This window comes from Exiguobacterium sp. s39 (assembly GCF_018618925.1).
In the GTDB taxonomy this organism is placed as follows: Bacteria; Bacillota; Bacilli; order Exiguobacteriales; family Exiguobacteriaceae; genus Exiguobacterium_A; species Exiguobacterium_A abrahamii.
Window position 1 is genome coordinate 1 of record NZ_JACSNA010000001.1, and the last position, 922,746, is coordinate 922,746.

At 47.0% G+C, this 922,746-nt stretch carries 958 protein-coding genes, 17 tRNA genes, 1 rRNA gene, 1 other RNA gene, 4 pseudogenes, 2 riboswitches and 4 other annotated features (1 of these 987 only partly in view); of the genes and pseudogenes, 676 read left to right on the top strand and 305 right to left on the bottom strand.

Features of this window, described 5'->3' with window-relative positions; all coding sequences use genetic code 11:
* The 20 genes from rrf to KNQ11_RS00100 all read left to right on the top strand — a co-directional run.
* A 5S ribosomal RNA gene (rrf, locus tag KNQ11_RS00005) occupies positions 1-98 on the top strand; the annotation flags it as partial.
* A gap of 6 nt (positions 99-104) precedes the next feature.
* Positions 105-179 (top strand) — tRNA-Asn (locus KNQ11_RS00010).
* Positions 180-205: 26 nt separating this feature from the next.
* Positions 206-296: transfer RNA gene (locus KNQ11_RS00015), tRNA-Ser, on the top strand.
* Between the two features lie 21 nt (positions 297-317).
* A tRNA-Glu gene (locus tag KNQ11_RS00020) sits at positions 318-392 on the top strand.
* Positions 393-402: 10 nt separating this feature from the next.
* A tRNA-Met gene (locus tag KNQ11_RS00025) sits at positions 403-476 on the top strand.
* A gap of 8 nt (positions 477-484) precedes the next feature.
* Positions 485-560, top strand: a tRNA-Asp gene (locus KNQ11_RS00030).
* Positions 561-567: 7 nt separating this feature from the next.
* Positions 568-643 (top strand) — tRNA-Phe (locus KNQ11_RS00035).
* 31 nt (positions 644-674) lie between these two features.
* Positions 675-758: transfer RNA gene (locus KNQ11_RS00040), tRNA-Tyr, on the top strand.
* 4 nt (positions 759-762) lie between these two features.
* Positions 763-833: transfer RNA gene (locus tag KNQ11_RS00045), tRNA-Trp, on the top strand.
* A 9-nt stretch (positions 834-842) separates the two neighbouring features.
* Positions 843-915: transfer RNA gene (locus tag KNQ11_RS00050), tRNA-His, on the top strand.
* 10 nt (positions 916-925) lie between these two features.
* A tRNA-Gln gene (locus KNQ11_RS00055) sits at positions 926-997 on the top strand.
* 8 nt (positions 998-1,005) lie between these two features.
* A tRNA-Gly gene (locus tag KNQ11_RS00060) sits at positions 1,006-1,080 on the top strand.
* A 6-nt stretch (positions 1,081-1,086) separates the two neighbouring features.
* Positions 1,087-1,160: transfer RNA gene (locus KNQ11_RS00065), tRNA-Cys, on the top strand.
* Between the two features lie 36 nt (positions 1,161-1,196).
* Positions 1,197-1,277 (top strand) — tRNA-Leu (locus tag KNQ11_RS00070).
* Positions 1,278-1,281: 4 nt separating this feature from the next.
* A tRNA-Gly gene (locus tag KNQ11_RS00075) sits at positions 1,282-1,352 on the top strand.
* A gap of 38 nt (positions 1,353-1,390) precedes the next feature.
* Positions 1,391-1,461 (top strand) — tRNA-Gly (locus KNQ11_RS00080).
* An 89-nt stretch (positions 1,462-1,550) separates the two neighbouring features.
* Positions 1,551-2,711 (top strand): tRNA epoxyqueuosine(34) reductase QueG, encoded by a 1,161-nt coding sequence (gene queG, locus KNQ11_RS00085; protein ID WP_214724339.1) that lies wholly within the window; start codon positions 1,551-1,553, stop codon positions 2,709-2,711.
* Positions 2,686-3,165, top strand: a complete 480-nt coding sequence (locus KNQ11_RS16880) for a methylated-DNA--[protein]-cysteine S-methyltransferase (protein WP_149426890.1) — start codon at positions 2,686-2,688, stop codon at positions 3,163-3,165. Before queG ends, KNQ11_RS16880 begins: the two co-directional genes overlap by 26 nt.
* A gap of 3 nt (positions 3,166-3,168) precedes the next feature.
* Positions 3,169-3,642, top strand: coding sequence for a tRNA (uridine(34)/cytosine(34)/5-carboxymethylaminomethyluridine(34)-2'-O)-methyltransferase TrmL (gene trmL, locus KNQ11_RS00095; protein WP_023467320.1), 474 nt, complete (start codon positions 3,169-3,171; stop codon positions 3,640-3,642).
* Between the two features lie 238 nt (positions 3,643-3,880).
* On the top strand, positions 3,881-4,447 hold the full coding sequence (locus KNQ11_RS00100) for a DUF5366 family protein (RefSeq protein ID WP_029340917.1): 567 nt from the start codon (positions 3,881-3,883) through the stop codon (positions 4,445-4,447).
* A 1-nt stretch (position 4,448) separates the two neighbouring features.
* Here KNQ11_RS00100 and KNQ11_RS00105 read toward each other — a convergent pair whose 3' ends face one another.
* Complete coding sequence (locus KNQ11_RS00105) at positions 4,449-6,224, bottom strand: transglycosylase domain-containing protein (RefSeq protein WP_050677725.1); 1,776 nt, start codon at positions 6,222-6,224, stop codon at positions 4,449-4,451.
* Between the two features lie 206 nt (positions 6,225-6,430).
* Between KNQ11_RS00105 and KNQ11_RS00110 the strand changes: the two genes are divergently transcribed.
* The 4 genes from KNQ11_RS00110 to KNQ11_RS00125 are packed head-to-tail and all read left to right on the top strand — an operon-like array spanning position 6,431 to position 12,624.
* The gene (locus KNQ11_RS00110; protein WP_023467324.1) at positions 6,431-7,591 is read left to right on the top strand and encodes a glucose-1-phosphate adenylyltransferase; all 1,161 of its coding nucleotides are present in this window, start codon (positions 6,431-6,433) and stop codon (positions 7,589-7,591) included.
* Between the two features lie 14 nt (positions 7,592-7,605).
* Positions 7,606-8,706, top strand: coding sequence for a glucose-1-phosphate adenylyltransferase subunit GlgD (gene glgD, locus KNQ11_RS00115; RefSeq protein ID WP_023467325.1), 1,101 nt, complete (start codon positions 7,606-7,608; stop codon positions 8,704-8,706).
* A 14-nt stretch (positions 8,707-8,720) separates the two neighbouring features.
* On the top strand, positions 8,721-10,172 hold the full coding sequence (gene glgA, locus KNQ11_RS00120) for a glycogen synthase GlgA (RefSeq protein WP_149426891.1): 1,452 nt from the start codon (positions 8,721-8,723) through the stop codon (positions 10,170-10,172).
* 28 nt (positions 10,173-10,200) lie between these two features.
* Positions 10,201-12,624: a glycogen/starch/alpha-glucan phosphorylase gene (locus KNQ11_RS00125; RefSeq protein ID WP_214768876.1), complete on the top strand. Its 2,424-nt coding sequence runs from the start codon at positions 10,201-10,203 to the stop codon at positions 12,622-12,624.
* A gap of 41 nt (positions 12,625-12,665) precedes the next feature.
* Here the strand turns inward: KNQ11_RS00125 and KNQ11_RS00130 are convergent, their stop codons facing one another.
* Positions 12,666-13,484 (bottom strand): sulfurtransferase, encoded by an 819-nt coding sequence (locus KNQ11_RS00130; RefSeq protein WP_149426893.1) that lies wholly within the window; start codon positions 13,482-13,484, stop codon positions 12,666-12,668.
* 93 nt (positions 13,485-13,577) lie between these two features.
* Here KNQ11_RS00130 and KNQ11_RS00135 point away from each other — a divergent pair, with 93 nt between their 5' ends.
* Both KNQ11_RS00135 and KNQ11_RS00140 read left to right on the top strand, forming a co-directional pair.
* Positions 13,578-15,314 (top strand): phospho-sugar mutase, encoded by a 1,737-nt coding sequence (locus tag KNQ11_RS00135; protein WP_149426894.1) that lies wholly within the window; start codon positions 13,578-13,580, stop codon positions 15,312-15,314.
* A 137-nt stretch (positions 15,315-15,451) separates the two neighbouring features.
* Complete coding sequence (locus KNQ11_RS00140; RefSeq protein WP_214768879.1) at positions 15,452-16,348, top strand: aldo/keto reductase; 897 nt, start codon at positions 15,452-15,454, stop codon at positions 16,346-16,348.
* A gap of 184 nt (positions 16,349-16,532) precedes the next feature.
* On the opposite strand, the gene KNQ11_RS00145 is transcribed toward KNQ11_RS00140, so the two are convergent.
* The 5 genes from KNQ11_RS00145 to KNQ11_RS00165 form a co-directional block, all read right to left on the bottom strand.
* On the bottom strand, positions 16,533-16,721 hold the full coding sequence (locus KNQ11_RS00145; protein ID WP_023467331.1) for a hypothetical protein: 189 nt from the start codon (positions 16,719-16,721) through the stop codon (positions 16,533-16,535).
* 141 nt (positions 16,722-16,862) lie between these two features.
* Complete coding sequence (locus KNQ11_RS00150) at positions 16,863-17,513, bottom strand: amino acid ABC transporter permease (protein ID WP_023467332.1); 651 nt, start codon at positions 17,511-17,513, stop codon at positions 16,863-16,865.
* Positions 17,510-18,277 carry a transporter substrate-binding domain-containing protein gene (locus KNQ11_RS00155; protein WP_047396216.1) on the bottom strand — a complete coding sequence of 256 codons (768 nt, stop codon included), beginning with the start codon at positions 18,275-18,277 and terminating at the stop codon, positions 17,510-17,512. Before KNQ11_RS00155 ends, KNQ11_RS00150 begins: the two co-directional genes overlap by 4 nt.
* 163 nt (positions 18,278-18,440) lie before the next feature.
* Complete coding sequence (locus KNQ11_RS00160) at positions 18,441-19,547, bottom strand: ABC transporter ATP-binding protein (RefSeq protein ID WP_023467334.1); 1,107 nt, start codon at positions 19,545-19,547, stop codon at positions 18,441-18,443.
* A gap of 118 nt (positions 19,548-19,665) precedes the next feature.
* A complete protein-coding gene (locus tag KNQ11_RS00165) occupies positions 19,666-20,499 on the bottom strand; it encodes a PucR family transcriptional regulator (protein WP_214768882.1) in 834 nt (277 codons plus the stop codon).
* A 74-nt stretch (positions 20,500-20,573) separates the two neighbouring features.
* On the opposite strand from KNQ11_RS00165, the gene KNQ11_RS00170 reads away from it, so the two are divergent.
* Together KNQ11_RS00170 and KNQ11_RS00175 are read left to right on the top strand one after the other, a co-directional pair.
* Positions 20,574-21,710: a DUF445 family protein gene (locus tag KNQ11_RS00170; RefSeq protein ID WP_214768886.1), complete on the top strand. Its 1,137-nt coding sequence runs from the start codon at positions 20,574-20,576 to the stop codon at positions 21,708-21,710.
* Between the two features lie 20 nt (positions 21,711-21,730).
* On the top strand, positions 21,731-22,105 hold the full coding sequence (locus KNQ11_RS00175) for a YlbF/YmcA family competence regulator (protein WP_023467337.1): 375 nt from the start codon (positions 21,731-21,733) through the stop codon (positions 22,103-22,105).
* Positions 22,106-22,156: 51 nt separating this feature from the next.
* On the opposite strand, the gene KNQ11_RS00180 is transcribed toward KNQ11_RS00175, so the two are convergent.
* The 3 genes from KNQ11_RS00180 to KNQ11_RS00190 form a co-directional block, all read right to left on the bottom strand.
* Complete coding sequence (locus KNQ11_RS00180) at positions 22,157-22,369, bottom strand: YhzD family protein (RefSeq protein WP_214768889.1); 213 nt, start codon at positions 22,367-22,369, stop codon at positions 22,157-22,159.
* Between the two features lie 58 nt (positions 22,370-22,427).
* On the bottom strand, positions 22,428-23,507 hold the full coding sequence (gene dinB / locus KNQ11_RS00185) for a DNA polymerase IV (protein WP_214768897.1): 1,080 nt from the start codon (positions 23,505-23,507) through the stop codon (positions 22,428-22,430).
* Positions 23,508-23,570: 63 nt separating this feature from the next.
* Positions 23,571-24,476 (bottom strand): magnesium transporter CorA family protein, encoded by a 906-nt coding sequence (locus KNQ11_RS00190; RefSeq protein WP_023467340.1) that lies wholly within the window; start codon positions 24,474-24,476, stop codon positions 23,571-23,573.
* 104 nt (positions 24,477-24,580) lie between these two features.
* On the opposite strand from KNQ11_RS00190, the gene KNQ11_RS00195 reads away from it, so the two are divergent.
* Together KNQ11_RS00195 and namA are read left to right on the top strand one after the other, a co-directional pair.
* A complete protein-coding gene (locus tag KNQ11_RS00195; RefSeq protein WP_214768900.1) occupies positions 24,581-25,501 on the top strand; it encodes an HD domain-containing protein in 921 nt (306 codons plus the stop codon).
* A gap of 12 nt (positions 25,502-25,513) precedes the next feature.
* A complete protein-coding gene (namA, locus tag KNQ11_RS00200; RefSeq protein WP_214768902.1) occupies positions 25,514-26,545 on the top strand; it encodes an NADPH dehydrogenase NamA in 1,032 nt (343 codons plus the stop codon).
* A gap of 60 nt (positions 26,546-26,605) precedes the next feature.
* On the opposite strand, the gene KNQ11_RS00205 is transcribed toward namA, so the two are convergent.
* From KNQ11_RS00205 to KNQ11_RS00220, 4 genes and pseudogenes are all read right to left on the bottom strand, one after another.
* Positions 26,606-27,523 (bottom strand): peptidylprolyl isomerase, encoded by a 918-nt coding sequence (locus KNQ11_RS00205; protein WP_050677713.1) that lies wholly within the window; start codon positions 27,521-27,523, stop codon positions 26,606-26,608.
* Between the two features lie 259 nt (positions 27,524-27,782).
* Entirely contained in the window at positions 27,783-28,352 is a 570-nt protein-coding gene (locus KNQ11_RS00210) for an HTH-type transcriptional regulator Hpr (RefSeq protein ID WP_023467344.1), read from the bottom strand.
* Positions 28,353-28,435: 83 nt separating this feature from the next.
* A complete protein-coding gene (locus KNQ11_RS00215) occupies positions 28,436-28,777 on the bottom strand; it encodes a hypothetical protein (protein ID WP_023467345.1) in 342 nt (113 codons plus the stop codon).
* Positions 28,778-28,891: 114 nt separating this feature from the next.
* Positions 28,892-29,320, bottom strand: a pseudogene (locus KNQ11_RS00220) (HIT family protein); the annotation flags it as partial.
* A gap of 126 nt (positions 29,321-29,446) precedes the next feature.
* On the opposite strand from KNQ11_RS00220, the gene KNQ11_RS00225 reads away from it, so the two are divergent.
* The gene (locus KNQ11_RS00225; protein ID WP_214768904.1) at positions 29,447-30,499 is read left to right on the top strand and encodes a TcaA second domain-containing protein; all 1,053 of its coding nucleotides are present in this window, start codon (positions 29,447-29,449) and stop codon (positions 30,497-30,499) included.
* A 35-nt stretch (positions 30,500-30,534) separates the two neighbouring features.
* Here KNQ11_RS00225 and KNQ11_RS00230 read toward each other — a convergent pair whose 3' ends face one another.
* Entirely contained in the window at positions 30,535-30,786 is a 252-nt protein-coding gene (locus KNQ11_RS00230; protein ID WP_029340936.1) for a GlsB/YeaQ/YmgE family stress response membrane protein, read from the bottom strand.
* Positions 30,787-30,819: 33 nt separating this feature from the next.
* Positions 30,820-31,068 carry a GlsB/YeaQ/YmgE family stress response membrane protein gene (locus tag KNQ11_RS00235; protein WP_023467349.1) on the bottom strand — a complete coding sequence of 83 codons (249 nt, stop codon included), beginning with the start codon at positions 31,066-31,068 and terminating at the stop codon, positions 30,820-30,822.
* Between the two features lie 316 nt (positions 31,069-31,384).
* Between KNQ11_RS00235 and KNQ11_RS00240 the strand changes: the two genes are divergently transcribed.
* Together KNQ11_RS00240 and KNQ11_RS00245 are read left to right on the top strand one after the other, a co-directional pair.
* Positions 31,385-32,119: an ABC transporter ATP-binding protein gene (locus tag KNQ11_RS00240; protein WP_133207904.1), complete on the top strand. Its 735-nt coding sequence runs from the start codon at positions 31,385-31,387 to the stop codon at positions 32,117-32,119.
* Positions 32,116-33,252 carry an ABC transporter permease gene (locus KNQ11_RS00245; RefSeq protein ID WP_214768906.1) on the top strand — a complete coding sequence of 379 codons (1,137 nt, stop codon included), beginning with the start codon at positions 32,116-32,118 and terminating at the stop codon, positions 33,250-33,252. The genes KNQ11_RS00240 and KNQ11_RS00245 overlap by 4 nt, the downstream gene beginning before the upstream one ends.
* Before the next feature lie 60 nt (positions 33,253-33,312).
* Here the strand turns inward: KNQ11_RS00245 and KNQ11_RS00250 are convergent, their stop codons facing one another.
* Entirely contained in the window at positions 33,313-34,611 is a 1,299-nt protein-coding gene (locus KNQ11_RS00250; protein ID WP_023467352.1) for an ammonium transporter, read from the bottom strand.
* Positions 34,612-34,728: 117 nt separating this feature from the next.
* Between KNQ11_RS00250 and KNQ11_RS00255 the strand changes: the two genes are divergently transcribed.
* The 7 genes from KNQ11_RS00255 to mscL all read left to right on the top strand — a co-directional run bounded on the left by KNQ11_RS00255 (position 34,729) and on the right by mscL (position 41,499).
* On the top strand, positions 34,729-35,031 hold the full coding sequence (locus tag KNQ11_RS00255; protein ID WP_023467353.1) for a MerR family transcriptional regulator: 303 nt from the start codon (positions 34,729-34,731) through the stop codon (positions 35,029-35,031).
* Between the two features lie 143 nt (positions 35,032-35,174).
* Positions 35,175-36,221, top strand: a complete 1,047-nt coding sequence (hemE, locus tag KNQ11_RS00260) for a uroporphyrinogen decarboxylase (protein ID WP_023467354.1) — start codon at positions 35,175-35,177, stop codon at positions 36,219-36,221.
* A complete protein-coding gene (gene hemH, locus KNQ11_RS00265; RefSeq protein WP_023467355.1) occupies positions 36,218-37,150 on the top strand; it encodes a ferrochelatase in 933 nt (310 codons plus the stop codon). Before hemE ends, hemH begins: the two co-directional genes overlap by 4 nt.
* Entirely contained in the window at positions 37,140-38,549 is a 1,410-nt protein-coding gene (gene hemG / locus KNQ11_RS00270; protein ID WP_214768908.1) for a protoporphyrinogen oxidase, read from the top strand. The genes hemH and hemG overlap by 11 nt, the downstream gene beginning before the upstream one ends.
* 136 nt (positions 38,550-38,685) lie before the next feature.
* Positions 38,686-40,137, top strand: a complete 1,452-nt coding sequence (gene cls, locus KNQ11_RS00275; RefSeq protein WP_214768910.1) for a cardiolipin synthase — start codon at positions 38,686-38,688, stop codon at positions 40,135-40,137.
* Positions 40,138-40,212: 75 nt separating this feature from the next.
* Positions 40,213-41,094, top strand: coding sequence for a Cof-type HAD-IIB family hydrolase (locus tag KNQ11_RS00280; protein ID WP_149426903.1), 882 nt, complete (start codon positions 40,213-40,215; stop codon positions 41,092-41,094).
* A gap of 12 nt (positions 41,095-41,106) precedes the next feature.
* A complete protein-coding gene (mscL, locus tag KNQ11_RS00285) occupies positions 41,107-41,499 on the top strand; it encodes a large-conductance mechanosensitive channel protein MscL (RefSeq protein WP_214768911.1) in 393 nt (130 codons plus the stop codon).
* A 254-nt stretch (positions 41,500-41,753) separates the two neighbouring features.
* Here mscL and KNQ11_RS00290 read toward each other — a convergent pair whose 3' ends face one another.
* On the bottom strand, positions 41,754-43,916 hold the full coding sequence (locus tag KNQ11_RS00290; protein ID WP_149426904.1) for an ATP-dependent helicase: 2,163 nt from the start codon (positions 43,914-43,916) through the stop codon (positions 41,754-41,756).
* A 246-nt stretch (positions 43,917-44,162) separates the two neighbouring features.
* Between KNQ11_RS00290 and KNQ11_RS00295 the strand changes: the two genes are divergently transcribed.
* On the top strand, positions 44,163-44,660 hold the full coding sequence (locus KNQ11_RS00295) for a GNAT family N-acetyltransferase (RefSeq protein ID WP_064300431.1): 498 nt from the start codon (positions 44,163-44,165) through the stop codon (positions 44,658-44,660).
* 49 nt (positions 44,661-44,709) lie between these two features.
* Here the strand turns inward: KNQ11_RS00295 and KNQ11_RS00300 are convergent, their stop codons facing one another.
* The 3 genes from KNQ11_RS00300 to KNQ11_RS00310 form a co-directional block, all read right to left on the bottom strand.
* On the bottom strand, positions 44,710-46,176 hold the full coding sequence (locus KNQ11_RS00300; RefSeq protein WP_214768913.1) for a glycoside hydrolase family 32 protein: 1,467 nt from the start codon (positions 46,174-46,176) through the stop codon (positions 44,710-44,712).
* 86 nt (positions 46,177-46,262) lie between these two features.
* Positions 46,263-47,846, bottom strand: a complete 1,584-nt coding sequence (locus KNQ11_RS00305) for a diguanylate cyclase domain-containing protein (protein ID WP_214768926.1) — start codon at positions 47,844-47,846, stop codon at positions 46,263-46,265.
* Between the two features lie 25 nt (positions 47,847-47,871).
* Positions 47,872-48,342 carry a GNAT family N-acetyltransferase gene (locus KNQ11_RS00310; RefSeq protein ID WP_214724370.1) on the bottom strand — a complete coding sequence of 157 codons (471 nt, stop codon included), beginning with the start codon at positions 48,340-48,342 and terminating at the stop codon, positions 47,872-47,874.
* Positions 48,343-48,495: 153 nt separating this feature from the next.
* Here KNQ11_RS00310 and KNQ11_RS00315 point away from each other — a divergent pair, with 153 nt between their 5' ends.
* Both KNQ11_RS00315 and KNQ11_RS00320 read left to right on the top strand, forming a co-directional pair.
* Positions 48,496-49,413: an ABC transporter ATP-binding protein gene (locus KNQ11_RS00315; RefSeq protein WP_029340951.1), complete on the top strand. Its 918-nt coding sequence runs from the start codon at positions 48,496-48,498 to the stop codon at positions 49,411-49,413.
* Positions 49,391-50,134 (top strand): ABC transporter permease, encoded by a 744-nt coding sequence (locus KNQ11_RS00320; RefSeq protein WP_133207914.1) that lies wholly within the window; start codon positions 49,391-49,393, stop codon positions 50,132-50,134. Before KNQ11_RS00315 ends, KNQ11_RS00320 begins: the two co-directional genes overlap by 23 nt.
* A 59-nt stretch (positions 50,135-50,193) precedes the next feature.
* On the opposite strand, the gene KNQ11_RS00325 is transcribed toward KNQ11_RS00320, so the two are convergent.
* Entirely contained in the window at positions 50,194-50,835 is a 642-nt protein-coding gene (locus KNQ11_RS00325) for a YczE/YyaS/YitT family protein (RefSeq protein ID WP_064300371.1), read from the bottom strand.
* Positions 50,836-51,005: 170 nt separating this feature from the next.
* Here KNQ11_RS00325 and KNQ11_RS00330 point away from each other — a divergent pair, with 170 nt between their 5' ends.
* The 14 genes from KNQ11_RS00330 to KNQ11_RS00395 all read left to right on the top strand — a co-directional run bounded on the left by KNQ11_RS00330 (position 51,006) and on the right by KNQ11_RS00395 (position 64,385).
* Complete coding sequence (locus tag KNQ11_RS00330; RefSeq protein WP_023467370.1) at positions 51,006-51,569, top strand: glycerol-3-phosphate responsive antiterminator; 564 nt, start codon at positions 51,006-51,008, stop codon at positions 51,567-51,569.
* A 195-nt stretch (positions 51,570-51,764) separates the two neighbouring features.
* Complete coding sequence (locus tag KNQ11_RS00335) at positions 51,765-52,589, top strand: MIP/aquaporin family protein (protein ID WP_064300370.1); 825 nt, start codon at positions 51,765-51,767, stop codon at positions 52,587-52,589.
* Between the two features lie 30 nt (positions 52,590-52,619).
* Positions 52,620-54,110: a glycerol kinase GlpK gene (gene glpK / locus KNQ11_RS00340; protein ID WP_214768929.1), complete on the top strand. Its 1,491-nt coding sequence runs from the start codon at positions 52,620-52,622 to the stop codon at positions 54,108-54,110.
* A 134-nt stretch (positions 54,111-54,244) separates the two neighbouring features.
* Positions 54,245-55,900 carry a glycerol-3-phosphate dehydrogenase/oxidase gene (locus tag KNQ11_RS00345; protein ID WP_023467373.1) on the top strand — a complete coding sequence of 552 codons (1,656 nt, stop codon included), beginning with the start codon at positions 54,245-54,247 and terminating at the stop codon, positions 55,898-55,900.
* 146 nt (positions 55,901-56,046) lie between these two features.
* Positions 56,047-56,727 carry a DsbA family oxidoreductase gene (locus KNQ11_RS00350; protein WP_064300369.1) on the top strand — a complete coding sequence of 227 codons (681 nt, stop codon included), beginning with the start codon at positions 56,047-56,049 and terminating at the stop codon, positions 56,725-56,727.
* A 39-nt stretch (positions 56,728-56,766) separates the two neighbouring features.
* Positions 56,767-57,756: a lipoate--protein ligase gene (gene lplA, locus KNQ11_RS00355; RefSeq protein ID WP_023467375.1), complete on the top strand. Its 990-nt coding sequence runs from the start codon at positions 56,767-56,769 to the stop codon at positions 57,754-57,756.
* A 50-nt stretch (positions 57,757-57,806) separates the two neighbouring features.
* Positions 57,807-58,694 (top strand): SDR family oxidoreductase, encoded by an 888-nt coding sequence (locus KNQ11_RS00360; RefSeq protein WP_064300368.1) that lies wholly within the window; start codon positions 57,807-57,809, stop codon positions 58,692-58,694.
* A 124-nt stretch (positions 58,695-58,818) separates the two neighbouring features.
* Entirely contained in the window at positions 58,819-60,366 is a 1,548-nt protein-coding gene (locus KNQ11_RS00365; RefSeq protein WP_214768932.1) for a fatty acid--CoA ligase family protein, read from the top strand.
* A 67-nt stretch (positions 60,367-60,433) separates the two neighbouring features.
* Positions 60,434-60,868: a methylglyoxal synthase gene (mgsA, locus tag KNQ11_RS00370; RefSeq protein WP_029340960.1), complete on the top strand. Its 435-nt coding sequence runs from the start codon at positions 60,434-60,436 to the stop codon at positions 60,866-60,868.
* A gap of 96 nt (positions 60,869-60,964) precedes the next feature.
* The gene (locus KNQ11_RS00375; RefSeq protein ID WP_167507527.1) at positions 60,965-61,120 is read left to right on the top strand and encodes a hypothetical protein; all 156 of its coding nucleotides are present in this window, start codon (positions 60,965-60,967) and stop codon (positions 61,118-61,120) included.
* Positions 61,121-61,254: 134 nt separating this feature from the next.
* Positions 61,255-61,917, top strand: coding sequence for a response regulator transcription factor (locus KNQ11_RS00380; RefSeq protein WP_023467381.1), 663 nt, complete (start codon positions 61,255-61,257; stop codon positions 61,915-61,917).
* Positions 61,914-63,296, top strand: coding sequence for a HAMP domain-containing sensor histidine kinase (locus KNQ11_RS00385; RefSeq protein WP_133207918.1), 1,383 nt, complete (start codon positions 61,914-61,916; stop codon positions 63,294-63,296). Before KNQ11_RS00380 ends, KNQ11_RS00385 begins: the two co-directional genes overlap by 4 nt.
* Positions 63,297-63,406: 110 nt before the next feature.
* Complete coding sequence (locus KNQ11_RS00390; RefSeq protein WP_029340962.1) at positions 63,407-63,880, top strand: competence protein ComK; 474 nt, start codon at positions 63,407-63,409, stop codon at positions 63,878-63,880.
* 97 nt (positions 63,881-63,977) lie between these two features.
* The gene (locus tag KNQ11_RS00395; protein ID WP_023467385.1) at positions 63,978-64,385 is read left to right on the top strand and encodes a hypothetical protein; all 408 of its coding nucleotides are present in this window, start codon (positions 63,978-63,980) and stop codon (positions 64,383-64,385) included.
* 43 nt (positions 64,386-64,428) lie between these two features.
* Here the strand turns inward: KNQ11_RS00395 and KNQ11_RS00400 are convergent, their stop codons facing one another.
* Both KNQ11_RS00400 and KNQ11_RS00405 read right to left on the bottom strand, forming a co-directional pair.
* Positions 64,429-64,770 (bottom strand): hypothetical protein, encoded by a 342-nt coding sequence (locus tag KNQ11_RS00400; RefSeq protein ID WP_023467386.1) that lies wholly within the window; start codon positions 64,768-64,770, stop codon positions 64,429-64,431.
* A gap of 60 nt (positions 64,771-64,830) precedes the next feature.
* Complete coding sequence (locus KNQ11_RS00405) at positions 64,831-65,208, bottom strand: truncated hemoglobin (RefSeq protein ID WP_133207919.1); 378 nt, start codon at positions 65,206-65,208, stop codon at positions 64,831-64,833.
* A 137-nt stretch (positions 65,209-65,345) separates the two neighbouring features.
* On the opposite strand from KNQ11_RS00405, the gene addB reads away from it, so the two are divergent.
* From addB to KNQ11_RS00450, 9 genes are all read left to right on the top strand, one after another.
* Complete coding sequence (addB, locus tag KNQ11_RS00410; RefSeq protein ID WP_214768935.1) at positions 65,346-68,777, top strand: helicase-exonuclease AddAB subunit AddB; 3,432 nt, start codon at positions 65,346-65,348, stop codon at positions 68,775-68,777.
* Positions 68,774-72,325: a helicase-exonuclease AddAB subunit AddA gene (gene addA, locus KNQ11_RS00415; protein WP_214768939.1), complete on the top strand. Its 3,552-nt coding sequence runs from the start codon at positions 68,774-68,776 to the stop codon at positions 72,323-72,325. The genes addB and addA overlap by 4 nt, the downstream gene beginning before the upstream one ends.
* Positions 72,326-72,531: 206 nt before the next feature.
* A complete protein-coding gene (locus KNQ11_RS00420; RefSeq protein WP_023467390.1) occupies positions 72,532-72,909 on the top strand; it encodes a response regulator in 378 nt (125 codons plus the stop codon).
* Positions 72,890-75,433, top strand: a complete 2,544-nt coding sequence (locus tag KNQ11_RS00425; protein ID WP_214768944.1) for an ATP-binding protein — start codon at positions 72,890-72,892, stop codon at positions 75,431-75,433. The genes KNQ11_RS00420 and KNQ11_RS00425 overlap by 20 nt, the downstream gene beginning before the upstream one ends.
* Positions 75,434-75,517: 84 nt before the next feature.
* Entirely contained in the window at positions 75,518-75,898 is a 381-nt protein-coding gene (locus KNQ11_RS00430) for a DUF1516 family protein (RefSeq protein ID WP_023467392.1), read from the top strand.
* Between the two features lie 140 nt (positions 75,899-76,038).
* A complete protein-coding gene (locus tag KNQ11_RS00435; protein WP_214768946.1) occupies positions 76,039-77,037 on the top strand; it encodes a class I SAM-dependent methyltransferase in 999 nt (332 codons plus the stop codon).
* Between the two features lie 106 nt (positions 77,038-77,143).
* Positions 77,144-78,634 (top strand): phytoene desaturase family protein, encoded by a 1,491-nt coding sequence (locus KNQ11_RS00440; RefSeq protein ID WP_214768949.1) that lies wholly within the window; start codon positions 77,144-77,146, stop codon positions 78,632-78,634.
* Positions 78,631-80,112 carry a phytoene desaturase family protein gene (locus KNQ11_RS00445; protein ID WP_064300359.1) on the top strand — a complete coding sequence of 494 codons (1,482 nt, stop codon included), beginning with the start codon at positions 78,631-78,633 and terminating at the stop codon, positions 80,110-80,112. Before KNQ11_RS00440 ends, KNQ11_RS00445 begins: the two co-directional genes overlap by 4 nt.
* Positions 80,072-80,905, top strand: coding sequence for a phytoene/squalene synthase family protein (locus tag KNQ11_RS00450; RefSeq protein WP_055966987.1), 834 nt, complete (start codon positions 80,072-80,074; stop codon positions 80,903-80,905). The genes KNQ11_RS00445 and KNQ11_RS00450 overlap by 41 nt, the downstream gene beginning before the upstream one ends.
* Before the next feature lie 421 nt (positions 80,906-81,326).
* Here KNQ11_RS00450 and KNQ11_RS00455 read toward each other — a convergent pair whose 3' ends face one another.
* From KNQ11_RS00455 to KNQ11_RS00485, 7 genes are all read right to left on the bottom strand, one after another.
* Positions 81,327-82,799: a phytoene desaturase family protein gene (locus KNQ11_RS00455; RefSeq protein WP_035398446.1), complete on the bottom strand. Its 1,473-nt coding sequence runs from the start codon at positions 82,797-82,799 to the stop codon at positions 81,327-81,329.
* Positions 82,800-82,814: 15 nt separating this feature from the next.
* Positions 82,815-83,891 carry a glycosyltransferase family 2 protein gene (locus KNQ11_RS00460; RefSeq protein WP_214768952.1) on the bottom strand — a complete coding sequence of 359 codons (1,077 nt, stop codon included), beginning with the start codon at positions 83,889-83,891 and terminating at the stop codon, positions 82,815-82,817.
* Positions 83,888-84,589 carry a lysophospholipid acyltransferase family protein gene (locus tag KNQ11_RS00465; RefSeq protein WP_251139599.1) on the bottom strand — a complete coding sequence of 234 codons (702 nt, stop codon included), beginning with the start codon at positions 84,587-84,589 and terminating at the stop codon, positions 83,888-83,890. Before KNQ11_RS00465 ends, KNQ11_RS00460 begins: the two co-directional genes overlap by 4 nt.
* Positions 84,558-85,313: a carotenoid biosynthesis protein gene (locus tag KNQ11_RS00470; RefSeq protein ID WP_023467400.1), complete on the bottom strand. Its 756-nt coding sequence runs from the start codon at positions 85,311-85,313 to the stop codon at positions 84,558-84,560. Before KNQ11_RS00470 ends, KNQ11_RS00465 begins: the two co-directional genes overlap by 32 nt.
* A gap of 136 nt (positions 85,314-85,449) precedes the next feature.
* Positions 85,450-86,196: a CDP-diacylglycerol--serine O-phosphatidyltransferase gene (pssA, locus tag KNQ11_RS00475; protein WP_174316042.1), complete on the bottom strand. Its 747-nt coding sequence runs from the start codon at positions 86,194-86,196 to the stop codon at positions 85,450-85,452.
* Between the two features lie 21 nt (positions 86,197-86,217).
* On the bottom strand, positions 86,218-86,685 hold the full coding sequence (gene ybaK / locus KNQ11_RS00480; RefSeq protein ID WP_064300355.1) for a Cys-tRNA(Pro) deacylase: 468 nt from the start codon (positions 86,683-86,685) through the stop codon (positions 86,218-86,220).
* Positions 86,645-88,027 carry an MATE family efflux transporter gene (locus tag KNQ11_RS00485; RefSeq protein ID WP_058265055.1) on the bottom strand — a complete coding sequence of 461 codons (1,383 nt, stop codon included), beginning with the start codon at positions 88,025-88,027 and terminating at the stop codon, positions 86,645-86,647. The genes ybaK and KNQ11_RS00485 overlap by 41 nt, the downstream gene beginning before the upstream one ends.
* Positions 88,028-88,220: 193 nt before the next feature.
* Here KNQ11_RS00485 and KNQ11_RS00490 point away from each other — a divergent pair, with 193 nt between their 5' ends.
* On the top strand, positions 88,221-88,994 hold the full coding sequence (locus KNQ11_RS00490) for an enoyl-CoA hydratase/isomerase family protein (protein WP_064300354.1): 774 nt from the start codon (positions 88,221-88,223) through the stop codon (positions 88,992-88,994).
* Between the two features lie 57 nt (positions 88,995-89,051).
* On the opposite strand, the gene KNQ11_RS00495 is transcribed toward KNQ11_RS00490, so the two are convergent.
* Together KNQ11_RS00495 and KNQ11_RS00500 are read right to left on the bottom strand one after the other, a co-directional pair.
* On the bottom strand, positions 89,052-90,203 hold the full coding sequence (locus tag KNQ11_RS00495) for a cation:proton antiporter (protein ID WP_214768955.1): 1,152 nt from the start codon (positions 90,201-90,203) through the stop codon (positions 89,052-89,054).
* Positions 90,204-90,343: 140 nt separating this feature from the next.
* Positions 90,344-92,131: a glycoside hydrolase family 13 protein gene (locus KNQ11_RS00500; RefSeq protein WP_214768958.1), complete on the bottom strand. Its 1,788-nt coding sequence runs from the start codon at positions 92,129-92,131 to the stop codon at positions 90,344-90,346.
* Positions 92,132-92,586: 455 nt separating this feature from the next.
* Here KNQ11_RS00500 and KNQ11_RS00505 point away from each other — a divergent pair, with 455 nt between their 5' ends.
* The 7 genes from KNQ11_RS00505 to KNQ11_RS00535 all read left to right on the top strand — a co-directional run bounded on the left by KNQ11_RS00505 (position 92,587) and on the right by KNQ11_RS00535 (position 102,337).
* A complete protein-coding gene (locus KNQ11_RS00505; protein WP_193749045.1) occupies positions 92,587-93,843 on the top strand; it encodes an extracellular solute-binding protein in 1,257 nt (418 codons plus the stop codon).
* Between the two features lie 126 nt (positions 93,844-93,969).
* Positions 93,970-95,325 (top strand): carbohydrate ABC transporter permease, encoded by a 1,356-nt coding sequence (locus tag KNQ11_RS00510; protein ID WP_023467408.1) that lies wholly within the window; start codon positions 93,970-93,972, stop codon positions 95,323-95,325.
* Between the two features lies 1 nt (position 95,326).
* Positions 95,327-96,160: a sugar ABC transporter permease gene (locus tag KNQ11_RS00515; RefSeq protein ID WP_050677686.1), complete on the top strand. Its 834-nt coding sequence runs from the start codon at positions 95,327-95,329 to the stop codon at positions 96,158-96,160.
* A 22-nt stretch (positions 96,161-96,182) separates the two neighbouring features.
* Positions 96,183-97,706 (top strand): alpha-amylase family glycosyl hydrolase, encoded by a 1,524-nt coding sequence (locus tag KNQ11_RS00520; protein WP_214768961.1) that lies wholly within the window; start codon positions 96,183-96,185, stop codon positions 97,704-97,706.
* A 34-nt stretch (positions 97,707-97,740) separates the two neighbouring features.
* Complete coding sequence (locus KNQ11_RS00525; RefSeq protein ID WP_035398727.1) at positions 97,741-98,772, top strand: LacI family DNA-binding transcriptional regulator; 1,032 nt, start codon at positions 97,741-97,743, stop codon at positions 98,770-98,772.
* A 226-nt stretch (positions 98,773-98,998) separates the two neighbouring features.
* On the top strand, positions 98,999-101,299 hold the full coding sequence (locus tag KNQ11_RS00530; RefSeq protein WP_214768963.1) for a glycoside hydrolase family 65 protein: 2,301 nt from the start codon (positions 98,999-99,001) through the stop codon (positions 101,297-101,299).
* 186 nt (positions 101,300-101,485) lie between these two features.
* Positions 101,486-102,337, top strand: coding sequence for a YitT family protein (locus tag KNQ11_RS00535; protein WP_023467413.1), 852 nt, complete (start codon positions 101,486-101,488; stop codon positions 102,335-102,337).
* 260 nt (positions 102,338-102,597) lie between these two features.
* Here the strand turns inward: KNQ11_RS00535 and KNQ11_RS00540 are convergent, their stop codons facing one another.
* Positions 102,598-103,407 carry a Cof-type HAD-IIB family hydrolase gene (locus KNQ11_RS00540; protein ID WP_214768965.1) on the bottom strand — a complete coding sequence of 270 codons (810 nt, stop codon included), beginning with the start codon at positions 103,405-103,407 and terminating at the stop codon, positions 102,598-102,600.
* A 198-nt stretch (positions 103,408-103,605) separates the two neighbouring features.
* On the opposite strand from KNQ11_RS00540, the gene KNQ11_RS00545 reads away from it, so the two are divergent.
* The 15 genes from KNQ11_RS00545 to KNQ11_RS00615 all read left to right on the top strand — a co-directional run bounded on the left by KNQ11_RS00545 (position 103,606) and on the right by KNQ11_RS00615 (position 115,931).
* On the top strand, positions 103,606-103,800 hold the full coding sequence (locus KNQ11_RS00545; RefSeq protein WP_023467415.1) for a YjzD family protein: 195 nt from the start codon (positions 103,606-103,608) through the stop codon (positions 103,798-103,800).
* 63 nt (positions 103,801-103,863) lie between these two features.
* Complete coding sequence (iadA, locus tag KNQ11_RS00550; RefSeq protein ID WP_214768967.1) at positions 103,864-104,997, top strand: beta-aspartyl-peptidase; 1,134 nt, start codon at positions 103,864-103,866, stop codon at positions 104,995-104,997.
* Positions 104,998-105,010: 13 nt separating this feature from the next.
* Positions 105,011-105,499 (top strand): thioredoxin family protein, encoded by a 489-nt coding sequence (locus KNQ11_RS00555; RefSeq protein WP_023467417.1) that lies wholly within the window; start codon positions 105,011-105,013, stop codon positions 105,497-105,499.
* Positions 105,492-106,271 carry a phosphatidylserine decarboxylase gene (locus KNQ11_RS00560; RefSeq protein ID WP_214724403.1) on the top strand — a complete coding sequence of 260 codons (780 nt, stop codon included), beginning with the start codon at positions 105,492-105,494 and terminating at the stop codon, positions 106,269-106,271. The genes KNQ11_RS00555 and KNQ11_RS00560 overlap by 8 nt, the downstream gene beginning before the upstream one ends.
* A 50-nt stretch (positions 106,272-106,321) precedes the next feature.
* The gene (locus tag KNQ11_RS00565; protein ID WP_195865607.1) at positions 106,322-107,671 is read left to right on the top strand and encodes an ArsB/NhaD family transporter; all 1,350 of its coding nucleotides are present in this window, start codon (positions 106,322-106,324) and stop codon (positions 107,669-107,671) included.
* Between the two features lie 136 nt (positions 107,672-107,807).
* On the top strand, positions 107,808-108,392 hold the full coding sequence (locus KNQ11_RS00570; protein WP_023467420.1) for a YqeG family HAD IIIA-type phosphatase: 585 nt from the start codon (positions 107,808-107,810) through the stop codon (positions 108,390-108,392).
* A 143-nt stretch (positions 108,393-108,535) separates the two neighbouring features.
* The gene (yqeH, locus tag KNQ11_RS00575) at positions 108,536-109,645 is read left to right on the top strand and encodes a ribosome biogenesis GTPase YqeH (RefSeq protein ID WP_023467421.1); all 1,110 of its coding nucleotides are present in this window, start codon (positions 108,536-108,538) and stop codon (positions 109,643-109,645) included.
* Complete coding sequence (aroE, locus tag KNQ11_RS00580) at positions 109,645-110,433, top strand: shikimate dehydrogenase (protein ID WP_214768969.1); 789 nt, start codon at positions 109,645-109,647, stop codon at positions 110,431-110,433. The genes yqeH and aroE overlap by 1 nt, the downstream gene beginning before the upstream one ends.
* 2 nt (positions 110,434-110,435) lie before the next feature.
* Positions 110,436-110,729, top strand: a complete 294-nt coding sequence (gene yhbY, locus KNQ11_RS00585; protein ID WP_023467424.1) for a ribosome assembly RNA-binding protein YhbY — start codon at positions 110,436-110,438, stop codon at positions 110,727-110,729.
* The gene (gene nadD / locus KNQ11_RS00590) at positions 110,726-111,295 is read left to right on the top strand and encodes a nicotinate-nucleotide adenylyltransferase (protein ID WP_058704797.1); all 570 of its coding nucleotides are present in this window, start codon (positions 110,726-110,728) and stop codon (positions 111,293-111,295) included. Before yhbY ends, nadD begins: the two co-directional genes overlap by 4 nt.
* Positions 111,285-111,860, top strand: a complete 576-nt coding sequence (gene yqeK, locus KNQ11_RS00595; protein WP_023467426.1) for a bis(5'-nucleosyl)-tetraphosphatase (symmetrical) YqeK — start codon at positions 111,285-111,287, stop codon at positions 111,858-111,860. The genes nadD and yqeK overlap by 11 nt, the downstream gene beginning before the upstream one ends.
* Complete coding sequence (gene rsfS / locus KNQ11_RS00600; protein ID WP_023467427.1) at positions 111,857-112,204, top strand: ribosome silencing factor; 348 nt, start codon at positions 111,857-111,859, stop codon at positions 112,202-112,204. Before yqeK ends, rsfS begins: the two co-directional genes overlap by 4 nt.
* A complete protein-coding gene (locus KNQ11_RS00605; RefSeq protein ID WP_058704798.1) occupies positions 112,204-112,932 on the top strand; it encodes a class I SAM-dependent DNA methyltransferase in 729 nt (242 codons plus the stop codon). The genes rsfS and KNQ11_RS00605 overlap by 1 nt, the downstream gene beginning before the upstream one ends.
* 78 nt (positions 112,933-113,010) lie before the next feature.
* Positions 113,011-113,769: a helix-hairpin-helix domain-containing protein gene (locus KNQ11_RS00610; protein WP_251139600.1), complete on the top strand. Its 759-nt coding sequence runs from the start codon at positions 113,011-113,013 to the stop codon at positions 113,767-113,769.
* Positions 113,769-115,931: a DNA internalization-related competence protein ComEC/Rec2 gene (locus KNQ11_RS00615; protein WP_214768971.1), complete on the top strand. Its 2,163-nt coding sequence runs from the start codon at positions 113,769-113,771 to the stop codon at positions 115,929-115,931. The genes KNQ11_RS00610 and KNQ11_RS00615 overlap by 1 nt, the downstream gene beginning before the upstream one ends.
* 36 nt (positions 115,932-115,967) lie before the next feature.
* Here KNQ11_RS00615 and KNQ11_RS00620 read toward each other — a convergent pair whose 3' ends face one another.
* Positions 115,968-116,129, bottom strand: a complete 162-nt coding sequence (locus tag KNQ11_RS00620; protein WP_023467431.1) for a YqzM family protein — start codon at positions 116,127-116,129, stop codon at positions 115,968-115,970.
* A 100-nt stretch (positions 116,130-116,229) separates the two neighbouring features.
* Between KNQ11_RS00620 and holA the strand changes: the two genes are divergently transcribed.
* Entirely contained in the window at positions 116,230-117,231 is a 1,002-nt protein-coding gene (holA, locus tag KNQ11_RS00625; RefSeq protein ID WP_214768973.1) for a DNA polymerase III subunit delta, read from the top strand.
* Positions 117,232-117,244: 13 nt separating this feature from the next.
* Positions 117,245-117,688: a GNAT family N-acetyltransferase gene (locus KNQ11_RS00630; protein ID WP_041255011.1), complete on the top strand. Its 444-nt coding sequence runs from the start codon at positions 117,245-117,247 to the stop codon at positions 117,686-117,688.
* Between the two features lie 126 nt (positions 117,689-117,814).
* Here the strand turns inward: KNQ11_RS00630 and rpsT are convergent, their stop codons facing one another.
* On the bottom strand, positions 117,815-118,075 hold the full coding sequence (gene rpsT / locus KNQ11_RS00635) for a 30S ribosomal protein S20 (RefSeq protein WP_023467434.1): 261 nt from the start codon (positions 118,073-118,075) through the stop codon (positions 117,815-117,817).
* 232 nt (positions 118,076-118,307) lie between these two features.
* On the opposite strand from rpsT, the gene lepA reads away from it, so the two are divergent.
* From lepA to KNQ11_RS00710, 15 genes are all read left to right on the top strand, one after another.
* Positions 118,308-120,131 carry a translation elongation factor 4 gene (gene lepA / locus KNQ11_RS00640; RefSeq protein ID WP_023467435.1) on the top strand — a complete coding sequence of 608 codons (1,824 nt, stop codon included), beginning with the start codon at positions 118,308-118,310 and terminating at the stop codon, positions 120,129-120,131.
* A 58-nt stretch (positions 120,132-120,189) separates the two neighbouring features.
* Complete coding sequence (gene hemW, locus KNQ11_RS00645; protein ID WP_064300342.1) at positions 120,190-121,335, top strand: radical SAM family heme chaperone HemW; 1,146 nt, start codon at positions 120,190-120,192, stop codon at positions 121,333-121,335.
* A 316-nt stretch (positions 121,336-121,651) separates the two neighbouring features.
* Positions 121,652-122,686, top strand: a complete 1,035-nt coding sequence (gene hrcA / locus KNQ11_RS00650; protein ID WP_023467439.1) for a heat-inducible transcriptional repressor HrcA — start codon at positions 121,652-121,654, stop codon at positions 122,684-122,686.
* Between the two features lie 24 nt (positions 122,687-122,710).
* Positions 122,711-123,268 carry a nucleotide exchange factor GrpE gene (gene grpE, locus KNQ11_RS00655; RefSeq protein ID WP_023467440.1) on the top strand — a complete coding sequence of 186 codons (558 nt, stop codon included), beginning with the start codon at positions 122,711-122,713 and terminating at the stop codon, positions 123,266-123,268.
* Between the two features lie 48 nt (positions 123,269-123,316).
* A complete protein-coding gene (dnaK, locus tag KNQ11_RS00660; protein WP_035398411.1) occupies positions 123,317-125,143 on the top strand; it encodes a molecular chaperone DnaK in 1,827 nt (608 codons plus the stop codon).
* A gap of 132 nt (positions 125,144-125,275) precedes the next feature.
* A complete protein-coding gene (gene dnaJ / locus KNQ11_RS00665; protein WP_214768975.1) occupies positions 125,276-126,382 on the top strand; it encodes a molecular chaperone DnaJ in 1,107 nt (368 codons plus the stop codon).
* A 25-nt stretch (positions 126,383-126,407) separates the two neighbouring features.
* Complete coding sequence (gene prmA, locus KNQ11_RS00670; protein WP_029341002.1) at positions 126,408-127,355, top strand: 50S ribosomal protein L11 methyltransferase; 948 nt, start codon at positions 126,408-126,410, stop codon at positions 127,353-127,355.
* 4 nt (positions 127,356-127,359) lie between these two features.
* Positions 127,360-128,106: a 16S rRNA (uracil(1498)-N(3))-methyltransferase gene (locus tag KNQ11_RS00675; RefSeq protein WP_058704804.1), complete on the top strand. Its 747-nt coding sequence runs from the start codon at positions 127,360-127,362 to the stop codon at positions 128,104-128,106.
* A 5-nt stretch (positions 128,107-128,111) separates the two neighbouring features.
* Complete coding sequence (mtaB, locus tag KNQ11_RS00680) at positions 128,112-129,446, top strand: tRNA (N(6)-L-threonylcarbamoyladenosine(37)-C(2))-methylthiotransferase MtaB (protein ID WP_023467445.1); 1,335 nt, start codon at positions 128,112-128,114, stop codon at positions 129,444-129,446.
* 107 nt (positions 129,447-129,553) lie between these two features.
* Complete coding sequence (rluF, locus tag KNQ11_RS00685) at positions 129,554-130,249, top strand: 23S rRNA pseudouridine(2604) synthase RluF (RefSeq protein ID WP_023467446.1); 696 nt, start codon at positions 129,554-129,556, stop codon at positions 130,247-130,249.
* Between the two features lie 47 nt (positions 130,250-130,296).
* Entirely contained in the window at positions 130,297-131,178 is an 882-nt protein-coding gene (gene rarD / locus KNQ11_RS00690; protein WP_238239084.1) for an EamA family transporter RarD, read from the top strand.
* Positions 131,179-131,194: 16 nt separating this feature from the next.
* Positions 131,195-132,079 (top strand): EamA family transporter RarD, encoded by an 885-nt coding sequence (rarD, locus tag KNQ11_RS00695; RefSeq protein ID WP_214768976.1) that lies wholly within the window; start codon positions 131,195-131,197, stop codon positions 132,077-132,079.
* 76 nt (positions 132,080-132,155) lie between these two features.
* Positions 132,156-132,821: a deoxyribose-phosphate aldolase gene (gene deoC / locus KNQ11_RS00700; RefSeq protein ID WP_214768979.1), complete on the top strand. Its 666-nt coding sequence runs from the start codon at positions 132,156-132,158 to the stop codon at positions 132,819-132,821.
* A 137-nt stretch (positions 132,822-132,958) separates the two neighbouring features.
* Positions 132,959-133,933, top strand: coding sequence for a BMP family lipoprotein (locus KNQ11_RS00705; RefSeq protein WP_058704806.1), 975 nt, complete (start codon positions 132,959-132,961; stop codon positions 133,931-133,933).
* A complete protein-coding gene (locus KNQ11_RS00710; RefSeq protein WP_214768981.1) occupies positions 133,930-135,579 on the top strand; it encodes a methyl-accepting chemotaxis protein in 1,650 nt (549 codons plus the stop codon). Before KNQ11_RS00705 ends, KNQ11_RS00710 begins: the two co-directional genes overlap by 4 nt.
* 64 nt (positions 135,580-135,643) lie before the next feature.
* On the opposite strand, the gene KNQ11_RS00715 is transcribed toward KNQ11_RS00710, so the two are convergent.
* Both KNQ11_RS00715 and KNQ11_RS00720 read right to left on the bottom strand, forming a co-directional pair.
* Entirely contained in the window at positions 135,644-136,852 is a 1,209-nt protein-coding gene (locus KNQ11_RS00715) for a murein hydrolase activator EnvC family protein (protein WP_251133592.1), read from the bottom strand.
* Between the two features lie 385 nt (positions 136,853-137,237).
* Positions 137,238-137,987 (bottom strand): SDR family NAD(P)-dependent oxidoreductase, encoded by a 750-nt coding sequence (locus KNQ11_RS00720; protein ID WP_214768987.1) that lies wholly within the window; start codon positions 137,985-137,987, stop codon positions 137,238-137,240.
* Between the two features lie 135 nt (positions 137,988-138,122).
* On the opposite strand from KNQ11_RS00720, the gene KNQ11_RS00725 reads away from it, so the two are divergent.
* From KNQ11_RS00725 to KNQ11_RS00735, 3 genes are all read left to right on the top strand, one after another.
* Complete coding sequence (locus KNQ11_RS00725; RefSeq protein ID WP_029341012.1) at positions 138,123-138,557, top strand: YkvA family protein; 435 nt, start codon at positions 138,123-138,125, stop codon at positions 138,555-138,557.
* Positions 138,558-138,693: 136 nt separating this feature from the next.
* Positions 138,694-139,257, top strand: coding sequence for a DedA family protein (locus KNQ11_RS00730; RefSeq protein ID WP_035398399.1), 564 nt, complete (start codon positions 138,694-138,696; stop codon positions 139,255-139,257).
* Between the two features lie 13 nt (positions 139,258-139,270).
* On the top strand, positions 139,271-139,900 hold the full coding sequence (locus KNQ11_RS00735; protein ID WP_214768990.1) for an HAD family hydrolase: 630 nt from the start codon (positions 139,271-139,273) through the stop codon (positions 139,898-139,900).
* Positions 139,901-139,986: 86 nt separating this feature from the next.
* Here the strand turns inward: KNQ11_RS00735 and KNQ11_RS00740 are convergent, their stop codons facing one another.
* Entirely contained in the window at positions 139,987-141,045 is a 1,059-nt protein-coding gene (locus KNQ11_RS00740; protein ID WP_050678355.1) for a PTS sugar transporter subunit IIC, read from the bottom strand.
* Between the two features lie 188 nt (positions 141,046-141,233).
* Between KNQ11_RS00740 and KNQ11_RS00745 the strand changes: the two genes are divergently transcribed.
* Positions 141,234-142,229, top strand: coding sequence for an NADP-dependent oxidoreductase (locus tag KNQ11_RS00745; RefSeq protein ID WP_050678356.1), 996 nt, complete (start codon positions 141,234-141,236; stop codon positions 142,227-142,229).
* A 58-nt stretch (positions 142,230-142,287) separates the two neighbouring features.
* On the opposite strand, the gene KNQ11_RS00750 is transcribed toward KNQ11_RS00745, so the two are convergent.
* Positions 142,288-142,452, bottom strand: a complete 165-nt coding sequence (locus KNQ11_RS00750) for a hypothetical protein (protein ID WP_167507528.1) — start codon at positions 142,450-142,452, stop codon at positions 142,288-142,290.
* A gap of 287 nt (positions 142,453-142,739) precedes the next feature.
* On the opposite strand from KNQ11_RS00750, the gene KNQ11_RS00755 reads away from it, so the two are divergent.
* The 13 genes and pseudogenes from KNQ11_RS00755 to pulA all read left to right on the top strand — a co-directional run bounded on the left by KNQ11_RS00755 (position 142,740) and on the right by pulA (position 160,289).
* On the top strand, positions 142,740-145,364 hold the full coding sequence (locus tag KNQ11_RS00755) for a glycosyltransferase (protein ID WP_214768993.1): 2,625 nt from the start codon (positions 142,740-142,742) through the stop codon (positions 145,362-145,364).
* Positions 145,361-146,365: a class I SAM-dependent methyltransferase gene (locus KNQ11_RS00760; RefSeq protein WP_244290100.1), complete on the top strand. Its 1,005-nt coding sequence runs from the start codon at positions 145,361-145,363 to the stop codon at positions 146,363-146,365. The genes KNQ11_RS00755 and KNQ11_RS00760 overlap by 4 nt, the downstream gene beginning before the upstream one ends.
* Positions 146,260-147,576 carry a glycosyltransferase family 4 protein gene (locus tag KNQ11_RS00765; protein WP_251139601.1) on the top strand — a complete coding sequence of 439 codons (1,317 nt, stop codon included), beginning with the start codon at positions 146,260-146,262 and terminating at the stop codon, positions 147,574-147,576. Before KNQ11_RS00760 ends, KNQ11_RS00765 begins: the two co-directional genes overlap by 106 nt.
* Positions 147,573-148,826, top strand: coding sequence for a glycosyltransferase family 4 protein (locus tag KNQ11_RS00770; RefSeq protein ID WP_214768996.1), 1,254 nt, complete (start codon positions 147,573-147,575; stop codon positions 148,824-148,826). The genes KNQ11_RS00765 and KNQ11_RS00770 overlap by 4 nt, the downstream gene beginning before the upstream one ends.
* Before the next feature lie 278 nt (positions 148,827-149,104).
* Positions 149,105-150,397: a nucleotide sugar dehydrogenase gene (locus tag KNQ11_RS00775; RefSeq protein WP_149426934.1), complete on the top strand. Its 1,293-nt coding sequence runs from the start codon at positions 149,105-149,107 to the stop codon at positions 150,395-150,397.
* Entirely contained in the window at positions 150,394-151,194 is an 801-nt protein-coding gene (locus tag KNQ11_RS00780; protein ID WP_214768998.1) for an ABC transporter permease, read from the top strand. Before KNQ11_RS00775 ends, KNQ11_RS00780 begins: the two co-directional genes overlap by 4 nt.
* An 11-nt stretch (positions 151,195-151,205) precedes the next feature.
* Positions 151,206-151,946: pseudogene (gene tagH / locus KNQ11_RS00785) on the top strand (teichoic acids export ABC transporter ATP-binding subunit TagH); the annotation flags it as partial.
* A gap of 112 nt (positions 151,947-152,058) precedes the next feature.
* Positions 152,059-153,159, top strand: a complete 1,101-nt coding sequence (gene wecB / locus KNQ11_RS00790; protein WP_023467472.1) for a non-hydrolyzing UDP-N-acetylglucosamine 2-epimerase — start codon at positions 152,059-152,061, stop codon at positions 153,157-153,159.
* A complete protein-coding gene (locus KNQ11_RS00795; protein WP_149426935.1) occupies positions 153,156-153,641 on the top strand; it encodes a hypothetical protein in 486 nt (161 codons plus the stop codon). Before wecB ends, KNQ11_RS00795 begins: the two co-directional genes overlap by 4 nt.
* On the top strand, positions 153,631-155,019 hold the full coding sequence (locus KNQ11_RS00800) for an MBOAT family O-acyltransferase (protein WP_214768999.1): 1,389 nt from the start codon (positions 153,631-153,633) through the stop codon (positions 155,017-155,019). Before KNQ11_RS00795 ends, KNQ11_RS00800 begins: the two co-directional genes overlap by 11 nt.
* 15 nt (positions 155,020-155,034) lie before the next feature.
* The gene (locus KNQ11_RS00805) at positions 155,035-156,210 is read left to right on the top strand and encodes a DHHW family protein (protein WP_064300325.1); all 1,176 of its coding nucleotides are present in this window, start codon (positions 155,035-155,037) and stop codon (positions 156,208-156,210) included.
* Positions 156,211-156,235: 25 nt separating this feature from the next.
* The gene (locus KNQ11_RS00810) at positions 156,236-157,150 is read left to right on the top strand and encodes an LCP family protein (RefSeq protein WP_235147623.1); all 915 of its coding nucleotides are present in this window, start codon (positions 156,236-156,238) and stop codon (positions 157,148-157,150) included.
* 226 nt (positions 157,151-157,376) lie between these two features.
* Entirely contained in the window at positions 157,377-160,289 is a 2,913-nt protein-coding gene (gene pulA, locus KNQ11_RS00815; RefSeq protein WP_214769001.1) for a type I pullulanase, read from the top strand.
* Positions 160,290-160,357: 68 nt separating this feature from the next.
* Here the strand turns inward: pulA and KNQ11_RS00820 are convergent, their stop codons facing one another.
* Positions 160,358-161,617, bottom strand: coding sequence for a dicarboxylate/amino acid:cation symporter (locus KNQ11_RS00820; protein ID WP_214769003.1), 1,260 nt, complete (start codon positions 161,615-161,617; stop codon positions 160,358-160,360).
* Between the two features lie 313 nt (positions 161,618-161,930).
* Between KNQ11_RS00820 and rpsU the strand changes: the two genes are divergently transcribed.
* The 21 genes from rpsU (at position 161,931) to KNQ11_RS00925 (ending at position 181,089) form a co-directional block, all read left to right on the top strand.
* Positions 161,931-162,104, top strand: a complete 174-nt coding sequence (gene rpsU / locus KNQ11_RS00825; RefSeq protein WP_012369719.1) for a 30S ribosomal protein S21 — start codon at positions 161,931-161,933, stop codon at positions 162,102-162,104.
* Between the two features lie 21 nt (positions 162,105-162,125).
* Positions 162,126-162,572 (top strand): GatB/YqeY domain-containing protein, encoded by a 447-nt coding sequence (locus KNQ11_RS00830; protein WP_023467485.1) that lies wholly within the window; start codon positions 162,126-162,128, stop codon positions 162,570-162,572.
* Between the two features lie 170 nt (positions 162,573-162,742).
* Complete coding sequence (locus tag KNQ11_RS00835; protein WP_235147624.1) at positions 162,743-163,264, top strand: NfeD family protein; 522 nt, start codon at positions 162,743-162,745, stop codon at positions 163,262-163,264.
* Positions 163,261-164,244, top strand: a complete 984-nt coding sequence (floA, locus tag KNQ11_RS00840) for a flotillin-like protein FloA (protein WP_023467489.1) — start codon at positions 163,261-163,263, stop codon at positions 164,242-164,244. Before KNQ11_RS00835 ends, floA begins: the two co-directional genes overlap by 4 nt.
* Before the next feature lie 13 nt (positions 164,245-164,257).
* On the top strand, positions 164,258-164,728 hold the full coding sequence (locus tag KNQ11_RS00845) for an MSCRAMM family adhesin SdrC (protein WP_214769005.1): 471 nt from the start codon (positions 164,258-164,260) through the stop codon (positions 164,726-164,728).
* Positions 164,729-164,899: 171 nt separating this feature from the next.
* On the top strand, positions 164,900-165,862 hold the full coding sequence (locus tag KNQ11_RS00850) for a PhoH family protein (protein WP_023467492.1): 963 nt from the start codon (positions 164,900-164,902) through the stop codon (positions 165,860-165,862).
* Positions 165,863-165,898: 36 nt separating this feature from the next.
* A complete protein-coding gene (locus tag KNQ11_RS00855; protein WP_214769007.1) occupies positions 165,899-167,956 on the top strand; it encodes an HD family phosphohydrolase in 2,058 nt (685 codons plus the stop codon).
* Entirely contained in the window at positions 167,953-168,429 is a 477-nt protein-coding gene (gene ybeY, locus KNQ11_RS00860) for an rRNA maturation RNase YbeY (protein ID WP_214769020.1), read from the top strand. The genes KNQ11_RS00855 and ybeY overlap by 4 nt, the downstream gene beginning before the upstream one ends.
* Positions 168,430-168,458: 29 nt before the next feature.
* Positions 168,459-168,776 carry a diacylglycerol kinase gene (locus KNQ11_RS00865; RefSeq protein WP_241492327.1) on the top strand — a complete coding sequence of 106 codons (318 nt, stop codon included), beginning with the start codon at positions 168,459-168,461 and terminating at the stop codon, positions 168,774-168,776.
* 48 nt (positions 168,777-168,824) lie between these two features.
* Positions 168,825-169,223, top strand: a complete 399-nt coding sequence (locus KNQ11_RS00870) for a cytidine deaminase (RefSeq protein ID WP_023467498.1) — start codon at positions 168,825-168,827, stop codon at positions 169,221-169,223.
* A complete protein-coding gene (gene era / locus KNQ11_RS00875; RefSeq protein WP_023467500.1) occupies positions 169,216-170,124 on the top strand; it encodes a GTPase Era in 909 nt (302 codons plus the stop codon). Before KNQ11_RS00870 ends, era begins: the two co-directional genes overlap by 8 nt.
* Before the next feature lie 3 nt (positions 170,125-170,127).
* Positions 170,128-170,877 carry a DNA repair protein RecO gene (gene recO, locus KNQ11_RS00880; RefSeq protein ID WP_023467502.1) on the top strand — a complete coding sequence of 250 codons (750 nt, stop codon included), beginning with the start codon at positions 170,128-170,130 and terminating at the stop codon, positions 170,875-170,877.
* 288 nt (positions 170,878-171,165) lie between these two features.
* The gene (glyQ, locus tag KNQ11_RS00885; protein WP_029341034.1) at positions 171,166-172,056 is read left to right on the top strand and encodes a glycine--tRNA ligase subunit alpha; all 891 of its coding nucleotides are present in this window, start codon (positions 171,166-171,168) and stop codon (positions 172,054-172,056) included.
* Complete coding sequence (gene glyS / locus KNQ11_RS00890) at positions 172,049-174,109, top strand: glycine--tRNA ligase subunit beta (RefSeq protein WP_023467506.1); 2,061 nt, start codon at positions 172,049-172,051, stop codon at positions 174,107-174,109. Before glyQ ends, glyS begins: the two co-directional genes overlap by 8 nt.
* Positions 174,110-174,130: 21 nt before the next feature.
* Positions 174,131-174,760 (top strand): transcriptional regulator CcpN, encoded by a 630-nt coding sequence (gene ccpN, locus KNQ11_RS00895; RefSeq protein WP_035398363.1) that lies wholly within the window; start codon positions 174,131-174,133, stop codon positions 174,758-174,760.
* A gap of 12 nt (positions 174,761-174,772) precedes the next feature.
* Positions 174,773-175,582, top strand: coding sequence for a pyruvate, water dikinase regulatory protein (locus KNQ11_RS00900; protein ID WP_047396410.1), 810 nt, complete (start codon positions 174,773-174,775; stop codon positions 175,580-175,582).
* Positions 175,583-175,728: 146 nt separating this feature from the next.
* Positions 175,729-177,525: a DNA primase gene (gene dnaG / locus KNQ11_RS00905; RefSeq protein WP_214769022.1), complete on the top strand. Its 1,797-nt coding sequence runs from the start codon at positions 175,729-175,731 to the stop codon at positions 177,523-177,525.
* 34 nt (positions 177,526-177,559) lie between these two features.
* Positions 177,560-178,645: an RNA polymerase sigma factor RpoD gene (gene rpoD, locus KNQ11_RS00910; RefSeq protein WP_023467512.1), complete on the top strand. Its 1,086-nt coding sequence runs from the start codon at positions 177,560-177,562 to the stop codon at positions 178,643-178,645.
* A gap of 153 nt (positions 178,646-178,798) precedes the next feature.
* The gene (cccA, locus tag KNQ11_RS00915) at positions 178,799-179,140 is read left to right on the top strand and encodes a cytochrome c550 (RefSeq protein ID WP_029341040.1); all 342 of its coding nucleotides are present in this window, start codon (positions 178,799-178,801) and stop codon (positions 179,138-179,140) included.
* 117 nt (positions 179,141-179,257) lie between these two features.
* Positions 179,258-179,977, top strand: a complete 720-nt coding sequence (locus KNQ11_RS00920; protein WP_350464432.1) for a tRNA (adenine(22)-N(1))-methyltransferase — start codon at positions 179,258-179,260, stop codon at positions 179,975-179,977.
* Positions 179,977-181,089, top strand: coding sequence for a Nif3-like dinuclear metal center hexameric protein (locus tag KNQ11_RS00925; RefSeq protein ID WP_214769032.1), 1,113 nt, complete (start codon positions 179,977-179,979; stop codon positions 181,087-181,089). The genes KNQ11_RS00920 and KNQ11_RS00925 overlap by 1 nt, the downstream gene beginning before the upstream one ends.
* Before the next feature lie 103 nt (positions 181,090-181,192).
* Here KNQ11_RS00925 and KNQ11_RS00930 read toward each other — a convergent pair whose 3' ends face one another.
* Positions 181,193-182,140 carry a 4-hydroxy-3-methylbut-2-enyl diphosphate reductase gene (locus KNQ11_RS00930; protein WP_029341043.1) on the bottom strand — a complete coding sequence of 316 codons (948 nt, stop codon included), beginning with the start codon at positions 182,138-182,140 and terminating at the stop codon, positions 181,193-181,195.
* A 145-nt stretch (positions 182,141-182,285) separates the two neighbouring features.
* Between KNQ11_RS00930 and KNQ11_RS00935 the strand changes: the two genes are divergently transcribed.
* The 5 genes from KNQ11_RS00935 (at position 182,286) to KNQ11_RS00955 (ending at position 188,038) form a co-directional block, all read left to right on the top strand.
* Entirely contained in the window at positions 182,286-184,049 is a 1,764-nt protein-coding gene (locus tag KNQ11_RS00935; protein ID WP_149426947.1) for a two-component system sensor histidine kinase NtrB, read from the top strand.
* A complete protein-coding gene (locus tag KNQ11_RS00940) occupies positions 184,046-184,999 on the top strand; it encodes a sugar ABC transporter substrate-binding protein (protein WP_149426948.1) in 954 nt (317 codons plus the stop codon). The genes KNQ11_RS00935 and KNQ11_RS00940 overlap by 4 nt, the downstream gene beginning before the upstream one ends.
* Before the next feature lie 47 nt (positions 185,000-185,046).
* Positions 185,047-186,399, top strand: coding sequence for a DEAD/DEAH box helicase (locus tag KNQ11_RS00945; RefSeq protein ID WP_064300313.1), 1,353 nt, complete (start codon positions 185,047-185,049; stop codon positions 186,397-186,399).
* A 98-nt stretch (positions 186,400-186,497) separates the two neighbouring features.
* Positions 186,498-187,400 (top strand): deoxyribonuclease IV, encoded by a 903-nt coding sequence (locus KNQ11_RS00950; protein ID WP_058712880.1) that lies wholly within the window; start codon positions 186,498-186,500, stop codon positions 187,398-187,400.
* Between the two features lie 20 nt (positions 187,401-187,420).
* Positions 187,421-188,038, top strand: a complete 618-nt coding sequence (locus tag KNQ11_RS00955) for a hypothetical protein (RefSeq protein ID WP_058712879.1) — start codon at positions 187,421-187,423, stop codon at positions 188,036-188,038.
* 119 nt (positions 188,039-188,157) lie between these two features.
* Here KNQ11_RS00955 and KNQ11_RS00960 read toward each other — a convergent pair whose 3' ends face one another.
* From KNQ11_RS00960 to KNQ11_RS00970, 3 genes are all read right to left on the bottom strand, one after another.
* Positions 188,158-188,328 carry a XapX domain-containing protein gene (locus KNQ11_RS00960; RefSeq protein WP_023467523.1) on the bottom strand — a complete coding sequence of 57 codons (171 nt, stop codon included), beginning with the start codon at positions 188,326-188,328 and terminating at the stop codon, positions 188,158-188,160.
* Between the two features lie 65 nt (positions 188,329-188,393).
* On the bottom strand, positions 188,394-190,547 hold the full coding sequence (locus KNQ11_RS00965) for an RNA degradosome polyphosphate kinase (protein WP_214724441.1): 2,154 nt from the start codon (positions 190,545-190,547) through the stop codon (positions 188,394-188,396).
* Positions 190,544-192,082, bottom strand: a complete 1,539-nt coding sequence (locus KNQ11_RS00970; RefSeq protein WP_214769035.1) for a Ppx/GppA phosphatase family protein — start codon at positions 192,080-192,082, stop codon at positions 190,544-190,546. Before KNQ11_RS00970 ends, KNQ11_RS00965 begins: the two co-directional genes overlap by 4 nt.
* A gap of 215 nt (positions 192,083-192,297) precedes the next feature.
* On the opposite strand from KNQ11_RS00970, the gene KNQ11_RS00975 reads away from it, so the two are divergent.
* From KNQ11_RS00975 to KNQ11_RS00995, 5 genes are all read left to right on the top strand, one after another.
* Entirely contained in the window at positions 192,298-193,065 is a 768-nt protein-coding gene (locus KNQ11_RS00975) for a metal ABC transporter ATP-binding protein (RefSeq protein ID WP_023467526.1), read from the top strand.
* Positions 193,062-193,931 (top strand): metal ABC transporter permease, encoded by an 870-nt coding sequence (locus tag KNQ11_RS00980; RefSeq protein WP_064300309.1) that lies wholly within the window; start codon positions 193,062-193,064, stop codon positions 193,929-193,931. Before KNQ11_RS00975 ends, KNQ11_RS00980 begins: the two co-directional genes overlap by 4 nt.
* Positions 193,903-194,334, top strand: coding sequence for a Fur family transcriptional regulator (locus KNQ11_RS00985; protein ID WP_023467528.1), 432 nt, complete (start codon positions 193,903-193,905; stop codon positions 194,332-194,334). Before KNQ11_RS00980 ends, KNQ11_RS00985 begins: the two co-directional genes overlap by 29 nt.
* A gap of 94 nt (positions 194,335-194,428) precedes the next feature.
* Positions 194,429-195,859 (top strand): NAD(P)H-hydrate dehydratase, encoded by a 1,431-nt coding sequence (locus tag KNQ11_RS00990; protein ID WP_214724443.1) that lies wholly within the window; start codon positions 194,429-194,431, stop codon positions 195,857-195,859.
* Between the two features lie 152 nt (positions 195,860-196,011).
* On the top strand, positions 196,012-197,841 hold the full coding sequence (locus KNQ11_RS00995) for a GGDEF domain-containing phosphodiesterase (protein ID WP_214769038.1): 1,830 nt from the start codon (positions 196,012-196,014) through the stop codon (positions 197,839-197,841).
* A gap of 55 nt (positions 197,842-197,896) precedes the next feature.
* Here the strand turns inward: KNQ11_RS00995 and KNQ11_RS01000 are convergent, their stop codons facing one another.
* From KNQ11_RS01000 to KNQ11_RS01015, 4 genes are all read right to left on the bottom strand, one after another.
* Positions 197,897-198,976, bottom strand: a complete 1,080-nt coding sequence (locus KNQ11_RS01000; protein ID WP_285801321.1) for a GGDEF domain-containing protein — start codon at positions 198,974-198,976, stop codon at positions 197,897-197,899.
* 101 nt (positions 198,977-199,077) lie between these two features.
* Positions 199,078-199,587, bottom strand: coding sequence for a hypothetical protein (locus KNQ11_RS01005; protein WP_214724743.1), 510 nt, complete (start codon positions 199,585-199,587; stop codon positions 199,078-199,080).
* 159 nt (positions 199,588-199,746) lie between these two features.
* Positions 199,747-200,856 carry a flavodoxin-dependent (E)-4-hydroxy-3-methylbut-2-enyl-diphosphate synthase gene (gene ispG / locus KNQ11_RS01010; protein ID WP_023467533.1) on the bottom strand — a complete coding sequence of 370 codons (1,110 nt, stop codon included), beginning with the start codon at positions 200,854-200,856 and terminating at the stop codon, positions 199,747-199,749.
* Between the two features lie 167 nt (positions 200,857-201,023).
* A complete protein-coding gene (locus KNQ11_RS01015; RefSeq protein ID WP_214769056.1) occupies positions 201,024-201,509 on the bottom strand; it encodes a hypothetical protein in 486 nt (161 codons plus the stop codon).
* A gap of 207 nt (positions 201,510-201,716) precedes the next feature.
* Between KNQ11_RS01015 and KNQ11_RS01020 the strand changes: the two genes are divergently transcribed.
* The 22 genes from KNQ11_RS01020 (at position 201,717) to KNQ11_RS01125 (ending at position 223,931) form a co-directional block, all read left to right on the top strand.
* Positions 201,717-203,360 (top strand): Na/Pi cotransporter family protein, encoded by a 1,644-nt coding sequence (locus tag KNQ11_RS01020; RefSeq protein ID WP_214769058.1) that lies wholly within the window; start codon positions 201,717-201,719, stop codon positions 203,358-203,360.
* 128 nt (positions 203,361-203,488) lie between these two features.
* A tRNA-Met gene (locus KNQ11_RS01025) sits at positions 203,489-203,562 on the top strand.
* Positions 203,563-203,573: 11 nt separating this feature from the next.
* A tRNA-Ile gene (locus KNQ11_RS01030) sits at positions 203,574-203,647 on the top strand.
* A gap of 116 nt (positions 203,648-203,763) precedes the next feature.
* The gene (locus KNQ11_RS01035) at positions 203,764-205,224 is read left to right on the top strand and encodes an alpha-amylase (RefSeq protein ID WP_149426957.1); all 1,461 of its coding nucleotides are present in this window, start codon (positions 203,764-203,766) and stop codon (positions 205,222-205,224) included.
* Between the two features lie 93 nt (positions 205,225-205,317).
* A complete protein-coding gene (locus tag KNQ11_RS01040; protein ID WP_064300301.1) occupies positions 205,318-205,926 on the top strand; it encodes a superoxide dismutase in 609 nt (202 codons plus the stop codon).
* 135 nt (positions 205,927-206,061) lie between these two features.
* Positions 206,062-208,134 carry a peptidoglycan D,D-transpeptidase FtsI family protein gene (locus KNQ11_RS01045; RefSeq protein ID WP_214769060.1) on the top strand — a complete coding sequence of 691 codons (2,073 nt, stop codon included), beginning with the start codon at positions 206,062-206,064 and terminating at the stop codon, positions 208,132-208,134.
* Between the two features lie 225 nt (positions 208,135-208,359).
* Positions 208,360-209,304, top strand: coding sequence for a PstS family phosphate ABC transporter substrate-binding protein (locus tag KNQ11_RS01050; protein WP_047396434.1), 945 nt, complete (start codon positions 208,360-208,362; stop codon positions 209,302-209,304).
* Positions 209,305-209,394: 90 nt separating this feature from the next.
* Complete coding sequence (gene pstC, locus KNQ11_RS01055) at positions 209,395-210,336, top strand: phosphate ABC transporter permease subunit PstC (protein ID WP_047396437.1); 942 nt, start codon at positions 209,395-209,397, stop codon at positions 210,334-210,336.
* A gap of 1 nt (position 210,337) precedes the next feature.
* Complete coding sequence (gene pstA, locus KNQ11_RS01060; RefSeq protein ID WP_029341063.1) at positions 210,338-211,246, top strand: phosphate ABC transporter permease PstA; 909 nt, start codon at positions 210,338-210,340, stop codon at positions 211,244-211,246.
* A 99-nt stretch (positions 211,247-211,345) separates the two neighbouring features.
* Positions 211,346-212,122, top strand: coding sequence for a phosphate ABC transporter ATP-binding protein PstB (gene pstB / locus KNQ11_RS01065; protein ID WP_053454494.1), 777 nt, complete (start codon positions 211,346-211,348; stop codon positions 212,120-212,122).
* Positions 212,123-212,140: 18 nt separating this feature from the next.
* On the top strand, positions 212,141-212,803 hold the full coding sequence (phoU, locus tag KNQ11_RS01070) for a phosphate signaling complex protein PhoU (RefSeq protein ID WP_050678392.1): 663 nt from the start codon (positions 212,141-212,143) through the stop codon (positions 212,801-212,803).
* 107 nt (positions 212,804-212,910) lie between these two features.
* Entirely contained in the window at positions 212,911-213,636 is a 726-nt protein-coding gene (locus tag KNQ11_RS01075) for a DUF4912 domain-containing protein (RefSeq protein WP_064300297.1), read from the top strand.
* 32 nt (positions 213,637-213,668) lie between these two features.
* Positions 213,669-215,852: a 1,4-alpha-glucan branching protein domain-containing protein gene (locus KNQ11_RS01080; protein ID WP_214769063.1), complete on the top strand. Its 2,184-nt coding sequence runs from the start codon at positions 213,669-213,671 to the stop codon at positions 215,850-215,852.
* Between the two features lie 104 nt (positions 215,853-215,956).
* On the top strand, positions 215,957-216,106 hold the full coding sequence (rpmG, locus tag KNQ11_RS01085; RefSeq protein WP_012369771.1) for a 50S ribosomal protein L33: 150 nt from the start codon (positions 215,957-215,959) through the stop codon (positions 216,104-216,106).
* A gap of 57 nt (positions 216,107-216,163) precedes the next feature.
* Positions 216,164-216,709, top strand: a complete 546-nt coding sequence (locus KNQ11_RS01090) for a 5-formyltetrahydrofolate cyclo-ligase (RefSeq protein ID WP_214769066.1) — start codon at positions 216,164-216,166, stop codon at positions 216,707-216,709.
* Entirely contained in the window at positions 216,703-217,482 is a 780-nt protein-coding gene (locus KNQ11_RS01095; RefSeq protein ID WP_149426962.1) for a DUF92 domain-containing protein, read from the top strand. Before KNQ11_RS01090 ends, KNQ11_RS01095 begins: the two co-directional genes overlap by 7 nt.
* 165 nt (positions 217,483-217,647) lie before the next feature.
* The gene (locus tag KNQ11_RS01100) at positions 217,648-218,604 is read left to right on the top strand and encodes an L-lactate dehydrogenase (protein WP_214769069.1); all 957 of its coding nucleotides are present in this window, start codon (positions 217,648-217,650) and stop codon (positions 218,602-218,604) included.
* Positions 218,605-218,860: 256 nt separating this feature from the next.
* The gene (locus KNQ11_RS01105; RefSeq protein ID WP_023467548.1) at positions 218,861-219,370 is read left to right on the top strand and encodes a GNAT family N-acetyltransferase; all 510 of its coding nucleotides are present in this window, start codon (positions 218,861-218,863) and stop codon (positions 219,368-219,370) included.
* Positions 219,371-219,530: 160 nt separating this feature from the next.
* Positions 219,531-220,568, top strand: coding sequence for a M42 family metallopeptidase (locus tag KNQ11_RS01110; RefSeq protein ID WP_082874221.1), 1,038 nt, complete (start codon positions 219,531-219,533; stop codon positions 220,566-220,568).
* Entirely contained in the window at positions 220,552-220,755 is a 204-nt protein-coding gene (locus tag KNQ11_RS01115; RefSeq protein ID WP_023467550.1) for a YqgQ family protein, read from the top strand. Before KNQ11_RS01110 ends, KNQ11_RS01115 begins: the two co-directional genes overlap by 17 nt.
* Positions 220,756-220,838: 83 nt before the next feature.
* On the top strand, positions 220,839-221,789 hold the full coding sequence (locus KNQ11_RS01120; protein WP_149426965.1) for an ROK family glucokinase: 951 nt from the start codon (positions 220,839-220,841) through the stop codon (positions 221,787-221,789).
* Between the two features lie 216 nt (positions 221,790-222,005).
* A complete protein-coding gene (locus tag KNQ11_RS01125; RefSeq protein WP_023467552.1) occupies positions 222,006-223,931 on the top strand; it encodes an LTA synthase family protein in 1,926 nt (641 codons plus the stop codon).
* Positions 223,932-224,032: 101 nt separating this feature from the next.
* Here the strand turns inward: KNQ11_RS01125 and KNQ11_RS01130 are convergent, their stop codons facing one another.
* Complete coding sequence (locus KNQ11_RS01130) at positions 224,033-224,212, bottom strand: DUF2759 domain-containing protein (protein ID WP_023467553.1); 180 nt, start codon at positions 224,210-224,212, stop codon at positions 224,033-224,035.
* Positions 224,213-224,380: 168 nt separating this feature from the next.
* Between KNQ11_RS01130 and KNQ11_RS01135 the strand changes: the two genes are divergently transcribed.
* On the top strand, positions 224,381-224,998 hold the full coding sequence (locus KNQ11_RS01135; protein ID WP_214769071.1) for an MBL fold metallo-hydrolase: 618 nt from the start codon (positions 224,381-224,383) through the stop codon (positions 224,996-224,998).
* Positions 224,999-225,040: 42 nt separating this feature from the next.
* Here KNQ11_RS01135 and KNQ11_RS01140 read toward each other — a convergent pair whose 3' ends face one another.
* On the bottom strand, positions 225,041-225,304 hold the full coding sequence (locus KNQ11_RS01140; protein WP_023467555.1) for a DUF2626 family protein: 264 nt from the start codon (positions 225,302-225,304) through the stop codon (positions 225,041-225,043).
* A gap of 224 nt (positions 225,305-225,528) precedes the next feature.
* Here KNQ11_RS01140 and KNQ11_RS01145 point away from each other — a divergent pair, with 224 nt between their 5' ends.
* From KNQ11_RS01145 to gcvPB, 13 genes are all read left to right on the top strand, one after another.
* On the top strand, positions 225,529-225,915 hold the full coding sequence (locus KNQ11_RS01145) for a Spx/MgsR family RNA polymerase-binding regulatory protein (RefSeq protein ID WP_023467556.1): 387 nt from the start codon (positions 225,529-225,531) through the stop codon (positions 225,913-225,915).
* Between the two features lie 62 nt (positions 225,916-225,977).
* The gene (locus KNQ11_RS01150) at positions 225,978-226,820 is read left to right on the top strand and encodes an ATPase, T2SS/T4P/T4SS family (RefSeq protein ID WP_214769074.1); all 843 of its coding nucleotides are present in this window, start codon (positions 225,978-225,980) and stop codon (positions 226,818-226,820) included.
* A 14-nt stretch (positions 226,821-226,834) separates the two neighbouring features.
* A complete protein-coding gene (locus KNQ11_RS01155) occupies positions 226,835-227,776 on the top strand; it encodes a type II secretion system F family protein (RefSeq protein WP_251139603.1) in 942 nt (313 codons plus the stop codon).
* A 17-nt stretch (positions 227,777-227,793) separates the two neighbouring features.
* Positions 227,794-228,105: a competence type IV pilus major pilin ComGC gene (locus tag KNQ11_RS01160; RefSeq protein WP_023467559.1), complete on the top strand. Its 312-nt coding sequence runs from the start codon at positions 227,794-227,796 to the stop codon at positions 228,103-228,105.
* The gene (locus KNQ11_RS01165) at positions 228,074-228,535 is read left to right on the top strand and encodes a type II secretion system protein (protein WP_149426968.1); all 462 of its coding nucleotides are present in this window, start codon (positions 228,074-228,076) and stop codon (positions 228,533-228,535) included. Before KNQ11_RS01160 ends, KNQ11_RS01165 begins: the two co-directional genes overlap by 32 nt.
* Before the next feature lie 5 nt (positions 228,536-228,540).
* The gene (locus KNQ11_RS01170) at positions 228,541-228,900 is read left to right on the top strand and encodes a type II secretion system protein (RefSeq protein WP_064300292.1); all 360 of its coding nucleotides are present in this window, start codon (positions 228,541-228,543) and stop codon (positions 228,898-228,900) included.
* Positions 228,791-229,186, top strand: a complete 396-nt coding sequence (locus KNQ11_RS01175) for a hypothetical protein (protein ID WP_230088813.1) — start codon at positions 228,791-228,793, stop codon at positions 229,184-229,186. Before KNQ11_RS01170 ends, KNQ11_RS01175 begins: the two co-directional genes overlap by 110 nt.
* Positions 229,183-229,455 (top strand): hypothetical protein, encoded by a 273-nt coding sequence (locus KNQ11_RS01180; protein ID WP_231884698.1) that lies wholly within the window; start codon positions 229,183-229,185, stop codon positions 229,453-229,455. Before KNQ11_RS01175 ends, KNQ11_RS01180 begins: the two co-directional genes overlap by 4 nt.
* A complete protein-coding gene (locus tag KNQ11_RS01185) occupies positions 229,448-229,933 on the top strand; it encodes a shikimate kinase (RefSeq protein WP_214769076.1) in 486 nt (161 codons plus the stop codon). The genes KNQ11_RS01180 and KNQ11_RS01185 overlap by 8 nt, the downstream gene beginning before the upstream one ends.
* Positions 229,930-230,244, top strand: coding sequence for a hypothetical protein (locus KNQ11_RS01190; protein WP_214769078.1), 315 nt, complete (start codon positions 229,930-229,932; stop codon positions 230,242-230,244). Before KNQ11_RS01185 ends, KNQ11_RS01190 begins: the two co-directional genes overlap by 4 nt.
* A gap of 184 nt (positions 230,245-230,428) precedes the next feature.
* Positions 230,429-231,511, top strand: coding sequence for a glycine cleavage system aminomethyltransferase GcvT (gene gcvT, locus KNQ11_RS01195; protein WP_214769079.1), 1,083 nt, complete (start codon positions 230,429-230,431; stop codon positions 231,509-231,511).
* 13 nt (positions 231,512-231,524) lie between these two features.
* Entirely contained in the window at positions 231,525-232,871 is a 1,347-nt protein-coding gene (gcvPA, locus tag KNQ11_RS01200) for an aminomethyl-transferring glycine dehydrogenase subunit GcvPA (protein ID WP_214769081.1), read from the top strand.
* Positions 232,864-234,333 carry an aminomethyl-transferring glycine dehydrogenase subunit GcvPB gene (gene gcvPB / locus KNQ11_RS01205; RefSeq protein WP_214769083.1) on the top strand — a complete coding sequence of 490 codons (1,470 nt, stop codon included), beginning with the start codon at positions 232,864-232,866 and terminating at the stop codon, positions 234,331-234,333. Before gcvPA ends, gcvPB begins: the two co-directional genes overlap by 8 nt.
* A gap of 66 nt (positions 234,334-234,399) precedes the next feature.
* Here the strand turns inward: gcvPB and KNQ11_RS01210 are convergent, their stop codons facing one another.
* Positions 234,400-234,780 (bottom strand): rhodanese-like domain-containing protein, encoded by a 381-nt coding sequence (locus KNQ11_RS01210; protein WP_023467569.1) that lies wholly within the window; start codon positions 234,778-234,780, stop codon positions 234,400-234,402.
* A 138-nt stretch (positions 234,781-234,918) separates the two neighbouring features.
* Here KNQ11_RS01210 and KNQ11_RS01215 point away from each other — a divergent pair, with 138 nt between their 5' ends.
* From KNQ11_RS01215 to hpt, 3 genes are all read left to right on the top strand, one after another.
* A complete protein-coding gene (locus KNQ11_RS01215; RefSeq protein WP_214769085.1) occupies positions 234,919-235,749 on the top strand; it encodes a lipoate--protein ligase family protein in 831 nt (276 codons plus the stop codon).
* A 24-nt stretch (positions 235,750-235,773) separates the two neighbouring features.
* Complete coding sequence (gene mntR / locus KNQ11_RS01220) at positions 235,774-236,196, top strand: transcriptional regulator MntR (RefSeq protein ID WP_035398709.1); 423 nt, start codon at positions 235,774-235,776, stop codon at positions 236,194-236,196.
* Positions 236,197-236,344: 148 nt separating this feature from the next.
* Positions 236,345-236,872, top strand: a complete 528-nt coding sequence (gene hpt, locus KNQ11_RS01225) for a hypoxanthine phosphoribosyltransferase (protein ID WP_064300287.1) — start codon at positions 236,345-236,347, stop codon at positions 236,870-236,872.
* A gap of 57 nt (positions 236,873-236,929) precedes the next feature.
* On the opposite strand, the gene KNQ11_RS01230 is transcribed toward hpt, so the two are convergent.
* Complete coding sequence (locus KNQ11_RS01230; RefSeq protein ID WP_023467573.1) at positions 236,930-237,331, bottom strand: SA1362 family protein; 402 nt, start codon at positions 237,329-237,331, stop codon at positions 236,930-236,932.
* A 20-nt stretch (positions 237,332-237,351) separates the two neighbouring features.
* Positions 237,352-238,284, bottom strand: a complete 933-nt coding sequence (locus tag KNQ11_RS01235; protein WP_133207977.1) for a DUF1385 domain-containing protein — start codon at positions 238,282-238,284, stop codon at positions 237,352-237,354.
* Between the two features lie 156 nt (positions 238,285-238,440).
* Here KNQ11_RS01235 and aroQ point away from each other — a divergent pair, with 156 nt between their 5' ends.
* The 15 genes from aroQ to spo0A all read left to right on the top strand — a co-directional run bounded on the left by aroQ (position 238,441) and on the right by spo0A (position 252,242).
* Entirely contained in the window at positions 238,441-238,887 is a 447-nt protein-coding gene (gene aroQ, locus KNQ11_RS01240; protein WP_023467575.1) for a type II 3-dehydroquinate dehydratase, read from the top strand.
* On the top strand, positions 238,884-239,948 hold the full coding sequence (locus KNQ11_RS01245; RefSeq protein WP_023467576.1) for a M24 family metallopeptidase: 1,065 nt from the start codon (positions 238,884-238,886) through the stop codon (positions 239,946-239,948). Before aroQ ends, KNQ11_RS01245 begins: the two co-directional genes overlap by 4 nt.
* Before the next feature lie 35 nt (positions 239,949-239,983).
* On the top strand, positions 239,984-240,550 hold the full coding sequence (gene efp, locus KNQ11_RS01250) for an elongation factor P (protein WP_023467577.1): 567 nt from the start codon (positions 239,984-239,986) through the stop codon (positions 240,548-240,550).
* Positions 240,551-240,718: 168 nt separating this feature from the next.
* Positions 240,719-241,168, top strand: a complete 450-nt coding sequence (accB, locus tag KNQ11_RS01255) for an acetyl-CoA carboxylase biotin carboxyl carrier protein (RefSeq protein ID WP_214769088.1) — start codon at positions 240,719-240,721, stop codon at positions 241,166-241,168.
* Positions 241,169-241,183: 15 nt separating this feature from the next.
* Positions 241,184-242,536, top strand: a complete 1,353-nt coding sequence (accC, locus tag KNQ11_RS01260; protein WP_035409099.1) for an acetyl-CoA carboxylase biotin carboxylase subunit — start codon at positions 241,184-241,186, stop codon at positions 242,534-242,536.
* 120 nt (positions 242,537-242,656) lie between these two features.
* Positions 242,657-243,061: a transcription antitermination factor NusB gene (gene nusB / locus KNQ11_RS01265; protein ID WP_023467580.1), complete on the top strand. Its 405-nt coding sequence runs from the start codon at positions 242,657-242,659 to the stop codon at positions 243,059-243,061.
* Between the two features lie 72 nt (positions 243,062-243,133).
* A complete protein-coding gene (gene folD, locus KNQ11_RS01270; protein ID WP_082627410.1) occupies positions 243,134-243,967 on the top strand; it encodes a bifunctional methylenetetrahydrofolate dehydrogenase/methenyltetrahydrofolate cyclohydrolase FolD in 834 nt (277 codons plus the stop codon).
* Positions 243,964-245,286: an exodeoxyribonuclease VII large subunit gene (gene xseA / locus KNQ11_RS01275; protein ID WP_214769091.1), complete on the top strand. Its 1,323-nt coding sequence runs from the start codon at positions 243,964-243,966 to the stop codon at positions 245,284-245,286. The genes folD and xseA overlap by 4 nt, the downstream gene beginning before the upstream one ends.
* A 2-nt stretch (positions 245,287-245,288) precedes the next feature.
* Positions 245,289-245,510 carry an exodeoxyribonuclease VII small subunit gene (gene xseB, locus KNQ11_RS01280; RefSeq protein ID WP_023467583.1) on the top strand — a complete coding sequence of 74 codons (222 nt, stop codon included), beginning with the start codon at positions 245,289-245,291 and terminating at the stop codon, positions 245,508-245,510.
* Complete coding sequence (locus KNQ11_RS01285; RefSeq protein ID WP_149426974.1) at positions 245,507-246,376, top strand: polyprenyl synthetase family protein; 870 nt, start codon at positions 245,507-245,509, stop codon at positions 246,374-246,376. The genes xseB and KNQ11_RS01285 overlap by 4 nt, the downstream gene beginning before the upstream one ends.
* Before the next feature lie 117 nt (positions 246,377-246,493).
* A complete protein-coding gene (dxs, locus tag KNQ11_RS01290) occupies positions 246,494-248,380 on the top strand; it encodes a 1-deoxy-D-xylulose-5-phosphate synthase (RefSeq protein WP_214769093.1) in 1,887 nt (628 codons plus the stop codon).
* A 6-nt stretch (positions 248,381-248,386) separates the two neighbouring features.
* A complete protein-coding gene (locus KNQ11_RS01295) occupies positions 248,387-249,193 on the top strand; it encodes a TlyA family RNA methyltransferase (protein WP_029341099.1) in 807 nt (268 codons plus the stop codon).
* A 154-nt stretch (positions 249,194-249,347) separates the two neighbouring features.
* The gene (gene ahrC, locus KNQ11_RS01300) at positions 249,348-249,797 is read left to right on the top strand and encodes a transcriptional regulator AhrC/ArgR (RefSeq protein ID WP_023467586.1); all 450 of its coding nucleotides are present in this window, start codon (positions 249,348-249,350) and stop codon (positions 249,795-249,797) included.
* 12 nt (positions 249,798-249,809) lie between these two features.
* Entirely contained in the window at positions 249,810-251,516 is a 1,707-nt protein-coding gene (recN, locus tag KNQ11_RS01305) for a DNA repair protein RecN (protein WP_023467587.1), read from the top strand.
* Between the two features lie 3 nt (positions 251,517-251,519).
* Positions 251,520-252,242 carry a sporulation transcription factor Spo0A gene (gene spo0A / locus KNQ11_RS01310; RefSeq protein ID WP_074668437.1) on the top strand — a complete coding sequence of 241 codons (723 nt, stop codon included), beginning with the start codon at positions 251,520-251,522 and terminating at the stop codon, positions 252,240-252,242.
* 36 nt (positions 252,243-252,278) lie between these two features.
* Here spo0A and KNQ11_RS01315 read toward each other — a convergent pair whose 3' ends face one another.
* Both KNQ11_RS01315 and KNQ11_RS01320 read right to left on the bottom strand, forming a co-directional pair.
* A complete protein-coding gene (locus KNQ11_RS01315; protein ID WP_214769095.1) occupies positions 252,279-252,857 on the bottom strand; it encodes a dihydrofolate reductase family protein in 579 nt (192 codons plus the stop codon).
* Between the two features lie 675 nt (positions 252,858-253,532).
* A complete protein-coding gene (locus tag KNQ11_RS01320) occupies positions 253,533-253,787 on the bottom strand; it encodes a DUF2627 family protein (protein WP_058265115.1) in 255 nt (84 codons plus the stop codon).
* A 122-nt stretch (positions 253,788-253,909) separates the two neighbouring features.
* Between KNQ11_RS01320 and KNQ11_RS01325 the strand changes: the two genes are divergently transcribed.
* From KNQ11_RS01325 to trpA, 15 genes are all read left to right on the top strand, one after another.
* Positions 253,910-255,565, top strand: coding sequence for a sigma 54-interacting transcriptional regulator (locus tag KNQ11_RS01325; protein ID WP_058704307.1), 1,656 nt, complete (start codon positions 253,910-253,912; stop codon positions 255,563-255,565).
* 144 nt (positions 255,566-255,709) lie between these two features.
* Positions 255,710-256,630 carry a phosphate butyryltransferase gene (gene yqiS / locus KNQ11_RS01330; RefSeq protein ID WP_041255026.1) on the top strand — a complete coding sequence of 307 codons (921 nt, stop codon included), beginning with the start codon at positions 255,710-255,712 and terminating at the stop codon, positions 256,628-256,630.
* Positions 256,631-256,643: 13 nt separating this feature from the next.
* Complete coding sequence (locus KNQ11_RS01335) at positions 256,644-257,768, top strand: Leu/Phe/Val dehydrogenase (protein ID WP_023467593.1); 1,125 nt, start codon at positions 256,644-256,646, stop codon at positions 257,766-257,768.
* A gap of 16 nt (positions 257,769-257,784) precedes the next feature.
* On the top strand, positions 257,785-258,888 hold the full coding sequence (buk, locus tag KNQ11_RS01340) for a butyrate kinase (RefSeq protein WP_214769096.1): 1,104 nt from the start codon (positions 257,785-257,787) through the stop codon (positions 258,886-258,888).
* A complete protein-coding gene (gene lpdA, locus KNQ11_RS01345) occupies positions 258,858-260,279 on the top strand; it encodes a dihydrolipoyl dehydrogenase (protein WP_214724480.1) in 1,422 nt (473 codons plus the stop codon). Before buk ends, lpdA begins: the two co-directional genes overlap by 31 nt.
* A 13-nt stretch (positions 260,280-260,292) precedes the next feature.
* Positions 260,293-261,306: a thiamine pyrophosphate-dependent dehydrogenase E1 component subunit alpha gene (locus KNQ11_RS01350; RefSeq protein ID WP_023467595.1), complete on the top strand. Its 1,014-nt coding sequence runs from the start codon at positions 260,293-260,295 to the stop codon at positions 261,304-261,306.
* Positions 261,303-262,286: an alpha-ketoacid dehydrogenase subunit beta gene (locus tag KNQ11_RS01355; RefSeq protein ID WP_023467596.1), complete on the top strand. Its 984-nt coding sequence runs from the start codon at positions 261,303-261,305 to the stop codon at positions 262,284-262,286. The genes KNQ11_RS01350 and KNQ11_RS01355 overlap by 4 nt, the downstream gene beginning before the upstream one ends.
* A gap of 14 nt (positions 262,287-262,300) precedes the next feature.
* Positions 262,301-263,569: a dihydrolipoamide acetyltransferase family protein gene (locus tag KNQ11_RS01360; RefSeq protein WP_075642029.1), complete on the top strand. Its 1,269-nt coding sequence runs from the start codon at positions 262,301-262,303 to the stop codon at positions 263,567-263,569.
* A 56-nt stretch (positions 263,570-263,625) separates the two neighbouring features.
* Positions 263,626-263,877, top strand: a binding site (T-box leader).
* A 48-nt stretch (positions 263,878-263,925) separates the two neighbouring features.
* Positions 263,926-264,174, top strand: a binding site (T-box leader).
* Positions 264,175-264,225: 51 nt separating this feature from the next.
* Positions 264,226-265,620 (top strand): anthranilate synthase component I, encoded by a 1,395-nt coding sequence (gene trpE / locus KNQ11_RS01365; protein WP_214769098.1) that lies wholly within the window; start codon positions 264,226-264,228, stop codon positions 265,618-265,620.
* Positions 265,617-266,183 (top strand): anthranilate synthase component II, encoded by a 567-nt coding sequence (locus KNQ11_RS01370; RefSeq protein ID WP_214724482.1) that lies wholly within the window; start codon positions 265,617-265,619, stop codon positions 266,181-266,183. The genes trpE and KNQ11_RS01370 overlap by 4 nt, the downstream gene beginning before the upstream one ends.
* A 6-nt stretch (positions 266,184-266,189) precedes the next feature.
* Positions 266,190-267,206: an anthranilate phosphoribosyltransferase gene (gene trpD, locus KNQ11_RS01375; RefSeq protein WP_035398277.1), complete on the top strand. Its 1,017-nt coding sequence runs from the start codon at positions 266,190-266,192 to the stop codon at positions 267,204-267,206.
* The gene (trpC, locus tag KNQ11_RS01380; RefSeq protein ID WP_058713633.1) at positions 267,203-267,970 is read left to right on the top strand and encodes an indole-3-glycerol phosphate synthase TrpC; all 768 of its coding nucleotides are present in this window, start codon (positions 267,203-267,205) and stop codon (positions 267,968-267,970) included. The genes trpD and trpC overlap by 4 nt, the downstream gene beginning before the upstream one ends.
* On the top strand, positions 267,967-268,536 hold the full coding sequence (locus KNQ11_RS01385; protein WP_214769100.1) for a phosphoribosylanthranilate isomerase: 570 nt from the start codon (positions 267,967-267,969) through the stop codon (positions 268,534-268,536). Before trpC ends, KNQ11_RS01385 begins: the two co-directional genes overlap by 4 nt.
* Positions 268,533-269,729 carry a tryptophan synthase subunit beta gene (trpB, locus tag KNQ11_RS01390; protein WP_023467602.1) on the top strand — a complete coding sequence of 399 codons (1,197 nt, stop codon included), beginning with the start codon at positions 268,533-268,535 and terminating at the stop codon, positions 269,727-269,729. Before KNQ11_RS01385 ends, trpB begins: the two co-directional genes overlap by 4 nt.
* Positions 269,729-270,511, top strand: coding sequence for a tryptophan synthase subunit alpha (trpA, locus tag KNQ11_RS01395; RefSeq protein WP_214769102.1), 783 nt, complete (start codon positions 269,729-269,731; stop codon positions 270,509-270,511). The genes trpB and trpA overlap by 1 nt, the downstream gene beginning before the upstream one ends.
* Before the next feature lie 265 nt (positions 270,512-270,776).
* Here the strand turns inward: trpA and KNQ11_RS01400 are convergent, their stop codons facing one another.
* From KNQ11_RS01400 to KNQ11_RS01430, 7 genes are all read right to left on the bottom strand, one after another.
* On the bottom strand, positions 270,777-271,247 hold the full coding sequence (locus tag KNQ11_RS01400; protein ID WP_214769105.1) for a GNAT family N-acetyltransferase: 471 nt from the start codon (positions 271,245-271,247) through the stop codon (positions 270,777-270,779).
* A 16-nt stretch (positions 271,248-271,263) separates the two neighbouring features.
* Complete coding sequence (locus KNQ11_RS01405) at positions 271,264-273,237, bottom strand: penicillin-binding transpeptidase domain-containing protein (RefSeq protein ID WP_214769108.1); 1,974 nt, start codon at positions 273,235-273,237, stop codon at positions 271,264-271,266.
* Positions 273,238-273,353: 116 nt separating this feature from the next.
* Positions 273,354-274,070, bottom strand: coding sequence for a M23 family metallopeptidase (locus tag KNQ11_RS01410; protein WP_023467606.1), 717 nt, complete (start codon positions 274,068-274,070; stop codon positions 273,354-273,356).
* A gap of 245 nt (positions 274,071-274,315) precedes the next feature.
* On the bottom strand, positions 274,316-275,209 hold the full coding sequence (locus KNQ11_RS01415) for a diacylglycerol/lipid kinase family protein (RefSeq protein ID WP_023467607.1): 894 nt from the start codon (positions 275,207-275,209) through the stop codon (positions 274,316-274,318).
* Between the two features lie 137 nt (positions 275,210-275,346).
* A complete protein-coding gene (locus KNQ11_RS01420) occupies positions 275,347-276,810 on the bottom strand; it encodes an alanine/glycine:cation symporter family protein (RefSeq protein ID WP_064300273.1) in 1,464 nt (487 codons plus the stop codon).
* Between the two features lie 196 nt (positions 276,811-277,006).
* On the bottom strand, positions 277,007-278,806 hold the full coding sequence (gene abc-f, locus KNQ11_RS01425) for a ribosomal protection-like ABC-F family protein (protein WP_214769111.1): 1,800 nt from the start codon (positions 278,804-278,806) through the stop codon (positions 277,007-277,009).
* Between the two features lie 276 nt (positions 278,807-279,082).
* A complete protein-coding gene (locus KNQ11_RS01430) occupies positions 279,083-279,964 on the bottom strand; it encodes a DUF1002 domain-containing protein (RefSeq protein WP_023467610.1) in 882 nt (293 codons plus the stop codon).
* A gap of 193 nt (positions 279,965-280,157) precedes the next feature.
* Positions 280,158-280,264, top strand: a riboswitch (TPP riboswitch).
* Positions 280,265-280,337: 73 nt separating this feature from the next.
* On the opposite strand from KNQ11_RS01430, the gene tenA reads away from it, so the two are divergent.
* Together tenA and KNQ11_RS01440 are read left to right on the top strand one after the other, a co-directional pair.
* Positions 280,338-281,033, top strand: coding sequence for a thiaminase II (gene tenA / locus KNQ11_RS01435; RefSeq protein ID WP_214769114.1), 696 nt, complete (start codon positions 280,338-280,340; stop codon positions 281,031-281,033).
* Positions 281,034-281,084: 51 nt separating this feature from the next.
* Entirely contained in the window at positions 281,085-281,381 is a 297-nt protein-coding gene (locus KNQ11_RS01440; protein ID WP_149426985.1) for a hypothetical protein, read from the top strand.
* A gap of 30 nt (positions 281,382-281,411) precedes the next feature.
* Here KNQ11_RS01440 and KNQ11_RS01445 read toward each other — a convergent pair whose 3' ends face one another.
* On the bottom strand, positions 281,412-283,328 hold the full coding sequence (locus tag KNQ11_RS01445) for a glycoside hydrolase family 3 protein (protein ID WP_214769117.1): 1,917 nt from the start codon (positions 283,326-283,328) through the stop codon (positions 281,412-281,414).
* Between the two features lie 208 nt (positions 283,329-283,536).
* Positions 283,537-284,310, bottom strand: coding sequence for a sporulation protein (locus KNQ11_RS01450; RefSeq protein WP_058705388.1), 774 nt, complete (start codon positions 284,308-284,310; stop codon positions 283,537-283,539).
* Positions 284,311-284,420: 110 nt separating this feature from the next.
* On the opposite strand from KNQ11_RS01450, the gene KNQ11_RS01455 reads away from it, so the two are divergent.
* The 7 genes from KNQ11_RS01455 to KNQ11_RS01485 all read left to right on the top strand — a co-directional run bounded on the left by KNQ11_RS01455 (position 284,421) and on the right by KNQ11_RS01485 (position 289,797).
* Positions 284,421-285,605, top strand: coding sequence for a class I SAM-dependent methyltransferase (locus tag KNQ11_RS01455; protein ID WP_058265127.1), 1,185 nt, complete (start codon positions 284,421-284,423; stop codon positions 285,603-285,605).
* 30 nt (positions 285,606-285,635) lie between these two features.
* Positions 285,636-286,061 (top strand): BrxA/BrxB family bacilliredoxin, encoded by a 426-nt coding sequence (locus tag KNQ11_RS01460; RefSeq protein ID WP_023467616.1) that lies wholly within the window; start codon positions 285,636-285,638, stop codon positions 286,059-286,061.
* Positions 286,062-286,349: 288 nt separating this feature from the next.
* A complete protein-coding gene (locus KNQ11_RS01465) occupies positions 286,350-287,123 on the top strand; it encodes a transporter substrate-binding domain-containing protein (protein ID WP_029341130.1) in 774 nt (257 codons plus the stop codon).
* A gap of 57 nt (positions 287,124-287,180) precedes the next feature.
* Positions 287,181-287,840, top strand: coding sequence for an amino acid ABC transporter permease (locus tag KNQ11_RS01470; RefSeq protein WP_058705392.1), 660 nt, complete (start codon positions 287,181-287,183; stop codon positions 287,838-287,840).
* Positions 287,841-287,853: 13 nt separating this feature from the next.
* The gene (locus tag KNQ11_RS01475) at positions 287,854-288,576 is read left to right on the top strand and encodes an amino acid ABC transporter ATP-binding protein (protein ID WP_214771827.1); all 723 of its coding nucleotides are present in this window, start codon (positions 287,854-287,856) and stop codon (positions 288,574-288,576) included.
* 64 nt (positions 288,577-288,640) lie between these two features.
* Positions 288,641-289,177 (top strand): GNAT family N-acetyltransferase, encoded by a 537-nt coding sequence (locus KNQ11_RS01480; protein ID WP_214724497.1) that lies wholly within the window; start codon positions 288,641-288,643, stop codon positions 289,175-289,177.
* A complete protein-coding gene (locus tag KNQ11_RS01485) occupies positions 289,159-289,797 on the top strand; it encodes an HD domain-containing protein (RefSeq protein ID WP_214769119.1) in 639 nt (212 codons plus the stop codon). Before KNQ11_RS01480 ends, KNQ11_RS01485 begins: the two co-directional genes overlap by 19 nt.
* A 65-nt stretch (positions 289,798-289,862) precedes the next feature.
* Here the strand turns inward: KNQ11_RS01485 and KNQ11_RS01490 are convergent, their stop codons facing one another.
* From KNQ11_RS01490 to KNQ11_RS01505, 4 genes are all read right to left on the bottom strand, one after another.
* Entirely contained in the window at positions 289,863-290,576 is a 714-nt protein-coding gene (locus KNQ11_RS01490; protein WP_047390876.1) for a ZIP family metal transporter, read from the bottom strand.
* 290 nt (positions 290,577-290,866) lie between these two features.
* Entirely contained in the window at positions 290,867-291,631 is a 765-nt protein-coding gene (fadH, locus tag KNQ11_RS01495; protein WP_214769121.1) for a 2,4-dienoyl-CoA reductase, read from the bottom strand.
* An 85-nt stretch (positions 291,632-291,716) separates the two neighbouring features.
* Complete coding sequence (locus tag KNQ11_RS01500; protein ID WP_214769123.1) at positions 291,717-292,652, bottom strand: manganese-dependent inorganic pyrophosphatase; 936 nt, start codon at positions 292,650-292,652, stop codon at positions 291,717-291,719.
* A 57-nt stretch (positions 292,653-292,709) separates the two neighbouring features.
* Positions 292,710-293,786, bottom strand: a complete 1,077-nt coding sequence (locus tag KNQ11_RS01505; RefSeq protein WP_214769125.1) for an N-acetylglucosaminidase — start codon at positions 293,784-293,786, stop codon at positions 292,710-292,712.
* 76 nt (positions 293,787-293,862) lie between these two features.
* Between KNQ11_RS01505 and KNQ11_RS01510 the strand changes: the two genes are divergently transcribed.
* Both KNQ11_RS01510 and KNQ11_RS01515 read left to right on the top strand, forming a co-directional pair.
* Positions 293,863-294,825, top strand: coding sequence for an aromatic acid exporter family protein (locus KNQ11_RS01510; protein ID WP_235147627.1), 963 nt, complete (start codon positions 293,863-293,865; stop codon positions 294,823-294,825).
* A gap of 229 nt (positions 294,826-295,054) precedes the next feature.
* The gene (locus tag KNQ11_RS01515) at positions 295,055-296,179 is read left to right on the top strand and encodes a M20/M25/M40 family metallo-hydrolase (RefSeq protein ID WP_214769127.1); all 1,125 of its coding nucleotides are present in this window, start codon (positions 295,055-295,057) and stop codon (positions 296,177-296,179) included.
* 62 nt (positions 296,180-296,241) lie between these two features.
* Here the strand turns inward: KNQ11_RS01515 and KNQ11_RS01520 are convergent, their stop codons facing one another.
* Positions 296,242-296,421, bottom strand: a complete 180-nt coding sequence (locus tag KNQ11_RS01520; protein ID WP_023467629.1) for a hypothetical protein — start codon at positions 296,419-296,421, stop codon at positions 296,242-296,244.
* A gap of 108 nt (positions 296,422-296,529) precedes the next feature.
* On the opposite strand from KNQ11_RS01520, the gene rnz reads away from it, so the two are divergent.
* From rnz to KNQ11_RS01555, 7 genes are read left to right on the top strand one after another with little or no spacing between them, the layout of a single operon-like run.
* A complete protein-coding gene (rnz, locus tag KNQ11_RS01525; protein WP_055966808.1) occupies positions 296,530-297,435 on the top strand; it encodes a ribonuclease Z in 906 nt (301 codons plus the stop codon).
* A gap of 3 nt (positions 297,436-297,438) precedes the next feature.
* The gene (locus KNQ11_RS01530; RefSeq protein ID WP_055966805.1) at positions 297,439-298,335 is read left to right on the top strand and encodes a hypothetical protein; all 897 of its coding nucleotides are present in this window, start codon (positions 297,439-297,441) and stop codon (positions 298,333-298,335) included.
* Complete coding sequence (locus KNQ11_RS01535; RefSeq protein ID WP_055966801.1) at positions 298,332-298,736, top strand: DUF4430 domain-containing protein; 405 nt, start codon at positions 298,332-298,334, stop codon at positions 298,734-298,736. The genes KNQ11_RS01530 and KNQ11_RS01535 overlap by 4 nt, the downstream gene beginning before the upstream one ends.
* Positions 298,714-299,433, top strand: a complete 720-nt coding sequence (locus tag KNQ11_RS01540) for a hypothetical protein (RefSeq protein WP_058712924.1) — start codon at positions 298,714-298,716, stop codon at positions 299,431-299,433. The genes KNQ11_RS01535 and KNQ11_RS01540 overlap by 23 nt, the downstream gene beginning before the upstream one ends.
* On the top strand, positions 299,369-300,322 hold the full coding sequence (locus tag KNQ11_RS01545) for an ATP-binding cassette domain-containing protein (RefSeq protein ID WP_251138069.1): 954 nt from the start codon (positions 299,369-299,371) through the stop codon (positions 300,320-300,322). Before KNQ11_RS01540 ends, KNQ11_RS01545 begins: the two co-directional genes overlap by 65 nt.
* Positions 300,319-300,882: a hypothetical protein gene (locus KNQ11_RS01550; RefSeq protein WP_050678517.1), complete on the top strand. Its 564-nt coding sequence runs from the start codon at positions 300,319-300,321 to the stop codon at positions 300,880-300,882. Before KNQ11_RS01545 ends, KNQ11_RS01550 begins: the two co-directional genes overlap by 4 nt.
* Positions 300,883-300,909: 27 nt before the next feature.
* Positions 300,910-301,281, top strand: a complete 372-nt coding sequence (locus tag KNQ11_RS01555) for a hypothetical protein (RefSeq protein ID WP_064300260.1) — start codon at positions 300,910-300,912, stop codon at positions 301,279-301,281.
* A 44-nt stretch (positions 301,282-301,325) separates the two neighbouring features.
* Here KNQ11_RS01555 and KNQ11_RS01560 read toward each other — a convergent pair whose 3' ends face one another.
* Positions 301,326-302,141: an SDR family NAD(P)-dependent oxidoreductase gene (locus KNQ11_RS01560; protein ID WP_023467637.1), complete on the bottom strand. Its 816-nt coding sequence runs from the start codon at positions 302,139-302,141 to the stop codon at positions 301,326-301,328.
* A gap of 145 nt (positions 302,142-302,286) precedes the next feature.
* Here KNQ11_RS01560 and KNQ11_RS01565 point away from each other — a divergent pair, with 145 nt between their 5' ends.
* On the top strand, positions 302,287-303,747 hold the full coding sequence (locus KNQ11_RS01565; RefSeq protein WP_214769129.1) for an MDR family MFS transporter: 1,461 nt from the start codon (positions 302,287-302,289) through the stop codon (positions 303,745-303,747).
* 46 nt (positions 303,748-303,793) lie between these two features.
* Here the strand turns inward: KNQ11_RS01565 and KNQ11_RS01570 are convergent, their stop codons facing one another.
* Positions 303,794-304,690, bottom strand: a complete 897-nt coding sequence (locus KNQ11_RS01570) for a DMT family transporter (RefSeq protein WP_023467639.1) — start codon at positions 304,688-304,690, stop codon at positions 303,794-303,796.
* A 44-nt stretch (positions 304,691-304,734) separates the two neighbouring features.
* On the opposite strand from KNQ11_RS01570, the gene KNQ11_RS01575 reads away from it, so the two are divergent.
* The 5 genes from KNQ11_RS01575 to KNQ11_RS01595 all read left to right on the top strand — a co-directional run bounded on the left by KNQ11_RS01575 (position 304,735) and on the right by KNQ11_RS01595 (position 311,806).
* Positions 304,735-306,852, top strand: a complete 2,118-nt coding sequence (locus KNQ11_RS01575; RefSeq protein WP_058712921.1) for a DNA topoisomerase III — start codon at positions 304,735-304,737, stop codon at positions 306,850-306,852.
* The gene (locus tag KNQ11_RS01580; RefSeq protein ID WP_023467641.1) at positions 306,852-307,271 is read left to right on the top strand and encodes a hypothetical protein; all 420 of its coding nucleotides are present in this window, start codon (positions 306,852-306,854) and stop codon (positions 307,269-307,271) included. The genes KNQ11_RS01575 and KNQ11_RS01580 overlap by 1 nt, the downstream gene beginning before the upstream one ends.
* Positions 307,272-307,342: 71 nt before the next feature.
* Positions 307,343-307,789 carry a hypothetical protein gene (locus tag KNQ11_RS01585; protein WP_214769131.1) on the top strand — a complete coding sequence of 149 codons (447 nt, stop codon included), beginning with the start codon at positions 307,343-307,345 and terminating at the stop codon, positions 307,787-307,789.
* Between the two features lie 208 nt (positions 307,790-307,997).
* Positions 307,998-310,553, top strand: a complete 2,556-nt coding sequence (locus tag KNQ11_RS01590) for an ATP-binding protein (RefSeq protein WP_214769133.1) — start codon at positions 307,998-308,000, stop codon at positions 310,551-310,553.
* 143 nt (positions 310,554-310,696) lie between these two features.
* Complete coding sequence (locus KNQ11_RS01595) at positions 310,697-311,806, top strand: MFS transporter (protein WP_214769136.1); 1,110 nt, start codon at positions 310,697-310,699, stop codon at positions 311,804-311,806.
* Between the two features lie 269 nt (positions 311,807-312,075).
* On the opposite strand, the gene KNQ11_RS01600 is transcribed toward KNQ11_RS01595, so the two are convergent.
* The 6 genes from KNQ11_RS01600 to KNQ11_RS01625 form a co-directional block, all read right to left on the bottom strand.
* Positions 312,076-313,248 (bottom strand): MFS transporter, encoded by a 1,173-nt coding sequence (locus KNQ11_RS01600; RefSeq protein ID WP_214769139.1) that lies wholly within the window; start codon positions 313,246-313,248, stop codon positions 312,076-312,078.
* Between the two features lie 114 nt (positions 313,249-313,362).
* Complete coding sequence (locus KNQ11_RS01605) at positions 313,363-314,391, bottom strand: ABC transporter permease subunit (RefSeq protein WP_214769142.1); 1,029 nt, start codon at positions 314,389-314,391, stop codon at positions 313,363-313,365.
* On the bottom strand, positions 314,391-315,251 hold the full coding sequence (locus KNQ11_RS01610; RefSeq protein WP_023467647.1) for an ABC transporter permease subunit: 861 nt from the start codon (positions 315,249-315,251) through the stop codon (positions 314,391-314,393). Before KNQ11_RS01610 ends, KNQ11_RS01605 begins: the two co-directional genes overlap by 1 nt.
* A 28-nt stretch (positions 315,252-315,279) precedes the next feature.
* Entirely contained in the window at positions 315,280-316,347 is a 1,068-nt protein-coding gene (locus KNQ11_RS01615) for a DUF58 domain-containing protein (protein WP_214769145.1), read from the bottom strand.
* Between the two features lie 6 nt (positions 316,348-316,353).
* Positions 316,354-317,277 carry an AAA family ATPase gene (locus KNQ11_RS01620; protein WP_029341157.1) on the bottom strand — a complete coding sequence of 308 codons (924 nt, stop codon included), beginning with the start codon at positions 317,275-317,277 and terminating at the stop codon, positions 316,354-316,356.
* 17 nt (positions 317,278-317,294) lie between these two features.
* A complete protein-coding gene (locus KNQ11_RS01625) occupies positions 317,295-317,990 on the bottom strand; it encodes a hypothetical protein (protein WP_214769148.1) in 696 nt (231 codons plus the stop codon).
* A gap of 181 nt (positions 317,991-318,171) precedes the next feature.
* Between KNQ11_RS01625 and KNQ11_RS01630 the strand changes: the two genes are divergently transcribed.
* Positions 318,172-318,786: an NAD(P)-dependent oxidoreductase gene (locus tag KNQ11_RS01630; RefSeq protein ID WP_149427003.1), complete on the top strand. Its 615-nt coding sequence runs from the start codon at positions 318,172-318,174 to the stop codon at positions 318,784-318,786.
* A 45-nt stretch (positions 318,787-318,831) separates the two neighbouring features.
* On the opposite strand, the gene amyS is transcribed toward KNQ11_RS01630, so the two are convergent.
* Positions 318,832-320,373 carry an alpha-amylase gene (gene amyS / locus KNQ11_RS01635; protein WP_214769151.1) on the bottom strand — a complete coding sequence of 514 codons (1,542 nt, stop codon included), beginning with the start codon at positions 320,371-320,373 and terminating at the stop codon, positions 318,832-318,834.
* A 337-nt stretch (positions 320,374-320,710) separates the two neighbouring features.
* Here amyS and KNQ11_RS01640 point away from each other — a divergent pair, with 337 nt between their 5' ends.
* Both KNQ11_RS01640 and KNQ11_RS01645 read left to right on the top strand, forming a co-directional pair.
* A complete protein-coding gene (locus KNQ11_RS01640) occupies positions 320,711-321,535 on the top strand; it encodes an endonuclease I family protein (protein WP_149427005.1) in 825 nt (274 codons plus the stop codon).
* Between the two features lie 360 nt (positions 321,536-321,895).
* The gene (locus tag KNQ11_RS01645; RefSeq protein WP_023467654.1) at positions 321,896-322,480 is read left to right on the top strand and encodes a YdcF family protein; all 585 of its coding nucleotides are present in this window, start codon (positions 321,896-321,898) and stop codon (positions 322,478-322,480) included.
* Between the two features lie 52 nt (positions 322,481-322,532).
* Here the strand turns inward: KNQ11_RS01645 and KNQ11_RS01650 are convergent, their stop codons facing one another.
* Together KNQ11_RS01650 and ytzI are read right to left on the bottom strand one after the other, a co-directional pair.
* The gene (locus KNQ11_RS01650; protein WP_023467655.1) at positions 322,533-323,084 is read right to left on the bottom strand and encodes a hypothetical protein; all 552 of its coding nucleotides are present in this window, start codon (positions 323,082-323,084) and stop codon (positions 322,533-322,535) included.
* A 134-nt stretch (positions 323,085-323,218) separates the two neighbouring features.
* Positions 323,219-323,392, bottom strand: a complete 174-nt coding sequence (gene ytzI, locus KNQ11_RS01655; RefSeq protein ID WP_023467656.1) for a YtzI protein — start codon at positions 323,390-323,392, stop codon at positions 323,219-323,221.
* 126 nt (positions 323,393-323,518) lie between these two features.
* Between ytzI and KNQ11_RS01660 the strand changes: the two genes are divergently transcribed.
* A complete protein-coding gene (locus KNQ11_RS01660; RefSeq protein WP_035408959.1) occupies positions 323,519-324,622 on the top strand; it encodes a PP2C family protein-serine/threonine phosphatase in 1,104 nt (367 codons plus the stop codon).
* 80 nt (positions 324,623-324,702) lie between these two features.
* Here KNQ11_RS01660 and KNQ11_RS01665 read toward each other — a convergent pair whose 3' ends face one another.
* The gene (locus KNQ11_RS01665) at positions 324,703-325,638 is read right to left on the bottom strand and encodes a magnesium transporter CorA family protein (RefSeq protein WP_023467658.1); all 936 of its coding nucleotides are present in this window, start codon (positions 325,636-325,638) and stop codon (positions 324,703-324,705) included.
* A gap of 122 nt (positions 325,639-325,760) precedes the next feature.
* Here KNQ11_RS01665 and KNQ11_RS01670 point away from each other — a divergent pair, with 122 nt between their 5' ends.
* Complete coding sequence (locus KNQ11_RS01670) at positions 325,761-326,129, top strand: Hpt domain-containing protein (protein ID WP_023467659.1); 369 nt, start codon at positions 325,761-325,763, stop codon at positions 326,127-326,129.
* Between the two features lie 46 nt (positions 326,130-326,175).
* Here KNQ11_RS01670 and KNQ11_RS01675 read toward each other — a convergent pair whose 3' ends face one another.
* The gene (locus KNQ11_RS01675) at positions 326,176-327,054 is read right to left on the bottom strand and encodes a chemotaxis protein CheV (RefSeq protein WP_023467660.1); all 879 of its coding nucleotides are present in this window, start codon (positions 327,052-327,054) and stop codon (positions 326,176-326,178) included.
* Between the two features lie 218 nt (positions 327,055-327,272).
* Here KNQ11_RS01675 and KNQ11_RS01680 point away from each other — a divergent pair, with 218 nt between their 5' ends.
* The 11 genes from KNQ11_RS01680 to KNQ11_RS01730 all read left to right on the top strand — a co-directional run bounded on the left by KNQ11_RS01680 (position 327,273) and on the right by KNQ11_RS01730 (position 336,743).
* Complete coding sequence (locus tag KNQ11_RS01680) at positions 327,273-328,712, top strand: NADP-dependent glyceraldehyde-3-phosphate dehydrogenase (protein WP_050678501.1); 1,440 nt, start codon at positions 327,273-327,275, stop codon at positions 328,710-328,712.
* A gap of 173 nt (positions 328,713-328,885) precedes the next feature.
* Positions 328,886-329,857, top strand: coding sequence for an MBL fold metallo-hydrolase (locus KNQ11_RS01685; protein ID WP_214769154.1), 972 nt, complete (start codon positions 328,886-328,888; stop codon positions 329,855-329,857).
* Positions 329,857-330,615: an SDR family NAD(P)-dependent oxidoreductase gene (locus KNQ11_RS01690; protein WP_214769157.1), complete on the top strand. Its 759-nt coding sequence runs from the start codon at positions 329,857-329,859 to the stop codon at positions 330,613-330,615. Before KNQ11_RS01685 ends, KNQ11_RS01690 begins: the two co-directional genes overlap by 1 nt.
* Before the next feature lie 19 nt (positions 330,616-330,634).
* Positions 330,635-331,831, top strand: a complete 1,197-nt coding sequence (locus KNQ11_RS01695) for an ABC transporter substrate-binding protein (protein ID WP_214769159.1) — start codon at positions 330,635-330,637, stop codon at positions 331,829-331,831.
* Positions 331,818-332,576, top strand: a complete 759-nt coding sequence (locus tag KNQ11_RS01700) for an ABC transporter permease family protein (protein WP_064300243.1) — start codon at positions 331,818-331,820, stop codon at positions 332,574-332,576. Before KNQ11_RS01695 ends, KNQ11_RS01700 begins: the two co-directional genes overlap by 14 nt.
* A complete protein-coding gene (locus KNQ11_RS01705) occupies positions 332,573-333,322 on the top strand; it encodes an ABC transporter permease subunit (RefSeq protein ID WP_251139605.1) in 750 nt (249 codons plus the stop codon). Before KNQ11_RS01700 ends, KNQ11_RS01705 begins: the two co-directional genes overlap by 4 nt.
* Positions 333,294-334,181 carry an ABC transporter ATP-binding protein gene (locus tag KNQ11_RS01710; RefSeq protein ID WP_214769162.1) on the top strand — a complete coding sequence of 296 codons (888 nt, stop codon included), beginning with the start codon at positions 333,294-333,296 and terminating at the stop codon, positions 334,179-334,181. The genes KNQ11_RS01705 and KNQ11_RS01710 overlap by 29 nt, the downstream gene beginning before the upstream one ends.
* Position 334,182: 1 nt before the next feature.
* On the top strand, positions 334,183-334,764 hold the full coding sequence (locus KNQ11_RS01715) for a CDP-alcohol phosphatidyltransferase family protein (RefSeq protein ID WP_023467668.1): 582 nt from the start codon (positions 334,183-334,185) through the stop codon (positions 334,762-334,764).
* Positions 334,761-335,345 carry an NUDIX hydrolase gene (locus KNQ11_RS01720; RefSeq protein WP_149427009.1) on the top strand — a complete coding sequence of 195 codons (585 nt, stop codon included), beginning with the start codon at positions 334,761-334,763 and terminating at the stop codon, positions 335,343-335,345. Before KNQ11_RS01715 ends, KNQ11_RS01720 begins: the two co-directional genes overlap by 4 nt.
* Positions 335,346-335,508: 163 nt before the next feature.
* Positions 335,509-336,045, top strand: a complete 537-nt coding sequence (locus KNQ11_RS01725) for a PadR family transcriptional regulator (RefSeq protein ID WP_023467670.1) — start codon at positions 335,509-335,511, stop codon at positions 336,043-336,045.
* Positions 336,046-336,125: 80 nt separating this feature from the next.
* A complete protein-coding gene (locus tag KNQ11_RS01730; RefSeq protein ID WP_149427010.1) occupies positions 336,126-336,743 on the top strand; it encodes a hypothetical protein in 618 nt (205 codons plus the stop codon).
* A gap of 63 nt (positions 336,744-336,806) precedes the next feature.
* Here the strand turns inward: KNQ11_RS01730 and KNQ11_RS01735 are convergent, their stop codons facing one another.
* Positions 336,807-337,466, bottom strand: coding sequence for a type 1 glutamine amidotransferase domain-containing protein (locus tag KNQ11_RS01735; protein ID WP_023467672.1), 660 nt, complete (start codon positions 337,464-337,466; stop codon positions 336,807-336,809).
* 67 nt (positions 337,467-337,533) lie between these two features.
* Positions 337,534-338,388, bottom strand: a complete 855-nt coding sequence (locus KNQ11_RS01740) for an aldo/keto reductase (RefSeq protein WP_023467673.1) — start codon at positions 338,386-338,388, stop codon at positions 337,534-337,536.
* Positions 338,389-338,556: 168 nt separating this feature from the next.
* Here KNQ11_RS01740 and KNQ11_RS01745 point away from each other — a divergent pair, with 168 nt between their 5' ends.
* The 11 genes from KNQ11_RS01745 to KNQ11_RS01795 all read left to right on the top strand — a co-directional run bounded on the left by KNQ11_RS01745 (position 338,557) and on the right by KNQ11_RS01795 (position 347,643).
* A complete protein-coding gene (locus KNQ11_RS01745) occupies positions 338,557-339,087 on the top strand; it encodes an NUDIX domain-containing protein (RefSeq protein ID WP_149427011.1) in 531 nt (176 codons plus the stop codon).
* A 101-nt stretch (positions 339,088-339,188) separates the two neighbouring features.
* Positions 339,189-339,671, top strand: coding sequence for a ferric iron uptake transcriptional regulator (gene fur, locus KNQ11_RS01750; RefSeq protein WP_023467675.1), 483 nt, complete (start codon positions 339,189-339,191; stop codon positions 339,669-339,671).
* 125 nt (positions 339,672-339,796) lie between these two features.
* A complete protein-coding gene (gene xerD, locus KNQ11_RS01755) occupies positions 339,797-340,681 on the top strand; it encodes a site-specific tyrosine recombinase XerD (RefSeq protein WP_149427012.1) in 885 nt (294 codons plus the stop codon).
* Positions 340,682-340,799: 118 nt separating this feature from the next.
* Positions 340,800-341,972 carry a phosphopentomutase gene (deoB, locus tag KNQ11_RS01760; protein WP_055967084.1) on the top strand — a complete coding sequence of 391 codons (1,173 nt, stop codon included), beginning with the start codon at positions 340,800-340,802 and terminating at the stop codon, positions 341,970-341,972.
* A gap of 18 nt (positions 341,973-341,990) precedes the next feature.
* A complete protein-coding gene (locus KNQ11_RS01765; RefSeq protein ID WP_214769165.1) occupies positions 341,991-342,803 on the top strand; it encodes a purine-nucleoside phosphorylase in 813 nt (270 codons plus the stop codon).
* 47 nt (positions 342,804-342,850) lie between these two features.
* A complete protein-coding gene (locus KNQ11_RS01770; protein ID WP_055967087.1) occupies positions 342,851-344,152 on the top strand; it encodes a pyrimidine-nucleoside phosphorylase in 1,302 nt (433 codons plus the stop codon).
* A 93-nt stretch (positions 344,153-344,245) separates the two neighbouring features.
* Positions 344,246-344,890, top strand: coding sequence for a hypothetical protein (locus KNQ11_RS01775; RefSeq protein WP_064300236.1), 645 nt, complete (start codon positions 344,246-344,248; stop codon positions 344,888-344,890).
* A gap of 83 nt (positions 344,891-344,973) precedes the next feature.
* Entirely contained in the window at positions 344,974-345,978 is a 1,005-nt protein-coding gene (locus KNQ11_RS01780; RefSeq protein WP_214769167.1) for a S66 family peptidase, read from the top strand.
* 103 nt (positions 345,979-346,081) lie between these two features.
* On the top strand, positions 346,082-346,519 hold the full coding sequence (locus KNQ11_RS01785; RefSeq protein WP_149427014.1) for a peptidylprolyl isomerase: 438 nt from the start codon (positions 346,082-346,084) through the stop codon (positions 346,517-346,519).
* 97 nt (positions 346,520-346,616) lie between these two features.
* Complete coding sequence (locus tag KNQ11_RS01790; RefSeq protein ID WP_035398198.1) at positions 346,617-347,144, top strand: type 1 glutamine amidotransferase domain-containing protein; 528 nt, start codon at positions 346,617-346,619, stop codon at positions 347,142-347,144.
* 151 nt (positions 347,145-347,295) lie between these two features.
* Positions 347,296-347,643 carry a GNAT family N-acetyltransferase gene (locus KNQ11_RS01795; protein ID WP_023467684.1) on the top strand — a complete coding sequence of 116 codons (348 nt, stop codon included), beginning with the start codon at positions 347,296-347,298 and terminating at the stop codon, positions 347,641-347,643.
* 17 nt (positions 347,644-347,660) lie between these two features.
* Here KNQ11_RS01795 and KNQ11_RS01800 read toward each other — a convergent pair whose 3' ends face one another.
* Positions 347,661-348,125 carry a DUF309 domain-containing protein gene (locus KNQ11_RS01800; protein WP_133208018.1) on the bottom strand — a complete coding sequence of 155 codons (465 nt, stop codon included), beginning with the start codon at positions 348,123-348,125 and terminating at the stop codon, positions 347,661-347,663.
* 92 nt (positions 348,126-348,217) lie between these two features.
* On the opposite strand from KNQ11_RS01800, the gene KNQ11_RS01805 reads away from it, so the two are divergent.
* The 38 genes from KNQ11_RS01805 to KNQ11_RS01990 all read left to right on the top strand — a co-directional run bounded on the left by KNQ11_RS01805 (position 348,218) and on the right by KNQ11_RS01990 (position 390,593).
* Positions 348,218-348,973, top strand: coding sequence for a segregation/condensation protein A (locus KNQ11_RS01805; protein WP_023467686.1), 756 nt, complete (start codon positions 348,218-348,220; stop codon positions 348,971-348,973).
* Positions 348,963-349,535, top strand: a complete 573-nt coding sequence (gene scpB / locus KNQ11_RS01810) for an SMC-Scp complex subunit ScpB (RefSeq protein WP_023467687.1) — start codon at positions 348,963-348,965, stop codon at positions 349,533-349,535. The genes KNQ11_RS01805 and scpB overlap by 11 nt, the downstream gene beginning before the upstream one ends.
* On the top strand, positions 349,535-350,296 hold the full coding sequence (locus tag KNQ11_RS01815; RefSeq protein ID WP_023467688.1) for a pseudouridine synthase: 762 nt from the start codon (positions 349,535-349,537) through the stop codon (positions 350,294-350,296). The genes scpB and KNQ11_RS01815 overlap by 1 nt, the downstream gene beginning before the upstream one ends.
* 126 nt (positions 350,297-350,422) lie before the next feature.
* Entirely contained in the window at positions 350,423-351,013 is a 591-nt protein-coding gene (gene resA / locus KNQ11_RS01820; protein ID WP_023467689.1) for a thiol-disulfide oxidoreductase ResA, read from the top strand.
* Between the two features lie 22 nt (positions 351,014-351,035).
* Positions 351,036-352,583: a cytochrome c biogenesis protein ResB gene (gene resB, locus KNQ11_RS01825; RefSeq protein ID WP_081637418.1), complete on the top strand. Its 1,548-nt coding sequence runs from the start codon at positions 351,036-351,038 to the stop codon at positions 352,581-352,583.
* Complete coding sequence (ccsB, locus tag KNQ11_RS01830) at positions 352,580-353,746, top strand: c-type cytochrome biogenesis protein CcsB (RefSeq protein WP_029341189.1); 1,167 nt, start codon at positions 352,580-352,582, stop codon at positions 353,744-353,746. Before resB ends, ccsB begins: the two co-directional genes overlap by 4 nt.
* 170 nt (positions 353,747-353,916) lie before the next feature.
* Positions 353,917-354,633: a response regulator transcription factor gene (locus KNQ11_RS01835; protein ID WP_023467692.1), complete on the top strand. Its 717-nt coding sequence runs from the start codon at positions 353,917-353,919 to the stop codon at positions 354,631-354,633.
* A gap of 2 nt (positions 354,634-354,635) precedes the next feature.
* A complete protein-coding gene (locus KNQ11_RS01840; protein WP_023467693.1) occupies positions 354,636-356,363 on the top strand; it encodes an ATP-binding protein in 1,728 nt (575 codons plus the stop codon).
* 33 nt (positions 356,364-356,396) lie between these two features.
* A complete protein-coding gene (locus tag KNQ11_RS01845) occupies positions 356,397-356,948 on the top strand; it encodes a cob(I)yrinic acid a,c-diamide adenosyltransferase (protein WP_029341191.1) in 552 nt (183 codons plus the stop codon).
* A complete protein-coding gene (yfmF, locus tag KNQ11_RS01850; protein ID WP_023467695.1) occupies positions 356,945-358,198 on the top strand; it encodes an EF-P 5-aminopentanol modification-associated protein YfmF in 1,254 nt (417 codons plus the stop codon). Before KNQ11_RS01845 ends, yfmF begins: the two co-directional genes overlap by 4 nt.
* Positions 358,195-359,466 carry an EF-P 5-aminopentanol modification-associated protein YfmH gene (yfmH, locus tag KNQ11_RS01855; RefSeq protein ID WP_235147631.1) on the top strand — a complete coding sequence of 424 codons (1,272 nt, stop codon included), beginning with the start codon at positions 358,195-358,197 and terminating at the stop codon, positions 359,464-359,466. Before yfmF ends, yfmH begins: the two co-directional genes overlap by 4 nt.
* Positions 359,466-360,170, top strand: a complete 705-nt coding sequence (gene ymfI, locus KNQ11_RS01860) for an elongation factor P 5-aminopentanone reductase (RefSeq protein ID WP_214769170.1) — start codon at positions 359,466-359,468, stop codon at positions 360,168-360,170. Before yfmH ends, ymfI begins: the two co-directional genes overlap by 1 nt.
* Positions 360,171-360,264: 94 nt before the next feature.
* Positions 360,265-361,047: a DUF3388 domain-containing protein gene (locus KNQ11_RS01865; protein ID WP_023467698.1), complete on the top strand. Its 783-nt coding sequence runs from the start codon at positions 360,265-360,267 to the stop codon at positions 361,045-361,047.
* A gap of 27 nt (positions 361,048-361,074) precedes the next feature.
* Positions 361,075-361,974: a helix-turn-helix domain-containing protein gene (locus tag KNQ11_RS01870; RefSeq protein WP_050678534.1), complete on the top strand. Its 900-nt coding sequence runs from the start codon at positions 361,075-361,077 to the stop codon at positions 361,972-361,974.
* 63 nt (positions 361,975-362,037) lie between these two features.
* Positions 362,038-362,616 (top strand): CDP-diacylglycerol--glycerol-3-phosphate 3-phosphatidyltransferase, encoded by a 579-nt coding sequence (pgsA, locus tag KNQ11_RS01875; RefSeq protein WP_023467700.1) that lies wholly within the window; start codon positions 362,038-362,040, stop codon positions 362,614-362,616.
* A 71-nt stretch (positions 362,617-362,687) separates the two neighbouring features.
* Positions 362,688-363,920, top strand: a complete 1,233-nt coding sequence (locus KNQ11_RS01880) for a competence/damage-inducible protein A (protein ID WP_214769173.1) — start codon at positions 362,688-362,690, stop codon at positions 363,918-363,920.
* A 111-nt stretch (positions 363,921-364,031) separates the two neighbouring features.
* A complete protein-coding gene (recA, locus tag KNQ11_RS01885; RefSeq protein WP_023467702.1) occupies positions 364,032-365,075 on the top strand; it encodes a recombinase RecA in 1,044 nt (347 codons plus the stop codon).
* A gap of 193 nt (positions 365,076-365,268) precedes the next feature.
* Complete coding sequence (rny, locus tag KNQ11_RS01890; RefSeq protein ID WP_023467703.1) at positions 365,269-366,831, top strand: ribonuclease Y; 1,563 nt, start codon at positions 365,269-365,271, stop codon at positions 366,829-366,831.
* Between the two features lie 49 nt (positions 366,832-366,880).
* Entirely contained in the window at positions 366,881-367,675 is a 795-nt protein-coding gene (locus KNQ11_RS01895; protein ID WP_023467704.1) for a TIGR00282 family metallophosphoesterase, read from the top strand.
* Between the two features lie 29 nt (positions 367,676-367,704).
* Positions 367,705-367,965 carry a stage V sporulation protein S gene (locus KNQ11_RS01900; RefSeq protein ID WP_023467705.1) on the top strand — a complete coding sequence of 87 codons (261 nt, stop codon included), beginning with the start codon at positions 367,705-367,707 and terminating at the stop codon, positions 367,963-367,965.
* Positions 367,966-368,154: 189 nt separating this feature from the next.
* A complete protein-coding gene (locus tag KNQ11_RS01905) occupies positions 368,155-369,903 on the top strand; it encodes a 2-oxoacid:acceptor oxidoreductase subunit alpha (protein ID WP_035398188.1) in 1,749 nt (582 codons plus the stop codon).
* Positions 369,890-370,756 carry a 2-oxoacid:ferredoxin oxidoreductase subunit beta gene (locus tag KNQ11_RS01910; protein WP_023467707.1) on the top strand — a complete coding sequence of 289 codons (867 nt, stop codon included), beginning with the start codon at positions 369,890-369,892 and terminating at the stop codon, positions 370,754-370,756. Before KNQ11_RS01905 ends, KNQ11_RS01910 begins: the two co-directional genes overlap by 14 nt.
* A gap of 99 nt (positions 370,757-370,855) precedes the next feature.
* Complete coding sequence (gene tdh, locus KNQ11_RS01915; RefSeq protein ID WP_023467708.1) at positions 370,856-371,944, top strand: L-threonine 3-dehydrogenase; 1,089 nt, start codon at positions 370,856-370,858, stop codon at positions 371,942-371,944.
* Positions 371,944-373,119: a glycine C-acetyltransferase gene (locus KNQ11_RS01920; RefSeq protein WP_023467709.1), complete on the top strand. Its 1,176-nt coding sequence runs from the start codon at positions 371,944-371,946 to the stop codon at positions 373,117-373,119. Before tdh ends, KNQ11_RS01920 begins: the two co-directional genes overlap by 1 nt.
* Positions 373,120-373,264: 145 nt before the next feature.
* The gene (locus KNQ11_RS01925) at positions 373,265-374,881 is read left to right on the top strand and encodes an alpha/beta hydrolase (protein WP_214771846.1); all 1,617 of its coding nucleotides are present in this window, start codon (positions 373,265-373,267) and stop codon (positions 374,879-374,881) included.
* Positions 374,878-376,332, top strand: coding sequence for a phytoene desaturase family protein (locus KNQ11_RS01930; protein ID WP_214769176.1), 1,455 nt, complete (start codon positions 374,878-374,880; stop codon positions 376,330-376,332). The genes KNQ11_RS01925 and KNQ11_RS01930 overlap by 4 nt, the downstream gene beginning before the upstream one ends.
* A gap of 124 nt (positions 376,333-376,456) precedes the next feature.
* Positions 376,457-376,744 carry a hypothetical protein gene (locus KNQ11_RS01935; RefSeq protein WP_029341204.1) on the top strand — a complete coding sequence of 96 codons (288 nt, stop codon included), beginning with the start codon at positions 376,457-376,459 and terminating at the stop codon, positions 376,742-376,744.
* 105 nt (positions 376,745-376,849) lie between these two features.
* Positions 376,850-378,118: a DUF445 domain-containing protein gene (locus tag KNQ11_RS01940; RefSeq protein ID WP_244290111.1), complete on the top strand. Its 1,269-nt coding sequence runs from the start codon at positions 376,850-376,852 to the stop codon at positions 378,116-378,118.
* Positions 378,115-378,942 carry a DNA-3-methyladenine glycosylase family protein gene (locus KNQ11_RS01945; RefSeq protein ID WP_214769178.1) on the top strand — a complete coding sequence of 276 codons (828 nt, stop codon included), beginning with the start codon at positions 378,115-378,117 and terminating at the stop codon, positions 378,940-378,942. Before KNQ11_RS01940 ends, KNQ11_RS01945 begins: the two co-directional genes overlap by 4 nt.
* Positions 378,943-379,053: 111 nt before the next feature.
* Positions 379,054-379,491 (top strand): YlbF/YmcA family competence regulator, encoded by a 438-nt coding sequence (locus KNQ11_RS01950; protein WP_023467714.1) that lies wholly within the window; start codon positions 379,054-379,056, stop codon positions 379,489-379,491.
* 62 nt (positions 379,492-379,553) lie between these two features.
* Positions 379,554-382,085, top strand: coding sequence for a DNA mismatch repair protein MutS (mutS, locus tag KNQ11_RS01955; protein WP_214769181.1), 2,532 nt, complete (start codon positions 379,554-379,556; stop codon positions 382,083-382,085).
* Positions 382,086-382,095: 10 nt separating this feature from the next.
* Complete coding sequence (mutL, locus tag KNQ11_RS01960) at positions 382,096-383,928, top strand: DNA mismatch repair endonuclease MutL (protein WP_214769184.1); 1,833 nt, start codon at positions 382,096-382,098, stop codon at positions 383,926-383,928.
* A gap of 260 nt (positions 383,929-384,188) precedes the next feature.
* Positions 384,189-384,578: a CidA/LrgA family protein gene (locus KNQ11_RS01965; protein WP_052017178.1), complete on the top strand. Its 390-nt coding sequence runs from the start codon at positions 384,189-384,191 to the stop codon at positions 384,576-384,578.
* On the top strand, positions 384,571-385,254 hold the full coding sequence (locus KNQ11_RS01970) for an LrgB family protein (RefSeq protein ID WP_214769186.1): 684 nt from the start codon (positions 384,571-384,573) through the stop codon (positions 385,252-385,254). The genes KNQ11_RS01965 and KNQ11_RS01970 overlap by 8 nt, the downstream gene beginning before the upstream one ends.
* Positions 385,255-385,355: 101 nt before the next feature.
* On the top strand, positions 385,356-385,880 hold the full coding sequence (locus KNQ11_RS01975) for an AAA family ATPase (protein ID WP_214769188.1): 525 nt from the start codon (positions 385,356-385,358) through the stop codon (positions 385,878-385,880).
* A gap of 101 nt (positions 385,881-385,981) precedes the next feature.
* Positions 385,982-388,021: an ATP-binding protein gene (locus KNQ11_RS01980; RefSeq protein WP_149427025.1), complete on the top strand. Its 2,040-nt coding sequence runs from the start codon at positions 385,982-385,984 to the stop codon at positions 388,019-388,021.
* A 240-nt stretch (positions 388,022-388,261) separates the two neighbouring features.
* A complete protein-coding gene (locus KNQ11_RS01985; RefSeq protein WP_214769190.1) occupies positions 388,262-390,091 on the top strand; it encodes an anaerobic ribonucleoside triphosphate reductase in 1,830 nt (609 codons plus the stop codon).
* Positions 390,063-390,593 carry a 4Fe-4S single cluster domain-containing protein gene (locus KNQ11_RS01990; RefSeq protein ID WP_064300221.1) on the top strand — a complete coding sequence of 177 codons (531 nt, stop codon included), beginning with the start codon at positions 390,063-390,065 and terminating at the stop codon, positions 390,591-390,593. The genes KNQ11_RS01985 and KNQ11_RS01990 overlap by 29 nt, the downstream gene beginning before the upstream one ends.
* Here KNQ11_RS01990 and KNQ11_RS01995 read toward each other — a convergent pair.
* Positions 390,572-392,044: a DHA2 family efflux MFS transporter permease subunit gene (locus KNQ11_RS01995; RefSeq protein ID WP_029341214.1), complete on the bottom strand. Its 1,473-nt coding sequence runs from the start codon at positions 392,042-392,044 to the stop codon at positions 390,572-390,574. The two genes, KNQ11_RS01990 and KNQ11_RS01995, sit on opposite strands and share 22 nt — an antisense overlap.
* Before the next feature lie 169 nt (positions 392,045-392,213).
* Between KNQ11_RS01995 and KNQ11_RS02000 the strand changes: the two genes are divergently transcribed.
* The 9 genes from KNQ11_RS02000 to KNQ11_RS02040 all read left to right on the top strand — a co-directional run bounded on the left by KNQ11_RS02000 (position 392,214) and on the right by KNQ11_RS02040 (position 403,315).
* Positions 392,214-393,122: a TetR/AcrR family transcriptional regulator gene (locus KNQ11_RS02000; RefSeq protein WP_035398167.1), complete on the top strand. Its 909-nt coding sequence runs from the start codon at positions 392,214-392,216 to the stop codon at positions 393,120-393,122.
* A 72-nt stretch (positions 393,123-393,194) separates the two neighbouring features.
* The gene (locus tag KNQ11_RS02005) at positions 393,195-394,637 is read left to right on the top strand and encodes a SulP family inorganic anion transporter (protein ID WP_214769192.1); all 1,443 of its coding nucleotides are present in this window, start codon (positions 393,195-393,197) and stop codon (positions 394,635-394,637) included.
* 131 nt (positions 394,638-394,768) lie between these two features.
* Positions 394,769-395,593 (top strand): fumarylacetoacetate hydrolase family protein, encoded by an 825-nt coding sequence (locus KNQ11_RS02010; protein ID WP_064300220.1) that lies wholly within the window; start codon positions 394,769-394,771, stop codon positions 395,591-395,593.
* Between the two features lie 287 nt (positions 395,594-395,880).
* Complete coding sequence (locus KNQ11_RS02015; RefSeq protein WP_029341218.1) at positions 395,881-396,627, top strand: DeoR/GlpR family DNA-binding transcription regulator; 747 nt, start codon at positions 395,881-395,883, stop codon at positions 396,625-396,627.
* Positions 396,624-397,544, top strand: a complete 921-nt coding sequence (pfkB, locus tag KNQ11_RS02020) for a 1-phosphofructokinase (protein WP_035408794.1) — start codon at positions 396,624-396,626, stop codon at positions 397,542-397,544. Before KNQ11_RS02015 ends, pfkB begins: the two co-directional genes overlap by 4 nt.
* 17 nt (positions 397,545-397,561) lie before the next feature.
* Positions 397,562-399,496 carry a PTS fructose transporter subunit IIABC gene (locus tag KNQ11_RS02025; protein WP_214769194.1) on the top strand — a complete coding sequence of 645 codons (1,935 nt, stop codon included), beginning with the start codon at positions 397,562-397,564 and terminating at the stop codon, positions 399,494-399,496.
* A gap of 105 nt (positions 399,497-399,601) precedes the next feature.
* On the top strand, positions 399,602-400,747 hold the full coding sequence (locus KNQ11_RS02030; RefSeq protein ID WP_075642065.1) for an FUSC family protein: 1,146 nt from the start codon (positions 399,602-399,604) through the stop codon (positions 400,745-400,747).
* Positions 400,748-400,817: 70 nt separating this feature from the next.
* Positions 400,818-401,022 (top strand) — a binding site (T-box leader).
* 60 nt (positions 401,023-401,082) lie between these two features.
* Positions 401,083-402,732 carry an aromatic amino acid hydroxylase gene (locus KNQ11_RS02035; RefSeq protein WP_214724546.1) on the top strand — a complete coding sequence of 550 codons (1,650 nt, stop codon included), beginning with the start codon at positions 401,083-401,085 and terminating at the stop codon, positions 402,730-402,732.
* A gap of 61 nt (positions 402,733-402,793) precedes the next feature.
* Positions 402,794-403,315: a pyrophosphohydrolase domain-containing protein gene (locus KNQ11_RS02040; RefSeq protein ID WP_064300216.1), complete on the top strand. Its 522-nt coding sequence runs from the start codon at positions 402,794-402,796 to the stop codon at positions 403,313-403,315.
* A gap of 63 nt (positions 403,316-403,378) precedes the next feature.
* Here the strand turns inward: KNQ11_RS02040 and KNQ11_RS02045 are convergent, their stop codons facing one another.
* The 3 genes from KNQ11_RS02045 to KNQ11_RS02055 form a co-directional block, all read right to left on the bottom strand.
* Positions 403,379-403,675, bottom strand: a complete 297-nt coding sequence (locus KNQ11_RS02045; protein WP_149427034.1) for an MGMT family protein — start codon at positions 403,673-403,675, stop codon at positions 403,379-403,381.
* Positions 403,672-404,640, bottom strand: coding sequence for a cation diffusion facilitator family transporter (locus KNQ11_RS02050; protein WP_149427035.1), 969 nt, complete (start codon positions 404,638-404,640; stop codon positions 403,672-403,674). Before KNQ11_RS02050 ends, KNQ11_RS02045 begins: the two co-directional genes overlap by 4 nt.
* Before the next feature lie 117 nt (positions 404,641-404,757).
* Positions 404,758-405,243: a pyridoxamine 5'-phosphate oxidase family protein gene (locus tag KNQ11_RS02055; protein ID WP_058265183.1), complete on the bottom strand. Its 486-nt coding sequence runs from the start codon at positions 405,241-405,243 to the stop codon at positions 404,758-404,760.
* Between the two features lie 163 nt (positions 405,244-405,406).
* Here KNQ11_RS02055 and KNQ11_RS02060 point away from each other — a divergent pair, with 163 nt between their 5' ends.
* The gene (locus KNQ11_RS02060; protein ID WP_214769196.1) at positions 405,407-406,417 is read left to right on the top strand and encodes an LLM class flavin-dependent oxidoreductase; all 1,011 of its coding nucleotides are present in this window, start codon (positions 405,407-405,409) and stop codon (positions 406,415-406,417) included.
* A gap of 19 nt (positions 406,418-406,436) precedes the next feature.
* On the opposite strand, the gene KNQ11_RS02065 is transcribed toward KNQ11_RS02060, so the two are convergent.
* The gene (locus KNQ11_RS02065) at positions 406,437-407,705 is read right to left on the bottom strand and encodes an MFS transporter (RefSeq protein ID WP_214769200.1); all 1,269 of its coding nucleotides are present in this window, start codon (positions 407,703-407,705) and stop codon (positions 406,437-406,439) included.
* A 120-nt stretch (positions 407,706-407,825) separates the two neighbouring features.
* Between KNQ11_RS02065 and KNQ11_RS02070 the strand changes: the two genes are divergently transcribed.
* Positions 407,826-409,016: a helix-turn-helix domain-containing protein gene (locus KNQ11_RS02070; protein WP_214769203.1), complete on the top strand. Its 1,191-nt coding sequence runs from the start codon at positions 407,826-407,828 to the stop codon at positions 409,014-409,016.
* Between the two features lie 29 nt (positions 409,017-409,045).
* On the opposite strand, the gene KNQ11_RS02075 is transcribed toward KNQ11_RS02070, so the two are convergent.
* Positions 409,046-409,225 carry a hypothetical protein gene (locus KNQ11_RS02075; protein WP_214769206.1) on the bottom strand — a complete coding sequence of 60 codons (180 nt, stop codon included), beginning with the start codon at positions 409,223-409,225 and terminating at the stop codon, positions 409,046-409,048.
* An 88-nt stretch (positions 409,226-409,313) separates the two neighbouring features.
* Positions 409,314-410,747: a C40 family peptidase gene (locus tag KNQ11_RS02080; RefSeq protein ID WP_214769208.1), complete on the bottom strand. Its 1,434-nt coding sequence runs from the start codon at positions 410,745-410,747 to the stop codon at positions 409,314-409,316.
* Between the two features lie 194 nt (positions 410,748-410,941).
* On the opposite strand from KNQ11_RS02080, the gene KNQ11_RS02085 reads away from it, so the two are divergent.
* Complete coding sequence (locus KNQ11_RS02085; protein ID WP_149427038.1) at positions 410,942-412,654, top strand: ABC transporter ATP-binding protein; 1,713 nt, start codon at positions 410,942-410,944, stop codon at positions 412,652-412,654.
* A 123-nt stretch (positions 412,655-412,777) separates the two neighbouring features.
* Complete coding sequence (locus KNQ11_RS02090) at positions 412,778-413,638, top strand: DUF4003 family protein (RefSeq protein ID WP_133208032.1); 861 nt, start codon at positions 412,778-412,780, stop codon at positions 413,636-413,638.
* Positions 413,639-413,695: 57 nt separating this feature from the next.
* Here the strand turns inward: KNQ11_RS02090 and KNQ11_RS02095 are convergent, their stop codons facing one another.
* Together KNQ11_RS02095 and KNQ11_RS02100 are read right to left on the bottom strand one after the other, a co-directional pair.
* Complete coding sequence (locus KNQ11_RS02095; protein WP_047391148.1) at positions 413,696-414,943, bottom strand: lysine N(6)-hydroxylase/L-ornithine N(5)-oxygenase family protein; 1,248 nt, start codon at positions 414,941-414,943, stop codon at positions 413,696-413,698.
* Positions 414,944-415,020: 77 nt separating this feature from the next.
* Positions 415,021-416,151, bottom strand: coding sequence for a S1C family serine protease (locus KNQ11_RS02100; protein WP_023467745.1), 1,131 nt, complete (start codon positions 416,149-416,151; stop codon positions 415,021-415,023).
* Positions 416,152-416,358: 207 nt separating this feature from the next.
* On the opposite strand from KNQ11_RS02100, the gene KNQ11_RS02105 reads away from it, so the two are divergent.
* Complete coding sequence (locus KNQ11_RS02105) at positions 416,359-416,709, top strand: DoxX family protein (protein WP_029341233.1); 351 nt, start codon at positions 416,359-416,361, stop codon at positions 416,707-416,709.
* A gap of 38 nt (positions 416,710-416,747) precedes the next feature.
* Here KNQ11_RS02105 and KNQ11_RS02110 read toward each other — a convergent pair whose 3' ends face one another.
* Positions 416,748-417,512, bottom strand: a complete 765-nt coding sequence (locus tag KNQ11_RS02110; RefSeq protein WP_023467747.1) for an SGNH/GDSL hydrolase family protein — start codon at positions 417,510-417,512, stop codon at positions 416,748-416,750.
* A 126-nt stretch (positions 417,513-417,638) separates the two neighbouring features.
* Between KNQ11_RS02110 and KNQ11_RS02115 the strand changes: the two genes are divergently transcribed.
* From KNQ11_RS02115 to KNQ11_RS02125, 3 genes are all read left to right on the top strand, one after another.
* Positions 417,639-418,559, top strand: coding sequence for an ABC transporter ATP-binding protein (locus KNQ11_RS02115; protein WP_029341234.1), 921 nt, complete (start codon positions 417,639-417,641; stop codon positions 418,557-418,559).
* Entirely contained in the window at positions 418,552-419,550 is a 999-nt protein-coding gene (locus tag KNQ11_RS02120) for an ABC transporter permease (RefSeq protein WP_023467749.1), read from the top strand. The genes KNQ11_RS02115 and KNQ11_RS02120 overlap by 8 nt, the downstream gene beginning before the upstream one ends.
* A 363-nt stretch (positions 419,551-419,913) precedes the next feature.
* The gene (locus KNQ11_RS02125; RefSeq protein WP_214769211.1) at positions 419,914-420,609 is read left to right on the top strand and encodes a MerR family transcriptional regulator; all 696 of its coding nucleotides are present in this window, start codon (positions 419,914-419,916) and stop codon (positions 420,607-420,609) included.
* A 188-nt stretch (positions 420,610-420,797) separates the two neighbouring features.
* Here KNQ11_RS02125 and KNQ11_RS02130 read toward each other — a convergent pair whose 3' ends face one another.
* Entirely contained in the window at positions 420,798-421,319 is a 522-nt protein-coding gene (locus KNQ11_RS02130; RefSeq protein ID WP_149427040.1) for a P-loop NTPase family protein, read from the bottom strand.
* Positions 421,320-421,825: 506 nt separating this feature from the next.
* Here KNQ11_RS02130 and miaA point away from each other — a divergent pair.
* Together miaA and hfq are read left to right on the top strand one after the other, a co-directional pair.
* The gene (gene miaA / locus KNQ11_RS02135; protein ID WP_050678349.1) at positions 421,826-422,752 is read left to right on the top strand and encodes a tRNA (adenosine(37)-N6)-dimethylallyltransferase MiaA; all 927 of its coding nucleotides are present in this window, start codon (positions 421,826-421,828) and stop codon (positions 422,750-422,752) included.
* A gap of 48 nt (positions 422,753-422,800) precedes the next feature.
* Positions 422,801-423,049: an RNA chaperone Hfq gene (gene hfq / locus KNQ11_RS02140; protein ID WP_023467753.1), complete on the top strand. Its 249-nt coding sequence runs from the start codon at positions 422,801-422,803 to the stop codon at positions 423,047-423,049.
* 43 nt (positions 423,050-423,092) lie between these two features.
* On the opposite strand, the gene KNQ11_RS02145 is transcribed toward hfq, so the two are convergent.
* Together KNQ11_RS02145 and KNQ11_RS02150 are read right to left on the bottom strand one after the other, a co-directional pair.
* On the bottom strand, positions 423,093-423,497 hold the full coding sequence (locus KNQ11_RS02145; protein ID WP_149427041.1) for a DUF2283 domain-containing protein: 405 nt from the start codon (positions 423,495-423,497) through the stop codon (positions 423,093-423,095).
* A 29-nt stretch (positions 423,498-423,526) separates the two neighbouring features.
* On the bottom strand, positions 423,527-424,498 hold the full coding sequence (locus tag KNQ11_RS02150) for a site-specific integrase (protein ID WP_047391156.1): 972 nt from the start codon (positions 424,496-424,498) through the stop codon (positions 423,527-423,529).
* A gap of 138 nt (positions 424,499-424,636) precedes the next feature.
* Between KNQ11_RS02150 and hflX the strand changes: the two genes are divergently transcribed.
* The 6 genes from hflX (at position 424,637) to KNQ11_RS02180 (ending at position 429,692) form a co-directional block, all read left to right on the top strand.
* The gene (gene hflX / locus KNQ11_RS02155) at positions 424,637-425,878 is read left to right on the top strand and encodes a GTPase HflX (RefSeq protein ID WP_034785946.1); all 1,242 of its coding nucleotides are present in this window, start codon (positions 424,637-424,639) and stop codon (positions 425,876-425,878) included.
* 2 nt (positions 425,879-425,880) lie between these two features.
* Positions 425,881-427,158, top strand: a complete 1,278-nt coding sequence (locus KNQ11_RS02160; protein WP_149427042.1) for a methionine gamma-lyase family protein — start codon at positions 425,881-425,883, stop codon at positions 427,156-427,158.
* A gap of 140 nt (positions 427,159-427,298) precedes the next feature.
* Complete coding sequence (locus KNQ11_RS02165; RefSeq protein ID WP_023467758.1) at positions 427,299-427,697, top strand: MerR family transcriptional regulator; 399 nt, start codon at positions 427,299-427,301, stop codon at positions 427,695-427,697.
* A gap of 45 nt (positions 427,698-427,742) precedes the next feature.
* Positions 427,743-429,089 (top strand): type I glutamate--ammonia ligase, encoded by a 1,347-nt coding sequence (gene glnA, locus KNQ11_RS02170; protein WP_023467759.1) that lies wholly within the window; start codon positions 427,743-427,745, stop codon positions 429,087-429,089.
* Positions 429,090-429,205: 116 nt separating this feature from the next.
* Positions 429,206-429,442 (top strand): (4Fe-4S)-binding protein, encoded by a 237-nt coding sequence (locus KNQ11_RS02175; protein ID WP_058713286.1) that lies wholly within the window; start codon positions 429,206-429,208, stop codon positions 429,440-429,442.
* On the top strand, positions 429,417-429,692 hold the full coding sequence (locus KNQ11_RS02180) for a GNAT family N-acetyltransferase (protein ID WP_149427043.1): 276 nt from the start codon (positions 429,417-429,419) through the stop codon (positions 429,690-429,692). The genes KNQ11_RS02175 and KNQ11_RS02180 overlap by 26 nt, the downstream gene beginning before the upstream one ends.
* A gap of 313 nt (positions 429,693-430,005) precedes the next feature.
* Here KNQ11_RS02180 and KNQ11_RS02185 read toward each other — a convergent pair whose 3' ends face one another.
* Together KNQ11_RS02185 and KNQ11_RS02190 are read right to left on the bottom strand one after the other, a co-directional pair.
* Complete coding sequence (locus KNQ11_RS02185) at positions 430,006-430,332, bottom strand: AzlD domain-containing protein (protein ID WP_149427044.1); 327 nt, start codon at positions 430,330-430,332, stop codon at positions 430,006-430,008.
* Positions 430,311-431,012 carry an AzlC family ABC transporter permease gene (locus KNQ11_RS02190; RefSeq protein WP_149427045.1) on the bottom strand — a complete coding sequence of 234 codons (702 nt, stop codon included), beginning with the start codon at positions 431,010-431,012 and terminating at the stop codon, positions 430,311-430,313. Before KNQ11_RS02190 ends, KNQ11_RS02185 begins: the two co-directional genes overlap by 22 nt.
* A gap of 155 nt (positions 431,013-431,167) precedes the next feature.
* On the opposite strand from KNQ11_RS02190, the gene dhaK reads away from it, so the two are divergent.
* The 3 genes from dhaK to dhaM are packed head-to-tail and all read left to right on the top strand — an operon-like array spanning position 431,168 to position 433,124.
* The gene (gene dhaK / locus KNQ11_RS02195; protein ID WP_050678343.1) at positions 431,168-432,136 is read left to right on the top strand and encodes a dihydroxyacetone kinase subunit DhaK; all 969 of its coding nucleotides are present in this window, start codon (positions 431,168-431,170) and stop codon (positions 432,134-432,136) included.
* A gap of 24 nt (positions 432,137-432,160) precedes the next feature.
* Positions 432,161-432,763 carry a dihydroxyacetone kinase subunit DhaL gene (dhaL, locus tag KNQ11_RS02200; protein ID WP_149427046.1) on the top strand — a complete coding sequence of 201 codons (603 nt, stop codon included), beginning with the start codon at positions 432,161-432,163 and terminating at the stop codon, positions 432,761-432,763.
* On the top strand, positions 432,756-433,124 hold the full coding sequence (gene dhaM, locus KNQ11_RS02205) for a dihydroxyacetone kinase phosphoryl donor subunit DhaM (RefSeq protein ID WP_029341248.1): 369 nt from the start codon (positions 432,756-432,758) through the stop codon (positions 433,122-433,124). The genes dhaL and dhaM overlap by 8 nt, the downstream gene beginning before the upstream one ends.
* A 78-nt stretch (positions 433,125-433,202) precedes the next feature.
* Here dhaM and KNQ11_RS02210 read toward each other — a convergent pair whose 3' ends face one another.
* The 5 genes from KNQ11_RS02210 to lexA all read right to left on the bottom strand — a co-directional run bounded on the left by KNQ11_RS02210 (position 433,203) and on the right by lexA (position 437,148).
* Positions 433,203-433,523, bottom strand: a complete 321-nt coding sequence (locus tag KNQ11_RS02210) for a hypothetical protein (protein ID WP_149427047.1) — start codon at positions 433,521-433,523, stop codon at positions 433,203-433,205.
* A 74-nt stretch (positions 433,524-433,597) separates the two neighbouring features.
* Positions 433,598-435,100: a glycerol kinase GlpK gene (gene glpK / locus KNQ11_RS02215; RefSeq protein WP_035398125.1), complete on the bottom strand. Its 1,503-nt coding sequence runs from the start codon at positions 435,098-435,100 to the stop codon at positions 433,598-433,600.
* A gap of 43 nt (positions 435,101-435,143) precedes the next feature.
* Positions 435,144-435,845 carry an MIP/aquaporin family protein gene (locus KNQ11_RS02220; protein ID WP_149427048.1) on the bottom strand — a complete coding sequence of 234 codons (702 nt, stop codon included), beginning with the start codon at positions 435,843-435,845 and terminating at the stop codon, positions 435,144-435,146.
* Between the two features lie 186 nt (positions 435,846-436,031).
* A complete protein-coding gene (locus KNQ11_RS02225) occupies positions 436,032-436,502 on the bottom strand; it encodes a metal-binding protein (protein WP_058704278.1) in 471 nt (156 codons plus the stop codon).
* A 31-nt stretch (positions 436,503-436,533) separates the two neighbouring features.
* A complete protein-coding gene (gene lexA, locus KNQ11_RS02230) occupies positions 436,534-437,148 on the bottom strand; it encodes a transcriptional repressor LexA (RefSeq protein ID WP_023467770.1) in 615 nt (204 codons plus the stop codon).
* A gap of 211 nt (positions 437,149-437,359) precedes the next feature.
* Between lexA and yneA the strand changes: the two genes are divergently transcribed.
* The 7 genes from yneA (at position 437,360) to KNQ11_RS02265 (ending at position 444,926) form a co-directional block, all read left to right on the top strand.
* Positions 437,360-437,647: a cell division suppressor protein YneA gene (gene yneA, locus KNQ11_RS02235; RefSeq protein ID WP_023467771.1), complete on the top strand. Its 288-nt coding sequence runs from the start codon at positions 437,360-437,362 to the stop codon at positions 437,645-437,647.
* 45 nt (positions 437,648-437,692) lie between these two features.
* Entirely contained in the window at positions 437,693-438,346 is a 654-nt protein-coding gene (locus KNQ11_RS02240; protein ID WP_029341251.1) for a YneB family resolvase-like protein, read from the top strand.
* 113 nt (positions 438,347-438,459) lie between these two features.
* Entirely contained in the window at positions 438,460-438,696 is a 237-nt protein-coding gene (locus KNQ11_RS02245; protein WP_035398122.1) for a DUF896 domain-containing protein, read from the top strand.
* A gap of 273 nt (positions 438,697-438,969) precedes the next feature.
* Positions 438,970-440,940, top strand: coding sequence for a transketolase (gene tkt, locus KNQ11_RS02250; RefSeq protein WP_251139608.1), 1,971 nt, complete (start codon positions 438,970-438,972; stop codon positions 440,938-440,940).
* Positions 440,941-441,063: 123 nt separating this feature from the next.
* Entirely contained in the window at positions 441,064-441,294 is a 231-nt protein-coding gene (locus KNQ11_RS02255; RefSeq protein ID WP_012370001.1) for a YneF family protein, read from the top strand.
* 120 nt (positions 441,295-441,414) lie between these two features.
* Positions 441,415-443,166 (top strand): ABC transporter transmembrane domain-containing protein, encoded by a 1,752-nt coding sequence (locus KNQ11_RS02260; protein WP_214769216.1) that lies wholly within the window; start codon positions 441,415-441,417, stop codon positions 443,164-443,166.
* Positions 443,163-444,926 (top strand): ABC transporter ATP-binding protein, encoded by a 1,764-nt coding sequence (locus KNQ11_RS02265; RefSeq protein WP_058705250.1) that lies wholly within the window; start codon positions 443,163-443,165, stop codon positions 444,924-444,926. Before KNQ11_RS02260 ends, KNQ11_RS02265 begins: the two co-directional genes overlap by 4 nt.
* Positions 444,927-444,983: 57 nt before the next feature.
* On the opposite strand, the gene KNQ11_RS02270 is transcribed toward KNQ11_RS02265, so the two are convergent.
* From KNQ11_RS02270 to KNQ11_RS02280, 3 genes are all read right to left on the bottom strand, one after another.
* Positions 444,984-445,880, bottom strand: coding sequence for an SH3 domain-containing protein (locus KNQ11_RS02270; RefSeq protein ID WP_029341255.1), 897 nt, complete (start codon positions 445,878-445,880; stop codon positions 444,984-444,986).
* Positions 445,881-446,184: 304 nt separating this feature from the next.
* Positions 446,185-446,481 carry a hypothetical protein gene (locus KNQ11_RS02275; RefSeq protein ID WP_214769218.1) on the bottom strand — a complete coding sequence of 99 codons (297 nt, stop codon included), beginning with the start codon at positions 446,479-446,481 and terminating at the stop codon, positions 446,185-446,187.
* A 196-nt stretch (positions 446,482-446,677) separates the two neighbouring features.
* Positions 446,678-446,872 (bottom strand): aspartyl-phosphate phosphatase Spo0E family protein, encoded by a 195-nt coding sequence (locus KNQ11_RS02280; protein WP_029341257.1) that lies wholly within the window; start codon positions 446,870-446,872, stop codon positions 446,678-446,680.
* Positions 446,873-447,094: 222 nt separating this feature from the next.
* On the opposite strand from KNQ11_RS02280, the gene KNQ11_RS02285 reads away from it, so the two are divergent.
* Positions 447,095-447,793 (top strand): cytochrome c biogenesis CcdA family protein, encoded by a 699-nt coding sequence (locus KNQ11_RS02285; RefSeq protein ID WP_285801324.1) that lies wholly within the window; start codon positions 447,095-447,097, stop codon positions 447,791-447,793.
* A gap of 16 nt (positions 447,794-447,809) precedes the next feature.
* A complete protein-coding gene (locus tag KNQ11_RS02290) occupies positions 447,810-448,289 on the top strand; it encodes a CcdC family protein (protein ID WP_029341259.1) in 480 nt (159 codons plus the stop codon).
* Between the two features lie 42 nt (positions 448,290-448,331).
* On the opposite strand, the gene KNQ11_RS02295 is transcribed toward KNQ11_RS02290, so the two are convergent.
* Positions 448,332-448,757 (bottom strand): DUF2621 family protein, encoded by a 426-nt coding sequence (locus KNQ11_RS02295; RefSeq protein ID WP_029341260.1) that lies wholly within the window; start codon positions 448,755-448,757, stop codon positions 448,332-448,334.
* 91 nt (positions 448,758-448,848) lie between these two features.
* Here KNQ11_RS02295 and KNQ11_RS02300 point away from each other — a divergent pair, with 91 nt between their 5' ends.
* The gene (locus tag KNQ11_RS02300; protein ID WP_023467783.1) at positions 448,849-449,172 is read left to right on the top strand and encodes a hypothetical protein; all 324 of its coding nucleotides are present in this window, start codon (positions 448,849-448,851) and stop codon (positions 449,170-449,172) included.
* Between the two features lie 43 nt (positions 449,173-449,215).
* Here the strand turns inward: KNQ11_RS02300 and KNQ11_RS02305 are convergent, their stop codons facing one another.
* The 3 genes from KNQ11_RS02305 to KNQ11_RS02315 form a co-directional block, all read right to left on the bottom strand.
* Positions 449,216-450,520 carry a VOC family protein gene (locus KNQ11_RS02305; RefSeq protein WP_214769221.1) on the bottom strand — a complete coding sequence of 435 codons (1,305 nt, stop codon included), beginning with the start codon at positions 450,518-450,520 and terminating at the stop codon, positions 449,216-449,218.
* A gap of 26 nt (positions 450,521-450,546) precedes the next feature.
* Positions 450,547-451,560 carry a hypothetical protein gene (locus KNQ11_RS02310; protein WP_214769223.1) on the bottom strand — a complete coding sequence of 338 codons (1,014 nt, stop codon included), beginning with the start codon at positions 451,558-451,560 and terminating at the stop codon, positions 450,547-450,549.
* A gap of 92 nt (positions 451,561-451,652) precedes the next feature.
* Entirely contained in the window at positions 451,653-452,093 is a 441-nt protein-coding gene (locus tag KNQ11_RS02315; protein WP_214769226.1) for an RrF2 family transcriptional regulator, read from the bottom strand.
* A gap of 140 nt (positions 452,094-452,233) precedes the next feature.
* Here KNQ11_RS02315 and KNQ11_RS02320 point away from each other — a divergent pair, with 140 nt between their 5' ends.
* The gene (locus KNQ11_RS02320) at positions 452,234-453,031 is read left to right on the top strand and encodes a hypothetical protein (RefSeq protein ID WP_214769229.1); all 798 of its coding nucleotides are present in this window, start codon (positions 452,234-452,236) and stop codon (positions 453,029-453,031) included.
* A 62-nt stretch (positions 453,032-453,093) separates the two neighbouring features.
* Here the strand turns inward: KNQ11_RS02320 and KNQ11_RS02325 are convergent, their stop codons facing one another.
* On the bottom strand, positions 453,094-454,338 hold the full coding sequence (locus KNQ11_RS02325) for an MDR family MFS transporter (RefSeq protein ID WP_149427053.1): 1,245 nt from the start codon (positions 454,336-454,338) through the stop codon (positions 453,094-453,096).
* Between the two features lie 403 nt (positions 454,339-454,741).
* Here KNQ11_RS02325 and KNQ11_RS02330 point away from each other — a divergent pair, with 403 nt between their 5' ends.
* The 3 genes from KNQ11_RS02330 to KNQ11_RS02340 all read left to right on the top strand — a co-directional run bounded on the left by KNQ11_RS02330 (position 454,742) and on the right by KNQ11_RS02340 (position 458,132).
* On the top strand, positions 454,742-456,322 hold the full coding sequence (locus KNQ11_RS02330; RefSeq protein ID WP_058705241.1) for a peptide chain release factor 3: 1,581 nt from the start codon (positions 454,742-454,744) through the stop codon (positions 456,320-456,322).
* Between the two features lie 125 nt (positions 456,323-456,447).
* Complete coding sequence (locus KNQ11_RS02335) at positions 456,448-456,921, top strand: YflT domain-containing protein (RefSeq protein ID WP_214769232.1); 474 nt, start codon at positions 456,448-456,450, stop codon at positions 456,919-456,921.
* A 122-nt stretch (positions 456,922-457,043) separates the two neighbouring features.
* A complete protein-coding gene (locus tag KNQ11_RS02340; protein ID WP_214769236.1) occupies positions 457,044-458,132 on the top strand; it encodes an MBL fold metallo-hydrolase in 1,089 nt (362 codons plus the stop codon).
* A gap of 164 nt (positions 458,133-458,296) precedes the next feature.
* Here KNQ11_RS02340 and KNQ11_RS02345 read toward each other — a convergent pair whose 3' ends face one another.
* Positions 458,297-459,535 (bottom strand): purine/pyrimidine permease, encoded by a 1,239-nt coding sequence (locus KNQ11_RS02345; RefSeq protein ID WP_149427056.1) that lies wholly within the window; start codon positions 459,533-459,535, stop codon positions 458,297-458,299.
* A 107-nt stretch (positions 459,536-459,642) separates the two neighbouring features.
* On the opposite strand from KNQ11_RS02345, the gene KNQ11_RS02350 reads away from it, so the two are divergent.
* The 3 genes from KNQ11_RS02350 to KNQ11_RS02360 are packed head-to-tail and all read left to right on the top strand — an operon-like array spanning position 459,643 to position 462,295.
* On the top strand, positions 459,643-460,464 hold the full coding sequence (locus tag KNQ11_RS02350) for a LysR family transcriptional regulator (RefSeq protein WP_149427057.1): 822 nt from the start codon (positions 459,643-459,645) through the stop codon (positions 460,462-460,464).
* Between the two features lie 31 nt (positions 460,465-460,495).
* Complete coding sequence (locus tag KNQ11_RS02355) at positions 460,496-461,680, top strand: RtcB family protein (RefSeq protein WP_149427058.1); 1,185 nt, start codon at positions 460,496-460,498, stop codon at positions 461,678-461,680.
* A gap of 33 nt (positions 461,681-461,713) precedes the next feature.
* On the top strand, positions 461,714-462,295 hold the full coding sequence (locus KNQ11_RS02360) for a hypothetical protein (RefSeq protein WP_149427059.1): 582 nt from the start codon (positions 461,714-461,716) through the stop codon (positions 462,293-462,295).
* 33 nt (positions 462,296-462,328) lie between these two features.
* Here KNQ11_RS02360 and KNQ11_RS02365 read toward each other — a convergent pair whose 3' ends face one another.
* A complete protein-coding gene (locus KNQ11_RS02365) occupies positions 462,329-462,823 on the bottom strand; it encodes a hypothetical protein (protein ID WP_050678322.1) in 495 nt (164 codons plus the stop codon).
* Positions 462,824-463,080: 257 nt separating this feature from the next.
* On the opposite strand from KNQ11_RS02365, the gene acnA reads away from it, so the two are divergent.
* The 10 genes from acnA to KNQ11_RS02415 all read left to right on the top strand — a co-directional run bounded on the left by acnA (position 463,081) and on the right by KNQ11_RS02415 (position 474,365).
* The gene (gene acnA / locus KNQ11_RS02370) at positions 463,081-465,807 is read left to right on the top strand and encodes an aconitate hydratase AcnA (RefSeq protein WP_214769239.1); all 2,727 of its coding nucleotides are present in this window, start codon (positions 463,081-463,083) and stop codon (positions 465,805-465,807) included.
* A gap of 57 nt (positions 465,808-465,864) precedes the next feature.
* Positions 465,865-466,329 (top strand): DUF3939 domain-containing protein, encoded by a 465-nt coding sequence (locus tag KNQ11_RS02375; protein ID WP_064300184.1) that lies wholly within the window; start codon positions 465,865-465,867, stop codon positions 466,327-466,329.
* Between the two features lie 190 nt (positions 466,330-466,519).
* Positions 466,520-467,227 (top strand): hypothetical protein, encoded by a 708-nt coding sequence (locus KNQ11_RS02380; protein ID WP_214724596.1) that lies wholly within the window; start codon positions 466,520-466,522, stop codon positions 467,225-467,227.
* 76 nt (positions 467,228-467,303) lie between these two features.
* Positions 467,304-469,547, top strand: coding sequence for an AAA family ATPase (locus tag KNQ11_RS02385; RefSeq protein WP_214769241.1), 2,244 nt, complete (start codon positions 467,304-467,306; stop codon positions 469,545-469,547).
* 12 nt (positions 469,548-469,559) lie between these two features.
* Positions 469,560-469,997, top strand: a complete 438-nt coding sequence (locus KNQ11_RS02390) for an acyl-CoA thioesterase (protein ID WP_023467801.1) — start codon at positions 469,560-469,562, stop codon at positions 469,995-469,997.
* Positions 469,998-470,235: 238 nt separating this feature from the next.
* Complete coding sequence (locus tag KNQ11_RS02395) at positions 470,236-471,267, top strand: M15 family metallopeptidase (RefSeq protein ID WP_214769246.1); 1,032 nt, start codon at positions 470,236-470,238, stop codon at positions 471,265-471,267.
* Positions 471,268-471,284: 17 nt separating this feature from the next.
* Entirely contained in the window at positions 471,285-471,899 is a 615-nt protein-coding gene (plsY, locus tag KNQ11_RS02400) for a glycerol-3-phosphate 1-O-acyltransferase PlsY (RefSeq protein WP_029341281.1), read from the top strand.
* A 191-nt stretch (positions 471,900-472,090) separates the two neighbouring features.
* The gene (locus tag KNQ11_RS02405; RefSeq protein WP_023467804.1) at positions 472,091-472,855 is read left to right on the top strand and encodes a DeoR/GlpR family DNA-binding transcription regulator; all 765 of its coding nucleotides are present in this window, start codon (positions 472,091-472,093) and stop codon (positions 472,853-472,855) included.
* 25 nt (positions 472,856-472,880) lie between these two features.
* A complete protein-coding gene (locus KNQ11_RS02410) occupies positions 472,881-473,543 on the top strand; it encodes a copper homeostasis protein CutC (RefSeq protein WP_050678318.1) in 663 nt (220 codons plus the stop codon).
* 186 nt (positions 473,544-473,729) lie between these two features.
* A complete protein-coding gene (locus tag KNQ11_RS02415; protein WP_050678317.1) occupies positions 473,730-474,365 on the top strand; it encodes a DUF975 family protein in 636 nt (211 codons plus the stop codon).
* 51 nt (positions 474,366-474,416) lie between these two features.
* On the opposite strand, the gene KNQ11_RS02420 is transcribed toward KNQ11_RS02415, so the two are convergent.
* Both KNQ11_RS02420 and KNQ11_RS02425 read right to left on the bottom strand, forming a co-directional pair.
* A complete protein-coding gene (locus tag KNQ11_RS02420; protein WP_214769249.1) occupies positions 474,417-475,298 on the bottom strand; it encodes an NAD(P)-dependent oxidoreductase in 882 nt (293 codons plus the stop codon).
* Positions 475,295-477,040 (bottom strand): ABC transporter ATP-binding protein, encoded by a 1,746-nt coding sequence (locus tag KNQ11_RS02425; RefSeq protein ID WP_214769252.1) that lies wholly within the window; start codon positions 477,038-477,040, stop codon positions 475,295-475,297. Before KNQ11_RS02425 ends, KNQ11_RS02420 begins: the two co-directional genes overlap by 4 nt.
* A gap of 124 nt (positions 477,041-477,164) precedes the next feature.
* On the opposite strand from KNQ11_RS02425, the gene KNQ11_RS02430 reads away from it, so the two are divergent.
* The 4 genes from KNQ11_RS02430 (at position 477,165) to KNQ11_RS02445 (ending at position 481,429) form a co-directional block, all read left to right on the top strand.
* Complete coding sequence (locus KNQ11_RS02430) at positions 477,165-477,596, top strand: YaiI/YqxD family protein (protein WP_058265220.1); 432 nt, start codon at positions 477,165-477,167, stop codon at positions 477,594-477,596.
* Positions 477,597-477,679: 83 nt separating this feature from the next.
* Entirely contained in the window at positions 477,680-479,314 is a 1,635-nt protein-coding gene (locus tag KNQ11_RS02435; protein WP_251133504.1) for an ATP-binding protein, read from the top strand.
* A gap of 32 nt (positions 479,315-479,346) precedes the next feature.
* Positions 479,347-481,101, top strand: coding sequence for an EAL domain-containing protein (locus KNQ11_RS02440; RefSeq protein ID WP_238987944.1), 1,755 nt, complete (start codon positions 479,347-479,349; stop codon positions 481,099-481,101).
* Between the two features lie 61 nt (positions 481,102-481,162).
* On the top strand, positions 481,163-481,429 hold the full coding sequence (locus KNQ11_RS02445; protein WP_050678313.1) for a hypothetical protein: 267 nt from the start codon (positions 481,163-481,165) through the stop codon (positions 481,427-481,429).
* 76 nt (positions 481,430-481,505) lie between these two features.
* Here KNQ11_RS02445 and KNQ11_RS02450 read toward each other — a convergent pair whose 3' ends face one another.
* Positions 481,506-482,471 carry a DUF4003 family protein gene (locus tag KNQ11_RS02450; protein WP_214769255.1) on the bottom strand — a complete coding sequence of 322 codons (966 nt, stop codon included), beginning with the start codon at positions 482,469-482,471 and terminating at the stop codon, positions 481,506-481,508.
* A 54-nt stretch (positions 482,472-482,525) separates the two neighbouring features.
* Complete coding sequence (locus KNQ11_RS02455; RefSeq protein ID WP_133208058.1) at positions 482,526-483,041, bottom strand: DUF1836 domain-containing protein; 516 nt, start codon at positions 483,039-483,041, stop codon at positions 482,526-482,528.
* Between the two features lie 112 nt (positions 483,042-483,153).
* On the opposite strand from KNQ11_RS02455, the gene trhA reads away from it, so the two are divergent.
* From trhA to KNQ11_RS02480, 5 genes are all read left to right on the top strand, one after another.
* Positions 483,154-483,801 carry a PAQR family membrane homeostasis protein TrhA gene (trhA, locus tag KNQ11_RS02460; RefSeq protein WP_023467814.1) on the top strand — a complete coding sequence of 216 codons (648 nt, stop codon included), beginning with the start codon at positions 483,154-483,156 and terminating at the stop codon, positions 483,799-483,801.
* Positions 483,802-483,919: 118 nt separating this feature from the next.
* On the top strand, positions 483,920-485,644 hold the full coding sequence (locus KNQ11_RS02465; RefSeq protein ID WP_214769258.1) for a M3 family oligoendopeptidase: 1,725 nt from the start codon (positions 483,920-483,922) through the stop codon (positions 485,642-485,644).
* A gap of 42 nt (positions 485,645-485,686) precedes the next feature.
* Entirely contained in the window at positions 485,687-486,385 is a 699-nt protein-coding gene (rpiA, locus tag KNQ11_RS02470) for a ribose-5-phosphate isomerase RpiA (protein ID WP_214769260.1), read from the top strand.
* Between the two features lie 21 nt (positions 486,386-486,406).
* Complete coding sequence (locus KNQ11_RS02475; RefSeq protein ID WP_214769264.1) at positions 486,407-486,667, top strand: hypothetical protein; 261 nt, start codon at positions 486,407-486,409, stop codon at positions 486,665-486,667.
* A 132-nt stretch (positions 486,668-486,799) separates the two neighbouring features.
* Positions 486,800-487,558 carry a hypothetical protein gene (locus KNQ11_RS02480; protein ID WP_214769267.1) on the top strand — a complete coding sequence of 253 codons (759 nt, stop codon included), beginning with the start codon at positions 486,800-486,802 and terminating at the stop codon, positions 487,556-487,558.
* Between the two features lie 331 nt (positions 487,559-487,889).
* Here KNQ11_RS02480 and KNQ11_RS02485 read toward each other — a convergent pair whose 3' ends face one another.
* The 4 genes from KNQ11_RS02485 to KNQ11_RS02500 all read right to left on the bottom strand — a co-directional run bounded on the left by KNQ11_RS02485 (position 487,890) and on the right by KNQ11_RS02500 (position 491,084).
* Positions 487,890-488,873: a hypothetical protein gene (locus tag KNQ11_RS02485; RefSeq protein ID WP_149427068.1), complete on the bottom strand. Its 984-nt coding sequence runs from the start codon at positions 488,871-488,873 to the stop codon at positions 487,890-487,892.
* Positions 488,874-489,327: 454 nt separating this feature from the next.
* Complete coding sequence (locus KNQ11_RS02490) at positions 489,328-489,732, bottom strand: DUF350 domain-containing protein (protein ID WP_023467822.1); 405 nt, start codon at positions 489,730-489,732, stop codon at positions 489,328-489,330.
* A gap of 13 nt (positions 489,733-489,745) precedes the next feature.
* Entirely contained in the window at positions 489,746-489,913 is a 168-nt protein-coding gene (locus KNQ11_RS02495) for a hypothetical protein (protein WP_023467823.1), read from the bottom strand.
* A gap of 55 nt (positions 489,914-489,968) precedes the next feature.
* On the bottom strand, positions 489,969-491,084 hold the full coding sequence (locus KNQ11_RS02500) for a GGDEF domain-containing protein (protein ID WP_149427069.1): 1,116 nt from the start codon (positions 491,082-491,084) through the stop codon (positions 489,969-489,971).
* 241 nt (positions 491,085-491,325) lie between these two features.
* On the opposite strand from KNQ11_RS02500, the gene KNQ11_RS02505 reads away from it, so the two are divergent.
* Genes KNQ11_RS02505 through KNQ11_RS02525 form a run of 5 tightly spaced genes read left to right on the top strand, consistent with a single transcriptional unit; the run spans position 491,326 to position 496,154 of the window.
* The gene (locus KNQ11_RS02505; protein WP_035398062.1) at positions 491,326-492,765 is read left to right on the top strand and encodes a GntP family permease; all 1,440 of its coding nucleotides are present in this window, start codon (positions 491,326-491,328) and stop codon (positions 492,763-492,765) included.
* Positions 492,766-492,790: 25 nt separating this feature from the next.
* Positions 492,791-493,492 (top strand): CoA transferase subunit A, encoded by a 702-nt coding sequence (locus tag KNQ11_RS02510; protein WP_149427070.1) that lies wholly within the window; start codon positions 492,791-492,793, stop codon positions 493,490-493,492.
* A gap of 13 nt (positions 493,493-493,505) precedes the next feature.
* Positions 493,506-494,168, top strand: coding sequence for a 3-oxoacid CoA-transferase subunit B (locus KNQ11_RS02515; RefSeq protein ID WP_214769270.1), 663 nt, complete (start codon positions 493,506-493,508; stop codon positions 494,166-494,168).
* Positions 494,169-494,173: 5 nt separating this feature from the next.
* The gene (locus KNQ11_RS02520; RefSeq protein WP_214769273.1) at positions 494,174-494,950 is read left to right on the top strand and encodes a 3-hydroxybutyrate dehydrogenase; all 777 of its coding nucleotides are present in this window, start codon (positions 494,174-494,176) and stop codon (positions 494,948-494,950) included.
* A gap of 13 nt (positions 494,951-494,963) precedes the next feature.
* Entirely contained in the window at positions 494,964-496,154 is a 1,191-nt protein-coding gene (locus tag KNQ11_RS02525; protein ID WP_214769277.1) for an acetyl-CoA C-acetyltransferase, read from the top strand.
* Positions 496,155-496,301: 147 nt separating this feature from the next.
* Here KNQ11_RS02525 and KNQ11_RS02530 read toward each other — a convergent pair whose 3' ends face one another.
* A complete protein-coding gene (locus KNQ11_RS02530) occupies positions 496,302-497,180 on the bottom strand; it encodes an AraC family transcriptional regulator (protein ID WP_149427073.1) in 879 nt (292 codons plus the stop codon).
* 368 nt (positions 497,181-497,548) lie between these two features.
* On the opposite strand from KNQ11_RS02530, the gene brnQ reads away from it, so the two are divergent.
* From brnQ to KNQ11_RS02585, 10 genes are all read left to right on the top strand, one after another.
* Complete coding sequence (gene brnQ / locus KNQ11_RS02535) at positions 497,549-498,889, top strand: branched-chain amino acid transport system II carrier protein (protein WP_058705093.1); 1,341 nt, start codon at positions 497,549-497,551, stop codon at positions 498,887-498,889.
* Positions 498,890-499,126: 237 nt separating this feature from the next.
* Positions 499,127-500,605, top strand: coding sequence for an AraC family transcriptional regulator (locus KNQ11_RS02540; protein WP_214769288.1), 1,479 nt, complete (start codon positions 499,127-499,129; stop codon positions 500,603-500,605).
* A 327-nt stretch (positions 500,606-500,932) separates the two neighbouring features.
* Entirely contained in the window at positions 500,933-502,627 is a 1,695-nt protein-coding gene (locus KNQ11_RS02545) for an IucA/IucC family protein (RefSeq protein ID WP_214769290.1), read from the top strand.
* A 49-nt stretch (positions 502,628-502,676) separates the two neighbouring features.
* Positions 502,677-504,209 (top strand): IucA/IucC family protein, encoded by a 1,533-nt coding sequence (locus tag KNQ11_RS02555; RefSeq protein ID WP_251139609.1) that lies wholly within the window; start codon positions 502,677-502,679, stop codon positions 504,207-504,209.
* Complete coding sequence (locus tag KNQ11_RS02560) at positions 504,196-505,392, top strand: AMP-binding protein (RefSeq protein ID WP_214769302.1); 1,197 nt, start codon at positions 504,196-504,198, stop codon at positions 505,390-505,392. Before KNQ11_RS02555 ends, KNQ11_RS02560 begins: the two co-directional genes overlap by 14 nt.
* Entirely contained in the window at positions 505,380-505,631 is a 252-nt protein-coding gene (locus tag KNQ11_RS02565; RefSeq protein ID WP_214769305.1) for a phosphopantetheine-binding protein, read from the top strand. The genes KNQ11_RS02560 and KNQ11_RS02565 overlap by 13 nt, the downstream gene beginning before the upstream one ends.
* On the top strand, positions 505,624-506,622 hold the full coding sequence (locus KNQ11_RS02570) for a DUF6005 family protein (RefSeq protein ID WP_214769307.1): 999 nt from the start codon (positions 505,624-505,626) through the stop codon (positions 506,620-506,622). The genes KNQ11_RS02565 and KNQ11_RS02570 overlap by 8 nt, the downstream gene beginning before the upstream one ends.
* A complete protein-coding gene (locus KNQ11_RS02575) occupies positions 506,570-507,397 on the top strand; it encodes a sugar phosphate isomerase/epimerase family protein (protein ID WP_214769310.1) in 828 nt (275 codons plus the stop codon). The genes KNQ11_RS02570 and KNQ11_RS02575 overlap by 53 nt, the downstream gene beginning before the upstream one ends.
* A 94-nt stretch (positions 507,398-507,491) precedes the next feature.
* On the top strand, positions 507,492-508,604 hold the full coding sequence (locus tag KNQ11_RS02580; protein ID WP_023467840.1) for a glycerol dehydrogenase: 1,113 nt from the start codon (positions 507,492-507,494) through the stop codon (positions 508,602-508,604).
* A 147-nt stretch (positions 508,605-508,751) separates the two neighbouring features.
* Positions 508,752-509,903 (top strand): FAD/NAD(P)-binding protein, encoded by a 1,152-nt coding sequence (locus tag KNQ11_RS02585; RefSeq protein WP_214724630.1) that lies wholly within the window; start codon positions 508,752-508,754, stop codon positions 509,901-509,903.
* Positions 509,904-509,964: 61 nt separating this feature from the next.
* Here KNQ11_RS02585 and KNQ11_RS02590 read toward each other — a convergent pair whose 3' ends face one another.
* Together KNQ11_RS02590 and KNQ11_RS02595 are read right to left on the bottom strand one after the other, a co-directional pair.
* The gene (locus tag KNQ11_RS02590; protein WP_029341320.1) at positions 509,965-510,909 is read right to left on the bottom strand and encodes a peptidoglycan DD-metalloendopeptidase family protein; all 945 of its coding nucleotides are present in this window, start codon (positions 510,907-510,909) and stop codon (positions 509,965-509,967) included.
* A gap of 258 nt (positions 510,910-511,167) precedes the next feature.
* Positions 511,168-511,905 (bottom strand): peptidoglycan DD-metalloendopeptidase family protein, encoded by a 738-nt coding sequence (locus KNQ11_RS02595; protein ID WP_149427083.1) that lies wholly within the window; start codon positions 511,903-511,905, stop codon positions 511,168-511,170.
* 308 nt (positions 511,906-512,213) lie between these two features.
* Here KNQ11_RS02595 and KNQ11_RS02600 point away from each other — a divergent pair, with 308 nt between their 5' ends.
* From KNQ11_RS02600 to KNQ11_RS02635, 8 genes are all read left to right on the top strand, one after another.
* Positions 512,214-512,693: an NUDIX hydrolase gene (locus tag KNQ11_RS02600; RefSeq protein WP_244290115.1), complete on the top strand. Its 480-nt coding sequence runs from the start codon at positions 512,214-512,216 to the stop codon at positions 512,691-512,693.
* 88 nt (positions 512,694-512,781) lie between these two features.
* Positions 512,782-513,657, top strand: coding sequence for an SDR family oxidoreductase (locus tag KNQ11_RS02605; RefSeq protein ID WP_149427084.1), 876 nt, complete (start codon positions 512,782-512,784; stop codon positions 513,655-513,657).
* Between the two features lie 13 nt (positions 513,658-513,670).
* Entirely contained in the window at positions 513,671-513,859 is a 189-nt protein-coding gene (locus KNQ11_RS02610; protein WP_029341324.1) for a hypothetical protein, read from the top strand.
* A gap of 152 nt (positions 513,860-514,011) precedes the next feature.
* A complete protein-coding gene (locus KNQ11_RS02615; protein WP_029341325.1) occupies positions 514,012-514,392 on the top strand; it encodes a GntR family transcriptional regulator in 381 nt (126 codons plus the stop codon).
* On the top strand, positions 514,385-515,062 hold the full coding sequence (locus tag KNQ11_RS02620) for an ATP-binding cassette domain-containing protein (protein ID WP_064300153.1): 678 nt from the start codon (positions 514,385-514,387) through the stop codon (positions 515,060-515,062). The genes KNQ11_RS02615 and KNQ11_RS02620 overlap by 8 nt, the downstream gene beginning before the upstream one ends.
* Positions 515,059-515,874, top strand: a complete 816-nt coding sequence (locus KNQ11_RS02625; RefSeq protein ID WP_214769313.1) for a hypothetical protein — start codon at positions 515,059-515,061, stop codon at positions 515,872-515,874. Before KNQ11_RS02620 ends, KNQ11_RS02625 begins: the two co-directional genes overlap by 4 nt.
* 10 nt (positions 515,875-515,884) lie before the next feature.
* Positions 515,885-516,979, top strand: coding sequence for a hypothetical protein (locus KNQ11_RS02630; protein WP_214769327.1), 1,095 nt, complete (start codon positions 515,885-515,887; stop codon positions 516,977-516,979).
* Between the two features lie 82 nt (positions 516,980-517,061).
* Entirely contained in the window at positions 517,062-517,355 is a 294-nt protein-coding gene (locus tag KNQ11_RS02635) for a hypothetical protein (protein ID WP_214769329.1), read from the top strand.
* A gap of 28 nt (positions 517,356-517,383) precedes the next feature.
* Here the strand turns inward: KNQ11_RS02635 and KNQ11_RS02640 are convergent, their stop codons facing one another.
* Both KNQ11_RS02640 and KNQ11_RS02645 read right to left on the bottom strand, forming a co-directional pair.
* Positions 517,384-517,872, bottom strand: coding sequence for a DoxX family membrane protein (locus tag KNQ11_RS02640; protein ID WP_214769338.1), 489 nt, complete (start codon positions 517,870-517,872; stop codon positions 517,384-517,386).
* 127 nt (positions 517,873-517,999) lie between these two features.
* Positions 518,000-519,184 (bottom strand): MFS transporter, encoded by a 1,185-nt coding sequence (locus tag KNQ11_RS02645; RefSeq protein ID WP_214769340.1) that lies wholly within the window; start codon positions 519,182-519,184, stop codon positions 518,000-518,002.
* A 190-nt stretch (positions 519,185-519,374) separates the two neighbouring features.
* Here KNQ11_RS02645 and KNQ11_RS02650 point away from each other — a divergent pair, with 190 nt between their 5' ends.
* The 8 genes from KNQ11_RS02650 to KNQ11_RS02685 all read left to right on the top strand — a co-directional run bounded on the left by KNQ11_RS02650 (position 519,375) and on the right by KNQ11_RS02685 (position 525,239).
* Positions 519,375-519,800 carry an OsmC family protein gene (locus tag KNQ11_RS02650; RefSeq protein ID WP_133208080.1) on the top strand — a complete coding sequence of 142 codons (426 nt, stop codon included), beginning with the start codon at positions 519,375-519,377 and terminating at the stop codon, positions 519,798-519,800.
* Positions 519,797-521,017: a beta-N-acetylhexosaminidase gene (gene nagZ, locus KNQ11_RS02655; RefSeq protein ID WP_214724647.1), complete on the top strand. Its 1,221-nt coding sequence runs from the start codon at positions 519,797-519,799 to the stop codon at positions 521,015-521,017. Before KNQ11_RS02650 ends, nagZ begins: the two co-directional genes overlap by 4 nt.
* 56 nt (positions 521,018-521,073) lie before the next feature.
* A riboswitch (TPP riboswitch) is annotated at positions 521,074-521,176 on the top strand.
* Between the two features lie 82 nt (positions 521,177-521,258).
* A complete protein-coding gene (locus KNQ11_RS02660) occupies positions 521,259-521,852 on the top strand; it encodes a thiamine phosphate synthase (protein WP_214769354.1) in 594 nt (197 codons plus the stop codon).
* Positions 521,849-522,793 carry an FAD-dependent oxidoreductase gene (locus tag KNQ11_RS02665; protein ID WP_214769358.1) on the top strand — a complete coding sequence of 315 codons (945 nt, stop codon included), beginning with the start codon at positions 521,849-521,851 and terminating at the stop codon, positions 522,791-522,793. Before KNQ11_RS02660 ends, KNQ11_RS02665 begins: the two co-directional genes overlap by 4 nt.
* Positions 522,790-522,990 (top strand): sulfur carrier protein ThiS, encoded by a 201-nt coding sequence (gene thiS, locus KNQ11_RS02670; protein WP_214769360.1) that lies wholly within the window; start codon positions 522,790-522,792, stop codon positions 522,988-522,990. The genes KNQ11_RS02665 and thiS overlap by 4 nt, the downstream gene beginning before the upstream one ends.
* 2 nt (positions 522,991-522,992) lie before the next feature.
* Positions 522,993-523,757 (top strand): thiazole synthase, encoded by a 765-nt coding sequence (locus KNQ11_RS02675; protein ID WP_064300145.1) that lies wholly within the window; start codon positions 522,993-522,995, stop codon positions 523,755-523,757.
* Positions 523,754-524,761, top strand: a complete 1,008-nt coding sequence (locus KNQ11_RS02680; protein ID WP_214769367.1) for a ThiF family adenylyltransferase — start codon at positions 523,754-523,756, stop codon at positions 524,759-524,761. The genes KNQ11_RS02675 and KNQ11_RS02680 overlap by 4 nt, the downstream gene beginning before the upstream one ends.
* A 121-nt stretch (positions 524,762-524,882) precedes the next feature.
* The gene (locus tag KNQ11_RS02685) at positions 524,883-525,239 is read left to right on the top strand and encodes a hypothetical protein (protein WP_050677014.1); all 357 of its coding nucleotides are present in this window, start codon (positions 524,883-524,885) and stop codon (positions 525,237-525,239) included.
* A 130-nt stretch (positions 525,240-525,369) separates the two neighbouring features.
* Here KNQ11_RS02685 and KNQ11_RS02690 read toward each other — a convergent pair whose 3' ends face one another.
* Complete coding sequence (locus KNQ11_RS02690; RefSeq protein ID WP_214769369.1) at positions 525,370-525,738, bottom strand: hypothetical protein; 369 nt, start codon at positions 525,736-525,738, stop codon at positions 525,370-525,372.
* 231 nt (positions 525,739-525,969) lie between these two features.
* On the opposite strand from KNQ11_RS02690, the gene KNQ11_RS02695 reads away from it, so the two are divergent.
* The 6 genes from KNQ11_RS02695 (at position 525,970) to KNQ11_RS02720 (ending at position 532,996) form a co-directional block, all read left to right on the top strand.
* Positions 525,970-526,209, top strand: a complete 240-nt coding sequence (locus KNQ11_RS02695; RefSeq protein WP_214769371.1) for a hypothetical protein — start codon at positions 525,970-525,972, stop codon at positions 526,207-526,209.
* 206 nt (positions 526,210-526,415) lie between these two features.
* Positions 526,416-527,537: an exonuclease SbcCD subunit D gene (locus KNQ11_RS02700; protein WP_214769373.1), complete on the top strand. Its 1,122-nt coding sequence runs from the start codon at positions 526,416-526,418 to the stop codon at positions 527,535-527,537.
* Positions 527,519-530,524 (top strand): AAA family ATPase, encoded by a 3,006-nt coding sequence (locus KNQ11_RS02705; RefSeq protein ID WP_214769375.1) that lies wholly within the window; start codon positions 527,519-527,521, stop codon positions 530,522-530,524. Before KNQ11_RS02700 ends, KNQ11_RS02705 begins: the two co-directional genes overlap by 19 nt.
* 13 nt (positions 530,525-530,537) lie before the next feature.
* Positions 530,538-531,329, top strand: a complete 792-nt coding sequence (locus tag KNQ11_RS02710; RefSeq protein ID WP_064300142.1) for an AAC(3) family N-acetyltransferase — start codon at positions 530,538-530,540, stop codon at positions 531,327-531,329.
* 57 nt (positions 531,330-531,386) lie between these two features.
* The gene (locus KNQ11_RS02715; RefSeq protein ID WP_050677017.1) at positions 531,387-532,124 is read left to right on the top strand and encodes a Bax inhibitor-1/YccA family protein; all 738 of its coding nucleotides are present in this window, start codon (positions 531,387-531,389) and stop codon (positions 532,122-532,124) included.
* A gap of 326 nt (positions 532,125-532,450) precedes the next feature.
* Entirely contained in the window at positions 532,451-532,996 is a 546-nt protein-coding gene (locus tag KNQ11_RS02720) for a class I SAM-dependent methyltransferase (protein WP_214769377.1), read from the top strand.
* 40 nt (positions 532,997-533,036) lie between these two features.
* Here KNQ11_RS02720 and KNQ11_RS02725 read toward each other — a convergent pair whose 3' ends face one another.
* On the bottom strand, positions 533,037-533,915 hold the full coding sequence (locus KNQ11_RS02725) for a LysR family transcriptional regulator (protein WP_214769379.1): 879 nt from the start codon (positions 533,913-533,915) through the stop codon (positions 533,037-533,039).
* A 114-nt stretch (positions 533,916-534,029) separates the two neighbouring features.
* On the opposite strand from KNQ11_RS02725, the gene KNQ11_RS02730 reads away from it, so the two are divergent.
* Genes KNQ11_RS02730 through KNQ11_RS02745 form a run of 4 tightly spaced genes read left to right on the top strand, consistent with a single transcriptional unit; the run spans position 534,030 to position 536,200 of the window.
* Positions 534,030-534,596, top strand: coding sequence for a DapH/DapD/GlmU-related protein (locus KNQ11_RS02730; RefSeq protein WP_064300139.1), 567 nt, complete (start codon positions 534,030-534,032; stop codon positions 534,594-534,596).
* Positions 534,589-535,038 (top strand): cyclophilin-like fold protein, encoded by a 450-nt coding sequence (locus KNQ11_RS02735; RefSeq protein ID WP_149427103.1) that lies wholly within the window; start codon positions 534,589-534,591, stop codon positions 535,036-535,038. Before KNQ11_RS02730 ends, KNQ11_RS02735 begins: the two co-directional genes overlap by 8 nt.
* A gap of 25 nt (positions 535,039-535,063) precedes the next feature.
* Positions 535,064-535,810 (top strand): SDR family oxidoreductase, encoded by a 747-nt coding sequence (locus KNQ11_RS02740; RefSeq protein WP_214769381.1) that lies wholly within the window; start codon positions 535,064-535,066, stop codon positions 535,808-535,810.
* 15 nt (positions 535,811-535,825) lie between these two features.
* A complete protein-coding gene (locus tag KNQ11_RS02745; protein WP_064300137.1) occupies positions 535,826-536,200 on the top strand; it encodes a cupin domain-containing protein in 375 nt (124 codons plus the stop codon).
* 43 nt (positions 536,201-536,243) lie between these two features.
* On the opposite strand, the gene KNQ11_RS02750 is transcribed toward KNQ11_RS02745, so the two are convergent.
* Entirely contained in the window at positions 536,244-536,549 is a 306-nt protein-coding gene (locus KNQ11_RS02750; protein ID WP_035398001.1) for a hypothetical protein, read from the bottom strand.
* Between the two features lie 130 nt (positions 536,550-536,679).
* Between KNQ11_RS02750 and KNQ11_RS02755 the strand changes: the two genes are divergently transcribed.
* The 12 genes from KNQ11_RS02755 (at position 536,680) to KNQ11_RS02810 (ending at position 547,739) form a co-directional block, all read left to right on the top strand.
* Positions 536,680-537,414, top strand: a complete 735-nt coding sequence (locus KNQ11_RS02755) for a nuclease-related domain-containing protein (protein ID WP_214769384.1) — start codon at positions 536,680-536,682, stop codon at positions 537,412-537,414.
* 75 nt (positions 537,415-537,489) lie between these two features.
* Entirely contained in the window at positions 537,490-537,912 is a 423-nt protein-coding gene (locus tag KNQ11_RS02760) for a MarR family winged helix-turn-helix transcriptional regulator (RefSeq protein WP_214769387.1), read from the top strand.
* A gap of 68 nt (positions 537,913-537,980) precedes the next feature.
* Positions 537,981-538,991 carry an ABC-2 transporter permease gene (locus KNQ11_RS02765; RefSeq protein WP_149427106.1) on the top strand — a complete coding sequence of 337 codons (1,011 nt, stop codon included), beginning with the start codon at positions 537,981-537,983 and terminating at the stop codon, positions 538,989-538,991.
* A 182-nt stretch (positions 538,992-539,173) separates the two neighbouring features.
* Positions 539,174-539,488, top strand: a complete 315-nt coding sequence (locus KNQ11_RS02770; RefSeq protein ID WP_029341347.1) for an ArsR/SmtB family transcription factor — start codon at positions 539,174-539,176, stop codon at positions 539,486-539,488.
* Positions 539,489-539,620: 132 nt separating this feature from the next.
* Positions 539,621-540,925, top strand: coding sequence for an arsenic transporter (locus tag KNQ11_RS02775; RefSeq protein ID WP_214769389.1), 1,305 nt, complete (start codon positions 539,621-539,623; stop codon positions 540,923-540,925).
* 20 nt (positions 540,926-540,945) lie between these two features.
* Positions 540,946-542,604 carry an FAD-dependent oxidoreductase gene (locus tag KNQ11_RS02780; protein ID WP_214769390.1) on the top strand — a complete coding sequence of 553 codons (1,659 nt, stop codon included), beginning with the start codon at positions 540,946-540,948 and terminating at the stop codon, positions 542,602-542,604.
* 202 nt (positions 542,605-542,806) lie between these two features.
* Positions 542,807-544,270 (top strand): SulP family inorganic anion transporter, encoded by a 1,464-nt coding sequence (locus tag KNQ11_RS02785; RefSeq protein ID WP_214769392.1) that lies wholly within the window; start codon positions 542,807-542,809, stop codon positions 544,268-544,270.
* Between the two features lie 19 nt (positions 544,271-544,289).
* Positions 544,290-544,709, top strand: coding sequence for a universal stress protein (locus tag KNQ11_RS02790; protein WP_214769394.1), 420 nt, complete (start codon positions 544,290-544,292; stop codon positions 544,707-544,709).
* Between the two features lie 126 nt (positions 544,710-544,835).
* Positions 544,836-545,165: a PadR family transcriptional regulator gene (locus tag KNQ11_RS02795; protein WP_214769396.1), complete on the top strand. Its 330-nt coding sequence runs from the start codon at positions 544,836-544,838 to the stop codon at positions 545,163-545,165.
* Positions 545,158-545,685 (top strand): DUF2812 domain-containing protein, encoded by a 528-nt coding sequence (locus tag KNQ11_RS02800; protein ID WP_214769398.1) that lies wholly within the window; start codon positions 545,158-545,160, stop codon positions 545,683-545,685. Before KNQ11_RS02795 ends, KNQ11_RS02800 begins: the two co-directional genes overlap by 8 nt.
* 284 nt (positions 545,686-545,969) lie before the next feature.
* On the top strand, positions 545,970-547,103 hold the full coding sequence (locus KNQ11_RS02805) for a hypothetical protein (protein ID WP_214769400.1): 1,134 nt from the start codon (positions 545,970-545,972) through the stop codon (positions 547,101-547,103).
* A gap of 18 nt (positions 547,104-547,121) precedes the next feature.
* A complete protein-coding gene (locus KNQ11_RS02810; protein WP_214769403.1) occupies positions 547,122-547,739 on the top strand; it encodes a hypothetical protein in 618 nt (205 codons plus the stop codon).
* Between the two features lie 53 nt (positions 547,740-547,792).
* Here KNQ11_RS02810 and KNQ11_RS02815 read toward each other — a convergent pair whose 3' ends face one another.
* Entirely contained in the window at positions 547,793-548,431 is a 639-nt protein-coding gene (locus tag KNQ11_RS02815) for an SDR family oxidoreductase (protein ID WP_214769406.1), read from the bottom strand.
* A gap of 264 nt (positions 548,432-548,695) precedes the next feature.
* On the opposite strand from KNQ11_RS02815, the gene KNQ11_RS02820 reads away from it, so the two are divergent.
* The 12 genes from KNQ11_RS02820 (at position 548,696) to KNQ11_RS02875 (ending at position 563,899) form a co-directional block, all read left to right on the top strand.
* Positions 548,696-549,526, top strand: a complete 831-nt coding sequence (locus tag KNQ11_RS02820) for a transporter substrate-binding domain-containing protein (RefSeq protein WP_214769409.1) — start codon at positions 548,696-548,698, stop codon at positions 549,524-549,526.
* Positions 549,519-550,316, top strand: a complete 798-nt coding sequence (locus KNQ11_RS02825) for a transporter substrate-binding domain-containing protein (protein ID WP_029341356.1) — start codon at positions 549,519-549,521, stop codon at positions 550,314-550,316. The genes KNQ11_RS02820 and KNQ11_RS02825 overlap by 8 nt, the downstream gene beginning before the upstream one ends.
* Positions 550,317-550,418: 102 nt before the next feature.
* Entirely contained in the window at positions 550,419-550,697 is a 279-nt protein-coding gene (locus tag KNQ11_RS02830; protein WP_214769411.1) for a hypothetical protein, read from the top strand.
* Between the two features lie 169 nt (positions 550,698-550,866).
* On the top strand, positions 550,867-553,071 hold the full coding sequence (gene bglX, locus KNQ11_RS02835) for a beta-glucosidase BglX (protein ID WP_214769413.1): 2,205 nt from the start codon (positions 550,867-550,869) through the stop codon (positions 553,069-553,071).
* Positions 553,031-556,237 carry a GH36-type glycosyl hydrolase domain-containing protein gene (locus KNQ11_RS02840; protein WP_214769415.1) on the top strand — a complete coding sequence of 1,069 codons (3,207 nt, stop codon included), beginning with the start codon at positions 553,031-553,033 and terminating at the stop codon, positions 556,235-556,237. The genes bglX and KNQ11_RS02840 overlap by 41 nt, the downstream gene beginning before the upstream one ends.
* Before the next feature lie 66 nt (positions 556,238-556,303).
* Positions 556,304-557,830 (top strand): glycoside hydrolase family 13 protein, encoded by a 1,527-nt coding sequence (locus KNQ11_RS02845; protein WP_214769417.1) that lies wholly within the window; start codon positions 556,304-556,306, stop codon positions 557,828-557,830.
* An 18-nt stretch (positions 557,831-557,848) separates the two neighbouring features.
* Positions 557,849-558,814 carry a LacI family DNA-binding transcriptional regulator gene (locus KNQ11_RS02850; protein WP_214769419.1) on the top strand — a complete coding sequence of 322 codons (966 nt, stop codon included), beginning with the start codon at positions 557,849-557,851 and terminating at the stop codon, positions 558,812-558,814.
* 150 nt (positions 558,815-558,964) lie between these two features.
* Complete coding sequence (locus tag KNQ11_RS02855) at positions 558,965-560,197, top strand: sugar ABC transporter substrate-binding protein (protein WP_214769421.1); 1,233 nt, start codon at positions 558,965-558,967, stop codon at positions 560,195-560,197.
* 34 nt (positions 560,198-560,231) lie between these two features.
* Entirely contained in the window at positions 560,232-561,119 is an 888-nt protein-coding gene (locus tag KNQ11_RS02860; protein WP_149427119.1) for a carbohydrate ABC transporter permease, read from the top strand.
* Positions 561,120-561,137: 18 nt separating this feature from the next.
* Positions 561,138-562,031 (top strand): carbohydrate ABC transporter permease, encoded by an 894-nt coding sequence (locus tag KNQ11_RS02865; protein WP_149427120.1) that lies wholly within the window; start codon positions 561,138-561,140, stop codon positions 562,029-562,031.
* Positions 562,032-562,212: 181 nt separating this feature from the next.
* Positions 562,213-563,130, top strand: coding sequence for an ATP-binding cassette domain-containing protein (locus KNQ11_RS02870; protein ID WP_214769433.1), 918 nt, complete (start codon positions 562,213-562,215; stop codon positions 563,128-563,130).
* Between the two features lies 1 nt (position 563,131).
* Positions 563,132-563,899, top strand: coding sequence for an ABC transporter permease (locus KNQ11_RS02875; protein ID WP_214769436.1), 768 nt, complete (start codon positions 563,132-563,134; stop codon positions 563,897-563,899).
* A 56-nt stretch (positions 563,900-563,955) separates the two neighbouring features.
* Here KNQ11_RS02875 and KNQ11_RS02880 read toward each other — a convergent pair whose 3' ends face one another.
* The 8 genes from KNQ11_RS02880 to KNQ11_RS02915 form a co-directional block, all read right to left on the bottom strand.
* Positions 563,956-564,393 carry an Asp23/Gls24 family envelope stress response protein gene (locus tag KNQ11_RS02880; protein WP_214769440.1) on the bottom strand — a complete coding sequence of 146 codons (438 nt, stop codon included), beginning with the start codon at positions 564,391-564,393 and terminating at the stop codon, positions 563,956-563,958.
* Positions 564,394-564,445: 52 nt separating this feature from the next.
* Positions 564,446-564,652, bottom strand: a complete 207-nt coding sequence (locus tag KNQ11_RS02885) for a DUF2273 domain-containing protein (RefSeq protein ID WP_023467890.1) — start codon at positions 564,650-564,652, stop codon at positions 564,446-564,448.
* 20 nt (positions 564,653-564,672) lie between these two features.
* Positions 564,673-565,215 (bottom strand): alkaline shock response membrane anchor protein AmaP, encoded by a 543-nt coding sequence (amaP, locus tag KNQ11_RS02890; protein WP_214769443.1) that lies wholly within the window; start codon positions 565,213-565,215, stop codon positions 564,673-564,675.
* 336 nt (positions 565,216-565,551) lie between these two features.
* Positions 565,552-566,922 carry an amino acid permease gene (locus tag KNQ11_RS02895; RefSeq protein WP_214769446.1) on the bottom strand — a complete coding sequence of 457 codons (1,371 nt, stop codon included), beginning with the start codon at positions 566,920-566,922 and terminating at the stop codon, positions 565,552-565,554.
* 163 nt (positions 566,923-567,085) lie between these two features.
* Positions 567,086-567,970, bottom strand: coding sequence for a hypothetical protein (locus tag KNQ11_RS02900; RefSeq protein WP_214769449.1), 885 nt, complete (start codon positions 567,968-567,970; stop codon positions 567,086-567,088).
* A 58-nt stretch (positions 567,971-568,028) separates the two neighbouring features.
* Positions 568,029-568,622, bottom strand: a complete 594-nt coding sequence (gene uptA, locus KNQ11_RS02905) for an undecaprenyl phosphate transporter UptA (RefSeq protein WP_214724688.1) — start codon at positions 568,620-568,622, stop codon at positions 568,029-568,031.
* Between the two features lie 123 nt (positions 568,623-568,745).
* Positions 568,746-570,065, bottom strand: coding sequence for a Na+/H+ antiporter family protein (locus KNQ11_RS02910; RefSeq protein WP_214724763.1), 1,320 nt, complete (start codon positions 570,063-570,065; stop codon positions 568,746-568,748).
* 312 nt (positions 570,066-570,377) lie between these two features.
* A complete protein-coding gene (locus KNQ11_RS02915) occupies positions 570,378-570,929 on the bottom strand; it encodes a beta-class carbonic anhydrase (protein WP_023467896.1) in 552 nt (183 codons plus the stop codon).
* A gap of 336 nt (positions 570,930-571,265) precedes the next feature.
* Here KNQ11_RS02915 and adhE point away from each other — a divergent pair, with 336 nt between their 5' ends.
* The 3 genes from adhE (at position 571,266) to KNQ11_RS02930 (ending at position 578,579) form a co-directional block, all read left to right on the top strand.
* Positions 571,266-573,860 carry a bifunctional acetaldehyde-CoA/alcohol dehydrogenase gene (gene adhE / locus KNQ11_RS02920; protein WP_050677042.1) on the top strand — a complete coding sequence of 865 codons (2,595 nt, stop codon included), beginning with the start codon at positions 571,266-571,268 and terminating at the stop codon, positions 573,858-573,860.
* 189 nt (positions 573,861-574,049) lie between these two features.
* Entirely contained in the window at positions 574,050-575,450 is a 1,401-nt protein-coding gene (locus tag KNQ11_RS02925; protein ID WP_214769450.1) for a hypothetical protein, read from the top strand.
* A gap of 408 nt (positions 575,451-575,858) precedes the next feature.
* The gene (locus KNQ11_RS02930) at positions 575,859-578,579 is read left to right on the top strand and encodes a bifunctional 2',3'-cyclic-nucleotide 2'-phosphodiesterase/3'-nucleotidase (protein ID WP_214769452.1); all 2,721 of its coding nucleotides are present in this window, start codon (positions 575,859-575,861) and stop codon (positions 578,577-578,579) included.
* A 38-nt stretch (positions 578,580-578,617) separates the two neighbouring features.
* Here the strand turns inward: KNQ11_RS02930 and KNQ11_RS02935 are convergent, their stop codons facing one another.
* Positions 578,618-579,499 carry a LysR family transcriptional regulator gene (locus tag KNQ11_RS02935; protein ID WP_214769454.1) on the bottom strand — a complete coding sequence of 294 codons (882 nt, stop codon included), beginning with the start codon at positions 579,497-579,499 and terminating at the stop codon, positions 578,618-578,620.
* A 101-nt stretch (positions 579,500-579,600) separates the two neighbouring features.
* On the opposite strand from KNQ11_RS02935, the gene KNQ11_RS02940 reads away from it, so the two are divergent.
* The 8 genes from KNQ11_RS02940 (at position 579,601) to KNQ11_RS02975 (ending at position 589,085) form a co-directional block, all read left to right on the top strand.
* Positions 579,601-580,620, top strand: a complete 1,020-nt coding sequence (locus tag KNQ11_RS02940; RefSeq protein ID WP_214769456.1) for a ketopantoate reductase family protein — start codon at positions 579,601-579,603, stop codon at positions 580,618-580,620.
* A gap of 13 nt (positions 580,621-580,633) precedes the next feature.
* The gene (locus tag KNQ11_RS02945; protein ID WP_214769458.1) at positions 580,634-581,371 is read left to right on the top strand and encodes an acetoacetate decarboxylase; all 738 of its coding nucleotides are present in this window, start codon (positions 580,634-580,636) and stop codon (positions 581,369-581,371) included.
* Positions 581,372-581,461: 90 nt separating this feature from the next.
* Positions 581,462-581,980, top strand: a complete 519-nt coding sequence (locus KNQ11_RS02950) for a GrpB family protein (protein ID WP_214769460.1) — start codon at positions 581,462-581,464, stop codon at positions 581,978-581,980.
* The gene (locus KNQ11_RS02955; protein WP_214769463.1) at positions 581,973-582,419 is read left to right on the top strand and encodes a DinB family protein; all 447 of its coding nucleotides are present in this window, start codon (positions 581,973-581,975) and stop codon (positions 582,417-582,419) included. Before KNQ11_RS02950 ends, KNQ11_RS02955 begins: the two co-directional genes overlap by 8 nt.
* A gap of 19 nt (positions 582,420-582,438) precedes the next feature.
* Positions 582,439-583,323, top strand: a complete 885-nt coding sequence (locus KNQ11_RS02960) for an alpha/beta fold hydrolase (protein ID WP_214769466.1) — start codon at positions 582,439-582,441, stop codon at positions 583,321-583,323.
* 476 nt (positions 583,324-583,799) lie between these two features.
* The gene (locus tag KNQ11_RS02965) at positions 583,800-584,921 is read left to right on the top strand and encodes a GTP-binding protein (RefSeq protein ID WP_214771851.1); all 1,122 of its coding nucleotides are present in this window, start codon (positions 583,800-583,802) and stop codon (positions 584,919-584,921) included.
* A gap of 111 nt (positions 584,922-585,032) precedes the next feature.
* On the top strand, positions 585,033-586,556 hold the full coding sequence (locus KNQ11_RS02970) for a cardiolipin synthase (protein ID WP_050677052.1): 1,524 nt from the start codon (positions 585,033-585,035) through the stop codon (positions 586,554-586,556).
* Positions 586,557-586,709: 153 nt separating this feature from the next.
* The gene (locus KNQ11_RS02975) at positions 586,710-589,085 is read left to right on the top strand and encodes a glycoside hydrolase family 31 protein (RefSeq protein WP_214769468.1); all 2,376 of its coding nucleotides are present in this window, start codon (positions 586,710-586,712) and stop codon (positions 589,083-589,085) included.
* Between the two features lie 75 nt (positions 589,086-589,160).
* On the opposite strand, the gene KNQ11_RS02980 is transcribed toward KNQ11_RS02975, so the two are convergent.
* The 3 genes from KNQ11_RS02980 to KNQ11_RS02990 all read right to left on the bottom strand — a co-directional run bounded on the left by KNQ11_RS02980 (position 589,161) and on the right by KNQ11_RS02990 (position 591,353).
* Complete coding sequence (locus KNQ11_RS02980) at positions 589,161-589,961, bottom strand: SMI1/KNR4 family protein (RefSeq protein ID WP_214769470.1); 801 nt, start codon at positions 589,959-589,961, stop codon at positions 589,161-589,163.
* Between the two features lie 111 nt (positions 589,962-590,072).
* Positions 590,073-590,654, bottom strand: a complete 582-nt coding sequence (locus KNQ11_RS02985) for a DUF1643 domain-containing protein (protein WP_035397944.1) — start codon at positions 590,652-590,654, stop codon at positions 590,073-590,075.
* 15 nt (positions 590,655-590,669) lie between these two features.
* Entirely contained in the window at positions 590,670-591,353 is a 684-nt protein-coding gene (locus tag KNQ11_RS02990; RefSeq protein ID WP_214769473.1) for a lytic transglycosylase domain-containing protein, read from the bottom strand.
* 107 nt (positions 591,354-591,460) lie between these two features.
* On the opposite strand from KNQ11_RS02990, the gene KNQ11_RS02995 reads away from it, so the two are divergent.
* The 8 genes from KNQ11_RS02995 (at position 591,461) to KNQ11_RS03030 (ending at position 598,666) form a co-directional block, all read left to right on the top strand.
* On the top strand, positions 591,461-592,135 hold the full coding sequence (locus KNQ11_RS02995; RefSeq protein WP_214769475.1) for a CPBP family intramembrane glutamic endopeptidase: 675 nt from the start codon (positions 591,461-591,463) through the stop codon (positions 592,133-592,135).
* A gap of 135 nt (positions 592,136-592,270) precedes the next feature.
* Positions 592,271-592,705, top strand: coding sequence for a hypothetical protein (locus KNQ11_RS03000; protein WP_231681706.1), 435 nt, complete (start codon positions 592,271-592,273; stop codon positions 592,703-592,705).
* A gap of 303 nt (positions 592,706-593,008) precedes the next feature.
* On the top strand, positions 593,009-593,689 hold the full coding sequence (locus tag KNQ11_RS03005) for an ABC transporter ATP-binding protein (RefSeq protein ID WP_214769479.1): 681 nt from the start codon (positions 593,009-593,011) through the stop codon (positions 593,687-593,689).
* Positions 593,686-594,504: a hypothetical protein gene (locus tag KNQ11_RS03010; RefSeq protein ID WP_214769482.1), complete on the top strand. Its 819-nt coding sequence runs from the start codon at positions 593,686-593,688 to the stop codon at positions 594,502-594,504. Before KNQ11_RS03005 ends, KNQ11_RS03010 begins: the two co-directional genes overlap by 4 nt.
* A gap of 12 nt (positions 594,505-594,516) precedes the next feature.
* Positions 594,517-595,587 carry a hypothetical protein gene (locus KNQ11_RS03015; RefSeq protein WP_214769484.1) on the top strand — a complete coding sequence of 357 codons (1,071 nt, stop codon included), beginning with the start codon at positions 594,517-594,519 and terminating at the stop codon, positions 595,585-595,587.
* 54 nt (positions 595,588-595,641) lie between these two features.
* Positions 595,642-596,523 carry an ATP-binding cassette domain-containing protein gene (locus tag KNQ11_RS03020; protein WP_214769497.1) on the top strand — a complete coding sequence of 294 codons (882 nt, stop codon included), beginning with the start codon at positions 595,642-595,644 and terminating at the stop codon, positions 596,521-596,523.
* A gap of 5 nt (positions 596,524-596,528) precedes the next feature.
* Positions 596,529-597,572, top strand: a complete 1,044-nt coding sequence (locus tag KNQ11_RS03025; protein WP_214769500.1) for a hypothetical protein — start codon at positions 596,529-596,531, stop codon at positions 597,570-597,572.
* Complete coding sequence (locus KNQ11_RS03030) at positions 597,569-598,666, top strand: ABC transporter permease subunit (RefSeq protein WP_214769503.1); 1,098 nt, start codon at positions 597,569-597,571, stop codon at positions 598,664-598,666. Before KNQ11_RS03025 ends, KNQ11_RS03030 begins: the two co-directional genes overlap by 4 nt.
* A gap of 92 nt (positions 598,667-598,758) precedes the next feature.
* Here KNQ11_RS03030 and KNQ11_RS03035 read toward each other — a convergent pair whose 3' ends face one another.
* The 3 genes from KNQ11_RS03035 to KNQ11_RS03045 all read right to left on the bottom strand — a co-directional run bounded on the left by KNQ11_RS03035 (position 598,759) and on the right by KNQ11_RS03045 (position 600,212).
* Positions 598,759-599,652, bottom strand: a complete 894-nt coding sequence (locus KNQ11_RS03035) for a hypothetical protein (protein ID WP_023467917.1) — start codon at positions 599,650-599,652, stop codon at positions 598,759-598,761.
* 89 nt (positions 599,653-599,741) lie between these two features.
* On the bottom strand, positions 599,742-599,948 hold the full coding sequence (locus tag KNQ11_RS03040; RefSeq protein ID WP_029341392.1) for a DUF2922 family protein: 207 nt from the start codon (positions 599,946-599,948) through the stop codon (positions 599,742-599,744).
* A gap of 36 nt (positions 599,949-599,984) precedes the next feature.
* Positions 599,985-600,212 carry a DUF1659 domain-containing protein gene (locus tag KNQ11_RS03045; RefSeq protein WP_023467919.1) on the bottom strand — a complete coding sequence of 76 codons (228 nt, stop codon included), beginning with the start codon at positions 600,210-600,212 and terminating at the stop codon, positions 599,985-599,987.
* Positions 600,213-600,280: 68 nt separating this feature from the next.
* Between KNQ11_RS03045 and KNQ11_RS03050 the strand changes: the two genes are divergently transcribed.
* The 4 genes from KNQ11_RS03050 (at position 600,281) to KNQ11_RS03065 (ending at position 603,904) form a co-directional block, all read left to right on the top strand.
* Positions 600,281-601,276, top strand: a complete 996-nt coding sequence (locus KNQ11_RS03050; RefSeq protein WP_251139614.1) for a potassium channel family protein — start codon at positions 600,281-600,283, stop codon at positions 601,274-601,276.
* A gap of 69 nt (positions 601,277-601,345) precedes the next feature.
* The gene (locus tag KNQ11_RS03055; protein WP_064300103.1) at positions 601,346-602,038 is read left to right on the top strand and encodes a hypothetical protein; all 693 of its coding nucleotides are present in this window, start codon (positions 601,346-601,348) and stop codon (positions 602,036-602,038) included.
* 59 nt (positions 602,039-602,097) lie between these two features.
* Positions 602,098-602,511, top strand: a complete 414-nt coding sequence (locus tag KNQ11_RS03060; protein WP_023467922.1) for a hypothetical protein — start codon at positions 602,098-602,100, stop codon at positions 602,509-602,511.
* Positions 602,512-602,560: 49 nt separating this feature from the next.
* Positions 602,561-603,904: a S8 family peptidase gene (locus tag KNQ11_RS03065; RefSeq protein ID WP_214769508.1), complete on the top strand. Its 1,344-nt coding sequence runs from the start codon at positions 602,561-602,563 to the stop codon at positions 603,902-603,904.
* A 47-nt stretch (positions 603,905-603,951) separates the two neighbouring features.
* Here the strand turns inward: KNQ11_RS03065 and KNQ11_RS03070 are convergent, their stop codons facing one another.
* The gene (locus KNQ11_RS03070; protein WP_029341396.1) at positions 603,952-604,395 is read right to left on the bottom strand and encodes a hypothetical protein; all 444 of its coding nucleotides are present in this window, start codon (positions 604,393-604,395) and stop codon (positions 603,952-603,954) included.
* Between the two features lie 134 nt (positions 604,396-604,529).
* Here KNQ11_RS03070 and rnpB point away from each other — a divergent pair.
* Positions 604,530-604,903, top strand: an RNA gene (gene rnpB / locus KNQ11_RS03075) — RNase P RNA component class B.
* A 111-nt stretch (positions 604,904-605,014) separates the two neighbouring features.
* Complete coding sequence (locus KNQ11_RS03080) at positions 605,015-606,160, top strand: THUMP domain-containing class I SAM-dependent RNA methyltransferase (protein WP_050677069.1); 1,146 nt, start codon at positions 605,015-605,017, stop codon at positions 606,158-606,160.
* A gap of 354 nt (positions 606,161-606,514) precedes the next feature.
* On the opposite strand, the gene KNQ11_RS03085 is transcribed toward KNQ11_RS03080, so the two are convergent.
* A complete protein-coding gene (locus tag KNQ11_RS03085) occupies positions 606,515-607,726 on the bottom strand; it encodes a hypothetical protein (protein ID WP_214769511.1) in 1,212 nt (403 codons plus the stop codon).
* A 502-nt stretch (positions 607,727-608,228) separates the two neighbouring features.
* Here KNQ11_RS03085 and KNQ11_RS03090 point away from each other — a divergent pair.
* Both KNQ11_RS03090 and KNQ11_RS03095 read left to right on the top strand, forming a co-directional pair.
* Positions 608,229-608,882: a hypothetical protein gene (locus KNQ11_RS03090; protein ID WP_214769514.1), complete on the top strand. Its 654-nt coding sequence runs from the start codon at positions 608,229-608,231 to the stop codon at positions 608,880-608,882.
* Between the two features lie 39 nt (positions 608,883-608,921).
* Positions 608,922-609,767, top strand: a complete 846-nt coding sequence (locus tag KNQ11_RS03095) for an SMI1/KNR4 family protein (protein WP_214769517.1) — start codon at positions 608,922-608,924, stop codon at positions 609,765-609,767.
* Between the two features lie 57 nt (positions 609,768-609,824).
* Here the strand turns inward: KNQ11_RS03095 and KNQ11_RS03100 are convergent, their stop codons facing one another.
* Both KNQ11_RS03100 and KNQ11_RS03105 read right to left on the bottom strand, forming a co-directional pair.
* On the bottom strand, positions 609,825-610,013 hold the full coding sequence (locus tag KNQ11_RS03100; RefSeq protein ID WP_029341400.1) for a hypothetical protein: 189 nt from the start codon (positions 610,011-610,013) through the stop codon (positions 609,825-609,827).
* A gap of 85 nt (positions 610,014-610,098) precedes the next feature.
* Positions 610,099-611,019 (bottom strand): tetratricopeptide repeat protein, encoded by a 921-nt coding sequence (locus tag KNQ11_RS03105; protein WP_214769519.1) that lies wholly within the window; start codon positions 611,017-611,019, stop codon positions 610,099-610,101.
* Between the two features lie 107 nt (positions 611,020-611,126).
* On the opposite strand from KNQ11_RS03105, the gene KNQ11_RS03110 reads away from it, so the two are divergent.
* The 8 genes from KNQ11_RS03110 to KNQ11_RS03140 all read left to right on the top strand — a co-directional run bounded on the left by KNQ11_RS03110 (position 611,127) and on the right by KNQ11_RS03140 (position 614,986).
* Positions 611,127-612,455 (top strand): M20/M25/M40 family metallo-hydrolase, encoded by a 1,329-nt coding sequence (locus KNQ11_RS03110; RefSeq protein WP_214769521.1) that lies wholly within the window; start codon positions 611,127-611,129, stop codon positions 612,453-612,455.
* A 46-nt stretch (positions 612,456-612,501) separates the two neighbouring features.
* Positions 612,502-612,792 carry a hypothetical protein gene (locus KNQ11_RS03115; protein ID WP_035397924.1) on the top strand — a complete coding sequence of 97 codons (291 nt, stop codon included), beginning with the start codon at positions 612,502-612,504 and terminating at the stop codon, positions 612,790-612,792.
* 25 nt (positions 612,793-612,817) lie between these two features.
* On the top strand, positions 612,818-613,090 hold the full coding sequence (locus KNQ11_RS16950) for a GNAT family N-acetyltransferase (RefSeq protein WP_353049805.1): 273 nt from the start codon (positions 612,818-612,820) through the stop codon (positions 613,088-613,090).
* Positions 613,091-613,117: 27 nt separating this feature from the next.
* Positions 613,118-613,318 carry an N-acetyltransferase gene (locus tag KNQ11_RS16955; RefSeq protein ID WP_353049806.1) on the top strand — a complete coding sequence of 67 codons (201 nt, stop codon included), beginning with the start codon at positions 613,118-613,120 and terminating at the stop codon, positions 613,316-613,318.
* Positions 613,319-613,337: 19 nt separating this feature from the next.
* Positions 613,338-613,562 carry a hypothetical protein gene (locus KNQ11_RS03125; protein ID WP_214769523.1) on the top strand — a complete coding sequence of 75 codons (225 nt, stop codon included), beginning with the start codon at positions 613,338-613,340 and terminating at the stop codon, positions 613,560-613,562.
* Positions 613,563-613,636: 74 nt separating this feature from the next.
* Positions 613,637-613,855, top strand: a complete 219-nt coding sequence (locus tag KNQ11_RS03130; protein ID WP_029341406.1) for a hypothetical protein — start codon at positions 613,637-613,639, stop codon at positions 613,853-613,855.
* A gap of 73 nt (positions 613,856-613,928) precedes the next feature.
* A complete protein-coding gene (locus tag KNQ11_RS03135) occupies positions 613,929-614,405 on the top strand; it encodes a glutathione peroxidase (protein ID WP_214769525.1) in 477 nt (158 codons plus the stop codon).
* 89 nt (positions 614,406-614,494) lie between these two features.
* A complete protein-coding gene (locus KNQ11_RS03140) occupies positions 614,495-614,986 on the top strand; it encodes a GNAT family N-acetyltransferase (protein ID WP_251139615.1) in 492 nt (163 codons plus the stop codon).
* Between the two features lie 25 nt (positions 614,987-615,011).
* Here KNQ11_RS03140 and KNQ11_RS03145 read toward each other — a convergent pair whose 3' ends face one another.
* Together KNQ11_RS03145 and KNQ11_RS03150 are read right to left on the bottom strand one after the other, a co-directional pair.
* The gene (locus KNQ11_RS03145) at positions 615,012-615,473 is read right to left on the bottom strand and encodes a hypothetical protein (RefSeq protein WP_214769531.1); all 462 of its coding nucleotides are present in this window, start codon (positions 615,471-615,473) and stop codon (positions 615,012-615,014) included.
* Positions 615,474-615,476: 3 nt separating this feature from the next.
* Positions 615,477-616,388, bottom strand: a complete 912-nt coding sequence (locus tag KNQ11_RS03150) for an EamA family transporter (RefSeq protein ID WP_214769533.1) — start codon at positions 616,386-616,388, stop codon at positions 615,477-615,479.
* A 156-nt stretch (positions 616,389-616,544) separates the two neighbouring features.
* Between KNQ11_RS03150 and KNQ11_RS03155 the strand changes: the two genes are divergently transcribed.
* From KNQ11_RS03155 to KNQ11_RS03190, 8 genes are all read left to right on the top strand, one after another.
* Entirely contained in the window at positions 616,545-617,498 is a 954-nt protein-coding gene (locus KNQ11_RS03155) for an SMI1/KNR4 family protein (protein WP_251139616.1), read from the top strand.
* Between the two features lie 84 nt (positions 617,499-617,582).
* A complete protein-coding gene (locus tag KNQ11_RS03160) occupies positions 617,583-617,963 on the top strand; it encodes a BsuPI-related putative proteinase inhibitor (protein WP_214729715.1) in 381 nt (126 codons plus the stop codon).
* A 449-nt stretch (positions 617,964-618,412) separates the two neighbouring features.
* On the top strand, positions 618,413-619,297 hold the full coding sequence (gene murQ / locus KNQ11_RS03165; RefSeq protein WP_214769535.1) for an N-acetylmuramic acid 6-phosphate etherase: 885 nt from the start codon (positions 618,413-618,415) through the stop codon (positions 619,295-619,297).
* A 12-nt stretch (positions 619,298-619,309) separates the two neighbouring features.
* A complete protein-coding gene (locus KNQ11_RS03170; protein ID WP_214769538.1) occupies positions 619,310-620,683 on the top strand; it encodes a PTS transporter subunit EIIC in 1,374 nt (457 codons plus the stop codon).
* A gap of 82 nt (positions 620,684-620,765) precedes the next feature.
* Complete coding sequence (locus KNQ11_RS03175) at positions 620,766-621,812, top strand: DUF871 domain-containing protein (RefSeq protein ID WP_214769541.1); 1,047 nt, start codon at positions 620,766-620,768, stop codon at positions 621,810-621,812.
* A complete protein-coding gene (locus tag KNQ11_RS03180; RefSeq protein WP_214769544.1) occupies positions 621,809-622,327 on the top strand; it encodes a general stress protein in 519 nt (172 codons plus the stop codon). The genes KNQ11_RS03175 and KNQ11_RS03180 overlap by 4 nt, the downstream gene beginning before the upstream one ends.
* Positions 622,328-622,459: 132 nt before the next feature.
* Positions 622,460-623,173 (top strand): N-acetylmuramoyl-L-alanine amidase, encoded by a 714-nt coding sequence (locus KNQ11_RS03185; protein WP_353048920.1) that lies wholly within the window; start codon positions 622,460-622,462, stop codon positions 623,171-623,173.
* Between the two features lie 41 nt (positions 623,174-623,214).
* Positions 623,215-623,781 (top strand): DUF1349 domain-containing protein, encoded by a 567-nt coding sequence (locus KNQ11_RS03190; protein ID WP_214769547.1) that lies wholly within the window; start codon positions 623,215-623,217, stop codon positions 623,779-623,781.
* A 63-nt stretch (positions 623,782-623,844) separates the two neighbouring features.
* On the opposite strand, the gene KNQ11_RS03195 is transcribed toward KNQ11_RS03190, so the two are convergent.
* Positions 623,845-624,951, bottom strand: a complete 1,107-nt coding sequence (locus KNQ11_RS03195; RefSeq protein ID WP_214769550.1) for a citrate synthase/methylcitrate synthase — start codon at positions 624,949-624,951, stop codon at positions 623,845-623,847.
* Positions 624,952-625,116: 165 nt separating this feature from the next.
* Here KNQ11_RS03195 and KNQ11_RS03200 point away from each other — a divergent pair, with 165 nt between their 5' ends.
* Entirely contained in the window at positions 625,117-625,383 is a 267-nt protein-coding gene (locus KNQ11_RS03200; RefSeq protein WP_149427158.1) for a hypothetical protein, read from the top strand.
* Positions 625,384-625,436: 53 nt separating this feature from the next.
* On the opposite strand, the gene KNQ11_RS03205 is transcribed toward KNQ11_RS03200, so the two are convergent.
* From KNQ11_RS03205 to KNQ11_RS03230, 6 genes are all read right to left on the bottom strand, one after another.
* Positions 625,437-626,216: an HAD-IIB family hydrolase gene (locus KNQ11_RS03205; protein ID WP_149427159.1), complete on the bottom strand. Its 780-nt coding sequence runs from the start codon at positions 626,214-626,216 to the stop codon at positions 625,437-625,439.
* 124 nt (positions 626,217-626,340) lie between these two features.
* Positions 626,341-627,036: an FAD-dependent oxidoreductase gene (locus KNQ11_RS03210; RefSeq protein WP_149428120.1), complete on the bottom strand. Its 696-nt coding sequence runs from the start codon at positions 627,034-627,036 to the stop codon at positions 626,341-626,343.
* 27 nt (positions 627,037-627,063) lie between these two features.
* Positions 627,064-627,816 carry an iron ABC transporter ATP-binding protein gene (locus KNQ11_RS03215; RefSeq protein ID WP_064300081.1) on the bottom strand — a complete coding sequence of 251 codons (753 nt, stop codon included), beginning with the start codon at positions 627,814-627,816 and terminating at the stop codon, positions 627,064-627,066.
* Positions 627,813-628,877, bottom strand: coding sequence for an iron chelate uptake ABC transporter family permease subunit (locus KNQ11_RS03220; RefSeq protein WP_149427161.1), 1,065 nt, complete (start codon positions 628,875-628,877; stop codon positions 627,813-627,815). The genes KNQ11_RS03215 and KNQ11_RS03220 overlap by 4 nt, the downstream gene beginning before the upstream one ends.
* The gene (locus KNQ11_RS03225; RefSeq protein ID WP_064300406.1) at positions 628,874-629,869 is read right to left on the bottom strand and encodes an ABC transporter permease; all 996 of its coding nucleotides are present in this window, start codon (positions 629,867-629,869) and stop codon (positions 628,874-628,876) included. Before KNQ11_RS03225 ends, KNQ11_RS03220 begins: the two co-directional genes overlap by 4 nt.
* 20 nt (positions 629,870-629,889) lie before the next feature.
* Positions 629,890-630,882: a siderophore ABC transporter substrate-binding protein gene (locus KNQ11_RS03230; RefSeq protein WP_149427162.1), complete on the bottom strand. Its 993-nt coding sequence runs from the start codon at positions 630,880-630,882 to the stop codon at positions 629,890-629,892.
* A gap of 387 nt (positions 630,883-631,269) precedes the next feature.
* On the opposite strand from KNQ11_RS03230, the gene KNQ11_RS03235 reads away from it, so the two are divergent.
* Positions 631,270-632,226, top strand: coding sequence for a sensor domain-containing diguanylate cyclase (locus KNQ11_RS03235; protein ID WP_149427163.1), 957 nt, complete (start codon positions 631,270-631,272; stop codon positions 632,224-632,226).
* Positions 632,227-632,281: 55 nt separating this feature from the next.
* Here the strand turns inward: KNQ11_RS03235 and KNQ11_RS03240 are convergent, their stop codons facing one another.
* Entirely contained in the window at positions 632,282-632,842 is a 561-nt protein-coding gene (locus KNQ11_RS03240) for a hypothetical protein (RefSeq protein ID WP_214769553.1), read from the bottom strand.
* Positions 632,843-633,093: 251 nt separating this feature from the next.
* Between KNQ11_RS03240 and nikA the strand changes: the two genes are divergently transcribed.
* Genes nikA through KNQ11_RS03265 form a run of 5 tightly spaced genes read left to right on the top strand, consistent with a single transcriptional unit; the run spans position 633,094 to position 638,097 of the window.
* Positions 633,094-634,704 carry a nickel ABC transporter substrate-binding protein gene (gene nikA / locus KNQ11_RS03245; RefSeq protein WP_214769556.1) on the top strand — a complete coding sequence of 537 codons (1,611 nt, stop codon included), beginning with the start codon at positions 633,094-633,096 and terminating at the stop codon, positions 634,702-634,704.
* A 12-nt stretch (positions 634,705-634,716) separates the two neighbouring features.
* Positions 634,717-635,658 carry a nickel ABC transporter permease gene (gene nikB, locus KNQ11_RS03250; protein ID WP_214769559.1) on the top strand — a complete coding sequence of 314 codons (942 nt, stop codon included), beginning with the start codon at positions 634,717-634,719 and terminating at the stop codon, positions 635,656-635,658.
* Positions 635,655-636,500, top strand: coding sequence for a nickel ABC transporter permease subunit NikC (nikC, locus tag KNQ11_RS03255; RefSeq protein ID WP_373954241.1), 846 nt, complete (start codon positions 635,655-635,657; stop codon positions 636,498-636,500). Before nikB ends, nikC begins: the two co-directional genes overlap by 4 nt.
* Entirely contained in the window at positions 636,497-637,303 is an 807-nt protein-coding gene (locus tag KNQ11_RS03260) for an ABC transporter ATP-binding protein (protein ID WP_029341434.1), read from the top strand. Before nikC ends, KNQ11_RS03260 begins: the two co-directional genes overlap by 4 nt.
* Complete coding sequence (locus tag KNQ11_RS03265; RefSeq protein ID WP_214769561.1) at positions 637,300-638,097, top strand: ATP-binding cassette domain-containing protein; 798 nt, start codon at positions 637,300-637,302, stop codon at positions 638,095-638,097. Before KNQ11_RS03260 ends, KNQ11_RS03265 begins: the two co-directional genes overlap by 4 nt.
* A 46-nt stretch (positions 638,098-638,143) precedes the next feature.
* On the opposite strand, the gene KNQ11_RS03270 is transcribed toward KNQ11_RS03265, so the two are convergent.
* From KNQ11_RS03270 to KNQ11_RS03280, 3 genes are read right to left on the bottom strand one after another with little or no spacing between them, the layout of a single operon-like run.
* Positions 638,144-638,914 carry an ABC transporter permease subunit gene (locus KNQ11_RS03270; protein WP_214769563.1) on the bottom strand — a complete coding sequence of 257 codons (771 nt, stop codon included), beginning with the start codon at positions 638,912-638,914 and terminating at the stop codon, positions 638,144-638,146.
* A complete protein-coding gene (locus KNQ11_RS03275) occupies positions 638,911-639,795 on the bottom strand; it encodes an ABC transporter ATP-binding protein (protein WP_214769565.1) in 885 nt (294 codons plus the stop codon). The genes KNQ11_RS03270 and KNQ11_RS03275 overlap by 4 nt, the downstream gene beginning before the upstream one ends.
* A complete protein-coding gene (locus KNQ11_RS03280; RefSeq protein ID WP_064300069.1) occupies positions 639,792-640,019 on the bottom strand; it encodes a PLDc N-terminal domain-containing protein in 228 nt (75 codons plus the stop codon). Before KNQ11_RS03280 ends, KNQ11_RS03275 begins: the two co-directional genes overlap by 4 nt.
* 197 nt (positions 640,020-640,216) lie before the next feature.
* Between KNQ11_RS03280 and KNQ11_RS03285 the strand changes: the two genes are divergently transcribed.
* Positions 640,217-640,567: a cupin gene (locus KNQ11_RS03285; RefSeq protein WP_214769566.1), complete on the top strand. Its 351-nt coding sequence runs from the start codon at positions 640,217-640,219 to the stop codon at positions 640,565-640,567.
* A gap of 229 nt (positions 640,568-640,796) precedes the next feature.
* On the opposite strand, the gene KNQ11_RS03290 is transcribed toward KNQ11_RS03285, so the two are convergent.
* Both KNQ11_RS03290 and KNQ11_RS03295 read right to left on the bottom strand, forming a co-directional pair.
* Complete coding sequence (locus tag KNQ11_RS03290) at positions 640,797-641,882, bottom strand: hypothetical protein (protein WP_214769568.1); 1,086 nt, start codon at positions 641,880-641,882, stop codon at positions 640,797-640,799.
* Between the two features lie 76 nt (positions 641,883-641,958).
* Positions 641,959-642,477 carry a helix-turn-helix domain-containing protein gene (locus KNQ11_RS03295; protein ID WP_149427172.1) on the bottom strand — a complete coding sequence of 173 codons (519 nt, stop codon included), beginning with the start codon at positions 642,475-642,477 and terminating at the stop codon, positions 641,959-641,961.
* A 149-nt stretch (positions 642,478-642,626) separates the two neighbouring features.
* Between KNQ11_RS03295 and KNQ11_RS03300 the strand changes: the two genes are divergently transcribed.
* Positions 642,627-642,896: a hypothetical protein gene (locus tag KNQ11_RS03300; RefSeq protein ID WP_058705074.1), complete on the top strand. Its 270-nt coding sequence runs from the start codon at positions 642,627-642,629 to the stop codon at positions 642,894-642,896.
* A gap of 67 nt (positions 642,897-642,963) precedes the next feature.
* On the opposite strand, the gene solA is transcribed toward KNQ11_RS03300, so the two are convergent.
* The 3 genes from solA to KNQ11_RS16700 all read right to left on the bottom strand — a co-directional run bounded on the left by solA (position 642,964) and on the right by KNQ11_RS16700 (position 646,868).
* Positions 642,964-644,097 carry an N-methyl-L-tryptophan oxidase gene (gene solA, locus KNQ11_RS03305; RefSeq protein ID WP_214769570.1) on the bottom strand — a complete coding sequence of 378 codons (1,134 nt, stop codon included), beginning with the start codon at positions 644,095-644,097 and terminating at the stop codon, positions 642,964-642,966.
* A gap of 70 nt (positions 644,098-644,167) precedes the next feature.
* The gene (locus tag KNQ11_RS03310; protein ID WP_214769572.1) at positions 644,168-645,865 is read right to left on the bottom strand and encodes a methyl-accepting chemotaxis protein; all 1,698 of its coding nucleotides are present in this window, start codon (positions 645,863-645,865) and stop codon (positions 644,168-644,170) included.
* 532 nt (positions 645,866-646,397) lie between these two features.
* Positions 646,398-646,868: a DUF2975 domain-containing protein gene (locus KNQ11_RS16700; RefSeq protein ID WP_214769575.1), complete on the bottom strand. Its 471-nt coding sequence runs from the start codon at positions 646,866-646,868 to the stop codon at positions 646,398-646,400.
* Between the two features lie 146 nt (positions 646,869-647,014).
* Here KNQ11_RS16700 and KNQ11_RS03320 point away from each other — a divergent pair, with 146 nt between their 5' ends.
* The 3 genes from KNQ11_RS03320 to KNQ11_RS03330 all read left to right on the top strand — a co-directional run bounded on the left by KNQ11_RS03320 (position 647,015) and on the right by KNQ11_RS03330 (position 647,962).
* Positions 647,015-647,239, top strand: coding sequence for a DUF2188 domain-containing protein (locus KNQ11_RS03320; RefSeq protein WP_029341445.1), 225 nt, complete (start codon positions 647,015-647,017; stop codon positions 647,237-647,239).
* Between the two features lie 137 nt (positions 647,240-647,376).
* The gene (locus KNQ11_RS03325) at positions 647,377-647,586 is read left to right on the top strand and encodes a helix-turn-helix transcriptional regulator (protein WP_058705222.1); all 210 of its coding nucleotides are present in this window, start codon (positions 647,377-647,379) and stop codon (positions 647,584-647,586) included.
* A complete protein-coding gene (locus KNQ11_RS03330) occupies positions 647,579-647,962 on the top strand; it encodes an accessory gene regulator B family protein (RefSeq protein ID WP_214769577.1) in 384 nt (127 codons plus the stop codon). Before KNQ11_RS03325 ends, KNQ11_RS03330 begins: the two co-directional genes overlap by 8 nt.
* Positions 647,963-648,272: 310 nt before the next feature.
* Here the strand turns inward: KNQ11_RS03330 and KNQ11_RS03335 are convergent, their stop codons facing one another.
* On the bottom strand, positions 648,273-649,187 hold the full coding sequence (locus KNQ11_RS03335; protein ID WP_035408373.1) for a hypothetical protein: 915 nt from the start codon (positions 649,185-649,187) through the stop codon (positions 648,273-648,275).
* A 109-nt stretch (positions 649,188-649,296) separates the two neighbouring features.
* A complete protein-coding gene (locus KNQ11_RS03340; RefSeq protein ID WP_214769579.1) occupies positions 649,297-649,848 on the bottom strand; it encodes a GNAT family N-acetyltransferase in 552 nt (183 codons plus the stop codon).
* Between the two features lie 84 nt (positions 649,849-649,932).
* Positions 649,933-650,178, top strand: a binding site (T-box leader).
* Positions 650,179-650,286: 108 nt separating this feature from the next.
* Here KNQ11_RS03340 and KNQ11_RS03345 point away from each other — a divergent pair.
* Entirely contained in the window at positions 650,287-650,772 is a 486-nt protein-coding gene (locus KNQ11_RS03345; protein WP_214769581.1) for an SMI1/KNR4 family protein, read from the top strand.
* 16 nt (positions 650,773-650,788) lie between these two features.
* Positions 650,789-651,265 carry a GNAT family N-acetyltransferase gene (locus KNQ11_RS03350; RefSeq protein WP_214769583.1) on the top strand — a complete coding sequence of 159 codons (477 nt, stop codon included), beginning with the start codon at positions 650,789-650,791 and terminating at the stop codon, positions 651,263-651,265.
* On the opposite strand, the gene KNQ11_RS03355 is transcribed toward KNQ11_RS03350, so the two are convergent.
* Both KNQ11_RS03355 and KNQ11_RS03360 read right to left on the bottom strand, forming a co-directional pair.
* Complete coding sequence (locus tag KNQ11_RS03355) at positions 651,244-651,495, bottom strand: hypothetical protein (protein ID WP_052019045.1); 252 nt, start codon at positions 651,493-651,495, stop codon at positions 651,244-651,246. The two genes, KNQ11_RS03350 and KNQ11_RS03355, sit on opposite strands and share 22 nt — an antisense overlap.
* A 65-nt stretch (positions 651,496-651,560) precedes the next feature.
* Positions 651,561-652,217 carry a hypothetical protein gene (locus tag KNQ11_RS03360; RefSeq protein WP_214769585.1) on the bottom strand — a complete coding sequence of 219 codons (657 nt, stop codon included), beginning with the start codon at positions 652,215-652,217 and terminating at the stop codon, positions 651,561-651,563.
* Between the two features lie 132 nt (positions 652,218-652,349).
* Between KNQ11_RS03360 and KNQ11_RS16705 the strand changes: the two genes are divergently transcribed.
* The 8 genes from KNQ11_RS16705 to KNQ11_RS03395 all read left to right on the top strand — a co-directional run bounded on the left by KNQ11_RS16705 (position 652,350) and on the right by KNQ11_RS03395 (position 656,188).
* Positions 652,350-652,763 carry a VOC family protein gene (locus KNQ11_RS16705; RefSeq protein WP_251139618.1) on the top strand — a complete coding sequence of 138 codons (414 nt, stop codon included), beginning with the start codon at positions 652,350-652,352 and terminating at the stop codon, positions 652,761-652,763.
* On the top strand, positions 652,760-653,035 hold the full coding sequence (locus tag KNQ11_RS16710; RefSeq protein ID WP_251139619.1) for a hypothetical protein: 276 nt from the start codon (positions 652,760-652,762) through the stop codon (positions 653,033-653,035). Before KNQ11_RS16705 ends, KNQ11_RS16710 begins: the two co-directional genes overlap by 4 nt.
* 30 nt (positions 653,036-653,065) lie before the next feature.
* Complete coding sequence (locus KNQ11_RS03370) at positions 653,066-653,476, top strand: hypothetical protein (RefSeq protein ID WP_214769589.1); 411 nt, start codon at positions 653,066-653,068, stop codon at positions 653,474-653,476.
* A gap of 20 nt (positions 653,477-653,496) precedes the next feature.
* Complete coding sequence (locus KNQ11_RS03375) at positions 653,497-653,970, top strand: NUDIX hydrolase (RefSeq protein WP_214769591.1); 474 nt, start codon at positions 653,497-653,499, stop codon at positions 653,968-653,970.
* Positions 653,971-654,156: 186 nt separating this feature from the next.
* The gene (locus tag KNQ11_RS03380; RefSeq protein WP_214769593.1) at positions 654,157-654,936 is read left to right on the top strand and encodes a phosphotransferase family protein; all 780 of its coding nucleotides are present in this window, start codon (positions 654,157-654,159) and stop codon (positions 654,934-654,936) included.
* 28 nt (positions 654,937-654,964) lie between these two features.
* Entirely contained in the window at positions 654,965-655,570 is a 606-nt protein-coding gene (locus tag KNQ11_RS03385; protein WP_214769595.1) for an AAA family ATPase, read from the top strand.
* On the top strand, positions 655,567-655,995 hold the full coding sequence (locus KNQ11_RS03390) for a hypothetical protein (RefSeq protein ID WP_214769597.1): 429 nt from the start codon (positions 655,567-655,569) through the stop codon (positions 655,993-655,995). The genes KNQ11_RS03385 and KNQ11_RS03390 overlap by 4 nt, the downstream gene beginning before the upstream one ends.
* 13 nt (positions 655,996-656,008) lie before the next feature.
* Positions 656,009-656,188 carry a hypothetical protein gene (locus KNQ11_RS03395; protein WP_214769599.1) on the top strand — a complete coding sequence of 60 codons (180 nt, stop codon included), beginning with the start codon at positions 656,009-656,011 and terminating at the stop codon, positions 656,186-656,188.
* A 45-nt stretch (positions 656,189-656,233) separates the two neighbouring features.
* On the opposite strand, the gene KNQ11_RS03400 is transcribed toward KNQ11_RS03395, so the two are convergent.
* A complete protein-coding gene (locus KNQ11_RS03400) occupies positions 656,234-658,177 on the bottom strand; it encodes a CDP-glycerol glycerophosphotransferase family protein (protein WP_214769602.1) in 1,944 nt (647 codons plus the stop codon).
* 380 nt (positions 658,178-658,557) lie between these two features.
* Between KNQ11_RS03400 and KNQ11_RS03405 the strand changes: the two genes are divergently transcribed.
* From KNQ11_RS03405 to KNQ11_RS03430, 6 genes are all read left to right on the top strand, one after another.
* On the top strand, positions 658,558-660,054 hold the full coding sequence (locus KNQ11_RS03405) for a glycosyltransferase (RefSeq protein WP_214769605.1): 1,497 nt from the start codon (positions 658,558-658,560) through the stop codon (positions 660,052-660,054).
* Between the two features lie 34 nt (positions 660,055-660,088).
* On the top strand, positions 660,089-660,955 hold the full coding sequence (gene galU, locus KNQ11_RS03410; RefSeq protein ID WP_050679053.1) for a UTP--glucose-1-phosphate uridylyltransferase GalU: 867 nt from the start codon (positions 660,089-660,091) through the stop codon (positions 660,953-660,955).
* A 212-nt stretch (positions 660,956-661,167) separates the two neighbouring features.
* Positions 661,168-661,722, top strand: a complete 555-nt coding sequence (locus KNQ11_RS03415) for a hypothetical protein (RefSeq protein WP_133208746.1) — start codon at positions 661,168-661,170, stop codon at positions 661,720-661,722.
* Positions 661,723-662,165: 443 nt separating this feature from the next.
* Entirely contained in the window at positions 662,166-662,978 is an 813-nt protein-coding gene (locus tag KNQ11_RS03420; protein WP_064300045.1) for an ankyrin repeat domain-containing protein, read from the top strand.
* A gap of 128 nt (positions 662,979-663,106) precedes the next feature.
* Positions 663,107-663,577 carry a DinB family protein gene (locus KNQ11_RS03425; RefSeq protein WP_133208745.1) on the top strand — a complete coding sequence of 157 codons (471 nt, stop codon included), beginning with the start codon at positions 663,107-663,109 and terminating at the stop codon, positions 663,575-663,577.
* 71 nt (positions 663,578-663,648) lie between these two features.
* Complete coding sequence (locus tag KNQ11_RS03430) at positions 663,649-664,179, top strand: GNAT family N-acetyltransferase (protein WP_133208744.1); 531 nt, start codon at positions 663,649-663,651, stop codon at positions 664,177-664,179.
* A gap of 46 nt (positions 664,180-664,225) precedes the next feature.
* Here the strand turns inward: KNQ11_RS03430 and KNQ11_RS03435 are convergent, their stop codons facing one another.
* Entirely contained in the window at positions 664,226-665,209 is a 984-nt protein-coding gene (locus KNQ11_RS03435) for a ketoacyl-ACP synthase III (RefSeq protein WP_082874196.1), read from the bottom strand.
* A gap of 182 nt (positions 665,210-665,391) precedes the next feature.
* Between KNQ11_RS03435 and KNQ11_RS03440 the strand changes: the two genes are divergently transcribed.
* Together KNQ11_RS03440 and KNQ11_RS03445 are read left to right on the top strand one after the other, a co-directional pair.
* Positions 665,392-666,066: a 5'-methylthioadenosine/S-adenosylhomocysteine nucleosidase family protein gene (locus KNQ11_RS03440; protein ID WP_214769608.1), complete on the top strand. Its 675-nt coding sequence runs from the start codon at positions 665,392-665,394 to the stop codon at positions 666,064-666,066.
* A gap of 204 nt (positions 666,067-666,270) precedes the next feature.
* A complete protein-coding gene (locus KNQ11_RS03445; protein ID WP_214769611.1) occupies positions 666,271-668,298 on the top strand; it encodes an acyltransferase family protein in 2,028 nt (675 codons plus the stop codon).
* A 58-nt stretch (positions 668,299-668,356) separates the two neighbouring features.
* Here the strand turns inward: KNQ11_RS03445 and KNQ11_RS03450 are convergent, their stop codons facing one another.
* The 5 genes from KNQ11_RS03450 to KNQ11_RS03470 all read right to left on the bottom strand — a co-directional run bounded on the left by KNQ11_RS03450 (position 668,357) and on the right by KNQ11_RS03470 (position 676,550).
* On the bottom strand, positions 668,357-671,878 hold the full coding sequence (locus tag KNQ11_RS03450) for a CDP-glycerol glycerophosphotransferase family protein (RefSeq protein WP_214769614.1): 3,522 nt from the start codon (positions 671,876-671,878) through the stop codon (positions 668,357-668,359).
* A 163-nt stretch (positions 671,879-672,041) separates the two neighbouring features.
* Positions 672,042-673,613, bottom strand: coding sequence for a glycosyltransferase (locus KNQ11_RS03455; protein ID WP_214769616.1), 1,572 nt, complete (start codon positions 673,611-673,613; stop codon positions 672,042-672,044).
* Between the two features lie 145 nt (positions 673,614-673,758).
* On the bottom strand, positions 673,759-675,651 hold the full coding sequence (locus tag KNQ11_RS03460; RefSeq protein ID WP_214769618.1) for a glycosyltransferase family 2 protein: 1,893 nt from the start codon (positions 675,649-675,651) through the stop codon (positions 673,759-673,761).
* Between the two features lie 167 nt (positions 675,652-675,818).
* The gene (locus KNQ11_RS03465; protein ID WP_214769620.1) at positions 675,819-676,205 is read right to left on the bottom strand and encodes a hypothetical protein; all 387 of its coding nucleotides are present in this window, start codon (positions 676,203-676,205) and stop codon (positions 675,819-675,821) included.
* Positions 676,206-676,310: 105 nt separating this feature from the next.
* The gene (locus KNQ11_RS03470) at positions 676,311-676,550 is read right to left on the bottom strand and encodes a hypothetical protein (RefSeq protein ID WP_214769623.1); all 240 of its coding nucleotides are present in this window, start codon (positions 676,548-676,550) and stop codon (positions 676,311-676,313) included.
* 281 nt (positions 676,551-676,831) lie between these two features.
* Between KNQ11_RS03470 and KNQ11_RS03475 the strand changes: the two genes are divergently transcribed.
* The 19 genes from KNQ11_RS03475 (at position 676,832) to KNQ11_RS03565 (ending at position 689,714) form a co-directional block, all read left to right on the top strand.
* A complete protein-coding gene (locus tag KNQ11_RS03475; protein WP_214769624.1) occupies positions 676,832-677,572 on the top strand; it encodes a hypothetical protein in 741 nt (246 codons plus the stop codon).
* Positions 677,573-678,145: 573 nt separating this feature from the next.
* The gene (locus KNQ11_RS03480; protein WP_214769627.1) at positions 678,146-679,447 is read left to right on the top strand and encodes a suppressor of fused domain protein; all 1,302 of its coding nucleotides are present in this window, start codon (positions 678,146-678,148) and stop codon (positions 679,445-679,447) included.
* Between the two features lie 16 nt (positions 679,448-679,463).
* Positions 679,464-680,003 carry a hypothetical protein gene (locus tag KNQ11_RS03485; RefSeq protein ID WP_214722939.1) on the top strand — a complete coding sequence of 180 codons (540 nt, stop codon included), beginning with the start codon at positions 679,464-679,466 and terminating at the stop codon, positions 680,001-680,003.
* 30 nt (positions 680,004-680,033) lie between these two features.
* The gene (locus tag KNQ11_RS03490; protein ID WP_214769630.1) at positions 680,034-680,756 is read left to right on the top strand and encodes a DUF2750 domain-containing protein; all 723 of its coding nucleotides are present in this window, start codon (positions 680,034-680,036) and stop codon (positions 680,754-680,756) included.
* Position 680,757: 1 nt separating this feature from the next.
* Positions 680,758-681,336, top strand: a complete 579-nt coding sequence (locus tag KNQ11_RS03495) for a hypothetical protein (RefSeq protein WP_214722943.1) — start codon at positions 680,758-680,760, stop codon at positions 681,334-681,336.
* Positions 681,337-681,358: 22 nt separating this feature from the next.
* Positions 681,359-682,009: a hypothetical protein gene (locus KNQ11_RS03500; RefSeq protein WP_214769632.1), complete on the top strand. Its 651-nt coding sequence runs from the start codon at positions 681,359-681,361 to the stop codon at positions 682,007-682,009.
* Between the two features lie 87 nt (positions 682,010-682,096).
* Positions 682,097-683,269 (top strand): SMI1/KNR4 family protein, encoded by a 1,173-nt coding sequence (locus KNQ11_RS03505; protein WP_214769634.1) that lies wholly within the window; start codon positions 682,097-682,099, stop codon positions 683,267-683,269.
* Positions 683,270-683,279: 10 nt separating this feature from the next.
* Positions 683,280-683,759, top strand: a complete 480-nt coding sequence (locus KNQ11_RS03510) for a hypothetical protein (protein ID WP_214769636.1) — start codon at positions 683,280-683,282, stop codon at positions 683,757-683,759.
* Between the two features lie 15 nt (positions 683,760-683,774).
* Complete coding sequence (locus KNQ11_RS03515) at positions 683,775-684,407, top strand: hypothetical protein (protein WP_214769638.1); 633 nt, start codon at positions 683,775-683,777, stop codon at positions 684,405-684,407.
* Between the two features lie 22 nt (positions 684,408-684,429).
* Positions 684,430-684,912 carry a DUF2691 family protein gene (locus KNQ11_RS03520; protein ID WP_214769640.1) on the top strand — a complete coding sequence of 161 codons (483 nt, stop codon included), beginning with the start codon at positions 684,430-684,432 and terminating at the stop codon, positions 684,910-684,912.
* 58 nt (positions 684,913-684,970) lie between these two features.
* Positions 684,971-685,975, top strand: coding sequence for a DUF2716 domain-containing protein (locus KNQ11_RS16715; protein WP_251139620.1), 1,005 nt, complete (start codon positions 684,971-684,973; stop codon positions 685,973-685,975).
* Positions 685,976-685,989: 14 nt separating this feature from the next.
* Positions 685,990-686,157: a hypothetical protein gene (locus KNQ11_RS03530; RefSeq protein ID WP_214769642.1), complete on the top strand. Its 168-nt coding sequence runs from the start codon at positions 685,990-685,992 to the stop codon at positions 686,155-686,157.
* Between the two features lie 7 nt (positions 686,158-686,164).
* Entirely contained in the window at positions 686,165-686,929 is a 765-nt protein-coding gene (locus KNQ11_RS03535; RefSeq protein ID WP_214769644.1) for a hypothetical protein, read from the top strand.
* A gap of 51 nt (positions 686,930-686,980) precedes the next feature.
* A complete protein-coding gene (locus KNQ11_RS03540) occupies positions 686,981-687,391 on the top strand; it encodes a hypothetical protein (RefSeq protein ID WP_251139621.1) in 411 nt (136 codons plus the stop codon).
* Positions 687,392-687,566: 175 nt separating this feature from the next.
* Positions 687,567-688,181, top strand: coding sequence for a hypothetical protein (locus KNQ11_RS03545; RefSeq protein ID WP_214769648.1), 615 nt, complete (start codon positions 687,567-687,569; stop codon positions 688,179-688,181).
* 57 nt (positions 688,182-688,238) lie between these two features.
* Complete coding sequence (locus KNQ11_RS03550; RefSeq protein WP_214769650.1) at positions 688,239-688,856, top strand: hypothetical protein; 618 nt, start codon at positions 688,239-688,241, stop codon at positions 688,854-688,856.
* A 31-nt stretch (positions 688,857-688,887) separates the two neighbouring features.
* On the top strand, positions 688,888-689,052 hold the full coding sequence (locus KNQ11_RS03555; RefSeq protein WP_214769652.1) for a hypothetical protein: 165 nt from the start codon (positions 688,888-688,890) through the stop codon (positions 689,050-689,052).
* A 78-nt stretch (positions 689,053-689,130) separates the two neighbouring features.
* A complete protein-coding gene (locus tag KNQ11_RS03560; RefSeq protein ID WP_214769655.1) occupies positions 689,131-689,283 on the top strand; it encodes a hypothetical protein in 153 nt (50 codons plus the stop codon).
* A gap of 50 nt (positions 689,284-689,333) precedes the next feature.
* Complete coding sequence (locus KNQ11_RS03565) at positions 689,334-689,714, top strand: DUF5412 family protein (RefSeq protein WP_035408315.1); 381 nt, start codon at positions 689,334-689,336, stop codon at positions 689,712-689,714.
* 558 nt (positions 689,715-690,272) lie between these two features.
* On the opposite strand, the gene KNQ11_RS03570 is transcribed toward KNQ11_RS03565, so the two are convergent.
* Positions 690,273-690,872: a DUF624 domain-containing protein gene (locus tag KNQ11_RS03570; RefSeq protein ID WP_035408312.1), complete on the bottom strand. Its 600-nt coding sequence runs from the start codon at positions 690,870-690,872 to the stop codon at positions 690,273-690,275.
* A 30-nt stretch (positions 690,873-690,902) separates the two neighbouring features.
* A complete protein-coding gene (locus KNQ11_RS03575; RefSeq protein ID WP_047395681.1) occupies positions 690,903-692,027 on the bottom strand; it encodes a GntR family transcriptional regulator in 1,125 nt (374 codons plus the stop codon).
* 372 nt (positions 692,028-692,399) lie between these two features.
* On the opposite strand from KNQ11_RS03575, the gene KNQ11_RS03580 reads away from it, so the two are divergent.
* From KNQ11_RS03580 to KNQ11_RS03640, 13 genes are all read left to right on the top strand, one after another.
* Positions 692,400-693,743, top strand: a complete 1,344-nt coding sequence (locus tag KNQ11_RS03580; protein WP_156358989.1) for an ABC transporter substrate-binding protein — start codon at positions 692,400-692,402, stop codon at positions 693,741-693,743.
* Between the two features lie 67 nt (positions 693,744-693,810).
* On the top strand, positions 693,811-694,707 hold the full coding sequence (locus KNQ11_RS03585; protein WP_035408306.1) for a carbohydrate ABC transporter permease: 897 nt from the start codon (positions 693,811-693,813) through the stop codon (positions 694,705-694,707).
* Positions 694,708-694,779: 72 nt separating this feature from the next.
* Positions 694,780-695,622: a carbohydrate ABC transporter permease gene (locus KNQ11_RS03590; RefSeq protein ID WP_082478680.1), complete on the top strand. Its 843-nt coding sequence runs from the start codon at positions 694,780-694,782 to the stop codon at positions 695,620-695,622.
* A gap of 74 nt (positions 695,623-695,696) precedes the next feature.
* Entirely contained in the window at positions 695,697-697,094 is a 1,398-nt protein-coding gene (locus KNQ11_RS03595) for an arabinan endo-1,5-alpha-L-arabinosidase (RefSeq protein ID WP_047395672.1), read from the top strand.
* A 278-nt stretch (positions 697,095-697,372) separates the two neighbouring features.
* The gene (araB, locus tag KNQ11_RS03600; RefSeq protein WP_214769657.1) at positions 697,373-699,064 is read left to right on the top strand and encodes a ribulokinase; all 1,692 of its coding nucleotides are present in this window, start codon (positions 697,373-697,375) and stop codon (positions 699,062-699,064) included.
* Entirely contained in the window at positions 699,058-699,756 is a 699-nt protein-coding gene (araD, locus tag KNQ11_RS03605) for an L-ribulose-5-phosphate 4-epimerase (RefSeq protein WP_047395665.1), read from the top strand. The genes araB and araD overlap by 7 nt, the downstream gene beginning before the upstream one ends.
* Positions 699,757-699,789: 33 nt before the next feature.
* Positions 699,790-701,277, top strand: coding sequence for an L-arabinose isomerase (gene araA / locus KNQ11_RS03610; RefSeq protein ID WP_214769659.1), 1,488 nt, complete (start codon positions 699,790-699,792; stop codon positions 701,275-701,277).
* Positions 701,278-701,320: 43 nt separating this feature from the next.
* Positions 701,321-702,847, top strand: coding sequence for an alpha-N-arabinofuranosidase (locus tag KNQ11_RS03615; RefSeq protein ID WP_214769662.1), 1,527 nt, complete (start codon positions 701,321-701,323; stop codon positions 702,845-702,847).
* Between the two features lies 1 nt (position 702,848).
* Positions 702,849-703,088, top strand: a complete 240-nt coding sequence (locus KNQ11_RS03620) for a DUF6171 family protein (RefSeq protein ID WP_158513336.1) — start codon at positions 702,849-702,851, stop codon at positions 703,086-703,088.
* 17 nt (positions 703,089-703,105) lie between these two features.
* Complete coding sequence (locus KNQ11_RS03625; protein ID WP_214769663.1) at positions 703,106-704,104, top strand: aldose epimerase family protein; 999 nt, start codon at positions 703,106-703,108, stop codon at positions 704,102-704,104.
* The gene (locus tag KNQ11_RS03630) at positions 704,101-705,270 is read left to right on the top strand and encodes a sn-glycerol-1-phosphate dehydrogenase (RefSeq protein WP_214769666.1); all 1,170 of its coding nucleotides are present in this window, start codon (positions 704,101-704,103) and stop codon (positions 705,268-705,270) included. Before KNQ11_RS03625 ends, KNQ11_RS03630 begins: the two co-directional genes overlap by 4 nt.
* Positions 705,267-706,214: a glycoside hydrolase family 43 protein gene (locus tag KNQ11_RS03635; RefSeq protein WP_214769668.1), complete on the top strand. Its 948-nt coding sequence runs from the start codon at positions 705,267-705,269 to the stop codon at positions 706,212-706,214. Before KNQ11_RS03630 ends, KNQ11_RS03635 begins: the two co-directional genes overlap by 4 nt.
* The gene (locus KNQ11_RS03640) at positions 706,211-707,155 is read left to right on the top strand and encodes a glycoside hydrolase family 43 protein (RefSeq protein WP_214769672.1); all 945 of its coding nucleotides are present in this window, start codon (positions 706,211-706,213) and stop codon (positions 707,153-707,155) included. Before KNQ11_RS03635 ends, KNQ11_RS03640 begins: the two co-directional genes overlap by 4 nt.
* 152 nt (positions 707,156-707,307) lie before the next feature.
* Here the strand turns inward: KNQ11_RS03640 and KNQ11_RS16720 are convergent.
* Positions 707,308-707,442: pseudogene (locus tag KNQ11_RS16720) on the bottom strand (methyl-accepting chemotaxis protein); the annotation flags it as partial.
* Positions 707,443-707,529: 87 nt separating this feature from the next.
* On the opposite strand from KNQ11_RS16720, the gene KNQ11_RS03650 reads away from it, so the two are divergent.
* The 5 genes from KNQ11_RS03650 to KNQ11_RS03670 all read left to right on the top strand — a co-directional run bounded on the left by KNQ11_RS03650 (position 707,530) and on the right by KNQ11_RS03670 (position 713,547).
* Complete coding sequence (locus tag KNQ11_RS03650) at positions 707,530-707,715, top strand: hypothetical protein (RefSeq protein WP_035408297.1); 186 nt, start codon at positions 707,530-707,532, stop codon at positions 707,713-707,715.
* 790 nt (positions 707,716-708,505) lie between these two features.
* Positions 708,506-710,176 (top strand): DUF6044 family protein, encoded by a 1,671-nt coding sequence (locus KNQ11_RS03655; RefSeq protein ID WP_251139622.1) that lies wholly within the window; start codon positions 708,506-708,508, stop codon positions 710,174-710,176.
* Positions 710,177-710,200: 24 nt separating this feature from the next.
* A complete protein-coding gene (locus tag KNQ11_RS03660) occupies positions 710,201-711,157 on the top strand; it encodes a glycosyltransferase family 2 protein (protein WP_231496861.1) in 957 nt (318 codons plus the stop codon).
* Complete coding sequence (locus KNQ11_RS03665) at positions 711,157-711,531, top strand: GtrA family protein (protein WP_047396116.1); 375 nt, start codon at positions 711,157-711,159, stop codon at positions 711,529-711,531. The genes KNQ11_RS03660 and KNQ11_RS03665 overlap by 1 nt, the downstream gene beginning before the upstream one ends.
* Before the next feature lie 780 nt (positions 711,532-712,311).
* On the top strand, positions 712,312-713,547 hold the full coding sequence (locus tag KNQ11_RS03670) for an MDR family MFS transporter (protein WP_214769678.1): 1,236 nt from the start codon (positions 712,312-712,314) through the stop codon (positions 713,545-713,547).
* A 216-nt stretch (positions 713,548-713,763) separates the two neighbouring features.
* Here KNQ11_RS03670 and KNQ11_RS03675 read toward each other — a convergent pair.
* From KNQ11_RS03675 to KNQ11_RS03685, 3 genes and pseudogenes are all read right to left on the bottom strand, one after another.
* Positions 713,764-713,922 (bottom strand): annotated as a pseudogene (locus tag KNQ11_RS03675) (ATP-binding protein); the annotation flags it as partial.
* A gap of 154 nt (positions 713,923-714,076) precedes the next feature.
* The gene (locus KNQ11_RS03680) at positions 714,077-715,120 is read right to left on the bottom strand and encodes a Fic family protein (protein ID WP_251139623.1); all 1,044 of its coding nucleotides are present in this window, start codon (positions 715,118-715,120) and stop codon (positions 714,077-714,079) included.
* Between the two features lie 283 nt (positions 715,121-715,403).
* On the bottom strand, positions 715,404-716,243 hold the full coding sequence (locus KNQ11_RS03685; RefSeq protein WP_214769681.1) for a helix-turn-helix transcriptional regulator: 840 nt from the start codon (positions 716,241-716,243) through the stop codon (positions 715,404-715,406).
* 118 nt (positions 716,244-716,361) lie between these two features.
* On the opposite strand from KNQ11_RS03685, the gene fabF reads away from it, so the two are divergent.
* On the top strand, positions 716,362-717,600 hold the full coding sequence (gene fabF, locus KNQ11_RS03690) for a beta-ketoacyl-ACP synthase II (protein ID WP_214769684.1): 1,239 nt from the start codon (positions 716,362-716,364) through the stop codon (positions 717,598-717,600).
* Between the two features lie 221 nt (positions 717,601-717,821).
* Here fabF and KNQ11_RS03695 read toward each other — a convergent pair whose 3' ends face one another.
* Positions 717,822-718,697, bottom strand: coding sequence for a LysR family transcriptional regulator (locus tag KNQ11_RS03695; protein ID WP_214769687.1), 876 nt, complete (start codon positions 718,695-718,697; stop codon positions 717,822-717,824).
* A gap of 148 nt (positions 718,698-718,845) precedes the next feature.
* Here KNQ11_RS03695 and KNQ11_RS03700 point away from each other — a divergent pair, with 148 nt between their 5' ends.
* Entirely contained in the window at positions 718,846-719,976 is a 1,131-nt protein-coding gene (locus KNQ11_RS03700; protein ID WP_251139624.1) for an NADH-dependent flavin oxidoreductase, read from the top strand.
* Positions 719,977-720,611: 635 nt separating this feature from the next.
* Here KNQ11_RS03700 and KNQ11_RS16960 read toward each other — a convergent pair.
* From KNQ11_RS16960 to KNQ11_RS03720, 4 genes are all read right to left on the bottom strand, one after another.
* Positions 720,612-720,704, bottom strand: coding sequence for a hypothetical protein (locus tag KNQ11_RS16960; RefSeq protein WP_149428128.1), 93 nt, complete (start codon positions 720,702-720,704; stop codon positions 720,612-720,614).
* Between the two features lie 174 nt (positions 720,705-720,878).
* Positions 720,879-721,103, bottom strand: a complete 225-nt coding sequence (gene relB / locus KNQ11_RS03710) for a type II toxin-antitoxin system RelB family antitoxin (protein WP_214769690.1) — start codon at positions 721,101-721,103, stop codon at positions 720,879-720,881.
* 499 nt (positions 721,104-721,602) lie between these two features.
* Positions 721,603-722,262, bottom strand: a complete 660-nt coding sequence (locus KNQ11_RS03715; protein WP_251139625.1) for a DUF2268 domain-containing putative Zn-dependent protease — start codon at positions 722,260-722,262, stop codon at positions 721,603-721,605.
* 534 nt (positions 722,263-722,796) lie between these two features.
* Positions 722,797-723,510, bottom strand: a complete 714-nt coding sequence (locus KNQ11_RS03720; RefSeq protein ID WP_214771929.1) for a hypothetical protein — start codon at positions 723,508-723,510, stop codon at positions 722,797-722,799.
* Between KNQ11_RS03720 and KNQ11_RS03725 the strand changes: the two genes are divergently transcribed.
* The 7 genes from KNQ11_RS03725 (at position 723,509) to sstT (ending at position 729,169) form a co-directional block, all read left to right on the top strand.
* A complete protein-coding gene (locus tag KNQ11_RS03725; RefSeq protein WP_058265361.1) occupies positions 723,509-723,757 on the top strand; it encodes a hypothetical protein in 249 nt (82 codons plus the stop codon). The genes KNQ11_RS03720 and KNQ11_RS03725 overlap by 2 nt on opposite strands.
* A gap of 250 nt (positions 723,758-724,007) precedes the next feature.
* Positions 724,008-724,265, top strand: coding sequence for a hypothetical protein (locus tag KNQ11_RS03730; RefSeq protein ID WP_214769693.1), 258 nt, complete (start codon positions 724,008-724,010; stop codon positions 724,263-724,265).
* 43 nt (positions 724,266-724,308) lie between these two features.
* On the top strand, positions 724,309-724,953 hold the full coding sequence (locus tag KNQ11_RS03735) for a hypothetical protein (protein WP_214769696.1): 645 nt from the start codon (positions 724,309-724,311) through the stop codon (positions 724,951-724,953).
* Positions 724,925-725,605: a hypothetical protein gene (locus tag KNQ11_RS03740; RefSeq protein ID WP_214769699.1), complete on the top strand. Its 681-nt coding sequence runs from the start codon at positions 724,925-724,927 to the stop codon at positions 725,603-725,605. The genes KNQ11_RS03735 and KNQ11_RS03740 overlap by 29 nt, the downstream gene beginning before the upstream one ends.
* Before the next feature lie 103 nt (positions 725,606-725,708).
* The gene (locus KNQ11_RS03745; RefSeq protein WP_214769701.1) at positions 725,709-726,014 is read left to right on the top strand and encodes a hypothetical protein; all 306 of its coding nucleotides are present in this window, start codon (positions 725,709-725,711) and stop codon (positions 726,012-726,014) included.
* A 340-nt stretch (positions 726,015-726,354) separates the two neighbouring features.
* Positions 726,355-727,602 (top strand): MFS transporter, encoded by a 1,248-nt coding sequence (locus KNQ11_RS03750; RefSeq protein WP_214769704.1) that lies wholly within the window; start codon positions 726,355-726,357, stop codon positions 727,600-727,602.
* Between the two features lie 295 nt (positions 727,603-727,897).
* On the top strand, positions 727,898-729,169 hold the full coding sequence (sstT, locus tag KNQ11_RS03755) for a serine/threonine transporter SstT (protein ID WP_149427222.1): 1,272 nt from the start codon (positions 727,898-727,900) through the stop codon (positions 729,167-729,169).
* A gap of 77 nt (positions 729,170-729,246) precedes the next feature.
* Here sstT and KNQ11_RS03760 read toward each other — a convergent pair whose 3' ends face one another.
* From KNQ11_RS03760 to KNQ11_RS03770, 3 genes are all read right to left on the bottom strand, one after another.
* Positions 729,247-729,633: a hypothetical protein gene (locus tag KNQ11_RS03760; RefSeq protein ID WP_214769707.1), complete on the bottom strand. Its 387-nt coding sequence runs from the start codon at positions 729,631-729,633 to the stop codon at positions 729,247-729,249.
* A 160-nt stretch (positions 729,634-729,793) separates the two neighbouring features.
* Positions 729,794-730,570, bottom strand: coding sequence for a phosphatidylserine decarboxylase (locus KNQ11_RS03765; RefSeq protein ID WP_214769710.1), 777 nt, complete (start codon positions 730,568-730,570; stop codon positions 729,794-729,796).
* Positions 730,571-730,700: 130 nt separating this feature from the next.
* On the bottom strand, positions 730,701-731,012 hold the full coding sequence (locus KNQ11_RS03770) for a DUF2834 domain-containing protein (RefSeq protein WP_214722968.1): 312 nt from the start codon (positions 731,010-731,012) through the stop codon (positions 730,701-730,703).
* Positions 731,013-731,218: 206 nt separating this feature from the next.
* On the opposite strand from KNQ11_RS03770, the gene KNQ11_RS03775 reads away from it, so the two are divergent.
* Positions 731,219-732,043, top strand: a complete 825-nt coding sequence (locus KNQ11_RS03775) for a hypothetical protein (protein ID WP_214769713.1) — start codon at positions 731,219-731,221, stop codon at positions 732,041-732,043.
* A gap of 81 nt (positions 732,044-732,124) precedes the next feature.
* The gene (locus tag KNQ11_RS03780; protein WP_214769716.1) at positions 732,125-732,685 is read left to right on the top strand and encodes a TetR/AcrR family transcriptional regulator; all 561 of its coding nucleotides are present in this window, start codon (positions 732,125-732,127) and stop codon (positions 732,683-732,685) included.
* A gap of 24 nt (positions 732,686-732,709) precedes the next feature.
* On the opposite strand, the gene KNQ11_RS03785 is transcribed toward KNQ11_RS03780, so the two are convergent.
* Entirely contained in the window at positions 732,710-733,288 is a 579-nt protein-coding gene (locus tag KNQ11_RS03785; protein ID WP_214769719.1) for a LysE family transporter, read from the bottom strand.
* Positions 733,289-733,418: 130 nt separating this feature from the next.
* On the opposite strand from KNQ11_RS03785, the gene KNQ11_RS03790 reads away from it, so the two are divergent.
* Positions 733,419-734,300 (top strand): LysR family transcriptional regulator, encoded by an 882-nt coding sequence (locus KNQ11_RS03790; protein WP_214769721.1) that lies wholly within the window; start codon positions 733,419-733,421, stop codon positions 734,298-734,300.
* Here KNQ11_RS03790 and KNQ11_RS03795 read toward each other — a convergent pair.
* Complete coding sequence (locus KNQ11_RS03795; protein WP_251139626.1) at positions 734,292-734,543, bottom strand: hypothetical protein; 252 nt, start codon at positions 734,541-734,543, stop codon at positions 734,292-734,294. The genes KNQ11_RS03790 and KNQ11_RS03795 overlap by 9 nt on opposite strands.
* A 76-nt stretch (positions 734,544-734,619) precedes the next feature.
* Here KNQ11_RS03795 and KNQ11_RS03800 point away from each other — a divergent pair, with 76 nt between their 5' ends.
* The 7 genes from KNQ11_RS03800 (at position 734,620) to KNQ11_RS03830 (ending at position 741,124) form a co-directional block, all read left to right on the top strand.
* Positions 734,620-735,894, top strand: coding sequence for an alkaline ceramidase (locus KNQ11_RS03800; protein WP_214769724.1), 1,275 nt, complete (start codon positions 734,620-734,622; stop codon positions 735,892-735,894).
* 625 nt (positions 735,895-736,519) lie between these two features.
* Complete coding sequence (locus KNQ11_RS03805) at positions 736,520-736,999, top strand: DUF4825 domain-containing protein (protein ID WP_214769728.1); 480 nt, start codon at positions 736,520-736,522, stop codon at positions 736,997-736,999.
* A 143-nt stretch (positions 737,000-737,142) separates the two neighbouring features.
* The gene (locus KNQ11_RS03810) at positions 737,143-737,490 is read left to right on the top strand and encodes a PadR family transcriptional regulator (protein WP_069940541.1); all 348 of its coding nucleotides are present in this window, start codon (positions 737,143-737,145) and stop codon (positions 737,488-737,490) included.
* Positions 737,477-738,199 carry a hypothetical protein gene (locus tag KNQ11_RS03815; RefSeq protein WP_214769731.1) on the top strand — a complete coding sequence of 241 codons (723 nt, stop codon included), beginning with the start codon at positions 737,477-737,479 and terminating at the stop codon, positions 738,197-738,199. The genes KNQ11_RS03810 and KNQ11_RS03815 overlap by 14 nt, the downstream gene beginning before the upstream one ends.
* A gap of 10 nt (positions 738,200-738,209) precedes the next feature.
* Entirely contained in the window at positions 738,210-738,995 is a 786-nt protein-coding gene (locus KNQ11_RS03820; RefSeq protein ID WP_214769734.1) for an ABC transporter permease, read from the top strand.
* The gene (locus KNQ11_RS03825) at positions 738,992-740,473 is read left to right on the top strand and encodes a hypothetical protein (protein ID WP_214769736.1); all 1,482 of its coding nucleotides are present in this window, start codon (positions 738,992-738,994) and stop codon (positions 740,471-740,473) included. The genes KNQ11_RS03820 and KNQ11_RS03825 overlap by 4 nt, the downstream gene beginning before the upstream one ends.
* Before the next feature lie 12 nt (positions 740,474-740,485).
* Positions 740,486-741,124, top strand: a complete 639-nt coding sequence (locus KNQ11_RS03830) for an ATP-binding cassette domain-containing protein (protein ID WP_058713542.1) — start codon at positions 740,486-740,488, stop codon at positions 741,122-741,124.
* Positions 741,125-741,175: 51 nt separating this feature from the next.
* On the opposite strand, the gene KNQ11_RS03835 is transcribed toward KNQ11_RS03830, so the two are convergent.
* The 3 genes from KNQ11_RS03835 to KNQ11_RS03845 form a co-directional block, all read right to left on the bottom strand.
* Positions 741,176-742,081, bottom strand: a complete 906-nt coding sequence (locus tag KNQ11_RS03835) for a TerC family protein (protein ID WP_035397719.1) — start codon at positions 742,079-742,081, stop codon at positions 741,176-741,178.
* 218 nt (positions 742,082-742,299) lie between these two features.
* A complete protein-coding gene (locus tag KNQ11_RS03840; RefSeq protein WP_483299365.1) occupies positions 742,300-743,256 on the bottom strand; it encodes a TIGR03571 family LLM class oxidoreductase in 957 nt (318 codons plus the stop codon).
* Positions 743,257-743,261: 5 nt separating this feature from the next.
* Positions 743,262-744,464, bottom strand: coding sequence for an MFS transporter (locus tag KNQ11_RS03845; RefSeq protein WP_214769743.1), 1,203 nt, complete (start codon positions 744,462-744,464; stop codon positions 743,262-743,264).
* Between the two features lie 311 nt (positions 744,465-744,775).
* Here KNQ11_RS03845 and KNQ11_RS03850 point away from each other — a divergent pair, with 311 nt between their 5' ends.
* Positions 744,776-745,105 (top strand): winged helix-turn-helix transcriptional regulator, encoded by a 330-nt coding sequence (locus tag KNQ11_RS03850; RefSeq protein ID WP_055967696.1) that lies wholly within the window; start codon positions 744,776-744,778, stop codon positions 745,103-745,105.
* Between the two features lie 65 nt (positions 745,106-745,170).
* Positions 745,171-745,788 (top strand): hypothetical protein, encoded by a 618-nt coding sequence (locus KNQ11_RS03855; protein ID WP_174316222.1) that lies wholly within the window; start codon positions 745,171-745,173, stop codon positions 745,786-745,788.
* 57 nt (positions 745,789-745,845) lie between these two features.
* Here the strand turns inward: KNQ11_RS03855 and KNQ11_RS03860 are convergent, their stop codons facing one another.
* The 4 genes from KNQ11_RS03860 to KNQ11_RS03875 all read right to left on the bottom strand — a co-directional run bounded on the left by KNQ11_RS03860 (position 745,846) and on the right by KNQ11_RS03875 (position 747,491).
* Positions 745,846-746,148: a hypothetical protein gene (locus KNQ11_RS03860; protein ID WP_023468098.1), complete on the bottom strand. Its 303-nt coding sequence runs from the start codon at positions 746,146-746,148 to the stop codon at positions 745,846-745,848.
* A gap of 109 nt (positions 746,149-746,257) precedes the next feature.
* Positions 746,258-746,950, bottom strand: coding sequence for a hypothetical protein (locus KNQ11_RS03865; protein ID WP_214769746.1), 693 nt, complete (start codon positions 746,948-746,950; stop codon positions 746,258-746,260).
* Positions 746,951-746,975: 25 nt separating this feature from the next.
* Positions 746,976-747,176, bottom strand: coding sequence for a hypothetical protein (locus KNQ11_RS03870; RefSeq protein WP_214769749.1), 201 nt, complete (start codon positions 747,174-747,176; stop codon positions 746,976-746,978).
* Positions 747,177-747,191: 15 nt separating this feature from the next.
* Positions 747,192-747,491 carry a hypothetical protein gene (locus tag KNQ11_RS03875; RefSeq protein WP_214769752.1) on the bottom strand — a complete coding sequence of 100 codons (300 nt, stop codon included), beginning with the start codon at positions 747,489-747,491 and terminating at the stop codon, positions 747,192-747,194.
* A gap of 188 nt (positions 747,492-747,679) precedes the next feature.
* Here KNQ11_RS03875 and KNQ11_RS03880 point away from each other — a divergent pair, with 188 nt between their 5' ends.
* Positions 747,680-748,600 (top strand): NAD(P)-dependent alcohol dehydrogenase, encoded by a 921-nt coding sequence (locus KNQ11_RS03880; RefSeq protein ID WP_214769755.1) that lies wholly within the window; start codon positions 747,680-747,682, stop codon positions 748,598-748,600.
* Positions 748,601-748,830: 230 nt separating this feature from the next.
* Here the strand turns inward: KNQ11_RS03880 and KNQ11_RS03885 are convergent, their stop codons facing one another.
* Positions 748,831-749,733: an NAD(P)/FAD-dependent oxidoreductase gene (locus KNQ11_RS03885; protein ID WP_214769758.1), complete on the bottom strand. Its 903-nt coding sequence runs from the start codon at positions 749,731-749,733 to the stop codon at positions 748,831-748,833.
* A 77-nt stretch (positions 749,734-749,810) separates the two neighbouring features.
* Entirely contained in the window at positions 749,811-750,218 is a 408-nt protein-coding gene (locus KNQ11_RS03890; protein ID WP_056061047.1) for an RrF2 family transcriptional regulator, read from the bottom strand.
* Positions 750,219-750,414: 196 nt separating this feature from the next.
* Here KNQ11_RS03890 and KNQ11_RS03895 point away from each other — a divergent pair, with 196 nt between their 5' ends.
* Both KNQ11_RS03895 and KNQ11_RS03900 read left to right on the top strand, forming a co-directional pair.
* Entirely contained in the window at positions 750,415-751,164 is a 750-nt protein-coding gene (locus KNQ11_RS03895; RefSeq protein WP_214769761.1) for a collagenase, read from the top strand.
* Positions 751,165-751,190: 26 nt separating this feature from the next.
* Positions 751,191-751,334 (top strand): hypothetical protein, encoded by a 144-nt coding sequence (locus KNQ11_RS03900; RefSeq protein WP_214769764.1) that lies wholly within the window; start codon positions 751,191-751,193, stop codon positions 751,332-751,334.
* 210 nt (positions 751,335-751,544) lie between these two features.
* On the opposite strand, the gene KNQ11_RS03905 is transcribed toward KNQ11_RS03900, so the two are convergent.
* Positions 751,545-751,856 carry a hypothetical protein gene (locus KNQ11_RS03905; protein WP_214769767.1) on the bottom strand — a complete coding sequence of 104 codons (312 nt, stop codon included), beginning with the start codon at positions 751,854-751,856 and terminating at the stop codon, positions 751,545-751,547.
* A gap of 403 nt (positions 751,857-752,259) precedes the next feature.
* Complete coding sequence (locus KNQ11_RS03910; protein ID WP_052017145.1) at positions 752,260-753,318, bottom strand: serine hydrolase domain-containing protein; 1,059 nt, start codon at positions 753,316-753,318, stop codon at positions 752,260-752,262.
* 109 nt (positions 753,319-753,427) lie between these two features.
* Between KNQ11_RS03910 and KNQ11_RS03915 the strand changes: the two genes are divergently transcribed.
* Positions 753,428-754,303, top strand: coding sequence for a MerR family transcriptional regulator (locus KNQ11_RS03915; RefSeq protein ID WP_214769770.1), 876 nt, complete (start codon positions 753,428-753,430; stop codon positions 754,301-754,303).
* A gap of 145 nt (positions 754,304-754,448) precedes the next feature.
* Here the strand turns inward: KNQ11_RS03915 and chbG are convergent, their stop codons facing one another.
* Genes chbG through KNQ11_RS03940 form a run of 5 tightly spaced genes read right to left on the bottom strand, consistent with a single transcriptional unit; the run spans position 754,449 to position 758,400 of the window.
* Complete coding sequence (gene chbG, locus KNQ11_RS03920) at positions 754,449-755,141, bottom strand: chitin disaccharide deacetylase (RefSeq protein ID WP_214769773.1); 693 nt, start codon at positions 755,139-755,141, stop codon at positions 754,449-754,451.
* Positions 755,134-755,436: a PTS sugar transporter subunit IIB gene (locus KNQ11_RS03925; RefSeq protein ID WP_214769776.1), complete on the bottom strand. Its 303-nt coding sequence runs from the start codon at positions 755,434-755,436 to the stop codon at positions 755,134-755,136. Before KNQ11_RS03925 ends, chbG begins: the two co-directional genes overlap by 8 nt.
* The gene (locus KNQ11_RS03930) at positions 755,433-755,765 is read right to left on the bottom strand and encodes a PTS lactose/cellobiose transporter subunit IIA (protein ID WP_419718319.1); all 333 of its coding nucleotides are present in this window, start codon (positions 755,763-755,765) and stop codon (positions 755,433-755,435) included. Before KNQ11_RS03930 ends, KNQ11_RS03925 begins: the two co-directional genes overlap by 4 nt.
* Positions 755,762-757,081, bottom strand: coding sequence for a PTS cellobiose transporter subunit IIC (celB, locus tag KNQ11_RS03935; protein ID WP_055967723.1), 1,320 nt, complete (start codon positions 757,079-757,081; stop codon positions 755,762-755,764). The genes KNQ11_RS03930 and celB overlap by 4 nt, the downstream gene beginning before the upstream one ends.
* A complete protein-coding gene (locus tag KNQ11_RS03940; protein ID WP_214769779.1) occupies positions 757,078-758,400 on the bottom strand; it encodes a 6-phospho-beta-glucosidase in 1,323 nt (440 codons plus the stop codon). Before KNQ11_RS03940 ends, celB begins: the two co-directional genes overlap by 4 nt.
* A gap of 173 nt (positions 758,401-758,573) precedes the next feature.
* Between KNQ11_RS03940 and KNQ11_RS03945 the strand changes: the two genes are divergently transcribed.
* Positions 758,574-759,290, top strand: coding sequence for a GntR family transcriptional regulator (locus KNQ11_RS03945; RefSeq protein ID WP_058713528.1), 717 nt, complete (start codon positions 758,574-758,576; stop codon positions 759,288-759,290).
* A 99-nt stretch (positions 759,291-759,389) separates the two neighbouring features.
* Here KNQ11_RS03945 and KNQ11_RS03950 read toward each other — a convergent pair whose 3' ends face one another.
* From KNQ11_RS03950 to KNQ11_RS17005, 18 genes are all read right to left on the bottom strand, one after another.
* Positions 759,390-759,608: a hypothetical protein gene (locus KNQ11_RS03950; RefSeq protein ID WP_193748182.1), complete on the bottom strand. Its 219-nt coding sequence runs from the start codon at positions 759,606-759,608 to the stop codon at positions 759,390-759,392.
* Positions 759,609-760,290: 682 nt separating this feature from the next.
* Complete coding sequence (locus KNQ11_RS03955; RefSeq protein WP_058713527.1) at positions 760,291-762,177, bottom strand: DUF4084 domain-containing protein; 1,887 nt, start codon at positions 762,175-762,177, stop codon at positions 760,291-760,293.
* Positions 762,178-762,387: 210 nt separating this feature from the next.
* Entirely contained in the window at positions 762,388-764,457 is a 2,070-nt protein-coding gene (locus KNQ11_RS03960) for a putative bifunctional diguanylate cyclase/phosphodiesterase (protein ID WP_214769782.1), read from the bottom strand.
* 431 nt (positions 764,458-764,888) lie between these two features.
* On the bottom strand, positions 764,889-766,067 hold the full coding sequence (locus KNQ11_RS03965; RefSeq protein WP_214769785.1) for a hypothetical protein: 1,179 nt from the start codon (positions 766,065-766,067) through the stop codon (positions 764,889-764,891).
* 394 nt (positions 766,068-766,461) lie between these two features.
* A complete protein-coding gene (locus KNQ11_RS03970) occupies positions 766,462-766,743 on the bottom strand; it encodes a hypothetical protein (RefSeq protein ID WP_214769788.1) in 282 nt (93 codons plus the stop codon).
* Positions 766,744-766,776: 33 nt separating this feature from the next.
* The gene (locus tag KNQ11_RS03975) at positions 766,777-767,202 is read right to left on the bottom strand and encodes a hypothetical protein (protein WP_251139627.1); all 426 of its coding nucleotides are present in this window, start codon (positions 767,200-767,202) and stop codon (positions 766,777-766,779) included.
* A 402-nt stretch (positions 767,203-767,604) separates the two neighbouring features.
* Entirely contained in the window at positions 767,605-768,459 is an 855-nt protein-coding gene (locus KNQ11_RS03980) for an NmrA family NAD(P)-binding protein (RefSeq protein WP_167507556.1), read from the bottom strand.
* A 53-nt stretch (positions 768,460-768,512) separates the two neighbouring features.
* The gene (locus tag KNQ11_RS03985) at positions 768,513-768,932 is read right to left on the bottom strand and encodes an RrF2 family transcriptional regulator (RefSeq protein ID WP_055967752.1); all 420 of its coding nucleotides are present in this window, start codon (positions 768,930-768,932) and stop codon (positions 768,513-768,515) included.
* 36 nt (positions 768,933-768,968) lie between these two features.
* Positions 768,969-769,262, bottom strand: a complete 294-nt coding sequence (locus KNQ11_RS03990; protein WP_149427258.1) for a hypothetical protein — start codon at positions 769,260-769,262, stop codon at positions 768,969-768,971.
* Positions 769,249-770,127: an NmrA family NAD(P)-binding protein gene (locus tag KNQ11_RS03995; RefSeq protein WP_214769791.1), complete on the bottom strand. Its 879-nt coding sequence runs from the start codon at positions 770,125-770,127 to the stop codon at positions 769,249-769,251. The genes KNQ11_RS03990 and KNQ11_RS03995 overlap by 14 nt, the downstream gene beginning before the upstream one ends.
* A gap of 233 nt (positions 770,128-770,360) precedes the next feature.
* Complete coding sequence (locus KNQ11_RS04000) at positions 770,361-770,879, bottom strand: hypothetical protein (RefSeq protein ID WP_214769794.1); 519 nt, start codon at positions 770,877-770,879, stop codon at positions 770,361-770,363.
* A gap of 20 nt (positions 770,880-770,899) precedes the next feature.
* The gene (locus KNQ11_RS04005; protein WP_214769797.1) at positions 770,900-771,370 is read right to left on the bottom strand and encodes a DUF7878 domain-containing protein; all 471 of its coding nucleotides are present in this window, start codon (positions 771,368-771,370) and stop codon (positions 770,900-770,902) included.
* 28 nt (positions 771,371-771,398) lie between these two features.
* Positions 771,399-772,292, bottom strand: coding sequence for a DMT family transporter (locus KNQ11_RS04010; protein WP_214769799.1), 894 nt, complete (start codon positions 772,290-772,292; stop codon positions 771,399-771,401).
* A 166-nt stretch (positions 772,293-772,458) separates the two neighbouring features.
* A complete protein-coding gene (locus tag KNQ11_RS04015) occupies positions 772,459-776,187 on the bottom strand; it encodes an ABC transporter permease (RefSeq protein ID WP_214769802.1) in 3,729 nt (1,242 codons plus the stop codon).
* Between the two features lie 52 nt (positions 776,188-776,239).
* Positions 776,240-779,956, bottom strand: a complete 3,717-nt coding sequence (locus KNQ11_RS04020) for an ABC transporter permease (RefSeq protein WP_214769805.1) — start codon at positions 779,954-779,956, stop codon at positions 776,240-776,242.
* Between the two features lie 210 nt (positions 779,957-780,166).
* On the bottom strand, positions 780,167-780,688 hold the full coding sequence (locus tag KNQ11_RS04025) for a GNAT family N-acetyltransferase (protein WP_214769808.1): 522 nt from the start codon (positions 780,686-780,688) through the stop codon (positions 780,167-780,169).
* A 15-nt stretch (positions 780,689-780,703) separates the two neighbouring features.
* Positions 780,704-781,930 (bottom strand): MFS transporter, encoded by a 1,227-nt coding sequence (locus KNQ11_RS04030; protein WP_214769811.1) that lies wholly within the window; start codon positions 781,928-781,930, stop codon positions 780,704-780,706.
* A 25-nt stretch (positions 781,931-781,955) separates the two neighbouring features.
* On the bottom strand, positions 781,956-782,114 hold the full coding sequence (locus KNQ11_RS17005; RefSeq protein WP_480002962.1) for a hypothetical protein: 159 nt from the start codon (positions 782,112-782,114) through the stop codon (positions 781,956-781,958).
* 502 nt (positions 782,115-782,616) lie between these two features.
* Here KNQ11_RS17005 and KNQ11_RS04035 point away from each other — a divergent pair.
* A complete protein-coding gene (locus KNQ11_RS04035; RefSeq protein WP_214769814.1) occupies positions 782,617-782,922 on the top strand; it encodes a hypothetical protein in 306 nt (101 codons plus the stop codon).
* Positions 782,923-782,967: 45 nt separating this feature from the next.
* On the opposite strand, the gene KNQ11_RS04040 is transcribed toward KNQ11_RS04035, so the two are convergent.
* Positions 782,968-783,405 (bottom strand): hypothetical protein, encoded by a 438-nt coding sequence (locus KNQ11_RS04040; RefSeq protein ID WP_064299957.1) that lies wholly within the window; start codon positions 783,403-783,405, stop codon positions 782,968-782,970.
* 147 nt (positions 783,406-783,552) lie between these two features.
* Entirely contained in the window at positions 783,553-784,146 is a 594-nt protein-coding gene (locus KNQ11_RS04045; RefSeq protein ID WP_064299956.1) for a TetR/AcrR family transcriptional regulator, read from the bottom strand.
* Positions 784,147-784,380: 234 nt separating this feature from the next.
* On the opposite strand from KNQ11_RS04045, the gene KNQ11_RS04050 reads away from it, so the two are divergent.
* Complete coding sequence (locus tag KNQ11_RS04050) at positions 784,381-785,265, top strand: ABC transporter ATP-binding protein (RefSeq protein WP_064299955.1); 885 nt, start codon at positions 784,381-784,383, stop codon at positions 785,263-785,265.
* A gap of 47 nt (positions 785,266-785,312) precedes the next feature.
* Entirely contained in the window at positions 785,313-786,923 is a 1,611-nt protein-coding gene (locus tag KNQ11_RS04055; RefSeq protein WP_214769817.1) for an ABC transporter permease, read from the top strand.
* Positions 786,924-786,990: 67 nt separating this feature from the next.
* On the opposite strand, the gene KNQ11_RS04060 is transcribed toward KNQ11_RS04055, so the two are convergent.
* On the bottom strand, positions 786,991-788,061 hold the full coding sequence (locus KNQ11_RS04060) for a peptidyl-alpha-hydroxyglycine alpha-amidating lyase family protein (protein WP_214769821.1): 1,071 nt from the start codon (positions 788,059-788,061) through the stop codon (positions 786,991-786,993).
* A gap of 169 nt (positions 788,062-788,230) precedes the next feature.
* Between KNQ11_RS04060 and KNQ11_RS04065 the strand changes: the two genes are divergently transcribed.
* Complete coding sequence (locus KNQ11_RS04065; protein ID WP_133208676.1) at positions 788,231-789,262, top strand: zinc-binding dehydrogenase; 1,032 nt, start codon at positions 788,231-788,233, stop codon at positions 789,260-789,262.
* Positions 789,263-789,326: 64 nt separating this feature from the next.
* Here KNQ11_RS04065 and KNQ11_RS04070 read toward each other — a convergent pair whose 3' ends face one another.
* Positions 789,327-789,821, bottom strand: coding sequence for a hypothetical protein (locus tag KNQ11_RS04070; RefSeq protein WP_214769824.1), 495 nt, complete (start codon positions 789,819-789,821; stop codon positions 789,327-789,329).
* 141 nt (positions 789,822-789,962) lie between these two features.
* Between KNQ11_RS04070 and KNQ11_RS04075 the strand changes: the two genes are divergently transcribed.
* The 4 genes from KNQ11_RS04075 to KNQ11_RS04090 all read left to right on the top strand — a co-directional run bounded on the left by KNQ11_RS04075 (position 789,963) and on the right by KNQ11_RS04090 (position 793,488).
* Positions 789,963-790,940, top strand: coding sequence for a DUF389 domain-containing protein (locus KNQ11_RS04075; RefSeq protein ID WP_214769826.1), 978 nt, complete (start codon positions 789,963-789,965; stop codon positions 790,938-790,940).
* Between the two features lie 24 nt (positions 790,941-790,964).
* Positions 790,965-791,315 carry a potassium channel family protein gene (locus KNQ11_RS04080; RefSeq protein WP_050677800.1) on the top strand — a complete coding sequence of 117 codons (351 nt, stop codon included), beginning with the start codon at positions 790,965-790,967 and terminating at the stop codon, positions 791,313-791,315.
* The gene (locus KNQ11_RS04085) at positions 791,312-792,544 is read left to right on the top strand and encodes a chloride channel protein (protein ID WP_214769828.1); all 1,233 of its coding nucleotides are present in this window, start codon (positions 791,312-791,314) and stop codon (positions 792,542-792,544) included. Before KNQ11_RS04080 ends, KNQ11_RS04085 begins: the two co-directional genes overlap by 4 nt.
* Before the next feature lie 89 nt (positions 792,545-792,633).
* Complete coding sequence (locus tag KNQ11_RS04090) at positions 792,634-793,488, top strand: LysR family transcriptional regulator (protein WP_214769830.1); 855 nt, start codon at positions 792,634-792,636, stop codon at positions 793,486-793,488.
* A gap of 68 nt (positions 793,489-793,556) precedes the next feature.
* Here KNQ11_RS04090 and KNQ11_RS04095 read toward each other — a convergent pair whose 3' ends face one another.
* The 5 genes from KNQ11_RS04095 to KNQ11_RS04115 form a co-directional block, all read right to left on the bottom strand.
* Positions 793,557-793,844, bottom strand: coding sequence for a putative quinol monooxygenase (locus KNQ11_RS04095; protein WP_214769832.1), 288 nt, complete (start codon positions 793,842-793,844; stop codon positions 793,557-793,559).
* Positions 793,845-793,898: 54 nt separating this feature from the next.
* Positions 793,899-794,561, bottom strand: coding sequence for a type 1 glutamine amidotransferase domain-containing protein (locus tag KNQ11_RS04100; protein ID WP_214769834.1), 663 nt, complete (start codon positions 794,559-794,561; stop codon positions 793,899-793,901).
* Positions 794,562-795,148: 587 nt separating this feature from the next.
* Positions 795,149-796,291, bottom strand: a complete 1,143-nt coding sequence (locus KNQ11_RS04105) for a hypothetical protein (RefSeq protein WP_133208681.1) — start codon at positions 796,289-796,291, stop codon at positions 795,149-795,151.
* Between the two features lie 134 nt (positions 796,292-796,425).
* Complete coding sequence (locus KNQ11_RS04110) at positions 796,426-796,800, bottom strand: hypothetical protein (protein WP_214769837.1); 375 nt, start codon at positions 796,798-796,800, stop codon at positions 796,426-796,428.
* A gap of 43 nt (positions 796,801-796,843) precedes the next feature.
* Positions 796,844-797,704 carry an alpha/beta fold hydrolase gene (locus KNQ11_RS04115; RefSeq protein ID WP_214769840.1) on the bottom strand — a complete coding sequence of 287 codons (861 nt, stop codon included), beginning with the start codon at positions 797,702-797,704 and terminating at the stop codon, positions 796,844-796,846.
* A gap of 243 nt (positions 797,705-797,947) precedes the next feature.
* Between KNQ11_RS04115 and KNQ11_RS04120 the strand changes: the two genes are divergently transcribed.
* The gene (locus KNQ11_RS04120) at positions 797,948-798,631 is read left to right on the top strand and encodes an ABC transporter permease (RefSeq protein WP_058704043.1); all 684 of its coding nucleotides are present in this window, start codon (positions 797,948-797,950) and stop codon (positions 798,629-798,631) included.
* A 1-nt stretch (position 798,632) separates the two neighbouring features.
* Entirely contained in the window at positions 798,633-799,523 is an 891-nt protein-coding gene (locus tag KNQ11_RS04125; RefSeq protein ID WP_214769842.1) for an ABC transporter ATP-binding protein, read from the top strand.
* On the opposite strand, the gene KNQ11_RS04130 is transcribed toward KNQ11_RS04125, so the two are convergent.
* The 3 genes from KNQ11_RS04130 to KNQ11_RS04140 form a co-directional block, all read right to left on the bottom strand.
* Entirely contained in the window at positions 799,512-800,123 is a 612-nt protein-coding gene (locus KNQ11_RS04130; protein WP_214769845.1) for a YdeI/OmpD-associated family protein, read from the bottom strand. The genes KNQ11_RS04125 and KNQ11_RS04130 overlap by 12 nt on opposite strands.
* Before the next feature lie 64 nt (positions 800,124-800,187).
* Entirely contained in the window at positions 800,188-801,273 is a 1,086-nt protein-coding gene (locus KNQ11_RS04135; RefSeq protein WP_214723053.1) for a diguanylate cyclase, read from the bottom strand.
* Between the two features lie 155 nt (positions 801,274-801,428).
* Positions 801,429-801,812 carry a hypothetical protein gene (locus KNQ11_RS04140; RefSeq protein WP_023468155.1) on the bottom strand — a complete coding sequence of 128 codons (384 nt, stop codon included), beginning with the start codon at positions 801,810-801,812 and terminating at the stop codon, positions 801,429-801,431.
* Positions 801,813-801,953: 141 nt separating this feature from the next.
* Here KNQ11_RS04140 and KNQ11_RS04145 point away from each other — a divergent pair, with 141 nt between their 5' ends.
* The 4 genes from KNQ11_RS04145 to KNQ11_RS04160 all read left to right on the top strand — a co-directional run bounded on the left by KNQ11_RS04145 (position 801,954) and on the right by KNQ11_RS04160 (position 805,677).
* A complete protein-coding gene (locus KNQ11_RS04145; RefSeq protein ID WP_214769848.1) occupies positions 801,954-802,958 on the top strand; it encodes an ABC transporter ATP-binding protein in 1,005 nt (334 codons plus the stop codon).
* Positions 802,955-803,749 carry an ABC transporter permease gene (locus KNQ11_RS04150; RefSeq protein ID WP_214769851.1) on the top strand — a complete coding sequence of 265 codons (795 nt, stop codon included), beginning with the start codon at positions 802,955-802,957 and terminating at the stop codon, positions 803,747-803,749. The genes KNQ11_RS04145 and KNQ11_RS04150 overlap by 4 nt, the downstream gene beginning before the upstream one ends.
* Positions 803,746-804,537, top strand: a complete 792-nt coding sequence (locus tag KNQ11_RS04155) for an ABC transporter permease (protein ID WP_133208690.1) — start codon at positions 803,746-803,748, stop codon at positions 804,535-804,537. Before KNQ11_RS04150 ends, KNQ11_RS04155 begins: the two co-directional genes overlap by 4 nt.
* Positions 804,538-804,687: 150 nt before the next feature.
* Positions 804,688-805,677, top strand: coding sequence for a DUF2268 domain-containing putative Zn-dependent protease (locus KNQ11_RS04160; protein WP_214769854.1), 990 nt, complete (start codon positions 804,688-804,690; stop codon positions 805,675-805,677).
* A 127-nt stretch (positions 805,678-805,804) separates the two neighbouring features.
* Here the strand turns inward: KNQ11_RS04160 and KNQ11_RS04165 are convergent, their stop codons facing one another.
* The 5 genes from KNQ11_RS04165 to KNQ11_RS04185 form a co-directional block, all read right to left on the bottom strand.
* Positions 805,805-806,581, bottom strand: a complete 777-nt coding sequence (locus KNQ11_RS04165) for a hypothetical protein (protein WP_214769856.1) — start codon at positions 806,579-806,581, stop codon at positions 805,805-805,807.
* Between the two features lie 85 nt (positions 806,582-806,666).
* Positions 806,667-807,089 (bottom strand): MarR family winged helix-turn-helix transcriptional regulator, encoded by a 423-nt coding sequence (locus KNQ11_RS04170; RefSeq protein WP_023468160.1) that lies wholly within the window; start codon positions 807,087-807,089, stop codon positions 806,667-806,669.
* A gap of 19 nt (positions 807,090-807,108) precedes the next feature.
* Positions 807,109-807,528 (bottom strand): MarR family winged helix-turn-helix transcriptional regulator, encoded by a 420-nt coding sequence (locus tag KNQ11_RS04175; RefSeq protein WP_214769858.1) that lies wholly within the window; start codon positions 807,526-807,528, stop codon positions 807,109-807,111.
* Positions 807,529-807,681: 153 nt separating this feature from the next.
* Entirely contained in the window at positions 807,682-808,212 is a 531-nt protein-coding gene (locus tag KNQ11_RS04180; RefSeq protein ID WP_214769861.1) for a hypothetical protein, read from the bottom strand.
* A gap of 334 nt (positions 808,213-808,546) precedes the next feature.
* Entirely contained in the window at positions 808,547-809,038 is a 492-nt protein-coding gene (locus tag KNQ11_RS04185; RefSeq protein WP_214769863.1) for a DUF2512 family protein, read from the bottom strand.
* A 475-nt stretch (positions 809,039-809,513) separates the two neighbouring features.
* Here KNQ11_RS04185 and arr point away from each other — a divergent pair, with 475 nt between their 5' ends.
* The gene (arr, locus tag KNQ11_RS04190) at positions 809,514-809,915 is read left to right on the top strand and encodes an NAD(+)--rifampin ADP-ribosyltransferase (RefSeq protein WP_214769867.1); all 402 of its coding nucleotides are present in this window, start codon (positions 809,514-809,516) and stop codon (positions 809,913-809,915) included.
* Positions 809,916-809,934: 19 nt separating this feature from the next.
* Positions 809,935-810,453 carry a hypothetical protein gene (locus KNQ11_RS04195; protein WP_214769869.1) on the top strand — a complete coding sequence of 173 codons (519 nt, stop codon included), beginning with the start codon at positions 809,935-809,937 and terminating at the stop codon, positions 810,451-810,453.
* 14 nt (positions 810,454-810,467) lie between these two features.
* Here KNQ11_RS04195 and KNQ11_RS04200 read toward each other — a convergent pair whose 3' ends face one another.
* Positions 810,468-811,328: a phosphotransferase family protein gene (locus KNQ11_RS04200; protein WP_214769872.1), complete on the bottom strand. Its 861-nt coding sequence runs from the start codon at positions 811,326-811,328 to the stop codon at positions 810,468-810,470.
* Positions 811,329-811,418: 90 nt separating this feature from the next.
* Here KNQ11_RS04200 and KNQ11_RS04205 point away from each other — a divergent pair, with 90 nt between their 5' ends.
* On the top strand, positions 811,419-811,595 hold the full coding sequence (locus KNQ11_RS04205) for a hypothetical protein (RefSeq protein WP_156501836.1): 177 nt from the start codon (positions 811,419-811,421) through the stop codon (positions 811,593-811,595).
* Between the two features lie 17 nt (positions 811,596-811,612).
* On the opposite strand, the gene KNQ11_RS04210 is transcribed toward KNQ11_RS04205, so the two are convergent.
* A complete protein-coding gene (locus KNQ11_RS04210; protein WP_214769875.1) occupies positions 811,613-812,044 on the bottom strand; it encodes an Rrf2 family transcriptional regulator in 432 nt (143 codons plus the stop codon).
* Between the two features lie 163 nt (positions 812,045-812,207).
* Between KNQ11_RS04210 and KNQ11_RS04215 the strand changes: the two genes are divergently transcribed.
* Both KNQ11_RS04215 and KNQ11_RS04220 read left to right on the top strand, forming a co-directional pair.
* On the top strand, positions 812,208-812,843 hold the full coding sequence (locus tag KNQ11_RS04215; RefSeq protein ID WP_214769878.1) for an NAD(P)-dependent oxidoreductase: 636 nt from the start codon (positions 812,208-812,210) through the stop codon (positions 812,841-812,843).
* Positions 812,844-812,971: 128 nt separating this feature from the next.
* A complete protein-coding gene (locus tag KNQ11_RS04220) occupies positions 812,972-813,154 on the top strand; it encodes a hypothetical protein (RefSeq protein ID WP_029341587.1) in 183 nt (60 codons plus the stop codon).
* 56 nt (positions 813,155-813,210) lie between these two features.
* On the opposite strand, the gene KNQ11_RS04225 is transcribed toward KNQ11_RS04220, so the two are convergent.
* The 4 genes from KNQ11_RS04225 to KNQ11_RS04240 form a co-directional block, all read right to left on the bottom strand.
* On the bottom strand, positions 813,211-813,492 hold the full coding sequence (locus tag KNQ11_RS04225) for a hypothetical protein (protein WP_149427284.1): 282 nt from the start codon (positions 813,490-813,492) through the stop codon (positions 813,211-813,213).
* An 89-nt stretch (positions 813,493-813,581) separates the two neighbouring features.
* The gene (locus tag KNQ11_RS04230) at positions 813,582-813,950 is read right to left on the bottom strand and encodes a hypothetical protein (RefSeq protein WP_167507560.1); all 369 of its coding nucleotides are present in this window, start codon (positions 813,948-813,950) and stop codon (positions 813,582-813,584) included.
* Positions 813,943-814,746 (bottom strand): hypothetical protein, encoded by an 804-nt coding sequence (locus KNQ11_RS04235; protein WP_214769881.1) that lies wholly within the window; start codon positions 814,744-814,746, stop codon positions 813,943-813,945. Before KNQ11_RS04235 ends, KNQ11_RS04230 begins: the two co-directional genes overlap by 8 nt.
* A 26-nt stretch (positions 814,747-814,772) precedes the next feature.
* Positions 814,773-815,315, bottom strand: coding sequence for a GNAT family N-acetyltransferase (locus tag KNQ11_RS04240; protein WP_214769884.1), 543 nt, complete (start codon positions 815,313-815,315; stop codon positions 814,773-814,775).
* 215 nt (positions 815,316-815,530) lie between these two features.
* On the opposite strand from KNQ11_RS04240, the gene KNQ11_RS04245 reads away from it, so the two are divergent.
* Genes KNQ11_RS04245 through KNQ11_RS04255 form a run of 3 tightly spaced genes read left to right on the top strand, consistent with a single transcriptional unit; the run spans position 815,531 to position 818,046 of the window.
* Complete coding sequence (locus tag KNQ11_RS04245; RefSeq protein WP_055967846.1) at positions 815,531-816,160, top strand: DedA family protein; 630 nt, start codon at positions 815,531-815,533, stop codon at positions 816,158-816,160.
* 54 nt (positions 816,161-816,214) lie between these two features.
* A complete protein-coding gene (locus KNQ11_RS04250) occupies positions 816,215-817,342 on the top strand; it encodes an MGDG synthase family glycosyltransferase (protein WP_064300891.1) in 1,128 nt (375 codons plus the stop codon).
* A 17-nt stretch (positions 817,343-817,359) separates the two neighbouring features.
* A complete protein-coding gene (locus tag KNQ11_RS04255) occupies positions 817,360-818,046 on the top strand; it encodes a polysaccharide deacetylase family protein (RefSeq protein ID WP_064300892.1) in 687 nt (228 codons plus the stop codon).
* 46 nt (positions 818,047-818,092) lie between these two features.
* Here the strand turns inward: KNQ11_RS04255 and KNQ11_RS04260 are convergent, their stop codons facing one another.
* Entirely contained in the window at positions 818,093-818,320 is a 228-nt protein-coding gene (locus tag KNQ11_RS04260; RefSeq protein WP_251139628.1) for a hypothetical protein, read from the bottom strand.
* Positions 818,321-818,423: 103 nt separating this feature from the next.
* Entirely contained in the window at positions 818,424-819,533 is a 1,110-nt protein-coding gene (locus KNQ11_RS04265) for a GGDEF domain-containing protein (protein WP_214771877.1), read from the bottom strand.
* 155 nt (positions 819,534-819,688) lie between these two features.
* On the opposite strand from KNQ11_RS04265, the gene KNQ11_RS04270 reads away from it, so the two are divergent.
* From KNQ11_RS04270 to KNQ11_RS04280, 3 genes are read left to right on the top strand one after another with little or no spacing between them, the layout of a single operon-like run.
* On the top strand, positions 819,689-819,913 hold the full coding sequence (locus KNQ11_RS04270) for a hypothetical protein (RefSeq protein WP_214769887.1): 225 nt from the start codon (positions 819,689-819,691) through the stop codon (positions 819,911-819,913).
* 12 nt (positions 819,914-819,925) lie between these two features.
* Positions 819,926-820,222 (top strand): DUF402 domain-containing protein, encoded by a 297-nt coding sequence (locus KNQ11_RS04275; protein ID WP_214769889.1) that lies wholly within the window; start codon positions 819,926-819,928, stop codon positions 820,220-820,222.
* A complete protein-coding gene (locus KNQ11_RS04280) occupies positions 820,219-820,704 on the top strand; it encodes an NUDIX hydrolase (protein ID WP_214769892.1) in 486 nt (161 codons plus the stop codon). The genes KNQ11_RS04275 and KNQ11_RS04280 overlap by 4 nt, the downstream gene beginning before the upstream one ends.
* Before the next feature lie 36 nt (positions 820,705-820,740).
* Here KNQ11_RS04280 and KNQ11_RS04285 read toward each other — a convergent pair whose 3' ends face one another.
* Positions 820,741-821,238 (bottom strand): DinB family protein, encoded by a 498-nt coding sequence (locus KNQ11_RS04285; RefSeq protein ID WP_214769895.1) that lies wholly within the window; start codon positions 821,236-821,238, stop codon positions 820,741-820,743.
* Positions 821,239-821,328: 90 nt separating this feature from the next.
* On the opposite strand from KNQ11_RS04285, the gene KNQ11_RS04290 reads away from it, so the two are divergent.
* The 5 genes from KNQ11_RS04290 (at position 821,329) to KNQ11_RS04305 (ending at position 824,232) form a co-directional block, all read left to right on the top strand.
* The gene (locus KNQ11_RS04290; protein WP_214769898.1) at positions 821,329-822,084 is read left to right on the top strand and encodes a helix-turn-helix domain-containing protein; all 756 of its coding nucleotides are present in this window, start codon (positions 821,329-821,331) and stop codon (positions 822,082-822,084) included.
* A complete protein-coding gene (locus KNQ11_RS16730) occupies positions 822,084-822,431 on the top strand; it encodes a M15 family metallopeptidase (protein WP_251139629.1) in 348 nt (115 codons plus the stop codon). Before KNQ11_RS04290 ends, KNQ11_RS16730 begins: the two co-directional genes overlap by 1 nt.
* Before the next feature lie 78 nt (positions 822,432-822,509).
* On the top strand, positions 822,510-822,719 hold the full coding sequence (locus KNQ11_RS16965) for a peptidoglycan-binding domain-containing protein (RefSeq protein ID WP_353049807.1): 210 nt from the start codon (positions 822,510-822,512) through the stop codon (positions 822,717-822,719).
* Positions 822,689-822,961, top strand: coding sequence for a phage holin (locus tag KNQ11_RS04300; protein WP_214769901.1), 273 nt, complete (start codon positions 822,689-822,691; stop codon positions 822,959-822,961). Before KNQ11_RS16965 ends, KNQ11_RS04300 begins: the two co-directional genes overlap by 31 nt.
* Before the next feature lie 149 nt (positions 822,962-823,110).
* Positions 823,111-824,232, top strand: a complete 1,122-nt coding sequence (locus KNQ11_RS04305; RefSeq protein WP_251139630.1) for a GGDEF domain-containing protein — start codon at positions 823,111-823,113, stop codon at positions 824,230-824,232.
* Positions 824,233-824,291: 59 nt separating this feature from the next.
* On the opposite strand, the gene KNQ11_RS04310 is transcribed toward KNQ11_RS04305, so the two are convergent.
* Positions 824,292-824,585, bottom strand: a complete 294-nt coding sequence (locus tag KNQ11_RS04310) for a hypothetical protein (RefSeq protein ID WP_029341604.1) — start codon at positions 824,583-824,585, stop codon at positions 824,292-824,294.
* A gap of 200 nt (positions 824,586-824,785) precedes the next feature.
* Positions 824,786-825,463, bottom strand: a complete 678-nt coding sequence (locus tag KNQ11_RS04315; RefSeq protein ID WP_214769920.1) for a hypothetical protein — start codon at positions 825,461-825,463, stop codon at positions 824,786-824,788.
* Positions 825,464-825,587: 124 nt separating this feature from the next.
* On the opposite strand from KNQ11_RS04315, the gene KNQ11_RS04320 reads away from it, so the two are divergent.
* Positions 825,588-826,661: a threonine aldolase family protein gene (locus KNQ11_RS04320; RefSeq protein ID WP_214769936.1), complete on the top strand. Its 1,074-nt coding sequence runs from the start codon at positions 825,588-825,590 to the stop codon at positions 826,659-826,661.
* Here KNQ11_RS04320 and KNQ11_RS04325 read toward each other — a convergent pair.
* A complete protein-coding gene (locus KNQ11_RS04325) occupies positions 826,631-827,038 on the bottom strand; it encodes a MerR family transcriptional regulator (protein ID WP_214769940.1) in 408 nt (135 codons plus the stop codon). The genes KNQ11_RS04320 and KNQ11_RS04325 overlap by 31 nt on opposite strands.
* Before the next feature lie 82 nt (positions 827,039-827,120).
* On the opposite strand from KNQ11_RS04325, the gene KNQ11_RS04330 reads away from it, so the two are divergent.
* The 3 genes from KNQ11_RS04330 (at position 827,121) to KNQ11_RS04340 (ending at position 828,889) form a co-directional block, all read left to right on the top strand.
* Positions 827,121-827,870, top strand: coding sequence for an SDR family NAD(P)-dependent oxidoreductase (locus tag KNQ11_RS04330; protein WP_064300902.1), 750 nt, complete (start codon positions 827,121-827,123; stop codon positions 827,868-827,870).
* 559 nt (positions 827,871-828,429) lie between these two features.
* Positions 828,430-828,606, top strand: a complete 177-nt coding sequence (locus KNQ11_RS04335) for a hypothetical protein (protein ID WP_156323164.1) — start codon at positions 828,430-828,432, stop codon at positions 828,604-828,606.
* Between the two features lie 34 nt (positions 828,607-828,640).
* Complete coding sequence (locus tag KNQ11_RS04340) at positions 828,641-828,889, top strand: hypothetical protein (protein WP_214769943.1); 249 nt, start codon at positions 828,641-828,643, stop codon at positions 828,887-828,889.
* A gap of 68 nt (positions 828,890-828,957) precedes the next feature.
* On the opposite strand, the gene KNQ11_RS04345 is transcribed toward KNQ11_RS04340, so the two are convergent.
* Complete coding sequence (locus tag KNQ11_RS04345) at positions 828,958-829,284, bottom strand: DUF3139 domain-containing protein (protein WP_214723087.1); 327 nt, start codon at positions 829,282-829,284, stop codon at positions 828,958-828,960.
* 363 nt (positions 829,285-829,647) lie between these two features.
* Between KNQ11_RS04345 and KNQ11_RS04350 the strand changes: the two genes are divergently transcribed.
* A complete protein-coding gene (locus KNQ11_RS04350; RefSeq protein WP_064300907.1) occupies positions 829,648-829,842 on the top strand; it encodes a hypothetical protein in 195 nt (64 codons plus the stop codon).
* A gap of 203 nt (positions 829,843-830,045) precedes the next feature.
* Here KNQ11_RS04350 and KNQ11_RS04355 read toward each other — a convergent pair whose 3' ends face one another.
* On the bottom strand, positions 830,046-830,462 hold the full coding sequence (locus KNQ11_RS04355; protein WP_214723089.1) for a hypothetical protein: 417 nt from the start codon (positions 830,460-830,462) through the stop codon (positions 830,046-830,048).
* Positions 830,463-830,726: 264 nt separating this feature from the next.
* Between KNQ11_RS04355 and KNQ11_RS16885 the strand changes: the two genes are divergently transcribed.
* Together KNQ11_RS16885 and KNQ11_RS04365 are read left to right on the top strand one after the other, a co-directional pair.
* Complete coding sequence (locus tag KNQ11_RS16885) at positions 830,727-831,632, top strand: methyl-accepting chemotaxis protein (protein WP_214769954.1); 906 nt, start codon at positions 830,727-830,729, stop codon at positions 831,630-831,632.
* 172 nt (positions 831,633-831,804) lie between these two features.
* A complete protein-coding gene (locus tag KNQ11_RS04365) occupies positions 831,805-832,740 on the top strand; it encodes a cation diffusion facilitator family transporter (protein ID WP_214769957.1) in 936 nt (311 codons plus the stop codon).
* A gap of 47 nt (positions 832,741-832,787) precedes the next feature.
* Here the strand turns inward: KNQ11_RS04365 and KNQ11_RS04370 are convergent, their stop codons facing one another.
* A complete protein-coding gene (locus KNQ11_RS04370) occupies positions 832,788-833,105 on the bottom strand; it encodes a hypothetical protein (protein ID WP_064300912.1) in 318 nt (105 codons plus the stop codon).
* 175 nt (positions 833,106-833,280) lie between these two features.
* Here KNQ11_RS04370 and KNQ11_RS04375 point away from each other — a divergent pair, with 175 nt between their 5' ends.
* On the top strand, positions 833,281-834,480 hold the full coding sequence (locus KNQ11_RS04375) for an MFS transporter (RefSeq protein ID WP_214769960.1): 1,200 nt from the start codon (positions 833,281-833,283) through the stop codon (positions 834,478-834,480).
* Between the two features lie 375 nt (positions 834,481-834,855).
* Positions 834,856-835,596, top strand: coding sequence for a sugar nucleotide-binding protein (locus KNQ11_RS04380; protein ID WP_214769963.1), 741 nt, complete (start codon positions 834,856-834,858; stop codon positions 835,594-835,596).
* Between the two features lie 50 nt (positions 835,597-835,646).
* Here KNQ11_RS04380 and KNQ11_RS04385 read toward each other — a convergent pair whose 3' ends face one another.
* Both KNQ11_RS04385 and KNQ11_RS04390 read right to left on the bottom strand, forming a co-directional pair.
* Positions 835,647-836,786, bottom strand: a complete 1,140-nt coding sequence (locus tag KNQ11_RS04385) for a globin domain-containing protein (RefSeq protein ID WP_214769966.1) — start codon at positions 836,784-836,786, stop codon at positions 835,647-835,649.
* 139 nt (positions 836,787-836,925) lie between these two features.
* Positions 836,926-838,557 carry an ABC transporter substrate-binding protein gene (locus KNQ11_RS04390; RefSeq protein WP_214769969.1) on the bottom strand — a complete coding sequence of 544 codons (1,632 nt, stop codon included), beginning with the start codon at positions 838,555-838,557 and terminating at the stop codon, positions 836,926-836,928.
* A gap of 103 nt (positions 838,558-838,660) precedes the next feature.
* Between KNQ11_RS04390 and KNQ11_RS04395 the strand changes: the two genes are divergently transcribed.
* Positions 838,661-839,896 carry an MDR family MFS transporter gene (locus KNQ11_RS04395; RefSeq protein WP_149427310.1) on the top strand — a complete coding sequence of 412 codons (1,236 nt, stop codon included), beginning with the start codon at positions 838,661-838,663 and terminating at the stop codon, positions 839,894-839,896.
* A gap of 15 nt (positions 839,897-839,911) precedes the next feature.
* The gene (locus KNQ11_RS04400) at positions 839,912-840,484 is read left to right on the top strand and encodes a GNAT family N-acetyltransferase (RefSeq protein ID WP_149427311.1); all 573 of its coding nucleotides are present in this window, start codon (positions 839,912-839,914) and stop codon (positions 840,482-840,484) included.
* An 81-nt stretch (positions 840,485-840,565) separates the two neighbouring features.
* Here the strand turns inward: KNQ11_RS04400 and KNQ11_RS04405 are convergent, their stop codons facing one another.
* Positions 840,566-841,303 (bottom strand): hypothetical protein, encoded by a 738-nt coding sequence (locus tag KNQ11_RS04405; RefSeq protein WP_149427312.1) that lies wholly within the window; start codon positions 841,301-841,303, stop codon positions 840,566-840,568.
* Position 841,304: 1 nt separating this feature from the next.
* Positions 841,305-841,628, bottom strand: coding sequence for a PadR family transcriptional regulator (locus KNQ11_RS04410; protein WP_035397512.1), 324 nt, complete (start codon positions 841,626-841,628; stop codon positions 841,305-841,307).
* A 159-nt stretch (positions 841,629-841,787) separates the two neighbouring features.
* Between KNQ11_RS04410 and KNQ11_RS04415 the strand changes: the two genes are divergently transcribed.
* From KNQ11_RS04415 to KNQ11_RS04430, 4 genes are all read left to right on the top strand, one after another.
* On the top strand, positions 841,788-842,558 hold the full coding sequence (locus KNQ11_RS04415) for a CPBP family intramembrane glutamic endopeptidase (protein ID WP_133208617.1): 771 nt from the start codon (positions 841,788-841,790) through the stop codon (positions 842,556-842,558).
* A gap of 85 nt (positions 842,559-842,643) precedes the next feature.
* Positions 842,644-843,309 (top strand): GntR family transcriptional regulator, encoded by a 666-nt coding sequence (locus KNQ11_RS04420; protein ID WP_149427313.1) that lies wholly within the window; start codon positions 842,644-842,646, stop codon positions 843,307-843,309.
* Positions 843,309-844,241, top strand: a complete 933-nt coding sequence (locus KNQ11_RS04425; RefSeq protein ID WP_149427314.1) for a DMT family transporter — start codon at positions 843,309-843,311, stop codon at positions 844,239-844,241. Before KNQ11_RS04420 ends, KNQ11_RS04425 begins: the two co-directional genes overlap by 1 nt.
* Before the next feature lie 16 nt (positions 844,242-844,257).
* Positions 844,258-844,959, top strand: coding sequence for a DUF554 domain-containing protein (locus KNQ11_RS04430; protein ID WP_149427315.1), 702 nt, complete (start codon positions 844,258-844,260; stop codon positions 844,957-844,959).
* A gap of 44 nt (positions 844,960-845,003) precedes the next feature.
* Here KNQ11_RS04430 and KNQ11_RS04435 read toward each other — a convergent pair whose 3' ends face one another.
* Positions 845,004-845,474, bottom strand: a complete 471-nt coding sequence (locus KNQ11_RS04435; RefSeq protein ID WP_149427316.1) for an NUDIX hydrolase — start codon at positions 845,472-845,474, stop codon at positions 845,004-845,006.
* Between the two features lie 3 nt (positions 845,475-845,477).
* Positions 845,478-846,224 (bottom strand): arylamine N-acetyltransferase family protein, encoded by a 747-nt coding sequence (locus KNQ11_RS04440; protein WP_149427317.1) that lies wholly within the window; start codon positions 846,222-846,224, stop codon positions 845,478-845,480.
* A 237-nt stretch (positions 846,225-846,461) separates the two neighbouring features.
* On the opposite strand from KNQ11_RS04440, the gene KNQ11_RS04445 reads away from it, so the two are divergent.
* From KNQ11_RS04445 to KNQ11_RS04455, 3 genes are read left to right on the top strand one after another with little or no spacing between them, the layout of a single operon-like run.
* On the top strand, positions 846,462-847,328 hold the full coding sequence (locus tag KNQ11_RS04445; RefSeq protein WP_483299330.1) for an ABC transporter substrate-binding protein: 867 nt from the start codon (positions 846,462-846,464) through the stop codon (positions 847,326-847,328).
* Between the two features lie 59 nt (positions 847,329-847,387).
* Positions 847,388-848,371 carry a FecCD family ABC transporter permease gene (locus tag KNQ11_RS04450; protein ID WP_064300928.1) on the top strand — a complete coding sequence of 328 codons (984 nt, stop codon included), beginning with the start codon at positions 847,388-847,390 and terminating at the stop codon, positions 848,369-848,371.
* A gap of 5 nt (positions 848,372-848,376) precedes the next feature.
* The gene (locus tag KNQ11_RS04455; protein WP_214771885.1) at positions 848,377-849,336 is read left to right on the top strand and encodes a FecCD family ABC transporter permease; all 960 of its coding nucleotides are present in this window, start codon (positions 848,377-848,379) and stop codon (positions 849,334-849,336) included.
* 105 nt (positions 849,337-849,441) lie between these two features.
* On the opposite strand, the gene KNQ11_RS04460 is transcribed toward KNQ11_RS04455, so the two are convergent.
* Genes KNQ11_RS04460 through KNQ11_RS04470 form a run of 3 tightly spaced genes read right to left on the bottom strand, consistent with a single transcriptional unit; the run spans position 849,442 to position 851,498 of the window.
* On the bottom strand, positions 849,442-850,371 hold the full coding sequence (locus tag KNQ11_RS04460) for an ABC transporter ATP-binding protein (protein WP_149427319.1): 930 nt from the start codon (positions 850,369-850,371) through the stop codon (positions 849,442-849,444).
* Positions 850,371-851,060, bottom strand: a complete 690-nt coding sequence (locus tag KNQ11_RS04465) for an ABC transporter permease (RefSeq protein WP_149427320.1) — start codon at positions 851,058-851,060, stop codon at positions 850,371-850,373. The genes KNQ11_RS04460 and KNQ11_RS04465 overlap by 1 nt, the downstream gene beginning before the upstream one ends.
* 24 nt (positions 851,061-851,084) lie before the next feature.
* Positions 851,085-851,498 carry a DUF4064 domain-containing protein gene (locus tag KNQ11_RS04470; RefSeq protein ID WP_167507563.1) on the bottom strand — a complete coding sequence of 138 codons (414 nt, stop codon included), beginning with the start codon at positions 851,496-851,498 and terminating at the stop codon, positions 851,085-851,087.
* 187 nt (positions 851,499-851,685) lie between these two features.
* Between KNQ11_RS04470 and KNQ11_RS04475 the strand changes: the two genes are divergently transcribed.
* Both KNQ11_RS04475 and KNQ11_RS04480 read left to right on the top strand, forming a co-directional pair.
* Positions 851,686-851,988: a DUF2089 family protein gene (locus tag KNQ11_RS04475; protein WP_064300933.1), complete on the top strand. Its 303-nt coding sequence runs from the start codon at positions 851,686-851,688 to the stop codon at positions 851,986-851,988.
* Positions 851,985-852,269 (top strand): hypothetical protein, encoded by a 285-nt coding sequence (locus KNQ11_RS04480; protein ID WP_050677872.1) that lies wholly within the window; start codon positions 851,985-851,987, stop codon positions 852,267-852,269. Before KNQ11_RS04475 ends, KNQ11_RS04480 begins: the two co-directional genes overlap by 4 nt.
* A 114-nt stretch (positions 852,270-852,383) precedes the next feature.
* Here KNQ11_RS04480 and KNQ11_RS04485 read toward each other — a convergent pair whose 3' ends face one another.
* Positions 852,384-855,602 (bottom strand): ABC transporter permease, encoded by a 3,219-nt coding sequence (locus tag KNQ11_RS04485; RefSeq protein ID WP_214769975.1) that lies wholly within the window; start codon positions 855,600-855,602, stop codon positions 852,384-852,386.
* 369 nt (positions 855,603-855,971) lie between these two features.
* On the opposite strand from KNQ11_RS04485, the gene KNQ11_RS04490 reads away from it, so the two are divergent.
* Positions 855,972-856,295 (top strand): DUF3784 domain-containing protein, encoded by a 324-nt coding sequence (locus tag KNQ11_RS04490; RefSeq protein WP_214769977.1) that lies wholly within the window; start codon positions 855,972-855,974, stop codon positions 856,293-856,295.
* Positions 856,296-856,394: 99 nt separating this feature from the next.
* Here KNQ11_RS04490 and KNQ11_RS04495 read toward each other — a convergent pair whose 3' ends face one another.
* On the bottom strand, positions 856,395-856,862 hold the full coding sequence (locus KNQ11_RS04495) for a GNAT family N-acetyltransferase (RefSeq protein WP_214769978.1): 468 nt from the start codon (positions 856,860-856,862) through the stop codon (positions 856,395-856,397).
* Between the two features lie 119 nt (positions 856,863-856,981).
* Here KNQ11_RS04495 and KNQ11_RS04500 point away from each other — a divergent pair, with 119 nt between their 5' ends.
* The gene (locus KNQ11_RS04500) at positions 856,982-857,593 is read left to right on the top strand and encodes a DUF3885 domain-containing protein (protein ID WP_214769981.1); all 612 of its coding nucleotides are present in this window, start codon (positions 856,982-856,984) and stop codon (positions 857,591-857,593) included.
* 514 nt (positions 857,594-858,107) lie between these two features.
* Here KNQ11_RS04500 and KNQ11_RS04505 read toward each other — a convergent pair.
* From KNQ11_RS04505 to KNQ11_RS04515, 3 genes are read right to left on the bottom strand one after another with little or no spacing between them, the layout of a single operon-like run.
* The gene (locus tag KNQ11_RS04505) at positions 858,108-858,485 is read right to left on the bottom strand and encodes a VOC family protein (RefSeq protein ID WP_214769983.1); all 378 of its coding nucleotides are present in this window, start codon (positions 858,483-858,485) and stop codon (positions 858,108-858,110) included.
* Between the two features lie 17 nt (positions 858,486-858,502).
* Positions 858,503-859,666, bottom strand: a complete 1,164-nt coding sequence (locus tag KNQ11_RS04510; RefSeq protein ID WP_214769987.1) for an MFS transporter — start codon at positions 859,664-859,666, stop codon at positions 858,503-858,505.
* A complete protein-coding gene (locus KNQ11_RS04515) occupies positions 859,663-860,646 on the bottom strand; it encodes an ROK family protein (protein WP_149427328.1) in 984 nt (327 codons plus the stop codon). Before KNQ11_RS04515 ends, KNQ11_RS04510 begins: the two co-directional genes overlap by 4 nt.
* Before the next feature lie 264 nt (positions 860,647-860,910).
* Here KNQ11_RS04515 and KNQ11_RS16890 point away from each other — a divergent pair, with 264 nt between their 5' ends.
* The 4 genes from KNQ11_RS16890 to KNQ11_RS04535 all read left to right on the top strand — a co-directional run bounded on the left by KNQ11_RS16890 (position 860,911) and on the right by KNQ11_RS04535 (position 863,484).
* Entirely contained in the window at positions 860,911-861,816 is a 906-nt protein-coding gene (locus tag KNQ11_RS16890) for a methyl-accepting chemotaxis protein (protein ID WP_214769990.1), read from the top strand.
* Positions 861,817-861,924: 108 nt separating this feature from the next.
* Positions 861,925-862,413: a GNAT family N-acetyltransferase gene (locus tag KNQ11_RS04525; protein ID WP_149427329.1), complete on the top strand. Its 489-nt coding sequence runs from the start codon at positions 861,925-861,927 to the stop codon at positions 862,411-862,413.
* A 34-nt stretch (positions 862,414-862,447) separates the two neighbouring features.
* Positions 862,448-863,026 carry a GNAT family N-acetyltransferase gene (locus KNQ11_RS04530; protein ID WP_214769993.1) on the top strand — a complete coding sequence of 193 codons (579 nt, stop codon included), beginning with the start codon at positions 862,448-862,450 and terminating at the stop codon, positions 863,024-863,026.
* Complete coding sequence (locus KNQ11_RS04535; RefSeq protein WP_214723138.1) at positions 863,008-863,484, top strand: GNAT family N-acetyltransferase; 477 nt, start codon at positions 863,008-863,010, stop codon at positions 863,482-863,484. The genes KNQ11_RS04530 and KNQ11_RS04535 overlap by 19 nt, the downstream gene beginning before the upstream one ends.
* Positions 863,485-863,524: 40 nt before the next feature.
* On the opposite strand, the gene KNQ11_RS04540 is transcribed toward KNQ11_RS04535, so the two are convergent.
* Complete coding sequence (locus tag KNQ11_RS04540) at positions 863,525-864,577, bottom strand: C45 family autoproteolytic acyltransferase/hydrolase (protein ID WP_214723140.1); 1,053 nt, start codon at positions 864,575-864,577, stop codon at positions 863,525-863,527.
* 162 nt (positions 864,578-864,739) lie between these two features.
* Here KNQ11_RS04540 and KNQ11_RS04545 point away from each other — a divergent pair, with 162 nt between their 5' ends.
* Positions 864,740-866,446 carry a methyl-accepting chemotaxis protein gene (locus KNQ11_RS04545; protein ID WP_214723142.1) on the top strand — a complete coding sequence of 569 codons (1,707 nt, stop codon included), beginning with the start codon at positions 864,740-864,742 and terminating at the stop codon, positions 866,444-866,446.
* A gap of 140 nt (positions 866,447-866,586) precedes the next feature.
* On the opposite strand, the gene KNQ11_RS04550 is transcribed toward KNQ11_RS04545, so the two are convergent.
* Complete coding sequence (locus KNQ11_RS04550; protein ID WP_214769996.1) at positions 866,587-867,090, bottom strand: DNA topology modulation protein; 504 nt, start codon at positions 867,088-867,090, stop codon at positions 866,587-866,589.
* 81 nt (positions 867,091-867,171) lie between these two features.
* On the opposite strand from KNQ11_RS04550, the gene KNQ11_RS04555 reads away from it, so the two are divergent.
* The gene (locus KNQ11_RS04555) at positions 867,172-867,594 is read left to right on the top strand and encodes a hypothetical protein (protein ID WP_214769999.1); all 423 of its coding nucleotides are present in this window, start codon (positions 867,172-867,174) and stop codon (positions 867,592-867,594) included.
* A gap of 250 nt (positions 867,595-867,844) precedes the next feature.
* Here KNQ11_RS04555 and KNQ11_RS04560 read toward each other — a convergent pair whose 3' ends face one another.
* The gene (locus tag KNQ11_RS04560) at positions 867,845-868,591 is read right to left on the bottom strand and encodes a bacteriorhodopsin (RefSeq protein ID WP_214770013.1); all 747 of its coding nucleotides are present in this window, start codon (positions 868,589-868,591) and stop codon (positions 867,845-867,847) included.
* Positions 868,592-868,742: 151 nt separating this feature from the next.
* On the opposite strand from KNQ11_RS04560, the gene KNQ11_RS04565 reads away from it, so the two are divergent.
* Positions 868,743-869,183 carry a VOC family protein gene (locus tag KNQ11_RS04565; RefSeq protein WP_214770016.1) on the top strand — a complete coding sequence of 147 codons (441 nt, stop codon included), beginning with the start codon at positions 868,743-868,745 and terminating at the stop codon, positions 869,181-869,183.
* 20 nt (positions 869,184-869,203) lie between these two features.
* Here the strand turns inward: KNQ11_RS04565 and KNQ11_RS04570 are convergent, their stop codons facing one another.
* Both KNQ11_RS04570 and KNQ11_RS04575 read right to left on the bottom strand, forming a co-directional pair.
* Positions 869,204-870,472 (bottom strand): NAD(P)-binding domain-containing protein, encoded by a 1,269-nt coding sequence (locus tag KNQ11_RS04570; protein ID WP_214770019.1) that lies wholly within the window; start codon positions 870,470-870,472, stop codon positions 869,204-869,206.
* Between the two features lie 36 nt (positions 870,473-870,508).
* Positions 870,509-870,955, bottom strand: coding sequence for a MarR family winged helix-turn-helix transcriptional regulator (locus tag KNQ11_RS04575; protein ID WP_023468262.1), 447 nt, complete (start codon positions 870,953-870,955; stop codon positions 870,509-870,511).
* Positions 870,956-871,076: 121 nt separating this feature from the next.
* On the opposite strand from KNQ11_RS04575, the gene KNQ11_RS04580 reads away from it, so the two are divergent.
* From KNQ11_RS04580 to KNQ11_RS04590, 3 genes are all read left to right on the top strand, one after another.
* On the top strand, positions 871,077-871,556 hold the full coding sequence (locus tag KNQ11_RS04580) for a GNAT family N-acetyltransferase (RefSeq protein WP_214770023.1): 480 nt from the start codon (positions 871,077-871,079) through the stop codon (positions 871,554-871,556).
* Between the two features lie 117 nt (positions 871,557-871,673).
* Positions 871,674-872,327 carry a flavodoxin family protein gene (locus tag KNQ11_RS04585; RefSeq protein WP_280114016.1) on the top strand — a complete coding sequence of 218 codons (654 nt, stop codon included), beginning with the start codon at positions 871,674-871,676 and terminating at the stop codon, positions 872,325-872,327.
* Positions 872,324-872,809: a YusW family protein gene (locus KNQ11_RS04590; protein ID WP_244290134.1), complete on the top strand. Its 486-nt coding sequence runs from the start codon at positions 872,324-872,326 to the stop codon at positions 872,807-872,809. The genes KNQ11_RS04585 and KNQ11_RS04590 overlap by 4 nt, the downstream gene beginning before the upstream one ends.
* A gap of 40 nt (positions 872,810-872,849) precedes the next feature.
* On the opposite strand, the gene KNQ11_RS04595 is transcribed toward KNQ11_RS04590, so the two are convergent.
* On the bottom strand, positions 872,850-873,635 hold the full coding sequence (locus KNQ11_RS04595) for an endonuclease/exonuclease/phosphatase family protein (protein WP_149427339.1): 786 nt from the start codon (positions 873,633-873,635) through the stop codon (positions 872,850-872,852).
* A complete protein-coding gene (locus KNQ11_RS04600) occupies positions 873,632-874,162 on the bottom strand; it encodes a GNAT family N-acetyltransferase (protein ID WP_214770027.1) in 531 nt (176 codons plus the stop codon). The genes KNQ11_RS04595 and KNQ11_RS04600 overlap by 4 nt, the downstream gene beginning before the upstream one ends.
* A 79-nt stretch (positions 874,163-874,241) precedes the next feature.
* Between KNQ11_RS04600 and KNQ11_RS04605 the strand changes: the two genes are divergently transcribed.
* Entirely contained in the window at positions 874,242-874,658 is a 417-nt protein-coding gene (locus KNQ11_RS04605) for a GNAT family N-acetyltransferase (protein ID WP_214770030.1), read from the top strand.
* On the opposite strand, the gene KNQ11_RS04610 is transcribed toward KNQ11_RS04605, so the two are convergent.
* From KNQ11_RS04610 to KNQ11_RS04620, 3 genes are all read right to left on the bottom strand, one after another.
* On the bottom strand, positions 874,655-875,116 hold the full coding sequence (locus KNQ11_RS04610; protein WP_149427342.1) for a DUF2178 domain-containing protein: 462 nt from the start codon (positions 875,114-875,116) through the stop codon (positions 874,655-874,657). The genes KNQ11_RS04605 and KNQ11_RS04610 overlap by 4 nt on opposite strands.
* Entirely contained in the window at positions 875,116-875,322 is a 207-nt protein-coding gene (locus tag KNQ11_RS04615; protein WP_023468270.1) for a helix-turn-helix transcriptional regulator, read from the bottom strand. The genes KNQ11_RS04610 and KNQ11_RS04615 overlap by 1 nt, the downstream gene beginning before the upstream one ends.
* Positions 875,323-875,793: 471 nt before the next feature.
* A complete protein-coding gene (locus tag KNQ11_RS04620) occupies positions 875,794-876,075 on the bottom strand; it encodes a hypothetical protein (protein ID WP_214770032.1) in 282 nt (93 codons plus the stop codon).
* 213 nt (positions 876,076-876,288) lie between these two features.
* Here KNQ11_RS04620 and KNQ11_RS04625 point away from each other — a divergent pair, with 213 nt between their 5' ends.
* The 4 genes from KNQ11_RS04625 to KNQ11_RS04640 all read left to right on the top strand — a co-directional run bounded on the left by KNQ11_RS04625 (position 876,289) and on the right by KNQ11_RS04640 (position 879,083).
* A complete protein-coding gene (locus KNQ11_RS04625; RefSeq protein WP_169738094.1) occupies positions 876,289-876,465 on the top strand; it encodes a hypothetical protein in 177 nt (58 codons plus the stop codon).
* Between the two features lie 80 nt (positions 876,466-876,545).
* On the top strand, positions 876,546-877,598 hold the full coding sequence (locus KNQ11_RS04630; RefSeq protein WP_214770035.1) for a flavin monoamine oxidase family protein: 1,053 nt from the start codon (positions 876,546-876,548) through the stop codon (positions 877,596-877,598).
* A complete protein-coding gene (locus tag KNQ11_RS04635; protein WP_214770038.1) occupies positions 877,595-878,506 on the top strand; it encodes a PhzF family phenazine biosynthesis protein in 912 nt (303 codons plus the stop codon). Before KNQ11_RS04630 ends, KNQ11_RS04635 begins: the two co-directional genes overlap by 4 nt.
* Positions 878,478-879,083, top strand: a complete 606-nt coding sequence (locus KNQ11_RS04640; protein ID WP_214770040.1) for an HAD-IA family hydrolase — start codon at positions 878,478-878,480, stop codon at positions 879,081-879,083. The genes KNQ11_RS04635 and KNQ11_RS04640 overlap by 29 nt, the downstream gene beginning before the upstream one ends.
* Positions 879,084-879,122: 39 nt before the next feature.
* Here the strand turns inward: KNQ11_RS04640 and KNQ11_RS04645 are convergent, their stop codons facing one another.
* The 3 genes from KNQ11_RS04645 to KNQ11_RS04655 all read right to left on the bottom strand — a co-directional run bounded on the left by KNQ11_RS04645 (position 879,123) and on the right by KNQ11_RS04655 (position 882,085).
* Positions 879,123-880,304: an MFS transporter gene (locus KNQ11_RS04645; protein WP_214770043.1), complete on the bottom strand. Its 1,182-nt coding sequence runs from the start codon at positions 880,302-880,304 to the stop codon at positions 879,123-879,125.
* 17 nt (positions 880,305-880,321) lie between these two features.
* Positions 880,322-880,915: a TetR/AcrR family transcriptional regulator gene (locus KNQ11_RS04650; protein WP_353049809.1), complete on the bottom strand. Its 594-nt coding sequence runs from the start codon at positions 880,913-880,915 to the stop codon at positions 880,322-880,324.
* Positions 880,916-881,032: 117 nt separating this feature from the next.
* The gene (locus KNQ11_RS04655; protein ID WP_251133618.1) at positions 881,033-882,085 is read right to left on the bottom strand and encodes a hypothetical protein; all 1,053 of its coding nucleotides are present in this window, start codon (positions 882,083-882,085) and stop codon (positions 881,033-881,035) included.
* A 282-nt stretch (positions 882,086-882,367) separates the two neighbouring features.
* Between KNQ11_RS04655 and KNQ11_RS04660 the strand changes: the two genes are divergently transcribed.
* The 3 genes from KNQ11_RS04660 to KNQ11_RS04670 all read left to right on the top strand — a co-directional run bounded on the left by KNQ11_RS04660 (position 882,368) and on the right by KNQ11_RS04670 (position 886,036).
* A complete protein-coding gene (locus tag KNQ11_RS04660) occupies positions 882,368-883,669 on the top strand; it encodes a hemolysin family protein (RefSeq protein ID WP_214770046.1) in 1,302 nt (433 codons plus the stop codon).
* Between the two features lie 300 nt (positions 883,670-883,969).
* Complete coding sequence (locus KNQ11_RS04665) at positions 883,970-885,262, top strand: globin-coupled sensor protein (protein WP_064300965.1); 1,293 nt, start codon at positions 883,970-883,972, stop codon at positions 885,260-885,262.
* Between the two features lie 78 nt (positions 885,263-885,340).
* Positions 885,341-886,036, top strand: coding sequence for a hypothetical protein (locus KNQ11_RS04670; protein ID WP_214770049.1), 696 nt, complete (start codon positions 885,341-885,343; stop codon positions 886,034-886,036).
* 142 nt (positions 886,037-886,178) lie between these two features.
* On the opposite strand, the gene KNQ11_RS04675 is transcribed toward KNQ11_RS04670, so the two are convergent.
* On the bottom strand, positions 886,179-886,808 hold the full coding sequence (locus KNQ11_RS04675) for a Lipopolysaccharide core heptose (II) kinase (RefSeq protein WP_023468282.1): 630 nt from the start codon (positions 886,806-886,808) through the stop codon (positions 886,179-886,181).
* A gap of 145 nt (positions 886,809-886,953) precedes the next feature.
* On the opposite strand from KNQ11_RS04675, the gene KNQ11_RS04680 reads away from it, so the two are divergent.
* Genes KNQ11_RS04680 through KNQ11_RS04700 form a run of 5 tightly spaced genes read left to right on the top strand, consistent with a single transcriptional unit; the run spans position 886,954 to position 891,111 of the window.
* A complete protein-coding gene (locus KNQ11_RS04680) occupies positions 886,954-888,432 on the top strand; it encodes a carboxypeptidase M32 (RefSeq protein WP_214770052.1) in 1,479 nt (492 codons plus the stop codon).
* The gene (locus tag KNQ11_RS04685) at positions 888,432-889,154 is read left to right on the top strand and encodes a glycerophosphodiester phosphodiesterase (RefSeq protein WP_251139631.1); all 723 of its coding nucleotides are present in this window, start codon (positions 888,432-888,434) and stop codon (positions 889,152-889,154) included. Before KNQ11_RS04680 ends, KNQ11_RS04685 begins: the two co-directional genes overlap by 1 nt.
* A gap of 13 nt (positions 889,155-889,167) precedes the next feature.
* The gene (locus tag KNQ11_RS04690) at positions 889,168-889,638 is read left to right on the top strand and encodes a hypothetical protein (RefSeq protein ID WP_023468285.1); all 471 of its coding nucleotides are present in this window, start codon (positions 889,168-889,170) and stop codon (positions 889,636-889,638) included.
* A complete protein-coding gene (locus KNQ11_RS04695) occupies positions 889,628-890,185 on the top strand; it encodes a guanylate kinase (protein WP_029341679.1) in 558 nt (185 codons plus the stop codon). Before KNQ11_RS04690 ends, KNQ11_RS04695 begins: the two co-directional genes overlap by 11 nt.
* 50 nt (positions 890,186-890,235) lie before the next feature.
* A complete protein-coding gene (locus KNQ11_RS04700; protein ID WP_214770055.1) occupies positions 890,236-891,111 on the top strand; it encodes an aminoglycoside phosphotransferase family protein in 876 nt (291 codons plus the stop codon).
* Positions 891,112-891,205: 94 nt separating this feature from the next.
* Here KNQ11_RS04700 and KNQ11_RS04705 read toward each other — a convergent pair whose 3' ends face one another.
* From KNQ11_RS04705 to KNQ11_RS04720, 4 genes are all read right to left on the bottom strand, one after another.
* Positions 891,206-891,451 (bottom strand): hypothetical protein, encoded by a 246-nt coding sequence (locus KNQ11_RS04705; RefSeq protein ID WP_214770058.1) that lies wholly within the window; start codon positions 891,449-891,451, stop codon positions 891,206-891,208.
* Between the two features lie 85 nt (positions 891,452-891,536).
* A complete protein-coding gene (locus tag KNQ11_RS04710) occupies positions 891,537-892,022 on the bottom strand; it encodes a tetratricopeptide repeat protein (protein ID WP_058265937.1) in 486 nt (161 codons plus the stop codon).
* Between the two features lie 72 nt (positions 892,023-892,094).
* A complete protein-coding gene (locus tag KNQ11_RS04715; RefSeq protein WP_023468290.1) occupies positions 892,095-892,538 on the bottom strand; it encodes a MarR family winged helix-turn-helix transcriptional regulator in 444 nt (147 codons plus the stop codon).
* Positions 892,539-892,609: 71 nt separating this feature from the next.
* Positions 892,610-893,686 (bottom strand): GTP pyrophosphokinase, encoded by a 1,077-nt coding sequence (locus KNQ11_RS04720; protein WP_231681756.1) that lies wholly within the window; start codon positions 893,684-893,686, stop codon positions 892,610-892,612.
* A gap of 140 nt (positions 893,687-893,826) precedes the next feature.
* Between KNQ11_RS04720 and KNQ11_RS04725 the strand changes: the two genes are divergently transcribed.
* Complete coding sequence (locus KNQ11_RS04725) at positions 893,827-894,963, top strand: hypothetical protein (protein ID WP_058713078.1); 1,137 nt, start codon at positions 893,827-893,829, stop codon at positions 894,961-894,963.
* 134 nt (positions 894,964-895,097) lie between these two features.
* Here the strand turns inward: KNQ11_RS04725 and KNQ11_RS04730 are convergent, their stop codons facing one another.
* Positions 895,098-895,520, bottom strand: a complete 423-nt coding sequence (locus tag KNQ11_RS04730) for an organic hydroperoxide resistance protein (protein ID WP_023468292.1) — start codon at positions 895,518-895,520, stop codon at positions 895,098-895,100.
* Between the two features lie 109 nt (positions 895,521-895,629).
* Between KNQ11_RS04730 and KNQ11_RS04735 the strand changes: the two genes are divergently transcribed.
* A complete protein-coding gene (locus KNQ11_RS04735; RefSeq protein ID WP_069940681.1) occupies positions 895,630-896,061 on the top strand; it encodes a MarR family winged helix-turn-helix transcriptional regulator in 432 nt (143 codons plus the stop codon).
* Between the two features lie 17 nt (positions 896,062-896,078).
* On the opposite strand, the gene KNQ11_RS04740 is transcribed toward KNQ11_RS04735, so the two are convergent.
* A complete protein-coding gene (locus KNQ11_RS04740) occupies positions 896,079-896,534 on the bottom strand; it encodes a hypothetical protein (protein ID WP_023468294.1) in 456 nt (151 codons plus the stop codon).
* A 126-nt stretch (positions 896,535-896,660) separates the two neighbouring features.
* Between KNQ11_RS04740 and KNQ11_RS04745 the strand changes: the two genes are divergently transcribed.
* From KNQ11_RS04745 to KNQ11_RS04760, 4 genes are read left to right on the top strand one after another with little or no spacing between them, the layout of a single operon-like run.
* Positions 896,661-897,152 (top strand): PH domain-containing protein, encoded by a 492-nt coding sequence (locus KNQ11_RS04745; protein ID WP_064300972.1) that lies wholly within the window; start codon positions 896,661-896,663, stop codon positions 897,150-897,152.
* On the top strand, positions 897,149-898,597 hold the full coding sequence (locus KNQ11_RS04750; RefSeq protein WP_214770072.1) for a PH domain-containing protein: 1,449 nt from the start codon (positions 897,149-897,151) through the stop codon (positions 898,595-898,597). Before KNQ11_RS04745 ends, KNQ11_RS04750 begins: the two co-directional genes overlap by 4 nt.
* A gap of 34 nt (positions 898,598-898,631) precedes the next feature.
* A complete protein-coding gene (locus tag KNQ11_RS04755; protein WP_149427357.1) occupies positions 898,632-899,552 on the top strand; it encodes an alpha/beta hydrolase in 921 nt (306 codons plus the stop codon).
* 18 nt (positions 899,553-899,570) lie between these two features.
* Positions 899,571-900,362, top strand: a complete 792-nt coding sequence (locus tag KNQ11_RS04760; protein ID WP_214770075.1) for a PP2C family serine/threonine-protein phosphatase — start codon at positions 899,571-899,573, stop codon at positions 900,360-900,362.
* A 35-nt stretch (positions 900,363-900,397) separates the two neighbouring features.
* Here KNQ11_RS04760 and KNQ11_RS04765 read toward each other — a convergent pair whose 3' ends face one another.
* Positions 900,398-900,544 carry a hypothetical protein gene (locus KNQ11_RS04765; protein WP_214770077.1) on the bottom strand — a complete coding sequence of 49 codons (147 nt, stop codon included), beginning with the start codon at positions 900,542-900,544 and terminating at the stop codon, positions 900,398-900,400.
* A gap of 148 nt (positions 900,545-900,692) precedes the next feature.
* On the opposite strand from KNQ11_RS04765, the gene KNQ11_RS04770 reads away from it, so the two are divergent.
* Positions 900,693-901,289 carry a DUF1129 family protein gene (locus tag KNQ11_RS04770; protein WP_029341691.1) on the top strand — a complete coding sequence of 199 codons (597 nt, stop codon included), beginning with the start codon at positions 900,693-900,695 and terminating at the stop codon, positions 901,287-901,289.
* 21 nt (positions 901,290-901,310) lie between these two features.
* Positions 901,311-902,495, top strand: coding sequence for a hypothetical protein (locus KNQ11_RS04775; RefSeq protein WP_214770081.1), 1,185 nt, complete (start codon positions 901,311-901,313; stop codon positions 902,493-902,495).
* 47 nt (positions 902,496-902,542) lie between these two features.
* On the opposite strand, the gene KNQ11_RS04780 is transcribed toward KNQ11_RS04775, so the two are convergent.
* On the bottom strand, positions 902,543-902,953 hold the full coding sequence (locus tag KNQ11_RS04780) for a hypothetical protein (protein WP_214770084.1): 411 nt from the start codon (positions 902,951-902,953) through the stop codon (positions 902,543-902,545).
* A gap of 84 nt (positions 902,954-903,037) precedes the next feature.
* Positions 903,038-904,501: a potassium/proton antiporter gene (locus tag KNQ11_RS04785; protein WP_214770087.1), complete on the bottom strand. Its 1,464-nt coding sequence runs from the start codon at positions 904,499-904,501 to the stop codon at positions 903,038-903,040.
* 160 nt (positions 904,502-904,661) lie between these two features.
* Between KNQ11_RS04785 and KNQ11_RS04790 the strand changes: the two genes are divergently transcribed.
* The 11 genes from KNQ11_RS04790 to KNQ11_RS04840 all read left to right on the top strand — a co-directional run bounded on the left by KNQ11_RS04790 (position 904,662) and on the right by KNQ11_RS04840 (position 915,620).
* Positions 904,662-905,534, top strand: coding sequence for an SDR family NAD(P)-dependent oxidoreductase (locus KNQ11_RS04790; RefSeq protein ID WP_023468304.1), 873 nt, complete (start codon positions 904,662-904,664; stop codon positions 905,532-905,534).
* A gap of 223 nt (positions 905,535-905,757) precedes the next feature.
* A complete protein-coding gene (locus KNQ11_RS04795; protein ID WP_214770090.1) occupies positions 905,758-906,243 on the top strand; it encodes a GNAT family N-acetyltransferase in 486 nt (161 codons plus the stop codon).
* A 73-nt stretch (positions 906,244-906,316) separates the two neighbouring features.
* Positions 906,317-907,366 (top strand): oxidoreductase, encoded by a 1,050-nt coding sequence (locus tag KNQ11_RS04800; protein WP_050677930.1) that lies wholly within the window; start codon positions 906,317-906,319, stop codon positions 907,364-907,366.
* A 183-nt stretch (positions 907,367-907,549) separates the two neighbouring features.
* Positions 907,550-908,626: a C39 family peptidase gene (locus tag KNQ11_RS04805; RefSeq protein ID WP_058703424.1), complete on the top strand. Its 1,077-nt coding sequence runs from the start codon at positions 907,550-907,552 to the stop codon at positions 908,624-908,626.
* 139 nt (positions 908,627-908,765) lie between these two features.
* Positions 908,766-910,469 carry a DUF2339 domain-containing protein gene (locus KNQ11_RS04810; protein ID WP_149427362.1) on the top strand — a complete coding sequence of 568 codons (1,704 nt, stop codon included), beginning with the start codon at positions 908,766-908,768 and terminating at the stop codon, positions 910,467-910,469.
* A gap of 134 nt (positions 910,470-910,603) precedes the next feature.
* Positions 910,604-911,422: an iron uptake system protein EfeO gene (gene efeO / locus KNQ11_RS04815; RefSeq protein WP_149427363.1), complete on the top strand. Its 819-nt coding sequence runs from the start codon at positions 910,604-910,606 to the stop codon at positions 911,420-911,422.
* 2 nt (positions 911,423-911,424) lie between these two features.
* Positions 911,425-912,657, top strand: coding sequence for an iron uptake transporter deferrochelatase/peroxidase subunit (gene efeB, locus KNQ11_RS04820; protein WP_251133621.1), 1,233 nt, complete (start codon positions 911,425-911,427; stop codon positions 912,655-912,657).
* Entirely contained in the window at positions 912,641-914,314 is a 1,674-nt protein-coding gene (locus tag KNQ11_RS04825) for an FTR1 family protein (RefSeq protein ID WP_214771892.1), read from the top strand. Before efeB ends, KNQ11_RS04825 begins: the two co-directional genes overlap by 17 nt.
* Positions 914,315-914,400: 86 nt before the next feature.
* Complete coding sequence (locus KNQ11_RS04830; RefSeq protein WP_023468312.1) at positions 914,401-914,862, top strand: YflT domain-containing protein; 462 nt, start codon at positions 914,401-914,403, stop codon at positions 914,860-914,862.
* 93 nt (positions 914,863-914,955) lie between these two features.
* Positions 914,956-915,321 (top strand): YciI family protein, encoded by a 366-nt coding sequence (locus KNQ11_RS04835; RefSeq protein ID WP_214770093.1) that lies wholly within the window; start codon positions 914,956-914,958, stop codon positions 915,319-915,321.
* Positions 915,321-915,620 carry a putative quinol monooxygenase gene (locus tag KNQ11_RS04840; RefSeq protein WP_251133487.1) on the top strand — a complete coding sequence of 100 codons (300 nt, stop codon included), beginning with the start codon at positions 915,321-915,323 and terminating at the stop codon, positions 915,618-915,620. The genes KNQ11_RS04835 and KNQ11_RS04840 overlap by 1 nt, the downstream gene beginning before the upstream one ends.
* A gap of 41 nt (positions 915,621-915,661) precedes the next feature.
* Here KNQ11_RS04840 and KNQ11_RS04845 read toward each other — a convergent pair whose 3' ends face one another.
* Positions 915,662-915,979, bottom strand: a complete 318-nt coding sequence (locus tag KNQ11_RS04845) for a hypothetical protein (protein WP_029341705.1) — start codon at positions 915,977-915,979, stop codon at positions 915,662-915,664.
* 79 nt (positions 915,980-916,058) lie between these two features.
* Positions 916,059-916,595: a flavodoxin family protein gene (locus KNQ11_RS04850; protein ID WP_214770099.1), complete on the bottom strand. Its 537-nt coding sequence runs from the start codon at positions 916,593-916,595 to the stop codon at positions 916,059-916,061.
* A gap of 145 nt (positions 916,596-916,740) precedes the next feature.
* Between KNQ11_RS04850 and KNQ11_RS04855 the strand changes: the two genes are divergently transcribed.
* Positions 916,741-917,409 carry a hypothetical protein gene (locus KNQ11_RS04855; protein ID WP_029341707.1) on the top strand — a complete coding sequence of 223 codons (669 nt, stop codon included), beginning with the start codon at positions 916,741-916,743 and terminating at the stop codon, positions 917,407-917,409.
* Here KNQ11_RS04855 and KNQ11_RS04860 read toward each other — a convergent pair.
* Entirely contained in the window at positions 917,397-918,248 is an 852-nt protein-coding gene (locus KNQ11_RS04860; RefSeq protein ID WP_050677940.1) for an alpha/beta fold hydrolase, read from the bottom strand. The two genes, KNQ11_RS04855 and KNQ11_RS04860, sit on opposite strands and share 13 nt — an antisense overlap.
* A gap of 113 nt (positions 918,249-918,361) precedes the next feature.
* Here KNQ11_RS04860 and KNQ11_RS16970 point away from each other — a divergent pair, with 113 nt between their 5' ends.
* The 3 genes from KNQ11_RS16970 to KNQ11_RS04875 all read left to right on the top strand — a co-directional run bounded on the left by KNQ11_RS16970 (position 918,362) and on the right by KNQ11_RS04875 (position 920,697).
* Complete coding sequence (locus KNQ11_RS16970; RefSeq protein WP_050677941.1) at positions 918,362-919,366, top strand: helix-turn-helix transcriptional regulator; 1,005 nt, start codon at positions 918,362-918,364, stop codon at positions 919,364-919,366.
* 159 nt (positions 919,367-919,525) lie between these two features.
* Positions 919,526-919,852, top strand: coding sequence for a hypothetical protein (locus KNQ11_RS04870; protein WP_050677942.1), 327 nt, complete (start codon positions 919,526-919,528; stop codon positions 919,850-919,852).
* A gap of 326 nt (positions 919,853-920,178) precedes the next feature.
* Positions 920,179-920,697 (top strand): hypothetical protein, encoded by a 519-nt coding sequence (locus KNQ11_RS04875; protein ID WP_214770102.1) that lies wholly within the window; start codon positions 920,179-920,181, stop codon positions 920,695-920,697.
* Between the two features lie 69 nt (positions 920,698-920,766).
* On the opposite strand, the gene KNQ11_RS04880 is transcribed toward KNQ11_RS04875, so the two are convergent.
* Positions 920,767-921,489 carry an SDR family oxidoreductase gene (locus KNQ11_RS04880; protein WP_064299880.1) on the bottom strand — a complete coding sequence of 241 codons (723 nt, stop codon included), beginning with the start codon at positions 921,487-921,489 and terminating at the stop codon, positions 920,767-920,769.
* 111 nt (positions 921,490-921,600) lie between these two features.
* On the opposite strand from KNQ11_RS04880, the gene KNQ11_RS04885 reads away from it, so the two are divergent.
* Positions 921,601-921,954: a winged helix-turn-helix transcriptional regulator gene (locus tag KNQ11_RS04885; RefSeq protein ID WP_050677945.1), complete on the top strand. Its 354-nt coding sequence runs from the start codon at positions 921,601-921,603 to the stop codon at positions 921,952-921,954.
* Between the two features lie 14 nt (positions 921,955-921,968).
* Here the strand turns inward: KNQ11_RS04885 and KNQ11_RS04890 are convergent, their stop codons facing one another.
* On the bottom strand, positions 921,969-922,746 hold the 3' portion of the coding sequence (locus KNQ11_RS04890) for a hypothetical protein (RefSeq protein ID WP_214770105.1). Its footprint extends 197 nt past the window's final position; the window shows 778 of its 975 coding nt (coding positions 198-975); the start codon falls outside the window, past its right edge; its stop codon occupies positions 921,969-921,971.

Genomic DNA, 922,746 nt, shown 5'->3' on the forward strand with positions numbered 1-922,746 from the left:
GTGGTCACACCCGTTCCCATGCCGAACACGGAAGTTAAGCACTTGAACGCCGAAAGTAGTTGGGGGCTTCCCCCTGTGAGGATAGGACGCTGCCAGGCGATCGTTCCGCAATAGCTCAGCGGTAGAGCAACCGGCTGTTAACCGGTAGGTCGTAGGTTCAAATCCTACTTGCGGAGCCATTTATTACTTCTTCACCACGTACAATGGAGAGCTGTCCGAGTGGCCGAAGGAGCACGATTGGAAATCGTGTAGGCGTCAAAAGCGTCTCAAGGGTTCGAATCCCTTGCTCTCCGCCATCATCACTTTCAATTCATAATGGCCCGTTGGTCAAGCGGTTAAGACACCGCCCTTTCACGGCGGTAACACGGGTTCGAATCCCGTACGGGTCACCATTTATAGCGTCGCGGGGTGGAGCAGTCTGGTAGCTCGTTGGGCTCATAACCCAAAGGTCGTCGGTTCAAATCCGGCCCCCGCAATTACATACGGTCCTGTGGTGTAGCGGTTAACATGCCTGCCTGTCACGCAGGAGATCGCGGGTTCGAATCCCGTCAGGACCGCCATTGTTAAGGCTTTGTAGCTCAGTTGGTAGAGCAAAGGACTGAAAATCCTTGTGTCGGCGGTTCGATTCCGTCCAAAGCCACCATCTTTATTAACAACATGATTTTCCCATTTGTGGGGGGGTAGCGAAGTGGCTAAACGCGGCGGACTGTAAATCCGCTCCCTCGGGTTCGGCGGTTCGAATCCGCCCCCCCCCACCACCATAGGGGCATAGTTTAGCGGTAGAACTACGGTCTCCAAAACCGTCAGCGCGGGTTCGATTCCTGCTGCCCCTGTTTACCATGGCGATTGTGGCGAAGTGGTTAACGCACCGGATTGTGATTCCGGCATTCGTGGGTTCAATTCCCATCAGTCGCCCTCTTATTATTGGGCTGTAGCCAAGTGGTAAGGCACTGGATTTTGATTCCAGCACGCGAAGGTTCGATCCCTTCCAGCCCAGCTTTTCAAGCGGAAGTAGTTCAGTGGTAGAATACGACCTTGCCAAGGTCGGGGTCGCGGGTTCGAATCCCGTCTTCCGCTCCAATGAGTGGCGCCATAGCCAAGTGGTAAGGCAGAGGACTGCAACTCCTTTATCGTCAGTTCGATTCTGACTGGCGCCTCCAACTATTTCTCAATTAAATAGTTTTGCAAGAGATTGTGCCGGTGTGGCGGAACTGGTAGACGCGCACGACTCAAAATCGTGTTCCTTTGGAGTGTCGGTTCGATTCCGACCACCGGTATCTTGCGGGTGTAGTTTAATGGTAAAACCTCAGCCTTCCAAGCTGATGACGAGGGTTCGATTCCCTTCACCCGCTTTATACTTTTTACACAATCTGATGTTTCACCTGATCATGCGGGTGTAGTTTAATGGTAAAACCTCAGCCTTCCAAGCTGATGACGAGGGTTCGATTCCCTTCACCCGCTTACTAAAAAAGAGCAATGTGTCGTTTTCGCTGACACCTTGCTCTTTTTGTTTAGGAACGGGATTTTAACGAGGAAAGGAGTAGATCGTGATGGATGGTGTGCAATTGAAATTGGCTTTACAAGAGTACGCAGCAGAGATTGGGATTGATGAATTGAAGGTGACGACGGCTGATCCATTTCTTGTCTTAAAACGTCGCCTGCAAGCGCAACAAGAAAAAGGATTCGCTTCTGGTTTTGAAGAGCCCGATCTCGATCTTCGAACGACACCGTCTCTACTCGTTGAAGATGCCGCTTCGATCATTGCCATTGCGGTCGCGTATCCAAGTACTCTCAAAAGTGCACCTCGTGGCAAGGAAGGGGAGCGACGGGGAATCTTTTGTCGATCGTCCTGGGGACTGGATTATCACCAGGCGTTGCGACAACGCTTGACGTTACTTGAAGAAAAAATTCAAGAATTGAGTCCAGGTGCAAGGACGCGCTCGATGGTCGATACAGGAGAACTCGTCGATCGTGCAGTAGCAGAACGAGCAGGTATCGGATTCAGTGGGAAAAACTGCTCGATCATCAGTGAGGAGCACGGATCCTATCTCTATCTTGGTGAACTGATTACAGATATCGTCCTACCGCCGGACCAGCCAGTCGAAGAATTATGCGGGACATGCAATAAGTGTATCGACGCTTGTCCGACGGATGCGCTTGTTGAACCTGGCGTCATCGACGCTAAACGGTGTATCTCGTTTTTGACGCAGACGAAAACATTACTACCAGAACCATTCCGAATGGCGCTTGGGAACCGTCTATACGGTTGTGATACGTGTCAGCAAGTATGTCCGTATAACCGGAAGAAGAATGCGACACATCACGCTGAACTGCAGCCGGATCCAGAACAAGTCAAACCGCTCTTAGTTCCACTCTTATCCATGAGTAACCGTGAGTTCAAGAGCCGGTTCGGTACGTTGTCTGGCGCATGGCGTGGAAAAAAGCCGATTCAGCGTAATGCGATTTGTGCGCTCGTCCATTATCGAGACAAGAGCGCGATTGAGGCGCTACGGTTAATGACAGAAACGGATGCCCGGGAAGACATGCGGGCGCTTGCACTCTGGGCAGTCGGTCGAATTGGTGGAATTGAAGAAAAGTCATATATCGAATCACGTCTTTTAGCCGATACTGCAGTGGATGTGCAGACAGAAGGACAACGGTTACTTGAGGAGTGGGGGGAAGCAGATGCCATTTCAACAGCTCACTTATGAGTTTGGTACATTGCTCGTCGCATGGGAAAAAGAGCACATCGTGTATCTCGATTTTGGATTGAATGAAGAGCGTGCTCGAACCTATTTGCAAGAAGAAACCGACGACGGTGAATTACCGAAAGCTTGGCGCATGGCGTTTGATCGTTATGCAGGAGGCGATCGACAAGCGCTTGATGCACTTCCTTGTCAGTTGCGTGTCACACCGTTTGCGGAGCAAGTGTTGCACGCTTTACGAACCGTTCCGTTTGGTCAGACGATCAGTTACGGTGAACTGGCTCGAATGATCGGGAAACCAAAGGCAGCACGAGCCGTTGGTGGTGCCTTGAACCGGAATCCGATCGCGTTAATTTATCCGTGTCACCGTGTCATAGGGGCGACTGGTAAACTGACGGGTTTTGCAAGTGGGATTGCCCATAAAGAAGCGCTTTTAGCGCATGAGATAGGAGAGAATTGAACCATGGCTATTCATGTCGTTATGTATCAACCGGAGATTCCTCAAAATACAGGAAATATTTCACGCACATGTGCAGCGACGCATTCCGTCCTTCACTTGATCCGACCGCTCGGCTTCTCGACGGACGATAAGCAACTTAAACGTGCGGGTCTCGATTACTGGGAATTCGTCGATGTCCGTTATCATGATTCGTTAGAAGAACTGTGGGAGAAGCATCCGGAAGGTATTTTCTACTATATTACGAAATATGGAGAACAGTACCCGAGCCAGATCGACTTATCGGATGTCGAACAGGATTATTTCTTTGTCTTTGGTCGGGAAACAAAAGGATTGCCGCTTGAAGTCATCGATGCGAACGCAGAGCGTTGTATCCGTCTACCCCAATCGAATCTCGTTCGTTCACTGAACGTCTCGAACACGGCAGCGATCATCGTCTATGAAGCATTGCGTCAGCAAGGATACGCAGGTCTTCTATAAAGCAAAAGCTCCATCCTGAATCAGGATGGAGCTTTTATGAATTATTCGTTACCTTCAGGTTTTTTGTTGTAGCCTGCAGTGAAGATTGCTGTCAAAAACGCAAGACTTACGCCGACCATTAAGATAAATGCCATTTTTGTTTCCCCCTTCAGTCTCTTGAACCGATATAATCTATTATAGTATACCTGTAAGTGAAATTGTGTGCTACATATGAATTTTCTATGAATGGAGACTCCACATGCGTACGAACGTTTACCTATTAAGTTATGCTCCGCTGATCAGCATCTTGTTATTTAGTACGTCCCTTGCGATTGCAACGACGGAACTTGCATTACATTGGCTCGATCAAGTCGGCGTGTACGATGAACTACTGCAACTCTTGACGGCACGCGATACGAAGCTTGTCGTTTGGCTTGGTTTTTTGATCGTTTACTTCATGATCTTTAGTTCACTTAAACTATTGTCAGATACGATCAATCAGCTCGGTTTTGCCTTTTTTATCAAGGAACAAGAGGGTACGACACTCGGCATGTTACGTCCGGGTAGTATTCTGTTACTTATCGGAGGTTGTGTCAGCTTTGCCTTCATGACGTCCTTCTTGCATGTCGGAATCGTGTTGCTTGTGTCTTTTTTCATCTATTTTATCTTTTACACGGTACAAATTAGTAAAATGACGAGTGCAGCAGGAGCCGTCGGTTTGATTATCTTTTCTTTCTTAGCCTGGGGTGTTCTGCTTGCTGGTCTATCGTGGGTCGGTCTGACTTTATTCAATTCGTTCGGGGAAGCGATTTTATTTCCGAGTTGACTTAAGGACGTAAAATCGTCGCCCACGTCTGGACTTGTAACGTTGCATTCGCCTCAACAGGGAAGGGACGCGGGCGATCTGCCCCTAGCCAAATCCCTCCGATATGTTGATTTTTAATACCGACGAACCACATGTCTTTGTTATCGTTCGTCGTTCCTGTTTTTCCTCCGATATAGCGCGCAGAGGAATCATATCCTTTGCGTCCCGTTCCATACGTCATGACATTCTTTAAACCAGCCCGTAATTCCCGGTTCGTCTGACTGGACCAAATCCGTTGTTCTTTTTCTTGTGGTCGTTCGACCGTTCCATTTTTAAGCGTAATACTTTTGATCATCGATGCCGGTCGATAGATCCCGTCATTGACGAATACGGAATAAGCGTTCGTCAGTTCATATGGACTGATCCCGTATTGCAACCCACCTAGGGCACTCGTAAAGGCATCATCCTCACGTGTCCATTGGCTAAACTGGAATGGACGGATGGACTTCAATCCTTCCCGGAAAGAGACAGCAAATGCTCGAATTGCTGGTGTGTTATAGGAATAAGCGATCGCATCGGCAATCGTTACTTGTCCGAGAATTCGATTTCCGCTATTTGACGGACAGTATCCATCGATACAGACGGGACTACCGTCTAACGTGCTCGACAAGCGGGCTTTCGTCTTCTCAAGGTAAGGACCGTAGACAAGTAACGGTTTGATGGCTGAACCAGGTTGTCGGTACGACTGCACTGCTCGGTTGAACTGACCTGTCAAATTCGATTTGTAGCCGACAAGAGCCGTGACCCCGTGTGTTTGTCCGTCGATGCCAACATAAGCCCCCTCAATCGGGTTGGGTAGATTGCGAAGAGCTTCCTTAGCCCGTCGTTGTTCTGCTGAGTCGAGATATGTCGAGATGACCGCACCTTGTTGATGCAGATATTCTGCAGCATGCTTCTCACTCCAACCCTTTTTTTGAGCGGTCATCCGAACAGCAGCTTGAACGGTGGCATCGATATAGTCCGGATAAGGGACACTCGGTTTATAGGATCGAGGCGACACACGAGAAATAGCAAAATCTTTCGTCAGTACACGATCGCGTATTAACGCTTGAACGATTCGTTGCTGACGTTTTTTTGTGTTTTCAGGAAAGCGCAGCGGGTCATAAAGAGAAGGATTATTCGGAATTGCTGTCAGAAAACTGATTTCAGACCAACTCAACTCGCGTGCCGGCTTATTGAAATATGATTTTGCGGCAAGTTCGATGCCATAAATATTATTCGCGAAATAGGCTTGATTGACATACGCTGTCATCAGTTCTTTTTTCGAATATTTTTGCTCCAAAGACACAGCAATTAACAACTCTTTTATTTTTCTAGTATATGTTTTTTCGTTTGTTAGATATGTCATTCTTGCTAGTTGTTGTGTGATCGTACTGCCACCTTGAGATTTAGAATCAGACTGGTTTTTCGTAAACGCGCGTAAGATTCCTGTGATGTCATATCCGTCATGTTGATAGAAACGCTGATCTTCGATAGCAACAAACGCTTGCTCGACTTTTTTCGGCAATGTTCGAGGTGTTAAGTCATCCCGTCGCAATCCGTCATAGAGCTCGACCCGTTTGTTTTCATAGGTTACGGTGATTGGTTGGTAGGAGGTCAGTGGATGTCGTGTCGTCTGTTCATCGGCCCAGAAAAAAAGTGTGCGTGCTGTTTTTAACTCATCTTTAATTGAAAATAAGGAAAACAGAAGCATCATTGTAAGACCAAGTAAGACGAGATATCCTGTCGTAATTCGCATGAGAACTCCTTTCAAAAAGCCATTTCATTCCTATTATCGGTCTTTTATGGAGAAATCAATAGATTTTTTTTCGATTTTTGTATTTTAATAAACCTATTTTGCAGGAATGTTATATTAAAAAGAGAAAAGATTGGGTATATAGAAGTATCTGTGGATTTTAGAACGCGAGTCATCTGTAAAAAAAGAGCATAAATGGAGGGGACGAAATGGCTAAAAAGAATGTCGTTGCGATGTTACTTGCAGGCGGAGAAGGGAAACGTCTGGGAGCTTTGACGAAACACACTGCGAAACCAGCTGTTGCATTTGGAGGAAAATACCGGATCATTGATTTCCCACTTTCGAACTGTACGAACTCAGGAATCGATACAGTTGGCGTGTTGACGCAATACGAACCATTAGAGTTGAATCGATACCTTGGCATCGGAAGTCCATGGGATTTGGATCGTCGTAATGGCGGATTAACAATTCTTCCACCATACCAAGCACAGAACGGCAAAAACTGGTATGAGGGCACAGCAAATGCTATTTATCGAAACATGAGTTATATCAACCAATTTGACCCTGAATATGTTCTTGTTCTATCAGGCGACCATATCTATAAAATGGACTACGAAAAGATGATTGAGGAACACCGTGTGACAGGTTCTGATGTCACGATTTCCGTACGTGAAGTACCATGGGACGAGGCACCGCGATTTGGTATCCTCAATACGGACGATGACTTACGAATCAATGAATTCGAAGAAAAGCCAAAAAACCCGAAATCAAATCTTGCATCGATGGGGATTTATGTCTTTAACTGGGACATCTTAAAACGCCACTTGATTCAAGATGCCGGCGATGCGGAATCAAGCTTTGACTTCGGTAAGAATATCATCCCGAACATGCTTTTTGAAAATCTCAATATCCGTGCGTATAAATTCAAAGGATACTGGAAAGACGTCGGGACGATTCAATCCCTTTGGGAAGCAAATATGGATCTATTGACGGCAGAGCCTGAATTCGATTTGTATGAACCATCATGGAAAGTACATTCGGTCAACCCGAATCAGCAACCACAATACATTGGAAACGCTGCGACAGTCGAGACATCGATCATCAACGAAGGATGCCACATCGAAGGAGAAATCAATCATTCGGTTCTCTTCTATGGTGTCGATGTAGCAGAAGGATCACTCGTCAAAGACTCAGTCATCTTCCCGAACGTCAAAATCGGACGAGACGTCACGATTCACCGGGCGATCTTAGCAGATGGCGTGATCGTTGAAGATGGTGCAACGATTGGTTCTCCGGACGGAGAAGTTTTCGTCATTGAAGCAGACAGTATCGTCAAAAAGAACGAAGTCATCAAAGAAGCGATTCAATAAGGGGGATATACGAAATGAAGGTCGATCTATTAGGCGTCATCAATCTGAGTGGTGAAGAAGGATTTTTTAAAGAATTGACAGAACATCGCAACTTGGCAGCAGTTCCATTTGCAGGGCGTTATCGGTTGATCGATTTTACATTAACGAACATGGTACAAAACGATATCGCGAACATCGGGATTTTTACGCTCGAGAAATATCGGGGCATGATGGACCATCTTGGATCTGGTAAAGAGTGGGATCTTGACCGTTCAAACGGTGGACTCTATATCTTCCCACCTGCATTGTCACAAGATGCGAACGAGTTCCGTGGGGATCTATCGAACTTCCACCTTCACCGTGATTTTTTCCTTCGCAGTAAGGAAAACTATGTCGTCGTCTCTGGTTCAAACATCTTATCCGCGGTGGATTATCGCGATGTATTACGTGAACATAAAGAATCGAATGCGGATATTACGGTCGTCTATACGAAGCGTGAGCTACCTTGTAAATACTGCCGCCCGATCCGTTTTGGTGAACAGAATCGCGTGACAGCGATTGGATCACGCGGATTCCAGCCGACGGATGAGACGTTCTACATGGAGACGGTCGTTCTATCGAAAAATCTCTTTGTTCGTTTAATTGATGAAGCGATTGCTCGTGGTGAGTACGATTTACTTCAGAGTATCATTCGTTCACAATTGAACCGTCTACACGTGCACGGTTATGAGTACAGTGGTACATCACAAGTCATTCACTCGCTTCGTTCATACTATCGTGAGAGCATGCTGTTGCTTGAACAATGGGGAGCAATCAATGACTTCCAGCACGTCTATACGAAAATCAAGCATGAGCCACCGACACGTTATCTACCGGGTTCTGACATCAAGAACTCACTTGTCGCGAACGGCTGTAAATTAGAAGGAACGACGACGGACAGCATCTTGTTCCGTGGTGTCAAAGTCGGTAAACACGCTCGTGTCAAGAATTCGATCATCATGCAAAAATCAGTCATTGAAGAAGGCGCGGTCGTTGAGTACGCGATTCTCGATAAAGAAGTCACCGTCAAACGCGGTCAAGTCATCCGCGGAACGGCAGAAGAACCAATCGTCATCAAAAAACAAACAATCGTTTAAAGGAGATGTCATTCATGAAGGTATGGTTTGCTGCCACGGAAGCGACACCCTTCATCAAGACAGGGGGGCTAGCTGACGTCGTCGGCTCGCTCCCTTTAGCGCTTGCTGAGGAAGGGGCAGACGTTTCAGTCGTTTTACCTAATTATGGTCAAATCAAGGAACAGTATAAATCAGAGATGGAGTTTTTATTCGACTTCATCGTGCCTGTCGGCTGGCGCCAGCAATTTGGTGCAGTTCTCCGTCTGAAACAAGATGGTGTGACGTTCTATTTCATCGATAATGAGTACTACTTCAAACGGGATGGCGTCATTTATGGACATTACGATGATGCGGAACGGTTTGCGTATTTCTCACGTGCTGTCCTTGAGATGATTCAACATTTGGATCGAAAGGAAGTACCGGACGTCATCCATTGTCACGATTGGCAAACAGGTGTGATTCCAGCGTTCTTACGCATCCATTATCAACACCTCGAGCGCTATCAAGACATTAAAACGGTCTTTACGATTCACAATCTACAATACCAAGGTGTCTTCCCGGAAGAAGTGCTTGGTGACTTACTTGGTTTGAGTCATGAACATTTCACAGCGGATGGGATTGCTCATAACGGGCTCGTCAATTACATGAAGGCAGGACTCGTCCACTCCAATCAAATCACGACAGTCAGTCCAACGTACCGTGATGAAATCATGGATCCGTATTACGGTGAGACACTTGAGCCGGTCTTGCAACATCGCGCTGTCGACGTGCGTGGCATCTTGAACGGGATCGACTATCGTCAATTTGATCCTGCGCATGATACGCATCTCGTTGAGACGTATTCCGTTGATACCGTCACGGAAGGAAAAGCAAAAAACAAGGCGGCTTTACAAGAGGAACTAGGTCTCCCAATCAATCCGGACGTACCATTGTTCGGTTTCGTTTCTCGTCTTGTCGACCAAAAGGGAATCGATTTACTCGCGCATATTTTACCAGACTTGTTCGAACTCGATGCGCAGTTCATCATTCTCGGATCGGGTGAAGCGGAATATGAAGGATTGTTCCATCATGCGACATCGATTCGTCCAGACAAAATCGCTTCTTATATCGGATTTGACGTTGGTCTCGCACAACGGATCTACGCAGGAAGTGATGCTTTCTTGATGCCATCGCGTTTTGAACCGTGTGGTCTCAGTCAGTTGATTTCGATGAAGTATGGCTGTTTACCGGTCGTTCGGGAAACAGGTGGGCTCCGTGATACGGTCAAACCGTTCAATCAGTTCACATTAGAAGGAAATGGATTCTCGTTCGCGAATTATAATGCACATGAGTTTTTAGAAGCGATTAAACGTACGATTGAGGTGTATCATGATCGACCAGTCTTTGATCATTTGATTGAGACAGCGATGAATGAAGACTTCAGTTGGTTGCGTTCAGCCGACGAATACTTGGCGTTATATCGTTTGATTGCACCGTCCGCCACTTGATCGTATCACTGGGAAAAGGGGTTACGTCATGTTCAAAGATAAAGAGAAGTTCAAGGAGAGGTTTACGGAACGATTCGTTTCGATGCATGGCAAGGCAATAACGGAAGCAACAGAAAACGATATCTATCAGACACTTGCCTATCTGGTACGCGAGACGGTCACGACCGATTGGTTACGGACGAAGGAAACATATATCCATAAAAAAAGTAAGCAAGTCTATTACTTCTCACTCGAGTTTTTACTCGGACGTTTCCTGCATAACAATCTATTGAGTCTTGATGTCTTAAAGGATGTCGAGCGGGGACTTGAAGAACTCGGATATCAGCTCAGTGATTTGACGGAAGAAGAGCCGGAACCTGGACTTGGGAACGGGGGTCTCGGACGTCTCGCGGCGTGTTTCCTTGATTCCCTTGCTGCGCTCGGTCTTCCTGGACACGGGAACGGAATCCGGTATCAGTATGGTCTCTTCAAGCAAAAAATCATCGATGGTTATCAAGTCGAGTTACCGGATAACTGGCTGAAGAACGGAAACATGTGGGAAATCAGACGTTCTGATAAAGCAGTCGATGTTCCATTCGGTGGACACGTTTGGCTTGAAGAGGTCGGTGATGGATATCGCGTCCATCATGAACCGGCTGAAATCGTCCGTGCTGTTCCGTACGATATGCCGATCGTCGGCTATCAAAACAATGTCGTCAATAACCTGCGACTTTGGAGTGCTGAGTCTCCACTTGATGATGATGAATTACTTAGCCAATACCGTGGGAACTATAAAGATTTACTGGCACATAAACAATCGATTCAGACGATTTCAGAATTTCTGTATCCGGATGATACGACGTATGAAGGAAAAGAGCTGCGTCTAAAGCAACAATATTTCTTCGTCTCTGCTGGATTACGGAGTATCTTAACGTCCTTTAAAAAGCGAAATCATTCATTGAAGCAACTCGGCAACCATATCGCTATCCATATCAACGATACACATCCGGTCGTCGCGATTCCAGAGTTGATGCGGATTCTTGTCGATGAAGAAGGATTTGGCTGGGAAGAAGCATGGCGCATCACGAAGAGTGTCATGTCGTTTACGAACCACACGTTACTGTCAGAAGCACTCGAGCGCTGGCCGATCGATTTGTTCCGTCGCTTATTACCGCGCATCTACCTCATCATCGAGGAAATCAACCGACGCTTCTGTAAGGATGTGCTTGCGAACTATCCACACATGGAAGCGCATATGCGAGATATCGCCATCATCGCGGATGACCGGATCAATATGGCGAATCTGGCTGTTGTCGGCACGCATTCGACGAATGGTGTCGCTCAGATTCATACTGAGATTCTGAAGCAGCGCGAGATGCGCCTATTTTATGAGATGTTTCCGCTTCGCTTTAATAATAAGACGAACGGAATTACACATCGTCGCTGGTTCCTCTCATCAAACCCAGCACTGGCAAATCGTGTGACAGAAGCAATCGGGGATAGTTGGATTCAGCATCCGTCTGATTTGCAAAAGTTGACGAAATGGGCAGAGGATTCAGCATTACAGAAGGACATCGCCGAGATCAAACTTCAGCGCAAAGAAGAATTAGCGTTGCTAATTGAAAAAGAAACCGGTATCGTCGTGGACCCAACCTCGATTTTTGATGTTCAAGTCAAGCGATTGCATGCGTACAAACGTCAACTCTTGAATGCGTTACACATTCATTCGCTCTACTATCGTCTGAAGGAGGACCGTTCCTTCACGATGACACCGCGGACATTCATCTTTGGTGCAAAGGCGGCGCCAGGCTATCATTATGCAAAAGAAGTCATTCGTTATATCAATGCGTTAGCTCGCTTGATCAATCAGGATCCAGACGTCAGTCCATACTTAAAAGTCGTCTTCCTAGAAAACTATCGTGTATCGCTTGCTGAGAAGGTTTTCCCGGCAAGTGACGTCAGTGAACAGATTTCGACTGCAAGTTATGAAGCCTCTGGAACCGGCAACATGAAATTCATGATGAATGGCGCATTGACGATTGGAACGCTCGACGGAGCGAACATCGAAATTCGAGACGAGGTCGGGGATGTGAACATCTTCATCTTCGGCTTAACACCGCAAGAAGTCATGAATTATAAACAATACGGCGGTTACAGTGCATACGATCAATACAGTGCCCAACCCGAGCTACGACGGATCATCGATAGTCTCGTCGATGGAACATTATTTGCTCCAGGTGAATTCCAAGCGATTTACGATTCATTATTGACGTATAATGATGAGTATCTGATCCTGAAAGACTTCATGTCGTATCAACAAGCGCAAGAACGAATCGATCGGATGTATCAGCAACCAGAAGAATGGTATAAACGCGTCATTCTTAATATTGCACGGTCAGGTGTGTTCTCAAGTGACCGCACGATTAAAGAGTATGCGAATGCGATCTGGAACATCAAACCGATTCAACTCTGAACAAAAAGACACTGACAGATGTTTCTGTCAGTGTCTGATGCTTACGAACGGGAGACATCTTCACCACGGCTGACCCAATCACTATAAGAGCCGGCGTAAAGCCGGACATCGGTTTTCCCGAGTGAATGGAGAGCGATGACATTGACACACGCTGTCACACCACTTCCACAATAGAGGATAGGGGCTGTGACCGGTAGGATGTCGGCGTACAATTCTTTCAAATCTTCCGCGTCCCGTAAGCGACCATCTGGTGAGAGTGCTTGTTCAAAGAAACAATTCACGGCACCTGGAATGTGGCCGGCGACGTGATCGAGTGGTTCGATTTCTCCACGGTATCGATCGGGCGCACGGGAATCGATGACCATCGTTTCTGTCAGCTGATCTTTCAACTCTTCGAACGAGACGAGCATCTCATCTTGAAAACGAGGCGCGTACTGAGAAGGTTCATAAGTAGGAACGTCGTCCGTGACCGGAAGATCGAACGCTAGGTAAGAGGAGAATCCGCCCTCAAGGACGACGACACGCTCATGTCCGATCCATTTAAATAACCACCAGGCACGAGCGGCATACGGAAAACCATCGTCATACAAGACGACGAAGTCGTCCGGTGTCACACCATGCTGTTCCAGTGTGTGTTGCCACGCTTCTTTTGAAGGAAGCGGATGCCGACCGCCGACCTCATCGATGGGACCGGAAAGGTCAGTTGTTAAATCCAGGTGCTGTGCACCTTCGACGTGTTGTTCCAAGAAAGCATTTCGTCCATATTCAGGTTGTTGCAAGTCATATCGGCAGTCAAACCAGCGAATCTGATCCGTTCGGACGAGCTGTTGAAGATCTGCCATTTGAATCGTAGGAAACATGCCTCATCACCTTACCCTTTCTAGTGTTAATCATATGAAAGGTATCGCATCATCGCAAGTCTTACCCTCATTTAAAAAAGGAGTCGATTTACCATGTCATGGAAAGAAACCTACCAAAAATGGGATCAGTTCGCTGATTTAGACAGTACATTAAAAGAAGAGTTAGTCACGTTAGCAACGGATGAAAAAGCAGCCGAAGAAGCATTCTATAAAGAACTCGAGTTCGGAACAGGTGGTATGCGTGGGGAAATCGGTGTCGGGACGAACCGGATGAACGTATATACGGTCCGAAAAGCATCACAAGGGTTCGCGGCATTCATTAAGGCGTCGGGGGAAGAAGCGGCAGCAAAAGGAATCGTCATCGCACACGATTCACGCCATTTCTCACCAGAATTTGCGCTAGAGGCGGCACGTACGCTCGCAAGCAACGGCATCAAAGCGTATCTGTTTGACGGTCTACGTCCGACACCGGAACTTTCGTTTGCAGTTCGGTCTTTACAAGCAGCGGGCGGGATCGTCATCACGGCGAGTCACAACCCACCAGAGTACAATGGCTACAAAGTATATGGAGATGACGGTGGACAACTTCCGCCAAAAGAAGCAGATGAACTCGTTTCGTACGTCAGCCAAATCGAAGATGAGCTATCGATTGAACTTGAGCAAGAAGAAGTCCTTCGCGCGAACGGTTTGATCGTCCGTGTCGGAGAAGAGCTCGACGAGGCGTATCAAGAAAAATTACAAACGATTCGTGTCTTACCTTCGATTCAATCGGAATTAGCGGATCCACTTAAAATCGTCTTCACACCACTTCACGGAACAGGTCTTGTGCCGGTAACAGAAGGCTTGAAACGGTATGGATTCGAACACGTGACAGTCGTTAAGGAGCAAGCAGAACCAGACGGTGCGTTCCCGACCGTGACGTCACCGAACCCGGAAGAACATGCTGCCTTTAAACTGGCGATCGAATATGGTGACCGGACAGATGCCGACATCTTGATTGCGACGGATCCCGATGCTGACCGTGTCGGAGTCGCAACACGTGATGCAGACGGAGAATGGACAGTCCTGACAGGGAATCAGACGGGAGCGTTATTGCTCGACTACATCCTTTCACAAAAAGCGGCGCAAGGAACACTGCCAGCGAACGGATTCGTCGCGAAGACGATCGTTACGTCGGAACTCGGCGCGTTGATTGCACGTCACTATGATCTTCATGTCGAGAACACGTTGACAGGCTTTAAGTTCATCGGGGAAAAAATCAAACAATACAACGCATCGGGTCAATATGAGTATCTCTTCGGATACGAGGAGAGCTATGGTTACCTTATCGGTGACTTCTGCCGAGACAAGGATGCCGTCCAAGCGTGCTTGTTAGCTGCTGAGATGGCTGCGTACCATAAGAAAGAAGGACGGACGCTCTATGAGGCATTACAGGCGATTTACGAGCAGTTCGGGTACTTTGAAGAGTCACTCCGCTCTCTGACACTCAAAGGGAAGGATGGCGTGGAACAGATCGGTCGTATCATGGATACGTTCCGTGAGAATCCGCCAAAACAAGTGGCTGGAGAACAGGTCGTCTTATTCGAGGACTATGATGCGAGCATCGCCCACGATTTGAAGACACATCAACCTTCACCGATCAACTTGCCAAAATCCAACGTACTGAAGTTTACGCTTAGCGATGGATCATGGTTCTGCCTTCGTCCATCGGGTACGGAACCAAAAATCAAATTCTACTTCAGCGTCACGTCACCAGATGCTGCTGAGACGACACGGAAACGTCAGCAAATCGAAGATGAAGTCATGCAAGAAGTCGAACAAATTCAATAAGTCCCATGCAGGATCACGTCATCGACGGGGTCCTGTTTTTTGTCTGAGAGCATCAAAAAGTGAAATCCGTGCAACCGGTACCATTTTGGGGTACAGTAAACAAGATAGAGTTTATACGATAGGGGAGTGGAAGATAGATGGAACGGATTCAACTAACAGAAGATTTATCATTCTCACGCATCATTCACGGCTTATGGCGATTGAATGAATGGGTGATGACGAAAGAAGAGCGGCTTGAATTGATCGAAGCATGTCTTGCTTTAGGAATTACGACGTTTGATCACGCAGATATCTATGGCGATTACACGAATGAACGCTTATTCGGAGAAGCGCTTGCTTTAAAACCGGAGTTACGTGACCGAATGGAGATCGTTACGAAGACGGGCATCAAGATGAAAGGGAATCATTTCTCGGATCAGTCGTTGTCATTCTACGATACGACGAAAGAGCATATCATCAAACAAGTCAACCGTTCTCTTCAAGAACTCGGTGTCGAGTACGTGGATACGTTGTTGATTCACCGTCCAGATCCGTTGATGGACCCGAACGAGATTGCTGAAGCGTTCGTAGAGTTGAAGGACGCAGGAAAGGTACGGACATTCGGTCTCTCGAACCATACACCTGCGCAACAAAGTCTGATTCAGTCGCGCTTACCATTCATGCTCGTGACGAACCAACTCGAGTTGTCGGTTTCGGAACTGAAACATTTCGAGGACGGATCCGTTGATCTCTGTCATGAAAATGAGATGCCGTTGATGGCATGGAGTCCGCTTGCGGGCGGTCGTCTCTTCAAGGACGAGCAATATGCTCCGTTACGCGAAAAATTAGCTGAGATCGCAGAGACGATCGGGGCAGAAGAAATCGACGAAGTCGCATATGCATGGTTGCTCAAACATCCAGCACGTATCATGCCAATCGTTGGTTCTGGTAAGATTGAACGCATCGAATCTGCGGTTCGTTCGACGAAATTGTCGTTGACACGCGAACAGTGGTTTGAGATTTTGAAGGCATCACGTGGTCGTGACGTCGATTAATTGATTTTGAGATAGAAGCGGATCAATGCGTAAATTGTCCGTTAGCGAAATAAAGTGAGGGGATCGTTTCCGATATATCATCCGGAAGCGATCCTTTCTTTCGCTTACGTATAGAACATATGTCAAAAAGTAAACAAAAAAAGCCCCATCTCAAGGGGGAGGAGAGATGGGGGAATCTATGAGGTTAAGCTTCTAAGCGAAGCATCTCCTGACGGTATTTATCTAAACGATCTTTACTTGCTGACATGGCAGCTTGGTCATTGGCTTGAATCGCATCGAAGAGCGTACTGAGCTCATAATCGATTTCGAGACGTAGCACTGGAATTCGCTGCTCTGCATCTTGTCTACGGAAAGCTTCAATTACTTGTTTCATCTCGGCCACGCTCCTTTATAAGTTGTCAGATAATTCTGATTTTTATTAGTATACTTGATTATTCCCGGATTGCCTAGTGCTAAACCTAAAAAAATCTAAAAAAACACACTTGAAATCCTGACGGTTCCAAGTGTGGAAAATTCATTCTGGAATGCTGAATCGTGCCTCTAAGCGATGTTGAACACTTTGAATGAGCGTTGACATGATCCAGTAAATCGCAGCTGAGAATAGCAGCAACGGCATGACGAGATACGTCGTAGCTGAAATCTGGTCAGAGACGTATGTCAATTCTTCGACAGCAACAATCGTACCGAGTGATGTCGATTTGATGATATCGATGACAGAGTTCGAAAGCGGTGGAATCGCCCGAGATAGTGCTTGCGGCAAGATGACGTCCTTGAATGTCTTACGACGCGGAATACCGAGCGAATCAGCTGCTTCCCATTGTCCACGATCGACAGAGGAGATGGCAGCTCGGAACGATTCTGAGATATACGCAGAAAAGTGAAGCGATAAGCCGAAAGCGAGAGCTTGGAATCCAGTCAATTGAAGGACAACGAGACCATTGTATAAAATCAGGATTTGTAACAGCAATGGTGTTCCTCGGAAGAAGGAGACGTATAAACGTGCAAAACCGCTAAAGACGGCAAGACGGCTATCACGCATGACGGCAAGAATCAACCCGAGAATAAGCGCAAAGACGATGGCGAGACCACTTGCTAGAAGGGTCGTACCAATCGCCTTTGCGTAGACGTCCGAGTTATCCCGGACGATCGTCAGTAATTCACTCACTTACTGATATCCTCGTTGAAATACTTCTCACCGATTTTTGCAAGAGTGCCGTCTTCTTGCATCTCAGCGAGTGCTTTATTAAAGTCTTCTGTATACTTGCTGTTTTTCGCCATCATGAAGCCTGATTCGTTCTTATCGAACGTCTCACCGACCGCTTTGACTTTATAGCCTGCTTTTTTCAGCTCCGTTAAAACGAAGAGACGATCGTTCATAGCAGCATCAACACGACCTGCTTCAAGATCTTTTAAGACTTGGTTCGCACCTTTGTAGTACTTCACTTTCGCGCCAGCTTCTTCAGCCGTTTTGGCATAAAGTGAACCTTGTGTCGAACCGACTGTCTTTCCTTTTAAGTCGTCGAGTGTTTTGATGTCGTTCGTTTTATTGTTGACGATGATCGTTGAACCAGAGACTGTATACGCATCAGAGAAAGCGTATTTTTCTTGGCGCTCAGGCGTGATTCCCATTTGGTTCGCGATGACATCGATTCGTTTTGAATCGAGTGCTGGGATGAGTCCTTTGAAGTCCATCGCTTTGTAATCGACTTTATAGCCGGCACGTTTTGCGACTTCGTTCATGACGTCTACGTCATAACCTGTCAATTTTCCTTTTTCTTTATACGTGAAAGGTGGGTACGTTGCTTCTGTACCGACTGTAATGACTTTTGACTCTTTATCAGAACCTGCGTTGTCGTTCGAAGCGCCGCATGCTGCAAGCACCCCCGCTGTCGATAATGCTGCTACAGCTAATTTCAAACCGTGTTTCATAGCGCTCTCTCCTTTATAAATGAATGATTTCAATTCCTAGTTTTCGAATAGGATTAATTTTAAGCTACAAGCAGTATCATACAAAGTTACAGGAACGTCTGTCAATAAAAAAGACTGCCCTTAAAAGGACAGTCTGAAACATCGTAACTGATCGATGATGCGATTAACGGATCGTTGCTTCCGTCGCAGAGTCGAAGAAGTGTGCTTTCGTCATATCGAAGAAGAGATCAAGCTGCGATCCCATCTCGACGTGTGAACGCGAATCAACACGTGCCGTGAACGCTTGTTGTCCGACTTTTGAGTAGAGGTAAGACTCTGCACCCATCAATTCGGAGACTTCGATATGTGCTGGGAAGCGGTGTGCTGTTTTCGTGTCTTGGTAGATCAATTCCGCATGGATGTCCTCTGGACGAATTCCGAGGACGAGATCCTTGTTCGTGTAACCACGGTCGCGGAGAACTTTCATTTTTCCTTCTGGTACTTCGAACTTCTCTTCTGTTCCTGAAACGTGGAAGAGACCGTCTTCCGCTAATTTACCTGTCAAGAAGTTCATCGATGGTGAACCGATGAATCCGGCAACGAACATGTTATCTGGGTGATCATAGACTTCTTTCGGCGTACCGACTTGTTGAATGATACCCGCTTTCATGATGACGATTCGTGTCGCAAGCGTCATCGCTTCCGTCTGATCGTGCGTAACGTAAATCGTCGTCGTCTCAAGACGTTTGTGTAACTGAATGATTTCCTTACGCATTTGTACACGTAATTTAGCATCTAAGTTCGAGAGCGGCTCATCCATCAAGAAGACTTTAGCATCACGAACGATGGCGCGACCAATCGCTACCCGTTGGCGCTGACCACCAGAGAGTGCTTTTGGCTTCCGCTCGAGGTATTCTTCAAGACCGAGGATACGAGCTGCGTTATCAACGCGTTGCTTGATTTCATCTTTAGGGAACTTCCGAAGCTTTAATCCAAATGCCATGTTATCGAAGACGTTCATGTGTGGATACAGCGCGTAGTTTTGGAAGACCATCGCGATATCGCGATCTTTTGGCGCTACATCGTTCATGCGTTTACCGTCGATGATGAAATCCCCACCTGAGATTTCTTCGAGCCCAGCGATCATCCGGAGCGTCGTTGATTTACCGCAACCTGATGGTCCGACGAAGACGATGAATTCTTTATCTTTAATGTGAAGGTTGAAGTCATCAACCGCTTTTGCATCACCTGAGTAGATTTTATCGATATGTTCAAGACGAATTTCAGCCATGTGTAGTTCCCCCTAATGTAAATGATGAAATAATAACGCTTACAAGATTTAGTATAAAAGAAGTCAGGGAGTCTGCCTATGGACAACCTGACTAAATGCAAACGTTTTCAATTAGGCATCATGCTACAAGAAGTAAGGTATAGAGGAAAGTAGCACCTTCAAATGAGCGAACATCGATTCCAGTCTGCTCCGTCAACCGGTCGAGTCGATACTGGAGGCTATTTCGATGTAAGAATAGATGTTTTGCTGTCAGAGAGACGTTCAAATTAGATCGACAAAAAGCAAGGATTGTCTCACGAGACTCTGGCTCGAGGGAACGAATGAACTGATCGACGAGTGTCGCGCGGTGCCGGTCATCTAGACTCGCAAGACGAATCATGGCAGGCAAGAAGCGTTCGATGTGCATCGAAGGAACGAAAGCAAGCGCTGCTTGTTCAAGTTGGAACTGAACGGCGATATCGCCTGCAGCACGTTGTTGACCAAGCAATACCTTACCGTCGAGTACAAAATCAGATTGTAACGCTAAAAATAAATCGGATAGTTCAGACTCAATGACAAACTCTTCGCGTTCGACGACCGTGAAGCGGTGTGTGCTAAAAGGAATAAGGATGCTCGTCTGCGAAAAGAAAGAGGAGAGCAATTGTTGAATTTCTTCACTTGTCCGTTCATCGGTTGGATTGAACAAAAAATGGACAAGTCGGAACGACTGATCTTCGAGGGCATGAGCAGATTGGATACGCTCTCGCCATAGATCGATATCAGACCGCGACGTCGTAATGATGCGTTCAGCGAATACATCAAGCAGTTGTTGTTCGCGGTCAGAGATGGCGGTCGCCTTGATTCCAAAACAGAGTCCATCTTCAAGGCGATATACGCTATACTGTTCCTGGCAATAAACATTCGGATCGGTCGTAAGCTGGTCATTGAATACAGTCATCAGTTGTCGTAACACACGGCATCACTCCTAAATCGTACATAACTATCTCGACTTTACCATAAGTCGAAAATCGGAAGGAATGATAACTTATGTCAGATACGTTTTTACTCGTATTGAAACTTGTCGGAATCATTGTCATTGGGGCCCTGATTGGCGCAGTCACGAATCATCTAGCGATTCGGATGTTATTTCGACCACTTGAACCGAAATACATCGGAAAATTTCGCGTACCCTTTACGCCGGGTCTGATTCCTAAACGGCGGGATGAACTGGCAGCGAATCTCGGACGGACGGTCGTCAAGCATCTTTTGACGCCAGAAGGGATCGGGAAACGTCTCGCATCACCAGCTGTTCGTGGAGCCGTCACGCGACTTGTCGAACAAGAAGTCATGAAATGGACACGCTCGGAAGAGACGACGGAAGCGTGGATTAGTCGCTTCATCGACGAACCCAAACAACGGATCCAAGGGAAAATCAGTTATCACTTGGAGCAGGAGTTTTCGCTTCTCATGGGTAAATGGCGTGAAAAATCCTTACGCGAGTTGATCGGGGAAGCCGGAGAACAAAAAATCGAGGAGGTCATGCCAAGACTCATCACATCCGTATTGCACCAAGCAGAGGAATATTTTGATGGACCAGAAGGACGTCTACAACTCGAGGAAACGGTTGCTCGTTTCATCCAACAGCGACTCGGAGGTGGGATGTTCGGGATGTTGCTCGCGAACGTCAACGTCGTTGATATGATTCAGCCGGAGCTGAAACGGGTACTTCAATCAGAGTCGACGTCTCAGTTCATCCTTGCCTTATTACGTCAGGAATGGCAAAAGGGACTGGATCGTCCACTGTCGTCCTATATGACGGAAGAGACGGAGTCGCGGATTCGACAGACCGTCAAAGAACAAGTCTTGGCGCGTTTACCGATTGAATCGATGCTTGCTACACCATTACGCGTCTGGTTGAATCCACTCGAATCACAATTACTCGAGCAACATGTCCCTGTCGTCATCGATCATCTATTCGAACGGACGACGAATCAAATCGGGCAAATCTTGCAGACGCTCGATCTCGAAACGATTGTTCGAGAAGAGGTCGGTTTGCTGGATACTGCATATCTCGAAGAAATCGTCTTATCGATTTCTAAGCGAGAATTCCGGGCTATCACTTGGCTTGGAGGGTTGTTAGGTGGTTTAATTGGATTGATACAGGCGGGGCTTTATCTCGTCTAAACAAATTGGAGGTTTTACTCATGGCAGAAACAAACTTATACGATCACGCGTACACACTGGAGCGTGCATTACGTGAAACTTCGGAGTATACGACATTAAAAGACTTGTACACGCAAGTTAACGCGGATCCGGAATCAAACGAATTGTTCGCGTCGTTCCGTAACATCCAACTCGAATTACAACAAAAACAGATGCAAGGTGAAGAAATCACACCAGACGATATGGCATCTGCCCAAACAAAGATGCTTGAAGTACAAAACAACCCACTAATCAGTCAGCTGATGCAAGAAGAGCAACGGATGCACACGATGCTGACGGAAGTCACACAAATCATCATGAAGCCGTTAGAAGAACTCTACGCGCCAATGATGGAGCAACAAGACGACGTTCAATAAGTAATCAAAAGGAAGACGGCCATAGTGGCGAGTCTTCCTTTTTTGTATGGCTCAAGATGAAGTAGGGACGATCCGTGGCAAATAAGCGCGCTCGAAATGAATGAGACGACCGGAACGTGTGACACGTGCTGCATGATGGGCGTACCCACTCTCATTAAGACGCCGAATCCCTTTTTCTCGTGCCTGTCCATCTGTTTCTGCTTCAAAGACGTCATCGAGTAACGTTTCACCACGATCTGAAAAGACTGTAATCGTATACTGCATACTTGTTCCTCCCTTGTCCGATTGGTCTTGTATTTAGTATAGTGAATCACTATTCATTTTACAAGCGTAAGTCCATATCCTGCCACGTCAGTTGTCTCGCAGCTGGAGGAGTAGTCAGGTGACTGACCGTCATACCAATCAAGCGGATCGGTCTGTCGAAGGTGATGCCATTGAACAGTTTCGTTGTTTCCTCAAGTAATCGTTCTTCGTCCGCCGTCTCTTCTGAAAATGTATGCCGTTTCGAACGTGACTGGAATGTATCGGTCTTCCACTTGATCGTGATCGTCCGGCAGACGAGTTCTTTTTTTTGAAGACTCGCAATGACGGATTTTGATTCTCGAATCAACGTCTCAAATATCGTATCGATATCCTCCGTATCTTCTTCAAATGTTGTCTCAGAACCAATCGATTTTCGCTCGCGTTCCGGACGAACCGGACGCTCGTCGATCCCGTGTGCCATCGCATGCAGTTCCGTTCCGCGATCACGTCCAAGTATTGCTCGTAATTGTTCGACCGGCATTGCTTGGACATCTGCGACGGTTTCAATCCCTTGCTTTCGTAACGCTTGTTCCGTGACTTTTCCGACGCCATGTAAATCTCCAATTTTTAATGGAGACAAGAAACTGAGGACGTCCTCTGGAGGAACGACCGTCAAGCCGTTCGGTTTCTCGTATCCGGAAGCGACCTTCGCGACGAGCTTAGAGTTCGAAACACCAGCAGAGGCCGTCAGACCTGTCCGTTCTTTAATTTGCTGAAGAACATATTGCGCGATATAGGTCGCACTTTTTTGATCAAAATAATTTTCCGTGACGTCAAGATACGCTTCATCAAGCGAGAGAGGCTCGACGAGCGGTGTCACTTCTCGAAAAAGCGCCATGATTTGCGCACTGACAGCTCGGTAGACGTCAAAGCGGGGACGAATGAAGACCGCACGGGGGCAAAGCTGGAAGGCACGTCTTGACGGCATCGCGCTATGGATCCCGTATTTCCGTGCTTCATAGGAACAGGTCGCTACGACACCACGTGCATGAGGCGGTCCACCGACGACGACGGGAACACCTTTTAATCGAGGACGATCGCGTTGCTCGACGGAAGCGTAAAAGGCGTCCATATCAATATGAATGATTTTTCGTTCCATCGTACAAGCGTCTCCTTTCAGTAGATATGATACAATTAGTATAACGAACTTATGTTCTGATATCTATTTTTTTGGTCGACTGTTCTTTGGCATCCGAACAAGAGCGCCTAACCATCCGCGCCAGCGCATCCAGTAGAAGATGCCACCGGTCGAGAGAAAGATCAGTCCTAGGGATAGGGCGTAACCGTATTTCCATTCTAATTCCGGCATGATTTTAAAGTTCATCCCCCAAATCGCACCGAGAGCCATCGTTGGTGTCGCGACGGCAGTAAAGATTGTTAATGCCTTCATGATTTCGTTTCCACGGAAGTTCGAGACGGTCGTCGATAAGTCGAGCAGGACCTCAATGTCTTTTTGATAATGTTCGATGAGCATCAACAGACGGCGGACACGTTTCGTAGCTAGTTTCAACGAGAGATCCTCGAGATACGCGTCCTCATCGAGAAATGATTCTTCGCCAGCCATGACGAGCTCTTGAAACGGAACGATTAAATCGGACCAGTTCTCGATCGTGTCGCGTAAAGCGAAGATGCTATCGAGTGAATCTTCATTGATGCTACCGCGCAGTTCATCTTGTCTTGAGAACAGTTCCGTCTCAAACTGATCGATACCGGCAAAATACGTGTTCAGCTGTAAAGCAAGAATCGTATAAAAAGCCGCAAAGGGATGCGCGGGAGAATAGGGAGCGACCAGGGACACGATTGAATCCGACAATCCGATTGTGATGAGTTTTTCTTTCGTTACGTAAAAGCAAATCGAGCGGCGGTCACTTTTGTCGACAGGATTTTGCCAGGTGACGACAGCGCCATAGAGAACCCCTTTTTCCGAGCGGGTGAAGTTCATGTCTTTCGATCGCAGCTGTGTGACCCAGTCCATTTCGGATTGGTCGACGGCAGCCGTCGGAAAGGTTTGTTCATAGTCAGCTAAATCGAGATAGCGGGACCAATTAAATTGAGGTTCCAGTTCCATGTTCATGACTCCCATATAGTAGAATGAAATAGTATATGCCTTAAGTGTAGTCAATGGAATATAAAAAAGACACCTATTTTACAGATAAAGGACGTGTTTCAAGTATGAAAGGAATTGGTAAATTAGCAGTTGGAGAAACGCTCGATCAACGAGCGATGATCAAGCAAGCGGTCAAAGGAATTGCAGCAAATGGGAAACCATACTTGACGCTCATCTTGACGGATAAGACAGGCGAAATCGAGACGAAGATGTGGGATACGAGTGATCTTGAAAAATATGCGCCGAAGTCGATCGTCCATGCTGCTGGAGAAGTCATGGACTATCGGGGACGGACACAACTCAAGCTCAAACAAATCACGGTCCTAGCGGAGACGAATGTCGAGGACTATGTCCAATCCGCGCCGATTCCGCGAGAGCAGATCGAGACGGAAGTACTCGCGTTCGTAGAATCGATTCAGAACAGTGATATGAAAAAGCTCGTTAAACATTTGATTACTTCACGATTCGACGCCTACTTCACGCATCCGGCAGCGGTCAAGAACCATCATGCTTTTTACTCGGGGCTGTCATACCACGTCCTTTCGATGTTGCGTCTAGCGGATCAAATCGCTCAACTCTATCCGACCTTAAACCGTGACGTGCTAATCAGTGGCATCATTCTGCACGATTATGCGAAAATCAAGGAGTTATCCGATCCGGTTGCACCGGAATATACGTTGCCTGGTAAACTCGTCGGTCATATTACGATGATGGTAGCGGAACTTGAGAAAGTCGGAGCAGAATTACAAATTGACGCAGAAGTACTGACGGTCTTGCAACATCTCGTCTTAAGTCATCACGGACGACCGGAATGGGGTTCTGCCGTCGCACCACAGATGCGCGAGGCAGAAGTTTTGTTCTTGATCGATAACCTTGATGCACGGATGACGATGATGGATCGTCTCCTTGAATATGTCGAGCCAGGACAGTTCTCGGAACGATCATTTGCACTAGATAATCGTGCTTTTTATCGTCCGAAGCTATAAGGGGGAAAAAAGATGAAGACGAAGTTGTTTGATACGGTTCAACTCGGAACGTTGACATTCCGCAATCGGGTCATCATGGCGCCGATGTGTATGTACAGTGCAAAAGAAGATGGACTCGTTACGGATTGGCATGTCACGCACTATGCAACCCGTGCAATGGGTGGTGTCGGTGGTGTCATCTTAGAAGCGAGTGCCGTCACGCCAGACGGTCGTATTTCAGCCGGTGACCTTGGGATTTGGTCAGATGCGCATATCGAAGGACTACAACGGATCGCAGAGCAAGTCAAAGCAGCGGGGGCAAAAGCAGGCATTCAACTGGCCCATGCTGGGCGCAAAAGTACGACGGCAGAACCACCCGTCGCACCGAGTGCTTTACCGTTTGATGACACATACGGTCATCCGCGAGCATTAACGCTTGAGGAAATCGCAACGATCAAACAACAGTTCATCGATGCAGCACTACGTGCGGAACGAGCAGGGTACGATTTCATTGAAATTCATGGGGCTCATGGTTATTTATTGAACACGTTCCTCTCTCCGTTATCGAATGTCCGCGATGATCAATACGGTGGATCGATTGAAAATCGGATGCGCTTGTTGCTAGAGATCATTGATGGGATTCAGGACGTCTCGAAGCTTTCGATTTGGGTCCGGATTTCAGCAGCGGATCACGCAACAGGAGGAATGACGGCAACGGACTATATTCCACTTGCAAAAGAACTAGCAGCACGTAACATCGATCTACTCGATTGCAGTTCAGGGGCTGTCGTCGCCAATGCCGTACCGGAAGTGTATCCAGGCTATCAAGTGAGCTATGCAGAAGAGTTGAAACGAGAGACAGGTATTGCAACAGGCGCGGTTGGATTGATTACGACAGCTGCCCATGCAGAAGAAATCGTCCGTAACGGTCGAGCAGATATAGTCCTGCTCGCACGTGAACTACTTCGCCAACCGTACTGGGTCTATCATGCGGCAGCCGAACTAGGAGACACGGTCGCCTTGCCGAAACAATACGAACGAGCACCGATTCGGACGGTACGCTAACTATTAATCATATGAAAAAACGACACAAAAAAGGGAAGCCCTAAAGGCTTCCTTTTTTGATTACTGCTGTTGTTGTTGCATCATCTGTTGTTGCATTTGTTGTTGTTCTTGTTTGTCTAAATCAAAAGCATCCTTGAAGTCTTTGTTTTCGATTTTAACATCGTATTCTTTCATGAGTGAACGGTAGATATCGTTCGGGTTGACTTGTGCTGCTTTTTCTTCAGCAAGTGCTTTTTTGATGCGTGATTTTTCTTTATCAAGTGTAAAGTCTTTCTTTTCTTTACGATCGACTACTTTGATGATGTGGTAACCGAACTGTGTTTTAATTGGATCGGAGATTTTACCTTCAACGCCATCCTTGAACGCATAATCTTCGAATTCCTTGACCATTTTACCTTTTGTGAAGTATCCAAGGTCTCCACCTTTTGTACCGCTACCTGTATCTGTTGATTTCTCTTTTGCGAGTTTCGCGAAGTCTGCGCCGTCATCCAATTGTTTTTTGATGTCTTTTGCTTCTGACTCTTTCGCAACGAGGATATGGCTTGCTTTAACTTCGACTTTTTCTTGGTCAAAACGCTCTTGGATTTCTTTATCTGTTACTTTTGATTTCGCAGATTTTGCTTCCGTTAAGAGCATTTGTGTGCGAAGAACTTTCTCGAATTCTTTTTCGTTCTTGATTCCAGCAGATTTCAATGTTGTACTGAACTGCTCTTTATCCGGGAACTGGTCCTTTGTCTTCTTGACTTCTGCTTCGACTTCTTTATCCGTGACTTCTTTGCCGTATTTCTTCTCAAGCAATTTGTTCATCGTTTGCTGGAAGGCGATTTGAGCACCAGCTTTTTCGTATGCTTCTTCTTGGACGTCAGCCTTGTTGACTTCGCCACCTTTGTAATTGATGACGGCTTCGTCATTTGATCCACATGCTGCTAACGTAAATACACTTGCGACTGCTGCTGCGCCTAACAATTTCTTTTTCATACATACACCCCTAATTTACCATTTATTTCAACCGTTTTATCATATCATATTCTCGTCTGGTTGACAGCTGTATCTTGTCATGCCGAGAGATACTTGCTCTTTTCCATGCTATCACATCCAAGTAGCCGGTTGAGGATAATTTTTATGGGAAATTGTGAGGGAAATAACGCTCTTGAGACATAGTAGTAATGTCCTTGTCATGAGGAAAAAAGACCTAAAAAAAGCATTCTAGCTAGAGGCTAAAACGCTTTTAGTAAGGTTATGCTTTTTTGATTGAGTCCATGACTGGATCTTGAGGGCGACGATCTGCTTCTTCTGTGATCATCTTTGATGTCTCAGCGAATATGTCCATGAAGCTGTCGCCATACAAGCGACGTACGATCGCAGAAATGTCCGTTAATTCCGGGAACTTCCCGTACAGTTCCTGAAGAGGAAGTGATGCACGGAAGACACCGTTTTCTTCAGGGCGGAACGCTTGAATCGTCTCAAGCAAGAGTGATTCGCCCTCTGGTGTCAACTGGACGTAGGTATTTCGTTTATCTGTTTCCTTTTTTGAGAACGTCAACAGTCCGCGGTCTTCTAACTTCTTCGAGAAGTTGAACGCCGTCGAGACGTGCATGACACCATACTTCGCAATCTCTGAAATCGAGGCACCGCCTAGCGCGTGCGAAATCCACAAGATATGATGTTCATTGATGTTCAGATCAAAAGGCTTGATCCAATTTTGCCAATCTTTTTCTACCGTTTTCCATAGTGCTTTGCTTAACTGGACAATCTTGTGGCTATACAACAAAGCCTCTTGTCCAGGATATAACTTTTCGTGTTCCATATCTGACTCATCCTTTCGAAAGGTGACAATGGCTCAAACGCGCAAAATGCAAACTATACAAAAACAAATCGAAGCAACGGATCTTACTTTTGTGGAGAAAGCTGGTCTGCTTCCTGTTTCGCTTCATCAGCGAGAGACTGGATCTTCGTGAGCGATGCTTGGACTTCCGTTTGGTATTCCGAGACGCTCTGCATGACTTCTTCTTTGAAGTGCATACCAGACGCTTTTGCTGTCTCTACTAAGTTCTTGCCCTCCTGGGTCAAATCCTGCACATTCGTTACGATTGTAGAATAAGAATTTCGACGTTGATGACCGTTCGAAGAGTCGCTTTTCGTACCTTGGCGAAGCGCCTTCAGACCGTAAAAAGTCACAAGTGTTAGCGTAGCACCAAAAGCGACCCAGTTACGGGCGGGACGCTTCGACATATTGAACCTCCTTTTTAATATTAAAATATTTGTTTCATATTATTTTACCGAAAATCGAATGAAAGAAACCTATTTCGGCAATATTTTTCTAAGAATAGAAGAAAAAGAACAGACTTAGATGCGAGAAGCGATCGAGTTAGCGAGTTCAGCCAATTCCTCTACCGTGTAATCGTCATTATGAACTTCCCATTTCGCGCCGAAACCGTCTTGTTTATCGTGACGCGGAATGAGGTGCAGGTGGAAGTGGGAGACCGATTGACCCGCTACTTTTCCTGTATTCGATAAGAGATTCATGCCAGCTGCCTCTGTCTCTTGTTGAAGCGCACGACTGATTTGCGGGATCGTCGCAAATACGTCTTGTGCTTGTTCAGGAGAAAGATCATACAAATTATCGGCATGTTGTTTTGGGATGACGAGCGTATGTCCTTTCGTCACTTGTGACAAATCGAGGAAGGCGAGAACTTGTTCGTTCTCGAATACGATATGACCAGGGACTTCTTTGCGAGCAATTTTACAGAAGATACATGACTCTTTTTGCATGGAACGTTCACTCCTTTGGGTAAGATAACATTAGTATACGGAAAGTTTCCGACTTCCGCACGATTGACAGTCAAATTGAACCCGATACACTTAGAAACATACAGCTACTGAAGGGAAGGAGCGAACTGCATGGCATCACGAGTAGCCTCGACGGCACAAAAAAAGCGAAAACGGCGTCTGCTCGTCGGTAGCGTTATCGTCGTCGGTCTTTTCTTATTCGTTGCCTTTTGGTTTGGGCGTAACATGCAAGAAGCGGCGAAAATGGAGAAAACAGACGAGCGTCTTGCTACCTTGTTAAAGGAAAAGGATCAGCGTGGATTCCAAAAGCTAGTCACGATGAACGATAAGTCACTACCGATGAGTGAGGCGACGCGACTCGTTAACTGGTTGACGGCTGATGCAGAGCGGACGGACCGGGTCATCGCACAAGTCAAACAGGATCAAGACGCAGGTAAGCAAGTGAAGACACATCTGTTTTCGTTACAAGAAGAGGATGGATGGCTTTGGTATGACCGGTACTCTCTCGATGTGAATCCTCAACGGTTAACCGTTTCGAGTGATCTACCGGGAACAAAGGTTTCACTAGATGGAGAAGAAGTCGGGACAATCGATCAGAAATCTCTTGAAGTCAAGCGTTCTCCTGGAGAGTACGATGTTCAAGTAAGTGCGGAACAATCAGGACAGACCGTCCGGGAATCAAAGACTGTACAACTCGGAGATGAACCGAACGCGACAGTCGACTTTAAATTAGCTGATCGGTTCAATACGACCGTTTCGAACGAATATGCAGTCGATATCAAAACGTTACTTGAGACGGAAGTGAAAGCCCGGACTGGAAAAAGTATCGATACGATGACTGGCTATCTTGGACGTTCGCGTGACTCGTTTGAGAATACGTTCGGCACGCCTGATTCGACCGTTGCCAATCGAGCGCGGTACGATGGATATGAAGTAACCTATCAGTCGGGGCAGGTGGAAGAATTGTTAATCCGATTGAATAAGACTCCGGATGAACTTGAAGCCATCGCTGGAAAACCAGAACGAAAGAAGCGAGAGCAAGTCGGTACGGTTTGGGAATATCCGTCTAGTTTTCTCGAAGGTGTGTTCGAATGGTTGAATCTGCGAGCAGAAAAACGTGTCGTCGAGCGAGAAGACGGTATGTGGTTACAATTAAAAGACTAAAAAAATCCTCGGACAGAACGTCCGAGGATTTTTGGTTATCGTTTATTCACCGCACGGAGAATGAACGATACGATGAGGATAAGAATGATAGCTCCGAGTAAAGCAGGTACGATTGCGAATCCAGCAACCATTGGACCCCAATCTCCGAATAATGCTTGACCAATCAATGCACCAACGAAACCAGCGATGATGTTACCGATAATACCACCTGGAACATCTTTACCTAAAATCAAGCTTGCTAACCAACCAATAATACCACCAACGATTAATGCCCATAAGAATCCCATTTAAAACACTCCTTTTCAATTTAAGATATATGATTACTTACGTACTGCCCGGAGAATAAGTGAGACGATGAAGATCAAGATGACTGCTCCGAGAATAGCCGGAATGACTGCGAAACCAGCGATTTTTGGTCCCATTGAACCAAAGATGGCTTGACCGATCATCGAACCGATGAAACCAGCGATAATGTTACCGATGATGCCACCCGGCACATCTTTCCCGATAATTAAACTTGCGATCCAACCGATGAGACCACCAATGATGAGTGCCCATAAGAAACCCATTTTAAAACATCTCCTCTACATATTAGTTTTACCTGTTTTCAGGCAGTTATAAACACGTGCGAAAATGAAAAAATCTGAAATCGTTCATTCTTTAAATGACTAGACAATTAGACCACTTGATAGAGAATGAATGGACGATTCATTGATTTCACTTTCAATTTACATGTAAATCGTTTTCATATATTGATGTAACGATTACACTTAGAGTAATTGCCGAAAAAACAAGTATTAAAACATTATATTTTAAAAAACTAGGCGTTAAGCTAGAAAAACGAAGCAAATCTACTTTACGATGAGCCTAAAGGGAGTGGCGAACATGTTATTAGATATCAAAGGTTTATCAGGCGGATATGGATCGAAAACCGTCCTTCATGACATTAATATCGAAGTGGATCGGGGTGAACTCGTTGGTTTAATTGGTTTAAACGGTGCTGGGAAATCGACGACTATCAAGCACATACTCGGTCTTTTGCCAGTCAAGACGGGATCAGTTCGAATCAATGGAATGGATTTAGCAACGAACGAAACCGAGTATCGTCGCCAAGTTGCATACATTCCAGAACAACCGATGTTATATGAACAACTGACATTACGGGAGCACCTTCGTCTGATGGCGCAAGGATATGATGTCGAAGAAGCGATCGCGACAGAACGCGCGCAACATTACGCTGAACGACTTCGGATGACGAAGCAACTCGAATGGTTTCCAAGTGTCTTCTCAAAAGGAATGAAACAAAAAGCGATGATCTTGTGCGCACTCGTCACAGGGAGTGAGCTGTTGATCGTCGATGAACCGTTTGTTGGACTAGATCCGCTCGCGATTCGCGAGTTATTACAGATTTTTAGTGAACTGAAACAGGATGGAAAAGGGATCTTAATGTCAACACATATCCTTGAGACAGCAGAACGGCATTGTAATCGTTTCGTACTCTTACATGAGGGTCACATTGCAGCGGAAGGGACGACAGCTGCTTTACGCGCACGATATGGACTGCAAGATGGAACGCTGGATGATCTGTACGTCGCTGCAATCGAGGAGGCGGAACGATGAGCAGCCAGTCCTTATGGAGGGAACGGTATCAGGCGGCGATGACCGAGACGGTGAAATACACAAGGTATATGGCGAATGGTGGACTATTATTCACCGTGTACTTCGTTATTTTGTACGGTTTAGTCGTATACGGTCGTTTCCTCGACCAACTCGATCCATCGTTTCCTGGTCGGTTCGTCATGGCAGCCTTGTTTCTGATTTTACCGCTCTACCGGACGAGTCGGACGTTTCTCGTTGAGGCGGACCAAGTGTTTTTGTTACCGGTATTAGCGAAGTTATCAGGGTTTATGCAACAAGTACGAGCGTACAATGCGGTCTTTGGTATCATCCGTGCCGTGATTCCATTTTTAGCTGTCGTTGTTCTCTATGTTCGAACGGAACAGACGACACCACTTGAACTTGTTTTACTTGGGGTAGCACTTGCTTTGTTCGGAGCGGCTGCGAATTTATCCAAGCTTGAAGGCATCGCACATCGGACGGTGTTGCTGTATGCGTTCGGAGCGGCGCTACTCGTCATCATCGATATGGCGTGGATGACAATCGTCGTCGCACTTCTCTTAATGGTCGTACTCCATTTGAAGCGTCAGGACCATCTTCCTCTACGCGAATGGATTGCACTTGAGCAGGAATCGCGCGATCGTTTTTACCGACTAGCAAATTGGTTCGTCGATGTACCTCATTTGACAGCAACGTATAAACGCCGTCGTCTCTTAAGTAACATGGTCGAGCGGATTCCACATCGAGCGCAAACGACATTCGATTACCTGTATGTCAAACAGTTCATCCGGAGTGGGGACGGCATCGGATTGATTGTTCGTTTGACATTGATTGGGGTCGTGTTCATGTGGTTGGCAAACGGTAACGAGTTGTTCGTTGCGCTTGCAATCCCTGCGTTTGCAGGACTTACAAGCTTTCAGCTAGCACCGTTCACGAAGGCAGTGGACCAACACCTATTGACTCGTCTATTACCGTTTGGAAATGCTGTACAGGCGAAACGGAAAATCATCCGCTTCGCAGCAATCAGTCAATGCATCGTCCTGACGCTACTTGGATTCTTCTTCAGTGGATCCCTCTATGTCGTTGGTGGGGCAGCCTTGGCGCTTGTGATTGGTGAATACTACGCTCGAAAGTAATAAACAAGAAAGAGCCTACGCGATGAATCCATCGTGTAGGCTCTTGTTCTTTACTAATTATTAATTGACACGTTCGTTTGAGAGGTCTTCTTCTTCAACCATACGTAATTCTTTGCTGACAGGAGCAGGGAGATCGTAAGAAGATTGACCATGTTCTGCAACATCCAATCCGCGGAGTTCATCTTCGCGTGTGATCCGAAGACCAATCGTAAGGTCGAGAACTTTTAAGAATGCGTAACTTAAGACGCTGACGATGACGACGGCAAAGACGACACCAAGTGCTTGAACGCCGAGTTGCGTAAAACCGCCACCATAGAAGAGACCAGCTTGTCCGATCCCTGTGATTTCAACGAGTCGTGGTGAAGCGAAGAATCCAGTTGCGAGTGTACCCCAGATACCAGCGACGCCATGAACGGAGAAGGCACATAATGGATCATCCACACGGCTTGCGAGAAGAATGCTCGTTCCATATGTGATCACACCAGCGAGGAAACCGATGACGACAGCTGCCCACGGTTCGACGAAGGCACAGGCTGCTGTGATGGCGACGAGTGCAGCTAACACGCCGTTGATGATCGAAGGGATATCTGCGACACGACGGTGCCAGAATGAGATGGCAAGAGCACCGAGGGCACCTGCTGCAGTCGCAAGTAACGTCGTCAAGGCAACGTAACTAAAGAATCCATCGGCAATCGTTAGTGTCGAACCAGCGTTGAAGCCGAACCAACATAACCAGAGGATGAAGGCACCAACGACAGAATAGATGACGTTGTGTCCAAGTAACGGTGTTTTTTCAGCACCGATTCGTTTCTTGAGCAGTAAAGCGGCAACGAGTGCGGCAATCCCACCTTGTAAGTGAACGACCGTTGATCCAGCGAAGTCTTGCATCCCGAGCGAACCAAGGAATCCACCTGCCCAAACGGAACGTGCGATGATCGGATAGATGATAGCAACGAAAAACGTTCCGAACAACAGGTAGACGGATAATTTAGCACGTTCTGCGAATCCGCCCCAAGCGATCGCGAGGGAGACAGCGACGAATGAGAGTTGGAAGAGGAACTTCACATCAATCGTGATGTTCGACCAATCAAGACTGCTGAATCCTCCTTGTAAAAAGAATCCTTCCGTTCCGATGATAGAATTGCCATCACCGAACGTCAATCCGAATCCGATGGCCCAAAAGGCGAGAGCGGCAACCGAGAAGCTGATGATTTGTTTGACGGCGACGTGCCCCGCGTTCTTCGCCCGTAACATCCCTGTTTCTAGAAGTAAGAATCCGATTTGCATCGTAAAGACGAGCAGTGCTGCGAATAAGACATAAAACGTATCGACTGAGATAGCGAGTTGTTCCAGTTTCATTGTCGTTCCTCCTTTATCCATTTAAAGTATGTGTTTACTTTAGACGGAAATACTTTCAAAGAAACGTGTTGTGTCAGAAAATCTGACATGGTATTTTTGTGGAAAGGAGTGACGAAGATGAACTACCGCGAAAAAAAGGTGATGTCGATCGGAATCGTCTGTGAATTGACCGGCTTGTCAGAACGTCAGATTCGTTACTATGAGGAACGGAAGCTAATCTTTCCAGAACGGACAAATGGAAAGACACGAAAATATTCGTTTACGGATGTCGAGCGACTCGTCGAAGTCGCGGAAAAAATCGAGGATGGCTGGCGCACGCACGAAATTCGAGAAAAAGAACGCAAGGTAACGGAACAACAACGTTCTGACTTGATTCGTGGTCAGTTGAATGCTGCATTCGGTCTTTACAAGAAACAGTGAACATTTCATGAACTGGTAACAGAACTGTCATTTTGTAAACGATTTATTGGCACAGACTTCTTAATTTCAGATATAATGTTTCTGTGTTCACAAACTTATCGTACGTTTTTTTGGGGCGTTAGAACGAGTATAAAGGGGTAGTTATGATGAAGAAATTCAATGATACGTTTTTGCGGGCGATCCGTGGCGAGCAGATTGATCACGTTCCCGTCTGGTACATGCGACAAGCAGGTCGTTATCAAGCGGAATATCGTGAAATCAAGAAGACGCGGACGCTTTTCGAGATCACACATGACTCGGAACTAGGCGCATATGTGACAGAACTACCTGTAAAACAATTAGGGGTCGATGCAGCGATTCTGTATAAAGACATCATGACGCCACTTCCATCGATGGGCGTTGACGTCGAAATCAAGAGTGGTATCGGTCCAGTCATCGCGAACCCGATTCGCACGATGGCAGATGTCGAAGCATTACAACCATTTAACCGTGAAGATATTCCATATATCTATGAAACGATTCGTTTGTTACGGGAACGACTCGAAGTACCGTTGATTGGTTTTTCCGGGGCACCATTCACGCTTGCGAGCTATATGATTGAAGGTGGTCCTTCGAAGGGATACCATAAAACGAAAGCATTGATGTATGGACAACCTGAGGTATGGCATGCCTTAATGGAGAAACTAGGTGACATGGTCATCGATTACATCAAATCACAAGTGGATGCAGGAATCCAAGCGTTCCAAATCTTTGATTCATGGGTCGGAACGACAAGCCGGAAAGATTATGTCCGTTACATCAAGCCAACGATGGAACGCATTTTCACGGAATTAAAAGATACAGGCGTGCCGATGATCATGTTCGGTGTAGGAGCGAGTCACTTGGCAGAAGAATGGCACAGTTTACCGTTAGACGTCGTCGGACTTGATTGGCGTTTGTCGATTGACGAAGCACGTGAGCGTGGACTGACGAAACCTGTCCAAGGAAACCTCGACCCGTCTTATCTGTTAGCACCATGGGATATCCTTGAAGCAAAAACGAAGGAAATTCTCGACATGGGAATGAAGCAACCAGGATTTATCTTTAACCTCGGTCACGGCATCTTCCCGGAAGTCGATCCAGAAGTATTGAAACGTTTGACTGCATTTATCCATGATTATTCGAAAGAAAAAATGGAGGTAGGAAAATGAAGACGTTAGGACTACTTGTTATGGCGTACGGTACGCCATATAAACCAGAAGATATCGAGCGTTATTATACGCACATCCGTCGCGGGCGCAAACCGTCTCCAGAAGCATTGGCAGAGTTGACGGAACGTTACGAAGCCATCGGTGGTGTCTCACCACTCGCACAAGTCACGATTGATCAGGCTGAAGAGCTACACCGTCAACTGTCTGAGAAATATGCTGGTGAAATCGAGTTCAAACTCTATCTTGGTCTGAAACACATCGAGCCATTCGTTGAGGATGCTGTCGAGCAAATGGCAAAAGACGGCATTACGGAAGCGGTCACGGTCGTTTTAGCACCTCACTATTCGACGTTCAGTATCCGTTCATACAATGGTCGTGCGAAGGAAGTCGCGGACCAACACGGTATTCGTCTCGCATCCGTCGAATCGTGGTACAAAGAAGAAGCGTTTCTCGATTGGTGGGGTAAAGAAATCCGCAAGACGTTCGACGCTTTACCAGTACCTGAAGAAAAAGCCGTTCTCGTCGTTTCAGCACACAGTCTACCTGAAAAAATCATTGCAAACGGTGATCCATACCCAGAACAATTGAAGGAAACAGCTGAATTGATCGCGCAACGTGCTGGTGTACCGCATATGATCACAGGCTGGCAATCGGCTGGACAAACGCCAGAACCATGGCTTGGACCAGATGTTCAGGATTTGACACGTGACGTCTACGAAGAAAAAGGATACGAAGCATTCGTCTATGTACCCGTTGGTTTCGTTGCCGATCACCTAGAAGTATTGTTCGATAATGATTACGAGTGTAAAGTCGTCTGCGACGAACTCGGAATTCACTATGCGCGACCTGTCATGCCAAACGCGGATCCAGCTTTCATGAAAGCTGTCACGGAAGCCGTCGCGAAACAGGTGGGTAGTTATGTCCAGTAAACGTCTCGTCATCGTGGGCGGTGGTATATCAGGACTTGCAGCCGCCTATTATGCAGAGAAGCAGTTTCCGGAGATGAACATCACGTTACTCGAGGCAGAGGGTCGTCTCGGTGGTAAGGTGGCGACATATCGGGACGAAGGATTGACGATCGAGCGGGGACCGGATTCATACGTCGCACGGAAACACGTGTTGACGGATCTCATCGAAGAGATTGGATTAGGGGAGCAACTCGTTCGCAATAACACGTCGCAAGCGTATATCTTGGATGCGCGCGGTCTCCACCCGATTCCAAAAGGTGCCGTCATGGGCATCCCGACCGATTTAGAGTTATTCGCAGAGACGTCTCTACTGACGGAAGAAGAAAAGGCAGAGGTGACAGAACGCTTGCTTCACCCTGCTCCTGATTTGACGATTCCGGAAACAGACATCCCATTAGGGGAATACCTGCGTCCGCGTCTTGGAGATGCGCTCGTCGAGAAGTTGATCGAACCGCTTCTTTCAGGCATCTATGCGGGTGATATCGACCGGATGAGTACGTTCGCGACCTATCCGCAATTCGTTGCGAATGAGCAAAAGGCTGGAAGCTTGTTCGAAGGGATGCGCCTCATGCGTCCGCTTGATCAACAACAAGGTCCGACGCTCAAAGCGACAGGTCAATTCCTATCACTTGCTACTGGACTCGAGTCTCTCGTCGAGCGTTTAGAAGAGGTGCTCGAACGGACAGAGATTCGTCTTGAGACACCGCTTCGCTCCATTGAACGGGAAGAAGACGGGCGATATCGTCTCGAAACGGATCATGGTCCAGAATATGCCGATGATATTTTGTTGACGATTCCGCATCGCCAAGTCGTGTCCCTGTTACCAGATGCGACGCTTCCAGGGCTTGCGAACCTTTCAACACACTCGACGGCGACGGTCACGTTGATTTTCGATAAGGAAACTGCGTTACCGATTGATGGAACGGGATTCATCGTCAACCGTCGGGCGCCGTATTCAATTACAGCATGCACGGCGATTGATCAAAAGTGGAATCATGCAGCACCGAATCATACCGTGCTTCGTGCCTTCGTCGGACGCCCCGGAAAAGATGCACTCGTTCGTGAATCAGACGAAGTGATTGAACGCGTCGTCTTAGAAGATCTTGAAAACATCTGTGGTCGTCCTTTGCAACCGGAGCGTGTCGTCATCAGTCGTCTCTTAGACGGCTTACCGGCCTATACGGTAGGACATGCACAGCGGATTCAAGAAGTGCGAGAAATCGTCGCTTCTCATTATCCGCACATTCATTTAGCCGGACTCGCCTATGATGGTGTTGGATTGCCAGACTGTGTAGCAGGTGTCAAAGCGACGCTTGAACAAATGGCGTTACAACAACTGGAACCTTGTCCAGAATCATGACACGCCTAAACCTTTTTGAAGCTAGCAGTGCTTCAAAAAGGTTTTTTTGTCTTCAGAAGAATGACACGGAAGGAAACGGGAATAAGAGACAGAGGAATCAAAATCGAAGAATACCGTTGAAGCGGGAGGGAATCGTATGGTGGAAGTATGGAGTACGTTCACGATCATCATCGTCTACGGATTGCTTATCATGAATATCTTGGCTGTTCTGACGGTTATTTTTCTCGAGCGGCGCGATATTGGTGCGACGTGGGCATGGGTATTCATCTTGTATTTCGTTCCGCTCGTTGGATTTCTCGTCTATCTGTTTTTCGGAAGATTGTTGAAAAAAACGAATTTTTATCGTGTCACGGATGAAGAACAACTGGAACAGGATAGACGGATCGCCTTACAGAAAAAAGAACTTGTAACGATGGGACGGCACCCGATGATTCAAAAGCACCGGGATATGATTCGGATGAACCTGATGTCGAACGGTTCCCTGCTCAGTCTCTCGAATCAACTGCAGATTCTTTCGGATGGCGAGCAGAAGTTCAATCGGATGATTCAAGATATCCGCCAGGCAGAGCATGAAGTGAATATCCAATATTACATCATTCAGAAAGATCGTCTCGGGTTAGCGTTGATCGATACATTGACCGATTGTGCCCGTCGCGGGATCAAAGTACGTCTATTGTATGATGCTGTCGGATCACGAAGTCTCAAACGGACGGATTTTAAGGATTTACTCGCACACGGAGGAGAAGTGTTTGCCTTTTTCCCGTCGACGATTGGATTCGTTAATTTTCGATTGAACAACCGCAATCACCGTAAATCCTGTATCATTGACGGTCGAATCGGCTACATTGGTGGGTTCAACGTTGGTACGGAATATCTCGGTATCGATGAAAAGTTCGGCTACTGGCGGGATACACATTTTCGCTTGGAAGGTGACGCCGTTCATGATCAACTCGATCGCTTTATTCTCGACTGGAACCAAGCAAGTGACGTCTATACGGAAAAATCTTTGTTTTACTATGGAACGCATAGGATTCAGGATATATTACCGATGCAAATCGTCACATCGGGTCCGGATTCCCGTTCAGAGTATTTGAAGCTTGCCTTAATCAAGATGATCAACGAAGCAAAACGGACGATTTATATCCAATCGCCTTATTTCATTCCAGACACGAGTTATTTAGATGCATGTAAGGCAGCCCTTCTGTCCGGAGTGGAAGTCCGCATCATGATTCCGAACAAGCCGGATCACCCATTCGTTTACTGGGCAACGACTGCTGCTGTAGGAGAGTTGTTATCGTACGGAGCTAAAGTCTACACGTATGAACCTGGATTTTTACACGCAAAGACGATCGTCGTCGATGGCGAGATTGCTTCAGTCGGGACGACGAATATCGATGCGCGAAGCTTTCGGTTGAACTTTGAAATGAACACGATCGTCTATGATCAGGCAATAGCGATTGAACTAGAACGTCTCTTCCTCGCTGATTGTGAGGTATCAAAGCTCATGACGGTCGAGTCGTATGCCGCGCGTTCAAGAACGATCAAATTCAAGGAAAGTATTTCGCGTTTATTGTCACCGATTTTGTAAACCGCGTTTACGACCAGTCAAAATGTGAAAAATGGTATAGTGGTATGGAAATAGAAAAAGAGGAGAGTGAAGACGATGGCAAATTCAATCAAACTACTCGTATCAGACATGGATGGAACCGTTCTTTCGGGCAAGCAACGAATTGAACCGGAGACGATTCAGGCAATTGAAGCGGCACGCGAACAAGGTGTCGAATTTGCAATCGCGACAGGACGTAACTACTTAAATGCAAAAGAATTAACAGATGCAGCAGGAATCCACTGTCCGATCATTGCTTCAAACGGGGCACGTGTGATGACCGTAGATGGAGAAGAGTTGAGTGCGACGACGTTGACGACGGAACAAGCACAGCAAATTTACGGTATCATCAGTCAATATGAAGTTTTCTTCGAGATGTTCTGTGATCGAGGACTCGTGACAGCACAAGGAGCGACGATCGACGCAGCCTATGATTCCCTGAAAGAGTTGAGTGAAGAAAGTGATCGGGCAAAACAAGTGCTTGATTTCTTCCACGATCGTTATTATGTCCACGAAGACGTCAAGATGATTGATGGATTCCGGTCGTACATTCGTAACCAAGCAGGAAAAGTATTTAAATTCATTTCATTCTCGTTTGATCAAGAATTAATGAAAAAAATCTGGCAGGAAATCGAGCAGAAGGTCGACGGTGTCTATGTCACGTCGTCAGGACACGATAACATTGAAGTCATGGCAGTCGGTGCCGATAAAGGAACGGCAGTTAAAATCCTCGCAGACCACCTCGGTGTGCCAATCGAACAGGTCGCTGTCATCGGTGATAACCTGAATGATCTTCCAATGTTCAAAGTTGCCGGCAAAGCGATCGCGATGGGGAATGGTCATGATGAGGCAAAAGCGATTGCCCATCACGTGACGAAAACAAATGATGAGCACGGCGTCGGATATGCGATTCAGCAGTTGGCGTCCCGTGCTTGGTAAGGGGGACGTTTCATGTTTAAGGCATTCAAGGAATTCGCATTTCGAGGAAATGTGATCGACTTAGCGGTCGGAGTTATTCTTGGTGCTGCGTTTAGCGGGATCATCAAATCCCTCGTTGACAGCGTCTTCATGCCACTGATCGGTATCATCATCGGGGGCATTGATGTCAAAGGATTGTCGGTCATGGTCGGAAATGCAGAGTTGCAGTACGGTCAATTTCTTCAAGCGAGCATCGAATTCTTGTTGATCGCCTTTGCGCTGTTTATATTCGTCAAAGGCATCACTTCATTCCGGAAGAAGGAAGAAGTCATCGAAGAAGAAGCGGTACCAACGACAGAAGAAAAATTATTGACAGAAATCAGAGATGCCTTGATTCATCAAAATGAGTCGTCGACGAAAAACTGACGTATATAATTGGGATTAACTTAAAAAGAAGGACTCGTCTTTTCACGCCCTTTCCTCAGGCGAGACACAAGCCAGTTTTCCTGCTTCATTCAAGCAGGAAAGCAGGTCTTGTTTGTCTCTGACAGCGCGATGCGCTTTTTCCTGTAGGAGTGTCGTGAAACGAGGCCTTCTTTTTTTACGAGATAAGGGTGGCAGATCATCATTCTGCGACCCTTATCTTTATGGAGACTGACTTATGAATCAGTCCATTTAAATCATAAAATTTCGAGTAATGCATTTTCAGAGCAGACTTGTAACGAAAGCTGTTTTTTCATTCCTTGATCAAATGAAATTTCTAGCACGTCGTCAACCAGGTGCAAGACGGTTCCGGGACCAAATGCTGTATGCGAGACACGCATGTTCTCAGTGATCGGTAGTGGGGGGACGCTAGCTCGCGCTGCAACAGCAGTTCGCTTGCGCTCTACTTTTCGTTTTGCAGCATCAGGCGTGACGAGGCGATGAACGTCTTCGACGAATGGCGAGACATCAAATGATTTCGATTTAAAACGATAGGACAGAAGATGTAGTTCGTGTCGCGCCCGTGTCATGCCGACGTAAAACAAACGTGCAGCTTCTTCCATATCATCGAGTTGTCCATTCTTGTACGCCTTGATCGTATCAGCTGATGGAAGAATACCAGAAACGAGATCAATCATGAAAACGCGATCGAATTCAAGTCCTTTTGCACTGTGAAAGGTCGAAAGGGTGACCGCATTTTGATTTTTATTTTGTTTCGCATCACGCATCAATTGTTCGAGATGCGTGATCCGTTCACGAAAAGCGAGTAGCGTTGGTACATCACTTGCGATGTTATCAATCGTATTCAATGTTTCAAGCAGGTGATCGAGACTAAAACCGAGACTCTCACTCATTTTCCGCAAATTCTTTTCGTAACCCAGTTCATGACGAATCAGAGAGAGGGCAGCAGAGGGTCGAACGGTTTGGATGGAAGCGAACGTGCGCTTCATTTGTTGAAGTTGTTTCTTTTGATAAAACTTCATCTCGATTTTGTTTATGAGTAGATCAAATACAGATTCGCCCGTACCGAACTGCTGCAATTGAGAAAGTTGCGCTTTTGAAATGTACCCGGCGAATTTCGTATGAATAGTTGCTAACACATCGATATCTGTCGGATCTTGTGCGAATGTCATGAAGTTTAAGATATCCTTCAAAATCCAATGACTGAAGAATTTATGATCGACATCCTTAATATAAAACGGAATATTTGCTTGATCCAAAGCATTCATGACGTTGATCGAAGAAGCATTGTTGCGATATAAGATGGCCACTTCGCGGTAATTCGTCTCTGTCCGTAGTTGATTCAACAGATAGCGAGTCTGATCCTCGTAAGTTGGTAACGTCTCTAAGATGATCGGACGAACAGCAGCGTTCTCCGTGAACATCTGTTTCGGATAGCGTGCTTTATTGCGCTGAATGAATTGGTTCGCGACGGATACGATGTCTTGAGACGAACGATAATTTTGTTCCATGTAAAGAATCGTCGCATTCGGATACGTATCTTTGAAGTGCAAAATTTTAGAAGCGTCCGCGCCACGCCAGCTGTATAGCGTCTGATCATCGTCTGCAACGACACAAAGTCGGTTATGCGGTAAGGCTAACTTTTCGACCAATTGATGTTGAACGAGTGACGTATCCTGGCTCTCATCCGTTAGGATATAGTCAAAGCGACGCTGATAATGTTGCAACAGACGACGGTCTTGCTCCAAAATCGTATTCGCATACGTCAACATATCATCAAAGTCGAGTAACGGATGTAAGGGATCACGCGACTTGAATTGTTCATACGCCACATAAATATCAGGGAAATGTTTGATCGTCGTCGGTACTGCCTTGATTTCCTTTAAAGAAAGAAGACGGTTCTTGACAAAGGAAATCATTCGTAATAACTCATCCATCTGGTCGTCGGTAATGACACTCCGATTAATTTCCTGGAAAATACGCCGGAGTAACATACGTTTATGTGGCGCATTCGGATGTTGTTGATCCATTGGTCCCTCAATGATCGTATAGGAAAGACGCTGCTGGGATGTATGATCCCGAACGACTTGAAAAGCAAAGCTATGAATCGTCGAGAATGCCGCTGTCGTTCCAATTAATTCGTGAAATAGATGATAAAAACGATCCGCCATCTCGCGAGCTGCTGCCTTACTGAAGGTCAGCCCTAAAATACGATGTGGTTCGATCTTTTTTTGTAAAATCAAATAGGCAATCTTAAAATTAAGCGTCGTTGTTTTTCCAGAGCCGGGTGAGGCGAGTAACAGCAACGGACCATGGTCATGTTCGATTGCCTGTTGTTGGACAGGATTCAGTTGAATGCCGGTCAATCGCTCCATCTGTTCGAAAAAATCTTCATGCATGATACAGTTCACCTCGAGCGTATTTATTTCTCGTCCAATAATCGAACTTTCCCTAGTGTATCATTTTTAGTGTCAGGATTGGATTACGGAAAGAAGAACCGTGGAATAAAGAGACAAGAGCCTATTGGATGTTATGTAAGACGAGTACCCTAAAAGACTAGGCAAATGGATACAAAAACATTAAAATGGGAATAGATGTAAGAGAGTACTCTCTTGTCCTGTACAAAGAGGGAAGGCGGAATGAGAATGTCTGTAGTGAAATTACACATGTATACGAATGAACATTATGAACAATGTGATGCGTTCATTCTTCCGGAAGAACAAGTCCAGTTTACTTCTTTTCCGACGGATGTCGTCACAGATGCAGTTGCCCATCCAGATAAATTCCCGGTTGTCATCAAAAAAGACGAGCTCGTCGTCGGATTTTTTATTCTTCATCTTAACCCCCCTAAAACACATCGAACACATGAACAAAGTGTCCTATTACGTGCCTTTTCCATTGATGCACGCCATCAACAGCAAGGATATGCGAAAGAGGCAATGATGCAGTTGCCAGAGTTCGTCCATCATCATTTTCCAGAAGTCACAGCGATTACACTAGCGGTCAATAAAAAGAATATTGCTGCAAAATCACTGTACTTCAAGACGGGATACGTCGATACGTTACAGTCCGTCATGGGTCCGATTGGGGAGCAACACATCCTTGCCTTTGATTTAGAAAAAGAACTACGATTGAAGCATTGAATTAAAAAAAGCATTTTCCTGATTCTATTCAGGAAAATGCTTTTTTTACTTAAGATAAATCGTAGAGTGATAGATGCGCACCTGCTTCACCAGAGAAGACAATCCCTCGACTGGATGTTTTCGGGAAAATCCGTCCAGATGCAACGGCTTCTCCGTCATTCAGGAAAAGTTCAAACGAAGAACGATCCACGAACAAACGTAATGTATGCAAGTCCTTCGCAAGAATCGTCGATCGCGAAGTACCGAATGATTCAGCAGGGACTTCCGCACCTGAACGGCTTCGATCGATTGTAAATTGACGTGATACAGCATCGTAGTGGAATACCGTCTCTTCTGTAGCGTCTTGACGAATCGAGAAGCGGAACGAGTCCGACGACAGTTTTAAGTCTGTCATCACGAGCTCGAAAATCTCGGCTTCCGCAATTGTCACGTCTTGTTCGAAAAGAATCGTTTCGTCAAACAGCGTCTCTTTTCGTAGCTGTGTCAGTTCACGGACAGGTCGTTGACGAAGTTGCCCCTGTTCGATCGTTAATTCACGTGGCAATGTCAAAGCATGTGCCCAGTTATAGATGTCAGAAGGATAACTGATATCCGGTAACCCCATCCAACCAACAAGAATCCGTCGACCATCTGCCGCCTCAGTTGTTTGTGGCGCGTAGAAGTCAAATCCGAAATCGAGTTCTTGGAACGATTCGTGTGTGAATGTTAAGTCGGGTAAAGCTAACGGTTCGCCGATGAAATAACCGGACTGGAAAATATTTTGATAGTTCTGACCATCTGGTTCAATCCCTTGAGGGCTAAAGAGGAGGATTCCTTTTCCATCCAGCTCGAAATAATCAGGACATTCCCACATATAACCGAATGTCGGGTAGTTCGTCTGTAACTCACCGAGGAATGTCCATTGCTCTGCATCTTGAGACTGATAGATGACAGTACAGCCCGTCAAGTCACTGCGCTGTGCACCAATGATGCAGTACCAGATGCCCGATGCATCTTGGAAGACTTTCGGATCACGGAAATGTTCCGTATATCCTTCAGGAACGTTTGGAATAGCAGGTGGTAAATGTTTTTCGATTCGTCCATCCGAGCGGAGATGACCGACGATTTGGCTCGTATGGCGATTCCAATCCGCATCCCGTTTATTACCGGTGTACATGATGTGCACTTGATCATCTTTAATGAAGCCACTACCGGAATAAGCACCGTGCGAATCTGGATCGTCATTTGGGATCAAGGCGGCTCCTTCATCGAACCAATGTACAAGATCTTTTGATGTCATGTGATACCAGTACTTCAGCCCGTGTACGGGTCCGAGTGGAAACCATTGATAAAACAAATGATAGAGACCATCATGATAGACGAAGCCGTTCGGATCATTCAAAAGTCCGGTCGGAGGTTGAATATGGTAAGAAAATCGCCAAGGAGATGTTCGAACTTCTTCCTTCATCGCTTGGTAAACGCTCGGATCGACATCCGAGAGGGGACGGTATCGTGCTTCACGTGTCCATTGATTCATGTTGACAGCTCCTCGTTGAAAAATTATACGCTTCTCGTTCACCTTACGGAGGAGAGCTGCGCTTGTCAATCCTCCGTCCTGAATGGTCAATGAACGGACATACATCCTCTGCCGTTTTGCTTCGAACGATAGAGCGCTAAATCAGCGCGATGCATGACTTGTTCAAGTGATTCTCCTGTCACCTGTTCGGCGACTCCGATACTCATCCCGATGTGGACGGTTTGTTCTTCTAAGTGATACGGCATCGAGACGTGAGCGATCCATTGTTCACCTAAGTATCGTGCTTCTGTTAAGGATTGAGTGGTCAAGACGATGATGAACTCATCGCCGCCCAGACGAGCCACGAATCCACCAGGTGGAAGCAACTGTTCGAGACGTTGACTGACCTCGATCAGCAGGAGATCACCTAGCGCGTGACCATACGTATCATTGACTGCTTTAAAGCCGTCTAAATCAAGGCAAAGATAGATAGAATGCGTTTCTGCAGGCAATTGTTCGATGTATTGAGCAAGACCGTTGCGGTTCGCGAGACCAGTCAGGCTATCGCGTTGTGACAAGCGTTCAAACGTTAATTTCTCTTGTTCGGTATGTAGCAAGCGATGAATCAGTCGTTGTAAGGCATCCGTCAGTGTCTCGATTTCTCGGATTCCACGATGATTCGGGAGTGATTTTGAGGGATCATCCTGCATCTGTTGGGCGGCATGTGTGATTTTTAATAATGGTCGTGTCAATAGCTTCGCTAACATCCAGCCAAGTACGGCTGTAACGAAAGAGGCAATCAAACCAGCGATGAAAATCGTTTGACGTAAAGCATCGGCATCAGCGAACGCAATCGAAGTCGGTTGACGTACGAGAACCGTCCAACCTAAGCCATCGTAATCCTTGTAACCTCGGCTTGTGCTTTGACCAGAGACAAATTCTTTCCCTTGCCAGGAAGCGGTCGCAGAAGCATTCGAAGTCAGCGTTACGCTATCGGGTAATGTTTTACCGCTCCATCCGCTTGGTCCAAGTAAAATCGTTTTTCGATCTTGACTAATGATGAAGACATCGACTTGTTGGAGAGAGGACGTGGCGCTTTGAAAACTTTGTTCGATCGCTTTTGCCCATTCGAAGCTGAGATGTGTCGCAAGGACACCAGAAAATCGACCCTTATCATACAAAGGTGTACTAATATCGACGAACTGTAACGGTTCACCGCTTGGGTTCGGCAATAATTTTGCGAGTAGGACAGCTTCATGGACATCTCCGATGAATGGTTGTGATAAGGCTTGTTGGAAGACGGGACGTTCCTTGATCGATGTTCCTTCCAGAATCTGATTCGTTGACGCAACGACGTTACCTTCCGTATCTAATCGACCAATCCAAGAAAAGTCAGGAATCTGCCGTTGTAACTCTTCGAGTGTCCGTCGCGTTTCTGTTTTTTGTTCTGTTTGTTGAATCGTTGATAAGGAACCCAGCAATTTTACTTCGGCATAACGTGACCACATGTAATGATCAAGCTTATCAGATAGTTGGTGAGCGGTCGTTGACAGATTCATCCCGACTTCCGATTGGAGTCGGTTTGTTGCATGTTGACTAATGAAGAAAGTTAATCCGAGCGTCATGCTAAAAAATAGCAGGGAAATCAATCCCGCTAACAAAACATCAAAGCGAAGTGAGGGTTTGGACATTGTGTGATACTCCATTCATACGTTTTCATTTGTTTTTACTTACATCATACACGTAGACGTCTACGAGTTGTTCGCGGTTCGAGAAACTCGTTCGCGCGTATCGGAAATCGTGTTTTTCCCAAAAACGACGGGCTCTTAAATTATCAGGTAAGACCGCGAGATGAATGTGAGGTTCCTGACTTAGGAATCGATCACAAAAAGCGGATAGTAACCGACTGCTAATTCCCGTACCGTGTTGAGAAGCATCCATTAAGAATAAACCGATCCAAGGTGTACCGTTTTTTGGATGCTTCGGTAGGTAGTCAATCAGTAAGACGGGTTCTCCGTCCACATATCCAATCAGCGATACGGTATCGGGATTTAAAAACTCTTCCTGTAAGGTCGAATCAGAGAGCGGAAGCACTCGTTCTTCTAAGAGCGCATATTCAGGAACGCTCGCGTACAACGATTGGATGATCGGAAAGTGATCATGTGTTACTTGTTCAAAAAGAATCATCTAGCGACTCCATTCTTTATTTTTAGTATAAAATTTCTGCTGTTACGCCTTTTTAATTGGAATCGGATTACATATTTGTAAGAAATGAAACTTATCCTTTAAAATCACGTACACTAATAGCATAGACAAAATATGAATGAGGAGGAAGAGCAGATGTTAAAGATTGAAAATATCTCAAAGCGTCTCGGGAAAGAGCAAATTTTAAAAGACGTCAGTTTTGAGGTATCCCCAGGAGAAGTGTTCGGCTTCCTCGGACCGAACGGAGCAGGGAAGACGACGACGATTCGCATCATCACGGGACTACTCGAGCAGGATGCAGGGAAAGTCACGGTCAATGGATTTGATGTCGTAGAAGAGCGTTCGAAAGCGTTGACGCAAATTGGAGCAATCGTGGAGAACCCAGCGTTTTATCCTTATCTGACAGGAAAACAAAACTTGGTTCATGCAAAAAACCTCATTCCGGGACTCGGTCAAGTTGATTATGATGCACTAGCACGACTCGTTGGTCTTGAAGGAAAGCTTTCAAAAAAAGTCGGAGAGTACTCACTCGGAATGAAGCAACGACTCGGAATTGCTCGTGCCTTGCTACATAACCCGCGCGTCTTGATTTTAGATGAACCAACGAATGGTCTGGATCCATCCGGGATTGCGGAGCTTCGTGAATATTTACGCCAAATGGCGCGTGAGCAAGATATCGCGATTTTAATTTCAAGCCATATGTTGAGTGAGATGGAACAAATCAGTGATCGTTACGCGATCATCGATCAGGGTGTCATCAAGTCGGTCGAGTCCGTTCGTAATGAGACCGGAGCGAAAATCGCTCTTCGTGTCAATGCGGAAGCGATGACAGATGTACTCGATGCCCTTCGCGTCGCAAACTACCCATCAGAAGTACTCGAGAATAAAATCATTATCACCGCACCGGAAAGTGAATGTCCAGCTATCGCTCGACTCGTCGTGCCGATTGCCGATTTACATGAACTGACCGTTAAACGCTTGACGCTTGAGGAACAATTCCTGCAAGTAACGAAAAAAGAGGGGGATTCACATGCTTTCGCTCATACAAAATGAATGGATGAAATGGTGGACGACTAAAAAAGCGAAAATCGTTTTAGCGCTATATGTCGTTATTGCAGTTGGTATTATCATCATTGCAAAGACAAATGATTTTGAGTTCACACGTTATGATTATTATTCATTAACGTTCCTTTTACTGACATCTCTATTAGGAATCATCACGATTGTCTTCACGGCAGAAGCCATCGGGAATGAAGTACGTTATGACACGATGAAACACTTATTAATGAGTCCGTATTCACGAATGACGATTTATTTCTCGAAACTTATCTTTTCGATCTTGATCATGTTGCTCCAATTCGTGTTCATCGCTGCGATCGTCTACGCAGGCTCATTTGCGTTTTCAGAGGCAGGAGATCCAATTCTGTTCCGCGATACGATCGTCGAAGTTGTCAGTCCGATTTTTACAATATTCATGACGTTATTCTTCTCATTGTTGTTCCGTTCTGTTGGAATGATTATCGGCTTCACCGTACTAGCACAGTTCTTTACGAGCATTGCGGGTAACTTACTGGTTGGTTTCAAACCAGCAATCGCTAAGTGGATCGTATTCATGCATTTAGACTGGTCAATGTATTTCAAGGATTCTATGACCTATGGTACGAGTGAAGCGATGGGAACAACTTTGACGTTCTCCGCCTTGTTCGTATTGGCTCATATCATCGTCTTGTTAGGTGCATCGATTCTTGTCTTCCAAAGAAAATCATATACGTAAATGAAAGAGTTGCTACTGATAGATGAATTTGTCTATCAGTAGCAGCTCTTTTACAGTATTCAAGAACTTGTCCGTTTAGGTGGACGTGCCGTAATCGGGAACAATCGCTGAAACCATTCGATCAGTGGACCGTTCAATAAGAGGAAAATGAAAGTTCCGACTCCGATGCCGATCAGTTCGCGTTCAATCAGTGAAAAGAGGCAAGCAATCAAAAAAGGAATACCGAGGCTGATCGTTGCTCCGAGCGATGTACTTTTAAAGCGGCTGATCAGTGACTTCATCAAGTAATCCGGTGGCATCAATACGAATCCGATTTGGAGATAGAGGGCGAGTCCAAGTGAAATCAATGGCATACCGATCAACATGTACACGGCGCGCATCCAAAGTCCCTGTGGTGTGTAAATCAATTGATGGATGGATAAGAAGAAATCAATCGCAGCGCCGAAAAGGACGACGAGTGCAAAACTGAGAACAATCGTCCACCAACTAAATCGACTCCCGAGAGAAAGTGCTGCAATCAAAGCAAGCACATGTAAGACGATGATCGCTAGTCCGACAGTTAAAGGTGAGATGGCCGCGACGGCCTCACTCGCTGAAGTCCAAGGTGCACTCCCGATCGAGGCGGTCACCATGAAGCTGTTTCCTAAGGCGTTAATTAAAATAGAGAATAAATAGATGACAATCCGTTTTTGCTGACTCATTGACGTGCACAGACGGTAGGACTGCGCGTTCACCTCCTGAAAAAAAATCGTTTCGTTAAGCTATACCCTAATCGTAGCGCTCTTTTCACTTATTTTCATGAAAAGAGCATTGCCTATTCCTCCTATTTCACGACATACTTAGGACACATTACGAATCAGGGGGAGAACATATGACATATTTTGGACAGAAGATCCTGCCTTCCGTTAGAAAATTAGAAGACTTTGAAAAGATGCTGAAGAGTCCATATGAATATGGGGTCTTACTCGAAATGCACGTATCGCGCTTAAAAGCAGTCTATGAGATGGCGCATCGTTACGACAAAAAAATGTTTTTGCACATGGATCTCGTTCAAGGATTAAAAAATGATGAATACGCAACGGAATACGTCTGCCAAGAATTAAAGCCGTATGGTGTCATTTCGACGAAGGCGAGCGTCATCTTGAAAGCACGTCAAAAAAAGGTCAAGACGATGCAACGCATGTTCTTACTCGATTCCAGTTCACTCGAAAAAAGTTATCAACTCATGGAACGGACGCAACCTGATTACATCGAGGTGTTACCTGGATTAATGCCAAAGTACATTCAAGAAGTGAAAGAAAAGACGGGGCGTCTCGTATTCGCCGGTGGACTCATCGATACGGTCGAGGAAGTGGAACAAGCAATTGAAGCAGGTGCCTCAAGTATCACAACATCGAATAAGGACTTGTGGCGTCATTTTGAACCACGCTCCTAACCGGATTGTGATGAAAATCATTCAGATTGTTTGACAGCGTTTTCACTGATTGTTATAGTGATATCAAGTTGATACAAAGTGACGGAGAAAAGGGAGATTCACGTGTGAGTCCTGCTTGAAGAACATTCAAGTATGAACTGACGTGGATCTCCTTTTTATGTTGCTTTTTTCACATAACCAAAAGGAGGAACACATATGTCACCCATTTTAGCGGAATTTTTAGGCACAGCTTTGCTTGTCGCGCTTGGGAACGGTGTAGGTGCAGGCGTTAGTTTGACGAAATCGTTTGCAAAGGATGCAGGCTGGATCGTCATCACGTTTGCGTGGGGTTTTGCCGTGGCGATTGCAGCGTATGCCGTCGGTCAATTCAGTGGAGCACACCTTAACCCAGCAGTAACGCTTGGTTTAGCCTTTGACGGTTCATTTGCATGGACGGACGTACCAGGCTATATCGTCGCTCAAATTGCCGGCGGGATACTTGGTGCAAGTCTTGTTTTCGTCCATTACTTACCACATTGGGCAGAGACGAAAGACCCAGCAGCGAAACTCGGCGTCTTTGCGACGTCACCAGCGATTCCACATACATTTGCCAATCTAATGAGTGAAATGATTGCAACATTCTTACTTGTCATCGGGTTGTTGTCGATCGGAGCGAATAAGTTCTCAGATGGTCTGAATCCATTGATCGTCGGTTTCTTGATCGTCAGCCTCGGTATGTCATTCGGAGGCACGACAGGATATGCGATGAATCCGGCGCGGGACCTTGGTCCACGTATCGCTCACTTCATCTTACCGATTCATGGAAAAGGATCATCGAACTGGGGATACTCATGGATTCCGGTTCTCGGACCAGTTCTCGGTGGAAGTCTTGGCGGATTGTTTTATCGTTCGGTCTTCACAGGAAAAGATACACCGGCTTTTTGGATTGTAGGACTTGTGACAATCGTCATATTAGGCTTATGCTATAGATTCGGTGTTCGTCCGAACAAAACAACGTCAGTGGAGTCAAAGTCAGCTTAACTTATTTAGATACAAAAGGATGGGGAAGAGATGGAGAACTACATTTTGTCATTGGATCAGGGAACGACGAGTACACGTGCGATCCTGTTTAATCGTGCCGGCGAGATCGTCCATTCAGCGCAACAGGAATTCACGCAGTATTTTCCGAAACCAGGTTGGGTCGAACACAACGCAAACGAGATTTGGGGAAGTGTCCTTGCTGTCGTGGCGACTTGTCTGACGGAGGCGAACGTAAAGCCGTCGCAGATTGCTGGTATTGGAATCACGAATCAACGTGAAACAGCTGTCGTTTGGGAAAAAGAAACAGGGAAACCGATTCACAATGCAGTCGTGTGGCAATCGAGACAAACGGCTGAAATCTGTGAAGCGCTTCGAGCAGCCGGTCATGCCGAGCTCTTCCGTGAGAAGACAGGTCTATTGATTGACGCTTATTTCTCTGGTACGAAAGTCAAATGGATTTTAGATCATGTCGAAGGAGCACGGGAACGTGCTGAACGTGGTGAACTACTGTTCGGTACGATCGATACGTGGCTCATCTGGAAATTATCCGGCGGAAAAGCACATGTGACCGACTATTCGAATGCAAGTCGTACGTTGATGTATAACATTCATGAATTAAAATGGGATGACGAGTTACTCGGCATCTTAGATGTCCCAAAAGCCATGCTTCCGGAAGTACGACCATCTTCTAAAGTGTACGCAGAGACAGCAGGGTATCACTTCTTCGGAGAAGCAGTTCCAATTGCTGGAGCAGCAGGCGATCAGCAAGCCGCATTGTTTGGCCAAGCATGTTTTGATACAGGAATGGCGAAAAACACATACGGTACGGGTTGCTTCATGCTGATGAACACAGGGGAAGAGGCTGTGAAATCAGATCACGGATTGCTGACGACGATCGCGTGGGGCGTCGATGGAAAAGTGGAGTATGCCTTAGAAGGAAGTATCTTCGTCGCAGGATCTGCGATTCAGTGGTTACGTGACGGCTTACGTCTCATTGATGATGCCAAAGAATCAGAAGGATACGCAACACGCGTCACGTCTTCAGACGGTGTCTACGTCGTACCAGCATTCGTTGGTCTTGGTACACCTTACTGGGATTCAGACGTTCGTGGTGCCGTCTTCGGTTTGACACGTGGTACGGAAAAAGAACATTTCATCCGCGCGACACTTGAATCACTCGCTTATCAGACACGCGACGTCCTATCTGCGATGGAGCAAGATTCAGGCATCGAGATGAAAACGCTCCGTGTCGATGGTGGAGCAGTTAAAAACGACTTCTTGATGCAGTTCCAAGGTGACATCATCCAAGCGCCAGTTGAGCGTCCGGAAATCAATGAAACGACGGCGTTAGGTGCAGCGTACCTCGCAGGTCTTGCTGTTGGATTCTTTGAGAACCGTGAACAGATTGCGACGCAATGGAAAAAAGAACGTCGTTTCGAGCCGAGTATGGCGAAAGAAGAGACGGATGCGCTCTACGGTGGATGGCAAAAAGCTGTTCAAGCTACGATGTTGTTCAAATGATGTGAGGTATGTTATAGTAAGGTCAAGTTAATAAATCGGTCGGAGAATATGGAGAGACCACAGCAGCAGTTGACATAGTCAGCGTGTTTGTTGTGGTCTCTTTTTTTTTCGAACCTAAACAGGAGGAACTATTCATGGCTAACCAACCATTTTCAAGCAAAAACCGTGCAGATGTCTATAATCGATTAACACGTGAAGAACTCGATCTACTCGTCGTAGGTGGCGGTATCACAGGTGCGGGGATCGCCCTCGATGCAGCGTCACGCGGTATGAAGATTGGCCTCGTCGAAATGCAGGATTTCGCGTCCGGTACGTCTAGTCGTTCAACGAAATTAGTCCATGGTGGTCTACGTTATTTAAAACAATTCGAAGTTCAGATGGTCGCTGAAGTCGGTAAAGAACGTGCGATCGTTTACGAAAACGGACCACACGTCACGACACCAGAGTGGATGTTGCTTCCGATGCATAAAGGCGGTACGTTCGGACCGTTCAGTACGTCAATCGGTCTTCGTGTTTATGACTTCTTAGCAGGTGTTAAACGTTCGGAATGGCGGACGATGTTATCTGCGAAAGAAACATTAGCGAAAGAACCACTCGTCAAACAACAAGGTCTTAAAGGTGGCGGTTACTACGTTGAGTACCGCACAGATGACGCCCGTCTAACAATCGAAGTCATGAAAGAAGCGGTTGAACACGGTGCACGCGTCGTCAACTATACAAAAGCGGAAGAAATCATCTACGATGCTGGAAAAGTCGTCGGCATGCGTGTGACGGACCTCTTGACAGGTGACGTACATGAAATCCGTGCGAAAAAAGTCGTCAACGCGACAGGTCCATGGGTCGATGAATTACGTGAAAAAGATGGCTCTAAAGTCGGGAAACAACTTCGTTTGACAAAAGGGGTCCACGTCGTCATCGATCAATCGAAATTCCCACTCAAACAAGCGGTCTACTTCGATACACCAGACGGTCGGATGATTTTCGCGATTCCACGTGATGGAAAAGCGTACGTTGGTACGACAGATACGTTCTTCGATAAAGATACTGCACATCCGAAGTTCACAGTCGAAGACCAAGACTACGTCCTAGACGCGATTCACTATATGTTCCCAGAGGTTAAAGTGACAGCGGAAGACGTGGAATCAAGCTGGGCTGGTGTACGTCCATTGATTTATGAAGAAGGAAAAGATCCTTCTGAAATCTCTCGTAAAGATGAAGTATGGCAGTCTGAGTCAGGTCTCATCACGATTGCGGGTGGGAAATTGACTGGATACCGTAAAATGGGTGAGCACGTCGTTGATCTCGTCGCTAAACTCTTGAAAAAAGAAGAAAACGTCGCGTACGCACGTTGCTCGACGAAAAACATGCCAATGTCTGGTGGACACGTCGGCGGAGCAAAAGGATTTGCTGAATTCTTAAAAGCTCAAACAGCAACGAACGGTCTAACGACAGAAGAAGTTCAATTCCTAGCAAAACGCTACGGTTCGAACTTACCGAAAGTACTGGAATACGCAGCAGCATTCGATGCAGCAACGACAGCTCTTCCACGTTCTGTCTATGCACAACTCCACTACAGCATCGAACATGAAATGGTCGCTCGTCCGATCGACTTCTTCATCCGCCGTACAGGTGCTGTCTTCTTCGATATCGCTTGGGCTCGTGCTCATAAAGATGCCGTCATCGAAGAGATGAAATCTGTCTTGAACTGGACAGCAGAACAAACAGATGCTTATACGAAAGAACTCGATATCGAGATCGAAGATGCAGCACATGCACTCGTGACAGAATAAGCTCTCTAACTCATCAAGGAATCAAGATCAATATGATCTTGATTTCTTTTTTTACATATTCGTATTGACGCGGGCGGAAAGATTGCAACTCTTTCTAGAGGCGACTATGCTTAATGTATGAAATTGCACAAAAGGAGAGAACACAGATGAAAGTAGAAGTATGGTCGGATTACGCATGTCCGTTTTGTTATATTGGGAAGCGTCGTTTAGAACAAGCAATTGCGAACGAAAAGTTAGATGTCGAGGTCGAATTCAAGAGCTTTGAACTCGATCCAGATGCACCAGCAGTACCGACGCAAGGATTATACGAAATTCTTGCTTCAAAATATGGAACGACTCTCGAGCAAGCACGGAATATGTCGCAAGGTGTCGTTGATACGGCACGTCAGGAAGGCTTGCACTACGAGATGGATCGTGTCATCCCAGCCAATACATTTGAGGCTCATCGTCTGACTCAATTCGCTAAAAAACATGGTAAGATGAATGCAGTATCAGAAGCCTTGTTCACAGCGTACTTCATGAATGGAGAAGATCTGAATGACCGAGCTATTCTGACAAGGATCGCAGTAGATGCTGGACTTGCTGAGGCAGATGTCAAAGCGTTTCTTGCGTCAGAAGAACTGGCGACAGATGTTCGAGAAGAAGAAGCGATGGCACAACAACTGGGTGTCCGTGGTGTACCGTTCTTCGTCTTTGACCGGAAATATGCCATTTCTGGCGCACAACCAGTGGAAGCCTTCGAACAAGTCTTCGCGAAGATGCGCCAAGAACAAACACTTGAAGTCATCGCTGAAGGTGACGCGTGTGGTGTTGACGGCTGTAACTGATCACATTATGATTCCATCACAAAGGAGCACGAAACCCTTATGAAATTCATCTTCCATCCTGAGATTCGCGATGCGCGAATCAATCTCGCTGTCGAAGAATTCATCTTGAACAACCTGAACGTTAATGAAGAAGACTATTTCTTGTTTTATATCAATGGTCCGTCGATCATCGTCGGAAAAAACCAGAACACGAATGAAGAAGTCAATTTGAAATATGTCGAAGAAAACGGCATCCACGTCGTCCGTCGTCTTTCAGGTGGTGGCGCTGTGTATCATGACGAAGGAAACTTGAACTTCAGTTTCTTGACAAAAGATGACGGTGATTCGTTCAACAACTATAAAAAGTTCACGGAGCCAGTCGTACAAGCGCTGCATAAACTCGGTGTCGAAGCGGAGTTATCTGGACGAAACGATATTCATGTCGGAAGTCGGAAAATCAGTGGGAATGCTCAGTTCACGACTAAAGGGCGGATGTTTAGTCACGGTACACTGATGCTCGATTCGAACATCGAAGAAGTCGTCAATGCGCTTGTCGTCAGTGAAGAGAAGATGCGCTCTAAAGGCATTAAATCAGTCCGGAGTCGTGTCGCGAATATCTCGGAATTCCTGTCAGAACCATTGACGATGGAACAATTCGTCGATCATCTCCTTGCTTCGATCTATGAAGGGAAAGAGATTGAACGGTATATCTTAACCGAAGAGGACTGGGATAAAGTACGTGCCATCTCGGCAGAACGTTATGGCAACTGGGAGTGGAATTTCGGGAAATCGCCGAAATTCGACGTCATTCATAAAAAACGTTTCCCAATCGGTACGATTGACTTCCGATTAAACGTCAAAAAAGGCATCATCGAAGAAGCGAAGATTTACGGTGACTTCTTTGGCGTCGAGGATGCAGAAGAAATCGCACGGGCGCTCGAAGGTTCGCGCTATGATCGCGCGTCACTTCGCGAAGTGCTCGGTCGGTACGAATTGAAAAAATATTTCGGTGCCGTCGAACTAGATGAGGTGCTAGACGTTTTAGCGTAAGTCTTTATGGGAAAACTCCTTCTATCAACTGCATAGGGGGAGTTTTTTTCATGGGCTATAATAAAGATAATTTTTTAGAAGGTTCGTTGACGGACTTTATTGATTTCGAACGGATTTCAGAACAGTTACCAAAAACGGAGGATGAACAGCCGTTACCATATTATGAGCGTGATGATTATAAGGCAGCAGGAAAATTAGAGGGGAAAGTCGCGATCGTCACGGGCGGCAACTCTGGAATCGGGCGTGCTGTCTCAATTGCTTATGTCCGAGAAGGAGCGAAAGTTGTCATCGCCTTCTACGGTGATCAAGAAGGGGCAGAAGAAACAAAGGCACGCCTTGAGGAATTAGGAGGCGAAGTCCTACTTTCTAAAGGAGATATCGGAGATGCGGATTACTGTGAAACACTGGTCCAAAAAACAATCGATCGTTTCGGTCGCTTAGATATCATCGTCAACAATGCGAGTATGCAAAAACCAGAAGATAGTCTGAAGGATATTACAGACGAGTCGATGGAAAAGACGTTCAAGACGAATATCTTCGGAATGATGCGTCTTGCCCGTGCTGCCTTACCGCATCTTTCACTCGGTTCTGCCATCATCAATACGACATCTTCAACGGCATACGAAGGAAATGCGTTACTGATCGATTATTCTGCTACTAAGGGAGCAATCGTCAGCTTCACACGAAGTCTTTCGATGAACTTAGCGAAGGAAGGAATTCGTGTCAATGCCGTCGCACCGGGTCCGATCTGGACGCCGCTCATCACGGAAACGTTCCCGCATGAGTCGGTCAAGACATTCGGGAAAAATACACCGATGGATCGCCCAGGGCAACCGGCTGAGATGGCATCTGCGTATGTATTCTTAGCGTGTAACGATTCAAGTTATATGACAGGACAAGTCCTTCACTTAAACGGTGGCGTCATCGTCAACGGTTAAAAAGAAACTCGGTGAAAACGTTTCCAAAAAGTGTTACACTATCCATACGGTCGCTTTTGACTACGTATGGATTTTTTTTACGTAAAAAATGAATAGTCATTCATTCGAAAGGGGAATTTTGCTCATGCTTGGATTGATTCAATCCGTCGAAGAAACCGCTCGAACACATCCGGATTCAACGGCGTATGTGTTTGAGGACACGCAAGTCAGCTATCGTGAGTTTGTCGAGAAGTTTCACCGGGCAGCCGGCGCACTCGAAGCGAACGGAATCCGAAAAGGTGATCATGTCGCGCTAATCTTAGGGAATAGCCCAGCATTCCTAGTGGCATATTACGCCATCATGAAACAAGGGGCAATCGCGATTCCAATCAACCCTACATATACACCGGATGAAATCGGGTATATCCTGATGAACGGTGATGTGAAGGGGATTTTAGGCATTGCACCGCTCGTCGAAGCTGCAAAAGATCGTCTCGTGCATTTACCGAATCTCAAGATCGTCGTCTCTGTTCCCTACGCGGATCAGGAAGGACCAAACGAAACGCATCAACAAGTCACGTTCATCACGCTCGATCGCTGGCTCGAAATCGAACATCCATTGACAGAAGTGACGAATGAATTGGACGACATTGCTGTCATTCTCTATACGAGTGGAACGACAGGAAAACCAAAAGGTGCGATGTTGTCCCATCGTAATCTGACGTCGAATGCGCGCTCGATTGGGGATTATCTACATGTATCCAGTAGCGATCGGACACTTGCCGTATTACCGATGTTCCATGTTTTTTGTTTGACGGTCGTCGTCAATGCTTCACTCGCACATGGAGCGTCAATCATCATTGCTTCACGTTTTTCACCACAAGAAACGTTTGAGTTGGCGAAAAAAGAACAGGTGACGATCTTTGCGGGAGTTCCGACGATGTATAATTTCTTACTTCAAACTGTGAAGGCCCATCCGGAATATGCGACCTATTTTGAATCAACACGTTTGTTCGTCTCAGGAGGAGCGAGTCTCCCAGTGCCGCTTCTTGAAGCATTTGATCGGACATTCCAATGTCGTATCCTCGAAGGATATGGTTTATCGGAAGCATCACCCGTTACCTGTTTCAATCCGGTCAATGGTGTTCAGAAACCAGGCTCGATTGGTACATCGATCGTCGATGTCGAAAACAAAGTCGTCGATGAACTGGGACAAGAATTACCAGATGGTCAAGTCGGAGAATTGATCGTTCGTGGACCAAACGTCATGACGGGTTATTACAAGATGCCGGAAGAATCGCAAGCGACGTTACGCGATGGCTGGTTATATACGGGTGATTTGGCTCGTCGAGATGAAGACGGTTATTTCTATATCGTCGATCGTAAAAAAGATATGATCATCGTCGGTGGTTACAACGTCTACCCGCGTGAAGTCGAGGAAGTGCTCTATCAGCATCCGAATATCATTGAAGCCGCCGTCATCGGCATACCGGACGAGGAGATGGGCGAAGCTGTCAAAGCATTCGTCGTTGCCCGTGAGACGATGACGGAAGAGGAAACGCGGACATTCTGTGCTACATCACTCGCGAAATATAAATGTCCGACACAGATTGAATTCATCGAGCAATTGCCTCGTAACACGACCGGAAAGATTTTACGGACCGTGTTGAAGAAACAACCGACGAACTCATGAGTGGAATCAAGAACTTCAGGTTTCTGAAGTTCTTTTTCTGTGCATAGACCAGAAGGAGGGGATACGAATGAATATTGCATTGATCGCACATGATGAAAAGAAAGATGAGATGATGGGCTTTACACGGGCTTACGCCGCATTCTTTAAGAAAAATACGTTATACGCGACAGGAACGACTGGACAACGGATCATGGAAGCAACAGACTTGCATGTCCATCGTTGTAAATCTGGACCACTCGGTGGGGATCAAGAAATCGGCGCCCTCGTGGCACAAGGGAAAATCGATATCGTGATTTTTTTACGGGATCCACTGACGGCACAACCGCATGAGCCGGACGTCTCCGCACTCATTCGATTGTGTGACGTGTACGATCTGCCGCTTGCGACGAATGTCGGAACTGCTGAAATTTTAATCAATGGACTCGAACAAGGACAATTCGATTGGAAGGAAATCATCCGAAAGCGTCATGAACTGGAACAAAAAAAGTTTTTAGACGATTAATTTCATGAGAACGCTTCTCATTTTCGATTGAGCATGCTATAGTCAGTTTGAGGATGATACTGATTATCAATTGCGATGGAAAAGGTGGCGAAGAAAATGGAGATTCTATTAATGACGGGTGTAACGGTATTGCTAGGAGGCGGCGTTGGATTCTTGACGCACGTCGTAAAAATGGAACGTCGTCAACAGGCAACAACTGTGACTTCAAAGAACGAGCAAGTAGCGTATCCAGCGCTCCGTCTCGTCAAATAATAGAAAATTTACGACTTCGCCTTTCTTTTCTTTTGAAAAGAAAGGTTTTTTTGAATTATTATCCACTCTCCCATAATTTTGCGGAATTCCTTTGATACACTGAAACAAAGCACATTAGTCGAGGAGTGAGAGCCATGCATACAATCTATTTAGTTGATGATGAAGTGAACTTGAATCGTGTACTCGTGAAATATTTGGAGCAAGAAGGATGGCAGGTGAAATCGTTTACGTCTGGTGAGGCAGCGGCCTCTGCCATCGTTGAAAAGCCTGACTTATGGATTTTAGACATCATGCTACCGGATATGGATGGTTTTCAATTGATTAAGCGGATCAAGGCACATGATGAGACGACACCTGTCATTTTCATCTCGGCTCGGGATGAGGATATCGATAAAATCATTGGTCTTGAGATGGGATCGGACGATTACATCGCAAAACCGTTTCTTCCGCGAGAACTCGTCATCCGCGTCAAAAAGATTTTGGCACGAACGTATGCGACACCAAAGAGTGGTGTCATCCAATACGGTGATTATATGATTTATCCAGAGAAACGAATCATCGAAGAGAATGGTCAAGAAATCGATTTGACGTCGAAAGAGTACGATTTGTTGATTTTATTCGCCACACAAATTGGGACGCCGATGTCACGCGAGCAGATTCTCGTCAGCGTCTGGGGTGACGATTATTTCGGTTCGGACCGAGTCGTAGATGATCTCGTTCGTCGCGTCCGTAAAAAATTATCGAAACTCGAGCTCGAAACGATTTACGGGATCGGTTATCGCTTGGTGTCTGCATGAAAAACCGCAGTCTCGGATTCCAGATTTGGGCGATGTTTCTGCTCGTCATCGTCACGCTTTCTGCGGTCATTCTCCTGGTCATTCGGTCATCGATCGGAAATTTCATCGATGAACAAGTCTATGCGACACTTGAGAATAGCGAAGTCTTCTTCTCGAAGGACGCCTCCGTCATCGAGATGCTTCAGGATAATCCGATTGAATTCGACCGCCGAAAACAGGAGTCCCGTTCTGTTAATATCCTACTCCTTTCTAAAAACGGAAAGCTCTATTACGGTGGAGCGCCACAACAGCTGATCAATCAGATGTACCGTGATGCGATTGATCAAAAAACAGTTACGGCAAAGTATACAACGCGTCTTGATAAAGAAGATGTATACTACAGTATTCGAAAAATCGAGGATAGTGGTGAAACCTACTATCGTGTCTCTTATGTTTGGGATGCGTATCGACAAGAACTGATTACGCAATTATTCTCCAAAATCGGATTCGTCGTCATCATTGGAAGTATCTTCACGCTGTTCATTGCGTTTTGGTTAGCGCGACGTTTGACACAACCACTCGTCGAAATCGAGGGGGCGGTCGGGAAGATCGCGGCTCAGAAATGGGATACACCACTTCCGCTTGATCGCGGGGATGAAATCGGACGACTCGCACGATCCGTCGATGCGATGCGGATGGATCTTGAAAAACAAGATAAGGCACAAAAATCATTACTTCAAAACATCTCCCATGATTTGAAAACACCGATCATGGTCATCCGAAGTTATGCTCAATCCATCTCAGACGGGATTTATCCAGATGGTGATTTGACTGGATCCGTATCCGTCATTGATGAAGAAGCGGAGCGGTTGGAGAAAAAAGTCGCGGCTCTACTCTATGTCACGAAGCTCGACTATTTCGAGCTCGATCGTTCGACATGGGACAATGTTGACATCGACCGGATGGTGCATCTGTTGAAAAATCGTTTTTCCGGAACGAAGTCACTTGACTGGCATGTCAGTGGAGAAGCAGGAATCGTTCTTGGTGAAGGAGAGCAGTTACGTGTTGCGCTCGAAAATGTCATGGACAATGCGATTCGTTATGCCGAAACACGAATTGATATTCGACTGTCCGGAACAGCGGATCAGGTTCATATCGAAATCGAAAATGATGGACCACCGCTTGACGCCTCCTCGCCACTGTTCCATCAATTCTCACGTGGTAAGGAAGGGAAGTTTGGGCTTGGTCTCTATATCGTCAAACGGATCGTCGAGCGTCATGACGGGACAGTTGCAATCGAGAATCGTTCTGCGGGAAATGGAATCGGAAAAGTTTGTGTGATTTTTAATTTTCCGCGTCATTTCATTGAGCAAGAGGAAAAAAATCCAAAAGAATTTTAAAAACGGGATCTTAGGATCTCGTTTTTTTCATTAGGAAATAATCGTTACGTTCATGCAAAGCAAAAGGAAGTTTGATATAACCAATATAATCCAGGAAGGGAGCGAAGGAGATGTCATACCCAATCACGGAAGAAACGTTAGCCTTGATCCCGCGATACGGTCAATACGGTGAACCGCAGACACTCGTCATCAAGGAACATTCTGAAAGTATTTTAGATGGTCATCCCATTAAGTTGATTGAAGAATCCTGTTTGTATTTTGGTTCGTCCATGCGTGGAAGAATCGAAGCAGCGCGGCATATTCTTGGTCCGAACCGAAAGACCCCTGTTTTAGTGGATTGGCAAGCACAGACGATTTTCTTTCCAACGACCGCAAAAGAAAAGGCGGAATGTATTTGGATTAATTTTAAACAGATGAAGACTGTTCAGAAAAAATCCGGTAAAGTACAAGTCGAATTTCAGACAGGTCAATGTATCGATACGGATGCATCCGCATACAGCATCGAACGACAACGGATTAAAACACTGGAACTGGCGTATGAAATGCAGCGTCGTTTTCAGTTGCCGGAGTTTAAGAATCGGTGAAAAGTGGAAACACATAACAGGAATCTTACTTACGTAAGGAGAAACAGTAGAGAGAGAAATCATAGGGAGGTGAAGCGGTAACTTTTACCGCGACACGATGAATGAATCATACGAATGGTTAAATCGCCGAAAATTACAGCCTGGATTTGGTGCGACTGGAGGCAGACGCTTTATCAGTTCCCGCATCGTGCGTCCGGAAAATACACCGGGTAAACGAATTAAAGGAATTAAACGGGCGCGACAATTGGTCGTCGATGATGCTGGAAATCGCCGTTGGGTCACGAAACGCATCGTCGTGACGGATGCTGCGAAACACGTCACGATGAACCGTCGGACATCCATCGCCTTAAAAGAGACGAATGAGTCCCGCCTTGAGCAAGTCAAACAAAAACTAGCATCTAACAAAAAGGTCTTATTACCGATCTTGGCGGCAACAGGGATCGCTGTCGCAGGTGGCGTTCTTGCTTACGTCCTTCGTCGGAAGAAAAAACAATCTGATCAATAAAAAATAAGCCGTTCTCCAATCGGAGAACGGCTTATTTCATGCATTACAAGAATCGTTTTCGTAAAGAAGTCGAGAGTGCTTTTTCTGCGATTTCTTCTAGTTCCGTCAAGTTTGTCGGATCAAAGCTATCATTGTAGAAACGACCTACGAAGTCGACACGGTCGTAATCGAGTTCCTTGAAAATCAAGTGTTTATGGTCGTCATAAAAAACGACACGATAGTAATCGGATCCGCGTTCAAGGGTTACGAGACCTTTGATGTGATCCAATTTTTTTTGTTCTTCGGTTTGCTCTTCCTCGAGCGTGTCATCCTCGTTCGTCGATGCTTCGGCTTGCTCGATCGCATTCTTTACGAGTTCAGGTCGTTGTTCTTGTTCTTCCGTCATATTTTATCGCCTCCAATTATTATTTTACATGGAAATGGACAGATGAGAAAGAAAAATCCCTCAGTCCATCTGGTGTGCTTCACAAACGCGTAGTACATTCATCGCGCCAATTCGTAATCGATCGAGTAGTTGGAGTCGTGCTTCTTCATTTGGAATTGTCTCAAGAGAAGCTACTTCCATCAGTTCCAACCAACGGATGGCATGTTCTTTTTGAATCGGTAATAACCGGTGAATCATCGCCAAACTCGCCGGCGGTTGATCCGGGTCGCGCGGTCCTCCTGTCAATTGGGTCAAGAAGACGAGTTGTGCCTGTTCGACACGTTGTCGATCGTCAGGGAACAACGGTCGCAACAGTGAATCATGGTAGACTTGATGATAGAACGAGCGAACCAAGGATGTGAGTACATGCTCGCCTCCGATGGTTTCGTAAAGTGACAAGGAGCATCACCTGCCTTACATAGGATGTGTCCTGATTATAGCAAATTTATACGTAGAAGACATGCGCCAAAAACAGTACATTTGTTCTTGTTTGTGAGATACTAAGAGTAAAGAAAAACGAGGAGGAGGTTTTCTTGATGAACCATATGCATATTGGTCGTGCCGGGAGTGGGAAAACGACACAATTGATCGAGCGCGTCGTACAAGAACTCGAGCAACGACCATTAGGGGAGAAGATGTATTTCATCGTTCCGGATCAAATGTCATTTGAAATGGAGCGGCGGATTGCGACAGATGAACGGATAGCAGGTCTTGTTCGTCTTGAGGTCATGAGTCTACGGCGCTTTGCGTTTCATATCTTACGCGATTACGGGAATCAAGCGATTCCATTTCTCGATGAGACGGGGACACAGCTATTACTGCGACAGGTCGTCGAGGAATCAGAAGACGAACTGAAGATTTTTAAACGAACTAAAAACATGCCAGGATTTTTCCAAGGACTTGATGAGCTCATCGCGTCGTTTAAACGCTCGTTGATTGAGCCTGACATGTTGCGTCAAGTGAGTGATCGCTCTCTCGAACGGTCACCGAAATTAAACGACCTTGCGTTGATTTATGAGCGCTTTACGGAACGAATTGTCGATAAAGCACTCCATGCAGACGATTACTATACGACGTTGCTCGAATTACTTCCAAAAGCGCGACTGGATCAAGCGACGATCATCGTCGACGGATTTTATGAATTTTCGCTCCAGGAACAACAAGTTTTACTCGCCTTGATGCAACAAGTGGCTGAAATGCATATTAGTTTTACGATGGATGCAACGGATCCTTATGCGAAACAAACTTCTTTTGGTGTGTCTCAGCGGTGCTACATGCAATTGATCGGTCAGATGCAGGAACTGTCGATTCCATATGAAGAAATTTTGTATGATCAACCAATCAAGTTTCAATCAGAAGGGCTACGACATTTGGAGCAGGCCTTGTTGAAGCCGGGATATCCTCCTGTCGATCATGACATTGAGGGCTTTCAGATGACAGCTGCAGTTAACCGTCAAGTTGAAGCAGAATCAGCCGTGCGGAAAGCGATTCAACTCGTTCGACAAAAAGGGTATCGGTTTCATGAGATGGCATTCGTCGTGCGACATCTTGAGCCGTATGCGGATCACTTGGAACGAGCCTTCCACATGTATGATGTTCCATATTTCTTGGATCAACGTGAGTCGATGGTTCATCATCCACTCGTTGACTTGATTCAATCTGCTTTAGACATCGTAACGTCGGGTTATCGGGAAGAAACGGTCTTTCGTTTACTGAAGACGGAGCTCTTGCCGATTCCCGCAGAAGATGCGCGTCTAGCGCTCGATCGTTTTGAGACCTTCGTGCTCGAACGCGGCATCAAAGGGTCGATGTGGCAACAACCGTGGCAATTAAAGCGGCGCCTAGCAGAGGAAGTTCGCTTAACGGAAGAGGAGCTTGCGCAAGAAGAAGAACTGAACCATTTACGAACATTCGTCGTCGACTTGATTGAACCGTTGCACCGTCGGCTGAAACAGGCGAAGACGATGAGCGCGTATACGAAAGGTCTTTATCAATTCCTTGAAGAACAAAAAATTGCAGAACGTTTAATGGAATGGCGTAAGCAAGCACTAGAGCAGGATCAATTACTTGTTGCGCGCGAGCATGATCAAGTATATGAAGCGATACTTCATCTATTCGAGCAGCTAGAAGCTGCTGCGCCTGAGCATACCTTATCAACGGATTTGTTCGTCCAGATGGTCGAGACAGGACTTGAGAGCCTTCGTTTTGCACTTGTTCCGCCATCGCTCGATCAAGTCATCGCGACGGACTATGTCCGTGGACGATTACAACGAGTAAAAGTCGTCTTTTTACTCGGAGCGAATGATGGTCTGATTCCGTTCGTTCAAGATCAATCAAAGTTACTGTCCGAAAATGATCATGACTTTTTACATGAGCATGGTATTCCGGTTGGAAAAGCGTCTCTTGATGTGTTTGATGATGAGCTGTTTTACCTGTATCAAGGGATGATGGCTCCAAGTGAAGCCTTGTATGTCAGTTACGCACTTGTCGATGAAGAAGGTAAGGCGCTTCAGCCGGCAGCGATCACAAAACAATTAAAGCGACAATTGTTGCTCGATCGTCCGATCAAAACACACTTTGCGGAAGCTGGGGAACACGCACCGCAAGAACAACTTGATTTCGTAACGAGTCCAGATCGCGCGGCAGCAGCGACGGCGATCGAGCTGCGCCGTTTGCAACGACGTTATCCGATTCAGCCGATTTGGTTCGAAGTGTACAATACGCTTCTCGAAAACGGACAGGGACGTGAACGGATGGGGTTATTCTCGAGTGCCTTGTTCTATCAAAATCAAGCGGAAGCCTTGCCGGAAGGGTTGGCGCATCGTCTATATGGTGATTCACTGCAAGCGAGCGTTTCGCGTTTTGAGACCTATAACGCCTGCTCGTATAAGCATTTTGCTCGATACGGACTTCGTTTACGCGAGCGGAAGCTGTATAAATTTGAAGCACCGGACATCGGGAATCTGTTTCACGGCGCATTAAATGATCTGTCGCTCAGTATTAAAGCTTCTGGACGACACTGGCGAGAGATCGACGGCGAGACGTGCGGAACACTTGCGAAGGAAGCTGTCGAAAAGGTGACACCGGAAATTCAGAATGCGATCTTGATGAGTTCGAGTCGCTTCGGGTATATCAAGAAAAAATTGACGGATGTCGTCGAACAAACAGCTAAAATGCTTGTTGAACAAGCAAAACGAACAGACTTTGAACCCGACTTATTTGAAATCAGTTTTGGGAACGCGACGTTCCCACCATTACGCTTTACGTTACCAGACGGAACAGAAATTGAATTCACGGGTCGCATCGACCGGATTGATCAGGCGACGATTGGTGATCAGCTATACGTTCGAATCATTGATTACAAATCGAGTGCTCGAGGACTTGATTTTGCGGAAATCTATTATGGGCTTGCGATTCAGATGTTGTTGTATTTGAAGACGGTCGTGGAGCAGTCGGAGCTGCTTTATCAACAGCAGGCAAAACCAGCTGGTGCGTTATATTTCCACGTCAAAAACCCGATGTTACGGGGCGATTTATCGGCTGACGAAGAAGAGCGCAACCAACTGTTACTCGAGTCCTATCAAATGCAAGGCGTCATTCTCGAGAATGACGAGGTACTACGAGCGATGGATCATATTGCGTACGATGAACGAAAAAAATCACCGCTCGTCAAAGTGACATTCACAAAAAACGGACTGCATAAGACGCAGACGAAAGGTGTCGTACAAGAGGAAGATTTATCAGCGCTGATGGATCATGCATGGGAGGCATTAAAAGACAGCAGTCAAGATATCTATGATGGGGATATCGCCATCAATCCATTCGATTATCAGGAACGGACACCGTGTAGTTTTTGTGAGTATCGTTCAGTCTGTCAGTTCGATGAATCGCTTGGGAATCAGTATCGCCCATTAAAACCGATGTCTGAAAAAGAGGTACTGGAACGGTTGAAGGAGGAAGAAGAATGAGCGTGCGTTGGACGGAAGAACAACAACAAGCCATTTCAGCTAGAGGTGGACATATCCTCGTCTCAGCGGCAGCGGGATCAGGGAAGACAGCGGTCCTCGTTGAACGGCTGACGCAACGATTGATTGATCCCGAAGATGAGTTGTCGGCTGATCGGATTCTCGTCGCTACCTTTACGAATGCGGCAGCACGTGAGATGAAGACGCGGGTCATTGAGGTGATGGACCAGCGCATCAAAGAGGCACCGGATGATTTGTATTTGAAAAAACAGCGTCAATTAATGAACCGGGCACAAATTACAACGATTCATTCGTTCTGTTTGTCGATTCTGCGCGAGAATTATTACCGGATTGGTCTAGATCCTGCGTTTCGAATTGCCGATGAATCTGAATTACTGTTATTGCAAGACGATGTCTTAGAAGCGGTCTTTGAGTCCTTTTATGCTTCTGAGGACCCGGGATTCTATGATTTGATTGATAGTTATACGTCAGATCGGGATGATCAAGCGATGCTGACACTGATTTCGAATCTCTATCGGTTTTCCCGTTCCTTACCGGATCCGGAAGCTTTTTATGCACATTTAATCAGTCAGTACGATCAGCCAATTGACCCGGATGATTCTCCACTCATGCAACGACTAGTCGAATTAGAGTGGGAAAGTCTCTCGAATTTATTAGGACGTTACCGAGAACTTGCTTTTGAGCTGGAGCAGTCTGGTTATACGGAAATGGGACAGATGATGCGTCAGGACATTGCTCCTTTTACCTTGCTTGAGACGTCGGCACGCTACTGGTCGATGGTTGCGCTTGCTTTTCAAGCAGTAGAATTCGGTCGTTGGAAGAGTCCACGCGGGGATGAAGGAATCAAACCGTTTCAAGCAGAGCGGACGCGACTCGTAGCGGAGTTCAAGAAAATGAAAGAGCTGTTCGTCCAAAAGACCGGTGTCGATTACTTGGAGGACTTGCGGTCGCAGTTGCGACACGTCGAGACGATCGTGACACTCGTACGTCAATTTGCAAGCGATTATCTCGAAGCGAAACAACAACGTGGTATCGTCGATTTTTCGGATCTTGAACATTTTGCATTAGAGATCTTGACGGACGAAGGACAACCGTCAGACGTGGCAAAACTTCTGAAGGAACGTTTCGTCGAAGTACTCGTCGACGAATATCAAGATACGAACGAGGTTCAGGAACGTATCATCCAATTGGTCTCGAAAACAGATGAGGCAACAGGAAATCTCTTCATGGTCGGTGACGTCAAACAATCCATCTATAAATTTCGTCATGCAGAGCCAGGACTGTTCCTTGAAAAATTCAAACGATTCCAACAGACCGATGTGGGAACACGGATCGATTTAACAAAAAACTTCCGTAGTCGTCTTGAAGTGCTGGATGGAACGAATCAAATTTTCCGCCAAGTAATGGATGAGACGGTCGGGGAGATTGATTACGATGAAGCCGCGCACCTTCGACTCGGGAATCTGAGTTATCTCGAATCGGAGCAAGTGGCACCTGAATTACTTTTGATTGATCCACTTGATAGTGAAAAGGAAGAGGTTGAAGCACGAGCGATTGCAACGCGAATTTTAGAACTCGTTGATTCGAAGCATCCACATCTAATCTATGACGCGAAAGCCAACCGATTCCGGACCTGTGAATACCGCGACATCGTCGTCTTAGCACGGTCGCGTGGTAAGCGTGTCCAAGTGCTTGTCGAAGTGCTCGAACAGTATGAGATTCCGGTCTATGCGGATACGACAGGCGGATACTTCCAAGCGACGGAAATTCAAATCATGATGGCATTGCTCAAGACGATCGATAATCCGCTTCAAGACATTCCATTCGCGAGTTTGTTACGATCGCCGATTTTTGGGGTGGCGGATCGAGATTTAGGACGGATTCGAGCAAAACAAAAAGAAGGAAGCTTTTATGAGGCAGCGCTAGCAATGGCGGCAGAGGAATCATCACTCGGAATTCGAATGGATGAAATCATCCGTCAGATTCAATCATGGCGAACTGAAGCACGTGGGAGTGCCCTACCTGCCTTCATTCGATCGCTCTTTGATCAGACCGGCTATTTTGAATACGTCGGCTGTCTCGCCGGAGGCAAAAGTCGTCAAGCCAACTTGAACGCTTTATATGAGCGAGCGAAGCAATATGAGACGTCCGGTTATCGTGGTCTCTATCGTTTCCTTCGTCTAATCAATCGATTAATTGAACGAGGAGAAGACTTCGCAGAAGCCCGTTCGCTTGGAGAAGACGAGGACGTCGTTCGCATCATGACGATCCACCAATCAAAGGGACTCGAGTTCCCCGTGACGATCGTCAGCCAATTGACGAAGCAATTCAACAAACAGGATCAAATGCAGGCGATTCAGTTGCATAAGACGTATGGTATTGCCCTAGATGCGATTGATCCGATTCGTCGTTTGCGATCTGGGACACTCTTAAAAGAAGTCATCCGCCGGGAAATGGATCGAGAGATGAAGGCAGAAGAGATGCGCGTCTTGTATGTTGCGATGACTCGAGCGAAGGAAAAGCTGATTCTCGTCGGGACAGTCAAGGATTTAGAGGATCAAATGGCGACCTGGCAGATGACGCCACCAGATGAAGTCTTACTACCTGAAAATGATCGACGCCAAGCGAAGAGTTATGCGGAATGGGTCGTTCCGGCAGTCTTACGCAGTAGTTTACTACGTCCGGATGAGACGGATTGGTCGATTCGTGTGATGTCGTTAGAGGAGTTAGCACCGTATCAAGAAATTTCAACACTCGTGGAGCAACTCGAACACGTCCAGAAGCTTGAAAAAATCGATGTGCCGGTTAATTCACAAGTCAAAGAAATTGTCGAAGCGGCATTTTCGTATCAGTATCCGCATGCGCTTGCGACAGAGACGGCAGCAAAACAGACCGTCACGGAACTGAAGCGGGCGGAGCAACTGGAGCGTGCAGCATTCGAAACGACATATCGCCAGACGACGTATTACCGTACGCCACAATTCCTCGGACCTGTTTTAAGTGGAGCGGAACGAGGAACGGTCTTACACTTAGCGATGCAATTATATGAACCGGACGAACCGATTTCGCAACAAATTGATCAATGGGAAGCGACGGAACGCATTACGCCGATTGAAGCGACGACGATGCGGGAAGCGACAGCACAGTTACAAGGGTTCCTCGACTCTGAAATCGGACAATTGTTCAACGAACGATTACGGACGAACCACGTCTATCGGGAGTTGCCGTTCACATATAAGATTGGGGCATCGCGTTTCCGGAAAGACTGGACAGGTCCAGTGGATGACGCAGTCATGCAAGGAATCGTCGACTGTTTGATTCAGGATGGGGAGTCATATATCTTGCTCGATTATAAATCGGATCAAATCGTTACGACGGAAGTCGGACAGACACCTGCTGATGTGTTACGGGATCGGTACGCGACTCAGTTGAATCTGTATCAAGAAGCGTTAGAAGCGATTCTTCATATTCAAATTTCACGCAAGGTCATCTATGCGTTTGCTTTAGAAGAAACGATTGATTTAGTTTAATTTAATTTTGATACGATCGAGACCTTCCTCGTCCTCCTACTTCAGGTAGAGATGAGGGAGGTTTTAGTATGGGTCGAAAGAAGGATGAGGAATAAGGAGGGAAAATCAGTTTCTAAAGTAATTTCCGTTTCTTATTGTGAAAGAACTGTGTAAAATAAAGAAGATATGTTACTTTGGTGATGGATAATTTTGGGAGGTTTTAATAGATGGCACGTATTTTATTAGCAGAAGACGAAGATGTCTTACGAATGTTAGTACTCGATACACTAGAAGATGAAGGATATACGATCGACGAAGCGACGGACGGTGACGAAGCGTATCAAAAAATCATGAACGCTGAGTATGATCTCGTTTTACTCGATTACATGATGCCTGGAATGACAGGGATTGAAGTCATCGAGAAAGTCCGACAACATCCAGATAAGCAACACTTAAAAATCATGATGTTGACGGCTAAAAGTCAACAATCAGACCGCGAACGAGCAGAAGAAATCGGAGCGAATTACTTTTTCTCGAAGCCCTTTAGTCCGTTAGAACTGATTGATGTCGTGGGAGGAATACTGAGTGATCACCAAGTGGATTAATCGAAAAATCGGGCGCCAACTCATGGCCTCCTTTTATGTCGTATTAGCTACATTGATGATTTCATCATTGATCGTCTACAACTATACCGATACAAAACTGCAGGCGACTCGGGCGAAATTAGAAGATATCCGTGACCGGAGTGCACGTGCGGGTGCTTTATGGGAAGAGTGGCAGGATGTCCAGTTCAACATGCGCGGTTATGCCTTGATGGGGAATGGTGATCTATACAATCAAGTCATGGCTCAACAAGATAAGATTGATCAGCAGACAGAATGGTTCGAAAAAAATGCGATTTATGATCAAGGAAAGGCATTCGCCCAGTCCTCGAGAGAATTGTATGGTTATTATTTCGATGCGATTTTGCCGCTTATTCAATCCTATGTCCAAGCGAAAGAATCTGGAGATGTCACGGAATCCTTCTTAAAAGGAACAACACTTGCTGAACTGCCACTTGGTCAGCAATTATTAGCTGAAGGTAAGATTCAATTAGATGCTCAAGGAAACATTGATGTACTCTCGGAAATCAATAAGAGCGAGCTAGCACTCGGCGGTTATCGCGAATTTTTAGAGGATTGGGCACAACGGACGAGCGACCAACTGGAACGGGAGATCCGGACGACACAGCTGATTTGGTTAGCGAATATCGTCGTCTTACTTGCCGTCTTGATTTTCTTTATTTATCCGTTTATCCGCCGCATCACGATGGAATTATTATCTCTCGTCAAGAACAGTCAACGGCTTGCGAACGGTGAAGATGTCTCGAGCGTCAAAGTACCGAATCGTAAAGATGAAATCGGAATCCTGGCGTTATCCTTCAATCAGATGGCAAGTTCGATTTCCGAGAACAAGCAGCATTTATTAGCGAAAAATGAAGAATTACAGGCGCAACAGGAAGAATTACAAGCACAGCAGGAAGAATTGCAAGCACAGCAAGAAGAACTCGAAGAAGCATTAGAGCTGACGATGCGGAATGAGCAACATTTGCAGTATCGGAATGATTTGACAGAAACGCTCGCGGCACGTGAGTCGTTGACTGCTTATCCAGAAATCATTGAGAAGCTCGTCACGATCACAGATTCTGAGATTGGTGCATTAGTATTTGTTGATGAAGAAGATAGTTATTCTGTCGTTACGTATGGAATGACGGATGAATTGGCAGAACAGCTGCTTCAAAACGATGCGTCTCTCTTAAAACGAGCTGAGTCACTAAAGTCACCTGTTCATTCTTCTAAACAAGTCGCAAGCAATCATCCACTGCCGTACCCGTACTATATGTACGAAACAGCTGTACCGATTCTTGAACCGACGTCTGGTGACATCATCGCGTATATCTACCTTGTCCGTTATCGCGATCAGTTTACGAACGAACAGATGCGTGATGTCATGTCCTTCTCCCGTCAATTATCGCTATCGCTTTTACGGATGCGGTTGTTTGACGAGATGACGAAAGAGAAAACGAAGACGGAGCGGATTCTCGATTCGATTCGAGAGGCCGTCATCTATCTTGAACCGGGTAAAGAAGAGGTCTTCGTCAATCGACCATTATACGATTTATTCCCGGAATTACGTTATGGTGTTCAGACTGAACAGGAGACATTGCAAACGTGCTTAGAAGTCATTCGATCCGTCGTCGACGAACCAGAAGTCTTTAGCCGTTATGTTGATTCAGTTCTGCGTGGAGAATTACCGACCGATAGTTTACAGTTCTCGATTCGAAACGAAACGGTATTCATTCAATTTTATGTCGAGGTGATCCATATCCATCACGTACATAAAGGAACGATGCTCGTCATGCGTGATGTAACGAAAGAGACTGAAATGGATCGTTTGAAATCAGAACTCGTTTCAACCGTCTCTCATGAACTTCGGACGCCACTCTCTTCGATTTACGGATTTACAGAACTCATGCTCAACCGAGACATCGAAGAGTCGCGCCAAGATCGATATTTGCGGACGATCCATTCCGAAACGGAACGTCTTGCGAATCTCGTCAATGATTTCTTAGATGTCCAGCGCATGGAGTCGGGCACACAATCGTATAAAAAAGCATCCGTGAACATCTATACGATTGCTGAAGAAACGACACAATTTTATGCGGCTTCGACACAGGCTCATCGGATTACGTTCCGTCACGAGGGAAATCAGTTGCCTGTCATTGAAGCAGACGAAGAAAAAATCAGACAGTTGCTCAATAATTTATTGAATAATGCGGTGAAATATTCACCATCTGGTGGTGCGATCGATGTCGTACTCACGACATCACTTGATCAAGTCATTCTTCAAGTTCGAGATGAGGGAATCGGGATTCCAGAACAATCGCTGAGTCGTCTATTCGAAAAGTTCTATCGCGTCGATAACTCGGATAGTCGAAAAATTGGTGGGACTGGTTTAGGACTAGCTATATGTAAGGAAATCGTCACGGGTCATGGTGGAGAAATTCATGTCGAGTCAGTCGTGAAGGAAGGTAGTCTTTTTACCGTCAAATTTCCACTTGTCCAGTCTACACATGTGACAATCTCCTGAAAAAACCATATATCAACAAAATAACACTAGGTGTTCGTCCTGAAATCAGATACGATGAAATAGGAAAAGAAAGGAGGAAATGAAATGCCAATCACAGCATTCGTTCACACACACGTCTTACTTTGGGTACTTTTATTGGTTACGTTCTTCGTCGCTTTTTCGATGTACAAGAACAACAAAAAAGCTGCAAAAGGGATTCATATGGCGTTCCGTCTGTTGCTTTTATTGACATTCGCGACAGGTCTTTATCTGTACATCAAAATCATGGGGATGTCTGAAAATCCAGACCCACTCTACCATGCGAAGATTACACTCGGCTTATTGTCGCTCATCTTCGGAGAGTTGACACTTGTTCGACTTAAAAAAGGAAAAGCTTATTCCGGTTTCGTCATCGGATTCATCGTGCTTGTCCTTGTGACAGTATTCCTAGGCTATTCACTCCCATACGGTATGAAATTCTTCTAAGTTCATGCGGGATCAAAGAGTCCTTTTCGACCTCATAGGTTGAAAAGGGCTCTTTTTGTCATGTTCGTTAGTAATTTTTGTTTACAAGTGGTTGTTATTTGGGAAAAGGGATGTATTACACAGTAGAGAGGGGAACGCTTGTGGCACAGTTGAAGGAATGGACGAAAGTTTTCCGGGCACGAAAATGGATGAAACGCGCAGAACCGGTGTTACCACTTTGGCATGGGTATATCGGTTATAAATATGGATTATTCGATGCTCTTCAAACAGGAGCAACACAAGCAGAGGCACAGCTACGGATGCAGCGTCCGCTGACACAGGAAGCGTTATCCCGCTGGTTCGAAGTCGGCGTCGCAGTCGGTCACTTGAAGAAAAAAGATTTACGCTATACAGCGACTCGCCATGTTCTTCCGGAACTCTCTCAATCAGACGATCGGAGTATCGGATTCATGTTATCGGAAATGATGGAGCTGCACTTGCCAGCACTATTCTCTTATCCTCAATTTTTAGAAGAGGGTCAACAAAAGACCTTTAATGGAGAGGAACATGGAGACATCGTGGCTGAAACTTCAGCTCTCGTTGAGACTGTTGCTTTCCCAGCAGTACGCCATATCATTCGGAGTCGTAATCTGACCTCACTTCTTGATATTGGTTGTGCTTATGGTGGGTATCTCCGTAAAATCCATGAGGCATTGCCGGACTTACGACTCGCCGGAATCGATATTGAAGAATCCGTCATCGCAGAAGCAAAACGACGAGATACGAGCGGAGAGATTGATTTTGTCGTTGGAGACATCAAAACGTTTGATGTCAAAGAGACATATGACGGTGTCATGATGAATAATATTTTGTATTACTTCCCGCAACCGGAACGCCTTGCACTATTAAAAGGAGTTCGTCGTTTCGTCAAGGATGATGGAACAGTCATTCTCGTCACACCATTACGTGACAGTTCACATGGTGCACCTTTCTCAGCAGCATTCAATGCCTTCATGACGTTGCATGAGAATCTGTATCCATTACCAAGTAAGGAAGAATTGAAAGAAGGTCTAACGAAAGCTGGGTTTGAAAACATTTCGATCACACCATTCTTAAAAGAAGGTGCCTGGTATATCGTCACTGCAAACGCCACTTCCTAAGCGAAGTCTGGCGTTTTTACAGTTGGAAGACAGTTCAAATTTGTTGCTTTTACTATGTGCTTAGTATAATAGTTGAAACGATGAGAGATAAAAAGGAGAGATTTGGGTGAAGCGACGCGTAGCAGTGATTGGAGCAGGACCTGGGGGACTTGCATGTGCCTTGTTATTAGCAGGAAAAGGAGTAGACGTCACCGTTTACGAAAAACAAACGCAAGTCGGTGGACGAACTTCTGCCGTCAAGCTAGGTGACTATACGTTCGATCGAGGACCAACATTCCTTAATATGCCGCATATTTTAGAAAACGTTTTTCACGAAGCCGGTTTACGATTAGAAGATTATTTAGATTTAAAGGCGCTTGATCCGATGTATACACTCTATTTCAAAGGCGGAACAGAGGAGTTTACGATGACGACGGATCGGGACCGGATGAAAGAGGCAATCGAACGACAATTTCCTGGAAACGGGGAAGGGTACGATCGATTCATGGCAGAGCAAGCACTTAAGCTTGGAAAACTCATGCCAATCTTACAGACACGTCACGATCGGCTGACGGATTACTTATCACCGCGTGTCTTAACGGCACTTCCGCGCCTATCGCTCGGACGATCGCTTTATGATGTTTTATCCGACTACTTCACGAGCGAAGAATTGAAGTATTCTTTTACATTCCAAGCGAAATACTTAGGCATGTCAGCTTGGGAATGTCCAGGTGGTTTTTCGATCTTGTCTTATATGGAACATGCTTACGGTGTCCATCATCCGATTGGTGGAATGCATCAAGTACCGCTTGCAATGCAACGTGCGATCGAAGAGCTAGGCGGAACCGTACAGTTAGGTGCGGGCATCGAACAATTGATCTTAAACGGAAAAGCTGTCGAAGGAGTCATCCTCGAGTCAGGTCAACATGAGTTATTCGATGAAGTCATCATCGGTGCTGACTTTGCGCATGCGATGAATCATCTGGTGCCGGAAGGGGTTCTGAAAAAATGGTCCCGACCAAAAATTGACCGTAAAAAATTCTCGTGTTCGACGTTCATGTTATATCTTGGTGTCAACCGGACGTTCGATGCACCACACCATACGATTTACTTTGCAGAGGATTATGAGAAAAACGTTCGCGAGATGACGCAGACTTTAGAATTATCGGATGACTTTTCGTTCTATGTCCAAAATCCATCCGTGATTGATCCAACGCTAGCACCTGAAGGCAAGTCTGCTATGTATGTCCTAGTGCCAGTGCCGAACAATTACTCTGAACTTGATTGGTCGATCGAAGGACCGAAACTACGTCGTCGTGTTCTGGACGCTCTTGAAACGCGTTCACCGTATCAAGGGATTGAGGCGGCAATCGAAGTCGAAGAGATGTTCACGCCAGACGACTGGGAAGCGATGGGGATCCATCAAGGCGCGACGTTCAATCTCGGTCATCAGTTGACACAGATGATGTACTTCCGCCCGCATAATCAATTTGAAGAGCTCGATCATCTGTATCTCGTCGGAGGTGGCACACATCCGGGTAGCGGATTACCGACGATTTTCGAATCCGCGCGTATTACGGCAGAACTCGTGCTCAAAAAAGAAGGGGTGCGGACATGAAGATAGGATTCGTAGGAGCCGGTGTCGGTACACTGCATGCAGCGCTTTTGCTGACAGCAAGACATCCTGGAGTCGAGATTACGATTTTTGAAAAAGAAGCGCATGTCGGTGGTCGATTACGATCCGTCGATTTTGAATCGGGTGGCCGCATCGATGAAGGTCCGACGATCGTTCTGATGCCAGGCAAGTTAAAAGAGCAGTTAGCAGAAGCCGGCGTGACGGGAGTAGAACTTGAACGGGTCGATCCATTGTATGACCTTCACTTCGACGATGGTACCGTCGTCACGAAAGTAGCCGATGTCGTGGATCAAGCGATCGCGATCGAACGTCAATTCGGTGAAGGTCGTGGATTTTATGAATTCATGCATCAAAAAGAAAAGGATTATGAGACGAGTGTATCGAAATTTTTAGAACGTGGTTATCGTCGGAAGACGGAGTTGTTGCACCCAGACATGATGCGTCCATTATTACAGATGCATGCTCTAGAGACTGCACATGACCATTTGAAGCGATACTTCAAGAGTAAATATTTGCGCATGGCATACAGTTTCCCAACATTTTATATCGGCGGAAACCCTTATACGACACCGTCGATTTACGGTTTGATTCCGTACCGGGAACAAGCAGAAGGTGTCTGGTATGTAAAAGGTGGCTATTTCTCGCTTGCTGAACGCATGTACGACACATTAGTCGAACGTGGTGTCCGATTCGTCTTCGAGGCACCCGTTGAACGAATCGTCGTCGACCAAGGACAGGCAAAGGAAATCGTCTTACAAGATGGCACACAGGAAGCATTCGATCAAATCGTACTAAATGGAGAGTTTCCATTGATGGAACGCCTTGTAGAAGGTAAACAACCTAAGACCTATACACCTTCAGGCGGTACGCTATTGCTATATTTCAAGATGAAAGGGAAAGTCGATTTACCGGTGCATCGCTTTTTGATGCCAAACGACTTGGAACCGCTCATGACGAATATCTTTAAAAAAGGACGATTACCTGAACATCCGGCAGTCTATCTGTTCCATCCGAGTCGGATTGACCGTAGTTTAACAGGAACGGACGATAGCGTCGTCTATTCATTAATTCCTTCTCCGCGTGGCTATGGTGTAGAAGATTATGAAAAAGTAGACTTCATTGAGACCGTACTTGAAAAAATCGAGCATCATCATCCGGGATTCCGGGAAAAGATACAAGAAATGAAGATTCGTACACCGAATGATGCACAGGCCTTTGGATTATATCAGGGAGGTAGTTTTGGGATTGCGCCGACGATTCGCCAATCGGCTGCCTTAAAGACACAGGCAAAACCGTATCCGGATATCGATCGATTATATGCTGTCGGTGCATCGGTGCATCCGTGTGGAGGAGTACCAGTCGTCATGATGGGCGCAACGATACTCGTAAACCGAATGGAACAAGAGATGGGGTGGAAACATGAATTCAGTGACGATCCAGAACGCGTATATCAAATGTGAGGAAGTCATTCAGTCCGGATCTAAGACGTTCTATAAAGCCTTTTCACTCTTACCAAAAGCAGATCGACAAGCTGTTTATGCCATCTATACATTTTGCCGGTTCCTCGATGATACCGTCGATGAGTCGGATACGCCGAAAGAGAGTTTACTAGCTTTCTTGAATGAATTCAAACGGTTCCGTGATGGCGAAGTACTAGACAAACCGTTATGGATTGCGTTGGCAGACGTATTTGAACGTTATGAAATGGATGAGACACCATTTCTTGAGCTCGCGGAAGGGATGCGTTGGGATATCGAGAAAAATCGTTATCAGACGCTTGAAGAGACAGAGCAATACAGCTACTACGTAGCGAGTACTGTCGGTTTGATGTTGTTGCCCATCCTTGCACCGCAACAGCCTGATCTCCGTAAGTCTGCTATTGATCTTGGAATCGCGATGCAATTAACGAATATTTTACGAGATGTTGGTGAAGATGCAAAACGCGGCCGTATCTACTTGCCTCATTCATGGATGGAGACATACGGTGTCACAGCAGAATCGTTACTCGCTGGTCGTCCTTCAGGAGACTTTATCGGTCTCTGGGAAGAGGTTGCACTTCGAGCAGAGCATCTGTATGACGCAGCGATTCCATCGTTTGAACGGTATCCACGAGAGAGTCGGCGTGCTCTGAAGGCTGCTGCCTTCCTGTACCGTGGTATACTCGATGCAGCGCGGGATAATCACTATGACGTCTTTACAAAACGGGCGTACGTCAGCCGTTGGCAAAAAATGAAGTTACTTGCTACGATTTAATACATGACCATAGAAAAAAGACCTTGGCGGGGACCAAGGTCTTTTTTCTATGGTCTGAGACCGGGGAGTCTCAGATTACTTCTAAACCAGAGCGAACATCTGGACTACGAGATAGGTCTGTTTCGACCACGGGGATGGTCTTTTCTTTATCGAGCTATCTGTAGACCATTCGGATGAGACGATCTAAGGGGGAACGTCGTAAGTCATGCGAATGGACACACGATGAGTCACGTGATGAAATGGGTGGGTCCCATTTGATTTCGCTGGTTAGAAAAAATAAGTTCTTCAACGCTCTTGACTCGGGGAAGTCACCTTGCGCTTGATTGAGGATGTGGGGTCAATCACTACCTCTTGAACTCGAAGTAATCGTATCAAATCTTAGTTGTCCGTACAAGTGATTGATATGCAATTCACATAACGTTCACAGGGTAGCGGCGACAGCAGAGACGATTCGTTCACTTGCTAGTTTTCCTGAAAGCGTCACCATTGGACTACCACCACCAGGATGCGTTGATCCACCAGCAAAAAACAAATTGTGAACATTCTTTGAACGGTTGCTCGGACGGAGGAAAGACGACCGGATGCCATTGGATGACAAGCCATACAATGAGCCGTGATAGGCAAAGAAGGTTTGTTCGATATCCTGTGGCGTGACCCGTTGCTCGAAGACGACATCAGATGAAATATCAATCCCAAAGGACTGCAATCGCTGATTGATCAGTTGATCATACGTATCAAAATCAATCGCATGTCCAGTATCCGTTGCAGGTGCATTGACGAGCACGAATAAGTTATCACCCGCTTGTCCCATTTCTGGTGCTGTGACGGAAGAATTCGAGATATAGATCGTCGGCTCCTCAGCGTAACGTTTTTCATCAAAGAGTGCCTTGAACTCAGCTTCGTAATCCGAAGAGAAGAAGACGTTATGATGAGCCAGCCCTTCGATCCGACGTGAGAGACCGATACATCGGACATAGGCAGAAATCGACGGTTCGACTTGAGCAGGTGTCGGATTTTTAAAATCAGGTCGTGCCGTTTCTGAGATCAGACGTGGATATTGTGTCAACAAATCACCGTTCATGACGACGAAGTCAACCGGGAGATATTCCAAGTGATTCAATTCAATTTCCGTTGCTTGTCCATCGACGACTTCGATCTGTGTCACTTCATCGCCAAGACGGAAGACGACACCTAGTTCTTTTGCACGTCGGGCGAACCCTTCTGCGATTGCTGTATTACCACCATTTGTGAAGTAGACACCGTCATTTAGTTCTAAATGAGCAATTAAACTGAAGGTAGCGGGTGTTTGATACGGACTACTCCCGATATACGTCGCATAACGATCGAGTGCCTGAATTAACCCTTTATCCTTAAAGTAGTGCTTATGCAACCCATGAAGGTTTTGAAAGGGATGCACTTTCAACATGTCTCGCCAGAGGGAGGGGCGGATATACGAATCAATATTCGTAAAGAATTGTTGTTTTGCGATCGTATGCAACTTCGCCACTTCTTCTTGGTAACCTGTAATATCGTTCTTCGCCAACTGACCGTTCGTGAAACGATCTACTTCTGTCCGCATCGCTTCGCGTCCAGACGAAAATGTTAATGTTCTTCCGTCGGAAAAATGATTGACCGTATGACGTTCAAGTTTCGTGAATGTAAAGTACTCATCGGGATCCGCACCGGATTCAAGAATGACAGACTGAAAAACTTCCGGCATCGTGATCGTATTCGGACCAAAATCGAAGCGATGTCCTTCTGTGACGATCGGCATCATTTTGCCACCGATATGTGTATTGCGCTCGATGACCGTGACGCGAAATCCTTTTGCTGCTAATGAGATAGCAGCGCTGAGTCCACCAAGACCGGCTCCGATGACAGCTATATGTTTCATGATACTGATTCCTCCTTACGAATAGGTCCTACCCTTCCATGTGATTTCCCGTTTCCTAAAGCTTCGAATCATCGCACTTGCTAGCAAGATGACATAAAGGAATACCGCCAGTGGATGGAGCCACCAAACATGTCGGATTCGTGCCGCACGATCGATCCGGAATCGTGCTAAATAAAGAAGAATCAGTGCGCCACCCATCTGCCAGGATGGGTGGAGGATGAGATAAGGTAGGACACTTGCTTGAACCAAGTAAAAGAGTAGAAAGTATGATCCGACGATATAAGAATCGTTCATCCCACGAAAGACATTCTTTAGAAAACCTTGCCAGACTTCTTCGTTCGTGGCGTACATATCGCAAGAAACTGCTGGGGCGACTTCGACGAGCGTCGTCGTCAACCCGTGTCGTTTAAATGTACGACAAAGTTCTAAATCGTCAACGAGAGCCGATTGGATGCTTTCATGTCCACCGACTTGGTCATACGCGTGTCGTTCGACGAGAACGACCATGCCGTTGGCTGCAGCAAACGCTGGATGTTTCACCTTGCGAAACGGAATCGGAAGATGCTGCGCGATAAGAACATGTTGCATCGGAATCAAACACTTCCCTAGAAACGTCGGTACAGGAAAGGACGGGAAACCGGAAAGGAAAACAGCTCGTTCTGTTCGTAACGTTCCGTATAAGCGACAAATCGCATCAGGTGTCAATGTCACATCAGCATCGAGAAATAACAGATAGTCCTCTGTCGTTCGTTTCGCGAGTTGATGACACGCATGGACCTTTCCTGCCCAGCCAGCTGGTAAGGGAAGACCATCAATCACTGTAAAACGGTCGTCTTGACCGATTCGATCGAGCAATAACTCGCGCGTCCGATCGGTCGAGCGGTCTTCATATAAGTAAACGTGCATCTCTGGTTTCAGAGCGGGTTCTAATGCGTCTAATAATTTTCGTACATTACGCTCCTCATTACGTAAAGGGATGCAAATTGCTAGACTATCTGGTTGAACGGGAGCCGTTAATCGTGGTAGAAAAGCTAAATTAATCCATGTATAGAGACAGACAGCTAGAGCGAAGAAGAGAAAGAACCAACTCATGACCGAAGGGCCCGTAACCAGCGCTCCGTTCGTGCAGGAAGTGGTTCCCTTCGGGTAGAGATACAGAGATACAAATCAACACGTTCCGCAATTGCATCTGCTCGAATGTCGTCGTATAAAGCAGTTAGTTCTACCGTCAGTCGTTTTGCCTGAGCACTTGACCGTTCGTTAGGTAATGGACGAAAGCGACGCGTCCGGATATAGACGTCCGGTTGCTGTTCATGACCATATGAATAATAAAAGGCGACGAGAGACACGTGATCCGTATGACGCGTCAAATGTGTGGCACCACTTGCTAAGCGAAGCGGACGGTCCTCTTGATGACGTTCCTCGCCTTGAGGAAACATCCAGACGCTGCTGCCATTTTGAAGTCGTTCTTTTGCATAATGAAGGCTTGTCTTGATATCAGCGAATGATGTCCGGTCAACAGAGAAAGCTCCGAGACGGGAGAAGAACGGGAAACGAGCAAGCCCTGCTTGATCAATCATGACATAGGGGTCGTGATGGAAACAGGTCTGATCCAAATGAAAAAGAATCATACCGTCCCACCAAGAACTGTGTGTAGCAAGCATGAGACCAGGGACAGGTAGATCGTCTGCTCGATATAAGACACGGTGGAAATGACGTCGGATCAAAGCATGATCGACATACGTATGAAATACGGATTCAGCTAATTTGCTTTTGTTTGCTTCTTTCAACGATAACCCCTCGTTTCACAATGAAATAGACGATGAATGCACTTAAGCTGACCAAAGTGACGCCATAGAGACCAGCAACTCCTGCTGTTACACCGAATAAAGTGTGCAACATCAAAAAGAGATACTGATTGTTTTGTTCGAGTGCGGCATCCGTCGCCTTGACTTGATATCGATTGATGAAAAAGGAAAAGACGAGCGCCGTTCCATACCACCCGAAGAAATTCTGTGTCGGAATATCGTAATACCAGCCACCGTCTTGCCAAAGCCAATACGATTTCACGTTAGCAGCAACAGGATCGATTGCTAAATCGAGCCAGACGGCAAACAATGGAACGAGAATCAATGTACTATAGCGAAACGAGAACAAACGGGAGAAAGCGAGACTCGCCCCCATGACCGATAGCCATGCAGCCCCGATCGTAATCGGCACACCTAATAATTGGACACCGAAATCCGACTCGTAACGATATGTTCCAAACGGCCAACCGGTATGGACCCCAATCGACTCAATGATGATCGAACCAAAGAAGATAAAGGGGATGACAAGACGCCCCTTCGGTAAGACATGCCAAAAATAGAGAGCTGCGTATAAGCCGGAAGCGAATAAAAAGACGGCATTGGCCCACTCGAGCCAAGGGGGAAGTAACGAAAAACCAACTAAGATCAAACCGATGGTGAACCAAATCGAAAAGAAAATCCAAAGACGTTTATGAAACTGCTCCATGCGTGACATTCCTCCATTTCCAAAATAGCTTCTGTCATAAGTATACCCATATATCTTGAAAACGAGCGAGGGAGAAGCGGTCTTATAAAAAAAGTGGTCCGGCTTCTCGTAAGAGAAACCGAACCACTTCCTATCATCATCCGTTTGAATGTTGTTTTTGCTTCTTCTTTTTGATGAACGAGAAAAGGAGAAACGCGATATACAACGGAACAGCAACGAACCAAAACGTAGACCACTCATTGCTACGCGCAATCATGACATACGTCACGTATAGCAACGTAAAGGTGATGACGAACGTATGGCGCGGAACGGGAATGTCTTTAAAACTTGGAATCTTGACACGACTGACCATCAAGAAGGCAAGACCTGTAAAAACGAGTGGGACCATCAAGTCGTTCATTCGTCCGCTAAACAACGTGACGACGGCCAAAATACCACCTGCCGCTGTAATCGGTACACCTGAAAAATAAGCAGATGCCACATTCGTTGCCGATAAATTAAAACGGGCAAGACGAAATGCGCCAAACAACGGAAACAGAGCAGAGATTAGTAAACCAACTTCTCCGAATTCATAGAAATACGTATAGTAGGCCATCATTGCAGGTGCGACACCGAATGTCACGATATCTGCTAATGAGTCCAGTTCTTTTCCGAAGTCGCCTGCTACACCAAGCATCCGAGCAAGGCGTCCGTCCAGACTATCAAGCATCATCGCGATGACGATTAGTAAGGTGGCATTTTGAAAATCACCTTTTGCTGCCATGACGATGGCTAAAAAACCACAATACAGATTTCCGAACGTAAATAGGTTGGGTATTGAATTACGAACACGATCTTTCCACAAAATGATTCCTCCTGCCACTTCATCGATACTACTCATCATACCATAATTAGGAGATGGAATTCAGCCGTTCGTAAAGAGAATCCCCTGAGTGAAAGATAAAAAATCATGAGGATTCAACCGAACTTGATGTCCACGTTTTCCAGCGGATATGATGATGAATGGTTCATGGATAGCACGATCCGATAAGAGAACCGGAAAATTCTTCTTAGCACCGATGGCAGAGACACCACCTCGAATATAGCCAGTCAGGTCTTCTAACTCCTTCATCGGAACAAGCGCGACTTTTTTCGAATGCAATGCTTTAGCCGCTGCCTTTAGAGAGAGTTCTTCTTCCCCCGAAATGACGACGAAGACATATTTATTTTCGACCATTTTCAAAACAAGGGTTTTAAAAATGGTCGAAAGGGGGTAATTAATCTTTCTAGCGACGGCTTCAGCAGATAAATCATCAAGATCAACAGGATAAGTGAGGGATTCGAAGTCAATCTTAGACTGCTTCAGAAGCCTCTCGACGTTCGTTTTGCTCATGTGTTTCTCCTTTGACGAGTGAGTATTGGACCCATTTCCGTCCGTGCCAACGTTTCATGGCGAAAATGCCACGGAACCATTCGTCAGCAGAGAAGGCAATCCAGATTCCAAGTAAACCGAGACCGAAACCAAGACCAAGTGTATAACTGAGGACGACCGCGATTCCCCACATCGATAGAATACCGATGGCGACAGGGAAACGAACATCTCCTGCCGATTTAAGAGTTCCCATGAGCACGATGTTCATCGCGCGACCTGGTTCAAGAATGACGCTTGCCCAGAGTAGTGGGATACCGATTGCAATGATTTCAGGACTCGATGTGAACACTGATAGAATCGATGAACCGAATGAAGCAAGAGCGACAGCTGAGATGAAGCTTGCGAAAACAGCAATCTTCAATGTTTTCACAGCACGTCCATATGCTTGTTCAAATTGTTGAGCACCAACTTGGCGTGCGACGAGTAACTGCGTTCCTTGAGCGATGGCAAGCGTAAATAGGAAACAAAGCATCGTGATGTTTGATACATAGACACGAGCAGACAATGCTGCTTCACCAATTGTTGCGATGAATCCTGTGATGATGAGTTGTGAGAATTGATATGAGATCCCTTCACCAGCAGATGGGATTCCGATGTTCATGATTCGTTTCACATCCTCACGATTAAAATGAATCAAGTCTTTTACTGTAAAACGTAAAGAAAGTTTGCGGTAAACGACAAAGAACAACACAAGGACAGCGATTGTTCGGGCGATGACGATCGACCAAGCGACACCAGCAACACCGAGAACGGGAATGCCGAAGAGTCCAAGAACAGCGATGACGTTACCAAAAGCACTAACGAAATTCATGAGTAGCGTGACGTACATAGCATTTTTAGTGAATCCATGACTCCGGAGAATCGCACCCAGTGTCAATGAGATGGCTTCTAAGAAAAGGAACAGACCAACGATCTTAATGAACGTTTCGCCATAGACGAGCGTCTCTCCTTCTAACGAGAAAAATCCAAGGAGTTGTCTTCCGAACAACACGACGGTCAAAGAAACGATGAGACCGGTATACAAGTTAATCGCAAAAGCAGAACGAGCCGTTTGACGAGCGTTTTGCGTCTTTCTTGCACCGAGGTACTGACCAATGATGATCGTTGCACCGACCGAGGTGATGTTAAAGAGAATAATGAAGATGTTCAAAATTTGATTGGATACACCGACTGCTGCAGCGGCGCTATCTGAGTAATAACTTAAAATCAACGTTGCAATGATCCCAAGGCTCATGTGCAAGGCAATCTCGATGAATAATGGCCACGTAATGTGGAATAAGCTTGGTTGCTTGACTGTTTTCATAAATAAATCCCCTTTGTTTCATAAAACGAATAGTGTTTCTTTATCTTTTTGAAACTATACGCCTTCGATTTTCATAATGAAAGAGGGTTTTTTGTCTTTCATCGAAAAAAAAGAGATTTAAAAGGATTTTCATAAAATATCACGAATACATCATAATGAACAATCATTCATTTTTTAAAGGTAGGGGAATCCGATGAAACGAGAAATGCATTATGTCGTCAAGGATCAAATTGCAACGCTAACGCTAGCTCGACCCAAACAACTGAATGCATTAACGTCGAATTTACTAGAGGAGTTGGCAGACGCTCTAGAAGAAGCGAATCAGGATGAGGAAGTACGTGTCATCGTCTTGACTGGTGAAGGACGTGGATTTTGTGCAGGGCAAGATTTGAAAACCGTCTCGCCTGAGCTCGATCATGGTGAATATCTACAGCAGTATTACCATCCTGTCGTTCGGGCACTCGCTAAATCGAAGAAACCGACGATCGCTGCCATCAATGGTGTAGCGGCAGGTGCTGGGTTATCACTAACGCTCGCCTGCGATTTCCGGCTCGTCCACGCTGAAGCGAAATTGTCGCTCGGATTCATCAATATCGGTCTCGTCCCGGATGCAGGAGCGCCGTATTTCTTACCTCGGCTAATCGGTGCGGCAAAAGCAACGGAGCTTGCGTTACTCGGTGACACGATTTCAGCAGACGAAGCCGTTTCGCTCAACCTAGCAACACGAAGTATCGAATCAGAGAAATTTGTAGAAGAGGTCACAGCGTTTGCTCGTCAGCTGGCAGATCGTCCGACAAAAGTGATCGGGTACATCAAGCAGCTGCAAGCAGCGAGTTATGAAAATAACTTGGAGGAAATGCTTGCTCAAGAAATCATCTATCAGTCACGTGCTGGAAAAACGGAAGACCATCGCCATGCTGTTGAATCCTTCATCGAAAAAAAACGCCCTGTTTTTGTCGGACGATGAATCGAGCATACTTTATAGAAGAAAGACGTCGGAAACGCACGATGCGCCGACGTCTTTTTAATTCAATTTCTTTTTGATTTTTCGTGCGGTCGCATGTGTACGGTTCGTCAATCCTGTAGAGATACGGAATAATAGAATTCCGAGAAAAGCAGAAACAAAAATGTATATCCCAGTCAACGTCACGAATGCACCACTAGCGAGCGTGATGAAAAGTATCGAAAATTCACCACGTGGACCCAGACAAAAGCCAGATTCGATCGCATGATAATTCGATAAACCAAAGGACCTTCCGCCGAGGTAACCGACTAAAAATTTAGAGACGACTCCCCAAATGACAAGAGCGAAGAAAAATAGATCAATCGGTAATCCGTCAGTCAATTCGAATGACATTCCGAATGTAATAAAGAACAATGGTAATAATAAGTCTTGGAACGGCGTGACTAGTCGTCTAAGATAACGCGTCTCATCCAGTTCGGTTAACAAAATACCGATGATGAAGGCACCAAGTACTTCGGATAGACCAAATAAGATTCCAATTCCAGAAAACAATAAAATCAAGCCGATGATTCCGATGCCGGCATCAGGATGACGGTAGAGTGAATCGACGAGACGTTTCCGTCTTCGGATGAATAACGTCATGATGATTAAAGCAATGAATAAGAAGGCGAACCCGAGAAAGATGATGCTGATTTTGGCAACCGAGAACGTCTCAGTCCCTAAAACGAACGGGGCCGTCGTCAGTAGGATTGGTGCCATCAAATCTTCGAAGACGAGTAAGGACAGCACGAAGCGATTCACATCCTGATGTTTATCCGGTTCCCGATCGAGCAGCCGAGCAGAAATCGAAGAACTCGTCGCATACAAGACACAGCCAATCAAAAACGATTCGGCGACTGAAAAGCCAAACGATAGGGTCAACAGGATAGTCCCACCAAACGAAAGTAGAATATCGATGACTCCCGCTTTCCAAATGGAACGGAGCTGAATCAGCAAGTCCGCCACTGAAAATTTTAGACCGAGTAAAAAGAACAGGACGATGATGCCCGCTTCTCCTCCGAGTTTCAGCTCTTCGGGAGGATCGTAATAAAATCCAAGGAGGATTCCAATCAAGATGAAGGCTAGAATACTCGGAACGTGGAATCGTTCACTCAAGTAACTGATCGTAAACAAGCCGATGAGGATGAGACCGGCGTAAAAGAAAATTTCCATGGAGGATGTCCTCCTTTCTGTACCCTATACCCTAATTCGATGGCATTCATTAACTTGTTTCTCTCCTGAAGAACGGATACAGAAAAAGCCTGTACACAAAACTTCTTTTTTAGAAGGTGAGTGTACAGGCTTTTAGATGGTTATAAGACTTGAACGATCGTTCCAGAATACGCAGGGAGAGAGACATCAAGTGTCTGCTGGTGCGTGTTCGTCAATAAATCAAGCCCCCGACCAGCTTGTGGAGCGGTCAACGAAACGGGAGCATCTGAATTGTTGAAGTAGATATAATACAATCCTTCCGGGCTCATGCGACGCATGATGATTGTATTCGTCTCATCATTCGCATGAACGAAAGAGATATGTCCTTTGTTCGCAAGCGTCTTATGCTGCTTTCGAAGCTGTAACAAATGTCGCGTATAGGCGAATAACTCCTGATCCTGCTCCTCTGGATCCCACGGCATGCATTTTCGGCAGCCTGGATCTTGATCGCCATCGAGACCGATTTCATCACCATAATAGATGACGGGACTACCTGAGAACGTCAACATCGATAACAAGAGAAGGCGAAGCTTCTGTTTGTTATTGCCAGCGCGCGTCAACGCACGTGGTGTATCGTGTGAACCGATCAAATTAAAGGTCACTTCATTGACATTCATCGTGTTTGAGAACAATACATGCGACATATCGTTCGCATACGAGCTTGCTTTAGTCTTATCCAAGGCAAAGAAGTTCAAGGCGGCATTCGTAAATGGATAGTTCATGACGGCGTCGAACTGGTCACCGAGCAACCATTCCTGTGAGTCATGCCAAATTTCACCAAGGATATACGTGTCAGGGTTGACTTCCTTGACGACTTGACGGAAATCACGCCAAAATGCGTGATCAACCTCGTTGGCGACGTCGAGTCGCCAGCCATCGATTCCGAATTCTTCGACCCAATAGCGGGCGACATGGAGTAAGTATGACTTTACTTCATCGTTCTCGGTATTGAATTTCGGCATTTCAGGTACGAAAGCAAACGTATCGTAGTTCGGCAATGGTTCTGTCACGAGCGGGAAATCACGCAGATGGAACCATTCTTTATAGGTTGAATGACTACCATGTTCACGGATGTCAGCGAATGCTTTATGGTGGAAGCCGGCATGATTGAAAACGGCATCTAACATGATGCGAATCCCGTGTGCGTGTAACAGATCGACCATTTCCTTGAATTTCTCTTTCGTACCGAACTGTGGATCAATTTCTAAGTAATCGATTGTGTCATATTTATGATTCGATTTCGCCAAGAAGATCGGGCAGAAGTAAATACCAGTGATACCAAGTTCAACGAGATAATCGATGTGGTCGATGACTCCTTGGAAATCTCCACCGAAAAGATTCGTCGTCGTCGGTGCTGTACTATTCCATGGAAGTGTACCAGCTGGATCATTCGTCGCATCGCCATTTGCAAAGCGATCTGGGAAGATTTGATACCAAGCTGTATCCTGGACCCAATCTGGTGCAGTGAATACGTCGACTGCATTAAGGAAAGGAACACAGAAATAGTAGCCTGTATCATCGAGCGGTTTTTCATCGAACCATCCACGTTCCGTGAATACATGACTCGTTGAACCGTCATGGAGACGGAAACCATATCGTAGACGACGGAAAGGAGGTACGACATCGATGAACCAATAATCGTATAATTCATCTGATCCACTTCGCTTCATCGGTGTTTCAAATGTATTCCAGTAGTTTGATTTTGAGGGATCGAAGTTCCAATCGGCAGCATCTGGGTTTTCAGTATGCCAATCGTATGGATCGCCCCAAATCAAATCGACGCGATCAACGTCATTTTTTTTCGTTTGTAAACGGATGTGGATTGTTCGCTCATCGTACTTATAGACGAATGGAGACATCGCACGGTGAAACACAGCTTCTTTGAACATGGCAGTCACTCCTTAACGCAATCGCTTGCATCGTATTGATTATGTCTTCGACCTAAGAATAGTAAAGCGCTTTCTTAAAGTCAATTCCAATCCCGTGAAATCAAGGATTCCTGATAAAAGTCGAGAGTATGATGCAATCGTTTGCATCATGTTGTGCAAACAATAAAAATGAAAACGTTTTCTTTTTATTCACTTATTCTTTTTAGCGTTTGATTCAAATAATGAAATCAAAAATAAAAAGTTTTTGAAATGTAAGAAAATAATTGAATAAAAGGACTTGTCAAAAGGATTTTAGATTGTATAATAAAAATGTAAAGGTGATGCAAACGTTTTCATAAAACGCTTACAACCACTCGGTTGTTATCATGAGAAAATGGTTGTGCCTTTATGCAAACGTTGTGCATTAAAACTTATCATTCATAAGTTAACTTGGGGAGGAAATTTCAATCATGGAAATGAAAAAATTCGTAGCAGGTCTCTCTGTATCTGTCATGGCAATCGGTGCGCTTGCAGCATGTGGCGGTGGATCGGATTCTGAATCATCATCTTCAGATTCGGGCAGTAAAAAACCAAGCAAGATCGTCATCTGGGAAGACACTGAAAAAGCTGAAACGACTAAAGCGGCAGCTAAAGCGTTCGAAGAAAAAGAAGGCGTCAAAGTTGAAGTTAAAGAAGTTAAGATGACAGATCAGCAGAAGAAAGTAGCACTTGACGGACCAGCAGGTAAAGGACCGGATATCATGCTTCTTCCACACGACCAAATCGGTACAGTCGTTGACCAAGGCTTGATCGCGGAACTCAAGGATGGCGAAAAAGCACTTGAGCCATTCATCGATACAGCGAAATCAGCAGTAACGTTTGATGGTAAAGTCTACGGATATCCGAAAGCAGTTGAAACACCAATCCTCCTTTTCAATAAAGATGAATTAAAAGAAGCACCAGCTTCAATGGATGATCTGTACAAGATCTCAACAGAGCAAAAGAAAGACGGCAAATACGGATTCCTCGCGCTTTGGGATAACTTCTACTTCGCACACGGTCCAATCGGTGGATACGGTGGATATGTCTTCAAAGACAACGGTGGCAAATTGGATCCAGCAGATATCGGCTTGAACAATGAAGGTGCTGTCGAAGGTATGGATTACATCGGCAAGTGGTACAAAGAAGGTCTCTTCCCGAAAGGTCTTATCGGTGGTGGCGGTGGTCAAGCACTTGATCAACTCTTCGGCGATAAAAAAGCTGTTGCTGTCATGAACGGTCCATGGGCAGTTGCGAGCTATAAAGAAAAAGGTATCAACCTCGGAGCTTCAGCACTTCCGAAACTTCCAAACGGTGAGCCGATCAAAACATTCGTTGGTGTAAAAACATACGCGATTTCAGCATACTCGGAAAATGCAGAGTGGGCTGAGAAGTTCTTGGCATCACTCACAGGTGAAGAAAACGCTAAAGCAATGTTCGAAAAATACAATGAAATCCCACCAGTTACTGCTCTTCAAGAAGATGCAGCAATCAAGGATAACGAAGTCGCAGCAGCAGTCTTCGCACAATCACAAAACGGTGTGCCAATGCCGAACATCGCTGAGATGGGTCAAGTTTGGGAACCAATGGCAGCAGCACTTCAGCTTGTTGCAACAAACAAACAAGACGCACAAAAATCAGCTGATGATGCTGTCAAACAAATCAAGCAACAAATCGAAGCTAACAATCAATAAGCGTAAATGGAACGTGTGAATCCATGAAAAAGAGATAAAGAGAGGGGGATCTTGGATTCCCCCTCATCTTTATGGTTGGAAGAGAAGCCTGAGGTCAGACATGACCTTTGGAAAGGAGAACGGACGATGGCTGCGATTGCAACACCACACCCGACGAATCCAACGCCTGAAAAAAAGACGAACCACCGCACGATTGCGGCGCTGATGTCGATCATTCCAGGAGTAGGACAACTATACAATAAACAATTCCTTAAAGGCGCGACATTTTTTGTCGTCGTACTATCATATTTTCTCGTCAACTTTGAACTGTTCTTCAAAGGAGCCGGAAATGGTCCTGGCGATCGCGGAGCGATCTGGGGCTTGATTACACTCGGTGAGGTACCAGGCGTAAGGGGGGATCACTCGATCTTTCTAATGGTCGAGGGCATCATTGCCTTGATTTTACTTGTCTTTGGTATCGCCATTTACGTCTGGAACTTTATCGATGCGTATCGAATCGGTAAGTTGCGTGACATGAACCTTGAAGTACCTTCCTTGAAGATGCAACTACGGAACTTCCGCGATAATGGATTCCCGTATGCGATGTTGATTCCTTCGTTAGTACTTTTAGTGTTCACAGTCGTCTTACCGTTAATCTTTACTTTCTTGATTGCTTTTACGAACTATAAGTTCAACAACTCGCCTCCAGCAAAGCTGGTCGACTGGATCGGGATTCAAAACTTCTTGAATATCTTTACGGTTGATATTTTCCGCGATACATTCGTCAGCGTTCTTGGTTGGACGCTTGTCTGGACCGTCGCTTCGACGACAGGTGTCATCGCGATCGGTATCGGACTTGCAGTCTTGCTTAACCAAAAAGGACTCAAAGGAAAACGGTTCTTCCGTTCCATCTTGATCCTGTCATGGGCAGTACCAGCCTTCATCACGATTTTGATCTTCCGCTCGATGTTCAATGAGACATTCGGTGTCTTCAATACGACATTGTTACCAGCGATCGGTCTTACTGACGGTGTCGACTGGATGACAGATCCGACGTATACGAAGCTTGCCTTGATCGGGATTCAGTGGTGGTTAGGTTTCCCATACATCATGACACTGACGACGGGGATCTTGCAGTCGATACCAGAAGATCTTTATGAGGCAGCAACAATCGATGGAGCGACAGCAGGAGAGAAGTTCCGCTTGATCACATTGCCGATGATTCTTTTCGCAACAGCACCAATCTTGATCACGCAGTATACGTTCAACTTCAATAACTTCAATATCATCTATCTCTTCAACAACGGTGGACCGGCAGTGCCGGGTCAATCGGCTGGTGGAACGGATATCTTGATTTCGTGGATTTACAAATTGTCGCTTGGCGCGAACCCGCAGTATGGATTCGCAGCAGCGATCACGCTTGTGTTGTCGTTCTTCATCATGACGATTGCCGTCATTCAGTTCAAGCGTTCAAAATCATTCAAAGATGAGGATATGATCTAATATGAGAAAACAAAACCGAATCAACATGGCGTTGTCATATCTCATTTTGACGATCGCCTCCATCATTATCGTTTATCCACTCCTTTGGGTTGTTGGGACTTCACTTAACCCAGGGAAAAGTATTACATCGGATATCTTCCCAAGTAATCCGACTTTGATTCACTACTTCGATTTGTTTGATCCATCAAAAACGGATTATGGCATGTGGTATTTAAACACAATCAAGATTGCCGTCATCACGATGGTCGTCTCCGTCGCGCTAATCACGTTAACAGGATACATTTTTTCACGCTATCGCTTCGTCGGTCGGAAAAATTCACTAATCTTGTTCCTCGTGTTGCAGATGGTACCGCAATTCGTTGCCATTATTGCGATTTATGTCTTGCTTAATATGTTAGAATTGTTTGATACGCATCTGGCGCTCATCCTACTCTACTCGGGTGGCGCGATTCCAATGAATACGTATCTTGCAAAAGGATATTTCGATACGATTCCAAAAGAACTCGATGAGGCGGCACGGATGGATGGTGCCGGTCACTTACGAATCTTCTGGCAAATCATCTTACCGCTCGCAAAACCGATGGTCGCCGTCATCGCGTTGTTCAACTTCATGGCACCATTCAACGACTTCATTTTAGCATCGCTCGTCCTGCGTTCTCCTGAGAAACAGACACTTGCGGTCGGGTTGTACAACATGGTGTCGGAGCAGTTCGACAATAACTTCACGTTATTTGCGGCAGGTGCCGTATTATCAGCAGTTCCAATCGTTCTTCTCTTCTTCGCATTCCAGCGCTTCTTCGTGTCTGGATTGACAGCAGGTGGAACAAAAGGATAATCATAAGGGGGAAATCAGCGGCATGAGACGAGGCATAATGCTTCTCCTCTTGCCGCTTCTCTTGTCTATCGGGCTTCAACCGATGACGGGTGAAGCAGCAGGTTGGGAAAAAGAACGAATGTATTTCATCATGGTGGACCGGTTCGAGAATGGCGATCCGAGTAATGACCGAGAGGCGGATCCTGAAAATCCAAAAGCGTTTCAAGGTGGTGATTTAGCAGGCGTGACGAAACGTCTCGATTACATCAAGGAAAAGGGATTCACGTCGATTTGGTTAACGCCGATCTTTAAGAACCGTCCGAATGGTTATCATGGATACTGGACGGATGATTATTACGAGATTGATCCGCACTTCGGAACAAAGGAAGAGTTTAAACGCCTCGTCAAGGAAGCTCATGACCGAAATATCAAGGTCGTCCTTGATCTTGTCGTCAATCATTTAGGACCAAATCATCCGATGGTGAAAGAAAAACCGGAGTGGTTCCATAAAAATCAACCAATCATGAACTGGAATAACCCGTCGGAAGTCGAAAATAACTGGCTGTTCGATTTACCGGACTTCAATACGGAAAATCCAGAAGTCGTCGATTATTTAGTTGATGTCGCGAACTACTGGGCCGATGAAACGGGTATAGACGGATACCGGCTCGATACGGTTCGCCATGTGCCAGCCTCTTTTTGGGAAACGTTCATCCCAGCAGTCAAAGAAAAGCATCCGGACTTATTCTTGTTGGCTGAAGTATTCGATGGAGATCCGCGAAAAATCGCATCTTATTCAAAATTAGGTTTTGATTCCGTGACGAACTTCCCGTTTTATTATGGAGTCAAGGATCAGTTTGCCCGCAAAAATGGTTCAGCGGAAGAGCTCGATTCAGTTTATAATCGAGATACTACGTTTAATCCGAATGCCAAGGGACTTGCAACCTTCATTGATAATCATGATGTCAAGCGCTTCATCACGGAAGCAAAGATTGGTGGAGCAGACGAAGAGGAACGGCAGCTTCGATTGGCGCTGTTTGCACTCTATGCTGCCCCGGGGATGCCAATCGTCTACCAAGGAACAGAGGTGGCGATGCCAGGTGGCGAGGATCCTGGAAACCGGATGATGATGACATTTGATCAAAACAAGAAGATGCAACAGTACGTAAAAACGTTGAACGAGATGCGTCAGGACTACCCAGCGTTTGCAACAGGGAAGCAACGCTTGATCGCAAAAACAGATCATATGGCAGTCTACTCACGGGAGACGAAACAACAACAAGTCGTTTACGCGATCAATCTTGGAGAAAAAAAGACGAGCTTACGCGTGTCTGCGAAAGAAATCGGTGATGACCAGCGTTTAAGAGGACTTTTATTTTCAGACTTGGTGCGTCAAGATGGTGACGCCTATGAGATCACGCTTGATGCAAATAGTGCGAACAGCTATGTCATCGAAAAGTCACAAGTCAACTGGTGGTCGATCATCGCCATTGGTGCGATTGCTCCGATTTTAGCGCTCATACTTCTTCTCGTTCACCGTAAACGCATGCAACGTCAAACAAAATAAAATACTTAACTAGGGGAAATGTGAGGTGAAGGGGATGCAGGTAACAATCAAGGATGTAGCACGGGAAGCGAATGTCGCACCCTCGACGGTATCACGCGTCATTGCGAATAGTTCACGCATCAGTCAAAAGACGAAGGAACGGGTGCGGCAGGCGATGGATGAGCTCGGATATTATCCGAACGTTCATGCTCGCAGTCTAGCGAATCGAACGACACAAGCAATCGGTCTCGTCATGCCAAGTGCTGCAACAAAAACGCTACAAAACCCGTTCTTTTCGGAGGTCATTCGAGGAATCAGTACAAAAGCGCATCAAAATGGATATTCGTTATATATGACGACAGGTGTCTCGGAAGAAGAAGTATATGAAGGTGTCGTGTCGATGGTTCAGGGCCGTCGTGTCGATGGTGTCGTCGTGCTGTATTCCCGTACGGATGACAAAGTCGTTCAATTTCTGCAGGATTCGAAGTTTCCGTTCGTCGTCGTCGGAAAACCATTCAGTGATTCATCACATGTCACGTATGTCGATACGGATAATTATCTAGCCGGTCGCGAAGTGACGAAGTACTTGCATCAACTTGGGCATGAGTGTATCGCATTCGTCGGAGGCGCACAGGACTTAGCTGTGACGCAAGAGCGTGTCGGGGGTTACAAGACGGCTCTCATGGAAGAGGGCATCCCGATTCAAGAATCCTACATCGTCAGTGCACCATTCATGACGACAGGAGGCGCCGAGGCAGTCAAACGACTGATGTCGCTTGAACATCCGCCGACGGCTGTCGTCGTCAGTGATGATATGATGGCACTTGGTGTCATGAGTACCCTCAATGAGATGGGGATCGGTGTGCCGGATCAAATGGCCGTCGTCAGTTTCAATAACTTGTTCATTGCAGAATTCTCAAGCCCACCGTTGACTTCTGTTGAAATCAACATTTTTGGACTTGGTTTTGAAGCGACGAATTGTTTGATTGAACAAATCAATGAAGATGCGACACCTTATGGGAAGCGCGTCATCGTCCCGCATTATCTCGTCGTCCGCCAGTCTTGTGGCGGAAAATCTGAAGCATGAAACGACAGTCTATTTTTAAGCCGATTGGTTTGAAAATAGACTTTTTTGATTCAAATCGACGTCTATTTCTAGTAAAAGGAAGCGGTTGCAGAAAAAGAAATTTATTTTCGTGCAAACGATTGCATTGATGCTTTTTATGTGTACAATAAAGAATGTATAGTATAGATGAAACGCTTACATGATCAGGGTAACCGACATGCGTAGCATAAAAAGGAGCGACTTGACGATGAAACGACTTTTTGAGGTCAATGAGTGGAAAATTACAGAGCTTGGTTTTCATCCAGAAGATAATCGATTGGCAGAATCGATGACATCGATCGGAAACGGTCATATGGGAATGCGCGGGACGTTTGAGGAAGAATATACAGGGGACACGCATCAAGGCATGTATGTCGCAGGTGTTTACTACCCGGATAAGACACGTGTCGGCTGGTGGAAAAACGGTTATCCGGAGTATTTCGCGAAAGTACTCAATGCTGTCAACATCATGGGCTTGAAAGTATCTGTCAACGGAAAAGCTGTTGATTTGAATACGTGGGAAGTCATCGACTTCAAACGCGAACTTGATATGCAACACGGTGTGTTGACACGGACGATGCTATTGAAGAATGGGGTAGAGGAAACGAAAGTCGAATCCAAGCGTTTCTTCTCGATCGTCGATAAAGAAATCGCTGCCTTGCAATATACGGTGACACCTGTCAATTTTGAAGCAGAAATCGTCATTGAATCGTATCTCGATGCGGATGTTGAGAATGAAGACTCGAATTATGACGAGAAGTTCTGGCTTCCTGTCGAACACGGAATTGAAGAACGGTTCGGTTATGTCACATCAAAAACGAAAAAGCTCGATTGGCATGTAACGGCAGCGATGATCACGGATGTCGAAGGCGCACGGTGCGAAGTCGTCGATGGCAATACGCAGTACGTCGCGAATCGTTTCACGAAACAAGCCGCAGTCGGAGAAGGTGTCACAGTCGAAAAATTCGTCGCGCTCGTAACGAATCGCGATCATGAAATCGATGCGTTACTGGAGCAAGCGATGAAACGTGTTCATGTCGCATTCGAATCAGGCTTTGAATCATTGCTTGCGACACATGAATCAGCTTGGTTGCACCACTGGGAAGAAGCGGACGTGAAGATTGAAGGAGATGTCGAGGCACAGCAAGGGATTCGTTTCAACATCTTCCATATGTTCCAGACCTACACAGGTGAAGATTCACGCCTCAACATCGGACCAAAAGGATTCACGGGCGAGAAGTATGGTGGTGCGACGTATTGGGATACAGAAGCGTACTGCTTGAACTTCTACCTTGCGACGTCGAAACCGGAAGTGGCTTGGAATTTACTCAAGTATCGCCACAATCAATTACCGCAAGCAAAAGAAAATGCGGATAAGAATGTTGGGATGAAGGGTGCACTTTATCCGATGGTGACGATGAACGGAGAAGAGTGCCACAACGAGTGGGAAATCACACATGAAGAAATTCACCGGAACGGCGCAATTGCGCATGCGATTTATAATTACACGAACTACACGGGAGACACATCGTACCTCGGACAATACGGGTTTGAAGTGTTAGTCGAGATTTCTCGCTACTGGGCAAGCCGTGTCAATTACGTCGCGCATAAGGACGTCTACATGATTCTTGGCGTGACGGGACCAAACGAATACGAGAACAACGTCAACAACAACTGGTATACGAACCTGATTGCGGCATGGTGTCTCGAATATACGCAGACCGTCCACCGTCATTTGGCACAAGAAGAGCCAGAACGTCTGCAAGAACTTATGCATCAATTAGCGTTGACGGATGAGGAGCTGGCGAAGTGGGCAGATATCGACGCGAAGATGTATTATCCAAAAGATGAGGCAGCCCCTGGAATCTTTATGCAACAGGATGGCTTCATGGATAAGGAACAAATCTTGGTCGCTGACCTCGATCCAAAACATCTTCCGCTAAACCAGAATTGGTCATGGGACCGGATCCTTCGCTCTGTCTTCATTAAACAAGCAGATGTCTTACAAGGTCTTTACTTCTTGACGGATCGCTTCAGTGTAGAAGAGAAAAAAGCGAACTTCGATTTCTATGAACCACGCACGGTTCATGAATCGTCATTATCACCATGTATCTACTCAATCATTGCGGCGGAAGTCGGTTATGAGGAAAAAGCGGTCGAACTGTACCAACGTTCAGCACGACTTGATCTTGATAACTACAACAATGATACGGAAGACGGGTTACACATCACGTCGATGGTTGGATCATGGATGTCGATCGTCCACGGATTCGCCGGATTACGGGTGGCGAACGATACGTTATCCTTCAAGCCGATGTTGCCAAAAGGCTGGACGAGCTATACATTCCGGATGCAATGGCGCGGTCATCATATCCATGTCCATGTACAGCCAAATGCCGTCGAAATCGCCCAAACAGAAGGCGAAGCATTCAGCTTAAACGTTCATGGAACAACTGTAGAAGTTCCGGCAGGAGGACAGATTACAGTTCCTGCTTCGATGACAGTATAAGAGAGAAAAAGAACCGATTTTTGAGTCGGTTCTTTTTTTGTGTGTAACAAGAAGTAGGACACCTTTGTCACAAATGAAAACGCCATCATGAAAAAGAACATCAATCTTTGGAAATCTTGACTATCCGGCGACATTTGAATGTGCTAAAGTGTTTCAAGATAGTTATGAATGAGAGGAGAACGGCGTGTGACAGCAGTAGTAAAGGAAAGTATGTTAAAAGTGATCGTGGCTTCGATTGGGGGATTCGTCATTGCCGTTGCCATGAACTGGTTTTTGATTCCGAGTGGTGTCTATTCGACTGGATTTACAGGACTTGCTCAAATCCTGACGCAAGTCCTTCAAAATACAGCATTTGCGTTTGGTGAAAACGTCTGGTTCTTGGCGTTGAACATCCCTTTGATCGTGCTCGCATGGATCATGTTAGGTCGGAGTTTTACAATCATTACGTTGGTTTCGGTCTTGGCAACGACGATTTTCATTGGTCTTATTCCTCAATATGCTGTCATACCAGGTGATCAAACACTGAATGCAGTGTTTGGAGGGGTTTTGCTTGCGATCGGTACCGGTATCACGATTAAGTTCGGTGCTTCGACGGGTGGGTTTGATATCGTCGCCCTCATCTTTGCTCGTTTCTCCGATCGCAGTGTCGGCTTGTATCTGTTCGTCTTGAATTTCTTAATCGCATTATTAGCAGGAGCGTTGTTCGGTTGGTCGACTGCTTTATACACAATCGTCTTCATCTACGTGACGTCTAAGGTCGTCGATGAGATTCATACGAGCAATCAGCGTCTAACGATTTTCATCGTCACGAATCATGCGGATGACATCACGACGGCTTTGCATCAGCACATCATTCGAGGCATCACGCAAATTCCTTCGATTGGTACGTATTCTCGAGCTGAAAAAGCGACGTTGATGATGGTCATCGAGCGTCATGAATTACGGGACATTGAACGGATTTGCCGGGAAGCGGACGAGACGGTCTTCATCAACGTCGTCGCAACGGACTCGGTCGTCGGATACTTCCGAAAAGGATAATGAAAAGAGGCTGACACAAAAGTCAGCCTCTACAAAGATAAGGGTGGCAGAATGATGATCTGCCATCCTTATCTCGTAACAAAAAGAATGACGCGTCACACGCCACTCCTACAGGAACAAGCGCATTTATGCGCTGTCAGAGACGAACAAGACCCGCTTTCCTGCTTCAACGAAGCAAGAAAACTGGCTTGTGTCTCGCCTGAGGAAAGGGCGTGAAAAGACGCGTCATTCTTTTTTTGAGTCAGCCTCTTTATCTGTTTTCATGCGAGTCCAAGGACGTGTCTCAAGTAATACGCGATCCCGTCATCCTCATTTCGCTTCGTCGTGCCGTTTGCCAGATGCTTCAGCGCGGGGATGGCATTACCCATAGCGACACCATGTCCAGCATACTCGATCATCTCTAAATCGTTTTCCTCATCACCGAAAGCAATGATTTGTTTAGAGTTAATACCAAGGTGGTCGGCGATATGGGCAAGACCGACCGCTTTGCTTGTACCTTTTCGCATCACTTCGACCATGAATTCAGGCTTCACCCATTGACGATTGAGTACCGTCTCGGCATGGATACCAGATAGTTCGGAGCGGATCTCATCGACGTGTTCTCCTTTGGCATGAATCAAAAGAGATGTTGGTTCATGCATAAGCACCTTTCGTAAATCTCCGGTCGTGACGGATAAGGCATGGTCGGTATAGAATTCGTAAATGCCAACCGGGTCATATTGAAAATAGACATGATCCGTGACTTCGCAGACGATATTTTGTGTTTTCGTCTCAGCGACAGATTCTAAAATATGTTGAACAGTTTTTAATGGAATCGGATGATGCTGGACTTCGAAGTGGATATCTTGCGGGTGATGAACGAGACCACCGTTAAAATTAACGATCGGTGTCGTCAAACCGAGTTGTTCGTAATATTTCCTGGCGTGACGAAATGGTCGTCCGGTTGCAATGACGACTTCGTGACCGTTCGCACGCGCACGCTGGAGCGCAGCGATGTTCGCAGCGCTGATTGTCTTATCATCTTTTAAAAGGGTGCCGTCGAGATCGACAGCGATTAAGTGACGGGTCATGATGAAATCCTCCGCTTTCTTTTCGTTAATTCTACTGTAGCATATGAAGCGATTGTCCTTCGTATGAAACGATTAAGTTTTTCAAGGAAAAGAAAGCGCTTGAAAAAATTAGAGAAAAGCTGTTGCTTGGATTAAAAAATGGTATACTACAAATCGTAGGATAACTCTATAGTACGTTATGGAAACGGAGGGGAAATCATGCGTTTTCTCGTTACATTCTTTTGGTCATTCTTACTCGTGAACACGGCTGTGTTCATCGTATCGGCAGTTGATGCAGTAACGTATAGCTTCGGATTCGCGACAGCTATGTCTGTCGTCACTTCACTTGTCGTCTTCGCACTCGATGCCGTCAATGAAGATTTAGGTCTTGGTCAAGGGACTAAGGCAGAATAAGGAAAAGCGAGATGTCGTCACTTGGGCGATAGGCTCGCTTTTTGTCTTAAGGAGGAATGAACGATGATCGTCATCGAACAGGTTCTGTGGCAAGAGATGCCGCAAAATGTCTACATCGCAGGGAATCAGATCATCGGAATCGGTTCCTACACCATAGATGAAGCACTGATCACGCAACGGATTGATGGTCGCAACAAACGGCTAGTCCCCGGATTCATCGACGGACACTTACATCCAATCGGTGGAGGTGGAGAAGGCGGATTTGCCACGCGAACGGCTCCGTTGACTGTTCGTGACATATTCGAAGGCGGTGTCACGACGGTCGTCGGATTGCTCGGAACGGATGGTTGGACACGAACAGGAATTGACCTACTGGCACACATACGGGGATATGCTGCATCTGGTATCCGTCCCTTTCTATTAAGCGGAAGTTATATGGTTCCGCCGGTCTTCCTGACGCAATCGACAGGACATGATATCGTCCTCATCAATGAAGTGATTGGCATCGGAGAGATTGCCATCAACGATCACCGATCGACACAACCGACGGCTCATGAACTCGCGCGATTAGCGTCAGAAGCCCGAATTGCCGGCATGGTCAAAGGCGTGTCGGGAACGATGAACGTCCATATCGGAGACGGGAAACAAGGGCTCGATCTATTACATGAAGTGATCGACACGACCGATCTACCGATTCAACAATTCCTTCCGACACATATCAATCGGAGTGAACGGATTTTTGAGGCAGGACTCGCCTGGGCGAAACGAGGAGGACGGATCGATTTTACGACGTGTACGACGGAAAGCTTCATTGCGGAAGGCGAGATTCCAGCAGGACAGGCTGTTGCCCGTGCTTTAGCAGCGGGAATCCCACCCGAGCAGATCACGATGTCGAGCGACGCTGGCGCAAGTCTTCCGGCGTTTGATGATGCAGGTCGCTTAGTGCGGATTGATACAGGAAAACCCTCTTCCTTGATGCAAGCCGTACGCGATGCAGTGGAGCATGGTGTTACTTTTGATCAGGCAATCGCGACGCTCACGCGACATGTCGCGGATGCATATGGTATACCGGGCGGGCTAATAGCGGTTGGAGAACGAGCGGATCTGTTACTGATTGATGACGCTTTGCAAATCGATACGATTCTTGCGAATGGTCATGCTATAATGGTTCAGAAAAAATGGCTAATACCAGAATGACGGAGGGATAGACGTGTCAAAGAAGTCGAAACGTAAAAACACGAAAAAACCGCAATCCAAGGCGAATTGGATTACAGCCGGAGTCATCGCCTTGATCGTATTGGTGGGAGGATTACTTCTCGTCTTCACGGATCGAGAAGATTCTGCATCGAAGAACGGCAACCTAACGGCTACACAAGTCGCAGATAAAGTAAAATCCGGTGATGAATTCTATACGTATTTCTATCAAACAGGTTGTGTTCACTGTGAAAAAGTAAAACCATATCTCGTCCCGCTTGGTGAAAAACAGGACATCCCATTCGAACAGATTGATCTTGCTGTCGAACAGTCGGCTTGGGACACGTTTGGCATCGAGGGTACACCGACGGTTGTTCATTTTAAGGATGGTAAGGAAGTCGGACGTGTAGCAGGAGAGCAAACGGAAGACAGCTATAAAGAGTTCTTCGCTGGAAAAGACGTAAAGGACTCAAAAGAAGAATCATCCGGTGATCTCAATGATTAAAAAATGGTTTTACTCTCGCGTGTTCGAATTAAATGGACACCCGCTTGTTGCCAAACAACTGAAACGTTTTGCGATGAGCCGTATCAGTCGTCCATTCATCCGTCCGTTCGTTCAGGCATACGATCTAAATATGACAGAAGCGACTCGGAATTTAGAAGCGTATTCGAGTTTACATGACGTTTTCATTCGTCATGTCAAACCGGAAATGCGACCGATTGATCAATCAGAAGGCGCATTCGTCAGTCCGTGTGACGGTGTACTATCCGTCGTTGACGATTTGACGGCTGATAGCCGCTTTACTGTCAAAGGACAATCGTATACGGTGTCTGAGTTACTCGGTTCCCATCACGAGGCACAGCAATATGTTGGTGGACGTGTGATGATCTTTTACTTAAGTCCGCAAAACTATCATCGTGTTCATGTGCCGATGGATGGAACAGTCCGGACGAGCTATACGCTCGGTCGCGATTCAGCACCAGTGAATGAGATCGGTCTCACACATGCGCTTCGTCCATTGACGCGGAACTACCGTCGTGTGACGCGCATCGTCCAAGGGAAACATGCGCTTGAACATGTCATGGTCGGCGCACTGAACGTTAACTCGATCGTTCGGACGAACGAGTCGAAGGACCTTCGTCGCGGGGATGAGTTTGGATACTTCTCATTCGGTTCGACGGTCGTCCTGATTTGTCCGAAAGATGCATTGACGTTAGACAGTCAGGCGATTGGACCAGTTTTAATGGGGCAGCGCCTCGGACAATGGCATTCATGAAAGCGAGGCGCCCGTTTTGGGCGTCTCCTTACGTTTAGGAGGAATGAATCATGCCGGCACTGGCATTAGCAGAAATCGGAAGTACACAGGTCCAAACGTATATCGCACTCATCATTTTTTTAGTGACCTATGGCTTCATCATCAGTGAAAAAGTAAGTCGGGCGATCGTCGCCTTGCTTGGAGCGCTCGCGATGGTCATCATCGGTATCGTGGACCTTGAGACTGCATTGTTTGAATATATTGAATGGGGAACGATCGTCTTATTGATCGGCATGATGATTCTCGTCACGATTGCCAACCAATCTGGATTGTTCGAATACATTGCAATCCGCGCTGCGAAGACGACGAAAGGTGATCCGATCAAGGTACTGATTCTACTGTCCGCATTGACGGCACTTGGATCGGCATTCCTTGATAACGTCACGACGGTTCTATTGATCGTTCCGATCACATTTTCGATTACGAAGATACTTAAAATCGCGCCGTTTCCGTTCTTGCTCGCAGAAGTCCTATTTGCGAATATCGGTGGGACGGCGACCTTGATTGGAGATCCACCGAACATTATGATTGGTGCTGCGAATCCACACTTGACGTTCAATGCTTTTTTAGTGAATCTTGCACCGATCATCCTCGTCATCACGGTCGTGACGATCGGCATCCTGTATTTCATCTTCCGGAAGCAGTTGCATGTCGAAGCGGAAGATCGACAAAAACTGATGGAAATCGATGAGAAGAGTTATATCGTTAGTCGAAAATTGGTCACGCGAAGTAGTATCGTTCTCGTCAGTACGATTGCGTTGTTCGTGTTACATCCGGTGCTTGATCGAATCGGACTTCATCTCGAAGCACCAGCGATCGCGATCCTTGGAGCGACCGTTCTGATGCTGCTGACGATTGAAAACGATCATCAGTTAGAGGGAATCTTTGCCCGTATCGAGTGGACGACAATCTTTTTCTTCGCCGGATTGTTCGTGCTCGTCGGTGGGATTCAGGAAGCGGGCATCATCCGTTACCTCGCCGAAAAGACGATTGATCTGACAGGCGGTGATATTCAGACGACAGCAACTGCTGTGCTTTGGTTGTCTGGTATCGCCAGTGCGACGATCGATAACATCCCATTCGTTGCGACGATGATTCCACTCATCAACGATGTAGCTGCTGGAATTGGATTATCACCAGCAGATGCGAAAGTGGACGTGTTATGGTGGTCCCTCGCACTCGGTGCATGTCTCGGTGGTAACGGGACATTGATCGGTGCATCGGCGAACGTCATCGTCGCGGGTCTCGCAACACGACAAGGTGAAAAATTCACCTATATGCGCTTTTTGATTTACGGAGCACCGATCACGATCGTAACGTTGATTCTATCCCAACTCTATTTGTGGATTCGGTATTATTAAGAAAACGGAAGGTCCGCCTTCCGTTTTCTTTTGTGCGTCGCTCTTACTACCTGATTGTGCTATAATCGAACGATAAGAGCATAACTGTTTCTTAAACTTAACTATAGAGCTAGACCATTATCTGGAGGTTTTATTCTTGTTCAAACGACTTTATCCGAAACATTTCGTGGCTTCGATCTACGATATCGACCTTGAAATGCTCAAACGAAACGGTGTCAAAGCCATTTTGACCGATCTTGATAATACGCTCGTCGCATGGAATATCGCAGATGCTCCAGACGAATTGGTTGCTTGGCTGGATATGGTGAATAATCAATATGGTTTCGACGTCATCATCGTATCGAACAATAATGGAGACCGCGTCAAGAAGTTCGCGGATCCACTCGGATTGCATTATATTGCGCCTGCTCGAAAACCGCTTCCTATCGGGTTTAAACGAGCATTGACGGAATTCGGTTATCATGCGAAGGAAGTTGTCTTCTTAGGAGACCAACTCTTTACGGATGTACTCGGTGCAAACTCCGTTGGAATCGAAGTCATCCACGTTCAACCTGTCGTTAAGACGGACGGTGTCGTCACGAAATTCAATCGCCTGATGGAACGTGTCATTTTCCGCCGGATGAAACGCAAAGGAATCTATAAATTGACACAACGCGTCAAGGAAGATCCTTCTGCACTGGAGCATCCGATCGAAACACTTCGTCAGGATAAGCAACAATAACCCTGTCAGATCGGTAGATGAAAGGGAAGGCAGCAGTCGCAACATGTACGGCGAGAGGTCGGAAGTTACGCTCTTGGAGTAGCGAGCAGGGCGCTACGGTGAAAAGAGAAGGGATATCGTTCCCGCATGCGGCTCAACATAATATGATCGAAGAAATCCACTGCGCTGGCTGTGGTGTCGCCATTCAAACGGAAGACACAAAAGCACCAGGATACGCACCTAAATCTGCACTTGATCGTGAAATGGTCATTTGCCAACGTTGCTTTAAATTAAAGCACTACAATCAAATTCAAGATGTATCGTTATCGGACGATGATTTCGTTAAAATCTTAGACGGAATCGGTCAAAAAGATGCACTTGTCGTTAAAATCGTTGATATCTTCGATTTTAATGGAAGCTGGTTACCGGGATTACATCGGTTCGTCGGTAAAAACGACGTCTTACTCGTCGGGAACAAAGCCGATTTATTACCGAAGTCACTCAACCCGAACCGTCTCATGAACTGGATGCGTCAAGCATCGAAAGAACTTGGATTACGTCCAGTCGACGTTCATCTGATCAGTGCGAAAAAAGGGCACGGAGTCGATGAACTCGCTGAAAAAATCGATTATTATCGAAAAGGCCGCGACGTCTATGTCGTTGGTTGTACGAACGTCGGGAAATCGACGCTGATCAACCAAGTCATCAAACGCTTCGGTGAAGAAGATGAAGCCGTCATCACGGTCAGTCACTTCCCAGGAACGACACTAGACTTGATCGACATTCCACTCGACGATAACTGTAACCTGTATGATACACCGGGGATCATCAATCATCATCAGATGGCTCACTATGTTGATGCAAAGGACTTGAAGCTGATCACACCGAAAAAAGAGATCAAGCCACAAGTCTTCCAAATCCATCCGCAACAGACACTCTTCTTCGGAGGTCTTGCACGATTGGACTATATGGAAGGGAACAAGCGTTCATTCGTCATCTACATGTCGAACGAATTGAAAGTTCACCGGACGAAGCTTGAAAAGGCAGACGATTTATACGCGAACCACAACGGTGAGCTGTTGTCTCCGCCAAACGAAAAGACGCGTGAGATGCTACCGCCGCTTGTCCGTCATGAATTCAGCCTCCGCGACAACATGAAGACGGATATCGTCTTCAGTGGACTCGGGTGGGTTGCGGTTCACGGAAAAGGTGGACGTGTCGCTGCTTACGCCCCGAAAGGTGTCGCTGTATCCTTACGTGAGGCGCTCGTCTGATGCGCTTTGCCGTCATCGGTCATCCGATTGCCCATTCACTTTCACCTGAGCTGCATACAGCTTGGCTGGAAGCGGCTGGGCTTTTCGGCTGTTATGACCTCATCGATGTAACGGAGCAGCAATTGCCGCAAATCATTACGAAATTACGCACACATCAGCTAGACGGAATCAATGTGACGATTCCGCATAAAACAGCAATCATTCCGTATCTGGATCGGCTAGAGCCGGCATCTCAAAAAGCAGGCGCCGTGAATACGGTATATCGGCAGGATGGGCAGTTGATTGGTGCGAATACAGATGGAATCGGATTCGTCCGCGCGTTGACAGAACGTCGTCCGTCATTTCAAAAGACGCTCGTTCTTGGTGCGGGCGGTGCGGCGCGAGGCATCATTGCTGCGTTGCCCGGAGATGTGACGATCACGAATCGTACAGAAGAACGCTCTAAGGCAGTTGCCGATGAATTCGGAGCAACCGTTCTACCATGGCAAGAAACATTTGATTTAACGAGTTACGACGTCATCATCAATACGACTTCTGTCGGGATGGCGCCAAATATCGAGGCACGTCCGATCGAATTGACGGAGACGCACGCCTTGATTTGTGATATTATTTATCGACCGACGCCGACCCGTCTATTGCGTGAAGCGACCGAAAAAGGTCTCGACACACTTGACGGCGTCCCGATGTTCGTCTTACAAGCGGCTGAAGCATTTGAACGCTTCACCGGACAAGCACCTGACCTTGCACTTGGCGAGCAGGTGATACGAAAGCAATTGGAGGAATTTTAATCATGTTAACAGGTAAACAAAAACGTTTTTTACGCGCGACAGCTCACGACTTAAACCCGATTTTCCAAGTCGGTAAAAATGGAGTCGGAGAAGCGATGTGCGCTGATTTGATGGATGCGCTCGAAAAACGGGAACTCTTGAAAGTACAAGTATTGCAAAATTGTGCGGACGCACCGAAGGATGTCGCACAAGAACTCGTCGCAGGAACGAATGCTGAACTCGTTCAAGTCATCGGAAAAGTCATCGTTCTCTATAAAGAATCAAAAGAGAACAAGACGCTCGAATTGCCACGATGAAAATCGGACTGATGGGCGGAACGTTCGATCCTCCGCATATCGGTCATCTCCTGATTGCCGAACAAGCGCAGGAACAACTCGAACTCGATGCGGTCTGGTTCGTACCAGCGAATGTGCCACCGCATAAACAACGTACAGTCACAGACGCAACCAAGCGTTTACGCCTTGTAGAAGAAGCAATTGCATTGAATCCTGCTTTTTCCGTCTCAGCAATCGAGTTTGAGCGCGAAGAGCCTTCCTATACGTATGATACGATTCGTGCACTCAAGCATCGGTACCCGGAGCATGAGTTTCTGTTTCTCGTTGGAGCAGATTCACTCGTGAGTCTCGATACGTGGTATCAAGCCGAACGGTTATACGAGGAAGTCGTCTTTGGTGCCGTCGCTCGACCGGGCAGTCGGTATCTGATTCCGCGTGGTGCCCGTGTGAAAGCGGTCGATATGCCATTGCTAGAAATTTCTTCGACGGATATCCGGCAACGGGTCGCGCGCGGACGGAGCATTCGCTACCTTGTACCGGAAGCCGTTCGACAACGGATTGAGGAGTGGAATCTATATGCGCCTTGAAGAAGCACGTCAAATCATTGAGCGTACGTTGCCTGAGCGACGCTATGTGCACACATTAGGTGTCGTCGAGACAGCGCGACACTTAGCTCTTAAATATGGTGTTGACGAAGAAGAAGCAACACTTGCTGCTATGCTTCATGACTATGCGAAATACCGCGATACGAATGAGATGCGTTCGATTGCCGTTGAATTGAATCAACGTGTTTTACTCGATTATGATGACGAACTGCTTCATGCGCCAGTGGGTGCGGAGCTTGTCCGTCGAGAACTTGGTCTTGATTCAGACGTGATTTATCAGGCCATCGCAAATCACACGACGGGGGCACCCGGTATGCCGTTGCTCGATCAAATCATCTTCGTCGCGGATGCGATTGAACCAAATCGCAGTTATCCAGGTGTCGAAGCGCTTCGTGAAGTAGCGGAGCAGGATTTGACGGACGCTGTCATTGCAACACTCAGTCAGACGATTCATTTTTTATGTAAAAAACAAGCCATCATCTTTCCGCGTACGATTGAGACTTATAATGCCTTCGTCGCGGCCAAACGAAAGGGGACCGTCCTATGACAGTCGAACAAGAATTACAATTAATCGTAAATGCCATCGACGATAAACGCGCTGAAGATATCGTCGTCCTGAATATGTCGAGCATCTCACCAGTTGCCGACTACTTCGTCATCTGTGAAGGGAATTCAGAAAAACAAGTACAGGCAATCGCACGTGAACTCAAAGAAGTCGCGCACGAACATAACCTGCCGATCAAACGTCTCGAAGGATTCGATGCGGCACGTTGGGTGTTAGCGGATCTTGAAAACGTCGTCGTTCACGTCTTCCACCGTGACGATCGTGATTACTATAATCTCGAAAAACTCTGGGCAGATGCTCCAAAGGTTGAAGTCGAGGTCAACTAATGGCATACGAACAGTTCGCCTACATCTATGATGAATTGATGCAAGACGTCCCGTACGATCAATGGGTCGACTGGGTCAAAGCATACGTTCCGACTGGCAGTACGATTGCTGATATCGGATGTGGAACGGGTACGGCGACGCTTGCATTAGCGGCACACTATGAGATGCTCGGAATCGATTTATCGGAAGAGATGCTCGAAGTCGCGCAGGAAAAAGCGATGGAAGAGGGATTACGCATTCAATTCTGGGCGCAAGACATGCGCGAAATCGAATTGCCGACACCTGTCGATGCCGTGACGATCCTATGCGACTCCTTGAACTATCTCCGGACGGAAGAGGATGTCAAACAGACGTTTACACATGTAGCAGCAATCCTCAAAGAGGGTGGACGTCTCTTATTTGATACACACTCTCCATACAAGATGGAAACGTTGTTCAATGGAAAGACATATGCGACACATGCGGAGCAAAGTTCGTATATCTGGTTCGCGGATCCTGGTGAAGCACCGCTTTCTGTCGTCCATGAACTGACTTTCTTCATCGAGGAAGAGGACGGTCGCTACGAGCGTGTCGATGAAACGCATCATCAGCGGACATATCCTCCAGCACAGTACGTGACGTGGTTACGCGACGCCGGATTCCGGGTTCTTGCGGTCACAGGCGATTTTGGACCGGATGCTCCTTCTGAGACAGCCGAGCGGATTTTCTTCGTTGCTGAAAAAATGTAAAAGTGATCTCATCCGTCTTCTTTAAGCGATACACGTTCGTGTTGCTTGAAGGAGACGGATTTTTTGTTCGTCAAACAGATGCTAATTCAAAGTTATGGTATGGATGATATGATCTTTATCCGACATAACACACCGTATCATGTTGTAAAAGAGTGGTTAGTGCGTATTCCTTCGTTTCCTGAAGTCCGTAGCGACCTGTTAGAGTCGTGGAAAAAGGAGGGATTCGTCTTGACCGTTCCACGTTTGCAACAAATCGCAGGTCTCGTCGTCGTCCTGCTACTCATCATTTTATTGTTCGTACCATTACCCTCTTGCTCGAATGAAGCGATGGTCGATCAACCGTCCTTAACGGATAAACAACAAGAGGCAAAAGCAGAGCCAGCAGAAAAGGAGACCTCGATTCGTGACAAACTCATCATGGTCGATGTGAAAGGGGCGGTAGAAGCACCTGGACCCTATCAATTCCATCTCGGTGATCGAGTGAAGGATGCAATCGAAAAAGCAAAGATGACTGAGAAAGCTGACATTCGACAAATGAATCTCGCGGCACGTCTCATTGATGGACAGGAAGTCATCGTGCCGGTAAAAAAGACGAAAGATCAGCCGAAACCAACGAAACGCTCAAAAGCAGAGATACCAAAAGGACTGATTGACCTCAATGCGGCAACGGCGGAACAGTTGATGGAGGTTCCGGGAATCGGTCCTGCCAAAGCAGAAGCGATCTTAGCCTATCGTGAGGAGAAGGGAGGATTTGCGACGTATGAATCACTCGGAGATGTAAAGGGCTTTGGGGAAAAGACGTTAGAATCGCTTAAATCCTACCTGATCGTCTACTGATGCCGCTTCATGCGCTGTTCGTTCTCTTACTCATTGTCGCCATCAAAGAATCGATCTGGTGGTTAGTGACGCTGATGCTATTTACTGTCATGAAGTCATGGTCTTTTTCAATCGGTCGTCTTTTCTTTTTGTTCATTCTGAGTTGTCTATTCATCGGAATGGGTCATCTGTCACCTGAACCGCACGACATCTCGTCTGTTGACATCTTATCAGGTAAGCGTAATGGGGATCGAATTCGCTATGATGCGGAGAGCAATGGTCAATCGGTTCTATTGACGGCAACGATTGCAGAAGATGAGACAGGATACGAACGAATCGGTTACTCCTGTCACGTCAATACGGAACCGCTCGATGTCCGCCAACAATCGAATGCGGGAGGTTTTGACGAACTGCAATTCATGCATACGCATCGTTACGCTGGAAAGTGGGAAGTACGTTCGTTTGATTCCTGTCATCCGACACTTGGGTATGCGGCAGAAGGAAGACGGGTACGTGAAGCATGGTTGAAACGGATAGAAGACTTGTTACCACAAAAGCAAGCATTCTACGTCGAAGCACTTGTATTTGGTGAGGATCGATTAATGGATCAAGTGACGCTCGAACGGTTTAAGAAATTCGGCTTATTACATGCGATCGTCATTTCAGGATCACATATCGCTTTTTTAGTAGTTAGTCTGCTGTACGTCTTACGAAAAATCAGAATGACAAAAGAAAAACGACTTGATATCGTTCTGATCTTACTGCCGATTTACGGATGGTTGACGGAGTGGAGTCCTCCAGTCACGCGGGCTGTGCTCGTCGCGATCATTCTGTTGCTCGGTCGTCGTTTCCACAAACCGTTAGATCCGGTCGAGGTCATTGCGGGGGTCGCAGCTTTTCAATTAGCGATTCAACCAACTGTCATTTACGATATCGGATTTCAATTGACGGTCGGACTGACGCTGTTTCTTGTGCTGTCGAGACGACTCATGGGTTCGGTTCGTCGTCCTTGGAACTGGCTGCTTATCAGTGCTTGGGCACAGTTTGGAACACTCCTCTTTTTACAGGGTATTGAACAGACGACGGTTTCAATTTGGTCGCCATTCTTGAACTTATTGATTGGTGGCTGGATTGAATGGGTGATTCTGCCGGGATCGTTCATTCTTGCGACACTTCCGTTCTTACCGATTCGTTCAACGTTTCAGATCGCGCATCAGTATGCGATTCAATGGATGGATCAAGCGTTACGACTGGCGGAGGATCTACCGTTGGCGATGGTTGCCGTTCCGGCATTTTCTCCTATCGTCTTGACGATTGTCGTTGTCGGAACGGGAATCGCTTGGTTCATTGCTGAGCGGAGATGGTGGGGGCATGCTCTACCGTTGATCCTTTTACTTACGGCATGGGGCTACACGGAGTGGCACGCACCTGAACAGATCACTTTTTTAGATGTCGGGCAAGGCGATAGTATCGTGCTTGAGAAAGCAGGAGAGACATTCGTCGTGGATACCGGTGGCGTTTATCAACAAACGACGCATCCACTGCTTCGTCCGTTTGATCCAGGTAGTCATATCGTCGCGCCCTTTTTATTCACACGAGGAGAAGCAGAAATCGACGGTCTCATCGTGACGCATGCTGATCATGATCACGTCGGTGGACTTCTAGGATTACTGCGTCAAGTTCGCGTGAAAACCATTTATTTAGGTGCGTATGACAACACGGATGAGAAGCGAAACGATTTGATTCGTTCGATCGAAGCAACTGGGACGCGTGTCGAGTTCGTTCAAAAGGGGCAAACGATTCGTCCTTGGTTACATGTACTTGCACCGACTGGACGAGAAGAAGAAGAGAATGATCGGTCTATTATATTACTTGCACAGATTGCCAAACAACGTGTTTTACTGACGGGTGACGCTGGCCTAGCAATCGAGGACGAATTAAGCGTTGGACCAATCGATATTCTAAAAGCAGGTCATCATGGTTCGAACACGTCGACCGGTGAAGAACTCTTGCAGAAGACAAATCCGAAGATTGTCATCTTATCAGTCGGACGAAAAAATCGATACGGGCATCCGCATCCGGACGTGCTTGAGCGGATCGGGACAGATCGGATCGTCTTTCGAACGGATGAGGACGGGAGTGTAACTTGTTCTTCAGCGGGCTGTGAACCTATGATAAAATAAAAAAACAGCAACCCCCCAAGGTTGCTGTTTTACTGATTATAGACTTAAGAACTTAATTGCGACACCGATGATGAACAAGACTGCAAAAAAGCCGAATGATGCACCAAAACCAACGGCAGAGTCGAGCGCATCGTTGCGTTTTGATTGAATATCGTTCTCGAACGCGTTTTCACTTGGTGGGCGTACTGAATGTGCCATGCTGCATTCCCCCTTAATAGATTCCGCTTCTAGTATAGCGGAATAAAAGAGGATTATCTATGATGAAGTTAAGAACAAACTGTGAAATGTGGTGGGAATGATGAAAACTCCTTGGCTCGTCAATGGAAAATTAGCGAATTTATACTTATTATATGGAACAGAACGACACTTGTTAGAAGAATGGGAACGTGAAATCGTAAAAGCGGCTCTGCCAGACGGAGAACGCTTCGATTATATGAAAATCGATTTGAACGACCAACCGCTTGATGCGGTACTCGATGAAGCGGAGACGGTACCCTTTTTAAGCGACTACCGTGTCGTCGTTGCAAAACCTGCAACGTTTCTGACAGGAGCGAAAGATAAAAAACAACATAATCTCGAACGGTTAGCAGATTATATCCTACAACCGGCAGACTACGCGGTCGTTGTCTTGATCGTCGAAGCAGAAAAGCTCGATGAACGAAAAACCGTCGTCAAACGATTGAAGGAGCGCGCGACGGTACTAGAGGCAAAAAAACCGACGACCGAAGAGTTGTTCCGCTTCGTTCTGGATGCTGTCAACGACAAAGGATACCGGATGGAACGTCCGGCAATCGAGCGACTCATTTTCTTGACTGCTGAGATGTGGGGGACATTAGCCCATGAACTTGAGAAGTTGATGTTGTTTGCAGGGGACCGACCAACAATCGAAATCGAGGATGTCGATTTGCTTGTTCCGCGGACATTAGAGGACAACGTCTTTCAATTAACGGACTACTTGATGAAGCGTCAACTCGAACCAGCGATCCGCTTGATTCGCGACCTTGAAAAACAAGGACAGGAAGTGTTGGCTCTCCTTGGACTGATGGCACGCCAATACCGGATGATGTTGCTGTCGAAACGATTAGTAGAACAAGGATACGGAGAACGACAAATCGCATCAAAAGTCGGAGCTCATCCGTATGCGATCAAATTGGCACTCCAGTCTGCCAAACGGTTTACGTTTGCGCAGCTCGAGCAAGCACTCATCGCCATCACGACGACAGATGAAGGTATGAAAACAGGACACGGTGATAAGAAGATTCTATTCGATGCGTTGATTGTTCGCTTAGCGACGCTATAAGAGGAGGCAAACGATGATGGAAGTCCAGATCATTACAGCAGAAGAGGTCATCCCATTACGGCATGATGTGTTACGTCCACATCAACCACGTGAAGCGTGTATCTACCCAGACGATGCGCTTGCATCGACGTTTCATCTCGGCGGGATAAAAGCACAACAAATCGTCGCAATCGGTAGTTTCTCGGAACAATCGCATGCACAAGCGCCAGGAGCGACGTATCAGCTTCGTGGTATGGCGTCGAGTGAAGACGTGCGTGGTGAAGGGTATGGTCGGGCGCTGATCGAAGAAGCCCGTCGTCTATTGAAAGAACGACAAGTGACAGCTTGGTGGTGTAACGCCCGCGTCACGGCACTTCCTTTTTATGAACGCCTCGGACTGGAACGTGTTGGAGAACCGTTCCTCATTGAAGGGATCGGTCTTCACTATGTCATGATCGATCGTCTAGACGACAAGTAAGACAAGAAATGGCGGACGAAGGAATCGTTTTACACGAGTCCTTCGTCCGCCATTTTAGATCATATAAAAAATCGCCACTGGAGAACCCTCCTAGTGGCGACCCATCACCGTATTCTTCGGAAAGAATTAAAGTGCGTTTACGAGTTTAGCGAGACGTGATTTGTCACGACCAGCTTTGTTGCTGTGGATGAGACCTTTAGCAGCAGCTTTGTCGATTTTTTTAGAAGCTGTAGCGAAAGCAAGGACCGCTTGGTCTTTGTTACCTTCAGCTGCGAAAGTTTCGACTGCTTTAATCGCTGAACGCATTGCCGATTTACGTTGTACGTTAGCGACGCGGCGTTTTTCAGCTGTTTTAACGCGTTTGATTGCTGATTTAATGTTAGCCATGGATGATTCACCTCCAATAAAACTCATTCGAGATTTATATTCGCATATCTGCAGTTATCGTTCAACAGAACAAACACAATTGTAGCAAACGTTTTTCTTAAAAGCAATACGACGTCTAGGGAATCTTCACATTTTGTTTTTCGGGTAAAACAAAACGAGATAGTACAGTGAAGCGCTTTTTGGTATAATGAACCGTATGTACGTTTGAAAATAAGGTAAGGTGACTCTAAACATGACGAATGAAGACCGTTTAAAGCGGCAGAAGAGTATTCGTAACTTCTCGATCATTGCCCATATCGATCACGGGAAGTCGACACTCGCTGACCGAATTTTAGAAAAAACTGGCGCGTTGACATCGCGCGAAATGAAAGATCAGACACTTGATGCCATGGATCTCGAACGTGAGCGTGGCATCACGATTAAACTCAACGCTGTTCAATTGAAGTATACAGCAAAAGATGGGGAAGATTACATTCTTCACCTCATTGATACACCTGGACACGTCGACTTCACATATGAAGTCTCGCGTTCACTTGCAGCTTGTGAAGGGGCTGTCCTCGTCGTCGATGCGGCGCAAGGAATCGAAGCGCAGACGCTTGCGAACGTTTACTTAGCACTCGACAACGATCTCGAAATCCTTCCGATCATTAACAAAATCGATTTACCTTCTGCGGATGTCGAACGCGTCCGTCAAGAAATCGAAGATGTCATCGGACTCGATGCATCTGAAGCCGTTCCGACTTCTGCGAAGGCAGGGATCGGTATTGAAGAAATTCTCGAACAAATCGTCGAGAAAGTACCAGCGCCGACGGGTGATCCGTCTGCACCACTCGAAGCATTGATCTTTGACTCCTATTATGACGCTTACCGTGGTGTCGTAGCATCGATTCGAATCGTCAACGGAACAGTTAAAGTCGGCGATAAGATTCGGATGATGTCGACAGGTAAGGACTTTGAGGTTCTGGAACTTGCCGTTGCGACACCAAAACCATTACGTCAGCAAGAATTGACGGTCGGTGATGTTGGGACGTTGTCTGCTTCGATCAAAACGGTCGGCGACGTACGTGTCGGGGATACGATTACGCTTGCGAAACAGCCAGCTACTGAAGCACTGCCAGGATACCGTAAGATGAATCCGATGGTATACTGTGGACTCTATCCAATCGATGCTGCGAAATACAACGATTTACGAGAAGCGCTTGAAAAACTACAACTTAGTGACGCGGCGCTTGAGTTCGAACCAGAGACATCACAAGCACTCGGATTCGGATTCCGTTGTGGATTCCTCGGGATGCTCCACATGGAAATCATCCAGGAGCGGATCGAACGTGAATTCAACATCGATATGATCACGACGGCACCATCGGTTATCTATCACGTGACGACGACAGCGGGTGAAGTCTTGCACGTCGATAACCCATCGAAGATGCCGGATCAGCAAAAAGTCGAATTCATCGAAGAGCCGTTCGTTAAGGCTGCTGTCATGACACCAAATGACTACGTCGGTGCGATCATGGAGTTGTGCCAGAAGAAGCGCGGGACATTCGTTGACATGCAATATATCGATACGACACGTGTCAAAATCACGTATGAGTTACCGTTATCTGAGATCGTCTACGACTTCTTCGATCAGTTGAAATCGAGTACGAAAGGGTATGCGTCACTTGATTATGAATTGATCGGCTATCAACAGTCGCGTCTCGTCAAGATGGACATCCTGCTCAACAACGAGAACGTCGATGCGCTCAGCTTCATCGTTCACCGTGACTTTGCGTACGAACGCGGGAAAGTCATCGTTGATAAGTTGAAAGAATTGATTCCGCGGATGCAGTTCGAAGTCCCGATCCAGGCCGCTGTCGGAACGAAGATCGTTGCTCGTTCGACGATTAAGGCATTACGGAAGAACGTTCTCGCGAAATGTTACGGGGGAGATATTTCTCGGAAACGGAAGCTGCTCGAGAAGCAAAAAGAAGGTAAGAAACGCATGAAGATGGTAGGCTCAGTAGAGGTACCGCAAGAAGCCTTCATGTCCGTTCTATCCATGGACGAAGATTAAACAGGTGGGGGGCGCTTGCGTCCCCTTTTTGGTTTTTATAGAGAAAGGATGAGGCGAAATGGGAATACGCGCCGCATATGTCCACATCCCTTTTTGTGAACATATTTGTTATTACTGTGATTTCAATAAAGTCTTTTTAAAGAATCAGCCCGTCGATGAATACCTCGATGCGCTCGAACGCGAAATCGAACTGACGTTGAAACAATACCCGACGGATCATCTCGAGACGATCTTCATCGGTGGCGGAACACCAACCGCTTTAAATGAACCACAGATGCAACGGTTGATGGAAATCATCCAGAAACACTTGTTGCCCCTGACAGGCGATGATTTAGAGTATACAGTCGAGTCGAACCCGGACGGTGTATCAGAAGAGAAGCTCGATATCATGAAGGCGGGCGGTGTCAATCGCGTCAGTTTCGGTGTCCAATCGTTTGATGACGGTTTGCTCGAACGCATCGGTCGGACGCACCGGGAAGCGAAAGTCGCGCAGACGCTCGACGCAGCAGCGAAACGGTTTGATAACATCTCCGTCGACTTGATGTTCGGCTTACCGAATCAGACGCTCGATCAGGTCCGCTACGACGTCTCGCGGGCACTTCAATTACCGATCACGCATATCTCCTCCTATTCGTTGATCTTAGAACCGCACACGGTCTTTGCGATTCAAGAGCGAAAAGGAAAGTTACCGTTACCGACGCAAGATCTCGAGGCAGAAATGTATCAAGTGATGATCGATACGATCGAAGCAGGTGGATATGCGCAGTATGAGATCTCGAACTTCGCGCAAACAGGAAAAGAGAGTCGTCATAATCGCGTCTACTGGGAAAACGATGAGTACTACGGATTCGGTGCAGGATCACACAGCTACATCAATCAGACGCGTCGTGCGAACATCGCACCAATTCCGCACTATATCAAGGCGGAAGGGTTACCGGTTCGAAAAGAGACGCCGTTGACGAACGTCGAGCGGATGGAAGAAGAAATGTTCCTCGGACTTCGAATGAAGGATGGCGTATCACTCGAACGTTTCCAGACGAAATATGGAGTAGCGTTTAAAGATGTGTTTGGTGAAGTCATGAAACGTTTATTGCCAAACGGTCTCGTCGAACAGACGGAGACACATATCCGTTTAACGCCTGCTGGTATTCCGTTAGCAAACGAAGTCTTTGCGGAGTTCATCGGTGAAGCGCAGGTTCAATGAATCTTGAATAAATGAAAAGAAGCGGTGTTTCCTTAAAAAAGAGGAATACCGCTTCTTTTCATTTTTTGGATTTCCTTAAAAAATAGGCAGTCGTTCCGATGACCGCGATGAACAGCCAGACAAAGACTCCTGCCATTGCCAATAATTCAATCATCCGATTCATCCTTTCCGTTCTTTGTTTCACTGTATCGCAGAATGGGAAACTGTTCAAAGGGTCACGCAATTCGGTTGACATCGGACGGACAATTCCTTATAGTAAAAGATGTAATTAGCACTCGTTAAAAGTGAGTGCTAACAAAATAAGGTGGTGAAGAAGGTGCTGACGGATCGTCAATTGTTGATTTTACGTGCAATCGTCGATGATTACATCAAGACTGCTCAACCCGTCGGCTCACGGACGCTCTCCAAGCGAGACGACGTGACGTTCAGTTCCGCGACCATTCGCAACGAGATGGCGGACCTCGAAGAGATGGGGCTGATTGAAAAGCCACACACTTCCGCAGGACGGATTCCTTCCGAACTCGGATATCGTTTTTATGTCGACCATCTGATTCGTCCGGAAAGCATCACACCAAAAGAAGCGCAGGCATTGAAATCACTCTTTGCCCATTCCGTGAATGAGAATGATCGGTTGATTCGGCACACAGCAGACCTGTTGAGCGATTTAACCCATTACACGACGCTTGTACTTGGACCAAAAGAAGAAGGACAACGCTTGCATCATCTGGAATTGATTCCTCTTGCCGAAGGTCGTGTCGTCATCGTTCTCGTCACCGAGACGGGACATGTCGAACACAAGACCCTGCAATTGAATCAAGCGTTGTCCCAGGAAGCAGCGAGCCGACTGATGGAACGTCTGAATCAGACGTTACGCGGTACGCCGCTCTCAGCCTTGCGCAGTCGTCTGCTCGAGGAAATCCGTCGCTTCCGTTCAGAGCATTCTGAACAGACGGTGTTGCTTTCGAAGGCACTTGATCTCGTCTTGACGGATCAAGAGGAGCGACCGTTCATCTATCTGGGCGGGAAAGCCAACATGTTCGATCAGCCCGAATTTCAGGACGTCGCAAAACTACGACCTGTTCTCGAGTTGATCGAACAGCAAGAAGCCGTTCTCGACTTCCTACGACCGAATCTCGATAATCAAATCCTGATTACGATCGGGAGTGAGAACAATGTGGATGCATTAAAAGATTGTAGCGTCATCCGGGCCCATTATTCGGTCGACGGTGTCTCGATCGGGACACTTGCCTTGATCGGACCGAAACGGATGGATTACAACCGGGGAATCAACTCGATCATCCATCTACTTCAAGCATTCCAAACCGAATTGCATAAGAACAATTTGGATTGAATATAGAAAGGGGCTCGATTCAGAGTGGAAGAAAAAGAACAGAATCAAAACCTCCAACAAGAAGAAAACGTGACAGAGCCGACTGAAACCGTCGAAGTCACAGAAGAAGAAGTCATTCAAGCGGATCTCGTCGAAGACGAGAAACCAGACTTCGAAGCACAACTCGCAGAAGCAAAAGCTTCAGAATTACGCCTCCGTGCGGATTTTGAGAACTTCAAGCGTCGTAACCGTGTCGAAGCAGAGAATCGCGCGAAGTATTCTTCACAAGCCATCGTCGAAAAGCTGTTACCACTCGTCGATAACTTGGACCGTGCGCTCCAAATCGAGACGGAAAACGAGGAGACGAAATCCGTCTTGACGGGTGTTGAGATGGTGAAACGTCAACTCGTCGAAACGCTTCAAAATGAAGGCGTCGTCGAGATTCCAGCAGTCGGTGAAGCGTTCGATCCGAACTTACACCAAGCGGTCGTTCAAGAAGCGAGCGAAGAACACGAATCAGGTGTCGTCATCGCTGAATTCCAAAAAGGGTACAAATTGCACGATCGTGTGATTCGTCCGAGTATGGTTAAAGTAGCTGAGTAATCGGCTTGCACTTTATTATTCCAATCATTGAAAGCGAGGAAATAGATCATGGCAAAAATCATCGGTATTGACTTAGGTACAACGAACTCATGTGTTGCAGTAATGGAAGGTGGCGAACCAGTCGTCATCGCTAACGCAGAAGGAAACCGTACGACACCATCTGTCGTCGCATTCAAAAACGGCGAGCGTCAAGTAGGGGAAGTCGCAAAACGTCAAGCGATCACGAACCCGAACACGATCATGTCGATCAAGCGTCATATGGGTACGGACTATAAAGTAGAAGTTGAAGGCAAAGACTACACACCACAAGAAGTCTCTGCGATCATCCTTCAAAAACTAAAAGCGCAAGCAGAAGACTACCTCGGTGAAAAAGTCACAGAAGCTGTCATCACAGTACCTGCTTACTTCAACGATGCAGAACGCCAAGCGACAAAAGACGCTGGTACGATTGCTGGTCTTGATGTAAAACGGATCATCAACGAGCCTACAGCGGCAGCACTCGCATACGGTCTCGAAAAAGGCGAAGATCACACGATCCTCATCTATGACCTTGGTGGCGGTACGTTCGACGTGTCGATCCTTGAACTCGGTGATGGCGTCTTTGAAGTTGTTTCAACTGCTGGTGACAGCCGTCTTGGTGGAGATGATTTCGACCAAAAAATCATCGACCATCTTGTAGCAGAATTCAAAAAAGAAAACGGCATCGATCTTGCTCAAGATAAGATGGCGCTTCAACGTTTGAAAGATGCAGCTGAAAAAGCGAAAAAAGACCTTTCAGGTGTTTCTTCAACACAAATCAGCCTTCCGTTCATCACAGCTGGCGCATCAGGTCCACTTCACTTGGAAATGACACTTTCACGCGCGAAATTCGACGATCTCACAGCAGATCTCGTTGAACGTACGATGGAACCAACACGCCGTGCTATGAACGATGCAGGTCTGACACCAGACAAAATCGACAAAATCATCCTCGTTGGTGGTTCGACTCGTATTCCTGCAGTTCAAAAAGCAATCCAAGACTTCACTGGTAAAGAATCGTTCAAAGGGGTTAACCCGGATGAAGTCGTTGCACTCGGTGCAGCGGTTCAAGGTGGCGTATTGACAGGAGACGTCAAAGACGTCGTTCTTCTCGACGTAACTCCACTCTCACTCGGTATCGAGACAATGGGTGGCGTGATGACGAAATTGATCGATCGCAACACAACGATCCCGACTTCGAAATCACAAGTCTTCTCGACTGCGGCAGACAGCCAACCAGCTGTTGACATCCACGTCCTCCAAGGGGAACGTCCAATGGCAGCAGATAACAAAACACTTGGTCGCTTCCAATTGACGGACATTCCGCCAGCACCACGTGGTGTGCCACAAATCGAAGTTAAATTCGACATCGACGCGAACGGTATCGTTAACGTTTCTGCGAAAGATCTCGGAACGAACAAAGAACAGTCGATCACGATTCAATCATCAAGCGGTTTGACTGAAGCGGATATCGAGCAAATGGTCAAAGATGCAGAAGCAAACGCGGACGCAGACAACAAGCGTAAAGAAGAAGTCGAATTACGCAACGAAGCAGACCAACTCGTCTTCGCAACAGATAAAGCAATCAAAGACCTCGGTGAGCAAGTCGCTGACGCTGATAAAGAAAAAGCAGAAGCTGCAAAAGAAAAAGTAACAAAAGCTCTCGAAGGAACAGACATCGAAGCAATCCGTTCTGCAAAAGACGAATTGTCGACAGTCGTCCAAGAGTTGACACAAAAAGTCTACGAGAACATGGCACAGCAACAAGCGGGCGCTGAAGGCGCACAAGCTGGTGGTCAAGACGACAACGTCATGGACGCTGAGTTCGAAGAAGTCGACGAGAAAGACAACAAGTAATTCATCCGACCGATTTTTCGGGCGCTAGAGAGAGCCAAAGCGTATCCGCGCTTTGGCTCTTTCCATGTCGCACGAAGTTCGGTAAAATCAAACAGTATGAAATGAATCGGAATAGAGAGAGGAAGACTGCACGTGGAAAAACGCGATTATTATGAAGTACTAGGCGTCGCGCGCGATGCCTCATCAGCGGAAATCAAACGCGCGTACCGTAAGCTTGCCCGGACGTACCACCCGGACGTCAACAAGGAAGCGGATGCGGATGCGAAATTCAAGGAATTATCGGAAGCGTATGAAGTGTTATCCGATGACAATAAACGAGCACGTTACGATCAATTCGGTCACCAAGATCCATCGCAAGGTGGCGGTGGATTCAGTGGAGCTGAAGGATTCGGAGACATCTTCGACATGTTCTTCGGTGGCGGACGTCGTCAAGATCCAAATGCACCACGTAAAGGACAGGATTTACAATACGTCGAGGAAATCGACTTCATGGAATCGGTCACAGGCGTCGAGAAGACGATCACGATCCCAGTCGAAGAAGATTGCGGGACATGTCATGGTTCGGGTGCTAAACCAGGATCACAGCCGGAAACATGTAAACGATGCGGTGGTTCGGGTCACATCAACGTCGAACAAAACACGATGTTCGGTCGTGTTGTTAACCAAACGACATGTTCAACGTGTCACGGCCGTGGACAAATCGTCAAGGAGCCATGTGAAACATGTCGTGGAGCTGGTCGCGTTCGTAAAAACAAAGATGTCCGTGTCAAAATTCCAGCAGGAATCGATAATGGGCAACAAATCCGCTTAGCAGGTAAAGGGGAAGCCGGTGTCAACGGTGGACCAGCAGGTGACTTGTATGTCGTCGTTCGTGTCGCAGCACACGAACTGTTCGAACGTGTCGACGATCATATCGTCATGGATATGCCACTTACATTCGCGCAAGCAACACTTGGCGATGAAATCGAAGTGCCGACTGTTCACGGTAAGGTCAGTCTGAAGATTCCAGCCGGAACACAGACAGGATCACGGTTCCGGCTCCGTGGAAAAGGGATGCCGAACGTTCGGTCCGGTCACCATGGCGACCAGTACGTCAATGTCGTCGTCATTACACCGAAGAATCTGACGGAACGTCAAAAAGAACTCTTACGGGAATTCAATGAAATCAGCGATGAAAAAGGTGTCGAAGAGCAACACGAAGGTGTCTTCAGCCGGATCAAGACATTCTTTACAGGGTGATCACTACAGAGGAGCGTGACAAGAAATGAAATGGTCAGAGATCTGTGTCCATACGACACAAGAAGCCATCGAAGCAGTTTCAAACATCTTACATGAAGCGGGAGCAAGCGGAGTCGTCATCGAGGACGTCGAAGATTTCGAGATGATGTCCCACCGCGAAGATAACTTCGGTGAAATTTGGGATGAGACGAAACGAGACGAGTACCCGACTCAAGGTGTACTCGTGAAGGCGTATCTTGCAGAAAGCAGCGATTTGACGGACACGATCAAAGGCATCGAACATGATATCCAGCAGTTGACGAACTTCGGTCTGTCGATTGGCACGGGTGCTGTCACGCTGACTCAAGTAGATGAAGAAGATTGGGCTCATTCATGGAAACAATTCTATAAGCCAGTCAAGATCAGTCGCCATCTGACGGTCGTCCCGATGTGGGAAGATTATACACCACAACCGGATGAAAAAATCATCGAGCTCGATCCAGGCATGGCATTCGGAACGGGAACACACCCGACGACGGTCCTCTGTATTCAAGCGATTGAGAACTACTTGCAAGAGCAAGACCGTGTCGTCGATGTCGGAACGGGATCCGGTGTCCTAGCGATTGCAGCAGCGAAGCTTGGGGCAAAGGATGTCTTTGCACTCGATTTAGACGAAGTCGCTGTCAAATCAGCGACGGAAAACGTCGCTTTGAACGAAGTCAGTGAGCAGATCACGGTCCGTCAAGGTGACTTGATGAAGGAATTGAGTGAGCCGGTCGAGTTGATCGTCGCGAACATCTTAGCGGAAGTCATCCTTCTCTTCGTCAAGGATGCCTATACGTTGACGTTACCAGGCGGTCATTTCATCGCTTCCGGTATCATCAGTCAGAAGAAGGATATGGTCGTACAAGCGATGCAAGAAGCAGGATTTACGATCGTCGAGACGACGAAGCTTGAGGACTGGGTCGCGATCATCGCGAAACGGGAGGCGTAAACGCATGCAACGGTATTTCGTCGAGCCCTCGATGCGTCAGGGAGATGTGTTTCATCTCCCGAAAGACGACGCACACCATATGAAAAACGTCATGCGGATGGAAGTCGGCGGAGAGATTCTCGTACTCGACGGGACAGGTCTTTACCGGTGCCGTCTGGAAGCACTCGATAAACAAGCGGCTTCTGCCCGGATCGAAGAGACTCTACCGATCGAGACGGAATTACCGATTCGTGTGACGATCGCCCATGGATTGCCAAAAGGCGATAAGATCGAACTCGTTGCCCAAAAAGCAACGGAACTCGGGATCCATCATCTACGAATTTTCGAAGCCGACCGTTCCGTCTCGAAATGGGATCAAAAGAAGGTTCCGAAAAAGATTGAACGACTCGAAAAAATCGTCAAGGAAGCAGCGGAACAATCGTACCGTGCCCACTTGCCGACAGTCGACTTCGTGGCGTATGATGAAGTCTTACAGGATGCATCGAACTATACGGCTTGTCTGGTTGCCTATGAAGAATCAGCGAAACAAGGGGAGGCCTCCGTCCTCGCTACGACGCTTGCTGGATTGCAAGAGGGTGATTCCCTTCTTGTCGTCATCGGACCTGAAGGTGGGTTCGCTGAAGCAGAAATCGCACGTTTGACGGATGCCGGTTTTAAAAAAGCCGCTCTAGGGCGTCGCATCTTACGGACGGAAACGGCACCATTGTATGTCCTTTCCGCCGTCTCGTATCATTTTGAATTGAAAGGGTGAACGAAATGGCAACTGTTGCCTTTCAAACGCTTGGCTGTAAAGTCAACCATTACGAAACAGAAGCTGTCTGGCAACTGTTCAAGGACGCTGGCTACGCACGCGTTGATTTTGCTGATCATGCGGACGTGTATGTCGTCAATACATGTACGGTCACGAATACCGGAGATAAGAAAAGTCGCCAAGTCATCCGACGGGCGATTCGCCAAAATCCGGATAGTGTCATCTGCGTAACGGGTTGTTATGCTCAAACGTCTCCTGCTGAGATCATGGCGATTCCTGGCGTCGATGTCGTCGTCGGAACACAAGATCGGCATAAAATGATTGGATACATCGAACAATTCCGTGAAGAACGCATGCCAATCAATGCGGTCGGAAACATCATGAAAGCAAAAGTCTATGAAGAACTGGATGTACCGGCCTTTACGGACCGGACACGGGCTTCGCTGAAAATTCAAGAAGGTTGTAACAACTTCTGTACGTTCTGTATCATCCCATGGGCGCGTGGTCTCATGCGGTCTCGTCAACCGGAAGATGTCTTGAAGCAAGCACAACAGCTCGTTGATGCGGGTTACAAAGAAATCGTCTTGACGGGAATCCATACAGGTGGATACGGAGAAGACTTGAAAGACTACAACTTAGCAAAATTACTTAAAGCACTCGAATCCGTCAATGGACTTGAACGCTTGCGCATTTCGTCGATCGAAGCGAGTCAAATCACGGATGAAGTACTTGATGTCCTGAAGGATTCGCCGATCGTCGTTCGTCACTTACACGTTCCGATCCAGTCTGCATCCGATACGGTCCTTCGCCGGATGCGTCGTAAATATACGATGGCGGAATTCGGAGAACGGATCACGCGTCTGAAGGAAGTCCTGCCTGACTGTGCAATCACGTCAGATGTCATCGTTGGTTTCCCAGGCGAGACGGAAGAAGAGTTCATGGAAACGTTCAACTTCATCAATGATCATAAGTTCAGTGAATTGCATGTCTTCCCGTACTCGAAACGGACAGGAACACCGGCTGCGATGATGGACGATCAAGTCGAGGAATCGATCAAAGAAGAACGCGTCGCGCGTTTGATTGCCTTATCGGATCAACTCGCGAAGGAATATGCTTCGAAATACGAAGGAGAACTGCTTGAGATCATTCCGGAAGAATTTTCGGAAGAAGCAGGCGGTCGTCTCGTCGGTTACACGGATAACTATCTGCGTGTTGCAATTGAAGGCGATGAGTCAATGATCGGACAACTCGTTCGTGTCAAAATCACGAAAGCCGGCTATCCGATGAATGATGGTCAATTCGTTCGAATCATGCAGACATTAAAAGACGCTGCGGTCTAATCGAAAGGGCAAAGGAAACCTCTGGTTTTCTTTGCCACTTTTTTTGTTTTCATTTCAGGAATGCGCTACACTGAATACAGTTCAATTAAGGAAAGAGGATATCATTCATGCGAATCAACAAATTCATTAGCGAAACGGGCTTTTGCTCAAGACGTGCTGCCGATAAACTGATCGATGCAGGTCGTGTGACGATCAACGGTCTGACAGCAGAACTCGGCTCGCAAGCTGAAGAAACGGACGTCGTTGAAATCGACGGTCAGCCGCTCCAGACAAAACCAAAACCTGTCTACATCGTCTTAAATAAACCAGTCGGCATCACGTGTACGACAGAGCTTGATATCGAAGGAAACATCATCGATTTCGTCAATCATCCGAAGCGGATTTTCCCAATCGGTCGCCTCGATAAAGATTCAGACGGCTTGATTCTTTTGACGAATGACGGTGATGTCGTTAACCGGATCTTACGAGCAGAAAACAATCACGATAAAGAATATATCGTAACCGTCGATGCACCAATTACGGATACGTTCATTCAAGGGATGGCGAGTGGTGTTGACATTCTCGGTACGACAACGAAGGAATGCATCGTTGAACCACTTGAGACACGGACATTCCGGATCATTTTGACGCAAGGGTTAAATCGTCAGATTCGCCGTATGTGTAAAGAGTTCGGCTACCGAGTTAAGCGTCTCCAACGCGTCCGGATCATGAACATCGAGCTTGGCGATTTACCGATTGGTTCTTGGCGTGATTTGACAGAAGAGGAATTACGCGAGTTGTTTACGACGCTTGACGGGCAATAAGGTTCAATGAAAGTCGCCACTGGCGGCTTTCTTCATACATAAGGGGGATGACCGTGGATAAACGGGGTATGAGTGCGACATTCGTCGCCTATGTGATTGGTGGACTGTTGCCGATCTACAAAGTATTTGCTGCTGGTATTCCAGCATGGACGGTCGTTTCAATTCGGATATTGAGTGCGTTCATCTTCGTGACGTTGTTACTACGCCTGACGAAGAAATTCCAATTCGTTCGTCAATTATGGCAAAACAAACGCCAGCGCTATACCGTTCTTGCGGCAGGGCTCGTATTAGGCGGGAACTGGTCGCTCTATCTGTACGCCATCGGGGAAGGGTATATCGTTGAGTCGTCACTCGGGTATTACATCAATCCGCTCGTCAGCGTCTTGTTCGGTTTGATTTTTTTTAAGGAACGATTGACGCGTCCGCAAGTGATTGCAATTTTATCAGCAATCATCGGTGTGATGATTTTAACGCTCGGTTATGGTCAATTTCCGATCATCGCCTTTTCACTTGCCGTTTCGTTCGCATTTTACGGTGTACTAAAGAAAAAGGCAGCAGCCGAACCATTATCCGGATTATTTTTAGAGACACTCGTCACGCTTCCGTTCGCTCTCTTGACGCTTGGTGTGACAGATAGTCAACCGCTTGCGATGCCGACGAGTGCATTGATTGCGATCATCATGCTCGGAATCGCAACAGCAGTCCAATTGATGTTATTCGGATACGGAATGCCGAAAATCCCGTTCGTCTACGTCGGGATTCTCCAATACATTGCCCCGACGCTGACGCTGCTCCTTGGAATTTATCTATTTAATGACGTCTTTACGACGATTCACTTCATCGCTTTCCTGTTCATTTGGATTGCTGTTGCTCTCTTTACGATCAGCGGTTTATCGGCAGGAAAGATGCGAATGAAAAAGGTATCATAATGAAAGAGGGGATTACGTGAATCTACTAGGATTCTTTGCGACACTTGTCGCGTATATCATTTGGGGACTCTTACCGCTCTACTGGAAGATGCTCGCCAATGTACCGAGTGAAGAGATACTGGCACACCGGATCATCTGGTCATTCTTATTTCTGCTCATCTTATTATCATTTCAAAAAGCGCTTGGGAAGTGGAAGACGGCGCTGCGCGATCCGTTCACGCGCCGACTCTTTTTCTTAAACGGACTGATCATCAGTCTGAACTGGTTCATCTATATCTGGGCCGTCAATCATCAATTTATTGTCGAGGCATCGCTTGGCTATTATATCAACCCGCTCGTCAGCATCGTCTTCGGTGTCGTATTCTTTCGTGAAAAGCTCTCACGGATCGAGTGGGTATCGATTGTCCTTGCGACAATCGGTGTATTGATTTTGACGATTGGCTACGGCGAGTTTCCATGGATTTCGATCGCACTTGCCTTAAGCTTCGGCTTTTACGGCGTCGTCAAAAAGCGGCGACCGCTCGAATCAACGGTTAGTCTGACGCTTGAGACGATGGCGCCGCTTCCGCTTGCTTTGATTTTCCTCGGCTATTGGCAAGTACAAGGGACGTCTTCGATGACCGAATCTGTCGGTACGACGACCGGACTCATCTTGACCGGGATTGTCACCGCTGTTCCACTTTTGTTATTCGGATTCGGGGCACAACGGATTCCATTCACGTGGGTCGGATTCCTCCAATTCGTCGCACCGACCTTGTCGCTTGGACTCGGTGTATTGCTTTATCACGAACCATTTACTAAAACACATATGGTGGCGTTTACATGTATTTGGACAGCAGCAATCGTCTTTACGCTCAATGGTGTCTGGATTCGGAAAAAACAGCTCCGAAAAGTCGCGTAAAAAGATAGAAGTCTGACCTCTTGCGTGATAGAATAAAAACAGAGTCTAAGGGATACCCTTAAGGAGGACAACAAACATGAATTTAGCAGGAATGATCGACCATACGGCACTGAAGCCAGAAACATCACGTGCTCAGATCGAAACACTCTGTAAAGAAGCATTAGAATACAAATTCGCAAGCGTCTGTGTTAACCCAACATACGTCGCGTTAGCAGCAGAACTCTTAAAATCAGATGACAACGTCAAAGTATGTACAGTCATCGGCTTCCCACTTGGAGCAAACACGCCAGAAGTGAAAGCATTTGAAACAAAAGATGCGATCCAAAACGGTGCAACAGAAATCGATATGGTTCTCAACATCGGCGCATTAAAAGATGGTGATCTTGAGTTAGTTGAACGTGACATTCGTGCGGTTGTCGAAGCGGCAAACGGTACACTCGTTAAAGTCATTTTCGAAAACTGCCTTCTTACAAAAGAAGAAATCAAAACAGCTGCTGAACTTTCAGTTAAAGCAGGTGCTAACTTCGTGAAGACATCGACTGGTTTCTCAACTGGTGGTGCTACAGTTGAAGACATCCGTCTCATGCGTGAGACAGTTGGTCCTGACATCGGTGTTAAAGCATCTGGTGGTGTTCGCGACTTCGAAGGTGCAAAAGCAATGATCGATGCAGGTGCATCGCGAATTGGTGCATCAGCAGGAATTGCAATCGTTACAGGCGGTACGTCTGATAGCGACTACTAAGAATATCTGACATGTCCCTCTTTTTAAGAGGGGCATGTTTTTTTGTTATGAAAGCATTCTGATTTTAAATTTTGTATTAAGAAGTCAGACATCGCTTCCGATAATCAGATGTAGAATGTTGGAAGGGTGTGGAATAGATGAAACGATGGAGTGGAATCATCCTGGCATCGACACTTAGCCTCGCAGGGTGCGGTAGTGTCATCGATGATCCAGAACGGGCAGTCAAGGAAAGAAAGGAAATGGCAGTCGTCTTGTCTGATGTGGGTCTTGGCGATCAGTCGTTCAGCGATGCGGCAATGAGTGGTATGGCGTTGTTACGCGAGAAGGAAGGCTGGTCGATCGATTACCGAGAATTGAATGAAACGAAGACTTATAAAGCAGCATTCGAAGCGTTAGCGAAAAAGAAGCCGACCGTTATCGTCGGACTCGGCTTTATGGGACAGACGGATCTTGAAACGGTTGCTAAAAAATATCCGAAACAACAATTCGCCTTGATTGATGCTGTTTCGACGTTACCGAACGTGCTCTCGGTTACATTCAAGGAAGATGAGGGTAGTTACTTAGCCGGTGCTGCGGCAGGGATCCAAACGAAGACGAATACGATTGGTTTCGTCGGTGGGATGAAGTCACCTCTGATCGAAAAATTCGAAAAAGGATACATAGCTGGCGCAAAAGCCGTCAATCCAAAAACAAAAGTACTCGTCGAATATGCCGAAGACTTTGCAGCGCCCGAAAAGGGACGGACGCTCGCAAACGAAATGATGCAGAAAAAGGCAGACGTATTATACGCAGCTGCTGGATTGACGGGAAGTGGTGTCCTTGAGGCAGCACAAACGAAGGGGAAAAAAGCCATCGGTGTCGATAGCGATCAGACCGCGATTGCACCTGACGCCGTCATGACGTCAATGCTAAAACAAGTTGATCTTGCGATTACGAAAATCGGACAAGATGTAGCTGCGAAAGGTCTACAGTCCGGACAAGTCGTCCTTGGCGTCAAAGAAGGAGCGATCCAGTTGGCTCCAATCCGAAACACGAACTTTACGGACGGAGAACGAAAAAAATTAGAGCAGCTGCAGCAAGATGTGCTCGAAGGTAAGGTGACGATCCAATGACGTTACGGAAACGATTTTTACTCTCAACGTTAGTGACGATTTTGAGTGTCGTCATCTTGATGGGATGGACTTTGTTCCAGCTCCGTCAAATTCAGTCCTACAACGAAGATTATGGGAAACAGCTCGTTGAGATCTCAGAACTTGAAACGAAGCTCTTATACGAACAAGCAGCCTGGAACCGACTGGCAAGCCAACCGTCTGAGAGTCAGGCGGAGCAAGTACAGGCACTTAGTAAAAAGAACGAACAAGCATTAAACGAATTACAGAAGACGTATTTGATTCCTGCATTTCAAGAAGAGTTGAACCGGGCGGATATGAAGTATAAGACGCTTGCAACGAAGCGGACAGAACTGACGGACGCGATGAATCCGATTGAAATTCGCTCGCACGCTGCACAGATTGAGGGTGTCCTCAGTGATCTCTACACGTTACATACGAAAAATGGAGAGTTTTATGATGTCTTACAACGTGAAGCAAAAGACGAGACATTAAATCTGACGCGGACTGTCTTGATCGCGACATTCATTCTCCTGATTGGTCTTGCGTTATACAACTGGTACTTCGCACGTAGCATCACGCGACCGATCAGCCGTGTCGTCCGGACGGCAGAACAGATTTCGGACGGAGACTTATCGCAGGAATTAGTCGTATCCGGTCGAAAAGATGAGATTGGTCGACTCGAGACAGCGGTTGCGCAGATGCAAGGAACATTGCATGAGGTCATCGGAACGATTAGTCGTTCGTCGAACACGATTCGTCAGATGAGTACGGAAGCGACGACAGAGAACGCGAACATCGTTGAAGTATCGGGAAACATGACCCATGCGATCAATGAGATGGCAAGTGGGACACAAACAGTGTCGGACGATATCCAGACGACAGTCAGTACGATGTCCGATATGCAACTGCTCTTTGAAGAGAGTGAACAACGTGCACAAACGGCTTATGCAGAAGGACAGGCGGCCGATCACGTGATGGTTCAAAGTAGTTCCGTCATGGAACAGCAAGCACGGTCACTTCGCGCGTCAACAGAACAAAATCGCGAACTCGGTCAGAAACTGGAAGGTTTCTTAGAACAGACGCAACAAATTGAACAGATGGCACAACTTGTCGCGGGAGTCTCCGCGCAGACGAACTTATTGTCACTCAATGCGGCAATCGAGGCGGCACGGGCTGGAGAAGCTGGTCGAGGATTTGCCGTCGTGGCAAGTGAAGTTAAAAAGTTAGCAGATGAGACACACGAAGCGACGCGCTCGATCTTCTCGCTTGTCCGTTCGATTCGTCAGGACGGTGCTGTTTTACAAGAAGCACTCGTGCAAGCGGAGCGGGAGCAGACGAATCAGGTCGAGAACTTTACGCATGTTCAACAAGCTTTCGGTGAAACACGTCAAAAGGTAGCGAGTGTGACGGAAACCCTCGATTACGTGACGAAACAACTCGTTCATTCGAAGCAACAAGCCCGCCATGTCGTTGGTCAAGTCAGTACAGTCAGTGGTGTCATGGAAGAACTTGCAGCTGGAAATGAAGAGATCGCTGCTTCGATGCGTGATCAACAGGCCTCGTTTGAACAGATTCATCAATTGATGCAAGAACTCGAGTCGACGACGACGTCGCTTGACAGTCAGACACATCAATTCAAAATTTAATGAACACAGCAAAAAGTGCACTCCTTCTCGGGAAGAGAAGAAGTGCACTTTTTCTTGAATCGACTTAGAAGAAGCTTTCTGGGTCGAGCTCATTCGTCCGTCCATTCGCATCATATTGGTACCCACCATCGTGGATTTCAAAATGCAAGTGTGGACCAGTTGAGTTACCGCTGCTTCCGAGAACACCGATTTGCTGTCCTTGTTTGACTTGTTGTCCCTGTTTAACGTTCAAGGCATTCATATGGGCATAAACGGTCGTATACGTTTTCCCGTCGATATTATGAGAGATATAGACGTGGTTGCCGTAAGGACCACCTGAACTTGCTAAGATGACTGTCCCGCTTGCAGATGCAACGATTGGCGAGTTGAGTGGACCAGCGAAGTCGGTTCCATTGTGGTACGCATAACCATTGCTTCCGCTTGCTGCACCCATTCCTTGCGAAACAGAGCCTTGAGCAGGTTTGATGAATTTACCTTTTGCTTTTGAGATGACTTTCGTGCTGGCCTTGCTAACAGATGCTGGTGCTGCCGATTGTTTCGCAGCTTTTGCGGCAGCTGCCTTTGCTGCTCGTGCTGCTGCTTTTTCAGCTGCTTCCTGTGCCTTCAGTTGGGCCGATGCCTCTTTCAGGCTTAGGATATTGGATTCAATTTTTTTCTTTTGCGACGTCAGACGCTTCAAAAGTGCTGTGCGCTTTTGTTTTTCTTGTTTCAGTTCACGTTGTTTCTTTTTTAAAACATTACGATCTTCAATCAAGTCTTGGCGTGTCTGCTTTAGTTCTTCTTTCGCAGCTGCCAGTTCTTTTTTGTTTGATTCGTAATCTTTTAACAAAGAAGCATCGCTTTCCGCGATTGTATTGAAGGCATTGAAGCGGCTAATCATATCACCGACATCTTTTGCGCCGAATACGGCCTCAAGCAGCGGAGCGTTATCGGCTTTCGACTGACGGACCGCCAGACGATCACCGAGCATTTTTTCTTGTTTCTTGATTTTCTTTTGTAGCTTCTCGATTTTATCTTCTAATCGAGCAATCTGTTTCGTGTTCTCGTCGATTTTCTTTTGATTCTCGACGACTTGTAATGTCAGCCCATTAATCTGTTGATCCAGTGCGTAGACTTGTTGTTGTGCTTTAGATAACTGGTTATTCTTTTGAGACAACGCCTCACGTTGCTTCGATTGTTGTTGCTGGTTTTGTTGTTGCTTTTCTTTATATGAACTTGCCGCGTCGACGGGAGTTGTCGTCATGAGCGGACTTGCGAGTAGAGTGAGTGTCATGAGCGATAGCCCAATTGACTTTCCGAAAGGTCGTTTCATAAACTAAGCGTCATTCCTTTCCCTTGTATGAAGTGTTACCTTTCCCACTCTAACAAGAAAATCGGAAAATCAACTTTACAATTCTTTTAAAAAAATGCAAGAGAAGCTAGCGAAAAGTATGAAGAATTTATGAAAATAATGATTGATTAAGATTCGGATAAGGGCAAATCGTTGATATGAAGGGGAAGTTTATCGTGTAATCAATTGATTTCCGAATGATGTCAGAAGATATATTTTTGTAACATCATATCAAGAGAAGGTTTAAGAAGAATTGAGAAAGGTATAAGTATAGTTTTTGTAAAATGAAAATAATAATAGAGTGCCTAAATCAGGCACTCTTCATGAATCATTCTTCGTAAATCATTTTTCGTGTCATCCCGCCGTCTAGGACCAGTGTTTCTCCCGTCAAGAAGTCGTTATCTGGATGCGTTAGATAAAGAGCAGCACGTGCGACATCACTTGGTTTTCCGACGCGACCGGCTGGATGCTGACTGTGGTCTTCGGGTGATAATTCTTGGTAGTCACCGGTTTCGATCCAACCCGGAGCAATCGCGTTGACGAGAATTCCGTCTTCTCCGAGTGAGACAGCAAGTGCATGGGTCAGGGCAAAAATGCCACCTTTCGTCGACGCATAAGATTCTGTATGCGGTTCCGACATGAAGGCGCGGGTCGAAGCGAGGTTGACGATCCGACCACCACTTTTACTTTGTTTCAAATAGGGTGTAGCGGCCTTAGTCGTTAGAAAGATGCTACGCAGGTTCGTATGATGAACCCGATCCCATTCCTCAAGCGACAATTCGAGTAAGGGTTTTCGGATCATGATACCGGCGTTGTTGATGACGATGTCGATGCGACCCGTATGTTCAATCGCTTTTTCGATCAACAGTTGAACGTCTTTTTCATGTTGGATATCGAGGTGATAGAAGTAAGACGTTCCACCATCTTCTTCAATTTGTTGAACTAGTTCGTCTCCTGTCATCTGATCGATGTCAGCAAGAACGACATTTGCGCCATGCGTAGCGTAGGTGCGGGCGAGTTCGGCACCAATTCCATTCGCCGCTCCCGTAATGATGACGGTTTGATTAACATGATTCATAAAAATCATCCTTTCTGTAACGCTTCTCTCCCTTTTTTACCGTTCCATCATATCCTGAAACCTGACAGGATTATCATACGTAGGAACAGGGAAATAGAAAAGCGTTGAAGTTACTTTAGAATGGGGGAAACAGGAATGAAATTCTCAAATCAACAATTAGAAAAACAACAAAATCAATATGCCGAAGATGCAAAAGATTATATCGATCGCCCGAAAAAGACGAACTCGCTGTTACAACGAGCAACTGCTAAAGTGAACGGGAACTCTCGTTTGTCCGTCGTCTTCTCGCCGTTGACGTTGTTCGTCGATATGATTCGCGCGTACCAGTCAGGTGAATATCGCAACATTCGTCGTACGACGATTTTAAAAGTAATCGGAGCGTTGATTTACCTCGTGTCACCGATTGATCTCGTACCTGATTTCGTACTCGGATTTGGTTTCGCAGACGATATCGCCGTCATCCTTTTCGTCACGAAAACAGTCTTTGAAGAGTTGACACGTTTCAGTGACTGGCAAGATGAACAACAAAAGCGTCGTACGCAACCAGTACAAAGTGAGGATGCGTATTAATCAAATAGATGATAATGATCCGAGCGACTTCACTATGAGAAGTCGCTCTTCTTTGTCTACGGAGAGCCGTTTCCTGTACGCCTTCTTGAAAGTTCGATACACTAGAAATAGTTGGTAAAGAGAGAGGGGGGCGAAGATGGGACACCATTGGATGGAATCATACGGTTATATCGGGATCATGATGACGCTCATGTTTCCATTCATACCGAGCGAAGTACCGCTCGCGTATGCCGGATATCTCGTGCATACCGCACAGGCGAATCTTTTATTCATGTTGTTCCTCGCTGTAGTGAGCTTCGTCATTAGTCAGAACCTCTTCTTTACGATTGGTCAGTTCGGGAGTGAACGGTTATTGAATCGTTTATTCAAATGGTTTCGGATTTCGGAAACAAAAATGCTTCAGTTTCAGACACAAATGGAGACAAAGGGACGCTATATCCTTCTTCTGTCTCCGATGTGGCGCATCGGATTTGCGATTGGTGCCGGTCTGACTGGTGTTTCACGCTGGACGTTTACCGTCGTGACGACGATTTCCTTTTTCCTTTGGTCGGCGATTTTCATTTGGGGCGGGAAAGCCGTCGGACATGAATGGCGAAAATTGCACCACCTCAATCATCCAATAGTTTGGATTGGTTTAGGCGTGTTGATTACGGTTGGCTACTTGATTCAAAAAAAGAGAAAAGCAAAAAAAGAGATCTAAAAGGAGTGGGAACATGGCAATTATCTTATTCGATATTGACGGTACATTGATTGATTCAACGGAACAGATGACAGAAGCAATCCATCGAGCGATGGAGGACATGCCGCATCTTCCAAAACCTTCTCAATCGAGTGTACAAGCGAGCTATGGTTTGGCGGGAAGTGCCTTTTGGCGTAAGGCGATTCCGGAAGCCTCAGAAGAGGATATTCGGTTGATTCGTAAAAAAAGACATGGTCATCTAGAAGCGACGATGGCAGAACAGAACGTCTTGTTCGACGGAATTCGATCTTTATTAGAAGCGCTAGTTTCCGCTGGACATACCATTTCAACAGCGAGTAATTGTGGCAACCACTATCTAAACCTTGTGCTGGATAGCCAGAGAATTCGTTCATTCTTTACGAGTCCGAAATGCTTAGAATCCGTCAACGGGAAAGAAAAAGCGGATATCTTACGAGCGCACCGTGAGGAGTTTGGGGAAGCAACATACTGGATGATTGGGGATCGGTCTTCCGATGTCGAAGCGGCCCGTAAGGAAAACATGCCGGTCGTCTTATGCCAGTACGGTTTTGGTACACAATCCGAGTGGGATTCGGCGGACCATGTCATCGAGACACCGCTTGACTTACTGACAGTGATCAAATAAATGCATCAAAAAGCCAAGTTCGATCCGTCGATTTTTTAGACGGTCGGCTTGGCTTTTTTTGTGATGAAAGAACGCTAACGATGAACTTACTCAAAATCCAGTCGGTATGGCTCTGCACTCATCCATGGACGGAATCTCCGGAAGAGCAGATGGAACAACAGACAAAGAATGACGGGCAAGACGATGAATAATCCGAGAACGAATGTCATGTTGAACAATGTCCAGCCCCCTGACATCAGATGTAACGCATTGATCGGACCGATTAGACCAGACATCCCGAAGCCGGCACTAAACGGCGTACCTTGGACGCCGAGCATTCCTGCTAGTGCGCCAAGGATAGCAGCACTACACATGACAGGTAGGATCATCAATGGATTACGTATGAAGTTCGCCATCTGGATTTTAGGAGAACCAAGAAAATGAGCAATCGACGTTCCGCGTGAATTCGCTTGCCACCCGGCAATCGCAAGACCGAATCCAGCGGCACAGACGCCTAGATTCGCAGCTCCGGCGGCAACACCGGATAAACTGATGGCTGTCGCAATGCCGACCGTTGAAAGCGGAGAAACGATAAGTACGGAAAAAGTAATCGCAATTAGAATACCCATCAAGACAGGTTGAAGTGCCGTAAAGTCTGAAATGACATGTCCGATCGCTGTCGTGATCCGTGTCACGAACGGGTACGTTAACACACCGATCCCACCGGCACCGACAATCAAAATCGTTGGCATGACAAGTACCGTATACGTCTTGAAACGCTCACCGATCAATAAGACGATTGCTGTCGCAACAGCTGCCGTCAGACCAGCATTGATGACGTCGCCCGTGCCGACGAAAACGAAGGTCGCATCTGCACGAGTTGCAACGCCTGATCCAACGACCGTCGCAAGACCAATCGACGTGGTCGCAATCGGAGTCACTTTAAATTGCATGGCTACGGCAACACCAATCACCATCGGCAAAAGACGCATCGCGAGTGTGGTGGCATCTAAAACATGCTGGGCTCCGGATACGTATGGCAATAATGCCTTAGCGAGTTCCCCGAGTAGTGCTCCTGGAATAAGGGCAACGAGAATTCCGATACTGAGTCCGTTTAAAACATGAACGGCGAATTGACGCGGCTGACGCAAAATAGATGAATCCATACAAGTCCTCTCCTTATGTAACGCTTTTATGCATAACAGTATAAAAGTTATGAATTGTGTTTTATCTTACGGCAAGAACATAAGGACGTCAAGAAAAAGTTAGAAAATTCCAAACGAGCAAAGGATTCGTCTTTCAGAAACGGAATTGTTACAGTGAAGAAGTACATTGAATGAGGAGGTCATGAATCATGTCAGAACAACGTATCGTATTAGCAGCACGACCAAACGGAAAACCAACAGGGGAAACATTCCGCTATGAATCATTCGAGTTAGCAGAGCTGAAGGAAGGACAAGTCGCACTGGAGTCACTCTATATCTCGGTCGATCCATATATGCGGGGGCGTATGAACGATGCGCGTTCTTATTCGCAACCATTTGAGATTGATGAACCGATTCACGGAGGTGTCGTAGCACGTGTCATCGAGTCTAAAAGTGAAGGGCTCAAGTCAGGTGATGTCGTTGTTGGGATGCTCGATTGGGCAACAAAAGCAGTCGTCGATGCAAAAACCGTTCGTAAAATCGATGAGCAGATCGCACCTATTTCAACAGCACTCGGTGTTCTCGGAATGACAGGGATGACAGCGTATTTCGGATTGCTTGATATCGGGAATCCACAACCAGGGGAAACGGTCGTCGTATCGGCAGCAGCAGGGGCTGTTGGATCGATCGTTGGTCAAATCGCTAAAATCAAAGGCGCACGTGTCGTCGGAATCGCAGGAAGTGACGAAAAGCTACAACACTTAAAAGCAGATCTTGGTTTTGATGAAGTCATCAACTATAAAACGGAAGACATCCGAGAGGCATTGGACCGGACATGTCCAGACGGGATCGATGTCTATTTTGAAAACGTCGGCGGAGAGATTGGTGATGCAGTCCTTGATCGACTCAATCCATTCGCGCGGGTACCAGTCTGCGGTGCCATTTCTGGATATAACGCACAACAGGACATTGGTCCACGTGTTCAATCGAAATTAATCATCGCGCGCGCGCGCATGCAAGGTTTCTTAGTGGGCGACTATGGAAAACGTTTTAAAGAGGCAGCTGAGCAACTTGGTCAATGGGTTAGTGAAGGGAAGTTGCAATACGAAGAGACGATCTTTGAAGGATTCGATCGTGTACCAGATGCGTTCCTTGGCTTGTTCGATGGTTCGAACACAGGGAAACTACTAGTAAAAGTTAAGTGAACATGCCAAAAGAGGTTGCGGAATCATTTCCGCAACCTCTTTTTCTATGGCGTGAGATTCACGAATTTTTTCGATCGCGCTCGAGCTCTTCTGGATCAGGATCCGGATGCTGTGTTTCCGCAGGCTTGATTCCGGGATCTGATGTCTCAGCTGGATCAGGATCCGGGTGAAGACCAACGTCTGCCTTTTCATCTGGTAAATCATGATTTTTTTCGTTTAACATGTCCAGTCATCTCCTTTTATCAGTACGTAGTAATGTTTCCCCGTTTTTTAAATCCAAAACAATGAGAGTGCATAGGATTCGTTTTTGAAAACATGTGAATGACTTCCACGGACAAGAAAGCGAAACTGGTCGATTTCCTAGGAAATACAGGTTGACTGAACTGGAATGTAAGGAAAATCCAAAAAAGCTTCACTAAGTCTTTACAAAAACCTTGCAAGTCCTTCAAGTAGCCTTTGAACTGCTTCCGTAGACTAAGAAAGAGTTGAAAAGAGGAAGGGTGTTTACGTGTGAGTGATCAAAAATGGAAACGACAAATCATGCAACAACTGAACTGGGTCCGCGAAGAGAAAAAACGGCTTACGAGCGCGACGACCGCAAGTAAAGATGCACTCGAAAAACTCCGTCAGTTAGACGTCTTGCGACTGCCGACGGTTCGAACTTCTAATAACACGACGACACGTTATCGACAAAATAGCCAAGCATCACTGCTGAATCAATTGGATGTCTCGGAGATTCCGGTCCGGACGACGACGCGTTACTATGAAAAGCGACCAATCGAGATGGCAATCGTCTGCTCGGAATTCATGTATGCCTATTATGAAGATGCCGTTCATCTCCACTACGTCAATGCGCATACATTCGAAGAAGTCTTCGAGCGTGAGATTGATCTCTTTTTAGTCGTTTCCTCATGGAAGGGGTTACGAGGAGACGATTGGAAAGGTGTCGCCACACCGAATTCAAAGAAACGTCAACGACTGCTTTCGATGATGCAGGAAGTCAAAGCCAAAGGAATTCCAGTCGTCTTTCAATCGACGGAAGATCCGAGCAATCATGAACGGTTTCAAGACGTGGCGCAAGCTGCCGATTATGTCCTGACTTCAGATGAGGCGATGATTCCTGAATACCGCGTCTTATGTGGTCATGATCGGATCATGGCGATGCCGTTTGGTGTCAATCCATTGATTCACAATCCGATCGGAGCGACACGTAGCCGAAAGAAAGGTGTTTTATTTGCCGGTAGCTGGATGGCGAAATATCCGGAGCGTGTTAAAGATACGGAGATGTTGTTTGATGGGGTGATGCAATCCTCGCACGAACTCGATATCGTGGACCGGAATTATCATCTCGACTTACCAGCCTATCAGTTTCCGGAGCGCTATCAATCACGGGTCGCACCAGCGATTCCTTACGATGCTTTACAACAAGTCAGTAAATGTTACGACTGGGTCTTGAACCTGAATAGCATCAAATACAGTAAAACGATGTGTGCTCGTCGCGTTTATGAATCGCAAGCACTCGGGAATTTGATCTTGTCGAATTACAGTATCGCCGTCAACAACGAGTTTCCGAATATCTTCACTGTGCATGACGCACAGGAGGCGACGGCAATCGTGGAACGTACGTCACAGGATGAAATCGAACGGTTACGGGCAGAAGGACTTCGTGCCGTCATGACGGAGCATACGGTCTTCGAACGGATGGATCAGATCCTAGCGTTCATTGGACGAGTACCTGAAACACGGAAACATCGCTTACTCATCGTCGTCGCCCAGGATGGGGAAGCCATTCGTGACGTGATTGATCGCCAAAGTCTCACACCAGACGAAATCGTCTCAGCGGATACGTTGACGGAGCAAACCTATGATCAAGCGGATCTCGTTGCTTGGATGGATGGACAGGAATCTTATGGCGAATATTATTTAGAGGACCTCGTGAATGGCTTTAAATATAGCGATGCCAGCATCGTCCGAAAGGGAAGCGAGCATCCGTATCATGTACAAGAGATGAGCGGTAGCCGAAACGGTGCGATTGTTTGGCGGTCAGCTATCGGATATGACATGTTCCAGGCAGATGAACTGAACGGAAAAACACTGTTGATCGATCAATTTGAGTGGAACGAGCAGACGGTAGTTCCGACGAATCAGACCCCGCAACTGTCGGTCGTCGTTCCGATCTATAACAATGGGAAACACCTCACGTATAAATGTTTCGCCAGTCTAACGCGGATGGATCGATTCATGGAGTCGGAGATTTTACTCGTAGATGATGGATCGACGGACATAGCGACACGTCAAGCCGTAGAGCGTCTCGCGCGACGCTATGGAAATGTCAGAACTTATTTCTTCGAGACAGGCGGAAGCGGTAGTGCTTCACGTCCGCGTAACAAAGGAGTCGAGATGGCACGAGCTGACTATGTGACGTTCCTTGATCCGGATAACGAGGTACTCAGTGATCGATATGCCTTTTTGCTTCAAGAACTAGAAAAAGATCCATCACTTGATTTTGTGGCAGGGCATATGAAAAAGCTTGCCGAGAAGACGAGCATCATCGCCTTGCCAACGATTCGTAAACAAGGACGAACGGTTTGTGAGGATCCGAAAGCTTTTCTATTGAAACATCGGTTTGCGGTACAAAGCATTCAAGCACTCGTCGTCCGTCGTACCTTCCTGCTTGAACATCAATTGGAACAAGTCGTCGGTGCGGTCGGTCAGGACTCCTTGTTCTTCCAAGAATTGATGCTTCGCGCGAACCGTGTCTTACTCGTCAATCGAGTCATCCATTATTATTACGCAGCCGTTGCAGGGTCAACCGTGAATGCATTGACGGTGAAGTTCTTTGAACGAAGTGTCGTCCGAGAGCGGGCACGAGCCGAGAAATTCGCTCGTTATGGAGTGCTAGAGGAATACAAGGAAACTCGATTCGAGCATTTCTTTGAGCATTGGTATCTTGTCAAGTTACGCTACTGCAGTGATAAGGACTTTGCACCGAGTGTCGCATTACTACGCACGATCATCGGATTCTATGAACCCATCACGTTGACGAACCCGTTGATTCGTCGATTCATGGAGCTTGCAGATCGACAGGAGACGGATCGACTTCAACACTTACTACTCGAGGAGGTGCAAAAATGACGGCATCGATGAAAACAGCACGCCCCAAGGATCAAATCCGAGCTGCCTACTACGATCAGTTAGGCGGTGGATTCGGTAAAAAAGTCCGCGCGCGTGTTCACTGGATCGTTCGACAAGCAAAAGGAGAGCACATTTTAGATATTGGTTGTTCGGGTGGAGTCGTCCCGATTTTGCTCGGACGCGAAGGGAAACATGTCATCGGGATCGATGTGTTACCAGAAGCGATCATCGAGGCCAAACAAGCGTTACTTGAAGAACCGGCATCCGTAAAAGAAAAAGTGGAATTACATGAAGCAAATGTCATGACGTACACACCTGACATTCAATTCGATACAGTCTTGATGACGGAAGTACTGGAACATATCGGGGAGCCAGAGCGCTTTATCGCCCGTGCCGTCTCGTTCATCGCACCAGAAGGACGACTCGTCATCACAGTTCCATTTGGAGTGAACGATTATGCGGATCACAAACGGACGTATTATTTAAACCGACTGCTTGAACAGTTGACACCCTTCGGTAAGATCGAGACGATCGAGCGGATTGATAAGTGGCTTGGGATCACGATTCAAGTCTATCCGGAACCTCGATCCGGTCGATCGATTCTACCGGCGGAAGTCGAATGGCTTGAAGACGCCTTTGAAGAGGTGGAACGATTGCATCTCGCAACGATCATTGATTTAAAACGCAAGCAACAGAATCTAGAACGAAAAGTTCAGCGGTTAGGGGAACAAACGGACCAATTGGAACACGCTCAAGTCGAATTGCTACGCCATGAACAGCAACTACAGGAACAGCGTGAACAATACAAGATGCTCGAAGAACAATATGCCGCACTGCTTGATCGATTCGAAGGATCATTGGTGACAAATCTGGAATTGCTGGAGGCGAATGCATCATGGAAATCAAAATACCGCTCACTCGCGCGATCAAAGCTCGGAAAAATCGTCGTCCGCTACTGGAAGTTCCGACGTCAACTCAAGCAGCGCCGGAGTCGTCGATGAACGTCTTGATGATTTGTCAAAATTTCTATCCGGAAATCGGGAGTGCGGCAAACCGAATGAAGAATATCTTCAAGCGGATGGAACAAGCGGGAAGTGACGTCCATGTGTTGACGTCAGAACCGCTCTATCCGACGGCAGAACTTTATACGGACTCGATGTTCTGGGATGAACCGAGTCTCGATACGGCACATGTGACCCGTATCCAACCGCGTGACGTCCGGGCGACGAATAATTTATGGCGGCGTCTTCGTTTATTCGTGGAACAATTCGTGCTCGCGGTAAAAGAGGTGCGACAAGACCCGAAATCCTATGCCTACATCTATGCGACGACGCCATCCATCTTCATGGGACTCGTCGGGGTCGTCGCGAAACATGTCAAAAAGGCTCCTTTGATTCTCGATGTACGTGATTTATGGCCGGAATCGTTGATTGGCGTCGGAATCACGAAATCGCGTCTCTTATTGACTCCGCTCTACTGGCTTGAAAAGTGGATGTATCGTCAGGCAGATCAATTGGTCATCAACAGTGAGGGGTTTCGATCGTATATTGAAGGGCGGGGCATTGCACCGGAAAAAATTCATTACATCCCGAACTCCATCGAGGAAAATGAGTGGTTGATCAAACGCCGAAAAGTATCGGAACAAGTCCGCGTCGTGTATACAGGGAATATCGGACTCGCACAAGATGTGTTCTTGTTGCTTGACGTCGCACAGGAACTTCAACAAGAACAGGATATCTGCTTTCAAGTCGTCGGTTACGGCTATCACAAGCAAACGTTCGAACGACTCGTCAAGGAACGTGGATTGACGAATATCGAGTTTCTTGACGCGATGCCACGCTGGGATGCGTTGAAACAACTCGCGAAGAGTGACATCGCCTTTGCGACACTCGTCGAGAGTACAGCGTTCGATACAGTGACACCAGGCAAAATCATCGACTACATGGCGATGGGCTGTGCCATCGTCGGTGCGGTATCCGGTCATGCGGCGCATGTCATCGAAGAAGCAGGAGCCGGTTATGTGTCTGTCCAGCGGAAAAAAGAGGAGATCGTCGATCATATTCTCGAGTTATCACGAAATCCAGAGAAACGTGCAGCGATGGGACGGGCGGGTGTGGATTACGTCCAACGCCATTTCGATTGGGAACAAAATCAACAGCGCTTGTTTGACGCCATCGAACAAACGCAGTCACGAAAGGTGGTCGCAGAATGAAGCGAATTGGAATGTTTGTTTGGAATCCGTTTACGAATGACGCTCGTGTCTTGCGTGAATGTACAGCACTCGTCGAAGCAGGACACCGCGTGGACCTATACTGTCTCAATGACGGCACACTTCCAGAAGTCGAATACCCGATGTCAGGGTTTCGCGTCATTCGAATCGACCGGACGCCACCTTTTGCGAGGTGGCTCCCGTTCTTTCGCAAACGGAAAAAACGGACCCTTGTCATCGGCGTGATAGGTGCGCTTCTTGCGCCATGGCTCATTCCCGTGATGCTCGTGCTCTTTTTACTCATGCGAAGTCGATTCATCCGTTACGCCCTATATAACAGTTTCGGCATTCTTCGTATGACACGTACTGCCCGGAAGCATGATTATGACGTCATGCATGCGAACGATGTCAATACGTTACCACAAGCGATTGGGGCGGCGCGTGGTGCACAAATCGTCTATGACTCGCATGAAGTCCAGACCGATCGGACAGGATACGGAAGCATGCAAGGGAAATTAGAACGCTGGTTGCTTCGATTCGTCGACCAGACAATCGTTGAAAATGACACGCGTGCAGATTATCATCAAAAATTATATGGAACCCGACCATCCGTCTTGCACAATTATCCTTTTTACGAACCGATTATTCCGCAACCGCGACCGTTACGCGAAGAGTTAGCACTCGCACCAGACGAGCCGATTTTGTTGTATCAAGGCGGGATCCAGGAAGGACGTGGACTGGAGCGACTCATTGAAGCGATGCCGTTCATCGATCGAGGAACACTTATTTTCGTTGGAGATGGAAAGTTAAAAGGGAAACTGATGCAACTGGCCACGCAATCATCGGAAAAGTCTCGTATCCGCTTCATTGATAAGGTTCCACTTGCTGAACTACCCAGTTACACGGCAGCGGCGACGGTCGGCTTTCAAGTCCTCCAGAACGTTTGCTTCAATCATTATTCCGCTTCTTCGAATAAACTATTCGAATACATGGCGGCGTTGATTCCTGTCATCGCGGCCGACTTACCAGAAATCCGTCGTGTCGTCGAAACAGAAGGAGTTGGATTAATCGTCGATGTCGAATCACCGCAGAGTATCGCCGAGGCGGTCAATCGTCTAGTGAAGGATGAGAACTTGCGACGGGCGATGCAGGAACGAGCAAGCGTAGCAAGGAGACAATACAACTGGGAGCAAGAAAAAGGTCGACTTCTTGCTGTCTATGACTCGATTTTCATGGAATCTAGCGCAAAATAAGAAAAATAGTCAACGACTCGAAGGGAAATCCACGTGCAATGAAGGCGGATTCCTGACGAGTCGTTTTGTTTCATTCGAATAGACACGAAGGATTCGCGAAAGCTTCATAAGATTTACAAAAACGATAGAAAACACTGGAAATGTAAGGTCTGTGAAGAATGGTTTAAGAGATGGTTAGAAGCATTGGAAAGCAAAGGAAATGTCGTTATGGTCTAGTTACAGCCAAGCCACAGACCGTTCGTTGGCTAGTATGACTAACTCGATGGAGGAATGACAAAATGAAACTTTGCACAATCGGACTAGGATATATTGGATTACCTTCTTCTGCGATGTTCGCGGATCATGGCACGGAAGTCGTAGGTGTCGACATCGATCCACAAATCGTCAATCTTCTGAACACGGGAACGATTCATATTGAAGAACCAGGACTCGAGGATGTCATCAAACGAGTCGTCGCGAACGGAAAATTCCGAGCGACACTTACGCCAGAACGAGCAGATGTCTTCTTAATCGCCGTTCCAACTCCTAACTTAAACGATACGTATAAATCGTGTGATTTGAAATATGTCATTTCAGCGGTTAATAACATGCTACCCTTCCTTGAAAAAGGGAATGTCGTTATCGTCGAATCGACGATTGCACCACGTACGATGGATGACCATGTTCGTCCATTGATTGAAGAAGCCGGCTTTACGATTGGTGAAGACGTCTATGTCGTCCATTGCCCAGAGCGTGTCTTACCAGGACAAATCTTACATGAACTTATCCATAATAACCGCATCGTCGGTGGGTTGACGCCAGCGTGTGCGGAGGCAGGAGCTGCCGTCTACGAAACATTCGTTCAAGGTGAGATTGTCCGGACCGATGCCAAAACAGCCGAAATGTCGAAGTTGATGGAGAATACGTTCCGCGATGTCAACATTGCTCTCGCAAATGAATTGACGCAAGTATGTCATCAGCTAGAGATCAACGTCTTAGATGTGATTGAGATGGCGAACATGCACCCACGGGTGAACTTGCATCATCCGGGACCGGGAGTGGGTGGTCACTGTCTCGCAGTCGATCCGTACTTCATCGTCGCAAAAGCCCCATCGCTTGCTCGCATCATTCATACGGCACGACAAACGAACGTTCAGATGCCACAATTCGTTGCCGAACAAGCAGCTCGTCTCGTCGGTTCGCGTGTCCGTCCAAAAATCGCCGTCTTTGGTGTCACGTATAAAGGAAACGTCGACGACATGCGCGAGAGTCCAGCTGTCGAAGTCATTGAACAATTACTCGACCGTGGACTTGACGTCGCTGTCTGTGATCCGCACGTCGAACGCTCGATTTCGACACGTTTCGAACTCGTCGATGAGCTGGAGGCGATTCAAGGCGCCGATCTAGCGCTTGTCTTAGTCGACCACGATGAATTCAAACAATTCGATTCACGTCGTCTCGCAAACTACATGCGGACACCGTTACTCTTTGATACGAAAGGGATCGTCAAAGCGCTCGACGCTGTCAAAGTCCTGAACTTCGGTAATTTGCATACGCACCGCGTGACGGAAGTGGATGCGAAAGCGATATGAACGCGTTACGAACGATTGGGAGAGAGTTGAAGGATCATCTGTATCTGATCTTTCGACTCTCGCTTTATGAAACAAAGAGTCAATATAGCATGCAATACCTGGGTTGGTTTTGGGAGATCATGACGCCACTTCTCCAAATCGGTGTCTACTGGGTCGTATTCGGCTTCGGGATTCGTGGTGGGCATCCAGTCGATGGAATTCCATTCGTCTTTTGGCTCGTCAGCGGATTGATTGCTTGGTTCTTCATCGGCAGTACGATTCCAAGTGGTTCCCGGTCGATTTATGGTCGGGTTGCCCTCGTCTCGAAGATGCACTTTCCACTAAGTACGATTCCAGCGTATGTCATTTTGGCACAATTCTACCGTCATCTCGCGATGATTGCTTTGACGATCATTTTAGGGTGTGCCTTCGGTTACTTCCCGGGATGGCATACGTTTGAACTTCTATATATCGTACCGGCGGGCGTCGTGTTCCTTTATGCGGTTTCCTTATTGTTATCCGCACTTGCGACGATGATTCGAGATGTACAAAACATGGTGACATCTGCGATCCGCATGCTGATGTATTTAACGCCAATCATGTGGATTCCGCCAGATCACTCGTTATTCAAGATGTTGTTGATGCTAAACCCGCTCGTTTATTTGATTGAGGGATATCGGTCCGCACTCATCGGAACGGGTTATCTGCTCGATCATATGTGGTACGGCGTGTACTTCTGGTGTATGACGCTCGCAATCTTACTTGTTGGAGCATCGATTCACATTCGATTCCGACGCTATTTCATCGATTACGTATAGGAGGGAGAACGATGGGTCATGTCGTGTTTGAGAATGTATCGAAACGGTACATGCTCTATGCCCGACCGATCGACAAGCTAAAAGAAGTGTTGTTCGGTAAGGTGAATGGAAAATCGTTCTATGCTCTGAAGAACGTCTCCTTTTCTGTGGAAGAGGGAGAAATCGTCGGTGTCGTTGGCATCAACGGAAGTGGGAAATCGACACTATCGCATCTGCTTGCTAACGTGACACCACCGACGTACGGTCGGGTCACATTGGGTGGGAAGTCAGCCTTGATTGCCATCTCTAGTGGATTGAATAGTCAACTGACAGGGCGAGATAACATTGAATTAAAAGGGCTGATGATGGGCTTGACGAAACGCCAAATCGAGACGATTACTCCAGAAATTTTAGAGTTCGCTGATATTGGGGAGTTCATCGATCAGCCGGTCAAGACATATTCGAGCGGCATGCGAGCTCGAATTGGTTTTGCGATCTCGATTCATATTAATCCAGATATCTTGATCATCGACGAAGCACTCTCAGTCGGAGACCAAACGTTTACCGAAAAGTGCCTCGATAAGATGCGTGAATTCCGCGATCAAGGGAAAACGATTTTTTTCGTCAGTCATTCGCTCAGCCAGGTAAAGAGTTTCTGTACAAAAATCCTTTGGTTGGAATACGGGGAAGTACGTCTATTTGGTCCGACGAACGAAACGTTGGCTGAATACAATAAATATCTATATTGGTACAAACAGTTATCAAAAAAGCAAGCCTCCCATTACGTAGCTAAGAAACGAACGGAACGGATCGGTTCCGTGGATCAGCAGATGATGGGCGAGACGATTGAACAATCGTCATGAAATGAGATAGGGGATGAAGTAAATGAAACGTGTCATGCTTGTATTCGGAACACGACCAGAGGCGATCAAAATGGCGCCGGTCGTCAAAGCACTTGAAAATCGTCAGGACGTCGAACCAATCGTCGTCGTTACAGCACAACACCGAGAGATGCTCGATCAGGTCCTTGAACTGTTCGAAATCACTCCGGACCATGACTTGGATTTGATGCGTCCGCGTCAGACGTTAGAGGAAATGACGGCGCGTATTTTAAACGCGATGCGTCGCGTCCTCGAAAAGGAACAGCCGGATCTCGTCCTTGTCCATGGGGATACGACGACGACGTTCGCTGCTTCTTTAGCGGCGTTCTATCAACAGATTCCAGTCGGTCATGTGGAAGCAGGACTACGGACATATGAAAAGTATGCGCCGTTCCCAGAAGAGATGAATCGTCAATTGACAGGTGTGTTGGCGGATTATCATTTTGCACCGACTGAACAGGCTGCAATGAACTTACGTGCTGAGAACAAGCAGACACCGATCATCGTAACCGGTAATACGGTCATCGATGCGTTGAAGACGACTGTATCACCGACATATACGCATCCTGTCCTATCGCGCCTAGAGAAGTCGGGACGAAAACTTGTCTTGCTGACCGTTCATCGCCGTGAGAATCATTTACAACTGGCAACGATTTTTGAGGCGATTGAACGATTAGCAAATGATCATCCAGAAATCGAAATCGTCTATCCGGTTCATCCGAATCCGGTCGTACTAGAAGCGGCAGCTCGCTTGGAGCATCATCCGCGGATTCAATTGATCGAACCGCTTGATGTCTTTGACTTCCATAATCTTGCGGCTCGGGCATCCTTCATTCTGACCGACTCAGGTGGGATTCAAGAGGAAGCACCTTCGCTCGGCGTGCCTGTCCTTGTCTTACGGGAGACGACAGAGCGTCCAGAAGGGGTCGAAGCTGGAACGTTGAAGCTCGTCGGGACGAATCCAGAGATGATTTATACGATGAGTCATCAATTGTTAACGGATCAGGTGTTCTACCAATCGATGGCACAAGCGGCGAATCCTTATGGCGATGGACAAGCGGCGGAGCGAATCGTCGATGCCATCATGAGTGAGGTACCTGTATGAGTCAACGTATTCCTCCAGCGATTTATCAATTCTTTCCATTCGGAACGCAGGAAAAAATCTTGCTTGAGGATGCTACAGATGGTGTCTATTTTGATTTTCAAGAAGCGACGGCAGACGACAAATTGTACATTCAGTTGTTTGATCAAGGATTTCAACATCCTCCTTCAAAGTTATACCGGTCAGACGCCACGATTACAGGAGATCTCATCGAGGTGACCTGTCATTTCGAAGTCGATGCACCATGTGTCGTTCAGTTATTCAAGATGCAGTATGGACAGAAAAAACGGATGGGATCCGAAACGGAAACCGTCACATTGACGAATGAGACAGTCGTTCATGTACAGATGAAACGAGTACCGGGAGCGAAGTATTTCAAGGTGGCATGGAAGTTCTTGCAAGAGGGGAGCTTCCGGGTCCATCTCCGGGACATTCAGATTGTGCAACATGTCACGGCAGGGGAGGAAGCGACGTATGCTATTTAGTTCGACGATATTCTTATTTCTGTTCTTACCGACTGTGTTGATCGTCTATTACCTACTCCCACGCAGCTTCCGAAATGGCTGGTTATTAGTGACGAGTCTATTCTTTTATGCATTCGGAGAACCACGTTTTGCGTTGCTGATGCTACTGAGTGTCACGATCAACTACTTCTTCGCCTTGTTCGTCGATCTATATCGACACCGAATCGGCGTCAAATGGATCATGTTCAGTATGATCACAGTCAATCTGGGGTTACTCGGCTGGTTCAAGTACAGCGGATTTTTTGTTCGTTCAGTCAACGAGACATTCGGATTAGGATGGTTCGTACCAGAAGTCGTCTTGCCACTCGGAATCTCGTTCTATACGTTTCATGCGATGAGTTATGTCATCGACATCTACAAAGGGAAGGAAGCGGTGCAAAAGAATCCGCTTGACCTCGCCCTTTATATCGCGTTCTTTCCCCAACTCGTCGCGGGTCCGATCGTTCGCTATAACACGATTGCGAGCCAAATCGAGTCACGAGAAGAGACGGTTTCCGATTTTGCCCGAGGGGTTCGTCGGTTTACGATCGGCTTAGCTAAAAAACTGATTCTTGCCAATGGATGTGGTCAGGTCGCGGATGCCATCTTCAATATGAAAGATCTTTCGATGGGGCTTGCTTGGATCGGCATCATCGCCTACGCCTTACAAATCTATTTCGATTTTTCGGGATACAGTGATATGGCGATTGGACTAGCTTTGATGTTCGGATTTCATTTTCTTGAGAATTTTAACTATCCCTACATTTCAAAGTCTGTTTCTGAATTTTGGCGTCGATGGCATATTTCGCTTGGATCATGGTTTCGGGATTATGTCTACATCCCGCTTGGTGGAAATCGTGTCTCACCGTGGTTACAGTATCGCAACTTAGCAATTGTCTGGATGCTGACAGGTCTTTGGCATGGTGCGAGTTGGACGTTCGTCGCGTGGGGAGCGTATTACGGAATCTGGATCATGCTCGAGAAAGCATTTCTCGGGAAATGGTTGGAGAAAACGCCAGTCTTCTCAACCGTTTGGACACTCGTACTCGTGTTGGTCGGTTGGGTATTCTTCCGTTCAGAGACGTTCCCGGAAGCCGTTACGTACATTCAAGCGATGTTCGTACCAGATGTGATCTGGGATGAACGCGCGAGCTACCAGCTTGTCCAAAATGGTGTTCTACTGCTTGTCGCGTGCATCGCAGCGACACCGATTCCGAAAATCATCGGAGAGCGATTAGTTGTGTCACTCGGAAGAATTGGTACGACGATGCAGTATGGATATGCGATGTTGCTACTATTTTTGGCGACATCAGCACTTGTTGCAAGTACGTTTAATCCATTCATCTATTTCCGCTTCTAAAAAGGAGGTCTACTGATGGCACAGCCACTTGAAACAGAAAATAAGCAGGGACAAAAACGGACGACTTCTTTTGAACGGATCATGATGTGGGTGACGACGATCAGTTTTTTACTCATCTTGTTAACGATTGGTATTGGTACGATCGTCCGAGAAGACCGTGTGCGTTCTCAGCTAGAAAATCGTACACTCGCACAATCGGTCGATCCGACGATCGAAGGAATCGCGACTGGAAAAGACATGCTGAAGATGGAGACGTATTTCACGGACCAACTACTTTTGCGAGGGACGTTCGTTGAGATGCAGGCGCTACTCTCGAAGGATGTCTTCAGACAGCCTTTTCGTAATGGAATCTATACAGCTAAAAATGGCTATATGATCGAACCGAGTGCCTCGACTCAAGTCCAGATTCCAAACGCGTTTCAGCAATTCGTGCAAGAAGTCGATCGACCCGTCTATATGGCGCTAGCTCCATCGAAGACGGTCATTGCTGAACGCGATCAGTTGATCCCATCGTATGTTGCTTCGAATGCACGGACACGTTACGCAGGAATGATTCGTGACTTCAAGGCTGCGGGGATGACGAATTTGTCACTTGATCAATTAAAACTAACGGACTACTTCAAGACGGACCATCACTGGAATATCGACGGAGCAGCGTCAGCATACCAGACGATTACGAAGGGGATGGGATTGCAACCGGTCACACCATCAAAAGCAGATCGTAAAGAGGATGAGCATGCCTATTATGGTTCATTAGCGCGAAAGACGACGCTTGCGTACGCGACGTCCGGTGATCAGTTAGCTTATTATGGACCAGCATTCTTTAAAGGGATCGATGTCTGTTACGACGGGGCATGCGATCGTCCAATCATTGATGAATCCTTCGTTCAGCAGGAGGGAGATTACGTCGATCGGTATGAAGTATTTTTGCGCGGCAATCACGGCATCATGTCGATGAAGGAGCAGTCGAAGAATGATCGACCAACGATTCTCGTCTTAAAGGATTCATTCGCGAATCCTGTCTTACCGTTCCTTGCTAAAAGTGCCAATCTGGAAGTCGTCGACGTTCGTTATGTGCCAAAATCATTCGACGTCTCGCAGTTCGCTAAACAAAAACAAGTCGACTCCGTGTTGTTCCTGCATAACTCGAACATTGCTGGATTAATGAAGACGTATGAAAACACACTATGAAGGAGTTCATGACATGAGATCCCGAATGGCGAAAAGAAAACCACGCCTTGTTTGGCGCGTATTGAGTGCGCTCCTACTAGGGTTCGTTCTGATTGCTAGTACATCAGCTGGTTTAGCTTTTTTAAAAGTGAAGCAAACGGCAGACGCGTTTTTAACACCGTTAGATGGAGAGCGGCCGAAGCCACTCGAATCGATGAAGCCGGTCAATGTCTTGTTACTTGGCGTGGATGAACGGAAAAATGATAAGGGACGTGCCGATGCCATCATGCTTCTTTCATTCAATCCAAAAACAAGACAAGCGACTTCCCTGTCCATTCCAAGAGATATGCAGGTAACCGTTCCGTCTGGCGAAAAGACTAAAATTAATCATACCTATGCCTATGGGGGGGTGAAAGAGACAGTCGAAACGGTGGAGCAGACGTTTGAGACCGATATTCCTTATTATGCGAAGATCAACATGGATGGATTGATTGAGTTGGTCGATGCTGTTGGGGGTGTCACGGTCGACAATCCATCTGCCTTCAGTTGGAACGACCGTCGTCTTCAAAAGGAGTATGAGAAAGGGAAAATTCATCTGACGGGTCTTGAAGCGAGTGGTTACGCTCGGATGCGAAAGCAAGATCCACTCGGCGATATGGGTCGACAAATTCGTCAGCGTCAAGTGCTAGAAGCAGTCGGAATGAAGCTTGCTGGACCACAGTTGTTGACGCAACTCGAAAAGATCACGGATGTCATGAAAAACAACTTTACGACGAATATCGGACTGGATGTCGCAGCGCAGCTAGCGCAGGAGAATCAGCGTGGGTTCGAACAATTGAAGCCGCTGAAAATCGAGGGAGAAGGATATATCGCAAGTGATGGTGTCTGGTATTTCTTTGCATCGGACGAATCAATGGAACAGACGAAGCAGACGATCGCTAAACTTCTCGCGCGATCGTAAGTCATAATTAGTATTACCATCAAATAAACAAGGTTGAGCGTCTCTAGCAAATGATTGTGGAGGCGCTTTTTCCTATCTTTCTCTTAAGTAACACATCATTATTTTTGAAAAAAGTGATTGGTTCAAAAGTCTTATTTTCGATCAAATCGATGAAATAGGCTTTGACAGGACTTGTAAACGGATGCAAAATGAAAACGATTACATACCAAAAGGAGATGGCTACCGTATGAAACGCATGAGATTCGTTTGTATCGTTGCGCTAACGTTTGCACTGATATTTAGTGGACTCTCTTTATCCGGTCAAGCACTGGAAAAAGGGAAGTCGACATTGGTCATCATTCACTACAAGGAAGACCCGAATGCCACAAAAGATTGGAATCTATGGTTATGGGCAAATGGGCCGGATTATTTTCCGAATAAAGCCCACGCTTTTAACGGTGAGGATGCTTACGGAAAAATAGCAGCTTATGAATTCCCAGTTGATCAGCCGGAAAAAATCGGCTTCATCGTTCGAGATGACAACTGGAACAAAGATGGGGGATCTGAGAATGATCGCTTCATCACGAAAGACATGATTAAAAATGGTGTTGCTGAAATCTGGATCGAGTCGGGAAGCAAGAACATCTCGACAGTCAATCCAAGCAATGGAGCAGATGTCGAAAATATCGACACGAACATCCACTATTACCGGTATGACAATGATTATGACAAGTATGGTGTCTGGTCTTGGCCGGAAGAGCAAGATGGCAAGCGATTCGAGTTCGACAAGCAAGATGAGTTCGGTGCCGTTGCCAAGGTAACGCTCGATAATCCGACGAAAGCACGTCTTGCAGGCGTCATTCCTCATCTTGAGGGTTGGTCGGAAAAAGACGGAGCTGATCGTTTCTTTTATGCAGGGGCGAAAGACATCTGGTTGATTGAAGGGGATCAGACGGTATACTACAGCAAACCGGAAATTGATCGCACACCGAAAATCACAAGCTTTTTAGCAGATGACTTCCGGACGATGACATTAAAAACGAATGCACCGCTGACGGAAGAAGACTTAAAGGCATTTACGTTTGAAGGCGTGACGAATCCAGTCGTGTCAGCAATCGATGCCAAAACGGTAAAAGTCGAAGTCACTTCAGATATCGATTTAGCAAAAGTCGTCCGAGCATCTCATCCTGTTTTTGGAGAAGCAATTCTTGAAGCAGGTAAAGTGCTCCGTTCGAAAGCATTCGACCAAAAGTATGCCTACGATGGAAAACTCGGTGTCGACTATCAAAAATCGAAGACGACGTTTAAAGTCTGGGCACCGACAGCACAAGCCGTCGAGCTCGAATTGTATCGCTTACCAAAACAAGAAGCTGCTACGACAAAAGATATCACGCGCGAAATCAAGATGGAACGAACGGATCGTGGTGTGTATCAAGTAACAGTCAAGGGCGATCTTGACGGTGTCGGATACACATACGAAGTCAAACACGCCAAAGAATCAACGCGTGCTGTTGATCCGTATGCGACAGCAGTCGCCGTCAATGGCGACCAAGGTGTCGTCGTCGACTTACGCGAGACGGATCCAAAACGCTGGACGAATGGGAAAATGCCACTTCGCCATGCGACAGACGCGATCATCTATGAATCACACGTCCGTGATTTATCGATGTTTGATGTGACGAATTCAGGTTACGATTCAGGCATCAAACAAAAAGGGAAGTACCTTGGCGTCATCGAGCCAGGTGCACGTTTGACGAAGGATGGTAAGAAAACGAAGACGAAGACGGGGCTTGATCATCTGAAGGAACTTGGCATCACGCACGTTCAGTTCATTCCAGTCTATGATTTCAACACAGCGTCCGTCGATGAGACGAACCCGCTTAAATCGTATAACTGGGGTTATGATCCGAAGAACTATAACGCACCAGAAGGATCGTATGCGACAAACCCCTATGATCCAAAAGTCCGAATCACAGAAATGAAGCAGATGATTCAAGGACTACATGACAATGGACTTCGTGCTGTCATGGACGTCGTTTACAACCACATGTTTGACGCAAAGGCATCAAACCTTGATAAAATCGTCCCTGGTTATTACTACCGTTATACAGAAGGCGGCGATTTAGCGAACGGAACGGGTGTCGGAAACGATACAGCATCTGAGCGTCAAATGATGCACAAATTGATCGTTGACTCTGTCTCATATTGGGCGAAAGAATACCACTGGGACGGATTCCGCTTTGACTTAATGGGCATTCACGACGTCAAGACGATGAATGCTGTCAAACAGGCGACAAAACGAATTGATCCGTCGATTCTTGTATTCGGAGAAGGGTGGAGCCTTGGAACACCGCTTCCGGAGACGGATAAGGCAAACCAAACGAATACAAAACAAATGCCAGGAATCGGACATTTCAATGACAATCTACGCGATGCGCTCAAAGGTAGCGTCTTCATCGATTCAGATGCTGGTTTCATTAACGGAACAACCGGTCTTGAAACGCGCATCAAACGCGGAATCGTCGGAGAAATTGCTTACGACAAAGAGATTCAAGGATTTACGCAAGAACCAGATCAAGCCATCACTTACGTTGAAGCACATGACAACCATACGCTCTGGGATAAGTTGAACCTGACGAATCCGCAAGACAATGACGCAACGAAGACAAAGATGCATCGTTTGGCTTCAAGCATCTTGTTGACGTCACAAGGAACGACGTTCATCCATGCAGGACAGGACTTCATGCGGACGAAGGGCGGCGACCATAACTCATATAAATCACCGGATTCTGTCAACCAGCTCGACTGGAAACGGAAGATGGACCGTCAACAAGACGTTGATTATATGACAGGATTGATCGAGTTACGCAAAAAGAATCCAGTACTTCATTTAGCAACAGCAAAAGACATTCGTCGTTACCTGACGTTTGAAACAGCACCGGCACAAGTCATCGCCTATCGATTAGATGATGCTGCGCCACAACAAAAGGATGATCTCTACGTCATTCATAATGCGAATCGAACAGCAGTCGATATGAAGCTACCTACAGGGAAATGGAAGTTGCTTGTAGACGGTAAACAAGCAGGAACCAAAGCAATCCGTAACGTATCAGGTACGGTTCGTGTCGAAGGACTTAGCTCATTCGTCTTATCGAAATAAGTGAACAGATAAAAAAGGACGTTCCGCAGTTGGCGGAACGTCTTTTTCGTCAGTCGAGAAACGTGCAATCAAGCGTAACGCTCATCCGTTTCTTCGTTCTCTTCTTCTTTCAGATTACCTTCTTCCGATTTCGAGACGATGACGGCACATGCTGCGTCACCAGTGATGTTGACAGCTGTCCGCATCATATCAAGAAGGCGATCGACACCGATGATTAAAGCGATCCCTTCGACCGGTAGATTGACCGATTGAAGAACCATCGTCAACATGACGAGACCGACACCCGGTACACCGGCTGTTCCGACCGATGCAAGAACAGCTGTCAGGACGACAGTCGCAAGTTGACCTGGCGTCAAGTCAACAGCGTAGACTTGCGCGATGAAGACAGTCGCGACACCTTGCATAATCGCTGTTCCATCCATATTGATCGTCGCACCTAGAGGCTGGACGAAACTTGAGACGGAACGCGGAACCTTCAACTCTTTTTGAGCCGTTTGCATCGCAACAGGAAGTGTTGCGTTCGATGAAGACGTCGAGAAAGCAAACAACATGACAGGTGCGAACTTCTTAAAGAAGAAGAACGGGTTCATCTTCCCTAGAAGTGAAACGGTCGAACCATACGTCAATACGGAATGGACGAATAGTGACAAGATGACAACACCCATATAAAGTCCCATCGCCTTCAGGGAATCAAATCCTTGTGAACCGACGGCTGATGCGATCAGGGCAAATGCTCCAAGCGGAGCCATCTTCATAACGAGCGTGATGAGGTACGTCATCAATTCGTTTCCTTGTTCGACGAATGTCCGTAACGTCGAGACTTTTTTACCGAGGAACGTGATTCCAAAACCGATAAAGACACTGAAGACGATGATTTGTAACATGTTGCCTTCTGCCATCGACGTGATCGGGTTCGTCGGGAACATACCGACGATTGTGTTGATTATGCTCGTATCTGGTAGATTTCCGTTATCATATTCAAGACCTTGCGTCTCGAAGTTACCGAACGTACCCGGCTTGATCAGTAATGACAAACCGAGAGCGATGACAATCGCGACAGCCGTCGTCGTCATGAAGTAGCCGATTGCCTTTCCGCCGACACGACCAAGCTCTTTTGGATTACCAAGACCCATGACGCCGAGAGCGATCGAGAAGAAGACGATCGGTACGACGAGCATCTTAATCAGGTTCAGGAAGATTGTCCCGATGGGTTGTAAAGCATATTTATTCAATCCCTCATAAATCGACTTATCCGGTAAGGTTGCAAGAATGATTCCGAGGATCACCCCGAGAATCAATCCCCAGATGATGCGCTTTGCTTCTTTCATAAGTGATGTCACACTCCTTTATTTGATAATTGTCTATATTTTGACACATCATCACCCATTTTGACAAAACATTTTAAAAAATACATGATAACGCTTACAAAAAAGTTTCTGGATTTTGATGCAGGAATGACTAGATTTTGTTGTCAAACGGATGCAACCATGAGAGGATAGAAAAGAACAAAAAGGAACAGCGTAGGGTATAGAAAAGTCGCTAGAATCAACTGTTGACCAAATTGTATATTCCTACTATAATGTTGTATGACGTGTCTGACACGTTTCCTTTAGTCGGTAATATCGGAGGGAGGGAAAACTAGTGGAAACTCGTGTACGTAAAAATGAATCACTTGAAGACGCACTTCGTCGCTTCAAACGTGGTGTTTCAAAAGATGGTACGCTTGCAGAAGTTCGTAAACGTAAACACTACGAAAAGCCAAGTGTAAAACGTAAGCTTAAATCGGAGGCTGCGCGTAAGCGTAAGAAGTTCTAACGTTAGAGAGGGTGTATCCTCATGAGTCTTCAGGAGCGTTTGACAGCGGATATGAAAGAAGCCATGCGTCTACGTGAAAAAGATCGTCTTACGACGATTCGGATGGTGAAATCATCGCTGCAAAATGAAACGATCAAACTCGGTAAGCAAGAATTGACGGACGAGGAAGAATTAACGATTCTTTCACGTGAAATGAAGCAGCGCAACGACTCCCTCCGAGAATTCGAAAGCGCTGGTCGTCACGATCTCGTCGAGAAAATTCAAGCAGAGATTGTCGTGCTCGAAGCTTATATGCCAAAACAGCTTTCCGAGGAAGAAGTACAGGAAATCGTCGACGCAGCTATTGCGCAGACGGGTGCCTCTGCTCCTTCAGATATGGGGAAAGTAATGGGTATCGTCATGCCACAGCTTAAAGGCAAGGCAGACGGTGCATTAATTAATCGACTCGTCAAACAACGGCTCGCTTAATACATGGAAAAGGTGTCCTTCGGGACACCTTTTTTTGTCGTTCCTGTCACAATTAAAAGTTTCTTGATGAATTCAGAATAGTCATGAAACCTTTTTGTTTTGAAAGCGTATATAATTATAGTAACGAATCAAAGTGCAAAAGAAGCAGCTTCTGACACGAATGAAAAGGGGTGAACGTACGCATGACGTTTAGCTTAGGGATGATTTTGGCGGTCTTCATGATCGGGGTCCTCATGTTACTGGTCGAAATATTCGTCACAGGGTTCGGAATCTTTGGAGTCCTCGGAATCGGCGCTGTCCTTGCTAGTCTGATCATGGCAGGTGCTACAGTTGGTCAAGTAGGCATAGCGATTGGACTTGCTGTATTTCTATCACTTGCGGCCGGATACTGGGCATATCGCAGAATTAAATCGAATCAATCCTTATTATGGAGAGGTTTGATTTTGACAGATTCCACATCGTCTGAAAAAGGCTATCTTTCTCATCAAGACAAAGTGCAATTGTTAGGACAAGAAGGAGTTAGTCTGACACCTCTCCGTCCGTCAGGAACAATTGAAATCGACGGAAATCGAATCGATGCCGTTACGGAAGGGACCTTCATTCAAGCGGGGGAAACGATCGTCGTAAAAGAAGTGACGCATGGACGCGTCATTGTTAGAGTCCAACATACGAAGGAGGAGTCCCACACATGACACCTGAATTATTGACTGTATTACTCATATCCGGAGGAATTTTAATTTTCCTCGCCATCTTCTTCACGCTCGTTCCGATTCCACTTTGGATTAGCTCGCTCGCAGCGGGAGTGCGCGTATCGATCTTTACATTAGTCGGGATGCGTCTTCGTCGAGTAACACCGTCTAAGATCGTCAATCCGTTGATCAAAGCGGTTAAAGCAGGATTGAACCTGAATACGAACCAACTCGAAAGTCACTTCCTTGCCGGTGGTAACGTTGACCGCGTCGTCAATGCCTTGATTGCAGCACACCGTGCGAATATCGAGTTGAGTTTCGAACGTGCAGCGGCGATTGATCTTGCTGGTCGTAACGTTTTGGAAGCTGTTCAAATGTCGGTTAACCCGAAAGTCATCGAAACACCATTCATCGCCGGTGTGGCGATGAACGGGATTGAAGTAAAAGCGAAAGCCCGGATCACGGTACGTGCGAACATCGATCGTCTCGTCGGTGGTGCTGGGGAAGAAACGGTCATCGCACGTGTTGGTGAGGGTGTCATCTCAACAATTGGTTCGTGTAATGACCAAAAAGAAGTACTTGAGAATCCAGAGATGATCTCACGGACGGTTCTTGCAAAAGGACTCGATTCGGGTACGGCGTTCGAGATTCTCTCGATTGATATCGCGGACATTGATATCGGTAAGAATATCGGTGCGGTTCTGCAGACGGATCAAGCAGAAGCAGATAAGAACATTGCGCAAGCAAAAGCGGAAGAACGTCGCGCAATGGCGATCGCAAGTGAACAAGAGATGAAATCACGTGTTGAAGAGATGCGTGCGAAGGTTGTCGCTGCTGAAGCGGAAGTGCCGCTTGCTATCGCTGAAGCGATGCGTGACGGTAACTTTGGCGTCATGGATTATGCAAACTACTTGAACGTGACGGCAGATACGAAAATGCGTCAAGCAATCGGTGGGCAATCATCACCAAATGACTCACAATAAAGGGTGAGACGGTATGGATATCATATGGGTCGGATTGATGATCGCATTCGGTGTCATCTCCGTCATCTCAAAAGCAGCGGATAAAAAGCCGAAGCAGACGAACCGGACACCTTCAAAGGAGTTCGGCGACTATGTGAAACAAATAACCGAACAGGTCGATACGGCGCGACAAGAGACGGTACCTCCACCTGTCGTTCGTAAAAAAGCACCCGCGAAGAAACAACCGGGGGTAACGCAAACAAAAGCGCGACCCGTTCATGAACGAACGGAATTGCAACAACGTTTGGACCAACGTCAAAAGCAACATTCGAAAAAAGGGATGTCCTCGTCGACGATTGGCGAAATCAAAGATAGCGTAGCAGACGGTGCCATTGGATCGTCGAGTCGTTCAGCATCGGCAACGACGATTTCACAAGATGAAATGCGACGTGCCATCGTTTGGAGTGAAGTTCTTGGTGCGCCTGTTTCCAAGCGCAAACGCTAATATTTGTATAGTGAGTCGATCCTACGAAACGCGTAGGATTGACTCTTTTTATTTCCTAAAAGGTGGGAACGGGTTTTTCTTTCCATCTTTTCGGCGGAAGTGCTAAAGTGGAAGAGATTAGATATGAAGCGATGACAACTTGTTATCCATGACTAGGAGGCCATTCACAACGTGATATTCAACGAAAGAATCCCATTTGCATTTTCGAATTCAGAACAGATTCAAGCATTCGTCGGTCCGAATGATGCAGTCTTACGTACGATGGAAGCAGAACTTGACGTTCAGCTGACGCATCGAGGAGATGAGCTGTTGGCACAATCCGAACAGGAGCAGTCTGTGATCTTAGCAGGACAGGTCGTAGGCGTCTTGAAACAACTTGTGAATCGTGGTGCTGTTTTAACAGAGCGTGACGCGACGAGCGCCATTCAACTCGCACGTCAAGATCGTGTGGATGAACTGCTAGAACTTTACGATACGGTCATTCATACGAATCATAAAGGAAAACCACTTCGTGCAAAGACACTCGGTCAAGCACGTTACGTTCGGGGAATCGACCGCTGTGATTTGACATTTGGTATTGGGCCAGCGGGAACCGGAAAAACGTATCTTGCTGTCGTGATGGCGGCAAAAGCGTTAAAAGAAGGTCACGTCAAACGACTCGTCCTGACGCGTCCGGCAGTAGAAGCAGGAGAAAATCTAGGATTCCTTCCAGGGGATCTTAAAGAAAAAGTCGATCCCTATCTACGTCCTCTGTACGATGCGCTACATGACGTGCTTGGTGTCGAACATACGGCTCGTCTGCTTGAACGTGGTGTCATCGAAATCGCACCGCTTGCTTACATGCGAGGACGGACGCTTGAACATGCTTTTGTCATTCTCGATGAAGCGCAAAATACGACACGGGAACAAATGAAGATGTTCCTGACGCGTCTCGGATTCCATTCGAAGATGATTGTTACGGGCGATTTAACACAAGTCGATCTTCCGCGTGGAAAAACATCTGGTCTACAAGAAGCGTTACATTTGCTCGGTAATGTCAAAGGGATTCATTTTGAGCACTTTGGCTCAGCTGATGTCGTACGTCACCCACTTGTCCGGAAAATCGTTGATGCTTATAGTCAGGATTTGACCTAAGCCGTTACGGAAAAAGAGGGAAAAGGGGGAGATGATATGCGCAAGGTTGGGGTCTGGGTTGGTCTTTTGACAGTAGTATTCTATCTCATCGTATCGACGATGATGTATGTCAGCGTTCGACCAGAAGCCTTGTCCGCAGAACCATTCTCAATTGCAGAAGAAGATATCCGGTCACCCTTGACGATGGAGGACCGGGTCGCAACAAATCAAATCAAGGAAAATTCGGTTGCTGCAATCGAGAGTCAGTATACGATCAAACAAGAGTATGCAGCACAACAAATTGATAAAGTCGAACAACTTTTTGCGAGTTTGTCCGGTATTAAAAAAACAAATGAGATCGGTAAAATCAAACAGCGTCTGCGTGGAACGGAGGCAGCGACACTGTTGAAGGATGATGAGTTACGCTTGCTTGTGACGTCGACGACAGCACTGCGGAATACGACACGTGACGTCGTCATTACAGCGATTGAAGAAGCGATGCGTCAACGCATCTCGTCCGATGGTGGTGAAGTAGCGGAAGCACGTGAGAATGCGCGGACGGATATCGAACGTTCGCCACTCTCCTTTTCACTAAAAGCAGTCGCTAAAGCGTTGACCGATCAACTGATCGTGACGAACTACGTCTATGATCCGGAAAAAACGGAACAGCTCCGTAAACAGACGAGTGATAAAGTCGAACCGGTTATCATTTCAGAAGGTGAAGTGATCGTCAAACGAGGCGAAGTGATTTCACAAGATGCCTATCGTCAGCTACAACTCGTCGGATTGATTTCTGATCGACAGTCGTTGAAACCGTTACTCGGTGCGATGCTGATCAGTGCGTTGATGACTGCCTTTTTATTTGGCTTTATTCACCGTTCGAAACTGCGATACGCTCAAATGGGGCGGATTCGTTTATTTGGGCTTGTCTATCTCGTCGTCAGTCTACAATTACTCGTCATGTATGGTATGGCGTTCTTAGCAGACGACATCAATCCAGCATTTTACTTACTCACGCCGACGGCTTTTGCTGCGCTCGTCCTGCGCAATTTATTGAACGAACGGATTGCCTTATCAAGCTCTCTGTTCACGGCGCTTGCGGGAACGTTCTTCTATAGTGCGAATCAAAACTTCAGCTTCAATATCGCAATCTATTTGTTGGTTGGTGGGTTAGTCGCAACATTTTTCCTACAATCTAGTTTGTCGCGTCGTCGTATTTTCATGAGCAGTATTTCGATTGCCGGAGCAAACATCGCGATTTTCTTAGCATTCGTCCTGTTACGAAGTGGTACGTTCGAACTGCGAGAAACGCTGATTTTAATCGGTTTTGCGATTGCGAGTGGTATATTGAGTGCCGTCCTAGCAATTGGACTATTGCCGTTTCTTGAAATGACGTTCGGTATTTTAGCACCGACCCGCCTACTCGAACTGTTGAACCCAACACATCCGTTACTCAAAAAACTATTAGTTGAAGCACCTGGAACGTACCATCATAGTATGATGGTCGCGAACCTAGCAGAAACAGCCTGTGAAGCAATCGGAGCAGATGGGTTGCTTGCACGAGTCGGAGCCTACTATCATGATTTAGGGAAAACACGACGGCCACTTTATTTCATTGAAAACCAGCATGGACGTAATCCCCATGATCGATTGACACCGGAAGAGTCGGCACGTGTCATCTTGGCACATACCGAGGATGGCGTTGAATTACTCGAAGACGCAAAACTTCCTGCAGCGATCATCGATATTTGCCGTCAGCATCATGGAACCTCTCTGCTTCGCTATTTTTATGTCAAAGCAGCAGAACAAGGTGAGGTCGACGAAGAGACGTTCCGTTACACAGGTCCGAAACCACAAACTCGTGAAGCGGCGGTCATCATGATCGTTGACTCGATTGAAGCGGCTGTTCGTTCGATGAAAGCTCCTTCAGAAGAAGGAATTCGGGACTTAGTCGCGAAAATCATTCGTGAAAAGATGATGGATGACCAATTTGCGGAATGTGACATTACGACACGTGAGATTTATCGCGTCGGTGAAAGTGCGTGTCATACTTTATCCGGTTTGTTCCATGAACGAATCGAGTATCCAGAATTAAAGAAAGAGGCAACGACATGAATATTTATATGACAGACGAAAATAATCGTCTAACGGAAGAACAACGACAGCTTGTCGAATCGATTTTGATTTACACGGCAGAACAAGAAGAAGTCGATTCAAATAGTGAGTTGTCCGTGACTTTCGTCTCAAACGATGAGATTCAAGAAATCAATCGTGAATGGCGTGGAAAGGATCAGACGACGGACGTCATTTCCTTTGCGATGGAAGAACTCGGAGAAGATGAGATCGATTTTGGATTGCTCGAAGATGAACCAATCGTCCTTGGCGATTTGATCATTTCCGTGGAACGATGCCGTGAACAAGCGGCAGAGTATGGCAATCATTTTGAGCGAGAGCTCGGTTTCCTCGCTGTCCATGGTTTTCTCCATTTACTCGGATACGATCACATTGAAAAAGCAGATGAGGAAGTCATGACGAAGCGACAGGAGGAAATCCTGCATCACTTCGAGTTATATCGGGGCACATTGTGAAAAGCTGGTGGCAACCCTTTCGGCATGCCATGAACGGATTGCGCCAATCGATTCGAGAGGAACGGCATATGAAAGTTCATGTGACAGTTGGTGCCATCGTGTTACTTGTCGCCTTTCTATTACCATTGACGTCTGTCGAGCGAGCAATTCTCTTCTTGACGGTCGGGATCGTCATCAGTGCTGAGATGTTCAATACAGCGTTTGAGCGCGTCGTTGATCTCGTGACGCAGGAATGGCATCCGCTGGCAAAAGCAGTCAAGGATATTGCAAGTGGAGCTGTTCTTGTGTTGGCGCTTACATCTATTGCAATTGCACTATGCATCTTCATCCCATATTTGGTACAATAAGAATCCGGCCTTTTTGGCCAATACCGTTCCTAAGAAGGGGATATTCACATGAAAACAGAACAATTACTCGAACAAGCTAAACGTGCACGCGAAAAAGCGTATGTTCCATATTCGAAATTCCAAGTCGGTGCTGCTTTACTAACAAAAGACGGACAAGTCTTCCATGGCTGCAATATTGAAAACGCTGCATATGGTCTTTGTAACTGTGCAGAACGGACAGCAATCTTTTCTGCGTGGGCACAGGATGCGCGTGAGTATGCAGCGATGGCTGTCGTTGCGGACACGGAAGGACCGGTCGCACCATGCGGACAATGCCGCCAAGTGTTATCAGAGATGTGTGATGCGGATATGCCAATCTATTTGACGAACCTTAAAGGGGATGTCACAGAAACAACAGTGGGTGCCCTCTTACCAGGAGCATTCACGAAAGGGGATTTACATGTTTAAAGAAGGATTCAAATCGGGCTTTGTCTCGATCATCGGACGCCCGAACGTCGGAAAATCGACATTCCTCAACCGTGTCATCGGACAAAAGATTGCCATCATGTCTGATAAGCCACAAACGACGCGAAACAAGATCCAAGGTGTCTATACGACAGAAGACGTTCAGACGATTTTCATCGATACACCAGGGATTCACAAACCAAAACATAAACTCGGCGACTTCATGATGAAGGTCGCGACGAACGCATTGCGTGAAGTTGATGCGATTTTGTTCATGGTCAACGTGACGGAACCAAAAGGAAAAGGTGACGATTTCATCATTGAAAAATTGAAGGAACTCGATACCCCCATCATCCTCGTCATGAATAAGGTCGACTTGATTCATCCGAATGATATTCCGCCAATCATCGAGTCATATAAAAATGAGCTTGAGTTTGCGGCAGTCGTTCCAATCTCTGCGTTACAAGGTAACAACGTCGGACCGTTACTTGAAGAAATCGCGAAGATCTTACCGGAAGGACCAATGTATTACCCGGCGGATCAAGTCACTGACCATCCGGAGCGTTTCATCATCTCAGAGATGATCCGTGAGAAAGTCCTGCAAAAGACACGCGATGAAGTACCACACTCGATCGCAGTCGCGATTGATCAAATCAAGACGCGTGAGAATGGAAACATGGTCGATGTCCATGCGACGATCTTGATCGAGCGCGATTCCCAAAAAGGAATCATCATCGGTAAACGCGGAGCACTTCTAAAAGAAATCGGCTCTGAAGCACGAACGGACATCGAGATGTTACTCGGAACGAAAGTTTACCTGAACTTGTGGGTTAAAGTCCAAAAAGATTGGCGCAACAAGGCCGGTCAATTGCGTGAACTTGGCTTCCGCGATGACGAGTACTAAGCGATGATCGATAAGGCGGAAGGGCTTGTACTACGAACGGTCGTATACGGTGAATCGAATAAAATCGTCACGCTACTGACACGTGAATACGGCAAGCTCGCCGTCATGGCGCGAGGAGCGAAGAAGCCGGGTAGTCGTTTTAACGCGGCAAGCCAGCCTTTCGTTCGAGCCGTCTATATCTATCCAAGGTCACGTGGTCTCGGTCAGTTGAAATCGGCAGACGTCATCACGAGTCATGCGCATATCCGGCAAGATGTCGTCTTGATGGCGTATGCGATGTATCTACTGGAGCTTGCAGATAAAGCGCTTGATGAACGTGTGCCGCAACCGGCACTCTATGATTTGTTCGTCGAAGGACTGGAGGCGATGGATGAAGGACTCGATCCCGACGTCGTCTCCTTCATCATCGAGTTGCGCCTGTTGCGTCATCTAGGGATTGCGCCACACTTGAACGGCTGTACGATTTGCGGGAGTGCTGAAGCACCGTTTGCTTTTTCGTTACACCACGGCGGTCTACTCTGTCGCCGGCATCGCCATGAGGATGAACATGCTGTCTTCATGTCAGAAGCAGTCGCGAAGATGCTCTACGTGTTTTCTGTCTACGATTTTTCGCGGATCGGGACCGTGACGGTGAAGCCGGAAACGAAGCGTCTATTGCGTCAAATCATGGATGCTTATATGGAACGCTACAGCGGGTTACGCCTGCGTTCAAAACGTGTCCTCGACCAGTTGATTGATTTCGGCAACGATTGACAGCAACAAGCGGGTTCGGTAGAATAAATGCGGTAGAAGCAACTAAATGAACACGATGACGAAAAGGAGTACCGTCTTTTTCTCAATCAAGCGATTCCAGGGTGGTGCGAGCTGGGAGTGAGAGGGGCGCGAATGGCGTTTCGGAGTGTTCTTTGTCAAAAAGAGTGGCATGCGATGCATGCAAGTAGGGTGGAACCGCGGGCTTGTCTCGTCCCTATGTGCAACGATTGTTGTACATAGGGGCGTTTTTTGCGTTCCTTAATCATTTCGGAGGTGAAAGTCGTGAAGATGACAGTACAAGACATGATCTTGACATTACAAAAATTTTGGGCAGAACAAGGCTGCTTGACGATGCAAGCATACGACGTAGAAAAAGGAGCCGGTACGATGAATCCGATGACGTTCTTACGGAGTCTCGGACCAGAACCATGGAACGTTTGTTATACAGAACCATCACGCCGTCCGGCTGACGGTCGTTACGGGGAAAATCCGAACCGTCTGTATCAACACCATCAATTCCAAGTCATCATGAAACCATCACCTGACAACATTCAGGAATTGTACTTACAAAGTCTCGAGTTGCTCGGTATCAACCCACTCGAACATGATATTCGTTTCGTAGAGGATAACTGGGAGAACCCGACATTCGGTGCTGCAGGTCTCGGCTGGGAAGTATGGCTGAACGGGATGGAAATCACGCAATTCACGTATTTCCAACAAGTCGGTGGAATCGAGTGTAATCCGATCGCAGTAGAGATCACTTACGGAATCGAGCGTCTCGCGTCGTACATTCAAGACGTCGAGAGTGTCTTTGATCTCGTTTGGACGGATGGCTTCAAATACGGTGATATCTTCTATCAACCGGAGTTCGAACATTCGAAGTATACGTTTGAAACATCAGATGTCGCCTTACTCTTCACGTTGTTCGATCAATATGAAAAAGAAGCGAATCGTGCCTTGGACGAGAATCTCGTTTTCCCAGCGTATGATTACATCTTGAAATGTTCGCATACCTTTAACCTTCTCGACGCGAAGGGTGCGATTTCTGTCACGGAACGGACAGGATTCATCCATCGTGTCCGGAACATGTCGCGCCGTTGTGCGCAAAGTTTCATCGAAGAACGGGAACGTCTTGGCTTCCCATTGATCAAGTCGAAAGCAGGTGAGTCACATGCATGAATTATTACTTGAAATCGGTTTAGAAGAGATGCCGGCTCGATTCGTCCTTCAATCCGAAACACAACTCAAGGAACGCGTGACGCGTTTCCTTGAAGAAGCTCGGATTGAGTTCGCGAGCGTCGAATCCTTCTCGACACCACGTCGTCTTGCAGTGTATGTCAAAGGTCTCGCAGCACGTCAAAGTGACCTCGAAGAGACATTAAAAGGACCAGCAAAACGTATCGCGATGGACGAAGCAGGGAACTGGACGAAAGCAGCCGAAGGGTTCGCGCGTGGTAAAGGGTTAACGACGGACGATCTCTTCCTTGGAGAAGAAAAAGGAGTCGAGTATCTCTATGCGACACGTAAGGAAGTCGGACAAGCGACAGCCGATCTACTTCCTGGACTAAAACAAGTCGTCGAAGCGATGACATTCCCGAAAAACATGCGTTGGAGCACACAATCGTTACGTTACATGCGTCCGATTCGTTGGTTGATTGCCCTGCTTGACGATCAAGTCATCCCGTTTGAAGTCGCATCCGTTGAAACAGGTCGGACATCACGTGGACATCGTTTCCTCGGGCAGGACATCACGATCCTGCGTCCGAACGCTTATGTTGAAGCGCTCGCAGGAGAAAACGTCATCGTCAGTTATGAAGCACGTCGTCAATTGATCGAAGAACAAATCGCAGCGCTTGCGGCACGCGAACAATTCGAAGTGCCGATTGATGCGTCTTTACTTGAAGAAGTCACGAACCTCGTCGAGTATCCGACAGCCTTGTTCGGTGCATTCGATGAAGCGTATCTTGAGTTACCAGAAGAAGTCTTGATCACGACGATGAAAGAACACCAACGTTACTTCCCGGTCAAACGTGACGGTGCGTTGCTCCACTATTTCGTCACGGTACGAAACGGAAACGCAACACATCTTGAAAACGTCGCACGCGGAAACGAAAAAGTCATCCGTGCCCGTTTAGCCGATGCGCAGTTCTTCTATGAAGAAGATAAAAAAGCAGATATCGATGAACAGGCGAAACGCCTTGATAAAATCGTCTTCCATGAAAAATTAGGAACGACAGGCGAAAAAGTCCGTCGCGTCCGTCAGATGGCGCTCGCACTTGCAGATCGTGTCGGTGCGGACAAAACACGTGTTGAACGTGCAGGACAAATCTATAAATTCGATCTCGTCAGTCAAATGGTCTATGAATTCACAGAATTACAAGGTCTGATGGGTGAGCGGTATGCGAACATGAAGAATGAGGATCCAGAAGTCGCGGCTGCGATTCGTGAACATTACATGCCACGCTTCGCGGGGGATGCAAGTCCGGAGACACCGACAGGAACACTCTATGCGATTCTCGATAAGATGGACAGCGTCGCTGGATTCTTTGGTGTCGGTATGATTCCAAGTGGATCAGCGGATCCGTATGCATTGCGTCGTCAAGCACAAGGGATTGTTCAGATTTTATCAGATCGTAAGTTGAATCTGACATTGACTGAACTGATTGCTTTCGTCGTTTCAGAACAGGTGGCAGCAGGTCTTTACGCGAAGGATGCCGAAGAAGTTCAAGCTGCATTACAAGACTTCTTTGCACAACGCTTGAAATACCGTCTATCGGAAATGAACTTCCGTCATGATGTCGTCGAAGCCGCTCTTGATCATACGTTGACAGTCGAAGCGAATGAGCAGCGTGCTGCGATGCTTGAAAGTGCGACGAAAAAAGAATCGTTTAAGAAAACGGTCGAACAACTCAGTCGTGTCTTAAACATCTCGAAAAAAGCAGAAGACGTCACAACTGTTAATCCAGCGCTCTTTGAAAATGATGCGGAACGCGCGTTACATGAGGCGATTGAGAAGACCTTACCAGAGGTCGATCAAGCGATCGCGTCACTTGATTATGAACGAGCGCTTGAGGCACTTGAGGCAACCGTTCCGTCGATCACAGCATACTTTGACGGTACGATGATCATGACGGACGACGAAACAGTCCGCACGAACCGTCTTAGCGAAATGAAACGATTTGCGCAAGCCATCGAATCAGTCGCCCGGTTCAATGCACTTACTTTAGCGTAAAGAAAAAGGACGGATGAGCCGATGAAGTTAAATGAACGGCAAAAAAAGATACTCCAAATCGTCAAAGAGAACGGTCCGATCACGGGAGAGCAGATTGCTTCTGCACTCTCCTTGACACGGGCGACGTTACGACCCGATTTGTCGATTTTAACGATGACCGGCATGCTAGAAGCGCGTCCACGTGTCGGCTATATGTACGTTGGAAAGAAAAATGCGTCCATGCTTCATGAGAAACTCGACACCTTGACCGTCGGCGAATTCATGTCGTCGGCAAAGGTCATTCATGAAGGGATGACCGTATACGATGCGATCGTTCACTTATTCCTTGAAGATGTAGGTTCGCTGTTCGTCGTCAGTAAGGACCATGCGTTGGTCGGTGTGTTGTCACGTAAGGATTTTCTACGTGCGGCAATCGGTAATCAAGAGTTAGACTCGTTACCGGTCAATATCATCATGACACGGATGCCGAATTTGACGGTCTGTGAAAAATCGGAGACGTTGATTGGTGCCGGTATGAAACTGATCGAAAAGCAGATTGATTCAATGCCAGTCGTCGAAGAGGAGAACGGCGTCTTGAAAGTCGTGGGTCGAATGACGAAGACGAACATGACGAAAGTGTTGGTCGCTTTAGCACGTGATGAAGAAATTTAAGGAGGGTTCCTGATGCGTCAACGGATTTATGTCGTGAGTGACTCTGTCGGAGAGACGTGTGAACTCGTCGTCCGCGCAGCTGCAATCCAATTCCCGGAACAAGCCATCGAGACGGTCCGCATTCCGTTCGTCGATGATGATCAAGTCATTTATGACTTGGTTCTTCATGCGAAAGAAGAACAAGCGACGATTGCTTTTACGATCGTTCATGCGACCCATCGTCGTCTGCTTGCAGATACAGCGCGTGCCCACGGTGTAAAAGCGATTGATCTACTTGGTCCATTGCTTGACACGATGGAAGATCGCTTGCAGATGCAACCGAAGGAAGAGCCAGGTTTAATCTATCGCTTAGATGAAGAATATTTCCGAAAAATCGAAGCGGTTGAGTTTGCTGTCAAGTATGACGATGGACGTGATCCAAAAGGTATCAAACGTGCGGATATCGTCTTGATCGGGGTGTCGCGTACATCAAAGACACCACTTTCGCAGTATCTGGCTTTAAAGCGATATAAAGTAGCGAACGTACCACTCGTACCTGAATCGATCCCGCCAGCGGAGCTATTCGACATTCCAAAAGAAAAATGTTTTGGACTACTCATCTCACCGGAAAAGTTGATCGACATCCGAATGGAACGCTTGCGTTCATTAGGACTCAAACCAGAAGCAGCATATGCGCAGATGGACCGAATCAACCGGGAACTCGAATACGCACGGAATTTATACGAACGAATCGGTTGCCAAGTCATCGACGTGACGAATAAAGCAGTCGAGGAAACGGCAAACCTGATTTTGACTGGAATTTCCGGGAAAGCGCATGACTAGTCAAGCAGTCAGGAACATAGTATACTTGTTTAGCTGATAAATGAGATAATGCCCTTTTTCTAATGAAACGGAACGAGTCATCGTTCCGTTTCATTGCGGGTATGGTCATGTAAGGATAAGTTCTCAAGGAAAGGGGAGAGGACGGAATGAAGCGAATTCCTGATGAAATCGTCGATCAGGTCCGCCAAGCAACGGACATCGTCGAATTGATTTCAGAACGTGTAGAATTAAAAAAACAAGGGAATCGATATTCAGGGCTTTGCCCGTTTCATTCTGAGAAATCACCTTCCTTTTCTGTTTCTCCTGATAAAGGGATGTACTACTGTTTTGGATGTGGTGCAGGTGGAAACGCGATCACTTTCGTCATGGAAACAGAAGGAATGAGTTTCAAGGAAGCCGTCTCTAAATTAGCTGATCGCAGCGATGTCACACTTCCAGAACTGGAGCCGGATCGATTCGAACAATCGGAATCGACACCCGAACAGGAAAAGAAGTTCCGGATGCGCGAGGCACATCGGATCGTCACCGAGTTGTATCATGAAGTGTTGATTCAAACGGAAGCAGGCGACGCGGGACGAATCTATTTAGAGAATCGTGGTATCCGTGAGGGTGCGATGCGTGAGTTCCGACTCGGGTATGCACCGGATCAAGATCGTTTTACAGTGGATTCCTTGGCACGGCGTGGGTTTGATTTAGATGAGATGGTCGAAGCGGGATTGATTTCAATCGGACGCGATGGCGATTATCGAGATCGATTCAACGGTCGAGTCGTATTTCCTATCTCCGATCGTGATGGCACGATCGTCGGATTTAGTGGACGTTCGATTGATGGTCGTGATCCGAAGTATGTCAATACAGCGGAAACACCTTTGTTCAATAAAAGTGAACTGTTATTCGGATTCGCTCAAGCACGAGGGGCGATGCGCAAAATCAAACAAGTCGTCCTCGTTGAGGGGAATCTTGATGTTGTGCGTGTCGCTCAAGCGGGTATACCTTATACGGTAGCCTCTTTAGGAACAGCCTTAACACCGGTTCATGCCCAAAACCTAGCACGTATCGTCGATGAAGTCATTATTTGTTATGACGGAGACAAGGCAGGACGCGCTGCGACGTTAAAAGCCCTACAATTGCTTGAAGCCGTTGCCGTCGACTGTTCCGTCATCCGTTTACCGGATGGCGAAGACCCGGATTCCTTCATTGGGAATCAGGGCGAAGAGACGTTTTTACACTGGATCGAACAAGAACGGGTTTCAAGTCTTGAATTCAAATCTTTTTATTTTCGACAAGGAAAAAACTTGCGATTAGAAGGAGAACGCGTTCGATATATTGAAACTATGCTTGAAGAGATTGGTCGAACATCCAATCCGTTGTTACGGGACATTTATTTAGGAAAACTTTCTGAGGAATTTAAACTCTCGAAAGACTCCTTGATCGCACAAGTGCGTCCAACCGTCCAACAACCGAAGAGAGAACAAATCGTTTCCGATCGCCCAACTGCTCTACCGACAGCACCTCCTGACCGAACGTTCGCGAACTGGAAAAAGGCAGAACGCTTCTTGCTTGCCTACATGATCCGTTCAGAAGAAGTATGTCTTGAAGTGCGAGAGCAACTAGGTGTCCAATTCAATGATCCGGCACACCAATTGATTGCCGGCAAGCTATATGAATTTTACGGAACAGGTACGCAAGGAAGTCCTGATCGTTTTTTGACGATGTTGCACGACGCTTCTTTGCAACGAATCGTAGCGGATTTAGAGTTCATGCTGATGCCTGAGTATGATCCTGATTTACTCAGTCACTACATTCGTGCCGTCCAAAATGAACAGCAACGTCGGTTGTTAGAAGAAGAAAAGTCACGATTGAATCAACAAACAGATATCCGTGCTCAAGCGGAGCTGATGCAGGCGATCATAGAACGGAAGCGTCGTTTAAAAGATCGATGACCTGCTGCATGATGTGGAAGGAGTGTATGGTTCGATGGCAGAAAAAGCAAGATCAGAAGCTGAATTACTCCGTCTCGCGAAAGAGGAACTCATCGCGCTCGGACATAAAAATGGTGAATTGTCACACCAAAAGATCGAAGACAAACTAAGTTCGTTCGAATCAATGGATGCTCAGCAATTCGAGGAATTCCTTCAATTGCTTGAAACAGAAGGTATCAAGGTCAACAATGACGGCACAGGGGACGAAAAAGAAGAGGCGGATCTAAACGATTTGTCTGTTCCTCCTGGTGTCAAGATCAATGACCCTGTCCGGATGTATCTAAAAGAAATCGGCCGCGTTGATCTGTTGAATGCAGAAGACGAAGTCGAACTCGCTAAACGAATCGAGCAAAACGATGAAGAAGCAAAAAAACGATTGGCGGAAGCAAACTTACGTCTCGTCGTTTCGATTGCGAAGCGTTATGTCGGACGCGGTATGTTGTTCCTTGATTTGATTCAAGAAGGCAACATGGGTCTGATCAAAGCGGTCGAAAAATTCGACTATACGAAGGGATATAAATTCTCGACGTATGCAACATGGTGGATTCGTCAGGCAATCACACGTGCGATTGCTGACCAAGCGCGGACAATCCGAATTCCGGTTCACATGGTTGAGACGATCAATAAATTGATTCGTGTCCAGCGTCAACTCTTGCAAGATCTCGGACGTGAACCATCACCGGAAGAAATTTCGAAAGAGATGGAAATCACGCCGGAAAAAGTCCGTGAAATCCTGAAAATTGCGCAAGAGCCGGTTTCTCTTGAAACTCCAATCGGGGAAGAGGACGATTCACATCTCGGAGATTTCATCGAGGACCAAGATGCGACGGCACCACAAGATGCTGCAGCATACGAACTCTTGAAAGAACAACTCGAAGATGTGTTAGATACACTGACGGATCGTGAAGAAAACGTCCTTCGTCTTCGTTTTGGTCTTGACGATGGTCGGACACGGACACTTGAAGAAGTCGGAAAAGTATTTGGCGTTACACGTGAGCGGATTCGTCAAATCGAAGCAAAAGCACTTCGGAAGTTACGTCACCCGAGTCGTTCAAAACGTTTAAAAGATTTCCTCGATTAATTCAAAGTGTGAAGAATATATGAAATTTTAGTGGGAAGGAAGAAAAAAGTTTCGTTTTTTTCTTCCTTCCCTGTTTTTTTTACAGTAGAATAGTAACGGGGAATACCATTCAGTCACCAACTTGGTTGGGTATAGAATATGGGGGGAATCCAAATGCGTAATCCATTAGTACCGTTCGCGGCGATCGCAGTCATCGCCATCATCGCTATGATTTCATTGTCTTACTTTGGGGTCGATCAGGTGAAGGAAGCTCGCAAAGGGCCGTCAACTGCAGAAATGAAGCCGGAAGACTTATTTGCATCTAAAGGATGTACAGGATGTCACGGTGGAAACTTAGAAGGCGGAACAGGTCCGAACTTAACAAAGATCGGCGCGAAGCTGAAAGAAGATGAAATTAAAGACATCGCAATGAACGGTAAAGGGCAAATGCCTGGCGGTCTTGCGAATGACGAAGAAGCAGCTGTTCTAGCCAAATGGTTAGCTGCTAAGAAATAAGAACAAGGACATCTATCTCGTTACGAGATGGATGTTTTTTTGTGGTGTATGGTATCTTTTTTAGCGTAAATCCGCTATTTTTAAAAGAGAGTTTTTCGGAAAATAGGAAGGATGAAGATGATGCAAATGAACGTCGTATTGGATCAACGACTCCAAAAAGTCGTGTCGTATATTCCACAAGGAGCGATCCTCGCAGATATTGGATCAGATCATGCATTCGTACCTTGTTTTTGTGTACAACAAAAGAAAATCGAGCGTGCGATTGCAGGAGAGGTGAATGAGGGACCGATGGAAGCGGCAAAAGGACAAGTGGCGCTTGTTGGTCTTGAATCACAGATTGATGTCCGTTTAGGAAGTGGCTTATCGGTTTTGAAACCGGGCGAAGCAACGGCGATTACGATTGCGGGAATGGGCGGAACGCTGATTGCCTCTATCCTTGAGGAAGGAAAAGATCGGTTGTCAGGTGAGGAACGCTTGATTCTTCAACCGAATGTCGATGCAGTCGATGTTCGGAAGTGGTTGCTGACGAATTCATATGCGTTATTGTCTGAAGCCATTGTCGAGGAGAACGGAAAGATCTATGAAATTCTCGTTGCAGAACGTGGAGATGAAACACTTTACTCAGAGGACGAAACAACACGTCAGTGGGAATTGTTCTTTGGACCACAGTTAATGCGGGAACGTGCACCAGAATTCATTGAAAAATGGCAGATTGAAAAACAAAAGCGAGAGTATATCTTAGCTCAGATGAAACAAGGGCAAGCAACGGAGGTTTTATCTGAAAAAATCGAAGCCATCGAACGATTGATTCAAAAGATGGAAGAGGTGACGAACTAATGGCGAATGGGAACCATATCATTGAGCAGTTTGAAGCATTTGCTCCGAAAAAATTCGCACTCGAAGGTGATCCGATTGGTCTACAAATCGGAACATTGAACAAGGACGTCAAACGTGTGCTCGTGACACTTGATGTCTTGGAGTCTGTCGTCGATGAAGCAATTGAAAAGAAGGTCGATCTCATTATCGCGCATCATCCACCGATTTTTAGTAAGTTAGCAAATGTGACGGATCGTTCTGCAACAGGACGGATCGTCACAAAATGTATCAAACACGATATTGCGGTGTATGCTGCGCATACGAACCTTGACGTGACACCAGGCGGGGTCAATGACTGGATGGCAGATGCGCTTGGTCTTGAGTCTTGTGAAGTACTAGCTCCGACATTTGAAAACACACAATATAAACTAAGTGTCTTCGTACCGACTGAGGCTGTAGAGCATGTTTCAACAGCCCTTGCACAAGCGGGAGCAGGAAAAGAAGGAGACTACAGTGATTGTCAATTCCACGTCAATGGAACGGGTCAATTCCGACCGTTGACGGAAGCTACCCCGTATATCGGTGAAGCAGGACGACTCGAACGCGTTTCAGAAGTCCGAATCGAGACGATCGTCACGGAACTGAATCAGAAACAAGTCATTCGAGCGATGAAACAGGCTCATCCATATGAGGAAGTCGCCTATGATCTCATTCGTCAAGAACGTCCGGCAACATCACTTGGTCTTGGACGGATTGGTCGGTTACCGGAAGCAATGACGTTGCGGGAATTTGCAGAGCATGTTCGCGATGCGTTTGGTGTACAAAACTTACGCTTCGTCGGAGACGAATCACGCCACATCCAAAAAGTAGCAGTACTTGGTGGTGACGGCAATAAGTACGTCTCGACTGCAGCATTTGCGGGAGCAGATGTCCTTGTGACAGGGGATCTCTATTTCCATGTGGCGCATGATGCGATGGCACTTGGACTAGCAGTCGTCGATCCGGGACATCATGTGGAGTCGGTTATGAAGGAAGGCGTCGTCAACGAATTGAAGCGTCGATTCGAACAGAAAAAAATCGATGTCGAGCTGCTGATTTCAACAGCGAATACGAATCCGTTTCAGTTTTTATGATGAATCGAATGAAATACGTCGATGATATCGTCATATTCCATAACAAAAAAACCGAGTCGCGAATGAGGATCGCGACTCGGTTTTGCTGTATCGATTGTAATGATTAAAGTACTTTAACTTTAGGCAAGATGCGTCGTAATTCAAGGAATGGTGTCTTGTCATGCGTACTGATATCAGCAGGATCATATTGTTGGAGGAAATCAATGACCTTTTTCGTGATTGGTGTTGGCGTTGATGCACCTGATGTGACACCAACTTGAGTCACACCCTCAAGCCAAGTCAAATCAAGTTCCGTTAAATCACCAATCCGATGCGCTGGAGTTCCTGCGATATCGAAGGATACCTGTGCTAGGCGATTCGAGTTGTTCGAACGCGGATCACCGACGACGATGACGAGATCGCAATCTCCTGCTTGATCAGCCACCGCTTCTTGCCGGACTTGTGTTGCGTTACAGATTTCATTGTGTACTTCTACATGCGGATATTTTTTACGAACGTGTTCCATCAAAGCTTGGACATCCCATTGGCTCATCGTCGTCTGATTCGTGACGATGATTTTTTTGTGGGCAAGCTGTGGCGGGAGTTCATCGATATCTTCGACTTTTTCGATGAGGTGCACATGCTCTGGTGCTACACCGACTGCACCTTCAGGTTCCGGGTGTCCGTGTTTGCCGACGTAGATGACTTCATAATCATCCGCGACGACTTGACGAATCAAATCGTGCGTACGCGTCACGTCAGGACATGTTGCATCGACGACATGTAAGTTCTTCTCAGCAGCACGTGCATAAACTGCAGGTGAGATGCCGTGTGCGGTAAAGATGACAGTACCCTCTTGAATCGTCTCTAACGCTTCGAGGCGATCGGGACCATCGACAGTGATGACACCCATATTTTCGAACTCACGTGTCACGTGAGCGTTGTGGACGATCATCCCTAAAATATGGATCGGACGTGGCAAGTCTTTATTCAATGCCGCTTGTTGTGCAAGTTTCATTGCATCGACGACACCGTAACAATAGCCGCGGGGGCTGATTTTTTTTACTAGCATAGTTATGGATTCTCCCTTTGTGAAAAAGAATGATTAGTTAGAGTGTACCATTGATTGAAGCTGAATGAAAATAGAGGAGTCTGTTTCATCCACAGAACATGCTATACTAATGAAGTTGTCAATTATTCAAAAGGGAGGCGAAGGGATGGAGTCTAAGAAAATGATGCGGTCGTATTTTTTTCAAATCACCGCCGTCTTATTCATCCTGATTTGTCTTGTCATTTCAGCGCTTGCCTTCACTGCGGACCGGGTCACGATTTCCCGCGTCGAGCAACAAACAGAGAAACAGAGCGAGAAGAGTGTCGAGGTCTCAGGAAATGCGATTCGCGACAATGTCGGGAATCTGCATGAAGAGATCATGAGCTTGCAGTTGAATGTCAAAAACCCCGACAAGCTGAAACAAAAAATTGAAGAATCGAATCTATTAGACATCGATACAGGATTTAAGAGTTTCTTCTACTTTGATCGACAGACGAAGCAAGTCACTTGGTTCTCAAGTGAGGATCGACGTATAGAAAACAGTACGATCCTAAAAGACGATGAATTCTTGCAAACGTTGACGAGTACGGACTTTCATATGAGTAAGCTGTATACGATGGAATCAGATGCTGTCACCTATATGTTCGTTCCGGTTCGAGACGGCAATGAACGCGTCGGTGTCTTTGGTGGTGGGTTAAGTGTCATGAACTCGATCGTTTTTCGGAATTCGCTTGAATCATTTGACGATCAGACGATCGCCTACCTATTCAATAGTAAAAAAGAATTGTTAGCCACATCTAGTAATCTAGTACCGGATGAAGAACGCTTATTATCGAAAAGTGTCATTGAACGTGCGTTTCAGTCGGTAGAACCTTCTGAGATTTTTAGTACGAACCAAGACATGTATTACTTCGCGAAAGATTTGAAGGTGACGGATTGGAAGATTCTCGTTCGAACGCCACGAAGCGTCTTTTATGAACCAGTCTACACGACACGGCAACAGTATTTGATCATCGCTGCCTTGACGCTCGTCCTCAGTCTGATCGTCGGCTATTTGATGTCAAAACAATTGACAGCACCGATGCTTGAACTTGTGAAGAAGATCGAGAAAAGCACCTCACCCAAACCGATTGTTCTCGAGCGTGCCGGATCAAACGAAGTCAAGACACTCGTTGCTGCCTATAACGAGTACGCTCAACGGATGGAAAATGCGCGCCTTGAGCAGTTGAGTCAACAACAAACGATGTTACATCAAGAAAAATTAGCATCACTCGGTCAACTAGCAGCAGGAATTGCCCACGAAATCCGCAATCCACTAACGCCAGTCAAGATGACGTTACAGTTGTTAGCAGCAGAAAAGGATCGTGATCCAGAAATGTTGATTCTCGCCTTATCGGAACTGGATCGAGCAAATGGCATGATTCAAACGATGCTTGATTTATCGAAAGGCGAAAACAACGCACTTCAAAAAACGACGATTGATATGAATGATTTAATGAAGAAGCTGACATATATCTTAGAAGCGGAAGCTCATCATTACGAAGCGGACTGCAAGATTTATACACCGTCCTTCATGCCAAAGATTTATGCATCAGAAGAGGGGATTTTGCAGATTTTAGCAAACTGTGTTCGAAATGCCCTTCAAGCTGTCGCGTTTAAAGGACCGGATGGAATCTGTCATCTGCATGTCCACGTTTATCCAGAAGAAGTCGTCTTCATTGTTCAGGATAATGGGGTAGGGATGGATGGAAATCAGATTGATCATGTCGGTCAAGCGTTCAAGACATCAAAAGTCGATGGCAATGGACTTGGACTCTTCATGTCGAAACAAATCGTTCGTGATCATAAAGGCAAGATGATCTTTGATAGTAAGCCGGGTGTCGGTACGACGATTCAAGTCCACTTACCTCGAAAGGAGCAAACGGAATGAAATTCAATAAGGCCTGGTTATTCGTCCTGATTGTTTGGATTTCATCCGTTTTGTTCATTTCCAATTTATTCGTCAATCCGGATCCGAGTCCACGCCGTCATCTCGTCGGCTTCACGATCGTCAATGATAAACATGAATTTGCGCAACGGCTCGTCGATGCGTTCAAGACACAAGCCAAACTAAATAAATACGAAGCAGTCGTCGCGACGTCTCATAATTCACGCATCAATGAACGCGAGCAAATTCAAGAGTTCATTCGAATGAAGGTAGATGCAATCTTCGTGACGACGCTTGATGATGTCTATATTGCTAGTACGTTAGAAGAGGCAGCTCGTGCTGGGATTCCGGTCTTCGCGATCGATCGATTGATTCGCTCCGATGCAGTCGTCAGTTCGATTACCTCGAATAACCAATTGATCGGGGAACAGCTTGCCTCATTCATCAAACACGAACGCATCAAGCAGACGGGACGAGCTACGGCCGACATCATTGAAGTCGCGGGTACGGCAAACGTCAATACGACGAATGAACGACACCGGGGATTTTTGACTGGTCTTGAGCGTGAGCCGGAACTTGAAATCGTCGAATCCGTAAATGGGGATTACGACCCCGTCACTTCAGAACAGGTCATGACACAGGTGATTGAGTCGGGAATTCCGTTTGATGCCATCTATTGTCACAATGACGATATTGCGCTAGGTGTCCTCGAAGCATTGAAAAAAGCAGGTATCAAAGGAAAAATAATTGTCGGCATAGACGGGAATCGTGCTATATTAGAAGCTGTTGACATGAAATCGATGGATGCGACGGTCGTCCAGAGTGCTGATGAGATGATGAAAGTCGCCTTCAGTGCATTGAAGCTTCATACGAAAAACAAAAAGATTCCAACTCGTTTTTATACGTACTCCTATCTGTATGACGGTAGTAGACCCATAACCATGTTGAACTAATCGAGAGGCAGAAGCCTCAGCAAATAAGGAAAGGACGGTGTCAATTCATGAATGGATTCAGCCATTATCAATTACACCCGTTCGTCATCGAAGCACTCGATGACGCCCGCATCACAAAACCGACCGACATTCAGTCGCGGATCATCCCAGCTGCAGTAAAGGGACGCGATATCATCGGTCAATCACAAACAGGAACAGGAAAAACGTTATCGTTCCTTCTTCCAATCGTTCAAAACGTCGATCCAAAGCTTCAAGAATTACAAGCAATCATCGTTGCTCCAACGCGCGAACTTGCTTGGCAAATTCATGAAGAACTGAAATCGTTACTCGTGAAGGAACCAGACTTCATCAAGACGAGTCTTATTACAGGTGGAATGGATCGCGAACGTCAAATCGGTCGTGTGAAAGTCTCACCTCAAATCGTTATCGGAACACCGGGACGTATTTTAGACCTATTCAAAGAACAGGCTTTAAAACCACATTTCGTGAAGCACTACGTTATCGATGAAGCGGATCAAATGCTCGACATGGGCTTCTTGCCAGAAGTTGACCGGATTGCGCAAGCTCTTCCAGAACAGCTTCAGATGATGGTCTTCTCAGCAACGATTCCTGAGAAATTGCAACCGTTCTTGAAAAAATACATGAACAACCCGCGTTATGCGCATGTGGATCCAAAACAACAGACAGCGAAGAAAATCGTTCACCATACGATTCCGGTCAAGCATCGTGAGCGCTCACAATTGACGTTGAAAGTCGCGAAAGCGCTGAATCCGTATATCTGTCTAATCTTTACGAATACAAAAGCAGAAGCAATCGAAGTCGAAGCTTTGTTCCTAGAAGCAGGACTGAACGTTGGTTCCCTTCACGGAGATCTTCCGGCACGTCGTCGTAAACAAGCCATCAAAGAAATCAACGATGCGAAGTATCAATACGTCATCGTGACGGATCTTGCAGCACGCGGAATTGATATTTCAGGTGTCTCACACGTCATCAACCATGGTATTCCAAAAGATTTAGACTTCTACGTCCACCGTGTCGGTCGGACAGGTCGCGTCGATCAAGATGGATTGGCATACACATTGTTTGAAGATCACGAGAACGGTATGATCAACCGCTTAGAGGACCGTGGCATTCAATTCACGAACGTTGATGTCAAAGGCAGTCAAATCGTCGAGGTCAAAGAACGTCGTCGTGCGAAGCCGCACATGAAAACTGCTGTCTCGAAGACAGCGCATAGTCGTCTGTCGGGTGAAGCAGCAAAAGCGAAAAAGCGCGTTAAACCAGGTTATAAGAAGAAGCATCAATATAAGTTGAAAGAAACAGCAAAACGTGAACGCATCAAAGAACAACGTGGTGTCGGTCGCGCGCAACGTAAAGAAAACGCACGCAAATCAAAATAATTCCATTGATGACACCCGTGAAATGAAAAAACATTTTTCGGGTGTCTTGTTGTTTTTAAGATTTGGTACACTGTAAAAAGAGAAAGGTGGAAAAGAATATGAAAATAGGTTCACACGTCTCCGTTTCGGGGAAAAAAATGCTGTTAGGTGCAAGTGAGGAAGCGGCATCTTACGGTGCAACGACGATGATGGTCTATACAGGAGCACCTCAAAATACACGCCGTAAGCCGATGGAAGAGTTACGGATTCAAGAAGCATTGCAACATATGAGTGCTAATGGAATAGAGGAAATCGTCGTGCATGCGCCGTATATCATCAACTTAGGGAATACGACGAAACCTGAGACATTCGAACTCGCCGTTTCGTTTTTAGCAGCAGAAATTAAACGAGCAGAAGCGCTTGAAAAGGCGCAACACATCGTATTACATCCTGGTGCGCATGTAGGTGCTGGGGAAGAAATTGGAATCAAACGGATTGTCGAAGGACTCAATGAAGTACTGACAGGTGACGAACAGGTCAAGATCGCGCTTGAGACGATGGCTGGAAAAGGATCGGAAATCGGAAAAACCTTCGAGGAACTTGCTCAAATCATCGAAGGCGTCACACATCATGATCGTCTGTCCGTCTGTCTCGATACATGTCACGTGCATGATGCAGGATACGATATCGTGCACGACTTAGATGGTGTTCTTGAACAATTCGACCGGATCGTTGGACTGGATCGTCTTGGTGTCATCCATGTGAATGACTCAAAGAATATCCGTGGTGCTCGAAAGGACCGTCATGAAAATATTGGTTTTGGTGAGATTGGATTTGATGCCTTACATCGTGTCGTGCATCATCCTGCTCTGGCACATTTACCGAAAATCTTAGAGACGCCATACATTGGTCTCGATCCAAAGAAAAAAGTGGCACCGTATAAACAAGAAATCGATATGTTACGTTCGGGTGCGTTTGATGCAGACTGGCGTCTACCGATTCTAGGAGCACCAGTCGAATAACTCATAAAGGGGTGTCTGTGATGTGTCATATACTCGTCGTTGATGAGACTAGTTTTGCGATACGACAAGCTGTTGTCCACTACTATGAAACAAAGGAACCGTTTTATTTGCCGGCAGAACTGGTAGAGGGAGAAGAGGTGTTTCTTGCGACGACTGACGGTATCATGGCGTATGCTGAAGCCTTGTTCACCGAGTATACGACACGTCCAGAAGATCCATTTTGGTTGACGAATGCTGACGACTCAGAAGGGTCATATGTGTGCCTTGATCTCATCAGTGTGGATTTACGTCATCCCTTACTTGGACGACCACTCGATCAACTTGGTCTTAAAACTGGACCGGTCGAAGGCGTGTTTCGCACGCGTCTGCTTGATTCATGGCAGTATGGGTATTTCGAAACGGATGTACTGACACTCGAACAATCTAAACAACGTCGAATCGAGCGCTTCAAGGAGCGAAATCATCTGGAACAAGTCGCGCGTCAATGTATGCATTGTGAGGAGTCTAGGCAGTCGTTACTGGAATGGCATTTGACACCAGAAGGATATCAGACGGTTTGCCCGACCTGTCACCGATGGTTACATCAACAGATGCTTCATGCGGTGGATACGGCAGCAGCAACGGAAGAGAGTGAGTAAAATCTTTTCCTATTCAAGCAGAGCTCCCACGATCGACATTTAATCATTAAAACCTTAAAAAGAATCAAAGAAAGTTCTCTTTTCTGCGCTGGCAGCAAAGAGAACTTTTTTTGATTGGATTAGAAAAAGCGTTCTACTAAAAATAGATAGATTTTCATCCCAAGGAAGACACCGAAGATTCCGACGACGGCTGGAAAAACAGGTGGGGCAGGAATCGGCAGTTTCAGTGCTGTGAACACGACGCCGCAGATGACGCCGGCGAGAAGGGATAATAAGATTTGCTGAAGCATACATTTCGTCCTTTCTGCTGTAAATCAGCATTTGAAGTAGAGTACGTGGTAAAACACGACCAACATCATGTAGCATTTTGATCAAGAATGACTTTGTCCTCTTTCTTTTCGATCGTGATCCACTTTTGTGTTAATGGAGTTGTAAAACTAGGTTTTTGTTTGAGTTTGCCGCTCGTATAGTCTTGAATCAGCAACTGGGATTCACAGCTCTGTTTTCCGTCCTTCACGTAATGATAAGATCCATCCGCTGCCTGCTCACGCGACTTCACATTATCAGCCAGGGCGAGGGCCAGGCAATCCTTTAAATACTCCTTATGTTCTTCGTCCATGATCGGGAACAAGATTTCAATTCGTTTTCGCATGTTGCGTGTCATCCAGTCCGCGCTTGATCCATACATCAAATCCTGACCGTTGTGATGGAAGTAGAAGATGCGTGAATGCTCCAAGTAACGATCGACAATCGAGATGACGCGAATGTTCTCCGAAACATCTGGAATGCCAGGACGCAGACAACAGACGCCCCGAACGATGAGTTCGACTTGGACACCGGCGCGCGATGCCTTGTAAAGCCGTAAAATGATGTCTTTTTCCGTTAGACTATTCATCTTGGCAACGATTCGACCATTTCCGTGCTTTTTATGATGATGAATCTCTTCATCAATCAATGACAGGAACTTCTCAAGCATTGCGTTCGGTGAAGTTTGAATGACGTTCCATTCTGGCTGTTCCCCGTATCCGGATAACCAATTGAAGAAGTTCGTCGCATCTTCGGCGATCTCTTCCCGAGCGGTCAATAATCCGACGTCCGTGTATAGTTTCGCCGTCGAATCATTATAATTGCCGGTACCAAGATGGACGAAACGCTGAATCTTGCCTTCGTGGAGTCGGACGACGAGCGTGATCTTTGAGTGTGTCTTTAAATCACTATATCCGTAAATGACATGGGCGCCGACCTTTTCTAGTTGCTTCGCCCACTCGATGTTCTTCGCCTCGTCGAATCGAGCCTTCAGTTCAACGAGAACGGTGACCTGTTTCCCGTTCTCCGCTGCCGTTTTTAAGGCCTTGATGATCGGAGAATCACCAGATACGCGATAAAGTGTTTGTTTGATGGCAAGGACGTTCGGGTCATTCGCCGCTTGGACGATGAACCGGACGATAGGATCAAACGTATGATACGGATGATGCAAGAGATAGTCGCGTTCGAGTAATTGATTAAACAGATTTTTTGAACTATCGAGTGCCGGTGGGTCGACCGGCATGATCGTCTGATAAATCAAATGATCATATTCAATACCGATTTGACTGTAGAAGGCAAAGGAGAACGTTAAATCAATCGGACCATCCACGGCAAAGATGTCGCGTTCCTGTAAATCGAGTACATCGCGTAACATGTTGAGCAGTTCGGTATTGATGGCAGCTTTTTGAACTTCGAGTCGAATGGCGACTCCCCAACGCCGTTTTTTTAATTCTTTTTCAATCAGCTTTAATAAATCATGCGTACCTTCCTCATGAAACGGAAGGTCGGCATTACGCGTAATTCGAAACGGCATGGCAGACAACACACGATAACCTTTGAATAGACTATCGATGAAGGCGATGATGACGTCTTCGAGTAAGATGACAGCCGTCGTCTCGTCATCTTCTACCGGTAAATCGACGAATCGTGGCAAGACAGCAGGTACTTGTACGAGCGCCAAATTTCGTTTTGTCCCGTCTTCTGCCTCAAGCACCGTCGCAATGTTGAGTGACTTTGACGAGAGCATCGGGAACGGACGATAGGCATCGACGGCAACGGGCGTGAGTACCGGAAAGACTTGTTCACGGAAAAAGGATTTTACATAGGTCGTTTGTTCCGAAGTCAGAGCGTCGTATTTCAAGAATGTAATGCCTTCATCGGATAACGTCTGATTGATTGCTTGAAATGCTTCGTATTGCCGATCGACTAACTCTTTTGTTTTCGCTGCGATTGCACGTAACTGTTGTTTGGGTGTCATCTGTTGTTTATTTTCTGGTTTATTGAACCCGGCGAGTACTTCATCCTTTAAACCACCGACTCGTACCATATAGAACTCGTCTAGATTGGAACTAAAGATACCGAGAAACTTAAAACGTTCCATTAGCGGATTGCGTGTGTCAAACGCTTCATCCAGCACACGTTTGTTGAACTGGAGCCAGCTGAGCTCACGATTATTGAAATGTTCAGGTATGTCGAGCTTCATGAAGGAAGATCTCCTTTCGTTTCGAAGGTAATCGTACAATCAATGATTCGTTCCAGGTGTTTCTTTTGTTTTTCCGCTTTTTCGACTTCGAATCCATAATCATGATCCCCTGTATCGAGGACGAATTGGAGTTGATCCTTTTCAAGGAACAGTTCCAAATGATCGACAGCTTTTCGCTCCGTCACGTCGAGCGCATGACTTAATTTGAGGAGAGATCCAAGTAGGTCGAAGCGATCCAGCGATTTTTCCGTAAACCAGTCCTTGAAAGGTTTCGCAAGCTGGTTCATCCGTTTGGCAGAAGAATAGGAACTGACGAGCGAGAGAGCAACGCGATCCTTGTGCGTCATGCCATTCAATTCGGTATTCGTCAACAGGTAGAACGTCTGGTCCGATCGTGTATCTGGATTAATGTATTGTCCACAATAAAATAAGCGACTTGCTGAATCGAGCAGTCGTAGATCAGACGCGCGTTCTGAAATCAAGTCGAGCGTGACGAGCTGCCGGTACATCGATTTGGCGAGTGTTCCAATATATGACGCACGATCTCGATTGACCTTATAGTCGCTTTCGAGCTGATAGAGACTTTGCTCACGTACGTTTTCAATCCGACGGTATGCTTCGTCCTGCACATCGAACTCGTAAACAAGACCTTCGCGAAGACCGAGATTACTCATTACGAATTCTTCCGCTTCGATGTGATGAGCTAACTCTTGAATCGCAATCAATGCCGGCAGGAAGATATCAATTCGATCTTTTGAGAGTCCTTCGATTTTCGATAGTTGTTTCGCCGACTTTCCTTCGAGATCGTCGACCATCTTCGCGAGTTCTTTCGCTTTGATTTGATATTGGTGAATACTTCGAAGGGGATAGTCCTGATTCGACTGATGGATCCGAACGAAATTTCGGGCAGAACCACCGACACCGATTAAAGGAAGCTTTTTATCACTCAGCCATGGAATCGATTCGAATTGTTCCCGTAGGAATTTCACCAATTTCTTCTTATCGCTGGCACTTAGTGTCTCGTCCGAAACGAATTGCCGTGTCAAGGTGACGGCACCAAATGGAAAGCTGTGATACGCCACCATTTCGCGATTTTCAATCAAGGTGACTTCCATGGAACCACCACCGATATCGACAGAAAAGCCATCAGTCAGGAAGGTCGAATTGATGATGGCAAAATAGCCATAGTATGCTTCTTGTTCATCTGTCAGAACCTGAATGGAAAAAGGCGTGTTTTCTGTAACGGATTCAACGATGGCATCTCGGTTCGTTGCATTACGGATGGCTGCTGTCGCGACACAGATCGTTTCTTCGACTTCATGGGTGACACCAACTTCATAAAAACGATGTAACGTTTCTTCGAGTAAGGCGATGCCTTCATCATCGAGTGCTCCATCCTCGTTGATGTGAGCAGATAACCGGGCGACGACTTTAATATTAATCTTCTCGATATAGCGACCAGAAGCGATCGGATGGAAGATAACATAACGAATCGAGTTGGAACCGATATCGATGACTGCAAGTTCTTGTTTCAAATGACTCCGACTCCTCTCTGCGATGCGTGCACTAAAAGAATTCCCTCTCTGAACAAGCCGGAAACAGCTAGCTTCTTTCTTTATTGTACCTTGAATGTTTTCTAAGGAGGATAGGAAGTTGCTAGAGTTGCACCAATAATTGGCGGGCGCTATAATAAGACAGTTGATTAAGGCGTAATTATTCCGTTTTACGAAAACGGAAGGAGTGAAAATAAATGGAAACACCAATCATCGAGATTGATCAAGTCAGCTATGATTACCCAGATCGTCGGGTGTTGAATCAAGTCTCGTTTCAGGTCGAGCAAGGACAATTTTTAGCCATTGTCGGGGAAAATGGATCCGGAAAATCGACGCTGATCAAATGTATATTAGGGTTATTGCAACCGAAAGGAACGATTCGTTTATTTGGACAATCCCAATCACAATTCAATGAATGGTGGCGGATTAGCTATGTTTCGCAAAAAGCGGCAGCGTTCAACTCCGGTTTTCCGGTGACTGTCGCAGAAGTCGTTGAGATGGGACTGTACGCCAAAAAAGGACTCTTTCGTCGCTTATCTCGCGACGATCGAGACAAAGTACGAACGGCCCTCGAAACGGTCGGAATGTGGGAGCGACGCGATTCAAAAGTCGGCGACCTATCCGGTGGTCAACAACAACGTGTTTTCATCGCACGTGCGCTCGTCAACGATCCTGATTTAATGATCTTGGATGAACCAACCGTTGGTGTCGATCAGCGATACGTGAAAGAATTTTATGAGATCTTAGAAGAACTTCGTCGAGATAAGCGCCGGACATTCGTTCTTGTCACGCATGATATTCACTTCGTCAGTAAACTTGTCACGGATGTGATTCATCTGGTCGATGGACGTTTAGGGTGTAACTGTGGCATCAAGGAATACTGGGAACTAGATGAACAGACGATCCGCTCCCTCTATCCGGTTCCGGGACGTGTCCTCGTTCATGAAGGGAAGAGTGTCCAATGATTGAAGCGTTCATGACGTTAAAGTTTTTACAGTACGCTTTAGTGGCTGCCATTCTGATCGGATTCACGGCACCATTGATCGGTTCGTTCGTCGTCGTCCGGCGGATGAGCTTGATCGCAGATGCACTATCACACGTCACCCTTGCCGGAATTGCGCTCAGTCTATTGATCTCTGGAATGGTCGCACAATTAGCGGACTTGAATCCACTGTATTTAGGAATCGTGACGTCGGTCATCGCGGCACTGACGATCGATTGGTTGCGTGCGAAGTACAAGCATTTCCAAGAACTCGCAATCCCGATCATCATGGCGACGGGGATGGGGCTTGGAGCAACATTCATCAGTCTCGCGAACGGCTTTTCAATGGATCTCGTCTCCTTCTTGTTTGGAACGGTCTCGGCTGTCGCCTTGACGGATGTGTACACGATTCTTATCGTGACGGTCGTCGTCGTCATCTTCGTCTTTGCCTTTTATAAGGAATTGTTGTTCCTCTCCTTTGACGAGGAGCAGGCGCGCGTTTCCGGGATTCGCCTTCGCTTAGTGCATATTCTCTTTATGATCGTCGTTGCGCTTGTCATTGCGATCAGTATGCGAATCGTTGGGATTTTGCTTGTCTCAAGCTTAATCACGTTACCGGTTGCGGCAGCACTTCGAATTGCGAAGAGTTTTAAGGCGACGATCTTTTTAGCTATCATATTTGGTGAGGTTGCGACAGTACTCGGACTCATCCTGGCCTATCAGTTCGATTTAGCACCAGGTGGAATGATCGTCTTGCTTGCGGTACTTGAGCTGATCATCGTGATGCTGTTGGAACGTTTTTGGATAGGAGGGAAAACACATGAAGACGAACATCGAACAAGCGCGTGAACGCATGAAGGCTTCCGGGTTTAAAATGACACCGAAGCGTCTCGATTTGCTATCGTATCTGTTTGAAGTGAATCGTTATGTCAGTGCGCGGGAAGTAGCAGAAGCTCTTCGAACGTCTCATCCTTCGTTAAGTTATGATACAATCTATCGAAACTTGAATGACTTTTCGGAAATCGACTTATTAGAAGTGACGGAATTAGACGGTGAGATGAAATACCGAGCAGCTTGTGCTTCAGGACACCATCATCATCATTTGATATGCCGAATCTGCGGCAAGACGGAAACATTGAATGTCTGTCCGATGGAATGGGTTTCTCCGGTCCAAGAGACTGGCTTTGAAGTTGAGGATCATAAGTTCGAAATTTATGGACGCTGTGCGAATTGTCAACGCATGACATCTTAAATGAAAGAGGATGCCCGGTCGGGCGTCCTCTTTTTGCGTTTTAAAAGACTAGTCCTGTTCAAAACGGGAATAGTCGAACAGAGGTGATGAGAAGATGATTTATGATACACAAGAAGCGCGACAAATCGATGAGTGGGCACGGACATCCGGACTGCCACTTGAAGTGCTGATGGAACGAGCTGGAAGTCACATCGCAACACGTATCAAAGAGCGTCATAGGAAGACGGAGCGAATCTTGATTTTATGTGGGACAGGCAATAACGGTGGGGATGGGTATGTCATTGGACGCGAATTGATACGCGACGGATTTGATGTCACACTACATGCACCATTTGGAGAGAATCGTTCGGATACATCTATCGTTCATGTCCATTATGCAGAAGCGTTTGGACTCGTGACCGAACAACCGTGTGGTCAATATGATGTCATTCTAGATGCCTTATATGGAACGGGATTTGATCCAAAGCGGGTGAATCAGGTGTTCGAAGCGCAATGTGAATTCGTATCGGAACAAAAGCGACAAGGGGCACGTATCTATGCAGTGGATGTGCCGAGCGGAGTACCGACGGATCACGCAACGGAATTTAAGGAGACAGCGGTTCGCGCAGACGTGACATTTCAACTGCATGCAATGAAACGATCTGCCTTTTTAATACGGACAGCACCGTTTTATGGCGAATCAGAAACGATTGATATCGGATTACCGACATTTGGTGAATGGCGCGTATCACCTAATGGTGTGACCGCCTTGTTCAAGCGGGAACCATACGGTCATAAAGGAACGTACGGGACGGCTCTATTGATTGGTGGAAGTGAGACGATGCCGGGTTCCATCCAACTCGCGACACGGGCAGCCTTACGAACAGGAGTCGGTAAACTACAAGTGGCAACGACGGCACTTGCGAAACATGGAATCATCGTCCAAGCGCCGGAAGCGATGGTCATTGATCAGACATTACCAGCAATTCAGGAGATGCTCCCCTCCATCTCAGCAGTTGGAATCGGTCCCGGATTATCGCAAGAGGCAGTCGAAACATGGGTGGACTATCTGCTTGAGAGTGATTTGCCGGTTGTACTAGATGCTGCAGCTTTAGTAAAAGAAAGTTATCCTGAACGAACCGCGCCAATCATCGTCACACCGCATATCGGTGAATTCGCCCGGATGACGAACCAGAGTGTCGCAAGTATTCAAGATGATCTTTTTGGTCAGGCAACCGACTATGCCATCTTGCATCAAGTAACTGTCGTTTTGAAGTCCCATGTCATCTTAATCGCGAAACCAGATGGAGGCGGATTCGTCGTCTCTGGTGCATCAAGTGGTCTCGCCAAAGGAGGAAGTGGGGATACGCTGTTTGGTATATTAACCAGCCTTCTTGCACAACATCCAACAGGAGATATCGAAAGAACACTAGCGCAAGGAGCGGAGTGGTATGCACGTGCTTCTCGACAAGTCGAACGACACATGCATCCGAGCAGCTTGCTAGCAACGGATGTCATCGAGGAGTTAGGAAGAGTCGAGCTATAAAAACATCAATTTGAAAGAAAAGTCTTCCACGATACGTATGAGGGAAGACTTTTCTTTTTAGGAAAGAATTGACACATTCCATTTGACAGGAGTATCATCAAGCGATGTCGAAACCTTTATACGGAAAATCAGACGGAAAGGAGGGGGAAAGCATGGAGGATATCGTTCGGAAACAACAATGGTGGATTGGAAATTTTGCCTTATTCATGATGTTCGTTGGTGCTTTGATCATTTATACGACGACAGAAGAGACAATTAAGAATGCGTATTTGAGTCGTTCTGTCATCATTTCATTTTTAATCGTCATGGGTCTATTTATTTTTTATATTAGTCGTCGCAAAATGGAAACCGTTTTGCAAACGCACTTATTGTCTTTGATGTTGCTCGTCGTTCCGATTACATCGATTAGCTTTTTACCTTATGCGGCAGTTACCGTTTGGGCAAGTAGCTTTTTGTTTTTGATGATCGCTTTAATCTCGTATCAACGAATCATGATGTGGTACGCCATCGCGATTGCCATCGCAACTAGTTTGTATGTCATGTGGAATGCCGATACCGTGACGGTAGAAATTGATCCGACAGACCATTATGGACGGATTGGCATGATTGTGATTGGCGTATCGATTGCGCTTGTCATCAATCACTTGCATATTCGCAATTTAAATCGGTTAAATGACCTTGCGATACAATTACACGATACGGCGCGACGTGATGAAGAAACAGGTGTCTTGAATCGCCAAGGATTAAACGAAATTGATTTTCCAAGACCCGAACAACAGCTCATTTTTGTCGGGATTCATTTAGAAAACTACTATGAGCTGGCACGTTATTTTGGAGAAGATATTCAGTTACAAGTACTACGCGCCTGTATCGAGCGACTCAAGAGACAACTACCTCCTTATCAAGCTTTTGCTCGGATTGAAGCAGGGACGTTATTGATCGTCATGGAAAAGCCGGACGAGGTGGCGTGTAAGGAAGCGATGGAAGAATTGAGCCAAGAAATCTCTGTACCATACGAAATCGAGGGGCATCATGTCTATGTCAACATATCCATCGTCATTGATAATGGCGAAGGGGCGACCAACAATCGAAAGCGTCGGGTGCAGCAATTATTGACTGCCTTACAAGAAGCAGCGCAACAAAACGAACGTGTGATGTGTATTGACCAAGAATGGCGTAAGGATCAAGAATTACGAGTCAAAGCAGCACAATCCCTAGCCCAAGCTAACATCGAAACGGATTTTCATCTGGTTTATCAATTACAATACGATGTTCAATCAGAGCAATTCATCGGTCTTGAGGCCTTAGTTCGATGGAAGACCTCGTTACAAGGAGCAGATCGACCATCCGTATTCATTCCGATTGCTGAAAAAAGTGATTTAATCATTCGTCTAGGAGAATGGATTTTTGAGGAAAGCTGTAAGACACGCAAAGCATTGATCGATCTGGTTCCAGACGAGTTTACGTTATCTGTCAACGTATCACCACGCCAGTTGACGAGTGAATCGTTCATGCCGTTCATCGAACGAACGCTACTGAAGTATGCCTTAAAACCGCAACAGATTAAAATTGAAATCACAGAGAGTCAGTCACTTGATTTCGAGAGTCAATCGATTCATCGAGCGCTCAAACGAATCAAAACGCTCGATTTCCCGTTGTCACTCGATGATTTCGGAACTGGTCACGCATCCTATCATGTTCTCGAGCGTTTGTTACCGTTACGTCAATTAAAGATTCCGAAGCAATTCATCGAACAAATCGGTGAATCGGAGAAACGACAATCCATCCTCGAGTCGATTTTTCAACTGAGCCAGTCGATGCATGTCGAATGTATCGTCGAAGGAGTTGAGACAGGAGAAGAAGTACGCATTGCCAAGGAAATCGGTATTCATCTATTCCAAGGTTATTTCTTCGCTAAACCGGTACCACTTGAAGAAATCATCTGTCTACTGCAAAAGACGAATGAAGGAACGGTCCGTTGACCAACAAAAGCCACTTCAGTCCGAATCGCTCGGAGGAGAAGTGGCTTTTTAGTATTCATTTCGATTGATACAGGCGATACTGATTTCGTCCTTGTGCTTTTGCTTCGTACAAAGCGCTATCCGCTTGCTTAAATACTGTTTCAGCTGGTTGTTGATGAGCGTAAGCAATTCCTGCGGATACCGTAATGGATACGGCATGATCTTGCATGACGAAAGGTGTTTGCTGAACGGCTGTTACGATTGTTTCAGCTAGGACGACAGGAGGATGCGGTTCAATGTCTGGAACGATGACGATGAATTCTTCACCACCATATCGACCGACCGTAACGGGTGCCGGACAATGCTCGTTCAATAAGATTGAAAAGTGGCGCAAGACAGCGTCTCCTATCGCGTGACCATGTGTATCGTTTACATTCTTGAAGTGATCCAAATCAAACAAGATGACTCCCCAAGAATCTTTACTCTTTTCGAGCGTTGTGACTTTTTCTAAAATGACATGGCGGTTCGCGAGCCGCGTCAATTGATCGGTCGAAGCAAGATAGGATTGATAAGAATAAAGAACAAAATGCTGCTGAAGAAGTGAAGACAAACGATAAAACAAAAAGGCTCCACCAATCGTTAAAATGAAATATGGAATATAAATCGTTCCCCAGGCATCCGCTGGGGAGTTGCTCATAATCAATCGCGAGAGTACGAGTAGGGAACCGACCGTGACGATGGCAGAAAAGAAATACCCTTGCCGTTTGATGAATCGACGACAAATAAAAGAAAGTACTAGAAATCCAAGTAGTGTGATGACAGAACTAAACAGAGCGTTTAGTGAATCGCCACTATCAATCACGAATCGGTAGATCAAGAGCATCAGCCCTGTCACGGCAATACTGATATTACCACCGAACAAAGCGGACAAAGCGAGTGGTAATAACCGTAAATCAATCAATGCTCCATTTAAGTCGATTGCATTATGCATAAGTAGAATGCCAGTCATACCATTGGAAAGTCCGAAATAGAGACGAGTAGACATTTTTGAGTCAGGTTGAATTGGCAAACGATCACGAAGTAGGTAAAAGGTGAACGTAGAAACGAGAAAAATAATACAGATATTAATAAAAAAGATATTCACTGTCGCAAGCATCACGAAGCCCTTCCTATATCAAAGTTTCAATCTATCGTCATTGTACGATATCAAGTCATGCAATGACATAAAAATGGAAAAAACAGCCTAATCGGCTGTTTTTAACGAATCGGTGCAAATTTTTGAATCTCTAAAACGGCCTCATTCCATGAAGCGACACGAATGACATTATTCGGTACGGCTTTACGGTTATAAGGTGCGTCGAACAAGATTACAGGAATCGATGTGTCTTCTGCGATTTGCACAGCATTCTCTAATCGATCTTCCATGAATAAATCGAGTGATAAATCACGGACGACTTGTACTTTGTCGTGTGATCCCGTCATGATCAAGGAATCAAGAGGAAGTTCGTGTTGTTTGATCCACTCTTCTGTTACAGGACGAACGAGCTCCGATCGTGCTGTTACGTAATGGAGGTCATATTGCTTCCGCAAATTCCATAGGTGGTGGCGAACATGTTCTTGAGGGATGGATTCACGATAAATGCCGGTCTCGTGACCGGAGTTCACCATGTAGTCCCAAAATTCGATTTGATTCATATCGGTATACGTATGCAATTCATACTCGGACGCCTGATTGAAGTCAATCGACGTTCCGAGATATTTATTCATGTAAGTGAAGCAAGAGGATGGATGTGTGATCGTTCCATCGATGTCAATTCCAATTTTCATTTACAGTCACCCACGTTCTAAAAATTTTTCTTCACTTAGTATAACATAGTCGAAATCGAGATACGAAAAAAGACTCCTCGCGAGGGAGGAGTCTTCAACTTATGCATGGTTCGCTTTTTCGGCTTCTTTTTCAGCCTGTTTTTCGAGAACGATCGCATCGATCTCTTTCTTCAATTCTTCGACCATCGTTGCTTCCGGTACTTTACGGATGATTTCTCCGTGACGGAATAACAATCCTTCGTTTCGTGCACCAGCGATACCGATATCAGCTTCACGTGCTTCACCAGGACCGTTGACCGCACATCCGAGAACCGCAACTTTGATGTTCGCTTGGATGTTTTCGATATAGTCTTCGATTTCTGCAGCGATTGACATTAAATCGATTTCGATCCGACCACATGTTGGACATGAGATCAATGTCGCTGCGTTCGCTGCGAGACCAAATGATTTCAAGACTTCTTTTGCGACTTTTACTTCTTCGACAGGGTCCGCTGAAAGAGATACACGAACTGTATTTCCGATTCCGCGTGACAAGATCGCGCCAAGTCCCGCTGCTGATTTTAATGAACCAGAGCGAAGTGGACCAGATTCCGTAATCCCGACGTGAAGTGGATAGTCGAATGATTCAGAAGCGAGCTGATACGCTTCAAGCGCCAACTGTACGTCTGATGCTTTAAGCGAGACGATGATGTCATGGAAGTCGAGGTCTTCGAGGATCTTAATATGGTGCAAAGCACTTTCGACCATACCACGAGCAGTTGGATAGCCATATTTTTCAAGAATATGCTTTTCAAGTGAACCAGCGTTTACTCCGATACGAATCGGAATGTTTTTCGCTTTTGCTGCTGTAACGACGGCTTCTACCTTTTCGCGACGACCGATGTTACCCGGGTTGATCCGGATTTTATCGACGCCAGCTTCGATTGCCATAAGCGCAAGTTTATAGTTGAAGTGGATGTCTACGACAAGCGGAATGTTGATTCGGCTTTTGATTTCTGCAAGTGCGAGCGCATCACGTTCTTCCGGACAAGCGACGCGGACGATTTGGCAACCAGCTTCTTCAAGACGTAGGATTTCAGCGACTGTCGCTTCGACGTCGTGTGTTTTAGTTGTCGTCATACTTTGGATGATGACTTCATTATTTCCACCAATGACAAGGTCCCCTACACGAACGGGACGAGTCTTAGAGCGATGGACCATTTTCGGCATATCGAAAATCTCCTTTTGTGGCATACCGCCATATTGTTTATGTTTACCTTTTCTATCATATCGAACTATTCCCTAAAAATCGAGAAACAAGAACGAAAATTGAACATTTACAATTGTTTAATGAAAGAAGGGCGTCCGTCAATCCGTCGGACGCCTGATTTTAATACTCATTGAGGTTTACGTGAAGCGCGTGGCTTTGAGGAACGGGCAATCCATAATGGTACTAATGTGTAGACGAAGTGTCCGATTACGAGTATCCCGATTCCGAAGCGAGGGTAATCGAGTTGGTATAGAAGCATACCGAGTGGGAAAGACCAGAGATTCGTTGCAACCGTATAAGGAAACGTTTGGCGATATGCCCACGGACGGGGAAGTAACAATCGGACGAACCCCTTCGTTAGATACGCCATAAACAATACGTAAAGTAATACAGCGATTGCGATAAAGATGAAATGAAGGATGAACCAAACGATGATCGGGATGTTTTTTTGTAAAAAGAAGGAATCAATGACCGTCGTCCAAAATGAAATCCAAGCTAATCCACAAAAATAAAGGGAAACATCTGCCAAACGAAGACGCAAAAACGGACGATTTGGAATTAAAGAAGTTTGTAAGTAATTAATCAGTTGACGTAAAAATGACAAGTGAATCACTCTTTCCACTGTTTTATAACAGATTTTAATTTTTTAATTTTTGTTGGTAATAAAGGGTTTTTGTGTTATGGTACAGATTAATAAAACCTTAACAAACGGATGTCTCAAAAACTATTTACAAGTTCAACAGACCTTTACATAATGGGGGAGTTGAGAAAATAAACTTTACAAACACATCAATCCACATGAAATAAAGGAGCTGGCAAGATGAACTATGATTTGCAGGAAATGATTTTCACCTTCATAGGTGGACTCGGGATTTTCCTATTCGGTATTAAGTATATGGGAGATGGGCTCCAAAAAACAGCAGGAGACCGATTACGTTATATCCTCGATAAATATACGACAAATCCACTGTTAGGTATCCTAGCGGGTATCGTCGTCACGATTTTGATACAGTCGTCGTCAGGGACGACCGTCATCGTTGTCGGACTCGTTAGTGCGGGTCTGATGAATTTACGACAGGCAATCGGAGTCGTCATGGGGGCTAACATCGGAACAACGATTACGGCTTTCATCATCGGCTTTAACGTCAAGGAAGCTGCGCTTCCAGCAATCGCAATTGGTGCTTTCTTGATCTTCTTCTTCAATAAAGAACGGGTTCAATACATCGGACAGATTTTCTTCGGCTTCGGTGCATTGTTCTATGGTTTGACATTGATGGGCGACGGAATGGCTCCACTTGAGTCAAGTGTCTGGTTCCGTGAGTTGACGGTATCGATGTCGGATAATCCATTGCTTGGTGTATTCGTCGGAACGATCTTTACTGTTCTTGTCCAGTCGTCGTCAGCAACGATCGGCATCTTACAAGAGTTGTACGCTGGTGGCATGATCGATATCAAAGCGGCACTTCCGGTCTTGTTCGGTGATAACATCGGAACAACGATCACAGCAGTACTTGCAGCACTTGGTGCGTCGATTGCAGCTAAACGGACAGCAGCGGCACACGTCATCTTCAACATTATCGGAACAGTATTGTTCCTGATTGCATTACCAATCTTCTCAAGCTTCATTACGTGGATCACAGGCGCGCTTGATTTAGGTCCAAAAATGCAAATCGCCTTTGCACATGGAACATTCAATGTCGTCAATACGTTGATTCAATGTTGGTTCATTGCGCAAATCGCATGGCTTGTACAAAAAATCGTACCGGGTACGGATACGACGATTGATTCGAAACCGCGTCATCTCGATCAGAACATCTTGAACCAATCTTCGGCACTTGCTTTGAATCAAGCAAAGCTCGAAGTATTGCGAATGGGAGAATTCTCGAAAGACGCACTTGCAAAAGCGCACCGTTACACGCAATCGCATGATAAGAAAGATGTTTCAGAATCAGAGCAGATTGAATATGCGATCAACCATTTAAATACAGAAGTCACGAGTTATCTCGTTAAAGTAGCGGCACATGATTTATCAGAGCGTGAATCAAATGAACACTCGTTACTGATGCACGCTGTCAATGATTTCGAACGAATCGGTGACCACGTCGAAAACATCGTTGAATTAGTCGATTTCCAAATCGTCAACAGAATTCAGTTCACATCAGCTGCGAAGAAAGAGCTTGATGACATGTATGCCTTGACGCAAGAAATCGTCGATTGTGCCGTACGCGCTGTCGAAGAGGATGATGTCACACGAGCTCGCAAAGTTCTAGAACTCGAAGGTAAACTCGATGCACTCGAACGGTCATTCCGGAAGCATCACGTCCTTCGTGTTAACGCTGGCGAATGTACGGGACAAGCAGGGATGATCTTCGTCGATCTCTTGTCAAACCTCGAACGAATTGGCGATCACGCTGTCAACATCACGGATCTCGTCCTTGAACAGCGGACGGCTTTAACGAACTAAGTGAAATACGATTTTCTTATGACGGCTGATTTCAAAAAAATGAAATCAGCTGTTTATTTTTTTGAAATAGCATATTGACAAGTTTCGCCACATCTCGTAATCTAGTAAGAGTAAGAAACATACATCATGGCGGTGTAGCTCAGCTGGCTAGAGCGTACGGTTCATACCCGTGAGGTCGTGGGTTCGACTCCCTCCGCCGCTACTATTACTTAAGGACCCTTAGCTCAGCTGGTTAGAGCTGACGGCTCATAACCGTCCGGTCGCAGGTTCGAGCCCTGCAGGGTCCATTCAGTAGAACGCTTCTCGTTGAAAAACGGGAAGCGTTTATTTTTGTTCCCCCGGGGAATAGTAAAGATATTGTAATAATATTCATACTATAGTAACTAAGGGAGAGCGAAGAGAGATGGAACGTAACCATACGATGATGCAGTTTTTTGAGTGGCATGTAGAGAATGATGGGAAGCACTGGCAACGCTTGAAAGAGCGGGCGCCTGAATTACGTGCTGCCGGCATCACGTCCGTGTGGATTCCACCGGCGTCAAAAGGTCAATCGGATGAAGATACAGGATATGGCATCTATGACGTCTATGATTTAGGCGAATTTGATCAAAAAGGAACGGTCCGTACGAAATACGGTACGAAAGATGAACTCGTCGAAGCGATCCAGGTTGCTCGGGAGAACGATATCGCTGTTTACGCTGATGTCGTCATGAACCATAAAGCAGCAGCCGATGAACTCGAGACGATCAATGTCGTCGAAGTCCATCCGGAAGATCGTTCGAAAGAAATTTCAGAAGAGTTTGAAATCGAAGCTTGGACGAAGTTTACGTTCCCAGGACGTAACGGAAAATATTCAGATTTCATCTGGACACATGAATTTTTCAATGGAACGGATTTTGATGCCCGTGAAGAAAAGACGGGTGTCTTTAAAATTTCCGGTAAAAATAAAGATTGGAATGATCAAGTCGATGATGAATTCGGAAACTATGACTATTTGATGTTCGCGAACATCGATTATAATCACCCGGAAGTCCGAGAAGAAATGATCCGCTGGGGACATTGGTTCCAAGAAACAATTGATTGCCAAGGTTTCCGACTCGATGCCATCAAACATATCAACTATGAATTCGTTCATGAATTCGCAAAATCAATGATTGAAAAAAGTGAAGGTGACTTCTATATGGTCGGTGAGTTCTGGAAATCAGATCTCGATGATTGTCGTCATTTCCTTGATAGCGTCGACTATACGATCGATTTGTTCGATGTTCCGCTTCATTATAAGTTCCATGAAGCTTCGAAGCTGGGACAGGAGTTTGATATGACGACATTGTTTGCAGATACCCTTGTCGAATCACACCCGACGAATGCCGTCACGTTCGTCGACAATCACGATTCTCAACCGGGGGAATCACTTGAGTCGTGGGTGGATGACTGGTTCAAACAACACGCTTACGCGGCGATTTTACTTCGTAAAGACGGTTACCCATGTGTCTTCTACGGTGACTATTATGGAGTGCAAGGACCACATCCGGTAGAAGGGAAAAAAGAAATGATCGATGCTTTACTCTATGCACGGTATCACAAAGCATATGGTGAGCAAGAAGATTATCTCGATGATCCACATTGTGTCGGTTGGGTTCGTCGTGGAGTTGAGGAAATTGAGAACTCTGGCTGTGCGGTCTTATTGTCGAATGCCGATATGTGTGAAAAACGGATGTTCGTTGGTGAAGAACGGGCAGGCCAAGAATGGTTCGACTATACGAACCATCAAGATCACCCTGTCGTGATCGACGATGAAGGATTTGGTGTCTTCCCAGTTCCAGGTGGTGGTGTCTCAGTTTTTGCTCCACGAGAAGTCAAGTAAATCCGAGGGTCTTGACTTGCGTCAACACAGGTTCTTTTGCTAGTCTTAAAGGGTATTGAAGTTTTCGAAAATAGCACAAAGGGGGACATGAACATGTCAAAATTTGAATTACCAGAACTCGGCTACGCTTATGATGCGCTTGAGCCACATATCGATGCTCGTACGATGGAGATTCACCACACGAAACACCACAACACGTATGTCACGAACGTGAATGCGGCGCTTGAGGGTACAGAACATGAAGGAAAGTCACTTGAAGAACTTCTTCAAAACTTGGATGCTCTCCCAGCAAACATTCAAACTGCAGTCCGTAACAACGGTGGCGGTCACTGGAACCACTCATTCTTCTGGAAACTGTTGAAGAAGAACGATGGCGCTGCTCCAACAGGCGAACTCGCGACAGCAATCGACGAAGCATTCGGATCATTCGATGCATTCAAAGATGCATTCGCGAAAGCAGCAACAACTCGTTTTGGTTCAGGTTGGGCTTGGTTAATCGTTGACGGTGGAAAATTGGCGGTCGTTTCGACACCAAACCAAGATACACCAGTCATGGAAGGCAAAACACCAATCCTCGGTCTTGATGTTTGGGAACACGCATACTATCTCAACTACCAAAACCGTCGTCCTGATTACATCAATGCGTTCTTCAACGTCGTTGATTGGGATCACGTAGCGAAGCTTTACGCTGACGCGAAGTAATGTGAAAACTAGCGTATCGTTCAATTGTGAACGATACGCTTTTTTTAATGCGGAAAATGATGGGATAGGTTGTTATGGAAAGTTTCCTTCTATATAATGAAACAAGATGACTTTTGAACGATAGGGGAGTACGCCATGGCTAAACGAATTACCGTACGAGGAAGACGGCGTAATCATCTGCCGCTTCGTCTGAATTTAATGTTCTTCGTCGTTTTTTTATTGTTTGCGATTTTGATTTTCCGTTTAGGAGTCGTGCAAATCGTCAATGGTGAGAAAATTTCGCGGGAAGTTCAAAAAACAGAAATGATCGCATCAAAATATGAAGTGCCACGCGGAAAGATTTATGACCGGGATGGTCGTCTTTTGGTTGATACGATTTCTAAATACTCGATCGTCTACCGTCGAGCACAAACGACGAAAGTCGATGAACGCATTGAGATTGCACAGCGTCTTGCAGCAATCATTGATCTACCTAAAAAAGATTGGAAAGTCACAGAACGTGATATTAAGGATTTCTGGATCGCGACGAACACGAAAGAGTCTGATCGTCGTTATCAAGAAGCCGTCAAACAGAAATATCCTTCAGCAGAGGCACAAAGTAAACTATCAATCGCAGAACAGGATCAAATCCGATTAGATGCGATTACGAAAGACGATATCGATTATGACGATCAAACGATGGAAGTCATTGCGATCAAACATAACATGGAAGTCGGATACGCACTTGATCCGCAACTCGTCAAACTCGGTGCTTCTGCAAAAGAAATGGCGATCATCGATGAAAATCTAGAAGATTTAAAAGGTGTATCGGTGGAACCGTTCTACGAGCGTTCTTATCCATATGAAGGAACACTTCGGAACATCTTCGGGAAGTACTCGAAGATTCCAGCAGAACAACAAGCTGAGTTCAAAGCAAAAGGTTACAGCTTGAATGACCGTGTCGGAACATCATTCCTTGAACAACAGTATGAAGATCTTCTGCGCGGGAAACCAGCGTACGATGTGTATGAGACGTTCAATGGAGAGCCGGTCGGTGATCCAAAACGCGAGGAAGGCGAGTCCGGTAAAGATCTCGTTCTGACCGTGGATGCGGAATACAACAAACAAGTCGACCAAATCATGCAACAAGCCATTAAAATGGGACGTGGCATGGGTAGTCGTTATCTAAAAGAAGGTTACGCCGTCGTCATGAATCCACAGACAGGTGAGATTCTTGCGATGTCTGGTCAAAAGTTGGATCCAGCAACCGGTAAGTTCTCAGATGTCGCAATCAATAATGTATTGACGTCGCTTCAAATCGGTTCGACGATCAAAGGCGCAACGGTTGCGATGGGACTCGAAGAGGGTGTTATTCGTCAAAACGAAGTCATCAACGATACACCGATCACGATTGGTGGTACGAAAAAAGGATCGTATGTCAACATGGGTCCAATTACGGATTTAACAGCACTTGAGCGTTCATCAAACGTTTATATGTTCAACATTGCAATGCGGATGGCGAAGTACCCAAGTAACGGTATTGCCGGAGCGAGTGTGGACGGAGCAGCTGCTATCATGCAGAATTACTACAGTCAGTTCGGGCTTGGAGTGACGACGGGTGTAGATTTACCGTACGAAGCAAAAGGTGTGCAAGGAACACCTGACCGTGTCACTTTACTCATGGACCGAGTCATCGGACAATATGATGCCTTTACACCGCTACAAGTCGCACAATATATTTCAACACTTGCCAACGGTGGCTATCGTGTTCAGCCGCACTTCTTAAAAGAAGTTCTCGCGTCGAATTCGATTGAAAAAGGGACAAAACAAGTTGATTATAGCTTTAAGACGAATTATTTGAATCGAATTGAAGTCAGTCAAGATAACATTGATCATGTTCGTGAAGGATTACATCGCGTTGTCAAAGGAGAGCGTGGTACAGCAAAAATCATCGCACAAACCGGTATTGATGCAGCTGCGAAAACAGGTACAGCGCAGGTTAGTGTCTATGGTGACGATGGAATCGCCTTACGTGATGGAAGTGGACAACCAGTTCGTTCATTGAACTCGAACCTTGTCGGCTGGGCACCGTACGATAATCCAGAGATGGCATGGGCCGTGTTCCTTCCTTATATGGAACAAGAAACCGTCAACTCAAAAATTGGTCACGATCTTGTCAAAGCGTATTTCAATGTGAAGGACGTACCATGGCAAACTAAGCCAAATTAACTAGATGGAAAACGAGAGTGAGCAATCACTCTCGTTTTTTTGTTTGCATTGACCTTTTTTTCTAATGGATTTCGAATTGTAAACACTAAAAAACACGCCTTTACAATTCTTTTACGTTGGATTCATTTCGTTTTAATAGTTCATCCGTAGTATAAGTCTTGTAAGGAAAACGGATAAAAAGTCGTAGCATCGTCAGCGACATACTTTCGAGGAGGAAAATTAATCATGTCTTGGATGAAAAAAACAGCACTCATCACAACGGTAGCATCAATCGCAGTAGTGGGGGCAGCATGTGGTAACGATAAAGGCGGTTCTGCTAGTTCATCTGATTTAAAAGGAAAAATCGCAATCGACGGTTCTTCTACTGTCTTCCCGATCATGGAAGCTGTCGGTGAAGAATATTCAATGGAACAACCTGACGTAGATGTCACAGTCGGTGTCTCTGGTACAGGTGGCGGATTCAAACGCTTCGTCGTTGGTGAAACAGATCTTTCAAACGCGTCACGTGAAATTAAAGAAGAAGAAGCGGCTGAAGCGAAAAAGAACAACATTGAATTCACGAAAATGGCACTCGCATATGATGGTTTGACTGTCGCAGTCAGCAAAGAAAATACATGGGTAAAAGAACTCTCAATGGAGCAACTCGAGAAAATCTGGCTCGACCCGAACATCAAGACTTGGAAAGATGTCGATTCTTCTTATCCGGCTGAACCATTGAAATTCTTCAGCCCAGGGAAAGATTCAGGAACATTCGACTTCTTCTCTGAGGAAGTACTTGAGAAAAAAGACATGCGTAAAGATGTTCAATTATCAGAAGACGATAACGTTCTCGTCAAAGGTGTTGAAGGAACGAAAGGCGCAATCGGATATTTCGGTTATGCGTACTACGCTGAGAATAAAGATAAGTTGAAGGAAGTACCACTTTCTGCTGAAGGAAAAGACGCAGTCGATCCAACACCAGAAACGATCAAAGATCTTTCTTATCCACTATCACGTGAAATCTACACGTACATCAATAACAAATCGATGAAAGACAAAAAACAAGTCGCTGACTTCGTTCAGTTCACGAACGAAAACGCTGGTGATCTTGCTGAAGAAGTCGGATATATCAAAATGCCACAAGATCGTTACGATGAAAACGCAAAAGCAATTGAAGACGCAATGAAATAAATCATCGAGTCATGAGGATGGCCCAACCGGGGAAGTCTGTACCGGTTGGGTCCCGTTCTCATGTCAAGAAGGAGTAGGGAGTGAAGAAGGATGAGTTCAACACAAAATAAATCGGTTCGCGAGCTGATTCAACAGAACCGACAGCAAAAATATAGTATGAAAAACGTCATGGAACGCGTCATGCCGATCGTGTTATTCCTTTGTGCGTTCGTCTCGGTCGTTACGACCATCGGCATCATTCTCACGTTAGTCATTGAAACAGAACACTTCTTCGAAGTCGTTCCGTTCAAGGAATTCTTCGGCAGTACGAGCTGGTATCCACTCAACTCACAACCAGAGTATGGAATTTGGCCACTTGTCGTCGGTACGCTTGAGATTACCGTGATTGCGATGCTAGTTGCCGTGCCGATCGGCCTCACATCAGCGATTTATTTAAGTGAGTACGCGTCAGACCGCGCACGCCGTATCTTAAAACCAATTCTTGAAGTGTTAGCAGGTGTTCCAACGATCGTCTTCGGATTCTTCGCATTGACGTTCGTCACACCATTACTCGTAAAATTAATTCCAGGTATTCAAATTTACAATGCGCTCAGTCCGGGGATCGTCGTCGGGATCATGATCATTCCGATGATCGCTTCGATTTCTGAGGATGCAATGAGCTCCGTTCCGAAAAAAATTCGCGATGGTGCGCTTGCACTCGGTTCGACACGTCTTGAAGTTGCATTGAAAGTCGTCGTTCCAGCTGCTTTATCAGGGATCATTGCATCGATCGTACTCGGTATGTCACGGGCAATCGGTGAGACGATGATCGTAACGATCGCTGGTGGTTCGAATCCGACAGCTGCGATCGATCCACTCGAGCCAGTCCAAACGATGACAGCGTATATCGTTCAGGTCGCCCTAGGTGATGCTGGATTTGGAACTGTCGAATATTACAGTATCTATGCGGTTGGTACACTCTTGTTCGTCTTCACATTAGTGATGAACTTACTTGCGAACTGGATCACACGCCGCTTCAGAGAGGAGTACTAAGATGGCCTTACCAGAAAAGCAACCTGTCTCAAAGAAATTCATCGATCCGGTCGCGGTGAAGAAATCCATTAGCCAGCGACTCGTCGTCAACAATGTCACAAAAGTCATTTTCCTTGCTGGACTGTTCTTCGGTCTCGTCGTCTTAGGTATTCTCTTGTTCGGCGTCATCCGTGACGGTGCATCATGGTTATCACTTGAGTTTCTACAAAATGCACCATCACGCCGTTCGGAACGTGCCGGGATTTATCCGGCGTTAATGGGCTCCATCTTCTTGATGCTCCTCATCATCCCGATGATTTTCATCATTGGTGTCGGGGCAGCGATTTACCTAGAAGAGTACGCGAAAAAGAGTCGGATGACTTCATTCATCGAAGTCAACATCTCAAACCTTGCAGGTGTACCATCGATCGTCTTCGGCTTACTTGGTTTGACGTTCTTCGTACGTAACATGGGCTTCGGTTCAACATTGATTGCAGGAGCATTGACACTCGCGTTGATGAGTCTTCCGGTCGTCATTGTCTCGTCCCAAGAGGCAATCCGTGCCGTTCCACAAGCGATGCGTCATGCATCACTTGCACTCGGTGCTTCGAAATGGCAAACGACGTTCAAAGTCGTTCTTCCGGCGTCACTACCGGGTGTCATCACTGGGATCATCTTGGCTGTATCTCGAGCGATTGGTGAGACAGCACCACTCATCATGGTCGGAGCTGCGATTTTCATTGCTCGTGCGCCAGAAAGTATTTTCTCAGAGTTCACAGCATTACCGATTCAAATCTACAACTGGACAAGTCGTCCACAAGCGGACTTCCAAGGACTTGCAGCGGCAGGCATCATCGTCTTAATGGTCATCCTCTTGACGATGAACTCACTTGCAATCTGGATCCGGAACCGATTCTCAAAACGCTACTAATCGAACGAGATAGATAGAAGGGATTTCTTTTAAGGAGGAAGACAGATGATGGATACGAAGCTGAATACGAAATCAGTCGTTACAGAAGGGACAGAGCGTATGAACCAACCAGTAGCAGCACGTGAGAGCGTCTATAACGTCAAAGACTTAAACTTATGGTACGGTGACGATCATGCGCTGAAAGATGTTAATCTCGATATTAAGAAAAATGAAGTCACGGCAATCATTGGACCGTCTGGTTGCGGGAAATCGACATTCATCAAAACATTGAATCGAATGGTCGAACTCGTTCCGATCGTACGGACGAATGGTGCAATCGAGTATCACGGACGTAATATCTTTGATAAAGAATACGGTGTCGAAGAATTACGGACATCGGTCGGAATGGTCTTCCAGCAACCGAACCCATTCCCAAAATCAATTTATGACAACATCGCTTATGGTCCCCGTGTCCACGGTGTCAAAAACAAAAAAATCCTCGATGAGATCGTCGAACGCAGTTTACGTCGTGCAGCGATCTGGGATGAAGTCAAAGATCGTTTGAACGAAAATGCCTATGGTCTTTCTGGTGGGCAGCAACAACGTCTTTGTATCGCACGTTGCCTTGCAATCGAACCAGATGTCATCTTGATGGATGAGCCGACATCGGCACTTGACCCGATTTCTACATTAAAAGTAGAAGAACTCGTCCAAGAATTGAAATCAGACTACTCGATCATCATCGTGACACACAACATGCAACAGGCTGCACGTGTTTCGGACAAAACAGCGTTCTTCTTGAATGGTGAAGTCGTCGAGTTCGATCAAACAGACCGGATCTTTGGAAATCCGAGTGACAAACGGACGGAAGATTACATTTCAGGACGATTCGGATAAGAAGGGGAGACGAGACGAATGGCAGCGAACCGTACGATTTTTGGAGAAAATCTTGCAATACTCGATCAAAAGGTCTTTTTACTGGCTCGTAAGACGATGCAACAGATCGCAACAACGGCAGAAGCACTCGAAAAATATGATCAAGACATCGCGCGTGGTGTCATCGAAAACGATAATGAACTCGATGATCTTGAACTTGAAATCAACGATGATGCGATTTTATTAATCGCGAAGCAACAACCCGTTGCGACGGATTTACGACGAATCATCACCGCGATGAAAATTTCGTCGGATCTCGAACGGATTGCAGATTATGCGGGGAATATCTCAAAAGCGGTTCTTCGTGTCGAAACGTTCCCGTATGTCATTGATATCTCTTTGTTGAAGGAAGCATTCGAGACATTACTGGATATGACGGAAACTGCGATCGTCGCCTATCGTGACGGAGATGTCGAGAAAGCAAAAGCCTTGTCTGATCTCGATAACGTCATTGATGAGACGACATATAAGGCACTTCGCCAGTACATGCGTCATATGTCACTTCAGCCGATCGTCGTCGATGAAGTTATGCAATTCACGAACATTTGCCGCTACATCGAGCGGATGGGTGATCACTTGACGAACGTCGGGGAGCATCTGATCTATCTCGAAAAAGGAAAACATTATGATTTAAACGGATGAATCAAGTAGGCAGGAGGAATTTCCTCTGCCTACTTTTTTTGTAAAGGGATTCGAAACACGTTTGTAGAATAGGAAAGAAGTGAATAATGACAGAGAGGTGATTGGGAATGCTTGAGCAAATCATTAAAATGAAGGAACAAGGGCTGACAACAAAACAAATCGCAGCTCAATTGGATACGACTGAAGGGAAAATCAAATATGCTTGGACTAAATATCGTAAATCGTTAACAGAACAACCTTCTGTAGCAGCGCCGAAAGTAAAATCAAAAACGGTCAAGCAGACAAAAAAGTCGACTGCACCGGTATTAGACGTCGTACCGTCTGTGCAAGTGGTACCTTCGCTAGAACGTGACGCGTTTGGAATGGCGACACATTACGAGGATGACATCCTCCACGCCATCGTTCAGTCACCGACAGCGTTATACGTCTACTGGGAATTATCTGAACTGTCGAAACAGTTGCTAGAGACGCACTATCACACGACGTTTGATTCGTTCCGTAAAGAATTACGCATTATTGATGTCACGCTTGTTGAATATGAACAAGGACAGGCAAATCGGACGTATCAATTCGAGCTACCAGAAATGACGAATGCTTGGTTCGTTCGACCAGTCGCCCCGAATACTACATACATCATCGAATGGGGCATTCAAACGATCGACGGGGACTTTGTTCCAGTACTACGTTCAAAACCAGTCGAAACGCCACGTGACGAACCAGTCACGGACGGACGGTTCGCGGAAGTCGTGCATCATTGGCAATACGGAGAGGTCGAACAACCGGAATGGGTCGAAGTATTACGTCCTTATTCCTATTTCGATCGCGTCCGATAATGGAATTAGAGAGAGGGAAAGGAAGAGAAGCTATGCGAAAAGGATATTTTTCACTCGTCTTACATGCACATTTACCATATATCCGTCATGAAGAGGCACATCGCTTAGAAGAACGGTGGATGTATGAAGCGATTTCAGAAACCTACATCCCATTATTGTGGGAGGTCGATCGCTTGTCACGTCCGCTCGGCTGGACGGTCAGCATTTCGCCACCCGTCATCGAGATGCTTGCCGACCCATTGATTCAAGAGCGGTATATCGAGCATATCGAGGATACGTTACGTTTGATTCGCCAGGAACTAGAGCGAGAGCTTGCTCAAAAGGAACGAGATGCGCTTCTATTCTATCAAGACCGCTATCAAGATTTATTGAATACGTTCCTTCACTGGGAAAAAGATTTGAACCGGGCATTCCGTCATTACAAAGAGCAAGGTTATCTCGATTTGATTACGTGTACGGCGACACACGGATTCAGTCCGCACATGTTGTCTGAACAAGCGGCACGTTCTGAAATTCAGACGGGATTGAACTGTTTCGAACGTCATTATGGATTCCGTCCATCTGGTCTTTGGATGCCGGAGTGTGCGTATACGCCAGGACTTGATCGTATTTTGTACGAAGAGGGCATTCGTTATACATTCGTTGACGAACATTCAATTTTAAACGCGGATCCGTCACCGAAACATGGAATCGGAGCACCTGTCTATTCTCCGCACGGTGTGGCACTGTTCCCGCGTGATCAAATCATTTCCGGGAAGATTTGGAGCTCTGTCATCGGATACCCGGGTCATCCGGATTACCGCGAGTTTTATCGTGATCTTGCATACGATCGGGAGTGGGATCAAATCGCTGAGTTCATGCACCCGGAAGGCTTACGTTATGATACAGGATTGAAATTGCATCGCGTAACAGGAGAAACGGATCAAAAAGACTATTACGTCCGTGATTGGGCATGGCAACGGACGAGTGAGCATGCAGCAGACTTCGCACAAGCACTCGGTGAACATTTAGATGCGTATCAAGGACAAGACTTCCCACCGTTCCTTGTCACTGCACCATTTGATGCCGAATTGTTCGGTCACTGGTGGTTTGAAGGTCCCGACTTCCTCGGTAAAGCGATGGAACGTTTAGAAGATCAAGGAATTGAGTCGATTTCACCGGCAATCTTCCTCGAACGTCACTTCCAAGACATCGACACGGCACACGTCGCGATGGGAACGTGGGGACGAAAAGGCTACGCGGAAGTCTGGATCAACGAACGGAATGACTGGATGATTCGTCATCTCCATCAGCTTGAGAAGAGACTAGCAGGTGTCGTAGCTCGAAATCGTCATCAAGATGCATTGACTGTCAAAGCGAAGCGTCAGCTCATTCGAGAATACCTCCTCGCTGTCTCGAGCGACTGGCCGTTCATCCTCGATGGACAGACGACAGCGCAATATGCTGCGAATCGTTTCCGTGAGCACATCTTACGTTTTGAAGAAACCGAGCGTCGCCTGGATGCTGAGGAGCTGACGGTGGAATGGTTGGATGATCGATATCGCGAATATCCTTTCCTTCAAGATTCAGATATTGAACCGGATGTCTTCTTGACGGCACATGATTACTACGTGGCAGTGAAACGTGAGAAATCTTGGAATACAGGCGCCATCTTATTGTTCGTCCGACAATATGATGCGTCAGACCGGCCAGCTTCAGAGCTCGCTCGACGGCTCGCTGCTGCTGGTGAGAACGTCTATGTCGTTACGGAACATCCGGAAGCGTATCGATTTGAAGAAGGTGTTCACGTTTACGGAGTGCAAGTGACAGGTCTACCGCTCGTTCAGACCTATAACCAACTGGCGGCACTAAATTTAGCCTTCTTACGCCAAGCGCAAGCCTTGAGTAAGATCGTTGATTTCGCAGTTATCCACAACTTCAACATGGAGACCGCATCAGCTGCCCAAGCTATCGCGAAGATCAAAGAGTTGCCACTTGTCAGTAACGTCTACGATGTCGAAAGTGAGCGTTCTCCTGATCGTTCAGGTGGTCTGGTCGTTGCCTTAAAACGACTTGAAGGAGATGCGTTGCGCCAATCAGCGGTTGTTTATCTAGAACGAGAAGAGTCACGTCACGGGGTGGAGCAAGAGTATCACGTCGAAAAGAAGCCGCTGCGTTTTGAAGAGAACCTTGAAAAACCATATCAACACGTGACGAATCCGAAAAAGAACGGATGAACAGTTGCAATTCCTTTCCTTTCTTGGTACGATACTTGAGTATGCTTAACCTTATGTAAAGCAAAATCACTTGATACATCGAGAGCTAGATAGGAGGGAATCCCATGCGCGTTAAAATCACATTAGCTTGCACTGAAACTGGTGACCGTACTTATATCACTAAAAAGAACAAGCGTAACAACCCAGAGCGTCTTGAGTTGAAGAAATACAACCCACGTCTCCGTAAGCACACACTTCACCGTGAAGTGAAATAATTGAGATGGAAGCCGTCACTTCGTGTGATGGCTTTTTTTGTGGAAAGGAAGACAGTCATGAATAAACAAGAAGTACGCCATTTGATTAAAGAACGACTCGATGTAATGGAGAACCGTGCGGAGAAGGAACGGTTGATTCACGAACATGTATTATTATTACCTGAATGGCAACAAGCGACTTGTGTCGCAATCACATTAGCTTTTCGAAATGAATGTGATACAAGAATGCTGATTGAACAGGCGTGGCAAGAGGGCAAGACGGTCTTGATACCAAAAGTAGTCGGAGACGAGATGATCTTTTATGAACATGGACCAGAAGATCAACTGCAAGCAAATCAGATGGGGATTGCTGAACCGACCGCTTCAGCACGTCGCGCTTCACTTGCTCAAGCAGAGCTTTGCCTCGTTCCAGGTCGCGCCTATCGACGGGACGGATATCGGTTAGGGTGGGGAGGAGGCTATTACGATCGTGCACTCGTGACATATACAGGTTGCAAAGTATCGATTGCCTTTTCTGAACAACTTCTTTCAGATTTCGAAGTGGAAGCCTTTGATATTCCAGTTGACCTGATCGTCACTGACTTAGAGGTCATCCGATGCTAAGCGCGACCATTTTGTTTTGTCTATTGCTGGCTTGGACCGGACGATCTTTTCGTTTATTGACGACAAGTGGTGCGATCATGACCTTGCTCGTCGGTAGTGGTGTCTCATTCGGATTCGGTTGGCAAGGATTAGTAGTACTCTTGCTTTTCTTTGGTAGCTCGAGCTTGTTATCGAAGGTCGGACGATCCAGAAAACAATCGGTCGACTCCATCGTTGAGAAAGACGGCGCGCGTGATGGATGGCAGGTCCTTGCGAATGGAGGGCTAGCGTTCGTTGCTGCCTTAGCGTATGCCATGACGATGGATTTTGCGTATCTCTTGTTATTTCTATTCGTCATCGCAGCATCGAATGCTGATACGTGGGCATCCGAAATCGGACCGCTCTCAAAACGTGATCCATGGTCGCTCAAAACGTTACGTCGGGTACCAGCAGGAACAAGTGGAGCGATGTCGCTAATTGGAACGGTCGGTACGATCGCAGGAGCTGCGTTCATCGCGATAGCAGCGCATTGGATATTTTCTCTTTCTTTAAGGGATGTCTTACTCGTAACAAGCATCGGTGTACTTGGGAGCCTACTGGATACACTATTTGGAGCAGTAGGGCAACGCGTTTACCGATGTACGGTTTGTGGGGAATACACAGAAAAGCGAGAGCACCATGGTCAACCGACCGCTTACGTTTCGGGCATTCGATTTTTAGGGAACGATGCTGTCAATGTCTTGACAAGTGGTTTGGCAAGTGGAATCGGGTTTATCATCGTTCGATTCTGGTAACTGGAAAGTATATGAGTATGTAATTCCTTATGTTAGGATATCAATGACACAAAATGGACAAATGTGATTAATTTCACATGATACAAAGAATGTGAAAGATGTTACAATTTACTTGTGAGATAGTTAACAAACTCTTAGGACGAATGAAAGGGTGGACATAACGATATGGAATTACATGCGAAAGTGACACGGGTAGCTCTCATTGGAGCTGGTGCAGTCGGTTCAAGCTTTGCCTATCAGATGTCAACAGCTGGACTTTGTGAAGAACTTGTCATCATTGATGTCAACAAAGCCAAAGCAGAGGGCGAGGCAATGGACTTAAACCATGGAACACCATTTAGCTCTTCACCGATGCGAATATGGGCTGGCGACTACGCAGACTGCCGCGAAGCGGAAGTCGTCGTCATCACGGCAGGCGCTCCACAAAAACCAGGTGAGACAAGACTCGATCTCGTTGCAAAGAATGCGTTGATCATGAAAGAAATGATTCGTCAAATCATGGATTCCGGTTTTGATGGAATCATCGTCGTGGCTTCCAATCCGGTTGATATCATGGCACATCTTGCCTGGAAATATTCCGGTCTTCCGAAAGCACGCGTATTTGGATCAGGGACGGTGCTGGATACAGCGCGTCTGCGTCAAATGCTCGGAGAATACTTTCACATTGATTCCCGAAATGCCCATGCCTATATTCTTGGCGAACATGGTGACACGGAATTCGCAGCCTGGAGTAACAGCCGCATTTATGGAAAAACGATTGATGAACTACTTGCTGAAGACGATCGTTATTCTCAAGCAGATCTTGATCAAATCTACATCAACGTCCGAGATGCTGCTTATCATATCATCGAGCGCAAAGGAGCAACCTACTATGCGATTGGGCTTGGACTCGTTCGGATCGTTCGTGCCATCCTCGGAAATGAGAACTGTCTATTGACGGTCGGTGCGCATGTCGATGGGCAGTACGGAATTTCCGGTATCCATATTGGAGTTCCCGCCATCATCAATCGTCAAGGTGTGCGTGAAATCATTGAAGTCTCATTGACGGAAGAAGAGTTGAAGAAATTCCATCATTCTGCTGATGTATTACGTCAGACGCTTGAACCCGTCTTGCAAGGATAAGCGTACGCATCATGATGAAGGTATTACGAAATAAAGTAGCAAAAAACTCAAGTGTCGGACTTGCTTCATATTGTCCACACTTGAGTTTTTTTGATGTAGAGAACAAATACATAAAAAATCACATCTATTCGTCCGGTAGTAAAAAGAAAAAAATCTAGGTTTTATTTTACTAGAAAAGGGTTAAGTAAGAGATAGAAGCATTTTTACGTCATTTTTTTGTACGTCATGATACCCAAAAAGGAGAGAACCGACAGTCATGTATACTTTTCGAAAACTAACTAAAGAGGATGCAGAACAATACTGGAATCTACGCCTTGAGGGATTAAAAAATCATCCAGATGCATTCGGTCATTCGTTTGATGATGAACAGCAAACCCCGCTCCGCGAAGTACAAGAAGGACTTGAGGGAGAACCCGACTCCGATGAGGTTTGGCTTGGTATGTTCGACGGTGATACATTGTTTGGGTTTGGTCAGGTCAAACCATATGAATTGTCACGTGAATCGCATAAAGCGATGATTTCTGGAGTATACGTATCACCTGAATATCGTGGGGGTACTGGTCGCGCTTTAATGGAAGCCTTAATCGAGGAAGCGAAGAAGTTACCGGACGTCGAGCAAGTCATTCTTGCCGTTTTATCAGGAAATGAAGCCGCACAAAATCTTTATGAGTCGCTCGGTTTTGAAGTATATGCCGAAGATCCAGATTCCGTAAAATTAGAAGACGGCACATATCGTGATGATATTTGGATGAAGAAGTATGTCTAAGTTCTTCAGATGGTGTGGAAAGAAGCTGTAGCAAAAAAAGTGCTACAGCTTTTTCGCATGGTATCCGTAGGATATCAGTATCGGCAAAGAATGAATATTTGTTATCATGAGAACAAAGCGGATATTACGTCGTAGTCCGATTGAAAGGGAGCGAATGAACATGAAAGAAGTCATACGTACGATTGAAGAGCTTGTCTCGATTCCGAGTCCAACAGGTTCGACAAAAGAAGCGATTACATATGTAGAAAAGCGATTGATCGCAGAAGGGATCACGTATCGAAAACTTGAAAAAGGAGCGATTTTAGCGACACTACCTGGTGCTTCAACGCGTACGCGGTTACTGACGGCACACGTCGACACACTAGGAGCGATGGTGAAAGAGATTCTACCAACAGGACGACTTCGTTTATCACAACTAGGGGGATATGCTTGGACAGCGATCGAAGGAGAGAACTGTCTCATTCACAAGATGGACGGTCAAACGGTTTCAGGTACGATCGTGTTCCATCATTCGAGTGTTCATACGTCGCGCGAGACGAACAAAACGGAACGATCCGCTGATAATATCGAAGTACGATTAGACATTCGTTCGACGACAGCAGAAGAGACGCGCGTTGCGGGGATTGAAGTAGGAGACATCGTAACGTTTGATCCGCGATTCCTCTATACGGAAACGGGATTCGTGAAGTCGCGCCATCTCGATGATAAAGCATCCGTTGCTTTGTTACTTGAATTGATCAAGGAATGGAAAACAATCGAACTACCACACACGGTCCAGATCCTGATTTCAAATTACGAAGAAGTCGGATTCGGTGGGAATGCTGGATTCACGGACGAGGTCGCAGAATACATCGCGGTCGACATGGGAGCGCTAGGAGACGGTCAGCATTCGGATGAATTCACGGTCTCGATCTGTGCGAAAGATGGTTCAGGTCCATATGACTTGGCTTTACGACACCAGTTAACGCGCTTAGCACAACGAAATAGTATTCCATATAAAGTTGATATCTATCCGTTCTATAGCTCGGATGCCTCAGCAGCAGTAAGTGCGGGTCACGACGTCCGGCACGGATTGTTCGGTCCGGGAATCGAATCGAGTCATTCGTACGAACGTACGCATGAGACGTCGTTACAAGCGACATATGATTTGCTACATGCCTATGTAAAGGAGCCGATGGTCGATGAAGACACTGTATGACGTACAGCAATTACTCAAGACATACGGGACATTCATCTATCTTGGGGACCGGGCGTCCGATATCGCGATGATGATGCTTGAACTCGATGAATTACAAGAAGCAGGCGTTTTGGAACAACGACAGTACGATTCAGCAAAACTAATCTTGCGACATGAATTAAAGCGTTCACAATCCGATAACATTTAAGGTTGTGCAACCCTTTGCGCAAACGAGTTATGTCCGGTAAAATGAGGAAGCAGACATTATATGAGTATAGGGGAGACGAAGCAATGAAATGGTTACTCGGCATTGATATTGGCGGAACGACAGTCAAGATGGCAATTTTGGATTTGCAAGGGATCATCGTAGAAAAGTGGGAAATCGAGACAGTCGTTTTGAATGATGGCGTACAAATTCCTGGAGATATCGCAAAATCCTTCTTTGAGAAGTGTCAAGAGAGCAATAAACGACCAGAAGATTTCGTTGGAGCGGGCATCGGTGCGCCGGGATTCATTGATTTCAATACAGGTGTCGTTGAGAAAGCGGTCAATATCGGTTGGAGTAACTTTGAACTCATCGGTGAATTCGAGCGTTTGACGGGTTTACCGGCTGTTCTTGAAAATGATGCGAACGCAGCGGCAATCGGTGAGATGTGGAAAGGTGCCGGTAGTGGTGCAACCGAACTCCTTGCGGTCACACTCGGTACGGGCGTCGGTGGTGGTTTGATCACGAACGGACAAATCGTGCATGGTACAGTCGGAATGGCTGGAGAAATCGGTCATATCACGATGTTGCCTGAAGGTGGCGTTCTATGTGGATGTGGTCGTAAAGGATGTCTTGAGACGATCGCGTCAGCAACAGGGATTGCCCGTCTTGGTCTTGAGAAGCGTAAAGGGAAGGAAACGTTACTCAACGACATCAAGGCAGTGACGGCGAAAGACGTATTCGAAGCGTATGAGAAAGGAGACCGGATCGCAACGGAAGTCGTAGAAGAAGTGACGTTCCACCTCGGTCTTGCCATCTCCAACTTAGCGAACAGTATTAACCCGGAAATCATCGTCATCGGTGGTGGTGTCTCAAAAGCGGGCGAGACATTGCTTGCACCACTGCGTCAACAGTTCGAACGCTTTGCTTTACCACGGGTTTTCGGATCGACGACGTTCAAGATTGCCGAGCTTGGAAACGATGCAGGAGTCATCGGCTGTGCATGGCTTGCGAAGCAGATGTTTCTCAAAAAATGATAATATTCAATTTCAGTAAAAGGTTCGCTTCGGCGAATCTTTTTTTTGTTTACAAACGTACAGTAATTATGTGATTGTTAAGTATCTTCCGGATTCCAGTTGCATTTTTGTAAAACTAAGCGTAAAATTTTCACGTGATATGGGTATATGTAAATTATGATGTAAGTTGTGTGAACTGAAAGCAGAAAGCACATGTAAATTAGGAGGCAGGTTTTTATGCAGCAAGACGCAAACATCTGGTCGCGAATGCGCCTAAAGATGGGTCAAGGCGTTCGCAGCACCTATAAAGAGCATAAGCTCTTTTGGATTGCGACCTTATTGATTTGGTTAAAAACGTATTTAGCGTATACACTTTTCTTCAACGTTCCCGTAACAAACTCTGCGCAAGCATTCATTCTACTAATTAACCCAATTAGTTCAGCGCTCTTCATGTTCGGGTTCAGCTTCTTCTTCCGGGGAAATGTTCAAAAATGGTTCATCTACGGTACATTGTTCGTCGCGACACTCATTTTATATGCGGACATCATTTTCTTCCGCTTCTTTAATGACTATCTGACGTTGCCGGTATTGTTCCAAACATCGAATGCAGAGACCGTTTCTGCATCGCTCGGGTCACTCTTGAACTGGTCCGATTTATTGATCGTCGGAGACTTGATCATCTTACCGTTCTTCCTACGGAAAATGGACATGTCAAAAAATGTTGCGTCACGTGGACGCGCGATTCTCGCATTCGTTGCAGCAGTTGTCGTTTTCCTTGGAAACTTGACGCTTGCTGAGACAGAACGTCCAGAATTGCTCACACGTGCCTTCGACCGAGAATTGCTCGTTAAAAACATCGGAACATTTAACTTCCATATGTATGATGCACTCATTCAGTCGAAGACATCTGCGCAAAAAGCACTCGCAGACAGTTCTGAACTGTCGGAAGTTCAAAGCTTCATTGATTCAAAACATGCCGAACCGAACCCAGCTATGTTCGGAAAGTACAAAGGAAAGAACGTCATCGTCGTTTCCTTTGAGTCGGCACAATCCTTTGCAGTTGGATTAAAAGCACCAAACGGACAAGAGATTACACCGAACCTGAATAAGTTGATCAAGGAATCGCATTCATGGGATAACTTCTATCACAACACAGGACAAGGGAAAACGGCAGATGCTGAGTTCATTCTCGAAAACTCGATCTATCCACTTGGACGCGGTGCAGCATTCTTTACGAACGGAGAAAACGAATTCCGGGCAACTCCTGAAATGTTGAAAGAAGACGGCTATTATTCAGCTGTTTTCCATGCAAACAACAAATCGTTCTGGAACCGAGACATCGTCTACAATAGCTTTGGCGTCGATCGTTTCTTCTCAGAGACGGATTATGACCTAGGTGATCCAGCAGATTTGACGGAGTGGGGCTTGCTCGATGATAAATTCTTTGAACAGTCATTGCCGATGTTGAAAGATTTACCACGTCCGTTCTATTCGAAGTTCATCACATTGACGAACCACTATCCATTTGAGATGCCAAAACCAGAAGATGAACTCGTACCACCGCTTGAGACAAGTTCTACGACGTTGAACCATTATGTTCAGGCACTAGCGTATCAAGATATGGCACTCGGTAAATTCATCGAGGGTCTGAAAAAAGATGGTACGTGGGATGACACGATCTTCATGGTCTATGGCGACCACTATGGTATCTCGACGAACCACAATGCTGCGATGGCAGAACTCATGAACAAAGATGAGTTGACACCGTATGATGTCGCGCAATTGCAACGTGTACCATTCGTGATCCATTTACCGGGTCAAACGAAAGGTGTGAAACATGAAGACGTCGCGAGCCAAATCGACATTAAACCGACATTGCTACATCTGTTAGGACAAGACTTCAAGAATGAAGTATTGTTCGGTACCGATCTCTTCTCGAAGCAGCACAAGGATTATGCGCTGTTCCGCGATGGTTCCGTCATAACAGACAAAACGGTCTATACGCAGGAAACATGTTATGATCGTCAGACGGGTGAAGAAGTAAAAGATGGAGAGTTAGCGGAGATGTGTAAACAATCTACGAAACAATCCGAGAAGGAGTTAGGACTTTCGGATAAAGTCATCTATGGTGATTTGCTCCGTTTCCTTCAAACTTCAAAATAAGATAAAGAAAACGAATCTACTTTCGAGTGGATTCGTTTTTTTGTAGAAAGACAAATAAAAAGAGAGATGCGCGAGGCATCTCTCTTTTTAACGTACCTTGATTACGATGGAATACCGCCGTAAATCAATGTCGCAATCCCGAACCAGCCGAATAAGACGACAGTCAGACCTGCGAATACGAGTGGAAACATTTGGCGTTTCTTAAGTGAACGAACGACGGCCCAAACGCCGACGAGTGCGACGAAGAAGAAAAGCCAACCGATTGGTTGATCCAAATGCATGACGTACTCCCCCTTAAACAATCACGTTATGAATTTCACGAAGATTTCACTTAAATCTCACTTTTTAGTTTATCCGACTCGCGGGATAAAGTCGAGAGGGCGTTGCAGGAACTTTCGACAATTTCGTGTATAGTAGGAGAAGAGTCTATTGTAAAGGGGTTTTATAGAATGGAAATCGTAATGATCACTTCCGGTATGGCATCTGAGAATGGTTATTTATTATTTAAAGACAAGGAATGTCTTGTCATTGATCCGGGTACAGAAGATATGCGGTTTTTCGATGAAATTGAAAGTCGGGGAGCGACTTTAAAAGCGATTTTGTTGACGCATGCGCATTTTGACCATATCGGAGGTGTGGATATGTTACGACGCTTCACGGAAGCCCCTGTCTACGTGCATCCGGAAGAAGCAGGATGGCTCGGTAATCCAGAATGGAATGGTTCAGCAAAATTTGGAATGCCACCGATGCGGATGAAACCAGCGGATCATTTGTTGCAACCAGGACGATTGACGATCGGTAGCTTTTCGATGCATGTACTTGAGACGCCAGGACACTCACCAGGAAGTGTGACGTTCTACTTTAAAGGAGAACGGATCGCGTTCGGTGGAGATCTCCTGTTCCAGCAAGGCGTCGGACGAACGGATCTACACGGTGGGGATCAAGACGTATTGATGCGTTCACTGGAGCGACTCATCGCGGAACTACCGGCAGATACGACGGTTTATCCAGGGCATGGTCCGAGTACGACGATTCGTCAAGAAATGAAATCGAATCCATTCCTCTGACTAAAAAAACTCGCCATCCAAAAGGATGACGAGTTTTTTTCATTACATCTGGAAGTTCGACCAGTACGTAAAGACGATGAAAAATACAGTTAAGTAAGCTCCAAAGATATAGACATACGTTTTTTCAGTTAAGCGCAAGTAACCGAGCGCTGCAAAAAATACAGTTTGTGCTAAGAAGACGAAGCCCATGACTAAAAATGAATCCGTATGCTCACTTGAGCTTGCATCGCCACCCAATGCGCCAATAAATGCCATGACTGCGATGATACCAGTCCAGAAACCGAGTACGCGGTACATTCTCCCCATTCCTATAACCCCCTAAATCCGACAGATAGTCAATATACGTACTTATTTTACCAAGCAAACAATCATCCGTCCATCCTGTTCTAGTGATTGTTAAGGAATAACTGTGAACAAAAGATGAAGTTTCAAAAAAAGTTGTACAATAGTTGTACAAAAGGTGTACAAAGTCAAATTGACATGCTATAGTAACTGTAATGAAACCCCACACTTTGAGAGGAGGAGCAAAAATGACGAATGAGTTAGTCTTTTTCACATACCCAAGCTGTACATCATGTCGTAAAACGAAATCATGGTTAAAAGAGGAACATGTTGATGTAGAGGAACGTCATCTGTTCAGAAATGCTCCAACAGTTGATGAACTCATGGAACTGTTGAAATTATCGACGGATGGGATTGAAAGTTTGCTCGCAACACGCAGTCAAGCCTTCAAGGATCTCGGCATTGATATTGAAGACATGAAACTCAGTGAGTTATTACGCCTCATGAGTGACAATCCGAAATTATTACGCCGCCCAATCATCACTGATGGAAAACAACTTGTTATCGGATACGATAAACCAGGTCTTGAGACATTGGCGAAGCGTAAACATCGGACAATCGCACACGTATCGTAAAGAAGCCGGTTTGGTCGGCTTCTTTTTTTTGTGTATTGTTTGCGGTAGGGAGGTGAAGAGAAATGAAGGAATGGACGACACAACTCATGGAACGATTCGAATCACTTGGTGCAACAGATGTTCATTTCGTACCGAATGAAGCTTGCGTCCGAATCGTTTGTCGAACGGGTGATGGTTTGTGTGAACAAGAAGAGGTGGAACTGACGCGTTACCGGACACTTGTCAGTCATGTCCGCTATGAGGCGAACTTAAAGGAACAGAATGAGCGGATTCCGCAAAGTGGTTTGTATCCGCACGGGAAAAAGGGCATGCGTGTCTCGTTGTTGCCGAGTCGACAAGGGGATGCGATGTCGTGGCGATTTTATCGATCAACGGTCTCTCAAGAAATAGCTTTACGAACGTTACACAATCAATTGGACTTCGCTTGGTTAGCTGAACAACGACACGGGTGTATCGTCATTTCTGGATCGACAGGTGCAGGAAAGACGACGATGTTATATTCCTTGATGAGTGCAATGGAAGAAAAGCGAATCATCTCGATTGAAGATCCGGTGGAATGTACGGTACCAAACGTCTTACAACTGGAACTAAATGAAAAGGCAGGCTTCACTGCTACGCGATGTTTTGAGGAAATATTGCGAGCGGATCCGGATTGGATTGCTTTTGGTGAGGTGCGGACGAGAGAGGCAGCACGTTTGACGATGAATGCCGCACTTAGTGGTCACGTCGTGTTATTTACGTTACACGCTGGAAGTATTGATGAGGCGCGATTGCGATTGCGTAGTTTAGGGATCGAAGAGTCAGAACTAGCTGTCTGTCAACGCATCATTCATCTCGAGCGAAAAGGAGAGGATGTCCGCTGTACCGTCAGAAACTTACAAGCCGCGATCAAAGTCGGTTCTTAAAACGATATCACCGTTTGTTATCAAAAGGCATTTCCGCGAAAGAGACGTTACTCATTTTAAAACGATTCGAGCGTCAGCCGTTCGCGGAAGTAGTCGGAGAAATGGAACAACGTCTTGAGAAAGGAGACTCCTTTGCAGCATCGCTTGAACCGCTTGCGTTAACGAATACCTTAAAACGACTTCTTTTCGTTGGAGAAAGGACAGAGCGACCATTGCTCGTTCTTCGCCAAATCGTGAAACTGCTCGACCTCGAAACAGAAATGCGATCGAAGTTTTGGAAGATGATTCGGTATCCGCTTGTTCTAGCGACCAGTCTATTCCTTCTGTTCTTCTTTTACGCCCTCTACGTATTTCCGTCTCTCCTCGAGATGTCGGACCCGAAGACTCTCCCCTCATTTCTGCATCTCCTTCTTCACCCCTCTGCGAAATATCTGCTCGCAAGTATTCCCGTTATTTTGTTGACCTCCGGGTACCTCTTTTTTCGCTTCTTTCCGTTAAACCGTGTTTTACGACTGAAACCGCTACAGCGTTTGATTCGCCTCTACTACAGCTATTTATTCACGATCGAAGTAGGATCATTCATCGATGCTGGCTTCTCACTCGAAGAGACCTTTCGCCATCTAGAGCAAGGACAAGCGAATAAAAAAGGGCATCTCTATGCTCGTCTACATGCTAAACAACAGGCAGGGGAACCACTTGTAGAAGCGCTTGGCGAAGATGAGATCATCGAAGCCGAGACGATTGGAATCGTCCATTTGGCACGGGAAAGTGGCGATCTTGGACCGTTGTTGCTTGAACAAGCGACACTCTTACATGAGTCGATGGAAGAGGAACTAGAGAAAAAGTTGTTATGGATCGAGCCGATTTTGTACGGTGGATTGACGATCATGACGGGAACGTTGTTTCTCATCTTGTATTATCCGATACAGCTAGCGATACAGCAGCTTCCATTCTAAACAGAGGAGACGATACGATGAAACAATTCTTAAAGCGACAGGATGGATTCACCTTACTTGAGATGGCAGCCGTCTTATTGATCATTTCGTTATTACTGCTCGTTTTGATTCCAACGATGACAAGTGGAAAGGACCAGGCGAAAGGTGTCAGTTGTGAGGCGAACATTCGAGTCATTCGGTCAGAAGTAAACCTTTACTATGCCAAAGAGAAGAAGTACCCAGAATCGCTTCAGACGATCAATCGCGGAACAGCTGATAAACCGAATGCTCTCGTCTGTGATCAGGAGACGTATACGTATGATCCGAAGACTGGCGAACTTACGAAGTGAACGTGGATTTACCTTATTTGAGATGACGGCGGTGCTGACAATCATTGCTTGTTTACTTGTTTTTTTATTACCGGCACTGTTTGAGAAACGACCGGACTGGATTCCGCTTGAACAAGAGGTTCGTCTGATGGAACAAGATATTCAGACACTTCGACTGATGCAGTACTCAAAGCAAGATCAATCATTGATGCAGTTTCGATTTCGAGGAGACGGTACAGGATACCTTGTCCTTGCGGATGACCGGTTGTTATGGCAACGGACATTCCAAAATGGTCATACGTGTACCGTTCCACCCTCGAATCGCATCATCTATTTTAAAAGCTATCACTCGATTTATGCAGCGACTTGGTCTTGCCGTTCGGCAACAGCCGAATATGAAATCAAATTCTTACTTGGGAACTATCAAATGGCAATCCGTAAAGTGAGGTGAGAAGTATGCAGAACGAACGCCAAGCGGGCTTCTCTTTGCTTGAAGTGATGCTCTCGATCGTTGCAATCGGTATCTTTATGATGTTAGCGATTGATCCTTATCTCGATTTACGGACGAAACAAATGAAATGGGAACAAGAGACGGAACAGCTTGAGCAGATGGCTACGGATCAAGTTGAAAACCGAACAGCGTCCTATGTCCTGAAACAAGGAGCGTGGTGCAATGAAACGATGTGTCTTGCGAGCGGAATCCGGAATGACCCTTCTCGAACTCTCATTCGTCCTATGGCTGAGCCCACTTCTTCTGCTGGCAATCTTGACATTGACCCCACTCGTTCGTCCGCCGGAAGTCAACCGAATGAATGAAGAATTGTTCTTTCATACCGTGGAACGACTGATGTGGCGTAGTACGATGTGTGAGCGCGTCGGAGACGAGATTCGTGGAATGGACGTCAATCCGGGAGAGACGGCTGAAAAGTGGCGTCTCGTCCGTGTGCAAGATCAACTACGTCTCAAGAAAGAACAGGGAGGTGAACTGACATACGCCCGCGACGTCAAACACTATACCGTGACAGGGGATGCCGAGATTCTCTCGATTCAGTTGAACGACAGCAGACGTTCCTTCCGATGCGTCAGGAAGGATTCATCTTGATTCAAACGTTACTGTTACTTCTAGGAATGGGAGTCGTGCTCTTGATTTCTTGTCAGCAAATTGACGAAGAGATGCGGCATCATCAGTTAGAGCAAGAAGCCCTTCAACTCGAGTCTCTCATCCGAGCGGCGAAAGCAGATTGTACGAAGGACGAGACCCTCCACTACCCAATCGGACAAGTCAGCTGTACAGCGACCGATAAAGGCTTTAAAATGGAAGCGAGATTAGAGAATGGTCAAAGAATCGAGGCGGTCGTCACACATGAGTAAGGTTTATTTGATTGGGTTTATGGGAACTGGTAAAACAGCCGTCGGACATCGATTGGGTTCACAATACGAGGTCGACGAACTGGATGAACGGTTCGAACAGGAACATGGACAAACGATTACCGCTTTTTTCGCTGAGCATGGCGAAGCAGGGTTTCGTACACATGAAAGCGAATTGTTGAAGAGTAGCAATGCGGAAGTAATCGTCACAGGTGGCGGGATCGTCGAACGAGAAGAGAACCGACTGTACATGCAGGAGTCCGGAACAGTCGTCTGGATCGATACACCCTTTGATTTGATTTGGGAACGGATCGCCGCTGATCCGAATCGTCCACTCGTGACAGAACGGGAACAAGTGAGACGATTGTTTGAACGTCGCTATTCCTTATATGCTGGAGTAGCTACTGTCCGACTCGAAGGAACGGCATCAATCGAAGAATTAACGCGTGCGATTGAAACTGTATTGGAGGAGAAGTCATGATTTGGATTACGTTAAGTATTATTTTACTGGCTATCATAGGACTCGTGTCGTTCGGATTCAGTCTTTACAAAAAGAAGCTGTCTCAGGATATTCGGCAGTTAAAACAACTGATGGAGCGCTTTACGATTCGTCAGCAAACCTTGCAGACGAACATTGATCATACGACGCAGCGAATCGATCAAATCAAAGGGAATATCAATCGAATCACTGAAGAAGGAAATCGTGTGAAACAAGGAGCGAGCCAATTGGTGACGGAAGGTCGTCGGCTCCAGGAGGAAATCAAACGAACTGCCGGAATCAAACAATTTTGAAATGGCTTTCATGGGAAGAATATGAAACAATAGGAGAGAAGGGACAGGGTCCTTTCTCTCTTTTTCGTATGTTCCTTTTTCCGAATAATACTAGATAATTATGATTTTAATTGGTAAGATGGATTTGAAAATGGAACATTAAAGAGAAGAGAGAGTAAAAACGTTCGTAAATAGGGGGATTTGTATGAGTCAAACGACATTGAAAAGAACACCGTTATTCGAAACGGTTTCGCAAACCGGTAAGATGGTGGATTTTGCGGGATTTGAAATGCCAGTTTTGTTTTCCTCGATTAAAGAAGAACACGTTGCAGTAAGGGAGAACGTCGGCATGTTCGATGTCTCGCACATGGGAGAACTGTTCGTCAGCGGACCGGATACTCTGACGTTTTTACAAGCTACATTATCAAACGATATTTCGAAGATTGCGGTGGGGCAAGCGCAATATAACGTCTTATGCCAAGAAGACGGTGGGACAGTGGATGATTTACTCGTCTATCGTTTGGCAGAAACGGACTATCTTCTCGTCGTCAATGCTTCGAACATTGAAAAAGACGAACAACATTTACGTCACTATCTAACAGGGGACGTCACGCTTGAGAATCAATCGGAACAATATGGTCAAATTGCGGTCCAAGGACCACGTGCGGAAGCCATCCTTTCCGGCATGACACCACTTGCTTTATCAGAGATCGGATTTTTCAAGTTCCAACGGGGGACGGTTGCAGGAGTGGAAATGATCGTCTCACGCAGTGGGTACACAGGGGAAGATGGATTCGAACTCTACATGGCAGCTGGTGACGCACCTGCTGTCTGGCAAGCATTGCTTGAGCAAGGTGTCGTACCATGCGGTCTCGGGGCACGTGACACATTACGTTTTGAGGCATGTCTGCCACTTTACGGACATGAATTATCAGCAACGATTTCACCAATCGAAGCGGGAATGGGCTTTGCGGTCAAACCACAAGTCAAACCGTTCGTCGGTTCAGAAGTCTTGTTGCAACAGAAAGAACAAGGAGCACCGCGTCGCTTGATCGGTCTTGAATTACTCGATAAAGGGATTGCGCGTCAAGATGCACCGGTTTGGCATGACGGGGAAGTCGTTGGTGTGGTGACGACAGGTACGTTGCCGCCGACAGTCGGAAAAGCGATTGCTTGGGCACTCGTTCCTGCAGAAGTAGCGGAACAAGAGCAATTTGAAGTGGAAGTACGCGGAAAACGTTTAGCAGCGAAACGAACAGCGACACCGTTTTATCGTCGCACGAAATAAGGGGGATATTTCTATGGATTTTCGTTATTTACCAATGACAGCAGAAGATGAGCAGGCGATGTTACAGACGATCGGTGCAGCATCGATCGAAGATTTACTCGCTGATATCCCGGCATCCGTCCGTGATAACGGTACATTGGAAGAAGTCGGTGTGCCACTTCCGGAAACGGACTTGATTCGGACGCTATCGAAGCTTGCCGACCAAAACATGAATACGAAACAATATCCATCGTTCCTTGGCGCAGGTATCTATGATCACTATGCACCTGCTGTCGTCAACCATATGTTACTGCGCTCAGAGTTTTACACTGCCTATACACCATATCAGCCAGAGATTTCGCAAGGTGAGCTACAAGCGATTTTTGAATTCCAATCGATGATTTGTGAATTGACAGGGATGGATGTCGCGAATTCTTCGATGTATGACGGGATCACGGCGTTAGCGGAAGCGGCCATGCTTGCGTGTGCCCATACGAAGAAAAAGACGATCGTTCTTTCGGACGGCGTTCACCCGGAAGCACACGATGTCGTTCGGACGTATGCGAACGGTCCAGGACTAAACGTCGAGACATTATCGCTTGAGCAAGGTGTCACACGGATCGATCAACTCGATGCCATCGAAGACGTCGCCTGTGTCATCGTGCAGTATCCGAACTTCTACGGTCGTGTCGAAGAACTACAAGCATTGGCCGATGCGACACATGCACGTGGTGCGCTCTTCATCGTCTCTGCGAATCCACTGGCACTCGGTATCTTAGAAGCGCCAGGTAAACTTGGCGCTGACATTACGATCGGAGATTGCCAACCGTTCGGAATTCCACAAAGCTTTGGTGGACCGACATGTGGTTATTTCACGACGACAAAAGCGTTGATGCGTAAGATTCCGGGACGTCTCGTTGGACAGACCGTCGATGAGAATGGGAAACGCGGTTTCGTTCTGACGTTACAAGCACGTGAACAACACATTCGCCGTGACAAGGCGACATCTAACATCTGTTCGAACCAAGCGTTAAATGCACTCGCTGCTTCGATCGCGATGAGTGCACTCGGAAAACGGGGTATCCGGGAACTCGCGACACGCAACTTGCAAATGGCACATGCCTTAAAACAAAAGCTGAAACAGGCTGGCTTTACGATCGTTGACGATGGACCGAGCTTCAATGAATTCGTCGTTATGCTACCAATCGACGCGACACGTGCGAGTCAACAATTGCTCGATCACGGAATCATCGGCGGTTTACCGTTAGGATCGTATGACGCGGCACGTCAAAATGAAATGCTTGTTTGTGCAACGGAATTACGGACGAATGAAGAGTTGGATCAATTCGTGACAGCGTTAGGGGGACTCACACATGAATGAGCAAACATTGATCTTTGAAATTTCTAAACCGGGTCGTATCGCCTATAGCTTACCGTTACCGACTGTCGATGAGGTGGCAGTAGAAGAATTGTTACCGACCTCGATGTTACGGAAGGAAGACGTGGCGCTACCGGAAGTATCTGAACTGGATCTCGTCCGTCACTATACGGCACTCTCGAACCGTAACCATGGTGTGGATTCTGGATTCTATCCACTCGGATCATGTACGATGAAATACAATCCGAAAATCAATGAAGATATGGCACGCCTCCCTGGGTTTGCACACATTCACCCGCTTCAACCAGTCGAAAGTGTCCAAGGGGCACTCAGTTTGATGTATGATCTGCAAGAAAAACTCGCAGTCATCACAGGAATGGATGAAGTGACGCTTCAGCCGGCGGCGGGAGCACACGGTGAATGGACAGGCTTGATGTTGATTAAGGCCTACCATCATGCACGTGGTGACTTTAAACGGACGAAAGTCCTCGTACCGGACTCGGCACACGGAACGAACCCCGCATCGGCATCTGTCGCTGGATTTGATACCGTGACGGTCTTATCGGATGAACGTGGTCTCGTTGATTTAGCGGACTTAAAGAAAAAAGTCGGTGACGATACAGCGGCACTCATGTTGACGAATCCAAACACGCTCGGTTTATTTGAGTCGGATATCGTCGAAATCGCCAAAGCGGTTCATGAGGCAGGCGGAAAACTGTACTACGATGGTGCGAACTCGAATGCGATCATGGGCATCGCTCGACCAGGGGACATGGGCTTTGATGTCGTCCACTTGAACTTGCATAAGACGTTCACAGGACCGCACGGTGGCGGCGGACCAGGATCGGGTCCAGTAGGGGTCAAACAAGATTTGATTCCGTATTTACCGAAACCAATCGTCCGCAAAGAGGAAGAGCGTTATGTCCTCGACTACGATCGTCCGGAAGCAATCGGTCGTGTCAAACCATTCTACGGTAACTTCGGCATCAATGTTCGTGCCTATAGCTATATTCGGACGATGGGTGGAGCAGGTCTTGCTCGCGTCTCGAAAGAAGCGGTCTTGAATGCGAACTATATGTTGGCTCGTCTCAAAGGTGCGTATGACGCGCCATACGACGTCTATTGCAAGCACGAATTCGTCTTGTCGGGTAAACGTCAAAAAGCACTAGGTGTCCGGACGCTTGACATCGCTAAACGTCTGCTTGACTTTGGATACCATCCACCAACGATCTACTTCCCGTTGAACGTCGAGGAGTGTATCATGATCGAACCGACGGAAACAGAGTCGAAAGAAACACTCGATGCCTTCTGTGATGCGATGCTCCAGATTGCAAAAGAGGTCGAAGAGACACCGGATGTCGTCTTGAACGCACCACACACGACGGTCGTCAAACGGATGGACGAGACACTTGCTGCTCGAAAACCAGTCTTACGCTACGAACCAAAACAAGAAGTACACGCATAAGCTGTTTCATAAAAAAGAGGACCTCTCCGACGAAGGAGAGATCCTCTTTTTGCGATGAACGAAGCATTAGCTCCGTTTGATTTTTCCTGACCACTGCTTGAATCCGCCTTTTAACTGATACAGATTCGTATAGCCTGCTTTTTTCAAGACTTTTGCAGCCTGTGAAGAACGCATGCTACCTTGACAATACAAGTAAATCGGCATGTCTTTTCGTAATTCCTTCGAGCGCATCTTCATTTGGCTGACCGGGATGTTACGGGCACCGACGATGTGTCCACCTTTGAATTCCTGTGTTTCGCGAACATCGACGATTTGTGCTTTACGGTAGTTCGCACGGAATTCTTCTTGCGACAATTTCGTGATGCCTTTGACCGGCATGAAACGCCAAGCGATGTAGGCGATCAGCGCGACCCATAATACGATCGTAATGATAGTTCCAGTTTCCATATTCGACTTCCAACCCCTTCGTTCGTTTAACCTCTGTTTCATTATAGTCAACGAAATCGATTTCGGCAATCGACTCGTGATTGCGCGACCGAGAATGGGTTTGATACACTAAGACGGAAACGTTTTGGGGGTGCTCAAGTGAACAGAGAGTGGCAAGTGTTGACGACGCCGGCGATGGAGCCGGCAATGAACATGGCAATCGATGAAGCATTGATTCAGTTCGTCGGGCGGGGGGAGATCGCACCGACGCTTCGTTTTTACTCATGGGAACCACGTGGATTAAGCGTTGGTCATTTTCAACGGGCAACCCGTGATATCGATCGAGAGCGGATTGCAGAACTCGGGATTCCGATCGTGCGTCGGATGACAGGAGGGCGCGCTGTCTTGCATGCAGACGAGTTGACATACAGTGTCGTCATCCCGGAAGATACAGAAGGTTTACCACGCACGGTCATCGAAAGTTATCGGATGTTGACGGAAGGGATTCGCAAAGGATACCATCACCTCGGCATTCCGGTCGAATTTTCCGTTCCGTTGACGGAAGAGGAAAAAGAAGAATTACGGAAGCCGAAATCAGCCGTCTGTTTTGATGCAGCATCGTATTATGAACTCGCTGTCGGAAAACGGAAAGTCGCAGGAAGTGCACAAGTCCGCCATCAAGGCGTTGTCTTACAGCACGGTTCGGTCCCACTCTCTGTCGATGAAGGTGAATTGTTTGATTGTTTCTTGTATGATGATGAGTCGATGCGCGAGCGAATGAAAGCGCGTTTTTCAGGAAAAGCTGTCGCTTTAAATGAGCTAGCAGGTCGCGCTGTCGCATTTGACGAGGTACGAGAAGCGTTCACGAAAGGCTTCGAAGAGGCGCTTGATTTGTCGTTCGTTCCGTTGACGTTCACGAGTGAGCAGTGGCAGGAGATTGAGCGTCTTGCCGAGAAATACCGTAGTGATGAGTGGAACTGGAAACGCTAATGAATGAAATGGGAAGGTGATGTCGTGCCAACTCCGAGTATGGAAGATTATTTGGAACAAATTTATAAACTGATTGAAGATAAGGGATATGCCCGCGTATCGGATATAGCGGAGTCGTTAGGAGTTCACCCGTCATCGGTAACGAAGATGGTTCAAAAACTCGACCGGGAGACGTACCTTGTTTACGAAAAGTATCGGGGTCTCATGCTGACACCTAAAGGACGCAAAATCGGAAAGCGTCTCGTGGAACGACACGCCTTACTTGAAGATTTTCTTCGTCTCGTTGGTGTGGATGAAGAACTGATTTATAAGGATGTCGAAGGAATCGAGCATCATATTAGTATCGAAGCGTTGGATAAGATTAACGGAATGATTCAGTTCTTTGCGGAACGTCCTGGTTTGAAAGAGGAACTGCATCGCTATCAACAAGCCCATCCAGAGGATTGAGGCTTGTTTTTTTATAGTTCCTTGCTAAAAAAGTTCTCAAACACGAACGATCCATTACATTTTTATGATAAAGTGCGCATTTTAAGTTAGATATGCTATACTGAGCCTGAAAATGGACGAAGGGGGTGGCGGGTGTTCGCACCTTGTCATGGAAATCACGATTAAAGAAAAATTAGTGTCGGAGTCACAACTGAAAGAAAAGGTTCGTGAATTAGCACAACAGATCGAAGTGGATGCGGCTGGGCGTCAAATCGTTCTCGTCGTCGTGTTGAAAGGGTCGATGGTCTTTGCTGCGGATTTGATGCGCGAAATCAAAGGAAGCGTTCAAATTGATACAGTCGCGTGCTCTTCTTACGGAACAAAGACCGTCTCTTCCGGGCGTGTTCAGTTGAAGAAAGATCTCGATCTTGATGTTCAAGGGAAATATGTCGTCGTCATCGAAGATATCATCGACACAGGGCGGACGCTCCATTTCTTATGTGATCACATGAAATTGCATCAACCCGGAGTTCTCAAAGTATGTACATTGCTTGATAAACCGGCACGTCGTGAAGTAAAACTCGACGCAGACTATGTCGGTTTCGAGATTCCGGATTACTTCGTTGTTGGGTACGGAATCGATTGTGCGGAGGAATATCGCAATCTACCGTATATCGGTTGGGTCGAAACGGATTGAACACGAAAAAAGGAGGTTCGTCGCATGACGAATCTCCTTTTTAATGTACTTCTGAAATTAAAAAGCACGTTTTTTCTTTTTGCCTTTTTTTCCTTCGATAACTGTCAGATGAGGCGCTTTTGAACGATCGCGCAACGGTCTGACTTTATTCGATGCCGGCGCTTTTGAGGATTTGACCGGTTTTTTCTTAAAGTCTGTCCGGCGAACAGAATTCGAAGAGCCATGCATTTTTTTTGATTGAGCGACGGATTTTCGGTACTGAGCATTTGCGCCCGTTCCGACGCTTCGATTACGAGTCAGGAACTTAAAGAGCAAGAAGATGATCCCGGCGGTAATCCCGAAGAACAGCAATTGTGAAAACAGACTACTTGGATTATTGACGAGTTTATATCCGAAGCCGACAAAAGCGAACAGTAACACGACGAGTGCAAATGTAGAACCAATGCGTTGTCTGATCATAATATCACCCCTGTTATCGATTAACCCAGTGCATTCTCATGTAGGTTATGTTCCTGTTTTTCCAATGCTTCAAACGCATAAATCGCAACCTCGATCTGTGCATCGTCCGGTTCTTTCGTCGTCAAGTATTGTAACCATAGGCCAGGCAAGGCGATGACGCGAAGTCCTTTGATGTGCTGCGCTTTATTCGTCAGCTGTAACACTTCAAATGAAAGACCGATGACGACCGGTAATAAGGCGATCCGGCAGACGAGACGCAACCAAAGCGGATCCGTTGGCACGATCAGATAGACGAAAAATCCGACGATGACGGTGAAGATCAAGAAACTCGAGCCGCAACGGTAATGAAGACGACTGCTGACGCGAACGTTTTCGACCGTGAGTGGGCGTCCTGATTCGACGCAGTTGATGACCTTATGCTCTGCACCGTGATATTGAAAGAGTCGTTTGACGAGCGGAGTCAATGAAATCACGTAGAGGTAACTGAACAAAAGCGTTAATTTGATTGTTGCTTCGATGACATTTTGAATGACATGTCCCGATAAAGCAGGGATCACATCGAATAATGATGCAAGGAAAGCAGGTAGTAACGTAAAGAGTAATTTACCGAAAAAGAATGATAGGATCCCGACTACAGCAACGCCGAGCCATTTCGTCAAGGGGCTGGCAGTCGTTTCTTCCGGCTCTTCTTCACCAGGTTTGACACCGTATCGGTCACTTGCGAAGTTCATATGACTGGCGCCATTCGCTGAGGACTCCATTAAAGCAAACAAGCCACGCAGAAGTGGGATTTTTTTACCTTTAGCGATTCGTGGTCGAACCGGCTTTTGTTGGGCGAACGTCTCGATCGATTCATCATTTCGACGAATCGCTGAGACCGCATGGGTCGCATTTTGGAACATGACGCCTTCGACGATGGCTTGACCACCGACCGGCGGATTAGTCGTTTTCATAATAGAACGCATCCCGTCTTCATTAAAATTAGGTGTATCGTCAGTGTACTTGATTTACGACAAAAAAACTATGTTCGACTCGTCAAAACGAGGTAATCTTTAGGAGTCGGAAATCGGGTTATGATACAATGAAAAGGAATTTGAGGAGGTGTTTTTTTGCGTGTCTTGATATTAAACGGACCAAACTTGAATTTACTCGGAACACGCGAACCGGATACATATGGAACGGCGACATTAGCCGACTTAGAACACGATCTTCGCACATATTTTCCGAACATTCAGTTTCGGTTTGAACAATCGAACCATGAAGGACGACTGATTGATGTTCTTCACGAGGAACGGGGAGCGGACGGCATCGTCTTCAATGCGGCTGCCTACACGCATACGAGTATCGCGTTACGTGACGCGATTGCTGCAATCGAAGCGCCCGTCATCGAGGTCCATCTATCGAATGTCCATGCACGTGAATCCTTCCGGCATCATTCGATGATCGCACCCGTCTGCCAAGGTGTCATCGCTGGACTTGGCATGACGGGATATCGTCTGGCAACGGAGGCACTCCAAGCTTTACAACAATCGGAACAAGGGGGAAATCAATCATGAAACAACGGATCGAGGCGTTACAAGCAGCTTTAAAGGAACGGGACCTTCCAGGATTACTCGTCACGAAGGCAGAGAATATTCGTTACATTTCCGGCTTCACGGGCTCAAGTGGTGCATGTCTCGTAACAGAAGAGCAAGCGTACTTCGTGACGGATTTCCGTTACACGGAGCAAGCGGCAGACCAAGTTAAAGGAATGGAGATCGTCCAAATCGAACGGTCGATTCCAGAGACGATGGGCGAATTGATGGCAGGAGCGCGTGTTCGCGCGGTTGGTGTCGAAAAGGATGCGATGACACTCGGTGCTTTTGAAGCATACGATCAAGCTTCGGCAATCGAGCTTGTTCCGACGACAGGAATCATTGAAAACCTACGCTTGATTAAGGATTCGTCAGAGATTAAGATGATTAAGGAAGCGGTGGAGCTCGCAGACGCGACCTTCCAACACATCTTGACGTACATTCAACCAGGACGAACGGAACTTGAAGTATCAAATGAACTAGAATTCTTCATGCGTAAGCATGGAGCGACGTCTTCTTCTTTCGATACGATCGTGGCATCGGGCTATCGTTCTGCCTTGCCGCACGGTGTTGCCAGCTCGAAGGTCATTGCGACAGGTGAACTCGTCACGCTTGATTTCGGAGCGCTCTTGAACGGTTATGTTTCAGATATCACACGGACTGTCGCAGTCGGTCCGATCAATGCCGAGTTGCAGAAAATCTACGATACGGTCTTACAAGCGCAACTAGCGGGTGTCGACGGCTTAAAACCAGGCATCACTGGGATCGAAGCGGACGCGTTGACACGTGATATCATCAAAGAAGCAGGTTACGGTGAGTACTTCGGTCACTCGACGGGACACGGTATTGGTCTAGAAGTACATGAAGGACCTGGCTTGTCGTTCCGCTCTGAGACGAAACTTGAACCAGGCATGATCGTTACGGTCGAACCAGGTATCTACGTGCCGCAAGTTGGCGGATGCCGGATTGAAGATGACGTCTTGATCACGGAAACAGGTCGAGAAATTCTTTCGTCTTCACCAAAAGAACTGATCACTCTCTAATTCAGAGTGACGGGACATTTTAGGAGGAACCATTCATGGTATCAGTAAACGATTTAAAAACAGGATTAACGATTAAGACTTCAGACGGTATGATTTGGCAAGTACTTGAATTCCAACATGTTAAACCAGGTAAAGGGGCAGCTTTCGTTCGGACGAAAATGCGTAACATCCGTAACGGAAACATCCAAGAGATGACATTCCGTGGTGGTGAGCGTGTCGAGCGTGCACACATCGAGCGTAACAAGATGCAATACCTTTACCCAATGGGCGAGACTTACGTCTTCATGGACACAGAATCGTATGAGCAATTGGAATTGACGACGGCGCAAGTCGAAGCAGCTCTTCCATACTTGCTTGAAAACATGGAAGTTCAAATCGCGGTTTACAACGGCGAAATCCTCGGTCTTGAATTACCGAACACAGTCGTCATGACGATCGTTGAAGCAGAGCCTGGCGTTAAGGGTGATACGGCTTCGAACGTCAAGAAAAATGCGACAGTGGAGACAGGTCATATCATTCAAGTACCACTCTTCATCGAAGCAGGCGAAAAAGTAACGGTTGATACACGTACAGGTGATTTCACAGGTCGTTACAACGGATAATATTGAAACGACAAGACGTCTCTCACCTTCTATCAGGTCGAGAGACGTCTTTTTTCATTCAGCTTGACTTGCATCCAATGGTATGACCAGTTAATATAAGTATTTGAGTAGGCATTAGCACCTGGTATAATAATTGTGAATACAGCATAGATGGGGGAAGAATGACAGATGAAAATCGATCAGTTGAAACAAGTACTCGAAATGCTCGATCAGTCGAGTGTAAATGAACTCTCACTCGAGACGGATACGTATAAATTAAAGTTGAAGAAACAAGGAGAAACAGTGACGGTCTCGCATCAAGCACCTGCTGCTCCAGTGTCGGCGCCTGCTCCTGTGAAGCAAGCGGCAGCACCAGTCGAGGAAGAGGCGACTGCGGATGATACGGTCACGATCAATGCCTTGATGGTCGGAACGTTCTATTCGCGTCCGAATCCAGATAAACCGGCATACGTCAAAGTCGGTGATCAGATTGAAGTGGGTCAGATCGTTTGTGTCCTTGAAGCAATGAAACTCTTCAATAACTTAAACTCGGAAGTATCTGGAACGGTCGTCGAGATTCTTGTCGCCGATGGAGATCTCGTTGAATTCGGTCAACCACTCTTCCGGATCCGTCCGTAAACGGGGGTGAACAGCATGGAAAAATTATTGATTGCCAACCGTGGAGAAATCGCCGTCCGTATCATTCGAGCGGCAAAGGAACTTGGAATACAGACCGTTGCTGTCTACTCGACGGCGGATAAGGAAGCCTTACACGTTCGTTTAGCCGATGAGGCGTACTGCATCGGTGAGGCGAGTTCTGCTTCATCCTACTTAAACGTTACGAATATCCTTGCGATCGCAACGAACCGTCAAGTGACGATGATCCATCCGGGTTACGGTTTCCTAGCAGAAAACGTTGATTTTGCTGAGATGTGTGAAGCGTGCGGGATCAAGTTCGTTGGTCCGACGTCGGATGCGATCCGTCAGATGGGGATCAAGGACGTTGCGAAGAAAACGATGATCGAGTGTGGCGTGCCTGTCGTGCCTGGTTCAGATGGAACGGTCACGGACGAAGAAGCGGTCGCACTGGCGCAAGAAATTGGTTATCCGGTCATCATCAAAGCAACAGCAGGTGGTGGAGGTAAAGGGATTCGGGTCGCTCGTTCGGAAGAAGAGCTGATCAACGGGCTAAGTGAGACACGCCGTGAAGCAAAACAAGCTTTCGGAAACGGGGATGTCTATTTAGAACGTTTCATCGAAGAATTCCGCCATGTCGAGGTACAGGTCCTCGCTGACCGTCACGGGAATGTCATTCACCTCGGTGAACGGGATTGTACCGTCCAGCGCCGGATGCAGAAACTGATCGAGGAAGCGCCATCACCTGCGGTCAGTGAAGCGACACGATTAAAAATGGGCGAGGCTGCCGTAAAAGCCGCAAAAGCGATTCAATACACGGGAGCTGGAACGATCGAATTCATCTTCGTCGAAGAGACGGAAGAGTTCTTCTTCATGGAGATGAACACGCGCATTCAAGTCGAACACCCGGTAACGGAGATGATCACTGGATTCGACCTCGTTCAAGCACAATTGCAAGTCGCGCTCGATCATCCGCTTGCCGTCAAACAAAAGGATATCAAGTTCCACGGTCATTCGATCGAATGCCGAATCAATGCCGAGGATCCAGATCATGATTTCCGTCCGTCTGCTGGACGCGTCACACAATACGTGACACCAGGCGGAATGGGCGTACGTATCGATAGCGCAGTCTATCCGGGGTACATGATTCCACCGTACTATGACTCGATGGTCGCGAAGTTGATCGTCCATGCGGAAACACGGGAAGAAGCATGTGCGAAGATGGAACGTGCACTGGCTGAATTTTGGATCGAAGGTGTCAAGACGACGATCCCGTTCCACGAACGTGTTCTCAGTCACCCGGTATTCCGGCGTGGGACGTTCACGACGAAATTCGCAGAGCGTGAGCTAAAAGGTACGATCGTTAACTGAATCGGGACGGGAGTTTGTGCGACGAACTCCCGTCTTTTTTTGGCGTTCTCTATGTTTTTTAAAAGAGGAATGTGCTAAACTAACTGATTGAGAACGACAAAAAAAGGAGCACGCAAAATCATGATGAAACGACACATGGCACGCGAACTCGCAGTCCAATCTTTGTTCCAAATGGAGCTTTCGGATCTGACTGCACAAGAGGCCATTGAATTCGCGGTAGAAGGTAAGGAATATGACACATTCGTCGAGCAATTGGTGAACGGCGTCGAAACGAACAAAGCAACGATTGACCAACACATCCGAGAAGCACTGGTCAACTGGTCATTCGAACGACTCGGAAACATCGAGCGGACGATTCTTCGCTTAGCCGTCTACGAATTATTGTTCGAAACGAACATTCCGGTTCGAGTGACGATCAACGAAGCGATTGAATTGACGAAGGCGTTCGCTGACGAAGAAGCGACAAAAATCGTGAACGGTGTTCTCGGTAAGGTCGCACAAGGCGTCGTTAAAGAAAATTCATAAACTTGTAAAACCGACGAATAGAGACAAACAGACAGAAGAGTGAATCGAACTTTTTGGGGGAGTGGACAAATCATGGCAGTAGTAATCGATGGAAAACAGGTAGCCCATTCATATCGTATGAAGCTGAAAGAAGAAGTCGCACGTCTGAAAGAACAGCGGATTCAACCGCAATTGACTGTCATCCTGATTGGCGAAGATCCTGCTAGTCAGTCCTATGTACGTGGTAAAGAAAAGGCGGCGAAGGAAATCGGCATGGATTCGGAGTTAATCCGACTTCCGGCAGAAACAACGGAATCAGAGCTTCTTCACTTGATCGACCGTCTGAACGTTGATGCGAGTGTCCATGGGATTCTCGTCCAATTGCCGTTGCCTGACCACATTGATGAGAGTAAGGTCATTTTTGCGATTTCTCCTGAAAAGGACGTCGATGGTTTTCATCCTGTCTCTGTCGGGAAAATGATGATTGGTGAACCGACATTTTTACCGTGTACACCAAACGGCATTCTTCATCTCGTCAAAGAGATGAACGTACCGATTGCTGGTCAACACGTCGTTGTCGTCGGTCGTAGCCAAATCGTCGGTAAACCCGTTGGTATGTTGTTCTTGAATGAATCGGCTACCGTTTCCTATTGTCATTCCAAGACAAAAGATCTCGGTGCGATGACGCGTCAAGCGGATATCTTGATCGTCGCAGTCGGCGTACCGAAGCTGATTACGGCGGATATGGTGAAACCGGATGCTGTCGTCATTGACGTTGGTGTCAACCGTGTCGATGGCAAACTCGTCGGTGATGTCGAGTTTGATACGGTACAAGACGTTGCATCGATGATTACACCTGTTCCGGGTGGCGTTGGTCCGATGACGATCACGATGCTACTGCATAACACGATCGAGGCTGCGCGATGAGCGAACCTCTTCACGTTTCCGATTTAGTCCACTATGTCAAACGTGAACTAGAAGGCGACGCCCTTCTGCAACAAGTCCAGGTGGTGGGAGAAGTGTCGAACTTTAAACGACACTCTTCCGGTCACCTTTATTTTACGTTGAAGGACGAGCAGTCACGGATGAAAGCCGTCATGTTTGCCCGGGATGCGAGTCGAGTCAAAGCAGACGTTCGCGATGGGATGCGAGTCGTCGTCACCGCGCGCTTATCCGTTTACGTCTCTTCTGGGGAGATGCAACTCTATGTCGAACGGATGACGGAAGACGGTGTAGGAGCGTTATATGAGGCGTTCTCACGCTTGAAGGTGGATCTTGAAGAGCGTGGCTGGTTTGATCCAGCCATCAAACAATCGTTGCCAGCTTTTCCCGAGCGAATCGGGATCATCACGTCGCCAAAAGGAGCAGCGCTTCATGATATCGCAACGACACTCCGGCGCCGTTATCCGCAAGCGGCCATCGTCTTCGCCCCGGTCCTTGTACAGGGAGCGGACGCGGCACCACAAATCAGTCGTGCCATTCAGCTGATGAATGAGCATGATGCCTGTGATGTGTTGATTATTGGTCGTGGTGGTGGTTCGATTGAGGAGCTGTGGGCATTCAATGAGATGTCTGTCGTGACAGCCGTGTTTGAATCACGCATTCCGATCGTCTCTGCTGTCGGTCACGAAACGGATTTTACGATCAGTGATTTCGTCGCCGACGTTCGTGCTGCTACACCAACGGCAGCGGCAGAACTCGTCACTCCGGAAGCAGAGGCACTCACTCGACGTGTGCAGGATGTAGAGCGACGTTTAGAACGAACGTATGCACAACTCCTCAAAAGTAAACAGGAGCAAGTGACACGGCTTGCTGCGAGCTACGGTCTGAAATCACCACGCGTCCTACTCGGACTGAAGCAGGAACAATTGGACCGAGCAGAGATGTCACTCCAAAAGGAGATCAAGCAAGTAGTAGCGCAACACCAGCAACAGGTGGAGCGTCTTGACACACGCTTAATGCGTGTGCCGATGCGGGATCGCTTCGTGCAACAACGGGCGACGATTGAACAATCACGACGTCGACTCGAAATCGTTCGTCGACTTTTACAATCGAAGCAACAACAGGTGCGTCATGTGCTCGCGCGACTCGACTCCGTCAGTCCGACGCATGTTCTGATGCGCGGCTATACGTATGTCGAACAGGATGGACAAATCGTCCGTTCCGCGAAGGCATTGACAGCGTCTTCGTTCGATATCCGATTCCATGATGGAACGATTCGTGCTAAACGAGAGGATGGGGAGTAAGAATGGAGACGGAACAATCTTTTGAAGAAGCACTGGAACGATTAGAAGAAATCGTCACGTTACTCGAAGAGGGCGAAGCTCCTCTTGAACAAGCGATGGCTCTATATGAAGAAGGCGTCAAACTGACGGCTCTTTGCCAAGGAAAGTTATCCGTTGCTGAGAAAAAACTCGATCAAATCCTAGAGCAAGATGGTACGCTTCGGGAAAAAGGAGGAGCGCAATGATTGCTTTGAATGAGTGGAAGACACAAGTCGAAAACAAAATGGAAGAGTTCATGGAGCGACTCGACGCACCGGATCGTTTACGCGATTCGATGCGGTATTCACTCGATGCGGGTGGGAAACGAATTCGCCCAGCCTTGATTTATGCGGTACTCGATGCTTTTTCCATCGATCGTTCAAAAGGTGACGCGACTGCTGCGGCACTTGAGATGATTCATACATACTCACTGATTCACGATGACCTTCCCGCAATGGACGATGATGATTTGCGTCGAGGGCGTCCGACGAATCATATCGCTTTTGATGAAGCGACAGCGATTTTAGCAGGAGATGCCTTGCTCACGAACGCCTTCAGCTGTCTTCTTGAGACACCAGCTTCGCCAGAAGTGAAGCTTGCACTTGTCGAACGGTTAGCAGCAGCGGCTGGTGCTACGGGTATGGTCGGTGGTCAGCTCGACGATATGCTCGGTGAGCGTGGCGGCATCAATGACGTAGCGGAGCTTGAGTCGATTCACCGTCGGAAAACAGGAGCACTCCTCGTCTTTGCAGTCGAAGCGGGTGGTTTGCTTGCCTCGGTCAGCTCGACGGATCTTGAGCACTTGAAGCAATACGGTCGCCATCTCGGAATCGCATTCCAAATCCAAGATGACATCTTGGACGTGACGGGAGATGCTGAAAAAATCGGCAAACCGGTTGGTAGCGACGAAGGGAACGAAAAAGCAACGTATCCAAAATTACTGGGTCTTGAAGGAGCGAAACGCGCACTGACAGCTCAGGTGGAAGCAGCGGAACAAGCGATTGATGCATTATCAGTCGAAGCGACGACACTTAAGGAACTGCTCGACTTCGTGGTCAAGCGCGACCATTAAGCAGGACGACGCATCTGCGTCGTCTTTTTCTATGCTGATAATGGCGCTCGATAGATTGTTCTAGTACAATGTAGGGTACAAACCCTATAAGATTGTAAGGAAAAGAGGCGGTAAGGTATGAAATTGACAGAAATACAGGATCCGTCATTTTTAAAGCGTATGTCGGTCTCCGAACTCGAAGTACTCGCAGGCGATATTCGACGCTTTTTGATTGAAGAATTAGCGACGACAGGTGGACACTTGGCACCGAACCTCGGTGTCGTTGAGTTGACACTTGCGTTGCATCGTGAATTCGACAGTCCGAATGACAAGTTCGTCTGGGATGTCGGGCACCAAGCATACGTGCATAAGATTTTGACAGGACGCGCGAGCCAGTTTGATACGCTCCGTCAACACAAAGGACTCTGTGGGTTCCCGAAACGTAATGAGAGTGTGCATGACGTCTGGGAGACAGGACACAGCTCGACGTCCTTGTCAGCAGCAATGGGGATTGCTGTCTCGAATGAATTGAGCGGTAAGAGTGATCGTGCAGTCGCAATCATCGGTGATGGTGCGTTGACAGGTGGGATGGCACTCGAAGCATTGAATCATATTGGAGCAGAACAACAAAACGTCATCGTCATCTTGAACGATAACGAGATGTCGATTGCACCAAACGTTGGGGCGATGCATCAAATGCTTGGACGAATTCGTTCGTCACGTAAAGTGCGTTTTGCCCAAGACGAGCTTGAAACGTTGATCAAAAAGATTCCGGTCATTGGCGGACGTCTTGAAAAAGGAAGCGAGAAGTTGAAGGAAGCTGTTAAAGGCGCACTTGTTCCTGGCATGTTCTTCGAAGAGCTCGGCTTCAACTATTATGGTCCAGTCGATGGGCACGATCTTGATGATTTAATCGAACAGCTCAATTACGTGAAAAAAGAAGAAGGTCCTGTCCTGCTTCATGTCATCACGAAAAAAGGGAAAGGCTATCGTCCGGCAGAGTTCGATGGCGTCGGCACATGGCATGGTCTTGGACCATACAAGATGGAGTCTGGCGAAGTCATTAAAGGAAAATCAAAAGCACCTAGTTACTCCTTTACGGTAGCGGATACTTTGACGAAGATGGCACGCGATGATGAAAAGCTGACGTTGATCACGCCAGCGATGAGCGTCGGTTCAAAACTCGATTGTTTTGAAAAAGAATTCCCAGAGCGGATGTTTGACGTCGGAATTGCAGAACAACATGCTGTGACGTTCGCAGCTGGTCAAGCGACGCAAGGCATGAAACCTGTCGTATCGATCTACTCGACCTTCTTCCAACGTGCATACGATCAGCTCGTTCACGACGTGGCGCGTCAAAATCTAGATGTGACGTTTACGATTGACCGATCAGGTCTCGTTGGCGCAGATGGTGAAACACACCAAGGCGTCTTCGATATTGCCTTCATGCGTCACGTACCGAACATCCGGATCGTCATGGCGAAGGATGAGAACGAACTGCAACACTTGCTCTATTCGGCCGTCAAATATGAAGGACCAATCGCCGTTCGTTTCCCACGTGGAGAAGGTATCGGTGTACCAATGGACGAGACACTGCATGAAATTTCGCTTGATACATGGGAAGTCGAACGTGAAGGAACGGACGTCGCGATCCTTGCGTTTGGACCACAAGTACAAGATGCGCTCAAAATCGCGGATTTCCTAGCAGACGAACTGTCGGTTCGTGTCATCAATGCTCGGACGATCAAACCGCTTGATGAGAAGATGCTGAATGCCCTTTACGCAGAAGGCATTCCACTCGTGACGCTCGAAGAAGCCGTCTTAAAAGGTGGATTCGGATCAGCTGTCCTTGAGCATGCGAACGAGCAGGAAGCATTCCCACGCGTCAAACGCTTTGGTATTCCGGATTGGTATATCGAGCATGGCGGTGTGAACGAATTACTGGAAGAAATCGGATTATTACCTGGACAAATCGCAGAAGAAGTACGCGCTTTCGTCAATCAAGGAAAGAAACAGAGTGTGTGACGATTCATGGAAAATGTAAAAAAAATCCGCCTCGACGTTCTTCTCGTCGAGCGCGGTTTGTTTGAAACGCGTGAAAAAGCAAAGCGATCGATCATGGCTGGACTGGTCTTTAGTGGTACGGAACGATTAGAGAAGGCTGGTGAGAAGGTCAAGTCGGACATCGACCTGCATGTTAAAGGTCAGTTGATGCCTTATGTCGGTCGTGGAGGCTTCAAGATGGAAAAGGCACTTCAAGTATTCGATTTCGATGTCGCTGGTAAAACAGGTCTCGATATCGGATCGTCAACGGGTGGCTTTACCGATTGCTCCTTACAAAATGGAGCAGCGCATATGTATGCGCTTGATGTCGGTTCCAATCAGCTGGACTGGAAGCTTCGTTCGGATGATCGTGTGACGGTGATGGAGAAAACGAACTTTCGGCACGCAACACCAGATATGTTCCCTGTTGCGCCACAGTTTGCGACGATTGATGTCTCATTCATCTCGTTACGGTTGATGCTTCCACCCCTGAAGACGATCCTCGTCGAAGGAGGAGATGTCATGGCGCTCGTCAAACCGCAATTCGAAGCGGGGCGTGATGATATCGGTAAAAAAGGCATCGTGCGGGATGAACGGATTCATGTCCGCGTCCTCGATGAGATGGTTGAATTCTTCATTCAACAAGGGTTCTATGTGAAACAGCTCGACTATTCGCCGATTACCGGTGGAGAGGGGAACATCGAGTTCTTATTGCATGCGCGCCTTGGTCAACCAGGACTTGATCCATCTGTCCATGCGACAGAGACAGTCAAGCAAGCACATGCTAGTCTTTAAACGAACAGATGAAAACGAGGACGGATCCGGTTCATGGGTCCGTCTTCCTTATTGTTCGGAGCGACGAAAACCGTATAATAAAATGGCAAACGTGGACTTTTAATGATTTATTGGATTACAATAGTAACATCGAAGAATACTGTGAGGTGCAGGGATGACAAAGGGGCAACGGTTGATTAAGATTCGGGAGATCATCACCCAGTCGGAAGTAGAAACCCAAGATGAATTGGTAGAGGAATTACGGAATGCAGGATATAAGGTGACACAGGCAACGGTATCACGAGATATCAAGGAACTTCACCTCGTTAAGGTCCCGTTGAATGATGGACGTTATAAATACAGCTTACCTGCCGACCAACGCTTCAACCCACTCGGGAAATTGCGGCGTCTGCTCGGGGACAGCTTCATCTCGATTGATTCTGCTCAAAATCTGATTGTCATGCATGTCCTGCCGGGAAATGCGAATGCAGTCGCTGTCTTACTGGACCATTTGAGCTGGAACGAACTGCTTGGCACGGTGTGTGGGGACGATACGATCCTATTGATCGCACGAAGTGAGGAACAAGCGAAAGAAGTGACGGAACGAATTTTAGAAATGCTGTAAGGAGTTGACAGGATGCTAGCTGAATTATCGATCAAACAATTTGCGATCATTGACGAGCTACAGATCGACTTTAAAAAAGGAATGACCGTCTTGACTGGGGAAACAGGTGCCGGTAAATCGATCGTTCTCGACGCGATCGGATTATTGATTGGTGGACGTGGATCCGCGGAATTCGTTCGATACGGGGAAGATCGAGCGGAGCTAGAAGGATTGTTTCTGATTGAAGACGACCATCTCGTCTATGATCTCGCAGAAGAGTATGGTATCGATATCGAAGATGGATTGATCATCTTACGACGTGATCTGTTCGCGACCGGGAAAAGTGTCTGTCGCGTCAACAATAAGCTGGTCACACTGACGATCTTACGGGAGTTCGGGCGTGTCCTCGTCGACATGCACGGGCAACATGAACATCAGCATTTAATGGACAGTACGTATCATCAAGCGATTCTCGATGACTTCGCGCAAGAGACGATTGCACCGCTCCTTCAAGCCTATCAATCCGGTTATCAAGCGTATGAAGAAAAACGGACGGCGCTGCAATCGCTCGCGCAAAGTGAGCAAGAACTCGCTCAACGGATTGATCTACTATCGTTCCAGACGGAAGAGATTGAAGGCGCAAAACTTCGAGCACATGAGGAAGACGAGTTGCTCGTCGAACGAAATCGTCTCGCGAATTTCGAGAAGCTATATGCGTCGTTAAAGACAGCGTACGATGCTTTGCATGATGAGATGCGCGGCATCGACTCTGTTGGAGACGCGATGCGTGAATTACAACAAGCATCAAGCATCGACGAACAGTTTTCGCAGCAGAGTGACGCGATCGCAAGCGCTTTTTATGGACTCGAAGAAGTCGGGTATGCGATTCGAGATCAACTCGAAACACTTGAGTTCGATTCCAATCGACTCGATGAGATCGAACAACGTTTATCCGTCTTTCAACAACTGAAACGAAAATACGGGGCGACGATCGAGGAAGTCATCGCGTATGGGGAGAAGATTCGTGTTGAACTCGATACGATGACGAATCGAGATGAACGGATTGAACGCTTAAAAGCCGAAGTCGAACAGCTCGAAGGCGAATTGTTTGAGATAGGTGGGCGTCTGTCGCAACAGCGTCGAAAAGCGGCCGTTCAATTAAGCGAAGCGATTCATCTGGAGTTGCGTGAGCTCTACATGGAAAAAGCACGGTTTGAAATTCGTTTTCTTCAAGACGGGAAGACACCGATGCTACGCAAGAACGGAATCGACCAAGTGGAGTTCTTCATCATGACGAATGCGGGAGAGCCATTCAAGTCGCTCGGAAAAGTCGCATCGGGCGGGGAGTTATCTCGTATCATGCTCGGATTGAAGTCAATCTTCTCGCGCTCGGTCGGAGTTGCTTCGATCATTTTCGATGAAGTCGATACAGGAGTATCGGGTCGTGTCGCACAAGCGATGGCTGAAAAAATCTATCGATTATCGGTAGACGGACAAGTGCTTTGTATTACGCACTTACCGCAAGTCGCTTCGATGGCCGATCAACATCTCTATATTCGGAAAATCGAGGAGACGGATCGTACGACGACACAGGTCAACGTCTTGTCTCAGTCAGATCGAGGAAACGAACTAGGACGGATGATTTCCGGTGCACATATGACGGATTTGACGTTACGCCATGCCGAGGAATTGATGGATCAGGCGAAGACGATGAAAGAATCGCTTAAAAATGGGGTGTAAGGATTGATTAAAGTCGGGATAGCAGATGATAATCGCGAAATGGTCGAACTGATTCGCCAGCATATCTCTGCGCAAGAAGACATGGAAGTCGTTTGCGTCGCCTACAATGGCGAGAGTTGTCTCGAACGTATGAAAGAACATGAAGTGGATGTATTGCTTCTCGATATCATCATGCCTCATTTAGATGGGCTTGGTGTTCTCGAAGAATTGATGAAGAAAAAGAAGAACCCTGCTGTCATCATGTTGAGTGCTTTCGGTAAGGATGAGGTCTCACAACAGGCGGTCACTCTCGGAGCATCGTACTTCTTACTTAAACCGTTCAGCATGGATCAGCTCGTTCAAAAAATTCGTCTCGTGACGCATCAAGGACAAGCACCGATCGTCGAAACAATTGACTTAAGAGTCGGTACGACACTGCGAGAAGTGGGGATTGCTCCGCATATTAAAGGCTTCACGTATTTAAAGGACGCTGTCTTAATGGTGCTAGAACGGGAAGATTTACTTGGATTGATCACAAAGGAACTCTATCCGACGATTGCGAAAAAACATCAAACGACGGCATCTCGCGTCGAACGAGCGATGCGTCACGCCATCAAGTCAGCTTGGAACGAAGGAATGCAACAGCACGAGCTCTTCAATGGTCGAATCGAACAAGAGAAAAGTCCGAAGAACTCGGAATTCATCTCGTATGTTTCAAGTCATATGAATCAAGAACAATCTGGTTAAAGGAAACACACCGTCTGAATGATAGACGGTGTGTTTTTAGTTCCGATCCCGCTCATAGTAAGCGATCAACACGCCGTTATCGAACGTGTGTCGTTTCGTGACGTTCCAAGTGAGGGGCGTCATTCCGTTGTCGGGAAATAGACGTTTACCAGAACCGACGATGACTGGATAGTGGATCAATCGAAGTTCATCGATCAGATCAGCTTGATAAAGCGTATGAACGAGTTGACTACTCCCCCAGACGTGAAGCGGTGGTCCGTCCTGTTGTTTCAAGCGTGTTAGTTCAGAAGTCGGTTGATTCAAATATGTCGTCGGCTGCCAACGAATAGGTGGTGTATGACGCGTAGCAACATACTTCATGGCACGATCGGCAACTGGCCAGATATCTGCATGGAGTGGCCAGTAACTCGACCATTGCTCGTAAGTCGCGCGACCGAGTAACAGGGCGCAATCCTCTTGCATCCATCCACGGATGACCTGACCGATCTCGGGATGCTGAAATGGAGCAGTCCATCCACCCTGTTCGAAGTCGTTGCTCACATCCTCATTCTTTCCGCTCGGTGCTTGAACGACACCGTCTAACGATAGATGTTCGAATACGATGATTTTTCGCATGAAAGATCTCCTTTCGATTACGTTCTGCTTATAGCATACCGCAAAGCTAAAAATATATAAAAGCGCTTGCAAATAAATATTGCATAAACTGAAATGTTTGTTATAATAAAGGTACCAAATGATTTGGCAAGACGTCAGATGAACGTCGAGTCGACAAGGACTCCGGAAATCCTGTTGATGAACATCATCTCAGAACGCCAACTGTAAATGGCTCAAGAATGCCGGACGACATTCTCTTGGTAGAAGTCGTACCAAGGTATCTTGTTCATTCTAGATGGGAAATCTCGAATGAATGGGAGCTTCCATGATTTCGAAGCTAGGGAAAAGTGGAAGGTAACGGATCGTCTAAAATGAAAAGTACAGTTCGTGAAAAGGAGTGTTGTCTAGCAGTGATTGTTAGCAACCGAATGTTTGACTGCTTCAAGCGGATGACATTACGCTCCACCTAGGTCCCGAGTACAGTCAGATGATGGAACTGAAACACCATTCTATCGTTAGCCCGATAGCCAGATCTGATTTCTTTCTACCTCTTCATTAAGAGGAACACCTAAGGTTTTGGAGTACACGAATAGTTCTAACTATGAGAGGAGTTCATCCGTAAGTGAAACCAATTTTATACGAGTAAAAGGTCCCGCGCTTGAAATGAGTTCAAGAGATGGGGACCTTTTTCTGTGTTCATTTTTTTTGATAGCGGTCGGAGACTTTTCCACGTTTTCGATCGCGATAAAAGACATATCCTGCGACAAATCCAATGCCACCCATCGCAAGAACCAAACCAACGAGACCTTGCAGTACATATACGTAAGCCGCATCGCCTAAGTATTTAAACGGCACTTGCGCAATTAGAAAAACACTATCACGCATGAGCTTAATACCAATCGCGCCGATGATGCCGGGGATTAATAATGAGAGCAAACCAATGATACGCATAGGACGCCACTCCTTTCCAAGCGTATTGTATCAAAAAATCGATCGTTCTGCGAATCGGGTTTGCTTCCCTATTTTATTCCGAGTACGATAGAAATGTAAGCAGTTTCAAAGGGGGAATTCATATGCATCATCTACTCGTCGTCGGGGCTGGTCAAGGGGGAACAGAAGTCCTACATGCGTTTCAACGTTCACCATTATTAACGGTCATCGGTCTCGTCGATCCAAACATGGAGGCGCCTGGGGTGGCGCTTGCACGGCGTGCGGACATTCGGATCGAAACGAATTGGTCAGCTTTTGAAGGAGCTGATGTCGATTTCATCATTGACGCTACAGGAGAAACTGGCGTACTTGAGCAATTGATTCATGATTTTCCGGGAGCGGCGGTCTTACCGGGTGAATTCGTCAGAGTGTTGCTTGAGCGATTGACTGAAAAAGAGAAAATGCTCGAAGCAATCATTCATTGTACGAGCGAGGCGATTTCCGTCGCCGATCAAGACGGACAGACGATGCTGATCAATCCAGCATATACGCGTATGACTGGTTTCACGGAGCGAGACGTCGTCGGAAAACCGGCAAGTGCCGATATCGGAATGCAGGAATCCGTTCATTTGAAAGTATTGAATACGGGCGAGAACGTGCGGGATGTTCGCATGAAGATCGGGCAAGATCAACGTGATATCATCGTCAATGCGGCACCCGTCATCGTCGATGGACAAGTCCGCGGTTCCGTTGGGGTCATTCGGGATATTTCAGAAATGAAGGCACTCGCCAAAGAATTGAAGGCAGCGCGACAAAAAATCCGGACGCTCGAAGCCAAATATACTTTTGACGATATCATCGCTGAGAGTGAAGCGATGCGCTTCGTCGTCGATCAAGCAAAGCTTGCGGCAACGATGCCCGTCAACGTCTTGATTCGCGGTGAATCCGGAACCGGCAAGGAACTGTTTGCACATGCGATCCATGCAGCGAGCGAACGTAAATATGAACAATTCGTCCGCGTCAACTGTGCGGCAATCGCACCGACGTTACTCGAAAGTGAACTATTCGGCTACGAGGAAGGCGCGTTCTCAGGAGCGCGACGTGGTGGGAAGCGGGGATATTTCGAAGAAGCACATGGAGGTTCGCTATTCTTAGATGAGATTGGCGAACTACCACTCGACGTCCAGGCCAAACTATTACGGGTGTTACAGGAAAATGAAGTCGTTCGCGTCGGTGGGACGAAAGCGATTCCAGTCGATGTCCGGATTATCGCGGCGACGAATGCGAATCTAGAGCAAAAGATCATTATGAATGAGTTCCGAGAAGATCTCTACTACCGGATCAATCGTTTACCGATTCACATACCGGCACTACGTGAGCGACCGGATGATATCGCACCATTGACCTTACACTTACTCCGTAAATTGAATCAAAGTTATGGACGATCGGTCGGACGGATCTCAGATGATGTACTTGAAGCAATGAAGAAGCAACCGTGGAAAGGAAATGTCCGCGAGCTTGAAAATGTCATCGGACGCGCGTTGATTTTTACGGATAAAACAGAAACCGTCTTGCGAAAAGGTCATCTTCAGCTTGTCGTGCCACAAACAACGAAAGTCACGACGAGACAGAAAAAGGAAATCAAGCATCTATCGGACGAGATGTCACACGTCGAAGAACGGTTGATTCGGGAAGCGCTTACTGCCTTTAATGGCAACAAAACAGAAGCGGCGAAACAACTCGGAATTTCTCTTCGGGCACTTTATTACAAAGTGGAACGATTTAACATCTATTCATGAAGCGCAAATTTTTGCGTGCAATATATTGCAAAAAATGCAAAAGCGTGCAAAATTAAAGACGTTCTTGCTTAACCTACCGTCTCTTTTGAATTGGCACGAAAATTGCTATTACTATTTATGTATGACAGGTGAGGGGGGAATACGGTGAGATTCAGTGAAATGGTCGAGCAGGCAGCTCGACTCGAAGATTCCGTCGTTGCGATTGCAGCTGCGGATGACGAAGAAGTGATGGATGCTGTCGCATTAGCAATTGAGAACGATTTAGCGCGTTTTCATTTGTTCGGGGATGCGACACGGATTCAGCAGATGATTCAAAAACGAGCATTACGAGAGTCACAGTTCGTGATCACTCATACTTCTACATCGCAAGAAGCGGCAGAACGTGCTGCTCATGCCGTTCGCAAGGGGGATGCGAGCGTCTTGATGAAAGGTCTTGTTCCGACAGCTACGTTCATGAAAGCTGTCTTGAACAAAGAAACGGGTTTGCGTTCAGGGAATGTCTTGTCGCATGTCGCCTTGTTCGAAGTACCGGGGCGTGAATCAGCGATCGGATTAACCGATGCAGCGATTCACATCCAACCGACACTAGAAGACAAAGTGAAGATCATCGAAAACGGTGTCTCCGCCTTACGTGCTCTCGGATACGGCTTACCGAAAGTCGCAGTCTTAGCAGCTGTCGAAGTCGTCAATCCGACGATGCAGGCGACGATTGATGCCGCACTTTTGACACAGATGAACCGACGTGGTCAAATCAAGGATTGCCTTGTAGACGGACCACTCGCACTCGACAATGCCGTAAATCTCGTCGCTGCCCAGCAAAAAGGATTGACGGGAGATGTAGCAGGTCAGGCGGATTTACTCGTAGTTCCGCAAATCGAAGTCGGAAACGTCATCTACAAATCACTCATGTATTTCGCACATGCCTCGGTTGCGGCGATTCTCGTCGGAGCGCGGGCGCCAGTCGTTTTGACTAGCCGTGCCGATACAGCAGAAGCAAAAATGTACTCACTAGCCTTTGCGCTATTAAATGCCCAACAGACGAAAAAAGTAAAACAAACAATTTGAGGAGGAACTTAAAATGGTCGAAACAAACGTAGAATCACGCTTCAGCATCTTTGAAACAATGGAGATGGAAGATTACGAACAAGTCGTTTTTTGCCACGATAAAGTATCAGGACTAAAAGCAATCATCGCGATTCATGACACGACACTCGGACCGGCACTCGGTGGACTTCGCATGTGGAACTATGCATCAGACGAAGAGGCATTGATTGATGCGCTTCGTTTATCAAAAGGGATGACATATAAGAACGCAGCCGCTGGATTAAACCTTGGTGGTGGTAAAGCGGTCATCATCGGCGATGCGAAGACACAAAAGTCAGAAGCACTCTTCCGGGCATTCGGACGTTACGTCCAGTCACTGAACGGTCGTTACATCACAGCAGAAGATGTCAATACGACAGTTGCAGACATGGATTACATCCACATGGAGACAGATTTCGTTACTGGTGTCAGCCCAGCATTCGGATCAAGTGGTAACCCATCACCGGTTACGGCATACGGTGTCTATCGTGGGATGAAAGCAGCGGCAAAAGAAGTGTACGGAACAGATTCACTTGGTGGAAAAACGATTGCGATCCAAGGTGTCGGTAACGTTGCCTTCAATCTGTGCCGTCACTTGCATGAAGAAGGGGCGAAGCTGATCGTCACGGACATCAACCAAGAAGCACTTCAACGTGCAGAAGAAGCATTCGGTGCCTTGATCGTCGCACCAGAAGACATCTACAGTGTCGAAGCAGATATCTTCGCACCATGTGCCCTCGGTGCGACATTAAACGACGAGACGATTCCCCAATTGAAAGTCAAGATCATCGCTGGTGCGGCAAATAACCAACTCAAAGAAGACCGTCACGGTGACATGCTTGAAGAACGCGATATTTTATACGTACCAGACTTCGTCATCAATGCCGGTGGTGTCATCAACGTTGCTGATGAACTCGACGGATACAACCGTGATCGTGCTATGAAAAAAGTTGAACTTGTCTATGATGCGGTCACGAAAGTGTTCGAAATCGCAAAACGCGATCATTTACCGACATACCGTGCGGCTGAGAAAATGGCAGAAGAGCGCATTGCGACGATGCGTAGTGCCCGCAGCCAGTTCCTGCGTCGTGATAAAAACATTCTAGGGTCACGCGGCTGATCAGAGGAGGATATCCATGAGCGAACGTATTTTAACGATCAATCCCGGTTCGACGTCGACGAAGATTGGTATCTTCGAAGGGGCGAATCAGGTGTTCACGAAGACGTTACGCCATCCAGCGGAGGCGGTCGGAGGACCGCTTCCAGCGCAGCTGGAGATGCGTCGTCATGTGTTACTCGAAGTGTTAGCTGAAGAACAGATTGATTTGAAAGCGCTTACTGCAGTCGTAGGACGCGGAGGACTGCTCCGACCACTCGTCAGCGGTACGTACACCGTTAACCGGGAAATGCGAGAAGACTTACTCAGCGGTATTTTTGGCGTCCATGCCTCGAACCTCGGTGGACTCCTCGCGGATGAGATTGCTCGGACACTCGACATCCCATCGTTCATCGTTGATCCAGTCGTCGTTGACGAACTCGAGCCGATTGCGCGGATTACAGGCTTACCTGAACTTGAACGAAAGAGTATTTTCCATGCTTTGAATCAAAAAGCTGTCGCGAAGCGGTACGCGAAGGAAATCGGACGTCCCTATGAGGAACTGCGCCTGATCATCGCACACATGGGCGGCGGGATTACGGTCGGTGCGCACCAAGAGGGGCGTGTCATCGATGTCAATAACGGACTCGATGGAGAAGGACCGTTTTCGCCAGAACGAAGCGGATCGCTACCTGTTGGTCAACTAGTAGAACTATGTTATAGTACCAAGTATAAACTTGAAGAGATGAAGCGTCTGGTCGTTGGGTCAGGCGGACTTGTCGCGCACTTGGGAACGTTTGACGCGATCGAGATCGAGCGCCGGATTGAAGAAGGCGATGAAAAAGCGGCATTGTTATATGACGCGATGGCGTACCGGATCGCAAAAGAGATCGCTGGTCAAAGTGCCGTCTTGTTCGGGCAGATCGACGCGATCATCCTAACAGGCGGACTTGCCTATAGTGATCGATTGACGCGTGCGATCGAAGAACGCATCGTCCACCTCGGTCAAGTCGTACGTAGTCCTGGTGAAGATGAGTTGCAGGCGCTCGCAGAAGGAGTGTTGCGTGTCTTACGTGGGGAAGAAGAAGTTAAGGAATATGGAGGCGAACCAACATGGCTAGAGAATTCGACGTCGTTGTCCTAGGTGGCGGACCCGGTGGATATGTCGCCGCGATTCGTGCGGCACAAGCCGGGAAGTCGGTAGCAATCGTGGAACAAGGAAAATTAGGCGGGACATGCTTACATCGTGGCTGTATCCCATCTAAAGCCTTTTTGAAATCAGCAGCAGTCTATCAGACGGTCAAACACGCTGCTACATATGGCGTGGACGTACCGGAATCGTTTTTACGATTCGAACAGGTCAAACAACGTAAACAAGAGATCGTAGATGGATTAGAGGCAGGCATTCAGCATCTGATGAAAAAAGGAAAGATTGAAGTCTTTCATGGTCGGGGTTCGATTCTTGGACCAAGTATCTTTTCACCGATGCCGGGAACGATCAGCGTTGAGCCGGAAGAAGGCGAAGGCGAGTTGATCCTTCCGCGTCAATTGATCGTCGCGACAGGGTCGCGTCCACGTCCATTGAACGGACTCGCTTTTGATTCAGAGTATGTCCTCAGCTCGGATGATGCACTCGATATGGCAGATTTGCCAAAGTCGATCGTCATCATCGGTGGCGGCGTCATCGGTGTCGAATGGGCATCGATGTTGACGGATTTTGACGTCGCAGTAACGGTCGTCGAATTCAGCGACCGGATTTTACCGACGGAAGATGCGGCAGTCAGTCGTGAAGTCGCCCGTCAATTGAAAAAGCGGGGCGTCAAGATTCATACCGGCGCAGCTGCACAAAGTGAAACGTTCCGGATGTCAGAAGACGGTGTCTCGATCGCGATCGACCGTAACGGAGAACAAACGACGCTTGAAGCGGATAAGTTGCTCGTCGCGATCGGTCGAATGGCGAACGTCGAAGGCATCGGGATCGAAAACACGAATATCGTCGTCGAAAATGGCTTCATCCAAGTAGATGACCATTTCCGGACGAAGGATCAACATATCTATGCGATCGGAGATGTCATCGGTCGCTTACAACTGGCGCACGTCGCGTCAGCAGAAGGTGTCAAAGCGGTCGAGGCGATCGTCCACGGAACGACGACACCACTTGAATATGCGTTCGTACCACGTTGTATCTACAGCGTACCGGAAGCGGCATCGGTCGGTTTGACGGAAGACGAAGCGAAACGTGCCGGAATGGACGTTAAGGTCGGAAGCTTCTCGTTCAACGGATTAGGGAAAGCGCGGATCGAAGGAGAGGCGGCAGGCTTCATCAAGCTCGTCTCCGATGCGAAGACAGATGATCTTGTCGGCGTTCACATCGTCGGACCAAAAGCAACGGAACTGATCAGTGAAGGTGGATTAGCGCTCGTACTCAATGCAACGGCATGGGAAGTCGGACAGCTCGTGCATCCGCACCCGGCCTTGTCAGAAGCATTCGGTGAAGCAGCACTTGCAGTCGACGGACTCGCGGTTCACGCCTAAGGAGGAATTACGGATGGAAAAAATAGAATTCAAAGAATTAGTAGAACTCGGATTAACGGAACAGGACGCGATTCAGATGTTCGAAACGATGGTCCGTGCGCGGAAGATCGACGAACGGATGTGGAAGTTGAACCGAGCGGGTAAAATTCCCTTCCTCGTCTCATGTCAAGGACAAGAAGCGGCTCAAGTCGGTGCAGCGTTCGCCCTTGAAAAAGGAACGGACTACATTTTGCCGTATTACCGTGATTTAGGCGTCGTCTTACACTTCGGTCAAACGTCACGCGATATCATGCTGTCGGCATTCGCAAAGGCAGAAGATCCGAACTCAGGTGGTCGTCAAATGCCAGGACACTATGGTTCACGTGCCTTGAATATCGTCACGGGTTCAAGTCCGGTCACGACACAAGTCCCACATGCTGTCGGGATCGCACTTGCTGCGAAGATGCGTAAGGAACCACTCGTTGCTTACGTCTCGTTCGGAGAGGGCTCTTCAAACCAAGGAGACTTCCATGAAGGGGCGAACTTCGCCGGAATTCATAAACTCCCGGTCATCTTGTTCTGTGAAAACAATAAATACGCGATTTCGACACCTCTCTCGAAACAGCTGTCGGCGAAACACGTTGCTGATCGGGCGATCGGCTATGGTATGCCAGGCTATACGGTGGACGGCATTGACCCACTCGCTGTCTACAAAGTCGTCAAGGAAGCACGCGAGCGCGGATTACGGGGAGAAGGTCCGACCTTGATCGAAGTTGAAGTCGAACGCCTCGTGCCACACTCATCCGATGATGACGATAAATCGTACCGTTCTGCTGAAGAACTCGATGCCTTAAAAGCACGTGACGGGATCAAACTCTTCCGTGCGCGTTTGATTGAAATGGGCGTCCTGACGGAAGAATCAGCGACTGAAATCGAACAAGCGATGGAGAAAGAAGTCGACGAAGCAACGGCTTATGCGGAAGCAGCAGCTTACGATGCGCCAGAAAATGCATTACGTTACGTGTACGACGAGGAGGAAACAAAATGACGACGTTAAGTTTAATCGAAGCGATCAATAGTGCAATCAAAGAAGAGATGGAACGCGACGAGTCCGTCTTCATCCTCGGCGAAGACGTCGGTGTCCGTGGTGGTGTTTTCCGGGCGACACAAGGATTGCTCGAACAATTCGGAGAAGAACGTGTCATCGATGCACCACTCGCTGAGAGTGCGATTGCCGGTGTCGGAATTGGAGCTGCGATGTACGGCATGCGTCCGATTGCTGAAATGCAATTCGCTGACTTCATCATGCCAGCGGTCAACCAAATCGTCAGTGAAGCAGCGAAGATTCGGTACCGTTCGAACAATGACTGGACGTGTCCGATCGTCATCCGCGCACCGTTCGGCGGCGGTATTCACGGGGCACTTTATCATTCTCAGTCGGTCGAAGCGATGTTCAACTCGACGCCTGGTCTGAAAATTGTCATCCCATCGAATCCATATGACGCAAAAGGATTGCTAAAGGCAGCGATTCGTTCGAATGATCCGGTCTTGTTCTTTGAGCACAAACGAGGCTATCGTCTGTTAAAAGGGGATGTTCCTGAAGGCGACTATACGGTCGAAATCGGTAAAGCAGACGTCAAGCGTGAGGGCGAAGACGTGACGATCATCACTTATGGGCTATGTGTTCATATGGCACTTGAGGCAGCAACACGCCTTGAAAAAGACGGAATCGATGTCCACATCCTTGACTTGCGGACGGTGTATCCAATCGACCGCGAAGCAGTCGTCGAAGCAGCGAAAAAGACGGGGAAAGTCTTGCTCGTCACAGAAGACAATAAAGAAGGTAGCGTCATGAGTGAAGTGTCGGCGATCATTGCAGAAGAAGCATTGTTCGATCTCGATGCACCAATCGAACGACTCTGTGGTCCAGACGTACCAGCGATGCCATACGCTCCGACGATGGAGAAGTTCTTCAACATCTCAAGTGAGAAAATTGAAGACAAAATCCGGACGTTACACGCATACTAAGGGGGAACTGACCAATGAAGACTGAAACACTTACGATGCCACAACTCGGGGAAAGTGTTACTGAAGGAACGATTTCGATGTGGCTTGTCAAACCGGGCGATACTGTCAAAAAATATGATCCGATTGCAGAAGTCATTACCGATAAGGTAACGGCAGAAGTCCCATCTTCGTTTGATGGTGTGATTGAAAAACTGCTTGCAGAAGAAGGCGATACGTTGCAAGTCGGTGACGCGATCGTCACGATGCAAGTCAGCGGCGGATCAACGGAAGTCGCGGCGACCGAACAAGAAGTACCGGCTGTCGAAGAAACGACGTCGGCTGATACATCGATGAAAAAACGCTATTCACCAGCGGTCTTGAAATTATCAGGCGAACACGGCATTGATCTTGAACAAGTGACGGGTACAGGAGCGGGCGGCCGGATTACCCGGAAAGATCTCTTGAAATTGATTGAGTCTGGATCGATCCCGACACCACAAGCAACGGAACCAAAACCGGAAGCGCAAGCGGCTCCGGTAGCGCCTCCGGCAGAAGCACCACCCGCACCAAAACGTCCGGTCAGTGCACCACAACCGACGGAAACGGGCGACATCGAGATTCCGACTGCCGGTGTGCGTCAAGCGATCGCTTCGAACATGGTTCGCGCGAAACACGAAGCGCCACATGCTTGGTTGATGATCGAAGTCGATGTAACGAACTTGGTCGAAGCACGTAATCGTCATAAAGATGCGTTCTTCAAACAAGAAGGGGTCAAATTGACGTTCTTACCATTCTTCATGAAGGCGACAGTCGAAGGATTGAAGAAACATCCAATCATGAACTCGACATGGGCGGGAGATAAGATCATTCAAAAGAAAGCGATCAACCTATCACTTGCTGTCGCGACGCAGGACGCTCTGTTCGTACCAGTCGTCAAGAATGCGGATGAACTAAGCATCAAGGGGATCGCACGCGCGATTGATGACTTCGGGAAACGGGCACAAGCCGGCACGTTGTCGTCTGCAGAGATGCAAGGCGGGACGTTTACGGTCAACAATACGGGCTCATTCGGTTCAATCCAATCAGCACCGATCCTTAACTTCCCGCAGGCGGCGATTCTATCCGTTGAATCAATCGTCAAACGTCCAGTTTGGGTGAACGGCATGTTTGCAGCACGCGACATGGTCAACCTCTGTATGTCGATCGACCACCGGGTGCTCGACGGACTCGTTGCCGGACAGTTCCTACAAACTGTCAAACAAGCGCTCGAATCGATTGATCCGAACCAACTTTCCTTGTACTGAGTTTTTCCAGTTGACAGGGAAGAAGAAGCATCGTAATATAAGAATCAATTCAACACACGATAGCAAAGACGAAGAGAAGTAACTTGTGAAACGATTCAAGAGAGCTGATGGGTGGTGCGAATCAGTATCGGGCAACAAGCGAATGGCCTTCTGAGCTTCAGACCGAATCCCTTCAATGGGTAGTAGGCTCTGACGGGTTCCTCCCGTTATCGGGGTCGACGAATCAGGACAACGGTCCGGTTCGTTTCAAAGGGGACGGTGTCAGCATCGTCAACGAAGGTGGTACCGCGGGTCTTCCCGTCCTTCATGTTCTACATGAATGGGCGAGAAGACCCTTTTCGTATACAATCGAATCGAACAAATCGTAGAGTGAGTTAAGTAGCGAGACAACATCGGCGTTTCAGAGAGCGGAAGAATGGTGCGACTTCCGTACGGCGAGGTTTCGTGAATGGTCTCATGAGAGCGTGGCTGAACGAAGAAGTAGGTCGCGACGGATGCCCCCGTTATCGTAGGCTATGATGTCTCTTATTAGACGCATCAGACAGAGTGGGAACGGTCGAACCGTTCCAATCGAGAGGTGGCACCGCGAGATAATCGTCCTCCATGCAGCATACGCTGTGTGGGGGACTTTTTTATATTCCAGGAGGCGAACAGGGATGGTTCAGACAGACACACTTATCATCGAACAACTTGAACTAAACGGCGACGAGATGACGCCGATCATGATTTTTCAACAACTGAGCGGAACACAGAAATGTTTACTTGAAAGTTCTGCGCATACGGATCAAGGACGGTATTCGATCATCGGTGTCGATCCGGTGGAGATGATTCGGGCAGAGGGGCAAACCGTGACGCGGGAACAGTTGACGACAGGTCGATTGACGCAGGAAACGGGTGATCCAGTACGACTGATGCAACAGATGATCCTCCGGGTTGGCGTCGAAGAAGACCTTCCGTTTTTAGCGGGTGGGATCGGATATGTCGGTTACGACATGATGCGCGCCTATGAAACACTCGGAGCGGTTCCTGAGCGAACGCGCCAACTACCGGACGCGCTACTCGCTGTATACGACCAAATCATCCTGTTCGATCATCTCGAACATCGTGTTCATTTGATTCAGACGTCGCTCGGTGGCATCACCGATCGTGATGAATTACGTCAACGTTTAGCAGAACGGAAAGCGCAACTTGAGCAACCACGGGAGCGAACGGACATCGAGCGTCCACTCCGGGATGTCGTCTATGAACCGTTAATGGATCAAGAGACGTTTGAAGGACTCGTCGAACAAGCGAAGAGACACATCCGCCAAGGCGACGTCTTCCAACTGGTTCTCTCGCAACGACTTGATGCGACGTTCTCAGGTGATCCGTTCCAATTTTATCGGAAGCTTCGTAAGGATAATCCGAGTCCCTATCTCTTTTATATCGACTTAGGCGAAGCAATCGTACTCGGGGCCTCCCCGGAAAGTTTGGTCCAAGTCAAAGGGAATCGAGTGACGACGAATCCGATTGCCGGCACCCGGCGCCGGGGGAAGACGAAAGAGGAAGATGGACGGTTAGCAGAAGAGTTGCTGCACGACGAGAAGGAACGAGCCGAACATCGAATGCTTGTCGATCTTGGACGCAACGACTTAGGACGGATTTGCCAGATTGGTACCGTCGAGGTGACGCGCTTCATGCAAATCGAACGATTCAAGAACGTTATGCATCTCGTCTCGGTCGTTGAAGGTACGCTAGCAGACGGGAAGACTGGAGCAGACGCACTCGTCTCTTGTCTACCGGCAGGGACGGTCACGGGAGCTCCGAAAATCCGAGCGATGCAGTTGATCGACCAGTACGAGCAGGTGAAACGAGAAGTATATGCCGGGGCTGTCGGCTATTTCGATGTTCGAGGGAATATGGATTTTGCCCTCGCGATCCGGACGATGGTGATCAAGGATGGTGTCGCTTCTGTTCAAGCAGGAGCTGGCATCGTCTACGACTCGATTCCACGCCTCGAGTACCAGGAGACGTTACACAAAGCGAAATCACTACTGGAGGTTTGGAAATGATCGTCCTAATTGATAATTATGATTCTTTTACCTATAACCTATACCAATACGCATCCGTTTATACTGACGTTCACGTCATTCGAAACGATGCGGTCAGCATCGAAGAACTACGCGAGATGAAACCAGACGGCATCATCCTCTCACCCGGTCCCGGTCGCCCGGCTGACGCTGGCATCTGCATCGATCTCATTCGTCAATTATCGGGTCAAGTACCAATTCTCGGTGTCTGTCTCGGACATCAGGCAATCGGCGAAGCATTCGGAGGACGCGTCGTCGAAGCACCGATCATCATGCACGGAAAGACATCGATGATCCGACAATCGGGACAACTCTTCGACGACATGACGGAAACGTTAGAGGTCATGCGCTATCATTCGCTGATCGTCGCTCGCAACGACTTACCGACGGAGCTCGTCATCACAGCAGAAACGGATGACCGGACGATCATGGCACTCGAGCACCGGACGCATCCGACCTTCGGAATCCAGTTCCATCCTGAATCTGTCGGAACACCACAAGGACAGCAGATGATTAAACGATTCATTGAATTGACAAAGGAGTGACGAACGATGAAAGAGACGTTATTGAAATTAGCAGAAGCAAAACATTTACGATATGAAGAAATGCAACAGGCAGCACGCGAACTATTTGCGGAAGACGTTACCGATAGCGAAATTGCCGCTTTTCTCGTCGCATTGAAAGCAAAAGGGGAGACTGCAGAAGAATTAGCCGGTCTCGCTTCGATCATGCGCGAGGTCGCCCTCGACATTCCGGTCACCGGCGATTTCATGGATAACTGCGGCACTGGAGGCGACGGCTCACAATCGTTCAACATCAGTACGACAGCCGCCTTCGTTCTGGCAGGTGCCGGCATGAAAGTCGCGAAGCACGGGAATCGGAGTGTCTCGAGTAAAACGGGCAGCGCTGATGTGCTCGAAGCACTCGGGGTTTCGCTCGATGCGACACCGGAACGTTTAGCAGAACAGCTCGAGTCGAACGGAATCGCCTTCTTGTTTGCGCAACGGATGCACCCACGCGTCAAGCAAATCATGAAGGTCCGACGCGATCTGCGGATTCCAACGATCTTTAACTTGATCGGTCCATTGACGAACCCGGTTCCGCTCAAGACACAACTATTAGGAATTTACCGGGAGGATATGCTTGAGACGATGGCGTTGACATTGCACCGACTCGGACGGAAGCGGGCAATCGTCTTACACGGTGCGAATGGAATGGATGAAGCATCCCTTGCCGGAACGAACCAACTCGTCTTACTCGACGAAGGCGAGCTGATCCGCTTCAGTCTTCACCCGGAGGAAGTCGGACTGAAGACCGCACCGCTTGAAGCAATTCGCGGAGGTAGTGCACAAGAGAATGCGGCGATTTTACTCCGTGTTCTTGGTGGAGAGCATGGTGCTTATCGCGACACGGTTCTACTCAATGCGGGAATTGCTCTCTTTGCAGCAAATCGGGCGAAGACGATCGAAGAAGGAATCGCCTTAGCAGCAGATAGCATCGACTCAGGACGGGCGATGGAACGATTGAACCAATTACGACAAATGACACGGGAGGAAGCAATCGGATGAATATCTTAGATCGCATCATCGAAACGAAACGAGCAGAAGTCCTGCAATTAAAATTAAACGGGGTCGAACGGATCAGTCGGGAGGCATTGAAGCCGTCGATTAAGCAACGACTAGCGGGAGCGGATTTATCCGTCATCGCGGAAATCAAACGAGCGTCGCCATCAAAAGGGGCAATCGCACTCGACGTCGATGTCGTCGCTCAGGCAAAACAATATGAAGCGAGTGGGGCGACCGTCATCTCCGTCTTGACGGACGAGACGTACTTCAAAGGGTCGATGGACGATTTAGCGGCAGTCGCTGCAGCAGTCGACATCCCGGTGCTTTGTAAGGATTTCATGATTGATCGGATTCAAATCGACCGGGCAAAAGCACATGGGGCACGGTTGATTCTCTTAATCGTCGCCGCTCTCGAGCAGGAGACGCTTGCTGACTTGTATGCGTATGCTTACGCAGAAGGACTTGAGGTCTTGGTCGAAGTCCATGACGAAGAGGAGTTACGCCGAGCAGAGGCGATTGGTGCGCAAATCATTGGCATCAACAACCGGAACTTGAAAAAGTTCGAAGTTGATTTACAGACATCGGTCGGATTACTCGAACAAAAACAACCGGACGTCCGGTATATCAGTGAGAGTGGCATCAAGACGGTCGAGGAAGCACAGCGATTACACGCTGCCGGTGCAGACGGGATCCTCGTCGGCGAGACGTTGATGCGGGCAGACGATCCGCAAGTCTTCATCCGAGAAGTGAGTGGCGTTCGCGTATGACACGGATTAAGTTCTGTGGTCTCCGGGAAAGAGAACATGTCGAAGCGGCAGTTCGCTTAGCGGACTACATCGGCTTTATCTTTGCTAAAAGTAAACGACAGGTCACGCTGGAAGAGGCGGCTCGTCTCAGACGCGACATTCCAAAAACGGTCCAAGTCGTCGGTGTCTTCGTCTCCCCGACTTACCAGCAGGTGACCGACGCGGTCGAACAAGTCGCGCTAGATCTCGTCCAAATTCATGGTGTCATTCCGAACGGAGAGTTACCAGTTCCCGTCATTCAAGCGATTCCGGTGACGGACATCGGACAAGTAGAGCAACAGACGGATTATTTGCTCGTTGACGCACCGGTTGCTGGAAGTGGCGAGACATTCGACTGGTCACGAGACATTCAAGCCGATCGACCACTGTTCATTGCCGGTGGCTTGACAGCAGGAAACGTCGGAGAAGCAATCAAACGATATCACCCGTTCGCCGTCGATGTCTCAAGTGGCATCGAGACGGATGGACGGAAAGATCCCATCAAAATGCAGGCATTCGCAGATGCCGTAAAGGAGAGAGAAGTATGAGCTACGCACAACCGGATACACTAGGACAATACGGTAAATACGGAGGACGCTACATCCCGGAAACATTGATGCACGCAGTGATCGAACTCGAAGAAGCTTACGCAACCGTAAAAGAAGATCCAGCGTTTCAAGCGCGGATGGACGAATTATTGAAAGAATACGTCGGACGTGAAACACCACTTTATTTTGCCGAACATTTGACGCAAACGATCGGTGGCGCAAAGATCTACTTGAAACGAGAAGACTTGAACCATACCGGTGCCCATAAAATCAACAATACGATCGGTCAAGCGTTATTGGCTGAACGGATGGGGAAACGAAAAATCGTTGCTGAGACAGGGGCAGGACAACACGGTGTCGCGACAGCGACGGTCTGTGCCTTACTCGATCTCGAGTGTGTCATCTTCATGGGAGAAGAGGACGTGCGCCGTCAAGAATTGAACGTCTTCCGGATGGAGTTACTTGGAGCAACCGTCATCCCAGTCACACAAGGCAGTCGGACACTCAAAGATGCCGTCAATGAAGCACTCCGCTACTGGGTCAAACACGTCGAAGACACGCATTACTTGATGGGTTCTGTTCTCGGACCACACCCATTCCCGCAACTCGTCCGTGATTTCCAAGCGGTCATCGGAAAAGAGACACGACGCCAAATCATCGAAAAAGAGGGGCGTCTACCAGAGGCGATCGTCGCTTGTGTCGGCGGCGGTAGTAATGCGATCGGGATGTTCCACCCGTTCATCGATGATACAGATGTAAAATTGTATGGCATTGAAGCGGCGGGCAGCGGAATCGACACAGAGAAACACGCAGCGACGATGACAAAAGGAGAGGTCGGTGTCTTGCACGGCTCGATGATGTATCTCTTACAGGATGCGCATGGTCAAGTACAAGAAGCGCACTCGATCTCAGCTGGACTCGATTACCCGGGTGTCGGACCGGAGCATAGCTTGCTAAAAGATATCGGTCGCGTCCAATATGAAGCGGTGACCGATGAACAAGCACTCGAAGCACTCCAGTTGTTGAGCCGCAAGGAGGGAATCATCCCGGCACTTGAGTCGGCACACGCGATTGCCTACGCGACTCAACTCGCGGCAGAGATGGACAAGGAAGAGATTCTCGTCATCTGCTTATCAGGACGGGGCGATAAAGACGTCGTCACTGTCAGAAACGCACTAAAGGGGGAAGCGTGATGCGATTAGAAACAGCCATTCGTACCGTTACGAGCAAAGGGGAGAAAGCCTTCATTCCGTACGTCATGGGGGGAGATGGAGGAATCGATCAACTCCCGGAAATCCTGTCGTTTCTCGCTGAATCCGGAGCGACAGCGATTGAAGTCGGTGTTCCGTTTTCGGATCCTGTCGCTGACGGTCCGGTCATTCAAGAAGCGGGACTCCGGGCGCTAGAAGCGAACGTTGGACTGAAGGATGTCCTCGAGGCAGTTCGCGTTGCTCGTCAGACCGTCGATGTTCCTGTCGTCTTGATGACGTACTTAAATCCGATTTTCCGCTACGGATTAACGGCGTTTCTAGCGACATGTCGCAAAGTCGGGGTCGATGGACTGATCATTCCTGATTTGCCGCTTGAGCAGAGCGAACAGTTTTTCGAGCAAGAGGACAAATCGGACATCGCGCTCGTCCAACTCGTCTCCTTGACGAGTCCGATGGAGCGGATTCAAAAGATTGCCGATAAAAGTGAAGGATTCCTCTATGCGGTCACGGTCAACGGAACGACAGGTGGACAGACGACGTTTGATACGGCGCTTGAAGACCACTTAGCGAACGTCGCAGAAAATAGTCCAGTACCAGTCCTTGCCGGGTTCGGGATCAGTACACCGGAACACGTCAAACAATTGAGCCGCCCAGTCTCGGGGGTCATCGTCGGCAGTAAAATCGTCGATTTACTGCATCAGAACGATCGAGAAACAATTCAACAGTTGATGGCAGCACGTCTTGCGGCGACGCCGTCGCATTAATAAAAAGGACCTGACTCAAAAGTCAGTCTATACAAAGATAAGGGTGGCAGAATGATGATCTGCCACCCTTATCTCGTAACAAAAAGAATGACGCGTCACACACCACTCTTACAGGAACAGGCGCATTTATGCGCTGTTAGAGACGAACAAGACCAGCTTTCCTGCTTAAATGAAGCAGGGAAGCTGGCTTGTGTCTCGCCTGAGGAAAGGGCGTGAAAAGACGCGTCATTCTTTTTTTTGAGTCAGCTTCTTTTTCGTATAGATGTCACTGTTGAACGAGCGACTTCTGCAAGTTCGTATACAGTGGTTCGAATCCGAGTTCCTCATAAAACGTGGCGGCACGATCGTTGACCGCCCAGACGTTTAAGCGAACAGCATCGACCTTTCGCTCGAGCGCGAGTTCTTCTGCCGCCTGCATCAACTGGCGACCAATTCCGAATGAACGATGGGATGAGGTGACACCGACGTCAGTGATGTTCAAGATCCGGACTGGCGTGAATCGATTGGCTGCTGGCGCCGTCCATTTGCCAAACAAGTAACCGGTGATGTCGTCTCCGTTGAGTGCCGTCAGACAGAGGTGTTGTTCTGAATCAAGCGTTTGTCTTAAGGACTCGAGCGTGTATGGCGTCAAAACATCCGGATGAAAATGAGACGATAACCGCTTATGATGCTCGAACGTCTCTGCCGTCAAGGAAAATAGGGCAGGAAGGTCTGAAATACGGCTCGTGCGGATCATCAAGCAATCACTCCAATCATCGATTTTGTTTGAGTACTTCGGCGACGAGTCCCGATACATACGGACTGCCACGATCTTCTTTTTCGACCGATTCGATCATGATGGCAACGAGAAGATCTTTTTTGTCGTTGTCGTAACCGACGAAGAAGCCATTTTCTTTTCCATCGGTTTCGCCTGCTTTTTTCAATTCTGCCGTACCGGTCTTACCGGCAACATCGACTTCCTTGATGTCAGCTGGGAGCGTGTAACCGTTATGGACGACGTCATAAAGATCATCGCGGATCATCTTCGCGTCTTTTGCATCCAGCAGATCCTTTTTGAAGACTTGCTTCGTTTTTTCCTCTTGTAAAAGGGTCGGGCGATAGATTGTTCCATCTGTCAGGAAAATTTCATACATCGACGCTAGATGGAGAATGTTCGTCAGCATCTGTCCTTGTCCGTAGGACGTATCCATCAGCTGTCCATCTGAAGCGATCGTCCCGTCGTTTGAGATTTGAGAAGCGCGTAACGGATACGCAAACGGTAGTTTCTCTCCGTATCCGAGTGCTTCAAGTCCAGACGTGAACGCCTTCGTTCCGACCTGTTCGAGTGTTGAGCGGGCGAAATAGATGTTGTCTGAATAAACGAGCGCATTGTGCAGATTAACGGGTGCTGGCGTCTCGTGAATCCGCGTGACGTTAAAACCATCGATCTTATTTTTCAGTCCATTGATTGTATAGGCTTTTTCCGGGTCGAGTGTTCCACTCTTTAAACCAACCGCGGCCGTTAGGGGTTTTTGGGTCGAACCGGGTGCGAAAGCACTCGTGAATCGGTTCAACAATGGTTGATCCGGATCCTGCGTCAATTCATCGAGTCGCGCTTGCGAGATCCCTGACATGAATTCAGAAGGATCAAAGCCAGGGGAGCTGAGTAAGACACGTGTCTCACCAGTCCGCGGATCGATTGCCGATGCCGTTCCTGGATCCTCCTGCATCGTGTCGTACGTCTTTTTCTGGAGCGTAGCATCAATCGTCAACGGAATATCCTCACCATCCGTCGGTTTCGTTTCAGCAACGGTAACGCTTGATCCGTCTTTCTTTTGTAGAATGATCGAGGCACCGGCTTTACCGCGTAACCGATCATCAAGGACTTGTTCAAGACCCCGTTTCCCGACTTGTTCGCCAGCTTGGATTTTATTTTTCGATTCTTTAATCTCGTCTGCTGTTGCCGAACCGATATATCCAATTAAATGAGAGGCTGCTTTACCAAGTGGATACGTTCGGACTTCTGTCTCTTTGACGCTGATTCCAGGAATGTCACGCAATTTTTCAACCGTTGCTTCGTCGGTCAGTGTTTTGAGCGGAACGAATTGTCCATCCTTGACCCAACTTGCTTTTAAGGAATCTTCGACCGATGAGGTCGGGCGGTCGAGCAACTCGGCAACTTGGTCGACATCTTTAAGTTGTCCTGCAGTGGCGCCGACAGCATACCCTTTACCGGAGGTCGCGAGCGGTTTATCGTTCGCGTCGAGTAAATCACCACGTTTGCCTTCTACGGTTTCTAACTGAACCTTGTCTTCTTTCTTAAAGTCTTTTAGAACAAACGAAGAGTCCCAGTCAATGAACCAGTTTTCTGTTTCTCCTTGTTTCTCGAATGTTAACGGGACTTGTTTATCATAAGCGACAGATCCTGCAACCGTATCGAAGGAGATTCGTACGGGAAGGGACGCTTTTTCGTCATCCGTTGCTTCCTTTGCTTTCTTCCGTTCGACGGATAACTTTTTGATATCAAGCGATTTCGACAACTGTTTTGTCCGGTCGATGAATTCTTTTTTTCCGTATTCCTTTTTAGTAGCCGTACTCGCGTACGTATACATCTTATCGTAATCTTGTTTTTCCCAAAGTTTGATGTAGGCATCAAGACGTTCTTCGGGTGTCGGCTGATCTTGACATCCGGCAAGTAACGTCACACCAAACGTCGCTGATAAAAGAAAGGGGATCGTTCGTTTCATGTGTTTCGCCTCCGTTGTGGATTAGACTCATAATCATACCGTACCACTCCTGTCAGGAGATTTCATCTGAAACACAAAACCGGACTTCTCATGGGGAGAAGTCCGGTGAATCAAGCTTAGTTGAAGTAATTGAGTGGATTGACACTGTTTGCAGCAGACGTTCCGCTGTAGACGTAAGGACCGCGATGCATTTCGAAGTGGAGGTGCGCACCGAATGCGTTACCTGTCGCACCAATCGTACCGATTTTCGATCCTTTAGCAATCGTTTGTCCGACTGAGACAGAGCGACTGTTTAAGTGTGCATACACCGTCGTATATTGAATGCCATTGACGGTATGCGTCATCATGACGTGATTTCCGTATGCGCCGTAATAACGGGATGTGATGACTTTACCAGCAGCCGATGCATAGACAGGTGTGCCTGTTGGAGCACCGATATCGATGCCGTTATGGAACGTATAACCGTAAACGCCACTTGCAGCACCATATCCTTGCGTGATTGGACCGCTTGCTGGACGCGAGAAGCCAGTCGTTGCTTTTGACGAAGTCGTTGTGCTGTATTTTTTTACGTATGTAGAAGAAACGTAGCGTGATGCGCCACCGTATGAAATTTTTGTCCATGAACCGGAAACACCGAGATAATTGAATGTCTGTCCTGTATTGACGCTACCGACGATTTTATAAGCTGTTGATGGACCTGTACGGACACGAAGCCCGTCTGCTGTGACCTTTACCTTATATGTCGTTGCAGCTTCAACTTTCGAAGCACTCGTTGTTGCAAAACCTGAAACTACCAAAGCTGTCATTGTCATTGTTGTAAGTAAACGTTTCATTGAGTGTTTTTCCTCCTTAAAAATCTGAAGCGACAGAACGGATCATTACAAAATTGTAAGAATTTATGTATATTTATTTATTTTAAAGAATGATTTTTCGCCTGAGATGATTATAGCATCGTCAATAACACGAAAATATTTCAAATATGTTTCAAAATTACGCTTTGTTAACATATATTGTAATGGATTAATAAGTAAAAAAGAACTGACGAAGAGTCAGTTCTTTTTTCGATGAACCTATACTGTTATTCAGCAGAAGAGGGTGAAAACACGGTTAAATGTTGCGGGAGCACTTCGACAGTCACAGGAACATGACCTGCTGTATCCCCATCGGCATTAATCGGCAATTCTTCTTTCGAGCGAATTTCGACACGTGTCGTCGTGAAGTGTTCGATTTGATCGGCTTTTGATAATCCCCCCGTGATGAGTTTGGGTAATGCTTGGAGCGCATCAAAGAATCCAAGCTTCGTAATGATGAACCCATGCAACAGTCCATCATCGACTTTTGCGTCTTCTGCAAAGGATTCGAACCCTCCGACGGAATTCGTCAAGGCGATAATCAACAAGTGTGCTTCTCCATCAAATTGTTTCTCAGCAGAATCAATTTCAATCGGATAGGGGCTATGATCCTTGAAGGCTTTTAGACCTTCAATGAAATAAGCGACCGATCCGAGTGACGTTTTTTGTTCGACACTGACCTCCTCGACGGCTTCTGCAATCAGACCAACAGCGATGACGTTCATGAAGTAATGGTCATCATATTTACCGATATCGAGCGGTCGGGCAGGGGCGTCAGCTAGAATCTGAATCGCCTCTTCGGGATCCGTCGGAATGTGTAATGCGCGCGATAAGTCATTGACCGTTCCGAGTGGCACGATCCCGAGTGTTGGGCGATGCGGTTGTTCGGCAATTCCGGTGATGACTTCATTGACCGTTCCGTCACCTCCCATGGCGATGACAGCATCGTAATTAGACTGGGCAGCATGACGCGCAAATTCCGTCGCATCGTGTTCTTTTTCCGTGAACCGAACGTCGACGGTTTCAAAGCGAGTAGCAAGCGTCTCTTCAGCGAGCGTCGCGTGTTTTTTTCCGAGTTCTTTACCAGAAGACGGGTTGATGATCAACATGGCTTGAGACAAGATGAATTCCTCCTTCGGGACAATCTGTTGACTTTTTCCCTGTCCGATGAAAACATAATCCAAATTCTTTTTTACAAATAAAAACACCGAGTAGGCGCATGGCTTCCTCGGTGTTGAAGTTTGAACTCAGAGTTAAATTATTGTGATGGCGGCACTTCACCAGCAGCAGGACGAGCTTCTTCTTCAACGTCCCAACACTCCGTATTTTCAATCCCGAGTGCTTTTGCTGAGAAGACAGGATCGAGTCCCTGTTTCCGTTGTTCCTGATAATCTTTGATGACTTTGAGAGCGATGCCGCTCAAGAGGAGGATCGCTGTCATATTGATTAATGTCATGCCTGCCATGAAGAGATCGGCAAAACTCCATACCATACCGAGGCTGAGAACAGATCCGATGAAGACGAAGCCCATTGTCGCAATCCGGAAACCGAAGACGGCTGCTGGACTTTGTTTGATGAACTCGATGTTCGTCTCACCGTAGTAGTAACTACCAACGATCGAACTAAAAGCAAACAAGAAGACGCTGAGTGCGATGAATGGTGGGGCAATTGCACCAAATTCTTCGGAGAGCGCGTTTTGCAACATGCCGATTCCTTCGCCATTTCCAGCAGCATAACTATCACTGAGGAGAATAATCGTTGCTGTCGCTGTACAGACGATCAACGTATCAAGGAATACACCAAGTGTTTGTAAGAAACCTTGTTTTGCTGGGTGAGAGACTTCAGCCGCCGCCGCAGCGTTCGGAGCAGACCCCATTCCCGCTTCGTTTGAGAACAATCCGCGTTTGACACCGAGTGAGATTGCAGCACCGACCGAGCCACCGAATGCTTGCTCGATTCCGAAGGCACTTTTGAAAATCATTGCGAACACACCAGGAAGTTCCGTCAGGTTCGTAACGACGACATAAAGAGCAGCAATCAAGTAGAGACCTGCCATGATAGGAACGATGATTGCAGAGAACTTCGCGACACGGTGGACACCACCAAAGATGACGAGTCCCGTCAAGACGACGAGTGCTGCGCCGACGACAGCTGTGTTGATACCGAACGCATTGTCAAAGGCAGCGGCAATCGTGTTTGATTGAACGGAGTTGAAGATAAGGCCGAACGTCACAGCAATCAAGATTGCAAAGACGATTCCGAGAGCTCGGTTCTTCAAGCCTTTTTCGATGTAGTAGGCAGGACCACCACGGTATGCGTTCGATTTCGTATCGCGTACTTTATAGACTTGAGCCAGTGTACTTTCGATGAGAGCCGTCGCGCCCCCTAAGAGAGCGACCATCCACATCCAGAAGACGGCACCTGGTCCGCCGAGTGTGACGGCAATCGTGACACCGGCAAGGTTACCCGTACCGATCCGTGTCGCCGCACCGATGAAGAATGACTGGAGAGAAGTGATGCTTTCTCCTTTATCGTCTGTTGTTTGTTCACTTTTATCGAGCGTGACGCGGAACATCTCTTTTAAGTAAGTGAATTGGATGAAGCCAGTTCGGATCGTGAAGTAGATCCCGCCGCCGATCAATACAGCGATTAATACATACGACCATAAAATATTGTTGGCGTAATCGACACTTCCTTGAATGACTTGCTGAATGGCGTTCATGATGGTGTATTCCTCCCAAAGAATAATAAAAGCTATACGCTAAATTATACGAATTTTCAGACAATAAGCAACAACAAAATAAAATAAAATTTTAAAACTTAATAAAGTTAGCTAAATGTTAGGAGTTAAAAACATTGTAGGTGAACGAAAAAACTGCCACTCTCGGTATCGAGAGTGACAGGCAAGTAAAGCTAAATCATCCATACTGTAGCAATTGTTCGTATAGGTCATCGAGTTGCTGTTGGATGCTTTTAGAAACGGTATCGGTCGGTTTTTCACGTTTTGCTAATTTCTGTTCAAGCCGCTCGATCTGCACTTCTAACTCATGTTGTGACAAGCGTTTTGGTTTTTGAGGGGTTACGTGGAGTGAGGAAGACGTAGCGAACTCAGTACGCTTCTGTTGAGCATACGCATACGTACCATGATAACGCGTCAGACCATTTTCGAGCCACAGGATCTGCGGAAAAAGCCGATTTAAGAAATAGCGGTCGTGTGAGACGGCAATCAATGTACCAGAAAAATTCTCGAGTGCTTCTTCGAGTGTCTCTCTTGATTCAATATCGAGATGGTTCGTCGGCTCGTCGAGAATTAATACATTGACCGACGAATGAACGAGGACGGCGAGTTGCAATCGCACACGTTCGCCTCCGCTCAGTGACAAAATGGACCGAAAGACAGTTGGTCCAAAGAACAGGAACCGGGCTAGGATATGGCGGGCTTCCGCTTCTGGAACGGCAATCCGGTCTCTAAACCAGTCGATTAACCGCGCGTCCTCCTCGAAATGGGCATGCTGGGACAGGTAACCGATCCGATTCGATGGTCCACGCGTGAGTGTGCCTGCCTCTGGTGATAATTCGTCAAGCAGCAGTGAGAGCAACGTCGATTTCCCACTCCCATTCGTTCCGACGATCGCGATCCGATCCTGTGCCATGATCTCGAACGAGACGTCATCAAAAATGTGGCGAATTCCGTAAGCAAACGAGAGTTCTTCAGCGCGAAAGACGACTTGGCTCGTGTGATCAGTGGAAGAGAAGGAGACATCAGCGGTTTTGGCTTCGAGTTGTGGTCGTTTAATCCGTTCGATCCGCTCGAGTGCTCGTTCCATTGATTTTGCTTTACGGAATAATTTCTCACTCGGTGGAGACGCTTCGTTTGCCCATTGCCGGAGTCGACGAATCGCTTCCTTCATTTTCTTTATTTTTTTCTGTTGCTCTTGGTAGGCGTGGAACTGTTCCATCAAGCGACGTTCTCGTTCGACGACGAACGCGCTGTAATTCCCTATATAGGTTGTCAGTTCACCGTCCTCGAGTTCAACGATCGAGGTGACGACGGCGTCTAAGAAGACCCGGTCGTGAGAGACGAGCAGGATGGTTCCTGTGTAGTCCCGTAAGAACTGCTCTAGCCATTCCACGGCAGCTAAATCAAGATGGTTCGTCGGTTCGTCAAGAATGAGCAGATTTGGCTCCATGAGTAACATGCGACCGAGACAAATCTTCGTCTGTTCACCACCGCTCAACTGGTGGAAAGGACGAGTGAGTAACGGACGAAGGTGTAACCCGTTCACCATGCGCTCGATTTTCGAGTCGAGTAGATAGCCATCCTTTTGTTCGAACGCATTCGTCGCTTCCGCATATCGTGCGAGTAACGCATCCAGATTCTCTGGTGCTGTCGCCATCATTTGCTCCAACTGTTGCATCCGAGAACGGATCGCGAGGATGTCTTCAAACGCTGTCCAAAGGACGTCGAGTCCGGTCATCGTCTCACTATATACAGGAAGTTGTTCCAAATAGCCGATCGTCAAACCGCTCTTTTGATAGATGACACCACCGTCCGGTTGCTCAAGGCGAGCGAGCAAGCGGAGTAATGTCGTCTTGCCACTCCCGTTTCGTCCAATTAGACCGACACGGTCGTGTTCGTTTAAGAAGAGGGAAACATCCGTTAAGATCGTTTCGCCTCCGAATTGTTTGGTTAGGTGTTGAATGTCGCAAATCATCATAATCAATTGATCCTTTCGCGCGCATCAAAAAAAGGAGAGCGCAAATAGCACTCTCCATCACGTGTGAAAGATGCGCTTTGCTGTATTTTTCAATCATGAAGTTCTAAAAAAGGGCAGACGGGTGCCTTAGAACGCCATTCCATGAAAAATCGCGCGCAACAGATACAATTGTTCCATCAACCAGTGTTTGCACGCGGCAAAGTCCATCTTTTCACACCACCTTTCGTTTCAGATATCTCTAGTTTACTATTTTTTTGTCAGTTACGGAAGTCTGAATTATTTGAACACGCCAGCGATTGAACTGAAGAAGTCACTGAGTCCATCGAATAATTTAGCGAAGAAACCTTTCGTTTCTTCTGATGTTGCGAACGCGTGGATGTCTTGCCCCGCATTTTTCAAACCACTCTCGATTTGTCCCCAGTTGATGTTCGCTTGCTCCATTTGATTGAATAGATTCGTCAACCGGTCCATTTGTGCGTCAGACAACTGGATATTGTTGTTTTGAATGACTTGGACGATCAGGTTTTCGATCTCGACTTTGGTTTCCGGTTTTTGATTGGCGATCTCAGCCTTGATCTCATTCATTAAGTCAGCGACTTTATCCGTGCCGACCGTTTTTCCGACGTCTGATGTGACCGATAATTCTTGCTGTGCTAAATCCTTGCGTTCGTCACTTAACTTAATTCCAGTCTCAGCGGAAGTTTGATCGTACGCTTTCATGATTCCTGTCAGTGCCGATGTCCCGGTCACCTTGTAGGGAGAAGTGATCGTGATATCGGCATCTTTGACACCCGCTGTGACGAGAGCGTTGAGATACATATCCTTTGTCACCCATGTGATGTTCTCCGTCGAGACGGAAAGTCCATCACCTTTTTCCGTCAGTTCGATCTTAGCCGACGAATACATGTTGCCACCTTTTTGCGACTGTGGAATGTTTTTCCCGAGATATTTTTCTTCGTCAGCAGAAGTGGCGATGATCGGTGTGATGCCTTCCGGTGCATTGAGACGGGAAAGCACCCATGCTTTATCCTTTGCGCCGAGCGACTCCCCGAGTGTGACGATCGTCTTATCGACGACTTGTTCGGCAGATGCGGCTGTCGGGAGTAATAGAGCAGAAGCGATAACGGCTGACGCCATGATTTTTGTTGGTGTATGCATAATGAAATCCTCCAATTGTAAGTAACAGAATGAATTATAGTATCAGGTACTAAAGTTAGTGTACGAGAACGAAAGAAGTTCGGAATCGGTCTGTAGATGGAGACGGCATCCGTCTTCTGACACTCCATAGTATAGCGAAAAGAGGACAACTTGACTTCCATTTTCAGCATGCTATAGTGGATGGGAATCGAATAATGACCACTAGGGGAGTCGGTAGACCGACTGAGACGAACGAAGACGTTCGGACCCTTTGAACCTGATTAAGTTCGTACTTACGGAGGGAAGTGGCGTCAAGTCTTGTTCTTCTTGCGCCATGCCCGTGTGTTTCGGGGTGGTGTTTTTTCGTTTCATACTAAACGAGGAGGATGAGATCATGACATTCACACAAGAAATCAAACAAGCGGCACAAGCGTATTGGGATAGTAGTTTTACGCACCCATTTGTACAAGGAATCGGGGAGGGGACGTTACCGCTCTCGAAATTTCGGCATTACGTCATGCAGGATGCCTATTACTTAAAACACTTTGCGAAGATTCAAGCGAAGGCAGCGTCAAAAGCAGACGACTTCGCGACGATCGCGACACTTGCCGAGCATGCTACTTCGACTTACGAGGCAGAGTTGAGCTTACATCAATCATTTTTTGAGCCGCTCGGTATTACGGAAGCAGATCTTGAAGCATTTGAACCGGCACCGACAGCATATGCGTATGTCTCCCACATGCATCATGCGAGTGAAGGAACGCTCGGTGAGACGATTGCTGCCATCTTGCCATGTTACTGGTTGTATTATGAAGTCGGACAGCAATTACTGACGTGTACTCCGGAAGAAAAAATCTATCAGCAATGGATCGACACGTACAGCTCGGAATGGTTTGAAAAGGTCGTCTTTGAACAGATTGCACGGCTTGATGCGCTGGCGGAACAAGCGAGCCCGATGGAACGCGAGCGGATGAAACGTCATTTCGTGACAAGTTGTTACTATGAGTTACTCTTCTGGCACATGGGGTGGACGGAAGAGACGTTCACGTCGGTCTACGAAAAGATTCCAGCACGCCCGGTATCTTCTTAAACCAGTAGATGGTAGAATTAGGAATACCATCTGGTGAAAGTAGGGATTGGAATGGAAATCGTAGTCATCGCACTCGTGATCCTCGCGGCATATGCTATGCAACGAATGCTTGGTAAAGTCAAAGTAAGATTTGTAGGACTTATCATCCCAACGTTGATTGTGTTATCCGGTATATCCGCATCGACTCGAAACTTCAAGGTAGCGTATAGCATGGGAAGCTATATTTCTGCTGTTCTTGTCATCGTCGTCTATGCACTGCTGACTTATTGGTTATACCGCGTCTACCATCGTGCGAAAGAAGAAACTGAATATCCGTATCAATCATTAAAAGACCGAGGCATCCTTTAAGGAGCTTCGGTCTTTTGGTGTATCACGTCATCATTTTTTCCAGTTTTTAAAGCCGTCACCGAATTCGAGATGCAGTTGATCGGTAAAGACACCGTTCTGAAAGACCGGCACATCAACCGGTAAAGTGCCTTGCGGTTTGAACGTTCCGAAGATCGCTCGGATACCTGCAGGCAGGTTCGGTCCCGCTGATTTTAGATTGCCTGCTTCGGAGTCTGGACCGTTTGGATCGCCTTTGAAGCCATAGACGAGGACGTGTGCCGGTGCGTCCGGTTGAACGGCGACATCGTATGGGTTACGGAGACTGAGCAGGACGGATGGTGTATCCGTTTGTTTCGCATAGCGGAAGATCGAAGCCGGAATCGCTTGTTCTGGTGCAGTAGGTAGTAGTTTAGCACTCGTGTTGACGTTGGAACCGACGATGATGTAATCTGCTGCATCGAGTTGCGCCCGTAATGTCGGGTTTTGGTCGAGCGGTAGCGTAGTAGCCGAGTAATTCGCTGTCATCACGTGCCAGTTCCGATTCTTCGGTAGGGAAGCGATCGTTTTTTTCATGCTGTCCGTTTGATCCGCCGCAGGAGCGATCACAAGAACATTTGCGTTCTTTTTCGGTTTGAATGGTAAGGTCCGCTGATAATTTTTCACGAGTGTGACCGCGGCTTCCGTCATCGCACGTTCTTTTGCTTTATGCTCGGGACTACCGACGATTTGGTTCGATTGCGCGATTTTTTCAGCTAGGGATGTCGTGTCAGTCGTACCGTTCCAAATTCCGCGTTCTGCTTTCAGTGTCAGAATCCGCTCAACCGATTGATCGATCCGTTCCTCTGAGAGGCGACCATCTTTGACTGCTGCGATCACATCCTTGAAAATCTGATCGAGCTTTGTGACATCTTGCTCGGAACGAAGGATCGTCGGCATGAGCGCGATGTCGACTCCAGCGTCAAACGTCTTTAAGACGGCTTCTGATTCCGTGAAGTTGTCGGCGATCGCCTGCATGTTCAACGCGTCTGTGATGACGATGCCATCGTAGCCAAGTTTTTCGCGCAGTACGCCCGTGATGACATCATCCGATAACGTCGCAGGTAAAGGGAAGGTACCATTTGTCGACGTGACGACTTCAGGTTCGATTTGCGGCATCCCGATGTGTCCTGTCATGATCATATCGATGTCTTCAGCAATAGCTCGCTTGAACGGTACGAGCTCGACTTGTTCTAGCTCCTGCAGGGATCGGTCAACGACCGGTAATCCATAGTGGGAATCGGTCGCCGTATCGCCGTGACCCGGGAAGTGTTTGGCGGTCGCCGCGACACCTTCAGACTGAATTCCCTTCATCAAAGCGGAACCGAGTGTGCCGACGAGCTCCGGATCACTCGAGAACGAGCGGACACCGATGACGGGATTTCCAGGGTTGCTGTTGACATCAAGATCCGGACCGAAGTTGACATTGATGCCGAGTGCACGCAGTTCCGAACCGATGATGTGACCGGCATCATTCGCATATGCACTACTACGGGTCGCACCTAACGCCATATTGCCGGGTAAGTTCGTTCCTGTTCCGAGCCGAGTGACGATGCCGCCTTCTTGGTCGATCGTGACGAACAGCGGAATATCGTTGCTGTCGTCTTGTTTGACGACTTCTTGCAGATCATGAACGAGTTTCGTCGTCTGTTCGGTTTCGCTGACGTTCTCAGCAAACAAGATGACGCCGCCTAAATCATAGCGATCGATGATGTTCGCGACTTCTGGGGCAAGCGACGTATGATTGCTGCCATTCCACTGTCGGAAGTCCGGCATGATCATCTGCCCGATTTTTTGTTCGAGTGTCATCGTGTCGATTTTGTGACTGATCCGATCGGCTGAAGATCCTGCCTCTGCCATGACGGGTAAACTACTTGAGACGAGTACTGCTGCGAGTCCGGCTGTTAACGTGAACTGTCCGATTTTTTTCATGATGTACGTCCTCCTTTAGTCAAACCGTGACTGGAATTCTTTTCAATACGGACAGTATAGCAAGGTGTTTGTTTTAAAACAATATTTTATTTGTAAACGATTTCAAATTGAAATAAATTTCAAACGTGTTTTTAGACAGACTGACTTGAATGAAAAAAAGTGACTCCCCCTGAAGAGGAATCACTTTCAAGTAAAGTCGATCGATTGATCAGCTATAGCGTTCCACGATGCTTGTCAGCTGACGTTCGACGAACGATTGATCCTGCAATTCACTATTGGACAGACGCAGTTTGATCATTGACTCATCCGCACCAGCCATTTCACTGAACAATGATCCGAGACTGTGCGCACGACGATCGACTTGGACGATTAAATCAATCCCAGACCCGTCTTGAAGCATGATGATTTCAATCTCATCCAGTTTATGAGCGTAGTGTGTATTGCGAGCTGAATATTCAAGCTCCTGAGCAATCGGTAAATCTTTCCGGAATCGTCCAGGTAATTTTTCCGTGTCGGCTTTTTTCAATCGGAAGCCAAGTGACTCCATTGCATCTAAGACTGTTGCTTGGTAGCGGTTTGCTTCGACGATGACAGCGTCACGGTCAGATGGATCGACGGCTTGAGCGATGTCGAGTCCCGTCTCGATCCACGATTTCGATTGACTGACGGAGAGTGGCGTATTCAGCGGGACGCGTAATGTAAAGGGAATTTCCCGCTCGACACCCGCTTCAATCGTGAACTTCGCTTCATTTAAGGCAAATCGGTCGAGCGTAAAGGTCGTAAACGTCGTGCTATCATTGACTTCTTGTTTGTACTGCGTGTTGAATTCAAGATAAATTCGATCAATTTCTTGATCGACGTTTCCGCCTTTGATATGGACGACACCGTGAATTTGACCGCCTGGTTCACAGCGGTCATCCGTCAAGCGTGTATCGACCGTAGCAGCACCAATTCCGATTTGCGATAGAATTTTTTTGAACATGATGAATTCCTCCTTTTGATTACGTACGAATGATGAAGCGTGTAAACTTGTCGAACAGGTACGAATTTGCTACAGTTTCGAAAGAACATCAGAAAAGGACGGGACGACTAGTGGAACTACATGAATTAAAAGCGAGTCTTGCCTCGCAAATCACGCAAGGAACACTGATCCATGCAACGATAAGTAATCCGCGTCAAAAATCAAATGATCTCCGACGAATCAAGGTAAAACCGATTCTATTAAGAGATACGGTGATGATGCAGGTAGAGTTTCAATTTGAACGCGTTATGAAGCATGAAAATATTTTAATTGACGATTTCGTCGGGCGACTCGATGACTGGTTCACGGAATTCCGCCAATTCTTATTCCGTTTTGAAGAAGAGGAATGGCAATTCCAGCTCTCGAAAAAGCTGAAAGTCGCGCTCAAGACATCCAAAAAGGAGCCGATGAAAGCTCTCTTGTCGCATGACCGCAAAAAAACCTATCTATTAGAAGACGGTGTGCCGGTTCCGTTTCTGATTCGCTTAGGCGTCATGACGGAAGCGGGTCAAGTCAAAAAACAGAAGTACGATAAGTTTAAACAAATCAATCGCTTTCTTGAATTTGTCGAGGATAGCATTGCTGCCTTGCCAAAAGGAAAAAAACTCCGGATCTTGGACTTCGGATGCGGAAAATCGTATTTGACGTTTGCTCTCTATCATTATCTAAAAGTCGTCAAAGGATTCGACCTCGAAGTGACAGGTCTTGATTTAAAGAAAGAAGTCATCGAAGAATGTACGCAAATTGCGCGTGATCTGGATTATACCGATCTGACATTCCGCGTCGGGGACGTTCATGATTACACAGGGGAGACGGAAGTCGACCTGATGGTGACACTTCACGCTTGTGATGTCGCGACGGACGTCGCACTCGCACGAGCTGTCGACTGGAATGCATCAGTCATCCTGAGCGTACCGTGCTGTCAAAAGGAATTGAACCGTCAACTGGACTGTTCGCCACTCGATGTCATGCTCCAGCACGGACTGATCAAAGAAAAATTCGCATCACTGGCGACAGATTCGATTCGTGCCGAGTTGCTAACACTGGTCGGATATGAAGCGCAGTTGCTCGAATTCATTGATCTCGAGCACACACCGAAGAACATCTTGATTCGAGCATACAAACAAAACAAGCGACCAACGGAAGAGAAAATCGATCGTTACATCGCGTTCCGTGATTTGTTGCATGCCCGACCATTTTTAGAAACTGAATTAAGCGGCAGACTTGGACAGATTTCACCGAAACTCGTACAATAAGAAGGAGAACGAATCAAAGGAGGCAATACGATGGATTTCCAAATGTATTTTGAAGATGTCGTCCAAACAGCCCGCAAAGAAGCGCAAGCTGCTGGATTTGAAGAATTAACGACTCCAGAGAGCGTGGATGAAGCAATGAAACGCGAAGGGCTAACACTTGTCCTTGTCAATTCGGTGTGTGGATGTGCTGGCGGGATCGCCCGTCCTGCTGCAGCGTACGTTAATCGGAAAGAGGGCATCAAGCCCGATCATTTCGTCACGGTATTCGCTGGACAAGATCGCGAAGCGACAGACCGTGCGCGTGAATACTTCGAAGGTTATCCACCTTCATCTCCGTCATTTGCATTAATGCAAGATGGAAACATCCTCTCGATGGTCGAGCGGTTCGACATCGAATCGTTCACGGCAGAAGAGGTCGTCGAGAAACTTGAATCATTGATTGAAATCTATGCATAAGCAAAGAAGACTCCTGATAAAGGGGTCTTTTTTTTACGCATTCATGAGATTAAGATAATAAATTTTAAAGTTGAAAGCGTTTGCAAAAATGTATAAAAAGTCATTTATGCATGATTTATGAATAGAAAGTCAAAAAAATTTATATATTTATGCTTTACAGTGAATAAATATTCGTATATCCTAAAAGCAATAGAACAGGTCAGGCTTTTCGGTATTGAATTGGACATACACATAAGTCATACTATTGTTAAAGTTCTGACAATTGAGCGTTGGAAGGGGAAAACTCGAATGAAAAAATTATTAGCAACGGCAATGGCAGGCATTCTGGCAGTCACGATGGCAGCATGTGGCGCGTCGGAAGAATCAACAGGTGGATCAAGCAAAAGCGATAAAGTATTGACGATGGGAACGTCAGCGGATTACTTCCCGTTTGAATACATCGATACGAAAAAAGGAGAGGACATCGTCGGGTTCGACGTTGCGATCGCCAAGGAAGTCACGAAAAATCTCGGGTATGACTTAAAAATCGAAGACATGGAATTCGGAAGCCTACTCGGTGCCCTCAGCTCAGGTCGTGTCGATTTCGTCATGGCGGGCATGACACCGACAGAAGAGCGTAAGAAAAACGCTGACTTCACGGACATCTACTTCGAATCAAAAAACTTAGTCATGACGAAGGATAAAGCGATTAGTTCGGAAGACGAACTCAAAGGCAAAAAAATCGGTGTCCAGCTTGGTTCGATCCAAGAGGGACTCGCAAAAGATCGCTTCAAAGATAGCGAAGCAGTTCCTTTAAACAAAATCCCAGAAATCATTCAAGAATTGAATACAGGTCGGATCGATGCCCTCATCATCGAGGATGCAGTTGCCGTCAAATACATGGATCAAGATGCATCCCTGAAAACGTACCAGATTGAAGAAGATGGTCCAGCTGGATCAGCGATCGCCTTCAAAAAAGGGGACAAGATGCGTGACGATTTCAACAAAGAGTTGAAGAAGATGATTGACAGTGGTGAAATCGATAAATTGGCAGAAGAATGGTTCCAAAAAGAAGCAAAATAAGTCAAGTGCATGGGGGTGGGGGTAACCTCATCCCTTTTGTGCGACGTTAGGAGATTGATTATGATAGACTTTACAAAGATTCAAGATTCAATTCCATATATTCTTGAGGGGATTCCGGTCCTGTTCCAAGTCGTCATCGTGGCGGCCATTGCCGGGATGCTGATCGGAATCGTCGTCGCGGCACTGAAAATCACGAAGAGCCGTTTCCTCCGTTTCATTGGTCATACGTATACGGCGATCTTCCGGGGAACCCCATTGATCTTGCAACTGGCGATCGTCCACTTCGGATTACCACAGTTGACAGGGTATGTCACGACAGGATACCAATCGGCAATCATCGCCTTCTCCTTGAACTCCGGAGCGTACATCTCGGAAATCATTCGGGCCGGGATTCAAGCCGTTGATCGTGGGCAGTGGGAAGCGGCAGATGCGCTTGGTATTTCGTATTTCAAACAACTCCGTTCGATCATTTTGCCGCAAGCCTTTAAAAATATCCTTCCAGCGATCATGAACGAATTGATCACGTTGACGAAGGAATCGGCACTCGTCTCGACGGTCGGTGTTCTCGATGTCATGCGTCGTGCACAAATCGTTGGAGGAGAAAAGGCGATTTATTTCGAACCGTTGTTGTTTGCCGGATTCGTATATTTTGTTCTCGTCATGGGATTGAGCTTGATAGGCCAACAAGTCGAAAAAGCTATGAGAAAGAGTGGGTAATCAGATGGAACCTATGATCCAAGTCACCGATTTGCATAAGCAATTCGGAAAATTAGAAGTATTAAAAGGTATCTCGACGACAGTTACACGCGGTGAAGTCGTCGCTGTCATTGGACCGTCGGGATCCGGTAAATCAACATTTCTACGTTGTATCAACTTACTGGAACAACCAACGAGTGGAAGGATCATCGTCGATGGTTTTGAACTGACGAAACCAAAAGCAAATATCTCGAAAGCACGTCAGAACATCGGAATGGTGTTCCAACAATTTAACTTGTTCCCACATAAGTCTGTTCTTGATAACTTGACGTACGCACCGATCAACGTCCTTGGTATCTCAAAAGACGAGGCAGTCAAGCGGGCAGAGACGCTACTAGATCGCGTTGGTTTAGCTGAAAAACGCGATAATTACCCGAACCAGTTGTCAGGTGGACAAAAACAACGGGTCGCAATCGCGCGCGCTCTTGCGATGGAACCGAACGTCATGTTGTTTGATGAACCGACGTCAGCGCTTGACCCAGAGATGGTCAACGAAGTACTGGACGTCATGAAACAATTGGCGGAAAGCGGAATGACGATGGTCATCGTCACTCACGAGATGGGCTTCGCCAAAGAAGTCGCGGATCGCGTCTTGTTCCTCGATGAGGGGATTCTGATGGAAGAAGGTTCACCGATCGAACTCTTCGACAATCCGAAGACGGACCGGGCGAAAAAATTCCTCGAAAAAGTTTTATGAGCACAGTACGCTAACTCTGAAGAGGGTTAGCGTTTTTCGGTTTTTAGTAGAGAGGGGGATAAGAATGAAAAAATTGCTTGAAGGTCATCATACTCGTCTGACGCGTTTTCAGTCGGAAGATACCGAAGTGATGCAACGTCTGCTTGACGATGCAACGTTTGCTCGCCATTTCAGTGCGACGCCATATCGTCACTTATCGAAGGAAAAGATTGAACAGATGATGGCGACGGATGCTCCGGAGACGTTTCGGTTTGCGATTCGTAACTTCGAAGATGAACGGATGATTGGGGTGGTCGCATTAGAAGATATTTTACCGACACATGGAACGGCATGGCTGATGATCGGCATCGATCCGGATTGTGAAGGGCAAGGGTATGCAACGGATGCGCTACAGACGATACTAGAGTACGCCTTCTTAGAGTTGAACTTGTACCGGATTCAATTGACGGTCTTTGAGTATAATACACGTGCGGTTCAACTGTACGAACGACTCGGGTTCGTTCAGGAAGGAAGATACCGAGCCTTTTTACGACGAGACGGGGAGCGACATGATATGTTACTGTACGGATTACTCGAACCGGAATGGAGGGAACGACAATGATTCAAGAAACGGAAATCTTTGTCCGGTCGTTTCACGCGACGGACTTTTCAGGTCATGATTATGCCCATATCGAACGGGTTCGCCGCTTAGCCTTACATATTGCCAAACAGGAAGGCGGGAACGTCAAAATCATCGAACTGGCGGCCTTACTTCATGACGTAGCAGATAGTAAACTCGGGGGAACGGCAGAGACGGTCGCGACCTTCTTGCAAGGAAAAGTGACAGAAGAAGAACAGGAACAAATTCTAGACATCATCACGAGCCTGTCCTATAAAGACGGTACACGCCCACCGATGCAAACGATCGAAGGGCAAGTCGTTCAAGATGCTGATCGACTCGATGCCATCGGTGCAATCGGGATTGCGCGCATATTTCAGTTCGCTGGTCGGTTCGGGGAGCCGATGCATGTACCTGGACTAGCACCACGAGAACCGGGTGACCGAAAGGGAGAGACGAGTGCCCTGAATCATTTTGAAGAAAAGTTATTCCGGCTAAAAGATTTAATGAATACGAAAACAGCACTTCTTTTAGCAGAGGAGCGACATCGCTACATGGAAGAGTTCGTTAATCTTTTTAAGCAGGAATGGGAGGGCGCTACGGGAGAAGTAGGTGATATGTAAATCAATTTAAACACATAAGGCGCGTTGTCCGGTTCATTTTCCAGACAACGCGCCTTATGTTGTATTTAACTAAGGATGATGGCAGTAATTAACCCAAGTGCTGCGAACAGACCAACGATCGCACCACCTTCCTCATGAGCTTCCGGCATCATCGTCGAAGCGAGCATCGCAATGATCCCACCGCTTGCGAAGCCACCGATCATGGCAAATTGCATGTCCGGGAGTTCTGCGAGAATCGTGTAGCCAGCGAGTGAGGCGAGGGCGGAGATCAACCAGACGACTCCCCACATCAGTAATACTTTGTTCTTCGAAAAGCCATCTTTTCGCAAACCGGTCGTACTCGATAAACCTTCCGGGATGTTGCTGACGAAAATCGCCGCGACGAGTGCCGCGCTGACATTTCCGGATAACAGACTGGCACCGATCATGATTGATTCCGGGATCGCATCAAGAATCGTCCCGAAGAAAATCGCTGTTCCCGTGCCTTCGTTCCCACCAGACGAACGTTTCCGTTTACTCGCGCCGCGTGACGAAACGAATAGGTCGAAGCCCGTAAAGACGAGAGCGCCGACGATGAAAGAGATCGCGACGACGAGTGTTGTTGACTTCTTTAGTGCTTCATCGAGTAACTCGAACGTCGCTGCTCCAATCAAGATCCCGGTCCCAAACGACATGATGTAACCGATCAGGCGTTGTTTTAAGGGTAAGTACAGTCCGAACAACGCACCGATGACAACGGCACCACCTGCTAGCGCTCCCCAACCGAACGCTTCCCACATACGATCGCCTCCTTCTTGTCCTTTCTACCTGTTCTAGATAATTCATAAACATAGCGAAAAGAAAGAAAAATAGTTCGCGACGCATGCAAGGGGCTGACTTAAAAAAAGAATGACGCACGCCCTTTCCTCAGGCGAGACACAGGCCAGTTTTCCTGCTTCTTTCAAGCAGGAAAGCGGGTCTTGTTCGTCTCTGACAACGCAAAGATGCACTTTTTCCTGTAGGAGTTGCGTGAAGCGCGTCATTCTTAACTTTGTGGAGACCGACTTCTTAAGTCATTAAATCTCAATCATTAGAATGGTTGTTTATTTAACCAATGACCGCCGTCAAGAGCAATACATTCTCCGTTCAAGTAGCGGGCTTGATCTGACACCATCCATGTTGCAAGTGTTGCGATCTCTTCCGGTGTCCCGAATCGACCGAGCGGGACGTTGCGGCGAATTCGTTCCGCGTGTTCCGGTGACAATGCGAGTTTGTCAGCACCACCTGTCCGTTCGATCGGTCCCGGACTGATCGCGTTGACACGGGCTTGATATTTATAGCCCCATTCGACGGCAAGCGTCCGCGTCAAGTTCAGGACACCGGCTTTCGCAGCGGCGCTCGGAGCGACACCAGCGCCGGCCTGCCACGCATAAGACGCAACGATGTTGACGATTTGTCCGCCAACGACTTGATCTTCCTTCCATCCTTTGACAAGAGCGTGACAGCAGTTGAATGTCCCGTTGAGGACGATATCGATGACCGTCTTCCATCCATTCGGTGATAACTCGTCGGTCGGACAGATGAAGTTCCCGGCAGCATTGTTGATCAATGCTTCGAGACGACCGAACCGTTCGCGTGCTTGATTGACAGCAGCCAGACAAGCGTCAGCATCACGGACATCCATCTGAATCGTCAGATGTTCACCTTGAATCTGACCCAATGCTTCATCCATCAGTCGCAAGCGTTCCGCGTCGCGTCCTGTAACAACGACGTTCCAGCCGGCTTTCTTTAAGGCGAGCGCCATCGCTTTCCCCATTCCGTTCGTTCCACCCGTCACCATGATCGTTTGTGTCATATTGCTTCCTCCTTTATGTAATGAATGAACAGCCATTCATATTCTTTATTCAAAAAAGAAGGAGCGAACTCCTTCTTTTTCTGACTTATTGTGTTGCAAGAGCCGTATCTGTTAAGACAGGAACGACTTGTTTCTTACGTGAAACGACACCTTCGAGGTAAACAAGGTTGTTCGTCGCTTCAAGACCGTAAGCACGTTCGACGAGATTCGCTTCTTTCCCGAGGACGAGTCCAACAGAGTTGTTCGTCAAGATATCCGTGACGATGAAGACGAACAGATCAAGTCCTTTTGCAAGGATAACTTCGTTGATTGCTGTTTCGAGTTGTTCTTGGCGAAGCAAGACTTCTGCTGTATCGACCGTGTTGACTTGAGCGATTTCGACTTTGAGTGTTCCCATCGTGAATTCTTTTGCATCAAGTGAGATCAATTCAGGAACGGATTTTTTCGAGAGATCAGCTCCAGCTTTGAGCATCTCAAGACCGTAGACGTTCGCATCGACACCAGCGATTTCTGCGAGTTCACGTGCTGCGATGATATCTTGCTCCGTGCAAGTCGGCGATTTGAACAGGAGCGAGTCAGAAATGATCGCTGATAACATCAACCCAGCGATTTCTGGTTTGATGGCAACACCATGCTCTTTGTAGAGCTTGTTCAGGATCGTTGCTGTACAGCCGACCGGTTCTGCCCGGTAGTAGACAGGATCCGATGTCTCAAAGTTTGCGATCCGGTGATGGTCGATGACTTCTGTTACGGTAACAGCGTCGATATCGTTCGCACTTTGTTGACGTTCGTTGTGGTCGACTAAAATGACGTGTGTTGCTTCCGTCGCGACTTCTGTCACGAGACGTGGTGCTGGAACTTTGAACGTATCGAGTGCGAATAACGTTTCATCATTCATTTCACCGAGGCGGATGGCTTCGGCATTGACACCGAGTGCTTTCTTTAATTCTGCATAAGCGATTGCCGATGTGATTGTATCGGTATCAGGATTTTTGTGACCAAATACTAAAACTTTTTCCATGACGTGTTCACTCCTCAATGATTGTTGTCTCGCCCTATAGTGTATCATATCTCCGATTTAGAAAGCGTTCATTTTCACCATGATACCAGCGATTTTTTCACTCCAGAAGGGGTCTGACGCGTAAAAGACGTTCATGCCTTTTTGTTTGTTCCCAAGGTACGCCCCGCGGAAATAACGTCCATCCCGATCGAGATAATCCTTTGCGATGAATCGACCGGTCTGCTCGATCGAGTCCGTCAAGGATTTATAGACGGTTGCATCTTCTCCCGGTGCGGAATCGGTCGCATTGACGCCAAACAAGTTATTTTTCTCGCGGGCAATCTCAGACCGTCCATAATCGGATTCGTGAATCGCATGTGCAAGCAGATAGGCTGCGTTGACACGGTATTTCTTTTCAACGGACTTAAAGACTTTTCCTTTACCGATCAAGGGACTGTCCGGTGCTTGCTCCTTGATGAACGCATCGAGTTGTTTGGCACTGAGACGCGTCGGTTTCGTCAAATCACGTGTTAATGTCTTCGATTCAACATATTTGCTCGTCCGAGGCGTCGTTTTCGTTGCTTCGCCGGCAACGATCAGTCCACCAAGTCCGCTGTCCGCGACGATGTAGTGAAGGAGACGATCACCTTTCGTCTGATAATACGATGCATTCGAGACACGTTCTGCGGGGAATGGGCGTAAGCGGTCCGTTGAGACATGACCCGTCACGCCGGCGATGCTGACACGACTTGTCCGTTCCCCGAATTCAAGCAACTGGACACGTGTGCCGGAAGCGACGTAAGTGAGCCGTTTCTTTAACTCAGGGTCACGATGAATCGATAGAATACCACGATCGTCGACGATCCCAGTACCTGGTCCACCGAGGTAGACGTAGCGGTCGTCTGAAGCGCGTTTCACCGCGCCGCGCTGACCCGCGTACTCCTTCGCCTCGGCGAACGTCTGGAAGTCTTGCTCGTTGATTTTACCTTTCTCATAGCGCTCAGCCGAATAAGGCGCAGGTGGGGTTAAGACGGTCTTCGGTTCCTCGCGGAGCCAAAAGAACAAGAGAACTCCGATGAGGAAGAAAAAAAGTAATCCTTTTATCGAACCGGTCCGGCGCACGGGGCGACCGGGGCGGATAGTGCGTGTCGTCAAAGTAAATCACGTCCTTTAAAAAGCAATGGACATTCGTGTCCAAGGTAGGTAGTCTAACAAAGAAAAACAAAAGGGGGTGAACCTGTTGCAAATCGGTTATCGCACGCTGAAGACAGCGGTCGCTGCTGCGCTCGCGATGTGGATCGCAGAACAACTCAAGCTCGACTATTACGTCTTCGCTGCCATCATCGCCATCTTGAGCATCCAGTCGACACGAAAGAAGACGTTCCGGTCTTCTTACGAACGCATCATGGCATCGTTACTTGCCATCGTGCTTGGATTCATTCTATTCGAGGTCATCGGCTATCGTCCGGTGACGTTATTGATCTATTTCATTTTATTCCTTCCATCCGTTCAACGCCTCCGACTTCAGGACGGTTTCATCACGAGTGTCGTCATTCTGACACATTTGTATACGGAACGTCAGCTCAACGCGCACATCTTATTGAACGAATCCTTATTGCTTGGCATTGGTGTTGGTGTCGGATTACTTGTCAACATGTACATGCCAAGTCTCGATTTGTTGATTGACGACCGACGAGAAAAGATCGACCAACGGATCGCCGCCTTATTTTTTGAAGTCGCGGCTGCGATTGAAACAGGGCGGGTCAATCATCATGCGTTGACGCTTGACGAGACAGAACGTCTGTTACGTGAAGGGAAAGATGCCGCCTTAAAACGAATGGGAAACGCGATCGGTCGTCGGAACGATGATGAAGATTATGCCTACTTCCGGATGCGCGAACAACAATTCGAGTTACTGCGCGGTATCGTCCATCATGCCGAGGAACTCGTCCTCGTCGTCGAAGAAGGAAAAAAAGTCGCCGACTTCTTTCGGACGATTGGTGACAATGTCCGACCTGAAGCCGACGCAATGGTGTACATTTCAGAACTAGAGGCATTATTGACACGTTTTCGTGCCTCTGCCTTACCCGTCACGCGGGAAGAGTTCGAGGTCCGCTCTGCCTTACTGCACATGCTACAAGAAGCGGAGCAGTATTTACGTTTAAAACAACGTTACGTCAATCAAAAGAAATAAAACATCGTCGAAGCGAACGTACCGATCAGGAAGATTGCTAAGATCCCGATCGTCGTCCATTTGATGATGCGTTGTTGTTTCGATGGTTTTGCCATATCCACTACTCCTCTCTTACATCAACTGATTAATGCCATTGTACAAACAACCTTTCAGAAGTGCAAATGACGATGGGGATGGTATACTGAAAAAGCGCTAATGGATTGAAACATAATAAGAGGAGGGTTTTGTCATGGTCAATGAACAACGTGTATTAGATACGTTTTTAGAACTTGTCCAGATCGATTCGGAATCAAAAGAGGAGGCACGGATTTGTGCTCACCTGAAAAAAACGTTCGAGGATCTCGGATGTGAGGTGTTCGAGGATGACGCTTCGTCTAAGACGGAACATAAAGGAAACAATTTAATCGTCACACTTCCGGCAACAAAAGACGGCGTCGATAAAATTTATTTCACTTCCCATATGGATACGGTATTCCCGGGGCAAGGCATTAAACCAATCATCGAGGACGGTTACGTCAAGACGGACGGCACAACGATTCTTGGGGCAGATGATAAAACAGGTCTCGCATCTCTGATCGAACTCGTGCATGTATTGAATGAAACGAAACAACCTCACGGGAAAATTCAGTTCGTCATCACAGTCGGTGAAGAATCTGGGCTCGTCGGTGCGATGGTGCTTGATCCATCAAAAATCGATGCCGATTATGGTTTTGCACTTGATTCAGATGGAAAAGTCGGAGACATCATCACGGCTGCTCCAACGCAAGCAAAAGTCAATGCGAAGATTTTCGGGAAAACAGCGCATGCTGGTGTCGCACCGGAAAAAGGTGTCTCGGCGATTACGATTGCGTCGAAAGCGATCGCGAAGATGCCGCTCGGTCGGATTGATGAAGAGACGACAGCGAACATCGGACGGTTCAGCGGTGGCGGTCCATCAACGAACATCGTTTGTGATTATGTCGAAATTTTCGCGGAAGCACGGTCACTCGTCGCTCTGAAGATGGAAGCACAGACAGAGAAGATGAAAGCGGCGTTTGAAGAAGCGGCAGCAGAGCTTGGTGGTCGTGCTGAAGTTGAAGTCAAAGTCATGTACCCAGGCTTCAAGTTCGAGGATGGAGATCAAGTCGTCGAAGTCGCGAAAGCAGCGATCACACAACTCGGACGCACGCCACGCCTCTTACATTCTGGTGGCGGATCAGATGCTAACGTCATTGCTGGTTTTGGTATCCCAACGGTCAACTTGGCTGTCGGATATGAAGATATCCACACGACGAATGAGAAGATGCCGATCGAAGAACTCGTCAAAACAGCGGAACTTTGCGTGACGCTAGTCGATTACATCACGAACAAATAAGCTGATGAAACACAAAAAAGAGTGTACCGCAACATTGCGGTACACTCTTTATCATTGTACGATTAAACTACTTGAGGACGATCAACATATTCCATAGACTCTAGAACGAGTTCTTCTGTACATAATAAGGTCGAAGCGATTTCATCGATTTGAATCGACTTTCCGTATTTTTGCCGATAACTCTCGTTCAGTTTGCGGGCTTCCCGGACGATGCGGGCATAGGTCCGTTCAATCTTAGTCATGGAAAAAACCACCTTCCAAATCTGAATAGGTACAGTTTACCATGCTTCAACAGAAGAAAGGTGTATTTTGTGTATAAAAAATGCTAATTTTACGAAAAGGGGAAAAAGATGGAATTTTATTTTTTAGGGACAGGAGCCGGTATGCCGTCGAAACAACGAAACGTCACATCGATTGCCTTGTTACACCCCAAAATGACCTGGTTGTTCGATTGTGGAGAGGCGACGCAACATCAAATCTTACACAGTCCGATCAAACCACGGAAAGTCAATGCGATCTTCATCACCCATTTACACGGGGATCATATCTTTGGATTACCAGGATTCATTAGTACAAGAGCAGCGCTGGAAGGAACGACACCGCTAACGATCTATGGACCAACCGGGATCAAAGAATGGATGGACGCGACATTACGCATCACAGGAACATATCTACGTTATCCACTTCGGATCGTTGAAGTCGAAGACGGTCAAACCTATGACCAGGACGGATTCCGCGTGACGGCGCGGTCGCTTGAGCATCGTTTCCCGGCGTTTGGGTACCGACTCGAAGGACCAGAAGAGCGGGGCGCCTTGCGTGTGGATGCACTGAAGGCACTAGGCGTGCCATCCGGTCCGATCTATCGCCGAATCACACTGGAAGAAACCTTCGAATTCGAAGGAACGGTCTATCCATCGTCCGACTTTTTAGAATCACCCAAACCTGGTGTTAAGCTAGCCGTTCTTGGCGATACGATGCCGTGCGCAGCCTCGGTCGAACTGGCGCGAGACGTTGATGTATTAGTCCATGAAGCAACGTTTGCCGATCGAGAAGTCGAACATGCGGGACGCTTCGGTCACTCGACCGCTCGACAGGCAGCTGTCATTGCAGAAACGGCACGAGCGAAAAAGCTTCTATTGACGCACGTTTCCGCTCGTTATGTCGATCAAGAGGAAGTACTGGAACAAGAGGCACGAGAAGTATTCACGAACAGTCATCTCATGTTTGATCACCGGATCGTCCCGGTCAAAGGATAGACGATGGACTTTCTCATTTTATGGGCACTCTTTTTACTGGCTGCTAGCGGATTAGGTTTTTTACTCGAACGTCGGACGGAAAAAGAAAAATACTTGTACATGAAGTTCATTTTTTATGCGTGTCTCGGGGCCGTGTCGTTTCCAGTCTATGATATTCAGTTACCGCTCGGCATCATCATTTTCCTGATCGTCCTGCACCCGAAAAAGAACTCGCGTTATAAAAGATACATGGCACTCTTTGGGTTCTTATTCTTCCTGTTGCAACTCTTTCTCGGTCCGTTTGATGCGGGAGTGTTGCGGGAAGAAACACAACAGATTGGTCGCGTGACGATCACGGATGACTCATTCGACAATTTCCTTTCTCAAATCGAACGGCGTGTCGGTGAAGAGGGACTGCGGATGGAACAAAGTCGGTTGATGTTCGATCGGGGCGGGAATCTCCGGAACGCCTCGTTTGAGATGCTCGTCGAAACACCGAAACGCTTCATTCGTTACGATGTCAGTTACCAGGAGCTGACAGGAACGATTTCCTATCGACCACGTGAAGAGTTGGCGACAAAATCGTTGACATCATATTACCAGAAACTGATTGATGCGAATCAATCGTTTGAGACGTTGCGAAAGCTTTCGATTCATGAAATCTTACATGATTCCAAAACCCCTTATGTCGAGATGGATCTCGATGGGCTCTACGAAACGTTTAGTCTGCAGGATGCAACGGTCTTCTTGATTGATGACGAAGGGAAATTGATTCCGTACGTCAATACAGGGGACGATGTCTTAGCGAATGCGGTCCGTCTGACGTATTACCGTTCTGACGGTCAATCCTTACGAAATAAAACCATTCTGTTATACAATTACAGCTTTGAGACATCAAGGCGAAAAGGAGTCGTACGATGAAAAAATGGCTATTTGCTGCAAGTATCGTGTTACTTGCCGGTTGCGCGGAAGCAAAAGAGGAACAACAAACAGCGTCTTGTGAGGCGGAAGTCAAGGTATCGGTCGTGGATCACGTCAAGGATAAGACGTTATTTAATAAAGACGTATGCTTGAACGAAAAAGATACGGCACTTGATGCACTTGAAGATACGACGCTCGATGTCGTCAAAACAGGCAAAGGTGAGATGGCATATGTCACGGCAGTCGATGGGATTCGAGAGAAATCAGCTGGAACAGGTAGTGGCTGGGTCTTCGGAGTCAACGGCAAACCGGGCGAAGTCGGTGCTGGAAGTTATGAACTGAAAAAAGGAGATCGTCTCGAATGGCGATTTGAAAAAGATGCAATGGCTTATTTTGAGTAAACCAGAACGGGAGCGACTTCATCCAGTGAACGTCGCTCTCTTTTTCATCGGGATGATTACGATCCCGTTCGTCCTCACACATGATCAATCAGTGATCGTCGTCTATCATCTGCTCTTGTTTTTATTCGTTCAAGAACGGACTGTGTTTCGCTATTTAGTCCTCCCGGCTCTTTATGCCGTCATGATGTGTGTCCCGCTTCTTTATGGTGCAAGCATCGACACAGTAGCGATTTATGAAACGACGGTCCAAGTGACGCTATTCATCACGTCGAGTCAATGGATTTTTACGTTGGTTCGACTCGAGCAGATGGGACCGTTGTTTCGTTTCTTACCTCGACTGACACGATTGACGGGTATGGTGCTGGCACTGATTCCGTCTTTCTTACGCACTTGGCCCGAAGTCAAGATGAGTCATCCGAATGCGTCGCTTGCTGTTCGACTGGAGCGGATGGCCGCCTATCATATCGTACCGATCGAAGCGGTGCCGTCTCGCTTAAGACCGATCACGCGACGTGATGTTCAGACAGGCTTATTGCTTGCGGCAGGACTGGCTCTTTGTCTGACACCATGGGCAATCATTTCGGCGATGATTTTGCCCGTAGCACTATTATTTACAAAAGGGGGAATCCGGGATGCCTATCATGTATACCGACACCGATCGCGAAGAGCGACTACGTCAACAGGCGGGCGAACATGAACAACCGGTCTTGACACCGGAGCGGTTGCTTCATGGACGTGTCCGAGATCTTCTGGCGACGGGTTCCTTGTTTCGGGCAGGAGAACTCGCGACCTTGCTTGGGCTAGAAGCTTTTTTTGAAGCGGAGTCCAGTGAGCTCTCTTCCGGAGAACAACAGCTCGTCGGTCTCGGTCATGCGTTGTCTTCGTCACCAAAGACCCTGTTCTTGTCGGAACCGTTTCTCTTTCTTGATCATGTCAGGCGAAAGCGATTAATGAGATTGCTTGAAGAAATCGAACGACGGTTTGGTTGTCAGATCCATTGCTCGATGACGATACAATCCGACTTGGCGATCACGAGTCGCGCCACTGAACTGACAGGTCGTATCCTGAATCGGATCGAAAACGTCCAACACCGTTATCCGTTACAGACACGCTATGCACTCGTGACAGAAAAATTGTCGTTTCATCAAGGTGAACGCATTGCGATCATTGGTGCAAATGGTAGTGGGAAATCGACGTTACTCCGGCTCGCGCTCGGTGTCGAGCGACCGCTATACGGAAAAGTCCGGCGGTCGGGGGAGACACATTATGTACCAGCGCATCCGATGCTTGCGCCATTAGACGATCGAAGCGGTAGTTTTACGACGCAAAAAAAGCGTCTCTTGGACGGTATCGATTGGAGTAAAGACAGCTATTACTTTGATGAACCGACGGCTGGACTTGATGACAGCGCACGAATGGCTTTCGTCGCATCGTGGCAGCAGAATCCGACGAATCTGATCGTCATGGCGACGCATGATCCAGTTCTCATTCGGGCAGCACAGCGGATCATTTATCTCGTGCACGGAGAAGTTGCTTTCGATGGACCGACGAAGGACTTTTTACAAGAAAGTCGGTTGTTCGTATGATCGTCGCAACGGTTCTGATCGTCTGTCTGTTTTTAGTCATGTTCGAGAGACTTCAGATGACGGATCAACGATTACGGTTCATCGCCATCATCACGGCAGCGGCAATCGTCGGACGATTGTTGTTCTCTAGTTTGCCGAACGTCCAGCCGGCAACGGCACTCGTCTTATTATTAGCCGTATTCATCCATCCGATCGTCGGAGCCATTTCTGGGATGCTTGTCGTTGTGTTAACGAGCTTATTTCTCGGAAGCGGTCCGTTCGTCCTCTTTCAGGCGCTGGCGTATGCAACGATTGCCAGTTTAGGATTCGTTCCGTTTCTTCGTTACCGGATCGTATTGACTGGATATGGATTTCTAGCTGGTTTCTTATACGGATGGGTGAGCAATCTCGGGTTCTTGGTATTGACCGGATTCTCGTGGCAAGCTTTTTTGACACTGCTTGTAGCCGGAGGAACGTTTGATATGCTTCACGGTTTCAGTAACGCGATTTTCATTTGGATATTGTTTCCGATTTTTTTACGAATTATGCATTCATTCGATGAAAAGAGGGGTACAGAATAGTAACATATCGAACAGGAGGGAAGGCATATGCTGGGATCGTCGATTTCGCTTGCTTATGTCGTCATGTTGCTCATCGTCTCGAGTGTCGGCTTAGTGTTTGGCAGTATTCTGTTGATGAAAGGTACGATTAGAGGACGTTATGCTGCTTGTTACTTACTTGCTGCCGCCATCTTCCCAAGCGCCATGCTCATTACCTCATCAGAAGGATTACTTTGGCAACATTTACGATTCGAGAGTTCATGGTTCCTCGCGATTGTCTCCTGGTTACTCGTCTTATCGACAGGCTACATCGTCTCGATCACGAGTGCGCTCGTCATTCGTTATCTGTATCGCTATACGACGACCTTTGATCGCATCAAACGTTATGCGACGCGGCGTTTTCGTCATCACGAGGCATAAATACAAAAACGGAAGAACCAACTATCTGGTCCTTCCGTTTTTTTTCATGAATTCGCGTACAGGAGTTCTTCTTCTGTCGAGGATTCTTGTTGGCGAGCCGGGTCTTGAATGCGACCGGTCACTTCTGTCAGGAGACGGCGTGGCAAGAGACGAGATAAGGAAACCATGGCGCGGTTGCTTGCACCTGGAACAACGACGCGGCGTCCTTTGAGCATGCCACGGTACCCGGCGAAGGCAACGAGGTGTGACGGCATACTCTTAAACGGTAGCGTGATGTTCGCCCGGTCGAAGAAGTTCGTATCGGTCGGTCCCGGGCAGAGACAAGTCACACTGACACCCGAGCCGTCTACTTCTGTCGCAAGTGCTTCCGAGAACGACAGGACATAGGCTTTCGTTGCGTAGTAGACACTCATGTAAGGCCCTGGCATGAAGGCAGCGACCGACGCGACATTCAGGATGCGTCCGAAGCCACGTTCAACCATTCCTGGTAAGAGACGTTTCGTCAAATCCGTCAAGGCGACGACGTTGACCTGGATCGAGTTAATGTCTTCTGTTGGATCGATTTCCGCAAAGCGTCCTGACGTGGCGAAGCCGGCGTTATTGAACAATAGATCGACTGTCAATTCTTGTTCCTCTAAGTATTGCACGAGACGATCAACGCTGTCGCTTAGTGATAAATCAGCAGCGAATACATAGACTTTGATCTGATAGCGTTTTTCAAGGACCTGTTGAAGCTCCTTCAATTTTTTCTCATTGCGGGCAACGAGTACACAATCGAAGCCATCTCGCGCCGCGAGAACAGCGAGATCCAGTCCGATTCCACCCGATGCACCGGTAATCAGTGCCGTTTTTCGTAACATAGGACATTCCTCCATTCGAAATCGTGAATCTGAGTCTAGTGTATACCATTCCATACCGTTCCCGCGAATCCTGTTTCGTAAGCATTTACTTTTCTTATCACTGGTCCAACCAGTATGATAGAACAGTAGAGGGGAAGTGGAACAGATGAGGAAAAAAGTAACCGTCGCCTTGTTGCTCGCGACGTTTTTAGCCGCGATCGAGGGGACGATCGTTGCAACAGCAACACCTGTCATGGCGAGTGAATTGAACGGGGCGAAATTAGTCAGTTGGATCTTTGCCGGGTTCTTGTTGTTCATGGCGGTATCAACACCGATTTACGGCAAGATGGCAGATTTATATGGTCGAAAACGAGTTCTGTTATTCGGAATCGGCGTCTTCACCGTCGCTTCGTTAGCCTGTGGACTTGCTCAATCGATGGAGATGTTGATCGTCTTCCGCGCCGTCCAAGGAATCGGGGCAGGAGCCGTATTGCCGATCGCGATGACGATCATCGGTGATTTGTATACATATGAGGAACGGGGGAAAATCCAAGGAGTGCTCAGCGCTGTCTGGGGGATCTCGGGTGTCGCTGGACCACTCGTCGGTGGATTCCTCGTCGAATCGCTTTCGTGGCGGTATATTTTCTTACTAAACGTACCGTTTGCGTTATTGTCTTTCTTCATGATCGTCGTTTACTACAAAGAGACGGTCCGTGAAACGGAGCGGAAAATCGATTACCGGGGCGCGTTATTGTTTGCGCTCGGGATGAGTGCGTTTCTATACGGTTTATTGTCGGGGAGTGAGTCGGAGACGTTCTTGCGTCCGATCATTCTAGCGAGCTTTTTAATTAGTTTCGTGTTGTTGTTCACGTTCTATCGGGTCGAGAAAAAGGCGAGCGATCCACTCTTACCACCAGCAGTCATTCGCCATCCGGTCATTCTCGTGATCAACTTAGCGGTCTTCTTTTCCGCCTGGGTGCTCGTCTCGATGTCAGCGTATATTCCGATTTTTGCCCAAGGGGTACTCGGGAAGAGTCCGACCGAGGCCGGTTTCATGTTGATGCCGCTCTCGCTTTTTTGGACGCTGACCGCCATCATCGGTGGACGGACGATTGGTGTCGCCTCGCCCCGGTACCGGACGATGACAGGAATGGGATTGCTGATCGTCGGTACTGTGATTTTATCGTTAATCACGCGCGAATCAAGTGATGTCTTCATCTATCTTGCTGTTTCGCTGATCGGAATTGGTTTTGGTCTCTCACAGCCTGTCTTTATGGTCGTCTTGCAGACTTCCGTCGATTGGTCACTTCGTGGCTCAGCGACGGCCGTCAACTCGTTCTTGAGTACGACGGGACAGACGCTCGGTGTTGCGATCTTCGGTACGATCTTCAACCTATCCATCCTTCGTTCGTTTTCAGCGTCGGACACGCTCTCAGGGTACGCGATTGATCCATTTTTCCAATCGAGTACGGCAAAAACGTTCGGACAGGATGTGCAGTATGCGGCAGAAATCGCGTTATCACATGGATTACGTTACGTCTTCATCGGTGGCGTCCTTTGTGCGATTCTCGCGTTCGCGATGACATGGCGTTTACCGAAAGTTCGACCTGACGATCCACGATCGTAATGAAAAAGCGAACCAGGATGATGATCATCCTGGTTCGCTTTTGTCATTAAGAAGATTGACTAGTGGCACTCTCACGCTGGGCGAGTTGTTCGCGAATATCGCGTTCGTTGCGTCGGAGGAACAATCCGATTCCGATCAATAGTAAAGCGGCACCGGTGATTTGAATCCATGTCAACTTCTCATCAAACAGATAGTATCCGAAGATCATCCCCCAAACCGCTTCACCAAGAATCGTGATACTGACGATGCTGGCGCTGACACGAGCGAGCGCCCAGTTGAATAAATTGTGACCGAGTAACGTCGGGAAGACGGCAAGAAGAATATACAGCCACCAATCCTGTTGGAACGCAGCGACGAGATTCGTCGATTGAATCAACGATAACAAAAGCAAGACGAGCGACGCGACAGCGTAGACACCGAACGAATAAAGGTTCGTCGAGACGCTCGTGCGAACATGTTGACCGAGCAACCAGTAACCAGCGACTAAAATCGTTGCGAGCAAGGCAAGACCGTCCCCGATCAAGGCACGCATGCCGACGGCGATATCTCCGTAAGCGACGAGACCGCCACCAAATAGGGCGACAGCAACGAACAGGAGTGCCTTGCGTGACGGGTGTTGTTTGAAGAATAACGCGTTACCGGCAAGGACAAAAATCGGACTCGCGGTCACGAAGAGCGTCGAGCTCGCAACTGTCGTATAATCAAGAGAGAGGAACCACAGCCAAAAATGCCCGGCGAGCAAAATGCCACTTAATAGCATATGCCGGATCGTTGACGAACTGAGTTGCAAAAGTTCCTTCAATCGAATGAGCGGGAGCAACAACAAGGTCGAGAACAACATGCGGTAAAAGGCGACAGCCTCAATCGGGGTCTCCGCCCACTTGACGAAGATTGCCGATGTTGAAATAAAGAATAAAGCCATGAATAACGTAAAATAGGGCATGGGTACCTCCACATGTCTGAAGTAAGGAAATGAGGGTGAAGCGTGTGCAATTGATCATTGCTGAAAAACCAAAACAAGCTGAAAAACTGGCAGCACCGTATCCGTCCGTGAAGCGGGACGGCTACATTGAAATCAAGCCGTGTGACCGGTTTCCGCAAGGAGCAAAACTCGCCTATGCGGTCGGACACTTATGTGAACTGCAGGAGCCGGCGCATTATGACGCCAAATGGAAACGATGGAACTACGATCATCTGCCGATCATCCCGGAACGATTTGATTACCGACTGGCAAAAGGTAAGAGTAAACCGTACCAAGTCATCAAGAAATTATTGAATGAGCGGACGACGACTTCCATCATTATAGCATCGGATGCCGAGCGAGAGGGAGAGGCAATCGTCCGATTGATCTTACGTCTCGCGAACAACGCGAAACCACTGCAACGACTCTGGATTTCGAGTTTGACGCCTCAAGCGGTTGATCATGGGTTTGCGAACCTGCTCGATGGTAAGGAAACAGAGAACATCTTCCATGAGGCGATGAGTCGCGCTTGCGCCGATTGGCTGATCGGGATGAATGCGTCCCGTGCGTATACGACGTTACTGAAGAAGAAGGGCATCGCCGACGTTTTTTCCCTCGGACGAGTCCAGACACCGACGCTTGCACTGATCGTTGAACGGGAAAAACAGATCGAGAATTTCTTACCGGAGACGTACTACGAAGTCGAGGCGGATTTTACGCGATACAAAGGAAAATATATCAATGCGAAGAAACAGACGAAACTGAGTGACCGGGAACAGGCACAAGCGATCGTGGATCGGACGAAAGGAACCGGAATCGTCGCATCGATCGAGAAAAAACGGCAGACGGAACGTCCACCGTTTTGGTTCAGTTTGTCGCTCTTACAAACAGAAGCGAGCCGACGGTTTGGTCTCGGTGCAAAAGAGACGCTCGATATCGCGCAAAAACTCTATATCCGTGGTTGGATCAGTTATCCGCGAACGGACTCTTCCTTCGTGACGAAAGAGGAGGCGGGACAGTTCCCGGTCATTCTTGATCGGTTATTGAAGCAAGCGGAATATAGCCCAATCAAGGATGTCCTGACGAACAATCCAGCTAACGATAAACGCTACGTCAATCCGGCAAAGGTCAGCGACCACTATGCGATCATTCCAACAGAAGAGGCGGGTGCCGTCGCGAAGCTCTCTGGACGAGATGCGCAAGTCTACGATTTAATCGTTCGCCGTTTCCTTGCTGCCTTTGCACCGGACGCTGTCTCGGAGAAAACGGAAATCGTGACGACGCGTGAGATGGACCGTTTTTTGACACGCGGCAGTCGGACGATTGATCCGGGTTTTAAACAAGTCTTACAAATCGAGTCAAAAGAAGTCGAATTGCCAGCCGTCGAACAAGGACAAGAGATGCCGATCAAAGGCTGTCGTCTGCTCGAGAAACAAACGGAGCCGCCGAAACGCTATACGGAAGGGACGCTCATCCTCGGCATGAAAACAGCTGGTAAATTACTCGAAGATGAGCTGCAAGCGATCATGAAGGAAGTCGAGGGACTCGGGACGGAAGCGACCCGTGCCGGGATCATCGATGGACTAAAACGGCGGGAATACATCAAACTCGTCAAAAAAGAGATTCATCCGACGCCAAAAGGTCGGATCTTGATCGATGCCGTGACGGGAAGTATTCTTGCTTCACCAGAGATGACAGCGAAGTGGGAAAGCCGATTAGAGCAAATCGGGAAAGGGGAAGCATCGGCTGCCCAGTTCATCGAACAGGCAAAAAAATTATCAGAGCATCTCGTCGTTGATGCCAAACAACGAATCGAACAACTCGCTGTTGATCCGACGCAAGTCAAAAGCAAGTCTCCGCGGGGTGCGACGAATCGTCCGGTCGGTCCGTGCCCACTGTGTCAATCAGCGGTGCTTGATCGAGGGAAATTCTATGGCTGCAGCGGCTATCAAAAGAACAACTGTGGCTTTACGTTACCGAAAACGATCCTTGGTGCCAAATTGACACAAACGGAAGTCAAAAAAGTACTCGCAGGTCAAAAGACAAAGCCACTTGAGATGAAGAAGAACGCGCGTCAGTTCAAGGCGATGCTTTATCTCGAACGCGATCAATTAAAATTCGAATTCACGAAAGGAGAAGACTGATGCAATACGAACTGATTCAAAATCAAACGTTTCGTCCTGTCTTTGAACGACTGTTACAGGAAGGGCGCCGCTTGACGGTCTGGTTTCCGGACCACATTGAGGTACAGTCGGCAGAAGGACTGGTCGAAGAAGCAGAAGAACTGTTTGGTGTGACTGCGGAAGTGATCGATGATCCACAATCATTCGGTAAACACATTCTGCTTCCATATTTGACGGAAGTCGAGCACCGGGAAGATGGATTCATCCGCTACGAAGCTGAGCTGACAGAAGAATTACGCCAACTCGTACGCGAATTGACGTTACCGATGCTGACGGAGGGCGACTTCGAAGTGTTGTATTCATATCAAATCGAGACGGAGACGGAACGCTTCTTCGTTGAAGACTGGTTCCAAGCTGACTTACAAAAACTACCTAACTAGGTGAAACTTTCTTGAAGAGGATGACGTAGGATAAGTGATCGTCATCATTCTATTCATTTGGAGGGTTCACTATGTTCACACTAGCATTCATGGAAGGCGAACTGGGAGGCGACGGCTTCTTCTCGGGCATGCCGATTTTCATGGTCGGATTTTTTGTTCTCATCATTGGGTTCATTCTGTTTGGAGTCATCTCTGCAGCCTCAAAGGGAATCTCAACGAATTCATTGACGCAACAACTGCGCGAGCATGCGGCGCGTCTCGTCAGTCCGGATGAATCGGATGCACTGAATTACGTCGCTTACTTAGAAACGTTGACAAGTTTTCCGGTCGAAAAGACGAATCTCGAACCGTTTCGGATTGCGACTGGCATCTTAAGGCTCGTCCAAGGAACGGATCAAATTTCCGAAACGACGAAAAAACAAGTCGTCGCACAATACTTACGGCTCGGTATTTTGGATGCGGATCATTTAGCGGACGAACAGCCGGTCCGGAGCCATAGCCATCACCATCATCATTAAAAAAGGGTCCTCAGGGGCTCTTTTTTTGTTGAAAACGATCGAATCGTGACATCTAATTGTCATATACAACGATTTAGATTAAAGTTGTATGAAATTGAAATCTTTTTGAGCAGAATGCTGTGTATTGATTGAAAAAAGTTTACAATGAATGGACGGGAATACCTTTATTGCTGGAGAAGAATAAAGGGAAAGGAGTTGAATTCCTTTAATGAAAACATGGTTGAATCGAACGATCGGACGGCAAATCATGTCTGCGTTTTATGTGATTTTTCTGACACTGCTGCTAACGACAGGTGGTGTCTACCTATATACGAAACAACAGGTGGATGAATCACGCCAAGAATTAAAGATGTTAAACGAACATCGGACACGGGCGACGGATTTGTACGAATCATGGCAAAGTATGCAGTACGAGATGCGTGGCTTCGTCTTGCTTGGTGACGAAGAAATGCTGAAGGAAATCGAAGAAAAGAAAAATGGTATCAATCAACAAACGACGTGGTTCGAGCGAAATGCACGTTTTAAAGAAGAACGACAGTATGCAACGGACGCACGGGAACTCTACACGGCGTATACCCAACGCGTCATGCCAAGCCTCGTCAATTATGTCGCGGCGAAAAAAGACGGCAAAGTGACGGAGCCGTTCTTGAAGATGCCGACGCTTGGAAAAGTAACGAAATCAAAACCACTCGATCCACAGCGAAAGTTCAACATCAAGACGAAGAGTGCGGCTGATATGAGTTCAAGTATCGTTGATATGGAGAGCGTTTTTACAAAATATCGTAATTCCTTAAACGATCAAGAGATGGCGGCACAAGAGCGGCTTGGTAAACAAGTCAACTCGTCGCAAATTCTCGGAGCAGTCAATATCGCAATCCTCTTATTGATCACGCTCGTTTTCGTCCGACCATTCGTCCGCCGCTTGACGCGTCAGTTGCGTCAGTTGAACCGGGAAAGTGGACGACTCGCTAAAGGTGAAGATGCGACGCCGATCGTCATCACGAATCGTCAAGATGAGATTGGTGAATTGACGACAACGTTCAACCAGATGGCAGCCGCCATTTCCGGGCAAAAACATCAACTTGTCGCAAGTAACGACGAACTCCAAAGTCAACAAGAAGAATTAATTGCTCAGCAAGAAGAACTGCAATCGCAACAGGAAGAGCTCGAAGAAGCACTCGACATCACGTTACGTAACGAGACCCATTTGCGTTATCGCAATGAGTTGACCGAGACACTCGCGTCTCGCGAAACGTTGACGGCGTATCCGGCGATCATCGAAAAATTGATCACAATTACCGATGCGGAGCTCGGAGCGATCGTCTTCTTAGAGCAAGACCGCTATACGGATCTCGTCTCGTACGGGATGACGGCAGCTCAGGAGCACCAGTTATTACACGCTTCGACGTCATTACTCGAACGCACACGTCAAAACAAGCGTGCTGTTCGCTCGACGAAACAAGTCGCGAGTCATCATCCGCTCCCATATCCGTACACGATGTACGAAATCGTCGTACCGGTGATGGATCCAGCGACGAACACGATGATTGCAAGCATTTATCTCGTCCGTTACCGGGATGCTTTCACGGAAGACCAGACAAATGAAATCTGGTCGTTCTCCCGTCAATTGGCACTCTCCTTGCTCCGGATGCGTGTCTTTGAAGAAGTCGAACGAGAACGGGAAAAGACCTCAAAACTTCTCCATTCGATTCGGGAAGCGGTCATCTATATCGAAGGAGAGACGATTTTTGCCAATAAACCATTGCTCGCTTTATTCCATCATCCGGCGCACGATCAAGTGGCGGAAGAAGGATTGATGACGCTTGACGTCAAAATCGAAGAGTTGGCAGTGCAGGTTGATCAACATGAGGCGTTCTTAACCTACATGGATCATGTCTGCAGTCAGGAAATTCCGACGGAGAGCTTGGCGTTGTCCTTGAACAAGGAAGAGCGATTCGTCACGCTGTATGCAGAGGAAATTCATTACGGTGGTTGTTTCCGCGGTACGATGCTCGTCTTACGTGACGTGACGGCAGAGACAGCAATCGACCGGATGAAATCGGAATTCGTCTCGACCGTCTCGCATGAGTTGCGGACACCGCTTGCCTCGATTTACGGCTACACGGAATTGATGCTCGCGCGCGACGTCCAGGAATCAAAACGTCAACGGTATCTCGAGACGATTCATGCAGAAACCGAACGGTTGACGAATCTCGTCAACGACTTCCTCGATGTCCAGCGCATGGAATCGAGTCAGCAACAATATGACTTCAAACCGCTTGATTTGACGAAAGTCATTCAGGAAACGGTCGAGTTCCATACGGCTTCGGCAAAAGATCACGAGCTAGTCCTTGATTTTGAAGAAACGACGACGGGGCGGATTCATGCTGACGAACAAAAAATGCGCCAGCTGTTCACGAACCTGATCAACAACGCGATCAAGTATTCACCGGATGGTGGTCAAATCACGATTACGATGCGTCAAGTCGAAGACCGGGTTCAGCTAAAGATCGAAGACGAAGGGATTGGCATTCCGCGTCACGCGTTACCACAATTGTTTAGTAAGTTTTACCGAGTCGATAATTCGGATAGTCGAAAAATCGGCGGTACCGGACTTGGTCTTGCGATTTGTCAGGAAATCGTTCGTTCGCACGAAGGAATGATTCATGTCGAATCAACGGAAGGTGTCGGGTCCGCGTTCATCGTCGAACTACCGATCGTACAGTCCGTCGTACCGGTCACGGAACCGGTGGAGGATTGTTAATGTCAAAAACGTTCTTTGATTGAAAAATCAAAGAACGTTTTTTGTTGGTTTCATCTGCAAAACGGGAATTAACTACTATCAAACAGAAAGGAAGTGAGGAGATGCGGCGAAGCAGATGGCCTTGTTAAGTCCGACGATCACTCATGCTTTGGATCCTGATCGAAGCCAGTAGTTCGTTCATTCCAGCTTATGTGATTGAGCGCTTTTACTGGGAAGACCGGGGAATGAGCATTGCCGACGTCGTCATCGCAGAAATCGTCTTTGCTTGGGTCATGTTGATTGGTGAGGTCCCGTTCGGTTTGTTATCCGATCGGTGGGGCAGAAAGCCGTTCATTCTGGCTGGTTTCGTATGTGAGTGGTTATCGTTTACGGTGTTGCTTGAAGCCTACTCATTATCCGCTTTTCTTTTGGCGATGGTCCTTGCCGGCATCGGTGGCGCAGCACTTAGTGGAGCGCTTGAAGCCCACGTCTATGAAACATTGCGAATGCATAGGAGAGAAGAGCGATTCGAGACGGTCTGGCGACTGATTTCAATCGGTGGTTTATTGACATCAGGACTCGCAGCACTTGTCGGGAGTTACGCTGTGCGATCGGTAGACTTGATTTGGCACTATCACGTGTCCTGGTGGGTATTGCTCGGAACAGTACTGCTGACGTTTTTCTTAAAGGAAGCATCGCGAGAACAAGACGGAGAGACGAGTTCATTAAAGACATTTCTAAACGGTTTTTCGTTTCGACGCGTCTACGTCCGAATTCTTTGTCTTGTCTTGTTATACGGGGCGACGATTGATTTCGTCGATGAGTTTTGGCAACTTTATCTACGGGATCAAACGATACCGATGGTCCATTTCGGATTCGTTTTCGTGTTATTTCAAATCATGCAGGCGACCGGTGTGTCCTTATCTCAGTTCCGATCGCCGGTCGGATGGGCGATGATCTATATCGTGTGTCTTGCCGGATTGTCGGTTGCCTCTCCGCTCGTCAGTATCGGGTTACTCGGGACGCTGTACTTGTGCTATGGCTGGGCTGAGCCTTATTTGACCACTATCATCCAAGAAGTTGCGCCGCCAAATGGACGTGCAACGTTTACGTCGCTGATCTCAGTCATTGAACGTTTGGCTGTGCTTGGAACCGGTACACTGTTCGTCTTCGTCGAACGTGTCTTCTCGCTTCAGATGACCTATGCCGCGCTCGGTCTCGTCTCACTTATGTTACTTCTATTGTATAGTGTGACGCGAACGCGTCAGAACTGAATCAAAAAAAGGGGCTGATTCAAAAGTCAGCCTCTAAAAAGATAAGGATGGCAGAATGAGAATCTGCCATCCTTATCTCGTAACAAAAAGAATGACGCGTCACACGCCACTCCTACAGGAACAAGCGCATTTATGCGCTGTCAGAGACGAACAAGACCCGCTTTCCTGCTTCAACCAAGCAGGAAAACTGGCTTGTGTCTCGCCTGAGGAAAGGGCGTGAAAAGACGCGTCATTCTTTTTTTGAGTCAGCCTCTTTTGACTGTCATTTATTACGACACGTGTCGTTGCTCCTGAGAAGAACGTGCCAATACCTGGCGAGCTGGTTGCCACATCAACAAGGAGAGGACTCCTGCGAGCGCATAGACAAGCTCGATCGCAAACACATCGGCAAGCCATCCGAACAGCAGACTACCGAGACAGAAGCAGAGTGCATACACGGTTTGTTGCACGCTATAGACATACGGTAACCGTTCGAGTGGTGTCGTCGTCTGCAACAACGTATTCAGCTCAATCGCCCGGACTTGACTTGCAAACCCTTGGATCAGACAAGCGATCACGGCAAGTGTGACGATTGGAGCGAAAGCAAACAAGAGGGTCGCAGTAATCGAAAAGCCGATACTACGATAAAGCAACGAACGCGTTCCACGACGACGTAACATCATGTAGCTGCCGGCGATCATGCTCAGCAGATAGAAGGCATTTAGAATGCCCCACCAGCGTTCCGATAGCTGGAAATGTGTATCGATGTAGACGAGGAACAGAGCAGAAATCCAAGCCGTACTGACGAACGCATCGATTCCGACGAGATACGTGTTGGCTTTCGCGAAAGAATGCGTTCGCGTGTAGCGAATACTCGACCGGAAGGAGACGTCTTCCCCTTCCATCGAAGGGTCGGGTAGAGAGCGGACGCTTCGATAGAACAGATAGCTGATGAGACTGGCACCTAAAAACAGACCAGCCGAGACGGACAAGACGGAAAGAGGGGATAACCAGCTGACCAGGATGGCGCCGAGCGGCCACATGATGAGCTGAATCACTTGATTCGAACCTTGTACGAGACTGTTAGCGTTCTGGACATCCTGACACAGTCGAGGGATGAAGGCACTTTCGATCGGACGAGCAAATCCGTCGAAGAAAGCGATACACCCAACGAGTGCGAGGATAAGTGGCAGTGGTAAATCAAATCCCCAGATGACGCCTAATAGAATCGTCTTGAGGAGTTGACTGCCGAACAACAAGGAGGCATGGGGAACACGTTGAGCGACTTGGGCGAATAAGAAGCCGCTACCTGTCATGCCTGCTGTGACGAGAACAGGAAACAGGGCAGCGAGACTCGCTTGCCCTGTCGTTTGATAGATCATCGCGATCAGGGAGACGATATAGAGCGCATCTCCCGCATTCGCAATCCATTGACTGACCAATAAAAGCTTAAACCGGTTCATTCTGAATGACCTCCATATCGTACGTATTTAGTTAGGAGTGAGAATTCAGAATGACTTACATTGGACGCCCTCATTTCATGTTTTTTTCTAGTGTAAGAGGAAAAAAATGGATTGTCAATCAGAATCGTGACGGGAGTTCCGGGCAACGAGTGTAAAGGGATCGACCATCGACGTCGCAGCGGCTTCGTCTTGAGCACGAGATGCCGATAGCTTGATTGGTTTTAGTTGCTGGCGGAAGCGGAAAGCCCGTTCGAGTCGACTCATGAATAGATTGCTGAAAAAGACGACTAATGCTAGCCCAATCAGTGGAACAAGGAACATATGATTGAGCCAAGACGTCGCTGAAAACTGGTTATAGTAATAACCGAACATCGAGGACCACTCAAAAATCGTTGGGGCAGTTCCTACATGTAAATTAACCGTTCCAGCGAAGAAAATTTTGAAAAGTGATAAGTGAACGAGTAACATCAACGTTTGGATGAACTGTTGCATAAAAACGATTGTCAACGTTGGAACAAGATGTGGCCAAATGTGGCGTCTGAACCGATGCCACGGACTGCCACCAAGCGTCTGGGCGACAATCATGAACTCTTGACTAAGTAACTGACGGGTCTCAGCAATCAGATAAAGCGATAAAGAGGGGAGACCAAGCAAAATCAAGACGATCAACTCGAACGATACACGGTCGAACAACGATGGGATAGCAGTCGAATCAAAGAACGTAAGTGATGGAAGCAAAATGAGCAACGCGACAAGAGAGAGCGGTAAAACTAAAAATCCATCAAGAATAAGTTTTAAGTATCGATTGACGCGAGCACTTCTAAAAGCTAGCGGAATCGCAATCACTAGCGAAAGAAACATTCGACCGAGCGCAACAATCATACAAATACCGGCTGTCCATTTAAATCCTTCAATCATCAATTGAAAGAGGTCATAGCCAGAGCGGTCTGTACCGAGCCATTGATCACTTGACGGTTTTAGTGGTGATGTCGCAAGGAACGTACCGTCTTCAGCATACCGGTTCGAGATTTGATCGACTTGACCATCACGAAAGATCGTATTTCCAAAACTAAGGAGCAGTAAACCAGTGAGTAAAAATAAACATAGCCAGAAGACAGGATCTCGCATCAAAGTACGACGCATCAAATCCCCCCTTTCCAGGCGTTAGGAATAAGCCATTCTGCCAACAAATCAATGATGAAAATCGGTAGATAGATTAAGAACAAGATGACCATCAAAATCGGCATTTGTCCATTATAAAAGACGAACCGGAACATACCTTGCACTTCGAACGTGTATTCAATGATCACGAGACTCGATAATACCGTAATGATGTTCGCTCGGAAAAACAGATAAAACCGATAGATCATTGTCGGAATCAAATGTTTCCAGAAAAGAGCGGCAGGACGAATGCCTTTAGCCCGTGCGAGTTCAAGGAAAGGAGCAGCTTCCTGTTCGAGTACTTGCGTCGTCAACCATTTGATGAAGAAGAATAGTGTTGTCAACGTTAGCGTAAGAATCGGTAAAAAACGAATGTACTCAGCATAGGATCCCGCAATTTCGATTTTGTCATACCCGGTCGTTTTAAACAGATAGAGGACAAGGAATTGTGAAAGAATGATCCAGAACAGATCCGGAACCATCTCAAGCGTCCGCGTCGTTTGCTTCAGCATCATACGTGTTTTGCGACCACTCCGATAAAACAGATAAGCATAAAAAATCGCACACACAGCGGAGACCAGCATAGCTGTCGTAAAGATGATTAACGTCTCTTTAATGAATGGACTGATGGTAGGAAGCAACAAGAATTCCTTTTGAGCGGTTACGTTGAAATAGGTAATCTCATCAAGTTTCGTTAATTGAGCAAATTGCTGTTTCAGACCTTCCCAGTAGCTTGCTGGGTTGAATTTCATTTGCGCGACAAGCGCCGGAAGGGCGCTGATCGCAATCAAGACAAAAAATGCCACGATAAGCTGAATTGATTTTCGGGCGATAAACACCATGAGGCGAAAAACTCCTTTCTTTGGATCCTCAGCCGATGGCGAGGATCCGGTCATTGCCAATTTGGATCAACTGACTGTTCATATGTTTCCGGCGCAGTACATAGCGTTCGAACTGTTGTGTCGCGATGAACGAATCACGCGTCGAGACCGTCGAAAGGGTCATCAAGACATGTTTTAATTGCGGTTGTCCTTCTTGTAACGAGAGATGTGTCATCCGGTTTGCTACGTCGAGTCGATTCAAGAACAGTTCAATCTTACAGCCCTCCTTGATTAATTCACTGATCAGGAATGCCGCTTGTTCGATGAACGTCTCAAATTGTTGGTGGAGTCCGTAACCGCTCGGGGCAGATAAGTTCAAGGCAATCGTAAACGTATCCTGATTGCTCGTTTCGAATACTTTCGCCTGCAGGCGACCGGTCTTCGCCGTCGCATACCAATCGATTTCTTTTGACGGTTCCGCCGTATAAGGTTTTGCACCAAGCTGAACGAGTTTGTTCTTGAGCGGTGAGTAACGGTCCGGTCGGTCGCCGATCCGTAAACGCTGTAATAGCAACGGCGTCGCTTGCGCCGTCAAGGACGGCAAGACTGTAAACGACGGATACGTATCGAACGTGAAGAGATAAACGCCCATCTTCCACGGCAGACGAATCGTCAAGATGATCTCATCGAATTCGGCTGGTCCACGACGAACCGTCTGAATCGGGATCGTCACTGCGTCTTCAGAGTCAATCACTGCATGAAACGTCGCCGGGTGAAGTGGATCCATCTCCGGAAAGATGACTCCGCCATCCGTGTGCAAACGAAGGGTCGCTTCGAGCCCAAGCTGACTCAAGGATTCGACACCGAAGACTTGTAAATGGAGTGTCGTCTGTTCCTGGTTGAACATCAATGATTCATAGTGCTTCCATTCGATGGCGACGTCCCGTCGTAACTGCTTTTCTGTTCGCCCGACGACGAAATGAATCGTCGCCAAAGCTGCGAACAGAAATCCGAGGACGGAAAGACGCGGAATGAAGAGGAAGATGAACGTCATCGTGACGTACAGTGGAAAAAGTCGGCGTTCAAGCCAAAACGGGACGGAACGTTCAATCTGCATGATTCGTCACCCCATCTCGACCGGAACCGGCACGTCGTCCAGAATATGCGTCAAAACAGCCGCTTTCGTCGTCTTGATTCCACCTTCGAGTGTCAGTGTCAGGCGATGGGATAGGACGTGTTTTGCAAGATATTTGATATCTTCCGGGATGATGAAGTCGCGTTGATTCAAGAAAGCGTAGCTTTGCGAGGCGCGAAGTAATGCAATCGCTCCACGCGGACTGACACCGACTTCAATGAGTTCATGGTTTCGTGTCGCTTGAACGATGTGTAATAGATAATCAAGCACGTCTTGCGATGCATGGACGCGGCGTGCCTCTTCCTGCCAAGAAATCAAGTCGCCACCTGACGCGATGCCGACAGCTGACCGGCGGACATTCGTCAGAATCTCAGACAATAAGCGGCGTTCGTTCTCGAAATCCGGATAACCGACTTCGATCGCGACCATGAACCGGTCGAGTTGTGCGTCTGGTAGCGGGAACGTTCCTGCTGATTCGATCGGATTTTGTGTCGCGATGACGAAGAACGGGGCTGGCATCTGATAGGTCGTTCCACCAATCGAGACTTGACGTTCCTCCATCGCTTCGAGCAAGGCCGATTGTGTCCGCGGAACGGCACGGTTGATCTCATCGATCAAGACGACGTTCGCAAACAATGGACCGCGTTTATTCTCGAACTCCTGCGTCTTTAAGTTGAAGAAGTCCGAACCGATGACGTCTGACGGGAGAAGGTCCGCCGTAAACTGAATCCGCGAGAAGGCACTTTCAAAGCTTTGAGCGAGCGCCTTGGCGAGCATCGTTTTCCCTGTTCCCGGTACGTCTTCTAGTAGAATATGTCCTTCTGCGATGAGTGCTGTCAGACAAAGGTCGATGACGTCCGGTTTACCGAGATAGATGGAATTGAGTTGGTCTTTTAATTGTTGTAGTTTCATAGGAAATCCCTCCAAGGTCAAATGGTTGAGTAGCGTGCTAATTGTTGTTCGAAACGTAGAATCTCATCGTTCGTGACGATTGTTTCCGACATATCACCGTAGCGAATATTCCGATACAACTGAAAATCGACAGAGACCTCAATCCGACGTAACCAGTCTTCAAGCGTTTCGTTCGGACGACGTTGCTGACTGCGTGGTAAATGTTGCTCAAAACGAATGACAAGATCACGGACACGTGAAGACGAATACGATGCATACAGGTAAGGCGATTTTCTTAAAGAAGTAGGATGAAAGATCGATTGAGCGAATGGAACGTCATCCGTTACGTCTCCTGTAGGAATGCGCCGTTTTTTCACGCGGCGCGACTGAACGAGTTTCCAGACCATGAAACTAAACAAGCTGATTAAAATGATGTATTGCAGATAAGAAAGGGGGGAGTCAGAGTTAGATACATCCGCTTTAAAAGATTTCCAGAGCTCTTTTGGACCAGGTCGTGGATCGATCGGTTCAAAAGGCATTTTGCCTTTTTTGTTAGAATGTAAATGACCTTCTTTAAAAGTAATTTCACCGTTTGCTTCACTTTGTGAGATCGAAGGCTTCTTAAAAGGATCCGGCATGATGTAATGTGTATAAACGTACGTCGTGACGGTTTGAAACAAGAACAGACCAATCAGAATGACACCAAGCGACATGATAAAGCGTTGCCGTAACACAAGCGATCCTCCTTCCTGTTTTTAAGGAAAAAATATCCATATGTACTTAGGAAGATTTTAGCATACACGCTTAACAAATAAAAACAATTTTCTGAAAATAAAGACAAGGTGAGACGATTCATTTTCAAGTGGTGAGGGTATGATGGAATCAGTGGTTCTTGAAAGAGAAAGGGTGTTTTGTATGAAATTGATTATTTTTGGAGCGACGGGTCAAACGGGGCAAGAACTGGTCAAGCAAGCGATTGATCACGGGCATGAGGTCACAGCATTTGTCCGCAGTCCGGAAAAACTGACACTACGTGACGAACGGTTACACGTCGTTAAAGGCGACGTGCTCGATCAAGAAGCGGTGACGACTGCTGTTGCCGGGCAAGAGGCTGTCCTGACGGCTCTTGGCACAGAGAGTCTTGCATATAGCGGCTTTTTAGAACGGAGTCTCGTCCGGATCGTGACAGCGATGAAAAAACAGGGGGTAGACCGGATCGGTTATGTTGCGTCTGCCGGTGTTGATGATGAATTACCGGGTGTACAAGGGATGCTCGCTCAGCGGATTCTGAAAAATCCACTGAAGGATCACCGCCAAGCGATCGCGCTTTTGCAACAAGCAGATTTGAACTATACGGTAGCTCGACCACTCCGTTTACTGAACGGTCCGTTGACGGGACTTTATCGTCAAGCAGATACAGGTGTACCGGAAGATGCGAAACAGATCAATCGCGCAGATGTGGCGCATTTCCTCTTACAGGCAATCGAGACAGAAGATCATATCAAATCGAGTGTCGGTTTAGCAGAATGAAGAAAAAAAGACTCTCCCACATACGGAAGAGTCTTTTTTGATTGCTTATTGTTGACGATAGACGGAGACCGAACCACCGTTAACGAAGAATTGACCGTAGCCATCTTGATTGATCGTGACCGACTTCGTGTTGTTACCAGTGATATCCGTCCAGACTTCTCCTTTGTTCTGAAGCCCGACGTACATCCACTTGCTACCGCCAGGACCATCTGACAGAATCGTCGCAAGACCTGATTTTGCACGGTCTGAGACACCTTCACGTGTCCAACCGATGATGTCTTGGTTATCGAGGTAATCGTTTTGTTTCCCGAACGCGAAGTCCTTCCGTGCTTTGAGTAACGGATCAATCTTCGAAGCGAGTGCTGGAATTTCGCGATTCGACGTACCCTTTGTACCATAGTAGTCACCATAGAAGACCGACGGATAGCCTTGTTCACGTGTCAGAATCATCGCGTAAGCAAGCGGTTTGAACCATGACTGAACCGTTGATTCAAGCGATTGTCCAGGCTGCGAATCATGGTTCTCTACGAGTGTGACGGCTTGGACTGGATTGCTCTTGACGAGAGTACCGTCAAAGATCGTCCGCATGTCATAGTACCCGCCGCCTTTACTTGCCTGTTCGAACTTATAATGAAGCGGTGCATCAAAGACGGATTGTTGATAATTCGTCCGACTTAAGTAGTTTTGCAACGTGCCGAGATCGTTCTGCCAGTACTCTGCGACTGTAAACAATGGTTTGCCCGTCGTCTGACGAACGTTCGCGAGCCAGTCCGCTAAGTAACCGTGTTTGATATGCTTGACGGCATCGAGACGGAACCCATCAAGACCAAGTTCGTTGACGTACCATTTGCCCCAGTTCTTCATTTCTTGCTGGACTTCTGGATGATCGAAGTCGAGATCCGCATACATCAAGTAATCGTAGTTGCCATTTTCACCTGAGACATCCGTATCCCACGCTTTACCGGTACCGCGGAACTTGTAGATGGCGCTTTTTGAACGCGATTGATCCCAGTCCGTGCCGTCGAAGTGGTACCATTTCCACTTGAAGTTCGAGTAGAGGTTATTTCGCGCTGCAAAATTGAAGCCCGTCCATGCCTGGATTTGATAATCGCCAGAGACTTCCTGATTACGGTTACCCGGATTGACTTCGACTGCCGTGACGGCTTCCGTGAAATCAGCGCCACCTTTATGGTTCATGACGACATCGCCATAGACATCGATTCCGGCGGTATGCAATTGTCCAATCGCCGTTTTTAATTGCGCCTTTGTGCCGTATTTCGTACGGACCGTTCCTTTTTGGTTGAACTCACCTAAATCGTACAAATCATAGGCGCCGTACCCGACATCATTTTGCGAGGTACCTTTGTAAGCAGGGGGAATCCAGACCGATGTGATCCCGAGCTGATCGAGCTTTGTTGCGTCACTCCCGAGACGGTTCCAGTGGTTACCGTCATTTGGCACATACCATTCGAAATACTGCATCATCGTTCCGTTGTCTGCTGTTGCGCCGACTGCAATCGGTTGCGCAAGTGGCGCTAAAAAAGCAGCAGATGCGACGGTTGCTAAAATCCATCTTTTTTGTTTCACGTAAAGACCTCCTTATGATTTGTGAAAGCGCTTGCATTATTTATTATAGGGAAGCTTCAGACAGGAGGAATATCGTCCCGGATTCTTATTTGTAAGTCTCTTTTGTTCGTGACTTTTGACCCTAGAATATTTCTTCTGAAGAACTATTTTGATCGGATTGACGTCATAAATGAAAAAAATCAGGACCATCTAACCGTTGCCTTTCAATGAATATTCTGAACGACGACTCATCTTCAAAAAAGCAGGTCTATCGTCCATCTTCCACCAGGAATGGATTCGGTGTGAAAATGAGCGTGTAACATCCGCTTTCATACATACCATTTAAGGGGGAACACACATGAACTGGAAGTCAAAGGTCACAGGTGCGCTCGCTGCAACACTTGCGCTCGGGTCAATCGTCTTTACACCGGTCACAGCAAAAACAGTTGATCCAAAACAAGTTTCAGCAGGTCCGCAGATGGTTACGTCACAATCGACGATCGATGCGTACTATTTACCAGCAGCGGGGAAGACAGGGGCAGCGTTGAAGGCATCGCTGCACGATATCATCGATAATCATACACAAGTGTCATACGACACGGTATGGACAGCACTGAAAGAAACGGATCAAGATCCAAACAATGCGAATAACGTCATCGAGTTATACACGGGGAAATCGATTTCAAAGAGCAGTAACGGTGGGAATGTCGGTCAATGGAATCGTGAACATGTCTGGGCAAAGTCACACGGTGACTTTGGTACGTCAAACGGTCCAGGAACAGACTTGCATCACTTGCGTCCGGAAGACGTTGTCGTCAACAGCGCACGTGGGAATTTAGATTTCGATAATGGCGGTACGAAATACAGTGGATGTGATTGCTATCGCGATAGCGATTCGTGGGAACCACCGAACCGTGTCAAAGGTGATATCGCGCGGATGATCTTCTACATGGCGGTTCGTTATGAAGGTGGCGGAGAAATCGATCTCGAAGCTTCTGAAAACGTCAATAATGGTACGAACCCGTTACATGGCAAATTGTCGACGCTGAAAGCATGGAATAAGCTTGACCCAGTTGATAGCTTCGAGAAACGTCGCAACGATGTCATCTTTGAGAAGTGGCAAAAAAACCGGAATCCGTTCATCGATCATCCGGAATACGTAACATCAATTTGGGGGAATTGATGACGAGTCAGTGAATAGGAAAGGGGCTGACTCAACAGTCAGTCTCTACAAAGATAAGGGTGGCAGAATGATGATCTGCCATCCTTATCTTGTAACAAAAAGAATGACGCGTTTCACGCAACTCCTACAGGGAAAAGCGCATCTTTGCGCTGTCAGATACAAATAAGACCCGCTTTCCTGCTTGAATAAAGCAGGAAAACTGGCTTGTGTCTCACCTGAGGAAAGGGCGTGAAAAGACGCGTCATTCTTTTTTGAGTCAGCCTTTTTTCATTGAGTCCGAACCTGTTATGCTGAAACTTTTTTGGAGAACCATTCGTATTGCCTACCGTAAGCCATTTTTTAGTAGAGAGGTCGTACGGTATGATCAAACGCACGTTTAACAAACGAAACATCAAATGGATGGTCGGTGGGGGACTAGTCGCTTGTGTCGCCTTCTGGTACAGTGTCGGTATTTTCGTCAATAAAGGGGAACGGCCACTCGCTGATGGGACGTCACCGTATGTCATCGTCCTCGGTGCGGGTGTCAAAGGAGAAAAACCGTCGCAAATCCTACATAACCGGATTCAGGCAGCTGCGGCATATGGGAAACAACATTCAGAAGTCCGCTTCATCTTGAGCGGTGGACAAGGTCCAGATGAAGATATTTCAGAAGCAGAGGCGATGCGTCGCGGGATGGTGGCATCTGGGATTGCTGAAGAACGGTTGATCCTTGAAGCCGACTCGACATCAACGACGGAAAATCTACAATTTTCAAAAGCGTTGTTGCCAAAGGACGTTCGTCGCGTCTCGATCGTCACGTCAGACTTTCATCTGTACCGTGCGCGACAAGAGGCGAAACAACTTGGTTTACAGACGGATGCGATTCCGGCTGAAACGCCACTTTCAGGAGTCCTTCGATTTGGAATGCGCGAACGCGTTGCGATCGTTGTTCAATTCCTACGCTAAAAACCCCGACATGCTGAACATGTCGGGGAGAAAGAAGAAGTGCATTGAATGATTAGATGCCTTCACCTTTATGTTTTTCCTCAGAAGATTGAGAATCATTTGCTTGTTTGTCGGAAGCATCATGCTCAGCAGGTGGTTCTTCTTTGCCGAGTGCGACATCCTTCGCTTCGACGACTTTATTGCTGATTGCATTCAAGTCACCTTTCGTCTCATTTACTGTCTCTTTCACCGTCGAGGCATCTGATTTCACCGTTTCAAGCTCTGTGTTCACTTTGTCATAGACATTTTGAACGTCAGATGCGACTTCTTGAATGATGCTTGAAGCACTCTTCACTTGATTGATGACTTGTGATGCTTTACCTGACGGATCTTCCTTAATAGAAGAAGCGAGGGTAGAGACGGAATCTTTCGCTCCCCGTAAACTCTGTTTCGTATTTTGGCGAGACGAAGAACTAAGTAGCGTCAATAGACCGCCGACAAGGGCACCGAGCAACATCCCTGTGACGAGATTGATTTGACGACCTGATGATTCTTCCTGATCGAACTGGCGATTCGGATGTTCTGCGTGTGCTGCGTGTGGATCATGTTGAAGCTTCGGTTCCATGATGAACACTCCCTTGAGATAATATTTAACCATGATATGGATATACCCTTGTGAGTGAATAAAAAACATTTAAAAATAACATGTATTTGAAATGAATATAAAAAAGACCATCGTGATATGATGGTCTAAGAGGTTCATTTGTTGGATGAATCATCATCATTTTCGTGACGAAGTTTTCGGTTGATTTCATCATAATCGATTTCGATATCATCTTTGTTGCCTTTGTAGCCATATCCTTTCGAAATGACGATGATCGAGGCGACCAAGACGAATACGATGATGAGAATGGAGACGACATATAACCACATAGTCCACTCCTCCTTTCGTTCACTTTCTAGTATGACGGAAAACGCATCTTCCGTCTAAACGAAATTGTAGGTTGTGTGCTAAACTGATGTCAGATAAACATGTTAAACGGAACGAGGTGACGGCGTATGAGTATTTTGGTCGTAGATGATGAGTTAACGAATTTAATGCTCCTAGAGCGATTGTTAGAAAATGAAGGCTATGACGTCGTCAAGGCGATGAGTGGGGAAGAAGCAATCGAATTGATGGAGGATCCGTTATTCATCGAACAGTTGGACGTCGTTCTCCTCGACGTCGAAATGCCAGGAATCAGCGGAATCGAGGCGACACGTTTGATTCGAAAACGGTTTGGTCTTGATGAATTACCGATTCTGATCGTTTCCGGGCGATCAAACGAAGAAGATATCGTTGATGGACTGAATGCAGGAGCATCGGATTATACGACGAAACCGATCCGTAAAACGGAATTGCTCGCGCGAGTTCGTAACGCGATTGGTCTGAAGCAAGCAATCGATGCGCGAAAACGATATGAAAAAGTATTACAGGAAGACTTTGATTTGGCGCAAAAACTGCAACAGAGTGTGCTCAGTGCGAATATCGAAGACGATGAGATCCGCATCATGGCGACGTATATCCCTTCTAAGAAATTAGCAGGAGATATGTACGCCTGGTACCGCATCTCTCAAAATAAATACGGCATCATCTTGTTTGACGTCATGGGACACGGTGTCTCTTCTGCGCTGATCACGATGGGAATGAGTTCGATTTTGTTCGAACTCGTGCACCGGATTGGTGATCCAGCACAAGTACTTGAAGAATTGAATCAGCAGATGAGTCGTTTGTTCCCGGGAGACGAGACAGAAATCTATTTCACTGCCGTTTACCTCTACATCGACCTAGATGAGATGAAGCTCAGCTATGCGAACGCAGGGCACCCACCTGGTTTGTTACGCATGAATGATCAAATCATTCCGCTTGAGAATACGGGACTTCCTGTCGGTATGTTCGAAGACTCGACGTATTCGAGCAAGACGATCGACATCGTCTCACCAGGATGTGTTTACTTGTACACGGATGGTTTCATGGAACTCTACAGTAAAGGCATTGATGAAGGAATCCACGCCATCCAGAATCTGATCGAACAACAAGGACCGAACATCCATCAGTTGATTCAACCGGATCAGAGCGATGAAGCGGATGACTTATGTCTCGTGACGGTCGAAATCAATTAACCTGTAAATGAAAAGACTCAGCGAAGGAAGCACCGTCGCTGAGTCTTTTTTGAGTCATACAAGCTCTGAATCTACTTGAACTAAAAGAACCTTCTCCGCCATAAGATGAAGGCGGCAAGACCAGAGAAGAAGATCATCATACCGAAAACAATCCAGAATCCGATGACTTCTCCTTCCCATGGAACGTGGACGTTCATCCCGAACATCCCGGAAATCATCGTCGGAATCGAGATGACAATCGTAATCGAGGCAAGGAACTTCATGACGAAGTTGACGTTGTTCGAGATGACAGAACCAAACGTATCCATCGTCGAACTGATGATGTCTTTATAGATTTGAGCCATCTCCATCGCTTGTCGGTGTTCGACGAAGACGTCTTCCAGTAAATCTTCATCATCTTCATGTTTCTCAAGACTCGGAGTCTTAATGATTCGGTCGAGCACACCATCGTTCGATTTCAAGGACGTCATGAAATAGACCAATGATTTTTGAAGGTTCATCAATTGAAAGATTTCTTGATTTCGCATCGAACGTTGAAGTTCTTCCTCAAGTTCGTCCATACGACGATCGATTTGACGCAAGAAACGTAAATACGAGGAACTGACTTTATAGAGAATCTGGAATACGAAGCGCGATCGGTAATTCGTCCGGAATCCTCGCAACTTACCACTCGAGAATAACGTCAGGACATCGAGCTGTTGCGAACAAACGGTAATGAAATGACGGGATGTCACGATGATACCGAGCGGAATCGTATTATAACGGCGTCCTGATGATTCTTCTTCGATGTAGGGAACGTCGACGATCATCAGTAGACCTTCTTCATCTTTTTCAAAACGTGGTTTTTCTTCCACGTCCAAAGGGTCATAAATGAAATCCTCTGGAATATTCGTAGCAGCGATGACTTGGTCGGCTTCGTCCTTTGTCGGATTGACAAGATGGATCCAGGAACCCTTCGTGAACTCCTGTATCTCGTTGACTGCCCCGGTGACATCGCTTCGATAAATCGTCAACATATTGTCTATCCCTCCTGCTCTTCACTGTCTCATTATAGAAATAGAAACGATGGCGTGTAAATGATTCTCCGATTTTTTTTTACGAAGATTAGTGATAAGATGAAAACAGAGGAGGGGAAGACATGCCTTTTTTTAATGCTAAGAAGCTCGAAGAACTTCAATCGATCGCGGGTGGGGATCACGCGTTCCTTCAAAAAATCGGAGAAACGTATATCGCGCAGTTCGATCGAAAGTTTCCTGAACTAAAAGATGCCGTCGCCAAGCAAGATGCTGAGCAAACTGAAAAGCTCGCTCACTTGCTAAAAGGTGCTTCCTATTCCGTTGCCGCTGATGATTTAGCTGATGATTTCGAACTGCTTGAAAAAGAAGCAGAATCTGGTTCAATGACCGGAACACAAGAAATCGTCGATCGGATTGAGCAATGCATGGTGGAATTCCGTGTCGTCTGGCTCGATGTGTTTACTGGAAAAAATCTTGACGCGCTGCGTTGAGCAATCGAATAGATCAAAAAAGCCGACATGCTGTCGGCTTTTTTTCTTATAAGACGTATGAATCGACCGTTTCGATCAAACGACCGATTTCCGGTTTCGTGATTTGTGCATTGACACCAACCGACTCACCTTTATGGCGTAAATCGTCGGAAATCAAGGAAGAGAAGACGATGATTGGCAATTCCGCATAACGATCATCTTCACGGAGTCGTTTCGTCAAGTGTAGTCCATCCATCTTCGGCATCTCGATATCGGTGATCAGGAGGTCACAGTTGCTTCCGTTCTCAAACGCATCAAAAGCTTCCTTACCATTGATGAACCATTTCAGACCATGGTAACCGGCTTCCTCGAGTGTTTCGATGATCAACGTCCGGAGCATTTCCGAGTCTTCGGCGATCCAGATGACTTTGTCGGACCGGTCACGGGACTGGACGCGACGCCCTTCTTCGCGGGCGAAGATATCCTTGCGTGAGAGCTCAAGTGCGATTTTTTCGTAGTCGAGCAAGATGATCATTTTGTCGCCCGTTTTGACGACACCGTTCGTTAATCCCTCAATGCCACGAGCGAGTTCGTTTGGTGTATCGATCTGTTCCCATGAGATACGACGGATTTCCGTCACGGAATCGACACGCAGGACGCTTTTTTCCCCATTAAATTCACAGATGATCAATCGATCCTCGGTTGCTTCATCGTGTGGAACACCAATGACCGTCGGCAAATCGATGACTGTCATGACTTCGCCACGCAGTTCAATCAATCCTTTAACAGCGTCCGGTGTACCTGGGAGTGGTGTCATCGGGAGCGGAACGATGATTTCCCGAACCTTCATGACGTTGATTCCAAACGTGTATGGTCCGCAATGGAAGATGACGATCTCGAGTTCGTTCGTGCCGGCTTCTAATAAAATATCGTGCTGATTATACATATGGTTGTGCCCCTTTCCATTACCTTCACTTCACTTCTGACTAGTTATCGGCATGCTACGCTAAAAATTCTAGTTCTGAATTGACAAAAAAATTGTTGTAATCGCTTTCATAATATGTTAAGCAAAAAGTTTGGCATTTGTCAGACCAATTGATTACAATAAGCTATGCAGCCACACACTGAAATGAGAGAGATAAAAATAAATGGAGGTAGAGTGGAATGACTACAGCAACAACCTACACATTTTTACTAGATGGACAATGGCATGAAAGTGAATCAAAAGAGACGATTGAAATCTCTTCACCATATAAAGAGGATCTTGTCGGTCGCGTCCAAGCGATGACAAAACCGGAAGTCGATCGTGCCATCGCTTCAGCGAAAGCGGCACAAGCAGAGTGGGCAAAACAACCAGCGAACAAACGGGCTGAATTGCTTCACGCTTGGGCAACGGAACTCGAAAAACGTGCGGACGAAATCGGTGAAGTCATTATGCGCGAAGTCGGTAAAGGACGTGCAGATGGCGTCAAAGAGGTCAAACGGACAGCTGAAATCATTCGCTACACAGCGGAAGAAGGTCTCCGTTTCGACGGTCAGATGATGCAAGGGGATTCGTTCCCTGGTGGTAGCGCGAAAAAAATCGCGGTCATCAAAAAAGCACCACTCGGCGTTGTCCTTGCGATTTCACCGTTCAACTACCCAGTCAACTTGGCAGCAGCAAAACTTGCACCTGCCCTCATGACAGGAAACGCCGTCGTCTTCAAACCGGCAACACAAGGTTCGATCAGCGGTATCTTGATGGTCGAGGCACTTGTCGCAGCAGGTCTTCCGGCTGGACTCGTCAACATCGTCACAGGTCGTGGATCGGTCATCGGTGATTACTTGACGGCTCACCCGGGTATCAACATGATCACATTTACTGGTGGTACAGGCACAGGACAACATTTGTCGCGTCAATCGGCAATGATTCCACTTGTCCTTGAACTTGGTGGAAAAGACCCAGCGCTCGTTCTTGAAGATGCGAATCTGTCACTTGCGGCAGACCATATCATCAGTGGGGCGTTCTCTTACTCAGGTCAACGTTGTACAGCAATCAAACGCGTTTTCGTTCTTGATCATCAAGCGGATGCACTCATTGAAGAACTCAAGACACGAATCGCGAAATTGACAGTCGGTTCACCTGAACAAGACAGTGTCGTCGTGCCGCTCATCGACACGAAATCAGCGGACTTCGTCGAAGGCTTGATCACGGACGCAACAGACAAAGGCGCAACGCTCGTCTCAGGTGGCGGACGTACGGCGAACTTGATCGAACCAACACTTCTTGACAACGTGACACGCGACATGCGCGTTGCTTGGGAAGAGCCGTTCGGACCAGTTCTTCCAATCATCCGTGTCAACTCAGTCGACGAAATGATTGCATACTCAAACGAATCAGAATACGGTCTTCAAGCAAGTGTCTTCACAGAGAATATCGATGCTGCGTTTGCAGTAGCGGATGCGCTTGAAACAGGTTCTGTTCAAATCAATGGTCGGACGGAACGTGGTCCTGACCACTTCCCATTCATCGGTGTGAAATCATCGGGTCTCGGCGTTCAAGGCGTCGGACGTAGCTTAGCTTCGATGACACGCGACAAATTAACAGTCCTCAACTTAAAATAAGTTTCTGACCGACCTTTCAATCTGCGGAAAGGTCGGTTTTTTGTGCATCCATTTCTCGCGCTTTAACGTAAGCTAGAAAACAAATGTCACCCTTTGACGCACAAAGTTTGGCGCTATAGCTTCATTCTCTCTATAATGAAAGAAAATGGACGAGAGAAAAGAGGCGTGTAGGTATGACTGTATCAGACGAAATCATCCCGATTCCGATTCCGACACCATTTCCGGTTGGAGACGTGAACTGCTATGTACTACGAACGGAAGGGGAAAACATCCTCATTGATTGTGGACCGGATACGCTTGAAGCATGGCAAACGATGCAACGGACGCTTGCACGACATGAACTTCAGGTCGAGGATTTAGATCGTGTCATCGTGACACATCACCATGCGGATCACGCCGGAATGGCGCATCGCTTTTCAGAAAAAGGCATTCCCGTCTATGGACATGCGCGATTAAGCCCATACTTGGAACAGGACGAGATTTTCTTGAACAACGGGGACGCATTCTTGCGTCGATTGGCGACATCGTTTGGCGTTCCGGTAGCGATTCAAGAGATGTTACCAAGCTATCAATCTGCCTTGAAATGGCTTGGAAAAGGTCAACTTGATTTCACATTAAAAGAAGGCGACGCGATTACGCCGTCTGGGCGATACCGTGTCATCGAACTACCGGGGCATGCAAGTGACCAAATCGGAATTCTAAGTGACGATGGTGTATTGTTCGCGGCCGATCACCTGCTCGACCGGGTCGAGCCGAATCCATTGCTCGAACAACCGCAACCAGGTGATGATGTGCTCGTAAAACGTCCTGTTCTTGCGTATCTTGACTCCTTAGAAAAATTACAAAGTGAGCAGATTCGAATCGCCTACACTGGACATGGTGCTCCGATTCGAGATGTTGCGGTACTCGTCGAAGAACGATTGATGCAACGCAAAGCACGTGGTGATCAGCTCTTGAAGTATTTTACGGGAGAACATACGTTATTCGAATTAGCACAAGTGACGTATGGAAACCGATTAAAAAAATCATTCCCTCTTGTCATGAGTGAGATGAAAGCACGTCTCGATACACTCGTCGCCCGCGGTGCGATCACGGTCGAGAAACGATCAGGTATCCTCTACTATTCAAAAGCGGAGGAAGTCTAATGCAGCTCATCAACCGGACGATTGTCATCACGGGTGCTTCAAGTGGACTCGGGGAAGCACTGGCGCGCACTCTGCATAAAGAAGGCGCAAACTTGATTTTAATTGCACGACGCGAGGATCGATTACAAACGTTAGCATCTGAACTCCAGGCAGACTACCTGGTCTACGATTTGGAAAAGGCGCCTGAAATTCTTGCAAAAACACTCGCAAATCGTTATGGACGGATTGATATTTTGATTAATAACGCAGGTTTCGGGGAATTCAGCTTCTTAGACGATACCTCGATTGAAACGATTGAGTCGATGCACCGGATCAACGTCTTAAGTCCCGTTCGCTTAACGAAGGCATGTCTGCCATTACTCAAAGAAGGTGGCATGATCGTCAACGTGGCCAGTCAGGCGGGGAAGTTGCCGACACCGAAATCAACGATCTATTGCATGACGAAAGCAGCGATGTTGCAGTTTTCGAACGCGTTACGTCTGGAGTTACGTCCAAAAGGCATCCACGTCATGACGGTCAATCCAGGACCGATCGCGACAGAATTTTTTGTCCGTGCGGATGTCGACCGGAAGTATGAGCAAAATGTCGCTTCTATCGTCGTATCGAAAGAACGACTAGCTTCGACTGTCGTCCGAGCAATAGAGCGGCGTAAACGTGAAGTCAATGCACCATGGTGGATGGAGCTATCGGCAAAAGGGTACGGCGTGATGCCACGGTTGATCGAGTGGTTAGGAAAACCGGGCTTCGATAAAAAGTGATGACGGAGGAGAACGACAAATGAAAACAAAGGTAATCAGCTTTCTTGCCCTAGGTACGCTGCTCGCAGGCTGTGGAACACCGGATGCGACACCGGAACCGAAGAATGTCTTAGGGACTTCTTATCAGACGATCGAAAAAGAAGCGGAAAAGTCAACGGTTCGGATGTATATGTGGGGCGGCGATGACGGCATCAATGCCTACATCGATGAATACGTAGCACCGCGTCTGAAGAAGGAACACAACATCACGTTAGAACGGGTCCCGATCGAGACGGCGGATATCATTCAAAAACTGCGTGCTGAGAAACAGGCAGGTAAGGAAAAAGGTGTCATCGATGTCGTCTGGATCAATGGCGATAATTTTTTAAATGCTAAAAAAGATGATTTACTGTATGGAGAAATCACAAAAGTCCTCCCGAACATGAAGTATGTCGATGCTGCCGCACAGAGTTCAGATAGTGGTACGAAAACAGACGGACTTGAAGCCGCATGGGGGAAAGTTCAATATACGTTGCACTATGACGCAGCTGACGTGAAGTCGCCACCGACCGACTTGAAAGCACTGAAGTCATGGGTCAAGGAAAATCCAGGACGTTTCACTTATCCGGAAGTGACGGACTTTACGGGGAATGCCTTCGTCCGCCACGTCATGTATGGTGTCGAATCAAATGAAACCTTAAAAGACCCGAAAGCAGACTTCAAGAAGACATGGGCTTATTTGAACGAAATCAAACCGTATCTCTGGAAAAAAGGGAAGACCTATCCAAAGACACTTGCCCAACTCGATCAGTTATACGCGAAGGGAGACGTTGATTTCACGATGGGCTTCAACGAACGACGGGCTGAACAAGAAGTAACGTCAGGAACGTTTCCGAAACAAACACGTCCGATCGTCTTGAAGGATGGATCAATCGCGTCAACGCATTTCCTTTCTGTACCGTTCAACGCACCGAATCCGAAGGGCGCACTCGTAGCGATCAATACGTTGTTATCACCAGAAGCACAGTTGAAAAAATACGATGCGACGTATTGGGGAGACGGAACGAGTCTTGATTTATCGACACTTGATTCATCAGAACAAAAGCAATTCGCTGATGTACCGGCTGCACCGTCGACACCAAAGCCAAGCGTCTTTGAAGGAAAGGTCCGGACGGAACTCGACCCATCCATTTTCGAGATGATCCGTAAGGAATGGCCGTCTCGTGTGGCGCGGTAACGCGTATCCTGCTGCACTCTTGATGGCAGGCATGGTCTTATACGGGTTATGGGTCAGTATCTCGATGACGACATCTGCTGATTACCGCGAGCTACTGACGGATGAGGTCTTTTTAGAGAGTCTAGCCGTCAGCAGTTACGTGGCCATCGTCAGTACGGTGCTCGCGCTGATCATTGGTGTGGTGCTCGCAAGGCTCTTGAGCAGAACAAGACTAGCTGCGTTACTTGCGATTCCTTTATTCATCCCTCATCTAGGAGCAGCATACCTCGCGATTCTCTATTTGAGTGATGTGCCTGTCATCGGACCGCATGAAGGGAATTATTTTAGTGTCATCTTGACGTATCTGTATAAAGAAATTCCGTTCGTGTTTTTTTATCTCTTACCGGTGGTCCGGCGCCTTGATTCGCGTTATCAAGAACTCGGTATGATGCTCGGTTTATCACCAGTGCGCCGATTCTGGCATGCGCGGGGTGTTTTCCTGCTCGTTCCGATGCTTGAGGCAGCATTTATCTTGCTTGCCTTCATCCTGTTCGCATATGAGATTCCAGCACTGCTCGGCGTGACCTATCCAAAATTACTTGGCGTCTATGCATTCGATTTGTATACACAAGGCGATTTATCGGAGCAACCACTCGCTTTTGCAATGAGTGTCGTCTTGACGGGAGGACTCTTCCTCCTGCTATTGCTTATGACTGGTTTGACACGCCCACTGGCAACGAAGATCAGTAGGGGGCGAAGCGAATGATGAAAAAAATCAGTGTGATCGTATTCGTTGTACTCCTGTTCATCGTTCCTTTAATCGGTTTGATTCCAGGAGAGTGGAGTTGGAATCCGCGCCTAGAAGCGACGCTCGGTACGACCGTCGCGATGATTTGTGCCGTCGTATTGTTAAATCATCTCTTCGGGTACATAGCAGGAAAAGCGATTGCCTTTCAAACGGGGAAACGGATTCGTATAGCAGAGTTCTTGATTAGTTTGCCGCTGTTCGTTCCCGTGTTATTGCTATCATTCGGTCTCTATTTGACATGGATCCGTCTTGGTTTGGCAGATCGATTTTTCGGTGTCCTGCTCGTGTTGCTTCTGCCGACCTTGCCGTATACAGTTCGCTTGTACACGAACGGATTTCAGGCGCTCGGAGAACGGATGCTTGAACAGATGGTCTTGATTGAGGGGAACCGGTTCAAGCGTTGGTTCTATTTGACGGGACCGATGCTTCGGTCGACGTTACAATCCGTGACGCTACTCGTCACGGTGATCACGATCAGTCAGTATGCACTAGTTGCGTTGATTGGTGGTGGGATCGTCCGCATGATATCACTCGAAGTATTCCCGGCGTATTCTGGTAATTCGCAAGGGGCGGCGCGTCTAGCGACGCTGTGGTTGATCGGGTTGCCCATTCTCTTTTATGCTGGACAAGCCGTTATTTTTTCTAGTTGGATACGAATCGTACGGAGGCGTTTAAATGGAAGTCACGATACAACAAGTCAATAAACGATTTGGAACGAAGCATGTATTGTCTGATATCGATTTAAATATCGCATCTGGACAATGTGTGGCTTTAGTCGGACCGAGTGGTAGTGGGAAAACGACGCTTCTCCGCCTGATTGCAGGTCTCGAACGTGTGACGAGTGGAGTGATTCAGTTCGGCGACCGAGATGTGACTGTCCTTTCACCAAATCAGCGAGGTGTGACGATGATGTTTCAACGGTCGCTGTTGTTCCCACATTTGAACGTCGAACAGAACATCCGTCTCGGCGCCAAACAATTAACACCGATCGAGCTCGAATCCTGGTTACATCGCGTCGGACTCGAGGGAAGAGGAAAAAGTGCTGTTCACGAATTGTCAGGGGGCGAACAGCAGCGGGCGAGTTTAGCTCGTGCGCTGGCAAGTCAACCGGACTTCTTGTTGCTCGATGAACCATTCTCGAGTCTAGATGTACCGAGACGACGGGAACTACGGACATTGATTCGGAAGTTGACCGAGGAACAAGGTGTCACGACACTCCTTGTCACACACGATCGGGAAGAGGCAATGGCGATGGCGGATATCGTCTATGTCTTAGAACAGGGGCGAATCGTCGATCATGGCACGCCGATTACGCTTAGCCAGACCAGCCCGTTTTTTGGGGAAGGCATTCAGATTGAAGAAACATGGCACCCGTTGACGGCAGTCAACTTGGTCTCAAGACCGACGAAGGAGTCGGATGAACGTGTTACGATTACGAAAGAACTCATTCAATACGGTGTTCGTTTCTACGAAGTAGAACGAGTATCCGGAGAACGACTCGTGCTCTCTTCAGACGAGACGATTCATGAGAAAGAAGGCTATATCGTTAGAAAGGAGGGGTGACATGTTAGATACGCGTGCGCGTAAAATCGTTCAACCCCTATTTGATCAAGGGGCGACCTTATTTAAGAAAATTGGATTATCGGCGACACAGGTGACGATCATCTCCGGCATCATCGGTGGTGCGACGGGCTTTTTCGTCTATAACGACATGATGGGAACGGCGATTGTCTTGTTGTGGATCTCGGGCATGCTTGATGTCATCGATGGAACGATGGCACGAAAAGAAAAGACGACTCCAATCGGCACGATTCTTGACCTTGTTCTCGACCGGATCGTCGAGCTGTCAGTATTGATTGGTCTTGCGCTTCGGTTTCCGGAAACGCAGGTCGTTATTCTGTTGCTCGTCGCATCATTCGTAATTGGGATGACGATGTTCCTTGCAATCGGAGCGGTCAGTGAAAATTACGGCTACAAGTCGTTTCAATATCAACCGGGACTGGTCGAGCGGACGGAAGGGTTCTTATTCCTAACAGCGATGATCCTGTTCCCAAGCGCCATCATTTGGATCGCAATTGTCTTTTTGATTGCTGAACTCTATACGGTCGGGGAGCGATTCCATCAAGCTTCGAAGGTGTTGCGATGAGTGAACAAGAGATGATCATGACCGTGGATCGAGCGGGCAACCTGCTCGGACCTCGTCCACGATCGGAAGTCCACGCAAACGGCTTATGGCATGAAACGTTTCATTGTTTCGTCTATGATCCAAAGCGGGACGTCGTGTTGCTCCAGCAACGGTCTGAACAAAAGAAGGATTTTCCAGGAATGCTTGATATCACGGCAGCGGGTCACTTGCTTGCGGATGAGACAGTCGAGGATGGTGTCCGGGAACTCGAGGAAGAGATTGGTTTGACATGTACGTTTGATCAATTGATACCGCTTGGCATCCAGGAAGAGGAGTTTCGGGATGCGTCACTATGGGACTGTGAGCGATGCCATGTCTTTCTTGCTCGAAGTGATCAAGCGATAGACGCATACGTCCTCCAGGAAACAGAAGTGAAGCGATTGATTGCTTTTTCGATCGAGCAGTTTGAGCGAATCGCTGACATGTCCATCGAGCGTATTCAGGACACGACAGGCGAGTGGTTCGATCGTCGTCAATTCGTTCCGCATCCTTCTTCTTACTGGAGACATGTCCGACAGGGAATCGAGCAATTACGTAAATAGAACGAATGGAAAAGCAATAACGCATGAAGACCTACGATCGAATGTGATTTCGCTCGCAGGTCTTTTTTTTAATCGTACATTCGTTCGACGCAAGAGTAGCGAAATTAAGATATATTTGAGATAATTAAGTATATATACAAAAGAAGGAAAGAAGGTGCAGCCAGTGGCATTACGATTTGCACTACTCGGGCTGCTGACCCAAGGGGAAGCGACCGGTTACGATTTAAGCGCGACTTTCAAAAAACAGATGATCCACTTCTGGACCGCACATCATACTCAAATATACCGAGAGTTGTTGAAAATGGAAGAGGCAGAGCTCGTGACGAGTGTCCATATCGTCCAAGAAGACTTACCGGACAAGAAAGTCTATTCGATTACCGATAAAGGGCGTACGGAGCTCGTTGAATGGTTACGGACACCAAATGAATTCAAACCGAAGATGAAGGATGAGAACTTGATGCGGGTGTCGCTCTTGCATCTGCTCCCACCAGAGGAAGCCGTTGCTTATTTGGAAGAGTCGAAGCGGCACCATCAATTTGCCGTCGAGATGATGCATAGTTGGCGTCACGACCACCTCGAGAACGGTGCAACACTAGGGGAGACCTTGACGAGTGAGTACGGCTTGCGTATGATGTTGAATTACTTGGATTGGTGTGACTGGGCAATCGCGGAAATCAAAAAGAACGAAGCAAACGTCTAACAAAATTGGCTCGACTGTCATGTAGATGGCGGATTCGAGCCAGTTTTATTTTGTAATAGGATTTAGTAAGGAGAGAATCGATGTACTTTAATGACTATGAAGACTGGATTGAGGAAGAGGCGGAAGCATTATTTCGCTTACATGAAGAACCGCTGATACGAGAAGCGATCTCGTATTCGCAATTTACGGCGTATGTAGAAGAAGCACTCCTTGAACCATTATTGCTGAAATTACGTTGGCTCGGAGAAGCAGAAGAAGAGGAGATTCTAGAACGAGCGGATTCAATCGTTTGGGAGAATGCCTCAGGTCATTCGGAAGCTTCCCTTCGGCGAGATGTGTTACGACGGGTCGTCGAGCGAGACTTTACTGCGCATATCCTCGCGTACCTCACACCAATTCTTGAAGCTAGACAAGCTACTTATGAGGCGGAATTGAAGCAGCTTCAATTGGCGCATGCTGAACAAATAGATGAGGTCAAACAACACGAGCAACAGATTGAACTCGGACCGCCACCTAAAAAAGTCAAAAAATGGTGGTACCTCAAAGAAAAAGAAGTAGCACGTTCCTATACGGAGGAAGAACGATCTGCATTGCAAGCCCAACAGCAACAACTCGAGGACGAGTTAAAGCGACTCGAACAAAAAACACGTGAGACAGAAGCTGACCTCGAACGATTGGATTCAATTCACCGTCTATAACGTATGAAAAAATGGAGCACGCGACATGATGTCGCGCGCTCCATTTTTTGTGAATACTATCTATTACGCTTGTGTCGCCAGTTTCGCGAGGACTAGTTTTGCGACTGCTTCACTTGACGCTGGGTTTTGTCCTGTGACGACGTTGCCATCGATGACGGCGAATTCCTTACCGGCATCCGATGTGAGGAAAGTAGCGCCTTCGCCACGAAGTGTCGTCTCAAGCAAGAATGGTACTTTATCTTCGAGACCTGTCGATTTTTCTTCTTCGTCTGTGAAGCCGTTGATTTGACGACCTGAAACGAAAGGTTTGCCATCGATCATGACGTGTGCGAACGCTGCTGGACCGTGACAGACCGATGCGACGACGCCATCTTTTTTGATGACAGCTTCAATGGCACCAGCCACTTGTGGGTTATTCGGGAAGTCGACGACTGCACCGTGACCACCTGGGAAGTAAACGGCATCAAATGATGCTGGATCGACCTCCGAGAGTGCTTTCGTGTCGTGCAACGCACGGCGTGCATCTTGGAATTTCGGCAAGATTTCTTTAACGATCGATGCTTTATCGATCGGGACGTCGCCACCTTTGATCGAAGTGACCGTCACGTCATGTCCTGCATCCTTAAACAGGTTGTATGGTGCTGCGAACTCTTCGAACCATAATCCTGTTTTGTGACCATTCATGTCATCTGCACTTGTCGATACGATTAAAATACGAGCCATAATAAAACTCCTCCTCTGTATGAACGTTACAAAGAAGGAGTTTCCCGGAGATATGAAGAGTTAAACCTCACCGGTGTTCCGTATAGTGATGAACCGGTAGTGTAGCAAGTGCCTGATCGATTTGAGCTTGTGAGATCGACTCTTTCATCGCTTGGACGTTTGCCTGAAGCTGTGACACGCTCGACGCACCAGGAAGGACGATGTCGACCTGTTGATCGATGGCTTGCAACGCAAGCGCAGGAAGCGGGAAATCTTGAAGTTTTTGTAGACTCGCCTCAAGCGTTTCCTTATCGAATTGTTCGAACCGATCAACCGACTGCAGGCGTGAAGCACTCTCATGTGTCAAGAGTCCTTTTGCCAGTGGACCACGGGCAACGACTTGGATGTTTTTCTCTTTTAAGCGTGGCAACAACTCTTCGATGCGGCGATCGAGCAACGAATAAGGCGTCATCAAGTAAGAGAAATTACTATGCTCGAGCCAATATTCGATGACATTCGGGCGCAGTGACGACAGACCATATTCCTTGATCTTTCCCTCTGCTTTTAAATCTTCCATTGCGCGGATCGACGCATCGATGTCATCATCGATCGTGCCGCCGTGGACGTAATACAGGTCGAGATAAGGTGTTTCAAGACGATTCAAACTTTCAAGACAAGCTTGCTTCAGATAGTCATAACTCGGATCCCATGTCCAACCGGTTCCGGTCGCGTTCATCCGATTCCCACCTTTTGAGGCGAGGAACAATCGACTGCGATCCTCTTGTGAGAAGGTTTGACCGATGATGGATTCGACCGCTCCGTTCGCATAGACGTCCGCTGTATCGAAGTGCGTGATTCCAGCATCAAGTGCCGTCCGCAGGATTGCTGTTGCTTCTTCCTGACCGCGCTTTAAGATCGTCATCGTACCTAATCCTAATGACATGTTCAATTCCCTCTTTTCTTAGATGAACTATAAGTTTGGAACTTCTGCATTCTAGTGTATCATATCTGATGAAAAAGACGATTTCGAAGTCTTGCGGCAATACGTCGGAAACGGCATACTAATCATGACAGAGAACGTAAACTAAGATAGAAGAGGGGAACACATCCGATGGAAGAAAAAACGATTGAACGTGAAGTGATCTATGAAGGAAAAGTCTTTGACGTCGAGAAACATGTCGTCACGTTACCGAACGGCAATACCTCGGTCCGTGAATTGGTCTATCATAATGGTGCCGTCGCGATCATTGCTTTTGATGAACAAGGTGATTTGATCGTCGTGGAACAGTACCGGAAGGCGTTCGAGAGTCTATCAATCGAGATCCCAGCAGGAAAACTCGAGAAGGGTGAAGATCCACTCGATTGTGCCGGACGCGAATTAAAGGAAGAAACAGGATACGTCGCGAAAGAGTTACGACATGTCTTTGATTTTTACGGTGCGCCTGGTTTCTGTAGCGAGCGTGTACATATTTATGAAGCAGTCGGTCTGACTGCCGGTGATCGTCAACTCGATGAGGATGAGTTCCTTGAGAATAAGACATTGAAGCTCGAAGAAGCACTCGAACTCGTTGCAAACGGAACGATCGTTGACGCGAAAACGATCATGGCGATCCAGCATTGGCAAATTCGTACTTTAAAATGATTCTCATTTAAATGATTTTCAGTTGATAATCATTTTAATTTGAAAAAAGACTGATTATCAGCTATGATAATAGCATCAGTTCGAACAAAGGGGGCGTTATGATGGAAAGTCGTGTAGAACGCATCAAAAAACAGCTAAGCGGTAAAGGATATAAGCTGACTCCCCAACGTGAAGCGACTGTGCGTGTCCTGCTCGAACACGAGTCGGATCACCTCAGTGCCGAAAATGTCTTTCTCCTTGTAAAAGAAAAGAACTCCGACATCGGACTTGCGACGGTTTACCGGACGCTCGAATTATTGACGGAGCTTGAAGTCGTCGATAAGGTCAACTTCGGAGATGGCGTATCCCGGTTTGATTTACGACAAGAAGGTGCGAGTCATTCGCATCACCATCTCGTCTGTATCGAATGCGGATCCGTCGAAGAGATTTTAGACGATATGCTAGAAGAAGTAGAGAAAGAAATCGTGTCCCGATTCCACTTTAAAATCAAGGATCATCGCCTGACATTCCATGGCGTCTGCCGTGTCTGCCAAGAGCGTCATGCTCGGGAAGCGTTGGAACAATCGCAAACACAAACAGTCTGACCGTCCGACGAAATTTCGGATGGTTTTTCTTTTTCAATTTTTATAGGTCAGACCTCTTCACAACGGTTTACACCTTTGATATGATGGGAAAGTAAGCGATTTCGTAAACGAAGAGGATGAGTTCAGTGCGTGAACAACTGGAAGCATTTATCAATTATTTAGTGATTGAACGGCAAATGTCCGCGAATACGGCAGCTGCGTATCGAAATGATTTAAATCAATACTTACAGACGCTTGAAACAGCGGAAGTTTCCTCGTTCGAACAGGTTCACCGACATCATATCGTCGACCATATTGAACGATTGCTTGAAGCACGAAAGTCACGATCGACGGTTCGCCGGGCGACGAGCTCGATCCGTTCGTTCCATCAATATTTGGTCGAAGAGAGACTGGTAACACATGATCCGTCTCGTCATCTTGATTTACCGAAACCGGAGAAAAAGTTGCCCGTCGTCTGGAGTCAAACGGACGTCGAACGCTTGCTTGATTCGGTCGTCGGTGTCGATCCGCTTACACGACGAGATGCAGCAATGCTTGAGCTTCTCTATGGAACAGGCATGCGCGTCAGCGAACTGCTCCAACTGAAGTTGAACGATTTGCAACTCGAACTCGGGTATCTGTCGTGTCTTGGGAAAGGGAATAAATCCCGGATCATCCCGATGAGTACGACATCGATTGAAAGTGTCAGGACATATCTTGACCTCGCGCGCAATAGTCTCGGTGGTCAACAGACGGACGATGTCTTCTTGAACAGTCGCGGTGATCGTTTGTCACGGCAAGGGTTTTGGAAGATGATCAAGCGACGGGCAAAGGAAGCGGGTATTGAAAAAGAGATCACACCGCACGTCCTGCGCCATTCGTTCGCGACCCATCTACTTGAAAATGGTGCTGATTTACGCGTCGTACAAGAAATGCTAGGACACGCTGATTTGTCGACGACACAAATGTATACACACGTTAACAAAGCACGACTTCACGACGTGTATAAGAAACATCATCCACGGGCATGATGGTTCTATCTTTTAAAGGTCTGACTTCAGACAAATGATGCGTTTTGTCTAGTCCCTTTCCGGGAAAAATCGTAACGGGAATCGCACAACTACAGCTCGTATATAGGAGGAACAGCAAATGGCTCAATCATTTAAACGTGTATTTTTGATCGTCATGGACTCCGTAGGAATCGGAGAAGCACCGGACGCTGAACAGTTCGGAGATCTTGGTTCGCATACGCTCGGTCACATCGCGCGTGAACGCAACGGACTCAACATGCCGAACATGGCAAAACTCGGTCTCTCGCATATCGAACCGATCGAAGGTATCTCAGCTGAAGAAGCACCGCTTGCAGCATATGGAAAAATGCAAGAAGTATCTGCAGGGAAAGATACGATGACAGGGCATTGGGAGATCATGGGACTCCGGATCGATACACCATTCCGTGTCTTCGAAAAATTCCCGGATGATTTGATTCATCGCCTAGAAGAGTTCTCGGGTCGGAAGATCATTGGGAACAAACCGGCTTCTGGTACGGAAATTCTCGACGAACTCGGACAAGAACATGTCGAGACAGGCGCCTTGATCGTCTATACGTCGGCAGACTCTGTCCTTCAAATCGCAGCACACGAAGAAGTCGTGCCATTAGAGGAATTGTACCGGATTTGTGAATACGCACGTGATATCACACGGGATGACCCGTACATGCTCGGTCGTATCATCGCACGTCCATTCCTTGGTGAAGCAGGAGCGTGGGTCCGGACAGCGAACCGTCACGACTATGCACTTAAACCATTCGACCGGACGGTCATGAACGAACTCGAGACGGCAGGACTCGATGTCATCTCGCTCGGTAAGATTGCTGATATCTACGATGGAGAAGGCGTCACGGATGCAATCCGGACGAAGTCGAACATGGACGGGATGGATCAGCTCGTGAAACAACTCGATCGTGATTTCAACGGACTTTGCTTCTTAAACCTTGTCGATTTCGATGCGTTGTTCGGGCACCGTCGTGATCCGCAAGGCTACGGACAAGCACTCGAAGAGTTCGATGCGCGTCTTCCGGAAGTGTTTGCTCGCTTAAACGAAGACGATCTCTTGATCATCACGGCTGACCACGGAAACGATCCGGTTCATGCTGGGACTGACCATACACGGGAATACGTACCATTGCTTGCCTACCATAAAAATGGTGTTGCAAAACCGCTCGGTATCCGTGAAACGTTCGCTGATCTTGGAGCGACGGTCGCAGAAAACTTCGCCGTCAAGATGCCGGCACATGGAACAAGCTTTTTAACAGAACTATAATTCGAGGGAGCGATTCAGATGACAGTCAACTGGAATGAAACACGTTCGTTTTTAGAAAGCAAGATGCAGTCAAAACCGGAGATCGGATTGATTCTCGGTTCAGGACTGGGTGTCCTCGCGGATGAGATCGAAAACCCGATCGCGATTCCATATCATGAAATCCCGAACTTCCCAGTATCAACGGTCGAAGGACACGCGGGACAACTCGTCTTCGGTACTCTTGAAGGGAAACAAGTCGTTGCGATGCAAGGGCGATTCCACTTCTACGAAGGATACTCGATGGACATGGTCACGTTCCCAGTCCGTGTCATGAAAGCGATCGGTGTTGAGACATTGATCGTCACGAACGCAGCGGGTGCTTGTAACGAAGCGTTCGAACCAGGTGATTTGATGTTGATCACAGATCACATCAACTTCTTCGGTACGAACCCATTGATCGGGAAGAACGTCGATGAGATGGGACCACGTTTCCCGGATATGTCGAAGCCGTATGATGCGGAATTACTTCGTCTTGCACAGGAAACAGCAGATGAACTCGGAATTCGTGTCCGTCAAGGTGTCTACTTCGGAAACACTGGTCCAACGTATGAGACGCCAGCAGAAGTCAAGATGGCACGGATGCTCGGTGGCGACGTCGTCGGTATGTCGACGGTCCCAGAAGTCATCGTTGCCCGTCATTCCGATATGCGAGTCCTTGGGATCTCATGTGTCTCGAACATGGCAGCAGGTATTCTCGACCAACCGTTACATCATGATGAAGTCATCGAAACGACAGAACGTGTCCGGGCACACTTCCTATCACTCGTTCGCGGTTCGATCAAAAAAATGTAACGACTGTTTATAAAACTCACAAACCACTCCTGAGGAGGAACTAGATTATGCGTATGGTAGATTTGATTGCAACAAAACGAGACGGTGGCGAACTCGCAACAGCTGATATTCAAGCAATGGTAGAAGGATTCACGAATGGTGAGATTCCAGATTACCAAATGTCAGCGATGTCGATGGCGATTTTCTATCAAGGAATGTCAGATCGTGAAATCGCTGATTTGACGATGGCGATGGTCAACTCGGGCGACGTGATCGACCTTTCACGTATCCACGGGAAAAAAGTCGATAAACACTCGACAGGCGGTGTTGGTGACAAGATCAGTCTGATCGTCGCACCACTCGTTGCGTCAATCGGTATTCCGGTTGCGAAGATGAGCGGTCGTGGACTCGGTCATACAGGTGGAACTATCGACAAACTCGAAGCGTTCCCTGGTTTTGACGTCGAGCTTTCAGAAGAAGCGTTCGTCTCACAAGTCAACGACATTAAGATGGCAATCATCGGTCAAACGGGTAACCTAACTCCTGCAGACAAAAAACTCTACGCCCTTCGTGACGTCACGGCGACGGTCAACTCGATCCCATTGATCGCAAGTTCGATCATGTCGAAGAAGATTGCAGCAGGAGCAGACAGCATCGTACTCGACGTCAAGACGGGTTCTGGTGCCTTCATGAAATCGTTCGAAGATGCAAAAGCACTTGCGACAGAGATGGTTTCGATCGGTAAGAGTGTCAACCGTAAGACGGTTGCTGTCATTACGGACATGGATCAGCCGCTCGGCTTTGAAATCGGAAACGCAAACGAAGTCAAGGAAGCGATTGAAGTCCTTCAAGGGAAAGATGTCCGTGATTTGAAAGTCATCGCCTTAACGATTGCATCACACATGGCAGTCCTCGGTGATTTCTACCCGACGTTTGACGAAGCATATGCGGATCTCGAAACACGTCTCGGTAACGGAGCAGCACTTGACGTCTTTAAAAAGTTCATCGCAGCTCAAGGTGGCGACGCGTCTCTCGTTGACGACATGACAAAAGCACTTGAAACGAAATACGAAAAAACATTCGTCGCTTCAAAAGCAGGTTATGTCTCTGAAATCATCGCTGACGAAGTCGGTGTTGCAGCAATGATCCTCGGTGCAGGACGCGCGACGAAAGCAGATGAGATCGATCACGCAGCAAGCGTTACGTTGCACAAGAAAGTCGGCGACCGTGTCGAAGTCGGCGATGTCATCGCAACACTTCGTTCAAACAAAGAAACACTCGATCAAGCAATCGAAAAAATGGATCACGCGTACCATATCAGTGAAACGAAACCGGCAGAACGCCCGCTCGTTCACGCTGTTATCCAGTAAGCAATCCAATCAGCAATACTTGAGTAGTGGACGTCGTCCGCTACTCTTTTTTTATGATAAAATTGTAAGTGTAAAAATATGGGAGGGGAGCATATGAAACGTTGGATAATCGGGATTGCCAGTCTAATTGGAGTCATCGGAGGTAGTGCCTTATTGATGACTTTCGCTTTTACACAGGATATGAACTCGGATGGAACGAAAGAGACTGAAGTACAGCGGAAAGCAAAAACTTACTTAGAACAGCATCTTCCGGAAGCGAAGGTGACCGGTAGTCTTTACGACAACATGGGCAATTTTCCATTTGAATATGCCGCACGCGCGATAGACGAAAAAACGAATACTGAGTTTTTCGTCTATCAACAAGAGGAGTCGGGGAGGTTCGTTGACTCGTATCATGCGTCACTTTGGGAAGATCGGTTAGAGCGACGGATCCCGTCGCCGACTCTCGAACAACTGAACAATCAATTGAGCGTGACCGTACTTTATGACAACGATAAAATACAGCAGCTAGGTGACGCGCGTTTTGATTCAAAGGCTTATTTACGGAAGGAAGTCGCTCCGACGCTCTTAGTGGACGTTCCACGCAAGCGACACGAACAGGATAAAGCGCAGGTCACAGCGTGGGCAAAGTCGTTGCGCGAACAAAAGATTCTTCAACATATGACAGTCAAGGTCGATTATGTTTCGGAAAAAGGAGAATTGCTTGAGAACGGAGATTCGCTCTTCGTGAAGCTGTAAGATGGATGGAAAAAATGAGAGTACGCGGTTCCTCTTCGATTTGTTATACTGGAAATACTTGTAATGAAAAAGGGGGAACTCTCATGAAACCACCACGCTTACAAAAAGGGGATATGATTGCCATCGTCTCGCCGGCGTCTGCTGTCGCAGCATACGTACCGCGTCGTCTCGCCCGCGGTATCGCAACACTTGAAAAAATGGGCTTCGAGGTCGTCTTAATGCCGAACGCAACGGCTGTTCATAGTCATACGGCAGGAACGATCGGGGAACGGCTGCAAGATTTACATATGGCGTTCGCAGATCCGTCAATCAAGGCAATCATCTCGACCATCGGTGGGTTTAATTCACACCAGCTACTCGACGAACTCGATTATGAATTGATCCGGAACAATCCGAAGATCTTCGTAGGTTACAGCGATATCACGGCACTGTTTGCTGGGATCTATCAGCAGACAGGATTGACGACGTTCGTCGGACCCGCACTGCTGACGCAGTTCGGTCAATTCGATGGTCTTGATCCGTATACAGAAGAATCGTTCAAACGTACGTTCATGCAGACGGAGCCGATCGGTCGGATCGAAGCGTCTGAGGAGTGGACAGATGAGGTTTTACGCTGGGATGTCGCGGACGACCGAAGACGAGAACATCAAGTGAACGCAGGGTACACAATCGTTAAGACCGGTGTCGCAGAAGGTCCGATTCTGACGGGGAACACGGGAACACTTTTACTGCTTGCTGGAACTCCATACTTGCCATCGTTTGACGGTGTCGTTTTGATGCTTGAGGATGACGAAAGTGAGACACCAGAAACGATTGACCGGTATTTCACGCAATTGCGACACATGGGTGCGTATGACAAGATTGCGGCACTCGTCGTCGGACGTTTCCCGCGCAAAGTCGATTTTGACCCGGACTTCCCGCTCAAGGACATCATTCTGCGCGCGACGCGGGGCTATGATTTCCCGATCATTCTCGATGCGGACTTCGGGCATACGGATCCCGTCACGACACTCGCGAATGGGGTGCGGATTCGTGTCGAAGCCACGGATTCGGTGACACTCGATGTGTTAGAGGCAGCCGTCGAGTAAAAAGGTCTGCACGACGCCTTGAAATTTGGTACACTGTACCATGGAATCACGATCTTGAATCGTGACGAATCTCCTGCTGAAAAGCACGAAAGGTTGGTCAAACATGCAAAAAACTGGTCATATCTTATTAGAAGATGGAAATAAAATCGAATTCGAATTGTTCAACAATGAAGCACCGATCACGACTGAAAACTTCGAAAACCTTGCGAACTCGAACTTCTACGATGGATTGAACTTCCACCGTGTCATCCCAGGCTTCGTCTCACAAGGCGGATGCCCAATCGGAAACGGTACAGGCGGTTCAGGAAAAACGATTCCTTGTGAAACGTCAACATCATACCCACACAAACACAAGGCGGGTTCACTCTCGATGGCACACGCTGGTCGTAACACAGGATCAAGCCAATTCTTCATCGTACACGAGCCACAACCGCACCTCGACGGCGTACACACGGTCTTCGGACAAGTGACTTCAGGTCTCGAACATGCACAAAAAATGAAGCAAGGCGCTGGCATCAAAGAAATCCGCGTCGAAGCGTAAGTTCTTGCTCCTCTTCGAACGTTCGAAGAGGAGTTTTTCTTTTTTCAGAACCGGGTACAATCAGTAAGGGAACTCAACTCGAAAAGGAGTGTTTGTCATGCGTTTAGAAGGAAAACGAATCATCCAAGTCGTCAGCAATGACTTCGAGGATTTAGAATTATGGTATCCAGTCCATCGCTTACGTGAAGAAGGCGCAATCGTCGACATCGTCGGTGAGAAAGCGGATGAAACATATATCGGGAAGTACGGTGTCCCAATCAAATCGAATAAGACGTTCGATGAGATCAATCCAGCAGAATACGATGCGATTCTTGTTCCAGGTGGTTGGTCGCCCGATCTATTACGCCGTTTTGACTCTGTTCTGAACATGGTGCGTCATTTTGACCAGAACAAACAACCGATCGGTCAAATCTGCCACGCTGGTTGGGTGCTGATCTCTGCCGGCATCTTAAAAGGTGTCAACGTCACGAGTACGCCAGGAATCAAGGATGACATGACGAATGCGGGTGCAATTTGGCATGATGAAGCCGTCGTCGTCGACGGACATATCGTCTCGAGTCGTCGTCCGCCCGATCTACCGGACTACATGCGTGCCTTCATCCAAGTGATGGAAGAACAAGCGTGATTCAGATGCAGGGGACGTCACGTGACAGTCTCCTGCATTTTCATGGATTATGAAAAAAATGCAGTAATTCTGTGTGAGAAGGTGTAGAATGAATGAGTCTCAGTCGTTCATACTCCTGAGAGTTGTTGAAATTAGGAAGGTGTAGAATCACATGCTAGTAAAATATAAGAAGTTGAATGAACGGACCGCGATGGGGCTGATCGCCTTTTCGTGCGAAGTGAAGGATCCGAAGTATTTGCTTGAAACGGTTCAAGCCTATGAACAGGAAGAAGACCAACGCTTGTATTTGTACAAACAAGATGAGGATTTCGTCGGTGTCATCGGGTTTCAATTAATGGATGGCCATGCTGAATTGAAACATATCGCATTATCACCATCGTTCCGTGGAGAACGGATGTCGTATCTCCTACTCGATGAAGCAGCCAAGCTTCTTCGAACGGATATTACGGGTGCGACCGAAGAGACGCAACGCCTCGTCGACAAATGGAAAAATCAATAAAAAGACCGGTCCATGGCTCAGATGGACCGGTCTCTTCGGTTTTGTAGCGCTTCTTGTCGTGCCGTGACGACATCCGTACGATCGCGCAAACGGTGTTTATGCGTCACATAGTCGAGATCAGGTGCTGTCGCTTCAAGTGCGACGGTTCGGATGACGTCCGGGAAGACAGGTAACGGGATGTGCCGATAGACTTTATCCGTAAAATGGTCGCGATGATCGAGCAAATATGAGACGTCGATCCCGGACGCAATCAGTGTTGCCCGGTGGCGTTCGATTTTATCGAATGCTTTCGCATATGTCCGCTGTGCCCCAGTCGTATTGCCGCGACGGTGATGATAGCGGGCGACGGCCAGCTGGATCAGACCGACAAGCGCCTCGTCCTGACGTTGTCCTTCTTGCCAGACTTCCTCTAAGATTTCATGGCACTCGAAGTAATCGTGCCGAATGTTGAATTCAAATACGAATCGTTCAATCGGATTCATGGAATCACCTCTTCCTTTGAATATAACATAGTCGAACCCATCTGTTGTATGGTATACTAAGGCGCAAAAAACGTTGATGGGCAGGGAGAATCATGGAATCATACAGTGTAAAGATGGATGCGTTTGAAGGCCCGCTGGACTTGCTGTTACACTTGGTTGGTAAATTAGAAATCGATATTTATGATATATCCGTTTCCATGGTGACGGATCAATATGTGTCCTATATCCGTGCGATGCAGCATCTTGAACTAGATGTTGCTAGTGAATATCTTGTCATGGCAGCGACGCTGTTGCAACTGAAAAGCAAACAACTCTTGCCGATCGAACAGACGGAATACGATGAGATTCCCGATTTCGAGGAAGAACCGACGCGAGAAGGTCTGATTCAACAGTTGATCGAGTATAAAGCATACAAGGAAGCAGCACTCGTCCTGAAAGAAAAGGAAGAGGCACGCCTTGAGCTGTTCTCGAAACAACCAGAGGATTTGATGCGTTATCTCGACACGGATGCACAAGAGTATAACGGTACGTTATCACTGAGTGATTTATTACGTGCTTACGAAAAAATGCGCCAACGGGAAGCCTGGAAGGTACGCCGTTCGAAGACGGTCAAACGGGAAGAACGTTCACTCGAGCAACAGATGGAGTCTGTTGCCCGGTACGTCGCGACCCGTGAGCGTACGACATTCTTCGGTTTTTTTGCGGAGCAACCGACGGTCGAAGAACTAGTCGTCAGCTTCCTCGCTGTTCTTGAGCTCGTGAAGCAACGGGTCATTGATTGTGAACAGATGACCGATGATATCCTATTGCGGAGCATGGTGAAGGAGGAGAGTCAGATTGGCGTATGAACAAATCATTGAGAGCCTGTTATTCGTCGTCGGAGACGATGGGATCGATCCGCGTGGTCTCAGTCAAGCGCTAGAGATCAGTGAAGCGGCAGCACGTGAACAGTTGCTGGCTCTTCAAACGACATTCGAAGCAGAGCAGCGTGTGTTGCAAATCGTGGAGTCGGGTGGTGTCTTTAAGATGGTGACACGAAAAGAGATGTCGCCATATATTCAGGCATATGCCGGTTCGCTCGCAGAAGATTCCTTGTCTCGAGCAGCGATGGAGACACTCGTCATCATCGCATACAAGCAACCCGTCACACGTGCTGACATCGAAGTCGTTCGTGGTGTGAAGACGGAGCGTGTCATCCATACGTTAAGTGCAAAAGGTTTGATTGAAGAGGCGGGACGCGCTAAAGGCGTCGGTCGCGCAAAATTGTATAAAACGACGGATCATTTCCTGGACCATTTTGGTCTGAACAGTATTGAAGAGTTGCCGCCACTCGAGTTCGAAGAAACGTTCGAATCGGATGGAGATCTCTTCTTCCGGAATGATCCTTCATTAGAGGAGAGAGTGAATTAATGGAACGGTTACAAAAAATCATCGCACAAGCAGGTGTCGCTTCGCGGCGTAAAGCAGAGGAATTGATCACAGCAGGTCGCGTCAAGGTCAATGGAAAAGTCATTACGGAGCTTGGGACGAAAGTCGGAGCACGTGCCGAAGTCGAAGTAGACGGCGTGAAGCTCGAGCGGGAAGAACACGTCTACTACATGCTCTATAAACCAACAGGTGTCGTCTCGACGGTTGAGGACGATAAAGGACGTAAGACGGTCGTTGATCTCGTACCACCCGGACACCGTGTCTTCCCAGTCGGTCGACTCGACTACAATACGAGCGGTCTTCTTTTAATGACGAATGACGGTGAATTCTCGAACCTCTTGCTTCACCCGAAATATAAGGTACCGAAGCGCTACATCGTCAAAATCAAAGGTGTACCAGAATACTTCCACGTCAAAGGTCTTGAAAAAGGTGTCGTCTTACCGGATGGTTTCAAGACAGGTAAAGCACGTGTCGAGATGCGCGATATCGATAAGAAGAAAAATACAGCGATTCTTGAAATGGTCATCTACGAGGGACATAACCGTCAAGTCCGTCAAATGGTCGAGACACTCGGTTCGGAAGTCTTGAAGTTGAAACGTGAACAGTTCGGTTTCTTGACACTGGCAGGTCTTACTTCTGGCGAGTGGCGTGAACTTTCAAAAAAAGAAGTCAATCAATTGCGTGAGCTAGCGGATCCAGCCGCTCCACCTACGAAAAGACGTAAGAACACAAAAAAACGTTAATTTGTAAAGCGAGAAGCTCATCCTCCGGGTTGAGTTTTCTTTTTTTGTGACAAAACGATTAACGAATTTCACATTTTGTCAACGGTAAAGCGATTTCAAGTACAATATGGGTGGAGGCGGTAAAATATGAAAAAAACGAAACAAAATCCGGAAGAACGCTTAGCAGCGGCCCAGCAAAAAAAGAAGAAACGCTCCTTCTGGCGTCTGATGATCATGACGATTGTCTTGTTCGCCGGAGCAGTCGTCATCATGCAATTCGTCGATCAAGCGACACGTGATAAAAACGGTCGTGTCATGGCAGGCGATGATGCCCCTGGTTTCGCACTCGTCGATCTATATGGTGAGAAACAGCACTCGATGGACGAGTATAAAGGAAAAGGACTTTTACTCAATTTCTGGGGAACATTCTGTGAACCATGTAAGAAAGAGATGCCATTGATCAATGACAACTATCAGATGATGCAAGACCAAGGCGTCAATTTCGTAGCGGTCAATGTCGGTGAAACACCAGTTCGTGTCTCAAGCTTCATCAAGGATATTGGCGGAACGGACTATCCGATTCTCATGGATACGAACAGTTCGGTCGAGAAGGCTTACGGGATCTACAACTTACCTGTGACATTCATCATCAATAAAAAAGGTGAAGTCGTCGAGAAATATGAAGGTGAGATTGATCAAGCGAAGCTCGAAGAGATGGTGAAGAAGGCGAACGAGTAACGCATCGAAGGGGGATTTAAGGATGCAGGAGCAAGAAGATTTCAAACAACTGGACATGCGTTACGAAGAAGCGGAGCTTCGATCGAAACGTAAAAATCCATCTTGGATCGACCGGGCATGGACGTTCTTCTCGTCCGTCAAGGTCGGGTTATGGTTGATTGCCTTGATCATCATCGCGAGTGGGGTCGGAACGATCTTCCCGCAAGAGATGTATATTCCACAGGCAACACCACCGGAAGAGTTTTATCAAAAAGAATACGGCACGGCAGGTGACATCTACTATACGTTAGGATTCCACAATCTATTTGAATCATGGTGGTATATCGGATTGATCACGCTTTTATTACTCTCGATCATCATCGTGTCGATTGACCGATTCTTCCCGCTCTACAGAGCACTGAAGAAACAACCGGTCATCCAGTCGGACCGTTTCATGAACGGTCAGCGATTTGGCGCGGAAGCGACTGGCGATGTTAAAAAAATCGATGCGATCGCACCGTTGCTTGAGAAAAAAGGCTATAAAGTCCGTCGACAAGACGGGGCACTCTTAGCGGAAAAGCAACGTTTCGGACGATGGGGTCCATACATCAATCATATCGGACTCGTCTTATTCTTCGGTGGTGCGATGCTTCGAGTCGTACCAGGGATGCACGAAGATGAATTGCTTTGGCTCCGCGAAGGGGAGACGTTGCCGATCGAGGCGACGGACAATCAGTACTACTTGAAAAATGAAGCGTTCAACATCGAGTTCTATGATCCTGAGAAGGTCGATGAGAAGTTCAAGAAATCACTTGAAGCAGCAGGCGGAAACGTACCGAAGAACTATGATACGAAGATGACGCTGTACAAGAAAGTCGGCGAAACGTCCGATTTCAAACCGAAGCTTGAAGAAATCAAGTCAGGTGAGACGGCAGTCAACCGCCCATTCGAATTCGATGATTATCAAGTCTTCCAGGAACAATACGCGGCAGATCCGGAATTCAAGACGATGTCGTTTAATATCGTCAACCAGAAGACGGACAAAGTCGTCGATACGATCAAAGTCGACTTGCGTGATCCGAAAGAAACATATGCTTTAAAAGATGGGTATGAAGTCGAACTGAAGGACTTCCTTCCGGACTTCGTCGTCAAAGATGGTCAGCCAACGACGAACTCGGGACGTCCGGTCAATCCAGCCTTCGTCTTTAGTATCAAGTCACCGGAACATCCGAAAGGTGAACGGAGTTTGATTGGGATCAAACTGAACGTCGGTGGAGATGAGAACCAGTACAAAATGGCATTCGCGGGTACAGAACTCTCGAACATCTCGGGTGTCCGGATTAAAAAAGATCTGACGCTACCGTTCCTGTTTGCAGGTGGTATCATCTTCATGGCAGGTCTATTGATCGGAATGTACTGGCCACACCGTCGTCTCTGGCTCAAAGAGAAGAACGGTCGGATCCAGATTGCTGGATTTACGAACAAAAATGCATTGGGGCTTCAAAAAGAAGCTAATCTCGCGTTGACGGAAGTCGGTCTACCAGAACTTGAGGATCGACAAAAGTTGCGGGAAGAGGGGGAAGCTAAATGAATTTGCTTCAGTTGAGCAGTAACCTGCTCCTTACATCGTTCATCGTCTACCTCGTCAGTACAGGATTCTTCGCTGTAGCGACGAGTGGTAAAAAAGGACCGACGCGTTCTGGTAAAATCGCCTTTACGCTCGCGATCATCGGTTTCCTCGCGCAGCTTGGATATTTCTTCACGCGCTGGGCTGGAGCTGGGCACGTTCCAGTTTCGAACTTATATGAATACACGACATTCTTCGGCATGATGATGGTACTTGGTTTCTTGATCGTTTATGCCATCTACAAAAACAATGTCCTCGGTTTGGTTGCGATGCCAGTCGCATTGCTCGTCATCGCCTATGCGTCGATGTTCCCGGATGAAGTCCAACCGTTGATCCCAGCACTACAAAGTGTTTGGCTCAAAATCCACGTCACGACGGCAGCGCTCGGTGAAGGGATTCTTGCCGTCAGCTTCGCGACGGGATTGCTGTATCTGATTCACGCGACGGATTTCAGTAAGGAATCGAAAACACGGACGTGGCTCGAAGTCGTCATGTTCTCACTCGCATGTGTCGTCGGTTACATCTTAGTTGGGCTGTTGTTCAAAGCAACAGGTTCTGCGTCGACGATCGAATACGTTGCGAAAAACGGTGCAACGATGACGCATGACTATGCCATGCCAGTCTTGACAGGTCCTGAAGGCGGAAAAGTCTTATCGGGTTCAGGTGCCGTCATCGAATTACCGAACTTCTTGAACGCGAACAAAGTCAATACGGTCTTATGGTCGATCATTGGTGGCGTCGTCTTATACGTCTTGCTTCGCTTCGTCATTCTTCGCAAGCGTCTTGCTGAGAGCTTGAAGCCGATTGCGCGTAAGATTGATCTTGAGACAGCAGATGAGATCAGCTATCGTTCTGTTGCGATTGGTCTTCCGATCTTCATCCTGGGCGGTCTGATCTTCGCGATGATCTGGGCGCAAATGGCATGGAGCCGTTACTGGGGCTGGGACCCGAAAGAGGTATGGGCACTCATTACGATGCTCTTCTATGTCTTTTATCTCCACATGCGTATCCAGCGTGGGTGGATTGGTAAAAAATCAGCGTGGTTATGTGTCGGCGGATTTGCCGTCATCATGTTCAACCTCGTCTTCGTTAACCTTGTCGTAGCAGGATTACACTCGTACGCATAAGAAAAAGCAAGCAGCGGATCCGGAAACGGTCCGCTGCTTTTTCGTGTGCGTCTGACCGAAGTGTGCCTTTTCGGAGAAATCAGCCAGAGCAAGCCATTCTTTTCGTTTCATAGTATACTAAAAGAGTAGTAGGATAGAGGAGTAGAGTTTAGTTCATAGGAGGAGACAGCATGTCAGAAGAAGCACGTATTTTAGTCGTCGACGATGAAGAACGGATTCGTCGCCTGTTGAAGATGTATCTGGAGCGGGAAAATTTCACGATCGAGGAAGCAGACAATGGAGAGACGGCGCTTGAAATGGCGCTTGAGACAGAATACGATGTCATTCTCCTCGACTTGATGATGCCGAAGATGGACGGGATGCAAGTCTGTGAAGAACTGCGGAAAACGAAGGCGACGCCGATCGTCATGTTGACGGCAAAAGGCGAAGAGACGAACCGCGTCCATGGGTTTGAGATGGGGGCAGATGATTATATCGTCAAACCATTCAGTCCACGCGAAGTCGTCTTGCGTGTCAAAGCGATCCTTCGCCGAGCAAGTGCGACGAAATTCCTCCACACGGATGCGAAAACAAAAGATGTCATCGTTTTCCCACACTTGACGATCGACAATGATGCCCACCGCGTGACGGTTGAATCACAAGAAGTCAATTTAACACCAAAAGAATACGAACTCCTGTATTTCTTAGCAAAACAAACGGACAAGGTATTCTCGCGGGAACAATTACTCAAGGAAGTCTGGAACTATGAATTTTTCGGAGATCTGCGGACGGTCGATACACACGTCAAACGTCTGCGTGAAAAGCTGAATCGTTTGTCTCCGAACGCCGCTCAAATGATCACGACGGTCTGGGGTGTCGGATACAAGTTCGAGAATAGTCCGACCTGACGATGAAATGGTTGCAAAGCGTTGTCATCAAACTATGGGGAACGATTCTGTTACTCGTTTCGGTCGTCTTGATCGCCTTGACGATCTTGTTACTTGAATTTTTCAACTCGTTCCATATCGAACAGGAACGGGGGCACCTAGCAAAGCTCGGTCAACAAGTCGAGACGGTCTTTCAGGCGCACTCCGGCATCGAGGAAGGGTCGAGTACTGCGGTCGAAATCACGGATATCTATGGCGCGACACTGATTGCAAAGACGCAGGATGATTCCGTCGAAGCGAATATCTCACAAGCGAAGGCGAACCGGATCATCAAGGAACTCGAACGTCAGAACTGGAAAGCAATTGATGGTGAAGAAGGCGAGACGGCGATCGGCAACTATGAGACCTTCGATGGAAAAGCAGCACTCGCGTATCGGGCACCGCTCATTACGGATAGTGGCAACGGAACGATCTACTTGATCGAGCAATTGACGAACATCGAACAGGCGAATGAGGGTGCACGTCAAATCATTCAACTCTGTGTCCTGCTAGCGATCATCGGAACGACCGTCTTTGCCTTCTTCCTCTCGACACGAATCACGGCACCACTGCGAACGATTCGTCAAGCTGTCGTTGAGGCCGGTGAAGGAAAGTTCGATCAGAGCCTGACGCAACGTTCACGGGATGAAATCGGTGACCTAGCGCTTGCGTTCAATGAAATGAGTAGTCAGCTCAATCAATACGTCACGGATCTCGATAAGGAGCGGCATTTACTCTCCTCGATTCTGCGCTGTATGGCAGACGGCGTGTTGACGTTCTCGAAATCAGGTGAGCTCCTTGCAACGAATCCACCGGCTGAAGCCTTTTTGGCGGGTTCTCCCGTACCGGATGAACTGATTGAGTTATTCCAGACGGTCATGCGTGAAGAGACGGAGATGACGGTCTCCTTTGAACGAGAGGGACGCTTCTACATCATCATCGTCAGTCCGTTACTCGAACAAGAAGAACAGATCGGAGCGGTCGCCGTCCTGCGTGATATGACAGAAGCGCAGCAACTCGAGAAGATGCGTGCTGATTTCGTCGCGAACGTCAGTCATGAATTACGGACACCACTCGTCATGTTGCAAGGGTACTCAGAAGCGATTGTCGATGGCATGACCGAAAGTGACGAGGCGACGAAAGAATTCGCATCGATCATCTATGACGAGTCCCAAAGACTGTCGAGACTTGTTAACGATCTTCTTGATCTTGCGCGAATGGAGGCGGGATACCAGGAGTTACGGATTGAATCCGTCGAAGCAATACCTTTTGCAAAGCGGGTGATCAAGAAGTTCAAACAGATGGGACGCGATAAACAGGTCACGTTCTCGGTTTCTGGTCCGAACATCGCGTTTGAAGCAGACCCTGATCAGATGGAGCAAGTCTTGACGAACCTCCTCGGTAACGCCCTGCGTTATACGGAGAACGGTGAAATCAAGATTAAGATTGACGAAGATAGGGAAAACATTACATTATCCGTCATTGATTCGGGTGACGGAATTCCAGAAGAAGATCTACCGTTCGTCTTTGACCGTTTTTATAAAGCGGATAAAGCGCGGACACGTGGCAAGACGGGTACAGGAATCGGTCTTGCGATCGTGGCGAATGTCGTCCGAGCTCATGGTGGTGAAGTCGAAGTCGACAGCCGCTTGGGAGAGGGAGCGACCTTCCGGATCCGATTACCGAAAAAACAAGGGAAGCGAACATTATGAGTCGCTTCCTTTCGCTATAGGAGTGAATGAAAAATGAAAATTTACACGAAGTCTGGTGATGAAGGAGAAACATCTCTCGTTGGTGGGAGAGTCAAAAAAAATGATCGTTTGATCAGCTTGATGGGAGAACTCGACGAATTGAACAGTTTCGTCGGACTTGCCCGGACGAAAGCATCATCAATCGAGGTGCGTGAGCAACTGACAGTGATCCAGCACGCCTTATTCGATTGTGGTAGTGACTTAATGTATGTCGAACCGCGTCCGTCACGTTTGAGTCAAGAAGCGACGGTTGATTTAGAAAGTTGGATTGACACGTTAACGGAGTTATCACCGCCGCTCGATAAGTTCATCTTGCCTGGTGGAACGGAAGCAGCTGCAACGTTACACGTGGCACGGACGGTCTGTCGTCGCGTTGAACGTTCGATGATCGATGTTCCTCAAGCGGCTCATTTGTTACCGTTCATCAACCGACTCAGTGACTTCTTCTTTACAGCAGCCCGTTACGAGAATGCCGTCAAACAAAAAGCAGATATTGAATATGTCCGCAGTGCGCATGTATTCAAACGAAAGGATGGAGAGCAATGAGTCAGTCATTTAGCACATGGAAAAAGGAAGGAACGAGCTACCATCTCGTTCCGACCGACAAATTCAAGACGACGACGATTCTCGTCACATTTTCAGCACCGTTAGAAGCGAAGACGCTGACAAGCCGTGCAATCCTACCGTACATCATGGAAAAATCGACAGCCGCTTATCCGTCGATGAAAGCTTTACGTGAGCCGCTTGAAACACTATATGATGCGGGACTTTATGCGGACGCGTCGAAGTTCGGAGAAGAGCATGTCATCTCATTCCAACTCGATGTCGTCCGGGGAGAACTCGTCCATCATCCGTCGTTGTTAAAAGAAGCACTCGAATTGCTCGAGCAAATGGTGCTGTATCCAGATTTGACGGAAGGTGGCTTCCGTGAACAGTTCGTCAAACAAGAAAAACGATTGCATGCCTTACGGATCAGTTCACTATATGACGATAAAATGCGCTACGCACAGCAACGTCTTCTCGAATTGATGGCACCAGGTGAAGCCGTCGCGTTGCCATCTCTTGGAACACTCGAAGAACTCGAACAGATCACCCCGTCATCCTTGCGTGATACATACCGTTCGATGATTGAAGACGACCGGATTGATGTCTTCGTCGTCGGACATGTAACGAAGGAGGAGATGGAAGACGCTCTATCATTCTTGCCATCGCATTCTGAAAAAATCAGTCATTACATTCCGGCACAAAAAGCAGTCAATGGCGTGAAACGGTCGAGTGAAACGCAACCGATCAAACAAGGTAAATTGCACCTTGGTTACCGGGTAGCGGTCGATCCGACATCTGCTGACTCGATTCGGATGCAAATCGTCAATGGTCTGTTCGGTGGCTTCCCGCATTCAAAACTGTTCATGAATGTCCGTGAAAAAGAGAGTCTCGCGTATTATGCGGCTTCACGATACGCGGCATTGAACAGTGCACTCTATGTTTATGCAGGGGTCGACACGAAAGAAGCGGAACGTGCTGAGAAAATCATCTTGGAACAACTCGTTGATTTAAAAGCAGGACAGTTCACGGATGAAGAATTGACACAGACGAAGGCGATGTTGATCAATGCGCGCCGTCAAATCCTTGATCAGCCAGGTCAATTGATTGGTTGGTTGAATGGTTCGAAGATGCGTGGACTGACACTGGAGGATGAGATTCATATCATTGAAACGGCGACACGTGAAGACGTCGTTCGATTAGCAGCGGCAATCGATCTTGATGCCGTATATCTATTGCGAGGTGAAGCATGATGGAACAACTGACTTATCACGATACAGACGAAACGGTATACCACGAGCAGCTCGATAACGGCTTATCCGTCTATTTGTTGCAAAAAAAAGGATACGAAAAGACGTATGCGACGTTTACGACACGTTATGGTTCGATTGATCAACGATTCAAAAAAGGGGAGGAATGGATCACGGTACCGGACGGCATCGCCCATTTCCTCGAGCATAAGATGTTCGAATCCGAAAAAGGGGACGTCTTCCAAGAGTTTGGTCGTCTCGGTGCCTCTGCGAATGCCTTTACCTCGTTCTCGCGGACAGCGTACTTGTTCTCAGCGACGTCGCTGATCGAACAAAACCTTGAGACATTGATCGATTTCGTACAAGATCCCTACTTCACGCCGGAGAGTGTTGAAAAAGAGAAGGGGATCATCACGCAAGAAATCCAAATGTACCAAGATAATCCGGGATGGCGTCTGTTCTTCGGTCTGATCGAATCGATGTATGCATCGCATCCAGTCCGGATCGATATCGCGGGAACACCGGAATCGATCAATCAAATCACAGCCGATGATTTGTACACGTGCTACCGTACGTTCTATCATCCATCGAACATGGTGTTGTTCGTCGTCGGAAACATCGACCCGGAAGAGACACTGGCATTGATCAAGGCGAACCAGGCGAAGAAGGACTATACGGATCGCCCGGCAATCGAACGAGATTACGGTCAAGAGCCGCATGGCGTACATCGTCCACGCTTTGAACTCGAGCTCGACGTTAAGACACCTAAGGTATTGATCGGTTACAAGGACGAATCGCTTCGCGGTGAGGCACAAGTCCGCCGTGAGTTAACGAGTGAACTGCTGTTACATCTCTTGTTCGATCAGACATCATCGACGTATTTGGAACTGTATGAAGACGGTCTGATTGACGATACGTTCAGCTTTGATTACTCGAGTGAGGAAGAGTTCGCCTTTGCGACGTTTGGAATGGAGACAGAAGATCCAGACAAGTTCATCCAAGCGTATGAGACGCTCCTGCAAACACGTCCTGACTTTACGGAAGACGAAGTCACACGCAAGCGGAACATGATGCAAGGGAAGTTCCTCCGTGCCTTGAATTCACCGGAATTCATCGCGAATCAGTTCTCGCGTCACGCACTTGCCGGTACGAACCTGTTCACGCTTCCAACGTTGATTGCTTCGATTACGAAAGAAGAGATTGAAGCCCGCTTCGACGAGTTGTTCGCCATTGAAAACCGGGCGATCTCAATCGTTAAACCGTACGCGTGATGCGAATCCTCATCACCGGTGCGAGTGGCGCCATTGGTCTTGCGGCAGCAAAACAACTCGCTGCCGCCGGACATGAATTGGTGCTTCAGACGTATCGACAGCAAGCGGTTTTAGAACGGATGATAGAGGAGTGGCAAGGCGAGCACCACATCCTGACTGCGAACTTAGCAGACGAGGAGGACTTGCAGGCATTTTGTGCGGCATTACCTGTCGTTGATGCCTTCGTCCATTGTGCCGGAACGAGTTATAGCGGTCTGTTGCTCGATCAATCGGCAACATCAATGCACGAACTTTGGAAAATCCATGTCGAGGCGTTGATGCGTATCAGCCAAACCGTGACACGGACGAAACCGTTCACGTCGAAGCTTGCGATCGTCGTCATCAGTAGTGTATTAGGGGAACAAGGTGTCGCGGGTGAGGTCGTCTATTCGACGTGCAAGGCGGCACAGCTCGGATTCGTCAAGGCATACAGCAAGGAACTTGGACCGATGCACGGACGCATCAACGCGATCACGCCGGGGTGGATCGATACGCCGATGAACGCGATTTTCTCGGAAGATGAAAAGGAACAAGCGATCGCTGAAATCCCAGCCGGTCGATTCGGAAAAGCAGAGGAAGTGGCTTCTGCCATCCGTTACTTAGTGCAACCTGAATCAAGTTATGTGTCCGGAGCCATCCTTAAAATAGATGGCGCGTGGATGTAGGTGATGGAATTTCAGTTCAGGAATGCTTTTCATTTTTCAAAAAATCATTTAACATGAGGAATGGATAATCGTATTGATAGAGGAGGATGGGCGCGTGAGTGAGTTCGAGCAATGGTATCTCGAATATGAATTAAAGGTCAACCGTCCCGGTATACTCGGGGACATTGCTTCGTTGATGGGAATGTTACATATTTCGATCGTGACGATCAATGGTGTCGATCATCAACGACGCGGTATGTTGCTCCAAACGAAACAACCGGATCAAATTCCACGACTCGCCGCTATTCTCAAGACGATGTCAACCATAGAGGTCATCAAACTACGAAAACCAAAACTACGTGATCGAATCGCGATTCGTCACGGGCGCTATATCGATCAAAGCAGTGATGAACGAAAGACGTTCCGCTTCGTCCGGGAAGACTTAGGGATTCTCGTCGATTTCATGGCAGAGCTATGTAAACAGGATGGCCACTTGTTGATTGGTGTCCGCGGCATGCCACGCGTCGGCAAGACGGAGTCAATCGTCGCAGCGAGCGTCAGTGCGAATAAGAAATGGCTGTTCTTATCGTCGACGTTGATTAAACAGACGGTTCGAACATCGTTGTTCGACGATGAGCGGACGGGTGATTATGTCTACATCATCGATGCGTTAGTATCACAACGAAATTTCGATGAACGACACTGGCAAATCCTGCGTGAAGTCATGCGTCTACCGGCGACAAAAATCGTCGAACATCCGGATGCGTTCGTCAAATCCAGCGAGTATACGTGGGATGATTTTGATTACATCATTGAATTACGCAACACGACTGAAGAAATCATTGTGACTGAACTGCCTCGTTCCCATGGTGGAAATGATTGGTTCAACTTTGAATAAGTATGAAAAATGGAAGGTGTGTTACCGATGACCGAGCTCGGAACCTACTTAAAAGAACAACGGGAGGCACTTGGTGTCTCTCTCGAACAAATTCAAACGACGACGAAGATTCAAAAGCGTTACATCGTCGCGATTGAAGAAGGGAATTATGATCAATTGCCGGGTGCTTTTTACGCCCGGGCCTTCATCAAGACATATGCGGAAGCACTCGGTCTTGACGTCGATGAAGTCTTTACGACCTATAAACGTGATCTTCCGGAACCGGAAGCACAACCGGTCGTCGAATTGTCACGACGCGCGACGTATTCGAAATCAAGTGCTCCGAAGAAGAGCGTTGCGAAGCGTTGGATTCCGAACATCATCATCATCGTTCTAATCTTTGCGATCGGCGCTGCCTTGTATTATGGTCTGCAGACGTTCCTCGACGGTAACGAAGAGGCGAAGACGTCCGCACCGAAGCAAAATGATGTCACGATTGATCAAGGGGATGCACCAAGTAAAGAGACGGATGCGCCTGCGAAGACGGAAGAAGAGCCGAAGGAAGAACCGGCGAAGCAGGAAGAAACAAAAGAAGAACCTAAAAAAGAGGCACTTGCTGCGAAGTCGACATCTGGTCAAGATGTCACGTATGAAGTCGCAACGAAAGATACGATGAGTGTCTCGATTCAAATCAAGAAAGATGCCTCTCCGTCGCCATTCGTTGGTGTACGTGATACATCACTTGAAGGAGAAGCACTCGCGCCAGACCACATCAACGCATCGGATCCGAATCCGATCGTCGTGAAGGACGCGAAGACGGACTTGATCCGGATCCGGATCGGTTCGATTAAAGGGATTGATAAAATCGTCGTCAATGACCAAGAACTGAAACTGAACCGTTCGCTTCTCGTCCAAAACATCTATCTAAAGAAAGTAGCCACGCCGTAATTCGGCGTGCCTTCTTTTAGATGGCATGTCATTTACATACGAAATGAAGGAGGAGGGCGTTACATGAACTTACCGAATCAATTGACAGTATTACGCGTTTTATTAATTCCCGTGTTCGTCATCGTACTTGCGATTGATCCGAACTGGGGACAGTGGGATGTACTGGGAGCCGAGCTTCCCGTCTCACACTTCGTTGCAGCTATCATCTTCCTTGTTGCTTCACTGACGGACTGGCTCGATGGTTATATCGCTCGCAAACAAAAATTAGTGACGAACTTTGGAAAATTCATGGATCCACTTGCCGACAAAATGTTAGTTGCAGCTGCTCTCGTCTACTTGGTGGAACTTGGATTCGTCGCAGCATGGATCGTCGTCATCATTCTCTGTCGAGAGTTCGCAGTCACGGGTCTTCGTCTCGTCGCATCTGACGAAGGAATCGTCCTTGCTGCCGGAAACTCTGGGAAAGCCAAGACATGGGTCCAGTTGACATCAATTACGGCATACTTGTTGCACGATATCATCTTTGCGATGTGGAACATTCCGTTCGCAGATATTACGATGTGGCTTGCTTTGATCTTGACGATCTACTCAGGCGTCGAATATTTCTCGAAAAACATTAAGTTAATTACGAAATCCATGTAAGATGGATCAATTTAGACTGTTCGTCATACCGAACAGTCTTTTCTTATACTTCAAGAAGGTGAGGAATCAACATGAAAGCAGAAATCATCGCAGTCGGAAGCGAACTCCTCCTTGGGGAAATCGCGAACACGAATGCACAGTACCTTTCCGAATGGTTAGCGAGTGCCGGAATTGACGTTCATTATCATACAGTCGTCGGTGACAATCGTGAACGGATGCAAGAAACATTCCGTCAGGCACAACAGCGGGCAGATCTCCTCGTCATCACAGGAGGTCTTGGACCGACGGAAGACGATTTGACGAAAGAGGTGCTCGCTGATCTTCTCGGACGTGATCTCGTTCTCGATCAAGCGGCGTACGAGCGAATCGAAGGGTTTTTAAAGACACGTCAACGAGAGATGACGATTAACGAACGAAAACAAGCATTAATCATCGATGGTGCGACGGTTTTACGCAATGATGCAGGACTTGCTCCCGGTATGTCGGTTCAGACGGAGCATCACCAATATATCGTCTTACCCGGTGTGCCACGCGAGATGAAGCAAATCCTCAAAGATCACTTCAGTCATCTGTTCGGTCAAGAAACGATCCGTTCTCGGACATTACGATTCTTCGGAATCGGGGAGTCGGCTTTAAACGACCGTCTTGAAACGTTGATCAAGGAAGCAACAAATCCATCGGTCGCACCGTATGCGGAGCTCGCTGAAGTTCGGTTGCGCTTGACGGCTAAAGCTCTCGATCAACAGGAAGCCGATCGTATGCTCGATGAACTCGAACAACACGTCCTTGCTGAAGTCGGCATGTACTTTTATGGATATGGCGAGACGAGTCTGCCGGAAGTCGTTCTAAAACGGTATCAAGAAGCAGGATTGACACTTTCGCTCGCCGAATCACTGACGGGAGGAGCCGTCGCGAGTGGTCTCGTTGATGTCAGCGGTGCGAGTCAAGTGTTGCGTGGGAGCGCCGTCGTTTATGATGATGCAGCGAAGCAAGCCGTGTTATCGGTACCAGAGGATTTATTACGAGAGCATACTGCTGTCAGTAAAGAGGTCGCGATCGCGATGGCTGAAGGGGCGCGAGAACTGTATCAATCCGATATCGCCGTCGCCTTAACGGGGGAAGCAGGCCCGACGAGCAACAGCGGAAAAACGGTCGGAACGGTCTATTGTGCTGTTGCGGACGCACATGGAACACGGATCGTCGAATGGCAATATCCATCGTTCGACAGAGGAATGATTCGACTGCGCGCCGTCAAGGATACCTATTTCCTTCTACTGAAACATCTCGAAAAAGCATCAGAGTGAGAAAAATGATCAAAGTGTAAGTATGCGAATAAATGTTCGTAAAATGCTTGTCATTCGGTCTCAAAAGAAGTACAATAATCTCAGTAAGATAATTAAAAGGAGGCCTGCTACGTGAGTGATCGTAAAGCAGCACTTGAGATGGCGTTACGCCAGATAGAGAAACAGTTCGGTAAAGGTTCCATCATGAAACTCGGAGAAAATGCGGATCAGAAGGTATCAGTAATCTCTTCTGGATCGATTACATTAGATATTGCCCTAGGTGCAGGTGGATACCCACGTGGACGGGTCATCGAAGTATACGGACCTGAATCGTCAGGTAAAACGACGGTTGCGCTTCATGCAATCGCAGAAGTTCAGAAACAAGGCGGACAAGCAGCATTCATCGATGCGGAGCATGCGCTTGATCCAGCATATGCAAATAAACTCGGTGTCAACATCGATGAGCTCCTCTTGTCACAACCGGACACTGGGGAACAAGCACTTGAAATCGCGGAAGCACTCGTTCGTTCTGGTGCGGTCGATATTCTTGTCGTCGACTCTGTTGCGGCACTCGTACCAAAAGCAGAGATCGAAGGCGAGATGGGTGACTCACACGTCGGTCTTCAAGCACGTTTGATGAGCCAAGCGCTTCGTAAGTTGTCTGGTGCAACGAATAAATCGAAGACGATTGTCATCTTCATCAACCAAATCCGTGAAAAAATCGGTGTCATGTTCGGTAATCCGGAAACAACTCCAGGTGGTCGTGCACTTAAATTCTACTCGTCTGTTCGTTTAGAAGTGCGTCGTGCGGAAGCGTTGAAAAACGGTACGGACGTCGTCGGTAACAAAACGAAGATTAAGGTCGTCAAAAACAAAATCGCACCTCCGTTCAAACAAGCGGAAGTCGACATCATGTATGGTCTCGGGATTTCGAAAGTCGGCGAGTTGATCGATATCGGAACAGACCTCGATATCGTTCAAAAGAGTGGTGCATGGTACTCGTACAACTCTGAACGTCTCGGTCAAGGGCGTGAGAACGCGAAGCAATACATGGTCGAGCATCCGGAAGTCGCAGCAGAGGTCGAACGTTTGATTCGTGAACACCACGGTCTCGTCGATCGCGAAGAGCCGGTTGATTTCGAAGCAGAACAACCAGAAGATCTATTTGCTGAATAAACCGTTTCAGAGAGGATTCGCGTGCGAATCCTCTCTTTTTTAGTGTAAAAGAGGAAAACAGTGGAATTCTTTCCCGTCCGTTCGTTGACAATGAACGAGTGCTATCCTTACAATATAGATGTACGTTTTTTAGACAGCTTCGATGAAATACCGAAATGAACTAAGAAACACCTTGCAAAGGGGAGGTGAACCCATGAGTACACTGACTTGGATTGTCATACTTCTCCTCACTTTGCTGATCGCATTCATCGTAGGCTACTTCTTGCGGAAATCGATTGCAGAAGCGAAAATTCAAGGCGCAGAAACGGAAGCGAACAAAATCGTCGAACGTGCGCGTGAATCGGCTGAGGCAACGAAAAAAGAAGCAGTACTCGAAGCGAAAGATGAAGCATTCAAACTTCGTAACGAAGTGGAAAAAGAATTGCGTGAACGTCGCCAAGAGCTAGCGAAACAAGAAGCCCGGTTGCTCCAGAAAGAAGAGACACTCGATCGCCGTGTTGACGCTATCGACCGTAAGGAAGATCAGATCAATACACGTGATGCAGAGATCGCGAAACGGAAGCATCAAGCTGAAGAACTAGAGCGCAAAGTAGAGGACCTGTATGAACAGGGACGTCAAGAGCTTGTCCGCGTCGCGAATTTATCGCAAGACGAGGCAAGAACAATCATCATGGATGAGACGAAACAGGCTGCTTTACATGATGCAGCCATTCTTCAAAAAGAAATCGAACAAAAAGCAAAAGAAGAAGCCGACAAGAAAGCACGTAACATCTTGTCACTTGCGATTCAACGGTTCGCCGCTGAACATATCGCAGAGACGACTGTATCGGTCGTCAACTTGCCGAACGATGAGATGAAAGGTCGGATCATCGGACGGGAAGGCCGCAACATCCGTACGCTCGAGACCTTGACTGGGATCGACTTGATCATCGATGATACGCCGGAAGCCGTCATTTTGTCTGGTTTTGACCCAATTCGTCGCGAAGTCGCTAAAATGGCGCTCGAGAAATTGGTTCAGGATGGTCGGATTCACCCGGCCCGTATTGAAGAGATGGTCGACAAATCCCGTCGTGAAGTCGACGAGCGGATTCGAGAAATCGGGGAAGAAGCGACGTATGATGTCGGGATCCATGGCATTCATCCGGACCTTGTCAAAATTCTCGGTCGCTTGAAGTACCGTACGAGTTACGGACAGAACGTCCTGTATCACTCACTTGAGGTTGCCCACCTTGCAGGTATGATGGCAGCTGAACTTGGAGAAGATGTCACGCTTGCGAAGCGTGCGGGTCTTCTGCATGATATCGGGAAAGCGATCGACCACGAAGTCGAAGGCAGTCACGTTGAGATTGGTGTCGAGCTCGGTACGAAGTACAAAGAGCATCCAACCGTCATCAACGCGATCGCATCCCACCACGGGGATACGGAAGCGACATCTGTCATTTCCGTCTTGGTCGCAGCTGCGGATGCATTATCTGCTGCTCGCCCAGGTGCACGTCAAGAGACACTCGAAAGTTATATCCGCCGTCTCGAACGCCTCGAGGAAATCTCGGAATCGTTCGACGGTGTCGAAAAATCATTTGCGATCCAAGCGGGTCGTGAAGTCCGTATCATCGTTCGACCTGACGTCGTCGATGACGTACTGGCTCACAAGATGGCGAGTGACATCCGGAAAAAAATCGAAGAAGAACTCGATTATCCGGGACACATCAAGGTCACGGTCATTCGGGAAACACGGGCAGTCGAATACGCGAAATAAGTGGAGTGGCGGGCGACCGCCACTTTTTTTAATGAACGGAGGAACAGCAATGAAGATTTTATTCATCGGAGACGTCGTCGGTGCACCCGGTCGACATATCCTACAACAATTCACAGCACGCTTGAAAGCGAAGTACAACCCGAACGTCATGCTCGTCAACGGCGAAAACGCAGCACACGGACGCGGCATTACGAAGTCGATCTATCATCAATTCCTTGAACTCGGATTCCACGGGATCACGATGGGGAACCATACGTTTGATAACCGCGACATCTTTGATTGGATCGACGACGCGGACCGAATCGTCCGTCCGGCGAACTATCCGGAAGGTACGCCAGGTCGTGGGATGATGATCGTCAAAGCAGGCAATAAAAAGATTGCCGTCATCAACGTCCAGGGAACGGTCTTCTTACCACCACTCGGTGACCCGTTCCGTACCGTCGATGCACTGATTGCGGAAGTCGAAGGAAAAGTCGATGCGATCTTCGTTGATGTTCATGCGGAAGCAACGAGTGAGAAAATTGCAATGGGCTATCACCTCGACGGTCGAGTACAAGCTGTCGTCGGCACACATACGCACGTCCAGACAGCAGATGAGCGTGTCCTTGACGGAGGAACGGCTTATATCACGGATGTCGGGATGACAGGTCCGCTGAACGGTGTGCTTGGGATGCGTCAGGAAGATGTCCTACGAAAATTTAAGACACAGCTCCCAACACGGTTTGAAGTTGCCGAAGGACGGGAACAACTTAATGGAGTCTTGATTCATATCGATGACACAACAAAAAAAGCAACGAAGATTGAACGGATTCATCTGACGGATCAGTCAGTATTCTTCGACTGATTGCCATTTCTGGATGGGGAGGTACACGCATGGACGTCCTGAAAGTATCAGCTAAGTCGAATCCAAACGCGGTAGCAGGTGCACTCGCGGGTGTCATTCGAGAGAGAGGTTCCGTCGAGATTCAGGCCATTGGTGCGGGAGCGCTCAATCAGTCTGTCAAAGCCGTCGCCATCGCACGCGGATTCGTGGCGCCTTCTGGCATCGACTTGATTTGTATCCCAGCCTTCACAGACATTTTGATTGATGGGGAAGAGAGAACCGCCATCAAACTCATCATCGAACCACGATGACGAATTGGACATAGGTCCTATTTGCAAGTAGACCATTTACTCGACTGGAGTAGATGGTCTTTTTGCTACGTCCGCGAAATTTTCTCACCTTTCCACCGAGGGAGCATTGTACTACTTCCGGTAAATCGGTATCATGAGGGAGGATAGAGAGAACTATCATTTCAGGGGACAGAGAAGGAGCGAACGTCGATGTATAATCAGTTATCATGGAAAGTTGGCGGTCAGCAGGGAGAAGGGATCGAATCAACAGGCGAAATCTTTGCGATTGCCTTGAATCGACTCGGCTATTACCTGTACGGCTACCGTCACTTTTCGTCACGTATCAAGGGAGGACATACGAACAATAAGATTCGTGTCGCGACACAGGAAGTCCGGACGATTTCCGATGATCTCGATATTTTGGTCGCGTTCGATCAAGAGACGATCGATGTTAACTTCCATGAATTGCGTCAAGGTGCCATCATCATCGCGGATGCGAAATTCAATCCGACGAATCCAGACGAAGCACGCGCTTCCTTGTATGCGATTCCATTTACGGAAATCGCAGCTGATCTCGGTACGGCATTGATGAAGAACATGGTCGCGATCGGTGCATCGAGCGCGATTCTCGGCATTGCACCGGAGCGTTTCCAAGCCGTCGTCGAACAGATTTTCGGTCGAAAAGGTCCAGACATGGTCGAGAAAAACTTAGCAGCGATTCGTGAAGGCGCAGCAGCGTTCGAAGCACTCGCAGGAGAGGGCGAGCGGTTCGTCTTGGAACCGGCGGACGGAAAACAACGGATGTTCATGATCGGAAACGATGCGATCGCGCTTGGTGCGATTGCCGGTGGAGCGCGTCTGATGGCAGCTTACCCGATCACACCATCATCTGAGATCATGGAATACTTAATCAAGAAACTGCCGCAGTTCGGCGGAACGGTCGTCCAGACGGAAGACGAGCTGGCAGCAGTCACGATGGCAATCGGGGCGAACTATGCAGGTGTCCGTGCTTTGACGGCATCTGCTGGTCCAGGATTGTCATTGATGGCGGAAGCGATCGGGTTATCCGGGATGACGGAAACACCGCTCGTCATCGTCGATACACAACGGGGTGGTCCGTCAACCGGTCTACCGACGAAACAGGAACAGTCTGACTTGATGGCGATGATCTACAGCACGCATGGTGAGATTCCAAAGGTCGTTCTGGCACCGTCAACGGTCGAGGAAGCGTTCTACGATGCAGCAGAGGCATTCAATATCGCAGAGGAGTATCAATGCCCTGTCATTCTATTGACGGATTTGATGCTGTCGCTCGGAAAACAATCGGTTGAGCCACCGGATATGTCACGCGTTGAGATCCGTCGCGGGAAGTTGATCCAGGAAGACTTACCAGAACTCGAAGGAAAAGCGTACTTCAAACGCTACGAAGTGACGGAAGATGGGATCAGCCCACGTGTCATTCCAGGCGTCAAGCACGGGATTCACCACGTAACAGGTGTTGAACACAATGAGGAAGGGCGTCCGTCGGAAGCGACGAAGAACCGAGTCGATCAAATGACGAAGCGACTTCGGAAGCTGAATACGTTCCGCTTACAGGATGCCGTTCTCGTAACGGAGCATCATGCAGAACCGGATATCTTATTCGTCGGTTTCAACTCGACACGTGGAACGATCGAAGAGATCATGCCACGACTCGAAGCACAAGGAATCAAGGTTGATCACTTGCATATCCGTCAAGTCCATCCGTTCCCAAGTGAGCTCGTCACGCCGCACTTAGAGCGGGCAAAACGAGTCATCGTCGTCGAGTACAACGCGACGGGACAACTGGCGAAGCTGATCCAGATGAACTGTGGACATGCATCGAAGATCGAGCATATCCTGAAATTCAATGGCGACCCGTTCTATCCAGCAGAGGTCGTCGAGCAGGTCGTAGGAGGGGTATATCATGGCAACCTTTAAGGATTTTAGAAACGATGTCAAACCAAACTGGTGTCCAGGGTGTGGAGACTTCTCGATTCAAGCAGCGATTCAGCGTGCTGTCGCGAATGTCGGGCTCGAACCAGAAGAGTTGGCATTGATTTCCGGGATCGGCTGTTCTGGTCGGATTTCCGGTTACATCAATACGTATGGCTTCCACGGCGTTCATGGACGGTCTCTTCCGATCGCCCAAGGTGTTAAGATGGCGAACCGCGAATTGACGGTCATCGCGTCTGGTGGCGACGGGGATGGATTTGCAATCGGTATGGGACATACGATTCATGCATTCAAGCGCAATGTCGACATGACGTATATCGTCATGGACAATCAGATTTACGGCTTGACGAAAGGACAGACGTCACCTACTTCTGCACCTGGATTCAAGACGAAATCGACGCCAAAAGGGTCGATCGAAAAGAGTGTTTCACCGGTTGAACTCGCCTTGACGGCTGGGGCGACGTTCGTTGCCCAAAGCTTCTCGAATGATTTGAAGGGCTTGACGCAACTAATCGAGCAAGCGACGGCACATAAAGGATTTGCCTTCATCAACGTCTTCAGTCCATGTGTCACGTTCAACAAGGTCAATACGTACGATTGGTTCAAACAGAACTTGACGAAGCTGTCCGACATCGAAGGATATGATCCGTCGAACTTGGATCTTGCGAAACAGACCGTTCATGCTCACGACGGACTCGTCATGGGATTGATCTATCAGGATGAAACACGTCCTGATTACCAATCACAAATCGATGGGTATCAAGAATCGGGTCTTGCGTATGCGGATCTTGAGCTGAACGAAGAAACATTCGGTAAACTGGCAGCAGAATTCATGTAAGATAGAGGAAAGATGTGTTTGGTTTTTTGGGGATGCTAAACATTTGGAAGTTCGCCACATATAAAAAAACGTGAGCTTCCGCGAAGGAGTCGGGGAAAGATGACGAAATTAGTAACGACGGTAGAAGAGACGACAACGACGAAAACGATGCGTGCACTCGTCAAAGAAGAGCGCGGGTTCGGTGCGGCACTGAAAGAAGTACCAGTACCCGTACCGAGTCGTGGAGAAGTCTTGATTCGAGTCGAGGCAACATCGATCTGTGGGACGGACGTTCATATCTATGAGTGGGACGCGTGGGCAGCCTCGCGTGTCAATCCGCCGTATGTCTTCGGTCACGAGTTCTCGGGCGAAGTCGTCGAGCTCGGAGAAGGCACGAAACGCTTGAAGCTCGGTGATCGTGTCTCGGCGGAGACGCATATCGTCTGTCATCAATGTAAACAATGTCTTCGTGGACAATATCACATCTGTAAGAACACGAAGATCATCGGTGTCGATACACAAGGATGTTTTGCAGAATACGTCGTCATGCCGGAAGAAAACCTTTGGGTCAACCCGGAAGATATGCCAGCAGGGATCGCCTCGATCCAAGAGCCGATGGGCAATGCCGTCCATACGGTTCTCGCGAGCGATGTCAGTGCGAAAACGGTCGCAATCGTCGGTTGTGGTCCGATTGGTCTGATGGCGGTCTCCGTCGCTAAAGCAGCTGGTGCGGCGGAAGTCGTTGCGATCGACGTCAATCCGTATCGTCTTGAACTCGCGCGGACGATGGGGGCGGATGTCGTCATCGATTCACGTCATGACGATGTGTTAGAGCGGATCGAGCGCATGACGGACGGAGATGGAATTGATGTCGTCTGTGAGATGAGTGGTCATCCGGTTGCGATTCGTCAAGCCTTCGAGATGGTGACAGCAGGTGGAGACGTCAACATCCTCAGTCTGCCGGTCAAACCGGTTGAAATCGATTTGACGAACCACGTCGTCTTCAAAGGTGTCCGGGTCCAAGGGATCACCGGTCGGAAGATGTATGAGACATGGAGCCAGGTTTCTGCTTTCTTATCGAGCGGAAAAGTCGATGTCCGACCATTAATCACACACACGTTGCCGCTCGAGCGGTTCGAAGAAGGATTTGAATTGATGCGTCAAGGGAAATGCGGGAAAGTCGTATTACAACCAAGGGGGACGAATTAATGGGATTTGAACACTTACGGACAGAACTAGAAGAGATGAAACAGGCGGGCACGTTCCGCAACCTCGTAGCACTTGAGAGCGCGCAACATAACCGCGTGACGATTGACGGGAAGGAACTGATTCAACTGTCGTCGAACAACTACCTTGGACTCGCCGCACATCCGCGCCTCGCTGAACAAGCAGCGGAAGCAGCGCGCACGTTCGGTGCTGGAACAGGATCCGTTCGGACGATTGCCGGAACACTCGAGATGCACCAAGCATTCGAACGGGAACTCGCGACATTCAAGCACACGGAAGCAGCACTTGTCTTCCAGTCGGGATTCGCAACGAATCTCGGTGTCTTATCGGCACTGCTCGGTCCGGAAGACGTCGTCATCTCGGATGAGTTGAACCACGCTTCGATCATCGATGGGATTCGTCTGACGAAAGCGAAACGCCGCATCTATAAACATGTCGACTTGGCGGATCTTGAAGCGGCCTTACAAGAAACACAAGACGCGCGGACGCGCCTCATCGTCACGGATGGTGTCTTCTCGATGGACGGAAACATTGCACCTCTTCCAGAGATCGTTGAATTAGCCGAGCGTTATGACGCACTCGTCATGGTCGATGATGCCCATGCGTCAGGTGTGCTTGGGAAAGCGGGACGCGGTACGGTCAATCACTTCGGTCTTGACGGACGTGTTGCCCTGCAGGTCGGTACGCTCTCAAAAGCCATCGGTGTCCTCGGTGGATACGTCGCATGTGAACAGCACGTTAAGGATTATCTGATCCATAAAGGACGTCCGTTCTTGTTCTCGACATCACATCCACCAGCAGTCGTCGAAGCGAACCGGGAAGCGCTCCGTGTCATGGAGGAAGAGACGGAACTCTTCGATCGTCTATGGGAAAACACGGAATTCTTTAAACAAGGACTCCGTGATCTTGGATTCGACATCGGAACATCGACGACGCCGATCACACCGGTCATCGTCGGGGATGAAGCACGTTGCCACGAGTTGTCGGACCGCTTACGTCAAGAAGGTGTCTTTGCTCAAGGCATCGCCTTCCCGACGGTCGCAAAAGGAAAAGCACGTGTCCGGACGATCGTGACGGCGGAACATACGCGTGAAGATTTAACGACGGCGCTTGCAGCTTTCGAAAAAGTCGGTCGTGAATTAAACTTGATCGGTTGATATCGATCACGGACGAAATGCGTCCGCATACTTTCAGGCAGCGGATCAGCGATTCGCTGCCTGAAGTGCGTCATGACGAAAGAATCAACGTCGACCGTTTTTACTTTTGCGAGATAGGGAATAACAGATGAGGAAAGGATGTGACCTGATGAGTACGAAGAAGAAAGGGATTTTGCTCTCATTTTTGATGCTGACGCTGCTCCTTGGGGGTTGTATTCGCATCCAGTACGATGCGACGATCCATACCGATCAGAGTGTTACCTTAAAGACGACATATGCCGCAAAGGAACACCCAGTGGCGCGTTTATTGAATCTAAATCCGAATTGGAATAGTTATGTCAAACAGGCAGAAAAGAACGGCTATGCAGCGAAGGCGTTCAAGACGAAGGATGACTATGAAGGGATCCGGATGCAGAAGACATTCGCGAACTTCAAGGACATGACATCGATCAAGGACGAATGGAAGACGGGGATTGGCGGAATTCTCATTCCACCCGATACGAAGTTCGACATGAAAAAATCGGACGGTTTTTGGTTTGATACGTATCGACTTGATACGAACATCGATCTCAGTATCGATCGTTTGAATATCAAAGGCTATCAACCGACAGGACAAGTCAAGAAACTCGCCGATCGGTATATCCGTCAAGCCGATATCGAGATCAAGCTCCATGGCCCAAAAGTGATCGGTCTCCAAAACGGTGAAAAAATCGACTGGTCGAATTACCATGATGTGTCATGGAAATTATACGGAACGAAAGCCAACCAGCTACAGTTGATTGCGTATGTACCGAATCCGACAGGTTGGATCATTACCGGTATCGTGTTATTAATCGGTGTCGGATTATTCCTCTACTGGGTCTTTCACCGTGTCCGTCGTTTGCGCCGGCAACAGTTGAAGACGATCGGCATCTCGCTCCTCGTCTGTTTGATCGTCGGGGGAGGCGCGTGGTGGGTGTTCGCGGAGGATACGTCGAGTGCGCCGCCACCAACGCGTCAAATCGTCACACAAGGGAAGAGTGAAATCGTGCCGACGTTCCTCGTCCACGGGTTATTCGGGACGGAGCGGACGTTCGTGCCGATGATTCAAAACTTCACGAATAAAAAAGTCGCCGATGATGGCGGTCGATGTGACGTGACCCGTTCCGGGAAAGCGACCTGTAGCGTCAAACCATCATCGACCGGCTACCCACTTGTCCGAATCGTCTTCGCAGATGATGAGGCAAGCCTTGTCGATCAGCAAAAGTGGTTGAATGCGGCGATTGCAGCTTACGATGCGAAACAAAAAGCGACCTTTGCCGATATTCAGCTCGTTGGGCACAGCATGGGTGGTGTCGATGTCGTCGCCTACACGGTCCAAGAGGAGATGCCGTATCACGTCCGAAAAGTCGTGACGCTCGACTCACCGATCGCCGGTTCGGATTACGCGAAGCTCGGCTTGACACTTGCGCCACTCGGCACGAATACGAACAGTCCTGCCATACGTGATCTTGCGAAAGGTTCTCCAGCAATGAACAATCTGACCCAACGGCTTGAGACGTGGCCACGCGACGTGCTCGTCTATTCGTTTGGTGCCAAAGGAGGCGACTTCAATCTGATTTCGTTAAATAGTTCGTTTGCACTCGAGAACTACACGGATAACATTCAGACGAAATCCTATAAGTATGATCACTTCACGATTCATCGCCGGGAGCCGGTCTTCCGCGAAATCCGCAATTTCCTGTTTAAAGAAAATCGAGTCACGGAGGAGGAACCATCATGAAACAGGTCGTCATCGTCGGCGGAGGAATTGCCGGTCTAACGGCTGCGGCATTGATTGCACAAGAAGGACATGCCGTCACGGTACTTGAGGGAAGTCGTGAATGGGGAGGATCAGCCGGGAAGTTCACGCGCCGGGACTTGACGTATCCAGTTGGAGCGACCCTTGGGATGGGATTTGAACCGGGTGGCATTCATGCCCGTGTGCTCGATCATCTCGGAGTGACGCACCAGGTCAAGCCACTCGACGTCGTCATGACGATTCGCATCGAAGGACGATTGATTCATTATTATCAAAATCGCGATGTCTTTCTAACCGAATTGACGTCACATTTTCCGGAGCAAGCATCGTCGATTCGGGCATTCTTTGCTGAAATCGAGCAGATTCATGAGGCGATTCGTCCACTGATGGCAGAACTGCCGGCATTGCCACTTCAAGATTTAGCCGACGTCCGGCGGTTAGTCCGTCACACGAAAAGTGTCGTCCTCTTACCGTATTTTCCGCTGACGATTGGTCATCTGTTACGCAAACATCGATTAGCGGATACGCTGTTCGCACAAGTGATCGACGGGATCTTGCTCGACAGCATGCAGACTGGGCAGGAAGCATCTGCTTTACTAGGAGCCGTCGCCTTATCGATTTACCACGAGGGTGCTTATTATGTCCTGGGTGGATTATACCGACTGGCCGAGCAATTGAAAGAGACAGCCGAGGCGAGCGGGGCAACCTGTCTCCTTGGGCGAAAAGTCACGTCGATTCGTAAGACGCCGGATGGTTTCTTGATCGAGGATCGTCGCGGACGCTTGATGCTTGCTGATGCTGTCATCTGCGCAGTTCCGCTTGAAGGCATCAGGGAAGTCGTCAGTTCGGATATGAAACGAACGTTACGACGGACGTATCAGCGACAGGAAAAGCTACAGCAATGGGCGACGTTTACGTATTATGCGGCGATTCCGGAGTCGATCATTTTGTCTGACGAAGCATTCCGGCAAGTTCATGATCCGTCCTTACCTTCAGGTCATGCCTTCATCTCCCTCTCCCGTCCGGACGACCGATTACGTGCACCAGCCGGTCAGCGGACGCTGACGATGTCATGTCATGTTCCGATTGGTACGTTTGATAAGACGGACCGGAAACGCTACGACGAACAGGTCGAGGTGATGTCGGCGATCTTCGAAGCTATTCTTGAACAACAGTTTCCTGGCTTCGTGCAACAGGCGATCGAACGCCATCCGGGTGGACCCGGTGCGTGGGTACGCTATACGTTCCGTCCGGACGGTGGAGTCGGGGGATATCCGCAACGTCCGAGTACAAGTCTCTTGTTCGCGGCTCCGTTTCGTACGGGCATCGATCACTTCTTTGCGATCGGCGACACGATCTTTCCGGGTGCCGGGACGATTGGGGCGACGACGTCTGCGATTCATGTTGCCCGACAGTTTAACGTCAGATTATGAGAAATCGTCGTAAAATGATGAAAGAAGCGACGCATCTGTCGCTTTTTTCACATTTGAGGATTATGATGAGGAAGAGTCGGGAACATGATATCCATGAACAGAAAGAGAGAAGGAGTGAAGAACCATGGAGACATTCGAGCAAAAATGTCAGTCGTTCATTCAGGAACGACGACCTGAAGTCGGTCCGATTCAATTCGAGTCGGCGCGTACGTTTCTCAATGCACGCGGTTTAAGCGTTTACGAACGGATTTATCAAGGGAAAGAGGAAGTCCGATTAGCGTTCGTCGAGCAGACGAATGGTCAACAACTCGTGTCATTAATGGAAAATACATTCGGCAACGGACTGGTCTATTTTGTCTCAACGGCAACCGCGACATGGGATGGCGACCGTTTTGGTGAATACACGTTTTAAGTACATAGAGAGTCCCAGTCGATGACTGGGGCTCTTTCGTGTCGAAACCTAATCCTTGTCCCGTTCGTAAGGTAGATAAGTGACTCAGTTGAAGGAGGAAACGATGTGTCATCACTTGAACAACCTAAAACATCGACACGGCGGCTTGCGACCGTCTCGTTGATTTTCATGGCGGTCGGATTCATCGTCTCATTGCCATTTAAAGAAAATGCGTGGGTCTTTTGGCTCCAGAGTGGTTTTGAAGCCGGACTCGTCGGTGGGATTGCTGACTGGTTCGCGATCACGGCGTTGTTTCGCCATCCGCTTGGCTTAAAGATTCCCCATACGAACCTGTTGCCGAAAAATCGGGAACGGGTCATCGAATCAATCGTTCATATGCTCGAGACGGACTTGCTCAATAAAGAGAGTATCGTCGCGAAACTCCAGCACATGACGCTCGCAGATCGTGTCATCAAAATCTTACGTTCGATTCTCGTTCTGCCTGCTTTTCGAGCGACCGTCACCGAACTGTTGATTGGTTTAATTCGGAAACTACCGAAAGAGGCGATTCTTGAGTTTGCGAATACACGGGTGACGGAGACGATCAAAGCGTATCCGTCAAAACGGCTGGCTGTCCGAGCGATGGAGTTAAACGAGGAACGTCGCCTCGACGAGTGGCTGATGGACCAGTTACTCGATTATGGGCAACGTCTGCTCGAAGACCCCGTCATCCGCGATCAGATTGGGCGCCTTGCCTATACGGCGATGATCGATCAAGAAAAGAATACGTTCTTGCGGGTGACGGCGCGAACCGTCCAAAAAGTCTATTCAGAAGAAAAACTCAGTCTAGTCATTCAAGGTGTCTTGTTGACGGTCATTCAAGATATGCGACACGTCCATCACCCGAATCGTTTAGCGATTCTTGATCATTTGCGTCGTAATCTGGCACAGTTGTCGATTGATGAAGAGCGTCTAGCGAAAATCGATGCCTGGAAGGCAAGCGAGGTCGACCGGTTTGACTTCGTTCCGGTCATTGAACGCGCGTATGATGCTGGTCTGATCGAACTCGAACGCTACTTGACGTCAGATGCCTTCTGGACGGAACGGGCGATGCCGATGCTTTCTCGCGCTTTAGACGACTGGGAACAGCATCCGACGTTCAAGGATAGCAGTGATCAATGGATGAAGGAGCAACTCGTTCGTTTCGTTGAACAAAATCACCAAAAAATCGGTGGACTCGTCCGCGAGAACTTAAACCGGTTCGATACGGAGACACTGATTCATATGATCGAGGATAAGGTCGGCAGTGACTTGCAATGGATTCGGGTCAACGGGGCATTGTGTGGATTCATCATCGGTTTGATTCTCGGTGCGATCAAGGTGTTCGTCGGATGAGCCGGTGGACATATGATGTGACGTTGTCGGAAGCATTTGATTTTAAAGGAGTCGTGTCTCGTTTGACGGGAGACCCGTTACAAATCGAACAGGATGGGCGACTCGTCGTTCCGATCTTCATCAACGATCAGGCATACATCACGACGATGGAAGCCATCGATGGTTACACGTTACGGATTGACGGTTCAGGACCGCAAACAGCGGTGCTGACGCAACTCAATCGACGCTTTCGACTCAATGAGCCGAATCCTGCGCAGCGTCTCAAGGCGACGTCGTTACACGCGATCGTCGAACAGTTCGGTGACGAACGACTCGTGCTTGATCATTCACCGTTCACGGCCTTGATTCGCTCGATCATTCATCAACAAATCAATCTGTCATTTGCCCATACGTTGACGGAACGTGTCTTTCGAACATTCGGAACGGTCAAGGACGGAATCATTCTTCCGCCGACACCGCGTCAATTAGCAACGGCGCGTCGCGAGGACTTGCTTGCTCTGCAACTATCAGGACGTAAAGTCGATTATCTGCTTGGCGTAGCGACGGCAACAATCGATTATGATGCATTGACGTCAGCCGACGACGCAGAAATCGCTGAGACTTTGATTGCACTGAAAGGCGTCGGACCATGGACGGTCCAAAACGTCCTGATGTTCGGGTATGGTCGTCCAGATTTGTTTCCGGCATCTGACATCGGGATATTACGGGCTTTCGAACAGTTACTCGGTTACCGACCGACTGTTGAAGAGGCGACGCGACTGGCAGAGGAATTTGCCCCTGTCCGCAGTCACGCCGCCTATCTATTATGGCGTTCGATTGAATAAGGAACTATTCTTGTCACTCTATCGTGAGAACGGTATAATGAATGCGACAGAACGAGGAATCGTTCAGAATGCTAAGGGAAGCGACGTGTTCGCTAACGATAGAGGGGACGAATGTGGATGTATACAGATGAACAAATCATCGAAAAAGCCAATGAAATCGCCAAAATGATTTCAGAGACACCGGAAGTAGAACGATTTAAAGCGGCAGAAGCCAACATCAATGGGAATGAAAAAGTCCAAAAGATGATGAAACAAATCAAGTTCCTTCAAAAAGAGGCAGTCAACTGCCAGCATTACGGCAAAACAGAAGCACTCGCACGTGTCGAAGCGAAGCTCGATAAATTGTTCGCTGAGCTCGATGAGATGCCTGTCGTCCAACAGTTCCAAGAAACACAAGAAGAAGTCAACGGACTTCTCCAATACATCACGGTGACGATCTCGAACGGGATTACGGATCAAATCATCGAAGCGACGGACGGAGATGTTCTCGCTGGTAAGACAGGTAGCGGCATGGAAGCAGAAAACAAAAGCGGCGGTTGCGGCTACTAATCACGAAATGAACGAAAAGCCGACGGACATCCGTCGGCTTTTTCTACGAATGAGGTGGAAGAATGGAAGCAGTACACAACACTCCGATGATGAAACAATACTTCTCGATCAAGGCGGATTATCCGGATGCCTTTTTGTTTTATCGACTCGGTGATTTTTACGAATTATTCTTTGAGGATGCCAAAAAGGTCGCCCATGAGCTGGAGTTGACGCTGACGGCGAAAAACGGCAAGAACGCGGAACATCCGATTCCGATGTGTGGCGTGCCCCATCACGCAGCGAACGGCTACATCGAACAGTTGATCGAGCGTGGTTATAAAGTGGCGCTTTGTGATCAAGTCGAGGATCCGAAGTTGACGAAAGGACTCGTCAAACGCGAAGTCATCCAAGTCATCACACCGGGAACGTTGATGTCCGCCTTGACGGAAAAAGAGAATCGGTACTTAGTCGCGGTCGTCGAACAGGACGGTCGCTTTGGGATTGCTCGCGGTGATGTCTCAACAGGTGAGAGTGCCTTGACAAGCGTTGCGACACTCGACGGTGTAGTCAAAGAACTGAGCATCATTTTGCCACGGGAAATCATCGTCACGACAGAGGAACACGAGACGGCGCTCGCGCACTTACGGATTCCACTGACGCGTAGTTCTCGGCGCGAATCGCATCCGCACGGGGATCGTGCGATTGATGCAGCCCAAGCGGAAGCCTTTGCAGTGCTCTATGCCTACATGCACGATACACAAAAAAGAGCGTTGACACATCTACAACCCGCTGTCGTCTATGAAGCGAGTGACTTCATGCAACTCGAGCCAAATACGGTCAAGAATCTCGAACTCGTCCGCTCGGCACGGACAGGAGACAAAAAGGGTTCGTTGCTTGGTTTACTTGACGTGACAGGTACAGCGATGGGCGGACGGATGTTGAAACGCTGGCTTGAAAAACCGTTGTTATCGGAACGTGTCATCACCGAGCGGCTCGACGCTGTCGAGGAATTGTTGCAACACTACTTCGAACGTCAGCAATTAAAAGATACGTTACGAGAGGTCTATGATCTCGAGCGACTCGTCGCAAAAGTCGGTTACGGTACGGCGTCTGCGCGCGACCTCGTTCAATTGAAGTCGACGTTACGGCTGATTCCCCGCATTCAATCAGCGCTCGAGGAGATGATGAGCGAACGTCTTGGTCAACTCAGTCTCGGACTTGATCCGCACGATGAGTTGAGCGATCTACTCGATCGTGCTTTCGTCGAAGCCCCACCGATCTCAACGAAAGAGGGCGGAATGATTAAGGCTGGTTATTCAGCAGATCTCGACGAGTTACTCGTCGCCTCAAAAGACGGCAAGACATGGCTTGCGACACTTGAAGCCAGTGAACGGGCAGCAACCGGTATCAAGACGTTGAAGATCGGCTACAATCGCGTCTTCGGTTATTACATCGAGGTCTCACGTGCCAATGCCAAGCTGTTGCCGGAAGGACGGTATGAACGGAAGCAGACACTTGCCAATGCTGAGCGTTATATCACACCGGAACTGAAGGAAAAAGAAGCTTTGATCCTTGGTGCGGAAGAGAAGAGTGTCACGCTCGAGTACGATCTCTTCTGTGGAGTGCGCGATGAAGTCAAAGGACACATCGAAAGCTTACAACGGGTCAGTCGCCGGATCGCGGAGCTCGACGTCCTCGTCGCACTGGCTGAGATTGCCGAGACGCACGACTATGTCCGACCAATCACGACGACGGGACGAACGGTTGATATTCAGCAAGGACGTCACCCGGTCATCGAAACAGTCTTACCGCGCGGTGAATACGTCGCGAATGGGATCACCTTAAACGAAGGACGCGAGATGCTGTTGATCACTGGACCGAACATGTCCGGTAAATCGACCTATATGCGACAGTTCGCCTTGATCGCCTTATTGCATCAAATCGGCTCGTTCGTACCAGCTGCTCAAGCGGAACTGCCGATCTTCGATCAAATCTTCACGCGAATCGGGGCGGCAGATGACCTCGTCAGTGGACAGTCGACATTCATGGTCGAGATGGTCGAGACACAAGAAGCGTTGACGCGTGCAACGGACCGGTCGTTGATCCTGCTAGATGAAATCGGTCGCGGGACCTCGACGTACGACGGGATGGCACTCGCACAAGCGATCGTTGAACACATCGCCCGGCACGTTGGGGCGAAGACGCTATTTTCGACCCATTATCATGAACTGACGGTGCTCGAAGAATCGATTGATCGATTAGCGAACGTTCACGTCCGTGCCGTTGAACAAGATGGGCGTGTCGTCTTCTTGCATGAAGTACGCGACGGAAAAGCCGACCAATCGTACGGGATCCACGTCGCGCGGTTAGCTGATTTACCAGACAGCTTGATTGAGCGGGCGCAAGTCCTCTTGTCTGAGTTCGAGCAGGCAGAGCCTGTTCCGGTCGCAGCACCTGTCAAAGCTCCTGTTCAGGAGGAGCCGATTGATCAACTCAGTCTGTTCTCAGAAGCGGATCCGCTGCGTGAGACGATGGCGAGTCTTGATTTGATCAACATGACGCCACTCGAGGCATTGAATACGCTGTACCGCCTACAAGCCGAAGCGAGAAAGTGAGGAGAATGCAGTGGGAATCATTCGTGAATTATCCGATAGTTTAGCGAACCGGATCGCGGCGGGAGAAGTCGTCGAACGACCAGCATCGGTCGTCAAGGAACTGGTCGAGAACGCACTTGATGCCGGTGCGACACAAATCGATGTCGAACTCGAAGAAGCTGGAATGAAACGGATGACGATCCGCGACAACGGACACGGGTTTTACCCGGATGACGCTGAACTGGCTTTCGTCCGTCACGCGACGAGTAAGATTAAGGATGAGCATGACTTATTCCGAATCAAGACACTTGGTTTTCGCGGAGAGGCACTTGCCTCGATCGCGTCCGTCAGTAAAGTGACGTTGAAGACGAAACGTGAGGACGCGGAAGGGATTCAAGTGACGCTTGAGTACGGGACGGTCGTTGAACGGACACCAGCAGCAATGAACCGGGGAACGGAATTGACGGTCGAGCATCTCTTCTTCAATACACCAGCACGGCTGAAGTATTTGAAGACGACGCATACGGAGCTTGCGGCGATCACGGACGTGTTGAACCGGATGGCGTTTGCTCATCCAGACGTCAAACTTCGGGCTACCCATGAAGGGAAGACGTTGATTCAGACGAATGGATCAGGAGACGTCCGGCAAGCGCTGGCGAGTGTCTACGGTCATCAAACGATTCAAGGAACGTTGGTCGCCAAGGGCGCGAATGCCGATTATCAATTGACGTGTCATCTCGTCAAACCGGAAGTGACCCGTGCCTCGAAGAATTACATTACGTTGATTCTCAATGGACGTTCGGTCAAAAACTTCGCCCTGACGCAAGCGGTCTTGAACGGTTACCATACACTCTTGCCGATCGGGCGGTATCCGATTGCAGTCATCGAGGTGACGATGGATCCACTCCTGATCGATGTCAACGTTCACCCGGCGAAACGAGAAGTCCGTCTTTCAAAAGAGATGGAGCTCTGCCAGTTGATTCAGGAGACGATCAAGATGACGCTCAGCCGGGAGACACTGATTCCGAAAGTGACGCCACCGAAACCAAAAAAAGATCCGAGTAGCCAAGAAAAACTCGATTTTTCTTACGTCGCGGAACCAGTCGAAGAGACGTCATCGCGAGCGGTCTGGAATTATCCGATTCCGAAAAAGCCGCAAGAGGACGATCGACCATCTGAAGTGCAATCATTACCGTTTAGCAACGAGGATGATCTGTTCGAGCCCATCGCACCAGTCAAGCAGGAGTTTACTGAACCGATTGAGGAGCCACCCGCGCGTCCGCGCTTTCCGCATCTCGACGTCATCGGTCAACTCCATTCATCCTATATCGTCTGTGCCGGGGAAGACGGGATGTATATGATTGATCAACATGCAGCACAGGAACGGATCAAATACGAGACGTATAAGGTCATGTTCGGTCGACCACCGGAACAACGACAGCAATTGCTCTTACCGTATACGTTTGAAATCTCGTCGGATGACATGAAACGGATGGAGGAAGTCCTTCCGTTGCTAAAAGACGTTGGCATCGAGTTCGAAGCATTCGGTCCACAAAGCTTCATCGTCCGAGAAGTTCCGACGTGGTTCCCGTCACATCGGCAGGAAGAGACGATTCAGGAATTACTCGATGAAGCATTGATGAAGCGAAAAATCGATCTCGAGACGTATCGGGAAGATGCCGCCATCATGATGGCGTGTAAGAAATCGATCAAGGCGAATCATCCGTTGAACGATGAGATGATGCGCCGGTTGATTGACGATCTAGCGAAAACGGAAATGCCGTTCACGTGTCCACACGGACGTCCGGTCATCATCGAATGGACGACGTATGAACTTGAGAAGTTATTCAAACGGGTCATGTGATCAAGATGAGGAGACGATTCCATTCAGGTGTCGTCTCAGATTAAAAAGGGAGCTGATTCAAAAGTCAGTTTCCTTTTTGTTCGTCTCGAATCATTTTTTGTACTGATACACGACTGACTGGTTTTTGTTTGTGCTAATACAAAAAAAGGTGAGAATTTTCATGAGAACGGTTACTTCAGTTGATTAACTAGATTTCATTGATTGTTGAAGGAAAGAGGCGGATAATAAGACCCGAAACTGTTAACAAGGGGACCTTTATCATGTTGTCACGCGTTATGCGTATCATTCAAATCATTGCTCAAATCGCACTTATTTTTTGTTTTTCACTCAGTGGGGACTGGGTGAGCGAAACTTTCCAGTTACCATTACCTGGTAACATCATCGGCTTGATTCTGCTGTACGTGACGTTAAAAAGTCGATTGCTTCCTCTCGTCGCTGTTGAACGGGGCGGAACCTTTCTGCTGTTCGTCATGCCGTTATTCTTTGTACCAGCACTGTCCGGAATCATGGATTATACGGCATTCCTTCGAACATCTGGTCTTCAAGTTGTGTTGATCGTCGTCGTCAGCAGCCTGCTGACGTTAGTCGGATCAGCGTATATCGTCGATCGCTTGGCACACCGGAAAGAGGCGGTGAACCCACATGAGTGAGACACTGTTCTGGATCATCCTAACCATTCTTTTATTCAGTGGCGCGATGTTCCTTTATCAACGTCATCCTCGTGTCTGGACGTTACCGATCCTGACGGTGACGGCTGGCCTGATCGTGATTCTCGTCTATAGCGGCGTCTCACATGCAGAATACATGCAAGGAGGACAATACTTGTCGAAGATGCTCGGTCCAGCGATCACGGCATTTGCGATTCCACTCTATCGGGTCCGGCATCACGTCCGCCGTTTTTTACCGGAAATCGGACTCGGTGTGTTGCTTGGAACCTGTATTGCGATGAGTTCAGATTTGTTACTCGGTCTGCTGCTTCATCTCGAGCGGACGACGAACCTTGCCTTGTTACCGAAATCGGTCACGTTACCCGTTGCCTTAGCGATCTCACAAAAAGCAGGCGGGACGACGACGTTGACGGCTGCCTTCGTTTTATTGACCGGATTGACGGGATCAATCGTCGGACCAAAATTAATGACGGGCTTGAAAATTCGGCACTTCGTCAGCCGTGGAGTAGGCTTGGCATCGATTGCCCACGTCATGGGCGCGACGAAATCGATGAGTCTTGATCAGCGCGAAGGGGCGGTAGGTCTGTTGACGATGGTCTTGACGGCTGTCTGTGCCAGCATTCTCGCACCGTTTTTAATCACATGGTTATATGGCTAAACACTCTGTTTTTTCAACGGAGTGTTTTTTTGTAACCGATTGAAACTTGTCGACCACTTTTGCAGTATAGTACAACAGAAAACAGGGTGGAGGAGAAGAGGATGATCATTTGGATTAACGGTACGTTTGGCGTCGGGAAGACGACGGCAGCAAAAGGGTTACAAAAGCGTTGGAGCGGATCATACATTTTTGACCCGGAAGAGACAGGCTATTTCTTACGGGCACAACTGCCGGAAAACAAAGACGATTTTCAGGATGAGCCGTTGTGGCGCACGTTTAATCGACAGCTCCTCGAACAGCTCGATACGGAAGATGCGCGGATCATCGTACCGATGACCTTGACGAATCCAGCGTACTTTCAGGAAATTATCGGAACGTTACGCGAGACTGGACATGATGTCCGTCATATCGCCCTGATGGCGAAGGAGACGACTGTCAAACGCCGCCTGATCAGCCGCTTTGAGCGTCCAAACTCGTGGGGCGGTCAACAAGCGGAACAACGACTACGGCAATTATCCGATCCGCTGTTCAGTCAACAGATCGAGACGGATGATCTGACGAAAGGGCAAGTCATTGATGCGATTGCTCTCGTGACCGGGATCGGACTCTCGCCTGCCCGATCGTAAAGGATTCAAGAGGGATGTTTCCGGGAATCATTAGATGATAATAGATGAGGAGGAAACAATCTTGAACGAAGGGCAACTTATTGCTAGGAGGATTTATGAATATGAAACACTGGATGACTGAGAAATTGGGCAGACAGTTGATGGCGATTTTTTATAGTGTCTTTGCACTAAGTGTCATCACATCGGTTGCCAGTTATTTATACGTGGATAATGCAGACGGTCGGACGAAGGAGCAAGTACTTGACCAGTTACAAAAGACACAATGGTTCTGGTTCTTGAACTTGATGATTTTTTTATTTTGTCTATTGTTCATCGTCCGTCCCTTAATTCATCGTGTGACGTCACAACTCCGCGAATTGAACGTCAAGAGTCGTCGCCTTGCAGAAGGCAAGTCGATTTCGCTCGAACATGATGTCGACAGCCATAATGAAGTCGGTCAATTGACTGCATCGTTTTACCAGATGGCACGGTCGATCTCATCACAACATGCGGAATTGTCAACAAAGAATCAAGAAATGGAACACAATCAGGAAGTATTGAAGCAAAAACAGAATGAGCTTGAGCGTGCTCTTGAAGTGACGCGGACGAATGAACTCCATTTGCAGGATCGGAATGAACTGATCGAAACGCTTGCTTCAAAGGAGAGTTTATTCGATTACTCGTCTGTCATCAGTACGATTGTCCGGTTGACGAAGACAGAGTTCGGTGCATTGTTATTGATTAAGAATAATGAAATCGCGCAAGTCGTTCCAAAAGAAATGACAGAAGAACAACAAGAGAGTTTAAAGACGGAGTCGTTACTACTAAAGCGAGTCATGATTTCAAAGGAAACCGCACATTCCTCAAAAAAGGTCGCGAACGACGATCTGATCAAGTATCCGTATCATGTCTATGAAGGTGTCATTCCGATCATGGATCCGGCAAAAGAAGAATTGATTGCTTGTCTTTATCTAGCACGGTTTGACGCACCATTCAACCAACAGGATTTAGCGGAACTGGAATCGTTCTCAAAACAGATTGCGATCTCATTGATGCGAATGTCACTCTACGAACAGATGGAATACGAACGAAAAGAGACGGCACAACTGCTGAATTCCGTTCGGGAAGCGATTCTCTACATCAAACACGAAGAGAAGACGATCTTAGGAAATCAGGCGTTATTCGATATCTTCCAGTCGTTACAAGTCGAAGAAGACAACGATTCGATGACCTTCCTCGAAGTCCGACCGGAAACGATGTTCGAGCAGATGGACCAAAAGGAAGCGTTTGAAGCATACTTTGAAGAAGTCTTATCGGGTGAGATTCCGGAGGGCATGTTCTCCTTGTCGATCGACCAAGGGGAATACTTCATTCAAGTCTATGCCGAAGCCATTGCGCACGGGGGACATTCAAAAGGAACGATTCTCGTCTTCCGTGACGTCACGGCTGAGACAGAAGTCGACCGCGTGAAGTCGGAACTCGTCTCAACGGTCTCGCATGAACTTCGAACACCGCTCTCTTCGATTTATGGCTTTACGGAGCTCATGTTGAAACGGGATTTGGATCCTGAGCGGAACAAGCGATACTTGCAGACGATTCACGATGAATCAAAACGTCTGACCGATCTCGTCAGTGACTTCTTGAACGTCCAGCGGATGGAGTCAGGAAAGCAAGAGTATGACAAACAAATCTTTGATCTGAAAGAAATCGTCAAGGAACAAATTCAGTTTTATCAAGCAGCGACGGAGCAACACAGTCTGAAACTTGATTTGAATGATGAACAGGACTTCATGGTCGAGGCAGATGCGAACAGCATGAAACAGTTACTCGGTAATCTCTTGAATAACGCGGTGAAGTACTCACCGGACGGCGGGGATGTCGTCGTGACGATGACCCACCAGCACAATCAAATCGAACTCAGCGTTCGCGATTTCGGGATCGGGATTCCAAGCCACTCGATGCCGCATCTATTCAGTAAGTTTTACCGGGTCGACAACTCAGACAGCCGAAAGATTGGCGGGACGGGACTTGGATTATCGATCTGTAAGGAAATCGTTCGCGCACATGATGGCAATATCGAAGTCGAATCGATCCTTGGAGAAGGAACGGTCTTCCGGGTCAAATTGCCGAGTGCGACAGACGCGTTACTCGAAGCAGAATGAAGAGACGAAGAAGAGGCGATATCATGCGCCTCTTCTTTTTTGTCGTTTCACGTGTGAGATTCGTCCAAATTCATGCGTTTGGCTAAAACGAGTAAGATGCAGACATTTGAACGATAAATCGAACAGATTGATGACAGAACGGCTGAAACAGTTGAAAAAATCGTAAATTGTGCAGGGATTGCGAACGTTTCTGTACTCTCGCTATAGTGATTACAAAAAAGCGTGAGAGGAAGAAGAATCATGGAGAGCTTAGAAGCGTTACTCACACCACCGCAAGATATCGAACAAGAGAATGCAAACATTGATGGCAAAACACCGCTTGCGAAATTACAGCGGATTGCTGGAGAAGCAGCGCGACAGATGATGCGACAACATCTCGAAGCAGATGTCTTGCAGGCGCTTGACGACAACATCTTGTATATCCACGACGCCGATTACTACGTGACGGGTACGACGACTTGTGCCCAGATTCCGCTCGGTCAGCTACTCTCAAACGGATTTCAGACGACACACGGTTCAATCCGACCAGCGCAAGACATCCGTTCCGCCCTTGCCCTTGCAGCAATCATCGTCCAGGCGAATCAAAACATGCAGCATGGCGGACAAGCCTTCGCAACCTTTGACGATGATGTAGCACCATTCGTCGAAAAGACCTACCAACGCGAATGGACCAAACTAAATGACCTCGTGCCGCATTGGAAGCGACGCAAGCGGGAGCGGCGCGCATGGCAGGAGACGTATGAAAAGACGTTTCAGGCGTGCGAAGCGTTCATCCATAATACGAATTCGATGCATTCACGCGGTGGGGGACAGGTACCGTTTTTATCCGTCAATTATGGAACGAATACGACGCAGGCAGGGCGGCTCTTCCAGCGCGCCTTGCTGACAGCGACGGAACGCGGGTTAGGAAGAGGGGAGACGCCGATCTTTCCGATTCAAATCTTTAAAGTCAAACAAGGCATCAACCTGTCACCGACAGACCCGAACTACGATTTGTTTCAACTTGCCACCCGCGTGACAGGAAAACGACTGTTTCCGAACTTTGCGTTTCTTGATGCACCATTCAACCGTCAGGAGCAACCGGGGGGAGCCGAAGTCGCGTACATGGGATGCCGGACCCGTGTGTTTGAAGATCGTGGAGATATCCCGTCCGTCACAGGACGAGGGAACTTATCGTTTACGAGCATCAATCTCGTCCGTTTGGCACTCCAAAGTAAAACCGTCGATCAAATGTTCGAAGCCGTCCGAGAGACGACAAGACTTGCATGCCGGCAACTCATCGCGCGTTATGAGTTCCAGGCAAGTCGAACGGCTGACGCGTTTCCATTTTTATATCAACATGTCTGGAAAGACGGTGAGACGCTAAAAAGTACAGATCAGGTGGGTCCGGTCCTCAAGCACGGGACGTTAGCGGTCGGGTTCATCGGTCTCGCGGAATGTTTGACCGTTTTGACGGGCAATCATCATGGGTATTCCGAATTGGCGCACCAGATTGGTCTTGCGCTGATTCAAGCGATGCGAACGGTCGTCGACAACTATGGCGAGATGACGGGATTGAACTTCAGTTTACTGGCAACTCCAGCTGAAGGGTTATCCGGTAAGTTCACACGTCGTGATGCTAGTGACTTCGGTGAAATCAAAGGAGTGACCGATCAGCCGTATTACACGAATTCCTTTCATATCCCTGTCGATGCGCCCGTAACGATCCGTGAAAAGATTCAACTCGAAGCACCGTTTCATGCATTATGTAATGGTGGACATATCACCTATGTCGAGACAGATGGCGCCCTTGCCGGAAATCCACAAGCGATTGAAGACATCGTTCGTTTGATGGCGGAAGCTGGAATCGGCTATGGGTCAATCAATCATCCCGTCGATCGTTGTCTTGATTGTCGAACGGAGCAGACGATTGAGGATCAGTGTCCGGTTTGCGGGAGTAAGTCCATCGAACGGATTCGACGGATTACAGGATATCTCGTCGGTACGCTGGACCGCTGGAATGAAGCCAAACGGGCTGAAGAGCAGAATCGGGTGAAGCACGATGTTACGCGTTCTTTCCCTTCATCCTGATTCTGTCGTTGATGGACCCGGTTTGCGAACGGTCCTGTTTCTTGCCGGTTGTCCACACCACTGTGTCGGCTGTCATAATCCGTCCTCCTGGGATCCGGCAGGTGGAGTGGATTGGACGATTAAAGAAACAGTGGAACGGATTCAGGCGATCGGAAATCGTCGTTTGACATTATCCGGCGGCGAGCCGATGCTTCAAGCGGCAGCACTTGTGCAACTTCTCGAACAACTTGGACCAGATTATGACGTCATTTTATATACTGGCTATGTACTAGAGGAAATCTTACAGCGTCGACGGTGGCATCCACTAATACTGCGACTAGACGGACTCATCGATGGTCCGTTCATCCTGTCGAAACTCGACCGAACGACACGTTTTCGGGGCAGCACGAATCAACGAATTTATGATCGACAGCAACTGCAAAAAAGAGTGTTACACAAAAACAAAAACTCCCCCGTCTCATCAGACAGGGGAGAATCAGATCATGCATATTTTTGTTCTTGATCGACGGATTCGACGACTGCGAGTGTCGTCGTCCGTCGTTTTTTGATGAAAAACGATAAAATCAGTGCCGCGAGTGCAAGTAACGTTGCGATGAAGAACGTATCGTTGATTCCTTCGATCATCGCCTGCATTTGCAACCATTCCGGATTAGCGGCTTCAGGTTGTGAAGCGAGTTCCGGAACGTGATGTTTCGTCCGCGACGTCATGATCGTCACGAGCAGACCTGAACCGATCGCACCCGATACTTGTGACAACGTATTGTTCAATGCCGTACCGTGTGGCGTCAAGTGTTGCGGAATATGGTTCAATCCGTTCGTCATGACGGGCATCATGACCATCGAGATTCCAAGGAAACGTAGCGTATACATGATGACGAGGAACGCGTATGACGTATCCGCAGCTAGCTGACTAAACGAGAACGTCGTTAAGACCGTCAGTGATAAGCCGATGATCGCAAGGATCCGAGCACCGAATCGATCGAACAGACGACCTGTGATTGGTGACATGATCGCCATGACGATCGCACCCGGTAACATCAAGAGACCGGAGTGAAACGGTGAGATACCGCGAATCGTCTGGATATAGATCGGCATCAAGATCATTGCGGAGAACATCGACATGTTCAAGACCATCGAAATTCCTTGCGATAAGGCGAACATCGGATAACGGAAAATCCCGAACTCAAGCATCGGTTCTTCGAGCATGAATTGACGTATAATAAAGGAAGTCAGACTAATCACACCGATGATCAATGATCCGATGACCGTCCAAGATCCCCATCCGGCAGAACCAGCGGAACTAAATCCATACAGCAAACCACCGAAACCAAAGCTTGAGAGAACGAGTGAAAATAAATCGAGTTTGAGTGTGCTACGAACCGTCTCTTTCTTCAATAAGAAGGCACCCGTGAACAGTACGAGTAATGCGATCGGTGTAACGAGATGGAACAACATCCGCCATTCATAATGTTCAAGAATCCAGCCGGACAATGTAGGTCCGATGGCTGGGGCGAACGTGATGACAAGTCCGAAGATGCCCATTGCTTGTCCGCGTTTCTCGATCGGGAAACCGGTCAAAAGAACGTTCATTAATAGTGGCATCATGATCGCAGAACCAGATGCCTGCATCATCCGCGCACCGAGTAGAAGCGGGAAGACGTGTGCTTGTCCAGCGATGATTGTACCGAGTGAGAACAGCGTCATCGCCGTCAAGAACAGTTGACGTGTCGAGAACTTCTGGACAAGGAAGGCTGACGTCGGAATCATGATTCCGTTGACGAGCATATAGCCCGTCGTCAACCACTGGGCGGTGCTTGCCTGAATACCGAAGGATCCCATGATCGACGGTAAGGCGATATTAAGTAACGTTGAGTTCAGGACCGCAACGAACGCACCTGCCATAAGGACAGTTAAAATTAAATAAAGTCGTGATGATTGCTTGCTTGATTGCATTTCGTTATGCTCCTTTTGTACTACGAGTCTAAAATGTTAGACTTGAATTCTATGACTAACTTGGCTATCTTACCAGGCTAAGTCGAATGAATTCAAATTATTTGCTTCATACACTAAAATAAGTGATTGTTAAACCATTGCAATCATTTGAACAGAAAAGGACAAGACCATGAATCCAAAAAAGAAACAACTACTAGATGCTGCCTATCAGCTATTCGTCGAAAAAGGTTATCAATCGACGTCCATCCAGGACATTCTTGAGCACAGTAACGTTTCCAAGGGAACGTTCTATAACTACTTCTCCTCTAAAAATGAATTATTCATTGATGTATTTAATACCGTCTTTGAAAAGATGCGGACGGCACGCAAAGAAATTCTCGTCGGACGAGATGTTTCGGATTATGAGACGTTCATCCAACAAGGTAACTGTTACTTGGAACTGATGCAAAAATATAAATTGTATACGTTGTTCGAAGAGGCGATTGCTTCGAATGAAAAAGAACTGAAGACGTTCATGGAGAATAACCGTCTTCTCGAGATCGAATGGACGTTCGAACGATTACGTGATTTATTCGGTCAGACGAAGGAACCGTATCTTCTAGATTTAGCGGTCATTTATACAGGGATGTTGCAATATGCGATGTACTTCTTCCGTCAATCCGAACCGAACACACAACCGGAACGGGTCGTCCGTTACGTATTCAATCGATTGACGCATCTCGTCGAAGACGTCAGTCGGACAGAAGAACAGTTGATTCCCCCGCGTTTCCTATCCGTTTGGCTCGATCGTCCACAAGATGAAGTCGTCATTCGGAAGGATTTGTTCGAGAAGACGAGTGCGCATATGAAGCGCTTGATTACCTTGTCATCGATTTCCGATGAATCGAAGGAAGCCCATGAAGAGGTTCTTGATTTCATCTATGAAGAACTACTCGAACGGAAGAAACCGAAAATTCATCTTCTACGCCGTGCACTCGAGACGATGGACGAAGATCCGGTCTTTGCGGGTCAGGAAATCATGGCGACCTATAAGGCGATGGTCGATGAGATTGCCCGTGTGCGGACCAAAACTTCCTAAAAAGGTTGCTTTTTGAAACTAATCGGATTACACTGAGACCATTCATGTTAGAAAAGGGGTCTCAATCATCATATGTTTACTCAATGGAAAAAAGAGTGGTTCCTGCAACCAAAAGCGGATTTGCTATCCGGAATCGTCGTTGCCTTGGCACTCGTTCCGGAAGCAATCGCGTTTTCGCTGATCGCTGGCGTTAATCCGATGGTCGGTTTATACGCTTCCGTCATCATTGCGATCGTCATCTCGATTGCCGGCGGTCGTCCCGGAATGATTTCAGCTGCGACCGGTGCGATGGCACTCGTCGTCGTCCAGCTCGTCAAGGACCATGGTGTCGATTATTTACTAGCTGCCGGTATCCTTGCCGGAATTCTACAAATCGCGTTCGGATTTTTAGGAATTGCTAAGTTATTACGGTTCATTCCTCGATCCGTCATGGTCGGATTCGTCAATGCTTTAGCGATTTTGATTTTCTCGGCACAACTGCCGCAATTCGAAGGACAGAACTGGATCATGTACGCAATGGTCGCCGCATCACTCGCCATCATCTTGTTATTCCCACGCGTGACGAAAGCGATCCCGGCACCACTCGTTGCGATCACGATCATGACAGTGTTGACGGTCGTCTTCTCACTCGATACACGAGTCATCGGGGACATGGGGCAAATCGAAGCGGCGTTACCAAGCTTCTTCTTGCCGGATGTTCCGTTCTCGCTTGAGACGCTCCAAATCATCTTCCCGTATGCATTGTCACTTGCATTCGTCGGGTTGATCGAATCGTTGCTGACAGCACGAATCGTCGATGAGATGACGGATACGACGTCAAACAAAGCAATAGAATCACGCGGACAAGGAATTGCGAACATCATCGCTGGTATGTTCGGTGGCATGCCGGGCTGTGCGATGATCGGTCAATCGGTCATCAATGTCACGTCCGGTGGGCGTGGTCGATTGTCGACGTTGACAGCGGGTGTGTTCCTGATGCTGTTGATGTTTACGATGAACGATCTATTGATGACGATTCCAATGGGAGCACTCGTCGGCGTCATGTTCTTCGTCTCGTATGCGACGTTTGACTGGGGATCATTCAAGATGCTCAAGACGTCACCGAAGAGTGATTCTGCTGTCATGCTCGCAACCGTTCTCGTCACCGTATTGACGAACGATTTATCAATGGGCGTTCTTGTCGGAATCTTGCTTGCTGCGTTATTATTTGCGTCAAAAATTTCTCGTATTCAAGTCGAGCGCAAGGAGCAAACAGATCGAGTCCGTTATACGATTCGTGGACCGTTGTTCTTCGCATCGACGACAGCATTTGCAGAACAGTTCCAGCTCGAAACTGATCCATCGTCCGTCATCACGCTCGATTTCTCGGCGTGTCACTTGTTTGATGATTCTGCCATCGAAGCGATCGAGAACGTCGTCTTGAAATACGAACGACTTGGAAAAAAAGTCGAACTCGTTGGATTGAATGAAGAGTCGCAGGCTCTTGTCGATCGACTAGCTCAACGGATTGCATAAGAGAACAGGAAGAGAATATGAGGAAGCGGTCGGCATCGTGTCGACTGCTTTTTTGTTTTCTTCTGATTGACGATGAGAAGTGCGCCCATTGATTGGTTTCGCTATACTAAAAACAAAAGGGGGCAGTTAAGATGAAATGGTTTCGATTTGAGCAAGAAGGAAAAGTAGGCATCGGAGTTGAGCAGGATGGGGCTACATATGATGTGACGGCACAAGTCTATACGGATTCATTGTTTGAAGTGATTTCACGTGAGTTCGATGTTGACCTTGATTTAGATATCGCGCCACTACTTAATGGAGATGTTCGAAAACTGGCACCGTATGTTCCAGCACGAAACGTCATCTGTGTCGGCAAAAACTATGCCGATCACATCAAAGAGATGGATACGGCGGGAGCGGGGAAATTCGTCTTGTTCACGAAAGCACCGACGTCGATCGTCGGACCGTTCGAACCGATCGAACGGCATGCGGATTTGACGCAACAACTCGATTATGAAGGTGAACTTGCCATCATCATCGGCACGACAGGACGTGATTTAACACCTGAGAATGCACTTGATCACGTGTTCGGCTATAGTATCGTCAATGACGTGACAGCGCGGGATTTACAAAAAGAACACGTCCAGTTCTTCCGTGGTAAATCGCTTGATGGGTTCTGTCCGTTCGGACCGGTCATCGTCTCAGCGGACAGCTTTGATCCAAGTGACGTCCTCGTCGAGACGCGCGTGAACGGGCAACTCCGACAGTCGGGATCAACCGCGTTGATGTTACGCGACGTCGTGACGATTTTAGTTGAAGTGTCGCGCGGAATGACGCTTGAAGCAGGGGACATCATTGCGACAGGAACTCCAGCTGGTGTGGGTCACGGCATGAAACCACCGGTCTACCTTCAGACAGGGGATGTCGTCGAGGTATCGATTGAAGGAATCGGTCGCCTGCAAAATGAAGTCCAGTGAACGAAGATGACCGAAATGATTGAATTTCATTCACCGCTTTCCACATTACTTTGGAAAGCGGTTTTTTATTTTGCGAAATACATAGATAATTTGAAAAATGATTGATTTTATTCGATAAAACAGTCATCATATGACCGTTTTTGATGTATAATGAAACTATAAGGACGGTTTAATGTCGAAAAAAGTCGTATTTTGAACGTTTTATAGAAAAATTATATAATTTTTGAACGTTTTTGATTGATTTTTGAATGTAAACGCTTTATATTATAGATGTGGAGGGAAACCTTATGTTAACGAAAAAACGCCATCAACTCATTCTCGAATTACTAGCTCGAGAAGAAGTCGTCAAGATGCAAAAAATCGTCGAGCAAACCGGTGCCAGTGAGTCTACGATTCGTCGGGATTTATCACAGCTTGAGACAGCAGGTCATCTGCGTCGGGTACACGGGGGCGCGACAGCGAACCATTTGCAAATTGAGGAACCGAGTTACTTCGAAAAGAGTGACAAACATGTCGAAGAAAAGGAACGGATCGCACGAGCGGCCGCTGACCTGATCGAAGACGGCATGTATGTCTACCTCGATGCCGGAACGACGACGCTTGCCATCGTTCCGTATCTCGAAGAGAAGGCGATTACGGTCGTGACGAACAGTCTTCCTCTAGCGAACACGTTACTCTATCACCGTATCCCGACGTTCGTCGTCGGAGGTCAACTGAAGCATTCAACGCAAGCACTCGTCGGTTACAACGCACGTGAAGGAATGTTGATTTACCATTTTGATGTCGCGTTCCTTGGGATGAACGGTGTTCATCCGACACAAGGCTTCACGACACCAGATCCGGAAGAGGCACTCGTAAAGAAGACAGCGATCGAGTTAGCAAAACAATCGTATGTACTCGTCGATGAGACGAAACTGGATGCAATCAGCTTCAGTCGGGTGGCGTCCTTGCAAGCGGCGACGATCATCACGACGACATCCAGCGAGCAAGAAGCGAAATACAGTCAATACACAGAGGTGGTGAACGCGAAATGATTTATACACTGACACTCAATCCATCCATCGACTATTATGTCACGTTACCGGTATTTGAGGCAGGACAAGTCAATCGTGTCGAACAGGCGGAAAAAGTGGCCGGAGGGAAAGGAATCAACGTCTCTCTCGTCCTAAAAAACTATGAGGTAGAAACACAAGCACTCGGATTCCTTGGGGGAAGTACCGGACAATTCATCCGGACAGAACTCGAGAAACGAGGCGTGTTAACGGACTTCACACCGATTCAAGATGAGACGCGGATCAACGTGAAGATTCGTGCCGATCAAGAATCTGAGCTGAATGCAGCGGGACCGAAGATTCAACCGGAAGAGCTGGAGCATTTATTATCCCGATTCAAGACGATGCAAGCCGGTGACATCGTCGTCTTCGCAGGCAGTATCCCAAGCAGTCTACCGCATGATCTCTATCGTCATATCGCGACGATCTTGAATGAACGGAACGTCCGCTTCGCCGTTGATACGACGAAGGAAGCGATGCTTGAAGTCTTACCGCTCGGTCCATTTTTAATCAAGCCGAATCACCATGAACTCGGTGAAATTTTCGACGTCGAGATTACGTCGAAGGAGATGGCCGTTCCATACGCCCAACAGCTCGTCGAGCGTGGTGCCGAGAACGTCGTCATCTCATTTGCAGGAGACGGAGCACTGCTCGTCAATCGTCAAGGTGCCTACACGGCAAACACACCGGCAGGAAAGCTCGTCAATTCTGTCGGTGCCGGAGATTCACTCGTCGCTGGATTCGTTGCCAGCCATGCGCTCGGCAAATCACCAGAAGAAGCGTTCCGCTATGCGGTCACGACTGGTAGCGCGTCTGCTTATTCCTTCGGTCTTTGTACGAAGGAAGATATCGATCGTCTTCTCGTAGACGTCAACGTCGTTGAACTCATTCAATCCTAAAAGGAGTGTGACTACTCATGAAAATTACTGATCTCTTAACACGTGATACGATTCAGCTCGATTTACAAGCGTCATCTAAAGCCGCTGTCATCGACGAACTCGTCAACGTCCTCGATCGGGCAGGAAAACTGAACGATCGCTCGGCATATAAAGAAGCGATTCTCGCACGGGAAGCGCAAAGCACGACAGGTTTAGGGGAAGGCATTGCCATTCCACACGCAAAAACAGCAGCAGTCAAAACACCAGCGATCGCCTTCGGTCGTTCGACAGGTGTTGACTACGAAGCACTCGACGGTCAACCGAGTCGGTTGTTCTTCATGATCGCAGCGGGTGAGAACGCTGATAATGCGCACCTTGAAACACTTTCGAAACTATCCGTTTATTTGATGGATATGAACTTCCGCGATACGATCCTTGCGGCTAAAACGAAAGACGAAGTCATCGCAGCAATCGAAGCGAAGGAACGTGAAGAAGAAGGTCCAGTTGACGTCTCAAGCGACAACGTTGACCAAGACGCACCGTACATCCTCGCTGTCACAGCTTGTCCGACAGGAATCGCGCACACGTATATGGCAGCTGATGCGCTTCGTCAAAAAGCGGAAGAGATGGGTGTTCGTATTAAAGTCGAAACGAACGGATCGACAGGTGTCAAGAACGGTTTGACACAACAAGACATCAAAGATGCGACAGCCATCATCGTCGCTGCGGATAAAGCAGTTGAGATGGATCGCTTCAACGGGAAACACGTCGTTGAAGTACCGGTAGCGCAAGGGATTCGTAAACCACAAGAATTGATCAACCGTGCCGTCAAACAGGACGCACCTGTCTATAAAGCGAGCGGTTCAAGCGAAAGCTCAAAACCAGCGCGTGGTGGATTCTACAAACACTTGATGAGTGGGGTATCCGCGATGTTGCCACTCGTCGTCGCTGGTGGTCTCTTGATTGCGATCAGCTTCTTCTGGGGAATCAACTCCGCTGACCCGAAAGATCCGTCATACAACGAGTTCGCTGCTCAGTTGATGACAATCGGGAAAGCAGCGTTTGGTCTCTTGATTCCGATTCTCGCCGGATTCATCGCGATGTCGATCGCTGATAAACCAGGTCTTGCTCCTGGTCTGATCGCTGGGTTCCTTGCTAGCAGTGGTAACGCTGGTTTCCTCGGTGGATTGATTGCCGGTTTCCTTGCTGGTTACGTCGTTCTCTTACTCGTTAAAGTCTTCAAAGGTCTCCCGGCAGCTCTTGAAGGAATCAAACCAGTCTTGCTCTATCCACTGTTTGGTTCATTCATCACAGGGATGATCATGTTACTCGTCATCAATGAGCCGATCGCGAAGTTCATGACATGGCTCACGGATTCACTGAACGGACTCAGTGGTGGGAACGCAATCCTCCTCGGTATGCTCGTCGCAGGTATGATGGCAATCGACATGGGTGGTCCGATCAACAAAACAGCATACGTTTTCGGTACAGCTGCTCTTACAGCAGGTAACACGGAAGTCATGGCAGCCGTCATGGCAGGTGGGATGGTTCCACCACTCATCGTTGCACTTTCATCAACATTGTTCGCACGTAAGAAATTCACACCGCAAGAACGTGAAGCAGGTATCGCTGCTTACGCAATGGGGGCATCGTTCGTCACAGAAGGTGCGATTCCATTCGCAGCAGCCGATCCACTCCGTGTCATTCCGTCAAGTGTCATTGGTTCAGCGATCGCTGGTGCGTTGACGATCGTCTTCGGCGTCTTGCTCCCGGCACCACACGGCGGTATCTTCGTCTTCCCGTTACTTGATGGTCCATCAGGTACGGTCATGGCGATCGTCGGTTACGCGGGTGCGATCCTCATCGGTTCACTCGTCGGTGCGGCAATCCTATCCTTCCTTAAAAAACCGCTTGTTGACCAATCGGTCGCGAAAGCGGAAATGACAGAAGGAACAGGTACGAAAGCATCATAATTCATCTAAATCCTCTCCGTTTTCAAGCGGAGGGGATTTTTTGTTGAATTTTGACGGCTAACGGTGAAGAATAGAGGGCATACTGAATAAGAAGGAGGGATGGACATGGGTGGACAATCCTTACAAATCGGACCACGGACCATCAAGACAGGTCTTGCGGTCATCTTGGCGCTGTTGATCAGTAATCTGTTCAACCTCAGCCCGATCCTGCCTGCAATCTCGGCAGCGACGACACTCCTGCCTTCGGTCTATCAGACATGGAAACAATTTCTCGAGGAAGCAGAAGCCAACTTGATTGGTGCCTTTTTGACTTTACTCGCACTTTGGATTTTAGGGGATAATCCAGCGAATCCGCTCGCGATCGGAATCGTCATCATGGCAGCGATCTCGATCTTGCTAGCCTTTGGTTTCGGGCGGACGATTCCACACGTCGTTTTGATGATCATCGTCATTCTCGAAAGTGTGGCGACAGCGACCGAGCCACTTTGGCAAGTCGTCTTGATCCGTTACTTGCTCGTCATGCTCGGGATCGGCTGTGCGCTTGGCATCAATGCGCTGATCTTCCCGCCGCGCTATGGCAATGTCTACTATCAAAAAGCGACGAAACTCTTCGAAAAGCTGCTCGTCGTCACGCGAGCGATTGCCTTCGAAGGAAAAGTTGCTCCATACCGGGCAGCGATTGATAAAATGTCAAATTCGCTCCTTGAGACACAAAATCTGTTCAACCTACACAAGGAAGAGATTCGAGGAACGCGTCAGAAGCACGCCTCGCTCTTACGGAACCTGTTGATCCTCAAACATATGCAATCGTGCCTCGAACGTGGTGTCGCGACAGCAGAGCGCTTCAAAGAGCGAGAGAAGGCCCTTGACTCGATTGCGGATGATCTTCGGAGTGAATTGTTTTATCACTTGATGCATATCGCCCAGCGCCAAGAGAAGGTCTTGCTGACATATGATCTCTTGTTGACAGAAGAACCACTCGCGATGGAGGATCTCGTCAAAGAGAATATTGCCTTCGTTAAGCATTCTTTCCTTGACCGCGATGAACTCGAAGAAGAAGTTATCATGGAAATCTTACCGATCGTCGTTTCGATGAACGAGTGGATCCAAGAGCTTGAAGCATTCGAAAAACGGCTCAACGGTGCGCTTCGTCGTCATATCACATCACTGACGATTGAACAAAAATCAGTCCGTGATAAAACATTTAATCGATTTAAACGTAAAAAAGCCATTGACGAAAGTAAAAAGTAAGCGTATAGTCCTCCTTAACGATACTTTACTTGCTAAAAGCATAACAGTATAACAGCATAACAGAACGAAAGTTTAAGCGATGATGAAACCGAAGTAAAGACCATCTCCCTGTTTCAGAGAGCACGTGGCGCTGCGAACGTGTACACAGATGGTGTTGAATTACAGTTTCTGAGCTTCTTGCATAAGCGAGCGGAGCACACCGTTATCCCAATCATGAGTGACTCAGTCAATGACTGGGTAATCAGGGTGGTACCGCGGCTTTCGTCGCCCCTGTCGAACATTATGTTCGGCAGGGGCTTTTTTGTTATCTCACATTCATTCAAGGAGGAACTCATATGTCTACACCAATCATTCCAAGTCATTTACGTCCACACGTCGCACCACAGCACTACGAAGACTACACACCAACGGATCATGCCGTTTGGAGATACGTCATGCGACTGAATTTAAATACATTACAAGATACAGCACATCCGGCATACCTCGAAGGGCTTGCTGCATCAGGTATCAGCCCGGAACGGATTCCGGACGTGCGTGAGATGACAGCGAATCTAAGCCGTGGAGGCTGGGGAACAGTCGCTGTTGATGGTCTCATTCCTGGCGTCGCCTTCTTTGATTTCCAAGGGCACGGTCTCTTGCCGATCGCGACTGACATCCGGAAGGTCGATAACATTCTTTACACACCAGCGCCAGATATCTTGCATGAAGCAGCGGGGCACGCGCCAATCTTGATGAATCCGGTCTACGCGGAATTCGTTCGACGCTTCGGTGAGATCGGGGCACATGCCTTTAACCATAAAGCCGAGCATGATGTATTCAAGGCACTAAAGAAATTGACGATCGTCAAAGAGAGCCCATTCTCGACGCCGGCCGACATCGAGCAAGCTGAAGTCGAACTCGCGGAGACACGGACACACGTCAAAGGGATTTCGGAAGCGAACGAAATCTCACGTCTGTTCTGGTGGACGGTTGAATTCGGTCTGATTGGTGATATCGACAACCCACAAATCTACGGGGCAGGTCTTTTATCATCCGTCGGTGAAAGTCGCCACTGTTTGACGGACGCGGTCGTTAAACATCCATTCTCGCTTGAGAAAGCACTTGCGACGAAACATGACGTGACGAGCATGCAAAAAGAACTCTTCGTCTGTGAATCGTTCGAACAGCTCCGCGATGCACTCGAAGAATTCGCACAGTCGATGTCTTACATCCGCGGTGGTATCCACGGACTGACGAAAGCGGTCGAATCAGGTAACCTATCGACGCTCGTCTTCGACAGTGGTCTCTCGCTTGTCGGTGTTCCTGAAACGCAAGAGATTCACGATTCGCTGCATCTCGTCAAACTAACTGGACCGACAGCGCTTGCTGCGAACGGTGAAGTGTTGACAGGTCAAGGACTTGCAGATCATCCGGAAGGCTTTACACTCCTTCACGGCAAGGAATTGAACGAAGTATTGATGCAAGTCAAAGTCGGTGAACGTCTCGACTGGGCGGAAGGAAATGTTCATGTCACAGGAGACATCACAGCGATTCAAAACGTCAATGGAAATCGGGCGCTCGTCGTCTTAGAAGCAGCGACGCTTGCAAACGACGGGAAAACGATGACGATGGACCGGATGGAATTGATCGTCGGTGACATCACGTCAGCATTCCCGGGAACGGAAGTTGAAGCACTGAAGCCGATTCCGGAAACGGTCGAGTTCGAACGAATCGAACGTCCGTTGACAGCGGCTGATCCGATCTTCGAAGTCGTCCGCGAGATTCGCGAAGGTCGTGCCGGACGAGAACGGTTACCGCAACTGATCGATCAGACACTCGTCCAGTTACCGGACGCTTGGTTACTCCGTCTTGAATTACTTGAGTTAGCGGATGAAGTCGATCAACCACGTCTGATTGCAGATCTCGAGCGCTTAAAAGCGACATCTGAGCAGCGAGATGAATTGATCACGCGTGGGATGGCCTTACTCGACGTCGTTCATCAATGAGTCGAACTCCGGTTCTGAACCTGTTAGAATGGAGACATTCGGTAAAAGGGGATGATCGGTTATGACAAATTATTATCAAGACGTAAAGGAATTCCACCGTGTGTTTTCACACCCTGGCGCAACGACGCCAACACCTATGACGGTCGATCGTGGAATCAAACGCTCGACCTGGACGGCAGAAGAAGCGGTCGTTGAGTTCCTGCATCAATCGGCGACGAGTGAAGCAGAATTTCTCGAAGCGATCGAACGTTTCAAGTCAGGACTTGATACAGCGGTCGAAAAATCGCTTCAGATGAAACAACCCGAAACAGATGTCGAACGGCTCGTCGGACAAGGGGATGCCTTGACGGACGCCCTCTACTTCATCATGGGAAGCTTCGTTGAGATCGGGCTTGATCCGGCTCCATTGTTCGAGATCGTCCAGCGTGCGAACATGGCGAAGCTTGGACCGGACGGAAAACCAATCTTCCGGGAATCGGACCAAAAGGTCATGAAACCGGAAGGCTGGCAACCACCGGAACCACAATTAGAAGCAGAAGTACGTCGGCAAATCGCTGTAGCTTCGAGTACGTCGAAAGCGTGATTCATGACGATAAAAAGAGAGGGATGACTGGTCTGCGAACCGGTCATCCCTCTCTTGTTGTATCTATTCACTTTTGACTTGATAACGCGATAAATCGAGTTGACGGGCGGTCAGGAACTCGACCCCCTCTGCTTCAAGTGCCAGTCGCTGTTCATCGCCTTCAAGCGATAGTTTTCCGCCAGCAGCAAGCACGCGGTGCCACGGTAGACGTTCCGTCTTACTCATACTGTGAAGAATCCGCGCTACTTGTCGGGCGCTACGCGGATGACCGGCGAGTCGAGCGACTTGCCCGTACGTCATGACCCGACCAGCAGGGATCGAACGAATGATAATCAGGACATCTTGCGTGAATGGTGTCATGTTTCGTCCGTAGCAACGACATACTGTTGAATCTTATCGTCTTCATCAAATCCAATCGTCACATCGATGATACCTTGTTGCAGGCGAATCTGGAGTTCGAGACGGTCCTTGATGTCGTCCGCTTGTGCGATTGTCAACGTCGGGTCGACTTCAATCTCGACTTCGACGTGGAAATGATCGCCTTCCTTAATGACTTCGAGTTTACTGATGTCCTTGACGTCAGGGTCCTTCATGATTAGTCCACCGAGACGTGCTGCCATCGTCTCATCGGCTTCACCTAGTGCACCAGCTGCGTTTTGCAGGAAGACATTCCCGACGACGTAAAACATCATCAGTCCGATGAGGATCGAAGCAATTCCTTCTGCCTGATGAAACGGTGTTACATGCGAGATGATGACGGCAATCATTGCGACGATGCCACCGGCCGTTGCGACCAAATCTTCCAGAAACACAAGGCGTGTGGCGGGTTTTGCTTGTTTGAGTGAGCGGAAGCTGTCAAGAATCAAGCGTGGTCCTTTCGAGTCTAACTTCGCATCGTGTGCGATCTCTTGCATCGCTTTCACGAAAACGCCACTCTCTAAGACGACACCGACGAACAAGACAGACAACGTGATCCAAAAGCCAGTTGATTCCGTCGGTTCGATGATGTGGGCGATCCCTTCATGAATTGTCTCGTACGCCATGATACCGACGAAGAGGATGGCACCGAGCAAGACGAGATTGACGAGACGACCGAAGCCGTTCGGGAATCGTTTCGTCGGTGCCTTTTTACTGAGGGCAGAACCGATGAAGACAAAAAATTGGTTGGCAGCGTCCCCGAGCGTATGCATCATCTCCGCGAACATCGCGACATTTCCCGTCAGGACGTAGGCAATTGCCTTGATGATAGCGATGACGGAGTTAACGATGCCTGCCGTCAGCGCCGACCGGTTTCCCCGGCGTAATAATGTAAAAAATTCTCCCATGATTGTACTCCTTTTAGTTAAGTTACGTATTAGTTCACTTTATTATGTTACATCATTTTGAGAAAAACGACTATCTTCACACGAAAAAACCCACGCAAGCTGCGCGGGTTTAACTCGTCAAGACAAGTCGACTGTTTTATTGATTTCGTTCTCATCGTCTTTGCCGACGACTTTCTTCAAGACTTGTTTGACGGACTTCGTCGTGTTTCCCGTTTCCCAGTATTCAGCAGCTTCCGTGTTGACCTTGATCAAGACGACTTTCGGATCTTCGTATGTCGTTCCAAGGTATGCTTCGTAGCGTGGGCTCCAGAGCTCTTTTTTTCGTTCGATGTCTTCGACGAGTTCTGCTGTCCCACGGATCGAGACGTATGATTTGTCGACGTACGCGACGTTAACACTTGGATTCTTAAGTAGTTCTTGATACTTGTCTGTTTCTTTTGAAGTGAGGAACCAGAGGTCGCCATCAAATTCGATATCCTGCGTTTGCATCGGACGCGATACGAGCCCTTCTGTTGAAATCGTCGTCAGCATCGCTGTTTCGATTTTATCAATCAGTTTCTTGACCGTTTCGACTGCTTCTTGATTTGTAGTATGGGTTGACATGTAACTCCACCTCATTCGTTAGATTTTTATGCTCACTTAGGCATTGTTCCCTGAATTTCAAAATGAAAACGTCCCCATGACAGAAAGAAGCAGTTTCGTTGCACCGTACAACGAGGAGGCGTACAGTGTAGGTACGCATTTGAAAGAAAAAGGAGAGACATACATGAAACTTAGTATTTTAGACCAATCCCCGGTCTCTAAAGGACAATCCCCATCTGCTGCCTTACACGAAACGGTCGAGCTCGCGAAAATCGCGGACGAACTCGGCTATCATCGCTTGTGGGTATCTGAGCACCACTTCGCTAAAACACTGGCTGGTTCAAGCCCGGAAGTCTTGATCGCCTACATGGCGGCCGTGACGAAACAGATTCGCCTCGGTTCAGGGGGTGTCATGTTGCCGCATTACAGTGCCTATAAAGTCGCAGAGAACTTCCGTGTCCTTGAAGGGCTTGCACCAAACCGGATCGACCTTGGCCTCGGTCGGGCACCGGGCGGTATGCCGCTTGCTACACGTGCGTTGCAAGAAGGATCGTCGCCACGTTTTGGTGGAGCCGATTACGGCGAACAACTCGATGATCTCGTCGATTACTTGAAAGACGGAGCGCCTGCCGGACACCGGTTCGCGGGACTCGTCGCAACACCAGAAGTCGATACGACACCAGAAGGCTGGTTGCTTGGATCAAGTGGTGGTAGTGCCTTGAACGCCGCGCAACGCGGATTCGGATTTGCCTTTGCTCACTTCATCAATGGACAAGGTGGACAAGAAGTGATGGACTACTACCGTCATAACTTCATGGCGACGTCGTTCAATGAGACACCACAAACGCTCGTCTCGATCTTCGTGACGTGTGCTGAAACGACGGAAGAAGCAGAACGGTTAGCTTCAAGCCTGGATCTGTCACTCCTCCTACTTGAAAAAGGGGTCTCGTCGACAGGAACGCCAACTCCAGAAGAGGCAGCGGCGTATCCGTATACGTTCCAAGACCAATTCCGGATCGCTGAAAACCGGAAGCGGATGATCGTTGGTAACCCGGAATCCGTTACAAAACAATTGCAAGAGCTCGCTGATTCCTATGGCACAGACGAAGTAATGATCGCTTCGATGATCGCTGACAAGGAAGCAAAACAACAATCATTGAAATTAATCATGGATGCCGTCAAAGCGACGGTCTGACCGATACGCACGTCCTTTCTCACGAAGTGAGGGAGGACGTGTTTTTTGCGTCTGCTACAGGAATGCTCTCGGATAAGATGTCTTTACGAAGTCGGAGGAATCCGAATGATGCTGCACCGAATAAGCCGACTGTACCGACTCCAAGTAGCACGATGATAGATACATGATCACTGAGTAAACCAAACAATAGGGTACCGATCGGCATCATCGCCATTGCAATCGATTCCAGCACACCGATGACACGTCCGAGGTAAGCCGGATCGGTCTGTTTTTGAACGATGAGCTGCAGTGGAATGTTCATCCGTAAGACGAGCATGCCGTCGATGAATAATAGAATCATGAAAAAAGGTAGTAGTAGAGCAGATGGAACATAGCCGAGTAGAGCAAGTGCAGGAAGCGCATAACAAGAGGCGATTAAAAAGAGCGACTCGAATATCGTGCGTAACGGACGTTTCACCGTAAAGCGAGGTAAAGCAAGAAGCAACGAAGCGACAAGAAGACCGGCACCTAGTGCGGACTCGACCATTCCAAACCGAAATGGTGTGAATTGCAGTCGATCGAGCAAAATGATCGGTAACAAGATTTCGAAAGCGACAAAAAAGAAGTTCAGGACGATCGCCATCAGGACGAGTGTCGTCAATACTGGTTGACGGAACAGATAGCGGTAGCCCTCTTTAAACTCCGAGACGAAAGACGGAGTATCGGTATTAGCTAGAGGAGAGGTATCCACTGCAAGAAAGCGGAGGCGGCTATTCCACCAGGCAGCAGAGGCAAACAAGAGAAACGGTAAGATCAAGAATTGCGTGATGGAGACAGTGGCGATGAGCAATCCCGCAACGAGTGGAGCAGTGATCGTTGAGGTCGATTGAATCGTCGAGAAGAGTGCGTTCCCGCGTTGTAACTCCTCTTCTTCTACGAGTCGCGGTAACGAGCTTGATAAGGTAACGGACAGGAACGTCGACAGGCTCGTCAAGAGGACACTAGCAACGATGTAATGAACGGTATGTAGAGGGGCTAGTAGCGAATAGAACAAAAGTCCAAACAAGACGAGTGCACTTAAGCTTTCGGTCATGACGATGATTCGTTTCCGGTTCCAACGATCAGCGAGGACACCAGCAACCGGTGAGAGCAAAATCCGTGGCACTGATCCTGCAAGCAGGACGAGCGCAAACTGAAAACCAGACGATGTTTCCCGTAAGACGGTTAATCCGGCGACGAACGTAAAGAGACTAGCTGCGAATAATGAACAAAACTTTCCGAATAAGACACGCTTTAAATTAAATGACATCCTGTTCACTCCTTCATAGTTAAATTTTATTGAACTTTAGTGTAGAATAAAGGAGTGGAAGAAAAATGTAAAGGTAAAGTTCAATAAAATTTAACTTTTGTGATAAAAGGAGTGACCAGTGTGTTAGGGGAACGTATCAAACAGATCCGAAAACAGAAAAAAATGACGCAAACGGATGTTGCGACTGGTATCATCACGAAGTCAATGCTCAGTATGGTCGAGAACGGGAAAGCGACACCGTCTGTACCCGCATTACAGGCGATTGCTAGGCGATTACAGGTGACGGTCGAAGAATTGATGCTCGATCCGCGGGATGTTCAGATGCGGGAACTCCTCGAAACAATCCGTTCGCGGCATACCCCATATTTTTCAGACGAAAAAATTCAGGAACTGCTAAAACCTTACTTGGTTCCGGAAACGACTTCTTATTGGCAAGGGCAGGTCTACCATAAATACGGCGATGCCCTCCGAACGAAGAATCCGGAGCTTGGTTTGACGTATTACGACCAAGCGGAGCAGATTTTTCGACAGCTCGGTCGTCAAGATGAACAGTTGCTCGTTCAGATCGCAAAAGTCTATTTCTTATTTAATCTTAAACGGACGAAGGAAGCGTATGAACTGATCGAAGCAATGGATATACCTCGTGAGATTCCACTTGCACCGAAAACCTATTTAAAGCTTCAAATCCTGCGTGCGCTCCGAGCAAGTTTGTTCGATGATCACTACACAGAAGCGATCGCCTTATTGCGTGAAGGGGTTCAGTATATGCGGGAGCAAGATGTCTATTATCATGTCATTTCGTTTCAACGTTTTCTCGGACTGTTTTTATATCTAGAAGGGGAAATCGAACAATCACAGCAAGAGTTTGATCGACTGGAGCAGTTTTTTGCATTTAGTGAAACGACTGCCGTTGGACGAATCGAAGTCGATTTGACGAAAGGACTCATCGCGATTTTTGAAAACGATACGACCGGCATGCAGATGGCGTGGGAAAAACTCGTTACTGTGGCGATCGACGACGCGAAGCATTACATCGGACAACTCGAAGTCCATCTCCTTGTCAATGGCATCGAATTACCGAATCAGACGCTTCAGCAGAGCGTCGATAAGATATGGGAGATGCAAGATGCCTGGCTTGCGGCGAGTGGGTTCGACCAAGCGATGATGTTGCGGACGCTCGTACTGGCGATGCGGCACGGGGTTGGTCAGGAACGACTGGAGGATGTCTTGCGATTGAAGGATGACCTTCAAAGTGAACGACTCAAAGACGATCTTGAGCGAGAGATACAAACATTGATTAATGTTCAATGACGAAAAAACAGGCATGAAGCGAGTGCGCTTCATGCCTGTTCGTGTGAGGATGTCGTTCTTCTGAAAATCAATAAGACGCATGCAAGGACGGAAACGATCAAGTGACCGATATAGACGTCTCCCGTCTGGATATAATGCAAGAGCATCGAGCCACCAAAAATCAATAAGGCAAGAAAGAGGAGCCGAACATAAAGTGTTTTATAAGACATGCGGACATATCCTTTCCATATCCAGTATATCCCAAAGTAAAGTGAGAAGACAAAAAACATCCATCCTAAGGGATGGATAAGGAGATGATTAAAGTGATTTAAATCCTAATAGTTTTTGTGTCCAGTAACGTTCCGATACACGGCTGATGCCGAGTGCCGGTGTATTGGCATGAATGAACTGATCGTTGTTCAGCATGATTCCGATATGCGTCGGACCAGCAGCATATGTGTTTTCGAAGAAGATGATATCGCCGCGCTTCGGTTGACGTAATTTTGATAACTTCGCTCCGAGGTACCGATCATCGTTCCAGTAGCCGTTGACGTTCGTTCGTCCAACTGCATAGCCAGCGGCATTCAACGTATAGTTAATGAATCCAGAGCAGTCGAATCCACCATTAACGGGGCTGCTTGATCCCCAGACGTATGGTGTACCGAGATATTGTTGACCAATCGAGATGGCACGTTCCATCAATGTCGAACCAGGAACGGTCGTCACAGGAGGTGTCGTCGGAGTGACCGGAGGCGTCGTCGTGACGGATCCCGTCGTGATGTAACTCTTCGCGACATAGTAGAGACCCGTTCCGATCTTGATCTGGTACCAGCCGCTATCTTTACCTGTCGTTTCACCTGTGACATTGACTGTCGAACCGTGTCCGACTTGTGTGAAGACTTTAGACGACGTCGAAGGCAATGTGCGGACGTTCAGCCCGGTTGGGGCATTGACGCGATACGTCTTCGAGGCATCAACTGGCGTCAAAGAGACTCCAGGAGTCGTCGGTGTTGTTGGTGGTGATGCTTTTGTTGAAGCTTTGACATAGGTCGAAGCGACATATGCTTCTTTTCCGTCAAGCTTGACTTGGTACCACGAATCAACGGCACCTGTGACATCGAGCACCGTCTGATGCGGTAATGTCTTGTAGATTTTTGCGTTCGTCGCTGCAGCAGTCCGTGCGTTCAAGCCTTCCTTCGCATTAACCGTGTAGACTTTCGATCGATCAACCGCTTTAACGACTTTTTTGACGGGAGTCGTCGCTGGTGGCTTGGAGTCCGTCGTGACGTTCGAGGTCTTTTTGCTGACTAACGTCGCATGGACGTAAGCCGTTTGCTTTTTATACGTGATTTGGTACCAATCTCCTGTTTTTTTCTTAACAGATACGATTGTGTTCTTTGCCAGTTTTCCGAGTGATTTCGAACTCGTCGTTGCTTTTTGGCGAATGTTGACGGCATCGGTGTTCGTTATGTAAGTCGTAGTTGTTGGAGCCTTTTCCGTCGTCGCTTTGACATATGCTGAAGTGATGAATGCTGGTTTCGACTGATAGCGGATTTCATACCAGCTGTTGACTTTCTTGACAGCTGTCAGCTTCGTACCTTTTTTTAGCGTCGTGATGACCTTCGCGGAAGTCGAGGCAGCCGTGCGAATGTTGACGTTATCCGTCAAAGTCAGTGTCGTTGACGCGGCTGAAACCGGAACCGTGGTACCGATCAAAGCGAGCGTCGTGAGTGCGAGAACAGTCTTTTTCACGTGACATAGCTCCTTCCAATAGATAGGTGAAAATCGTTGTTACCATTTTGTCATAAAAAACGCTTATTTCCCTGATTTAAAAATATAATTTTTGTCTGGAAAACTGTAATACCGTTTTTCAAAAAACGAATAGGTAGAATGAGTATTTTCAAAAAAGTTCAAGTACACTAGGAGTATTAGGAAGGAGGCTACACATGTTACGCCGTTTTTATCAGTATTATATCCCGCACAAACGATTATTCTGGCTCGATTTCATATCTGCCTTATTCGTCGGGGTTTTAGAACTTGCTTTTCCACTCGCTGTCCAATGGTTCATCGACTCATTGTTGCCAAACGGTGAGATGAACTGGATCATCCTCGTCAGCGTCGGACTATTAGCACTCTACATCATCAGCACGTTGATGCAGTTCGTCGTCAACTATTTTGGACATAAGCTCGGGATCAATATCGAGACCGATATGCGTCGTCAACTGTTCAGCCATGTGCAGAAACAGTCGTTCCGCTTCTTCGATAATACGAAGACGGGTCATATCATGAGTCGGATCACGAATGATTTGTTTGATATCGGGGAACTTGCCCATCACGGTCCGGAAGATGCCTTTATTGCCGTCATGACATTGCTTGGTGCATTCTCGATCATGTTGACAATCAACGTACCACTCGCGCTCGTGACAATCATCGCCGTACCATTCCTGATCTGGCTGATCAGCTATGCGAACGTCCGGATGAATAAATCATGGGACCGGATGTATGGCAACATCGCGGAAGTCAATTCACGCGTCGAGGACAGTGTCTCTGGTGTCCGTGTCGTTCAGTCATTCACAAACGAAGCTTACGAAATCGAGCGTTTTGAAAAAGACAACGCGACGTTCAGGCAGTCGAAGATCAATGCCTACAAGGTCATGAGTAAGAGTCTATCCGGCATCTACTTGACGACCCGTGTGATGACGCTTGCCGTCTTAGTCGTCGGTGCCTACTTGACGTATCGCGAAGCTTTAACGGCAGGGGAACTCGTCGGATTCATTCTTTATATGAACATTCTGCTGAAGCCAATCGACAAAATCACCGCATTACTTGAGATGTATCCAAAAGGGATGGCTGGCTTTAAACGCTTCCTCTCGATGATTGATGAGGATGCATCGATTCCGGATGCGCCAGACGCACTCGTCGTTGATCGGTTGAACGGTGGCATCACATTCAAGGATGTGGCGTTCGGTTATGAAGCCGATCGTCTCATTCTAGAGAATATCAATCTGACGGTCGAACCGGGTCAGACCGTCGCGTTCGTCGGAACATCAGGGGCAGGGAAGACGACGATCTGTTCGTTGATTCCACGTTTTTACGATGTTCTAGATGGCGCAATCACGATTGACGGAATCGATATCCGGCAGATGACGAAGGAGTCTCTGCGACAACAAATCGGGATCGTCCAGCAGGATGTCTTCTTGTTCTCAGGGACGATCGCTGAAAATATCGCCTACGGTGACCTGAATGCGACGCACGAAGACATCGTGCAAGCGGCGGAACGTGCCCATCTCGGTCCGATGATCGCGGATCTTCCGGATGGCTACGCGACACAAATCGGCGAACGGGGACTCAAGTTATCGGGTGGGCAAAAGCAACGACTTGCCATTGCACGGATGTTCCTGAAGAACCCGCCGATTTTGATTCTCGATGAAGCGACGTCTGCGCTCGACACGGAAACGGAAGCACTGATCCAAGAATCGCTCGCCGAGTTGTCCGAGAACCGGACGACGCTCGTTATCGCCCACCGTTTAGCAACGATTCGAAATGCCGATAAGATTTTCGTCGTCACGAAGGACGGCATCGTCGAAGAAGGCTCGCATGACGAACTGATGAATCAAGGTGGTTATTTCTCCCGGTTGTTAGAGAGACAACGAGTTTGAATCGATTTGAAAGAATGGAAAGCAATGGACATGTTCCGTTGCTTTTTTTGTTCGTTCAAAAATAAGATTGTGTATGCTAATTTTAGGGAAAACGATTGATAGAAAAGAAGGCGAGGTGGAAGGATGTACGGTCAATTCTGTGAGAACTATGATGAGAGTTATCCCGTCTTGCGGGAAGAGACGTCACATGATTTCCATCGTTTTTTTGCACTGTCTTACACGATTCATGATACTGTCTTTGAACAAACTGTATATGAAAGACTAATGCGGACAATCAAACGCAAGACATCGCGTTTTTCAGCGCTTCGGAGCCGTTATACGCCGTTACTTGTCGCCCATGTTCAATTGAATAGCACGGATCCCGATGTCCTCATCGAAGAGATCATCGTTGCGGAAAAGAAGATTAAACATCGCCTGATTCGTGATAAAGGGGTTCGTCCATTTTTTGCGCTCAACGAAGTATTGAATCGGCGTCAAGGAATTGATGCCTTTCCCTATATGGAACGCCTGCACGCGACACGCCCGCATTTGAATGCAGCAAAGCAGTACGTCGTGACATCGACCTTGCTTGAACAGCAGCCATTACCAGAGGAATTTCTAGAGCGGGTCAATACATCGGAAGAATGGCTCGCGCAATATATGGAACGGACGAGTGAACGTGTCATTACAGCGCAAATCTTAGCGGCGCATCCAGATCCTTCAGCGCAACAGGAACGAATCATTGCGTGGCGGGAACTGTTAGAGCGGCGAGAAATCATCATCTGGGATCGCTTGATGCCAATCCTTGCGTTACTGCCTACAATGGAACGTGTCGACTGGATTTATGTGACTCGGATTGTCGACCGGGAGCGGGCACGGAATCGATTTTCAGACGAAGTCAACTGGTTGATTGCCTTTCATTTGTTGCTTGCTAAAACGGGTGTGACACGAGTTCAAGCCACGTTGCTATTGCTGGCTGCACTAGAGTTGACGAAAAAACCGTAAAACGAAAAACGAACGAGGAGTGGCGCGCGCCATTCCTCGTTCGTTTGGTTTAGTGACTTAATCGAACGTCGTAAACGTCGCATGTCGTTCGACCGGATACAGTTCCGTACCGGCGACAGCGTTCAAGATCAACTGGTTCCGCGAGACGGACATCCCGAGATTATCCGCAGCCGGACCGTGTGACAGCTCTAAATTAGCAGTTGCGTAAAGATGATGGGCTGTCTCGACCGAACGCACGATTTGGTAGTCGGCATCGACTTTCCAGGCATTCGGTGCTTCGAACACGATATCAAGTCGGTCGATGAAGCTCGGAAGGGATGGCGAAAAACCAGTTGCCGCAATGACGGCATCGGTTACGGACGAGCGCTCGTCCTCAAGTTCTTGATGTTGCATCGCAATCGTGAACCGCTCATCGTACGTAATCTCTTTTACTTCGAGATTTGCGCGGATCGCGACCTGTCGTTGTTCCTCTTCCGTCAAATCATAGAGATGGGCGTAGATCGATTGTAGGGTCTCCGGACTAATACCGTTCTGAGAGCGGGCGAACTTCTTGACCGATTCTTGACGTACTTCGAGTGGAAGTTGGTTGAAGTACGTGACGTAGCTCGGTGAAAAAATTTCTTCTCCGAGTTTGCCGGTCTCAAGTGTCTCAAACAGTGTCGAACGCGCGATCCACTCGAGTTCAGGACGCTCTGGAGCAGGAGTCGTCAAGAGATCAAGGAAAATCTCGGCTGCACTTTGACCGGAGCCGACGATGCTGATTTTGTTGCGCTGAAGTAAATCTGCCTTGTTCATGACATATTGCGTATTATGGATGACGCGTTCGTCAAACGTATCCGGGATGGCGGGTTTTGACCCAGTGCCGATGACGACGTTTCGTGCTTCGAACGTTTCGCGTTTACCGGTCGAGACATCTTCGACGAGGACTTCAAAACTATCACCGGTGTCTTGCACGTCGATGACACGTGTCGAAAAGCGGAGATCTTCAAGTTGTGTTGCGACCCAGCGTAAGTAATCGTTGTAACCTTGTCTTGAAATCAGAAGTTTTTCATAGAAGTAAAACGTGTGGAGACGGTGAATCGATCGTAAGTAATTGAGATAGGAAAACGAACTTGTCGGATCGGCGAGTGTGACGAGATCGGAGATGAAGCTTGTCTGCATCATCGAGTCTTGGATCATCATGCCGGGATGCCAGGAAAATTGTTCGCTTTCGTCAAAAAATAACGTCTTTAAATCTGTCGGATGCGCAAGTGCGCTCAATCCTAAATTCATCGGACCAATGCCAATGCCGATTAAATCATACATAGAAAAAGCCTCCCAATTCGATATTGTTCTAAAACAATACCCGAAAAGGAAGGCGGACGAAACGTCAGGCTGAAGCTTTACAGCTGGTCGGTCGTCGTTGTTTTGGTTTCGACAGTCATCGTTTTCCCATCACGGATGATCGTCAAGGAGAGCGGTCCATCTGATTTGATCAGTGCCGTTTTGATATCAACGAATGCTTTGATTTCGGAGTCATTGATTTTCGTGATGACATCACCTGTTTTCAGTTTAGCCGCAGCAGCTGGACTGTTCGGTTCGACCGACATGACGACGACACCTGTTTTTTGACTGTCTGGTAGTTTGACTTGATCTTTTAGATAACCGGCAGGGAACGCCGCGACGTCTTGTAAGGACACACCGAGCGTCGGATGCTCGACTTTACCGTTTGTTTCAAGCTGTTTGAGGATTGGTAATGCATCATCGATCGGGATACTGAAGCCGACGCCTTCGACACCAGACTCAGCGATTTTCATCGAGTTGATTCCGACGAGTTGTCCTTGTTCATTGATCAAGGCACCACCCGAGTTCCCGGGGTTAATGGCAGCATCGGTCTGGATGACCGTCGTATTGAAGTCGTCTTGTCCGTCACTGTTCGTATCGACCGGTACGGTCCGGTCTTTCGAACTGACGATTCCGCGTGTGACGGAGTTTTGGAACTCACCGAGCGGGTTACCGATTGCGAGGACGGTTTGTCCGGCTTTTAAGTCCGCTGATTTTCCGAGTGTGATGACACCCGGAACATCGCTTGCGTCAACTTCAAGCACAGCTAAGTCATAGGTTTCGTCGCTACCAAGCAGTTTAGCCGAGAGCGTCTTGCCGTCATTCAACGTTACATCGAGTTTTGATGCCCCGTCGACGACGTGATGGTTCGTAATGATGTATGCTTTGCCGTCCTCTTTCTTATAGATGACACCGGACCCTGAACCAGCCGCTGCTTCTTGTTGCGACATTGAGTTGCCCGCTTGATAGTTCGTTACGGTCACGACAGATTTTTGAGCCGTCGCGACTGCGTTCGTCACCGGATCATTCGTCGTCGTTGAGACTTGTTTGGGCATACCATTTGAAAGTGGTGTATCAGCGACCTGTTGTTCTTGGTCGAGTAGGATCGGAAAGGCAACCGTAGCCGTCAAGACCGCGCCGATGATGCCTCCAGTCAATCCAGGTAAAAGTGCTTTCGTTTTTCCAGCCATAAGTCATCATTCCTCTCTGTATGATTTCTGACTTCATCATAGCAAATGAAGCAATCTCTTCTCTGATTACGGGAGACATTCCGAAATGACTCATCATTCCCCATAATTCGACGACAATTTCTAAAAGTTGAGATAATCAGGTCATTTCGATACACTGAAGCTGTCTCGAACATATATTTCATTAACAGAAAGAGAGTGTGGAACATAATGCTATTGCGTCTAGTCTATGGAGCAGGATTACTGTTTGCGGGAGTTGGTCATTTCCGCAATGAAAAAGGGTTCGTCAGCATCATGCCGTCGTTCATTCCGTTCAAGCGCTTCTTCGTCCAAGTGACAGGGGTCATCGAAATCGCTTACGGTGTCATGTTGTTGACAGGAAAAGGGGTGCACCTCGTTCGTAAGACTCTTCCTGCCTTCTTATATGCTGTCTTACCCGCAAACGTCAACATGGCAGTCAATCCAAAGCCGATTAATGGGAAACGTCTTCCGTCTTGGTTGCTTTGGACACGGTTGCCGCTCCAATGGGGGCTCGTCTCTCTTGCGAAACGTCTGAAATGAATCGGAACAAAAAGCCGCCTAAATGGCGGCTTTTATTGTTAGAAACGTTTATTGACAGCAAGTAAGGAAGCTTTTGCAATCTCTTCGTAGGTAGAATCGTTCGGGTGGAATTGGTCACTCGACAAATCGCGTTTGACGTCACGCACGAGATTGAATGTGTCGATGATCTCGACGTCGTACTCGATACCGAGCGTCCGTGATTTTGCGTTCCAATCTTGTACGATGGCATCGAATGCTTCACCGTTTTCCGTTGCACGGAAAGGATTATAGAGCCCGACGTAGAAAATGACAGCATCCGGATTTTGTTCTCGTAGGATACTGAACGTCTTTTTCAAGTTCGCTTGTGCCGTCGTGACGGTTTCGGCTGTCTTCTTCGCATTGAAGTTCGCGACGCCTTCACCACGGTTGAATAAGTCATTTCCGCCAATCGTCACCGAGATGACTTTTGCTTGTTTGATTGAACGTAAGACTTCTTTTTGTTCTAGTTGTTTCAGTAAATCTTCCGTCCGGGCACCACTGACGGCAAGATTCTGGAAGCGCTCGACAGTGTTATCTTTGACAAGATCGCGTCCGACGATCGCGGCGTAACTATTGCCGTTTGATGCTCCGACACCACGTGTCAAGGAATCACCAAGCGCGACGTACGTCCCGCCTTTTTTGACAGGCTCTTCCTTCGTAGGTGTCAGGACGGCACGTTTTGGTGGGTTGACGACGTCACTATAGGCACTGACGAAGCCGTATCCAAAGATTGCCGTCAAAACGAGTGAGACGGTTAAAAACAGGGGCCAGCGTAATCGCTTCATGAACGTTCCTCCTTCTAGGTTCTAACCTGATTGTAGCAAAAGTTGAAAGAATGTGCGGAAATGAAGTGTTCTGACAAGTCAAATGATTCATTATTCCGCTAGAATAGACAATAAGAGGTGAGAGACGTGAAACCAACAGTGAAATTAGAAGGTGTAACAAAGGTGATCGGAAAAAAGACGATCATTGATAATATCTCGTTTGAGATTCAACCAGGTGAAGTCTTTGGCTTCCTTGGACCGAACGGGGCAGGAAAAACGACGACGATCCGGATGCTTGTCGGCTTGATCAAACCGACGTCCGGTAAAATCACGGTCTGTGACTTCGACGTCCGCAAACAGTTCGTCCAAGCGATGGAGCGGATTGGCTCGATCGTTGAAAATCCAGAGTTGTATAAGTATTTGACGGGTCGCGAAAATCTACAAGTCTTTGCCCGGATGTTACCGAATGTCGATGATGCCCGGATTCAGGAAGTCATCGATCTCGTTGATTTGACGGCGCGTGTTGATGATCAAGTCCGGACATACTCGCTCGGGATGCGGCAGCGTCTCGGCATCGCACAAGCATTACTCGGACGACCAAGCGTCTTGATTCTCGACGAACCGACGAATGGTCTCGATCCGATGGGGATTCGGGATTTACGTCAATTCATCCGCCGGCTCGTCGAGGAAACGGGACTGTCGGTCCTCGTCTCGAGTCATATCTTGGCTGAGATCGAAATGCTTGCCGATCGAGTTGCGATCATGAGTTATGGCAAAATCGTTCAAGTCGGAACGGTCAAGGAACTGGTCGAGTCGCTCGCACCAGGCGTTGACTGGCGTGTTGATGATGCCTTTAAGGCAAATGAGATTTTATCAGCATCGGATCAAGTCCAAGTGTCCGAAGTCGTCGATGCCAATACGGTTCATACTTTGATGGATGCAAGCAAGACACCAGCACTCAACAAACAGTTGCTCGAAGCAGGTGTCGAAGTCTGGACGATTGAACGGAAAGTCCAAACGCTCGAAGATCTGTTCATCACGTTAACGGGAGGCGATCACATTGCGTAATCCGAACATGATCGGTCTCGTACGAAATGAAGTGACGAAAATTGCTTCAAAACGTCGTTTTGCTGTCGTTGCGATCATTCTCGTCGTCCTCGTCTCGATGTTTACGTACGCACAGTACCGAGACATCCAGGAACAAATCAAAAAGCAGGGAACGCTCGATTGGCGGGTTGAGTTACAACAAGACATCGTCGACACGCAGAACCGTCTTGCTTCTAGCAGTATTCAAGATGAGTTCCGTCAGTTCCTTGAGTTTGACCTAAAACAGAATCAATACTATCTTGATAATGACATCAACCCGAACTATCCGGGAGCCCCGACGTTCATCCGAATCTTCTTCTCGCAAGGATTGACGCTGATCTTACCGCTGTTCATCATTGTCATCATGGCGGATATCGTCAGTGGGGAGCAAAATGACGGAACGATCAAGACATTACTGTCGCGACCAGTCCGGCGCTGGAAGATCCTGATGGCGAAATGGTTGACGGTGTTACTCTATACGTCGATGCTGATGGCATTGACCGTCGCCGTCTGTTATGCGATATCCGGGATCGTCCTCGGCTATGACGGATGGACCGCACCGATCTTGACCGGGTTCCAAGCCTCACCGAGCGGTACGTTCTCGACCGAGTTCGTGCATACGTTACCGATGTGGGAGTACCTCTTGATGGCAGTCGGTCTAGCGTGGATCGTCACAGCTGTCGTCGGAACGATCGCCTTGATGGTCTCTGTTCTCGTTAAAAACACAGCGACAGGGATCGGGATCATGATGGCAGTCTTGATTTCCGGTACGTTACTGACGACGCTCGGTTCAAGTTGGACGAGCTCGAAATATCTCGTCAACGTCAACTTCGGACTGATCAATTACCTCGATGGACAAGCGCCACCAATCGAGGGGATGACGCTTCCGTTCTCACTCGCTGTCCTTGGCTGTTGGACAGTCGCAGCGCTAATCGTTGCGTTCTGGAACTTCACACAAAAAGATATGTATTAAGACTCTAAGACTCACGAAAGTGGGTCTTTTTTTATGAAAATTGACATGAGGAGAGGCAGTCAAAAGAGATGTGCCTATTTTGAACTACCGGAAGTAAATGATCTTCAACGGATCTTTGTCAAACCAAAAGACCGAATTGACGTGGTCCGTGATGTAGAACAAACGACGTCGAGCGGTTCATCGAGCTAAAAATTACGGAACTTATTTCGGCAGAGTTAAACCGGGTATTGTTCTCTATGAAGTAGAGGGGGATCGATGCAAGACGACAACCACTATATATGTCGGTATTCAAGTTCCAGAAAAGTAAGGCTTGACCTGCCTCTCAGGTACGACTGTACAGTGAAAGGAGGAGGTGGGGAAAAGATGATTCCAATTGGAAGAGTCGCACATGTAACCGGTTTGTCGGTAAAAGCGATCAAATTTTATGAAGAACGTGGGTTGGTCCACCCCATACGGTCCGGTAATCAATATCGGATGTACGGGATGGAAGATATCCGACGTTTGAGCGAAATCAAACGCTTGCGTCAGATTGGACTCAGTTTAGAACAAATTCAGTCCGGTCTACCGGTCGAAATGTTACTTGAAACAAGATTAGATGAAGTTCAATCAGAAATTGAACAGCTTCATCGAATCGAGAAACAGATTAGACTAATGCAATCAGGAGGGAACGACATGAAAGTTCGATATGAAACATTGAATGAAGCAATTCCAGTCTACGGATATGCAGGAACTTTAGAAGAAATTCCACATTTGTGGACGAAGCTTCAACCAAATCTGACGACGGATGAGTCCTATGGCGTCTGTCTCACACAGGAAAACGGTTATGTCGCTGGGATGACGGATTTGTTAGCGGAGGAAGATACGTGCCGTGTCGAACTAACGAAAGGGAATTATATCGTTGCCATAGTCGATGGAGGGATCTCGATGATTTCATCTACGTATGAACAGTTGGTACGTGTTCCAGGTGTAACGCTACGGGATGCGGTCGACTTTGAACGCTATATCCATGGGCAGGGCGGAGCGGATGATCTTATCGAAATATGGATGCCCATCGAATAGACAAAAGTTCTCATTCATACACAAGTGATTGAACTTCGGGTAATCTTTTGTTCCTCGCCTCCGATCTCATGGACTTGGAGATTTTTTTAATGTAAGTAATCCTTACGTGTACTGCCTTAAATTTAAAAAATGGATACCTCAGTATCGAGAAACAATTAGCTCGCTTGAACAGATGAGGCTGTTTTTTTCTAAAGCGACAATCGATCGTATGTCTCGATTATTTTTTGATACTGAAATTGTGTCGGCAACGAAGCATCTACTATGAGAATCGGGGAAATCGATTGATCCATCTGATACTGGTGTTCCGCAAATGTACCGATCATCGTGGGATCCGTCGCCGTGTGATACGTCCGGCACCAGTCAAGGAATTCATTGGAGCCTGTAAAATCTGGGTATCGTGCTGCTTCGCGTGCGATGAGACGTTCCATCCGAACCGATTCGTCGAGCGACAGGAAGACAAGCAAGTCCCGATTGATGAAACCGTCCGGATGCCAGGCGAAGACAGAACCGGAGACGATGTAATCGTTGTAAGACATAAGATCTGCTTCATACATGGAAAATCGCTCGGAGACGTCTCGCTTTTCAGTGAACGTCGTATCTTTCCAAAGATAATGGTCTGTATCAATCCAGGGAATCTGTTCAGCTTGCCCGATGAAGGCGCCCAGTGTACTTTTTCCGGTGCCTGATCCACCAATGATTTGAATACGCACGACAATCGGCTCCTTTCGAAATAATATACTGGTACGCAGAACAGGCCCGGGCATGATGCCGGACCTGTCGCTTGGAAGAACGAATTCTCCCTATGTCGTCTCGTGCAAGCACAAGACATGGAATCGAGAGGCAGTGCCTCTAATAGGAAGCCGATGCAGGTCAGCCTCCGCGCTACGTACCAATCGTACTTTTATCATACTGATTCCAAGAATTGGTGTCAAACCTGCTCGAAAGGGTTTACAAACCGTTCAAACCGTCAAAAGAGAGAATAACGATGACTAGAGGAGGAACGACCATGGCAGATTGGGGCATCATGCTGACAGGCGTCGTCATTTGTGGGTGGTGCATCTTTAGTGCCATCTATGACGATTTCATCCGTCGCGTATAAGACGAGCAAACATGAACCGTCCAAGGAGGGCGGTTTTTTTGTTGATTTTTTTAATCCGAGTAAGTGGCTGTGGTACACTCGAATCAGAATGAAAAGATAGAGAATGGGTGAAGAAAAATGAAGAAACAACCAGTCATCGTCATCGTCGGACCGACGGCAGTCGGAAAAACGAAGACGGGCATTGAACTAGCCAAACGACTAAACGGAGAGGTGTTATCCGGAGATTCGGTCCAAGTCTATCAAGGGATGGATATCGGATCGGCAAAAGTGACGACCGAAGAGATGGAAGGAGTGCCGCATCATCTGCTTGATCTCGTTACACCGGATGATGAGATGAGTGTAGCGCGTTTCCAGACGGTTGCCCGAGCGACGATCGATGAGATCGCAAGTCGGGGGAAGTTACCGATCATCGTCGGTGGAACAGGGCTTTATATCCGTTCGATTTTATATGATTATCAGTTCACCGAGCAGGCAGAAGATCCAGCCTTACGAGCTGAACTCGAAGCGTATGCAGCGACACATGGAGCGAACGCGCTACATGATCAGTTGAAGGAACTTGATCCGGTGCGTGCCGAAGCGATTCATCCGAATAACATTCAGCGGGTCGTGCGGGCAATCGAGGTCGCGCGGACGGGTCAGACACAAACGACCGGTAGTAAGCCTGCACTTTACGAGAGTCTACTGTTCGTCCTACACATGGAAGACCGGGATCGCTTGTATGATCGGATCGATCAGCGGGTGGATTTGATGGTCGAAAGTGGGCTTCTTGAGGAAGTGGCGCGTCTTGATGCTGCCGGGTACCGTCAGACGAAGGCGTTGCAAGCGATTGGTTATAAAGAGATGTTACCGGTCCTTGACGGGGCACCACTCGATCCTGCCGTCGATATGCTGAAACGGAACACGCGACGCTTCGCTAAACGTCAATTGACGTGGTTCCGTCACCAATTTGATGGCGTTTGGGTGGATATGGGAAAGTTTTCATTTGAAGAAACGTTCAAAATTATCTATGATAGAACTGTAGAGTTTCTGAAAGCGGTTAAATAAGAGTTGCCCGAAGACAGAAACAGATAAAAAGAGGGGGCACGGGGAATCATGAAAGCGACATACAACATTCAGGACGTCTTTTTAAATCAATTACGGAAAGATGCAGTCCCGACAACGGTTTTCTTAATCAGCGGGTATCAATTACGGGGGCTGATCAAGTCATTCGATAACTTCACGGTCATCTTGGAGTCGGAAGGCAAACAGCAGTTGATCTACAAGCACGCGATCTCGACGTTCGCACCAGCGCGCAACGTGACGTTATATGAGCAAGAAGAGACACAAGAAGTCTCTCGCTAAGTAAAAAAGACGACCGGGGGGTCGTCTTTTTTTGTTCACTTCATTATTTATACGCTGGCTGAGCAAGCGTACGAAGAACGTCGACAAGATATCGTTCTAAGTCAAGGATATCAAGTCCGATGAATCCGGTATGATCGGTTTCAGCAAAGTAGAACGTAACTCCTTGGAGGTGACACGAACTTTTCGGAATCGTGTTTTGCAATCGGAGCGAGAAACGATCTGTATGTTCTGCGTATAAGAATGCTTGTGAATGGACGGCGCGGATCACATTCGCTTCTTCATTGAAAAATTCGATTCCGACGATGCGTCCCTCTTGATCAACGTCTACGTTGAGGAATTCATTTTCTTCTAGCTCGTCAGTTTCTTCAATCGCGGGAGTAAATGTTTCTGGGAAGAGATATAGATATCCCATTTCTGCTTCTTGATCATAAGTCATTCGAATCGTCATCTATGTCACATCCAAGCCTAATGATTTTTTTACAACAACGGTGTCAGTTCCTCGACCGCCTCTTCATAACGTCGGAGCGAGACATCCTTATAGAGGCATGTCTTCTGCAGACGTTCTTCCTTCGTCATCTCGTCCTGATACGTTTTTAAGATGAAACTGTTGCGTAACATCGACGGCGTCAAGATCCGCTTGTTATCGGACCGTTCATTCAGCTGACGCATCATCTTCGTGATCATGACGATCGATAGTTGCTTCGGTGCATTTTTGCTGTAGACCCAGCGGAATGTCATCCGAGCGAAGTCGAAGGCGACGAAAAAGGGGTCGGTACTGTTATAACGGGGGCGGACCGGCTCCGGAATCGTCTTCAAGTAACGCAACATGATGTCTTGATCTTCCCGCTCGAGGTGAAGCAGGTAACGGTTGCCGAGTCGGTCATGAACGGTCATCTCTTGCTGAGCGAAATTGAGATCGTGCATCTTCAAACCAATGATGTGATGGACACGTAGACCGTAACGATAAAACAGACGGAGAATCAATTCGTTTCGATCGATCAAATACGGACGTGCCTTCAATTGATGTTCCGTCAAGCCGCGATCGGATTGATTCGTCCGGACCAATTGTTCATATTCCTTGAAGGAAGCGACGTGTTTTGCCGTCAATTCGTGCGTCGGTTGTGCGTATTCAATCAGCTTCGCCTTCGTTTGTCGAATCTGATAATTGACTTGATTGATGACGGTGACGATCCGGGCAACCGTTGCTTGCTGGTAGAGTTTCTCTTCGATCAAGTATTCATTGATGAACGTCTTCCACGTCTCGATCGAAATCGCCTTGAAATCGTCGATCGTCTCGAGTGGTTGGTCGACATCGGTCATGTAGCGATGGACTTCGATTAAATCATAGCGATAGCGGCGGACGGTCGAAAGTTGCCGTCCACTTGTCGTTAGATAAAACAAATAGCGTTCAATGAACTCTGGAAGCGTATACGACTGTTCGCGTGCCATGGTTTTCCTCCCCTTATCGTAATCTTTCTTCCATCATAAACCGAACGGATGTTTCCTGTCCAAAAAAGTTCAGACGAACCGGTGCCTGTGGTATGATAAAGGGCGCAGTACGTCTTTACTCGTGAAAGGAATGATATTATGTCAGAACGCGTCATCGTCGTTGGTTGCCAGCTCCCCGGTGTCCCGGACCATGTCTATGAAGAATCGGTCGCGGAGCTCGAAGCACTCGTAACGACTGCGCATGGTGTCGTCGTCGGTCGTCTGGATCAAAAACGACAAGCGATTGATCGCCGTACGTTCATCGGAAAAGGAAAGGTTGAAGAACTCGTTGCTTTAGCAGACGAACTTGAACCTGATTTAATCATATTCAATGCCGAGGTCACGCCCGGTCAGATGAAGAATATCCGGATCGCCTTGTCGGACCCGGAAGCCATCAAATTGATTGACCGGACGCAGTTGATCCTCGATATCTTCGCTGGTCGAGCCCAGTCACGCGAAGGGAAATTGCAGGTCGAACTGGCACAGATGAGTTATCTCTTACCACGTCTTGCCGGGCAGGGAACACAACTGTCACGTCTTGGTGGCGGAATCGGGACGCGTGGACCAGGTGAATCGAAACTCGAGACGGACCGCCGTCATATCCGGCGTCGGGTCGATGAGATCTCGAAACAACTCGAGACATCCGTCGCGCACCGTGCCCGTTACCGGGAACGTCGCAAAGAGAACCAGACATTCCAAATCGCGCTCGTCGGTTATACGAATGCCGGCAAATCAACGATCTTCAACCGGTTGACACAAGCCGACACATACGAGAAGGATGAGTTGTTCGCGACGCTTGATCCGTTGACACGTCAAGTCGATTTGCCGGAAGGTGGTCAAATCCTCCTGACGGATACGGTCGGTTTCATTCAAGATCTCCCGACGAAGTTGATCGCGGCGTTTCGTTCGACACTCGAGGAAGTGCTGGAAGCCGACTTGATCCTCCATGTCGTTGATGCGTCGAGTGAGCATTACTTGAATCAGATGCAGACGACGAACGATGTCCTCGATGAACTCGGTGCCGGTGACATTCCGCAACTGGAAGTCTACAACAAGAAGGATCAATTGAACCGCTTGTTCACAGGTGGAAAACTGCTGATTTCTGCGCTTGACCCGCAGGATATCGAGCGCTTGATCGAAGAGATCGAACGTTCGATCAGCGAAATCCTCGAGTATCTCGAGATTCGCATTCCAGTTGACGGATTTGCCCATTACAATCCGGCGAAGGAAGTCATGATGAATTTGAAGGAATCGTTCGAAGAAGATGGTTCCGTCATTCTAAAAGGTTACTTGCGTAAAGATACGCGTCTATACGCGACATTGAAACAATACGAGGTGTAAACATGTTTTCAGAATTAACCCATTACGAAACGCTCCGTCCGCTCATTGACCGGGCGGAGGAACAAATCGCCCCGTACGTCAAGAAAGCGCAAGAGGTCGCGGAATACAATCAATTCCGTGTCCTCGATGCGTTCCGACGTCACAAGGTCAGTGATTTTCACTTCATGCCGTCAACAGGTTACGGCTACAACGATGAAGGACGCGATACGCTCGAACGGATCTATGCCGATGTCTTCGGTGCGGAAGCCGGTCTTTGTCGTCCGCAAATCATTAGCGGAACCCATGCGATCGGTATCGCGTTGTTCGGTTTGTTATTGCCAGGAGACGAATTGCTCTATATCACAGGAAAACCATACGATACGCTTGAAGAGATCGTCGGAATTCGTGGTGACGGACGCGGTTCATTAAAGGAACTGGGCGTCCAGTATGATGTCGTCGAGATGAAAAACGCCGAGACGATCGACGTACCGACCGTTCTCGAACGGATCACACCGCAGACGAAGGTCGTCGGGATTCAGCGTTCAAAAGGCTATGCGACGCGACGTAGTCTGCCAGTCAACGAGATCGGAGAAGCGATCGCCACCATCAAAGCTGTCCATCCGCACGTACTGATCTTCGTCGATAACTGCTACGGTGAATTCGTCGAGACAATCGAACCGACGCACGTCGGGGCAGACTTGATGGCAGGGTCGTTGATTAAGAATCCGGGTGGTGGTCTTGCGAAGACTGGCGGTTATCTCGTCGGTCGAACGGACTTGATCGAACGGGCATCGTTCCGGATGACGACGCCAGGGATTGGCGCCGAAGCCGGTCCATCGTTATCGGCACTTCCGGATATGTATCAAGGTTTCTATATGGCACCACATACGGTGAGCCAAGCGTTGATGGGCGCGATGTTCACGTCGAGCATGCTCGGTCAGTTCGGCTTTGATACGGCACCGCATCATACGGCAGAACGGACGGATTTGATTCAATCGGTTTCGTTCCATGCGCCGGAGCCGATGATTGCCTTCTGTCAAGCGATTCAAGCTGCTTCACCCGTCAATGCACATGCGTTACCGATTCCGGATTATATGCCGGGATATGCGGACGATGTCATCATGGCAGCAGGAACATTCGTACAAGGATCATCGATTGAATTGTCAGCGGATGGTCCGATCCGTGCGCCCTATACCGCGTACGTCCAAGGTGGTTTGACGTATAGCCACGTTAAGATTGCCATCATCTCAGCCGTCAATCACTTGATGGAAAAACAATTAATTCCAGAAAAAAACGTTTAATACTAGAATATCTCGTGAAAAGACCTCTGAACGACTTCATGTAAAGTGATTAAAAAAGTTGTGTTAACTTTTCTTACATCGCTTGACAAGTTGCCTGACAGAGGTTTATTCTCATGGAGTAAGGAAAAAGGAGGAACCACATGGCAGACTCATCACGCCAGTCCAAGCCACTATTTCCCATCGGAGTCGTTCAAGAGTTGACCGCGTTATCTGCCCGCCAGATCCGATACTACGAAGAACAAGGACTGATCAAACCGGAGCGGACAGAGACGAAGCGTCGCCTCTATTCGTTCAACGATGTCGATCGTCTGTTGTCGATCAAGGAATACCTGGATCAGGGACTGAATATCGCAGGGATCAAATTGATTTTTGAAAACGATCTCGTCAAACGCGAACGCGTTGCGGAGAGCGTCGTCGAGACGCGCCCGGAACTATCTGACGGCGAATTGTATAAACTCCTGAAAAATGAATTGAAGGAAGCAGGACGACATGGAAAGACGTCGCTCATCCAAGGTGAGCTCGGGCGTTTCTTCAAGTAAGGACCTGTAACCATATAAAAACGAATCGGAGAGGGGATTTGTCACATGACACGTCGCAACATTACACGAGAAGACATTTTGAAAATCGCTAAAGCTGAGGATGTACGCTTCATTCGCTTACAGTTCACAGATATCCTCGGAACGATCAAGAACGTTGAGATTCCAGTAAGCCAATTGGAAAAAGCACTTGATAACAAAATGATGTTCGATGGTTCATCGATCGAAGGATTCGTCCGAATCGAAGAATCAGATATGTATCTCTTCCCAGACTTGAACACATGGGTCGTCTTCCCATGGACAGAAGATGGAACAGGGAAAGTTGCACGTTTAATCTGTGACATCCACAATCCGGATGGCACGCCGTTCGCAGGAGACCCACGTGGTCAGCTCAAACGGGTACTTAAAGAGATGGAAGAGCTCGGTTTCTCATCATTCAACGTTGGACCAGAGCCAGAATTCTTCCTCTTCAAGAAAGATGAAAAAGGTCGTCCGACACTTGAATTGAACGACCAAGGTGGATACTTCGACCTCGCACCAGTCGACCTCGGCGAAAACTGCCGTAAAGAGATCGTCATCGAGCTCGAGAACATGGGCTTTGAAATCGAAGCATCACACCATGAAGTTGCTCCAGGTCAACACGAAATCGACTTCAAATATGCGGATGCGATCACGACAGCGGATAACATCCAAACGTTCAAACTCGTCGTCAAGACGATCGCTGCGAAGCACAACTTGCACGCGACATTCATGCCAAAACCACTCTTCGGTGTCAATGGATCAGGAATGCACGCGAACATGTCGCTCTTCAAAGGCAACGAGAATGTCTTCTTCGATGAAGGCAACGAAGACATGCAATTGTCGGATGATGCACGTGCCTTCACGGCAGGTATCCTCAAACACGCTCGTGCGTTCACGGCGGTTTGTAACCCGACAGTCAACTCATACAAACGTCTTGTTCCTGGCTACGAAGCACCTTGCTACGTCGCATGGTCAGCACGTAACCGTTCACCACTCGTCCGTGTTCCTGCAGCACGTGGACTCTCGACTCGGATCGAAGTTCGTTCAGTCGACCCAGCAGCGAACCCGTACCTTGCGCTTGCGACATTGCTCGCTTCAGGTCTTGACGGAATCAAGAACAACTTGAAAGCACCGGCTCCAATCGACCGTAACATCTACGTCATGGACAAACCGGAACGTGTTGCAAACGGAATTGATGATCTTCCATCAACACTCAGCCACGCACTCGAAGTCTTGAAAGCGGATGACGTCGTCATGCACGCTCTCGGCGATCACATCGCAGAACACTTCGTTGAATTGAAAGAAATCGAATGGGATATGTTCCGGACGCAAGTCACGGAATGGGAACGCGATCAGTACATGGTCTTGTTCTAATCCAACTCAAGCACTTCTGGACTTCTGTCCGGAAGTGCTTTTTTCATAGCGTCGACAGGGATTGAGTCAAGGATGTGGAAAGATACAAGAGTACAAAGAAAGGGAGACGATACATCATGAAAAAAGGATATGAAGGCAAAGAGATTACGGTCTATTTTGATTCGGAAGTCTGCATTCACTCTGGTCATTGTGTACAAAGTCTACCAACTGTCTTTGATGTCAAGCGGCGTCCGTGGATTGAAGCGGACGGGGCGCCGGTCGAAGACGTCATGCGGGTCGTCGACGGTTGTCCGAGCGGCGCCTTATCTTACGAACGGAGGGAAGCAAATGGAGCTGAAACGAGCGGAACGTAAAATCGAAGTCCATCAGGAAGGTGAAGTGATTGGGGAAATCACTTATAGCGACACGAACAACGGCATGTGGATCATTGATCACACATACGTCGATCCCGCGCACCGCAATCAACAGATTGGGGAACAACTCGTTGCCGAGATCGTCAACTGGGCACGAGAAGCAAACGTCAAGCTGTTACCGTTATGTCCGTTTGCGAAAAAAGAGTTTGAACATCAATCGGATTATCAGGACGTACAAGCAAATACGTGAACACAAAAATCTCCTCTAGTCTCTTAAGACCAGAGGAGATTTTTTCGAGTCATTGTTTATGATCCCTGACCTTCATTTTGCGAGAAACAATCATCGTACCGAAATAGGCGACGACGTACAGCACGACCAGTCCTTGTTTTAGCATATAAGGTAGATCCATTTGACTCGCGATTAGAAAAATGGCGCACAACAATATCAAATAGGGTATAAACTGCTTATTTGGCATATCAGAACCTCCTTCACTATCCATTTATTTCTATTATAAGGATAACACAAGAGATGCATCGAAATAGGCTAAAGATGAATGACTTACTTATAGATACAATCGTAGAAACGCCATCGTGACAACACCAGTCACGACCGTCCAGGATAAACTTTTACTGAAAACCGCGATTGCCATCGTCGGGAGGGCGGCGAAGACATGAAGCGTCGAAACCGTCGGAAATGCCTCGTCTTGCGCGATAAGTAGATTTTGAAAAAATAGCGCACCGAGTAAGCAAACCGGAATGAACGAGAGCCATTCTGTTACGAGGCGCGGTAACGTCAGTCCATGAAGGACGAGAAACGGTAAGACACGTGGAATCCAAGTGACGAGTCCACAAGCTAAAAAAAGAGCGATTAATTCTGGGCGGATTTCCATCGTGTGATCACGACTCCTATACTTGCGCCACCAAGCGTCGCGCAAAGAACGGCGACTTCTGGAGAAAAGTAGCGCATGGTTATGTAAAGCAATAGAAAGACAATCAGTAAAAGACAACTATTCACGGCAATACGGGAACGTTCCCCTTCAAACTGTAAGTACAATAAGCCGATGAACATCGCTGTCAGGGCAAAATCGAGACCGAAGCGCTCGGGATCAGGGAACCAGCTTCCGACAAGGGCGCCGAGAACGGTTGCGACGATCCAACTGAAGTAAGCAGTCAGATTCAAGCCATGCATAAAGGACGGGGAGAGCTTCCCTTTTTGGGCAGTGTTCATTGCGACAGCGAACGACTCATCCGTCAGTAGCGTTCCGGTACCGAGACGGTCGCGGAGATGCCGTGTCTCAACATGTGGCGCAAGCGTCAGACTCATTAACAAGTGCCTGAGATTGACGATGAACGTCGTCAGAATGATGGCAGAAGCAGGACTATTTAATAGTAAGAGACTCGTGATGATGAACTGAGCGGCGCCGGCATAGATGAAGACGGACATGAATCCGACTTCAAGAGGGGATAAGCCGGAGGCACGACCGACGATCCCAGCTGAAAAACCGATGCCGATATATCCGAGGACAGTGGGTAGACAGGCACGGACACCTGCTTGAAAGGCTGATGACATTCGATTCCTCCTCTTTTTTAAGAGCATAGCATTCATGCGGAATGTCGTCACCAACTGGTCAATATTTTCATCATTTTTTTCGACATATTCGACTTGATTTGGTGGTAAAGACTAAGTGGTACGGCAAAAATCAGTTAGGTAAAGGAGCGTTTTTCATGCACAAATTAATGAAAGATTCAAACCGGTTCGTTTCAGACATGGTCGACGGACTCGTACTAGCTCACCCTGATTTGTATAAAAAGGTCGAAGGGGTCAATGTCGTCGCGCGGAAAGTACCGCTTGATGGAAAAGTCGGACTCGTTTCTGGTGGAGGAAGTGGTCATGAACCAGCGCACGCTGGATTCGTGGGTGACGGTATGCTTGCTGCGGCTGTTTGCGGGGAAGTCTTTACGTCACCGACACCGGACATGGTGCTCGAAGGTATCAAGGCAGCCCATGGTGGAAAAGGTGTCTTACTCGTCGTCAAGAACTACTCGGGTGATGTCATGAACTTCGATATGGCGAAGGAACTCGCTGAACTCGAGGACATCGAAGTCGACACGGTCGTTGTCAATGATGACATTGCTATCAAAAAAGAGGAAGACCGTCGTGGTGTCGCGGGAACCGTCTTCGTCCATAAGATTGCTGGTGCTGCAGCTGCAGATGGAAAATCACTGAGTGAAGTCAAGGCAGTCGCAGAAAAAGTCATCCAGGGCGTTCGTTCGATCGGAATGGCACTCTCGCCATGTTACATGCCGGAGAGTGGCAAGCCAGGTTTTGAGTTGCATGATGACGAGATGGAAATCGGAATCGGGATCCATGGTGAAAAAGGACTTGAACGAAAAGCGGTCGCTTCCGTTGATGCGATCGTTAAAGAGTTGCTCGATCGTCTGACGAAAGAGGTACCAGACAAAAAAGTTGCCGTCATGGTGAATGGGATGGGTGGAACACCAGAATCCGAACTGTATATCACGTATAAATACGTCGCGGAAGAACTTCAGGCACATGGTTACGAGATTGCCCGTTCGTTCGTTGGAAACTATATGACGTCGCTCGAGATGCACGGATTCTCAATCACGCTTTTACCAGTGGATGATGAACTGCTTGGGTATCTCGATGCAGAAACGAAAGCGATTGGATTCTAATTTAGATAAACGGGGTGTACAAAGATGAAGTTGACGACGGAACAGTTACGAAGCGCGCTCATCAAAGCAGCGGAAAAGATTGAACAGCACAAGGATGAATTGACGGACCTTGACCGGGAAATCGGTGACGGGGACCACGGGATCAATATGTCACGTGGCTTCCAAGCAGTCCAAAAGACGTTAGAAGAACACGGCGAGTATGAGGACTTAGGAGCTTTGTCGAAAGAGGTCGGGATGACGCTGATCAAGACGGTCGGTGGGGCATCCGGTCCTTTGTACGGCACGGCATTCGTTAAGTTCGCTGGTGCGTTCAAAGGGAAAACGGAAGTCGAAGGTGCAGAACTCGCGGATGCTTTCCATGAAGCGACGGAAGGCATCAAATCGCGTGGGAAATCGGAATTCGGTCAAAAGACGATGGTCGATATCTGGACACCGTTCCAAGAGGCGCTCTCGCAAGAAGGGGATTTGAAAGCGGCAATCGATCAAGCGCTTGCTGATACGAAAGCGCGCATCGCAACGAAAGGACGCGCGTCTTACTTCGGTGAAGCGACGGAAGGCGTCCAGGACCCAGGTAGTCTATCAAGTGCGTTGTTACTCGGCGAAATCGCGGAGGTGCTTCATGGTTAATCTTGTACTCGTTTCCCATAGTGAAAAGCTTGCGACTGGACTAAAGGAACTGTTAGCAGAGATGGCACCGGATACGCCAGTCTTAGTAGCGGCAGGTCTTGAGGACGGTAGCATCGGAACGGACGCGACGCGAATCGAAGAAACACTAAATACACTGGACGATGATGGAGTCGTTTTAACGGATATCGGTTCTGCGACGATGAACACGGAACTGGCCCTTGAACTATATAGTGGCGAACGGACGGTTCGGTTTATCGACGCACCACTCGTCGAAGGCGCGTTTTTAGCAGCAGTCTTAAGCGGACAGTCGAAATCCGTTGATGAGATTGAAGACGGATTGAAAAAAGAGTTTAGCAAATAAGGATCAGATTCCCCTTTGCGATTAGGCGAAGGGGGATTTTTTTAATGAAAGATGATCGTCGATCTTATGCGTGACGACTTAAAACGACGAGAGCCATTTTTCTAACCACTCTCTAGGTAAGCGAATTGTAGCTAAATCAATGGTTTGTAATTCATTTAGAGAATAACTGTTAGCAAGATAAAGATCCCATTGTGCATCGATATCGTTCGCTACTTCAGTCGCTTGCTCACTTAACGGATAGCTCCCACGTCCGTCGGTTGCGATATGGTAATGATTGTTATGGTACACGTCGGTCATGTAGCGGTAACACCACTCCGACAGTTCTTCATGTGTGATGTTGCCATCCAGCGCGTCCTGAATGCATGCTTTTAGTTGTTGATCCGAATAGGTAAGATTCATGATACACCCCGCATTATGTTTCTATAGAATTGTGAAAACCCGGTCCCTCTGCAAAAGGGACCGGGTCAGTTGTTTTATTTTGATGGTTTGAAGACCATTGTCGCTTCCACTGCTTTTTGCCATCCGGCATAGCGTTGTTCACGATCGTCTTCTTTCATCTCTGGTTTGAACTGGTGATCCAGCTTCCATTGTTTTTTGATCTCCGCTTTATCTTTCCAGTAACCAACAGCTAATCCAGCAAGGTAGGCTGCACCAAGTGCTGTCGTTTCATTGATTTCTGGACGATCGACAGGAACGCCGAGGATGTCCGATTGGAACTGCATCAAGAAGTTGTTCGCTACTGCACCACCGTCGACACGAAGTGTCTTCAGTTCGATACCAGAATCTTGTTCCATCGCTGTCAACACATCGCGTGTTTGATAAGCGAGTGATTCAAGCGTTGCACGAACGAAGTGTTCCTTATCTGTTCCGCGTGTTAATCCGAAGATTGCCCCGCGTACATCTGAATCCCAGTATGGCGCACCAAGACCAACGAAGGCAGGAACGACATAAACACCGTCTGTTGAGTCGACTTTCGTTGCGTAACCTTCTGAATCTTTCGCATTTTTCAGCATCCGGAGTCCATCACGGAGCCACTGGATCGCAGAACCAGCGACGAAGATAGAACCTTCCAGCGCATATTCCACTTTTCCATCGACGCCCCAAGCGATCGTCGTCAAGAGTCCATGATCAGAAGAAACGGCTTTCTCACCTGTGTTCATGAGCATGAAGCAACCTGTTCCGTATGTGTTTTTCCCTTCACCCGCTTCGAAGCACGTTTGACCGAAGAGTGCTGCTTGTTGGTCACCCGCAATACCAGCGATTGGCACTTCGTAACCGAAGAAGTGATACGGTACCGTTTTGTCGTAGACTTCACTCGACTGACGAACTTCTGGCAACATGGAAGCAGGAACACCTAGGATATCGAGTAACTCTTCATCCCATTTTTGTTCGTAGATGTTATACATCAATGTTCGTGAAGCGTTCGTGTAGTCCGTGATGTGCGTTTTTCCACCAGACAGTTTCCAAACGAGCCACGTATCGATCGTACCGAAGAGCAATTCACCATTCTCTGCTTGCTCACGTGCACCTTCGACATTGTCGAGGATCCATTTAACTTTTGTGCCAGAGAAGTAGGCATCAATCAGAAGTCCTGTTTTGTCGCGGAACTTCTGGTTCAAACCTTGTTCTTTTAAGTCGTCACAGATACCAGACGTTTGACGCGATTGCCAAACGAGTGCGTGATAGACCGGTTTACCTGTTTCTTTGTTCCAGACGACCGTCGTTTCACGTTGGTTCGTGATGCCGATTCCAGCGATTTGCTCAGGTTTGATATCTGCTGTCCCGAGTGCTTCTGCCATGACAGCAAGAATCGAACCCCAGATTTCGTTTGCATCATGCTCGACCCAGCCTGGTTGTGGGAAGTATTGCTTGAATTCCCGTTGTGCCGAGTTGACGATTTTCCCGTCGTGATCGAAGATGATCGCACGTGAGCTTGTCGTACCTTGGTCGAGTGCTAGGATATACTTGTTTTCCATTTCGAAATCCCCCTTGAGCGGTATGTGTTAGTGAGACGTGATCTTAGTAGATCAATTGATAGATGAACACGGCAATCGCTCCACCGATGATTGGACCGACGACAGGAATCCATGAATAGCCCCAGTCAGATGAACCTTTATTCGGAATCGGTAGGATAGCGTGCGCGATACGCGGTCCAAGGTCACGAGCCGGGTTGATGGCATACCCTGTTGTACCACCGAGCGATAGACCGATGACGACGACGAGTAAACCGACGATGAGTGGTTTTAAGCCGTCTCCGAACGTCGTTAAACCGAGTGCCAAGATACCGAAGACGAGAACGAATGTCCCGATGATCTCAGAAATCAAGTTCGACGGCGTATGACGAATCGCTGGACCTGTTGCGAACACACCGAGTTTTGCGGCTTGATCATCAGTCGCTTCAAAATGTTTCATGTAATGAAGCCAAACGAGAATGGCGCCGATGAAAGCTCCGACAAGTTGTCCGGCAATGTAGATCGGAACGTCTGCCCACGGTAGGTCAGAGTTCAAAGCAAGTGCAATCGTCAATGCGGGGTTCAAGTGTGCTCCACTTTCAGCAGCTACGAATGCTCCTGTCATGACGGCAAGACCCCAAGCGAACGTGATGACGATCCATCCGCTGTTTTCCGATTTCGTCTTTTTCAAGACGACACCGGCGACGACTCCATCCCCGAGCAGGATGAGGATCATCGTACCGATCATTTCCAATACAAAGTTATTCATGCAAAAACCCTCCCTTTGGATTAAAGCAGATAATGGCCTTTCTACTTTAAATTACTCCGATTTGAGAACGTTTTCAATACATATAATTGAAATATAGGAATGGAAATTTTTTATTTTGATGTTTAAAGATACGTAAAAGTGGATAAGAAAACACCTCTTACTGCCTGCAAGCAAGCAAAAGAGGTGTTACCGACGACGTTTTTTTCTTTTTTTAGGTCGAAACCAACTGCTGGAATAATCTAGTAGGATATGAATCGTGCTGGCTACGATGATGCCAATAACAAAAGCTGGCAGGGAAGCGAACCACGAATCAATCGTAGCAGAATCAAGAACCTGAAAATATAGACTTAAAAATAGTAGCGGAATCAGAATCGCAGCACTATAAAGAAGCCGAATGATGTCTCCGATGATCAGTCCATGCGACCAGATCGATCGGTGAGGCATGATCTTGACATACGGCATCCACAAGACTCGAAATGGTCCAAAGCGATAATAAGGTTCTGACTTTAAATCGAGGTCGGGTGACAACCAAAGGGTACCGACAGCGATACCGATGGCGGTTGGTAACCAATCGGTTTGTTGCGTTGCGACCGAATACGCAACGTAACCCGTCAGTGCGACGGTATTGACGGTATCATGTACATTTCCTGAAGGCATGAAAAAAGACCAGTCGTAACTGGTCCCTCCGTCAATGAATCGTCCGATACACGCCGATTACCTTACCAAGAATGGAGACATTATCGAAATACATCGGATCCATCGAGTCATTTTCTGGTTGTAAACGTACCTGTTGATCTTCTAAGAAGAACCGTTTCACCGTCGCTTCGCTATCTTCGGTCATAGCTACGACGATTTCTCCGTTTTCTGCTGTGTTTTGTTGGCGCACGATGACACGATCGCCGTCAAGAATACCTGCATTAATCATCGATTCACCATCGATCGTCAACATGAAGACCGTTTCGTTTCCTACATAATGTGCAGGGAGCGGGAACTGTTCTTCGATATTTTCAATCGCTGTAATCGGAAGACCCGCTGTGACTTTCCCGATGACGGGAACATGGACGATGGCTTCCGTGATTTCTTCAGGCTTATCAAGCAATATCTCAATCGCACGTGGTTTCGTCGGGTCACGGCGAATCATTCCCCGCTTCTCGAGTCGATCCAAATGACCGTGTACCGTCGAGCTAGACGCGAGTCCGACTGCTTCTCCGATTTCACGAACTGATGGTGGATACCCCTTCAGTTTCACTTCAGAGACGATGTAGTCGAGAATCTCTTGTTGGCGCTTAGACATTTTCCGCATACGAATTGCCACCTCTTTCTGGATTGAAGTTTGAAATGTAAGAATATATGTTTCTAGATTCACTATAACATAGAACAAATGAGCGTACAAACAATTGTTCGACATTTTGTATTGACCGAACACGGGTTCTGTGTTTATTATGAGTTATGCGAACAATTGTTCCGCGAACATTTATTCTAACTCATTCATTTCATATTTGGAGGGATTCATGATGATTCATACGATTCGTACTCATGCTTTTTCAATTCTCTTCTATGCATTAAGTATTGCCTTCGTGATCTTTTTACTCACACCACGCCCGGATGAAAAAGTGGCGCAACTGATGACAGCTTCCGTTACGGTCGATGAGAACGCCACAGTCGAACAAATTGCTGAAGTCTACAATGACGGTTCGATGTCAGATGAAGAATACGTCAACTGGTTGATTAAAAATAATGATGTCGAGACAAAACACGTCATCTCAAAAAGCAAAATCGTTGTACCAATCGCACAACAATGACAAAATGGAAAAGTTGTGAAAGAACGAACAGGGATGTGAGGTACGATGAAGGTCGTGATTTATTGTCGGGTGTCGACCGAAAAAGAAGCACAAGATAGTTCGATCGAACGCCAACGGATGGAGCTTTCGAAGGTCGCGTCTCAAAAGGGTTTTGATGTCGTGGATGTCGTCTCTGAAAAAGAGAGTGGATATGACGTCGATCGGGAAGGGATGCTGACGGTTCTTGACCATGTGACACGTGATGCGGTAGATGCGGTACTCGTGACGGATGACACACGGATTGGTCGAGGGAATGCGAAAATCGCTATTTTGCACACGTTTAAGAAGCACGGTGTTCGGTTGATGACACTTGATTCTGATGGAGAATACCAGCTTGCGGATGCAGAAGCAATGGTCCTTGAGATTGTCTCACTGGTGGAAGAATATCAACGGAAACTGCATAACGCAAAAATCGCGCGCGGCATGCGGCGAGCTGTTGAACAAGGCTTTCGCCCGGAACGAAATCTGAATCGCCAAGGAGAGAACGCTGGGCGTAGTCGAAAGGACGTACCGATCGAAGAAATCGTACGTCTTCGAGAGCTCGGACTGACGTTTTCAGATATCGCCATCACCTTGCGTGGGATGGGACATGATATTTCAAAGGCAACGGTCAATCGTCGATATCTTGAATACCGCGAACTGACACCTAGCCCGGAATGAAGAGCAAGTTACCCGTCGACTGACGCGGTTAACTTGCTTTTTTTTATAGCCTCTTTTAAAGTAAGGATACAATTGAACAACTCAAGTTTGAGTCGTACAGAAAGAGGGATTCCATGTTATCACAAGAACAATTAGATCGAATCAATGCATTAGCGAATAAATCAAAAGTCGAACCGTTATCAGAAGCCGAAACGGCAGAGCAAAAAGAGTTACGTGCAGCGTATCTCGCAGCATTCCGTGGATCGTTCAAAAACCAACTCATGGGCATGAAAATCGTCGATGAAGAAGGAACGGACGTAACACCAGAGAAATTGAAACAAGCACAAGAAGAAGAACGGAATAAACAATAATCGTTTATTTCTTCTATAGTAAGGAAGAGGTCCCCAATCGGTGGATCTCTTTTTTTGTTAGATTGGTTAGATAGGAAACATTGTACGATAGCAATACATCTTAATAGAGGGCATTCATCGATTCAGACATCCTGTATGAGTCGATAGAACGGCTATAGATAGCGCATTCATTTTAATGTGACATACTATTTAGAAAAGTTGTATCACATTTAAGAGTATGCTAAAATGAGTAGGAATTTGTGAAAAAGAGAGAGGATGATTGTTTTGACGAACATGACGACAGTAGAACAATTAGCAATTAATACGATTCGTACCTTATCGATTGATGCCGTACAAAAGGCGAACTCGGGTCACCCAGGTATGCCAATGGGAGCAGCGCCGATGGCATTCTCGCTTTGGGCGGATCATATGAACCACAACCCTAAAAATCCAGAATGGTTCAACCGCGACCGTTTTGTACTTTCAGCCGGACACGGTTCGATGCTTCTCTACTCACTCCTCCACCTATCGGGATATGATCTATCAATGGATGATCTTAAATCATTCCGTCAATGGGGATCAAAAACACCAGGTCACCCGGAATACCGTCACACGGCTGGTGTAGATGCGACAACAGGTCCACTTGGTCAAGGGATTGCAATGGCAGTTGGTATGGCGATGGCAGAACGTCATCTTGAAGCAAAATACAACCGTGACGAGCTCAACGTCGTCGATCACTTCACATACGGAATTTGTGGAGATGGAGACTTAATGGAAGGTGTCTCAGCTGAAGCGGCTTCACTCGCAGGTCACCTTGGTCTTGGTAAATTGGTCGTATTGTACGATTCAAACGATATCTCACTTGATGGCGATCTCGATAAATCATTCTCTGAAAACGTCCAGAAGCGCTTCGAAGCGTACAACTGGCAAGTCATTCGCGTAGAAGACGGAACGGATATCGATTCGATTTCGAAAGCAATCGCGGCGGCACAAGCAGAGACGACAAAACCGACATTGATCGAAGTCAAGACAGTCATCGGTTTCGGTTCACCGAACAAATCAGGGAAGTCGGCTTCTCACGGTGCACCACTCGGTGAAGCAGAAATCAAGTTGACGAAAGCTAGCTACATTTGGGATCACGAAGAGTTCTACGTTCCTGAAGAAGTCAAATCATTGTTTGACGAGCGGATCGTCCAACGCGGTGCTTCTGCAGAAGACGCTTGGAACGAGACGATGAAACAATACGAAGCAGCGCACCCAGAATTGCATGCTGAACTCGTTCGCGCAATCGCAAACGAATTGCCAAGCAACTGGGAAGCAGATCTTCCGACGTACGACTTGTCATCGAAAAAAGCGACACGTCAAACGAGTGGTGAAGTCTTGAACGGTCTTGCGAAGAACGTTCCGACATTGTTCGGTGGTTCAGCTGACCTTGCAGGATCGAACAACACGATGCTTAAAGGCGAAGCAGACTTCGATATCGACCCAAGCGGTCGTAACATCTGGTTCGGTGTACGTGAATTCGCAATGGCAGCAGCTGTCAACGGTATGGCACTTCACGGCGGCGTCATTCCTTACGGTGCGACATTCTTCGTCTTCTCGGATTACCTCCGTCCAGCTGTTCGTTTAGCAGCATTAATGGGACTTCCATCAATCTTCGTTCTGACACACGACTCGATTGCTGTCGGTGAAGATGGTCCAACACACGAGCCAGTCGAACACTTGATGAGCTTCCGTGCAATGCCGAACGTCACGATCTACCGCCCAGCAGACGGAAAAGAGACAATCGCAGCATGGAAAACAGCGGTACAAGCAAAAGACAAACCAACACTTCTCGTCTTGACACGTCAAGGTCTTCCTGAACTTGAAGGCACGACGACGGAAGGCGCTGAAAAAGGTGGTTATGTCATCGCTGGTGACGTCACGAAAGCTGATACACTCTTGCTCGGTACGGGTTCAGAAGTGCACCTTCTTGTTGAAGCACAAAAAGAACTTGGTGAATCAGTAGCTGTCGTTTCGCTTCCATCATGGGAAGTATTCGAAGCACAGTCAGCAGAGTACAAAGAATCAGTTCTTCCGAAACACATCACGAAACGTGTAGCGATCGAAGCAGGGGCTTCACTCGGTTGGTACAAATACGTAGGAACAGAAGGACAAGTCATCGGAATCGATCGTTTCGGCGCATCTGCTCCTGGAGACTTCCTCTTGAAAGAATACGGCATGTCTGTTGAGAACGTTTTAGCGACAGTCAAGCAACTCGGATAATCATTTCCGGAAAAACGGGTCCGATCTTACGTCGGGCTCGTTTTTCATCTATTATCATCTATGCAAACAATTGGAATTATAGTATAGTAAAAAGCGACGTTTTAAGTTAGAGGAGGAAGCAACTTGGCTACATGGATTTGGATTTTAATTGCCCTTCTTTGCTTGGTAGCAGGTGTCGCCCTTGGTTTCTATATCGCTCGTCGATACATGATGAACTACTTGGAGCAAAACCCACCAATCAACGAAGATATGATTAAGACATTGATGATGCAAATGGGTCAAAAGCCATCACAAAAGAAAGTCAACCAAGTGATGCGTTCAATGAGTGGTTCAATGAAATCACCTAAAAAATAAGCTGTACGAAAGGGGACCAAATGGTCTCCTTTTTATTTGCTATTTTTTAGAAAGAGAACTAATCTAAAATGTGAGACTATTTCAAATAATCATAGGATTTAAAAAAGGGGGGAGACTTGAATGGGAGTCTTCAGGAAACTCAGTTGGTTTTTCCGACGAGAATGGAAAGCATATAGTCTTGGGGTCGTCTGCTTGATTTTTGTAGCAGCGTTAGAACTCATTCCACCGAAGATCATCGGGACGACAGTCAATGGTCTAAGTGAGGGGAGCTTGACGAAGAATGATTTGATTCGTCTAGCAGGTACATTGTTGCTCATTGGGGTCGCGACGTATTTCATTCGTTATTTTTGGCGTTTTCATATCTTTGGGGCATCGATTCGTCTCGGTCGATTGTTACGCAGTCAACTGTATGGTCATTTTTCAGATTTGGATCAATCGTTTTATAAGAAATATCGGAGCGGAGATTTGATGGCGCATGCGACAAACGATGTACAGGCGGTATCGATGACAGCGGGTGCCGGTATTCTAACGCTCGTCGACTCGGTGACGATGGGGAGCTTCGTCATCATCACGATGGTCACGACGATCAGTTGGAAATTGACGCTTGTATCACTTCTACCGATGCCGCTGATGGTCTACTTGACGTCACGCTACGGGAAAATGTTACATTCGCGTTTTCATGACGCGCAGGAAGCCTTCTCCGATTTGAATGATAAGGTCGCGGAAAGCATTAGTGGTGTCCGTGTCTTAAAAGCAACAGGAGAAGTTGAATCTGATGTACAGACGTTCACCGATCTATCGGATGACGTCGTCCAAAAGAACCGTCGTGTCGCAAAAATCGACGCGCTGTTTGACCCGACGATTTTTGGATTAGTTGGTCTATCGTACATCATCGCTGTCGGATATGGTGCGTACTTGTTACAACAAGGTGAGATCCGAATCGGTGACATCGTCTCATTCACTACATATCTTGGTTTATTGACGTGGCCGATGCTCGCATTCGGTTGGTTGTTCAACATCGTCGAACGTGGTCGTGCTTCTTACGATCGGATCGAGCGGATGCTTGCGATCGAACCGGAAATTAAAGACGCGAAGGAAGCAGCGACGCGTGTTTCATCACCAGAACTCCACGTTGGGATTGAGTGTTTTATCTATGATACGCAACCGGTCTTACAAGACATCGATGTGACATTGAAGCCCGGTAAATCGCTCGGAATCGTCGGAAAGACTGGTGCCGGGAAATCGACGTTCGTTCGCTTATTGACTCGCGAATACGACGTCAAACAAGGCGCAATCACGATTGGTGGACGAGACATCAAACAATTGACGCGTGACACCGTCCGTCGTCAAGTAGCGATCGTTCCACAGGATCATTTCTTATTCTCGGCGTCGATTGCTGATAATATTGCCTTTGCAAAACCGGATGCATCAATGGAAGACATCATGGAAGCGGCACGTATTGCAGCAGTCCATGAGGACATTCTCGGCTTTAAGGAAGGGTACGCGACGATGGTCGGGGAGCGTGGGGTGACGTTATCCGGTGGTCAAAAACAACGGATCTCGATTGCCCGGGCATTATTAGCAGACTGTCCGATTTTAGTGCTCGATGATGCCTTGTCTGCGGTCGATGCCAAAACCGAGGAAGCGATCATCCACCACTTCCGCACGGCGGATCACGATCAGGCACAAATCATCGTTGCCCACCGGTTATCGGCTGTGTCGCATACCGATGAGATCATCGTCCTTGAAGACGGTCGGATCATCGAACGAGGCACACATGAGCAATTACTCGCTCATGACGGTTGGTATAAAGAGACGTACGATCGCCAGCAACTAGAATCACTTGTCGAACAAGGAGGGCGTTCCGAATGAATCATGATATCAATGAAAAAGCCGTCCTGAAGCGATTGCTTGATTTCGTCAAACCGTTCAAAAAGCAGGTCAGCATCGCCTTCATCCTGCTGTTCATCACGACAGCAGCAAAACTCGGGGGACCGTATCTCGTCAAGATTTTCATTGATGAATACGTCGCACCGGGTACGTATCCAGTACAGGAAGTCGCACTCTTATTTACAGCGTACTTGTTACTGCATACGACAGGGATCATCGTCGATTACTTGCAGGCGTTCGAATTCCAAAAGATTGCCTTGCAAGTCATTCAACGCTTACGCATTGATGTGTTCCGTCATGTCATGCACCTACGGCTTGCCTATTTTGACCGGACACCTGCCGGAGTGCTCGTGTCCCGGATCACGAACGATACGGAAGCAATCAAGGAGCTCTACATCGGTGTCTTGTCGACATTCGTACAAAGTGGTGTCCAGTTGATTGGAACATATATCTTCCTCTATCTACTAGAGCCGCGACTCGCGACGATTGCATTACTGTTGTTACCATTGTTTTATTTCATCATTTGGATTTACCGAAAGTATTCGACGAAGTATTACGCGGAAGTCCGCGATTTACTATCGAAAATCAATGCCCAACTGAACGAATCCATTAACGGGATGGCGATCATTCAACAATTCCGCCAAGAAAAACGCTTGATGGCAGAATTCGAGGAGACGAACGTTGCCCACCAGAATGGACGTTATAAGAACTTGAAGCTCGATAGTTGGTTACTGCGACCAATCATTGAATTGTTACTCGCCATTTCAATTGCGACACTCGTGACGTATTTCGGTGTCCTATCGTTCTCACAAACGGTCCAAGTCGGTGTCGTATATGCCTTCATCAGCTACATGGAGCGGATTTTCCAACCGGTTCAGCAAATCATGCAACGGTTGTCCGAGTTCCAACAAGCTGTCGTCTCAGCAGACCGTGTATTCAAGGTCCTCGATACGGATGAGCCAGAACCAACGAAACAACTCGAAGGGGATGCGCGAGTATCGGAAGGACATATCGTCTTTGAAGACGTGCGCTTTAGTTATGACGGAGAGAAAGATGTCTTGAAAGGGATTTCTTTCGAGGCGAAAAAAGGGCAGACGATTGCCCTCGTTGGTCATACGGGAAGTGGAAAAAGTTCGATCATCAATATCTTGATGCGCTTTTACGCGTACCAATCGGGTCGGATCTTGATCGATGGTCAACCGCTTGAGCAGTTATCGGAAGAAGAACTACGGCAACACGTCGGACTCGTGTTGCAGGATTCATTCTTATTCACGGGAACGGTCGCTGATAACATTCGATTATTCGATAGTTCGATTTCCTTTGATCGAGTCGAAGCGGCTGCCAAATTCGTACAAGCAGACGGATTCATCAATCAACTGGACCAGCAATATGACAGTCCCGTTGCGGAACGGGGGGCGACGTTCTCAGCTGGGGAACGTCAGTTGATTTCCTTCGCACGCACGATGGCGCGGGATCCGAAAATCCTGATCCTCGATGAAGCGACGAGTTCGATTGATACGGAGACAGAGGAGAAAGTTCAAGTCGCACTTGAACGGATGCGTCAAGGGCGGACGACGATTGCCATTGCCCACCGTCTATCGACGATTCAAGATGCAGATTTGATTCTTGTGTTGCATCAAGGGGAAGTAATCGAGCAAGGAAATCACCAAGAATTAATCGCACAAGATGGTCTGTATAAGAAGATGTATCAGTTGCAATCCGGTCATGTCACGGTCTCTTAAAAAAAGACATAAAAAAAGCCTGCCAGGCGGCCTCGCCCGGCAGGTTGTTTGTTCTGATTAGTAGACTGTGACTGTGACGTTTTGGCGTCCCCAGTTAAGTGCTTCTTGTTGTGAACCAACGAGAAGGTCAAGTTTGTTACCTTGGATTGCGCCACCACGGTCGAGTACGATTGCTTCACCAATGCCTTCGATGTGCATACGTGTACCGATTGGGTATTGTGAAGAAGCTGCTACGATACGCATACCATTGTACGTGATCGTATTTGTAACGTCATAACCGCTTGCTGTCAACGCACGACCGTTGTAGAGTTGGCTACCGTTGTTAGACGGGTCGTTCGTGTAAGCAGTGACGTTCATTGTCACTTTCGTACCTGATTTTGCAGGTGTCGATTGTTTTGTTGCAGTTGCTGGTTTAGCAGCTGCTTTTGGTGCTGGCTTCGCAGCTGGTTTAGCAGCTGGTTGTGCTTGTGCTGCTGGTGCTTTCGATACGCCAGCGAGTGAAGTATAGTCGCTGTGTACGTAGCGTGTTTTACCATCGATTGTTGTTTTGATCCATGCACCGACTTTACCTTCTACGTTGACTTTTTCGCCTTTGTAGAGGTTACCGACATCTTTCGAGCTTGTCGTTGGTTGTGTGCGGACGTTTAGTACTGCCGTAGTAACTGTCGCTTTTTTAAAGTCGAATGAGCCTGCTGCAGACGTATACGCGCCATGGACATAACGTTTTTGACCGTTAATGTGTGTTTGGATCCATGCGCCAGAACGTCCTTCGACATTTAATGTTTGACCTTTATATACATTGCCTACGTCTGCTGATGCAGTTGTAGGTGCTGTGCGTACGTTGAGTACTGGTGTATTTACTGTTACCGTTTCTGAGGCAGCCTCTGTCTCTTGGGCAAATCCTACTGATAGAGCTGTTGCTGCAAGACCGGCAGCGAAAACTGCTTTTTTCATTATTGATGTCCTCCTGACATATGCTGTGTTTACTGTTCCTACTTTACACGGCAAAACTGACCTGTGCGTTTACAGGTCAATGTCATTCGAGTTACAAACCGGGCTATTGTGACAACGAGATTGCAAAAGGTCGGTTTTTGTCATCGATAGGACATACTGATTATGAAAAACGGATGTTTATAGGTCTTTTGGATTACTTTTGCTGAAAGATTCGCACAATTCAACAGAAAAAAGTCTTAAAAATAGAAACTATGTCATCCTTCTATCGTCTAGTGATGAAAAAGTGAAATGGAGGATACGCAGATCAATACTTGACGATCGTCGTCACGCCGAACGCTGTCAGGTAAGAACGATGGAACAATTCCTGCATCCAATCGTTAGCGGAAAGCTGAAACGTGCCGTGAATCGTTTGGTACGTTCGCTGTTGAATATTGATTTCAATCGGCTCTAGTAAGGGGGCGGATGGTAGATGGTCATGCATGCTGTCATTTTGATTTTCAATATAAAGCAACTCGAGGACATCTCCTTCTTCCATATAACGCTGTAAGTAAATCATGAACTCCCACTGATCAGCACCTTCGATCGTGTACAGGTAAGGCATCGTGAACCTTCCTCGCTTCAATGATACGTATTCAATCGCTTCGACTTCATGTACGTATAATTGGGGGAGATCGTCAGGTATATAGAGAGGACGAGAACTAGCAATGAATGTAAGAGCGGACATAAAGCACCTCCATCAGAAATAAGAAGTCACAAAAAAGTCAGCATTCGCACTCGAATGCTGACCAGATCGTGCATTAAGATAAAAGCGGTTCATTCGAACCGTGAATGGTATAGTTTTGGACGATGCGTGAATATTCTAAAAGCAAGACGTCGAGTTCATGACTAAGTTGTAAAACACGCGGGGAGGTGAAGCTGGACTGGTCAGCTTGATGATATAGTTCGCTACGTTTGGCTTCGATCGCTAACGTCAATAGTTGTTGTGTCGTCATAGCAGTCTCCCTTACATTGGTGTCGTATCCATATTCTAGCAAGTCCATTTACTAGGTGCAACGAGATTTCAGTAAAATCGACGAAATGTAATTTTTTTGTAATTTTGGCGGACACGAATCTTTTGCAACTTTCTGTGAGATAATAGGTGCTAAATGCAGAGGAGTTTGGCAAAATAGAGGAGGAACTTCTTCTATAGTAGTAAAGGAAAGGGGATGCTCATGATGGAGCTCTCGTTATGGTTAGCGTTTGGGGCAGGATTATTATCTTTCGTCTCTCCGTGTACGCTACCACTGTATCCTGTGTTTCTCTCATACATCACAGGCGTGTCGGTAACGGATTTAAAAAAACGGGGCGTACGAGAAAAGCGATCCTTGTTTCATACGTTAGCGTTCCTCGTTGGTTTTGCGATGGTATTCGTTGTGCTCGGGTTATCGACATCGTTATTCGCAGATGTCTTTATCACATATCGGGATACGTTACGGATGGTTGGGGCACTCGTCATCTTCGTATTTGGGATTGTTCTCGTCGGATTATGGCAACCAACATTCTTGATGCGTGAAAAGAAACTGAATCTCGGGGAACGAAAAGGGGGGTACGTCGGGACGGTACTCGTCGGAATCGGTTTTGCAGCCGGTTGGACACCGTGTACAGGTCCGATTCTCGCAGGCGTCATCGGATTAGCTGCGACCAATCCGAGTCAAGGCATGTTCTACATGCTCGCGTATGTCCTTGGCTTCTCGATTCCGTTCTTATTGATGGCGTTCTTCGTCGGTCGTTCGCGCTTGTTCGTGCAGTATAGTCTGAAATTAACGAAATTCGGGGGAGCCTTGATGATGGTGTTCGGAGTCATGCTGTATTTTGATGGCTTGAGTAAATTCGCAGCATGGATGAGTGACATCGTCGGATTCACTGGATTTTAATCAAGGAAGTGATCGGATGATTTGGATATCAACTGGGGTAGCGCTCGTCATGGGATTGCTGATCAGCTTCATTCGTGTGAAGGCATCAGCAAAACCGACGAATGCTAAAAAAATCTTGATCCCGCCCTTTGCGATGTCGACGGGGATGCTACAGTTTTTATACCCAGCATCCCGTCTGACATGGACGGAAGTGGCAGAAGCATTGCTCATTGGAGCCATCTTCAGCATCTTTTTGATCAAGACATCCAATTTTTATGAAGCAGAAGGGCAGATTTATTTGCAACGTTCGAAAGCTTTTTTCATCGTCTTATTCGGTATCTTATTCATTCGGACGGTTGCGAAGTTCTTCATCGGCGGGCAGATTGACATTTTCGAAACGGGCGGCATTTTTTATCTCGTCGCTTTTGGAATGATCGTCCCTTGGCGCTTCGCGATGTATTTGAAATACAAACGAGTAAAGTCAGGCACCGTGCCGGTCGCGCACTTACCTCACTAAAAAAACCGCTGAAGGCGACTTCGGCGGTTTTTCGTGCATCCTTCAATTTTGGAAGTATAATGCGTAGTCTCGCCAGTCGATGGCGTGCTCCGTCAGTGCTTTTTTCAAGAATTTATGATCGCGTTTTGGCGTAGCGGAAATATATCCTTTGACGACCAGTTCAGATGTCATCTCTGTCGCTTGTTCCTCCAGTGCGAACTGTCCGATCCGCCCGGCAATCTTGCGGCGTGCGACATCACGAAATGCCGATGGAACCGGCATGACGAGAGCGTTCAATAATTCCATCGTCTCATCCGTCCAAAGATGTCGTGTTTGGTCGATGTACTCATCTTCCCAGTCCATCATCGATTTACCGTCTTCTTTCGGTAACTTTTTGAGGAACTTCCGGAACATGAAAAACCCGCCAATCGCCATGAGTGTAATCATGATAAAGCCCCAGAGCAGAATCCCGTTCATGAACCATTCCATGCGCGACTCATCCCCCTTTCACATCAAATATAGATTAGCATAAATCAGGTGGACGTGCTATGATGAATGACGGAGAAAGTGAGGCGAAAGAATGCTGCAACCATACGTACAATTGGACGAGACCGGACAGCCCCGTAAAGGTGTCTTACCTGAAACAGCGGACGGTCGGATCGTTGAATTCTATTATGATACGAAGGGTGAGGAGATCACAGTCATCTTCGTCACCGTTCCGGCAGAAGATGCGAGCCGGAAGCGTGCGTTTACGGTCGGGAAAACGTTCAAGACGGTCTCGACACTCGAAGACTTCACGTTACTTCACTATGAATGGGCAAATGACCAGATTTTCGCAACACTCGAGATGTTCGCGGATGGGTCGAAACGTCAAATCGACGCTTCGAGATTGCTCGACTATTAAAAAAGAAGGAGATGCGGATTGCCGCGTCTCCTTCTTTTGATATTCAAGAAATATGAAGTCGGATGACCTCGTCATGCAGTTCAACCTGTCCACCGATCGGGAACGTGAACAGAGGACTCGTATGTCCGAAGTCGACATTCGCAAGAACTGGTACGTGCTCTAGGAATGGATAGAGCGAGATCAGATACTGCAAATGCTCTTCCGTCATCTTTGTTGCGAGTTGGAAGCGCCCGAAGACGATCCCGCGAATCGTTTCGGCACCCGGTTGCGCCATCAAAGAGGCGAAATCACGAGCGAACGTCGCTGGATGGACTTCGTAATCGTCTTCAAGAAATAAAATCGTATCCCGTAAATCAGGGAAGTGCGGTGTGCCTTGCAGGAGATTTAGCGTACAAAGATTCCCACCGAGCAGTCGACCGCTTGCTTGACCCGGTGATAAGAGAAGTGGACCTTTGTTTGGTAACGTGATGACATGTCCGCGATCGGTATCGCGCCAATGGACCGAAGGCTTGATTGTAACGGGTTCTGTTCCGAACAGGACTTGCTTGAAGTAATCGATCGTATAGGCGTCGCGATCACGGAAAGCCCGTAACATCGGTCCCGAATACGTCACTAAGCCGGTATTCGTTAGAATGGCATGACTGAGTGCTGTGATATCGGAGAAGCCACAAAGGATCTTCGGATGTGTCCGAATCAATTCGTAGTCGAGTAAGTCGACAAGTTCATTCGTACTGAACCCACCGCGAACGCACAGGATCGCATCAACGTTCGGATCAGCGAACGCGGCATGAAGATCAGCAACCCGTAACTCAGGATCACTGGAACCGAACGGATTGACGGCACGCGCATGTTGACTGATCGAAACACGTAATCCGAGCGATTCGAGCGTTTGGATCGCACCATCGATGATCTTCATCTCGACCGTTGAGAGACTAGAAGCGGGTGCGATTAAGCGGACATGAGAACCATCCACCAACTTCTTTGGCGTTAACGTCGGCAGGTGGGTAGCGATGATCTCTAAACGGTTACCGAATGGATCGGTTGTGAAGAAACGACGACGTGGCGCAAGGCGTGTGTCATGCTCAACCGGATAACCGGCAGCTTGAAGAGAATCGCTCAACTCTTCGAACGCAGCGACGGTTAATCCAGGATGCGCTTTTTTAGCAGGGGAGAAGGGATCCTCGATGCCGAGATGAAGTGCTGCACCATGTTCTTCGAACCAGACACCACCGCTGGCTTGAACACCAGTCGGTTTTTCGACTTCCTTCATATGTAAAAGCCCGGCATAAAATGCACGGGCGCGATCTTCTTCGTTTTTCGGCATAGCGAGCTGAACATGATCTAACATGAAGACACTTCCTTTACGAATGAGATTCAAGCAACGAACTGGGTGATTCGTTTTAGTTCACGTTCGACGAGGTTCAAGTAGAAGACACCTTCGATCCGGCGATCGAGAGACTGTGCAATCTCATAGAGATTCGTCCGAAGCGCTGCGAGATACGACGCTTCCTCACCAAGCGATTGACGATGGGCGAACGCATAGTGAGCGAGTAGGAACTGAAGATATCCACGATCAGTCAAGAACGGGATCAATTGTTTTTTCTCTTCCATCGACCAAGTATAGTTCGTATCATAATACATCTTCGCATACAGGTGATACGGTTCGTCACCGCCTGTAAAGAGGTTTTCACCCCGTTTGACTTCTTCGATCAAGCGTTCGCTCCAATCGAAGCGTTCTTTTTTGCGACTGAGGAACAACGGTAGGATGTATGGATGAGCCTGATCCGGCATCCGTGAACAACCGCGTTCATGCCGAAGTGCTGCATAAAGTAGCAAGGCACGATCTTCGAAGCCACGTTCGATCGCATACGTCATCCGGCTAAATGCTTCGCAGGATGGGCAATCACTAAGTTCGTCACTTGGCGCGTCAACCCATTCCGATAGATAATGATCGGCTTGTTCCTCGTCACCGAGTTTGCTATAGACCATGAAGCTGATATAGTCGCGCGTCCGAATAAAGCCATGCGCGTCACAGAAATCGATGAAGCGATCAAGATCTTCTTCGAGAAGCGAGACCGTCACGTCTTCTTGTTCTGCCATATAGATCAAGTAGGACTTGTAGTTCCAGTACAAATCAAGTTCTTGTTTTGGAGTTAGTGTCATCTCATCTTTTCGGATCCATTCCATCAAGAGCGTGAAGGACACAAGAAACGATCGGAAGTGTCCTAAATCAAATTGATTTTGTGAAAATGTCCATAAGGAGAGGAAGCGGAGTGAATCATCAGCTGTTTCCTCAAAGATGGCCCATAAGGCCTCACCGCGTGCAACGGAGGGTTCTTCTTCCTTTAAGCGAAGATATAAGAGATGGAGTTCTTCTTGAGGGTTCATCTGTACCCCTCCTTTCTTATATAAGTATACCACGAGCGTTTTGAGAAATCGCAATTGAGCGAGGACGGAATAAAAAAAGATTCCGAACCCGCTCAATCGCGGTTCGGAATCATTTCAAGTATTTGTGGATGAGTTTCAGCTGTCGGATGTAGCAAATCATGTACTGTGTAACCATTGAGTACTTGATGGAACGCCGCAATGGCATCATCGAAAGCATCACGTGCTGGATTGAGCGAAGGAATCTCGTGAATGCCTTCTTGCGGATCGAGAAAATGAACGGTTGGTTCAAACAGTTGTACGACGTCACCGATATGAATTGCATCCGGAGGGCTCGCTAATCGAAAACCACCTCCACGACCACGGACAGATTCAATCAGACCACTCTGTCCTAAACGATAGACTACTTTCATCAAATGATTCTTAGAAATGTCGTAACAATCCGCTACTTCCTGGATTCGGACTAAACGATCGGGATGAGTTGCTGCGAACAGCAGAGACCGAATCGCGTAATCCGTATAACGTGTCATGCGCATTTTCATCACCTACTTAACACACATACTAGGGGGGGACGCAAGCATTTACAACTTTCAATGTGCAAAAAATAAGATGCATTTTAGAGATTGTTTTTGAGAGTAGCTTCACGCATAATGGACGGTGAAAGGTAGGTTAAATTATGCATTTCGATCAGGCATTACACCTTTTGCAACAGCTCGGTCCATCGATGGAGCAAAAGGGATTGCGGATCGCGACGCGCTTCTATGACTCGCTCGAGGCGACGTACGAAGAAGAATTGCGCGCGCTTCGAGAAGCGGGGGCTCAGGACGGAACTCGCGCATTACGGATTTTACGCCTGAGTCAATTATTGAATCAGATTACAAACCAGCATGAATCGAGTGAACTGTTTAAATTGATTTTACTGAATGAAATCGACCAGACGAAATCGTTTCTGTTGACGTACCCTGACATCATCAGTCGTGAAATTCTTCAAGCTATTCAAATCGAATATGACCTTAAAGAAGATGCACCTTTACTTCAAGCATGGGCAATTGTTCACCATCAACTCGTCGATACGTGTCGGCATTTTTGTAAATACCGTCATGCTGAAAACTGGCGTCAAAAAGATATTTTGTTGATTGCAGAAGAGCATCATCTTGGAGCCGTCATCGACGAAGCTCGGCATGCACTCCTTAGTGGTCGAAAGACGACGTTACTTCACATTTCAGCTGAAACACTAGCAGAGCAGATGCTAGCGAATGTCGTATCCCTGACGACGAAAGGAATGGTCCTTCATCAAATCCAGCAAACTGGCTGGGAGCTACAGATGCACGAGTTCCTGACGATGATTACAGCAAATGATCCGATCGTCTTCGTCAGTGGATCGACGAATTTCATTGATGAAATTCAGCAACGACTCGATCCGTTACCGGTCCTGTTCGGTCCGTTCGTAGCGGCAAATCAATTACCATCTTAACGAGAAAAGCGACGTGTAACGCTCTGACTGAAGTCGGGGCGCTACACATCGCTTTTTTAGCTTTAAGCAGATTTCGTTAATCGTTTCGCGCGCTGAATCGACCGGTCGAGTGCAAGATAGACGCCACCTGACACACAACAGAGCAGTCCGATAAATGCTAGGGCAAAGTCACCTTTTCCTGAATCGAGGAACAACGATCCGAGAAGTGGTGCGGTGACGCCACCAATCAACCACTGGAGACTCGCAGCACCGTTGTACGTTCCGCGGAGATGTTCTGGTGCGATCAAGGCGATGAACGTCATCTGGACAGGTGACATGATCATCTCACCGAGCGTATAGAACGCATAAATCGCAAGCAATACCGTCACGAGCACGACATAACTCGTTCCGAGTGAGAACAGGTAAGACGGAACGAATGCGAGGAAAATCATGCCGATTCCGAAAATCGAGGCCCCGAGCAACATGACTTTTCCGAATGCTTTCCCTGATAAGCGAGCAGCGATTGGGAACTGGAATAAGACGACCATGATCCCGTTCAGTGCCATCAAGTAAGGAAACGGATTTTGTTTCGTTGGTAATCCCGGTAGTGCCTCCTTCAAAAAGACCGGTAACATACTCTCGACGAGGGCAAATCCCATCGAGATGAAGACACCCGCCCCGATGAATATTAAAAAGACATGATCCTTCCGCAATACAGTGAGCGGTGATACTTTGACTTCGTCCGTCTTTTCGATATACTCCGGTTTCGTTTCTTCGATGAAGAAGTAGAGAACGAGTCCGTACAGGAAAAAGACGAAAGCGGCAGAGTAGAAGATGAGTGAACGGTCGACGAACAGGACGGCACTTCCGAGAAGTGGACCGAATGCGGCCCCGACGTTATGTCCCATCCGGAGCAGACCGAACGATTCGTTTAGGCGTTCTGGTGGTGTGACGTCAGCGACCATCGCGCTTGCCGCGGGATGGAACAGTGAACTGGATAAACCGAGCAGCGCGTTCAACGCGAGAAGCGGTCCGAATGAATCAGCGAACGAGAAACCGATTAAAGCAATGACGTCACCGATGATCGAGAGGACCATCAGTGGTTTTCGACCGAATTTATCAGCGAAGTGACCACCAAGGACGGCGCCGACGAGCGACATAATCGGTCCGGTCGCCATGATGACACCGACCAAGAAGTAGGAATCGAGTCGATCCGCATAATAAAGAACTAAAAATGGTGCAATCATGAACATCATGATCCCCGTGATCGTTTCCCCGACGAACCGGATCCAGATGTTGCGATCAAGCTGTTTAAGTGCGTTAAGCATAGTGAAAAACCCCTTATATTCCGTTTTTAGACAATAGAAAAGACGGATACGCACAAATATGGGCATACCCGTCCTAATATAAGAGGGCAGCATGTACGTATACGCATACGCACACCCTGCTTAATTAAAAATTAAACGATTGGGTGACGTACAGTTGTAGCCGATACAAAGACAGTGTGGACAGATGTCCAGGCTTGATGGAATACCATTGTACGTCTCCTCCTTCTGTAATAGTGAACTTCCTAGTCATCGTAAAGAAGATCGTGATGAATTGTCAACTTTAAATCTGAAAATTGAGTCAATGAAGTGAAATGGACGAGACCTTGAAAATTCGGTATGATAGACTAGTTGCGAAAAAGATTGATCGGACTTTTGAATATATCGGTGAAAGGAACTACCATACATGACAAACATTCTACAAACGGAAGTCGAAAAGCGTCGGATTTTCGGCATCATTTCCCACCCGGATGCGGGTAAGACGACATTAACTGAAAAATTCCTCCTGCACGGAGGGGCAATCCGTGAGGCAGGTTCTGTCAAGGCACGGAAAAACTCGAAATTTGCGAAATCGGACTGGATGGAAATCGAAAAACAACGCGGAATCTCTGTTACGTCTTCGGTCATGCAATTCGAATACAACAAAAAGATCGTCTCGATCATGGATACACCAGGTCACTCGGACTTCGGTGAGGATACGTACCGAATCCTGACAGCGGTTGACTCAGCGATCATGGTCATCGATGCGGCGAAAGGGATCGAGTCACAAACGAAGAAGCTGTTCCAAGTCTGTCGGATGCGCGGGATTCCGATCTTTACGTTCATCAACAAGATGGACCGTCAAGCGCGTGACCCACTCGAATTGATGGAAGAACTCGAAGAAGTCCTCGGCATCCCGTCTGTAGCTGTGACGTGGCCAGCTGGTTCAGGGCAACAGTTCGAAGGAGTCTATGACCGTGTCAAAGGACAATTCCATTGTTTCAAGAACGATCGTAAGTCGATCGAACTCGGTGAGGAAGGTCTCGCGAACGAAGAACTCGCGACGACGATCAACTCGGAAATGTACGAGACGTTGATGGATGAAGTTGACTTACTCGACGGCGCAGGTAACGAATACGATGAAGAATTGATCGCAAAAGGTGAACTGACTCCGGTCTTCTTCGGATCAGCCCTCGTCGATTTTGGTGTCACACCACTTCTTGAACATTACTTGAACCTGTCCCCTTCACCGACACCTCGTGAGTCGAACAAAGGGAAGGTCGAACCGGCACAAGACTTCTTCAGTGGTTTCGTCTTCAAGATTCAAGCAAACATGAACCCGAACCACCGTGACCGGATTGCGTTCGTCCGTATTTGTACGGGTAAATTTGATCGTGGAATGGACGTCGTCTTGACACGGACAGGCAAGAAGATGAAGTTATCTCAATCGACACAATTCATGGCGGATGAGCGGGAAACGGTCAATGAAGCGTTCGCAGGAGACGTCATCGGGTTGTACGATTCAGGCAACTATCAAATCGGTGATACGATCACGAACGGTGATCCATCATTGCAATATGAAGCACTCCCAACGTTTGCACCAGAACTCTTCTTGAAGGTCTACACGAAAAACGCCTTGAAGTCGAAACAGTTCCAAAAAGGTGTCGAACAGCTCGCGCAAGAAGGCGCGATCCAGGTCTACAAGACGGAATACAACGAAATCATCCTCGGAGCGATCGGACAACTCCAATTCGAAGTCTTCGAGCACCGGCTCAAAGGCGAGTATGGCGTTGATATCTTGAAGGATGCTGCGAACTTCCAAGTCGCGAAATGGATCAAGCCAGCTGAAGTCGCTGCCGTCAAACAACTGACGGATTCACGGACGGTTCTCGTCTACGACCGTTGGGAAAATGCTGTTCTATTATTTGCGAATGATTTCGTCTACGAGCGGTTCGTTCAGAAAAACGAAGGAACAATTACATTGGTCGATTCACCGCAACAACTCTAAGTTTTTAACGTACTACTTTTCGAAGTGGTCCGTTTTTTCGTTCCAGAAATCTCGTTTGATGGCAAGCGAACAAGGGTAAAAACAGAGCGAGTTTGAATTCATATGAAAAAGGAAGGTGTCATGTGATGGCGAAACGGTTTGTTGGAATCTATCAGGATCAATCGAGTCTGGAACGAAAAATCGAGGAATTGAAACAACAGGGGCATCATGATTCGGATTTATCTGTCGTCGGTCGAGATGACGCGGCAGACGAAGCATCGGGTGCAAGTTGGATTGATCAGGTCAAATCAAAATTTTCTAAAGAACCACCGCTCCGCGAGACATTAAAACGTGTCGGACATTCGGACGATGAGGCAGAACGGCATTACGCAGAAGTCGAGCGTGGCGGTCTTGCATTGTTCGTCAAGGATCGAGATCACGATCATGACCACGACCATGAGCACCATCATCACCATGACCACGATCATGATCATGACCATGACCATCGGCACGATGATAACAAGGTCGAAAATCCGGGGAACAATGCCTATGAATCCGATCACCGCGGGGACGGTGAGAAGAGCGACCGGACGAAGTGGAAAGCGGACGATCTCGACTAATACCTAGAAGTGAAGGCACCGATATCGGTGATCTTCACTTTTTTTCTCGCGTCCGGAGTCGCAAAGCGAGATGTGTGGGGAATCGAGGTGCTATACTGAGAGCATCGAAGAGGTGATATGACATGAAAAAAATAGTGACAGCTTTAGCAGGAATTGGTCTTGCAAGTGCTTGGTTCATCAACCGATACCCGGTGTTCGGGAAACGACCAAGCCGTGCAGAGCGGCGGAGTTTCGAACGATCAGATCGTTTTGTCGACGGGAAGTTCAAAAATGAGATGGATTTCCAGTTGAAGATGGAATGGGACTCGATGAAAAGCATTTTAAAGGATTACGGACGAAACATTCCGAATCTGCGTCCTGTCAAAGCGTTACCGACGCTTCCGTATCAGCGACGTCAAGACGATAGTGAAACACCACGTGTCACATGGTTCGGACATTCGGCATTTTTACTCGAACTCGATGGGCAAACGATTTTCTTTGACCCGATGCTCGGGCGCGCACCATCACCGTTCCCGAAACTGGGTGGAGGACGTTTTCAAACGACGCAGACCGTCGATCTCGATCGCCTGCCGTTGATTGATGTCGTCGTCTATTCGCACGACCATTATGATCATCTGGATTATCCATCCGTCCTCGCCTTGAAAAATCGAGTCGGTCGCTTCATCGTGCCGCTCGGGGTCGGTAGTCGTCTCCGTGGATGGGGTGTCTCGGCTGAGCGAATCACGGAACTCGACTGGCATGAATCGACGCAAGTCGGTGGCATCAAACTGACAGCGGCTCCGTCGCGCCATTATTCAGGGCGAAATGGTCTTGATCAATTTTCAACGCTATGGGCGTCATGGGTCATCGAAGGCTCGCAAAAGGTCTTCTTTAGTGGTGATAGTGGGTATGGTCCACATTTTAAAGCGATTGGCGAACAATATGGTCCGTTTGATTTAACGATGATGGAATGTGGGCAGTATGATGTCCGGTGGTCCAATTCGCACATGTTACCGGAACAAACGGTTCAAGCACATCGTGATGTCAAAGGTCGCGTTTTGATGCCGATTCACTGGTCTGCCTTCATCCTCGCGTTCCATGCCTGGTTCGAGCCGGTCGAACGGTTGCTCAAGGAAGCGAAACGCGATGAGATTCCGGTTCTGACACCAATGATCGGGGAGAGTGTGACACCCGAGAGCACGACACGAAAATGGTGGCGGGAAGTGCGTTGAGTAAAATAGCTTTTTGATTTTAATTGAATGAAATGAGAAAAAAGTAGCCTTTTCGATGTGACTCGAAAAGGCTACTTTTTTAGATGAATAAACAGAGGAGATGTTCATCCTCGACCCTTACAGGAAAGCGAGGATGATGACATCGTTCGGTCGTACAATACCATTTAGCTCGCTAATCGATCAGCCTGTTTCGCGCGACGAGAGCGAACTTTTTCGATGATTTCGAAACCGAGCACAAGCATCGTTCCGACGAGTAATCCGTTACTGAGGAACGGGCGAAGCGTCAAAGGCAGGACTTCCGCGATGACGGTCGATTGCAACAAGATACTGATACCGATGACGGCACTGATCGCAAACGCATGGCGGCGACGGCTATTCTCCATGTTACTTTCCGCAGACTGCCAAGCAATCAGGAACATGTGTGGCAATGTCGCAAGCAACGCGGCACTCGCGACGCTACGCGGTAATGTTGCGATGATACCGATCAAGCTTGGGAAGAAACCGATCAACGCGATGACGAGCGAGGCAATCAAGAACGGGCGACGTTTCCGGCTTCCCGTTTGCGCGATGAATCCGCTCGTGATCGGTAACGGCACCGGCACAAGCGTCGAGAATGTAGCAGCGAGTAAATGAATGACGCCTTCGATGGATAACCCTTGGTGCAGACGTCCTTGTTTTTGAAGCGTCGCTTCGACGGCGCTTAAAGCGGCAATCAAATTGACGACAAGCAAGATCGCGAACGGAATCGCGACAAGGAATGCACTGCCGTCAAACTGTGGCCATCCGAACGGTAACGCTTGCGGTGGTGCGAACAAACTAGACGATGCAGGAAGCGACGGACGGCTGACGAGCCAACCGACGATGATTCCGATCATCAAGGCAAACGGACGTAAGCGACTCGGTCCGAATTGGCTGAGTCCGAGCACGAGCAAGAACGTGATGATCCCAGCGAGGCGTGTTGCCTCGACGGCGAGGACGGCACCGAGCATGACGCCCGTTAATTGAATACATAATAAGAGCAAAAACGTTCCGCTGACGAGCGGTGTGAAGACGGGTAATAAGTATTTCGTCCATCCTGTCAAACCGAGAATGATGAGGACGACGCCGGCAATGACGACGGCTGCCATCGCGATCGTAAAGGCCGTTTTTGAATCGACCGGTAGTGCGGCGATGACGACGAAGATGCTGACCCATGATCCGGCAGGTCCCGATACGATCGGAAGCCGGTGGCCGAAGGCTCCGTGTAGGAAACAGGCAATCCCGCCTACAAAGAACGACCGTTGGACAAGGGCAGCTGTCTCGACTGAAGAGAGGTCGAACAGACTGGCGACAACGATTGGTAAGGCGATCGTGTTCGCGAGTAAAAAGACGATCCACTGGAAGGTAGAAGTCGTTTGTTTCATGAAAAAGCTCCTTTCTTAAACTTCAGATATTCCTGCATCATAGCATATGATTGATGTTATGATTCATATATCTTTATACATGAAAACATATGAAAGAGATGATGAATATGGATTTACGCCAGTACCGCTATTTTTGTGCGGTCGTCGAGGAACAATCCGTCACGCGGGCAGCGGAGCGCTTACGGATGGCACAACCTGCATTGACGCAGCAAATCCGGCGGATGGAAGAAGAGCTAGGCGTTCGTCTGATTGAGCGGGCAGGACGCGGGATCCGGATTACATCGAGCGGCAACCGCTTATATGAACGAGCGGTTTCGTTGCTGCAGTTCGAGCAGGAGACACGGATGGAAGTGAGCGACATCGAAGCCGGGCGAACAGGGATTTTGCGGATTGGTGTCAACACGTTATCAGCTAGTCGGCTTGTCGACTGGATCGAGCAGATGAAACGACGACATCCCGGCATCATCTTACAAGTTCACCAAGGAGAATCGAGTGCGCTCATCGAACGGTTGAAAGAGCGGTCGCTTGATGCGGCGTTCGTCCGTCTGCCGATTGATGCGCAAGGGATTTCGATTGAATGGATGGAAGAAGAACCGTTTCATCAAGTCTGGCACCCCGATCATCCGACTGCGGATCTCATCATTCCGAGTCAGGAAGGACTCGGTGTCTTTCAGACGTTAAGTCAACGGCTCGGTGTCGTATCGCAAGAGACGTGTTCCGATGTCTTGACGCTGATTGGACTCGTACGCAGTGGACAGGCGGTGACCGTTTTGCCGGAGAGTACGTTGCGGGAACTGGATATGACAGGGCTGCACCAGACATACCTATCCGGTGCCGCGAGTACGACAGCCTTCGTCTGGTTGACAGAGACGGGACCGACGACACTGACAAAACAATTCATTGAAATCATGAAAGAAACAGCAGAATAATTAAATGGATAGGAAAGAAAGGAACGATCGTATGAAAACAATTCAAGGCACGTATGGGGAAGCAAAGATTTTCACGGATAACGTCGACGACCTGACGATTAAGCAAGTCACAGCTATGTTAGAGGAACAATTTGCGACAGACAGTCGCGTCCGGATCATGCCGGATTGTCATGCTGGAAAAGGATCTGTCATCGGAACGACGATGCATGTGACGGACGAGGTCGTACCGAACCTCGTCGGTGTCGATATCGGTTGCGGCATGTTATGTACACGACTTGCTGAACAAGAACCAATCGATTATGCGAAACTTGACGCGACGATTCAGCGTCTTGTTCCAAGTGGCATGTCGGTACGTCAGCAAGCTCATCCATTGTCCGAACAGGTACCGTTTGATCAAGTGCTTGCACCGTTTAACGAGACACGGGCACGATTATCAATCGGTACGCTTGGTGGAGGGAATCATTTCATCGAACTGAACCAGGATGCAGCAGGACAGCGCTATCTCGTCATTCATTCTGGTAGTCGCAATCTTGGGAAGACGATTGCCGAACATTATCAAGCAGAAGCGGAAACGGCACGCTTCCAATTTGACGCGGACCGAGTCATCGCCGAATTGAAGCAACAAGGGCGCGAGTCGGAGATTCAAGCCACCTTACAGCAATTGAAGGAAAAACGGTCTACGTTTAACAAAGATTTAGCATCTGTTTCCGGCGAAGCGATGGAGCGTTACCTCCATGATCTTAAGATTGCCCAACGATACGCAGCATTGAACCGTCAGGCGATGACCGAGGTCATTTTCGAGGCGATGGGATGGACGGTAGCGGATCAATTCGATACGATCCACAACTATATCGATCTTGACGCAATGATTCTAAGAAAAGGTGCCATCTCTGCAAAAGCCGGCGAGCGGGCAATCATTCCGATGAACATGCGTGACGGCTCCTTAATCGTCGTCGGAAAAGGCAATCCCGATTGGAACTATTCCGCGCCACATGGAGCAGGTCGTATCATGTCGCGGTCAAAAGCATTCAAAACAGTGGAACTGGATGCGTTCGAAAAGACGATGACCGATGTCTGGTCAAGTTCAGTCGTCGCATCGACACGTGACGAGTCGCCGTTCGTCTATAAACCGATGGACGAAATCATCCGTAACACGAAAGAAACGGTCGATGTCGTCGAGATCATTAAACCGCTGTACAACTTTAAGGCGAAATGATGGAAGGGTATCAACAATGGGGGAGGATGTTCTATGAACTATAAGGGGACTATGCTGATTCTGTTTTCAAGTGTGTTTTTAATCGCTGGATGCACGGATGAGGCGGTTATGACGGAACAGAAAAAAGTAGAAGTCAAAACTACTACGCATACGAATCAGAAGACGAATCAGACGAAACACCCCATCTTAAATCCAGTTCAGTATGAAAAGCTGTTCAAGCATATGAATGAACACTTGAAGATGGATCAGTTTCAGTTGAAGGGAAGTACGATCGGTGCAGACTTCACGGCTGTCGACCAATCATTGAGTTTTGGTAAGAGACGTTGGTTAACGGTTGACGGAACGATTGACACACCGTCGACACAGGAGACACTTTATTTTGAAAACCAGAAACAAGATACGCAGTTAGCGATTCATTTTGCGTATACGGATCGATACATAGGCAATGATCTGGTTCAGTATCAATCAAACGGTGGTTACGGCGAGCTCATTATCATTAGCTACAAAAACATCCTCATATCCGTACAACAAAATTCATTAAACAAAGTAGATTCTGACACGACACAGGAAGCAGCAAAACAGGTGATCCAGGAATTAAAAAACGTTCCCGCCTAAAACGAGAACGTAAAGAAGACAACTCTGATTTGATTAGACTGCACCATCCGGTAATGTCTCACCTGTCCGGCGAATCGTCGCTCCGAGTTCAGCGGCGATCGCATTGACGGCTTCTGAATCTTCGTTGACTTCACTGATCAAGATGACACCGTAATGGTCAGGATTGATCTGATTCAGCGTCCGGTTGAATAAATCAAACGATTCCCGCTCGTTCTTCTCATCCCGGTTCGCACCGATCAAGTAACCAGCAACGGAGCCGACGAGCATACCGAACGGGCCACCGACGACACCGATTGCCATGCCGATCAATGAGCCTTTGAAGGATTGGTCCTGTTGCGTGAAGTCGATGGCATCGATGAAAGAGAAGCCCTCTGCTTCGTCACGTTTTGCGAGAACCATCTGATCCATCTCGATTTCCTTGATTGCCTCGAGATCCTTAATCATCGCAAAGCCTGTTTTTGCTTTTTCTAAATCACTGAAAATGATTGTCGTAATGACGTGCGTTGCATCGCTTTTATATTTCGCCATAATAAACGCCTCCACAAGAATCGGATATCGTACTACACTTTTTAAGTACCCTGAACATTCTAAATGGAAACGCGAGACTGGAAATATGAGAAAAACAGGACAACAGAATAATTTTCTAATATCGGCAATAAGTAAAACTTATCGAAAGTCTTTTGTTCTTTCAAATTGTAACGGAATCCATATTATACTATGATAGAACTGTACAAGTAAGCGGTATCAGGGGCTTGATGTCGTGAACACTTAAAGGGGGAATCACCATGAAGCAAACAGATGTGTCGCAAGATGTCTTTGGCGCACGCCGTTCGTTTGAAGCAAACGGTAAGAATTATCAGTACTATAGTCTTGAAAAATTGGAAGAACTCGGATTGACGGAAGTCAAACGTCTTCCATACTCGATTCGTGTCCTACTCGAGTCAGTACTTCGTCAACAAGATGGTCGTTCGATCACACGTGAACACGTCGAGAACTTGGCGAAATGGGGAACAGCTCAAGTTTCGAACGATGTCGATGTTCCGTTCAAACCGTCACGCGTTATCCTTCAGGATTTCACAGGTGTTCCAACGGTCGTTGACCTCGCGTCACTTCGTAAAGCCATGCAAGATCTCGGTGGAGACCCATCGGTCATCAACCCAGAAGTACCAGTCGACCTCGTCGTTGACCACTCGGTTCAAGTCGATGCTTACGGTTTTGCTGGAGCACTTGCAAAAAACATGGATCTCGAATTCGAACGTAACGAAGAGCGTTACAAATTGCTTCGCTGGGCGACATCGGCATTCGATAACTACCGTGCTGTACCACCAGCAACAGGGATCGTCCACCAAGTTAACCTCGAGTACTTGGCATCTGTCGTCCTTGAAAAGGAAACAGCAGACGGTACAGTTGATGTGTACCCGGATACACTCGTCGGAACGGACTCACACACGACGATGATCAACGGTCTTGGCGTCCTCGGTTGGGGAGTCGGTGGGATCGAAGCGGAAGCGGGCATGCTCGGACAGCCATCGTTCTTCCCAGTACCTGAAGTCATCGGTGTACGCATCACAGGTGAGATGCACCCAGGAACGACAGCAACAGACGTTGCCCTTCGTGTAACGGAAATGCTCCGTCAAGAGAACGTCGTCGGTAAATTCGTCGAGTTCTTCGGTCCATCACTCCACTTGATGTCACTTTCTGACCGGGCAACAATCGCGAACATGGCGCCAGAATACGGTGCAACATGTGGATTCTTCCCAGTCGACACAGAAACATTGACGTACCTTCGTCTGACAGGTCGCGATGAAGAATTGATCGAAAAAGTCGAGAACTACTCGAAAGCAAACGGTTTGTTCTACACGCCACAAAACGAAGATCCAACATTCACGAAAACAGTCGAACTCGATCTTTCGACGATCGTTCCTGCTCTCGCTGGACCAAAACGTCCACAAGACCGGATCGATTTGACGGATGTTCATACATCATTCAAAAAAGCGTTGACGGCTCCACAAGGAAACGCTGGATTCGGCTTAGCCGAAGAAGAAGCGAACAAAGTCGCTGTCGTTCAGTTCGAAGACGAAGCAGTTGAAATGCGTACTGGTGACGTGGCAATCGCTGCGATCACGAGCTGTACGAACACATCAAACCCATACGTCATGATCGGTGCGGGACTCGTCGCGAAAAAAGCGATCGAACTCGGTCTTTCGGTTCCGAAATACGTCAAGACATCACTTGCGCCAGGATCGAAGGTCGTTACGGATTACCTCGAGAAATCAGGACTCCAAACGTACCTTGATGAACTCGGCTTCAACACGGTCGGTTACGGCTGTACGACATGTATCGGTAACTCCGGTCCACTCGACCGCGCTGTCGAAGACGCGATCCTCGGTTCAGACTTACTCGTTTCGTCTGTCCTCTCCGGTAACCGTAACTTCGAAGGTCGTGTCCACCCGCTCGTCAAAGCGAACTACTTGGCTTCACCGCCACTCGTCGTCGCGTATGCACTTGCAGGAACAGTCGACGTCGATATCATGAACGCGTCACTCGGAACAGGCAAAGACGGACAAGAAGTCTTCTTCGCTGACATCTGGCCTTCACGTGATGAGATCCAAACGATCATCAACACGGTCGTCACACCAGAAAGCTTCCGTGCAGAATACGATTCAGTCTTCACAGGAAACGAACGTTGGAACAACCTTGACGTGCCAACAGGGGATCAGTACGACTTCGACGGTGAGTCGACGTACATCCAAAACCCACCGTTCTTCGAGAACTTGGCGAAGGAAGCTGGTCAAGTCGAAGCCCTCAACGGACTCCGTGTCTTCGGTAAGTTCGCTGATTCGGTCACGACGGACCACATCTCACCAGCTGGTTCATTCTCGAAAACGACACCAGCCGGTCAATACCTCGTCAATAAAGGGGTTGCACCAAAAGACTTCAACTCATACGGTTCACGTCGTGGTAACCACGAAATCATGATGCGCGGAACGTTCGCGAACATCCGCATCCGTAACCAAGTCGCACCAGGTACAGAAGGTGGCTTCACGACGTACTGGCCAACAGGCGAAACGATGGCGATGTACGATGCTGCGATGAAGTACAAAGAAGATGGCACAGGTCTCGTCATCCTCGCTGGTAAAGATTACGGTATGGGTTCTTCACGTGACTGGGCAGCAAAAGGAACGAACTTGCTCGGCGTCAAAGCCGTCATCGCGGAGAGCTTCGAGCGGATTCACCGTTCAAACCTCGTCATGATGGGTGTTCTTCCACTGCAATACGTGGCAGGTACGACAGCTGAAACACTTGGTTTAACAGGTGAAGAAGCAATCAGCATCGCAATCGATGAGTCTGTTCGTCCACGTGACATCGTTAAAGTCACAGCGACAGCGGCAGACGGAAAAGTCACTGAGTTTGAAGCGATCGCTCGCTTCGATTCAGAAGTCGACATCGATTACTACCGTCACGGCGGGATCCTTCCAATGGTCCTTCGTGAGCGTCTCCAACAAGCATAAGTTGTCTAATCAAAGGTGGGGGAAACCCCACCTTTTTTTGACGAGAGGAGGAAAAAGGTGAACCGATTCAAGAAGTGGTTTCAACCGAAGGACGATCAGCCGTTGCCGATGCGTGACGTGACGCTTGATGAAGTCAAACAAGCGACGCATGCCTTTGAATCCGAACTACCGAAAGGAACGAATCGGACAGTGCTTCTAGATAATGAGCAACGCATCGACTTAAAGCAGCTGGAGCCGTATTTGAAAGCACGTTCGACACAAGTGTTTTACATGTCGCGTGAGACATTCACCATCATGGAGGCAAAAGACCGGGAACTCGTCTATGAGATGGATCATGTCCAAGTTGCCGTTGATCGCTATTTTGATCGGGTGAAGAAACTCCCGTTGAAACCGTATAGCAAAACGTTCCAAGTCGACTGTGCGATGTTGTTTCAGGATGGCTATTTGCGTGAAATGCCGCATCATAGCTATTACTTGGTCGATGAGTCGATGATCGTCTCGCTGACGCCGAAGGAAGCGTAAACGTAATCAAGGGTGGACCGAATTCATTCGGTTCGCCTTTTTTTGTCGTCCTGACCGTTTTCAGATTTGTTCAAAAGTCTGACGAATTTAGTCAGAAATCGTGAAATCTCGGACAAACCCTTTGTATTCTCCTTATAAAACCGATACGATGATAAGGAATAGAGACTTGAGCTAGGAAGGTGTACATGGCATGACGAAACGAACGAGCACGTGGATTGCAGTAGCAATCGTGGCAATGGCGATCCTCCTTGCCTACAATTTTTATCTCTTGAACAAGACGCAGACCGCAAGCGATGAAAAAGCCGCGACGGTCAAACCGTTTTATACGATGACACGCATCCAATATGTTGAGAAGAAGCTCGCGACGAAAAAAGATGAACTTGAATCACGCACGTATGAAGTCGTCTTTAATGACAAAGGTCATTTCCGGACAGAAGTCGTAGACGGTCCGTCAAAAGGATCGCTTGCGATCTGGAACGGGACGATGTTCCGTGAGTATGATGCGACAGGGAAGTTAGTCAATGAGACGAAAGCCGGCAAAAGTGTCAGTGCGCCGCGCCCATTCCTCTCACGTGGCTTCAACGAACAGATCCTCGCTTTCATCAACAAAGGTGACTTTGGACAAGTCGAGGGAGAAGCGGACATCGCCGGAATGGCAGCGGACGTGTACGTGAAAAAAGAACCGTCCAGCACGGTACCAGAAGAATGGATCAAACAATATCCATCGATCTTCGATAAAGAAAACAACCAAGAACAAGCAACGTATTATGTCGCTTCCGACCGTTCGAAAGTACTCGGTGCGGAGTCACGCAATAACGGTAAATTGTTCTACTCTGTCAAGATGAAGAGTTTTGAAACGATCGATTCGTTCGATCCGGATTGGTTAAAAGCAAAATAAACAAGAAACGGCCGGCGATGACGCTACGAAACGGTAGCGGACAAAGTCGGTTTTTTCGAGACGCAGGAGGTTCAACATGGAAGCATTCTCGAAAGAGGAGATGTTCAATCAAATCAAAGTGTGGGAAGAGGGCGCGAAGGTCGAGGAGGTGCTTGCGCTACGTTATGCTCAAAGTAGCCGCTTGCTTGGAGAGACGGAAGCACTCGTCCGCATCTTGGCGTTACTCGTCGAACATCGCTATATCATGACGGGACGACTGGACGCCTTAGCTGAGAGCTGGATGCAAAAAATCCGTCAGCATGGTCGTTTGCCAGCCCGTCTTGAGCAGTTGTTGACGGAACAACAATTACAAAGTACGTATCAGCGCCTTGTTGCGCATACGTTTCCGACGATTCGCGAGACGGACAATGCGAACGCCAAACGATCAGCGACGAAGGAACTGATTCTCCAGGCAAGCCAAATCGTCGAGGAGACGGAACAAATCGTCGAACTGACGGAACGACTGCGTCGGTTGGATGCCGGACGCTGGACAGAACTGTTCGAGGCTGGAACGGCATTACTACGTTCGAGTGCCACGCTTGAACAGACAGCGCAGATATTCGTCGACAGCCTACAAGAGCGTTTCTATTCCCGGGAAGCGTTTCGCGAGATGACGGAACTGAAAGCGACGACGATCCAGGATCTCAAACGTGTCGTCGCTTTGCTCCCTGTCGAAAGCAAACAAGTCGAACGCTCAGCACTCGAGGAACTTGACGCGATGATTGGTCTCGAAGACATCAAACAACGGGTCCATCATATGTATCGCTTCTTGAAGTATCAACAGAAGCGATCGGAAGATGGCTACCGTTCAAGCGATCAACCATCGCTACACATGATCTTCATGGGTAATCCCGGAACCGGGAAAACAACCCTTGCCCGTCTGATGGCAAAGATCTATCACGAGCTCGGACTTCTCGAACGACCGGAAGTCGTCGAGACGGATCGTTCGTCACTCGTCGGTGCGTTCGTCGGTCAGACGGAAGAACAGGTCATGAGTAAAGTCCGCGAAGCCGTCGGAGGGGTGCTCTTCATCGATGAAGCCTATGCCTTAAAACGTGCCGGACAAAGTGGGAACGATTATGGTCAGGCCGCGATTGATACGCTCGTCGCAGCGATGACGAGTGGGGAATATGCAGGGCGATTTGCGGTCGTGCTTGCTGGATACCCAGAAGAGATGCGTGATTTCCTGAAGGCGAATCCTGGACTCCGGAGCCGTTTCCCGGAATCAAATCATTATCTACTCGCCGACTATACGGATCAGGAGCTGCTCGCCATCGGACGGTCGATCGCGACTGCGAACGATTACGTCTTGACGGAACAAGCAGAGCGGGCGTTGCTCGGTCGTCTGGAACGAGAACGGGTTGACGCCAGTTTCGGAAATGGACGCGCCGTCCGTAATATCGTGCTTGATGCGATCTTCAAGAAGGGATCAAGCCTTGGAGAGAGTGCCAGTCACGAAGACTTTGCCTTACTTGAACAAGAAGACTTCGAGATGGTGCAAGAACCGGATGCAACCGTTGAGGAGCGGATCGCTTCGCTCGTCGGATTGTCTGATCTTAAAGATGAACTCAAACAGATTGAAGCTCTGTTGTCGATGCAAAAACGTCGCCGGGAAGCTGGTTATAAAGTCTTACCGGTCGAACTACATGCGGTCTTTAGCGGCAATAGCGGAACCGGAAAGACGACCGTCGCGCAGCTCTATGCCGATGTCTTACGACAATGCGGTTATTTAAAACGGGGACACTTGAAAGTCGTCAGCCGGGCGGATCTTGTCTCTGGTTACGTCGGACAAACGGCGCAAAAGACGCGAGACGCAATTCGCGATGCGCTGGGTGGTGTCTTATTCATCGATGAAGCGTATGCGTTAAACGGTGGAGCGAACGACTTCGGGAAGGAAGCGATTGATACGCTCGTGGATGAGATGACGAAACATCAAGATAATCTCGTCGTCGTCCTTGCGGGTTACGAGCAACAGATGAACGCTTTGCTTGCGAGTAACCCAGGATTGAAATCACGCTTCAAACGGTCATTCCACTTCCCGAATTACTCGCCAGACGAGTTGATTCAAATCATTGAAGGATACGCAGCGCGGTTCGGATACGAGCTGACGGAGGACGCACGATTGACGCTTACCGAGAAGATTGATGTCGTTCCAAACGGAAACGCACGGGCGGCGATCACGATCGTCGAACAGGCGATCGCGAAGCAGTCGATGCGATTAATTGACAAAGTTAGCTTATCCGGTTCAGAATGGTCCTATCTTGAAAAAGAGGATTTTTAAGGGGGAAGCTACATGCACACGATTGAAATACCTGTCCGCTACGCCGAGACGGACATGATGGGCATCGTCTATCATTCGAATTATCTCGTCTATTTGGAACTCGCACGGACGGAATTGATCCAGTCCTTAGGTCTTGACTATAAGGAAATGGAAGATGCGGGGTATGTCTCCCCGGTCACGAATGTCAATCTCGATTACAAACGCTCGTTGACGTACGGTGATACAGCGGTCGTCACAGTCTGGATTGATCATTACGATGGACTACGGACGATTTATGGCTATACGGTCAAACATCCGGACGGGAAGCTTGCGGTATCTGCGAAGACGACACATGTCGTCGTCAAGAAGGAAAACTTCCGACCGATTCGCTTGCCGAAGGTGTTCCCGAACTGGCACGAAATTTATGAGAAGATGAGCGAGACGGACGCAGCACTCTTAACGGAAGCGTGAAGAGATACATCAAAAGCGGGATCGATTTTTGAATCGATTCCGCTTTTTTTCTTTTTTTCAGTCTGAACAGTAAAAATTAGCACTTGGTACTAACGACCGATGACAAAGTCAGGATCATTTGCGAAAATAAAGAAGCTGAAGTAAGGTAGGGACTTACTCCATCTGTCGGAAGTAGACTCGACGGATGGAACGATTAGCGGTAACATAGAGAAGCATAAAAAGAAGAGGGGTCTTACTCATGAAAAAAATCGTAACCGTCAGTACGTTAGCGCTTCTCCTTGCAGGATGTAATCCTGGGGATCAACAAGCGGATGATACAACGAAAACGGAACAGAAATCAGATGAGACAAAACAATCAAACGACGAAACGAAAAAAGAAGACACAGCAAAAGACACGAACAAAGAAGAAACAAACAAAACAGACGAAACAGCAAAAGACGATACGTCAGAAGAAGCAAAACAAGAAGACAATTCGTCTGATGCGGCAACGCAAGAAGATCAAGAATCTTCAGATGAGACGAAAAAAGAAGAAGAACAAAAAGACGATACACCATCTTCAGAGAACAAAACAGAGGACAAAAAAGACGAATCGACGGATAAACCGGATAGTTCATCTCAGGATCCAGAACAAGAGAAACCGTCGAAACCAGAAGATGAGACACCAGACGTCGATAAATCAGCAGATGCCAAAGCAGATCTATCACTTGGTAATCTCGTCGTCGTCAATAAGAAATACAGCTTGCCAATCGACTACAAACCATCGGATCTCGTCGTCCCAGACGTCAGCTTCTCATACTCAGGTGTACTTGAGCAGAGCTACATGCGGGCGCCAGCTGCGAAACAGATGGAGAAGATGTTTGCCGCTGCTAAAAAAGAAGGCGTGACATTGAACGCAGTTAGTGGATTCCGTTCAGGCGAACGTCAAAAAGTATTGTATAATAATTATGTCGCACGTGATGGCAAGGCAGCTGCTGATCAATATTCAGCGCGCCCTGGTAACAGTGAACACCAAACAGGTCTTGCTTTTGATATTTCGGCACCAAGCGTTGGTAACGGGTTGACGGCTGCCCTTGGTGATACGAAAGAAGGAAAATGGATTGCGAATAACGCAGCTAAATATGGTTTCATCGTGCGCTACGATCGTGGCTTCCAATCACGGACAGGCTATACGTATGAGCCATGGCACATTCGTTATGTCGGTGTCGATGCCGCGACACAAATTAAAAATAACGGACAGACTCTTGAGGAATATATGAAAGTCGGTCACTAAGAGGTTGGAGGTTGACTATGATTGAAATCATAGGGATTTTAGTTCTTGGCTATCTGCTTGGTTCGATACCGTTCGCACTTCTCGTCGGGAAGTGGGGACACGGGATGGATATTCGCCAACATGGTAGCGGGAATCTCGGAACGACGAATACGTTCCGTGTCTTGGGAAAAAAGGCGGGAATCATCGTCTTGATCGGTGATTTCGGAAAAGGAGCCGTCGCAAGCCTCGTTCCAATTTTGATGGGAGCAGACATACATCCGTTGTTTGCTGGACTAGCAGCTGTCATCGGTCATATCTATCCGATCTTCGCGAAGTTCAAAGGCGGAAAGGCAGTTGCGACGTCCGGAGGGATGTTGCTCGTGACGAGCCCTGTTCTGTTCATCTTCCTGCTCGTCTCCTTTTTGACGACACTCCGTCTGAGCCGGATGGTGTCGCTTAGTTCAATCGTGGCGGCAAGTGTTGGAATCGTTGTTTCCATCACGATTGGAGTCTTGACGAACGACTGGATCGTTCCGACGTTCTTTACGGTTCTTGCCTTGTTCGTCATCTTCAAGCACCGTGAGAACATCCAACGGATTCGCCAAGGAACAGAGTCTAAGATTCCACTCTTTGCAAAGAAACCGTCTGAATGAGTCGTTAAGACGCATCTACATCTCGTTCATTGAGATGCGGATGCGTCTTTTGTTTGTGGAAAAAGTCGGATAACGGACGAATTCAACGACATTTCATAGGAACTACACGTTTATTTACATCGGATTTACAAGACCTTTACAGACGTTCGATACACTAGAACTAGAACTTGTCTGTGAAGGGGGAAGCGCACGTGTCGTTGTTAGGAGAAGAGCGGAAATCACGCATCATGGAATGGCTGGAAGAGGAAGGGAAAGTCATGACGAAGGATTTGATCGAACGTCTCGATGTCTCGGGAGAAACGGTACGACGCTACTTAGAGGAGCTCGAGCGGGAACGGCAGTTGAAGCGCGTCTATGGCGGCGCCATCTATCAAGGAGGAAAACGAGAGACACCGATCTCACGTCGGACGGATCAGTTATCTCGCCGTTTAGCGCGTTATGCGAAAGGATGGCTTAGCGATTATTCCTGTATCTTTCTTGGTCGAGGTGAGCCGGTCGAGCATCTGTTGCCGTATTTAACGGGGAACGCAACGATCGTTACGAACTCACTGATGGTCGCTAGTCACTTGGAGCAGTGCCGTAAGACGGGACCGTTCAAAGGTGAAATTCGATTACTCGGTGGGACAGTCGATGCCTACGGGCAGACGGTAGGAGTTGAAGTCTTGCAGGCGCTCGATGCTTACGCTTTTGATGCCTGTTTTCTATCGTTTGACGGTGCTGAAATCGAGCGTGGCTTCGTCAGCGATGATATTGAATCCTCGCTGATTCAAAAAGCCGTCATCAGCTGTACGAAGGACGTCTATGCCTTTTTGGCGAATGATGAATTCCAGGGCAATCGTAAATATAAGGTGGCGGAGTTCCGCCGTGCGAAGATCGTTCTCAGTCCAGCCTCCTATCCACCATCGTGGGAGATGAAACTGTTCAACGAACGCGTGAACTGGATGGTCGTCTCATGATACACTGATGCGGGAGGGATGCATCATGTTAGAAATCATCGCATCGACCGTAGAAGAAGCGGTCGCAGCAGAACAAGCCGGAGCGGACCGGATCGAGCTCGTTTCCGCATTATCCGAAGGTGGGTTGACGCCGAGCTATGGACTGATTCGTCAAGTCGTCTCGACGGTCGAGATTCCGGTTCACGTCCTCGTGCGACCGCATAGCAAGTCGTTCGTCTATTCGAAATCAGACGAAGAGACGATCATCACGGATATCGACTTGATCCGTGAACTCGGTGCTGCCGGGATCGTCGTCGGCTCATTGACCGCAGACGGTCGTGTCGACGAAGGCTTCCTTGGTCGAATCATCAAACATAAAGGGGAACTGTCATTGACGTTCCACCGGGCGATCGACAGTAGTCGAGATATTCTCGAAGCGGCAGAAGTGCTCGCTGATTTTCCAGAAGTCGACCGGATCTTGACGTCGGGTGGTCAAGCGACGGCGTTAGAAGGAAAAGAGACAATCGCTCGCTTGATCGAGGACCATCCGGACTTGATTATCTTACCAGGTTCCGGGATTACGCTTGAGAATGCGGAAGCACTTCTTGAGGCGACGAAGGCATCGGAACTACATGTGGGTTCCGCTGTCTTACAAGACGGTATCATTCAAAAAGAACGTGTTGAGGCATTGACGCGACTTCTGCGCTAATCCTATACCGCACGAATCCATTTTTCAAATCTTATGAGATGAGAGAAATGGATTTTTTTGTATGTGTTCGTGACGGATTTTCGACGATTCCGTGACGCGTTTGAAAAGCAGAGCGGGATAACTAGGTTTTTCAACGGGACTACGCTAGAATCAAAGATGGAAATAGTGGAAATGAAGGAGTACGACATGAACCCTAAACAATTAAAACAAGACGCCCTTGGTACACTAAAAGGACGTTGGTTGGTCGGGCTAAGCATCTCGATCATCTACTTCCTTATCTTTGCGCTTGCAGCAAGCCGGATGTCCTTTGACCAAGATGACATCGACAGCATGGTCCGTTTCATCGGACTGAACATGGTCGTAACGATCGTGCTTGCTCCGGTGACGGTTGGACGAACGATTGCTTACTTACGCTTCACACGCGGGGAGTCTGCCGGTATCGGAACGTTATTCGAAGGGTTTTCTTCGTTTCGACGTGCTTTCCGGACGATTGCTGCGTATGCAATCGTGACGGTATTGGTGTATGTCGGATCATTTTTGATTTTACCGGCATTGTACTTTTATCTAGCGTATCGCCTCGTCCCGTACATTTTGGTCGACCGACCAGAATTGTCGTTTTGGCAAGTACTTGGCGAGAGCCGTCGGATGATGAAAGGGCATAAGCGTGAATTGATCATGCTTTACTTGAGTTTCATCGGCTGGGGTATCCTCGCACTACTTAGTACTGTGGGTGTCATCTTCTTGACGCCATATTTCGATACGACGATGGCACACTTCTATGAACGCTTGAAACCAACACGTCAATCATCCGTCGAGGGATGAACGAAAAAAGCCTGTACATTACGTCAGTAGACGTAGCGTACAGGCTTTTGCTTATTCTACCGAAGCGCGTGAACGTTCGGCGAGCAACAGATAAAGCGCTTGTGTACCGGAATCGGCGTGACCCAGCTCAGCAAGTTGTTCATATAAATCCTTCGTCAGTGCGAGACCAGGTGTCGCGATGCCCATCTCAGCTCCTCGCTCAAGGGCAAGGCGCATATCCTTTATGAAGTGTTTGACGAAGAAACCAGGTGAGTAGTTTTCAGCGATGACGCGCGGAATCAAGTTCTCAAGACTCCAGCTACCGGCAGAACCAGATTTGATCGTCTCGATGAATTGCGTCGGGTCAATCCCGGACCGCGTGACGAACAACAGCATCTCCGCTGTTCCGATCATCGAGCCGGCAATCGCGATTTGGTTCGCGAGTTTCGCCGATTGTCCTTTACCAGGACCACCGAAGAGTGAAATCGATTTTCCCATCGCTTCGAATAAGGGCTTCGCTTGTGCGAAAGCCGCTTCTTCCCCACCGACGAGAATGGCGAGTGTTCCGTTCTTCGCGCCGAGGTCACCACCTGTGACAGGTGCGTCAAGTGCCTGAAGACCGCGTGCTGCCGCTTCCTTCGCGATTCGTTCTGCAAGAGCCGGACTGGATGTCGTCATGTCAATCAGAATCGTTCCTGGTGCCGCATGATCGAGGATTCCGTCTTCAAAGTAGATCTGCTCAACGTCTTGCGGATAACCGACGATCGAGATGACGACGTCGACATCCGTGACGACGTCTTGAATCGTATCGACGATCTCGACACCATCTGCTTCAAGGACAATTCCTTTTTCTTTCGTGCGATTATATCCTTTGACTGTAAAACCTGCCTTGCGCAGATTGCGGACCATGCCTTGTCCCATGACACCTAATCCGATGAAACCGACTGTCTTCATACGTGATTCCCCCTTGCACGTTCCGTGCCGATGAATTGTTGCGTTACGAGCTTATTATACAATGGATTGTCGACGACAAGACGATCATGTGTCCCGATGCCGGAAATCCGACCATCTTCAAGGACGATGATTTGATCGGCATGACGGACCGTCGCGAGACGATGGGCGATGACGAACGTCGTCCGTCCGACCATCAATCGCTCGAGTGCTTCCTGAACGACCCGCTCGGACTCGGAGTCGAGGCTTGACGTGGCTTCATCCAGTAATAGAATTTCCGGATCTCGGAGGAGTGCACGTGCGATCGCGATCCGTTGGCGTTGACCACCGGACAACTTGACACCCCGTTCTCCGATTTCAGTTGCATACCCCTCCGGAAAACGTTCAATGAACGTATCGGCATTCGCCATTCGTGCAGCCTCACGGATTTTGTCTTCACTGACGTCTTCTGCAAGACCGTAGATGAGATTGTCACGGATCGTTCCCGATAAAACAGGTGAGTCTTGCGCAACATAACCGATCGCTTGGCGCCAAGACGATAACGTCAAATCAGCGATAGATTGATCTCCGAGTCGGATCTGACCGGACGTCGGTTGATAGAATCGCTCAAGTATCGCGAATAATGTCGTCTTCCCGGATCCACTCGGACCAACGATCGCTGTCGTCTTGCCGCGTGGTAACGTAAAGCTGACATCCTGGAGGATCGGTGTTTCATTGTATCCGAATGACAGGTGATCGACCGTGACGTCCGTGAACGGACGCGGCGCAACAAGCGCTCCAGGTGCTTCCGGTGTCTCATCGAGAAGCTCGATGATCCGTTCTGTCGCCCCGCGAGCCTTCTGTAACTTCGTGATGAATTCAGTCATCGTCACGAGTGGCGTCATGATTTGGAACAAATAGAGTGAGAAGGCGACGAGTTCACCTGCTGTGATCTGGTTCGTCGCGACGCGGTAGGCACCAAAGCCGATGATCAAGATCAACATCGTCGTCAAGGTGACGTTAAAGATTGGCAACAAAAGGGCTTGGATTCGTCCTTCCTTGACGCCATAGCCATAAAGATTCTCAATGCGAGTTTTCCCACGGTCGAGCTCATAGGATTCAGTCGCTTGCGATTTGACGAGTCGGACTTCACCGAGCATCTCGGCAAAAAAACCGGATAATCCTGCGAGTTCCTTCTGAGTCTCACGAGATATCTTATGCAACTTCCGCACGAGCGGGATGATGATTAGTAGCGTCACGGGTACAGCGATGACCATGACAAGTGTCATTTGCCAGTCGAGGAAGAACAGGATCGTGATCGCCCCGATGATCGAGACGAGTGATGTCAGCAGGCGGACAAGTTGCTCCGACAGCAATTGCTGGAGTGTCGTAGCGTCACTGTTGAGTCGCGAGACGAGCTCGCCAGATTTCGTCTCATCATAGAACGGAATCGATAAGGTCAACAGGTGTTTCCATAGGAGCGTCCGCAAATTAGCGACGATTCGTTGACCGACGATCTGTAACCAATAGATGGATAAAGCATTCGCGACGACTTGGACGACGAAGACGATCACAAATAAACTGATCAACTGCGGAGTCAGTCGATCGACTGTAAAACCGTCAATCAACGTCTTTAAGAACCAAGGAATGGCGAGGGCAGCCAGCGCTTGGATGACGGAGACGGAAACAGCGGCGGATAATAATCCGACCGGGGGTTTCGTTTTTTTCAATAACAGGTAAAAAGATTGGAACGTCGCAGCGTTCATTTCAACACATCCTCTCTTTTCCATTGTCCGAAAGAACGAAGAAACGGTCAAATGGGAAACGCGACTTGACAAGAAATCTTTTGGTTTGTGACACTGATAGTGGAACCAACAAGGGAGGATACAGATGTCTATTTTCGTAGATGCGGACGGATGTCCCGTTGTCGATCTCGTCATTCGACACCGACAGGGACGTGACGTCTTTTTAGTTTGTGATACAGCACACCAGATGATGCGGGAGGGGGCGACGACGATCACGGTCGGACAAGGACCAGATGCCGTCGATTACGCGATCGTCAATCGGATGAAACGTGGTGATCTCGTCGTGACCCAAGACTACGGTCTAGCAGCACTCGTCTTAGCGCGAGGAGGACTCGCGATCGACCAAAATGGTCGTCAGTTTACGAACGAGAATATCGATCTATTGCTTCATACACGCCATGTCGGCCAACAAATCCGACGAGCGGGTGGACGGACGAAAGGACCGAAAAAACGGACGCGCGATGCGGATCGGGCATTTGAAGAGGCATTTCGTGCATTAGTGCAAACCAGCATATAAGGAAGACAGTACTCGAACTGTCGATCAAATAGGGACCATGCTATAATTTGTAACAGGAATGCATTCAGAAAGGAGGATACACGTTGAAACGAATCTTACGCGACCACTCGAAGGACCGTCCTTACCGATTGCGCCAAGGAACGGTTCCGGCATCAGCTGAGGCACGACTCACATCACTCGATCAACGTGAAATCAATCGATTACAACAGAATTTACGGGAAGTCGAACTGAAATTGAAGCAACGCAATGAGATCATGGAAGCGTTAGCGACGCAAAATGTCGAAGCGGCCTGTGAGACCGTCCTGACGATCTTGTTGCAACTGCTCGATGTAAAAGAAGGTGCCATCCTCTTGTACCGTCGCGAACAGTTGAATCATTTCGTCGCGCAAGGCATCGACGAGATGGAGTTGATTGAAAAAGATCTCGATCAATATTCAGTCTTACGTCGGGCGTTCGTCATGCGTAAATCGGTTCAATTACCGATTGGCGATCAGTTTGAATCGGCGATCCCCGTCCAATCTCCAAGTAATGGACAAGTCGTCGGGTTACTTTATATTCGTCATGCTTTTCCTCAGTTCAATCTAGAGCAAGTCGGGGACTTACTTGATCTATCACGAAAACTCGGAATGACGCTTGAACGCCATCTCCTGTTTCATCAGATGGAGCATGAAAAAATCAAGACGTATCAGCTCCTCGACTCGATTCGGGAAGCTGTCCTATACATCGAGAGTAGTGGGGAACAAATCTATGCGAACCAAGCCTTGTTGAACATGTTTCCACCGAAGCTCGTCAATCAGGCGCAAGGATTCCGCCACGCCTACGAACGGGCGACGTCGCTGTTTGAACATGTCGATCAGCCAGACGCACTCCATGACTACATCGGTCAACTGATGAATGGAGATATTCCGGGAGAAACGATCGAACTATCAGCGTTTCGGGGGAACTTGCTACTCAGTGCTTACGCCGAGCGGATTGCGATCGCAAACGTCGAGTGGGGCATGATGCTCGTCTTACGGGACGTGACGAAAGATAAGGAACTTGATCTCAAGCAGGCAGAATTCGTCTCGATCGTGTCGCACGAGTTGCGGACACCGCTCTCTTCCATCATGGGCTTCACGGAATTATTGATGAAACGAGAAGTCGATCCTAAGCGCCAAAAGCGATATTTGCAGACGATTCATTCCGAAACCGTTCGTTTGGCGGAATTGATCAATGACATCCTGGAAATTCAAAAAGGAGAAGATTCGACGCATGGGACGCAAAAAGAACCGCTTGATGTGAAACAATTGATGTTCGAGATGAAACCGATGTTTGATCTCGCGAGTCGCGCGCATCGCATCAGCGTCCAGTTCGATCCAGGCTCCTATACGATTTCAGCAAGCAGTGAAAAGATGAAACAACTGTTCACGAACTTGATCATGAACGCGATTAAATATTCGCCTGAAGGTGGGGCAATCCGGATCAAAGGGTCAAACCAGTCGGATCAACTACGGATTGAGATATCAGACGAAGGGCTAGGGATTCCAGAAAAAGCGCTCCCTTACATCTTTGATAAATTTTACCGAGCAGATAACTCGGATACACGTAAAATCGGTGGAACCGGCTTAGGACTCGCGATTTGTCGGATGATCGTGCTTGACCATGGAGGAGCGATTTCCGTCCAATCGACGGAAGGAGAGGGCAGTACCTTCATCATTCAACTCCCGCTCGACGTATGACCGACAATCGACTGAGAAAGGAGGAAGACACGGTGAATAATTCACACATTCGTTATGAAGCATTGCATCCGCTCGTCGAAGAGATTCTTGAAAAACTGAGTGAACGAATCGGCGTCAACACGTTATTTTTTGCATTGAACGACTCCTACAGCAATTTTGTTGTCAAGGCGATCAATCAAGAACGACAATTGATTGAAGAAGGCTCGACCCATGTCTTCCAACATGTCCTCTGTAAGCTGGTCGTCGATGAAACGGATGGAAAGGTTTCAATCAGTGAATTGCTCAACGATCCGTTGACGGTCAATCATCCGGTCACGAAAGCACTGGGGAACGGAAGTTTCATGGGAGTGGCAATCAAGAATGCTGAGAATGAGAAGATCGGGACGTTGTGCGCCTTCGACGATCAACCATTCGACTTCAAGGAGCAGGATATTGCACTTGTGGAACATTACGCTGACATCATTAGTAAATCAATCAACGTTGAAACGTATGTCATCAAAGACGCTTTGACAGATGTCTATAACGAACGCTATATGAATCGTTTAATTTCGAGTGTGACGATTCATCCAGCTTTCTTGATGGTCTTGAACCTCGACCGTTTTCATGCGATCAATGCTACGCACGGTTACCGGATAGGGAATGAAGTGTTGCGTGAAATTGCAAGTCGTTTAAAATATGTACCGTTACCGAATCATGTCGTCGGACGGATGGATGGTAATGAGTTCGTCGTATTGGCAGAACTTGAGCAAGAGCAAGAATTCGAACAGCATGCAATAGACTATGCCCGCATCGTCACGGAAGCGATCGAGCAACCAATCGTTGGTGTCGCGGACGAACCGATTCACGTGACGGCATCGTCTGGTGTCAGTCTCTTGACGGGTGACATGGCGAGTCGTCAGACGCAGATTTATGCAGCGGAAGCTTTGATGCAACAAGTCAAACACGACGGAAAACGACGGACCTCGTTCGTCAATCCAAACCGGCATGCGGAACAGCACCCGTTTGCATCGGTCCTTGAATCAGAGCTGTCGCATGCACTGGAACGGGGGCAGTTCGAACTTTATTACCAATGGATCGTCGATGCGAAACAAGAACATTATGTCGCGGTTGAAGCACTTTTGCGCTGGAACCACCCAGTGCTTGGCTTCGTCAGTCCGACGGATTTCATTCCGATTGCTGAGAAGATGGAGATTTTTCCGGACATTGGTCGATTTACGATCTGTCAGGCAATCTTGGATCAACGCCGGTTAGAAGAAACGTTTGGTCGTAAGATTTCCGTCGCCGTCAATCTATCGGCAAATCAGTTCGAGTCGGATCAACTATTTTCCGAGTTAATTCGACTAACAGAAGAGTCTTACTTCCCGAATGAGCGTCTCATACTTGAAATTCGTGAGGAAGTACTGCAAACACGTCGTCGTTTTGCCATCAAACGCTTGGAACAGTTACGCCAAGCAGGCTATCGTCTGACCGTCGATCATTTCGGCAGTCATTATGCGTCGCTCAATTCGTTGTTACGCTTACCTGTTCAAGCGGTCAAACTCGATCCGATTTTTACACGTCGACTCGTTCAAAATCAGTTGGAGCGCTCGATGATTCGCTCTGTCCATTCCTTGACGTCGACGTTGAACATCGCGCTCGTGATTCAGGAAGTCGAAACACCGTCACAGCTGCAACACATTCAAACGTTAGATGAGTTATTGTATGTGCAAGGATACGAGGTCCATCATCCTCAGCCCATCGATCAACTGCTCGTCGAAGACATCATGCGAGGACGTGCTGAGGTTTAACCGTTCTTCAGTCGGGAATACCTTAAAAGGTGGAACAAGTACATTTTAAGGGGGATGCCAAATGGCTGATCAACACGATAAAGAAACGGATCCAATTACTTCAGGTAACCGAATGACGAAGGATGAGATTGCGGGGCGTGATCCGCAGAACCATGCGGAGGTTCCGGAAAAATCGAAGGATGAAAAAGAATCGAAGCATCCAGATCAAGAAGCAGACAAATCAAGTGAAGAAGCTTCAAGTGAAGAGGCTCCCGATTTGTCCCATGCTTCAGATGAAGATGGGGATGTCCAGCCGTCTGATGAAGACAACCAACAAGATAAAGAATGACTAAAAATAAGGGTAATCGACGTTCGGCAGTAATGCCACGCGTCGATTGCCCTTTTTAGTGTAGTGTTCTCGAATGTTACTCGCCACCCCCACCGCCGTCACCACCACCATCAAATCCACCGTCGATCCCGCCGTCCGTCGCATGGGACGTATCGGTCAAATCAACAGGGAAGAGTAAGAACGGAAGCGCGTCGGCGCCGTCCGGTGGGAGAATCGAAGATGGAAAGAGTTGTTGCAAGATCGTTTGTTGACTTAAATACAATCGGATCGCTGTCAAATAGACTAAGTCTTTCCGGTACTTAAAATGTAAATCGGAGCGTAACGCCTCTGCCATCCGTTCGAGTGACGAAGCGTGAACGTTTGGGTCACCGAGTAACGCAAGCATGCCGTGGAACGACAGCGGAACATGGTGTTTACGATGTATCTTACGGGATGACTCCACTTGTGCGATATAGCGATCCCAATCGTCTTCAGGCAATAAAGCGAATATCAAGGCGACGACATACGTCTGTTGAGCGCGTCCGAATCGTCGTTTGAGTCGTTGATAAACCATCTCGATACGCGAGGCGAGTTCGTCTAACTCACCGCGTGTCGTAGCGTGAAAGTAGACGAAAGAGATCAATAGCGGTGACACGATGAACCGATGTTGTTTTTTGAGGCGTGTATATAATTGTACCGTTCGTTCGAGTACCGCGTCCTGTGGAGTTAGACGGCTGATGAACAGGGCAGTAGAGTAGGCATTCAAGGGATGCGACAAGCGATGCGATTTTAAATAGCCATGAATCGACATCATCTCAGCAATCCGACTCGGTGTGTGGGCGTCAAAGGCATGAATCTTCGAAGCAAGTAATAATGCCTGGGTCGTTTGTGTACGCAACCGTATTTTCAAATCGTCTGCTGTCTCAAGCAACACACTTGCGGAAACCTGCTCCGTTCCAATCGTCCGGTCGAATGCCAGTTCGATCAGAATGCCATCCTGATAGGTTCTGAATTCTGGTCCAATGTGATCCAGCTGTCGCAAGAAAGTCGTCGCGATCTCCATGACTGTTCCTCCTCTGCCTTTTCTTCTAGTGTATCACGCAGTGAAAGCGTTCTCTTATTTTTTCAGTTGGGTGTCAATCAATTGTTCTGCTGCGCGCCGGTACAAGTTACTCATGTGAGCCATAGCGAGAATCTGTTCCAGTGGATCGGTCGTCGAGGCGGTCAGAGCGTCTTGTTCCGTTACGAAGCGCGCTGTATTTCGTTCCGTCAGTTCGAGGTAATTACGATAAAACCCTTCAAGATCGAGTTGGTCCTGTTCGATCCCTGCGTTCAAGGGCGAGAGAATCGTCTTGATATCATTAATCGAAAACGAACTTTTCAATTGATAAATCAAGCTGATCAGAATCAAGTGTTCCTTCGTATACTTTTTATTCGTGACCGGAAAGAATAATTTCTTTTTGGCATAATTGTTGATCATCGTCTTCGTCAAAATCGTCTCGTCTGCACTTCGCGTCGTTTCCTCGAATGTCCGCTCGAACAGTTGGATGACTTGATCCATATAGAGATCGATATTCGGGATATCTTCGAGCTGTAATTGACGATCGTGTCTCGTGTCGTCAGAATGTGTCATAAAAAAACCTCCAAAATCGCTAAAATAGGACTTTCTACTTCTCCATCATATGATAGAATACGTATATAACGCCATGTAGTATTCAAAACTACATATCAGAGGAGGAACGAAAGTGAAAGCTTATATGAGAGAACCGATTAATGGATTAACGCATCTTGGAGGGGCTGTCTTTGCTTTTGTCGGGTTACTGGCACTTGTCATCAAGGCATCGTTAGAACGGGGGGCATCACTTGCGATCGTTGCAGCGATTATTTTTGGTGTCAGTATGATGGCGCTTTATGCTGTTTCGGCAACGTATCATATGGTGCTTGCGAGCGACCGGGCGATCGCGATCTGGCGTCGGTTGGATCATTCGATGATTTATCTGTTGATCGCCGGGTCTTACGCACCGTTTTGTCTCGTCAGTCTGAACGGTCCGACCGGTTGGGTCTTGTTCAGCATTGTCATGTTGATTGCAGTCTCTGGAATCACCTTTAAATTGGTTTGGTTCAACAGTCCGCGTTGGTTATCAACGACGCTCTACATCGGAATGGGCTGGATCATGGTATTTGCGATCACACCACTCGCGCAAGTCTTATCACCGCTCGGCATCGGATTGTTGTTCCTTGGTGGTATCTTCTATACGATCGGTGGCATCATCTATGGGCTGAAGCCACGTATTTTATCGTTCAAACATCTTGGATTCCATGAAATCTTCCATATCTTCGTACTACTGGGTAGCCTAGCGCATTTCCTATGTGTCTACTTCTTCGTCTTGTGAGGATGTCCTCCTTCAGTCAATGGCTGAAGGAGTTTTTTTGTGTCTGATGGAAAATACAGGAGAAGTCGAGTGTCCTCACGAATGAAAGAACGAATAGATCACGCATAGGGGGAAAAACATGAAACACACACGATGGCAGTTAGAGACACTCTACACGATAGATGACGTCAAAGCAGGAATTACTACGATACAAGCGGCGTTGACAAAACGTCCGACTAATGTGGCAGAACAGGTCGAACGTTATCAGCAAGTCGCGCGCGACGTCGAGGAATGGAGCGACTTCATTTATTGTCTGTACGCTGAAGATGTCACGCGCTCAGAAGTCCATCCATTGCTCGAAGAGATCGAAATCGTGCAAGCGATGGTGCGCAGTGAGGCAGCAGCACTCGATACGAAGATCGCCGCACTGTCACAAGAAGAGTGGGAGGAGCTCGTCACGGGTTCACCATACGCCTTTTTCTTGAACGAACGCCGTGACATCCAGTCCCGTCGTGCACCACTAGTTCAGGAACAATTGTTGCAGGATCTCGGTGTGGACGGGTTCCAAGGCTGGGGGCAGCTCTACAAACAGCGCTTCATGGCATTGCGCGTCGACTTGGACAAAAAGCAGGTCACGATTGGTCAAGGGCTACACGAAGCGATGTTCGCACCTGACCGTTCGGCTCGTTTAGCGGCAGCGACAGCAGTTGACACCGCTTGTGCAAAAGAAGCTGACTTGTTTGCGACGATTCTGAACCGGATTGCTGGCTTCAGACTGCAATCCTACAAGATGCGGAACTGGGAGCAACCGTTGACCGAGTTGCTTGAGCAGAACCGGATCTCGGAAGCGAGCCTAAAAGCGATGATGGAAGCACTCGATCAACACCGCGACCTCTTTCACGCCTATTACGCTCGGAAGATTGCCCAGGCGGAGCGGGTGACGGGAGAATGGCATGATTTTGAGACGAACACCTATCGCTCCGCGCGTCACGTTCCGTTTGAGATGGCAGAGACAATCGTCACGACACAATTCAAACGATTGAATCCGCAGCTCGGCGCCTTCGCGGAAAACGTGTTTAGTGAGGGATGGGTCGATGCAGAGAATCGTCCTGGAAAAGCGGAAGGTGGATTCTGTGCCGCATTCCCGATTGCAAAAGAGAGTCGAATTTTCATGACGTACCGTGATAGTTATCCGGACGTCGCGACGCTCGCTCATGAATTCGGTCATGCTTATCATAATTATTTACTGCAAGACGAACCGTATTTAAATCAAGTCAAAGGAACGAGCATCGCGGAGACGGCTTCGACGTTCATGGAGAATCTCGTCCTCGATGCTGCCATCAAAGAGACGACGGAGCGGGAGGAAGTGCTCGCTCTCCTAGAGGTCAAGATCCGGGAAGGGCTGAAATATGCCAGCATCGTTCCCGGCATGTTCCGGTTCGAGCAACGTTTTTATGCGGAACGTCAGCAAGGGACGGTCAGTGCCGAACGGTTAAGTGAACTCCTGCAAGAGGAAGAACGGTTAGCCTATGGTCCGGTATTGCCTGAACCGGCGCGCTATAAATGGATGTACATCAGTCACTTGTTCAATCCGAATCTTGCGTTCTACAACATTCCCTACACGATCGGTTATCTACTCAGCAATAGCCTGTATCAGACGGTTCAAGCGAATCCGAGACATTTTTCGACAGTCTTTGAAGCCGTCATGCATGATTCCGGTCAAGCGACAATCGATGAGATCGTTACACGTCATCTCGACGCTGATCCGACATCTGTCGCGTTTTGGATGGAAGCTCAACAACCGCTCGTCCAGGCAATTGAGCAGTACCTGACGTTAACGGAATCCTCTCTCTCCGTCGATTGAAGACGAATCGAAACGGGAACAGAAATGTAGGGAGGGATGCGGATGTATGAACAGGAGAAACAATTAGTCGCTGAGGCAGCACTAACTTACGTGAAAGATGGGATGATAGTGGGTCTTGGGACGGGTTCGACGACGGAACGGTTCATCGAGGCGCTTGGTCCACTTGTGCAGGCGGGACTACAGATTCAAGGCGTGGCAACGTCACTTGCGACGGTCCGACTCGCGGAACAGTTATACATTCCGTTGATCGACTTGGAAGAGGGAATGGAAATCGATTTGACGATCGATGGGATCGATCAGATTGACGGACGATTTCAAACGATCAAAGGTGGTGGCGGTGCACTATTTCGCGAGAAAATCGTCGCACTGATGAGTCGGGAATTGCTCTATCTGACCGATTCCTCGAAGTTCGTCCATCATTTAAGCGGACCGTTACCTGTCGAACTGGATCCGTTTGCCTTACCGTATGTGCGACAACGGTTACGTGATAAGCATGTCTCAGCAACGCTACGCGTGAAAGACGATCGTCCCTTCGTTACAGATGGATGTCACGTGATTCTTGACGTTGATGTATCAGCCATCTCGGACGTCCGAGTATTTGCAAAAGAAGTGAAGAGCTGGTCGGGTGTACTCGATACGGGTTACTTCGAGCGACAGCCAGATCATGTCCTGACGGTCGAAGAGGGCAAGGTCAAACGCATCGCGCATCCACGACTGCGTGACGGCGGTGGATTGGTTTAAGGGAAGAAAGAAGGAAACCATATGGGCTTGAAAAAACGGTATTTATTCGGAGCAGGTGTCATTGCCGGTGCGAGTCTACTGTTGTTCAGGAAGCGGGAACAGGGCACACAGACCGATGCGTTACGTGATTATTTAGCGCATCTCGATCAGGATCCGAGTCCAGATGCTACGAAAGACCCGGATGAGGTCGGATTGACGAAACTGGATTCGATCTATCGGTCGGAGTGGCAAGCGAATGGTTTTCCGCGTTCGCGGACAGAGCTAGAAGAGCTTGAGAAATAGTGGCAGTCAACTATGAGTAATTAAAACGGCTAAAGTCCGGATTTGAACGGACTTTAGCCGTTTAGTTGTGAGCGTAGTAAAAAATAAACGCAATCCATAGAAAATTAAAAATGTTCAGCAGGAGGCAAATGTATGTATAGTTGGTCAAGAAAAGTGAGGCGTATGTGGTTGAAGTTTGGCTGGATTGTGATCATCGCTTGTTTCGTTGTTATCGTTGGTTCATTCGTTTTAATCATGAATGGCAATCCGATCAAAGAAAAAGAAATCGGAAAACGATTGGAAGTAGATTTAGAGCGAGAGTATAAAACGAAATTTGACCTAGAGTACACTCGTTACGATGCGACTAGAAGCGAATATGGGGCAATTTTTCATACGAACGAACCGGATAAGAAGGACGATGTCTCGTTCTATGCAACGTATCATAATGATTATGAATTGTACGATACATATCGGGAAGAAATTTGGTCACGTGATATTCGTAAAGCAGTCACGAACGAAGCAACAGAGGTGTACGGAAACAATTTTATTAGGGTCGAGGTGAACTCTCCACCGGAATTATTCATAGATGACGTAAAGCTAAATAATGTATTGCGATATACCGAATTGAGCGAAGAATCGATGCGGCATGTGCAGATCATGGTGAACGTACATAAGGAAGCGCGACACACAGTGAAAAAAGACTTGGCAAAATTAGTGACGAAAATGAAAGGCGGATCGATGAAGGCTGGAAAGGTGATTGTGATGGGAGCAGATGACGAGAAGGCTACAGCATTTCGTTCATGGGTATGGATTGATGTAACGAATCTTCCAAAGGATTTTAAGATGTCTGAGTTCAATAAATTACTGGAATGGGATAACACATTTACGACTGTAGAACAAGAATCAACGTAACTATTTGATTAAATCATTATCTATATAAAAAGACCATTCAGAAAGTTGAATGGTCTTTTTATATAGAGTCGCTGTTGAAATTTTATAAGTATACTTCCATGAAAATGATAGGTTGCTTTTCATATGTAAAGTCAAAAACAACAATCATCTTCGAAACGTTTCAAGCTCGTAACAAGACACTTTATTTATATGTTTATTGACTTAAAGTTAAATTTTATCTCCTCTTAACTTAAAAAGAATGGAATAGTGATTTGTCTTTGAACTAAAATCGATTTAGTAAAAGCCTTCAGATATATCTTAAAAGTACAGGAGCCTTATACAGTAGAAATATTTAAAAAGATTTAGTATATAACTTTTTACCCTGTAAATAAGTGAGCTTACCTAGTTGTAAATTAATTGATTTTAAGTAAGTCTCTTCGAAAAAAAGATAAGGATCATAGAGATTATTAGACAGAGTTACTATCTTTTTTAAGGTCTTTCCATTAACATCTCGTAAAAACAATGAATTATTCTCTGAGACTATATAGTTACCGTTTAAGAAATCAATAGCCTCTATCGTGATGGTAGTGATATTTTTATTTTTGAACACATGATCGTTTGTTTTGTAAACCATTGCTTTGGTTTGTCCTGTTACATAGTCGTAAAGATCAAATCGATGACGATAAGTAGTGACTGCGCTTAAAAAGGCGATTCCTTCATCATAATGGATATAGTTTAATTTATCACAGTTTGAAGGCGTGAGAAGTTTTCCTTTACCAATTTCCAAGATAGTAGAGCGATAACTTTTAACGTTCATTTTATAGAAAGATCTGTTTTTGACATAAAAGATTTCTTTATCGGACATCCAAAAGTCCTGAACATCAGTTACGAGAATTTTTCGTTCTTTTCCGGTTGAAGAAACACGGACCAAATCCCCTTTACTGTTGCTTTTATTCGAGACAAAGTAGACGTATTTTCCATCGCTTCCAATGTGTCCTCTTCGTCCATTGATATTTGCCCCTTTTACAGTGGAAATGACTCCGTTTTTAGAGCGGAATCGAAGTTCATATTTTTCAAAAGCTAACATACAAACAGAGTCGATAAAATGATTTTTTTCACTTTCTGTATAGAAAAGATTATTACCAGCGGATACAACATTAGTGATGGTATACGGATAAGTAGGAGATTCATTTTTCGCTGCATAAACTAATTTACCATTTTGGTAAATTCCAGAGGTTATACTTTGTTGCTTTGGAACTGTATAGTAAGGTGATGTAGCATCTACATGTATAGCAAGGGAACAAAAGGTCAAAAGCAAAAGTATAATTTTTTTCAAATGCATCTTCTCCTTAAATTAAATATAAATAAATAGTAAATTCACATGTATTATTTTAAATGAAAGAACAGAAAATAATATCCTGTTTTTGTAAAAAAAGATAAGTATGTTTTTTTAAGAAAAAAGATAGAAAGTTTGTATTATTCATGGTAAACCATTTCTTACGTATTAATGATTCAAAATCCCTTTAAAAATGATTATGATAAAAATAAGTCGATCTTGATAAACATCCTAATTTTCATATTTTTTAATTTTGGGATAAAGTATATTGGATTCATAATGAAAAGACTTGATTACTTAAATTTCCGTTGTTCTCATAATGCACGAAGACTTGGAATACTGTTTTTTTAGTTTTTAGCGTATACAAAAACTCCTCCTTTAAAATACAAAATAGGAGTTATCCTCAATCTAAACAGCCCTAGATCCTAATGATCCAGGGCTGTTTTCATGTGTTTTAATATGTAAGCGATCCTGCAATGATCAAACCGATCGAAATCGATAAGAAAAGGAGCAGCAAGCCGACTGCTTCGTTATTCGCATCAATCTCTTTCGTCATGCTCAAACGTGGAATCAATAAATCTGCAAGATAGAACAAGACGATTTGTAAGACGATCGCGAGTGCACCCCATAACACCATATCGAGAATGCTGACGGAGTTCGAGATACTCGAATAGAGGACGATGGCAAGACCAAGAATTCGTCCACCGAAGGCGTAGACGGCTGCTTTCTTTCCGTTACGGATTAGTTCGAGCTCCTTTGATTTCGTCGTCACCTCGAACAGGACGACACCGATTGCAAGGAGTACGGTCGCGACACCGATATACGAGAGCGTTGAAAGGAATAGATCACTGAATGTCATGCTGGTACCTCCATCATGATTTTTTATTTTTTTTGCGTTGTTCGTATGCAACATACAATTCAAGCAGTGCTCCGACGAGAATACCTGCTGATACATACAAATAGAAGTTGTCACCAATGAATCCGAACAAGAGACCTAAAATGAGGCCGATCAGGATATAGGGACCTTTTGCTAACTTCATGCCAATCACCTACCTCTTCTTTAAAGGTAGCGGATTTCAGAGGTGGCGTCCATCGTTATTCTTGAAAGCTGACGGCAGATTCTGCATTAGGAGAAAACAGGACGACTTGATTCCGTCCTTGTTGCTTTGCCTGATAGAGGGCAGCATCCGCATCCAGTAGAAGATCGTCGATTTGCAGTGTCGTCTCATCGTACGCGGCTAAACCAAACGATGCCGTGAGCGATAGCTCTGTCGTCGCTAGTCGGAACGTACTAGAAGCGATCCGTTCACGTAATTGTTCTGCTAAAGGCAGGACTTCAGCAAGCAGAACACCCTCAAACAGGACCGAAAATTCCTCGCCGCCGTTACGGGATAAATACCCGCTTTCTGACACTCCATCACGCAGTCGATTGGCGAACTGCCGTAGCACCTCGTCGCCAGCCTCATGTCCATACGTATCGTTGACCTGTTTAAAATGATCAATATCGATCGTCAACAACACGACCGACTGTTTGTTTAGGATCAATCGCTGTTTGACATCCGTATAGTATTCGTTGAAGGCGCGTGAATTATTTAATCCTGTCAAAAAGTCGAGTTGCGCTTTTTGCCGAAGCATCCGTAATGATTGTTTGGTCAACCGAATATCACGGATGATCACTAGGGCGAGCCAACTACTGACGAAAGAAGCAGGAATGACGACTGCCATCACTTCAATTAGAAGAATCTGTTTCGGTAAGACAATCCATAAGACAAGAGCGTGTAAAGCCGTCGCATAGATTGTCACGAGTGTGAATGTTCGTTTTGCATAGGGTGGCATCTCGCGAACGATTAAGCTTGTTCCTAAGGCAACGGCGACGATGAAACCGAATGCGGTGAAGGCTGCTAGATTCGTTCCTAAACTGAAACGATAGATTATGATCGCGATCGTCACGATCGTTGTCGGGATGGCGCCACCAAAGTAGGCAGCGACGACGACCGGAATATGACGCAAATCAACCATGACGCCAGGTGCTGCTTCAATCGTCATCTGCATGAGTAATAAAGAGATGACACTTAGGGCAAGACCATACAACACGCGCGTCGGACGTGGGGAGTCACGGGTGATCGGGAGCGGTGATAATTTTCCTAGCAGATAGAAACCAGCCATTAATAGCGTCACGTTATGCAAGACGTCAAAAAGGATGCTTTTCATGAATTGTCCATCCTTTCAAATAAAAAGTACGTTACTTAAAAGACATACGCCATAAAAGGACTAACTCCTGTTCCTTGAAAAAATAATCTATCTGATGCAATTGTGTCTATAATGTGAACTTATGATTTCTATAAGCTGTACTTATAGTTTGACGGAATTTAATTGACCTCCTCGACACTGCGTTGTTAAATGATGAAGAAGCGATATGAAAGCGCTTACTAAAATCGAAGGAGATCTACTTATGGAACTTGTCATCATTCTTCTTGCCTTATCCTTATTGATGTTCGTTGCCTATCGTGGTTTTTCGGTCATCCTATTTGCGCCAATCTGTGCCTTGTTCGCCGTCCTACTGACGAACCCGGATTGGGTGTTACCCTTCTTCTCGAATATCTTCATGGAAAAGATGGTCGGCTTCATCAAGGCGTACTTCCCGGTCTTCCTCCTCGGAGCGATTTTCGGAAAAGTCGTTGAGATGTCTGGTATCGCGGAGTCGATCGCGAAGACGATCATCCGCATGATCGGTGCGAAACGCGCTATTCTTGCCATCGTCTTACTCGGCGCCATTCTTACATATAGCGGTGTCAGCCTGTTCGTCGTCGTCTTCGCTGTTTATCCGTTCGCAGCGAACTTGTTCCGCGAAGCGAACATCCCGAAACGCCTCATCCCGGGAACGATCGCCCTTGGTGCATTCACGTTCACGATGGATGCGTTACCAGGAACACCTCAGATTCAAAACGTCATCCCAACGACGTTCTTCAAAACGGATATCTACGCTGCACCAATCATGGGAACAGTCGGTGGATTGTTCATCCTAGTCGTCGGCATGTGGTATCTCGAGTCACGTAAGAAAAAAGCCCATCAAGCAGGGGAAGGCTACGCTGGATTTGAAGCAACGGCGGCAAGTGCCGCACCGCAGATGGAGTTGAAGAACGAACCGGAAATGACACTTGAGACGGATCGTCAACCGGTCTATCGGCAAGTCCTTGCCTTCGTTCCACTCGTCCTCGTTGCCGTCATGAACAAAGTCTTCACACTCTCGATTCCGAAATGGTATCCAGAAGGATTCGATTTTTCAGCAATTGGTCTAGAGGCATTTGGAAAAATCGAGACGCCGGCCGTTCTTGCAATCTGGTCCGTCCAAATGGCGTTATTGATCGGAATTCTCGCAGCGATGCTGTATGACTTCCCGAAGATCAAGACGAACTTCCAAGCTGGTTTGAACGTCAGTATCGGTGGCGCGCTTCTAGCGGTCATGAATACAGGTGCTGAGTATGGTTTCGGAGGCGTCATCGCAGCGTTACCAGGATTCAAGTCCGTCTCAAGCGGGATTTCAGAGACGTTCACGAATCCGCTCGTCAACGGAGCCGTCACGACGACGACGCTTGCCGGTGTCACCGGTTCCGCATCGGGCGGAATGGGAATCGCGTTAAGTGCGATGTCGGATAAATATACGCAAGCGATCACATCAGGTGGCGTGCCACCGGAAGTCATGCACCGCGTCATCTCGATGGCGTCCGGCGGGATGGATACATTACCGCATAACGGTGCCGTCATCACGTTACTTGCCGTCACGGGGCTGACGCATCGTCAGTCGTATAAGGACATCTTCATGATTACGATCCTCAAGACAGTGACGGTCTTCTTGATGATCGGATTGTATAGCTTGACTGGTTTATACTAAGGATTTTTAAAGGGGGCATCATCAGATGAAGCAGGGGAAAGTATACGGATCATTCGCGGAAGCGACAGCAGACATCTTTGACGGGGCGACGCTAGTCGTAGGGGGCTTCGGACTCTGCGGAATCCCGGAAAAATCAATTACCGCGTTGCAAGAGAAGGGCGTCAAGGATTTGACGGTCGTCAGTAATAACTGTGGTGTCGATGACTTCGGTCTCGGTCTCCTCTTGCAGACACGACAAATCAAGAAGATGGTTTCGTCGTATGTCGGGGAAAACAAGACGTTCGAGCAACAATACCTCAGTGGCGAGATCGAAGTCGATCTCGTCCCACAAGGTACGCTTGCGGAACGTATCCGTGCCGGTGGAGCTGGCATTCCCGGTTTCTATACACCAACAGGCGTCGGCACACCGATTGCTGAAGGGAAGGAACAAAAGGAGTTCGACGGGAAGACGTATCTGCTCGAAGAAGGAATCGTCGGCGATTTTGCGATCGTCAAGGCATGGAAAGCAGATCGACTCGGGAACCTCGTCTTCCGGAAGACGTCACGCAACTTTAACCCGATTGTCGCGACAGCCGGAAAAGTAACGATCGTTGAAGTCGAAGAACTGGTCGAAGTCGGTGAACTCGACCCGAATGAGATTCATACACCTGCTGTCTACGTTCAGCGCATCGTCGTCGGAACGGATTATGAAAAACGCATCGAACGCCGGACTGTCCGGGAAGCTTGAGGAGGAGACGGATATGAAAACGACACGAGAGATCATCATTGAACGCGCACTTCAGGAAGTTGAAGACGGGATGTACGTTAACCTCGGGATTGGGATTCCGACATTGATCGCCAATGCGATTCCGGACGATATGCATGTCATGCTGCAATCCGAAAATGGACTGCTTGGCATCGGACCGTATCCGCTTGATCATGAAGTCGATGCCGATGAAATCAATGCCGGCAAAGAAACGGTCACGGCACAATCCGGTGCATCTTACTTCGACAGTGCCGAATCGTTCGCGATGATTCGCGGTGGGCACATCGACCTCGCGATCCTCGGCGGGATGGAAGTCGATCAGAACGGTGACCTCGCGAACTGGATGATTCCGGGCAAGATGGTCAAAGGCATGGGCGGGGCGATGGACCTCGTCAATGGAGCGAAACGCGTCGTCATCATCATGGAACATGTCAACAAACACGGCGAATCGAAAGTCAAACAGGCGTGTACCTTGCCGTTGACAGGACGTGCCGTCGTCAACCGTCTGATCACGGATCGGGCCGTCTTTGATTTCACGCCGGACGGAATGGTCTTGATCGAGACGCTGAATGGTTATACGGTCGAAGACGTCAAACAAGTCACGGAAGCACGATTCACGGTCAGTCCGGAACTCGAGCGCGTGACGGCAGGGGAGTGAAGCAGATGGTTCAAGGAGATATCGTACTCGTAACAGGTGCAGGAAGCGGAATTGGTCTTGAAATCTCAAAGGCGTTCGCTGCGGCAGGAGCGAAGGTCGTCGTAACGGACGTCCGCGCGGAAGCAGCAGAAGAAGCTGCGGCAGCGATTCGCGCAGCTGGTCATGAAGCGGTTGGTATGACGCTCAACGTCACCGATGAAGCACAGGTCGAAGCCGTCTTGAAGCAGACGGTCGAACAGTTTGGTCGACTTGACGTCTTGATCAATAACGCGGGTCTTCAACACGTCTCACCAATCGAGGAGTTTCCGACGGAGAAGTTTGAATTGATGATCAAGATCATGTTGACGGCGCCGTTCATCGCCATCAAGCATGCCTTTCCGATCATGAAGGAACAAGGCTACGGACGGATTCTTAACATGGCATCGATCAATGGTTTGATCGGCTTTGCCGGGAAAGCGGCGTATAACTCGGCGAAGCATGGGTTGCTCGGCTTAACGAAAGTCGCAGCCCTTGAAGGAGCGGAACACGGAATCACCGTCAACGCGATTTGCCCGGGGTACGTCGATACACCACTTGTCCGGAATCAGATGGAAGACTTGGCGAAGACACGTCACGTCGAACTCGAAAAAGTACTTGAAGAAGTCATCTATCCGCTCGTTCCGCAAAAGCGTCTGCTTGCCGTCGAGGAGATCGCGGATTATGCGTTGTTCCTCGCGAGCCGCAAAGCAAGGGGCATCACGGGACAAGCGAATGTACTCGATGGAGGATATACGATTCAATAAGGAGATGGAGTAGATGAGTGAAGCAGTCGTCATCGTCAGTGCGACGCGCACGGCAATCGGGAATTTCAATGGGAGTTTGAAAGACGTCAAAGCAACGGAACTCGGAGCGACGGTCATCCGCGCAGCACTCGAAAAAGCAGGTGTCGCAGGGAATCACGTCGACGAAGTCTTTTTCGGTAACGTCCTCTCAGCAGGACTTGGTCAAAATCCAGCACGGCAGGCGGCACTCGCTGCCGGATTACCGGAGACATGTCCAGCGATGACCGTTAACAAGGTCTGCGGATCCGGTCTCTCAGCCGTCCATCTCGCGTATCAGGCGATCAAGTCGGGCGAAGCCGATGTCATCGTTGCCGGTGGGATGGAGAACATGAGCCAAGCGCCGTATGTCTTATCGGGCGCACGGTCTGGACTGAAGATGGGTGACCAACCGCTCGTCGATACGATCATCCAGGATGGACTTGAGTGTGCGTTTAATGACTATCACATGGGAATCACGGCAGAGAATTTAGCCGACGCCTATGAACTCTCCCGCGAAGCCCAGGATCAGTTCGCTGCGACGAGTCAGCAAAAAGCGCAGACGGCATTAGCGGAAGAACGGTTCGTCTCGGAAATCACGCCAGTGTTAATTCCACAACGAAAAGGCGACCCGATCCGTTTTGATCAAGATGAGTTTCCACGTGCCGGAACATCTGTCGAAACACTCAGTCGTTTGCGCCCGGCATTCAAAAAGGACGGAACGGTTACGGCAGGCAATGCATCTGGCATCAATGACGGGGCTGCCGCACTTGTCATCATGTCCGCGACAAAGGCAAAAGAACTCGGTGTGACACCACTCGTTGAGATCGTCTCAAATGGAACGTCCGGTGTCGATCCGAGCATCATGGGAATCGGTCCCGTCCAAGCGGTCCAAAAGGCACTCGATAAAGCGGGACTGACGCTTGAGGAGATCGATGTCATCGAAGCGAACGAAGCATTCGCGGCACAATCTCTCGCGGTCGATGCGGAGCTACAGTTCCCGCACGAGAAGCTCAACCGCAACGGTGGCGCAATCGCGCTCGGTCATCCGATTGGTGCGAGTGGTGCGCGGATTCTCGTTACGCTGATCCATGAACTCGAGCGGACGGGTGAGATGCATGGTCTTGCGACGTTATGCGTCGGTGGCGGTCAAGGGGTTGCGACAATTGTAAAATCTGTAAGAGGATAATTAAAATAGGATCAATTCAGAGAAATGAAAACACTCCTTTTGTTTTTCATGACTTAAGAGAGTATATAAGATTTGAGCTGTCTTCGTTTACTGAGAAGACAGCTTTTTCGTTTACCAACAATTATAGTGTTAGATATAGTGTTAGACTTAATTTTCGCTATTTTTTTTTGAAACTGCCACCCATACTTCACTGTATACCTGCTCTGGGTCATTACCATGAATCGTAAAGGATATGGCAGGCAAGTCAACCAATTCATAACCAGAGGAAGGTAACCATTCGGAGTATGAACGAGCCATTGTTTCTTGTAAAGTCGCCGGGAAAGGTCCACGATTCGGGAAAATGACCCATGTCGAAGCATCAACATACAGTTGTTCGAGTCCGATATCAGAATCCCTCAATTTTTGTGATGTAGCATATCCTAACATATGGGTTAGTGAACCGGTTTCTTCCTGAAAATGTTCCTCATGATCATAAGATACATTCAATATATGGTGAGGATAAAAATCAGCCATTGCTTTCATTTTTTCTCGTTGATCCGTTGTGATGGATTGGGCAAGCTCTAGAATGGATTCATTAACTCCTTCAAATTGTATTGGTACACGTTTAGAAACACCTGTTATAAAAAATGAACTTTTTTCCTCGATTTTAAATTCCATTGAAGTTCCTCCTTTAATCTCTAAATAGAATGTGAAAGGAGGAAAGGTTTTTTGAATTTTATTTTTTATGGCAAATGATGGTAAATAGCCTGACCAGTTACGAAAAGCTCTTGAAAACCCTTCTACAGAACGAAAACCATACTGGAAGGCGACCGTAGTTACAGAAGTGCCTTGAATCAAGTCGCGATTCGCTTCTGATAAACGTCGTTGTTTAATATAATCTGTTAATGTGATCCCAGACATATAAGAAAACATTCTTCGAAAATGATAATCGGATAGCCCTGTCAATCGAGTCACATCTTCAGGTGATAGTTCTTCTGTCAAATGTTCATCGATATAGTGCATCAATTGATTTAATTGTTCAAGCAATATTTATCTCCTCCTTTCTCTATTCAATATAAGTGTTGCTGACAAAGAAGACTTGATATTTTACATACTAATTAAGTCGATTGATAAAAATCATTATTGTAAAGATTTTAGATTATAATATCTTTTTTGGGACAAGAAGTGAAGTTCTACTACGTCATATGAACTTATGAATTCGGTTTCATGCTTCGATGCACAAACGTAACAAATTCTATGGACCGTAGCTCCACCAAACTTTCTGCGCAATTTTCAGAATATTCTCCAGATAAACTCCTAGCACGAGCTCTTAAACGTATGTTATCCTTTCGAACGAAGTACTTCATCTGCTTAGGGAGCGAGATGAAGTCGATCATCATCAGTGGGGGTTTATTATGTCTAAAACTGTTCCAACATCATTTATCATCGTCATCGGCATGATGCTCTTCGCCTTATTTTTCGGGGCAGGAAATCTCATCTTTCCGCCGATGCTCGGACAGCTCGCAGGGGAGCATGTCTGGGTCGCCAATGCCGGATTCCTCGTCACCGGTGTCGGTCTACCATTGCTTGCGATTCTTGCATTCGCGTTTTCAGGGGAACGCGATTTACAAGCGATGGCGTCACGCGTTCATCCTGCGTTCGGAATCGGGTTCTCGGTCATTTTGTATCTTGCGATCGGTCCCTTCTTCGCGATTCCTCGTGCCGGAACGGTCTCGTATGAGATCGGAATCAAGCCTTTCTTCAGTGAATCGACGAGCCACTGGCCGTTGCTCATCTTCACGGTCTTGTTCTACACGGTTGCGTGTCTCTTATCATTGAATCCGACGAAAATCGTCGATGTCGTCGGGAAAGTACTGACACCGATTAAGATCACGTTCATCGGTCTGTTGATCGTCGTCGCTGTCCTCCATCCGATCGGAAGTTTTCAGAATCCTTTGAAGACATATCAGTCGAATGCTTTCTTTAACGGTTTCCAGGAAGGATATATGACGCTCGATGCACTTGGTGCTTTCGTCTTCGGAATCATCATCATCGCAGCGATCAAGGAAAAAGGTGTCACATCGAAGCGACAGTTACTCTTGATTTGTACGAAAGCGTCATTGATCGCAGCAGCCTTGCTTGCAATCACATACTCGGCGCTTGCCTTCATGGGTGCTTCGAGTGTCTCGGAAATCGGACAACTAGCGAACGGAGCAGAGATCTTGTCGGCTGTGTCGGATCATTACTTTGGTGAATACGGTGCGATCTTACTCGGTCTGATGATCACAGTCGCCTGTATGACGACAAGTGTTGGGTTGATTACGGCCTGTGCCGCGTTCTTCTCGGCACTCGTGCCAAAAATCTCGTACGTCAAATGGACGATTGGTCTATCGGTCTTCAGCGCACTCGTCGCGAACATCGGTCTGAATCAATTACTTGCTGTCTCAAAACCAGTCTTGATGACGCTTTATCCACTGGCGATCTGTCTCATCTTCCTGACATTCTTGCATCCACTCTTTAAAGGCAAACCTGCCGTTTATCAAGGGGCGCTGTGGATGACATTCGTTGTCAGCTTATTTGATGGATTAAAGACAGCGAAGATCAACGTTTCAGCTGTCACAAACGTGTTCGACGTGGTATTACCGTTTGCTTCCGTCAGTCTCGGATGGGTCGTTCCAGCCATTATTGGCGGAGTGATCGGAGCAGTCGTTGGTAAGAAAACAGCACAGACACACTCGTCGTCGCGTGTGGCTTAAATTAAATCCTTTCACTCAGATTACACTGGGTGAAGGGATTTTTTGTTGTAACGATGAAAAATAGTCTAACAACAGTTGTTGACAAAAAGCGGTAGCATGATGCTATAGTGTTAACGAAAATGATATTCATTATCAATTAGAAGGGGTGATAGGTGATGTTCATCCAGTTGAAAACATTCAAAGCTGATATACGGAAAAAGCATCTGATAGCAAATGTTTTTTAGGAGTGAGTTGAAAATGACAGAAGCACTACATACATTTCGCGTGAGAAAACATGCGTTACAAACAGGAGGACAATTGGCGTTACGTCCGAGTTTGATCGTCGTCATACAAGGGGCTGGTATTACCTACACGGAAAGAAAACGTCTAGAGGCGGGAGAAGCCTGTTTCGTCAAGAAATCAGGTGAACGTTTCATCGTTCAGGAGGGACATTGTCTCTTGTATCAGTTAGAGGTTGACCTGACGGCATTTCCAATCTTCCGACAACCAACGAATGAACTAGTGGAGTGTTTAGAACGAATGCAAGGGTGTCCAGAAACAATGACCGGTTCTCTTAGACAGCATCGCTATCTGTATCAACTGCTGGAGCAATTAAGTGAACGTCGTCATGAGCAGACGTTTGAGGAAGTGACGTCCCAGTGGTTAGAAGAACTCGGGAGATCAAGAACAGTCAGTGACTTGGCAAGTGAGTTGAACATGTCACTGCCGACGTTTTCCCGCCAATTCAAAAAGTACTACGATCAATCACCAAAGGAACTGCTTCATCAATTGCGGATGCAACGGGCGAAGGAGTGGATGATTGCACATCCAGATTGGACGATTGCCGAGATCGCAGAACGTGTATCAATCAATGATGAATTTTATTTCAGCCGTCTCTTTAAAAAACGTGAGGGACTATCACCAAGTCAGTACCGAAAACGGTTGATTCCACGGGTCGGAATCTGGAGTCAAGCGTTGTTACAAGATCACTTATTGGCACTTGGCATTCAACCGGTCATCGCACCGTCTTTTCCGACACAATATCGTTCGAACGGGGTGCCAGACTATTTAAGTGAAATCGAAGGTACGCGACTATACGACGCGTCAGCAACGATTTTACCGGAATGGTTTGAGACATCAAATCTTGATCTCGTTTTACGGACACCGATACGAGGTGAACTACCACCTATGTTGACCTCTTGTCCGATCATCGATATTTCGAAACAAACTTGCTGGAAGGATTACTTGTATGATGTTGCTAAGGCAACCGATATGCTTGAGCGAGCGACTGATATCATCAACGAAGTCGAGACACTTGAATCAGTTGTGAAGCAACAATTCGAATTCAATCGGAATGTGACATGGGCCGTCATTTGGATCAGAGACTCAGAAATCAGACTGTACGGACGAACAGGGCATACGATGTTGGATTTTCTGTTCAATGAAATCGGTCTACGAGCAGTGGAAGGACTTCCGCATACCGTCTACATGACGATCAGCCTAGAAACATTACAGCAGTTAGATCCGGATGGTCTGTTCATACTGTGGAGTCAACCTGCAGATGTGGAACGAATTCGAGGAACGAAGGAGTGGAAAACGCTTCGTGCCGTTAGGACGGGGCGTATATTTCACCCAGACAGTGTAGATTGGGATCCGTGGGGACCACTTGGGAGGATGCATATGTTACATCAATTGCATACATATATCAGCGATAGTAACTGTTTTGTTTGTCCATGAAGAATGAAAAGAAAATCCATGTCATTCGTCATTGATAATGATTATCATTACAGATGGAGTTCACAATGAGGCAGAGAAGGCTGATAAATGAACCTAAAAAGTCGTCACCTTGTCGTACGAATGTTAGGGAGGATCGTTTGTTTGATTTGTGTTAAATCTCACGACGATATGTGACTTCTGGCATTTAATCGATTGTGAAAACGGATTGAAGAAACTTGAAAACGTTTTACTTAAAATAAGTGCGTATACGCACCATCAAAAACGGGGAAACCCGTTTTTCTATTGATATGGAATGAGAATGATTTTCAATAAGGGGAGGAACAGAGCGTGCGAACATGCGAAGAACAAATCGAGCGATTAGCGACCGAGGTGACGCTTCAATCGTTCATGAACAGCTACATCAGAGAAGTGAACCCGGGCGAATGGGTCAACGAGAGACCGTTTGATGCATCCGAGACATCCTCTTTTTATTGGATGAAGCCATATCTCATTGAAATCAAACGTCGTTCCATCATCGGACGCCACGAGATTGGAATGATCCGTGAAGAGACAAAGAACGGATGGCGGGAAGTTTCAGCCATGTCTTGTATCATCACCTGTTGCATCAAGCTTCAAGATCAACATCCGGATCAAACGGACTTACTCTTTCGCGTTCTTGACAGTCACCGGACTGTGCAATTGATTTTGGAGGAACAACTGAACGCACAAGAGCAACAGACGTTCATCGATTATGAACAACGCTTGTGGTGTGGCCATTGGTTTCATCCGACCCCGAAAAGTAGAGTCGGTATGACCGACTGGCAACAAAAGGCGTATGCCCCTGAATTCCGTCAGCCGTTTCAACTTCACTATTTCACAGTACATGAGACATTGCTCGAGGAACGTTCAGGTAGCAACGAGACGATTAGTCAGCTGATGAAAAATCAACTGGGTAACTCAATCCAAGCGACGGCGCAAGAGCGAGTCATTCCAATTCATCCGCTTCAAGCCGAGTATTTGTTACGTCAGCCGACAATCAAGCAACGGATCGAGCAAAGTATTCTCCGTTATCATGGCGCAACTGGACCACTCTATAACGCGACTTCGTCGATACGGACCGTCGAAGCACTCGACCGAAGTCATATGTTGAAGTTATCCATACCTGTCCAAGTGACGAACTCAAGACGCGTCAACAAGCGGCACGAATTAGAGGCCGGTTATTTGATGCATCGATTGTTTCATCATCTGTCTCTTCCTGATACATTTGACCTCATTCATGATCCTGCGTATTTGGCGATCCGGACTAGAGAAGAAACTGGATTCGAAGTTATTTTGCGAGAGCCAGCACCCCATGCGGTAAATGTTGCGGCACTCGTCCAACCGGCATTACCGAATTCGGAATCTCTCCTACTGCGGCTCATCCGGCAGTCGGGATCCATTGAAACAGAGCATGTCACTCGGTGGTGGAAACAGTACCTGGAGTTGACGTTAGGAGCGATCGTTACACTGTATGAGGAACAAGGAATCGGACTCGAGGCACATCAGCAAAATAGTCTCATCACATTCGAAGACGGATGGCCGGTTCAATATCACGTCCGGGATAATCAAGGCTATTACTTAGCAGACACGAATCGAGATTCCTTCATCCTGCTGGAACCGGAATTGAAGCATACGACGTTGTTCTACCCAGAAGAGGTCATTGCTGAGCGTTTGACGTATTACATGATTTGGAACCATCTAGCGAGTGTCATCGACCGATTGGCAGCAGACACATTATTGAACGAAGAAGTTGCTATCGCGTTACTGCACGAATGGTGTCAGGTACGAGTTGAAAGTCTAGAAGGGCGAGGCAGAGCTTGGCTTTTGATGTTGTTAGAATCGCCGACACTTCCATATAAGGCGAATTTACTAACACGCCTACAAGGACTCGATGAACTCGAAGTCGAGGGAGAACGAGTTTGTTTCGTCGAGTTGGATAATCCGTTACGGGAGGACAACTATGCTTTACGACAGCAAAACACGTATCTGCAAACAACTTCTTGAGAGTTTGTTATTCGAAAGGATTCTTCCTTTTACTGAAATGATTGTCGGAATGAAGCATCGTTTTACATTCCACATAAAAGATAGTGAAGTCGCAGTCGAAGGAAAACGCGGTCCGTTCGACCGGATTCGGCTCGACATCTCGACGTTACGCTCATCAAAGTCATCTGGCGTCAACGATTGGTTTGAGTATCTTTTGACACAATTGCCAATCCCGGACGACTTTCAGGAAGAGTTGCGACGTACACATGATTTCGATGACTTGTCGCAGCGACATCGTCTACCAATCCACCGAGCAGGTTTGGATTATGAAGAGTTGGAGCAGACCATCATCGAAGGGCATCCCTATCATCCTTGTTATAAATCAAGGATTGGTTTTTCGCGAGCTGATCACGAGGCATATGGACCTGAAGCGGGCAATCGCTTCCAGTTACATTGGATTGCCTTACCTTCTACGCTCGTTCAAGGGAATGGAATCCTACCTATTCCACTGATTCTTGGAGAATCGCTTCTACATATGTTTTTAGTCAAACTGGAAGAGCTCAATCAAACCGATTATCAGATTCTTCCGGTCCATCCGTGGCAGTGGTCACGTATCCAACAGGAAGTGGCACAAGTCGGAGGTGTCGACTTAGGAGAAGGTGGTGTCTTCGTACAAGCGACGCAGTCGATTCGAACCGTTTTTTGTCCAGGTCACCCCGAACTACCGCATATCAAATTGCCGCTAGACTTGAAGCAAACGTCAGCCGTTCGGACTTTTTCCGTTCCGAATGTCGTGGCAGCTCCTGCGGTATCGGATTGGTTGAAAAAACAGGCGAGTGAACTGCCGGTGACGCTGTTATCTGAATTTGCTTCATCTGTCGTTTCGAGCGGTCCACTTGCGGGTCGGGTCGGCTGTGTCTTTCGAGAAAATGTCTTGACGTATGCTCAACCGGGCGAGCAAGTCATGCCTTTGACGGCACTTGCTCAAATCGAGGTCGACGGAAGACATTTTCTAGGTCCGTGGTTGGAACGATATGGTCATGAACGGTGGCTCCGTCGATTCTTCGGCGTCTATCTCGAACCAGTCATCCGACTTGTGACCGAGAAAGGAATCGGTGTGGAAGCTCACGCACAAAATACGTTACTTGTCTTACGGGATGGATGGCCGGAACGGATCATTCTCCGCGATTTTCATGATAGCGTCGAGTTCGTCACCGAGTTGCTCGATGATCCATCGGATGTACCCGATTTTAAGAGGCTACATCCTGATTTTGATGCACCGCTCAATACCTATTATGAAATGTCACACCCGCTTGCCTTACGCGAGCTGCTGTACGATACATTATTCGTCTATCATTTGACGGAACTAGCGTATCAACTTGAACTGACGGAGAACTTGAATGAAGCGACGTTCTTTGATTGGATGCATCAGACGATTGAGGGATTGCAGATTGATCGAGACCGACTAGAACGAATCGGATGGTACGAACAAAGAGTAACAGCAGAAGCCTTGCTGGCACCACGGTTTGGTTTGACGAATCAAATCGATGTAAAAAATTCACTCGTTCAACGAGGAGAGGAAGACGATCATGCTATGGATTGAGAAAGAATGGGTGACAGAAGAAGAATTGACGATACATGAACTGGTGAAGCAATCGTTCATAACGGAAGGGAAGACCGTAGCCATCTGTACGTCAGATACAAAAGCGTGGTTAGCCCTCTGTCTTGCGATGCGACGAATGAATGGAACAATCCTTCCCATTCATCCAGAAACGCCTGTTTCTGGTGCTGAGCGTCTAGCGATACAAGCAGGATGTGGCTATTTGATTTATCAAGAGACCATCATTCCGCTTCCGGAAGCGGAAAAACGTGCGGGTGGATTGATTCAATTCAGTTCCGGTACGACGGGACAACCCAAAGTCATTCACCGGACATGGGAGTCGATCGAGACGGAACTGACTGCCTATACGAACAGTTTTCCGCTGACGACGAAAGCGACGATCGTTGCTTGTCCGACGACGCACTCATTCGGATTACTGTGTGGAGTGTTCGCGACTTTAAGACGCGGAGCGACACCAGTCATCCTACAAGACTTCTCACCACGTCATGTGCTAGCAATCCATCGTTTGCATCCGGACGCGATCATCTATACGGCACCGGGACTGGCGTATGCGATGAGTTTGTTCCCGGAATCAGTTCACGCAGTGATGATTTCCGGGATGACATTACCAGAAAAATGGTTCCGTTCGATTGAACGGAAGACACATCATTTGCTTCAACAATATGGCTGTTCAGAAATCGGTTGTATCGCACTTCATCCGAATCCGCCGAGTCCGCAAGCGATCGGATTTCCATTAGAACACCTTGAAATTGAAACTGGAACGAAGGGAAAACCAGCAGAATTAGTCGTTTCGCAACAAGGCGTACGGATTGGTACGAAGGATTTAATGTACGTTGAAGACGGGCTGCACTTTCTTAGCCGACTCGATGAGATGATCAATGTGTCTGGCTTATCCGTCTATCCCGGGGAAGTCGAAGATGTCTTGTATCAGCATCCGACCGTCGAGGCTGTCGTCGTCTTTAAACGAATGGATGCGTTTCAAGGAGAGCGCGTCTGCGCTCAACTCGTGACGACGGCATCAGAGGAAGAACTGAAACAGCATTGCATGAAGCATCTCGCACCACATCAACGACCGACGGAGTGGCAACTCGTTGAGCAAATCGAACTGTCTGCGAATGGGAAAGTGAGTAGAAAACGATTGGGGGAACAAGCATGTCCAGTTTAACGCTTGCGCAATTCGAAGATATACTGAGCGAACAGCTCGAATGGTCATCATCTGTCGCTGTCTTGACAACAGACTCTCTACGAGATGATCTAGGACTGGATTCGATGCGTTTGATTCATCTGTTGCTTCACCTTGAATTGGAACACGGGTTAGTGATTCCAGATGAGCACATGTCAGCCCTCCCCAAAATGCGAGTAGAAGAGTTAATGTCTGTTTTACAGGAGGTCATACATGATTAAAGTACACTGTCTCGTCAGTTGCGTCTGCGAGACGATCAAACGATCGGCCGCTGACCATCGTCCCTATTACTTTGGCGTATGGGATTCTTCGTTTTCCTTGTCAGCCGATTATGTCCTCTCGCATCATGATGAGAAGATCAACCATCAGGAGATGCTTGATTGGTATGAACGTCTTTACGGAATCCCAGTCGAAGAATGGTACGACCACGAACAGTCAAAAGACGAAAACATCGCTCAGCTGATTCAACGAATCGAACAGAAAAACGAGGACGAGTCAGTGATCGTCATGTTGGATTTAGCTAGTCTACCTGAGCGCGAAAATAAATTTCACCATGATGTGTTTCCCCACTACGTCATGTTAGAGGCGACAGAAGATCCGGAAATATGGCACATGCTTGATCCTGATTTCCGGTATGAAGGTGAAATAGAAAGAGAACGTATTCTTGCAGCAGTACGCCGTCGTGCTGTCGCTGGTGGGTTTGCGTTTCGTAGTACGAATGTTCGAGTACCGGACGCGACGACGGTAAGTGCGTATTTCATGAGTTGTCTAAACGTACATCATCCATTGACTGAGGCGGTCAAACGTGTTGTGCATCACTATCGTGAACAACCTGAGGGATTACCGAATGCCTTAAAGCAGTTACCTGTGATTGCCATTCGAAAATATGCCTATGAGCATGCATTTGCTTATTTATATGAAGCGATTGGACGCGACTTGCAGACATCTGATTTTGAAGAATGGACGGATGAGGTTGAAACATTAGTCAATCAATACTCTGTCATCCAGCATCGGGCTGTCAAATACGCTGTAACGCGTCAACCGGAAGTGTACTTAGAAATCGAACGATTGATCGAAAAACAATGGGCACGGGAGAGTGCAATCAAACGGCAACTCGTCGACACGTTCCATGCGTATCAACGACAGGAGGGAATTGAACATGAAACTCGCACTCTGTACGATCAGCTATCGGCATCATCTGCGTTCATTTAATGATTTGATCGATTTTGCTTCAGAAGAACACTTTGACGCCATTGATATTTGGGGAGTTCATGCTGAACATTTAAGAACGGAAGAAGTCGATCGGCTGAAGTCATCCCATCTAAATGTCAGTATGTTGAGTCATTATTTAAATTTAAACGCACCGATGTCAGAACTACTTGCGGAGACAAAACGACTCTCGCAATTAGCGACACGAATCGGAACGGAGCGCATCCGCATCTTTGCGGGTAATGAGGCGAGCCATACCTTATCCGATGCCAAATGGGATCAACTCGTTTATCGATTAAAGGGGATTTGCCGTGTCCTTGATCCTGCAGGACAGCGATTATTACTTGAATTTCATCCGAACACTGCAACAGATACGGTAGAGGCAACGGTTCGTTTATTACAAGCGATCAACCACCCGGCATGTCGGATCAACTTTGACGTCTTACACGTCATCGAATCAAAGGCTGATCCCGTCGAAGCATACTTCAGACTTGCATCGTATGTGGATCACCTTCATTTAAAGACAGTGGCGAATGCTGAACAGTTCGCAGTATTTGAACCAACGAATGTATACGCAGCAAGCGGATCACGGGAAGGGATGGTTCCATTATTCGAAGGGATCGTCGATTATCACCGGTTCTTTGAAGACGTATCGGCTCATCTCGATCACTTGACGGCAAGCCTCGAATGGTTCGGTCCTGATCCGGACGAACGATTAAGAGAAGATCGGAGTCTCATCACACAAGCTCTTGAAAGAGTACCCGTTTTGTCAAGATGATTCGACTTGATGGGGTTTAAACGTCAGCAGAAAAGGCAATTCCTCTATTGTATGTCATTAACCATCGTGTCCCTTACAGAAAGGATGTTGAAACATGTCAGAACGTGTCTTCATTAGTCCCTCAAAGTATGTCCAAGGAAAGGATGTCATTGACCGGCTCGGTACATATGTGAGCCCGTTCGGTGAAAAAGCGCTTGTCATCGCGGATGATGTCGTTTGGAAAATCGTCAAGGAACGTGTTGAGCATTCGTTGTCCGGCGAAAACGTCGGCATCGAGAAAGCGGATTTCAGTGGCGAAGCCTCGCGGCATGAAGTGAAACGAATCGCTGAGCAAGCACAAGCAGCAGATGTCCGGTTCGTCATGGGTGTGGGAGGCGGAAAGACGCTCGATACGGCAAAAGCCGTCTCGGATGAGCTGAACGTGTCCGTCGTCATCGTTCCGACGCTTGCTTCGACCGATGCCCCGACGAGTGCCTTGTCCGTCATCTATTCCGACGAAGGGATTTTCGAAAGTTATCGCTTCTATAAGAAGAATCCCGATCTCGTTCTCGTCGACACGAAACTGATCGCCCAAGCACCAGCGCGTTTCTTCGCGTCCGGAATCGCCGATGCGCTCGCGACGTGGGTTGAGGTCCGGAGTGTCGTCGCTTTTGGTGGACAAACGATGGCAGGGGGACGACCGACGATTGCGGCACAAGCGATCGCCAAACGGTGTGAGGAAGTCTTGTTCGAGCATGGTCGCTTGGCGTATGAATCCGTTCAAGCGCAAGTCGTCACACCGGCACTTGAAGCCGTCGTCGAGGCGAATACGCTCTTAAGTGGACTCGGTTTCGAGAGTGGTGGGCTAGCTGCAGCGCATGCGATCCATAACGGGTTCACAGCGCTTGACGGTGAGATTCACCACTTAACGCATGGTGAGAAAGTTGCCTTTGGTACACTCGTTCAACTGGCGCTCGAAGAACATCCACAAGAAGAAATCGAGCGGTACATCGCGCTCTACACGGATCTTGGCTTACCGGTGACGCTCGAAGACGTCAAGCTAAAAGATGCGTCGCGTGAAGATATCGTCAAGGTCGGCGAGGCAGCGACTGCTGAAGGCGAGACGATCCACAGCGGTTTCAACGTCACGGCGGACGAAGTCGCGGATGCGATCATCGCAGCTGACCGCTATTCGAAAGCGTATCTAGCGAAACATGCTTCTTCCTGATTGATGCGTTTAAATCCGCTTCCTCTACCGAGAGGAAGCGGATTTTTTATGGGCTTTCGTCGAATGACGCTTGAATTCTTCTTAAAAACACGCTATCGTTATAAAACGTAATGATTACGATTTAATTCAGATAAAGGAGTTTTTGTGATGACGGATCGATATGAATGGGTGATTGTTGGCGGAGGAATTCATGGAATGACGGTATTCAATGCCTTACGTGAAAAAGGAATCGATCGGGAGATGATACGGATCATCGACCGTCATCGGCAACCATTGATGAACTGGCGTAAACAAACCGAACGGATCGGCATGCCTTACCTACGTTCAACTCGGGTGCACCACACTTCGACGAATCCGACGAGTCTCAGGCATCATGCGGAAGAACAGGATTATACACATCAAGCCTTCAAGGATACATACGGGCGACCATCCTTGGAATTATTCAACGACCATGCCCTTCAATTGGCGCAACGAAATGAAGTGGAGGCGAGCTGGGTCCAAGGGGAAGTCACAGGACTAAGACGAGAGAGCGGAACGTGGATCGTCTCGACAGACGAAGGTGAGTTACGAGCAAACCGTGTCGTTCTCGCCCTCGGACAATCGGAGCATCACGTCATGCCAGAGTGGGCGAAATCGGCGCGTCACGTTTTCTTATCGAAGCACGATACACCACCGGTCGTCATCATTGGAGGTGGAATCAGTGCCTTGCATCATACGATTCAATGTGCCGAGCGCTATCCCGGGCAGGTGACTCTCCTTTCACGACGTCCGCTCGAAAAAAGTGCGTTCGATGCCGATCGGAAGTTCATGGGACCAAAAGGATTGACACCATTCAAGTCCTTGTCGGCTAGTGAAAAACGAGCATTGATCGTACAGGAGCGTCGCCCCGGAACGGCAACACAGGACTTGATTCAACGTGTTCGTCATCTGATTCGGGAAGGAATCATCACTCATGAGATCGGTGAAGTCGAGCAGGAAATCGGAAGCGGAGTGAAGCTGACAGATGGTCGCATCATCACCGCTGAATCGATTATTTGCGCAACGGGTATCCGTCCGATGGTCGTCGAAGGATCTTGGCTTGAAGCGGTACAGCAAGAGTTGAATCTGCCATTGTCTCCTTGCCGGACACCGTTATTAGATGAAGAAACCTTTGAATGGGGAGAGAACTTATTCGCGACAGGCAGCCTCGCTGACTTGACGGTCGGACCGTTCGCTCGGTCGATTTACGGGGGACAAGCTGCAGCACGTGCGATCGTCTCGACGATTGAAGAGGAGCAGACTTCACTTGCTTCCGTCTAAAAGGATAAAAAAAGGCCCGACCATATGACGTCATTGATGAGTCATGGGGTCGGGCCTTTTTTTAGAGGTAATCGAGTGGATTGACGCTGCTACCAGCTGATGTTGCGCTGTAGACGTACGATCCCTTATGGAGTTCAAAATGTAAGTGTGTTCCGAAAGCGTTACCTGTCTCGCCGACTGTACCGACTTTTTGACCTTGGGCGACGGTTTGACCGACCGAGACGGAGCGGCTATTCATATGTGCATACAGACTGATGAACGGCGATCCGTTGACAGTGTGTGAGACCATGACGTAGTTGCCGTATGCGCCTTTGAACTGAGACGTAATGACCTTACCGCTTGCTGTCGCATAGACTGGAGTACCTTTTGCTGCGCCATAATCGATACCGTTATGGAACGTATAGCCGTAAGCACCGCTTGCCTTACCATATCCTTGCGTGATCGGACCACTCGTTGGTGTCGCGAAGCTTTTTGACGTCGACGTCGAGGCTTTTGATGCACCACTGCTGTTTGTCAGTGTCAAGACAGCATATTTCGAGACGTAGTCAGCGTGAACGAATCGTTTGTCGCCACCGTATAGGAACTTGATCCAGTCACCTGTACGACCGAGGTAGCGGAATGTTTCGCCTTTATCGACACTTCCGACGACTGCACTGCTCGTCGAGTTGCTGCTACGAACGCGAAGATTGTCGACGTTGATTTTAATCTTATAGATACGTGTTACAGAATATTTCTTAACATATGTAGAAGAGACGTAGACTTTTTTTGAACCATAGAGGATTTTCGTCCAGTTCCCTGTCCGTCCGAGATACTTGTATGTGTCACCTTTTTCAAAGCTCGTGACCGTACCGTAAGATGTCGAAGGACCCGTCCGAGCGCGTAAGCCGTCCTCCATGACCTTCACCTTATAGAACGTCGTTGCAGCATCCGCACGCGGGATGGCAAACGATGCAAAACTTGCAACAGCGATTGCTGTCGCCGAGACACCTTTCCAAAAACCATGCATGATTCATTCCTCCTGAATATGTAATCTGTATGACTAAACCGTTATGTAAATTTCATAGATGAGTATAACATTTACGAATTTGTTTAAATGTTACATTCACATTTCGATATTATTTCAATAAATTATATTAAACGGACTTAATTTTATTCTTTTCCCAATAATCCATAAAATTCTTTGACAAGATTGGATGGAATTGGATAAGATGAAATGCCCACTGAAAATCAAAAAAGGTACCTCAGATGAGGTACCTGGAAATGCTTATAAGAAAGCGAGCGGGTTGACACTGCTTGCTGCTGAAGAACCGCTGTAGACATAGTTTCCACGGTGGATTTCGAAGTGTAAGTGTGATCCCGAAGAGTTACCAGTGCTCCCGACAGCTCCAATGTTCGCGCCTTTCGGGATCGATTGACCGACGAAGACAGAACGTTTGCTTAAGTGAGCATACACCGTTGTGTACGAAATACCGTTCACTTTATGTTCGACCATGACATGGTTACCATAAGCTCCCTGATATGACGACTTGATGACTTTTCCGGCAGCGGCTGCTTTAACTGGTGTTCCAGTAGGTGCTCCGAAATCGATTCCGTTATGGAACGTGTAGCCGTATTTCCCGCTAGCATTTCCGTATCCTTGTGTGATTGATCCGCTTGTTGGACGCATGAATCCAGTAGACGAAGAGAATGATGCTTTTTTCGCTGATTTACTAGAAGCGCTATACTTCTTGACGTAACCAGAATAAACGAAGCGTTTTTCGCCTTTATGCATGATCTTCGTCCAGTTTCCTGTCCGACCAAGGTATTTGAATGTTTGACCCGCATTGACGCCGTCGACGATGCGGTGTTTTAACGATGGACCAGTCCGGACGCGGAGTCCGTCTGCTTTGATTTTAACTTTATACGATGAGCCAGAAGCGGCTTCAACCTTACCTGTACCCGTAGCTGCAAAACCTGAAACAACGAGGGCGCTCATTGCTAACGTCGTGATTGTTCGTTTCATGAATGTTCCTCCTAAGTTGAATATCTAGTGTTGTCGTCGGAATGACATCTATAGAAGTGGATGCGTTTAGTGTGTGTTGAAGTGAGTGATGCGGTCATTTGACTAACGAGAGTATAGCATTCAAACATCAGACGATTGTGTTTCAATTTGATTGCTTAAATATATTCTAATAACAATTGTTGTAATATTGAATACATATTCAATCTCAAAATCCCTTAAAATCAAGATGAATCCGTGTTACAACGAGATGAATTTGATGACAAAACGCAATCGTGGGAAATGATGAGAAAGTATGGGAGTCCAATAAGATGAGAGTAGGTAATGGAATGGATTTGACGTTTACAGTAAATCAAAAAAAGCTTAACATTCGCGCAGTGGCGCTGTTGATTCAAGATGGACATCTGTTGATTCATCGCCAAGGAGAAGATGATTTTTGGTCATTACCGGGAGGGCGTGTTCAGTTCGGTGAAAGTGGTGCCAAAGCGATTGCACGTGAATTGGTAGAAGAACTAGGTCAGTTGATCGAGCCACCGGTCTTCCGTTTCCTCCATGAAAATTTCTTTGAGTACGCTGATCACCAGTTTCATGAACTAGGAATGTTTTATGAAGTCGTTTGCAGCAAACCGCTACCTTTATTAACAGAGGATTTTTACGGTCCAGAAGGTGACGAATTAACGTATCGCTTCGTTCCGTTCGACAAACTGGATCAGTATACATTGTATCCAAGCGAACTATCAAACATGCTCCAAACGAATGTATTCCCGACACTGTTGACGAATGACATCTGACTTTTCCAGAAAAACGTTTATAGATGTATCGCAAGGGAATGGTTAATCATGTAGTTCATTCCAACAGTGATAAGGGAGCTGATCGTTCATGAGAGAAGAACAGTTCGAAGCGATGCATCAAGAAGCACGAGGGCAGACGCAGGAACAACAACCCGGTGTCGAGTACGCCATGAAACCAGAACCAATCTACGATGATCCGGACTATGTCGGTTCAGGAAAACTGACGGGGAAGGTCGCGCTGATCACGGGCGGGGATAGTGGAATCGGTCGTGCCGTTGCTGTCGCTTATGCGAAAGAAGGGGCAAACGTCGCGATCGTTTACTTAAATGAGGGGAAAGACGCGGAAAAGACGAAATCGTTGATTGAAGGCTACGGGGTCAAAGCCTTAAAAATCGCAAAAGATGTCAGTCAACCGGAAAATGCACAAGCGATCATCGATACGGTCATTGCAGAATTCGGTCAATTGAACATTGTCGTCAATAATGCTGGGAAACAATTCCCGCAGGATGATTTTCTTTCGATTACACCAGATCAATTGAAGGAAACGTTCGAAACGAATGTCTTTTCGATGTTCTATTTGATTCAAGCGGCGCTTCCGCATCTGCATAAAGAAGATGCAATCATCAATACCTCATCGGTGACGGCTTATCGTGGGGCACCGACGTTGATCGATTACTCAGCTACAAAAGGGGCAATTACGACATTAACACGTTCACTCGCCTCGAGCTTGATTGAGAAGGGAATCCGCGTTAATGCCGTCGCACCCGGTCCGATTTGGACGCCACTCATTCCGGCGACGTTCTCGAAGGAGAAAGTCGAGTCGCATGGGGAAGATACATTAATGAAACGCCGGGGACAACCGTCGGAAAATGCACCGGCTTATGTCTATCTGGCTTCTCGCGATTCAAGTTACATCACGGGTCAGACGATTCATATCAATGGCGGCGATTACATCACGTCTTAAGGGGGAGATCAAGATGAAGAAAAATCCGAATGAAGTGCCAGAACGCGAACCGGATCATCAACCGGACGAGATACCGCAGACACCACCGAGTGAGGTGCCAGATACGCCACAGGAAGACCCGGTCCGTCAGCCGGAACCGGATACGTTTCCAGAACCGACCGAGATTCCGGATACACCGCAGGAGGATCCGAATCCCTATTAATGAGTGAAGTGACCACTATCCAAAATTGGATGGTGGTTTTTTCGTGATAAAGAAGACAAACTATCTTGACAGTCAAACTGTATGGTGAGTATGATACAGAAGAGAAGTGTATTATTGTTTTAATACATTAAACAGGAAAGGGAGGTCTACCGATGCAGTTCGACCAAAGAAGCCCGGTGTATCTGCAGGTCGTCCGTTGGTTCAAACAACGAATCGCGACCGAGGAATTGCAAAGCGGGCAAGAGATCCCGTCCCGCCGCGAAATCGCCGCACAGCTCGGAATCAATCCGAATACCGCACAAAAAGCATACAAAGAGATGGAGGAGCAGCAATTGATTACGACAGAACGGAATGTCCCGAGTAAGATTACACGCGATCCACAAGTTGTCCAAAAAGTACGTGCTGAGATGCTAGAAGAAGCCGTCTCTGAATTCATCGATGCCGTCAAAGCGATTCAAATCCCACTCGATGAGGTCGTCTCAAAAATCGAGACGGTGTATCAGGAAACGGAACGGAGGAAGATCGATGCTTGAAGTCCATGGGTTACAAAAGAAATACGGTAAAAAGCCAGTTCTTCAAGGTGTCTCGTTCTCGGTCCCGATGGATCAATTGACGTGTCTGATTGGACTTAACGGTGAGGGGAAATCAACGATCCTGAAGGCAATCGCAGGCCTTGTCCCAGTTAACGCGGGAACGGTTCTCGTCGATGGCGAGGTCAATCGAAATAAGATCGCCTTTGTTCCGGATATCCAGACGATGCCCGGCTACATGACGGTCGGTGATGCGCTGACGTATATGGCGGATTATTATTCTGACTGGAACCAAGCAACAGCGGATGAGCTGATGCGGATCTTCCAGCTACTCTCGACAGATAAGATCACGGACTTATCAAAAGGGAATCAGGCGAAGGTTAGCTTGATCCTCGGATTTGCGCTCGATCGTCCGTACTTACTACTCGACGAACCGTTTGCTGGGATCGATCTGTTTACGAAAGAACAGATTGCCGGACTATTCTCGAGTCATTTCATGGAAGGGCGCGGTATCCTGATGACGACACACGAAATTCAGGAAATCGAGCACTTGATCGACCGGGTCGTCTTCTTACAGGACGGTCGAATCATCGATGAACATGAGACGGAAGAGATGCGGGAATTGTACGGGAAGTCGGTTCAGGACCGGATGCGGGAGGTCTATTTGCGATGAAACAATACATACAATTGACGAACGAAGAGATTAAGCGGAGTTTTAAGGTATATGTAATTGCGGTCCTTGTAATGGCAGCGATTGAACTGTTGTCGGTCGTTGTAAACGTTAAACTACATGAGCGCAGAATCGAAGATTACCTGAAGTCAAATACTGCTACATTGTATGAAGCATTCAATGATATTGGGAAAATTTCATTCATTGATACAACTTCTTTTTTCAGTTACATGACATTGATTGGTATGGCATTAGTCGTCATTTATACAATTCAGATTTGGTACCGAGATTGGATTGGAGAAACGAAGTATATTTATCGTTTATTGATGCTTCCAGGAAATCGTGCAAGTATTTTTTTCTCGAAAATGACGACAGTTTTTTTGATTATCATGAGTTTCCTTGGTATCCAGTGGTGTTTGATTCAAATTGGTAATCGCCTGTTCCGATGGGTTGTTCGAGAGGATTATATGGATAAAAATAGCTTACGAACTGTCGGAAGTACATTAGGTGAATTATTTTCGCTGAATTTGACGAATTTAATCATCATTCTTGCGGTATCGTTGTTTATCGTAAGCTTTATGTTTTTGCTTGTCTTAATTGAACGCTCCTATCGTAAATGGAGTGGCTTCATTCGAGTAGGAATTGAGATTTTTATTATGGTCATTTGCTTAGTAGCAAGTATGTATTTCTTAGATCAGACTAAGCTGTTATTGGACTCAGAAAAAGCGTATGTATTAACGGGGTTATTTGTTCTCTATTTTGTTTACGTGATTTGGAGAAGCCTTCGTCTACTAAAATGGAAAATTGCTGTTTAAGGAGGACACTATGCGTTCAATAAAATATGTATTAATTTTAGGTGTCATCTGTATTGTGTCTTTAGGATTTTATGTTGGGCAGGTCCTCTCTTTCGATAAGGTAAAATTTATCGTCGAAACGAAAAAAGGCGATCCGAACGAAGATGTCGTTCAAAATATGCAAGTTCATCTCAGTGAGTGGGGTCAAAATCCGAACGAATACAATATTTCGATGAACGGGGACGTTAAGCAGTACAATAAATCAATAATGTCGTATTTATTTAATTATGAATCTAGTTGGAAGGATGCCCCACGTTCGTTCCAGCAATTCATTTGGAAGAATGATACACACGTATTTTCACAAGATTCGGTTACATATGGTCTAAATAAGTTGAATAATGACGAGCTAGAGCTACAGTATTGGAATGCTTTGAATAAAAAATTGTCAAGTATGACAATTAAATTGCCTGAAACTCAAATGAATGAAATGTTACGTTTTTCTCCGTTTCAACGCTCAGGAGATATGTTATTGATTGATTCGTCTACTCTTAACAGAGAAATTGAAAGAGAACATATCTATCAAATCGACTTAACAAAGAAATCGATGACAAAAATTAAATTACCTGACGCTTTAGGAAAAGATGATACGATTCGATCGTTTTATGATGGGAAAATGATTGTTGACGAAGTAAAAGAAGTAGAAGATTCTGAGGATTTTTTATCTGAAACCGTCGTGAAAGATGGTAAACAAACGAAAATATTAAAAGAATTCGAGGAAGTTTACTCCTCATATGCTATAAACGGTGGAAAATATTTCTTAGGTCTTGATGAATCATCTGCACAAGTATCAGATAAGAAAAAGTTGAACTGGCAAATCTACGATCTCGAATCACATCAGTCCTCTTCGCAATCGATTCAGCTTGATTCGATTGCGACGGATGAAGCGTTCTCAAATAGAAGCGTTACGGTCGATCGCGATCATATTTACTTCGCTTACCGAACGAAAAAAGATGAAGTCAAATCATTGGTGATCGATCCACTGACATCTGAGATTATTTATGAAGCTGACATTCATAAAAAAGGATCAAAAAATGAACTACTCTTAAATAGCATCATAACAAATTAATAAAATTAACCAATTTCCATTCTTAATTTGAAACCTCCCGTTTTCTTCCAACGTATAATGACTATACAAAGGGGGAACTGACATGCAATTCTTGATTTTTGTCGTCTTTGCAGGTGTCATGTATTGGTTCTACTACAATTTCTTACTTGGGTATCGTAAGAAAAACATCACAATGACGTTCGACGATCGGTTTTATTCACTCGACGAACATGTCTCAGCAATCGAACAAAAGCTTGCAACGGATGGGCATTCGGCACGTTATCTTGGTGACCGTCGCTTTGAAGTCGATGGTAAACCTTATCTGTTCCTTGAGCGGACAGTCTCAGTCGGCGGGGTTCCGACACAGCAGACGATTCTCGAGCAACAAAAAAAATAACTCTCCCGCGTACGGGAGAGTTTTTTCGTTAGACCGGAATCCGGTCTAGGGGATGCGGTTGTTGCGATGAGCGATACCAGCGGATGATCCAGTGATCGATGCCGATTTGATACGCAAAGCGTCCTACAGCCAGTAAGGCGATTGACGCTGCTAAGAACACGGGGTTCAACGCAATCGTCCCAGCGAGTAAGTAATTGAGATTCATGATACTACCGACGACCAGTGCAGGAACCGTCAACAGACTAAGAATCAACAGAATCCCGACGACGAGTTCCGTGAACGGAATCAAGGCGTTGATCAGTCCGACATTCGGTAAGGCGAGTTGCTCGATCCACGTCGCATACCAGGAACTGACGAGTGCGTCTTCGCCAGTTGACTTCGCGAGCGCTCCTTCGAGAAACGGTTTTGCATCAAAGCCATTGATGTACTTACCGATTCCAGCGATGAACCACTGGATTCCGAGCCAGAGTCGGATGACCGTCAATAGACCGAGACCGATGATGTGTAATACTTTCACTTTCAGACACTCCTCTACTACAACATAGTCCCCATCATACTGAAAAATCATCAGCGAGATGGGGACTATCATCATAACGTCATCGAACCGTCATCGACCTGTCACAAAAAAGGATAAGGTAACGGTTTCATGACCGTTGATCGAGGCGATGACTGATTGCAGTCAATAAAGCAGCAACGAGCGCGACCAGTCCACCGACGAGTGCCGTGTTCATCATCGGACCGTTCGCATAGACGATGCCACCGAGTGCCGAACCAAAAGCAATCCCGACGTTACTCGCAACCGGCATCAATGAAGCAGCGAGTCCTTTTGCTTCCGGGTTGAACTTTTCAGCAAGGTCAATCAAGTAGATCTGTGTCGAAGTCGTCAGTAAAATCGACATCAACGACATCAAGGCGATGTTGAACAGACCAAGCGGAAGGGATGCTGTCGTGAAGTATAACGCAGCAAGTACGATTGCTTGTACGACGAAGACGAATCGTAAGCGTCCCATCGGATTTTTGCTAGCGATCTTGCCGGCAAGGATGTTACTGAAGATCGAGACGACGCCGTAAGCGAGCAGGATCGGACTAATCCACGTTTTTGCGATGCCAAGTTCTGTTTGCAGGATCGGCACGAGGTACGTGTAGACGACGTAGGTTGCCCCGAATCCGAATGACGGAATGAAGAAGGCAATCAGGATTCGTGGATTAGCGAGCAATCCAAGCTGTTCCTTAATTGAACCGGAACCCGTCGATTGCTGGACCGGAACGATCTTCCATACTGCGAGGAACGCGATCAATCCCATGACCGTCGTCAGCCAGAACGTGGCTTCGAAGCCAGCGTGTTGACCGATGAACGTACCAATCGGAACACCTAAAACGTTCGCAAGTGTAAAACCACCGAAAATGAACGAGACGGCGACACCGCGCTTCGCGACAGGTACACCGTCACTTGCGACGACCATTGCGAGTGAGATCAAGACACCAGTCAGGATGGCTGTCAGAATGCGGGTTGCGAGCAATACTTCGTAACTTGGTGCAAAACTACTGGCAAGATTCAGTAAGACCCAGGCTAGTAAGAGACGTAGGATCAGGCGACGCCGTTCCAGATGACCGGTCATCGACATGACGATCGGCGTACCAATCGCAAAGGAGATGGCAAATGCCGAGACGAGCGTACCGGCTGTTGCGATCGTGATATCAAGGGCTGAGGAGATTTCAGCGAGGATCCCGACGATGACGAATTCGCTTGTTCCGAGAACGAATGTCAGGAGCGACAACGTAGCGATCAAGAGCCAATCGTGTCGACTTAAACGAGTAGTAGGTGACATGGATGATTCCTCAATTCTAGCGCTTACGCGCGAAACTATGAGTAACAGGATAGCATGAAACGATTTCGTCGGGTATCGCAAAGCGAGATTTCGGGAAAAGAACCATTATTCGAAATAGCGTGTGAATTTCCAGGCTTGCTGTTTTTTGCGTATACTACAGAAGAAGACTACTTATAAAGGAGTGGAAACGATGCAAGCGACAGTGACATGGAACAAACAGATGGGGTTTAGTGGACAGACGGAATCAGGGCATCATCTGGCGATGGACGCAGCACCCGAAAACGGTGGTGAAAACCAAGCACCACGACCGACCGAACTCTTGCTACATGCCGTTGCCGGCTGTACTGGAATTGATATCGTCTCGATTTTAGAGAAGATGCGCTTGACGATCACCTATTTCGAAATGGATATCGAAGGAGAACGGGCAGAGGATCATCCGCGGCGTTTTACGTCGATCTCGATTCATTACCGGCTTGAAGGTGATCTCCCGGAAGATAAGGTCCGTCGTGCCATCTCTTTATCAAAGGATAAATATTGTTCGGTCTCGCAATCCCTGAACGCTGAGATTTCCGTCTATTATTCGATTAATGGTGTGCGAAGCGAGGATCCTTTGTGAAGAAAACCGTACTGATCGGTTGTCTGTTGCTTGCAGGGTGTGCACAGGAGACGACGGAACCAACGAAACCATCACAACCGGAAACGAAGCATCCGACAGAAGAAAAGAAACCGAAGCCTGAGCCGACGAAAGAAGAACGACAACAAGCACGATTAAAGCAGCAACTTGAAGCGATGTCGACGTCAGAAAAGATCGATCAACTGCTCTACATCGGAGTCGCCGGCACGGAACTTTCAGCAGCTGACCGGAAACTGTTAAAGACGCATGCGATTGGTGGGGTCTTACTGCTCGGCGGAAACATCACGTCGGAAGAGCAACTCTTGACGTTCACGCGTGCGATTCAAGAGACGAACCAAAAACCGTATGCGTTCGTCGGGATTGATGAAGAAGGCGGACGCGTCAGCCGGGTACCGGATCAACGATTACGTCTACCGACGAGTCAACGGATGGCGCAAGGAGCAGATGAAGTGAAAATGGAAGACGTCGGACGTACGCTCGGACATTTGTCACGTTTTTATGGCTTCAACATGGACTTCGCGCCGGTCCTTGACGTCAACAGTAATCCGAACAATCCGATCATCGGCGACCGTGCGTTAAGTGCTGATCCGAATACCGTCGCGACGCTTGGTACGGCCCTGATGCACGGGATGCAGGAGACGGGAACGATTCCGGTCGTCAAACATTTTCCCGGTCACGGCAATACGAGTGTCGATTCCCATGTCGGGCTACCGAAAGTGACGGCATCAAAGGAAGAATTGAAGCGGACGGAGCTGTTACCGTTCCAAGAAGCGATTCAAGAGGGCGCCGAGATGGTGATGGTCGCCCATATTCTCTATCCCGCGTATGACGATATGAATCCGTCCTCGCTCTCAAAGCCGATCTTGACTGACCTCTTGCGTCAACAACTCGGATTCAACGGTGTCATCATCACGGATGATCTCGTCATGGGGGCGATCACGAAACAATATGGTCTCGCAGAAGCGGCACGTCAGTCGCTCGTCAATGGAGCTGATATGGCGATGTTTTCAGAGGCAGGTGCTTACACAAAGGTCCATGCTGAAGTGATGCAAGCCGTCAAAGACAAAACGCTGACGCCGGAGATGCTCGATGCCAAAGTAATGCGCATCCTGAAGCTGAAGCAGACGTATGCCGACAGCCAAGAGCAACAGCGACCAACGAAATCGGAACTGATTCAGCAAGTGGAAGCGCTCAACTAGGACTAGCGAAGCAAAGCGACTCATGCTAGACTAATGGGGCAAGCCAATTAAACACGAAAAGACACTAGGGGAGTCTCCCAGCAGACTGAGACGGAAGTATCCGGACCCTTTGAACCTGATCTAGTTCGTACTAGCGGAGGGAAGTGGCTCGAAACCTTAGATATCCTTAGCGCTTCAGCGCATTTTCGGACCACTCCCTTCAACATCGGGAGTGGTCCTTTTTCGTATGGAAAGGAAGAACATGATGCGTCTACATCTGATTTCGACGGGATCCATTAATCCGCTTGACGAAATAAAGACCTTTCAATCGCTTCAACCTTATACGGATCAGCTACATCTACGTGAACCGAACTTGTCGGCGGCAGAATTACTTGATCTAATTGAAGCGCTCCTTGCGCATGGTTATTCGCCTGATCAGGTAACGGTTCATGATCGGGTCGATGTCGCCCATGTCGCCGGCATCGGTGTGCAGCTGACGCGCCGTTCCTTACGTGTCCGCGATGTGCGACGTCATTTTCCGAATCTCGTCATCGGGAAATCAGTCCATTCGCTAGCAGAGGCACTGGCAGCAGAAGCGGAAGGAGCCGACCGCCTGCTGTACGGTCATATTTATCCGACAGCGTCGAAGCCGGACGTGCCACCACGAGGGATTGACGCCTTGAAGCAAGTCGTCACCTTCACGACGAAACCAGTCATTGCAATTGGCGGGATTACACCAGAACGCATGCCTGAAATCGTAGCGACCGGTGTAACCGGAATCGCCGTCTTATCGGGTATTCTCGGTCAATCGGATCCGCTCGCCGCCGTCAAGCATTATCAGGGGGTACGGGTATGACGAATCACATCATCATCGGCAGTGGAGTCATCGGTTTGACGCTTGCTTACGGTCTCGCCTGTCAGAATGAATCCGTCGTCGTCTTAGAACGCGGAGCAGGTGGACAAGGAACGAGTCGCGCGGCTGCCGGGATGCTTGCGACGGACATCGAGCTCAGAGAGGAATTGCATGCACTTGCCGCGCGAAGTCGTCGTCTGTATCCGTTGCTTGCACGTCGTCTCGAGCGAGAAACAGGCATCGATTGTGGATACCGGGAACAACCGTTTTTGTTAAAGCGTAAAGGGCGCGAGCATCTGTTTCCAGCTGTCGGTCAAATCGATCCACGACGACTGACGACTGCATTGATGTATGCCTTACACGCACGTGGCATATCAATTGAAGAACAGGTAGAGGTCACACGCATCGAAGAGAACGATGACTTCATCAGGATCGAATCGAATGCGGGAATCTGGACCGGACAAACAGTGACGGTCGCTGCCGGACGGGGTTCGCAAGCCTTGCTCGATACAGCCGGCATTTCGATCGCGACATATGGGGTCAAAGGGGAATGTCTCGCCGTCCGTCTCGCGGGTCAGCCGTTACGCTCGATCCTGTTTGACGACGCCGTCTACCTTGTGCCGAAAGCAGACGGTCGGATTTTGATCGGTGCGACCGAACTGCCGCACGACGAGACAGTCGGTGTCAGTGTCGCAGGGGTCACGTCATTGCTTCAAGCAGCAGAACGACTGTATCCACCGATTCGTGACGCGGTCATCGAAGAAGTCTGGTCCGGTGTACGACCACAAACGGCGTCCGGCTTGCCATATATCGGAGTCGCCGATTCATCCCGTCGGATCTTCCTAGCGACGGGGCATCATCGGCATGGCATATTACTCGCACCGGCGACAGCGGAAGTCTTGGTAAATACATTACGGTTGATTCAGAAGGAGGAAGTCCGATGAACATTACGATTAACGGCAATGACCACACGATCGATCAGATTGAAACGATCGAGGACATGCTCACGCAACTTGGCTTAGGGGAAAAGCTCGTCATCGTCGAACAGAATCGACAAATCATCGATCGCGCGGCGTATGGTCAGACGGTCATTCGGGACAATGACACATTTGAAATCGTTCATTTCGTAGGAGGAGGATAAACATGCTGAAAATTGGAGAAAAGACATTTGAATCACGATTATTACTCGGAACAGGGAAATATACGGATGCTACGGTACAGCAGAAAGCAATCGATGCGTCTGCTTCACAAATTTTGACATTCGCCGTCCGTCGGCTCGATATCTTCGACAAACAACAAGCGAATTTTTTGGAGTCGCTTGATTTAGCGAAGTACGATTTACTGCCGAACACGGCCGGTGCGAAGACGGCGGAGGAAGCTGTTCGGCTTGCGAAGCTTGCGCGGGCATCCGGTATGTGCGACATGGTTAAGGTCGAAGTGATCGGTTGCGACAAGACGTTACTACCTGATCCGATCGAGACGTTACGGGCTTCTGAAGAATTACTCAAAGAAGGTTTCATCGTCTTACCGTATACGTCGGACGATGTCGTCCTTGCACGGCGACTCGAGGAACTCGGTTGTCACGCCATCATGCCGGCAGCGTCACCAATCGGTTCCGGGCAAGGCATTCTCAACCCACTTCATCTACGATTCATCATCGAGCAGACGACGGTCCCGGTCATCGTCGACGCCGGGATCGGCTCACCGACTGACGTCGCCTATGCGATGGAACTGGGAGCGGATGGTGTCTTATTGAACTCCGCTGTCGCCCATGCTCAAGATCCGGTCAAGATGGCGCACGCCATGCGACTAGCTGTCGAAGCAGGGCGCTTCGGATACGAAGCGGGACGTATCGAGAAGAAACAGTATGCGGTCGCGAGTAGTCCAACGAGTGGATTGATTCGATGAACCGTTACTCACGGCAAACTCGATTTCAACCGATCGGGGAAGCGGGACAAGCACGCTTGGCATCAGCGAAGATACTGATCATCGGCATGGGAGCGCTCGGAACGGCGTCGGCAGAGCAACTCGTCCGCGCCGGTGTCGGCGTCGTCCGAATCGTCGACCGTGATTATGTCGAGTGGAGTAATCTACAACGACAACAGCTTTATACCGAAGACGATGCGCGTCATATCGTACCAAAAGCGATTGCCGCAAAAGCACGGCTTGAAGCGATCAATTCGACGGTGACGATCGAAGCGTATGTATTAGACGTCGACCGGGTAGCGCTGACGTGGCTTCTCGATGATATCGATCTGATCATCGACGCGACGGACAATTTCGATATTCGTTTGCTGATGAACGACATGGCGTTGATGCGTTCGATTCCGTGGATTTACGGTGGATGCGTCGGCAGTTATGGGATCACGTTTACCGTCCGTCCCGGGGAGACGCCGTGTCTGCATTGTCTGCTCGATCAATTACCGCGGGATCAGGAGACGTGTGATACAGCGGGAATCATCGGACCAGCTGTACAGATGGTCGCTTCCTTACAGGTGACGGAAGCGTTGAAGTGGTTGAGCGGAAAGACGGACGCCATGCGGACGCGCTTGCTTGCGTTTGATGTCTGGTCGAATACGTTTCAACAAATTAACGTCCAGTCACTGAAGCAAACGGAGTGCCCGTCATGCGGCATCGAACCGTCCTATCCTTACTTATCGGATCAAACGGTTCATTTCACGGCACTGTGCGGTCGGGATGCCGTTCAAATCCGCGGAGACGGACAGCGGGATCTGGAACAGTTGAAACAACGTCTCCAGCCGGTCGCTGCGATTTCCGCCCATAATCCATATTTGCTGGCGTTTACGACGGACGAACATCGGATGGTCGCTTTCCGAGATGGACGCGTTCTGATTCATGGCGAAGCGGATCTCGTCAAAGCGAAACGCCTCTATCATGCCTATTTCGGGTAACGTTCACAAAACAGTAAAACTAATTTTAAATATATATGTTTTAAATGTTTGAAAAACAGGTAAATAAGACTTCAGACATAAATCGGTCTACAGGTTTTGAACGTGAAGAGGAGTGATTCAGATGAAACAAGAATTCGATCCAATCAAGGATCAGGCACAGACGGAAGACGCCCAAGCAGTTGTTCAGCAACCCAACTGGAATCCGGATCGGTACCGGACGAACTTGAACCCATTCTATCTGTCACCTTGTAGTGTCGAACGTAGAGAAGACGTGCATCAGGATGCATCGAAAATTCTCGAAGTCGAGACGTCGTCGCCCCTCCAACAACTTTTTGAACACAATCAAGCAACGCATAAATCAGAACAATCGGGCAAAAAATTCAAGACAGGCATCGTCGTCGGTGTCGGTGCGATTATCGGCGGATCGGTTTCTGTGATTCGTTCCGTTCAACGCTTTAGAAAACAACGGACGAAATAACACATTCGTCGCAAGAGTGAAAAAAGCAGGAGGCATTCGCCTTCTGCTTTTTGTGTTACCCTTTCGTTTCATAAAAGAAATAAAGGGGTTTTAGTATGTATGTTGTTTCTACTTGTTATATCTAGATTTATCAGTTAGTTACGTTATCAAATGCGGTAGATTTACCGTTCACGTAAACATCGATGATTTTATGTTCAGGATCTAATGTTAACTTGTAGACATGCTGCTTCGTTTTCTTATGAGTTTTAGATTCATTCAATTTAATCTTTAGCGTATCTCCTTGTTCCTCAAGATCAGTAGCAACTGTTTTCTTTGACTGATAAACAACATAAGCGACTTTGTCTTTCGTATTGATCAATTGCAAGGTATTTGCGGGATTAATCTTCGTTTGTATTTCGTTTGGTACAATCTTTAACTCACTAAAACTGAGCTTAGACTCATTGATGCTACACGCTGATAACAAAGTACATAACAGAGCTAACAGTATAAGTCTTTTCATGTTTTCCCTCCTGGCTTTTAAATGAGAAGTATATATTGTATTTTAACAGTTTTTTAAAGTATGCAGACCTCAAAAACTAATAAAATTTTCTATATTAGTCATATTATTGATTCATAAAAAAATAAAATGGTAAAGTAAATACTATTGATTAACTCATTTCTATAATTATAAATAGCGATGTAACATCAAATTTAAACAATTTTAAGTTATTTAGTAATCGGAGGGTTTTAATTGCGTAAGATGGGATTTTGTTTTGTATTAGTAGCTTTGACTAAGCTATGGCTATCTATTTACTTAGCTGAGTTTTTATTTCTTAGAGAGCTAGAAGTGTACAAAAGTGTCGGAGGTGATGCGATTGACATGATTCCGAGCCTTGCTTGGTGGATCATTCTTTTGGAATGTATCATAGGTATTACTTTGATTGTTACAGGTGGGAAAAGAAAACTAAAACAGACTGTAGATAAAAAGTAAACGTTCTATCTATTTTCTATTGAAACTAATGTGTAGTTTTTCTCTTAGTCGAGAAGAATTACACTTTTTTTCGTCATTACGTGTCATTGGATTGATGTGCAACACGAAAACTTCTGCTTTTTATGTTCCAAACGGATGTTCGTCGCAGAACGAACGCTTGCATGCTACACTTAAGCTACTATATTCAAAAAGTGAGTGTGATGAAGATGAAATGGATACATACTGCCGATTGGCATCTCGGCAAAATCGTTCATGGCGAGTCGATGCTCGAGAACCAGCGGGCGGTCTTAGCGGATTTTTTGACACTCGTCGACCGCGAACAACCGGATGCGATCGTCATTGCAGGTGACTTGTACGACCGCGCTGTACCACCAACGGAAGCCGTCGAACTGCTTGACGAGACGCTCGCTGCCTTGATTCTCGATCGAGACATCCCGGTCGTTGCGATCAGCGGAAATCACGATTCGGCCGAACGGTTAAGTTTCGGAACGACGTTACTCCAACGGGCTGGTCTGCATCTCGTCGGAAAACTAACGCCGGTCATTACTCCGGTCACGATTAAAGGAGTGTCGTTTTATCCGGTGCCATTTGCAGATCCTGCGACCGTTCGGTACGTGCACAAGGACGAAACGATCAAGACACATGATGATGCGATGCGGACGATCCTTGCCGGATGTATTCCAGACGGACCGAGTGTCCTCGTCGGTCATGCCTTTGTGATTGGCGGACTCGAGACGGATTCGGAGCGGCAATTGTCCGTCGGAACGGCAGGGCAAGTTAGCGCAAGCCAGTTTGCACCGTTTACGTATACGGCACTCGGTCATCTGCATAATCCACTTGCGATTCAATCCGAGACGGTTCGCTACAGCGGATCGCTCTTGAAATATTCATTCTCGGAAGCCCATCATGTCAAAGGGGTCGATGTGTTGACTTTGAACGATGCGGGTACGTTCGATCGTCGGTTCGAACCACTTGCACCAAAACGTGACCTGCGGGAACTGACTGGAAGTCTCGCTGAGCTGACAGACCCGGCATTCGTCGCGACACAAGACACGGACGATTACTTAAAGATCAATCTAACGGACGGCGAAGCCTTGATGGATCCGATGGGCAAGCTGAAAAAAATCTACCCGAATATCCTTCACCTCGAGCGAATTGGATTCGTCCGCGAGAGTACGCGGGCAGTCAAGGCGTCGCGGGAGCAAGTTAAGGATGCATCCGTTGCGGATCTATTCAGTGAGTTTTATGAAGCAGTCCGTGAGAAGAAACCGACGGAAGCGATGCAAGCCGTCCTGAAGGAGGAAGCGACATGCGCCCAGAACGACTGACATTACGAGCTTTTGGACCGTTTGCTGGTGAAGAGACGATTGATTTCACGGCACTTGCCGGACGGACGATGTTCGTCATCTCCGGGAATACCGGAGCAGGGAAAACGACGATCTTTGACGCATTGACGTTCGCCCTGTATGGCGAAACGTCAGGCGGCGAACGGGAGATGAGCGAACTGCGAAGTCATTTTGCCGTGCCCGAGCAAAAGACGGAAGTTGAACTGGAGTTTACGCTGAAAGGGGAACGGTACCGGATCATCCGCCAACCGAGTCAACCGCATCCGGTCAATAAAACCGGCTACTCGCATGAAGCCGAGCTCGCTCGGTTCGACGGAACGACATGGAAGCCGCTTGCGGTCAAGATTCCAGAAATCAAACAACGCGTTCAAGAGTTGATTCAGCTCGACCATAAACAATTTTCACAAATTCTCCTGTTGCCGCAAAATAAGTTCCGCGAACTGTTGATGGCAGAGTCAAAAGACAAACTCCAGATTCTCAAGCAGCTGTTTAAGACGGAACACTATGGTGAGTTCCAGCAACGTTTACACCGACAAGCGCTCGATCTTGCGGCACGCATCAAGGAAACGAAGACGAAACAATGGGCAAAGCTTGAGGAACTACCTCTGCAAGCGAACTGGAGTGAACTAACGGAAGGCGACATCCGGTTACGGATGGAGGCGTTGACGACGGAACGGGACGAATGGTTAACGGCTGCTCGTCAAGCTGAAATAGAGACCCGTGCGATCGTCGAGAAGAAAACGACACAATTGCAACAAGGCGAGCAACTCGAAGCGGTTTTCCAAGAGCAGGAGCGACTTCAACGAACGGAACAGTTGCTAGTGGACCGCTTACCGGAAATCAAGCGGATGCAACAAGAAGCATTGGCAGCTGAACGCGCTCAAATCGTCGCACCGATCTATGACCAGTGGCAACAGGATCAAGAACAATTGACGCAACTCACGCATCGAAAACAGGAAACTGAACAGCACATCGCTCGCTTGAAAGAGCAACAAGAGGTCGTTCAAGCAAAAGTGGATCGATTGCTAGCGGAGGAACCACAGATCGAGCAACTCAGTCGTCGCCTCGAAAAGATTCAAGAAGAACGCGAACGGTTGGAAGCAGAAACGGCTTTACGACAACAACAGCAACAACTAATCGAACGTTCGAAGCTTCTGGACCCAGAGCCATTACGGAAGCAACTCGAACAAGCACGGACGGAGCGTAAGACTGTTCAAGAACAACTGCATCCATTGCAAAACATCGGAGCAGAGCGCTTAAAGGTGCAAGAACGGCGCTTCATCCTGCAACAGCTGGCGACGAAGATGGCGGAACATGACAAATTGGAAGCAGAACGGCAACAGCTGATTGTCCGCGGCACAAGCGTTCGGGACCAAAAAGAGGCAGCAGCGCGCCAATACGAAGAAGCGCGTAGATACGAACGGGAACAACTGGCTGCTGAACTTGCCAAAGGATTGACAGACGGGACGGCTTGCCCAGTCTGCGGCAGTACGTCGCATCCACAGCATGCTGTCGCCGTCGCAAAGGAACTATCCGTCGATGTAGCGCAACAGCGGTTCCTAGAAGCTCAACAAGCGCATCAAGAGTTACAAGCCTCGTACCGAACGGTAGCCGAACGTCTCGGACAACTGACGACCGAGATTCAAAAGACGAGTGAAAACGAGTCATCTCATGCGGATGTTTCAGCACAGCTTCGGGAAGTCGAACAGACGGAAGCCCGATTAGCGTCAGCACAGACGGAAAAAGCGCGTCTTGAGACTCGCCTGCAACAACTCGAGCAATCCATGGACCAGCTACAACTGAAGATCGATGCAATGATTAAAGACCGGACCGTCATCGAATCGGAAATGGCACACTTGTCTGGTCGCCTAAGTCAATCAGGAGAGTCCGCGAAATCGCTACCAGCACTCCGTGAGGAGCAACAACAGGCAGAAACACGTATCGAGCAGTTCAAGCAAGACAAACAGCAACAGCTACGCGAGAAGGAACAGCTCGATCGTGACTTCGCGGAACACCAAGGTCGATTCCGTCAATTGACTGAGGCATCTGCTGAACAAAGCGACCGATTAACGAAACGCGAAAACGAATTACACGCAGTCCTGGCAGAAGAAGCGTTTCCGACGATTGAAGCCTTCCGCGATGCGAGACGGTCTCGTGACGAACTCCGTCACCTCCAAGAACGTTTGGAACAAGATCGTCTAGCGCGGCAGGAATTGAAGCTGAAGCAGGAACAAGCCCGTTTGAAGACAGAAGGTCAAGTGCGTCCGGATCTCGAACAGTTGCGGATGGATGTGAAGACGTCGTCGCTCGAACTGACGGAGCGGACCGACCGACGTGTCGGGTTTGAGAAGGAACGCGCACACATCGATCAATTGATGGCGGCTTGGGAAAGCTTGCAACGCCAGATTGAGGACGAGGATGCGAGATACGGAGTCATCGGCGAACTCGCTCGCGTTGGTGTCGGGGAGAATGCGCAACGGATGACATTCGAGACGTACGTCCAGACGGCATACTTCGATGAGATCTTGTTCGCCGCAAACCGGCATCTGCACGAGATGACCTCTGGTCGTTTCCAGCTTGAACGGAAAACGGAGGCGGGAAAAGGACTCAAGAAATATGGGCTTGATTTAAATGTCTTTGACGCGTACACGTCGCAAACACGTCACGTCAAGACGTTATCTGGTGGAGAAAGCTTCAAAGCATCACTTGCGCTTGCGCTCGGATTGTCGGAAGTCGTTCAAGAAGCAAGTGGTGGCGTGTCACTTGAAACGATGTTTATCGATGAAGGATTTGGAACACTTGATCCGGAATCACTCGAACAAGCGATCGAGACGTTGCTCTCGATTCAAGCGAGCGGTCGCATGGTCGGGATCATCAGTCACGTCCAGGAACTGAAGTCACGAGTTGACGCAAAAATCGAGGTCAAACAAGGAAAAACGGGGTCGACGATTACACTAGTCGTCGAGTAAGGAGCTAAGATCGATGGAAACACGAAACATGGTCACAAAATCACAAATCAAAGAGGCGTTACGCGAATTAGGTGTGGCTCCCGGCATGAAGCTGTTCGTCCATTCGTCTCTCAAACAAATCGGCTGGATTCCCGGTGGCGTACAAGCATTGATTGAGGCCTTACAGGAAGTCGTCACGACGGATGGGTTAATCATGATGCCGGCGCAAAGTACCGATAATTCAGATCCGAAGAACTGGAGCCAACCGGCTGTGCCTGAAGAATGGTGGGAAACGATCCGCCGGGAAATGCCGGCATATGACCCGGCAAAAACGGTCACACGCGGCATCGGTCGCGTCCCGGAAGTCTTCCGAACGTATCCGGGTGTCGTTCGAAGCAACCATCCGATGTGGTCCGTGACCGCCTGGGGGAAAGATGCGGCGACATTCGTTGCCAATCATACATTAGAAAATGGCTTCGGTCCCGGTTCACCAATCGAACGCTTCATCGAGGCGGACGGCCAAATTCTGCATATCGGTTCTCCTTGGGATACGACGACCGTCTGGCATTACGCGGAATACGGGTTGAATCGTCCGGACGTCGAGGATGGTTGTAAAGTCAAAGAAGGAACGACGGAACGATTCATTCACTACCGACATCGTCAAATCGATAGTGACGCGTTTGGACCGATTGGCGAAGCGTTGGAAAGTGCCGATTTCGTCACGTCCGGTCTGATCGGACAAGCGAAATCTTACCGCATCGATGCCAAAGCCTCGATCCCAGTCGTCATGTTGCAATTAAAAGCGCTCGATCAATGGTTATTTTGAAACTTTTTCGGGAAACCTTCGTAGTAGAAAACAGAATCATAAAAAGGAGTGAAAGCAATGGCTTCACGTTTTAAAGTAAACCCGGCATTGCGTCGCGGATTCGATACGGCACGTGTCGGAGAACGACCAATGACAAAAAGCGGGACGATGAGCAAGATTTTCTTGATGCTCGCTCTCGTCACGGCAGCAGCAGGGGGAAGTTGGTTCTTCCTCGCAGAAAACCAAGCGTTCCTATTCCCGGCATTAATCGGTGGATTCGTCATCGGTCTGATCCTTGCCTTGATCATCACATTCAAACCAGCAACAGCACCGGTCCTTTCACCGGTCTATGCGTTGGCAGAAGGTGTCGCCGTCGGAGCATTGTCGCTCGTCTTTGAAAGCATGTACCCAGGTATCGTCGGGAAAGCGGTTCTTGCGACTTTCGTCGTTGCGTTCGCGATGTGGTTTGTCTACTCGACAGGCATGATTAAAGTGACGCAACGTTTCCGTTCTGCGGTAACAGCAGCGATTCTCTCGATCTTCGTCTTGTACGCAGTCAACTTGATTCTCTCGTTATTCGGTGTCGATCTCCCATTCATGACAGGTAGCTCACCGCTTGCGATTGGTATTCAATTCGTCATCGTCATCGTGGCATCCCTGTCACTCGTGATGGACTTCGATTTTATCTCGCAACAAGTTCGCGCCGGTGCTCCAAAATCGATGGAGTGGGTTGCAGCATTCGGATTGATCGTGACGATCATCTGGCTCTATATCGAATTACTCGATCTCTTATATCGCCTCGCGGCGCGGGATTAACAGCAACGGGGCTGACTCAAAAGTCAGTCTCTACAAAGATAGGGGTGGCAGAATGATGATCTGCCACCCTTTTCTCATAATAAAAAGAATGACGCGTTTCACGCAACTCCTACAGGAAAAAGCGCATCTTTGCGCTGTCAGAGACAATCAAGACCCGCTTTCCTGCTTGAATAAGGCAGGAAAACTGGCTTGTGTCTCGCCTGAGGAAAGGGCGTGAAAAGACGCGTCATTCTTTTTGTTGAGTCAGCCTCGTTTTTTGTCGCAAGAAGGGATAATTATGTGAAATGAGAAATAAAAGAGTGGTGAAACGAGAAGGAGGATCCCATATGAAAGAACGTATCGTCATTGGAGCAGGACCGTACCACAACAATCCCGGTTGGTATCATACACAGGAAGATGAGCTGAATCTACTCAATCGGTCCGATTGGGAACGATTGTGTTCGAACGACACGTTGCAAGCGATTCTTGCGGAACATGTCTGGGAGCACTTGACGTTCGAAGAAGGAATTGACGCGGCACGTCATTGTTATACATACCTTGCACCAGGGGGATACGTCCGTTGTGCTGTGCCGGACGGTTATTTTCGGGATGACGCATACCAATCGATTGTTCAAGTCGATGGACCCGGTCCAAATGACCATCCAGCGGCGAGTCACAAAATCGTTTATACGCACGAAACATTACGACAAGTATTTAAAGAGGCTGGATTTCAGGTGCGTCTTCTCGAATATTTCGATCAGGATGGAATCTTCCATCAAGCGGACTGGGATGGCGCAGACGGTGTCATTTTCCGTTCGAAGCGATATGATCCCCGGAATGCAGAACAGATGAGATTTCCTTCGTTGATTCTTGATGCAATCAAATCGAAATGACAAATAACGGTGAGCGCCCAAATAGGTGCTCACCGTTTTCTTATGAATGAAATCCTTCCTTGATCGTTCGCAGTAACACACGCGCACTGGGCGATAAAGTCGCCTCCTTTTTCCAAATCAAATGGACGTCCGAGACGACGGGAGGATCAAGGGGAAGAAAGATTAGATCGGAAGCGGTCGTATCGATGATGCCATCGATTGCTAGAGCGTGACCCACTCCTTGGCGTACGAGTAAGGACGCATTGAACAACAGATTATATGTTCCGATGATCTGACAATCCTCAAGCGTTAGACCACTCTGTTCACGGAAATACGTATCGAGTTGTGTCTGCTCGGATAAGAGTAACGGGAGGGTGACAAGTTGTTCTCGTGAAATCGTCTTAGACTGTGCGATCGAGGCATCACGACGTGTTAAGATCCCCCAACGGTCCTGACCGGGCAACCGAAAGGAATGAAATGCGGATAGATCGAACGGAGCAATGACAAGTCCGAAATCGAGCAATCCCTTTTCGAGCCGGTCGAGTACATCATTCCCATTGCCGCTGTACATACGAATCGTTACATCAGGATGAATGGTGTGTAACTCTCTAAACGCTTGCAACACCGTCGTCAATTGTTGAGTTTCGCCACCACCGATATGAATTTCACCCGTCAATACTTCTTTTGTGTTCAAGTCGACCAATACCTTATCTGCTAGTGTAACCATCTCGCGTGCGCGCTCTTCAAAGAATCGTCCCTTTTCAGTCAAACGAAGCCCTTGCTTCGAGCGTTCGAACAATTCGACCCCAATCGTCTCTTCTAGTTGTTGCAGCTGACGCGATAATGCCGGTTGCGACAAACGAAGGATCCGTGCCGCCTTTGTAATATTTTTTTCTTCGACTAAAGCTAAAAAATAGCGTAATTGTTGTAATTCCATCATTCCACCTCTATCCATGCAAAAAACGTATGATTTATTACTTAATATTAGCATTAGACATGAATGGTTGTCAGCCGTAAGATGAGACCAAGCGATCAAAAGAAAGGAGGATGTACAATGACTGAACTGCAAACCTATGTAAGAGAACATACGATTCTTCCAGCGGATCCGGTCCTTGAGCGCATTCATGCCATTCAAGATGAAATCGAACCGGAATTACAGCGATTGAATCAAGTGGTCTCACAAGAAGAGAGGAGACAGGCGCTTGCCGTGATCACAGGGCAAGACATCGATTCGTCTGTTAGAGTCTTAACGCCTCTATTTACGGATTTCGGACGGCATTTATCCATCGGCAAACATGTTTTCCTCAATCGAGGTGTCATGTTTACGGATCTTGGGTCGATTCGGCTAGACGATCATGTCTTAATTGGTCCGTTCGCACGGTTGCTGACTGTCAACCATCCGGAATCACCGACGAAAAGAGGTGGCGTTGAGACAGCGCCGATTCATGTCGGGCGTAATGCTTGGATTGGTGCCGGGGCGACGATTTTGCCTGGCGTGACGATTGGTGAGGATGCGATCGTCGCAGCGAACGCAACAGTGACACGCGATGTTCCGCCCCGTACGATCGTCGCAGGCACTCCAGCGAGAATCATTCGAACGGTCGAGGTGTCGGATGAATAGATGGTACTGTTGTCTGCTTACATTTTTTCTGTTGAGTGGATGTACCGATACGAAAGAATCGTCACGACCGAGTGATCTAGAACAAAAGGAGCTGAAATCCGTCTTGCTTCAAATCGATGAAACAACCGTCCCGATTCGTTTTGCGGACAATGAGACAGCGATGGCATTGCAAAAAAGATTGCCGCTGACGATGCAGATGAAAGAGTTGAATGGGAATGAAAAGTATCATTACGTTCCATTCTCGTTACCGACGAATCCAAAGTATGTCGGAACGGTGCAAGCGGGAGATCTCATGCTGTATGGATCAGATTGTCTCGTCCTATTTTACGAGTCGTTTCAAACAGATATTCAATACACGCGAATTGGTTGGGTCGAACCGAATCGATTATCTGAACTATTATCAGCTGATACAGTACGTGTTCAAATGAGCACGCAACAATAAGAAAACAAGAGAGGACGTCATCATCATGGCCATTCAAGGAAAAGTCATTATCATCACAGGAGCAAGTTCAGGTATTGGAGAAGCAACAGCACGCTTACTTGCAAAGCAGGGGGCAAAGCTAGTGTTAGGATCACGTCGCAATGATCGACTGGCGAAACTCGTCGATTCGATTCAAGCGGACGGTGGGGAAGCAATATACCAAGAGACAGACGTCGTGAAACTGGAAGATAATCAACGACTTATCGAAGCAGCATTGACGGCGTATGGTCGAATTGATGCAATTTTCCTCAACGCGGGGCTGATGCCGAGTTCTCCACTATCTGCTTTACAAGTAGACGAGTGGAATCAAATGATTGACGTCAATCTCAAAGGTGTCTTGAACGGGATTGCAGCTGTCATGCTGACATTCACCTCCCAACGTGCGGGGCATATTCTGACGACCTCATCCGTAGCAGGTCTTAAGGCGTATCCGGGTGGAGCTGTATATGGCGCAACGAAATGGGCAGTACGTAACTTAATGGAAGTCTTACGGATGGAGTCGGCGCAAGAAGGGACGAACATCCGAACGGCGACGATTTATCCGGCAGCGATTCATACCGAATTGCTCGAGACGATCTCACACGGGGAGTCGCTTGAAGGAATGACGGCACTATATGACCAATACGGTATCTCACCAGAGAGTATCGCGCGGATCGTCGCCTTTGCGATCGATCAACCAGAGGATACGAACGTGAGCGAATTTACGGTCGGTCCAACGACTCAACCGTGGTAAAAAGGAGGAGTATTAATGTTTCCACGAGGCGAAAAGAACGAAGCGTATCAAGAGGTATTCACAGGTATCAGTTATTTAGCACCACTCGTCGACGAATCGTTGCCCGTTTCCGTATCACATGTGACGTTCGAGCCGGAGACGCGGAATCATTGGCACATGCATGATGGGGGATATCAAATTCTACTCGTCACGGAAGGGGAAGGCTGGTATCAAGAAGAAGGGAGACCCGCTCGACATTTGCAAGCAGGAGATGTCGTCGTCACGCATGATGGTGTGAAGCATTGGCACGGGGCAACACGGTCTTCCTGGTTTTCGCACATTGCGATCACTGCTGGGACACCACTCTGGCTCGAGGCAGTTTCGGACGAACAATATGAAGTAACGGAATGAATAGAAAGACCATCTGAACTTCGCTGTCAGATGGTCTTTTTGATCATAGTCCGTGCTCGCTTTTCAGTTGATCGACGTATTGTTTTGCCTCGAGCAAAGACGATCCGAGAGTCTCTCGAACGCGTTTGACAGCTTCAACCGTCTTTCCTTCATGAAGCAACTGAACTAATTCGACTTGTAACGCTGCTTCTTCTAGTGACACCTCATTCAGACCGAGGTGCTCCTCGATCCGTTGTAGCTTCTTCAGAATCGTTTGTTGGCGGCGTTTCGCTTCGTCCGCTTTTTGTGATAAGGACATCCAGATGAAGAATAAGACGATCAGTGGTGCGAACGTGACGACAGAATCCATAGTGAACACCTTCCTTTGTTTCACCGTACCATAGGACAGTCTCCATAACAAATAGTGGAAAATGAGGTGGAAATTGATTATGCTGATATAGTGGAAAATAAAGGGTTAATATGGAAAGGAGATAAATCTAGTGGACAATGTGTTAGTGACATTTTTACCATTCTTGATTCAAATCGGACTGATCATGGTGCTATTCTTCTTCGGAACGTTTGGTCTGTTTTTCTTTGTAAAGCGCAGTTCGTATCACAGTAGTCGTTATTATCGTTTAACGCGCGAACCGTTTTTGCGAATCGTTCGTGATAAAGGGAAATGGGGTGAGTACTTGACGACACGTCAACTCGATCAAGTTTCCGGATACGGCACTTATGTCTTTAATACATACTTACCACGTGCGCGTGGAGAAGGAACGATGGAGATTGATGTGACGTTCATTCATGAAAGTGGCATCTATGTACTCGAATCGAAAAACTACAGCGGGTGGATTTTCGGACGCGAGCAGGACCGTCAGTGGACGCAGCAGTTCCAGAATCGTTTCAAGCAACGGTTTTATAATCCGATCAAACAAAATGAAGGGCATCTCAAAAGCATGCAACGCTTCTTAGAAGGAACGGATCCTGCGCTCTTTCACTCCTTGATCGTTTTCAGCGAACGCTGTGAACTCAAAAAAATCACGGTCGATTCAGCGCATGTCCGTGTCTTGAAACGAAACGTCTTACGTAAGACGATCGAGCAACTCGCGACTGGAAAGCCATTGACACCAAGTCAAGTCGATACGATTGCAGGGAAACTCGGGGTTCATTCACAAGTCGACCGTGCCACGCAACAAGCGCATATCGATGGAATTCGTCAACGCCAGGCAAAATGAGACCGTTGACGGACTTGTTCTTCTTCAGGTATAGTGAATAAATAATAAGTAGTGCAACTATATGGAGATGATGGGATGAAAGAATCGGAATGGTCGCTTGGCATGCAATTATCCCGTAGTTATTATGCGTTCAAACGTGCTGCTGCTAAACGGATGGAAGCGTTCGGACTGACACCGGAGCAGTTTTCTGTCCTGAGCGAACTCGCTAAACAAGATGGTGTTTCGCAAAAGCAGCTGGCACTCGTGACAGAACGTGATCAAACGACGATCGGTAAGATTCTGGATAAGCTCGGTAAAAAAGAACTAATCGTTCGGACGCCGGACCCCCGGGACCGACGAGCGGTTCTGCTCTTGATGACACGAGAAGGACGCGACATCGTCGATCGCCTCGGGCCAGAGCTCGATCAGCTACAACTCGAAGCGTTCCGTGGACTATCGCGAGAGCAAATCGAGCAATTAAAAGATACACTTGAGACCATTCACCGGAATGTGACGTGAATGGTTTTCCTTCGGATATATAGTTGCACATGATATTATAAGTAATGCATGTAAAAGGAGATTGTAATATGAAAGCATGGAAAGATGTCTGGTCAATGACACAAACGAAAGTGGGGCTCGTCTTCGCAATCGTCGTCCCGCTCTTGTTCCTCGTCGTTTGGATGACTGGTTACGAAGGAACGACGGAACGGCTCGATCAATTGAACGTCGGTGTCGTTGGCGAAGTGAATGACCCGTTCGTCAAATCACTAAAGGAAGCACCGTTCACGGTCCAAGCACTTTCGACCGAAGTGAAAGGATTGGAAGCACTCGATGCCAATGAAGTCGATCTCGTTCTACAAAAGGATGATGCAACGCGTCAACTGACGGCACACGTCAGCCAGACGAATGCCGAATTCGCGAATGCGATTCTCGAGCGGGCAACGGAAACGATCGGCAAACAGTTGAATGGTGAGCCAACGTTTACGACATCGATCGTCACGGAGCATGCCGTCTCGGATTTTGCCTTGTCGATGCTGCCACTCGTCCTCGGGTTCGTCATCTATATCGCGACGATGACGATGGGGATTCAATTCAATCTTGTCAGTACGATCTTAAGTAAGCGTCATTCGATCTGGTCGCTATTTTGGAGTCGCCAACTGTTGCACGGGATCGTTCTTTTGGTCGTTCCATTACTGCTCGTTTCCATGGCACATGTATTAACGGACATCACGACACCATTCATCAAACTGTGGGCGTTCGAGCTCCTCGTCGTAGCGACCTGTATCGCCGTCACGCAGATGAACTTTGCGATATTTGGACCGATTGCTCCACTCGTCAATGTTGCGTTGATTCCGTTCCAGTTGATGACTGCCGGAAACATCGTGCCGGCGAAGATGCTGGCACCGTTTTATCAATCCCTCGGAACGTTCTTACCTGTTCCGAATGCCGTGGCTGGATTCAGTCGATTGTTATTCATGAATGGATCCATCGGTACGCAAGTGTTGCATTTATCCCTGCTTTGTTTCGGTAGTTTTATCATAACGTGCTTAGTGCTGAGTTGGAGGGAGCAACGACAAGCACAACGTGTTGTTGCATGAAGAATATAAGAAGAATCGTCATCGAATGGGATGGCGATTTTTTTATTTGAGATCGATTTATGAAAAAATCATTGCATAACAAAAACGTTATATAATAATATGGTTATGTGAAAAGCGAAATTGATAACTTCGCTCCTGTATCAGGCATGGATTATACGTTTAAGAGAAAGGAGGACTCTCCAGTGATCGAGACAGCAAAACGGGTAGAAGAGATGAGTCAGTTCTTAAAGCTACTGAGCGATGGAACACGTCTTGAAATTTTGCGAAGACTACACGTTCGGGAACATTGTGTCTGTGATTTCGTCGAAATGTTTGATATTTCGCAACCTGCAGTCAGTCGTCATCTAAAATTATTGCGTCAGTCCCATCTCATCTTGGAACGACGTGAACGACAATGGATTTATTTTCGAATCAATCCAGATCACCCGCAACACAAGTTGTTATTGACGATTTTAGAAGAAATGGACACTCCGGACATCCCGGACAGAAGTTGCTAAGGACACACACCGTGGATGAAATGGATTAGCACGAGCAAGGCATTGGAATCGAGACGATATTCCATTCTTGATGACACGTTCAAGATTGGCGAATCGTTAACAAAGCCACTCGAAATTTAATACAGAAATGAAGTGAACGCATTGACCGGTACACATTTACTAGCGATCGGAATTTTTCTGATCACCTTATTCTTAATCATTAAACAACCGAAAGAACTCGGCATCGGTTACTCAGCGATGGGGATGGCACTCGTTGCGCTATTGACGGGAGTCGTCAATCTCGATGATGTTTCGACTGTCTGGGGCATCATCTGGAATGCCACCTTTACGTTCATCGCCCTGATCATCATCTCATTGATTCTTGATGAGATCGGATTCTTCGAATGGGCGGCACTCCACATGGCACGCATCGCGCGAGGTGGTGGTGTCAAACTATTCGTGTATATGACATTACTTGGTGCTGTCGTTGCGGCTTTATTCGCGAACGATGGGGCAGCATTGATCCTGACACCAATCGTCCTCGCGATGGTTCGTCACTTGAAACTTCCGGATTATGTCGTGTTAGCCTACGTATTCGCTTCCGGATTCATTGCCGATACGGCCAGTTTACCGTTCGTCGTCTCGAACCTCGTCAACATCGTCTCAGCAGACTTCTTTAACATCGGGTTTACGGAGTATGCGTCACGGATGGTATTCGTCAATCTCTTTTCTGTCGTAGGCAGTCTGATTGTCTTGTATCTCTATTTCCGAAAGAGTATCCCAAAGAATTACGATGTAGCGCAACTCGTCGCACCCGCGACAGCGATCAAGGATCAACGGATGTTCAAGTTATCTTGGTTCGTACTCATCTTGCTTGTCGTCGGATACTTTACGAGTGACGTCATCGGCATTCCAGTCAGTCTTGTCGCTGGAATCATCGCCTTGTTCTTCTTATTGATGGCACGTCGTTCACCGAGCGTACCGACGAAAAAGGTCATCGGTGGTGCACCGTGGGCGATCGTCTTCTTCTCACTTGGAATGTACATCGTCGTCTACGGACTTCAAAATGCAGGATTGACACAAGTTCTCGCTGACATCATTGATGGCTTTGCGACGAATTTAGCAGCCGCGACATTTGGTATGGGCTTCTTGGCTGCCATCTTGTCGTCCATCATGAATAACATGCCGACCGTCATGATTGATGCCCTTGCGATCGATTTGAGCCAGGCGACTGGAACGATTCGAGAAGCGCTCATCTATGCGAACGTCATCGGATCCGATTTAGGACCGAAGATCACGCCGATTGGTAGTTTAGCGACATTACTTTGGTTACACGTGCTTCGGACGAAAGGCGTGAAGATTGGTTGGGGTCAATACTTTAAAATTGGAACGATTCTGACGATTCCGACACTTGCCATCACATTGCTTGGCTTGTATATCAGCTTGATACTTTATTGATTTTTAAGGAGGAACTAGAGATGAAATTGATGATTATTGGTTCAGTTGCTGCGGGAACATCAGTAGGAGCAAAAGCACGTCGTAACAGTGAAGAGTTGCAAATCACGATTTATGATCGGGATCAGGACATCTCGTATTCAGGTTGTGGGATTCCCTACTTCGTCGGTGGGGAGATCGCTGACATCGACGAATTGACACCGCGAGATGCCGCTTTCTTTAAAAAACGGTATAACATCGATATTCATACACAACACGAAGTTGAATCGATTGATCATGCGACAAAAACAGCTACCATCGTCAATCTTAAGACAGGGGATCGATTCACGGACACATATGATACGTTAGTGCTGGCAACCGGTGCTTCAAGTATCGTTCCACCACTTCCGGGAATCGAGCATGAGAATGTCTTTACGGTTCGAAATGTCCGCAATGCCGACGCGATCCGGTCCTATATTGATGCCCATGATCCGAAAACGGCAACGATCGTCGGCGGAGGATTCATCGGACTCGAGATGGCAGAGCAATTAACGTATCGCGGTATTCAAGTCACGCTCGTCGAACGCTTGCCGCAAGTCATGCCGCCACTTGATCGCGATATGGCAGAACGTGTAGCGGATCATTTGAAAGATAAAGGGGTATCCCTCTTGCTTGGCGAATCCGTGACAGCGTTCAACGGAGAAGAACGTATTTCTGAGGTCGCGCTTGAGAGTGGAAAAACGATCGAGACGGATCTTGTCATTTTATCTGTTGGCGTCAAGCCGAACACGGGTCTTGCGAAACAGATCGGTGTGGAGCTCGGTAAAACAGGGGCGATCGCAGTCAACCGTCACATGCAGACGAATGTAGCCGATGTCTACGCAGTCGGCGATGTCGCAGAGAGTTTCTCCGTCATCACGGGTGAGGCACTTTATCGTCCGCTTGGTTCAACAGCAAACAAGATGGGACGGATTGCCGGAATGGTCATTACCGGAGAAGAAGCGGAGCACCGTGGTATTTTAGGGACAGGAATCTTTAAGGCGTTCGATTTGACTGTCGCTCAAACGGGGTTGACGGAAAAAGAAGCGCGTGAGTCAGGCTATGACATCGAAGTCTTGCATAACATCAAACCAGATCGTCCGGAATACATGGGCGGGAAAGAGATGACGATCAAAGCGATTGCCGATCGGGCAACAGGGCGAGTTCTCGGAGCCCAGATCGTAGGTCCGCAAGGTGTCGACAAACGGATTGATGTCCTAGCGACAGCGATCACCTTTAAAGCGAAGGCAGAGGATTTATTCCATCTCGACTTAGCTTACGCTCCACCGTTCGCGACGACGAAGGATCCCGTTCTCTATACGGGAATGGCACTCGATAATGCCATCAAAAAAACAGCGCGTTTGATGACACCGAACGAATTAATTGACCAAGTCGCGAATGGGAAGTCGTTCCAAATCATCGATACACGCTCGAAAGCACAATTTGAAAAAAATCATGTTGATGGAGCGATCCATATTCCGCTTGGTGAACTGCGGACACGCGCGAAGGAATTGGATCCGACGTTACCGACGATTGTCTACTGTAATAAAGGGGTAACCGGGAATGCTGCGCAAAATGTCTTGAAAAATCTTGGATTTACGGATGTATGCAACTTATCAGGTGGGAACAAGAACTATCAACATATCAAAAAGTGTCTATCATAATCACACATGATATAGCGTGAGAACTGCTGAATTTCAGCGTTCTCACGCTTTTTTTTATAAAGAAATATAAAAATTCAAACTAAAAACGTTCCTTTTTGGGAACGGTGGTGCTAGACTGTCGATAGACACAGACGATCTTTCATCCAAAGATGGATGGTTAAATCAATATAAAAAATACAGATAGGAAAGGTGGAAAATGAGAGTGAAAGATAGTTTAAGAGAACAGTGGTTCTCAAATATTAGAGGTGACATGTTAGCGGGAATCGTTGTGGCGCTTGCTCTGATTCCTGAAGCAATCGCATTTTCAATCATTGCCGGGGTTGATCCAATGGTGGGATTGTATGCATCGTTTTGTATAGCCGTCATTATCGCATTCGTAGGTGGACGACCGGGGATGATTTCAGCTGCGACAGGAGCGATGGCGCTTCTGATGGTGCCACTTGTCAAAGAACATGGCGTCGAGCATTTATTAGCAGCGACAATATTGACCGGTGTCATTCAAATGATTTTTGGCGTATTGAAAGTAGCAAAAGTCATGCGTTTCATTCCAAGAGCAGTGATGATCGGATTCGTCAATGCATTAGCAATTTTGATTTTTATGGCTCAAGTCCCACATTTCATCGGAATCTCGACGATGACCTATGTATTCGTTGCCATTACATTATTGATCGTCTATGTCGTGCCGCGTTTCTTCAAGGCGATTCCGGCTCCATTGATTGCCATCGTCGTCTTAACAGTAGTAGCTATCAACATTAATGCTGATTTGCGAACAGTCGGAGATTTAGGAGCAATTCAACGTTCTTTACCGTCCTTTTTCTTACCAAATGTTCCTTTGAATTTTGAGACCTTACGAATCATCTTCCCGTATTCATTGGCACTCGCGATCGTTGGATTATTGGAGTCACTATTGACAGCAACGATCGTCGACGACATGACAGGTACTGAAAGTGAGAAAAATCGTGAAGCACGTGGGCAAGGGATCGCGAACGTCATCACTGGATTCTTCGGTGGTATGGCGGGATGCGCGATGATCGGACAATCGGTCATCAATATAAAGTCAGGAGGACGTGGTCGATTATCAACGCTCGTCGCCGGTATCTTTTTAATGTTCTTGATTATTGTCCTCGGTGATCTAGTCGTTCAAATTCCGATGCCTGTCCTTGTCGGTATCATGATCATGGTATCAATCGGAACATTTGATTGGTCATCCTTTACGTATATCAAGAAAGCGCCAAAAGCAGATGCGTTTGTCATGCTTGCGACCGTCTTCATCGTTGTTGCTACGCATGATTTGTCCGTCGGTGTTATCGCAGGCGTCATTCTAAGCGCGTTGTTCTTTGTTGCGAAAGTATCAAAAATTAAGGTCACGCAACAAACGAAGCCGGCAAGAATCGTCTACAGCGTGAAAGGTCCATTATTTTTCGCATCGGTTGACCATTTCATTGCCTCCTTTGATTACGAAATTCAAAACGAAAAGATTTTGATTGATTTTGGGTCGACTCAAATTTGGGATGATTCTGGAGTAGGGGCGATCGACAAAGTGATGATTCGTCTGATGGCGAATCAAAATCATGTTGAAATTAGTGGATTGAATCCTGAAAGTAAAAAGCTAATCGATCGCCTTGCGATTCATAACGATCCGACCGCGAAGATGCCTATTCATTAAATACAAGGGAGTGAACGATATGTACGAACATATTCTATTAGCGGTTGATGGTTCAGAACATTCGGTCCGTGCGACCGAAGAAGCGATCAAAGTTGCTCGACTGAGTGAGAGAAGCAAAATTGAAGTCGTCTTCGTCGCTGATTATTCGAAGGTGAAAGATGATGTACTGCATACAGAAGGAAAAGAAGCGCTCGAAGTTGCCCGACGAAAAAAACTATCAGCGGTTGAAGAAAAACTGGAGGAAGCGAATGTTTCCTACTATGTGACGATTCTAAAAGGAGATCCGGGTCCGGCAATCGTTGACCATGCGAACAAACAGAAAGTTGATGTGACGATTATCGGCAGCAGGGGTTTAAATAGTTTGCAAGAGATGGTGCTTGGAAGTGTGAGTCATAAAATTGCAAAACGCGTGAAAAGCCCTGTCATGATTGTAAAATAAAGTACTACATCAAAAATATCTAGAGATTCTCTAGGTATTTTTTTTTCTTGTCATTTTACATGGAATAGGATATTTTTAGTGTATCGGGAGACGATATAACGGAAGACGTAGTAAGGAAGTGGGAAAATGGCACGAACAGTCCAGGAGACAGCATTAACAGAAGCCGTGTATTATATTTTACTTTCACTTCAACAACCCCGTCATGGCTATGGCATCATGCAATTCGTCCAGGAGTTGAGCAATGATCGAGTCAAGTTAGCTGCTGGTACATTGTACGGCGCACTCAGCAGTCTGGTCGATAAAGGGTGGATTGAAGCGATCGAGCAAGAAACAGGGCGAAAGAAAGAGTACATCATGACGAATCAGGGGCGGGAGAGATTACAGGTAGAGCTAGATCGATTAAAAGAACTCGTGCGACATGGACAAGAAACGATGGGAGTGGATCAAGGTGAGTAGTAAAACGGTCTATCGCTTTTACGCTGATTATGCAAAAGAAGAAGTGTGGTTAAATGAGATGGCAAACAACGGCTGGTACTTACAGCAGTTTCGACTCGGACGTTATGTATTCATAAAAGGTGAACCTGGTATGTACACGTATCGAATTGAGTTATTAGAAAACATGCCAAAGCATCCGAAGTCGCAGGATTACTTTGCGTTTTTGGAAGAGATGGATATCGAAGTCGTGGATACATCGTTCCGCTGGGTCTTCTTAAGAAAACGGACCTCGGATGAACCATTTCATTTGTACTCGGACTTTGATTCACAGATCCATCACGAACACCGGATTTTGCAACTCTACAAAGTCGTTTTTTTGGTTAATATCATTGCAGTACTCATTAATTTGTTTAATCCGATTACCGACACGATGATCTGGTTCAATCTCGCAATCGTGACGGGTCTCTCATTCGTGATGCAACGCCACGAACGTAAAATTCAAACGTTACGTGGATTGCGTGCCATTGCGGAGCAAGATTAAAATAATATAACCTGATTTCAAAAATCCTCACGTCTCTAAATGAAACGTGAGGATTTTTTTAGTGGTTAGAGTTCAGGAGGATGTTGTAAAGTTGGTCAATTCGTCTAACAGTGTTGTAAGAAAGACGTAATACATCGATCAAACAGTGTATAACTAGGTAGAAATAACTGTTTAAATAAACAAGTCAAGGAGTCATGAATCGAATGGATAAGTCTATCCGTAAAAAGCAGATCTTTTTTAGTCTAGTGTTTTTTGTCAGTGGAAGTATCCTTTTAGCGACCTGGATGAAAGTGCAACAGGATCGCGCGAACGCAACTGTCCTACCACGTTCTTCGATTACAGCCATCGAGTTTAGTCCTCAACAAGACACCGTGATGTTGGTCTATCCAGGACAGGGACAAGGGAAAACGAATGATCCTGAACTTGCTTACAGTTCGATTATCACGATCAACATGAAAGGACAGGTACTAAACGAACGTCAGGTCCATGATCCTACAATCACGAACATGACGCTTGTTCAAAAACCGAGTACGCCGAATGTGTTGTATGCCTCTGGCGCAGGATATCCGAATCACTTCCATACATTCGATTTTACGAAACGACGGTTTGTTCAACATAATGTGACGTATTTCAAGCACGATCCCATGATGGAATCGATCAAACACTTTGGTACGAATACATGGTTCAAGACGTTGAATTCATATAAAACCGGGACGCAGCGCTCGTCTCAAGGAACAGGCTACTCGCACACCTTTTCTAATTTTGATACAAAAGAAAACTATGAGACGCCTGCGCGTTTCGAACCAGGAAACTCGATGATGATTGAATTGAAGCAGCATTTAGCGTATGCCAGTATTGGTAGCGATCATGAACAAGAAGAAAAAGCAGCGATGATTTTTTTGGATAAGCGGACTGAAAAACCAGTCGTATATCGGAAAAGAGATGAACCATATGCATACTCAGCACTTTATGGAAAGGATGATACGGCATACTTCGCTAGTACGGATGGCTGGATGATTCGGATCAATGAGGCAGGTGAACAAACCGAGCAATATTATCCGTTTCTTCAGAATACGAATTTTGATAGTACCGATCCGATTCGAATGATTGATGCAACACAAGGAATTCAAGTCGTTCAGCAATTTTCTCGTGATAATCAAAACCGGGATCGCCACATTTTAGTCAAATGGACGTTCGGTCAATCATTCTCGGTCCAGGAAATCATACCGAAATTTTGGAAATCAGACAAATGGTACAAGTACTTATATATTCATCCCAAGACGAAAAAATCATACTTCATCGAATTTGACCCTGAACACCCGGATAAAGGGAAACTGCTCATTACGAATCAAAAGTATGAGTTGCTTCACGAGATGCCGGTTGAAGGACCGATTGGAATCGACTTTGTGATTGAGTGAGGCAGGGGGGAAGATGTTTTGAACCGTATCGAGCGATTTGAATTTGAATTTGAAGAAAAAGCGGGAGACCGACTTCCGTTGTTCACGTATCTAGAGCAACAGCAATCAGATTGGTCTTCTTTACAAGATGATGAAGCGCGTGAGGGAAACTTTCACGTAAGTATGTGGATCAGTGGAGAGAAAATTTCCTGGTCATATGACGTGCGAGAACGGGACGAAGTAACACAAGCATATCGGTTTGGCATTTTCATGCAACGCTGGAAAAATATCTGGGAATGGAATCAGCAACGTCACTTGCTTAGTGGAAACGGATTTGGAATTCATCAAACACTAGCCGACTCCGTCAGGACATCTGCCAAGTCTGAAGCACATTTGGAATGGGCATTGAACGAGCTTGCTGGCTACGATGCGGAAGGACTACTCTTTTATTATGGTCCCGGACCGTGGGACGACTTTCAAAAGGCGGATGATGAGCTGGATATGTTTCTCGAGTTCGATGAGATCAACACAAAAGAGAAGATGCGTACGGAAGGGCTGTATTTTGATCAAGATAGCCAGCGCTGGATCGACATTCCGGCGTCGTTACCCGTCATTGGTGAGACGATGCTCGTGATGTATCGCCAATTATACGAATGATTCATTTGATCAAAAAAGCTCACGTCTCGGAAATCGAGACGTGAGCTTTTGTATTAGAATAACTCGTTGATCGGTGTGTCACCTTCGAGTAGTGTGACGACTTGCTTCGACGCCTTGTCATGACCGATTGCTGCCAATATGACGCGTGCGACATCCTCGCGCGGAATTTTTTTAGTTGCTTGTTCGGACGGATCCGTTGTGACGTTTCCTGTGCCGGCTTCATCTGATAGTCCGCCTGGGCGAAGAATCGTGTAGTTAAGTGACGATTCCTTCAGGACACGATCCGCGTAGCGTTTTGCAATGTAATACGGCTTCATGCTGTCAGACCATGTTTCCGGCGAATCGGCATTCAAGGCACTGACCATGATGAACTGTTTTGCACGTATTGCTTCCGCTGCTTCAATCGATTTGACGGCACCATCGAAGTCGATCAGCATCGTCTTGTCCGCTCCTGTGTGACCGCCGGATCCTGCCGTAAAGATGACGACATCTGATCCTTGTAATGCATCAGTGATTGTCGCGACGTCCGCTTCAAGATCGAGATGGAACGGGGTATGACCTAATTTCTCAAAATCACTGAACTGGTCCTTGGAACGTAATCCTACTTTGACATCGTGCTCCGAATCCTGCAGTAAGCGAGCAGCGTGACGACCTACTTTACCATTTGCACCAATGATGAAAATCTGACTCATGTTCCATTCCTCCATTTCACGATTTGATGATTCTGTTTCAGTATGGAAAAGACGAGGGGTTTCTGTAAAGAGAGACGACTTGTAGAACTGTAACCGTCATCAAAACATCTTTTTAATGCTTTTATGCATAAAATCGTCAAATTATCTTGAAATCACGTGTAAGTGTGGTAGGATAATGACTATTACCCACACCGAAAATCATTTAGGTTAAATTGTAGCAATATTCGGTGAATGGGCAACGACGAAACAGAAAGGAGAGATACGATGAGAAAAAAACCATGGCTACTGGCAGGACTTGTTTTGACAGGCGTTGCCGCTTGGATGATCTGGAATCAACAGACGGATGCCGAAGCACATGACATCTTCGAAGACCACAAGCTGGTCGTCGGAACGACGGGGGATTATAAGCCCTTTACATACTGGAACGAGGACCGGAATCGTTATCAAGGCTTTGATATCGATGTCATCCAAGCGTTCGCCAAAGCAGCAAATCTTGATGTGACGTTCGTCAAGACAACATGGCCGACATTATCGGAGGATACGAAATCAGGAAAGTTTGATATCGCTGTCGGTGGCATCACGAAGAAAGTCGAGCGCGAGGTCGTCGGAGACTTTACATCGTCGTATTTCTCCTTTCAAAAAGCACCGCTCGTAAAGAAGAAAGATGTCGAACGCTTGAATTCGCTCGCTGCAATCAATGATCCAGCAGTCAAAATCGGTGTCAATCCGGGCGGAACGAACGAAGCGTTCGTGAAGAAGCATTTTCCGAAGGCAGATGTGACCGTCTTTGAAAACAACTTGGATATTCCGAAAGCCGTCCAAAGCGGACAAGTCGATGTCATGGTGACGGACGACATCGAGGCGTTGCATTACGCGACAGAACTCGATCTTGCGGTGCCGAAACTGACAGAGGCATGGGAACCAGCCGAGATGGCGTATTTGATGAAACCGGACCAAAAACAGCTTGGAGACGTTTTCCGGGTCTGGATTGAAAGTGCAGAGGGGCAAGAACAAGTTCAAAAATTGAAGAAAAAATGGAACATCGTCTCGACACGTGAGACGGTCGGAGCGAAAGGAGCGGGAGCACATGAGTAAATGGGGATGGATCGTCGTCGGAGGTGGAGTCTTGTTTGCAAGCTTACTGACGCTATGGCAAACGGAGCAACCACGACGTGTACAAGCGAAGAACGTCTTTGCGACGAAAAAAATCGTCGTCGGAACGACCGGGGACTATAAACCATTCACCTACTTGAACCGGAAGACGAACGAGTACGAAGGGTTCGATATCGAAGTGATCCGTTCTTTCGCGAAGACGACCGGCATCGATGTCGAGTTCGTTCCGACGACATGGCCGACGCTGTCTGCTGATCTTGCTAGCGGAAAATTCGATATGGTCGTCGGGGGTGTGACGAAAAACATCGAGCGCGAGATCATCGGCGACTTCACGTCGAGTTATCTGTCGTTCCAAAAGACACCACTCGTCCGTAAAGAAGATGCTAAGCGTCTTGCTTCGATCGAACAAATCAATCGTCCAGACGTGACGATTGGTCTAAATCCAGGGGGAACGAATGAACAGTTCGTCCGTAAGACGTTCACGAAGGCGAACATCGTTATGTATGAACAAAATCTCGACATCCCGCATGCGGTCGCATCGGGCGAAGTCGATGTCATGATCACCGATACGGTCGAGGCGATTCATTATGAAGCGCTCGACAAACGACTCGCGGCACCAAGAATTCAAGAAAAATGGATTCCGGCGGAGAAGAGCTACCTCGTCCGAGAGTCGGAAGGGGACGTTGTTGATGTATTCAATCTGTGGATGCAATCGCACGAAGGTCAAGAAGAGATGGAGCAATTAAAAGAGAAATGGCAAGTAGCATCATAAAGGAATCGTGTCTCCGTATAACAGGAGGCACGATTTTTTAGTAACAGGAATCTAATGGGAAAGGGCGAACAAGTATATAGAAGCAAATTAGGAGGAATCAATATGTTGAAAAACGTGTCAGCGAGGCGATGGCTCATCATGACCGTTCTTTTTGCCTGTATCACTTATGGATGGATCGTCATCGGAGATGCATGGATCAATCCTACATTGTTATTCGCAGGGGCGATTGTACTTGCGAGTGGTACAGTGCTTTCGTTTAGTCTCGCGTTGGCACGAGTCGTTCGATTAAAAGGAATCGGATTAACGATGATGCTGGTGTCAATCGGTACGACGCTTGTGGCGTCTGTTGGTGTAGTATATGGCATTTATATTTGGTCATAAAGAATCTAAACAAAGTAAGAACTCTTTTCTGAAAAGGAAGAGTTCTTACTTTTATTCATTTTATCGAAACGTTTCGAAAGAAAGGTTGAAGATTTTTATGAAAGCGCTTATAATTTTGATTAACAGGTGAAACGTTTCGATAAATTTAAGGGAGAAGAGGTGCTGATAGATGAACGTTGAAGCTTTACTACAGCAAATGACGCTACAGGAAAAAATCGGACAGCTCGTTCAAATTCTTCCTTCTGTCTATGATCCACAGACATCTGATACTGTGACTGGACCAGTGGCTCAACTAATGGAGGAAAGTGGTCTGACAGAGGATAACCGTTATGAATTAGGATCTGTCATCGGAATTCATCAAGCAGAACAGGCATTTCGCATTCAGCAAAATTATTTAAAACATAATCGATTAGGAATTCCACTATTGTTCATGGCGGATATCGTTCATGGTCATCGAACGATTTATCCAGTTCCGTTGGCGCTTGCTTCTATGTGGGATAGTGACGAAGTGGAAATGATGGCACGTCAATCTGCTATCGAAGCAACAGCTTCGGGACTGCATGTTACTTTTTCGCCAATGGTGGATCTTGTACGTGATGCGCGCTGGGGGCGTGTCATGGAATCGACAGGTGAGGATGTTTGGCTCAATGGAGAATATGCGGCAGCCTTCGTACGTGGTTATCAATCCAAGGATTTAAAACAAGCTGATTCTTTAGCAGCTTGCGTCAAGCATTTTGCGGCTTACGGTGCCGCTGAAGGTGGTCGTGATTACAATACGGTTGATATGTCGGATCGTGAATTACGAGAGTTTTATTTACCGGCTTATCTACGGGCAATCGAAGCGGGTGCCCGACTCATCATGACAAGCTTCAACGTCGTTGATGGTGTTCCCGCAACAGCTAGTACGTATCTGTTACGCCAAATTCTTCGAAAAGAGTGGGAGTTTGACGGGGTCACGATTTCGGATTGGTCTTCTATTAAGGAATTAATCCAGCATGGTGTCGCGGGTTCTCTTGCTGAAGCTGGAGAAAAAGGAATCAAAGCGGGCGTCGATATCGATATGATGTCAGGTGCTTACTTAAATCATTTGGAACAACAGATCGATGATCAAGTCGTTTCGATGGACTTATTAGACGAAGCAGTACGCAGAATACTTATGTTAAAGCAAGATCTTGGGTTGTTTGAAGATCCTTATCGTGGCATTGATCCCGAACTTGAGAAAAGAGTCCACTTATCTGAAGGTCATCGGAATACGGCACGGCGTTTAGCTGAAAAAAGTTGTGTCTTACTGAAAAATGATAAAGTGCTGCCATTAGCAGACGATCAGCGGATCGCGTTGATTGGACCGTTTGCTGCTTCAACGGACGTACTTGGTCCATGGGCAGGCAACGGAAAACGTGAAGAAGCGGTTTCCATTCGAGAGGCGTTTGATGAAGCGAACATTGATTATGTTATTGCAGAAGGATCAACGATTGATACGGAAATTGACTGGGATTGGGCGATGGAAGTAGCGGCGCAAGCAGATGTGATTCTTATAGCTTTAGGTGAAGCGTCTTGGATGAGTGGAGAAGCTGGAAGTCGAACGGATATCCGTTTGCCGAAAACACAACGCGATGGATTGGCAAAACTTGCGACACTTGGAAAACCGATCGTGACCGTGCTATTCAACGGGCGACCACTCGATCTTAGAGATGTCGTTAATCATTCCGATGCAGTGCTTGAAGCATGGTATCCGGGAACAGAGTCAGGACGAGCGATTCACCGTTTACTGTATGGTCATGTGATTCCTTCTGGAAAACTAACGATTTCATTTCCGTATCATGTCGGTCAGTTGCCATTACGTTACGATGCCTTACCGACGGGTCGACCAATGACGATCGAAGGCGCTGATCCACGCTATACAAGCAAATACCTGGACGCTCCAAATGAAGCGTTATTTCCATTTGGTTTTGGATTAAGTTATAGCCATTTTAACTATACGCAGTTAAGGCTATATGAGCAGCCGGAGGGAACTGCATGGGAAGCATCCGTTATTGTTACGAACGAAGGCACATTAGATGCGGAAGAAATCGTTCAATGGTATGTGCAAGACCCGGTTGCTGATGTGTCACGTCCCTTACGTCAATTAAAAGGATATGAACGCGTTCTTGTGAAAGCCGGTTCCAGTCGAGAAGTGACATTCCGTATCGATGCTTCGATGTTGATGTATCAACATCCGGACGGTTCGGTTAAAGCGGATTCTGGTGAATTCATTCTCTATGTTGGTACGGATAGTACATGTGCATTACATGAAAAATTTTGGTTGAAACAGACTGTTGAAAAGGGGCAATTTGATGAACACATTAACGACCATTCCACATCTACGACACGATGAATTTAGTGTGACACTGACTGAAGGCGGCGACATTCGTCAAATCCGTTACCAAGGTATCATGATCAATCAATTGATTCATCATCCATTTAATGAATCCTTGATGAATGTATATGTTCGTCATGGTTCCAGTGTGGCCTTACCGTTACTTGGTATCCATTCGCCTAGTAAACTAGCAATATCTGAGCGTACGATCAGCTGGAAAGGTGACTACGAAACATTCGGATACGAGGTCGTCGCAAGTCTTCACACGACTGGAATGCATTTTAAAGTCTCACTCATTGGGGAAGGAGAATTTGACGTAACCTATACACAGGATTTAGGACTGGCTGACGAAGCCGGTGTACGTACGAATGAGGCATATATGGCACAGTACATTGACTACGTCGCGATCGAACATGGGATATTGGCTCGACAAAACCAGCGACAGTCGACAGGCTTTCCGAGCGTTGCGATTCTTTCGCATGATCGAATCGAAGAGTTTGCGACGGATGGATTCGATGTGTATGGTGCGTCATTTCGGCAAACGAATGTAGCAGAGGGATTAAATGCACACTTACCCTCTCGAATAAATCAGTATGAGTTCGCATTACCGACGATTCGAACAGCTGTCAAAGAATCAGCTGGAGAGCTATCTTTCCAATTTGAGCTACGGTTCATTCCTTCGATGGAAGAAGCACTTGATGAACAATCGATTGATCAATTTATACCTTTATATGAGCGTGAGGAGGAACGGAAGGGACATCACCGTACGGCTTTTTTACAAACACCAAAGACGATTGTCGGGAATACAGCGACGAAACAACAACTTGACGGTTTGTATCCGGAAAGGTTGCTTGAAGAATGGGAAGGAACACAGTTGTTGTCCTTCTTTACACCTAATGGTCATCATGTTGTTCTAAAAGAAAAGGAACTTCTTGTTGAGCGTAGTCATGCAAGCATCTTATTAAATGCGGGAAGTTTAGCGCCAACAGAAAAGAAATTGGCGACAACAGTCCATATGAATGGTGTCTTCAATTCGCACATCGTATATGGGAATACGAATTACAACAAGTGGATGTCGAACGTCAGAAATCCTTTGAACATCCCTAAAACATCTGGGCAACGCATATACATTGAGCAAAAGGAAGCCTATCAATTATTAGCGTTACCTTCGATTTTTGAAATGGGATGGAACGAAGTAATCTGGTACTACTTCTTAGATGACGAGACGATTGAAGTCCGTACGTCAATTGGTGCTGAGCGACCTGTGCTTGAGACGACGGTTAAGACGCGATATCCGCGTGCGATGAAAATCAGTCAGCAAGTGACGATGCACACACAAGAATATGATGTGCCGTTTCAAATGGAACGGGTAGGAGCACGCCTTCATTTTACGGCAACAAAAGAATCATTGAGTAAACGTATTCTACCTGATTTGACATACACGCTTGAAATAGATCAGCCTTTTTCAACGGGCTCCACATCTGAATGGTTAACTCAGCCAATCGTAGACGATTTGGTATGGTTATCTGTCGGAGCGACCGATCATCTTGTTATGAGAATGGGTGCAGGAATGCAGTGTGAATTCAATGCTGACGAAGAACGGAAGTCCTTCGATCAATGGAAGGCTGCTTATCGAAAAAACCTCAAATTTGAAGACGTCTGGCAGGACGCGAATGCTCTACAGTTTCAAGTAGACTGGTACATCCAAAACATGCGGATTCATTACCAATCACCGCACGGCTTAGAGCAATACGGTGGTGCTGCATGGGGAACACGCGACGTATCGCAAGGTCCGATGGAATTTTTACTGGCGTTCGGTCATTTTGAAGAAGCTCGCGCATTACTGCTTCAGATTTTTTCACATCAATTCGAGGCAGGACATTGGCCACAATGGTTCATGTTTGATGAATATGCTGGTATCCAGCAGGAGGATAGCCATGGTGATGTGATTGTCTGGCCACTGAAGGCTTGCGCAGATTATCTTCAGCGAACACACGATTGGGCATGTCTCGATGAACTGCTTCCATATCGAACCGAGACCGGTCAGGAAACACTAAAACAATCGCTCTTGCATCATGTGGAACGAGCGTGTGCACGGATTGAAAAGGATTTCGTACCGAACAGTGTCTTTTCCGCATACGGCGGAGGAGATTGGGACGATACGTTACAACCAGCAGATGATGCGTTAAAGAAAAAATTAATCAGTACTTGGACGGTAGCGTTGACATTTCAAACATTCCGTACGTTAGCAAACGAGTTACCACAATCGTCATTAAGCATGCGATTAGCGGAACTAGCTACTACCATCGAACAATCCTTCCAGTCAGACATGATTCTGGACGGGGTCATCCCTGGATTTTTACGAGTCGAAGAAGATGGATATCATCCGATGATTCATCCCACAGATGATGGACTACCAATGAAATATCGTTTGTTACCGCTGACCCGTAGTATCATCGGAGAACTCGTTACACCAGAACAAGCTATGCAAAACTTAAAGATCATTGAAGAACATTTAAAGTTCCCGGATGGTGTGCGTTTGATGGACCGACCAGCACAATATCGTGGTGGTGTGAGTCGTCATTTCATGCGGGCAGAACAAGCTGCTAATGTCGGTCGTGAAATTGGGCTGCAGTACGTGCATGCCCATATTCGTTACATTGAAGCACTGGCGAAAATCGGAGCTGATGAAAAGAGCATAACGGAAGCATTTGACGTCATTAATCCTGTGGATCTAAAAGTGCCGAAAGCAGTCCACCGTCAGAGAAATGCGTATTTCAGTAGCTCGGATGCTGCGTTTACGACGCGTTACGAAGCGCAAGAACGTTGGAACGAATTGAAAGAAGGTAAGATTCCGGTTAAAGGGGGATGGCGAATTTACTCGAGTGGACCAGGTATTTGGCTGAATCAATTAATGACGAACGTCTTAGGGATTCGAGAGCGTTCAGATGGACTAGTTCTTGATCCAGTCATAACCGGAACTATCCAGATGGACCTATTCGATATCCCTTGTCGTATTCGAATCACACGGGGTGAACAAAGACGCATTTTATGGAATGGAGAACTGCTCAATCTTTCAAATCAATCCAATCGTTATCGTCAAGGTGGTTATCTATTGCAACGTGAGGCGTTAAACACGATACTTCCAAGTGGAAACGAACTGCAAATCGAGCTTCCGCTCTAAAGTAGGACAGGATGACTTCGCGGAAGTCGTCCTGTCCTTTAGCATATGAGAAATGGAGTGAATGACATGATAAAAAGTCATCGGCATCAAGTAGTCTATCATCTATATCCGAAAAGTTTTCAAGATACGAATGGAGACGGAGTCGGAGATCTGAACGGTATTCGGAAACGATTGGATTATCTGCAGAGGTTAGGGGTGGACATGATTTGGTTATGCCCAGTGTACACGTCGCCTGGTTATGATCACGGGTATGACGTAGCGGATTATACTTCAATTGATCCCCTCTACGGGTCTATGGACGAGATGGAAGCCCTGATTGACGAAGCGAGTCGGCATGATATCACGATCATGATGGATATAGTCGCGAATCATACCTCATCCTGCCATAAATGGTTCATCGCATCTGAACATGATCCAGACGGTCCATACGGAGACATGTATATTTGGCGTGACGAACCGACAGAAGTGGAATCTTTTTTTGGGGGTTCTGCTTGGACGTACTCGAGTATACGTCAGCAATACTATTTCCACTCTTTTGCGAAGGAACAACCGGATCTTAATTGGAATCAGCCGATAGTGGCAAAAGAATTTGCACGTAATCTATCGTTTTGGATTGAAAAAGGAGTTCGTGGATTCCGTTTTGATGTCATCGATTTAATCGGAAAACAAATTCATCCGCACCGCTGGCTAAATTTCGAACGTGTACAGGAGGGATTACGAGAGATGTTGGCACCCGTTGATCGTTCAAATCTTCTTTTAGTCGGCGAAGCAGGAGGTCTATCTCCATCCGAAATTCGTCAACTTCAAGAAGAGAGATTACTTGATGTGGTGTTTAACTTTGAGACGTGCGCTCTTGACGAGGTGGCGGGTAAAAGTAAATGGCACCTCCAATCGTTTGATCCAGCAGAACTAAAAATGACGATTAAAAAATGGCAAGATGAGATGAAAGAAGACGGCTGGAATAGCTTATTTTGGAACAATCATGATCAGCCTCGCGTTCTCTCTAGATGGTACGACGATGATATAAGAGCAGCAAAAATGCTGGCATTGCTCCAGTTGACATTACGAGGAACCCCTTTCATTTATCAAGGAGACGAGATCGGGATGACGAACGGAATCATTCAGCAATCTGATTACCAGGATATCGAAACCCTCCATTATTTACAGCAAGGTGGAGCGATACAGTCCGTTCAGCTGAAGGGTCGTGATCATGCTCGTCTTCCGATGATGTGGACGAAAGAGGGGGGATTCTCGACAGGATCAGCTTGGTTACAGGCAATGACCGATGCTGATCGTAACGTCCACGATCAACAACTGGATGATGATAGTCTCCTTCAGGTGTATCGACGTTTACTTTCGATACGCAAGACAGAGCCTGCCTTATTGGATGGAGAAATGAGGTGGCAGGAGACGCCATCGACGATGATCGCATTTGATCGAATTCATGGCGAACAGTCCCTTCGTATTTTAGTTAATTTGTCGAATCACTCAATTCGACATCGAATAAAGATGGGTAAGACATTAATAGGTGTAGGGGACTACTGTGAAGAGGAACTCGGTCCTTACGCGGCGGTCCTATGCTATACTTTTTGAAGAAGGAAGTGAAGTGAAATGACAGGAATTAAGGATATTGCAAAGGCAGCAGGCGTCTCGATTTCGACCGTTTCCTATGCGTTGAATGGGAGTACGAAAGTGACGGAAAAAACACGTCAACGTATAATGAAAATCGCGGAAGAGTTGAATTACATTCCAAATGCTGCTGCTAGAACGCTGAAGACTCGCAAGACGCATATCATCGGTGCCTTTCTAGGAGATTATTCAGGATCGTTTTACGGCGAATTATTAAAAGGAATTAATCATGAGTTGTCAGAAACGGGATATGAGCTGATCGTCTGTAATGGACCGGAATCCCATCGCCTCATGACAGAACGGATCGTCGATGGCGGGATAATTTTAGGTCATCGTTTCACCCAAGAACAAATTCTTGGATTTGCTGATCGGGGACATCCGCTGACGATTCTTGATCGAAACATGGATCATCCGAATATTAGTTGTGTGCTACTTGATAATGAGATGGGTATGCAACAAGCGATGCGAACGATAATCGCTACAAAACCACACTGTATTCATCTCGTCGATGGACCGGAAGAAAACCATGATGCTTTCGAACGTCGTGCTGTTGTCCTAGAACAGGCAGACTTAGCAGGTGTTGCGGTTCGTATATGGGAAGGTGGATTTACGAAACGTTCTGGTATCCGTGCTGCAAGTGAAATCCTTGAAGAGTTGAAAGATGGGGATGCCATCGTTTGTTTAAATGATGATATGGCTCTTGGCGTATACGATGTCTTACAAAATACATCATTTCGGATTGGTCTCGATATATCACTGACGGGATTTGATAAGCTTGAGGTTACGAATTATACACAACCGAAAATCGCAAGCGTCAGTTATTCGAAGTTAGATTGGGGAAAGTCCGCTGCTCGCGCCTTACTTCAATTGATTGATAAACAAGAGCGAACGAATGCGAAGATTGATTCAAAGTTCATCGTCGCAGGATCGGTCCTCCAAAAGAAATAAAAAAAATAGGTTGTAAGCGCATACATGTATGCTTATAATGTTTATAGAAACGTTTAACCTGTTGCTTTAAGGAAAAACCTTTGTATAAACATTATTTTTTTAGAAAACAATCGAAACGTTTCGATTAATACGAGATGGAGGAATGGAACCATGAAAAAACTCGGACTAGCACTTGCGGTCGGCGCATTGTCGGTATCAACATTAGCAGCTTGTTCATCAGGATCTGGAGAAGATGACAAGACATTAACGGTATGGGCAATGGGTGAAGAAGGAAAGGCATTACCGAAGCTCGTAAAAGAATATGAAAAAGCAAACAAAGGTGTCAAAGTGAAGGTTCAGGCGATACCATGGGATACGGCACATGATAAATTGTTAACGGCAGTCGCTTCGAAGAACGGACCAGATGTCGTTCAAATGGGTACATCTTGGATGCCAGAATTCGTTGAAGCTGGTGCTCTTTCAGACATGAAAAAATATGTGGAGAAATACCCATCTCTTGCAAAAGATAATTTTTATGAGGGATCTTATGAAACAGTCGAATTAAAAGATGGCGTTTATGGTGCGCCTTGGTATACCGATACTCGAGTTCTCTACTATCGCAAAGATGCGTTATCTGATGTCGGGTATAAAAAAGCGCCAGAGACATGGGAAGAACTCGAGGATGCTTCAGCTAAGCTTGCGAAACGTCCAGGCGAAAATATGTACGGGATTACTTTGGATACGAATGATCAAATGTTGAACTTCATGTTTGCACGCCAAAATGGATCGGACTTATTGACGCAAGATAACAAACCGTTATTTAATCAGCCGGAATTCATTGAAAGTGCTGAATATTTAACGAGTTATTTCAAACAAAAGTATGCTCCGATTGATTTAGGAATGGATATCGTACAAGCATTTGGTGCAAAGGATCCGAATGTTCCAATGTTCATTAGTGGACCATGGATGATCAATCTGATTAATGAACAGATGCCGGGTATTGAATCACAATGGGGGACTGCAGTTCTTCCAAAAAAAGAAAATAATATTTCATTCCTAGGTGGAGCGAACCTGAGTATCTTTGAAAGTAGTTCTAAAAAAGATCAAGCAGCGAAATTCATCGCGTATATGAGTGAACCAGAAACACAAACAGCATGGATGGAGATGACGAAGTCGCTCCCTTCAACAAAAGAAGCATGGAAAAACGATACACTTCAAAATGACGAGAAACTTAAGACGTTTGGTGAACAAATGAAAGCTGCTCAACCAATGCCTCTCATCTCATCGTGGGAGAAAGTATCACAAACCTACTTACAGAGTTTCGAGAAAATGTACCGTGGCGATGCAGCGGTCGACAAAGAAGTGGAAGTGTTCCAAAAGAAAGCAGAAACCATCTTAAAATAATCGAAGCGGAAGCTTAAAGGAAGGAGTCCTCTGAATGAGACGGTTGCTCAACCATCAGGCGCCTTATCTGTTCATTGCACCTACCATCATTTTACTGTTTCTGTTTTCGATTACGCCGCTTTTCGTCGCCGTAGTGATGAGTTTTACGAACATGGATTTAGCGGGAATCGCGAACTATGCAAACATCGAATGGATCGGTACTTCAAACTATCTTGAAATTTTTAAAGATGAGGTTTTCTTAAAGGCATTAACGAACACGGTTTTTTATGTCATTTTGGGTGTACCACTTGTCATTACACTCTCGCTCTCCATTGCCATTGCGATTAACTTTGGTCGTGGAAAAGTATTTGAATGGTTTCGTGTCGTCTTTTATATGCCGTCGATTACGAACGTTGTTGCTGTTGCCGTCGTTTGGGGATTCTTATTCAATCCCCAATACGGGCTCTTTAATTTTATCCTGAATGCAATTCATCTACCGGATGTTCCATGGTTGCAAGATCCACTTGTTGCAAAATTATCATTGATCCTATTAGCCTTATGGCGGGCTGTCGGAATCAACATGATTATCTTCCTTGCGGCATTACAGGGGATTCCAAGAACGTATTATGAAGCAGCTGCACTCGACGGAGCCAGTACGTTTCAACAAATGTTTAAGATCACGATTCCTCTCTTACGATATGCCATTTTCTTCGTTACGGTGACGACATTGATTGGATGGATTCAATTTTTTGAGGAACCGTTCATTATGACGGAAGGTGGACCGTTGAATTCAACGACGTCATTGGCGCTGTTCATTTATCAAAACGGTTTCCAACTGAGTAACTTCGGATATGCTGCTGCTGGATCCGTTGTCCTATTCGTTTTAATCATTACCGTCACATTGATCCAGTTCCGTGTTCAAAAAAATGATAATCCATACTAAGGAAGGGGGGACGATTCGATGATTCCGAAAGAAAAACCTGTGATTGTAACAGGCAAGGAAGCTCGATTTTCACCAATCGCACGTCCGGAGAAAAGAAGACAGAAGGCTACTTTTCAATGGGGTCTTGCAACGGTATTGACGTTACTAGGTCTTTGTTTTCTCTTACCGTTTTTTTGGATGGTTCTTTCTTCAGTAAAAACGGATGCAGAAATTTTAGCACTTCCGCTAACGATTTGGCCAAAAGAGCTAACTTTTGAGCATTACGTTAATTTATTCGTGAACCTAAACTTTTTGACCTATTTGAAAAATACACTTTTGATTGTATTAGCATCGTTTTTCGGTCTACTCTTAACGGCGATGGCTGGTTATGGATTTGCCAAATTTCGTTTTAAAGGGAGTAAGTTACTATTCATTGGAGTACTCGCTACAATGATGATCCCGGGTCAAGTAACAATGATTCCAGTCTATTTAATGCTTAATCAAATGGGGTTAACGAATACGATGACAGGAATCGTTTTACCTGGATTAGTTGGTGCGTTCGGCGTGTTCCTATTTCGCCAATTCATGACGACGATTCCAGATGAGCTGCTAGAGGCATCTCGACTAGATGGAGCAAGTGAATGGCGTATTTTCTTCTCAATCGTTCTTCCGATGTCAAAACCCATTCTGGCGGTACAGGGAATTTTAACATTCATTGGAGCATGGAATAGTTTCTTATGGCCACTCATCATCGCGAATGACGAATCATTGTACACTCTATCTGTTGGCTTAGCGTTACTGCAGGGGCAACATGGTGGGAATTACGGATTGCAAATGGCTGGAGCTACTTTCATGGTCATCCCGATTATCATCATCTTCATGATTTTCCAAAAGTACATCATCGAAGGATACAATATTTCAGGTATGAAATAGGTATATGTTTTAATCTCGCGTTCTCTTTTGAGAGCGCGTTTTTATATGCAAAAATCGCTGAATAGTTCGTGTGGAATGATTGTACGTTACGCCATCTGTATAAAAGTTTTTTTGATTCGAGAACAGAAAAAACGGGAAAATCTTGGACATGACTTTGAATTCAGGGAAAGAAGGAATGAAGATGATTCATGTCGAGAATTTGACGAAGACGTATGACGGGAAAGATGTCGTCAAAGGCATCTCGTTCGATGTAGAGGCAGGAGAGATCTTTGCTTTTCTAGGACCGAACGGGGCTGGAAAGTCGACGACCGTCCAGATGCTGACGACGTTGATTCCAATTTCCGGTGGTCGAGCGACGATTCAGGAATTTGATGTCGTCAAACAGGAAAAACAGGTTCGCTTGCAGATTGGGGTCGCCTTGCAAGATACCGGCATCGATGAAGATTTGACCGGTCTTGAATTACTTGTCCTACAGGGAAAATTATTTGGATTAAGTCAGACGGAAGCTAAGAAACGGGCAGAAGAATTGCTACGACTCGTCGGACTCGATCAAGACGGTCAGCGTCGATCAGGTACTTACTCCGGCGGGATGAAACGACGGCTTGATCTGGCGTTGACGCTCGTCCATCAACCAACTGTTTTGTTCCTTGACGAACCAACGACAGGACTCGACCCCGCGAGCCGTGTACAAATCTGGAACGAGGTCCGACGATTAAACGAAGAGTTCGGAACAACGATCTTTTTGACGACACAGTATTTGGAAGAAGCCGATCAGCTAGCCGACCGAATCGCGATCATCAATGAGGGACAATTGATTGCCGAAGGAACGGCAGCTGAGCTGAAAGCAGCAAATGGAGAAGAGCGGATCGAATTGACGCTAGCTGAAAAAGAGAACGAACGGATCGTTTTAGAGACGTTTGCCGGTCGTCAGGAAAAAGACCGCCTCGTCATTCCTTCGCGGGGAACGGAGACATTGCGCGCGGTCGTCCGTTTTCTTGATGAACGAAAAATGGTCGCTACGTCACTGGTCGTCAAACAACCGTCGCTTGATGATGTCTTCATTCGTTTGACGGGACAAGCTTATAAGGAGGAATCGTGACATGATACGTGAAACGTGGTTTCTGATGCGGCGGAGTCTCCTCGTCACGTTACGTAATCCGTTTTCCTTCATTCCGAACTTGATCATCAGTGTCTTTTTCCTGCTCGTCTACACGAGTGGTCTCTCCGGCATCTCGAACTTACCTCAATTCGACGGCGTCGATTATTTGAACTTCATTTTGCCTGTTTCGATCGTCTCGGGTGCTGTCGGCGGAGCAGGGGGAGCGGGGCAAGCACTCGTCAAGGACATCGAGAGTGGTTATTTCGCTCGACTCTTATTGACACCGGTCTCCCGGACCGCAATCGTCCTCGGACCGATGCTTGCCGGGATGCTGCAATTATTCGTTCAAACATTACTCATCTTCGGAATGGCATTCTTGCTTGGTCTATCGATTCCAGTCGGTGTCAGTGGCTTTTTCTTGACGATCTTACTCGCGCTTGGCTTCGGTCTCGCCTTTGCCGGTTACTCGGTCGGTGTCGCTTTGAAGACACGGAACGCCCAAGCCGCGCAAGCCGGAACACTTTTGTTCTTTCCGCTGATTTTCCTGTCGACGACATTCGTGCCGAAAGACTTGATTGAAGCCGAATGGCTCAAGATTGCCGCGACGATCAATCCGACGACCTATATCATTGAAGGGATGCGCAGTGTGTTGACCCGTCCGGAGATTGATTGGTCGGTTTATTGGCAAGGTTTGATCGTCGCTGCTGTTCTCAGTATTGCGATGGTGATCTTTGCTGCGTTGAACGCACGTGGGGCATTGAAAAAGTAAAAAAATGGACCCGTTTTTAAGCGGGTCCATTTTATGCGGCTATCTAGTTGACTGTCTTATTTCAAATCGCGTTTTTCTTCCTCTTCTTTCGACGATTTACTTTTTGCGTCGAACTCGGAACGCGTCATGACATCTTCGACATGCATGTTGATTTCGATGACATCGAGTCCTGTCATATCATGGACTGATTTTTTGATTTTCGTTACAGCGTCTTGGAAGATGGACGGGATGTTTTTGACGTACTCGACGATGACTTTTAAGTCGAGTGCGACTTGTCGTTCGCCGACTTCCGCGTCGATGCCTTTTGTGATATCTTCCGTGCTCCGGAAACGATCTGTCAATCCACTCATGAAGCCACCACTCATTGAGAGGATGCCTTTGACATCATTTGATGCGATACCGGCGATTTTCTTAATGACTTGATCTTCGAATGTGAGTTTATTTTCGTGTACTACTTCGTTTTCGTTTTGTTTAGTGTTGATTTCGTTAGCCATGAGAAATCTCTCCTTTTAGTGTAAGTTGAATGATTTTTTATTTTCTGTATGCTCAATCCCGTTGAAAGAACTGAATCCATCCTTCGACATCGAGCGCATTATCCCGCCACTGACCGATCAAGTAACCGATTGTTGCGAATACGATGATCAACAACGTCGGTCCAAAACCGATCGTCAAGAACAAGGTGGCGAGGATCAGTCCGACTAGTCCGCCGAGTAGACGGTAGCGATACGGACGAAGTGCTTCGCTCGTTTTCATGATCTTCCTCCTCTCGTATCTTAGACGACGCGTTCAGACGTTTTTGTCTTCGTGTCACTGATCCGGACGCGTGTTTTTGTGACAGGTAGTTCGAGCAACGATTCGACCGCGTTCTTGGCGCGTTCTTGAATGTCTTTTCCGATTGTCGGCAAGCCTTCTTGACCGAAGACGGAACAGTCGATTTCAAGCGCGATGGTTTCTTTTTTCGAGTGAATGTCTGCGTTGACGCGTGGCGAACGTACGCCGTTGATACCGCGAATCGACTCGAGTGCCGTTCGTTCGATCGTTTGCTTAGAGATCGTGATATTCCCGTCACCCGTTTGAATCAGGAGACGTTGTCCTTTTGAACGACTGAGTAGTCCAGTGAATAATAGAATGACAAATACGAATGCTAGGAAGCCACCAAGTGATAAAATCGTGTAGCTATACCATTGTTGATCTTGCCACTGTTCAATCAAAGGACTGAGTCGTGGAACATCATAGACGCCAAGTACAAGAAGACCGACGCTGACTAAACCGAGAATGCCGATCAGGACGAGTAGGAAACGATTGAATCCGATCATGTTACATCTCTCCTTTCTGTCGTTAAAATGTTTTAACGTGATTGTTCTACACATGAAATATTATGTGTATGGTGAGAATATTCCCGCTCAAACGAACTCAAAACATAAAAATACACTTCGAATAAAAAGACTATTTATTCTGAAAATTTATCTATTTATTAGAAAAATAGTAGATGAAATACGGCTTTACGCATTGAAATCAAGAATGTTACGACGTCTTAAGGGTTTAAGCGTTCGCGAAAAAATATCTATCATGAATATCATTCAATGTCAATATAGAAAATAATCTCCATCAAAAAACTCCTCTCATGCGGTCATGAGAGGAGAGACAGACGTTTATTTTTCGACTTTCGGTACTTTTACGATGTAATAGACCGTACTTAAGATCAAGAAAGCGACTCCGATTAAGATCGAGACGCGTGTCTCATCGTTGAACAACATCCCGACTAGCACTGTCACCAGCGCGACGATCGACAGATAGTTCGTCACCGGCGCACCGGGCATCTTGAACGGATGTGAGGCTGTCCGTTCACTTTCGAGTTTACGATACCGGATATGACTGATTAAAATCGCGAACCACGGTACCATCCCTGGTAGTACCGAAGCACTGTAGACATACACGAAAATGTTCGTATCCTTCCCGAGAATGAGTGGCAAGGTGATATCGAGAATTACACCGAAGAAAATCCCGATTGAAATCGCGAAGACCGTGTAGAATGGAATGCCGCGTTTATTGACTTTCAAGAAGAAGGACGGCACTTGTCCTTTTTCAGCCAATGCATAGATCATCCGGCTTGCGCTGAAGATCCCGGAGTTACAACCGGATAAAGCGGCCGTGATGACGACGAAGTTGATGATCCCGGCAGCAATCGTGACACCGACCTTGGCGAATGTCGCAACGAACGGACTGCCGAGATCCGACAACTCATTCCATGGATACACCGTGACGATGATGAAGATGGATCCGACGTAGAAAATCAAGATTCGCCAGACGACACCATTGATCGCCTTCGTGATGTTCTTTTCTGGATCTTTCGTTTCTCCGGCTGTCACGCCGATCAACTCAACTCCGATGTAAGAGGCGAAGACGATCGAGAGCGCAAAGAAGAAGCCGGTGAAACCATTCGTGAAGAATCCACCGTTCGCCCAAAGATTCGAGAAGCCGACCGGGTTTCCGTCATTCCCTAAACCAAAGAAGATGATTCCAAGTCCAGCGACGATCATTAGAAGAATCGTTATTACCTTGATTGAGGCGAACCAAAACTCGAGTTCACCGAACATCTTGACGGAAGCAAGGTTCGCAAGCGTCAAGAGAATGATGACGACGACGCCTGGAATCCAAGTCGGTAGTTCCGGCCACCAGAAGCGTAAATATGTCCCGACAGCGATGACTTCACTCATCCCGACGACGACCCAGTTGAAGATATTACTGCTTGCTGTCAAGAAGCCAGCTGCTGGATGGATATAGTCGTTTGCGAACTTTGCGTACGAACCACTGTGAGGATGGGTGTAGACCATCTCACCAAGTGCCCGCATGATAAAAAAGATAAAGACTCCTGCTAGCATGTACGCGAGTAAGACAGATGGTCCCGTCCAAGCAATCGTACTCGATGCTCCAAGGAAAAGACCGACCCCGATCGTTCCTCCGAGTGCAATCATTTGTACCTGTCGTGCTGTTAAATCTCGTTTCAAATTCGAACTCATCATTTCCCCCAAAAAAATTCTGTGACGTCATAATGTTCAGACAATTTGTCCGAATAACTATAACGCTGAGTATACTATCCTCAGATAGAACTCGCTAGTCTTTTTGAAAATTTGGGTTAGAGGTTTTCAAAAGTAAAAAGATTATGAAACAACTGTGTAACGGCTTTCATTTGCCTGCTAAGAGAGAGACAAGTCGCTGACCGAGTCTCCCGAAATATAGGTGTTCCGAGGTCGCTAGTACGATCAAGTCATTACGCATTGTAAGGTCACCTGACAGGGTATTTCCCTGTTCTGTCATGAATCGAATCGAACGAACACTTTCAAAGAGCGTACCTTTCCGTTCGAGTAAATGTGCTTCATCAGAATTTGCGGCAAGCAGAAAATCGTCGTACCGAGCGAACTGAGAAAAGGCGATCGTAGGTGCCTCACAGACGAGATCTTCCTCTTGATCGATACGAATGAAACGGTAATCAGAGTAGTAGAAGAACCAGACTTCTTTTGATGAACAGACGTTTAAGGCGTAACAATCATCAATCGGGTATTGACGGTTTTTATATTGTACTTCGCCCGTATCGTCAAAAGCGACGAGACCAAAGGCACCATTTGAACTGGTTACGGCGTCAGCATAGACACCTTCGTCAAAATAACTGACCCAAATCCACCCTCGTTCATCGATTTGCATGTTTTGAATCCCATCATCTAAACAAAATTGATTGACTAGATTTCCCTGAACATCATAAATAAAGGCATTCGGCAACCACGTTCCGTCTACGTCATCATCGCAACGGGAAGCGACGAGTAACAAACGTCCATCCGGAAATCGATCGACGAGCGAAAAATCAATTTCGCTTTTTTTAACGATCGTCGTCTTACGCCAATCATCCTTCAATTGATGAATAGAAAGGACGTGTTCATTGCGTGCTTCGTCGAGGGTTTCTTCGACGATTAAAATATGTCCGTCGACGGTGATCCCAGTCGCGACAGGATGACCCGCCCGGTAGGAGGCAGTCAAACGACGTAACGGAAAATGGGCAAGCGGGGATGTGAGCATGGCAGGACCTCCTGTTTGTTTAAAAAAACAGTCCGTCGTCAGACAGACTGCTAGTTGTTCAAACCGTTCGTTGACGGCGTTTGTAGATGACGTAGAAGATGATCAAGACGACAGCAGCGATTAAGACACCGTTCGTATACGGTGCAGCGACTTCCTTGATCGAGCGCCAGTTCGTTCCGAGCGTTTCACCAAGATAGAGGAATAAGATCGACCATGGAATGATCGCAAGCACCGTATAAAGAGAAAACTTCGATTGATCCATCTTAGCAAGACCTGCCGGAATCGAGATGGCATGACGGACGACCGGGATGAAACGGGCGCCAAAGATGACACCTTGTCCGTACTTTAAGAACCAACGCTCGGCTAAATCCAAGTGATGCTCTGAGATCAAAACATACTTTCCATATTTCAGAATAAGGGGACGACCGCCGTAGCGAGCGAACCAATATAAGAATAATTGCGAGAATAATCCACCGATGACGGCAGCGACGATGGCGAGCGGCCAGCCGATCGTTCCTTGGGAAATCATGAATCCACCGTAAGAGAGGACGATTTCACTCGGTATGATTTCAATCATCAACCCGAGGGCGATGCCGAAATATCCGAGATCGGCAAGCGAAAGCAAAATCTGGTTGACGACTTGAGATAACACGTTAGACAACTCCTTTGTATCAGTTCATTCCTTTATTTTAGAGAACCGAGGACGAAATGAAAAGGAAAAAAACGGAGACAATTCAAAAGACGGATTCGCGATGACAGCGAATCCGCCTTGTTTTTACAATACGACCGCAGCGATCGTACCGAAGATGAGTAATGGAATGTTGTAGTGCAGGAACGTCGGAATGACCGTTTCTCGCATGTGATCGTGCTGACCATCAGCATTCAAACCACTCGTTGGTCCGAGTGTCGAGTCAGACGCCGGGCTACCCGCGTCACCGAGAGCACCGGATGTCCCGATGATGGCAATCGTCGCTTCTAAGCTGAATCCGTACTGGATACATAGTGGAACGAAGATGGCAGCGATGATTGGAACGGTTGAGAAACTCGAGCCGATCCCCATCGTGACGAGAAGACCAATCAAGAGCATGACGAAGGCGGCAACGAGTTGCGAATCGCCCATCAACGCTTTCGAGTTCTCGACGAGAGGCTCGATATCGCCCGTCTTACGCAAGACGTTTGAGAATCCGTTCGCTGAGATCATGACGAAACCGATGAATGACATCATGCGCATACCGCGTGTAATGACGTCATCTGCTTCACTGAAGCGAACAAGACGAAGTAACAAGAAGAGAATCAACCCCGTCGTCGCAGCGAGAATCATTGATCCGGTCTGTAGTTGTACGATCAAGGTCGCAATGACGACGACTCCACTTAAGACAAGCTTCGTTTTCGTGATGACCGGAATTTCATAATCGTCTGGAGCGATGTCGCGAATCTCATACGTCCGCTCTTTCCGGTAGGTGTACAAACCGATCAAGAGACCAACGACCATTCCGAGTGCTGGAATCGCCATTGCTTCGATGACGGAAGCTCCAGCAGTATCGAGACCATTTGCCTTCAGGTTCTTCAGCAAAATCTGATTGAGGTAAATGTCTCCGAATCCAACCGGTAAGAACATGTACGGTGTCACAAGACCGAACGTCATGATGATCGCTATCCGGCGTCGATCGATCTTAAGCTGAGAAAAGAGACCGAGCAACGGCGGAATAATGATTGGAATGAATGCGATGTGGATCGGCAACACGTTTTGTGAACTGATCGCAAGCAAGAGAATCGCGAACAAGATGAATCCTTTTAATTTTTTGACGGAAGCGGCACTTGCGTTACCACGCGAACGCGCAATCAAAGAGTGAGCAAGTGCATCCGGTAAACCTGTTTTCGAGAGGGCGACGGCAAATGCACCGAGCATCGCGTAGCTAAGGGCGATTTCTGCTCCGTCACCAAGACCACCAGAGAATGCTTTTGTCGTCGCAGTCAGGTCAAGACCACCGACAAGACCACCGGCAAACGCACTGATGACCATCGCGAGAACGATGTGGACGCGGAAGATCGCTAAAATAAATAGTAAAAAGACGGCAAACAATACGGCGTTTATCATTCAGTAAAACCACACTTTCTTTTGTTATCACTGTACTATACTAAAGTATCTTACAGCCATGTTGGAATGCTGTCAAGAGTAAAAGTCTGACCTCGTAATCGAAAGATGAATGATACGCTTTTTAGCTCTCCACAAGAAGTTACATTCTGTTATACCCCGAAGCATGAAATGAGAAGCGTTTTGATCACTGAAAATGACTCATACGAAAAACGTGCCATCCTTCTCCGGTAAGAGAAAATGGCACGTTATCTTTAATTTAAGACGGAGTAGAATATCTGAATCTATTTGCGTTTCTTCTATAAAGAGTGATCAGCAATCGACGACGTCGAGCTTACCAGTACCCGGATCGATGACGAGTCCGTGGACGTTCGTCCCAGGTGGTAGTAATGGGTGGTTCTTCACGAGGCTGACCGAGTGAGCGACGCTCTCTTGAACTGACGTGAAACCACGCAACCATTGATTCAAATCAACACCAGATACTTCGAGTGTGTGAAGAATCTGTTGGTCGATGCCCCGATCCTTCATTTCACTGATCATGTGTTTTGGATCAATCGTGCTCATACCGCAGTCGTGGTGACCGATGACGACGACTTCTTCAGCACCAAGGGCATACAACGCGACGAGAATCGAGCGCATGACGGAACCGAATGGGTGCGATAGGATAGCACCGGCATTTTTGATGATCTTCGCATCCCCGTTCTTAAGACCGAGTGCGTGTGGGAGGAGTTCCGTCAAGCGGGCATCCATACACGTCAGGATGACGACCTTTTTGTCTGGGAACTTATCCGAGACGAACTGTTCATACTGTTTTTCGGCGACGAATCGCTCGTTGAAGGCTAGCATTTCCTGTACAACTGACATTCAAGTGTCCTCCTTTAGTGGTAGCTCTTAATATGTACCCCATATCAGAATACAAGATGATGAAACGGCTATCAAGTCACGAAAATGCGAGGTGTGACAAATCGCACACATCCATGTACATGAAGCAAAATGATGAAAAAGAAGATTTCACAACAGTTGTAAACGCTATCAAAGGTGTGAGGGAATTCACAGGATGGTCATGCACAAAACAGGAAAAAGGGGTTATGATTGATTTGTGAAGGAAAGCACAAACTATTGAAAAACAGCTTGGCATTCCTGACATAATGGTTGGCAAATCAAACTCAGATTCGTTCCACGACAGGGAGGAAACCACTCATGGCTGTGAAAGAAAAAACAAAATCGACGGCAACGCCGGTCGAACAAGCAGTTGGACAAATCGTTGAAAAAGGGCAACGCGCATTACAAGAATTACTGACATTCGATCAAGAAAAAATCGATACGATCGTTCGGGATATGGCACTTGCCGGACTTGAACGGCACGTCGAACTCGCTCGTCTCGCGGCAGAAGAGACGGGACGCGGTGTCTTTGAAGATAAGATGATTAAAAACATGTTTGCGACAGAATACATCTACAACAGTCTACGTCATGAAAAAACGGTCGGGATTTTAGAAGAAGATGTCCAAAACGGCATCACATATATCGCTGAACCCGTCGGTGTCGTCTGTGGTGTCACACCGGTCACGAACCCGACATCAACGACGATGTTCAAAGCATTGATTGCGATCAAGACGCGCAACCCGATCGTCTTCGCGTTCCACCCATCGGCACAACGTTGTTCCGTTGAAGCAGCGAAAACACTCCGCGACGCAGCCATCAAAGCAGGGGCACCGAAAGACTGTATTCAATGGGTCGAAGAACCATCACTTGAAGCAACGAAAGTCTTGATGAACCATGAAAAAATCGCCATGGTCCTTGCGACAGGTGGAGCAGGAATGGTCAAATCGGCGTATTCAACAGGTAAACCGGCACTTGGTGTTGGACCAGGGAACGTTCCATGTTACATCGAACAGTCTGCGAAAGTCAAACGGGCAGTCAGCGATCTTGTTCTTTCAAAAACGTTTGATAACGGGATGATTTGTGCGTCTGAGCAAGCCGTCATCGTCGACCAAGAGATTTATGCGACGGTTCGTGCGGAAATGGAAGCACTCGGTTGTTACTTCTGTACACCGGAAGAAAAACAACGCCTCGAATCACTCGTCATCAAAACCGATACGTGTGCCGTCAACGCGGACATCGTCGGGAAACCTGCGACATGGATCGCAGAAAAAGCCGGAATCGATGTTCCGGAAACAACGGTCATGCTCGTCGCGGAACTCGAGCACGTCGGAGCAGCAGAACCACTGTCTCATGAAAAACTCAGTCCCGTCCTCGGTGCGTACCGCGTCGCTTCAACCGAAGAAGCGTTTACGATTGCCGAACAGATGCTTGAAATCGGTGGTCTCGGTCATACAGCCGTCATTCATACGACGAACGATGACTTGATGACAGCGTTCGGACTCCGCATGAAAGCCTGCCGGATCCTTGTCAACAGCCCATCTGCTCATGGCGGAATCGGTGATCTGTACAACGAGTTGACACCATCACTGACACTCGGTTGCGGATCATACGGGAAAAACTCTGTTTCTGAAAACGTGACAGCGAAACACTTACTCAACGTCAAAAAGGTGGCGAGACGACGCGTGAACATGCAATGGTTCAAGGTCCCTGAAAAAATCTACTTCGAAAAGAACTCCGTTCAGTACTTGCGGTCGATGACTGACGTCTCACGTGTCATGATCGTGACGGATCCAACGATGGTACAGTTCGGGTATGCCGATAAAGTAATTCAAAACTTACCACAGTCCGTCAGTTACCGGATCTTCGACCAAGTCGAACCAGATCCATCGGTGACGACTGTTCAGACAGGTGCTCAAGCGATGCGTGATTTCAAGCCTGACTTGATTATCGCCCTCGGTGGTGGTTCAGCGATGGATGCTGCAAAAGGAATGTGGCTCTTCTATGAACAACCGAACGAAACGTTCTCAAACTTACGTCAAAAATTCCTCGATATCCGCAAACGGGCGTATCAATTCCCGACACTCGGTCGTCAAGCGAAGTTCGTCGCGATTCCGACGACTTCTGGTACGGGTTCAGAAGTAACACCGTTCACCGTCATCACGGATAAAGAGAAAAACGTCAAATACCCGATTGCTGACTATGCATTGACACCAGACGTCGCAATCGTTGATCCAGAATTCGTCATGACCGTCCCAGCTTCAATCACTGCTGATACCGGAATGGATGTCTTGACGCATGCGACAGAAGCATACGTCTCGGTGCTTGCGAACGACTACACGGATGGACTGGCACTCAAAGCAATTAAGATGATCTTCGACTACTTGCCACGAGCATATGCTAACGGATCAGACGCTGAAGCACGCGAAAAAGTGCACAATGCGTCAACGATGGCAGGGATGGCATTCGCGAACGCCTTCCTCGGCATCAACCACTCGATCGCGCACAAAATCGGTGGCGAGTTCCATACGCCACACGGACGGACGAACGCGATCCTGATGCCACACGTCATTCGCTATAACGCATCACGTCCAACGAAACTAGCAGCATTCCCGAAATACGAATCATTCGTTGCGGATGAACGGTATGCCGACATCGCACGCTACCTCGGTCTTCCGGCAGCAACGACGGAGCAAGGGGTCGAATCCCTCATCCAAGCCGTTGCTGATCTTGGACAACGTCTCAACATCAAGATGTCATTCAAGGCGCAAGGCATTCAAAAAGCAGACTTCGAGGCAAAACTCGATAAGATGGCAGTCGATGCCTTCGAGGATCAATGTACGACGGCGAATCCGAAGATGCCGCTTGTCGCTGAGTTACGGACGATCATGGAACAAGCGTACGAAGGCATCTAATAGAGAAAAATACCATGGCACCTGATCGTTCAACCGGCTTCTCACTGTGAGAAGCCGGTTTTTGTTTTGGGAATCAGTGGAGACAGTTAGAGAAAAAGTGGGATATAATGGCTGTTGAATGAATTTGATGTTTTTGGTTTCGCTGTAGCAGGAATATTCAAACATCAGACATTAAAAGGAGGAAATGGGATGGAGTCAAGGCAAGAAAGGAAACAACGACGGTTTTCCGTCTGGGATGTCCTGTTTGGCGTCCTCATCGGTCTCATCTTTTTCGGTGTCATCTATGGTGTGATGGCATTTTTGACTTCACAAATCACCTCATCCTCAGACTATCAGGATCTTGTGACGCAGATGCAACAGGCGGACGTCTCCTGGAAAGATGCAGACATCACGGTGTCATTGATACTTCTGTTCGTCGGTGGGCTATCGATCACGATGCCGAGCGCGGTCCGGGAAGGGATCATCAATCAGGTGCTCGATGCGAGTTCTGCCGGCGACGTCTTATCGTTGTTTGGGATTGACTTAAAGCAAGTTCTTGCACCACTTACGTTTGATGTCTCTTACGGCACGTTACTCTATTCCGTTTTTGGCATCGGTTTGATTGTCCTGTTATTTTTAGTATTACGGATTAAGGCAAGTCGTCTTGGGTGGACGATTCGATTGGTTAGTTTCTTCTTAACCGTCGGGATCATCTGGTTCGTCCTTGCCGGACGCGGAAACGACGTGCCATTCCTCTCGTTACAAGACGGCTATGCGATGAGTGGCATCTTACCGCTTCTCGTCGTCAGTTTGCTTGGTTGGATGGCGTTCTTCCCGCAAAAGTTATCCGGTCTGACAGCTGCTGGACGTGCCAGCTTACTGATTTTGATGCTCGCAAGTACGCTTCAACTCGTCTTTACGGTACAGGACGAAGCGGAATATGACGGCGATTCTTCACTACGGACGGCACTCACCGTCGCGAGTCTGAACGCCGGAAGTGGCGGGATGTACGACTGGATCCACGGCGGTCAAGTCGTGTATCAAGCAGACGTCCTTGGAGCGAATGCGGAAATCCCCGTCTCGATGTTGAACGGGGAGACCTCAACGGATCAGCTCAATGACTCGATCCAAAAAGTCGTCGATGGGATCGACACGGACCGGGTGACAGAACAATTGTTGACGTTACTCGGTGGAGAACGTCCTGATTTGTCAGCAACACAATTGAAGCTCAATCCTGTTGATTACGGCGTCGCGCGGCAGACGATTCAAGTGATTGATGCGGAATCGGCAGGAGCGACGCCACCGAATGTCTCCAGTGAGAGTGCGTATTGGGTGTTGTTGCTCGTAACGTTTGCGATCTACTTCGTCTGTAGTATCCGAAGCTTCAAATCGATCATCGATCCGTTCGTCTTTGCGATCGCGATCGGTGTCATCAGCTTCATCGTCAGTCAAGCTTCGTACGTTCAGTTCGCAATGAAATGGCGCAGTGACGTCTTATTCGAGTTCGCTCAACAGACGGCAGGCTGGACAGTACTATACGCCGCAGGGCTTGCGTTACTTGGTGGAATTCTTGGTTATGTCGTCCGACGGAAGCCAGACAAAGCGGTTTAAAGAACGTTGCTGTCATGCTCGCTTTCCACAGGCGAGAGGTAAGTCACGTATCCTAAACTACGACCGGGTCTCACCTGACCCTGACGAAAGCGAAAAACATGCTTTCTTTGCCTGTAGGAGTCGAGAAGGAACAGTTACGTTCTACATCAAGCATAAACGATACGTTTTCAGGTTCATGTCCTGAAATGTATCGTTTTTTTGCGTGGTTCATCTCATTTGCATCATCTCCTTTTTTTACCATGTAAACTTGGTTTGTAAAGGTAAAATCAACAATGTTAAGCCAGTATTTGGAATTAGTTAAGTAAGTTAAATAAGACGGATGTCCGACCTATTTGAAAGGGCTATTAGCTATAATCGAACCATGCTAAATTAATGAAGCAGTCAAAACATCCTGGGGGGAAAATCCATATGAAAAAAGCAACGAAACTCGTCATCGCGTCGACATTGATCGCACCGATGCTCGTACCAGTCGTTCAAGTCAAGACACTTGCTGCCGACAACAGTGTCGTCAAGTTACGCTTCCTAGAAACAACGGATTTACATACGAACTCAATGAACTACGATTACTTCAAGGATGCGCAGGACGAAACGATTGGTCTCGTCAAAGCCGCTACGGTCATTAAACAGCAACAAACTGAAGTGGGCGCAACGAACAGTTTCTTATTCGATAACGGGGATACACTTCAAGGAACGCCGTTTGGCGATTACGTCAAGAACCAGTACGACAAAGGAAACAAAGGCAAACATCCGATGTACGAATTGATGGAATACCTCGGTTATGATGCGGTCACGCTCGGAAACCATGAATTCAACTTCGGTCTTGATTTCCTCAAGTCAGCGATGAGTGCTTCGAGCGGTTCAATCAAGTTCGTCAACTCGAACGTATTGGATGCAGTCACGAAAAAGCCGATCGTCGCGGACTACAACAAAGATGGAAAAGACTATCAAATCATCGAACGTCAAGTCAAGGACCAGAACGGTGACATGAAAACAGTCAAGGTGGGTGTGTTCGGAGTCGTCACGCCACAAATCATGGCATGGGATGCGGGGAACCTGACAGGGAAAGTCACGGCTGAAGATATCATCCCGACTGCTAAAGCAACAGCGAAAAAATTAAAAGATGCTGGCGCAGACGTCGTCGTGGCACTCGCACACACAGGGATCGGGGATACGACGGATCAAAAAGATGGCGATGAGAACGTTGGCTACGCGTTGACAAAAGTCGCAGACATCGATGTCTTGATGACAGGTCATCAGCATGGAAAGTTCCCAGCAGCCGATTCAGCGTTCAACAAACTGCCGAACGTTGATGCTACGAACGGTCTAATCAATGGCAAACCGGTCGTCATGGCGAACACACAAGGGAAAAACGTCGGAGTCATCGATCTTCAGTTGAAGCAAGTCGACGGGAAATGGGTCGTTGATACGTCTGGTGCGAAACTAGCGGACGTAACGAAAGACACGACAGCAGATGCCGGTGCTGTCAAGTTAATCGAAAAAGCACATGAAGGAACACTCGCGTACATTCGTCAAGAAGTCGGAACGATTAATGACGACATCCAAAGTTTCTTCGCTCTCGCGCAAGACGATGATTCCGTTCAGTTCGTAACGAACGCTCAGAAATGGTATGTCGAGAAACAACTCAAAGAAAATGCCGATCTCGCGAAATATAAAGATCTCCCGTTGTTGTCAGCAGGTGCACCATTCAAGACAGGTGGTCGTAACCAAGTCAACGCATCCGATTATACATTGATCAAAAAAGGACCAATCGCACTCAAGAACGTCGCCGATCTCTATGTTTATCCGAATACACTCGAAGTCGTCAAAGTAACAGGTGCTGACGTCAAAGACTGGCTCGAAATGTCAGCCGGTCAGTTCAACCAAGTCGGCGGTGAGCAAACGAACTTGTTGAACAAAGATTTCCGTAGCTACAACTTCGATATCCTCGATGGATTGACGTATGAAATTGATATCACGAAACCAGCGAAGTTTGACTATAATGGTGACTTATCGAAGGAATTTAAAGGTGACAACCGCGTCCAAAACATCAAGTATCAAGGCAAAGTAATCACAGACGACCAAGAATTCCTCGTTGCGACGAACAACTACCGCGCTGGTAGTGCGACGTTCCCGGGTCTTGGGAAAGGTCAAAATATCGTCTACAAATCGGCTTACGAAACACGTAACGTCATCTCGGACTATATCAAAGCGAAACAACCGGTTGATTATAAAGCCGATGACAACTGGTCACTCGTCGCAAGTAAGCCGATGACGGTCAGCTTTGATTCAGCGGTTGCAGCTGCACCGTACGTCAAGCGGTATGAAGGAATCACGAACACAGGTGAAACACGTCCAGGTGAGACAGGTACGTTCCTTAAATTCAACATGAACGTGCCGATGAAAGACTTCACGGTCTCGGCAAAAGCAGTTAAACCAGGTGCAAAAATCGTTACTGGTCAAGCCGTTCCAGGTGCGAAAGTCACAGTCAAACTTGGCGAAAAAGTCCTTGGAACAGCAACAGCAAACGAAGCGGGTCAATACGAAGTCGGAACACGTCCGCTCAAATTGCGTGACAAGTTGACGATCGTCTCTGAACTCAGCTTCATGAAGACAGAAACGAACGTCACAGTCGGAACAGGTGTCGTTGCGACACCAGCGATCGATAAAAAGTCAGCAGTCTACGGTTCAACGGTCCTCCGCGGTAAAGCAACGGAAGGTCTTGACGTGACGCTCTATAAAGGATCAACGAAGATCGCGAAAGCGAAAACGACGGCAAGCGGCTTCAAGATTGCGGTCAAAAATGGTCTAACGACAGGTACGTACACGGTCAAGTCGACAGACATCTCGAACAAGATCACGAAAAAGGCGTCGTTCACGATCAAGAACACGTATCCGGTCAAAAAATGGTCAGGCAAAAAGACGTTGACAGGTAAAGTCGAAAAACGACAAATTGTCCGACTCTACCAAAAAACAGAATCTGGTTATCAATTGATCGCTCAAGACGTGGCGGATCAGCATGGGAACTATGTCTTGAAGATGCGTAAGGCATTGACGAACGGCTCGTACAAACTCAACATCTATACAGCGAAAGATCATCTCGATCAGTCACGCTACTTCATCACGAAGTAATATGTCACACGGATGTCTGCATATGCAGGCATCCGTTTCTATTTGGCTAGATATGTGCGTTGTGAGAGTAGAAATCGTTTAATGCGTTCGTAGATGGTTGCTTGCTCGACTGTTAATTGATTCGTCGCGTGCGACATGTAGAGTCGTGACGTAATGGTAAACACATCGTCTGTGATGAAGGGAAGTCCCATCTCGCGACAGACGGAGACGGGAACGAAGCTGAAATACCGTTGCTGGCGTAAGGCGAGTTGCAGTGAGACGTCATCAATATAGTGCGAGGTATCGGCATAGATGTTTAGTTCCGCCATCTTCAATTGGATGAAGCGGTTGTAGTCCTTATTGTGGGAGGGAAACAAAAAGGCAGTTTCCGTTGCATCCGCATAGAGCGCTGTAATCGCTTCTTTCTCTGAATAGGAAGCAGGATAGGTGATGACGATATCCTCTTCTACGATCGGTTCGCTCGTAATGAGCGGATGCTTGAGTTCCATGAAGCTAATCGAGAAATGGAATTCTTGATGGAGCAGACCGCTTAAAATGTCGCGATTTGAGAGGATGTCCGAGTTGAACAAAGGTGCCGTCTGCGGTAGGAGAAATTCCCGTAAAATCAATTGGATGAAGCGACCATGCGAACTGGCAAGACTAAGTGGCGTTTCGGTAGAGGCATCATTTCGCGCCATGCGTTCCTGGACCCGTGTCAGCTCGTGTTCGATTTTTTCGACTGATTGCAGCAGAAGTCGTCCATTGTCGGTCAAGCTGATCGTTCTGCCTTTTCGATGAAACAACGTCGTGTTCAATTCACGTTCTAGTTTTTTGATCGTCGCACTGAGGGCGGGTTGGCTGATGAATAATCGTTCGGCAGCACGCGTCACGTTCAATTCCTCCGCGACGTGACGAAAATAATTCAAATGTAAGAGTTCCATGATATCCTCCTAACATAACCTATAGGTTATTAAAATATATAAATATATATATTTCTGTTTATGATGAAACCAGTATATCGTAAATACCAGAGGTGATAGATATGAAAATCGGAATTTACGGAGCAGGATCACTAGGAACCATCATGGGAGCTTATTTGAGTCAACAGTATGCGGGTGTCGATCTGATCGATACGAATCGCGCACATATCGAAGCGCTAAACACAACAGGCGCGCATGTCATTGGACCAGATTTGACGCAAGCCGTCCATGCGATGCATCCGGATGACATCACGGAGATGTACGATATCGTATTGTTGCTGACGAAACAGGTCTACAATGAACCGGTCCTGGCGAAAGTCCGGACGATCTTGAAGGAAGACGGTATTCTCGTCTCCTTACAAAACGGTGTACCAGAAGAATTCATTCAACAACAGATTCCACGCGAACGTATCATTGCGGGATCCGTCGAGTTCGGAGCGACATACGTCGGACCAGGTGAGTCACGTCTGACATCGGATTACGAGCACTTCAAGACGTATGCGATGCAAATCGGTGAACTGGACGGCAAGAAGACGGACCGAATCATTCACTTGAAGGAAATCCTTGATCACATCGGTGGGACGGAAATCTCTGATAATCTACCGGGAACGAAATGGTCAAAACTCGTCATCAATAGTACGTTCAGTGGGTTATCCGCTGCGTGTAACGGTACGTATGGAGACGTTCTCGATCATCCGGTCTTGTTACGGGCAGCGATCCATACGATGCAGGAAGTCGTTGAAGTCGGTCACGCCCACGGCATCATATTCGCGCCGATGAGTACGTTTGAGCCGGCAGCCTACGCAACACTAGACGATATCGATGAAAAATTGATCACCGTGCCACAATTGATGTACGGGTCGCGTGACTTAGAAGCGAGCATGTTGCAGGACCTACAAAAAGGGCAACCGACCGAAATTCGTTTCATTAATGGGATCGTCACGATGTACGGCAACACGTACGATATCAAAACGCCGTTCAACTCACTCATTCAAGAAATCGTCGAAGAAGCGCAAAAAGCGAAGACGGTTCCAAATTTTGAAACAAGTGTCGCACGCTTTGCCGCATTGTTAAACGCATGAAGGAGGGATTCAGATGAGACAGGAAGATGTAAAAAATATCGTCGCGACACCGATCAATGCACCGGTCTTTCCGGCGGTCGATATCTTCTTTCGGAATCGGGAATACTTGAACATCATCTATGAGACGGACATCGAAGCCTTACAAGCAGTCGTTCCGGAACCGCTCGAGGTGCTGAGTAATCAGATCAAGTTTGAGATCATCAACATGCCGGATAGCACGGGTCTTGGGAGTTATCTCGAGTGCGGGCAAGTCATTCCGGTTCGGTATCAAGGAGAGGTCGGTGAGTTTTACCTCTCGATGTATGTCAACAATCAGCCGGCGATCGCCTCTGGTCGTGAAGTGGCTGCTTTTCCGAAGAAGTATGGCTCACCCCGGCTTTATCTCGATAATGATGTACTCGTTGGAACGCTTGACTACCATTCACTCCGTGTCGTTCAAGCGACGATGGGATACAAGTATATTCCGATGGCAGTTGAAGAAGCACAATCAATCATCGGTGCGCCGCAATTCATGCTCAAACAACATCGCGGTTATCAAGGCGAGTTGATTATCTCCGAACTGACGCGGAGTCAAATCACGGATCTTGAGATTAAAGAAGCATATCGTGGACCGGCGCGACTTCAGTTATTCGAACATGTCATGGCACCACTCGCTGACTTCCCTATTCGGAAGATCGTCGATGCCCAGCATATCATCGCTGATCTTCGACTTGGTGGACCTGCGAAACTGTATGATTATTTAACGGATTAACGACTCTCTAACATCAACGACCTCCAAAATGGATGGTCGTTTTGTTTTACCCCAAAAACTGGCATACTGAATTGAGAGGGGGAAACGACCATGCGACAAGTCAATGTGTTACCGTATCAATCAGAATGGGCGAGTGCATATACGCGAGAAGCGGACCGTTTACGAGAGGTGTTCGGATCACGTCTTAAGCAGATCCATCATATGGGGAGTACATCAGTTCCGGGACTCGCAGCAAAACCGATCATCGATATCTTACCCGTCGTCGATACGCTCGAGGGAATCGAGCAGTTTGACGCACAAATGGAAGCGCTCGGTTACGAGGCGAAGGGTGAATTCGGGATGCCGGGGCGTCGCTATTATCGAAAAGGCGGCGACGAACGGACGCATCACATCCATCTCTATGCGGCGGGAAATCCAGAAATAAAGCGTCATCTCGTCTTTCGGGACTATTTGCGTGCGCATCCAGAAGAAGCCACTGCTTACGGAGCATTAAAGGAACAATTAGCAACGACATATCCGCTTGATATCGAAGCCTATATCGTCGGAAAGGATGCGTTCGTCAAGGAACTCGAACACCGCGCAATCGCTTGGGGGAATTCGCATGACTGACTGGGAACATGCCCTCATCCGCCATGTCGGCGTTGGTGTAAAGACGTCGAAAGCGTTGTTTGAGAAAATCGAGGCGCAGGACTGGGACGCACAACCAATCCCCGGGAAACGGACCGTCGGTGAAGTCGCTGTCCATCTCGCTGTGTTACTTGAAGCCGATTTGATGATCGCAGAAGGGGCGACGGCTGAAGCGATGCAGGCGTTTTATGCGGAACCGGTCCCGCGCGATCAGTTAAATGAACGAATCAATCGTGCGTTTTCTATCTATCAGAAGAAAGTCACGACCGGATTTACGACGCGTCCGACGTACTGGGGCGTTACCGACTCGATGAACGGCTGGGCAATCGAAGCAGCCGTGCATCTCTATCATCATCGGTCTCAGCTGTTTGATTATTTGAACATCCTTGGATACGAGCTAGAGATCTCGTTATTTGAATGAATGGAAGTAGGGGTAGTGTATGGAATATATCGTTGAAACATCAGCCGGTCGCTTTGATACCCGGCTGACAGGAAGTGGGAACGTCACATTCGTCCTTGATCACGGGATGATGTCGAATCGACACCAGTGGGGCTGGCTACGGACCGAATTGTTGAAGCGGGGACGTGTCTTTGAATATTCGCGTCTCGGGTATGGTCGGTCAAGTCGTGGTAAAAACAAACGACTCTTTACACATCAAGCAGAAGAGTTGGCGGACGTCTTACGGATGCTTCGTGTCAAAGGACCGTATGTCTTCATCGGGCACTCACTCGGCGCTTATATCTCGCTCGCGAGTGGACGATTGTTTGCAGACGAGACACGCGGCATCGTCTTGCTCGATCCGTCGCATCCAGATGTCGACGCAGCATTACCGAACTGGTACGAACGAACACAAGAGGAGTGGAATCGATTCCTCTATTTCCTTAGTCACGTCCGCCCGATCGCCTGGATGATTCCTGATCGTCTCGGCAAAAAGATGTTCAGTGTCTTACCGGAAGCCGATCAATTACCGATGTGGCGGCATTTTGCGGCACCTGGACATTGGCGGGGGACGCTCGACGAATGGCAAACGGTCGAGGAGAACAATCAGCTGATTCTTTCGTTGCTTGAAGACGTGACACAGCCGGTCCTCGTTCTGTCTGCTTCGAACTGGGCAGGCGGTATGCCGGAAAGTTGGTTGAATCCGGCATTGACCGAACAAATCAATTCGGCTCACGCTGCGTTCGCCGATAGTTTACCGAATGGGATGTATCATGTGATTGCGGATACGAACCATTACACGATTGCTGGTTTTTCGCATGAGGCAGCGGAACGGATCACGGATTTGATCGGGGTGACATGGGATTTACCGATTCAAATTCAGTAGTAAGGTTACGCTTTTTCGTTTCACTCGAATCGTTTTCCTGGGACAAGCATCGCGCCGCTTCACTTCGTTGCAGGGTCGCTCCTGCTTGTATTTCCCTAAGAAGAGATTCCGAGCGAAAAAAAGTTTCTTTTCTTGTGCTTCGGAATATCTGACGGAGCTGACTCTAAAGCCAGTATCTACAAAGAATGACGCGTCACACGCCACTCCTACAGGAAAAAGCGCATTATGCGCTGTCAGAGACAAACAAGACCCGCTTTCCTGCTTGAAGGAAGCAGGAAAACTGGCTTGTGTCTCACCTGAGGAAAGGGCGTGAGAAGATGCGTCATTTTTTTGGAGTCAGCCTGGTCTACTCCTTGAGTCGATGCTTATCGGCTTTTTTAGGGAACAAAATAAATCGAAATCATTACGATTGACGTCAGGTAAAAAGTCGGTTACTCTATAAAACGTAACGATTACGTTTTAGGAGATGAATGATGATGCAACCGATATCGATCACCGTTTTATCCGGTTACTTGGGATCCGGTAAAACGACTCTATTGAACCATTTACTACATAATCGCGAAGGGCGCCGCCTCGCGATCATCGTCAACGACATGAGTGAGGTCAACATTGACGCGGCATTGATTGAGCAAGGCGGATTCTCGCGAACGGAAGAGTCGTTCGTCACACTTTCGAACGGGTGCATTTGCTGCACGTTACGCGATGATCTTTTGCTTGAAGTCAAACGCCTCGTCGACCAAGGCGATATTGACGGTATCGTCATCGAATCGAGTGGTATCTCGGAACCGATTCCGGTCGCCCAGACTTTCACGTACGAAGATCCGGACAGTGCAATCGACTTATCACAAGTCACGAAAATCAATGCGATGGTCACGGTCATCGATGGGTATCGCTTCCTGAAGGACTTTGAATCCGGTGAATCGTTGATTGAGCGGAAACAGGCAGTCGATGAGACAGACGTGCGCGAAGTCGTCGACCTACTCGTCGATCAAGTCGAGTTCGCGGACATCATCGTCTTGAACAAAGTTGATCGTCTGACACCGGAAGAGCGCCATACCGTCATCGGTTATCTAAAGGCATTAAATCCAGTTGCCCGTTTGATCGAGACGACGTATGGTCAAGTCGATCCGGCAGACATCTTAGATGTTGATTTATTTGATTTTGAACAAGCGGCAGCGAGTGCTGGTTGGATTCGTGAGTTGAATGCGGAAGAACATATTCCGGAAACGGAAGAGTATGGGATCAGCTCGTTCGTCTACAAGCGCGACGTGCCGTTCCACCCGGAGCGTTTGCTTGCCTTGATCGAAGACTGGCCGCAAGAAGTCGTCCGGGCGAAGGGATTCTTGTTCCTTGCGACACGTCCCGAGATGGCATTGCTGTTCCATCAGGCAGGATATGCGTCGAACATGGAATACGCTGGTCGTTTTGCATCAGATGAGGATCGACGGACCGAACTCGTCTTGATCGGCATCGGACTAGAACAAGAGAAGCTCGAAGCGCTATTCGATGCGTGTCTCGTCAAAGAACACGAAACGGACTGGGCGTCACTGAATGATCCAATTCCTGGTCGCGAGATGTACGAAGAAACATTTTTATAATAGGTCAATCTTTCGAGAAACCGTATCTGCGGTTTCTCTTTTTTGTTATATTTTCATAGTGAATGGGGAAAGAATACTAGTGAAGGTATGTTAATTGAAGGAGGAAAATCTGTGCGCAACCGGATTTTACAATTCGCACTCGTATTTTTAGTCGCCGGTGGAATCATTTGGGGACTATATCAACTCGGCTATTTATTTTATGTCTTAACGATTTCAGCGACGGTCGTGCCGCTCGCCGTCATCATGATCATTTTCATCGAAAACCGGACAGCAGAATCAACGATCGCTTGGTTCCTCGTTCTGATTTTCTTACCAATTCTCGGAGTCATCATCTGGTTGATGTTCGGTCGGAATCCACGGCGTCGGCGCCGGAATCGTCGTTCGCATGACGAACGGAAATTGCTCAAGCAAGCGATTCGTCCAGTTCGGTCGCTTGCTGTCAGTGAGTTGCCACCGAATCACTTGAAGCTTGCGAACACGATTCGTAACTTCGGTGGTGGCGGGGTGGACGTTCATACAGCAAGTGACATCCTGACGAACGGGGAAGAGACGTTCCCAGCGATTCTTGACGCGATTCGTCAAGCACAGCATCATGTCCACATCCAGTACTACATTTATCGGAACGATGAGACAGGCAAGGCAATCCGTGAAGCGTTGATCGAGCGACTCGAAGCCGGAGTAACGGTGCGGTTCATGTATGACGGACTTGGAAGCTATATGCTCGGTGAGAACTTCCTGCGCCCGCTACGCGACGCTGGAGCGCATATCGCAGCCTATGATCCAATCTCGAGTCCCTTGTTCATCTTCACGGCGAACTTCCGCAATCACCGGAAAATCGTCGTCGTTGATGGAAAAGTTGGCTTCACCGGCGGATTGAACGTAGGGGATGAGTACGACGGCAAGAGTAAGAAGTTCGGGTTTTGGCGTGATACGCATTTGCGGCTCGAAGGACGTGCCGTCAAAGAATTACAAGCGACGTTCCTCGACGACTGGATCTATGCCCAAATCGAATCGGATGACACATGGGAGACGTTTGCGGGGGATGAGTCAATCCACCAGTACTTCCCGAAACATGATGTGGCGTCAGACGGGGCGATTCAAATCGTCACGAGCGGACCGACCTCAAAGGACCCGGCGATTCGCAATGCGTTGATTGCCGCGATCATCGCAGCGCAACGTTCGATCTGGATTGCGACACCGTACTTGATTCCGGACAATGAGACGATGACGCTACTCCGACTCGCGGCACGTGCCGGACTCGACGTTCGCATCCTGACACCGGGTAAAGGCGATAGTTTTACGTCTTATTACGGGACCCGGTCCTACTTCGGACCACTTCTGAAGGACGGCGTCAAGATTTACACGTACAACCGTCACTTCATCCATGCGAAACTGTTTCTCGTTGACGGGAAGATTGGTGCCGTCGGAACGGCAAACATGGATATTCGCAGTTTTGTCCTTAACTATGAACTGATGGCGTTCCTGTATGACACAGAAAGTACGGAACAGCTCGAGCGTGACTTCATCGCTGATTTTGATGTCTCGATTCAGTTATCATCGAATGATTACGTCAAACGTCCGCTCCGCTTCCGCATTTTTGAGTCGCTCTCGCGCTTGATTTCACCCTTATTATGACGCAACGTTCCGCATCGATTTTCAGGTGCGGGACGTTTTTTTGGTTCATTCTTCCTTGAAGTGGGAACATGAACTCTTATACACTAGATGTGTAATCGGTTGCACACTACTTAGCCTGGAAGGAAGTGAAAGGGGCGTAAGTCCCGAACCCGTATGCGAACAATTGATGAATCCCATTTCTACACGCGCGACATGAAACCACAAGCACGACCAGACGCCATCATCCAAGGAGATGTCTACCGTTTCACGGTCTTGACGAGTCGCATGATTCGACTCGAGTACGCGGCGGATGGACAGTTCGAGGATCGACCGACCCAAACGGTCTTCAATCGTGATTTTCCGGTACCTGCTTACCGCATCGTCGAAAACGAGGAAGAATTGCAAATCATCACCGAGCACGTCCATCTGCATTATACGAAGGGACCGTTCGCTGCGAACACACTCTATGTCGATGTCTTAGGGAACTTCAGTACCTACTACAGCCGCTATACGTTCGGCGGACCGCTCCGGACGTTAAAAGGAACGGCACGGACGCTTGACCATGCGGACGGCGTCATCCCACTCGAAGAAGGGATTCTTTCACGACAAGGATACGCGGCGATCGACGACTCGAACGCTTTCGTCCTGACGGAAGACCACTTCGTCGAACCGCGACGCTCCGGTACGCATGACATCTATTACTTCGGATACGGTCACGACTACAAACAGGCACTGCGTGACTTCTACCACCTGACAGGACCGACACCGATGTTACCACGTCAGGTACTCGGTAACTGGTGGAGTCGCTACTGGCGTTATAGTGAGAAGGAATACAAGGATTTGATGACGCGCTTCAAGACGGAAGACATTCCGTTCTCGGTCAGTGTCATCGATATGGACTGGCACGTCACCGATATCCCGGAACGCTACGGAAGTGGCTGGACGGGCTATACGTGGAACCGTGATCTATTCCCGGATCCACGCGGATTCTTACAATGGTTGAAGGATGACGACCGGATGGTCACGCTCAACTTGCACCCGGCGGACGGTGTGCGTGGGTTTGAAGAAGCCTACGAGGCGATGGCGGTCGCGATGGGCGTCGATCCCGAATCGGATGTCCGGATCCCGTTTGATTTCTCGGACCGGACGTTCATCGAGAACTACTTTACGAAGCTGCATCATCCGCACGAGGCAGATGGAGTCGACTTCTGGTGGATCGACTGGCAGCAGGGCGCGAATTCGAAGATGAAAGGGCTTGATCCGCTCTGGATGCTCAATCATTATCATGCGCTCGATATCGCTCGCGACGGCAATCGACCGTTAATCTTCTCGCGTTATGCGGGTCCCGGAAGTCATCGTTATCCGGTCGGTTTCTCAGGCGATACAATCATCTCGTGGGCATCGCTCCAATTCCAGCCGTATTTCACGGCGACGGCGTCGAACATCGGTTATGGATGGTGGAGCCATGACATCGGGGGTCACCAACGGGGAGAGAAGGATGACGAGTTATCGACACGTTGGCTCCAGTACGGTGTCTTTAGTCCGATCATGCGCCTGCACAGTACGATGAGCATCTTCAACGGGAAAGAACCATGGCGTTATTCGACCGATGCGGCGAACGTCATGAAGAACTATTTACGACTCCGACACCAACTCGTGCCGTACATCTACACGATGAATGCCCGCAATCACTTTGACGGCTTGCCACTCGTCTCACCGATGTATTATGAGCATCCGGAAGACGATCAAGCATACAATGTCCCGAACCAGTTCTACTTCGGAACGGAACTGATCGTCGCGCCGATGGTCACACCAATGCACCGGAAACTGCACATGACGGCGACGACAGCGTGGTTGCCGGAAGGGGAATGGTTCGATTTCTTTAATGGGCACCGATACCGCGGCGGCAAGCAGATCCGTCTGTTCCGTTATCTCGAAGACCAAGGCGTACTCGCAAAAGCCGGTGCGATCGTTCCACTCGGTCGTCATCTCGAACAGTCGAATGCCCTGCATAATCCGGACGATCTCGAAGTCGTCGTCTTCCCGGGAGCATCGAACCGGTTTACGTTGTTCGAAGACGATAGCACAGGTGTCGCGCACCGCGACGGTGTCAACGTCGAGACGACGTTTGCGCTCGACTGGGAAGCACGTGAGTTGACGATCGCGGCACCAACCGGACACCGTGACTTGCTACCCGAAAACCGCTCGATTACGTTGATCTTACGTGGAGTCCGTGAAGGATACGTTCAGCGCAACGGAGAGAGTGTCACCGGCGTCTATGATCATGCGACGCAGTCCCTTCGCGTTGAACTGGGTGAAGTGACCGATACGATCACGTTGTCGCTCCAAGTCGAGATCTCGACGAACGAGAACAAGATGGACCGGTTGTATGCATTTCTCGACCAAGCGGAAATCAGCTATGATTTGAAGGATCGTTTGTACCGTCTATTGTCACAAAAGCTCGACCCGGTCAACATGATGCACCAGTTGCAAGCACTCGAACTCGAGAAGGATCTCGTCGACTGTCTACTTGAGTTGATGTTGTCTTAAATGATTGGATAGGTATGCGAAAAAGCCAGTATTCGTCATCCGTATGGACGAGGAATACTGGCTTTTTGATTGAGGTCAGAACTCTTCGTCTACCTCTTCATCCATCCAAGATAGTAAGTCTTCTGCATCGAGATCGTCACCTTTACTGAGGATCAAGGCTGTGACGTCATCTCGTTTCTGTTCTAATAACTCCGGGTTGTTCGTCAAGACTTCCATGAGGTAATACGCGTAGGAGTCGAGGAAATCAGGCTGATCGTTTCGTTCGATCAGTGTCATGAACGCTTCGATCAGTTCTTCCTGTTCTTCATCGAGAATCATCCAGTGGGAGTAGGCGAGGAGTTTTTCATTTTCGTCATCTCCACGGAGAATGTCCTTGATTTCAGGTAACGTCAGAAATACGACATCCGGCATGACGACTTCCGGAACATCGCTGCTCAGCTTCGTTAACCATTCGTCATAGGTCGCCGCGACGAAATAGGTGGTCTCATCCGAAATATCGAGGCACCAGACAGTCGGCTCGGCGGCATCCGTGAAGTGGAAGTACCAAAAATAGCTACCTTCTCCTTCCGCGAACATCATGACGTTTCCTTCGACATCCCATTCCCGGAGGACTGACAATTCGTCTAGATACCGTTCGAATGTCAATGACGTCATGGAACGGAGTGGGAGGTGCAATCCGCTTTCTTCGTCCGACCATGTATTCTTGAACTCGACCATCACGGCCATTGCTTCTGGGGCACCACCGTTTTGTTCCCGGATTTGTTCGAGGTAACGGACGGGGAGTGAACCGTTGACGGCTTCCTCGATTCGTTTAATGTCTGTTTCTTTGACTGAAATCATCGTTTCTTCTTGTAACTCTTTATCCCAAAATGGCATCGTATGACCTTCACCTTCCTTGCTATGTAGTATGTAGACCTTGATTATACGCGAAGCTGATGGAAAATGTTTCAAAAAAAGACCCTTTCCGTTATGGAAGGGTCCATTGCGTCATTTACGACGCAATTTTTTCGCTTTTTGTTTCATGTCGTTGTACGTGATCATCGGGCTATCGTCCATCGTCAAGCGCAGATGGTTCGGTTCGCCTTTGTTCGTGATGCCGGAGCAGTACAAGATGTCGGCATATTCATTGAATAGATCCTCGTAAGCCGGTAAATGGTGCATCAGTCGACCAGGCGATCCCCAGCCACAGAGGACGACGCCATTTTTCGCTTTGACCTCAGCAAGCGTCTTCGCGACGAACTCATAGTTCGTCTCATCGAAGCTCGCTTGCGCGAACGGCAGATCCTCGCTGACGAGCAGGTCCGGCATCAAACTGATGATGTCATATTGTTTGACGGGGTCACTGACATACTTCTTCATCAAATTGTACGCACGTTGTGTCGTCGTTCCAGAGAGAAAGGCGTCCGTCGTCCGTGGTGTGTAGATTAAAGCGGCGACGTGCGTACCTTCTGCGATGTCGTCAAAGATGTAGCTGCGTAAATAGCGTTTCGTCTTGTCTCGATCAAACGTCGTTTGGACGCGGATCGACGATTCCTCAATCAAGAGTTCGGAAGAATCGGCTGGTGTCATGGGTGGTGCCTCCTTTTAATTGGTCAAACGTGAGCTGATGCGAAGGAAGAATGCGAGTGTCTTCTTCTTGAGGTCGAGGTCGTTCGCATCGATCGCCTCGACGTGTTGCTGGTAACGATCATATTGGGTGAGCACGTCAGAAACATATTGTTCACTGCGATTGTATTCAAACAGTGCTGTCGCGAGCGTGTCTCGGTCGGATGTCTCTTCGACATCGTGTTGTTTCAGGTATTTCGCTGCCGTGTGGGCGCTGTCGACGAGACTCGTCGGATCGGCTTTCCCGTCGCCGTCCGCGTCGACTCCGAGACCACCATATTTCTCGATGGCTTCCGGGTCCGTCACGTCGATGCCGTCGTGCTCGATGTCACCGAGCGATGTGCCACCTTCGTATCCCCAACCGACCCATGTTTTCGGCATGAATTGGAATGGACCGATGGCGCCAACGGACGATTGCATCGCTGACGAGTTTGAGAAGATCGTCTCGACGCGATGGATGGAGGCGAGTAGCTTCCAGTCGATGCCGTAACGTGCCGCGGCTTGTTCGTAGATGTCGATGTTCTCGGCAGGTACGCCATGCTGTCCATAATACGTACGATACATTTCATTTTGAACACGTTCCCGATTTTGCCAGTAGATGAAGCTACTGACGATGAGGGCGAACAGTACGAACAAGATGCTGATTCGAAAAACTTTTCGCATATTGTTCTCTCCTCTGTATAGGATTCCACTGAATGGTATCATATTTTAGTAGGGTCTAATAGCACTTTCTGTGACGGGAGTGTGGAATCAAAAAAGGAGTCGAAGTCATGTATCTCTTCGTAAATGGATTTTTACTCGGATTGCTCGTCGTCCTTTCAATCATCGCAGCGGTCCGTCCGGTCGATTTGACGATCGTCCCACGCAAGGAATTCTACCCCTCGATGGTCCAGTCGAGCGGTATCTTATGTCTGTTGCTCGTCGGTGGAACGCTGGTCAGCGGTACGCTGTTACCGGAAATCGGCTTGACGTTTTTTGTCCCAAGTGGACCAATCTGGTACGCGACGATCGGACTGATCGTCTTTCTCTGTATCGTCTTGCTTTTGACAGCGACCGTTCCAGCGTTTCGGAAACGTTTGTTGCCGCTCTATCAAAGTGAGGCGGAACGACTGATTCTGCCGCGAACAAAAGAGGAGCGAACCGGGTTCCAAATGGTCGCGCTGATGGCAGGGGTGACGGAAGAGTTGATCTATCGCGGGTTTCTCTTCCATACGCTTGGATTATTTTTACCGTTCTCTGAAGTCAGCTTCGTCTGGATCGGTGCCATCCTGTTCGGGATTGCCCATCGTTATCAAGGGTGGTTCGCGATTCTCGTGACAGGACTGATCGGAGCGGGATTCGGCTACTTGTATCTAGCGCTCGAGACACTCTGGCCGCTGATCATCATCCATGTCTTGATCGATCTCGTTGCCGTCTACGTTTACAAGGACGATGTTAATTCCTGACATCGTCAAAAAGCGTTGAATTTGGTAGACTGAATGTCAAGCGAAGTCATCGTTTAAATTGGTCAAGTTGACGGTTGCAGAACTAGTCAAATGACAGGTAGAATGAGAAGGTAAACGCTTACACATCAAAAGGAGATGGATGAAACCATGCGAACGATCACTTCCACTGGCGAGCGAAAGAAGACGAGTTGGACATTGAATATCGGCAATCAGCCACATTTAATGATGGATGGTGTGACAGAACAAACGCTTGATGCCGAACAACGTGTCGTCTATGACGAATTTTTGATTCCGACGACGGACACTTTGATTCATCGGTTCAAAGCCCGCTTCCCGAACCATCTCTGCGAGAACGGGTATGATGTGTATGGCGCTGCCGCTTTTGACGAACAGGTCGTCGAACTGATCTCGAATTGGTTCATCGAGCTGGTCACCGTCTTAACAGCGATGCAGCGGACGAAAGGCATTCAGCATGTCCAGATTGAAGGCGGTGTCGCAAAACGGACCGACTTCTTACCGACCGTGCGTCGGACATGCCGGGCACTGGAGTCAACGATTGATATTTATTGAAACACCAGTCACGTGTTCAGAGGGACCGTCCATTAGGGCGTCCTCTCTTTTTTTGTTCATCTCGAATCGTTTTCCTGGGAAGTGATTTCGAGTGAACAAATCGCTCTCCTTTCTTCCGGTCATAAAAAGTAGAAACGAAGTCGAAATACTCGCGGAGTCGGACATTTTTGTCCGGCTCCTTTTCATTTTCTGGATGATAGCAGGAAAAAACAGGTTGACGCTAGACTGTATGGCATGTACCATACAGTTAACAGATGTACTATTGTCTTAATACAATGGTGATAATGAAGGAGGGGAATTCTAGTGCTTGAAGTGAAGGGGTTACAAAAGCGATACGGACGAAAAAAACAGGTCTTACGTGACGTGACGTTCTCTGTCGGTCTAAACGAAGTGACATGTCTGATTGGCTTGAACGGGGAAGGGAAGTCGACGATTTTAAAAGCAATTCTCGGTCTGATTCCGGTAGATGCCGGGACGGTGACGGTCGACGGCAAAACATCGCGCGACCAGATCGCGTTCGTGCCTGATCTCCAGACGATGCCGAGCTACATGACGATCGGACAAGCGCTCGTGTATATGGCGGATCATTATCTGGATTGGAATCAAGAGACAGCGGAACGGTTGCTGCAGACGTTCCAGCTGTTTACGACGGATAAAATGGCGAACTTGTCAAAAGGGAACAAGGCGAAGTTCAATCTCGTCTTAGGATTCGCCCTCGATCGACCGTACATATTACTCGACGAACCGCTCGCAGGAATCGATCTCTTCATGAAGGAACAGATTGCCTGGATTTTCTCAAGTGAGTTCATGGAAGGACGGAGCATCCTGATGACGACTCACGAAATTGCCGAGGTCGAGCAGGTGATTGACCGAGTGTTGTTCTTACGGGACGGGAAGATCGTCGAAGTCAAAGAGACGGATGAGCTGCGCGGCCGTCATCATCAATCGGTCCAGGACCGGATGCGGGAGGTATATCAAGGATGAAACGCTGGTTGTTATTAACAAATGAAGAACTGAAACGAAGTACGAAACTACTGATGTTGTTGATTTCAGGATTGATCGTCGCGGAAATCGCGTCACTGCTCTATCAGATTTACGATTATCAAAGCACGATCGAGAAAACGATGCGGATCGATCAGATTTCAGAAATGGACGCAATTGCACAAGCAGGTGGTGCGTTGACCTTCGCACAGGCAACGGATTTTTACGATTCAATCATTGTTTTAACGATGGGGATGATTCTCTTGTTCGCGTTCTGGATTTGGTATCGCGACTGGGTGGGCGAGACGAAATACATCTACCGACTACTATTGTTACCGGGATCACGTCGGGCGATTGTTGCATCGAAAATGACGGCACTTTTACTTGTCGTTACGAGTTTGATCGGAATTCAGTGGGTGTTGTTGTTACTTAGTCGCAATCTTTACTTATGGCTATTGCCAGATGCTCAACAGGTCACAGCCAGCATCAACGAATACTCCTTCTACATGAAGTTGTTCTATACGATGTACCCAACTGACATTTTATTCATTTTACTAATGACATTCATCGTCATCTCGTTCGTCTTCATGACAGTATTACTTGAGCGGTCGTTTCGAAGAGGAAAAGCGTTCTTGATCGTCGGATTACACGGGATTGCGCTGATTGGTGGTTATATCATTTTAGGCTTAGCATTGTCAGCTATTTCAAGCAACCTGAGTCAACTGCATATGCAATTTTATTTCGGATACGTCGTACTATTAACGTTATACGTGTCATACAAAAATCTGCGGCTAGTCCAGACGAGACTATCCGTTTAAGGAGGAGACTTCATGAAGCGATATCGACAACTCCTGATCTATGGATTGATCATTTTCATAACAATCGGAAGCTACATCGGCTATACACTGTCAATCAAAAGCGCAGACTTTTCCCTCGAGACCATCAGTGGGAAATCTTCGCAAGTAGAAAATTTTAATTTACGTTTACAGACTAAAGGAATGCGTTCGACGATTTATGATGCCAATGCAAATGGAGACATCGAAAAACAGTCAAACTCTTACGTCGGACAACTATTTCGTGAAGATAGCATGGCGGATTTGCCAGACAAATATTACGAATTCACGACACAAATGGAAACGAATGTGAGTGGAGATGGACAATCAGAGTATGCGATTCAGATCAAACACAATAAATTACGATTTAAGATGTTTACGTTCAAGACCGAGGAAATGTTCGAGAAAACATTTCAGTACGATACGAAACTTGAGACGGGGATGGACTTACAAGCCAGTGTCGTTGATAAGCAGGCGATGAAGGTCTACATCCAACTTGATCGTGTCGATCAGCCCATGGAAACGAAACTCCTTGTGCTTGATTTAGCAGGCGATCGGGTCGAAGAAATCATTCTTCAAAAACCAGTAGCGCCTAAAAACGCTCGTCAATTTTTAGCGATTCACCAAAATGAAGTCGTCTACACGGAACAACCGTCTGACAGCGATGAAGAGAACACAAAACTATCTTATTTTCTCGATGACGGGAAGGTCGTTCGGTCCATCAAGGAGTTAAATCAGCAACAAATCGGGTTTACACCCTATGCGAACGGTCGTTATTTAATCGGATTCCGTCTGCCGGAAGGGGAGACGAAACGAATCGAATGGTCGATGTTCGACTTGGAAACGAAACGAGTATCCGAGCATAGTGTAAGCAGTCCGCTTGTTTTGAAAAAGATTGATTGGTTGGATTCGACGGACGAAATGAAGCTCTATCTCTCATCCGAGACGAACGAAGGATTCCAAGTATCCGTGATCGATTTAAAAAATGAACAACTGATGTACCAAGGGGAAATCAAGGATGCGAATCAGAAAAAAGGAACGAGTATCTACGATTTTGCAGTTCAATGAAACGGAGACGTCATACCGAAACCGGATGACGTCTTTTTGAAAGGATAAAATGATATGAAACTAGAAATCGAACAGTTATCAAAAATCTATCCGAATCGAAAACAAGCGTTGCAGGATATCACGTTGACGCTGGAAGCCGGAGTGTATGCCTTGTTTGGTGAAAATGGAGCAGGGAAGACGACGTTGATGAAGATTCTTGCTGGACTGTTACATCCATCGCAAGGGGGGATTCGAGTCGATGGTCACGTCGTCTCACCGCTAGAAGAGACGTACCGCGAACGAATCGGGTATTTGCCGCAAGAGACACCGCTTTACGGTGATTTCACGGCAACACAGTTTTTAACGTACTTGGCAACGGTCAAGGGCGTTCCTAAATCCGTCATCACCTCTCGCGTTGAGCAAGCCTTGATCGATGTGAATTTGCTAGAACAAAAAAATCAGAAACTTCGCCGCTTCTCAGGTGGAATGAAACGACGGATCGGAATCGCGCAACTACTGTTGAACGACCCGGACTTTTTGATCATCGATGAACCGACGGCAGGGCTTGATCCAAAAGAACGAATTCATTTTCGAAACGTCATCGCGACGATTGCGCGAAAACGAATCGTCTTACTGTCGACACATATCGTCTCGGACGTTGGGTCGATCGCAAAGGAAATCATCCTGATGCAGCAAGGGAAGATCATCCGCCAAGCCAATCCCTATACCTTGCTCGATGAGATCGCGACCTCGATCTGGTCCGTCGATGTATCGGACGAGACATTACTCGTCTTGCAGGAGACGTACCAAATGGGTGCGATTCACCAAACACGGTCTGGTAAAAACCGCGTCCGGATCATCTCATCCGATCGACCGCATCCAGATGCGGTTCAGGAAGAGCCGCAACTAGAAGATTTATACCTTTATCACTTAGATGAACGGATGCGTGGCGCGTGATGTCGATGTTACGATTCGAATCATATAAATTATACAAATCGCTAATCGTCTGGTTGCTGTTGATCGGTATGGGAATCTTTTTCTTACCGACATTAGTGGAACCGATTGATCATGTCGTCAAGTCCCGCTATCCTTCGTTCGAAGGACCAGCGACGAAAGACGTCTTTAAGATGATTGAGACAGATAGCAATATCATCAATGATCCAGATACACGAATGGGAGAAGACGAAATATTTTACAAGAATGAAATCTATGCTCAAATCTTACATATGGAAGAAGCGCAAATTCAGCGGCAGCAACGCCTCGACGTTTTAAAAAGCGATACGTTCGAGCAAAAGCTCGTCAATCGTATCAACGTCGCATCGATTCGCTATCACGATCCGGCGGAAATCGTAGCGACGTTCGTCAATCAATCCGGACTCCTGTTCCCGTTGATCGGACTCCTGCTCGTGACAATCAGTTATACACGTGAACGCATGACCGGAGTCGAACAGTACCAGTTGACGTCGCGGAATGGACGACATCTCTTATTACGTGCGAAATGGATGGCTGCCGTTATGTACGTGACGATCATCCATGTATTAACGTATCTTGCGACGATTTTAGTCGTCCGTTATCAACTCGGACCGATCGATTGGTCGGCACCGATGCAAGCGATGGACAGACTTGCTACAGCACCGTATCCGTTATCGATTGGTGGATATGTACTGTGTACGTTCATTTATCAGGAACTTGCCTTTGTGACGCTAGCGACAGCTATTTTATGTGCCTCGTTATTCGCGAAACAGTACAGTCACGCCTTCGTTTACGTGACGATTTTGATCGGTTTACCATTGACATATGGTTACGTCATTCCGGACGTTTTCTTCCCGGAGTTCGTGCAAGTGTTGATCTTCTTTTTCCCAAGCCGCGGCGTGCTGACGCGTGAACTGTTCCAGACAGATATACCGTTCGTCTTACCGATTTTTGTGATGCTCGTTTGGATTGTACTGATCGTCACCCTTTACGTATTCATGATGCGATCTGTCAAAAGGAGGGAGCTGACATGAGCTGCGACTTATTGAAGGTGGAATGGCAAAAGGTAAAGCAACAAAAGATGGTGTGGGTTCTCCTGTGCCTTGTGTTTATCGTCGGTCTGATTTTTTCGTTTAGTCGGATGGGCTTGCCTGGAACGGAACGGACGAATGCACCGTTCGAAGGGAAATTGACGAGGGACTTCGTGCAACTGGCAACAGAAGGAGAAAAGCGTGTAACGAAGAATGGAATCACGAAAGCAGAACAGCGTGAACACGACATTTATTTGCAGATTCTGAAGGCAGACGGCCGGCATCAGTCGCAATCGCAACGTGTCGACGAATTGCGTCAAGAAGCGCGCTTAGCGACATCTGACATCAAAAAACGAAAACTCGAACAAGAAGCGTCGTTGCTTGCGAAAATCGATTATCAACACGTTGGCAACTACCGGACGCTTGATCAATTCATCGTGTTTCTCGGTGTCGGAGGTTTTGCGTTGCTGGCGATCGTCTTGACGTTAGTGACCGCGACGAGTTTTTCGCGCGAAGCGCAGACCGGGATGTTGCAACTGCTCTATAGCTCAAAGCATGGTCGCAAAGACGTCCTGACGGCAAAATTAGCACTCTCGATCCTGCTCGTCACTGGCATCATCCTCGTTTACAATATCGTGCAGTGGCTCTTATTTTTCCGTCAGTCGAGCGGCTGGGAGTTACCGATTCAGTTTAACTATCATGATTCTCCATATCCGTTGACATTCGGGCAACTGTATCTGCTCGCTATTTTGATGCAGTGGTTGGTCGGCATCTCGTTAGTCATGACGTTCACGTTTTTCTCGTTACTCATCCGGCATGTCCTTGCTGTTCTGATACTAGCATCGATCTGCTTGATTGGTCCGTTCATACTTGAAAAGTTCTTTGGAGGCATCATGGCGAGCGAAACGATTCGCTCACTTCTTCTCCTGACACAAGGGCAGTCATTGATGGTGTTCGTATTGTTTAGGGATTACCTCGCTGTACCGGTGTTTGGGCAACCGATTATTTTACCAGTAGTCGTCATCGCGAGTAGCATCGGGACAATTCTCTTGTTCGGCTGGGGTTGTTACAAACTGGTCTCGCGTCAGTCTGCTTAACCAAAAACGCTCTGACCTGGAAAAACTTATCCAGTCAGAGCGTTCTTTTTTTTCGTTTTGACTAGGAATCGATACGTCGTGAGGCGAAAGCATCAAGACGTGAAGTTTTTCTCTGCCGCTTTACAGGCACGTAACAAGGCATCCTTGAAGAAACGATCTTCCTGCGAAGCGAGTTGTTGTGTTGCTTCCTCATCTCCACGTAGGGAGCGGGCGAGCATCTGGATGACCTTGACCCAGCGCCGGACGTGATCGAGTTGCGGGCGACCCATCGCGACGTATACCGTGAACCAATCGTTCTGATCGCGACGGATCATCCGTTGGAACAGTGATTTTGCGAGATCCACTTCTTCGGTCGTCGGGAGCTCGTTCGTCTCGAAATAGCGACGTAACGCGGCGACGGCAGTCGCATACGCTGCCTTGACGTCTTCCGACGGCTGATGTTTGCCGTAGTCGGATGTCGATAGATGAAGTAAGGCAGGTTTTTTCTCGACACCCGTGATCCAGGCGGAGATCGTCTTATTGCCCTTATAAGCTTGACGATTCGCGACCGGGAGCTTCGCCGTGACGTTTCCGACTTTCCCGATCAAGGTCACTTTGTTGTTGCGATCCTGGATTTCGGTCACTTTCATCTCGACCGTATCACCCATTTCATGAGGAATGGCTTTCGGCTGGAGCTTTTCTCCTGCCGAGAGCGGCGAACGCTTGCGGATCATCCGCAGTGCTTCTTGTTCAATCCGGTCGTCAAGCGACCACAGATGTTCCGGTGGGACGTTGCGGAACCGGCGACGTCGCACCTTGATGTACTGGTCAAGCGCGTCAGCAGCTTGCTCCCGCGTCGATTCACCACGTGCGACGGGACCGATGATGTCTCGGAGCGTAATGGATTCGAGACGTTCCATGATGCCTTCGAACGGGATGAGTTCCATTACGTAGAGACTACAGACGACGAGTTCGCATTCGCGAGGAGTGAGTGGGCGTTTGGCCATAAATTGACTTCCTTTCAGCTGGTTGATGTTTCTAGTATACCAAAAAAAAGCCATCGTCACGTAATCCCGTGACGATGGACTGAAAAAGCTTACAAGACGAATGCCGATTCCGAACTGTTTTGCAATTCGGCGGACGCGAGACGTGTGACACCGTTCATGAACGGGTCATGGGCGACGAACAAGTCACCGATTGCTTTGATCTCCGCCACGGTCGCATTCTCCTTCGCACCAGCGATGCGCAAGCGATACGGTTTTTTCGTCACCGTATCGAAAGTCAGGACGATCGTATGTTCCATCAATGGTCACTCCTTTCATGAAATGTAGAGGATGGGTTATGCCTTCAGTAAAGCGTAGTCACGGCTGATTTCCGTCAGCGCGTAGCGTCCGTCGAGTAAGCTACCGATCGATTGCCCGATCGAAGCGACGACGTCTGCTGGAAGATTCGAACGTAAGCCGTTGTAGCGGCGGCGAGCGACGACGGCATCACCGTTCGCTGTCACCTTGTCCTTACGCTCGAAGACGATGACGAGACTCGTCTTGATCTCTTCTGCTTGTGTCATGTGTATCACCTCCTTCGCCCTTATTGACAGGGGAAGAGACCGGATTGTTCGAAAGGAATGAAAAAAACATGGTCTGGTTACGTTTTTTACGAAAAGTCTCGTTTCTACGGATGCGGACGCTCGGGTATGCGTCCTTAATTTTCGTCTTCGGTGTCGCGGGCATCATGTATGCGCTTGAGCCGGAGACGTTCGGGTCCTACTTCCGCGCCGTCTACTGGACGATGACGACCGTCGTCACGGTCGGATACGGTGACTTCTTCCCGAACTCGGATACCGGTCGGATTCTGACGATTTTCGTTTTCATCTTCGGGATCGGAATCGTCGGTGGATTGATTTCAAAACTGGTCGACGGTGTCCAGTTGATTCGTAATCAAAAGGAAAGAGGGTTGTTACAAGTGAAGGAAACAGGGCATACGGTCGTCTTCGGTTACAGTCGGCGTTCGAAGCACGTCATTGAGTCATTGCTCGAACATACGGATGTCGTCCTCGTCGACGACCTAGAGCGGGAGCCATTCAGTCACCCCCGGTTCCATTACGTCTGTGGTGATCCGGCGCTGACGTCGACGCTCGAACGAGCACACATCAAAAAGGCGGTCCGTGCGATCGTCCTCGCTGACCATTCGATTCCACCGGTCCATGCTGATGGACGAACACTGTTGATCGCTTCAAGCATCGAACGGGCGAATCCGAACATCTACACGATCGTCGAGATGATGCTCGAAGAACACCTCGATAGCTTTGAACAGGTCAAGGTCGATGAGGTATTGCTCGGTGACGAGACGATTGCCCGGATGGCGATCCTCGCGTCCCATCATCCTGGCGTAACGAAAGTCGTGACGAACTTATTGACGAAGGATGGTGAGGGAATGTTCTCGATTCCGACACGACCGGAATGGGCGACATACCGCGATGCGTTTCATGCTTTGCTGGAAGAAGGGGTGACGATTCTATCTGACGGGAAGCGGCTTGATTTGAACCAACGTCTCGACGAAACGATTCCGAAAAATGGTACGCTGATCGTCTTATGTTCGGAGGAAACCGCCCAACGAATCGGAGGAATTTAGGTCGGGCATGATTCAACTAATCTTTTTTCGGGTATAGTAAACAAATTTACTAAACGGAGGAAAAGGATTATGACACAACCACAACCAGAATGGATCCAAGAATTATTTGAGACGGTCGATCAAGGCGAAATTAAAAATGCACCGAAATTACTCTATATGGCATTGACGCTTGAACCAAGTTATTTTACAAAAGCAGTTAGTCGTTTTAATCAACGATTGGAAGTCGAACCATTAACGGACGTTTCGGAACTACTGACGGTGTATCGTCAATTCTTCCTCTCAGCTAATCCGTCAGAGGAATACTGGTCACTTGCCTGGAACGAACTCATCCAGACCCTACAACATATGATCGATCGACCAGAAGCGCAGCAATTACTTAAAGAACATGTTGATTTACTCGACTGGTGGTCAAGTGAATCCTTACTGTCACTCCCGAGCTGGTTGACGATTTTAGATGTCGCAGAACGGATTGACGCGCTCGATCAATTTAGCAGTTATCTTCCAGATATCTTCGAGAGCTATGCGCTCGAGACAGCAAAGGATGAACCGTTCGCTCGTCTTGCCTGGTACGCACTCGCAAGCAATCAACAAGAGTTGCTTGCCCCGTACAGAGAACGGATTGAAGCTGGTTCATCGAAGGAAATTCAGTCTCTTCGTCAAGCGGATCTCGTCGATCAAATTGAAACGACACGGGTCGTTATGTTAAAGTCGAAAGATAACGAGCCGATTGAATTAACATTTGATCGAAAATGGACATTATAAATTATCGAAGAAAAAATGACACCTAGAAGCCGCACGAATCCAATCCAAGGGGTGTAGGGATGATTCACGTCAATTTACCGAGTGGTGACTATGTCGTGTTAGTAGAAATAAATCGTGAAGTGCTGCTGTGTCATTCGATTGAAGAAGCGGAACAAGCACAACGTGACCGGTATGAACTGGTCGGACGGATGAGCGAACGCTTGCCGGCAGAAGTGATCGGACCCTCGATTGCGGACTTCGTCCGCTTTTCGACCGGGTTCATCGGCGAAGAAGTAACGTGGCATGAAGAAGAAGAAGCGTTCTTTTGCCAACAGTTCGAGACGTTCGACGGTTCCCCGTTAGGTGAAGATTTGACGGGTATCGATGCAACGCGTTGGCGTGCGGTCCTTGCACGCTATTATGCTTACGTGACGATCGGAAAGATCATTCCTTTTGAAGTCAGCGAAGAACCGGACGGTACGGTTCCGCTTTAGTCCAAACGATTCTTCGGTCGGCGCGTAAACAGAGAAGGGCAGGGTTCCCATGAAAAAGCAACTTGCACTACTCACGCTAGCGACAATCGTCGCCATGCCAACGTCTGCTTTCGCGCAGTCTCAATACGTACAATACGACCCAACATTTACAGAACAACAAAAACAAGAATGGTTGGCGAATCAAGGTCTGACCGAAATTCGTGCCTTGAAACAAAAAGGATTCTCACTCGTCGAGCCCCTTGCGCACCTCGAAGAAAAGGATATCGACGCCGACTTGATTCCGATCACGGATGTCAAAAAAGCAACGGATTCTGCCCAGTTCCAGCAAACGTACCTCGATCAGTCACGGATTCCGGCTTATTGGAAGTACAGCCGTGGGAAATCGGACGTTCGCGTTGCGATCATCGATGACGCGATCGATACGAAACACCGCGAGTTCAAGGATGTCATCTATAAAACGACGACGATTTCCGGGATTCGCAAACCAGATGATCACGGGACACATGTCGCGGGGATCGTCGGGGCGCGTGAAGACGGTCAAGGGATCGTCGGTGTTGCTTCTGGTGTCAAACTGATTGGGGCGGACGTCTTTGACGGAGAATATGCCGGGTCGATCGATATCGGCGACGGTATTTTGTATGCCATCGAGCAGGGGGCAGATGTCATCAATCTGTCGCTCGGGCAATATGAATACGATCCGTATATGGAGTCCGCGATCAAAAAAGCAGAAGCGAAAAACATCCTCGTCGTCGGTGCAGCCGGAAACGACGGGAAGGGGAAAGTTCTTTTCCCAGGCTCGATGAGTCAAGTCGTTGCCGTCGGATCAGTCGGGACGCTTGGGCGTGCCTCGACGTTCTCGAACTACGGCAAAGGACTCAACATCATGGCGCCGGGTGAAGGGGTTTACTCGACGATCGTCGGGAATAAATACGGCTACTTGGACGGAACGTCGATGGCGACACCAGTCGTCAGCGGTGTACTGGCACTCGCGAAATCGAAGAATCCGTTCGTCTCGAATACGACGATGCGCAGTAAGTTATATGCGGCAGCGACGAAAAAATCAGGCGATACGAAGTCGCATTACGGGACGGGTCGCTTGAACGCCGGAATCTTGGCGACGTTACCGGCACCGATCTCAAAGATCTCGTTGCCGTCAACGGTCAAGCAGAATCAACTGTTTTCATTCTATTTCGATGAGTACGCGAGTGCGAAGACGACGACACGTCTCTATAAGGACGGGAAGGTCGTCAAAACGTTCACGCAATCGAATTTAAGAAATGGAACCCATAAGTTTACGTATAAGTTGAAAGACAAGGGGTCTTACAAGCTCGTCTTTACGACGACAGGCGGACGCCATACGCGGACCGTCGAACGCTTGCTGACCGTCAAATAAAAAAAGCGCCTCCCACTTAGTGAGAAACGCTGTACAAGACCCGGAGATTACTTCGGGTCTTTTCCTTTTTTATAGACGGGCGTCGGAGGTGTCAATGCCTCTCCAGTCCACGTGATCATCGCTTCCATCTTGTATCCTGTGTCATCCTCATGGACGAATGACAGGCGACTGGAATCGATCAATTGGTATAAACCATAAGCGACCTGGTCGGCCCAAGAGCGTAACGTCATTGCTTCATCATACAACGGGATTTGCTCAGGGAAACGTTCATTCATAAGCAAGATATCGTGTTGATCGAAATGATAGCTACGTTTTGAGAGTGCATCGGGCGCCTTGACGTTGAACGGCTCGAACGCGTGGATGAGCTCTCCTTGACGATAGAAGGCGAAGATGCCGTTTCGCAGATGAAGTGCCTTGATCTCATCGATTTCGATCAAGAATGTCAACTTGCGAACCGTTCGCCGGTTCGTACCAGAGCGTCGTTTTTTCATACTGCATGCCCCCTTCTGAACTCTTGTACTATACCGTGAAATGAGGCAGGGACGCAACTTTTTCGTTTATAAAACGAGAATTGCCTCTTGCAGGAAAGCGGCATCTACGCTACACTCATAAGCAGTGACTATGTTGGTTCGGACAATCGCGGGGCATTTCGGTGCTTTGAGGAAAGTCCATGCTCGCACAGCCTGCGATGGCTGTAGTGATCGTGCTACACAAAAAGATAAGTGTAGGCAGCGTCAAGCTGACGGCAGAAGGAACGCCTAAGTCTTCGGATAGGGCCGAAACTTCTTGAAGGTGCCACAGTGACGGAGCTTCATGGGAAACCATGAAGGTGGAACGAGGTAAACCCCACGAGCGAGAAACCCAAATTTGGTAGGGGAATTTCCGGAGCGGAATTGAACGCGAAGGAGAGCGTATGCAAATACGGAGATAGATGATTGTCGCCTGCGTGTGAGGGTCAAACCGTTTGGAACACTAAGGAACAGAACATGGCTTACAGGACCACATAGGCTGTTATTTTTAAGTTGAACGAGAGTCCAGGTCCACCCTGGGCTCTTTTTTTATTGCAATGAAACGATCCAGTGGAAGAAACGATAAAGGAGTGAACGCGATATGGCAAAACGCTTAGTCATCGCGACAGCAGCGATGGGAATCGAAGCGCTCGTCGCAAAAGAAGTCCGTGCGTTAGGATACGAATGTACGGTCGAGGACGGAAAGGTCTACATCGATTGTGAGATGGAGGACATTCCTCGTTTAAACATGTGGCTCCGGACAGCGGACCGGATCAAACTCGTCGTTGCCGAGTTCCGCGCGACGACATTCGAAAAATTGTTCGATCAAGTCAAGGCACTACCGTGGCACGAATTGATGCCGTGGGATGCGAACTTCATCGTCAACGGTCGTTCGGTCAAGTCGAAGCTGTTCTCGATCCGTGACTGTCAGAAGATCACCGAGAAAGCGATCGTCTCGCATATGCAAGAACAGTACAACAAAGGAACGGAATGGTTGCCGAAGACAGGTGCAAGCTATCCGATTGAAGTCGCCTTGTTAAAAGACATCGCAACATTAACGATCGATACGTCTGGCGACGCGTTACACAAACGCGGCTACCGTGAATTCCACTCAGCAGCCCCGCTCAAAGAAACGATGGCAGCAGCGATGTTGATGCTGACGAACTGGAAGCCGGACATGCCGCTCTACGACGTCTTCACCGGTTCAGGTACGCTTGCAATCGAAGCGGCGATGATCGGGCGTAACATCGCACCGGGGATCAACCGTGAGTTCGTCTCGCAGGAATGGAAATGCATTCCGAAGAAGGCGTGGTTCGATGCGATCAAGGAAGCGAACGACAAAGCGGAGTGGGACAAACCACTGAAGATCTACGCAAGCGATGTCGATCCAGAGATGGTCAAGCTCGCGAAAACAAACGCAGAACTCGCAGACGTCCGTGATGCGATCAACGTCATGCAACGCGACGCAGCAGACTTCAAACCGAAGGAAGACTTCGGTGTCATCATCGGAAACCCACCGTATGGCGAACGTTTGGAGGACGCACGTGAAGTCCATCAGTTGTACCGCAAGATTGGTACGGCGTATAAAGAATTCCCATACTACAGCGTCTATATGATCACGTCGTATGTTGAGTTCGAAAAAGCGTACGGTCGCCCAGCGACGAAGCGCCGAAAGCTGTACAACGGGAACATCGAAGTTCAGTTCTATCAATATTATGGTTTGCGTCGGAAACGTCCGCAGGCTTAAGCGATTTGTGAGGGGTGAGTGGGAGTCAGTTCCCACTCACTTCCCACTTTTTTTATTTTTTTCGTCAAAATGTCATGAGCCGCTCGGTTGAGCGGTTTTTTTTGTTGTCTATTAATGTCACGAGTTTATTGTCGGTAATTCATGTAACGTGTGAATTACATGCGTATACATATTCATCGTCGTTTTATCAGTAGCATGACTGAGTATTTCTTTAATGATCTTTGGGATTGAGCCAGCCTTTCGACGCTAGTTCGATATTTGTAGATTTTTATAATTAAACTTTCATCTCTTACGTACATACGTTCTGTTCATGTAAATAAGAAAAGGCACTAGAGTGCCTTCCGTGTGCTATGTTCACGAACCTTCTTCATCTGCATGACTCATAAAATATTTAGAGTATGCTTCGATGTTCGGTTGAGTTAGTCGTTTCATGTTAGCGAGCGTATTTCTAATATCACTTGCTAGTTTCTCAGCATCGGGGTAATCATGTTTATCGATGCTATAAAATTGCTGTTGAAGTTCTGAATAAAGGTAATTCAATTCCGTTTGATTAGTAACTAGTTGTTGAGTAGTATTTTTGAGTTCTGGAGGGGAAGCCGTTTGCTGCATCGTCATGATTTCTTTCCCAGTCGCATCGATCATCGACTTTAATTCGAACAGGCTAGAGGACAAAGGTGCGACTACTTTTCCTTTGTCTGTTCCGATAGATGCATTCAAATCATCAATCTTGAACATCATTTGATCGAATCCTGGAGAGATATTAAAAATAGCTGATAACAATGTACCGGTATCGTACGACGATTCAGCTACTTCATCTTCTGCCTTAGCATCTTCCGTTGTTGATTCTTTAGTGACTGGTTCCGCCACAATAGGTTCTTTGTCTTCCACAGAATCCGGCTGCTCCACTACGTCATTCGTCGCGTCGATGTTCATGTCATATCGAGTGCCATCCATGTTTTTGAAGTTGATTGGAGAATTCAACTTTTTAATCATGTCTTTTTTTAGACTGTTAAACAGTCCGAGGTGAATCCAGTAGCCGCTCGCTTTTTGAAAGTAGCGTTCCGTGTCCATTAACACCATGTCTGAAAAGTTATCGAGATTCATTTGATTGAGTTTATCGCGGGTGTAATAAGATTTAAGCACGGTCTCCATTTTTTCATTTCCGTTATCATCGGTCATGACGGTAGGACGCTCGAATGCAAATAGATCAAAGCTTTTGTTTTTATATAGTTGTTTCGTCAATCGAATAGAGTCGAGAGCGTACGAATCCAAAAGTGTGTTCTCACTCCAGAATCCTGAATCTTTGTAAGTCACAATTAATGTTTTGTTTCTGACTTTAGCGCCTTTGATGTCTTCGCTATACTTCTTTAATTCATTACTGATCGTCTCCGGCGTTGCGTGTTCGAGATCTGCCGTGAATTCCGGCTTCTTGTTCTCTTTCTTGTCTTCTGCCTTTACTTCTTTCTTCACTTCCGTCGGTTTGTCATTCTGCGCGCTGTAGATACTGCCAAACATGCCGATGATGAGTACACCGAATATAGCGAACAGCTTACCTTTTCCGCCCATTCCAGATGGCTTCCGATTCGAACGCCTTCTTTCTTCCAATGTAGACCCTCCTTTATCAGTTCTTTTGATACCTATATTGTCATTTATGTTTTTAATTTCCATATTAATTCTAACTCAAAATGGTTTATTATACGATATGGATTTAGGCGATGGGATAACTATCTTCGCATCGAACAATCATATACCTAACGTATATGAATATTGAAATGCAGTTAATGCATTAATTTCCAAGTGTTATAGTTTCTGTCGTGAAAGGACACAGGTAAAAGTTACATTTAGTATATGCATGATTGGTGTTGCACAGTCATTATATAGTTATTAAGAATCTCTCTAGATTAAATTAGGACAATATAAAAAATACCTTTGAAATGACATAATTAAAAAGTATAAGTTTTGAAGGTATCTTTGATTAGCACAGATAATATTTTTGAGTAGGATGATATGAACAGTAGTCAAAAGATAAATATTAATGAGGTACCTCTACATACTAAAGGAGATAAGCGTGACAAGAATCTGGATCGAAGAGTATGCAGTGACGGGTGACTTAGGGCGTATGCTCGGTCATTTTTTAGATATGGACGAATCAATTAAAACGGCATATTTAATTAGCCCGTCAGAAGGAGACGAATCTGTTTCACCATCGAAGAAAATTTTGTTTGAGTTTTTAGAGCATCGAAACGATTTTCCGTTGTATCTGTATTTTTCAGATGAATATGTATTAAGAGAACGACATCAGCAGTTCTTTCAGCAACAGGATATTGACTATACCATTCAAACGGTTTATCCAAGTCGCAAATATCATTTAGATCCGCTTGTTTATTTTACAGTTGAATTAAAGAACAAGGAGGCACTCATTCGCGTCATTCGCGAGACGTACTGGTTAGCAGAAGAGAATGTTTTCTATGTGATTTCGAATTACGATAATTTAAAATTTACGTTTGAGGAAAGGCAACATTGGGGTTTCCAGCAATATCTACCGATTGCTTCATTTGATCGAACTCCTCCATCGGTGCTTATCAAGCCTGGTCATGACGGATGTGGTTTTTTCATATGTTCAAGCGATCGATCGGTGAATTCGTTAGAAAACGTCATTCGGAGTATGCCGGAAGAAATCATCACGTATCAAGTCAATGATGAACTATATGAACTTGAGTAATGAAGAGTAAATTCACTCTTCAGCTATCGGAGGTGCTGCATGAAACGAGCCATCAAACAGATCAATCCATCGTCTAAACGCTTGGGTGTATCACTAATCGATCTAAAACGTGCAGAAAAAATCCTCGGTGTAAAATTCCCTACGGATTACATTTCGCTCATGCAGGAGTCAAATGGTGCAGCCTTTCATGACTGGCAACTCTATTCGATACCTACTGAATCTAGTTATTCTGTTGAAGATATTATCTACCATCACATAAATCGTCCAGATGGTTTACCGGAGGATATGATTTGCTTTGGTGAACATTTAGATGGGAGACGGTTGTGCTACCGGATTCGACGTCGTTTTTTACAAGAGCTCGTCTTCACGTGGCATCCTAAAAAGGGACTTGAAAAATACTGTGCCTCTTCACTCAACGAATGGGTAGAATCCGAAATGTTACGTGACCGGGCTAATAAAAAGATTACCCTTGGTACTTTTAGTGTTAGTAGTCATCGACTGCTCGTGACGGATTCGAATGAAAAAGATGTAGCATCGATTGTCTTGGAGCAAGTGAAGTCTGGCGCATGGACGGCTTCCATCACATATGATTCAGATGGAACGGTTCGTTTGCTTTCAGTATACGAAGGTGTCGATCAGCCGACGGGCAGGTGGACGCGCTCGCATGAGATTGCGATTGATTCGGGATTTGTACTGATTGGTGATGATGTTGCGTTTCGTGAGGAGGAACTAGCCGAGGAACTCTTTTTCGGTCAACAGGACGTCCATTTGTTTCAAGCGGGTATCATGACCGAGTCTGGATATGGAGACGGCATCTATCATCTGAAAGTAAAGAAAAATCGAGATAAACAAATCATCGGAGTACGAATCAACTTCTTGGAGTAGCAATTGAAAGACCGGTCGAAGGAGCATTCCTTTGACCGGTCTTTTTGCGATATGTAGTTATTTGATGTTGTCGATGGCGTTGCCATCTTGATCGACTTGAGTAGAAAGTCCTGTCCAGCCACGACCTTTCGTTTCTAGCCAGCTGGTGAATTCGACGAGAAATTCCTCGTGTGGTACATGGCCACCATCTTTTTTGACGACGACATACCCATCAAGCTTTACATATGACTCCTTCAGCGATTCCATTCGTAATCTCCTCCTAAGCAGCGGATGCGAAAGTAAGAGTATAGCCCTCGAAACACTCATTTACAAATGATATCCATTTGTCTTTCTAGTTTAACAAATGATCCGCTCGACATAAGATCGTCACCTTCACACCATCAGCGACAGAAAAGCCATTCATTCGTGTGCCATCATTCATGGGAAGTGATGTCGTTTGGACGATGTCCTGGAAGAAAAATAGGTCACTTCGTAAACGACGCAGTAACTGGCGAACGTGATCGTACGTAATCGCTTGACCACTCAACTCCGTCAATCGCTCGGCTAGCGTTGGATACGTCGACGTCGTGCCCGTCATGATTACGAAGAGTGCCAAAAATCCGTTCGGATTCAGTAAGATGGTTTGATTTCTCCACTCGACGAAGGTTCCCTCTGAACTGCTCCGTAAGACGATTTCTTGATTGTCAGCTTGATACTCCTGAAACGAACGTTCATTGATCAATATCTCCGCTCCATCTTGGATTTTTCGGTAATAGAGACGATCAAACAGGTGCTCATCTTCAACGAGTAATTCGTTTCGGTATTTGTTGAGTCGTGCCGCTTCGCCCGGATGCTCCTCGTGTTCTCGGTATTCGAGTTCAGCAAGTGATTCGCGCGCTAGGTAGATGCTGCAGTTGACGACAAACATATGCGTCAGCGTCGTCTGAATGTCGCTCAGAGCAGCGTCGACCGTACCGTCGAGCGCTCGGCTGAAGTGACGTATCGCTTCCGCATACTGACGATTGACATAATGAATATAGCCGAGACGATAATTCGCAAGTGGATGCTTCGGACGAAGGCGGATTGCCATAGTCAATGCGCGACGCGCTGCGTCATAATCCGGCGTCTCCGAAAATTTTGAGTACTCCGCTTGGCGGACATACAGATTCGTTAGTTCGTCTTCCAAATGTCTTCTTTCATCTCGATCCGTCTTTTCCCGTATGGTGCGGTGTAGTTCTTGCGCTCGTGCATAACTCGTTATCATCTCGTTCATCCTTTCTATCTCTTTTCTTTCATCATAGGGCGGACCAACGCGTGTGACAAGCTGTCACAGTGGTGTTGCTACTCTATAGGTATCAACATTAAAGGAGTCGATGTGAGATGAAAAACGAAACCAAATGGATTCGATATGGCATTTTAAGTGGAGAAGTCATCAAAGAACCAACATGGTCAGCTTGTGTACAGGATGTCGTGCAACGAGCGGGTCAACAAGAAGCGACGGATGAAGAGATTCTCGATTGGATCGAAGAAGCAAAACATCGCTATGCACCACTTGACGATCATGGGATGGAAGCATTGTTTGATTCAAGAAGACAGGCGTTACCCTATCACCTGTTTGACGGGCATGTCCGAGGCGTCGTTCGTATGATGAACGAACTTGGGATTTTGACAAGTTCCTGTTGTGACGGTCACGGTAAACGAGCTGCTCGGGTATATACGCAGGATTTGCTGACGAACCAGCAACGGTATTTGCTTCGTTTAGCGACAGACGCAGTTCCAGGGTTGACCGTGTCCTTACAAAGTCGGTGGATTCAACTTGAAGTGAGAGGTCAGCGTTCGCTATTGCTCGATTTAGCGGAAGTCTTATACCGCATCAAACAAGACGCATCGACGATACAAGAACTGGAGTTGCAACGCTTTAGAAAGCGTCTGCTAAGATGGCTCGCTATTCCTGGACAAAGCAGAAGGGAACAGATGGTTCGTAGTCGCTTACAACAGGCAGTCCGCCGGTTTGCTGACGATTCTTTTGTCGATGAAAAAGGGAACCTGCTCGTGACCTATCATCAAGGGGAAGGACCGGTCATTTTATTATCGGCACATCTTGATACCGTCGAACGTATCGATTCGTACCGAACGCTGTTTCAGGAAGGAACAATCTTAACGAGCTCAAACGGGATTCTTGGGGCAGATGATCGAGCGGGCATCGCTGCGATTCTTGAACTCATGGAACGCATCCCAGCGACTGACTTCCGCGGAACGATCAAGCTCGCTTTTTCAGTCGAAGAAGAAATCGGTTGTCGTGGTGCGGAAGCGATGGACGCGTCCTTTTTAGAGGACGTCGACGCAGCAATCGTCTTTGATCGCCGTGGTACACGCGACATCGTTACAGGTTGTTATGGCGAGTTTGATTTTTGTGAGACGGCTTTTGGTGCATGTTTTGAGCAAGCCGGTCTGTTGAGTGATATGCCGGATTGGCGAACGACACGGTACGGGGGAAGCAGTGATGCGAAACTATTCGCGCTACGAGCTATTCCAGCTGTCAACTTGTCCGTCGGCTATCTGCATGAGCATACGGATTTTGAACAGGTTGATTTTGCGGCAACGCTCGAAACCGTCCGTTTGGTCGAAACGTTACTCCATCATCGGCTGCTCGAGCGTTATTTCGCTGAGCGGACAGAAAATCCAACTCTAGGCGGATATACCGAGTAACGGATTCCAAATATAGTAAAAAGGAAAGGTGAGAGGAGACGATACGATGTGGATCATACTGGGTTTACTGGCGATTGGATTTACGGCACTGAATATCATCTTTTATTTGATCGGTAAGGACTATCGTTTCCTGATGGTGCTCGGACTGAGTTTTACGGCACTGACTTTGTGCGCTGAATACCGACTCGTTGCGGAATTCGTGGCGCGGGAGGATTGGGCAGCGTTACAGGACGTCGTACCGGGCATGGAGCGAGCACTATGGGTGCTGACGTTCATCTCGATCGGATTAAATGTATTGCCGCTACTGTTAGACTACCGAAAGAATCGATCTCGTTGACGAACCGAAGAGGAGCTGAATCCTGATGAGCTATACATTTTCACCGCTGACGCAACGACAGGCGGAACAGATTGCCTACGAGTGGCAATATGACGGGGCGTTTGCATTTTATGATATGCCGAACGACGAAGAAGATTTAGCAGAATTTCTCGATCCAGCAAAGCGGACGGAACATTATTTTGCTGTGTTGGATGGGGAAGAATTGATTGGTTATTATGTATTTGAACCAAACGTAGACGTCGTTGACGTCGGGCTTGGCATGCGACCAGACTTGACGGGCCGAGGAAATGGAGTGTAATTTTTAGAAGCCGGTCTTGCGTTCATCATGGACCGATATGCACCTAAACAAATTGAATTAGCTGTCGCGACATTCAACGAGCGGGCGATTCGCTTGTATACGAAAAGTGGCTTCCTTCCCGTCGAACGGTTCCAACAGGCGACGAATGGTGGAAGCTATGAATTTTTGAAGATGCGTTTACAACCCATCCACTCGACGGAACCTTTTCCAAACTCTATAAGTAGATAACAGAAAAGGAGATGATGTCATGGCACGCTGTACGAATTGTCAGTATAAGTTCAGCACAAAAGAAGTGCTCGCTGTCAGTGTTGTGATACATGGGAAAGGCAAGACGTGTCCGAACTGTGGCGTGAAACAATACATGTCCCGGAAGTCACAATTTTATCTATCACTCGGGAATATCAGTCTCTTGTTCGTCCTGTTCTTGCCATTTCTAATCCGGTTGAGCGACCGGGAAGAATCGATGAGGTAAGATGTCGGTTACTTTTATTTTCATGAAACTTTTTCCTGAATCCACCAGTAGATATGGAAGAAGGAGATGGTCAGATGGTACGTTGTACGAATTGCCAATATAAGTTCAAAACGAAAGAAGTGCTCGCTGTCGGATTTGCGAAACATGGCAAAGCGTGTCCGAACTGCGGCGTGAAGCAATACATTTCAAAAGACTCGCAACATTACTTATCGCTCGGATACGTCAGTCTCTTGTTCGTCTTGATCCTACCGTTCGTCATCAAACTGAGCGACAAAGAAGAGACGATCTGGTAAAGCATTACGCGCATGCCTGAAAACGACAGGGTGCGCGTTTTGTCTTATACTCGGGGCAAAGGAGCTGGGAAACATGCAAACCGTATACGATGCAACCGTACAAAACGCAGCGGGCGAGACTGTTTCATTAGGTGACTATGCGGGGCGTGTCCTCGTGATCGTCAACACGGCAAGCAAATGTGGGCTTGTCAAACAACTTGGCGAACTACAGGCATTGTACGATAAATATGACGAGCAAGGAGTCACGGTGCTTGGCTTTCCGTGCGATCAATTCAATCAGCAGGAGTTCGCGAGTCAGGAAGAGACGATGCAGTTCTGTCAGCTGAACTATGGCGTGACGTTTCCGATGTTTCAGAAGATCGACGTCAATGGACAAAATGAACATCCGCTTTATACATTCCTAAAACGCGAACGGTCGGGTCTGCTGTCGTCAAAGATCAAATGGAACTATACGAAGTTTTTAATCGATCGCCAAGGACGTGTCGTACAGCGGTTCAGTCCGGTCGATTCCGTCCAGTCGGTTGAAAAAACCTTATCTTTGTATCTATAATCCAAGTAACCGTCTGGCGTGAGGCGTTGGGCGGTTACGAATGAATGTGAGAGGTACATATGAAAATCAATTCTGTCTCAATCAGAAAGATGCAACATACCGATTATGAAATCATGTCTCAATGGTTAAGTACAAAAGAAGTGTTAGAGTTCTATGGAGATATGAACGCACCATTTACGTTGCAACAAGTGATAGATAAATACGAACCGAGAGTAAATGGAGAGATACCTGTCGCTCCATACATCGTAGAGTTAGAGGATGAACCTATTGGATTCATGCAACGTTATTTGATAACGGACGAACAAAAAGAGGCATTTGGATATCCTGCGAATTTTATCATAATTGGAATTGACCAGTTTATTGGTTATCCTGAACTTTTTAATAAAGGTATTGGAACGAAAATGATAAAATTATTCGTTGAAGATATCGCTCGAGGCAAGGAAGTAAATCGAATTATTCTAGATCCTGACGAATCAAATCTTAGAGCAATTAAAGCTTATGAAAAATGTGGGTTTCAGAAAGTTAAAAAAATCAATGAAGATACGTGCTGGATGATGGAGTATACGATTGATCATCCATAATCTGCTCCTATGAAAATGGTTCAGGTCATTCAACGCTAAACGAATCAAAGGAATGCTTGACGATCGCATCGCTGCGCTTATGTCCGAGATCGGTCAGAACCGGTGGACGGGGGGACAAGACATGAAAATCCTGCTCGAACGCACGAAGCCAGTAATGAACCCAGTCTTTTGTAGGATCGAGATTCATCATTTCACGTGCGAATGTCAGTAGCTTTGAATCGGTCAGCGTCAGAAGTGGAATCGGGTTGATCTCGACATCTTCTTTTAGTTCATAGAGGTCCGGTGAACGAAGCAGAATCGCATCCGCCTCGAAGGTCAATCGGAAGTAATTGCAGCTGTAGTCGCCGACGATGACCATCGTCTCCTCCGTATGCCCACGAAAATGAAAGATCAATCGGTTACCATTTGCGACATCCATCAAGAACTGATTGAGTCCGATGTGATAATCTTCGCGAAATTGTAGTTTCTCAAGCGTGATTTCTTGCATGATTTAGCCTCCAGTCCGAGTTTGTCGTTCTTCTGTCAAAACGGTTTGGCGCGCTGCTAGGCGAGACGAACCGATCAATAAGGCGATTCCGAGTAATAATAACGAGATTCCGAACCAAGCCGTACCACTTAATTCTTCACTAAGGACGAACACACCAAGCAAGGCGGCAGTCAGCGGCTCACCGAGCGAGAGCGTGACGGCAGTCGACGATGGTACGTTCGATAGTCCTTTCGCGAATAACCAGTAAGCGATTCCGGTCGCAACGACGCCGAGATGGAGGCTGATTCCGGCACCACGTGACGTGAACAACCAGGAGAGATCGAATAAGAAGAGCAGAGGTGACAACAGTAAGGCGCTCGTCGTGAAAATGACGGCAACGACTGCCAGCGGTGCGTGTGTCTTGACGAGGTTTCGACTGACGAACGTATACCCGGCAAACGATAGTCCGGCACCGAGTGCAAGGATGATCCCGATTGGATCAATCGCAACCGTTCCTTGATTGTTCAGAAGCAACAGACAGCCGGTGATCGATAGTCCGGTCGATGCCCACCACAGCAGCGCTGGACGTTTCTTTAGGAACAGCCACTCGATACAGCCGGAAAAGATCGGTGCGCTACCGATTGCGACGACGGTACCGACGGCGACACCGGTCATCAAAACAGCTGAGAAGAACAGCGGTTGGTAAGCCGCCATGCTGACGGCAGCAAGTAAAATCGTCCGCACCGGCCAGTCGCGTAACGTCAGTGTTCCTTTGAAGAGAACGAGACAGAGTAAGAACAGTCCACCGACAGCCAGACGAACGGCACCAATTGCAATCGGGTGTGCATCTTCCGGCGCAAAGGCTTGTGAGGTCCCCGTCGTGCCCCAAAAGATCGCAGCGAGTAATATGAGCAACATCGATGATGATTTAGACATGGGTCACCTCTTCGAATGCAATTTTTTAAAATGATATTAGAACGAGAATACCACAGAACGAGTAGGATGGAATACACCAAATAATTGAAAAAATGGTATGGTGTATAGGGTGAAGTCGTATCATTCACGAATACGAAAATGAAAAGGATGGGACCGATGAAAGAAATGAACCAAATCGAAGCGGTACTTGACGTCTTATCACAAAAAATCAATCACGGGTCGACCTTCATTCAGCGGCGATACGATACAGGAGTCGCTCAATTCAATTTGAATGACCCGGTGACGGAACAGGCGATTCAGTCATTTGAAAAACAGTTCAAACTAACGTTACCAAGTGAATATAAGACATTCCTTCGTTTACATGACGGAGCGGAGTTGTTCATGATCCAAGGTCTTGGTATCGAACTCTATCCACTTGAAAAAGTCATTGAAATGACGATCCAGGCTAAAGAGGACGACCTGATCCATGAAGACTATGATCACTTCTTGATGATTGGCGAAATGAACGAAGGATATGTCTTGATCCAGACGGAAGATGCAAAGATGGATGAGACACCGTATATGCACTGGATGTTTCATGAGTTATCGACAGAGGAGACTGACCCGATTGGACAGAACTTCGGCACGTTCCTCGAGTATGCGATTATTGCGCAAGGCGATATGTTCTGGGAGTTCAAGGACTTCTCGATTGCAACAGATGCTTATTATGTAGAGAATCACAATTCTGAAGAGGAAGTGAACAAACCACGACCGATTCGCTTCGTCGACTCGGTTCGCGTTGAAATCGAGTATCCGATTGCGAAAAGGGATGCGTATTTCTCAGTTAAGATTTTCGAAGGGAAACAAGAACAAGAACGTCTTGGCAGTAGCTACGACTCGGATTCGCGCTTTGAACAAGTGATGCAATCGATTCGAGAATATCTAATGGCAGAGCGATTCCAGTATTCGTCGATCATGATCTTTCAAACGGAACATCGGTTTTGGCAGAATGAGGACGAGACAGGTGATCCGTTGATTCGTAACCATAATCCGCAACGTCAAGGACTGAGCTTCGATGGATATCGTGCTTTCGTCGAGGAGCCACCTCGCCCACTCCCAGGGTGGGAATGATTCAGAAATTTCTTCACACAGAACGGAGTTTTACAGATGAAAAAATGGTTGTTATTCCCCATGATACTTTGTTTGAGCGGTTGTATGATTCAACCGCAAAGTGGGAGTGAGACGAATGAGACATCCTTCAAAGGGACTACGAAAGAGGGACTCGTCTTTGAATACAAATTGACGAACACAGGAGACCATGCATTTGATGTCGTAGCTCGCTCTGGGCATTTGTTGAATGTCATCGTTCGTGAGAGCAAATCAAGGACAGTCGTCTTCGATTCAAGAAAGCAACAGAGTAAAACAAGCCAACAAAAGAAACGCGTCAAAGCATCGGAAACCGTCGTTCTCAAACAAACGGTACAAGGCGGGACAATCGAACCGGGTACATACGATATCGAATATCTCGTTGAGGAGAAAGAACAGTACAGCGACAGTTCTAGTTCAGTAGAGGATATGGAAGAGAAATTAAAATGATTTACGCCTCTGGTGAATGACTTCTTTAATAAATATCTTAGAACCTCATACAGGTTTCAGTACGAATGATGTTATGAGTAACATGAGACGTACAAAAGTGGTCCATGTGAAGCTGGTTTTTATCCGTTAGGCATCTAACGGGTGAAAATCAGCTTTTTATTCACTAATGATACTATGCGACGCTACTCTATCAACTGACGATCGATCAATCCTACGGACCACGCATCCCGTTACTCGTCGCGACGATTGGTCGGGAGCGAATGTCTGCGTTACTGGACTTTGCGGATGAGGAAATTACGACAAGCAGGAAATCAAGAGACCGAGCCTGAAAAAGAAGGACAAAACCTTATTTTTATATATCGAAATTTAATTTCAAAATTAAATAAATAATATTGAATTAAAATTTCTTAATTGTATAATAAAGGGAGGGAAGAGAAAGGGTGAAGCAGATGTTAGATCAATTAGCAACGGAACGTCGGAATGAACAGACGATGCAACTCGATGAGATGACAGTCGAAGATGTCTTACGGGTGATGAACGCTGAGGATCAAACGGTCGCGACGGTCATTCGGGAACAAATTCCTGTCATCGCGGAAGTCGTCAAACACGTCATTGCATCATTCAAAAACGGAGGACGCTTGATTTATATCGGTGCTGGTACGAGCGGACGACTCGGGATTCTTGACGCGGCAGAATGTGTGCCGACGTTCGGGGTCTCACCAGACATGGTCGTCGGTTTGATTGCTGGTGGCGAACGCGCGTTAATCAAAGCGGTCGAGGGAGCAGAGGATAGTCGGACGCTTGCCGTCGACGATTTGAAAGCGATCCAGCTAGAAGCACGTGATACGGTCATCGGGATCGCAGCAAGCGGTCGGACGCCGTATGTCATCGGCGGGCTTGATTACGCGAAGGAAGTCGGAGCGGTGACGGCAGCGATTTCTTGCAACACGGATGCGGTCATCAGTGGGCACGCACGCTATGCGATCGAAGTCGAAACAGGTCCGGAAGTCTTGACGGGGTCAACAAGACTAAAGGCTGGAACGGCACAAAAGCTCGTCTTGAACATGGTTTCGACAGCGGCGATGATCGGTGTCGGCAAGGTCTATCAAAACCTGATGGTCGACGTCCAGTCAACGAACGAAAAACTGGAGATCCGGGCGAAGCGGATGATCCGTGAGGCGACAGGAGTCGATGCCGTAACGGCGGAGCGTGTCTTCCATGAAGCACACGGGCACGTCAAGACGGCGATCGTCATGATTCTCGCAAATGTTCCGCATGCGGAAGCCGTCGAACGATTACAGCAAGCGAACGGATTTGTCCGAGACGCACTCTAAGGGGGAAACACGATGAAGAAGGAAGAAGTGCTGGCACACGCGATTCTCGAGCACGTCGGTGGAAAAGATAATCTCCGGCAGCTTGCGCACTGTATGACGCGGGTTCGTTTATCGTTAAAGGATCCGACGCAAGCCAATATCGATGCGTTAAAGCGGATTGATGGGGTCATGGGGGTCATCGATGACGAGACGTTACAAATCGTTGTCGGTCCGGGAACGGTCAATCGGGTAGCCGACCACTTAAGTCGCGAAACAGGACTCGCGATCGGGGAAGAGTCCGTTGATCCGAACTTGACGCCAGAAGAACGAGCTGCCGTCGAACGGCAAAAAGTAAAAGCAAAACAACAGTCACCGTTCAAACGCTTCTTGCGCCGAATCGGGAACATCTTCATTCCGCTCATTCCGGGACTCGTCGCTTCGGGGATCATCAACGGCGGTGCGAACTTTGCTAAGAATGCGGGTGTCGATGCAACACAGACATGGATGCAGATTTTACTCTTGATCGGTGGGACGGTCTTTGCATATCTCGCAATCCTTGTCGGATGGAATACGGCGAAGGAGTTCGGTGGCACGCTGGTGCTCGGGGCGATTGCTGGTGGGATTCTATTCAACCCCGTGCTTGCGGACATCACGATTTACGGGGAACCGCTCGTTCCAGGCAGGGGCGGCTTGTTTGGTGTCATCTTCGCTGCGTGGTTGATGACCTATCTTGAGAAACATATCCGTCGCTTCATGCTCGCATCGATTGATATCATCTTCACGCCATTGTTGACGGTGCTGATCGTCGGATTCGCCTCGCTCTATGCGATCATGCCGGTTGCTGGACTGTTGTCTGACGGTATCATGAAAGCAATCAATGCCGTACTTGAGGTCGGTGGACCACTCGCCGGGGCAGTACTGGCCGGCTTCTTCCTACCACTCGTCATGGTTGGTCTTCATCATGGACTGACACCGATCCATCTCGAGTTCTTGAACACGATTGGCAACACGCCACTCTTACCGATTCTTGCAATGGCAGGAGCGGGTCAAGTCGGGGCGGCAATGGCGATTTTCGTCAAGACGCGCAATCCGCGCCTGCGTAACATCATTAAAGGTGCGATTCCGGTCGGTTTCCTTGGAATCGGTGAACCATTGTTATACGGTGTTACGTTGCCGCTCGGTCGTCCGTTCGTAACGGCATGTCTCGGCGCAGCAGTCGGTGGTGCCTTCCAAGCAACGATGAAGACGACGGCGCTTGGAGTCGGCGTATCCGGTTTATCATTGACACCGTTGATCGATAACGGAATGTACTTGACGTACATCGGTGGTCTCGTCATCTCGTACGCGGCAGGATTCCTGTTCACGTATTGGTTCGGTTTCAAAGAAGAGATGGCAGACGGTATTTAAGGTATTAAAAAGCAGTTGAATCCTTCGAAAAAGAAGGAATCAGCTGCTTTTTCCCTAAGTAGAGAAGTGAAGGAGTGAGTCGATGAAAGGATTATCAATCTATTTAAGTGAACCGATCACAGACGAGACGAGCGAGTGGCTACAGCGGATGCGCGCTGTTGGCTTTACGTCGCTCTTTACATCGCTACATATTCCCGAGGACGATTCTTCACTGTACGTCGAACGCTTGCAAGCGCTCGGTCGTTTAGCACGTGAGCTCGGATTCGAACTCGTAGCGGACATCGCACCAGCGTCGCTCGCGACGCTCGGCAAGACATGGGAGACGGCAGCGACGTTAACGGACTGGGGTGTGACAGGACTCCGTCTTGATTACGGCATCAGTCCGCAGCAAATCGCGACGTTATCGAAACAGATGATGGTTGCGCTGAACGCCAGTACGTTAACAGCAGACGAATTGACAGAGATGAAGGCACAGGGTCTGCGAATCGATCAAACGGAAGCGTGGCATAATTTTTATCCGCGACCGGAAACGGGACTCGACCGGACATGGTTTGACGAAAAGAATGCCTGGTTGCAGACGCAAGGATTACGGGTTCAAGCGTTCATACCGGGTGACGAGACACTCCGTGGACCGTTGTTTGAGACGTTACCAACACTTGAAGAACACCGAAATGCGGCACCGTTCGCCAGTTACATCGACTTACAATCGACCGTTGATCGAATTCTTGTTGGGGATCCACGATTGACGGAGGCGACGATTCGGCAATTCGAAGCAGAGCAAGACGGCATCATCGTACTGCGGGCACTCGCGAACGGACAGCAAGCACAACGGGAGACGGAAACGAATCGGTTTGATCCGGCGCGGGATGTCATTCGATCCGTCGAGTCGCGGATGAAGCCGTCGACGATCGATCTAACACCGCAAGATCCGTCTGCCCGTCCGCTTGGAACGATCACGATCGATAATGAAAAATACGGACGATACGCGGGCGAGGTTCAAATCACGAAACGTAATTTGTCGGCAGATGAGCGAGTCAACGTCATCGGACGCGTGATTGAGGCTGATCAACCATTGATCGCACGGCTTGGTCCAGGAAGTAAGTTTCGGATCGAATGGGTGACGCCATGAAGCAGCTCGTTGCGGAACGACTCGCCTATCTGTACCGAGGGGAGCTGTTCACGGTCGTCACTATTTTACCGCTGAGTTGGTTTGGTAATCGTGTCTTTCCACGACTGCAGTTATTTGAACTCAGTGCCTTTTGGATGTCACTGTTTTTGTTTGAGCTGTTGTTGATTCAAGGAGCTTGGTATTGGTACAGCAAGTCAAGGCGTCTGAAGAAGGAAGGAACGTCAGCCACCCCGGTACCCGTCGTCCGACGATTACGTCACTGTCGTGTCATCAATCTGGCTTTGATCGTCCTGACAGCGTGTGCGTTCGGAATCGATTGGATGCGTTTCCGATCTGAGCTTCCCGTCTCCGGAACACAACTTGCCTTGTTATTATATGTATTCGCAATTCTTGAATATATCAATTATTTCCATATCCAACTTATGTACGATAACCGGTCAGATGTGCAATACTTAATACGGAACAGACGTTTGAAACAATCAGCATTGAATAAGGATATGCAACGACTTCGTTAAGTAGTCTAAGGGTTCATAGAAAATAGGAGGGATTGTATGCTCGATATGCTCATTCGTGGCTATCGAAAGTTACGGAAGCTAAGAGGACGTTAATAAGTTTTGCAAAATGGATGGTATGGAGTGTGATGAAAAGTGAAACGAATTGGTTTACTCATCATGTTAAGTCTATTGATTGGAAGTGCGATGCCACTCGATGGACAGGCGAAATCGACGTCAAAGAAGGAAACGATTTGTATTGATCCAGGTCATCAAAAAAAGCAAAACTTAGCAAAAGAACCGGTCGCTCCACGTTCGAAGGTCATGAAAGTGAAAGTGAGCGCGGGGACGAGCGGAGTAAAGACGAAAATTCCAGAGTATAAACTGAATTTACAAGTCGGATTGAAATTAAAAGCTGCATTAGTGAAAAAGGGATATCGGGTACATATGACGCGAACGACACACGATGTCAACATCAGTAATGCAGAGCGTGCAAAATATTGTAATGCGAAGAAAGCTGCCTTAACCGTTCGGATTCATGCAGACGGAAGCACGGATCGAAAGGTAGAAGGAATCTCCGTCTTATATCCAGATGATCAAGTGACGAAGGCGATCAATAAGACGAGTAAAAAACAAGCAACCATCATGTTGAAGCACTTGATTGAATCGACGAAGGCGAAAAAGAGTTACGGAACTGGACTTGTTCCACGAAAAGATCTGACGGGTTTCAATTGGTCGAAGACTCCTGTTGTGTTGATTGAAATGGGCTTCATGTCAAATCCAACAGAAGATCAAAAATTAGCATCTGACAGTTATCAAAAAAAGCTCGTGAACGGGATGGTAAAAGGGATCGATGCGTCACTAAAATAAAGATTCAATCAATCATCAATGATTAAAAAGGGGAGAATTCGATGAAGAATACAAGTTGGTTAAACCCACCGACACGTATCGAACAGGAAACACCGTTACGTTTCATGACGGATCCGGATACGGATTTTTGGCGCAATACCCATTATCAGTTCAACCGTCTGACGGGGCATGCACTGTTGCAGGATTCTCCGGAAGGGGAGTTCAAGTGCCGAATCGAAGTAAAATTAAACCCGAATGCGACATATGATCAGGCGGGGATTTTGCTTTATGTGAACGACGATCACTGGGTGAAGGTCTCGGCTGAGTTCATTCCGGATGGTCCATCGCATCTGGGTGCCGTCGTGACGAGCTTCGGGTACTCTGACTGGTCGTGCCGGGATGTCGACAATACGCTGTTTGACGCACCGCTTGTCTTTGAACTCCATTACCTCAATCAAGACGTCACGTTGTATCACGTAACAGGAGAGCACAAAGAGCAACTCCGAATCGCACACTTACATGACGTGACTAATTTTAAGATTGGACCGTATGCGTGTAGCCCGGATGTAGAAGCGGCAGGATGTGAAGTGGAAGTACTAGAGTTCTCATTAGAAACAATTGTTAAATAAACGCCATAGTAAATGGACCGATGTCAGGCATCGGTCCATTTTTTGATCGTAACTAGAGACTAATCAAAACTTAGCTGCTTGTTCCGGCATCTGTCCTGTGTATGACGATTGAGGTCTGAAGATCCGGTTGTCTTGCGATTGTTCGAGGATGTGTGCCGTCCAGCCGATGATACGGCTAGAGGTGAACGTCGGTGTGAACAGTTCTTTCGGAATGTCGAGTCCTTTTAAGACGGCTGCCGCGAAGAATTCAACATTCGTATACAGTTTTCTACCCGGTTTGTATTCCTCGAGTAAATCGATTGCTGTTTGCTCCATTTGTGTAATTAGGTTGAACCAATCGCTCTCTTGTGCGAGATCCTTTGAGACGACTTTCAAGGCTTCTGAACGCGGATCGCGTGTTTTGTAGACGCGGTGACCAAAGCCCATCAGTTTTTCGCCTTTCTCTAACTTGTTCCGGATCCACGGTTCGATGTTGTCGATTGTTCCGATCTCATCAATCATCTCAATGACTTCTGACGGAGCACCACCATGAAGCGGTCCTTTCATTGATCCGATCGCGGCACAGACGCCAGAAATCATTTCCGATTCCGTCGAGACGACGACACGAGAAGCGAACGTTGAAGCATTCATGCCGTGTTCAATCGTTAGGATCAGATACGCCGTCAGTGCTTTGATCTCAACTTCACTCGGCAATTGTCCTTTGATCATATAGATGTAATTCGCGACGTGATCAAGTTCCGGATTCGGTTCGATGAAGTCAGCATCTTGATTTTTTTGATATTTATAGGCAATGATTGTTGGTAAGAGTGCTGTTACGTGCATCGCTTGATCAATTGTCGGTGGCCAAGCGAAAGCGGGTGTACCAAGTGCCGAGATTGCTGTTCGCATCGTACTCATGACATCCATCTCGTTCGGCAATGTATCGAGAATCGTCTTAACGTAAGAAGGAAGTTCACGGTAGCTCGTCATCTGTTCTTTGAACGTGACCAATTCCGATTCAGTTGGGAATTCACCATTCCAGATGAAATACGCCACTTCTTCGAATGAATAGGATAATGCGAGTTCCTTTGCCCAGTGTCCGCGATAGATAAGGTGACCTAACGTTCCATCGACTAAACCGATTTGTGTTTCAGCGGCAATGACGCCTTCGAGTCCTTTTTTGTATTCCATCTTCAACACTCCTTTTCTAATATCTACTGTCAGTATGACTTACAACGATACTAAATCACCAGTTATTTGAATGCGTTTCCAAAATTATTCTGTGGAGCGCTATAATTAAAGTGCATTCTGTTTCATGAAACAAATCAAATATATAGTAACCATGAAGGAGTACATATGAATAAAGCAATGATCATTCGCTTATTGGGATTTTTCTTTGTATTACATGTCTTTTTAATGATCGATATTTTCTTTTCAGTGAGCCGAACGATTCTTGAGCCGCTTGCATTAGTCGTTGCTTCATTGACCATGCTCATTCCCGTAAAACGATTTAAGCCACTAGAAGAACAAACGCTGTCGGTTTTCAAATCGAGTATCGCTGTCCTAGTAGGAATGCTCTTGATGAGCGGATTATTCTTACCCATCGTATTCCTCTTTGGATGAGTAACTATTGATAGAGATTTAACTATTGATCCGAAAATTTCACCAGGCGTTATTTAGGAATACGACGTGGAATAGACGTATTTTTGGCTTAGATGCCTGATTTGTTCGACTATGTGAGATTCTAAACGACTGGTGGAGTCAATGGTGTGATCTGCGTAAAAACGGAGTGATTTATGGCTTCCGATCATGACCGCATACTGTGCTCCTTTGAATAGCTCGATATCATTCGCGTCATTCCCAAAAGCAATGTATCCCTCGTTCTCGATACCGAGTGTTTGTAAAGCAGTCCGTTTATTGATGGTAGTCGGACTAATGTCCAATACTTGTTCCGATCCATGATAATGAACAACGACATCCATTCGAAGTAGCTCGTTTTCTAAGGCTTTCAGATTGTTGGCACTCAAAATAAGTATTTTTATGATTCGATCATGGTGAGCTAGCGGAACGTTTTGTGCCGTCTTAGCCGGATCTAGATTGTTCAGGATAGGATGGTCTTGCGGTCCGTTATATGTATAATTCCAGTCACTATCGATTAAATATGTGGCTTTATGCTTGTCGAGTAATCCCGTAATAAGGGAAAGCTCACGATCGTCGAACGATTTGGACTGAACGATTGTTTGTTCCGATGCGACCAACGATCCGTTTCCGCCGATTAAGATATGGTCGTGGAATGAAGGATGAATGACGGGTAGCATGTCACGGATAGGACGTGCTGAAGCAAAAATCACACGGTGTCCGTCGTCCTCGACTGCATGAAGCGCCTGTGCGATGTCTTGAGACATCGGTTTTCCTTTAAAACAAATTGTTCCATCGAGATCAAATACAAAATTCATAAGCAACCCTCCGAAAGTCAGTTGATGCACTTATCATAACAAATATTTACAGATAACATACCAATTCTTTATTTTGAGAAAACAAAAAGACTCCAGTCAATGCTGAAGTCTAATCATTGGTACCTTATGCTAAAAACGTATCTCGCTGGTCCTGACGTTTATCAATCATGATTTGTGCTGCCGGAATGTTAGCAGCCTGCAACACGTCAATCGTGTCTCGGAGAAATTCATCACTACCAACGATGTAGAACAACCCTTCCTTGTCCGCTGTCATCGCTTTGACAGCATCGTAGTAAGCGGAGCGACTCTCGACATAAGCGGGGCTAAACTGCTCGTGCGAAGGAAGCTGAGTTTTGAATAGTTCAGTGCGCGCCGAGTCGACATTCAACGAGTACATGTGCGGAATGCCACTTCTGTCAGCCTGATGTTGCAGGATGATTGGTCGAAACGTTGCCAGACCAACGCCTGCTGACAGTAAGTACACCGTACGATTTTCCCGGCGTAGCGGAACGTTCGAATGCGTCTTAAACAAAGCAATCTTCTCACCCATTTTCAGCTGTCGAAGTGTCTCCTTAAAGACGGAACATTCCGGTTTAATCCGTGTCGTGATGCCGATCGTTCCTTCATGAGGGAGCGTCGAGATCGACATATGCCGAATCAGACTGCGGTTCGGCTTATCGCCTGCATTAAACCCTTCTAGCGCCATATGCGTATGGGCGCCTTCCTCCCAAACGAAACCATCTGGGCGTTGCAAATGAAACGTGTAAGTGTGTTCGCCTTCTTGCGTTACCTGTTCTAGTGGTAGCCAATCGATCTGCATCATTCATTCCTCATTTCTATATAAGTATCAATAGACAGCAATCGGACCGTATGGACCTTCGATGATCTCAAGATGAGTCTCGAAGATCTCGGATAATAGCGCTTCATCCATGACTTCGGCGACCGTTCCGAAGGCGGCGATTTGTCCGTCCTTCATCGCACAAATGTGGTCTGCGTATTTCGCAGCAAAATTAATATCGTGCAAGACTGTGATGATCGTCCGTCCGAACGTATCAGCGACGTGTCGTAGATAACCCATCATCTGGACCGAGCGGGCGATATCAAGATTATTGAGGGGTTCGTCGAGTAGAATGTATTCCGTTTCCTGACAGAGTACCATCGCGACATATGCCCGTTGCCGCTGTCCGCCCGATAATTCGTCGAGGTAGCGGTTCTCAAGCGACGTCAACTCGAGAAAATCGATGTATTTCGAGATGATCGTCTCATCGTCAGCCGTCAAGCGACCTTTTGAGTAGGGGAAACGTCCGAAGCCGACGAGCTGCCGGACTGTCAGCCGCGTCACGAAATGATTTTCCTGCCGCAAAATCGTGATGATCTTCGCTAAGTCTTTCGATTTGCTACTCGTCACATCCATACCAGCGACTTCGATCTGTCCGGCATCGAGATCAAGCAAACGACCGATCATCATCAACGTCGTCGACTTACCGGCACCGTTTGGACCGATCAACGCCGTGAATCCGCCTTTAGGAATCGTTAAGTCGATTGGACCGATTCGGACCTCATCCGTATACGATTTTTTAACTTGTTCAAGTGATATCATAGGGACCTCTTTCTAAGCAACACGATAAGGAATATCAGTCCGCCGAACAGTTCAATGATGACGGAGACGACGCTTGGCGTGTTGAAAATGTGATACATGAAGAAATAGGCAGTCGTCAAAACGAAGAAACCAATCGCGAATGCCATCGGGAAGACGTATTTATGATCGTACGTCGCAGCGACCTGATAACTGAGTGTCGCCACTAAAAAGCCGAAGAACGTCAACGGTCCAATCAATGCCGTCGACATCGACATCAGGAGTGAAATCAGAATCAAGAAGTAGATGACACTGCCACGATGATTGACGCCGAACGATGTCGCGACCTCTTTACCGAGTGCGACGACGTTGAGTCGTCTTGACGAGAAGAAGAGCAACAGACCGACGATGAGGACGACCGGAATGACAATCGGGAAGTAGGCCGCGTCGGCATTCGTGACCGAACCAAATAATCGTGCTTGTAAGATATCGAACTCGGACGGTGCAAGCATCTTTCGCATGAATGACGACAGCGAGTTCAGACCCGTGCCGAGAATGATCCCGACGAGCAACATCAGCTGCAGGTTCGCGTATTTTCCGGATAACAACCATCCGTATAATAAGAGACTCATCGCGAGCATGATCGCGACCTGTGTCAAAAAAGCGCTCGTGCCGGTAAAGCCGACGAGTGCTCCCGCACCGAAGAAGAAGATCATCGATGTCTGGATCGTCGAATAGAGAGCATCAAAACCAAGTAGGGACGGTGTGATGATCCGGTTACTCGTGACCGAATGAAAAGCGACGGTCGCAAGACTTTGGCAAATTGCTGCGATCGCCATCGTGATGACGGCGGTGATCCGGCGTTCGACGACCGGCCAAAAGGACGGAGAATCAAACGGAACCGGATTATTGTAGAGCAAGAGACCGATCGTACTGAGCACTCCGCCGCTGAGGAACAGGATGAGGAGAATCCAGTAGCGGCGCTCGAGTCGTTTCGACTGAAACGCAGACGCCCGGCGATTGGTTTCACGTGTAACGCTCGGTTGAATTCGTGTATGTTCTTGTTGTTTGATTGCGGTACTCATCTGACACCTCCAGTCTTCCGTCGACGTAACAGAATGATGATGAAGACGGCTGCCCCGACCGTTCCGAGAATCAAGGAGACCGGTAGTTCAAACGGACGGATGATCGTGCGTGAAATCAAATCACTGATTAGAATCGTCGCCATCCCAATCAGACAGACCCACGGCAGATTACTACGGAGATCGTCACCGCGAAACATCGAGACGATGTTCGGAACGATCAAGCCGAGGAAGGGCAGATTGCCGATGACGGTCGCGACGACACCGACTGATAGGGCGATCAGCCCGGTCGCGATCAGCATCAGTCGATTGTAGTTGACGCCAAGACTCGTCGCGACGTCTTCGCCGAGTCCGACGAGCGTCAAGCGACTCGCAAGAAAGAAGATACAGACTGTGACACCGATGATGATCCAGAGGTATTCGTAGCGACCGATCTGGACGGATGCGAACGAGCCGACGAACCAGCCTTCGATCGCCTGGCTGGCACGGAAAAACAACCCGAGGAACGTCGAAATCGCGGAGATGACAGCTCCGAGCATCAGACCGATGATCGGGACGATCAACGATGACCGCAGTCGGACCGAACGGAGAAACCAGAAGAAGACCATCGTCCCGATGAACGCAAACACGATGGCACCGCTCATCCGCATCATCAATGACGGTGCCGGAACGAGTAAGTAAACGGCTAACAGTCCGAGTCCCGCCCATTCGATCGTTCCCGTCGTCGTCGGTTCAACGAGCCGATTTTGCGTGATCAGTTGCATGACGAGTCCAGCCATTGCCATCGCAGCACCCGTCAGCATCAAGGCGAGTGTCCGCGGAACACGTGTGATCCAGAACATATCGAAATCGTTCGCTGCACTCCGTAGTTCGTAGACGCCCGTGAAGAGGGAAGCCGCTGCGAGCGCTAAGACGAGACATAAGGTCAAGACGAACGGCTTCGTCCAAACGACAGAAAAGGAAGGTCGAGCGGGTGGCTCAACTCTTCCATTCATTTGTTGCTGTGCGTGTGCCATTACTTCTCGAGCGCTTTCGCGATGTCAGTGAAGAATTCCGAGTACGTCTGGATCGATTCATTCAAATACGTGTCTTTCGGTGCGTAGACGATGTTGTCGTCTTTGATTGCTTTTGTTTTCTGCAGGGCAGGTGCACGGTCGATGACATCTTGCGCCGGTACGGCACCTTCTGCGTTTCCAAGTGGTGCGTCACGATCAAGGACGAGTAACCAGTCCGGGTTACTTTGAGCGATTGCTTCGACCGAGACTTCATCCCCTTGGTCGTTGCCCGATTTTTGTTTGACTTCGAGGGCTGGTTTCCAGTCGAACAAATCATACATCGGTCCGAAGACACGTCCACTCATCGGAGCAGAGAAACCGATATCACCGCCTGAGACGATGACCGACATGATGCTGTCCTGTCCGTTATATGATTTTTTAACGTCTTTGATCGATTGCTCAAGCGATGTCACGAGCTGATCCGCTTCTTGTTTTTTATCAAAGATTTGTCCGAGTGTCTCAGTCGTATCTTCAAGTCCTTTGACGAGTAACTCACCTGGTGTACCGGAGTCTTCCGGTAAAGTGATGTCAAGGTCGATGACAGCAGCGTTCGGAACGAGTTTTTTGATGTCTTCATAATGATCAGCGAAACGTTGTCCGACGATGACAACATCCGGATTAACACCAGCGATTGCTTCGAGATTCGGTTCGAAGTGCATGCCGACATCGACGATATCCTTATCTTTCGCATACGGTGACTCAGCCGGGAGCAGTCCGACTGGTGCTGCTGCGAGTTCGACGTCCCATGCGGCAAGCGTCTCGAATGTCCGGTTGTCGAGTGCGACGACTTTTTTCGGATCAACCGGGACGTTGACCGTTCCGTGTGCATCCTTGATTTTGACCGTCTTTGGTGCTTCCGCGTCTTTCTTTGTGTCTGCTTCTCCTGCGTTCCCGCATGCCGCCAGTAAGACAGCAAGCGAACTCACGACGAGTGGTGTTTTCCATTTCCCCATGATGATTCAGCTCCTCTTGTTTAATTTGATAACGCATGAATCACGGATTAAGTAGCAGATGGATTATGTAGTTCTATCTGAGTCATCTGTTCTTAATAAGTGATAATGATTATCATTGTCATGTTCACCGAGAATGATAGCAGACGATTTTAGAAGACGCAACGCTCATTTCCAGCCAAATGGCTGTCCGAATTTTTACCTTCTATAAACTATACGAAAATAAAAAAATGATAATCTTTCTCATTTAGGACTAGAAATAGGGCCATCGAACGCTTTTTACAAAAACAGGTTTAAACGATAGTCAAAAGAGAAAGTGGTAATAAATGTAACCTTTTCGTTTTTCAAATCAGAGACGCTACAGAAGATGACTTCGAAATGAGGTGCTGTATGAATCAACCATTTGAAGACTTGAAGATGTTTCAAAATTTTGATGAATTGGCAGATGATGTTCTCGATTTCGCAAAAGAGATTCTACCGGACCAGATGCTGTATTTATCAGCGATCGAAGCAGGACAACAACGGATGCTGAAGATTGCGAACGCTAAGGTGGATATCCCAATGGTCGAAGGCATGCAGATTGAATTGAACCAATCGTTATGTAAACTGATTAATTTCGAGACGAAACAGCCGGTCGTCCTCGAAGATATTCCGAACGCGGAACAACTCGGCGATTGGCGAAAAGGACTGGAGGAGGCTCACGTCCGTTCCTACCTAGGTATTCCAATCGTCTTGACGAGCGGGGAGACGTTCGGTACATTATGTGCGATCAATAATCGGGTTAGCTTGTATGAGCAGAAGAATGTTCAGCTATTGCAACGGATCGTCCGACTCTTCTTGTACTACTTGGAGCTCGAACGTCATGCTTGGAAGGACGCGTTGACAGGACTGCATAATCGACGGTACTTAACGAAGCAGTTCGATGATCATCCCGGACAGACAGGAGCCATCTTCTTCCTTGATCTCGATGGATTTAAGCAGGTCAACGATGTTTTCGGACACGAGACGGGGGATATCGTCCTGCAAGAAGTCGCACAACGCTTGCGACAGTTCGTCCGCGAACAGGAGGATGCGATAGCCGTGCGACTAGGCGGAGATGAGTTCATTCTGCATTTCGGACACGCCGATTCGAGGGAAGAGTGGGAACGACTTGCGGAGCGGATTGTCGCTGCGTTAAGTGAGTGGGAAACGGACTACCGTGTGTCGACGAGTATCGGGATCGTGATGTATGACACTGCGATTCGTCCAGAGTTGCAAGGCTTGTTACAACAGGCGGATGTTGCGCTGTATTCCGCTAAGTCGTCTGGAAAGAATACGTATCAGTTCTATGAGATGGCGAAGAAATGAACGAATATAAAAAGACCTGACGCTTCTGAATCCCTTCAGAAACGATCAGGTCTTTTTAGTTGCCATGAAGACGATAGACGATCCGAATGATATCCTTTTTCGGAAGCTCAGGGTACTTGAGGCATAACTGTTCAACGCAGGACACAGGATCGGTATCTTCTAACAAACGGATGGCTTCTTGGACGATTGGCTCATGTTGTGCGCTGACTTCAGAAGACGAAGCAGTTGAATCACTCGATTGATGAATCAAGTAAAACAATACCGTATGTACAGATACCAGCACGACTTTCGTCGCAAGCGAGATCGTGATGGACTTCACGTAGAGATCCATCCAAAGTAAGACGCTCAAACTGACGGAACCGTCCACGATAGCAAACAGAATGTTCGAGAAACGATGCTTAAACAGTCCACCGAGTGCACGCATCATCCCGTCAAAGACGACGCTGACGACTAGACTAGCGAAATAGAAGCATAGGAGAAACACCAGACAACCAACGAACGAGTCGTAGGAAGCATCTCCAACGTATAAGATCAGCCCATCGATCATCAGCAAAGGAAGCACTAAGAGGAGACCAAGAAATACAAGCGAGACGGAGGAAACCAGTCGTGACATCATATCATCCTTTCAATGCGAATCGTCTTGTTAGACAAGAGACGCAGTATACAGAATAGGATACCGTTTAACGCATCTGATTACAATTATTGACAAAAAGAGATGTACTCAGAATATTTCTCAGTTAAGTGTGGAAATCCTGTCAAAAAGCGTCTCGAAGTCCAGTTAACATCTGGATTATCCATTGACAATCCTTACCTTTCCCTCTTACAATTGAAAATGATTATCAATACAAGTTGGGAGTTCTGCCTACCATGAACGTTAACCGTAAAAAATTACTGATTTCTACCGTCTCGATCCTGTCTTTGACATCATTATTGATCGGCTGCTCGAACCCGGGCGAGTCGACAGGAGAGCGAAAAGATAAAGATACATTGACGCTCGCGTGGCCACGCGACGTTGGAGCGATGAATCCCCACGTCTACAACCCATCACAACTGTTCGCGCAGTCGATGATCTATGAGCCACTCGTTCACTACGGGGAAGGTGGAAAGCTCGAGCCATACTTAGCCTCATCTTGGAAGATCTCTCCGGACGGAAAAACGTATACGTTCACGCTCCGTGACGGCGTCAAGTTCTCGGACGGTTCGACGTTCGACGCAGCGATCGTCAAAAAGAACTTTGACGCGATCCTCAAACAAAAAGCCTTACATAGCTGGCTTGGCTTCATCACGAAAATTGAGAAGACGGAAGCCGTTGATGCGAAGACGTTCCGCCTGACATTATCCGAAGCGTACTACCCGACGATTCAGGAACTCGCGGTCGTCCGTCCGGTCCGTTTCCTCGGAGAAGCGGGATTCCCGGAAAACGGCGATACGTCGAAGGGTGTCAAAAAGGAAGTCGGGACAGGTCCGTGGATGCTCGACGAATACAAACCGGATCAGTATGCGACGTTTAAGGTCAATAAGAACTACTGGGGTCCGAAGCCGAACATCGATCACATCAAGGTCGACATCATCCCGGACGCGGAAACGCGTGTCTTAGCACTCGAAAAAGGACAGGTTGATCTGATTTACGGTGAAGGGGCGATCAGCATCGATGCCTTCAACCAGTTGAAGACGGATAAATCCTACAAGACAGAAATGTCCGAACCAGTCGCGACGCGTCTCCTCGTCTTGAATACGAAAAATAAGCGTCTGTCTGACGAACGCGTCCGCCAGGCGCTCCAGCACGGGTTTGATAAAGCCGCTCTCGTCGAAGGGATCACGTCGGGAATAGAAGCACCGGCTGACTACCTGTTGCCACCGAATATGCCGTACACGTCGAACCTAAAAGTGAAGCAACGAGATTATGACGTCAAGGAAGCGAATCGTCTTCTTGACGAAGCAGGTTGGAAACTGCCGAAAGGTGAAAAGGTTCGCGTCAAGGATGGTCAACCGCTGCAAATCGGGATGATGTATGATGCGGCCGAGCAGGTCCAAAAGGCAATGGCCGAAACACTCCAGTCGGAATGGTCGAAAATCGGTGTCGAGCTGAAGACGGAAGCTGTCGAACTGCCGGATCAAGTTCAGCGCTTCAAAGACAACCGATTTGACATCAACTTCTATAGTAACTTCGGTGCACCGTATGATCCGCATACGTTCGTGAACCTGATTGATACGGATGGCTTCGGCTTCAAGGAAGCGATTTCGGCTTATCCGAATAAAGAACAACTGTTGCAAGAGATCAAAGATGTCTTAAAAACGACAGACGAGACGAAGCGTCAGAAGATGTACGCCGACATTCTGCCATCTCTCCAAGATCAAGGGGCATTAATTCCGATCTCGTACTTGAAGAAGATGGCGGTCTATCAGTCGGACGTGACGAACTTCCAGTTCCCGGCGAACCGGGATGAGAGTCCATTTGCCCGAATCGGAATTAAGTAAAGGAGGGATGACATGGGGGTCTTCCTCGTCAAACGCATATTATCCGTCATCCCGATCTTGTTACTTGCGGTCTTGATTCTGACAGGGTTGATTCATTTGTCACCGGTTGATCCGGCACAGGCCTATCTATCCGCTGCCCACATCCAACCGACGGATGAACTGCTCGCTGCAAAACGAGCAGAATTCGGACTCGATCAACCGTTCTACCAACAATACTTCGATGCCGTCATCCGCTTGGCGCAGCTCGATTTCGGAACATCGTATCTTTCCGGAAAACCGGTCCTTGAAGATGTCTTGCTCCGCTTACCACCGACGGTCGAGTTGGCATTAACGAGTCTACTGCTCGCACTCGTCATCAGTATCCCGCTCGGGTTCCTTGCCGGGATCAAGAAGAATGGCTTCTTTGACCATCTCAGTCGGGCAATCGCCTTCATAGGTGCTTCAATCCCGTCGTTTTGGCTAGGGTATCTGTTCATCTTCTTCTTTGCCGTAAAGCTGGATTGGTTCCCGGTCGGCGGAACGGGAAGTGTGATGCACTTGATCTTACCGGCATTGACCCTCGCGTTTCCGTTGATTGCCTTGTATACACGATTGCTCCGTGGCAGTGTGATTGAAGCATTGAACGAACCGTATGTCTTGTTTGCCCGGACACGTGGCTTAAAGGAAGGACGGATTCTTGGTAAACACGTTCTCCGGATGGCGATTCCACCGATGATCACGGGTCTTGGGATGAACCTCGGGAAGTTGCTGACGGGAACGATCATCGTCGAGACCGTCTTCTCGTGGCCAGGATTCGGTCGTTACTTCATTGAAGCGATCTTTGACCGGGACATGCCGGTCATCCAAGGCTATGTCTTTCTCGCTGCCCTCGTCTTCATCGGTAGCAGTTTGCTCGTCGACATCATTCAAGCCGTGCTCGATCCACGACTAGCGAAAAAAGGAGGGACGGTATGAATACTCCACTTCCAGCAACGATGATCCGGTCGCGGTATACGCCGCTTCTTTATCTTTGTGCATTCGTCTTAATCGGTATGGCAGGCATTGCGTTGTTCGCGCCATGGATCGCACCGCATGATCCGAACCTCGTCGACTTGACGCAAAAGCTTCATGGTCCGTCGTCAGCCTATCCGCTCGGAACCGACCAGCTCGGACGCTGCCTCTTATCGCGCTTGATTTACGGCGCGCGGATCTCACTCGGCTGTGCCGTGTTGATTTTCGTCGCCTCACTTGCGATTGGATTGTTCGTCGGAACACTTGCCGGTTACCGTGGTGGTTGGGTTGACCAGCTCTTGATGCGCCTGTGTGACGGTGTGATGGCATTTCCGAGTCTGATTCTCGTCCTCGGTCTCGTCGGTATTTTCGGTCCAGGTCTCAAGCAGGTCATCATCGCCTTGATGCTCGTCCAGTGGGTCTACTACGCGCGGATGTTCCGCGGAATGGTCATGACGCTGAAAACGGAAGCGTTCATCGCTGCTGCTCGCGTCAATGGTTCGTCTTCGTGGAAGATCATTCGGACGCACATCCTGCCGAACATCTTACCGCCGCTGCTCGTCATCGGAACGCTTGAGATGGGCTGGGCGATCATGGATATCTCGGCGATGTCGTTCCTCGGGCTTGGTGTCCAGTCACCAACTGCCGAGTGGGGGGCAATGATTCACGAAGGAAAATCGTACATCCGGACGAATCCGGAATTAATGATTTATCCGGGACTTGCGATCATGCTCGTCATCATCAGCTTTAACCTAGTAGGAGAACAGTTAGCAGAACGATTCGGTGTGTCAAAAACAATGAAATGAGAGGAGGTGCCCGTATCGAACCGATCTTAGCTGTCGACGGTCTGACCGTCCGTACGAAACAACAAGTGACACTGATTGAAGAGGTATCATTCTCGATTCAACCAGGTCGGATCCTCGGTCTTGTCGGAGAGAGTGGTTGTGGGAAGACGGTGACGAGTCTCGCTTTGATGCGTCTGCTCAATCCGCAGACGACAGACGTCACCGGTGACATCCAACTGAATGGCAGATCAATCATGTCTCTATCCGAACGAACCGTCCGAACGATTCGAGGCGGTGAAATTGCGTTCATCATGCAAAATCCGATGAGTGCCTTCACACCGGTCTATTCGATCGGGCACCAGATGATCGAGACGATTCAGACCCATTCACGTTGTTCAAAACGTGAAGCGAAACAACAAGCGATGACGGCACTCGAAGAAGTCAATCTGACGGATGCCGCCCGGTTGCTCAAAGCTTATCCGTTCGAACTGAGTGGCGGTATGTTGCAACGGATCATGATCGCCTTAGCCGTTGCCCTGCGCCCAAGCGTCTTGATTGCCGACGAACCGACGACGGCACTCGATGTCTTCAATCAGAAGACGGTTCTTGAATTACTCGAACGGATGCGGGCGACTTACGGAACGGCGATGTTACTCATCTCGCATGATCTCGGTGTGATCGCTGAACTTGCAGACGATGTCCTCGTCATGCAGCAAGGACGGATCGTTGAGCAAGCAGATGTTTTTGAATTATTTGATCGACCGCAACATCCGTATACACAGTCCCTTCTTGCACAGCATCTAGGAAGGGAGGCGTTCGGATGAGTCTCTTGCAGATCGATCAAGTCTCACACGTCTATAAACGCCGGTTTCAACCAGCAAAGACCGTCTTACACGATGTCTCATTGACGCTTGAAGCGGGACGCTGTCTCGGCTTGCTCGGGTCGAGTGGTGCCGGGAAAAGTACGCTCGGACGATTGTTGCTCGGACTCGAACGCCCAACGACCGGAACGATTTGGTTCAATGGTGTCGATCGCCACGCGACAAAACGACCATTTCAAGGAGATGTCCAAGTCGTCTTTCAGGATTCCTTCGCTGCGGTCAATCCGAAGCTGACGGCTGCCGATATCATCGCCGAACCGCTTGATAACTTTATTCGTTTAAAGGGTGAAGCACGGCAACAGCGTCTCGTCACGCTTATCGAACAAGTCGGGCTCAAGGCGACGGATCTGACAAAATATCCGGCGCAGTTCAGTGGTGGGCAACTACAGCGAATCGCGATTGCGCGAGCGATTGCTGCTGAACCACGTCTGATCGTTTTAGACGAAGCAGTCAGTAGCCTCGACATGGTCAACAAACGATTGATTCTCGCATTGCTAGCTGACTTGAAACGGCTACACGGTCTAACATATGTCTTCATCACGCATGACATTAAAGCTGCCGAGCAACTTTGCGACAGCTTCGCGATCTTAGAGCAAGGACGCCTCGTCGGGCATTACCCGAGTCTAGTTGCATTTGATGCTGCGACGGATCCTGCCGTTGAACGGATGCGCCAAGCAAAGCTTGCCGTGCATCCAAGGCAACGAACGATTCGAAAGACACAAGCAAACAAAGGATAACGGACGGCTGAACGGCTCCGTTATCCTTTTTTGTTGTATAGCCGAATCAATAAGCCGTTTTTCGAAACCGAAGTGCAGACCAGCTAAGTGTTAGGGCAATCCAAACGAGACAAAAAGCGACACCAATTAGATGGGACGAAGAAAAAAACGACGTGTTCGATGGAAGCGACAGTAGCGCACCAGGCGTGAAAAATAATACATCTGGCATTAGCGAAGGTAGTGCAACAAGTAGTAAGGAAACGACGAGCGACAGGATGCCAATCGGAACAGCGCGTTGCAAAAAGGTGCTGATCAGTAGTGTCAGACTGACGACGAATAACATCCAAAGACTAAAATCGAGGATGATGCGTAGCGCAAGCATCAGTGAGAGAGATCCGAACCAATAGACTGTCAGACAATAGGACGTGAGTGCGCCGATTAGAATCCCGAATAGACTGATCATCCCGTGACTGAACCATTTCGACAGCAGATAAACATTCCGAGAGACAGGGCGCGTCAGAATGAAATCCTGCATGCCAGTTTGTCGGTCTGAAGCAAGCAGTCCCATGAGGCTCATGATGAGGACAATCAAGCCGAGCTGATTGAACTGTCCGTGAATCGTTGCGCTGAAGACGTCAAGCGGTTGTGGAGTAGGACGATTCGGATCGACGATGATTCCGTCTGCATTTCCGACGTGTGCGAGCAAGACATCCATGTACATCAACAGCAACGGTTGTGTCACACCGAGGGCAATGAAGAACAGCGGTAACCAGACGATTTTCCATTCTTTCCATGCTTCCAACCACTCGGTCCATGTCAGTGTATAAAAGGTCCTCATACGTCTGCCACCATGTCGAGGAACCGTTCCTCGAGTCCAATCGGTTGATAGGCAATCGAAGCAATCGACCATCCTAGCTGAATCAGAGTAGTCGCTAACTGCGAGAGATCAAGCGGCTGCTGCGCGGAGAACTGATAGCAGCACGGGTTGATTCGATCAATCTCGACTCGTGGAAATCGTGTCGCAGAAAAAGACGGGGCAGCTGTAAGCGTCTCGACTTGAATCCGGTATTGATCCACGTTGCGTTGATTGTCGAGTGGACCTAACAATTTTCCGTGTTTAATGACGAGGAAGCGATCGCAACACGTCTTTGCGTCTTCTAAGAGGTGCGTTGAGACGATGATCGTCATCCGTTTCTTTAAGCGGAGGATCAATTGATTGATATCATGTCGACCACTCGGATCAAGGGCGGAAGCCGGTTCGTCGAGAATCAAAAATATCGGTTCATGTAAGATGGCTTGGGCGATTCCGAGACGTTGGCGCATCCCGCCGGACAAGCGTTCGATGACTTCTGTTTGTTGATCGTGGAGTCCAACTTCATGTAGAACGTCCGGAATCCGCTTATTTAACGTTGCGCGATCGAGACCTGACAAGCGACCGAAAAAACGTAATGATTGTTCGCACGTCATCCAAGGCTTAAAGTCGGTCTGTTGTGATAAGTAGCCGATCGATTGCTGCTGTTGACGGATGGAGCGCGAAGACATCGTGATGGAACCACGGTCACTCTCGATCATGCCGCTCAGACATTTCAGGAGTGTCGTCTTTCCGGCACCATTCGGACCAATCAGTCCAAGACATTCATGTTCGTGAATCGTAAAGGAAATATCGTCTAAGATAAGACGTCGTTGAAGTGAAAGCTGGAGATGAGAAATCTGAATCATGCTGTCATCCTCCTTCCGAGGACGAAGTAGAGAATCGAGCCAATCGGCTGGACGAGGAGAATAATCAATAACCAAGTAGTCGGTGTCGCGATCCGGTCCTTCCGTCTAAACCAATCGATACAGGCGCAGCTGAGTAGAATCAGGTTGATGGAGATGTAAATCAATAATAGGGGCAGGAATTGTTCCCAGTTGATTTGTGATAAGGCAGAGAAATCTGTGTTCATAAAAAACCCTCCTTTTCTATTACCATTATCAATAATGAAAATAGAAAAGTCAATGCCATAGACGAATTATCGTTAGTTCTCAATCAGTTAGAGCTATGATAAACTTCTCTTATCAAAATTTTCCAAATGCGATTTGAATCAAATAGTTTAAATGAAAAACGAACTATCAAACGAATCATGATTTTAAGGAGGCTTATATGCAGATTTATCAATTCAAAAAAGAGGTTGGTAAGAAGATCACGAAATTTGATTCGAACTTTGTGATGTCACGGATCATGCAGACGGAAAAAGTGACGCACATCGGATGCATCCATTTAGAGAAGGATGGCGTGGTCGGTTATCACCAGGCTGTCGTGCCGCAACTTCTATTAATTGTAGAGGGTGAGGGCTTTGTAAGAGGGGAAACGGATGACTACATAAATGTTCAGTGTGGGGAAGCCGTGTTTTGGAAACAAGGAGAATGGCACGAAACGAAGACGGATACGGGTTCAACAGCGATCGTGATCGAAAGTGAGTCACTGGATACGTCATCTCTCGTTTCCGTATGACGAAACTAAGTGGGATACATAAAGAAGTTGACTCAAAAAAAGAATAATTCGCTTTCTCACGCCCTTTCCTCAGGCGAGACACAAGCCAGTTTTCCTGCTTCATTCAAGCAGGAAAGCGGGTCTTGTTTGTCTCTGACAGCGCATAAATGCGCTTATTCCTGTAGGAGTGGCGTGTAAAGCATCATTCTTTTATCTTTGTAGAGACTAAAGTTTACGTCAGCCTCTATTCTTATTCCGTACACCATTTTTCTAATTCTTCGAGAAATAGATATAACCGAGCAGTTATCATTTCTCGATTTCCCATCTGTTGCGTTGTTTTATGAGTGAGATGAGGCTGATGTAGAATGTCGAAGTGCTCATACGCTTCTTGCAATATCCATAGTGTATACTCATCCAGTAATCGTCGAGTTTGCGTGGTGCGTTCGTCTCCAACAACGTTAAAGCAATATCCGCTTATAAATCCATCAGCTATGTTATTTAGAATATTACTTTTTTCTTGATACGCTTGCTTTATGTATCGTGGTGCATTTGAAAAGGCTGGTAGCAGAAATTTGTAACAAAAAACGAAGTAAGCCGCATATTTCAAATCAAAATCCAATCTTGGAAACGGATCAATGATTGCAATGTGTTCATCACTTAAAATTAAATTTTCTGGTGTTACATCTTGATTCACGAGAGAGATGTTTTGAACCTGAGTTCGTCTATTTTCAATTAAAGCATGAATATGTTTACCGACTTTTTCTTTATCAAAGCAAAGACTAGAGTGAATGAGAGCATTTAAGGCGGTTAAGACGTGGTCATTTTCTTCCTGCCATAATTCATCCCTGTTTTTTGAATCGCTACCTCGTAAAGTTTCCCCTTGCCAGTGCAGTTCCCCGAAACCTGCAATAGAGGTTTTCTGGTTGTGTATATTGTGATAAATTCTCCCTAATTTCTTACCGTAAGAATGGGCTTTATTCTGATCGAGTAACAATAAATCCGTTCCACGACCCATGAACGTTTCTACTGTAAATACTGTGTCATCTTCAATGAAATACTCATAAAAGTCAGGACAGACATTTTGATCACTTGTATTGGCGTGTAAATAGTAAGCTTTCGTAGACTCATACTCTGTAGTCAGCTCTTGTTCATCAATCTGTTGCAACTCCCCATAAGCCTCATTCTTTTTTATACGAATCACAAGGTCTTGATCATCTACTCTCTTTAACTTATATACAGTGTGCCAAGCTCCTTCACCAATCTTTAGAATCTGTTCTGCTTTTATGTTTAACGTATCCCTTACAATTGCATCAAGATTTTCTTTGATCCGTTTCATGGGGTCTATTTTCTCTCCCTCACAATGTTGTCTCGTATCAGTTTGCTGAAAATACGCTTCTAGAAACGGAGCGTGTTTAGGGCAAGATGACGAGTGAGACGGTCCGTTCAGTTGCCTGGTCTTCTGTCTCTAGGTGATGATATTTTTCAAGCAATGTCCGCATGTCCTGTTGAAAATCATTGAAGGTTTCATCCGTCAGTTGCAATTTCGCGATCGAGAACGTCGAATGGTCCTGACCTTGCGTTTGAACGGTCTGTTCGAAGTACGTCTGGTACTGCTGCAAGACATACATGAAGTAGAACGAGACGAAGTTCACTTTTTCATCGTACGTCGCACTGTTCCAGTCTGCTTCGCTGATTTGATAACCGCTCGTGTTCAAGGCATAGATTTTTTCTTCGACTTTTCCGACGCGCTGGACGGCGACGATTTTCAACAACTGATCGTCCATCATCGCATTAACTTGCCGGTACAAAGTAGACTGCGGTACATCCGTTAAGCGTTGATTCAGTTGCATGATCGATAAACCGTCTTCGCGATCAATTAATTCAAGTGCAATCTTAAACCGGACATGATTTTTGAATAAGTTAAAGTTCACGTCGTGTTTCACTCCTTCACTCAATCGATTCTAAAACTATCTTATCATGCTTTTGGAAACATTCTTAAAAATGATAATGTAAAAAGAGGGAATTTGATGTATTCCTTGAATGATTTACATTAGAGTATGTTTTAGAAAGGAGCCTTCATATGAAAAATACAAGTTATCGCTACGGTACATATGCACTCATTACAAGTTTTTTCTTATTCTTCATCGTTCAGATGTTCCGAGCGTATATTGAATTATCTCCAGAATTTCTAGGAGAAAACCTTGGTGAGTATTACTTAACATATTTCCCGATGAGTGCGTTGATTCTTGGACTCGTCTTACTGATCCACGGCTGGTGGACTGAAGATGAGAAAAAACAGCGTGAAAAGTTAGTTGCAAAAAATCAACAAGAATCGAATGAATCGGTGTGACATCATTCCGTTGATACAGAAGACCGACAACGAATTTTCGTTGCCGGTCTTTATTGTTTCATATGCCTTATTTCGCAAAACGCTTAATCGCGAAAGGTCCGATCGGTTCAGTCGTCGATCGTTGCATGATCAATTCACTGAGTACTTTTCCGACTAAGCTGCTGAACTTGAACCCGTGACCGGAGAAGCCGGCGGCGATTGCGATATGCGGATAGTCCGGATGCAAATCGATGATGAAGTCCTCGTCTGGCGTCATCGTATAGAGACACGGTTTGCCGTGAGTTAAAGTATCGATCGAGGGCATGAACGTATTCGTGAACTGTCGTAAATCAGCCAGATCACCCGTCTCTTGACCGAATGGACGGCGTGGTTGATTTGGATCAACGGGAATGCCACCGTCGTGACGTCCGATTTTCAGGCCGGTTTGAGCAATGCTTGGAAAACCGTAATAATAACCGGCGGGTGTATCAAAGGCGAAGGCAGGGAACACCGTGTCGTTAAATACCTCTTCCGCTGCTTCGAACCAGGCGAACGTCTTGCGGACCGGGCGTAGCGGTAAGGAGAGTCCAGTCTGTTCTAGTAACGGACCAGACCAGGCACCGGCTGCGACGATCAACGCGTCAGCCGAATAGGTGTCTGATCCGACTGTCACGTCAACGCCAGTGGCGTGGGCAGTAAGCGTCGTCACTTTCGCATTCGTCCGGATGTCGACGCCGTTCGCGACAGCAAGATCGCGATACGCTTCAATACAATCCTCGCACTTCAACACACCGGACGTCGGTTCAAAACAACCGATATACTCGTCGGGCATCGTTAAGCCGGACCAGCGCGTTCTCATTTCCTCAGCCGTCAGAATCTCAAGCGGTAGATTGTATTGCGCTGCACTCCTAATGATCGTCTGCATCGCATGGGACGAGCGGTGACCGGCGTTCAAGACTCCGGTGTTTAGAAAAAGATTTCGACCACTGATTTGTTCCAACTCGTACCATAAGCGTTGCGCGGCTAACGCCAGTGGCACATAAGCTTCTCCTTCACCGTACGCATGGCGAATGATCCGAGTCTCCCCGTGATGGCTCGCCTGATCATGCGGCGGATTATGGGCGTCTAGTAGTAAGATGTTTTGATCGGTTCGTGAGAGATAGTAGCCGGCTGCCATCCCCATGGATCCGGCACCGACGATGATGACATCATAATGGGACATCTGGTTCGACTCCTTCATATGTAAGTTCACACCAGTATAGAGTGAGAACTAGAAAAGAACAAATGAAAGATTAAATCTCGAATCGACGGGTTTCTTGTTCTAAGTGTTCTGTCCGCTCGTTCAAATTGCCGACGAGCGTATGCAACGTCGTGATCGTCGCGATCATCTGTTCAGATGAAGCGGCAACTTCCTCGTTACTTGCCGTGTGTTCTTCCGCGACAGCAGCAATTTCCGTCAAGGCATTACGAATGAACCGTTCTGCCTGCAAGACGTCTTCCATCTGTTGGGTCATCTGCTGTGTTGCCGTTGAGACGTGCGTGACTTGATCCGTCAACCGTTCGAACGTCGTATCTGTATCGAGAACGATCTGTTCACCGGCTGCTGTTGCTTCGACCGTCGTCTTGAAGCTATGTTGCATCTGCTGCGCACTGGCTTCAATCGACGTGACGATTGTTGCGATCTCACTGACACTGCTAGCGACGTGGCTTGAGAGATTCTTGACCTCGGTCGCGACGACAGCGAATCCTTTTCCTTGTTCACCAGCTCGTGCCGCTTCAATCGCGGCATTAAGGGCGAGTAGATTCGTCTGCTCGGAGATACCGCGGATGATACCGACGAGCGTTTGGATATCCGATGATTGCTGTTTCAGTAGATCAATCTGTTCAGCAGACTGCGTGACGTGCTGATGAATGTGGCGCATCTGTTCGACGGAAGCGGACATTTGATCCCGTCCGACTCGTGTCAGTGTTGCCATCTGCTCCGTCGTTCCTTGAATTTCGACACCAGACTGATTCGTCGTCTCGATCAATGTTGCGAACCGATTCATCTCGTCATTCAACGAAAGCGTGACTTGCGTCTGACTTTCTGTCCCGGTCGCGATTTCCGACATCGTATGAGCGATTTGTTCGGAACCGTCGAGCACTTCTGACGTACTTTGATCAATCGATTGACTCGTCGTCGAGACGAGAGTGGCTGTCTGTTTGATATCAACGATCATCGTCCGTAACATCTCGTTCATATCACGAATCGAGATCGCAAGCGCATAGATTTCGTCTCTCGAAGCAATCGTCAAATCGGTTAACGTCTGTTTTGCCTGATCCAGTCGTCCGTCGGCAATCAAGGCAGCGACTTTTTGTAACGTCTCAAGTGGACGTAATTTTCGACCGAGGACGATGTAGAGCAAGACGAGTGTGATCGTTAACAGAAGAAGTAAAAGTCCAATGAAAATCGGTGCATTTTGTTTTAATAATTCTGTTGTGAGGGCATCGATTTCCTTCGCAGCGATGTCGACGCCAAGAATTCCGATGATTTGACCAGACGTATTTTTTAAAGGAACGTAGACACTCATATACTGTCCATATACAGGATCATCAATGATGTCCGTCGCGTGTGTTCCACCATTTAATACGTCCTTCATGTCAGTAACTTTTGCGCCACTCGCCGGTTCATTAATCTTTGCGGCATCTTTCTTAGGGAGACCGTCAATCAGCAAACGGACCTTGTTTTGGTCGATGCGTGCTGTGTATGTATACAAGAGTCCGTTTTGTTTACGTAAGGTATCAAGTTGATTCCGTAGGGTTTCATACTGCTCGGACGCGACAGGCGATTGTAGGAATTCGCTATAAGCCACTGTGTCGAATGTTTTGCTGATGCGAAGCGCGTCCTTTTCGGCGGTCGCTTTCAGCGTTGAGACTGCAGTTTGTTTCGTATTGAAGTATAAGGCCAGACTACTAAAAACAAAAAAGGCAATCAAAATCAAACTAATCATTACTAAAAGACGTGTTCGGATGGAATGGTTCTTGGTTGTGTTTTTCACATGCAACCGTCCTTTCAACTCATATTTTCTATCTGTAATTCATTTATCGGTCGTTAAAATACATATTAAACAGGACCTTTTGACGATTTTTTTATAAAAGGTCGTAAGAAAAACCGTTTTTTCTTAAAAAAGGATTTATTAAGAATGATTCAGGGCACATATTAGATAGAAAAAAAATACAAGTTGAGGGAAGAGGGATTGAGATGGAAAGTGAAGTCGATCATCAAATCAAGGCAAGACATGTATATGAAAATGAATTACGAAGACACGCGGTCAGCACAAAAAAAACCACATTTCGATTGATGACATGTCTACGTTGCCAATCGAAGATTCTGTTGAAACAGGGACATCAGGATAGCCATCAATGTGACGCGAACTAAAAAATCCCGCTCTTAGGAGCGAGATTGAACAAAGTTTTAGGTAGGAAAAGCAACGGCTAGAATGACAAAAACAATCATGAGCACTTGTTTTTCGGTCGTTCACGTTAGGATTTCATAGGAAACACATAGCGTAATAATAATTGTTGGATACAGGCAAGTAGCGTTCCGATTGTCAACGGAGCAAGAATCAAACCGATTCCGATGATAATCAGACCAGGCGCGTCGTCAATCTGACCAATATAGAAAAAGACGGGAAAGAGACATGCCGTTAAAATGGCGACGATATAAAAAGACAATTTCATCGATTGAATGGAAGCTGTGATGAGTGGAAAAGCCGGAGGAGCCATCGACATATATCGAAGGATGCGGAGCGCATGGAATAAAATCAAAAGAGTCGGGATGAAGATAAGGTATGCGGTCAATAGAACACTGTAGCCAGGTCGCTCGAGTAACAAGTTTTTCGTGATACCATGCCAGACAAGTGGGATACCAAGACCAGCTAAACCGAACAGACTGAAGATGATACCGAAGACGATAAAGCGTAAAAACCGAACTTGCCAGACGAAATGATTCACGATATCAACTCCTTTCGAGGCAACAAACGTTTCTTTTAGTATACTGCATCTCCCGAGAGGCTAGTAGAAAATTCAAGTGAAGAGGCAACCGCACTTTAAAATAGTGTCATGTAGATGAAATAGATTAAGGAAATGGAGGTCACGTGATGAAACGAGAGCAACATGTCACGCCGCATCCAAAAGGTGGCTATCAAGTGAAAGCTGCCGGTGCGACTCGAGCAACCAAACGATTTGCTACACAGAAAGAAGCGATTGCAGAAGGGCGTCGCATTGCGAAAAGTCAGAAGACAGAGCTCGTCATTCATAACAAAGAAGGGCAGATTCGGGAAAAAGATTCCTACGGACATGATCCATTTCCACCACGAGGTTGAGCCATCATATACGACACGTTCTGATCATGAGAGCGTGTCTTTTTAATGAATTTTATGTCAAAAGTTTTTGACATGATGATGGAAGTTCATTACAGTAGAGATGTAAAAAGAATTTGACACGTCGTGGAGGAATGAACATGAGAAACCACATCAAGGAGCGACGTCTAGCGGCAAAATTATCGCAACAAGAACTGGCTGATCGTTGTCAGGTCAGTCGGCAGACGATTAATGCGATTGAAAACAACAAGTATGATCCGACTTTACAATTAGCGTTTAATATCGCCAAAGTCTTACGGACAAAAGTCGATCATCTGTTCATTTCAGAACAGGAGGAATGGGATGTCTAAGAAAAAAACGGTTTTATTTTTAGTAACGCTCGTGATACTTGCGAGTCTTACAGTCATCAGTATGATCATCGAAAACAATGTAACGTTCTTCTCGATTGTTCAATTGGCGATTCTGTTGATCATGTTCTTCTCGTATTTTACGTGGGCGCGGACGACGGAGGACGAGCGTCCGGTACCTGATGACGAACTGGGCAAAAAGATTAGGACGGAGAGCGGCTTAATTAGCTATAAAATCCTGACCGTACTGATTTTCGGATTTATCTGTCTCGATCAATGGATACATGAATCAGCGAATCTGTTATTGATCGTTTTGTTCGCGATTGCTTTAGTTACACTACCAATCATTGAGTTTATGAAAGCACGTTCCTATCGATGAAGCGGTTTGGAACGGAAAGAAGTAAAGCATGGAAGAACAACAATAATGATATCACTACTGATAGTACATCTACTATATTATATGGCATGTGCCTGCACGGTCAGTTTGCATCATGCACGAAAAGCGATTGAGCTTGCTCCACTAGATGTTGCTTATTATGAATTTATCTTGTTTTTTTGAGGGCAATCCTCATGTCTATCTGTTTAAAGAAGAAATAACTGATACCCACAAACGGATCAAAGGATTGCATAAATGATGAAAAAAATACCTAGATGAGATGACTAATAATCTCTTCTAGGTATTTTTTTTATTATTTTGTCAGTACTGGTGAAATCAATGTAGTAACTGTATTGTTTCCTTCTGCAGTTACACGAAGATTTGTCACACCCGTCACATCAACATCAAAGTCGATTGGGTCATCGCCATATACAACATCATAGCGACCAAGTTCTTTTCCGTTATTGTCGGAGAATACAAGTGTCATTTTGTCATCTGGATAAGCATGACTTAAGTGGCTAGAACTTTTTGTTAAGGATTCTTCTGTTAAAAGTGATAATTGTCCAGTTAACTTTTTATATTTACGATTCAAACTAAATGTAGCAAATTCATCATTGAAGAACCCTGATAAGATCACGTTTTGATTATTTAGTTTACCATTTACTAAAATGGATTGATTATTTTCAATCCAATCAAATGATGAAGCACCGTTATGAATCGATGAAAGTGATGTACCTGAAAGTGGTGTTCCGACTTCATAAGCGGTGGAAGTCTCGATTAGAGGTAATCCTGAAAGGTCTGCTAACAATTGTAATGGTACGTATGGCGTTTTACCAAGCATCAACAAACTTTCTGTATTTTTGTACTTACCAGTTACGACTGCTCCGTCTGTGACAAGTGATTTTGAAGATGCGAGAAGGCGATACCCAGTCGAAAGCTCTTTAATCTTCTTTTTGTTCCCTTCGTTCTCGATTTGAAGATTCTTGTACTTAGTATCAAGTGATTTATAAGACTTTGAAAGGCTCGTGTGCTGTCCTTGTAACGTCTTATAGGCGTTTTCCGACTTCTTTGTTTTTTTCTTTTCGTCGGCTAGTTGTTTTTGGAGTGCTGCTTTTTCCTTTTTCAGTTTAGCCACTTCTTTTGAACTTGAACTTGCTTCAACGATTGATGTCTGCATGACACCGAATGCTAATGATGATACAAGACCTGCTGCGATCCATTTCTTCAAGATGGTTCCCCCTTAAATGACAAAAATGATTTCTTACACATAACAGTATATTCCAATATCATCTTTTAAGATTTCAATCATTTTGAAATGAAGGGAATGTTTTTATAGATTAAATTTGAAACCAATCACTTCGCAATATCGAGTACATATACAAATCATCGAACTGACTACGCGTTTTCTCATATTGACGAAGCAACCCTTCACGCTGGAATCCGAGCCGTTCAAGTAATCGTTGCGAAGCGGTATTCTCGGGTAACACGAGTGCTTCGATCCGGTTGAGCGAAAGTTCTGTAAAGCCATATTCGATGACCGCAAACGCTGCTTCCTTCGCGATGCCTTGTCCATGATAGGCAGGGCTCAACTCAAACCCAAGTTCTGCCCGCTGATGGCGTTCCGCTTGATTCAAAAAACCGCAACTGCCGATGATGACATCGTCTTCTTGTAACGCAATCCCAAACCGGATGCCTGAGCTTTCGCGACGAATCGAGGCATACCAGTCAATCTCTTCAAGCGCGTCTGCTTCTGATTGAAAGGCGGCGAGTCCCATCTGTTTGACGACGTGTTCGTCTGATAAATAGGCTAGGACACTCGTAGCATCTTCGGGTAACACTTCGCGTAAGAAGAGACGATCCGTTTTAAGCGTTGGGAAAGTATGTAACATTCAAAAAACTCCTTTGCAAGAAAATGTAAAAAGTTATTGTGCAGTGTTTAAGGCATATGGTAAGATTCTCCACAACAAGAGCATATCATTTCGTTGACGAGAAAGAGTAATGATTGTCCCTCTGCCTTACAGAAAACCGGGATTGCTGAAAACCGGTAGCCAGATCAATCATGAAGATCCTCTCTGAGAAGTCACGCTGAACCATTCAGTAAGCGTGACCGGGTGTCCACCGTTACATGGAATGCACATGATAGTGTGCAACTAAGTGCTGTCGAGAACGAGTATTCTCGACGGAATATGGGTGGTATCGCGGTGAAGTCCGTCCCTGTCAAAGGGTCGGACTTTTTTGTATTCTCTTAGTTACCGACAAAGGAACGATCAGACAGGTCGTAGAGGTCTCGTTCGCACCAACGAAAGAATATTGTTGAGGAGAAGATCATGATTGCATTAGAAGCATTAAAAGGTCGACTCGTCGACGGTTTGTTAGAGGTCCAAAAAGAAGAAGGGGAAGTAGCCCGAGAACGTTTCATCTTTAACCGAGGAGCGACGGACGAACAGCTCGCGCTGTTACCTGAGTGGACGGCAGACGACTATCAGACGTTCTTACGTCAACATAACGGGGCGAAGTTGTATCAGCACGAAACGTTATCGTATAACGATGGATTCGAACTCTTTTCAATCGAGGATTGCCTGACGTATAGCGAGATTTGGGAATGTCCCGAAAACTTCTTAGCAATCGGCGCAGGACCAGACGGGGAGTGGATCGTCTACGAGATGAATCGACCGGCAGGAAATCGGATTTGGAGTGGGGAATTTCTTAATTTCGAGGAATTGGAAGAAGACGCGATGCCGTTCGGCTTCGAGCGATGGCTCGACTACTTGATCGTCGCGCAAGGCACGCCATTTTGGGAGTGGTTCCGTTAAGAGAGGGAGAGTATTATTGGATATTCAATTAAAGACAGCGTCTCTTACAGATGCTACGAAACTTCACACGCTTCAAATCAAGGCGTTTTCAGAGACGCTCGAGCGGTATCAAGATTTTGCGACGAATCCGGCAAACGAATCGATTGATCGTGTCATTCACCGGATCACACATCCAAGTAGTACGTTTCATCAAATCATCGTCGACGGTGACGTCGTCGGCGGGATTTGTGTCGTTGCGAAAGCACCGAGTCGCTACGCCATCAGTCCGATGTTTTTAGATCCAGCCCGTCAAGGTGAAGGCATCGCCCAACGCGCATTACAGCTCGTTGAAGCAGCGTATCCGACTGCAACGACATGGGAACTGCGGACGATTCGTGAAGAGACACGTAACTGTTATTTCTATGAGAAGATGGGCTATCGATTGACCGGTGTCAGTCAACCGCTCAACGAACGGGCTACACTCGTTTCTTATCAAAAATCGGTTTCGGAATGAGCGGGTTTTGTCGGAAGGAAGAACCACCACAGATTCGTCAAAAGAGCGGCAAGGACGGCAAAATTAAACAGATAAAGACAAAAGAAGAAGACGAACTCACCGATGTCCTCGAGGTTGGCTAACGGATTATCGACCAGGTACGATTCGTGACTGACCCCGAAGATGAATAAAGGAAAGAAGACATAGAAGTATCGTTTCCAAAAGAATGACGCACGACCTGTTTGAGACATAAGAGCACCTCCTGAAGGAATGGCACGCTTCTTCCAGTCAGAAGAAAGAAGAAGCGTGTGTTCGTTTACGGTAAAGAGGGTGTACCGACGACTTCGACGTGACGCGTGACCGTATCAAACAGACGTGTCCGGGTCTCGTTATGAGACAACAGCAACGGTTCACCGGTCTCGTCATAGATGAAGGCAATCGGAATCGAAAAACCACAGTTGCGGTACGAACCATCGGCATGACTCGTTCCAATCATGAGCGCTCGTTGCGCCTGACTGATACTACGTGCTTCACCGGACCACTCAACGTACTGTTCCTCGCTGAACATGCCGACGCCAATCGGATTGAAGATGAGATCAAGTCCGGATTCCTCGCGTAGTCCATCTTTTCCTAAGAAGATTTCACGACAGAGGACGTATCCATAGCGGAACGACCCGTCGTTTGCTGTTGATGGTGTATAAAGTGGTCCAGCTTCTGGTGTTTTTGCGCGATCAAGGAGAATCGTTCCGGTCGCATCGATGATGACAGCGCGATCGAGATTCACATCATCTTTGTAACCGAGGACGATTGCTGTTTCGAACTGTTTGGCAAGATGTTGCACGCGTTCGAGTTCGGTGACCGTACAATAGCCTTCCGGGTAGACAATCAGATCGATTTCAGGATAAGCGGCGATTTCACGTTCAAATTGCTCGAGTCCGGTCTCGCGTTTTGGTTGAGCGATTAATAATTTCATCAAAACATCCTCTCAGGTATAAATATATCTGAAAAATCAGACTTTCCATTCGTCATGATTTTACCATTAGTGGTAAAATAAAGCATATCGTTTTTTGATAAATTTTACTGCAAATGAAGGAAGGTCATCCGCTTGAACATTTCAAAAACCATTCTTGTGACACGCCATCTACCGGCGATGAAGGCTTTTTACATAAACCAGATCGGATTTCCGCTCGTCTCGGAAACGAATGAGTCGTTTACGATGCAAATCGGTACCGATCAGCTGACATATCAACAGACAGACGATGTTGATACGCAGTACCATATGGCGTTCAACATTCCGGAAAACGTCTTCCAACAAGGAAAAGCGTGGCTCGTAGAACGGACACCACTCTTGATCGAAGATGGACAGGACGAGATTTATTTTGACTTCACGGACTCGCATTCCTGCTATTTTTATGACCCGGATGAGAACGTCTTGGAGCTGATCGCGCGGCATCAAATCAATCCCTCTAAAGCGAACCGACGTTTGATATATCGGACATCCTCGGAATCGGTGAGATGAGTCTGACGGTGAAAGACGTGCTTGAAGTGGGTGAGCAGTTAGCAGAGATTGGCGTTCTCGAGCGACGGGAACGTCCGCTCAATGGCGCGTCTCTCAACTTCCTCGGACCAGTCGCGGATGGAACGCATATCTTGCTCGTCCCGGAAGGTCGGACATGGTTGTTCTCACCGAAGACGGCGAAGATCAGTCCGATCGAGATGGAACTCGACGGCAGACATCGGGTCCGGCTTGATGCAGCGGGTATATGGCATCAAAGTGCCGTTTCTTCATAATTCATTATTCTAAAAAGTGAGGGAAGTAAGATGAATAAAGCGGTGAATGCGAGTATCGCGTTCGGATTATTGTTGTTCGTATGTGGTTTCTTTTTTCTGTTTGGCTATTTGACCCGGTCGATGCCGATTCAGCAAGGCGGTGACCCGGTCATCTTACCGGTCGCAGCACTCCTCGTCCTCCTACCGTTCGTGATCCGTGAAGGCATGCGCGTTTTGACGTATGTTACGTTGACACGTCGACAGGTCGGCGTACTCATCTTATTTGCAATCAGCGGAATCATACTTAGTAGTTGGATTGAGGTGCAACAGAATGTTGTCGCAATCGATTTCCGTTCCCTCTTTACAATTCATACGTACGTACTGTTCGTTTCGGGCATCATCTTGTTGTGTCTCCTATTGACGGGGCTCAAACGGATGCGCGTCCGAACGAGAGTGATTTAAATGGAAAAGGACTGAATGACATGGGATACATCACAGAATTACGCAAACTCGTCGGCACACGACCGCTCGTCATGGCAGGAGCGTGTGTCATCGTCGTCAACGATAAACAAGAAGTCTTATTACAACTTCGGCAAGATAACGGATGCTGGGGACTCGCTGGTGGAGCGCTTGAGATCGAGGAAACGCTCGTAGAGACGGCAAAACGAGAATTAAGGGAAGAGACCGGTCTTGAAGCAGAGCACCTCGAATTATTGAACGTCTATTCGGGTGATGCGTTTTACTATAAGTATCCGCACGGGGATGAAGTCTATAATGTCATCTCAGCATTTCTGTGTACGGCTTATACGGGTGAAATCGTTCGGGATCCGTCAGAAGTCGCGGAATTACGCTTTTTCGCTATCGATCAGCTACCAGAAAAACTCAATCCACCGGAACGACCGATCTTGATGGAGTTTGTTCAAAAACAACAGACAGCGCATCACGTCTCCATTTGAAGCAAAGGGTAAAACAAAAATCTTGAATGAACTGTTCATTCAAGATTTTTTGTTGCACTGGGACGCGTTTCAGCCTGAAGCATCAAGAAGACGATAAAAGATGGAAAAGTGATGCGTTTATTAGAAGGATTGGCTGGATGATTTGAGAAACGACCTAACGAAATAAGTGATGGGAGAAATATGGCGATGACTAACGTAAATAAAGGTTCTACCGCAACCGTGATGACAATCTCTGACGAACGAGTACGCAAATACTTCCATGAATCGATTGAAAAACAACGAATCATACAGGAATTTCGTATGCTCGAAGAACTAGAACGAACGACCATCCCGACGCCAAACGTATATGCTGTTGCATTAGAAGATTCGCCGTTCATTGAGATGCAGCAGATCGACGGCAACGAAATGTTAGAGTTGTTTGATCCCTCCCGAATAACGGATTTTCTTAATACCTTCGCGACATTACATCAACGGATTCATCAGCATCAATCGCGTGTAGTACCTGGATGGCACGATGTCACCCATCAAAAAATGCGTCATCTATCAACTGCGTTACGCTTGAAGGCGGAACGATTGTTAGAGACGCTTCACATTCCGCAACAACAAGGATTGCTCCACGGGGACTACCATTTCCAGAATATCCTCGTGACAGCGGATAAAACGTTCGTCGTCATTGATTGGCATGATGCGACGACAGGGCCACCGATCGCGGATGTCGCGCGGACGTTGCTCTTGCTGCGAATAGCAGGTGGAACAGTAGTGCCGGACGAGGTGCGACGATACGTCTGTCGCGAATACCTCGACCGCTATCAAGCTGTTTCGTCAATCCAGCTATCGAATCTTGCAGACTGGTTACGACTCATGGTCATTCTTAGGACGCTTGAGCAAATCCCGGATGCTGAACAAAGTCGGTTAAAAGAATTGATCAGTCATCCAGACCTCAGCTCATATTTTTTTAATACTTAAGTATATACAGGTAGGAGGAACGCCATTCATGAGAACCATCATCTCGATCCAAGGGGCTATGGCATCCGGGAAGACGACGCTTGCGCAAGCGCTCGAAGACGCTTACCCGGAGTTGCATGTCTATTATGAAAATCCGTATCCGATCGTTCAAAAAAGAAAGGAGCTCGAATTAGACATCCGTACCGAAGACGGATTCGTTGAGAATCAGCGCTTGTTCATTCAAGCGGAACTCGAACGGTTTCGCCATTTTCCCGACGGACACATCATATTAGATCGTGGTCCGGAAGATCTTGAATTTTATACGCTTCATTATCCACAGGTACATGGGTATGACTGGGATATGGAATTCCGTTTAAAGACAGAACTAGAGGCATTAAGAAGATGCCGATCAGACCTGATTCTTTATTTACGGGCACCAGACCATCTCTTACGAGAGCGGCGCGACGCCGATCAGACAAGAACGCGCCAATCTTTTGAACAACATCAACCGCTTTGGGCACTCGAAGAAAACTGGTATAAACAGTTTCCGGTCTATTCGATTGATACGACAGCGAAAACGCCAGAGCAAGTCCGACAAGCAGCGATTCATCAGTTGTCTGTCACTGGAATCTTAGGAAGGGGGAGCGAAATATGAACTTGAAAGAGCTGACGTATCCCCTCATCGAGGGACGAGACGAAAAACAGGTCTACTGGATAGAGCAAGGAGAATCGGTTCAGATCGGACAGACCTACGAAACGATTCGGCTAGAAAAAACAGCACATCAGTCCATTTTGGTACGGGAGCAAGAATTAGTGTCAGAAAAAATTGGCAATCGAACGATTCGTCTGATGATTGACGCTGAAGACTACGCACCACTCGAATTCGTCGAGTACCAAGATGGTGTCCAAACCGTGTATGCATCGTATGGGGGAGATGAAGTCGTGATCACGCGAGGAAATGAGCAATCTGTCTTGCCCATCCGTACGAAAAGTGTTGATCTGTTTTCAATCGAATTGTTGTTGCGAATATTACCACTGGCTGTTGATTCGAAGCGGCTTCAGTGCCGTTTCCGGACGTGAGGTGCCGGTTCAGGTGCAACCTCTGCGGTACGATCTATTGATGACCGAGTCAGGCGAACACCTAGAGACACTTTGCGTTCACGTTGCGTTTGGTGAACGTGTTCAGTATTACTGGATTGATCCAGTCAAGCGGGAGCTGTTAAAGCAGTCCTCACAGATTGCGGACGGGATCTCGTTGGAATTTCGTCGATGAAAAAGGAGCAATGAAACGGTATACCGTCTCGTTGCTCCTTATTTGTTATAGCTGAAAATGGTGTTGCATCGCTTCGAAAATCCGTTTACTTGCTTTTGTATCGTCAAACGCATAGATGTGACTGAGGTGACGTTTGAACTTTTTAGGCATCTTCGATTCGCGTAGTGACTCCATCAAGGCGTCTCTTGTTTCGATGACGTCTCCTGGTAACAAATCCGTCGATTCGCCGGCATTATCTTCGCCAACTAAGACAGATGGGCGGTAGTAGATGACCTTTTTGTGCATCAAGGAAAAATCGAGACCAACACTCGAATAATCCGTGATCAATACATGATGATTTTCAAGTAGCTCCTTGACTGTGAACGCATCCTGACTGATGACATCGACGAAGTCCGAGAGGAACAAGTGGCTGAATTTTTGGAAGTTGCGATGAAGATAGAACGAGACTTCAACTTTGTTGTTCATCACTAAGCTTTTCAACCGTTCGTCCGTGATTAACGCTTGAAACTCCTGATAGTAGTCGCTTTCCATGAACTGTTCGTCTGAATACGTATCGAGTTTCGGTCGCCACGTCGGCATGATCAACAGCTTTTTCCGGTTTTTATATCGCTTGAGCCAACGTGATCGTTCCGTGATCAAGTGATCGAATCGGGCGAGACCCGTCACGATGATTTCGTCAGGATGAAAACCGTAATCGCGGGCGATGAGTTGTTTTTCCCGCTCCGAGGAGACGACGAATAAGTCGGTAAATGGATGCGGCATCTTTTTCCCATAAATGTGACTGACATCTTTTGATCCGATGACACCATGTTGCAAGAACAGCTTTTGTTTCGTTTGCATCAATGCTTCCGTGTGATAGGTAGCGAATGGTAAGGCATAACTTGAAGAATGCGTATGACAGAGAATGTCTGCCGCTTGGACGACCTCGATGTTCTCTGGTGATTTGTAGAACACGATATGGTTCTCATATCCGACAAGATTTTTGAGGTCCGGACTCGACCGACTGATGATGTAGAAGATATTGAAGCGCTTCTGATGCTGGTCGACGAGATACTTGAAGAAAATCATCCCGTTATCTTGTGCTTTATCCGGATATTCAAAACAGATAATCGTCTTCTTATTTGGATCCAGTCCAAGTAACGGTTGAGGGTCCGCGTAATACTCGACTGTCTCGACCGGCACCGGGATTAGACGCATCGCAAGGCGTTCCGACACGGTTGAATAGGGGCGGACTAGCACATCGTATTGCTCATTAAACGGCAACCAGTGCTCATCGTTCAAGAGTTCCGGGTGATTTTTGAAGTGACGAATCCGCGGTGTAAAACCAGAGATCGGCATCTCACGAATCGTAAATCCGAACATGAGGTCATAGATGTTCGCATTGAATGCGTCGTAGTTATACCGGTCACCGAGTAACTGCTCGACGAGTTTTGGTTCGATCACGGCTTCGACCTCTGTCTTGAAGCGACGAGCATCAACTGGTGTGACGCTGAAGCGATTAATCGGCAGGGCGATTTTTTGTTCCTGATGTCTGATTTTAATGAAGCAACGTGGCTGTTTCACTTCGAAATACTTTGAGTGAAACGAAAACTTCAATAGAAGGACGTCGTCTTGACGAGTGATGCCCTCAAATAGGACGTCTTGATCATAAAAATTCATGATGGACGGTTTTTTGTTATAGATCAGACTGAGCTCGTCGTCTTGGTCGATAAAAATGAAATAGGAATGTTTCCCTTGTTTGATGTAGCTATTCGGTGCGATGTCCAGTGGTTTTGAAAGATGTTTGAACGAAATCGGTGTACCGGATTCATCGACGAATTTAACAGGATGATTCTTTTTTTTGAAGATATCGAGCAATGTATCAATCGATAGCACAAAGGCTGTCTCTATTTTTTGGAGTGGTATCAGTTGTTCATTGATCGATAACTGTAGGCTTTGGTGCGGAAGATTCTCGATCAAAAACGTATGATCACGACAAGTGATTTTCATTGGTGCATGGCTTCCTTTCATACTCTGATTCAGTCGTTCTTAAACTACATCACTTACCATACAATATCTTCCGATTTCTGCAAAGATGTAGATTGATTGGAAACCAATACAGTATAGTATTCTGGCTAAAGGATATTGGGAAAAGACAGACGTTACCGCATCTTCGACAGATCATTAGTTGCAGAACCATGACAATGATTGGATATTATGCAAAACCGATTGACTTTGTTCGTAAAAAAGGAGATAAATAGAAACTGTATTGGTAAATGCGACTAGTATCGCAAGAGGTTTATGAAAAAGCAAAGTCGGCTATATATAGAGGTTGAACTCACAGAAAAAAACAGGGATCAATCTTGAAGGGTGAAGGGGAGTAATGACAGATGCTGTATACGGTAACATCGACATTACCACCAAAACACGGTGGTAGAACGAAGTCGTTATTGAGTCGAATCGCGCTCATGGAACAAGAACTTGGCGCCGGTTCAACAATCGTTACGACGAACTACAATGCCAACTACATGGAAGTCTACGAATTGTTCCGAACAGAAGAGAAGGTCGGTCCGAAAGTACAATTTGAAAATATCTACGATTGGCTATCAGATTACAAATTGTTAAGTATTCCAACGACTCGTTTTCGTAACAAACCGATCATCAAAGAAACAGCGCGCGAAATCGAAGGATTAAAAAGCGTCGAGAAAAAAGGCAGTGACGCCGTTCGTTATTATGATGAGGAAGATGAGTATGTCCTCTACCGTAAATTTTACCCTGAAACGCAAGTCGTTGAATTCGAGGATTTCATGACGAACGCTTCCCGTAAAAAAGTCGAGCGCTGGGAATATAACGTCTACGGCCAATTGCACCGAAAGACAATTTATTCGCCGGTCCATCATGGAAAGATGATGGAAGAGTTGTATGATTCGGAAGGCAATGTCTATTGTAAGAAGTTCTACAATGAAATGGCGCGCCCGAAGCTTATCTTGATTCAGTTATACCGGAACGGCAGAATGTACAAAGCGTTCAAAAAAGAGAAGGACTTATTTGAGTATTACTTCAATCGATTGTTTAAAGACGGTGATGTCTTGTTCGTCGATGCGCGTTTACTGGACCGCTCGATTCTCAACATCAAAGCAGATGTCAAACGAGTTATGGTCATCCACAACTCACACTTGGATGGTTCGACCGTCAAAGGATCATATACGACGATGTTCTCGGAGTCCGATAAAGTGACACGTTTCATCAGTCTGACGAATCACCAAAAAGAAGACATTTTGGAGAGGTATAACATCCCGGAAGAGAAGATTTCCATCATTCCGCACTTTATCGTCCCAGAACAAACGCAACGACGCGAACAGGTCAAGGATCAATTCTGTTTCATCGGTCGATTCGGTCTGCAAAAGCAAATGGATCATTTGATCAAGAGTTATGCGATCTTCAAACAATCAGGTCATACGACGAAGCTTGTGCTCTATGGCATGGACGAACAAGGGCAACTGGCGATGATGGAGAGTTTGATCGAGGAGCTCGGCTTACAGGATGATATCGAAATCCACGGCTTCACGTCGAATCCGGCAGAAGTCTTCCGGGAATCGAAAGCATCACTGTTAACGAGTGAATTTGAAGGATTTGGACTGACGGTCATGGAAAGTATTAATGTCGGCTGTCCGGTCATCTCTTATGACGTCAAATACGGACCACGCGAAATCATCGCCCACGGCGAGAACGGCTACCTCGTTCCAGCGAACGACATGGAAGCTTTTGCTGCCGCGATGGTGCAACTCGTCGAACGACCACTCGCGCGCGTTGAGACGAAGCCATCGCTTTACCTCGAGACGGCTGTAAAGAACTACGGACGATTACTAGAAGAATTAAGCAACTAAACCTACTACTTGAACGATGAAGAGGATGAACGTTATGAAGAAAATCACGAAAGCCATTATTCCAGCAGCAGGACTCGGGACACGTTTCTTGCCTGCGACAAAAGCAATGCCAAAAGAGATGTTACCGATTCTCGATAAACCGACGATCCAGTATATCGTCGAAGAAGCGGCAAAAGCCGGCATCGAAGATATCATCATCGTCACGGGTAAACACAAACGGGCCATCGAAGATCATTTTGATAACCAAAAAGAACTCGAAATTACGCTCGAGAACTCCGGAAAGACCGAATTACTCGAGAAGGTTCAATTCTCGACGAACCTCGCGAACATCTTCTATGTCCGCCAAAAAGAACAAAAAGGTCTCGGTCATGCCATTTTGACGGCGAAACAATTCATCGGGAACGAACCGTTCGCAGTCTTACTCGGGGACGATATCGTCGAGTCGGATGATCCGGCAATCAAACAATTGATGGATGTCTACGAACAGACGGAGAAATCGGTCATCGGTGTACAAGAAGTCCGTCCCGAAGATACGCATCGTTACGGCATCATCGATCCTGTTTCACAAAACGGACGACTGTATGACGTGAAGAAATTCGTCGAAAAACCGGCTCCGGGCACAGCACCATCGAACCTCGCAATCATGGGACGTTACGTACTGACACCGGATATCTTTGATTATCTAGCGAATCAAGGAGAAGGGGCGGGCGGTGAGATTCAATTGACGGATGCGATTGAACGCTTGAATGCGGATAGTCAAGTCTTTGCGTATGATTTCGAGGGTAATCGTTATGACGTCGGGGAGAAACTCGGTTTCGTTAAGACGACGATCGAATATGCGTTGAAAGATGCAGAGATGCGTGACGAGCTGAAAGCTTTCATCAAGACACTAGATATTTAAATGACGAACCACCCTGACATGATGCAGGGTGGTTTTTTCTGGTCAGTTCATTTCGCAATTATGGACTTCCTCTGATAAAAGAGATGGAATGGCTATTTATTTGATAATTTCTTTTACTTGATTCGTTGAGATGGTAATCATGATGAGAAGTAAAAATGTTAGGCTAATGTAGTAAATAAGATAGTTATACAAACATATAAACTATAGGAGACATGACATTGTTACGTAAAAAAAGATATGTGTTACTACTTAGTCTTTTAGTGATTTGTATGTTAATCGGAATAACATCTCACTTGAAGAATGAACGAGCAGTCGGTATAGCTAAAAATCTGAAGCAAAAGTCTGAGTCACTGGATGAGGTTGTAACTGAAATCAATGGCAAAGAGGTCTCGAGATCAGCATTAAACATAACGTTTTCGAATGGCGATCAAGTAGATTTGCTAATGAAGATGAAATTATCGAAAAGGCTGTATACAGTATTCAAACACCTGAAACATCAACCGACGTTTAGTTTTGCTGCAAATATGAATCAAGATGTACTGAGTAAGTTTGTTTTGAAAAAATCTCCTGAAGTCGTAAAGGTTAACTTTCAATTAGATTCGAATCAGGTGATGCATATCCATCAAAAGTTATACTTAAATGCACCAATATCAAGTAAAACGAAACCATTATTTTTGGATACACGTAATTATCAATTCTTATTTTTAAATGAGCGACAGCAAGCGGTAGCAATTTTGTTTGATTTAAACTTATCGACGTGGCAATAAAGTTACAGAATAGTAATTAGATCTTGTTTTGAATAGAAAAAGATTTTGATTGTTTCAGAATGGAGAGGATGAAAATGTTATCTTGGCTAGGTATAAAGAAAACGAATAGCGCAGGACGTCCATTTTTTGCAGGTGTCGAGAAATCGACGGTCTTCTTAATTTTATTAATATCCCTTGCCGTTCTCAATAGTGTGAGGTGGATCCTCAAATTTCTCATTCCAACATCCTTTTTCAATGACCCCATCGTTTCGGTCTTACCAGGTGTAATTGGAATCCTATCAGCTATTGTATTCGTGTTTTTGGTCGAACGACTGATAAGCGATGAGTCTAACCCTGCTGAATAATCGTCGAAACCATCCTCAAGTAGGATGGTTTTCGCGCATTATAACAGGTTCTTGTTGTAAAATGAGGAGGACAATGGAACAGGTGAGGGGCGAACGGACATGACGAAACGATCCATCCAAGATGCTGCTTTTTTGGGCAAACGAAAACAAGTAATGCGCTGCATCGAACGTGGTGACGATCTGAACGAACTGGATGAAGAAGGATTTGCGGCGCTTCATTGGGCGATTCAGGAAGGGTACCTACGGATCGTCGAATTGTTGCTCGATCATGGCGCGGATGTCAACCTTCCGAATCAGGACGGGATGTCACCGTTGCATATTGCGCTTTATGATCAAAAGACCGACATTGCGTTACTTTTGATCAAGCGAGGCGCTCATCTTGATTTAGATGAACACGGATTCTCAGCGCTTCATTTAGTAGCGGGCCGGGGCGGCAATAAAAAAGTCTTACGGAAACTAGCGCAGAACGTCGAGTTGTTACATCAACGGACCGATGACGGGGAAGGTGTGACACCGCTACATTATGCGGCGCAGGAAGGTAAGTCGAAAAAAGTCCAGCTATTACTGGAGGCAGGAGCAGAAGTCGATGCTGTCGGACTAGACGGATTCACACCGCTGTATCTCGCAGTCGGAAATAATCATCCGAAAGCGGTCAAAGTGCTTCTAAAGGCAGGAGCTGACATCGAAGCGGAAAACGTCGCGGATGGCGATACGGCAGTCCTCGCATTAGCGAGTGCTTACGGCTATGAACGGGTCGTCCGGTTATTACTCTCTTATGGAGCCGATCCACTGCATCGAAATGAAGATGGACGGACAGCGCGTGATGCGGCACTTGATAACGAACACCATCAGATTGCGGAGATCTTGCGCCAAAAAGAGATTGATGCGTTATCTGAGGAAGAGAATAACTGAACGGTGGACGACAAGACAGGAAACATCTGCGGATGCTTCCTGTTTTTAAATTTTAAAGGATTTTCAAATTGCTTTGTCAAAATAGAGATAAGAGAACACTTATTCGTCATTGAAAGGAAGGTCGCATCATGAACGCAATCGATTGGACGGTATGGAATTTAAACGAAGTGAGAAGAAGAAGCATCAAAGTCTGGCAGTCGATTCCTGAAGATAAATTGAACTGGAAACCGGATGAGAACGCCATGACGTGTTTTGAGATGATCCGTCATGTGTTAGACAGCGAGTATTATTATTTCTTAGCGTTACAGAATCGAGGCAGTCTACCGTCGTATGAGTCCCCGTTTGAAGGGCGCGACTTCGTATCAGTGCAAGCTGAACTAGACTTTGCGGCAGTCTATCATGAGGAATTCATGGCATATGTCGAGCAACTAACGGAATCAGATTTAGCGATCGTTCAGATTGATCGTTCGGAATCAGGTTATGTGCGTTCGCTCGGTGATATGTTGTTACGAATTGCTTATCACGAAGCAGTGCATACAGGACAGTTACTCGATTACTTAAGAACAGCAGATGTTGAGCGGGTACGAGTTTGGGACTAAGGTAATTTAATGAGAAAATGTGTTAGTAGTATGAGCTGCTAATGCAATCCGTCAGGTAGGGGGTAAAAATTTTGAAAATACGTTTAGCAACATCCAAAGACATGAAGGTAATAGCAAAGATTTACGTTGATACGTGGAGGACGACATACACCGGTTTAGTACCCGATGTATATTTAGAACAACTCACTGTTCAACGGGCAGAACAAAAATGGATACAGTTTTTGAACGATTTCTCACAAGATACATTCCTATATGTGGTATTGAATGAAAAGGGAATTATAATCGGATTCGCAGCAGCTCAAATTCATGCTAATGCTGGAGTACGGAAAGGAGAGTTGTCTGCCCTCTATATATTACCCGAAGCACACGGTTTAGGAATCGGCAAAAAGTTGATGGAGACTGTCAGCGTGCATTTCCTGAAAGCAGAGGTCTCCTCGATGATGGTTTGGGTAATGAAAAAGAATGAGCCAGGGCGTGCATTTTACAAACGACTTGGCGGCAAATACATAGGTCATCGTCAGAGTCGTTTTGGGAATGTTACGGTTGAAGATGAAGCATATGAATGGCTGGATGTCGCTATGCTTATCCATCATCAGAATTAAAAACAAGGAGGAAGTACGATGCATCTGTACTTCTTCCTTGTATGAATCACAGACTCCATTTCATTAGTAATCCTGCTTGTGTCAAACCGCCACCGAACCCATATAACAGGAGCATATCTCCCGCTTTGATTTTCCCCTCAGATATACCTTTATCTAAAGATAAGGGGATGGTCGCTGAAGAAGTGTTGCCATAATTGACTAGGCTGAAAAGCGTTTTATCAAAGGGAACCCCACTTTTATCGCAGATTGATTGAATCATGCGAAGGTTTGCACTATGTGGAATGAACCAATCGATTTGATCTAAAGTCATCGATGCTTGAGCCAGTACATATTTCATCCCATGAGGAACCGTGCTGACTGCCCATTTGTATACTTCTCGTCCATTTTGAACGATTTTGTTATTGTGAATAATAGGATTTTCGAACAATTGATTTGACAGGTTTGAGCAATATAGACTTGATCCTTTTTCTCCTTCCGAGTTCAAGTAGAAGGAAATAAAGTCAGACTGGACTTCATCACGTTCCACAAGAACAGCTCCGCTTCCGTCTCCAAACAAAATGCATGTATTTCGATCCGTGTAGTCAGTAATTTTAGAAAGTGTTTCTGCACCGATAACGAGAATTTTTTTATGAAGACCAGATGAAATTAATCCGTTCGCCAAGTGTAATCCGTATGTAAATCCCGCACAAGCAGCGTTCAGGTCAATTGTACCGGCATGTTTGATACCGAGTTTTGCTTGAACCAATGATGCGGTACTTGGTGTCTTAAAATCGGGTGACATCGTACAGATGATGATCATATCGACATCTTGAAATTCTTTATTGTAACGCAGTTTTAAATTCATGGCCGCTTGATATGCAAGATCACTTGTCGATTCAGTCTGAGCCGCGATTCTTCGTTCTTTGATGCCTGTTCGTTGAACTATCCATTCATCATTTGTTTCTACTAGTTTCTCTAAATCATGGTTCGTCATGATTTGATTTGGAACGTAAGAGCCGATTGCTGTAATTCGGGCATAAGATGCATTCAAGAATTGTTCCTCCTTGTAAAAAATATTTCTATAAAATTTAAAACTAGATATTAGTACTAGGTACTAATATAAATGTGATTTTGTTTAAATACAAGCAATATAACTGATAAGATTTTTTGTTAAATCAAATAGTTTAAAAAATAGAGTGGTTTCTAGCGAATGCAATAAAGGAGGAATAAGTCATGATCGGAATCAGCATCGCCACCACATGGGAGTTCGACGCAACACTTGCGTATTTTCATGTCTCACCTGAAGAAAGAATCACTTATCCGTATGGTGAATATTTCACGCGCGAGGTGAATGGGAAAACACTCTTGTTTTACAGCACAGGCGTTCGAAAAGTAAATGGCATCGGAGCGAATCAATATATGATCCTCCGTTTCTCTTTGACGAAGGTCATCGTTGCCGGAACGTGTGCCGGAATCGAGCCGAGGTACGACGTACTCGATATCATCGTTCCGGATCGTGCGGTTCAATATGATTGCACGGTCAAAGAGATTGAACCACTTATTAAACCCTCGTTCGTCGTCAATCTCGATGTATCGAAGTATGGCAACGATTTTCATCCTGGAACGATCGGAACGGCAGACCGTGCTGTCGTCCTGTGGCGAGACTATATCGAACTGCGGGATAACGGATTGACGATTGCTGATACGGAAGCGGGGGCTATCGCGTACATCTGTCAGAAAAATGCAGTCGAATGTATTATCATCAAAGGTATCTCCGATTTTCCGACCGAAGAGAAGGAAGAAAATGCTGTCGAAGCAAACGTCGAACAGATGCGGATCTATATCGAGAACACACCAAAAGTCATGCAACGGATTTTTGCCGACTACTTATACCGGTTTCTAACGTAATCTTTCATCAGTGCACTTCTTTTACATATTTTCCAAGTTTCTTGCGGCAATATAGTTCAGTAGCATTGTATTTTTTGAAATATGTTCTATCATAGTGAATGGAAACGTTTTCTTAAAATGGTGAGTACATACCGAACTGTACAAGAAATGCGCTGCAATCGTCAGGATTCGTAGGTGTAGAAGTAGATGGAGGGACATAGAAGCATGCAGGAATGGAAAGTATCTGGTCAACCGGGTCAGAAGCGGATTGATATTGAAAGCCGGTTTCGCCCGGAAATCGAAGGGTTACGCACGGTAGCTGCCTTACTCGTCGCAATCTATCATATTTGGTTCAATCGTGTCTCAGGAGGTGTCGATGTCTTCTTCGTCATCTCGGGTTTTTTGATCACGACATCGATCATCTCGACAATCAACCGGACAGGGGAGTTCAAATTTCTGCCGTACGTGACAAAGTTGCTGAAACGACTCTTGCCATCCGTTTTGTTCATCTTAGGCGTCGTGTTAGTACTAAGCACATTTTTATTACCGGCATCGATTCTCGGGAAAACAATTCGTGAAGTCGTCGCCTCGATGTTCTTTTATCAAAACTGGCAACTCGCCGTCTCAAGTACGGATTACTTAGACGCGACCCAGATGAAGTCACCCGTCGAACATTTTTGGGCACTATCGATCCAGTGGCAGTTTTATATGATTTGGTTCGTCTTGTTCTCGTTCATCTTATGGATGATGAACACGTATCAGATTCGGTCGATTAAAGCCGTTTTAAATGGGTTGATTGGATTCCTATTCGTCACGTCACTCGCGTATTCGATCTACCTGACAGAAGTGAATCAGCCGTGGGCGTATTTCATTACGCCGACGCGGGTCTGGGAATTCGCCTTAGGTAGTCTATTATGTGTGAACTTGTCGGCGATTCGTGTTCCGAAGTGGATAGCGACGATCATCGGCTGGGTCGGTCTGCTTGGCTTGCTGACGACTGGTGTTCTGTTTAATGTCTCGCAAATGTTCCCTGGCTATATCGCACTCTGGCCGATGACGTGCGCCTTGATGATCGTGTTATCAGGAACGCAGGAGACACGATTCGGATTAAAACGATTCCTCGGATCAAAGCCGATGGTCAAACTCGGCGGGATCGCGTTCGGGATTTACCTTTGGCACTGGGTGTTGCTTGAGTTCTATCGCTACAATGTTCAACAAACGCCAGGTCTGCTCGTCGGTACACTGATTATCGTTGCATCGATCGGTTTATCCTACTTGATGACGGAATGGGTTGAAAAACCGATTCGCACTTCGACTGTCAATCGGACAGCGTTCAAGAAGCTAGGTGCGCTGTTGACGGTCAACGTTTTGTTGATTGGATCCTTACTCGGGCTCGCTTATCTGGAAGAGCAAGAGCTGAAACAAGCTGTCAGCAAGAATAAGTATCCGGGTGCTTTAGCGATCGAACAGACAATGCCTGTACCGAAGCAAGATCCTTTCCCGTCTTATGCGAACGTCTTCAATGACTTACCGCTCGTCCATACGGATGGTAGCAACCAAGGACTGCAAAAGACGGAAGCGAAAGTCGGTGAATACGGAAAAACGAAGGATTATAAAGCGATGATTGCGCTCGTCGGAAGCTCGCACTCGGAGCAATGGTTCGGTGCATTGCATGAAGCAATCAAAGGAACGGACATCCGTTTACTCAATCTGACGCGGTCAGGAACACGTTTTTCGACCGGCTATGAACCGGATTCCTTAAAAGGGATCTGGAACCAGAACGTCTTGAACTATTTGAAGGATGCCGATGTTGATTTGATCATCTCGCACGTGACTGCAGCGGATGCTTCAAAAGACAGCATTCATCAACAAATGGTCGACCAGATGCAGTTCGTCAAAGACGAGTATGGGATCGACGGTCTAGCACTCCGGGATAATCCACGGTATGACTTCAACGTACTCGAGGCGCTCGAGACGACAAGCATCGCGGATACGACGAAACAGATGAATACGGAACCGAACCAAACGGATGAGGCGTACTGGAAACAGTTCGAAAAAACGAATCAGTCGCTCCATAAGCTGGATTTGACGCGTTACTTCCACGTCAAAGGCGAGTATCGCCCTGTCATCGGCAATGTCGTCATCTATCGTGACAACAGCCATATGACGAATACGTATGCGGAAAGTTTTGCTCCGATGTTCAAGAAAAAGCTCGACGAAGTGCTCGCGGACAAATTAGCGACGAACGAATAAAATATGTAAAACGGCTAGCACCCTCTGTGGATGCTAGCCGTTTTTGATGGATCATTCGTCAAACGGAATAACTGCCGTCCGGTTGCTCACGTAATTCGAGTGCTTCAGTGCGAACCTGTGGATTCGTCCCGAAGTACGCATCGACGACGCGGGAAGCGGCGAAGCCGTCCTCCATCGGACCGTACGTCGCACGGAACGTATCGAGTTGCGCTTGATACATTTTCGTCAGACGCGGAATGTCCGATAAGGCGTGAAGCAAAGTCTCTTCCGTCTCTAAGATGGGTCCCGGAAGATCGTTGTAGTAATCGAGATAGAATCCGCGTAGCGTGTCCCGATAGAGGTCAAGGTCATACGCATAGAACATCATCGGTCGATTCATGTTCGCGAAGTCGAAGAAGACAGAGGAATAGTCCGTGATCAGCAGATCCGTGATCAAATACAGTTCTTGAATATCCGGATAGGGTGTCACGTCAATGAATTGTTCCCGGTGCTGTACTGGAATCTTCGGTTTTTTCGTGACGAGCACGTGCGTCCGAATCAAGAAGACGTACTCATCGCCTAACGCTTCCGCGACACGGTCGAAATCAAACGGGTAGTCGAAGTAGAACTTCCCTTTCCCGAGCGATTGATGATCGCGGAAGGTCGGTGCATACAAGATGACTTTTTTGCCTTCCGGCAGTTGCAACTGCGTCCGAATCCGATCGATCGTTGCCTCATCATTTGCTGTAAAGAAAAGGTCATTTCGCGGATAACCAGATTCGACGACAGGACCGCTATACTGGAATGCACTTCTAAAGATGTTCGTCGCATAACGACTCGGAGACAAGAGGACGCTCCATTGCGCAATCGAATTCGTCACTCGTTTGACGTAGCCTTCATCCCGACCATGGATCTCATCTAAGTCAAACAACATCTTCTTCAACGGCGTGCCGTGCCACGTCTGGATGTACGTCGTCTCTTTCCGCCGCGTCATGTAGTGCGGGAAGTTCTGATTGTTGACCCAAAATTTCGCCGTTGCCATGTAATAGAAGTAGGCGGGAGACAGGCGTTTGACGACTTTTGCATTCGGATCACTCAGATAGAGCTTTTTGTTATAGATCCAGACGACTTTATAGCCGAGTGCTTGCTTCTTCAGTTCTTCGTAAATGTAGCGTGGGCTGTCCGCGTAATGTTTACCGAGACCGCTCTCGAAGACGACGAGTTTTGGGTCGACCGGTAAGACGCGTTGCATGAGTCGGTATCCTGCCTTCATCGTCGGGAAGTAGAACCGGCTCCGACGATAGACCTTAAAGAGGATGTTCGCCGCTTCGTTCGTCTGAATCTTCTCTAAAAGACTTGTCTGTTTTGTATAGTTCGCGATCGTTTGATAGACCTGATCGGAATAGGTCGTATCCGTTTTCGTCAAGAAGACGTCAGCGCGGCGTTTGTATTCGTCATCCATCTCAAAATCACGACGTGCCGTCGCATCGAGATCCTCGAACAAGTCATCGATCGTCTTTGAGATCCGACCCGGTAATTCGTTCTCGAGATCGAGATACGAACCGAGCGGACCGATGAAGCGTTTCGGGTCGAATTGCAGGTAATGGACCGGTCGTTTCAAGAAACTGAAGTCAAAGGCGACACTCGAGTAGTCGGTGACGAGCAAGAGGCTCTCCTTTAACAACCCTTGGACATCACGTTCTCCTTGATGGATGACCGTGATTGGTAAGTTCTCAAAGTGACTCGAGTATTGTTGCATGTTCGGATGCAGGCAAAGGACGATCTCGAGACGATGTTGTTTTGCGTACGCGTGTAGACGCTCACTCGATAGGAACGCTTGGTACTGCTGATAATATTCCGATTCGAAGAACTGGAGTGGCGTCTGTAACCACGAGCGCCATGTCGGAATGACGAGCATCTGACGTTTGACTGGGACGTCGTCGTTCAAGAGGGCATCAAAACGAGACAAACCGGTGATTTTGACCTCTCGCTCAGCGTAGCCCATGTCTTGTGTGACGAGTCGTTTCTCACGCTCGGAACTGACGAGGAACAGATCCGTATCGAAGGCAGCTGCAAACTTGCCGTACTGGTCATTCATGTTCTTCGTTCCGAGAACCCCGTGTTGGATGAAGACACGATCCGCCCGCATCTTCCGTTTGAACGGTTCGGACCGGAGCGGATACAAGTATTCCGCATGATGTGTCCCGATGACCTTCTTCGCCATCAACGAGTGATAGATGTGTTCCTTCGATTTGATCGGCAAGACGTTTCCGAGCGGAGCGACTTGTGCGTATTCGTTCGACGTCGGATCGATGACGTAATAGACCGGTCGCTCCGGATAGGTTTCGCGCATGTATTTGAAGAAGTGATATCCGTTGTCCTGCGCTTTATAGGGACGTTCTCCGACGAGCCACGTGTTCTTCTCGGCAAATAGCCGGTAGAGCGGGGCGAACGTCATCAGGTGATTCAGATAGGCGTAATTTTCATTCGTAAACTCGGTCATCTCAAACGATAGATTCCGGTGACCGACCGTGTAGTACGGAATGATGTGCATTGTCGACGTATCATCTTTCCCTAACGCTTCCGGTGTCAGTTGACGCGTGATGTACCGGGCGCGACCGAGACGGTGTAATTTTGGTTCCGACCGGTGATAGAAGTCGAGTGCGACGAAGGCGTCATAAACCCCTTCTTGTAATTGAGCTGCTTGATAGAGTTGCGACCAGTGGATCGTCGCCGTGTAGTGATAACGATACAATCCGAATTTTTTCGCACTTGTTTCATTTTGGTACAACCAATCAATCGGGACCGGGACTTGATTGCCACTTTCCCGGTGCACGAGGAGCAATCGTCCCGTCTTGATGAACGCGTGACGGGTAAAGGCTTTCCCGCTGATGATTGTCGTCGCTTTCGTCTCATTGCGGACCGCATCAATCTGAATCTTCGGCTTCATCTGCGGTTCTTTATTCAACAATAGACGCAGGTTGCCTTTTAAATCCGTATACAACTGGACGAATTCGTTGGACGTCTCATCCATCAATGGCGCGACCGGCGCGGGAATCTGCGTGTCAAGGAAACGTCCTAACAAAATCTCACGGGTGAAGACGGATGCATCGAGCGTAGCATGACTCGGTAAGCCGTCAGACTCCCATTTGTGTAATTGTTCTGGTGTGAGGTGTTCGACTTTTTTCGTAAACGTCAGCCAGAGTGAAAAACGACCGATCGGATAGGCAGTATCTTGATCGGCTTCGACAGACTCGATCTCAGCGAGACCATCCTCTTCGACTGTCGGAACGTCCGCATCCTGCATCTGAGCAGCATGTTGACTCAGCTGAGAGACGAGCGTATGCGGCAGTTGGAAAGAGAAGCGATGATCGTGCTGTTGGTTCGGCACTTCAAGGACCGTCTCTTGCAAACGATCGCGAATGAGTAACGAAGTGATCGTCAGCAACGGATCGTTTAATTGACCGGATAGCGTATAGTCTGTCGGCGAAGATTGAATCTGTAACGACTCTTTTAACGCCGATCGTTTAAGTTTCTTTGGTTTCTTCGGAAGTACAGTGTGCCCGAATTGGAGCACCCGGAGAACAGATTTAAACAGCATGGAATCAAGGGACCTCCTACTAGGTGATATTTTATGAAAGCGTTATCTTCCATTAGCATTCTATCACAATCAATAGCTAAAACATCCCAAAATTTGAAAAACAATACGGACTTTGGTGGATAGACAAAAAACACTTCTCACAGAGGAGAAGGTCAATAACCGATTAGTCAAGCTCACTCAAAAGCGTTAACCAGTTTGTCGTAAAGAGATCATCAGAAAACCGATTGATCGAGTGCAGAGCGGCTTCTCCCATTTGACGGCGTAGAGCCGGCTGCTCCATCAAGCGGATTGCTGCTGCTGCAAAAGCTGACGTGTCACCGGGTGGAACGATATAACCGGTCGTCCCGTGCGCGATGATTTCACGCGGACCATAACAGATGTCATAGGCGATGACCGGAACACCGTGCCCCATGCTCTCAAGGATCGCCATCCCGAACCCTTCGGATTGCGACGTGAAGATCGTTGCGACGGCGCCATGATAGGCGTCTTGAATGTTCGTGATGAATCCGTTGAACCGGATCTGTTTCGTCAGTGACAGTTCCTTGATCAACGCGTGGAGATCCTTTTCGAGCTGATCGTTGTAACCGAAGCCATAGAAATCAAGGAAAGCATTCGGATGCTGGTCGACGATCTTCCGCATGACACGGATACTGGCGGCGACATCCTTTTTGATTTGGATGCGCGAGACGACGATGAACCGATTCGGATCAGGTTCAGGAAGAACCGTGTAATCCGCTTCCGGTACCGCACCGACACCGTGAGGAATCGCATGGAACGTCTCCGGGTGACCGAACTGATCGGTCATATGTGCTTGTTGCCGAGGTGTTGCCGTGATGACTCGATCCCACTCGTCGATACGACCAAATAACGTATCCCACACACCGCTGACCGTTGCCGTCTCGTTGAAGGGAGAGACGAAGTGATTGCTGTGTCCGAAGGCGATCTTTTTGATGTTCGGATGTTTGATATCCAAGATGACCGCGTCCAAATTCTTTTTCGATAGGTTGGCAAGACGATCCCGGTATTCGGACGAGATCAAGACCGCCTCATGCTGACCTAACAGCTTATTCAAGACGAACGTATTAAAGGTTGCCGGATCATTGAACTGTCTTTCCTGACCGGCTTCTAAATAAAACAGATGACTCCAGTCCGCTGAATTGATTTTATGCCAAATCGTTAAATAACACGTCCCGTCACTATGGAAGAAGGAGCGAGAGACCGGCTTGTTCGACGTAAACGAATACTGGATCGTCTGCACCAACTGGCCGTTATCTAGGTATTCTTCGCGGCGCAGGCGATGACGATTCTCTGAAAAATAATCGATGAAGCTAAGCTGACCGTTAGTATCAAACCGGGCGTACTGGACGTATGTACCATTGTCGAACAACCGATACGAATCTTTTTCGGCGCGACTCGCGTCAAGGAACAACGTATACCGCTTTTCCCAGCGTGGAATCAATTCGCCTTTCGAAGAGATGACGGACCGTTTGTCTGCCTGGCGACGTGCTAAAAAATTAATGACGTTGACGACTTGGATGCGAGGATCAAGCAACCGTGCCTCGACCATCTCTTGACGAATCGTTTCAAGATTCGGTTGAATCCCTAACGTCACGAGCGTCACGTTTCGCTCCGGATCAGCCGCGATGATCGCGTTCGCTCGTTTAATGACTGCTTTTGATAAACCGCCACGTTGGGTCGCTAACGTGTTCAATGTAAAAAACAAATCTCGTTTCATAGGGCATCTCCTTATATAGCGCTTACAATTTGAAATAGCGGCTTGAAATATGGGTCACGTTGGTGAACCTTGCCCATACTATAGCATATTTTGTTGGAATAATAAGGAATCTAGGAACAAGAGATTCATGTCCCTAGGCGTAGCATTACGCTTCGTTGATCGGTTGAACGAATGATCGATTGGCTGTGATGTACGTATCCTGAGCCGTTTTCAAGCGTGGTGTGCCTTTGGATGACAGAACGATCTTTTCAATCGAAAGAACGGTATCCGGTGTATTTTTCGTTGGTAGTTCGTTTTTAAAGTCACGATCAGCATACTGTTTACAAGTCTTTAAAATCCGGACTGTTGTCGGATGATCAGTCAGATACGTCTCGTCATCAATCATAGGTGGAAGGTGGATGTATTTTTTGTTTGCCGTGACGTAAGCACCGTCAACCGTGACGAGTCGTGGTGTGCCGGCCATCGTCAACTGAAGATCGGAGATCGTCAGCAGTTGTCCGACTTCAAGTGCTGTCTGCTTATGCTCGAATTCCAGATCGTCATACAAGAAAGCCTTCTCGAGTACAACGACTTGCGTCGGTGCATCGATATGATACTTCGTCGCGTCGATTTTCTGTACAGGTGATCTGGATTCCGCTGGACGAAATTCGACTTTAAGTGGCTGATAATGCAGATGCATCCCATTGACACTACTCGGTAACGTCATCCGGACGACGAACGGATGATAGTCGTCATGGATCAGCATCAATTGGAATGGATGTGAATATCGTTCGAGTGTCTCCGTCGAAATGAATAATTCAGTCCCTTCGATATGGAACGGAACGGCGGTTTCCGTTACTTCATCGTTAGGTGCGATTAAGAGAACTTGATCGACCGAAGCCGTGTCGTCTTTGAGTAATTGTACGACTTCATAGAAGACACCATCAACGAGACGCGTGCCTGCATACGTGGCAAAGAACGGCTCAAGGACAGGTCCGAGATGGTGTAGTGATTCCGGCATTCTATAATAAAGACGGTTCTCCGATACATAGCGCCGGGCTTTATGTTTTTGGACGAGTAGCGTGATGAAGGTGACGAAGCTGTCATAATCTTGTTGCTGCAGCAAAGCGTACTGCTTTTGGAAAATGTCATCGAAAATGAAATCTGCTGGATCTGCACCATGTCGTTCAAAGATCGCAATCATCTCGCGGAACAAATCAAAGAAGGTCTGCCGTTGCGGATGCTCAAGGAACCGCTTGTTGTTGAACAGACGGGAGAGGAAATCCATCTCGATCAGACGGCTCAAGGCATGAGTCTTGGCGACTGTCGGAATATCCAGTTCAAGCGTTTTCTCAAGCACCTGTAAATTAAAAGTCGTCTTCTCGAAGATGCTCGTCTGTCCGACTAACGAGTCATTCATCGCGAATCGGTTGACGTGATAGACAGGTGCTGGATTCATCGAAGCCGTTTGACAGTTAGAGATGGCTTCGAAGAAGAAGAGTTTATCTTCACCGAACTGCATCGGGCTGAACCGAATGTTATGCTCGATCAAGACGGAGCGCTTCAGGATTTTCCCGGGAGGTCCAACTGCGCGAAATACTTTGTCGATTTCATATGGAACAAGCTGATTGGCAGTCGTGAACGATGCGAACCGCCCGACTTTTTGTATCGACGTGTCGGTATGTTTGATCGTTTGACCGAATGCGATATCGGCATCGTTTGAAGCGGCTTGCGCGACGAGTTGAGGAAATCCGACCGGATCGAGGCGATCATCAGCATCTAAGAACGTGACGTATCTACCTGTCGCTTCTTCGATTCCGACGTTTCGCGGATGGGCAGGACTTCCCGTATTTTCGGGAATTTCGATGATGCGAATGAAATCCATCGTTTGTGCAGCCGTATGGAGAATCGACAACGATTCATCCGTCGAACCGTCATCAACGAAAATCGCTTCCATCGTTGAATGGTCAAGCGTGAGTGCCTGAATCGACGCGATACACGTCGAGAGATCCGTCGCTTTATTGTATACAGGAATGATAATTGAAACAATTTTTCCCAACAGTAATTCCCACCTTAAAGAAAATATTTTAAAAAATACCATTTGAACTGTACCACAAAATGGATGCTCTTAAGCGTAAGAAAGGTGAGAACATACAAAAAAGGACGATGACCCAATCTAAAGAAGGGAGTCATCGACCATTTAAACGCGGTCATAAAAAATTGAAATTACTTGATTCCAATGTTCTCAAGATATTTTTTTTCAGAGTCATCGATTTTACGGCTGATTTGTTTCGTATACGTCTTCCGCGCGTAAGTAGATCCTTTTTTCTGATAAATGGCTCTTTCTCCTCCAGATGATTGGTCGTAATAGATTTCAATGAGATTTTGATCCTCATAGACGATGACGCCCGTTTCTCCAGAATTTCGCTTTAGTTGTCGATCGACCTGTTGCTGCTTCAAGTACTGATTTTCAGATTTGAAGACTTGATTGATGGCTGCGTCATATTTCTGTTTTGCTTTCTCACTCGTCGTATTTCCATCTTGATCGTAATCGCTACATCCTGCTAGGCAGACGATCGAAAAAAGTAGGAAAGATAAAAGTTTTATTTTCAAGTACGAACACCTCCGAAGTACACGTTTTGTATTACCGATAGTGTACATTAAGGCAACGCTTCATATGTAACGTACTTGAGAAATAAGGAAGTGCCAATAGGCATATTATAGTTCAATCGCATCGATGACGCCTTCAGGATACTCCCAGACGTTTCCTTCGATGAGCCATTGATGGTGGCAGTTCGGACAAGCGACTTCCGAAGAGAAATCATACTGGATTTCAACACCTAAACGTCGCTCCTCGTACGATACACTATGTAAATCTTCAATAAGGATCTCATCTTTGAATTTCTCGCGACAACGCGGACATTTGAATTTCGAATAATGACTGATGATCGTATCCATTCGATTCAACTCCTAAACAAAGAATTAGTATCGTTTACAGTATAATGATAACGCTTACATATAAACGTGTTAATTTTGAATTGTAATCAAAATGGAATATATCAACTGAATTGGATTTTGATATATAGAGATCTTGAAGAAAAAATTTAAATGGAAATACCCGTACTTATACATCCGTTCAATCCAATTGAGGCATATTTTTCGTCTAGATCAGTAAAAAGTGCCTTAAGATATAAGTTGAAACCACCATATCATTACAGCTTTTAAGAGAGGTGAAAATCATGTTAGAACTCGAAGTGTTATATATTGAGAAAAATGCAAATAATAAGTTGGATATTAACTATTTTGATCCAAAAAATGAACCATTGATCTTTATGTTTCAAAGGATGTTGAAAAAATTAAAGGTACAATTTCCGAAATACAGTTCGCTTTATGTTATTTTTTATGAAAGTTTAACAGAAGAAGAAAAACTAAAAATCAGAAGTGAAAATGGTGAAGGACGCGAATATTATTTTAAAGAAACTAAGATGGAGGAATTAAAGTCAAAAAAGAATTTAGATTTTTTAAAAGAAACGTTGAGTACTTTATTAGAAGGAATTAGACATTCAATATTCCGAGAATGTATAACCGATGATGAATTAAATAAAATAGAAAATTATGTGTATGAACAGAACTTTATATTCGTACAGAACATAGGCAGGAAAAATAACAAAACGAAAACAATGAGAGCTACTCTAAAAGCAAAATTGACACCTGTAAATCTAAATTTGTTTCTAATGATTACTGATATGAAGTCTCGGAAAAGCCTATATGATGGATGTATATTTGAATTACCGCAATCAGTCATTATACCGTTAAGAAGTATATTGAACCCTATCTCTTTATATGGATATGAATTGTATTGGGAAAATGAGAATACGATCGACATCATCATAAACACAGTGGGAGATAGATTACGAACCAAAATTTATCGGAAGAATGATGACTCTGTTTTGGTTAAGCAACAAAAAATAAAGGCTTAAAGAAAGCATTATTTTTTATCAAGTGATTGCGACATAGAGTCGCTCTTAACATGCAATTCTTTTCTTCTGCTCACTAGATGCTACACTTAGACCAACTATTACACATAAAAGGATGATGTGGATGTGGAAGGCACTATTGTTTAATTCTGTATGGATGGGTATCACATTGCCAATTCTTTTGAGTATTACTTTTACAATTTTACACCCTCTATTCGTTTCTGGTAATAATGGTGTTCTCATGATTGTCGTTGCGTTAATCATTGGCATAATTGATGTTTACCTATCAATTCGGATTTGGACATGGATCGAAGGAAAGTCCTACAAACGAAAACGATACATGTGAGTGAAGCCTAACGGATGAACATTTTAAAAAGTCGCTTTATCTTTTTACATTGCTATGAGATGGCTTCGGTATTGAACCGGAGTCATTTTTGTCGTTTTCAGATGTCACGATACCCTCCACTAGGAAAAAATAAAAAATCCCAAAATTGTATTATGAAATATATAATATATGGTAGAAGATATTTATTGAAAATGACATTTTTTAATGTCATGAAATGAGGATATAAAAATATGAATTACATAGAACACTTAGAAGCCCATTGTGGTGAAAGTACTGGTCACCTTGAGATGGAAGAATTACAAGATCATGCGATTCAATTGTTGCAGTTTCAAAATGCACCGTTTGCGAATGCGAATACCGTGACATCACTTGGATTATTGCATCACCCATTGCAATTCGAGAACGGTGCCGTTATCCATCAAGAAGTGATGCTATCTGTCATGCAACAAGATGCCGAGTCGGATTTAATTGAATTGATCTATCGCTTGACGCTGGAAGCATTAAAGACTGGACACGCTTATGATTTAGGCGAGTATTTAACGATGCCGGATGGGCTGTTATCGAAGTACGGCTTCGCTGCCCTATACGTGACGACACCGTTCTACTTTGAAGAATCATTTCAAGTCTATAAAGGGAACGCGGCACTCGGGGGACCGGAGACGGTGTTACCAGTCTGGTTCGTACCCATCTTTGCTTCGGAAGTCGCTTACATCGAAAAATACGGTACTGAGGAATTTAATGAGATGTTATATGAAACTGAGATGCAGCTGCTTAATTTAAAACGACATCCGCTCGTGGGAGACAATGAAGAAATTGAAGAATCTATTTTTAACAGGGAGGTATTCGTTTGCGAATGCGAAATTACCGACGCCCTTTTTGAAGACGATATCCAACGACCATTAGTACTAAATGGACCGCTAGCGAAAGCGTATCACATGAGTGTTGAATCGGGGGAACAAGGCGATACAGATCAAAATGAAACTTTCCTGTTTGATTTTCTAAATCATCAAAATCGTTTTCCGATCTACGCGACCTTTTTTGCTTTTGAAGAGGAAGACAAAGACAACAGGGCTTTTTTCTCGCAACATCATATGTCGTTCACTTCACATGTCTTGTCTAGACAGAAACAAACGAACGGTTGGTTACGTGGAAAACGAACATCGACAAGTGAGAGTCATTTTTTCACGGTAAAGATTGAAAATGCTAGGATGCTCGAACTCATCCTTGAACACGCTTATAGAGTTGCGTCGATGAACGAACTGTTCATGTTTTCGTATTCCAATCGCTTGTCGATTCAACAAGAGGTCGAAACGACGTACCGAAAAACACGTGTCTTAGAAGATCGGTTCGTTTATCCGGAAGATACGACCGTCGTGATTGTCGGTCATGATGGAACAATGCTTTATCTGCTATCGAACGAAGAACCCTTCGCTTATGATCTTCGGACGGACTGGGCGAAACGACTACGACAACAGTTACCGAACGATACGATGATTCGCCAGCTCAATGGCGAATTGTTCGCAGACCTATAAGAGTGGAGGGAACTTCATGCAACTCATCAAACCAATGAACGGTCAGAATCATTTTTGGCTGTTCGAAAAGGATGGACGGACACTCTACACGTTTCACGGCATCATGGGAGAGAGATTGAAAGAACCAATGAGTGAGCAAAAGTTCTCGCGCTTTTTTAATCTAGATGCCTATATCCGAGAACTCGTAGCTGAGAAAGAAAAGGAAGGATACTCGGTCGTTCAAGAAGCGGATTACCACGAAGTTGTCGTCGAAATCTTTTGTCAGGATACAGAGTATGACGTCATCTTTGAGCATCGTTCGAGCATTGAAGAAGACCTCAACGGTTTTCTTTTTGAAATCGGCAACGGGTATTTTGTTGAAGATGAGTATGGTCCGGAAGCGATCGAATTCGTCCTTCATATCTTGGAGCCGTCCTATATCGTTGAACCCGTCATTGATTATTTTAAGGACCAGTTTGATCTGAAGAAAATCCGAATGGGGCAGGCAAAAGTTCATTATGGGAGACGATTGACCGGGCTTTATCCCACAGGCAAGAACTTTAACCGAAAAAATTAAACACAAAATGTATAAGAAGGAGTCACATAGATGACATATCAAATCGGTTTACCAGGTGTCACAGAAGAGAGATTACAAGAGGTAGAAGCAGAACTTGGCTTCGAGCTTCCGAAAGAACTACGAAATAGGTACAAGCACGAAAACAAATTCAGCATCGGCGAATGGGAGTTTCATCCGATCAAGGACGAACAATATATCAAGCGGACATGGGACGACCTTGTTCGTGTCAACACGACGGATGGGGAGGACTACCCATCCGGTTTCTTACGAATTGCCAGTGACGGAACAGGTGATGAACTCGGATATCAGCTTCCGGACACAGAGACGATCGTCTTGTGGGACCACGAAGAACAAGAACTATTTCCGGTAGCACCGACGTTGAATGCGTTCGTTGAAAAGGAACAACAAATGGAACAGAGTGCTGAACAAGCAGAAGACTTCTTACAGACAGTTCTCGAGACAGGTGCTGTCTATGGTCTATCGAAGTTGGAACAGTCGGGCTGGGCGTACTGTCCGTCGAATCAAGAGGAAACAGACGTCCTATTATTCTTTTCGACGGAAGCGGCGGCAAAAGCACTGCAGACGAAGGAATGGGCGAACTATCATCTGATTCGCTTAGATCTGGATTTGTACATGAATGGCTGGTTACTGAGCATGATTAACGACGGACTGTATTGTGGCTTGGATTGGGGACCGGAGCTCGTCGGACTTGAGCTAGATCCAGAAGATGTCCTAGCTGATCTGGAGGGTTAACATGATTCAGACACTCAGTAAACAGGTGGATGGCATTACGTACTTTTGGTACTTGTATCGTGATGGTCGAACAATCCAGACCTATCACGGTGTCACCGAGCAATGGAAGCTTGATCAAGATGTCAGAGATGAGAAGGAAGAACAGTACTCGACGAGGCGTCAAGCGAAACGACGGATGGAGGAACTGATTGCCGAGAAACAAGCGGAAGGATACAAGCAGGATGATATTTACGGGATACAACCTGGACGAAAGGAACGCGAGAAGTTTCGACGACGGACGTCCTGGTTCGCCTATCTTCTGGTGGGACTTGGTCTGTTTCAGTTCGTGACACCGTTCTCTGTCTTACCAATTGTAGTATTTGGAATGGGTATTCCCTTGATGTTTTTAGCTTTTATCGGTAAAGATTATCTTCCTACATGGCTTCGAATTGTCTGCTTCATTAGTTACTTTTTCATGCACGTGATTCATCAGCAGGAATCGTACATCCCGTATCTTTTCCCGGTTCTTTCGATAGGCACGGGAATACTATTATGGTTTCATCTTCGAAAAACGAGACAACAAATGAAAGTGGAGCAATGACATTTTTAAAAGGAGATGAAACATGCCGCTTCTAGATAAGTTATTACAAGACCCTATCGTTTCTGATCTACCACGTCTTCACACCGCTCTTCTTGCCAAAAATCGTGGCTTACGCAAAGCGTGGTTAGTACATATGGATAGATTCATTGAAGAAGCGAATACGTGGAACTTCGAGCGACAGCGGACGTTTGTGAGTTGGTTATTGTCTACCTGTGAAGGAGAGACAGACGCTTCATTCCTCTTGATTCATCCGCTAAAAGAACGTCTTCTAAAACCGACTTTGAAGAAGTGGATGAAAGAGATGCCGGATGACGTTCGACCTTATCGTTGGTATGGTCTTTTCTTTGATGAAGATGACCGCTTCATCTATTTACAAGAAGCGATTACACGTGGGGGAGGACGGGAGCAGTTAGCGATCGAGAGAATGATTAACCATCTTTTATACGGGTTATGGTATTCTTTCCATCATCTCGATGAAGATTTGTATTTAGGAGAAATCGAAGAGGATGCAGCATCCTTATCAGAGGCTTGGTTACTAATCGAGCAACTCGATGATGCGGTTTTGAAATCGGAATGTATTAAAGAATGGCAGAAGATGAATCAAACCTTAACGGATTGGATTCGTTTCCGGCAAGAGCAAACCACCGGATTCATGGAGTGGCGGATGCAATAAGAATCAAAGGGTTAAGTTTGATTAATCCAATGGCATTAGCAAGTTGGAAATGTCCTCTCCGTTATATTTAAGAAAGAGGTATACACCATGAAAAAACTAGGCGCGTTTACAAGTCACAAAGGGAATTTGATTGTCTCGGATCCTGCTTTTCTTGAGCCGGATGTAGAATACAACGTGACAATTCCAGTTGAACAAGGTTCGAATTGGACGGTCTTCTATGACGAAGATGAGTTCGAATCAATCAATTTGCTTTACCTAACAATGAATGAAGAAACGAAGATGGATCCATCCGATTTCGAGCCGTTATCCGATCTAGTCGTCGTCGATTCAGCGCAGCTCGTCGTCATGAACACAGCGGATTACGGGAGACGGGAAGTCATCGATTGGGAGATTCGAAATACGCTAGAGTTCGACGAAGAAATCGACCCGTTCTATATCGCAATCTCAGATGAAATGATGGAAGATGAAATCTTCCTGTTTCCGTTCGGTGTCGCCGTTCAGTTAATGGGGGACGGACACTATGAAGTCTTTGTCCGACGAGAAGACGGTAACGAGACAGGTATCGCAATCGTCCTCGGGGAACATGAGGCTTTTGAAGAACACGATGACGAGGAAGACGTGTCACTAGAAGACGTTGAAGTTCCACGACTGAATCATCAGAACACTGCTTTACCAGACGATGTCTTTCTTACGAATATCCTTCAGGCGATGCGACTCTTTTATGTGAACGATCAAAAATCCTTGAAATACAGTATTCCAATCGAAGGTGAGAAGGTGGAGCATAAGCTGTATTTGTATGATTATTCATCCTCCATCCAAAACTATCAAGTGTCCGTGGAGAGTCCTTGTCCAGAAGCCCGCCTCCAAGCATTCGAGACCAATCATTTTGCGATCCCGGAGTGGTATAAAGAGATTTTGAGAGTCTGTAACGGTATGCGTTTTTCCGAAGAGTTGAAGTTAAACGGTATTCCGTTGACGAGCTGGAACGGGTTATCGCATGAGATCCAAGGCAATCTCTCGGTTAGTCTCGATGAATACGCGTTAACCGAGTTCGAGGCGATCCGTGATAAGTATTTCTTTTTTGGGTCATCGTTTAGACGGGACGAATACTATGCAGTATTAAAAGAGCGTCCAGACGAAGCTGTCTATTGCTTCGACTATAGAACGTTGAAACTCAAACGCCAGGCGACGACTTTCCAAGATATCGTCCGTGATGCGTGGCGCGCGTGTAACCTGAAAGCACTACATAAAAGAATGTGAGGATGATTTCATGAAAACAATCTATTCCCGTGAAGACTTACTCGCACTCGACGATCCTTTTGAATATGAGGTGGGGTTACCGATCCGAATCAGAGAACTCCCGTCTTCCGTCATCAAAGAGGAGATACCGGATAGCCGCGAACAATTGGATCGTCTTCTGAAAGATGGCTATACCTTGGTCATCCAGAAGCCCCGAATTCCGAACGTTCCCGTATTTGCGGGGTTACCCGTGATAGCGGAGAATACGATCATGAAATTGTATGTTTACGAGGCGAATTGTTGTGAGGATGCGTTATGGGATGTTTTGTCTGAGAATGAATACGATCGGCACTGGGCTTATTTTTTATTGAAGAAAATCGAAGGTGTCAGATTCGAATTGGCTTATACGCAACCATCACAACAATCACTCAGACTCACTCATCTTGGTACGAATCAACTCGTGTATCTACAGTTTGAAACGTATCAAAGCGTATCGTGTCAGTGGGATTGAAAAAGGAGATTTTTCATGAAAACGTATATCGAAGAGCATAGCGATGCGACCCGCGTCTACCCTTGGCTTGCGGATGCGAGCCCATCAATTCGTTGTTTATGTGTAGTCGGTGAGATGCTCCTGTTTCCAGAAGAAATCGTCCAGTTCAAACAAATCAGTAGTGAAATGTTCCGTAACGAGCTAAGGCAAAAGCATGAGCTGAGCACGTATCGCTTTTATTTAGTAGTGTGTGCCGGAAATGGGTTCCAGTCAAAAAGAATCTTTGATTATTACAAACTGTGGCGTCTACTCGAACGAGAAGAGATGCTTGATGGCTTCACATCCCGAATAGAAGTACCAGTCCAAGTTGGAGAAGAACCGTATTACGTTGGGATTGCTGAATTTGGTCTCGAACAGCTTTCGACAGCCATTGAAATGATTAGTGACTCTCCATCTAGGTATACCATTATTTGTGCGAATCATGATCGACCATTACATTGTCAGGAATTACTAACACATGTGCTCGATATCGGCTTAACAGAAAGTGGAGACGTACCAGTCGTCGAGATGGTTCCGACATTGACAGCACAAGGTTACGCCGTCTGCACGTGGGGAAGTTCAAGTGAAGAACAAGAACTACAGTGTTTTCATACGGCAGCCTTCTTATAACAAGGTAGAAAGAGGGGATTCGATGAGTCTGCGTGGTGTGTCATTTGAAATCCCGAATGAACCGGGGCGTATCTTGATCGACATATTAAGTGCGATTGAAATGAAAGAGTATGATTGGTTTCTTCGTAATTTTGATTTTCCAATCCAAACCATGGACGGGGAGTTGTATGACAGTTTAAAAGAGTTTTCGGTCGATCAGAACGTGACAGGACGTGAACTAGCGAAATGGCTAAGGGGACCTAGCAATTACCTGATCTTTGCTGAATTATTTGCATTTCAAAGTGGTCAGACTGAAGAAGTAGGAATGACGTATGAGTGGTTTCAGAAAAGCAATTGTCACATCGCGATTTTGGTATATGACTGTACGTACGTCGATATCTATTGTAAGGAGCAGCACGTATCCGAAGCATTTTATGAGAACGCCGTGAGACGTGGATATACCGGAATCGAATGGGTGACCGATGACAATGATCCTCGCACTCGTTTGTCGGTATGGTCAGAATAGGACGTTATTCGTACTAGCAGATGTAAACGTATTGTGATGGAAGGGAGCGAAACCACTCATGATCCAACTGACAAAACAAATCGGCTCCGTTATGCTCTACCAAACAATCTATACCGAGGGACGAATCATCGTGCAGCACGAAGGAATCGTTGGAGCATGGGTGAGAGAAGAAGACGTAAAACAGATGCGCGCCTCTCGCTTCAAACGATTGGGTGTACAAATTTTACAGCTGGTCGAGGAGTTAGAACGTCAAGGCTATCGTGAGCTGAACGAGATCGATTATACGGAACTGGTTGTCCAGTTTTCATATGAGAAAGGTCAGGAAAAAGCGGCGCTCGAGCGTCGTCATATGATGGAGGAGATGATCGATGAAGGTCTGCTTCATACAGGAAACGGCTACTGTGAAGGGGGAGATATCGGTAGTGATACGACGAATATCTTTTACTACGTCCTTGATGTCGAGGCAGCTGTTTCTCTGATCTTTGAAGGGATGAAGGAACACAATGTACGAGGCGAACCGATCATCGCGGTATCAGAAGGAGAAGCGTACACCGTTCTCTATCCTGAAGGAATGACGTTCGATCTGATTGGTGAAGGGAAACCATGGAGCTGGATTCCGATGACGCAAGCCGAGGACGAGAAGGTATGGCACGTCATTGATCAACAATTTCAATTCTCGCCTAGTACGACGGTTTTCCCATCATACCATGCCCCAAGTCCGTTCATAACATATGAAGTGGATTACGAGAAACGAGAAGAGATCGAGCGGGAGCTAGGACGTATTCTGACTGAGATGACTGTTGAAGGAGAACGCGTCATGGCTCTTGATTGGAATCATCAAGGATACTGGATCGACCCAAGACGTCCGTTTCTTCAAAATGAAGAAGGAGACTGGATGATTCCAGCCGTTCCAGATGGCGATTACTCCTTTTTCATCGCCCGAGATTTTCGCTGGGGATATCTCGGTCATCCGTGGGAGGGAAGTATCACGTTGTTTGGAGAAGATATGATCTCTGCGTTCCAAGGGACAGACATTTTTATGAATGAAATCAGAAGAGGATAAAAGGGGGACAGGAAGTGAGAACACCATACGACGAGTATCAAGAAACAGCATTATGGCAGATCATCTCGGAGGCAATCAATGAATTAATCGACAATGATGATCTCGAAGAACGGACGACGCATGAACATATTGTTGGCTACCTCTATAGCAAACTAGAAGGTCGGATTAAAGATGAAAAGTAAGAATAGGATGCGATTTCAACGAGACGAATGGATTGATGTTTTCCGGGAACTGCTACCACGTGACGATTGGCAAGACCTCATCCGTCTTCAGGTGAGTCAGCATTCGTATCCGTTTGAAGTGAAGTTACTAGAACGACCACTCAAGCAGAATCCAAATATTCATGATTTATCGGATTGGACGGTTCGTTCCCACTTCATCATGACGGACGCCGCGCAGCTTGACAGATTTCTCGAACATCTTGTCATCGAACAGCAAGAAATGGCAACTGAAGCAGAGGTGACACTCATCGTCCAAAAACAAGGACAAGGAATCGTCCGGGTCACAAACGATTGTGTCTCGATGTATGGAGTCGCATATGAGGAGCTCGATGACGCAGGGACAGAATATGAGAACTTTTTTGATGCGATTTTACCACACGCCACGTTTCCGGTCGAAGTTGTCTTTTGTGGTCGAGGTGTCTTAGATAATGATGATTCGATTCACGTGATGACATTGCACGATACCAATTGGCAAACGGTATTTGAAGAACATTTATTGCATTTGCTGAATCGAAGAGAAGTCACGTCAGGATTATTTTCGAAATATGCACGTCCCGCGCGTCAAACGCTTGAGGACTTTATGTCTGAATTCTCGTTATTGATGGCGTATAACTTCATTATTACTCGCGATGCGATGGATCGATTTGGCATGCTCGATCACTTTTGTACGAATGGAAAGATTGCGCATTTTGGAAAGGCAGACGATCGAGAGACGTCTTTCAAGAAACAATGAAAACTTCACACATAAGGAGGAAACACAATGAGCTTAGCGTCATATATCTGTATGGAGAGACAAATTCCTGATCAGTATCTCAATTTGGATGAAGAAGATGAAACCCTTCCCTTATACATCGGCCCCTGTTTTGCGGATAAAGACTGTCTATATGAAGTAAAAACGAGGCATTTTCATAAATGGTATGTATATGAAATTTCGAGTCACTGGGGCATCGAGATCGTTGAACCTTTTGATTCCGAAATTGCACTGGAATCGAAAGAAAAGCTGCGTTATTTGTTTACGCTCATGAGTGACTTCTTAGACGAGGGCGAATCGTTTGAATTGTATACCTGTTGGATTGGGGAAGAGTCCGATCCGCAAGTGAAAAGTATGACGTTATCATTGGCACTTGATCAGTTAGAAGACATTGAGATTCCTGAAAGAACGCATATTTTAATCACGAAACAGAGTGAAAACTAAGAAGCCGCTGATTCATAGCGGCTTTGGTTTAAAAGGTTCACTTTGAAGTTTGAAATGACAAAAGTAAGACGGTGGTTAATTAAAAAAAGAGAGTAGTGCCAGTAATCGAATAGAAGCACTGTTTCCAGAAGATGAAATCGAGCGGTAATAAAGTGATTGAGGGAGGAGTGGAATCGTGTTATATGTCTATTTTGAGAAGCATATGAATCACGCACAAGTGTTTAAGGATAGATACTTGTACGTTGATCGACCAGAACGTATCGACTTCATCTATTCAATGGGTTGTCTACCGGATATGGAAACTAAAAGAGACTATCAAGGCGATTCAAATCAAGTCTTAAAACAATTTTTGACGCGTCTCAATCGCTACCCGATTTTCGTCACGTTCGGTGGAGGTTTTACGGACGAGGAGGTCGAGCCGTTTTTTCAAAAGCACGATCTATCGTATACAAAGGTTCGACCAAATAAGAACTTATACTATAGCGTTCAGGTGCATGATGCGAGCGAACTTGAGCTGTTGCTAGATGAGACCTATTGGTATGGGGCTGTGAACGAAAACTTCTTTATATCGTTTACGAATCTCTTGACGTTTGAGCTGAGAATGGTCAAAGGATGGTTTTTCAAAAAAGAACGTACCGTTCCCGTCATTCGTGCGACGAAAGAGATGTCGTTCATCACGATGGAGCATGATTTCATGGGCTATTATCTGTTTTCGAATGAAGCCTGTTTTAATACCGAGGACAAGGTGAAAGCCATCTTTCCTGACGATGGTACCATTGAATTCTATTGATGAAACAAGCAGTTGAATTATGTAGATGGATCTAGCAGAATACGTGGAGGAATTTTTATGTTATATATCTATCTCGATGAACATACGAATCATGCAAAAGTGGTCAAAGACCACTATCTCGATATTGATCCACCAGGTGCTGTTAAGTCGATTTATTCGATGGGATGTATTCCGAATGACGAGAAACGTGACTATCAAAATGACTCCAATGAAGTACTGAAGCATTTTTTGACGCGTCTGAATCGCTTTCCACTATTCGTTACGTTCGGCGGTGGTTTTACCAATGAAGAGGTGGAACCATTTTTTCAGAAGGAAAACCTATGCTATACAAAGGTTCAACCAGATAAGAGCAGTCCTTATTATAGCGTTCAGGTAAACTATATAAGCGAACTTGAGCGTCTGCTGGACGAAACGTATTGGTATGCAGCTGTGAATGATTTTTACTTCCTATCCTTTACGAATCTCCTGACGTTTGAACGGAAAATGGTCAAAGGATGGTTTTTCAAAAAAGAACGTATCGTTCCTGTCATTCGTGCGACAAAAGAGATGTCATTCATCACGATGGAGCATGATTTCATGGGCTATTACCTGTTTTCGAATGAAGCTTGTTTTGATACTGAAGACAAGGTAAAAGCGTTTCTTCCGAAAGGAGACGGCATCGACTACTATGATTGACATCCGGTCTGATGATAAAAGGGAGGACATCATGTTTGGAATTAGTACAAGTTTAAAAGAAATGCCAGAAAATGAAAAAGAGATTCTCTGGTATCCGAGTAACGTCCAACGCTTTTTGAAAGAAGACTTCGCAAGGATATCTAATCGTTGCGATCTCTTAATTAATCTCGATCCTTACGGCGATAAGTTGTTCTAAGCAAGAGAAGTGAACGAGTTAATCGGAATTTGCGAGCTGCTTATTCAACGATATTGTATACCAAAGGAAGCGTGGATAATGAATCAAGCGAATCATAATGCGAATGAGCCGTGGATGATACATCAGTCAGATAAACGAATCATGGAACTACATCAATTTTTAGAATTGTTGAAGCGGATGTGCATCGCGTCTGTCTATCAGAACGCGTTGATTTGTTTTTGGGGCGATTGATTGAACGATTGAGGAGTCGCGCTAATAAAGTAAAAATGAGGGATTAAGAAGTGATTAAGAAACTGAAAATATTAGGAATTATACTAGGTACATGTCTTGCGTTATACGTAGCGTGGTATGTCTATCGTTTCATATTTGTCGAAGATATCAGTATGGTTCCAAAAGAAGAGTATATCTCGAAAAGTATTTCGCCCGATCAGGCGTATACGATTCGTTTTTACCGCGCAAATGGTGGGGCGACAGTAGATTTTGCTATGCTTGGCATCATGGAGAACAAGGACGGAGAAAAGCGTAGAATGTACTGGGAATATCCTTGTCGCGAAATAAAAGAAGTGAAGTGGACGAAGGATACAGTGACAATCAATGGCACAAAAATTAAGGTATGGAGTCAAGTGTATGACTTCAGAGAAGGGATATATGAGGCAGAATAGGGCTCCCGTCTCTTTGACGTGAACTATTCATGCAAAACGCGCTCCTGAACGCGTTTGATGAAGAATGATTTTTACTCTTTTGTTCTTTATCCATATTTTCATTTCTTTTGTACTCAATCTATCGTATATAGATCACTACATATATTCATGGAACGTATTTTTCCTGGTAAGGAGCCAAATCATGAACTACCTCTCTGCAGGATATTTTCTCCTTCTGCCAACCTCCCGAAAAGAGTACTTGAATAGGACGGTTGTTCCAGAATCCATTCTATCTGTAAGTGAATGTATCTGTACTCACTATCCTGATACGAGTATCTTATGGGGAGATTCGGAAGAAAAGAAGCGCTATATAGAGCAACCCGGTCTTTCTCTTAACACATTTCAGTTTCTCAAACAATGGAACGTTAAATGCCGTTACCGTGACGATATTTGCATCCGTTCAACACGTTCTCGGATCGTCCCTTTGGTAACCTAGAACTTAATAAGAAGCTCACGATTAAAATGAGATTTATACCGAAGTAATTGCTTGTCTTCATTTATATACCTTGTCAACAACGATTAAGATTCAAGCATCACGCGATCCAATTGATGCAAGTACAGTTTGGTAGTAAGAAAAATAACAAATGAAAAGCCGAACAGTAAATAAAGTGGTGATTGATATGTTAAGACACTCAATGTTGCTAGTAGAAGAAATGAAAACAATAAAATGTATCCATAGCGTACTAGACTAAAAAGGGCTAGCTTAAGGGCATCCCTTTTTTTCAAGTCGTAATGCGAGAGAATCGGAAATAAGAAAACGGAAATAGCCAAGAAGAACAGACTGACGATTGAAAGACTCGTAAATAAGAAGGTCTGTCCTGTCTCTAAGTGACGAATGATTAAAAAATCAAAAAGTAAAAACAGTAAGATGAAGGTCCACAAAATGCCGAATTTAAAATGGGATTGCATCGCTTCTTTAAAAAAACGAATGTAGGCTCGAAAAACACTGTAATCTTGATGAACTGACCACTGTCTTGTGACGGCAGTTAGTGCATAAAGAGCTGGGAAAATCGTGATGACTGGTAAAAGGGTGATAAAAAAAATGAAGTTCAACTGTACGAGTCCAGTAGTGAATTCAAGTAGCTGGAATAGTTTGTTTTGTTCATGTCTTAAGTTCATAAGTACCTCCCCCGAAGTTCTGCTCAAAAATTAACTAGATTTAGATTCGAGACGATTGAATGGTGCTGTTGAGTTACGAATAATTAATTCCGGTTCATAAATGTGAGATGGAGGGGCTTCTTTTTTTTCCACCGCTGCAATAATCCGTTCTGCTGCAGCGCGTCCAAGTTCTTGTTTCGGGTGAATGATCGAAGTCAATTTCACTTCCGTTGCCACTGCAAGTACGGAATCATCATAACCCACGAGAGAGACATCTCGAGGAACAGATAGATGTAGCTTCCGTAACTGATCCAAGACACTTAATGCCAATTGATCATTGTAACAAACCACAGCACTTGGTCGATGCTTTCCATTTTCAAAGAGACGTCCAATCGAATCATAAAAACTTGGAATTAACTCTTCCGTTGTATAGGTAATGATTAATTCTGGCTCTAAAGGAATGTTGTATTCACGAAACGCACGAAGGAATCCACGCATTCGATAAACACCCTGTAAATCATCCGTCTTAAACAAGCCTATGATCCGTTCATGACCAAGGTTGATTAGATGTTCCGCTGCTAAAAATCCACCTCTTTCGTCATCCATCATAAGATGAGGAGGCATTAGTTGAGAGTAATATTGGTTGATCATCAAATAGGGAATGTTTTGCTGCTCAAGTTCTAGATAGTATTTGATGTTCGGATTATAGTTACTACTTTTCGTGGGTTCAACAATTAATCCATCAATTTGACGATCTAACATCATTTCGAGGCATTGACGTTCTTTGTCTACATCATTGTTTGTGCACGAAAGTGTCAGCGTGTACCCTTTTGAAGCTAAATGCGATTCAATTCCTCGAATGATAGATGGAAAGATGTAATCAGACATATACGTTGTAATGACACCGATGTTTTTTCCATTATTAGCACGTTCAGTTATCTCAGCTTCTAGTGTAGGAAGTACTTGGGAGCAGTAAGTTCCTGATCCTTGTTCGCGGTACAGGTATCCTTCATTTACAAGTTCTCCAACTGCTTGACGAATCGTGTGGCGACTAACTTTAAAGGATTGTACAAGCTCACTTTCAGGAGGAATTTTTTCGCCCGGACGTACTGTGCCATCTTTAATCCAATCGAGAATATGATCTTTAACAATACTATATTTTGTCCGTTGTGCCATGAGGCGTCCCTGCTTTCTCTCTTGTAACAGCAAACTTATCCGTACAAGATGTGATAGTACTTACATATTAGCAAATATTTGTCCGGTTTGCTATGGATTTAAGAGAAAATCAATAGATATACTAATTAAATGTACGTACAAAAAAGAAATAAATGACAAAAAATCGAATTGACATGTCCGAATGTGTGTAATAGACTCAAATTGTTCAGAAAACGCTTTCATTGTTCATTTAACTTGTTTTAATTGTCTTTCTTATAGCGTTGTGTGGGCTTCGCTGTAAAAAACATTGTTTTTACTTAAATAAATATGTACGTACATCTTAATTCCGCTTTGACACTGAAAACTAAATCAATGGAGGAATTCACAATGAACATTAAATCAAAGAAAATGTTTGCGCTAACCATGACTGCCTTGATGACTACATCGATAGCATTAGCTGGTTGTTCGGGAGATGGCAAAAGTGCTGACGGGAAAGTCGAACTCACATTCATGTTTCGCGGGAATCCTGAAGAATTAAAAGCGTACAAAGCAACAGTAAAACGATTTGAAGAAGCCAATAAAGACGTTAAAGTGACAATGGTACAAACAGCTCCAGATCAATATGATACGAAATTAAAATCTGCAATTGCAGGACGGAAAGTGCCAGATGTCTTCTTTTACAATCCGGCTCAAGTCAAAGCTTACGTGAACTCAGGTGTACTACTAGATATTACAAAGAACGTCGAAGGATCGAAAGACATCCAGTTAGAAGACATCTGGAAAAAAGGGGTCGATAAGTACCGCTATGATGGAAAGGTACTTGGCAAAGGGGCTATATATGGTTTACCCAAAGATTTAGGACCATTTGCGCTTGGCTATAATAAAACGATGTTCGAGAAAGCGAAGGTACCGCTTCCGGATAAGGACAAACCGTACACATGGGACGAATTCATTCAAGTAGCTAAAAAGTTAACGAAAGATACGAATGGCGATGGAAAAATGGATCAGTACGGTACAGGATTTAATGTGAACTGGGCATTGCAACCGTTCGTTTGGAGCAACGGAGCAGATTGGATCAACGAAGAGGGAACGAAAGTAACGATTGACGATCCAAAATTCATCGAAGCTCTCCAATTTTTCGTAGACCAGCAACTAAAGCATAAAATCACTCCATCAATCGGAGAATCACAAACACTCGATACCTATCAACGCTGGATGAAAGGACAACTTGCGTTTTTCCCTGTTGGTCCTTGGGATATGGCAGCTTTTAAAGATCAATTGAAGTTTGAGTATGACCTTCTTCCGTGGCCAGCGGGATCAACAGGTAAACCAGCAGGGTGGGTCGGCTCACTCGGGATTGGTGTAGGATCAACGACGCAACATCAAAAAGAAGCAACAGAACTGGCCATGTACTTATCTGCTAACCAAGAAGGGCAACAAGCTTTAGTGGATGCGCAAGTTCAATTACCAAACAGCATGGAAATCGCAAAAACTTGGGTGGAGGACACATCAATCAAGCCTGCCAACAAACAGGAATTCCTTGATTTGATTAATGATTATGGACGTGGTCTCCCGGCAGAAAAAACGTATACTGCTGAATGGTATGACGAGTTCTTCAAAAACATCCAGCCTGTACTCGATGGAAAAACATCAGTTGAAGACTATGTAAAAAAAGAGCAACCGAAAATGCAAAAGTTGCTAGATGATGCCATCGCACAAGAGAAACAGGCGAACTAACTAGAGATGATGATTTAGGTGGCGTAAGTCGCCACCTGAATCTCTAGCGTAGAAAGGATGGAAGACAATGAAGACAAAACCGATTCCCAAGTTATATCGTACGGAACAACGGTATGCCTATCTATTCGTTGCGGCTCCGGTGATTGGGTTCTTTCTATTTGCGTTAATTCCGTTAATGTATTCCTTCTATGGTGCATTCACGAACTGGAACGGACTCGGACAAATGAAGTTCATCGGACTAGAAAATTTTATTAATGTGTTTCAAGATGAGTATTTTTATAAAGCCATGTACAACACGCTGTTCATGATGATCGGAATTCCAATTGGCATCGTATTAGCACTTCTCCTTGCCCTCGCGTTGAATCGAGGGATTTTTGGTACTAATACGTTCCGCGTCATCTATTACATTCCCGTTATCTCTTCCATCGCGGCTGTCTCGATTTTGTGGCAGTGGGCATATAACGGTGATTATGGTTTGGTGAATCAGTTCTTGGACTTGATTGGTATTGATGGTCCGAACTGGCTCCAAAATGCCAATACCGTTAAGCCGGCATTGATCGTCATGGCGATTTGGAAAGGTCTTGGCTATACGATGCTCTTGTATTTGGCAGCCTTGCAGAGTGTACCGCGTTCGTATTATGAAGCAGCAAAATTAGATGGTGCGAATGCCTGGCACTGCTTTTGGTATATTACGCTCCCAATGGTTAAACCGGTCACCTTCTTCATCATCGTGACAAATATTATTGGTGGGGCGCAAATCTTTACGGAAATCAACGTCATGACGCCGACAGGGGGACCGGAGTATTCCTCTGCTTCTGCCGTCTTCTACATTTGGCAAAAGTCCTTCGGAAACTTCCAGTTGGGCTATGCTTCAGCGATGGCACTCGTTCTCGGTCTTTTCATTTTCATCGTTACCTTGTTCCAATTCCGTATGAACGAAAAATCATCATTTGACTTGGATTGAGACATTCATACCTTAGAAAGGAGAATGACCATGCAGTTAGCCCTTACCCGTAAAAAAGAAAAAGTAGAGACGATGTCCGTGAAGAAAAAAGATCGAATTACTGATATATTCGTCTTCATCTTTCTGACGATGGGTGCAATCGTCATGATCGCACCATTATTGTGGATGGTATCGACCTCTCTGAAGTCAAAAGATGAAGTGTTTTCCCTTCCACCGGTTTGGATCCCCACAGACATATCGTTCAATAAGTATATGGAGATTTGGAATATGGGTCCGCTGTTGTCTGGTATATCAAACAGTTTGATCGTCGCCCTATCTGTCACGATCGTTGGAACGTTCACCTCGAGTCTTGCGGCATTCGCGTTCGCTAAGTTGAATTTCAGAGGAAAAAATAAAATCTTTCTTCTTTTGTTCGCATCTGTCATGATTCCGTATCCTGTCCTGATGATTCCGCAGTTTATGATGTTCTCGGAAATCGGGTGGGTCGATACCCTTCTTCCGTTGATCGTACCTGGTTTGTTCGGGAATATCTTCATGATTTTCTTCTTACGCCAATTCTTGAACAGTATTCCGAATTCTATCATCGAAGCGGCTAAAATTGACGGTTGTTCCTATTTTCAAATCTTTTATAAAATCGTCTTTCCATTGATCAAGCCCGCTGTAGCTGCACAATTGATTTTATGGTTCATGGCGATTTGGAACGATTATCTCGGTCCGATTCTTTATCTCAATTCTCCCGAAAAACAAACCCTGCAATTGGTCATCGCCAACTTTAATGCATCCTATGCTATTCAAAGTGATTATCCGTTAATCATGGCCGCGTCTGTTGTCGCCTTATTACCAATGCTGATCGTCTTCATGATCTTTCAAAAACAAATCATCGAATCGATTGCCATTTCTGGCGTTAAAGGTTGAGCTGTAACGAAAAGATGAAACACCCGTCTTAAGTAAAGGCGGGTGTTTGTGATTAAAGGAGGAAAAAAAACAATATGAAAAAAATGATGATGGGGATCATTGTCTTATTCATTGCAGGGTGCTCTTTTTTTTGGTGGTCTACGAATGCGTCTCTCGAAGATTTGGAATTACCGAAAGCGCCATTCGATAAGGAAGTAGCAGACGTACAACCTGATATTTTGAATCAGGAAAAGAAATGGACTACAAACTTTGCGCATGACGGAGCGATCATAAAAGAAGGTGATACCTATTATGTGTTTTCGACAGATTATATGGTAGGAGGTCCACCGACACCGGGCATCCAGATTCGAAAATCAAAAGATCTCATTAACTGGCAATTTACAGGACGTGTATTTGACGAAGTCTCTCAAGAAGCATTCAAATGGACAGGAGGAAATACGTTTTGGGCCCCTTCTATTACGAAGATCAAGGATACATTCTACCTTTACTATTCTGTCTCAAAAGTCGGGAGTCGTACCTCGTATATTGGAATGGCGAGCGCTTCAAATATTGAGGGTCCATGGCACGATCAGGGAGTCGTCATCGCCTCAAAAGAAGGAGATGGAAAATCAGTCAACGCGATTGATCCTCATGTGCTCCAAGATAAAACGGGGAAATGGTGGATGACGTATGGTTCCTATTTTGGCGGTATCTTCTTGACGGAAATCAATCCGAATACAGGAAAGCTGATGAAAAAGTCATCAGAAGGGGAGTTGCTGGCTAAGCGAAAAGATATGACGATGGGAATTGAAGGCCCAGAAATTCTTTTCAACGCAAAGACAGGTTACTACTACTTGATGGTTTCATACGGTTGGCTAGAAGATTCGTATAATGTAAGGATTGGGCGCTCGAAATCAATCAATGGACCTTACGTTGATTCACGTGGTCGTGATCTACGTGATACTTCAAATGAATCTTTTGATACTGGTGTAAAAATTGTAGGCTCCTACCGTTTTGAAGAAGACGACGGTTATGTAGGGACCGGTCACTCTGCATTTTTACAGGATGGAAAAGATACCTTTATTATTCATCAAGCTCGACCAAGTGAAGATATCTACTGGTCGCAATTGCAGGTGAGGAAAGTGTATTGGACAAAAGATGGATGGCCAGTGGTTTCGCCCGAACGATACGCAGGTGAAAAGAAAATCAATGTTCAAAAAGAGCAGATCGTTGGAGAATGGGAGATCATTGCTTTCCCGCGCTTTGATGACGGTCAGCAACAATCAAGAAAGCTAAAGTTGCAAATGGATGGCAGTCTTTTGGGTAAGAAGGGTTCATGGCAACTAAAGGGAAGCATCCTTGAATTACGCATAGGACAGGAGACATACGAGTTACAGGTTGGTGCAGCATGGGATTGGGAAAATTGGAAATCAACGATCATCATGACAGGTCTTAGTAAGGATGGAACAGCAGTTTGGGCAAAAAGACGTTGAACCCATCATTTGTACGGACAAATGAATATATTAAAGAAGGTTGATCATCTGATAGATAGAAAAAAACGTCAAAAAATGCGTATTTTTCTGAAAAATGATTGCATATTCTTAAATAATTGATACAATCATAGTGTAAGTTATACGTACAAATTTATTGTTTATTTAAATTTTCTGCATGGATTTTGATTATTTGTCCGGATGAAAACAAGAGAGTGCCCACACACTTTATTTTTTCTTCTGAAATGTAAGCGTATTCTTTTTGGGAGTAGGGTGATGAAATGTCGAAATATACAATCGGAATTGATTATGGCACGCAATCAGGTAGAGCCGTCTTGATTGACGTCGAAACAGGTCACGAAGTGGCGACTGCAGTCAAACCATACACACATGGAGTGATGGATCAATTTTTGCCTGATGGAAAAACACGGCTTGAACATGACTGGGCACTCCAACATCCGCGTGATTATTTAGAGGTCCTGGAAATGACGATCCCGGCAGTTGTCAAAGAGGCAGGTATCACGAAAGAACAAGTCATCGGGCTCGGCATCGATTTTACAGCTTGTACGATTCTACCGATCGATGCCGATTTAAATCCGTTGTGCTTCCATGAAGAGTATCAACATAATCCGCATAGCTATGTGAAGTTGTGGAAGCATCATGCAGCTCAAGACGAGGCAGACGCTTTGAACCGTATTGCGACTGAACGCGAAGAACCTTTTTTAAAGCGTTACGGCGGGAAAATCTCATCCGAATGGATGATTCCAAAAGTCTGGCAAATTCTAAACGAAGCACCCTCCATTTACGAGGCTGCTCACGAAATTTTAGAGGCGACGGATTGGGTCGTTTCTCAATTGACTGGAAAAGTGGTACGCAATAGTTGTACGGCTGGCTATAAAGCGATCTGGCACAAACAGGAAGGCTATCCTTCAAATGAGTTTTTTAAAGCGTTAGATCCACGACTTGAGAACGTAGTTGAAGAGAAGCTTTCCAATGACATCGCACCAATCGGGGCCAAAGCAGGAGAATTAACGATATCCTTTGCAGAACGAATCGGTCTCCTTCCGGGAACTGCCGTTGCAGTAGGAAATGTTGATGCGCATGTTGCAGTACCTGCCGTTGGAATCACGGAACCCGGTAAGTTGTTGATGGTGATGGGAACCTCTACTTGTCATATCCTGCTTGGTGAAGAGGAGCAGGTCGTACCCGGTATGTGCGGGATCGTCGAAGACGGAGTCTTACCAGGGTATATGGGGTACGAAGCTGGTCAGTCCTGTGTCGGAGATCATTTTGAATGGTTCATCGAAAACTGTGTACCAAGTGACTATTTGCAAGAAGCAACTCTTCAAGGAGTTAGTACGCATCAATTATTGACCGATAAGGCAACGATGCAACGCGTCGGTGAACATGGATTGATCGCACTTGATTGGTGGAACGGAAATCGTTCTACACTAGTGGATACAAATCTGACGGGTGTACTTCTAGGTGCAACATTACTGACAAAACCAGAAGATATCTACCGCGCATTGATCGAAGCGACGGCCTATGGCACGCGAACGATTGTCGAAGCGTTCCGCACAAGCGGTGTTCCCGTCCACGAAGTATACGCTGCAGGAGGAATTGCGGAGAAGAATGCCTTGATGATGCAGATTTATGCTGACGTTCTAAACATGGAAATCAAGATTTCAGCCTCTTCTCAAACCCCCGCTTTAGGATCTGCCATGTTCGGTGCCGTAGCCGCAGGAGCAGAACGAGGCGGTTATGCCACCATCATGGAAGCAGCGACGAAGATGGGACGTGTAAAAGAAAAGACATATCTTCCGATTCCAGAAAACGTTGAAGTGTATGAGGCGCTGTTCGCTGAGTATACGAAACTATACGATTATTTCGGTCGTGGAGAAAACGATGTGATGAAGCGATTAAAGAAAATCAAAGCTGAAGCGTCGCGTCAGAAGGGAGAACCTGTATGGTGAGTCGTCAATTAAAAGAAGAAGTGCTTGAAGCGAACCTAGCATTGCCAAAGCATGACTTAGTCACCTTTACGTGGGGAAACGTCAGTGGGATTGATCGAAATGCGGGTTTAGTCGTTATCAAACCGAGTGGTGTCCCCTATGACGCTTTGACGATAGATGATTTAGTCGTAGTCGATTTAGAAGGCAATGTTGTCGAGGGTGATCTACGTCCATCTTCTGATACGCCAACACATTTGGCTTTGTATCGTGCTCTGCCTGAGATCGGAGGCATTGTCCATACGCATTCCCCTTGGGCGACAAGCTGGGCGCAAGCAAAACGAGCAATTCCTGCATTCGGAACGACACATGCCGACTACTTTTATGGAGAAATTCCGTGTACACGTGAACTATCTGATGAAGAGATCGAGACGGCGTACGAGCTAGAAACCGGAAACGTCATCATTGAGACGTTGAACGAACTACACTTGGAAGCTGTTGCTGTACCAGGTGTGCTGGTCGCAAATCATGCACCTTTTTGTTGGGGGAAGCATGCGGATGAAGCCGTGCACAATGCAGTCGTACTTGAGGAAGTAGCCAAGATGGGTATTCATGCCTTGAATCTGAATCCAGGATTAGCACCCATCAAACAAAGCATCTTAGATAAACACTACTTGCGCAAACACGGAGCAAACGCCTACTACGGTCAGAAATGATAGGTGCACATAGCTAGATGAGGGGGATTTTAAATGTTGACAGCAAACACACACGAATTTTGGTTCGTGACAGGAAGCCAGATGCTCTACGGTGAGGAGGTAATTCGTCAAGTCGAAACACATTCAAAAGAGATGGTCTCAGGATTAGATGCAGCGGACGTCTTCCGGGATCGAATTGTTTACAAGGGAGTCGTCAAAAATGCAGAAGAAATTCGGCAGATGATGTTGCAGGCGAATGCTGATGATGCCTGTGCCGGTGTGATCACATGGATGCATACCTTCTCACCATCGAAAATGTGGATTAGTGGGATGCGTGTGTTACAAAAACCATTGCTCCATTTTGGGACACAGTTCAATCGTGACATCCCGTGGGATGCGATCGATATGGATTTCATGAACCTCAATCAGTCGGCGCATGGTGATCGTGAACATGGTTTTATCACAAGCCGAATGAACGTGAAGCGAAAAGTGCTCGTCGGTCATTGGGAAGATGAACTCACACGTCAAAAGATGTCATCTTGGATGAATGTAGCACATGCGTTAGCGGAAAGTAAGAACTTAAAAGTCGCGCGATTCGGTGACAACATGCGGAATGTAGCAGTGACAGAAGGTGACAAAGTCGAAGCTCAGATTCAACTGGGCTGGACGGTTGATGGGTATGGTGTCGGCGATCTCGTCACCTACATGAATGCGGTATCGGAGTCAGATTTAGATGACTTGATGGAAGAATATCGCACGCGGTATGAAGTGACGAATACTGGAATGGAAGAAGAAGCATTCCAGGAATCGGTTCGCTATCAAGGTCGCATCGAACTCGGCATGAAGGCTTTTCTTGAAGCTGGTGGATACACTGCCTTCACGACAACCTTCGAAGACCTACATGGCATCAAGCAATTACCTGGGCTAGCCGTTCAACGATTGATGGAGCAAGGGTACGGGTTTGCTGGAGAAGGAGACTGGAAAACCGCAGCGCTTGTTCGTCTTATGAAAATCATGGCGAGCAACGAACGGACATCTTTCATGGAAGATTATACTTATCACTTTGAACCAGGCAACGAAATGGTTTTAGGGGCGCATATGCTCGAAATCTGTCCGACCATTGCGGTCGATAAGCCTAGAATCGAGGTACATCCTCTCGGAATCGGAGATCGTGAAGCGCCAGCGCGGATGGTATTCGAAGGGCAGAATGGCAAGGCATTGAACGCTAGTTTGATTGATTTAGGACATCGCTTCCGTCTCTTGGTAAACACAGTCGAGGGCATCCAACCGGATGAAGCAATGCCGAATCTTCCTGTGGCACGTGTTCTATGGAAAACAGAACCATCGATGGCTCAAGCTGTCGAAAACTGGATCCAAGCCGGGGGAGCGCACCATACTTGTTATTCCTATGAAGTGACAACTGAACAACTACGCGACTTCGCAGAACTTCTGAACATTGAAATTGCTATCATCGATAAAGAAACGGAGACGGTTCGATTTAATAACGAGTTACGTTGGAATGAACTGTACTATCGACCATAATTTATAGGGACCTTCCTAGGTCCCTTTTCTTGGAGGAGATACTATGAATAACCAACTCGTCACATCAACACTAAATACAAAAGAAGCTGCAACACAACTAATCGTCAATGTGGATTTACCAAAAGGTAAAATCAGTAAGCATATCTATGGGCACTTTGCGGAACACCTTGGACGTTGTATTTATGAAGGGCTTTGGGTTGGTCCAGAATCATCCATACCGAATACAGATGGCATTCGGAACGATGTATTGACAGCATTGAAGAAATTGAACATTCCGGTTTTACGATGGCCGGGTGGATGCTTTGCAGACGAGTATCATTGGAAAGATGGTATTGGACCAAATGAAAACCGAAAGCGGATGGTCAATACACATTGGGGTGGCGTCGTCGAAAACAATCATTTCGGAACCCATGAATTTATGCGCCTTTGTGAATTACTAGAGTGTGAGCCTTATATTTGTGGAAACGTCGGAAGTGGGACCGTCCAAGAAATGTCTGAATGGGTCGAATATATGACGTTCAATGGAGAATCACCGATGGCGAACTGGCGTCAGGAGAATGGCCGTACAGAGCCGTGGTCGCTTACGTATTTCGGTGTTGGTAACGAGAACTGGGGTTGCGGTGGGAATATGCGTCCGGAGTATTACGCCGATCTATATCGTCGCTATCAGACATATGTCCGCAATTATGATGGCAATCAACTCTATAAGATTGCTGGTGGTGCAAACATTGATGATTACAAATGGACTGAAGTTCTCATGCGTGAAGCGGGTACGATGATGGATGGTCTTAGTCTGCACTATTATACGATTCCGGGCGATTTTTGGTTAGGTAAGGGATCAGCGTTAGATTTTACGAAAGATGAATGGTTCATCACCCTAAAACGTGCTTATTACATGGATGAACTGATCACAAAGCATGGGCAAATCATGGACCAGTATGATCCAGAAAAGCGCGTCGGTCTCATTGTTGATGAATGGGGAACGTGGTTCGACGTTGAACCAGGAACAAACCCAGGCTTCTTGTATCAACAAAACTCAATCAGAGATGCACTTGTCGCAGCGATTCACTTCAATATCTTCCATAAGCATAATGACCGCGTTCACATGGCGAACATCGCACAAATGGTCAATGTGCTTCAAGCAATGATCTTAACGGAGGGTGACCAGTTCATTCTTACGCCAACGTACCATGTCTTTGAGATGTATCGCGTTCACCAAGATGCTGAACGAGTCGAGCTAGCAGCCATCACGCGTGACTATGTAGCTAAAGAAGAATCGATTCCTTCTGTAAACGCGACAGCTTCTCGCGATGCTGATGGTGTATTGCACATTAGCCTCTGCCAGCTTGATCATCAAAACAGCGATAAAGTAGAAATTGATTTGCGGGGAATGGGGACGATTTCTAAGGTATCGGCACGTATTTTAACAGCAGATCATCTCAATGCCCATAACACGTTTGAACAACCAGATGTGGTTGCGCCGCGTGATCATGAGGTCCAGGTGACAGAAGACGGAAAGCTCATCATGGATGTTCCGGCGATGAGCGTCATCACAGTGGCGGTTCGCTAAGATGAAAGTCGTCGAGACAAGACGGTGTCGTACTTGTCCACCGACAAAAGTAGACACTGATTGGTTATTAACCATCGACGCGGAAGTCATGCCACAAGTCACGGACGCTGAGTATCAGGAACGTCTTCGTCAATGTGCAGTCTGTCCGTTTTATCAGGACGATACCTGTTTGAAGTGCGGGTGCTATGTCTCTTACCGGGCACGCCTTGCAACAAAGCATTGCCCGGTGAAGGTTTGGTGAAAAAGGAGCGACTTGAGATGGAGCGACAAGAAGTAGTAAATCAGACGGCGTTTACGCTCGAGAACGATATGTGTCGTTTACGCATTTTGACATATGGAGCAACCCTGCAAGAGTTTTCGATTCAAGATGAGGGATGGAAAAATCTCATTTTGTCATACGATACGGTTGAAGAATACAAGACAGACACGTATTACTTGGGAGCGACTGTCGGACGTGTCGCTGGTCGAATCGAGGACGGGACATTCGATATGGACGGTGCAACGTACCATCTGCCTCAAAACGAAGGGAAGCATCATCTTCACGGGGGAGACGGTCTCCACTGTCAATTCTGGAAAATGGAAGACGTATCCAATACTCATCTCGTTCTTCGGTATGTAAGTCCTGATGGTGAGCATGGCTATAAAGGTACACTCGATGTCAGAGCATCGTTTGAATTGTTAGCTGACGGTGTCAAAATTACGTATGAGGCAATCAGTGACACGGATACGGTATGCGATATGACAAATCATACGTACTTTAATCTAAGTGGTGGAAGTCGTGATATTTTAGGACATGAATTGACGTTACCGGCTAATCAATTTGCTGAGCTGCGAGATGATTTGATTCCTACAGGACGCCTATTGGATGTCGATCAGACCCCGTTCGACTTCCAATCAGGACGAATGCTAGGAGATGGTCCAGCTTCAAGCCATCCACAAAATCAACTCGTCAATGGTTATGATCATCCATTTTTATTCGACGACCAACGAAAAGCGACGCTGTACGATCCTGAAAGTAAGCGTTCCTTGATGTTGTCTACGACTGCACCAGCTCTTGTGCTCTATTCAGGAAACCAGATGAATGAAGAAACAATCTTACGTGAGGGACGCTCTCGAAAATATTATGGTGTTTGTCTCGAGCCGCAACATCTTCCGGACGCCGTTCATCACAGTAATTTTCCATCCATTCGATTATTAGCAAGAGAGACGTATCACTGGGAAACGGAATATCGCGTTGGGAAAGGAGTCAGTCGATGAACCTCGAACAGATACAAAAGCAGGTTGCTACTTGTTCGTGTGGAAATCTACATTACCCCATTACGATTGAACAAATCAGTGCCTCTGAAAAAGTATGGCAATCAGTGGTCGAGTTTGTGCAGCAAAAACAGTGGCGGCACCTCCTCGTCATTGGTGATGTCAATACGCAGATGGTCGGTTATTCTCCTTTGAAGAAAGCGTTAATGACAGTAGGAATTGACGTATCAATAGTCACGCTCTCGCCGAACAAGCAAGGGGATGTCTTAGCTGATGAACTATCAGTTGTACAAGTAATGCTCGAGCTGGACGATAGTGTGGATGCGTTGATTGCACTCGGAGCAGGGACGATTCATGATGTGACGCGGTTTTGTGCTGCGAAAGCAAAAATCCCATTTCTGTCTGTTCCGACCGCTCCTTCAGTGGACGGGTTTACTTCGAAAGGAGCTCCCTTAATTATAAGAGGGAAAAAAATCACCTATCAGCTCGTCTCACCAATTGCCGTATTCATCCCAAGTGACATTATCCGTGATGCACCTCGTGCGTTAATAGCAGCAGGTGTCGGGGACATGCTTGGGAAGTACACTTCCTTACTGGATTGGCGTTTTGGTGCTCTTGATGGACAAGAACCCTTTTGCCCTGTAGTTGCTCGATTGACAGAAATTGCTTTATCCGATTGTGTAAAAGCTCTACCAGATATCTATGCAGAAAAAGCGGAAGGTTTGGATCAACTGATGGATTCATTGATCTTATCAGGAATTGCGATGTTGATTTTTGGGCATTCACATCCTGCATCTGGTGGAGAACACCACCTCTCTCATTATTGGGAGATGGATTTCTTAACGCATGACCGTCCAGCCGTCTTACACGGTACAAAAGTAGCGATTGCGACGATGGAACTTATCGATACTTATAGAGCGATGATCCAAGAACAACCTGATGTACCAAAGGAGCTAGGTGATTGGGTCACTCAAATGCCAACAAGGCAGAAGTTGGAGTCCATTTTTAATTCGTTACAAGCACCTCTTCAGCCAGAGGAAATCGGTATTTCAACCCTTCTCCTAGCGAGTAGCAAGAGAGAAGCATATCGTCTTCGAGAGAGACACACGTTGTTAAAACAGATGAGCTTACAGACGACCCACTTTGAAACTGAGGAGCGTTCATTATGACAGAGACAATCGTAAATCCAATCGTAGAACAACGCGCGGATCCATGGATCATGCGGCATACAGATGGCTATTACTACTTTACGGCGTCCTTACCTGACTTTAGCGGTATTCCGCTGCGTCGTGCTCAGACGATCGGAGAGTTGACTAAAGCAGAAGAGAAAGTCGTATGGCAGAAGCGTTCGACCGGAATCATGAGCGCTAACATTTGGGCACCAGAATTACATCACATTCAAGGGAAATGGTACCTTTATTTCGCGGCGGCACGTGAAGATGCTATTTTTGATCATCGCATGTACGTTCTCGAAAATAGTTCAGCCAATCCGCTGGAAGGTCAATGGACGGAAAAAGGACAAATCGAGACATGGCAAGAATCATTCGCCCTCGATGCGACAACGTTCGAGCATGAAAACCGGTTATATTACATCTGGGCTCAGAAAGATCCAAAAATTGAAGGAAACTCGAATCTCTATATTTCTGAAATGGAGAATCCTTGGACATTGACAGGACCGCAAACGATGATTGCGACACCGGAATATGCTTGGGAAAAAGTCGGCTTTCTTGTAAACGAAGGACCTGCTGTCTTAAAGCGAAATGGCTATATATATGTCACGTTTTCAGCAAGCGCGACGGATCATAATTATTGTGTAGGTTTTCTTCGTATCAATGAAAAAGAGGATGTGTTAGATGCTACTCATTGGGAAAAATACCCGCAACCCGTTCTTACGACGAATGAGTCAATCCGTGAATACGGACCAGGTCATAACAGTTTCACGACACTCGCAGATGGGACCGATATGATTGTTTATCATGCACGGAACTATAGAGAAATCGAAGGGGATCCATTATGGGATCCGAATCGTCATACGTATGTACGACCATTTTCTTGGCAGGGAGATGTGCCTGTTTTTGAAAACAGGATGGTCAACGAGGAGGTCACACGATGAACCAGACAGAGGATCGAAATCTTGTTTTAGAGCAACGGGCAGATCCATGGATGTATCTGCATTCTGACGGTTATTATTATTTTACAGCGTCTGTTCCTGAATACGATCGAATCGAATTGCGTCGTGCTAGATCTCTCCATGAACTAAGGGATGCAGAAGCGGTGACAGCATGGATTAAACCAGAAACTGGCCCTATGAGTGATCTGATTTGGGCACCCGAATTACATCGTATTCATGGGAAATGGTATCTTTATTTTGCGGCTGCGAAGTCACGCGAGATTGTAAACGGACTCTTTGATCATCGGATGTTCGTTTTAGAGAATAGTTCGGATAATCCTCTAGAAGGCGAATGGTTAGAACGCGGACAAATAAAAACGCAGTGGGATTCATTTGCTCTTGACGCGACCGTCTTCGAACATCAAGACGTTCATTACTTAGTGTGGGCACAAAAAGATCCTTCCATTGAAGGAAACTCGAACTTATATATTGCAACTTTAAAGAATCCATGGACCATTCAAAAGCCACAAGTCATGTTGACGAAGCCAGAGCTTGATTGGGAGACAAAGGGTTTTCTGGTGAACGAAGGACCGGCAGTCCTGAAGCGTCATGGACAAATCTTCATTACGTATTCCGCTAGTGCAACGGATGAGAATTATTGCATGGGTATGTTGAGTGCCTCAGAAGACGCAGACCTATTGAATCCGGATGCTTGGGAAAAATCATCGTCACCCGTATTTGCGACGAATGAAGAGGTTGGTCAATATGGACCAGGGCACAATAGCTTTACAGTAGATGAACAGGGACAAGATGTCATTGTATATCATGCACGGACCTACACTGAAATCGAGGGTGATCCTCTGTACGATCCGAATCGCCATACACGGGCACAGATCTTTACGTGGGGCATGGATAAAAAACCAAACTTTGATAAGCCAATCTGATTGCGAACAGAATCAACTTTTTTTATAAGAAAACGTAATTAATCTTGTACAGTTGATAATTTTTTGTTTAATAAACTTGAGGTCACAAAAAGCATCTCTTATGTAGATTTACTCTACAGAAGGGATGCTTTATCGCAAAAAGACGTTACTCTTCAATCTGGATTTTCACCTTCGTTTTCAGCGACATGCATAGAGGGATTCTTGACATCAGAGGCGACAATGGAAAATCCTTTTTCTTGCTCAGCAGCTCGTGCTGGTTCGATCGCTACATTCAAGGCAGGTAGATTGGTTTGTTCAGAATATCATGAATGATAAAATAAGATTGAATTAGATGTAAATTACTTTATAGACAATATTTATTGGGGGTACTTTAAATGGAAAATAAAATTTGCTCATCATGCGGAAGTACTAATTTTCAAGAGGCAACAGATTATATTCCACTAAAGCCATCTAAAGGGTCATTTCATAGTGCTCAAAAAGTATTTTCGTTTTGTATGGATTGCGGTATCGTAGATGCGATTCGTATTGAGAACACAGAAATCTTTCAAAATAAAGAGTAAATATTCAATCTACAAAAAGAGCGTCCGATATGGATGCTTTTTTATAGAGAAAAAATGTAGTCGATCATGAAAAATAATTAGTTTTGTAAATAAGGAGTAATGTAGTGCCTATCTTTTTCTTAAATGGCACTGTAAATGCATATCTAACCAATGCAACCAGTCAGATGCACTTAACCAGCCAAGTTCATCATAATAAATCTTTTTTGAAGCATCTATAGTTTGAATATGCATTTTAACGCACTCCATTTGAGTAATTAATTATTTTGTGCTTTTTAGGAGAATAGCGTAATCCAGGTTACTTTCTAGTTCGATATTAAAATCATTTTTAAATTTACACGTACCTATGGAACTTCGTCATATAAAAAACAAAGTCTCCAAATCTTGTTCTCCTTTTCGAAGGCTGATGAAGTAAATTTAAGAACCCAAAAGCATCGTATCTTTTCTTAACAGAAATGGTACGATGCTTCTTTGTAGTTCCTCTATAGAATTAAAAAATCTATAGTTAGTCATTCATAAAAGGGAAAAGTAGAAAAAGAAGAAGAAGTCTGGTCAAGATTGATTAATTCTTCTAATCTCCATTTAACTAATTTATTAATTGAATTAACTTTAATTCTGAAAAGTAAATTTAATAAATGTCACCTATCCTATTGTGATATAAGGTATCATTGGAAATAGTTTCTTAGGGAGTATATACCATAAAGAAAGTTATAAGAGGAAAAGAACAGGCAATTGATTTCTTGAAACTACTAACAAAAGAATTAAATCTTAAAGTAGATGAAGGAGAGGTATGATGAGAGAAAAAACTCGCATATTAATAGGGCTGCTACTAGCTTGCCTCTATATTTTACCGATGGTCTTACTGGGGGAACATGCACATGTCCGTATTCATGATAATCTAGACTCAAACATCACGTGGTATAAAACATTGGTCGATACCAATAGTATTTACGCAAGCCTTCATGCAAATGTTCCTGACTTATTGAATGGGGTCGTCTCGAGAAATGCTTTCGTCAGTGAGTTTACAGGTATCGTGTGGCTATATCAATGGTTCCCACCATTTACGGCATACGTGATCAGTCAAACGTTGGTCCGAATCTTTGCTTTCTTAGGAATGTACTTATTACTACGTGATTATGCGAAAGGGGTTATTCCTAAATCATATGCGCTGTGGGTAGCAGTTCTATTTTCTTGGACACCATTCTGGCCATCGGGCATGCTCAGCACGCTTGGGATGCCACTCTTATTGTGGGCTTATTGGAATATCTGGCATGGACGGAAAATAAAATCGAGTGCATTCGTATTGTTAGTGGTTCCGTTCTATTCGAGCTTCGTGCTAGGAATCGTTTTCTTTTTAGCAACGCTTGCCATTTACCATATGGTGAAGGAGATACGCGCACGTAGTTTTCATAGCCGTTTTTGGATCGCCTATGGCCTTCAGGTCCTTTTATACTTATTAATTGAATATCGACTGGTCTTCTCGATGCTGTGGGAAGAAGAGCCTACGAGTCGAAATGACTTCGAAACAGGGAATAACGGATTTTGGGCAAGTATTCGTTTATTTTTTAAGAATTTGGTGTTTGGTCATACACATGATCGCGCAGTACAATCGCCCATCATCCTCCTAACACTTCTGATTGTTGGATTTCTAGTATTTCGTCAAAAAGATCATGCAGCAAGACGAATTCGAACTTTGATGTGGTTTCTATTTGGACTATCGCTGTGGTATGCGTTTTGGTTTTATGAGGGGTGGAATCCGTTAAAGCAACATGTCTCTCTCATTAGAACTTTCAATTTCTCACGATTCCACTTCCTTCAACCGATGTTGTGGTATGCATTGTTTTACTTGATGCTCGACTGGCTATGGCGAACTGCCAAACGAAAATGGGTGACTTGTTTGCTCGTAGCCCAAACCCTTGTCTTGCTTGCATGGAATCCCGAGTTCCTCTATCGTCATCATCCATCCTATGAAGCGTTTTATGCGACTTCTCAGTTTTCTGACATTAAACGCTTTATCAACCAACCAACGAAAGACTATCAGGTCGCTTCTCTCGGATTGCACCCTGCGATCGCACAATACAATGGTATGCAAACCGTGGATGGTTATGTGAACTTTTATCCATTACGCTATAAAGCATCTTTCCGAAAGGTGATTGCTGGAGAATTGGATAAAAGTAAGCTATTACAACGTTATTTTGATACGTGGGGAAATCGAGTCTATGTGTTTTCATCTGAACTCGGTAAGGAATACGAGTACACAAAGGAGCATCAAGTACCGGTTCGACATTTATCTATCAATACAGCACAGTTGAAGCAAATCGGTGCGACATATCTTTTGTCTGCTGTACCAATCAAAAATGCTGCAGCCATTGGATTGCAGTACGAAAAAACGTTTGAAGATCAACATTCTGCTTGGAAGATTAGGTTATACCGTATCCAAGCTACTACAGAGAATACGAAGTAAGTTCATTTAAGGAGGAGTAATGGTATGACGATGACGACAATCCCTACGCTAGGCGTAATTATTCCGTGTTATAACGAGACGGAAGTATTACGCTTGACGGTCCATACGATGCACCGTTTCTTAACAGAGTGGCGAGAACGACACCTCATTTCTGAGGACTCCTTTGTCTTGTTCGTAGATGATGGAAGTCAGGATGATACCTGGTCCCAAATTGAAGATGTACACGCACAAGATGGTCGGTTTAGAGGATTAAAATTAGCACATAACGTAGGACATCAAAATGCTTTGTTCGCAGGTCTTGTCGAAGGACACACCGATGCGGATTGTGTTGTGTCAATGGATGCGGACCTTCAGGATGACGTAAAAGTGATTGAACAGTTTTTAAGTGAATTTGCGAAAGGGAATGATATCGTCTATGGGGTAAGAGAAGATCGTCAGACCGATAGCTGGTTTAAACGGTCGACTGCTCAAGGCTTTTATCGCTTCATCGACTGGTTGGGTGTAGAGACTATCTTCAATCATGCAGACTATCGTCTCATGAGCAAACGAGCTGTCGAAACACTTTGTGCACATCCGGAACGCAATCTCTTTTTGCGGGGGATGGTACCTTCGCTTGGTTTTCAAACAGCAGAAGTGACCTATACACGTCAATCACGTCCAGCAGGCGAATCAAAATATCCATTACGAAAGATGATGGCACTCGCATGGGATGGGGTGACCTCGTTTAGTGTTCGTCCGATTAAGTTGTTATTTTTAGTCTCACTATTCATGCTCATCGTCTCGATCGGTTTTGTCGGATATGCTCTTTATCGTAGATATGAAGGAGAAGCGATGGATGGGTGGACGTCTTTAATGATGTCGATCTGGTTCATCGGCGGGCTTCAATTACTAGGTATTGGACTGATAGGAGAATACATCGGTAAAATATATCAGGAAGTCAAACGACGTCCTCGTTATGTCGTCGAGAAAAAACGAGAATGATGACCTTTCTTCGTTTCTTATTAGTAGGAGTTCTTAATACGCTGGTTGGTCTGACGCTGACACTGATTTGTTTTCATGTCTTGCATACTGGTTATTGGGGAGCGACGGCGATCGGGAATGCATGTGGTGTTTGGGTCAGCTATATGCTAAATCGTCGCTTCACCTTTCGTCAAGAGGCTGGAGGATGGCCCTATTGGATACGTTTTTTGATCGTCGTTTCGATTAGTTATCTCATCGCTTATCGTCTTAGTTTATGGGGAGTGCATTACGTATTGCCAAATCTACAAGAGACTGGAGCGATTCTGATCGGGATGATTATCTATACGGGGTTAAATTATCTAGGTCAGTCTTATTGGGTATTTCGCAAATCATGATGATAAAACAAGCTATCTATAGAGGTAGCTTGTTTTTTTTATCCTCTCAATTGCACTTGCAAAAGCACAGTAGCAAATCAAAAGACTGACAAATGAATTTTCAAATTATAGAAATCAACCACTCAGATTAGAGTGAGGAAAGTCATTTACAATTTGATAAGATGACGCATTCAACGTATGCATCACATAGTTATATGGGTGGATATGCTATTTCTCATGTAATCGACCATGCCTATTCCTTATTCATCGACTCCCTTCAGTCCACCACATTAAATGATCGTTGATGAACGAATCCCAAAAGAAGAATGAAAGTAAAGTATCCGTGAAATCTAATTTACAGACTTAAATTTATTACAAACGACATCAATAAATCGCAATTTCTTCTTGTAGTAAATAATTCTGTTAAAAATAAGAAATTTTTATTTTTTAGTTGGTCCGTTATTACTCCTTCTCGATAAAGTAAAAGTCTATGAACTTAAACGATAAGAAGCAGTTCCTGTCATGTAGAGACAGAAACTGCTTCTTATCAAACCATTATATCGTCGGTAATTCTAAAATTCTTAAGAGATAGAAAAAAGTAAGACAGAAAGATATGTCACTTCGTTTCAAAACAAACATACGTTCGTTTTACGTGACAATTTAAATAAAAGTGTCCTTACTTAATTTTCATAATATTAGTATAATCCATATCAAAATATAAGTCTATATCTTGATAACTATCTTCTCTATAGTAAAGCTACGAAAAGAAGACGCTATTCGTTAACTATGAGAGGAGTTATTATGAACAAAACTACATGGAATCCTAATGTGAAAGTCAGACTGATAGGAGAAGGTCTTTTCAATCTGCTATTTTGGATGTACTTTCCTTTTCTAACGGTCTATTTTGGTAAAGGACTAGGGTTACAGACTGCTGGATTAATAATGGCACTGCCCCCCTTAATAAGTATTGTCGGAAGTTTAACCGGAGGAAGCTTTGCGGATACGTTAGGGAGACGTCCTGTGATGCTGATCGGAACATTTTTGCAAATGACCATGTTTATTCTATTTGCTGTCTCTTCTTCTCCTTGGATTAATTATGTTGCCTTTATCGGAATTAATATAGGCGCAGCATTTTATCGTCCTGCTAGTTCAGCGATGATAGCGGACACAGTTCCAAAAGATGAATTGCGACAAGTGTATGCGACATTTATGACCGTGAACAATATTGGTGCCGTTTTAGGACCAATCATTGGAGCAGTCTTCTTTTTTCAACATCGTCAACTGTTATTGTGGACCTGTGCAATAGTTCTCTTTCTTTACTTCATAACGATCTATTTTATTGTTAGTGAAACCTTACCTGTCCAATCCAAGCAAAAAGATGTAACGACCCCACTTAAATATGCGTTTCAGTCTAAGTGGTCTGGCTATCGACTTATTCTCAAAGATCGTATTTTTCTGCTATACGTAATTGCGGGAACCTGTTCACTCTTCCCAGTGATGCAACTCGATCTCTACTTACCAGTTTACGTGATAGAGAATGTGCCTAAACAACCTCTCGTACCGCACTTGCTGGATTCTTTTCAGCTCACGAGCCAATCCATTTTTGGCTATCTGGTAGGCTTTAATGGTCTTTTGTTTGTCATCTTGATCCTTCCCGTAACGAATCGACTTAAAAATTGGTCAGAAAGACGTCTCTTCGTCGTTTCGACCTTACTTGCAGGAGGAGGTACATTTTTAGTCGGATGGAATAACAACATCTGGTTTTTGTTTGGTTGTACGATCATCTTCACGTTAGGTGAGATCATGCGTACACCAGTCACGCAGAGTTTCATCGGTCATTATGCTCCAGAGGAGGCAAGAGGTCAGTATCTAGCTGCTGATAGTCTTCAAAACACACTTGGTAAGACGCTAGCACCTCTCGCTATCTACGCATCAGGATGGATCGCCCCGCTTGGTATCTTCACTATCATTCTCCTTTTTGCTATCATTGGAGCTTGTTTATATCTGCAATTATTTAGACTGTATTCTCCCACTTGACAATCAGGTTGATAATACAAAGTGTACGATTACAAATAAAATATTAATTTAGGCTTTAGAATGATTTCACAAAAATAATAATTACTATGGATAATTAATATCAGATAAATGCTATCTAAAATATCTTAAATCAGCATGAACGAGATGATTTCAACATTTCGCGACAATGAGTTGTCGACGTCAAGTAGAAATTGACGTTTTCTGCTCGATTGATATTTACACTTCTGTTGAAAATAAATTCTTACGATTTCTCATGCGATGACTGTCGTCATCGCTATGAATCACTTCGACACGATGTAAGAGACGGTCTAATATTGCAGTTGTGATTCCTTGATCACCAATTAGTTCGCCCCATTGATCCGGACTTTTACTAGAGTTCTAAATAAATTGAGCAAAAGTGTAAAGCGTCATCGAGCAAAAACCGTCAACTAAATTCTAGCGGTTACATACGTGTAAGTGAATTGGTATTGGAATCTTCTCGCATGATAAGTTATTTATTCTTCACGGATGTTCTTGATACCATGTAGTGTTATTGTTTCGTCCATTTCGCACTCCGACCAAGACCGGATGGGGCAATGATCCCCTCGTCACGTAAGTCACGCAATACGCGATTGATTGTCGCCTCACTGATGTCGGGACAAGCCTTCCTTACGTCTGCTTTCGTGAACGGTGTGATTCGTCCTTCAACGAAACGACGAATCCGATTGTTCTTGTTCTGACTACGCGTCGTGACCAATCCGACGCGATCTTCAAGCTCCTTATAAGCAGCAAGAATCGTGCTCAGCAAGTAGTTGATCCATGGAAACGGATCTTGTTGATTTTGGTGCCAACGCACGGAAGAGAGACGGAGTGACTCATAATAATCTTCCTTCCGCGATTCGACGATCTTCTCGAGACTGATGTAGCGTCCGACCTCGAAGCCATACTGATAGAGCAGCAAGAGGGTCAACAATCGTGCCATTCGACCATTCCCGTCATTGAACGGATGAATGGATAGGAAATCGAGGACGAACAAGCTCGTCAGGATGAGCGGGTCGACGTCCTCTTGTTGCCGACGCTCTCGCAGGCTGTCGCATAACGCCTGCATCGCTGCCGGTGTCTCGAACGCAGGGACGGGGATGAAGCGAGTCCGGCGCGTGCCATCCGGGAACGTCTCACTAATCTCGTTGTCGACGTTCTTCCACCGCCCACCTTCGACGGGGACGAACTTATAGAGTTCCTTGTGGAGTTGCAACAGAATATTCGCATTGACCGGGATGTCCTCGGCTGAAGCGTTGATCAGGTTAAGTACGTCGCGGTAACCAGCAATCTCTGCTTCTGAACGGTCGGCAGGGTCGGCTGACTTTGACATGATGGTCTGAAGACGACTTTCCGTGACGATGATTCCTTCGATCGCATTCGAGGCTTTCGTCGACTGGATGACGGCGACATCGCGTAAGGTGTTAAGGATTTGAGGCGCTTGCTGTTTATAGAGATCCTGTTTGCCTTTATACTCATTGATCCGTCCAATCAAGCGGACGGTCTCCATCGGCAGGGCGAGCTCTTTGAGATAGGTATATGTATAGTCGCGCATTCGTCGAACTCCCTTCGCAAAATAGATCACTTTAGATTAAATATACTCATTTTTATATTATTTGACTATGTTTAAACTCATTATAATGTATTTAAAGTCGTTCAAACACATATAAACATAGTCAAATTATCATATTTAGACTATGTTTATTTATTTATGACCATGATTACTTGTCAATCCGAAAGTCGGACAATCCTGACTGATTTGAACGGAACAATCCTGACATGGAAAGCGTCTCATCGATTGCTTCCATATTTTTAGCAGTTTTTCACTTCATTTGAATTCATCGAACTAAAATCAATCGTTTCAGTTTTTCTTCTGTACCGGATTCCTCGACAGGTGTATAGATGCTACATCGCAAGTCGTCTTCTCCCTGCACTTGAAGAGAGGTCAGGTCGAATAGCATCTTGCCAACTTTTCCATGACGGAATTCAATCAGGATTTCCGGAGCCTTACTGACCTGACTCTCCATCCAGAGTGATTTGAATTCAGGATACGTATTACTCATCTCCTGTATGAAGGACGTATACCATTCATCACCAGAGTATTGACCGTAGTATGTACGGAAAATGGACAAGAATCCTTTGGCGAAGTGTTCCCAATTCCCGGCAAGTACTTTAAATTCTTTCTGTGAGAACAAGAGGCGAATGAGGTTACGTTGTGATTCTGGAATGGTCGCAAAATCTACGAACACATGGGCCGCTGCAGGATTCCAGCCGACGATATGGCAGTAACGATCCGTAATGATCGTCGGACACGTCGTCAAGGCAGAGAGAATTTTTTCGAGTGACGGACTGATAATCATAGGGGAAGCTTGAATTTTCATACTGACGACCTGCGTCCCTAATGCTAAATCGTTCAAATATTCGTGTTCATCCCTGTTCAGACATAACGCCTGGGCGATACAGTCTAAGACGCTTCTAGATACCTTAATATCTCTTCCTTGTTCTAACCAGGTGTACCATGTCGTACTGACTCCTGCTAATTGAGCAACTTCCTCTCTTCTCAAGCCAGGCGTTCTCCTTCTTGATCCAGGCGGTAGCCCCACTGATTCCGGTTTGAGCTGTGCTCTTTTCGTCTTCAAAAAATAGGATAGAGCTTCTAATCGATTCGAGTCGTCCATATACGTTCCTCCTGATTTCTCTCCATCCAAGTATCAATTATAATAGGATAAATGAACACTTGTAATAGGATATATGACACGTATGATTATCTCATACTATTACAAGGAGTGAAGAAAAATGGAGCGTGTAGTGATTACAGGAATGGGTGTCGTCTCACCAATCGGAAACGATGTGGAGTCCTTTTGGAATAATATGATTGCTGGAAATTCAGGCATCACGGAAATCGATACGTTTGATACGACTGATTTCAAAGTAAAGATTGCAGGGAGTGTAAAAAACTTTGATGCGGAAAAGGCGATTGGTAAAAAAGCCTCTCGTAACCTGGATCGCTTCGTCCAGTTCGCATTAGCGGCTGCTGATCAAGCCTGGAACGATTCTAAGCTAGGAGAATCTGATCTGGATCGGGAAAGACTTGCTGTATATGTGGGGTCAGGTGTAGGAGGGATTGAAACGTTAATTGACGGTGTTCATGCTTTACACCAAAAAGGTCCGAGAAGGGTCAGTCCAAGTCTTGTACCTTCCATGATGTCTAACGCAGCAGCCGCTCAGATTAGCATCAAGTGGCAAGCGATGGGACCTTCCATGTCACCTGTATCCGCTTGTGCAATCGGAAACACGGCTATTGGTGAAGCATATCGACTCATTCGAATGGGAGAGGCTGATGCTGCATTCGCTGGTGGAACAGAAGCGGGTATCACTGAATTGTCTATAGCAAGCTTCGGTAATGCGACGGCATTGTCTACACGAAACGAATCACCCGCTAAAGCGAGTCGTCCTTTTGACGCGACACGCGATGGTTTCGTGATGTCGGAGGGAGCAGGCATCTTGATACTAGAATCGTTATCGCACGCAAAGCAACGAGGTGCGTCCATCTATGCGGAAGTCGTCGGATACGGAGCAAGTTCCGATGCCTATCATATAGTAGCGACTCATCCAGAAGGTCAGGGAGCATACCTCGCTATGAAGCGGGCCGTTCAACAGGCAGGGATTGAGACGAATGACATCGATGTGATCAGTGCCCATGCGACGAGTACGATCGTCGGCGATCAGTCCGAGACACGTGCGATTAAAAAATTGTTTGCAGAACATGCGAACATACTCCCGGTGACGGCGAACAAATCAATGCTAGGTCACATGCTTGGTGCTGCCGGTGGAGCGGAAGCGATCGCCCTCGCGAAATGTTTACAGGAAGGAATCATTCCACCAACGATTAATCTTGAAGTCGATGATCCCATGTGTGACCTGGATTATGTAACAGAAGGGGCTCGCTCGATGGAGATGCAGTACGGATTATCTAATTCTTTCGGATTCGGTGGTCATAACGCAGCAATCGTCTTGAAAAAATATATGGATTAAGCATCAGATCTTGTTTTCGGACAAGAGAACTCAATGAGTAAATACTTTCTGAAAATGGATTGTATACATTTCGACGTCGAAATGTATACAATCCATTTTTTGTATCCAGTTCTTATTAAATGTTAGCGATTCGGGAACCTTCAGCATTACTGTATCGTCATTCATCCAACGATTCGTGACACGTTCTATCTTTTTTATCACAACGCGAGTCATCAGTTTAATCAGATTCCACAACTATCGAAATGCGCTTTCACGATCTTGACAAATTCTTTGGAAAGAGGCGTCATTTTGTCTGAGGACTTGACAATTAATCCGAGATGTCTCACTACAGGAGGATGTAAGGATAACAAATGAACATGAGTCTCTCGTTTAGAAACTGCAAGGTTTGGCATAATACTAATACCTAATTTTCCTTTCACCATAGACAGTACAGTTTCATTCTCCTTGCTACTATAAGAGGTATGTAATGAAAGACCAGCTTTACGACATTCATCCTCGATAAGGACTTCACATCCAGAACGTAACATGATGAATGATTCCTCTTTAAAATCAGCTATCGTAACAGTATCTTTTTCTATAAAAGGGTGTCCATCATATACGACAGCAGACAAAGGATCTTGTGTCAGTGCTATACTCTCGAAACCTTTAACTGGTAATGCTGTGAAACCGAAATCCACAGTACCTTCCTCCACCCACTTTTCAATATCATCGTAGCCACCCTCATATAACACCAATTCAACATTCTGGAACCGTTCTTTGAATATAGAAAACAGGATCGGTATAAATGCAGCAGTAAAGCTCGGAAAACTCCCAACAGCAATCTTTCCTAATTCTAATCCTTGTAAAGAAGAAACTTTTTGCTCTATATGAGCCATATTTGTCACAATATTACGTACGTGTGGAATAATGTATTCCCCTGCAGTAGTTAACGATGTACCACCTCGTCCTCGATTCAAAAGTGTTACTCCTAGTTCAGATTCCAGTGTTGTAATGTTATGACTTACTCCAGATTGTGTCAGTCCAATCTTTTGACCTGCTTTCGTAAAACTACTATTTTCTACTACGTTTAAAAGCACTTCTAGTTGAAATAAATTCAATGTACTTCACATCCTTTTCTACATTATACATGAGAGATGCAAATGATTAGAATGAAAAACATTCATTTTACTTATTTTATTTTTACAAATACACTAAAAACAGATAGATTAAATAAAAAAATAAAAGAATTGGAGAGTGGATGTATTGATGAATCAGAAGTATGAAAAGATCCTTTCACCTTATACGCTTTCAAATGGAGTAACTTTGGCGAATCGAGTCGTTGTTGCACCGATGACCACTTATTCAGGAAATATAGATGGAAGTGTCTCTTCCGAAGAATTGGACTATTATAGCAGAAGAGCACAAGGACCAGCTATGTTTATTACCGCGGCTGCAACCATATCATCACTCGGAACTAGTTTTCCTCGTCAAATGAAAGCATATGGGGAAAACAATGTACCAGGTCTTACGCAGTTGGCAAATAAAATAAAAGAAAAGGGAGCAAAAGCAATCCTTCAGCTTCATCATGGAGGAAGCGAAAGTCTCATCGGATACATAAGTGAAAGGCGAATGGTAAGCCCGAGTGGTATCGTGGCATGCCTTTACAAGGATTCAAGTGATGATTACGTTCCTCGTGCGTTAGAACACGAAGAAATCCTATCTACTATTCAGGATTTTGGACGAGCAACGGAGATGGCTATACGTACAGGGTTTGATGGTGTGGAAATTCATGGAGCCAATGGATATCTGATTCAACAATTTCTTTCGGGATATTCCAATCTTCGAACAGATATGTGGGGAGGAACATTAGAAAAACGGATGTCTTTCCCGTTAGCTGTTATTGAAGAAGTAAAAAGAGCCCGAAATCAATATGCGAACAAAAATTTTATTATTGGATATCGCTTCTCACCAGAAGAACCAGAAAAGGATGGTTTGAATATGGAGGAAACGATCGCTTTTGTAGATCAATTGTCTAATCAAGGCTTATCGTACTTACATCTTTCAGTCAAAAACGTTTGGTCCATGCCTCGAAGTGGTTCGAATCAAACAAAAACAAGAGCAGAGATTTTTCGTGATGTAATTGCAGATAGAACAAGTTTTCTGTCACTCGGTTCTATATACACACCAGATGATGCCTTGGACGTATTAGAACAAGGCATCCCTTTGTTCGGATTAGGAAGAGAGTTATTAATGGAGCCTGATTGGGTTTCAAAACTAAAAGCAGGAAGAGAAGGAGAAATTCACACGACCTTGTCACGCGATGATCAACAAATGCTCTCCATTCCGGATGAAATGTGGAAAAATATTCTTACGCGTGATGGATTGCCTATAAAATGATAATTATATGTTGAGTTTTTCTGAGTAAAGAGGGGGAAATGATCGCGAATACACTAATGCGGGGTTGTACATTTGGTGCTACCGATAGAGCGAAGGCGATTGGGCTTGCTAAGATTTTACAACAAAAAACTCATTTCACTAACGAATAGTCTGAAGTAATGTGTAGAATTAGCAGCAGGACAGCCACTCAGTGGAAACTTGTCGCATTGCAATAAGTTAAAAAATAAAAAAATAGGATTACGTGTTGTTTTTTAGAGAAGTCGATGGTAAAATCCAAATCATTTAACTTGTAGCGATCGTTAAACAGGATAAAGATGAAATTTATAAAATGGCTGAACAACGATTAGACGGATAATTAAGAAAAGGATCAACGCGCAGATACTTGAAGGTATCTATACGTTGATTCTTTTTGTCGTGTTTTTTGGCAAAGTGTGCACGCAGTTATTTTGTCTTTTTTACGTATGAAAGGACTATTAAAAATATATTGATAAAAGATGAGTTTATAGACGTCAACATTATAATTGATCCACTAGATTCAGTTTTGTGAAAGAATAATCATTACTGTATAAATAACGCTTGTTAAATAGACATAATCAAAAACTCATACGCTTACTTGTATATAAGCAATAAATGCTTTATTTATAAATATCACGACGATGCTCTATCTCAAGAATCAAGATCACGACTTTTCCATCTTGAATGTCAGCAATCAGACAATAGTCGCCGATGCGATACCGCCATTTACCTTAGTGATTCGATATGAGTCCTTTACCATGACGACACGGATTATCCGTTCCAACAAGGTTCTTCTTGATCCAGGACATGATAATCCGCGCCTTTTGGGGGATTCATCATCTTGAGAGACCTTTGAGCTCCGCGCTCAAATTCTACTGTATATGCTATCATTTTAAACCGAGTTCCTTCATCATGGCGTCGAAAGAGATCGCTTTTGATTTTTTACGGTGCACTGATATGGAATCATGATAGAGTTGTAAATCGATTTCGCCTTCGATGTGGTCGAGGACGGCATCGCGAACTAGTGTAGAAATCGTGATGTTCTTTGCCTTCGCATATTCCTTGATGAGTCGTGCATCCTCTTCATCCAGACGTACAGAAATGGTACTCATGATTATCAACTCCTTTGTTATACATTGAAATACAAATTAAGGTTTTAGTATATAGAATTGGTCGATAATCTTGAATAATGACTCCTTGAAGGCTGAAATTTGAATTGTAAATATTTTAGATGGGTACGATTAAATCTAAAAAAGTGGATGAAATTATGTTCAAATTGAAGTAAACATAGTCATTTGTCTTTGTTTTGACCATGTTTAGGGAGGCGATGATCATGATAAGTTCTTTCATTCTCCTCGTTTGCGAAAACAGGATATGCATTAGACGGCGCCGTGTATCTATTACAAGAAAACAAAAAGTGTTTAAAATTGAAGAAAGATCAAGATACAGATCTGTTTAAAGCAGCTGTACCTTGATTTGTTTTTGTTATATGTATTGGCTTATATCAAGATGTCATTGAGTTCGACAGAGAAAATTTCCGTACGATACGTAAACTGATATTGTTATTTCATCTGTCTGTTTTTTATGGAATGTATCAAAAATATAGTTCTCTCACTGAAGTAACTTTTGGTATTTATATCCTTTCAAAAGATCAGCTTCACCTTTAAAGGACCATTCCTCTATTTTAGAATCTGGATGTAATTTAAAATAATGATCGAGGATATCGTGTCCTAAATTGTAGTTACTCCAGCGGGGGATGTCTTTTTGAGGACTACCGCCTACAAGGTCCTCGTAAGTAGCTTCACCAGTTTGAATCAACTTTGCGACATGTTTGATTGTCGTATCATCCATGGGTTCATCCCACGGGGCCTTCACATTTTTTAAGACTCGATCAGCAAAAGCATCTGCTTTTCCCTCAACAATGACCGAATCGAGTAATTTATTCATCTGATATTCTGGTCTATCTTGAAGGATTAAATGATGATATTCATGGGCAACGGTATAGGCGAGAGCATCCTTATCGAAATCTTCCGCCAGATAGAGCACGACCGCATCTTTGTACGTTCCTGCTGCTACTCCACCCATCGGTTCGGTCATCGTCGTATATTCCGAGTTGATCGGTACGATGAAAATCGTACTCTTTTTCTTTGGAAGGACTTTATGCGCAGCAGTGTAGTTTTTTGTGATGATTTTTTTAATCTCGTCTTGTCGTTCTTCCAGAGCATCGATTCGATCAAGCAGTGCTTGCTGATAAGCAGTCGATTGCATCATGAAGAAACCTTTTAAAGAAGTAGTATCAAAATCTTCTTTTCACCCGTTTTATCGATATCGCTAAGGACATATTGTACGTAATTTTTTTTACTCATTTCAGTATCATTATCTTTGAGTGAAGCATTTAAGTATTTTTGATAGGGTGAATAAAGAGGTACGATATTTACTTCACCGTCATTGTTGATTTCAATGGACTCGGATTTGTATTTTTCGCTTTGCCTCTCTTCCGAGCATGCAGTTAAAACAAGTAATGGAACACATAACAAAGGTCCAAATATTCTTTTCAAAATATGATCATCCCTTCAACACATACATGAATAACCTGGAAGATTATTTAAAAAATAAATAATCACTAAAATAAAGATAGCATCCCTTCTCTTTACAGTCAAAATATGTAATTTTAGAATAAGAAATGCTGTTTATTTATTCCCTACACGTAATAATTGAAGAGACTAAAACTAGTACTAAGGATTAGTAATTAATTTCTTAAAATTAAAGAAACCCGCCATTATTTTCTTTAGCACAGTTTCACTTTTATTTTGTTGCCTCTGCTTCATACTTTTCTAAAAATTCACCAACAGAGACCTTTTCATTTACTTCACTCGTTGATTTACTCGAGGAAATGGTGTGGGACGGTCCTTTTAAATCATCTGGACTTGATTGGATTTCGAGCACTAATGTATCACCTAAACCCGTTTCAAGCCCACTTCCGAAGCTAAAAGTTCGTGTTACATAAGCTTCAGCATAATTTCGTTGATTTTCGGAGTACACTTTTACGTTAGAAATCTTATAACTAAATGAATGTAGCTGTTGTTTATCCACTTTTGTACTAGATAGAAAAATTAATACAGCCTCGTCGCGAGAAGATAATCTCGATTGATTGGTGTGTGCCAACGGCGTATTGTTTAAAAAATCCGCTTTTTGTTGTTCTAGGACTTTCGTGAAAAAAGTGAAGGCTTGCTCCTTTGAAATCGAGCTTTCAGATTTTTCCTGTGAAATATTAGAAGTTGCTATTGCGTTACTGATCAAAAAACCAGAAGATAGAAGTACACCTAAAGAGAGTGATAATAAAATAGTTTTCTTCAATATCAAAACCTCTTTCTGTTGTATGGATAATGTTACTATATAACAAAAAAAGCCAATAAAGGAAAGGTTGAAAAAGATGGGTAAATCGAATTCTAAGAAAAAGAACAGAAAGAAAATAGTCCTGATCTGTTTCGGAACGCTAGCCATCATCGTACTACTCATGCCGATCCTATCACCGGTTCTGTTTACGGATGCTTCGCCGAGAGGTGCTCTAAGACACGAACTTTATAAAGAAGGCTATTTCTATCAAAGTTACTTTGCAATCATTACGGAACAAGATCCACAAGCGGAGCGCTACCATATGTTTTGGTACCATTGGAAAAGTGAAACAGGCGGAACTCCTTTTGTCTGTTATTCGAAGAAGGTGAGTGAAGAAAAGTATGCGGTCTCTTGTGGTACAGGTCCATGACCCTATTTTTCGGAGAAAAATCTTACATAAGAAAAGTAGATACATCATGCGAAATAGGAGTGCAGACTGGTGCGATGGAAGCGTACATAGTGCTGCACTCCTTTTGTAAAAAAGAAGATATAAAAGAAAAAATCATACATAGAAAATTTTTCAATGAAACTTATTAAAGGAAAATATCGTAATTAATAGTTGTATAATAACTTCATGAAATAAACATATTCAAAGAATACATATGTCGGAGGAGACGTCGATGGTGGTACCGTTTCTTGGTCTTGGTGTCGGGATATTCTTGTTGACGTTAGGCATCTATTTTATCCGCTCAAAGCATGCGAAAAAGACACCGCTAGCGGGACATGGGGATAGCGTCGACACGGTGGATTCATTCGTACTCAGTATCATTCTGTCAATTGGCGTCATCTTATTTTGTTCGTTGACCGTCAGACATTATGGTTACGTCTGTGTCTTAGGTGGACTGTTCATACTATACGTGGTCTGCGCAGCATGGTGAGACCTATAAGAATGTAGAAGGTAAGATAAAGGGAGCACAAATCATGATTCAATTAGTAAAACAAATCGACGATCGTGTGTATCACATCGTCTTTCACCAAGAGGGGCGCACTTTATTCTGCCGGGAAGGTGTTGCCCGAAAAGAGCAAGCAGTCGATAGCGAGGACATGATGGAAAGGAATGAAGAGTCCGCAACGAAGCGGATCGTCTTCAAGAATTCGTTCCTCGCGTATCGGCAGAAAAAAACGTGGGTCCGTGAAAAATTAGACGATGGATACATCCGTTCACCTTTTGCTCTGTCTGAAGTGATGGATTTTCGAGCGGACCGACGAATCATAAAGTTGCGTATTTTAAGCGCTTTACTCGTTCTGTTGAGTGGATTACTGACGCTAACAGATATCTTGCCAATCCCAGGATACATAACACTCGTCGTTCTAATGATTTTCTGGCCGATGCATCTCGAAGGGAAATCTGCACGTACTCGCATGTATCGCTGGTCAGGAGCACTTTTCATGTTCGCGTTAGCGGGCTCATCAAAAAACTATCTATCACCAATCAATCTCTCGATTAACGGAACGGTCTGTCTCATTTCAGGGTTCATTCTCCTGTTGTACGCGACAGAACAATTACAGGAACTTGCGACGAAAGGAATCACATATCATGACGAATCAACAAACGAAGGTGATTGAACTCAAACGCGACAATGGTCAAACGACCGACTACTGGGTCAGTTACCGAATGGGGCGCACGCTGTATCAGGTATCCGTGCAAGAACAAGCGGATGGTCAAACGGATGAAGGGGAGGTCGTCAAAGAACGTTTTCCGTTCTATTTCGGGATGAAGACACGAATGCTTGAGTTAGCGGAAGCGAAAGTAGCCCTTGGTTTTCGACCATTGACCGAAGCGGAGAAAGCAGTGCCCGTCATCGAGGAAGAGGAAGCGCAGCTCGATCCTGCTTTCTTTAAGCCCGCTATTAGGTACGCTTGGTTGATGTTTGGTCTTGGTATCCTTCTTTTCCTTCTTCCTTCGCCGATCCTAAACGGACTCGCGTTCGGACTTGGCTTATACGTCTGGTATGAGACATTCGGGCAGCCAGGAATACCGCGCAGCTATCAACGGTATTTCCACGGGATGCTTGCGGGATTGACGATCTTACAGGTGCTATCAGCGTTAGAGTTCGAGCGCGTCGCTCAACCGTACTATGCGACGATTTGTGTGATTTCCGCGATCATACTAGTGTTGCTCGTCGTTCAGCACCGCTTGAAAGAGACCGATCAAATCGGTCAGGAGGAAAGTATTCGGTTTAGGAAAATGAAGGACTATTCTGATTTGGATCTTTAAAAAACTCATTCACTTAACTTTCGGAAGACTGGAAGAGTCTGTATTGCTTTGAAATATAGGTATCACTCGCATTCAATCAGCCTATTGAAAAGGAGAGTAGATCATGGAGGTACAATGGAACGATAAGACTATCCTTGAACTCATACTCATCGTCTGGGTGATCGGTGCCATCATCATCGTGAGTCAGGCGCGGGGTAAGAAAAGTTTGAAAGCGAGCTTGATTAGCGGAACGATCATCAATTTTCTTTATACGACGGGCATTTCATTACTTTGGTTTTACACGATTGCTGTCGATGGGATCAGTCAGGTGTTAGTCGTCTATTTCTTCGTAGGCATCTTTACGGTCCTTGAGCTTCTGTTTGTGATCGTTCTTTTGATCGTCAAACGCAATAAAACAACGATCTCTTGAGAAGTGAAAATTCGTGATGAACCGTTTTAGAACGCTGATTTCAGAATTTCAACGTTTGATTCGAGAATCATCCAAAATTCAAGCGGACGATAGAAGGATTAGAGGCGATATCGTGTTGAATCGGAATAGATCAAAGAAGGAATCGTTTTTATGTACGACGCAAGGACATCATCTACATAGTATTAAACGTGCTTTTTCGTAAAGGCTCTATTTACGAAGAAGCATTTTTTCAAGGGTGTAGTTAAATTAAATTGAACTTATCGCTTTACATTTTTCTTCCAGTCCTTTACTCTACAATAAAGTTCAATAAAATTTAACTATTGGAGAGAGGGGAAGGCGATTGAACAAGCAACTAGTCATCTTGTTACTTGGTAGAATTCTGATGAACATATCGGACAGCTTTTATATGATTGCCATCGTTTGGTTCGTCAAGACGACGACGAATTCGCCATTTCTGGTCGGATTAACGAGTACGATTGCTGTGTTACCCGTGACGCTTCAATTTTTGTACGGTCCGATCATTGATCGTTATTCGAAAAAGAAACTCCTCTTTTTCTCAGGCGTCGGGCAAACCGTTTTGGTCGGAATCATCACCTTGCTTTATTTTAACGAGACGCTCTGGATTCCATTACTGCTCGTTATTCTGTTTTTAGCGTTAACATTAGCGGAAATCTCGTATCCCACCGAAAATACACTCATCGAGCGACTGGCATCAAATGATCAGTTGACGAAAGTCAATTCAGTGTTCGCCTTTTCTTATCAAACGCTTGATTTGATTGCGGATGCGTTAGCAGGTATCGTGATTTTGTTTGTCGGCGTCGGAATCGTATTCGCTGCGAATAGTATCGTATTGCTAGGGATCGGGTTCTTATTTTTGTTAGTTCTCAAAGTCCCATCTTCGAAAAAAGAACAACCCATTTCCTTACGAAACTTTTGGCAACAGTATAAGCGAGACTTCAATGAAGGATTTTATGTTGTCAAGCAACAGAAGAAACTACTGACCATCATATATGGCATCATCGGGATGAATTTTCTTGCGACGATGGGACTTGCGGTGTTACCAATCATTTCTGAGACATCAGCAGAGTACGGGTTTTGGTTAGCAGCAATTTCACTTGGAACGATGATCGGAACATTGATATCAAGTCGTTTGGAGACGTTTGCTCTTAATCGTGTCATGCCGATTGCAGCGCTCCTATCCGGTCTGTTTTGGATTGGTGCGTTTTTAGTAAATGATGCTGGGGTGCTTCCCATCGTTTTATTTGGAATCGCTTGGATTGGAATCGGTGTGAACAGCATATATCTGTATACGCTCATCCAAGTCAATCTTCCGTCGGACTATTTAGGAACAGGTTTTTCGTTTCTCTCTTCACTGTTAGGGTCGTTAAGTCCACTTGGATATTTTGCGGGAGGCATTTTCGGAGAATGGTCTTCTAGTACAGCAATCTTATTGATCTCTAGTATCGGCTATTTTGGCTTTGCCGGCTATTTCTTAATTCATCCGACGCTTAGAGCGTTAACGATACCTGTCAATACTAAATTCGAGAAGACTGCTGAAGAGAGAATAAAGGTCAATCAACATCTGTGAAACATTTTAGTTTACATAATTAAGTAGGAGAAGGAACGCATCTTCTTCTACTTTTTTTGTAATTATGCAATCGATTGCATTCGTATGCTCACTTAACATCCAGGAAAAGGAATCATATTTCTTGCAAAAAACTAGTTTTTATTTCACACGATTTATGCAAAAATAGAACACAACAAACTGCGAGAATTTTTAGAAAAGTGAATGACTAGACTATTCATCCTTTTGAGTAGAAGAGAGAAGTCATCGTTTTTCGAATTCTAAATAACTTATTTTTTGTAAGCCTGGAGGGGAACGTATGAAATTGTTGAAGATGTGGAACCAAATCAGTTTAGTGAAACAAATCGCGATTGGCTTGATCGTAGGGATTATTTTAGCCGTCACGATTCCTGAAGTAGCGAGTTCTTTGACCATCTTTGGAACATTATTTGTTTCCTCACTAAAGGCAGTCGCGCCGATTTTGGTCTTTTTCCTAGTTATGGCTTCGATTGTGCAACACAAAAAAGGTCAGCAAACGAACATGAAATCCATCGTCTTCTTATATCTGCTCGGTACATTCTTAGCGGGTGCGATTGCGGTCGTCGTTAGTTTCTTGTTCCCAGTGACGATTACACTGACAGAAGGCGCAGAGAAGCTGTCAGCTCCTGGAAACGCCATCGAAGTCCTTAAGAAACTTGTCTTGAACATGGTCGACAACCCCGTTAATGCGCTCATTCAAGCGAACTACATCGGAATTCTGACATGGGCGATCGTCTTAGGACTCGCATTAAAAAATGCTTCCGACACAACAAAAACGTTCATCTCGAATTTCTCAGATGGTATCGCTAAGATGGTCGGCTGGATCATCAAACTGGCACCCCTAGGAATCATGGGTCTCGTCATCGGTTCAGTCACAGAGAATGGACTTGGTTCTCTCGGTAAGTATGTAGGATTATTGGGCGTGTTGATTGGTACGATGCTTATCGTCGCACTCATTGTTAATCCATTGATCGTATTCATCAACGTCCGTCAAAATCCATATCCGCTCGTCTTTAAATGTCTACGTGAAAGTGGCATCACGGCATTCTTCACACGTAGTTCGGCAGCGAACATCCCAGTCAACATGGAATTGTGTAAGAAGCTCGGTCTCGATAAAGAGACATACGGCATCTCGATTCCGCTCGGTGCCACGATCAACATGGCGGGGGCGGCGATTACGATTACGGTTCTGACACTTGCTGCCGTCAATACGCTCGGGATTCAAGTCGATATTCCGACAGCCATCATCTTGAGTGTACTCGCTGCGGTCTGTGCATGTGGAGCGTCAGGTGTCGCTGGCGGATCACTTCTCTTGATTCCACTTGCATGTAGCTTATTCGGAATTCCGAACGATGTCGCGATGCAAGTCGTTGCCGTTGGTTTCATCATTGGAGTGTTGCAAGATTCATTTGAAACAGGACTCAACTCTTCGACAGATGTTCTGTTCACAGCTACAGCGGAATATCGCAAACGCTTGAAAGAAGGCGAGCGTTTCTCAATCAATCGTCAGTCGATGAATGAAGAAGTAGCTGAAAAAGTCGTTAACGGCTGATCAGATGCGGCTATTATCGTCGTGATCTAAATCAGAAAAGGCATCCTTAGCTGAGGATGCCTTTTCTTATAGACAAATTAACCTTCTCCTAAAGCAACGTACTTTTTTAATTTCCCGTTGAAGCTGACTATCAGAATCTCATTTCTTTCTTTAGTAGAGTATAGGGCGGTACCCTTAGAGAGTTTCGTAGCAGTCCCATTATCAAAATCGTCTCTATCCGAACTTCTTCTTTTAATTTCTCCGACTTTTTCCTTCTGAGTGACTTCGGTTTTTTCTGCCCATGCTACATCTGATTGGTAGATCGTATCATTGAATTGAAAAATGTCTGCTTTAGAATCTTCGCTCAAAACTTCGAATGCCGTCGGTTTTTCACTAGTACTTTGCATTATCTCTTCATTATTGCAACCAACTAATATCCATACCGTCATAATCGAGAAAGCGTATAATAAAACGACTTTTTTCATGATATAACCTCTTTCCCGTTTTGTAAGTTATTGCATTTCGATACACGTTAACGTCAACTGCTCTTCACGGTTACCATCCCATTGAACAGTGGTTTCCTTTAGTCTAGCAAATTCAAATGTTTTTCTTAGTCAGGAATCTTAACAAAAAGGGAATCCATTTTTATGGGATCCAGCGTCCAATCTGCTCCCCCATCTTGACGCGACGTTCGATGCCTGGTGCGAGTTCGACGGTGTCCGGTGGCAAGACGAGGATGACGGTCGAACCAAACGAGAAGTAGCCGAACTCTGCACCACGCTCCAGCAGGCGTCCTTGATGTGTCTGAACGATCGTATTGACGTTCAGCGCACCGACCATGACGTGCTCGATCGTTCGGTGATCGACTTGCAGACGCGTGACCCGACGATAGTTGCGTGTCAGCGGACGTTTGCTGAATCGTAGTCCCATATCATTGACGGGTGCTGATTCTCGCCCTAGTGTATAACTCGTCGTGATTTCGCCCGTGACTGGCGAATGGACACGGTGATAGTCGGTCGGACTCAAATAGAAAATCAAGGCGACACCGTTCGCGTAATCCTGGGCGCGTTCGCTCGAGCCGATCAGCTCAGTAACGGTATAGTCCTGTCCTTTGATTGTAAACCGACTATCTTGCGTTAATGCTGGGACGATGGAAAGTACGGCGTCACTCGGACTGACGAAGGCATCCGGCGCGGTTGCGATTGGTCGCATACCGGGACGTAACTCGCGTACGAAACAATCGTGCAGCGAGGTAAACGAATCAACGGACTTCAGCGCTTGATCCGTCTGAATGTGATAGGTGCGAATAAAAGGTCGGATGAGCGGTTTACTAAAGCGACTCATCGCAAACCGTTTTAGTGTGTTCGCAACAACGGGTCGAGCATTTAAGTGGACGATCGTATCAAAGATGGCTTTCTTCATGAGGTAAAAAACTCCTTTAAGTTGTAATCTACCTCTTAGGATACGGTCGAATTCTGTTGATAGACGGAGTCGCTTTCTTAAGTTTGTCTTAAGAAAAACACGTACCGAAGATGCGGCACGTGTCAGAACGTCATGATTTTCGAGTCAACAAATAGAGTAGAGGTCCGAACGCACCAATCGCGAGGGTGATGATTGCCCAAAGCGGAAAGCTTCGTCCGGTACGACGTGTATCATGACGGAGCCAAACGATGATGAAGAGGGCGCAGAGAATCAGATCGACGAAAATCTGGAGCGTCGCCGTGTTTTGTGTCGCTTCCGCAAAGATGCCAAGTACACCAAAGTCAATTATCGAAAACGCAGTTAAAACAGCGAATGCGATCGTAATGATGAGCAATAAAGGTTTCGGGATGGTGTCTACAAATGAAGCTTGAGATTCTTTCATGAAGGATCCTCCTTATAAATGTAGTGTTTACTACAAATAAATGTAGCATGTACTACAATCGAACGTCAATCGAGTATATGTAGAAGGAAAGTTATTACCCTGATCCGTCAAATAACAAAATGTGATGCTGTTCAATTTGGTATAATACGGAAAAAGAAACGTAGGATGATGAGAAGGGACGGAGCGAACATATGAAGGTAAAGCGATTGCGAACAATCTTCGCCTGTAGTGCAGCTGTAGCCTTATTGATGAGTGGAGCGAGTATCGGAAGTGGAAGCAGTCTTGTCGAAGCAAAAGTGGTCCAGACGAAAAAAGCATTCGATTATAAAAAATACCGTGCCGATCAATTGAAGGTCATCACGAAGTACGGCAACATCTTATCGGATCTTAGCTCCAAATCCCCAATCAAAATTCCTTCTTATTATCAAAATGAAGCATATCGGACTGCGGTCGAGCAGTATAATCCGAAAGTAGAAAAATACGATTCAGATAACGTGAAGGAGTCAAGAAAAATCAGAGCGATGCGAGTTGATCTAAAAGCAGTCGATACATCGTCTGAGAAAAAAGCGTTCGATAAACGAATGGTCGCAATGAAAAAAGAAGTCAAACGACTCGTCAAGGTCGAGCAGGCATTAGCGAAGGAAAGTAAACCACTCTATCAAGAAGTCATCGATTACGAGCGACAGCAAATGGAAGCGTTCGTCGCCCAATATGAACCGATTGATCCGGCATTGACGTTGATTAAATCACTTCCATATGTACAAGAACTCGAACGAAAACTGATCAAGAAAAAAATCAGTAAGCAAGACCGAATAGAGCGCGTGGATCGCGCAGCTGAAGCGATGGTACGAGAACGTGAGACGTCGAGTGAGCGCGTTGGACCCGAACGTGGGAAAATGACGATCTTGATTTACGAGAATAAATTCGAGGAAGCAGCAGCTGTCTTTGAAGAAGCGAAACAGCTGACGAAAGACGAGAACGTCCGACTGGATCTTGCTTTTAAGAAGATCATCAATCAATTTTTAAAATGAAGCATCCTTTGTGGATGCTTTTTTGCATGGTGTCCGTTTCTTAAAATCGAGTATGATGGAAAGGGAAGGAGTCGATCGGATATGGATAAGTTTGAACATAAGCGACAGGACTATACGCATCACATCGCACAAGCGACGTTAGCATCAAGCATCAAGGAGATGAGTCTGAAGAAGATGGCGACCGCTGCCGGGACGAGTGACCGGATGCTGATGCATTATTTCAAGGATAAACAAGATATCGAAACCGCGGTGTTGACTGCGATTAGCCAAGAATTAATTGATTTACTACAGCAACCGGATCTAAAACTCGAGTTCACGGCATTCGTCCGTTTTCTGCGACAAGCGATCGATGAGCCACGAATCAAGCCATATTTGAATCTTTGGTTTGAGATCACCCACCTCGCAACGAGTCAGGGGGAACCGTATACGTCGATCACGCGGACGATCGGAGAATCGTTCGACGATTGGATTAAACAGATCTATGTACCAACAGAGGGGGAAGATGTCGATCAGCAAACTGCGTTGCTCTTCGTCTTCACGGAAGGACTCGTCGTCTTAAATAAGATCGGCTTACAAGAGCGGATGGACGCGGCAGTGGAAGCAATGATTGCATTAAAAAAGGACAACATGCCTCGCAACTGAGGTGTGTTGTCCTTTTTCTGCATCTCACTGAAAAATCGTCACAGCTGAATAAAGGAGTAAGCCACACATAATGACGCGAAACGCGACATCGTATCTTTGAAATAACGAACGAAACAGGGAGCCGCTTCCTGCCCAAAGCAATAAGGCGATCCAACCGAGAATGATGGCATACGACGTGTATTGAACGATTTCTACAGTAGACGTGCTATGCGGCAGAATGAACGTCGATAAGGCGGTCAAGAAAAAGAGGATACTCTTGACGTTGATGAGTTGGAACAACAGACCGGATAAAAATGTCGCTGGCACGGTATCGATCTGACTTGCTGTCTGTTTCGGGAAACCAATCTTATAGGCAAGATAGAAGAGGTATGCGGCACCAAGCCACTGCAGAATCGGTTTAATCATAGGCAACGTCGCTTGTAATACTGTCGTCCCTAATGCGCTGACCAACCCGAGTATCATGAACCCTAGTAAGATTCCGGTATTAAATCGCCAAGCACCACGAAAACCGAAGTGGCTCGATTCATGCATGACTAACAGATTACTTGGTCCAGGTGTGATGGACGTAATGATGACATAAGATAAAAAAGCAACAACATTCATGAGAAAACTCCTTTTTCATACTATCGAATACTTGAATTCTAGTGTAAGATGACAAGAACGATAAATAAAATTGAAATAAAAAATTATTCCATCATTTTTTTCGATGGAATGATGAAAGGAGAGTATCAGAATGGAAATTCGCCACTTGATCAGCTTCTTGAAGATCATTGAGACAGGGAGTTATACGGCAGCTGCGAGTGAACTGGGCTACACGCAATCGACGATCACGTCCCATATGCAATTGCTTGAACAAGAAGTAGGCGGTGCCTTGTTTTTCTATGCCAATCGTAAGCTTCAGCTTACACCGCTAGGTCAGGAAATCATTCCGTTAGCTGAAGACTTACTAGCGACACATGAGAAAATCAAGTCGATTCAACAACAGGATCCCTTTGAAGGCGTCTTGAAAATCGCTGCGCCAGAGTCACTGACGATCTCTCGTCTTGGTTCCGTCTTACAGACGTTCATGACAGCATATCCGAATGTCAACATCATCTTATCGAATGGAACATGTAAGGAAAATCAAGACGAACTCTTACATGGACGGGTCGATGTCGCCTTGATGCTGTATCCAAAGTTTATCGCCGAACGTTGTACGCATGACGTTTTGAGAGAAGAAAAGATCGTCATCATTGGTCATCCGACGATGCCGGATCATTTTGACGCGATTCGCTCTTCCGCAGACGCATACGTCTATCTGACGAATGAAGAAGGGTGTAGTTACCGAACGATGTTTGAGGCGTGCGTCAGAAACCAAGACATCTCGTTTCAGACGCAAGAATTGTGGAGTATCGGGGCGATCAAGAAGATGGTGATGAACGGTCTTGGTTTTGCTGTGTTACCGTATGTGACTGTAGCGGAGGAAGTGGAGTCTGGTGCGTTGAAAGTCATTCATCATGATGAGACATTCGAACCGATGTATGCCCATCTGCTCACGAAACAGTCGAAGTGGGGCTCACCCGTGACACGTGCGTTTCAGGAAATCGTCCTGGAACAATTCATGAAGTCAGGGTGAATCGAGTATCTCGACCCAGACTTGATAATAGATCTCTTCATCGAGGTGAACCGTTGCCGAACGTACGCGATAGTCTGGGTTTTCCGCCAGATAAAAAGCAAGAATCGTCGCGACTTTAAAGTCAGGGGTGCAATAACCGGTAATTGAACGACCATGGATCTCATTCGTGATCGAGTCCGCCCAAACTTCGGCTTCACGGAACGTCTCGAACTGAAGCATCTCTTCCTTCCAACGAATCGACATCTTCATGTCCTCCTCTACTGTAGTTAATGTTAGTATATGGAAGAAATAGTGTGTTACTCAAGGGGGAACGTCAGACATGAGTCGTTTTGGAATACATCGGGAAGAAATCAATCCGCCGCTCGGTGCCGCCTTCATCGGTTATCACCGAGAAGTCGGTGTCGCAAGCATACACGATTCGCTATATGTCACAGCGAGCATCTTCGAGAGTGAGCAGACGACATCGGTTTTTGTCAGCATCGATAACATCGGTTTGCTCGTCGCAGATACCGATACCATCCGTGAAGGTATCGCAGACCGACTAGACGTCTCGAAGGAACAGATTACGGTCGTTTATACGCATACACATTCAGGACCAGCGACAGCAGGAAACGAGCCGTTGATCGTTGCCTACAAAACGATCTTGACGCAACAAGCGATCGTATCTGCCGTCAAAGCAAGCGAAGCGATGCAGTCGGTTGAGATTGGTTGGGGTGTGACGTCTGGGAAACTCGGTGTCAACCGACGGGAGAAAAGGAATGGTCACGCGGTGATGGGAACGGATCCGCTGGGAGTGACGGATGATCGAATCGGAACGCTATTGGTTCGACGTGCCGATGATGCGTGTCTCGTCGGAGCCTTCGTTTTCTGTACAGCGCATCCGAACGTCTTGAAATCAGACAGTGTCGTCTTATCCGGTGATTATCCGGGTGTCGCTCGAACGATACTCGAACAGGCACTCGGCTGTCCAGTCGTGATCGTCCAAGGGGCGACGGGGAACATCAATGCGAAATATCGCGGTGACCTAGCAAGTCTACAGAAGATGGCGTTTGCTTTAAGTGGACACGTCTTGACGACGATTCCAGAAGTGTCGTATCAACCGTTAACGCACCACCGGATTCAGTCGGTGATCTATCCGATGCGTTTAACAGAAGTACTGGATACGAACGAATTACAAGACATGGCAACTTACGCTGAACAGACATGGGGCGTCAGCGCAGCACGATGGTTGGCGTACGTTCAAGAGCAATCGGGAACAACACTCACCATCCCGGTCGAAGTTCAATTGTTTGAACTAAATGATGGTTCGTTCTCAGGCATCCCGATGGAGCCGTTCTGTGAGACAGCGCTACAGATAAAGCGATTCCGTCAAACGGAACTCGCCTTTTTCGGAGGCTATACGAACGGTTATATCGGTTATTTGCCGACAGCGGAAGAACATCCGTATGGTGGGTACGAAGTGGCAATCAATCCCGTCGTCTACGGTCCAGTGACGGGTCTTTGGATGCCGCCTGTACCGGAAACAGCGAACGACATCGTGAGTCACATCCGACAACTCTATGAAATGAACAACAATCCGGCTTCTCTCGTCTGAGAGGCCGGATTGTCGTAGTTACGATTTGATTTTTTTGATGATCCAAAATAAAGCGAAAGCGAGTCCGCATGTTAGGAAGATGAATAAAAAGAGCAGAATGAGTAAGTTAGACATTTGTAGCATCGGAGACCTCCGTGAATAGGTATAACTGGATTTTCGAACTTTCGAATAATAATAGAGTAGCATAGTAATTAACATTATATAGGGAAATGACTTATTGTTTTTGATATTTCTTAAAGGATCTACTTATTATATGAACGAATAGTTATTTTATTCCATTTTGAAAAAGAGAGGGATATCATGATCATCAAAAGATTTATTTTTAGTGCTATCATCACTTATTTATTTCTCAGTTTGCTTTTATCTTTCAGCATCGGATATACGATCGATTGGATTCTGGAAGCAACGTTAGCTCAAAAGATTAAAGGATACGCTTTTTAAGGTTCACTCGTTTTAGTGTTATAAAGCTTTTAATTGTTGCAGGTGTAAGTATTTTGTACAGTTTACTCTCCTCAAAACAAAGAGCATCGAGTTCACGTAAGCGTTGATTTCCTTTATTTTGAAACTTTTCTTTGTTTGATTACGTTTATTAGGTATAATCGGTCTACTAAAAGGAGAGAGTATGATGAGAAAGAGAATCGGCGCAATTGCTCTAGTGAGCGGCATGCTGATACTCGGAGGTTGCGGAACAGCGGCAACACAAACCGATGTATTTGATCAACAAGGTACATATCTAGGGGATAACAGTAACGTACGAGACATCGTCCAACAGCTACCCCATGGCGATCAGTTAAAGAAGATAGAACTGTCGACGAAGGATAAACCGTATCAACTCACGTTACGTTATGCTGGATTCGAAGAAGGACAGGTCGAACAAAAAAGTCATCGTACGGCAATCTACAATGCAACAGCACTGTTCACATTGATTCCGAATGTCGACCACGTCAACATGACGATCGAGGATGCTTCGTATCACTTTACGAAACAACAGCTTCGCGATTGGTATGGAAAAGACTTTACGTCGTACGATAATGAGAAAGCACTGAAGGCATTCACGAAGCCTTTTATCGAAGATTCGAAGAAAGTAAACGACTTATTGAACTAAACCGACTGGGCACGCTCTTAAACAGGAGCGTGCTTTTTCGTTGATTCATTCCCATAAGTTGTAAAAAGTACTTTGCATTACAGAGTAATTCAGTTTATTGTAAAGGTACTGATACATCCAGAATAAGGAAGGGGTTGGACGGGGTGGAAATCGATAAAGAACTGTTAAAGGGGCATGTCGACACGATCATCTTGTCGTTGCTGAACGAACAAGACCGATATGGGTATGAAATCGCGAAGACGATCCGGCAAACGTCAGACGAGCAGTTTGAACTGAAAGAGGCGACACTCTATTTGTCACTCAAACGACTTGAGAAAAAAGGATTCGTCAAATCCTATTGGAGTGACGAAGCAGCGGGCGGCGGGCGACGTAAATATTATACGCTGACGACTGAAGGAGAAATCCTTCTTGCGAAAAAACGACGCGAATGGCGTTTTCTGAAGCAACTACTCCCGAAGTTTCTTGAAGAGGGAGACGGTGCGCTTGAATAAACTCGATCATTTCGTCCGCGACTTGTATCAAGATGCGGATGTGACGGATCCGGAAATCATTGACGTCATGGAAGAGACGCGTAGCCATCTCGAACAATCGATGCGAGACTTGATGATTCAAGGTTATTCGGAAGAAGAAGCGACGAAGCTTGCCATGTATCGCTACGGTAGCAAGGAACATGTCAATCAGCTCTTGACGTGGGTCTATCGAAAAGAGCGGACGTTCGCTTCGTGGTTGCTCCGAATCGGGATTAGTATAGCTACTGCAACGATACTATGCTTTATCGGCACGATGATGTTGAGCCAGCATCAGTCACTCGCCTATGCGGATGCCTTTTATGGTAATGAACGCTCGATTGAAGCGTATGAACGTATTTTAGAAGATCATCTATTGCTAGTATCGATTTCCGGACAAGACGCGGCGTCTTCACGTGATTTCACCATTCATAAATCGATTTGGTTACCGGAGTTGTTCATTTCACACGGCATGTATCTGATTGACGAACAGCACCTGACGACGACAGAAAGTTTCGATGTTACGAAATTCGGTGCGGTGTTCGCGTTGATCGGCATGACGATTTATCTCGTGACATCCGTCATTTGGAGCATCATCAAGCTCTATCATGCAGGACGATTGCATCTATTAAGTATCGTCTCAGTCGTGTTCTTTAACGTCCTGGGTTATTGGTTTTGGGCATTACGAAAATAGGAGGGGTCATATGTCGCAGCAAATCAAGCTCGTTTGGTCGCAAGCGTTCACGGTGAAACGATGCGTGTTCTATCTTCTGATCATTCTCGGGTTACCGGTGCTTCAATTCAGTTTCATTTATGAAGGCTATCAGTTCTTCTTACCGATCGAAGTGTTCGAGGAGACGCTATCAGGAACGATCCCGATGCTGTTTCCGGTACTTGCGGTCTTGATCTTCTTGCCAATCTTCATCGCTGAATACAAGGATAACTATCTGACATATGTCCGAACACGTGCGAGTCTAAAGGATTATCTGCTTGCGGTCGGTTTCGTCAATGCGATGCTGACAGGACTCGTGTTCTTTTTAATGACAATCGTGACGTTCGTCCTCATTCATTATGTCGAACCAGTCATCGGTCTCGTTGACTATTGGTCTCTCAGCGAAAAGACATATGAGACCTCAAATGCATTTTCGTTCTTGGCGGACATTCATCCGTTACTCTATGCCGTCCTCTATGCTGCTTGGATTGGACTCAACGGAGCCGTGTATGCGACGCTTGCTTATTTGTTGATTTTGGCGCTCGAACAAGTCTATCTCGCAATTTCGTTACCGTTCGTCGCTTATCATGTCTTTAATTTCGTCGCGGGTATCATGCAAGCACCACAGTTCTCGCCCATCAGTACGGTCTTTCCGTTCAATATCACGGAACAACCGCTTTGGACGGTGTTCGTGCCGTTTGCTATTTTGATCGTCGTTAACATCACGCTCTATCTAACGATGATTCGACCGAAACCGGAGTGGATCTTCCAATCATGAAGAGGACACGAAACATTTCGATTGTACTTAACAGTCTATTCATCCTCGTGATCAGCTACGTCGCATGGTATAGACGACAAGAAGTTCTGTCCGAGGCACAAGAATTCGGCAAAGACGTCAACACGTGGGACATCACATTTGCGATTCAAAATGATATGTACCTAATCCTCTTTTTCCTGATGCCGTTACTGCTGTTCCTCTCGTTTCGAACGATTGAACAGCAGTATGAACCGACGATTTTGATTCGGGTCGGCTCATTTCGGTACTGGCTGTACTACTCGACAAAACGGTATGTACGCGCTGTCCTGTCACTGTTCGGATTCGTCTTGCTGCTGAGTCTTCTTAGTGCTAGCGATCAATCGTTTACGTTGCAGTGGAGTCCATACAGTCAACTCGCAACGAGTGGTAACATCAGTCATCATCTCGTTACGACTTTCCGCTCACCCCTGTCAGTGATTTTCTTACAACTGATTCTGTGGCTGCTTGTGAGCATTGTCCTACATGGATTGATGTGTCTTGTGTTTCTGTTGCATGAAAAACGTAATGGCTTGTTGCTACAGGCGGCAGGGGTAGTGTTTTGGTGTATCTTTAGTTTTAAATCATCGTTTGGAGTAGGAGAGTTCTTTTCACCCGCTGTGTATTTCTCTGTCGGGGCTGTATCCAATATAATGCATCCTTTGATGGCACTCGTTATCCTCAGTCTCGTGATCGCACTGATTTATTTATCGGTCCAATGGATTCAATCGCTCCGTCAGCTACTGACTTCGATAAAAGAATTATTGCCGTATCTAGTCTATGCGATGCTTGCTAGTCTGTACATCTTCCTCAGTAGTAGTCGAGCGTCAACTGAGCTGCAAACGATTGGTGATCTGTTCGTCGTCGTGTTTTACGGTGTCAGTGCGGAGGACAGTTCGTTTCTGCAACTCGTGTCACATCTGATACTTTTCTTCGGACTCGCTTACTTAAGTCAATTGCGTCTGCAGGAACAAATGACGGCAATCGGACCATACACGTGGATGCGTTACCAACGACTCGAGAAATGGGCACTACATGTCTTCGTAAGGGAAGGGCGTTTTTATCTACTTGCTCTCTCACTTCTGATCCTCGGAACGATGGTAATCGGAATGCTGCAAGGCGTATCGCTATCGCTTTCGACAAGCCTTTTATCGATTTCAACGATGCAGTTGTTGCTGCAACTGATTGGCATCTCGATGTTACAATTAATGCTTTATTCACTCTTCAGCTTCATCTTGCTGTGGCAATTCCCAGATGGATACGCGATGCTCGGTTTGTTCGGCGTCTTATCGGTTTTCTTACTGCCCAATTTCAATCAGTATGGCATCTTTCCGTCCGGATTGAATGGATTCGCCCAGTTGCAGTCGTTTAGTCTGACACATCTCTTGATCGTTTTGTTGATCTATGTTGGGCTTTCACTTGTCTGGTTATATGTTCTGTTTCAAAAAAGCATACGAATATAAGGAGGACGTATCATGGAAATGATCAAGCTCGAGCAGGTCACGAAAGGGTATCAAGGTAATCCGTTATTCGCAGACGTCGATTTGACGATTCAAAAAGGAGACATCGTCGGCATTACGGGACCGAACGGTTCAGGAAAATCCGTCTTATTCAAGATGATTTGCGGCTTCATCCATCCGGACGCGGGAACGATCACCGTCCGGAATGAACAGCTCGGTCCGACACGACGCTTTCCGGAAAACGTCGGCGTCATCATCGATCGACCGGGTTATATCGCTCATAAATCAGGGTTTGAGAACTTAAAGCAACTCGCAGCAATCCGAAAAGTGATCACAGATGCTGACATCGAACAAGCGATGCGGACCGTCGGCTTACAGCCTGGCAATCGTCAGAAGGTCAAACAATATTCGCTCGGAATGAAACAAAAGCTCGCAATCGCGCAAGCCATCATGGAACAGCAGGACATCTTGATCTTGGATGAGGCATTCAATGCACTCGATCACGATAGTGTCTTGCGTCTGCGGGAACTTTTGTTGTCGTTCAAAAAAGAAGGGAAGACGATCATCTTGACGAGTCACAATCAACAGGATATCGACGCACTTTGTGACGCCGTCTACCGCATCAATCAAGGTCGGCTCGAACAGGTCGGCTAACACAAACAGGGAGTGGATCAACGGATCCACTCCCTGTTGCATTACGATCGATTATTTTCCTGGCTTCGTCTTGTAGAAGCTGTAGAAGACGCTAATCAAGATGACGAGAACGATCGTACCGAGCGACATCCAGATTGGCATTTTGTAGACGTCACTGAAGATCATCTTCGCTCCGATGAAGACGAGCATGAAGCTGAGACCGTGTTTCAAGTAGTAGAAACGATCAATCAAGTTCGCGAGGACAAAGTAGAGACTACGGAGTCCAAGGATCGCCATGATGTTCGCATAGAAGATGATGAACGGGTCACGCGAGTACGCGAAGCTTGCTGCGACCGAGTCGACGGCGAAGACGATATCCGAGATCTCGATGAAGACGAGCGCGATCAAGAGTGGCGTGAAGAACAACTTCCCATCAATTCGTTTCGCGAACTTACCAGACGAGATGTCTTGCGTGATCGGTAAACGTTTCTCTAACCAACGAATCGTTTTGTTCTCTTCGAGCGACGTCTCTTGACCGATGTTCTTGTACATCATCCAACCAGTGTAGACGAGGAACGCTCCGAAGATGTAGTAGACCCAAGCGAAGTTCTCAAGCAACGAAACACCAGCGACGATGAAGATGACGCGGAAGAAGATTGCACCAAGAATACCCCAGAATAAGACTTTGTGCTGGTACTTCAATGGAATCGCGAAGTATGCGAAGACGAGTGAGAAGACGAAGACGTTATCAATCGCGAGAGCCTTCTCGATGAAATAAACGCTCGTATATTCGATTGCAGCGGAGCTACCTTGATCGAAGTAGAGCCAGCCCCCGAAGGCGACGGCGATTGCGATCCAGACGAACGTCCACGTCCAGGCCTCCCGAAGCGAAACTTCATGTGCCTTACGATGGAAGACTCCAAGGTCAAGAGCGAGCATGATGAAAACGATGGCTAGAAAAGCAATGAGTAGTGTCAACAGCGCTTCCTCCTTTAAGGTAATTGTTATCTTGAATTTATTATAAGTTCATGAGAACTCAAAAGTAAAGGGATAAATGTTCGGAATGTGCAATTGGTTAAAAAACAATCCCCGAAAGTGGAAGAATGTATTCGAAGTGATGTGCAATGAAACGACATGAAACCCAGTTCCGAGAAGGGACTGGGTTTCATGAATGTTACTTTTAATTATATAAGTCATCATGATAAGGGAGGGAAATGCGGCACGACGTACGTTCCGAGTTCATCGATGACGTCTTCTGCTGATCGCTCACCGTCGAATAGCGCGAAGAATAAATGATTGACGCCAAGCTCACGATACAATTCTAGCAACTCGATCAGTCGATTGCGACCGATTCGGAAACCGAGTCGAATCGGTGTCGCTTCCTCGTTCGGATTCGCGGATAAATCAAGATGCATCGGCATCGAAAACGGACGAAACGTTGTATCACCGGCTGCTTGACTCGCTGCACGCCATTGTTCGATGGCACGTGCTTGTTCGAACGGTCCTTGCGGATAATACATCCAGCCGTCGCCGTTTTTAGCGAGCCAGTCCATATCCTGCTGTGCGAAACCCGTGATCATCGTCGGGATTTTTTTCTTTGGTCGTGGCACGAGTGTCGCGCCACGGACTTCCCCGTACGTCGAATCGATTTGCGGATAATCTTCATATAAAGCTTGCTCCATCACTTGCAGTGCTTCTTTGAACTGAGCACCACGGCTCGGATGATCGACACCGAGTCCATGGAAGTCGGCTTGCCGGTCACCGGACGAGACGCCGAGAATCAAACGTTCCGGGAACAACGCATCAATCGTCGCGACTTCCTTCGCAGAGCGTAACGGATGACGGAGCGGTAAGACGAGTGCTGACGTTCCGAGGGCGATTTGTTTCGTTTGGCTAAGGAGATGCGTCCCGTATATCAGCATGTCATGAATCTGTCCGACAGCCGGATCAAGAAAATAAGGATCCTTTAATAAAACGTCGCGTAACCAGAGGGTCGTAAAACCATAGTTCTCTGCTTTTTGTGCGAGCTCGACTTGATTGGCAAGCGTCGGCGTTCGCATCTTGAAATTCTCGAGCGGGACGTGGAGACCGAGCGTGAGCTCGCCCTCCCGGTACATCCGCTGATAACTTTTGTGATCGTTCAACATAGTAATCCTCCTTATTGATGTTCAAGACGACGAGAAATAGCTGTGAGGATGACGGCAAGGATAACCATGATCCCGCCGACCCATGGCGTGTGGACGAGACCGATCGTATCGGTGACGAGACCACCAATCGTTGCTCCGAGTGCGATGCCGATGTTGAAGGCTGCGATATTCAAGGCAGATGCAACATCGACTGCTGCTGGGACATATTTTTCAGCCAACTGAACGATATAGAGCTGGAGTCCAGGGACGTTCATGAACGCAAGGAGTCCCATTAAGATGATACCGATGATACCGGCGACCTTGAACGGAATCATGAACGAGAGGGCGATCATGACGATGGCATGGATGATGAACATATAGAACAACGCTTTAATCGGATTACCGTTCGCGAGTTTTCCACCGACCGTGTTCCCAATCGCAACCGCGATTCCGTAGACGAGCAGAATGATACTGATCAAGCTCGGACTGATTTTCGTGACGTCCTGCATGATTGGTGTCAAGTACGTAAAGGCGACGAACGTTCCACCGTAACCGAGGGCAGTGATCAAGAAGCCAAGCATCAAGCGTCCGTTCGTCAACAATTTGAACATGTCGGAGAACTTAGCAGGTGGTGATTGTTTCAAGTCTTTTGGAATCAAGAAGAAGCTTGCGATGATCGCAATGATACCGAGTGCAGCAACCGCGAAGAACGTCGCGAGCCAGCCGAACGATTGACCGATGAATGTTCCAAGTGGTACACCTGTGACCGTTGCGACTGTCAGACCTGTGAACATCAAGGCGATGGCACTCGCTTTTTTATGCTCCGGTACGAGCTGGACGGCAATCGTCGCACCGATCGAGAAGAAGACACCGTGTGAGAAAGCAGTGATGAAACGGGCGACGATCAACAATTCAAACGTCGGTGAAATCGCTGAGACGAGGTTACCAGCGATGAAGACGACCATCAATGCCATCAGTAACGTTTTCCGGTTCATCCGGTTCGTCAGTGCTGTCAGGATGGGAGCACCGACAGCGACACCGATCGCGTAACCAGAGATGATGAGACCAGCGAGTGTGATACCGATATTTAAGTCACCAGCGATCGCTGCGAGCAGTCCGACGGGAACGAATTCCGTCGTACCGATCCCAAAGGCGCTGATTGCTAAGGCAAGTAGGGCAAGTCCGCCATTTCTTGGGACCTGTTCCTCCTGGATCTGTGAGTTTAATTGATTCATGGGGATTCCTCCTAAAAATGATTTCAGTAGGGATCGTGTCCGGTGGGCCCGACCAAACATGATCCGATTGACATGACCCCAGCATAACCGGGGTGTTTCATTTCGGGAAGTACGTACTTTAAAGTGCGATAGACACTAAAAAGTACCCTACTCCTTCATTTAGATGCAAGGTCTAAAAGGAGGTTGTACTTTCCGTTGACAATTGCTATCATATAGCCAGCTAATCTGCTTGGGAAGTACGCACTTTCAAGTACGATAGGCACTAAAAAGTACCTATGCCCTTAACGGAATCACGAAAGGATGGAACATATATGCCATACAATATCCCGGTCGAAGCAACACTTGAAGTCATCGGCGGAAAGTGGAAGGTCGTCATCATGTGTCATTTGATCAAAGGCGAGCGTCGGACGAGTGAGCTCCGCAAGCTAATGCCGACGATTACGCAAAAAATGCTGACGCAACAATTGCGCGAGTTAGAAGAAGACGGCGTCATCATCCGGACGGTCTTTGAACAAGTCCCACCGAAAGTCATCTACTCGTTATCCGAGTACGGCTGGTCGCTGAAGCCGATTCTTGACGCGATGTGCGCATGGGGAGAAGGACATATTGATTTGACGGGTGGAGAAGTCGTCTCGTCATGACGAACAAAAGTGAGTCTCGCTCGAGGCTCACTTTTTTGAATACATATACAAGGTGGGGAAAAAAGATGGAGCAATCAATCGTTCAGTTCGATTCGATTACAGTCAGTTTTGAGGATAAAGCCGGCAGACGCCAGTCAATCGAGGAGTTTGCACAAGGATTCGAGCATGGCATCTTATTTTTCGGTCATCCGCCGGAAACCAATGATATCAAAGTCGTCCTTGATCTGAAGACAAACTTTGGTGAACGGACGTTTCGATTTAACTTTTGCCGGATGGACCGGGCAATCGGCCATTATCTAATCGATGGGTTGGTCTGGAAATGGGTCATCTTGTGGGAATGGTACTACCAGGAGAGTTATCAAACGGGTGAGTCCTACCATATCAATCGTCCAAAGGAAGGAATTCGTGATTTTTATCGACAAATCGATGTACAAAATGAGACCTGTTCGAATGATTATTTAGAGTCAGGCATTCACGAGGAGGACGTATCGTGTACGGATAGTTATACAAATTTTGAGAACCTAGATTGGGTCACCGAAGGAGATCCGATTAATACATTAGAACGGATGCGGAACCAAGGTGTCTTTTTCGAGTATTATTTTAAAACCTGGATTGATTTAGAGCATTCATTGCCCGCGATTCGACGCGTCATGGATGAATTGTATGCACATACACCTGAATAATGCTTAATCAAATAAGCATCGCTCCCTCTGTCATTGACAGAAGGAGCGGTGTTTTGGTTAGAACGCTTTACGTTGACCTTTTAGAATCGTCTGTTGCAGGGGACCAAAATCTCCTGGAACCGTCCGTTCCATGAATAGATACGGTTTTCCATCGACGATGAATTTGCGATCTCCAAGATACTCGAAGTGACGACCGTCGTCCTTTAGTCTTCGCTTAACAGCTTGAATATGGTCTTCATGATGGATGAAACGCTCGTTAAACGTCATGACGATATTTCCTTTTTTGAATCCGAGTAAGAAGACATAGTAGAACCAATATCCAACGAGACAAATACCAACGGCCAATAACAAATCATACATGTGTGTCGAGCTCCTTTCGTGTATACAGATTTTTACGAATATTTCTGTAAAAAGATTCAATCAATTTCAATTAAAAGTAAAAAAGTATTCATCTGAAGATGAATACTCGTTATTTTTGAGCGATATATTTTTTTTGATCGAAATCATATTTAAATTCAACGATCATCCAATCATCACCCGTTTGATTCCGATACGAGTAAAAGAGCGATGTCTGTTTTTCTGGATATTCGACTGTACTGTCATCATAGGCTTTTCCGATCTTAGAGTAATCTTCTGTGCGGTGAGCCGTCATGACACCTAGCCCTTTGCCCGAAAGAATATGATCGAATTCAGCTATCGTCATGCCTGGTTTAAATTTCTTTCCTGGTAAGAGTCGTTTTTTCGAAGGCGTTTTAGGGGTGTATTCCTTTTGCACAAGATATAACGTGTGACCTTTTTGTTTCGTTTTGAAGATCAGATGCATGCGCTGTAAAGACCAATGATCGTTTTTTTCATCGTACGGATAAAATGAGAAAGCGTATAAAGCATAGTCGTCTTTGATCTCACTCAATACTACCTTGTGATTGAGTGTCGTGACGCCATGTTCTTTCTTTATGTATTTCTTATATGATTTTCCGTAGAGCGATTTTGCGACGTCTGTCGCGGTCATACCGAGTTTTAGTTTTTTGTACGACGTATATTCCTTTGTCGCCGCGTCGACAGAATGAGGTGCGAAAATAGCACCAATCATCGAAAGCGTGATCAGAAGCGCGAAGAGTACTTTCAACTGAAGAAGGTGTAATTTTTTCGTACGTGCCATCATGATTGCGTCTCCTTTGACAAACTTATTAAAAACCGTGTGTTTCTTTTCGTTTGAGATACCAGAGTAGTCCGAGGGTAAAGAAAAAACCAATCGCACCTATGATTCCGATGAACAGGAAATCAATGAGATCATTACCGATATTCTTTTGAAAAAAATAGGATGAACCAAAAATCGCAGTGGTAATCATGAAAATATTGCGTAGATGGCGAAGTACTTGGACTATCATGGATAACCCTCTTTCTTAGTTTTTCGTTCGACGGATCTCGGTCGCGACAATCGAGTCCTTTGAAAACGTCACTTGAATCGTGTCACCCGTCTGAATGGCAGCCGTGTTATCCGTTTTCCCATACACGATCGTGTCCGTTGTGACGCGAATCTCCGTCAATGCATACTGTTCGTCCGGATTTTGTTCACTCGGAGCGATGAATAACGTATCACCCGTAATTTTCTCGACGATACGTGCATCGTTCTCGTGTGTACAGGCACTAAGCGGCAAACTAAGGAATAGAATAAAAGCGAAAAGCCACCGACGTGTCGGCATGAACCAGGCACCTGCTTTCGTCAGTTAATAGGGTTAGATGAAATCTTATTATTATATAAATTTTACCAGTTGTGATGCTGATTGATGCGAATTAAAAAAACTTTCTTACTCCAAAACAACAGGAATTCGGATCGAAATCGGCGTATGATTAAGGGAATACCATCATCTCGATATGAGGAGGCATTACGATGAAGGCAGCCATCTGTACCCGCTACGGATCCCCTGACGTCTTGCACATCACAGAGGTACCACGCCCGGTTCCAAAATCAAACGATCTACTGATTAAAGTATATGCATCTGCCGTCCATTCCGGAGATCGTCGCATGCGTTCGCTCGATGTTCCGCTGTTGGGGAAGCTTCCGATGCGCCTAGCTGTTGGCTTTAAGGGACCGAGACAACCAATTCTTGGCGTTGTTCTTGCCGGTGAAGTCGTCGAAGTCGGTCGAGACGTCAAGCAGTTTCAAGTCGGAGACCGTGTCCATGCCTTGACCGGATTTGGCTTCGGTGGATACGCCGAATATGCGTGCGTTCCTGAGAAACGTTGCATTGCAAAAATGCCGCAGCACGCATCGTACACGGAAGCGGTCTGTCTCCCGTTCGGTGGTACGACGTCGCTCCATTTCTTCCGGAAACTCCAAATCGATCAGATGAAGACGATTTTAATTTACGGTGCGTCGGGTGCTGTTGGGACGGCTGCCGTTCAGATCGCCAAAGCAAAAGGGCTGCAGGTGACGGCTGTCTGTAGTGGACGAAACGCGGAGCGGGTCAAAGCGCTCGGTGCCGATCACGTCATCGATTATACAAAGGACGGCTACGATGGATTGTTGCTGAAGTACGATGCCGTCTTCGATGCGTCCGGAAAGATCAATAAGACGCAAGCGAAACGGCACGTCAAACAAAACGGTGCCTTTGCATCCGTCGCGGGGCAAGGTGTCGCGAGAGAACGGAAAGAGGATCTACACTATTTGAATGAACTGTTTGAAGCGGGACGATTTAAAGCCGTCATCGACCATATCTATTCGCTTGATGAGATCGTCGAAGCCCATCGTTATGTCGACGCTGGGCAAAAATTCGGTAACGTCCTCGTGTTAATTGCAGAAGAAATATAATGATTCAGTAGCTTGAAAGCCATTGTTTTTGAGTGTTCATTGCTCGAAAAAAATGTATAACATACAAAAAACGAATGAACTACGATATCGTTCAGCGTAAATAATATCATTCAAAAAAGACCTTCTCGATTGTATCGGGAAGGCTTTTGATTTAGTTTCACTTTGGCAAACGGGTCATTCAACGCCTGTATCATCTTGAAGATGATACAGGATGTATTCTTGTTGAAGTCCTAAAATCGTTTAGATGATAAATCGAAATTGATGCTTGCAGCTGCACGGGAGCCATCAGCGGCTGCCAGCAATAAAGAAGAAGGACCGCTTTTTTCAGTCTCTCCGGCAACGTATACCCCTTCAACGGATGTATGACCAGTTCCATCTGTTACGATGGCTCCACTCTCATCGAATGTACATCGTAATTGTTGAGCCAAATCGTTTGAACGATAGAATTTAGGAACGACGAATCCACCTTGTCTTGCAACCATTGTTCCATCTTCTAATTCAATATGTTCTAGAATACCTGCCTTTCCATGTAGGCGTTTGATTTTTGAGGTGTATGCTTGAATATGGTTACGATCTAAATCGTTCCGAACGTCTTCAGATAGTTCAAAACCATTTGTAAAAACAACTAAATCTTTTGACCAATTGAAAACGAGCTTTGCTAAATGGTGAGCAAAGGCTGGATCTTCGGCAATGACGGCTAAGGGTAAATCTCGCATCTCCCAACCATCGCAATAGGGACAACTAAACAAACTTTTTCCGTAATACTCCTTGATTGCCTCCAGGGGGAATTCTTCTTGAATTCCGGTTGCGAGTAGTAGCGTTTCAGTTGTATAACGATGCTGACCAGTTGAAACTTCAAACAGATGATTCTGATTATCTTGTTTTACTTCGATGACTTTTTCGTTGCAAATCGTAATGGACGGATATGCTTGTAGCTCTTTTAATCCGATCTCCCTAAACTCTGACGGTGTAATTCCATCTCGAGTGAGATAACCATGTGATTCTTGTGTGACACGATTTCGATTTGTAGCATCATCCACAATCAAAATATTTCTTCGAGCTCTTCCTAATGTTAGGGCAGCGGCTGATCCGGCGGCACCTCCACCAATCACGATGCAATCATATACGTTCATGAACGTCTCCTCCTTTTGAATAAAAGATATTAAAGAGTCTTAGTGTCTGTAATTAAAGCATAAGACATCATGTTTTTTCAAATGGATGATGTCTCATTAACTTGAGTAGATAAATCACTAATAAGCGTGTGTCTCAATGAATCTAAAAATTTGTGTTCAGCAGCCTCGATTGATTTCTGAATCAAGCAGTTCGGATTGTTATTAAGACAAGCATCAGACATGGATGGTACGCCTTCAATTGCAATGATGACATCAAGCAATGAAATCTCTTCCCAACTTGGTTTTAATTTGTATCCACCTGTAGCTCCAGTAGTCGAGATCACCATACCCGTTTTGACTAGCTTAGTTAAAATCTTCGAGAGGTATGTGGGTGAAACGCCTTGTTGCTTGGCTAACGAGGCTACACCAATATGATCATGAGGCTGATTTACAGCTAAAAATAACATCGTATGGAGTGCATAATTGGTTGCTTTTGATAATTTCATATTCTCACCTTAATTACAGACTTGATGTGTCTATAATACCGTTATTCGTACGAATATCCAAATGTTATGACTTAAACTAACGAAAGAAGGATTTATCTGCAATCCACGACTACCTGAGGAAGGTAGTTTTTTAGTGTTTATCCAATATATGTTAAAATGAAATCGTATATTTTTATGATGAAGGGTGATAGAGAACATGAAACAACTGTTTGCGTTTGAGACAAAAACGGACTATGACAAATACGAAGCGGTCACGCATCGCTTTCAAGCACGGTTAGACGAGTATCAAACGATCTTACAAGAGAAGTATCAACTGATCGACGTGCCGAAAGGAATCGTTTGGACGTCAGCGGAACTCGCGACGACCGTCTTCTCGGACATTCCGATTCCAGCATTTACGAATAAGGACTTAATTTACATATCACCAGACGTTGCAGAATGGCGAACGTTATTTTTGTCTCAACTCGACGGGAAGGACGTACCGCATATTCGAGCGTTCTACGAAACGCTCGCGGAAGATCACGTCTTGACGATTGCTGGTCATGAACTGACCCATCACTTGGATTTGTTCGTTGATGAATTCGACGATGAGAGAGAAGACGGAATCTGGTTCGAAGAGGGGATGTGTGAGTATCTACCCCGCAAGCATTTGTTGTCGGACGAAGCATTCAAGCGAATTACGACAATTGAGACAGAACTGGTCGAGCTCTTTCAGGAGGAGTATGGAGCGCGCTCGATTGATCAATTTGGGAGTTTCTCCTATACCGGTAGTCTGTCGAGTATCATGTTTGATTATTGGCGGAGCTTTCTCGCAATCCACCATCTCATCGAGGAACGATATGACGGGGACGTCTTACGCGTTTTCGAAGCATATCGGAACTGGCATGAGCAGGGGCGGATCGTGCCGCTATCGGAATACTTTAATCTTCAGACGGTAAGACGCTAAGCTGTGTTTGTAGAGGAGGAGGGCTTATGAATCGTTACAGTATTCTTTCGTTATCTGCATTCATCTGTTTTTGTTTCTTATTTTTCTTGATGAAGAGCGGAGTCAGTCTGAAAGGGTTTGGAACTGTCTATATCTTACTTCTGTTTATCATTCCGTTAGTCGGCGTATAAACAGGGTACAAAACGAAGCACCGAATACTCAAGTGGGGATTCGGCGGTATCCATCTCATTACGTTCTGTATGATGTCCTATTTACTGTTACTGGCTTACGGTATTTCTGAGTCGTAAAAAGGTTAAACGAAAAGGTCAGTTGATTCCGAGTAAAAAGAATCTTCTGACCTTTCGTGATATGTAGTGTGAAATTAGAAAGCATCACGTGATTTAGTTTCGCTTCGGCAAACTAGTCGTCGTGCCCATCTCGACGACGTGATCATCTTGAAGACGATACAAGAAATATTCCTCTTTTTGAAGTCCTTGCCCCTGTACTTTTACGGCAATCTTATAGCGTTTCTCTTTATCGCGGTGTTTGTCGTCATAAGCAGAGTGGAGTGAGACGACACGAGCTGGACCGTATTTTTTCTCGACATAGGTTTCGACTTTTGTGCTGACGTGCTGCTCGAATCGTTCATCGTATCGGACGTCTAAGTAAAACAGCAGTCCACCTAATAGGAGTGAGGCAACCAAAACGTTCATTCCGACTTTTTTCAATTCATCACTTCCGATCGTTCCATAGCATTGAACCTAGAAAAGCTGTTACTAATGATCGGAAGACGATGCATCATAACAGCGATTGAATCATTAATTTGAAAATCTACATCATTTGAGTGATTGCTTTAAAGATCGACTCCAACTAATTTAAGAATGATGACGATCGTGATAGCTGAGAGCGCAAAAGAACCGGCAAAAGCAAGCTGTTTTTTCAAAAGTATCTCCTCCTCATGAAAAGGTTACCATTATTATGCCATTAAGTAATGTATCTGTAAAATTAATTCCAATTAGAACCCTGGATTTTCATCATAAAATTTTAGGAATAGATGACAACATCCCCACTCCTCGTTTTGTCAAGAGAGCAGTGATTTTTCATGTTTCCTACATTCTACTTTATTAATAGTCGATGAATCGCCCTTGCCTCAGCATATGTCGATTCCTGTCCGAACCAACGATAAGTGAGAGTTGATAATGGCGAAGTTCCAGTGTCATTCAATAAAGCGATAGATAAATTATTCTTCCGATCAACGATTAAAAACTGTCCGCCTGATCCCACTCCCCATAACAGAGGATTTTTAGCATTTGATTCTAACCACCAAAGATATCCATATCCTGAAAAACGATCGACGTCCGAAATCTTAGAGTAAGCCATTGTACTCTCCTCAACCCACTTGATTGGAATAACGGATCGTCCTTTCCACTTACCATCTTGGGCATAAAGCGCACCAAATCGGGCAAGGTTTTCGGCAGACATATAAAATCGATACATCGGAATGGATGTTTCTTCATTCTTTTCATAAGTGACATGAGAAGGGCTGAATGTTTTCATGCCAACAGGCTTGGCGATCCATTGTTCAAAAGCATCTCCGATTTTCATTTTCGTCTCTTTCTCAAGAATAAGACCCAACATGTTAAAATCCCAATTGTTATAGTAATAAAAACTTCCTGGAGTATGACTTTCACGTTTTGGACGTAAATCTTTCATTCGTTGTGATTCACCCAATGCGTTTAAGTAGATACCTGATCGTGCTTGTAATAAGTCCCGAATTGTTGCGGACTTCTCTTGTTTCGTTAAGGGTTGCTTGGAATCATCGACAGAGAGTTGTCCCAATGTCATATCCAAGTCTACTAACCTTTTTTCCTCTGCAATCCCAAATAGTGCACTGATGATGCTTTTACGAATAGAAGCAACATTATACAATTCGTTCGAAGAGCCGATGGATGCCACTTGTTGGGTATCCTGAATTGCATATAATGCGTCCGACTCATTGCGTTTCATCTGCTGTTGAAGACTTATCTTCAACTGTTCAGTATCTGTTTTACTTTGAAGTGAAATATTTTCATTATCTGTTTCGTTTTGTACGAACGGGCGGGTAAGATAGACGAAAAGACTACCAATTACTATTAGAGATAAAAATAAAAGAGTACGTTTCCTTCTTGACTTCATAGTTCAGTTCTCCTTCAATCAATGTTGTGATGACACTGATTGATTATCAACCTTCAAGTAACTTTAAGGTCAAGCTTTCTATAAAATATAGTTTAAAAGGAGAGATAACTTGAGTTTATTTAAAATTGGAGAGGCTGCAAAACAAAGTGGGATACCTGCATCGACACTACGATATTATGATCAGATTGGTCTGATCCGTTCGCGTCAAATCGATTCACATAGTAAGTATCGATATTACACACAACACGACATCACACATATGAAAATCGTCCAGCATCTGCGCAGGATGAATTTTTCTCTTGAAGAAGTTCAACTTTTTTTAAACGAAAGAGATGTGAATCTTCAACTTGGATTGTTAGATAAGAAGAAACAAGAAATTAAGTTAAAGCGGTTGGCACTTCTTCAGACTGAGAAGGAAGTGCATCGCCGAATCGAATCTATAGAAAAGGAATTAATTTCATCAACAATCACGAAAAAGGATAGTTGGGAAATAGTAGTGAAACATTTTGATGAACGACCTATTCTATCGAAGCGAAAGATTTTCGACAGAGGCGGAATTGATATCTATCAAGACGCGTTTCTACAGTTACTCAAAGAAAATTCGTTTGAGGATGTACCCGTTACATCGCTCGTGTTACAGCATCATCATATCCAACTAAATGAAGAATTTTCTCACTTCGAAAGACATCTTCCAGAAATCGATTTAGAGGTAGGCGTGCTTCTTCCTTCCATGACATCCCCGTTTCAGAATGCGACTTTGCCTAGTGGTAGTTATGCTTGTATTGTGAGTAGAGGTATGGCAGGGAAGGAACGTTTTCGTAAATTATATTCATTTCTACAAGAATGGCTTCAAGAAAACAACTATAAAGTCGAGGGACCATTAATTGATATCGTCTTAACAGACCTCACTCAGTTAACTGCGATTGATTATACGGAAGATATACTTTCTGAGACTCAATTTCGCATTACACCAAATAATGCGTAGTGTGAAAGCAACAATCATTTTGTACTTTAATTTTATATATGTAAAATTAATTCTAAAAAAATCGCAATTTCTTATTACAACGTTTCATAAAGAAAATGACAACATCCCTACTCCTCGGTTCGTCAAGGCAGTAGGGATGTTATTTTCATGTCCACCAATCCGGTGGAGTATATCTCGTTAAAAGATCTTTCTCGACGAGTCGCTGATTCACATAAGATGTGACGCTTGGAAGTAACGCATCCATGTTGGCAGGGTGCACCATGACCTCAACGGATGAACCGGGTGTGATTGAATCAAGTGTCGCAAACGAAACGCCCTCTCCATAAAACCGCTCATCGAAGCGATTCGTCAGCCAGAGATCCCGGTGCTTCTCGTTCCCCGCAGCACGGAACGTCGTTTGATATTCGTTAGCGAGATCGACGATGATGGAATCGATCGCGGACCAGCCGTGGATATGATGGTGACTGTCTAAGTGATGCAACGACAGCCCGGTAGCAAGAAAAGCTTCAATCTGGGCTTTCCATTCTAGGTAGACGTCTTTAGGATCCGGTGGCTCTTCTTTCAAAAAGCGACTCGTGAAGCGGAACGTTCCGTCCTCCTTCGTTAACGACTGACTTGTCGAAGCGAGCGGTTTTCCCCAAGAGAGCACGAGATGTACGCCGACATGCAGGTCCGGGTGTTGCTGAGAAAGTCGAACAGCTTCTTCGACCGCATGTCCGTTCATCATCAGCGTCGTCGAATTGACGGGACCGTAAAGATGACTCTCGATGATGCCTTGGTTAATACCCGTCGTCAAACCGAAATCATCAGCATTGACGATTACACGCGTCTTAGGCATGTGCCGTGCCAGTCAGCGAGAGTGCTTGATCAAGCACTTGATCGCCCTTCATCAACCCGTATGCCATGTTGTCAATCACAGCAACCGGCACGTTAACTGTTGAACGGATTTTGTTCTCGAGGTACCGGACTTGCGGACCGATCAAGATGACGTCCATCGTCGTATGTTCCTTTAGTCGCGATTCGGGTACTGCTTCGATCGTTGCGTCAAGCCCTCGTGCTACGGCTTCCGTCCGCATTTTTTCTACCAAGATTGAAGTGGACATGCCTGCTGAGCAGACGAGTAAGATATTCATTTCGCTTCCTCCAGTCGATTGATTTTAGTGATCATGTCGATCATCTCGGTCGCCAGTTCCTTGACCGTCATCGCCGTCATCAGATGATCTTGAGCGTGGACGAGTAGGACACTCATCTCGTTGCTCGTTCCTCGTGCTTCTTCTTGCAAAAGTTCCGTTTGTAGTTTGTGTGCCTCAAGAAACGAAGTCTCTGCTTCCTCGAGTTTCGCTTGGACAAGTGCTTCGTCACTGCGTTTGGCAGCAGCAATCGCCTCAAAAGCACTCGAGCGTGCATTTCCGGCATGTAAGATGATCATGAACGATAGTTGTTGGATTGATTCTGTCTTCAACTGATTTTCTCTCCTTCGTGGATGCTGTCTTTGTTTCGATTGATTTCGGCAGTCATGGCGCGAGCTCCTGCTACGACGAACGGGATGTAAATGAGCGTCGCGAGCGTCAAGTTGAACACCTGAAGCAGGACACCGCGGATGCTGCCACCGGTGACAAGATACCCGCTGATGATCGGTGGTGTCGTCCATGGTACGATGGCGACCGTCTTTGGAACCATTCCGGTTGATAGTGCAACATATGAGACGACCGTCAAGACGACCGGTGCGAGGATGAACGGAATCAACATGACCGGGTTGAGCACGATCGGCATGCCGAAGATGACCGGTTCGTTGATGTTGAACAGACCAGCTGGAGCGGATAGCTTAGCGACTTGATGATAGGGATGATTACGTTGTTTCCTTACGACGATGAAGATGGCGAGTAGAAGTGACAATGTCGTACCAGAGCCACCCATGAAGACGAACGCATCGAGAAACGGTTTCGTTACCGTGTACGGGACGTCATAGGCGGAGGCGCCAGCTTGAAATGCAGCTAAGTTCTGTTCGATCAGCGGCAGGTAGATCGGCTCTATGACCGAACCGATGATGTTCGTGCCGTGTAATCCGAAGAACCAGAGGACATGGTTCAACAGAGCGATGATCAGACCGGCAGCGAGCGAATCTCCGAAACCTTGAAGCGGCTGCTGGATTGCCTTGAAGATGACTTCGAAGATGCTGAGCTCGAGTTTTATTTGAATGAACAACTGGATCGCAGCAACGACCGTCAAGATGATCATCGAAGGAATCAACGCTTGAAACGATCGGGTGACACCACCGGGCACACCGTCCGGCATCCGGATCGTCAGTTTCGTATGGATGAGAAGGCGGAACGCTTCCGTCACGAGGAGCGAGACGATGATGGCGACGAATAAACCTTGTGCGCCGAGCCAAGCAAAGCTAAGTCCCCAGTCTTTCGTGACCGGAACAAGCATGACGTAAGATGCGATCGACAGGATACCAGCGGCAAGACCGTCGATATCGTAGGACCGTGCCAAGTTATAGGCAATCGAGAAAGCGACTAGTAAGCCGAGGATCGCGAAGGAGGCATTCCAGATGTTTCCGCCGAGCCGTTGCCAACTGCCTTCACCAAAAGCGTTGTTCATCGAGCCGACGAAGTCGAGCGACCAGCTGCCGAGCTGGATGGCAGGGAAGTTATTGATCAGGATCGCGAGCGAACCGACGATGATGAGCGGCATGACGGAGACGAACCCGTCACGGATGGCGACGAGATGGCGCTGGGAACCGATCCGTCCGGCGATTTCAATGAACTTGTTCATGAGAGAACCTCCTTAAGTTGGAATTGGGGTAAGTACGGGTGATGCGCGCGAAACAGCTCTTCAAGTAAAGCGTCGATCCGTTTTTCGTCTTGGATCAATGGGTTCATCAGGGCAGCGAGATAAGCATCCTCATACTTCCCGGAGATGGCGGCTTGAATCGTCAGTTGCTCGAATGTCTTTAAGTTCGTGATCAGTCCACGCACGTGGAGTGGTAAGCTACCGATCGACAGAGGTCGCGGTCCGGCTTTTGTGATGACGGCGTTGACCTCGATGACCGCATCTTCCGGTAAGTCACGGATCGTTCCTTGATTCAGCGTATTGACGGTTTGGATATCACCACGGTCGTTATAGAGCGAGTCCATTAAGTTACACGCTGCATCCGAGTAGTAGGCTCCACCGCGTTGCTCAAGCTCCTTCGGTTTTACATCGAGCGATACGTCTCGGTATTGCTCGAACAGTCGGCGCTCGACTTCTTGGACGACTTCGGCTCGTGTTCCATTCTCTTCGTAAGCCTGTAAATCTTTAGCGAGCACGTCACGCGTTTGGAAATAATACTGATGGTACGGGTTCGGCAACATTTTAATTGAATTCAGGAACGACTCCGACCAGCCGAGTCCGACGATATTCGCTGGTGAGTAGTCGTTCCCTTGACGCAATGCGGAAAGAACGTCTTCTGTGCGGTCGACACCATTCACCGTGACTTGTCGACCAAAGATGAAGTGATTCAACCCGATAAATTCGATCGAGACGTGCTCGACGGGAGCATGTAGGATTTCAGCAACGGAGTTCCGCATGTTGAACGGGATGTTACAGACACCAATCACCTTCTGATGCTTGGAATGTTTCAATAGTGCTTCGGTCACGATCCCTGCAGGATTGGTGAAATTAATTAACCAGGCTTCGGGACAGAGTTCCGCCATCTCGTCAGCGAGCTCTAGTAAGACGGGAATCGTCCGAAACGCCTTGAACATACCGCCAGCGCCATTCGTCTCTTGACCGATGAAGCCATGCTTCAGTGGGATGCGCTCGTCAAGCGCACGGGCCGCAAGACCACCGACTCGGATTTGCGTCGAGACGAAGTCGGCTCCACGGAGCGCTTCTCTTCGATCGAGTGTCCAACGAAGTGCGATCTTCACGTTAGACTTGTCAATCATCCGTTGTGCGAGTTTCCCAACGGTTTCGAGCTTTTCTTTTCCGTCTTCGATATCGACGAGCACGACCTCATCGACCGGAAAGGAGTGGTGACGCAGAATGAATCCTTCGATGATTTCCGGTGTATAGCTGGAGCCTCCACCGATGATGACGACCTTGAGTGGCATGTTGTGAATTCCTCCTTATGAAAGCGATTTCTTTTTGTTGTAACAAATGTAACAAATAATACAACTTAGAGCAATATAAAAATACAAATAAAACAAATTATGATTTGTATTTGCATTTGTATGATGTCTGTATCACAATAAAGGCACAAAGGATTAGAGGAAGAGGTGGGGGTATGTCGCAATCGACGTTACAGACGGCAATCAAGGAAGAGTTACTGTCGCGAATCAAGAGAGGCTATTACGAAGAAGGGAAAAAATTCCCGACGGAGTATGTACTTTGTGAAGAGTTCGATGTTAGTCGGACGACCGTTCGGGGGGCATTGAACCAGTTGACGCTTGAAGGGTATCTGATTCGACAGCAAGGACGTGGGACGTTCGTCGCCGGTAAAAAAGTTCGGCAGACCTTGTCGCATACACCGAACAATTACGCCGCTCAGTTAGCGGTGCAAGGTAAGCGGGGCGAGGTGTCGTTGATTCAATTATCCGTCGTCTCTGCGACCGACGTCCTAACGGAAGTCTTTCCTGTAGAAGAGCAAGCGCCCATCCAGAAGATTGAACGGATTCGTCATGCCGACGGTGAACCGACACAATATGAGATCTCATTCATCCCCTGGTCGATTGCTCCAGGAATTACGAAGGAACAAGCAGAACATTCGTTGTTTGATACGCTATCGAAGGTCTTCGATATCCAAGTGGCGAAAACGACGGAGTCACTCGAAATCGTCTTAGCGGATGAAGCCATCAGTAGTCATCTGAAATGTCCGGTCAATGCGCCGTGTTTTTATATCGAGACGGTGACAGAGGATCAGGAAGGTCAGATCATTGAGTATTCACGATCCTACTTCCGTGGGGATAAGACAAACTTTGTGATTGAACGTTCGTATCGTTAAATGGAATAGCATTGTTGCCGAGAAGCACGAAAAAAGGTTGAATCCCTTCACACATCGAAATGGATTCAACCTTTTTTGACGTCATCATTTTGTTTCAACTCACATTATGCTAAGTAATAGTTGAGGCTGTTCGGAGAGTAAGTAATCGTTTTCGACGTAGCGATGATAGGACAATGACGAATCGTTCACATGAAATAGCGTCAACTGTCGACTCTCGAAGTCGACTTCTTCTATGTAGACAAGTTCTGTAATGCCACCGGAATGATGGGGAGGAAGCAGTTTTAAGGATAATCTTTCCCGTAAAGCGATGAATAACATGACGTCCATTTTATAAGTCATAGTAACGGAAGTATCATTGTGAAGAATAATGGATGAATCGATGGAGAGACAAATAAGCGGATTCATAGTGGGTAACGATACCGGATGAGTCATTTCTTTTTGAAGGTGCTGCATGATGAACCTCCCTATAATAAGAACGTATGTTCATATTATGGGGTATGAATACATTTTTTGCAATATTATTTGAGGTGAATCGTTTATCAAGGCATCAATCATGATTGTTCAAAGAGTTTGAATGGAGTTTTATAGATGGATTCTGGTACAAACGATAAGATCATGCTTTTCAAAAAAGGATGCTGAATTTTCATAGGTTTTGAGATAATCGGATCATATCCGTGCACCGGATTCCGTTTTCAATGATTTCCTTTTTGTAGTGCCTCAAGAAGTAGTTCGTATCGACACCGATTATTCGAAATCTAGACGTTTGACTATCTTATATGAGGGTTCTGCCACTAGCAAAAAATTCATCGGAGGATTTTCCTGATGAGACAATTGACGAATGTTTACATTCATAACTGTATTCTTCTTACATTTTAAGATGAATTAGCGAACCACTATTTTTATTAAATATAATATCAATTAATAAAAACCAGCATCTGATAAATAATCAGGTGCTGGTTTCATATTCTAAAGAGTCTATATCCAAGACAAATAAGTTTTTTTAACTCGGCATATGTTGAAGTTCATTATAAAGAACGTAGCTTCCTGAGGGAATGTCTTTTGCGCGATACATGGCGAGATCCGCGTGCTGTAGCATCTCGAGCATACTCGAGGCATCCGTCGGATAGCAGGAGATACCGATGCTTGGCGGACAAGAAATCATATGATTGGCAATCTCATAAGGTGCTTGTAACGTGCTCAACAACTGATTTGCAATACGATGAAGTTGTTCGTATGATTTAACATTCTTTAAAAGTAATGTAAATTCATCACCGCCTTGCCGTGCCATCATGTCAAAATCCGCATCGAATGATTGTAGTCTTCTAGCGACCGCTTTCAATAATTGGTCACCGACATCGTGTCCCAGAGTATCGTTGACTGCTTTGAATTGATTTAAGTCCATGAAAAATAAAGACACATTTGATGGAGGATGAAAAGAATCACTTTTAATGAGCTTTAACAGGCGTTCTTCGAACGCAAGGCGATTGAATAATCCTGTCAACGCATCATGATAGGCAAGGTATTGAATACGTTGTTCATTTCGCTTTATTTCAGTCACATCCTTACCGATACCGAAGATTCCAACAATTTCGTTTTGGACGATGATTGGAACATTGGTGATGTTCATATACATACTGGAACCGAATGCATTTTCAACAACGGTCTCATAACTTCGGGGCATACCTTTAAATACTTCCTTTAGTTCTTCTGCGACCGTCATCCGATGTGTATCTTTGACATAGCGAAGGCTATTTTGACCCATCAAGTCGGTCTTAGAGACGCCGAGAAGATCGCTACAGGCAGTATTCGCACTATCAAATTGACCTTTAAGGTCAGTTGAGTACACTGGATCTGGATGATATTCGAACAAGGATTTATACCGTTCTTCACTTAATTCAAGCGTTTGTGCTTGATCGTAGTAGCGACGGACTAATTTATGATTCTCGATAATAATTAAGACTTGCCGGGTAATGACGAGTAAAATGGAAAGTCCTGAACCTACTGTCACGATATCGAAACTACGCGAGTGAAATCCCATGAAGACGAACAGAATCAAGACTCCCCCATAAGGCGTGAGCATTTGAAAAATATTTAACTTTTCGTGATGAGTCGTTAACGTTGTACTTATAGTATTTGGCTGATGTTGAAGACCTGAAAAAGCTAAAACGATCATTGCTATAATGAACAGAGGATCAATTAAACTACCTGAGATGTATGTGTCTTGAGCAATCAAATACAAGTAAACAGAGTCAGCGATTGCTTGTATCGTGACGGCTGCGATAATGAGATACATAGATAAACTTTTATCCTTACTCGTAAGGTTAAAGAATAAAAAGGAAGCGGCGACTAACATGCCCAAGTCTCCTAAAGGGTAGATTAGGGAGACAATGAGAGCATTCATGGTTGCCGCACTCGTATCCAAAATAGGCTCGATTAAAAAGTGCCAAGAGAAGGTACTCGCAACGACTAAAATAATCATGACATCGAATAAAAATGAAATGCGTTGCTGTATAGCTGCATCCTTCAAAATTTTGTAAATCAGAGCGTAAAGCAGGAAGATAACTTGTAGAATGTAAAACACGTCTGGCCATCCTGGAAACGCCACGTTTTTGTGAAAAATATTTTCTGTGAAAAACCAAATCAATTCGGCGATTAAATAACAAAAGGTGCCGAAAGTGATAAGTAACCAGAACTTACGATCATTTGAATCAGCCCATTTGATAGCAATCCTCAAGTAGAGAAGGGCGATCAACAATCCTGCAATTGAAAAAATATTTCCCCCTAGTGCTTCAAGAAATTGAGAATCAGAAAAAGTGACAATCCATCCATAATAGCCTAAAGCATAAAGTAGAATGATGAGGATAAAGCTTTTAGGTTGTTTAAACATGCTATTCTTATACTCCTTCTTATCATATTCACTTAGTATACAATGAGCTTATTTTTTGAAAAGAATTTGTTTATAAAACAGGTCTATACTGGTTTATCAGCAGAGCATCTTAAAATTATTCCTTAAGATCAAGATAGAAAAATAAGTCGCCATCATAAAGTGCATGACATAAATGATCAAACGTCATCTACGGCATGCACTTTAAAATTTTTAGAGAGATGTGGTCTTCAAAACATCTTGTGTTTGAAGCAATGTAACAAATGCGTCAAAATCGATTGGACGAGAGAATAAGTAACCTTGACCGATCGTACATCCGTAAGAAGTAAGAACCTCTTTTTGTTCAATCGTTTCGATTCCTTCCGCTACGACGGTTAAATTAAGATTCAAGCCGAGCTCGATGATCGTCTTGACCATAGGCGATTTTTGATTAGAAAGCAGGCGATCGATAAATGACTTATCGATTTTCAATGTATCAATCGGAAGTTGCTCGAGTACATTCAAAGACGAATACCCTGTTCCAAAGTCATCGATGGATGTTTTAATCTGCGAGGTCTTCAAACATTGCAAAATCGAAACGCTCTCTTTGATGTTTTGAACAATGCTCTCTGTAATCTCAAGTTCGAGCCACTGCGAGTCAAGAGATGTCTCCTCGAGAATCTCGATGACACGCCGGCAGAAGTTTGGACTCTGAAATTGAAGAACAGAAACGTTGACCGATAGAAGTAAGGGTTCAAATCCTAAAAGCTGAAGTTGTTTACTTTGGTAAGTCGCAGTGAATAGGACCCACTCTCCGATTTCATTGATCAGACCTGCTTCTTCAGCGATTGGGATGAACTCAGCTGGTGAAATCCACCCTAACTTTGGATGATGCCAACGGAGCAATGCTTCCATACCAACGATTCTCCCAGAACGAAGATTGACTTTAGGTTGATAGTAGACGCTCAATTGATGCTCACGTATCGCATTTCGTAAATAAGATTCAATTTCAAGCTTTCGTACTAAGTTGGATTGAAGTTCAGTTCCATAGGAAACAAATGCGTAATTTCCATTCTGTTTAGCTTGATAAAGAGCTTCAGCTGTATGAGCCTGTATTTCTTCGATCGTCAAACTTTGGTCAGGAAATACACTGACACCACCATGCGCTACAATATTCAATTCTAGCTCCTTCAAACGGATAGGAGCTGCAAGATGAATAAGTATCTTTTCATTCACAACAGTGATATTAGATCTCTCTGTTTTCAGAAGCACAATCATAAACTCATCTTCACTGTACCGATACATTTTAAAATTCTCTTTCAGTACATGTTTTAAGCGGAAAGATACTTCTTTCATGATCTGTTCTCCAACATGATGCCCGAAAATATCTGTGTACATCCGCACTCGTTCTACTTGAAGCAATATGAAGGCAAGCGGTGCGTGTTCATCTTTGAGGCTATTTTTGGTGTCTTGTAAAAATGATGCACGATTACCTAAGCTCGTTAATGGATCGATATATGCGATTTGGTTTAATTCAGCTAATAATTCACTATTTTTCATGACAGTAAAAGCTTGTCTAATGATGATAAGAAAAAAAATCATGATCCATCCTGTACTTAAGGCATTTAAATTCCAGGCATAACTTTGCATCATTAGGATGGAGAGGATCAAGATGCTCGAATAAGGAAAGATAAATTCTTTTTTAGTTGAGACATTAAGAGCAAATGGATCAATCATATTTCCTTGTCTAGGCTCTTTTTCATGATATCGAGCGGTGTAACCGATAAATAGTAATGCGATAGTCCAAATCAAATCGACACTGCCACCTGATATATAGCTATTCTTAATTGTAAATTGTGCAAAAGTGATATCTCCGATGACTTGTAAAAATAAACCGATGATGAGATAAGTCAAATATGCATTTCGTTTGTTGAATAGAATTAAATAATAAAGCGTGATGATAAAAAAAAGAATTCCTAAATCGGCAATTTGGAAAAGAAACGTGTGGGCGATGTACCACAAAGACTGCTGATTAATCTGATAAAGCGGATAAAGCAGGTAATGATAACTAATTGAAGTCGCGGCTATCATATAAATCATTGTATTAAAGAAGAATGCCGAGTTTGAAAATTTTCTCGTTTGATTCATAAGTTGATTTAACAGGGCAGCAAAGTAAAAAAAGTAAGAGCAGACCCAAGTTAAAGATGATAAGTCCGGTGTATTTATGACATGATTCGTAACAAGTAAGATGATCCAAACAAGTGTGCCAAGGGCAGAAAAACTTGTTCCAAGACCTAAAAACATCCAAAAACGTCTAGCGGATTCATTCTTGAGATAACTTTTTATGATCCAACTCGTACTTAAAATACCGACGAACAACTGGACCGTGTTTAATAGAACCAATCGCATCCATTCAGATCCTTCAAAAAAATGGTTCCCATACCAAAACAATAAACCAATTCCGATGGACAGAAGGAAGGGATAACTTATAGTTGTACGCAAAGATTTTTCCTCCCTTATGTTTAAATAGCTTTCAAATAAGTATCGGATATATTGGATTTATATTTAACGTAATGTTCTAATGTCGTTCGGATTTTAAAAATAGCTACTATTAAAATATAGAACTTAAAAATAAGCCTAGTTCTCCCAATTGAGTTGATCTAGGCTTACATTTAGTTTGTTATCGTTTTTTATTTTTTGATTTAAACGATTTAAAAGCTTTTTTACTGTCGTGTCTAGTAATTTGAAGCTTTCAAGTTTACAAGATGGTACGTCGTTTTCGTTCCATTCGTGATGATGTACGCCAGTACACCGTCATGGTAAAGAGGAATGGAAACCAACTCTTCAAAGTTAGTCAGAGGAGCGACGGTCTTCGCTTTTAAGTTCGCATACATCAACTGATGGATGCCTTCGCGGAAGATGACTTGTGTATTTGAGAGGAACTGAATGCCGTCGATCGTCGTCTGGGCACTGGAAGCGGAATAGTTCAGCGTCTGTTCGTCCAATCCGATGGGTTGGAATATGGCGTCGCCTTCTGTTCCAAGAGCGAGATAGGTACCGCTGCGACTGAAATCAATTAATCCGGATATCTCTTTTTTGTAGGCACCATCCAGCGTCTCAAGCACACGGACGTTCTTTCCGTTGTTAAAGTGAGACGTGTATAAGGTCACGCCGTCATCGCTATCGCGGTGCTCGTATGTGAATAGACCGTCTCGTACCTTTCCTGTTTTTAAGATGAAGGACTGGAGTGGTGTGATCTTTCCGGTTTTTAAGGAATACGTTTTTATCGTGGAGACCGTTTTTTGTGCAGTCGCTTCTTGCGTGATCCAGGAAACCCGAGTTGACGTAACATCGATTCTCGGAGGGGACGTATCGAAGCGACTTTCACCGACATCGAGCGTCGTCACCTGATTCGTCGTAATCTTCAATTGACGAATCGACCATTTTACACCTGTTTTCGTCGGTTGTTCCGTTTCGACCCATAGTAAAAATTCACCTGTACCCGTCATCATCGGGATTGCATGCTTCGTCGCATGGACGATTTTGTTGTGCTGTCGTTTCGTATCGTATGTATAAATGGTGCTCTTATTTTCTTGTAGATCCAAGTAAAACATCTGGTTTTGATAAGCATACTGTGGATCGATCGAGACACGGTGTTTGCTTAATAAGGAAGAAAGGTCGTACGTTTTCGTTTGACCTAACGTGACGCGCTCCGATTGCTTTTCTAATTCGATTGCTTGTTGGTTCTTGGTGTCGGTCGTTGCTATCTTGGAGGAAGTGTTCACTTGTTCAGATGACGCGACATTTTTTTTTGCTACACGCGGTGTTGCTTGTTCTTCCATCATGGTACAACCCGCTGTCGTCCAAACGATGGTCGAAAGACAAAAGACAGATGCGAATCGATGTAATTTCATATCGGATAGCTCCTTCGAAGATTTTCGGAAACGTAAGTCAGTGCTGCATTTCATGGGAAGAGGGACTCGGACGACGGGTGTGAAGAAATACGAGATACCACCACTTTAATGTGTAGGCGAATAAGAAGACACACATCCATGCCCACGGTCGCAGTGTCGTCAATCCTTCGTAAAAATGTCTGAACTCTGTAATGTCAAGACGGTACATGGAGTTCCAAATGAATAATGCACACAGAAAAAGCATGGCTAACATCGCTCGAATCGATGCTTTTCTCAAAGATGGATGCTTGATCGCGACAAAAATTGCACTGATAAGTGTGATGAAAAAGAAAGCATAGAATAATACCCACACCCACATGTCATTGGTTGGACCCATATGTATTTTCCTCCTCAGTTAATCATGGATGCGTCTAGACGATCTTCTAAACAAAACAGAAAGAATGACATCAATCAGTAAGCCGATCAAGAACCAACTGATCAAGGTCAGGATGTAGATCAGGAACAGCGGGACATGGAAGGAATCTAGCCATGTTCCAAGAAAGGATCTTGATTCAAGAAGCCAGAAGACAGGGCTCGTCAGAAACAATAAGATATTTTTGTCGTCGTAGTCGAAGGCATTGAATAGACAGACGGCAAGTGAGAGCAAGGGAAGCCAAAGTCGAAAACCTGTACGCATTGTTATTCATCTCCTGTTTGAGTGGGGTGGGTTTCATCGGACTTGAATCAAAAAGGCGGATAGACCATCGCCGTGTTCATTCCATCCGGCAACGACCTCATAGGTATACGTACCTTGAGCAGACGGTGCGATAAGAATATCGTTTTTTAAAGCAACCTGTGAACTTTTCGTTTTCGAATCCCAGCGTACGACTTGGAACGTATCGGGTTTACGATCAAACGAGAGATGAATCTTTTCAGAGGGTGAGACAATGACGGGTTTACTTTTTTCAGTCATGTGTAGTGCATCGACATAGATCATGTCCGCACATTGTGCACTGAACAAACTGGACCAGCAATAAGAACCTTGGACAGTTGGAATCGCTTTACCGTTTACTTCGACGTCGGGGTCGTAGGGTTCAATACGGAATGGCTCAAAATAGATAAAAAAAGCAACCACGGCAAGTAGTGAGCCAATCAAAATGAATTTAAGGATACCAGCTCCTCCTTTATTGAATAAATAATAGTGTTAAATCGGTAATTAAAATCAATCAAGTCATATATCATGCAGAAGAATCTTCATATAGAATCATTTTCCACAATAAACTATCAAATCCCTTCAAATGGATGAAGGGATTATGAATGAGGCACACGTGTCTCTTTGAGACGACTAGGTGCAATGAAAGAATAGAGGTTAAGAAAGTAGTTATTTGAACTCCTATACTTTTTTTAGACGACTTCTTAGCGCTTAAAGAGCGTAATATCGATTTTGCGAGGAACCTAAATGAAGTGAAACTAGCTATGGTTCTTCAGAATGGAACATATGACGAAACAATCAGCGTCTTTTGAGGAAGTCATTTTCCTTTTACGAAGAATAGAGGAATCAATGCTTCTCCCAGTGGGCTTGATAATCGAGAATATATTGACTTAGGGGAATCGGCTCGGTGCCAGTCACTTCGCGGAATTGACGATTCGTTCGTTTCGTGAGTCCGAGACTAATCGGGAGGTGTAACATGATGACTTCATTGACGTAGCTTTTCGGATATCCTTTTTGGACCATCTTCATTTGGAAGAATGGAATCGAAGGGTTCGTGTAACGAATCGACTTTCCTAAGAGTAGCGTCATCAGACTTGCAATCTCATGGAAACCGAAAACTTCCTCGCCATGCAACGTATAGACACGATTGAAATGGGGAGCAGGATGTTCGAGGCAATGGATGACGAACGTCGCGATATCCCGGATGTCGATCATGCTTGTCTTCCCAAGACCAGCGGGCGTAACGATCTGCTCGTGAAAACGGATGTCATCACGCATGAAGAGATTCAAATTTTGCATGTAGTATCCGGGACGGATGATCGTAAACGGGATACCGGTCTCTTGAATGATTTTTTCGATCGTATGGTGAGGTGTCAGCGGAAAGACTGGAACATCCTTGAACGAGAGATAAACAATGTGCCGGACTGAGGTGAAGCGCAAATAGCGCAGAAAGAGATGGAACTGTCGTGTTGATACTTGGGACGGATACATCAAAAAGAGTTGATCGACGCCTTTTAACGCTTGTGAAAACGTTGAGATATCGGCGTAGTCCAGGTGACGATAGTGAAAAGCATTGCCGAATTTCTCTGAAGCAGCTGCTGGATCGATGACAGCCGCATGAAAGGGAATATGTCGCTTCATCATTGCATGACCGACGGCTAGTCCGACGTTTCCTGTGAATCCTGTTACTAAAATCGTCATGTGTAACGTCCTTCCTGTACACTTGACTGAACTGCTGTTTGATGAGAAGTAAATCATGATATGTCTAAGAAAAAGTGAGGTGGTAAATCGTCCGCTAATTGCTTTATCGTAACTTGATTGAGCGTATTAAAGAACGAAATCAGTGCAACATCTAATAGTTGATCTAATGCACGTACCTGATAACGCGTTCCCGGGAAAAGCGGACGTTCGAATAATGCGACGACTTCTCCGACCCGGACAGTATGACTCAATGGAAGGAGTTGAACACCACCTTCTCGTCCAGCATGGGTTCGTAAAAGACCTGCTCTTCCTAAAATTGAAATGATCTTCGTAAGATGCTCGTACGAGATGTTACATTGAAGCGAAATATCTCTCGTCTTTACGTATTCTCCTCTTCGTGTCATCGATTTTGAGGTGTGTGCCAAAAAAAGTAATGTCAGTAAGCCATGTTCCGTAGCACGTTTCAACCGCACGATCGCATCTCCTTTCATTTTTGACTGATGATGATTTCAGACAATCAAGAGACAATATCGCGTCATGGAGGAAAAGGGCGCTTTCGTCATGTAAACATGCGTGTAGGAATCATCGAATGTGATCAAAGCAGAAATGAGGTGTGCGCGAATGTACCGACAGGAGAGGCTTCGCCGTTGAGGCGTAATCAGTTCATCTCTTCGAGAGTCGAAGTCGAGCAACAATTGCAATGGGTACTCTGTGAATATCGTCACCTGACAATGAATGCCGAGCCGGTGATAATAATCGACGATGCATTGATGAACGAACAGTGCTCGTTCATGAGTAATCATATGCTTTGCCCTCCTCTTCATTTACCCAATCGGATAGGTGGTCTTTTATATATTGCCGAAGGGTGATCGGTCGTTCACCAATTAGTTCTAGAAAGTGGTTATCCGTCTCATCCGCTAGACCTAATAAGATCGGCACATGAAGTTTGATGATTTCATTGGTTTCTTCGTAAGACAATCCATGTTGCATCATAAAGGACCGGAAAAAATCAATCGACGGGTTCGTATACATGATCTCTGTTTCAAGTTCTTCTCCGAGAAGCCGGGCGACTTCGTAAAAATTGTAAGCCGCTTCACCGCTGATCGTATAGATTTTATTGAAGTGAGTGGCTGGGTTTTCAAGACACGTCATTACGACGGTCGCTACGTCACGGGCATCAATCATGCACGTCTTACCAATTCCTGCCGGTGCGAAGAGGTGTGCATGATCTCGTAACATATCTCGCATGAACATGTTTAAATGCTGCATGTAGTAGCTAGGACGAATGATCGTGTAGGGAATGTCGATTTGGCGAATGACGACTTCAATACGATGATGTGGCGTGAATGGGAGGGATAGAGCGTCTTTGGCTGAGAGGTAGACGATGTGTTGCAGGGCAGTCTGTCTGAGATAATGAATAAAATATTCGAATGTCTCCAAGTCCGCGTTTGCAGGAAATTCGAGAAAGATTTGATCGCATCCTGCGAGTGCCTCTACGAACGTCGAGGCATCTTGGACATCGAATCGACGAAAGTCAAAATGCTCTCCATATAATTCGGAAGCGGCTTGTGGATCGGATACCCCGATGCAAAAAGGCTGTTCTTCCGTGCGCATACGTTGGCTGACGAGCTGCCCGATCGGTGAAGAAAAGTCCGTAATGAAAATCATGGGAAAATTCCTTTCCTCTCTTAGATGAACGAGGCATCACTGATGTTGGAAAGTGGTAAATAAAATACTTGTATTAGTTATATAATACCCTAATTATCTTTCAAATACCGGATAGATAATAGTTCCTGCTAAAAACATAATTAAGTATTCCATTTATTCAATATATGAACCTTAATATTCAAAAAAATTAATTATTAATACTTATGTTTACATATCTAGGTTTATTATGAATATTACTCGACGTACTTGTCGTGAAAGCTATTGTAAAGTTCCGCGTATGTTTCCTTGAGTGACTTAATCGCAGTCGCATCGCCAATAACATCCACTACATCCGTCGACACATACAAAAGGAAATCCGAGTCATGAAAGACGATGTAAGCTGATGTGTGCCCTCGATAGACTTTTGTGCAATAGGAAATGATTTCATTGAGCTCTATATCTTTCACATGTGCATAGACGACACCTTTATGAGCTACTTCATCTTCCACGATATACTCTTTCCAGTTTCGAATCGTGATCGACGAGCCTACTCGTGCCTTTGCTGAATAACGACGAAAACGATGAATGTACGCAGCGACGAATAGAAGATGGATGGATCTGTCTTCTTGAAAAATCGTCTGAAGAATTTCTTTTAACTGCGAAGCATTTAGGTCTTCCATTAAAAAGCGGATACGGCGTTCTGGTGTTGACTGAAAATAGGGTGTTGGCTTCCTGATATTAAGCTCGATCTGGAACTGAGATAAATCAAGCATATAGAAGTCTCCTCATTCTATTAAAGTTTTGGTGACGAATAGGGAATGTGACGGATGAAGACATCCAGCTGAATGTCGAAGTACGCTTCAAGATCGAATCGAAGTTGCCTTTCTAAATCAGACAAGCATGTCACTAAGGTGTCGAGAGGAAAAACAGTGTTCATCCGTTCATCGCCCCAAATCGATTGAATATTTCCTTGATTCGTGGAGGGGACCATCGATACGATTGCCCCTTCTTCATCATGGTCAAACTCCACCGAATAATAATAAAAGGCAGGAATGAATGAAGGCGTCACCAATCTTTTCCACCGATACAACGATTTATAAAACTCGAAGATGGATAACGATGTTTCGAGATATAGTGCATGATCAATGATGATTTTGACATTCGCTTCAATCGACAGAATCGTGGGGATATCCTTTGCTGAAGCATTTGAAATAGCGTTCGGTGAATTTAAAAAATCATACGTACATCTGATTTGAGAAGACACGTTCATCACTCCGGTTCATGAATTGACATTAGCTGAATACTTTATTTCGTTGCCGAAACGGACGAATCCCTAGAGCAATCGAAGCCCCGATGCAACTAAATAGACACCCGATGATTAAAGGAAGAGATAGCGTCGATTCACCGATCAATACTGAAGCAACACCGCCAATTAGCGGAAATAGTGCTACCATATAGCCGCTCTTCGCACCACCGATCCGTTCGACGAGTTTTAAATAAAACAGCCAGGCAAGAAACGATGCGATCACGGTTAAATAGAGTAAGGCAGAAAGATAGGTGACGGTTGTCGGGAGCGTAAGCGGTGTTCCTTGGAACCAGACGATGGCGCCCATCAGTAGACTCGCGACAGTAAATCCGATCGCGTTGGCATGAACCGGGTTGATTCGTTGCTTGGCATTACGCGCTGAATTGGCGTCACCTACTGACGTCAATAGCGTGCCGACTAGAGCAATCAAGACACCTTTCAAATCGGTCAGTCCATGGATGCTACCTAGACTCGGAACAATCAGGACACCGACGCCGATGATACCAAAACATCCGCCAATCCAAACGCGCGCATGGAGGGTCTCTTTTAAAAACAAGCGCAGAGCGATTGGTGTCAGAATGACCTTGAGTGAGAAAATCAATGTCACGATGGCGGCAGAACTTAAGATCGTCGCGTAATAAAGACATAAGTAACTCAGAGCGAAGTTACAGACACCGAATACGACGATGAAAGGCATATCCGTCGCGCTAGGTTTGTTCGTTCGTTTAATGAATAACGCGAATAGGATGAAAAGAACAGCGGTCATCGCTAATCGATAGGTCAGGGATACTTCCAAGGCGACAGGTGTTCCTTGGATTTTGACAGCAATGAAGTTCAGTCCCCAGACGATCAAACAAAATAAATACATGAAATATGTCATGGTTAATCCTCGTTTACGTATTTTCATTTCCAAATCTTTTCCTGTCTATCATCTTAACAAAAATGGTCGTGTAACAAACGATTTCAGTAAAAATCATTTGTCAGCATAAACAAAAAATCACTGACCGTCATACGACAGTCAGTGATCCAATAGATAGAAGCATCAATCATAATTTGATTTTAACGGTGTAGAGAAAACCGGTAAATCCTGTTTTTACGTTCATGACGAAGGTGTTTTCATTTTTCGGTACGATGTAGATGACATCAATTTTTGAGTGTAAAGGAGCGTAGTAACCTAAGCTTTCTGAATAGGCTTTTTTGTTTAGGTTAATCGTTTCTTCAGGCGTGTAGCTTTTCTTGTGACGATCAATCAATGGGAAAGAAGAGGGTTTATAGTCGATATAAGAGTCAGCTGAATCTTCACCCTTTACCTGCATCTCAAGTCTGACAGATACGGCTTGTTTATCTTTCGGAAGATTCTTAAGTGGAACACGTTTCGCCGAACTGACCATGAATCCACGTTCTTTCATTAAATTTTTATCACCAGCATAAGTCTGAAGACCACCTTTATTCATCAGTTCTTCGATGGCGTCTGTATTCGTTTTCTTTGACTGTTTCTTTTGTCCGGTCTTCACGGTGGTTGATGTAACATCTACAGCATCGACTTCGATTTTGACGGTCGTCGGCTTCGCAATGGCTTCGCTTGTCGCGAGAAGAACATACGTATTTTTATCACTTGGAACACGGAACACAAGATCGACGCGAGAAGCGGAAGGTGGGAAATAGCGATAGCCGTCCTTCCAAGCGTCTGGGTTCCGGTTCTCATAATCGACAGCTTCGTATACATTACCGCTTGTATCCTCTAACGTGAATAGATTTGGCTTATAAATAGCATACCCGCCATTTGCGTCTTTATCCTTGTAGTTCTCAAGGATGACGGGAACGGTAACATATTGTTCATCATCAAGAGTTGGTAATTTCAACTCCTTTGGAGGTGATAGGAGAAGTTTATCAACATGGAAAATATTGCTTTTTGTTTTAGGATCTCCCGGATAGGTTTGAACGACTCCACGATTCATTAGTTGATCGAGCTTGCTCGAATTGACTTTTTTCGTAGAGGACGCTTTCTTTTTCTTGTCTTTTACATCTGCCAATTTCGTTCCTGTCGTCTTGACCGTTGGTGCAACTGTTTGTACCGGTTTCGTGGACGCAGGTCCTTCTTCTGTCGTAGCAAAGAAGAATAAGGAAGCGACACCAACGACAAGGGCACCACCAACTGCGGATAAGGCGAGTCGGAAACGTCGTTCCGTCGCTTTCGTATTCGTTGCGACACTTCCAATCGCAGCATTTGGTGTAATGCTGACGGCGCGTTGAGCGGGTAAGAGGGCACCGAGAACTCCCGTGATGGCAGGAATCAACAACATAACACTCAAGAAGCCGAGCTCACCTGTTGGGAACTGGTTATAGACGAAGCCGATCATCGCAAGAGCGATCAGTAAGCCGATGATTCCAGCGAACAGTCCGGTCATCAATCCTTCACTTAAGACGAGCGTCCGGATTTGACCGTTCCGCCAACCAGTTGCCTTCAAGACGGCAAGCTGACTCTTTCGTTCGTTGACGTTTTGCCACATGATCTCCGTCGTCGTCAGGATAGCGATAAGTAAAGCGACACCCATCGCAACATAATGCATCGTGCCGACTTCGAGTGCAACGTATTCGCCGAGCCATGTCGCATACAAGACACCTTTCAGTCGGAAGGTGATGAACAGGAAGAAAATGAACAGACTCGTCGGCAAGGCGATTGCGATTGTCGAGAGGATCGTCCGTTGCCAGTAGGTTGCGAGTTGGTTGATGCTCATCCCAAGGACACTTTGTGCCCGGACGAAGCGACGTCCTTTTGAGACTTCACCAGAACGCATACTTTCGAATGGTTGAATCCGGCGAATGAGCGTCATCGGGACGAGCGTACCGCCCCAGTAAATCAACAGTCCGGCGAGTCCAATCAAGATGATCCGTGATAAGGCAATCGGATGATCCGTCGTTAGCCAGAACGAACCGAGGATCGTCCAAGAAATCAAGGCGACGAGTGTACCGAGTAACGTTGCTTCTAGGAACAGAAGCTTCGAGAGCTGACGTGGACGCCAACCGAGCGACAGTAAGATCGCGAATTCCTTCTTGCGGGCATAGAGTAAAATGATATTTGAACTAAAGACATACACGAGCGCAACAGCGATGACACTTGCGATGATGCCGCTCATGCCGACTTTCGCTTCTTGGAAGATGGCCATCGACGAACCGAGTTTGATCCAAGGTTGCTGGATCCAACCGAGTGCCGATTCACCTTTTAATCCAGGGAGGTATGTCAGCGCAAGCTGTGGCGAGGAGCCGAGCGTGACATCGGTGATCAGACCGGTCTTGTCCTCGATCTCTTGAGCAACAGCTTTCAACTTTTTCTCACTCGTCGCGTTCATCGTCTCGACACCTTTGACGTTGACACGAATGGCAGAGATAGCTTTATCACCACGTAACTTAAAGGCGGCGTCAAGCGTCGTCAGCATCGATGGTGGTTTCGTCAAGAAGTCATACGGATCGTTCGTCGGTTTGACTTCTCGGACTGGATTGACCGGTTTTTCATTCTTGTCCATGACCCATTGGGCTTTCGCCGGGAAATAGGTCTCCATCGGCAGTTCCGTCAATGGGTCTTTTGAGATGTTCAATTTCTTCGGATCAAAGACACCAATGTAGTTCAAATGCATTTTCGGTACTTTATCAAGGTTACCCGTGTTGTCACCGAAGAGACGAGCTTTTCGATACATCGATCGTTTCGAAATGAGGGCGTCCTTATCGACTTCTTGAGGTGTTACTTGATAGGTGAACGGCCAACGTTTGGCAAAGGGACTAGCAATCGTTTGATACTCGACAGACGATGGCTTTAAAAACATCCAGTCAAAGCTACCACTTGCTTTTTCCGGAACCTTATCTTCGAGAATGTTCTTAATAAGTTGCTTTGATGCTTGCTCTGTCGAAATATAGTATTCCTTCGTATCTTTAACAGGAAGCGTCTTGAGATAGGATTCGCCACCTTTTTTCATGATACTGCGCACCGTTTCAACCATTGAATCTTTGACGAGCGGGATATCGACTTTCTCGTAGCGATAGGTCCGCGAAGCATTGACGTATTCCTGACTGTTCATGATCAATGGGATGTCCCAAACACCGTCACCATAATCGTTCACGACATCGTCCTTCGTGAAATAACGACTATGCGCAGCCTTTTTGGTTGCCTGATCGAGTCCAACGAGTTGTGCTTCTGCTTCCGGATCAATCCCGGCAAGCATCACTGCGCTCCCGTAACCGTAGATAGGAAACTCGCCTAATTCTTGCGGTGAAACATCTCGATTCAATCCGTCACTCTCAGGAGGGAACCAACCGGCTCCGGCAAAGAATGAATAAGATTCTGTTTCTTTCTTTAGCCCGGTATCTTGCATATCCGTAAACGAAATTTTGTAAATGCCCGGTTCTTTGAAATTATAGGTATCCGTTTCAGCATTCGTATTGTAGTTCCCAATCATCGCAATCGGTGCTGCGACTTCGACGTCAGCAATCTGCTTGATCGTCTCATATTGTTTGCGGGTGATCCCGCCATCGAGCCCACTCATGTAGTTCGGTTCGAGCAGGTTCAAGTCTTCTGTCACGCTCCGGCTGCCTTCCGGACGAACGACGATATCGTACGATGAGCCCCAGCGTTTTTGCAGTTCATCGACGACCGTTCCGTTGTTGGCTTGCGTCGTACCGATTAAGTAACTTAGTCCGGTACTGACGATCAGGACGCCGACGAGGAGCAGAATGAACCGCTCCTTGTTGCGCCACCAGGAATTCCAGATGAATTTAAGCATCGACAAAACCTCGATTCCTTTCAATGATGGTACGACCCATGTCAAATTCCTCCTAGTGATTAAATGATTGTTTTGTCAGATCGATTTTGACGGTCGTTGGTTTGGGAAAAGCTGGATCAGAAGCGAACAGAACGAATCGCTTCTGATCGATGGGTACTTGATAAACCAACTCCACTCGTGACTTGTACGGTGCGAAATATTGAAACCCGTTTTTCCAGGCTTTCTCATTGCGATTCACATAATCGATCGGTTCATAAACGGTTCCTTGCAAGTCTGTCAAGGCATACCGATTGGGACGATAAGTGATGAATCCTCCCATATCATCCCCTGTATCTTGCATGACGACAGGGATCGTCACGAAACGATAACCAGCACGTTGCTTTAGATTCAGTTCTTTTGGTGTGTCAATCAATGCCTCGACATGAAAACGATCAGATTGATGTTTCGGATTCCCGGGAGTTGTTTGCGTGACACCTCGCCTCATCAATGTTTTTAATTTTTCCGTTTCCTCTGTTGAAGGAGTAGTAGCTGACGCATTCGCTTTTTTGATATCGTCGAGCGTGATCTTGACGGTCGTCGTTTTTTCGACGGCCTCATCTTTTGCAAGCAAGACGAACACCTTTTGGTCAACCGGTACTTGGTAAACAAGATCGACCCATGATTTTTTCGAATTGATGTATTTGAATGCATTTATCCAAGCCGTTTTATCGTGATTGACATAATCGACGGGAGTAAACTCTTTTCCGTCAAGAGCAATCAACGAGAAGGTTTGTGGTCGATACGACGAAAACGAACCTGCAGCTAATTCATCCCGGTTATGAAGGAAAACTGGAATCGTCACGAAACGATATCCTGACTTCTCCTTGAGCTTTAACTCTTTTGGTGTTGAAACGAGCTTTTTAACAGAGAAGTCATAATTCTTCGCCGCCGGGTCACCCGGGTACGTCTGAATAGCGCCTGCGTTCATCAATTGCTCCAGTGCCGTGTTGTCTTCGGCAGTATGTTTCTTATCGTCAGGATCTTGAGCGAGATTTTTTAATTTTTGTCCGGTCGTTTGTACTTTTGGTGTCGTTATTTCTTTTTGAGCCGTTCTCGTTTCAGGTGCAGCGAGGAGGAATAAACTCGTCGTTCCGATGACGAGCGTAGCAGCGATGCTACCGAGTGCCCATTTGAAGCGACGTTCGGTCAATTGTTGATTATCGTTTACGCCACCGATGGCTGCATTCGGCGTGATCCGCACAGCACGCTGTGCAGGAAGCAAGGCACCAAACACACCAGTCGTTACCGGAATCAGGAGCATAAGACTTAAGAAACCGAGTTCACTGGATGGGAACTGATTATAGACGAAGCCAATCATTGCTAAGGCAACAAGTAGACCGACGATTCCAGCGAAGAGTCCAGTCATCACACCCTCGCTTAAGACGAGAAGTCGGATTTGACCGTTCCGCCAACCGGTTGCCTTCAGGACGGCGAGTTGATTCTTTCGTTCGTTGACGTTTTGCCACATGATCTCGGTCGTCGTCAGGATAGCGATGAGTAGGGCGACGCCCATTGCGACATAATGCATCGTACCGACTTCGAGCGCGACATATTCACCAAGCCAGGTCGCATATAAGACGCCTTTCAGTCGGAACGTGATGAACAAGAAGAAGATGAACAAGCTCGTCGGTAAGGCAATTGCGATGATGGACAGAAGCGTGCGTTGCCAGTAAGTCGCGAGTTGGTTGATGCTCATTCCAAGAACACTTTGTGCTCGGACGAAACGACGTCCTTTTGAGACTTCGCCAGAGCGCATGCTTTCAAATGGTTGAATGCGTCTGATGAGTAACGTCGGAACAATCGTACCGCCCCAGTAGATCAAAAGCCCGGACAATCCGATCAAGATGATGCGTCCGAGGGCAATCGGGTGATCCGCTGTTATCCAAAATGATCCAAGAATCACCCAGGCGATGAGTGCGACCAGCGTTCCAAGAAGTGTTGCTTCTAGGAAGAGGAGTCTGGATAGCTGCCGTGAACGCCATCCGAGCGAGAGTAAAATCGCGAATTCTTTTTTTCGAGCATAGAGCAAGATGATGTTCGAACTGAAGACGTAGACGAGCGCGACAGCGATGACGCTCGCGATGATGCCACTCATTCCGACTTTCGCCTCTTGGAAAATCGCGATCGACGACCCGAGTTTGATCCACGGTTGCTGGACCCAACCGAGTGCCGATTCTCCTTTTAGACCGGGTAAATACGTCAAGGCGAGTTGCGGGGAGGAACCGAGTGTGACGTCCGTGATCAGACCCGTCTTATCCTCGATTTCTTGTGCGACAGCTTGCAATTTTTTCTCACTTGTTGCGTTCATCGTCTCGACCCCTTTGACGTTGACGCGAATCGCAGAAATTGCTTTATCCCCGCGTAACTTAAAGGCAGTATCGAGTGTCGTCAGCATCGATGGTGGTTTCGTCAGGAAGTCATAGGAGTCGTTGGCGGGCTTGACGTCACGGACTGGATTGACCGGACGATCATTTTGATCCATGACCCACTGTGCTTTTGCCGGGAAGTAAGTTTCCATTGGAAGTTCAGTCAACGGATCCTTTGAAACAGCGAGCTCCCGTGGGTTAAAGACACCGATAAAGTTGAGATGGACTTGTTTCCATCCTTTAAAACCACCTTCGAATTCACGTGCTTCGCGATACATGCTTCGCTTGAAGAGTAAGGATTCCTTGGCGACCTCTTTTGGTTGAACTTGGTAGGTAAAGGGCCAACGGGAACCGTACGGACTTTTAATTGTTTTGTATTCAACCGGTGAAGGTTTCAAAGTAATGGAAGACAGTGAATCACTATTGTTCGCATCGCCTGTTGATAAGGTGTTTTTAAGGATACCGTCCACCAACTTTTTTTGGACGTCTTGAGTCGTGATCGAATAGGAGGTAGGCTCTTCTACTGGTAGTTTACTCAGGTATGTTTTCCCACCTTTTTGTTCAATCTTTTGGACCATGTCTGCAACGCCTGTTGCAGTGAACGGAAGCTCTACCTTTTCATATGTATAGGTGCGCATCGCATCGACGTATTCGCGAGAGTTCAATAGAATCGGAATCTGCGTCGCTTGATCACCGTACGAAGCGGGAAGATCCGTTTCGCTGAAGAAACGGCTATACGTTCCGGTAGTGGTCGCTTTTTTCAAACCGACGAGCTGGTCTTCAGCAGCAGGATCGATTCCGGCAATCATGACTTCTGAGCCGTAGTCATAGAGGGGTTGTTCACCAAGTTTTAAAGGGGAGACGCCTGTGCGCGTTGCATCACCCATTGGTTCCCAGCCAGCAGCAAGAAACGTTGTCATGGTATAAGATTCGTTTTGGAGTCCCGTATTTTGAGAATCCTTGATTTTCAAGCGGTAAATCCCTTCTTCTTGAATCGTATGGGTACCGACGCTACTCGATGTCGATGTATAACCAATCATCGCGATTGGTGCTGCGACTTCGACATCAGCAATCTGCTTGATCGTCTCGTACTGCTTGCGGGAAATCCCACCGTCGAGTCCGCTCATATAGTTCGGTTCGAGCAGGTTCAAGTCTTCCGTCACGCTCCGGCTGCCTTCCGGACGGACGACGATATCGTACGACGATCCCCAGCGTTTTTGCAGTTCATCGACGACCGTTCCGTTATTGGCTTGCGTCGTACCGATCAAGTAACTCAGTCCGGTACTGACGATCAGGACACCGACAAGTAGCAGGATGAATCGCTCTTTGTTGCGCCACCAGGAATTCCAGATGAATCTCAGCATGTACTATTCCTCGCTTTCGTTTGATTTGAAGAAAATTGTGTAATGTGACCTCCTTATCACTTATGTACATATCCATATATTTCTTTTTATTTTTCTATTATATACAAATAATAGTGAATTGACTAAAAAATCTGTTAATTAGGTATGTTCGTTTTTAATAGATTAGAAAAAGCACCTCACGAAGGAGGTGCTACATCAGGAGTAATTCTTTTAAGCATAGAGTGGGCTACATTTCCGCATGATGATTTCGTCGAACGAACGCCCTTCATAGGATACAGCATCAGGAATCGTTTCTACGATGTCAAAGCCAACTTTTTTATACGAAGCGATGGCTCGCTCATTATGCGAAAACACTTCAAGTTCAAGTTGATGAAGTCGAAGTTCCTCGAAACAAAACCGGATGATACACGCGATCGCTTCTGTCCCGTATCCTTGACCGGTCCAGGGGAGGGCACGCATCGAAATACGAAAGCCCGCTTGTTTCAACTCTGCCTCAATGTCTAAAATGGAACATTCACCAATTATTTCACCGGAATTCAAACAGATAGCGAAATCGAAGCGCGATGGATCAGCTTGAATCGAAAGAATGTGCTGTTCAATCTGTTCAATCGAAAACGTTGCTGTCGTACCAGTCAAATAACGTAATGTCTCATCCTGGGTTTGTTCGAATAAGACGTGTGCATCGGTCACGTCAAGCGGACGGAGGAAAATTCGTTTTGCGGTCAGGTTCATGAATACCTTCCTTTCTCATGACGAAAGCTGGATCGTTTCGTCCGTTTCCGTCGTAAAATGATGCCGTTTCGTTCGATCCTGGACGATCCAAACGATCCATCCACCGATGAACAGGAAGCTGACTGCAGCGACGGTATACGTCAAGCGGATCGAGGTCTCCGCATAGAAACCAATCAACGCCGTCAAGAGAATGACACCAGCTGACTGCACGACGTGGATGCTACTGAGGAATCGTCCCATCGATTCGACCGGAATGTGCGTTTGAGCGAACGTCATGAAGCCGGTGTTCGCAAACGCGAGGGCAAACGTCAGCAAGAAAAAGCCGATTGCTGCCGTCAGGAACGACGTCGCTGTGGCAAAGATCACATAACCGATCGGTGTCATCAGTGCTCCGAATTGAATCAAGAAGCGGAGCGACAAGCGATGCGTGAAGATCGCATTGATGGCAGAACCACAGATGATGCCGATTCCAGCGATACTGACGAGAAATCCATACGTGCTTTCATCCAGTTGCAACACGATCGTCGCAAACGAGGCTTCGAGCGAATCGAGTCCGCTCATCAGGACGATCATCAGCGCATAGAAGGCGTAGACGAGCGTGACGTAGCGCCGAGTCCGTGCAAACTGAAGCGTCTCTTTCCAGTCCGCAAGAATCACTTGGAGTGAGAAGGACGTCGCTGGAGTCTCTGCCTGGCGGACGTCGGGCAAGACGAATAGTAAGGCAGCAGAACACAACAACGCTCCTGCATTCAGGATGATTGCCGTCTCCGGAGAACCGATTAAAAATAAAAATCCAGCAATCGACGGTCCGAGAATAAAGCCTGCCGACTGAATAAAGTTTTTCAACGCATTGAACCGTTGGCGACTCGTCTCCGGGACGAGCTTCGTCATGTAGATCAATGACGATGTCTCGAACAGCGTGTTGCCGATGTTCAGGATAAAGACAAGGGCATAGAGGACATACAACGAATCGATCAGTGTCAGTGAAAAGACGAGCCCGGCACGCGAGACGTCAAGCATGACGAGCAAGCGGCGCTGATTGATCCGATCGACGACACTACCGGACCAGAGGCTCGTCAACAGCGCGGAGATCGGCAACAGAATATAGAGAACGGAGACGGCGAACGCTGATCCCGTTCGTTCAAGGACAATTAAATTCAAGGCGATGAAGTAGACCCAAGCGCCGATGTTCGAGACACCAACACCAAGTAATAGCAATCCAGGGTATTTCCAATTCGACATATGACACACTCCTTTTTACTGTTTTTTAAGCCAATAAAAAAATCCCACCTCCAAGACGTTGGTCTTGGGGACGAGACTGTGCGTGTCGTGGTGCCACCCCTGTTCGCGAGACCGTCACCGGTATCGCCTTCATCGGTACGACCGTTTTCAAACGGCAAATACCTGAGCTCGATAACGGGAGCACCCGTCACGATATCCCCGATTCGGTTCCACCGTGCTGCTCAGAGGCTTGGTTCGGTCAATGGCTGATGCTCCTTTCCACCAATCGGAGCTCTCTAGGAAAAGCCGAGATGACGTACTGTTCTCTTCGACGCGTTTAATTCATATGATTTGTCTCATCCTAGCATATACAGAATGAAACCGTAAAGAATTTTATCAATTTTTTACAATTATTGAAAATGATACATAGATATCAGAATTAGAAAAAGCGAACTAAATGGTAAAAGATGTAACAGGTTGTATGATACATTGTCATACTCACACGTTCACTTTCAAGAAAGTCGTACGAAAGGAGGGAAAGAAATGAAACGTTTGATTTTTTCATATCTCCACTCCTTGTTCTAACCGGAGCTGTCTTTTTCACGACGTTCCGTCCAGTCGAGCAAGCAATCTATTTCTTAATCTTATTTTTACTGACCTGTCAATCAGCGATGATTCTAGTGGAGCGTTTCGTCAAACGTCATGATGTGATCCGTCGACTAAATACGATCCATCCACTTATCGGAATCGTAATGGGGACAGTTGTGCTTGCCGTATTAGTCGGTGGTCTAGCACCTTCGTTGACGAATCCGAGTCTCGTTGGTCTTCTCGTCATCTTCCTTTCCATGTATAGCGTAATCCTCGTTCTCGGTTTCATCATCAGTTGTTTCTTCGAAGGCATTACGCGTCAACCGAAGGATCAATTGATTCGCCCAGTCTTTCTGTTCATCGGAACAGGCTATCTCATCTTGACCGTCTTCGGAATTTTGCAACTTTATCACCAAGCAGGATGAAATAACCCCCTTGACGTACGATGACATCAAGGGGGTTATTTGTTTTTACTGCACTTTCAGTAAGAATCCGAATTGTCCGTCTCCTTGTTCCCAGCGCGAGTTTAGTTCGTACGCATAGAGGCCAGGTTCTGTCGGGGCGTTGAACTGATCTTTTTTCAAAGCGACAGGGGATTCCTGTTTTTGATCATCCCATTGTGATAGTTTTACGCTTTTAAGATCACCAGATAATTCGACACGGACGGGTGCTCCAGCAGAGACGGTAACTGGCGTTTTCCCTTTTGCTAGGTCAAGACCGTCACGGTACGTCTTATCGACACATTGACTGCGGAGTAAGCTATCCCAGCAATAAGATCCTTGGACAGTCGGAACATCCTTTCCTTTTGCCTCGACTTCGGGATTAGGTGGCGCACCACGGAACGGTTCGAAAACGATGATGCAAACGACGAGGATCAGTAGAACGGCTAATGTTAGACCACGTTTCATGAGACACCCCCGATGGATTTTCTTTATTTTACCAAAATATAGAAAGGCAACATTGCTGCCTTTTCAATTGAGGTCATTCATTTTTTCAAAAACCGTAGGCGATGTCGTTTCCTAGTTAGGTTTTATCACTCTCAAGTCAAACCGTATTTATCGAGGTGAAATTCCTTTGATGATTACTTCTGAGAAATTCGACGTGTAAGGTAAGAGTTGCTCGTAAATCTGGGGATGTGACAGGCCTTCCGCAAGTGTTTGGAAATAGAGTAGCAAAAATTCATCGGAATACTTCAAGTCGATCTTCTGTTCCTTACGACCACGGTGAAATAAATCGAGCATCATCGCGTGACTATCACTTGCGAATTTCTCCATTAATACTGACAAGCCATCATCCTGTTTCGTTGTGATTTGTTGCATCATCTCAAGATAAAACGATTCATCGAGATCCTTCAGAAATCGTAATTTATTGAAGCTGATTTCAAGAAGCGTTTTTTCGAAAGACTCATTTTTGGATAAGATGACTTCTACGGATGTACTCATCTCCGTAATGAACCGTTTGTACACTTCTTGGACCAATGCCTCTTTATTACCGAAGTATTTGAAAATCGTCGTTTTGGCGACATTTGCCTGTTTGGCAAGTTCATCGACTGTCATTGTCTTATGACCATCTTGTTGATTCATTAAGCGAAACGCTGTATCGAGAATCTGTTTTTTCTTTTCTTCCGTTCGTTTTTCAAAACCATTCATTTGTCTCACCTCTTATAAAAAATACTTCTCCCTCTAGTGTAATGGATTAGAAATGGACTATCAAATTAATTTTAGTACATTATTATCTTTACAGATAAAAATAAAAAACATAAAATGAACTAAAATAGATTAATTGGTATTTTATTTAAACTGATTGTTTTAGTTTAATACTACAATTGTTGATTTAGTTTGTTTTAAGTCTGAATTTAGAGATGAAGAGAGGAATGAAGAAACATGAATCCGATTATTGAACTAAAAGGAGTTAAAAAGAAATTCTCGAAATTTCAAGCTTTATCCGACGTCACGTTCTCGGTTCAACGAGGTGAAGTGATTGGCTTCATCGGTCCGAACGGTGCAGGGAAATCAACGACAATTCGGACGTTGCTCGGGATCATCAAACGAGATGCGGGAAAGGCGGAAATCTTCGGGAAGGATGTCTGGCGCGATAGTGTTGAAATCCATAAAAGAATCTCATATGTGCCAGGGGACGTCGCATTATGGGGGAATCTGACGGGTGGAGAAATCATTGATCTATTCATGAAGTTACACGGTGGTGGAGACCAAACGAAGCGTGATGCTCTAATCGATCGCTTTGAACTTGATCCAAAAAAGAAGGCGAAAAGTTATTCGAAAGGAAATCGGCAAAAAGTCGGTCTGATTGCCGCGTTAGCAGTCGATTCCGATCTCTACATCTTCGATGAACCAACATCCGGTCTTGATCCGTTGATGGAATCTGTTTTTCAAGAAGAGGTAGAAAAAATCAAACAAGCTGGAAAATCGATTTTATTGTCATCGCACATTCTCAGCGAAGTCGAACGACTAGCGGATCGTGTCGTCATCATTCGAAAAGGCGAAATCGTTGAGACGGGAACGTTACAAGAACTGAGACATTTGACACGATCGGTCATCACGTTAGAGACGAAACAGGATCTTTCATTGATTAAAAACTTGGACGGTGTTCATGACTTCACGCAGCGCAATATAAATCAGGCAGTATTTTCAATGGATTCTTCTCGCATGAATGCGGTTCTTACAGAGGCGATAAAACTGGAAGTAGTTCATTTAGAAGCAGTGCCTCCATCACTAGAGGATCTGTTCATGCGCCATTACGAAAAATGACGACGGTATATACTACGTGCTGCACATGATAAAGAGGAGGAAGACGAATGCGATTTCAATTTACCTGTTGGCAGATCCTGTTGTCTCAGTATCTCAGACGGGATAGCAAAAAAATCATAATATGGACGTTCGGTGTGACCTTATTTACGGTCGGCTTTATTCCTTCATTCGAAGAGATGGCGAAAGGGGATAGTCTGCGTGGATTATATGAAACCTTGAAAAATCCAGCGATGATCTCGATGATCGGTACGACGCCTGTCTCAATAGCGGACTATACGTTAGGCGCGATGTTCTCACATCAAATGCTCATCTTCTGTGCATTATTGTCGATGGTCTTATCGTCACTCCATGTCATTCAACACACACGGAAGGAAGAAGATTTAGGGCTGACGGAGTTGATGCGTTCTTTTCAAATCGGACGACAAGCCAATTCACTCGCTATTCTAATTGAAGTGATTTTAATCAATCTTAGTATTTCGATACTGATCAGCGGTGCGTTGATTGCTTTTCAAGTCGAGACGTTTTCAAATGCGGGTGCAGCTCTATTCGGTCTTTCGGTTGGGGCTGCAGGGATCTTAGGTGCAACGTTTGCCTTACTGATTGCTCAAATCATGCCGTCGTCTTCTAGTGCGACGGCAGGTGTGATGGGATGGATTGGTCTTCTTTATTTAGGACGCGCCGGTACGGATGTATCGAATGACCAACTATCAGTGCTCAATCCGCTGGGATGGACGTATTTGACCTATCCATTCACGGAGAACAATTGGCTGTTTCTCGTAATGGCGATCGGAGTGAGCCTCATTTTGATGACCGTGGCTCTAGTTCTTGAAAATCATCGGGACATGGGCGCTGGGTATCTGCCTGAAAAAGAGGGACGTGCTACAGCCAATCGATCCTTGTTATCGATCCGTGGTCTGTTGATTCGGATTAGTCGCGGAAGCATCATCGCATGGATGGTCGCTTTTCTAATCATGGCTCTTGCCTATGGTTCGATTTATGGAGACATGCAGACATTCATTGACAGCAATGCAACCATCCAGCAGATGTTCACGGTTTCAGGTGTTACGATTGAAGAATCCTTTACCGGCACGATCATGATGATCATGATGGTCCTCGTTGCGATTTTACCGATTACGCTCATGAACTGGTTATACACCGAAGAGGACCGTCGGCGCTTGAGTCCGTTGTTCGCGACGAAAGTCTCACGACAGCAACTGTACTGGAATACGATTGGTTTAGCTGTCGCGTCATCTCTCATCTCGATGTTCATCGTCATCAGTAGTCTAGGTTTTACTGCCATTTCAGTAATGGGACCGGACGCGACCATGACATTCACTGACTTTTTCATTGCCGGAATCAACTATCTGCCATCAGTTCTCCTGTTTCTTGGATTGGCTGCTCTATTCATCGGGTGGCGACCAACGTGGAGCAAGTTAACCTATGTATACGTGACCTATTCCTTCTTTATTGGGTATTTCGGTGGAATCATCGACTTACCAAAATGGGTGGAGTATACGGCGATCCAAGGATTGATTCCGCAAGTACCGACGGAAGACTTCGATGGACTACTGTTCGGTGTCCTGCTCGTAGTAGCATGTCTACTTGTTGTCATCGGTCAAGTCGGATATGCACGTCGTGATTTTCAGGAAGGATCTTAAATGAAGCAGCCTGTCTCGATTTAATAACGAGACAGGCTGCTGACGTATTAAGGCGAGGTATATTTCATCACTTGGAAAACACCTGAAGTCGCTCATTCATTAGTTCCGCGACATAAATCGTTCCATCCGAACCGACCGCGATGTCGTGCGCAATCCGGAGTTGTCCCGCTTCTTTGCCCCATGCACCGAATCGTTTCTCAATCCTTCCTTGTTTGTTCAAGATAACGATTTGGCTTTGCGCGTTCTTTTTTTGTCCATTTAAATAGTTTCCGCCATCAGCGACGTAGACTTTACCGTTCGCACCGACTTCGATTCCGTACGGTCGACCGAGTTCTTTTGACGACCACGTATCGATGTGTTTGCCGTTTCGATTAAAGATTTGGACCCGGGCGTTGTCCCGGTCCGACACATAGAGATTCATCTCATCGTCGCTACTGATCCCATGCGGCAGATTGAACTGTCCGTCTTGTTTGCCGAGTTCATTGACTTCCCATTTGACTGTTCCTTTTGGATCGAACATGACGATGCGACTATTCCGGTAGCCGTCAGATACGGCGAACGAGCCATCCTTTAGGACGGTGACGTCTGTCGGACGAGCGAATGTCTTTTCATCCAGATGTAGGGGGATGCTTGGCAAGACGTTTCGGATGCGCAGACCGACTTCCGTGAACGGACCATATGCGTTCCCGAACGCTTGCAAGACTTTGCCTGACGGGTCGAGCTTGAAGACTTGGTTCAGGCTGATGTCGGTAATCCAGATGTTGTTTTGGTCATCGACTTCGAGACCGTGCGGTGACTTGAATAGACCGGCGCCTAATCGCTTCTTCACGTGCATCGTCTTTCCGTCGAGCACGATCAATGTCGGTTCTGTGATGTAGGTGTCATCCCCGTATGAATTACTACCCCGGTGTAAATAGTAGACGTCACCGTTCGGAGCAACAGCGACGCCGCTTGCTTCGCCGGCAATCGAACGATCGCGCGTTTCAAGTGGCCAAGCGACCTGACCGCGATACGTCGTATCTTTTGGGATGGGTTGATAGTTGTCTTTCATGACGGGATCTGCGCCGCCTCTAGACCAAACAAGACCTAGTAATGTAAATGTTGCTAATGTACCTATAAAGATCACTCGTTTTTTCATGCATCGTTCCTCCAGACGTAAATTCGTATACAAATTATATCTAGATATTAAACGAGGGCGAATCGTTCTACAGTAGGAGACAGCGGGTTACGGAAGCAGGATATTAAAATCAGGACGAACGGGTAAAGAAGAGAGATATCATATGGAAGAAAGAAAGTGAGGCAAAAACATGAAGGCAGTCACCGTAACGGGGCATGGTGGGCTTGAGAAGCTCGCCTATATCGACCAAGAAACACCACAACCGAAACAAGGGGAGGTACTGATTGAAATCAAAGCCTGCGCCTTGAATAATACAGAAATTTGGATGCGGGAAGGCGCCTATGGTGCGGAGAGTGAATCAGGCTGGAAAGCAGAAGGTGTCAAATTCCCCCGAATTCCCGGTTCAGACATCAGCGGTCGGATCGTCGCAGTCGGAGACGGTGTCGCAGAGACGGAAATCGAACGCGACGTCGTCTTGTTCCCGTTCACGGCGAGTGGAGAAATCGCTGATGAACAGAGTGCCGAGGACTTATCGTTCATCGGTTCCGAGTATGACGGCGGATACGCAGAATATGTCTGCTGGCCGCTCGAACTTTGTTACGACATGCCCCTTGCCTCCTATACGGACAGTGCGGTCTTCTCGGTCAGTGGATTGACGGCGTGGCACATGGTCGAACAATTGGATTTACAAAAAGGACAGACGGTTCTCGTAACAGGTGCCAGTGGTGGTGTCGGCTCACTCAACGTCCAGATTGCAAAACGTGTCTTCGGAGCCCGTGTCGTCGCACTCGTCGGTGACTTGAAGCTGACGGATCAATTGCACGAACTCGGGGCGGACTTGGTCGTTTCCTACCGTGAGCAGAACTGGGATCAGCAGGTCATGCAAGAAGTCGGTCCGGTCGATGCGATTCTCGACGTCGTCGGCGATGCGGTGTTTAAACAAGGACTGGATCTGCTGAAGCGCGGCGGAACGTACTGTATTTCCGGATCTTCCGGGGGACAGGTGACGTCGCTCGATTTTCGGACGCTTTATTTAAAACATATCCGCCTACAAGGATCCGTCCTTGGCAATCGCCATGATTATGAGAAATTACTGGAGGCCGTTCGGACGCAGACGATTCAGCCCGTCATTGACCGGACGTTCCCGCTCGCTGAAGCGCGAGAAGCCCAAGCGTACTTCAAACAAGCAGGTAAATTCGGCAAGGTCGTCTTGCTACCATAAGATAAACCGAACAAAACGAGCTATCCTCTTCCTGTGCAGGAAAGGGTAGCTCGTTGTCGTATCGTTAACGGTTTGGCAAGATGTAAAAAAATGTGACGGTCGAGCTGACAGGTGTCTCTTCCGTATAATCAACCAATTCCTCCTGTGATTCATGAATCGTATAACGGTTGCCCGGAAAGAGTTCCGTTACCCACGTTGGAACGTGTGAAGCGAGAGGGTAGGACTGAATCCGCTCAAGTGGGAAAGGTGTCCCGTCCGGATTCGTCGTGTGGACATGTAGTGCGTCTTGTGAAGCATCCTCGAGGACAATCGTTATGTAAAGCTGATGTTCAATCTGTTTTTCCGCTAGTTTTTGTTGCATTTCCTGCATAGCGCTCAACGCGATCCGAAGATGTGCTTTACGAATGCGCAGACTCGCGTTGCCATGTCCATAAAAGTCAGGGTGTTCGTGCCAGTCGTTAAACCAAACGTCTGAATCAATATAGGCTGGAGAAGAAAAACTTTTGAATTCAAGCTCGAGATTTTTAAAATAACGGCGTTTGCCGCGGAATTTTTTCATGAACGATGCACCTTTCATTAAAGGGATTTTATTATTTTTCATAAGGGAAATAAGGCGAAGACACTAAAAATTGGGTAAATAAAAACCAATGACTTGAATGGTGCGACTCGTATTGATCGACGGTGGAAAGGTGGAGCCTTCATGGAAGCACCGGTCTATGATCTGCAAGAGACGAGAAATAAAATCGACAAGGAGCTGACGATTCGATCGAGCAATGCTGTCATCTTGATGTGTGCGATTTTCATTGCCTCGATCGGATTGAACTTGAATTCGACCGCTGTCATCATCGGAGCGATGTTGATTTCGCCGCTGATGAATCCGATTCTCGGTCTCGGTATGGCTTTAGGGATCTCGGATATACCTCTGTTCAAGAAAGCACTTCGGCTGTTGCTCGTCCAGTTGACGATCAGCATCGTGACATCGACCGTCTATTTCTATTTTTCGCCTTTGACGGCAGCGAGTGATGAACTGATTGCGCGGACGTTCCCGACGATTTGGGACGTACTGATCGCCTTTGCTGGGGGAGTCGCGGGATGGATTGGTTTACGCAAGAAAGGGGCGAATAATATCGTTCCCGGTGTCGCGATTGCCACCGCCTTGATGCCACCAGTCTGTACGGTCGGGTACGCCATTGCGAATCAGAACATGACCTACGCGCTTGGTGCTAGTTATCTGTTCCTGATCAACTGTAGTTTCATTTTGATCGCGACGTTCCTAGGTGTCAAATGGCTCTTACGGACGGATCAGAGTTTACGGATCCAGGCATCAAAACGAATCAATCGTTCCTTGATCGCGCTAGCCTGTCTCATCAGTATACCAAGTGTCTATACAGCCTATCTGCTTAGTCAGGACAGTTTGTTTGAGACGAATCTTGACCGTTATGTCGAGGAAACGTTTCAAGAGACGTTCGTCGTTCAGCATAGCTATGACGAGAAACGCCAGCAATTGACGGTGACGACGTTAGGCAAACGGTATGATGCACGTGAACGGGAACGGCTGGAACAGTCGCTCGACGACTATGGACTATCACGTGTCAAACTGACCTTGATCCAGATCCCTAATTTGAATCAACTTGATCCTGACCAACTAGAGAAATTGTTTAATGAACGTATGCAGTGATGACGGAACTGAGGAGGAAAGAGCATGCTGGCGTTCTTTATCTTGATCCGAAATTTTTTTCATGTCATCCGTATCTTATTCAAGCAAGAAGAACAAAAGGCATTGATGATCATGGTCGGGGCACTTTTCTTGATTGGGACGGTCTTCTATCACAATGTCGAACAGTTCAGTATTCTGGATGCCTTCTATTTCTCCGTTATGACGCTCGCGACGGTCGGATACGGGGATCTCGTCCCTCAGACGGCGTTCGGTAAATTGTTTTCGATCGTGTATGTCATGCTTGGCGTCGGTGTTCTCAGTGCCGTCATCGTGAACTTCAATATGGCCCTAAAACAATATCACCGGGACAAGAAGAAGAAGGAGGAGCAGAAATGAAACCACATCTGACGCACTTCTTGCATTGTCTGATCCTCGGAGCAATCGTCGGATTGACGGCTGCCTTGTTTTTAAGTGGCATCAACGCATCGATTCATTATGTATGGGAGTGGTTACCGTCTGTACTGGATGTATCTTTCTATGGACTCGGCGTCGGTCTACTCGGTGGTATCGGTATTGGTCTGATTCAAAAGTCTGTGGGGGATTACCCGAAGACGATGCACGAGACGCTTGCTAACTTTAAGCAAGAAGGTCGTGTACCTTATCGCGGTGCCCTCTGGAAAAACGCCGTTGCCGCATGGATCGTGCTGACGTGTGGAGCGAGTTTAGGACCAGAAGCTGCGCTGATCAGCATCTTAGGGGGAATGGTGACGTGGATCGGTGACCGGCTAAGGTTGACGGAGCCGGAACGGCAAAGTTTCTTGCAGACGGGATACGCTGCGATGCTAGCGACGATATTTCATGCCCCGTTCGTCAGTGTCTCTGAAGCGATCGAGGAGGAACCGATGCAACGAGCAACGTCACGCTGGCAAAAGATACAACGCATCTTTTATTACGGCATTTGTACGCTCGTCGCAATTACCTGTTTTCGTTTCATCATGCACCTCGTACCCCATGACCGCTTGTTCGCAATCAAGGTACCACCGATTACGTGGAATGCGACTGTCATGTGGTTCATCCTTCCGGCGATTCTCCTCGGTATCGCGTTCGGACTCTTCTTCTTATGGATGGAGCGGGTGACGAATTGGATGGTCTCTCGCGTCGGCAACCCAATCCTTCTCGCACTCATTGCGGGAATCGCGATTGGTCTTGCATCCATGCTCACACCTTACTTACTGTTTTCTGGTGAACATGAAATCCTAGACTTTACGAAGGAAGGAGCCTCATGGTCAATCGGCGCCTTATTGTTGCTTGCGATCGGAAAGGTGGGATTGACGCATCTTTGTTTTTCCTGCGGCTGGAAAGGTGGAAAGATATTTCCGTTGATTTTTTCGAGTACAGTCCTGGCATTCTGTCTCAGCCAATTAAGTCCGTTCATGCCTGGATTGATCGTAACACTTGTCGTCACGGCAAGTTGTGCTGTCGTCTTGCGTCAGCCACTCGTGACCGCTACGCTTCTCCTCTTTCTATTCCCGTTGCAATTCTTTCCGTTGATCCTACTTGTCTGTCTTGGCGTTCAACAATTCATGAAATACTACGGAAACCATCTTTCATTATCCGATAAATAAATTTATGACTTACTAAATTATTCGTTATTTGTCTTATGGATTAAATGAATCTATACTTTTCAGGAAGACCTAGTAAAAGGAGAACACACATGATTGATTTTGAATGGTATCGGAGTTTCATTCAAGTTTACCAACAACGTTCCGTCTCAGCGGCAGCCCGAATTCGCTTTTTGACGCAACCGGCGGTCAGCCAGCATATCGCGGCACTGGAAGCAGAACTAGAGACATCCTTGTTCATCCGTGCGCCACGGCAAATGATTCCGACGGACGCGGGAACAGCTCTCTATACACAAGTCGTCGGATTGATTGATCGGCTCGAGGAGTTATCGCTTGAGATGAAGTACGAAGCAGGGGAGCAACCTCGTCCGGTCTTGAAGTTCGGGGGACCGACGGAATTCGTCACGCATGGGATCGTACCAAAGCTACCGCTCGACGTCGCACAGTTCACGGTAGTCTTTGATTTGACGATTCCCTTGTTGCAACGCTTGCTTGCGAATGAGCTCGACTTCATCATCGCAACGAAGCGGATCGATGAGCCGGGCGTCCAGTACGTCCCGATTGCTGACGAACGCTTTCATTTGATCGCCCCGATCGGCTACGAAGTTCCGGAAGCGGATCTAAAGGAATGGATGGACCGACAGCGCTGGATTAGCTACGGACTTGAGTTACCTATCATTCGTCGGTACTATCAGACGCAGTTCGGAGAACGACCTGGGATCCGTCCTGAAATGATCTTACCGAACGTCGATGCGATACTAAAAGCGATCGAAGCAGGACACGGGATCAGCGTCTTGCCCGATTATCTCGTCGAGGCAGCGGTCAGTGCTAGACGGGTACAACGGATTGCACCGGAACGATTCGCGACGAATCAGTTATACGTCGCCTATCGAACGGACTCGCGTCATGATCCGGTTTTGCAACAGGTGATTAAGGCGTTAGGTTGAATTGTATGAAAAAAGTCCAATCCACAAGCAAATGCTTGAGGATTGGACTTTTTTGTATGAAATATACATTATTTCGATACGTCATTTAAGAACGTCAATGCACGATCAGCGACGAGATGGGCACTGTCTGCTCGATAAGCTTGATAGTGCAGTGAGGCGACATGATGATCGAAGGCGTCTTGATCAAGCCATTGTTCATAAAAGTAGAAGACGTTCGGAGCATCGATAGCGCGATGTGCCTGATACGTCAGGCACCCTGCTTCTGCACGCGAAGGGGCGATCACACCTTCGATGATTGAAGCGAGCTGTTCGCCTTGATTCGGATGCGCTTCAATCCGGGCAATCAGTTGAATCATCGATAGAACCTCCTATGAAAAGAGATCCTTCATCCAAAGGATCTCTTGTTTTGATTAGTTAAGTGTGTTGATGACGGCTTTCGCGACCGCAATCGTGGACTGTGGATTTTGACCCGTGACGAGGTTTCCGTCGACTTGGACGTTCTCCGTGAAGTTGTCAGCCGTGATGATGTTCGCACCGAGTTCACGGAGACGTGTCTCGAGCAAGAATGGCATGTAGACGTCAAGTCCTGTCGCGCGTTCTTCTTCATCCGTGAACGTTGCGATCGTCTTTCCAGCGACGAGTGGTGTTCCGTCTGAGAGTGTCGCACTGACGAGTCCAGCTGGTCCGTGGCAGACCGCAGCGACCGTCTTGTTCGCTTCAAACAATGTCCGAAGGGCGTTGTTCAAGGCATCACTTTGTGGCAAGTCGAACATCGTACCGTGTCCACCTGGCATGAAGATTGCATCAAATGTTGAGAAGTCCTGGATTGCTTTTAAATCAAGTGTCTCTTTCAAGAGTGGAGCTGTCGCTTGGATCTCAGCTGGAACTTCGTCTTCAAGGCTCCGTGCGTCGATTGGTGATTCGCCGCCGTTCGGACTTGCGACCGTTACCGTATATCCTGCATTCTTGAACTCAATGTATGCTTCCGCGAACTCCGACAACCAAAGTCCTGTCGCATGACCTTCCATCATTTCCTTTGCGTTCGTGACGACCATTAAGATGTTTTTACTCATGATGTGTTCCTCCTTTTTCGTTTGCCGATTGGCTACGTGATTAGAATACGCCCGCTTGAATCAAAAAACAAATTAATAAAAGTGAGCTTATCGATAAATAAATTTATAAATAAAAATAACCAGATGATTAGCACCATCTGGTTGATTATATTTCGGACGAGGGACGTAAAAGTGTCGTCCAATAATACATCCCCTGAAAGAGGATTAGAAGTAAGGTCAGGAGCATCACGAGTAGCAACAAGAGGGGAGGGAGAATGAAGAAACTTCCGATGAGTAGGCATGTCAGCAAGAGACGGAGTTGGAGGAAGCGTCTCGTCATTCGAATAGACACGGTATCCTTTTGCCCAGTCAATCCGATACCACCGGTCGTCCAAATAAACAGCAGGGTCGCACTGAAAAAGAGCAGAACAGCATCCGGATCAGTTGCGACATAACCTGAAAAAGCGCTACGGACGAATAAAGTACAACACCTAAATAAACTCACAAAAAAATTATAACAGTCTCGTGTAGAAAAGAGGTGCTGCATAAAAATTAACGAAAAGTTCGTTGTGAGTTATACATATCTTGCTTCATCAAATTTTATGTATTTATCGGCTATTTATAGTTGGAGTAAATTCAAGATAAAAATAAATATCTTCATCATGTTTATAGATTGACTCATCTTTAATACGAACATCAAACAATAACTCTTTTCGTCTAGCTTTCTTGTTTACCGCTCGAACATCTTCCTCATCCATATAAGATATGAGAACGCGACCAACAGGAGATATAGCAACTCCGTCAATTAAATGTTTAATTCCTGGTTTTATAAATTTTGAAAGTGAAAATTCTTCTTCATATTTTTTATATAAAGACATAATTAAATAGTGGTTACAGAGAATCATGAACTCATTTGGCACAGGGAGAAAAATATCTTTCCCTGGTTGAAGGAAAGGGATATAGGTTTTCTGTTGAGATTCTCTGAAAATAATTTCCGATACAGAATAATAATACTGTTCATCATCATCCATTGAGGCTTGCTTAGTCAGATACGAAATAGTGAGATCTTTAGTGATAATTTTAAGATGACTTTTATAATTATCAACCATCAGATTGTATGAAGGATAGAAAGCAGGTGCGACAACATCATACTTTCCTTGTTTATCGGTGTCATATACGACTGAATAATCTATAAAGTCCTCTTTATTTTCAAACTTAAACTCATATTCAATATTTAAACAAACACCTTTACCAATATTTAAGAGATGAATCATGTTTAATTTACTATCTCCGTCTAGTCGCTCATCCTGAATATTCATTAAAGATTTTTTGAAGTCTATTTTTGCCTTTTCGAATGACTCAAGTGAATCATGGCGTTCATAGAGGACATCATATAATGTTTTGCCTACATGCATAGTTGGACTATAAATATGATCAGCTTTATACATAGGAGGACTTATTTTAAAAGAATCTAATTTTGAGCTTGTTACAAGATGCGATGATTGTTCTCTAGACTCTTTACTTTGAGTAATCTCAATTGACTTTCTAGAAAGTTCGGCAGATCTAGATGAGTTAATAACTGTTCCTATACCTACCGTTGCAGCCAAAGCAGTAAGGAAAAGTTGATAAACTCTTAAATCTTGACTCGAAACGTTTTTAAATGGATACCCATAATAAACTATAAAGGTAATTATCCCAACACAAATAGGGATAACAAAATAAAGGACACTTTTATTCCAGATTTTTTTCACATAAGTTCTCCTTTACTATGATGAAATAAGACTCAGTATGCGTGGATAAACTCAGATACGAAATCTATAATCATATTTTTGAACTTTTCACTCAATAAACTACTAAATTTTTCATGAGAACATCAATGTATTCTTCACTTTAAGACTGGTTGAAACGTCGTACTTCGCGTAGCGACGATGACACTAGCAAGACTTGCGACTGTTCCGAGGACGGCGACGATGATCGTCGAGGAACCGTTCGGAATCAAGAAGCCGACCGGAATTAGTCCGACGAAGCTAAAAACGATCAGTGATTGATAAATGACATTGACGATCTTCAGTACAGGGTGTTCGAAAAACGATAGGACGAGCGGTGGTAAGAATAAGAAGACAATTAGTCCAATCGCGATGTAAACCGATAACGGCTCTTCAAACGAAATGGTGTTTCCAGTTGAGTGGCGTGCAGCGACAAGGGTGGCGACGATCGCGACGCATAAGGTCACACAAACGAACGTTAGCCGTTTTAACATATGAACCCCTCCTTTTTACTTTAATTCCATAATAAACCATTTTTCAAATGGAAGACAATCTTTTTCCGGACGTCCAGTAGTGACGAATCGCTTCGATGATGACGTCAGGACGATCCCAGTGTAATAGATGTCCTGTCTCGGGGACGAAATGGACCGTCGCTTGCGTCATCTCATGTAATAGATCCGTCGCATGCTGACGGATCGATGCTTGATCTGTCGGTAACGTAGCGACGTACAACTGAATGTCCACTGGTGGAACGTCCGGGAGGAAATCAAGAACATCCTCGTAGTGAAGCGCGCGTACGATCGCAGCAGCCGTCTCTCCTCGCGCATGCCAGTGGTATCGTCCTTGCTCCATCCGAAGAAGATCGGCACCAGCTAGATCGAGGGAGGGCGAGCGACGTGCATCCGGAGCATAGACGGCAACATCCAAAAATTCGTCCCATGTTGAAACGGAATCCTCGAAATCTTGTTCATAAAAGGCGACTTCTTCCTCTACAGAACGACCGTAAAGTCGTTTACTGTGATAGCCGCCGTCAATTAAAATCGTGCCGAGCACACGATCCGCATGTTCAATCAAATAATAGAGCGAGAGTACACTGCCCCACGAGTGCGACAAGGCATAGCACCGCTTGATATCAAGGATGTGTAAGACTTCGTCGATCCAGCCCGTAAAGGGTTTCATGCGATAGTGTAGGGGATCTGAGAAAGCTGGTGTTTTGCCGTGACCGGGTAAATCAATCGCAATCAGACGGAATTCGTCCGCGAGCGCTTCAGCGATTTCGATGAAGCTGAGACTCGTACTGCCGAGTCCGTGCAGACAGACGATCGTCGGAAGCTGTTCGTTTCCCCATTCCGTAATATGAACGGATTGATGCTGACAGGTGATCGTATAACGTTTCATTTGCCGTCTCCTTTTTTCTTTTTACTGTACCATGAGGAGAATATTGGGAATTGAAAAATAAGGAAACTTTCTTCAAAGAGTAGCGTAGAGTAAGATGACACGTCATTTACATAGAGGAGAATTCACATGGAAACCATCATCACGATGTTCTTAACAGCCGTTACCTTATATGGACTCGGTGTCCTTGTCACGAAAGTAAAAGAACGCTTGCGTTAATCAAAAATATGTCCGAAGGAGTCCGTTATGTTTCCAATCGTAAAACAAGAATTCACGAGCAGCTTCAAAAGCGTCAAAGCGATTCTATTGATTCTTTTTCTGACGATCACGTCTGTCTTCACAGCATCGTATTTGACGAGACATCCGGAACTGCTTGCTGGCGTTAATCAACCGTCTGCTTATACTTCAAGCATTAAGTTCTTCATCCTGTTCTTCGGTTTTCTGTTCGTGGCTGCGTTATCACACGACATCATCAATCGTGAAATCGAGACGCGGACGATTCGTTTACTGGTCACGAAGACGTCGCGTCTGCGAATCGTTTTGGAGAAGTTTCTCGGATCATTGTTGTTTTGGTGTGCGACGCTTACGATCAATTTCCTCATTGTCTCGCTCTACGCGCAGCAATGGTTCTGGATCGATTATCTGACGGTTCTTATCGTCATCCTATATATCACCAGTTTCAACATCTTTTTATCTACGATGATTGCGAAGCCTGGTTTGACGATGTTTCTCGGTATTTTTCTCGGGATCGTCGTACCGATCATCGGTCTTTGGTCAGCGTTCTCAGAAAAATGGTATCTGGTACCGTTTCAATACATCTTGCCGTACCATGCCGTCATCATGTCTGGAACGTTATTACTGTTACCTGTTTTATGGAGTGGATTGTTTTTGACGATCTCCTATCTCACGTTAAAGCGAAAGGATTTGTAACATGAAAGCGATTGAAGTAAAAGGGTTGAAGAAATCGTTCGGTGCGAAGGAAGTCTTACGAGAAGTGAATTTGACGGTCGAACGAGGAGAAATCTTTGGTTTTTTAGGTCGTAATGGTGCTGGGAAATCGACGTGCATTCAGATTATGACCGGAATCACACAAGCGACAGACGGAACTGTCGCACTTCTCGGTGAACCCGCTGATCAACTGGATGCCATCAAACAACGGATCGGGGTCATGCCGGATACATCAAATTTGTATCATGATATGACGGCACGTGCGTTTCTTAACTATATGGCAGGATTATCAGGAGTTCGCATCACGAAGCAAGAAGTTAGAAAATTGCTTGAACAAGTCGGATTAAGCGGGACGGAGCGACAAAAAATCGGGAGCTTCTCGTTCGGGATGAAGAAAAAGATCAGTATCGCACAAGCGCTCACCGGAAATCCGGAATTACTCTTTTTAGATGAACCGACGTCCGGTCTTGATCCAGAATCGGCGATCGAGATCCAGCGATTGTTGCTTGCATTAAAAGCGGACGGAAAAACGATCTTCTTAACCTCGCATAACTTGAATGAGATCGAAAAGATGTGTGACCGTGTCGCCATCATGACGGAGGGAAGAATCGTCCGCTATGGAACCGTTGCGTCCTTACAAGAAGCAATGAGGCAGGAGATTAAAATCCGTATTCGGACTGTTCCGCGATTAGCGCCATCGCATCTGCCAGCATACGCTCGGCTTTTGTCGCAAGCTGATGATTTTACACGGCTTGATTTATCGACGGAAGAAGATATTCCAGAGTTACTCGTCATGCTTGCGAAACAAGACGTCAAAGTCTACGAGGTGCAGATCGAACGCCAATCATTAGAAGAGATTTTCTTAGCGGTCTGACCGACTAGCCTCTGATTCCGTCTCCGGAACATCTTCGAGTAAAAGACGACCCCCGTCATTCCACTGACCGTACATCTGATTCCGTTTCGTTTTTTCAATCAACGTTTGCAGACGTTTTTCATAGAGAACGGGATCCTTGCGTACACTTTGAATCGTATCAATCCGGATCCGTCGATAGAGCTCCGGGAAGTCATTAAACTGTTCATAGACGATCGGGTCTTCTTGTAGACGCGCCTGAATGGCGTCATCGATGACGAACGCATCAGTGCGCATGTCTGGTAGAACCTGTCGTCCGGACGGTTGCATCAAGCCGAGACGTTCCAAGCGGCGGACCCGTTCCTTGTTCAGTTCGGTCCAGTTGCTGTTCTTTCGTCGCGGAGTGAACCGTTGCGCCAGTTCACCGTCTTCGGTCTTCTTTGCAATGCCATCAATCCAGCCGAAGCAAAGTGCCTCTTCGACGGCATCGAGATAAAGTAACCCGTCCCCGACTTGTTTTCGACTGAGAATCACCCAACAGAAGGTCGCGTGATCTGCGTGGTTCGTCAGCCACTGTCGAAAGCCATCGCGATCGGTAAAGCGTAAGACATTCGTGATTTCCACGTTCGTTCCTCCATTTCAGATAGCAGTGCCCCCTTCACGTCACGCGAGGGGGCACTTTTTTTCTTTAACGTAACGGGTCATGATGAAAGACACAATTCCGACCACTCTTCTTCGCTTGATAGAGGGCAGCGTCTGCCTGCTGGATCGTCTGCAGAAAATTATGGGTCTCAGACGGTTGATGAGTTTGGCGAGACACACCAATCGATAACGTCACTTGCAGCGGTTCTGTCGCTGATAACTCATACGTCCGTTTGGCACTGGCTTCACAGATTTGTTCCGCGAGTCGACGCGTCTCCGGCAACGAATGCTCCGGCAACAACATCATGAACTCTTCGCCGCCGAATCGTCCGAGCACACACGTTGGGGGACAATACGATGCAAGCAAAGAGCTGATTTGCCGTAAGATATGATCACCGCGGTCATGACCGTAAGTATCATTGACCTGTTTGAAATGATCGACATCGATGATCATGATTGAAAAATCCGTCTGTTGGGATTTGTACCGTTGGACGGTCTCTTCTAGACGACGTCGATTATCAAGCCCTGTCAATGTATCCGTCAAGGCAAGACGCCGATGCATCCGGACTTGATTGAAGTGCCAGCGGACTTGATGCAAGATGCTGTGCAAGAGAAAACCAGCGCAGCCATTCCCGACGAGAAAGATCGTCATCGCTGTCACGTCATTCGGTTGAACATGTTGAACGTATGGTAAACAGAGAATGAGTGCAATCGTGAAGATGACCGGAAACGAGATGAATCGATCCGGTGCTTCATTTTGTAAGTACAAGACAACGATGCTGACGATCAGATACGTACCGATCAGCCAATAGGCATGAGCGGAATCAAAAACGAACGTTTGAAGGGAAGCGAAGACGAGGGTCGTGATGAAGCCGCTACTGATACCTCCATAAATGAAAGCGATGACGATCAAGGTAATCGACAAATCGAAACGGAATCCCTCATAGGTGATGGCGTTATGGATGACCCAGTAGCCGGCACCTGTCGCAAGAGTCAGTACTAACAGATTTTTCTTCAGCCAGCTGTCGAACGTGTTTCGAAACTGAAATCGTTTAAAAAAGAACAGGGAGATGAGCACGAAGAAAAAAGTCAGAGCGACGTTGAGGATTAGATGGTTCAGTATATTCCACATATTCGTGTTCCTCTCAAATGAGTTCTGAAAAATAACTACAAAAAAATGTTTCATTCAATGAATATTTATTCTATATAGCCAACAATACCCTAAAGATGTATGAAAATATCTTGATTTCCGTATATTTTAAAAAAGATTAGATTTCTTCAACTAAATCAATAATACTCTGAGATTTTTTCACGTGAAGACTCGACGAGATAATCAAGTGAGACGAAATTGCGAATGAATGCATACGAGCCAATTTCCTCGATCGATACGCCTAATCTCTCTGCCTGGTGACTGCGGTCATCTTCTTGCGATTGCAGCATCTCGAAGCCTGCTGCTTGCATCCGCTCTCCGTCGAATTCGAGCGTAACGACATCTCCATCTTGCCAATCATTTTTTAATTGATGAAAGTGTGTTTGATACGCTGCGCTTGGAGGATCGACTTCAAAGGCGATCCAGCCTGTTGGTGCATCGATTTGGAATGTCGGTGACAATCCACCGCGTGTCACGATTGATTTCATATGATGCCGATGTGTCATATGACGTAATAGCATGGTCAGACCACTCCTTTTTTATCTATTATTACGCGACAGCGTCAGAATATCGAGAAAAATTTTCAAAAGAGATGGAAGGATATTGGATTTTTCTGGTATACTACGTTTTCGGAAAGCGCTTGCACAAAAGGGGGAGAATACATGCAACCATATGCCGTCAAAGCAACGGGACTGACGAAACACTATCAAATCCTACAACGGGAACCGGGACTACGAGGAGCGATCAAAGCGTTGTTTCACCGAACGTACCGGACGAAAGAGGCGGTCAAAGCGATTGATTTAACGATCGCGCCAGGAGAACGGGTCGGCTATATCGGTTTCAACGGTGCCGGGAAATCGACGACGATCAAGATGCTCGCTGGTGTCCTGCGTCCGGACGCGGGGAACGTCCGGGTGTTCGGACTTGATCCACACGCCGACCGCGTCAAGAACGCATCGCAAATCGGAGCCGTCTTCGGTCAGCGGACGCAACTGTTCTGGGACATTCCGGTCCAAGAATCGTTTGAGCTGTTGAAGGAAACCTATCAAGTGCCGACGTCAGAGTTTGACGAGACGCTCGCGTGGTTTCGGGAGAAGCTCGATCTCGCACCGCTTCTAGACGTACCGGTCCGACAACTGTCGCTCGGACAAAAGATGCGCTGTGAACTAGCCGCAGCCTTCCTGCATCGACCAAAAGTCGTCTATCTCGACGAACCGACGATCGGGCTTGATATCGAGATCAAGGAGACGATCCGTCACTTCATCCGCGAGATGAGTGATCGCTGGGGAACGACCGTCATCTTGACGACGCACGACATGCAGGACATCGAGGAAGTCTGTGACCGGGTGATCGTCCTCGACGACGGCAAAATCATCTATGACGATACGATCGATCAGTTGAAGGCATCGTTCAGCCACGAGCGGACACTTCGAATCACACTCGAAGAACCGGTGCCGTTCGTTTTACCGACAGCGTTGATCAATCGTGTGATCATGTTTAAGACGGATGAACTAACGTATGAGCTCGCCTTCGACGACCGAGAACTGTCAAGCGGTCAAGTCATCAAGGAAATCGTTTCGTTGTACGCCGTTCGGGACGTCTCCGTGTCCGTACCGAAGATGGAGACGTTAATCCGCAAACTCTACCAAGCGGGGATCAGCGCATGAGAATCCGTAAATATACCGCGTTGATGCGGTCCCAAATCAAAGTTGATCTCGCCTACACAGCCTGGTACTGGGCAAGCATGTTCAGTGTGACGATGCGCCTGTTCATCCTCTATTTCTTCTGGCAAGCCGTGTATGCCAATAAGACCGATGTCTCCGGTATCTCGCTGTCAACGATGCTGACGTATGCGGTGCTTGCGACGATGATCGATCAGTTCCGCGGGGGTGCCGGACGCGATCTCGCCCGGATGATCAAACAAGGGGCAATTGCGATCGAGTTACTCCGTCCGTATCACTTGCTCGATAAGTTACTCGCCCAAGACATCGGCTCAAAAGTCTCGGTTTTGTTCCGCTCGATCCTGCCACTCGTCCTCGTCTCGATCTTGTTCATCGGCGTGGATCGACCACAATCGTGGCTAGCTGGCATTGCCTTCGTCGGTAGTGTCATCTGTGCCGTGTTGCTCGCGACATTGATTGATTTGCTCGTCGGCATCTTCGCGTTCTACACCGTCAATATTTGGGGACTATCCGTCTTACAGGACGCCGTCATCACGATCATGTCCAGTGCGATCGTCCCGTTAACGCTGTTTCCGGACTGGTTTCAGACGATTAGTCTGTACTTACCGTTTGCTTCACTCGTCTACGTCCCGGTTGCGATCTATACGGGAGAGATCGGCGCAAGCGGTATCCTGCAAGCGTTACTGATTCAAATCGGTTGGTTGATTGGATTCTTTGTCATCTTGCGGATCACGTTCGCGCTCGCGATCCGGAAAGTGACGGTGTTCGGCGGATGAAACGATACATAAAACTCTACTGGTTGTATGTCAAAAGTCATTTTAAAGTGATGATGGAATACCGGATTGATTTCCTGATCGGTGTCTTGTCGGTCTTCGGTCAACAGTTCGCCTCACTCTTTTTCCTGTCGGTCGTCTTTCAGCATATCGAGACGCTAAACGGTTGGGACTTTTACGAGATCCTATTCATTTACGGGATTGCCTTTTTAGGACGAGCCTTACACCATATCTTCTTTGATAACTTGTGGACGATCGGCTGGCAGTACATCCGGACCGGGAATCTGGATCGGTTGTTGATGCGCCCGGTCAATCCACTGTTTCAAATCGTCGCTGAGCGCGTTCAGCAAGACGGGTTCGGTCAACTATTGATTGGCGGTGGGGTGCTCTATGTTGCTTCCGATCACCTCGACATGATCTGGAGCTTCGGTGATGTCTTGATGTTAATCGTACTTGTTCTTTCGAGCGGATTGCTCTATATCGCGATCAACCTGTTTTTTGCGACGTTCTCGTTCTGGATGGTCGACAGTTTACCGGTCGTCTCAGCGGTCTTCAGTCTGAGTGATTTCGCTCGTTATCCGATGACGATCTACTCGAAGGTGTTGATGTTCGTCTTGACCTACATCATCCCGTTCGGATTTACTGCCTTTTATCCGGCGATGTATTTCTTTGATGGAAAAGGCTATGGAGTGATGGCGATTGCGACACCACTTGTCGCGATCATCGCCTGTTTGATTGCTTATCGGTTCTGGTTGTTCGGACTGAAGGCATTTGCGAGTACAGGATCATGAAAGAAGAAGAACCTTGAAGTGTTGCGATGCTTCAAGGTTCTTTTTGTTTCTAATCAATTTAGATATGGATTTCTTTATGTAAAATATGAAACTTTTGTTATTAAATGACAGTATGAAATATTGAGACATGAATCTGAGGGAGGGGTTATATTGAAAAAAGGATGGTTCGTATTACTGTGTTTGGTCTTGCTTACCTTATCGGGGTGTACCGTTTGGGAAAGGGCAGAAAACTTCTTTTCACCGAACGACGAAACGATTAAAAATAAGACGATCAAGATTGGTCAAGATGATCAGGTCAAGATCCTTCCGCTCTATACGCAATACAATCAGTACTTAGAAGAAGCGATGCAGACAGGGAACTCAGACGACAACACGAACAGTTACCTAAAACATGTCTTAGGTTACATCGATGAAATCGGTGAGCAACAAGATCTCGATCTAACATATATGAAAAGTTACTTTATGCTACAAGCAACTGAGTATAAAGAACAATTACTAAGTCGGACGAAAGAGCTGATGAAACAAGATACAGAGATCAAAAAAATCATTGAAAAAAGTTACACTGCTTCACATCGGGCATTACCAAAACAAACGAATACGATATTCATCGTGCCTGTTAACACGGAATTCATGCAGCGTATGGATGTCATGGGAGGGGTCGCAGGATTGGCAACTAGAGATTGCTTCATGCTATTCCTTACCGCTGACTACGATAAGAAAATGTTGGAATATGCAGTAGCCCATGAATATCACCACACTGCTTTATATGATCGGATGAAGCTAGATACTTCCTTAGGAGAGGAAGCTAGTCCACTGATCCATTCACTCCTCCTTGAAGGGAAAGCGGATCAGTTCGCGAAAAGCGTCGTTAAAGGTGTGACACCAGCTTGGGTCGAGCCATTAGAAGAAGAGACAAAACAGCGTGTTTTACGTTTAATGAAAAATGGTGAGTTAACGCAAGAAGATATCATGGACGGCAATAAGGATCAGGATGTTCCTATGTGGAGTATGTACCGATTAGGTAAAGATATCATGGACGCCTATCTTGAAAAACATCCTTCAGAATCGATAGCAGATTGGACGACTAAAGACGCGGAAACGATTTTAAAGGATTACAAGTATAAAAATGATCTACTTTGATTCAAAAAATAGACCCGTCAGCATAAAGAAGCTGATGGGCCTATTTTTGTACTTTTGAAATTTTTCAAAATTAGGTCGAACGCTTTTGAACGATGGATGAACAGAAATAAAACGGCGAACGTGTTTTTTAGGAAATATCAGTTCGGGCGAGTGAACGGATCGTTGTTGACATAGCAGGGGAGACAGGATGAATCTGTTCGATGTAATCGAGGATCACTAGTGCAGCCGTTTTATTATGTGAATAGCCTGGCATCATCTCTGAGAATCGGTTGACCATTTCTGGGAAACGTTGCTCAATCCGACGTTCCGGAGCAAACGGATCAACATATGTCGCTTCCTCTTTTTCAAATGAGGACAGAACGTGTAACAATTGACCAACGGCAAATTGTTGAATCAAACGGAAGGCTGATAATGTTTCGCCACGTGCTTCGCGACAGAGCCCGACATATAGGTTCGTCAGTGCTTCATGGATGGCGTAATCGACGGATGGATGTTCGCTCGAACTGTTACGTGGTTGTGGGACTAAGCGTTCAAACGCGTCGAAGGAAGGATCGCACCACACGATACGACCAGCGGAAAATGCAATTTCAGAAAGTTCATCTAGTTCGAAGATGGCGAATTCGGCATAGATACCGTCGTCAAACATGACTTTATGTCCATCCTGCGTATTTTGAAATTGAAAGTGTAAAGGGTATGTGTTTTCTAACCAGTCGAGTTGCTCGATGAATCGAGCCTTTTTACCGGGCTTTGCGATGATGAAAAAGTCTAAGTCCGAATAGTCATCGAGTCGTTCAAGTTCTTGACCGACAGAACCGAGTCCGAGCAGGACATGCGCATCATCTGTTTGTGCAATCGTTTGCCCAATTGCGTCTAATCGTTCCAATAATACGTCTCTATGTGTCATCTCTGTTGCTCCCTCTTTATGGTGTTTATATGTAAGAATTGCGGACACCTCATTAGGGAAGCGTCCGCGAGTGTCGGTAGGGCGATCAAAAATGATCGCTTTGCATCTTATGGAGCAATTGATCGAACGTCTCGTGGTCCTTTGATGTAAAGGCACGGAAATAGCGATCATCAATCTCTTCGATCTCGGGAGCTGAGGTCTGAATCAGCGCTGCACCATCTTCCGTCAAGAGAATCCGTTTTTCCCGGTTGATTCGTTTTCGGATGACGAGGTGTTCTGCGAGCAACTTCTTGACCGTTTGCGAAATGGCACCGCTTGAGAGTTCGAGTGTGCGTTCAAGTGATTTTTGTGTCGCACTCTCTTGATGATAAAGGGTCATCAATAAATCGAATTGGGATTTTGAGAGCCCTTTTGGTTTTAGTACATCGTTGACTTCTTTCGAATAACGAGAATGGATCCGCTGAATGGCGTTCCAGTGTTGCATTGAAGATTCGAATGTGAAGGTCATGATTTTTCCTCCTCTTCTGTCATGCAGGGTTGAGCTTATCGAAGAAACGGATTAATTCTTCCTGTTGTCGAGCCGTCAAAGCGGCGAATTGTTCTTGTTGAAAACGTTCGTAGGCGGGCAACACTTCTTGCAGAATGGCTGTTCCTTTTTCCGTCAATAGCAGATAGTTCGTCTTCCATTTGCGTTTGCGGGTGATGAGTTGCCGATCGAATAAACGTTTGATTCCGTGTGAAATCGTACCATCGGTCACTTGGATCCGTTCCGCGATTTCCTTCTGGCTCGTGCATGAGGTCGTTTGTAGGCAACGCAATACTTCAAGATTCGTATGGGAGAGATCCCACTGTTTCAAGAAAGCATTGACGCGCTTGATTTGTTGATTATGATACGTCGAAATCGTATGCCAGCATGTCATGGGATATGTCTCTGTGATTGTTGTCATGGGGAACCTCTTAAATGTAGAATGTACTGCTGATGAATCACTTTTACCATACCATATTAAAAATATGTAGTGCTACTAGTTTGAACGCAAACCCATCACTTCCCATCATTACCTAAGAACTGTACAAAAAAGACCTGAACATGTCAGGTCGGTTCAGGTAGGAATCCCATTTGAAAGCGTGAGATAGGAATCCGTTAACTGGAATCCATATTTCGTAAAACATTGATCTGAGACGCGTCCTTGTAAAGTGATCGTCGCATAATCGCCAAGAATGACATACGACTTAAATTTTTTCTCTATATCTTGAATTAAGGCTTCAAGCAACAATCCACGTTCGCCAAGACCTTCTTCCCTGACATTGATTTCAATTAAAGAGAATTTACCGTATTCTGTATTTCGCGCTTGATTCGTACCTTCATAAAGAACGGTTAAATATGATCGTTTCGAGACAAGCGATCGACTGTTTGGTGGTTCAAGAATTGTAACATAATAGCTTAGTGATGGGAGTCGCAAATTTCGCGTAATCTCAACAATCTGGCGTCGATTATTGTATGCAAGACCAACAATTTGTTCTTGCGGATGATTCGGCATAGTCAGTCCTTCTTGTTCACAAATGCTTCGCCACTTTGCCTTTGGAATCCACATGACCTCATTCATTTTCGTTAATGCTTTAAATAACTTCACGTAGTACGGATGACCTCCCTGTTTGTTCGTAAAATTGCCGTCATTTTATTATAATCTTTTAAATGTATAATCCAACCTTCAAGGTATGTTTTCTAAAAAAATTTTCTACCAATTCAAGGATTTAAAAAATGTAACTACTACATTTTAACATATAAAATTAATATATGTTTATATTTCGGAAATATAATAATATAAAGTTTTCTGATAAAAATTAATTCAATAAATTAGAAAAGACCAATAAAAAATGATAAAAGCACGGTGAAACACCTAATCCTAGCTTCAACTAGATCTTAGGTGTTCGAAATCAATCTATTTTTTTATTTGCAATTGACTATTAACGATGTGATTTGTTAGTGACGGCTTGCCCATCTTTTTCAGGAAACACACTCTTATCCAAGTATTTATGGAAAAACCATTCTCCGACTCCAATGATTAACGCAGAGATAAGAGCAGCTTGAATGATGTCATCTCCTGGATTTTTAATCATCGATTCACCCATTATCCAAATGACAAAGAATGTAAGGAGAATATCTGCAATAGTAGCCATCATATTTCTTTTTTTATGGTCTTCGTAAGGATCACGAGCATCCGAATGTGTATTACTTGCATAATTTTTAGAATCACGTGTGACACTTTGTTTATTAGATGCTCCATCACCCGCTTTTCTAAAGATCATTAAATCACCTAACACATAAGCAATCAATGTTAGCAAAAGGCTGATCAAAAGAGTCTTTTCGATTTCCACATCATAGATGACGGTCAGAATGATGAGAAGAACGACTGCAATCATTAAAAATTTTACGATTAATGCTTTAATATGGTTCATTTTATTTCCTCCTTTATTTTCTTGTGTACAATACTACTTACCCATCGGTTAATGAATTAATCCGTTAAAGCTTTATTTAGTTAAAAATATATAAACAATACATGTTATTTGATAATTACCCTCTTTTAAAATAATCACTCAGATAAATCAATAGTTGCCGTAAAAAAATCGATTGTTTGGTGACTGTATTTACAGGAATCTTATTTGTGAAATTAATTGTGAAAGTCAATTGACGATAAAAAATTATCTTGCTTAAAAAAACAAAAAATATTCGAGCTTGATTAATAATCGCACTCGAATATCTATTACATTCAAAGTTAATTTGATTAATTTAATAAAAAACGGATTTCATTCATTAAAATAATTATTAGTTTCTAAACTTAAGTATACCGAGAACTTATCTTTTAAAATAGACTATTTCTTAGCATATACTCTTACTATACTAAATGAAATTACTTATTCAGGAGGCGAGCATATGAAACCAGTTGAAGGTCCGTTTTTCCATGGCACGAAAGCCACGTTGCGAATCGGTGACGAATTGAAACCAGGGCACGCGTCGAATTTTCGTGAACGACCGCTCCAGCATGTCTATTTCACAGCAACACTTGATGCAGCGAAGTGGGGCGCGGAGCTCGCACAATCTGACGCTCCGGAGCATATCTACCTCGTCGAGCCACTCGGAGCGTACGAGGATGATCCGAACTTGACGAACAAACGGTTCCCAGGCAATCCGACCCGGTCGTATCGTTCGACGGAACCTGTGAAAATCATTGCTGAACTCAGCACATGGGAACGGCATACGGATGAAGAGATTGAGACGATGAAAGCATCTCTGCAGCGGTTACGCGCAGAAGGAAAGGATACGATCATCGACTAAAAGAGCGGGGGGAGAAAACTTGCCTGTACATGATTTTAAATCGATCCAACCGACGAACGTGAATGTCATTGATCAGTTATTGGTCAATCACTTGCATGCCATCCGCCTGAATCAAGACGATGAGCGATTGATCACGATCCTCGAAGATCCATTCGTTCCACCTATTGAAACGATCGTTGCAGTCTATTGTGTCTATCGAAAATCAATTCTTGATCTGTTGCAAGGTAGGATTGCCTCCATCGAATCGTATGACTTTCAGAGAGCATCTGCGAAAGATAAACTCCTGACAGCAGAAAGCGTCGAAGGAGTGCTTGATATGGCGACATTCGTCGTCATCGCTTCTGAGGACAACACATATATGTCTCACTATTTCATCGGTGGTGAGGCAGAGAAACTCAATTCGATACTAAATGTATGCTTCGGTCATCCGAATTTGATTGACGAACAAGCATCAAACCATTCTATCAAACGCTTCGAGAAGGATGTTTTGATCGTTGAAAAGATGGGCTGTCAAGCGTTCATCGGAAGCGAGAGATGATGTCATCATTTCCCTCATCGATTGACGAGTCGTTCAAGATGCCGTCGATAGTCCGATGATAAGGTGAAGACGAGACGATTGGTCCACTCTTTTTGCGTCACAACAGGAGCATTCTCGAGTCGATGCAAGATACGCCAAATGGAAACGAGGTTTGCAGCCAGTAGGTGATCAACAGTGAGAAGGCATGTACGTTCAGATTGATAAGCATCCAAAAACTTGATCAGCCATAGGTGACTTGAGTTTGGGTAATGAAAGGACGTAAACCAACACATCCAGCCAATATCGAGAAGCGGATTACTGAAGCATGCCCATTCCCAGTCAAGTAATGTCAGGTTATGGTCATCGATCAATCCATTATGAATCCCAAAATCACCGTGTGAAAAGACGTGTTCTGTTTTACCAAAAAAACGTTCAATCCATGAACGACTTTCATCTGCCCACTTGTTAGGAACGAATGAAACATTGCCCGTCCATGCAATCGAAACAAGTGGGAGGGGTGATTTACTCGAATACTTGATTGAATGGATTGAAGTCGCAAGTAGGTGACCTAATCGAACGTACAAGTTTTCAATTTCATAATGCGGCATCTGCGTAATCCGTTCTTGCATCGGCTGCCCTGTTCGATACTCCATGAAAAGTAGGCAAGCAGGATGTAAATCAACGACTCGCAATACGTTCGGGACAATTGGCGCATCGTGTAACAGCTGAAGTGCCTTCGTTTCGGTCATGACCGAGCGGTGCGCACCGATTTTTGCGACTTGCTGAAACGAATCCGTTTCAATCAAGTAGACATCATTCGTATACCCACCATCTAAACGTTTGGCAGTAATTGGTGAATTACTTGAAACATAGTGCGACCAGTTCCACTTATACATTAAACACCAACTCTCTTTTTTATCTACTTCATTATCTATCTTACAAGAGAAGGTTCTAGTGGTACAATATGTAAAAAAGGGGTCGTTCTAATGTCTCGCTTCAAACAAGAAAAGAAACAACCACTCGATCATCTCCGCGATGGTGTCGATCAAGGTCTCGGTAGTGCCGTACCACGTGGGCAAAACGACGGGATGCGTGGTCTGGAGATGCTCGCGGTGCTTGTCGTCCTCGGTGGAGGATATCTACTATATCAATGGTTTTTCTAAAGCAAGAAGCATCGCCCTTACGAGGACGATGCTTCTTTTTGTTCAATTTCACTGACGATATCATCCAGTGTGACGTGAGCGAGCACCTTCTCAAGAGCGGATTGTGCGAGCTCGAAGATGGGTGTGACCGTCGATTGGATGTTTCGTCCGACCGGGCAGTCTGGATTCGGTGCGGCATGGACGCCGAACAATTCCTTGTCCGGTACGACAGCGACGGCGTGATAGACGTCAAGTAGCGTGATAGTAGATAACGGACGGGCAAGTCGCGCACCGGCGACACCCGGACGGACCTCGATCAAATCAGCTTTCTTCAACATGCTCATGATTTTACGGATGACGACCGGATTCGTATTGACGCTGCCAGCAATCAAGTCGGATGTCATCTTCTCGTCGGTCGCGATCAACGAGAGAATATGGATGCCGACGGAAAAACGTGTACTGATGGCCAACGGATGACCCTCCTTCTTAAAAACATTGTTCTCTCATTATACGTCGTATTGTTCATTTGGCAAGAAACGGGGAATAGGAACAACACTGTTGACAAACAAAGTAATTGTAACTATATTAGTTACATGTAATCGAAATAGTTACATATCAAAAGGAGGAATCATCATGAACATTGGAATCATCGGCGCAACAGGAAAAGCAGGGCAATTGATTTTACAAGAAGCAATCACACGTGGTCATGACGTCACGGCAATCGTCCGTAACGCGGCAAAAGTGACGGCAAACGTCACGATTCTCGAGCGTGATGTACTCGCACTGACGAAAGATGACTTAAACGGGTTTGACGCCATCGTCAATGCGTTCAATGCAGCACCGGGTGAGGAGACGAAACATATCGAAGTCGGGCGTCATTTAATCAACGTGTTAGCAGGAAGCAAGACACGACTTTTCGTCGTCGGTGGTGCGGGAAGCCTATTCGTTGATGCCGAGCATACAGTACGTGTCATGGAAACACCGGATTTCCCGGAAGCGTATTATCCGACAGCCTCGAACATGGGAAAAAACTTGATCGAACTGCAAGGGCAACAAGACGTGACATGGACGTATCTCAGCCCCGCTGGATTCTTTGATCCGAGCGGTCAACGTACAGGAGCGTATACAGTCGGCGGTGAGCAGATGATTTTAAACGCAAAAGGGGAAAGCTACATCAGTTACGCGGATTACGCCATCGCGGTAGTCGATGAGCTAGAAAACGCGCAACATCTCAACGAACGATTCTCGGTCGTTGGCGAACAAGGGTGATGGTGTCAGACCGACTTACGTAGTCGGTCTTTTTTAATGGGCGGAGTGAGAGATACAGCGGAGGACGGATGGCATAGTAGCATGGTTTGTTTAATATGAGAATAGAAACGACTAAAGGAGCTCAAATCATGATGCGACGATGCTTTAGTATCATCAGTCTATTAGCTGTCTTGATCGTCTGTACGACATCAACACAACCGTCCCGGTTCGAACGTTCGGAACCGGTCGCGACGATCGAGGATCATTACGAGGGACAAATCAATTGGCCGAGTGAAAGCGATCCATTGCTGGAGCTTCATGCCAAACCGTGATCTACATATTGCCGATCAAAGCCCGTCTCCTTCAAGAAGACGGGCTTTTAGTGACGTTAAATGACAGTCATTGCGTTCAAGAAGACGAACAAGAACGTAATGCCGCTCGTCAAAATCAAAAAGGGGAGGACGATCAGTAATTCAAGATGCGGACGAACACCGTGGTAGAACAGAAAGAACAGTGTCAAACAGGCGGTCGTGATCGTCAACGCAAGTGAGGCGATCAATTCATGAAGGGGTTCAACGAACGGAATGAGGGACGCTCCAGTGATCGTGTCAAAAGCGAAACCGAAGGACAAAAAAATGAGTAAGTACAAAAGTGATTTTTGACGAAACATGCGGCATGTCTCCTTTACTGAACGATACATTCAGTATAATGCCCAGCTTGTCATTCTTATCTAACAAAAATGTAAGAATGTGGCTGATTTCAAACAACTGAATCGTTTTTGTATAGTAATGTCAAACGTGTCAACAAAAAATAGAGGAAGGCGGCGCTACTCGCAATCGCCTGAAAATAGAGCGGTTGAAACAGACCATTGAAGACGATTAATAAGATGCCACCAATAAGGAAGGCGATGCCTTGATTCAGAAAGAGATGTGATGTAAAGGAAAGTGGACGCGTTCGGAAGCCGAAGTAACGAATCGCGTCAGTCAGGATGCCGCCGACCGTGATGACAATCATAAACGACAGCAATGTCTCGAAAACACCTGAATAATACCCAGCGTCCGTCTCGGCCATAAGGCGTGGTGACGACGGGAGATGTTGATACAGCATCAAAAAAATCCAGTTAGTCATCAGTAGTCGAAATGACAGACGGATCATGGTGTTCCTCCTTCCCGGTTTTCATGACGATGAATAGACGGGTGACCATCACATATAAAAAGGCAGCGACTACGTTTCCGATGAAAAATAAAGCAGGAAGTGAAGTGAACAAAATGAACGCGCCAGCAAACACGAAGACCGTGCCTTGATGAACGAGGAGATGCGTCGTCCACGGAAGCGAACGCTTCGTGAAACGGACAGCTAACAGCATATCAGCAATCGCAATGCTGCTGAAGAACAGTAGCATGACAGCGTCCAACTGTTCATTGACCAACTGCTCCGTATAAGACAGAAACGGAATCATCATCGTCATCGATCCAAACAAATGGAGAAACAAAAAGAAGCTGAGGACGGTCCGACCAAGCCACCCGAACAGATAGGGGAGAAATGACGGATACTTCCGTGCCGACTCGGAGACAAGAAGATACACTAATGCTACTCCAGAACAGAACAAGACAAAATAGAACGAAAATGGATTGGGTTGCACAAGTAGATAGAGGACGATACTTGCGAACAACGCGACGACCTGATTGAGGATGATCCGTTGTGCGAATGAGATAGTCGAACGGAATAACAGGCGCGGCAGCCCTTCTGTCAAGAGTGCGCCGATTAGGATGACTGGACCGGCAAACAGTAGACCAATCAGGAAGAAGTCGGTGAAGGACGTGCCGTAGATTGCTGGATCCCCCATCTCAAGCCCAGCAATCAGTGCGTACAAGAAAGCGAACAATATCGCGGAAATGAAACTGTTCTTTACGATTGATGCCATAGAAATAAGTCCTTTCCGTTTGTTGCTCAAAATAGTTTGTACCAATACAGCGTCAGATCGATGTCTGGATTGGCGGATTGTTTTAGGCTATCGACACCGCCAAGGACGAAGCCTTCTCGCGCGTAAAACCGGCAAGCCATCAGATTATCGTCCTGTGCTTCAAGGGACAGACCGATCAACTCACGTTGCTGTGCCCACTTCGTCGCAGCGGCGAGCAGTTGGTGTCCGACGCCAAGTTTACGAAACGCTTGTTTAACGGCGATGTTCTCGATGTAGGCGAAACGGTTCCAGTCACGTACGAGACGAATCTGACCGATACAAGAAGTGCCGGAGAAGGCGAGTAGGACGATACGATCTTTATGATCAATATAAGTAGACCAATCGAGACGGTCGTCCGGGAAATGGGTCTCGGTAACTGTTTCATAAAGTTCTTCCGTGTAGGACCAGGTGGTACCGGAAAACTGCGGAACGATGCGTCCGATGATTGGAAACGGATCGTTGGCATCATTGACGAGTGGAATACTCTCGATCGAGAGAGGGCGAATTTTCAATTGTTCAGTCTCTTTCATCGTCATCCTCCTTCTATCTTTAAAGATATAGTTCACTCTCTTCATCATCGCCTAAATGCTGAGAACTGTCACGAGGAGAGGTACGAGAACAGGTCAATTTTTAGCTGAAAACGGGTTTTAATTTTTCTAAAAAAGGAATTGCATGAACAGGAACGAATACATAGTCAGAAGACGATGAAACAGTACAGAGAGACAGCAGTAGAGGACGTGACAACATGAACATGGATACGGTCAACCAGTATCTCGATGCCTATGGATATGGCGTTATTTTCATTTTTTTATTTTTTGGCATCGTCGGGATCCCGGCACCGGAAGAATCACTACTCGTCCTGATTGGTATCTTAAGTGGTCAGAACGAAGAACGTTTGATTTATTCAATCTTGACGGCATTCGCCGGAACGTACGTCGGCATGTTGACGGCATATGGCGCGGGGCGCTTCTTTGGACCGACCGTCTTACGATACGGTCGGTTCATCGGATTGACGAGGGAGCGCTGGGAGCGGGTGTCAAACGGCTACATGGGACGCATCAATCGGACGATCATCGCGGGTCTTTATATTCCGGGCGTACGGCAAATCAATCCGTATTTTGCGGGGATGAAGCAGATTCCGTTCAGTCGTTATTTCTGGGTGTCAGCACTTGGTTCCGCGCTATGGGTCGTTCCTTTCGTCTTACTCGGTCACTTTGCCGGAAAAACGTTCCATATCAAGCCGGAAGTCGTACCGTATTTCGGACTTGCCTTACTCGTGTTGTTCCTGCTCGGTGTACTCGTCAAATGGCTCAAGCGTAAACGGCTTGAAAAACGCGTCGTTTCAGGGAAAAACCAAGCGGGAAAAGAAGACTAAGCGATACTTCTTTTTAAAGGATTTTTGCGGATAGTTTGAAGGAGTGGACATACGATGCAAAAAATAGTGATCTTTCCTTTTTTAAGGATGCGATCCGGTCATCATCTCGTCGCGGAAGCCATCGCTGAACGATTGCAGGGACCAGATGTTGAAGTCAAGGAAGTAGAGTTACTCAGTACGATCAGCCCGTTCGCGGAATGGGTGACATCGAAGTTTTATCTGAACTGGATTCGACATTTCTCAAACGGTTATAGTCGTTTTTACCATCGGCATATTGCCGGGCGTTCAAGTAACGCGCGCTCAAGGGGATGGACGTCACATTATTTCCAACAGCAGATGTTACGAATCATCCGAACGGAACAACCGGATGTCATCATCTGTACGCATGCATTTCCGTCCTATCTCTTGAATCAATTGAAGGAACGAAACCTTTGTGATGTACCCGTCATCAATGCCTATACCGATCTATTCGTCAGTCGCGTCTGGGGAAAGAAGCATATCGAGTATCATCTGTTGCCGAATCGTGAGGCGAGGCGGGAATTGCACGCGCACCATGCTGTACCAAAAGAGCGGTTGTTCGTAACAGGAATCCCTGTCCATCCAGCAATTTCTGGTGGTTCCATCATTCGTTCGACGCAGTCCCGCAAACAAATTCTTGTTGCTGGCGGAAACGGTGGACTCGGTCAACTCGAGACGTTGCTGACGCAAATCGAACAGTGTGCGGAAGCAGATTTTCATGTCTTGTGCGGGAACAATCAGACGCTCTATAAACGACTAGCCACGCGACGTCATCCACATATCCATCCACTCGCCTATATCGATTCAAGGGATGAGATGAATCAACTGTATGAACGGATGGATGCGATCGTCACGAAGCCGGGTGGCGTGACGGTTAGCGAAGCGTTCGAAAAACGTATACCGCTGTTCATTCAACACGTCCTACCGGGGCAAGAAGAAATCAATCGCACGTATTTGATGGAGAAAGGGCTGGCGTTCTCCTTTAATCAAACGGATACACTCGCGGACGTCATCCGTCGGACGCTTGAGAATCCGGACGTCATGCACGCTTGGCAACAAGCGGTCACACAGTATCAAAATGATCGCGTCATGGCCGATCAGCGATTTTTCGCTGAACGGATTGCGGGTTGCCTGCAAGATCGTCGTCAAAAAGTAAATGGATAATAAGGGAGTTAGTTTACATGCGTTCACGTCTTGTCACAGCGGGAGTTCTCGCGACACTCGCCTATACGGTCGTTCCGTATATGGCGTCACGCGTCTTTGGATGGCGCGTGACGAAATCACTGGACTCACGATCCGTCGCCTTGACGTTCGATGATGGTCCAGATCCTGTCTATACGGCAGAACTTCTTGATCTCTTACAACAAGAAGGCATTCATGCGACGTTTTTCGTCGTGGGTCATAAAGCAGAAGAACATCCGGACCTCATTCGCCGGATGCACGAAGAAGGGCATCAAGTCGGTATCCACAATTATATCCATCGTCCGAACTGGTCGATGCGACCGTCGACCGTCCGGACAGGCATCGAGCGGACGGCTACAATCATTGAACGGATCACGGGCGAACGTCCGACGGTCTATCGTCCACCGTGGGGTGCGCTTAATGCTGGAGATGTCCTTTGTCCTCCTTCTTACAACATGATTCTCTGGTCGAAGATGGCAGAGGACTGGAAGCTAGAGGGCGGAAAGGCAAAAATCAAACGGCTGCTATCAAATGTGTCAGAAGGAGACATCATCTTGCTCCATGATAATGGGGATACGTTCGGTGCAGATCCACAAGCACCCGTGCAGACGATTGCGGCGCTGAAAGAACTCTTGCCGGAGTGGAAAGCACGCGGCTTACAGTTTCGGCGAATCGATCAAGCATAAAGAAAGAGGACTTACCGGTTTCATGGTAAGTCCTCTTTTGCATGGATTAAGCATTGCGTGACATGTCGTCCTCGTCTGCTTGACTATGATGGAGGATCAAGCGTCGTACGACGAACGAGCGTAAGAATAAGATGAAGGTGATGAGCGGAAGTAGTAACCACCACGATTGTGTTAAAAATAAGTCATCAAACGTCGTGATCATGACGAAATGACGCCCAATGTACAGCCACATGAACAAGGAACTGACGAATAGAATCGCTTCTGATGTCGTCATGAACTCAAAATCGGATTTCATTGCTTCACTCCTTATGGATGGATGATCTGTTTTTGCATCATCCAGCGCAATCTACTCAATAATCGAATGCGTATGATAAAGATTAAGAACGGACCGGTTCGCGGTCTTGTGTCGTCATGGCTGCCTCAGCATCGACCTCGTACAGAATGACACGGTTCCGCCCTTGTTCCTTGGCGGCATATAACGCTTCGTCGGCAAGGATATTCATCCGCTGGGCAGCAACGTGTTTCCCATGGGCGATGCCGACGGATGCTGTGATCGAGATGGCGGGAAAACCGTCGAGCTGAAAGCGCGTGTTCGCGATTCGCTCCCGGATTCGGTTAGCGACCTTCGCGACTTTCGAAGGCGTCAAATCATAGACGAGGACCATGAATTCCTCTCCACCGATGCGCGCCGTGATATCGTGCGGACGCGTTTCTTCCTGTAAGATCCGTGCGAATTGTTGTAAGACGAGATCACCGTTCGCATGCCCGTATGTATCGTTGACATGCTTGAAGTGGTCGATGTCGAGTGCGAGCACATTGTAGACACGTCCTTCTTCTTCGAGCAACGCCGTCCGTTCGTCCCAAACACGGCGATTGTACAGTCCTGTCAAGTGATCGAGTTCCGCTGATTGTTTATAGCGTTGCACCTGTTCGTTAAGCAACTGAAAATCAATCGTCAACAGGCTCGATAAGAGTCCGACCGCGAGTCCGATCGTCCATGTCGAAGCGAGCAAACGAAGAGCGGCATCACTAAAGCCGAGATTAATCGAGACAGCAATCGAGATCATGAACAAGGCCCAAACGTTCATGATGAGATTTTGCAAGAATGGTCGTTGGAGCAGCCGTTTGTGGATGAAGTACATCCCGGAGCTGATGCCAAGGACAGCGAGAAAGGCGACGACTGCTTGGGGTGTCCAACCGAAATAGAACCGGGAACAACCGATGATTAGCGTCGCGATGATCAGTGGCGAGCGGACGCCATAAAAGGCGAGCAGAACGAGCGGTAAATGTCGCAAATCCATTCGTAACGACTCGTTGACGGCGATTCCCTTAAACATCAATAGCACCCCGAGCAGCCCGGTCGCGAGACCGACGATGAGGGATTTCAAGCTACTTGACGCGAGACGTTGACTATAAATGATTTTGGCGATCAAATAAAAGCCGGTGAAGGCGATGCAAGCATTCAATAACAACTCGGCAATGAACATCGGTTCCACATCCTTGAGTATGATACCTTCACGATAGCAGTTTGATAAAGGATGTCAACGAGAGACTCTCAAAATTTTAGTAAATCAGGTAAAGACTTGCTTCGATATGATCATTTGGTAAAATAAGAGAGCTTTAGGGAAAGGGAGGGATGAGGTTGGAACCGAAACATCTAACGATTGAAGCGCGGAAGTTTGACGGACGTCCGCACTACTCGTGGGACGGAGACGTTCTTGTTCAGACGGAAGCGTATCTGCTCGTCGCGAATACGCCAGGACGGACACTTTTACATCATCGTCGCGAAGCGGTTTATACATATGACAATTATAGTCTGGAATTCTATCCGCTTGATGCTGATTTTACGGTCGGTCTCGATATATAGCGGACGGGAGAAGTGACGTACTACTGTAACATTTGCTTACCGCCGGTACTTCAAGGAAATACCTTATCGTTCATTGATCTCGATCTCGATCTCGTCCATCGAGAGGGAGTGTGGACGGTCGTCGACGAGGACGAATTTTTAGAGAACCAACAATTGTACGACTATCCGACTGATGTGATTAAACGAGCTCGTGCATCGTTACTGAAACTACAACAGCGAATCGCGCAGCAACAGTTTCCGTTTGACGGCTTTTTGGATCCATTCATCCCGACCGTTCTGCAGATGAAGAGAAGGGGGAATGACACATGAAGACGATTCGTTGCCACCGGGCATTCGGTGTCTATGGATTATTGATGAAGGATGATGCCTTACTCGTCATCGACAAGAATGGTGGACCGTATATCAATCGCTATGACTTACCAGGGGGGAGCCTTGAAGAAGGGGAGACGCTCGCTACGGCGATGCGCCGGGAATTTACGGAAGAGACAGGGCTCGAGGTGGCACTCGAACGGCAGATCGGCGTCGCGGACTTCAAGCTTCCGTGGGATTGGCGCGAGTTCGAAGAAGTCCATCACATCGCTGTCTTTTATCTCGTCCGACAGACGGGTGGAACGCTTAGTATCCCTGAACAATTTGTCGGACAAGACTCGCTCGGTGCGCGCTGGGTCAAGGCGGGTGACGTCTCGATTGATAACGCGTCACCGCTCGTACTTGAAGCGTTTCGCTGGATCGAGGAACAGCAACTCGATCTTGAGGCACGACACTTTTCGAGTTGGGACGTCTTGAAATGAATAGGAGCGCTCTTCGCTAACGGAGAGCGCTTTTTCTTATGAGCGATTCGCTAACGCAGCATCAAGCCGTCGTTTTTGATGGCGATGGTGGGCGAGATGATACGTGACGAGAGCATACCACTCGGTGGCATTCAACCAGCCCATCCCACCGTGTTGCGTCTTTTGGTCAGCGGGTGCCGACTCTGCGATGGAAGCAAGTGCAGTGTGACGATCGATCAGTTGCAGCCAACGCGTCCGCAATCGGTCGACATGAGCCGTCTCGTCCGGTGGTGCGTTCATCGCATCCGGTAACCGGATCGGTGTCGCCGGAAACGCACTGGCAGCAAACAGTCTTTCGCCAAACGGTGACTTTCCGGACGTGGTCACGGGTGCGAACTGGCACGACTCGACCTCATCCAAATACTCATGACTGACGACGATCAGATGATCGTACATCTGACTGATCGACCATGTGTCATGATCGAGATGATGAATCAAGGAATCCGGTTGATAGTGATCAAGCTCCTGTAGATAATAGGTGAATAGTTCGTTCATCCTGTCACTCCTCTCAAAAAACATCTCCCTATTCTTTTCGAACAATCCTCGACTTCTTCCTGTCATATTTCCTAGAAAGGAGGAATCACCATGCAAGTCCCATATCTTCCGGTTCCCCATACGCTCTTACGGAGCGGCACGACCTTCGCGTCCGTCCATGAAAAGATGATCTACCTGATTCTTGAGAGCTTCAGCGGTCAGGATGGTCAAGCGTTCCCGTCCTATCAGACGATCGCCGACGCTGTTCCGTGCAGTAAATCGACGGTCAAGTCGTGTATCCAGTCCTTGATTGCAAGCGGTCGGATCGAGAAAGTCGAACGGTTCACGAAACACGGGGGACAGACCTCGAATGCTTACCGTGTCCTGCCCCGTGCCGACATACCTTCCCCGGCGAGTCACGAGACGACTGCCCCCGAGGTATCTGCTGACTCCGAAGAAGAAGTCTTGAAGAAAACGACTTTAAAAAAGGAACTGGTGCAGCAGTACGAAACGAATCTAGGTAAAGCGACACCACGAATCGAGCAGGAATTGCTACAGCTGGCAACAGACCATCCGATTGAGCGCATCCAGTATGCGATCGAAGAAGCGGCGCGGGCGAACAGTCGTCATTTCGGTTACATCGAGCAAGTCGTCAAACGTCTTGCGAACGGAACTGCGGTAGTACGTCCGAAACAAGGAACCAAACGTTCAAGAAGAGACACTTCATTATTTCAATTACCGAATTGGCTGGAACGAGAAAAAGCAGCGCAACGAGCATATGAAGCAAACCATAAAGAGAAACAGACCATACCTGACGACGTCGAAATTGCAGAATTATTACAAGCACTGACAAGGGAGGGAGCTTGATGCAACTAGAAGAATTACTCCGACGTGCCAATCAAAAACTATCCGTTCCTGGCATGCATCCGTCTGTCATCCGGATCGCGCGTGACGTGATTCAAGAGCTGTATCCGCATGGGATCAAACTCGGTATAGCGCAAAGCTTTCGGAGCATCGCGGAACAGAACGTATTGTATGCAAAAGGACGGACGACACCAGGACCCATCGTGACGCAAGCCCGCGGTGGACAATCAAACCATAATTTCGGTGTCGCAATCGACGTCTTTCTCTATCAGGATGGGGCATTATTCCTTTCTCCGCCAGACGCGCGACTCCGGCGAATCGTTGCAGCGATGAAACGACGCGGAATGTAATGGGGAGGTGATTGGTCTCGTTTTCCCGACTACCCACATTTTGAACTGTACGATCATGTCAGTCTTGCCCGCCATCATGTGCCAAAACCGGGACACTATCTACGGGAACGAATCCAAGCACCGGAACTCGTCCGAGCAATCGAAAAACGCTTGGGTCTTGTGGTGACAGGAATCTTTGATGCCCGATTGACGCACGCCGTTCGAACGTTCCAACAGACATGTCGTCTAGTCGCTGACGGAATCGTTGGTCCGCAAACATGGCGTCGTCTTTTTCCGGTGTCGCCATGATTCGTCTTCAGGCGTGGATCCGCCTCTTGATTCCGCTCTATGTTTTTCTTGAGTTACTCTTACCGACGCTCGGTTTTACAGCATTGCCAGTGACGTCGAGTGACGTCGAGCGATTCGTGACGGGTCTAGTCGGACTGGTTGGTCTCCTCGTCGCGTGGTGGAAGAACAATGACGTGACAGAACGGGCACTGAGACGAAGGCAGTCACAGGAACAGCTGGAAAACACATCCCTGACCGATTAAAAAGCCTGGAAGCGTTTGGAATGTGTCGGCAACGGGCATTATTTCATACAAACGACTAACAGTTTGATTTCAAGACACCGATAGAAGGGATAGACTTTAGTCAATTAGAAAGAGAAAGAAAGGTCGGTCTTTTTGTGAAATGGTCAACGTTGCAGCGCTATTTGTTTTTGGCACTCTGTGCGCTTTTATTTACAAGCGTTTGGAGCTATCAAGCTTTCCTGAAAATCGAACGAGAGAATGCACGCATCTTAAACGAGGCGATTCCGATCTCGACGGAAGCAGCGGAGTTGTTTCCGGCGATACTAAATCTTGAACTGGTCGTTCGCAGTTACATCCTCTCACCGAACGAGGCGGATCTAGCGCAGTATGATCGGACGATTGATCGGCTAGATCAAACGGTCGAACGACTCAATCAACTCGATGAGAATCATCCGATCATGCGAAAGCTCGTCCGAACGGAAGCGATTCCCCGGATCGAGACAGCCATCCGATTTTATGATGCTCAACTGGCACTCGTTCGAAACGGGGATCAAGCAGCCGCTGAGGCAAAGCGTTATCAAGGGATGCAGTTCATCGAGACGTTTCGCCCGATTGATGCCCGTCTACGGACGGACGTCAACCGAATCATCGCCGAAGCAACGAATCGTTCCGAGCAAGCATCGAGTGCTGCGAAATGGGTCATCGTCGTTGTCGCAAGCATTGCCGTTCTTGTCTTGATTGCCTTCATCCAGACGTTTCGGATGGAACGCAGTAAACGAGCCTTGATTCATCGTTCGCTTCACGACGCCTTGACCGGTATTTCGAATCGGCGGGCGTTCGATGAACGATTGGAACATCTCCTCGAAGAAGCCAAACAACAGCAGACACCACTCTCCCTGATTTTGATCGATGTCGATGCCTTTAAATCGTATAATGATACGTATGGTCATTTAAAAGGGGATGAATGTTTAAAGGAAGTCGCCCGCGTCTTGAAGCGTCAAGCACGGCATGGACAAGTCGCTCGGTATGGAGGAGAGGAGTTCACGGTCTTGTTGTCGCGTGGAGCAGAAGAAACCCGGCACATTGCAGAACGAATTCGTCAGGACATTCTCGATTTGAATATCGTACATGAACGCTATGAACCACTTTGCCGGGTCAGTGTCAGTCTTGGCTTGACGTCGCTTGTACCCGGAGCAGAGACGACGGAAAAAGAGGTGATCGATCAAGCCGATCAAGCGTTGTATCGGGCGAAAGAGAATGGTCGGAACCAAATCGGTGACATGGCAGGCTGAAAATATGAATTCGACAAAAATCCCTCACGTGAGATGCGATGCTCACGTGAGGGATTTTTTCATTGTAAGATGACGCAATACGATCGATCGGAAATGAGAGGCGCCGATATGACATAGACCGCTTTGACGGGAACACCACCGACACGTGCATCGAGTTGTTTGAGCTGGGACCGAATCTTGCGGCTTAAGCCATATCGTGTTTCAGTACTGAGCTCATCGACATCTTCTTGGACGTGCAAGAGAAGTTGGAACGGTTCAAGCGAAAAGATTGAAAAATCACAGGAAATCCGCGGATCCTCGAACTTTTCATTCAATTCCTTCTTGATGTAATAGGCTTCTTGTGCACTGATCATCTTCTCTCACCTCACTCTCCTGGTTGAACGACTTTTTCTCTACTATAGTCTATATTACCCAGTTTTCTGGCAACTAATCGTCTGATTTTGAAAAATAGTCAATCCAAACTTTAAAAACACTTGAAACGTTTTTTTAAGATGTCATCCTACTCGACAGCAAAAGAAAAACCGCCGAGCTTCACTGAGCAGGGCGGCAGGATTCAAGAGATCGATGATTGAACTTGGCATGTCCGAAGATACTGCTCCATCGCTTGAACGAAGAAGGTCAATTGATGCGTCGAGATGACAGGCACCTTCCCGTATCGCACTTCGAAGTAGAGCGGATCAACAGGAGAAGGGAACGCAATTCGGTCGAACCATTCCGTTACCGTCTCGTGGGTCAGGCGTTGTAAGGACAGCGGCAATTGTGCATTAAAGTGAGCGAGTTGTTTTCGAATCGAGTCAGCAGGCAGGTCTTTTGTCTCATAGATGAAGATTGGAAATCGTGGCGGAAGCACGTACCCTGATGGATCGATACGAGGTCGACGCAACCACTGGAGATAATGCCAGAAAAACCAGCTACAAAACAGGAGAATGAGACATAGTATGAGAAGATAAGGAGGTGTCGTCACCGAAGAGTCGAACCCTGTCCGGAACCATGGAGCTGGTGGATCGACTTCGCTCATCGTGACCGTGCTCTCGCCATAAGACGTTCCTTCTTCGATCGTATCGAAGATCGATTCCTTTGGACCGCAACGGTCGACGCAATATGTATTCGTTGCTGGATCAATTCGTCCAAGAAGTGACGTATAGAGCGACGGGACGAATTGTTGCATGGTGAGTAGTAGTAGACAGACAAGTGGAATAAGAAGCAATAGGCGAGTGCGAAGCGTTTTCACGATAGGGACACCTCCTTTGACGAGTACGTTTAACAGACTTTCGCTACACAGTATAGCAAAAGTAGAGAGGGAATATTTTGATTTTTTCAAAAAATAGTCATTGATTTAGAAGGGAATGAAAGAGATGGATTTACGATCGAGTTACCAAAAGACGACGAAACGTTTAGATGGACATGGTAGTCGGACGGTCGGCGTGTTACAAGAAGCGCTCCAAACTGTCTCGGCTGATCAACCAAGTGATATTTATGGCAACGGCGAATTAATCAAGACGTTCGAGCGTAAGATGATAGACTTACTCGGGCGCGACGATGCGGTCTTTTTCCCGAGTGGTACGATGGCGCAACAGATTGCGTTACGTATCTGGTCGGATGAACAGAACATTCGTAAGGTCGCGTATCACCCGCTCTGTCACCTTGAGATTCATGAACAGGACGGTTTAAAGAAATTGCACGAGATCGAACCATTACTAGTCGGAGAAGCCGATCGATTGATGACGATAGACGACGTCAAAGCTTTACCGGACGTTAGTTGTCTGTTACTCGAACTACCACAACGCGAACTCGGCGGATTGCTTCCGTCGCGTGAAGAACTCGAAGTGATCTGTGCGTATGCCCGTGATCGAGGAATCCGTCTTCACTTGGACGGTGCCCGTTTACTTGAGGTCTTACCGTATTATGAGGCAGAAGCAAAGGACATCGCGCAACTGTTTGACAGTGTCTATATCTCTTTTTATAAGGGACTCGGCGGCGTCGCAGGAGCAATCTTAGCTGGACCAGAACCGTTTTGCCAAGAGGCACGAATCTGGAAACGTCGCTACGGCGGTGACTTGATCAGTCTATATCCGTATATTCTGTCTGCCGATTTTTATTATGAACAACGAAAAGACCGCATGGCAGAGTACCATGCAGCCGCAAAGGAGCTTGCGAGCAGTTTGAATGCGATTTCGGGCATCTCGACTCGTCCCCTAGAGCCAGTCTCGAACATGTTTCATCTCTACTTCGAGGCAGAAAAAGCAGTCGTCGAGGAAAAATTGATTGAAATCCAGTCGAACGGAAAAGTGGGTATCGCTGGTTATCTAGTTGAGAAAGATAGCGGCTGTGCGACGGAAATCAACATCGGCGATAGTTTTCTCGAGTTGACGCCTGACGAACGTGAAACGGTCTACCGTCAATTGACGGAGGCGTTCTCAGAGGATTGAACAACATCAGGAGCGGGAATCGTAGGATGGAGGTGACGATAGGTGTCGACTTTTTCTGCAATCATTCGCTCCGTTTCTTGTAATGCTGCCAGTTGCGCTAAGACGTTCGCATGGTGTGCTTCAAGCAACGCGAGCCGTTCTTGCGTCGTATCCTGCTCGCCGTGAGCAAGGAACAGCGTCACGTAAGAACGGATTTGCTCGATCGGCATATGCGTTTCGCGCAAGCGAAGGACGAACCGAAGCCACGTCACGTCTTGGTCGTCGTATCGACGTTGACCGTTCTGGCGCTTCGGAAACAGTAGCCCTTCTTTTTCGTAATAGCGGATCGTATGGGCACTCGTATCGGTCAATCGACTGATTTCAGAAATCGTATACATACATCTCACCTTTCTGCTTGACTTAGAGTTCACTCTAAGGATTAGACTCTCACTATACCAAATCAAAAAGGGGATATGCTACATGAAGTACACGGTCATTACAGGAGCAAGTTCAGGAATTGGATATGAGACGGCAAAACTACTCGCAGGAAAAGGGAAATCACTCGTTCTCGTCGCGCGGCGGACGTCTGAGCTCGAAAAACTTCGGGATGAAGTCAAACAAATCTCACCAGATAGTGATGTCATCCTCAAGTCGGTCGATCTCGCCGATAACCAAAATGTCCATGATTTATATGAGGGACTAAAGGAACTCGACATCGAGACGTGGATCAATAATGCTGGATTCGGCGATTTTGATCTCGTCCAGGACATTGAGCTCGGGAAAATCGAGAAAATGCTTCGCTTGAACATCGAGGCGCTGACGATTCTATCGAGTCTGTTCGTCCGCGATCATCATGACGTTGAAGGAACGACGCTCGTCAATATCTCGTCAGCAGGTGGCTACCGGATCGTTCCGAACGCGGTCACGTATTGCGCGACGAAGTTCTATGTCAGTGCCTATACGGAAGGGCTAGCGCAAGAACTGCAAAAAGGTGGGGCAAAACTCCGGGCGAAAGTACTGGCACCGGCAGCGACTGAGACAGAGTTTGCGGATCGTTCGCGCGGCGAAGCAGGTTTCGACTACAGCAAGAACGTCAAAAAGTACCATACGGCGGCTGAAATGGCAGGCTTCCTGCATCAGTTGATTGAAAGCGACGCGATAGTCGGCATCGTCGACGGTGAGACGTATGAGTTCGAATTGCGTGGTCCATTGTTCAACTACGCAGGATAAAATGGAACAAGGTCCCTTTTTCGAATGAGAAAGGGACCTTGCTTATGTAAGCATGATTGATACGAATTTCAGCAATGAATCAAAAAGGGACATCCATCATTTATTTTTTAAAGAGTTTTTTTGCTAATTTCCAAACGACATAGACGACTGCACCAATAATCAAAAGATTCATCAAGGCGCCGAAAATCATGAATTGTCCCACGAGTTAACCACCTTTACATACTTTTTAGAGCTATAAGCATTCTATTTACGTTTTCGCTTTGAAAACCTCAAGCTTATAAAAAATAATGCCATCAGCATGATAGCGATGTTCACGGCTAACGTTAATCGCTCATTTTCGATCACTCGACCATTCAAGAGATTCAAGATGATAACAATCAACATAAATGACAATAAAAAGTATTTTATGGATTTTTTTATCATGAACGACTTCCTTTTTTTGTGTTCTTGTATTAGTTTAAACATATCGCGGATTTTAAAACAAGGGGATTCAAGTTGGACGAAACATGTCAGAACATTGGATGTAACGTCAGATGACCATTGTAAAAGAGGTGATCGAATGAAAAACATGATGTTCTTAGGACTCGTCGTTCTCTTACTCGTGATGCTCTTTTCACTTCATTACGGGCTACACCTCATCAGTGATACGACGCTGAAAATATCTTTGTTGGCTTCACTGATCGTAGTATTGATTGCGCGGAAAAAATGGAAGATTACGTTTTCTACTCCGGAATGATCTAGAGAACGTATGAAGAATTGGGAGAGAGAGAATGAGCGTCAGTGAATTTTTTGACTGGAAAATCAACTTAGATGATGAACTGTATGCTGTCATTGATGAGAAGGCGAGAAAAATGGTAGTGATGGGGGACTTCATCGAACTGACTGCGGTCTTGTGGTTGGATCGAAATGATGTCCTTCAGTTAAAGCCGACATGGGATTGTGTCATATCCATCGATGATGCTACAAAACAAATTACGATTCGCTCGACAGAATCACTGAACATGAAAGAAGAATGTTAAGAGGTACATAAATCGAGTCCATTCGTGCGATCGCTGAATGGGCTCGATTGTTATTTAAAGTACGATGTCTACTTTAATTCATGTTGAACGGAGCCAGTCACTTCAACATGATGCTGGTCGTATACAGTCGTCAGTACATGATCTTCGACGATTTCATAGTTGTATGTATAGTCTGGTTCATTCGTGTATTTGATTTCCAGCACGTATCTTCCGGTCTTCGACTCAAAGACCGTTTCTTTTTTTGAAATATCTTGGTCGTATTCTGATTCAACTAACATTCGTTCAATCTTGATTTCAGTCATCGTTTTAGAAACGAAGAGGTAAGTCGGATAGGCAGCTATCAAGATGACGAGAACGATAAGTGTATAGATGAGTGGACGTACTTCTTTTTTCATACAATCACATCCGTTCCGATGAAATGAATAGAGAAGCTAGGTATTCTATATTGAAGATGAGGAGAGATATGTGATGGGAAAAAACAAGGACGAGATACCGTACTATATGAGGAACGTTCCGTTCTTCTTCCTAACGGCACTCCTCGCACCCGTCGCGGTACTACTTGTACTGCTCAATTGGGATAAGCTCTCTACACAAATGAGAAATAACCATTTAACGTTTTCAATCCTAATGACCATGTTATATATCTCAAAAATACTGTCTGACGGCCTATTTAAAATCATATTCGCGGTTTTTACGTGGACGTTGATTCTTTTCGTGACATACATCTACTTCGGTGGCGGTAGAAAAGGAGGGGAATCATGAGTAAGTATCATTTATCGAGCATTCGGTTAGTTCTCATTGTCGTCATCACATCGTCAATCTTGTATTTTGGATTCGATTGGGAACTCGGGTATGGCATCATTTTTTTAATAGTAACAGTAGGGTATACCATATATCTCAACTTCAAATCAGCCCAAATCGAAAAGGCTGAAGCAGAGACGAAGAACGATTGATTTCATTTGAAGTCAATCGTTCTGTTTAAATATGACCCCACCGAACTAAATCGTCGAGATAATCACGATACGATTCCGATTATTATCTTTTTCACCGACGCACTGGAATTCACCTGCTTTTACACAAATAGACCGTTGGACGAGTGACGAGTCCAATGGTCTATTTGTGTTATTTGTCGTCCTGTAGAACACATTTCATCGCCTTAGATCATTTTATATCCCATTCGTCTCGCCTCGATGAAAGCAGCAGCAAGAAAGGCGAAGACCCCCCAAAGGATCCATGCTGCCCCACGTCCGACGAGTAAGGGATCCGTTCCATAAAGCGATGTGCCCCACGTTAGAACGATTCCGTCTAAAAACGTCGCCATTAACAGTCCGAGACTGACACCCGGCACCATCTGTTCAGCATTTAAACGAGCGACTTTTTTTATGATGATGACGGAAATCCACGAGACTGGTAAACCGATCAGGAAGGCAATCACGTTTCCAGCGTTTTCGAACATACCGATTCCAGATCCGAATCTGACTGACAGGGCACCGACGAACCAGAACGCTACACCAAGTACGACCAAGACGATAGCTTGTCCTTTCGAAAATAGAGGGGGCTTGTTATGCGTCATTTTTATTTCCTCCTTTAAAAAAATGTAGTATTTACTACATTAATAAATGTAGCATCTACTACGCTTTTTGACAATGCCATGGTGTATCGATTGTAACTGTCACAATATTTTTATCGAAGTGATTTCGTTTTCGTGAAAAACAACTTGAATAATCGCCGATTCAGCTATAAAAAAGGTCAATCGATGACGATAGATAGGTACAGATTGTTCTTTTGAAAAACTGTCTTAGTACATGAACGATACATAGAAGGAGTTAATGACACCATGAATGAAACCTTACCGAGACCGCTACGCTCACCAGCGATTTTGTCGAGCCTTGAAGCAAACGTCGCGATGATCTATTTTGATCGCCAACGACGTGTCGTCGACGTCAATGACTTGTTTGCGAAAACGATGAAATATAAACGAGACGAGATGATTGGCTTACAGCACCATACGTTTTGCACACCAGAATTCGCGAACAGCCGTGAGTATCAAGATTTTTGGACACGCCTGTTTTCGGGATTCAGTACAGCGGATAAAATCAAACGAGTCGATGCCCGGGGCGACATCTTGTGGCTTGAAGCAACCTACATGCCGATCTTTGAGGGAGAAGAAGTCGTCGGTGTCGTCAAAATCGCCAGTAACATCACGGACCGGATTGACCGGGTACAAGGATACGCGAAAAGCTTCCAGACGCTTGCTGAAGGACTGAATCTGCAGTCGATTCAAGGATCGAAAGAGGGCAACCAGCTTCAAGAGACGATGAACACGATCTCGAGTGAAACGGCAGAAAACCAACAGACGTTCGAAACGCTATATGACCAAGCTATCGAGATCACGAAGATTGCTGATACGATCAAGGAGATTGCTGCTCGGACGAACCTGTTGTCACTGAACGCGGCAATCGAAGCGGCACGGGCTGGAGAACACGGTAAAGGCTTTACGGTCGTTGCAAGTGAAGTCAAAAACTTATCGGACCTAGTCGGCAGTGCAGTTATCGAAGTGCGCACGAATACGGAAACGATGAATTGTCAAATCATGGCGATGATGAAAAAGATTGAAGCGTCCCATCTCGAAGTCGCGTCGAGCCTTGCGACGGTAAAAGAAACGATGCAACGCTTTACCGCAATCGAAGAGGTCGCACGACAACTCGAGCAACAAACAGAGGATTTCCGGTCGTTTATTTGAAAATGATATAGAAAAAGCGATGGCAATGGGCCATCGTTTTTTTGTTTAGTCAGATGAGTCGTTTTGGAAGAGTAAAGGCGTGGGATATAACAGATGAGCCCGTTGACCACAGAACGGAGGCACGTTATAATTCAAATAGACGTTTGAATGTAAGGTAAAAGGAGGCAACGTCATGGCACATGATCATCATCACCACCATCATCATACCGACAATAAAAAGGTACTGGGCCTGTCGTTCCTGATCATCACCGCGTTCATGGTCGTCGAGGTCATCGGCGGGATTTGGACGAACAGTCTCGCGTTGTTATCTGACGCTGGGCACATGTTAAGTGATTCGATTTCACTTGCGATTGCTTTGTTAGCCTTCCAGTTTTCGAGTCAAGCACCGGATGCGAATAAGACATTCGGTTCAAAACGCTTTGAAATCTTAGCCGCCATCATAAATGGTGTGACGCTGATCGTCATCGCCCTCTATATTTTCATTGAAGCCATCCAACGCTTCATCGATCCACCCGCTGTCGCAACGACCGGGATGCTGATCATCAGTGTCCTCGGGTTGCTCGTCAACATTCTCGTTGCCGGGATCATGACACGCGGCGGAGGGCATGAGCACAACCTCAACATGCGTGGTGCCTATCTGCACGTCTTAAGTGACATGCTCGGATCCGTTGGTGCGATTGCAGCTGCTCTTCTGATCATGTTCTTCGGTTGGGGATGGGCGGATCCCTTGGCGAGTGTCATCGTGGCGATCCTCGTCTTACGGAGTGGCTATTACGTGACGAAGGCATCCGTTCACGTCTTGATGGAAGGAACGCCGAGCGACGTTGATATCGATGAGGTCGTTTCGACGATTCAGACGAACGAAGCTGTTCTCGGACTACATGATCTACACATCTGGTCGATCACGAGTGGGTATAACGCATTATCGTGTCACGTCGTCGTCAAGGAGGACATGACTGTCCGGGAGTCAGAGTCGATTCGCGAACAGATTGATCACGATTTGAAACACGTCGGGATTAATCACGCGACGATCCAGGTCGAGACGGATCAGCACGCACATGGCAATACGTTGTATTGTGACGGCAAACACGAATCGCATACGCATTAAAAAAACGAGCACGCGTCCAAGTCGGACGGGTGCTCGTTTGCTTATGCTCAAATGATCGGCACCGTTGGTAGAAACAGCGTCGCGAACAGACTGATACTCAAGAACATCGAGTATCCGAAAAAGGTCGTTTTGGCATTTCCAGCAGCTCGGTTACCTAAGTACATGAATAAGACGATGGATAAGAACGTCAAACCCGTCAATACGGACGAGTGGTGTTGATCCGGCGAAGGAGCAAGCGACTGGACAAGATGCGCGAGACCAAGCGGCAGGACGATTAAGAGAAAGTAGTAGCCTAGACGTGCCTCGGATGGGACGTCGACCTGTTCCTGTTCGGTTTCATAGTCATAACGCGTTTGCGTTTTCATGGATCTTCACCTCCCTATGCGTTTTAGTATAGCGAATGAACATGTCGGCTCTGTTACAGACGGGTAAGAATGCCTTAACAGACGATGACGATGTGATGACGAAAAAAGAATGGGCAGCAATTGAGAAAAATTGTAAGATAGACAAGAAGTCGTTTTAGGAAAGGAATAAAGCATCATGTCACGTGCGTTTCGTTTTATGTATGTCTCGGATTTGTTATCGACCGTCGGGACGAGTTTTGTCTATATCGCAATCTACTGGGTGAGTGCGGAAGAGATCAGTGCTTCTGGCGTTGCCCTGATTGCGACTGGTGTCTTTTTAATTCGTTTTCTTGTCTCAACGTTCGTCGGACCATGGATCGACCGATTCGTCAGTGCATCGTTGTATCAAACATCAGTACTCATTCGCTTGCTTGCGCTTGGGATCGCGTTAGCGGGAATCGGTCTGACAAACGTCGTCCTACCGTGGTTACTCGGCTTACTCGTCGTGCAGACGATTCTGCAAATCATTGGTGGCAATGCTGTCTTCACGTGGGTCGTTGATCTAGTCGAAGATGACCAATTGCCGCAAGCGAATGCTTATCTTGCAACGATTGAGCGGATCGGTACGCTAAGCGGATTTTTACTTGGTGGGATGATGGTCGCCCATTTCTCGATAGCGAGTATCTTATGGCTCGATCTTGGTCTACATCTCGTCGCCTGGTTACTCGTTCGACATATGACAGGGCAAGTCGCAGAAGGAGCGCGTCAAGGTTCGTACCGCGAAGCGTTGCTCGAAGGGATTCATCACGTCGTCCGTGACGGTCGCCTTAAATGGATCCTTGGTTGTGCGATTCTCGCAAACTGGATGATCACACCGATGAATACCTTACTTGCGCCATATGCCAAGAATGTCTTATCGGGAAATGCTCAGACGTTTTCTGCACTCGAACTGGCGACGGTGATCGGGGGAATCGCGATGTCGCTCCTTTACGGGAAATGGATCGCCTCCGTACGACAGGATAAGCTGTTTCGTTTTGCCGTCGTCTTGCAAGGACTCGCGATTGCGATCGTCGCCTATGTCTCGTTCGTTCCAGTGGCAGTTGGTGGGTTCGTCTTACTCGGGATGGCGCTGACGTTGTTCGGAATTCCGTTTGCGACCTTGTTACAGCGCTCGACGCCTGCGCATTTGCTCGGCCGGGTCCGGACGGCGATGGTCGCTGCATCAACGGCATGTTCCGCGCTCTGTTACGGTTTGTCGTCGTACTTGACGTCGTTCTTTAGCATCTCATTCGTTTTCCTGTTCTTTGCCTTAAGTGGTCTTGTCATGACCAGTATCTGGTTGCTCTTTAATCGTACCGTTTCCTTTGCTGAAGAACGACAGGACAAGGTCGGATGAAATATCCGCCTTGAGGTGGAGGTAAGCGGTTTCGCACTCTTATACACTAGAGATAGAAATGAACGATGAGGAGTGGAGTCGATGGAGAGTTTATGGATTACAGCGTTATTGTTTTTGATTCCGATCAGTGGGATGACGGTCTTCTTGAATGTACTGTGGCGTCGAATGGAGACGGAAGGCGTTTCGGAGTAATCATGAACTAAATAGTGCGTCTGCTTACCGATGTTAGTTCGGACAGCGGATGTTTTTTTCATTTGAGGCACAGATGGTCGTAGGAGAATCACCTCAGACTCGTTAAATCAACACTTCCCGTGTAAACTGATGTAGTAAGTAGTTTTATGATGTTTCGATTAAACATAAGGGGGATGAATCACCATGAAAGCGATCATTACAGGTATGAACGGAACGGTAGCGCCTGTCGTTGCGGATGTCTTAGCAAAGCACGACATCGAGACAGTCGCCTGGGACCGAACGAAAGTCTCGACGACTGACGAATCCGCGATGCGCACGTTTTTAGAAACGGAACGACCAGATTATTTTTTACATATCGGGATGGGGTCTGTTAGTTGGACGGAAGCGCTCGTCCGCTTGTGCCAGGAATACGAGATTCCGTTCTTTTTCACGAGTACGGTGTCTGTTTTCTCGGACGACGTGCCGGCACCGATTGACAAGGACGCAGTACCGGATGCGACCGACGAATACGGTGCCTATAAGATTGCCTGCGAACAAGCGATTCAAGCACTCGATCCACATGCGAAGATCGTCCGGATCGGCTGGCAGATCGGAACGGAAGCTGGTTCGAACAACATGGTCGATTTCTTTACGAACGAGATGAAACAGCACGGCGTCATTCGGGCGAGTCGCGAATGGTATCCGTCAAGTTCGCTACTTGAGGACACGGCGGAAGCGCTCGTTACGATTTTACTTGAACACGAAGCAGGTCTCTATCAGTTGAATGGTAACGATCGCTATTCGATGTACGACTTAGCGCGTGCCTTGAATACGCTTCACGCAAAAAACTGGACGATCGAACCGGTCGATGAACCACGCCGCGATAACCGAATGGCGACGGACGTCGTTTTGGTCCGCCTGTTGTCAGAACGATTGCCCCTCTAATCAAACATCCCGCTCTCCTTGACACGTGTCAAAGAAAGCGGGATGTTTTTTTACTGCGTTACCGGTGTTTCTGCCGCAAAGGCAAGTGCAGGTCCGAAAATTTCGTAATGCAGTTTGTCTGGTGACGCCGTGAAGTGTTCGATCACATATTGAATCATTGCTTCCGGGCCACAGACGTATGTCGGATCTGTGATGCTTGCGATGACGTCTTTCGGCAGGCGACCTGCTTGATCTATCGCCTGATGCTCCGCGTAACGAATGACGCGTGCACCACGCTGCTCAAACAAGGCAAGTTGTTCGTTAAATGGACGATTGCGTTCGTCTTGGACGGCGTGATGTAACGTTACCTGTCGACCAGCAGCTAACGCTTCGTCTGCCATCGCAAGCATCGGTGTAATCCCGATACCACCGGCAATCAGCACGACGGGTTCGCCTGATGCATCAAGAGTGAAAGCACCCGCTGGCGCACTAATTAACACCGTGTCACCGACTTGCGCTTCATGTAAATAGTCCGAGACGATGCCTTCTCGTTTGACACCAATCGTATATGTCTCCGTGTTCGATGCCGTCGTCAGACTGTATTGACGATTGTGCCATAAGCCATCTTTGTCTTGAATCCGCACCGTAATGTATTGTCCGGCTTGGTAAATGGGGAGTGGACCGTCCGTGCGGAAGGTCAAGGCGCGAATCCCATCCGCTTGTTCCTCGACATCCGAAATCTCGACTGTCTGATATCCGGAAAAACCTTTTGCTTGCTCATCCTGCGCGTAAAGTTCGGCTTCAAGCGTGATGAACAGATTGGCAATCTCCCCATATGCTTCTCCCCACGCGCGCAAGATGTCTGGCGTTGCGGCTTCTCCTAAGACATCTTGCATCGCCCCGAGTAATTCGTGTCCGACGATGGGATACATCTCCGGTTTGATTTGTAGACTACGGTGTTTATGGAGCACAGGTAATAAGACCGGCTTTAACGTCTCGAGTCGATCGATGTGAGCAGCAGCGGCATACACGGCGGTCGCGAGTGCTTGCGATTGGCGGTCGCTCCGCTGATTCGATTGATTGAAGACGTGCTTCAGTTCCGGATGAGCCTGAAACAAGCGCTGATAAAAGACTTTCGTGATCGCGGCACCGTGCGACGCAAGGACGGGAACAGTCGATTGAACGATTTGAATGGTAGAGGTTGATAACATAAGACCACTTCCTTTTCACTAAGTAATGAAGACAGTCTTAGTATTTCGCAGCCCCACCTTTAATACAACATTTAAAATACTAGATTAAAGAATACCGTGCGTTTTGTCACAAGCAGGTCAAGATTTCGTCAACGATTCGTCACGATTGGTTGGAAATCCAGAGCTTCGAGAAATCAAAGTAACCGAACGAGTCAATCGTGATGTTTTGCAGCTCGATCGGATACGGAATCAGTCGTGTATCGTGATAGAACGGGATGAAATACGATTCGTCGATCAAGTAACGCTCGATCGTTTGATGAATCGGGAGCCAGTCTTCGAACGGTGTCGCGTCATATTGTTCGATCGATTTCAACATCTCTGGCATCTGCTGAAACAGTCGGATCGGTGGTGAGAACGTGTTCGTCATGAACTGATAAAAGGCGTACTGGATATTTCGCTCAAACACTTCGGCATGGATGGCGAGATCAATCGTATCGTAGACATGAAAATCCGTGATGCTCTCTTCAAATCCGACCTCGACGAACTCATACGGAATCCCGTCTTGATCAAATCGCTGACAGAGCCAGCGTGTCACCTTGTCCGTAAAATCAGTTAGCTTGATTCGGATCGGTTGCGTGAACAAAACGGCAGGACCATCCGGGACAGTATACGGTTGACTATAGGACTCAAGAAAACCACAGTCGTTCGGTTGTGCCCGTTCATGGAAGTCATGAATGCCATTACGGACTTCCGCGACGAGCCGATGGACATAATGTCGCGCGGCTTTGGATTCAAACGGACCACCGGCGCGTGGATGGAGCAAAACGAGACCAAACCCGGATTGTGTCGCGATCGTATCAATCGGACTGGAGTCAGATGCCGATGTCCGGTAGACCGGGTCATATTGCTCCGGCATCTGGATGAACTCAATCCGGTCGAGCAGGGCACGGATACCAAAGTAATTCGGGAACGCCGTCAGAACGGTTTTCTTGTCGTCATGTTGCGTCAGTTGGAACGGTCCCGTTCCAATGCCGTCCTTGATGATGCTCGTGTGAATCGAGGCAAGCTGCGGAAAAATCGAACTCCGGCGCTGATCGAGTGTGAGATCGACCCGGTACGGACCGTTCGAGACGATCTGCTTTACGTGCCGGTAAGAATAGGCGTAAGCCGGATAGGCAATCAAGGCACGCAGGCTCTTCGTCACTTCCTTACTCGTCAGGAGCGAGCCGTCATGAAATCGGACGTCCTTCCGTAAGAAGAGACTGAGCGTCGCCCCGTTCCAGACATAATGATGCGCCAGTTCACCTTGAATGTTGCCGTCGACGTCGATCGTAAACAGCCGGTTGAAGACGTTCTGGACGAGGTGGGCACTATGGATATCGGCTGCTTCTAACGGGTGTGTCGTCAGGAAATTTCGTTTTCGCGGAATCAATAACGCGTCAGCCGTCGTCTGTGTATAGCCGAATTTTCGTTCCAGTTGCCGCATGAAGCGTCCTGCTTGCGCCGGCGACCAGTCCCACGTCAATTCCTCCGTCACCGATTCGATTGAGTCACGGTCAATCCGCTCGAGCATCCGTTTCGCATATTCCCGTTCAACGTGGCGCAACCAGACGAGTTCACTTAAGTTGCCTCGTCCGCGACCACTCGTGTAACCAATCCAACCGTCTTCCTGCCATTTATTGAGATATCGTTTCGTTTGTTTAGGACTAAGATGGATGGCGTCTGCAAGCGTCGCAATCGAGTAGTGTCCATTTCGGCAAGTCTTCCATAACATAAAAAGATAAGCATCCATCGTCCTTTTCCTCCTTAAAAAGGGGACATCTTTTTTGAATGACGTCCATTTTTTCTGCGTCTTGTCTTGTTTATGATACAGGTAGAGAATGGAAGGTGACAATATGAAATGGAAAGAAATACCGAAACCAATTAAAGTACGTCTTATCACATCGTTTTTCAACCGGGCGGTCTCGTTTTCTATCATGCCGTTCATGGCCCTCTTGTTCGTCCAGGCATTCAACGAAGTCATCGCTGGTGCATTTTTGATCGCGATGGTCTTCGTCAGCTTCATCACGAATCTGCTCGGCGGATACCTTGCCGATCGTTTTTCCCGCAAACGTCTGCTCGTCACGACTTCTGCGCTCACAGCGCTGACATTCATCACGATGACGATCTCATTGACATTCGATTGGATGCTGTTGTTCATGGTCATTTACGCTGTCTTCTCGGTGACAAGTAATCTTGGTCGACCGGCAATGAGCGCAATTATCATCGATGCAACGACGAAGGAAAACCGCCAAGCGGTTTATGCGCTTGACTACTGGCTGATCAATCTCTCGATCGCCATCGGTACGGCGCTCGGGGGCTGGCTCTACGTCAGTAATCAACTGCTGTTGTTCGGGATCTTAAGCTTCACGTCGTCCGTTTTACCGATTGCCTATTATCTGTTTCTTGACGACACGCCACGGACGTGGCAACGTCAAAAACTACGTGGCGTTCTCACGGATATCTTCACGAGCTATCAACTCGCTTGGCGGGACCGTCCATTCGTTAAGGTCGTCTTCGGTTCGATGTGTATCTTAGCGGCTGAGTTTTCGATGGGCAGTTACGTCGCCGTCCGACTCGCCGATTCGTTCGAACCGCTATCATTTGCCGGGTGGTCGATCAACGGGGTCCGGATGATGAGTATCATCAACATCGAAAATACGTTGCTCGTCGTCACGTTGACGTTCATCGTCCAGCGACTAGCGAAGCGTTTGTCTCCGCGCCGGACGCTCGCTGCGGGTCTCATGCTGTACACGATCGGTTACGTTGTCGTGACGAGTGCCAATAGCATGACGGCACTGATGGTCTTCATCTTCATCGCAACGATTGGCGAGTTGCTCTACTCCCCGGTCTTGAACACTCAAAAAGCAAACATGATGCCAGCCGATCAACGCGGAGCGTACTCAGCGTTCGCGGGAACGTCGTTTGCTGGAGCGGACTTACTTTCTCGATCGACGATTCTCGTCGGGACCTTCTTGATCCCGTCGATGATGAGTGTATATCTCGGATTGATCCTCTTAACGGGCTTTGGATTAGTCTATACGAGTCTGTTCGTGAAGGAATCTGTCGAACGAGAGCGAAACGTATCTTAATAAGGGGGAATACAGATGAACTTACCAGATACTATCGAAACACCACGGCACCTGTTACGCCGCTGGCAAGAAGACGATGCAGAAGCATTGTATGCTTACGCCAAGGATCCAACTGTTGGACCAAAAGCAGGCTGGGCGCCGCACGCGTCACTTGACGAAAGCCAGGAAGTGATTGGCATTTTCCAAGCGTCACCTGGTGAATATGCCGTGACCGATAAGGAAACGGGGGCAGTCATCGGGAGCTTCGGATTTCACTTCAATCGTCGGCCGGACGATTCGATCACCCATGACCGTCAAGTCGAGATCGGCTATGTCCTCGCACCTGATTACTGGGGAGAAGGGCGGATGCCGGAAATCGTTGAAGCAATACTTGATTTCATCTTCCGGGAACTACCGATCGATATCGTCTGGTGTGGTCACTTTGATTTTAATGATCAATCACGCCGTGTCGTTGAGAAACTCGGGTTTACGCCTATTCTTGACCGACCATTCGTCTTAGAACGAATCGACGGACGGACCGTGACGAGCCATGTCTACAACTGGACGCGTGAGCGGTATGAAGCAAAGAACGGGATGAAGAATACGTAATACATCAAAAACGACCTCAGCGCTGAGGTCGTTTTTTGGTATCAGAATTAAATAGATTCTTTAGAGTTTTGTATTTTTTGACTAATCTTGCTTAGATGTTCGGAGAAAGATAACTGCAATCGTAATCGAGGTCAAAACATAACTCACGAGGACGGCGGTAATCTCTGACAAATTAAATACAAACAAAAGCAGCAGTTGAGGCACGAAAAAGACGGACACTGCAATTGGTAAAATCCATGTCTTCGTCTTCCATGCCGTGACGAGAATCCAGGCAATTAGAAGGGCGCCAATTAACCAACCGACACTCGGAGATAACGTGATTTTGGGCGAATCAATGAGTCCGTTGACGATCAATAGTCCAATGATCAGGAGAATATGAACACTTCCATGAATACCATAACGCATGATGCGAGGGCGAGCGCCATCACGTAATGCGTCTTGACGGAATAAAAACGCCAGGGTCGTCAAATAAACAGCGCTAATCAGCAGGAAGCCACCAACTAGCAAGATACTGAATGTCGTTGTTCCATTCAGCAGATTTTGGAGATAGAGAAAACTCGATGCACCGAGAAAGACTTGCATGACGATCCAAAATGCTTCTATCGGATCGAACGCCATCTCTTTAGAAATCGACTGGATGTAGTCAGCCGGACTGTCACCTGTGATCGCGCGAACCGATTTGCCATCCGCTTCCGCTTCAATCAGATGGTCTTCGAGTTCAAGGACGATCTCGTTCGTCGCTTGTTCATTTTTTCCCGAAGCAAGCAGGTAGACCTTCAAGTCTTCCAAAAATCGGGTTGATTCCGTTGATAGGGTCATCTCAATCATCCTCCTTTAAAATGCTTTCAACACTTGTCGAAAGGTGTTGCCATCTTTCCTTGAAGGCGGTGAGTTCTTCTGCACCGCTCGTCGTGATCGAATAATACTTCCGTTTTGGACCGGACGGAGAGACGCGTGAAGTCGCTTCGATCCAGCCCAGTTTTTGCATCCGGATCAACAACGGATAGATCGTTCCTTCGCTGATGTCAGCGAAACCGTATGCTTTGAGTTTCGTCGCCAGTTCGTAACCATAAATCTCTTCTTCCGCGATCAGTGCAAGTAAACAACCGTCGAGAATCCCCTTTAACATTTGCGTCGATGACATCCGCATCATCCTTTCGCTACTTGGTATTACAAGGTAATGATATACCAAGCTATTTTGTATTGCAAGGTAGCTGGAGGAAAAAGATTTATTTCCCTGAAAAAAAGGTAAATAAATCATAAAGTAGATACGTCGCTTGTTTAGAAAAGGGAGGTATTGATCGTGGATAAGCGGAATACTGTCGTCTCGGCAACCGTCGTCTTCATCATCATGGGTATCGTCATGGCTGTCTCTGCGTTTGGTTTCGGCATTCGTTATGGTGAACCGGAGTTGTTACGTATCGCGATCTTCGGTGAAGTCGCAACAGCGATTTTTCTCGTCTGGTACATTCGTCGTCATGCCACGTTTGCTGCCGTCGGGTTTTCGAAATTGCAGTCGCGGGGTCTAATCTGGTACATTCCGTTACTGCTGATCGTTCTCGTTCAAGTCGGATTGATCGTCAATGCGTTGTTCACGTCCTCGATATCATCATCGGCACTTCAACTTGTCGGAATCGTCTTCCTGACGACCTTATTCGTCGGTTTCAATGAGGAAGTCTTGTTTCGCGGCATCATCTTACGCTATCTCAAACCGAACGAACATCCGTATCGTGCCGTCCTCATCAGTGCGCTTCTGTTCTCATCTTTCCACTTGCTTAATTTGATCGCCTTGATTCCGCCGGCAGCGATGTTGTTCCAACTTGCGAACACATTCGTCTTTGGTGTGTTCTTAGCGATCATCGCACTGAAGCTGAATAACCTCTGGCCATTAATCATTTTCCATGCGCTGTGGGATTTCGCGAGCATCGCAGCGGATGTCGTGAACGTCAATTTAGGCATCACTCCTCTTTTGACACAAGCTTATCTACTCGTCGCGATTGTCATTCAATTGATCTTGTTGAAACGGCACGATCTCAGTCACCTGAATGGACCGATGAATCCACGTAACGTTTGAATAGCTGACTCTCCGTTGTTTGACGGGGAGTTTTTATTTTTGAATAAAGCTAGTATCAATGATTAATATGTAATATATTACTTGTATGAAACCTACAGATGATTTAGCCATTGCACGACTTCCTCTCAGTGAGGAAGTATATCGACGTTTACAGCATCACATCATCACTTTACGCCTCGCCCCAGGCGAGAAGGTGAACGATCAAGCGCTCGCGGAAATGTTCGGAGTCAGCCGAACACCGGTCCGCGAAGCCTTGAAACGACTCGAGGAGGAAGGATTGATTTTTGCGAAACGGGGCTCGCGGACGATCGTGACAGAGCTTGACGCTGAACAGGCACAGCAAACCTATCCGATTATCGCGACACTGCACGGGCTAGCAGCGCGTCTAGCGGGACCGCAATTGACGGAAGACGACTTGATGGAACTTCAAACGATTCACCAACAGTTCACGACGGCAATCGACCAACAGGAGACGGAGACAGCGCTGACGCTTGACGATGCCTTTCACGATGTTTTTGTGTTGCGCAGTCAGAACGCTCAGCTACGTGAAACGATTCGCCGATTGACGCCGCTGATCCGCCGGCTCGAATACGCCCAGTTCAATCGACTCGGTCGTCAATCCATTGCCGATCATGCGGCGATTTTGATTGCATGTCAACAACGGGATGTCGAGCAGCTCGTCCAGGCAACGGAACATAACTGGAACGGGCTCGGACGTTTACTCGTCTCGACACTAAAGGAGGAGCGCTGATGCGACCAATCATTTATGGGATCTTGGCGGCGATGTTCTTTGCCGTCACCTTCATCTTAAATCAATCGATGCAAGGAGCAGGGGGGCACTGGATCTACAGTGCGTCGCTTCGCTTCTTCTTGATGTTGCCGTTCTTCGTCGTCATCGTCTTGATGCGTCGGGGAATTGGTCGCGTCTTACAGGCACTGCGAGCCGACTTCGGTTTTTGGTTACTATACGGAACGATTGGTTTCGGACTGTTTTACGGTAGCATCTGTCTTGCTGCCGATCATGCGCCGGGCTGGCTGATTGCCGGAACGTGGCAATTGACGATCCTAGCCGGACCGCTGCTTGCTCCCTTGTTCAAGCAACGGATTCCGTGGTCGGCCCTTAAGTATTCCGTCTTGATCGTCCTTGGGGTCGTCGTCATGCAGTTATCCGTCGCAGGAAGTCTATCGCTACAATCCTTACTGTTCGGTGCCTTGCCGGTGCTCGTCGCTGCGATTGCCTATCCGCTTGGTAACCGGAAGATGATGGAACGGTATGGGGATGAGCTCGATGTATTCGAGCGGATCCTTGGAATGACGATCGCGAGTCTACCGTTTTGGATCGTGCTTTCCGTAATTGCTTACATACAAGTCGGCTTACCGAGTATCAGTCAAGTGACCCAGTCCGGCTTCGTCGCTTTATTCTCAGGCGTCATCGCGACATCGCTCTTTTTCTATGCGACGTCACTCGTCCGGACGGAACCGGTCCGGTTAGCCGCGATCGAGGCGACCCAGTCGTTTGAGATCGTCTTTACCGTTCTCGGGGAGATTTTGTTTCTCCATGCGGCACTACCGACGGGACTCGCGACATTCGGGATCATCCTCGTCATGCTCGGGATGACGTTGCATAGCTTGAATCAGGCGGAGCGGACGGTCGTCCGTCCCGCTAAAAGAAAAATCAATTGAGAAAGTAGGCTGTCAGATGGTTTTAACAGGTACACTCGTCAATACCGTCCTGATCATCGTCGGGACGTTGCTCGGATTGATGTTCCACCGGATTCCGGAACGGATGAAGGAGACGGTCTTGCAAGCGATTGGTCTAGCCGTCGTCGTCCTCGGGATCCAGATGGGAATGAAAAGCACGAACTTTTTGATCGTCATCGGTAGTCTTGTTCTCGGAGGTGCGATCGGAGAATGGTTCCGCCTCGATGAGACGCTCGACCGGATGGGGGCTTGGCTCGAGCGTAAGATCAGTCGCGGTCGTCCATCAAATATCGCCGAAGGCTTCGTCACCGCGACGTTGATTTTCGTCATCGGAGCGATGGGTGTCCTCGGTGCGCTCGACGGTGGACTGCGTCAGGATCACGATGTCCTCTATACGAAAGGGTTGATTGACGGCTTCACGGCGCTCGTCCTCAGTTCAACGCTCGGGATCGGCGTCATGTTCTCAGCGATTCCCGTCTTTATCTATCAAGGGGCGATTGCACTGAGTGCCGTTGCCATCACGAAGTTCATTCCCGACGCCGCGCTGCAAGAATTCATCTTGGAGATGACGGCGACCGGTGGGGTGATGATTGCAGCGATCGGTCTCAATCTCGCCGGAATCACGAAGATCCGCGTCGCGAACTTGTTACCGGGCATTGTTATCGTCGCTGTCATCGTGACGGGCTTACATCTATTCTAACGAGACATCCCCGCCTGTCCGAAAGGACAAGCGGGGATGTTGTGTTATGTCTCAATTAATTCATGTGTCTCGTATGCCGTGATTGTATGTCCATCGTAATGGAAGTCATGCAGTAACGGGTGTTCGGTCGACAGAACAATCGGTAGGTAGTGCCGGAGGTTGCTGATGACACCCATGTTATCGTCGCCTAAAATCCAGTCGAGTGATTTCCAATCGAGGATTCCTTCAACTGTCATGACCGGTGTTGGAAACGGACGATCTTCTAAATCAGCCAGGTAGAGGTACATGCCAGATGTCTCTTCCCCATGTAAGCGAACGATGCCTTTTGATGTCACTGAGGTGAGCGTGATGCCTGTCTCTTCAAACGTCTCGCGGATGACGGCGGCTTCCGGTGTCTCGCCCGGTTCGATCTTACCACCGACACCATTCCACATGCCCATCGCCGGACGTTTTTGCCGATTGACGAGTAAAAAGTGGTCTGCGTGTCGGATTAAACAAAGTGTATAACGATCCATGATTTACGACTCCCGTCCTAAAAAGTGTGTGTTGTACAGCATCTCGAATTGGGCGGGACCTGCGACCGGTAACTCGGTCGTCGTCGTTTCTTCAATCCGTAACGTCCGCTCAGTCAACGTCTTTTGTCCGCGCGGCGTCCGCATTGCAACGAGGCGACCTTTATTGAACGGCGAAGCGTCGCTCTGCTGGATGATCTGTTCCATCTTCGATAAGTCATCTGTTGTAATGGGTGTCTCTTGGTCGAACCGGTAACCTGTCACAAATTTCGCTTGTCCCGTCCGCTTCATCTCAAGTGTGTCATCATTGATGATCCGGTAACTGCCGCTTGCGGAATCAACGGTCTCCCCACTCAACGGAACAGGAACGAGCGGTAAATTGACGCCGAAGCCGGTATCGAGCAAGTGCGTTTCATTCCAAATGATCGCAACATGGGTCGGTCCGGTCGCTGACCAGGCGTCCGACTTCGTATCGTAAACAGTCGCTTGAACGAGTCGAACGGGACAATTTAGTTCCTGCAGGACCCGGTGCAGCAGTCCGTTTAAGTCATAACAGACACCACCGCGTCGTTCTGTCAGAAACGTCTCGATGAAGCGCTCGTCGCTAAACGGACGGATTCGCTTCTCAAGGACGGTCGTATTCTCGAACGGTAACTGGTAGGCGAAGGCTTCGAGTAAGTCAGGTAACTGATCAAACGTGATTGCATCGAGCGGAAACTCAATTCGCTGTTCTAAGTCTTTCATCCAATCCATCTCTGATCCCTCCTTTGTTCACTACCTGATTATCCCATATTGCTTCAGAGAATGTGAATGTTAGCCTATATTATCTGAAAATAAGGATTTCCCTTTTGTTCGATGGAAATCTTTGATATGCTGAGACAGGATTAATTAAGAATGATTCTCAATGTCGAATCACGAATCAAAGGAGGTCTCACCATGAGACGGAAAACTTGGATGACAGCGTTGACGCTCCTCGTGTTGAGCAGTTTGATGCTTGCGGCTTGTTCTAGTCAAGCAGAGCAATCGAACGAAAAGACGCGGACGATTACGCACGAAGCAGGAAAAACGAAAGTACCGGAAAAGCCGAAGAAGGTCGTCGCGCTCGAATTCTCGTTCGTTGATGCGTTAGACGAACTAGGCATCACACCGGTCGGGATTGCACAAGAAAACAAGACGGATGTCTCTGGATTACTCGGAAAAGACATCGAGTTCACGGAAGTCGGTACACGCCAACAACCGAATCTTGAAGTGATCAGTTCCTTGCAACCGGACTTGATCATCGGCGACTTCAATCGTCATAAAGGAATTTACAAGCAATTGCAAGAAATTGCACCGACGATCATCTTGAAGAGTCGCAATGCAACATATGAAGAGAACATCGATTCGTTCAAGACGATTGCGGAAGCGGTCGGCAAAACGAAACAGATGGACGATCGCCTTGCGCTTCATGAAGAGCGCTTGCGGGCAGCGAAGAAGAAGGTTGATCCAAAAGATGACCGGAAAGTCATGGTCGGTGTCTTCCGCGCCGATTCACTGACAGCACACGGTGAGACGTCGTTTGACGGTGAGTTGCTCGAGAAGATTGGTATCGAGAATGCCGTTACGAAAACAGCGGAACCGACTGTGACGATCACGTTAGAGCAGATGGTCAAGTGGGATCCGGACGTCATCTTCATGGCGGAAGCCGATCCGAAGTTACTAAAAGAGTGGAAGGATAATCCGCTCTGGAATCAGATCACAGCGGTCAAAAACGGAGAAGTCTACGAAGTCAATCGTGACCTCTGGACACGTTACCGTGGTCTGGACGCTGCTGAACAAATCGTTGACGAAGCAATTCAATTGCTCAAACAGAAATAACGAACGACAAAAAGCCGGAGCAATCTGGCTTTTCGTCTTGATGAAAGGGGAAAGATCCGGTGCAGCGGAAACGTCTGATTTTCGTACTTATCTTACTCAGTTGCTTGGCCGTTTATAGTAGCTTGTTCTTTGGCATCACACAGATGAATCCGGTCCACTTAGTGCAGGAGTGGATCAGTGGTACGACCTCTAAAGCGGGACTCGTCCTGACGAATCTGCGCCTGCCGCGTCTCTTACTCGGGTTGTTGCTCGGAGCGAATCTTGCCGTCGCTGGAGCAATCATGCAAGCTGTGACGCGGAACCCGCTCGCTTCACCACAAGTCTTTGGTGTCAATGCCGGTGCGTCGTTTCTCGTCGTCTTAAGCCTGCTCATCTTTCCGTCACTCGGGACGGCGAACTTGCTTTACTTCGCCTTTGCCGGTGCCTTGCTCGGTGGCGTGCTCGTCTTTTCGTTCGCTTCGATTCGCGGGATGACGGCGTTAAAACTCGCCCTCGTCGGGATGGCGATTCATCTCTTGTTGACGTCGCTAACGAAAGGCTTGATTTTGTTCAACGACCGGATCACGAACGTCTTGTACTGGTTGTCCGGTTCGCTCAGTGACGCCAGCTGGCTCGAACTCCGGATCGTTCTCCCATGGTCGCTCGCAGGTTTGATTCTTGCGGCAAGTCTCGCGAAGTCGCTCGCCGTTTTCCAACTCGGGCAAGACGTCGCGGTCGGACTCGGACAAAAAGTGACGCGGATCCGTCTGCTTGCGGGTATCAGTGTCGTGTTACTCGCAGGGGTAACGGTTGCCGTTGCCGGAGCGATCGGCTTCATCGGTCTGATGGTGCCGCATATCACGCGTCGCCTTGTTGGTGAGGACTACCGGATCGTCTTACCCGTCTCTGCCGTCATCGGTGGTCTGTTGTTGACGTACGCTGATGTCCTGGCGCGCTTCATCGCCTATCCGTATGAATCACCAGTCGGCATCGTGACTTCATTGCTCGGGGCACCCTTCTTCCTTATCTTGGCACGCCGCCAGATGAAAGGGGGATTACGATGAGAGAGATGCGTCGGATTCTACTTGTCGCAGTAATCGTCCTTGTCATAAGCTTCGCCTTACTGTCGGTCGGTTCAATTCAGTTATCGTTAACGGAACTCTGGCAGTCGTTCTTTAGTGGAAAGGATGCCTTCATCGTCCAAAATTACCGGCTGCCGCGAACGGTCCTCGCCTTTTTAGCAGGAGCGAGTTTCGCTCTTGCTGGAGTCATCTTACAAAGCGTCATCCGTAATCCATTGATCTCACCGGACGTGATCGGAGTGACGAACGGAGCGTCTCTGTTCGCTGTTTTGACGATCGCCCTCGTGCCGGATGGTCCGCTCTTGTTGACACCGATCGCCGCCTTCATCGGAGCAGCACTTGTCATGCTGGCGTTGATGATGCTTGAACGGGGAGGAAACGTCTCCCGCAGTTCGTTTGCGTTACTTGGTATCGCCGTTAGTGCGATCTGTGCCTCGGGAACAGAATACCTGTTGATTAAATTTCCACTTCAGACGAACGATTCACTCGTCTGGCTTGCTGGAAGTCTGTTCGGGAAAGGGTGGCAGGAAGTGTTGATCTTAGCGCCTGTGCTCGTCGTGATCGGTGCGATCCTCTTCTATCGCCATCGTCAACTCGATGTCTTATCACTTAGTGAGGAAGTCAGCATCGGTCTCGGGTTACCGATTCAGCGGACGCGGCACGTCTTCTTGGCGCTCGCTGTCGTCCTAGCCGGTGTTGCCGTTGCGACGGTCGGTGCAATCGGCTTCATCGGTCTGATTGCCCCACATATGGCGCGTCGTCTTGTCGGACATAAACACCTCGCTGTCTTACCGATGGCGCTGTTGCTCGGCGGTGGGTTACTCGTCGTCGCTGATGCGCTCGGTCGCGGGATTCATCCGCCGCTTGAAGTACCAGCCGGATTGATCACAGCAATCATCGGTGTACCGTACTTCCTGTATCTCTTACGAAGAGAGCGGGCGGCTTGAACGGATGAAAGAAAACAAAACAATCCCCCTCATTTCGTAATTGGAATGAGGGGGATTGTTGTATAGAAGTTTTTGTTTAATTCATCATGAGGCATGTTTTTCACTTTATGCTGAGCGGACTTCCGAACCTAGATTCAAGAAGATCTCTTCCAACGACGCTTCCTCGACTTCGAGTCGATACACGTTAACGTGTTGCGAGACGAGGTAGCTATTGATCGTAGCAATATCGTGTTCACTTTGGACGATGAACGTCGAATGAGTAGAGGAGACGTTGACGTCTTTCGCAAGTGTCGACAACTTGGTCTGCAGATGTTGTTGTGTATCATTGTCGAGCGACGCATGTTTTACATGAACGGTGATGTTCTTCTCATGTTGTTCCCGTAACTCTTCCATCGTGCCTTGCGTCTGAATCGTTCCGTCCTGCATGATCGCAATCTCCGTACACAGTTTTTCGACCTCGTCTAAGTTATGAGACGTTAAGAAAATCGTCGTTCCGTCTGCTGCGATCTTGCGAATCAAAGTATGAATCCCGAGAATCGAGTTGGCATCAACGCCAGACGTCGGTTCATCTAAAAATAGGATTTCCGGTCGATTAATCAGGGCTTGGGCGATCCCGAGCTTTTTTTTCATCCCAAAGGAGTAGTTCTTCGTTTTCACATCGATGGCGTCTTCGAGTTGTACATCACGGAGGAGTTGTTTTAACTCGTCCGTCGTCGTCTTCAGACCGAGGACTTTACTGAAATACTTCAAATGATCGAGCGCCGTGAAGTTTTCGTAAAAGGTCGAGTAATCCGGTAGGACGCCGATTCGAGTTCGGACGTCCTTCAAGGAATCGTTCGGTGCTCCGAGTAACTCGAACGTTCCGGATGTCGGACGGACAAGACCCGTGATCATGTTGATGAATGTTGATTTACCGGCGCCATTTTGACCAAGGAAGCCGAAGATAGCCCCTTGTTTGATTTCGAGATTCAACTGGTTGACGACGGTCTTATTGCCGTACTGTTTCGTTAGATTGGTTGCGCGAAGGGCTAGCATCATAAATCTCTCCTTTTAAAGATCATCAAGCTCGCGATGACGAAGACGGCGATATGGATCAAGACAAGATACGTGTATGCAGTGTTTTCTTGCGTGTAGTAATAATAGGGCGTCAAGTAAGACAACGTATCAACGATGACATTCTTCGAAATAAGACTCCACATCCCAATGACCGGAAGCGCGATCGAGATGAAGATGCCGACGAACATCGTCATTGCAGAGCTGTTGACGACTGTCGAAAGAAACAGCGACAGACCGATGAAGTAAGAGACGAATATGATGCTTTGAATCAAATCGACGATCGGGAACGATTTTGAAAATGGAACGATCAACAAGAGGGCAACTGTCAGACAGAGGACCCAAAACGAGACGTTGCCTAAAAACTTTCCGAAAATGATGTTTTCACGAGATGTTTTCGTCGCGAGAAAACGAATTGTCTTCGATTCAATCTCTTTATTGACGCTACTATGAGAAATACTCGTCACGAATAAAGGAGATGCTAAGAACAGAAGCAGCATCAAACCGATGATATAGGCATTGTCACCTAGACCGAGATCACTGAGTTGTCCTTTAAACTGGCTTACGAGTTTAGCAGAACCAATCGTCACACCGAACAAGACGACGATGATCAGAATGGCTCGAATACTTTGGAAAAGCGATTTAAATTCTCGAAGTGTAATCGCGAACATTTCGACACACCTTTCTGTTTGAGTTTAGTATTGCCGTGCTATCTTTTTATTCTTCGTGAGGTTAGTAATACCGGCGATCAAGTAAGCGATTGAACCAAAGACACCGGCAAGTAATGTGAAAATCCCACCGAGAATTGCAGTAATGATCAACATCTTTCCTGCTGAACCGTTTTTGCGAATCCGGACGATTGAGACGATTCCGCCTATCGTACATAAGAGAGAGACGGCACCAAGGTACAAGAAGAATTGTTGGAAGGATGTGAGGATTTGGGTAGACGTGACATCCGTAATGTTCTCATCCTGGATGAATTGATCGACCAACTCCCTCATGCCAGCGTGATCCGCAATCGATCCAGACAATAGAAACCCACCTAAACATAATGATCCAAACAAGACGATACCGATGACAGCAAATATGTATTCCGTTGTTCTTTTCAAGTAAAACACTCCTTTTCCTTATTTTTCCGATTTGACAATCCTAAACTACCATGACTCGAATCACTATGACAAGCGAAATAATGAATATATTTTAATTATTTATTGGTTAAATGTTTAATTAATATCAAAAATACTTTAACTTTATTTAATTGGATGCTATTGTGGTGACATGGGAGGGAAATGGTAAATGAAAAAAGATGATGTTCCAGATTGGGTTTTATCTCTAGAATTGGAAGAGATGGAATTCGTTAAAAAATTCATCATAAGCTCGGGTTCTTTGAAAGAACTGGCGAAACATTATGATGTCTCCTATCCCACAGTCCGGATTCGCGTCGATCGGATCATTCAGAAAATCGAAGTGAATGAGAAAATCGAGAATGAACCGTTCATCGCATACATTAAACAAATGGCCATCGAGGACCGGATCACGATTGAAGATGCCAAAAAAATCATCGAAAAATATCGACTTGAGAGGGGTAACAACCAATGAACTTTTTCATTTCTGCTCTAATTATCAGCATCTGTTTAGGAATACAGTATTTCTTATCGAGCCGTCACAATCCTTATCTCGGTATCATCATGCCAATCGTTTTAGTGATTTTTCTGACATGGCGTTACTTTGATGGTAGATACAACAGTTTTTTAGCCTATGTATTGATTTTAGGAGTCGGCATGATTTCACTGTGGGAACAATGGTCGCGTGGTCGAAAGAAGCTTAAAGAGAATCAAGAAAAAGAATTAGAACGGATGCGCGTGCACGATACATTGTGAGTTACACCCATACATATCTTTTTTAGTAAAAAATGAGAGTAGCCTCGGTTTCGATGATAAAACAGAGGCTACTCTCATTTACGTGTTAAGGACTATATTCATATTCTGTTCATTTTAATCGAGTTCAATCTTCACTGTCGTATCCTTTGGAAAAGCCTCATCTGATGCATAAAGAACAAATACCTTTTGATCGTCAGGAACTTGATAGACTAAATCAACGGTTGACTTATGTGGTGAGAGATACTGATAACTGTTTCTGAATGCTTTCTTATTATGATTGACGTAATCAACGGTTTCATATTCTTTTCCGTCGAGCGACGTCAATGTAAAGGTGCCAGGTCGGTAAATAGCATAAGCGCCTTTTACTCTATTGTCGGGATCGTACATGACAACAGGAACCGTAACGAACTGATAACCGCTCTTTTCCTTTAGATCGAGTTCTTTCGGTGTTGGAATGAGTGATTTAGCATAGAACAGTTCAGAAGTTGCTTCCGGATCGCCTGGATACGTTTGGATGACTCCTTTCTTCATCAGTTTTTTTAGTGCTGTTTGATCACTTGATTTCTTGTCAGCAGATGTTTTTGGATCAGTGGTCAAATCCTTTAATTTTTGCCCACTCGTCTGTTGCTGAGAAGCACTCTGTGTTGTAGTCGTCGAGGATTCCATTGAGGCGAACAAGAACAGGCTTGCCACTCCGATACACAAGGAAGCGGCGATGGATCCGAGTGCCCATTTGAAACGCCGTTCTGTTGCTTGCGTATTTTCGACGATACTACCGAGTGCGGCATTTGGTGTAATCCGGACGGCACGCTCGGCAGGAAGTAAGGCGCCTAACACGCCGGTGATCACCGGAATCAAGAGCATGATGCTGAGGAAACCAAGCTCTTGGACCGGAAATTGTCCGTAAACGAAGCCAATCATTCCAAGTGCTGTCAAAAGACCAATCACACCAGCGCAGAGCCCTGTCATCATGCCTTCACTTAGTACGAGTAAACGAACTTGACCGTCTTGCCAGCCTGTTGCTTTAAGGACGGCGAGCTGACTTTTCCGTTCATTGACGTTTTGCCACATTATTTCGGTCGTCGTCAGGATGGCAATCAGTAAAGCGACACCCATCGCGACGTAGTGCATCGTCCCGACTTCGAGTGCGACATATTCGCCGAGCCACGTTGCATACAAAACACCTTTCAGTCGGAACGTGATAAACAAGAAGAATATGAACAAACTCGTCGGTAAGGCAATCGCGACGACGGAGAGTAATGTCCGTTGCCAGTGGGTGACGAGCTGGTTGATGCTCATCCCAAGCACGCTACGCGCGCGGACGAAACGGCGACCTTTTGAGACTTCACCGAAACGCATGCTTTCGTACGGTTTGATCCGACGGATGAGCGTCATCGGCACGAGGGTTCCACCCCAGTAAATAAGTAAACCAGCAAGACCAATCAATAAAATTCGACCGATTGCAATCGGGTTGTCCGTCGTGACCCAGAACGAACCGAGAATCGCCCAGGCAATCAAGACGACGAGTGTCCCGAGCAGCGTGGCTTCGAGGAACAGTAGTTTTGACAGCTGGCGCGGACGCCAACCGAGTGATAGTAAAATCGCGAATTCTTTCTTTCGTGCATACAGCAAAATGATGTTCGAGCTGAAGACATAGACGAGCGCGACAGCGATGACACTTGCGATGATGCCACTCATCCCGACTTTTGCTTCCTGGAAGATCGCAATCGACGAGCCGAGTTTTATCCACGGTTGTTGGACCCAGCCGAGTGCTGATTCGTCTTTTAGACCCGGTAAATAGGTCAAGGCAAGCTGCGGTGACGAGCCGAGGGTCACGTCCGTGATTAGACCTGTCTTCTGTTCGATTTCTGTCGCTACCTGTTGGAGCTTCTTCTCGCTAGCAGCATTCATCGTCTCGACACCTTTGACGTTGACGCGGATGGCAGAGATCGCTTTGTCACCACGAATCTTAAACGCAGCATCAAGCGTCGTCAGCATCGATGGTGGTTTCGTCAGGAAATCGTACGGATCATTCGTCGGTTTAACGTCTCGAACCGGATTGACGGGACGTTCATTCTTATCCATGACCCACTGGGCTTTTGACGGGAAATACGTCTCCATCGGCAGTTCCGTTAGCGGATCTTTCGAGATGTTCAATTTTTTCGGATCGAAGACCCCGATGTAGTTCAAGTTGACCTTTGGCCAGTCCGTGCTTTCTTTTCCGAACATCCGCGCTTCCCGGTACATGCTGCGTTTAGCGAGTAAGGAATCTTGCTCGACTTGTTTCGGTTGGACTTGATAGGTGAACGGCCAACGTGATGCGTACGGACTTTTGATTGAGCGGTAGTCGATCGGAGACGGTTTTAAGGCAATCCACGTAAAGGAATTACTGTTCGTCTCTTCAGCAGTCGGTAACGTATGTTTTAAAATATCATTGACGAGCTTTTTCTGGACATCTTGTGTCGTGATCGTATAACGTTTCGCACCACTTGTCGGTAAAGAGTCTAAGTATTTATTTCCGCCTTTTTGTTCGACTTGTTGTACCAGATCGTTAATGGATGTCTCTTTCGACGGCAGCTCCACTTTTTCGTACGTGTAGATGCGCGACGCGTCCACGTATTCACGATTGTTCAACAGGATCGGAATTTGGACACCGTCTTCACCAAACGAGGTGACTTGATCATCTTTTGAAAAATAGTTACTATAGGTTCCTTTGGTCGTCGCTTTATCTAAGCCAACGAGTGCGGCTTCCGCCTCAGGATCAACCCCTGCAATCATGACTTGACTCCCATACTCAAAAAGAGGCTGCTTTCCAAGTGGAAGGGGGGACACGCCTGATTTTACTGCATTTTCTGTAGGTTCCCATCCCGCTGCTAAGAAGGTGACGCCACTCGAGGATTCGTTCTGTAACCCGGTGTCTTGCGTGTCTTTGATCGTCAGTTTATAAATCCCTTCTTGATCAATCGTATGCGTACCGATACTCGAAAGTGTTTGGTTATACCCAATCATCGCGATGGGGGCAGCAACCTCGACGTCAGTCATTTTTTTGATTGTCTCGTATTGTTTACGCGTGATGCCACCATCGAGACCACTCATGTAGTTTGGCTCGAGTAACTTTAAGTCTTCCGTCACGCTCCGGCTACCTTCTGGTCGGACGACGATGTCGTAAGAGGAGCCCCAGCGTTTTTGCAGTTCATCGACGACGGTTCCGTTATTGGCTTGCGTCGTTCCGATCAAATAGCTCAGTCCAGTACTGACGATCAGAACGCCGACAAGTAGCAGGATGAATCGCTCTTTATTACGCCACCAGGAATTCCAGATGAACTTAAGCATCGGCAAACCCCTCCCGTGGTAAGATGTACTGTCTTATGATGGACCTTGCATCAATCATCAACTGAAGTGAAGTGTGGCTGAAAATATGTACCGATTCAGTCATGGATGAACCCTCCTTTGAATGAATGTTTTTCATTCCATATGTAAGTAAAAAAAATCCAATCATTACCTAATTATAATAGAAGGTTGAGAAATCGGTCTATAAAAACAGAAAAATGAGTCAATCATTCAACTTAAGAATGATAGTAAAAGAGACAAACATATTATCCAGTGGGTAATTCAAAAAGATTATGAAACTTAAAGGAATGTAAAAGCGTTAATGAATTGATACGCGTCATACATTAAAACGAGAGAAAGGAGCGGATGGTCATGAGCGAATCCATTATTTATTTTGTAATCCTTGCTCCTCTGCTGGTGTTTGCTATCGTTCTATCGAAAGGAAAAGGCGCATCATTGCTTGCAGGATATAATACGTTGTCTGAAAGTAAGAAACAAGATTATGACGAAGTCGCCCTATGTCAATTCATGGGTAAGATCATGTACGGCATTTGTTTTAGCATCCTGTTGATCGCTGGGAGCGAGCTGTTTGGATATCACTCTTTGTTTACTTTGGGTATCATGCTACTATTCTTTCTTATTGTATTTGCAGTCGTCTATTCCAATTCGAATGACCGATTCAAGAAAGAGAAATAGTTTTGTCCACGTCAGCAAGAACTTAATCATTTAAAATATAATGAGAAATCCTTTAAGGCGATTAACATCGAAATGACTTTCGTCGTTCATATGAAGATATCAATTCTCATCAATCGTGTATGAAAAAATATGTATGGGTGGATCCGTTGTCTCGATCGTCTCGACCAATGTCCAACCTAATTTTATGTAATATGCTGAAGCGTTTTCTGTTTTTAAATAAATTGTAGTGATCTGTCGTGATTTGGCGTAGACGATTAATTGATTGATGAGTTGCTGCGCGATTCCTTGATTCCGATAGACTTTTTCAACGAATAAAGAAGCGAGCCAAGGCGTATAGGCTAGTCGTTCGTTCAAGTCATTTTCAAAGAGGGAGACGGTTCCGATACACGTGACATCATCTAAGGCAACGAACGTCATAGGATATGGTTCACTTGTTTTTTTGTCTAAAAATGCTTTTACTTTTTCATAAGGTGCCGTCCCTTTTTTCTTTTGAACGAATTCGGTATGAATCATTGTGGCAACCACTTCTAATTGTTCAGGATGATTCGATAATGTATCAATGATCATCTTCTTATCCTCCTTTCTACACTTATTGTATCGATCATTAAATCGATTCGTCCTGCAACATACGATTGTAGTTATTTAAAACAGTACATCTGTCCTCATCAGAATAAAGGAGCTTTGGAATGAACTTCGAACAATACTTACAACAACATTTTGGGAATGTGAACTTATTTGATCGTTCCTTCGTCAAGAAGGATTTAGTAATTCACGTAGACTTAGTGAAAAATCTTTATCAGTTAAAGAAAAATTCAGATGAAATCAATGAGGAATACTTCAAACAGGCATACGAAAAATCGAACGAACTGTTTAAGGAGCTATTCCGAGAAGTGGACCCCCTTTTTTTCGTCGTGCATGTGAGAAGTGAGCGCGGTAAGTATCAAAAGTCAGCGACGAAAGTGTTCCGTCACTTAAGACGTAAAGAAGATAAATACAACATAAAGTTCGTAGAGAAAATGATGGATGAAGAAGAGCGGGTATCCGAATATGCCGTGTTATTACCGAACAAAAACGCGTTGGATTATAAGCGTGTAATCAAAGCGATTTGCCATCAGGATTTCCCGACGCTGCAGCCAAGATTTCGTCAAACGTATACATACTATCCGGAAGTCTTTTTCGTGAACGTAGATCGAAATATCGTCATGAATATCTATGATGATCGCGGTTGTTTCCTTCTGTTCGGTGATTCAGCAACTTATGACGTGTTTAAGAAGAAATATCGTAATGATATTAATTGATCATCAACCGTCTTTTCATCGGTTCGCAAAACGCTCAAGCTAGTGCTAAGAAGCCGATCACTGAAAAAATAAAAAAAACCAATAGAGAAGTGAGCAATGTTAATGCAAGGATTTTCCCCGTGTTTTTTAGACTTATGATGGCGCACACTATCGCAAGCAATAGTCCAGCTAACATATAGTTCGTACCCCAAAAACCATTGAACGGTAAGAGCTTAACAGTAAGGAAAGTGAAAACCACGATGCCGATTGAGATCCATCCCAAATGCCTTCGCATAAACTACCTCCTCGTAAAATGAATACACATAGTCATAATTTGGTTTTTTTAAGCGTATCATTACAAATGTTTACAGTGAAAGAGTTTTTTAAATAAGTCGTCTAAAGATATCCTGAATGAACGCGTGTCATACACCAGCTCGTCACGAAACATACCAACAAGCAGGAAACCATTGAGCAGTCATCGAGCAACAAACAATCCCTCACTCTAATCAGAATGAGGGATTGTTTCGTTTCATCATTAGATCGTCAACTCGATCACATTACCTTCCGGGTCCGTGATCGTACTTTCATAATACCCGTCACCCGTCGTCCGGGGACCGTCAAGATGTTGTACACCTGCGTCCTGTAACCGAGCCGTCCAGTCGTCGACCGCTTGTTTGCTGCCGAGCGAAAAGGCGAAGTGGGCATACCCGAGCGCATTCATCGTCCGTTCCGTGATATCCGTCCGTTGCATCAACTCAAGGCGCGCACCACTCGAGAACGTCAGGAAATACGATGTGAACCCTTTCGTCGGATTATGATACCGATCGCCTGCCGTAGCATCAAAATGTGTTTCGTAGAATTGACGCATCCCGTCAAGGTCTGCCACCCAGAGGGCGATATGTTCAATCTTCATCTCCATTCCTCCTTTTTTCAAGACGCTTTTGCCAATCGCTGTCTGAACAACATCCGGTTCAACCCTTCCGTAGCGACCAGCATCAAGAAGATGAGACTGATCGTAAACCAATGGAACAACGATAAGGAATAGGACGTCGCCAGCCAGCCGAACAATGGCGGCATGAAGGTACTACCGGTATAGGCGAATGCCATTTGTACCCCCATCAGCCGTTGCGCCGCAGCCTCCCCGAAGCGAACCGGCGTCTCATGGAGCATTGCCGGATAAATCGGTGCGAGACCAAGCCCGACAAGTACGAAACCAAGCGGCATCCAGGCAGCGGGTGCGAGGATGAAACAGGTAGCTCCGACGAATGCCGTCCATTGACCGACACGAATCAAACGACGATTCGACCAGCGCAGCGACAGAAAACCACTTATGAAACGCCCCGCGGTGATGCTTCCGTAGTAGACGGAAATCCACGTCGCTGCTGACGTCACGGAAAAGGAACGGACTTGGACAAGATAACTACTGCCCCACAGCCCGACGACCGCCTCGGCTCCACAATAAAAACAGAACGCTGCGAGTGCGGCAATCAATCCGCGTGGTTTTCCGGACGACGTATTTACGGTCTGAACCTGTTCAGACACGTGTTTCGGAGCCTGTTTCCAGAGCGGTAAGCTGACGATCAAGATGATCATCAAAACGAGTTGCAATGCACCGACGACGAGGTAACCAAAACGCCAGCCGGAATCGAGCAATACGCCAGCCATGATGAGCGGACCAGCCGTCGCACCGATGCCCCAGAAGCAATGGAGCCAGTTCATGTGATGCGCTTGATAATGGGTGGCGACGAAATGATTAAGCGCCGCGTCAACGACTCCAGCACCCAGTCCGAGCGGGATCGCAAGAACGAAGAGCCAAATCAAGGACGGAGCAACGTAAAAACCGATCAATGCCAGTGCCGTCAAACCAGCAGAAGCTGCCGTGATCGGACCCGTTGAATAACGTTCGATCAAGCGACCGCTAAACAGACTCGAAACGATCGTTCCGGCAGCGATCGTCATGAAGAGCCAGCCTGCCATGTCGAGCGGTGCGTCGAGATCGAGCCGCATCACAGGCCACGCTGTACCGAGTAATGCATCCGGCAGACCAAGACTGATGAAAGCGAGATAAATTAAAGGTAATAGTAGACGGGTCATCGGGCGAGACCTCCTAACGGAATTTGTTCAATGAATGACTGGATGCTCAGTTGCATCAGACCATCTAAGTAATCAGTTTCCCAGTCGCCTTTCCTCAATTGAGGTAATTTGTCGAGCGGAAAGCGCTTGGCGCATCGTTCCGTCAACCGTGCTAATCCGTCATCCGAGACATCGGACTCCGTAAACAAGATGACATCTGGATTCAAAGTGACGCTAAACGAGAGAATGATTCGACATAATGCCTCATACCAATCGTCAGAGTGTGGTGCAGTCGTTGCGAGTACTTGACCGACATTTCGCTTGTCGTCAAACGGGATGAACGAGATCTCTCCAGCGAAGTGATGTGCTCCGCGGACGACATGACCGGAAACAGCGACGCCGGCGCCCGGTCCGTTCGTTCCGAGATACATATAGACGGTCGTCTCGTTATCAGAAGCTTGGGCACGAACCGCTGCATTCATATCATTTTCGACGATGACGGGTCGCTCGAACCGTTCCGTCAGTTCTTTTTGCAAGGGGCGACCGTCAAGCGTCGGATAATCTGGGGCGAATAGGATCGTGCCGGTTGTATCAACGGCACCAGCGACACCAATCGCAAGCGTTTGAATAGATGGATGATCGTCGAGTAATGTTGTCAGTGTTTTCGATAAAACAGATCCATGATCCGACGAATCGAAGTTCAGGCGATCCGTTGCGATCAGATGTCCACCGACGTCGTGGATGCGATACTGCAGATACGTGCGTTCGAGATATAGAGCGAGTCCGTGGAAGCGATCCGCGCGATAGCGATACCGTTTTGCCGGACGCCCTCCGCGAACCAATTCAAGTGGTGTCTCTTCAATTTCAAGAGCAGCGATCATCTGATCGATCTGTTTGCTCGCAGTCGGAAAACTGACATCCAAGACTTGACGAATCGCAGGGATCGTATCCAGATGGTCGACTAAAAAAGCGTGACGTGTAAGTGAAATGAGTTCAGTCAAACAAAGACCTCCAATCTACATCACTTATTAAAAAAGTTTAATAAGTTTTGATTTGAGTATAGCAGGTCGGAAGAAAAAGACAAGTTTAAAAAAGAGGTGTAGGATAAGAATATTTAGAGAAATAACGTTTCATCCTATCGTTGTCTGGATATATAAAAAGAAGATAAAAAATTTTAGTCATATATCTTTAATTCATACTATTCCGATTTGTAATATCTTGGATAGCCTGTAACAGGAGGTAGATGGCGAGAGGAGCTTGTAATCATGACCACCCAACTTTCAACCGACCTAGGATCCCAAGATATTTTAGCCTCCCTGCGAGATAATGTCGCGATGATTCGATTCGATCGGCAACGTCGTGTCGTCGATGTCAATGGTTTGTTCGCAAAGACGATGAAGTATAAACGAGAAGAGATGATCGGGATGCAGCATCATCTCTTCTGCACGACGGAGTTTGCAATGAGTGACAGTTACCAAGCATTTTGGCAGAAGCTGTTTAGTGGCTTCAGTACGGCAGATAAAATTGAACGCATCGATGCGCATGGTCAGTCGATTTGGCTAGAAGCAACCTATATGCCGATTTACGATGGAACGGAAGTGACCGGTGTCTTGAAGATTGCCTCCGATATTACGGATCGTCAGCAGACGATTCAAAAGTTCGCGACTTCGTTTGACACGATTGCTAGTGATTTGAATACGCGATCGACGCATGGCGAGCAGGAAAGCGAAGCGTTACGACGAACAATCGAACAGATGGCCGAGACGACCCGTGATAACCATCAGACGATTGAACGGCTGCAACGCCAGGCACAGGACATCACTCAAGTGACCGAGACGATCAAAACAATTGCGTCACAGACGAATCTCTTGTCACTGAATGCATCGATCGAGGCAGCGCGAGCCGGAGAACACGGCAAAGGATTCAATGTCGTCGCGACGGAAGTCCGAAATCTCTCAAAGCTCGTCGAACAAGCCGTCGTCGATGTCCGGCAAACGACGCAGCGAATGAATGATGAACTGCAGCGGATTGCCCGTGCGATGACGCAAGCAACGTCGGATGCACAAGCAAGCGTCACGGTCGTCGCAGAAACGGTCGATCGCTTCCATGACGTTCAAAGTGCGGCATCGACGTTAACGGAGACAGCGCAAGACTTTACAAAAGCAATTTAAGTGAGAGACGGCATTCCGGTAAACGGAGTGCCTTTTTGTATAAAAGCACCCCTATACTTTGGAATAATATGTTAATATACTACAAAACGGAAAGGGAGCGAACTTCTGATGAATATCCGCACTGCTCGTCCTGACGATTTTCAGGCATTGATTCCATTGTTCCAGCAAATCCACGATCAACACGTCGCCTTACGACCCGACCATTACCGTCCGCACGAGATGCCGGTCCCGGAAGACTTATTTCTGTCGCAACTCGAGAATCCGGATTTTGCATTACTCGTTGCGGAACAAGACGGGCTTGCCGGTGTGATCGTCCTAAAGGAAGACATCGTCGAAGGGAGCGGTTTCGTCTTCGATAAGCATTACTTACGCATCATCAGTCTCGTCGTTGCGGATACGCATCAAAAACAAGGCGTCGGGAAACGATTGATGCAAGCCGCTTACGCACATGCGGAAACGATCGGCTGTGACAAAATCGAACTCGGCGTCGATGACGCCAATCAAGAAGCGATCGCCTTTTACGAGGCACTCGGAATGGCTGTCCGCTCGAGACGAATGGAATGGAACGTGACGTCAAGCAGGGAAACGTCGACGTGATGTCAAACAACAGGTACTAGAAAGGAGAGAGGTCATGTTCAGATTACAAGTATCCGATCACGTATCGCTTCAATTGTTTGAACGGCACCATGCGGAAGGATTATTCGCCCTCGTCGATGCCAATCGCGCACATCTCCGCGAATGGCTCGGTTGGGTCGATGGTGCAACAGAGACAAGTACATATCAGGAGATCGTCATTCCAGCATGGCTGCAACAATTCGCCGATGGCAACGGCTTTACATGTGGCATTTATCTTGAGGACGAGCTCGTTGGAACGATTAGTTTACATGAGATTAATCGGCATCTCGGGCAAACGTCGATTGGCTATTACTTAGGGGAAAAGGACCTTCGAAAAGGCGTCATGACGGACGTCGTCCGGTTCATCACGAACTATTGTTTCGAGACGCTCGGCTTAAATCGTGTCGTCATCGAGTGTGCGACCGGAAACGTCCGAAGCAGACGAATCCCGGAACGACTCGGTTTCACGGAAGAAGGCGTCTTACGGGACGCTGAGAAATTGTACGGGACTTACCACGACATCCAGGTCTATGCGATGTTAAAGCAGGACTGGTTAAAAACAAAGGAGGTGGCAGCATGCGTATCGAGCCAATGAATCAGGCGACCTATGAGTCGTATCTACCGGTAGCAATCGAGGAATATGCGGCAGATAAGTGTCGCGCTGGTACGTGGTCAGAGAACGAGTCGCTTGAGAAGGCGACTGAAGAGTTCGCGGCGCTGTTGCCAGAAGGTTTGAAAACGAAGGATCATTATTTGTTTACGTTTCGTGATGAGACAGATAGCGACATCGGGATGGTTTGGGTCCATGTGACGGAAGAATCACGCGGACGTTCCGCCTTCATCTTCGACGTCAAGATTACGTCCGACAAGCAGAACAAAGGCTACGGCAAGAAAGCGCTCCGATCACTAGAAGTGATATTAAAACGGATGAACGTCAAGAAAATCTCCTTACATGTCTTCGCGCATAACGAACGGGCGATTCATGTGTATGACTCGCTTGGGTATGAAAAAACGGATTATTATATGTCGAAACGTCTCGATGACAGCCATTAAAAAAGATTCCTCTTGTGCAAGCAGGAGGAATCCTTTTTGTTTAACGCCACGTCTGTAATGTATTCGCGAACTGAATGTTTGTCTCCAGTTCACCCGTGATCTCGCTTGCTGTGAAGTCATTGCCAGCGAGCCAGTCGGCAAAGTCGAACGTGACCGGTTCCTGATCACCACCGAGCGCGAACCAGACCTTCAACTCTTCCGGGAAGTAGGCAGACGTATGGATCGTTCCCGCCCACTGCGCATATAAATCAGCGAAGACACCTTTATCGGTATCGTTGAGTAGTCGGAAAGCGGACTCCGCATCTTGAATCATATGTTGATGCGTCTTTAGCTCCATCATCCGACGTTTCGAGTCATCGAGGTGATAGCGGTTTTCATGCTGTAGCAAATCAAAGTGGTTCGTGCACATGTTTGTCTCGCGCACTTGCACATCCCGCGCCGTCGCCTCGATGACGAACGAACGCGCCGATTTATCGTGGACGACATACGTGAACGATCCGCGATGCGGAATCTCCTTGACGAGTGAGATCGCGTCGTCGACCGACGTGCACATCTCGAGGATGATCCGCCCGATCATGAAACTGACGAACCCATCGCCCGGACGCCGACGATTGATGAAGTTATAGCCCATCGCAAGACCATGTTCATTCATCCCGTCCATCCGACCGGTCACCCGTGATGCCGGACCGATGATCGCTGATCCGCCATCGTTCGGTTGAAAGACGGAAAATCGACCATCATATGTCATCGGATGGTAATCATAGTTGCGGACGAGGAAATTATCACCTGTCATGATCGAACAACCGCTTTTCGGTCCTTCGACCCGATAATGCCCGAAATGGAGTAACGTATCCGGAAGCGACAGTTCAAGTTCGTCCTGGAGTCCGAGTAACTCGTCCCAAATATGCGGGGCGTACCGGAGAAACATCTCCTTCGTCTCGACCGGATCGACTTGAAAGCGCGGAACACGGATCTTCCAGTTGTCTTCCCGGTTATGGAGCAACTGGTTTCGTTTTACGTAACGCCCTTGTTCGCGACCGAACTCATAATGACTGCCGCGGAATTGTGTGATCTCATTGGCTACACGTTGCATACGATTCATCCTTTCTTCAACTGCTGTATGCTGATTATATCGAACGCGAGGGAGAATGTCGTATGGCAAGTCTTTACTGAAGCACATCTAAAGTATGGGAATATTGAAAAAATAGTCAACTTTTTCATTCTTATACCGATAACAAAAACGGGAGGGGATGGAATGAAACACATGTCAGTCAGACGGAAGATACAAGCTTTGATCGCAACAGCCGTCGTTGCGATGCTTTTGATTGCGGGAGCAGGACTTTATTTCTTAAATCAGATGTCGAATGCTTCCCGAGCGATGTATCAGAAAAACTTAATACCGATCCAGGAAGTGGCGCAAATCCGGATCGATACACGCGCGCTCGATTCGTTTTTAGTCGAGATGATGTTAACGAAGGACGATACGCGGGTCACGGAACTGCAAGCTGAGATCGATACGCGTCAGGCGCAGATTCGTTCGTCGGTCACGAAGGTCGAAAAAACAGGGCAATTCGATGCTAAAGAGAAGAAACAGCTTGAAGAATTAAAGGATAACGTCCTAGCCTATGATAATTCGATGACAATCGTCCAGGATGCGGCGACGCGCAACGAAACCGAAGAAGCCTATACGGCATACACGCAAGGTCTGGAACAAGTTCGGGATAACGTCGCGGATTCTGCGAAGTCGTTGATGGCTTCGATGACAAAACAAGCGAAGACGTTAGACGCTCAGAATCAAGCAGAAAAACAAACGGCCTTTTACTTAATGCTCGGCATCTTTTTACTCGCGGTCCTCTTGTTTGCAGGACTTGCAATGTACATTACACGTCTCATCACGCGTCCGATTCGTCAATTGCAGGGGTGGATGGATCAATCAGGGAACGGGGACTTGACCGTCCGTGGAACATACGACTCAAAAGACGAGCTTGGACAGTTGACGACGTCCTTCAACGAGATGATTGCGTCACAGCAACAAGTCGTGCTTGAACTAACGGGTACGGCTGACCGCGTCGCTGTCGCATCGGATGAGTTAAGCGTCAACGCGGAATCGACGACGAAAGCAACGGAAATGGTCGCCGTGACGATGGAAGAGATGGCAAGCGGTGCTAGTCAACAATTGCATCAAGTATCGGATGCCTCACGGACGATCGAAGAGTTGACGACGTCGGTCCGTTACGTCGCCGGTAATGCCCAACAAATGACGGAACGCACAGCGGATGCGATGGAAAAAGTCGCACTCGGTGGTCAAGTCGTCGGAACACTCGGTACCCAAATGGGACGGATTCAAGAAGATGTTTCTCGACTGAGCCACGTCATTGACGGTCTTGGTAACCGATCGCAGGAAATCGGACAAATCACGGATTCGATCAAAGGTGTCGCGGCACAGACGAACTTGCTCGCGTTAAACGCAGCAATCGAAGCAGCGCGTGCTGGCGAACAAGGACGCGGATTCGCCGTCGTCGCAGCGGAAGTCAAGACGCTCGCGGAGCAGTCGGCGGTCTCGGCAAAACAGATCGAGTCGTTGATTCGTGTCATTCAACAAGAGACGGAAGCATCGGTCGCCTCGATGGAGAAGGTTTCGACCGAGATGACGAGTGGAATTGCCGTCGCTGATCAAGCCGGTGCCTCATTCTTAGAAATCGAGACAGCGATCACCGACGTGACAGGGCACGTCGAAGAAGTGTCCGGTGCCGTACAGGAAATGGCGGCAGCGAGTGAGCAGATTGCCTCCGTCATGCGAACGATTCAAGCAGTGACGGAAGGGACTGCTGCCGGAACACAAAACATCTCCGCTTCGACGGAGGAGCAGATGGCATCGATGGAAGAAATCTCATCCGCGTCGCAGTCACTCGCGACGATGGCGGATGATTTAAAACAAGTCACAGGCAGATTCACCGTGTAAGATATTGAACGACGACCATGAGGTAATTCATCATGGTCGTTTTTTTATTTGTGGTAATGAATGGAAAACAAGCAGGGGAGTAAGCGTGTGGCGTCGTATGTACAGGTTAAGTAAGAGTGATACAAAGCAGCAGATAGATGTTATGAAAGTGATTGAAGAAATTGTTTGACAGCACGACGGGACGTCAGATGGATGACTTGTTTATCGGACGTCGCTGTAAGCGTTGAAAGAATACTCGGTCGCTTATCGATCGGGAAACGCCAAATCCATTTCAGAAAATCGAACGATAGTTTCTCGGGACAGCCTGCCGCCATATCCGGTCGACCGGTCTTGCGATAGCGCCATGTCCTTTTCAATGCCCGGTACAGACAGAGTGTCCGTGGTAGGTCAAGGAAGATGATTGTATCGGCGGCATCAATTCGTAAATCAAGCGTTCCACTGTAATTACCGTCGATGATCCACGTGTCGCGCGACGTGAGCATGTGTTGAATCTGGCGTTGTTCCTCACGCGAAACTGTCTCCCAGTTCGGACGCCATAATAAACTGTCGAGGTGATCAACAGGATAGCTGAGTTTTTTGCCCATCTCGCGGGCAAGCGTCGATTTACCGGATCCACCAGAACCAATCAAAATGATCTTTCGCATCGTAGACCTCCTATTTTTTGTCATAGAAATTGATCATACCACGGTTTTCTAGTCGAGGATAGAACGAAAGGAGTGAATGAGATGGTACCAAATTTCATAATCGAAGGGATGACGATCGTTTTTACACTACTCGTAATCGGTTGCGGCGTGATATTCCTGCCGCAGCGTTGGAAGTGGTATGGCTTGATTTTGCTTGGTTTGGTTGCAATCGGGTGTAGTTCATTTTGGTACATCCGACCGACGCTCGTCAATCAACAGATTGCTGAGGATGAGAAATTGCTTAAGATAGAATTAGCACGGCAATTCCCGGATGAAGTCTACACTACAAAAACACAAAAATTTTCGTATGAGTCTTCGGCGAATCCGGCTTCAATTGAAGTCGAATTTGCAAATGAACCTAACGTAACTTATTTTCTAGATATGGATGGGAACCGGATTAGGCTGTCAAGTTTCACCTTTAAAAACGGAGGATTTCCACAGGATTTACAGCATGAATTCAAATGAAGAGGCTGACTCAAAAAAAGAATGACGCGTCTTTTTACGCCCTTTCCTCAGGCGAGACACAAGCCAGTTTTCCTGCTTCATTTAAGCAGGAAATCGGGTCTTGTTCGTCTCTGACAGCGCATAAATGCGCTTGTTCCTGTAGGAGTGGCGTGTGACGTGTCATTCTTTTTGTTACTAAATAAGGGAGGCAGATCATTATTCTGCCACCCTTATCTTTGTAGAGACTGACTTTTGAGTCAGCCCCTTTTGATTAAGTCGATTTCAAATTTTTCGTAGCAGACATCGTCTTGACGGCGAAGAAGGCAATCAGACCAAATCCGACCTTGTTGATCAAGTCAGCGAAGTTATAGATCAATTCGCGGACGAGTTGTATCTCGATGCCGGGTGCAAACAAGGTGACCGCGTAACCGACCGGATAGATCGCCCATCCGATCAAGATGAACAAGCGCATCTGCAGCAAGGCTTTACGAATCGGGGCAGGCTTATCTTCAGCGGCTTTCGTGACGTTCGTGAACAAGAGATAAATGATATAAAACCATGCGATACAACCGACGACGTATGCCCAAAGACCGAGTTGCGTGAAGCCACCCGCTAGATTGATGGACGACTCTCCGATGTAACCACCGATGATCATGATGATGTCCGCGATGACGAGTTTCGTCAGAAGGGAACGCCCTTTCCCACCTTTTAAACCGAGTAACAGCGGAAACTTGATCAGCAAGAGAGGCGTCGTCACGAGCCAATCGATGTAGCGGATTTCAGTCGGAAAACCATCGATCTCCGACAACAAACCCGATTCCCCGACAGCTTGCTTCATGAAATAGTAATGAATCGCAGCGACGAACGTGACGAGAGCAGCGACTGTTGCGGTTGAGCGGTATTCCGGGGCAAGGGAATTTCGTTCGACGAGAAAATAGAGCGTACCGGCGGCCATTCCGACGAATCCGACCCAGAACATGTACTGGGTCGCAAGGACGAGAAGGTTAACGTCTTCCATGTTGTTTCGACTCCTTTTCGTAAGTGGACACGACCTTTCATACTTTTATTTTACTGACGATACAAACTTCAGACACCACGTCGAAACGCTCTTGATGTGCAGTCTGTCAACGGTTTGACAACATTTTGACACACTTGAGGAGGAGTGACGTATGTCGATTAAACGAACGGATCATATCAGCCTGAACGTCTTGAATCTAGAAGAAGCGATTTACTTTTTTTCACTTTGTGGTCTCGAAGTACGCGGACGTTGGGAGGTGAAAGGAGAGTTACTCGATCGTTTATTGAATCTAGAGGGAGCGGAGACGGAGTGTGCTGCACTCGGATTACCAAGTGAACCGATATGGCTCGAACTCGTTCGGTTCAAACACCCGCGTGACACGGCTTCCGTAATCCAATCCGTCCATGCGAGTGGATTGCGTCATCTCTGTTTTGAAGTAACAGAACTCGCCGCGCTCGTCGAACGTTTAGCGGACAATGGATATCAGTCGATTGGCGACGTCGCGAATTACGAAAATGAGTATCGCTTATGTTACGTAAGAGGGCCAGAAGGCGTGATTATTGAGTTGGCAGAAAAAATCGGACCTGTCTAAGACTGGTCCGATGTATATATTTAAGAACAACAGGAAGTCGATGATTGTGGCAGAGAAACGTTGCACACACCCGTCTCTGGTAATGATAACTTGACCTGCTTCGCACGTGCCTCGTCTCCGACAAGAAAAGCGACGATTGATCGAACTTGTTCATAACCGGTCGCAAGCAGGAAGGTCGGAGCACGACCGTAACTCTTCGCACCGACCAGATAAAGTCCGTGATCTGGATGACGTAACTCCGCTTCCCCATGTGGACGGACAGTCCCGCAACTATGAAGGTTCGGATCAATCAGAGGAGCAAGTATTCGACTACTCTCGGTGACAGGGTCGATGTCAAGCCGTACTTCCTCGAGGAACGAAAAGTCGGGTCGACTTCCTGCATTGACGATCAACTGATTGATATGATGGAGAGACCGACCATCTTGAGCAGTGATGTCAAACGACTTTCCTTTCGATTCAATGGATTGGGTCTTGAAGCTGGAGTGAACCCTAATCTGATCTCGTTCAACGAGCTGACGGATACGCGAACCGAGTGCCCCGCGACCTTCCAGTGCATCCTTGTCTTCTCCTCCGTAAGCTTGAACGGGGTCAGATTTGCGAAGGATCCAATGAATCTCCGTTTCAGGGTGTTGCTCTTTAATGGAAACGAGTTCAAGGAGCGAGTTCAAAGCCGAGTGCCCGCTACCGATGACAGCGACGGATTGATTAGCGAAAACAACAGTATCACGTTTCGCATCTACGATCGAATACCGGACAGATAAGTTCTGCTCAATTTCGACTCGATGTCCGGAACTGATTGCAGGGTTTGGTCGCCCGAGGACGCCAGACGCATCGATGACCGCGCGAGCGAGAATATGTTTACGTCCGTTCGGCGTGTCTATGACTAATTCGAACGGTGTTACATCACGTGAGGCATTCGTCATCTTGTCTAGACCTGCCCGTGAGATCGAGAGAATCTTATGTTGGAAATGTAGAGAGGGAGCAATTTCCGGTAATGCAGCAAGTGGGGCAAGGTATTGTTTGATCAATTCAGTTCCGGTCGGCACAGTATCGTTTGCTGGTGCAATCCAGTCCGTCAGCTCGAGCAAGTGACGTGCTGCGTCACTAATATTGTATTGCCACGTCGAAAACATCCGAACGTGTTCCCATTGTTTGATATGGTGGGCAACCGAAGGACCTTTCTCAAATAGTAAAAACGATTGACCTTCCACTACAAGTTGAGCTGCAGCTGAAAGACCGATCGGACCGGCACCGATGATGACGATGGGGTGGGAAGAAGCGTATGACATGAATAAAACCTCCTTTTTATTTGTAAGTTGCAAGTATTAGAGACATGGTTTACAGCAGACGTCACTCTCGCCCATCTTCGTGTTCAGCAAGTCGATTGCCTGGAGGACATGTGCTTTTTCGAAGGAAGTCATTGATGAGAAGATGGAATCAAGATACGTGTTCATCTCTTCGTCAATGGCTTGAGCAACACGTAATCCTTTCTCGGACAGGCGAAGTAGGTGAATTCGCCGATCGTTGATCGCGGGACGCTTTACGAGTAGGTCCCGCTTAATCAATGTTTGTACTTGTCTGCTGAACGTAGTGATATCAAGAGCGAGTTGGTCAGCAATTTCTTGCATTGCCGAGTCAGGATGTTTGGCAACCTGATACAGCAGATGACTTTGAACGAGAGATATCTCTTCATCTAGGACGGCACAACAATTCTTATTCAATAATCCGAAGCGCCGGGTGAACGTTTGAAATAATTCACGAGTTTCATTCATGTATAGCTCTCCTTTCTCTATTTTGCTTATGAATCAGTTATACGATATAAACTTGCAAATTGCAAATAATAAATATATGATTTTCTCATATTCAATTTTAAATAAGGAAAGGGGGAATTGGATGCTTGTTCGTTCGATGGAAGAGGAAGATCGTAGCACTGTGTTAGCCATCTATCGTCAAGGAGTAGAAGAAGGGAACGCGACGTTCGAAACGATGATTCATGAGCAAGAGTGGTGGACAACGCTGACGCAATCTGAACGATTCGTTCTAGAGCAAGGTGGAAAAGTGATTGGCTGGGCTAAACTGGGACGTGTTTCTGAACGTCATGTCTACCGTGGCGTTCGAGAAGTCAGTATATATCTGGAGCGTTCCGCTCGAGGACTCGGCGGTGGACGATTCTTAATGGAGGCGTTGATCACCTATGCGGACGCCAACGGGATATGGACGCTTCAATCACACATGTTCCCAGAAAACATCGCAAGCAGACGGCTGCATGAGCGACTTGCGTTCGAGCTAGTCGGTCGACGACGTGCCATCGCACAGCATCATGGTGTCTGGCGAGACACGTTGTTATTTGAGCGACGAAATGACCTCAGGTAATGAAGTGATGTTTACACGCTTGATTGTTCATTTCAAATCTTCTAGCATGACCTGCCTTCGCTGAAGCGAGGGTTTTTAGTTTATCCGTCGATGGAAGAAGGAAAGTACTAAAGACGTATGATGTTACTTAAAATGACGGAGGAGGATGGATGGATGTTGCACGCCTTATTTTTAAACTGCACCTTAAAAGCATCACGTGAACCATCGAATACGGAGGCGCTGATCCGTGACGTGATTGCATATTGGAAACAAGAGGACGTCACTTCAGAAATTGTCCGGATCGTCGATCACCAAGTGGCGTTCGGCGTCACGGAAGACGAAGGCAACGCGGATGAATGGCCCGTGATTTTCGAAAAGGTGAAGCGGGCGGACATCGTTGTCATCGGAACACCGCTCTGGTTGGGTGAAAAAAGTAGTGTTGCGACGCAAGTCATTGAACGATTGTACGGAGGGAGCGGGCTGACGAACGATCTTGGACAAGCAATCTACTACAACAAGGTCGGTGGCGTCATCGTCACGGGGAATGAAGATGGAGCTAAACATGCGTCTGCTTCCATCTTGTACGGTCTGTCGCATATCGGCTTTACGATTCCGCCGAACGTCGATGCTTACTGGGTCGGTGAAGCGGGACCAGGACCATCGTACATCGAAGCAGGACGGAACAACGATTTTACGAAGCGGCACGCACAGTTTTTAGCTGCCAACCTATACCATTTTGCGAAGATGTTAAAGGAACACCCGATTCCAGCAGAAGGGAATGTGATGGAATGAAAAAACAACGTTTAACAGGATATGGTGTCGCAACGTTGTTCGCGATGAGTTTAATGCTTGCGGGTTGCGGAAACGACGAAACGTCGACGGACAAGGTCGAAGAAGGATCAACGAATTCGAACACGACCGACGATACGATGCAAGACAAAGATACGGTAACGAAAAATGCCGACACGGATTATGGCTTCAACAGTCTGTCGATTGAAGCGGACGTTGAAGGGGATAACGATGCCATTGATATTAGTTATGATCGGGATAATGACGGAACGGAAGCGGAATATCGCTATAAAGGGGAGCAAAAGCAAGGAGACGACGCGATGACGGAACTCGACGCGAAGTTCAAGAACTTAAAGATTGATGCGGATACATCTGAAAAAGAGGTCATCAGTGAGGTTGAACGTGTGTTTGCGATCCAGGATGCTTCTCGCTTAGAGGTTGAAATCGAATTCTCAGACGGAACCGAAAAAGAATATAAAAAATAAACAACAGGTCTGCGCCCATAAGGGGTGTAGACCTGTTGTCTTAGTGTAGCTTCACATGAGCGAGGACACCGTAATGATCGCTCGGTACAAGGTGATGCTGCAGTCGATGATTTCCGATCAGCTGGACGTGCTGTAAGGTCACCTGTGAAAGTGAACGCTGACAGAGTAACCAATCATATCGAACGGGGCTTGTAATGCCGTCATTCTTCCTTACGTACGGATTCGTCACGGAATCAAGCGTCGCGGCGGCAATTTGTCCTGTACGAGCGGCAAAACTACCGGCGAGATCGACCCATTCCTTAAGCGCAGCTTGATGCAGAACAGAGTTTGGACCATCATTAAAGTCACCGCCTAAGAACTCGATCGTCGTGTCATCCGTCTGTGAGGCAATCCATTCGTTGACGAATCGAAGTTGATCGAGTCGGATGTCTGAAGCACGCCAATTGAAATGAATGTTCGTCACGGCAAAACGAACACCGTCAATCGAAAACGGGATCCGAATCGCACAGTGGTGGTTGATGTTTGCTGTCGCAGCGGCACTCGAATCCGTTCGTTCAAACGGCAATTTCGTCAGAATGGCAAGTCCTTCATCTGGTGAATCCATGTAAGGATCCATCATCCAATACGGATAACCGGTCGCCTCTGCGAGGTGCTCAGCGATCGAGACGAATGGTTCATCCGGATGAAACGTCGACATGACTTCTTGCAGAAGGAGAATGTCCGGTTGGTGTTGCTTGATCTCCGCGCATAACGCCTCGAACCGTTTTTGTCGTTTGTGCGGGTGATGCCAGATGTTATATGTCGCAATCGACAATGAAAGACTCATAGCTGTAAGCCCATCAACACCGTATCGTAAAAGCAACCATCCGATAATAACCGGTCATGACGCAGTCGTCCTTCTTCTTGAAATCCATGTCGCTGATAGAGGCGAATGGCGCCGAGGTTCGTCTCGACGACTTCGAGCTGAATTTTTTGCAGGGATTGCGCTTTTGCCCAAGCAATCATTCGTTCCAGCAGTTGGGTACCGATTCCTTGCCCCCAGTCGGATTGAAGTACACCGAGTCCAAATGATGCCTTGTGCGCGAAACGTTTTAAATGAAAACCACGACACCGGGCGTAGGCGATGAGTCGTCCCTCGCGCTCGACGACGAGGATACGATCCGGAACCGAGGAATCGCGTAACTGATCTGCGAAATCCGTCGCCGTCATCACGTCCTCACCAGGCATTCGGTCGAAGTATTCCGTTTCCGCATCGAGTGTTTGGCGGAGTTCAGCGAGGGCTTCAGCGTCACTGAGTCGAGCCGGTCGAATCTGGTACCGTTGTGTATCGAACGAGTGGTGCATCGTCTGCATATGTAATCCTCCGTTCTAGATGGAATATGCTATCATTATGGCAGGAATGGTATCATTTGTAAATTTAAGGAGAGAAGAAATGAAAATTCAAACTGGAATGAAGGAAGATAGGACATTCATCCGCGAGCAATTGATTGCCTACAATCGGCAACATGTTCCTAAAGCCTTATATGAACAATCGGAAGAACTTTGTTTTACAGCATATAACGAGAAGGGCGAATGCATCGGAGGAATTACCGCGTCTTACGGTTGGCAACACATTCATGTCCAGTTCCTTTGGGTGAGCGATACAGCACGACAGGCAGGTGTCGGAACCCGCCTGCTGCAAGCAATCGAAGGATATGCGAAGGAAGCAAGGTGTACGAAAATTCTTTTGGACACGTTTGATTTTCAAGCACCAGACTTTTACCGCAAACATGGTTATGAAGAGTATGGACGACTGACCGATCATCCATCGATTGGACAAACTCAATACTTCTTCGTCAAGCGACTTTAACGCCGGACGTGCACGATCCAAGCCGACATGTACGTAAGTGTTCCGATCGATAAGACAAGAGCAATCGCATAAAACGGAAACGCTGGATACAGTTGGAGTAACGGTTGCTCAAACAAAAAGGCAATCATTAGAACGGGAAGGCTGATCATAAAAGCAACGTACGCTGCTCGAGTCGCTTTACCGGTGATCAGTGCCTCACGTTCGTCGGAGTCGGAAAATTCTGCTGTCGCAAACGAACGCGAACGGTCTTCTCGTAAGAAATAGCTGACGATCGAGAGGACTATCGCAATCACTAGCACTGGAAGGACACCCATTACATCTAATTTCAGCGACAATCCCGTACCGGATACAGGATCATCTTGAAATAACTGCAGATTAGCATGAATGGCACTAATGAGATAAGCAGCTAAAAAGTAGAGACAACAATTAAGTAAAGATTGAGTGACGACACGTTTCATCAGGATTCCTCCTCTAATTGAAATAGTTCCTCGATCGGGCAATCAAAGACGCGGGCAATCTGCATCGCGAGTAAGAGCGACGGTGTATAGCTTCCTTTTTCAAGTGAGATGACGGTTTGTCGTGTCACACCGATTCGTTCAGCGAACTGCTCTTGTGTCCACTTGTGCTGTTGACGATAGAGGCGGACATGGTTCGTCAGTTTCATCTGACGACCTCCTTTCCAGTTGTTTACATTGTAAAGTCGGGTTTACATTTTGTAAAGTAGACTTTACGTCATGTATGTAAAAAATGGAGCTGACTCAAAAGTCAACTCCTCAGACTGAAGACAAAGCGTAAATTTTTTTAACGAAAAGGATTGCGCTTTTTTGTTCATCTCGAATCGTTTTCCTGGGACTAGCATCGCTTCGCTTCGCTGCAGGGTCGCTCTTGCTTGTTTTCCCTAGAAAGTGATATGGAGTGAACAAAACGCTTCTCTGATCCTTCTTCTGGATATAAAAAAATGACACATTACACGCCACTCCTATAGGAAAAAGCGCGATTTTGCGCTGTCAGAGACAAACAAGACCAGTTTTCCTGCTCGAACGGAGCGGGAAAACTGGCTTGTGTCTCGCCTGAGGAAAGGGCGTGAAAAGACGCGTCATTTTTTAGGATCAGTCATCTGAAGCCCACGTGAGCATTAAAATGCGTAAGGTGTCATAATGATAGCCATGAGACAAGCGAACGTCGTCAATCCCTGATGATGACGTAAAGATAAGAAGAGCGTGACCAGGCCGGTGATCGTCATACCGGATAAAATCCATCCTAGCCAAAACTCCGTGCTATTCGAAGCAATCGGGATGCTCATTAAGTAAGCTGTTGCGTGTGGAAAGAAGCCGATGGCATCTAACAGGATACCGCCAAAGACACCCATCAGCAGCAAGCCGATCGACAGGCGAAATAGTGCTTGACGTTTAATCATATGCATGCTCCTATTCTGTTTGGTTGACGCAAGAAATCCTACTGTTGCGCCTATTAAATATGATTCTACAAAAAGCGATGATTTCCTTTCTGTTATCTATCTCTGAACTTTATCAAAAATCCTCGCTTCTGCACATCAATCGGAATATTCAGATAATTATCGGGTATTCTTTTGAAAACGCCATCGCCGATTCAGTGGAGAGGAGAAGAGAAGATGATGCCTGAACTGATACCGGATGACCGGGAGCTCGAACGAAGGATTCGGATTGTCCATCTGTTGCGAAAACTGGGTAAGACGGACGAAGCGATTGCCCGATCCTTGTATGTTTCGATCGAATGGGTTCAATCGATTTATGAAGAAGACGACTGGCAGCAAATGCAATCATCCTAAGGCAAGGACGTCTCGTCCTTGTTTTTTCGCGTGTTCCGGTATACTAAAACAAGCATCTCAAATAGAGAGGATGAAGTGAAATGAACGTTGCCATCATTGGAGCAGGAATCAGTGGTTTGTATCTCGCGACGCGTATGCAGGAGCTTGGACACGCCGTGACGATCTATGAAGCACGTGACCGAATCGGAGGGAGAATTGAGACGGTCGATTTCGAACTAGCAGGACAAGCATATGCGTTTGATCTTGGACCGACTTGGTTTTGGCCGGACAGTGAACCATTGATGGTCGATTTGATTCATCGATTCGATTTACCGACACTAGAGCAATATGCGGCGGGAGCGCTTCGACTCGAACGGGCTGACGGCATCGAGTCACATGTAGTTGCGAATCAACCGACGGCGCTTCGCCTTCGTGACGGAATTCGCTCCGTTGCTACGGCACTTGCTGCACGACTCACACCGGGAACGATTCGACTCAAGTCTCCGATCAGCCAGATTGATGTCACGAACCGGATTGTCGTCAGTTCAGGAAGGAAAAGTCAATCGTTCGATGAGATCGTTCTCGCACTACCACCACGTCTAGCGGCAAGACTATCGTATGTGCCAGCTTTACCTGAAGCAGTCCTGGATGAACTCGCAGCATTACCGACCTGGATGGCGCAGCAAGCGAAATGTCTGATTTTTTACGAGAAACCGTTTTGGCGTGATTCAGGCTGGTCCGGTCAGGCAATCAGCTGGACTGGGATGGTGCAAGAGATTCATGACGCTTCCCCACAAGACGGACCGGGAGCGTTGTTCGGTTTTTTCCGGACGCCGGCACGTGAACGACAGTTATTGACCGAGGCGGAAATCAAGGAAACGTTACTCGCGCAGCTGGTTCGTCTGTTCGGTGAACAAGCGCGTCAGTCGATTGGTTGGGCGTATAAAGACTGGTCGACGGATAGTTGGACAGCAACACGAGCTGATGCAGCACCGCTCGTGGATTTCCCGGCATATCATGCCGTTAATCTCGGAGTGGAACATGCAGCGATTTCACTGATTGGAACAGAGACCGATCCGAGTCATGGTGGACACTTAGAAGGCGCCTTACGATCCGTTGAACGCTATTTAGAAAAGAGAGGAAGAGAAAAATGATCGAGACGCTACATTATGATGTGTTCACGACGACGCCAGGAAGCGGTAATCCAGCTGGGGTCGTCTTAGACGCCGATCAATTGACTGAGTCGGAAATGCAACGAATCGCTCGTACGAACGGCTTTACCGAGACGACGTTCGTCTTGTCATCCGAGCAAGCGGACTACCGCATGCGCTACTTTGCACCGGAACGGGAAATGGATTTATGCGGCCATGGTACGATCGCTGCATTAACGGCACTCGATTCAAAAATCCGTTTATCTACGATATGTCAGATCGAGACAAAGTCAGGCATCTTGCCTGTGATGCGTTTAGCAATCGGAATGTTTCGCTTGCAACAAGGACAACCACAATTACATCAGTTTGACGGTGACATAAAGCACGTTCTAGCCGCAATCGGTCTCGAATTGAAACATCTCGATGACCGATGGCCAATCGTATACGGCAGTACTGGGAACTGGACACTGCTCCTCCCGATTCGTCGACTTGAGGACTTTCACCGGATGGTGCCGGATAACCAACGCTTTGCCACCGTGTTGACCGACTTCCCACAAGCCTCGATTCATCCGATTTGTTTCGATACATATGACCGACAAGCGACGATGCACGGACGTCACTTCTCAGCAACGGGAGCAGGAAGCATCGAAGATCCGGTTACGGGAACGGCGAGTGGTGTGATGGGCGTCTATTACCGGAAATTCATCCAGCCACTTGCAACGGAAACAGCGATCATCGTCGAACAAGGACACGAGGTGGGTCGACCCGGTCAGGTCGGAATCCGTATTTCTGGCGAAGGTCTTGATCACAGCAAATGGAAAGTCGAGATGGACGGGCAAGCCGTCTTTGTCGGCGTCAAGAGAGCGGGAGAGGAAGAGGCAGATGTTAAAACACTTCATTTGGGATTTTGATGGCACCTTGTTTGATACATATCCGGTGTTAGTCGATGTGTTCGTGGAATTACTCGAGCGTGAGGGGCGAACGGTTGAACGCGAGCAAGTAGCAGAGCTGATGGCGATCTCGGCAAAAACGACGTATGAGGCGTTTGGTGTGTCCGAAGCGTTCATTCTGAACTACAAGCAACAAAAGATGATCATCGAACAAGAACAGTCTGAACCGTTTCTCGGAATCCGTGAACTGCTAGAGGTGTTATCGACGAGAGGTGCGACGCATCATATCGTCACCCATCGTGGAACATCGATTCATGCGTTGCTTGCAAAACATGGGATGACGCATCATTTTCAAGACGTGTTGACAGCACCGGATGGATTCGCCCGAAAACCGGATCCGGAAGCTGTCACGTACTTGATCGATCGGCACCAGATGGCACGAGACGAGACGATCATGATTGGAGACCGGGAACTCGACGTCTTAGCCGGACATCGTGCCGGTATCAAGACGTGTTTGATAAGCGAACATACGAGTCAGACCGTTGCGACGTATACCATAACGTCGCCCGGTCGATTAAAGGAATTGTTACTGACATAACGACAGCCCCGCTTCCAGTGATGGAAACGGGGCTGTTTTTTAAGAAGACAACCGATCTGCTTCGGTTGCTTCAGCGAGTGGTGCACGCCAGAAATACGTCAGTAAAATGCCGACTGCGAGCATGACTGTCGCAAAATAGAACGGATAGTTCAAATTGACGTCAAAGAGTAGTCCACCAACGATCGGTCCGAGAATGTTGCCGATGCTCGTAAACATCGAGTTCATTCCGCCGACGAATCCCTGTTCATTTCCGGCAATCTTCGAAAGATAGGTCGTGACAGCGGGGCGCATCAAGTCGAAACCGACGAAGACGACCATCGTCACGAGAATGATCGAGAGATAGTTCGTCACGAACGTCATCAAGACGACGAGCAGTGTCGAACCGATCAAGCTGTACCGAATCAAGCGAATCTCACCGAACCAGCGCGTCAAACGATCGAACAGTCCAACTTGGACGATGACGCCGACGATCGCACCGAGAGAAATCGCAAGCGCAATGTCCTTCGCCGTGAAGCCGAACTTCCGATCGACGAACAAGGCGAACAACGACTCGAATGAGGCAAGACCGAACGATGAGATCAACAGGACAAGAAAAGCGATGAAATAGAGCGGACTGAAGACTTTCCGGAAACCCGTCTGTTGTTTGACCGTCGTTGTCTCGTAGTGACGTTCCGGTTCCTTAAGCGTAAAGACGGATAACACCATCGCTGTCAAACCGAACGCAGCAGCAAAGAAGAACGGTGTCCGCGAGCCAAGGTCAGCGAGGAACCCACCAATCCCCGGTCCGATGATGAAACCGGTCGAGATGGCAGCAGACATATATCCGAGCGCTTTCGGACGAGTTTCGTTCGTCGTGATATCAGCGATGAATGCCGTGACGGCTGGCATGATGAATGCCGCACTGACACCACCGAGAATCCGTGACGCGAACAGGACTTCGACGCTTTGACCGAGACCGAATAAGAGCTCGGACATGCTGAAGATGAATAAACCGATGATGATCATCGGTTTACGTCCGTACTTGTCAACGGCACGTCCCGCGAGTGGTGAAAGAATTAGTTGCGCAAAGGCGAAGGCGGAAACCATGTAACCGACTGTCGCCCCGGAGATGTTCAACTCGTTCATGATCGTCGGTGTGACGGGAATGACGAGTCCGATGCCTAAAAAGGCGATGAATAAGTTGAGCAGGAGTGTACTTAAAATCAATGTATTGTTTTGCATAGTTCACCTCAATAGAATTAAATCGTTTTTGACATACCGCGCCAGACGATCGGCCAGACAGCTTGCTGTCGAGCGTGAAACGCGTCGACACCGTGGTAGACGAGTTCCGTCAGCGTACCTTCCGCAACCGTCAGATAGGCGAGAGCGGCACTTTTGTAATCCGTCGAATAGAGAATCTGTTCCGTTCGGTCTCGTTCGCGAAGTAATCGCGTCAATAGATCGTGCAGCGAATCGAAAAACGGATTGAAGCGGTCCGTCATTTCTTGTTCGAGCTTTTCCGGTGGAAAATAGGCAGCCCGAAGAATGAATCGCATCAGGATATCATCTTGCTGTTCCGAAATGAACCAATCGAAGAAGCCGTGCAGCGATTGCTCGAGCGGCTGCTGCCGCGTACTCGTGAAATACGTCGCAAAGCGGCGCTTTTGTTCTTGCAAGGCGTACGTCGTCGCTTGCAGGAACAGGTCGTCCTTCCCTTTATAGTGCGCATAGATCGATGGCTTTTTTATGCCAACCTCTGTCGCGATCTCTTGCAACGATGCCCCTTCATAGCCGTGTGCGGCAAAATGATGGATGCTCGTCTGTAACAATTGTTGGGCTTTCAGATGAATCACCTTCCTAACGGTCGTTAGGTAACACTGTAACAGCAAATTTCAAATGTAGTCAATCAGATTGTCTTACCGCACAAAAAAACTGACTCCGCGAAGGCGGAATCAGTTAAGGAAGAATCATTATTTATTCATGACACGACCGCGTGTTGCGACGCGTGAGCCGACGATTCCTGCGAATGACGTAAAGATAAGAGTCAGAAGCAGTCCGACGAACGCCCAGATTGAAACTTTTGACGCCGTTTGTGTCGCTTGTTCTGTTTGCTCGCGAACATCTTGGACCGTTTTCTTGAGGTCAGCGGATGTTTCATCAAGCGTTTGTTTAGCAGTCTCAATTTGTTGCGTCGTTTCTTTTGTTGCCGTGTTGAGACCATCGACGATGTTTTGCGTCGCTTCTTCCGCTTCAGCACCTGTCAAATCGGTGTTTTTCGCAACAGCATCAGCGATTTTATCTTCATCGACTGATTTCTCGATTTTTTCAGCTCGTGCTGTCAACGAATCACCGAGATCCTGGACGATCGTATCGAAGTTTTCTGGTTTCGTGATCGCTTCCTTACCAGCAGCCGTGACGTCTTCTTGAACAGCGTCAAGTTCGTTCTGCAAGTAACCTGGTTGCAATTCTTTGATGTCCGTATCTTTTAAGATTTCGTCGACGTTCCCTTCAAGTTCTTTCGTATCAACTTGTGACACGTTTTTCGTAATCGAATCGAATCCTTTCGTCGCAGCTTCTTGCGCCGTCGAAGCAACGGATCCGATGCCGTTACCAGCCGCACCACCGACCGTACCGAGTAGTGAGCCGACCGATTGTAACGTATTGACCGTCGTGAACGTCAAGAGAGCGAACAGTAAGATGACGCTCGTCGACCATGTCAAGAAACCGTGGACGAGACCGGCACGTGCCGACGTCAAACCGGAGACGAATCCGGCAACGAACAGCGAGATGAGCAATGAAAGGATTGCCCAGATGATCAAACCAGTACCGACACCATCGAACGGGTTATTCGATGTGACGTCCGTGACGCCGAGTCCGATCGCTGAACCGATTAAACTAAATAAGATCAATAAAGATAGAAATGATACCACACCTGCAAAAATCGAGCTCCATGAGATGTTACGACCTGCTCCGTCCGCTTCCGCTCGGAAATGCGACGAAAAGCCTCTGTTTGTCTTTTCCATAATAAGCACTACCTCTCCCCAAATTGGTCTTTCAATTTCGAGATGTTCATGAATGTAAAAGCTTCATCTCAAGTTTCTTACGCGCATAGCTCTTATATAACCGGTAACTAAATAAGAGAAACCTAGTATTACAGGTACATGATTAATGGTCGTCTGAACTTCAACGAAGTGATATTGGTTGCGTTTGAAGAAAAAGCATCGTACACTCTTATCAAGTGTCACGTTATACTGTACAGTTTAAAATCAAAAGGAGGTGATCCCCCGCTTTTAGGGGGATACAAGTTGGACATCGTCTTAACACTGAATTTGTTGTTGCTCGTCGTATTGATTGGTTTGACCGCGTTTTTCGTCGGTTCGGAATTTGCTGTCGTTAAAGTCCGGATGTCACGTCTCGACCAGATGGTGCAAGAAGGAAAAAAGGGAGCAGTACTTGCGAAGAAGGTCGCAGGAGATCTCGATTATTACTTGTCGGCCTGTCAGCTCGGTATCACGATCACTGCACTTGGTCTGGGTGCACTCGGGAAACCGACCGTCGAGAAATTGTTGACACCGGTCTTTGATGAACTTGGTGTCGCCGTTGCGCTGTCAACGATTCTCTCATACAGTATCGCTTTCATCTTCGTGACGTTTCTCCACGTCGTCATCGGAGAACTTGCACCGAAGACGCTCGCGATCCAGTATGCGGAACGGATGACGTTACTGCTAGCTCCTTCACTCTATGTATTCGGAAAAGTCATGTATCCGTTCATCTGGATCATGAACGGTTCGGCCCGTGTCCTCTTGCGGATGTTCGGTGTGAAACCTGCCGGTCACGAACAAGCCCATTCCGAAGAAGAGTTGAAGATCATCATGGCACAAAGTTTTCAAAGTGGTGAGATCAATCAATCGGAACTCGCCTTGATGCAAAACGTCTTTGCGTTTGATGAGCGTGTCACGCGCGACATCATGGTGCCACGGATGAACATGATGGTCATTTCGGACGAGATGAGTTGGGAAAATCTATTACAGACGATGTCTGACAATCCGTATACACGTTACCCGGTCAGTGAAGGAACGGATAAGGACCGGATTAGTGGTTATATCAACGTCAAGGAAGTGCTCGCCCATCACGCGGTACAAGACGAACGAGAACTTGCATCGTTCCTTAAACCGTTGCCGGTCGTCTCGGAATTGACACCACTGCAAGAAACACTCTTGAAGATGAAACAGACACGGTCACACATCGCTCTCGTCATCGACGAGTATGGTGGGACATCCGGTTTGATCACGATGGAGGATATTTTGGAGGAAATCGTCGGTGATATCCGTGATGAATTCGATGAAGCGGAGCAAGCCGAGATCGAACAGTTACCGGACGGCTCGTACCGCTTAGCGGGTACTGTCCTATTAGTTGAAATTGAAGAACGATTTGGTCTTCGGTTCACTGAAGCAGAGGCGGTCGACACGATCGGTGGATATATCCAATCACGGACGGCTGTTTTTGAAGAGGGAACGATCGTCACAGATGAGGCGTTTACGCTTGAAATCTTGCGTTCTGCCCAATATCAGATTCAGGATGTCAAGTTGACCTTGCCGTCAAGCTAACAGAAAGACCCGTTTTGCTTAGTAGTTCAATCTACTGAGCTGGCGGGTCTTCTTTTATCAAACGAGGTCTTAGCGCGTTCATCAAAGAGAAGTATGATAATATTCCGGACCGACGAGCTCGCGAATCGATAAGATTTGGCGATAAAGCGAGAGTATATCTACTAGATGCTCAGGAAAGTGGTCTCTTTAATCAACAAACGTTCAAGGTTATACATAATTATTGTGATTTTCCATTCAATTGTTAGAAGTTCGAGACGATATAAGGAATGAAGTTCACAAATAAATGAGGGAGAGAAGCATATGAAATGGTTCGCGAAATCAGCATCACCGTCCTTTGATGCGCGCATCGAAGGCGAACGCGCTCATGTCGTGTTGAATGTTCCGACATCCTTACATGAACAATTACGTTTAATCGGTCTAGAAGCAGTCGATTTACAAATTGTCCGGGTCATCCGCGAAGATGTATCCCGTTGGATGCCGAGCATGGTCGACGCGTTCTACGAGGAGCTGGTTCGTGTTCCGTCACTCCGGCATTTGATTGAACAGCATTCGACGCTCGAACGATTGAAAGGCACTCTCGCTCGGCACATCCTGCAAATGTTCGATGGTCAGGTGACGATGGACTATATCGAAGCCCGGCGCCGGATCGCCGAGCGACATGTTCAAATCGGGCTGCATAATAAATGGTATATCGCCGCCTTCCAAAAAGTCTGGAACGTCCTCAGTGAACAGATTGACGGCAGTGATTGGCCGGAAGCAGAACGTGTCCGGATCATGCGGGCAGCGGGGAAACTCTTCAACCTCGAGCAACAGATCGTCATGACGATGTATGAGGATCAAATCGATGAGGAACGCCAAGCGATCGCGACAGCCAAACGGCACGTCGGAGATGGCGTTCAAAAATCAACGGAAGAACTTGCTGCGATGAGTGAAGAGTCGTCAGCGAACTTCCAAGAGATTGAACGGCACGCCAAACACGTCTCGACGACGACAGACGCAATTTCAATCCAGTTGACGGAAGCGGTCAGTGAAGCAGAAGCAGGTGTCGTCCTCGTCGAAGAGGAGACACGTCGCTTTGAACATGTCGTTGCAGATTTATCACGGACGACCGAACAAGTCGCTGAACTGTCTCGTCTGTCACAGGAAATCGAGCGAATCGCCGGGATGGTGACGACGATTTCTGATCAGACGAACCTGCTCAGTTTGAACGCCTCGATCGAAGCGGCACGTGCTGGGGAGATGGGGCGCGGGTTTACCGTCGTTGCGCAAGAAATTCGGAAACTCGCTGAAGAGAGTAAACAGTCGGCAGCAGAGACGTCGCGGATCGCCCAAGAAATCACGCAAAAGATGCTCGTCGTCTCAGAGCGGATGGGAACGACGGAGACGGCGGTTGTCCGAACGACGACGGAGATGCAACAAGTCGTCCGTGCCTTTTCACGGATTTCGGAACAGACGGATGCGGTCTCGCGGCAAATTCATGAACTATCGACCGATACGAAGGATGTCGCTGGAACGATCGAAGGCATGCGTAAGATCGCAGAAGCGATTGCTGAGACGGCGGATGACTTACAAGAAGTCGCAGCAACCTTATAAGTGATCCCTCCTTTCTACGGGAAAGGAGGATTTTTTTGTCGTTTTATGGAAAAATGAAAGTGGAGGTGTGAATGGTTTATGGTTCAGAGTCTACTACTGATTGTTTTATGTTTTTTAGCATTGATTGGACATTATTTGATGACAGGGGAACTCGCTCCACGTGAGTTGTACGGATTACTCGGTTTAACGGGCGTCGCTTTCGTGATCGGTGGAGTCGAATGGTGGCAAATCCGGCGCGATTTACGTTATCGGGGAGTAGAAGAGGGGATATCCGTTCGCTTGGCAGATCGGGCGAGCCGAAAGACGAATACGGTCTTTCTCGCGCATGAACGATGGCTGACGTTCTCACGTCGATACGCCACGTGGTGGCAGGCAATCCTTGCGCGCTTCGAAAAGTTCGAATCATTTTTTCTCGACGTGACGTTCGAAGGAGACGGGGAACAATTACAAATTAAAGAGACGAGAACGGAGTGGCTCCGCAATACGACACATTTCGTGATTCGCAAAGACGGACGCGATGTCGGAACGATTCGTAACGATGCGGCACTGCGTCAGCAACTGCAGCTGCAAGAAGTCTTACTCGTCTCGTATGCCGGTCAGGAGTATCAGATTCGGTCCTCGACGCTTACGCGAAAAATCGGCGTCTATCAAAACGGGGATTGTATCGCGACGGGGTCACGACACGGGGCGCGACTCGTCTTTAACTGTGACACGAACGAACGTCTCTTAGCCGTTGCTAGTATGATCGTCTTTCGACTTGTTTATTCGAAGTGATTTTATTTCACTGACCGTATTATTGATTTAAAAATTTAAAGCACAAGAAGTAATAAGATAGGTCGTTCCCCTAATGATTATATGAATACATACAAAAAAGGCGCGCTGGATCTCTACAGAAGAGAATCAGCGCGCCTTTTCGTTAACCGGTCTTTCGGATCGATTCGAACAACCGTCCCTTATAGACGTCGGCAATCGTATTGAGGAACGTCTCGCTCAACTTTTTCGGGAAGAACGGTTTTGCATATACATAATGATATGCCTTCTTCAAATCATCCCATTGTGTACACGGTTCCGTTTGACGGAACCGAGCGACGTCGATGATCCGTGTTCCGTTAGCGGTCAAAAGGATATTGCGTAAATGGATGTCTGATGGGTTCAAACCGACGGATCGTGCTTGTGCTAAAGCCGTATCGACTGTCGTTAAGACGGATTCCGGGATGAACGTCCCGCTGACGAGACATTCGAATAACGTTTGACCTTCAATGTATTCAAGCACGATATAATCGGCACCGTATTCGTAGACTTGCGCATACGTCGGAAAATCAGTCAATTGTGCGTAGATGCTCCCTTCGAGATCAGCGAGCGTTCGAAACGACGGGTAAAATTTCTTGATGACGCGATCCGTACCGCGGATGCGAAAGACGAACGCACTTCGTCCTGTCCCGATTAAGTCAAGTTCACTCGGAAGATGCTCGATCGTACAAACGAAGCCTGTTTCTTTCAATTGGATCAATTGCGCTAACTCAGCGTCAGTTTTCAATGGTGTCACTTCCTTTCCTCCTTCATTTCTTATACCCATTATACGCTCATCTGACAGGAAAAGTTTCAAAAATCGCTTGTGTGTGAAAGTTTTGAACATTATGTGATATGCTAAAAATGCTACACTGTTACATACTTTAAGGGGGTTTTTAATCATGTCAACGACACAACAATGGCGCGACCATTTCGATGGTCTTCGCGCATACGAAGAAGCCGTCGCATTACTTTACTGGGATATGCGGACATACATGCCGGATCAAGGCGCAGCGAACCGTTCTGCGTCGATCGGATTCCTCTCGACGGAGAGCTTCCGTCGCCGGACAGGCGAAACATACCAACAATTACTAGCAGCGATGGAGCAAGAGACGCTGACGGGTATCGAAGCAATCTCGTTCGCAAAAGCAAAAGAAGCATTCGATCGCGACTCGAAGATTCCAGAAGCCGAGTACCAAACATTCATCACGTTGATCTCTGAGGCAGAGAGCGTCTGGGAAAAGGCGAAGGACGCAAACGATTGGTCGATGTTCGAACCATACCTCGAGAAAATCGTCGCGATGGAGCGCCAGTTCGTCGAGTATTGGGGTTATGACGCGCACCCATATGACGCACTGCTCCATGATTATGAGCCGGGGATGACGGTCGCGACACTCGACCCATTGTTCGCAGAACTCCGTCAAGCGATCATCGGTTTGCTCGGTCAGCTCGAAGGAAAAGACTTCCCGACGCTTGATTGGTCAGCGGACCGCGAGACACAGATCGCCTTGAACCAAGAGTGGCTCCGCGATATCGGCTATGACTTCACGTCTGGTCGCTTGGATGAGACGGTCCATCCGTTCCAGACGACGATCAACCGGAAGGACGCACGCATCACGACGAAATACGATGAGACCGACTACCGGAACTCTGTCTTCGGCACGATGCATGAAGCCGGACACGCGACGTATGAGCAAGGGATCGAACCGGAACTCGATTCACTCGGTCTTGGTGACGGGGCTTCGATGGGGATTCACGAATCACAATCACTGTTCTTTGAGAACTTCATCGGACGTAATCAAGGATTCCTCGAAGCACGTTATCATGGCTTACAACAAGCGATTCCGTCACTGGCTGACGTCCCGTTCGAACGCTTCTATGCCGCGGTCAATGAAGTCAAACCGTCACTGATTCGGATCGAAGCAGATGAATTGACGTATGCGCTTCATATCATCATCCGCTATGAGCTCGAAAAACGCTTGATGACGAAAGAGCTCGAAGTCAAGGATCTTCCGCAAGAATGGAACCGTCTCTATAAAGAGTATCTCGGTGTGGATGTGCCGAGTGACGCAAAAGGCGTCTTACAGGACGTCCATTGGTCAGGTGGCTCGTTCGGTTACTTCCCAAGTTACGCGCTCGGTCTCGTCTATGCGGCACAGCTGAACGAAGCGCTTCGTCGTGACGTCGATAACGTCGATGGTCTGATCGCAGCGGGAACACTCGCTCCGATCAAAGGCTGGTTGAAAGAAAACATCCACCGTCACGGGAAATCGAAGACACCGGCTGAACTGATCGAAGCAGCAACGGGTCAATCGATCTCGGTTGCACCACTCGTCAACTACTTGACGAAGAAATACACGCGTGTCGTCGAGGCACTCTGATGTTGTGGTTCGCACACCGCGGCGTCAGTGACCGTTTTCCAGAGAACACGCTTGAAGCCATCGCTGCTGCGATTGAAGACGACGTCGATGGGGTCGAATTCGATGTCCATTTCTCAAAGGACGGTGTCGGTGTCATCATTCACGATGAGACCGTCAACCGGACGACGAACGGGAAGGGACGCGTCATCGACATGACGGTTGCTGAACTGCAGGCACTGGATGCTGGAGCTCGATTCAAAGGTGAACCGATCAAGACGAAGATTCCGACGCTTGACGAAGTCCTCGCAATCCTTGCACCAGCAACTCTGCGGCTCAACATCGAGCTGAAGACGGATACGATCCGGTATGACGGTATCGAGGCGTATGTCCTCGAACGTTGCGCGGCGCACGGCATCGCGACCGACCGGCTGTTATTCAGTTCGTTCAATCATTATTCGGTTGCTTTGATTCGTAAGCTCGACCCAAGCGTCGAGACGGCGATTCTCTATCCATATCCGATCTATCATCCGGAAGAACAAGCCCTCCGGATTGGTGCGACCGGAATCCATCCCGATTATCGACGGGTGACGGAAGCGGACGTCGCGTTCGCTCACGCGCAAGATGTCACGGTCCGGGTTTATACTCCGAAGACGGTCGAGGATGTCCGGCAGATGCAGCGGATCGGCGTCGACGCCGTCATCGTTAATGATCCAAAAGGGATGCGCGATACACTCGAAGGATGAGGAGGAGGAAGGGATGCGCAAGGAATACGTATTCGTCATCAGTTTGTCGCTCGTCGCTTTATTCGTCGGACTTCAGCTTGGCTTTGCCCGCTTGCCGGAACCAAAACCGAAGCAAGTGACGACGACACCGATGCGCCCTGCGGATTATCAGGCAGGACTTGCGTCAGCGAAACGGGAACTGAAGCAGATTCAGCGCTTCACCTTGAAAAGCACCCTTCCTGCGGATGGAACGACGGTGACCTGGATTTATGAGACCCCATCCGATGAACGAATTGCGGTCGATTGGTATTACGTCGAGAGTTATCCGGAAGAACAAGTCCAGATGACACGAAACGAGACATCCCGGATCATCTCGTATGAACGCTATTTAATCGTCATCCGACCGATTTACGGAACGGTCGTCGATAGTGAACTCGAACAGTTCGCTCTTCGCTTTACAGGTTACTTCACGACACAACAACAGGGGGAAAACGATGTCAGGTAAAATCATTCTCTTGATTGGTGGATCGGGCAGCGGAAAGTCCTCCCTGATCAAACGTCTGCGAACGGAATACGCGCACGTCCGGTTCATTCCGTCGGTGACGACCCGACCGAAACGACCGACGGAGATTGATGGAGCAAGCTATCATTTCGTCGACGTCAAGACGTTCCAACAATTGATCCAAGACGACGGCTTCATCGAATACGCCCACGTCCACCGGGCGTGGTACGGGACACCGCGTCAAGCGTATGTCGATGTCCTCGAACAGGATCAAATCGTCATTAAGGACATTGATCCGAAAGGGGCGGCGAACTTCAAGCGTTTGTTTGGCGACCAAGTGATCACGATTTTCGTCTCGGTCCCACCCGACTTGATGAAGGAACGACTGTTGATGCGCGGGGATACACCGGAGTTTGAAGCGCGACTCGTCGATTACGAGGAAGCGTGGAAAGACCGCGATCATTATGATTATATGATTGAAAACATCGATTTTGAGACAGCGTATGCCGATCTGCTTGAGATCATTGCTGGCTACATTCCACAGGCATGACGAAGAGGACGCAAGATGCGTCCTCTTTTTGATGTTAGAAAGGAGTCTATATGCTACCTTTGCATCCCTTACTCGCGCACGTTGAGAGCGAAAGACAGTTATCTGGTCGATCGCGCCAAGCCGACTGGTCCGTCAAGACGGCAACAGCGCACTACATCGTCAAGGTCGTGACGGATCCGTCTAGTCGTCAATTTGAACGAGAAGCCGCTTTAGCGATTCCAAAACAAGCGGGATTGTCTCATGCCTTACCGCTAGCGACCGGACGGACCGCAACGACCGCTTACGGCATCTATCCGTACCTACCCGGAAAAACCGTTCGAAGTGTGCTCGAGGAGTCACCGGAATTAGCACCCCGACTCGGTCAGGAGACAGGGCGAGCGTTGAGACGCATTCATGACGTCACCGCACCGAGCGAAATGACGTCTTGGAGCGAACGTTGCCAGGCGAAACATGACCGCTATCGCGCAGCGATTGACGGGTTGCTTGAGCCAACGTGGATCGAGCGTCTTGATCGATTCATTAGCGAGCGGATTTCGTTACTTCAGGCACGTCCGAATCGATTGCAACATGACGACGTTCATCTCGATAATCTCCTTGTCGAGGATGGGCATCTTTCCGCTTTCCTTGATTACGGGAACCATGATTATGGCGATCCGTGGCATGACTTCGTTAAATGTGGTCTGTTTCAGGTCGAGACGAGTCCGGTATTTGCCCGTCACATGATTAAAGGATATTTCGAGAACGAAGTACCGTCCGACTTTTGGCGAATGTATAGTCTTTACATGGCGACGGTCGTCTTTTCAGCACTCGTCTGGGCGAAGCGGTTCGATGCAGACGGAATGCAAGCGATGCAACGACGTGTTCAGCGAATCATTCAAGATCATGCTGGCTTTCAGCGGGACATCCCGCTTTGGTATGAGACTTGAACAGCAAGGACAACAAAAACATGATGCGTTCGTCTCTCTTGACTGAGAAACGAACGCATCATGTTTGGTCTGAATCATATATTCGAAGCGATACTTACCACTCGAAGCCTTCTTCACTATACTTGCCGTTCGAATTGAAGAATCGTTCTTCTGTTTTACCGTTTACCGTACTCGTATAAATGACGTAGACGTCGAGATGATCATTCTGATCCGCCATCTTTTTAGCAGCTTTCTTAGCATCGGCTTCATTCGTATGTGTCTCTGACTTGCTTGCCTTGCCGTGTTTTTCTTGCCCTTGTTCTTCGTAACCTTCTACTGTCCATACTTTTTTTGATGACATCCTTAACTTCCTTTCCTGCCAAAAGCGAGTCCGCTTGGCTGTTACATTATGCTGTGCAAAACGAGCACTCGTCAACCGTTGCCGTTCATTCTTTGACGATCTCGTCCAAATGATCGGCATAATAACGGATTGCTCGGTCAAATGTCTGGATCGAGGCGTCCGACGACGTCGTAGCAAGACTCTTCAGCAACCGACCGACTGCCTGATCGGCTTGACCGAGATTGTACTCCGTCATTGCGAGGAAGGCTTGCAGGGCATGGGCGTCCGGAAACTCACGGAGCGCACGATGAAACACGTCTGACGCAACTTCGAACTGACCGATGACACGATATGTACTGCCGAGCCCGATATATGCCTGCAGACGGTCCTCACCTGCAAGACCGAGTGCTAGGGCTTGTTCGTAATAGGGAACAGCAGCCTGCTCCTCACCGAGACTATCATGACACCACGCCATCTGATAGAGAACGGTCGGGTCGTTAGGTGCCGTCTCGACATACTGACGAACGACAGCCTTCGCTGCTTCATATTGCCCCGTCTGTCGTAACTGTTGCACCGATTCGAAATCAAACATCGTGTTTCCTCCTCCTGAATAAACTAAAAAACGGATCCGGTCATCCTGACCGGATCCGTTCGATTGAACAGCTTAGATTGTTTTTTCAAGCTTCGTCAAGAGCGTCCGGAACAGTTCGAGTTCCTGATCCGAGAAGTCCTCGAAGACGTCTGCGAGGTAATCCATCTTCATCGATTCGAGTTTTTCATAGAGCTCGATGCCTTTTGGAGTGGCGCGGAGTTCGACGACACGACGATCGAGTTCACTTCGCTCACGCGAGATCAACTCTTTTTTCGTCAATTCGTCTGCTAATGCCGTGATCATGCTCGCTGAGAATTGGAACTCCTGCGAGAGGGCAGAGGCGATTTGCGGACTGTTCGCACAAAGGGACTTCAAGATGAAGAATTCATTGCGTGTCAAGTAAGTCGTGAACATGCTACGCACGTCCTTTTTGATCGCGCGGTAGTTCATCCGTAATCCTTTTTCTGTATCAACGATCAACTGATCGCGTTGTGCTACTTCTAGTGTAGTTGCCATGTATCGTTCACTCTTTCTATACCGTAGTTTCTTTCACTCGTGATTTAGTATAGTGAAAAATTTTAGTTTAATCAATATTTTTCTCTTGAATCATCTGTTTCGACGACGCGGGCGACTTGGGCGACGATCTCTTCGACGTTGCGCAGTTCTGGATAGAAGCGGCGGAAGAAGTAGTCGATCCGGTGTGTATCTTCGCCAGCAATCGTCAGTGCCATGCAGATATAGGCGATGCCGATTCCTTGACGGGGCAGGAACGGATTCGGCATGACCTTCGCACAGCGTAAAGCGAGCGGACTGTGGGTCGTGACGGCTTCAATCAATTCCCCGTATGTCCGGATATCGACATAATGGAACATCCGAATCAGTTCGTTGATCAGTTGTTGATCGGAATCGAGCATCATTTGCGATGTAACGAGTCGTTTATCGAGCTCGTTGATGACCGGGGAGTGATCGATGAAGTAGTTCAAGTTATCTGCCGTGATCCGGACTTGATGGGGGTCAGACAAGATTTGTTGAACGGTCTCGTCTTCAAATTGTTTTAACTGTTTCTTGATGTTGACGAACTCCTGATCGGCGATCTCGAGTAATCCTGCCACCCGACTGAAGCTGCGCCGGACTTCTGCTGGGACACTGTTCGGATTTTTATATCCGAGATCATGTTCGATCTCCGCCCACGCGTGTTGCAGGATCGAGCGGATCTGGATCTCAGCCGTGTAATCCTTGAAACGACCATACTCGCTCAGGGCAAGCCGCTGATCGCTCAGTGAAGCGACGAAGTGGACCGAGAGATAACCGAATTCCGTCGTATCGAGCAACGTCGACTTATCGACCGATTGATCGCGATCGATCGCGAACTCATTCTCGATGATGCGTGCCGCTTCCCGGACGTCGTCATGGAAATAAGTGACGATCCGGATCCCGGTCAAGTCATGGACGTCCTTAAGTGAACGGTATTTGTTCGGTTGCCGTAAGACTTTTTGATACAGACTTTCGGAGTCCTTCGTCCGGGCGACGATCGAGTGGTATTTGATGCCTGCCGCGTCGAGCAACTCGGACAAGAGCATCTTCAACTTGTCGGCGTAGGCATCGTATTCTTCCTTATCGTTGACATATTCGAGCATCATCGTATTTAAATCTTGTGATTGCACCGTTTCGCACCTTCCTCATCCTGTAGTCATCTAGCCATATTGTAGCACTCTGCTTCGTTAAACGCACAGCAAGACCCTGTTTGAAGCAGTACGATTCGTGGGAAAAAGACAAGTAGTACGTGTCCGGGAGGAGATTAATCATGGAAATAGTGGATGCCCGTGCTTTACCCGCCGATCATATGGATGTTTTGCATGTCACACCATCGTCGATCTATTTTCGACGTCGTCTTGATGACGCCCGTTACCACATCAGCCGGTATGATCTTGAAGATCAAGAACAGGTCGATCTAACGCCAGAAGCCTTGACGGATCACGGACCAACCCGACCGTTCGTGCGGCACGGAAGAGTCTATTGTTTGAATGAACATACGCAAGAACAGGGCGGGGAGACGGAAGTGCTCGTCATCGATCTCTTGTCCGGTAAACGGGAGCAGATTGCGTCGTTTTATGTCGAAGGGGATTTGACGCTCTACTGGGTGCTCAATGAGAACTATCTCGTATTCTTACAGACGACGGATACGACGTCCGCTTTTCTGTATGACGTCAAGGATGAATCGCGGCAGACGATTCGTGATCCACGGCTCTACGGGATGACGGAGAATTACCGGGAACTCTATTTCTTTCTCGTCACGCTCGAAGAGAAGGAGTACATCGTCTGTAATGCCCGGCTCGATGAGTTCTCGTTCTATGACGCCCTTGAAAGTGGTGTCATCTCACCGGAAGATCCAATCGACCACTCGGAAAGTCTCTTGATCGCCCCACTGCCTACCTTGATTGAGGAAATCGAACGCGGTGTTGAGCACTTATCGTTCGCAACCTTGTTGAAGTTAGAAGGGGAAGGGGATACCGTCCAGTATCTCGGGGAACAGGAAGGGCATCTGATCTTTAGTGCCTATACCGATCGTCTAAACGAAGAAATCTTTTACCGGATCGACACGGAAGCGAGTGTCGAAGAAGTCGCCAGGATTCAGTGGAGTGACTATGAACCGCTCGACTTCACGTACGATGACGTTGAGTCGACGATCTTCATCGTCAATGACCGGTCCGAACACCATCATGAAGTGATCAACTTACGCAACGGTGCCCGATTCCTCGATAAGGAGCCGTTCGAACGCGTCCTACGCGGACGCTTCTATTTACACGAAGCGATCGGAGACGACGCGGAACCGATGGTCACCGTCTATGACGCAGAACACAATGAACGCTACCGGTTCGAGGATGCCTATTATGTCACCGTGTCCGGGGAACTCGTCATCTTATCGGTCCATCAACTGTAAAAAAAGAGCGGTTGTTCTTTTCGTAAGAGCAACCGTTCATCATCAAAAATATAATTATTTCAACTACCAAAATTATTATAAAAAACAAAAAAACCAGCCGAGAGTAAACCTCGGGCTGGCTAGAAATGCTACACTTATTCTGCGTCAGTCGTACGTGTGTAGACGTCGACTTGGATGTTTCCAGCAGTTGCACGTGAGTAAGGGCAGACCGTATGCGCGACTTTCGCAAGTTCAGCCGCAGCTTCTTCTGAGATCCCACGGACGAGTACATCGAGTTCGACGGAAAGCATGAATCCGTCAGCTGCTTCGTTTAATGTCACGTGTGCTGTGACTTCACTGCCATCGTGTTTGATCCCTTGTTTGCGAGCGACCATGTTCAAGGCAGAGTCGAAGCAAGCAGAATATCCTGCAGCAAAGAGTTGTTCTGGGTTCGTTGCTTGTTTTTTCGATCCTGGTACCGGCATTGCGAGGGCAACGTCAAGAATACCGTCCTCCGATACGACGCGTCCGTCGCGACCTCCGACAGCTGTTGCAGATGATGTGAACATTGGTTTCATGTGTGTAACTCCCTTTCGTTGTTAGATTCAAATAAGTAGCTTACAATTAGATTGTATACAATTCAAATCAAAATGCAACTCGTTTGCTCACGATAGGAGGAATTTTTTTATGAACCCATTAGCGTTAGATGAACAACTCTGTTTTCCGTTTTATGCGATTTCGCGTGAGATCACGCGTCGTTATCGTCCGTTACTTGAACCACTTGGTCTGACGTATCCGCAATATCTCGTCATGCTCGTCGTCTGGGAGGAGGAGGGACAATCGCTGAAAGCCATCGGTGAACGGCTCCATCTTGATTCGGGAACGTTGACGCCGTTACTGAAGAAACTCGAAGCAGCAGATCTGTTGCGACGCGTCCGTAAGCCGGAAGACGAACGGCACATCCAGATCTTTTTGACGGATGCCGGTCGTGCATTACGGAAACAAGCAGAGACCATTCCGCTTGATCTCGTCCGGACACTCGACGTCGACGAAGAAGACTTGCGCGTCGTCAAAGCGGCACTGAATCGTCTCGTCATGAAAATGAGCGACCCGGATTAACCGGATCGCTCATTGTCTTATTTACGGCGGAAACCTTCTTCTTCAAGATAGTTCGCTGCTTCCTTATACGAGTTGAATGCACCGTCTAAAAGATCACCAGCGTAGACGAGCCACGTGTCGATGTCTTCATTGAGCAACGTCAATTCAAACTGATTATCGTTGACCCATGTTTCTTCGAGTGTTTCGACCGATTGGACCGTCGAGAGTGCTTTGATTGCATCTTCTAATAAGAGAATTAAAGCAGGCTCTGAGAATTCACGGATGTTGACGAATCCTTTTTCGTCCGTTTCATAACCTGGTAGACCAGCGGCATAGACGAAGCCGTTCCCGTTCGGATGCAAATGATAGACGAGATTCTTCTTCTCATACTGACTGTCCGGGAATTGGAAATTGACGCGCTTCAGCGAGACATCTTTTCGGACGAGTTGTGGGAAGGTCTCGATAATTCGTAGTTTTTCTTCAAATGTTAACATGGTTCCTCCTTGGTGTTACAGTTCTTCACTTCTATATATGCGATGAAATCAAACAAAATGTCAACCGCTGTCTGAAACCAAGCGACGTTTTTAACCGTAAATGGAAACGAAAGGAAGTGTTTTTTGATGTCTACTGTACAATGGCATACATTGCCAGAACGATCGATTCGAGCAGAACGGCTCGGATTGTTGCCGTTACACGGCTTGATCGCCGTCATTTTGATCGGAACGACGATCACTCAAGTCATGTGGCTCGACCTGACACCCTGGTGGATGGGCATCGTCGGTCTGCTTTGGCTGATCTATTTCATTCCCCGTATCGTCTACATACCCGTTCTTCGCGTGAAGTATATGCGTTATCGTATCGATGAGGAATTTCTCGTCGTCCGCAACGGCATCTTCTTCCGCCGCGAAGTCACCGTGCCGCTCGTCAAGGTGCAACTGATTGACAGTCAAACGGGACCAATCCTGCGTCGCTATGATTTGATCACACTGGATATTCGAACGGCATCCGGATTCGTCACGTTGACACGACTCGATCGTGCGCAAGGAGACGCGCTACGCACACAAGTCGAACGCTTCGCGAAACTCGAGGAGCGGGAGGAGGAATCGTTATGACCCGGCGCGTCCACCCGCTGTTCATCGTGATGTCGAGTATCTCGATCATCCGCTCGCTCCTGATTCCGTTCGCTGCCTTGATTTTAAATGCGATCCGCAAAGGCGAGATCAACACCTATACGTGGATCGGGATCAGTGTTGGGATTGTGTTCGTCCTCTTATACGGGATCGCCTCCTGGTATTTCTATACGTTCACGATTGATGCCGAAACGATTCGGGTCCGCAAAGGGATTTTCCAAAAAAGTGAACGGACGACACAACGTAAACGGATCGAGTCGATCGGCATCCAGCAAAATGTCATCGAACGACTGCTGCGTCTTGCGACGTTGACCGTCGAGACGTCGTCCGAGAGCGGAACACCGGAAGTCGAACTAAAGGGAATCCGTCTTGATTTTGCGAAAGAACTAAAGTCGTCGATCAAAAACGAGGGGCAACTCGTCGTCGAAGAACAACAGGAAGAAGTCGCCTATACGATCCCGGTCCGCGATTTGGCATTAGCCGGTGCCTTGTCAGGACGCGTCGGACTGGCGCTCGTCGGGATCGGAACCGCCTATCAATTCATCGATCAGTTTATTGAACGTTATGTCGATCGACTGTTCTCGGAGCTCGCGCATTTATCACTGTTCGTCTTGACGGGACTTGGCGTAATCGTCTTACTCGTCATCTATATCGGCTCGATCATCGTCTATATCTTGAAGTACGGTTCGTACCGTGCCGTCTTGCAACATAACCGGTTATTGATCGGATACGGGATGTTGAACCGGACCGAGGTCGCGTTTCATGCCGACAAGATTCAAGCCCTCATCATTCAGGAAAACTGGATTCAGCGGTTGATTGGACGGGCTAGCCTGTCCTTGCACATCATCTCGGCGACTGGAGAAAAGGAGCGACTGTTGCTCCATCCGTTCATCCGGACGAACGAGATTGATCCGTTCCTAGCGACGTATCTACCGCGCTTTCGTCAGTTCCACCCGCAGCATGAAGTTGCACCGATCGGCTTTCGCTACCGGGTTCGTTGGCCGTTACTCGGTTATGCACTGTTGTTTACGGCACTAAGCAGTGTCGTCATCATCGTCCTTGATACTTCCTGGCGCTTCTTAATCTTGCTTCTGTTCATCTGGTTACCGTTCTATTACCTCGCTGTGCGTAGCGGTTACCGAAAGACCCGTTTCGGCACCGGACACGATCTCTTGATGTTACGCAAACAATGGGTCCAAAAAGAGAGCGTCTATACGCCACGACTGAAGATCGAGGAATTGACCTGGTCCGTCTCCCGCTGGCTCGAAGCAAAGGAGATTGCCCGGATCGAAATTCAATTACGAGGCAATACTGCCTTTAACGCGCTCTATTTTGAACGAACGGATATTGATACCTTACAGCGCTGGTATAAACAATCGTTCCTTTCGACCCCGTTAGCAGGGGAAGTGAAAACCGACGACGAATAAGGAAAGACTCACTGTCGGAAAGGAAGCGAAGCACATGCGCAAATGGGGAATCGGCATCGTATTGCTCGTCACGTGTCTGCTACTGTTCATCGTCTATGATGGATACCGGATGCAAGAAACATTGATCGGTCAGTCGGACGCTTCTCCGATTCTGAAGACGACAAGAACGGACGGACAGGTGACGAACGACGAGACATGGTTTAAACAAACGAGCGAGACGCAGCAATGGTCGAAGGACGGGACCGTCCGCTTCGGGCGTTATCTACCGGTTGACGGTAGCAAACAGACGGTCCTCCTCGTTCCGGATGAGATGATGTTTTCACAGACCGGTGTTTATGCGCTTGCCCGTTATTACCATGAGGCTAATTTCAATGTCTTACTCATCGAACGGCGTGGGCAGGATCGAAGCGGTGGCGTCCGGAATTACGGTTGGCTCGATCGACTGGATGTCTTGGAATGGACGAAACGCCTGCTTGCTGAAAACGGAGACGATACACGGATCGTCTATCACGGACTCGGTGTCGGCGCAGCGACCGTCTTACTCGCTTCTGGCGAGACCGTACCAACCCAAGTCCGGGCGATCGTCGCTGAAGGAGCTTACGCCCGACTCGACGACTGGTTCAGTCTACTTGCGGACGAACAGATCCGTTACCCGGCACTGCCGTCTCTGACGGTCGCGAGCATGTGGAACAAAGGCGAGCAAGATTTCTTTTATGGCGACGTCTCGGTGACCCGTCAAGCAACGAAGAGTCGGGTTCCGACGATGTTCATTCATGGAATGAAGGACGAACTCGTTCCGGTTCGGATGATGTACGAACTGTATCAAGCAAAAACGGGATTAAAACAATTGTATCCGGTTCGCGATGCCGATCATGACGAGACGTATACGATGGACCCGGATAACTACGAAAAACGATTACGCTTATTCTTGCAACCGTACTTGCGGGAGATGTAAAGAAGGGAAGACTGATGCATGCAGACGACACATCCATCCTACTTCTGGGTCGGATCCGACGAATCATTCGTCGACACGAAGCAGATGGACCAGATTGGTCGGATAACGCTCGGGCGATTCGGAGGCTGCTCAAGAAGCGGTCAATATAAAAATGAAGACGGGGCTGCCATCTTGATTGGCGACGATTGGGAGATGACCGTCGTCTTAGACGCTCATAAGACAGCAGATAGTGCGGCACTTGTCTTAGAGCAGTTAGCACAACACGAGTCGCGCATTCGGACTGATCTTGATGCCCCACTTACGGACGCATTCCAACGAATCGAGACGACCGTGCTGGATCTATTTCAAGATCCTGATTTTTTAGCGGCGTGTGCGACGTTGCAAGGGGAGACGGCGTGTCTGATTGCGGTCCGCAAAGGACGGTTCATCTGGTGGTTCTCGGTCGGTGACGTCGTCTTGTATCTGTTTCACCCGGAGCTGATGAAGATGGGACAAGCCGCTTTGAACCAGCGTCAATTCTATGAATGGATTGGACGCGCGAACACGTTTGCGTTACCGGTCCCGAGTTACGCGCGTGGGATCCGCGAATTGCGGCAAGGCGAGAATCAGTTGTTCGTGACGACGGATGGTTTGCTTGAGTGCCCGGGAACCCCATATGCTGACGCGATGCAGATCGAGGACACTTTACGATCAGGTGGTGTCAAAGAACTTCTCTCGACGATCGAGGCACAGGGTGTTCGTGACAGTACGACGGTCGTTACATGGACCGTCACGATTGACGAACGCGTCACCCAACCTAGTGATACATGAAATAACCCGCGCTCCTGCTTGAGCGCGGGTTATTGTTATTCTGTTTCAGGCGTTTGTTCCTGTTGCTGATCGAGTTCGACCGGTTCTTGGTCCACGGGTGGCTTCGATTCAGCCAACGGGAAGGCGATGCCCGCACTTGTCAGCAAGGTGATCAAGGCGGCGCTCGTCAATGTTTGACGCATGGTCCGACACGTCCTTTCTGTCTGATTCCGACACTATATTTTAATAATTCTGAACATTCTTCATCGTTTCGTCAAGCAATCTTTTACTTCCACTACGTATTTTTCCCAAAAACCCAGTATACTTAAACATGAAAAAGGGGGAAATCGATTGAAATTAACGAAAGCCAACACACGTCTATTAGAAACCGTTTTACCACGCTTGAATCTGAATGTCGCAGAACCGGACCGGACGGAGATTGAAGACCGTCTGCGGGCAGATATCTATGAAGCCCAGCGGAAACAACGACCGTTCGAAGAGATTCACGGTCTATCGGTCGAAGCACGCCTCGATCAGATGATCGCTGAATTACCACAACGACACCGGATGGAGACGCAAAAACGCTGGACGCGAAACTATGTCTCGTCGATCCTGATGTTCATCTTCATCGAAGGGATCGATGGATTGTTCCAATTCGCTTTGATTGACTACTTATTCTTCTCGATCATCGCTCTATTCTTGATCGATGCGATGTCACAAGTCATCACGGCACCGAAGCTTAAACAAGTCAAACCGCGGGTGTGGATTCAATTCGTCATCAGCTTCATTTTGTTTTCAACCTACAAGGCACTGCTCGTGACGGTCTTCCCGGCACCAGACGTCTTGATTCAAGTCAGCGGAACGCCGTCTTATATCATCGGCATCGCGGGACTCGTTGGTCTCTACATCTACTGGTCAAAGAATCCGTTACGAAAGCGCGGCGCATAATTCGCGAGAGGAGAGGATTGCGTGGAGTTCACACATTGGAAACGACGGCTGCAAGATCATTTCGAACGAATGGGCTTTTCCCTACTGACAGAACGATTAGCATCGCAAGATATGGTCAAGCTCGAAGCGACACATGGTGCCTTCCTGTTCTTTCCGGTGACGATCCATCTGTATGAGCGGTCCGGCTGGAAGATGGTCGCCTTCGAAGCAGAGACGGAGGAGGAGCCACAACTCGTCGAGCAGCAGATTGCGTCGTTGTTCCAACTCTTGATGGTGACCTTTCAGGAAGAAGAGCGCGAGTTCCTGCTCGGATTTCATGCGAATACCGGTCGTTACCTGCCGGACCGTAATGCACCCGTCGGACGGCTCGTCCGTCTGATCGAAGAGTGCTGGTATGACGGTGACGTCCTGCGAGTCGACACATTCGATCCGTTTCCGGGACTGTTCGTCGCACCACCTTTTGCCCATCAAAGTTATGCCTTCATGCCGGAAGAACGGACGTGGCGCTTATCTGTCGGGCGTACTGGACGTCCGGCGAACGATTATCGTTTCGACGGAACGATTTTGTCCCCACACCGCTTACCGGAGTCGGAATTATTCACCGTGACACCAAAGTCGGTATCGTTAGAAGACGATAACGCGATCCGGACCTTACTGGAAACAGAACGACAGACGATCACTAAGTTCCATGATCGCGCCATGGCGACGATTCGGGCGTACGATCCATCATTTGGTTTTGCTTGGCGCGGGACGCAGACATTTTTCCACGGTGTTCCGGTCAATCCATTCGCACAGCGCTTGTGGCTCGAGAACGGCGTGACGCGATACCGGATTCTACAACAAGGATCGACGCGATTGCTTGCTTCCGGTGAGACTTGTGACGCTGTCATCGAAATGCTCGATGATGCCGTCAGCAGTGAAGAACCGGATGGTCAATCTGTCAGTCCGATTGGTCAACTGATCCTCGGGATTTGGCAACAGATCGAGTCGGACGAAGCAACGTATATCACGAACGTCGATTGCCGCGGCATCTCGCGTACACAAGCCGATAACCGGATCCGCCACGCGCTAGCAAGGCAAGAGACGATCGAGTGGGTGCACCGGGCACCGAACGAAGATGATAGTTGTCGCTTTGCCGGTCTGACGTTGACCTTCCCGCATCGTCCACCGGGTGTCATCACGATTGAACGAACGGAAGCAGAATAAAACGAACAGGCACGTCCGCGAGTAAGCAGACGTGCCTGTTCGTTTTTTTAGTGCGCGTGCTGTGACAATCGATTAAAGACGACGGACAGACTGTAATAGATCATTGCTGTCAGAGCAGCGATTGTAAAAGAAAGTGGCAGATCAAATGCGTCCTTCGTCGTCAATACGATGAGAAGACTCGCAATCACGATACCGTACACTCCGTAACCGAAGACTGTCGGCACATACGCTAATGTCGTCGATGACCGGTTGATGATCATGCCGATGATAAAGTCGAGTAAGAAGCCGGACAGCAAGATGATGGGCAAGGCGAATAAGACGTATGACAAAAATGTTGAACCGAATGAATCATACATCGTATCCGATGCCCAATCTCGGAGCGGTGTATAGGATATGTATGCTAGGACGGTGCAAACGAGCGTGGTAGTCAAGATGACGGCAAGTAATCGTTTCAACATCAAGGTTCCTCCTTTATTTTCCTTTTTGAGTATACCAATCTACATCAAAAAACACACCCTACTGGAGGATGTGTCGAGAGCGACCTATAATCCGAGCGACGCAATCAGCCGTCGAACGTCCTGATCCGCTTGTTTAGGTGTCAAAATCAACAGTTGATCGTCTACGAGGACACGTGTCTGACCACGTGGCGTCAGGATTTCATCTTCACGAATGATCGCAACGACGAGCACATCCTGGGGCATCTCGATATCCTGTAACGTTCTTCCGGCAATCACACTGTTTGTCGAGACCCTGACCTCGATGATCTCCGCTTGCGGATGGGTGACGGTCATGAATTTCAGGAACGGTTCGACCGTCGTGTCGGGCTGTGTCTCTAGCCCCATTCGCCGGACGATCCACGGCAAGGCCGTTCCTTGCAAAAGAGCAGACGTCATGACGGTGAAGAAGACGATATTGAAAAGAAGCGGCGCTTCCGCGAGACCACTCGAAAGCGGATAGGTCGCGAGAATGATCGGAACGGCGCCCCGTAATCCGGCTGCCGTGATGACACTCTGTTCTTTGACCGTGTACCGAAACGGAAGCAACGACAAGACGACGGCAAGTGGACGAGCGAGCAGGATCAACGTCAGGACGATGAAGGCCGAGACGAACAAGGTCCGAGGATCGAGTAATTGTTTTGGAAAGACGAGCAGTCCGAGCATGATGAACATGCCGATCTCTGCTAAATGCGACAAGCTGCCACTGAATCGTTTGAGCGTCTCGCGGTAGATCATGTCATGATTGTTGATCCAAATCCCGGTCAAATAGACGGCGAGAAACCCACTGGCGTGCAAAATCGTCGCAAGACCATAGGAGAAGAGAGCACCGCTGAACAGAAGCGTCGGATAAAGGGCGGACGATGGCAACTCAATCCGGTTCAGCAGTTGCGTGACGAGATACCCGATCGCAAGACCAACTAGTGTCCCGAGTCCCATCTCGTAGATGAAGGACAGAATACCCGCACCGATCGAGAACGATTCCGGCGCTAACGCAAACGATGTGAACAAAATCGTCAGGAAGACGGCCATCGGATCATTCGTTCCGGACTCCGCTTCGAGCGTATGTTTGACTTTGGCATCGACTGGTCGTCCACTGAGCAGGGAAAAAACAGCCGCCGCATCAGTCGAGCCGACGAGCGCGCCGATCAATAACGCGACCGGCCAAGAAAAATCAAGTAATAGATACGCAACGATGGCAATGATCCCGGTCGTTGCAAGGACCCCGACGGTCGCAAGCGACAGGGCAGCGGGGAGAATTTTCCGGAAGTGTGTCCACTTCGTATGCAAGCCACCGTCAAACAGAATCAGCACGAGAGCCATCGTCCCAAAGAGACGAGCTTGCTCGAAATCACCAAAGTTGATGGTTCCTGTGACATCTGACCCTGCCACGATCCCGACGACGACGAACAGGATCAACGTCGGTACATTCAACCGGACGGCAAACTTCGTCGTGATGATCGCAATCAATAGTAACGTTCCTGCGACGAATAAGATCGTCCCTTCTTCCATCCGACCACCTCTTTCGTGATAACATGTTCTCCTTTTAGTATACGTTACTTTTTGAAAATTTCGAAAAATAACGTCAAAACGAGGTGTACAAACGAAAAGAAAAAGGAAAACTAGAAACAGAACTATTTGCGTTCAATACGGAACACAAGGAGGAAAAGGGATGAACATCTGTATCGTCACGGGTGCCAACTCCGGCATGGGGATGGTCACGATTCAAGAATTATTGGAACGAGGAGATCGGGTCATCGCTACCGTCCGTTCGCAGAAAAAAGCGACGGCACTCGTACAACTACTGCGAGAACATGGTGTATCGCATACGCACCTGGAAATCGAGATCGTTCAACTCGATCAACTGGACTCCGTCCGTCGCTTCGCGGATCGTCTGTTTGATTTAGTCGGTCGGATCGACCGCTTAATTTTAAACGCCGGTGTCATGGTACCGCCGTATCATGTCACGAAGGACGGCTTCGAATCACAATTCCAGGTCAACTACTTGAGTCATTTCTATTTGATCGAGCGCTTATTGCCGTTACTTGAGAAAGGGAACGATCCGCGCGTCATCTCGATTTCGTCGCTCGCAGGTGAAGGCGGCTTGATTCGGACCGACGTCGAACTCGAAGCGATCGCCCACGTCAAAAAAGAACACTATAGCCCGATGCGTTCCTACCGCGAATCAAAGCTCCTGCAAATGATTCATATGCGTGAACTGGCTGAAAAGCACGGTGACCGGATCACGTTCGTCAGCGTCCACCCGGGGATCGTCAATACGGATCTGTTCTATCGCGGCAAGTACGGCAAAGTGATGAAGACGTTACTCAAACCGGTCGCGCAAGTCGGATACTGGACCGGAAAACTCTATACACCAGAATACGGCGCGAAGACGGCACTCTATCTCGCAACGACCGACGATCCGCTCGATAACGGCGGCTACTATGCAGATTCCGCTCCACGACTCAGTAATCCGATCGTCGAAGACGACGAGTACCGGGCGCAAGCACGGAATTTGTCGCGTCGCTGGGTTGAACTCGCCTGAACGACAAAAAACGACCGGCTCGTGGGAAGCCGGTCGTTTATCCGTTGTGACGACTGGGGGTCAGATCACTCCTAAAGGATACGTTACATTGAAATAAAATTGTGGAATATGAAAAAAATCACAAAATAATGGGCAAACGTGAAATCTTGAAGCAAAAAGGTTTTCTTCTCGCTGTACATTCGTTAGGATAGAGAAGAATTTTTTTTGTAACAGGAGGAATAACATGATACGACAAGCTACATCAAAAGACGTTCGAAACATCGCAACCCTACTTGAGCAAAAAGCGCTCTCCCTCAAAGCCAGTGGTAGTAGCCAGTGGTCTGCTTATCTGGAGCAAGACATCGAGCAACTCGTCGCGCGAGATTTAGAAGCAGGTCGCTTATATGTCTTTGAGGATCAGAACGAGCTGCTTGGTTCCGTTGCCCTGCTTCCTTCGCTCGAATGGGATCAATCCTTGTGGGATGATGTAGAAGGTCTGTATATCCATCGAATCGTCGTCAGCGACCGCGCCAAAGGACGCGGGGTCGGTCGGAAATTGCTGGAACACTCGATTGCTGTGACAGAGGATGAAGGAGAAATCCTACGACTCGATTGTGTCGCTTCAAACGAGTTTCTCAATGCATATTACACGTCCTTCGGATTCGTCTATCAAGGAACACGGGACGGCTTCTCGATTTATGAGTATGAACGCATCGAAGCGACAGCCTGAAGCGGTTCAATCAAGACAACGGTCGTTTCGTTTGGTATGGTAATAGAAAAAGAACGGTTCAAGGAGTGATCGGATGCGATTGAATATCGGCTTCATCGGCTTTGGCAAAAGTACGACCCGTTACCATTTACCGTACGTGATGATCGAGGACAACTATCACGTCACCTGGATTTACAATCGGAAGGAAAAACCGGAGCTGTTCGCATCCTATCAGGATCGACTGCCGGATGCCCGTTTTACGACGGATCTGTCCGAAATGCTCGCTGACCCGGCACTTGATGTCGTCGTCATCAATACACCACCGGCGACACATTTCGAATACGCGTTGCTCGCGCTGCAACATCAAAAGCACGTTCTCGTCGAAAAACCATTTACGGTGACGGAAGAGGAGACGAAGCGTCTATTTGCAGAAGCACATGCGCAAGGCGTCAAGATTCTCGCCTATCAAAACCGACGTTACGACAGCGACTTCCAAGTCGTCGCGCAAATCATCCGTTCCGGGAAACTTGGTCGTCTCGTCGAGGTCGTCTCGCAATTTGATCTATTCCGCCCGGAAGCGGCGTCAGCTGATGCGCGTCACGAAAACGGTGCGCTTTACGGACTCGGCGTCCATACGCTCGATCAAATCATCGCTTTGTTCGGAAAACCGGACAAGGTCGCCTTTGACGTACGAAGTGTTCGACTGCCGCATAATCCAGACGACGCGTTTGCGATTGATCTCTATTATCCGGAGCTCAAGGTCAGCGTCCGGACGAGTCATGTCGCACTTGCCCCGGCACCCCGGTGGATGTTACACGGCACGAACGGGACGTTCATCAAACAACACGTCGACCGGCAAGAGCTCGACCTGAAAGCGAACTACTTCCCGGGAGAAGAGGGGTTCGGTGAGGATTCAGAAGACGATTATGGGCGTTTGATCTATCACGATGAACACGGTCATCTGCAAGACGTCCGAATCCCGAGTCCTGTTGGTGATTACGGTAAAATGTATCGCGCCTTTTACCGCAGTATCGTCGAAGATGCACCGCTTCCGGTGAAAGAAGAGGATACCTTGTTTGTTGCCCACCTGCTCGAACAAGCTTTTGCGCAACCGTCACCTTATATCTTGACGATCCAAAATTAAATTTTAATTTGATTGCAGGTTGATGACAACTCGACTGTGCCCATAGGCATGGTCGGGTTTTTTTGATATAAAGAACAGGTGCATTCCTTATTTTTCAGATTTTTCTAAAGAAATGTTGATTATTTTTTCAAAAAGTTGGGAATAAGGGAATGTCTCACCAAATCAAAACATAGGGGGTCTATCATGAAACGATTCTTATCCGCATTGCTCGTAGCGGCTGTCATCGTTGGGGTACTCAGCCCTTCGTTGATCGCTGAGGCCGCGACGAAGTTGACCGTGACGACGGATGTCTTGCGCGTCCGCGAGAAACCGTCGACATCGAGTAAGATTCTCGGTAACGTCTACAAAGGGAACGTCTACACATCAAAGGGAACGTCCGGCAGCTGGTATAAAATCAGCTACAAATCCCGCACAGGCTACATACACAAAAACTACGTCAAATCGTCCTCGTCGAAATATACGTCGACGGGAACGAAGTATACGACGGTCGGCACACTCAACGTCCGGACGGGTGCTGGAACGAAGTATAAAGTCGTAGGACAGCTGAATAAAGGGGTTGCCGTTGCGACATACGGCACGTCAGGGAGCTGGACACGGATTCTCTACAAGGGAAGCTACCGCTATATCTCGACGCAATACGTTTCGAAGTCAAAACCATCGACGACGACGAAAAAGTTAAATGTTCCGTACTACAACCAATATTCACTCGGGTATCCATCTGGTTGTGAGTTCGTCTCGTTGAAGATGGCACTCGAATACAAGAAAAAAGCCGTCTCTGCTGCGTCACTCTATAATCAAATGCCGAAAAGCATGAAGAACGCGACGTATAAGAACGGAAAATATTACTGGGCAGATCCAGAAAAAATGTTCACGGGGAATCCAGCCGGAACGCTCGATTACTACAAGAACTGGGGCATCTATCCGAAAGGGATCCTACCACTTGCGAAAAAATACCGCAGTGGTGCCGTTGATATCTCGAAACAAGGCGTCTCGAAAATTGAGAGTGAGATTCGTAGCGGTAACCCGGTCATCGTCTGGGCAACGGTCGATTTCAAGAATCCATATGGCTACTTCTCTTGGATCAAACCGGACGGTAAAACATTTACTGGTTACCGGAACTATCACGTCATGCTCGTGACAGGTGTCTCAAGCGGTTCGTTCTACGTCTCGGACCCATACCGCGGCAAGTACAGTGTCAGTCGCTCGCAGTTCACATCCGTTTTCAATCAAACGGGACAATATGCGTTATCTGTTCGTTAAACCCTCATCCGGTCGCTCCCACGCGACCGGATTTTTGTCATTTTCAGGCATATCGATACGAAATCTACTGTAAAATGAAGGAGTTCACCTGCTAGGTGTGTAAAAGAATGACAATGTATCTATGAAAGGAAGTGAAGAGATGGAAGATCCACGGATCACGCGTCTCGAGCAGGAGGTCGCGGCGTTACGACAACGAGTAGCTGCCCTTGAAGGACAGCACACTTCGCCTGTCGCACCTGAACCGAGCGAACCAGAAGTAAGTACAGTCGCTCGCCCAGCTCCGCGCCCTGCTTATACGAAACGAAAACCGGTTGTTCCTCCACCAACATTTAAGGAAAAACGCTCCCGCGAAGAATGGGAACAGGTCATCGCGACCGTCTGGTTACCCCGGATTGGAGCGATATTCGCTGCACTCGGAGCCTTGTTTCTGTTCTCCTACGCCTCGGTTGCCGGTCTGATCAGTCCGCCTGTCCGCATCGGAAGTGGGGTATTGATCGGTCTACTCGTCATCGCCCTTGGAGAATACCAGTATGAGAAGAAACGACGTGAGCTCGGGGTCGGACTCGTCGCGACCGGTACGATCGTCGCCTTGGCGGCACTGTTCGCCGGGATGGCCTTATATCAATTCTATCCACCGTCTTTAGCCTTCTTACTTGAGCTCGTCGTCGTCTTCATCGCGTACGGTTTGATGCTCTGGATGCGATCGCAAGCCTTGCTCGTCCTCGTATCCATCACCGGTTTCTTATTACCGTATCTACAATTATCGGACGACCCGAACTTACCGCTCTTCTTATTGTACGAAGTCGTCCTGTTCGCAGCGATCTTCTTTGCGGTTGACCGACTGAAGGCCAAAAAAGCGTTCGTCTTCGCTTGGGTGATCTTTACGATCGCACTCGCGTTCGGCCTACTCTCGTTAGAGCTCTACTGGCTTGATGAACAGGTACCACGACTTGATGAATGGTCTCTCTTACTTGCGACATTCTTCGGTTACGGTGCGACATCGTTCGTCGGACGACGCATCCAGTTTCAGCCAAACGTGCCAAGCTGGCTTGCCGGAATCGTCGTCTTACTGACGTTACTGATCCTCGATTGGTCGTTCGGGACGCTTGTAGCGATTCTGTTCGCCGGAATTGCCTACGTGCTTGCGGATCGATTAAAGGATCCGGCTCAAAACGGCGTCGGTCACGTCGCCTTACTCGTCGCTGTCCTCTTGATTCCGGCAGATGCCCTCAGCTGGACGTATCAACTGCGCTACTTCTTGATTGCCGGGTTGATCGCCGCATTTTGGTTCGTTCCGCGGGCGCGAATGCCGCATCAACGGTTGTTTAACGTCGGGTTGTATGTCGTCTTTATCTTTTCAGCCGTCGTTGATTATGAATCTTATCAAAGCATAGGGCTGTCGTATGCGTTGACGGTGCTCGCGATGGTCATTGCTTCGACGGCATTCGTCTTGCTCCTCGTTCAGACACATCGTGATCCGGTTTGGAAAGGGTCATGGCAACTTGTCCTCGTCTTAGCTGCAATCGGTGTCTTTACGACATACACGTTGATCATCATGGAGTTACCATTCTACCGCGGTCTTGAAGAGACGGCGCGTAGTACGACGTTGTCCGCGGCCTATATCGTCCTCGCACTCGTCCTTGTCGCGATTGGTCGGATGCGGACGTCGTCGACGTGGCGATTATCCGGGTTGTTGCTACTGACCATCAGTGCCGTCAAGCTTTTACTATTCGATTTGTCGTTCCTGAGCTTATTCCAAAAAGCATTCGTCTTCATTGGCTTCGGAATCGTCACGTTCATCATTTCACGGACGTACTTCAAAAAACGCAAAGAACAAGCCTGACACAGCGCTTGAATCGGTTGAAATGAACCGGTTCAAGCGTTTTTAATTGCTTAAAAATTTTTATTGATAACGATTATCATTGTCGTCTATACTATTTAAGGAACTGACTTAATTAGTAACAGGGGGAACTATACATGAAACAAGTATTATTGATGACAGGGGCGCTCGCCGTCGTTTTAGCAGGTTGCAGTGAAGCGAAACAAGCGGAGACACCAGCACCGAAAAAGACGAATTTTGACCAGGTCGTCACGGATTACCGGACGTATGCGATCAACGAAATCGATACGTTCGTCCGCGAGACGGAAAAGTTCACGGATGCCGTACAAGCGGGAAAGCTTGAAGAAGCGAAAGCGTTGTACGCACCGACGCGGATGTATTACGAACGCGCAGAACCAATCGCGGAAGTATTCGGTGACCTTGATCCGAAGATCGATGCGCGAGCAGGCGACGTGAAAGCGTCGGAGTGGGGTGGCTACCACCGGATCGAGCAAGGATTATTCGAAAAGGGAACGACAAAAGGTTATGAAGCATACGCGAAACAATTGATGAAGGACGTTCATTTACTGCGGGCAAAGGTCGAGACGGTCGAGGTGACACCAGAATTACTCGTCACGGGGGCGACGGATCTATTGAACGAAGTCTCGACGTCAAAAGTGACAGGGGAAGAAGACCGTTATTCGCATACTGATTTATATGACTTCGCGGCAAACGTCGAAGGTGCTGAAAAAATCTACGAACTGTTGAACCCGGCGCTGAAAAAACAAGATGCGGCGTTATCAAAGGAAATTGCTGCTCGCTTCAAGGATGTCTACGCGTTACTCGATGCGAAGAAACAGGGTGACGGCTATGTCCTCTATACGAGTCTCTCGAAACAAGACGTCAAACAGATGAGTGTCGCCATCAATGAACTCGCGGAACCGCTCTCGAAGATGGGCATCGTACTGGAGGGATAAGCATGAAACCAATCCAAGAAGGCGTCACGCGGCGTGACGTCCTGAAGGTCGCAGGCTTGACGAGTCTCGGAGCCGCCTTGTATGCCAGTGGTCTTGAGAAGTTCCTTCCGCGGACATTGACTGTTGAAGCAAGTGATCAAGAGCCGTTCTACGGGACGTATCAAGCGGGAATTCTGACACCACCACAAAATCACGTCCAAGTCGTAGCGTTTGATATCAAGACGGAGCGACGCGATGAGTTGGTCGATTTATTAAAACGCTGGACGCGGTTATGTGCAAGACTTGCTGCCGGGTTACCATACGGCGATTCCGACTCCCGTTACGTGCCACCGGAAGATACGGGGGAAGCGGATGGATTATCTGCCGGTCACTTGACGTTTACGTTCGGGTGCGGTCCAAGTCTGTTTGACGGTCGCTTCGGCATCCGTCATAAACGACCGGATGCTCTTAAACCGTTGCCGACGTTCGATCTCGATCGTCTGGACGAAAAATGGAGCGGTGGCGACCTCGTCGTCCAAGTCTGTGGTGATGATGCGCAAGTCGTCTTCCATGCGATCCGTAACCTCGTCCGTGTCGGGCGTGGGACGGTCGCGATGCGTTGGTCCCAAGCTGGTTTCCAGCGCAGTAAAGCAGCAGATGCCTCTGGTGGGACGCCGCGTAATCTGTTCGGCTTCAAGGACGGCACGGGGAATCCTGATGTCTCGAAGAAGCAGGTCCGGAAAGAATCGCTCTTTTGTCAGTGGCAAGATGGTACACCGTGGTTGACGAACGGCTCGTTCCTTGTCGTCCGTCGCATCCAGATGCATCTCGAAGTCTGGGACCGGACGATCCTAAAAGAGCAAGAACGGACCTTCGGGCGCGAACGCGCTTCTGGGGCACCGCTCGGCTCAACAGACGAATTCGCTTCCGTTACACCGGCGAAACGTCAAGCTCGTGGCGAAGCTGCTTTACCGGTTGACTCGCATACCGCTGTCGCGCATGGGGATGGGAAGACAGCGATCTTACGCCGTTCCTACTCGTATCAGGACGGCATCGATGAGAAGACAGGTGCCCTCGATGCGGGTCTACTCTTTTTATCGTATCAGCGTTCACCAAAACAATTCATCGAGATTCAGCGTCGCCTTGCCGCACAGGATCGATTGAATGAATACATCACGCACCGTGGAAGTGCCATCTTCGCCTGCTTCGGTGGAATCTCGAAAGGAGGCTACATCGGTGATGCGTTATTTGCGTAATCTCGTCCTTGTACTTGTATTCCTTGTAGCCGGTCAACAAACGGTGCCTGTCTATGCTGCTTCGACGGATGATCTCTATGTCGCGATCGGACAAGCCCTGTCTGCCGTCGCAAGTAAAGATCGCGCAGCACTGAATCAAGCGATTGATGAACTAGGACAAGCTGCTCAAGACTTACCTGATCAACAAGCGGCAATCACGAAAGCCGTCAAACAGGTCGATACGAAACGGGAGGCAACGTTTCCGGAAGTCCGCGAGCAACTGACGGCACTCTCTGCTGCTGTCCGGAAGCAGGAAGAAGCAACGAAACCGAAGACGGACCCGATTGCGAAAGCAAAAGTGAAGCAATTGCTTTCGTTGACGAAAGAGATGCGGCAGGTCAAGGCGAGCGATCGTCCGGCAGCGGAGCAACGGTTGTTGACCGCATGGGCGACGCACGAGAGTCTTGTTCGCAACGACAGTGTCGGTCATTATGGCAACATCGAGATGGCACTTGCGTCGATCCGGATCGCGGCGGCGCGTGATTCCGCGGATACGAAGGAATGGAAAGCCGCACTTGATCAGTTCGATACGGCCGTTCAGTCTTTCCTCGACGGAGAGAAAGTCCAGGCGAAGAAAACGGGACTGCAGTCGCTGCTGACGCCACTCGAGGAGGCGCAAACCGCACTAGCTGCAAATGATTTACCGAAAGCGAAACAAGCACTCGAATCGTTTCTGAAGACCTGGCCACGTGCGGAAGGTGAGGTCCGGACACGTAATGAAGGTCTCTATTCCCAGCTTGAATCAGATGTACCACTGTTACTTGCCCGCCTGACGCCGGAAACGCGGGAAAAGACGGCACAAGAACTCCAGTCGTTTGAGAATGCTATCGCACAATTACAAACGAAGACGCATTATACGTTCGTCGATGCAATGCTCGTCATGCTGCGGGAAGGTCTCGAAGCGTTACTGATCGTCAGTGCGCTCGTTGCTTTCGCTCGCAAAAGTCGTTCAAAACAAGAAGGGAAGGTCTGGGCAGGTGCTGGTCTTGGTCTGATCGCAAGCGGTCTGTTAGCGCTCATCCTCCAGACGGTCTTTCAGGCCTCGTTCGCTGCGACGGGTCGGGAACAAATCGAAGGCTATACAGGAATCGTCGCGGTCGTTGTCATGTTGTTCGTCGGCTACTGGTTGCACTCGAAAAGCGCCGTCGCCAAACGAAAACACTTTTTGTCGACGCTTTCGACGACATCCTTGTTCTTCGTCAGCTTCTTGACGATCTTCCGAGAAGGCGCCGAGACGTTGTTATTTTATATCGGAATGGCACCAGCGATGACGAAAACTGCCTTGTTATCCGGAATCGGTCTCGCGATCATCATCATCGGTCTCGTCTCGTATGCGGTCATTCAGATTGGTGTCCGTTTACCGATTCATCGCCTGTTCCAAGTCGCGTCGTGGTTAATCTATCTAATGGCGTTCAAGATCCTTGGTACGAGTCTGCACGCGTTGCAGCTGACGAACGTCTTACCGATTCATCCGATCAATGGACTCGGAACTGCCGGGTGGATTGGCTTTTATCCGACGCTCGAGACGCTCCTCCCGCAAATTGTCCTGATGATTCTGATTGCCTTGTTTACGATCTGGCAAAAGCGGCGCACAGCAGCAATCCAGACTGCTGCTTAATCCATTTTTCAATTTCAGGTTTCAACTATTATGTTTCGGGTATAACTTCTTATCAGCAGCTTGCTGCATGAAAGAGAGGGATTTTTATGCTTGAAACACGCATCGTACGAAACATGACCGCTGTCGACGCAGAAGTGACGAGCCTCAAATCAAGTGGCTATTCGAATAAACAGATTTATATTTTTGCTAAAGATGAAGAACTCGCGGAACGGATCGCGAATGACACACAGACGTTACCGTACCGCGTGACGAAGAAGTCGTTCTTCGAGACATTATTATCAGCCGTCCGTAGTAACCGAAATGACCGGATCGCGCAGTTGTCCGAGCTTGGCATGACGAAGGATGTCGCTGAGGATCTAGAAGATGAAGTCCGACACGGTCGGATCGTCATCGTCGGTTCGAAATCCGATTTACTGAATCCAGCGTTCGCGGCGTCGTACGTGACGGATGAAGCAACCGATTATGGTGCTGGCGTACCAAAACTTGAAGACGAGGAAACGACGACGACGTTACCAGCCGATCAAAACGTCAAGTTAAAAGATGAATGATACATAAGCCTCCTGTTTCTCAGCGTAGAGACAGGAGGCTTTTGTTTAGCCTTTTCATGGAAGGGAATGGGAAAATTGAGAGGAGGAGAGACAATGCAATTCTTATATGTCGGTTATTACGATGCTGAGCGGATGGATGCTTTATCGAAGGAAGAGATCGATGCTTTGATGTCGCGTTGTGATGCGTTGATGAACACCTTCAATGAACAAGTCGATGTCCTATCAGACTGGCACCCGGGTCTTACGACACAAGCATTTTACTGGCAGGATGGGGTCGTACAGAAGAAAGTAGAGCCGGATCGAACGCATGGAGAGCAGATTGGCAGTTTGATTGTCTTTGAAGCACGTGATTTGGATCATGCGATGGAACTGGCTTCCCTTCATCCGACGACTCAAGTCGCAGAAGGGGAATCTTACGGTTGGCGCGCAGAAATCCGTCCATTATCAGGTACCTCTTGATGTATGGATTATGGACGACATTTACGACTCAAGCCGGACAACGCGACCACGTCATCGCCCTGTTACTTGAAGCTGCGGCTTCTTTAGAAACTCATCCGAGTTGTCTACACTACATCATCAGTAGTTCTGACGAACCGGATGTGCTACATGTCCGTGAAATCTGGACGGATGCCGCTGCACACCTCGCGTCTTTAGAGTTACCGGTGACGCGGCGTTTGATTACGCAAGCGCGTCCGTTGCTCGAGCATGTTGAACGCGTGCTCGAAGACCACCCGCTCGGTGGCAAAGGACTCATGTAAACCAAAAACCCCTCCTCTAGTCGAGAAGGGGTTACATGCTGTTAGGTTGTCGTCCACTGGATATCGATGACGTCCGACGCTCGCACCATCCGGCGCATACCTGTCGATGTGACAAGTTCAATCGTTCCGCGGTCATGAAAAATCGCTTGGATCGAACCGGATACCGTATCGAGTTGTTTTAATCGGACGTGGACCGTCTGTCCGGTCCGGACTGCACGTTCCATGATGTGTTGTAAGGAGAGGCGATCACGAACAATCGTCTCTTCGCGTGATTGATACAGATGTTCAAGATGAAGGATATGCTGGCGTGAAGTCAGTTGTTTCCACTTGCGATTCGATCGTTTTTTAGATGCGAACATGGCTGACCACCTCCTGAATTGAGTCGTACGCTAGATAGTCGTGCGCTCTGCTTCAGTTATTTCCCTTCACGAACAGTGCTTAAACACGTGCTCCTGACATTTTTTCACGAAACGCCTCGATTGCGGCAATCGCTTCTTGATCGTACTCGACCTCACCTGGTGCATTTCCTTCGGCAAGAATCGCTGTCTCAAGCGTCGCGCCAAGGAACGATGCGATATGCTCGAACTGCGTGACGAGCGCTTGTCCTTTAACGCGTGGATTGTCTCCTCCGACCGCGATCAAGTGGAATCGTTTCCCCTCCATCCGGCTTTTGAAGTCGAGCTCTTCGTCGCGTAGTGATTCGCTGAATCGATCGATAAATAATTTCATCTTCGTCGACATCGAGTACCAGTAAATCGGAGTGATGAACAGGATGTCATCGTGTTCAAGCATTTCTTCGACAATCCGGCGATAGTCATCGCCAATCGGCAAAAAGCCTCCATGATGACGGCGGTCTTCAATCGGCTGAATCGAGACGTTCGCCAAATCGACAGCAACATGAGGGATTCCTTTCAATGCTTGTTCCCCGAGCCATTCACTGTTTCCTTTACGTGAGCTACCAAAAATCGTATACATATCGTGCATCTCCTTTTGAATTCGATTGTTCTATTCTATTCCAAACTGCACTGTCAATACACCGATATGCTCACAATTGGTTTTGAATAAGGGTTTTGCGGAAAAAGACAAGAAGACGAAAAACAAATAGGGGAGGAACGGTCGAATGGAGAGAAGCACGCTCATTGCGCTAGAAAAACACTTATATGCCATCCACCTCGAGATGGATGGACTGGCGCGACTCATTACGAAACAATTGATTCATTTGAGCCAAGTGGCTGCATCCGTCGAACATTTTCGACGGATGAGCTTTGATATCTATAAACATCGGACGTCACTCGAGCAGATCCCGTCACAAGTCTTGTATGAGACGGCACTCGACTACGAAGACTGGCTCGAGGAAGAGTTTGATGAGATTCCTGCTAGCTGGCAACTGGCGACGAAAGAAGAGGAGGCACTCGAGCAGCTCTGGTGGTTCGAATTCTCACGAATTCAAGCGGAGCTCGAAGAATGGCTCAGTCTCTATCTGATTCGCCGGATTCGAGAAGACGTTCGTTACATGCCGCCTGTGATCGAGAAAAATGCCTATGCTTTATCAGAGGATGCCCGCCATGTCTTTTGGCGCCTCTTACAACGCTCCGTCGCGAAGCCTTCATCAAAGATCAAGGCGAACCAACTGTCATGTCGGATGGGCATCGCTGAGATTGCCCGCTGTGCCCGACTTAATCAAGACCGGACGCGTCGTGCGATTGGTGAACTAACGCGTCGTGGTCTGATTGCGATCGAGGAGGATGATGAGAAGCTAAAAATGCGGCTCCGCCTTCAAGTCATCTGATTGAAGGCGATGAACCGTTCGATCATACGTTCATCCCGACGTGCGGATGGACCGATCCAAATCAGGTGACCGGGACTTTTCGATTCAATGAACTGCGCGTGAGGAATGCTCCGTCGTGCGTGTTCCGCATGCTCGAACGGAACAGCACGGTCTGACTTCGAATGGACGATCAAGACGGGACACGTGACGGCTTCAAGCCGTTCTCGTTCTAAGTCTTGTGTGATATCAAACAAGACACCTCGCCCAGGACCATTTTGAAGACCAACCTCATATAATAACGACGCATCCGTCTCACTAATGTGGGTACGGATCGTTTCGCGTGGTAAAAGACTCGTCATCTCGACCATCCGAACCGCTGCTTCTTCAGGAAACTTACGAATTTTATCCTTCACATACGTCCAAAGCCCCCACTGGATGAACTGCAAAGGACGTTGTAAGACCGGTTGGATCAAAAGACGGTGATACGGCAGCGAGATCCGGTGCGTCATCGCACACGCTAAGACGAGGGCATGGACGCCTGGATCCATTCCAGCAAGTGCAATTGCCGTCGGTCCGCCGGCAGAGATGCCGTAAACGGTGTACTGTTCAATCTGGCGGGAAGCAAGCCACCCAGCGTAGAACGTTGCAAGCGCCTCTGGACTATCTGCGAGCTGAAGTGGCGTTCTTCCATATCCCGGACGTGACGGTACGATAACACGATATCCTGCCGTGATTAACTTTTCGACATGGTAGACCTCCCGGTAATCCGACTGCGTACCATGAATCAAAAGAATGACGGGACCGCTCCCGCTATCTCGGTAATCAAAACGCTGACCATTCCATTCTGCGATATAATGCATCCAAATTCTCCTATCTCTTAATTTTTACCATTTTATTGTTAATTTAATATTCATTTTCATGTATACTGTAAAGTATAACCAAACCATTGAGACTTAGGAAATGAGGATGCGTAGTGTCTAACGAAAAATTAACGAACCGTGACCGCTTACTTGCTGTACGAGAAATCTTCGAACGTCAGTCTGATGAAGACCATACGTTGACGCTTGAGGAATTGAGCATGGAACTCTCGAAACGAGGACTGATCGAGAAGCTATCCCGAAAATCGTTGAAGGATGATATTGCGGCACTTGCCAAATCAGGTTTTGACGTCGTGGCGGAAGAGACGAAGAATGGACTTGCCATTCCGTATCATCTCGTCAGTCGTCCCTTTGAGCATCATCAGCTCCGATTGCTCGTCGATGCCATCGCCAGTGCGAAGTTCATCTCGGAAAGTGAGACGACGTCGCTCGTTAAGACGATTCAGTCGTTGACGAGTGACAAGATGGCGGAGTCACTCCAACCGGTGCTACATACTGTCAAAAAACCAAAAGGAATGACGTCGCGCTCGATCGATACGATCCAGAAAGCAATTAGCGATGGGTTCGTCATCAGTTTCCAGTACCAAGGAAAGTTTAATGAACGGACGCGGAAGTTCGAGTTACGGAAGGATGGCGAGCATTACCTCGTTTCTCCGGCTCATCTGTTGATGGATAACGGAAATTACTATTTGATTGGACGCGATGAGCGGATCAAAGAGATCCGAACGTACCGGGTCGACCGAATCGTCGATTGTAAAGCGTTCGAACCGATGGAAGAACCGGTCCATGTCGAGCCGAGTTACTTAAGTAACATGTTCAACATGTACGGGGGAGAGAACGAGCAATTGACGCTTAAATTCCAGGAGAGTCTGATGCCAACCGTCGTCGACCGGTTCGGAACGGATATCCGCTGTCGTCGTCTCGATGATCTCTGGTTCGAGGTCAAAGTCGATGCGCTCTTTTCCGACGGTTTCATGATGTGGCTGATTCAGTTCGGCAACCAGGCGGAAATCATCGCGCCTGTCGAACGGCGGGAGACATTCAAGAACAAGGTGGCAGGTCTTGCGACGATGTACCAAGTCGAAACACCTGCTCTTTAAGGGCTGAAGCAAGGTTCACTTGACCGTGGATCTTGCTTTTTTAAATTGTCGAGAAAAAAACTTTTTGTCGTTTTTTGTCGGATATTCATATTTGAATATTTTAAGCGAATAGTTCCAGTTACTATTAAGGGTATCTGATACTTATGTAGGAGGAACGACATGCAACAGATGGAAAAAAGCCAATCAAACGGGATGCGGAAACTAGCTGCTTTCCTCTTCTTCGTTTGTCTATCCTATACATCGTGGTACTTATTCTCACTTTTTGTCTTTCATCTCGTGTTTCCAGAAGATGTCGTGACATCCTTAGATATCGTCGTGTTCGGATTCAGTCCGGTCGTCGCTCTTGTCGTCACCATCGGCTCGCTACGCTTGATCGAACGACGCATGAAACCTAAATTCACACCCCTTTTATTCATCGGATATACGCTCTCGACAAGTATCTTGATTTATTACGCGATCGTGAACGAACTTCTGCCCCGACTGTGACTTGCAACTCCCCAGCAATTGGCATATGCTACGCTTATAGCTTGCTAGGTAAGGGGGGATACGATGAACGCACAGTATATCCTCGACTGGATGCCGCTCGTGATTCCTGTCGGTGCCATCGTCTTTATTGTCGTCATTGCAAAAAAAGCTTCGAAAATCGATGCTGAAAAGTAAGGAGACTCCAATCAGGGAGTCTTTTTTTATTGGCTTCTGTTGGTACTTTATTCACGCGATTTCCCTATTGTGCAAAAACATAACGTCACCCATTTCTATGGTATAAAGGAACTAGGCGAAAGACCTAATATTAGGAAATCATGGAGGGACAGATGAGACAAAGAACCGTCATGACTTTACTTGCACTCAGTCTACTGCTTACCGTATGTATGATGAAAAAACCAACGTTGACGCCAAAAGCCAGTACCATCGATCTCACCATCGCCGTCGTCGGAACGGCTCCAATTCTTACGCAATCACCGGACTTCCACTCGATTGATCTGCAGGAGATCAAAGGAGATTTACGACAATACGACGCCGTCATGATTATGCCGGAGTACTTACATCAGGCAGCGGGACGTGACTATGCCACCGTCTACCGGAAGGCGCAGATTCCCTTTTTCTTTATCGGCTCTCAAAAATCCATCGAACCGTTTCTTGATCCGAGTCTATCCTATGAGGAAAGCATCTCGGTGCCGAATCCGACGTTTGCGGCTGGTATGCTCTATGACGATACACAAGAGACGACCTGGTTGTTTGGTGAGGGAATCGAACGACCGAATCGTTCAGAGCAACTGAAGATCTATCAATCGATCTTTCAAACGATTGAACAGAGTCACTTAGCAAAGTAACGCTTGAATGAAACAGACCGAAGCGCTCGGAAGTACATCTACTTCCAAACACTTCGATCTGTTTTTTCGTCAATCGAGTTGTTTCGTCGGGGCTAAGACGATTTCCCGGATGTTGACATGTTGCGGTTGCTCGAAGGCGAATAAGACAGTGTCCGCGACGACTTGCGGATCGAGTCCACCGTCAATCGACTGTTTCCATTCGTTGTAGCCGTCCTTAATCGCGTCACTTGTCGTATGACCGAGCAGTTCTGTCTCGACGACACCTGGTGCAATCGTCATGACGCGGACACCATGGGACGCGACTTCACCTCGGACGTTCTCACTCATCGCGTGGACGGCGAATTTCGTGCCGACGTACGCGGCGTGGTCTGCGAACGTCTTTTTACCGGCAATCGAGCTGATGTTGATGATCGTGCCGGTCTTCCGTTTCACCATCGAGGGAAGGACAGCTTGCATCCCGTGTAAGACACCGAGCGCGTTGACGTCAAACATCTCTTCCCATTCTTCCGCATCTTGTGTCTCGATTTGACCGAGTAACATCCGACCCGCATTATTGATGATGGCTTCGACCGGTCCGAACGCTTCCGTCGCGTCTGCTAAAGCAGCATCGAGGGCAACTCGGTCGGTGGCTGCGACTTGGCGAATCAAGACATCGTCTGAAGCAAGGCTCGCCAGACGATCAATTCGTCGTCCGAGCAATAAGACGCGGTACCCTTTCTGAATGAACGTTCGTGCAATCGCATGCCCGATTCCTGACGTCGCACCGGTGATGGCAATGAATCCTGTTTTCATGATATCGTCTCCTTATTTGATATGATAAATTGAAGATAACAGAGGGAAACCAATCCGAGAAGTACGCACTTTTAGGTCAGTCGGTTACCTTTTGGTAAGGGAGGGAACGGTATGCCGTATCTAAATGAGTTCGATGCGACGATGCGTCAGATTCAAGGCAAGTGGAAAGTGATGATCTTGTACGAGCTGCATGAGGAAGGTGCGGTACGTTTTAATACACTGGAGCGTTATATCCAGGACGTCTCACCGAAGACGCTGACACAGCAACTGAAGCAACTCGAACAAGATGGCTTGATTACGCGGACCGTCTACCCGGAAATCCCACCCCGCGTCGAATATGCGTTGAGCGAGAAAGGTGTTTCCTTGATTCCCTTACTCGATGCGATCTGCGACTGGGGTCTTGCGACGACACCACGCAACCAATTGATGCGCACATTATGCGACGAGGAAGCCCCCGCTCCATGAGCAGGGGCTTTTCGTTAGCGTTCGATTTGTTTGCGTACTTGACGGCGGAACGTCTGGATGTCGTAGGCCGGTTCACTTGGACTGAACTCAATCCCGTCAATCAGACGAGCATTTTGCACCGTATCCGGGAACTCGATCCGTGTCAGCCATTCAAGCGTCGTCTCTTCATGACGTCTTGGGAAGGCTTGCTCGAGTTGAGAGGCAATCTTCAGAAGCGGATGATGACTATGCCGCTTTGGCGCATGCGCCCGTACCTGCTTGGAGTGCTTGACGGTTTGTTCTCTTTCGATTGCTATGACTTTTCGCTTCCGGATGACATAAAGCGTAACCGCAACTAAGATCACGGTCAGAAGCGTCGTTGCGATCCAAATCCAATCCGGTGTTCCTGCCTGGACGGCAGCTTGCTCCACGTCTTGAACACCTTTGATATTCTCTAGCCCCATTGCCCGGTTCGTCATCGTGTCCGCTTCCCGACCAAGTGGTTCCGTCCAAAGGAATAATGAACCGAATGCTTCAAATAGCGGACGAATCGCACTCGTGACGGATCCGACGAGCGCTTCTTTCGTGAGCCGGAAGACGACAGCGATGATCAGCCCCGCGCTAAGTACGAGAGCAATCGTCGGGAAGATACGCCGCCATTCTGTCATGTAGGTGACGACGAATGGATACGCAATGACGAAGACCAAAATTAAAAATGCGCCAATTGGTGGTGTCACTCCCGGGAACAATACCATCACGACGCCGATGACCATCGCACTCGTAGCGTAACGCCACGCCGAATCGACCGTATCA

Bases quoted from the DNA above. Each gene is read 5' to 3' on its own strand.
- KNQ11_RS04265 (WP_214771877.1), bottom strand. From the start codon at position 819,533: ATGTTCATTGCCGAGTTGTTATTGAATGCTTGCATCGCCTTCACCGGC.
- KNQ11_RS01835 (WP_023467692.1), top strand. From the start codon at position 353,917: ATGTCAGAAGAAGCACGTATTTTAGTCGTCGACGATGAAGAACGGATT.
- KNQ11_RS02705 (WP_214769375.1), top strand. From the start codon at position 527,519: ATGCGCCCAGAACGACTGACATTACGAGCTTTTGGACCGTTTGCTGGT.
- KNQ11_RS02650 (WP_133208080.1), top strand. From the start codon at position 519,375: ATGCAAGCGACAGTGACATGGAACAAACAGATGGGGTTTAGTGGACAG.
- KNQ11_RS03235 (WP_149427163.1), top strand. From the start codon at position 631,270: ATGAATCAACCATTTGAAGACTTGAAGATGTTTCAAAATTTTGATGAA.
- KNQ11_RS03210 (WP_149428120.1), bottom strand. From the start codon at position 627,036: ATGCAGATCGATTGGCTACCACTAGAACAGGTAACGCAAGAAGGCGAA.
- KNQ11_RS04645 (WP_214770043.1), bottom strand. From the start codon at position 880,304: ATGCAAAACAATACATTGATTTTAAGTACACTCCTGCTCAACTTATTC.
- KNQ11_RS04225 (WP_149427284.1), bottom strand. From the start codon at position 813,492: ATGTTTCGTCAAAAATCACTTTTGTACTTACTCATTTTTTTGTCCTTC.
- KNQ11_RS04465 (WP_149427320.1), bottom strand. From the start codon at position 851,060: ATGTTCGCGATTACACTTCGAGAATTTAAATCGCTTTTCCAAAGTATT.
- KNQ11_RS02240 (WP_029341251.1), top strand. From the start codon at position 437,693: ATGAAGGTCGTGATTTATTGTCGGGTGTCGACCGAAAAAGAAGCACAA.
- araB (WP_214769657.1), top strand. From the start codon at position 697,373: ATGTCGAAATATACAATCGGAATTGATTATGGCACGCAATCAGGTAGA.
- deoC (WP_214768979.1), top strand. From the start codon at position 132,156: ATGAATTTAGCAGGAATGATCGACCATACGGCACTGAAGCCAGAAACA.
- trpD (WP_035398277.1), top strand. From the start codon at position 266,190: ATGAAAGAGACGTTATTGAAATTAGCAGAAGCAAAACATTTACGATAT.
- KNQ11_RS04750 (WP_214770072.1), top strand. From the start codon at position 897,149: ATGACCCGGCGCGTCCACCCGCTGTTCATCGTGATGTCGAGTATCTCG.
- KNQ11_RS02865 (WP_149427120.1), top strand. From the start codon at position 561,138: ATGATTCCGAAAGAAAAACCTGTGATTGTAACAGGCAAGGAAGCTCGA.
- KNQ11_RS02560 (WP_214769302.1), top strand. From the start codon at position 504,196: ATGCTATGGATTGAGAAAGAATGGGTGACAGAAGAAGAATTGACGATA.
- KNQ11_RS01410 (WP_023467606.1), bottom strand. From the start codon at position 274,070: ATGAAACGTTTACTTACAACAATGACAATGACAGCTTTGGTAGTTTCA.
- KNQ11_RS03105 (WP_214769519.1), bottom strand. From the start codon at position 611,019: ATGAACGAGATGATAACGAGTTATGCACGAGCGCAAGAACTACACCGC.
- KNQ11_RS02595 (WP_149427083.1), bottom strand. From the start codon at position 511,905: ATGAAACGAACAATCACGACGTTAGCAATGAGCGCCCTCGTTGTTTCA.
- KNQ11_RS04410 (WP_035397512.1), bottom strand. From the start codon at position 841,628: ATGTCATCGACGCAAATGTTAAAGGGGATTCTCGACGGTTGTTTACTT.
- KNQ11_RS02740 (WP_214769381.1), top strand. From the start codon at position 535,064: ATGGCCATTCAAGGAAAAGTCATTATCATCACAGGAGCAAGTTCAGGT.
- KNQ11_RS00390 (WP_029340962.1), top strand. From the start codon at position 63,407: ATGTCATACCCAATCACGGAAGAAACGTTAGCCTTGATCCCGCGATAC.
- glyS (WP_023467506.1), top strand. From the start codon at position 172,049: ATGCATGAATTATTACTTGAAATCGGTTTAGAAGAGATGCCGGCTCGA.
- KNQ11_RS04630 (WP_214770035.1), top strand. From the start codon at position 876,546: ATGAACGTTGCCATCATTGGAGCAGGAATCAGTGGTTTGTATCTCGCG.
- KNQ11_RS04810 (WP_149427362.1), top strand. From the start codon at position 908,766: ATGGAAGATCCACGGATCACGCGTCTCGAGCAGGAGGTCGCGGCGTTA.
- lepA (WP_023467435.1), top strand. From the start codon at position 118,308: ATGACGAATGAAGACCGTTTAAAGCGGCAGAAGAGTATTCGTAACTTC.
- KNQ11_RS00740 (WP_050678355.1), bottom strand. From the start codon at position 141,045: ATGGATTCATCTATTTTGCGTCAGCCGCGTCAATTCGCCGTTCATGTT.
- KNQ11_RS01555 (WP_064300260.1), top strand. From the start codon at position 300,910: ATGCTGGGATCGTCGATTTCGCTTGCTTATGTCGTCATGTTGCTCATC.
- KNQ11_RS01500 (WP_214769123.1), bottom strand. From the start codon at position 292,652: ATGGAAAAAGTTTTAGTATTTGGTCACAAAAATCCTGATACCGATACA.
- KNQ11_RS02320 (WP_214769229.1), top strand. From the start codon at position 452,234: ATGCATTTCGATCAGGCATTACACCTTTTGCAACAGCTCGGTCCATCG.
- KNQ11_RS00315 (WP_029340951.1), top strand. From the start codon at position 48,496: ATGTTAAAGATTGAAAATATCTCAAAGCGTCTCGGGAAAGAGCAAATT.
- KNQ11_RS01185 (WP_214769076.1), top strand. From the start codon at position 229,448: ATGAGTAAGGTTTATTTGATTGGGTTTATGGGAACTGGTAAAACAGCC.
- KNQ11_RS00495 (WP_214768955.1), bottom strand. From the start codon at position 90,203: ATGGAAATTTTCTTTTACGCCGGTCTCATCCTCATCGGCTTGTTTACG.
- rsfS (WP_023467427.1), top strand. From the start codon at position 111,857: ATGACAGTCGAACAAGAATTACAATTAATCGTAAATGCCATCGACGAT.
- KNQ11_RS00730 (WP_035398399.1), top strand. From the start codon at position 138,694: ATGGGACACCATTGGATGGAATCATACGGTTATATCGGGATCATGATG.
- KNQ11_RS02015 (WP_029341218.1), top strand. From the start codon at position 395,881: ATGTTAACGAAAAAACGCCATCAACTCATTCTCGAATTACTAGCTCGA.
- KNQ11_RS02700 (WP_214769373.1), top strand. From the start codon at position 526,416: ATGAAATGGATACATACTGCCGATTGGCATCTCGGCAAAATCGTTCAT.
- KNQ11_RS04700 (WP_214770055.1), top strand. From the start codon at position 890,236: ATGCTACCTTTGCATCCCTTACTCGCGCACGTTGAGAGCGAAAGACAG.
- KNQ11_RS01975 (WP_214769188.1), top strand. From the start codon at position 385,356: ATGATCATTTGGATTAACGGTACGTTTGGCGTCGGGAAGACGACGGCA.
- KNQ11_RS02765 (WP_149427106.1), top strand. From the start codon at position 537,981: ATGAAAGCATGGAAAGATGTCTGGTCAATGACACAAACGAAAGTGGGG.
- KNQ11_RS04505 (WP_214769983.1), bottom strand. From the start codon at position 858,485: ATGAAGATTGAACATATCGCCCTCTGGGTGGCAGACCTTGACGGGATG.
- KNQ11_RS04605 (WP_214770030.1), top strand. From the start codon at position 874,242: ATGAAAATTCAAACTGGAATGAAGGAAGATAGGACATTCATCCGCGAG.
- KNQ11_RS02210 (WP_149427047.1), bottom strand. From the start codon at position 433,523: ATGAATCTTACCTATTCGGATCAACAACTAAAAGCATGCATTCAGGAC.
- KNQ11_RS02430 (WP_058265220.1), top strand. From the start codon at position 477,165: ATGTCTATTTTCGTAGATGCGGACGGATGTCCCGTTGTCGATCTCGTC.
- KNQ11_RS01210 (WP_023467569.1), bottom strand. From the start codon at position 234,780: ATGGAAACTGGAACTATCATTACGATCGTATTATGGGTCGCGCTGATC.
- KNQ11_RS02040 (WP_064300216.1), top strand. From the start codon at position 402,794: ATGACAAATTATTATCAAGACGTAAAGGAATTCCACCGTGTGTTTTCA.
- KNQ11_RS03590 (WP_082478680.1), top strand. From the start codon at position 694,780: ATGTCCGTGAAGAAAAAAGATCGAATTACTGATATATTCGTCTTCATC.
- KNQ11_RS03550 (WP_214769650.1), top strand. From the start codon at position 688,239: ATGTTATATATCTATCTCGATGAACATACGAATCATGCAAAAGTGGTC.
- KNQ11_RS01605 (WP_214769142.1), bottom strand. From the start codon at position 314,391: ATGCGTCGTACTTTGATGCGAGATCCTGTCTTCTGGCTATGTTTATTT.
- KNQ11_RS02915 (WP_023467896.1), bottom strand. From the start codon at position 570,929: ATGTCAGTTGTACAGGAAATGCTAGCCTTCAACGAGCGATTCGTCGCC.
- KNQ11_RS01005 (WP_214724743.1), bottom strand. From the start codon at position 199,587: ATGAATAAATATCTCGGAACGTCGATTGACTTCAATCAGGCGTCCGAG.
- rpiA (WP_214769260.1), top strand. From the start codon at position 485,687: ATGTATGAACAGGAGAAACAATTAGTCGCTGAGGCAGCACTAACTTAC.
- KNQ11_RS01845 (WP_029341191.1), top strand. From the start codon at position 356,397: ATGAAAATTTACACGAAGTCTGGTGATGAAGGAGAAACATCTCTCGTT.
- era (WP_023467500.1), top strand. From the start codon at position 169,216: ATGTTTAAAGAAGGATTCAAATCGGGCTTTGTCTCGATCATCGGACGC.
- KNQ11_RS02150 (WP_047391156.1), bottom strand. From the start codon at position 424,498: ATGGCACGCGAACAGTCGTATACGCTTCCAGAGTTCATTGAACGCTAT.
- KNQ11_RS00975 (WP_023467526.1), top strand. From the start codon at position 192,298: ATGGAAACACCAATCATCGAGATTGATCAAGTCAGCTATGATTACCCA.
- KNQ11_RS01570 (WP_023467639.1), bottom strand. From the start codon at position 304,690: ATGCCCTATTTTACGTTATTCATGGCTTTATTCTTTATTTCAACATCG.
- KNQ11_RS04440 (WP_149427317.1), bottom strand. From the start codon at position 846,224: ATGGATTGGATGAAAGACTTAGAACAGCGAATTGAGTTTCCGCTCGAT.
- nusB (WP_023467580.1), top strand. From the start codon at position 242,657: ATGATGAAACGACACATGGCACGCGAACTCGCAGTCCAATCTTTGTTC.
- buk (WP_214769096.1), top strand. From the start codon at position 257,785: ATGAGCGAACGTATTTTAACGATCAATCCCGGTTCGACGTCGACGAAG.
- phoU (WP_050678392.1), top strand. From the start codon at position 212,141: ATGGCAGCGAACCGTACGATTTTTGGAGAAAATCTTGCAATACTCGAT.
- KNQ11_RS04280 (WP_214769892.1), top strand. From the start codon at position 820,219: ATGAAGACGATTCGTTGCCACCGGGCATTCGGTGTCTATGGATTATTG.
- KNQ11_RS01535 (WP_055966801.1), top strand. From the start codon at position 298,332: ATGAAAAAATGGCTATTTGCTGCAAGTATCGTGTTACTTGCCGGTTGC.
- namA (WP_214768902.1), top strand. From the start codon at position 25,514: ATGAAGACGAAGTTGTTTGATACGGTTCAACTCGGAACGTTGACATTC.
- KNQ11_RS02075 (WP_214769206.1), bottom strand. From the start codon at position 409,225: ATGTCTTATAAAACACTTTATGTTCGGCTCCTCTTTCTTGCCTTATTG.
- KNQ11_RS02105 (WP_029341233.1), top strand. From the start codon at position 416,359: ATGCTATTGCGTCTAGTCTATGGAGCAGGATTACTGTTTGCGGGAGTT.
- KNQ11_RS02050 (WP_149427035.1), bottom strand. From the start codon at position 404,640: ATGGGAGAATTTTTTACATTATTACGCCGGGGAAACCGGTCGGCGCTG.
- KNQ11_RS03950 (WP_193748182.1), bottom strand. From the start codon at position 759,608: ATGTTATTCATCGCTTTACGGGAAAGATTATCCTTAAAACTGCTTCCT.
- KNQ11_RS02060 (WP_214769196.1), top strand. From the start codon at position 405,407: ATGAAACTTAGTATTTTAGACCAATCCCCGGTCTCTAAAGGACAATCC.
- KNQ11_RS04260 (WP_251139628.1), bottom strand. From the start codon at position 818,320: ATGACGACATCAGAAGCGATTCTATTCGTCAGTTCCTTGTTCATGTGG.
- KNQ11_RS00250 (WP_023467352.1), bottom strand. From the start codon at position 34,611: ATGAAACTGGAACAACTCGCTATCTCAGTCGATACGTTTTATGTCTTA.
- KNQ11_RS03455 (WP_214769616.1), bottom strand. From the start codon at position 673,613: ATGAAACGAGATTTGTTTTTTACATTGAACACGTTAGCGACCCAACGT.
- KNQ11_RS02360 (WP_149427059.1), top strand. From the start codon at position 461,714: ATGAACTATAAGGGGACTATGCTGATTCTGTTTTCAAGTGTGTTTTTA.
- KNQ11_RS02395 (WP_214769246.1), top strand. From the start codon at position 470,236: ATGAAAAAAATCGTAACCGTCAGTACGTTAGCGCTTCTCCTTGCAGGA.
- KNQ11_RS01520 (WP_023467629.1), bottom strand. From the start codon at position 296,421: ATGACTAAGATTGAACGGACCTATGCCCGCATCGTCCGGGAAGCCCGC.
- nikB (WP_214769559.1), top strand. From the start codon at position 634,717: ATGGGGGTCTTCCTCGTCAAACGCATATTATCCGTCATCCCGATCTTG.
- KNQ11_RS03830 (WP_058713542.1), top strand. From the start codon at position 740,486: ATGGAAATGATCAAGCTCGAGCAGGTCACGAAAGGGTATCAAGGTAAT.
- KNQ11_RS02935 (WP_214769454.1), bottom strand. From the start codon at position 579,499: ATGGAACTCTTACATTTGAATTATTTTCGTCACGTCGCGGAGGAATTG.
- KNQ11_RS00810 (WP_235147623.1), top strand. From the start codon at position 156,236: ATGGCGAAAAGAAAACCACGCCTTGTTTGGCGCGTATTGAGTGCGCTC.
- KNQ11_RS04400 (WP_149427311.1), top strand. From the start codon at position 839,912: ATGAACTTACCAGATACTATCGAAACACCACGGCACCTGTTACGCCGC.
- KNQ11_RS00845 (WP_214769005.1), top strand. From the start codon at position 164,258: ATGGATATCATATGGGTCGGATTGATGATCGCATTCGGTGTCATCTCC.
- KNQ11_RS01090 (WP_214769066.1), top strand. From the start codon at position 216,164: ATGAATAAACAAGAAGTACGCCATTTGATTAAAGAACGACTCGATGTA.
- KNQ11_RS04715 (WP_023468290.1), bottom strand. From the start codon at position 892,538: ATGGCAACTACACTAGAAGTAGCACAACGCGATCAGTTGATCGTTGAT.
- KNQ11_RS03160 (WP_214729715.1), top strand. From the start codon at position 617,583: ATGATTCAACCGCAAAGTGGGAGTGAGACGAATGAGACATCCTTCAAA.
- KNQ11_RS03905 (WP_214769767.1), bottom strand. From the start codon at position 751,856: ATGAACGTTTTGGTTGCCTCACTCCTATTAGGTGGACTGCTGTTTTAC.
- KNQ11_RS01650 (WP_023467655.1), bottom strand. From the start codon at position 323,084: ATGGAACCGAAGCTTCAACATGATCCACACGCAGCACACGCAGAACAT.
- KNQ11_RS02610 (WP_029341324.1), top strand. From the start codon at position 513,671: ATGAAGAAAAATCCGAATGAAGTGCCAGAACGCGAACCGGATCATCAA.
- KNQ11_RS04710 (WP_058265937.1), bottom strand. From the start codon at position 892,022: ATGTTTGATTTCGAATCGGTGCAACAGTTACGACAGACGGGGCAATAT.
- KNQ11_RS02420 (WP_214769249.1), bottom strand. From the start codon at position 475,298: ATGAAGACAGTCGGTTTCATCGGATTAGGTGTCATGGGACAAGGCATG.
- KNQ11_RS02815 (WP_214769406.1), bottom strand. From the start codon at position 548,431: ATGAGTCAGATTTTCATCATTGGTGCAAATGGTAAAGTAGGTCGTCAC.
- KNQ11_RS04000 (WP_214769794.1), bottom strand. From the start codon at position 770,879: ATGCTTGATTTATCTCAGTTCCAGATCGAGCTTAATATCAGGAAGCCA.
- ahrC (WP_023467586.1), top strand. From the start codon at position 249,348: ATGACAAAGGGGCAACGGTTGATTAAGATTCGGGAGATCATCACCCAG.
- KNQ11_RS04670 (WP_214770049.1), top strand. From the start codon at position 885,341: ATGGTTCAGAGTCTACTACTGATTGTTTTATGTTTTTTAGCATTGATT.
- gcvPB (WP_214769083.1), top strand. From the start codon at position 232,864: ATGAATGAGCAAACATTGATCTTTGAAATTTCTAAACCGGGTCGTATC.
- hemG (WP_214768908.1), top strand. From the start codon at position 37,140: ATGTCCAGTAAACGTCTCGTCATCGTGGGCGGTGGTATATCAGGACTT.
- KNQ11_RS02980 (WP_214769470.1), bottom strand. From the start codon at position 589,961: ATGCCATTTTGGGATAAAGAGTTACAAGAAGAAACGATGATTTCAGTC.
- KNQ11_RS02585 (WP_214724630.1), top strand. From the start codon at position 508,752: ATGACGGATCGATATGAATGGGTGATTGTTGGCGGAGGAATTCATGGA.
- KNQ11_RS03730 (WP_214769693.1), top strand. From the start codon at position 724,008: ATGGTGGTACCGTTTCTTGGTCTTGGTGTCGGGATATTCTTGTTGACG.
- efeO (WP_149427363.1), top strand. From the start codon at position 910,604: ATGAAACAAGTATTATTGATGACAGGGGCGCTCGCCGTCGTTTTAGCA.
- KNQ11_RS01105 (WP_023467548.1), top strand. From the start codon at position 218,861: ATGTATACTTTTCGAAAACTAACTAAAGAGGATGCAGAACAATACTGG.
- KNQ11_RS04375 (WP_214769960.1), top strand. From the start codon at position 833,281: ATGTCACGTGCGTTTCGTTTTATGTATGTCTCGGATTTGTTATCGACC.
- KNQ11_RS02895 (WP_214769446.1), bottom strand. From the start codon at position 566,922: ATGATGAGTTCGAATTTGAAACGAGATTTAACAGCACGACAGGTACAA.
- queG (WP_214724339.1), top strand. From the start codon at position 1,551: ATGGATGGTGTGCAATTGAAATTGGCTTTACAAGAGTACGCAGCAGAG.
- KNQ11_RS03885 (WP_214769758.1), bottom strand. From the start codon at position 749,733: ATGAACGTATATGATTGCATCGTGATTGGTGGAGGTGCCGCCGGATCA.
- KNQ11_RS03740 (WP_214769699.1), top strand. From the start codon at position 724,925: ATGACGAATCAACAAACGAAGGTGATTGAACTCAAACGCGACAATGGT.
- KNQ11_RS03385 (WP_214769595.1), top strand. From the start codon at position 654,965: ATGAGAACCATCATCTCGATCCAAGGGGCTATGGCATCCGGGAAGACG.
- KNQ11_RS02795 (WP_214769396.1), top strand. From the start codon at position 544,836: ATGGCACGAACAGTCCAGGAGACAGCATTAACAGAAGCCGTGTATTAT.
- KNQ11_RS00155 (WP_047396216.1), bottom strand. From the start codon at position 18,277: ATGAAACACGGTTTGAAATTAGCTGTAGCAGCATTATCGACAGCGGGG.
- KNQ11_RS00930 (WP_029341043.1), bottom strand. From the start codon at position 182,140: ATGCTAGTAAAAAAAATCAGCCCCCGCGGCTATTGTTACGGTGTCGTC.
- KNQ11_RS01970 (WP_214769186.1), top strand. From the start codon at position 384,571: ATGAGTGAGACACTGTTCTGGATCATCCTAACCATTCTTTTATTCAGT.
- KNQ11_RS01740 (WP_023467673.1), bottom strand. From the start codon at position 338,388: ATGTCATTAGGATTAGGTACGATGACGATCTTAAAGCGCGGTCAGGAA.
- yhbY (WP_023467424.1), top strand. From the start codon at position 110,436: ATGTTAACAGGTAAACAAAAACGTTTTTTACGCGCGACAGCTCACGAC.
- KNQ11_RS00400 (WP_023467386.1), bottom strand. From the start codon at position 64,770: ATGACGGAAGAACAAGAACAACGACCTGAACTCGTAAAGAATGCGATC.
- dnaK (WP_035398411.1), top strand. From the start codon at position 123,317: ATGGCAAAAATCATCGGTATTGACTTAGGTACAACGAACTCATGTGTT.
- KNQ11_RS02290 (WP_029341259.1), top strand. From the start codon at position 447,810: ATGATTTGGATATCAACTGGGGTAGCGCTCGTCATGGGATTGCTGATC.
- KNQ11_RS02285 (WP_285801324.1), top strand. From the start codon at position 447,095: ATGGAGCTCTCGTTATGGTTAGCGTTTGGGGCAGGATTATTATCTTTC.
- holA (WP_214768973.1), top strand. From the start codon at position 116,230: ATGAAAACTCCTTGGCTCGTCAATGGAAAATTAGCGAATTTATACTTA.
- KNQ11_RS04640 (WP_214770040.1), top strand. From the start codon at position 878,478: ATGTTAAAACACTTCATTTGGGATTTTGATGGCACCTTGTTTGATACA.
- KNQ11_RS01145 (WP_023467556.1), top strand. From the start codon at position 225,529: ATGACGAATGAGTTAGTCTTTTTCACATACCCAAGCTGTACATCATGT.
- KNQ11_RS03390 (WP_214769597.1), top strand. From the start codon at position 655,567: ATGAACTTGAAAGAGCTGACGTATCCCCTCATCGAGGGACGAGACGAA.
- KNQ11_RS00255 (WP_023467353.1), top strand. From the start codon at position 34,729: ATGAACTACCGCGAAAAAAAGGTGATGTCGATCGGAATCGTCTGTGAA.
- KNQ11_RS04595 (WP_149427339.1), bottom strand. From the start codon at position 873,635: ATGAGTCTTTCATTGTCGATTGCGACATATAACATCTGGCATCACCCG.
- KNQ11_RS03220 (WP_149427161.1), bottom strand. From the start codon at position 628,877: ATGAGTACCGCAATCAAACAACAAGAACATACACGAATTCAACCGAGC.
- rpoD (WP_023467512.1), top strand. From the start codon at position 177,560: ATGGCAGAAAAAGCAAGATCAGAAGCTGAATTACTCCGTCTCGCGAAA.
- KNQ11_RS03215 (WP_064300081.1), bottom strand. From the start codon at position 627,816: ATGATATCACTTGAACAAGTTAAAAAATCGTATACGGATGAGGTCCGA.
- KNQ11_RS02885 (WP_023467890.1), bottom strand. From the start codon at position 564,652: ATGAAAACGAGCGAAGCACTTCGTCCGTATCGCTACCGTCTACTCGGC.
- KNQ11_RS03795 (WP_251139626.1), bottom strand. From the start codon at position 734,543: ATGTCGATTCGTTGGAAGGAAGAGATGCTTCAGTTCGAGACGTTCCGT.
- KNQ11_RS03135 (WP_214769525.1), top strand. From the start codon at position 613,929: ATGCAAACCGTATACGATGCAACCGTACAAAACGCAGCGGGCGAGACT.
- KNQ11_RS01475 (WP_214771827.1), top strand. From the start codon at position 287,854: ATGATCCAAGTCACCGATTTGCATAAGCAATTCGGAAAATTAGAAGTA.
- KNQ11_RS02045 (WP_149427034.1), bottom strand. From the start codon at position 403,675: ATGACACCATTCACGCAAGATGTCCTGATTATCATTCGTTCGATCCCT.
- KNQ11_RS00920 (WP_350464432.1), top strand. From the start codon at position 179,258: ATGATGCAAATGAACGTCGTATTGGATCAACGACTCCAAAAAGTCGTG.
- KNQ11_RS00515 (WP_050677686.1), top strand. From the start codon at position 95,327: ATGAGAAAACAAAACCGAATCAACATGGCGTTGTCATATCTCATTTTG.
- KNQ11_RS04380 (WP_214769963.1), top strand. From the start codon at position 834,856: ATGAAAGCGATCATTACAGGTATGAACGGAACGGTAGCGCCTGTCGTT.
- KNQ11_RS00610 (WP_251139600.1), top strand. From the start codon at position 113,011: ATGCTAATTCAAAGTTATGGTATGGATGATATGATCTTTATCCGACAT.
- KNQ11_RS04425 (WP_149427314.1), top strand. From the start codon at position 843,309: ATGCGACCAATCATTTATGGGATCTTGGCGGCGATGTTCTTTGCCGTC.
- KNQ11_RS02345 (WP_149427056.1), bottom strand. From the start codon at position 459,535: ATGAAACAAACGACTTCTACCTTCCAGTGGATCGTCTTTTTACTCGCG.
- ymfI (WP_214769170.1), top strand. From the start codon at position 359,466: ATGCGAATCCTCATCACCGGTGCGAGTGGCGCCATTGGTCTTGCGGCA.
- KNQ11_RS01465 (WP_029341130.1), top strand. From the start codon at position 286,350: ATGAAAAAATTATTAGCAACGGCAATGGCAGGCATTCTGGCAGTCACG.
- KNQ11_RS02870 (WP_214769433.1), top strand. From the start codon at position 562,213: ATGATTCATGTCGAGAATTTGACGAAGACGTATGACGGGAAAGATGTC.
- KNQ11_RS01170 (WP_064300292.1), top strand. From the start codon at position 228,541: ATGCAGAACGAACGCCAAGCGGGCTTCTCTTTGCTTGAAGTGATGCTC.
- KNQ11_RS04525 (WP_149427329.1), top strand. From the start codon at position 861,925: ATGAATATCCGCACTGCTCGTCCTGACGATTTTCAGGCATTGATTCCA.
- mscL (WP_214768911.1), top strand. From the start codon at position 41,107: ATGTTTAAGGCATTCAAGGAATTCGCATTTCGAGGAAATGTGATCGAC.
- araA (WP_214769659.1), top strand. From the start codon at position 699,790: ATGTTGACAGCAAACACACACGAATTTTGGTTCGTGACAGGAAGCCAG.
- KNQ11_RS04805 (WP_058703424.1), top strand. From the start codon at position 907,550: ATGAAACGATTCTTATCCGCATTGCTCGTAGCGGCTGTCATCGTTGGG.
- KNQ11_RS00870 (WP_023467498.1), top strand. From the start codon at position 168,825: ATGAAAACAGAACAATTACTCGAACAAGCTAAACGTGCACGCGAAAAA.
- KNQ11_RS01140 (WP_023467555.1), bottom strand. From the start codon at position 225,304: ATGGGGAGAATGTACCGCGTACTCGGTTTCTGGACTGGTATCATCGCA.
- glpK (WP_214768929.1), top strand. From the start codon at position 52,620: ATGGAGAACTACATTTTGTCATTGGATCAGGGAACGACGAGTACACGT.
- KNQ11_RS03670 (WP_214769678.1), top strand. From the start codon at position 712,312: ATGAACAAAACTACATGGAATCCTAATGTGAAAGTCAGACTGATAGGA.
- KNQ11_RS16955 (WP_353049806.1), top strand. From the start codon at position 613,118: ATGGACCGATATGCACCTAAACAAATTGAATTAGCTGTCGCGACATTC.
- KNQ11_RS00675 (WP_058704804.1), top strand. From the start codon at position 127,360: ATGCAACGGTATTTCGTCGAGCCCTCGATGCGTCAGGGAGATGTGTTT.
- KNQ11_RS04245 (WP_055967846.1), top strand. From the start codon at position 815,531: ATGAACATGGATACGGTCAACCAGTATCTCGATGCCTATGGATATGGC.
- KNQ11_RS04365 (WP_214769957.1), top strand. From the start codon at position 831,805: ATGGCACATGATCATCATCACCACCATCATCATACCGACAATAAAAAG.
- KNQ11_RS16710 (WP_251139619.1), top strand. From the start codon at position 652,760: ATGAGTCTGACGGTGAAAGACGTGCTTGAAGTGGGTGAGCAGTTAGCA.
- KNQ11_RS03640 (WP_214769672.1), top strand. From the start codon at position 706,211: ATGAACCAGACAGAGGATCGAAATCTTGTTTTAGAGCAACGGGCAGAT.
- KNQ11_RS00300 (WP_214768913.1), bottom strand. From the start codon at position 46,176: ATGAATCAATGGACACGTGAAGCACGATACCGTCCCCTCTCGGATGTC.
- KNQ11_RS00490 (WP_064300354.1), top strand. From the start codon at position 88,221: ATGAAACGAGAAATGCATTATGTCGTCAAGGATCAAATTGCAACGCTA.
- KNQ11_RS01050 (WP_047396434.1), top strand. From the start codon at position 208,360: ATGTCTTGGATGAAAAAAACAGCACTCATCACAACGGTAGCATCAATC.
- KNQ11_RS04510 (WP_214769987.1), bottom strand. From the start codon at position 859,666: ATGACCCGTCTACTATTACCTTTAATTTATCTCGCTTTCATCAGTCTT.
- KNQ11_RS04025 (WP_214769808.1), bottom strand. From the start codon at position 780,688: ATGAACCTGACCGCAAAACGAATTTTCCTCCGTCCGCTTGACGTGACC.
- KNQ11_RS04115 (WP_214769840.1), bottom strand. From the start codon at position 797,704: ATGAAACGTTATACGATCACCTGTCAGCATCAATCCGTTCATATTACG.
- KNQ11_RS00240 (WP_133207904.1), top strand. From the start codon at position 31,385: ATGTTATTAGATATCAAAGGTTTATCAGGCGGATATGGATCGAAAACC.
- KNQ11_RS00385 (WP_133207918.1), top strand. From the start codon at position 61,914: ATGAAAAACCGCAGTCTCGGATTCCAGATTTGGGCGATGTTTCTGCTC.
- KNQ11_RS04435 (WP_149427316.1), bottom strand. From the start codon at position 845,474: ATGGATCGTTATACACTTTGTTTAATCCGACACGCAGACCACTTTTTA.
- KNQ11_RS02850 (WP_214769419.1), top strand. From the start codon at position 557,849: ATGACAGGAATTAAGGATATTGCAAAGGCAGCAGGCGTCTCGATTTCG.
- KNQ11_RS01745 (WP_149427011.1), top strand. From the start codon at position 338,557: ATGGAAGAAAAAACGATTGAACGTGAAGTGATCTATGAAGGAAAAGTC.
- KNQ11_RS03370 (WP_214769589.1), top strand. From the start codon at position 653,066: ATGAATAAAGCGGTGAATGCGAGTATCGCGTTCGGATTATTGTTGTTC.
- KNQ11_RS04545 (WP_214723142.1), top strand. From the start codon at position 864,740: ATGAAACACATGTCAGTCAGACGGAAGATACAAGCTTTGATCGCAACA.
- KNQ11_RS00545 (WP_023467415.1), top strand. From the start codon at position 103,606: ATGCGTTTTCTCGTTACATTCTTTTGGTCATTCTTACTCGTGAACACG.
- KNQ11_RS02310 (WP_214769223.1), bottom strand. From the start codon at position 451,560: ATGAACCCTCAAGAAGAACTCCATCTCTTATATCTTCGCTTAAAGGAA.
- yqeH (WP_023467421.1), top strand. From the start codon at position 108,536: ATGATCGAAGAAATCCACTGCGCTGGCTGTGGTGTCGCCATTCAAACG.
- KNQ11_RS02760 (WP_214769387.1), top strand. From the start codon at position 537,490: ATGAAAGAATCGGAATGGTCGCTTGGCATGCAATTATCCCGTAGTTAT.
- KNQ11_RS03470 (WP_214769623.1), bottom strand. From the start codon at position 676,550: ATGGATACGATCATCAGTCATTATTCGAAATTCAAATGTCCGCGTTGT.
- KNQ11_RS02185 (WP_149427044.1), bottom strand. From the start codon at position 430,332: ATGGAAATCCGCCCAGAATTAATCGCTCTTTTTTTAGCTTGTGGACTC.
- araD (WP_047395665.1), top strand. From the start codon at position 699,058: ATGGTGAGTCGTCAATTAAAAGAAGAAGTGCTTGAAGCGAACCTAGCA.
- KNQ11_RS03510 (WP_214769636.1), top strand. From the start codon at position 683,280: ATGAAAACAATCTATTCCCGTGAAGACTTACTCGCACTCGACGATCCT.
- KNQ11_RS04250 (WP_064300891.1), top strand. From the start codon at position 816,215: ATGCAAAAAATAGTGATCTTTCCTTTTTTAAGGATGCGATCCGGTCAT.
- KNQ11_RS04310 (WP_029341604.1), bottom strand. From the start codon at position 824,585: ATGATCAGTGCACAAGAAGCCTATTACATCAAGAAGGAATTGAATGAA.
- KNQ11_RS03380 (WP_214769593.1), top strand. From the start codon at position 654,157: ATGACTAACGTAAATAAAGGTTCTACCGCAACCGTGATGACAATCTCT.
- KNQ11_RS00105 (WP_050677725.1), bottom strand. From the start codon at position 6,224: ATGCGAATTACGACAGGATATCTCGTCTTACTTGGTCTTACAATGATG.
- KNQ11_RS00865 (WP_241492327.1), top strand. From the start codon at position 168,459: ATGAACGGATTGCGCCAATCGATTCGAGAGGAACGGCATATGAAAGTT.
- KNQ11_RS03030 (WP_214769503.1), top strand. From the start codon at position 597,569: ATGAGCTGCGACTTATTGAAGGTGGAATGGCAAAAGGTAAAGCAACAA.
- dinB (WP_214768897.1), bottom strand. From the start codon at position 23,507: ATGGAACGAAAAATCATTCATATTGATATGGACGCCTTTTACGCTTCC.
- KNQ11_RS01640 (WP_149427005.1), top strand. From the start codon at position 320,711: ATGAACTGGAAGTCAAAGGTCACAGGTGCGCTCGCTGCAACACTTGCG.
- KNQ11_RS03475 (WP_214769624.1), top strand. From the start codon at position 676,832: ATGTTAGAACTCGAAGTGTTATATATTGAGAAAAATGCAAATAATAAG.
- KNQ11_RS04590 (WP_244290134.1), top strand. From the start codon at position 872,324: ATGAAAAAACAACGTTTAACAGGATATGGTGTCGCAACGTTGTTCGCG.
- yqeK (WP_023467426.1), top strand. From the start codon at position 111,285: ATGCGCCTTGAAGAAGCACGTCAAATCATTGAGCGTACGTTGCCTGAG.
- KNQ11_RS01945 (WP_214769178.1), top strand. From the start codon at position 378,115: ATGAGCCGGTGGACATATGATGTGACGTTGTCGGAAGCATTTGATTTT.
- KNQ11_RS16730 (WP_251139629.1), top strand. From the start codon at position 822,084: ATGCAACTAGAAGAATTACTCCGACGTGCCAATCAAAAACTATCCGTT.
- KNQ11_RS03275 (WP_214769565.1), bottom strand. From the start codon at position 639,795: ATGATTCAGATTTCTCATCTCCAGCTTTCACTTCAACGACGTCTTATC.
- KNQ11_RS01990 (WP_064300221.1), top strand. From the start codon at position 390,063: ATGTTACGCGTTCTTTCCCTTCATCCTGATTCTGTCGTTGATGGACCC.
- KNQ11_RS00380 (WP_023467381.1), top strand. From the start codon at position 61,255: ATGCATACAATCTATTTAGTTGATGATGAAGTGAACTTGAATCGTGTA.
- bglX (WP_214769413.1), top strand. From the start codon at position 550,867: ATGAACGTTGAAGCTTTACTACAGCAAATGACGCTACAGGAAAAAATC.
- KNQ11_RS04220 (WP_029341587.1), top strand. From the start codon at position 812,972: ATGATGCGACGATGCTTTAGTATCATCAGTCTATTAGCTGTCTTGATC.
- KNQ11_RS03820 (WP_214769734.1), top strand. From the start codon at position 738,210: ATGTCGCAGCAAATCAAGCTCGTTTGGTCGCAAGCGTTCACGGTGAAA.
- KNQ11_RS04655 (WP_251133618.1), bottom strand. From the start codon at position 882,085: ATGGAAAAGACAAACAGAGGCTTTTCGTCGCATTTCCGAGCGGAAGCG.
- KNQ11_RS01355 (WP_023467596.1), top strand. From the start codon at position 261,303: ATGACGACGTTAAGTTTAATCGAAGCGATCAATAGTGCAATCAAAGAA.
- KNQ11_RS04100 (WP_214769834.1), bottom strand. From the start codon at position 794,561: ATGAGTAAAAACATCTTAATGGTCGTCACGAACGCAAAGGAAATGATG.
- KNQ11_RS04875 (WP_214770102.1), top strand. From the start codon at position 920,179: ATGAGACAAAGAACCGTCATGACTTTACTTGCACTCAGTCTACTGCTT.
- KNQ11_RS00100 (WP_029340917.1), top strand. From the start codon at position 3,881: ATGCGTACGAACGTTTACCTATTAAGTTATGCTCCGCTGATCAGCATC.
- KNQ11_RS04695 (WP_029341679.1), top strand. From the start codon at position 889,628: ATGTCAGGTAAAATCATTCTCTTGATTGGTGGATCGGGCAGCGGAAAG.
- KNQ11_RS02725 (WP_214769379.1), bottom strand. From the start codon at position 533,915: ATGATGGAATTACAACAATTACGCTATTTTTTAGCTTTAGTCGAAGAA.
- hemH (WP_023467355.1), top strand. From the start codon at position 36,218: ATGAAGACGTTAGGACTACTTGTTATGGCGTACGGTACGCCATATAAA.
- KNQ11_RS04765 (WP_214770077.1), bottom strand. From the start codon at position 900,544: ATGCGTCAAACATTGACGAGCGCCGCCTTGATCACCTTGCTGACAAGT.
- KNQ11_RS00985 (WP_023467528.1), top strand. From the start codon at position 193,903: ATGAAGACGAACATCGAACAAGCGCGTGAACGCATGAAGGCTTCCGGG.
- KNQ11_RS01735 (WP_023467672.1), bottom strand. From the start codon at position 337,466: ATGGCTCGTATTTTAATCGTATCGACAAGTGCAGATGACATGAATGGT.
- KNQ11_RS01100 (WP_214769069.1), top strand. From the start codon at position 217,648: ATGGAATTACATGCGAAAGTGACACGGGTAGCTCTCATTGGAGCTGGT.
- KNQ11_RS02180 (WP_149427043.1), top strand. From the start codon at position 429,417: ATGGAGCTGAAACGAGCGGAACGTAAAATCGAAGTCCATCAGGAAGGT.
- KNQ11_RS01430 (WP_023467610.1), bottom strand. From the start codon at position 279,964: ATGCATACACCAACAAAAATCATGGCGTCAGCCGTTATCGCTTCTGCT.
- KNQ11_RS01370 (WP_214724482.1), top strand. From the start codon at position 265,617: ATGATCGTCCTAATTGATAATTATGATTCTTTTACCTATAACCTATAC.
- KNQ11_RS02055 (WP_058265183.1), bottom strand. From the start codon at position 405,243: ATGTCAACCCATACTACAAATCAAGAAGCAGTCGAAACGGTCAAGAAA.
- KNQ11_RS03040 (WP_029341392.1), bottom strand. From the start codon at position 599,948: ATGGAACATACGATCGTCCTGACTTTCGATACGGTGACGAAAAAACCG.
- KNQ11_RS01095 (WP_149426962.1), top strand. From the start codon at position 216,703: ATGCTAAGCGCGACCATTTTGTTTTGTCTATTGCTGGCTTGGACCGGA.
- KNQ11_RS00345 (WP_023467373.1), top strand. From the start codon at position 54,245: ATGGCTAACCAACCATTTTCAAGCAAAAACCGTGCAGATGTCTATAAT.
- KNQ11_RS03180 (WP_214769544.1), top strand. From the start codon at position 621,809: ATGAAGCAGCTCGTTGCGGAACGACTCGCCTATCTGTACCGAGGGGAG.
- KNQ11_RS04830 (WP_023468312.1), top strand. From the start codon at position 914,401: ATGCTTGAAACACGCATCGTACGAAACATGACCGCTGTCGACGCAGAA.
- KNQ11_RS01440 (WP_149426985.1), top strand. From the start codon at position 281,085: ATGGAAATCGTAGTCATCGCACTCGTGATCCTCGCGGCATATGCTATG.
- KNQ11_RS04870 (WP_050677942.1), top strand. From the start codon at position 919,526: ATGCAACAGATGGAAAAAAGCCAATCAAACGGGATGCGGAAACTAGCT.
- KNQ11_RS04050 (WP_064299955.1), top strand. From the start codon at position 784,381: ATGAATCCGATTATTGAACTAAAAGGAGTTAAAAAGAAATTCTCGAAA.
- KNQ11_RS03875 (WP_214769752.1), bottom strand. From the start codon at position 747,491: ATGCCGACACGTCGGTGGCTTTTCGCTTTTATTCTATTCCTTAGTTTG.
- KNQ11_RS04575 (WP_023468262.1), bottom strand. From the start codon at position 870,955: ATGAATGAAACTCGTGAATTATTTCAAACGTTCACCCGGCGCTTCGGA.
- KNQ11_RS02350 (WP_149427057.1), top strand. From the start codon at position 459,643: ATGGATTTACGCCAGTACCGCTATTTTTGTGCGGTCGTCGAGGAACAA.
- KNQ11_RS00170 (WP_214768886.1), top strand. From the start codon at position 20,574: ATGTCAGATACGTTTTTACTCGTATTGAAACTTGTCGGAATCATTGTC.
- KNQ11_RS01045 (WP_214769060.1), top strand. From the start codon at position 206,062: ATGGCTAAACGAATTACCGTACGAGGAAGACGGCGTAATCATCTGCCG.
- KNQ11_RS02600 (WP_244290115.1), top strand. From the start codon at position 512,214: ATGAGAGTAGGTAATGGAATGGATTTGACGTTTACAGTAAATCAAAAA.
- KNQ11_RS04680 (WP_214770052.1), top strand. From the start codon at position 886,954: ATGTCAACGACACAACAATGGCGCGACCATTTCGATGGTCTTCGCGCA.
- KNQ11_RS04495 (WP_214769978.1), bottom strand. From the start codon at position 856,862: ATGATCATTGATACATTATCGAATCATCCTGAACAATTAGAAGTGGTT.
- KNQ11_RS03280 (WP_064300069.1), bottom strand. From the start codon at position 640,019: ATGAACACAGATTTCTCTGCCTTATCACAAATCAACTGGGAACAATTC.
- KNQ11_RS00605 (WP_058704798.1), top strand. From the start codon at position 112,204: ATGGCATACGAACAGTTCGCCTACATCTATGATGAATTGATGCAAGAC.
- KNQ11_RS03310 (WP_214769572.1), bottom strand. From the start codon at position 645,865: ATGATTAGTTTGATTTTGATTGCCTTTTTTGTTTTTAGTAGTCTGGCC.
- yneA (WP_023467771.1), top strand. From the start codon at position 437,360: ATGATTCATACGATTCGTACTCATGCTTTTTCAATTCTCTTCTATGCA.
- KNQ11_RS02110 (WP_023467747.1), bottom strand. From the start codon at position 417,512: ATGAAGCGATTACGCTGGCCCCTGTTTTTAACCGTCTCACTCGTTTTG.
- KNQ11_RS03110 (WP_214769521.1), top strand. From the start codon at position 611,127: ATGAAAAACGAAACCAAATGGATTCGATATGGCATTTTAAGTGGAGAA.
- KNQ11_RS03685 (WP_214769681.1), bottom strand. From the start codon at position 716,243: ATGGACGACTCGAATCGATTAGAAGCTCTATCCTATTTTTTGAAGACG.
- gcvT (WP_214769079.1), top strand. From the start codon at position 230,429: ATGAGTCAAACGACATTGAAAAGAACACCGTTATTCGAAACGGTTTCG.
- KNQ11_RS03200 (WP_149427158.1), top strand. From the start codon at position 625,117: ATGAATAAAGCAATGATCATTCGCTTATTGGGATTTTTCTTTGTATTA.
- KNQ11_RS02160 (WP_149427042.1), top strand. From the start codon at position 425,881: ATGTTTTCAGAATTAACCCATTACGAAACGCTCCGTCCGCTCATTGAC.
- KNQ11_RS00720 (WP_214768987.1), bottom strand. From the start codon at position 137,987: ATGAATCATGTTAATCAAACCGTCATCATTACGGGAGCGGCGAATGGA.
- KNQ11_RS01670 (WP_023467659.1), top strand. From the start codon at position 325,761: ATGCCTTTTTTTAATGCTAAGAAGCTCGAAGAACTTCAATCGATCGCG.
- KNQ11_RS04170 (WP_023468160.1), bottom strand. From the start codon at position 807,089: ATGACCTTCACATTCGAATCTTCAATGCAACACTGGAACGCCATTCAG.
- KNQ11_RS02710 (WP_064300142.1), top strand. From the start codon at position 530,538: ATGGAAACACGAAACATGGTCACAAAATCACAAATCAAAGAGGCGTTA.
- KNQ11_RS03100 (WP_029341400.1), bottom strand. From the start codon at position 610,013: ATGGAATCGCTGAAGGAGTCATATGTAAAGCTTGATGGGTATGTCGTC.
- KNQ11_RS04030 (WP_214769811.1), bottom strand. From the start codon at position 781,930: ATGTCGAATTGGAAATACCCTGGATTGCTATTACTTGGTGTTGGTGTC.
- KNQ11_RS03825 (WP_214769736.1), top strand. From the start codon at position 738,992: ATGAAGAGGACACGAAACATTTCGATTGTACTTAACAGTCTATTCATC.
- KNQ11_RS02145 (WP_149427041.1), bottom strand. From the start codon at position 423,497: ATGACGATTCGAATGACTTATGATCAAGAAGCAGAAATGGGATATCTA.
- yfmF (WP_023467695.1), top strand. From the start codon at position 356,945: ATGAGTCAGTCATTTAGCACATGGAAAAAGGAAGGAACGAGCTACCAT.
- chbG (WP_214769773.1), bottom strand. From the start codon at position 755,141: ATGCCTAAGACGCGTGTAATCGTCAATGCTGATGATTTCGGTTTGACG.
- KNQ11_RS04110 (WP_214769837.1), bottom strand. From the start codon at position 796,800: ATGTTAAAACGGCTAACGTTCGTTTGTGTGACCTTATGCGTCGCGATC.
- KNQ11_RS00215 (WP_023467345.1), bottom strand. From the start codon at position 28,777: ATGTCGAAGCGTCCCGCCCGTAACTGGGTCGCTTTTGGTGCTACGCTA.
- KNQ11_RS01515 (WP_214769127.1), top strand. From the start codon at position 295,055: ATGGTCAATGAACAACGTGTATTAGATACGTTTTTAGAACTTGTCCAG.
- KNQ11_RS04080 (WP_050677800.1), top strand. From the start codon at position 790,965: ATGCTGGCGTTCTTTATCTTGATCCGAAATTTTTTTCATGTCATCCGT.
- KNQ11_RS04760 (WP_214770075.1), top strand. From the start codon at position 899,571: ATGCAGACGACACATCCATCCTACTTCTGGGTCGGATCCGACGAATCA.
- KNQ11_RS04135 (WP_214723053.1), bottom strand. From the start codon at position 801,273: ATGTGGAATATACTGAACCATCTAATCCTCAACGTCGCTCTGACTTTT.
- KNQ11_RS03800 (WP_214769724.1), top strand. From the start codon at position 734,620: ATGAGTCGTTTTGGAATACATCGGGAAGAAATCAATCCGCCGCTCGGT.
- KNQ11_RS00935 (WP_149426947.1), top strand. From the start codon at position 182,286: ATGGAGTCTAAGAAAATGATGCGGTCGTATTTTTTTCAAATCACCGCC.
- KNQ11_RS02480 (WP_214769267.1), top strand. From the start codon at position 486,800: ATGTATAGTTGGTCAAGAAAAGTGAGGCGTATGTGGTTGAAGTTTGGC.
- KNQ11_RS03680 (WP_251139623.1), bottom strand. From the start codon at position 715,120: ATGCGCGACTATACATATACCTATCTCAAAGAGCTCGCCCTGCCGATG.
- KNQ11_RS02425 (WP_214769252.1), bottom strand. From the start codon at position 477,040: ATGAACGCTGCGACGTTCCAATCTTTTTACCTGTTATTGAAAAAAACG.
- KNQ11_RS04740 (WP_023468294.1), bottom strand. From the start codon at position 896,534: ATGTTAACATTTGAAGAAAAACTACGAATTATCGAGACCTTCCCACAA.
- trpB (WP_023467602.1), top strand. From the start codon at position 268,533: ATGAGCTACGCACAACCGGATACACTAGGACAATACGGTAAATACGGA.
- KNQ11_RS01120 (WP_149426965.1), top strand. From the start codon at position 220,839: ATGAAATGGTTACTCGGCATTGATATTGGCGGAACGACAGTCAAGATG.
- KNQ11_RS03320 (WP_029341445.1), top strand. From the start codon at position 647,015: ATGAAACGAGAGCAACATGTCACGCCGCATCCAAAAGGTGGCTATCAA.
- KNQ11_RS04010 (WP_214769799.1), bottom strand. From the start codon at position 772,292: ATGACATATTTCATGTATTTATTTTGTTTGATCGTCTGGGGACTGAAC.
- pstC (WP_047396437.1), top strand. From the start codon at position 209,395: ATGAGTTCAACACAAAATAAATCGGTTCGCGAGCTGATTCAACAGAAC.
- KNQ11_RS03130 (WP_029341406.1), top strand. From the start codon at position 613,637: ATGGTACGTTGTACGAATTGCCAATATAAGTTCAAAACGAAAGAAGTG.
- KNQ11_RS04370 (WP_064300912.1), bottom strand. From the start codon at position 833,105: ATGAAAACGCAAACGCGTTATGACTATGAAACCGAACAGGAACAGGTC.
- KNQ11_RS01630 (WP_149427003.1), top strand. From the start codon at position 318,172: ATGAAATTGATTATTTTTGGAGCGACGGGTCAAACGGGGCAAGAACTG.
- KNQ11_RS00990 (WP_214724443.1), top strand. From the start codon at position 194,429: ATGATTTATGATACACAAGAAGCGCGACAAATCGATGAGTGGGCACGG.
- rnz (WP_055966808.1), top strand. From the start codon at position 296,530: ATGGAATTTTATTTTTTAGGGACAGGAGCCGGTATGCCGTCGAAACAA.
- ybaK (WP_064300355.1), bottom strand. From the start codon at position 86,685: ATGAGCAAAACGAACGTCGAGAGGCTTCTGAAGCAGTCTAAGATTGAC.
- KNQ11_RS03845 (WP_214769743.1), bottom strand. From the start codon at position 744,464: ATGAATCAATTAAACTCACAGATCCAGGAGGAACAGGTCCCAAGAAAT.
- pulA (WP_214769001.1), top strand. From the start codon at position 157,377: ATGAAACGCATGAGATTCGTTTGTATCGTTGCGCTAACGTTTGCACTG.
- KNQ11_RS01895 (WP_023467704.1), top strand. From the start codon at position 366,881: ATGAAGATTTTATTCATCGGAGACGTCGTCGGTGCACCCGGTCGACAT.
- KNQ11_RS03995 (WP_214769791.1), bottom strand. From the start codon at position 770,127: ATGATTTTCATTACGGACTTTTCTTCACCGATCGGGCAGCTCGTCAGC.
- pssA (WP_174316042.1), bottom strand. From the start codon at position 86,196: ATGATGAGTAGTATCGATGAAGTGGCAGGAGGAATCATTTTGTGGAAA.
- KNQ11_RS03515 (WP_214769638.1), top strand. From the start codon at position 683,775: ATGAAAACGTATATCGAAGAGCATAGCGATGCGACCCGCGTCTACCCT.
- KNQ11_RS00745 (WP_050678356.1), top strand. From the start codon at position 141,234: ATGTCAGAACAACGTATCGTATTAGCAGCACGACCAAACGGAAAACCA.
- plsY (WP_029341281.1), top strand. From the start codon at position 471,285: ATGATTGAAATCATAGGGATTTTAGTTCTTGGCTATCTGCTTGGTTCG.
- KNQ11_RS01000 (WP_285801321.1), bottom strand. From the start codon at position 198,976: ATGCTTGCGACAGTGAATATCTTTTTTATTAATATCTGTATTATTTTT.
- KNQ11_RS02335 (WP_214769232.1), top strand. From the start codon at position 456,448: ATGGCGAAACGGTTTGTTGGAATCTATCAGGATCAATCGAGTCTGGAA.
- KNQ11_RS04850 (WP_214770099.1), bottom strand. From the start codon at position 916,595: ATGTATACGATTTTTGGTAGCTCACGTAAAGGAAACAGTGAATGGCTC.
- KNQ11_RS00135 (WP_149426894.1), top strand. From the start codon at position 13,578: ATGTCATGGAAAGAAACCTACCAAAAATGGGATCAGTTCGCTGATTTA.
- dhaM (WP_029341248.1), top strand. From the start codon at position 432,756: ATGGTTAATCTTGTACTCGTTTCCCATAGTGAAAAGCTTGCGACTGGA.
- KNQ11_RS04785 (WP_214770087.1), bottom strand. From the start codon at position 904,501: ATGGAAGAAGGGACGATCTTATTCGTCGCAGGAACGTTACTATTGATT.
- KNQ11_RS16890 (WP_214769990.1), top strand. From the start codon at position 860,911: ATGACCACCCAACTTTCAACCGACCTAGGATCCCAAGATATTTTAGCC.
- KNQ11_RS02715 (WP_050677017.1), top strand. From the start codon at position 531,387: ATGGCTTCACGTTTTAAAGTAAACCCGGCATTGCGTCGCGGATTCGAT.
- KNQ11_RS03445 (WP_214769611.1), top strand. From the start codon at position 666,271: ATGCAGGAATGGAAAGTATCTGGTCAACCGGGTCAGAAGCGGATTGAT.
- KNQ11_RS03485 (WP_214722939.1), top strand. From the start codon at position 679,464: ATGCAACTCATCAAACCAATGAACGGTCAGAATCATTTTTGGCTGTTC.
- KNQ11_RS03205 (WP_149427159.1), bottom strand. From the start codon at position 626,216: ATGAATTTTGTATTTGATCTCGATGGAACAATTTGTTTTAAAGGAAAA.
- KNQ11_RS03850 (WP_055967696.1), top strand. From the start codon at position 744,776: ATGCCATACAATATCCCGGTCGAAGCAACACTTGAAGTCATCGGCGGA.
- KNQ11_RS00310 (WP_214724370.1), bottom strand. From the start codon at position 48,342: ATGATTCTTTTTGAACAAGTAACACATGATCACTTTCCGATCATCCAA.
- KNQ11_RS01080 (WP_214769063.1), top strand. From the start codon at position 213,669: ATGCGAAAAGGATATTTTTCACTCGTCTTACATGCACATTTACCATAT.
- mgsA (WP_029340960.1), top strand. From the start codon at position 60,434: ATGAATATTGCATTGATCGCACATGATGAAAAGAAAGATGAGATGATG.
- KNQ11_RS02845 (WP_214769417.1), top strand. From the start codon at position 556,304: ATGATAAAAAGTCATCGGCATCAAGTAGTCTATCATCTATATCCGAAA.
- KNQ11_RS04735 (WP_069940681.1), top strand. From the start codon at position 895,630: ATGAACCCATTAGCGTTAGATGAACAACTCTGTTTTCCGTTTTATGCG.
- KNQ11_RS03340 (WP_214769579.1), bottom strand. From the start codon at position 649,848: ATGTTACATACTTTCCCAACGCTTAAAACGGATCGTCTCTTCTTACGC.
- KNQ11_RS03230 (WP_149427162.1), bottom strand. From the start codon at position 630,882: ATGGGGAAATGGAAAACACCACTCGTCGTGAGTTCGCTTGCTGTCTTA.
- thiS (WP_214769360.1), top strand. From the start codon at position 522,790: ATGAACATTACGATTAACGGCAATGACCACACGATCGATCAGATTGAA.
- KNQ11_RS03095 (WP_214769517.1), top strand. From the start codon at position 608,922: ATGAAACGAGCCATCAAACAGATCAATCCATCGTCTAAACGCTTGGGT.
- KNQ11_RS01690 (WP_214769157.1), top strand. From the start codon at position 329,857: ATGCAGCTCATCAACCGGACGATTGTCATCACGGGTGCTTCAAGTGGA.
- KNQ11_RS02025 (WP_214769194.1), top strand. From the start codon at position 397,562: ATGAAAATTACTGATCTCTTAACACGTGATACGATTCAGCTCGATTTA.
- KNQ11_RS03865 (WP_214769746.1), bottom strand. From the start codon at position 746,950: ATGATGGCACGTACGAAAAAATTACACCTTCTTCAGTTGAAAGTACTC.
- KNQ11_RS00125 (WP_214768876.1), top strand. From the start codon at position 10,201: ATGTTCAAAGATAAAGAGAAGTTCAAGGAGAGGTTTACGGAACGATTC.
- KNQ11_RS02300 (WP_023467783.1), top strand. From the start codon at position 448,849: ATGCTGCAACCATACGTACAATTGGACGAGACCGGACAGCCCCGTAAA.
- KNQ11_RS04020 (WP_214769805.1), bottom strand. From the start codon at position 779,956: ATGCTGAGATTCATCTGGAATTCCTGGTGGCGCAACAAAGAGCGATTC.
- KNQ11_RS02275 (WP_214769218.1), bottom strand. From the start codon at position 446,481: ATGCCTTACCTGTACACGATCGAAGGTGCTGATCAGTGGGAGTTCATG.
- KNQ11_RS03910 (WP_052017145.1), bottom strand. From the start codon at position 753,318: ATGAAGTCAAGAAGGAAACGTACTCTTTTATTTTTATCTCTAATAGTA.
- hemE (WP_023467354.1), top strand. From the start codon at position 35,175: ATGATGAAGAAATTCAATGATACGTTTTTGCGGGCGATCCGTGGCGAG.
- KNQ11_RS01765 (WP_214769165.1), top strand. From the start codon at position 341,991: ATGACAGTCAACTGGAATGAAACACGTTCGTTTTTAGAAAGCAAGATG.
- gcvPA (WP_214769081.1), top strand. From the start codon at position 231,525: ATGGATTTTCGTTATTTACCAATGACAGCAGAAGATGAGCAGGCGATG.
- recN (WP_023467587.1), top strand. From the start codon at position 249,810: ATGCTAGCTGAATTATCGATCAAACAATTTGCGATCATTGACGAGCTA.
- KNQ11_RS00145 (WP_023467331.1), bottom strand. From the start codon at position 16,721: ATGAAACAAGTAATTGAAGCTTTCCGTAGACAAGATGCAGAGCAGCGA.
- KNQ11_RS02675 (WP_064300145.1), top strand. From the start codon at position 522,993: ATGCTGAAAATTGGAGAAAAGACATTTGAATCACGATTATTACTCGGA.
- KNQ11_RS01595 (WP_214769136.1), top strand. From the start codon at position 310,697: ATGCTTTGGATCCTGATCGAAGCCAGTAGTTCGTTCATTCCAGCTTAT.
- KNQ11_RS02645 (WP_214769340.1), bottom strand. From the start codon at position 519,184: ATGTCACCTACTACTCGTTTAAGTCGACACGATTGGCTCTTGATCGCT.
- KNQ11_RS01840 (WP_023467693.1), top strand. From the start codon at position 354,636: ATGAAATGGTTGCAAAGCGTTGTCATCAAACTATGGGGAACGATTCTG.
- KNQ11_RS00765 (WP_251139601.1), top strand. From the start codon at position 146,260: ATGGAAATCAAAATACCGCTCACTCGCGCGATCAAAGCTCGGAAAAAT.
- KNQ11_RS03625 (WP_214769663.1), top strand. From the start codon at position 703,106: ATGGAGCGACAAGAAGTAGTAAATCAGACGGCGTTTACGCTCGAGAAC.
- KNQ11_RS00770 (WP_214768996.1), top strand. From the start codon at position 147,573: ATGAAGCGAATTGGAATGTTTGTTTGGAATCCGTTTACGAATGACGCT.
- KNQ11_RS02415 (WP_050678317.1), top strand. From the start codon at position 473,730: ATGAACCCTAAACAATTAAAACAAGACGCCCTTGGTACACTAAAAGGA.
- KNQ11_RS04580 (WP_214770023.1), top strand. From the start codon at position 871,077: ATGCTTGTTCGTTCGATGGAAGAGGAAGATCGTAGCACTGTGTTAGCC.
- KNQ11_RS03900 (WP_214769764.1), top strand. From the start codon at position 751,191: ATGAATCGTTACAGTATTCTTTCGTTATCTGCATTCATCTGTTTTTGT.
- KNQ11_RS00775 (WP_149426934.1), top strand. From the start codon at position 149,105: ATGAAACTTTGCACAATCGGACTAGGATATATTGGATTACCTTCTTCT.
- KNQ11_RS02555 (WP_251139609.1), top strand. From the start codon at position 502,677: ATGAAGCATCGTTTTACATTCCACATAAAAGATAGTGAAGTCGCAGTC.
- KNQ11_RS03880 (WP_214769755.1), top strand. From the start codon at position 747,680: ATGAAGGCAGCCATCTGTACCCGCTACGGATCCCCTGACGTCTTGCAC.
- KNQ11_RS04185 (WP_214769863.1), bottom strand. From the start codon at position 809,038: ATGAACCATATTAAAGCATTAATCGTAAAATTTTTAATGATTGCAGTC.
- KNQ11_RS02680 (WP_214769367.1), top strand. From the start codon at position 523,754: ATGAACCGTTACTCACGGCAAACTCGATTTCAACCGATCGGGGAAGCG.
- KNQ11_RS03785 (WP_214769719.1), bottom strand. From the start codon at position 733,288: ATGAATGTTGTTGCTTTTTTATCTTATGTCATCATTACGTCCATCACA.
- celB (WP_055967723.1), bottom strand. From the start codon at position 757,081: ATGAACAAGTTCATTGAAATCGCCGGACGGATCGGTTCCCAGCGCCAT.
- KNQ11_RS03925 (WP_214769776.1), bottom strand. From the start codon at position 755,436: ATGAATATCTTACTCGTCTGCTCAGCAGGCATGTCCACTTCAATCTTG.
- efeB (WP_251133621.1), top strand. From the start codon at position 911,425: ATGAAACCAATCCAAGAAGGCGTCACGCGGCGTGACGTCCTGAAGGTC.
- yfmH (WP_235147631.1), top strand. From the start codon at position 358,195: ATGATGGAACAACTGACTTATCACGATACAGACGAAACGGTATACCAC.
- KNQ11_RS00735 (WP_214768990.1), top strand. From the start codon at position 139,271: ATGGCAATTATCTTATTCGATATTGACGGTACATTGATTGATTCAACG.
- KNQ11_RS00195 (WP_214768900.1), top strand. From the start codon at position 24,581: ATGAAAGGAATTGGTAAATTAGCAGTTGGAGAAACGCTCGATCAACGA.
- KNQ11_RS03140 (WP_251139615.1), top strand. From the start codon at position 614,495: ATGCAACATACCGATTATGAAATCATGTCTCAATGGTTAAGTACAAAA.
- KNQ11_RS03170 (WP_214769538.1), top strand. From the start codon at position 619,310: ATGAAGAAGGAAGAAGTGCTGGCACACGCGATTCTCGAGCACGTCGGT.
- KNQ11_RS03700 (WP_251139624.1), top strand. From the start codon at position 718,846: ATGAATCAGAAGTATGAAAAGATCCTTTCACCTTATACGCTTTCAAAT.
- resA (WP_023467689.1), top strand. From the start codon at position 350,423: ATGAAAAAAACGAAACAAAATCCGGAAGAACGCTTAGCAGCGGCCCAG.
- KNQ11_RS03990 (WP_149427258.1), bottom strand. From the start codon at position 769,262: ATGATTACTCATGAACGAGCACTGTTCGTTCATCAATGCATCGTCGAT.
- KNQ11_RS04330 (WP_064300902.1), top strand. From the start codon at position 827,121: ATGAAGTACACGGTCATTACAGGAGCAAGTTCAGGAATTGGATATGAG.
- iadA (WP_214768967.1), top strand. From the start codon at position 103,864: ATGATCGTCATCGAACAGGTTCTGTGGCAAGAGATGCCGCAAAATGTC.
- KNQ11_RS04800 (WP_050677930.1), top strand. From the start codon at position 906,317: ATGCGATTGAATATCGGCTTCATCGGCTTTGGCAAAAGTACGACCCGT.
- KNQ11_RS04620 (WP_214770032.1), bottom strand. From the start codon at position 876,075: ATGATTAAACGTCAAGCACTATTTCGCCTGTCGATCGGCTTGCTGCTG.
- glpK (WP_035398125.1), bottom strand. From the start codon at position 435,100: ATGGAAAACAAGTATATCCTAGCACTCGACCAAGGTACGACAAGCTCA.
- KNQ11_RS01485 (WP_214769119.1), top strand. From the start codon at position 289,159: ATGGAGGGAACGACAATGATTCAAGAAACGGAAATCTTTGTCCGGTCG.
- KNQ11_RS04205 (WP_156501836.1), top strand. From the start codon at position 811,419: ATGTCTCGCTTCAAACAAGAAAAGAAACAACCACTCGATCATCTCCGC.
- KNQ11_RS02875 (WP_214769436.1), top strand. From the start codon at position 563,132: ATGATACGTGAAACGTGGTTTCTGATGCGGCGGAGTCTCCTCGTCACG.
- efp (WP_023467577.1), top strand. From the start codon at position 239,984: ATGGTATCAGTAAACGATTTAAAAACAGGATTAACGATTAAGACTTCA.
- KNQ11_RS02005 (WP_214769192.1), top strand. From the start codon at position 393,195: ATGTTTACTCAATGGAAAAAAGAGTGGTTCCTGCAACCAAAAGCGGAT.
- KNQ11_RS16715 (WP_251139620.1), top strand. From the start codon at position 684,971: ATGATCCAACTGACAAAACAAATCGGCTCCGTTATGCTCTACCAAACA.
- KNQ11_RS01530 (WP_055966805.1), top strand. From the start codon at position 297,439: ATGGACTTTCTCATTTTATGGGCACTCTTTTTACTGGCTGCTAGCGGA.
- KNQ11_RS03540 (WP_251139621.1), top strand. From the start codon at position 686,981: ATGGAGAGACAAATTCCTGATCAGTATCTCAATTTGGATGAAGAAGAT.
- KNQ11_RS03325 (WP_058705222.1), top strand. From the start codon at position 647,377: ATGAGAAACCACATCAAGGAGCGACGTCTAGCGGCAAAATTATCGCAA.
- acnA (WP_214769239.1), top strand. From the start codon at position 463,081: ATGAAGCAAACAGATGTGTCGCAAGATGTCTTTGGCGCACGCCGTTCG.
- KNQ11_RS03270 (WP_214769563.1), bottom strand. From the start codon at position 638,914: ATGAGGACCTTTTATACACTGACATGGACCGAGTGGTTGGAAGCATGG.
- KNQ11_RS01775 (WP_064300236.1), top strand. From the start codon at position 344,246: ATGAAACGTTGGATAATCGGGATTGCCAGTCTAATTGGAGTCATCGGA.
- KNQ11_RS02380 (WP_214724596.1), top strand. From the start codon at position 466,520: ATGACGAAACGAACGAGCACGTGGATTGCAGTAGCAATCGTGGCAATG.
- KNQ11_RS00805 (WP_064300325.1), top strand. From the start codon at position 155,035: ATGGCACAGCCACTTGAAACAGAAAATAAGCAGGGACAAAAACGGACG.
- KNQ11_RS03980 (WP_167507556.1), bottom strand. From the start codon at position 768,459: ATGACGATTTTAGTAACAGGATTCACAGGAAACGTCGGACTAGCCGTC.
- KNQ11_RS01235 (WP_133207977.1), bottom strand. From the start codon at position 238,284: ATGAAAACGACTAATCCGCCGGTCGGTGGTCAAGCCATCGTCGAAGGC.
- KNQ11_RS01560 (WP_023467637.1), bottom strand. From the start codon at position 302,141: ATGTTACGAAAAACGGCACTGATTACCGGTGCATCGGGTGGAATCGGA.
- KNQ11_RS02385 (WP_214769241.1), top strand. From the start codon at position 467,304: ATGGAAGCATTCTCGAAAGAGGAGATGTTCAATCAAATCAAAGTGTGG.
- KNQ11_RS02690 (WP_214769369.1), bottom strand. From the start codon at position 525,738: ATGAAAAGACTTATACTGTTAGCTCTGTTATGTACTTTGTTATCAGCG.
- KNQ11_RS02660 (WP_214769354.1), top strand. From the start codon at position 521,259: ATGATGCGTCTACATCTGATTTCGACGGGATCCATTAATCCGCTTGAC.
- KNQ11_RS00325 (WP_064300371.1), bottom strand. From the start codon at position 50,835: ATGAGTCAGCAAAAACGGATTGTCATCTATTTATTCTCTATTTTAATT.
- KNQ11_RS01385 (WP_214769100.1), top strand. From the start codon at position 267,967: ATGACACGGATTAAGTTCTGTGGTCTCCGGGAAAGAGAACATGTCGAA.
- galU (WP_050679053.1), top strand. From the start codon at position 660,089: ATGAAGAAAATCACGAAAGCCATTATTCCAGCAGCAGGACTCGGGACA.
- KNQ11_RS03420 (WP_064300045.1), top strand. From the start codon at position 662,166: ATGACGAAACGATCCATCCAAGATGCTGCTTTTTTGGGCAAACGAAAA.
- KNQ11_RS01585 (WP_214769131.1), top strand. From the start codon at position 307,343: ATGTTCACACTAGCATTCATGGAAGGCGAACTGGGAGGCGACGGCTTC.
- KNQ11_RS02095 (WP_047391148.1), bottom strand. From the start codon at position 414,943: ATGTATGATTTAATCGGCATTGGCATTGGTCCGATGAATTTAGGATTG.
- KNQ11_RS00795 (WP_149426935.1), top strand. From the start codon at position 153,156: ATGAGTCAACGTATTCCTCCAGCGATTTATCAATTCTTTCCATTCGGA.
- KNQ11_RS03945 (WP_058713528.1), top strand. From the start codon at position 758,574: ATGTCGCAATCGACGTTACAGACGGCAATCAAGGAAGAGTTACTGTCG.
- KNQ11_RS02280 (WP_029341257.1), bottom strand. From the start codon at position 446,872: ATGACGACACAACAACTATTGACGTTAGCGATCGAAGCCAAACGTAGC.
- KNQ11_RS00925 (WP_214769032.1), top strand. From the start codon at position 179,977: ATGGCGAATGGGAACCATATCATTGAGCAGTTTGAAGCATTTGCTCCG.
- KNQ11_RS02165 (WP_023467758.1), top strand. From the start codon at position 427,299: ATGGCAGACTCATCACGCCAGTCCAAGCCACTATTTCCCATCGGAGTC.
- KNQ11_RS03655 (WP_251139622.1), top strand. From the start codon at position 708,506: ATGAGAGAAAAAACTCGCATATTAATAGGGCTGCTACTAGCTTGCCTC.
- KNQ11_RS01815 (WP_023467688.1), top strand. From the start codon at position 349,535: ATGGAACGGTTACAAAAAATCATCGCACAAGCAGGTGTCGCTTCGCGG.
- KNQ11_RS03415 (WP_133208746.1), top strand. From the start codon at position 661,168: ATGACATTGTTACGTAAAAAAAGATATGTGTTACTACTTAGTCTTTTA.
- sstT (WP_149427222.1), top strand. From the start codon at position 727,898: ATGAAATTGTTGAAGATGTGGAACCAAATCAGTTTAGTGAAACAAATC.
- KNQ11_RS04795 (WP_214770090.1), top strand. From the start codon at position 905,758: ATGATACGACAAGCTACATCAAAAGACGTTCGAAACATCGCAACCCTA.
- KNQ11_RS02605 (WP_149427084.1), top strand. From the start codon at position 512,782: ATGAGAGAAGAACAGTTCGAAGCGATGCATCAAGAAGCACGAGGGCAG.
- rluF (WP_023467446.1), top strand. From the start codon at position 129,554: ATGCGAATCAACAAATTCATTAGCGAAACGGGCTTTTGCTCAAGACGT.
- KNQ11_RS01545 (WP_251138069.1), top strand. From the start codon at position 299,369: ATGCCTATCATGTATACCGACACCGATCGCGAAGAGCGACTACGTCAA.
- KNQ11_RS00630 (WP_041255011.1), top strand. From the start codon at position 117,245: ATGATGGAAGTCCAGATCATTACAGCAGAAGAGGTCATCCCATTACGG.
- recO (WP_023467502.1), top strand. From the start codon at position 170,128: ATGATCGATAAGGCGGAAGGGCTTGTACTACGAACGGTCGTATACGGT.
- KNQ11_RS03620 (WP_158513336.1), top strand. From the start codon at position 702,849: ATGAAAGTCGTCGAGACAAGACGGTGTCGTACTTGTCCACCGACAAAA.
- KNQ11_RS02945 (WP_214769458.1), top strand. From the start codon at position 580,634: ATGAGACAGGAAGATGTAAAAAATATCGTCGCGACACCGATCAATGCA.
- KNQ11_RS04390 (WP_214769969.1), bottom strand. From the start codon at position 838,557: ATGGATGCTTATCTTTTTATGTTATGGAAGACTTGCCGAAATGGACAC.
- KNQ11_RS04690 (WP_023468285.1), top strand. From the start codon at position 889,168: ATGCGCAAGGAATACGTATTCGTCATCAGTTTGTCGCTCGTCGCTTTA.
- KNQ11_RS01695 (WP_214769159.1), top strand. From the start codon at position 330,635: ATGAAAACAAAGGTAATCAGCTTTCTTGCCCTAGGTACGCTGCTCGCA.
- KNQ11_RS03425 (WP_133208745.1), top strand. From the start codon at position 663,107: ATGAACGCAATCGATTGGACGGTATGGAATTTAAACGAAGTGAGAAGA.
- KNQ11_RS04685 (WP_251139631.1), top strand. From the start codon at position 888,432: ATGTTGTGGTTCGCACACCGCGGCGTCAGTGACCGTTTTCCAGAGAAC.
- KNQ11_RS01580 (WP_023467641.1), top strand. From the start codon at position 306,852: ATGCAATACGAACTGATTCAAAATCAAACGTTTCGTCCTGTCTTTGAA.
- KNQ11_RS03940 (WP_214769779.1), bottom strand. From the start codon at position 758,400: ATGCCACTCAAGGTCGTCATCATCGGTGGAGGCTCCAGCTATACACCG.
- KNQ11_RS01480 (WP_214724497.1), top strand. From the start codon at position 288,641: ATGAAAAAATTGCTTGAAGGTCATCATACTCGTCTGACGCGTTTTCAG.
- accC (WP_035409099.1), top strand. From the start codon at position 241,184: ATGGAAAAATTATTGATTGCCAACCGTGGAGAAATCGCCGTCCGTATC.
- KNQ11_RS03715 (WP_251139625.1), bottom strand. From the start codon at position 722,262: ATGATGCAATCGACTGCTTATCAGCAAGCACTGCTTGATCGAATCGAT.
- KNQ11_RS01400 (WP_214769105.1), bottom strand. From the start codon at position 271,247: ATGATCCGCACGAGCCGTATTTCAGACCTTCCTGCCCTATTTTCCTTG.
- KNQ11_RS04300 (WP_214769901.1), top strand. From the start codon at position 822,689: ATGGCGTCGTCTTTTTCCGGTGTCGCCATGATTCGTCTTCAGGCGTGG.
- KNQ11_RS00420 (WP_023467390.1), top strand. From the start codon at position 72,532: ATGGCACGTATTTTATTAGCAGAAGACGAAGATGTCTTACGAATGTTA.
- KNQ11_RS02955 (WP_214769463.1), top strand. From the start codon at position 581,973: ATGACTGACTGGGAACATGCCCTCATCCGCCATGTCGGCGTTGGTGTA.
- tdh (WP_023467708.1), top strand. From the start codon at position 370,856: ATGACGAAATTAGTAACGACGGTAGAAGAGACGACAACGACGAAAACG.
- KNQ11_RS02010 (WP_064300220.1), top strand. From the start codon at position 394,769: ATGAAATGGTTTCGATTTGAGCAAGAAGGAAAAGTAGGCATCGGAGTT.
- KNQ11_RS04500 (WP_214769981.1), top strand. From the start codon at position 856,982: ATGAACTTCGAACAATACTTACAACAACATTTTGGGAATGTGAACTTA.
- KNQ11_RS00375 (WP_167507527.1), top strand. From the start codon at position 60,965: ATGGAGATTCTATTAATGACGGGTGTAACGGTATTGCTAGGAGGCGGC.
- KNQ11_RS02780 (WP_214769390.1), top strand. From the start codon at position 540,946: ATGAAATTGATGATTATTGGTTCAGTTGCTGCGGGAACATCAGTAGGA.
- KNQ11_RS01930 (WP_214769176.1), top strand. From the start codon at position 374,878: ATGAAACAGGTCGTCATCGTCGGCGGAGGAATTGCCGGTCTAACGGCT.
- KNQ11_RS02900 (WP_214769449.1), bottom strand. From the start codon at position 567,970: ATGCTCACATCCCCGCTTGCCCATTTTCCGTTACGTCGTTTGACTGCC.
- KNQ11_RS02625 (WP_214769313.1), top strand. From the start codon at position 515,059: ATGAAACAATACATACAATTGACGAACGAAGAGATTAAGCGGAGTTTT.
- KNQ11_RS04430 (WP_149427315.1), top strand. From the start codon at position 844,258: ATGGTTTTAACAGGTACACTCGTCAATACCGTCCTGATCATCGTCGGG.
- KNQ11_RS03085 (WP_214769511.1), bottom strand. From the start codon at position 607,726: ATGGGCGGAAAAGGTAAGCTGTTCGCTATATTCGGTGTACTCATCATC.
- KNQ11_RS03965 (WP_214769785.1), bottom strand. From the start codon at position 766,067: ATGAAATTACATCGATTCGCATCTGTCTTTTGTCTTTCGACCATCGTT.
- KNQ11_RS02685 (WP_050677014.1), top strand. From the start codon at position 524,883: ATGAAACAAGAATTCGATCCAATCAAGGATCAGGCACAGACGGAAGAC.
- KNQ11_RS03860 (WP_023468098.1), bottom strand. From the start codon at position 746,148: ATGTATGATTTGTTATTGGCCGTTGGTATTTGTCTCGTTGGATATTGG.
- KNQ11_RS01950 (WP_023467714.1), top strand. From the start codon at position 379,054: ATGTGGATGTATACAGATGAACAAATCATCGAAAAAGCCAATGAAATC.
- KNQ11_RS00945 (WP_064300313.1), top strand. From the start codon at position 185,047: ATGAATGGATTCAGCCATTATCAATTACACCCGTTCGTCATCGAAGCA.
- KNQ11_RS01710 (WP_214769162.1), top strand. From the start codon at position 333,294: ATGGAAGTCACGATACAACAAGTCAATAAACGATTTGGAACGAAGCAT.
- KNQ11_RS01785 (WP_149427014.1), top strand. From the start codon at position 346,082: ATGCAAAAAACTGGTCATATCTTATTAGAAGATGGAAATAAAATCGAA.
- KNQ11_RS00230 (WP_029340936.1), bottom strand. From the start codon at position 30,786: ATGGGATTCTTATGGGCATTAATCGTTGGTGGTATTATTGGTTGGTTA.
- KNQ11_RS03570 (WP_035408312.1), bottom strand. From the start codon at position 690,872: ATGAACTTAAGACATGAACAAAACAAACTATTCCAGCTACTTGAATTC.
- KNQ11_RS02820 (WP_214769409.1), top strand. From the start codon at position 548,696: ATGAGAAAAAAACCATGGCTACTGGCAGGACTTGTTTTGACAGGCGTT.
- KNQ11_RS00470 (WP_023467400.1), bottom strand. From the start codon at position 85,313: ATGGAGCAGTTTCATAAACGTCTTTGGATTTTCTTTTCGATTTGGTTC.
- KNQ11_RS01980 (WP_149427025.1), top strand. From the start codon at position 385,982: ATGAAACACTGGATGACTGAGAAATTGGGCAGACAGTTGATGGCGATT.
- KNQ11_RS03505 (WP_214769634.1), top strand. From the start codon at position 682,097: ATGAAAAAACTAGGCGCGTTTACAAGTCACAAAGGGAATTTGATTGTC.
- KNQ11_RS03175 (WP_214769541.1), top strand. From the start codon at position 620,766: ATGAAAGGATTATCAATCTATTTAAGTGAACCGATCACAGACGAGACG.
- KNQ11_RS03735 (WP_214769696.1), top strand. From the start codon at position 724,309: ATGATTCAATTAGTAAAACAAATCGACGATCGTGTGTATCACATCGTC.
- KNQ11_RS03150 (WP_214769533.1), bottom strand. From the start codon at position 616,388: ATGTCTAAATCATCATCGATGTTGCTCATATTACTCGCTGCGATCTTT.
- KNQ11_RS03025 (WP_214769500.1), top strand. From the start codon at position 596,529: ATGTTACGATTCGAATCATATAAATTATACAAATCGCTAATCGTCTGG.
- KNQ11_RS02220 (WP_149427048.1), bottom strand. From the start codon at position 435,845: ATGAATAACTTTGTATTGGAAATGATCGGTACGATGATCCTCATCCTG.
- KNQ11_RS01125 (WP_023467552.1), top strand. From the start codon at position 222,006: ATGCAGCAAGACGCAAACATCTGGTCGCGAATGCGCCTAAAGATGGGT.
- KNQ11_RS00205 (WP_050677713.1), bottom strand. From the start codon at position 27,523: ATGAAAAAGAAATTGTTAGGCGCAGCAGCAGTCGCAAGTGTATTTACG.
- KNQ11_RS04355 (WP_214723089.1), bottom strand. From the start codon at position 830,462: ATGACGCATAACAAGCCCCCTCTATTTTCGAAAGGACAAGCTATCGTC.
- KNQ11_RS03720 (WP_214771929.1), bottom strand. From the start codon at position 723,510: ATGAGTAGTACGATGATGGCTAGCGTTCCGAAACAGATCAGGACTATT.
- KNQ11_RS03955 (WP_058713527.1), bottom strand. From the start codon at position 762,177: ATGTTTAAACAACCTAAAAGCTTTATCCTCATCATTCTACTTTATGCT.
- KNQ11_RS04340 (WP_214769943.1), top strand. From the start codon at position 828,641: ATGAGCGTCAGTGAATTTTTTGACTGGAAAATCAACTTAGATGATGAA.
- KNQ11_RS04705 (WP_214770058.1), bottom strand. From the start codon at position 891,451: ATGTCATCAAAAAAAGTATGGACAGTAGAAGGTTACGAAGAACAAGGG.
- KNQ11_RS02340 (WP_214769236.1), top strand. From the start codon at position 457,044: ATGAAAAAAATAGTGACAGCTTTAGCAGGAATTGGTCTTGCAAGTGCT.
- KNQ11_RS04120 (WP_058704043.1), top strand. From the start codon at position 797,948: ATGTTTCCAATCGTAAAACAAGAATTCACGAGCAGCTTCAAAAGCGTC.
- KNQ11_RS01285 (WP_149426974.1), top strand. From the start codon at position 245,507: ATGATTGCTTTGAATGAGTGGAAGACACAAGTCGAAAACAAAATGGAA.
- floA (WP_023467489.1), top strand. From the start codon at position 163,261: ATGACACCTGAATTATTGACTGTATTACTCATATCCGGAGGAATTTTA.
- KNQ11_RS03780 (WP_214769716.1), top strand. From the start codon at position 732,125: ATGGATAAGTTTGAACATAAGCGACAGGACTATACGCATCACATCGCA.
- pstA (WP_029341063.1), top strand. From the start codon at position 210,338: ATGGCCTTACCAGAAAAGCAACCTGTCTCAAAGAAATTCATCGATCCG.
- KNQ11_RS00560 (WP_214724403.1), top strand. From the start codon at position 105,492: ATGATTAAAAAATGGTTTTACTCTCGCGTGTTCGAATTAAATGGACAC.
- KNQ11_RS02575 (WP_214769310.1), top strand. From the start codon at position 506,570: ATGAAACTCGCACTCTGTACGATCAGCTATCGGCATCATCTGCGTTCA.
- brnQ (WP_058705093.1), top strand. From the start codon at position 497,549: ATGTCTAAAACTGTTCCAACATCATTTATCATCGTCATCGGCATGATG.
- KNQ11_RS03890 (WP_056061047.1), bottom strand. From the start codon at position 750,218: ATGAAATTATCAAAAGCAACCAATTATGCACTCCATACGATGTTATTT.
- KNQ11_RS04540 (WP_214723140.1), bottom strand. From the start codon at position 864,577: ATGCAACGTGTAGCCAATGAGATCACACAATTCCGCGGCAGTCATTAT.
- glgD (WP_023467325.1), top strand. From the start codon at position 7,606: ATGAAGGTCGATCTATTAGGCGTCATCAATCTGAGTGGTGAAGAAGGA.
- KNQ11_RS02245 (WP_035398122.1), top strand. From the start codon at position 438,460: ATGTTATCACAAGAACAATTAGATCGAATCAATGCATTAGCGAATAAA.
- KNQ11_RS03375 (WP_214769591.1), top strand. From the start codon at position 653,497: ATGGGATACATCACAGAATTACGCAAACTCGTCGGCACACGACCGCTC.
- KNQ11_RS00960 (WP_023467523.1), bottom strand. From the start codon at position 188,328: ATGCTTCAGCAAATCTTATTATCCCTTCTCGCCGGCGTCATCTGCGGC.
- KNQ11_RS01420 (WP_064300273.1), bottom strand. From the start codon at position 276,810: ATGAACGCCATTCAGCAAGTCATTCAAGGAAGTGTCGATTACGCCAAC.
- KNQ11_RS04610 (WP_149427342.1), bottom strand. From the start codon at position 875,116: ATGAAACGTGTCGTCACTCAATCTTTACTTAATTGTTGTCTCTACTTT.
- KNQ11_RS01985 (WP_214769190.1), top strand. From the start codon at position 388,262: ATGGAGAGCTTAGAAGCGTTACTCACACCACCGCAAGATATCGAACAA.
- ytzI (WP_023467656.1), bottom strand. From the start codon at position 323,392: ATGTGGTTATATGTCGTCTCCATTCTCATCATCGTATTCGTCTTGGTC.
- KNQ11_RS03870 (WP_214769749.1), bottom strand. From the start codon at position 747,176: ATGATAGTCCAAGTACTTCGCCATCTACGCAATATTTTCATGATTACC.
- KNQ11_RS04325 (WP_214769940.1), bottom strand. From the start codon at position 827,038: ATGTATACGATTTCTGAAATCAGTCGATTGACCGATACGAGTGCCCAT.
- KNQ11_RS03355 (WP_052019045.1), bottom strand. From the start codon at position 651,495: ATGTCTCAAACAGGTCGTGCGTCATTCTTTTGGAAACGATACTTCTAT.
- KNQ11_RS02540 (WP_214769288.1), top strand. From the start codon at position 499,127: ATGACAGAAGCACTACATACATTTCGCGTGAGAAAACATGCGTTACAA.
- KNQ11_RS00180 (WP_214768889.1), bottom strand. From the start codon at position 22,369: ATGCAGTATACGATTACAGTCTTTTCAGATCGTGGTGAAACGTTACTC.
- KNQ11_RS01135 (WP_214769071.1), top strand. From the start codon at position 224,381: ATGGAAATCGTAATGATCACTTCCGGTATGGCATCTGAGAATGGTTAT.
- KNQ11_RS03125 (WP_214769523.1), top strand. From the start codon at position 613,338: ATGGCACGCTGTACGAATTGTCAGTATAAGTTCAGCACAAAAGAAGTG.
- KNQ11_RS04065 (WP_133208676.1), top strand. From the start codon at position 788,231: ATGAAGGCAGTCACCGTAACGGGGCATGGTGGGCTTGAGAAGCTCGCC.
- KNQ11_RS03970 (WP_214769788.1), bottom strand. From the start codon at position 766,743: ATGCGTACAGGTTTTCGACTTTGGCTTCCCTTGCTCTCACTTGCCGTC.
- KNQ11_RS04665 (WP_064300965.1), top strand. From the start codon at position 883,970: ATGAAATGGTTCGCGAAATCAGCATCACCGTCCTTTGATGCGCGCATC.
- cccA (WP_029341040.1), top strand. From the start codon at position 178,799: ATGCGTAATCCATTAGTACCGTTCGCGGCGATCGCAGTCATCGCCATC.
- KNQ11_RS03450 (WP_214769614.1), bottom strand. From the start codon at position 671,878: ATGCTGTTTAAATCTGTTCTCCGGGTGCTCCAATTCGGGCACACTGTA.
- KNQ11_RS01965 (WP_052017178.1), top strand. From the start codon at position 384,189: ATGTTGTCACGCGTTATGCGTATCATTCAAATCATTGCTCAAATCGCA.
- KNQ11_RS04530 (WP_214769993.1), top strand. From the start codon at position 862,448: ATGTTCAGATTACAAGTATCCGATCACGTATCGCTTCAATTGTTTGAA.
- KNQ11_RS03400 (WP_214769602.1), bottom strand. From the start codon at position 658,177: ATGAAAATCACTTGTCGTGATCATACGTTTTTGATCGAGAATCTTCCG.
- KNQ11_RS04045 (WP_064299956.1), bottom strand. From the start codon at position 784,146: ATGAATGGTTTTGAAAAACGAACGGAAGAAAAGAAAAAACAGATTCTC.
- KNQ11_RS04095 (WP_214769832.1), bottom strand. From the start codon at position 793,844: ATGATTCAACTGATTGCCCGGATTGAAGCGCATCCGAATCAAGGCGAA.
- KNQ11_RS01790 (WP_035398198.1), top strand. From the start codon at position 346,617: ATGCGTTTAGAAGGAAAACGAATCATCCAAGTCGTCAGCAATGACTTC.
- KNQ11_RS01165 (WP_149426968.1), top strand. From the start codon at position 228,074: ATGATCCGAAGACTGGCGAACTTACGAAGTGAACGTGGATTTACCTTA.
- fabF (WP_214769684.1), top strand. From the start codon at position 716,362: ATGGAGCGTGTAGTGATTACAGGAATGGGTGTCGTCTCACCAATCGGA.
- KNQ11_RS00320 (WP_133207914.1), top strand. From the start codon at position 49,391: ATGCTTTCGCTCATACAAAATGAATGGATGAAATGGTGGACGACTAAA.
- KNQ11_RS01795 (WP_023467684.1), top strand. From the start codon at position 347,296: ATGCTAGTAAAATATAAGAAGTTGAATGAACGGACCGCGATGGGGCTG.
- KNQ11_RS02520 (WP_214769273.1), top strand. From the start codon at position 494,174: ATGGTTCAAGGAGATATCGTACTCGTAACAGGTGCAGGAAGCGGAATT.
- KNQ11_RS02830 (WP_214769411.1), top strand. From the start codon at position 550,419: ATGTTGAAAAACGTGTCAGCGAGGCGATGGCTCATCATGACCGTTCTT.
- KNQ11_RS00750 (WP_167507528.1), bottom strand. From the start codon at position 142,452: ATGTTAAACGAAAAAAATCATGATTTACCAGATGAAAAGGCAGACGTT.
- murQ (WP_214769535.1), top strand. From the start codon at position 618,413: ATGTTAGATCAATTAGCAACGGAACGTCGGAATGAACAGACGATGCAA.
- KNQ11_RS02500 (WP_149427069.1), bottom strand. From the start codon at position 491,084: ATGAAAAGCATCCTTTTTGACGTCTTGCATAACGTGACGCTATTAATG.
- KNQ11_RS03535 (WP_214769644.1), top strand. From the start codon at position 686,165: ATGCGATTTCAACGAGACGAATGGATTGATGTTTTCCGGGAACTGCTA.
- KNQ11_RS00365 (WP_214768932.1), top strand. From the start codon at position 58,819: ATGCTTGGATTGATTCAATCCGTCGAAGAAACCGCTCGAACACATCCG.
- KNQ11_RS02565 (WP_214769305.1), top strand. From the start codon at position 505,380: ATGTCCAGTTTAACGCTTGCGCAATTCGAAGATATACTGAGCGAACAG.
- KNQ11_RS02305 (WP_214769221.1), bottom strand. From the start codon at position 450,520: ATGTTAGATCATGTTCAGCTCGCTATGCCGAAAAACGAAGAAGATCGC.
- KNQ11_RS00510 (WP_023467408.1), top strand. From the start codon at position 93,970: ATGGCTGCGATTGCAACACCACACCCGACGAATCCAACGCCTGAAAAA.
- KNQ11_RS01870 (WP_050678534.1), top strand. From the start codon at position 361,075: ATGACCGAGCTCGGAACCTACTTAAAAGAACAACGGGAGGCACTTGGT.
- KNQ11_RS04090 (WP_214769830.1), top strand. From the start codon at position 792,634: ATGATTGATTTTGAATGGTATCGGAGTTTCATTCAAGTTTACCAACAA.
- KNQ11_RS04790 (WP_023468304.1), top strand. From the start codon at position 904,662: ATGAACATCTGTATCGTCACGGGTGCCAACTCCGGCATGGGGATGGTC.
- KNQ11_RS04855 (WP_029341707.1), top strand. From the start codon at position 916,741: ATGGAGAGAAGCACGCTCATTGCGCTAGAAAAACACTTATATGCCATC.
- KNQ11_RS00395 (WP_023467385.1), top strand. From the start codon at position 63,978: ATGAATGAATCATACGAATGGTTAAATCGCCGAAAATTACAGCCTGGA.
- KNQ11_RS03615 (WP_214769662.1), top strand. From the start codon at position 701,321: ATGAATAACCAACTCGTCACATCAACACTAAATACAAAAGAAGCTGCA.
- KNQ11_RS00160 (WP_023467334.1), bottom strand. From the start codon at position 19,547: ATGGCTGAAATTCGTCTTGAACATATCGATAAAATCTACTCAGGTGAT.
- KNQ11_RS03065 (WP_214769508.1), top strand. From the start codon at position 602,561: ATGAAAAAGCAACTTGCACTACTCACGCTAGCGACAATCGTCGCCATG.
- xseB (WP_023467583.1), top strand. From the start codon at position 245,289: ATGGAGACGGAACAATCTTTTGAAGAAGCACTGGAACGATTAGAAGAA.
- KNQ11_RS04485 (WP_214769975.1), bottom strand. From the start codon at position 855,602: ATGCTTAAGTTCATCTGGAATTCCTGGTGGCGTAATAAAGAGCGATTC.
- fadH (WP_214769121.1), bottom strand. From the start codon at position 291,631: ATGACACAAACGATCATGGTGACGGGTGGAACGAACGGAATGGGGAAA.
- KNQ11_RS03500 (WP_214769632.1), top strand. From the start codon at position 681,359: ATGCCGCTTCTAGATAAGTTATTACAAGACCCTATCGTTTCTGATCTA.
- KNQ11_RS01175 (WP_230088813.1), top strand. From the start codon at position 228,791: ATGACCCTTCTCGAACTCTCATTCGTCCTATGGCTGAGCCCACTTCTT.
- KNQ11_RS02455 (WP_133208058.1), bottom strand. From the start codon at position 483,041: ATGACACATTCTGACGACACGAGACACGATCGTCAATTACAGCTCGAA.
- KNQ11_RS03290 (WP_214769568.1), bottom strand. From the start codon at position 641,882: ATGAAACGGATCAAAGAAAATCTTGATGCAATTGTAAGGGATACGTTA.
- KNQ11_RS01320 (WP_058265115.1), bottom strand. From the start codon at position 253,787: ATGCGTATCATTGGTTTGCTCTCATTATTAATCCCCGGCATCATCGGC.
- KNQ11_RS04455 (WP_214771885.1), top strand. From the start codon at position 848,377: ATGCGTCGGATTCTACTTGTCGCAGTAATCGTCCTTGTCATAAGCTTC.
- KNQ11_RS00460 (WP_214768952.1), bottom strand. From the start codon at position 83,891: ATGAGTTGGTTCTTTCTCTTCTTCGCTCTAGCTGTCTGTCTCTATACA.
- dhaL (WP_149427046.1), top strand. From the start codon at position 432,161: ATGAAGTTGACGACGGAACAGTTACGAAGCGCGCTCATCAAAGCAGCG.
- xseA (WP_214769091.1), top strand. From the start codon at position 243,964: ATGAGCGAACCTCTTCACGTTTCCGATTTAGTCCACTATGTCAAACGT.
- KNQ11_RS00715 (WP_251133592.1), bottom strand. From the start codon at position 136,852: ATGACACTCACTCTACTCGCAAGTCCGCTCATGACGACAACTCCCGTC.
- KNQ11_RS03745 (WP_214769701.1), top strand. From the start codon at position 725,709: ATGGAGGTACAATGGAACGATAAGACTATCCTTGAACTCATACTCATC.
- KNQ11_RS04235 (WP_214769881.1), bottom strand. From the start codon at position 814,746: ATGGCATCAATCGTAAAGAACAGTTTCATTTCCGCGATATTGTTCGCT.
- KNQ11_RS04240 (WP_214769884.1), bottom strand. From the start codon at position 815,315: ATGAAAGAGACTGAACAATTGAAAATTCGCCCTCTCTCGATCGAGAGT.
- ybeY (WP_214769020.1), top strand. From the start codon at position 167,953: ATGAATATTTATATGACAGACGAAAATAATCGTCTAACGGAAGAACAA.
- KNQ11_RS03195 (WP_214769550.1), bottom strand. From the start codon at position 624,951: ATGGAATACAAAAAAGGACTCGAAGGCGTCATTGCCGCTGAAACACAA.
- KNQ11_RS02315 (WP_214769226.1), bottom strand. From the start codon at position 452,093: ATGCGCATGACACGTTATACGGATTACGCGATTCGGTCTCTGCTGTTC.
- KNQ11_RS00725 (WP_029341012.1), top strand. From the start codon at position 138,123: ATGAAATTCTCAAATCAACAATTAGAAAAACAACAAAATCAATATGCC.
- KNQ11_RS02410 (WP_050678318.1), top strand. From the start codon at position 472,881: ATGTTAGAAATCATCGCATCGACCGTAGAAGAAGCGGTCGCAGCAGAA.
- KNQ11_RS01075 (WP_064300297.1), top strand. From the start codon at position 212,911: ATGCTTGAGCAAATCATTAAAATGAAGGAACAAGGGCTGACAACAAAA.
- KNQ11_RS03035 (WP_023467917.1), bottom strand. From the start codon at position 599,652: ATGGCCAAACGCCCACTCACTCCTCGCGAATGCGAACTCGTCGTCTGT.
- KNQ11_RS04625 (WP_169738094.1), top strand. From the start codon at position 876,289: ATGATGCCTGAACTGATACCGGATGACCGGGAGCTCGAACGAAGGATT.
- KNQ11_RS01460 (WP_023467616.1), top strand. From the start codon at position 285,636: ATGGATTTCCAAATGTATTTTGAAGATGTCGTCCAAACAGCCCGCAAA.
- KNQ11_RS01295 (WP_029341099.1), top strand. From the start codon at position 248,387: ATGGAAAATGTAAAAAAAATCCGCCTCGACGTTCTTCTCGTCGAGCGC.
- trpA (WP_214769102.1), top strand. From the start codon at position 269,729: ATGCGATTAGAAACAGCCATTCGTACCGTTACGAGCAAAGGGGAGAAA.
- KNQ11_RS00520 (WP_214768961.1), top strand. From the start codon at position 96,183: ATGAGACGAGGCATAATGCTTCTCCTCTTGCCGCTTCTCTTGTCTATC.
- KNQ11_RS00540 (WP_214768965.1), bottom strand. From the start codon at position 103,407: ATGACCCGTCACTTAATCGCTGTCGATCTCGACGGCACCCTTTTAAAA.
- cls (WP_214768910.1), top strand. From the start codon at position 38,686: ATGGTGGAAGTATGGAGTACGTTCACGATCATCATCGTCTACGGATTG.
- KNQ11_RS03010 (WP_214769482.1), top strand. From the start codon at position 593,686: ATGAAACGCTGGTTGTTATTAACAAATGAAGAACTGAAACGAAGTACG.
- KNQ11_RS04825 (WP_214771892.1), top strand. From the start codon at position 912,641: ATGCGTTATTTGCGTAATCTCGTCCTTGTACTTGTATTCCTTGTAGCC.
- KNQ11_RS02330 (WP_058705241.1), top strand. From the start codon at position 454,742: ATGACAAACATTCTACAAACGGAAGTCGAAAAGCGTCGGATTTTCGGC.
- KNQ11_RS00335 (WP_064300370.1), top strand. From the start codon at position 51,765: ATGTCACCCATTTTAGCGGAATTTTTAGGCACAGCTTTGCTTGTCGCG.
- KNQ11_RS01540 (WP_058712924.1), top strand. From the start codon at position 298,714: ATGCAATGGCTTATTTTGAGTAAACCAGAACGGGAGCGACTTCATCCA.
- KNQ11_RS03000 (WP_231681706.1), top strand. From the start codon at position 592,271: ATGGATGAAACCATGCGAACGATCACTTCCACTGGCGAGCGAAAGAAG.
- KNQ11_RS01645 (WP_023467654.1), top strand. From the start codon at position 321,896: ATGATCAAACGCACGTTTAACAAACGAAACATCAAATGGATGGTCGGT.
- KNQ11_RS01445 (WP_214769117.1), bottom strand. From the start codon at position 283,328: ATGAAAAAAATCGGACAGTTCACGTTAACAGCCGGACTCGCAGCAGTA.
- KNQ11_RS01880 (WP_214769173.1), top strand. From the start codon at position 362,688: ATGAAAGCAGAAATCATCGCAGTCGGAAGCGAACTCCTCCTTGGGGAA.
- prmA (WP_029341002.1), top strand. From the start codon at position 126,408: ATGAAATGGTCAGAGATCTGTGTCCATACGACACAAGAAGCCATCGAA.
- hemW (WP_064300342.1), top strand. From the start codon at position 120,190: ATGGGAATACGCGCCGCATATGTCCACATCCCTTTTTGTGAACATATT.
- KNQ11_RS00305 (WP_214768926.1), bottom strand. From the start codon at position 47,846: ATGTCCAAACCCTCACTTCGCTTTGATGTTTTGTTAGCGGGATTGATT.
- KNQ11_RS01610 (WP_023467647.1), bottom strand. From the start codon at position 315,251: ATGGTGTTTATCGCCCGAAAATCAATTCAGCTTATCGTGGCATTTTTT.
- solA (WP_214769570.1), bottom strand. From the start codon at position 644,097: ATGTCCCATTATGATGTCATCATCGTCGGTGCCGGATCCATGGGGATG.
- KNQ11_RS01730 (WP_149427010.1), top strand. From the start codon at position 336,126: ATGTACTTTAATGACTATGAAGACTGGATTGAGGAAGAGGCGGAAGCA.
- KNQ11_RS03790 (WP_214769721.1), top strand. From the start codon at position 733,419: ATGGAAATTCGCCACTTGATCAGCTTCTTGAAGATCATTGAGACAGGG.
- KNQ11_RS03660 (WP_231496861.1), top strand. From the start codon at position 710,201: ATGACGATGACGACAATCCCTACGCTAGGCGTAATTATTCCGTGTTAT.
- KNQ11_RS03055 (WP_064300103.1), top strand. From the start codon at position 601,346: ATGACACAACCACAACCAGAATGGATCCAAGAATTATTTGAGACGGTC.
- KNQ11_RS00955 (WP_058712879.1), top strand. From the start codon at position 187,421: ATGTGTCATATACTCGTCGTTGATGAGACTAGTTTTGCGATACGACAA.
- KNQ11_RS02125 (WP_214769211.1), top strand. From the start codon at position 419,914: ATGATTCCAATTGGAAGAGTCGCACATGTAACCGGTTTGTCGGTAAAA.
- KNQ11_RS03555 (WP_214769652.1), top strand. From the start codon at position 688,888: ATGTTTGGAATTAGTACAAGTTTAAAAGAAATGCCAGAAAATGAAAAA.
- KNQ11_RS01800 (WP_133208018.1), bottom strand. From the start codon at position 348,125: ATGAATCCGATTGAACGATTCGTATTTGAATTCAACATTCGGCACGAT.
- KNQ11_RS03805 (WP_214769728.1), top strand. From the start codon at position 736,520: ATGAGAAAGAGAATCGGCGCAATTGCTCTAGTGAGCGGCATGCTGATA.
- KNQ11_RS16950 (WP_353049805.1), top strand. From the start codon at position 612,818: ATGAGCTATACATTTTCACCGCTGACGCAACGACAGGCGGAACAGATT.
- KNQ11_RS02570 (WP_214769307.1), top strand. From the start codon at position 505,624: ATGATTAAAGTACACTGTCTCGTCAGTTGCGTCTGCGAGACGATCAAA.
- KNQ11_RS00245 (WP_214768906.1), top strand. From the start codon at position 32,116: ATGAGCAGCCAGTCCTTATGGAGGGAACGGTATCAGGCGGCGATGACC.
- KNQ11_RS04755 (WP_149427357.1), top strand. From the start codon at position 898,632: ATGCGCAAATGGGGAATCGGCATCGTATTGCTCGTCACGTGTCTGCTA.
- KNQ11_RS04335 (WP_156323164.1), top strand. From the start codon at position 828,430: ATGAAAAACATGATGTTCTTAGGACTCGTCGTTCTCTTACTCGTGATG.
- KNQ11_RS02225 (WP_058704278.1), bottom strand. From the start codon at position 436,502: ATGCCTTCAGGAAATGTACATGATACCGTCAATACCGTCGCACTGACG.
- rarD (WP_238239084.1), top strand. From the start codon at position 130,297: ATGACCGTGGATAAACGGGGTATGAGTGCGACATTCGTCGCCTATGTG.
- KNQ11_RS03360 (WP_214769585.1), bottom strand. From the start codon at position 652,217: ATGAAATTATTAATCGCTCAACCAAAACGCGAGACCGGACTCGAGCAA.
- KNQ11_RS02065 (WP_214769200.1), bottom strand. From the start codon at position 407,705: ATGTCATTTAATTTAAAGCGTGTCTTATTCGGAAAGTTTTGTTCATTA.
- accB (WP_214769088.1), top strand. From the start codon at position 240,719: ATGAAAATCGATCAGTTGAAACAAGTACTCGAAATGCTCGATCAGTCG.
- KNQ11_RS00505 (WP_193749045.1), top strand. From the start codon at position 92,587: ATGAAAAAATTCGTAGCAGGTCTCTCTGTATCTGTCATGGCAATCGGT.
- KNQ11_RS16885 (WP_214769954.1), top strand. From the start codon at position 830,727: ATGAATGAAACCTTACCGAGACCGCTACGCTCACCAGCGATTTTGTCG.
- resB (WP_081637418.1), top strand. From the start codon at position 351,036: ATGCAGGAGCAAGAAGATTTCAAACAACTGGACATGCGTTACGAAGAA.
- KNQ11_RS03265 (WP_214769561.1), top strand. From the start codon at position 637,300: ATGAGTCTCTTGCAGATCGATCAAGTCTCACACGTCTATAAACGCCGG.
- KNQ11_RS02975 (WP_214769468.1), top strand. From the start codon at position 586,710: ATGCGAACAATTGATGAATCCCATTTCTACACGCGCGACATGAAACCA.
- KNQ11_RS01660 (WP_035408959.1), top strand. From the start codon at position 323,519: ATGAGTATTTTGGTCGTAGATGATGAGTTAACGAATTTAATGCTCCTA.
- KNQ11_RS04085 (WP_214769828.1), top strand. From the start codon at position 791,312: ATGAAACCACATCTGACGCACTTCTTGCATTGTCTGATCCTCGGAGCA.
- KNQ11_RS02175 (WP_058713286.1), top strand. From the start codon at position 429,206: ATGAAAAAAGGATATGAAGGCAAAGAGATTACGGTCTATTTTGATTCG.
- KNQ11_RS02295 (WP_029341260.1), bottom strand. From the start codon at position 448,757: ATGGAATGGTTCATGAACGGGATTCTGCTCTGGGGCTTTATCATGATT.
- KNQ11_RS02840 (WP_214769415.1), top strand. From the start codon at position 553,031: ATGAACACATTAACGACCATTCCACATCTACGACACGATGAATTTAGT.
- KNQ11_RS01115 (WP_023467550.1), top strand. From the start codon at position 220,552: ATGAAGACACTGTATGACGTACAGCAATTACTCAAGACATACGGGACA.
- mtaB (WP_023467445.1), top strand. From the start codon at position 128,112: ATGGCAACTGTTGCCTTTCAAACGCTTGGCTGTAAAGTCAACCATTAC.
- KNQ11_RS03855 (WP_174316222.1), top strand. From the start codon at position 745,171: ATGGAGCAATCAATCGTTCAGTTCGATTCGATTACAGTCAGTTTTGAG.
- KNQ11_RS01450 (WP_058705388.1), bottom strand. From the start codon at position 284,310: ATGTTCAAAAAAATTCTATCGCAAATCGGAATTGGTGCTGCTACGGTC.
- KNQ11_RS03760 (WP_214769707.1), bottom strand. From the start codon at position 729,633: ATGAAAAAAGTCGTTTTATTATACGCTTTCTCGATTATGACGGTATGG.
- abc-f (WP_214769111.1), bottom strand. From the start codon at position 278,806: ATGATGATTTGCGACATTCAACACCTAACCAAACAATTCGGAGGCGAA.
- KNQ11_RS01600 (WP_214769139.1), bottom strand. From the start codon at position 313,248: ATGAACCGGTTTAAGCTTTTATTGGTCAGTCAATGGATTGCGAATGCG.
- KNQ11_RS02100 (WP_023467745.1), bottom strand. From the start codon at position 416,151: ATGGCTGGAAAAACGAAAGCACTTTTACCTGGATTGACTGGAGGCATC.
- KNQ11_RS01325 (WP_058704307.1), top strand. From the start codon at position 253,910: ATGCATCATCTACTCGTCGTCGGGGCTGGTCAAGGGGGAACAGAAGTC.
- KNQ11_RS00225 (WP_214768904.1), top strand. From the start codon at position 29,447: ATGGCATCACGAGTAGCCTCGACGGCACAAAAAAAGCGAAAACGGCGT.
- KNQ11_RS04200 (WP_214769872.1), bottom strand. From the start codon at position 811,328: ATGTATAAGTGGAACTGGTCGCACTATGTTTCAAGTAATTCACCAATT.
- tkt (WP_251139608.1), top strand. From the start codon at position 438,970: ATGACGACAGTAGAACAATTAGCAATTAATACGATTCGTACCTTATCG.
- KNQ11_RS01615 (WP_214769145.1), bottom strand. From the start codon at position 316,347: ATGCAGATTGAACGTTCCGTCCCGTTTTGGCTTGAACGCCGACTTTTT.
- KNQ11_RS04215 (WP_214769878.1), top strand. From the start codon at position 812,208: ATGAACATTGGAATCATCGGCGCAACAGGAAAAGCAGGGCAATTGATT.
- KNQ11_RS03345 (WP_214769581.1), top strand. From the start codon at position 650,287: ATGATTGCATTAGAAGCATTAAAAGGTCGACTCGTCGACGGTTTGTTA.
- KNQ11_RS04570 (WP_214770019.1), bottom strand. From the start codon at position 870,472: ATGTCATACGCTTCTTCCCACCCCATCGTCATCATCGGTGCCGGTCCG.
- KNQ11_RS02510 (WP_149427070.1), top strand. From the start codon at position 492,791: ATGAAGCAGGGGAAAGTATACGGATCATTCGCGGAAGCGACAGCAGAC.
- KNQ11_RS00900 (WP_047396410.1), top strand. From the start codon at position 174,773: ATGCGTCAACGGATTTATGTCGTGAGTGACTCTGTCGGAGAGACGTGT.
- KNQ11_RS04230 (WP_167507560.1), bottom strand. From the start codon at position 813,950: ATGACTAACTGGATTTTTTTGATGCTGTATCAACATCTCCCGTCGTCA.
- lpdA (WP_214724480.1), top strand. From the start codon at position 258,858: ATGGCTAGAGAATTCGACGTCGTTGTCCTAGGTGGCGGACCCGGTGGA.
- KNQ11_RS02990 (WP_214769473.1), bottom strand. From the start codon at position 591,353: ATGCGAAAAGTTTTTCGAATCAGCATCTTGTTCGTACTGTTCGCCCTC.
- KNQ11_RS03575 (WP_047395681.1), bottom strand. From the start codon at position 692,027: ATGGCACAACGGACAAAATATAGTATTGTTAAAGATCATATTCTCGAT.
- KNQ11_RS00450 (WP_055966987.1), top strand. From the start codon at position 80,072: ATGAATTCAGTGACGATCCAGAACGCGTATATCAAATGTGAGGAAGTC.
- KNQ11_RS04140 (WP_023468155.1), bottom strand. From the start codon at position 801,812: ATGCTATTACGTCATATGACACATCGGCATCATATGAAATCAATCGTG.
- KNQ11_RS00290 (WP_149426904.1), bottom strand. From the start codon at position 43,916: ATGCATGAAGATTTTTTCGAACAGATGGAGCGATTGACCGGCATTCAA.
- KNQ11_RS04445 (WP_483299330.1), top strand. From the start codon at position 846,462: ATGCTTGCGGCTTGTTCTAGTCAAGCAGAGCAATCGAACGAAAAGACG.
- KNQ11_RS03440 (WP_214769608.1), top strand. From the start codon at position 665,392: ATGATCGGAATCAGCATCGCCACCACATGGGAGTTCGACGCAACACTT.
- KNQ11_RS04155 (WP_133208690.1), top strand. From the start codon at position 803,746: ATGAAACGATACATAAAACTCTACTGGTTGTATGTCAAAAGTCATTTT.
- KNQ11_RS03630 (WP_214769666.1), top strand. From the start codon at position 704,101: ATGAACCTCGAACAGATACAAAAGCAGGTTGCTACTTGTTCGTGTGGA.
- KNQ11_RS02465 (WP_214769258.1), top strand. From the start codon at position 483,920: ATGAAACACACACGATGGCAGTTAGAGACACTCTACACGATAGATGAC.
- KNQ11_RS04040 (WP_064299957.1), bottom strand. From the start codon at position 783,405: ATGAAACGTGGTCTAACATTAGCCGTTCTACTGATCCTCGTCGTTTGC.
- KNQ11_RS04175 (WP_214769858.1), bottom strand. From the start codon at position 807,528: ATGACAACAATCACAGAGACATATCCCATGACATGCTGGCATACGATT.
- KNQ11_RS03080 (WP_050677069.1), top strand. From the start codon at position 605,015: ATGGCAAAACGCTTAGTCATCGCGACAGCAGCGATGGGAATCGAAGCG.
- KNQ11_RS02270 (WP_029341255.1), bottom strand. From the start codon at position 445,880: ATGAAAAAAGCAGTTTTCGCTGCCGGTCTTGCAGCAACAGCTCTATCA.
- KNQ11_RS02260 (WP_214769216.1), top strand. From the start codon at position 441,415: ATGGGAGTCTTCAGGAAACTCAGTTGGTTTTTCCGACGAGAATGGAAA.
- KNQ11_RS02365 (WP_050678322.1), bottom strand. From the start codon at position 462,823: ATGGCGAAATATAAAAGCGATGCAACGCACGTCATTACGACAATCATT.
- glyQ (WP_029341034.1), top strand. From the start codon at position 171,166: ATGACAGTACAAGACATGATCTTGACATTACAAAAATTTTGGGCAGAA.
- KNQ11_RS01590 (WP_214769133.1), top strand. From the start codon at position 307,998: ATGAAAACATGGTTGAATCGAACGATCGGACGGCAAATCATGTCTGCG.
- KNQ11_RS02720 (WP_214769377.1), top strand. From the start codon at position 532,451: ATGAAAGAACGTATCGTCATTGGAGCAGGACCGTACCACAACAATCCC.
- KNQ11_RS00235 (WP_023467349.1), bottom strand. From the start codon at position 31,068: ATGGGTTTCTTATGGGCACTCATCATTGGTGGTCTCATCGGTTGGATC.
- KNQ11_RS04405 (WP_149427312.1), bottom strand. From the start codon at position 841,303: ATGACCCTATCAACGGAATCAACCCGATTTTTGGAAGACTTGAAGGTC.
- ispG (WP_023467533.1), bottom strand. From the start codon at position 200,856: ATGCCGAAAATGGTCCATCGCTCTAAGACTCGTCCCGTTCGTGTAGGG.
- addA (WP_214768939.1), top strand. From the start codon at position 68,774: ATGAGCGTGCGTTGGACGGAAGAACAACAACAAGCCATTTCAGCTAGA.
- KNQ11_RS00525 (WP_035398727.1), top strand. From the start codon at position 97,741: ATGCAGGTAACAATCAAGGATGTAGCACGGGAAGCGAATGTCGCACCC.
- KNQ11_RS02940 (WP_214769456.1), top strand. From the start codon at position 579,601: ATGAAAATCGGAATTTACGGAGCAGGATCACTAGGAACCATCATGGGA.
- KNQ11_RS04490 (WP_214769977.1), top strand. From the start codon at position 855,972: ATGAGCGAATCCATTATTTATTTTGTAATCCTTGCTCCTCTGCTGGTG.
- KNQ11_RS04055 (WP_214769817.1), top strand. From the start codon at position 785,313: ATGCGATTTCAATTTACCTGTTGGCAGATCCTGTTGTCTCAGTATCTC.
- KNQ11_RS03050 (WP_251139614.1), top strand. From the start codon at position 600,281: ATGGTCTGGTTACGTTTTTTACGAAAAGTCTCGTTTCTACGGATGCGG.
- KNQ11_RS04880 (WP_064299880.1), bottom strand. From the start codon at position 921,489: ATGAAAACAGGATTCATTGCCATCACCGGTGCGACGTCAGGAATCGGG.
- KNQ11_RS01405 (WP_214769108.1), bottom strand. From the start codon at position 273,237: ATGAAACGAACGATCCCCTTTCTTTTATCAGCGACGTTTGGTGTGACG.
- KNQ11_RS00705 (WP_058704806.1), top strand. From the start codon at position 132,959: ATGAAACGATGGAGTGGAATCATCCTGGCATCGACACTTAGCCTCGCA.
- KNQ11_RS01490 (WP_047390876.1), bottom strand. From the start codon at position 290,576: ATGTGGGAAGCGTTCGGTTGGGGAGCGCTAGCAGGTGGTGCCGTTGTC.
- KNQ11_RS02965 (WP_214771851.1), top strand. From the start codon at position 583,800: ATGCAACCGATATCGATCACCGTTTTATCCGGTTACTTGGGATCCGGT.
- KNQ11_RS02735 (WP_149427103.1), top strand. From the start codon at position 534,589: ATGAATAGATGGTACTGTTGTCTGCTTACATTTTTTCTGTTGAGTGGA.
- KNQ11_RS02930 (WP_214769452.1), top strand. From the start codon at position 575,859: ATGAAAAAAGCAACGAAACTCGTCATCGCGTCGACATTGATCGCACCG.
- KNQ11_RS00130 (WP_149426893.1), bottom strand. From the start codon at position 13,484: ATGTTTCCTACGATTCAAATGGCAGATCTTCAACAGCTCGTCCGAACG.
- KNQ11_RS04320 (WP_214769936.1), top strand. From the start codon at position 825,588: ATGGATTTACGATCGAGTTACCAAAAGACGACGAAACGTTTAGATGGA.
- KNQ11_RS02950 (WP_214769460.1), top strand. From the start codon at position 581,462: ATGCGACAAGTCAATGTGTTACCGTATCAATCAGAATGGGCGAGTGCA.
- KNQ11_RS01035 (WP_149426957.1), top strand. From the start codon at position 203,764: ATGGAACGTAACCATACGATGATGCAGTTTTTTGAGTGGCATGTAGAG.
- KNQ11_RS02190 (WP_149427045.1), bottom strand. From the start codon at position 431,012: ATGTCATCAGCCTTTCAAGCAGGTGTCCGTGCCTGTCTACCCACTGTC.
- KNQ11_RS01230 (WP_023467573.1), bottom strand. From the start codon at position 237,331: ATGATCAGACAACGCATTGGTTCTACATTTGCACTCGTCGTGTTACTG.
- KNQ11_RS02995 (WP_214769475.1), top strand. From the start codon at position 591,461: ATGTATCTCTTCGTAAATGGATTTTTACTCGGATTGCTCGTCGTCCTT.
- KNQ11_RS01150 (WP_214769074.1), top strand. From the start codon at position 225,978: ATGAAGGAATGGACGACACAACTCATGGAACGATTCGAATCACTTGGT.
- KNQ11_RS03495 (WP_214722943.1), top strand. From the start codon at position 680,758: ATGATTCAGACACTCAGTAAACAGGTGGATGGCATTACGTACTTTTGG.
- KNQ11_RS00820 (WP_214769003.1), bottom strand. From the start codon at position 161,617: ATGAAAGAAGCAAAGCGCATCATCTGGGGATTGATTCTCGGGGTGATC.
- KNQ11_RS00530 (WP_214768963.1), top strand. From the start codon at position 98,999: ATGAAACGACTTTTTGAGGTCAATGAGTGGAAAATTACAGAGCTTGGT.
- KNQ11_RS01350 (WP_023467595.1), top strand. From the start codon at position 260,293: ATGGAAAAAATAGAATTCAAAGAATTAGTAGAACTCGGATTAACGGAA.
- KNQ11_RS01675 (WP_023467660.1), bottom strand. From the start codon at position 327,054: ATGTATAATCAGCACGATATTTTATTAGAAGCCGGCACGAACGAACTC.
- lplA (WP_023467375.1), top strand. From the start codon at position 56,767: ATGAAATTCATCTTCCATCCTGAGATTCGCGATGCGCGAATCAATCTC.
- KNQ11_RS03490 (WP_214769630.1), top strand. From the start codon at position 680,034: ATGACATATCAAATCGGTTTACCAGGTGTCACAGAAGAGAGATTACAA.
- KNQ11_RS03045 (WP_023467919.1), bottom strand. From the start codon at position 600,212: ATGACACAAGCAGAAGAGATCAAGACGAGTCTCGTCATCGTCTTCGAG.
- fur (WP_023467675.1), top strand. From the start codon at position 339,189: ATGGAAAGTCGTGTAGAACGCATCAAAAAACAGCTAAGCGGTAAAGGA.
- KNQ11_RS02635 (WP_214769329.1), top strand. From the start codon at position 517,062: ATGCAATTCTTGATTTTTGTCGTCTTTGCAGGTGTCATGTATTGGTTC.
- KNQ11_RS03115 (WP_035397924.1), top strand. From the start codon at position 612,502: ATGTGGATCATACTGGGTTTACTGGCGATTGGATTTACGGCACTGAAT.
- hpt (WP_064300287.1), top strand. From the start codon at position 236,345: ATGGAAATCACGATTAAAGAAAAATTAGTGTCGGAGTCACAACTGAAA.
- KNQ11_RS04860 (WP_050677940.1), bottom strand. From the start codon at position 918,248: ATGCATTATATCGCAGAATGGAATGGTCAGCGTTTTGATTACCGAGAT.
- KNQ11_RS04555 (WP_214769999.1), top strand. From the start codon at position 867,172: ATGGTACCAAATTTCATAATCGAAGGGATGACGATCGTTTTTACACTA.
- KNQ11_RS01720 (WP_149427009.1), top strand. From the start codon at position 334,761: ATGAGTGAACAAGAGATGATCATGACCGTGGATCGAGCGGGCAACCTG.
- hflX (WP_034785946.1), top strand. From the start codon at position 424,637: ATGTCAGAACGCGTCATCGTCGTTGGTTGCCAGCTCCCCGGTGTCCCG.
- aroE (WP_214768969.1), top strand. From the start codon at position 109,645: ATGCGCTTTGCCGTCATCGGTCATCCGATTGCCCATTCACTTTCACCT.
- KNQ11_RS02825 (WP_029341356.1), top strand. From the start codon at position 549,519: ATGAGTAAATGGGGATGGATCGTCGTCGGAGGTGGAGTCTTGTTTGCA.
- KNQ11_RS00855 (WP_214769007.1), top strand. From the start codon at position 165,899: ATGCGCAAGGTTGGGGTCTGGGTTGGTCTTTTGACAGTAGTATTCTAT.
- KNQ11_RS03225 (WP_064300406.1), bottom strand. From the start codon at position 629,869: ATGAATGGAAGAGTTGAGCCACCCGCTCGACCTTCCTTTTCTGTCGTT.
- KNQ11_RS03635 (WP_214769668.1), top strand. From the start codon at position 705,267: ATGACAGAGACAATCGTAAATCCAATCGTAGAACAACGCGCGGATCCA.
- KNQ11_RS03770 (WP_214722968.1), bottom strand. From the start codon at position 731,012: ATGAAAGAATCTCAAGCTTCATTTGTAGACACCATCCCGAAACCTTTA.
- KNQ11_RS04745 (WP_064300972.1), top strand. From the start codon at position 896,661: ATGTCTACTGTACAATGGCATACATTGCCAGAACGATCGATTCGAGCA.
- KNQ11_RS03650 (WP_035408297.1), top strand. From the start codon at position 707,530: ATGGAAAATAAAATTTGCTCATCATGCGGAAGTACTAATTTTCAAGAG.
- KNQ11_RS02505 (WP_035398062.1), top strand. From the start codon at position 491,326: ATGGAACTTGTCATCATTCTTCTTGCCTTATCCTTATTGATGTTCGTT.
- KNQ11_RS00110 (WP_023467324.1), top strand. From the start codon at position 6,431: ATGGCTAAAAAGAATGTCGTTGCGATGTTACTTGCAGGCGGAGAAGGG.
- KNQ11_RS02590 (WP_029341320.1), bottom strand. From the start codon at position 510,909: ATGCATGGTTTTTGGAAAGGTGTCTCGGCGACAGCAATCGCTGTTGCA.
- KNQ11_RS04635 (WP_214770038.1), top strand. From the start codon at position 877,595: ATGATCGAGACGCTACATTATGATGTGTTCACGACGACGCCAGGAAGC.
- KNQ11_RS02790 (WP_214769394.1), top strand. From the start codon at position 544,290: ATGTACGAACATATTCTATTAGCGGTTGATGGTTCAGAACATTCGGTC.
- KNQ11_RS03240 (WP_214769553.1), bottom strand. From the start codon at position 632,842: ATGATGTCACGACTGGTTTCCTCCGTCTCGCTTGTATTTCTTGGTCTC.
- KNQ11_RS02030 (WP_075642065.1), top strand. From the start codon at position 399,602: ATGGGTGGACAATCCTTACAAATCGGACCACGGACCATCAAGACAGGT.
- pfkB (WP_035408794.1), top strand. From the start codon at position 396,624: ATGATTTATACACTGACACTCAATCCATCCATCGACTATTATGTCACG.
- amaP (WP_214769443.1), bottom strand. From the start codon at position 565,215: ATGATCGGATTCAATCGTTTCCTACTCGTCCTGATCGGCATTCTCGGT.
- KNQ11_RS03725 (WP_058265361.1), top strand. From the start codon at position 723,509: ATGCCGATCCTATCACCGGTTCTGTTTACGGATGCTTCGCCGAGAGGT.
- KNQ11_RS01770 (WP_055967087.1), top strand. From the start codon at position 342,851: ATGCGTATGGTAGATTTGATTGCAACAAAACGAGACGGTGGCGAACTC.
- KNQ11_RS04780 (WP_214770084.1), bottom strand. From the start codon at position 902,953: ATGTTGAAACGATTACTTGCCGTCATCTTGACTACCACGCTCGTTTGC.
- KNQ11_RS01780 (WP_214769167.1), top strand. From the start codon at position 344,974: ATGAAACCACCACGCTTACAAAAAGGGGATATGATTGCCATCGTCTCG.
- KNQ11_RS01715 (WP_023467668.1), top strand. From the start codon at position 334,183: ATGTTAGATACGCGTGCGCGTAAAATCGTTCAACCCCTATTTGATCAA.
- KNQ11_RS02515 (WP_214769270.1), top strand. From the start codon at position 493,506: ATGAAAACGACACGAGAGATCATCATTGAACGCGCACTTCAGGAAGTT.
- KNQ11_RS01665 (WP_023467658.1), bottom strand. From the start codon at position 325,638: ATGTTGACGATTTATCGAAGCGATGTCACCGGGGCAGTCAACGAGATA.
- KNQ11_RS02925 (WP_214769450.1), top strand. From the start codon at position 574,050: ATGGAGTCAAGGCAAGAAAGGAAACAACGACGGTTTTCCGTCTGGGAT.
- mutS (WP_214769181.1), top strand. From the start codon at position 379,554: ATGGAAGCAGTACACAACACTCCGATGATGAAACAATACTTCTCGATC.
- KNQ11_RS01020 (WP_214769058.1), top strand. From the start codon at position 201,717: ATGAACTATGATTTGCAGGAAATGATTTTCACCTTCATAGGTGGACTC.
- KNQ11_RS04350 (WP_064300907.1), top strand. From the start codon at position 829,648: ATGAGTAAGTATCATTTATCGAGCATTCGGTTAGTTCTCATTGTCGTC.
- KNQ11_RS02265 (WP_058705250.1), top strand. From the start codon at position 443,163: ATGAATCATGATATCAATGAAAAAGCCGTCCTGAAGCGATTGCTTGAT.
- deoB (WP_055967084.1), top strand. From the start codon at position 340,800: ATGGCTCAATCATTTAAACGTGTATTTTTGATCGTCATGGACTCCGTA.
- KNQ11_RS02325 (WP_149427053.1), bottom strand. From the start codon at position 454,338: ATGCTTAACGCACTTAAACAGCTTGATCGCAACATCTGGATCCGGTTC.
- KNQ11_RS01110 (WP_082874221.1), top strand. From the start codon at position 219,531: ATGAAAGAAGTCATACGTACGATTGAAGAGCTTGTCTCGATTCCGAGT.
- KNQ11_RS02750 (WP_035398001.1), bottom strand. From the start codon at position 536,549: ATGGATTCTGTCGTCACGTTCGCACCACTGATCGTCTTATTCTTCATC.
- KNQ11_RS00190 (WP_023467340.1), bottom strand. From the start codon at position 24,476: ATGGAACTGGAACCTCAATTTAATTGGTCCCGCTATCTCGATTTAGCT.
- KNQ11_RS00995 (WP_214769038.1), top strand. From the start codon at position 196,012: ATGGAGGATATCGTTCGGAAACAACAATGGTGGATTGGAAATTTTGCC.
- KNQ11_RS04290 (WP_214769898.1), top strand. From the start codon at position 821,329: ATGCAAGTCCCATATCTTCCGGTTCCCCATACGCTCTTACGGAGCGGC.
- dxs (WP_214769093.1), top strand. From the start codon at position 246,494: ATGAAATTGACAGAAATACAGGATCCGTCATTTTTAAAGCGTATGTCG.
- KNQ11_RS02525 (WP_214769277.1), top strand. From the start codon at position 494,964: ATGAGTGAAGCAGTCGTCATCGTCAGTGCGACGCGCACGGCAATCGGG.
- KNQ11_RS03060 (WP_023467922.1), top strand. From the start codon at position 602,098: ATGATTCACGTCAATTTACCGAGTGGTGACTATGTCGTGTTAGTAGAA.
- KNQ11_RS02805 (WP_214769400.1), top strand. From the start codon at position 545,970: ATGAAAGTGCAACAGGATCGCGCGAACGCAACTGTCCTACCACGTTCT.
- KNQ11_RS02615 (WP_029341325.1), top strand. From the start codon at position 514,012: ATGCAGTTCGACCAAAGAAGCCCGGTGTATCTGCAGGTCGTCCGTTGG.
- KNQ11_RS04395 (WP_149427310.1), top strand. From the start codon at position 838,661: ATGAAATGGAAAGAAATACCGAAACCAATTAAAGTACGTCTTATCACA.
- KNQ11_RS02580 (WP_023467840.1), top strand. From the start codon at position 507,492: ATGTCAGAACGTGTCTTCATTAGTCCCTCAAAGTATGTCCAAGGAAAG.
- KNQ11_RS02730 (WP_064300139.1), top strand. From the start codon at position 534,030: ATGACTGAACTGCAAACCTATGTAAGAGAACATACGATTCTTCCAGCG.
- KNQ11_RS04345 (WP_214723087.1), bottom strand. From the start codon at position 829,284: ATGAAAAAAGAAGTACGTCCACTCATCTATACACTTATCGTTCTCGTC.
- rpsT (WP_023467434.1), bottom strand. From the start codon at position 118,075: ATGGCTAACATTAAATCAGCAATCAAACGCGTTAAAACAGCTGAAAAA.
- rpmG (WP_012369771.1), top strand. From the start codon at position 215,957: ATGCGCGTTAAAATCACATTAGCTTGCACTGAAACTGGTGACCGTACT.
- KNQ11_RS04385 (WP_214769966.1), bottom strand. From the start codon at position 836,786: ATGTTATCAACCTCTACCATTCAAATCGTTCAATCGACTGTTCCCGTC.
- KNQ11_RS03070 (WP_029341396.1), bottom strand. From the start codon at position 604,395: ATGAAAAAACGACGCTCTGGTACGAACCGGCGAACGGTTCGCAAGTTG.
- KNQ11_RS02880 (WP_214769440.1), bottom strand. From the start codon at position 564,393: ATGGCTAACGAAATCAACACTAAACAAAACGAAAACGAAGTAGTACAC.
- KNQ11_RS02630 (WP_214769327.1), top strand. From the start codon at position 515,885: ATGCGTTCAATAAAATATGTATTAATTTTAGGTGTCATCTGTATTGTG.
- trpE (WP_214769098.1), top strand. From the start codon at position 264,226: ATGGTTCAGACAGACACACTTATCATCGAACAACTTGAACTAAACGGC.
- KNQ11_RS01995 (WP_029341214.1), bottom strand. From the start codon at position 392,044: ATGCAATCAAGCAAGCAATCATCACGACTTTATTTAATTTTAACTGTC.
- KNQ11_RS04145 (WP_214769848.1), top strand. From the start codon at position 801,954: ATGCAACCATATGCCGTCAAAGCAACGGGACTGACGAAACACTATCAA.
- KNQ11_RS03155 (WP_251139616.1), top strand. From the start codon at position 616,545: ATGAAAGAAATGAACCAAATCGAAGCGGTACTTGACGTCTTATCACAA.
- KNQ11_RS04535 (WP_214723138.1), top strand. From the start codon at position 863,008: ATGCGTATCGAGCCAATGAATCAGGCGACCTATGAGTCGTATCTACCG.
- pgsA (WP_023467700.1), top strand. From the start codon at position 362,038: ATGAACTTACCGAATCAATTGACAGTATTACGCGTTTTATTAATTCCC.
- KNQ11_RS04460 (WP_149427319.1), bottom strand. From the start codon at position 850,371: ATGCTAGCCCTTCGCGCAACCAATCTAACGAAACAGTACGGCAATAAG.
- relB (WP_214769690.1), bottom strand. From the start codon at position 721,103: ATGAGTACCATTTCTGTACGTCTGGATGAAGAGGATGCACGACTCATC.
- KNQ11_RS02490 (WP_023467822.1), bottom strand. From the start codon at position 489,732: ATGACATTCAGTGATCTATTCCTTTCAACGCTCTCGTATATCGGTGTC.
- KNQ11_RS01360 (WP_075642029.1), top strand. From the start codon at position 262,301: ATGAAGACTGAAACACTTACGATGCCACAACTCGGGGAAAGTGTTACT.
- KNQ11_RS01040 (WP_064300301.1), top strand. From the start codon at position 205,318: ATGTCAAAATTTGAATTACCAGAACTCGGCTACGCTTATGATGCGCTT.
- KNQ11_RS02475 (WP_214769264.1), top strand. From the start codon at position 486,407: ATGGGCTTGAAAAAACGGTATTTATTCGGAGCAGGTGTCATTGCCGGT.
- KNQ11_RS01900 (WP_023467705.1), top strand. From the start codon at position 367,705: ATGGACGTCCTGAAAGTATCAGCTAAGTCGAATCCAAACGCGGTAGCA.
- KNQ11_RS01335 (WP_023467593.1), top strand. From the start codon at position 256,644: ATGGTCGAAACAAACGTAGAATCACGCTTCAGCATCTTTGAAACAATG.
- KNQ11_RS04725 (WP_058713078.1), top strand. From the start codon at position 893,827: ATGGAAATAGTGGATGCCCGTGCTTTACCCGCCGATCATATGGATGTT.
- KNQ11_RS02090 (WP_133208032.1), top strand. From the start codon at position 412,778: ATGTACGGTCAATTCTGTGAGAACTATGATGAGAGTTATCCCGTCTTG.
- KNQ11_RS01905 (WP_035398188.1), top strand. From the start codon at position 368,155: ATGTATAATCAGTTATCATGGAAAGTTGGCGGTCAGCAGGGAGAAGGG.
- KNQ11_RS02620 (WP_064300153.1), top strand. From the start codon at position 514,385: ATGCTTGAAGTCCATGGGTTACAAAAGAAATACGGTAAAAAGCCAGTT.
- KNQ11_RS01680 (WP_050678501.1), top strand. From the start codon at position 327,273: ATGACTACAGCAACAACCTACACATTTTTACTAGATGGACAATGGCAT.
- KNQ11_RS03405 (WP_214769605.1), top strand. From the start codon at position 658,558: ATGCTGTATACGGTAACATCGACATTACCACCAAAACACGGTGGTAGA.
- KNQ11_RS04125 (WP_214769842.1), top strand. From the start codon at position 798,633: ATGAAAGCGATTGAAGTAAAAGGGTTGAAGAAATCGTTCGGTGCGAAG.
- KNQ11_RS01920 (WP_023467709.1), top strand. From the start codon at position 371,944: ATGGGATTTGAACACTTACGGACAGAACTAGAAGAGATGAAACAGGCG.
- KNQ11_RS04885 (WP_050677945.1), top strand. From the start codon at position 921,601: ATGCCGTATCTAAATGAGTTCGATGCGACGATGCGTCAGATTCAAGGC.
- KNQ11_RS00175 (WP_023467337.1), top strand. From the start codon at position 21,731: ATGGCAGAAACAAACTTATACGATCACGCGTACACACTGGAGCGTGCA.
- KNQ11_RS03020 (WP_214769497.1), top strand. From the start codon at position 595,642: ATGAAACTAGAAATCGAACAGTTATCAAAAATCTATCCGAATCGAAAA.
- KNQ11_RS03300 (WP_058705074.1), top strand. From the start codon at position 642,627: ATGAAAAATACAAGTTATCGCTACGGTACATATGCACTCATTACAAGT.
- nikA (WP_214769556.1), top strand. From the start codon at position 633,094: ATGAACGTTAACCGTAAAAAATTACTGATTTCTACCGTCTCGATCCTG.
- KNQ11_RS03145 (WP_214769531.1), bottom strand. From the start codon at position 615,473: ATGCAAGAAATCACGCTTGAGAAACTACAATTTCGCGAAGATTATCAC.
- adhE (WP_050677042.1), top strand. From the start codon at position 571,266: ATGGCTGTGAAAGAAAAAACAAAATCGACGGCAACGCCGGTCGAACAA.
- KNQ11_RS00445 (WP_064300359.1), top strand. From the start codon at position 78,631: ATGAAGATAGGATTCGTAGGAGCCGGTGTCGGTACACTGCATGCAGCG.
- KNQ11_RS04840 (WP_251133487.1), top strand. From the start codon at position 915,321: ATGTATGGATTATGGACGACATTTACGACTCAAGCCGGACAACGCGAC.
- KNQ11_RS03015 (WP_214769484.1), top strand. From the start codon at position 594,517: ATGAAGCGATATCGACAACTCCTGATCTATGGATTGATCATTTTCATA.
- ccsB (WP_029341189.1), top strand. From the start codon at position 352,580: ATGAATTTGCTTCAGTTGAGCAGTAACCTGCTCCTTACATCGTTCATC.
- KNQ11_RS04420 (WP_149427313.1), top strand. From the start codon at position 842,644: ATGAAACCTACAGATGATTTAGCCATTGCACGACTTCCTCTCAGTGAG.
- KNQ11_RS04475 (WP_064300933.1), top strand. From the start codon at position 851,686: ATGAAAAAAGATGATGTTCCAGATTGGGTTTTATCTCTAGAATTGGAA.
- KNQ11_RS01550 (WP_050678517.1), top strand. From the start codon at position 300,319: ATGATCGTCGCAACGGTTCTGATCGTCTGTCTGTTTTTAGTCATGTTC.
- KNQ11_RS03665 (WP_047396116.1), top strand. From the start codon at position 711,157: ATGACCTTTCTTCGTTTCTTATTAGTAGGAGTTCTTAATACGCTGGTT.
- KNQ11_RS03520 (WP_214769640.1), top strand. From the start codon at position 684,430: ATGAGTCTGCGTGGTGTGTCATTTGAAATCCCGAATGAACCGGGGCGT.
- KNQ11_RS01935 (WP_029341204.1), top strand. From the start codon at position 376,457: ATGGAGACATTCGAGCAAAAATGTCAGTCGTTCATTCAGGAACGACGA.
- KNQ11_RS00500 (WP_214768958.1), bottom strand. From the start codon at position 92,131: ATGTTCAAAGAAGCTGTGTTTCACCGTGCGATGTCTCCATTCGTCTAT.
- KNQ11_RS02855 (WP_214769421.1), top strand. From the start codon at position 558,965: ATGAAAAAACTCGGACTAGCACTTGCGGTCGGCGCATTGTCGGTATCA.
- KNQ11_RS02000 (WP_035398167.1), top strand. From the start codon at position 392,214: ATGAATCCAAAAAAGAAACAACTACTAGATGCTGCCTATCAGCTATTC.
- KNQ11_RS03285 (WP_214769566.1), top strand. From the start codon at position 640,217: ATGCAGATTTATCAATTCAAAAAAGAGGTTGGTAAGAAGATCACGAAA.
- KNQ11_RS04165 (WP_214769856.1), bottom strand. From the start codon at position 806,581: ATGACACATAGAGACGTATTATTGGAACGATTAGACGCAATTGGGCAA.
- KNQ11_RS04730 (WP_023468292.1), bottom strand. From the start codon at position 895,520: ATGAAACCAATGTTCACATCATCTGCAACAGCTGTCGGAGGTCGCGAC.
- KNQ11_RS03190 (WP_214769547.1), top strand. From the start codon at position 623,215: ATGAAGAATACAAGTTGGTTAAACCCACCGACACGTATCGAACAGGAA.
- KNQ11_RS02085 (WP_149427038.1), top strand. From the start codon at position 410,942: ATGTTACGCCGTTTTTATCAGTATTATATCCCGCACAAACGATTATTC.
- KNQ11_RS00210 (WP_023467344.1), bottom strand. From the start codon at position 28,352: ATGGAACACGAAAAGTTATATCCTGGACAAGAGGCTTTGTTGTATAGC.
- KNQ11_RS00140 (WP_214768879.1), top strand. From the start codon at position 15,452: ATGGAACGGATTCAACTAACAGAAGATTTATCATTCTCACGCATCATT.
- KNQ11_RS01705 (WP_251139605.1), top strand. From the start codon at position 332,573: ATGATGAAAAAAATCAGTGTGATCGTATTCGTTGTACTCCTGTTCATC.
- KNQ11_RS04060 (WP_214769821.1), bottom strand. From the start codon at position 788,061: ATGAAAAAACGAGTGATCTTTATAGGTACATTAGCAACATTTACATTA.
- dhaK (WP_050678343.1), top strand. From the start codon at position 431,168: ATGCACAAATTAATGAAAGATTCAAACCGGTTCGTTTCAGACATGGTC.
- KNQ11_RS03765 (WP_214769710.1), bottom strand. From the start codon at position 730,570: ATGAAGAAAGCCATCTTTGATACGATCGTCCACTTAAATGCTCGACCC.
- KNQ11_RS02445 (WP_050678313.1), top strand. From the start codon at position 481,163: ATGGCTGATCAACACGATAAAGAAACGGATCCAATTACTTCAGGTAAC.
- KNQ11_RS02985 (WP_035397944.1), bottom strand. From the start codon at position 590,654: ATGACACCAGCCGATTCTTCCGAACTCTTGATTGAGGAATCGTCGATC.
- KNQ11_RS02355 (WP_149427058.1), top strand. From the start codon at position 460,496: ATGAAAACAATTCAAGGCACGTATGGGGAAGCAAAGATTTTCACGGAT.
- KNQ11_RS00950 (WP_058712880.1), top strand. From the start codon at position 186,498: ATGAAAATAGGTTCACACGTCTCCGTTTCGGGGAAAAAAATGCTGTTA.
- miaA (WP_050678349.1), top strand. From the start codon at position 421,826: ATGAAGAAACAACCAGTCATCGTCATCGTCGGACCGACGGCAGTCGGA.
- KNQ11_RS02035 (WP_214724546.1), top strand. From the start codon at position 401,083: ATGTCTACACCAATCATTCCAAGTCATTTACGTCCACACGTCGCACCA.
- KNQ11_RS00360 (WP_064300368.1), top strand. From the start codon at position 57,807: ATGGGCTATAATAAAGATAATTTTTTAGAAGGTTCGTTGACGGACTTT.
- KNQ11_RS01190 (WP_214769078.1), top strand. From the start codon at position 229,930: ATGATTTGGATTACGTTAAGTATTATTTTACTGGCTATCATAGGACTC.
- KNQ11_RS00830 (WP_023467485.1), top strand. From the start codon at position 162,126: ATGAGTCTTCAGGAGCGTTTGACAGCGGATATGAAAGAAGCCATGCGT.
- KNQ11_RS00430 (WP_023467392.1), top strand. From the start codon at position 75,518: ATGCCAATCACAGCATTCGTTCACACACACGTCTTACTTTGGGTACTT.
- KNQ11_RS04600 (WP_214770027.1), bottom strand. From the start codon at position 874,162: ATGCAGACGATGCACCACTCGTTCGATACACAACGGTACCAGATTCGA.
- hfq (WP_023467753.1), top strand. From the start codon at position 422,801: ATGAAAGCGACATACAACATTCAGGACGTCTTTTTAAATCAATTACGG.
- KNQ11_RS04075 (WP_214769826.1), top strand. From the start codon at position 789,963: ATGGAAGCACCGGTCTATGATCTGCAAGAGACGAGAAATAAAATCGAC.
- KNQ11_RS03595 (WP_047395672.1), top strand. From the start codon at position 695,697: ATGAAAAAAATGATGATGGGGATCATTGTCTTATTCATTGCAGGGTGC.
- KNQ11_RS00565 (WP_195865607.1), top strand. From the start codon at position 106,322: ATGCCGGCACTGGCATTAGCAGAAATCGGAAGTACACAGGTCCAAACG.
- KNQ11_RS04835 (WP_214770093.1), top strand. From the start codon at position 914,956: ATGCAATTCTTATATGTCGGTTATTACGATGCTGAGCGGATGGATGCT.
- KNQ11_RS00485 (WP_058265055.1), bottom strand. From the start codon at position 88,027: ATGAAAACAGTCAAGCAACCAAGCTTATTCCACATTACGTGGCCATTA.
- KNQ11_RS00280 (WP_149426903.1), top strand. From the start codon at position 40,213: ATGGCAAATTCAATCAAACTACTCGTATCAGACATGGATGGAACCGTT.
- KNQ11_RS04615 (WP_023468270.1), bottom strand. From the start codon at position 875,322: ATGAAACTGACGAACCATGTCCGCCTCTATCGTCAACAGCACAAGTGG.
- KNQ11_RS03895 (WP_214769761.1), top strand. From the start codon at position 750,415: ATGAAACAACTGTTTGCGTTTGAGACAAAAACGGACTATGACAAATAC.
- KNQ11_RS00980 (WP_064300309.1), top strand. From the start codon at position 193,062: ATGATTGAAGCGTTCATGACGTTAAAGTTTTTACAGTACGCTTTAGTG.
- KNQ11_RS03560 (WP_214769655.1), top strand. From the start codon at position 689,131: ATGAATCAAGCGAATCATAATGCGAATGAGCCGTGGATGATACATCAG.
- rny (WP_023467703.1), top strand. From the start codon at position 365,269: ATGAGTACACTGACTTGGATTGTCATACTTCTCCTCACTTTGCTGATC.
- glnA (WP_023467759.1), top strand. From the start codon at position 427,743: ATGACACGTCGCAACATTACACGAGAAGACATTTTGAAAATCGCTAAA.
- KNQ11_RS04070 (WP_214769824.1), bottom strand. From the start codon at position 789,821: ATGAAAAAATTCCGCGGCAAACGCCGTTATTTTAAAAATCTCGAGCTT.
- glgA (WP_149426891.1), top strand. From the start codon at position 8,721: ATGAAGGTATGGTTTGCTGCCACGGAAGCGACACCCTTCATCAAGACA.
- KNQ11_RS03585 (WP_035408306.1), top strand. From the start codon at position 693,811: ATGAAGACAAAACCGATTCCCAAGTTATATCGTACGGAACAACGGTAT.
- KNQ11_RS04585 (WP_280114016.1), top strand. From the start codon at position 871,674: ATGATGTTACTTAAAATGACGGAGGAGGATGGATGGATGTTGCACGCC.
- KNQ11_RS04150 (WP_214769851.1), top strand. From the start codon at position 802,955: ATGAGAATCCGTAAATATACCGCGTTGATGCGGTCCCAAATCAAAGTT.
- pstB (WP_053454494.1), top strand. From the start codon at position 211,346: ATGAACCAACCAGTAGCAGCACGTGAGAGCGTCTATAACGTCAAAGAC.
- KNQ11_RS02745 (WP_064300137.1), top strand. From the start codon at position 535,826: ATGTTTCCACGAGGCGAAAAGAACGAAGCGTATCAAGAGGTATTCACA.
- tenA (WP_214769114.1), top strand. From the start codon at position 280,338: ATGACATTCACACAAGAAATCAAACAAGCGGCACAAGCGTATTGGGAT.
- KNQ11_RS01805 (WP_023467686.1), top strand. From the start codon at position 348,218: ATGGAATCATACAGTGTAAAGATGGATGCGTTTGAAGGCCCGCTGGAC.
- KNQ11_RS04550 (WP_214769996.1), bottom strand. From the start codon at position 867,090: ATGCGAAAGATCATTTTGATTGGTTCTGGTGGATCCGGTAAATCGACG.
- nikC (WP_373954241.1), top strand. From the start codon at position 635,655: ATGAATACTCCACTTCCAGCAACGATGATCCGGTCGCGGTATACGCCG.
- KNQ11_RS00455 (WP_035398446.1), bottom strand. From the start codon at position 82,799: ATGAAACATATAGCTGTCATCGGAGCCGGTCTTGGTGGACTCAGCGCT.
- KNQ11_RS02860 (WP_149427119.1), top strand. From the start codon at position 560,232: ATGAGACGGTTGCTCAACCATCAGGCGCCTTATCTGTTCATTGCACCT.
- KNQ11_RS00780 (WP_214768998.1), top strand. From the start codon at position 150,394: ATGAACGCGTTACGAACGATTGGGAGAGAGTTGAAGGATCATCTGTAT.
- KNQ11_RS01685 (WP_214769154.1), top strand. From the start codon at position 328,886: ATGACTGTATCAGACGAAATCATCCCGATTCCGATTCCGACACCATTT.
- KNQ11_RS00620 (WP_023467431.1), bottom strand. From the start codon at position 116,129: ATGGCACATTCAGTACGCCCACCAAGTGAAAACGCGTTCGAGAACGAT.
- KNQ11_RS00350 (WP_064300369.1), top strand. From the start codon at position 56,047: ATGAAAGTAGAAGTATGGTCGGATTACGCATGTCCGTTTTGTTATATT.
- KNQ11_RS03330 (WP_214769577.1), top strand. From the start codon at position 647,579: ATGTCTAAGAAAAAAACGGTTTTATTTTTAGTAACGCTCGTGATACTT.
- arr (WP_214769867.1), top strand. From the start codon at position 809,514: ATGAAACCAGTTGAAGGTCCGTTTTTCCATGGCACGAAAGCCACGTTG.
- KNQ11_RS01245 (WP_023467576.1), top strand. From the start codon at position 238,884: ATGAAACAACGGATCGAGGCGTTACAAGCAGCTTTAAAGGAACGGGAC.
- KNQ11_RS04480 (WP_050677872.1), top strand. From the start codon at position 851,985: ATGAACTTTTTCATTTCTGCTCTAATTATCAGCATCTGTTTAGGAATA.
- KNQ11_RS02390 (WP_023467801.1), top strand. From the start codon at position 469,560: ATGCACACGATTGAAATACCTGTCCGCTACGCCGAGACGGACATGATG.
- KNQ11_RS04015 (WP_214769802.1), bottom strand. From the start codon at position 776,187: ATGCTTAAATTCATCTGGAATTCCTGGTGGCGCAACAAGGAGCGGTTC.
- KNQ11_RS00800 (WP_214768999.1), top strand. From the start codon at position 153,631: ATGCTATTTAGTTCGACGATATTCTTATTTCTGTTCTTACCGACTGTG.
- KNQ11_RS04560 (WP_214770013.1), bottom strand. From the start codon at position 868,591: ATGGAAGACGTTAACCTTCTCGTCCTTGCGACCCAGTACATGTTCTGG.
- KNQ11_RS04845 (WP_029341705.1), bottom strand. From the start codon at position 915,979: ATGTTCGCATCTAAAAAACGATCGAATCGCAAGTGGAAACAACTGACT.
- KNQ11_RS01130 (WP_023467553.1), bottom strand. From the start codon at position 224,212: ATGCATTTGGATCAACCAATCGGTTGGCTTTTCTTCTTCGTCGCACTC.
- ccpN (WP_035398363.1), top strand. From the start codon at position 174,131: ATGAAGTTAAATGAACGGCAAAAAAAGATACTCCAAATCGTCAAAGAG.
- KNQ11_RS04255 (WP_064300892.1), top strand. From the start codon at position 817,360: ATGCGTTCACGTCTTGTCACAGCGGGAGTTCTCGCGACACTCGCCTAT.
- wecB (WP_023467472.1), top strand. From the start codon at position 152,059: ATGAAACGTGTCATGCTTGTATTCGGAACACGACCAGAGGCGATCAAA.
- KNQ11_RS02495 (WP_023467823.1), bottom strand. From the start codon at position 489,913: ATGAAGTTAGCAAAAGGTCCCTATATCCTGATCGGCCTCATTTTAGGT.
- folD (WP_082627410.1), top strand. From the start codon at position 243,134: ATGGCAGTAGTAATCGATGGAAAACAGGTAGCCCATTCATATCGTATG.
- KNQ11_RS00965 (WP_214724441.1), bottom strand. From the start codon at position 190,547: ATGAAGCTCGACATACCTGAACATTTCAATAATCGTGAGCTCAGCTGG.
- KNQ11_RS04285 (WP_214769895.1), bottom strand. From the start codon at position 821,238: ATGAACGAACTATTCACCTATTATCTACAGGAGCTTGATCACTATCAA.
- KNQ11_RS01315 (WP_214769095.1), bottom strand. From the start codon at position 252,857: ATGCGAAAAATCATCGTATTCGAACATCTATCGTTAGACGGTGTCGTT.
- trmL (WP_023467320.1), top strand. From the start codon at position 3,169: ATGGCTATTCATGTCGTTATGTATCAACCGGAGATTCCTCAAAATACA.
- KNQ11_RS00760 (WP_244290100.1), top strand. From the start codon at position 145,361: ATGACGGCATCGATGAAAACAGCACGCCCCAAGGATCAAATCCGAGCT.
- KNQ11_RS00615 (WP_214768971.1), top strand. From the start codon at position 113,769: ATGCCGCTTCATGCGCTGTTCGTTCTCTTACTCATTGTCGCCATCAAA.
- trpC (WP_058713633.1), top strand. From the start codon at position 267,203: ATGAATATCTTAGATCGCATCATCGAAACGAAACGAGCAGAAGTCCTG.
- KNQ11_RS02450 (WP_214769255.1), bottom strand. From the start codon at position 482,471: ATGGAGATCGCGACGACTTTCTTGCGACAGCTGGATCACATTGGACCA.
- KNQ11_RS03480 (WP_214769627.1), top strand. From the start codon at position 678,146: ATGAATTACATAGAACACTTAGAAGCCCATTGTGGTGAAAGTACTGGT.
- KNQ11_RS00940 (WP_149426948.1), top strand. From the start codon at position 184,046: ATGAAATTCAATAAGGCCTGGTTATTCGTCCTGATTGTTTGGATTTCA.
- KNQ11_RS04565 (WP_214770016.1), top strand. From the start codon at position 868,743: ATGTCGATTAAACGAACGGATCATATCAGCCTGAACGTCTTGAATCTA.
- KNQ11_RS16880 (WP_149426890.1), top strand. From the start codon at position 2,686: ATGCCATTTCAACAGCTCACTTATGAGTTTGGTACATTGCTCGTCGCA.
- KNQ11_RS00295 (WP_064300431.1), top strand. From the start codon at position 44,163: ATGTCTGTAGTGAAATTACACATGTATACGAATGAACATTATGAACAA.
- KNQ11_RS01160 (WP_023467559.1), top strand. From the start codon at position 227,794: ATGAAACAATTCTTAAAGCGACAGGATGGATTCACCTTACTTGAGATG.
- KNQ11_RS02960 (WP_214769466.1), top strand. From the start codon at position 582,439: ATGGAATATATCGTTGAAACATCAGCCGGTCGCTTTGATACCCGGCTG.
- KNQ11_RS00330 (WP_023467370.1), top strand. From the start codon at position 51,006: ATGACATATTTTGGACAGAAGATCCTGCCTTCCGTTAGAAAATTAGAA.
- KNQ11_RS00710 (WP_214768981.1), top strand. From the start codon at position 133,930: ATGACGTTACGGAAACGATTTTTACTCTCAACGTTAGTGACGATTTTG.
- KNQ11_RS01620 (WP_029341157.1), bottom strand. From the start codon at position 317,277: ATGAAACTACAACAATTAAAAGACCAACTCAATTCCATCTATCTCGGT.
- KNQ11_RS03260 (WP_029341434.1), top strand. From the start codon at position 636,497: ATGAGAGGAGGTGCCCGTATCGAACCGATCTTAGCTGTCGACGGTCTG.
- KNQ11_RS01565 (WP_214769129.1), top strand. From the start codon at position 302,287: ATGAGGAAAAAAGTAACCGTCGCCTTGTTGCTCGCGACGTTTTTAGCC.
- dnaG (WP_214769022.1), top strand. From the start codon at position 175,729: ATGAAGCGAATTCCTGATGAAATCGTCGATCAGGTCCGCCAAGCAACG.
- nadD (WP_058704797.1), top strand. From the start codon at position 110,726: ATGAAAATCGGACTGATGGGCGGAACGTTCGATCCTCCGCATATCGGT.
- lexA (WP_023467770.1), bottom strand. From the start codon at position 437,148: ATGCGGAAAATGTCTAAGCGCCAACAAGAGATTCTCGACTACATCGTC.
- KNQ11_RS01910 (WP_023467707.1), top strand. From the start codon at position 369,890: ATGGCAACCTTTAAGGATTTTAGAAACGATGTCAAACCAAACTGGTGT.
- KNQ11_RS03960 (WP_214769782.1), bottom strand. From the start codon at position 764,457: ATGTTTTTAGGTCTTGGAACAAGTTTTTCTGCCCTTGGCACACTTGTT.
- KNQ11_RS02665 (WP_214769358.1), top strand. From the start codon at position 521,849: ATGACGAATCACATCATCATCGGCAGTGGAGTCATCGGTTTGACGCTT.
- addB (WP_214768935.1), top strand. From the start codon at position 65,346: ATGAACCATATGCATATTGGTCGTGCCGGGAGTGGGAAAACGACACAA.